Annotated in this window: 803 protein-coding genes, 15 tRNA genes, 3 rRNA genes, 8 pseudogenes and 2 riboswitches (1 of these 831 only partly in view); of the genes and pseudogenes, 489 read left to right on the top strand and 340 right to left on the bottom strand. The window is 45.0% G+C overall.

The annotated features are described in order from the left end of the window. On the top strand, positions 1 to 986 hold the end of the coding sequence (locus HBAL_RS16435; protein WP_015828472.1) for a hybrid sensor histidine kinase/response regulator. The gene continues 2,041 nt to the left of window position 1, outside the view; only the last 986 of its 3,027 coding nucleotides appear in the window; the start codon falls outside the window, past its left edge; the stop codon is at positions 984 to 986. A gap of 89 nt (positions 987 to 1,075) precedes the next feature. On the opposite strand, the gene HBAL_RS13335 is transcribed toward HBAL_RS16435, so the two are convergent. Next, on the bottom strand, positions 1,076 to 3,331 hold the full coding sequence (locus HBAL_RS13335) for a mannose-1-phosphate guanylyltransferase/mannose-6-phosphate isomerase (protein ID WP_015828471.1): 2,256 nt from the start codon (positions 3,329 to 3,331) through the stop codon (positions 1,076 to 1,078). 427 nt (positions 3,332 to 3,758) lie between these two features. Between HBAL_RS13335 and HBAL_RS13330 the strand changes: the two genes are divergently transcribed. The 14 genes from HBAL_RS13330 to HBAL_RS13265 all read left to right on the top strand — a co-directional run bounded on the left by HBAL_RS13330 (position 3,759) and on the right by HBAL_RS13265 (position 23,318). Next, positions 3,759 to 5,078 (top strand): sugar transferase, encoded by a 1,320-nt coding sequence (locus tag HBAL_RS13330; protein ID WP_015828470.1) that lies wholly within the window; start codon positions 3,759 to 3,761, stop codon positions 5,076 to 5,078. 151 nt (positions 5,079 to 5,229) lie between these two features. Next, positions 5,230 to 5,829 (top strand): hypothetical protein, encoded by a 600-nt coding sequence (locus tag HBAL_RS13325; RefSeq protein ID WP_149037425.1) that lies wholly within the window; start codon positions 5,230 to 5,232, stop codon positions 5,827 to 5,829. Positions 5,830 to 6,152: 323 nt separating this feature from the next. Continuing rightward, complete coding sequence (locus tag HBAL_RS13320; protein WP_015828468.1) at positions 6,153 to 8,330, top strand: glycoside hydrolase family 3 protein; 2,178 nt, start codon at positions 6,153 to 6,155, stop codon at positions 8,328 to 8,330. A gap of 4 nt (positions 8,331 to 8,334) precedes the next feature. Beyond that, complete coding sequence (locus tag HBAL_RS13315; protein WP_015828467.1) at positions 8,335 to 10,029, top strand: glycoside hydrolase family 3 protein; 1,695 nt, start codon at positions 8,335 to 8,337, stop codon at positions 10,027 to 10,029. A gap of 93 nt (positions 10,030 to 10,122) precedes the next feature. Continuing rightward, positions 10,123 to 10,893 (top strand): IclR family transcriptional regulator, encoded by a 771-nt coding sequence (locus HBAL_RS13310; RefSeq protein ID WP_015828466.1) that lies wholly within the window; start codon positions 10,123 to 10,125, stop codon positions 10,891 to 10,893. Positions 10,894 to 10,986: 93 nt separating this feature from the next. Continuing rightward, entirely contained in the window at positions 10,987 to 12,042 is a 1,056-nt protein-coding gene (gene gtdA / locus HBAL_RS13305) for a gentisate 1,2-dioxygenase (RefSeq protein ID WP_015828465.1), read from the top strand. Further along, the gene (locus tag HBAL_RS13300; protein ID WP_015828464.1) at positions 12,039 to 12,737 is read left to right on the top strand and encodes a fumarylacetoacetate hydrolase family protein; all 699 of its coding nucleotides are present in this window, start codon (positions 12,039 to 12,041) and stop codon (positions 12,735 to 12,737) included. The genes gtdA and HBAL_RS13300 overlap by 4 nt, the downstream gene beginning before the upstream one ends. After that, on the top strand, positions 12,730 to 13,368 hold the full coding sequence (gene maiA, locus HBAL_RS13295; RefSeq protein WP_015828463.1) for a maleylacetoacetate isomerase: 639 nt from the start codon (positions 12,730 to 12,732) through the stop codon (positions 13,366 to 13,368). Before HBAL_RS13300 ends, maiA begins: the two co-directional genes overlap by 8 nt. Before the next feature lie 319 nt (positions 13,369 to 13,687). Next, positions 13,688 to 15,052 (top strand): spinster family MFS transporter, encoded by a 1,365-nt coding sequence (locus tag HBAL_RS13290; protein WP_015828462.1) that lies wholly within the window; start codon positions 13,688 to 13,690, stop codon positions 15,050 to 15,052. A gap of 340 nt (positions 15,053 to 15,392) precedes the next feature. Beyond that, positions 15,393 to 17,690, top strand: a complete 2,298-nt coding sequence (locus HBAL_RS13285) for a TonB-dependent receptor (RefSeq protein ID WP_015828461.1) — start codon at positions 15,393 to 15,395, stop codon at positions 17,688 to 17,690. A 142-nt stretch (positions 17,691 to 17,832) separates the two neighbouring features. Beyond that, positions 17,833 to 19,323, top strand: coding sequence for a DUF1593 domain-containing protein (locus HBAL_RS13280; protein ID WP_015828460.1), 1,491 nt, complete (start codon positions 17,833 to 17,835; stop codon positions 19,321 to 19,323). 272 nt (positions 19,324 to 19,595) lie between these two features. Further along, complete coding sequence (locus tag HBAL_RS16430) at positions 19,596 to 19,997, top strand: response regulator (RefSeq protein ID WP_015828459.1); 402 nt, start codon at positions 19,596 to 19,598, stop codon at positions 19,995 to 19,997. Between the two features lie 18 nt (positions 19,998 to 20,015). Then, positions 20,016 to 21,599 carry a sensor histidine kinase gene (locus tag HBAL_RS13270; protein ID WP_015828458.1) on the top strand — a complete coding sequence of 528 codons (1,584 nt, stop codon included), beginning with the start codon at positions 20,016 to 20,018 and terminating at the stop codon, positions 21,597 to 21,599. A gap of 273 nt (positions 21,600 to 21,872) precedes the next feature. Further along, positions 21,873 to 23,318, top strand: coding sequence for an NAD-dependent succinate-semialdehyde dehydrogenase (locus HBAL_RS13265; protein WP_015828457.1), 1,446 nt, complete (start codon positions 21,873 to 21,875; stop codon positions 23,316 to 23,318). Between the two features lie 159 nt (positions 23,319 to 23,477). Here the strand turns inward: HBAL_RS13265 and HBAL_RS13260 are convergent, their stop codons facing one another. The 3 genes from HBAL_RS13260 to HBAL_RS13250 all read right to left on the bottom strand — a co-directional run bounded on the left by HBAL_RS13260 (position 23,478) and on the right by HBAL_RS13250 (position 25,673). Next, positions 23,478 to 23,939: a RidA family protein gene (locus tag HBAL_RS13260; protein ID WP_015828456.1), complete on the bottom strand. Its 462-nt coding sequence runs from the start codon at positions 23,937 to 23,939 to the stop codon at positions 23,478 to 23,480. Beyond that, on the bottom strand, positions 23,932 to 24,945 hold the full coding sequence (locus tag HBAL_RS13255) for a PLP-dependent cysteine synthase family protein (protein ID WP_041302373.1): 1,014 nt from the start codon (positions 24,943 to 24,945) through the stop codon (positions 23,932 to 23,934). The genes HBAL_RS13260 and HBAL_RS13255 overlap by 8 nt, the downstream gene beginning before the upstream one ends. Before the next feature lie 260 nt (positions 24,946 to 25,205). Further along, positions 25,206 to 25,673, bottom strand: coding sequence for an Lrp/AsnC family transcriptional regulator (locus tag HBAL_RS13250; RefSeq protein ID WP_015828454.1), 468 nt, complete (start codon positions 25,671 to 25,673; stop codon positions 25,206 to 25,208). 367 nt (positions 25,674 to 26,040) lie between these two features. Here HBAL_RS13250 and HBAL_RS13245 point away from each other — a divergent pair, with 367 nt between their 5' ends. The 6 genes from HBAL_RS13245 (at position 26,041) to HBAL_RS13220 (ending at position 35,787) form a co-directional block, all read left to right on the top strand. Continuing rightward, the gene (locus HBAL_RS13245) at positions 26,041 to 29,004 is read left to right on the top strand and encodes a TonB-dependent receptor domain-containing protein (protein WP_015828453.1); all 2,964 of its coding nucleotides are present in this window, start codon (positions 26,041 to 26,043) and stop codon (positions 29,002 to 29,004) included. 75 nt (positions 29,005 to 29,079) lie between these two features. Beyond that, entirely contained in the window at positions 29,080 to 30,381 is a 1,302-nt protein-coding gene (locus HBAL_RS13240; RefSeq protein WP_015828452.1) for an amidohydrolase family protein, read from the top strand. Beyond that, positions 30,381 to 31,580, top strand: coding sequence for an amidohydrolase family protein (locus HBAL_RS13235; protein WP_015828451.1), 1,200 nt, complete (start codon positions 30,381 to 30,383; stop codon positions 31,578 to 31,580). Before HBAL_RS13240 ends, HBAL_RS13235 begins: the two co-directional genes overlap by 1 nt. Before the next feature lie 4 nt (positions 31,581 to 31,584). Next, positions 31,585 to 33,366 (top strand): amidohydrolase family protein, encoded by a 1,782-nt coding sequence (locus tag HBAL_RS13230; protein WP_015828450.1) that lies wholly within the window; start codon positions 31,585 to 31,587, stop codon positions 33,364 to 33,366. A gap of 35 nt (positions 33,367 to 33,401) precedes the next feature. Then, positions 33,402 to 34,340 (top strand): tetratricopeptide repeat protein, encoded by a 939-nt coding sequence (locus HBAL_RS13225; protein WP_015828449.1) that lies wholly within the window; start codon positions 33,402 to 33,404, stop codon positions 34,338 to 34,340. 64 nt (positions 34,341 to 34,404) lie between these two features. Continuing rightward, on the top strand, positions 34,405 to 35,787 hold the full coding sequence (locus HBAL_RS13220) for an alanine/glycine:cation symporter family protein (protein ID WP_015828448.1): 1,383 nt from the start codon (positions 34,405 to 34,407) through the stop codon (positions 35,785 to 35,787). Between the two features lie 92 nt (positions 35,788 to 35,879). Here the strand turns inward: HBAL_RS13220 and HBAL_RS13215 are convergent, their stop codons facing one another. The 5 genes from HBAL_RS13215 to HBAL_RS13195 form a co-directional block, all read right to left on the bottom strand. Further along, complete coding sequence (locus HBAL_RS13215) at positions 35,880 to 37,022, bottom strand: pectinesterase family protein (protein WP_015828447.1); 1,143 nt, start codon at positions 37,020 to 37,022, stop codon at positions 35,880 to 35,882. Between the two features lie 4 nt (positions 37,023 to 37,026). Beyond that, on the bottom strand, positions 37,027 to 38,052 hold the full coding sequence (locus HBAL_RS13210) for an alpha/beta hydrolase (protein ID WP_015828446.1): 1,026 nt from the start codon (positions 38,050 to 38,052) through the stop codon (positions 37,027 to 37,029). A gap of 8 nt (positions 38,053 to 38,060) precedes the next feature. Further along, positions 38,061 to 41,096 carry a TonB-dependent receptor gene (locus HBAL_RS13205; RefSeq protein WP_015828445.1) on the bottom strand — a complete coding sequence of 1,012 codons (3,036 nt, stop codon included), beginning with the start codon at positions 41,094 to 41,096 and terminating at the stop codon, positions 38,061 to 38,063. Between the two features lie 99 nt (positions 41,097 to 41,195). Then, on the bottom strand, positions 41,196 to 42,245 hold the full coding sequence (locus HBAL_RS13200) for a FecR family protein (RefSeq protein ID WP_015828444.1): 1,050 nt from the start codon (positions 42,243 to 42,245) through the stop codon (positions 41,196 to 41,198). After that, positions 42,238 to 42,837 carry an RNA polymerase sigma factor gene (locus HBAL_RS13195; protein ID WP_015828443.1) on the bottom strand — a complete coding sequence of 200 codons (600 nt, stop codon included), beginning with the start codon at positions 42,835 to 42,837 and terminating at the stop codon, positions 42,238 to 42,240. Before HBAL_RS13195 ends, HBAL_RS13200 begins: the two co-directional genes overlap by 8 nt. Before the next feature lie 309 nt (positions 42,838 to 43,146). Between HBAL_RS13195 and HBAL_RS13190 the strand changes: the two genes are divergently transcribed. Then, positions 43,147 to 45,870: a TonB-dependent receptor gene (locus HBAL_RS13190; RefSeq protein ID WP_015828442.1), complete on the top strand. Its 2,724-nt coding sequence runs from the start codon at positions 43,147 to 43,149 to the stop codon at positions 45,868 to 45,870. 218 nt (positions 45,871 to 46,088) lie between these two features. Here the strand turns inward: HBAL_RS13190 and HBAL_RS13185 are convergent, their stop codons facing one another. Both HBAL_RS13185 and HBAL_RS13180 read right to left on the bottom strand, forming a co-directional pair. Next, a complete protein-coding gene (locus HBAL_RS13185; RefSeq protein ID WP_015828441.1) occupies positions 46,089 to 48,599 on the bottom strand; it encodes a glycoside hydrolase family 9 protein in 2,511 nt (836 codons plus the stop codon). 538 nt (positions 48,600 to 49,137) lie between these two features. Further along, positions 49,138 to 51,084, bottom strand: a complete 1,947-nt coding sequence (locus HBAL_RS13180; RefSeq protein ID WP_015828440.1) for a PD40 domain-containing protein — start codon at positions 51,082 to 51,084, stop codon at positions 49,138 to 49,140. 332 nt (positions 51,085 to 51,416) lie between these two features. On the opposite strand from HBAL_RS13180, the gene HBAL_RS13175 reads away from it, so the two are divergent. Further along, the gene (locus HBAL_RS13175) at positions 51,417 to 52,595 is read left to right on the top strand and encodes a lactonase family protein (RefSeq protein ID WP_015828439.1); all 1,179 of its coding nucleotides are present in this window, start codon (positions 51,417 to 51,419) and stop codon (positions 52,593 to 52,595) included. Between the two features lie 132 nt (positions 52,596 to 52,727). Here the strand turns inward: HBAL_RS13175 and HBAL_RS13170 are convergent, their stop codons facing one another. The 9 genes from HBAL_RS13170 to HBAL_RS13130 all read right to left on the bottom strand — a co-directional run bounded on the left by HBAL_RS13170 (position 52,728) and on the right by HBAL_RS13130 (position 63,885). Next, a complete protein-coding gene (locus HBAL_RS13170) occupies positions 52,728 to 54,383 on the bottom strand; it encodes an MFS transporter (protein WP_015828438.1) in 1,656 nt (551 codons plus the stop codon). Continuing rightward, a complete protein-coding gene (locus tag HBAL_RS13165) occupies positions 54,358 to 55,611 on the bottom strand; it encodes a LysR family transcriptional regulator (RefSeq protein ID WP_015828437.1) in 1,254 nt (417 codons plus the stop codon). The genes HBAL_RS13170 and HBAL_RS13165 overlap by 26 nt, the downstream gene beginning before the upstream one ends. A 496-nt stretch (positions 55,612 to 56,107) precedes the next feature. Further along, entirely contained in the window at positions 56,108 to 57,007 is a 900-nt protein-coding gene (locus HBAL_RS13160; RefSeq protein WP_015828436.1) for a phosphate ABC transporter substrate-binding protein, read from the bottom strand. A gap of 17 nt (positions 57,008 to 57,024) precedes the next feature. Then, positions 57,025 to 58,569: an acetolactate synthase large subunit gene (locus tag HBAL_RS13155; RefSeq protein WP_015828435.1), complete on the bottom strand. Its 1,545-nt coding sequence runs from the start codon at positions 58,567 to 58,569 to the stop codon at positions 57,025 to 57,027. A 13-nt stretch (positions 58,570 to 58,582) separates the two neighbouring features. Further along, complete coding sequence (locus HBAL_RS13150; RefSeq protein WP_015828434.1) at positions 58,583 to 59,440, bottom strand: HpcH/HpaI aldolase family protein; 858 nt, start codon at positions 59,438 to 59,440, stop codon at positions 58,583 to 58,585. A 92-nt stretch (positions 59,441 to 59,532) separates the two neighbouring features. After that, the gene (locus tag HBAL_RS13145; protein WP_015828433.1) at positions 59,533 to 60,519 is read right to left on the bottom strand and encodes a DODA-type extradiol aromatic ring-opening family dioxygenase; all 987 of its coding nucleotides are present in this window, start codon (positions 60,517 to 60,519) and stop codon (positions 59,533 to 59,535) included. 89 nt (positions 60,520 to 60,608) lie between these two features. After that, positions 60,609 to 61,928, bottom strand: a complete 1,320-nt coding sequence (locus HBAL_RS13140; protein WP_015828432.1) for an MFS transporter — start codon at positions 61,926 to 61,928, stop codon at positions 60,609 to 60,611. A gap of 50 nt (positions 61,929 to 61,978) precedes the next feature. Further along, positions 61,979 to 62,833: an amidohydrolase family protein gene (locus HBAL_RS13135; protein WP_015828431.1), complete on the bottom strand. Its 855-nt coding sequence runs from the start codon at positions 62,831 to 62,833 to the stop codon at positions 61,979 to 61,981. A gap of 26 nt (positions 62,834 to 62,859) precedes the next feature. Next, positions 62,860 to 63,885: an amidohydrolase family protein gene (locus tag HBAL_RS13130; protein WP_015828430.1), complete on the bottom strand. Its 1,026-nt coding sequence runs from the start codon at positions 63,883 to 63,885 to the stop codon at positions 62,860 to 62,862. Between the two features lie 271 nt (positions 63,886 to 64,156). Between HBAL_RS13130 and HBAL_RS16730 the strand changes: the two genes are divergently transcribed. Then, complete coding sequence (locus HBAL_RS16730; RefSeq protein WP_149037424.1) at positions 64,157 to 64,534, top strand: hypothetical protein; 378 nt, start codon at positions 64,157 to 64,159, stop codon at positions 64,532 to 64,534. Between the two features lie 80 nt (positions 64,535 to 64,614). Here the strand turns inward: HBAL_RS16730 and HBAL_RS13120 are convergent, their stop codons facing one another. Beyond that, positions 64,615 to 67,248, bottom strand: a complete 2,634-nt coding sequence (locus HBAL_RS13120) for a TonB-dependent receptor (protein WP_015828428.1) — start codon at positions 67,246 to 67,248, stop codon at positions 64,615 to 64,617. 490 nt (positions 67,249 to 67,738) lie between these two features. Between HBAL_RS13120 and HBAL_RS13110 the strand changes: the two genes are divergently transcribed. From HBAL_RS13110 to HBAL_RS13100, 3 genes are all read left to right on the top strand, one after another. Further along, positions 67,739 to 69,313: an aldehyde dehydrogenase (NADP(+)) gene (locus tag HBAL_RS13110; RefSeq protein WP_015828427.1), complete on the top strand. Its 1,575-nt coding sequence runs from the start codon at positions 67,739 to 67,741 to the stop codon at positions 69,311 to 69,313. A gap of 159 nt (positions 69,314 to 69,472) precedes the next feature. After that, complete coding sequence (locus tag HBAL_RS13105) at positions 69,473 to 70,450, top strand: ABC transporter substrate-binding protein (protein WP_015828426.1); 978 nt, start codon at positions 69,473 to 69,475, stop codon at positions 70,448 to 70,450. 61 nt (positions 70,451 to 70,511) lie between these two features. Beyond that, positions 70,512 to 72,254 carry a glycoside hydrolase family 43 protein gene (locus HBAL_RS13100; protein ID WP_015828425.1) on the top strand — a complete coding sequence of 581 codons (1,743 nt, stop codon included), beginning with the start codon at positions 70,512 to 70,514 and terminating at the stop codon, positions 72,252 to 72,254. A 91-nt stretch (positions 72,255 to 72,345) separates the two neighbouring features. Here HBAL_RS13100 and HBAL_RS13095 read toward each other — a convergent pair whose 3' ends face one another. Next, complete coding sequence (locus tag HBAL_RS13095) at positions 72,346 to 73,608, bottom strand: helix-turn-helix domain-containing protein (protein WP_015828424.1); 1,263 nt, start codon at positions 73,606 to 73,608, stop codon at positions 72,346 to 72,348. 214 nt (positions 73,609 to 73,822) lie between these two features. On the opposite strand from HBAL_RS13095, the gene HBAL_RS13090 reads away from it, so the two are divergent. The 7 genes from HBAL_RS13090 to HBAL_RS13060 all read left to right on the top strand — a co-directional run bounded on the left by HBAL_RS13090 (position 73,823) and on the right by HBAL_RS13060 (position 82,385). After that, positions 73,823 to 75,031, top strand: coding sequence for a LysR family transcriptional regulator (locus tag HBAL_RS13090; protein ID WP_015828423.1), 1,209 nt, complete (start codon positions 73,823 to 73,825; stop codon positions 75,029 to 75,031). A 238-nt stretch (positions 75,032 to 75,269) separates the two neighbouring features. Continuing rightward, complete coding sequence (locus HBAL_RS13085; protein ID WP_015828422.1) at positions 75,270 to 77,921, top strand: TonB-dependent receptor; 2,652 nt, start codon at positions 75,270 to 75,272, stop codon at positions 77,919 to 77,921. Between the two features lie 83 nt (positions 77,922 to 78,004). Continuing rightward, positions 78,005 to 79,165 (top strand): Bug family tripartite tricarboxylate transporter substrate binding protein, encoded by a 1,161-nt coding sequence (locus tag HBAL_RS13080; protein WP_015828421.1) that lies wholly within the window; start codon positions 78,005 to 78,007, stop codon positions 79,163 to 79,165. A 41-nt stretch (positions 79,166 to 79,206) separates the two neighbouring features. Beyond that, positions 79,207 to 80,703 carry a tripartite tricarboxylate transporter permease gene (locus HBAL_RS13075; RefSeq protein ID WP_015828420.1) on the top strand — a complete coding sequence of 499 codons (1,497 nt, stop codon included), beginning with the start codon at positions 79,207 to 79,209 and terminating at the stop codon, positions 80,701 to 80,703. Beyond that, entirely contained in the window at positions 80,700 to 81,185 is a 486-nt protein-coding gene (locus HBAL_RS13070; protein ID WP_015828419.1) for a hypothetical protein, read from the top strand. The genes HBAL_RS13075 and HBAL_RS13070 overlap by 4 nt, the downstream gene beginning before the upstream one ends. 57 nt (positions 81,186 to 81,242) lie before the next feature. Then, positions 81,243 to 81,518, top strand: coding sequence for an extradiol ring-cleavage dioxygenase subunit LigA (locus HBAL_RS13065; RefSeq protein WP_015828418.1), 276 nt, complete (start codon positions 81,243 to 81,245; stop codon positions 81,516 to 81,518). A gap of 33 nt (positions 81,519 to 81,551) precedes the next feature. Then, on the top strand, positions 81,552 to 82,385 hold the full coding sequence (locus tag HBAL_RS13060; protein WP_015828417.1) for a class III extradiol dioxygenase family protein: 834 nt from the start codon (positions 81,552 to 81,554) through the stop codon (positions 82,383 to 82,385). Positions 82,386 to 82,469: 84 nt separating this feature from the next. Here the strand turns inward: HBAL_RS13060 and HBAL_RS13055 are convergent, their stop codons facing one another. After that, the gene (locus tag HBAL_RS13055) at positions 82,470 to 83,804 is read right to left on the bottom strand and encodes a hypothetical protein (RefSeq protein ID WP_015828416.1); all 1,335 of its coding nucleotides are present in this window, start codon (positions 83,802 to 83,804) and stop codon (positions 82,470 to 82,472) included. A gap of 219 nt (positions 83,805 to 84,023) precedes the next feature. Continuing rightward, a complete protein-coding gene (locus HBAL_RS13050; protein WP_015828415.1) occupies positions 84,024 to 84,368 on the bottom strand; it encodes a hypothetical protein in 345 nt (114 codons plus the stop codon). A 261-nt stretch (positions 84,369 to 84,629) separates the two neighbouring features. On the opposite strand from HBAL_RS13050, the gene HBAL_RS13045 reads away from it, so the two are divergent. The 5 genes from HBAL_RS13045 to HBAL_RS13025 all read left to right on the top strand — a co-directional run bounded on the left by HBAL_RS13045 (position 84,630) and on the right by HBAL_RS13025 (position 90,170). Then, the gene (locus HBAL_RS13045) at positions 84,630 to 86,210 is read left to right on the top strand and encodes an AMP-binding protein (RefSeq protein ID WP_015828414.1); all 1,581 of its coding nucleotides are present in this window, start codon (positions 84,630 to 84,632) and stop codon (positions 86,208 to 86,210) included. 356 nt (positions 86,211 to 86,566) lie between these two features. Next, positions 86,567 to 87,493 (top strand): VOC family protein, encoded by a 927-nt coding sequence (locus HBAL_RS13040; protein ID WP_015828413.1) that lies wholly within the window; start codon positions 86,567 to 86,569, stop codon positions 87,491 to 87,493. A 4-nt stretch (positions 87,494 to 87,497) separates the two neighbouring features. Further along, on the top strand, positions 87,498 to 88,337 hold the full coding sequence (locus HBAL_RS13035; protein ID WP_015828412.1) for a fumarylacetoacetate hydrolase family protein: 840 nt from the start codon (positions 87,498 to 87,500) through the stop codon (positions 88,335 to 88,337). A gap of 2 nt (positions 88,338 to 88,339) precedes the next feature. Further along, a complete protein-coding gene (locus HBAL_RS13030; protein WP_015828411.1) occupies positions 88,340 to 89,818 on the top strand; it encodes a bifunctional 3-(3-hydroxy-phenyl)propionate/3-hydroxycinnamic acid hydroxylase in 1,479 nt (492 codons plus the stop codon). Between the two features lie 52 nt (positions 89,819 to 89,870). Continuing rightward, positions 89,871 to 90,170 carry a hypothetical protein gene (locus HBAL_RS13025; protein WP_015828410.1) on the top strand — a complete coding sequence of 100 codons (300 nt, stop codon included), beginning with the start codon at positions 89,871 to 89,873 and terminating at the stop codon, positions 90,168 to 90,170. A gap of 232 nt (positions 90,171 to 90,402) precedes the next feature. Here HBAL_RS13025 and HBAL_RS13020 read toward each other — a convergent pair whose 3' ends face one another. After that, positions 90,403 to 92,628: a TonB-dependent receptor gene (locus tag HBAL_RS13020; RefSeq protein ID WP_015828409.1), complete on the bottom strand. Its 2,226-nt coding sequence runs from the start codon at positions 92,626 to 92,628 to the stop codon at positions 90,403 to 90,405. Between the two features lie 370 nt (positions 92,629 to 92,998). Between HBAL_RS13020 and HBAL_RS16425 the strand changes: the two genes are divergently transcribed. Both HBAL_RS16425 and HBAL_RS13010 read left to right on the top strand, forming a co-directional pair. After that, positions 92,999 to 93,667, top strand: a complete 669-nt coding sequence (locus tag HBAL_RS16425) for a TetR/AcrR family transcriptional regulator (RefSeq protein ID WP_159098040.1) — start codon at positions 92,999 to 93,001, stop codon at positions 93,665 to 93,667. Then, a complete protein-coding gene (locus HBAL_RS13010) occupies positions 93,636 to 94,691 on the top strand; it encodes an amidohydrolase family protein (protein ID WP_149037421.1) in 1,056 nt (351 codons plus the stop codon). The genes HBAL_RS16425 and HBAL_RS13010 overlap by 32 nt, the downstream gene beginning before the upstream one ends. 4 nt (positions 94,692 to 94,695) lie before the next feature. Here HBAL_RS13010 and HBAL_RS13005 read toward each other — a convergent pair whose 3' ends face one another. From HBAL_RS13005 to HBAL_RS16420, 4 genes are all read right to left on the bottom strand, one after another. Then, positions 94,696 to 95,367 (bottom strand): TetR/AcrR family transcriptional regulator, encoded by a 672-nt coding sequence (locus tag HBAL_RS13005; protein ID WP_015828406.1) that lies wholly within the window; start codon positions 95,365 to 95,367, stop codon positions 94,696 to 94,698. 107 nt (positions 95,368 to 95,474) lie between these two features. Further along, a complete protein-coding gene (locus tag HBAL_RS13000) occupies positions 95,475 to 96,398 on the bottom strand; it encodes an alpha/beta hydrolase (protein WP_015828405.1) in 924 nt (307 codons plus the stop codon). A gap of 10 nt (positions 96,399 to 96,408) precedes the next feature. Further along, positions 96,409 to 97,848, bottom strand: coding sequence for a sulfatase family protein (locus tag HBAL_RS12995; RefSeq protein ID WP_041302356.1), 1,440 nt, complete (start codon positions 97,846 to 97,848; stop codon positions 96,409 to 96,411). 137 nt (positions 97,849 to 97,985) lie between these two features. Further along, positions 97,986 to 98,639 (bottom strand): glutathione S-transferase family protein, encoded by a 654-nt coding sequence (locus tag HBAL_RS16420; protein WP_015828403.1) that lies wholly within the window; start codon positions 98,637 to 98,639, stop codon positions 97,986 to 97,988. Positions 98,640 to 99,122: 483 nt separating this feature from the next. On the opposite strand from HBAL_RS16420, the gene HBAL_RS12980 reads away from it, so the two are divergent. Then, positions 99,123 to 100,292, top strand: coding sequence for an alpha/beta hydrolase (locus HBAL_RS12980; RefSeq protein ID WP_015828402.1), 1,170 nt, complete (start codon positions 99,123 to 99,125; stop codon positions 100,290 to 100,292). Positions 100,293 to 100,491: 199 nt separating this feature from the next. Here HBAL_RS12980 and pdxR read toward each other — a convergent pair whose 3' ends face one another. Next, on the bottom strand, positions 100,492 to 101,955 hold the full coding sequence (gene pdxR / locus HBAL_RS12975; RefSeq protein ID WP_015828401.1) for a MocR-like pyridoxine biosynthesis transcription factor PdxR: 1,464 nt from the start codon (positions 101,953 to 101,955) through the stop codon (positions 100,492 to 100,494). 65 nt (positions 101,956 to 102,020) lie between these two features. Between pdxR and HBAL_RS12970 the strand changes: the two genes are divergently transcribed. From HBAL_RS12970 to HBAL_RS12955, 4 genes are all read left to right on the top strand, one after another. After that, positions 102,021 to 102,638, top strand: coding sequence for an FMN-binding negative transcriptional regulator (locus HBAL_RS12970; protein ID WP_015828400.1), 618 nt, complete (start codon positions 102,021 to 102,023; stop codon positions 102,636 to 102,638). A 1-nt stretch (position 102,639) separates the two neighbouring features. Further along, positions 102,640 to 103,437: a pyrroline-5-carboxylate reductase gene (gene proC, locus HBAL_RS12965; RefSeq protein WP_015828399.1), complete on the top strand. Its 798-nt coding sequence runs from the start codon at positions 102,640 to 102,642 to the stop codon at positions 103,435 to 103,437. Positions 103,438 to 103,608: 171 nt separating this feature from the next. Continuing rightward, positions 103,609 to 106,326, top strand: a complete 2,718-nt coding sequence (locus HBAL_RS12960) for a LuxR C-terminal-related transcriptional regulator (protein WP_015828398.1) — start codon at positions 103,609 to 103,611, stop codon at positions 106,324 to 106,326. Between the two features lie 201 nt (positions 106,327 to 106,527). Then, complete coding sequence (locus HBAL_RS12955) at positions 106,528 to 108,642, top strand: TonB-dependent siderophore receptor (protein ID WP_015828397.1); 2,115 nt, start codon at positions 106,528 to 106,530, stop codon at positions 108,640 to 108,642. Positions 108,643 to 108,747: 105 nt separating this feature from the next. On the opposite strand, the gene HBAL_RS12950 is transcribed toward HBAL_RS12955, so the two are convergent. Beyond that, a complete protein-coding gene (locus tag HBAL_RS12950; RefSeq protein ID WP_015828396.1) occupies positions 108,748 to 109,578 on the bottom strand; it encodes an HpcH/HpaI aldolase/citrate lyase family protein in 831 nt (276 codons plus the stop codon). After that, on the bottom strand, positions 109,575 to 110,027 hold the full coding sequence (locus tag HBAL_RS12945; RefSeq protein WP_041301616.1) for a MaoC family dehydratase: 453 nt from the start codon (positions 110,025 to 110,027) through the stop codon (positions 109,575 to 109,577). The genes HBAL_RS12950 and HBAL_RS12945 overlap by 4 nt, the downstream gene beginning before the upstream one ends. A gap of 140 nt (positions 110,028 to 110,167) precedes the next feature. Here HBAL_RS12945 and HBAL_RS12940 point away from each other — a divergent pair, with 140 nt between their 5' ends. Together HBAL_RS12940 and HBAL_RS12935 are read left to right on the top strand one after the other, a co-directional pair. Beyond that, positions 110,168 to 111,481, top strand: a complete 1,314-nt coding sequence (locus tag HBAL_RS12940) for an MFS transporter (protein ID WP_015828395.1) — start codon at positions 110,168 to 110,170, stop codon at positions 111,479 to 111,481. 125 nt (positions 111,482 to 111,606) lie between these two features. Continuing rightward, entirely contained in the window at positions 111,607 to 113,298 is a 1,692-nt protein-coding gene (locus tag HBAL_RS12935; RefSeq protein ID WP_015828394.1) for an amidohydrolase, read from the top strand. A gap of 7 nt (positions 113,299 to 113,305) precedes the next feature. Here the strand turns inward: HBAL_RS12935 and HBAL_RS12930 are convergent, their stop codons facing one another. Together HBAL_RS12930 and HBAL_RS12925 are read right to left on the bottom strand one after the other, a co-directional pair. After that, positions 113,306 to 114,691 carry a M20 metallopeptidase family protein gene (locus HBAL_RS12930; protein WP_015828393.1) on the bottom strand — a complete coding sequence of 462 codons (1,386 nt, stop codon included), beginning with the start codon at positions 114,689 to 114,691 and terminating at the stop codon, positions 113,306 to 113,308. A 16-nt stretch (positions 114,692 to 114,707) separates the two neighbouring features. After that, positions 114,708 to 116,444, bottom strand: coding sequence for an amidohydrolase (locus tag HBAL_RS12925; RefSeq protein ID WP_015828392.1), 1,737 nt, complete (start codon positions 116,442 to 116,444; stop codon positions 114,708 to 114,710). Positions 116,445 to 116,812: 368 nt separating this feature from the next. Between HBAL_RS12925 and HBAL_RS12920 the strand changes: the two genes are divergently transcribed. Genes HBAL_RS12920 through HBAL_RS12905 form a run of 4 tightly spaced genes read left to right on the top strand, consistent with a single transcriptional unit; the run spans position 116,813 to position 122,249 of the window. Beyond that, a complete protein-coding gene (locus HBAL_RS12920) occupies positions 116,813 to 118,450 on the top strand; it encodes a hydantoinase/oxoprolinase N-terminal domain-containing protein (protein ID WP_015828391.1) in 1,638 nt (545 codons plus the stop codon). Beyond that, positions 118,437 to 119,534 carry a DUF917 domain-containing protein gene (locus HBAL_RS12915; protein ID WP_015828390.1) on the top strand — a complete coding sequence of 366 codons (1,098 nt, stop codon included), beginning with the start codon at positions 118,437 to 118,439 and terminating at the stop codon, positions 119,532 to 119,534. Before HBAL_RS12920 ends, HBAL_RS12915 begins: the two co-directional genes overlap by 14 nt. A 1-nt stretch (position 119,535) precedes the next feature. Next, on the top strand, positions 119,536 to 120,849 hold the full coding sequence (locus HBAL_RS12910; RefSeq protein ID WP_015828389.1) for a purine-cytosine permease family protein: 1,314 nt from the start codon (positions 119,536 to 119,538) through the stop codon (positions 120,847 to 120,849). Positions 120,850 to 120,863: 14 nt separating this feature from the next. Next, positions 120,864 to 122,249, top strand: coding sequence for a M20/M25/M40 family metallo-hydrolase (locus HBAL_RS12905; protein WP_015828388.1), 1,386 nt, complete (start codon positions 120,864 to 120,866; stop codon positions 122,247 to 122,249). A 2-nt stretch (positions 122,250 to 122,251) separates the two neighbouring features. Here the strand turns inward: HBAL_RS12905 and HBAL_RS12900 are convergent, their stop codons facing one another. Both HBAL_RS12900 and HBAL_RS12895 read right to left on the bottom strand, forming a co-directional pair. After that, positions 122,252 to 122,995 carry an IclR family transcriptional regulator gene (locus HBAL_RS12900; protein ID WP_015828387.1) on the bottom strand — a complete coding sequence of 248 codons (744 nt, stop codon included), beginning with the start codon at positions 122,993 to 122,995 and terminating at the stop codon, positions 122,252 to 122,254. A gap of 15 nt (positions 122,996 to 123,010) precedes the next feature. Beyond that, entirely contained in the window at positions 123,011 to 124,231 is a 1,221-nt protein-coding gene (locus HBAL_RS12895) for a CaiB/BaiF CoA transferase family protein (RefSeq protein ID WP_015828386.1), read from the bottom strand. Between the two features lie 120 nt (positions 124,232 to 124,351). Between HBAL_RS12895 and HBAL_RS12890 the strand changes: the two genes are divergently transcribed. The 3 genes from HBAL_RS12890 (at position 124,352) to HBAL_RS12880 (ending at position 128,427) form a co-directional block, all read left to right on the top strand. Then, positions 124,352 to 125,833 carry an aldehyde dehydrogenase gene (locus tag HBAL_RS12890; protein WP_015828385.1) on the top strand — a complete coding sequence of 494 codons (1,482 nt, stop codon included), beginning with the start codon at positions 124,352 to 124,354 and terminating at the stop codon, positions 125,831 to 125,833. Between the two features lie 4 nt (positions 125,834 to 125,837). Next, positions 125,838 to 126,605, top strand: a complete 768-nt coding sequence (locus HBAL_RS12885) for an SDR family NAD(P)-dependent oxidoreductase (RefSeq protein ID WP_015828384.1) — start codon at positions 125,838 to 125,840, stop codon at positions 126,603 to 126,605. A gap of 175 nt (positions 126,606 to 126,780) precedes the next feature. Then, positions 126,781 to 128,427, top strand: coding sequence for an alpha/beta hydrolase (locus HBAL_RS12880; RefSeq protein ID WP_015828383.1), 1,647 nt, complete (start codon positions 126,781 to 126,783; stop codon positions 128,425 to 128,427). 10 nt (positions 128,428 to 128,437) lie between these two features. On the opposite strand, the gene HBAL_RS12875 is transcribed toward HBAL_RS12880, so the two are convergent. Next, positions 128,438 to 129,418 carry a bile acid:sodium symporter family protein gene (locus HBAL_RS12875; protein WP_015828382.1) on the bottom strand — a complete coding sequence of 327 codons (981 nt, stop codon included), beginning with the start codon at positions 129,416 to 129,418 and terminating at the stop codon, positions 128,438 to 128,440. Between the two features lie 45 nt (positions 129,419 to 129,463). Further along, entirely contained in the window at positions 129,464 to 130,297 is an 834-nt protein-coding gene (locus HBAL_RS12870) for a DODA-type extradiol aromatic ring-opening family dioxygenase (protein WP_015828381.1), read from the bottom strand. A 206-nt stretch (positions 130,298 to 130,503) separates the two neighbouring features. Here HBAL_RS12870 and HBAL_RS12865 point away from each other — a divergent pair, with 206 nt between their 5' ends. The 10 genes from HBAL_RS12865 to HBAL_RS12820 all read left to right on the top strand — a co-directional run bounded on the left by HBAL_RS12865 (position 130,504) and on the right by HBAL_RS12820 (position 142,059). Further along, positions 130,504 to 131,598: an acetamidase/formamidase family protein gene (locus HBAL_RS12865; protein WP_015828380.1), complete on the top strand. Its 1,095-nt coding sequence runs from the start codon at positions 130,504 to 130,506 to the stop codon at positions 131,596 to 131,598. A gap of 133 nt (positions 131,599 to 131,731) precedes the next feature. Next, complete coding sequence (locus tag HBAL_RS12860) at positions 131,732 to 134,047, top strand: acetamidase/formamidase family protein (RefSeq protein WP_015828379.1); 2,316 nt, start codon at positions 131,732 to 131,734, stop codon at positions 134,045 to 134,047. A 147-nt stretch (positions 134,048 to 134,194) separates the two neighbouring features. Then, entirely contained in the window at positions 134,195 to 135,406 is a 1,212-nt protein-coding gene (locus tag HBAL_RS12855; protein ID WP_015828378.1) for an aromatic ring-hydroxylating oxygenase subunit alpha, read from the top strand. Position 135,407: 1 nt separating this feature from the next. Further along, positions 135,408 to 136,430, top strand: a complete 1,023-nt coding sequence (locus tag HBAL_RS12850) for a helix-turn-helix domain-containing protein (RefSeq protein WP_049763148.1) — start codon at positions 135,408 to 135,410, stop codon at positions 136,428 to 136,430. 48 nt (positions 136,431 to 136,478) lie between these two features. Further along, the gene (locus tag HBAL_RS12845) at positions 136,479 to 136,967 is read left to right on the top strand and encodes a VOC family protein (RefSeq protein WP_015828376.1); all 489 of its coding nucleotides are present in this window, start codon (positions 136,479 to 136,481) and stop codon (positions 136,965 to 136,967) included. Between the two features lie 5 nt (positions 136,968 to 136,972). Then, on the top strand, positions 136,973 to 138,256 hold the full coding sequence (locus tag HBAL_RS12840) for an MFS transporter (RefSeq protein WP_015828375.1): 1,284 nt from the start codon (positions 136,973 to 136,975) through the stop codon (positions 138,254 to 138,256). 1 nt (position 138,257) lies between these two features. Beyond that, positions 138,258 to 139,196: a ribokinase gene (locus HBAL_RS12835; protein ID WP_041301610.1), complete on the top strand. Its 939-nt coding sequence runs from the start codon at positions 138,258 to 138,260 to the stop codon at positions 139,194 to 139,196. Continuing rightward, positions 139,193 to 140,020: an SDR family NAD(P)-dependent oxidoreductase gene (locus HBAL_RS12830; protein WP_015828373.1), complete on the top strand. Its 828-nt coding sequence runs from the start codon at positions 139,193 to 139,195 to the stop codon at positions 140,018 to 140,020. The genes HBAL_RS12835 and HBAL_RS12830 overlap by 4 nt, the downstream gene beginning before the upstream one ends. Positions 140,021 to 140,201: 181 nt before the next feature. Continuing rightward, a complete protein-coding gene (locus HBAL_RS12825; RefSeq protein WP_015828372.1) occupies positions 140,202 to 141,281 on the top strand; it encodes a TauD/TfdA family dioxygenase in 1,080 nt (359 codons plus the stop codon). 184 nt (positions 141,282 to 141,465) lie between these two features. Further along, on the top strand, positions 141,466 to 142,059 hold the full coding sequence (locus HBAL_RS12820; RefSeq protein WP_015828371.1) for a malonic semialdehyde reductase: 594 nt from the start codon (positions 141,466 to 141,468) through the stop codon (positions 142,057 to 142,059). 26 nt (positions 142,060 to 142,085) lie between these two features. Here HBAL_RS12820 and HBAL_RS12815 read toward each other — a convergent pair whose 3' ends face one another. Then, positions 142,086 to 142,982 (bottom strand): DMT family transporter, encoded by an 897-nt coding sequence (locus tag HBAL_RS12815; protein ID WP_015828370.1) that lies wholly within the window; start codon positions 142,980 to 142,982, stop codon positions 142,086 to 142,088. A 388-nt stretch (positions 142,983 to 143,370) separates the two neighbouring features. Here HBAL_RS12815 and HBAL_RS12810 point away from each other — a divergent pair, with 388 nt between their 5' ends. The 4 genes from HBAL_RS12810 to HBAL_RS12795 all read left to right on the top strand — a co-directional run bounded on the left by HBAL_RS12810 (position 143,371) and on the right by HBAL_RS12795 (position 149,455). After that, entirely contained in the window at positions 143,371 to 144,513 is a 1,143-nt protein-coding gene (locus HBAL_RS12810) for an MFS transporter (protein ID WP_159098039.1), read from the top strand. A gap of 307 nt (positions 144,514 to 144,820) precedes the next feature. Beyond that, on the top strand, positions 144,821 to 147,130 hold the full coding sequence (locus tag HBAL_RS12805) for a TonB-dependent receptor (RefSeq protein WP_015828368.1): 2,310 nt from the start codon (positions 144,821 to 144,823) through the stop codon (positions 147,128 to 147,130). Between the two features lie 150 nt (positions 147,131 to 147,280). Continuing rightward, positions 147,281 to 148,075, top strand: a complete 795-nt coding sequence (locus tag HBAL_RS12800) for a TauD/TfdA dioxygenase family protein (protein WP_041302343.1) — start codon at positions 147,281 to 147,283, stop codon at positions 148,073 to 148,075. Between the two features lie 171 nt (positions 148,076 to 148,246). Continuing rightward, a complete protein-coding gene (locus tag HBAL_RS12795) occupies positions 148,247 to 149,455 on the top strand; it encodes an NAD(P)/FAD-dependent oxidoreductase (RefSeq protein ID WP_015828366.1) in 1,209 nt (402 codons plus the stop codon). 161 nt (positions 149,456 to 149,616) lie between these two features. On the opposite strand, the gene HBAL_RS12790 is transcribed toward HBAL_RS12795, so the two are convergent. The 4 genes from HBAL_RS12790 to HBAL_RS12775 all read right to left on the bottom strand — a co-directional run bounded on the left by HBAL_RS12790 (position 149,617) and on the right by HBAL_RS12775 (position 154,068). Continuing rightward, positions 149,617 to 150,105 (bottom strand): flavin reductase family protein, encoded by a 489-nt coding sequence (locus tag HBAL_RS12790; protein WP_015828365.1) that lies wholly within the window; start codon positions 150,103 to 150,105, stop codon positions 149,617 to 149,619. Beyond that, positions 150,106 to 151,488 carry a zinc-binding metallopeptidase family protein gene (locus HBAL_RS12785; RefSeq protein WP_015828364.1) on the bottom strand — a complete coding sequence of 461 codons (1,383 nt, stop codon included), beginning with the start codon at positions 151,486 to 151,488 and terminating at the stop codon, positions 150,106 to 150,108. It lies immediately after the preceding gene. A 162-nt stretch (positions 151,489 to 151,650) separates the two neighbouring features. Beyond that, entirely contained in the window at positions 151,651 to 152,718 is a 1,068-nt protein-coding gene (locus HBAL_RS12780) for an LLM class flavin-dependent oxidoreductase (RefSeq protein ID WP_015828363.1), read from the bottom strand. 27 nt (positions 152,719 to 152,745) lie between these two features. Continuing rightward, the gene (locus tag HBAL_RS12775; RefSeq protein ID WP_015828362.1) at positions 152,746 to 154,068 is read right to left on the bottom strand and encodes an MFS transporter; all 1,323 of its coding nucleotides are present in this window, start codon (positions 154,066 to 154,068) and stop codon (positions 152,746 to 152,748) included. Between the two features lie 480 nt (positions 154,069 to 154,548). Here HBAL_RS12775 and HBAL_RS12770 point away from each other — a divergent pair, with 480 nt between their 5' ends. Further along, a complete protein-coding gene (locus HBAL_RS12770) occupies positions 154,549 to 155,205 on the top strand; it encodes a cysteine hydrolase family protein (protein WP_015828361.1) in 657 nt (218 codons plus the stop codon). 133 nt (positions 155,206 to 155,338) lie between these two features. Here HBAL_RS12770 and HBAL_RS16415 read toward each other — a convergent pair whose 3' ends face one another. From HBAL_RS16415 to HBAL_RS12735, 7 genes are all read right to left on the bottom strand, one after another. Continuing rightward, entirely contained in the window at positions 155,339 to 156,097 is a 759-nt protein-coding gene (locus HBAL_RS16415) for an energy transducer TonB (RefSeq protein WP_015828360.1), read from the bottom strand. Next, positions 156,094 to 156,513: an ExbD/TolR family protein gene (locus tag HBAL_RS12760; RefSeq protein WP_015828359.1), complete on the bottom strand. Its 420-nt coding sequence runs from the start codon at positions 156,511 to 156,513 to the stop codon at positions 156,094 to 156,096. Before HBAL_RS12760 ends, HBAL_RS16415 begins: the two co-directional genes overlap by 4 nt. Next, the gene (locus HBAL_RS12755; RefSeq protein ID WP_015828358.1) at positions 156,510 to 156,911 is read right to left on the bottom strand and encodes an ExbD/TolR family protein; all 402 of its coding nucleotides are present in this window, start codon (positions 156,909 to 156,911) and stop codon (positions 156,510 to 156,512) included. The genes HBAL_RS12760 and HBAL_RS12755 overlap by 4 nt, the downstream gene beginning before the upstream one ends. Further along, positions 156,889 to 157,590, bottom strand: a complete 702-nt coding sequence (locus HBAL_RS12750) for a MotA/TolQ/ExbB proton channel family protein (protein WP_015828357.1) — start codon at positions 157,588 to 157,590, stop codon at positions 156,889 to 156,891. Before HBAL_RS12750 ends, HBAL_RS12755 begins: the two co-directional genes overlap by 23 nt. 36 nt (positions 157,591 to 157,626) lie before the next feature. Further along, the gene (locus HBAL_RS12745; protein ID WP_015828356.1) at positions 157,627 to 158,307 is read right to left on the bottom strand and encodes a Fe2+-dependent dioxygenase; all 681 of its coding nucleotides are present in this window, start codon (positions 158,305 to 158,307) and stop codon (positions 157,627 to 157,629) included. Positions 158,308 to 158,372: 65 nt separating this feature from the next. After that, the gene (locus HBAL_RS12740) at positions 158,373 to 160,583 is read right to left on the bottom strand and encodes a TonB-dependent receptor (protein WP_015828355.1); all 2,211 of its coding nucleotides are present in this window, start codon (positions 160,581 to 160,583) and stop codon (positions 158,373 to 158,375) included. 383 nt (positions 160,584 to 160,966) lie between these two features. Continuing rightward, complete coding sequence (locus tag HBAL_RS12735; protein ID WP_015828354.1) at positions 160,967 to 161,431, bottom strand: Cif family virulence factor; 465 nt, start codon at positions 161,429 to 161,431, stop codon at positions 160,967 to 160,969. 179 nt (positions 161,432 to 161,610) lie between these two features. On the opposite strand from HBAL_RS12735, the gene HBAL_RS12730 reads away from it, so the two are divergent. Continuing rightward, positions 161,611 to 162,654: a PepSY-associated TM helix domain-containing protein gene (locus HBAL_RS12730; RefSeq protein ID WP_015828353.1), complete on the top strand. Its 1,044-nt coding sequence runs from the start codon at positions 161,611 to 161,613 to the stop codon at positions 162,652 to 162,654. Positions 162,655 to 162,692: 38 nt separating this feature from the next. On the opposite strand, the gene HBAL_RS12725 is transcribed toward HBAL_RS12730, so the two are convergent. Beyond that, positions 162,693 to 163,973: a putative porin gene (locus HBAL_RS12725; protein ID WP_015828352.1), complete on the bottom strand. Its 1,281-nt coding sequence runs from the start codon at positions 163,971 to 163,973 to the stop codon at positions 162,693 to 162,695. Between the two features lie 501 nt (positions 163,974 to 164,474). On the opposite strand from HBAL_RS12725, the gene HBAL_RS12720 reads away from it, so the two are divergent. Genes HBAL_RS12720 through HBAL_RS12710 form a run of 3 tightly spaced genes read left to right on the top strand, consistent with a single transcriptional unit; the run spans position 164,475 to position 169,659 of the window. Next, a complete protein-coding gene (locus tag HBAL_RS12720; RefSeq protein ID WP_015828351.1) occupies positions 164,475 to 167,786 on the top strand; it encodes an amidohydrolase family protein in 3,312 nt (1,103 codons plus the stop codon). A gap of 2 nt (positions 167,787 to 167,788) precedes the next feature. Next, the gene (locus HBAL_RS12715) at positions 167,789 to 168,703 is read left to right on the top strand and encodes a formylglycine-generating enzyme family protein (protein ID WP_015828350.1); all 915 of its coding nucleotides are present in this window, start codon (positions 167,789 to 167,791) and stop codon (positions 168,701 to 168,703) included. 47 nt (positions 168,704 to 168,750) lie between these two features. Continuing rightward, positions 168,751 to 169,659: a right-handed parallel beta-helix repeat-containing protein gene (locus HBAL_RS12710; RefSeq protein ID WP_015828349.1), complete on the top strand. Its 909-nt coding sequence runs from the start codon at positions 168,751 to 168,753 to the stop codon at positions 169,657 to 169,659. A 33-nt stretch (positions 169,660 to 169,692) separates the two neighbouring features. On the opposite strand, the gene ald is transcribed toward HBAL_RS12710, so the two are convergent. Beyond that, the gene (gene ald / locus HBAL_RS12705; protein ID WP_015828348.1) at positions 169,693 to 170,778 is read right to left on the bottom strand and encodes an alanine dehydrogenase; all 1,086 of its coding nucleotides are present in this window, start codon (positions 170,776 to 170,778) and stop codon (positions 169,693 to 169,695) included. A 129-nt stretch (positions 170,779 to 170,907) separates the two neighbouring features. Here ald and HBAL_RS12700 point away from each other — a divergent pair, with 129 nt between their 5' ends. Next, positions 170,908 to 171,381, top strand: coding sequence for an Lrp/AsnC family transcriptional regulator (locus tag HBAL_RS12700; protein WP_015828347.1), 474 nt, complete (start codon positions 170,908 to 170,910; stop codon positions 171,379 to 171,381). Here HBAL_RS12700 and HBAL_RS12695 read toward each other — a convergent pair. The 4 genes from HBAL_RS12695 to HBAL_RS12680 form a co-directional block, all read right to left on the bottom strand. After that, complete coding sequence (locus HBAL_RS12695; RefSeq protein WP_015828346.1) at positions 171,378 to 172,670, bottom strand: serine hydrolase domain-containing protein; 1,293 nt, start codon at positions 172,668 to 172,670, stop codon at positions 171,378 to 171,380. The genes HBAL_RS12700 and HBAL_RS12695 overlap by 4 nt on opposite strands. A gap of 43 nt (positions 172,671 to 172,713) precedes the next feature. Then, a complete protein-coding gene (locus HBAL_RS12690) occupies positions 172,714 to 174,162 on the bottom strand; it encodes an NAD-dependent succinate-semialdehyde dehydrogenase (protein WP_015828345.1) in 1,449 nt (482 codons plus the stop codon). Positions 174,163 to 174,173: 11 nt separating this feature from the next. Further along, positions 174,174 to 175,547, bottom strand: a complete 1,374-nt coding sequence (locus HBAL_RS12685; RefSeq protein ID WP_015828344.1) for an aspartate aminotransferase family protein — start codon at positions 175,545 to 175,547, stop codon at positions 174,174 to 174,176. A gap of 94 nt (positions 175,548 to 175,641) precedes the next feature. Continuing rightward, positions 175,642 to 176,289 carry an FMN-binding negative transcriptional regulator gene (locus HBAL_RS12680; protein WP_015828343.1) on the bottom strand — a complete coding sequence of 216 codons (648 nt, stop codon included), beginning with the start codon at positions 176,287 to 176,289 and terminating at the stop codon, positions 175,642 to 175,644. Between the two features lie 214 nt (positions 176,290 to 176,503). Here HBAL_RS12680 and HBAL_RS12675 point away from each other — a divergent pair, with 214 nt between their 5' ends. After that, on the top strand, positions 176,504 to 177,676 hold the full coding sequence (locus HBAL_RS12675; RefSeq protein WP_015828342.1) for a serine hydrolase domain-containing protein: 1,173 nt from the start codon (positions 176,504 to 176,506) through the stop codon (positions 177,674 to 177,676). Between the two features lie 26 nt (positions 177,677 to 177,702). On the opposite strand, the gene HBAL_RS12670 is transcribed toward HBAL_RS12675, so the two are convergent. Further along, positions 177,703 to 178,677: a LysR substrate-binding domain-containing protein gene (locus HBAL_RS12670; RefSeq protein WP_015828341.1), complete on the bottom strand. Its 975-nt coding sequence runs from the start codon at positions 178,675 to 178,677 to the stop codon at positions 177,703 to 177,705. A gap of 358 nt (positions 178,678 to 179,035) precedes the next feature. Between HBAL_RS12670 and HBAL_RS12665 the strand changes: the two genes are divergently transcribed. Continuing rightward, positions 179,036 to 180,412, top strand: a complete 1,377-nt coding sequence (locus HBAL_RS12665) for a peptide MFS transporter (RefSeq protein WP_015828339.1) — start codon at positions 179,036 to 179,038, stop codon at positions 180,410 to 180,412. A gap of 60 nt (positions 180,413 to 180,472) precedes the next feature. Further along, on the top strand, positions 180,473 to 180,919 hold the full coding sequence (locus HBAL_RS12660; RefSeq protein ID WP_015828338.1) for a hypothetical protein: 447 nt from the start codon (positions 180,473 to 180,475) through the stop codon (positions 180,917 to 180,919). A 376-nt stretch (positions 180,920 to 181,295) separates the two neighbouring features. On the opposite strand, the gene HBAL_RS12655 is transcribed toward HBAL_RS12660, so the two are convergent. The 4 genes from HBAL_RS12655 to HBAL_RS12640 form a co-directional block, all read right to left on the bottom strand. Continuing rightward, positions 181,296 to 183,446: a TonB-dependent receptor gene (locus HBAL_RS12655; RefSeq protein WP_015828337.1), complete on the bottom strand. Its 2,151-nt coding sequence runs from the start codon at positions 183,444 to 183,446 to the stop codon at positions 181,296 to 181,298. Between the two features lie 91 nt (positions 183,447 to 183,537). Beyond that, positions 183,538 to 184,773 carry a CaiB/BaiF CoA transferase family protein gene (locus HBAL_RS12650; protein ID WP_015828336.1) on the bottom strand — a complete coding sequence of 412 codons (1,236 nt, stop codon included), beginning with the start codon at positions 184,771 to 184,773 and terminating at the stop codon, positions 183,538 to 183,540. A 1-nt stretch (position 184,774) separates the two neighbouring features. Then, on the bottom strand, positions 184,775 to 185,953 hold the full coding sequence (locus tag HBAL_RS12645; protein ID WP_015828335.1) for an acyl-CoA dehydrogenase: 1,179 nt from the start codon (positions 185,951 to 185,953) through the stop codon (positions 184,775 to 184,777). Positions 185,954 to 185,981: 28 nt separating this feature from the next. After that, positions 185,982 to 187,421, bottom strand: coding sequence for a P1 family peptidase (locus HBAL_RS12640; protein ID WP_015828334.1), 1,440 nt, complete (start codon positions 187,419 to 187,421; stop codon positions 185,982 to 185,984). 213 nt (positions 187,422 to 187,634) lie between these two features. Here HBAL_RS12640 and HBAL_RS12635 point away from each other — a divergent pair, with 213 nt between their 5' ends. The 4 genes from HBAL_RS12635 to HBAL_RS12620 all read left to right on the top strand — a co-directional run bounded on the left by HBAL_RS12635 (position 187,635) and on the right by HBAL_RS12620 (position 192,468). Next, complete coding sequence (locus tag HBAL_RS12635; RefSeq protein ID WP_015828333.1) at positions 187,635 to 188,336, top strand: copper resistance protein B; 702 nt, start codon at positions 187,635 to 187,637, stop codon at positions 188,334 to 188,336. Positions 188,337 to 188,449: 113 nt separating this feature from the next. Then, entirely contained in the window at positions 188,450 to 189,022 is a 573-nt protein-coding gene (locus tag HBAL_RS12630) for a GNAT family N-acetyltransferase (protein WP_015828332.1), read from the top strand. 241 nt (positions 189,023 to 189,263) lie between these two features. Beyond that, positions 189,264 to 190,610: an MFS transporter gene (locus tag HBAL_RS12625; RefSeq protein ID WP_015828331.1), complete on the top strand. Its 1,347-nt coding sequence runs from the start codon at positions 189,264 to 189,266 to the stop codon at positions 190,608 to 190,610. Positions 190,611 to 190,620: 10 nt separating this feature from the next. Further along, positions 190,621 to 192,468, top strand: coding sequence for a hypothetical protein (locus HBAL_RS12620; protein WP_015828330.1), 1,848 nt, complete (start codon positions 190,621 to 190,623; stop codon positions 192,466 to 192,468). 7 nt (positions 192,469 to 192,475) lie between these two features. On the opposite strand, the gene HBAL_RS12615 is transcribed toward HBAL_RS12620, so the two are convergent. Continuing rightward, entirely contained in the window at positions 192,476 to 193,357 is an 882-nt protein-coding gene (locus HBAL_RS12615; RefSeq protein WP_015828329.1) for a LysR substrate-binding domain-containing protein, read from the bottom strand. A 74-nt stretch (positions 193,358 to 193,431) separates the two neighbouring features. Then, entirely contained in the window at positions 193,432 to 194,346 is a 915-nt protein-coding gene (kdgD, locus tag HBAL_RS12610; protein WP_015828328.1) for a 5-dehydro-4-deoxyglucarate dehydratase, read from the bottom strand. A gap of 227 nt (positions 194,347 to 194,573) precedes the next feature. Between kdgD and HBAL_RS12605 the strand changes: the two genes are divergently transcribed. The 6 genes from HBAL_RS12605 (at position 194,574) to HBAL_RS12580 (ending at position 205,856) form a co-directional block, all read left to right on the top strand. After that, positions 194,574 to 197,339, top strand: a complete 2,766-nt coding sequence (locus tag HBAL_RS12605) for a TonB-dependent receptor (protein ID WP_015828327.1) — start codon at positions 194,574 to 194,576, stop codon at positions 197,337 to 197,339. Between the two features lie 74 nt (positions 197,340 to 197,413). Beyond that, on the top strand, positions 197,414 to 198,922 hold the full coding sequence (locus tag HBAL_RS12600) for an aldehyde dehydrogenase (NADP(+)) (protein WP_015828326.1): 1,509 nt from the start codon (positions 197,414 to 197,416) through the stop codon (positions 198,920 to 198,922). Positions 198,923 to 199,195: 273 nt separating this feature from the next. Continuing rightward, a complete protein-coding gene (locus HBAL_RS12595) occupies positions 199,196 to 199,936 on the top strand; it encodes an ImuA family protein (protein WP_015828324.1) in 741 nt (246 codons plus the stop codon). Next, positions 199,857 to 201,410: a Y-family DNA polymerase gene (locus HBAL_RS12590; protein WP_083773127.1), complete on the top strand. Its 1,554-nt coding sequence runs from the start codon at positions 199,857 to 199,859 to the stop codon at positions 201,408 to 201,410. Before HBAL_RS12595 ends, HBAL_RS12590 begins: the two co-directional genes overlap by 80 nt. Continuing rightward, positions 201,383 to 204,673, top strand: coding sequence for an error-prone DNA polymerase (locus tag HBAL_RS12585; RefSeq protein WP_015828322.1), 3,291 nt, complete (start codon positions 201,383 to 201,385; stop codon positions 204,671 to 204,673). The genes HBAL_RS12590 and HBAL_RS12585 overlap by 28 nt, the downstream gene beginning before the upstream one ends. Before the next feature lie 289 nt (positions 204,674 to 204,962). Next, positions 204,963 to 205,856, top strand: coding sequence for a MurR/RpiR family transcriptional regulator (locus tag HBAL_RS12580; RefSeq protein ID WP_015828321.1), 894 nt, complete (start codon positions 204,963 to 204,965; stop codon positions 205,854 to 205,856). On the opposite strand, the gene HBAL_RS12575 is transcribed toward HBAL_RS12580, so the two are convergent. Beyond that, positions 205,843 to 206,622: an HAD-IIA family hydrolase gene (locus HBAL_RS12575; RefSeq protein ID WP_015828320.1), complete on the bottom strand. Its 780-nt coding sequence runs from the start codon at positions 206,620 to 206,622 to the stop codon at positions 205,843 to 205,845. The two genes, HBAL_RS12580 and HBAL_RS12575, sit on opposite strands and share 14 nt — an antisense overlap. A 221-nt stretch (positions 206,623 to 206,843) precedes the next feature. Here HBAL_RS12575 and HBAL_RS12570 point away from each other — a divergent pair, with 221 nt between their 5' ends. The 3 genes from HBAL_RS12570 to HBAL_RS12560 all read left to right on the top strand — a co-directional run bounded on the left by HBAL_RS12570 (position 206,844) and on the right by HBAL_RS12560 (position 212,332). Beyond that, positions 206,844 to 209,516 carry a TonB-dependent receptor plug domain-containing protein gene (locus HBAL_RS12570; RefSeq protein ID WP_015828319.1) on the top strand — a complete coding sequence of 891 codons (2,673 nt, stop codon included), beginning with the start codon at positions 206,844 to 206,846 and terminating at the stop codon, positions 209,514 to 209,516. An 88-nt stretch (positions 209,517 to 209,604) separates the two neighbouring features. Next, positions 209,605 to 211,140: an alkaline phosphatase D family protein gene (locus HBAL_RS12565; RefSeq protein WP_015828318.1), complete on the top strand. Its 1,536-nt coding sequence runs from the start codon at positions 209,605 to 209,607 to the stop codon at positions 211,138 to 211,140. Positions 211,141 to 211,192: 52 nt separating this feature from the next. Further along, entirely contained in the window at positions 211,193 to 212,332 is a 1,140-nt protein-coding gene (locus HBAL_RS12560) for an Sb-PDE family phosphodiesterase (RefSeq protein WP_015828317.1), read from the top strand. A gap of 48 nt (positions 212,333 to 212,380) precedes the next feature. Here HBAL_RS12560 and HBAL_RS12555 read toward each other — a convergent pair whose 3' ends face one another. The 4 genes from HBAL_RS12555 to HBAL_RS12540 form a co-directional block, all read right to left on the bottom strand. Next, positions 212,381 to 213,010 carry a TIGR02466 family protein gene (locus HBAL_RS12555; protein ID WP_015828316.1) on the bottom strand — a complete coding sequence of 210 codons (630 nt, stop codon included), beginning with the start codon at positions 213,008 to 213,010 and terminating at the stop codon, positions 212,381 to 212,383. Positions 213,011 to 213,126: 116 nt separating this feature from the next. Next, positions 213,127 to 214,161, bottom strand: coding sequence for a phosphonate ABC transporter, permease protein PhnE (phnE, locus tag HBAL_RS12550; protein ID WP_015828315.1), 1,035 nt, complete (start codon positions 214,159 to 214,161; stop codon positions 213,127 to 213,129). Beyond that, complete coding sequence (gene phnC, locus HBAL_RS12545; protein WP_015828314.1) at positions 214,154 to 214,984, bottom strand: phosphonate ABC transporter ATP-binding protein; 831 nt, start codon at positions 214,982 to 214,984, stop codon at positions 214,154 to 214,156. The genes phnE and phnC overlap by 8 nt, the downstream gene beginning before the upstream one ends. After that, positions 214,984 to 215,934 carry a phosphate/phosphite/phosphonate ABC transporter substrate-binding protein gene (locus HBAL_RS12540; RefSeq protein ID WP_015828313.1) on the bottom strand — a complete coding sequence of 317 codons (951 nt, stop codon included), beginning with the start codon at positions 215,932 to 215,934 and terminating at the stop codon, positions 214,984 to 214,986. Before HBAL_RS12540 ends, phnC begins: the two co-directional genes overlap by 1 nt. A 583-nt stretch (positions 215,935 to 216,517) precedes the next feature. Between HBAL_RS12540 and HBAL_RS12535 the strand changes: the two genes are divergently transcribed. Beyond that, positions 216,518 to 217,810, top strand: coding sequence for a serine hydrolase domain-containing protein (locus HBAL_RS12535; protein WP_015828312.1), 1,293 nt, complete (start codon positions 216,518 to 216,520; stop codon positions 217,808 to 217,810). A gap of 300 nt (positions 217,811 to 218,110) precedes the next feature. Here HBAL_RS12535 and HBAL_RS12530 read toward each other — a convergent pair whose 3' ends face one another. After that, complete coding sequence (locus HBAL_RS12530) at positions 218,111 to 219,691, bottom strand: tetratricopeptide repeat-containing sulfotransferase family protein (RefSeq protein ID WP_015828311.1); 1,581 nt, start codon at positions 219,689 to 219,691, stop codon at positions 218,111 to 218,113. Positions 219,692 to 219,954: 263 nt separating this feature from the next. Between HBAL_RS12530 and HBAL_RS12525 the strand changes: the two genes are divergently transcribed. Beyond that, positions 219,955 to 222,414 carry a TonB-dependent receptor gene (locus HBAL_RS12525; protein ID WP_015828310.1) on the top strand — a complete coding sequence of 820 codons (2,460 nt, stop codon included), beginning with the start codon at positions 219,955 to 219,957 and terminating at the stop codon, positions 222,412 to 222,414. 171 nt (positions 222,415 to 222,585) lie between these two features. Here HBAL_RS12525 and HBAL_RS17060 read toward each other — a convergent pair. Beyond that, positions 222,586 to 223,362 (bottom strand): annotated as a pseudogene (locus tag HBAL_RS17060) (IS6 family transposase). A 176-nt stretch (positions 223,363 to 223,538) separates the two neighbouring features. Here HBAL_RS17060 and HBAL_RS16780 point away from each other — a divergent pair. Together HBAL_RS16780 and HBAL_RS12505 are read left to right on the top strand one after the other, a co-directional pair. After that, positions 223,539 to 223,913, top strand: coding sequence for a hypothetical protein (locus tag HBAL_RS16780; RefSeq protein WP_015828309.1), 375 nt, complete (start codon positions 223,539 to 223,541; stop codon positions 223,911 to 223,913). Next, positions 223,910 to 225,121, top strand: a complete 1,212-nt coding sequence (locus HBAL_RS12505; RefSeq protein WP_015828308.1) for an NAD(P)/FAD-dependent oxidoreductase — start codon at positions 223,910 to 223,912, stop codon at positions 225,119 to 225,121. Before HBAL_RS16780 ends, HBAL_RS12505 begins: the two co-directional genes overlap by 4 nt. A 23-nt stretch (positions 225,122 to 225,144) precedes the next feature. On the opposite strand, the gene HBAL_RS12500 is transcribed toward HBAL_RS12505, so the two are convergent. After that, on the bottom strand, positions 225,145 to 225,687 hold the full coding sequence (locus HBAL_RS12500) for a PadR family transcriptional regulator (RefSeq protein ID WP_015828307.1): 543 nt from the start codon (positions 225,685 to 225,687) through the stop codon (positions 225,145 to 225,147). Between the two features lie 4 nt (positions 225,688 to 225,691). Next, a complete protein-coding gene (locus HBAL_RS12495; RefSeq protein ID WP_015828306.1) occupies positions 225,692 to 226,522 on the bottom strand; it encodes an enoyl-CoA hydratase-related protein in 831 nt (276 codons plus the stop codon). Positions 226,523 to 226,623: 101 nt separating this feature from the next. Here HBAL_RS12495 and HBAL_RS12490 point away from each other — a divergent pair, with 101 nt between their 5' ends. The 4 genes from HBAL_RS12490 to HBAL_RS12475 all read left to right on the top strand — a co-directional run bounded on the left by HBAL_RS12490 (position 226,624) and on the right by HBAL_RS12475 (position 232,195). Next, complete coding sequence (locus tag HBAL_RS12490) at positions 226,624 to 227,499, top strand: SDR family oxidoreductase (RefSeq protein WP_015828305.1); 876 nt, start codon at positions 226,624 to 226,626, stop codon at positions 227,497 to 227,499. A gap of 185 nt (positions 227,500 to 227,684) precedes the next feature. Beyond that, complete coding sequence (locus tag HBAL_RS12485) at positions 227,685 to 230,123, top strand: TonB-dependent receptor (protein ID WP_015828304.1); 2,439 nt, start codon at positions 227,685 to 227,687, stop codon at positions 230,121 to 230,123. 12 nt (positions 230,124 to 230,135) lie between these two features. Next, positions 230,136 to 230,552 (top strand): nuclear transport factor 2 family protein, encoded by a 417-nt coding sequence (locus tag HBAL_RS12480; RefSeq protein WP_015828303.1) that lies wholly within the window; start codon positions 230,136 to 230,138, stop codon positions 230,550 to 230,552. A gap of 20 nt (positions 230,553 to 230,572) precedes the next feature. Beyond that, positions 230,573 to 232,195 (top strand): long-chain-fatty-acid--CoA ligase, encoded by a 1,623-nt coding sequence (locus tag HBAL_RS12475; RefSeq protein ID WP_015828302.1) that lies wholly within the window; start codon positions 230,573 to 230,575, stop codon positions 232,193 to 232,195. Here the strand turns inward: HBAL_RS12475 and HBAL_RS12470 are convergent. Continuing rightward, complete coding sequence (locus HBAL_RS12470; RefSeq protein WP_159098038.1) at positions 232,192 to 232,710, bottom strand: helix-turn-helix domain-containing protein; 519 nt, start codon at positions 232,708 to 232,710, stop codon at positions 232,192 to 232,194. The two genes, HBAL_RS12475 and HBAL_RS12470, sit on opposite strands and share 4 nt — an antisense overlap. 213 nt (positions 232,711 to 232,923) lie before the next feature. Here HBAL_RS12470 and HBAL_RS12465 point away from each other — a divergent pair, with 213 nt between their 5' ends. From HBAL_RS12465 to HBAL_RS12455, 3 genes are all read left to right on the top strand, one after another. Then, the gene (locus tag HBAL_RS12465) at positions 232,924 to 234,372 is read left to right on the top strand and encodes a coniferyl aldehyde dehydrogenase (RefSeq protein WP_015828300.1); all 1,449 of its coding nucleotides are present in this window, start codon (positions 232,924 to 232,926) and stop codon (positions 234,370 to 234,372) included. An 18-nt stretch (positions 234,373 to 234,390) separates the two neighbouring features. Continuing rightward, on the top strand, positions 234,391 to 235,635 hold the full coding sequence (locus tag HBAL_RS12460; protein ID WP_015828299.1) for a cytochrome P450: 1,245 nt from the start codon (positions 234,391 to 234,393) through the stop codon (positions 235,633 to 235,635). Between the two features lie 70 nt (positions 235,636 to 235,705). Then, the gene (locus HBAL_RS12455) at positions 235,706 to 236,023 is read left to right on the top strand and encodes a 2Fe-2S iron-sulfur cluster-binding protein (protein WP_015828298.1); all 318 of its coding nucleotides are present in this window, start codon (positions 235,706 to 235,708) and stop codon (positions 236,021 to 236,023) included. Positions 236,024 to 236,171: 148 nt separating this feature from the next. Here the strand turns inward: HBAL_RS12455 and HBAL_RS16725 are convergent. The 4 genes and pseudogenes from HBAL_RS16725 to HBAL_RS12435 form a co-directional block, all read right to left on the bottom strand. Continuing rightward, positions 236,172 to 236,342, bottom strand: a pseudogene (locus tag HBAL_RS16725) (IS6 family transposase); the annotation flags it as partial. Between the two features lie 244 nt (positions 236,343 to 236,586). Beyond that, positions 236,587 to 237,615 (bottom strand): substrate-binding domain-containing protein, encoded by a 1,029-nt coding sequence (locus tag HBAL_RS12445; protein ID WP_015828297.1) that lies wholly within the window; start codon positions 237,613 to 237,615, stop codon positions 236,587 to 236,589. A gap of 13 nt (positions 237,616 to 237,628) precedes the next feature. Further along, a complete protein-coding gene (locus tag HBAL_RS12440; RefSeq protein WP_015828296.1) occupies positions 237,629 to 239,293 on the bottom strand; it encodes an alpha-glucosidase in 1,665 nt (554 codons plus the stop codon). Further along, a complete protein-coding gene (locus tag HBAL_RS12435) occupies positions 239,294 to 241,201 on the bottom strand; it encodes an alpha-amylase family glycosyl hydrolase (RefSeq protein ID WP_015828295.1) in 1,908 nt (635 codons plus the stop codon). Between the two features lie 237 nt (positions 241,202 to 241,438). Here HBAL_RS12435 and HBAL_RS12430 point away from each other — a divergent pair, with 237 nt between their 5' ends. The 3 genes from HBAL_RS12430 to HBAL_RS12420 all read left to right on the top strand — a co-directional run bounded on the left by HBAL_RS12430 (position 241,439) and on the right by HBAL_RS12420 (position 247,404). Then, positions 241,439 to 244,372: a glycoside hydrolase family 97 catalytic domain-containing protein gene (locus HBAL_RS12430; protein WP_015828294.1), complete on the top strand. Its 2,934-nt coding sequence runs from the start codon at positions 241,439 to 241,441 to the stop codon at positions 244,370 to 244,372. Between the two features lie 69 nt (positions 244,373 to 244,441). After that, positions 244,442 to 245,992, top strand: a complete 1,551-nt coding sequence (locus tag HBAL_RS12425) for an MFS transporter (RefSeq protein ID WP_015828293.1) — start codon at positions 244,442 to 244,444, stop codon at positions 245,990 to 245,992. Then, a complete protein-coding gene (locus HBAL_RS12420) occupies positions 245,989 to 247,404 on the top strand; it encodes an alpha-amylase family glycosyl hydrolase (RefSeq protein ID WP_015828292.1) in 1,416 nt (471 codons plus the stop codon). The genes HBAL_RS12425 and HBAL_RS12420 overlap by 4 nt, the downstream gene beginning before the upstream one ends. Before the next feature lie 2 nt (positions 247,405 to 247,406). Here the strand turns inward: HBAL_RS12420 and HBAL_RS12415 are convergent, their stop codons facing one another. Then, the gene (locus HBAL_RS12415; RefSeq protein ID WP_015828291.1) at positions 247,407 to 248,087 is read right to left on the bottom strand and encodes a DUF6445 family protein; all 681 of its coding nucleotides are present in this window, start codon (positions 248,085 to 248,087) and stop codon (positions 247,407 to 247,409) included. 107 nt (positions 248,088 to 248,194) lie between these two features. On the opposite strand from HBAL_RS12415, the gene HBAL_RS12410 reads away from it, so the two are divergent. Then, positions 248,195 to 249,703, top strand: a complete 1,509-nt coding sequence (locus tag HBAL_RS12410) for a tryptophan halogenase family protein (RefSeq protein ID WP_015828290.1) — start codon at positions 248,195 to 248,197, stop codon at positions 249,701 to 249,703. Here the strand turns inward: HBAL_RS12410 and HBAL_RS12405 are convergent. Beyond that, positions 249,685 to 251,193, bottom strand: coding sequence for a tryptophan halogenase family protein (locus HBAL_RS12405; protein ID WP_015828289.1), 1,509 nt, complete (start codon positions 251,191 to 251,193; stop codon positions 249,685 to 249,687). The two genes, HBAL_RS12410 and HBAL_RS12405, sit on opposite strands and share 19 nt — an antisense overlap. Positions 251,194 to 251,283: 90 nt before the next feature. Then, on the bottom strand, positions 251,284 to 254,055 hold the full coding sequence (locus tag HBAL_RS12400) for a TonB-dependent receptor (RefSeq protein WP_015828288.1): 2,772 nt from the start codon (positions 254,053 to 254,055) through the stop codon (positions 251,284 to 251,286). Positions 254,056 to 254,509: 454 nt separating this feature from the next. On the opposite strand from HBAL_RS12400, the gene HBAL_RS17055 reads away from it, so the two are divergent. Together HBAL_RS17055 and HBAL_RS16625 are read left to right on the top strand one after the other, a co-directional pair. Then, entirely contained in the window at positions 254,510 to 254,752 is a 243-nt protein-coding gene (locus tag HBAL_RS17055; protein WP_149037520.1) for an IS3 family transposase, read from the top strand. Then, positions 254,734 to 254,844: pseudogene (locus HBAL_RS16625) on the top strand (IS3 family transposase); the annotation flags it as partial. The gene HBAL_RS17055 and the pseudogene HBAL_RS16625, both read left to right, overlap by 19 nt. A gap of 186 nt (positions 254,845 to 255,030) precedes the next feature. Here the strand turns inward: HBAL_RS16625 and HBAL_RS17050 are convergent. From HBAL_RS17050 to HBAL_RS12375, 4 genes and pseudogenes are all read right to left on the bottom strand, one after another. After that, positions 255,031 to 255,748, bottom strand: a pseudogene (locus HBAL_RS17050) (IS6 family transposase). Between the two features lie 192 nt (positions 255,749 to 255,940). Then, positions 255,941 to 258,319, bottom strand: a complete 2,379-nt coding sequence (locus tag HBAL_RS12385) for a glycoside hydrolase family 3 N-terminal domain-containing protein (protein WP_015828287.1) — start codon at positions 258,317 to 258,319, stop codon at positions 255,941 to 255,943. Positions 258,320 to 258,380: 61 nt separating this feature from the next. Further along, positions 258,381 to 260,873, bottom strand: a complete 2,493-nt coding sequence (locus HBAL_RS12380; protein ID WP_015828286.1) for a glycoside hydrolase family 3 protein — start codon at positions 260,871 to 260,873, stop codon at positions 258,381 to 258,383. A 30-nt stretch (positions 260,874 to 260,903) separates the two neighbouring features. Continuing rightward, positions 260,904 to 262,823 (bottom strand): glycoside hydrolase family 9 protein, encoded by a 1,920-nt coding sequence (locus tag HBAL_RS12375; protein ID WP_159098037.1) that lies wholly within the window; start codon positions 262,821 to 262,823, stop codon positions 260,904 to 260,906. Positions 262,824 to 263,204: 381 nt separating this feature from the next. On the opposite strand from HBAL_RS12375, the gene HBAL_RS12370 reads away from it, so the two are divergent. From HBAL_RS12370 to HBAL_RS12345, 6 genes are all read left to right on the top strand, one after another. Beyond that, positions 263,205 to 266,399 carry a TonB-dependent receptor gene (locus tag HBAL_RS12370; RefSeq protein WP_015828284.1) on the top strand — a complete coding sequence of 1,065 codons (3,195 nt, stop codon included), beginning with the start codon at positions 263,205 to 263,207 and terminating at the stop codon, positions 266,397 to 266,399. Positions 266,400 to 266,567: 168 nt separating this feature from the next. Continuing rightward, positions 266,568 to 268,070 (top strand): tryptophan halogenase family protein, encoded by a 1,503-nt coding sequence (locus HBAL_RS12365; protein WP_233356690.1) that lies wholly within the window; start codon positions 266,568 to 266,570, stop codon positions 268,068 to 268,070. 161 nt (positions 268,071 to 268,231) lie between these two features. Further along, positions 268,232 to 269,065, top strand: coding sequence for a Rossmann-fold NAD(P)-binding domain-containing protein (locus HBAL_RS12360; protein ID WP_324603383.1), 834 nt, complete (start codon positions 268,232 to 268,234; stop codon positions 269,063 to 269,065). 4 nt (positions 269,066 to 269,069) lie between these two features. Then, positions 269,070 to 270,602, top strand: coding sequence for a tryptophan halogenase family protein (locus HBAL_RS12355; protein ID WP_015828281.1), 1,533 nt, complete (start codon positions 269,070 to 269,072; stop codon positions 270,600 to 270,602). Continuing rightward, complete coding sequence (locus tag HBAL_RS12350; protein ID WP_015828280.1) at positions 270,599 to 272,101, top strand: tryptophan halogenase family protein; 1,503 nt, start codon at positions 270,599 to 270,601, stop codon at positions 272,099 to 272,101. Before HBAL_RS12355 ends, HBAL_RS12350 begins: the two co-directional genes overlap by 4 nt. A 125-nt stretch (positions 272,102 to 272,226) precedes the next feature. Beyond that, the gene (locus HBAL_RS12345) at positions 272,227 to 273,294 is read left to right on the top strand and encodes a LacI family DNA-binding transcriptional regulator (protein WP_015828279.1); all 1,068 of its coding nucleotides are present in this window, start codon (positions 272,227 to 272,229) and stop codon (positions 273,292 to 273,294) included. Between the two features lie 67 nt (positions 273,295 to 273,361). On the opposite strand, the pseudogene HBAL_RS17045 reads toward HBAL_RS12345, so the two are convergent. Next, positions 273,362 to 274,138, bottom strand: a pseudogene (locus HBAL_RS17045) (IS6 family transposase). 612 nt (positions 274,139 to 274,750) lie between these two features. After that, positions 274,751 to 274,840 (bottom strand) — tRNA-Ser (locus HBAL_RS12335). Between the two features lie 182 nt (positions 274,841 to 275,022). Here HBAL_RS12335 and msrA point away from each other — a divergent pair. Continuing rightward, entirely contained in the window at positions 275,023 to 275,655 is a 633-nt protein-coding gene (msrA, locus tag HBAL_RS12330; protein ID WP_015828278.1) for a peptide-methionine (S)-S-oxide reductase MsrA, read from the top strand. A 7-nt stretch (positions 275,656 to 275,662) separates the two neighbouring features. On the opposite strand, the gene HBAL_RS12325 is transcribed toward msrA, so the two are convergent. After that, a complete protein-coding gene (locus HBAL_RS12325) occupies positions 275,663 to 276,724 on the bottom strand; it encodes a hypothetical protein (RefSeq protein ID WP_015828277.1) in 1,062 nt (353 codons plus the stop codon). A gap of 252 nt (positions 276,725 to 276,976) precedes the next feature. On the opposite strand from HBAL_RS12325, the gene HBAL_RS16405 reads away from it, so the two are divergent. From HBAL_RS16405 to HBAL_RS12310, 3 genes are all read left to right on the top strand, one after another. Then, on the top strand, positions 276,977 to 277,864 hold the full coding sequence (locus HBAL_RS16405) for a hypothetical protein (protein ID WP_015828276.1): 888 nt from the start codon (positions 276,977 to 276,979) through the stop codon (positions 277,862 to 277,864). A 123-nt stretch (positions 277,865 to 277,987) separates the two neighbouring features. Further along, positions 277,988 to 278,875, top strand: a complete 888-nt coding sequence (locus HBAL_RS12315; RefSeq protein ID WP_015828275.1) for a dienelactone hydrolase family protein — start codon at positions 277,988 to 277,990, stop codon at positions 278,873 to 278,875. 256 nt (positions 278,876 to 279,131) lie between these two features. Then, positions 279,132 to 279,545 carry a hypothetical protein gene (locus HBAL_RS12310; protein WP_049763215.1) on the top strand — a complete coding sequence of 138 codons (414 nt, stop codon included), beginning with the start codon at positions 279,132 to 279,134 and terminating at the stop codon, positions 279,543 to 279,545. A 24-nt stretch (positions 279,546 to 279,569) separates the two neighbouring features. Here the strand turns inward: HBAL_RS12310 and HBAL_RS12305 are convergent, their stop codons facing one another. After that, positions 279,570 to 280,637, bottom strand: coding sequence for a lipid A deacylase LpxR family protein (locus tag HBAL_RS12305; RefSeq protein WP_015828273.1), 1,068 nt, complete (start codon positions 280,635 to 280,637; stop codon positions 279,570 to 279,572). Between the two features lie 115 nt (positions 280,638 to 280,752). Beyond that, positions 280,753 to 281,247: a hypothetical protein gene (locus tag HBAL_RS12300; RefSeq protein ID WP_233356687.1), complete on the bottom strand. Its 495-nt coding sequence runs from the start codon at positions 281,245 to 281,247 to the stop codon at positions 280,753 to 280,755. Between the two features lie 433 nt (positions 281,248 to 281,680). Between HBAL_RS12300 and HBAL_RS12290 the strand changes: the two genes are divergently transcribed. Further along, positions 281,681 to 282,154 (top strand): hypothetical protein, encoded by a 474-nt coding sequence (locus HBAL_RS12290; protein WP_015828270.1) that lies wholly within the window; start codon positions 281,681 to 281,683, stop codon positions 282,152 to 282,154. Next, the gene (locus HBAL_RS12285; protein WP_015828269.1) at positions 282,151 to 282,960 is read left to right on the top strand and encodes a DUF1828 domain-containing protein; all 810 of its coding nucleotides are present in this window, start codon (positions 282,151 to 282,153) and stop codon (positions 282,958 to 282,960) included. Before HBAL_RS12290 ends, HBAL_RS12285 begins: the two co-directional genes overlap by 4 nt. A 20-nt stretch (positions 282,961 to 282,980) precedes the next feature. Here HBAL_RS12285 and lepA read toward each other — a convergent pair whose 3' ends face one another. Further along, positions 282,981 to 284,792, bottom strand: coding sequence for a translation elongation factor 4 (lepA, locus tag HBAL_RS12280; RefSeq protein ID WP_015828268.1), 1,812 nt, complete (start codon positions 284,790 to 284,792; stop codon positions 282,981 to 282,983). A gap of 213 nt (positions 284,793 to 285,005) precedes the next feature. On the opposite strand from lepA, the gene HBAL_RS12275 reads away from it, so the two are divergent. Beyond that, entirely contained in the window at positions 285,006 to 285,929 is a 924-nt protein-coding gene (locus HBAL_RS12275; protein WP_015828267.1) for a Cif family virulence factor, read from the top strand. A gap of 112 nt (positions 285,930 to 286,041) precedes the next feature. Here the strand turns inward: HBAL_RS12275 and HBAL_RS12270 are convergent, their stop codons facing one another. From HBAL_RS12270 to HBAL_RS12250, 5 genes are all read right to left on the bottom strand, one after another. Then, a complete protein-coding gene (locus tag HBAL_RS12270) occupies positions 286,042 to 286,815 on the bottom strand; it encodes an ion transporter (protein ID WP_015828266.1) in 774 nt (257 codons plus the stop codon). 9 nt (positions 286,816 to 286,824) lie between these two features. Next, positions 286,825 to 287,364: a low molecular weight protein tyrosine phosphatase family protein gene (locus HBAL_RS12265; RefSeq protein ID WP_233356686.1), complete on the bottom strand. Its 540-nt coding sequence runs from the start codon at positions 287,362 to 287,364 to the stop codon at positions 286,825 to 286,827. Between the two features lie 110 nt (positions 287,365 to 287,474). After that, complete coding sequence (locus HBAL_RS12260) at positions 287,475 to 287,999, bottom strand: GNAT family N-acetyltransferase (RefSeq protein WP_015828264.1); 525 nt, start codon at positions 287,997 to 287,999, stop codon at positions 287,475 to 287,477. A gap of 42 nt (positions 288,000 to 288,041) precedes the next feature. Beyond that, the gene (locus HBAL_RS12255) at positions 288,042 to 292,880 is read right to left on the bottom strand and encodes an NAD-glutamate dehydrogenase (RefSeq protein WP_015828263.1); all 4,839 of its coding nucleotides are present in this window, start codon (positions 292,878 to 292,880) and stop codon (positions 288,042 to 288,044) included. A 540-nt stretch (positions 292,881 to 293,420) separates the two neighbouring features. Then, the gene (locus HBAL_RS12250) at positions 293,421 to 294,524 is read right to left on the bottom strand and encodes an AI-2E family transporter (protein ID WP_015828262.1); all 1,104 of its coding nucleotides are present in this window, start codon (positions 294,522 to 294,524) and stop codon (positions 293,421 to 293,423) included. A gap of 199 nt (positions 294,525 to 294,723) precedes the next feature. Here HBAL_RS12250 and HBAL_RS12245 point away from each other — a divergent pair, with 199 nt between their 5' ends. From HBAL_RS12245 to HBAL_RS12230, 4 genes are all read left to right on the top strand, one after another. Continuing rightward, positions 294,724 to 296,223, top strand: a complete 1,500-nt coding sequence (locus HBAL_RS12245; protein ID WP_015828261.1) for a helicase HerA-like domain-containing protein — start codon at positions 294,724 to 294,726, stop codon at positions 296,221 to 296,223. A 138-nt stretch (positions 296,224 to 296,361) separates the two neighbouring features. Continuing rightward, the gene (locus HBAL_RS12240) at positions 296,362 to 296,895 is read left to right on the top strand and encodes a CC0125/CC1285 family lipoprotein (protein ID WP_015828260.1); all 534 of its coding nucleotides are present in this window, start codon (positions 296,362 to 296,364) and stop codon (positions 296,893 to 296,895) included. Between the two features lie 45 nt (positions 296,896 to 296,940). Further along, complete coding sequence (locus tag HBAL_RS12235; RefSeq protein ID WP_015828259.1) at positions 296,941 to 297,903, top strand: cation diffusion facilitator family transporter; 963 nt, start codon at positions 296,941 to 296,943, stop codon at positions 297,901 to 297,903. A gap of 15 nt (positions 297,904 to 297,918) precedes the next feature. Next, positions 297,919 to 298,596, top strand: coding sequence for a glutathione S-transferase family protein (locus tag HBAL_RS12230; RefSeq protein ID WP_015828258.1), 678 nt, complete (start codon positions 297,919 to 297,921; stop codon positions 298,594 to 298,596). A gap of 8 nt (positions 298,597 to 298,604) precedes the next feature. Here HBAL_RS12230 and HBAL_RS12225 read toward each other — a convergent pair whose 3' ends face one another. Then, on the bottom strand, positions 298,605 to 299,237 hold the full coding sequence (locus HBAL_RS12225) for a glutathione S-transferase N-terminal domain-containing protein (RefSeq protein WP_015828257.1): 633 nt from the start codon (positions 299,235 to 299,237) through the stop codon (positions 298,605 to 298,607). A gap of 141 nt (positions 299,238 to 299,378) precedes the next feature. Here HBAL_RS12225 and argE point away from each other — a divergent pair, with 141 nt between their 5' ends. The 4 genes from argE (at position 299,379) to HBAL_RS12205 (ending at position 304,278) form a co-directional block, all read left to right on the top strand. After that, positions 299,379 to 300,533 carry an acetylornithine deacetylase gene (gene argE, locus HBAL_RS12220; RefSeq protein ID WP_015828256.1) on the top strand — a complete coding sequence of 385 codons (1,155 nt, stop codon included), beginning with the start codon at positions 299,379 to 299,381 and terminating at the stop codon, positions 300,531 to 300,533. A 131-nt stretch (positions 300,534 to 300,664) separates the two neighbouring features. After that, positions 300,665 to 301,735 carry a hypothetical protein gene (locus tag HBAL_RS12215; RefSeq protein WP_015828255.1) on the top strand — a complete coding sequence of 357 codons (1,071 nt, stop codon included), beginning with the start codon at positions 300,665 to 300,667 and terminating at the stop codon, positions 301,733 to 301,735. Beyond that, a complete protein-coding gene (locus HBAL_RS12210; RefSeq protein WP_015828254.1) occupies positions 301,732 to 303,180 on the top strand; it encodes an MBOAT family O-acyltransferase in 1,449 nt (482 codons plus the stop codon). Before HBAL_RS12215 ends, HBAL_RS12210 begins: the two co-directional genes overlap by 4 nt. Before the next feature lie 147 nt (positions 303,181 to 303,327). Beyond that, the gene (locus HBAL_RS12205; protein ID WP_083773125.1) at positions 303,328 to 304,278 is read left to right on the top strand and encodes a DUF4238 domain-containing protein; all 951 of its coding nucleotides are present in this window, start codon (positions 303,328 to 303,330) and stop codon (positions 304,276 to 304,278) included. Between the two features lie 164 nt (positions 304,279 to 304,442). Here the strand turns inward: HBAL_RS12205 and galU are convergent, their stop codons facing one another. The 4 genes from galU to HBAL_RS12185 form a co-directional block, all read right to left on the bottom strand. Beyond that, positions 304,443 to 305,339: a UTP--glucose-1-phosphate uridylyltransferase GalU gene (gene galU / locus HBAL_RS12200; protein WP_015828252.1), complete on the bottom strand. Its 897-nt coding sequence runs from the start codon at positions 305,337 to 305,339 to the stop codon at positions 304,443 to 304,445. Positions 305,340 to 305,470: 131 nt separating this feature from the next. Continuing rightward, entirely contained in the window at positions 305,471 to 307,297 is a 1,827-nt protein-coding gene (glmS, locus tag HBAL_RS12195; RefSeq protein ID WP_015828251.1) for a glutamine--fructose-6-phosphate transaminase (isomerizing), read from the bottom strand. Positions 307,298 to 307,763: 466 nt separating this feature from the next. After that, positions 307,764 to 309,287, bottom strand: coding sequence for a phosphomannomutase/phosphoglucomutase (locus tag HBAL_RS12190; protein WP_015828250.1), 1,524 nt, complete (start codon positions 309,285 to 309,287; stop codon positions 307,764 to 307,766). Between the two features lie 245 nt (positions 309,288 to 309,532). Beyond that, complete coding sequence (locus HBAL_RS12185) at positions 309,533 to 310,135, bottom strand: hypothetical protein (RefSeq protein WP_015828249.1); 603 nt, start codon at positions 310,133 to 310,135, stop codon at positions 309,533 to 309,535. Positions 310,136 to 310,331: 196 nt separating this feature from the next. Here HBAL_RS12185 and HBAL_RS12180 point away from each other — a divergent pair, with 196 nt between their 5' ends. Together HBAL_RS12180 and HBAL_RS12175 are read left to right on the top strand one after the other, a co-directional pair. Beyond that, the gene (locus HBAL_RS12180; protein ID WP_015828248.1) at positions 310,332 to 310,826 is read left to right on the top strand and encodes a hypothetical protein; all 495 of its coding nucleotides are present in this window, start codon (positions 310,332 to 310,334) and stop codon (positions 310,824 to 310,826) included. A gap of 11 nt (positions 310,827 to 310,837) precedes the next feature. After that, positions 310,838 to 311,296 (top strand): YcgN family cysteine cluster protein, encoded by a 459-nt coding sequence (locus HBAL_RS12175; protein ID WP_015828247.1) that lies wholly within the window; start codon positions 310,838 to 310,840, stop codon positions 311,294 to 311,296. 18 nt (positions 311,297 to 311,314) lie between these two features. On the opposite strand, the gene HBAL_RS12170 is transcribed toward HBAL_RS12175, so the two are convergent. Then, positions 311,315 to 312,049: a hypothetical protein gene (locus HBAL_RS12170; RefSeq protein ID WP_015828246.1), complete on the bottom strand. Its 735-nt coding sequence runs from the start codon at positions 312,047 to 312,049 to the stop codon at positions 311,315 to 311,317. A gap of 160 nt (positions 312,050 to 312,209) precedes the next feature. Between HBAL_RS12170 and ruvC the strand changes: the two genes are divergently transcribed. Both ruvC and ruvA read left to right on the top strand, forming a co-directional pair. Beyond that, positions 312,210 to 312,713 carry a crossover junction endodeoxyribonuclease RuvC gene (gene ruvC / locus HBAL_RS12165; protein WP_015828245.1) on the top strand — a complete coding sequence of 168 codons (504 nt, stop codon included), beginning with the start codon at positions 312,210 to 312,212 and terminating at the stop codon, positions 312,711 to 312,713. Continuing rightward, positions 312,710 to 313,339: a Holliday junction branch migration protein RuvA gene (gene ruvA, locus HBAL_RS12160; RefSeq protein WP_015828244.1), complete on the top strand. Its 630-nt coding sequence runs from the start codon at positions 312,710 to 312,712 to the stop codon at positions 313,337 to 313,339. The genes ruvC and ruvA overlap by 4 nt, the downstream gene beginning before the upstream one ends. A 3-nt stretch (positions 313,340 to 313,342) precedes the next feature. Here the strand turns inward: ruvA and HBAL_RS12155 are convergent, their stop codons facing one another. After that, positions 313,343 to 313,978, bottom strand: coding sequence for a trimeric intracellular cation channel family protein (locus tag HBAL_RS12155; protein ID WP_015828243.1), 636 nt, complete (start codon positions 313,976 to 313,978; stop codon positions 313,343 to 313,345). A 222-nt stretch (positions 313,979 to 314,200) separates the two neighbouring features. Between HBAL_RS12155 and HBAL_RS12150 the strand changes: the two genes are divergently transcribed. Next, the gene (locus tag HBAL_RS12150) at positions 314,201 to 315,100 is read left to right on the top strand and encodes a hypothetical protein (RefSeq protein WP_015828242.1); all 900 of its coding nucleotides are present in this window, start codon (positions 314,201 to 314,203) and stop codon (positions 315,098 to 315,100) included. 60 nt (positions 315,101 to 315,160) lie between these two features. Here the strand turns inward: HBAL_RS12150 and serA are convergent, their stop codons facing one another. Genes serA through HBAL_RS12135 form a run of 3 tightly spaced genes read right to left on the bottom strand, consistent with a single transcriptional unit; the run spans position 315,161 to position 318,248 of the window. After that, a complete protein-coding gene (gene serA / locus HBAL_RS12145) occupies positions 315,161 to 316,738 on the bottom strand; it encodes a phosphoglycerate dehydrogenase (RefSeq protein WP_015828241.1) in 1,578 nt (525 codons plus the stop codon). Positions 316,739 to 316,790: 52 nt separating this feature from the next. Continuing rightward, positions 316,791 to 317,084, bottom strand: a complete 294-nt coding sequence (locus HBAL_RS12140; RefSeq protein ID WP_015828240.1) for a dATP/dGTP pyrophosphohydrolase domain-containing protein — start codon at positions 317,082 to 317,084, stop codon at positions 316,791 to 316,793. A 3-nt stretch (positions 317,085 to 317,087) separates the two neighbouring features. After that, on the bottom strand, positions 317,088 to 318,248 hold the full coding sequence (locus HBAL_RS12135) for a phosphoserine transaminase (RefSeq protein ID WP_015828239.1): 1,161 nt from the start codon (positions 318,246 to 318,248) through the stop codon (positions 317,088 to 317,090). 246 nt (positions 318,249 to 318,494) lie between these two features. Here HBAL_RS12135 and HBAL_RS12130 point away from each other — a divergent pair, with 246 nt between their 5' ends. Continuing rightward, the gene (locus HBAL_RS12130; protein WP_015828238.1) at positions 318,495 to 319,838 is read left to right on the top strand and encodes a globin-coupled sensor protein; all 1,344 of its coding nucleotides are present in this window, start codon (positions 318,495 to 318,497) and stop codon (positions 319,836 to 319,838) included. Positions 319,839 to 319,870: 32 nt separating this feature from the next. On the opposite strand, the gene HBAL_RS12125 is transcribed toward HBAL_RS12130, so the two are convergent. Continuing rightward, entirely contained in the window at positions 319,871 to 320,737 is an 867-nt protein-coding gene (locus tag HBAL_RS12125) for a PhzF family phenazine biosynthesis protein (RefSeq protein ID WP_015828237.1), read from the bottom strand. A gap of 133 nt (positions 320,738 to 320,870) precedes the next feature. Here HBAL_RS12125 and HBAL_RS12120 point away from each other — a divergent pair, with 133 nt between their 5' ends. Then, positions 320,871 to 321,332, top strand: coding sequence for a DMT family transporter (locus HBAL_RS12120; RefSeq protein ID WP_015828236.1), 462 nt, complete (start codon positions 320,871 to 320,873; stop codon positions 321,330 to 321,332). Here HBAL_RS12120 and thiD read toward each other — a convergent pair. From thiD to ruvB, 15 genes are all read right to left on the bottom strand, one after another. Further along, entirely contained in the window at positions 321,322 to 322,176 is an 855-nt protein-coding gene (thiD, locus tag HBAL_RS12115; RefSeq protein ID WP_049763144.1) for a bifunctional hydroxymethylpyrimidine kinase/phosphomethylpyrimidine kinase, read from the bottom strand. The genes HBAL_RS12120 and thiD overlap by 11 nt on opposite strands. Further along, entirely contained in the window at positions 322,167 to 323,222 is a 1,056-nt protein-coding gene (locus tag HBAL_RS12110; RefSeq protein WP_015828234.1) for a toll/interleukin-1 receptor domain-containing protein, read from the bottom strand. The genes thiD and HBAL_RS12110 overlap by 10 nt, the downstream gene beginning before the upstream one ends. A 130-nt stretch (positions 323,223 to 323,352) precedes the next feature. Beyond that, positions 323,353 to 324,180 carry a dihydropteroate synthase gene (gene folP, locus HBAL_RS12105; RefSeq protein ID WP_015828233.1) on the bottom strand — a complete coding sequence of 276 codons (828 nt, stop codon included), beginning with the start codon at positions 324,178 to 324,180 and terminating at the stop codon, positions 323,353 to 323,355. Between the two features lie 145 nt (positions 324,181 to 324,325). Continuing rightward, the gene (locus HBAL_RS12100) at positions 324,326 to 325,297 is read right to left on the bottom strand and encodes a Gfo/Idh/MocA family protein (protein ID WP_015828232.1); all 972 of its coding nucleotides are present in this window, start codon (positions 325,295 to 325,297) and stop codon (positions 324,326 to 324,328) included. 86 nt (positions 325,298 to 325,383) lie between these two features. Then, on the bottom strand, positions 325,384 to 327,306 hold the full coding sequence (gene ftsH, locus HBAL_RS12095; RefSeq protein WP_015828231.1) for an ATP-dependent zinc metalloprotease FtsH: 1,923 nt from the start codon (positions 327,304 to 327,306) through the stop codon (positions 325,384 to 325,386). 269 nt (positions 327,307 to 327,575) lie between these two features. Next, on the bottom strand, positions 327,576 to 328,997 hold the full coding sequence (gene tilS / locus HBAL_RS16400) for a tRNA lysidine(34) synthetase TilS (RefSeq protein WP_015828230.1): 1,422 nt from the start codon (positions 328,995 to 328,997) through the stop codon (positions 327,576 to 327,578). Continuing rightward, positions 328,951 to 329,493 carry a type III secretion system chaperone family protein gene (locus tag HBAL_RS12085; RefSeq protein ID WP_015828229.1) on the bottom strand — a complete coding sequence of 181 codons (543 nt, stop codon included), beginning with the start codon at positions 329,491 to 329,493 and terminating at the stop codon, positions 328,951 to 328,953. The genes tilS and HBAL_RS12085 overlap by 47 nt, the downstream gene beginning before the upstream one ends. 35 nt (positions 329,494 to 329,528) lie before the next feature. Further along, positions 329,529 to 330,374, bottom strand: coding sequence for a tol-pal system protein YbgF (ybgF, locus tag HBAL_RS12080; RefSeq protein ID WP_233356684.1), 846 nt, complete (start codon positions 330,372 to 330,374; stop codon positions 329,529 to 329,531). A 77-nt stretch (positions 330,375 to 330,451) separates the two neighbouring features. Next, positions 330,452 to 330,997, bottom strand: a complete 546-nt coding sequence (gene pal / locus HBAL_RS12075; protein WP_015828227.1) for a peptidoglycan-associated lipoprotein Pal — start codon at positions 330,995 to 330,997, stop codon at positions 330,452 to 330,454. Positions 330,998 to 331,333: 336 nt separating this feature from the next. Beyond that, positions 331,334 to 332,698, bottom strand: coding sequence for a Tol-Pal system beta propeller repeat protein TolB (gene tolB / locus HBAL_RS12070; RefSeq protein ID WP_015828226.1), 1,365 nt, complete (start codon positions 332,696 to 332,698; stop codon positions 331,334 to 331,336). Positions 332,699 to 332,830: 132 nt separating this feature from the next. After that, positions 332,831 to 333,637, bottom strand: coding sequence for a cell envelope integrity protein TolA (locus HBAL_RS12065; protein WP_233356683.1), 807 nt, complete (start codon positions 333,635 to 333,637; stop codon positions 332,831 to 332,833). An 89-nt stretch (positions 333,638 to 333,726) separates the two neighbouring features. Continuing rightward, on the bottom strand, positions 333,727 to 334,185 hold the full coding sequence (locus HBAL_RS12060; RefSeq protein WP_015828224.1) for an ExbD/TolR family protein: 459 nt from the start codon (positions 334,183 to 334,185) through the stop codon (positions 333,727 to 333,729). Between the two features lie 3 nt (positions 334,186 to 334,188). Continuing rightward, a complete protein-coding gene (tolQ, locus tag HBAL_RS12055) occupies positions 334,189 to 334,989 on the bottom strand; it encodes a protein TolQ (protein ID WP_015828223.1) in 801 nt (266 codons plus the stop codon). Positions 334,990 to 335,249: 260 nt separating this feature from the next. Beyond that, positions 335,250 to 335,696 (bottom strand): tol-pal system-associated acyl-CoA thioesterase, encoded by a 447-nt coding sequence (ybgC, locus tag HBAL_RS12050; RefSeq protein ID WP_015828222.1) that lies wholly within the window; start codon positions 335,694 to 335,696, stop codon positions 335,250 to 335,252. 166 nt (positions 335,697 to 335,862) lie between these two features. Next, positions 335,863 to 336,894, bottom strand: coding sequence for a Holliday junction branch migration DNA helicase RuvB (ruvB, locus tag HBAL_RS12045; RefSeq protein WP_041302294.1), 1,032 nt, complete (start codon positions 336,892 to 336,894; stop codon positions 335,863 to 335,865). 194 nt (positions 336,895 to 337,088) lie between these two features. On the opposite strand from ruvB, the gene HBAL_RS12040 reads away from it, so the two are divergent. Together HBAL_RS12040 and HBAL_RS12035 are read left to right on the top strand one after the other, a co-directional pair. After that, entirely contained in the window at positions 337,089 to 337,661 is a 573-nt protein-coding gene (locus tag HBAL_RS12040; RefSeq protein WP_015828220.1) for an acyloxyacyl hydrolase, read from the top strand. A 168-nt stretch (positions 337,662 to 337,829) separates the two neighbouring features. Beyond that, the gene (locus tag HBAL_RS12035) at positions 337,830 to 339,122 is read left to right on the top strand and encodes an adenylosuccinate synthase (RefSeq protein WP_015828219.1); all 1,293 of its coding nucleotides are present in this window, start codon (positions 337,830 to 337,832) and stop codon (positions 339,120 to 339,122) included. Positions 339,123 to 339,150: 28 nt separating this feature from the next. On the opposite strand, the gene HBAL_RS12030 is transcribed toward HBAL_RS12035, so the two are convergent. From HBAL_RS12030 to rpoH, 3 genes are all read right to left on the bottom strand, one after another. After that, entirely contained in the window at positions 339,151 to 340,200 is a 1,050-nt protein-coding gene (locus HBAL_RS12030; RefSeq protein ID WP_015828218.1) for an NAD-dependent epimerase/dehydratase family protein, read from the bottom strand. Positions 340,201 to 340,282: 82 nt separating this feature from the next. Continuing rightward, on the bottom strand, positions 340,283 to 341,086 hold the full coding sequence (locus HBAL_RS12025) for an SDR family NAD(P)-dependent oxidoreductase (RefSeq protein ID WP_015828217.1): 804 nt from the start codon (positions 341,084 to 341,086) through the stop codon (positions 340,283 to 340,285). A gap of 23 nt (positions 341,087 to 341,109) precedes the next feature. Next, entirely contained in the window at positions 341,110 to 341,997 is an 888-nt protein-coding gene (gene rpoH, locus HBAL_RS12020) for an RNA polymerase sigma factor RpoH (RefSeq protein ID WP_015828216.1), read from the bottom strand. 531 nt (positions 341,998 to 342,528) lie between these two features. Here rpoH and HBAL_RS12015 point away from each other — a divergent pair. After that, complete coding sequence (locus HBAL_RS12015; protein ID WP_015828215.1) at positions 342,529 to 343,959, top strand: methyl-accepting chemotaxis protein; 1,431 nt, start codon at positions 342,529 to 342,531, stop codon at positions 343,957 to 343,959. A gap of 17 nt (positions 343,960 to 343,976) precedes the next feature. Here the strand turns inward: HBAL_RS12015 and HBAL_RS12010 are convergent, their stop codons facing one another. The 3 genes from HBAL_RS12010 to hisI all read right to left on the bottom strand — a co-directional run bounded on the left by HBAL_RS12010 (position 343,977) and on the right by hisI (position 346,959). Continuing rightward, a complete protein-coding gene (locus tag HBAL_RS12010; RefSeq protein ID WP_015828214.1) occupies positions 343,977 to 345,086 on the bottom strand; it encodes an RluA family pseudouridine synthase in 1,110 nt (369 codons plus the stop codon). Between the two features lie 94 nt (positions 345,087 to 345,180). Beyond that, a complete protein-coding gene (locus HBAL_RS12005) occupies positions 345,181 to 346,362 on the bottom strand; it encodes a glycoside hydrolase family 108 protein (RefSeq protein ID WP_015828213.1) in 1,182 nt (393 codons plus the stop codon). Positions 346,363 to 346,539: 177 nt separating this feature from the next. After that, positions 346,540 to 346,959 (bottom strand): phosphoribosyl-AMP cyclohydrolase, encoded by a 420-nt coding sequence (gene hisI, locus HBAL_RS12000; protein WP_015828212.1) that lies wholly within the window; start codon positions 346,957 to 346,959, stop codon positions 346,540 to 346,542. 196 nt (positions 346,960 to 347,155) lie between these two features. Between hisI and HBAL_RS11995 the strand changes: the two genes are divergently transcribed. Then, positions 347,156 to 347,575: a hypothetical protein gene (locus HBAL_RS11995; protein WP_015828211.1), complete on the top strand. Its 420-nt coding sequence runs from the start codon at positions 347,156 to 347,158 to the stop codon at positions 347,573 to 347,575. An 11-nt stretch (positions 347,576 to 347,586) separates the two neighbouring features. Beyond that, positions 347,587 to 347,799, top strand: coding sequence for a helix-turn-helix transcriptional regulator (locus HBAL_RS11990; RefSeq protein ID WP_015828210.1), 213 nt, complete (start codon positions 347,587 to 347,589; stop codon positions 347,797 to 347,799). Positions 347,800 to 347,853: 54 nt separating this feature from the next. Here the strand turns inward: HBAL_RS11990 and folE are convergent, their stop codons facing one another. Continuing rightward, positions 347,854 to 348,468: a GTP cyclohydrolase I FolE gene (folE, locus tag HBAL_RS11985; protein WP_015828209.1), complete on the bottom strand. Its 615-nt coding sequence runs from the start codon at positions 348,466 to 348,468 to the stop codon at positions 347,854 to 347,856. A gap of 435 nt (positions 348,469 to 348,903) precedes the next feature. On the opposite strand from folE, the gene cysS reads away from it, so the two are divergent. From cysS to HBAL_RS11955, 6 genes are all read left to right on the top strand, one after another. Beyond that, positions 348,904 to 350,289: a cysteine--tRNA ligase gene (gene cysS, locus HBAL_RS11980; RefSeq protein WP_015828208.1), complete on the top strand. Its 1,386-nt coding sequence runs from the start codon at positions 348,904 to 348,906 to the stop codon at positions 350,287 to 350,289. A 45-nt stretch (positions 350,290 to 350,334) separates the two neighbouring features. After that, the gene (locus HBAL_RS11975) at positions 350,335 to 351,303 is read left to right on the top strand and encodes an alpha/beta hydrolase family protein (RefSeq protein WP_015828207.1); all 969 of its coding nucleotides are present in this window, start codon (positions 350,335 to 350,337) and stop codon (positions 351,301 to 351,303) included. Between the two features lie 63 nt (positions 351,304 to 351,366). Next, entirely contained in the window at positions 351,367 to 352,326 is a 960-nt protein-coding gene (locus tag HBAL_RS11970; protein WP_015828206.1) for an alpha/beta fold hydrolase, read from the top strand. Positions 352,327 to 352,452: 126 nt separating this feature from the next. Further along, complete coding sequence (locus HBAL_RS11965; protein WP_041302289.1) at positions 352,453 to 353,070, top strand: exopolysaccharide biosynthesis protein; 618 nt, start codon at positions 352,453 to 352,455, stop codon at positions 353,068 to 353,070. 43 nt (positions 353,071 to 353,113) lie between these two features. After that, positions 353,114 to 353,560 carry an iron-sulfur cluster assembly scaffold protein gene (locus HBAL_RS11960; RefSeq protein WP_015828204.1) on the top strand — a complete coding sequence of 149 codons (447 nt, stop codon included), beginning with the start codon at positions 353,114 to 353,116 and terminating at the stop codon, positions 353,558 to 353,560. Between the two features lie 85 nt (positions 353,561 to 353,645). Beyond that, positions 353,646 to 354,458, top strand: coding sequence for a polysaccharide deacetylase family protein (locus tag HBAL_RS11955; protein ID WP_015828203.1), 813 nt, complete (start codon positions 353,646 to 353,648; stop codon positions 354,456 to 354,458). Between the two features lie 38 nt (positions 354,459 to 354,496). Here HBAL_RS11955 and HBAL_RS11950 read toward each other — a convergent pair whose 3' ends face one another. From HBAL_RS11950 to HBAL_RS11935, 3 genes are all read right to left on the bottom strand, one after another. Further along, on the bottom strand, positions 354,497 to 355,156 hold the full coding sequence (locus HBAL_RS11950; RefSeq protein ID WP_015828202.1) for a pseudouridine synthase: 660 nt from the start codon (positions 355,154 to 355,156) through the stop codon (positions 354,497 to 354,499). A 58-nt stretch (positions 355,157 to 355,214) separates the two neighbouring features. Beyond that, positions 355,215 to 357,794, bottom strand: coding sequence for a hybrid sensor histidine kinase/response regulator (locus HBAL_RS11945; protein WP_015828201.1), 2,580 nt, complete (start codon positions 357,792 to 357,794; stop codon positions 355,215 to 355,217). A gap of 309 nt (positions 357,795 to 358,103) precedes the next feature. Continuing rightward, a complete protein-coding gene (locus tag HBAL_RS11935; RefSeq protein WP_015828199.1) occupies positions 358,104 to 358,898 on the bottom strand; it encodes a hypothetical protein in 795 nt (264 codons plus the stop codon). A 93-nt stretch (positions 358,899 to 358,991) separates the two neighbouring features. Between HBAL_RS11935 and yidD the strand changes: the two genes are divergently transcribed. The 4 genes from yidD (at position 358,992) to HBAL_RS11920 (ending at position 363,791) form a co-directional block, all read left to right on the top strand. Next, positions 358,992 to 359,321: a membrane protein insertion efficiency factor YidD gene (gene yidD / locus HBAL_RS16620; protein WP_015828198.1), complete on the top strand. Its 330-nt coding sequence runs from the start codon at positions 358,992 to 358,994 to the stop codon at positions 359,319 to 359,321. A gap of 162 nt (positions 359,322 to 359,483) precedes the next feature. After that, entirely contained in the window at positions 359,484 to 361,448 is a 1,965-nt protein-coding gene (gene thrS, locus HBAL_RS11930; protein WP_015828197.1) for a threonine--tRNA ligase, read from the top strand. 110 nt (positions 361,449 to 361,558) lie between these two features. Further along, positions 361,559 to 362,779, top strand: a complete 1,221-nt coding sequence (locus HBAL_RS11925) for an O-antigen ligase family protein (protein WP_015828196.1) — start codon at positions 361,559 to 361,561, stop codon at positions 362,777 to 362,779. A gap of 10 nt (positions 362,780 to 362,789) precedes the next feature. After that, positions 362,790 to 363,791: a glycosyltransferase family 2 protein gene (locus tag HBAL_RS11920; protein WP_015828195.1), complete on the top strand. Its 1,002-nt coding sequence runs from the start codon at positions 362,790 to 362,792 to the stop codon at positions 363,789 to 363,791. A gap of 2 nt (positions 363,792 to 363,793) precedes the next feature. Here the strand turns inward: HBAL_RS11920 and HBAL_RS16395 are convergent, their stop codons facing one another. Then, positions 363,794 to 365,722: an ArnT family glycosyltransferase gene (locus tag HBAL_RS16395; protein ID WP_015828194.1), complete on the bottom strand. Its 1,929-nt coding sequence runs from the start codon at positions 365,720 to 365,722 to the stop codon at positions 363,794 to 363,796. A 222-nt stretch (positions 365,723 to 365,944) separates the two neighbouring features. Between HBAL_RS16395 and HBAL_RS11910 the strand changes: the two genes are divergently transcribed. The 3 genes from HBAL_RS11910 to HBAL_RS11900 all read left to right on the top strand — a co-directional run bounded on the left by HBAL_RS11910 (position 365,945) and on the right by HBAL_RS11900 (position 367,749). Beyond that, positions 365,945 to 366,706, top strand: a complete 762-nt coding sequence (locus HBAL_RS11910) for a glycosyltransferase family 2 protein (protein WP_015828193.1) — start codon at positions 365,945 to 365,947, stop codon at positions 366,704 to 366,706. 62 nt (positions 366,707 to 366,768) lie between these two features. Further along, positions 366,769 to 367,362, top strand: coding sequence for a hypothetical protein (locus tag HBAL_RS11905; RefSeq protein WP_049763142.1), 594 nt, complete (start codon positions 366,769 to 366,771; stop codon positions 367,360 to 367,362). A gap of 9 nt (positions 367,363 to 367,371) precedes the next feature. Continuing rightward, complete coding sequence (locus HBAL_RS11900; RefSeq protein ID WP_015828191.1) at positions 367,372 to 367,749, top strand: hypothetical protein; 378 nt, start codon at positions 367,372 to 367,374, stop codon at positions 367,747 to 367,749. A 1-nt stretch (position 367,750) separates the two neighbouring features. Here HBAL_RS11900 and HBAL_RS11895 read toward each other — a convergent pair whose 3' ends face one another. After that, entirely contained in the window at positions 367,751 to 368,083 is a 333-nt protein-coding gene (locus HBAL_RS11895; RefSeq protein ID WP_015828190.1) for a hypothetical protein, read from the bottom strand. Between the two features lie 94 nt (positions 368,084 to 368,177). After that, complete coding sequence (gene phaR / locus HBAL_RS11890) at positions 368,178 to 368,822, bottom strand: polyhydroxyalkanoate synthesis repressor PhaR (RefSeq protein WP_015828189.1); 645 nt, start codon at positions 368,820 to 368,822, stop codon at positions 368,178 to 368,180. Between the two features lie 303 nt (positions 368,823 to 369,125). Here phaR and phbB point away from each other — a divergent pair, with 303 nt between their 5' ends. Then, the gene (gene phbB / locus HBAL_RS11885; RefSeq protein WP_015828188.1) at positions 369,126 to 369,851 is read left to right on the top strand and encodes an acetoacetyl-CoA reductase; all 726 of its coding nucleotides are present in this window, start codon (positions 369,126 to 369,128) and stop codon (positions 369,849 to 369,851) included. Between the two features lie 162 nt (positions 369,852 to 370,013). Next, positions 370,014 to 370,766 (top strand): DUF4908 domain-containing protein, encoded by a 753-nt coding sequence (locus tag HBAL_RS11880; RefSeq protein ID WP_233356682.1) that lies wholly within the window; start codon positions 370,014 to 370,016, stop codon positions 370,764 to 370,766. A 4-nt stretch (positions 370,767 to 370,770) separates the two neighbouring features. Here the strand turns inward: HBAL_RS11880 and gloB are convergent, their stop codons facing one another. Continuing rightward, positions 370,771 to 371,559, bottom strand: a complete 789-nt coding sequence (gloB, locus tag HBAL_RS11875; RefSeq protein WP_015828186.1) for a hydroxyacylglutathione hydrolase — start codon at positions 371,557 to 371,559, stop codon at positions 370,771 to 370,773. A 77-nt stretch (positions 371,560 to 371,636) separates the two neighbouring features. Between gloB and HBAL_RS11870 the strand changes: the two genes are divergently transcribed. After that, positions 371,637 to 372,416, top strand: coding sequence for a methyltransferase domain-containing protein (locus tag HBAL_RS11870; protein ID WP_015828185.1), 780 nt, complete (start codon positions 371,637 to 371,639; stop codon positions 372,414 to 372,416). Positions 372,417 to 372,496: 80 nt separating this feature from the next. Next, positions 372,497 to 372,841 carry a P-II family nitrogen regulator gene (locus HBAL_RS11865; protein ID WP_015828184.1) on the top strand — a complete coding sequence of 115 codons (345 nt, stop codon included), beginning with the start codon at positions 372,497 to 372,499 and terminating at the stop codon, positions 372,839 to 372,841. Between the two features lie 507 nt (positions 372,842 to 373,348). On the opposite strand, the gene HBAL_RS11860 is transcribed toward HBAL_RS11865, so the two are convergent. Both HBAL_RS11860 and HBAL_RS11855 read right to left on the bottom strand, forming a co-directional pair. Beyond that, positions 373,349 to 373,424, bottom strand: a tRNA-Ala gene (locus tag HBAL_RS11860). Between the two features lie 181 nt (positions 373,425 to 373,605). Beyond that, positions 373,606 to 374,076 carry an FYDLN acid domain-containing protein gene (locus HBAL_RS11855; RefSeq protein WP_015828183.1) on the bottom strand — a complete coding sequence of 157 codons (471 nt, stop codon included), beginning with the start codon at positions 374,074 to 374,076 and terminating at the stop codon, positions 373,606 to 373,608. Positions 374,077 to 374,213: 137 nt separating this feature from the next. Here HBAL_RS11855 and aroA point away from each other — a divergent pair, with 137 nt between their 5' ends. From aroA to HBAL_RS11800, 11 genes are all read left to right on the top strand, one after another. Further along, the gene (gene aroA, locus HBAL_RS11850; RefSeq protein WP_015828182.1) at positions 374,214 to 375,530 is read left to right on the top strand and encodes a 3-phosphoshikimate 1-carboxyvinyltransferase; all 1,317 of its coding nucleotides are present in this window, start codon (positions 374,214 to 374,216) and stop codon (positions 375,528 to 375,530) included. Positions 375,531 to 375,536: 6 nt separating this feature from the next. Next, entirely contained in the window at positions 375,537 to 376,166 is a 630-nt protein-coding gene (gene cmk, locus HBAL_RS11845; RefSeq protein ID WP_041302281.1) for a (d)CMP kinase, read from the top strand. A 194-nt stretch (positions 376,167 to 376,360) separates the two neighbouring features. Next, entirely contained in the window at positions 376,361 to 378,055 is a 1,695-nt protein-coding gene (gene rpsA / locus HBAL_RS11840) for a 30S ribosomal protein S1 (RefSeq protein WP_015828180.1), read from the top strand. Between the two features lie 106 nt (positions 378,056 to 378,161). After that, positions 378,162 to 378,461, top strand: coding sequence for an integration host factor subunit beta (gene ihfB / locus HBAL_RS11835; protein ID WP_015828179.1), 300 nt, complete (start codon positions 378,162 to 378,164; stop codon positions 378,459 to 378,461). A 153-nt stretch (positions 378,462 to 378,614) separates the two neighbouring features. After that, positions 378,615 to 379,019 carry a large-conductance mechanosensitive channel protein MscL gene (mscL, locus tag HBAL_RS11830; RefSeq protein WP_015828178.1) on the top strand — a complete coding sequence of 135 codons (405 nt, stop codon included), beginning with the start codon at positions 378,615 to 378,617 and terminating at the stop codon, positions 379,017 to 379,019. A 148-nt stretch (positions 379,020 to 379,167) separates the two neighbouring features. After that, positions 379,168 to 379,809, top strand: coding sequence for a phosphoribosylanthranilate isomerase (locus tag HBAL_RS11825; RefSeq protein WP_015828177.1), 642 nt, complete (start codon positions 379,168 to 379,170; stop codon positions 379,807 to 379,809). 128 nt (positions 379,810 to 379,937) lie between these two features. Further along, on the top strand, positions 379,938 to 381,152 hold the full coding sequence (gene trpB / locus HBAL_RS11820) for a tryptophan synthase subunit beta (protein ID WP_015828176.1): 1,215 nt from the start codon (positions 379,938 to 379,940) through the stop codon (positions 381,150 to 381,152). Between the two features lies 1 nt (position 381,153). Then, complete coding sequence (gene cutA, locus HBAL_RS11815) at positions 381,154 to 381,474, top strand: divalent-cation tolerance protein CutA (RefSeq protein WP_041301576.1); 321 nt, start codon at positions 381,154 to 381,156, stop codon at positions 381,472 to 381,474. A gap of 5 nt (positions 381,475 to 381,479) precedes the next feature. Then, the gene (trpA, locus tag HBAL_RS11810) at positions 381,480 to 382,304 is read left to right on the top strand and encodes a tryptophan synthase subunit alpha (protein ID WP_015828174.1); all 825 of its coding nucleotides are present in this window, start codon (positions 381,480 to 381,482) and stop codon (positions 382,302 to 382,304) included. 30 nt (positions 382,305 to 382,334) lie between these two features. After that, a complete protein-coding gene (locus tag HBAL_RS11805) occupies positions 382,335 to 383,375 on the top strand; it encodes an acetyl-CoA carboxylase carboxyltransferase subunit beta (RefSeq protein ID WP_015828173.1) in 1,041 nt (346 codons plus the stop codon). A gap of 8 nt (positions 383,376 to 383,383) precedes the next feature. After that, entirely contained in the window at positions 383,384 to 384,703 is a 1,320-nt protein-coding gene (locus tag HBAL_RS11800) for a bifunctional folylpolyglutamate synthase/dihydrofolate synthase (protein WP_015828172.1), read from the top strand. Between the two features lie 59 nt (positions 384,704 to 384,762). On the opposite strand, the gene trxA is transcribed toward HBAL_RS11800, so the two are convergent. The 6 genes from trxA to tsaE all read right to left on the bottom strand — a co-directional run bounded on the left by trxA (position 384,763) and on the right by tsaE (position 394,136). Next, positions 384,763 to 385,083 (bottom strand): thioredoxin, encoded by a 321-nt coding sequence (gene trxA, locus HBAL_RS11795; RefSeq protein ID WP_015828171.1) that lies wholly within the window; start codon positions 385,081 to 385,083, stop codon positions 384,763 to 384,765. Positions 385,084 to 385,182: 99 nt separating this feature from the next. After that, positions 385,183 to 388,779 carry a double-strand break repair helicase AddA gene (addA, locus tag HBAL_RS11790; RefSeq protein WP_015828170.1) on the bottom strand — a complete coding sequence of 1,199 codons (3,597 nt, stop codon included), beginning with the start codon at positions 388,777 to 388,779 and terminating at the stop codon, positions 385,183 to 385,185. Beyond that, the gene (addB, locus tag HBAL_RS11785) at positions 388,776 to 391,856 is read right to left on the bottom strand and encodes a double-strand break repair protein AddB (protein ID WP_015828169.1); all 3,081 of its coding nucleotides are present in this window, start codon (positions 391,854 to 391,856) and stop codon (positions 388,776 to 388,778) included. The genes addA and addB overlap by 4 nt, the downstream gene beginning before the upstream one ends. A gap of 3 nt (positions 391,857 to 391,859) precedes the next feature. Then, entirely contained in the window at positions 391,860 to 392,576 is a 717-nt protein-coding gene (locus tag HBAL_RS11780) for a nucleotidyltransferase family protein (RefSeq protein WP_015828168.1), read from the bottom strand. Further along, positions 392,576 to 393,706, bottom strand: a complete 1,131-nt coding sequence (locus HBAL_RS11775) for an aminoglycoside phosphotransferase family protein (RefSeq protein ID WP_015828167.1) — start codon at positions 393,704 to 393,706, stop codon at positions 392,576 to 392,578. The genes HBAL_RS11780 and HBAL_RS11775 overlap by 1 nt, the downstream gene beginning before the upstream one ends. Next, positions 393,666 to 394,136 carry a tRNA (adenosine(37)-N6)-threonylcarbamoyltransferase complex ATPase subunit type 1 TsaE gene (tsaE, locus tag HBAL_RS11770; RefSeq protein WP_015828166.1) on the bottom strand — a complete coding sequence of 157 codons (471 nt, stop codon included), beginning with the start codon at positions 394,134 to 394,136 and terminating at the stop codon, positions 393,666 to 393,668. Before tsaE ends, HBAL_RS11775 begins: the two co-directional genes overlap by 41 nt. Positions 394,137 to 394,400: 264 nt before the next feature. On the opposite strand from tsaE, the gene HBAL_RS11765 reads away from it, so the two are divergent. Then, positions 394,401 to 394,721 (top strand): 2Fe-2S iron-sulfur cluster-binding protein, encoded by a 321-nt coding sequence (locus HBAL_RS11765; RefSeq protein WP_015828165.1) that lies wholly within the window; start codon positions 394,401 to 394,403, stop codon positions 394,719 to 394,721. A gap of 65 nt (positions 394,722 to 394,786) precedes the next feature. Here the strand turns inward: HBAL_RS11765 and HBAL_RS11760 are convergent, their stop codons facing one another. Further along, positions 394,787 to 396,559 (bottom strand): tetratricopeptide repeat protein, encoded by a 1,773-nt coding sequence (locus tag HBAL_RS11760; RefSeq protein WP_015828164.1) that lies wholly within the window; start codon positions 396,557 to 396,559, stop codon positions 394,787 to 394,789. A gap of 172 nt (positions 396,560 to 396,731) precedes the next feature. Between HBAL_RS11760 and flbT the strand changes: the two genes are divergently transcribed. Then, entirely contained in the window at positions 396,732 to 397,154 is a 423-nt protein-coding gene (flbT, locus tag HBAL_RS11755; protein WP_015828163.1) for a flagellar biosynthesis repressor FlbT, read from the top strand. Next, positions 397,120 to 397,524, top strand: a complete 405-nt coding sequence (gene flaF, locus HBAL_RS11750; RefSeq protein WP_015828162.1) for a flagellar biosynthesis regulator FlaF — start codon at positions 397,120 to 397,122, stop codon at positions 397,522 to 397,524. Before flbT ends, flaF begins: the two co-directional genes overlap by 35 nt. A gap of 43 nt (positions 397,525 to 397,567) precedes the next feature. Here the strand turns inward: flaF and HBAL_RS11745 are convergent, their stop codons facing one another. After that, positions 397,568 to 398,257, bottom strand: a complete 690-nt coding sequence (locus HBAL_RS11745; RefSeq protein WP_015828161.1) for an HAD family hydrolase — start codon at positions 398,255 to 398,257, stop codon at positions 397,568 to 397,570. A gap of 334 nt (positions 398,258 to 398,591) precedes the next feature. Between HBAL_RS11745 and HBAL_RS11740 the strand changes: the two genes are divergently transcribed. From HBAL_RS11740 to HBAL_RS11705, 8 genes are all read left to right on the top strand, one after another. Next, on the top strand, positions 398,592 to 399,425 hold the full coding sequence (locus HBAL_RS11740) for a flagellin (protein WP_015828160.1): 834 nt from the start codon (positions 398,592 to 398,594) through the stop codon (positions 399,423 to 399,425). Positions 399,426 to 399,847: 422 nt separating this feature from the next. Beyond that, a complete protein-coding gene (locus HBAL_RS11735) occupies positions 399,848 to 400,672 on the top strand; it encodes a flagellin (protein ID WP_015828159.1) in 825 nt (274 codons plus the stop codon). Positions 400,673 to 400,785: 113 nt separating this feature from the next. Further along, positions 400,786 to 401,610: a flagellin gene (locus HBAL_RS11730; RefSeq protein WP_015828158.1), complete on the top strand. Its 825-nt coding sequence runs from the start codon at positions 400,786 to 400,788 to the stop codon at positions 401,608 to 401,610. Positions 401,611 to 401,713: 103 nt separating this feature from the next. Continuing rightward, entirely contained in the window at positions 401,714 to 402,535 is an 822-nt protein-coding gene (locus HBAL_RS11725) for a flagellin (protein ID WP_015828157.1), read from the top strand. Between the two features lie 113 nt (positions 402,536 to 402,648). Further along, entirely contained in the window at positions 402,649 to 403,329 is a 681-nt protein-coding gene (locus HBAL_RS11720) for an LbetaH domain-containing protein (protein ID WP_015828156.1), read from the top strand. Next, positions 403,326 to 404,903: a class I adenylate-forming enzyme family protein gene (locus HBAL_RS11715; RefSeq protein ID WP_049763141.1), complete on the top strand. Its 1,578-nt coding sequence runs from the start codon at positions 403,326 to 403,328 to the stop codon at positions 404,901 to 404,903. Before HBAL_RS11720 ends, HBAL_RS11715 begins: the two co-directional genes overlap by 4 nt. Then, the gene (locus HBAL_RS11710) at positions 404,900 to 406,048 is read left to right on the top strand and encodes a Gfo/Idh/MocA family protein (protein WP_015828154.1); all 1,149 of its coding nucleotides are present in this window, start codon (positions 404,900 to 404,902) and stop codon (positions 406,046 to 406,048) included. Before HBAL_RS11715 ends, HBAL_RS11710 begins: the two co-directional genes overlap by 4 nt. Next, positions 406,048 to 406,302, top strand: a complete 255-nt coding sequence (locus HBAL_RS11705; RefSeq protein WP_015828153.1) for an acyl carrier protein — start codon at positions 406,048 to 406,050, stop codon at positions 406,300 to 406,302. The genes HBAL_RS11710 and HBAL_RS11705 overlap by 1 nt, the downstream gene beginning before the upstream one ends. Positions 406,303 to 406,312: 10 nt before the next feature. On the opposite strand, the gene HBAL_RS11700 is transcribed toward HBAL_RS11705, so the two are convergent. Next, entirely contained in the window at positions 406,313 to 408,559 is a 2,247-nt protein-coding gene (locus HBAL_RS11700; RefSeq protein WP_015828152.1) for a glycosyltransferase, read from the bottom strand. Between the two features lie 95 nt (positions 408,560 to 408,654). Here HBAL_RS11700 and HBAL_RS11695 point away from each other — a divergent pair, with 95 nt between their 5' ends. The 7 genes from HBAL_RS11695 to HBAL_RS11665 all read left to right on the top strand — a co-directional run bounded on the left by HBAL_RS11695 (position 408,655) and on the right by HBAL_RS11665 (position 414,947). Next, positions 408,655 to 410,103 (top strand): glycosyltransferase family protein, encoded by a 1,449-nt coding sequence (locus tag HBAL_RS11695; protein WP_015828151.1) that lies wholly within the window; start codon positions 408,655 to 408,657, stop codon positions 410,101 to 410,103. Between the two features lie 98 nt (positions 410,104 to 410,201). Next, positions 410,202 to 411,341, top strand: a complete 1,140-nt coding sequence (locus HBAL_RS11690) for a DegT/DnrJ/EryC1/StrS family aminotransferase (protein WP_015828150.1) — start codon at positions 410,202 to 410,204, stop codon at positions 411,339 to 411,341. 392 nt (positions 411,342 to 411,733) lie between these two features. Continuing rightward, positions 411,734 to 412,558 carry a flagellin gene (locus HBAL_RS11685; protein WP_015828149.1) on the top strand — a complete coding sequence of 275 codons (825 nt, stop codon included), beginning with the start codon at positions 411,734 to 411,736 and terminating at the stop codon, positions 412,556 to 412,558. A 99-nt stretch (positions 412,559 to 412,657) separates the two neighbouring features. Then, complete coding sequence (locus HBAL_RS11680; RefSeq protein WP_015828148.1) at positions 412,658 to 413,008, top strand: flagellar protein FlaG; 351 nt, start codon at positions 412,658 to 412,660, stop codon at positions 413,006 to 413,008. A gap of 128 nt (positions 413,009 to 413,136) precedes the next feature. Next, positions 413,137 to 413,970 (top strand): flagellin, encoded by an 834-nt coding sequence (locus tag HBAL_RS11675; RefSeq protein WP_015828147.1) that lies wholly within the window; start codon positions 413,137 to 413,139, stop codon positions 413,968 to 413,970. A gap of 191 nt (positions 413,971 to 414,161) precedes the next feature. After that, on the top strand, positions 414,162 to 414,542 hold the full coding sequence (locus HBAL_RS11670; protein ID WP_015828146.1) for a YkvA family protein: 381 nt from the start codon (positions 414,162 to 414,164) through the stop codon (positions 414,540 to 414,542). Between the two features lie 132 nt (positions 414,543 to 414,674). Continuing rightward, entirely contained in the window at positions 414,675 to 414,947 is a 273-nt protein-coding gene (locus HBAL_RS11665; protein ID WP_015828145.1) for an RNA-binding protein, read from the top strand. A gap of 65 nt (positions 414,948 to 415,012) precedes the next feature. Here the strand turns inward: HBAL_RS11665 and HBAL_RS11660 are convergent, their stop codons facing one another. Next, positions 415,013 to 415,645: a hypothetical protein gene (locus HBAL_RS11660; RefSeq protein WP_015828144.1), complete on the bottom strand. Its 633-nt coding sequence runs from the start codon at positions 415,643 to 415,645 to the stop codon at positions 415,013 to 415,015. A gap of 324 nt (positions 415,646 to 415,969) precedes the next feature. Between HBAL_RS11660 and HBAL_RS11655 the strand changes: the two genes are divergently transcribed. From HBAL_RS11655 to HBAL_RS11635, 5 genes are all read left to right on the top strand, one after another. Beyond that, a complete protein-coding gene (locus HBAL_RS11655) occupies positions 415,970 to 416,872 on the top strand; it encodes an isoaspartyl peptidase/L-asparaginase family protein (protein ID WP_015828143.1) in 903 nt (300 codons plus the stop codon). Further along, the gene (locus HBAL_RS11650) at positions 416,872 to 417,369 is read left to right on the top strand and encodes an RNA methyltransferase (protein ID WP_015828142.1); all 498 of its coding nucleotides are present in this window, start codon (positions 416,872 to 416,874) and stop codon (positions 417,367 to 417,369) included. Before HBAL_RS11655 ends, HBAL_RS11650 begins: the two co-directional genes overlap by 1 nt. A gap of 171 nt (positions 417,370 to 417,540) precedes the next feature. Then, entirely contained in the window at positions 417,541 to 422,466 is a 4,926-nt protein-coding gene (locus tag HBAL_RS11645) for an alpha-2-macroglobulin family protein (RefSeq protein ID WP_015828141.1), read from the top strand. Between the two features lie 30 nt (positions 422,467 to 422,496). Further along, positions 422,497 to 424,545, top strand: a complete 2,049-nt coding sequence (pbpC, locus tag HBAL_RS11640; RefSeq protein ID WP_041301570.1) for a penicillin-binding protein 1C — start codon at positions 422,497 to 422,499, stop codon at positions 424,543 to 424,545. Between the two features lie 174 nt (positions 424,546 to 424,719). Beyond that, entirely contained in the window at positions 424,720 to 425,730 is a 1,011-nt protein-coding gene (locus tag HBAL_RS11635) for a response regulator (protein ID WP_015828139.1), read from the top strand. Positions 425,731 to 425,745: 15 nt separating this feature from the next. Here the strand turns inward: HBAL_RS11635 and HBAL_RS11630 are convergent, their stop codons facing one another. After that, positions 425,746 to 426,078: an ArsR/SmtB family transcription factor gene (locus tag HBAL_RS11630; RefSeq protein WP_015828138.1), complete on the bottom strand. Its 333-nt coding sequence runs from the start codon at positions 426,076 to 426,078 to the stop codon at positions 425,746 to 425,748. Between the two features lie 413 nt (positions 426,079 to 426,491). On the opposite strand from HBAL_RS11630, the gene HBAL_RS11625 reads away from it, so the two are divergent. The 6 genes from HBAL_RS11625 to leuB all read left to right on the top strand — a co-directional run bounded on the left by HBAL_RS11625 (position 426,492) and on the right by leuB (position 431,345). Beyond that, positions 426,492 to 427,100, top strand: coding sequence for a 1-acyl-sn-glycerol-3-phosphate acyltransferase (locus tag HBAL_RS11625; protein WP_233356681.1), 609 nt, complete (start codon positions 426,492 to 426,494; stop codon positions 427,098 to 427,100). 890 nt (positions 427,101 to 427,990) lie between these two features. After that, positions 427,991 to 428,863, top strand: a complete 873-nt coding sequence (locus HBAL_RS11620; protein ID WP_015828136.1) for a VOC family protein — start codon at positions 427,991 to 427,993, stop codon at positions 428,861 to 428,863. A gap of 47 nt (positions 428,864 to 428,910) precedes the next feature. Further along, on the top strand, positions 428,911 to 429,537 hold the full coding sequence (leuD, locus tag HBAL_RS11615) for a 3-isopropylmalate dehydratase small subunit (RefSeq protein ID WP_015828135.1): 627 nt from the start codon (positions 428,911 to 428,913) through the stop codon (positions 429,535 to 429,537). A gap of 3 nt (positions 429,538 to 429,540) precedes the next feature. Further along, positions 429,541 to 429,840 carry a putative quinol monooxygenase gene (locus HBAL_RS11610; RefSeq protein WP_015828134.1) on the top strand — a complete coding sequence of 100 codons (300 nt, stop codon included), beginning with the start codon at positions 429,541 to 429,543 and terminating at the stop codon, positions 429,838 to 429,840. A 16-nt stretch (positions 429,841 to 429,856) separates the two neighbouring features. Further along, positions 429,857 to 430,165 (top strand): putative quinol monooxygenase, encoded by a 309-nt coding sequence (locus HBAL_RS11605; protein WP_015828133.1) that lies wholly within the window; start codon positions 429,857 to 429,859, stop codon positions 430,163 to 430,165. A gap of 106 nt (positions 430,166 to 430,271) precedes the next feature. Continuing rightward, positions 430,272 to 431,345 (top strand): 3-isopropylmalate dehydrogenase, encoded by a 1,074-nt coding sequence (gene leuB / locus HBAL_RS11600; protein WP_015828132.1) that lies wholly within the window; start codon positions 430,272 to 430,274, stop codon positions 431,343 to 431,345. Positions 431,346 to 431,411: 66 nt separating this feature from the next. Here the strand turns inward: leuB and HBAL_RS11595 are convergent, their stop codons facing one another. From HBAL_RS11595 to HBAL_RS11585, 3 genes are all read right to left on the bottom strand, one after another. Further along, positions 431,412 to 431,972 (bottom strand): manganese efflux pump MntP, encoded by a 561-nt coding sequence (locus tag HBAL_RS11595; RefSeq protein ID WP_015828131.1) that lies wholly within the window; start codon positions 431,970 to 431,972, stop codon positions 431,412 to 431,414. A 97-nt stretch (positions 431,973 to 432,069) separates the two neighbouring features. After that, on the bottom strand, positions 432,070 to 432,615 hold the full coding sequence (locus tag HBAL_RS11590; protein ID WP_015828130.1) for a lipocalin family protein: 546 nt from the start codon (positions 432,613 to 432,615) through the stop codon (positions 432,070 to 432,072). 61 nt (positions 432,616 to 432,676) lie between these two features. Then, positions 432,677 to 434,086, bottom strand: a complete 1,410-nt coding sequence (locus HBAL_RS11585; protein WP_015828129.1) for a spinster family MFS transporter — start codon at positions 434,084 to 434,086, stop codon at positions 432,677 to 432,679. Positions 434,087 to 434,308: 222 nt separating this feature from the next. On the opposite strand from HBAL_RS11585, the gene HBAL_RS11580 reads away from it, so the two are divergent. Continuing rightward, on the top strand, positions 434,309 to 435,151 hold the full coding sequence (locus tag HBAL_RS11580) for a class I SAM-dependent methyltransferase (protein WP_015828128.1): 843 nt from the start codon (positions 434,309 to 434,311) through the stop codon (positions 435,149 to 435,151). 54 nt (positions 435,152 to 435,205) lie between these two features. Here HBAL_RS11580 and HBAL_RS11575 read toward each other — a convergent pair whose 3' ends face one another. Beyond that, positions 435,206 to 436,117 carry an MBL fold metallo-hydrolase gene (locus HBAL_RS11575; RefSeq protein WP_015828127.1) on the bottom strand — a complete coding sequence of 304 codons (912 nt, stop codon included), beginning with the start codon at positions 436,115 to 436,117 and terminating at the stop codon, positions 435,206 to 435,208. 131 nt (positions 436,118 to 436,248) lie between these two features. On the opposite strand from HBAL_RS11575, the gene HBAL_RS11570 reads away from it, so the two are divergent. Further along, positions 436,249 to 436,962: a 2OG-Fe(II) oxygenase gene (locus HBAL_RS11570; protein ID WP_015828126.1), complete on the top strand. Its 714-nt coding sequence runs from the start codon at positions 436,249 to 436,251 to the stop codon at positions 436,960 to 436,962. On the opposite strand, the gene HBAL_RS11565 is transcribed toward HBAL_RS11570, so the two are convergent. The 3 genes from HBAL_RS11565 to HBAL_RS11555 all read right to left on the bottom strand — a co-directional run bounded on the left by HBAL_RS11565 (position 436,959) and on the right by HBAL_RS11555 (position 438,798). Next, the gene (locus tag HBAL_RS11565) at positions 436,959 to 437,381 is read right to left on the bottom strand and encodes a thioredoxin family protein (RefSeq protein WP_015828125.1); all 423 of its coding nucleotides are present in this window, start codon (positions 437,379 to 437,381) and stop codon (positions 436,959 to 436,961) included. The two genes, HBAL_RS11570 and HBAL_RS11565, sit on opposite strands and share 4 nt — an antisense overlap. Before the next feature lie 5 nt (positions 437,382 to 437,386). Then, a complete protein-coding gene (locus HBAL_RS11560) occupies positions 437,387 to 438,397 on the bottom strand; it encodes a hypothetical protein (protein ID WP_015828124.1) in 1,011 nt (336 codons plus the stop codon). A gap of 125 nt (positions 438,398 to 438,522) precedes the next feature. Further along, positions 438,523 to 438,798: a DUF2293 domain-containing protein gene (locus tag HBAL_RS11555; RefSeq protein WP_041301566.1), complete on the bottom strand. Its 276-nt coding sequence runs from the start codon at positions 438,796 to 438,798 to the stop codon at positions 438,523 to 438,525. Between the two features lie 346 nt (positions 438,799 to 439,144). Here HBAL_RS11555 and HBAL_RS16715 point away from each other — a divergent pair, with 346 nt between their 5' ends. After that, the gene (locus HBAL_RS16715; protein ID WP_149037411.1) at positions 439,145 to 439,684 is read left to right on the top strand and encodes a hypothetical protein; all 540 of its coding nucleotides are present in this window, start codon (positions 439,145 to 439,147) and stop codon (positions 439,682 to 439,684) included. 6 nt (positions 439,685 to 439,690) lie between these two features. Here HBAL_RS16715 and HBAL_RS11540 read toward each other — a convergent pair whose 3' ends face one another. Then, positions 439,691 to 439,876 (bottom strand): DUF3008 family protein, encoded by a 186-nt coding sequence (locus tag HBAL_RS11540; protein WP_015828120.1) that lies wholly within the window; start codon positions 439,874 to 439,876, stop codon positions 439,691 to 439,693. Positions 439,877 to 440,048: 172 nt separating this feature from the next. Here HBAL_RS11540 and HBAL_RS11535 point away from each other — a divergent pair, with 172 nt between their 5' ends. Both HBAL_RS11535 and HBAL_RS11530 read left to right on the top strand, forming a co-directional pair. Then, positions 440,049 to 441,044: an LLM class flavin-dependent oxidoreductase gene (locus tag HBAL_RS11535; protein WP_015828119.1), complete on the top strand. Its 996-nt coding sequence runs from the start codon at positions 440,049 to 440,051 to the stop codon at positions 441,042 to 441,044. Positions 441,045 to 441,053: 9 nt separating this feature from the next. Then, a complete protein-coding gene (locus tag HBAL_RS11530; protein ID WP_041302267.1) occupies positions 441,054 to 441,857 on the top strand; it encodes an SDR family NAD(P)-dependent oxidoreductase in 804 nt (267 codons plus the stop codon). Here the strand turns inward: HBAL_RS11530 and HBAL_RS11525 are convergent. Continuing rightward, positions 441,829 to 442,533: an AbiU2 domain-containing protein gene (locus HBAL_RS11525; protein WP_015828117.1), complete on the bottom strand. Its 705-nt coding sequence runs from the start codon at positions 442,531 to 442,533 to the stop codon at positions 441,829 to 441,831. The two genes, HBAL_RS11530 and HBAL_RS11525, sit on opposite strands and share 29 nt — an antisense overlap. A 65-nt stretch (positions 442,534 to 442,598) precedes the next feature. Continuing rightward, positions 442,599 to 443,177 carry a TetR/AcrR family transcriptional regulator gene (locus HBAL_RS11520; RefSeq protein WP_015828116.1) on the bottom strand — a complete coding sequence of 193 codons (579 nt, stop codon included), beginning with the start codon at positions 443,175 to 443,177 and terminating at the stop codon, positions 442,599 to 442,601. A gap of 66 nt (positions 443,178 to 443,243) precedes the next feature. Here HBAL_RS11520 and HBAL_RS11515 point away from each other — a divergent pair, with 66 nt between their 5' ends. Continuing rightward, complete coding sequence (locus HBAL_RS11515; protein WP_015828115.1) at positions 443,244 to 443,651, top strand: RidA family protein; 408 nt, start codon at positions 443,244 to 443,246, stop codon at positions 443,649 to 443,651. 211 nt (positions 443,652 to 443,862) lie between these two features. On the opposite strand, the gene HBAL_RS11510 is transcribed toward HBAL_RS11515, so the two are convergent. Further along, positions 443,863 to 444,198, bottom strand: coding sequence for a hypothetical protein (locus tag HBAL_RS11510; RefSeq protein ID WP_015828114.1), 336 nt, complete (start codon positions 444,196 to 444,198; stop codon positions 443,863 to 443,865). A 96-nt stretch (positions 444,199 to 444,294) separates the two neighbouring features. After that, a complete protein-coding gene (locus HBAL_RS11505; RefSeq protein ID WP_015828113.1) occupies positions 444,295 to 445,179 on the bottom strand; it encodes a LysR family transcriptional regulator ArgP in 885 nt (294 codons plus the stop codon). A gap of 86 nt (positions 445,180 to 445,265) precedes the next feature. On the opposite strand from HBAL_RS11505, the gene HBAL_RS11500 reads away from it, so the two are divergent. The 3 genes from HBAL_RS11500 to HBAL_RS11490 all read left to right on the top strand — a co-directional run bounded on the left by HBAL_RS11500 (position 445,266) and on the right by HBAL_RS11490 (position 447,390). After that, the gene (locus HBAL_RS11500; protein WP_015828112.1) at positions 445,266 to 445,862 is read left to right on the top strand and encodes a LysE/ArgO family amino acid transporter; all 597 of its coding nucleotides are present in this window, start codon (positions 445,266 to 445,268) and stop codon (positions 445,860 to 445,862) included. Between the two features lie 50 nt (positions 445,863 to 445,912). Further along, positions 445,913 to 446,623, top strand: a complete 711-nt coding sequence (gene arsH, locus HBAL_RS11495) for an arsenical resistance protein ArsH (protein ID WP_015828111.1) — start codon at positions 445,913 to 445,915, stop codon at positions 446,621 to 446,623. A gap of 146 nt (positions 446,624 to 446,769) precedes the next feature. Further along, the gene (locus HBAL_RS11490; RefSeq protein WP_015828110.1) at positions 446,770 to 447,390 is read left to right on the top strand and encodes a glutaredoxin domain-containing protein; all 621 of its coding nucleotides are present in this window, start codon (positions 446,770 to 446,772) and stop codon (positions 447,388 to 447,390) included. A 237-nt stretch (positions 447,391 to 447,627) separates the two neighbouring features. On the opposite strand, the gene HBAL_RS11485 is transcribed toward HBAL_RS11490, so the two are convergent. The 7 genes from HBAL_RS11485 to HBAL_RS11450 all read right to left on the bottom strand — a co-directional run bounded on the left by HBAL_RS11485 (position 447,628) and on the right by HBAL_RS11450 (position 453,315). Further along, positions 447,628 to 448,245, bottom strand: a complete 618-nt coding sequence (locus HBAL_RS11485) for a hypothetical protein (RefSeq protein WP_015828109.1) — start codon at positions 448,243 to 448,245, stop codon at positions 447,628 to 447,630. Between the two features lie 264 nt (positions 448,246 to 448,509). Beyond that, positions 448,510 to 450,060 carry a bifunctional GNAT family N-acetyltransferase/carbon-nitrogen hydrolase family protein gene (locus HBAL_RS11480; RefSeq protein WP_015828108.1) on the bottom strand — a complete coding sequence of 517 codons (1,551 nt, stop codon included), beginning with the start codon at positions 450,058 to 450,060 and terminating at the stop codon, positions 448,510 to 448,512. A gap of 215 nt (positions 450,061 to 450,275) precedes the next feature. Then, a complete protein-coding gene (locus HBAL_RS11470; protein ID WP_015828107.1) occupies positions 450,276 to 451,583 on the bottom strand; it encodes a JmjC domain-containing protein in 1,308 nt (435 codons plus the stop codon). Between the two features lie 127 nt (positions 451,584 to 451,710). Further along, positions 451,711 to 452,103: a hypothetical protein gene (locus HBAL_RS11465; protein ID WP_015828106.1), complete on the bottom strand. Its 393-nt coding sequence runs from the start codon at positions 452,101 to 452,103 to the stop codon at positions 451,711 to 451,713. 111 nt (positions 452,104 to 452,214) lie between these two features. Next, on the bottom strand, positions 452,215 to 452,424 hold the full coding sequence (locus HBAL_RS11460; RefSeq protein WP_015828105.1) for a SlyX family protein: 210 nt from the start codon (positions 452,422 to 452,424) through the stop codon (positions 452,215 to 452,217). A 225-nt stretch (positions 452,425 to 452,649) separates the two neighbouring features. Then, on the bottom strand, positions 452,650 to 452,922 hold the full coding sequence (locus tag HBAL_RS11455) for a hypothetical protein (RefSeq protein ID WP_015828104.1): 273 nt from the start codon (positions 452,920 to 452,922) through the stop codon (positions 452,650 to 452,652). A gap of 150 nt (positions 452,923 to 453,072) precedes the next feature. Further along, entirely contained in the window at positions 453,073 to 453,315 is a 243-nt protein-coding gene (locus tag HBAL_RS11450; RefSeq protein ID WP_015828103.1) for a hypothetical protein, read from the bottom strand. Between the two features lie 175 nt (positions 453,316 to 453,490). Here HBAL_RS11450 and HBAL_RS16910 point away from each other — a divergent pair, with 175 nt between their 5' ends. Together HBAL_RS16910 and HBAL_RS16775 are read left to right on the top strand one after the other, a co-directional pair. Continuing rightward, positions 453,491 to 453,868 (top strand): hypothetical protein, encoded by a 378-nt coding sequence (locus tag HBAL_RS16910; protein WP_015828102.1) that lies wholly within the window; start codon positions 453,491 to 453,493, stop codon positions 453,866 to 453,868. A 113-nt stretch (positions 453,869 to 453,981) separates the two neighbouring features. Then, on the top strand, positions 453,982 to 454,137 hold the full coding sequence (locus HBAL_RS16775) for a hypothetical protein (RefSeq protein ID WP_159098036.1): 156 nt from the start codon (positions 453,982 to 453,984) through the stop codon (positions 454,135 to 454,137). A 420-nt stretch (positions 454,138 to 454,557) separates the two neighbouring features. On the opposite strand, the gene thiC is transcribed toward HBAL_RS16775, so the two are convergent. Together thiC and HBAL_RS11425 are read right to left on the bottom strand one after the other, a co-directional pair. After that, entirely contained in the window at positions 454,558 to 456,450 is a 1,893-nt protein-coding gene (thiC, locus tag HBAL_RS11430; RefSeq protein ID WP_015828100.1) for a phosphomethylpyrimidine synthase ThiC, read from the bottom strand. Further along, positions 456,447 to 456,875, bottom strand: a complete 429-nt coding sequence (locus HBAL_RS11425; RefSeq protein WP_015828099.1) for a DUF1801 domain-containing protein — start codon at positions 456,873 to 456,875, stop codon at positions 456,447 to 456,449. Before HBAL_RS11425 ends, thiC begins: the two co-directional genes overlap by 4 nt. Further along, a riboswitch (TPP riboswitch) is annotated at positions 456,872 to 457,001 on the bottom strand. (Overlaps the previous gene by 4 nt.) A 99-nt stretch (positions 457,002 to 457,100) precedes the next feature. Between HBAL_RS11425 and HBAL_RS11420 the strand changes: the two genes are divergently transcribed. Both HBAL_RS11420 and HBAL_RS11415 read left to right on the top strand, forming a co-directional pair. Next, entirely contained in the window at positions 457,101 to 458,084 is a 984-nt protein-coding gene (locus HBAL_RS11420) for an acyl-CoA thioester hydrolase/BAAT C-terminal domain-containing protein (RefSeq protein ID WP_015828098.1), read from the top strand. Between the two features lie 200 nt (positions 458,085 to 458,284). After that, complete coding sequence (locus tag HBAL_RS11415; protein WP_015828097.1) at positions 458,285 to 458,518, top strand: hypothetical protein; 234 nt, start codon at positions 458,285 to 458,287, stop codon at positions 458,516 to 458,518. A gap of 69 nt (positions 458,519 to 458,587) precedes the next feature. On the opposite strand, the gene HBAL_RS11410 is transcribed toward HBAL_RS11415, so the two are convergent. Next, a complete protein-coding gene (locus HBAL_RS11410; RefSeq protein ID WP_015828096.1) occupies positions 458,588 to 459,340 on the bottom strand; it encodes an SDR family oxidoreductase in 753 nt (250 codons plus the stop codon). Positions 459,341 to 459,496: 156 nt separating this feature from the next. On the opposite strand from HBAL_RS11410, the gene HBAL_RS11405 reads away from it, so the two are divergent. Beyond that, a complete protein-coding gene (locus tag HBAL_RS11405) occupies positions 459,497 to 459,940 on the top strand; it encodes a winged helix-turn-helix transcriptional regulator (RefSeq protein WP_015828095.1) in 444 nt (147 codons plus the stop codon). Positions 459,941 to 459,972: 32 nt separating this feature from the next. Here HBAL_RS11405 and HBAL_RS11400 read toward each other — a convergent pair whose 3' ends face one another. Genes HBAL_RS11400 through HBAL_RS11390 form a run of 3 tightly spaced genes read right to left on the bottom strand, consistent with a single transcriptional unit; the run spans position 459,973 to position 461,237 of the window. Next, positions 459,973 to 460,290: a DUF6881 domain-containing protein gene (locus tag HBAL_RS11400; RefSeq protein ID WP_015828094.1), complete on the bottom strand. Its 318-nt coding sequence runs from the start codon at positions 460,288 to 460,290 to the stop codon at positions 459,973 to 459,975. Beyond that, positions 460,287 to 460,871, bottom strand: coding sequence for a hypothetical protein (locus HBAL_RS11395; RefSeq protein ID WP_015828093.1), 585 nt, complete (start codon positions 460,869 to 460,871; stop codon positions 460,287 to 460,289). The genes HBAL_RS11400 and HBAL_RS11395 overlap by 4 nt, the downstream gene beginning before the upstream one ends. A gap of 3 nt (positions 460,872 to 460,874) precedes the next feature. Beyond that, entirely contained in the window at positions 460,875 to 461,237 is a 363-nt protein-coding gene (locus HBAL_RS11390; RefSeq protein ID WP_015828092.1) for a ribonuclease E inhibitor RraB, read from the bottom strand. Positions 461,238 to 461,356: 119 nt separating this feature from the next. On the opposite strand from HBAL_RS11390, the gene HBAL_RS11385 reads away from it, so the two are divergent. Beyond that, positions 461,357 to 461,725, top strand: a complete 369-nt coding sequence (locus tag HBAL_RS11385; protein ID WP_015828091.1) for an ArsR/SmtB family transcription factor — start codon at positions 461,357 to 461,359, stop codon at positions 461,723 to 461,725. Beyond that, the gene (locus HBAL_RS11380; RefSeq protein ID WP_015828090.1) at positions 461,718 to 462,212 is read left to right on the top strand and encodes an SRPBCC family protein; all 495 of its coding nucleotides are present in this window, start codon (positions 461,718 to 461,720) and stop codon (positions 462,210 to 462,212) included. The genes HBAL_RS11385 and HBAL_RS11380 overlap by 8 nt, the downstream gene beginning before the upstream one ends. Positions 462,213 to 462,245: 33 nt before the next feature. On the opposite strand, the gene HBAL_RS11375 is transcribed toward HBAL_RS11380, so the two are convergent. Then, positions 462,246 to 462,629, bottom strand: a complete 384-nt coding sequence (locus HBAL_RS11375) for an MmcQ/YjbR family DNA-binding protein (protein ID WP_015828089.1) — start codon at positions 462,627 to 462,629, stop codon at positions 462,246 to 462,248. A 127-nt stretch (positions 462,630 to 462,756) separates the two neighbouring features. On the opposite strand from HBAL_RS11375, the gene creD reads away from it, so the two are divergent. The 3 genes from creD (at position 462,757) to zapE (ending at position 466,381) form a co-directional block, all read left to right on the top strand. After that, on the top strand, positions 462,757 to 464,181 hold the full coding sequence (gene creD / locus HBAL_RS11370) for a cell envelope integrity protein CreD (RefSeq protein WP_015828088.1): 1,425 nt from the start codon (positions 462,757 to 462,759) through the stop codon (positions 464,179 to 464,181). Between the two features lie 518 nt (positions 464,182 to 464,699). Then, the gene (locus HBAL_RS11365; RefSeq protein ID WP_015828087.1) at positions 464,700 to 465,131 is read left to right on the top strand and encodes a DNA-binding transcriptional response regulator; all 432 of its coding nucleotides are present in this window, start codon (positions 464,700 to 464,702) and stop codon (positions 465,129 to 465,131) included. 122 nt (positions 465,132 to 465,253) lie between these two features. Beyond that, the gene (gene zapE, locus HBAL_RS11360) at positions 465,254 to 466,381 is read left to right on the top strand and encodes a cell division protein ZapE (RefSeq protein WP_015828086.1); all 1,128 of its coding nucleotides are present in this window, start codon (positions 465,254 to 465,256) and stop codon (positions 466,379 to 466,381) included. A gap of 68 nt (positions 466,382 to 466,449) precedes the next feature. Here the strand turns inward: zapE and HBAL_RS11355 are convergent, their stop codons facing one another. Beyond that, complete coding sequence (locus HBAL_RS11355) at positions 466,450 to 468,171, bottom strand: hypothetical protein (protein WP_015828085.1); 1,722 nt, start codon at positions 468,169 to 468,171, stop codon at positions 466,450 to 466,452. A 396-nt stretch (positions 468,172 to 468,567) separates the two neighbouring features. Here HBAL_RS11355 and HBAL_RS11350 point away from each other — a divergent pair, with 396 nt between their 5' ends. Continuing rightward, a complete protein-coding gene (locus tag HBAL_RS11350; RefSeq protein WP_015828084.1) occupies positions 468,568 to 469,188 on the top strand; it encodes a porin family protein in 621 nt (206 codons plus the stop codon). Between the two features lie 299 nt (positions 469,189 to 469,487). After that, positions 469,488 to 470,450, top strand: coding sequence for a malate dehydrogenase (gene mdh / locus HBAL_RS11345; protein WP_015828083.1), 963 nt, complete (start codon positions 469,488 to 469,490; stop codon positions 470,448 to 470,450). A 99-nt stretch (positions 470,451 to 470,549) separates the two neighbouring features. Here the strand turns inward: mdh and HBAL_RS11340 are convergent, their stop codons facing one another. After that, a complete protein-coding gene (locus HBAL_RS11340) occupies positions 470,550 to 470,903 on the bottom strand; it encodes a DUF1428 domain-containing protein (protein ID WP_015828082.1) in 354 nt (117 codons plus the stop codon). Positions 470,904 to 471,014: 111 nt separating this feature from the next. On the opposite strand from HBAL_RS11340, the gene HBAL_RS11335 reads away from it, so the two are divergent. From HBAL_RS11335 to HBAL_RS11305, 7 genes are all read left to right on the top strand, one after another. Then, entirely contained in the window at positions 471,015 to 471,626 is a 612-nt protein-coding gene (locus HBAL_RS11335; RefSeq protein WP_015828081.1) for a peroxiredoxin family protein, read from the top strand. A 765-nt stretch (positions 471,627 to 472,391) separates the two neighbouring features. Continuing rightward, complete coding sequence (locus tag HBAL_RS11330; protein ID WP_015828078.1) at positions 472,392 to 473,684, top strand: TAXI family TRAP transporter solute-binding subunit; 1,293 nt, start codon at positions 472,392 to 472,394, stop codon at positions 473,682 to 473,684. A 439-nt stretch (positions 473,685 to 474,123) separates the two neighbouring features. Next, complete coding sequence (gene sucC / locus HBAL_RS11325; RefSeq protein WP_015828077.1) at positions 474,124 to 475,320, top strand: ADP-forming succinate--CoA ligase subunit beta; 1,197 nt, start codon at positions 474,124 to 474,126, stop codon at positions 475,318 to 475,320. A gap of 5 nt (positions 475,321 to 475,325) precedes the next feature. Next, positions 475,326 to 476,228, top strand: coding sequence for a succinate--CoA ligase subunit alpha (gene sucD / locus HBAL_RS11320; protein WP_015828076.1), 903 nt, complete (start codon positions 475,326 to 475,328; stop codon positions 476,226 to 476,228). A gap of 78 nt (positions 476,229 to 476,306) precedes the next feature. Then, positions 476,307 to 479,321: a 2-oxoglutarate dehydrogenase E1 component gene (locus tag HBAL_RS11315; RefSeq protein WP_015828075.1), complete on the top strand. Its 3,015-nt coding sequence runs from the start codon at positions 476,307 to 476,309 to the stop codon at positions 479,319 to 479,321. Between the two features lie 33 nt (positions 479,322 to 479,354). Then, positions 479,355 to 480,851, top strand: a complete 1,497-nt coding sequence (gene odhB / locus HBAL_RS11310; protein ID WP_015828074.1) for a 2-oxoglutarate dehydrogenase complex dihydrolipoyllysine-residue succinyltransferase — start codon at positions 479,355 to 479,357, stop codon at positions 480,849 to 480,851. A 77-nt stretch (positions 480,852 to 480,928) separates the two neighbouring features. After that, positions 480,929 to 481,396: a DMT family transporter gene (locus HBAL_RS11305; protein WP_015828073.1), complete on the top strand. Its 468-nt coding sequence runs from the start codon at positions 480,929 to 480,931 to the stop codon at positions 481,394 to 481,396. Between the two features lie 5 nt (positions 481,397 to 481,401). Here the strand turns inward: HBAL_RS11305 and HBAL_RS11300 are convergent, their stop codons facing one another. Continuing rightward, the gene (locus HBAL_RS11300) at positions 481,402 to 482,538 is read right to left on the bottom strand and encodes an acyltransferase family protein (RefSeq protein ID WP_015828072.1); all 1,137 of its coding nucleotides are present in this window, start codon (positions 482,536 to 482,538) and stop codon (positions 481,402 to 481,404) included. A 203-nt stretch (positions 482,539 to 482,741) separates the two neighbouring features. Here HBAL_RS11300 and HBAL_RS11295 point away from each other — a divergent pair, with 203 nt between their 5' ends. From HBAL_RS11295 to lpdA, 3 genes are all read left to right on the top strand, one after another. Further along, positions 482,742 to 483,590: a LytR/AlgR family response regulator transcription factor gene (locus HBAL_RS11295; RefSeq protein ID WP_015828071.1), complete on the top strand. Its 849-nt coding sequence runs from the start codon at positions 482,742 to 482,744 to the stop codon at positions 483,588 to 483,590. A gap of 86 nt (positions 483,591 to 483,676) precedes the next feature. Further along, on the top strand, positions 483,677 to 484,033 hold the full coding sequence (locus HBAL_RS11290) for a hypothetical protein (protein ID WP_015828070.1): 357 nt from the start codon (positions 483,677 to 483,679) through the stop codon (positions 484,031 to 484,033). 196 nt (positions 484,034 to 484,229) lie between these two features. Continuing rightward, the gene (lpdA, locus tag HBAL_RS11285) at positions 484,230 to 485,627 is read left to right on the top strand and encodes a dihydrolipoyl dehydrogenase (protein ID WP_015828069.1); all 1,398 of its coding nucleotides are present in this window, start codon (positions 484,230 to 484,232) and stop codon (positions 485,625 to 485,627) included. A 65-nt stretch (positions 485,628 to 485,692) separates the two neighbouring features. Here the strand turns inward: lpdA and HBAL_RS11280 are convergent, their stop codons facing one another. The 5 genes from HBAL_RS11280 to HBAL_RS11260 form a co-directional block, all read right to left on the bottom strand. Continuing rightward, positions 485,693 to 486,001, bottom strand: coding sequence for a winged helix-turn-helix domain-containing protein (locus HBAL_RS11280; protein ID WP_015828068.1), 309 nt, complete (start codon positions 485,999 to 486,001; stop codon positions 485,693 to 485,695). 8 nt (positions 486,002 to 486,009) lie between these two features. Continuing rightward, complete coding sequence (locus HBAL_RS11275; RefSeq protein WP_015828067.1) at positions 486,010 to 486,630, bottom strand: hypothetical protein; 621 nt, start codon at positions 486,628 to 486,630, stop codon at positions 486,010 to 486,012. A 113-nt stretch (positions 486,631 to 486,743) separates the two neighbouring features. Then, positions 486,744 to 487,256 (bottom strand): SixA phosphatase family protein, encoded by a 513-nt coding sequence (locus HBAL_RS11270; protein ID WP_015828066.1) that lies wholly within the window; start codon positions 487,254 to 487,256, stop codon positions 486,744 to 486,746. Between the two features lie 48 nt (positions 487,257 to 487,304). Continuing rightward, positions 487,305 to 487,655: a HopJ type III effector protein gene (locus HBAL_RS11265; protein WP_015828065.1), complete on the bottom strand. Its 351-nt coding sequence runs from the start codon at positions 487,653 to 487,655 to the stop codon at positions 487,305 to 487,307. Further along, positions 487,648 to 488,610: a DMT family transporter gene (locus HBAL_RS11260; RefSeq protein ID WP_015828064.1), complete on the bottom strand. Its 963-nt coding sequence runs from the start codon at positions 488,608 to 488,610 to the stop codon at positions 487,648 to 487,650. The genes HBAL_RS11265 and HBAL_RS11260 overlap by 8 nt, the downstream gene beginning before the upstream one ends. A 269-nt stretch (positions 488,611 to 488,879) precedes the next feature. Here HBAL_RS11260 and HBAL_RS11255 point away from each other — a divergent pair, with 269 nt between their 5' ends. The 3 genes from HBAL_RS11255 (at position 488,880) to HBAL_RS11245 (ending at position 493,299) form a co-directional block, all read left to right on the top strand. After that, positions 488,880 to 489,251: a VOC family protein gene (locus tag HBAL_RS11255; protein WP_015828063.1), complete on the top strand. Its 372-nt coding sequence runs from the start codon at positions 488,880 to 488,882 to the stop codon at positions 489,249 to 489,251. A gap of 83 nt (positions 489,252 to 489,334) precedes the next feature. Beyond that, positions 489,335 to 490,678, top strand: a complete 1,344-nt coding sequence (locus HBAL_RS11250; protein ID WP_015828062.1) for an alkaline phosphatase family protein — start codon at positions 489,335 to 489,337, stop codon at positions 490,676 to 490,678. 311 nt (positions 490,679 to 490,989) lie between these two features. Further along, entirely contained in the window at positions 490,990 to 493,299 is a 2,310-nt protein-coding gene (locus HBAL_RS11245) for a DEAD/DEAH box helicase (protein ID WP_015828061.1), read from the top strand. A gap of 41 nt (positions 493,300 to 493,340) precedes the next feature. Here the strand turns inward: HBAL_RS11245 and HBAL_RS11240 are convergent, their stop codons facing one another. After that, positions 493,341 to 494,297, bottom strand: coding sequence for a tyrosine recombinase XerC (locus HBAL_RS11240; protein ID WP_015828060.1), 957 nt, complete (start codon positions 494,295 to 494,297; stop codon positions 493,341 to 493,343). A 123-nt stretch (positions 494,298 to 494,420) separates the two neighbouring features. On the opposite strand from HBAL_RS11240, the gene HBAL_RS11235 reads away from it, so the two are divergent. The 4 genes from HBAL_RS11235 to HBAL_RS11220 all read left to right on the top strand — a co-directional run bounded on the left by HBAL_RS11235 (position 494,421) and on the right by HBAL_RS11220 (position 498,963). After that, positions 494,421 to 496,643 (top strand): primosomal protein N', encoded by a 2,223-nt coding sequence (locus HBAL_RS11235; RefSeq protein ID WP_015828059.1) that lies wholly within the window; start codon positions 494,421 to 494,423, stop codon positions 496,641 to 496,643. 134 nt (positions 496,644 to 496,777) lie between these two features. Further along, positions 496,778 to 497,302 carry a hypothetical protein gene (locus HBAL_RS16390; RefSeq protein WP_015828058.1) on the top strand — a complete coding sequence of 175 codons (525 nt, stop codon included), beginning with the start codon at positions 496,778 to 496,780 and terminating at the stop codon, positions 497,300 to 497,302. A 52-nt stretch (positions 497,303 to 497,354) separates the two neighbouring features. Beyond that, the gene (locus HBAL_RS11225) at positions 497,355 to 497,807 is read left to right on the top strand and encodes a hypothetical protein (protein ID WP_015828057.1); all 453 of its coding nucleotides are present in this window, start codon (positions 497,355 to 497,357) and stop codon (positions 497,805 to 497,807) included. A gap of 91 nt (positions 497,808 to 497,898) precedes the next feature. Continuing rightward, entirely contained in the window at positions 497,899 to 498,963 is a 1,065-nt protein-coding gene (locus HBAL_RS11220; protein WP_015828056.1) for a hypothetical protein, read from the top strand. A gap of 87 nt (positions 498,964 to 499,050) precedes the next feature. Here HBAL_RS11220 and HBAL_RS11215 read toward each other — a convergent pair whose 3' ends face one another. Together HBAL_RS11215 and HBAL_RS11210 are read right to left on the bottom strand one after the other, a co-directional pair. Further along, on the bottom strand, positions 499,051 to 500,832 hold the full coding sequence (locus HBAL_RS11215; RefSeq protein WP_015828055.1) for a tetratricopeptide repeat protein: 1,782 nt from the start codon (positions 500,830 to 500,832) through the stop codon (positions 499,051 to 499,053). Between the two features lie 172 nt (positions 500,833 to 501,004). Next, positions 501,005 to 501,892: a LysR family transcriptional regulator gene (locus HBAL_RS11210; RefSeq protein WP_015828054.1), complete on the bottom strand. Its 888-nt coding sequence runs from the start codon at positions 501,890 to 501,892 to the stop codon at positions 501,005 to 501,007. Positions 501,893 to 501,999: 107 nt separating this feature from the next. Here HBAL_RS11210 and HBAL_RS11205 point away from each other — a divergent pair, with 107 nt between their 5' ends. Continuing rightward, positions 502,000 to 502,344 carry a hypothetical protein gene (locus tag HBAL_RS11205; RefSeq protein WP_015828053.1) on the top strand — a complete coding sequence of 115 codons (345 nt, stop codon included), beginning with the start codon at positions 502,000 to 502,002 and terminating at the stop codon, positions 502,342 to 502,344. A gap of 122 nt (positions 502,345 to 502,466) precedes the next feature. Here HBAL_RS11205 and ctrA read toward each other — a convergent pair whose 3' ends face one another. Beyond that, positions 502,467 to 503,168, bottom strand: coding sequence for a response regulator transcription factor CtrA (ctrA, locus tag HBAL_RS11200; protein ID WP_015828052.1), 702 nt, complete (start codon positions 503,166 to 503,168; stop codon positions 502,467 to 502,469). A 288-nt stretch (positions 503,169 to 503,456) separates the two neighbouring features. Here ctrA and fliI point away from each other — a divergent pair, with 288 nt between their 5' ends. Further along, positions 503,457 to 504,899, top strand: a complete 1,443-nt coding sequence (gene fliI, locus HBAL_RS11195; RefSeq protein WP_041302245.1) for a flagellar protein export ATPase FliI — start codon at positions 503,457 to 503,459, stop codon at positions 504,897 to 504,899. Positions 504,900 to 504,948: 49 nt separating this feature from the next. Then, positions 504,949 to 505,359: a hypothetical protein gene (locus HBAL_RS11190; RefSeq protein ID WP_015828050.1), complete on the top strand. Its 411-nt coding sequence runs from the start codon at positions 504,949 to 504,951 to the stop codon at positions 505,357 to 505,359. Here the strand turns inward: HBAL_RS11190 and HBAL_RS11185 are convergent. The 13 genes from HBAL_RS11185 to HBAL_RS11125 all read right to left on the bottom strand — a co-directional run bounded on the left by HBAL_RS11185 (position 505,356) and on the right by HBAL_RS11125 (position 521,356). Next, positions 505,356 to 507,416: a putative bifunctional diguanylate cyclase/phosphodiesterase gene (locus HBAL_RS11185; RefSeq protein ID WP_015828049.1), complete on the bottom strand. Its 2,061-nt coding sequence runs from the start codon at positions 507,414 to 507,416 to the stop codon at positions 505,356 to 505,358. The two genes, HBAL_RS11190 and HBAL_RS11185, sit on opposite strands and share 4 nt — an antisense overlap. 178 nt (positions 507,417 to 507,594) lie before the next feature. Next, positions 507,595 to 508,431, bottom strand: coding sequence for a nucleotide-binding protein (locus HBAL_RS11180; RefSeq protein ID WP_015828048.1), 837 nt, complete (start codon positions 508,429 to 508,431; stop codon positions 507,595 to 507,597). Then, positions 508,431 to 509,423, bottom strand: coding sequence for a flagellar biosynthesis protein FlhF (locus HBAL_RS11175; protein WP_015828047.1), 993 nt, complete (start codon positions 509,421 to 509,423; stop codon positions 508,431 to 508,433). Before HBAL_RS11175 ends, HBAL_RS11180 begins: the two co-directional genes overlap by 1 nt. Positions 509,424 to 509,488: 65 nt before the next feature. Further along, a complete protein-coding gene (flhA, locus tag HBAL_RS11170) occupies positions 509,489 to 511,609 on the bottom strand; it encodes a flagellar biosynthesis protein FlhA (RefSeq protein WP_015828046.1) in 2,121 nt (706 codons plus the stop codon). Between the two features lie 5 nt (positions 511,610 to 511,614). Beyond that, positions 511,615 to 513,018, bottom strand: coding sequence for a sigma-54-dependent transcriptional regulator FlbD (gene flbD, locus HBAL_RS11165; RefSeq protein ID WP_015828045.1), 1,404 nt, complete (start codon positions 513,016 to 513,018; stop codon positions 511,615 to 511,617). A gap of 80 nt (positions 513,019 to 513,098) precedes the next feature. Further along, positions 513,099 to 513,446, bottom strand: a complete 348-nt coding sequence (fliN, locus tag HBAL_RS11160; RefSeq protein WP_015828044.1) for a flagellar motor switch protein FliN — start codon at positions 513,444 to 513,446, stop codon at positions 513,099 to 513,101. Positions 513,447 to 513,469: 23 nt separating this feature from the next. After that, positions 513,470 to 514,093: a FliH/SctL family protein gene (locus tag HBAL_RS11155; protein ID WP_015828043.1), complete on the bottom strand. Its 624-nt coding sequence runs from the start codon at positions 514,091 to 514,093 to the stop codon at positions 513,470 to 513,472. Positions 514,094 to 514,107: 14 nt separating this feature from the next. After that, positions 514,108 to 515,142 (bottom strand): flagellar motor switch protein FliG, encoded by a 1,035-nt coding sequence (gene fliG, locus HBAL_RS11150; RefSeq protein WP_041302244.1) that lies wholly within the window; start codon positions 515,140 to 515,142, stop codon positions 514,108 to 514,110. A gap of 38 nt (positions 515,143 to 515,180) precedes the next feature. Further along, positions 515,181 to 516,887: a flagellar basal-body MS-ring/collar protein FliF gene (fliF, locus tag HBAL_RS11145; RefSeq protein ID WP_015828041.1), complete on the bottom strand. Its 1,707-nt coding sequence runs from the start codon at positions 516,885 to 516,887 to the stop codon at positions 515,181 to 515,183. Positions 516,888 to 517,142: 255 nt separating this feature from the next. Then, positions 517,143 to 517,415 carry a CtrA inhibitor SciP gene (gene sciP / locus HBAL_RS11140; protein WP_015828040.1) on the bottom strand — a complete coding sequence of 91 codons (273 nt, stop codon included), beginning with the start codon at positions 517,413 to 517,415 and terminating at the stop codon, positions 517,143 to 517,145. A 199-nt stretch (positions 517,416 to 517,614) separates the two neighbouring features. Beyond that, positions 517,615 to 518,991 carry a flagellar hook protein FlgE gene (locus HBAL_RS11135; protein ID WP_015828039.1) on the bottom strand — a complete coding sequence of 459 codons (1,377 nt, stop codon included), beginning with the start codon at positions 518,989 to 518,991 and terminating at the stop codon, positions 517,615 to 517,617. A gap of 127 nt (positions 518,992 to 519,118) precedes the next feature. Next, entirely contained in the window at positions 519,119 to 519,787 is a 669-nt protein-coding gene (locus HBAL_RS11130; protein ID WP_015828038.1) for a flagellar hook assembly protein FlgD, read from the bottom strand. Between the two features lie 18 nt (positions 519,788 to 519,805). Further along, the gene (locus HBAL_RS11125; RefSeq protein ID WP_149037410.1) at positions 519,806 to 521,356 is read right to left on the bottom strand and encodes a flagellar hook-length control protein FliK; all 1,551 of its coding nucleotides are present in this window, start codon (positions 521,354 to 521,356) and stop codon (positions 519,806 to 519,808) included. Between the two features lie 652 nt (positions 521,357 to 522,008). Here HBAL_RS11125 and flgK point away from each other — a divergent pair. After that, positions 522,009 to 524,153 (top strand): flagellar hook-associated protein FlgK, encoded by a 2,145-nt coding sequence (flgK, locus tag HBAL_RS11115; RefSeq protein ID WP_015828035.1) that lies wholly within the window; start codon positions 522,009 to 522,011, stop codon positions 524,151 to 524,153. Positions 524,154 to 524,170: 17 nt separating this feature from the next. After that, on the top strand, positions 524,171 to 525,073 hold the full coding sequence (locus tag HBAL_RS11110; RefSeq protein WP_015828034.1) for a flagellin: 903 nt from the start codon (positions 524,171 to 524,173) through the stop codon (positions 525,071 to 525,073). A 10-nt stretch (positions 525,074 to 525,083) separates the two neighbouring features. On the opposite strand, the gene HBAL_RS11105 is transcribed toward HBAL_RS11110, so the two are convergent. Both HBAL_RS11105 and HBAL_RS11100 read right to left on the bottom strand, forming a co-directional pair. Next, positions 525,084 to 525,635 (bottom strand): hypothetical protein, encoded by a 552-nt coding sequence (locus HBAL_RS11105; RefSeq protein WP_015828033.1) that lies wholly within the window; start codon positions 525,633 to 525,635, stop codon positions 525,084 to 525,086. A gap of 113 nt (positions 525,636 to 525,748) precedes the next feature. Further along, positions 525,749 to 526,576 carry a DUF2189 domain-containing protein gene (locus HBAL_RS11100; RefSeq protein ID WP_015828032.1) on the bottom strand — a complete coding sequence of 276 codons (828 nt, stop codon included), beginning with the start codon at positions 526,574 to 526,576 and terminating at the stop codon, positions 525,749 to 525,751. Positions 526,577 to 526,777: 201 nt separating this feature from the next. Here HBAL_RS11100 and mnmA point away from each other — a divergent pair, with 201 nt between their 5' ends. After that, positions 526,778 to 528,007 carry a tRNA 2-thiouridine(34) synthase MnmA gene (mnmA, locus tag HBAL_RS11095; protein WP_015828031.1) on the top strand — a complete coding sequence of 410 codons (1,230 nt, stop codon included), beginning with the start codon at positions 526,778 to 526,780 and terminating at the stop codon, positions 528,005 to 528,007. Here mnmA and HBAL_RS11090 read toward each other — a convergent pair. Together HBAL_RS11090 and HBAL_RS11085 are read right to left on the bottom strand one after the other, a co-directional pair. Further along, on the bottom strand, positions 528,004 to 528,444 hold the full coding sequence (locus HBAL_RS11090; RefSeq protein ID WP_015828030.1) for a hypothetical protein: 441 nt from the start codon (positions 528,442 to 528,444) through the stop codon (positions 528,004 to 528,006). The genes mnmA and HBAL_RS11090 overlap by 4 nt on opposite strands. Positions 528,445 to 528,523: 79 nt before the next feature. After that, entirely contained in the window at positions 528,524 to 529,144 is a 621-nt protein-coding gene (locus tag HBAL_RS11085) for a YitT family protein (RefSeq protein WP_015828029.1), read from the bottom strand. Positions 529,145 to 529,354: 210 nt separating this feature from the next. On the opposite strand from HBAL_RS11085, the gene HBAL_RS11080 reads away from it, so the two are divergent. Continuing rightward, positions 529,355 to 530,530, top strand: a complete 1,176-nt coding sequence (locus tag HBAL_RS11080; RefSeq protein WP_015828028.1) for a thiolase family protein — start codon at positions 529,355 to 529,357, stop codon at positions 530,528 to 530,530. Between the two features lie 86 nt (positions 530,531 to 530,616). On the opposite strand, the gene HBAL_RS11075 is transcribed toward HBAL_RS11080, so the two are convergent. Continuing rightward, a complete protein-coding gene (locus tag HBAL_RS11075) occupies positions 530,617 to 531,123 on the bottom strand; it encodes an Lrp/AsnC family transcriptional regulator (RefSeq protein ID WP_015828027.1) in 507 nt (168 codons plus the stop codon). Between the two features lie 317 nt (positions 531,124 to 531,440). On the opposite strand from HBAL_RS11075, the gene HBAL_RS11070 reads away from it, so the two are divergent. Together HBAL_RS11070 and HBAL_RS11065 are read left to right on the top strand one after the other, a co-directional pair. Further along, the gene (locus tag HBAL_RS11070) at positions 531,441 to 532,112 is read left to right on the top strand and encodes a DUF2959 domain-containing protein (RefSeq protein WP_015828026.1); all 672 of its coding nucleotides are present in this window, start codon (positions 531,441 to 531,443) and stop codon (positions 532,110 to 532,112) included. Positions 532,113 to 532,298: 186 nt separating this feature from the next. After that, positions 532,299 to 532,375, top strand: a tRNA-Met gene (locus tag HBAL_RS11065). Positions 532,376 to 532,556: 181 nt separating this feature from the next. On the opposite strand, the gene HBAL_RS11060 is transcribed toward HBAL_RS11065, so the two are convergent. Together HBAL_RS11060 and HBAL_RS11055 are read right to left on the bottom strand one after the other, a co-directional pair. Continuing rightward, a complete protein-coding gene (locus HBAL_RS11060) occupies positions 532,557 to 532,826 on the bottom strand; it encodes a hypothetical protein (protein ID WP_015828025.1) in 270 nt (89 codons plus the stop codon). A gap of 564 nt (positions 532,827 to 533,390) precedes the next feature. Then, the gene (locus HBAL_RS11055; protein ID WP_015828023.1) at positions 533,391 to 534,047 is read right to left on the bottom strand and encodes a CDP-alcohol phosphatidyltransferase family protein; all 657 of its coding nucleotides are present in this window, start codon (positions 534,045 to 534,047) and stop codon (positions 533,391 to 533,393) included. Between the two features lie 524 nt (positions 534,048 to 534,571). Here HBAL_RS11055 and HBAL_RS11050 point away from each other — a divergent pair. Continuing rightward, complete coding sequence (locus HBAL_RS11050; protein WP_015828021.1) at positions 534,572 to 534,997, top strand: secondary thiamine-phosphate synthase enzyme YjbQ; 426 nt, start codon at positions 534,572 to 534,574, stop codon at positions 534,995 to 534,997. On the opposite strand, the gene HBAL_RS11045 is transcribed toward HBAL_RS11050, so the two are convergent. Beyond that, a complete protein-coding gene (locus HBAL_RS11045) occupies positions 534,998 to 535,675 on the bottom strand; it encodes a helix-turn-helix transcriptional regulator (protein WP_015828020.1) in 678 nt (225 codons plus the stop codon). Positions 535,676 to 535,763: 88 nt separating this feature from the next. On the opposite strand from HBAL_RS11045, the gene HBAL_RS11040 reads away from it, so the two are divergent. The 6 genes from HBAL_RS11040 (at position 535,764) to HBAL_RS11010 (ending at position 541,281) form a co-directional block, all read left to right on the top strand. Next, positions 535,764 to 536,225, top strand: coding sequence for a VOC family protein (locus HBAL_RS11040; protein WP_015828019.1), 462 nt, complete (start codon positions 535,764 to 535,766; stop codon positions 536,223 to 536,225). Then, entirely contained in the window at positions 536,216 to 536,620 is a 405-nt protein-coding gene (locus HBAL_RS11035) for a VOC family protein (RefSeq protein ID WP_015828018.1), read from the top strand. Before HBAL_RS11040 ends, HBAL_RS11035 begins: the two co-directional genes overlap by 10 nt. 168 nt (positions 536,621 to 536,788) lie before the next feature. Continuing rightward, positions 536,789 to 538,450 carry a M28 family metallopeptidase gene (locus HBAL_RS11025; protein ID WP_015828017.1) on the top strand — a complete coding sequence of 554 codons (1,662 nt, stop codon included), beginning with the start codon at positions 536,789 to 536,791 and terminating at the stop codon, positions 538,448 to 538,450. 267 nt (positions 538,451 to 538,717) lie between these two features. Then, on the top strand, positions 538,718 to 539,038 hold the full coding sequence (locus tag HBAL_RS11020) for an energy transducer TonB (protein WP_041301552.1): 321 nt from the start codon (positions 538,718 to 538,720) through the stop codon (positions 539,036 to 539,038). A gap of 421 nt (positions 539,039 to 539,459) precedes the next feature. Then, the gene (gene panD / locus HBAL_RS11015) at positions 539,460 to 539,819 is read left to right on the top strand and encodes an aspartate 1-decarboxylase (protein ID WP_015828016.1); all 360 of its coding nucleotides are present in this window, start codon (positions 539,460 to 539,462) and stop codon (positions 539,817 to 539,819) included. A 418-nt stretch (positions 539,820 to 540,237) separates the two neighbouring features. Next, complete coding sequence (locus HBAL_RS11010) at positions 540,238 to 541,281, top strand: hypothetical protein (RefSeq protein WP_015828015.1); 1,044 nt, start codon at positions 540,238 to 540,240, stop codon at positions 541,279 to 541,281. Between the two features lie 63 nt (positions 541,282 to 541,344). On the opposite strand, the gene HBAL_RS11005 is transcribed toward HBAL_RS11010, so the two are convergent. Beyond that, entirely contained in the window at positions 541,345 to 542,133 is a 789-nt protein-coding gene (locus tag HBAL_RS11005) for an SIMPL domain-containing protein (RefSeq protein ID WP_015828014.1), read from the bottom strand. A 193-nt stretch (positions 542,134 to 542,326) separates the two neighbouring features. Between HBAL_RS11005 and HBAL_RS11000 the strand changes: the two genes are divergently transcribed. The 27 genes from HBAL_RS11000 to cobU all read left to right on the top strand — a co-directional run bounded on the left by HBAL_RS11000 (position 542,327) and on the right by cobU (position 572,364). Further along, positions 542,327 to 542,403 (top strand) — tRNA-Ile (locus HBAL_RS11000). A 1,088-nt stretch (positions 542,404 to 543,491) separates the two neighbouring features. Then, a 16S ribosomal RNA gene (locus HBAL_RS10990) occupies positions 543,492 to 544,939 on the top strand. A 239-nt stretch (positions 544,940 to 545,178) separates the two neighbouring features. Continuing rightward, a tRNA-Ile gene (locus HBAL_RS10985) sits at positions 545,179 to 545,255 on the top strand. Positions 545,256 to 545,303: 48 nt separating this feature from the next. After that, positions 545,304 to 545,379: transfer RNA gene (locus HBAL_RS10980), tRNA-Ala, on the top strand. 218 nt (positions 545,380 to 545,597) lie between these two features. After that, positions 545,598 to 548,369: ribosomal RNA gene (locus tag HBAL_RS10975) — 23S ribosomal RNA — on the top strand. A gap of 266 nt (positions 548,370 to 548,635) precedes the next feature. After that, positions 548,636 to 548,750 (top strand): 5S ribosomal RNA (gene rrf, locus HBAL_RS10970). Together the 16S, 23S and 5S rRNA genes with 3 tRNA genes alongside form the textbook arrangement of a ribosomal RNA operon. Before the next feature lie 162 nt (positions 548,751 to 548,912). Beyond that, positions 548,913 to 548,989 (top strand) — tRNA-Met (locus HBAL_RS10965). 386 nt (positions 548,990 to 549,375) lie between these two features. After that, the gene (locus HBAL_RS10960; RefSeq protein WP_015828013.1) at positions 549,376 to 550,038 is read left to right on the top strand and encodes a PepSY-associated TM helix domain-containing protein; all 663 of its coding nucleotides are present in this window, start codon (positions 549,376 to 549,378) and stop codon (positions 550,036 to 550,038) included. A gap of 10 nt (positions 550,039 to 550,048) precedes the next feature. Beyond that, positions 550,049 to 550,564 carry a DUF2271 domain-containing protein gene (locus HBAL_RS10955; RefSeq protein WP_407635711.1) on the top strand — a complete coding sequence of 172 codons (516 nt, stop codon included), beginning with the start codon at positions 550,049 to 550,051 and terminating at the stop codon, positions 550,562 to 550,564. Positions 550,565 to 550,587: 23 nt separating this feature from the next. Further along, positions 550,588 to 551,403 (top strand): DUF4198 domain-containing protein, encoded by an 816-nt coding sequence (locus HBAL_RS10950; RefSeq protein ID WP_015828011.1) that lies wholly within the window; start codon positions 550,588 to 550,590, stop codon positions 551,401 to 551,403. Positions 551,404 to 551,495: 92 nt separating this feature from the next. Beyond that, positions 551,496 to 552,356: an FAD:protein FMN transferase gene (locus tag HBAL_RS10945; protein WP_015828010.1), complete on the top strand. Its 861-nt coding sequence runs from the start codon at positions 551,496 to 551,498 to the stop codon at positions 552,354 to 552,356. A 167-nt stretch (positions 552,357 to 552,523) separates the two neighbouring features. Then, entirely contained in the window at positions 552,524 to 554,860 is a 2,337-nt protein-coding gene (locus HBAL_RS10940; RefSeq protein WP_233356675.1) for a TonB-dependent receptor domain-containing protein, read from the top strand. Between the two features lie 234 nt (positions 554,861 to 555,094). Then, positions 555,095 to 555,532 carry a hypothetical protein gene (locus HBAL_RS10935; protein WP_015828007.1) on the top strand — a complete coding sequence of 146 codons (438 nt, stop codon included), beginning with the start codon at positions 555,095 to 555,097 and terminating at the stop codon, positions 555,530 to 555,532. A 180-nt stretch (positions 555,533 to 555,712) separates the two neighbouring features. Beyond that, positions 555,713 to 557,848 (top strand): TonB-dependent receptor, encoded by a 2,136-nt coding sequence (locus HBAL_RS10930; protein ID WP_233356674.1) that lies wholly within the window; start codon positions 555,713 to 555,715, stop codon positions 557,846 to 557,848. 64 nt (positions 557,849 to 557,912) lie between these two features. Then, positions 557,913 to 559,301 carry a PepSY-associated TM helix domain-containing protein gene (locus tag HBAL_RS10925; RefSeq protein WP_083773152.1) on the top strand — a complete coding sequence of 463 codons (1,389 nt, stop codon included), beginning with the start codon at positions 557,913 to 557,915 and terminating at the stop codon, positions 559,299 to 559,301. A 508-nt stretch (positions 559,302 to 559,809) separates the two neighbouring features. Next, complete coding sequence (locus tag HBAL_RS10920; RefSeq protein WP_149037408.1) at positions 559,810 to 560,196, top strand: STAS domain-containing protein; 387 nt, start codon at positions 559,810 to 559,812, stop codon at positions 560,194 to 560,196. After that, positions 560,189 to 560,554, top strand: a complete 366-nt coding sequence (locus HBAL_RS10915) for a response regulator (protein ID WP_041301545.1) — start codon at positions 560,189 to 560,191, stop codon at positions 560,552 to 560,554. Before HBAL_RS10920 ends, HBAL_RS10915 begins: the two co-directional genes overlap by 8 nt. Positions 560,555 to 560,565: 11 nt before the next feature. Further along, the gene (locus tag HBAL_RS10910; protein ID WP_015828002.1) at positions 560,566 to 562,647 is read left to right on the top strand and encodes a chemotaxis protein CheA; all 2,082 of its coding nucleotides are present in this window, start codon (positions 560,566 to 560,568) and stop codon (positions 562,645 to 562,647) included. Further along, a complete protein-coding gene (locus tag HBAL_RS10905) occupies positions 562,644 to 563,171 on the top strand; it encodes a chemotaxis protein CheW (protein WP_015828001.1) in 528 nt (175 codons plus the stop codon). The genes HBAL_RS10910 and HBAL_RS10905 overlap by 4 nt, the downstream gene beginning before the upstream one ends. 22 nt (positions 563,172 to 563,193) lie before the next feature. Then, positions 563,194 to 565,701 (top strand): methyl-accepting chemotaxis protein, encoded by a 2,508-nt coding sequence (locus tag HBAL_RS16995; RefSeq protein WP_015828000.1) that lies wholly within the window; start codon positions 563,194 to 563,196, stop codon positions 565,699 to 565,701. 15 nt (positions 565,702 to 565,716) lie between these two features. Beyond that, on the top strand, positions 565,717 to 566,595 hold the full coding sequence (locus tag HBAL_RS10895; protein WP_015827999.1) for a CheR family methyltransferase: 879 nt from the start codon (positions 565,717 to 565,719) through the stop codon (positions 566,593 to 566,595). Then, positions 566,592 to 567,200 (top strand): CheD, stimulates methylation of MCP protein, encoded by a 609-nt coding sequence (locus HBAL_RS10890; protein ID WP_015827998.1) that lies wholly within the window; start codon positions 566,592 to 566,594, stop codon positions 567,198 to 567,200. The genes HBAL_RS10895 and HBAL_RS10890 overlap by 4 nt, the downstream gene beginning before the upstream one ends. A 12-nt stretch (positions 567,201 to 567,212) precedes the next feature. Beyond that, a complete protein-coding gene (locus HBAL_RS10885) occupies positions 567,213 to 568,268 on the top strand; it encodes a protein-glutamate methylesterase/protein-glutamine glutaminase (protein WP_015827997.1) in 1,056 nt (351 codons plus the stop codon). Positions 568,269 to 568,325: 57 nt separating this feature from the next. Continuing rightward, positions 568,326 to 569,348, top strand: a complete 1,023-nt coding sequence (locus tag HBAL_RS10880) for a methyl-accepting chemotaxis protein (RefSeq protein ID WP_233356673.1) — start codon at positions 568,326 to 568,328, stop codon at positions 569,346 to 569,348. Positions 569,349 to 569,360: 12 nt separating this feature from the next. Further along, positions 569,361 to 569,666 carry an STAS domain-containing protein gene (locus tag HBAL_RS10875; RefSeq protein WP_015827995.1) on the top strand — a complete coding sequence of 102 codons (306 nt, stop codon included), beginning with the start codon at positions 569,361 to 569,363 and terminating at the stop codon, positions 569,664 to 569,666. A 9-nt stretch (positions 569,667 to 569,675) separates the two neighbouring features. Continuing rightward, entirely contained in the window at positions 569,676 to 571,733 is a 2,058-nt protein-coding gene (locus tag HBAL_RS10870; protein ID WP_015827994.1) for an ATP-binding SpoIIE family protein phosphatase, read from the top strand. A gap of 118 nt (positions 571,734 to 571,851) precedes the next feature. Beyond that, complete coding sequence (gene cobU, locus HBAL_RS10865; protein ID WP_015827993.1) at positions 571,852 to 572,364, top strand: bifunctional adenosylcobinamide kinase/adenosylcobinamide-phosphate guanylyltransferase; 513 nt, start codon at positions 571,852 to 571,854, stop codon at positions 572,362 to 572,364. On the opposite strand, the gene cobD is transcribed toward cobU, so the two are convergent. From cobD to cobT, 11 genes are all read right to left on the bottom strand, one after another. Further along, on the bottom strand, positions 572,348 to 573,346 hold the full coding sequence (gene cobD / locus HBAL_RS10860; protein ID WP_015827992.1) for a threonine-phosphate decarboxylase CobD: 999 nt from the start codon (positions 573,344 to 573,346) through the stop codon (positions 572,348 to 572,350). The genes cobU and cobD overlap by 17 nt on opposite strands. Further along, a complete protein-coding gene (cbiB, locus tag HBAL_RS10855) occupies positions 573,343 to 574,293 on the bottom strand; it encodes an adenosylcobinamide-phosphate synthase CbiB (protein WP_015827991.1) in 951 nt (316 codons plus the stop codon). The genes cobD and cbiB overlap by 4 nt, the downstream gene beginning before the upstream one ends. Beyond that, positions 574,290 to 575,777 carry a cobyric acid synthase gene (locus tag HBAL_RS10850; protein WP_015827990.1) on the bottom strand — a complete coding sequence of 496 codons (1,488 nt, stop codon included), beginning with the start codon at positions 575,775 to 575,777 and terminating at the stop codon, positions 574,290 to 574,292. Before HBAL_RS10850 ends, cbiB begins: the two co-directional genes overlap by 4 nt. After that, the gene (locus HBAL_RS10845; protein ID WP_015827989.1) at positions 575,774 to 576,535 is read right to left on the bottom strand and encodes an ABC transporter ATP-binding protein; all 762 of its coding nucleotides are present in this window, start codon (positions 576,533 to 576,535) and stop codon (positions 575,774 to 575,776) included. Before HBAL_RS10845 ends, HBAL_RS10850 begins: the two co-directional genes overlap by 4 nt. Then, on the bottom strand, positions 576,528 to 577,505 hold the full coding sequence (locus HBAL_RS10840) for a FecCD family ABC transporter permease (protein WP_233356672.1): 978 nt from the start codon (positions 577,503 to 577,505) through the stop codon (positions 576,528 to 576,530). Before HBAL_RS10840 ends, HBAL_RS10845 begins: the two co-directional genes overlap by 8 nt. 4 nt (positions 577,506 to 577,509) lie before the next feature. Further along, on the bottom strand, positions 577,510 to 578,289 hold the full coding sequence (locus HBAL_RS10835; protein WP_233356671.1) for an ABC transporter substrate-binding protein: 780 nt from the start codon (positions 578,287 to 578,289) through the stop codon (positions 577,510 to 577,512). 91 nt (positions 578,290 to 578,380) lie between these two features. Further along, positions 578,381 to 580,231 carry a TonB-dependent receptor plug domain-containing protein gene (locus HBAL_RS10830; protein WP_015827986.1) on the bottom strand — a complete coding sequence of 617 codons (1,851 nt, stop codon included), beginning with the start codon at positions 580,229 to 580,231 and terminating at the stop codon, positions 578,381 to 578,383. Positions 580,232 to 580,386: 155 nt separating this feature from the next. After that, positions 580,387 to 580,571: riboswitch (cobalamin riboswitch) on the bottom strand. 42 nt (positions 580,572 to 580,613) lie between these two features. Beyond that, on the bottom strand, positions 580,614 to 581,216 hold the full coding sequence (gene cobO / locus HBAL_RS10825; protein WP_015827985.1) for a cob(I)yrinic acid a,c-diamide adenosyltransferase: 603 nt from the start codon (positions 581,214 to 581,216) through the stop codon (positions 580,614 to 580,616). A gap of 23 nt (positions 581,217 to 581,239) precedes the next feature. Continuing rightward, positions 581,240 to 581,758, bottom strand: coding sequence for an alpha-ribazole phosphatase family protein (gene cobC / locus HBAL_RS10820; protein WP_015827984.1), 519 nt, complete (start codon positions 581,756 to 581,758; stop codon positions 581,240 to 581,242). After that, positions 581,749 to 582,519 carry an adenosylcobinamide-GDP ribazoletransferase gene (gene cobS / locus HBAL_RS10815; protein WP_015827983.1) on the bottom strand — a complete coding sequence of 257 codons (771 nt, stop codon included), beginning with the start codon at positions 582,517 to 582,519 and terminating at the stop codon, positions 581,749 to 581,751. Before cobS ends, cobC begins: the two co-directional genes overlap by 10 nt. Then, complete coding sequence (gene cobT, locus HBAL_RS10810) at positions 582,516 to 583,673, bottom strand: nicotinate-nucleotide--dimethylbenzimidazole phosphoribosyltransferase (protein ID WP_015827982.1); 1,158 nt, start codon at positions 583,671 to 583,673, stop codon at positions 582,516 to 582,518. The genes cobS and cobT overlap by 4 nt, the downstream gene beginning before the upstream one ends. A 257-nt stretch (positions 583,674 to 583,930) precedes the next feature. On the opposite strand from cobT, the gene HBAL_RS10805 reads away from it, so the two are divergent. Beyond that, positions 583,931 to 584,911, top strand: coding sequence for an aldo/keto reductase (locus HBAL_RS10805; protein ID WP_015827981.1), 981 nt, complete (start codon positions 583,931 to 583,933; stop codon positions 584,909 to 584,911). Between the two features lie 36 nt (positions 584,912 to 584,947). Here HBAL_RS10805 and HBAL_RS10800 read toward each other — a convergent pair whose 3' ends face one another. From HBAL_RS10800 to HBAL_RS10765, 8 genes are all read right to left on the bottom strand, one after another. Next, positions 584,948 to 586,435 carry an oligosaccharide flippase family protein gene (locus tag HBAL_RS10800; protein ID WP_015827980.1) on the bottom strand — a complete coding sequence of 496 codons (1,488 nt, stop codon included), beginning with the start codon at positions 586,433 to 586,435 and terminating at the stop codon, positions 584,948 to 584,950. Positions 586,436 to 586,446: 11 nt separating this feature from the next. Then, on the bottom strand, positions 586,447 to 587,583 hold the full coding sequence (locus tag HBAL_RS10795; RefSeq protein ID WP_015827979.1) for a glycosyltransferase family 2 protein: 1,137 nt from the start codon (positions 587,581 to 587,583) through the stop codon (positions 586,447 to 586,449). 96 nt (positions 587,584 to 587,679) lie between these two features. After that, positions 587,680 to 588,642 carry a glycosyltransferase gene (locus HBAL_RS10790; protein WP_015827978.1) on the bottom strand — a complete coding sequence of 321 codons (963 nt, stop codon included), beginning with the start codon at positions 588,640 to 588,642 and terminating at the stop codon, positions 587,680 to 587,682. Further along, entirely contained in the window at positions 588,639 to 589,769 is a 1,131-nt protein-coding gene (locus HBAL_RS10785; RefSeq protein ID WP_015827977.1) for a glycosyltransferase, read from the bottom strand. The genes HBAL_RS10790 and HBAL_RS10785 overlap by 4 nt, the downstream gene beginning before the upstream one ends. Before the next feature lie 185 nt (positions 589,770 to 589,954). Further along, entirely contained in the window at positions 589,955 to 590,824 is an 870-nt protein-coding gene (locus HBAL_RS10780; RefSeq protein WP_015827976.1) for a glycosyltransferase family A protein, read from the bottom strand. A gap of 45 nt (positions 590,825 to 590,869) precedes the next feature. Further along, positions 590,870 to 592,384 (bottom strand): lipopolysaccharide biosynthesis protein, encoded by a 1,515-nt coding sequence (locus tag HBAL_RS10775; RefSeq protein ID WP_015827975.1) that lies wholly within the window; start codon positions 592,382 to 592,384, stop codon positions 590,870 to 590,872. A 119-nt stretch (positions 592,385 to 592,503) separates the two neighbouring features. Further along, complete coding sequence (rfbF, locus tag HBAL_RS10770) at positions 592,504 to 593,274, bottom strand: glucose-1-phosphate cytidylyltransferase (RefSeq protein WP_015827974.1); 771 nt, start codon at positions 593,272 to 593,274, stop codon at positions 592,504 to 592,506. 88 nt (positions 593,275 to 593,362) lie between these two features. Next, on the bottom strand, positions 593,363 to 594,673 hold the full coding sequence (locus HBAL_RS10765) for an NAD(P)H-dependent oxidoreductase (RefSeq protein WP_015827973.1): 1,311 nt from the start codon (positions 594,671 to 594,673) through the stop codon (positions 593,363 to 593,365). A 309-nt stretch (positions 594,674 to 594,982) separates the two neighbouring features. On the opposite strand from HBAL_RS10765, the gene rfbC reads away from it, so the two are divergent. The 5 genes from rfbC to HBAL_RS10740 all read left to right on the top strand — a co-directional run bounded on the left by rfbC (position 594,983) and on the right by HBAL_RS10740 (position 599,175). Further along, the gene (gene rfbC / locus HBAL_RS10760) at positions 594,983 to 595,513 is read left to right on the top strand and encodes a dTDP-4-dehydrorhamnose 3,5-epimerase (protein ID WP_015827972.1); all 531 of its coding nucleotides are present in this window, start codon (positions 594,983 to 594,985) and stop codon (positions 595,511 to 595,513) included. 62 nt (positions 595,514 to 595,575) lie between these two features. Further along, positions 595,576 to 596,625: a CDP-glucose 4,6-dehydratase gene (gene rfbG / locus HBAL_RS10755; RefSeq protein ID WP_015827971.1), complete on the top strand. Its 1,050-nt coding sequence runs from the start codon at positions 595,576 to 595,578 to the stop codon at positions 596,623 to 596,625. A 189-nt stretch (positions 596,626 to 596,814) separates the two neighbouring features. Next, the gene (locus tag HBAL_RS10750; protein WP_015827970.1) at positions 596,815 to 597,066 is read left to right on the top strand and encodes a FeoA family protein; all 252 of its coding nucleotides are present in this window, start codon (positions 596,815 to 596,817) and stop codon (positions 597,064 to 597,066) included. Continuing rightward, positions 597,063 to 598,901 (top strand): ferrous iron transporter B, encoded by a 1,839-nt coding sequence (gene feoB / locus HBAL_RS10745; protein ID WP_015827969.1) that lies wholly within the window; start codon positions 597,063 to 597,065, stop codon positions 598,899 to 598,901. The genes HBAL_RS10750 and feoB overlap by 4 nt, the downstream gene beginning before the upstream one ends. Before the next feature lie 79 nt (positions 598,902 to 598,980). After that, on the top strand, positions 598,981 to 599,175 hold the full coding sequence (locus tag HBAL_RS10740) for a hypothetical protein (RefSeq protein ID WP_015827968.1): 195 nt from the start codon (positions 598,981 to 598,983) through the stop codon (positions 599,173 to 599,175). 75 nt (positions 599,176 to 599,250) lie between these two features. On the opposite strand, the gene HBAL_RS10735 is transcribed toward HBAL_RS10740, so the two are convergent. Together HBAL_RS10735 and HBAL_RS10730 are read right to left on the bottom strand one after the other, a co-directional pair. Beyond that, positions 599,251 to 599,460, bottom strand: coding sequence for a cold-shock protein (locus HBAL_RS10735; protein WP_015827967.1), 210 nt, complete (start codon positions 599,458 to 599,460; stop codon positions 599,251 to 599,253). Positions 599,461 to 599,783: 323 nt separating this feature from the next. After that, entirely contained in the window at positions 599,784 to 601,526 is a 1,743-nt protein-coding gene (locus HBAL_RS10730) for a M28 family metallopeptidase (protein WP_015827966.1), read from the bottom strand. Positions 601,527 to 601,728: 202 nt separating this feature from the next. On the opposite strand from HBAL_RS10730, the gene HBAL_RS10725 reads away from it, so the two are divergent. The 5 genes from HBAL_RS10725 to HBAL_RS10705 all read left to right on the top strand — a co-directional run bounded on the left by HBAL_RS10725 (position 601,729) and on the right by HBAL_RS10705 (position 607,047). After that, entirely contained in the window at positions 601,729 to 602,655 is a 927-nt protein-coding gene (locus HBAL_RS10725; RefSeq protein WP_015827965.1) for an alpha/beta fold hydrolase, read from the top strand. Between the two features lie 130 nt (positions 602,656 to 602,785). Continuing rightward, complete coding sequence (locus HBAL_RS10720) at positions 602,786 to 603,994, top strand: methyltransferase domain-containing protein (RefSeq protein WP_015827964.1); 1,209 nt, start codon at positions 602,786 to 602,788, stop codon at positions 603,992 to 603,994. Positions 603,995 to 604,174: 180 nt separating this feature from the next. Then, positions 604,175 to 605,218: a Leu/Phe/Val dehydrogenase gene (locus tag HBAL_RS10715; protein WP_015827963.1), complete on the top strand. Its 1,044-nt coding sequence runs from the start codon at positions 604,175 to 604,177 to the stop codon at positions 605,216 to 605,218. Between the two features lie 239 nt (positions 605,219 to 605,457). Further along, positions 605,458 to 605,721 carry a hypothetical protein gene (locus tag HBAL_RS10710; protein WP_015827962.1) on the top strand — a complete coding sequence of 88 codons (264 nt, stop codon included), beginning with the start codon at positions 605,458 to 605,460 and terminating at the stop codon, positions 605,719 to 605,721. Between the two features lie 144 nt (positions 605,722 to 605,865). Beyond that, positions 605,866 to 607,047, top strand: a complete 1,182-nt coding sequence (locus HBAL_RS10705; protein WP_015827961.1) for an NAD(P)/FAD-dependent oxidoreductase — start codon at positions 605,866 to 605,868, stop codon at positions 607,045 to 607,047. Positions 607,048 to 607,054: 7 nt separating this feature from the next. On the opposite strand, the gene HBAL_RS10700 is transcribed toward HBAL_RS10705, so the two are convergent. After that, a complete protein-coding gene (locus HBAL_RS10700; RefSeq protein ID WP_015827960.1) occupies positions 607,055 to 607,546 on the bottom strand; it encodes a response regulator in 492 nt (163 codons plus the stop codon). Between the two features lie 172 nt (positions 607,547 to 607,718). Here HBAL_RS10700 and HBAL_RS10695 point away from each other — a divergent pair, with 172 nt between their 5' ends. Together HBAL_RS10695 and HBAL_RS10690 are read left to right on the top strand one after the other, a co-directional pair. Beyond that, entirely contained in the window at positions 607,719 to 608,567 is an 849-nt protein-coding gene (locus HBAL_RS10695; RefSeq protein ID WP_015827959.1) for a lysozyme family protein, read from the top strand. Between the two features lie 85 nt (positions 608,568 to 608,652). Continuing rightward, positions 608,653 to 609,801: a DUF2336 domain-containing protein gene (locus HBAL_RS10690; protein WP_015827958.1), complete on the top strand. Its 1,149-nt coding sequence runs from the start codon at positions 608,653 to 608,655 to the stop codon at positions 609,799 to 609,801. Positions 609,802 to 609,810: 9 nt separating this feature from the next. On the opposite strand, the gene HBAL_RS10685 is transcribed toward HBAL_RS10690, so the two are convergent. The 3 genes from HBAL_RS10685 to HBAL_RS10675 all read right to left on the bottom strand — a co-directional run bounded on the left by HBAL_RS10685 (position 609,811) and on the right by HBAL_RS10675 (position 612,063). Further along, positions 609,811 to 610,509, bottom strand: coding sequence for a hypothetical protein (locus HBAL_RS10685; protein WP_015827957.1), 699 nt, complete (start codon positions 610,507 to 610,509; stop codon positions 609,811 to 609,813). A 145-nt stretch (positions 610,510 to 610,654) separates the two neighbouring features. After that, positions 610,655 to 611,170, bottom strand: coding sequence for an Hpt domain-containing protein (locus tag HBAL_RS10680; RefSeq protein ID WP_015827956.1), 516 nt, complete (start codon positions 611,168 to 611,170; stop codon positions 610,655 to 610,657). A 119-nt stretch (positions 611,171 to 611,289) separates the two neighbouring features. Continuing rightward, positions 611,290 to 612,063 (bottom strand): NAD kinase, encoded by a 774-nt coding sequence (locus HBAL_RS10675; RefSeq protein ID WP_015827955.1) that lies wholly within the window; start codon positions 612,061 to 612,063, stop codon positions 611,290 to 611,292. Positions 612,064 to 612,292: 229 nt separating this feature from the next. On the opposite strand from HBAL_RS10675, the gene HBAL_RS10670 reads away from it, so the two are divergent. Continuing rightward, positions 612,293 to 612,997, top strand: a complete 705-nt coding sequence (locus HBAL_RS10670) for a hypothetical protein (protein WP_015827954.1) — start codon at positions 612,293 to 612,295, stop codon at positions 612,995 to 612,997. Between the two features lie 24 nt (positions 612,998 to 613,021). On the opposite strand, the gene HBAL_RS10665 is transcribed toward HBAL_RS10670, so the two are convergent. Next, the gene (locus HBAL_RS10665) at positions 613,022 to 613,561 is read right to left on the bottom strand and encodes a c-type cytochrome (protein WP_015827953.1); all 540 of its coding nucleotides are present in this window, start codon (positions 613,559 to 613,561) and stop codon (positions 613,022 to 613,024) included. Positions 613,562 to 613,701: 140 nt separating this feature from the next. On the opposite strand from HBAL_RS10665, the gene pgi reads away from it, so the two are divergent. Both pgi and HBAL_RS10655 read left to right on the top strand, forming a co-directional pair. Further along, on the top strand, positions 613,702 to 615,276 hold the full coding sequence (gene pgi, locus HBAL_RS10660; RefSeq protein WP_015827952.1) for a glucose-6-phosphate isomerase: 1,575 nt from the start codon (positions 613,702 to 613,704) through the stop codon (positions 615,274 to 615,276). 131 nt (positions 615,277 to 615,407) lie between these two features. Then, positions 615,408 to 615,809, top strand: a complete 402-nt coding sequence (locus HBAL_RS10655; RefSeq protein ID WP_015827951.1) for a Fur family transcriptional regulator — start codon at positions 615,408 to 615,410, stop codon at positions 615,807 to 615,809. A 13-nt stretch (positions 615,810 to 615,822) separates the two neighbouring features. Here the strand turns inward: HBAL_RS10655 and HBAL_RS10650 are convergent, their stop codons facing one another. Together HBAL_RS10650 and HBAL_RS10645 are read right to left on the bottom strand one after the other, a co-directional pair. Beyond that, complete coding sequence (locus HBAL_RS10650; protein WP_041301538.1) at positions 615,823 to 616,191, bottom strand: hypothetical protein; 369 nt, start codon at positions 616,189 to 616,191, stop codon at positions 615,823 to 615,825. After that, positions 616,170 to 617,090 (bottom strand): ParA family protein, encoded by a 921-nt coding sequence (locus HBAL_RS10645; protein WP_015827950.1) that lies wholly within the window; start codon positions 617,088 to 617,090, stop codon positions 616,170 to 616,172. The genes HBAL_RS10650 and HBAL_RS10645 overlap by 22 nt, the downstream gene beginning before the upstream one ends. A 271-nt stretch (positions 617,091 to 617,361) precedes the next feature. On the opposite strand from HBAL_RS10645, the gene HBAL_RS10640 reads away from it, so the two are divergent. Next, positions 617,362 to 618,393, top strand: coding sequence for a glycosyltransferase family 2 protein (locus HBAL_RS10640; protein WP_015827949.1), 1,032 nt, complete (start codon positions 617,362 to 617,364; stop codon positions 618,391 to 618,393). A gap of 113 nt (positions 618,394 to 618,506) precedes the next feature. Here HBAL_RS10640 and HBAL_RS16385 read toward each other — a convergent pair whose 3' ends face one another. Continuing rightward, the gene (locus HBAL_RS16385) at positions 618,507 to 619,436 is read right to left on the bottom strand and encodes a glycoside hydrolase family 16 protein (RefSeq protein WP_015827948.1); all 930 of its coding nucleotides are present in this window, start codon (positions 619,434 to 619,436) and stop codon (positions 618,507 to 618,509) included. A gap of 302 nt (positions 619,437 to 619,738) precedes the next feature. Here HBAL_RS16385 and HBAL_RS10630 point away from each other — a divergent pair, with 302 nt between their 5' ends. From HBAL_RS10630 to HBAL_RS10615, 4 genes are all read left to right on the top strand, one after another. Next, entirely contained in the window at positions 619,739 to 621,043 is a 1,305-nt protein-coding gene (locus tag HBAL_RS10630) for an O-antigen ligase family protein (RefSeq protein WP_015827947.1), read from the top strand. Between the two features lie 30 nt (positions 621,044 to 621,073). Beyond that, the gene (locus HBAL_RS10625) at positions 621,074 to 622,033 is read left to right on the top strand and encodes a glycosyltransferase family 2 protein (RefSeq protein WP_015827946.1); all 960 of its coding nucleotides are present in this window, start codon (positions 621,074 to 621,076) and stop codon (positions 622,031 to 622,033) included. A gap of 415 nt (positions 622,034 to 622,448) precedes the next feature. Then, complete coding sequence (locus HBAL_RS10620; RefSeq protein ID WP_015827945.1) at positions 622,449 to 623,786, top strand: outer membrane beta-barrel protein; 1,338 nt, start codon at positions 622,449 to 622,451, stop codon at positions 623,784 to 623,786. Between the two features lie 105 nt (positions 623,787 to 623,891). Beyond that, positions 623,892 to 626,117, top strand: coding sequence for a GumC family protein (locus HBAL_RS10615; protein ID WP_199285688.1), 2,226 nt, complete (start codon positions 623,892 to 623,894; stop codon positions 626,115 to 626,117). Positions 626,118 to 626,364: 247 nt separating this feature from the next. On the opposite strand, the gene HBAL_RS10610 is transcribed toward HBAL_RS10615, so the two are convergent. Both HBAL_RS10610 and HBAL_RS10605 read right to left on the bottom strand, forming a co-directional pair. Beyond that, positions 626,365 to 626,440, bottom strand: a tRNA-Thr gene (locus tag HBAL_RS10610). A 106-nt stretch (positions 626,441 to 626,546) separates the two neighbouring features. Continuing rightward, the gene (locus HBAL_RS10605) at positions 626,547 to 627,026 is read right to left on the bottom strand and encodes a DUF1761 domain-containing protein (RefSeq protein WP_015827943.1); all 480 of its coding nucleotides are present in this window, start codon (positions 627,024 to 627,026) and stop codon (positions 626,547 to 626,549) included. A 144-nt stretch (positions 627,027 to 627,170) separates the two neighbouring features. On the opposite strand from HBAL_RS10605, the gene metG reads away from it, so the two are divergent. Then, positions 627,171 to 628,883 (top strand): methionine--tRNA ligase, encoded by a 1,713-nt coding sequence (metG, locus tag HBAL_RS10600; protein ID WP_015827942.1) that lies wholly within the window; start codon positions 627,171 to 627,173, stop codon positions 628,881 to 628,883. 22 nt (positions 628,884 to 628,905) lie between these two features. Here metG and HBAL_RS10595 read toward each other — a convergent pair whose 3' ends face one another. Further along, the gene (locus HBAL_RS10595) at positions 628,906 to 629,880 is read right to left on the bottom strand and encodes a glycosyltransferase (protein ID WP_015827941.1); all 975 of its coding nucleotides are present in this window, start codon (positions 629,878 to 629,880) and stop codon (positions 628,906 to 628,908) included. 126 nt (positions 629,881 to 630,006) lie between these two features. Beyond that, on the bottom strand, positions 630,007 to 630,825 hold the full coding sequence (locus HBAL_RS10590) for a TrmH family RNA methyltransferase (RefSeq protein WP_015827940.1): 819 nt from the start codon (positions 630,823 to 630,825) through the stop codon (positions 630,007 to 630,009). A gap of 105 nt (positions 630,826 to 630,930) precedes the next feature. Between HBAL_RS10590 and HBAL_RS10585 the strand changes: the two genes are divergently transcribed. The 3 genes from HBAL_RS10585 (at position 630,931) to HBAL_RS10575 (ending at position 633,171) form a co-directional block, all read left to right on the top strand. Continuing rightward, a tRNA-Tyr gene (locus tag HBAL_RS10585) sits at positions 630,931 to 631,015 on the top strand. Between the two features lie 206 nt (positions 631,016 to 631,221). Continuing rightward, complete coding sequence (locus HBAL_RS10580) at positions 631,222 to 632,013, top strand: SDR family NAD(P)-dependent oxidoreductase (RefSeq protein WP_015827939.1); 792 nt, start codon at positions 631,222 to 631,224, stop codon at positions 632,011 to 632,013. A 456-nt stretch (positions 632,014 to 632,469) separates the two neighbouring features. Further along, positions 632,470 to 633,171, top strand: a complete 702-nt coding sequence (locus HBAL_RS10575) for a sugar transferase (RefSeq protein WP_083773151.1) — start codon at positions 632,470 to 632,472, stop codon at positions 633,169 to 633,171. A 130-nt stretch (positions 633,172 to 633,301) separates the two neighbouring features. Here HBAL_RS10575 and HBAL_RS16710 read toward each other — a convergent pair whose 3' ends face one another. The 4 genes from HBAL_RS16710 to HBAL_RS10560 all read right to left on the bottom strand — a co-directional run bounded on the left by HBAL_RS16710 (position 633,302) and on the right by HBAL_RS10560 (position 635,924). Next, entirely contained in the window at positions 633,302 to 633,508 is a 207-nt protein-coding gene (locus tag HBAL_RS16710; protein ID WP_015827938.1) for a hypothetical protein, read from the bottom strand. Between the two features lie 165 nt (positions 633,509 to 633,673). Beyond that, positions 633,674 to 634,681, bottom strand: coding sequence for a glycosyltransferase family 2 protein (locus tag HBAL_RS10570; RefSeq protein ID WP_015827937.1), 1,008 nt, complete (start codon positions 634,679 to 634,681; stop codon positions 633,674 to 633,676). A 313-nt stretch (positions 634,682 to 634,994) separates the two neighbouring features. Next, a tRNA-Gly gene (locus HBAL_RS10565) sits at positions 634,995 to 635,068 on the bottom strand. Between the two features lie 175 nt (positions 635,069 to 635,243). Continuing rightward, positions 635,244 to 635,924: a polysaccharide biosynthesis/export family protein gene (locus HBAL_RS10560; protein ID WP_015827936.1), complete on the bottom strand. Its 681-nt coding sequence runs from the start codon at positions 635,922 to 635,924 to the stop codon at positions 635,244 to 635,246. A 327-nt stretch (positions 635,925 to 636,251) separates the two neighbouring features. Here HBAL_RS10560 and HBAL_RS10555 point away from each other — a divergent pair. Next, positions 636,252 to 636,327 (top strand) — tRNA-Trp (locus HBAL_RS10555). A 61-nt stretch (positions 636,328 to 636,388) separates the two neighbouring features. Here HBAL_RS10555 and HBAL_RS10550 read toward each other — a convergent pair. Continuing rightward, positions 636,389 to 637,324 carry an NAD(P)H-dependent flavin oxidoreductase gene (locus tag HBAL_RS10550; RefSeq protein WP_015827935.1) on the bottom strand — a complete coding sequence of 312 codons (936 nt, stop codon included), beginning with the start codon at positions 637,322 to 637,324 and terminating at the stop codon, positions 636,389 to 636,391. Between the two features lie 190 nt (positions 637,325 to 637,514). On the opposite strand from HBAL_RS10550, the gene HBAL_RS10545 reads away from it, so the two are divergent. Next, complete coding sequence (locus tag HBAL_RS10545; RefSeq protein ID WP_015827934.1) at positions 637,515 to 638,120, top strand: DUF6151 family protein; 606 nt, start codon at positions 637,515 to 637,517, stop codon at positions 638,118 to 638,120. A 10-nt stretch (positions 638,121 to 638,130) separates the two neighbouring features. Here HBAL_RS10545 and HBAL_RS10540 read toward each other — a convergent pair whose 3' ends face one another. From HBAL_RS10540 to HBAL_RS10525, 4 genes are read right to left on the bottom strand one after another with little or no spacing between them, the layout of a single operon-like run. Continuing rightward, positions 638,131 to 638,862, bottom strand: a complete 732-nt coding sequence (locus HBAL_RS10540) for a proteasome-type protease (protein ID WP_015827933.1) — start codon at positions 638,860 to 638,862, stop codon at positions 638,131 to 638,133. Positions 638,863 to 638,904: 42 nt separating this feature from the next. Then, positions 638,905 to 639,702 (bottom strand): transglutaminase family protein, encoded by a 798-nt coding sequence (locus HBAL_RS10535; RefSeq protein ID WP_015827932.1) that lies wholly within the window; start codon positions 639,700 to 639,702, stop codon positions 638,905 to 638,907. A gap of 14 nt (positions 639,703 to 639,716) precedes the next feature. Next, positions 639,717 to 640,670 carry an alpha-E domain-containing protein gene (locus HBAL_RS10530; protein WP_015827931.1) on the bottom strand — a complete coding sequence of 318 codons (954 nt, stop codon included), beginning with the start codon at positions 640,668 to 640,670 and terminating at the stop codon, positions 639,717 to 639,719. A gap of 3 nt (positions 640,671 to 640,673) precedes the next feature. Then, positions 640,674 to 642,110, bottom strand: coding sequence for a circularly permuted type 2 ATP-grasp protein (locus tag HBAL_RS10525; RefSeq protein ID WP_015827930.1), 1,437 nt, complete (start codon positions 642,108 to 642,110; stop codon positions 640,674 to 640,676). Positions 642,111 to 642,440: 330 nt separating this feature from the next. On the opposite strand from HBAL_RS10525, the gene secE reads away from it, so the two are divergent. The 41 genes and pseudogenes from secE to HBAL_RS10320 all read left to right on the top strand — a co-directional run bounded on the left by secE (position 642,441) and on the right by HBAL_RS10320 (position 676,792). Next, on the top strand, positions 642,441 to 642,644 hold the full coding sequence (gene secE, locus HBAL_RS10520; RefSeq protein ID WP_015827929.1) for a preprotein translocase subunit SecE: 204 nt from the start codon (positions 642,441 to 642,443) through the stop codon (positions 642,642 to 642,644). Between the two features lie 6 nt (positions 642,645 to 642,650). Next, a complete protein-coding gene (gene nusG / locus HBAL_RS10515) occupies positions 642,651 to 643,193 on the top strand; it encodes a transcription termination/antitermination protein NusG (RefSeq protein ID WP_015827928.1) in 543 nt (180 codons plus the stop codon). Between the two features lie 126 nt (positions 643,194 to 643,319). Continuing rightward, entirely contained in the window at positions 643,320 to 643,748 is a 429-nt protein-coding gene (rplK, locus tag HBAL_RS10510; protein WP_015827927.1) for a 50S ribosomal protein L11, read from the top strand. Between the two features lie 4 nt (positions 643,749 to 643,752). Continuing rightward, positions 643,753 to 644,457: a 50S ribosomal protein L1 gene (rplA, locus tag HBAL_RS10505; protein ID WP_015827926.1), complete on the top strand. Its 705-nt coding sequence runs from the start codon at positions 643,753 to 643,755 to the stop codon at positions 644,455 to 644,457. A 332-nt stretch (positions 644,458 to 644,789) separates the two neighbouring features. Continuing rightward, positions 644,790 to 645,305: a 50S ribosomal protein L10 gene (gene rplJ / locus HBAL_RS10500; protein WP_015827925.1), complete on the top strand. Its 516-nt coding sequence runs from the start codon at positions 644,790 to 644,792 to the stop codon at positions 645,303 to 645,305. 63 nt (positions 645,306 to 645,368) lie between these two features. Then, positions 645,369 to 645,746, top strand: coding sequence for a 50S ribosomal protein L7/L12 (gene rplL, locus HBAL_RS10495; protein ID WP_015827924.1), 378 nt, complete (start codon positions 645,369 to 645,371; stop codon positions 645,744 to 645,746). A gap of 169 nt (positions 645,747 to 645,915) precedes the next feature. After that, a complete protein-coding gene (gene rpoB, locus HBAL_RS10490; protein ID WP_015827923.1) occupies positions 645,916 to 650,016 on the top strand; it encodes a DNA-directed RNA polymerase subunit beta in 4,101 nt (1,366 codons plus the stop codon). Positions 650,017 to 650,115: 99 nt separating this feature from the next. After that, on the top strand, positions 650,116 to 654,303 hold the full coding sequence (gene rpoC, locus HBAL_RS10485) for a DNA-directed RNA polymerase subunit beta' (RefSeq protein ID WP_015827922.1): 4,188 nt from the start codon (positions 650,116 to 650,118) through the stop codon (positions 654,301 to 654,303). Between the two features lie 574 nt (positions 654,304 to 654,877). After that, positions 654,878 to 655,249 (top strand): 30S ribosomal protein S12, encoded by a 372-nt coding sequence (rpsL, locus tag HBAL_RS10480; protein ID WP_015827921.1) that lies wholly within the window; start codon positions 654,878 to 654,880, stop codon positions 655,247 to 655,249. Between the two features lie 9 nt (positions 655,250 to 655,258). After that, positions 655,259 to 655,729, top strand: a complete 471-nt coding sequence (gene rpsG, locus HBAL_RS10475; RefSeq protein WP_015827920.1) for a 30S ribosomal protein S7 — start codon at positions 655,259 to 655,261, stop codon at positions 655,727 to 655,729. Between the two features lie 41 nt (positions 655,730 to 655,770). Beyond that, complete coding sequence (fusA, locus tag HBAL_RS10470; RefSeq protein WP_015827919.1) at positions 655,771 to 657,867, top strand: elongation factor G; 2,097 nt, start codon at positions 655,771 to 655,773, stop codon at positions 657,865 to 657,867. 54 nt (positions 657,868 to 657,921) lie between these two features. Next, positions 657,922 to 659,115: an elongation factor Tu gene (gene tuf, locus HBAL_RS10465; RefSeq protein ID WP_015827918.1), complete on the top strand. Its 1,194-nt coding sequence runs from the start codon at positions 657,922 to 657,924 to the stop codon at positions 659,113 to 659,115. A gap of 375 nt (positions 659,116 to 659,490) precedes the next feature. Next, a complete protein-coding gene (rpsJ, locus tag HBAL_RS10460) occupies positions 659,491 to 659,811 on the top strand; it encodes a 30S ribosomal protein S10 (protein WP_015827917.1) in 321 nt (106 codons plus the stop codon). A 2-nt stretch (positions 659,812 to 659,813) separates the two neighbouring features. Beyond that, positions 659,814 to 660,545: a 50S ribosomal protein L3 gene (gene rplC / locus HBAL_RS10455; RefSeq protein WP_015827916.1), complete on the top strand. Its 732-nt coding sequence runs from the start codon at positions 659,814 to 659,816 to the stop codon at positions 660,543 to 660,545. After that, positions 660,545 to 661,180: pseudogene (rplD, locus tag HBAL_RS10450) on the top strand (50S ribosomal protein L4); the annotation flags it as partial. The gene rplC and the pseudogene rplD, both read left to right, overlap by 1 nt. Before the next feature lie 297 nt (positions 661,181 to 661,477). Further along, complete coding sequence (locus HBAL_RS10445) at positions 661,478 to 661,777, top strand: 50S ribosomal protein L23 (RefSeq protein ID WP_015827914.1); 300 nt, start codon at positions 661,478 to 661,480, stop codon at positions 661,775 to 661,777. 16 nt (positions 661,778 to 661,793) lie between these two features. Beyond that, positions 661,794 to 662,621, top strand: a complete 828-nt coding sequence (gene rplB / locus HBAL_RS10440; RefSeq protein ID WP_015827913.1) for a 50S ribosomal protein L2 — start codon at positions 661,794 to 661,796, stop codon at positions 662,619 to 662,621. Positions 662,622 to 662,636: 15 nt separating this feature from the next. Next, a complete protein-coding gene (gene rpsS / locus HBAL_RS10435) occupies positions 662,637 to 662,915 on the top strand; it encodes a 30S ribosomal protein S19 (protein ID WP_015827912.1) in 279 nt (92 codons plus the stop codon). A gap of 5 nt (positions 662,916 to 662,920) precedes the next feature. Further along, positions 662,921 to 663,319 (top strand): 50S ribosomal protein L22, encoded by a 399-nt coding sequence (rplV, locus tag HBAL_RS10430; protein WP_015827911.1) that lies wholly within the window; start codon positions 662,921 to 662,923, stop codon positions 663,317 to 663,319. Beyond that, positions 663,319 to 664,080, top strand: coding sequence for a 30S ribosomal protein S3 (gene rpsC / locus HBAL_RS10425; RefSeq protein ID WP_015827910.1), 762 nt, complete (start codon positions 663,319 to 663,321; stop codon positions 664,078 to 664,080). The genes rplV and rpsC overlap by 1 nt, the downstream gene beginning before the upstream one ends. A gap of 11 nt (positions 664,081 to 664,091) precedes the next feature. Next, positions 664,092 to 664,505: a 50S ribosomal protein L16 gene (gene rplP, locus HBAL_RS10420; RefSeq protein ID WP_015827909.1), complete on the top strand. Its 414-nt coding sequence runs from the start codon at positions 664,092 to 664,094 to the stop codon at positions 664,503 to 664,505. Positions 664,506 to 664,521: 16 nt separating this feature from the next. After that, on the top strand, positions 664,522 to 664,728 hold the full coding sequence (rpmC, locus tag HBAL_RS10415; protein ID WP_015827908.1) for a 50S ribosomal protein L29: 207 nt from the start codon (positions 664,522 to 664,524) through the stop codon (positions 664,726 to 664,728). A gap of 20 nt (positions 664,729 to 664,748) precedes the next feature. Continuing rightward, positions 664,749 to 664,997 (top strand): 30S ribosomal protein S17, encoded by a 249-nt coding sequence (rpsQ, locus tag HBAL_RS10410; protein ID WP_015827907.1) that lies wholly within the window; start codon positions 664,749 to 664,751, stop codon positions 664,995 to 664,997. Further along, the gene (gene rplN, locus HBAL_RS10405) at positions 664,994 to 665,362 is read left to right on the top strand and encodes a 50S ribosomal protein L14 (RefSeq protein WP_015827906.1); all 369 of its coding nucleotides are present in this window, start codon (positions 664,994 to 664,996) and stop codon (positions 665,360 to 665,362) included. Before rpsQ ends, rplN begins: the two co-directional genes overlap by 4 nt. A gap of 2 nt (positions 665,363 to 665,364) precedes the next feature. Further along, positions 665,365 to 665,682 (top strand): 50S ribosomal protein L24, encoded by a 318-nt coding sequence (gene rplX, locus HBAL_RS10400; RefSeq protein WP_015827905.1) that lies wholly within the window; start codon positions 665,365 to 665,367, stop codon positions 665,680 to 665,682. Continuing rightward, on the top strand, positions 665,675 to 666,235 hold the full coding sequence (gene rplE / locus HBAL_RS10395) for a 50S ribosomal protein L5 (protein ID WP_015827904.1): 561 nt from the start codon (positions 665,675 to 665,677) through the stop codon (positions 666,233 to 666,235). The genes rplX and rplE overlap by 8 nt, the downstream gene beginning before the upstream one ends. A gap of 19 nt (positions 666,236 to 666,254) precedes the next feature. Continuing rightward, entirely contained in the window at positions 666,255 to 666,560 is a 306-nt protein-coding gene (gene rpsN / locus HBAL_RS10390) for a 30S ribosomal protein S14 (RefSeq protein WP_015827903.1), read from the top strand. Between the two features lie 14 nt (positions 666,561 to 666,574). Beyond that, positions 666,575 to 666,970, top strand: coding sequence for a 30S ribosomal protein S8 (gene rpsH / locus HBAL_RS10385; RefSeq protein WP_015827902.1), 396 nt, complete (start codon positions 666,575 to 666,577; stop codon positions 666,968 to 666,970). Positions 666,971 to 666,991: 21 nt separating this feature from the next. After that, complete coding sequence (rplF, locus tag HBAL_RS10380; protein WP_015827901.1) at positions 666,992 to 667,528, top strand: 50S ribosomal protein L6; 537 nt, start codon at positions 666,992 to 666,994, stop codon at positions 667,526 to 667,528. Between the two features lie 3 nt (positions 667,529 to 667,531). Continuing rightward, entirely contained in the window at positions 667,532 to 667,894 is a 363-nt protein-coding gene (gene rplR / locus HBAL_RS10375; RefSeq protein WP_015827900.1) for a 50S ribosomal protein L18, read from the top strand. 12 nt (positions 667,895 to 667,906) lie between these two features. Next, positions 667,907 to 668,485, top strand: a complete 579-nt coding sequence (rpsE, locus tag HBAL_RS10370; RefSeq protein WP_015827899.1) for a 30S ribosomal protein S5 — start codon at positions 667,907 to 667,909, stop codon at positions 668,483 to 668,485. A 26-nt stretch (positions 668,486 to 668,511) separates the two neighbouring features. Next, a complete protein-coding gene (rpmD, locus tag HBAL_RS10365; RefSeq protein WP_015827898.1) occupies positions 668,512 to 668,700 on the top strand; it encodes a 50S ribosomal protein L30 in 189 nt (62 codons plus the stop codon). Positions 668,701 to 668,753: 53 nt separating this feature from the next. Further along, entirely contained in the window at positions 668,754 to 669,230 is a 477-nt protein-coding gene (gene rplO, locus HBAL_RS10360) for a 50S ribosomal protein L15 (protein WP_015827897.1), read from the top strand. Between the two features lie 110 nt (positions 669,231 to 669,340). Beyond that, positions 669,341 to 670,714 (top strand): preprotein translocase subunit SecY, encoded by a 1,374-nt coding sequence (gene secY / locus HBAL_RS10355; RefSeq protein ID WP_015827896.1) that lies wholly within the window; start codon positions 669,341 to 669,343, stop codon positions 670,712 to 670,714. Then, positions 670,711 to 671,274, top strand: a complete 564-nt coding sequence (locus tag HBAL_RS10350; protein ID WP_015827895.1) for an adenylate kinase — start codon at positions 670,711 to 670,713, stop codon at positions 671,272 to 671,274. Before secY ends, HBAL_RS10350 begins: the two co-directional genes overlap by 4 nt. A 178-nt stretch (positions 671,275 to 671,452) precedes the next feature. Continuing rightward, on the top strand, positions 671,453 to 671,821 hold the full coding sequence (gene rpsM / locus HBAL_RS10345) for a 30S ribosomal protein S13 (RefSeq protein WP_015827894.1): 369 nt from the start codon (positions 671,453 to 671,455) through the stop codon (positions 671,819 to 671,821). A 15-nt stretch (positions 671,822 to 671,836) separates the two neighbouring features. Continuing rightward, entirely contained in the window at positions 671,837 to 672,226 is a 390-nt protein-coding gene (rpsK, locus tag HBAL_RS10340; protein WP_015827893.1) for a 30S ribosomal protein S11, read from the top strand. A 73-nt stretch (positions 672,227 to 672,299) separates the two neighbouring features. Next, the gene (locus HBAL_RS10335; RefSeq protein WP_015827892.1) at positions 672,300 to 673,325 is read left to right on the top strand and encodes a DNA-directed RNA polymerase subunit alpha; all 1,026 of its coding nucleotides are present in this window, start codon (positions 672,300 to 672,302) and stop codon (positions 673,323 to 673,325) included. Between the two features lie 35 nt (positions 673,326 to 673,360). Beyond that, a complete protein-coding gene (rplQ, locus tag HBAL_RS10330; RefSeq protein WP_015827891.1) occupies positions 673,361 to 673,786 on the top strand; it encodes a 50S ribosomal protein L17 in 426 nt (141 codons plus the stop codon). Between the two features lie 170 nt (positions 673,787 to 673,956). Beyond that, the gene (locus tag HBAL_RS10325; protein ID WP_015827890.1) at positions 673,957 to 675,414 is read left to right on the top strand and encodes a DegQ family serine endoprotease; all 1,458 of its coding nucleotides are present in this window, start codon (positions 673,957 to 673,959) and stop codon (positions 675,412 to 675,414) included. A 55-nt stretch (positions 675,415 to 675,469) separates the two neighbouring features. Next, positions 675,470 to 676,792, top strand: coding sequence for a replication-associated recombination protein A (locus HBAL_RS10320; RefSeq protein WP_015827889.1), 1,323 nt, complete (start codon positions 675,470 to 675,472; stop codon positions 676,790 to 676,792). A gap of 1 nt (position 676,793) precedes the next feature. Here HBAL_RS10320 and HBAL_RS10315 read toward each other — a convergent pair whose 3' ends face one another. Further along, positions 676,794 to 677,447 (bottom strand): hypothetical protein, encoded by a 654-nt coding sequence (locus HBAL_RS10315; protein WP_015827888.1) that lies wholly within the window; start codon positions 677,445 to 677,447, stop codon positions 676,794 to 676,796. Between the two features lie 108 nt (positions 677,448 to 677,555). Here HBAL_RS10315 and HBAL_RS10310 point away from each other — a divergent pair, with 108 nt between their 5' ends. The 7 genes from HBAL_RS10310 to HBAL_RS10280 all read left to right on the top strand — a co-directional run bounded on the left by HBAL_RS10310 (position 677,556) and on the right by HBAL_RS10280 (position 683,756). After that, positions 677,556 to 678,374 carry an RluA family pseudouridine synthase gene (locus tag HBAL_RS10310; RefSeq protein WP_015827887.1) on the top strand — a complete coding sequence of 273 codons (819 nt, stop codon included), beginning with the start codon at positions 677,556 to 677,558 and terminating at the stop codon, positions 678,372 to 678,374. Positions 678,375 to 678,383: 9 nt separating this feature from the next. Then, complete coding sequence (gene crcB / locus HBAL_RS10305; RefSeq protein WP_015827886.1) at positions 678,384 to 678,767, top strand: fluoride efflux transporter CrcB; 384 nt, start codon at positions 678,384 to 678,386, stop codon at positions 678,765 to 678,767. Next, positions 678,764 to 679,795 carry an RluA family pseudouridine synthase gene (locus HBAL_RS10300; protein ID WP_015827885.1) on the top strand — a complete coding sequence of 344 codons (1,032 nt, stop codon included), beginning with the start codon at positions 678,764 to 678,766 and terminating at the stop codon, positions 679,793 to 679,795. Before crcB ends, HBAL_RS10300 begins: the two co-directional genes overlap by 4 nt. A 38-nt stretch (positions 679,796 to 679,833) precedes the next feature. Further along, positions 679,834 to 680,511 (top strand): HAD-IA family hydrolase, encoded by a 678-nt coding sequence (locus HBAL_RS10295; protein ID WP_015827884.1) that lies wholly within the window; start codon positions 679,834 to 679,836, stop codon positions 680,509 to 680,511. A 26-nt stretch (positions 680,512 to 680,537) separates the two neighbouring features. Continuing rightward, on the top strand, positions 680,538 to 681,236 hold the full coding sequence (locus HBAL_RS10290) for an ATP12 family chaperone protein (RefSeq protein WP_233356668.1): 699 nt from the start codon (positions 680,538 to 680,540) through the stop codon (positions 681,234 to 681,236). Positions 681,237 to 681,346: 110 nt separating this feature from the next. Continuing rightward, positions 681,347 to 682,042 carry a DUF3011 domain-containing protein gene (locus HBAL_RS10285; RefSeq protein ID WP_015827882.1) on the top strand — a complete coding sequence of 232 codons (696 nt, stop codon included), beginning with the start codon at positions 681,347 to 681,349 and terminating at the stop codon, positions 682,040 to 682,042. Between the two features lie 178 nt (positions 682,043 to 682,220). After that, positions 682,221 to 683,756 carry an acyl-CoA carboxylase subunit beta gene (locus tag HBAL_RS10280; RefSeq protein ID WP_015827881.1) on the top strand — a complete coding sequence of 512 codons (1,536 nt, stop codon included), beginning with the start codon at positions 682,221 to 682,223 and terminating at the stop codon, positions 683,754 to 683,756. Positions 683,757 to 683,845: 89 nt separating this feature from the next. Here the strand turns inward: HBAL_RS10280 and HBAL_RS10275 are convergent, their stop codons facing one another. Further along, positions 683,846 to 684,070, bottom strand: a complete 225-nt coding sequence (locus HBAL_RS10275) for a hypothetical protein (protein WP_015827880.1) — start codon at positions 684,068 to 684,070, stop codon at positions 683,846 to 683,848. A 135-nt stretch (positions 684,071 to 684,205) separates the two neighbouring features. After that, a complete protein-coding gene (locus tag HBAL_RS10270) occupies positions 684,206 to 684,640 on the bottom strand; it encodes a GIY-YIG nuclease family protein (RefSeq protein ID WP_015827879.1) in 435 nt (144 codons plus the stop codon). A gap of 156 nt (positions 684,641 to 684,796) precedes the next feature. Here HBAL_RS10270 and HBAL_RS10265 point away from each other — a divergent pair, with 156 nt between their 5' ends. Next, positions 684,797 to 685,270: a potassium channel family protein gene (locus tag HBAL_RS10265; protein ID WP_015827878.1), complete on the top strand. Its 474-nt coding sequence runs from the start codon at positions 684,797 to 684,799 to the stop codon at positions 685,268 to 685,270. Positions 685,271 to 685,396: 126 nt separating this feature from the next. Next, the gene (locus HBAL_RS10260) at positions 685,397 to 687,397 is read left to right on the top strand and encodes an acetyl-CoA carboxylase biotin carboxylase subunit (protein WP_015827877.1); all 2,001 of its coding nucleotides are present in this window, start codon (positions 685,397 to 685,399) and stop codon (positions 687,395 to 687,397) included. A gap of 41 nt (positions 687,398 to 687,438) precedes the next feature. Here the strand turns inward: HBAL_RS10260 and lipB are convergent, their stop codons facing one another. Beyond that, positions 687,439 to 688,143, bottom strand: coding sequence for a lipoyl(octanoyl) transferase LipB (lipB, locus tag HBAL_RS10255; RefSeq protein ID WP_015827876.1), 705 nt, complete (start codon positions 688,141 to 688,143; stop codon positions 687,439 to 687,441). A 91-nt stretch (positions 688,144 to 688,234) separates the two neighbouring features. Here lipB and HBAL_RS10250 point away from each other — a divergent pair, with 91 nt between their 5' ends. The 3 genes from HBAL_RS10250 (at position 688,235) to HBAL_RS10240 (ending at position 689,491) form a co-directional block, all read left to right on the top strand. Continuing rightward, positions 688,235 to 688,477, top strand: a complete 243-nt coding sequence (locus HBAL_RS10250; protein ID WP_015827875.1) for a FliM/FliN family flagellar motor switch protein — start codon at positions 688,235 to 688,237, stop codon at positions 688,475 to 688,477. A 126-nt stretch (positions 688,478 to 688,603) separates the two neighbouring features. Next, positions 688,604 to 688,690 (top strand) — tRNA-Leu (locus tag HBAL_RS10245). A gap of 174 nt (positions 688,691 to 688,864) precedes the next feature. Beyond that, positions 688,865 to 689,491: a PA2169 family four-helix-bundle protein gene (locus HBAL_RS10240; RefSeq protein WP_015827874.1), complete on the top strand. Its 627-nt coding sequence runs from the start codon at positions 688,865 to 688,867 to the stop codon at positions 689,489 to 689,491. Between the two features lie 376 nt (positions 689,492 to 689,867). On the opposite strand, the gene HBAL_RS10235 is transcribed toward HBAL_RS10240, so the two are convergent. Beyond that, complete coding sequence (locus tag HBAL_RS10235; RefSeq protein WP_015827873.1) at positions 689,868 to 690,041, bottom strand: DUF1328 domain-containing protein; 174 nt, start codon at positions 690,039 to 690,041, stop codon at positions 689,868 to 689,870. A 138-nt stretch (positions 690,042 to 690,179) separates the two neighbouring features. On the opposite strand from HBAL_RS10235, the gene HBAL_RS10230 reads away from it, so the two are divergent. The 4 genes from HBAL_RS10230 to HBAL_RS10215 are packed head-to-tail and all read left to right on the top strand — an operon-like array spanning position 690,180 to position 692,627. Further along, positions 690,180 to 691,022 (top strand): diacylglycerol/lipid kinase family protein, encoded by an 843-nt coding sequence (locus HBAL_RS10230; protein WP_015827872.1) that lies wholly within the window; start codon positions 690,180 to 690,182, stop codon positions 691,020 to 691,022. Then, positions 691,019 to 691,795 carry a metallophosphoesterase family protein gene (locus HBAL_RS10225; protein WP_015827871.1) on the top strand — a complete coding sequence of 259 codons (777 nt, stop codon included), beginning with the start codon at positions 691,019 to 691,021 and terminating at the stop codon, positions 691,793 to 691,795. Before HBAL_RS10230 ends, HBAL_RS10225 begins: the two co-directional genes overlap by 4 nt. Positions 691,796 to 691,842: 47 nt before the next feature. Next, positions 691,843 to 692,112: a YtxH domain-containing protein gene (locus HBAL_RS10220; RefSeq protein WP_015827870.1), complete on the top strand. Its 270-nt coding sequence runs from the start codon at positions 691,843 to 691,845 to the stop codon at positions 692,110 to 692,112. A gap of 8 nt (positions 692,113 to 692,120) precedes the next feature. Continuing rightward, positions 692,121 to 692,627: a Dps family protein gene (locus HBAL_RS10215; protein WP_015827869.1), complete on the top strand. Its 507-nt coding sequence runs from the start codon at positions 692,121 to 692,123 to the stop codon at positions 692,625 to 692,627. Between the two features lie 237 nt (positions 692,628 to 692,864). On the opposite strand, the gene HBAL_RS10210 is transcribed toward HBAL_RS10215, so the two are convergent. Genes HBAL_RS10210 through HBAL_RS10200 form a run of 3 tightly spaced genes read right to left on the bottom strand, consistent with a single transcriptional unit; the run spans position 692,865 to position 695,323 of the window. Continuing rightward, the gene (locus tag HBAL_RS10210; protein ID WP_015827868.1) at positions 692,865 to 694,565 is read right to left on the bottom strand and encodes a sensor histidine kinase; all 1,701 of its coding nucleotides are present in this window, start codon (positions 694,563 to 694,565) and stop codon (positions 692,865 to 692,867) included. Continuing rightward, on the bottom strand, positions 694,537 to 695,151 hold the full coding sequence (locus HBAL_RS10205) for a sigma-70 family RNA polymerase sigma factor (protein WP_015827867.1): 615 nt from the start codon (positions 695,149 to 695,151) through the stop codon (positions 694,537 to 694,539). The genes HBAL_RS10210 and HBAL_RS10205 overlap by 29 nt, the downstream gene beginning before the upstream one ends. Continuing rightward, entirely contained in the window at positions 695,144 to 695,323 is a 180-nt protein-coding gene (locus HBAL_RS10200) for a NepR family anti-sigma factor (protein ID WP_015827866.1), read from the bottom strand. Before HBAL_RS10200 ends, HBAL_RS10205 begins: the two co-directional genes overlap by 8 nt. A gap of 151 nt (positions 695,324 to 695,474) precedes the next feature. Here HBAL_RS10200 and HBAL_RS10195 point away from each other — a divergent pair, with 151 nt between their 5' ends. The 10 genes from HBAL_RS10195 (at position 695,475) to HBAL_RS16380 (ending at position 703,125) form a co-directional block, all read left to right on the top strand. Beyond that, the gene (locus tag HBAL_RS10195) at positions 695,475 to 696,260 is read left to right on the top strand and encodes a response regulator (protein ID WP_015827865.1); all 786 of its coding nucleotides are present in this window, start codon (positions 695,475 to 695,477) and stop codon (positions 696,258 to 696,260) included. Between the two features lie 45 nt (positions 696,261 to 696,305). Next, positions 696,306 to 696,884, top strand: coding sequence for an exopolysaccharide biosynthesis protein (locus HBAL_RS10190; protein WP_015827864.1), 579 nt, complete (start codon positions 696,306 to 696,308; stop codon positions 696,882 to 696,884). 71 nt (positions 696,885 to 696,955) lie between these two features. After that, entirely contained in the window at positions 696,956 to 697,276 is a 321-nt protein-coding gene (locus tag HBAL_RS10185; RefSeq protein WP_015827863.1) for a hypothetical protein, read from the top strand. A 2-nt stretch (positions 697,277 to 697,278) separates the two neighbouring features. After that, positions 697,279 to 697,680 (top strand): hypothetical protein, encoded by a 402-nt coding sequence (locus tag HBAL_RS10180; protein ID WP_015827862.1) that lies wholly within the window; start codon positions 697,279 to 697,281, stop codon positions 697,678 to 697,680. Positions 697,681 to 697,705: 25 nt separating this feature from the next. After that, a complete protein-coding gene (locus tag HBAL_RS10175; RefSeq protein WP_015827861.1) occupies positions 697,706 to 697,852 on the top strand; it encodes an entericidin A/B family lipoprotein in 147 nt (48 codons plus the stop codon). A 117-nt stretch (positions 697,853 to 697,969) separates the two neighbouring features. Further along, positions 697,970 to 698,710 (top strand): alpha/beta hydrolase family protein, encoded by a 741-nt coding sequence (locus HBAL_RS10170; protein ID WP_015827860.1) that lies wholly within the window; start codon positions 697,970 to 697,972, stop codon positions 698,708 to 698,710. A 61-nt stretch (positions 698,711 to 698,771) separates the two neighbouring features. Further along, positions 698,772 to 699,212: a PA2169 family four-helix-bundle protein gene (locus HBAL_RS10165; RefSeq protein WP_015827859.1), complete on the top strand. Its 441-nt coding sequence runs from the start codon at positions 698,772 to 698,774 to the stop codon at positions 699,210 to 699,212. 146 nt (positions 699,213 to 699,358) lie between these two features. Then, positions 699,359 to 699,703: a hypothetical protein gene (locus HBAL_RS10160; RefSeq protein WP_015827858.1), complete on the top strand. Its 345-nt coding sequence runs from the start codon at positions 699,359 to 699,361 to the stop codon at positions 699,701 to 699,703. Between the two features lie 131 nt (positions 699,704 to 699,834). Beyond that, positions 699,835 to 700,809, top strand: coding sequence for a zinc transporter ZntB (locus HBAL_RS10155; RefSeq protein ID WP_015827857.1), 975 nt, complete (start codon positions 699,835 to 699,837; stop codon positions 700,807 to 700,809). A gap of 6 nt (positions 700,810 to 700,815) precedes the next feature. Continuing rightward, positions 700,816 to 703,125 carry a DUF3772 domain-containing protein gene (locus tag HBAL_RS16380; protein WP_015827856.1) on the top strand — a complete coding sequence of 770 codons (2,310 nt, stop codon included), beginning with the start codon at positions 700,816 to 700,818 and terminating at the stop codon, positions 703,123 to 703,125. An 11-nt stretch (positions 703,126 to 703,136) separates the two neighbouring features. Here HBAL_RS16380 and speG read toward each other — a convergent pair whose 3' ends face one another. From speG to rimK, 3 genes are all read right to left on the bottom strand, one after another. Continuing rightward, entirely contained in the window at positions 703,137 to 703,670 is a 534-nt protein-coding gene (speG, locus tag HBAL_RS10145; RefSeq protein WP_015827855.1) for a spermidine N1-acetyltransferase, read from the bottom strand. Positions 703,671 to 703,700: 30 nt separating this feature from the next. Further along, positions 703,701 to 705,092: a magnesium transporter gene (gene mgtE / locus HBAL_RS10140; protein ID WP_015827854.1), complete on the bottom strand. Its 1,392-nt coding sequence runs from the start codon at positions 705,090 to 705,092 to the stop codon at positions 703,701 to 703,703. A 165-nt stretch (positions 705,093 to 705,257) separates the two neighbouring features. Then, positions 705,258 to 706,655 (bottom strand): 30S ribosomal protein S6--L-glutamate ligase, encoded by a 1,398-nt coding sequence (gene rimK / locus HBAL_RS10135; RefSeq protein ID WP_015827853.1) that lies wholly within the window; start codon positions 706,653 to 706,655, stop codon positions 705,258 to 705,260. Positions 706,656 to 706,918: 263 nt separating this feature from the next. On the opposite strand from rimK, the gene HBAL_RS10130 reads away from it, so the two are divergent. The 3 genes from HBAL_RS10130 (at position 706,919) to HBAL_RS10120 (ending at position 711,752) form a co-directional block, all read left to right on the top strand. After that, on the top strand, positions 706,919 to 708,400 hold the full coding sequence (locus HBAL_RS10130) for an SLC13 family permease (RefSeq protein WP_015827852.1): 1,482 nt from the start codon (positions 706,919 to 706,921) through the stop codon (positions 708,398 to 708,400). Positions 708,401 to 708,483: 83 nt separating this feature from the next. Continuing rightward, positions 708,484 to 709,878: a magnesium transporter gene (mgtE, locus tag HBAL_RS10125; protein ID WP_015827851.1), complete on the top strand. Its 1,395-nt coding sequence runs from the start codon at positions 708,484 to 708,486 to the stop codon at positions 709,876 to 709,878. Positions 709,879 to 709,958: 80 nt separating this feature from the next. Next, the gene (locus HBAL_RS10120) at positions 709,959 to 711,752 is read left to right on the top strand and encodes a lysozyme (RefSeq protein ID WP_015827850.1); all 1,794 of its coding nucleotides are present in this window, start codon (positions 709,959 to 709,961) and stop codon (positions 711,750 to 711,752) included. Between the two features lie 17 nt (positions 711,753 to 711,769). On the opposite strand, the gene HBAL_RS10115 is transcribed toward HBAL_RS10120, so the two are convergent. After that, positions 711,770 to 713,542: a patatin-like phospholipase family protein gene (locus tag HBAL_RS10115; protein WP_015827849.1), complete on the bottom strand. Its 1,773-nt coding sequence runs from the start codon at positions 713,540 to 713,542 to the stop codon at positions 711,770 to 711,772. Between the two features lie 220 nt (positions 713,543 to 713,762). Here HBAL_RS10115 and HBAL_RS10110 point away from each other — a divergent pair, with 220 nt between their 5' ends. The 3 genes from HBAL_RS10110 (at position 713,763) to HBAL_RS10100 (ending at position 715,917) form a co-directional block, all read left to right on the top strand. Continuing rightward, a complete protein-coding gene (locus HBAL_RS10110; RefSeq protein ID WP_015827848.1) occupies positions 713,763 to 714,569 on the top strand; it encodes an enoyl-CoA hydratase-related protein in 807 nt (268 codons plus the stop codon). Positions 714,570 to 714,724: 155 nt separating this feature from the next. After that, entirely contained in the window at positions 714,725 to 715,432 is a 708-nt protein-coding gene (locus HBAL_RS10105; protein WP_015827847.1) for a hypothetical protein, read from the top strand. A 59-nt stretch (positions 715,433 to 715,491) separates the two neighbouring features. After that, complete coding sequence (locus HBAL_RS10100) at positions 715,492 to 715,917, top strand: DUF1489 family protein (RefSeq protein ID WP_233356666.1); 426 nt, start codon at positions 715,492 to 715,494, stop codon at positions 715,915 to 715,917. Positions 715,918 to 715,920: 3 nt separating this feature from the next. Here the strand turns inward: HBAL_RS10100 and panC are convergent, their stop codons facing one another. Continuing rightward, positions 715,921 to 716,796, bottom strand: coding sequence for a pantoate--beta-alanine ligase (gene panC, locus HBAL_RS10095; protein WP_015827845.1), 876 nt, complete (start codon positions 716,794 to 716,796; stop codon positions 715,921 to 715,923). 112 nt (positions 716,797 to 716,908) lie between these two features. Here panC and HBAL_RS10090 point away from each other — a divergent pair, with 112 nt between their 5' ends. From HBAL_RS10090 to HBAL_RS10065, 6 genes are all read left to right on the top strand, one after another. Further along, positions 716,909 to 717,592 (top strand): hypothetical protein, encoded by a 684-nt coding sequence (locus HBAL_RS10090; protein WP_149037404.1) that lies wholly within the window; start codon positions 716,909 to 716,911, stop codon positions 717,590 to 717,592. A 27-nt stretch (positions 717,593 to 717,619) separates the two neighbouring features. Next, the gene (locus tag HBAL_RS10085) at positions 717,620 to 718,495 is read left to right on the top strand and encodes a division plane positioning ATPase MipZ (RefSeq protein ID WP_015827843.1); all 876 of its coding nucleotides are present in this window, start codon (positions 717,620 to 717,622) and stop codon (positions 718,493 to 718,495) included. Positions 718,496 to 718,587: 92 nt separating this feature from the next. Continuing rightward, on the top strand, positions 718,588 to 719,754 hold the full coding sequence (locus HBAL_RS10080; protein WP_015827842.1) for a sialidase family protein: 1,167 nt from the start codon (positions 718,588 to 718,590) through the stop codon (positions 719,752 to 719,754). A gap of 103 nt (positions 719,755 to 719,857) precedes the next feature. Further along, a complete protein-coding gene (locus HBAL_RS10075; RefSeq protein ID WP_233356665.1) occupies positions 719,858 to 720,703 on the top strand; it encodes a sterol desaturase family protein in 846 nt (281 codons plus the stop codon). Positions 720,704 to 720,775: 72 nt separating this feature from the next. After that, positions 720,776 to 721,168: a MerR family transcriptional regulator gene (locus HBAL_RS10070; protein ID WP_015827841.1), complete on the top strand. Its 393-nt coding sequence runs from the start codon at positions 720,776 to 720,778 to the stop codon at positions 721,166 to 721,168. Further along, complete coding sequence (locus HBAL_RS10065) at positions 721,146 to 721,547, top strand: carboxymuconolactone decarboxylase family protein (RefSeq protein ID WP_015827840.1); 402 nt, start codon at positions 721,146 to 721,148, stop codon at positions 721,545 to 721,547. Before HBAL_RS10070 ends, HBAL_RS10065 begins: the two co-directional genes overlap by 23 nt. 363 nt (positions 721,548 to 721,910) lie before the next feature. Here the strand turns inward: HBAL_RS10065 and HBAL_RS16375 are convergent, their stop codons facing one another. Beyond that, positions 721,911 to 722,957: an acyltransferase family protein gene (locus HBAL_RS16375; RefSeq protein WP_049763137.1), complete on the bottom strand. Its 1,047-nt coding sequence runs from the start codon at positions 722,955 to 722,957 to the stop codon at positions 721,911 to 721,913. Between the two features lie 123 nt (positions 722,958 to 723,080). Next, a complete protein-coding gene (locus HBAL_RS10055) occupies positions 723,081 to 724,049 on the bottom strand; it encodes a D-alanyl-D-alanine carboxypeptidase family protein (protein ID WP_015827838.1) in 969 nt (322 codons plus the stop codon). Between the two features lie 124 nt (positions 724,050 to 724,173). On the opposite strand from HBAL_RS10055, the gene HBAL_RS10050 reads away from it, so the two are divergent. The 7 genes from HBAL_RS10050 to HBAL_RS10020 all read left to right on the top strand — a co-directional run bounded on the left by HBAL_RS10050 (position 724,174) and on the right by HBAL_RS10020 (position 731,492). After that, entirely contained in the window at positions 724,174 to 724,560 is a 387-nt protein-coding gene (locus tag HBAL_RS10050; RefSeq protein WP_015827837.1) for a DUF1499 domain-containing protein, read from the top strand. 134 nt (positions 724,561 to 724,694) lie between these two features. After that, complete coding sequence (gene clpS / locus HBAL_RS10045; RefSeq protein ID WP_015827836.1) at positions 724,695 to 725,024, top strand: ATP-dependent Clp protease adapter ClpS; 330 nt, start codon at positions 724,695 to 724,697, stop codon at positions 725,022 to 725,024. A 10-nt stretch (positions 725,025 to 725,034) separates the two neighbouring features. Then, a complete protein-coding gene (gene clpA / locus HBAL_RS10040) occupies positions 725,035 to 727,344 on the top strand; it encodes an ATP-dependent Clp protease ATP-binding subunit ClpA (RefSeq protein ID WP_015827835.1) in 2,310 nt (769 codons plus the stop codon). 147 nt (positions 727,345 to 727,491) lie between these two features. Next, positions 727,492 to 728,487: an oxygen-dependent tRNA uridine(34) hydroxylase TrhO gene (trhO, locus tag HBAL_RS10035; protein WP_015827834.1), complete on the top strand. Its 996-nt coding sequence runs from the start codon at positions 727,492 to 727,494 to the stop codon at positions 728,485 to 728,487. A 40-nt stretch (positions 728,488 to 728,527) separates the two neighbouring features. After that, positions 728,528 to 729,505: an FRG domain-containing protein gene (locus HBAL_RS10030; RefSeq protein ID WP_015827833.1), complete on the top strand. Its 978-nt coding sequence runs from the start codon at positions 728,528 to 728,530 to the stop codon at positions 729,503 to 729,505. A 65-nt stretch (positions 729,506 to 729,570) separates the two neighbouring features. After that, positions 729,571 to 730,788 (top strand): PQQ-dependent sugar dehydrogenase, encoded by a 1,218-nt coding sequence (locus HBAL_RS10025; protein ID WP_015827832.1) that lies wholly within the window; start codon positions 729,571 to 729,573, stop codon positions 730,786 to 730,788. 41 nt (positions 730,789 to 730,829) lie between these two features. After that, positions 730,830 to 731,492: a glutathione S-transferase gene (locus HBAL_RS10020; protein ID WP_015827831.1), complete on the top strand. Its 663-nt coding sequence runs from the start codon at positions 730,830 to 730,832 to the stop codon at positions 731,490 to 731,492. Here the strand turns inward: HBAL_RS10020 and HBAL_RS10015 are convergent. The 3 genes from HBAL_RS10015 to HBAL_RS10005 form a co-directional block, all read right to left on the bottom strand. After that, the gene (locus HBAL_RS10015) at positions 731,489 to 731,923 is read right to left on the bottom strand and encodes an HIT family protein (protein ID WP_015827830.1); all 435 of its coding nucleotides are present in this window, start codon (positions 731,921 to 731,923) and stop codon (positions 731,489 to 731,491) included. The genes HBAL_RS10020 and HBAL_RS10015 overlap by 4 nt on opposite strands. 11 nt (positions 731,924 to 731,934) lie before the next feature. Next, positions 731,935 to 733,113, bottom strand: a complete 1,179-nt coding sequence (locus HBAL_RS10010) for a GNAT family N-acetyltransferase (RefSeq protein WP_015827829.1) — start codon at positions 733,111 to 733,113, stop codon at positions 731,935 to 731,937. A 69-nt stretch (positions 733,114 to 733,182) separates the two neighbouring features. Beyond that, positions 733,183 to 733,641, bottom strand: a complete 459-nt coding sequence (locus HBAL_RS10005; protein ID WP_015827828.1) for a RidA family protein — start codon at positions 733,639 to 733,641, stop codon at positions 733,183 to 733,185. Positions 733,642 to 734,010: 369 nt separating this feature from the next. On the opposite strand from HBAL_RS10005, the gene HBAL_RS10000 reads away from it, so the two are divergent. Together HBAL_RS10000 and HBAL_RS09995 are read left to right on the top strand one after the other, a co-directional pair. Continuing rightward, positions 734,011 to 734,406, top strand: coding sequence for a response regulator (locus HBAL_RS10000; RefSeq protein ID WP_015827827.1), 396 nt, complete (start codon positions 734,011 to 734,013; stop codon positions 734,404 to 734,406). Then, entirely contained in the window at positions 734,403 to 735,782 is a 1,380-nt protein-coding gene (locus HBAL_RS09995) for a PleD family two-component system response regulator (protein WP_015827826.1), read from the top strand. The genes HBAL_RS10000 and HBAL_RS09995 overlap by 4 nt, the downstream gene beginning before the upstream one ends. Before the next feature lie 99 nt (positions 735,783 to 735,881). Here the strand turns inward: HBAL_RS09995 and rpmG are convergent, their stop codons facing one another. From rpmG to HBAL_RS09950, 9 genes are all read right to left on the bottom strand, one after another. After that, positions 735,882 to 736,049 (bottom strand): 50S ribosomal protein L33, encoded by a 168-nt coding sequence (gene rpmG, locus HBAL_RS09990; protein WP_015827825.1) that lies wholly within the window; start codon positions 736,047 to 736,049, stop codon positions 735,882 to 735,884. 171 nt (positions 736,050 to 736,220) lie between these two features. Next, positions 736,221 to 736,913 (bottom strand): NUDIX hydrolase, encoded by a 693-nt coding sequence (locus tag HBAL_RS09985; protein ID WP_015827824.1) that lies wholly within the window; start codon positions 736,911 to 736,913, stop codon positions 736,221 to 736,223. A 99-nt stretch (positions 736,914 to 737,012) separates the two neighbouring features. Continuing rightward, positions 737,013 to 739,289: a ribonuclease R gene (gene rnr / locus HBAL_RS09980; protein ID WP_015827823.1), complete on the bottom strand. Its 2,277-nt coding sequence runs from the start codon at positions 739,287 to 739,289 to the stop codon at positions 737,013 to 737,015. 134 nt (positions 739,290 to 739,423) lie between these two features. Then, entirely contained in the window at positions 739,424 to 742,021 is a 2,598-nt protein-coding gene (gene topA / locus HBAL_RS09975; protein WP_015827822.1) for a type I DNA topoisomerase, read from the bottom strand. A 191-nt stretch (positions 742,022 to 742,212) separates the two neighbouring features. After that, on the bottom strand, positions 742,213 to 743,334 hold the full coding sequence (gene dprA, locus HBAL_RS09970; RefSeq protein ID WP_015827821.1) for a DNA-processing protein DprA: 1,122 nt from the start codon (positions 743,332 to 743,334) through the stop codon (positions 742,213 to 742,215). A 30-nt stretch (positions 743,335 to 743,364) separates the two neighbouring features. Beyond that, positions 743,365 to 743,985, bottom strand: a complete 621-nt coding sequence (plsY, locus tag HBAL_RS09965; protein WP_015827820.1) for a glycerol-3-phosphate 1-O-acyltransferase PlsY — start codon at positions 743,983 to 743,985, stop codon at positions 743,365 to 743,367. 112 nt (positions 743,986 to 744,097) lie between these two features. Beyond that, positions 744,098 to 744,871 carry an alpha/beta fold hydrolase gene (locus HBAL_RS09960; RefSeq protein ID WP_015827819.1) on the bottom strand — a complete coding sequence of 258 codons (774 nt, stop codon included), beginning with the start codon at positions 744,869 to 744,871 and terminating at the stop codon, positions 744,098 to 744,100. Positions 744,872 to 744,890: 19 nt separating this feature from the next. After that, on the bottom strand, positions 744,891 to 745,343 hold the full coding sequence (ruvX, locus tag HBAL_RS09955; protein ID WP_015827818.1) for a Holliday junction resolvase RuvX: 453 nt from the start codon (positions 745,341 to 745,343) through the stop codon (positions 744,891 to 744,893). Positions 745,344 to 745,391: 48 nt separating this feature from the next. Then, positions 745,392 to 745,856 (bottom strand): DUF6491 family protein, encoded by a 465-nt coding sequence (locus HBAL_RS09950; protein WP_015827817.1) that lies wholly within the window; start codon positions 745,854 to 745,856, stop codon positions 745,392 to 745,394. Between the two features lie 181 nt (positions 745,857 to 746,037). Here HBAL_RS09950 and gatC point away from each other — a divergent pair, with 181 nt between their 5' ends. From gatC to gatB, 6 genes are all read left to right on the top strand, one after another. Continuing rightward, on the top strand, positions 746,038 to 746,325 hold the full coding sequence (gene gatC / locus HBAL_RS09945) for an Asp-tRNA(Asn)/Glu-tRNA(Gln) amidotransferase subunit GatC (RefSeq protein WP_015827816.1): 288 nt from the start codon (positions 746,038 to 746,040) through the stop codon (positions 746,323 to 746,325). Between the two features lie 4 nt (positions 746,326 to 746,329). Then, positions 746,330 to 746,827 (top strand): GNAT family N-acetyltransferase, encoded by a 498-nt coding sequence (locus HBAL_RS09940; protein WP_015827815.1) that lies wholly within the window; start codon positions 746,330 to 746,332, stop codon positions 746,825 to 746,827. After that, positions 746,824 to 748,302 (top strand): Asp-tRNA(Asn)/Glu-tRNA(Gln) amidotransferase subunit GatA, encoded by a 1,479-nt coding sequence (gene gatA, locus HBAL_RS09935; protein WP_015827814.1) that lies wholly within the window; start codon positions 746,824 to 746,826, stop codon positions 748,300 to 748,302. The genes HBAL_RS09940 and gatA overlap by 4 nt, the downstream gene beginning before the upstream one ends. A gap of 414 nt (positions 748,303 to 748,716) precedes the next feature. Continuing rightward, positions 748,717 to 749,028 carry a hypothetical protein gene (locus HBAL_RS09930; protein ID WP_015827813.1) on the top strand — a complete coding sequence of 104 codons (312 nt, stop codon included), beginning with the start codon at positions 748,717 to 748,719 and terminating at the stop codon, positions 749,026 to 749,028. A 283-nt stretch (positions 749,029 to 749,311) separates the two neighbouring features. Then, positions 749,312 to 750,145, top strand: a complete 834-nt coding sequence (locus tag HBAL_RS09925) for an aldo/keto reductase (protein WP_015827812.1) — start codon at positions 749,312 to 749,314, stop codon at positions 750,143 to 750,145. A 150-nt stretch (positions 750,146 to 750,295) separates the two neighbouring features. Beyond that, complete coding sequence (gene gatB, locus HBAL_RS09920) at positions 750,296 to 751,816, top strand: Asp-tRNA(Asn)/Glu-tRNA(Gln) amidotransferase subunit GatB (protein ID WP_015827811.1); 1,521 nt, start codon at positions 750,296 to 750,298, stop codon at positions 751,814 to 751,816. Between the two features lie 74 nt (positions 751,817 to 751,890). On the opposite strand, the gene HBAL_RS16370 is transcribed toward gatB, so the two are convergent. Continuing rightward, positions 751,891 to 752,670: an RcnB family protein gene (locus HBAL_RS16370; RefSeq protein WP_015827810.1), complete on the bottom strand. Its 780-nt coding sequence runs from the start codon at positions 752,668 to 752,670 to the stop codon at positions 751,891 to 751,893. A 212-nt stretch (positions 752,671 to 752,882) separates the two neighbouring features. On the opposite strand from HBAL_RS16370, the gene arfB reads away from it, so the two are divergent. Continuing rightward, entirely contained in the window at positions 752,883 to 753,299 is a 417-nt protein-coding gene (arfB, locus tag HBAL_RS09910) for an alternative ribosome rescue aminoacyl-tRNA hydrolase ArfB (protein WP_015827809.1), read from the top strand. Positions 753,300 to 753,310: 11 nt separating this feature from the next. Here the strand turns inward: arfB and HBAL_RS09905 are convergent, their stop codons facing one another. After that, a complete protein-coding gene (locus HBAL_RS09905) occupies positions 753,311 to 754,264 on the bottom strand; it encodes an isopenicillin N synthase family dioxygenase (RefSeq protein ID WP_015827808.1) in 954 nt (317 codons plus the stop codon). 318 nt (positions 754,265 to 754,582) lie between these two features. Here HBAL_RS09905 and HBAL_RS09900 point away from each other — a divergent pair, with 318 nt between their 5' ends. Beyond that, positions 754,583 to 755,623 (top strand): glycoside hydrolase family 5 protein, encoded by a 1,041-nt coding sequence (locus HBAL_RS09900; protein ID WP_015827807.1) that lies wholly within the window; start codon positions 754,583 to 754,585, stop codon positions 755,621 to 755,623. Positions 755,624 to 755,659: 36 nt separating this feature from the next. Here HBAL_RS09900 and HBAL_RS09895 read toward each other — a convergent pair whose 3' ends face one another. Then, positions 755,660 to 756,859, bottom strand: coding sequence for an O-antigen ligase family protein (locus HBAL_RS09895; RefSeq protein WP_233356663.1), 1,200 nt, complete (start codon positions 756,857 to 756,859; stop codon positions 755,660 to 755,662). A 290-nt stretch (positions 756,860 to 757,149) separates the two neighbouring features. Beyond that, the gene (locus tag HBAL_RS09890; protein ID WP_015827805.1) at positions 757,150 to 758,289 is read right to left on the bottom strand and encodes a hypothetical protein; all 1,140 of its coding nucleotides are present in this window, start codon (positions 758,287 to 758,289) and stop codon (positions 757,150 to 757,152) included. A 427-nt stretch (positions 758,290 to 758,716) separates the two neighbouring features. On the opposite strand from HBAL_RS09890, the gene HBAL_RS09880 reads away from it, so the two are divergent. Next, positions 758,717 to 758,989, top strand: coding sequence for an SEL1-like repeat protein (locus HBAL_RS09880; protein WP_015827804.1), 273 nt, complete (start codon positions 758,717 to 758,719; stop codon positions 758,987 to 758,989). Positions 758,990 to 759,029: 40 nt separating this feature from the next. On the opposite strand, the gene HBAL_RS09875 is transcribed toward HBAL_RS09880, so the two are convergent. Further along, the gene (locus tag HBAL_RS09875) at positions 759,030 to 759,746 is read right to left on the bottom strand and encodes a polysaccharide biosynthesis/export family protein (RefSeq protein ID WP_015827803.1); all 717 of its coding nucleotides are present in this window, start codon (positions 759,744 to 759,746) and stop codon (positions 759,030 to 759,032) included. A gap of 94 nt (positions 759,747 to 759,840) precedes the next feature. Between HBAL_RS09875 and HBAL_RS09870 the strand changes: the two genes are divergently transcribed. Both HBAL_RS09870 and HBAL_RS09865 read left to right on the top strand, forming a co-directional pair. Continuing rightward, a complete protein-coding gene (locus HBAL_RS09870; RefSeq protein ID WP_015827802.1) occupies positions 759,841 to 761,328 on the top strand; it encodes a GumC family protein in 1,488 nt (495 codons plus the stop codon). Positions 761,329 to 761,438: 110 nt separating this feature from the next. Then, positions 761,439 to 762,149 (top strand): P-loop NTPase family protein, encoded by a 711-nt coding sequence (locus HBAL_RS09865; RefSeq protein WP_015827801.1) that lies wholly within the window; start codon positions 761,439 to 761,441, stop codon positions 762,147 to 762,149. Between the two features lie 45 nt (positions 762,150 to 762,194). On the opposite strand, the gene HBAL_RS09860 is transcribed toward HBAL_RS09865, so the two are convergent. From HBAL_RS09860 to HBAL_RS09825, 8 genes are all read right to left on the bottom strand, one after another. After that, positions 762,195 to 763,181, bottom strand: coding sequence for a glycosyltransferase (locus HBAL_RS09860; protein WP_015827800.1), 987 nt, complete (start codon positions 763,179 to 763,181; stop codon positions 762,195 to 762,197). Next, positions 763,178 to 763,945: a polysaccharide deacetylase family protein gene (locus tag HBAL_RS09855; protein ID WP_015827799.1), complete on the bottom strand. Its 768-nt coding sequence runs from the start codon at positions 763,943 to 763,945 to the stop codon at positions 763,178 to 763,180. Before HBAL_RS09855 ends, HBAL_RS09860 begins: the two co-directional genes overlap by 4 nt. Then, on the bottom strand, positions 763,938 to 764,930 hold the full coding sequence (locus HBAL_RS09850; RefSeq protein WP_015827798.1) for a glycosyltransferase family 2 protein: 993 nt from the start codon (positions 764,928 to 764,930) through the stop codon (positions 763,938 to 763,940). The genes HBAL_RS09855 and HBAL_RS09850 overlap by 8 nt, the downstream gene beginning before the upstream one ends. Before the next feature lie 9 nt (positions 764,931 to 764,939). Next, positions 764,940 to 766,463, bottom strand: a complete 1,524-nt coding sequence (locus HBAL_RS09845) for an exopolysaccharide biosynthesis polyprenyl glycosylphosphotransferase (protein ID WP_149037402.1) — start codon at positions 766,461 to 766,463, stop codon at positions 764,940 to 764,942. A 206-nt stretch (positions 766,464 to 766,669) separates the two neighbouring features. After that, positions 766,670 to 768,226 carry a hypothetical protein gene (locus HBAL_RS09840; RefSeq protein ID WP_015827796.1) on the bottom strand — a complete coding sequence of 519 codons (1,557 nt, stop codon included), beginning with the start codon at positions 768,224 to 768,226 and terminating at the stop codon, positions 766,670 to 766,672. 6 nt (positions 768,227 to 768,232) lie between these two features. Beyond that, complete coding sequence (locus HBAL_RS09835; RefSeq protein WP_015827795.1) at positions 768,233 to 769,225, bottom strand: DUF6384 family protein; 993 nt, start codon at positions 769,223 to 769,225, stop codon at positions 768,233 to 768,235. Further along, positions 769,226 to 770,428 (bottom strand): hypothetical protein, encoded by a 1,203-nt coding sequence (locus HBAL_RS09830; protein WP_015827794.1) that lies wholly within the window; start codon positions 770,426 to 770,428, stop codon positions 769,226 to 769,228. Positions 770,429 to 770,624: 196 nt separating this feature from the next. Next, entirely contained in the window at positions 770,625 to 771,302 is a 678-nt protein-coding gene (locus HBAL_RS09825) for an SOS response-associated peptidase (RefSeq protein WP_015827793.1), read from the bottom strand. Positions 771,303 to 771,432: 130 nt separating this feature from the next. Here HBAL_RS09825 and HBAL_RS09820 point away from each other — a divergent pair, with 130 nt between their 5' ends. The 6 genes from HBAL_RS09820 (at position 771,433) to der (ending at position 777,055) form a co-directional block, all read left to right on the top strand. Continuing rightward, positions 771,433 to 771,876 carry a MarR family winged helix-turn-helix transcriptional regulator gene (locus HBAL_RS09820; RefSeq protein ID WP_015827792.1) on the top strand — a complete coding sequence of 148 codons (444 nt, stop codon included), beginning with the start codon at positions 771,433 to 771,435 and terminating at the stop codon, positions 771,874 to 771,876. Positions 771,877 to 771,910: 34 nt separating this feature from the next. After that, the gene (locus HBAL_RS09815) at positions 771,911 to 772,492 is read left to right on the top strand and encodes an NnrU family protein (RefSeq protein ID WP_015827791.1); all 582 of its coding nucleotides are present in this window, start codon (positions 771,911 to 771,913) and stop codon (positions 772,490 to 772,492) included. A 96-nt stretch (positions 772,493 to 772,588) separates the two neighbouring features. Further along, on the top strand, positions 772,589 to 773,422 hold the full coding sequence (gene panB / locus HBAL_RS09810; RefSeq protein WP_015827790.1) for a 3-methyl-2-oxobutanoate hydroxymethyltransferase: 834 nt from the start codon (positions 772,589 to 772,591) through the stop codon (positions 773,420 to 773,422). Between the two features lie 100 nt (positions 773,423 to 773,522). Continuing rightward, a complete protein-coding gene (locus HBAL_RS09805) occupies positions 773,523 to 774,245 on the top strand; it encodes a tetratricopeptide repeat protein (protein ID WP_015827789.1) in 723 nt (240 codons plus the stop codon). Then, a complete protein-coding gene (locus HBAL_RS09800) occupies positions 774,242 to 775,564 on the top strand; it encodes an outer membrane protein assembly factor BamB family protein (RefSeq protein ID WP_015827788.1) in 1,323 nt (440 codons plus the stop codon). Before HBAL_RS09805 ends, HBAL_RS09800 begins: the two co-directional genes overlap by 4 nt. A 39-nt stretch (positions 775,565 to 775,603) precedes the next feature. Continuing rightward, the gene (gene der / locus HBAL_RS09795; protein WP_015827787.1) at positions 775,604 to 777,055 is read left to right on the top strand and encodes a ribosome biogenesis GTPase Der; all 1,452 of its coding nucleotides are present in this window, start codon (positions 775,604 to 775,606) and stop codon (positions 777,053 to 777,055) included. Positions 777,056 to 777,113: 58 nt separating this feature from the next. Here the strand turns inward: der and HBAL_RS09790 are convergent, their stop codons facing one another. The 12 genes from HBAL_RS09790 to rpsF all read right to left on the bottom strand — a co-directional run bounded on the left by HBAL_RS09790 (position 777,114) and on the right by rpsF (position 790,453). Beyond that, positions 777,114 to 779,966 carry a phosphoenolpyruvate carboxylase gene (locus HBAL_RS09790; RefSeq protein ID WP_015827786.1) on the bottom strand — a complete coding sequence of 951 codons (2,853 nt, stop codon included), beginning with the start codon at positions 779,964 to 779,966 and terminating at the stop codon, positions 777,114 to 777,116. Positions 779,967 to 780,200: 234 nt separating this feature from the next. Next, positions 780,201 to 780,908, bottom strand: coding sequence for an SDR family NAD(P)-dependent oxidoreductase (locus HBAL_RS09785; RefSeq protein WP_015827785.1), 708 nt, complete (start codon positions 780,906 to 780,908; stop codon positions 780,201 to 780,203). A gap of 20 nt (positions 780,909 to 780,928) precedes the next feature. Next, on the bottom strand, positions 780,929 to 782,611 hold the full coding sequence (gene purF / locus HBAL_RS09780; protein ID WP_083773121.1) for an amidophosphoribosyltransferase: 1,683 nt from the start codon (positions 782,609 to 782,611) through the stop codon (positions 780,929 to 780,931). Positions 782,612 to 782,668: 57 nt separating this feature from the next. Further along, positions 782,669 to 783,211 carry a CvpA family protein gene (locus HBAL_RS09775; protein WP_015827783.1) on the bottom strand — a complete coding sequence of 181 codons (543 nt, stop codon included), beginning with the start codon at positions 783,209 to 783,211 and terminating at the stop codon, positions 782,669 to 782,671. Between the two features lie 3 nt (positions 783,212 to 783,214). Next, positions 783,215 to 784,588, bottom strand: a complete 1,374-nt coding sequence (radA, locus tag HBAL_RS09770) for a DNA repair protein RadA (protein WP_015827782.1) — start codon at positions 784,586 to 784,588, stop codon at positions 783,215 to 783,217. Between the two features lie 43 nt (positions 784,589 to 784,631). Next, complete coding sequence (locus tag HBAL_RS09765; RefSeq protein ID WP_015827781.1) at positions 784,632 to 785,399, bottom strand: ABC transporter ATP-binding protein; 768 nt, start codon at positions 785,397 to 785,399, stop codon at positions 784,632 to 784,634. A 1-nt stretch (position 785,400) separates the two neighbouring features. Next, positions 785,401 to 786,195: an MlaE family ABC transporter permease gene (locus HBAL_RS09760; RefSeq protein ID WP_015827780.1), complete on the bottom strand. Its 795-nt coding sequence runs from the start codon at positions 786,193 to 786,195 to the stop codon at positions 785,401 to 785,403. Positions 786,196 to 786,216: 21 nt separating this feature from the next. Next, positions 786,217 to 787,329: an alanine racemase gene (gene alr / locus HBAL_RS09755; protein WP_015827779.1), complete on the bottom strand. Its 1,113-nt coding sequence runs from the start codon at positions 787,327 to 787,329 to the stop codon at positions 786,217 to 786,219. A 61-nt stretch (positions 787,330 to 787,390) separates the two neighbouring features. After that, on the bottom strand, positions 787,391 to 789,025 hold the full coding sequence (locus HBAL_RS09750) for a replicative DNA helicase (RefSeq protein ID WP_015827778.1): 1,635 nt from the start codon (positions 789,023 to 789,025) through the stop codon (positions 787,391 to 787,393). 154 nt (positions 789,026 to 789,179) lie between these two features. Then, positions 789,180 to 789,773 carry a 50S ribosomal protein L9 gene (rplI, locus tag HBAL_RS09745; RefSeq protein WP_015827777.1) on the bottom strand — a complete coding sequence of 198 codons (594 nt, stop codon included), beginning with the start codon at positions 789,771 to 789,773 and terminating at the stop codon, positions 789,180 to 789,182. A gap of 12 nt (positions 789,774 to 789,785) precedes the next feature. After that, positions 789,786 to 790,046, bottom strand: coding sequence for a 30S ribosomal protein S18 (gene rpsR, locus HBAL_RS09740; protein WP_015827776.1), 261 nt, complete (start codon positions 790,044 to 790,046; stop codon positions 789,786 to 789,788). Between the two features lie 2 nt (positions 790,047 to 790,048). After that, positions 790,049 to 790,453, bottom strand: coding sequence for a 30S ribosomal protein S6 (gene rpsF / locus HBAL_RS09735; RefSeq protein ID WP_015827775.1), 405 nt, complete (start codon positions 790,451 to 790,453; stop codon positions 790,049 to 790,051). Positions 790,454 to 790,702: 249 nt separating this feature from the next. Between rpsF and fabD the strand changes: the two genes are divergently transcribed. From fabD to gmk, 7 genes are all read left to right on the top strand, one after another. Further along, the gene (fabD, locus tag HBAL_RS09730; protein ID WP_015827774.1) at positions 790,703 to 791,662 is read left to right on the top strand and encodes an ACP S-malonyltransferase; all 960 of its coding nucleotides are present in this window, start codon (positions 790,703 to 790,705) and stop codon (positions 791,660 to 791,662) included. Positions 791,663 to 791,673: 11 nt separating this feature from the next. Next, entirely contained in the window at positions 791,674 to 792,414 is a 741-nt protein-coding gene (gene fabG, locus HBAL_RS09725; protein WP_015827773.1) for a 3-oxoacyl-[acyl-carrier-protein] reductase, read from the top strand. Positions 792,415 to 792,529: 115 nt separating this feature from the next. Next, entirely contained in the window at positions 792,530 to 792,763 is a 234-nt protein-coding gene (locus tag HBAL_RS09720; RefSeq protein WP_015827772.1) for an acyl carrier protein, read from the top strand. 14 nt (positions 792,764 to 792,777) lie between these two features. Continuing rightward, a complete protein-coding gene (fabF, locus tag HBAL_RS09715) occupies positions 792,778 to 794,061 on the top strand; it encodes a beta-ketoacyl-ACP synthase II (RefSeq protein ID WP_015827771.1) in 1,284 nt (427 codons plus the stop codon). 3 nt (positions 794,062 to 794,064) lie between these two features. Next, positions 794,065 to 795,141 (top strand): endolytic transglycosylase MltG, encoded by a 1,077-nt coding sequence (gene mltG / locus HBAL_RS09710; RefSeq protein ID WP_015827770.1) that lies wholly within the window; start codon positions 794,065 to 794,067, stop codon positions 795,139 to 795,141. 30 nt (positions 795,142 to 795,171) lie between these two features. Continuing rightward, on the top strand, positions 795,172 to 796,059 hold the full coding sequence (locus tag HBAL_RS09705) for a YicC/YloC family endoribonuclease (RefSeq protein ID WP_015827769.1): 888 nt from the start codon (positions 795,172 to 795,174) through the stop codon (positions 796,057 to 796,059). Then, a complete protein-coding gene (gene gmk / locus HBAL_RS09700; protein WP_015827768.1) occupies positions 796,049 to 796,720 on the top strand; it encodes a guanylate kinase in 672 nt (223 codons plus the stop codon). Before HBAL_RS09705 ends, gmk begins: the two co-directional genes overlap by 11 nt. Before the next feature lie 20 nt (positions 796,721 to 796,740). On the opposite strand, the gene rsmA is transcribed toward gmk, so the two are convergent. From rsmA to HBAL_RS09670, 6 genes are all read right to left on the bottom strand, one after another. After that, on the bottom strand, positions 796,741 to 797,565 hold the full coding sequence (gene rsmA / locus HBAL_RS09695) for a 16S rRNA (adenine(1518)-N(6)/adenine(1519)-N(6))-dimethyltransferase RsmA (RefSeq protein WP_015827767.1): 825 nt from the start codon (positions 797,563 to 797,565) through the stop codon (positions 796,741 to 796,743). A 9-nt stretch (positions 797,566 to 797,574) separates the two neighbouring features. Further along, on the bottom strand, positions 797,575 to 798,594 hold the full coding sequence (gene pdxA / locus HBAL_RS09690; protein ID WP_015827766.1) for a 4-hydroxythreonine-4-phosphate dehydrogenase PdxA: 1,020 nt from the start codon (positions 798,592 to 798,594) through the stop codon (positions 797,575 to 797,577). A 24-nt stretch (positions 798,595 to 798,618) separates the two neighbouring features. Continuing rightward, positions 798,619 to 799,899 (bottom strand): peptidylprolyl isomerase, encoded by a 1,281-nt coding sequence (locus HBAL_RS09685; protein WP_015827765.1) that lies wholly within the window; start codon positions 799,897 to 799,899, stop codon positions 798,619 to 798,621. Positions 799,900 to 800,071: 172 nt separating this feature from the next. Next, positions 800,072 to 802,216, bottom strand: a complete 2,145-nt coding sequence (locus tag HBAL_RS09680; RefSeq protein WP_233356661.1) for an LPS-assembly protein LptD — start codon at positions 802,214 to 802,216, stop codon at positions 800,072 to 800,074. 159 nt (positions 802,217 to 802,375) lie between these two features. Continuing rightward, complete coding sequence (lptG, locus tag HBAL_RS09675) at positions 802,376 to 803,482, bottom strand: LPS export ABC transporter permease LptG (RefSeq protein WP_015827763.1); 1,107 nt, start codon at positions 803,480 to 803,482, stop codon at positions 802,376 to 802,378. Continuing rightward, complete coding sequence (locus tag HBAL_RS09670) at positions 803,483 to 804,640, bottom strand: LptF/LptG family permease (RefSeq protein ID WP_015827762.1); 1,158 nt, start codon at positions 804,638 to 804,640, stop codon at positions 803,483 to 803,485. 235 nt (positions 804,641 to 804,875) lie between these two features. Here HBAL_RS09670 and HBAL_RS09665 point away from each other — a divergent pair, with 235 nt between their 5' ends. The 3 genes from HBAL_RS09665 to ndk all read left to right on the top strand — a co-directional run bounded on the left by HBAL_RS09665 (position 804,876) and on the right by ndk (position 807,415). Beyond that, the gene (locus HBAL_RS09665; protein ID WP_015827761.1) at positions 804,876 to 806,348 is read left to right on the top strand and encodes a leucyl aminopeptidase; all 1,473 of its coding nucleotides are present in this window, start codon (positions 804,876 to 804,878) and stop codon (positions 806,346 to 806,348) included. 6 nt (positions 806,349 to 806,354) lie between these two features. After that, positions 806,355 to 806,864, top strand: a complete 510-nt coding sequence (locus HBAL_RS09660) for a DNA polymerase III subunit chi (protein ID WP_015827760.1) — start codon at positions 806,355 to 806,357, stop codon at positions 806,862 to 806,864. A 128-nt stretch (positions 806,865 to 806,992) separates the two neighbouring features. Further along, the gene (ndk, locus tag HBAL_RS09655) at positions 806,993 to 807,415 is read left to right on the top strand and encodes a nucleoside-diphosphate kinase (RefSeq protein WP_015827759.1); all 423 of its coding nucleotides are present in this window, start codon (positions 806,993 to 806,995) and stop codon (positions 807,413 to 807,415) included. Between the two features lie 78 nt (positions 807,416 to 807,493). Here ndk and HBAL_RS09650 read toward each other — a convergent pair whose 3' ends face one another. Then, the gene (locus HBAL_RS09650) at positions 807,494 to 809,077 is read right to left on the bottom strand and encodes a PGAP1-like alpha/beta domain-containing protein (protein WP_015827758.1); all 1,584 of its coding nucleotides are present in this window, start codon (positions 809,075 to 809,077) and stop codon (positions 807,494 to 807,496) included. 80 nt (positions 809,078 to 809,157) lie between these two features. Between HBAL_RS09650 and HBAL_RS16610 the strand changes: the two are divergent. Then, positions 809,158 to 809,250, top strand: a pseudogene (locus HBAL_RS16610) (nucleoside-diphosphate kinase); the annotation flags it as partial. A 97-nt stretch (positions 809,251 to 809,347) separates the two neighbouring features. Here the strand turns inward: HBAL_RS16610 and HBAL_RS09645 are convergent. Beyond that, complete coding sequence (locus HBAL_RS09645; protein WP_015827757.1) at positions 809,348 to 810,142, bottom strand: sulfite exporter TauE/SafE family protein; 795 nt, start codon at positions 810,140 to 810,142, stop codon at positions 809,348 to 809,350. Between the two features lie 10 nt (positions 810,143 to 810,152). Next, positions 810,153 to 810,680, bottom strand: coding sequence for a rhodanese family protein (locus HBAL_RS09640; RefSeq protein ID WP_015827756.1), 528 nt, complete (start codon positions 810,678 to 810,680; stop codon positions 810,153 to 810,155). 179 nt (positions 810,681 to 810,859) lie between these two features. Between HBAL_RS09640 and HBAL_RS09635 the strand changes: the two genes are divergently transcribed. Next, positions 810,860 to 811,717: an MBL fold metallo-hydrolase gene (locus HBAL_RS09635; RefSeq protein ID WP_015827755.1), complete on the top strand. Its 858-nt coding sequence runs from the start codon at positions 810,860 to 810,862 to the stop codon at positions 811,715 to 811,717. A gap of 212 nt (positions 811,718 to 811,929) precedes the next feature. Here HBAL_RS09635 and HBAL_RS09630 read toward each other — a convergent pair whose 3' ends face one another. Next, the gene (locus tag HBAL_RS09630) at positions 811,930 to 813,246 is read right to left on the bottom strand and encodes a serine hydrolase domain-containing protein (RefSeq protein WP_149037401.1); all 1,317 of its coding nucleotides are present in this window, start codon (positions 813,244 to 813,246) and stop codon (positions 811,930 to 811,932) included. Positions 813,247 to 814,043: 797 nt separating this feature from the next. Here HBAL_RS09630 and HBAL_RS09625 point away from each other — a divergent pair. Then, positions 814,044 to 814,424: a hypothetical protein gene (locus HBAL_RS09625; RefSeq protein ID WP_015827753.1), complete on the top strand. Its 381-nt coding sequence runs from the start codon at positions 814,044 to 814,046 to the stop codon at positions 814,422 to 814,424. Here HBAL_RS09625 and purN read toward each other — a convergent pair. Next, positions 814,408 to 815,097 carry a phosphoribosylglycinamide formyltransferase gene (gene purN / locus HBAL_RS09620; RefSeq protein WP_015827752.1) on the bottom strand — a complete coding sequence of 230 codons (690 nt, stop codon included), beginning with the start codon at positions 815,095 to 815,097 and terminating at the stop codon, positions 814,408 to 814,410. The two genes, HBAL_RS09625 and purN, sit on opposite strands and share 17 nt — an antisense overlap. Then, positions 815,094 to 816,119, bottom strand: coding sequence for a phosphoribosylformylglycinamidine cyclo-ligase (gene purM, locus HBAL_RS09615; RefSeq protein WP_015827751.1), 1,026 nt, complete (start codon positions 816,117 to 816,119; stop codon positions 815,094 to 815,096). Before purM ends, purN begins: the two co-directional genes overlap by 4 nt. Positions 816,120 to 816,277: 158 nt before the next feature. Between purM and HBAL_RS09610 the strand changes: the two genes are divergently transcribed. Genes HBAL_RS09610 through HBAL_RS16360 form a run of 5 tightly spaced genes read left to right on the top strand, consistent with a single transcriptional unit; the run spans position 816,278 to position 822,251 of the window. Beyond that, positions 816,278 to 817,288 (top strand): DUF2066 domain-containing protein, encoded by a 1,011-nt coding sequence (locus HBAL_RS09610; protein ID WP_015827750.1) that lies wholly within the window; start codon positions 816,278 to 816,280, stop codon positions 817,286 to 817,288. After that, a complete protein-coding gene (locus tag HBAL_RS16365; RefSeq protein WP_015827749.1) occupies positions 817,288 to 818,010 on the top strand; it encodes a P-loop NTPase family protein in 723 nt (240 codons plus the stop codon). The genes HBAL_RS09610 and HBAL_RS16365 overlap by 1 nt, the downstream gene beginning before the upstream one ends. A gap of 27 nt (positions 818,011 to 818,037) precedes the next feature. Continuing rightward, complete coding sequence (locus HBAL_RS09600; RefSeq protein ID WP_015827748.1) at positions 818,038 to 820,287, top strand: RNA degradosome polyphosphate kinase; 2,250 nt, start codon at positions 818,038 to 818,040, stop codon at positions 820,285 to 820,287. Positions 820,288 to 820,299: 12 nt separating this feature from the next. Then, positions 820,300 to 821,862 (top strand): Ppx/GppA family phosphatase, encoded by a 1,563-nt coding sequence (locus HBAL_RS09595; RefSeq protein ID WP_015827747.1) that lies wholly within the window; start codon positions 820,300 to 820,302, stop codon positions 821,860 to 821,862. 23 nt (positions 821,863 to 821,885) lie between these two features. After that, the gene (locus HBAL_RS16360; RefSeq protein WP_015827746.1) at positions 821,886 to 822,251 is read left to right on the top strand and encodes a DUF7079 family protein; all 366 of its coding nucleotides are present in this window, start codon (positions 821,886 to 821,888) and stop codon (positions 822,249 to 822,251) included. A 109-nt stretch (positions 822,252 to 822,360) separates the two neighbouring features. Here the strand turns inward: HBAL_RS16360 and rnd are convergent, their stop codons facing one another. After that, on the bottom strand, positions 822,361 to 823,533 hold the full coding sequence (gene rnd, locus HBAL_RS09585) for a ribonuclease D (protein ID WP_015827745.1): 1,173 nt from the start codon (positions 823,531 to 823,533) through the stop codon (positions 822,361 to 822,363). A gap of 88 nt (positions 823,534 to 823,621) precedes the next feature. On the opposite strand from rnd, the gene aspS reads away from it, so the two are divergent. After that, positions 823,622 to 825,439, top strand: a complete 1,818-nt coding sequence (gene aspS, locus HBAL_RS09580; protein ID WP_015827744.1) for an aspartate--tRNA ligase — start codon at positions 823,622 to 823,624, stop codon at positions 825,437 to 825,439. 67 nt (positions 825,440 to 825,506) lie between these two features. Here the strand turns inward: aspS and HBAL_RS09575 are convergent, their stop codons facing one another. Both HBAL_RS09575 and HBAL_RS09570 read right to left on the bottom strand, forming a co-directional pair. Further along, entirely contained in the window at positions 825,507 to 826,001 is a 495-nt protein-coding gene (locus tag HBAL_RS09575) for a pentapeptide repeat-containing protein (protein WP_015827743.1), read from the bottom strand. 80 nt (positions 826,002 to 826,081) lie between these two features. Continuing rightward, positions 826,082 to 828,589 carry a TSCPD domain-containing protein gene (locus HBAL_RS09570; RefSeq protein ID WP_015827742.1) on the bottom strand — a complete coding sequence of 836 codons (2,508 nt, stop codon included), beginning with the start codon at positions 828,587 to 828,589 and terminating at the stop codon, positions 826,082 to 826,084. Positions 828,590 to 828,776: 187 nt separating this feature from the next. On the opposite strand from HBAL_RS09570, the gene HBAL_RS09565 reads away from it, so the two are divergent. From HBAL_RS09565 to HBAL_RS16895, 3 genes are all read left to right on the top strand, one after another. Next, positions 828,777 to 829,163, top strand: coding sequence for an NADH:ubiquinone oxidoreductase subunit NDUFA12 (locus tag HBAL_RS09565; protein ID WP_015827741.1), 387 nt, complete (start codon positions 828,777 to 828,779; stop codon positions 829,161 to 829,163). After that, positions 829,156 to 829,656, top strand: coding sequence for an MlaD family protein (locus HBAL_RS09560; RefSeq protein ID WP_015827740.1), 501 nt, complete (start codon positions 829,156 to 829,158; stop codon positions 829,654 to 829,656). The genes HBAL_RS09565 and HBAL_RS09560 overlap by 8 nt, the downstream gene beginning before the upstream one ends. A 107-nt stretch (positions 829,657 to 829,763) precedes the next feature. Further along, positions 829,764 to 830,417 (top strand): DUF2155 domain-containing protein, encoded by a 654-nt coding sequence (locus HBAL_RS16895; RefSeq protein ID WP_015827739.1) that lies wholly within the window; start codon positions 829,764 to 829,766, stop codon positions 830,415 to 830,417. Positions 830,418 to 830,461: 44 nt separating this feature from the next. Here HBAL_RS16895 and aat read toward each other — a convergent pair. From aat to aroQ, 4 genes and pseudogenes are all read right to left on the bottom strand, one after another. Then, positions 830,462 to 831,028: pseudogene (gene aat, locus HBAL_RS16890) on the bottom strand (leucyl/phenylalanyl-tRNA--protein transferase); the annotation flags it as partial. Between the two features lie 9 nt (positions 831,029 to 831,037). Further along, positions 831,038 to 832,381, bottom strand: a complete 1,344-nt coding sequence (gene accC / locus HBAL_RS09550; protein ID WP_041302191.1) for an acetyl-CoA carboxylase biotin carboxylase subunit — start codon at positions 832,379 to 832,381, stop codon at positions 831,038 to 831,040. A 9-nt stretch (positions 832,382 to 832,390) separates the two neighbouring features. Continuing rightward, positions 832,391 to 832,861: an acetyl-CoA carboxylase biotin carboxyl carrier protein gene (accB, locus tag HBAL_RS09545; RefSeq protein WP_015827737.1), complete on the bottom strand. Its 471-nt coding sequence runs from the start codon at positions 832,859 to 832,861 to the stop codon at positions 832,391 to 832,393. Beyond that, positions 832,861 to 833,313, bottom strand: coding sequence for a type II 3-dehydroquinate dehydratase (aroQ, locus tag HBAL_RS09540; protein ID WP_015827736.1), 453 nt, complete (start codon positions 833,311 to 833,313; stop codon positions 832,861 to 832,863). The genes accB and aroQ overlap by 1 nt, the downstream gene beginning before the upstream one ends. A gap of 106 nt (positions 833,314 to 833,419) precedes the next feature. Between aroQ and thiS the strand changes: the two genes are divergently transcribed. Together thiS and HBAL_RS09530 are read left to right on the top strand one after the other, a co-directional pair. Next, on the top strand, positions 833,420 to 833,620 hold the full coding sequence (gene thiS, locus HBAL_RS09535) for a sulfur carrier protein ThiS (protein ID WP_015827735.1): 201 nt from the start codon (positions 833,420 to 833,422) through the stop codon (positions 833,618 to 833,620). Then, positions 833,620 to 834,408 (top strand): thiazole synthase, encoded by a 789-nt coding sequence (locus HBAL_RS09530; protein WP_015827734.1) that lies wholly within the window; start codon positions 833,620 to 833,622, stop codon positions 834,406 to 834,408. The genes thiS and HBAL_RS09530 overlap by 1 nt, the downstream gene beginning before the upstream one ends. A 107-nt stretch (positions 834,409 to 834,515) precedes the next feature. On the opposite strand, the gene HBAL_RS09525 is transcribed toward HBAL_RS09530, so the two are convergent. The 3 genes from HBAL_RS09525 to HBAL_RS09515 form a co-directional block, all read right to left on the bottom strand. After that, entirely contained in the window at positions 834,516 to 835,259 is a 744-nt protein-coding gene (locus tag HBAL_RS09525; RefSeq protein ID WP_015827733.1) for a DsbA family protein, read from the bottom strand. Positions 835,260 to 835,347: 88 nt separating this feature from the next. Next, positions 835,348 to 836,736 (bottom strand): M48 family metalloprotease, encoded by a 1,389-nt coding sequence (locus HBAL_RS09520; protein ID WP_015827732.1) that lies wholly within the window; start codon positions 836,734 to 836,736, stop codon positions 835,348 to 835,350. Positions 836,737 to 836,890: 154 nt separating this feature from the next. Next, entirely contained in the window at positions 836,891 to 839,605 is a 2,715-nt protein-coding gene (locus HBAL_RS09515; RefSeq protein ID WP_015827731.1) for an Rne/Rng family ribonuclease, read from the bottom strand. Between the two features lie 423 nt (positions 839,606 to 840,028). Between HBAL_RS09515 and HBAL_RS09510 the strand changes: the two genes are divergently transcribed. The 3 genes from HBAL_RS09510 (at position 840,029) to prfB (ending at position 845,474) form a co-directional block, all read left to right on the top strand. Beyond that, a complete protein-coding gene (locus HBAL_RS09510; RefSeq protein ID WP_149037398.1) occupies positions 840,029 to 841,225 on the top strand; it encodes an N-acetylmuramoyl-L-alanine amidase in 1,197 nt (398 codons plus the stop codon). A gap of 129 nt (positions 841,226 to 841,354) precedes the next feature. Continuing rightward, positions 841,355 to 844,267, top strand: coding sequence for a penicillin-binding protein 1A (locus HBAL_RS09505; protein ID WP_015827729.1), 2,913 nt, complete (start codon positions 841,355 to 841,357; stop codon positions 844,265 to 844,267). 93 nt (positions 844,268 to 844,360) lie between these two features. Then, positions 844,361 to 845,474, top strand: a protein-coding gene (prfB, locus tag HBAL_RS09500) for a peptide chain release factor 2 (protein ID WP_015827728.1) whose coding sequence is annotated in 2 segments (ribosomal slippage) — positions 844,361 to 844,429 and positions 844,431 to 845,474 — 1,113 coding nt in all. Because the reading frame shifts where the segments join, the coding sequence is not laid out codon by codon here. 96 nt (positions 845,475 to 845,570) lie between these two features. On the opposite strand, the gene HBAL_RS09495 is transcribed toward prfB, so the two are convergent. Next, positions 845,571 to 847,457, bottom strand: a complete 1,887-nt coding sequence (locus HBAL_RS09495; protein ID WP_015827727.1) for a propionyl-CoA synthetase — start codon at positions 847,455 to 847,457, stop codon at positions 845,571 to 845,573. A gap of 219 nt (positions 847,458 to 847,676) precedes the next feature. Here HBAL_RS09495 and HBAL_RS09490 point away from each other — a divergent pair, with 219 nt between their 5' ends. Both HBAL_RS09490 and gltX read left to right on the top strand, forming a co-directional pair. Then, positions 847,677 to 848,402 carry a thermonuclease family protein gene (locus HBAL_RS09490; RefSeq protein WP_015827726.1) on the top strand — a complete coding sequence of 242 codons (726 nt, stop codon included), beginning with the start codon at positions 847,677 to 847,679 and terminating at the stop codon, positions 848,400 to 848,402. Between the two features lie 109 nt (positions 848,403 to 848,511). Beyond that, positions 848,512 to 849,852 (top strand): glutamate--tRNA ligase, encoded by a 1,341-nt coding sequence (gene gltX / locus HBAL_RS09485; protein WP_015827725.1) that lies wholly within the window; start codon positions 848,512 to 848,514, stop codon positions 849,850 to 849,852. Positions 849,853 to 849,954: 102 nt separating this feature from the next. Here gltX and HBAL_RS09480 read toward each other — a convergent pair whose 3' ends face one another. Next, a complete protein-coding gene (locus tag HBAL_RS09480; protein WP_015827724.1) occupies positions 849,955 to 851,415 on the bottom strand; it encodes a nucleoside hydrolase-like domain-containing protein in 1,461 nt (486 codons plus the stop codon). Positions 851,416 to 851,656: 241 nt separating this feature from the next. Between HBAL_RS09480 and HBAL_RS09475 the strand changes: the two genes are divergently transcribed. Continuing rightward, the gene (locus tag HBAL_RS09475; RefSeq protein ID WP_015827723.1) at positions 851,657 to 852,349 is read left to right on the top strand and encodes a GOLPH3/VPS74 family protein; all 693 of its coding nucleotides are present in this window, start codon (positions 851,657 to 851,659) and stop codon (positions 852,347 to 852,349) included. 40 nt (positions 852,350 to 852,389) lie between these two features. Here HBAL_RS09475 and HBAL_RS09470 read toward each other — a convergent pair whose 3' ends face one another. After that, positions 852,390 to 852,716 carry an excalibur calcium-binding domain-containing protein gene (locus HBAL_RS09470; RefSeq protein ID WP_015827722.1) on the bottom strand — a complete coding sequence of 109 codons (327 nt, stop codon included), beginning with the start codon at positions 852,714 to 852,716 and terminating at the stop codon, positions 852,390 to 852,392. A gap of 10 nt (positions 852,717 to 852,726) precedes the next feature. Beyond that, a complete protein-coding gene (locus HBAL_RS09465) occupies positions 852,727 to 853,287 on the bottom strand; it encodes an LOG family protein (RefSeq protein ID WP_015827721.1) in 561 nt (186 codons plus the stop codon). A 102-nt stretch (positions 853,288 to 853,389) separates the two neighbouring features. Between HBAL_RS09465 and HBAL_RS09460 the strand changes: the two genes are divergently transcribed. Continuing rightward, positions 853,390 to 855,246 carry an ABCB family ABC transporter ATP-binding protein/permease gene (locus HBAL_RS09460; protein WP_041302186.1) on the top strand — a complete coding sequence of 619 codons (1,857 nt, stop codon included), beginning with the start codon at positions 853,390 to 853,392 and terminating at the stop codon, positions 855,244 to 855,246. Between the two features lie 4 nt (positions 855,247 to 855,250). Here HBAL_RS09460 and HBAL_RS09455 read toward each other — a convergent pair whose 3' ends face one another. After that, positions 855,251 to 855,466: a DUF2842 domain-containing protein gene (locus tag HBAL_RS09455; RefSeq protein ID WP_015827719.1), complete on the bottom strand. Its 216-nt coding sequence runs from the start codon at positions 855,464 to 855,466 to the stop codon at positions 855,251 to 855,253. A 130-nt stretch (positions 855,467 to 855,596) separates the two neighbouring features. Between HBAL_RS09455 and HBAL_RS09450 the strand changes: the two genes are divergently transcribed. Beyond that, positions 855,597 to 856,661 carry a COX15/CtaA family protein gene (locus tag HBAL_RS09450; RefSeq protein WP_015827718.1) on the top strand — a complete coding sequence of 355 codons (1,065 nt, stop codon included), beginning with the start codon at positions 855,597 to 855,599 and terminating at the stop codon, positions 856,659 to 856,661. Here the strand turns inward: HBAL_RS09450 and HBAL_RS09445 are convergent. Next, positions 856,658 to 857,629, bottom strand: coding sequence for a hypothetical protein (locus tag HBAL_RS09445; RefSeq protein ID WP_149037397.1), 972 nt, complete (start codon positions 857,627 to 857,629; stop codon positions 856,658 to 856,660). The genes HBAL_RS09450 and HBAL_RS09445 overlap by 4 nt on opposite strands. Before the next feature lie 128 nt (positions 857,630 to 857,757). On the opposite strand from HBAL_RS09445, the gene rplM reads away from it, so the two are divergent. The 9 genes from rplM (at position 857,758) to HBAL_RS09400 (ending at position 871,861) form a co-directional block, all read left to right on the top strand. Next, positions 857,758 to 858,225, top strand: coding sequence for a 50S ribosomal protein L13 (rplM, locus tag HBAL_RS09440; RefSeq protein WP_015827716.1), 468 nt, complete (start codon positions 857,758 to 857,760; stop codon positions 858,223 to 858,225). Between the two features lie 2 nt (positions 858,226 to 858,227). Then, positions 858,228 to 858,719 carry a 30S ribosomal protein S9 gene (rpsI, locus tag HBAL_RS09435; protein ID WP_015827715.1) on the top strand — a complete coding sequence of 164 codons (492 nt, stop codon included), beginning with the start codon at positions 858,228 to 858,230 and terminating at the stop codon, positions 858,717 to 858,719. A gap of 101 nt (positions 858,720 to 858,820) precedes the next feature. Further along, a complete protein-coding gene (gene argC, locus HBAL_RS09430; RefSeq protein ID WP_015827714.1) occupies positions 858,821 to 859,762 on the top strand; it encodes an N-acetyl-gamma-glutamyl-phosphate reductase in 942 nt (313 codons plus the stop codon). 226 nt (positions 859,763 to 859,988) lie between these two features. Beyond that, positions 859,989 to 862,454 carry a glycogen/starch/alpha-glucan phosphorylase gene (locus HBAL_RS09425; protein WP_015827713.1) on the top strand — a complete coding sequence of 822 codons (2,466 nt, stop codon included), beginning with the start codon at positions 859,989 to 859,991 and terminating at the stop codon, positions 862,452 to 862,454. Beyond that, positions 862,454 to 864,631, top strand: coding sequence for a 1,4-alpha-glucan branching protein GlgB (gene glgB, locus HBAL_RS09420; protein ID WP_015827712.1), 2,178 nt, complete (start codon positions 862,454 to 862,456; stop codon positions 864,629 to 864,631). Before HBAL_RS09425 ends, glgB begins: the two co-directional genes overlap by 1 nt. Positions 864,632 to 864,717: 86 nt before the next feature. After that, entirely contained in the window at positions 864,718 to 866,220 is a 1,503-nt protein-coding gene (gene glgA / locus HBAL_RS09415) for a glycogen synthase GlgA (protein ID WP_015827711.1), read from the top strand. A 17-nt stretch (positions 866,221 to 866,237) separates the two neighbouring features. Further along, entirely contained in the window at positions 866,238 to 868,157 is a 1,920-nt protein-coding gene (glgX, locus tag HBAL_RS09410) for a glycogen debranching protein GlgX (protein WP_015827710.1), read from the top strand. 96 nt (positions 868,158 to 868,253) lie between these two features. Continuing rightward, on the top strand, positions 868,254 to 869,912 hold the full coding sequence (locus HBAL_RS09405) for an alpha-glucosidase family protein (protein ID WP_015827709.1): 1,659 nt from the start codon (positions 868,254 to 868,256) through the stop codon (positions 869,910 to 869,912). A 197-nt stretch (positions 869,913 to 870,109) separates the two neighbouring features. Then, positions 870,110 to 871,861: a sugar phosphorylase gene (locus tag HBAL_RS09400; protein WP_015827708.1), complete on the top strand. Its 1,752-nt coding sequence runs from the start codon at positions 870,110 to 870,112 to the stop codon at positions 871,859 to 871,861. Positions 871,862 to 871,908: 47 nt separating this feature from the next. Here HBAL_RS09400 and HBAL_RS09395 read toward each other — a convergent pair whose 3' ends face one another. The 5 genes from HBAL_RS09395 to HBAL_RS09375 all read right to left on the bottom strand — a co-directional run bounded on the left by HBAL_RS09395 (position 871,909) and on the right by HBAL_RS09375 (position 877,373). Continuing rightward, positions 871,909 to 873,132 carry a glycosyltransferase family protein gene (locus tag HBAL_RS09395; protein ID WP_015827707.1) on the bottom strand — a complete coding sequence of 408 codons (1,224 nt, stop codon included), beginning with the start codon at positions 873,130 to 873,132 and terminating at the stop codon, positions 871,909 to 871,911. Then, the gene (locus HBAL_RS09390; RefSeq protein WP_015827706.1) at positions 873,125 to 873,970 is read right to left on the bottom strand and encodes an HAD-IIB family hydrolase; all 846 of its coding nucleotides are present in this window, start codon (positions 873,968 to 873,970) and stop codon (positions 873,125 to 873,127) included. Before HBAL_RS09390 ends, HBAL_RS09395 begins: the two co-directional genes overlap by 8 nt. Before the next feature lies 1 nt (position 873,971). After that, complete coding sequence (locus tag HBAL_RS09385) at positions 873,972 to 874,772, bottom strand: hypothetical protein (RefSeq protein ID WP_015827705.1); 801 nt, start codon at positions 874,770 to 874,772, stop codon at positions 873,972 to 873,974. 125 nt (positions 874,773 to 874,897) lie between these two features. Continuing rightward, the gene (locus tag HBAL_RS09380; protein WP_015827704.1) at positions 874,898 to 875,473 is read right to left on the bottom strand and encodes a hypothetical protein; all 576 of its coding nucleotides are present in this window, start codon (positions 875,471 to 875,473) and stop codon (positions 874,898 to 874,900) included. A gap of 88 nt (positions 875,474 to 875,561) precedes the next feature. Then, entirely contained in the window at positions 875,562 to 877,373 is a 1,812-nt protein-coding gene (locus tag HBAL_RS09375; protein ID WP_015827703.1) for a PHA/PHB synthase family protein, read from the bottom strand. Positions 877,374 to 877,455: 82 nt separating this feature from the next. On the opposite strand from HBAL_RS09375, the gene HBAL_RS09370 reads away from it, so the two are divergent. The 16 genes from HBAL_RS09370 (at position 877,456) to HBAL_RS09295 (ending at position 891,857) form a co-directional block, all read left to right on the top strand. Next, complete coding sequence (locus tag HBAL_RS09370; RefSeq protein WP_015827702.1) at positions 877,456 to 877,815, top strand: hypothetical protein; 360 nt, start codon at positions 877,456 to 877,458, stop codon at positions 877,813 to 877,815. A gap of 116 nt (positions 877,816 to 877,931) precedes the next feature. Continuing rightward, a complete protein-coding gene (locus HBAL_RS09365; RefSeq protein ID WP_015827701.1) occupies positions 877,932 to 879,143 on the top strand; it encodes an LL-diaminopimelate aminotransferase in 1,212 nt (403 codons plus the stop codon). Between the two features lie 3 nt (positions 879,144 to 879,146). Further along, complete coding sequence (locus HBAL_RS09360; RefSeq protein WP_015827700.1) at positions 879,147 to 880,436, top strand: homoserine dehydrogenase; 1,290 nt, start codon at positions 879,147 to 879,149, stop codon at positions 880,434 to 880,436. A gap of 51 nt (positions 880,437 to 880,487) precedes the next feature. Further along, the gene (gene glpX / locus HBAL_RS09355; RefSeq protein ID WP_015827699.1) at positions 880,488 to 881,441 is read left to right on the top strand and encodes a class II fructose-bisphosphatase; all 954 of its coding nucleotides are present in this window, start codon (positions 880,488 to 880,490) and stop codon (positions 881,439 to 881,441) included. A 177-nt stretch (positions 881,442 to 881,618) separates the two neighbouring features. After that, complete coding sequence (gene recJ / locus HBAL_RS09350; protein ID WP_015827698.1) at positions 881,619 to 883,448, top strand: single-stranded-DNA-specific exonuclease RecJ; 1,830 nt, start codon at positions 881,619 to 881,621, stop codon at positions 883,446 to 883,448. A 60-nt stretch (positions 883,449 to 883,508) separates the two neighbouring features. Beyond that, positions 883,509 to 883,583, top strand: a tRNA-Glu gene (locus HBAL_RS09345). Between the two features lie 302 nt (positions 883,584 to 883,885). Continuing rightward, entirely contained in the window at positions 883,886 to 884,386 is a 501-nt protein-coding gene (locus HBAL_RS09340) for a cold-shock protein (protein WP_015827697.1), read from the top strand. Positions 884,387 to 884,521: 135 nt separating this feature from the next. After that, positions 884,522 to 885,004 (top strand): DUF192 domain-containing protein, encoded by a 483-nt coding sequence (locus HBAL_RS09335; protein ID WP_015827696.1) that lies wholly within the window; start codon positions 884,522 to 884,524, stop codon positions 885,002 to 885,004. 194 nt (positions 885,005 to 885,198) lie between these two features. Then, a tRNA-Pro gene (locus HBAL_RS09330) sits at positions 885,199 to 885,275 on the top strand. Positions 885,276 to 885,328: 53 nt separating this feature from the next. After that, entirely contained in the window at positions 885,329 to 886,024 is a 696-nt protein-coding gene (locus HBAL_RS16350) for a sirohydrochlorin chelatase (protein WP_015827695.1), read from the top strand. An 89-nt stretch (positions 886,025 to 886,113) separates the two neighbouring features. Continuing rightward, positions 886,114 to 886,419, top strand: a complete 306-nt coding sequence (locus HBAL_RS09320) for an ETC complex I subunit (RefSeq protein WP_015827694.1) — start codon at positions 886,114 to 886,116, stop codon at positions 886,417 to 886,419. A 103-nt stretch (positions 886,420 to 886,522) separates the two neighbouring features. Next, positions 886,523 to 886,599 (top strand) — tRNA-Arg (locus HBAL_RS09315). Between the two features lie 170 nt (positions 886,600 to 886,769). Continuing rightward, the gene (locus HBAL_RS09310; RefSeq protein WP_015827693.1) at positions 886,770 to 888,533 is read left to right on the top strand and encodes a DUF885 domain-containing protein; all 1,764 of its coding nucleotides are present in this window, start codon (positions 886,770 to 886,772) and stop codon (positions 888,531 to 888,533) included. Between the two features lie 429 nt (positions 888,534 to 888,962). Continuing rightward, positions 888,963 to 890,003: a LacI family DNA-binding transcriptional regulator gene (locus HBAL_RS09305; protein ID WP_015827692.1), complete on the top strand. Its 1,041-nt coding sequence runs from the start codon at positions 888,963 to 888,965 to the stop codon at positions 890,001 to 890,003. 216 nt (positions 890,004 to 890,219) lie between these two features. Then, a complete protein-coding gene (locus HBAL_RS16345; RefSeq protein ID WP_015827691.1) occupies positions 890,220 to 891,095 on the top strand; it encodes an aldose 1-epimerase in 876 nt (291 codons plus the stop codon). Positions 891,096 to 891,596: 501 nt separating this feature from the next. Further along, the gene (locus HBAL_RS09295) at positions 891,597 to 891,857 is read left to right on the top strand and encodes a hypothetical protein (protein ID WP_015827690.1); all 261 of its coding nucleotides are present in this window, start codon (positions 891,597 to 891,599) and stop codon (positions 891,855 to 891,857) included. Here HBAL_RS09295 and HBAL_RS09290 read toward each other — a convergent pair. Then, a complete protein-coding gene (locus HBAL_RS09290; protein ID WP_015827689.1) occupies positions 891,854 to 892,537 on the bottom strand; it encodes an HAD-IA family hydrolase in 684 nt (227 codons plus the stop codon). The genes HBAL_RS09295 and HBAL_RS09290 overlap by 4 nt on opposite strands. A gap of 134 nt (positions 892,538 to 892,671) precedes the next feature. Between HBAL_RS09290 and glmU the strand changes: the two genes are divergently transcribed. The 7 genes from glmU (at position 892,672) to HBAL_RS09255 (ending at position 900,537) form a co-directional block, all read left to right on the top strand. Then, complete coding sequence (gene glmU, locus HBAL_RS09285; RefSeq protein ID WP_015827688.1) at positions 892,672 to 894,018, top strand: bifunctional UDP-N-acetylglucosamine diphosphorylase/glucosamine-1-phosphate N-acetyltransferase GlmU; 1,347 nt, start codon at positions 892,672 to 892,674, stop codon at positions 894,016 to 894,018. An 82-nt stretch (positions 894,019 to 894,100) separates the two neighbouring features. Further along, positions 894,101 to 894,802, top strand: a complete 702-nt coding sequence (gene rpiA, locus HBAL_RS09280; RefSeq protein ID WP_015827687.1) for a ribose-5-phosphate isomerase RpiA — start codon at positions 894,101 to 894,103, stop codon at positions 894,800 to 894,802. 49 nt (positions 894,803 to 894,851) lie between these two features. Next, on the top strand, positions 894,852 to 896,225 hold the full coding sequence (gene gor, locus HBAL_RS09275; protein ID WP_015827686.1) for a glutathione-disulfide reductase: 1,374 nt from the start codon (positions 894,852 to 894,854) through the stop codon (positions 896,223 to 896,225). A gap of 199 nt (positions 896,226 to 896,424) precedes the next feature. Beyond that, positions 896,425 to 897,276 carry a ParA family protein gene (locus tag HBAL_RS09270; protein WP_015827685.1) on the top strand — a complete coding sequence of 284 codons (852 nt, stop codon included), beginning with the start codon at positions 896,425 to 896,427 and terminating at the stop codon, positions 897,274 to 897,276. Next, positions 897,273 to 897,641, top strand: coding sequence for a hypothetical protein (locus HBAL_RS09265; RefSeq protein ID WP_015827684.1), 369 nt, complete (start codon positions 897,273 to 897,275; stop codon positions 897,639 to 897,641). Before HBAL_RS09270 ends, HBAL_RS09265 begins: the two co-directional genes overlap by 4 nt. A 105-nt stretch (positions 897,642 to 897,746) precedes the next feature. Beyond that, complete coding sequence (locus HBAL_RS09260; RefSeq protein ID WP_015827683.1) at positions 897,747 to 899,123, top strand: class II 3-deoxy-7-phosphoheptulonate synthase; 1,377 nt, start codon at positions 897,747 to 897,749, stop codon at positions 899,121 to 899,123. Between the two features lie 49 nt (positions 899,124 to 899,172). Next, positions 899,173 to 900,537, top strand: a complete 1,365-nt coding sequence (locus HBAL_RS09255; RefSeq protein ID WP_015827682.1) for an MATE family efflux transporter — start codon at positions 899,173 to 899,175, stop codon at positions 900,535 to 900,537. Positions 900,538 to 900,598: 61 nt separating this feature from the next. On the opposite strand, the gene HBAL_RS09250 is transcribed toward HBAL_RS09255, so the two are convergent. Together HBAL_RS09250 and HBAL_RS09245 are read right to left on the bottom strand one after the other, a co-directional pair. Next, the gene (locus tag HBAL_RS09250) at positions 900,599 to 900,868 is read right to left on the bottom strand and encodes an HU family DNA-binding protein (protein ID WP_267879147.1); all 270 of its coding nucleotides are present in this window, start codon (positions 900,866 to 900,868) and stop codon (positions 900,599 to 900,601) included. A gap of 114 nt (positions 900,869 to 900,982) precedes the next feature. Then, positions 900,983 to 901,891 carry a molybdopterin-guanine dinucleotide biosynthesis protein A gene (locus HBAL_RS09245; protein ID WP_015827680.1) on the bottom strand — a complete coding sequence of 303 codons (909 nt, stop codon included), beginning with the start codon at positions 901,889 to 901,891 and terminating at the stop codon, positions 900,983 to 900,985. 307 nt (positions 901,892 to 902,198) lie between these two features. Between HBAL_RS09245 and HBAL_RS09240 the strand changes: the two genes are divergently transcribed. The 7 genes from HBAL_RS09240 (at position 902,199) to HBAL_RS09210 (ending at position 911,177) form a co-directional block, all read left to right on the top strand. Further along, the gene (locus tag HBAL_RS09240) at positions 902,199 to 903,119 is read left to right on the top strand and encodes a Gfo/Idh/MocA family protein (RefSeq protein WP_015827679.1); all 921 of its coding nucleotides are present in this window, start codon (positions 902,199 to 902,201) and stop codon (positions 903,117 to 903,119) included. A gap of 12 nt (positions 903,120 to 903,131) precedes the next feature. Beyond that, the gene (locus HBAL_RS09235; RefSeq protein WP_015827678.1) at positions 903,132 to 904,310 is read left to right on the top strand and encodes a DegT/DnrJ/EryC1/StrS family aminotransferase; all 1,179 of its coding nucleotides are present in this window, start codon (positions 903,132 to 903,134) and stop codon (positions 904,308 to 904,310) included. 192 nt (positions 904,311 to 904,502) lie between these two features. Continuing rightward, positions 904,503 to 906,164, top strand: a complete 1,662-nt coding sequence (locus tag HBAL_RS09230) for an NAD+ synthase (RefSeq protein ID WP_015827677.1) — start codon at positions 904,503 to 904,505, stop codon at positions 906,162 to 906,164. After that, the gene (locus tag HBAL_RS09225) at positions 906,157 to 907,206 is read left to right on the top strand and encodes a class I SAM-dependent methyltransferase (protein ID WP_015827676.1); all 1,050 of its coding nucleotides are present in this window, start codon (positions 906,157 to 906,159) and stop codon (positions 907,204 to 907,206) included. Before HBAL_RS09230 ends, HBAL_RS09225 begins: the two co-directional genes overlap by 8 nt. A gap of 129 nt (positions 907,207 to 907,335) precedes the next feature. Further along, entirely contained in the window at positions 907,336 to 909,816 is a 2,481-nt protein-coding gene (locus HBAL_RS09220) for a M1 family metallopeptidase (protein WP_015827675.1), read from the top strand. Next, complete coding sequence (locus HBAL_RS09215) at positions 909,813 to 910,337, top strand: DUF6702 family protein (protein ID WP_015827674.1); 525 nt, start codon at positions 909,813 to 909,815, stop codon at positions 910,335 to 910,337. The genes HBAL_RS09220 and HBAL_RS09215 overlap by 4 nt, the downstream gene beginning before the upstream one ends. A gap of 126 nt (positions 910,338 to 910,463) precedes the next feature. Beyond that, a complete protein-coding gene (locus HBAL_RS09210) occupies positions 910,464 to 911,177 on the top strand; it encodes a DUF599 domain-containing protein (protein WP_015827673.1) in 714 nt (237 codons plus the stop codon). A 274-nt stretch (positions 911,178 to 911,451) separates the two neighbouring features. Here the strand turns inward: HBAL_RS09210 and HBAL_RS09200 are convergent, their stop codons facing one another. Further along, a complete protein-coding gene (locus HBAL_RS09200) occupies positions 911,452 to 912,918 on the bottom strand; it encodes a glycosyltransferase (protein ID WP_015827671.1) in 1,467 nt (488 codons plus the stop codon). A gap of 259 nt (positions 912,919 to 913,177) precedes the next feature. Between HBAL_RS09200 and HBAL_RS09195 the strand changes: the two genes are divergently transcribed. The 6 genes from HBAL_RS09195 (at position 913,178) to HBAL_RS16340 (ending at position 921,687) form a co-directional block, all read left to right on the top strand. Continuing rightward, positions 913,178 to 915,535 (top strand): putative bifunctional diguanylate cyclase/phosphodiesterase, encoded by a 2,358-nt coding sequence (locus tag HBAL_RS09195; RefSeq protein ID WP_015827670.1) that lies wholly within the window; start codon positions 913,178 to 913,180, stop codon positions 915,533 to 915,535. 106 nt (positions 915,536 to 915,641) lie between these two features. Next, complete coding sequence (gene uvrB, locus HBAL_RS09190; RefSeq protein ID WP_015827669.1) at positions 915,642 to 917,870, top strand: excinuclease ABC subunit UvrB; 2,229 nt, start codon at positions 915,642 to 915,644, stop codon at positions 917,868 to 917,870. 120 nt (positions 917,871 to 917,990) lie between these two features. Next, positions 917,991 to 919,232 (top strand): SMODS domain-containing nucleotidyltransferase, encoded by a 1,242-nt coding sequence (locus HBAL_RS09185; protein ID WP_015827668.1) that lies wholly within the window; start codon positions 917,991 to 917,993, stop codon positions 919,230 to 919,232. Next, positions 919,216 to 919,818 (top strand): hypothetical protein, encoded by a 603-nt coding sequence (locus HBAL_RS09180; RefSeq protein ID WP_041301521.1) that lies wholly within the window; start codon positions 919,216 to 919,218, stop codon positions 919,816 to 919,818. The genes HBAL_RS09185 and HBAL_RS09180 overlap by 17 nt, the downstream gene beginning before the upstream one ends. Continuing rightward, positions 919,730 to 920,743, top strand: a complete 1,014-nt coding sequence (locus HBAL_RS09175) for a CBASS cGAMP-activated phospholipase (RefSeq protein WP_015827667.1) — start codon at positions 919,730 to 919,732, stop codon at positions 920,741 to 920,743. Before HBAL_RS09180 ends, HBAL_RS09175 begins: the two co-directional genes overlap by 89 nt. 62 nt (positions 920,744 to 920,805) lie before the next feature. Next, positions 920,806 to 921,687, top strand: a complete 882-nt coding sequence (locus tag HBAL_RS16340; RefSeq protein WP_015827666.1) for a hypothetical protein — start codon at positions 920,806 to 920,808, stop codon at positions 921,685 to 921,687. 12 nt (positions 921,688 to 921,699) lie between these two features. Here the strand turns inward: HBAL_RS16340 and HBAL_RS09160 are convergent, their stop codons facing one another. Then, positions 921,700 to 921,897 carry a hypothetical protein gene (locus HBAL_RS09160; protein ID WP_015827665.1) on the bottom strand — a complete coding sequence of 66 codons (198 nt, stop codon included), beginning with the start codon at positions 921,895 to 921,897 and terminating at the stop codon, positions 921,700 to 921,702. A gap of 233 nt (positions 921,898 to 922,130) precedes the next feature. Between HBAL_RS09160 and HBAL_RS09155 the strand changes: the two genes are divergently transcribed. Beyond that, complete coding sequence (locus tag HBAL_RS09155) at positions 922,131 to 922,604, top strand: hypothetical protein (protein ID WP_149037392.1); 474 nt, start codon at positions 922,131 to 922,133, stop codon at positions 922,602 to 922,604. Positions 922,605 to 922,746 lie beyond the last annotated feature (142 nt).

Genomic DNA, 922,746 nt, shown 5'->3' with positions numbered 1-922,746 from the left:
AAATTTGGTCAAAATTTAAATTTGGAGATGTCATCCCTCCTGAGTTAGCCGAATATCAAAATGAAACTGTGAAACCAGATGATATAGATATTGCTGGTATGCGTGTGCTCATCGCGGAAGACAACTTCATCAATCAGATCTTTATTCAAGAAATAATGAACGAGTTCGAGTGTGATTTTGTTTTGACATCTAATGGGCAGGAAGCCGTTGATATGGCGCTAAAGAAGCCATTCGATATTGTTTTGATGGATTGTTTAATGCCGGTCATGGATGGATTTGAAGCATCACGCAAGATTGTCGATTATCAGCTTTCTGGTGAAATTTCAAAGGATTTGCCCATCGTGGCTCTTACGGCTAATGCCCTGAAGGGAGATCGAGAAAGATGCCTAGATGCCGGGATGGCAGATTACATGACGAAACCAGTGCGAAAAGAGGAGTTGAAGCAGAAAATGTTTAATTTGTTTAAGAAGTCCAAATCAGATGAGAGTTCAGAAACACAGGAAACGACTCCACAGGAACATGCGCCTGTCCATACGCTCCAGACGGTAGAAAAACTAGTTCCAATTATGCCTGCTGGCATGTCGAGGTCTGATTTTATTGATGAAGTAGCGGTGGAAGAAGCAAGATCACTATTGAAAGACAAGTTCGATACGATGGTGCCGCTTTTCATTCAGAATTCAAAAGAAATGCTAGAGCAGATCAGGTTAGCATTAAAAAACAATCGAATTGAAGAAATCGTAAGACCTTCCCACTCTCTAAAATCCAGTGCAAAGCAAATGGGGGCGACAGCGCTATCGTCCATAGCTAAAAAATTGGAAGCACAAGCTAAAGAAGTTTCTGATCAAGATTCGCAGATTGGTTATAGTAATCAAGAATTCACAAAAATGCTGACTGAATTAGAGAGCTTCTTGGGTGTCAGTGGTATGTTATTGCTTGATGGAAAAGCGGAAATATCTGGAAATAGTGTTCAAAAACAAGCTATTTAAAGAAAAACAATAGCATAGATTTGATAACGCTATGTAGGTCTAAAACTAGCATAGCGTTATCAAATTCTATTGTATTGGAGTATTTTAGCTTAGTCAGAAGCTGTCTTTTCATTAATTAGCGGCATCAGGCACCCAAGCACATGATATAATGTACTGGCTGGTGAATTGCTGGAAATGACCTTTCCTGCACCGTCTACTTCATCATGCCAATATCCCATGTTTTCGCCACTCACATTGAGGTAATGCTTTTTCAAACGCTCCAGCATTTCCAAACCTTTACGCTGTTCTGGTAAAGAGTCATTGGAGAGCTTCAGTCGGATATATTCTGTTTGCGGCCATAAACGTGAATTTACATTCTCTGGGTGCGTTCCGTCTGGATAGCAGTAATTCATGACAAGTCCGGTTTCGGGTGCAATCCCATAAGTGTCGCTAAATGCTTCTAAAACAGCGGTGGTGTTTGTCTTGCGTCCCGTCATTTTTGCATATTTACGCAATAGGAAGACCCATTCGAGTAAATGTCCGGGTTCAATAAGGCGGTATCGTTCATTTGCGCGTTCAGGCAATGGTGTCAGGTCTTCGTGAAAATATTCACGCAATAATCCATCAACACAGAAGCGTTGTGTGTATAGCTCGAAAATTTCTTCAGCTAAATCAGCCATTTGTTCATCACCAAACAATTCCATCCAGTGAATTGCAGCTTCAAACAAATGCATATGCGGATTTGCTCTTCGGGGTGTAGTCGCAGGTATGCCTTCGACGAACCCGATAATTGGGTGACGGAGCCGATTAAACAGAAGTTCCTTTGTTTTGGTCGCCGCTTCAAGAACGCGTTTTTCGCCTGTGACTTTATAAGCCCATGCAAGTCCAAGCAGAGCAAAAGCTTGATCATAAGTATCTATGCGCCCGTCGAGCAGAGAACCATCGCGATTATAAATATGTCCCCAACCGCCGGTTTCTAACCAACAATGCTTGAGCATATAATTGAGAGGAGACTCAAGGGCGTGAGCGCCTTCCTTCCAGCCCATTTCATGGGCGTGGGCAAAAGCATAAACTTGACGCGCTTGGACACGGAAACGGCGCCCCATGTCGTGGAGGGGCTTGCCTTCCATATTAAGCGCTTCATAAACACCGCCAAATTCACGGTCGAGGCCGATATCAGCCCAAAGAGGTAGAGCTTGGTTGAACAACCAGTTGCGCGCCCAGCCACGTTGGCGAGAGGCAAAAGATTTGGACCTTGCACCATGTCCAAGTGCAGTGGAGTGACCATCTTTTTCTAAAGCTTGGTGCACTTTCTTCACACTTTGTGCGTGCTCAGTGTGGCAAACCAGTAGTGCGTCTGGTGTATCAATGACGGCAACGTCTTGCATTCCGATTAGAGCCACGACGCGGCCGCTAGCTTGCACGAGACAATTGCTAGAATCTACAATGCGGACATCGCCTGTTAGGTTGTTGCCATTCTTATCCATGTTGCCGAGTTCGCGTACACTTGCCCAGCTACCAACATCTGACCAACCAAATTTGGCAGGAACAACAGCGGCATTTTCTGTGCGTTCCATGATTGCGTAGTCGATCGACTTTTTTTCTATCGCACTAAATAAGAGAGGGTCATATTGAAGGTGTTTATAGCCGTTAGGTGATGTCTCTGTGCGAGCGCAATTACATGCTGCTAGAACTTTAGCATAGATGTCTGGTTCAAAATTGGATAGTTCATTTAAATAGGTTGAACCACGCACGGCAAAAATACCTGCATTCCAGACATAATCTCCACTATCAATATACATTTGAGCGGTTTCAGCGTCAGGTTTTTCAACGAATTTTTCAACGGGGTAACCTGGCGCTTCTTTGAGCTTTTCCGAAGCACGTTTTATGTAACCAAAGCCGGTTTCTGGACGATCAGGGGTGACGCCTATTGTGCATATATTGCCTTGTTGGGCCGTTTGAGCAGCTTCAATAATTGCAGTATGGAAATGTTCCATATCCTCAATATAGTGATCTGCTGGAACCAGAACGAGGATTGCATCCTCACCAAGGTTTTCATTGACCCAGTGAGCTGCAATACCAGCCGCAGCGGCAGTATCGCGTCCCATGGGTTCTTCAAGGATAGCGCTTGAAGGGATACCATTTTCAAATAGTTGATTTTCAACCTCGGCTGCATATGCCTGAGAACAGATAATCAACGGTGCTTCGCTATTTGGGGTTGCGTTCATCCGCAGAGCAGTATGGGTTAGGAGAGAATGCTCACCAAACAGAGTTTGAAGCTGTTTAGGTTCATGTGAGCGTGATAATGGCCAAAGCCGCGTTCCGCTACCACCACATAAAATAGCCGGTACTATCTTTAGTGTCATTTCTGATCCCACCCATGTTTGAACATGACCCTCTTGGTGCAAATAGGCACAAATTTCAACAGGTTTCTACAAAATGAAGAGTCCCGTTCGCGCTAAAAGATAAAACATCAAGGCAAAACGTATTTGCCAAATTGTTAAAATGCATATCCCTAAACTTGGATAAGCTAATTCTTTTGAAATGATTTTAACCTTGTATCTTCACGGTTTTTAGTAAATTAGAATGAGCATTAGCGACTTTGTTCATTTGCAATTTGGTCCGCATAGGTGCCAAAATTCAATGATTAATAAATCATTACTTGGTTTGGCGAGGTTCTTGCTGTATTCTAATTCAACGATACATAGAATTTTGGGTTAAATTCTTATATTTTAATATTTTGAGATAATTATGTTGGGGGAAGATAAAGCAGATTATTGCTTGTCTTTTTAGATGATGAACGAGATTGTTTCTGCAGAATTAGCTAATTATGGATTTTCCACAAAAGGCAAGGGGAGTATATGGAAGCGCGTTGTTCGTTACATAACCCGCTTACATTTTCAACTCATTTCAGGTCTTTTCCTCGCCGTTGTGGCTCCCGCTCTCATGAGGGGGCGTTGGGAGCAGTTTGCGGATCAGGTTGCGAGCTATGATAATTCTCTTCTTGGAACCACTCTGGCATTTTTGTTAGGTTTTTTGTTCTTTTATAAGATCACGTCTTTTCCAGGTATCCGTAAAGTTCAGTATGTTCTCCCAAGCTTTGTCGCTGGGTATGTTCTAATTGTTGTGATGTTTTTTCTCTTAAGGCTGGATTACAGTCGCTATCAGTTTGTCATTAGTTTCGGCATGACAACATCATGGTTTATGGTTTTGTTTTTGTTGAGAAAACGTGTCACGCGATTGCGTTTAGCTTATATAGATGGCGGTCGTACGCACTTGCTCAAACAATTAGGTTGGGTTGATTTAGTTCAAGTTAAATCCCTAGAAGAGCGTGGAAATTTGCCTCTGGTTGTCGATTTGAATGAAAGTTTGGATGAAGATTGGGAACGCTATATCGCAGATAATGCATTGCGTGGACGCCCCATATTTCATGTCAAACAGGTAATTGAATCGCTGACTGGCCGTATGCCTGTTGATCATTTGGCGGAGAACAAATTTGGCTCCCTAGCACCAACGACACTTTATGCGCCGGCAAAACTTTATGTTGATTGGTTTTTGGCTTTATCGGCTCTGATATTATTATCGCCTCTCTTGCTTGTTGTGGCGATTGCTATTCGTCTGGAATCCCCTGGGCCTGCAATATTTAAACAAACACGCATGGGGTTTGGTGGTAAGCCTTTTACGATTTATAAATTCCGGTCTATGCGTCAGCAAGACTCCACTAAGGTCAATCGCAATAGTGAGATGACTAAGAGTGATGATGACCGGATTACGAAAATTGGTCGTAAAATCCGTGGAAATCGGATTGATGAACTCCCGCAGATTTTGAATATTCTTAAAGGCGAAATGAGTTGGATAGGACCGCGTCCTGAAGCCATGCGCTTGTCCAGCTGGTATGAAGAGAAAATCCCTTTCTACCGTTACCGTCATTTGGTGCGCCCGGGTATTACAGGGTGGGCGCAAGTTCATCAAGGCCACGTCACAAGTGTTGAAGATGCAGATGTGAAACTGCAATATGATTTCTTTTACGTGCGCAACTTATCCATTTGGCTTGATGTGCTCGTAATTTTTAAAACATTCCAAGTCGTTTTGACTGGAAATGGTGCAAAGTAATACACTTCATTCGTCTATTGGAATTAGGCAAGGCGCATAAGGTTTGTCTAATAGTTGTTTATACTAAGATTTTATAGTTAAAATTACTCTTCAATGTTGAGGAAATCAGATATATTACCATTGAAGTGGTATGTATTGGATGGATGAGACGTTGAAAACTGTAATAAAGCTTGTGATATTTTTGCTGTTGCTAGACGTTATCGGAGTCGCAGTTTTTTACGTCTCTGCGCAATCTGTAGATGATAGTTTTCAGGGCTCTACAGATGTCGGAATTGTTTTTCATACCGAAAACAAGTCTTTGCTAAATAGGCGGATGGCAAAGTCCGTTGGCATGGTCTTGTCTGGCGATATAAATCACTTGAAAACAGTTGGAGGTATGCGTCCTTTGCAGGGCAGAATTGGGGCGGTGGATATGGCAATAAAAGCAACAATGCTGGGTGTGCCAAATTCGCTAGTTTCGGCAGACAGAACCTCCAATGACACGGTAACTAGTCTTAAAGGTGCTGCGAGTTCTATTGAGGACATGAAGGCGCAATCTGTCACCTATATTAGCGAATGCATGCATTTGGTTCGTGTGAAATCATTAAAAAACAGAGTGGATTGGAAAGGCATAGAGCATAGCTATTCATGCGTTGAAACGGGTGGGTACCACGCGATATGGCTACAAGCCCATTATGAAGCGATTGCTTGGATAGTTTCATTTTTACCCGAAACGTTGCATCGCCGTGTCGTTGCAAAGGTTCGACCATAGTCTGCTCTGGCAGGTTAGCTTCATTCAATCGGTAATTGGACGAGCATACCTTTAAATGATCTAGAAATATAATGTGCTGAATTTAAAAGCTGTGAGTGTATTTTTTAGTGAGCTTTCTTCGTACGCGGCTGTCATGACTATAAGGTAGATATAAAGAGCTTTTGTCTTGCAGCAGCTCGTGCTCCTAAATCTTGTCTTTATTCTAAATTGATTATAGCGATATATCCATATATGACATTAATTCCCCATTGTGAAATAAATGGGTTGAATTGGTAGCATAGCCGAAGCTGTGCATGATGACATATAATAGGAGAGATGCAGCGATGACAAAACCATTTGATCAGGCCGTAGACGAAGTCAAGCGGGGAGCATCGCTATCTGAGCAAGCTAAATTTTTGTATGATTTGCTCACCGAAGAAGAGCGACTTTGGGTTTTGGACGGTGATTTGCCTTTTCATGATGGCATTATGCAAATGATGACCACCCGCTATAATCTTCGTCCTTATATTATGGGCCAGATTGATAGAATTGGTATTCCGGGAATTCACTTTGTCGATGGTCCGCGTGGTTGTGTGTCTGGTGAAGGCACGGCTTTTCCTGTGGCTATGGCGAGAGGGGCCACATGGGATGTCCAGCTTGAAGAACAAATTGGTGATGTTATCGGTCAGGAAGTTCGGGCGCGCGGCGGAAATTTCTTTGGTGGAATCTGTATAAACCTTGCGCGCCATCCGGCGTGGGGACGTGTTCAAGAAACCTATGGGGATGAACCTTATCAATTAGGAAGTTTTGGCGCAGCCCTTTGTCGGGGCGTGAAAAAGCACACCATGACATGTGTGAAACACTATGCACTCAACAGCATGGAAAATAAACGTTTTGAAGTTGATGTTTCCGTCAGCCAAGAAGACTTGCACGACGTGTATCTACCTCATTTTAAACAAGTAATTGACGAAGGCGTGGATAGTGTCATGAGCGCCTATAACGCCATAAATGGTGAGTGGGCAGGTCATCATAATTACCTTCTGACAGATGTTTTAAGGGGGCTTTGGAAGTTTGACGGCTTTGTCATCAGTGATTTTGTCATGGGGTTGCGTGATAGCGCGGCGTCACTGAATGCTGGTTTGGACCTTGAGGCACCTTATATCCAACAAAGAGCACAATATCTGGCTACGCAAATTGAAAGCGGTGAGACAGATTGGTCAACAGTAGAGCAATCCTGTCTGCGCATTTTAAAAATACAGTTGAAGCATTATGCAGCACGTTTGGAAGATGGGTATCCAGAAGCTTTAATCGCCAATAAGGCAGCAGCACAATTGGCCCGAGAAGTTGCCAGTCGATCTATGGTCCTGCTTAAAAATGAGGATAAAGAAGGGCGAGCAGTTCTTCCAATTGAATCATCTAATGTGAAGCGCATAGCTTTGATTGGGCGTTTGGCGAATGCTCCGAATATGGGGGATCACGGATCATCGCGGGTCGTACCACCTTATTATGTGACACCTGAAGCGGGAATACGTGCTCGGTATCCAGATGCGCAGATAGAATTGGTCTCAGAAGATAATCCAGATGCGGCTGAGCTCGCTGCTAAAAATGCGGATGTGGCCATTATTGTGGCTGGATATGATTATAGAGATGAGGGGGAGTTTTTTGGTGGCAATCAAATGCGCTCAAACCCTGAATTTAAAAAGAATTTTCCGCCACCACCAGAAGGTTTTGAGGAAAAAATGGCTGAGTTGGCGGCGAGTAAGCTGTCGGATGATGCAGCTATGAAAATTGTTGGTGGTGATCGCTCCTCGCTTGAATTGCGGGAAGTTGATCGGGAAATCATTAAAAAAGTAAGCGCGGCAAACCCTAAAACAATTGTGGCCATCATTGCTGCTGGTGCTGTGCTCATGGATGAGTGGCGAGATGATGTCCCGGCTCTGATGATGATGTGGTATGCGGGTATGGAAGGAGGTCATGCACTGGCTGATATTATTTCCGGTGATGTGAATCCAGCTGGTCATTTGCCATATGCTATTGCCCAAAATGCTAAAGATCTGCCATTTTTCGACAAAGACGCCACAGCAATTGAATATGGTCGTTTATATGGTCAGCGCCTGATTGATGCAAACAATCACGAGCCTGCTTATGCGCATGGATTTGGGTTATCCTACACTGAGTTTGTCATTTCAAATGCAACAATCAAAGAATTGGACGCAGAAAAAGCGGCCCTTAAAATTGCAGTTGAAAATACCGGTTCGCGAGATGGTATTCATATCGTTCAAGTGTATGGAAAACGTTTAACGGGACAGCATGCAAATGAGTCGATTTTGGTGGGGTTTGCGCCTGTGAAAGTGAATGCAGGTACTTCTCAATCTGTAGACGTGACATGTTCTTTTGAAGCTTTGGCGCTTTGGAATGAAAGTGTGAAAAAGCGAGAATTACCAGCGCTTGAGAATGTGGAATTAAGGGTATCATCTTACGCAGGTGACCCTGATGCGCTCACTTTAGTAATGGGCGGATGAAGGTATGAAGAAATTGAACACGAAACCCACACTAAACCCACTGAGTCTCGATACTAAAGCCACAAAATGGGTAGACAAAACCCTCACGAGTTTGAGTGTGGAAGAACGCATAGCGCAATTATTTGTGCTATCAAGTCGATACGATACAGATGCTGAATGTGATGACTTACTCGCCATTGCGCCAGGTGGTATTCACCGTTTTCCTTGTCATAATCTTGAGCAGCATTTGCGTGCAACAAGGCGGTTATTAGATGAAAGCGAAGGTGTTCCTCCTATTATTACTGGTGACATTGAGGGCGGTTCGATTAGCTATCCATTCGCAACGCATATTCCCAACCAATTAGGGGTAGCTGCGTGCGATGACCTTGAATTAACAGAAGAATTAGCAAAGTTGGTTGCTCTTGAAAGTCGTGCATTGGGGTATGATTGGACGTTTACGCCGGTAGTTGATCTCAATGTTGCGTTTCGCAATGCGGTGGTAGGGACGCGTTCCTATGGGAGTGATGTTGAAAAAGTGCGAGAGCAGGCGCGTGTTTATGTGCGTGTCCTACAGGAGCACGGCATGGCTGCCACCGCTAAACATTGGCCTGGTGAAGGCTATGATGAGCGTGACCAACACCTTGTAACGACAGCAAATCCTCAAAATTTTGACGATTGGATGGATACATTTGGGAGTATATATTCATCGCTGATCAATGATGGTGTCATGACCATTATGTCCGCGCATATTGCGCTCCCATCTTTTATTCGATCTCTGATTCCAGATGCAGGACGAAGTGCATTTCAGCCGGCATCTGTGTCTGATCTGTTAAATCGTGTCCTGCTACGTGAAAGGCTGGGTTTTCAAGGGCTTATCGTATCTGACGCCACTGTGATGGGCGGTGTGACAAGTTGGTTGGGCCGACAAGAAGCAGTACCAGCTTTTATTGAAAATGGATGTGACGCCTTTTTGTTCAGCAGAGATCCCGCTGGAGATATGAAACTTATGCTTGATGGCGTTCGTACAGGAAAGCTATCAGAAGGGCGGTTGGAAGAGGCTGTTCGGCGAATGCTGACGCTGAAAGCCAAATTGCAGCTTCACACCAAAACGAGTCTAGAAAGACTTCCAGTGCTTGAAGAAACCAAGGGTATGTTGCGCTCTGATCAGCACATGAAAATTGCACAGAAGGCGTGTGGAAAAGGGATTACCCTTGTCAAAGACACAGCGAAATTATTGCCTTTAAAATCAATCAAGCAAAAGAGAGTTGTGGTTGTAGAAGATAAAGGTTGGAGCTTTTTTTCGGGAGCGCCAGAGAGAAATTACGATCCATTTAAAGCGGAATTAACTGCAAGAGGGTGTGAGGTAAGAGGATTTGATAAAGACAATTTCCCCACGGCTGAAGATGCGGATCTTTTAGTGTATTTGATCGGTCAGGAAGCCACGCCAAGTGTATCCAATATTCATTTGGATTTTGCAAAATTGCACGGTAGTCCACGTAATGGGATGGCGCAATTCAATCAGGAAATTCCTACAATAATTGTTTCTTTTGGGCAGCCATATTATTTGTTTGATGCGCCAAATTATCAAACTTACATAAATGCTTATTGTTCCATAGCAGAGGTGCAACGCCAGTTGGTGCCGCGTTTGTTTGGAGAGGTCGCATTTGAGGGTGTTTCGCCTGTAGACGCCTTTTGTGGTCTAGAGCATTTAAAATATTGATATTATTGTTGGTTAGTCAATTCTCTGAGGCGTAAATGATCATTAGATAATTCTTGATAGACGTTTGCAAAACAAAGGAATATGTTTCTACGAATGTCAAAAGAATCAAATAATAATCAAGATAAACGGCGTGGTATTCAATCCGTTGAAACCGGTGTCCGAGTCCTTGAAGCTTTAGCTAGCATAGGCGAGCCAGCAACGCTTAAGCGCGTTGCTGAACAATGCGGAATGGCCCCCTCACAGACCCATCGCTATCTCGTCAGTCTGATTGAGTCAGGAATGGCACATCAGAATGAAGCGACTGGCCGATATGATCTGGGGGCAGGTGCCATTAAAATCGGTTTGGCGGCTTTAGGGCAGGCCGACCCAATTCGTGAGGCAGACTCAGAAATAAGCCAATTTGTCGCTCGAACAGGAAGAACAGTTCAAATAGCAGCTCTTGGGCCACAAGGACCAACTGTTATTCGCTGGCATATGGGCCGGCCGGCTGTAATGACATCTTTTTCTGTCGGCAGTGTTTTGCCTTTGCTGTATTCGGCAACTGGGCATGTGTTTTTGACATTTGCGCCGGAGCAAGAGCTGATTGGTGTTTTATATCATGAATTGGCAGATGCTCAGATGGATCATTCCCAAGTTGAAGCAATACGTGAACGTGTTCGTAAAGATGGGTGCTCTTTAGTGCATGGAACAATGATACCGGGCTTAAGGGCGACGGCATTTCCAATATTTGACCTTCAGGGTCGCGCTGTTTTGACTGCAACGTCCCTCCAGCCAGATTCGTCCGTCTATAAGAAGGATGAAGAAGGCGAAGAATTGCGCGCAGCATGTAAAAGAGTGAGTGAGAGATTGGGATGGGTGAATTGATTTAGAGTTTGACATTGGGGAATTCATACCGCAATAGTGAATTTGAAGAGCTGATCATAATGATGGCTTCAAAGACTTATGTGTGGAATGTAAATGTCTCTTTCCAAACTGACGGCAGAAAATCAGTCCCGCATGCAGCAATTGTATCAAAGGATGGGACAAGAACATCTTTTGCCTTTATGGGAGCTGCTCGCAGGCCTCGTTACTCCTGAACCACAATCGCCTGCACGCGTGTATAAATGGTCCTTTGATTCAATGCGGCATTATCTGCTTGAAGCTGGGGGGCTCATAACGGCTGAGCAAGCAGAGCGGCGCGTCCTCATTCTTGAAAACCCAGATATGCCTGGAAGTTCTGCGATAGTGCCGAGCCTTTATGCTGGTTTGCAGCTTGTGCTTCCGGGGGAAATTGCACCTAGTCACCGGCATTCACAAAGTGCATTGCGATTTGTACTTGAAGGTGAGGGCGCATTTACTGCTTTAAACGGTGAAAAAGCAGTGATGAGTCAGTTTGATTTGGTGTTGACGCCTTCTTGGCAATGGCATGACCATGGAAATGAAACTGAACAACATATGATCTGGCTGGATGGTTTGGATATTCCCGCTGTTCGATCATTTGATGCCGCATTTGCTGAGCGGTTGGATGAAAAAGCACACAAGGAAACGCAACCTCCTGGAGATACGCTAAAACGTTACGGGAAAAATATGCGTCCATTCAGTGGAAGTGCCGCAGATACAAGGCCGGTACATCAACCTCTTTTCCATTATCCGTATCAAGACTGGATGCAATCCCTACGTGGTGTTGCTGAAGGAAGTGAGATTGATCCACATCTCGGGCATGCTCTGGAGTTCATAAATCCAGCAACCGGTGGATCTGTTATGCCGATTATATCTGCGCACGTACGGTTGTTGCCGGCTGGCTTTGAAACCAAAACTCGTCAATCTTCTGATGGTAGTGTCGCGACAGTTGTTAGTGGGCATGGTGAAGCTCGAATTGGCGATAAAATCCTCAAGATCGGGCCAAGAGATATTTTTACAATTCCGTCGTGGAAAGAGCTGCAGCTACGCGCTGATTCAGAGCTCGTCCTATTTATTTATTCTGACAAAGGGGCTCAAGAAAAGTTGGGCCTGTATAGGGAGAAGTGTTCATGAGCAATGTGTTTGAACCTAAAAAAACAACTCTAACGGAAACGACTAGTGGAGAAACCTATCCGGTAAGTCGTATTTTCTGTATTGGTAGAAATTATGCTGCTCATGCGCGGGAAATGGGCCGTGACCCAGACCGTGAACTTCCATTTTTCTTTACTAAATGGGCTGAAACAATTGTGCCATCTGGTGCAACAATTATGTACCCGCCTTGCACTGAAAATTTTCACTATGAAGCAGAACTAGTTATAGCTGTTGGAAAAGCGGGACGTAACATTCCTGTCGACTCTGCGCGTGATTATATTTATGGTTATGCGACAGGTTTGGATATGACGCGTCGTGATCTGCAATTAGAAGCCAGAGAAAAAGGTCGTCCTTGGGATACTGGTAAAAATGTAGAAGAGTCTTCTCCAATTGGTTTATTACACAAAGCTTCAGATGTGCACGACATGAGCAAAGGCTCAATCAAGCTGACTGTAAATGGTGAAGTGAAGCAAGATGGTGATTTGGCCGAGTTGATTTGGGATGTAGAAGAGGTCGTAGCCTACATTTCTAAATTCTACCGTCTTGAGCCAGGTGATTTGATCTATACTGGAACGCCTGCAGGTGTCGGACCGGTTGTCACTGGTGATGAAATCTCGGTGACAATTGACGGACTTACAGCCTGTACTGTCAAAGTTGGAGAAACTCCCGTTGACTAGTCAGTATACTCTTCACGGTTTTTTTCGTTCTGGAGCATCCTATCGGGTTCGTATTGCATTGAATCTGAAGGGTGTTTCCTATGAGCAATTCGGATATAAACTCCGTAAAAATGAACAAAATAGTGAGGCTTTTCTGAAGCTAAACCCACAAGGTTTTGTTCCGGCATTAGAGAGCAATGATACGGTTTTGACGCAAAGTCTCGCAATCTGCGAATATTTGGATGAGATTATTCCAACGCCCAAGCTTTTGCCTGATAATGCAATTGAGCGCGCTAGAGTTCGGGCGTTTTCGCAGGTTATTGCATGCGATATACATCCTATTCAAAATCTGAAAATTCTTCAAAGATTGTCAGCTCTTGGGCTGGATGAAGATCAAGTCAATGCCTGGGCTGCGACGACGATAAATGAGGGATTAGATGCGTGTGAAGCCTTAATCAAAAGGCAATCAGGACCATTTTGTTTTGGTGAGGATGTGACTTTGGCGGATGTTTGCCTTATTCCTCAGCTTGTAAACGCCCGTCGTTTCGGTGCCTCTATGAAGTGGGAGCGTCTTATGGAAATCGAAGCGAAATGTCTCACTTTGGATGCGTTTAAAAGGGCGATGCCAGAAAACCAGCCAGATGCTGTTTAACGCGTGTTGGGTTTAATATCAGTAAAACACTCTAGGATTGCAATTAAACTTTTTCTGGTGATTAGCGTTATGAGAAAAGATGTAACAGATAATGTTTGACCGGGTGACCCTTGTATTTCCATAGACTCGAGATCAGTAGGGGCTCCTTTGCGTGATAAGTCATCAAAAGAGTTTTGAAATTTTTGATGGTCTAAATTTGTTTCACTATGATGAAATAAATTCTTCAATGGTAAATTTTTTGTATGCAATATCTTAGCTGTGCTGACATAAGAATAATAACTGGGTTGGTTAGCAATTTACCCAGAAGGAGGAGACCAAAATGAGCCAGGTGTCTGAAAAGACTAGTGACGAAGTAAAGAGCCATGACTCAGATTGGCCAAAGCCAGCCGTGGCATGGACTGTTGCAATTCTATTAACGTTTGCTAACTCTCTGGCATTCGTTGATCGCCAAATATTAGCTATGCTTGTTGAGCCGATTAAAGAGGCTTTTCAGGTAAGTGATACTTTGATTAGCATCCTATACGGCCTAACGTTTTCTCTTTTTTATGTTGCTGTTGGTATTCCAATAGCGCGATTGGCAGATTCAACGAACCGTCGGAATATCGTTGTTGCAGCGATATCTCTATGGAGTGTTATGACTTGTTTTTGTGGGTTGGCACAAAATTATATCATGCTGCTTTTAGCGCGTATTGGTGTGGGGGCAGGTGAGGGTGGATTTACTCCGGCAGCCCAGTCTTTATTGGCAGACATGTTTCCAAAAGATCGGTTGCCGACTGCTTTAGGTTTGTTTTCAACTGGAATTTATCTAGGTGGTGGAGCTGCTTTGATTATTGGTGGGTCAATCATCACGCACCTAAATGAAGTTGGGCCTATTACTGTTCCGATTTTGGGAACGTTAGATCCGTGGCAGGTGCCCTTCCTTATTGTGGGAGCACCGGGAATGTTGCTAGCTGCGATTTTTATGTTTGTTAAAGAACCTAAGCGGCGTGGTTTAACGAAAAAAGCAGAAACTTCCATGAGTTTTCAAGAGATGAAAGCTTATGCTGGTCTTAATTGGAAGAGTTATGCTGGTATTATTCTGGGCTTGGCATTTCTTATACTTGTTGGTCAATCTGGGTCTGCTTGGATACCGGCTTTCTTTCAACGTAAATTCGATTGGGATGCGGGACAGATAGGTGCAGCTTATGGCCCAGTTGTGGTTTTCTGTGGTGCGAGTGGTGCTTTACTGGGTGGTTTCGTTGCAAGTTATCTAAAGAAAATGGGTCATGTCCGTGCAAACCTTATCGCCCCTCTGTTTGCTTTTGGTGCATTGATTCCGGTAACGATACTTTACCCACTTATGAGCACGCCGACCTTAGCGCTTATCCTAATTGGAGTGATGAACTTCTGTGCTGGGTTTCCATTTGGCGGTTGTTTTGCCGCGCTTCAAGAAATTACACCCAATCGCATGAGGGCCCAGGTGGTTGCTATCTTCATGCTGGGAGTAAACTTACTTGGAGCAGGGCTTGGGCCAACAATTGTGGCTTTGATAACTGATATTGGTTTTGGTGATTCAGCTGCGCTGCCATACTCATTGGCGATTACAAATTTGGTGTTTTCACCCTTAGCTTTTATTTTGCTTATCCTTGGATTTCAAAATCATGTGAAAGCTATCGAAACGGTTAAACAACACACTAGCTCTTGAATTTAAATTCAGATTTAAGAGCACCTCCCAGAAGCGCCCCTGCTAATTAGCGGGGGCGTTTTTTGTTGTTTTTTAAAGCGTGTTGGTTTTCAAAACCGTGGCAAATACTCCACACTACCCTTTCATTTTATATACCGCATTGGAAAACTAGTTGCACAATGAGGAATATTCAGATATTCAAATCATCGAGTTGCGTAGGAATGCGTTGGGTTAATTAAGATGGATGGTCAAGCTTCGCATTTAAGCTCAAAAAGACGCGTTACATTTAATCTCCTGCTTGAGGGATTGTCCTGAAAAAGAGTTACGCAAATTCAAATAATAGGTCCAAAGGGAGGATAGAATGAAACATTTGAGATCAATTCTGATGACGTCCACGATTGTGTTGGGTGTCAGTTATGCATTGCCTGCTGCGGCACAAGAGGCTGCTGCTACGCAAGAGACAGAAACTAAAACGCGAAACTTGGACACAATTATTGTGACTGCCACTCGCCGTGAAGAGACTCTTCAGCAAGTACCTGTGGCTGTAAATGTTGTTACTGGAGATGATCTAGAAAACAACATGATTGGAGCTGTGGACTCTATCGTAGAAGTTTCTCCCAGTTTGACATTTACAAAGGGAAGCAACGACCTAAGTAGCTCTTTGAATATTCGCGGTATGGGAACTTCTGTATTCTCATCTGCTGTGGAACCGTCAGTATCTGTTGTTGTTGATGACGTGGTGATGGCGCGCTCTGGTCAGGCTTTTCAAGACCTAATTGATATTGAACGCGTTGAGGTCCTGCGTGGGCCGCAGAGTACATTATTTGGTAAAAATGCGTCCGCGGGTGTTGTCTCTGTGACGACAAAAGCACCTTCTGATGTTTTTTCTGGCGATTTTGATGCGCTCGTCGCAGAAGACGGTCAATTGGAGGCTCGTGGAAGTTTATCTGGGCCAATTGGTGATACTGCTGGATGGAGACTTTCTGCATATAGCAAGCAGCTCGATGGAGTCACTGAAAACGTATACAATGGCGAAAAACTAAACGGATATGACGTTTGGGGTGCACGTGGTAAACTTGAGTTTAATCCAACGGATGCCTTGAAAGTGACTTTTATCGGTGATCACCGTAATAGTGAAGCGACACCGACATACACAATTCGTGGGTTCTTTTCAGAGGCATCTGGTGAAACGGCTGCTAACCTGATTGCACCAGTAGTCGTTGGTCCTGACAATGATCAGGTTAACATTAATGGTGGTGTTTACAGTAATTCAGAACAAAGTGGTTTGTCTGCAAAGGCTGTTTACAGCTTTGACAATGATTTCGAGTTAACATCTGTAACTGCGTGGCGTGATTTCACTATCGACAGCAATTTGGATATTGACCAGTTGCCGTTTGAAGAGCCTCAGGCAATGCCATTTTTTAACTTCAATTATAACAATGGTACGACTGAGCTAACGCAAAAAAGTCAAGAATTCAGACTTGCGTCTCCCACGTATGAAAAATTTGATTTTCTTGTTGGATTGTTTGCATTCCAGACAGAAATTGATCGCACTTTCAAGCGTCGCTGGGAGTGGAATTTAGGTGACAGCCTTCTAAACCGAAGCGGTCAGTTTAATGGTTCGGCAAAGAATACAAACTTGTCTGCTTTTGCTAGCGGTAACTGGTTTGTAACACCGGACTGGACAGTCTTCGGGGGTGTGCGTGCATTACGTGAAGAGCTTTCTTGGGTAGGGTATAGAAATCCTGAGAATGTGCTTGTAGAAGGTGATGTCGCATTGCCGGGTGATATTGGGACATTGCTTGATATCTCAGACAGCTTAGAAGATGATGCTGTCACAGGAAACATTGGTGTTCGTAGACTGCTTGGTGATGCGGGATCCGTATACGCAAGCTATTCGCGCGGGTATAAAGGCGGCGGCTTTGATCTTAGTCTTGGGACAATTCAAACAACTCAGCCTGTAGATCCTGAAATTTCGGATGCATTTGAAGTTGGTTTGAAACTCAACACATTTGATGGAAAGCTTTCAACATATCTTGCTGCATTCCACACGACTTACAATGACTTCCAGGCGCAGCGTCAAGACACTGATGATGTTGTATTCTTGTTAGACAATGCTGGGCAGGTCATCACGCAGGGGATTGAAGCTGAATTTGTATATCGTCCGACTGAATTGACACGTATTAATTTTGGTGCAGCTCTTATTGATGCCAAGTTTGAAGAATTCCCAGGAAGCCAGTGTTACCTTGGTCAAACAGAAGCATTGGGCTGTGTGAATGGTACGCAGGATTTGAGCGGAAAGTCAGTTCCATATTCTCCAGATACAAAGTTTACTGCTTTGATCCGGCAGGAAATTCCATTTGAAACTTTACCATTTGATGGTTTTGTTCAAGTGAACGGAACATGGCAGAGTGAAATCTTCACAAACCTCAACCAAGACCCAAATGCTGTTCAAGATTCTTACGGCTTGTTGAATGCTTCCTTTGGTGTTCAATCTGATGATGGGCGTTACACATTCAGCATCTTTGGTCAAAACTTGACGGATGAAGTGTACACTCCACAAATCTTTGTGGCTCCACTTGCTGGTGGTCGTTACGCTCAACAGATTGCACGTAACCGTCACCGCTATATTGGTGCTCAACTATCATACTCGTTCTAATCGCAGTTCGATAGGTAATTATAGTCAGATGAATAAAGCGAGCCTTTTGTAAAAGAAGAGGCTCGCTTTTCTGTTATGTGGACAGGATTCATGTGATGCTTGGTGCGTCTGACTTCCTAAATGATCCAAAGGAATAAATCCGATGAGATGCTTTTCAAAAGTCGTTATATTTTCAATGTTGCTTTTGGGGGCGTGTGCGGCTTCTCCAAAACCGGCTGATCTGATTGAAACTCAGAGACAAACAAAGTCAGCTCGTCCGCAATTAATTGTACTTACAGATATTGGAAATGAACCGGACGATGCCGAATCTCTTGTTCGGCTATTGCTGTATACGAATGAAATTGACCTAAAAGGCATAGCTGCTGTCACATCAAGGCATTTGCCTGCCACAGTGAACCCTCAATTGATTGAAGAGCGGGTCGATGCTTATGAAGAGGTCTTCGAAAATTTAAAAGTTCACGATGCGCGTTATCCAGACGCGATTTACATACGCCAGAACATTGTCACGGGGCATCCAACATATGGAATGACGGGGGTGGGTGAAGGCTTTGAATCATCTGCTTCGCAATTGATTATCGACACGGTTGATAAGTCTGATGATGCGCCTGTTTGGGTTTCTGTATGGGGTGGTGCATCAACCTTGGCGCAAGCATTGTGGACGGTGCGAGAAACACGAAGTTCGGATGAGTTAGTGGATTTTCTCTCTAAATTGAGAGTGTATTCGATTTCTGATCAAGATGATGCTGGTCCGTGGGCACGGTCACAATTTCCATCTTTGTTTTGGGTGTCGGATGTTCATGGTTTTACGCAATATCGTCTTGCGACATGGACTGGAATTTCCAGAGCTGTTCCCGGCGCGGACCAGAAAACCGTAAGCTTGGACTGGCTCTCAAAACATATTATTGATCAAGGTCCTCTGGGAAAGCTTTACCCGCCACCAGCTTATATTGTGGAAGGTGATACGCCGTCTTTTTTGAATTTGATTCCGAATGGGTTAAGCGATCCTGAGAGACCTGATTGGGGGGGATGGGGTGGCCGCTATGAAAAAATGGCTGCATTTCTTGGTTTGTGGACAACCACGTTTGATAGTCTGAGAGGTGATGGAGGGCAGTCATTTTCCTCGCCTCAAGCGACGATTTGGCGCTGGAGAGAGGCTTTTCAAAATGATTTTGCTTCACGCATTCAATGGAGCCAGATCTCAGATTTTGCGCAGGCTAATCATGCACCTGAAATTATACTAAATGGTGAGGATGGCTTCGCTCCTGTCTATATTGATGCCTGTCCGGGCGAAGAGATTGTGCTAAGTGCGACCGGCTCTTCAGATCCAGATGGTGATGCATTAGATATTCGTTGGTTTTGGTATCGTGAAGCGGGCGGCAGGTTTGCACCTGAGGTGACCCTAAGTGACACGGTGGGCGCAGATACGCACGTGAAAATTGCTGGCACAGCAAAAGTGGATCAGTTTACGCCACCAGCAGAATATAATTTGCATGTAATCGCGCAAATAACCGATGCTGGATCACCCGCATTAACAAGATATCGTCGTGCTATTATCAATCTTCCGGGGCTTGCAGATCCATCTGCGGTCATTGGCGATGAGTGCGCGGTTATTCCGATCCAGCCGTCGCATTAGGCGCTGACAGAGCAATAAAACGCCTTTCCGTAGGTGGGGAGGCGTTAATGGTGACTATGGATTTCGGCGATCAATTACTGTTGTTTGCAGGCGCAAACTTTTACTTTGTCTCTTTCAATCGGCTTTTGATTAATTGGGATGCCAGTTGCGTTTTTGCGTTGTCTGTGCACTCATTTCAATCACTCGAACCGATTGGGGGTAAGAGCGAGTAAACTTGAACACTCTAAATATATGTAGCAATTAAAAGAAACTTTCAGTTGTGAGCCGTTACTATGTCGAAGGTACAAAGCATTCTTATTGTTGACGATGACGAACATTGTATTGAGTTATTAAGATTGGCATTGAATGCAGCGGGCGCTGTCAGCATATTGGCTGAGACAGAATCTGAAATTGCAGCAAATCACATCATGAGCAATCCAATTGATCTTGTGGTTTTGGACATTAAAATGCCAAAAGTGAATGGGTTTGATGTTCTAAAACAGCTTCGCGGCGAAGGTGATAAAACACCGGTGATTATGCTATCTGGTTCATCATATCAACAAGATATAGATCGCGCCTATCAGCTGGGCTGTAACAGCTATTTTGAGAAACCTGGATCACTCGACGATTATCGGAAGTTTGCCACCTGTCTGGTGGAATATTGGTCTACAGGTTATGTGCCTATTGGGGCTTAATTAGCAATAGGAGACGGGATGTTACGATATTCGAAAGCCTTTGGCTCGAATCGCATACCAAGCTGGCTCTTATCGCTTGAATTACATGCGGGACTAATTGGGTTTATTGCGCTAGCGGTTTTATTAATTGGCTGGGGTGCTTTTATTCCAACACTGACAACAGTGTTTAGTGACATGCCTTCGATGAAGCCTGTTACCGCGATTAGCATTATAAGTCTGAGCGTGGCATGTATATTTAGCTTGCGGTCTAGTCGCTTTGGAGTGATTGTCTCAGCAACAATTGGTGCATTGCTTTCACTCAGTATGTTGTTTTTGTTGCTTTTTGATAATGACCGATCTGAGATGGGTATTTGGGCGCTTGAGCCATCACTCGCAACCAAGTTTGCTCTCATGTTGGCTGGTTTATCTTATGCGCTTTTTCCATTTGCTAAATTCTTTTCTACAGCGATAGCGATTATTGCTCTTGGTGTAAGTTGCACATCCTTATTGAGAGCTTTGGATTTATTGTTTTTCCATGGAGCTGTATTGGTCGCGGGACCGTTTGACTCCATGGCTATTCACACGTCGATTTTAATCACGTGGTTTATGGTTGTGTGTGTTCTTATGCATCCTCGCCTTGGTATCGGCATGACTGTTTTTCAGGTCAGCTTAAGAGGAAGAGTTCTACGCAGATCATTGTTGGTATTGGTCGCAGTTCCTCTCGCGTCTTATATTCTTGCTTTGCCATCGAGAAGTATAGAAAATGCTTCTGTAAGCGTGCTCTTTGTTATGTTTGCGGGGCTGAGTATTGTTGCTGGAGCTGTTCTGACATGGTGGATTTCTGCGTTGCTTGAGGAATACCAAAGTAATGCTACGGAGCTAAGTTCGAATTTATCGACTGCTAATCAACATCTAAAGCGTTTTGCGTTCGATATGGCTCATGATCTCAGGGCCCCCATTAGGAACCTTAAAGTATATTCCGAGTTGGCTGTTGAGGCGCTGGAAGCTGATAATGTCGAAGGGGCAAAAACTTATTTGAATCGCAACATCTCAGGTGGAGAGAAGTTGATCGAGACTATAGAAAAGACGCTTGATAATGCGAAAACAGCGTATCGTCAGCCGAAATTTTCAACGTATCGAGTCTCGGAGCTTATTGATGCCTCAGCTAGGCTTCTACAAAATGATTTAGATGAAGCAGAGTGTCGAATTGAAATAGACGGTGATGCAGAGATTATCTGTGATGCATCAATGTTGGAGACTCTATTTTTAAACTTAATGTCCAACAGCATAAAGTATCGCATTCCGGATCAACAATTGAATATTTATTTGAAGGTCAAAGAAGAGAAATCTGCTTGGCGTTTGTCTTTTCGGGATAATGGAACGGGCTTTAATCCAGAGTTCGTCTCTCGTGCATTTGACCCGCTAGCTGTTGATCTTTCTACTGGTTCAAAAGAGGGGACGGGGCTTGGTCTTGCTACATGTCAGACAATTGTGGAGGCCCATAAAGGGCAAATTTGGATTGAATCGAATATAAGTGAGGGGGCTTGTATTTCTTGGACGATTCCAAAGGCACCAGATGTTCAGACGCTGGCGTCGATACCGTTAGGCGCTCAGATTGCGTAAACGTCAATGCAAATGAAGGCCTGCTACCAATAACATTTTCTTAGATTTCTGACTGAAAAGATCGATATGCGATCTAAGTGCTTTCGCCGCATTTTCTTCGATTACGGTATGAATTAATTTCGAGAATTGTCGCGCTTTTCCATCTCTATTTGTGGGATGAAAGTCATTAGTATTTTTCAGGGTGGGGGTGAATGTCGCTTTGACTTTTGCATGGAAAAGACGAATACATCTCTATTAATAGAAGATTAAAATATAACAATTGGGACGAAGTGAATGAGTGCATCATTAAAGCGTGAAGCTTGCTTGATTAATGGGGAATGGCGAACAAATGACAGCTGGATTGATGTAGACAATCCAGCGACCGGCGAAGTGATAGGCAGGGTGCCAAAATTTGGTCGTGATGAAACGGCGCAAGCCGTTGCTGCAGCAAAAGCAGCGAAGCCTGCTTGGGCTGCTTTGACGGGCAAAGAGCGCTCAATCAAATTGCGCAAATATTTTGATTTAATCATACAAAATCAGAACGAATTGGCAGAGATTTTAACGGAAGAACAAGGTAAACCCTTGGCAGAGGCGAAAGGTGAAATCGTCTATGCTGCGAGTTTTATCGAATGGTTTGCCGAAGAAGCAAAGCGAGTTTACGGGGACGTTATTCCAGGGCATCAGCGAGACAAACGGATTGTGGTGTTAAAGCAGCCCATCGGTGTGGTTGCTGCGATTACGCCGTGGAATTTTCCTGCGGCTATGATTACGCGCAAAATCGGACCCGCTTTGGCAGTTGGGTGTACAGCGGTAATTAAACCAGCAACACAAACGCCGTTTACAGCTTTAGCGCTGGGGGCTTTGGCGATGGAAGCGGGCATTCCTGCTGGTGTTGTTAATGTGGTGACGGGAAGTTCAACATCTATCGGTGCGGAACTGACTGAAAACCCTGATGTATCTAAGATTAGTTTCACAGGTTCAACGCGTGTTGGTGCGCTATTGATGGAGCAGTCGGCGCCGACTATTAAAAAGCTGTCTTTGGAGTTGGGCGGCAATGCCCCATTCATCGTGTTTGACAGCGCTGATGTTAAAGCTGCTGTTGCAGGCGCTATGATGTCCAAGTTTAGAAATGCTGGGCAAACTTGTGTTTGTGCGAACCGGATATATGTACAATCTGGTGTTCATGACGAATTTGTCGAACAATTAAGCAAAGCTATTACGGCATTGAAAGTGGCTCCCGGCAATGAAAAAGGTGCTGAACTCGGACCGCTGATTGATGCAAATGCAATCGCCAAAGTGAATGAGCATATTGAAGATGCTGTTTCCAAAGGTGCCTCGCTGGTTACTGGTGGAAAAGCACATGCATTGGGAGGTCGTTTTATCCAGCCAACACTTCTAACAGGGGTGACATCCGATATGGCTGTTGCACGTGAAGAGACTTTTGGTCCTCTTGCGCCTGTTTTCAAATTTGAAACTGAAGCAGATGTTTTGAAGATGGCAAATGACACTGAATTTGGTTTGGCGGGGTATTTCTATTCGCGTGACCATTCACAAGTTTGGCGTGTTGCTGAAGGACTTGAGACAGGCATTGTGGGTGTGAATACTGGGCTGATTTCAACTGAAGTTGCGCCATTTGGAGGCGTGAAACAATCGGGTCTGGGCCGTGAAGGTTCTCACTATGGTATGGATGATTATCTTGAGTTGAAATATGTCTGTATGGGCATAGAAAAGGGCAATTAAACGCTTAGAATATGCCTATAACTCGCGTGCGTGTGTGTGATTTTGATGAGTTCTGAGGGATTTCAAATAATGGAAGCCAACATTTGTGTGGCTTCCAAATGAATTGAATGTAGCGAGTTGAACCTTCAATAGCGACCCTAGCTTTGCATTGTGCGGAGCTTATTTTAAAATCACGATAGCGTCTATTTCTACTGCTGAATTTAAGGGGAGGCTTGCAACACCAACAGCTGATCTGGCGTGAAGAGCGGTTCCGGGAAATAGCTTTGTCAATAAATCGGAACACCCATTCGCAACTTGGGGAATGTCAATAAAATCGTTTGTGGTTTGTACAAAAGCACCAAGCCTGAAAATGCTTTCGACTTTTGAAAAATCTCCGTCGCAGGCATTACCTATTTGTGCGACAATATTGAGTGCGCAAAGCTGCGCAGCTCGAATGCCATCTTCAAGGTTGAGGTCTGCACCCAAAGTTCCTTTAATGAATTGACCGTTTGCGTTTGCTAATTGGCCTGAAATCATCAGCGTTTTGCCTGAGCAATTAAATGGCGCATACGTTGCGACTGCAGTGGCTGGCTTAGGAAGCACTAATCCCATTTCGGAAAGGGTGGTTTGGAGCTTAGACATTGAATTTTTCCTGCGGTAATAGATTGTTTTTGATTAGCCATTGATCATTGTAATAAGTTTCGGAATATCGCTCACCATTATCGCAGGCTAAGCTCACAATGCTTGCTTTTTCGCCTTTTGCTTCAAGCTCTCTTGCTAGTTCTACTGCTCCAACCAGATTTACGCCAGTTGATGCGCCAAAGCGGCGGCCTGTGAGGTTTTCCAAATAGAGCATTGCGGCGATAGATGTTGCATCAGGAACTTTATACATTCTATCCACCAGTTCTGGAAAAAATGATGGTTCAACGCGAGGTCTGCCAATGCCTTCAATGCGAGAAGATTGTGAGACTTTCAAATTGATATCGCGTGAGGTGTAATAGTCATAAAGCACAGAGTTTTCAGGATCTACGACACATAGTTTTGTGTTGCAGTCTGGGCGGACATAAGACAGGTAGCGTCCAATTGTTGTTGAAGTGCCACCTGTGCCGGCACCGACAACAATCCAGCTAGGGACAGGGTGGCGTTCAGATTCCATTTGTCTAAAGATTGAGGCTGCAATGTTATCTTCTGCGCGCCAGTCAGTTGCTCGCTCTGCATATGTGAATTGGTCCATAAAGTGACCATTGGTTGAGCGTGCAACGTCAATGGCTGCTTCGTGAATCATTTGAGCTGGCACAAGTTTGCATTGCCCGCCATAGAATTCTATGAGGGACGTTTTTTTTGCGGCCGTATGGTCGGGTACAAAAGAAATGAATGGCAGGCCAAGAAGCTTAGAAAAATATGCTTCTGAGATAGCGGTGCTTCCAGAAGAGCATTCGATAATTGTGGTTTCTGGGCCGATTTTGCCGCTACTTAATCCCCATAAAAACAGAGATTTGGCTAAGCGGTGTTTTAAGCTTCCAGATGGGTGGGTGCTTTCGTCTTTTAAATAAACATCAACATTATCAAAAGGAAGATCCAGCCTAATTAAGCTGGTTTCACCGCCGCGTTTTGCCTCAGCGCATATTTTTGCTATAGCCTCGTTGATCCATTGGCGATGGCTATAGGGACGTTCTTTTCTAGTTTCTCTTAAATGGCATGAAGAAGAGAAATGTGGGGTTTTTAACGCAATAGACACCGAAAATTCCTGAATTTAAATTTTATAATATTGGTATGCTATTGCAGGCCAATCAAAATTAAATCCCAAAATTTTTCAATATTGTAATGAATATTGGTATGAATATACCAATATATGGATATGTGTGGTTCGAATAGGCTGATGTAATTCTGACGTTTGCTAGAGAAGAATCAAATTTCAGAGAGGTCAAATGCTGTTGAGTATTTTATCTTTTGCATTGAGAAAGTCGAAGATACATCATTTAATCCAGGTACTAGATCGACAAAGCGTTTATAAACGCGGTCATAATGTTCGATGCCGCCTACTTGAACTTTGAGAAGATAGTCCTCTTTTCCTCCAAGTCTATGACATTCAACAATTTCTGGAATAATTTGAACGGCTTTAGACAGTATATCCAGCCATGATGTGCTGTGGTTTTCTGTTCGTATAGTGACAAAAACAGTCATGCCAAGGCCGATTTTATTTGGATCTAAAATGGCGACTCGTTTTTTTATGACTCCCTCATCTTCTAGTTTCTTGATGCGTCGCCAGCATGGGTTAGTTGTAACGCCAACCTTATCTGAAATGTCCTGAACCGAGAGTGTCGCATCCTCTTGGATTGTCTTGAGTATACGTCTGTCTATATCATCAAATTTCATTATATCCCCCTGATATATCATATACATACCAATAAATAGTAAAATACAGGTATAATTTGGTATATTATTCCGATATTCGCTATTTACAAGCTCAATAATTAATTTCTATGCTGATGATATTGTAAAAACACTGTTCTGGTAGCCGGTTCAAAGCGGAAGCTTAGTGATTATATACCATTATCAGGCGAGTGAATTTGCAGTCGCCATATATGAATTGATGACAAAAAGATCATCAGGCGATTGATCAATAGGGAGACAATTCAGTTGTATTGGTATGAATGTACCATTGTAAGCTTTTGTTTCGAATACAAATACTTATGACTGGATGGTTTAATAAATTTAGTGATCATCTGCGTAGGGGTAGAAAATGCAGTCAAAAACAATTCGGGGGTTAGCGTCAAGCGTGTCCCTTATAGCCGCCGGTGCTTTTGGGGCTGGAGCGGCACTCGCACAAGAAACGGAAGCGGTTCCGCAGACTAAATATGATACGATTGTTATCACCGGAAGTCGCCTAGCGAATCCCAATCTTACGTCAAGTAGTTCGGTCGTTGTTCTTGGAGAGCAAGACATCGACACACGCGGAGTGCTTCGTGTTGAAGATCTACTCGCAACTCTTCCTCAAGCTATGTCTGGTCAAGGGGCATCATCAGGGGTTAATGGCGCAACAGCGACTGTGAACCTTCGTGGACTTGGTGCCGACCGTACGCTTGTTCTTGTTGATGGTAAGAGGCTACCATACGGATCCCCGATCAATGTCGCTGCGGATTTGAACCAAATCCCATCACAATTGGTTGAGCGCGTTGAGGTGCTGACAGGTGGTGCGACTGCTGTTTATGGTTCTGATGCTGTTGCTGGTGTTGTAAACTTCATTATGAAGCGTGATTTTGAAGGCGTTCAGATAGACCTTCAAGGAAGCGGATATTACGCCGAAAATAATGACTCTAATTCAGAACGTATATTGTCTGATTACAATCAGCCAGATGCGGACTCTATTTTCGATGGTGAGTCTGTCGATTTAAACATCATTGCTGGTAATAATTTCGACAATGGAAAAGGGAATGTAACGGCCTATTTTGGATATTCCAAAGATAATGCTGTGCGTTGGGAAGACCGTGATTTCGCGGCGTGTCCATATACGACACGTGATGGCGGAACGGATTTTGGATGTAGTGGTTCAGGGTCTATGCCGACCATCTCACGTTTCAGCAGATCAGGAGACGGTGCATTCGATTTAGTCGTTGATCCCGAAACTGGTGAATTGCGCAATTATGCAGGTTCAACTGATGCTTTTAATTTCTCCGCTGGGAATTATCTACAACGTCCAAGAGAACGTCACTCATACGGTGCATTTGCAAATTATGATTTGAACAATGATCACACTGTATTCATGGATTTTTCTGTCGTAGACAATTCGACTTCGGCTCAGGTCGGACCAGGAGGGCTCGCTCTCGGTCGCACAGATTCAATCAATTGTGATAATCCATATCTAACTGGCGATTTGATAGCAACATTTTGTGCTGCAGGCAGTACGACAATTGATGCTGATGGTATTGAACGGGCGGATTTAAGAATAGGTCGCCGTAATACAGATTACACACGTGTGAATGAATTCACTTTGAAAACTCAGCGTTTTGTTGGTGGAATTCGAGGAAAAGCATTTGAAGGGTTCGACTACGAAGTTTCATTTCAAACCTCATCTGTTGATTATAATGAATTGCTGCTAAATGATGTATCTACATCTAAAGTGACACTTGCATTGGATGCTGTGGTTGACCCAGAGACTGGGGATGTTGTGTGTCGTTCAGCTCTCAACGGAGTGGATGCTTCATGTGTACCATTTGATGTTTTCTCTCCAAATGGAATTACTGAAGCTGCTTCAAACTACATAACAGTTCCTACTTTACGTGTCGGTGACACAAAGCAACTTGTATACAGTGCCAGTTTGTCAGGTGATTTGGGTGTTTATGGTGTTACAAGTCCATTTGCGACTGAAGGCTTTCAAACGGTTTTGGGAGTTGAATACCGCAAAGATTCTCTAAGCCTCACTCCCGATGACAGTGACACGACTACAAGTCAGAGAAGCGCTGTTGCGGGTGAAGTGCCTGTTTATGAAGCTTACACAGAGGTCTTGGCACCTCTGGTACAAGATAAAACATTCATGCGTGAATTGACGCTGACTGGTGCATACCGATATTCAGACTATTATGACACAACGGGTGGCCAAAATACCTATTCTGTTGGAATGGCGTGGAGACCTATCGATGATCTTCGTATTCGTACGCAGTATCAACGTGCTACACGTTCTCCAAACCCGATTGAGCTGTTTAGTCCGCAAGATATTGGTCGTAGTACACTAGCGACACTTCCAAATGGTCAGAATGATCCATGTGCGGGTGATTTTGATGCATCAACTGAGTTGGCTGAACCATATTTGTCCGCAGCACAGTGTGCTTTGACTGGCGTAACAGCTGATCAATATGGCTCCATTCCTGATGTGACTAACAATATTGGTACACTTTCAGGCGGAAACCCTGAGCTGAACCCCGAAATTTCGGATACATGGACTGCTGGATTTGTCTATGAGCCATCATGGCTTTCAGGCTTTGTGGCCAGTATAGATTATTTCTCTATCGAAGTAGAAGATTTCATCTCTCAAATTGAGCCTAGCCAAGCAATCGACAACTGTATTTCAACAGGTGACGAGGCTTATTGTAGCTTAATTCAACGGGACTCTTTGGGATCATTTGTTCTTATTCCGGGTGAGTCATATATCCAAAGTACGCTTATCAATACAGGACGCCTTAAAACGTCTGGTGTAGATGTTAGCATGGGTTATGGTTTTGGTTTGGCAGATTACAACATACCAGTTCCGGGTGATGTGAAGCTAAACTATGCTGCTACTTTTACAGATGAATACAACATTCAGTCTCTACCAACAGATGATGGAATTGACTGTGTGGGCTTCCATGGCGGTGCATGTAACAACCCAATTCCAGAATATAGCCACCGTACTAGTTTGGAGTGGGCAAATGGAAACCTGTCTTCTGTTCTGACTTGGAGATATATTTCCAGTGTTGATCAATACACAACTTCACCGACATTAGTGAATGATCTAGAGGCGACATCATACTTTGATGTTTCAGGAAGTTATACTGTCTCCGAAAGCCTTGGTTTGAGAGCCGGTATAAACAATGTGTTAGATCAAGATCCTCCTTTGACGTCACTAGCAGGGTATGGTGGTAACGAAATCGACGGGCGTGCTAACACATATCCTCAAGTGTATGACGCGCAAGGTCGCTACATCTTCGTTGGTGCGACATACACTTTCTAAAGCCAAGTTTTCTGGTTTAACAGCCGCAACCTCTATCAAGGTTGCGGCTATTTTAGGGAAGTTTTGAGGACGAAAATGAAATCCACTTTAATTCGAATTTTGGCTTTCGCCGCGATGTCTTTTGCCTCTGCGAATGCTGCTTTGGCGCAAGATCAGCCGGTCGCAATTGTAAACGCTAAAGTGTTTTCACCCAATGGGCCGGTGATTGAAGAGGGCGGCATTGTCTTTGAGAATGGTCGGATTCTTCGTGTGGCGGCACAAGACAAACTGTCCATACCTGAAAATGCACACATCATTGATGCGCAAGGCCAATGGCTGACACCAGGAATTGTGGATCCTCATACACATATTGGAAATTTCCCAACGCCATCTGTTCCCGCTACGATGGATTTAAATGAAAAAACGGGCATAAATACCGCAGAGATTTCAGTTGCTGATGCGATCTGGCCGCAGGATCCTGGGTTTGACCTTGTGCGAGCGGGCGGTGTGACGACGCTTGCTGTATTGCCGGGCTCTACAAATTTGGTAGCCGGACGGGGCGTTGTATTGAAAAACCGCCCAGCGGCGACAGTTCAAGAAATGAAATTTGAAGGCGCACCAGAATTGCTAAAAATGGCATGTGGTGAGAATCCAATAAAAGTATATGGCGGGAAAGGCAAAACCCCTTTCACACGTATGGGGGTAATGGCCGCATTTAGAGATATTTGGCGTCAAGCAAAGCAGCACTATGACAAAAGTGACGACAAAAAATTTGATGATAGTCGCCTTGGCGTGATGGCGAGGGCAATTGCAGGTGAATATAAAATTATCGTACACTGCTATCGCGCGGATGAGATGGCGAACCTGATAGATATATCAAATGAGTATGGGTTTAAGATCAGCTCATTTCATCACGCGGTTGAGGCCTATAAAATCGCCGACCTATTGGCAGAGCAAGGTATTGGTGTGGCGACTTGGTCTCGCCGCTGGGGCTTCAAGCTTGAAGCCTATGACTCTATCGAAGCTTTGGTGGCATTTCTTCAAGATAAAGGCGTAGATGCTGTCTTGCACTCCGATGCGGCTATTTTGACTCAGCATATGAATATGGAGGCTGCTATTTCATATTCATTGGCGCAGGATGCTGGTTTTGAAGTCACCGAACAAAAAGCACTAGGGTGGATCACACAGGAACCAGCAAATCAGCTTGGTATCGGAGATAAAGTAGGATCAATCGAGCCGGGTAAAATGGCGGATATTGTCTTGTGGTCGTCTCATCCTTTTGATGTGTATTCACGTCCACAGAGAGTCTTTATTGAAGGCGAGCAGGTATATGCTCAACGGTCAGGTAAGCCGCCTCATTCTGACTTTATGATCGGCCAAAGCGGGGAAGTAGATTAATGAAACGGATTATACTGCTTTTATTATTGGGTTTAAGTGCTAGTTTTTCTAGTGTTTATGCTGAAACCATTATTATAAAAAATGCGAAATTGTTTCCCTCCTCGGACAATGCTCCTGCAACTGATATCATAATTGAAGATGGAGAAATCACGAAAATAGGTCCCAATCTGAAGGTTCCTAGAAATGCTCGTGTCGTCGACTCAACTGACCAAGTTGTTACCTCTGGATTTATTCAAGCGGGTACGAATTTGGGAACTATGGAGTTGTGGGATCGTGCAAATGCGGATGATTCATTTGCGACAACATCGGCTTTTAGTGCGGGTGTTGATATCAGCTATGCTTTAAATCGAAATTCAACACTTATTCCCGTCGCCCGCAAGGGGGGTGTTTCCCATGCTGTGGTAATGCCTGGGGTTGGCAAGACTGGAGCGAGTGAATTGAGCTTTGGTGGGTTGGCGGCGTTCATCAACACTGGTGAAGGTCAAGACTTACTAGAGCAGAGTAAAGTTGCGGTCATTCTTGATTTTACAAAGGCAAAGGTTCAGCGCGGCGCGGCATTTTTGCTGTTGGAAGACAAGCTTAAAGCTGCTCAGCAAAGTGATGCGGTATCACGTGATATGCAAGCACTTCATGATGTCGTTGCAGGTAAAATACCGTTGGTTGTTGTTGTCCATCGCGCATCAGATATTGAGGCTCTGCTAAAAATTGTTGAGCCTTTTGATATCAACTTAATTCTGTATGGAGCAGCGGAAGCTTGGATGGTTGCTGATCAGCTCGCTGAAGCAGGCACATCAGTTATTGTTGAGGCTATCGAAAACCGCCCGATGGATTTTAATCGTATTGGAGCAACATTGGAAAATGCTGCTATCCTAGATCGAGCCGGCGTTCAAATTGCGATTGTTGCTCCCTACAATGGACATGACGCACAATTGTTACGCTACCATGCGGGTATTGCTGTTGCTCATGGTTTGTCAGCAAAAAGTGCTCTAAAAGCCGTCACATCAAACCCTGCTAAAATGTTCAATATGTCGGGGATTGGTGAACTAGCGGTCGGATATAAAGCAGACATATTGATATGGAGCGGCGACCCTTTTCAGCCTCTGACCAAACTAAACAAAATGTATATCGCAGGACAGGAACAATCTCTTGTTACGCGACAAGATATGCTTAGAGACAAATACCTAAAAGAAGTGGAATAAGCTTATGAAGAAGCGCAAAGTGCCAAGTGGCGGCGTCAAGAAAGCGATGTGGCAGGCTGGTCTATTCTGTATTTTGTCTTCGCTTTCGGTTCCTCCAGCTGCTGCTGATACGCTTTTGATCAATGATGCTCTGGTCTTCGATGTGCGATCAGGCTCGGCATCCCAAAAAGATGTTTTGGTGAAAGACGGGCGGTTCGTATCTGTAAAAGATCAAATTGATAAAGATAAAGCTGATCAGGTCGTTGAAGCAGAAGGCAAAGCTTTATTGCCCGGTTTGATCGATATCCATACACATTGGACAAATATGGACGGTGCAGACCGTGCATCCATTGCGAGCGATCTATTATTGGCTGGTGTAACGACAGTTACGGACTTCCATACATCTCCAGAAGCGTTTCAGGTTAAGCGTGCCTTTCATGAGACTATTATGTCGCCTCATGTGTTTTTCACTGCGAGGATGGGGGTGCCATACGGTCATGGTTTGGAGTGGGGTGATTCCAACATGACCGCTTCCGTCTACGGGAAAGAAGACGCTGAAGAAGCGACCCGTAAGATAATGCGTTATAAACCTGATGCAATAAAGGTGTTCGCGGATGGTTGGCGATATGGGTATGGTGTCAATCAGTCGAGCATAAATGCAAATGCTCTTGAAGCAATTGTTGGTGTTGCCAATGAAAATGGATTGCCAACTTTCACGCACACAGTTTCTGTGAACGGGGCGAAGCTAGCGGCTAAGGCAGGAGTTTCAGCGATTGTTCATGCTGTTCAAGACGATGTTACAGATGAAGACTTGATTGAATTATTGCTTGATAAGGAAGTTTTTTACGCGCCTACCTTAGTTGTATATGAGCTTCGCGCTGACAAAATGGCGAAAATTACAAATCCCCGCACTGTTGAAATAATGCAAAAGCGTCAGGCTTTTTCTCGGGCTAATCTTTACCGTTTTAATCAAGAGGGTATTCCAGTTGCACTCGGAACTGATCAGGGGATTGACTCAACATATTTTGGTGAAGCTGACTTGAGAGAGTTAGAACTCTTTGTTGATTTCGGTATGTCTCCCTCAGAAGCGTTAATAGCGGCTACTCTCCATGGGGCGCAGGCGCTTGGTGTCGGAAATGATCGCGGTGCGATTGAAGAGGGCATGCGTGCAGACTTTATTCTTGTGAATGGTCGCCCTTGGGAGAGTGTTTCTGATATTCGAAAAACCGATCAAGTCTATGTCGATGGCGTGGCGTTGGTAAAATCGGGAAAATTGGTGAAGCCTCAAGGTTCAGGACAGCCACTTTCTGTGAAAGCTAAGAAGAAGATTGACGATTTTGAAGGCGAAGACTCTCTTACAGCTTATGATGCTGCTAGACTTTTGTTGCGCGACAAGAACTTCCCTCGCTCACAAGTATCTTTTGGCACAATTGAGCGTGAAACAGGTGGGAGCGCACTGCACTTCTCTGGTGAGTTTGCGCATAAGAAGCAACCCTTTGCATACGTATTACTACCATTCTCACCTGAAGCGTTTGCTCCCCTTGATGCGACTTCTATGAAAGGAGTTCGATTTGAGGTTCGTGGAGATGGGCGATTTGATGCTCGACTGTCTTCGGTATCAGGCGCGGCATTGGCTTCTTTTAAGGCCAACAAAAATTGGAAAACTGTCGAGTTTTTGTTTTCGGACTTCAAACCCGATGACAATGTTGAAATTGACACATCCAAGCTCTCTGCAATCGCATTCGGCCGTCAAGGTGAAGCCAATTCTGAATTCTGGCTAGAGCTCGACAGTGTCGAATTTTTTTAAAGCCTAAATGTCTCTAATAGAAAGCTTATTGTATTATGATAAAAGCTAATATGGTTGTAACTATACTCGCATTTTCTATAGTTGCCGCATGTGAAAAGCTACCTCCTTCGGAGGTTGAAGAGCCTGGTGGACAGATAACGGAAGCGACTTCATTTACTGGAGAGCCTCTTTTGAGAAGGGTTGTCTCTGAAACTCAAAAAGAAGAAAATGAAGGGAAAATTCTAAAGATTAAAGAACAGGATTCGCTATCTGAAGATGACTTTATGAAGCTTGGGAAGCTTTTGGCTGCCAATAAGCAATATCAAGATGCAATCGCTGCTTATTCTGAAGGACTGAAGATATATCCAGAATCCTTTAAGCTATTGCGGCATCGGGCGCACCGTTATTTGACCACTCGACAAGTCGAGGCAGCGCGTGCGGATTTAGTTTTGGCCAATTCTCTCAATAATGCATTAGACGCGGATGCAATCGAGTTTAAAAATGGCCATGAAAATGGGACGTATAGACATTGGATTGGCTATCACTTGGGAATTGCCGAGCTATTGCTTGAAAATTATGAAGCGTCTGCAAGCGCATTTAGAGATAGTTTAGCGACATCTTCGAATGACAATGAGGTGCTGGGCGTCGTTGATTGGCTCTACACGGTTTATAACTTGGCAGGAAACGTAGAAGCGGCAGAGAAAGTACTTGAGAATGTTCCTGCTGATACCGGAGCAGACGCTTCTTATCCATATTATGACCGAGTGATGTTGTATAAGGGACTACGGACTGCGGCAGAAGTTATAGACCTAGAAGCGGATGCATCCAATTGGTCAGCCAAAGACATAACGCTTGCCAATGGTGTCGCAAATTGGATGTTGTTTCAGGGGCGTCCCGAAGAAGCAGCAAAAGTGTATGACGCTATTCTCGCAACGCCATATTGGGATATATGGGCGTATTTGACAGCGGAACATCAGTTAACAATCATGAATTAAATTTAGGCCCTATGAATTTATCGGGTTATTGTTGGCTTGATCTCGAACAATCGGAGTGTACGTTTTGAATTTTCTCGATAAATTTTTAGGAGATCTAGCCGGTTGGTTATGGGGTTGGCCACTCGTCATTTTGGTGACGGGGGCGGGCTTGTATTTTTTCATTTATTCGCGTTTGCTTCCCTTTCGTCATTTTGGTCTCGCTTTATCTGTTCTGTCTGGGAAGCATGATAAAACATCTGATACTGGAGCGGTATCTCACTTTAAAGCTCTGTCGGTTGCGCTAGCTGCTTCGATAGGCATGGGAAACATAGCTGGCGTTGCCGTGGCCATTGAGCTGGGAGGTCCTGGTATTGTTTTCTGGATGTGGGTGTCTGCGATTATCGGGATGGCAACAAAGTATTTCACTTGTACATTAGCCGTTATGTTTCGCACCGTTGATAGTTCTGGGCAGGCTAGCGGTGGTCCAATGTATGTCATAATCAATGGACTCGGACAAAAATGGAAATTTTTGGCGTGGTGGTTCTGCTTCGCTGGTATGGCTGGTTGTCTGCCGTTATTTAGCGCTAATCAGCTTGTTCAAGCCGCGAATGACTTGGTTGCAATTCCCATGGGAATAGAAAACGATCTCTGGGTTAGCGCGGGATTGGGTATCACTTTGGCGATTGCCACGGGGATAGTGATTTTGGGCGGATTGAAGCGGGTGAGTGAAGTTACATCGCTTATTGTGCCGTTTATGGTTGCGCTTTATGTGGCTCTTGCGATCGGGGTTATTGTCATCAATTTTGATGTAGTTCCGACTTATTTTGCGCTCATCTTTACCGACGCATTTGCACCTCAATTTTATAAAGGTGATATGGTATTTGGAAGTGCATTAGGTGGCTTGCTTGTGCTTGGAGTTCGACGTGCAGCGTTTTCAAATGAGGCTGGATTAGGAACGGCACCAATGGCACATGGTGATGCCAAAACCAATGAACCAGTACATGAAGGTCTTGTGGCGATGCTTGGACCTGTCATTGATACATTGATTGTCTGTACGATGACCGCACTTGCCATTTTGATTAGCGGTGTTTGGCAAGAGGCTGGAAATGGCGGTGTCACGCTGACAGCAATGGCATTCGAGCAAGCCTACCCAGGGTTTGGGAAAGGATTGTTATTTCTGTGTGTCTTAGCTTTTGGTATTTCATCTCTATTTTCTTATTCTTACTTTGGAACGAAATGTGCAAAATTCGTGTTTGGTGAATCTGGGGGTAAAGCCTATTCAATATTCTATGTTGTGACAGTGTTTGTTGGTTCTATATCTTCTCTAGGTGCAATTTTGAACTTTATTGACATTAGTTTTGCTTTAATGGCTGTTCCTACAGTGGTGTCGGCAGTTCTGTTATCACCGCATGTTCTAAGAGAAACCAAAAAGTATTTTAGCCGGACCCAAAATCTTCAGCAGGACTAAATAATAGAAAATCGAAATTGAAGGATTTAGCTAAAATGCTTTTGAGCATGCTCGGAAACCAATTCTTTTCCGAGCATGCAGTAGCAATTGGCTTATTCGTCTAACCTATTTTTAAACTCGTTCCAGTCATCGAACATGATTGTATTGATTTCGGCCATGTCTGGAAAGTCGGTATAGCTTGTGCCTTTAAAAGACGTTTTTGCGCCAGGGCCATAAGAACCTACTTCGTGAAACCTTGAGTCTTCAGGGTGGAAGACGTCTGTCTTCTCACCATTTCTGGCGGTTCCATTCATAGTTGACCAATGGTCTGGATGAATATGAGAATCCATAAACGTGTTGATATAAATGGCTTGGCCAATCGCATTGGGGTCAGCATATCGCCCATCAGGGAAGCGGGTAGTAGGGTGCCAAGGACGCCCAAGGGTGATCGAGTGGTTTGGCAAGCCTTCTTCTGGTGTTAGACGGCAGGTATGAAATACAATTCCCATTCGATCTGAAATTTGAGTTGAGGGAGCAGCGATAAATGATTGCACTTCTCCAGCTTCAAAATCTTGGCCTCGTCGGCGCGATTGAATTTCACTGTCTTCAATCAACAATTGACCATTGCCGAAGATAAAATCAACATTTCCGGAAATAAAGCTATTTGATATGAAGGCTCGTTTTCCGTTGGCAAAGACTGTATCTTGATAGCCTTCCAGAGTGACTTTGTTCAAATAGACTTTGTCACTGTGGATATCGAGCAATAGGGCGGCGGCCTGAGAGTTTGATATGCGTTTTGGGTCATCATTGTCCAATTTGTCATTGGATATGTAATCAAATGTATTTTCAATTTTGAAACCTTCAATGTGCACGTCTTCTGCATCGACAGTTATAGTAGCAGATCCTGCGGTTCCCCAGTTTTGGCGATGGAATTTCCCAGCGGTCTCCGCAACTGCATCGTAATGAATGCGTGTAGTTTCGATACCTTCACCAATTAAACGGGTTTTAGCATCTCGAATGGTGAGTTTTTCGTAGTAATCACCCGCGGCGACAGACACTGTCTTCCAATCAGAGCTATTTAGTGCTGATGCGGCGTTCAGTGCGTCTTGAATATTTGTGAAACAGTTGGGTGTCGCTTCGCAAGTTTCCTGCACCGAAAACTCAAGTGATTGGGCCTCAGGTAAATTTGTAGATTGGCAGGCAGCGAGCAGGGCTCCAACAAGAGGGAAACTAGCTAAAAGACGAGATGTTGGCATGAGGTTATTCTCCGCGAATGTCGGATTGGAAGGCTGGTGATTTAGGGGAATTAATGGAGGTATTCTGGATTAGAAACTGGTCTATTTTTTTAGCGACATCAGATGCATAAGGCTCGAATAGCCAAAATGTATGTAGGATGTCGTCATAGCTTGAAAAGTCATTTGCAATATCTAGCTTATCCAACTTTTCTTGCACTTTCTGGTGACCGGTCGTGAAGCGCGTTTGTCCGCTACTAATGATCAAGGTTGGAGGGGAGTTTGCATCTATGTGTTCTAGGGGGCTGGCCTGTGTCCATTCTGTGAGTTTGTTCTCCATTGAGCCGCCAAACCAGAGGCCAAGGCCAGATTTTTCTTTCATACGGTTTTCGTATTTAATGGCTAATGGGTCGGTTAAGTCGAGCACACCATCCAGATCTATCAGACCTACCAAACTCGTATCCAAGTCAGGTTTTGATTTGTAGATGTCGCTGTTTGATGTGTACGCGATGAGAGAGGCCATGTGACCACCGGATGAGGCACCACCAATAGCCATTTTATCGGCATTAAAACCCAATTGAGCACAATTTTGTTTTGCCCAATGAATGGCATCATTGATATCAAGAAGTCCCGCCGGATATGGTGTTTCTATGGATAGACGATATTCTGGTAAAATAACTGTATAACCTCGAGCAGACAGCAGGTTTGCCAATGCGTAAAAGTGGGACTTGTTACCAGAGCGCCATCCGCCGCCATGGACAAGTAGCAGTGCGCCGCCATTATTTATTTCAGATGACGGGCGGAATATGTCGGCATGAAGCGTGCGTTGATCTGTCTGTTTGTAAGCAAGGTCGAATTGTATTGTCTGTCCGGGCTGGAAGGAGAGAATGGGCCACTCTATTTCTGGGTATTTTTCCTTGTTTTTCTCGTACCTTTGCGAAACGGTATAGCCATCATCAACTAGTAAAATGTTGTTTTCAGCTAATGCTGAAAAGGGCAGTATGGTCATGCTTGTTAGCATGCAAGCAATCTTAATAAATTGAATTTGTTTCATTTTTATCCCTACAAAATAATGCGCAGACCTAATAGGTATTGCGCGCCAGTATGGTTATATTCTCGAGGAAGGTTGAGCGTGCCGTCACCTGTCCCGTAAATACGCTCGTATTCGTCTGTCAGATTGACGATTTCAAATGTCAGTTTGAGTTTGTCATTTAGGTTGTAGAATGCCGACACGTCGACTTGAGTTTGCCCATTCTTACCTTCAGCTAGATTGCCGTTCTCTCCTGGCAGGCGGATGATATAATCATCTCGTGTATTGATTGAAATACGACCGCCAAACTGTGGCTCTTCATAATACAGCGTGAAATTATAAGAGTTTTCAGACAGGCCAGTGATTTTATTGTCAGCTTTGACATAGGTGTAATTTGCAGTCGCGCCAAAATTGTCAAAAGGAGATGGTAAAATCGAAAATGGTTGCTGATATATGACTTCTATTCCACGCAATGTTCCCCCCTCTTCATTGGACGGCGTAATATGCAAATAGGGAACAGTTCTAAAATCGACAGTTACATTCGGATCATATTCTGGGTCGGCTTCAATCGTTGAATAATAGATGGGGTCAATGAGTTGCCTAGATTCACTGATTTCTATCAGTGATTTGATTTCCTTATTGAATATATTGAATGAAACTAAAGATTCGCTGCCTGGATACCACTCAACAGAAAAATCAATGTCGGCTGAAATGCTAGGCAATAAATAGGGGTTTCCGGTAACTACAGTGCCTGTGTTATAGCCAAAAGCAGGGTTTCCAGGGTTTAAAAAATTGAAGCTGGGACGTGTCATGTTTCGCGCGTAAGATGCACGTAATGTCCAATTATCTGATGTATCTAGAGATAAACTCGCTGATGGTAGAAGGTTGGTGTAACTGTTGCGAGACATGACTTGTTGACTTTGTGTGAAGCCTTCAGACTTAACGCGTGTTTCGACAATTCTCGCGCCGGAATTTACACGCAATGGCATTCCATTCAAATCAAGGGCGGCTTGTAATTCGAGAAACGCGGCAAGCGTATTTTCGTGAGTTTGCCAGCTTTGGGCATAATTTTTGACAAAAGGTGAGGTCAGGAGAACTGCATTGATTTTATCAATATTAGCGACAGTGAACGGAAAGAGCGGACCGTCAAATTTAAAGCCGTAGCGGTTATAGGGAAATGCTTGCGTAAATCCGCTTGCAGAGTCCTGATCAGGGAAGTCAGAGATATAAGCGACTTGGTATTCAGTTGTACGTTTATTGTATGATAGTCCCGACTTTATACGAAGAATGTCCAGATCAAGTGTCGCATCAATACGCGCAGTTGTGTTGTTGCGAAGAACATCGCTTGAGCTTAGACGGCCATCTATAAGTGAAAAATTGGATGCATCATTGAAATCATAGCCATAACTTACGTCGGGAACATTCGCATTGTCTGAAAAGTCAAAGCTATAACTATGCGGAATAGACCGCATGTAATAGCGGTATTCTTCGCGGTGAGAATTTGATGTTGCTGATCCAATTAGCGCATCAATTGAAAGACTGTCGGTAAAACGATGCTGAATATTTGCAACCAGCTGGAAGAATTCAGTATCAGAATCTTGTTTTCGGCTTTCGACAAAGGATTCTACATTGTCAAAGCTGGCAGCTTCAACTTGCTTACCATTGTCGGCAATCTGAATTGAGGTAGGCTGAACTTCATTGAAAGACGACAGGAAAAATTCAAAAAAATTGTAATTATTGCGTCTGTTAATCAAGGACGACATCAAGGTGTCAATTGTTAGTTTTGTTTGGTCATTAGGATGATATTGGAAACTTCCTGTAAGGCCTGAGCGTGTTTGAGAATTGCCGAAAAAATCCGGGCGCGGAAGCCTCGGAAACCAAAGACAATTGATAGGAGAGACAATTGTTTCTGAGCTGTCTGCGCAGTCTGATACACTTGGTGTGCCGATCACCTCAACATCTTGTTCTGAGGGGAAGGGGCCACTACCATCAATAATAGGGGTGGTCCATCTGACCGTACCAAACCCCTCTTGGCGGACAGATCTATCTGAGTATGAGGCAGAAAGAAGAAACCCAAGCTTGTCGTCTTTATAAGTGCCATTCCATAACCCAAATAAGCTAGGATCAATTTGCCCTGTCAAATTATTGTAGCGTGCATTTGAGGCGATCACTAAATTGCTGGGGTGGTTGTCCATCGGTTTTGGAGAAAAAAGAGCAACTGTTCCTGCTATGCCGCCTTCTTCCATGCTGGCTGAAGTGGTTTTGTGTACATCAACACGGCTGAAAAGGTCAGAGGCAAAAACATTAAAGTCAAACGCGCGCCCAGTGTTTAGACCTCCGCTTGAGTCCAGTCCATCCGTGCTAGCAGGCACTTCCATCCCGTTCAAAGTTGTCCGAGTGAAAGAGGGGCCCAGTCCACGTAAGGTTATTTGACGACCTTCTCCGCCTTCTCTTGAGATTGCGACGCCAGGGACCCTTTGAATTGACTCTGCGAGATTTGAGTCAGGAAATTTTCCCATGTCTTCGGCAATAATTGATTCAAGCTGGCTTATGGCTTGGCGTTTATTGTAAAGTGCTTTTTCTAACGACTGGCGATATCGCGTAACTGTTACTGTTTCGAGTGTCGTGATGGTGGGTGGAACTTCTTCTTCACTATAGTTTGGAGTAGGAATAGTTTGTGGAGATAGTTGGGACGAAAGAGGGGCAGGCTGCACGTTTGATGCTTGGCTCTCTTTAGGGGCGTTCAGGACATAAATGACACCGCTCTGCGTGACGCCGCGTTTGTAATTTGTGCCTTCAAGCAATAATTTTAGCGCTTCATCAAGTGTATAGCTTCCAATGACTGCTTGACTATTCTGAACACTGGACAACTCATTTGGATAAAAAAGTTGAGCACCTGTTTTTTCCACAATTCCATCGAGCGCCGTCCCCAATGTTTGGGCGTCGATGTTAAATGAATATACGGTATGAGTATCTTGCGCTTGCGCTAAAGGCGTCGAAAGTAGAAATAAACCAACAGCGCAAGTTGCAAAACAGTTTGCAACTCTACGGGGTGATTTCCAAAACATTTTGAGATTTAGAAATTTGCATTTCTAATTTCTCTAAAATACCTATTGGTTGCATTCCAAAAAATAGTCATATGTGTTTCCTCCGAAGTTTTTTTATATTTATTTTTTTGTTAGACGGACTTTGTTTTGATCAATCCGTTCTATCGTCACGTCAGACATGAGGTCTAAAACCTCAAGCATTGCATCAACTTCTCCTACTTTAAAATATCCAGCGACGGGCATGTCTTTTAGACTTTCATCGGCAATTTCAATTTCGACGTTGGAATATCTTGAGACCTCTGAAATCATAAATGAAAGTGGTTCTCCAGAGAATGACAAAATGCCGTTTCTCCATGACAAACGTCTTTGTAAATTTTCTGCTTGCAACACTTCCAGTTCTTCAATGTCAGTGTCAAATACGGCGCGTTGTCCAGCAGATATTTGCGTCAATTCTTGAGCCGCATTGTTTTCGGGGTTTTTGTTTTGAACCAACATAGCCTTTTTATTGATGAGTGCCACGCGCCCTTCTTCAACAGTTACGGCTAGTTTTGCTTCTCTCAGGCGCACGTTAAAGGCTGTTCCAACTGCGCGTACTTGCCTGTCTCCTGCGACGACTGAGAAAGGGCGGTCTGGTGCGTGAGCGACTTCAAAGAAAGCTTCTCCACGAAGTAAATTGATGTCTCTTGAGTTTTTCGAGTAATGAATTACCAGGTGAGTATTTGTATTTGCCTTAATCAATGAGCCATCAGGTAACTGAATATTTTGCATTTCACCAACCGCAGTTGATATAAATGCCTCATATTTATACGTTTGTGTGTTTAGGTAAGGCAGAGCAACCCATGTTGAAAAACCTATGATTAGCATAGCCGCCATGGCACCTATCGACTGGACTATCTTCCGAGATTGTCGTCGATTTTGTTTTAAAAGCTCGGCGACATCATCAGATTCTGCAAGGTGTTGGAGTTCTTCTAAATCATCGAGAGCTGACCACGCTTTAGCAATTCTGTAATAGCATTCGCGGTTTTTCTCACTGCTCGACATCCATTGATCAAATCGAGCGCGGTCTATAGCGGAAACCGTGTCTGCATCCAGCTTTGTCACCCATTCTGCAGCTTGGGCCTCACGTCGTTGACGAGTGGGAAGGCTGAGTATTTTCTTTTCGTTAGTCATTGTCAGCATTCCATTCAGTCTTTGATGTTTCGGCGGCAGCCTGATCGGGTTTCGGTGAGTCTGCTTTGCCGCCAAATTCGTCAGGTGTGTATCCAGTTGCGATCATGTTTTGAGTGCATTTTGTGAGCGATGCCGCTAGCCGTTTTTGTACAGTGCTAACCGATATATTCATGCGCGTTGCTATTTGAGAATACTTCATGCCGTCAATTTTACGCATTAGAAGAATTTTGCGATCATCTTCACTCAGTTGAGCTATAATTATTGTGAAAGCAGCAAGTTTTCGGCGACTATTGAGATGTTGTTCTGGATCGTGCTGGTTCCTATCAACTATGTCCGTTGAGTAGGGGGCATCTTCAATATAGTCGGTTGTTGTGTTGCGTTTCTTTTTGATCTCACTCAAGGCTACATTTTTAGCTGCGAACAGTAATAAACGCTCTGGTTCGCGAATATCGGCTTTTCGTTCTGCAGCGAAGCATTTCAAAAATGTTTCATGGGTTAATTCGTCCACATCCGCCGGTTGTGGGCAATATTTTGCGATAGTGCGCCGGATGGCTGCTTCGCAATTCAAAAATGCTGCGTAAACTTTCGACATATCTATATAGACTTCTCAGTTTCGAAAAAGCATCACACATTATCTAAAAATATTTTTCCACTTTTTTTAACATTTTTATTACTCGTTTTGATTTTTGAAAAGTCTACCTAAATACGAGCAATAAATTAGTTAATTCGTTGCCTCGTAAAATAAATGGAAGACTACCCAAAATATAAATCAACAAAATTTTTTTTGGTTCAGTAATTATTCCATACATAATAAGTAAATAGGGGCATTAATATTTGAATTTATTTAATTTTCTGGATTTTTCTGAAATTGAATATTTAAATATTAAGCTAAGGAGGAAAAATGAACTTTTTTAATAAATCCCTAAAAAAGGGGCTGTTTTCGGGTGCGTCTTTAATGACACCGATATTGCTCGGGCTTTGTTTTGCTGCGCCATCTTATGCTCAGGAAGCAGAAGAGGAAGCAAATGAAACGAAGAAATTGGATACAATTGTAGTTCAGGGCTTTCGTTCATCTCTGCAAGAAGCGCGTGATTTTAAACGGGCAGCCGTGAATTCACGTGAAAGTATTTTAGCTGAAGACATCGGTAAAATGCCTGATCTAAACCTTGCCGAAGCGATTCAGCGTGTGCCGGGGGTTGCAATTTCTCGTGAAGGTGGGGAAGGACGTAACATCACGCTTCGTGGTTTTAGTCCGAGCTTTACACGTACAACATTGAATGGGATGGAGGTTCCAGCAGGGAGTGATGGTCTTGATTCTGGGGGAGTAACTTTAAATAGTGGTCGCGCCTTTGACTTTCATGTTTTTGCAGCAGAACTTTTCAATCGAATTGATGTTCAAAAGACGCAAACAGCATCTATTGAAGAAGGTGGTATTGCTGGAACTGTAGACCTATATTCTGCAAAACCATTTGATTTTGAAGGTTTTAATTTTTCAGTATCAGGTCAAGCAGGTTATAACGACCTGACAGAAGAGGTTGACCCTCGTCTTGCTCTCATGGTCAGCGACACTTTCGCAAATGACACTTTGGGGGCACTTGTCTCAGTTGCTTATTCTGGCCGTACAGTCCGTCAGGAAGGTTTTGGGAGTGTTCGTTGGACATCACCATTCATAAATGGAGATTCTTGGGCAGACACTAATCCAGTCGTTAATGGTACGCCTTCAGGCGCCTGTGGTGCAGAAGATCCGCTAGATTGTTTGTGGGCTCCTCGTTTGCCTCGTGCTGACTTTTTTGGGAATGAGCAAGAACGTCTCGGCCTTACAGGTTCTTTCCAATATCAACCCAATGACAAATTGTTGCTAACTTTGGATGTCCTTCATTCTGAACTTACAAATGATCGCCGCAATTACAACTCTATGGAATGGTTGCTAACACATGGAGATCCAGGCAATTTTACTGGTCAAACGCCTATCGAATTTACAGTCGATCCTACAGGACAATATTTGATCGCGGCGAGTTTTGATGACGTTACATCTTGGTATGAAAGCCGTAAGCAAGTTTCTGAATCAAAATTTGATCAGATTGTCTTATCAGGTGAATATCAGATCACAGATAATATTTCTGTAGATGCTATGTTTGGTTCTGCCAAGAATGATGCGACCCGAGAAGAGTTGCGATTTTACTATCGTTCAGTTCCTCATTTCTATGCGTATGATTATTCCAATAATGAAGTCGCCTCTGTGGACTATGGCGACTACGATATGAACGATCCAAATAATTTCATTGATGTCGTGAACGCTAATAATCGTAGCAACGATGTTGAAAAGGAAAACCTTACTTCTAAAGTCGATCTAACTTATGAAGGCGATAGGTTTTCAATTAATACTGGTGTGGCTTACAATGATAGGTCCGTTTCTTATGCTGAAGGAATCGGTGGTTCAGCAGCGTTTGATCCGGCGCAATACACAACAGCTTTCCCTTATTCTAATTTCGGAAGTGGATTGGATGGTAATTTAGTGCCATTTTTGGTTGCTGATTTTGATGCGATTGAAAATGACGGTGTTATCCCTGCTGGATATACAGAATCCCTTGCAGATAGTTGGAAAGTTGGAGAAGAAACTTTTGCAACTTATGTCGAGCTAAACAGTGATTTCGATATTGGTAGCATGCTACTGAGAGCGAATTTTGGAATCCGTTATGTAGAAACGACAGTGACTTCCGAAGCTGTTGTTGGTGACCTTCCAATTAGTGTCGAGCGCAGCTATGATAATTATCTACCGTCAATGAATTTGGCGCTTGATGTAACTGATGAATTGGTTGCGCGCCTGTCTTATGGTCGTAGCATGACGCGTCCGGGCTTATCTTCTCTAAACATTGCGCGTCCAAGTTTTGGATATACAACGCGTACAGTTGGGAATTTAGGGAACCCAGAACTTGATCCATATGAATCAAATGATTTCGATTTGGGGCTTGAATGGTATTTGGGTGGTGAGGGGCTATTGTCAGCAGCAGTGTTCCACAAAAATATTGCGACAAATCTGACATCTGAAGTTGTGAACAAACTGATCGACGAGGAATTCTGGCCAGCAATCTATGCTGACCCTGAATACGATGAGTCCTATCAGGCTGATCCGGCAACTGTGCCGTATGACCATTCGATACCGGTCAATAGCAATGAAGGTTTTTCAGTGAAAGGGTTTGAGATCACTTATCAACAACCATTCACTTTCTTGCCGGGACCACTATCCAATATGGGTATCGCGTCGAACTACACACATGTTGAAGCACAAGATTCAACTGGATTATCTCCGAATTCATACAATTTCACTTTATACTATGAAGACGCAGATTTTGGTGGTCGTTTCTCAGTGAATAAGCGTGATGACTATCTATTGAGTGAGCCGGGCGGAAACGGACATGCGCAAGAACGTAAATACGGACCAACCCATGTCGATTTCTCATCTTTCTATAATTACAATGATAATCTCACTTTCACATTTGAAATTATCAACATGACAGATGAAGAAGAGCGGATTTACGGGACTGGATATGGTGATCTCGATCTGACCCGTGAATTCAGTCACACAGGTCGCCAATTCATGCTCGGTGCTCGTTACAGCATGTAAACAATACAGCAGAGCGGATAATTTTCCTTCCACATAAAATTTATTCCGTTTTTCTGCTGGATACCACCCGTCTCTCTATGGAGATGGGTGGTTTTTTTGTTTAGTTTCAGCTGGTTATGGTCATTTGTGGTAGGTGCAATAGGGTTGCATAGCAGACCACAAAAATGGGTGCTGAAACTTACATTCAGCACCCTAATTTATAACCAAGTCTATGTTATTTAGTTTTCTAATTCAGCAACTGCATTTGCCAAGAAAATGAATTGTGCGCCATTGGGTATCACATATTCGTTTTGACCCCAGAAGAACGGCCAGTCTTCACGGTTTTCGGGATAATCTGGTTTTAAAACCAGTACACCCGGAACGACACCACCAGCTATGTAGCTGAAATCAGCTCTATTATTTCCATAAGCAACCTTTTTAGATTTTGCACCTACAGCTGAGACAAGGGATAAATTGTGTCCCGGGTGTTGGCCTAGCAGGAAGTCAAACCCTGCATAAACGCGATCTTTGGACACGAGATCAGGGTATGCCTTGTGAAGGAAATAATAGACGATTGCATTGTTGGCTACCGTTCCAGACCCAGCCCAGCCGCCGCGGGTGATTTGGACGCCGAAAGGGTTGTCGGAGCGGTTTTGCGTTTCTTTTGCGATGAAGTCTTTTGCTGCTTTGCGTAGTTTTTTGTCATAGTTTTTCGGCATTAAGTCTTTAATTTCAACGGCTAAGTCGGCAAATCCAGCAAAGAATGGCAATGCGTCATCCCATGCTTTTTCAACTGATTTTGCGTATTTTGGGTCTTTTGTTGTGAGCAATAATTCACCGGCAGCGCGGATTCTCTCTAATGCAAATGGGCCACCAGTGGTGTTCCCGTGTTGATATAGTGTGGGTTCATTGCTCTCTTCATGTGCAAAAACTGTGATTGCTTGTTGAAGCGCTTTTTCAGCGAGCGCATCATCATAGCCTTTCAAAGTTCTGGCCGCTGCTGCCATGCCTGCGGCAGAGCCATATTCCAATGCAGAAGAACGAGATGTGAAAGCCCATCTATCATCTAATTTGCCCGAATGTGTGGGTGTTTCCTCGTCGGCGGACATGTTTGCATCATAAATGCGATTGTCGGTTTTGCTGCCTGCATCGCCCAAGAAGGTGTACTGATCTAAATCAGGTGCGACGATGCCGTGTATTGCATGTCCAACGGCATCATATTGGGCGAGCAATTGTAACGTGCCGTGTTTGACTTGCTGCTGGATATCGGCTGCGCCATCCGGCACATGCATATCTGTGTAATTTGTATCCCAATTAATGCTGGTTTGATCTCTGGGAATGGAGAAATTATCCCAAGCGCGCGCCATCATTCTTATTGTCGAATATTGGCTTTGGGTACGAATGTCGAAATCTCCAGCGTCAAACCAACCTCCGACATTTAGGCCCGGAATGTGTTGTAGGGGTTCAAAGTCTGTGTCTGTGGTTGGACCTTGGCGATATAAATCATGATGCTCATGATCAACAGGGGCTTGTAGCGCATCATCCATATGCGCTTTCCCGTGCCAAGCGCGATAGGCTTCATTTACATACATGTGATCCATTTGAACAGGAAAGAAAACATCCGAAGTAGGGTGCCAAGCGTGATCATAAACTGTGTCTGATATGCTAAAACTTGCTTCTCTATTCCCATCAAATTCTAACGCATAGACGCCGGTCTCTGTGATATCGGAAAAGTCAAAACTGGCGTATTTATACCGTAGGTAATTACCCCATGGTTTAGGTGTCATGGATTTAACGCGTACCGCTTTACCCGTTTCATCAAATCGCAATAAGTGCATTTCTTTGTCTGCGACCGCTTTGGCATCCATTTCGATGATGGCAGTTTTATTGCGGGCAGGGTGGTAGCCAAGTTGGTTATAGCTGATAACTGGCGGTCTTTCCCAGTTTTCCTGAGCGGCGGCATCTAAGCGCCATTCCATCAGTTTTCCGGTTTTGCCTTCTGGAAGAACTGAACGCACAACAAACCAGCCATTTTGAGCTTGGTTGCGGCCGTCATAAAGGCTGATGTCTGTGGCATCCATGGATTTGAGGCTAACGCGATGTTGTTCATCGGCGGGTGCCAGAATGATGGATTTGCCTGATGCAATCGGAAGTGGCTCGGCAAGTGCGCCGTCTGTTCGCTCACCATCGGCGCGCAACTCCATATCCCCTTGGGCATAGGTTGGTAAAATTCCAGGATGTCCATCAACAAGCAAGGACTTTCCTCCGAAAACGGATGGAATGAATTCTAAATTGAAACCTGCTTTTCCGGCCAATCCGTTTGGAACAGGCGTTTCAGAATGAACGCTGATTAAATAGTTATCGTCATCTTTTTCAACGCGAATTGTGTATTGGAAATCATAATCAGCATATTCAAGATCAGCCTCGATGACGCCATTTGCAACATCAACACGGCGTGTTTTAAAAGTGCCAATAGGTTCCCATTGTCCGGGCGTGGCACTGAGGCGTATATCTCCATTTGTTGCGACGCGATTATCGTGCTGAATAAGCTCGACACCAGAAATTTTAGCGTCACTGAAAAGGCTGTCATACCAATTGGAAAAGACAAGCACGTCTAATCCATCTTCAGAAAAATACTCTTTTGTAGAAGCTGTCTCAGAAGCTTCTTGCGCGAATGCGGGTGTGAATTGTGAGAGTGCTGTCGTGGATAATAGAGCAGCCACTGCCATATGTGTAAGTTTGTTTTTCATTTTGATTTCCTCCCAAAGGTCAGTTTATTTGGATCCGCTTTTGGCTTTTATTTTCGGTATCCAACTGATGGTGACCTTTTAGATCATAAAAATGATTGCGTTAACACCAAAACGTAAATCACCGATCAATTAATTGTGAATTGACGTTTGCGCGGGGAAGAGCCTTGCATGCAGGTTGTTTGCTGAGGAGACAAAAGTGAGGAGGGGCAAGCTGTTTGCCTCAAATTTGTTCGAGCAAAACAGGATCGTTTCAGAGAGAAATGTCGATCCTGCATTCCGGCAAATATCTAATAAATTTTGAAGAGAGGCTGGAGAAAATATGTATCTTCAAAGAAAGCTTGATGATCTCGGATAATATTTTGAGATACTCAAAGCAGGACGATCTTTGGTGGAGGCGTGTATTTTCTGTTCTAACGGAAGCTGTTGAATCAGTTCAATTAAATGCTCAATAAAGCTGGTTTCATTCCGTTGCATTCCAACCTAGTGAAATGGCACTAGGTTGGAGATATGTATGTTCAACTAATAAAGCCGCTAGGCTTTACTTTTCTTGGTCTAAATATGGAACATATAGCGGCATGGAATCTTCCCATTTGCTATCAGTCACCATGTGCTTATTTGAGCCGTCTGCATTCATAACCCAAATCTGACCATATTGCTGGAACGTGTCATCATATAGGGCTGCCTCATCGCGGAAGCCATAAACTGAACCACTCCACATGATTTTGCTGCCATCATTTGACCAGACTGCATGGCCATCACCACTTGGGTGTGTTGTCAGGCGAACAAGATCGGTGCCATCAGGTTTGATCGTATATAGATCATAATCTGCATGGCCGTGTCTGCGGGTGAATAGAATACGTGTTCCATCTGGGGAGTAGGCAGGTAGGTTATCACCCGTTTCTGTTAGAACACGGTGTTCATCTTTCTCGATGTTATAAATCCTTAGGCCTATGTTTTCTTTGTCCCAGACGCGGTAGACGATTTCTTTGCCATCTGCAGAAAAGCTTGGGAAACCAGCATTCTCTTCACCATGTGTTACTTCCCTAAGGCCTGTACCGTCGCGACGAACCATCATAACGCGCGCAGGAGCATCATAGCGTTTATAAAAAAAGGTCCCCACACAGAATGTGACCCATTCCCCATCTCTCGACCATGACGGTTGATAAGCTCCAACCAAGCCGGTCCCCAACAGGTATGGTGTCTTGGTTGATTCCTTGGTGACCTCATAAATGGTGCGTGGATTTTTGCCATCTCGATCCAGCACAACGAGATTACCGATATTTTTCTTATCAGAGATAACGATTTCATCTTGGCTGGAGAGGAGGGGGAAAACATCTATATGTTTGTATTCCCATTCTGGATCCCAGCTATAGAGGTCGACACCGTCAGGGCGGCGCGTGTGATCGACTTGTTCATAAATGACCTGACTGCCATCTTGGGTCCATATAGGTTCCCGAACATTCTTTTTTAGAATTGGGGTGGAGCCATCGGTATAATAGATACCTTCATTCTCTGGCCCTTTGTTTACATACCCAATTTTATCATTGGAAATGTAAACTGGAGAAATTTTCACACCCTTTCCTGAAGTGTGCTCGATATAGTCCCGTCCAGTTTCTACATCAACTGAAGCAATTTGAGATGTCGTGTCTTGTACGAGATTATAGCGACGTGCGCCCCATGTGTCTTCCGTTGTTATTGCATAGAATGAGATACGTTTTCCATCTGGTGACCAAGAAGGCGAGCCGTAAGACATCTCTGGTTTAGAAACTAAACGACGGAAATTTTGTCCATCAGCTCCTATGACGTAAATAGATAATTCTTGCGTATGTTCCCAACCAATCGGGTAGTCATGACCGCGCCAGTTTGTGTTGCGATCTGAAGAGAAGGCGATCCACTTTCCATCTGGTGACCAAGACGGACGTAGAAAGCTGTTCGGCAGCATAGGATCGCCTTGAATGTGCTCTGCGCCTGTTAGGTTTGTCAGTTCGCCTGTTTCAAGGTCTTTGATCCAAACGTTAGAAAAATAACCTTCTCGTGTGGAAACAAATGCTATTTTTTTACCATCTGGAGAAATGGAGACAGCATCTTCTACGGATGAGCTGGATACTACTTCTTCAATATTGCTGCCATCAATATTGGCCTTGAATAGCTCTGAGTTTCCATCACCATTGCGTTCGGATGTAAAATAGACTGACGTGCCATCAGAGGCGAGTTCAGCACTGTATTCAAAAACAGTATTTTCACCTAAAAGCTTGCGTTCATTTGTGCCGTCAGCATTGGATATGTATAATTCTGAGCTTCCCGGACCTATCCGGTTCATGAACATCACCCCTTTTTTTTCTACGACGTCTTCAGTCGTGGATGACGCAATTGCTTGGGGGGCATCTGTTACGGGAAGTGTCTCGCCATCGGCAATGGTGGTACAGGCTTGTTGGGTGATTAGTGCTAAAGCTGTGCAAGCGAGCAATAGAGTTTTGCGTCTCATATTTTTCTTCCCCGAGGTGTCATTATTATTGCATTCGGTCATGATTTTTGTCCGTATGTATAGGATTATCTAGCTATCCTATCTGCTTGAGGTGGACGAGGGGGATAGGAAGAATGATTGCATTGATCAGTTTTGGGTTGGAAACAAACTTAAAGTTTCAATCTTAATCTAGGTGGTAGCGTGTGTCTTGTGTCTAGAGGGAGGGAATCTGGATATTACCTCTCCTTTTGAAGTTTGCGGGATTAAGTGAGTGATTATTTATCACGCTAGACGCGGTTTTATGTGTTGTTTTGTCTTTCTTGCGCGTAGCGTCGACGCGGGAGGACTAAAATATGATTGATTTTAAGTGCGTCAAAAAACAGGCGCTACACAGATATACTACAGTTTTGTTTGGACTGATTTGCACCGTTGCATTGTCTGCATGCGCTATGTTGCAAAACCAAGCGCATCAGAATTTCGAATATGTCTATTTCGGTACGCGTGTAAGTGACGAAAATACGGGTATATATGGCGCTAAACTGGATCACAAAACGGGTGTGTTGATGCCATTGGGTATCGTTGCAGATATAGAGCGTCCAACATGGTTAGAGTTTGTACCAGACTCATCTGTTTTCTACGCAACAGCGTCCGGAGGGGAGAATGGTACAGGTTTGATATATGGTCTAAAATCTGATCCGAATACCGGTGCTGTGAGTATCATCAATAAGATATCATCTGGGGGAGAAGATCCCACTTTTATTGCACCAGATGTGAAAAGAGAAAAATTATATATAGCGAACTTTCGGGACTCGGTTGTTTCTGAAATTACTATGAATGATGATTTGAGTTTGCAGACTGTGACTGGGCGTCAGATGCAAGTGGGAAGTGGCCCACATCGACGCCAAGATAGCGCGCATGCGCACGCTGCTGTGCTCGATCCGTCTGGTCAATTTGTGCTTTCGCCTGATTTGGGTGCGGATAAAGTTTTTATCTATAAACTCCCAGAGAATGATGGTGGATTGCAGGCGGCTAGCCGCGCTGAGGTGACAACGCCAGCAGGAACGGGTCCACGTCATCTTGTGTTTCATCCAAATGGCAAATTTTGTTATTTGGTTTTTGAGCTTACAGCTCAGGTGCAAGTCTATTCTTGGAATGCTCAGATTGGCGAATTAATCCCGATTGAAACTCAAAATACTCTATCTGAAGGTTTTGAAGGATTTAAAAGCGTTTCGGAGCTCGCAATTTCAAAAGATGGTCGCTTTTTGTATGTCACCAACCGAGGTGAAAATCAGTTGATTGTTTATAATGTGAGTGAACAAACGGGTGCAATTTCGGAGATACAAAGAGTATCTGTTGGCGGGAAATTACCTTGGCATTTTGCAATGAATAAAAGTGAGGAATGGCTGTTGATTGCAAATTTCAAATCCAACAGCGTGACTGCTTTTAGGCGTGATGATGAAACGGGGTTGGTGGAGCGTATGTCAGGGGAGATAGAAATTCCACAAGTCGCAAATGTCGCTTTTAGAAAATAAAGAGAAATTGAAGTTTTAGCTCCAGCACTTGTGGCCCTATTTTTGGCCACAGAAACAGCTCTTCCTTTTTTTGATGAAAGAAAAGGAAGAGCTTGTTCGAAAGCAATTGGTTTTTTGGGGAAACCAAACGGATCACTTTTTCTTAATTGGATTGCCTTTGAGATAGCGTTTTAAGCTTGGGCGCTCAGCTCCACGGTGCAGGTTTTCCAGATTTTTGATGTTGTGGAGATCATCTTGAGTGCGTCGGTTATTGTGCCGAATGTATTCTCCATATGTTGGCACACTGTAACTTTCTATCCAGCGAGAGCTATCCTCTAGGTTTTGCCAAAGGGACCAAGCTCTTGCTCCATCTCGTTTTCTTATGTGTTCGCGTTGCGCCATTTCAGTTAGAAATTCTTGCTGATCTTCTATGGCAATGACATATTCAAGTTCGACGAAAATAGGCCCGTTTTTTAATTGTACGTCTATGTCAATGACGGGTTCGCGCCAGTGTTTTATTGGGTCTAGATTTAGGTTCTCAGCTATCGGTAATTTCATGCCCAAAGCTAAAATGGCGCTGCTGGCTAATATTATACTAGCGACAAAATAAGCCGTCGATAGACTGCCATATTCAGCAATAAATCCATAAGTCCAACTGCCAACAACCATGGCTCCAAATGTGGCCATTTGGTACGTCGATAAAGCGCGAGCTGTTACCCAGCGTGGCGCACATAATTGCACAGTCGTATTGAGACTTGTATGTTTTACCACCCAACCGGAGCCAGCTAAAAGCATACCCATAACAGATACGAGATAAACTGGTGCGAAAGCTAACAGTAATAGACCAATAAATATACAGACAGTACCCAATCTGACCACATTTTCAGATGTCCATTTTTCACGTAGAATGCCGCCAGATATCGCGCCCATAACGGCACCGACACCATATCCACCTAAAAGAAATCCAAATGATAATGCGGTACCATCATAGCGTTGGCTGACTAGAACGGGAGCGAGGGCAAGTATAGCACTGTTTGTCATACCTCCCATTGCACCGCGTACCATGGCGGTGCGAATATATGGAGATCTGATTGCAAACCGCATTCCTGCGCCAACAGCTTGCAGGATTGGTTCAGACGGGATGTCAGATTGGTCTCTCGTAGGTCGCCAGATCAGTAAAGTAATGATCAATCCGATATAGCTTAACACATTGACGAGAAAGGCCGTAGCAGCACTACTAATTGCGACTATTAAACCACCAATGGCAGGCCCAAGTGTGCGCGCTAAATTCATGCTCATACTATTTAAAGCAACGGCCCGGCCTAGTATATTGCGTGGAATCAAATCGCGTACCGACGCATGCCAAGAGGGATTATTGATAGCGTTTCCTGAGGCAATAATGGCTGTAAATAGCAATAAAAACCAAGGTGTTATCCATTTGAAATAGGTCGCAGTCATAAGGGTGACAGCTGCACAAAACATAACTGTTTGTGATAACAGCATTAATTTGCGACGATCCCATCTATCAGCGAGTGCGCCACCAAATATTGAAAACATCATCACTGGTAGGCTCATCGCTGTTTGGACCAGCGCTATAAGCTGGGGTGAATCAGTCAAACTTGCCATTAGCCAAGAGGCAGCGACGACTTGGATTTGGCTTCCCATGTTGGAGAAAGCTGTCGCGGTCCATAGGTTTCTATAGGTTGGTATGCTGAGTGGCGATATTTTCGCTTCCGGCTCTATGGAAGGTGATGTCTTTTCATTGTTTGAAGAAGTGTCCACATCATGCCTTTCGCTGGTGTCTGCCATTAGAAATTGGCTCAGTTGAAAGTGTGGAGATCACGTAGGCGGAATTCTTTGTGTGAGCGCTAATTTCATCTACCAAGTGTTTTTGCAATCGTGTTGGAAGCCAGTCTTTGCGTGTGGTAATACCAATTGCAGGAACAGGTGTAATAGCTGGATAATGCAATGCTTGTAGGTAATCTCTTTGGTGCATGAGTTCGTAATCAGTCATCAGCGTGAGCCGGTCACCAGATTCAAGTAGACTGCGAATGATTGTGAATGCACTGGTGCGAATGGGGGCGTGCGGACCTGAAGTGCCTTCAAAGAGTTTCTCAAAGCATTCTCTACGACTTGCACCGCGAGTACCTACAACCCACTCATATTCGAGAAGGTCTTCAGTGGTTATGTTGTCTTTAAAGGATAATGGATGGTTGGTGCGTCCGACAATATGAAAACATGTATCAGCAAGCGGTATATATTCGAGATTCTCTCGACCATCTTGTTGTACAAGTCCAACGACAAAATCGACATCACCATCAGATAAGCTTTGCATTAATTCTGGTGCATTCTCGCTCACAATTTTTATTTCAGCATTTGGAAATTCCTGAACAAATGTATCTAAAACAGTCGCAAGAAGGAAACTGCCTCCAAAAGGCATTGCGCCAACAGTTATGCGTGAGCGTGTATTTCCACGGGATATTTCAATATCATTCTGGGCTGCTTCGATCTCCTGAAGAGCAAGCTTCATGCGCTTACCGAAATTCATGCCGGTAGGGGTTAATGAAAGACCAGCGGCTGTTCTATTTAATAGGGTGTTTTTTACATTTGCTTCCAGCGTGCGAAGGGCGCGTTGAACCGATGTGGGGACTAGGCCAAGCTCATTTGCAGCAGCTTCTAGATTCCCTGCTGCAAATATTGCGATGAGACAGTTTATTTGAGATCTGGATATTCGATTCGCAGCAATATCGAGATTGAGAGCTGTCTCTGAATTAGGAAGTTCTTGGAGTGCATCTCTTAAGCGATCAAAGAAACGTTCAGCGCGATGGTGAAAAATTCGTCCTAGCTCAGTGAGGTAGCTTCCACTTGTGCTCCGTATGAGAAGCTGAACGCCTAATTGGCTTTCAAGTTTTAGAATAGCTTGGGTGACGGCTGGCTGAGATAAATTGCATTCCTCTGAAGCGCGTCTAACGCTGTTTACACGTCCAACGGTTTCGAGAAGCTTTAATTGTCGAAAGCTTATGGATTCTGTTGTCATTCCATCGTCCTCCCAGTCTTATTTAGTTTGCTGTTTGAAATGAGGAGTACATCATAATTAATCACCATTATAGAGGGGCGAAGAAGTGAGTGAACATGAAAATTGATGGTTTTTAGGTGTATATAAGTGCATTTTGTTGTCGTGATAATTATATTAATTTGTTATGAAATATTGTTTAAAAACAAATACTTAATATAATTTTTGTGTTATTGTTTAGGGTATTAAATTTCGGATTTATTATGTCTTTTATTTCGAACGTTTGGATGCGAAACTTATATGGTCGGCATATTAAATTTATCACCAGTTTGACATAAAACTTATATCCATTTGTTGGAATTTGAGAAAGTTGGGTCGTTTTTAGACGTAGTATTTGAACATATGTAACGTACCCAATACGGAAGGGGTGGCTGTGGAGGCATCAAAAAACACACTTACTTTGGGCAAGTGTGTTTTTAAATGTGCTTATCGTTTTGGCGGAGGAGTATAAGCTCTTAAATTAGCCACCTAGACTTGCAGTCGTATCGTCAAATAATTCGTCGACTGATAACTTGCGTGGAATGATTTTCTGTTCAAAAGCCCATTCTATAGCAAGTTGGATACCTTTGCGGTTCGCTTCTAGGCCCAATGGAGGGTATGGGGAGGGGACGCCTCCTTTAGTGAGCTCTCGACTGTCACAGATCATGCGATAGATCTCGCGAACGACTTCGGGATGGTTACGTGAAATATCTTCATGTACAACGAACATATGGTTTATGGGTACAACACCTTCACGGGCAAACCATTCCTTTGCTGCATCAAATGGTTTGGGAACAAGGTATTCCACCCGATCATCTTTTGGCAGATCAACCCCCTGAAGCGTTGCGGCAAGTTCACCATCCAGCATCATTTTGCCGATATCGGACCCTTTGGGTAGCTCAATGCAATTGGCGGGATCGGAATATTCTTCGAGATGACCTTCATTCACAGTCATCCAGGTCACTTTATTCAGGTCGACACCGTATTCATGTTGTAAAATGCCCCGCATCCAGAGGCCGGTTGTTTGTGCATATGTTCTTACGCCAACCTTTTTGCCTTCAATGTCTTTTGGGTTTACGTGTCCAAAATCTCTGTTGAAACCAGAACAATGGTGTTGAAAGCGTCCTGAAATAGGCGCGGGTAGCATGACATAAGGCTTGTTATAGCATTTGGCCTGAAGATAGGTAACGATTGCAAGCTCACCTGCATCATAGCTATTGCGCCGGATCATATCTTTAAAGCCATTGTGTGCTTTTTCTGGACCGCAAAAATCCAGTTCTACTTTGTCAGATGTGACGCGCCCATCTTTCATCGCAAGGGTGACTGGATAATCGGCAAGATTGGTTTTGAGCTTTAGCTTACCATTTTCTAATTGTTCCATTGTGTCCTCACTTGGAGCTATAGCTGAACTTCGATGAGAGATGGGCCAGGTTCATTGAATGAATCCAGCATCGCTTTTGTGAAATCTTCAGCTGTATTTACGGAGCGGGCAGAAACACCCATACTGTTTGCCATTGAAACCCAGTTAATTGTTGGGCGATCTATATCAATCATTGCCATAGCTTGTTCGCCGGGAGTGCCAGCGCCCATATTGGCGTATTCTGCTTTCAAGATGGCATATTTATTGTTGGCGAAGATGATTGTCGTAATGTTCAATCCTTCACGCGCTTGCGTCCATAAAGATTGAATTGTGTACATCGCGCTACCATCCCCAACCATGCACACGACACGTCTATCTGGACAGGCTAAAGCAGCACCAATGGATAAGGGGGTTGCATATCCAATAGACCCGCCGAGATTATTGATAAGATCATGAGGACGTGCGCCGACTGTATGCCCCATGGTCTCACGACCTGTTGTTAGCGACTCATCTATCACGATTGCATTTTCAGGAATGGAATGAGCAAGGGCGTGGGCGATGCTTAATGGAATTAACTCACCTGTAGGAGCGGGTGTTTCTACCCGTTCTTGTAGGATTGGCGCTGCATCTTGACCGCCGATAGCTTCAAGCAGCATTTCAAACGCTAATTCACTATCTTCGTCTTTTTCGACGAGACAATGCACGTTTGTGGAAGGGTCTTTGAGTAAGCTTGGTTTATCAGGATAGCTGAAAAACGCTGTGGGTTCATTGGTTTCCACAGTGATTATGTGTTTAAAGCCTTTTAGGAATTCTATAGCTTGCGGCACGGCATAAGGAATGCGTTCCAAAGGAACGCGGCCAGCACCGCGTTCAATACGAGCGGTGAAAAATTGTGTGCCTAACCGACATTTGCACGAGGCAGATACTTTTCCAGCTAATTCTAACGCTCGGCCTTTGGTTGCTTTGTTGGCAAGAACAATAAGCGCTGGTTCGCCACTCTTGAGAATATTGGCGACATTTTCAATTCGGCCAGTGTCTGGAACGCGCTTTTCATGTTTTACTTGAGGTAAAGCATGTGTGGGCGCGGCTTCCTCCCAGCTTGTGTTACCGGGCAAGATGAGCGTAGAAATCTGGCCTGGGTGGGCGTTAGCTGCAGCCACCGCTGAAGCCGTATCCCAAGCTATAGAAGATGCAGAATCTGCGCGGCGTACCCAATGACTTAAAGGCCGCGCTAGACCTTCAATATCAGATGCCAGTGGGGGATCGTATTTCAGGTGCGACATGGAGTGCTCACCTACGATATTTACCATGCCTGATGAAGCGCGTTTCGCGTTGTGAATATTGGCGAGTCCGTTGGCGAGCCCTGGTCCAAGGTGTAGGAGAGTGGAGGCTGGGGTCTCTTTCATCCTATACCAACCATCAGCTGCGCCAGTCGCTACACCTTCAAAAAGGCAAAGCACGCTCTTCATCTTTGGGTTATCCAAAGCTGCAAGAAAGTGCATTTCAGATGTGCCGGGATTAGCGAAACATATGTCTACGTTTTGGTCGATCAGTGTTGATACGAGACTCTCTGCACCATTCATGACAATTTCCTTATTAGTATCCGGCCATTTCGCGGCCTTCGCCGACAACGCCATAGCTGCGCTTGGGAGGGGACATCAAAAAGCGATATCCTTCACTAATTAAGCGTTCCACATTGCCCGAGTTTGTGTGTGGATTGCCCACGACAACATTGTGCTTGTGACAAATTGCAACGATCTTAGCCATTGCTTCAACAACTTCAGGATGGTCGTATTGGCGAGGGAAACCAAGCTCTTGAGAAAGATCTCCTTCACCGATTAGGATGAAGCCTATTCCTGGAACATTCGAAAGAATATCATCAAGATTTTCAATTGCCTGTGTGCTTTCGCACATTAGTCCTACAAGAATTTCACCATGTGGTACGAGTGGCCAAACATCTGCTTTTGCATAATATTCAGCTTGGCTTAATCCCCAATATCGAGCTGCTGTAGCGGGACCATCGCCACGTACACCTTTGGGTTCGTACAAAGGCGCATTCTTTGGACGACCATAACGACATGAAGCCACGGCATTATAAGCTTGCTCTACTGTCGCAACGTGTGGCCAAACCACGCCATACACACCGCGATCAAGAACTTGTTTGGCAAATGCCTGATTCATCTCAACACCATTGGCGGGTATACGTGCAATCGGTGTTACATTGGGCGCAACTGAGCCAGATTGTGCGATTTGTTTGCGGTTCAGCATGTATTGAAGAGCATCGCCTAAGCCAGCGACATCATATGGATTGTGCTCCATTTCGAAGATGATGCCGTCATAAGGTGAATCAGTCATCTCAATTGCAGCTTGTTTATCCAACTTTGAAAAAGCTGTAAAAGCGGGTTTGTTTGACTCAAAGGCACGGATAATACCGTTTAATCGTGTGTCAGCCATTTGGGGTGTCCCTCAGGAATAGAAGTCGTGTAAGAGAAAATTGGTGCCATAGTCTTTTAAAGTGACGAGGCATTGTTCAAATTAATGACCGGTTATTTGTCTGTGCTCCAATACATGAAGCCCATGCCTTCTCCGGTTCCTGCTGGAGTTCGGTAGCTTGGGACATAGTCTACAAGCGTCATCTTTGCGCCAGCATCTTTGAGTGCCATCATAACAGATGTGTAGAGTTTGATTTCTGATGTGCCGGACTGATAGCTAGTTTCGGGTAGTGCGGAGAGACCTTCAAAATCATAATTGCCAAGCATTTCTATGATTTTACGGTCAAATTCTTCGTCACATACGAAGTGAGACAGGCCACCTGATGCGATAATGGCGACGCGCGCATCTGAATCCCAATCCTTAATGGCTTTTACAAGTGACTTTCCAAAATCAATACAGCGCCACATTGGGGGCTGCGTCGGTTCGTAGAAACAATTCATGAGAATTGGCACATGTGGAGGTGGATTATCACTCATAATTTGATGGTAGATGAAGCTGAAAGCATGCGGCACGATAGGGGCAGCGGGTTTCATCCAAACATTATCTGGCCATGAGAATAGGTCAGTGATGTCAAAGCCGTCTTTCTCAAAATTTTTGATGAGATAGTTGGCAAGCTCTGGGTGGCAATTGTGTGTAACTGGTTTGTCTGGCGCAAATACAGGGCGCTGTGGTGGACCGTTATGTACTTCCTCACCACTGTATATTGCGATTGAAGGAGACATGTGCGTGAAGATTTCTTGCTGGTCCTTGCCCAGAATAATCGCAACATCTACATTTGCGGCCTCATAAGCCTCTTTCATCTTTTGAATGGCAGCGTGATTACGTGCTTGACGTTGTGTGCGTTCCTCCAACGTAAGGAACGGTTCGAAATTTTCTGGTCCACGTTCAGCTTCTAGGTCTTCATAGTCCCAGCGTTTATTGCGATACCAGAGCATTTTTTTATTGTTGCGATCACGTTCGCCATTGGTGAGCCAGTCTTCAGGGGGCTGGCCCAGCATGCCGCTGTGTGGTTGTGCCATTCCAAATACTATTTCGGCCATTGGTAATTTCCTTTTTTATCACAATACATGTCATTTTTGCTGGGGAGGGATCAAAAAGACGTGGTGAGCGATTGATTTTAATTACAATTTTATGTCGACTTTGCTTCGTCGATATCGGTATTGGCTTCCGGTGTAACTTTGGGAGCCCATTCAGGTCTCAAGACCAGAAGAACGGTTGTTGCACCGATAATCAGGAAGACAAAAATCAGTGTCATAGGAGCTAGGTAGGAGCCTGATTTATGGAGCAGCCAACCTGTGATGATTGGTGCTAATATGCCCGCTGATGCTGATGCGACGTTCTGAAAACCTTTGACGACACCAGTTATTTCTTTTGGTATCAAGGTCAGTGTACACAACACTAAATTGTTGGCTGTCGTCAGACCTAAACCGGATAGCGATGCAATATTCCAGAAGAGAGCTTCTTCAACCGTTTCGGCACGCGCACCCAATAATACGGTACATGCACATGCGAAGCCGGCAACAACAAAGGCTTTCCTAATAAGAATGGCACGTCCAAATTTTGCTATAAGTCTGTCAGCTGTCCAACCCGCCGTTAAGGCGACAATAGCGATGCCTGCAAAGCTAAAGAAAGTATACAGGCCCATTTCTTTTAGGGTTAATCCGCGTTGCTCGACAAGATATGATGGCATCCATGTCATGCAGAAAAATGTGAAATAGTTATAGCAAAAATTGATAACGAGCGTGCCCCATATGAGAGGGCTTGAAAGTATTGATTTAACAGGGATGGGCGATTTTTTCTTATTGTTTCCAGTCCTGCTAAATTGTTCGGGCATATCGTTTTTAACAATAAAGATCCACGGAATTAGCCATAGTAAACCTGCTATACCCGTGACGATGAACATGAGTTGCCAGTTCATTGTAACAATCAACCATGCTGCTATTGGTGCCCCAAAAGCTGGACCAAATTTGGTTCCGAGCATGTAGATACCAACGGCCGTTCCGCTTTCATTTGGATCAAAATTTGATCTAATCCAACGATAACTGGCAGGAACGACGACAGCTTCGGCTGCACCAATAATCAGGCGCAAGACAATGAGGCCCCACAGTGCTGACATCAATCCGATTGAGGCAGAGGCGATACACCATATTGCAAAACAAATTGCATAGGGTCTTTTGACCCCATATCTATCAACTACATATCCCATCGGAACTTGAAAGAGGGCATATGACCAGAAGAAAGCTGAATTAATCCAGCCTCGATCTACATCTGACAAAGCAAAATGAGCTTTGAAAGCGTCAACAGCGAGTGCTGAGGAGATATTGGTTCTGTCAAAGAAACCAATCAATGCTCCAAGCGCCAATATGCCCAATGTTATCCATTTCAAATGGGGAGGCAGGGATGATGCTCGTGGTTGGTCGGGCTCTGTTTTTGTGCTTGGTTTATTCACGTTTCTCTCCCCAGTCTTTTATTATTTGGATGTTTGCTTGTTTATTGTCTTTATGCAGACAGTCCGGGATATAGTTTGAGGGCTGTTTGTGAAAATATCCAGTTGCGGTCTTTATCGGTTAAGCTCGCCAGCCCTGCTTGCGCTGTAGCAAGTATTTCTGTCAGGCTTCCTGGCGATGTTGGGAAATTGGAACCCCACGCCATGCGGTCAGATCCAAAAACGGATACAACTTTCGGGAAGAAAGTTTCAGCGCTTGCTTTACCTTTTTTAACATCCCCAAAAATACGCGGTGTCAGTTTGAGGTAGATGTTAGGGATGTCTGCAATGTCAAAAAGGCTTTGAGCGTTGTTGTAAGGAGGTCCATCTAGAACATCTGGGCGACCTAAATGGTCTAGAATGATATTCGCACGCGGGAATTTTTTCGCTAACATGCTCACTTGTGGCAGGCCGATAGGGCCTGTCTGAATACACATTGGCAGACCAAGTTCTTCTAGTAATTCCCATGCTGCAAAAGAGCGAGGATCGTCAAGTTCGCTTGGGTCAAAAGCTTTTGTGCTTCCGCCTGTAAATAGACGTAGTCCGGCAAGCCCCTTTTTATTCCAAGCTGTGATTTGATCGCATGCATCTGACGTAAGTACATCAACAGAGCCGACAGCAATGAGGCGATCTGCAAATTTATTACATCCGTCAACGACATAACTATTGTCAAAGCCATATGTTGTTGAGCTGTGCACAACAGCCGCTTTGCTAACGCCGGCTTCGTCCATTGCTTCTATTAGCGTTTCAGCTGTACAGGGACGTTCCTGAGACCAATCCGAGCGAATGCCGAAAAGAGGAGACGGCGGATAAGTTTCTAAGTCACCTGATATTATATGTGGGTGAATATCAATAATATGATTGGTCACGATGTGTGCTCCCTAATTATTTGTTATTATTTACCTTTTGCTTTTAGGTGGGCATCTAATCTTGGGTAAACTCTTCGTGCATTGTCTTCGAAAATTTTCTGACGATCCGCATCGGAGAGGGCATCACAAGCATCCAGATAGCGTTTTGTATCATCAAAATAATGACCGGTGTTGGGGTCTTTACCGCGCACTGCCCCAACCATTTCAGAGCCAAACAATACATTGCTTGTTGGGATGACTTTTGTCAGGAGTTCGATGCCAGGGTGATGGTAAACACATGTATCGAAAAATATGTTGTCGAGGAGGCCTTCAAGTGGTCTGTTGGCCATTTCAAGAGACATTCCGCGATAGCGACCCCAGTGATAAGGAACTGCTCCGCCACCGTGCGGAATCACAAAGCGTAAATTTGGGAAATCTTTAAATAAATCGCTTTGCAATATTTGCATAAATACGGAGGTGTCTGCGTTTAAATAGTGTGCACCAGTGCCGTGAAAGTTGGGGTTGCAGGAGGCTGCAACGTGGATCATGGCTGGAACATCTAAATCACACAAAGCTTCATAGACAGGATACCAAGAGCGATCCGTCATAGGCTTACCTGTCCAATACCCCCCAGTAGGGTCCGGGTTTAGGTTACAGCCAACAAATCCCATCTCTTCTACACAGCGACGTAATTCAGGAATACTATTTTCCGGAGGTGCATGAGGCGTTTGTGGCAGCTGACATACCGGCACGAAATTATCTGGGTAAAGGTCAGCCACACGGCGCACAAGATTGTTTGACACTTCTGCCCATTCAAGTGCAGTGCGTTCATTGCCTAAATGGTGGCTCATCAATCCCGCGATAGGAGAGAAGAGTGTAAGATTGCTCCCTCGGTCTTGCTGGAGTTTTAGCTGGCCATTGCCAACACCTTCACGGATTTCATCATCAGTTACATGTGCTCCGGATACTTTGGGAGCATTCACAGGATCATCAGCATACTGTACCTGCTTTTGTCTCCAATCTCTAAAAGACTGGGGGACTGTAGTGAAGTGACCATGGCAATCGATAATCATGTAAGCCTCTGAAGATTGTAATTATTCTTTCTTCCAGCTTAGCTGATCAATTTCAGGCTTGGGGTATAGAATTTGAGGCATGCTGCATAAGAACATACTGTGGCGAGCCTATATTTACCCAGTGAAAGTGTATTCGTTTAGAGTTCGAACAGAAATCGTGAAAATGTTTATATCCAATATTGTATCAGAGCATCCAACAAATGAGGGATATGGGGCATTTAGGTGGAAATTTGTACAATAGAAACAGTTATTAAGATCGGAGTATTGTATCTTGAAGTCGCAATTGTTTTTGAAAAGTGGCTGTCCACACTGCTTGAAATTGTACATATTTTTAAGTGAAACCGGATTATCCAAAGAGTATGATATTGAAGTTTTCGAGCACGGAACTTCTCGGCATACAGCGATAAGGATAGACATGGAAAAGAGCGGTATAAAGCCTTCTTTTCCTGCTGTTTTGACTCATTCTGGAATATGGCAGACTGACTCTGAAAATCTCATAAGCCAGCTGGCTCGCGATCGTGGAAATGATATTGAGAACCTGTCTTTATATCAATATTTTGTGCGTGGTTTATATCCCAAATACGGAGCTATGCGACGTGAAAACATTGAGATGAAGAAAACAATAGAGAGCTTGCAAAAAACTAAATAGACTAATTTTTTCTAGTGAAAAATATAAGCCGCCCGATCTAAATCGCGCGGCTTATTTTGGGTTTAGGTTCTAAATTGCTTCTAGAAACGTTTTTCTAATGTGAGAGACCATTCTGCTCCGCGAGATGGAACAAATGTGGATGTGTAGGTTGGAGATTGACCTGAAAGCTCAAGACCTGACAGGATGTATTCTTCATCTAGAATATTGGAGCCTGCGAGAGCGATACTCCAGTTTGCTTCATCGTCTGAATCGTATTCAATACGGAAGTTTGTTACCCCATAAGCATCAATTCTAACTGAGTTATCGCCATTGCTTGCTTCAGTTTCATCTGTCCAACCGTAGTTCAATGCTGCTTTAACAACACCGCCCAACATATCACGATTGAAGTTTGCTCCGGCCGAGAAACTCCATTCTGGCGCGAGTTTTGAATCGCGGATCGGACAATTGTCAACATTTACATCTTCAAATGCAATGTCAGGACATTGGTCAAAATAGTATAGTTCTGATTCAGGATCTAGTTTACTCCAGTCGTATTTTGTGTGGCCGACAGACCCTGAAACTGACCAATTTTCACTTAAAATGAACTCTCCGTCTGCTTCAAATCCGCTGATTACAACATCACCAGCATTTGTCATAACAAGACTAGGGCTACCAAAACGAGGCTGGTAGAATGTAGCGAACTGAACAATATGATCTTTGATGTCCATCGCGTAGATTGAGGCATTTGTCCGCAGGCGGCTATCAAGCCAATCTGCTTTGATACCTACTTCGTAGTTGATAACGTCTTCTTGATTGTAAGGGCGGACAGGGGTGTCATATGCAACACAGCCGGATGCCAAAGGTCCGGGGCCACAAGATGGCTCTGGCACGTGGGTCACGAGGTTGTCGGAGAAGCCGCCACCTTTAAAGCCTGTAGAAACTGTTCCATAAACCATTTTAACAGGGTCGACAAAGTAACGTGCAGAAACACGCCAGTCAAAAGAATCAAATTTCGCTGATCCTGTGAAAGCATCAAAGCCGTTGTTTGTGTAGGCTTGTCCGCTAAAGCCATCTACGCCTGCAACAACGACGCCATCACCATCCCAATCTATTGTTGCGCCCGGATAGTCTTCTGCAATCGGAACTTCATCGGCACCACCATTTACGACGTCATAGAAACCGATAACGGTAGATTTGTCATCTTCACTACAACGCGCACCGACGGTTACTGAGAATTTCTCTGAGAAGTCATAGACCATATTTGCAAAGATAGCTTGCGTTTCCACTTGAGCATCAACGAATTCTTCGGCCGCTTCTACATTTCCTTGCTGGAAAGGGGCGCCAAAGATCAAGTGGGCACGGTCTCCTGTGTGCTCAAAAGGTTGCTCTTTGAAGAAGTAAACACCACCGAGCGCTTTTAGTTTGTCGCCAGTATAGTTCAATGTGAATTCGTGTGATTCAGAATCAACTTCGGTAACATTTACACGATTGTACAGGTTACCAAATAAGACATTCTGCGTGTAATATTCACCCTTAATCATTCCACCTAGATAATTGATCGACCAAGTATCATTAAAGTCATAGCCGACTTTCAAGCTGTATGCGGTGTTTTTGATCGAGTCTTCAAGCTTACATAGTTGATCCGCAGGGATGTAGTCGCCTTCAACAGGGGTAGCCTGATCTAAATAGCAAGGAAAAGAACGGGTGTAATTATCACCACTGATAAATCTAGGATCTTGAGCGACCAGAGGGTCTAGTCCGTTGTTTTGTAAATAGGCCTGCAATCCTCTGAGTGCTGGAGACAATGAATCATCATTGATTGGGATTGGGTCACCTGGATTGATAGCATTTATACCACCTTCTCCCTGACGAACAGAAAAGTCTGAAATGATAGGCGTAGGAGATAATCCGTTACTCTCAGCGACAGTTCCAGATAAGTCTATTGTTAGTTTATCAGTTGGCTCTAAACGCAGAGCTGCCCGAAAGGCGGTTTCATCTGTATTCCCAGAGTCATGAATAACATTTCCATCACGGTCTGTGACATTAATATATCCGTCTCTGTTCCATGTACCTGCATTTACTCGCAGAGCGGCACGGTCGCCCATAGGAATGTTGATCATTCCGGTTAAATCAGCCCGGTTACTCGTACCAACAGCACCAGCAACGCGTGCACCGAACTCATATTCTGGAGCTTTTGTGTTATACTGAATTGTACCTGCGGTAGAGTTTCGTCCAAATAGTGTCCCTTGAGGCCCGCGAGAAATTTCTACGGATTCAACATCAACGAGTTTCAACAGTGAGCCCATAGTTCTTGGGTAGTATAATCCATCAATATAAACGGCCACCCCAGGTTCAGCAGACACGCGTCCACTAGCGGTGGAGACACCACGAATAGAATATAAAGGCACTGACTCACCAAATGGTGTTGCTCCACCAATTGAGAGGTTGGGCATGAAGTTAGATAAGTCTTTGAAATTACCTGCATCTAACTCAGTAAGGTCACCTGCATCAAAGGTGATGAGTGATGTTGGCACTTCTTGTTCTGTAAAGGATACGCGCTCGGACGTCACAACAATCGTGTCGATCATTATGCTGCTGCGTTCTTTTTCTTCGGTTTGCGCCTCTGCCTGTGTTTCTGTTTGTGTTGCTTCCTGTGCGCTAGCTGACAGCCCCATTGCCAGCGCAAGCACACTTGGTACTGCCGCGCTCAATTTTAGAAATTGTTTCCGCTTCATATTCTTCCTCCCAGAATTGATGGCACTAACTGCCACACTTTGTCTGAGCATGCTTTCATTGATCTTGAGGTTTTCGGGTATAGATTTCGTGGGCAAGCTGAAAATATCTACAGCCAAATGCCCATGAAATTTATATCCTTAGCAGTCATTAGTTATGGCATGCCGTTGATTTTCGATTTTGGTTTTTTGTTTTTGAATGTTGCTTCTCTACAAAGAGAAGACAAAATCAAAAATGTAAGAATTGGTGCTGTCCTGCTCTGGTAAAGTATAAATAGAGTAGAGTTTGTAGTTCTGCTTCCATTATACAAAGGCCTATAAAGGTGGTCTTTGGAATTGCATTTAAGCTATTGATGCGCCGAATGAATATGGCGGTCCCTGATTTCGATAACCTCCTACATAGCCGCAAGCTCTAAGTATTCTGAACGTACTGAATTTAATCCAGTTGAGTGATGTGTACACCAATTGATGCGTTTGAATATGGGAGATAGATATGGAATTGACGGGTAAACTCTTATTGGGAGATAGTTTCGTCAAAGGAAGTGGAGGTAGCTTTAAAGGCTTTAATCCAACAACTTCTATGGAAATGTTTCCCGAATTTTATGGTGCTTCTGTGGAAGAAGTGTCGACAGCGTGTCGGTTGGCTGACGAGTCTTTTCAGGCTTTCCGTGCGACGAGTCTCGAAGAAAGGGCAAACTTCCTTGAAACTGTTGCGGATGAATTGGAGAAACTCAAATCTTCAATCGTCGCAAGAGGCGTTCAGGAAACAGGTTTGCCCGAAGGACGTTTGCAGGGGGAATTAGGGCGAACAACTGGTCAGCTGCGTTTGTTTGCAAAAGTGGTCAGGGATGGCGGATATCTTGATGTCCGCATCGACGAGGCAATGCCCGATAGGACACCACCACGACCAGATTTAAGGTTGGTGAATATTCCTGTTGGTCCAGTTGTTGTTTTTGGTGCAAGTAATTTTCCGCTTGCTTTCTCAGTGGCGGGAGGAGATACGGCCTCCGCATGGGCGGCGGGTTGTCCAGTTATTGTTAAAGCCCATTCCGCACATCCAGGTACATCTGAGTTGGTTGCCAAGGCAATCGTGGCTGCGGTTAAGCACTGCAATATGCCAACAGGTGTTTTCTCGATGCTTTTTGCTGCGTCTCGCGATGTTGGAACGGCACTTGTTGCAGACCCCAGAGTTAAAGCCGTTGGATTCACTGGTTCTCGTCAAGGAGGATTAGCACTTCAGGCGATTGCACAATCGAGAGCTGAGCCAATACCAGTATATGCTGAAATGAGTTCTATAAACCCTGTCATACTTATGCCAGAGGCGATGCAGCAGAAAGCAGCAGGCATTGCGCAAGCTTTTGTAGGGGCGCTAACTTTAGGGGCAGGCCAATTCTGTACTAATCCCGGCTTGGTGCTGGCTGTTGAAGACCCGTCACTAGAGCTATTCAAAGAAGAGGTAGCAAAAGGGCTGGCAAATAGCGCTGCAGCGACGATGTTAACGGCAGGTATCTGTGAGGCATATCAAAGCGGTGTTCGCGCTCTAAAGGCCAATCAGAATGTTTCATGCGTTGGCGAGGGGATGAATGCTGAAGGTGTGGTTTGTCAGGCTCATGTCTTTGAGGTGGGCGGCGCTAATTTCCTTGCTGATGAGACTTTGCAGGATGAGGTTTTCGGCGCAGCATCCCTTATCGTGAAGTGTGAAAGCGTATCTCAACTGAGAGAAATTATCACGATCTTAGAAGGGCAGCTAACAATTTCAGTGCACGCCGACGCAGGCGATGAGCCAGAAGTGAGAGCACTTTTGCCGTTATTAATGGATAAGGCAGGACGTGTTCTTTTTGATGGGTTTGGTACCGGAGTTGAAGTCTGTGACGCCATGGTGCATGGCGGCCCTTATCCTTCGACAACAGCACCAGCGACGTCTTCTGTTGGTTCAATTGCAATCAAACGCTTTTTGAGACCTGTTTGTTTTCAAAATCTTCCGCCTAGTTTGATGATGCCAGAAATATCTTCTGAGAATTCTGCCGGCATTCCTCAACGTGTGAATGGCGGTCTTAAAATTGGTTAGCAAACGTCTAGAGGCATGCCTGCCCAATGATAGGAAATGCGCCTGAATGGGCAGGTATTGTGTTCAAGTGATTGAAAAAAATCTCAAGCTCAGGATCGTATTCGGATCAAATAAAATGAGAAAAATAAAAATACAAAACGATATTCTGGAGGACAAGTGATGTCTAAACAAAAAGTGCCGCTTAAAATTGCAGTTGCGGAATTACCGCACACATCTGCCGTCCGCAATGGATCTATTCCTATTGAGGGGGTTGATGCTGAATTCCTGACAATCCAGCCCCAGATCGCTGCCTTTAGACGTATGGTTCGTGATCTTGAGTTTGATGTGTGTGAATTGGCCCCAACCACATATATAATTGCTAGAGCGCATGGTATTCCAATTATTGCTTTGCCAATTTTTGTTTTGCGTCGCTTCCATCACTCAGGCTTACTTGTGCGTCCTGACGCGGGCATTAAAGTGCCTAAGGATTTGGAAGGTAAAAAAGCAGGAGTTCGCGCTTATTCCGTGACTACAGGTGTCTGGACGCGAGGAATTCTTGAAGAAGAGTTTGGTTTAGACAATTCCAAAGTTACATGGGTTGTGGATGATGAAGAGCATGTTTCTGCATTGAAATTGCCTTCTAATGTTATCAAAACGCCTGCTGGTCGTTCGCTTAATGATATGATGGCGAAAGGAGAGCTGGTTGCAGGCTTTCACGGGAATGCAGGTGTTGGTCGAACAGGTGATCCAACAAGTGGATGGAAATCAGTTGAAGTTGATTATCCGGACATGTTTGAGAACCCTGAAGAGCTTGAAGCGGAATGGTATCAGCGGACTAATATCTATCCAATGCACGGAACTATCGTAGTCAAAGAGGCGGTTCTTAAAGAAAATCCTTGGATTGCGAAATCGCTCTTTGATGCATTTGAGCAGGCGAAGTCAGAATGGTTAGAAACACTTGGGACTTCAGGTTCTGATCACCCTCAAGATGTGAAATATCGTAAATACCAGAAAATTGTTGGCCATGATCCGCTGCCATATGGAATTGATGAAAACATTGAATCTATTAAAGCGCTTGAGCGTATCGCATTCAGTCAGGGCATGTTGCCCAAACGTATGAGTGTTGATGAGCTTTTCGTCGATCCGCGTAAGGTTTAACCATCATAAAGTGAAAAGGGCCTTCTAGATTGGGAGAGCCCTTTTTTTTGAGGGAAGTAGCATGTCTTTTCTAATCAAATGTTGCGCAGGAGCGGCGCTCGCTTTTTGTAGCCTAGTGGTCGCTAATTGTTCGGATACTAAGTCCGAGATTGCAGCGAAAACATCTAGTGATGCTGAAGATTCTAATGTTGAAACAGCAGCTATATTTGAGCGGTTTGAATATGAGGGACGAGACCCTGAATATTTAATAGGTAAGAGTGAGAATGAGTATTGGAACCCGATCCTGCCGGGGAGTTATCCAGATCCGACGATTATGCGGGTTGAAGATGACTATTATCTAGCTCTTTCCAGTTTTGGATATTTTCCTGGGTTGCCAGTTTTCCATAGTAAGGATCTTGTGAATTGGTCGCTTGTCTCAAATGCAATTGATCGTCCCGGTATGCTGGATATAGATAGCGTGTCGTTTTCGCGTCGAGGCGTCTGGGGTCCAACAATAGAATATCACAATGGTCGATATTCTATTGCATCTGCATGTAGTGATTGTGGTGGTAATTTTATAGTTACAGCCGATCGTCCTGAGGGGCCGTGGTCTGATCCAATCTGGCTAACGGATGTTGGGGGCTTCGATCCAATGCTATATTTCGAGGGAGATAAAGGTTGGTTGCTATATCACGCCGATCCCCCGGGTGGACCTCAATATAAGGCACATGGTGCGATCTGGATTCAAGAAATTGATCCTGTCTCTTTTGACCGATTGAGTGAGCCTCATATGATCGTTGATCGAGGGTCTAATGTCGAAGAAGAGCCCATTTATGTGGAGGGGCCGCATATTTATAAAGTGGATGATTATTACTTCTTATCGATTGCCGAAGGTGGAACAGGTTTACAACATAGGCAGGTAGTTTTTCGTTCAAAAGACTTGCTTGGCCCTTATGAACCTTATGAAAACAATCCTATTTTGTCTCAGGCCGGCCTTCCATTTGATCAGCCAAATCGTATCACGACGACAGGGCATGCTGATCTTGTTGAGACGCAAAATGGTGATTGGTGGGCTGTATTTTTGGGAACGCGAAACTATACGGAAAAAGACTATTCAGCAGGTCGCGAAACCTATCTCATGCCAGTTTCGTGGGAGACTGGTTGGCCAGTTATTATGAGCAATGATCAGCGCATGCCGCATAAGATGCCCAAGCCAGATCTACCGGAATTTGTGGCGGACGGGGCGCTATTGCGAGGAAATTTTGAAATTAAGGATGAGTTTGACACTGAATTAGGTGATGATTGGGTGTTTATTCGCGCACCGGAAACAACATGGTGGGAAACGGGTGAGGGTGAGCTTATCATACACCCAAACGGAGAGCGCCTTGATAATGGTCGTCAACCTTCTATCGTTTCAAGACGTATTCAGCACAATTTTTTCACTGCAAAAACCGAAGTTTCTTTGAGTGCCTCAAATTCCGAAACAGAAGCGGGGCTGGTGATTTACAAGAGCAATCTCGCCTATTTCACTTTGGGACTAGTGAACAACGAATTGGGACAGGCTGTACTTCGTTTGCGTGAACGCGCTGGCAAGGATGATGTCGTCGGTGGTCGGGTTTTGGTTGAAAAAGTGTTGGGCAAGACGGGCGACGATAATGTTGAACTCAGCATTGAAATGGATGGGGCGATCATTTCATTCTTTTATACATATGGCGATGGTGTTCCTCAGCCATTGTTGGTCAATGGTGACGCTTCGATTGTAAGTCCAATTCGAAGCTGGGATTTCATTGGTGCGATGATTGGTTTGTACGCAGCAGCGGAATGAAATTCTGCTCCCAATGATCATGGGCATTGATAATTCCACGTCCCACCTATGATTGTGAAAGTTTGTAGGTGGGCAGGCCGGTGTCTCACTCTCACTGAGAGACGGTGGCAGAGTTTGAGTCCCACAATTTTGAAGGATCTAATTGTCCTGAAAATAGAAGCTTAGATGTTATATTGTCGCGATTATATCCTGCGACTTCAAGCAGAGACTCGAAATTGGCTGGCAAGCTTTCGGTTTCATTCAGTGGCGAATTCAAAATAGAGGTACTAAATTCATTTGATATCACGGTTTTAACCGTTTGAATGACAGCTGTATCTGTCATGCCTGTACAGATATATATTTTGTTTTTTGCTGGTGACGACATACGGGCAAATAGACCGTAATCTGTGTGGCGCTGGCTTCTGTTTCCCTGAAGCAGGAATTCATTTTTTGTTTGTGTATTTGTTAGCCGCGTAAAATCGTGACTTGCTGAAAAATTGGATATGTCAAAGTAAAAATCGGATAATAATCCGAGTGTCTTTATGTGACCGATAAAGATGATGTGATTTTCACGAATGTCGGCTGTGGTCAGCTCGGATGCCATCTTTACGGTTGTTCTTTCGCGCGGAAAATCAGGCATTGAGGAGACAAGAAAAGTTCCGATTGAGGCACCGTTGCTGGTGCGCGCATTGGAAGATGGAGTATATTTTCCAGTTTCTATCAGGCCACTTTCTTCTGCATCATAAAATTCTTCTAGGGAATTTATGGCCGTATCCCTAATGTATAGACTTCTATTGTTATCTTGCTCTTCTTCAAAAAAGAAGAAGTCTCCTTGCGCAATAATAATTGGACGGTCATTGTCATAAATTGGTGCCCAAATACTGTTGGCGGCAGTATTGACTGGCTGGGAGGTTGAGGAGAATTTTTCCTTGATGAAAACGCCAATAAAAAATATTGCAGCACTCGCAGCGAAAAACATTGCTAGCTGTTTAAAAGCTATTTGGCGCGGCAATGTTTGCCCTCTCAATGCGGGTGTTTCTTCGGTCCTATTTGATGGCGCGAATTCAAGCTTATAGCTTCCAACAGGGATAGATAATTCCAAATCTTGGGTATTTCCGGACTTGCGAGAATAATAGTCTTCAAGCTTTTTTCGTAAATTATGAACATATACGCGGACGTAGGATTCCGTGGAAGGATCAAAAGTTCCACGTTTATCGAAAACATCAATAGCGATATCAATTTCTTTCGTCGGTACATCTGTGATGGTCCGCTCTGCTAGATATCGCAATAGTCGAATGTATCTTTTGCTGCGACCTAAGGCTCCGCTATTAAGGACGTTGGAAATCTCTTCTTCGATTTCTTGCTTCTTGAGCATGCTAATCCTCCTATTTACTTGTTTTTATTATGTTAATTATGTTTGTAAACAAGTTTTCTAACCAATAATAACTTCACCCGGTTAAATTTGTCGAGCATTGTTGGACGTTCTTGGAGTTTGGCAAAAGAATCAAACCGAGAAACCCAAAAAATATAATCAGACCCATGCTTTCTATATGCGTGGAGTCTGAAGAAAAAGGGGAGTTTAAGGTTTGATGTTATCAGATCAGATACAATTTCAACATCTGCGGCTGGTTGAAACGGCGGCTCAGTTAAACAGTCTTCGGCGCACTGCGAATGAACGAAATGTGACGCAGCCAGCAGTCACGCGCGCAATTCGTAATTTTGAAAGTCTAGTAGGTGTGCGTCTTTTTGAGCGAACAATAAAGGGAAGCTTTGTTACTCCAGAAGGCAGAGTTGTGGCTGAACGGATACGGCGTTTTAGAAAGTTTTTACTACAAGGTTTAGAAGCTGGACTAAGGGCGGATGCATCTTGTCGTGCTGAAACACTCTCAAACCGCGTCACGCGCTCTCAAGTAAAAGCGCTGATATCTGTGAGAAAATTTGGGAATGTGGAAGCTGCGGCGCGTAGTCTCAATATTACGCCGCGAGCACTTCTCAAGTCTATACATTTATTAGGCCGGAATTCTGATACGGAATACCTTATTAAAGGCAGAAACGGTCCTATTTTAACGGAAGAGGGTGAGGAGTTTGCAAAATATCTTCAACTTGCAGTCGCAGAAATTGACTCAATTGAACAAGACCTCTCTACCAATAATGTATCTTCCAGCGGAACAATTCATATTGGTGTTATGCCCAGTTGTAGCTGTAGGATTTTAGCTCAAGCACTAAACCACTTCACGCAAAAATATCCAAAGATAACGGTCAAGATCAAGACAGCGAATAGTGCCGAATTATTGAATAGTCTAAGTAATGGTGACCTAGATTTAGTGTATGGCCAGACGTCAGATCAGGCGTGCGATCATTTGGAACACCTACCTCTTTGGAGGCCGACTTTGCATGTTGTTGTTCGACAACGCCATCCGTTGACTTTCGCTGGTAAATTAGAATTGAGCGACTTGATTGGCTATAGTTGGGTGATCAGTGATCCAGAAGGATTGCATCAAGGATTCTTGAAAAAAATAACAGGTGGTTTGAAGCTTCCTTCCATACCAGTTGAAACAAACGCACCTAATTTGATTGGTGAGATTCTTTCAGGCAGCGACATGCTGAGTTTCATGACTGATCAGGAATTAAATTCTCAGGCACGCCATCTGGTGCCGCTGGATTTGAAATTTGTTGAAAATGGCCCGCCCGTCGGCATTTTTAAGCGTCGGAGCTGGAAGCCGAATAAAGTTCAAAATAGTTTTGTGTTAATAATTTCAAGTATACTTGGAGGTAGAAGCATTAAAATTTTTGCATAAATAAGTATTGTAAAATACTTATAATAAATCTGTTCTATAAATTAATAGAGATAGATTTTTATAAGCTCATTTTGTGAGCTCAGTTTGTATATAGGTTGTATTTATTATTATAGTGCCAGCCTTTTTTTATATGTAATTATAGTTTTAGGGGAGACTCATTCTGATCTGAATATGGTCGGGTTCCAATAATCGGATTTTCAAAAATCCTGAGACAATAAGAAAATAGGGAGGATAAAAAATGAAAAATAGACATAGTTCTGAAGGCAATGGTCATCTTTTAAAGTATCGTTTGAAGTCAACGTGTGCGGCATTTTGTTTGTTGATGACGTCGGGTGGATTCGCAGTTGCTCAAGAAAGTGTTGAGGTCGAGGCTGACGAAGAAAAACGAGCAATATTGGATACTGTTGTCGTATCTGCGCGTCGTCGTGAAGAGAGCTTGAATGAGGTCCCATCGTCTGTTGTTGCTCTTGGGGAAGCGCAACTTGAAAATTTGGGCGTAATTGATGTAACTGATATCGGGACGTCTGTTCCTAGTTTGACCATTCAAAACAATGTTGGTGGATATCGCAGTACACTAGCTATCTTCATTCGTGGTATCGGGAATACCAATGGTGGCGGAGGCGGTGCGCTTCAGGCTGCCGGTTCTGCAATGTATATTGATGGATTTTATATTCCCAACCGTATTGGGAGTATGTTGAGCACTCTGGATGTCGACCGTATCGAGGTTTTACGTGGTCCTCAGGGGACCTTGTTTGGGAAAAACTCAACAGGTGGTCTTGTCAATATCGTGACGAAACAACCGGAAGATGATTTTTCAGCTGATATGACCGTGCGGGCAGGTTCGTACGGGGATCGCTCATTTAAAGGGTCGGTGAATTTGCCGATTACGGACTGGGCTGCGGCTCGCGTTGCTGTGGCGAAAGAAACATATGATGGGCATTATTATAATACTTATTTTGGTCAGGACTGGGGTGCTCGTGATTTAGAAGCTGTTTCAGCTCAATTGCGTTTAAAGCCAACTAAAAACGTCACTTTTGATGTTGGTTTCCGAGGTAATTATCAGGATGACCAACAAGATGGTGGTGGATGTCGTGTCTATCCAGATCAGGGCATGCTTGATACGGCCAACGCGATTGCTACTGATCTCGGACGTGAAAACCCGTATACAGGGCCAGCCTATAGTAATGGTGTTGTGCAATGGGGTGGCGGTTTAACAGGAAACGGGCATTTAGAAGACTTATACCCCGGTGCGACGCTTGATTTCTGGGATGCCTGTATCAGTGATAGTGAGCAGGGCGATTATCATTTCTCATCTGAGAAAGCGACATTCCTGAAGCTTGATAATGAGTTTAAAACGGCATCTTTAGCATGGGAGTCTGAAGGATCAGTTGGGATCTTAGATGAATTAAGTGCCAAGCTTAATTATGGGAATTTCTTTTCATCACAACACTATCTTGGAGAGAGAGACTACACGCCTGTCATGAGCCACGCGACTGGAACGACGCCTTATGGAGATGGGCGTGCCAGAGAAACAGAAAGTTTTGAGTTTCTTTTAAGCGGTTCGTTGATGGATCGAGTGGATTTTGTGTTGGGTGCAAACACATATGACGATGTTTTCTATGAAGGTGGCGGAGATTGTCTGAGAGCTGTTCAAAACGGTGATACAGCAGCAATCGTGGCTGGAGATGCATTTGTTGATTGTAAGACAGATGGTAATTTTCAAGGACTTAATCTTATTGGAAAACCATCCGGCGGTGGACCAGGTATTGCTGGTCGTTCGGGTTTGATCTCTTCTGAAGCTGTGTCTTTCTTCGCTGATGTCACTGTAAACCTAACAGATTTGTGGGCATTGGAATTAGGTATTCGTCAAACTGATGAAGATCGTTTCTTTGATCAGGTCGAATTTGAGTTTGATCGTCAGGCCTGTAGTTATGCAAGTCTTCCGTGGGGATCGCCGGCCGATGGCCCGGAAAGTCAAATGTGTGAACTAGATTATGGTGTCGGTGGAACTACAAACGGCGTGGAATTTTATAACAGTCGTGAGATTTCCTATTCCGCGACCACACCTCGCGTCTCTTTAAAACGTAAAATCGGTGAGGATTCTATTGTTTATGCTCTTTATTCTGAAGGGTTCTTGTCGGGTGGTTTCAACGACGAGCTGCAGGATCCTATATTGGATCCGCTAGTTACTTATGGTCCTGAGAAGGTCAAAAACTATGAAATCGGTGTAAAGGGCAACTTTTTTGATGGAAGGTTGAACTTAGCTGTCGATTATTTTCTTATGGATTATCAAGACAAACAAGAATCGATCGAGATTGATAACTCTTCAGGACAGTTTGGAAATGAAGAAACTATCGGATTGACGACTAATGCGGCAGCTGTGGAGATCAGCGGTGTTGAATTTGAAATGCGTGCCATGCCTTGGGATGGCGGTGTTGTTGCACTCGATTTTGGTTATTTGAAAAACGAGTACACAAATTATCAGACATTTGACCCGGCAACGGAAACATATGTCGACCTAACAAACACTGCGATTAATGACTACACACCGGACCTGACGATAAATGCCATGCTGCAGCAAGATTTCACACTGAAGTCTGGGGTTCTGACTGGTATGATTGGTGTTAATTGGCGAGATGAATATGACTATCAATCAACGACGATTGATGCGCCTGCTTCTAGGTGTATTCAAGATGCATATTCAACGGTAAGAGCGCGTGCAACTTATCGTCCGGATAATGCAAATTGGCAATTGGCAGCATATGCAAAAAACCTGACGGATGAGCGTTACCTAAATAATTGTGGTTTCCAGGAACGTCAGGGTGTCTATTCTTATCAATATGGTGCTCCAAGAACGCTTGGATTGGAATTGAAGTATTTCTGGGATTAGGACGTTTCCGCTTCTACCCTGAAATTAACTGGGTTCCCGCTTTGGCGGGAACCATCCTCTTTCCTTAAAATTCTGGAAATTCGATGCGTGTCGATAATCAACAAAATGGCTCAAGTGAAACTGCTTGTAATCCGCAAGGGAACGCGGTTGAGGCGGGGCATATAGTGGCTCATATTGAGAATTCATCTAGTCATAATCAGGCAATTTCTCCGCGTGGGGTGTCCCTCATATGTGCTGTTTTTATTCTGATATATCTATGTGTTTTAATGCTTTTAAAGATCAATACACCTGAGGTTATTGATTCAGATAAAGTATCGGCTAAGGAATTTTTTGCAGGTAAAACGATTACCGCGATTTCTCCAGCGGGCCCTTCCTCAACATTTACCGTGCTAGCGCGGCTCATGGAGCCTTATATTGAGAAATATACCGGAGCATTTGTAACGGTCCAAGCTGTGCAGGCTGGTGGTGGATATCAGGCCCGCAATCTAATGTTTAAATCAAAGCCCGACGGCTTAACAATTGTTCTAGTTGGGCATGGGCCGAAGATGATTACTGGGTCGATGTTTAAGCGTGCTGGTGTGCGATATGACTGGAGTAAATTTGTTCCATTAGGGAAGCTCACAGAAACAAGCTTTGTACTTTATGCTGATGCTAACTCCAAATGGGAAAGGCCAGATGATTTAGTTTCTGAACGTTTCTTCTTTGGTGAAAGTACACCCTTTTTTGGGCCGCAATTTGCGGCGGCTTTAGGGTGGGAGAATATGGTTGTCATTCCAGGTTATACAAGTTCCGCAGGCCGAGCTACAGCTGTTTCCCGTGATGAAATTCAGATGACTGCAGGCAGTGTTGAGCTGTATGCGTCACAGCCCGATGCAGTAAAGCCGATAGTGACGGCGTTGCCGCTAAGCCAGTATCCAGAGGTTCCGACATTGGCGGAGGCTAGTGTCGAGGGGAGGGCTAAGTGGGCTGATTACATTGATGACTGGATGAGCGTTATGTATCTGGTCTATGCGCCGCCAGGAATAGCTGAAGATCGTGCTGATTTTCTGGAAGACGCGCTACGAAGGACTTGGGCTGACCCTGATTTCCGACATGAATTAGAGCGTTTGCAATTAAAACCAACACAAGAATTTATATCCCGAAAAGTGATTCAGAAACGTTTCGATCGCCTGTCGTCGCTCACGCCGTCTGAAATAGAAGAACTTAGAGAAATTATTGCCCAAAAATATAAAGTTCGAGGGTAGATAAATGACAGATATTAAACATAAAAATGGGAAGAGTTAGCATGATTGAATCGTTGCTTTTAGGGCTTCAAATGCTGGTTCAGCCTATGACGTTGCTGGCATTGCTTGCAGGTGTTTTAATCGGTGGGGTGGTTGGATTTATTCCGGGCATGAGCGGTGTTGTTGGTGTGGCATTGTTGCTTCCTTTCACCTTTCATCTTGGGCCTGAGCTTGCTCTGCCTCTGATTATTGGATTGCTGGCTGTAACCACCACAGCGGATACGGTGCCTTGTGTCCTGATAAATACGCCCGGAACAGCAGGTAGCCAAGCGTCTATTGTTGATGGTTACCCAATGGCGCAAAAGGGGCAGGCGGGTAAGGCTTTAGGGGCTGCTTTCTTTTCTTCTGCTGTTGGCGGTGTGATTGGCGCTTTTCTATTGTCGGCATCAATTCCTTTTTTTCGCCCACTCGTTCTGAGTTTTGGGACTGCTGAGTTCTTAGCAATGACCATATTAGGGCTCACAATGGTGGCAGTGCTCACAGGGCGACATTTTTTGCAGGGTGTAACTTGCGCTGGGCTAGGTTTGCTAACGGGTATGGTGGGGCTGGACCCTGTCAATTCTCTTAACAGATGGACGTTCGGAACTGACTATCTTTTGGATGGAACTAGTCTTGTTGCTGTTGCGCTTGGGTTGTTCGCAATTCCTGAGTTGACGGAGCTACTCTCTAAGGGCGCGACGATTGCGAATAACCAAAATGCAAAAGTTGAAGGTAAGGCGGCAGGTGTAAAAGAAGCGCTAAAGAATAAGCGGCTTATAGGCCTGTCGTCTTTAGTCGGAGCTTGGGTCGGGTTTTTGCCAGGAATGGGAACTGTGGTTGCAAACTGGATGGCATATTCTCTCGCTGTTGCGCTTGCTAAAGATAAAAGCCAATTTGGTAAGGGGGATATTCGCGGCCTAATCGCGCCTGAGGCTGCCAATAATGCAGCATTAGGTGGGGCATTATTGCCAACATTAGCTTTTGGTATCCCCGGCTCTGCAGTGACCGCTTTGATTTTGGCAGGGCTTTGGATACAGGGTGTAACGCCAGGGCAAGCTATGCTGACCAGTAAGTTGCATTTGATATTTCTTATAATTTGGTGTCTCGCGCTTGCCAATATTGTGGGTGCCGTTCTCGCTTACACATTTACCAACCAAATCGCTAAATTAACTCGCGTGAAGATAGAGGTGTTTGCTCCCATTGTGATGGTCATCATTTTTGCGGGTGTCATCATCGAGAATAATCATATTGGGGATGTCTTGGTTGTTCTTCTCTTTGGTGTTGTGGGTTGTGTCATGAAGCGATTGCGATGGCCGAGGCCTGCTTTTATTCTTGGCTACATACTTTTGCCGGTATTCGAACAGAACTTTTTTCAAAGCACGATGATTTATGGTGCGAGCTGGCTGACTCGTCCAATCGTTATGGCAATTCTTGGTTTGGTCATTATCGGTCTGGTCTTTGGCTATCGTCTGAGCCGTCAAACTGGGCAAGCGATGTCTCAGAGTGAGGTTAAGGTATGACAAAGGTAAATCGAAGTTGGACGATTGGTTTTGAAAGTTTATTGCTCGTTTTGGTTGGAGTGGGGCTTTTGTATGCGCGCAATTGGCCAGCAGAAACAGCCTTACTTCCTCTTTCTATTGGGTCGTTCGTATTTGCTCTTTTGCTAGTCATGATTTTTCGTGATTTGAAGATTGCATATGCAGATAAATCGTCTCCGTTTTCCAAAGGATACGAATCTCTACGTGAAGCCATATCCGATAATGGACTTCTTCCAATAAAAGAAATGGCATATTTGGTCGGCTTTGTTTTGGGCATTGGGCTACTTGGATTTTATCCGTCTGTATTTTTGTATTTGTTGGTGAGCTTCAGGTTGAAGGCGCGCATGTCACTCATGTTGAGTTTCGGTGTTGCGATATTGATTGCTGCGATTTTGTTCTTGTTCTTCTGCGTTCTTGTTGATTCACCGCCTTATCTTGGGGCGTTGTATGAGTGGCTTGTGTAACGAGCGGGTGTTCTTAATTCATTGATAACTAGTATTTTTTTGAAAGGTGAGTGATTTATGGTGCAGGAAAAGAAAAGAACAAAGGGAATTTTTGATGGAGTTGCAGCGCGTGAAGGATATGCGCTGAATAAACTGATGTTTTCTCTAAATTCTGAACAAAACCGAAAAGAATTTTTGAAAAACCGAGAAGCTTATTGCGATCAGTACGCGCTGACAAATGAGCAAAGGGAGGCGGTATTGTCGGGAGACCGAGTGCGGCTCGTTGATGTCGGTGCCAATATGTATTTTGGGATCAAACTCGTTCGAACCTATCGTCGCGCGAATATGCTGTAGGGCCGGTTTTAAGTAAAAATAAGGATAAAATAAATGGCTAATATTATTGGTGCAATTGCCACTTCGCATGTGCCGTCTATTGGTGATGCGATTAAAGGTAATCTACAGGGTACCCCTAAATGGAAGGGCTTTTTTGATGCTTTTCCGCCGGTTCATGATTGGCTTGAGAAAAAGAAGCCAGACCTTATTGTTATGCTTTACAGCGATCATGGGCTCAATTTCTTTTTAGACAACAGGCCGACTTTCGCTGTTGGAGCAGCACCTAGTTATGGTCCTGGAGATGAAGGTTTTGGACCACCAGCGCCGAGAGAATTTCAAGGGGATGATGTATTTTCGTGGCATTTGATTGAATCTTTGGTGAAGGACGAGTTTGATATCGCAACTTGCCAAGAGATGAAGTTAGATCATGCCTGTTTGCTGGCGGGGGATTTGTTGTGGCCAGAGCAAGAATGGCCAGCTAAAGTGCAGCCAATTGACATCAATATCATGCAGCACCCAGTACCCAGTTTCAAAAGGTGTTTTAAGCTGGGTCAGGCGATTGGGCGGGCGATTGAATCTTACCCCGATGATTTAAATGTAGCGATTGTCGCAAGTGGTGGTTTGTCTCATCAGATTAATCTTGCTGGTTTTATCAATGAAGATTTTGACCGTATGTGCCTCGATAAGATAGTGAATGCACCCGAAGATCTTCTTGATTATTCTATAGAAAATTGGGTTGATCTAGCTGGAAGCCAAGGGCTGGAATTTACCTCATGGATCTCAATGCGGGGTGCTATGCCCAAAGAAGTTCGTGTTGTAACGCAGACTTATTTTCAGCCATTATCAAATACTGGTGGTGCTGTGTTGTTGTTAGAGCCAGATGCTTAGTTAGTAAGTCTGGTAAAGGCGTTCTGTTCAATCTTTAAAAGTAAAAAGAGCGGTATAGCAATATGACCGCTCTTTTTATTGATTTTATTCGGTTTTTTGTAGTAATGCGTTCAATGTCGAAATAAAACCAGACTGTGCACATCCTGATTGGGCGCGAGTGTCTGTGGCAGGATAGGTGTTGAGTGCATAGGCGGCATCGTTTACAACAAATCGGAATGGACCAAAATTAGTGCCGACCAATTGAGGGTGAGCGAGTGTTGAGCCGGCTTTGAATATGTTCCATAGGGCCGGTGTAACATTGCTGTCAGATGTCAGATAGGCTAAATCCCCCAACCTTAAAACGCCCAAACTTAGCTTGACGTCTGGAAAGGGCTCATCGACGTGTATGCATGCCGGTAAGTCTGTTTCGTCGTCCATGTCACAATGGGATTTCAGATTGCGTGGTGTTGTCTTCTTGCCTGAACAAGTGAAACTGTCGACAGCGGAAGAAATCTCAAAAGGTTTCTCTGACATCGTCATGTAATCTATCTGAGCGAGAGATTCTTCGCCGAGAATAACTCCCATCGCATTCATAATCGTTCTTGCAGTTTTCGCTGTTCGGGAAGGTTTGTCTTTTGACCAAACGCGGTAAGCGGGACTTGCTGGAGCGCCGACAGTAAAGAGGGCAACATAATCTTCACCAAGGGCTGCTTCAACATAGTTGGATGTCGCCCCGGGAACATCTCCACTTACAATGTTTTTGGCTGGCTCAAAGACAACTGGTTGTATTCCAAGGTTTAGCACGGCTGCAATAGGTTTGTCGGATAGGCTTTCAAAATGCAGAATACCAAAGGTTTGATCAACTTCTTCAAGTCCCGTTCTATCTGTGCCGTCTACATAGCGGCTTTCGTTCGGCAACCACTCGTTTCTGCTAACTATTAGCGATGATTGGGCTGTGCTAAAGCCATATTTTGCAGCTTGCTTTTGGGAGATGGCATCTTTAACAACTTCTAGTGTTCCGTCTTTCACGGCTTTTGTGAATGCTGCAGATGTTGGGATTGGGGAAGGTCCGGGGTTAGCGACGCGTAGCGAATTGTGGGTATGGGTAACAGATAGAATTATATTGGCTTCGGGAATGGCATAATTATTTGATATTGTTTCTAATAGCGCTGAGAAAATATCAGGTGCAATAGCTGGAACGTCAATTGCGATAATGAGGGCGGGAATATCTTGGCTTTCAATGTACAACGCACGTATGTATAAGGGGTCGTTAACTTCGTTTAATGGGGTTGGTAAGTTATCTATTTCAGGGGTAACATCAATCTTAGCGGCACCCGCAAAAAGTGCTGTTTCCATTGGCTCTGCTGCCGTAACCGGACTGGCATAAATAAGCGATACGCACGTAAAGCTAGCGATGGTGTATAACAGACCTTTTTTCATTTTATCCTCCCAAATTATATTCTAAATTACCGTAAATAAGCGGTATGTGAACTATAAACCTAGCTAGGGTTCTGTTGTGTTGCTCTATAGAATTTGGGGGTAGGTTGATACTGATGTAGCGCGTAAATTCGTGCTGCATGGTGGCGTAAAATAAAAACGATTTGTTCTTTGAGGGGGAGGCTGGGAGGAGGGACGCTCGGTTTTGCGAAATGGAACGGTTTACTTTGGAGATGCAGATTTCAGCGCTGATTCTACTAAATCCACTCTAGATTGAGGGTACATTGGTCCCATATCAACTTTTAATTCATTTAGGCTCTTGTTTTTTACGCGTGTCCAATAGGGGCCATTAATAAGCTTTGGTAAATGAGTCTGCAGAGCTTCAAGGCCGGCTGGAGTAGCGGCAATTATTTCCAATGGCGTGTCTAAGTTCAGGGGAGCGTTTGAAGAGGTCTCCAATGACGAGGTTTTGTCTGCGAATGCTGTTGAACCTACGGCAAGAGCGACAATGCATAGAAGCGCTTTTATGGCGTTTTGGCTTGAGCGCGCTCTTCTTTGAAAAGTCATTTGTTTCATCCTTTGGTGGGTAGGGTTGGTTTGCGATACTTGCATAAAAATGACTGTTTAGTCAATATGTCGTTGACAGCTGATTGGTTTTCTACCAATTTTGGGCTGAAAGATAAATAAAGGTTTCTGAAATTCGGCAAGTTTATGAGTGCTTTGGGATGACGGTATGTTGACCGGTTCTTGTTTGCATCAATAATTTGTTGGTGAAATGGAGGATTTATTCGCTCGTGGAAATCGAATTCAATATTGGGTGGAAATAAAATGAAATTTCAAGAACATAATGATATTTTAAATCCTTTTTTGGGTTGGGATGTGCGATCGCTTCTTGAGCGCCAAGCCAAAATACATGCAGACAAGACTTTTCTCGTTTGGGAACCTTTTGAAGGCGTTTCAGAGGAATGGTCGTACAGTCGATTTGTTGAGCGTATTGGTCGTTTTGCTGCTGGTCTTTACGATAAAGGGATCGTGAAGGGGGATAAAGTTATTATACATATGGATAATTGCCCTGAGCAGTTGATTGCGTGGTTGGGGTGCGCTTGGCTTGGTGCGGTAGCTGTAACGACCAATGCGAAGTCTAGTTGTGATGAACTTACTTATTTTTGCGAAAAATCCAGAGCACGGGCCGCGGTTACTCAGATTGAGTATGTGGATTTGTTGAGTCAGTCTTTTCCGGGAGCGGAGTGGATCGCTGTGGTGGGGGCAGAAAATGAAAAATTGAGCGATATCCAACGTGTCGATTCTGTCGCGTTTGAAGATATTTGTGGGGATATTGTTGGTTTGCCTGCGCATGTTCCGGATTGCTTTGCGCCTTTTGGGGTTCAGTTTACATCCGGTACTACGTCTCGGCCGAAGGGTGTTGTGTGGACTCATGCGAATGCGCTTTGGGGTGGTAAGATGAGTGCACTTCATGAGGGGCTAACTGAGGACGATACATTTCTTGTGTTTATGCCGTTGTTTCATACTAACGCTCAGGTGTATTCGGTTTTGTCTTCCTTATGGGTAGGGGCAACTGTGGTGCTTCAGCCTCGTTTTTCAGCTTCTCGTTTTTGGTCAGTTGCGCTTAAGCATAGGTGCACTTGGGCTTCGATGGTGCCTTTTATTGTTCAAGCGCTGTTGAAGCAAGAGGTCCCTGAGGAGCACTGGTTTCGGTTTTGGGGAAATGCAATTTGCGATATACCGACCGATGCTCATTTTGGGGTGAGGACAATCGGTTGGTGGGGAATGACGGAAACTGTTACCCATGGGATTGTCGGTTCTGTGCATTTTTTCGATCGTCCGATGTCAATGGGGCGGCCCTCGCCTGGGTATGGGGTTGGTGTGTTTGATGATTCTGGCATGCCTGTCTCGGCAGGCGGCACTGGTAATTTGGTGGTTCGTGGTGTTCGTGGTGTGTCATTATTTCTTGAATATTTGGATGATGAAGAGGCGACGGCAGCCTCTTTTGATGAGCATGGATGGTTTGTTACAGGGGACCGTGTAACTGTTTCAGGGGATGGTTGGTTAATTTTTGCGGATCGCGCCAAGGATATGTTGAAGGTGGGCGGCGAAAATGTAGCTGCTTCTGAGGTAGAGCATGTTATTGCTTCTCTTCCGGGTGTTCTTGAGGTTGCTGTTGTGGCGCGCCCTGATCCTATGTTGGATGAGGTGCCTGTTGCTTTTATTCGTATATTTGAGAATAGTAATGTTGAAGGTGCCGCGTTACGCGAGTTGGTGTTTTCCATTTGTCGAGAGAAATTGTCTGATTTTAAGGTGCCACAAGATATCATCTTTGTTGATGACTTTCCTCGCTCTACTTTAAATAAAATTGCAAAGGCTGAGCTTCGAAAAATGGCGGCAAATTAAAGATTATATTATTGATTAATATATATAAATTTTATACATTATATCATAATATACCGCAATAATATCGCTACTGTTTACGCTCGTTGTGTTGGTTGTATCGCATAGGTGTAGGTTGGCGGGTTGCTTCATGAATTTAGTTTTTCTTTAGTTTGATTGTTGTTGCTATCTGCGCTTGACATATTTGACTATTTGGTCATATTTTGATTTGACTGATTGGTCATAAAATTTGGTAATTTTCTTTCTTGTTGTGTTGGCTTTTATTTTGTCAGACCAGCGGGGTGTTTGAATGTCGATTTCTAATTGCTTGACCATGTTAAAAGTATTTTGGGGAAACGGTGCTGCATGAGGAAAAAAATATGAGCATAATAAAGGTTGAAGATATTGCTTATGTTAGGTTTAGCGCGCCTGATTTGTCGGAAATGGGAAGTTATCTTCAAGACTTTGGAATGAAGCTGGTTCCGCACGAGTCTGGTAATTTGTATGCACGTGGGGTGGGTGCGCAGCCATTTTTGCATGCCACGAGCGAGGGGCCGGCATCCTTTGAAGGGGTAGGATTTCGAGTATCCGATGTATCGGAGCTGGAAATACTATCAAAGGCGGAAGGGGTTGCGGTTACTGCTCTGGATGCGCCGGGTGGTGGTTTTGTTGTATCCCTAGTTGATCCTGATGGGCATGTGATTGAGGTCGTGGCGGGGCAAGAACTGTCCGCTGTTGCTGCTGTTTCTGAGCCTGTTTTGCGTAACGATGCGATTGTAAAGCGACGGTTACGGACTCCGGTACGATTAGAAGGTTCTCCTGCAAATGTAGTTCGGCTGGGGCATATTGTTCTTGAAGTGAAGGATTTTCGAGTATCGGAGGCTTGGTATAAGGAGCGTTTCGGTTTCGTTACTTCAGATGAGATAGAGTTTCAGCCTGGTTTTGCGATAGGTGCATTTTTGAGATGCGACAGGGGAGAGAATCCTACTGATCATCACACTATATTTCTACTTCAATCTCCAGCTGCACCTCGTTTTAATCATGCTGCATTTGAGGTTGTGGATATAGATGATTTGATGTTGGGCCATGCTTATTTGAAAAAAGCAAAGCGGGAATCTGCATGGGGGGTCGGACGGCATGTTCTGGGTAGTCAGGTATTTGATTACTGGAAAGATCCGTGGGGGCATGAGTTAGAGCATTGGACTGATGGTGATTTGTTTACTGTTGCGGATGGTTCCAACAAGGCAACGTTGGAAGACCTTCTAAACGTTCAATGGGGCCCTAAGCACCCTATGGTTGGAGAATAATTCAATGAAATTGGCTATGTTTGACGCTGGTGTGGGGCCGCAGGTTGGGGTTGTGAAAAATGAGCTTGTTTATCCTATCAAGTTTGAGGGAGGAATGGTTGATCTCATCTCAAATTGGGGGAAGATGAAGGAGGTGGTTGCAAAAGAAGTGCAGTCCTCTGGGGGCATTTCGTTGTCTACGGTAAAGCTTTTGCCGCCTGTCCATCGCCCCGGTAAAATATTCGCAATTGGATTGAATTACGCTGATCATATTGCGGAAAGCAAAATGGAAACTCCAGAATTTCAAGTCTGGTTTACCAAGGCAGTTACATCAGTGAATGGGCCTAATGATCCGGTATTAATAGCAAAGAATGCTCCTTACGTGGATTATGAGGTCGAGCTAGTAGCTGTTGTTGGTAAATCTGGAAAAAATATAGCAGCTGAAAATGCTGCTGATCATATTTTTGGGTATTGCGTCGGCAATGATGTGACGGAGAGGTTATGGCAGCATCGTACACCGCAGTGGAGTTTGGGGAAATCGTTTGATACGCATTGTCCGATAGGGCCGTGGATTACTACAGCAGAAGAGGTGCCGGACCCGCATAATCTGAGTTTGCGATGCCTCGTGAATGGCGAAACGCGTCAAAACTCGAATACGAAACATCTTGTTTTCAATATATGGCAGCAGATTGAGCATTTATCTGAAGCGATGACGCTTGAGTCAGGGGATTTGATATTTACGGGAACGCCTGGTGGGGTTGGAGCTGCTATGGATCCACGAGTTTTTCTTCAGCCGGGAGATAGGGTGAGGTGTGAGGTTGACACCTTAGGAGCAATTGAAGCTGAAATGGTTGGGGAAGTGTGAGCGTGTCTGGTTGTAACGAGTATGATGTTATCGTGATTGGTGCGGGGCCAACCGGTATGACTTTGGCGCTTTTTCTTGCTCAAAATGGTGTAAAAACACTTGTGTTGGATAAGGAAGAAGATGTTTATCCACTGCCCCGTGCGGCTCATATTGATCATGAAATTATGAGAATATTTCAAGACCTTGGGGTAGCAGATGTAGTGGAAAGTACATGTCGGTCATCTAAGACATATGATTTTGTAACCGGCGACGGCCGTATGCTAATGCAATTTGATGGTTTAGATGCTATCGGGCCTGGCGGTTGGCCTGTGGGCAATATGATACATCAGCCTTCAATCGAGCGAATTCTGAGAGATGCGGCATCTAAGAATTCAAATCTTGATTTGTGGACAAATTGTGAGTTTGAAGCATTTTTTGAAAATGACAGCGGTGTTGCGGTTGTTCTCAAGTCGGGAGAGAAGTCTGTTAGGTTGTCGGCGAGCTTTCTGGTGGGTGCTGATGGTGCTCGCAGTTCAGTGCGTCGTCAGGCTGGAATAGAGCAGGAAGATTTAAATTTCGATGAGCCGTGGCTGGTGGTTGATGCTATCGTTCACGACTTCGATCGTCTGCCTAAAGTGAATTTACAGATTTGTGATCCAGAGCGGCCAACCAGTTGTGTGTTGATGGGATCGGGACGTCATCGGTGGGAGTTTATGTTGAAACCGGATGAGGTGCCTGAGGAGATGGCTCGTGACTCTGTGGTCGCAGGGCTTTTGGAGCCGTGGGGTGTTGAGGGCGCTGTTGAGATAGAGCGTACAGCGGTATATCGTTTTAATGCGAAAGTAGCTAAGAGTTGGCGTAAGGCTAGGGTCTTTTTGGCGGGAGATGCTGCTCATTTGACGCCTCCATTTGCTGGGCAAGGAATGTGTGCAGGTATAAGGGATGCGGCCAATTTAGCTTGGAAGCTGGTGCAATTTCTCAAGTTTGGTGCCTCTGATGGATTATTGGAGACTTACCAGAATGAGCGCGATGCGCATGCGCGGGGGTATATTCAGCTAGCAATCGCTATGGGGCAGACCGTTTGTATGACTGATATTGCCAAAGCAGAAGCACGTGATGCCGATATGTTGGCTGCTAGGGCCGAAAGGCGATTGCTTGCGCCTCCGCCGCCTTTGCATTTGAAGGCAGGTTTTTTATCCGACTCTGTGGCTGCTGGTCATTATTTCCCGCAATTCAGGTTGGAGGGGAGTTGTGTTGTCAGGTTGGATGAGATTCTGGGAGGGGGGGCGCGTATGATTACGAGAGACGTTGTTGGGGTAATAGATGATACGTATATAACGATAAAGTCTATTCTGGATCCCGCATTGAAGCCGTTTCATCAATTATTGTTGGGTTGGCTTGATTTGCATGAGGTCAATGCTGTTCTGATTCGTCCTGATCACTATGTTTTTGGGACGGGTGAGCCGGCAAGCTTGGTCGAAGATTGGAAAACACGTCTGTGAGCATTTCGACGGAAATATTTTTTACGAAACTTGTCATAAAGGGAATTGAAACATGGCTATAGATGGACGTTGGGAGTTGACTGCTCAAACACCAATGGGGGCTCAAGTAAGTGTTGCTGAGTTTAGTGTTGAAGGGGATGTGCTGGGGGGGGGGCAATCAGGTGCTCAGGGTGGCGGCGATATAACATCTGGCAAAATAAGTGGAAATCAAGTTAGCTGGCAGACTAAAGTCTCTGTCCCTCTTCCTATAACTTTAGAATTTACGGGAGAGTTTGAGGGAGATAAAATTTCCGGTAATGTTAAAGCTGGTGCATTTGGTAGTTTTCCATTTTCGGGTGTGCGTTGTACATAGTTTAACGTATATTAAAAATAAAATATTGAGGGCTGCGGCTCTATTAAATTAGCCGAAGGTTTGCGTTAGAATGTAGACCTTCGGCTTTTTAGTTTGGATTTTTGGGGTGTGAAAAAAGAAGGGGTACCCAAGTATGTAAGATGGGTACCCCTTTAATGAGCATGCGCCCGAGGGAAGAGATGGGTGCACCTGCTCTGACACTTTTTGCTTGCCGAGTAGGTGGAGTGTTTATTTAGTAAGAAAATTTGGCCTGTAGTGCGATCGTTCGCGGCATTTCTGATGTTGCGCTAGATGAACCAACAAAGGGTGTTGGGTATGCGAATGATGCTGAATTTTCATTTGTTAGGTTGCGGCCAATTAGGCTTAACTCCCAATTTTTTTCTGGTGCTGCAATGCCTATTGATAGGTTGAGGGTGGTAAAATTTTCTCCACGCACTGCTGCATCGGGGTCTTGTTGATAGGTAACGTCAGAGCGCCAATCTAGTGAGCCGTTCGCATTCAAAGTCAATTTGCTATTAATATCACGGTTATAGTCAATTCCGATTGAGCCTGTGTTGTCTGGTGCATTAGGAATTCTATTTCCAGTTGCTCTATTTCGCGCTTCTGCAAATGTTGTATTGGCCATTACTCGAAGATTGTTGGTGGCTTGCCAGAAACCTTCAATTTCGAATCCGGTACTCTCTAAATCTGTGTTGCTGACAACAAATCGTGATCCGTCAAAAGTGACAACTTGAAAGCCATCTATTTCGGTTTTGAAGGCGGCGGTGTTCATTTGCCACCCTGCGCCATTCCATTTCATCCCAGCTTCTAATGTTTTTGCTGTTTCAGCATCAAATTCTGAATTTGCTAAATTTGATGCTGAATCTGTGAAGCCACCCGCTTTTGTGCCTTTGCCATAGGATAAATATGTCATTATGGTATCAGCTACATCGTATTGAAGTGCGCCAGAGTAATCGAAATTGTCTTCGCTTCTTTCTAGAATGATTTCTGGTGTAGGTGGGAAAACGACTAAACTATAGAGCCCTGGTCTTATGAGTGTGCGCGAGGTTGTGAAACTCTTGTTTTCATCGGTGTATCTCATGCCTGCTATCGTGCGGAATCTGTCTGATACTTGGTAGGTCCCTTGCCCAAAAATGGACCAAGCATCTGTTTTTTGATTGAAATTTGTCAAATATGCACCGGCAATGTTGACGCCTGGTGCTGGTCCAAAAGGGTATTCTACGTCAGTGAAGATATTTGCTTTTAGAAGGTTGTCGAAATACATGCCGCCTATGACATAGTCGAATTTTTCATGAGATGGCGATACTAGTCGTATTTCTTGAAGGAATTGGCCACTTTTTTCATTGTCTTCTTGGTAGAGGTAGTTTCCAGCAAGGCCGTCTGCGTCAACTGTGCCTTCTGTTTGGTATGCCGACCAGCCTGAGACAGAGGTGAGTGTGTGCTCGCCTATATTGAAATTGGCGGTGAGTTGCAATCGGTCATTTTTTAGGTTTTCAGTTGCAGGTTCACCGGGGTAGTTTAGGCCGTTTGCATTTTTTCTATTTAGTTCACCATCTGGTGTGTTGGGGTATCCGTTTGCTGCTTGTAAGGCGTTTGCTAGCGGTGATGTTACGACAATTTCAGCGGGCGTGCCCGATAGGTCTGTTTGAGATGTTTGGGCTAGTAGTGTGAAGTCAATGTTGTGTGTGGGTTCGTAGACGAGGACGCTGCGAATGGAGAAATCTTCCATCGCTGTAGCTTTCTCGCCGCTAATTATATTCTCTGTCCACCCGCCTTGGTCTGTGAGCTGTGTGGCGACACGGAGTTTTAGTGTGTCTGATAGTGGAATGTCGGTTGTGCCGACCAGGGATGTTGATTCAAGTTCGAACTCGTAGGAGCTTGTAAGTTCAGCGCTGAATTCGTCGCTTGGTTTGCGGGGGATGACATTTATTGCGCCGGCGCTAGTGTTTTTCCCAAGTAAGGCTGCTTGTGTGCCTTTGATGACTTCAATTCGCTCCACATCGAAGAGGGCTGAAGTAAATTCTCTGCTTCTTGGCGCATAGACGCCATCCACAAATAGGCTGACTGAGCTTTCGAACAAAGATGTACCGGGTGATGAGCCTAATCCACGTATTGTTACTCCGGTTCTTGATTTTCCTGTGGGTGAGCGAACTAATTGTACGCCAGGTGCTAGGTCTTCAATTTGTAAAAGCGAGCCAACTCCTTTGCTTGCAAGAAGGTTGCCGTCAACAACGTTTATTGCGATTGGAATGTCTTGCGCACTTTCATTTCTTTTGGTGGCGGTGACGTAGACAGTTTCTAAGCGGGTATCGCTGCTTTCTTCGATAGTTGGCGATGTCTCCGTTGTGTGTGGTGCTTCTGGTGTGGTTTCCGTTTGTGCCATTGCCGCAGACATTCCTGATTGCGCTATGATGACTGCGAAAACGGATACCGTCGATGAAAGTATTTTAAAGTCCATTGTTTCCTCCCGAGAAACTTCTCCACACTTTGTGGTTGGTGTGTGGTTGTTCTGTTTTGTTGGGTTTTGTTTCCCCTTTCTCTAACTGTCCAAATTATGACGAAAAAGTCAATATATATTGTTGGTTTGGCTCGGTTATTCGCGATTTTGAGTGGGTTTTGTGAATTTTATATAATTAAAACAATAGATTATGGTAATTTTGAATTTTTTATTGATAAGTGCTTGTGGATGAATATAATCTTTATTTATAAAATACTTGTTTGAGGTGGTTGAGGGGAGGTAGGTTTGGTGCTTGCTGCAAGATCTGGCATAATGTGGTGTGTTGGGTCTTTGGCCTTTGTTGGTTTCGTGTGAGCAAGAAAGTAAAGCATTGAAAAAAAGAACGTTTTCTAAACGAGGAGAAACGCGGTCCGCTCTGGTGGCTGCGGGACATAGAATTTTCTCTAAATTCCCAGTTGATGCAGTGTCTATTGATGACATTGTCTTGGAGGCGGGGGTTTCTAAGGGGAGTTTTTACAACCATTTTCAAGAAAAAAGTGATGTTTTACATGCTGTTAGAGATGAGATTCGTGAAAAAATTATGGCCCGTGTAAATGAAGTCAATGATTGCGTTGAGGATCCGGCTGTTAGAGTTGCGCGGGCATTGAGTGTGTATTTTAGGTTTGTAATTGATGAGCCTCAGTATGTTTCGATTGTTCTCCAGTTGGATGCTCATAATAGCAACTCGATAACGACTCATGTGAATCGTGGCACGTTTGCTGATGCTAGAGCTGGGGTTTCTCAGGGGCGTTTTACTATCCCTTCAGCTCAAAGTGCAGCTGCTTTTATTGTTGGGGCAGGTTATGCGGGGATGGTGAATATGATTAATGACCAAAACGTCAGCTCCGTAACGTCTCTTGGACGTCATCTCATAATGATGGTTTTGCGAGGGTTGGGAATTGAGACAGAAGAAGCTTCCTCAATCTCGGCTGTCGCGATTGAGCAAATTGTAAGAGGTAAAAGTAATCGTGAGCAAAATAACACGGCGGACAGTCGTTAATGGAGCGGGGGCTGCTGTGATGGCATCAGCGGCGGGGGCAAAAGCTGGGGGAGCCGTAGTGCGTGGTATGATAGATGTTCATGCGCATTTTTTGCCACCAATTTACAAGGAAGTACTTGCTAGGGCTGGTTTGACAGCGCTGGATGGTGGCATGCCTATTCCTGAATGGTCCGAAGAGGCTGCATTGGGAGTTATGGATAGTGCAGGGATATCGGGCGCATTGCTTTCTGTATCGTCACCGTTTTTAACCTTTTTATCTTCATCGGAAGAAAAAAAGGTCTGCCGGCAGGTTAATATAGCTGGCGCTGACATTCGAACGCGACACCCGGATAGGTTTGGGGTGCTTTCAATATTGCCTCTTCAAGACATTCAAATGGCGAGAGAAGAGCTTGTGTTTTGTCTTGATGAGCTTGGGGTCGATGGAGTTGCGTTGCCCACAAATGTTGACGGTCTGTATCTGGGGAATAAGAAATTTGAGCCGTTGTTTTCAGTGTTGAATGAACGTGGCGTGACTTGTTTTGTGCATCCAACTTCTCCATGCTGTTTTGAAGCTTTCAATCTGGGTTTGCCGGCACCAATGTTGGAATTTCCGTTCGAGACAACGCGTACAATGGTTGATTTGGTGCTTTCAAGACGGCTCTCTCAATATCCAAATATTGAATTCATCGTCTCGCATGCGGGAGGCGTGCTGCCCTTTCTTTCTCAAAGGATAGCGGGAATTGGGCAGTTGCCCGCATTGGGTCAAAAGCAGATGTCGGCATTTGAAACTATGTCGGCAATGTCTAAGTTTAATTATGATTTGGCGCTTTCAGCAACTGGAGTGCAATTTTCTGCGCTAAAGTCGGTTGCTCCAGTCACTAATATACTCTTTGGGTCAGATTACCCCTTTACGCCAGAACCAATTGTTAAAATGTCAGCTGCCGCTATTGGTGAGCTTCCAATGTCGGCAGATGAAATGAGCATGGTGCGATATAGCAATGCTGCCCGCCTGTTTCCTAGGTTTGCGAAACGGTGTTGTCATTAGTATTTTAGGGGATTGTTTTTGAACGAACAATTTCTTCGGTCGCTTTGGTGGCGACGAGTAGTGAGTCTTGGGTGTTTAGCCCGATTGCTTTCATCATCAAAGTTAAGACCTCCTGAGTGATACCTACCGCTTCATTCTCGCTCTTTGCCTCTAGAATTCTCCGGATCATTGCTCCAGCTCCGCCCAAAATAAATAGAAGGGCGCTTTCTACATCCGAAAATTTGAAGCGGCCAGATATTAACCCTGAAGATAGGTCTGTTTCTAGGCCTTGATTGCGGAGATCTGAGGCTGGTGAGTTAAACCAATACCGAACAAGGAAGCCTATTCTATCTGGTGTGCTAATAGCTAATTGTGCGTACACTGCGATGCCGCGCGCGATCCTTTCGGCCGGATCTGTAGTGTGTGCGTTAGCTGCAGTAACTTTATTTTCTATGAGTTGAATTGAATCATGCCACACTTCTTTTATAAGCGCCTCTAAATCAAGGAAGTGATTGCTGAATGTTTGTTTGGAGACGCCCGCCTTTTGAATGATTAGGTCGATAGTTATGTTTTCGACCCCCTTTTGGCTAATGAGTTCTATTCCAATCGCTAGGAGCGTAGTGTGGTTTTTGACCCAACGTCGATCAGTTTTTACAAGCGGACGTGCTTCTGGGGATTCTGTTTGATGGGTGTCCATTGTTCTGATCCTTTAGTCGGGCATGATTCAGAACAGTTATATTATCAGTTGTATTCTGAAGGAATAGAGGGTTCTCTTCGGAAATGCCGCTGATTTTTTATTTAAACCTATTGAAGGTTCAGTCGCTCTATCCAGCTTGTTAGGATATCCACAAATCTTTGGGGGTCTGCTTCATGCATCGAGTGAAATGCATCGGGTGCATCGATTAGTTCAAAACTATTACCGGTTTTGAGTGCTATTTCCTTAATTTTTGATGCTTGAAAATCTGAGGTAGCTCCAATTAATAGGCCGGTTTGGGGGTCCTCGAACCGCATGTGGTGTGTGTATAGCATTGGTGTTTTTATGTCAGATAAAAGGGTGTGGTGTGGGCTGTTTAAGTTGAACTTTCCCTCTATAAATGCTCGTCCCCATTCTGGATCGTATTCTTTTAGGTGTTGAGGGGGCTGCTCAACTTGAGAGATCATTTTGTTGGCAGGGTGAGTGTCTTTAGCTTGTGCTGCCTTCAATCCTTCCCAGTTGTTTATGCTCCACTGATCTCCTAGAAATTTGCTCATCAGTGAAAAGATTGGGCCTGCCGCTTGTTGGATGGCATGGCCGTAAAGTGGAGCTTTTTCTGCGGTAAAAAAAGGTGCATCTTCACAGTGTATAGCCCGAATTTGGTTAGGCATGGCGTAGGCTGATAGCCACGCGGCTAGGAGGCCGCCAGATGAGTTGCCGCTGACGATCACTGGACGTTTAATTACGAGAGAAATGAAGCGTACAAGATCGTTACCCATGAGGTTCAATGAATAACGTCCCGGAGTTTGTGTGCTTTTGCCTTGGCCGCGTAGGTCTATCGCAAAAACCTGAAAATTTGACTCGAGTTTTTCTATAGCAGCCTCAAATCCCCACCATGATTCAGTTTGTCCAGGAATAAGGAGGAGTGCAGGGGAAACGTCTGCCCCTGCCACGATGTAATTCATTTTTATTTCGCCGAGATCTACAAGTTTTTCTTTGTATTTGTAGGGGGCGGTTTTGTTGTTTTGTATCATGTGGGTTTCCCTAGTTGTCAGGGTTAAAGTGGTCGGCGAGCATTAATCCGTTGTAGCCATGGGTGTTTGCTTGTGGGTCCAGTGGCAGCATGGTGGAATTCCAGTCTTCATATTGCTGCACGAGCCGCTGGTAGATTTCCGGGTGACTGATCTTGAGGTTGGCGCGTTCTTTGGGGTCGTTTGCAACATTAAAAAGATATGTGTTGTCTGCAATCTTTAGGTATTTCCAGTCGCCATCCCGGGTGGCTTGTTGGTCTAGATTGCTGTATCTGAAGTAAATTTGTCTTGTCGAAGTGCGCTCTGAAACGAGGGCTTCTGTTAAATCTATTCCATCTAATGGGAAATCTGGATGGGGTGCTGCTTGTCCTGCTTTTAGAAGAGTAGGCATAAGGTCCATGCTCATGCTGACTTGATCTGAAGTTGTGTTTGCTTTGGTGATACCTGGCCAACGAATGATAAGTGGTACGCGAAGTCCGCCTTCCAATAGTTCAGTTTTTATGCCGCTGAAGGGCCATGTGTCTGAGAAGCGTTCTCCGCCATTGTCTGATGTGAATACAATTAGCGTCTCTTCGGTAATGCCCAATTCATCGAGTTTGTTGAGTAAGCGTCCGATTTGGTTATCCATTGATGTAACCATGGCGGCATAGGTTTCCAGGCTTCCGCCATCAAGATGAAGTAGGCTGAACGGGCCGCCTTGTTTCAGTCTGTCGGATTCTGTTTTATCTTCTGGTCCTTCCCAAGGCCAATGCGGTGCAGTATAGTGTAGGCTCATGAAGAATGGTTCTTCATTTTCATTCATTTTTTCAATTAGCTCTATAGATTTTCCGCCAATTAATTTGGTGAGATATTCTGTTTCGTGAATTTCTACTTCACCGTCCCATAAGTCGTTTTGTTTTGCCATTGAATCGTGCGTGAAATAGTCTACAGAGCCGCCCCTCACACCCCAGAAGTGATCGTAACCGCTTTTGAGTGGTCCATATTTGGGGAGTGCACCTAGGTGCCACTTTCCCACAAGCGCGGTTTGATATCCGCTCTTTTTTAGTTGTCCTGGAAGGGTTGGGTGTGTCGTTGGTAGGCCAACATCCCGAAAAGTAAGAGGTTCTTCAAGTCCTACCGGTAGTCTGTATTGGTATCGTCCTGTGATGACGGATGTTCTAGTGGCTGAGCAGACGGGGGAGTTTGAGTAGGCTTGTGTAAATTTTACACCGGTATGAGCGAGGGAGTCTATCGCTGGGGTTTTGTATTCGCGGCGTCCATAGCAAGAAACATCAGCATATCCGAGGTCGTCGGCCATAATAAAGATAATGTTCGGGCGTTTCTTTTGCGCAATATTTGAGTGTGAAGCTGGGGAGGTGCCTAAAGTTGCTTCAATGGAAGTTGGGCTTGTGCCTGAGACGCAGCTTGAAAGTGCTAACGCGGAGGCTCCAAACATTAAGTGTCTACGGGTCATTTTTTTTGCGGAAGATTTTATCACAATAGTGTCCTCTTTTGCATTCGTCAAAATTATTCTAATCGTACATATTGAAATAAAATATCAAATAGGAGTCATTGTTGTAAATTGACGAGGTGTTGGATCGATGAGAGTGTTTAAGGCTGTCCTTTGTGGATTTTGGCTAGATCCAATAATTCCTGCTCAATGACCTTTTTTACTGACGGTCTTTCTTGGACGGCTTCAGAATGTCTTAGTATTGATGGATATGGATTAAGGTCTAAGCCGCCACTCTGTGCTGTTGTGTAGTTCCAGAAGAGGTACATATCTATGATTGACCATTTATCTCCGTACCAATATTTTGAGCTAGAGAAACGATCAGATAGCTGTTTTAGTATAGGCTTGTAGTATTCTTTTCCCAATGAGATGATGCCGTCTGTATCGCCTGATCTGTTGAATCTCATTGGCATGCGTATCATTCTAGTTATTGGGTGTATTGTTGATGAGCACCATATAATATCTTGTATTATATCATTTTTTCCAAATTTTTCTGATGCTGTTGGCAGTAGATTAGCTTTTGGAAAGTACTCATTTAGATGAAGCAAAATTGCTGCATTTTCAGTCAAGATATTATCATCAATACGCAAAGCGGGTACTTTGCCATGTGGGTTGATAGCTAAGTAATTTTTCCAATTTTCTTCGTCTAACCAATTAACGAGTTCAATGTCATATGGGTGCCCGGTCTCTTCCAAGGCGGTGAATGTGACGCGCGCGCAAGTGAGAGGAGTGTAGTACAGAGTGATGTTTGTCATTTTGTCCTCGTTGTCTTTTCTTGGGGCAATTATGAGCGTCTGTCTTATGGTGATAATGAACAATATTTATTCGTTCAAAATGTTTCTATTTTTGAAATACAGTACATAATGACTAAATAGTCAACTACGGAAGTGGTGATTAAGCGCTGATGTTTCGGCTTTAAATGGAGGCGTTGTTAGCCGTGATAATTGAGCATGTGTCGAAGGATTGGGTGATAGGAACGCCTAAATTATTGAAGCACACTATTTTGCAGGGCTTTGTAAAATTGCCAGTGAGCTTTCGTTGGGGGCAGACACGAGCTAAATGGAAAGGTTGCTTTAAGGGCTTCATCGATACGCTGCTGCATTTAAGTACCCATATAACATAGCGCATACCCAAAATTTGCATGCATAGGCTTTAATTCCTTCGCTATGCTTCTTTTAATGTTTGAAGCCTTGAAAAGCTTTGGTCATTCATAAAATGCAAGTTTATCGGAGGTTGGAATGTCATCACACTTGGTCAAATTGTCAAAATTTATCGTTGCGTTGCTTTTTGCAATGTCAGTCGGTGCAACGCAGACTGGGCTCACCGAAGAAATGAAAGATGACAATGTGATACCTGATAAATCTGATCATTGGTTTCTTGAAGAAGTTGGCGGAAAACAAATTCGAGTGGATGATCAGGTTTTAGACCTTCGCATTCAATATTTTATGCAGCAAGCACTTAATGTTGAGCCTGACGAAGAGGCTGGAGATGAATTAGAAAGCGATCCAAATACATCCCAAGGCCGTATTGCATTGAGGCAGATGTTTGATGAGCAATGGGTTGCGCAAACACGCGTTCCACCTGAATTGGCTTGGGTTCGTGATGTTTCTATTCCGTCACGTGATGGAAAGATGATTTCTGCACGGGCATATCACCCCGAGGGGAATAGCGAAAATCTGCCAGTTCTTGTCTATTATCACGGTGGAGGTTGGGTTTTTGGTAGCGTGGATGCCGTCGATCGCGCTGTCAAATGGATTGCCGACGAAGCCAATGTAATTGTGCTTTCTGTTGATTATAGACTTGCACCAGAAGCACCATATCCGGCAGCTTGGAATGATGCTGAAGATGCGTTTGTTTGGGCTGTCGAAAATGCTGAGAAATTAGGGGGGGATGCCTCGAAAATTTGTGTAGGTGGCGATAGTGCAGGAGGCAATCTTTCAATTGCAGTATCGACGCGGCAAATTAAAAAGGAGCAGAAATCACCTAGCTGTCAGTTGCTGTATTACCCCGGAGTCGATAATCGTGACATACCAACCATGCGTACAAACTATTTGTCTTCGCGCTTGTTTGGTGTTGGGTTTTGGCTAGATTATACATTTACTGAACTCGTATTGGCTATGACTTTCCCCGAGCAAGATCTTGCTTCACCTGAAATATCACCACTTTTTTCTACCAAAGATGACATGGCACAATTGCCTCCTACTATTATCGTTGCAGCTGGTTTCGATCCTTTGCGGGATTCTAACAGGGCGTATGCTGCAAAGCTGGAAGAGGCTGGCGTTGCTGTTAGCTATCGTGAGGTTCCAGCGTTAATTCATGGAATTATTAATCTAACATCTGTAACGCCGGTGGCGCACAAAGCTGCTTTAGATGTCGCTCGTGAGCTTGGGAGTCTTGCTCACCAATAAGGACTTAAACTCACCGCTTAACTAGTCTCTTTTATTTGCTGGTATGTTTATTCGGTAATAAGAGAGATTGGTTGAGCTAATTTTCGATTACCTATCGAGAGGTGTGGGGCATTGAAGTTATCTCTTTGATTAAATGAGGTTGAACGACATATTTGAATGACCACTATGGGCACGATCGCTTCTTAATCATTAATAATTTTTACGGCTGCACCGAAGCAGCAAGTCTAGTGATGGCTGTTTGGGCTTCATCCTCAGTTAGGCTGGCAAAACCAATTCTAAGTCCTGTAGATGCATCATCGCGAGTAACGAATGAACGAGAAGATGCAAGGGTAAGATTTTGGGATTTTGCGCGCGCTTCTAAAGCATCAAGGTCCGTTTTGATACGCAGCCAAAAAGCCAAACCACCTTCAGGAATTCTGAACTCTACTACATTTCCAAATTGGTTCCTCAGGGTTTGTGCAAAATTCTCGCGTCTTGTTGAGTATATTTTTTTTACTTTACGGGAATGCCTTTGTAGTTCGCCAGAATTGATAAGTTGGGCGACTGAATTTTCTGTCAGCGTATTTCCCATACCATCAGATAATGAAACTAAGTGGGCTAGAGCATCGATAACATTCTTGGGGGCTGCCACGTATCCAACACGTAAGCTTGGAAGCAGCAATTTCGAGAAAGAGCCAACATATATAACTTGATCTAAAGCGTATGATGCAATGGGAAGAAGTGGCTGGGACTCAAAGTGGAATTCATGATCGTAATCATCTTCTATGATAGCAAAGCCGTGTTGGCGCGCGAGTTCAATAAGCCTTAGACGACGATCGGGACGTAACGAGACCGTTGTGGGGAATTGGTGGTGGGGTGTTACAAATATTGCTTTTACGCGGTGGTTTTTACAGATGCTTTCTACTTCTTCTATATCCAAGCCATCTTCATCAATTCTCACAGAATGAATGGTGGCACCAAGCGCTTTAAAAGCTGCAATCGCGGGTTCGTATGTTAACGATTCTACGATGACTGTATCGCCTGCACGTAGGAGTGCCATACTGGCTAGAAAAATACCGTTTTGACTGCCACGAGTGGTGCAAATATTGTCGGCAGTAACGTTTAAACCGCGTTGAATTCTTAGCATTTCGGCTATGGCTGAACGAAGTTCATAAGTGCCGCGAGGATCACGGTATTGTAGGTTGTTTTCTTGTGAAGCTTTGTGAGTGGCTGAACGAAAAGCTCTGACCAATAATTCGGGTGGGAAGAGGCGGCCGTCTGGTGATCCTTCGTCGAGTTTTAAGCCAACTGTTGCTGGGAGAGCTAGTGGGCGTTGCGGTGGTCTAATATGTTCAAAATTCGCATGTATGATGTCTTGATTGCTAGAATGTGTGTGCCAAGAGTCCGCTTCTGCTTCTGGAAGTGCTCTCTGAACGCAAGTGCCTCGAGTTGCTTCACTAGATAGCCAGCCTTGAGCAATAAGATCTTCATATGCAAGTACGACGGTTTTGCGGTTGACGCCAAGTATTTGTGCTAATTCTCGGCTGCTTGGCAGAAACTCGCCGGGGGCTAATCGGCCTTTTTCGATATCATGAATAATTGCTTGGATAATTTGTATGTACAAGGGTTGCGATTTAGAACTCGCAACACGTTCGCTCAAACTAACTTTCCAAGTACGAATCATTGGACCCCTATAAATTTCAATATTGGGTTTTGTTTGTATACCAATATGTCTCTATCATCAAATTTATGACACATGAAAATGAGACTGCTGGATACGCAGACAAAGATATTCGAGATTTAATTGCCGCCTATCCTTTGGCATGGGTTTGTTCCATGGGTGGAAGTGAGGCTCGTTTATTGCCTTTGGTTGGTGTGTACGATGAAAATGACAAATTGGTAGAGCTAATTGGTCATCTCGTTCGTGAAAGTCCTCTGGCTTTGAAGTTTGTTGAGGATCCGCGCGTGAATATTTTGTTCACTGGTCCCCATAGTTATATATCGCCATCGCAGGCGGGACGTCGCAATTGGGGGCCAACTTGGAATTATGCTCAAATACAAATTCAAGCTGAAATTTCAGTGGAACCTGAATTAACGCCTGAGTCATTGGAAGTGTTGGTTGAGCATGTTGAAAAAGACATGGCACTTCCTTGGAGAATTGAAGAATTAGGCCCTCGATATGAAATGATGCTGCCTAAAATTATTGGTTTTCGAGTGAAAATCCAGCACACAAAGGCGATATTTAAATTGGGTCAAGACGAAAACCTTGAGACTTTAAAGTCAATACTTTCAACGCTTCCAAAGGGTGATCTGTTTGATTGGATGTGTCGTTTTAATCAGAAACGGTTGGAAGTTGAGGGTAAATAAGATGAAGAATGATCTTTGGCCAGTATTGATGGTTGGCTGTGGTCGCATGGGAGGAAGCATAGCTGCAGCGCTGACGAGTCATCGTCAAGTTTTTGCCTATGACCCCAAAAGTGATTTACCTTCTGATACTGTACATGTGACATCATTAGATGATCGTCGGTTGCCGCAGAAATTGATCATTGTTCTCGCTATAAAACCTCAGATTTTTGCAAAAATTGGTCAGGACTTTTCTATCTTGGCTGGTCCGGATCGGGTGTTTGTGTCTGTTATGGCGGGAATTGCACTTAAAGACTTGGAAAATACTTTGAGTGTAGGTGTGCCAATCGTGCGCGCAATGCCTAATACACCAGCTTCAATTCGTTTCGGAATGACCGCCGCGATTGCCTCGTCTTCGATTTTACCTGTCCAGCAAGAGGAAGTTACCAAGGTTTTTGAGACTATAGGTGAGTTAATATGGTTGGATAAAGAAAGTGATTTGGATATTGCAACAGCACTTTCTGGCAGCGGCCCGGCATATTTTTTTCGATTTGCCGAAGCGATGATTGAAGCCGGTCTTGAGCAAGGGATAGATAAAGCTATTGCAACCAAGCTCGTGAGACAAACAATGATAGGTGCTGCAAGGTTAGTCGAAACCGCAAACATTCCTTTGGATGTGCATAGGCAACAAGTGACAAGTCCTGGAGGCACGACAGCTGCTGGCTTGGACGTTTTGAATGATAGAAGCAGTATTGATTTGCTGCTTGGTAAGGTCGTCGAGGCTGCCGCCCAACGTTCTCGACAATTATCTATGATGGATTAGGGGTAAGAGAGGGGGAACCTAGGATCTGGACTTGTTTATGAATTGTCCTATTCTTGTTGGGTATGATGCCTTTTCGCTGTCATTTAGGAAGAATGTTCCTTTTAGGGTTGTGTGTTTTGGGTATCTGTTAACATCCTGTTCGAATTAAGAATATGTGATTGACCTTAACTTATGACCAATAGTGCACTTCAACTAATAAAATCTAAGTTAGCACCACCTAGCTGGATCGGTGGTCAAGTCGTTCGAGAAAAGCTGATAAAGCAGCTTGACGCTGTTTTTACGCATAGGTTAAGTTTGATCGTCGCCCCCGCTGGGTATGGCAAAACAAGCTTGTTATCCCAATGGTGGAATGTAGAGAGGAATAGAAAATCATGCTTCATTGCTTGGGTCACGCTAGAAGCTGAAGATGCAGATGTTGCAATGCTTGCGAGATATATTCAATCGGCGCTTCAAATAGCGCTATTGGATGATGCAGGTGATGCGGCCCACAAAAGTGGGTATAATAATATACCTCCTAGCTCTTCATTGTCCGCAGCTTTAAATTTGCTTGATCGGTTTGATCGCCCCGTTGTTATTGTTTTTGACGACTTGCACAGTGCTGGTGTGCCTGAAGTTGAACTGTTTTTGCGGAAATTTATAAAGTTAGCTCCCTCACATTGTCATTTTGTTTTTGCATCTCGAGATCAGCCTCGATTGGATCAAGCGACATTGGCCGCAGAAAACCAATTTTTTGAGTTGGGAATGGGGGAATTGAAGTTTTCAGAAGATGAGGCTGAAAAGCTTCTAATCCAAAATACTGTGCAAGGTATAGGTGATACAGATTTTCAAAAAATCTATAACCGAACTGAAGGTTGGCCTATTGCATTACAGCTGACGTTTTTGTCTTTGAAGCAAGGTGTGGATCTTTCTCAACTCGTAGACCGATTCAGCCAACCGACCGGAAATCTCGCTGAATATCTGTCCGAGCAAGTTTTATTGTCGTTGAGCCCAGAAGATGAAGAGATTGTCAGTCATACCGTCTTGCTGGATCATTTGACTGGCGAGGCGGTCAATTTTCTGTGTGACAGGCAAGATGGGTGGGATGTATTGGTGAGATTGGAAGGCAAAGGGGTGTTTTTAATGCCAGACTCCCCCAATCGTAATTCTTATCGGTATCATCAAGTCTTTAGAGATTATCTTCGCAGTCGATTGGAACGCAACCAATCAGAATTATATACAAAATTACATAAGAAGGCCGCGCGTTGGTATGGAGACCAAGGCCGAATTGGCCGAGCTGTCTCACATGCCATAAATGCGAATGATGAAAAGTTGATTGCCGCACTTGTTGATGAAGCTGGTGGGTGGCGTTTAATTCCAATTGGTCGAATTGATGTGTTGTCTCAAGCAATTGATCATATTTCCGATGAAATATTAGAAGAAAATCCTGGCCTCAAACTGGGGCAAATCTATCTAATGATCAAAGGTGGAGATCTAACTGGCGCGCGAGAATGTTATCAGGAATATACAACCAGAATAGAGGCAGAAATTCTTCCTACCGGTAAATGGAATGAAGTTAAACTCGTCGGAGATATTATTTCTGAGTATGAAAATAGACCAGTGACTCTGGATGATCTGATCGCACGAGAGGCTCTTATACCGAGTGTGAATTCTGACGATCACATTATGTTGGGGCACCTCAATGAAGCGCTGGGGGCACAATATCTCGATGGTGGTTGGTTAGAGCGGGCATTGGGACCAATTTTGGAAGCTCGCAGACATCATCAAGCATTAGGCTCATTGTATAGCGATCTATTTACGCAATTTTTAGAAGCTCGTGTTCGACGAGGTCAGGGCCGTTTAAATGAAGCGCTTCAAATTCTAAATGAAGCTAAGTTGAAAATTGAGAATAGTTTTGGTGCTCGTTCAGATCTTGCTGCAAATTGTGCATCATATTTAGGGGAACTGGCATACGATCAAGACTGCCTTGATGATGTTGATGAGTTGTTGGAATGGGCGCTTCCGCATATGGAAGAATCTGATGGGTGGTTTGAGGTTTATACAGCCGCATACTTCACGTCTGCCCGCAGGTTTGCTGCCAAAGGTTCGTTGCGGGAAAGCAAAATTATTCTTGAAGAAGCCAAAAGTTTGGCGCGACGTCGCGGTTTATTACAACTCGAAATAACCTCAGAATTGTGTTGGTTCGATATTGAGTTGAATTATGATACCAGCACGACTGATTTTACGGAAAAAGCAAATGCTTTAAAAGTGATCACTTATGCGGCTGAAATGAAAGAGCGTTCACCCCATTATCGTCAGGTGGCAATCATTGCATCGATGTGTTTGGTGAAAATGCAACTGCTAAGCGGCGATGCAAAAGGGGCCCTAGAAACATTGGAGCCTTTGCGGACATTTGCACGTGAGCATGGGGTGGGAAGGCTGTTAATTGAAGTAGATATATTGACAAGTGCCGCCCTTGAAAAAATGGATGATTCAATGGCGGCGTTGAAGTGTTTAGATGAAGCCGTAAACATGTCTATATTTCAAAATATTATAAGACCGTTTGTCGATCTCTCAAGATTTTATGATTTGTCTGCCGAGCATAGATTTGAAATAGGTGAGCAATCGGATCGATTTAAGAAGCAATTTCTTCAAACAGTCAGTAAAGCATTATCTCAACGTCGCCGCCGGGATGATGCTGAAGGTGCGTTGACTTCTGGGGAATTGGAGATTCTTAACTATTTGAACAACGGATTATCGAATAAAGAGATTGCAAGATTGACGAGTATCTCTCCCAACACCGTGAAATTTCGTCTTAAATCGGTATTCAAAAAGCTGGATGTAAGCAAAAGGCGTGACGCGGTCATGATCGCGAGAGAAAAAGGTTTGGTTGAAGTTCAAGAAAGTTCATGATTATTAGGAAACTGTATCGAATAAGCTTGTTTTTTATGCGATAGTGATCGTATATTGTGCATGTGTTAGTGTTACTTTTGCTTCACCCATAATATCTTTGCGGCTACCCAAATCGGGTCGGAATTGCCCATTTTTGCCATAGCGCTCCCTTCATTAAATATGCCTAGATCGTAGTCTCAACGAGCGACATAAGGGGAAATCATGCGCAGTATAAAAACAGAAAAATTAGAGCTCAGAAAAAGAGTACCTAAAACAAGAGAAGTCTTAATGGCATCTATTTGTAGTATTGTCTTTTCTGCAGGACAGGTAGCGATTGCTCAAGATGATACTACAGAGGAGGTTGGGGGGGCAGGTGGTTCAGTCATGGACACGGTTATTGTTACCAGTGTCGGTACTAAAACTGATGCAGATATATTTGAAATTCCTCAATCCGTAAGTACTGTGGATTCTGAGACATTTTTAGATCAAGGTGCTGTTAATTTTCAAGATATTTTTCGTTACAGTGTCGGGGTGCAATCTGAAACAGAAGGCGTAGATACGCGTGGTGATTTCTTCAATGCGCGTGGGTTCGGCACGCAGCAATTTCTAGACGGTCTAAGTCGCATGCCTGATTTTGTCTATGGCGCGCGAATGGAAGTTTTCACCATAGACAAAGCTGAAATTCTACGTGGGCCTTCTGGTGTGTTGTATGGTAGTGGTGCGCCGGGTGGTATTTTTAACGCTGTTAGTAAAACACCAAATTTCGACTTCGGTGGAGAAGTTGGCGTTAGCGTCGGTAATTTTGAACGCAAAGAAATTCGAGCTGATGTCGGTGGTGGAATTACAGACACCATAGCTGCTCGAATAGTCGGGGTTGCGCGTGATGGTGAATTGCAGGTGCCGGGGCAGGATGATGATCGGGTTGTTGTTATGCCATCCATCACTTGGCAACCAACGGATTCAACCGATATTACGTTTCTAACTCTGTATCAGAAAGATGATTTAGGTACGCAAACCTATCTTCCATTGGCGCGAACGGATGCGGCTCCAGAGGGTAAAAAGTTACCAATTGACTTCTTCATTGGAGAAGAAGGCTTTAACCATATGGATATGGAACATAAGTCTGCAACGCTAATGATAAATCATGAGTTTTCAGATACAATCTCAATTAGTAACAGTACGCGTATATATACTCAGGAAACTGATTATGCCGAAGTGTACGGGTATGGTGCTTTGGGGGGCGTGAACCAATCTGAATTTACACGCTATTATTATACGTTGGATGAGACCTATCAAGTTTTCAACACAGATACCCATGCAAGTTTTGAGTTGAGCACAGGTCCATTTGTTCATAACATTCTGGTTGGGGTAGATTATCAATCCTTTGAGCAGGATCGCGCGGAAGGATATGGGGCAGGACCAGCTGCTCTTGATCTTGATAATCCAGTTTACGGGATTCCTTTTGATACAGCGATTGCAAACGCATATGACACTCTGAGTACCCAAACTGGTTTATACATTCAGGACCAAATTGATTATGGTGAGCGTGCGTCTCTTGTGTTTGCCGTTCGCCGTGATCACTCAACCTCAAAAATTAGCGGCGTAAGTGAAGACCCTAAAAATGCAACTACTATTAAGGTCGGTGGGATTGTCGATATTGGGTTTGGAATGTCGCCATATGTTAGTTATGCTGAAGGGTTCCAGCCGACTTTTGGTGGAGATTTTTATGGAAACCCATATGAGCCTCAGGAATCTAGTCAATATGAAGCTGGACTGAAATGGCAAGTAAACCACAACTCGCTTGTGACTCTTGCTTACTTTGATATTGAAGAAACAAACTTCCTTGTACAAGATCCAAATGAGATTCAAAACTTCCTACAATCGGGTAAAATTGGATCTAAAGGATTTGAGCTAGAAGGTTCCACAACCTTGTTTGATAGCTTTGATATTACAGCTGCATATGCATACACAGATGCTGAAGTGCTTGTTGCAACGGATGGTACTCAAGGTTTGGATGTTCCAAACATTCCAAAACACCTTGCGTCGATTTGGGGCGTGCAAACATTTAGTTTTGATGATTGGTCATTGCGAGTTGGCGGTGGTATTCGCCATACTGGTGAGAAGACAGACACATACAACATTTATGAGACTGAGGGTGTTACTCTTGTGGATGGGATTATCGAAGCGGCGTACGATGATTGGAGTCTGTCTGTAAACATAAACAACCTATTGGACAAAGAATATTATGCATATTGTGGCATATATGCAGATCCTTTGGGAACTTGTTACCCGGGTATGACGCGTCGTGTAACGGCGACAGTCAGTCGTAAATTTTAAATAGAGATTTAACAAAAGTGTTGCCGAATTCACAGTAACATAATTGTCAAATGTTAGCTTTATTAAACAGCACTACCTTGGTTCGGTAGTGCTGTTTTTGTTGTTTTAAAGTAATGATAGACAATGCTGTGCTTGTTTCAAATGAGGGGCATCTAGCATTTGCCCATCAAGTTGAATTGCTCCGCTACATTTGTTGTTTGAGAAAGCATCGATTACCTTGCGCGCATAGGCTATTTCAATTTCTGATGGTGTATAAGCTTTGTTGATGATGTCAGTTTGTGAAGGATGAATAGCCATCATTCCTTTGAAGCCATCTTGGTATCCACGAGTGGCGTATTTCATGAGACCGGTCTGGTTTTTGATATCTGGAAATACTGTGTCTATCGCTAAAACATTTGCAGCATGAGCAGCAAAGAGGCTTAAATTTCTAACGAACTCATATGGGGAGGTATAGCTTCCATCTGGATCTCTGGAGGCCGAAGCGCCTATTGCAGCAGGTAAGTCTTCTGCACCCCAAGTTATACCGCATAAATGCTCCGAGACATGTCGCAAGCTTCCTATCTCAAATATTGATACAGGTGTTTCAGTTGCTATTGGAAGTATTGGAACGGTTTGGGAGCTCATCATTTTTACTAGATCGAGAACGTTTGAAGCGCCTTCACATTTAGGAAGGATTATTCCATCAGGTTGATGATCTAAGATTGCCAAAAGATCATTGTCTATAAATTTGCTTTTTAGCGGGTTGATACGAATAAATATGGGCTTAGCGCGTGGTTCTGATAAGCAGTTTGAAACTGCATCCCGTGCACAACCTTTTTTATCGCTCGTAACGGAGTCTTCTAGATCTAAAATGACGGCATCTGTTGAGCTGTTGATAGCTTTCTTGAAGCGTTCTGGTCTGTCGCCAGGAACAAATAATAATGATCTAAGTTTCATTTTGGTTTTGCTTTGATAAGTGCAGTTCTCAAACAAGAGCATACGATTTGGTTTCGTTGATTGTGCATATGATGCTTGAACGAAACGATGCCGCAATTGGGGCGTGATTTGCTGGGCCTTGTGTCGACGACTTTGGTTGTGCAGCGTAGCGTATCACCTATGAATACAGGGCTGGGCATCACGACTTTATCATAACCTAAATTGGCGACTAACGTGCCTAAGGTCGTATCGGAAACTGAGATTCCGATCATCAACCCAAATGTAAAAATTCCATTCACAACGATTTGACCAAATTCGCTGTTCTCTGCGTATTCGGTATCCAAATGGAGAGGCTGAGGATTGTGAGTGAGAGTTGTAATCAAGACATTGTCAGTTTCCGTCACCGTGCGATGGAGTTCATGATTTATCTCTTGGCCTATTAGCCATTCGTCGAAGTATCGTCCTGCCAATTGAGTTCACTTTACTTGAGTTAAAATTCAACATATAAGACTAAAAAAACATATATAAGAATTTTAATCAATCTTCAGAGGCGTAGAAGGGCTGCATTTCCGCTCTATTTCTTTGTGTGTATTGAATGGGGAGGAATAAAATGCTGGAAAGAAAAGATCCAAGAATTGAGATAGCAAATAGGCCAATGAGCCGTTTGCAGATATTTGTTATCTTTTTATGTATTGCCTTGAATGCCATGGACGGTTTTGACGTGCTGGCAATAAGTTTTGCTGCGCCTGGAATTGCCGATGAGTGGGGAATAAACAAAACCGTTTTGGGGATTGTCCTGTCTATGGAGCTTATTGGCATGGCCATAGGTTCAATAGTTTTAGGTAATATCGCTGACAAATTGGGGCGTCGGCCTGTCATTTTAGTTTGCTTATTAATGATGGCGATTGGAATGTTCCTGTCAGCCGCAGCAAATAGTGTGTTGTTTCTTTCAATCGTGCGTTTGGTGACCGGTTTTGGAATTGGAGGAATGCTGTCATCGACAAGTGCAATGGTGGCGGAATATTCAAACGAAAAACGACGTAGTTTAGCAACGATATTGAATATTGCTGGATATGCGATGGGAGCAATCATTGGCGGTGTTATTGCTACAAAATTGTTGGCAATTAGCGGTGATTGGAGATCCGTTTTTATATTTGGTGGGGCTGTTACCGCTGTTTTATTGCCGGTGGTTGCTTTGTTTTTACCTGAGTCTATTCATTCACAGTTGGCGCGCCGACCACCAAATACACTTGCCAAGATTAACAAAACTTTGGTTCGGATGAAATGGAAACCTGTAGAGGATTTGGTTGAACCAGACCCTCGAATTGATCGCCCTTCAATACTTGCACTCTTTTCTAAGCGCTACATTGTTGTGACCTGTACTCTAACCGTCGCTTATTTTGCACAAATAATGGCATTTTATTTTATTCAGAAATGGACGCCTAAAATTGTTGTAGATTTAGGGTTTGATCCAGCATCAGCAGGTCAGGTTCTGGTGTTTGCGAATGTTGGTTCGTTGACTGGAGCAATTGTACTTGGATTAATTTCTTCCAAAGTGAACCTTAAATTTGCAGTTATTGTTTCGATGATCTCTGCATTTGTCTGCTTTGGTTTGTTTGGTATGGGACATTCCAGTTTGATGGGGCTGTCAATTTTTGCAGCAGCGACAGTATGTTTTACGAATGCTGGAGTTGTTGGAATGTACCCTATATTAGCTCAATCATTTCCAGCATCTTTAAGGGCAAGCGGTACTGGGTTTGTTATCGGGTTGGGCCGAGGTGGAGCAGCTCTGGGACCCATTATTGCTGGAAGTTTATTTCAAGCAGGCAACTCACTTCAAGTCGTTTCCTTGGTTATGGGAAGTGGGGCATTGCTGGCAGCACTTATGATATTCACTTTGTTTCGACGAAAGCCAGAAAATTAAAATGCTCCAGCATGAATTTTCTGATGCTGTCTAAATATTTTGGACCCAGTGCTTAATGTGAATTGGATGTTTCATTGAAATTGTTTTGTTCGATTATCCGTATCTAATTTTCTTGGAGAAATTAAATGAATTCCATTAGTCGAAAACAATTTTTGATGGGAGCTGCGGCGTTTACTAGTGGATGTGCAGCGTTGAATCAAACTGGATCAAGTAAAAGGCGGTTAAGTGAACGGCCTGTAGAAAAAGCTTTTGTAAACGCACGTATTTGGACTGGACAGTCGACCCAACCATATAGCGATGCCATTGGTGTCACAGGAGGTAAAATCACCGTGTTAGGTCGCGACGCGGTGGATGCTTTATCTAGCCCCAAAACGCAAATTGTGGATTTAGAAGGGGCATTTTTAACGCCCGGCCTTATCGATAGTCATGTTCACTTTTCGATGGCTTCTTTATTGTTGGGTCAACCATCTTTACGCAGCGCCGGGACAAAAGATGATTTCATTCAAATGATCTCAAATGCAGCAAATCAAATGCAGGGACAGCAATGGTTGCAAGGCGGGTATTGGGACAATGACGCTTGGGGAGGTGAAATGCCTCATCGTGATTGGATCGACGCGGTGACGTCAAATATTCCAGTCGCTGTCGTGCGTTACGATTTGCACATGGTGCTTTTGAATTCCTACGCTATGGCCATTTTGGGGATACATGAAGATATCGCACACATTGAGGGTGGTATTATTGAACGAGACACAAAGGGTAGATTAACTGGAATATTTAAAGATGAAGCCAAAGAATACGTTGTTGGATTGATCCCTCAGCCTACTGATCAAGTTGTAGATGCGGCAAACAAACGAGGTATGAATCTGGCAGTAAGCAAAGGTATCACTCAAGTTTACGAGACAGGTATAGATTGGCAGTCATTTCATTCCACCCGACGAATGCGCAATTCTGGAGATATGCTTCTCAGATTTTACTCTATGGTTCCATTAAAGGATTGGGAGGTGTTGGCAGCGATTATTAGAGATGAAGGTTATGGCGATGATTGGGTGAGATGGGGTGGTTGCAAAGCGCTCATGGATGGCTCATTGGGATCTCGAACCGCTCTATTTGAAAATCCCTATTTAGATGATCCTTCCACATCAGGAATTTTGACGAATGACCCTGACAATTTATTTGAGATGATGCAGGGCGCAGATGCAGCAGGTTTGCAATTGGCGATACATGCAATTGGAGACAGGGCAAATAATATTGTTTTGGATCTGATGAAGCAGTTGGTTTCTGTTAACGGGGCTCGTGATAGAAGAATGCGCATAGAGCATGCACAGCATCTGCAAACGGAGGCGATACTGCGTTTTGTTGATCAAGATATTATAGCATCTATGCAGCCATACCATGCAATTGATGATGGTCGATGGGCTGTGAACCGTATTGGACCTCAACGTTTAAATGGGACTTATGCTTTCCATTCACTTGTTGATGTTGGTACACATGTTGCCTTTGGGTCAGACTGGCCTGTCGCGCCTCTCGATCCCCTAGAAGGAATACATGCAGCGGTTCTTCGTCAAACTCTTGATGGGAAAAATCCTGATGGTTGGTATCCAGAGCAGAGAGTTAATGTAGAAACGGCCTTGAAAGGTTATACCTATGAGGCGGCTTATGCAGGTAATTGCGAACAGAAAATGGGAACATTAGCTCCGGATTTTTCGGCAGATTTTGTTGTTTGGGATCAGGATATCACTAGAATTAACCCAGAAAAAATTAGAGATACGAATGTTCTGAGAACCATCATTGCAGGTCGACAAGTCTTTTCTCTGTGAGTTTGATCTATTGTGTCTTGGAAGATGTTGGGGAGAGGGGAGTATTGAAAAGATTGATAGCAATATTACTCATCGCCTCGACACCTACATCAATAGCGTTTGGGTCTGTAATGAAATGTGGAGAGTGAAGGGAGGGGAGTGATTTCTCTTCTACTATTGATGATGAATATGCTTCCTCTGGAACAGCGCCAAGCCATAATAGTAAAGATGGTATGCCCTCTCCGAGTAATCTATATCTCGAAAAATCTTCCCCGCTCATAACAGGTTGGACTTCAGTGATAGATTCACTGCCAAAAGTGGTTTTTAATGTTTTAAGGGCTTGTTGCGTCAAGGCTGAATTGTTGACGACAGCTGGAGAAAATATCGGAGCAATGTTTATTTCAGGTGCTGGGGCACCAAAACTTTTCGCTTGTCCTTCTGCAATTCTAACAATGCCATCAAGCAGCTGTTTTCTGGTTTCTTCATCATAAGTGCGAACAGTCAATAATAGCTTTGCACTATCTGAAATTATATTGTGTTTCGTGCCAGAAGTAAGCGAACCAACGGTTACAACCCCTGACTTTCTTGGGTCTATGGTTCTCGATACGAGCGTCTGTAAAGCGGTTACAATGTGAGCAGCTATTACAATGGGGTCTTTTGTTTTGTGCGGATAGGCACCATGACCGCCAATTCCATTCACTGTGATATCTACAGAATTGATGCTTGCCATAGCGGGGCCGTCTACATAGCCAATTGTTCCAACAGGTAAGGAGTCAGAAACGTGGAAAGCTAGATTATAATTGGGTAGATTTTCTAGTTCGAAAGCGTCATCTTCTATCATTGATAGGGCACCGAGGCCGTATTCTTCTGCCGGTTGAGCAAGCATTATGAGAGTGCCGGACCATTCATCTTTGCGTGCCATCAGCTCTCTAGCTGTTCCTACCCAACTCGCCATGTGAATGTCATGGCCGCATGCATGCATAATGGGAGTGTTTTCATTGCTGTTGGTAGGGGTTGTTTGAACAGATGCATAAGCAAGTCCTGTTTGTTCTTTTACGGGAAGGGCATCCATATCAGTGCGTATCAGGATTACTGGACCTTCACCATTTTCGAATGTCCCAATGATTCCATACCCAGCCATTGATTTCGTAGAGCTTCTGAGGATGGTATCCAGTTCCTGTTTGACCCAATTATCTCCAATATTGTCTCGTATATCGAAGCCTAGTATCGACAGCTCTGATTTCAACAATGATGAAGTATTGAATTCTTGAAAAGATAGTTCGGGGTTTTGATGGAGCCATTTATATAGTTCGTGTAAATTTTGGCCCGGGTCAAAGCTGTCTTCTTCCGCTGTTGCTGGTAGAATTGAAAGTAACAATGCGAACACAAGAGATGATAAACAATACGGTCTCATTATGATTTCCTGTCCCCTATTGATCGACAGGAAAGGAGCCATACACGACCTTTCCCTTGAATACAGTCGTCAGTACTTTAGTGTCGGAAATGTCATTTTCAGGTATTTCAAATATGTTTTGGTCTGCAATAATTAGATCTGCACTTTTACCAATTGCAATCGAACCTGTTTCTGATTCTCTATGTGTAATGTAGGCAACATTTAATGTATATGCTTTTACTGCATCCTCTAACGTGATGGCTTCGCTAGTATTTAAAGCTTGCGCATCAGGTTCATCTATTGGTTTGCGGGTGACTGCTACCTCTAAACCATAGAATGGATTGGCTGGTGCGACAGACCAGTCTGAGCCGTAGTTTATTTTTCCGCCAGATTGAAGAATGCTGTTGACTGGGTAAACATACTTCATTCGTTCAGCGCCCATTTGTAGGGCCGTGAGTTTCATATATGGATCATTTGTCGCCCAAAGGGGTTGGAAATTAGCTGATACATTCAACTCTGCAAACCTCGGATGGTCTATTGGGGCGACGAAATTTAAGTGTGTTAAAAAATGGCGGTTATCGTTTGCGCCATTCTCTTTCTTTGCTTGTTCAAAAGCATTGAGTGCTTCGTGAACTGCACGGTCTCCAATTGAATGGACGTAAGTCTGATATCCGTCTCTATCTAGTTTGGTAATTAGAGGTTTGAGAGTTTCGATTGGAATATGCAACTCACCGTGATTGTGAGCTGTTCCTTCGTATGCTTCCAGCACAGCAGCTGTTTTTTGTACGATGACGCCATCTGTATAGAGCTTGATGGCATTGGCGTTGAAGCCGGAAGATATCGCACGTTCAGAAATATCATATAATTTGCCGAGCTGATCGATGGAGCGTTCGTTATTATATTTGGCGGCGATTGAAATATGACTTGTTAATTTTCCTGATGCTTGGAGGCTTTCATAAGCGTCTAGGGTGGGGCTATCTCCATTTTCCAGTACATCAATACCAGCGTCAAACCAGTTCGTGATCCCCAAGCTATTAAAGAGTTTTAAGGTGTAACTAATAGCATTTTCGATGTCATTACTGGTTGGTTCTGGAATATGGATATTGATCAATTCCATGGCAGATTCTTGAAAACCTCCGATGGGTTCACCAGTGTCTGGATCGCGGTCAATTCTTCCTTTGGGTGGATCTGGAGTATCTTTGGTTATGTTAGCTAATTCTAACATTGCAGAATTGACCCATAAACTATGGCCACCAGTTGATCTCATGACAATGGGGCGAGTAGAGGATATGCTGTCTAACAAGCTCTTTTCTGGAATACCGTTGGGAGGGAAGAGACCAGGAAGCCAACCTTGTCCATATACAACGCCGTCGTCAGGTGCTTCATCCACGCATTGTTGGATAATTTCAAGGTAAGTCGCAATGCTCTCGCTTTGGTGAAGCGAGCACCTAGAGTAACTCAAGCCCCCATATACAGGGTGAACATGTGCATCTCCAAAGGAGGGCATCATGAATTTACCTTTTAAGTCAACAACTTTGGTGTCGTCACCAATCCAGTTATTGCTTTGGGTGGTATTTCCTAAAGCAATGATTTTTCCATCCTTGACGCCAAGAGCTTCAACCCATGGGCTTGTTGCTTCAACGGTATAAATTTGGCCATTTTGAAAAACTAAATCAGCACTTGAGGTCGGAGGTGTCGGACTGCAACTTGAAAATGCGAAACCGGCTAGAAGCGCACAGAAACTAAATTGCAAACATTTGGCGTTGAGGCTCATGATATCGGGTTTCTCTTTTAAATGCTTTTGCATCACGCACGTGATCTGCGTGTTCTGAAAATAGAAGGTTTAGATAATCACTATTCCTTGTCCGAGGCCAAAATAAAATTGGGCAGATAATCAGCTTTTTGGGTAGTGTGAAATCTCGAACCGATAGCTCAACTCTCTTTTCTCTGTGTAGAGAATTAGTGTGCAATGTTTCAGTGTCCTGCTGATATTTTGCAATGGTTTTGTTGGGGTTTAGGTTAATTGCGGTGGATTTTTACATTTACCCGTTTGTTAGTTTTTGTACCCAATATATCGGTCGCTGAACTGCTTCATCTCAAATAACGTAAACCTCTTTAGTTGTGATCAGATGTTTAGATCGCATGAAATGGGGATATGGCTTCGTGATCAGATTAGGTGTTGATGTTGGAGGAACGAATACTGATGCCGTTCTTATGGATGGTAAACGAGTTATCGCAACTCAGAAGTGTTCTACCACGTCAGATGTGAGTTCAGGCATTGTGTCTGCAATTCGTGCTGTCCTCGAAATTGCAAAAATGAAAACTGATAATATCGCTTGTGTGATGATTGGTACGACGCAGTTTACCAATGCTTTGGTTGAACGCAGGCATTTGCAAAAGGTTGGTGTTATCAGGCTTTCTGCGCCTGCTGGCAAAGCTATTCCGGCAATGATGGATTGGCCGAAAGATCTACAAGAGTGCATCGGTGATGCTGTGTATTGCGTGCCCGGTGGGTATGAATTTGATGGGCGCGAGATTTCATCATTGGATGAAGAGGCAGTTAGCAAGGCGGCTATCGAGATCGCTAAACTTGGGATTCAAAATTTTGCTGTTACGGGGGTTTTTTCTCCACTTAACCAAGAGATGGAGATACAAGCGCAGCAATTGATCGAAGCACAAGTTCCTGGTGCGCGTGTGACTTTGTCTAGTGATGTTGGACGTGTCGGATTTTTAGAGCGCGAGAATGCAGCAATATTGAATGCTACTCTGTCGGGGTTAGCGATTAAAGTTGTGAATTCGTTTCAGGATGCGCTCGATAACCTTAAGATCAATGCACCATTATTCATAAGTCAAAATGATGGAACTCTTATTTCAGCTGATGAAGCAGTTCGCTATCCTGTAATGACAATTGGGTCTGGCCCTACAAACAGTATGAGAGGGGCAGCGTATCTTACCGGTGTGAGTGATGCCATTGTCATTGATGTTGGTGGAACCACTTCAGATATTGGCGTTTTGATAAATGGTTTTCCTCGTGAATCTTCTTTGCATGTAGATATCGGCGGTGTGAGAACGAATTTTCGTATGCCTGACGCGCTTGCTATCGGATTGGGCGGCGGGACTAAAATTACCATTGATAGCGTTAGTTCAAATGGATTGAGTCCCTCGTTTCCTTCGATTGGTGTAGGGCCGGAATCTGTAGGTTACAATCTTGAAGCTAAGGCATTGGTTTTTGGTGGGGATACACTGACTTCTAGTGATGTTGCAGTGGCTTCGGGAAGAATAAATATGGGAAATGCTGCCAATGTTTCTTCGTTGGGTGAGGCAGAAATAAAGGCGGTTCTAGATCGTTTTCGTGTAATCTATGAAGAAGGAATAGATCGCATGAAAACATCAATTGATGACGCGATTGTTATCGTTGTGGGCGGAGGCAGTTTTTTAGTCCCCGATACAATGAAAGGAATAAGCAAAGTTGTTAGACCAGAGCATTCTTCCGTTGCGAATGCCGTGGGAGCAGCGATCGCGCAAGTTGGTGTGTTGATTGATCGGGTGGTGTTGTATGAAAAGACATCGCGGAGTGAAGCGATAGAAGAGTCAAAGCGTCAAGCGATAGAGCAGATTGAAGTATTGGGCGGGGACTTAGAAACCTTGCAATTTGTTGATATTGAAGAAGTATCTTTGAGCTATCTTCCTGGGCGGTCCACAAAGCTGCGAGTGAAAGCTGTTGCATCTCTGAAAATGAAACAAGAAACATTTAGGAGTGTTCGCAATGTTGCTTACTGAAATTTCGATAGATGATTTGGCAGTTGGTGCTGCTTTTTTGGGGGCCGGAGGTGGCGGAGATCCCTATCATACAATGTTGTTAGCAAAAGCTGCTCTTACAAATAATGACATCAATATTATAAGTGTACATGATTTAGCAGATGATGCGCTGATCGCTCCATGTGGATGGATCGGAGCACCAACCGTTTCGGTAGAAAAATTACCAAATGGACAAGAGGCACAATCAGGTCTGATTAGATTTGAAAAAATTATGAACCGCACTGTTGATGCTGTTTTACCCATTGAAATAGGTGGAGCCAATGGACTAGCGGCTTTGGTTGCTGCTGCTCAACACGGTGTTCCAGTGGTTGATGCAGACGGAATGGGACGCGCATTTCCTGAATCTCAAATGGCTATTTTTAACATTCGTGGGTTAAACGCATGCCCAGCTATCATTTCAGATGCATCTGGAAATGTCGTCACATTAGAAAGTGATGATAACCTCGCTCATGAACGTTTGGCGCGAGCAGTTTCAGTATCTATGGGTGGTATCGCACATATGGTGGAATACCCTTTGACTGGTAAAGAAGCTAAAGCTCACGCAGTTCATGGTACCATTTCGGCGGCTATTGCCATTGGTAAATCAATTCGTCTAGCTCGAGAGGCGGGTCAAGATATGTTTGCGGCGATGTTTGAGGCTTTACGTTCCTCAAATGTATATTCTGATGCTGGCATTTTGTTCGATGGTAAAATTGTCGATTTAGAATGCGAGACAAAACAAGGCTTTTCCATCGGGCGAATAGTTATCGGGGCTTTTGATGGCAAGGATGAAATGGAGATTGTTTTCCAGAATGAGAATCTTTCAGCTCGCTGTAATGGGCAATTGCGTGCCTGCACACCAGATATAATTACCATTATGGATAGGGAAACAGCGGATGTTATCACAACTGAACGCCTAAAATATGGTCAAAGAATTCGAGTTGTTGGTGCTGCTGCTCCAAAAATATTGAGAGATACTAAGGCTTTGCCGATAATTGGCCCCTCTGCATTTGGGATGGATGATGCATATCAACCCATCGAAATACTAAACGGTTGGAGCATATAGTATGAGTGGTTCTCCTGTAGAAGCATATTCAAATTCACCTCTGCCTGAGAGCCTAACTATAAATGGTTGGCGAGTGGGATTAATTGTAGCGAGTTTCGCTATATCTCTGCCAAGTTTTTTAAATGGAGCACAAATATCTTTGGCTCTAGGCTTGAAAGAAGCCCTTCTTGTGGCGGCACTCTCCGGTGTGATTTTATGTGTGGGCGGATGCTTTACTTCTGTAGTGAGTGTCAGATCTAGACTGACGACGTATACATTGATTCAGCGGTCCTTTGGAACTGGTGGATCAGCTTTGGTCAACCTTGTTCTTGCTATCATTCATTTTGGCTGGTTTGGAGTGAATATTTCCTTTTTCGGAGATGCTCTCGTTGCGGCGACCCAAGAAATTTACGGTATTGAAGGCGATTTCAGGATATTTGTCATCATAGGTAGTGCTTTAATTTCGATATCGACAATTTTTGGATTTAAGACACTTGATCGTCTTGCTTTGATCGCTGTTCCTCTACTCGGTTGTGTGCTGGTTGGGGTATGTATTATGTCGATAAATCAAAATGGAATTGTATTGAAAGCCTCAGAAAATCCACCCGTTCCAATGAGTTTTGGGATTGCATTATCAGCTCTTGTAGGGGGTAATTTATTGGCTGTTGCGGCTATGCCTGATTTGTCCCGCTATGTTCGGACAGCAAAGCAGTCTGTTGGGGCTATGGTTTTGTCGTTCCCAGTAGCAAGTGTGCTGATGATGCTTGCGACTGCCATTCCTGCCATAGCGATGCGCGAAACTGATATTATGAAAATGATTGTAAGTTTTGGTTTTGGTTTGCCGGCTCTAGCTTTGCTTATTCTATCTACTTGGACGGTAAATTCACTGAATTTGTATTCAGCTAGTTTATCCTTGACGACGACTTTCCCTAAAATCCAGCCCTGGATATTCACCTTGGTTGGGGGAGCGATTGGGTGTGTTCTAGCGCTCGCTGGTTTGATAAACTCATTCGTTCCATTTCTGTTAGCATTGGGCTTTATTATCCCTCCAATTGCTGCAATTTATGTGATCGATGGAATGCGGTTGTTCAAAGATGCTGACTCAGTCGCTTCGCTTCGCAATCTTCCATTATTTCGCTGGCGTGCCGTTGGTACGTGGATAGGAGCTGTTTGCGTTGCCTTGTTGGCTGCTGGCGGCATCTTCACATTAACAACTGTGCCTGCTTTGGACGCGGCTCTTATCGCTGCGGTTATGTATCTTTTATTACTTCGTATCTTGCCTGAAGAGGCACCTGTTCCAAGTCGTTCTTCAATTGTTGATGGTGGGGTATTGTGAGAGATTCAATAATTATGAATGATGTTCTTGAGCATTATGATCAGGCAACGGATGCTGCTTTGGAACGATTGTTTCAACTGCTTCAAATTGAATCAATTTCCACGGATCCAGAATATAAAGGTGAGTGCTATAAAGCTGCTGGATTGGTAGCCTCTGAGTTGACCGGATTAGGGTTTGAAACTGAGATTGTTGATACTGACGGCAACCCGATGCTTTTGGCGAAGTATCGTACAAGTCAATCATCGACGCCTCATGCACTGTTTTATGGTCATTATGATGTCCAGCCTGCTGATCCACTTGAACTATGGACAAGTCAGCCCTTTTCGCCGGTGATAAAGGAGCGAGCTGACGGTTCAAAATTTATTCAGGCTCGTGGCGCTTCAGATGATAAAGGGCAGTTGCGTACATTTGTAGAAGCTTGCCGCGCTTGGAAGGAAGTTACTGGTGATATTCCTTGTGACTTAACAATTCTATTGGAAGGCGAGGAAGAAATGGGATCACCGAGTATGGTGCCATTTCTTCAAAAGTATAAAAAAGAACTTAAAGCAGATTTCGTTCTCGCATGCGATACTTCCATGTGGAATGCGGAAACTCCGGCTATTACAATTGGTTTGCGTGGTCTAGCTGAGGGGGATGTTTGTATAAAGGCAGCTGATCGAGATTTGCACTCTGGAATTTATGGTTCAGCTGCAAGAAATCCAATTACGGTGCTCACTCAAATATTGGGCCGTTTACACGATGAAAATGGCCGCATTCTGTTAGATGGGTTTTATGACAACATCCAAATGCCTAGTGTTGAGGTTCTGGAACAGTGGAAACAATTGGGTTTTGATGGAGACGGATTTCTCAATGAAGTTGGACTAAGTGTGCCTGCTGGAGAGGCTGAATTCACAATACTTGAACAAATATGGAGCCGGCCCACTGCAGAAATCAATGGTATCATCGGTGGATATACTGGTGAGGGGTTCAAGACAGTTATTCCATCTACTGCGAGTGCCAAAATCTCATTTAGGTTAATTGCAGGGCAGGATCATAAGAAGGTTTGGAAATCGTTCGAAGATTTTGTACGAGAAAGATTGCCAAAGGATTGTACGGTCGAATTCATAGATAGAGGGGGGGATGGAGCTGTGGCTCTATCTTCAACAGATTCGATAGTGAAGTTATGTGCTGAGGAGCTTTCGAATGAATGGGGTGAAGATAGCATTATGATGGGATCAGGCGGTTCGATTCCAATTGTCGGAGATTTCAAAAGGGAATTGGGCCTAGAAGCTATCCTTGTGGGATTTGCATTGGAAAATGATCAAATTCATTCACCAAATGAGAAGTATGAATTAAAGAGTTTTATGAAGGGCGGACGATCTTGGATCCGTATATTAGGTAGGTTGGGAAATTTAAAATAAGGCTAGCGCGCGAGATTGCCTTTTTTAAATTTAAGAATTTCTTTCTTCATAATTACAGCAATTTTGTCTCTTTCTTCTAAGCAGCGGGAGATTGGTCCAACGACAATTATAGATAGGTTTCGATCTGGTATATTGAGAGGGATTGCTACTCCGACAAGATCCCTCACATATTCTGCGTGACTTTGATGATATCCACGAGCAGCTGATAGTTCTAATTTCTCTTCAACCTGCTCGACTGTTGTGGGACTGTTTGGAGAAAATTGGATGAAATTGATTTTGCGATAAAGCGCCGTACGTTGTTCTCTAGACATTTGTGAAAGAAGAGACCTTCCAGCTGAGCTAGCATGGATTGGCACGTTATCTCCGACTTTTGCAGAATATCTAACTGAATACTGACTTTCAATGACCGCAAGAAATATCGCGTTGATCCCTGAAGGTGCTGCGATAATAACGGTTTCCTTTGTTGCTGTGGCTAAATTCTGAAGTAACTCCAAAACACCTTTGGGGAGGGGGGCAGCATCATTTATAATTTGAGATAGAGTTAGCCACCTTGGAGATGGATAATATGCACCGCGAATGTGAGGTTGGTACAAATAGCCTTTTTCAACGAGGGTTCCGACGATGTTGAATGTGCTCGATCTAGGCCACGATAAATCATCAGCAATTTCCGCTAGAGTTGCCGGCTTTAAGCGTTCAGAGAAATACTCTAAAATTTGAAGTGTGTTTACAGCCTGTTTTACAAGCATTATCGAATCCTTAAATTAACCATCAGAATTAATGTGCGCTTCTGGAAGAATCAATGCCTGACTTGCGATTAGATCATTGATTAACTCTTGAGGTATTGCAGCTTCTTTTAAGATTTCGATGCCGTGCTCACCTTTTAATGGTGCATGTTTGTCTTGTGGTGAAGAATGCTCGGGCCATTGGGTGCCAGAGTCGATTGTCCTGATTTTTCCTTCACTGGGATGATTGTAGTGTTTGAAAAATGCTATGTCTTCTAGGTGCTCGTCCATACATAGACTGTCTAATGACTGGACTTTGGCAACGGGCAAGTCAGCAGCTTGTAAGATGGACAGCCAGTCATCAGTTGTTTTGTTTTTAAAGGTCTGAGATAGCCAATTATAGACATAATCAATTGATGCATTGCGTGATGAGAAAGATGAAAAGCGACTATCTTTTTTTGCAAGGTCTTGCATGTTGATAGCCTCCAAGAAACGGCACCAATGTGCGTCCGTGTATATAATGGCGGATATAAATCCATCCTTTGTTTTATAGGGTTTGCGGTGTGGGGAAGTTAATCGCTGATAAGACCGTTCTTCCATTTGAGGTTCAAATGTACGTCCTGCCATATGGTCGCCCATGATTAAATTGGTCATTGTTTCTAACATCGAAACTTCAACAACATCTCCTTTGCCGGTTCTTTCTCTAGATATAAGGGCTGCATTTATGGCCCCAACGGCAGCTAAGCCGACCACTCTATCAGCAAGAGCTGTTGGTACATATCTAGGGTCACTATTATTTGCCATTCCCATAAGTGAAGCGAGACCGCTCCCTGCTTGAATAAGATCATCATAGGCAGGCTTTCCGCTGTTGGGGCCATTTGCTCCATATCCGAGTAAAGCAGCGTAGATTAGTTTAGGGTTGCGCTTGCGAAGCTCATCTTGCTTCAATCCTAACCGGGACATAGCAGATGGACGAATATTCGTGACCAAAACATCAGCAGTATCAATAATGCTGAGGAGAGTTTCACGTGCCGTTCCTTGTTTAAGATCAAGGCAAATACTTCGCTTAAAACGATTAGTATTAAGATATAATGCTCCCATGCCTGGGGTTCGTGATGGTCCAAGGTTTCGCGTGATGTCTCCGGCTGGAGCTTCTACTTTGATTACATCTGCACCCATCTCTCCCAATATTTGAGTTGCAAAAGGCCCCATCAATACTGTCGTCAGGTCGACAATCCGAATTCCAGACATTGGTCCCATAAGATTCTCCAAATTGGACGATATATAATATTCAGTATTGTGTATCTTAAAGTCAATATTGTGAATTTAATAGGGCGTTGGATGAAGTTTTTTGTCAGCGTTTCTGTAGGGAGAGAGTATATGCTGAGCTATGAAAAACTATTTATTGATGGCGCTTGGGTTGCCCCGCTGGATGGATCAATTGAAGAGACAATAAACCCTGCAACTGGCAAGCCTTGGGCAAAAGTTGCGTTTGGTGGGGCTCGAGACATTGATAAAGCAGTTGAGGCAGCAAAGCGGGCATTAAGTGGACCGTGGGGAAAAATGACAGCAATAGAACGCGGTACATTGCTACGGCGTTTGGCAGATCTCTACCAAGCAAATGCAAATGCACTAGCTGAATTGGAGACGAAAGATTCAGGCCGCGCGCTTCGAGAATCGAGGATGGATGTTGGCAGTCATCATCAATGGTATCGTTGGTTTGCATCTGTCGCTGAAACGAGACGTGGGAATACTATTCCGATAGATGACACTGTTCACGCATATACATCGGAGGTTCCGGTTGGAGTCGTTGGGGCGATAACGCCGTGGAATGTACCTCTTATGATAACGGCTTGGAAGTTGGCACCGGCTTTGGCCGCTGGCTGTACTATTGTGCTAAAACCGGCTGAACAAACGCCTGTTACAAGTTTAGAATTTGCACGGCTGGTAGAGGAGGCTGGTTTTCCTCCAGGTGTTGTGAATGTGGTTCCCGGAATTGGGAGCATAGCGGGCGCTGCTCTTTCTTCCCATCGCGATGTAGATAAGGTTTCATTTACCGGCGAAGGGCAGACCGCGAAAACTATTCTGCAAAACAGCACTGGCAATATGAAACGCTTTTCATTTGAGTTAGGAGGGAAAGCCCCTCACATCATTTTTGAAGATGCAGATCTCGAACAAGCTATAAATGCAGCCACAAATTCATCATGGGCGTTGTGCGGCCAAAGCTGTGCATTAGGAGCCAGAGTTTTAGTTCAACGGTCAGTTTACGAAAGAGTTGTTGAGGGGTTTGCGGAGCGAGCCAAACAGGTGAAAGTGGGGAATCCAAGTGATCCATCTATTCACATGGGGCCGCAAGCTCATGGTGAGCAACTCTCTAAAACACTTTCATATATTCAAAGTGGGGTGGACGAAGGGGCCCGACTTGTCTCCGGTGGGAAATGTCTGACAGAGGGTGATCTTGCAGGCGGATTTTTTATAGAACCAACTGTTTTTGCTGATGTTTCTAATAATATGAAGATTGCCAGAGAAGAGATTTTTGGTCCCGTAGCCTGCCTTATTCCTTTTGAAACAGAAGATGAAGCCATCGCAATCGCAAATGACAGCGAATTTGGTTTGGCTTCAGGATTGTGGACGCGGGATATGGGGCGTGCTCATCGCGTATCATCGCAAATTAAGGCCGGGATGGTTTGGGTAAATACCTACAGATATATACGCTGGTCCACACCTTATGGAGGAATGAAAGCGAGTGGCTGGGGGCGTGAAAACGGTCTGGAAGCGATGAGCCAGTATTTGGAAGTTAAAACCACCATTATGAGTACAACTAGTCGTTTCCCCAATGCTTATGCAGTAGAAAAGGAATAGTAAAATGCGATTAAAGAATAAGCTTGTTGTTGTGACTGCTGCGGCATCCGGAATTGGTAAAGAAGGTGTACTTCGTTTCATTCGAGAGGGTGCACGTGTTGCTGCAATTGATGTGAATGCAGATGCGCTTGGGGCGTTGGTGCTTGAGATTGGTGATGATACGAAAATAGTGACTATCACTGCTGATCTTTCGACCCCCAAGGGGGCTAAAGATAGTATTGATAGTGCCGCTGAATTGCTTGGGGGCATAGATATATTGTGGGCTCATGCAGGCACACCAGGGCCTGCTAAAATCGAAAACTTAGATATGAAAGCTTATGATTTTTCATTTGCTTTGAATGTAACATCAGCGGTCATTGCTTCTGACGTTGCAGCAGAATATATGCGTGCTCGAGGCGGTGGTTCATTGATTTTTACATCTTCAGTTTCGGGCTTAGTTGGTTCCATGTTCAGCCCTCTCTATTCAACCGCTAAATTTGCAATAGTGGGGTTGGCAAAATCATTGGCCTTAGGGTTGGCGAAAGATGGTATTCGCGTAAATGCTATTTGTCCGGGATTAACGGAAACGCCAATGATGAACGGCTTCATTAGTCGGAAGGGAGACCCTACAGAGTTAGAGGAGAATGGAGCTGTATTTAAGAAATCTATTCCTCTTGCTAGGTTTGGTCGTCCAGAAGAAATTGCAGACGTTGCGCTTTGGTTGGCCTCAGATGAGAGCAGCTATGTTACTGGAGTAGCGCTTCCTGTTGATGGCGGATATAGCGCAAGATAGGCGCATAGGCTTCGTTATGATGAAACACATCTGATAAAAGGTGTGTTTCATTTTACCCATATTAGAGGCGATTTACCCAAAGAAGTGATGTCGAGAAATTGACGTATCCATTAATGTTTCTTGAGGCTCGCTGGGGTGGGGGGGCGATAAGTATTATAAAGGCTTGTGACGAGATATGGCTGGTTCTGATATTGCAATTATATTGTCCATAATTGGATTTTTAGGTGCATGGCTAATGCGGCCGTTATCTTTTCGCAGCTGTGTTTTACTGCTGTTTGCTTGTGTCGGCGTTCTTTCATGTGTGTGGGGTATGATGGAAGATCGTTGGCAGGCTAAAGACGCTCTGTTTGTTACGGTCGGATTTGTTTGTGTTGCTCTGTTTGTTTTAATAAGAAACAAACCTCGAAAAACTGGTTTTCCCTTTGTTTCTGGAAGTGTTTTCTTGATATGCTCAAGCTTTGGGCTGTATCAACTGTATCTGTTTCCTATAAGTTCTATTCCTAAACCTACAGGTGATTACATTGTAGGGGTAAGGGATTTTGAACTTGACGATACTAGCCGACTTGGAGTCTTAGGTGTTGATAGCAATGAAGAGCGACGCTTGTTACTTCGCGTTTGGTATCCTGCACAAGATAAAGCGGGTATAAAGCGCGCGCGCTATTTCAGGACGAAGGAAGTTGATCATACAGCAAAAGGTATTGGAACGCTGTTTGGGAAGCCTGAATTGCTCACACATTTAGGACATGTGCGAACCAATTCATACGAAAATGCTCCTGTTTTAGAAGGAGCATCTGATCTCCCTACTATTTTGTATAGTCATGGCTATTTAATGTATGCTGGTCAGCATGAAGCTTTGATGGAAAACCTCGTTAGCCATGGCTATGTTGTTTATGCAATTCAACATAGTCGCGATTCATCTTCGACTGTTTTTCCGGATGGTGATGTCGTTGAAATGGATATGTCTATTTTTGAAGATGCTTCAGTGCAAACCAAGACTGAAGAAATGATCGCCTCTCTTTCTGGCAATACTTTTGATGAACGTATTCAAGGTGTGATTGGATCTTCTGCTCAAATGTTTCCATACGATGGACGTTTTTTGCAGAGCATACCTGTTTGGTTTAAAGATAGACTATTTGTTCATAACCAACTTGCTGAAGGTAAAGTGCCGGAAAGTGTGCGTGACATCGTACAGATCAGTAATTGGGAAAAAACTGGTCAGATGGGGATGTCTTTTGGCGGATCAGTAATTGGGGCGATATGCATGGTTGATAAACGCTGTGCAGCAGGCGTGAATATCGACGGCAGGGATTTCCACATACAAACGATAGCCAACGAGATGCCCGTCCCGTTTTTGATGATCCATTCTGATTTACAAAAATTTTATGCCTCTGAAGGAGTTACACCTCCAGGGAAGGGAAAGACTGAAAATGATTTTTCATACGAACGGTTAGATAAAATAGGTCTTAAAGACGATTTTTATCGGATGGAAATCCAAGGAGCCCATCACATGGGAATGTCGGATCTTCCATTATTCATCCGTGATCCGCTCAAAACAGAGTTTGTTGGAGAAACGCCTGTCGAGGTGATTATCCGAGGCCAAAATGATCTTATACGCAGTTTCTTCGATAAATATTTAAGGGACATGAGCAATGATTTTCCGGTTTCTCAGTTGGAGCCATATAAAGACTGGATTACAGAAATAGATCTGACAGAGCTTCGTGAGTGGTGGTTGGCGCTGGAGTCTGATGTACGTATTGATATAGAAAATCAGCTTAAAGATTTAAGAGCGCGAGAAGCACGTGAAATGGGAATAAATGACTAGCTGTGTTGCTTCAATCATTTGTCTCCATTGCTTTATCGGCATATTTCCGAGCTAGGGTTGCGCAGGCAATAAGCTGTAGTTGATGGTATAGCATTAAGGGCAACATTATGAGCGCTAATTGCGGTGAGCCTGCAAATAAGATTTGAGCAATCGGTGCTCCATTCGCTAGGCTTTTTGTTGAACCACAAAACACTGCGGCAATTTCATCTTCAAGGGACAAATTTAATTTTCGTGCTAAAAATGTGGTTGTTGTGATTGTTAGCGCCAGAATAGTCAGAACAATTATTGCAGTTAAACCAAATTGCATCGCTGAAAATTGCGACCACACATTTTCAATCGTGGACTTTGCAAACGAGACATAGATGATGAGGAGAATGACGCCACGGTCTAATCGGTTGAGTATCCATTTATGTTTGGAAACGACTTTCTGTATGATGGGACGAGCAAGTTGTCCTAGGATAAATGGGGCCAATAGTGTTTGAGCAATGTCTTGAACTGACGATAGGAGTGACATGTTCCCCAATGCTGAAGTACTAACTAAAGCGATGAGGGTTGGGGTTATAATCATCCCAAATAAGCTGGATAGAGTTGCGTTAAATACGGCGACAGGCACGCTGCCTCGCGCTAGCGCTGTCATAGCGATGGATGAGGATATAGTGGAAGGTAAGGCCGTGAGAAAGAAAATTCCTAACCTCAATTCCTTGGCTAAAACATCTCCAGTGCTGTAATATATTGCAAGACCTAATACTGGAAAGAGAATGAAGGTCGTGGCTTGAGTTAAGCCGTGTGCTTTCCAGTTTTTTAGGCTTGCTACAAGTTTAGATGGTTCAAGGTTTGCTCCATGTAGAAAGAATACGAGCGCAATCCCAATTTGAGTTACCAGCGTCAAATCAATGAAAAAATCTGGGCTAGCAGGATATGGAAATAGAAAAGCCAACAATACAATGCAGAGCATGGTGAGGACAAATTTGTCCGGTAAAAACTTCTTCATAATCGTCTCAATTTAGTTTTGCATTGTGGGCTTGAAATTGTTTGTTTAGCCAAATCGGAATCCGGATATGGTGGCTTCCATAACAGAGTCTGAAAAAACCTTTTGACCGATATCCTCGCCGCCTGCGCCCAAGGCAACCATAAGCGGAATGAAGTGTTCCTCTCTAGGGTGAGCATTCAGAGCTGCATCTCCAGATTGCCAGTTGGACAATGCATTTTCTCGATCCGATCTCTTAGTATGGGTCAAAGAATCTGTCAGCCACTTATCAAATTTTATTGATGGCGATGTCGCTGCTGGGGTGAAGAAAGCGCGCATGTTATGATAACTCATACCACTCGCGATGATTAGCACATCTTCATCTCGCAATGATTCTAGTGCCTTGCCTGCTTCGATATGTTGTTGGGGATCAAGGTTTGAGCAAACAGACATTGAAACTACCGGAATATCCGCATCTGGAAACGCAACAAGTAAGGGGATGAATACCCCATGATCGAATCCTCGTTCTTCATCTATTTTACTTGCTATTCCAGCTTTGGATAAAAGGTCTGTCACTTTGTGCGCTAATTCTGGGTGTCCCGGTGCAGGAAAGCTTAATTCATAAGTGTGGGGCGGGAACCCAGAGTAATCAAATATCATTTGGGGTTTTGGGGCGGCCGATACCGTAAATACTTTTTCTTCCCAATGAGCTGTGATGATTAAAATTGCTTTAGGCTTTCTTGGGAGGAACGATGGAATAGATTCTAGCCAGCTTTTAGTTTTATTCCATGTGTCCGCTTTCCCGCCCATCAAAGTCCAATCCATAAAAAAGCATGGTCCACCGCCATGTGGAATAAAAAGAGAAGGCATACGAGGGGAAGCAGTTGAATTAGTATTTTCCACTAGAAAACTCCGGTTTTAGTATAGCTTCAGGTGTACCCATTATCATTATACACAGAGGGATGGTCTTGATCTGAAGCGCCCGTAAATTTTACTAGGAAGGGTTTTAAAAAGATATTCAAGTATTTGTGCGTTTTTTAACAAGACGCTTCTGCTGCTTTCGACGTTTTCTATTCTCAACAAAATTGAGTTCTGAGAAGGAAAATAAAATGGCCCTCATCTGTGATCATGGTGAACAAAGAAAAGACACAAAACCTGGTGCCTTACACACTTTGAAAGCAACGCCGGAAACAGTGCATTGGGGGTATTTTCATCCTAATATAAAACCTGCTCTATATGTGAAAAGTGGTGATCTAATTCAGGCTGAAGCCATTACGCACCACGCTGGAGATGCGCCTGAATTGATGATGGATGAAGGTGTAAAAGCAATTTGGATGGGGGTAAAACCCGAAGATCGTGCTCCTGGTGTACACATTATGACTGGCCCTATCCATGTAGAAGGGGCGGAACCGGGTGATATGCTTGAGGTGCGCTACTTTAAGATGGTTCCGCGTTGTAATTATGGTTCCAATTTAGCTGCAAACTGGGGGCACTTGTATCAGGAGTTTGGCGAGAAAGAGAGGGTTACAATATATGAACTCGACCCCAATGCGAACACTGCTGCAGCATTGTATGCGTATGATTTTGAAGGAAAGTACTTAATTCCAGGTACAATCACGCATTGCCCAGATTGCGATAAAGAGACTGCATTACAAGGTGTACGTATTCCGGCACGACCGCATTTAGGTACGGCTGGTGTTGCGCCAGCAGTTGATGAACGCGTCAGTACTATTCCACCGGGGGCACATGGTGGGAATATTGATAATTGGCGCATCGGTGCTGGCTCAACAATGTATTACCCGGTGCAAGTTAAGGGAGGTTTATTCTCAATTGGAGACCCGCATGTCAGTCAAGGTGATGGTGAGATTAGTGGGACAGCGATAGAAGCATCTCTAGATGTGTTTTTCCAAATTATCGTGCGCAAAGACTTTAAATTTCCAACACCGCTATTGGAAACAGATGAGCATTGGATTGTACACGGATTTGATGAAGACCTGAACAAAGCTATGAAAAATACTGCGAAGGACATGCTTGAGCTTTTGACTGACCATCAGGACCTTAGTGCAAATGACGCCTATTCTTTGATGAGTGTAGCAGCTGACTTTGGTATCACTCAGGTTGTTGATGGAACGCAGGGAATTCATGCAAAAATAGACCGGGGTATTTTTCCAAACAAAGGCTCAGTCAAAGATCCGGATAGTTAATGCCTAAAAACTAACCATGCGCACAAATAGGAGCATCTTCAAAAGGTAATTTTGTTGACTTAGTTTGGTGGTTGGAGGCGAGATTAGGCTTGGATTTATAGGGGGGAGAGTTTAGTATAGGCAGGAACTGAAATTGCAATTTACCACCAATGCCTACCCGAAGCAGCAGCGCAAAGATGCTTGGAATTTTGTTCTTCAGAGGTTCTCATTATCTCTGTTGATGAGTGATGAAGAACCCTATGGGGAGTTGGCGAGTTTCAAGACAGGGCAGAATATCCAATTCATAAGAATTGCTTGCACCTCTCAAACAATTGCGATGAATTTGGATGAGGGCCAGCCTTGTTTTTGGATGATTTTAGCACTTGAAGGAGGGGTAACTGTAACTTCTTCCAAGAGTTCTAAGGATATAAAAGAAGGTGACATTATATATGGTGGATCAAACACTCCTATCAAACTGACTCTCTTAAAGGAAAGCCGCTTTCTAATTATATGTGTTCCAGACACATTACCGGTTTTGAAGTCACGTGTGCCACTTCAAAAAGATATATCGAACCTTGTCTCTGAGACGACAATGGGGCGGATGTTCTCGGGATTATTGAGATCTGTTGCAGATGTGATTGCAGATGTGACCGATGATCAGCTGCGCCCCATAGAAACAGCTCTACCAGAATTTATTGCTGCGACTCTTATAAACAATGCGCCAGCGAAAGAGTTGGGAGGTGCTGCGGGTGCGAAAGCTGCTCTGTTGGAGCGCATATTTCAATCAATAGAAATTCGCCTAAGTGATCCTGATTTGAACGTTTATCAGATCGCGAAAGAGCAAGGCGTTTCTACTCGGTATCTTCAGAAATTATTTGAAACAACAGGGGATAGTTTCAGTCATTTTGTGAAAGATCGGAGACTGGAAAGGTGTCGACTGGATTTAAGAAGTCCATTGCATGCGCAGCGCACTATTTCGGAAATTTTGTTTCAGTGGGGGTTCAATGACTCTGCATCCTTTAGTCGTGCTTTTAGAGAAAAGTATGGCATTAGTCCACGAGATTATAGGCGGGCACCACCAGAGGAAATTGAAGTCAACCCTGTCCTCCAGCGTGGTCGCCCTGAAGGTCTAAAGGATCAAAAAATAGATAAGGAATTTTCTTATTCAGATTTGGAAGAAAATAATGATCATGATGAAGAGAGTGTTGAGGTTCAAAACTCAGTACGTCATCATCATCTACCTGCAACCCCCGAGACTATCCATTGGGGGTACTTTTCGAGCGCTTTGAAACCTGCTGTGACCGTCCAATCGGGCGACTATGTAACAATAGAGGCTCTAACACATCACGCTTATGATGATTACGAGCGCATGATTAAGGGGGATCCTGGTGCGGAAGCCGTTTTTGAATGGACTGCCGACCACAAGGCAGTCGATAGGCGTGGGGCAGGTCCGATGGATGCGACTTCAGAGGGGCGAGGGGCTGGAGAAGGGTATGGAGTTCATATTTGCACGGGACCAGTAGAAATTGCTGGAGCTAAACCTGGTGATATAGTTGAGGTACGAATCCTTGATATTAATCCACGACCTAGTGCGAATCATCGTTATGCAGGTCGCAGTTTCGGGAGTAATCTAGCGGCATTTTGGGGTTTTCACTTTAGCGACATTTTGACCGAACCAACTCATCGTGAGGTTGTGACTATATATGAGGTTGAAAAAGAACACGGCCGTGCCTGTGCGCATGCTGTCTATAATTATCGGTGGACGCCTCAGACTGATCCATTCGGTGTTTTACATGAGCGATATGACTATCCAGGCGTTCCTGTTGATCATAGCAAAATTGAAAAAAACTATGACATACTTCGCAATGTTGAAATTCCAATCAGACCGCATTTTGGTGTAATTGGTTTAGCGCCCCCGGTGAACAAGCTGGTCGATTCCGTGCCTCCTTCAAATTTTGGAGGGAATTTGGACAATTGGCGTATTGGTCCGGGAACGAGCCTGTTTTTGCCAGTAGGTGTCGATGGGGCGATGTTGTCTATTGGTGATCCTCATGCTTCGCAAGGAGACTCGGAGCTTTGTGGAACTGCAATTGAGTGTTCAATGACTGCCTTGATACAGCCTATTTTGCATACATCAAACAATATGCGGGGCTATATCAAGGACCTAGATTACCCATTATTAGAAACAACCACAGAATGGGTGATATTCGGGTTTAGTCACCCTGATTACTTAAAAGAATTGGGTGTGAATGCTCAGTCCGACATCTATAAAAAATCTTCTATTGATCTGGCTATGAGGGATTGTTTTAGAAAGGCGCGCAGGTTTTTAATGTCTGCAAAAACTCTCAGTGAAGACGAAGCGATTTCTCTTTTGTCCGTTGGGATCGATTTCGGTATAAGCCAAGTTGCAAATGGAAATTGGGGTGTGCACGCGGTCATTCGCAAAGAGTTATTCAATGGCGGGGATTAGTATCTCCGAATTGGTGATATTGTTGAATTTTAAACCTAAGATAGCAATAAAAGTGCCGATGTAAAACTTCTTGTGCGCGTACGGTCAAGTAATAGTTCTAAGGGTTGGTAGTTTGTATCCATTGATTTTTATTGTGGATGCAGACAAATGCCTAAGTATGATGCTGAGTTTTTTAAAAGTTTAGATAGCTCCATTCTCGATGTTTTAGATGGAGAGACCCTTCCGCCGGAGTGTTATACTGATCCTGATTTCTATGAGTTCGAAAAAGAATCTTTATTTTCGAAGGAGTGGCTTTGTGTTGGGCGCGAGTCTTGGGTTGGTGAAGCGGGAGATTATTTTACAACTCAGATTGCGGATGAGCCAATTGTTGTTGCGAGAGCTAGGGATGGCAACCTCTACGCTATGAGTTCAGTTTGTCAGCATCGTGCTATGTTGGTCGCTGAAGGGCATGGAAATACACGTGGGTTCGTTTGTCCATACCACCATTGGACCTATTCATTGAAGGGGGATTTGGTTGGAGCTCCGGCTATGAATAAGACGTGTAATTTCGATAAGAAAGAGCACAGTCTTCCCAAGTTCAAGGTTGAAGTCTGGCTTGGTTTTATTTTCGTTCACTTTGACATTAATGCTGAACCTTTAGCGCCGCGACTTGAGCAAGTTACTAATGCTATAGCTGGATATGACCTCGAGAATGCTGAGGGGCCGAGACCGGGAGATGCACCGCATTTGCAATGGAATTGGAAGGTGATGTTCGAAAATAATAATGACGGATATCATGCTAGTCGGCTCCATCAGGGCCCGTTACACGATTTCGTGCCTTCAGAACAAGCCAGTTTTCCAAAAGCACCTAAGGGCGCTGCGGGTTATTTGCGTTTCAATGGTACAACCCATGCTGATGCGAGTTTTAATCCCACTCAGAAGGCTGTGTTGCCTGTGTTTGCTGGTCTTAATGAAGAACAACGCAATCGGATGACATTTGCAAACATCCCGCCAACACTTTCTCTTGTTCTAACCGCTGACATGGTCATATATATGATCTTGCGTCCTACAGGTGCAGGTAGCCTTGAGATGGATACAGGTGTTCTTGTGGCACCGGGTGCAATGGAGGATGCTGCCTTTGAGCCTAAAATGGAGATGATTATGAACTCCACGCACCACATCATCGCTCAAGATTGGCATGTTGATGAATTGGTACAAATCGGGCTTCGATCACGTTTTGCCAAGCGCGGAAGATATTCATGGCAGGAAAGTGCTCAACAACAATTCAATGAATGGTTAGTAGATCGTTATAAAAGTCATTTCTTTGAACAAGCACCAAGAATTTTTGAAAGTGAGGTCAATTCAGAGATGGTTGACTAAGGTGGACGCGAATGAAGCTGGAGCCAGAGAAATCTGGCGATTTTCCACTCGAGCTGTAAACTGCAAACAACGAAACGCTGTTTGGTCGGATGCAATGAGGCGATTAAAATTGCCGTTTGCTCCAGATTCTCCTTCAGTACCAGTGGATGGACGAATAAGCGTTGTTGCAACGCCTATGGGTGTGCAATTAGCGAGAATAGAGGCAAGTCCACTCATCATAGAAGGTAAGGAAGCCGACCAAGGGCCAGGGCTTTGGTTGTTGCTTATTTCTGAGGGCGAAGCTGAGTTTAAATCAAAAGACCTTTGTGCTGCGATTAGGCCAGGACGAGTATTGTTTGGTGTGACGCGACATGATTCCAAACTCGAACTCAAAACTTCTTGCCGGATGATATTTATACGGATTCCAACGCTGGTGATTGGTCGTAGAATGCTAGCACCTTTACGAAATAATACAGGCTTATTTAAGGGTGAAAATAGTCTCGAACGAATATTAATTTCTCTGCTGCAAGAGATTTATAATGAGTTGGAAAAATTCACGAAAGATGAGCTTGCGGCCATTGAAACTTCTTTAGTGGATATTATCGTAACGGCTCTTGCGACGTCTGGTGGGGGGAGAAGCAAAGGCGGGGCGATGGGCGCGAGGGCAGCTCATTTTGATAGAATCTGTCAAATGCTTGAATCTTTGCTTGGGGAACCAGAGCTTACACTTGATAGAGTCGCGCGAGAGACTGGGGTCTCGCCTCGATATTTGCAAAAGATATTTTCTCAAGAAAATTATAGCTTTAGCATGTATGTGCGGGAGCGACGGTTAGAGCGTTGTTATGCTGATTTGATTAGCCCTCTCTATTCCCAGCAATCAATTACACAAGTTGCTTTTCGATGGGGCTTTTCCAGTTCTGCTCATTTTAGTCGAACTTTTCGTGAGAGATTCGGTGTTTCTCCCCGTCAACATCGACAAAAATTGGGTGTGAAGTCGGCGTCTAGTATCAAAGAATTGGGCCTAAATTATCAAGATGGTGTTTAGTGATTGGGCTAGTGTTTACGGATAAGTATAGAATTCAGAGAGTCCAAAATGACATACCCAAATACCTTAATTTTCGTTGATCTAATGGCAGAAGACCCAGCCGCTGCTGGTGAGTTTTATGCAGCAGTGATGGGGTGGGAAAATGATCCACGACCTCATGGTGTATTTCATCGAATGGTTCCAGGACAAAACTTTAAGCTAGCCAATGGTGAACAAAGTGAAGTTGGAAACCTGCATTTGGGAATAACTAGCTCTCTAAATGCGCGGCCTCATCCTTCTCCAGATGGCGTGGAACCAAGAGAGGTTTCAGAAGGACGTAAATCACGCATCTATGTGATGGTAAGTGATGATGATTCACATGAGCGCATTCTGGGTGAAGCCGAAAAACGAGGTGCGACCATACTTTGGAAAGATCACTATTGGAAAGAGTTTAACGGCTTTAATCATGCGTTTCGTGACCCTTGGGGCAATGAAATCATCCTTTGGGTAAAAGGTGGCGATAATCCTGTTATCCCGCCAAGTTATACTCAGGAGTAGGATGTATGAGTATCCATAAGCAAGCTTCAAACGGGATATCCTCACTGACTATGAAGCGCGCGAGATCACAAGTTCTGTTTGCATCTACAATCGGAAATATTGTGAGTTTTACGCCGACAGTTAGTGCTGTTTTTAGTTTGTTTTTGGTGCCTATCTCTACCGAATTTGGGTGGCCGCGTGCAACCGTATCAGGTGTCTTGGCGCTTGTTTCGCTAATTGCTGTGTTTGTATATCCTTGTGTGGGGCGGCTATCAGATATTTATGGCTCGCGTAGAGTTATCTTGGTTGGTAATTTATTGTTTGCGCCAGCTGTGGCGATGGTTGCATTGGCCAATGGAAGTGTTTGGCAGTTCTATCTCCTGTTTGCATTTGTTGGGTTGGCTGGTGCAATTCCTAGTACTGCCGCTTTGTCAAAAGTGGTTTCAGAATGGTTTGACGACAAGAGGGGTTTTGCGCTCGGTTTGACTGCTGGTCTTGGTAATGGGCTGGGGTCTACCATTATGCCCATTATTGCTGGTATTTTGATGGTCAATATTGGCTGGCGCGGTGCTTTCGTCGGTATAGGAACAATTATTATCTGCTTAGGGTTTCCGGTTTTGTTTCTTTTCCTACGTGAAGCAAAGAAACATGCAGTGGAAAACATCACTCCCGAGGAAAAAATTGAGGAAGCTGCACCGCTGCCAGGCTATACGCTAAAGGAAGCTGCGAGAATGCGGGTATTCTGGCTAGTCCTTGTGGCTATTGCATTAGGCGCAGGGTGTGTGACTGCTATTTTTACCCACGTGGTGTCCATGGTGATGGATCGCGGGTTTGAGTTGTCTGTTGCAACTGGAGTTATCTCTGTTTTTGCCATGGTTGGCGCAGGCTGGCAGGTAGTAACAGGTTTGCTTTTAGACAAATTTTACACGCCTAAAATTGTGTCTCCAATGTTCATCGTTGCTATCGTCGGGCTGCTACTCATTGAATATGGGACGAGTATTCCTGCGGTGTATTTAGGCGGTGTTTTGATGGGCATCGGGCTGGGGGCAGAATTTGGGTGTCTTCCATTCTTTATATCTCGTTATTTTGGATTGAAAGCATATGGAAGCATCGTTGGAGTCGTGTATTCGGTGGTGATTTTTACCCAAGGTGTCACTCCGTTTTTGATGGACCTCATGTTCGATGTTTTTGGAAACTATAATGCGCCTGTTTCGATCATGTCTGTCTGCCTGCTTCTAGGGGGCGGATTTATATTGATGTTACCAAGTTTTGGTGCACGCGAACAATTTGAAGCGAAGTTTGAAGTGTAAAATGGGAAAATTATCAGTGATTGGCAGCGTCAATCTAGATGTTGTTGCAACAGTTGAAAATCTACCTAGACCCGGTGAAACCGTAATAGCTAGTTCGTTGGAATATTTTTTGGGTGGAAAGGGTGCCAACCAAGCTGTGGCTGCTCAAAAGGTAGGGGTTGAAACGGTTTTTTATGCATGTATCGGAGACGATTCTGAAGCATCATTTCTAGTCGACAATTTGACAAAAGTCGGGGTGGATGTTGCGCAGGTGAAAACCAAGTCGAAAACATTTTCTGGTCGCGCTTATATCAACGTTGATCATGCTGGTGAAAATGAAGTTGTTGTTTTGCCGGGTGCGAATGCGGAACTTGAATTTGATGAAAGCAAATTAGATGACGCCACGGCGGTCGCGTTGGCGCAGCTTGAAACTGCAATCGAGCCGACTGTTCAATTTTTTAAGAGTTGTCAAAAAAAACATGCGATGACTATTTTGAATGCCGCTCCGTTTGTGGCTGAAGCGCGACTAAAATTATTTGAATTGTCAGATATTATTATTGTCAACGAAGTTGAGTTGGCAGGGTATTGTGGCGTCGATGAAATTCCTGAAGACGTGGAAGATATTATACTTCTACTCCGTAGTTTGATCAGTCGAAATGATCAGGCTGTCATCGTTACGTGCGGCGCTGCTGGTGCTCTTTGTGTTCATGGTAAAGATGTCATCGTTGTAGCGGCTCGGTTTACACAAGTCGTCGACTCTACAGGCGCTGGTGATTGTTTTTCAGGTGTGCTGGCGGCAGGTATCGTTCAAGGGCTTTCACTTAAAGAAGCTCTACAGCGTGCAAGTATCGCTTCTTCATTATCAGTTGAGAGCAAAGGTGCGAGTGCGTCTAGTCCATTCTTGGCTGACATTGAGGCCGAAATTCAAAAAAATCAAATAACTGAGGGAGCTGAAACTTGAGTAAGAAATGGATGATTACCGGAGCCAATAAAGGGCTCGGATTGGCTTTGTCCAAAGAAGTTTTGGCATTAGGGGATGCAGTTTTTGGTATCATTCGCGGTGCGGATGATTGTGAGGCGTTTGAGACACTTAGTCCTGGACGGAGTCATGCTATTCAATTGAGTGTTTCTGATTTTGACAAAGTCGCTTTGCAACTTCATCAAACTCTCAGCGAAGTTGGGGCGATAGATATTCTCGTGAATAATTCAGGGTATGGTCTTACGGGAGCGCTTGAAGAAACTGAGATTGAGCAAATTCAAGACCTGTTTAACGTCAATGTATTTGGTGCAATTGCTGTGATCCAAGCAGTTCTACCTTTCATGCGCAAAGCAGGTCATGGGCATATTATTAACATTACCTCCGTGAGTGGTTTGGCACCGTGGGCAGGGACGTCTGTATATGGAGCTTCTAAGTTTGCGTTAGAATGCATTGGTCGTACATTGCGCGATGAAGTTAAACCTCTGGGGATTGACGTGACAAATATTGCGCCGGGGGGCATGAGAACGCACTTTGCAGGCGGATCCTTAAAAGAGGCATCTGGTAATATCGCAGATTATGCGGAAACCGCTCATTTGGCACGTCAAACTTTGAAAGCACATCAAGGCGAAGAGCCGAGCGATATTTTCAAAGTAGCGAAAGCCATTATTGCAACTGCCGAAAAGACAGACCCACCATTTTTACAGGTTTTAGGTGAAGACGCTTTGAACTATGCCACGCAGCATTTGAAGGAATTACATCAAGAAATTGAAAAAGGTCGAGAGTTGGCGATGTCGACTGCAGTTTAGTTGCGACCGATGCAATCAGCCTAAAAGGATATGAAATAGAATTTTTGTATGAGAAAGTTTTCATGCGATTTTAGACAAGAATTTTCTTTCATACCCGGTATATTTTTTTGAAAACATTGTCTCTGAAACAATAAATTTGGACAGAGTCATTTGATCTTATAATATTGGAGTAAATTACATTATGTCGACAGTATCAGAACTTACCCCGGTGCAAGGATCAGCCGCTTGGAGAGGGGATACTCTGGGCAAAGGGAATGAATGGATTTTTCAACTGTCTGATGCGCAGATAGATGAATTAGAGGCACTTGGTTCGAAATTTGTGAATGATGATCCAGACCTAAGGTTTGTGACAGCAGAGGAGTATCCACTCAAGCAGTGTGCCGATGCTATAAATGCATGGGGCCATGACGTGGATTATGGGCGTGGTTTTGTTCTTGTTCGCGGGCTACGCACGCATTTGTATTCTGATGCGTTGTCGGCTGCGATTTACTATATTCTTGGGTTGCACATGGGAGATCCAATTCGTCAGAACGAATTGGGAGACGTGATTGATAACATTTACGCGACTTCAGATAAAACCATGGATGATCCAACAGCTTTGTCATCCAAGGTCAAAGATGAACTTACTTATCATTCTGATAGCTCTGATATTGTTGCATTGATGTGCCTGCGGCCAGCAAAAGATGGAGGTAAATCTTGTCTCGTATCAGGCGCTGAAATTTACAATGAAATCTTGAAACGCAGGCCAGATCTAGCGCCTTTACTGCTTGAGCCATTCCATTGGGATTGGAGGCGACAAGATCCCAAAGCGCCTGCAAATTCCTATAGCTCACCTGTGATTAGCTTGGAAGAGGGCGTATTTAGTATGTATGCAGGATCTTTATACGTGCTCACAGCGCAAGAGTATCCTGAAGTGCCGCGTTTAACGCCAGAACAGATTGAAGTGCTAAACCTGTTTGACGAAATTACATATGAACCGGGTATGGCAATTGAGATGGATTTCCGTCCCGGCGATATACAGTGGTTATCAAATTATGCCGCTTTGCATTCGCGCACAAGATTTGAGGATTACCCGGAGCCTCAGCGTAAAAGGCATTTATTGCGCTTATGGTTGAGCCGTGATGCGGGGCGACCAGTCGTTGATGGCTTTGGAAAAAATGGTGTTGTTCAAGTTCGACAAAAGCCGCGTGAAGGTGTTGTGGAGGACAATCTGGGAAATTTCAAAATTACTGAAGCAGCCGTACCGCGAATTATTTTATAAAACTCAATTCCATTGATTTCTATTGAAACTGTATTTTGCAATAAGGGGCTGAAGTCATATCTTCATGCCCCTTTTAAATTTTTTAGGGCTGACACTATCAAGTCTGAGTGCGGTTGTTCACAAGACTATCTAAAATCATGTGAATTATTTGTCCGTGATAGCATATGAAAAGGAACTTTTAATCGTGGAATATTCATCACTAAAGCAAGCCAGTTTAGATAAGTTGTTTCTTGAGGCGCGCACCTATAATGGCTGGAAGGATAGAGTTCTTTCGAAGGCTGATTTTGAAAAGATATATAATCTAACCAAAATGGGGCCAACAGCAACGAATGCGTCTCCCGCACGGTTTGTTTTTGTTTCCACTGAGGATGGTTTTAAACGTCTCAAACCACACCTATCCAAAGGAAATCTCGATAAAACAATGGCAGCAGGGGCATGTGTTATCGTAGGTTATGATCTGGATTTTGGAGAAAAAATTCCTGAACTATTCCCACACTTTCCTGGCGCTGCTGCGTGGTTTACTGATCCAAAAGTGCAATATGAAACAGCCTTTAGGAATTCAAGTTTGCAGGGTGGATATTTGATAATGGCTGCGCGAAGCCTTGGTTATGATTGTGGACCTATGTCAGGTTTTGATCACGACGGAGTTGATGCTGAATTTTTTGCCGGAACCAACGTAAAGTCGAACTTCCTGATAAATATTGGTGCTGGAGACCCTGCTTCTATTAAAGGGCGATTGCCTCGGTTGTCTTTTGAGGATGCCTGCTCAATAGCGTAATCGTCGTGTGTCCCCATATTTCACCGTCATGATGTATTAGCGGTGCTTTGTTTGTTTCCTAAATTTTGTAAAGGCGTAAATTTCCATAATCCGGCACATAAAATTAATGTGAGGCCAGCAATTGTGGGGAGGTCAATTGGGTCATGGAAAAGGAAACTTCCATAGCCGACCGCCCAGATGATTTGTGAATATTGTGTGGGGGCTATTAAGTTTGCTGGTGCATTCCGGGATGCAAATATAACCATAAGGTTTCCCAACGCGATAAAGGTTGCGTAGGAAGCGATATATGGCCAAAGCGACATGGCTGGCATTTCAAAAGTTGGTATGACAAAAATACTATTGAAAGCAAGTGGCAATAACGTTGCTGCGCCAAAGTGAGATATTGTCCGTTCTTTATCCTTCAAGTGACGCAAAATCACAAATACACTGGCGGATGTAAATGTCAGGGTGAATGCCGCTAAATGTCCTATTGAAAGCTCGCGTAGACCTGGTCGTAAGACGATCATCGTCCCGGCAAGACCAATTGCTATTGTGATCCATGTCGAAAGGTTAACTTTCTCCTTGAGGAAGATCATAGAAAGTATCGAAATCATAATTGGCATTAGGAATATCAGTGAGAATGCTTCAACAATTGGAAGAAGCGTAAAGGCGACAATGCCTGATACAATACCTATGGTTTGTAATACGCCTCGCAATATCCAAAGTTTTGGATTTTTGGGGCGGATGAGATGGATCATCTTGTCGCTTTTGTCTTTCATGATTGGTGTCAACAATAACGAAAAGATACAGGCCAGAAATCCCAACATAAATGGAGAAACGCCTCCAGCCATTAGGCGGACAATTGCATCTTTGGTTGCAAAAAATGCAAAACCCGCCAAGGCGAATACAATGCCTCGAGTAATTGTTGATGGATCTTTATTCACATCGAATCCGATTCAAATTTATGAAAACCCCTAGGTCTAAGTGTCGGGGTAACGGGGCGTCTCTCGGTTAGAGTACTTGATTGTCTTGTGAGACTTATTTCGTCGATATTCTTTACCGCATGCGCATTATAAATTGATCGTCGCTGTTGATGATCAGCATTCCACTGGAGCGATCACACAAATTTTAGAACGTTCAGTATCAAGACTTGAGATGCAATTGCGTCAAAGTGAGCATGACTTAGTCAGTTACTCATCTGGCTTGTGGGGACGTACCGAGCCGTTCGAATGAATTGATTGGTTTGTTTTTAAATAAAATTTTAGAGATCGGTTTTATGACATGATACGAAAATGGGGTGTATTCACTATCCTCGTTGTTGGGTTCTTTTTTTTGAACGCAACAACTTTTTCATCGCTTGGTGTTGCGCTCCATAAAATGTCGGAAGAGCTTGGTTGGTCTTTTTCCGAAGCAGGATTAAGCTTTACGGTGTTGGGTTTGGCTGTGGGGCTGACCAGCTTTTTGCCGAGTATATTACTGAAATTTATCGGTCCAAGAGCGACCTTTTGCATTGGTTTTTTTATAATTTCTGTCGGCTTTTTTCTCGCTGCTTCGGCGATTCAGATTTGGCTGTTTTTCATTGCGCTTACTTTAATTGGAATGGGTTTTTCTTTAGCAGGTAATGTGACGGCCGTCTGGTTGATTGGGGGGTGGTTTCCAGACACAACGCCTAAAATGATCGGATTGTATCTCATGCTGGGAGGTATTGGTGATATTGCTGGGCCTAGTGTTGCTCATTATACGATGGACTTAGTCGGTTGGAGCCAGCACTGGTTGATTATGGGAGGAATAGCTTTTTTCCTTTGTGCCTTAGCATTTTTGGTAATTAGAGAGCTCAATATTACGAAGCCTTCCGAGAATAGGGGGAGGGCGAACGAAGGTGTTTCTGAGATTGCGGCATTGAAGAATGGATTTAAGGTTCCGGCTTTTTGGCTTATCGCCTCTGTAATCACATTAAATCTTGCGTCTGTGACCACAATACACTCTGTTGCGGTGGGGCATTTGGAGAGTTTGGGGATTGGGCCAAGTCTTGCTGCTGCATCTTTAGGGTTTATGGCGTTTGTGTCACTTGTAACTAAAGGTGTTGCAGGTAGCCTTTGTGAGCGCTTCACAACTCGGCATATGATGGCTGCAAGTATAGCGGTGCATGCTTTAGGTCTCTGCCTTTTTTCAATTGCTAGTTCGCCTATGGTTTTAATTATTGCTTCAATTTTGTTTGGGGCTGGTTGGGGTATTGTTGTTGTTGCGACGATGGTTTTGCTTGTTGAGATGTTCGGAAACCAATTAGGTGCTCAACTTTTGGGCGGATGCCATCAGATTTCATCGATAGCTGCATTCGCCCCTTTTGCTGCAGGGGTAACTGCGGACAAGCTTGGGACATTCGCGCCTATTTTGCTGCTTTGTGCATTTGGGTTATTTGTTTTAGCAATTGGAAGTGAATTTTTATTAAAAAACATGTATTCAATAAGTAAATAGCATAATTTTAAATTTGTCTCCTTTGTATGCTGAGGCATTTATTCTTAGTGTGAATTTTGTTAAGTATATATGTATTCGGTGTAAATATAAATCATTTCATATTGTTATGATTAAATATACATATGCATTGAATTGATATTTTTGTTTGCAGATGTCTTTGTAATAAATATACATTTTTTTATGTTCAGTATGTCACAAAAACGCAAAATATATGGCGCGTCCGATCAAGTAATCATCTCGTTGATAGACCTAAGATTAATTTAGTCAGGTGTTTTTTAATTGAGTTTAGGTGAAGAGGGATTGTGACATGACTTCGTTTAAAATGAGAATTCGAAATGGGGCTGCGGTTTTAGCTGTTTTGTTGGCTGCTCAAAATACATTGATAGCTACCGCTGAAGAAACAGAAGGTGCAGCTGTAGCTGCTGAACCTGATGATGTTAAGACAATGAATGCTATCACCATTTATGGTGAAAAAAATGAAACAACTTTGCAAGATGCTCCTATAGCATTGAGTGCCATAACGGATGAAATTTTAGCGCAAGCGGGTATCACAGATGCTAGTCAACTTAATGGCTATGTTCCGGGGTTGATGGTTTCGAAAAGTGGTGGGTCTGAGCGCATTGTGACTATTCGGGGAGTTGGTCAACAAACGCCAGAGAATTTTTCAACTGTTCCGGGTGTGTCTTTTCACGTTGATGGTGCATTCTTACCCAATTCCATCGCTCTAAATATGGGGTTTTTTGATGTCAACCGTATTGAGGTTCTTCGTGGCCCTCAAGGAACAGTGTTTGGTCAAAGTTCAACCGGGGGGTCAATAAATGTTATTACCAATCAACCTGAGCTGGGTGAGTTTGGTGGAGATTTTAAAGCAACTTTAGGTGATTATAACCACACTCAAGGGTTTGCCTCTCTCAACGTACCCATCGGAGAAACTTTCGCTGTACGTGCATCTGTTCAACAGATGTCCCATGATGGTTATGCTGAGGCAACCGGCATTCCCGGCGGTTATGAATTAGATGACGCAGATAATGAACATTATCGTCTTGCGGCTCTATGGTCACCTGTTGACGATCTTTCTGTAACGCTTTCACACACTTATTATAATGATAAACATAACGGTGGTGCTCTCAAAAATATTGATGATCCAGAACCGGATATCCGTGTTTTAACGCAGGATTTTCCTGCTAAATTTAAAATGCACTCAGGTTTAACGACTTTGAATGTCGATTATGATCTTGATTTCGGTACGCTGAAATCTGTTACAAGTTTTCAATCTTTGACACATGATCAATCTTTTGATGGTGACCGTTTAGATTTAGAGACTTTTGGTGGCTATGATCACGTCGCAACATGGTCAACTGAAGCTGATACTCTAATGCAAGAGTTGTCACTAAGTTCATTGCCTGATTCACCTGTCCATTGGATCGGGGGAGTGTTTTTCTCTCAATCTGAATCAAACCAATATGTTGTTGAATATAGAGACACAGACGCAACTTTTATCCCAGGTTTGCCTGTATTACCTAGAGATACTCTAGCAAGTGAGATTCCAGCGAATTTAGCTTATGAGAATATTGCATTTGTTGATCGTGAGGCTTTCTCTCCGTTCTTTCAAGTAAATGTTCCTCTTACGGAGCGTTTGAGCACAACATTCGGTGCGCGCTACAATGTTGATAAATATGAAGGGCGTTCAGCTAGCTATTACAGTGAGTTTTCGGAGAATGAATTTGATTCAAATACGTGGACAGGTAAAGTTGCATTGGACTTCAAAGCAACTGAAGATAATCTGATCTACACAAGCTGGTCACGTGGCTACAAACCGGGCGGACTGAATCCGGGTTCGAATTCTGCACTAAATGTAAAATCGACATATGAAACTGAAATAGTAGAAGCTATTGAAATTGGATCTAAAAATACGTTGCTGGGTGGCAATGCTTCTCTGAATGCGTCTCTGTTTTATAACAAATATGACGACATGCAGTTTATTGAAGAAGACCCAATTCCTTATTCTGGTGGTATTGGTAATATCCCCAGTGCTGAAACATGGGGATTGGAGATTGAGGGTAGTGTCCTTCTTATGGATGACCGTCTTCAGCTTGGAGGTAATTTGGCCTTGCTTGATGGAGAGATCTCTGAAGATTATTTAGCATTGGATCGTCGTTTGGCAGATGAAGCTGGTGATGCAGTAGTTGCCGCAGGTCTGACATATCCATGGTCGTATGATTGGTTTTTAGCACGTCAATCAGCAGCAGTGCAGGTAAATGGAAATACACCTCCAAACCTTGCTGATGTAACATACAATCTAAATGCGTCTTGGTTCCAACCAATTGGTGATCACGGAACATTCACCTCACGGCTAGAGCGTTTATATGTTGGTGAATATCAGGCAAGGGTCTTTAACACGACTGGCGCTGATGATGTCCCGTCATATGGTATGTGGAATGCCTACTTCAAATATGAACCTAATGATCAGCCATGGTACTCATCCGTTTCATTGACGAACATTACAGATGAAGAGGGTGTTGCTGGCCGATTTGTTGACCCTTATTCAAGTGGAACAATCAGTAACGAATACGTTGCGCCACGTATGTTATTGGTCACTTTTGGATACGAATTTTAAGCTTATAGCTTAGATCAGTCACGCACCGCTCTTGTTCCAAGGGCGGTGCGTAATCGTTGTAGTTTTATCATCTTGTCAAATAGGTCGTTTATAAGAAAGGCAAGCTTTGTGTCTAAATCTTCGGAAAAGAAAAAATATCAGAGTTTTTCAGTGAAACGTTTAACTCCCTATATGGGGGCTGAACTGTCTGACATTGATTTGGAGCAAGCTATCGGGGACGAAGCTGCGGAAGAATTGCGTTCAGCATTGACCCAATATCAAGTGCTAGGGTTTCGTAATCAAGAAATTAGTCATGAAGCTCACAAGACTATGGGCAAAATATATGGACCATTAGCAATCCATTTTGCTGTTCCTGGAATTGAGGAGCATCCTGAAATTGTTGCTATTCATGCAGATGCAGATTCGAAATATGTCGCAGGCGAGAATTGGCATGCGGATTTAAGTGCGAGTGATGAACCTCCGCTCGGTTCCATTCTTTATCTTCACACCGTTCCAGAAACTGGTGGAGATACATGTTTTTGCAGCATGACTAAAGCGTATGATGCATTATCGGATAAGATGAAGGATTATCTGGATGGCTTATATGCTATGCATGATAGTAATCCTGTGTATCATCGCTTGTTTAAAGATTATGATAAGCGGTATCCAGCGACTATTCACCCAGTCATCGCGCGCCATCCACGAAGCGGTAAAAAATTCATATTCGTCAACTCCTCGAATACCACTTACATCGAAGGACTACCAAAAGAGGAGAGCGATGCAATTTTGAATTTTCTCTTTGATCATATCAAAAATCCCAATTTTCAAATGCGTTTTACTTGGGAGCCTCATTCAATCGTGATGTGGGATAATTTGGCTGTGCAACACTTAGCCGTTTGGGATTATTTTCCAAATGTTCGGTCTGGATTTCGTGTGACTGTTGCTGGTGAAAAATTGTCTGCTTAGTCGAATAACTCATCATTGATGCAATTTGATCTTTTATGCTCGAAATGTTGTCTAAACACGTCTGTATCCATTTGATTTATTGCGCACAATCGCCTTTCTAGTAATGTTCTTTAACTTTATAAGCTGTTGCTTTTAAATAATTTTAAGAAATATTGTTAGGTCGAGAATGGTATGATTGTGATTATAGGAGCAGGTCAGGCAGGGATACAAACCGCAATATCTCTCAGGAAATATGGCTCAGAAACGGCAATTGTGTTGGTAGGTGAGGAAGCACATCCTCCCTATCAGCGCCCACCTTTATCAAAAGCTTACCTTAAAGGAGAAAGTGATTGCGAACGTTTGCACTTAAAGCCACTTTCTTGGTTTGAAACGAACAATATTTTATTGAAAATGAATAGCCATGTGCATGCCGTTGATTGCAAAATGAGCACGGTCATATTGTCGTCGGGTGAACAGATTGAGTATGATAAACTTGTGTTCGCAACCGGATCAGACCCGCATGTCCTTGCCGTCGAAGGGAAAGATTTGAATGGGGTCATGTCTCTTCGTAAGATTTCAGATGTTGATGCTCTGCGTCCCTATATCAAACCAGGTGTAAAAATTGCCATTGTTGGTGCCGGATATATTGGGCTTGAGGCGGCAGCTGTTTGTTCTGGATATGGCATGGAAGTGAGTGTTTTTGAAGCTGCAGACCGGATACTCACACGCGTATCTGGAGTGGAAGTCGCAGAGTTTTTGACTCAATATCACACTAAGAATGGTGTGACATTTCATTTTGGTGCCAAAGTTGTGGGGTTTGAAGGACGTGACGGGCATGTCTGTGGCATTCAGACCGAACATCATGGTGAGGTCTCTGTTGATATCGTGTTGATGGGGGTAGGAATACGACCTAATTCTGAAATCGCTGAGAGTGCCGGCATTGCTTGTAAAAATGGTATCCTAGTAGATGAAGATGCAAAGACTTCTGTCGATGGTGTCTGGGCGGCAGGAGATTGTGCAGCACGTCCAATTGTTCAATTGGGAGGCCACCATCGACTTGAGAGTGTTCATAATGCAATTGAGCAAGGGAATCTTACAGCAGCTTCTATTATGCAATTGCCTCGCCCTCGGGTCGATGTTCCTTGGTTCTGGTCTGATCAAAATGATTTGAAATTGCAAACTGCTGGCTTGCTTGGGGGCTTTGATCAATCGATTATACGTGGCAATCTTTGTGATGAAAAATTTTCTGTTTGGTACTTCTTAGGAGATAAACTTCTGGCGGTAGACGCAATAAATTCCCCACCCGATTTTATGGTTGGAAAAAAGCTAATTCAATCTCAGAAAGCCATAGATAAGTGGAAGATATCTGACACAGGATTGAGCTTGAAAGAGTTGCTATAAACAATGCTGCTAGGGCAAGGAATATCATTTCGGTAGTAGCTATTAGTAAAGAAATTCACCATCTTTAAGTCTACAATTTTCTATTCAAGGGTGGCTGAGATTTTCACTTCAAGGAATAGGCTGAATTAATAATTTTTAGCTTTTGATTTTATCTCACTTCATTACACAGTCGTTAGAAGTTCACCTCGAAAGTATCCTAGTGGAGAAAGTTCAGGGTTTGAATAGAGGCTCGTTATGTGACCGATGATTATGTCATGGTCCCCTGATTTAAATATATCTGCTATAGAGCATTCGAACCAAGCCAATGAGCCTTCGATAATTGGTGCACCAGATGCCATGATCTGGTGAGGGGTGGCTCCAAATGGGTTGTCGATTTTTGAAGCAAAATGACGCACAATATCCAGCTGATTTTTTGCTAAAATGTTGACACCAAATACCTTACTTTCTTTTATAAAACCCAGTGTTCGACTGTTGTGGTCCAAACTTACCATTAGAGTCGCAGGGGATGACGAAATGGAACTAAAGGCATTTACGGCAGCACCTGTTGGTGATCCGTCAGACTTTTGTGTTGTCACAACTGTTACCCCGCTCAAGAATGAGCCCATGGCAGTGCGAAATTCCATTGAAGTGTATGAAGCCATTTTATCCATTTAACGTTTGTCCAATGGGTTTGTTTCACCCCATAAAGCTGATTTTCTGGTAAGTTTATCTTCACTGGATATTTTCCCACACACAGCAATGGCTGTTAAGGCGTAAATGAGAGCACTCTTGGCCATATCTTCCGGAGTTGGTCTCCAGCGTGGCATGCCTGTCGTTATCGATGGAATGCGATGCATGTTGAATAAATTGTGATCTCTCCACATGCTCGAATATATCGGGTCAGCTCTCTTAACTTGCTCGCCAAGTGTCAGTTTAGTGGCTTCATTTACAGCTCCCACCAATGGTGCAACTTCATCATCTTTTGCTTCTTGTCCAAGCCTTACGACAACGGGTTCTATTTCGAAATCAAGGTCGGATGTTGCGCGCAAGTGTAATTCGAGGCTTTGTAAGATTTCGCTTTGCTTTTGGTTCGGGGGAAGCCCAACCTCTAAATAAAGTGAACATACTTCCGTACCAGCTCCAAATGCGTGAGGAACACCGGCGCGGATTGATGATATTTGTGTTTTGGGTAGGGCAGTTCCACCTTCACATTCGTACTTAGCGTTCTCTTCGTAATTCTTGCTCCAGTCCAAGAGTGGCTGAAGCACACCCGCCAGCTTGTAGATAGGGTTGGGGTGATCGCTGGCTTTTTCTGGGTGATTAATGGTCGGTGTGAATATGGCTTCACCAAAAAGTCGAATGCGATAAACGACATATCCGCATCCAACCCAAGTGAGTCCAAAGTCACAGCCTTCAGCTGCTATTGCATAATCAGGGGACACACCGCCATGGTGGAAGACATAGCTTGCGCCAATATCTTTCCCCATATACCCAACGCCTTCAGCTTCTTCTATGGGTTCGGGACCAATTTCTCCAGGTGTCGCAACAATTTGAAGTTTACCTGCTAGCTCAATTCCACATTTTTTGAGCGCTTTGGTCGCAATTAAGAAGCAAGCCATTGGTCCTCTGTCATTGGATATTGGGTATCCATGAAATTTTCCATCTTCCAACCAACAATTGTTCCACTCAGGGTTTTCAAGTGACTCGGGTCTAAATTTGTAAGAGTCAAGTTGGGCATCCCACATCGGGCTTTCCGTATCCAGATGTGCCGCCATAAGTAGATTTTTTCCTGTACCAAAGCCGCCATAAGTCGCAACCACATTTGGTCGCTCTGGGGTGGCACCTACTTTACGAGGCCGAAATCCTTCTTCTGTAAGCCAATCGTGAACAAAATTTGCAGCCTGAAGTTCTCCCATTGCTGGGCTAGGGATGTTTCCCAGTTCAAGAGCTAATTTAGTCAATTCTTCGCTATCGATAGCTTGTTCAAGACGAATTTTGTCTTCTTCGCTTATCGCAAAAGGGGCTTCGATAATATTACTAAATTCAGTGGGCATTTTGTGTGACTCTTGCCTAGGGGTGGTAAATTCGTTTTATGGGTCAGCTTTAGCTCAGCCATATCCGTAACTCAGGCGGAATTTCTTATTGTGCGGATTAAAATCCGACAAAGCGGGTATAGATGATAGCTCAATTTGTCAGATTTTATGGTTGCGCTAATCTTAACTTACTAATGCAGAATAGCGTTGGCGCAAGTGAGGCAGAATTTCGGCCCCTGTCATTTCTAGACCTTCTTCGTATTCTGGGTAAATCAACATGACACCATCAATTTCGCATTTTTCAACGAGTTCTTCAATTTTTTGTCGACAGGTCTCAGGAGAGCCTACAACGGTATGGTTTTGACTACATCCGGCTTTTTTCGCTGATTGCAAAAGATTGTCGCCTTGCAGCCCCCAGCTTTCCATCTGTTTCATGATGGCACCCATGTCTCGGCCTTCCTCATATTTTTGAAGACGTTTGAGAGCTTTTTCATCGGTGTCGTCATGGATGACGGTACACATCGAACACACTTTTATTGTGCGCTCGTTTTCATCAGCTATCTCACGTGCACGACGACTATAAGAGAGGCGTTGGTCCATGTCTCTTCCTGCAATGAAACAAGCATCAGCATGTTTTGTTGCGAAGTTTAAACCGCGGTCGGATTGGCCCGCAGAGATAATGTCGGGGCGTGGTCTAGAGATTGGTTTAGGCGCATGTTCACAATCTTCCATTTTAAAGTATTTACCATCAAAATCGATGTGATCTTCACTCCATAATTTTTTAATGACTGTGATCCATTCGTCTGCAAGATCATAGCGTTCGTCATGGTTTACATCTTCGCGCCAAGCCCCCATCTGCTTGAATTCATCGATGTAGGCACCAGAAACAATATTCAAACCGGCACGGCCATTCGAAATGTGATCGAGCGTTGTTACCATTTTTGCGACTACAGCGGGATTGTGAAGAAGAGAATGCATAGTTGTCCAAACCTTCACATTCTCGGTTGCCTCTGCCAAACCTGCCATCATAGTCATGGATTCCATAGATACGCCCCAGTGGTTTGTTTCACCACCAAAGCCTCGAAATTTTGACATAGACATTATGAAGTCTAGCCCAATTTTGTCCGCGAGTTGAGCAGCCTTTTTGTTTTGCTCATACAGGCCATTAAGTTCTGGCGTTGTGTTTGAAATGATCCAACCGCCATTGGCTATTGGAAGAAATACGCCAAACATTTTATCTGGAAGGGACATTGAACATTTCTCCGGATATCTAATTTATTAGTTGTTAGTCGCAGCAGTCTGAGCGTAAGGCTCGTTCTCTGGAAATTGTCTTTCTGAGGATGGTTTCAACACAGGTGGGCGCATGAAGAGCGTCATTATTCCTGTTGCTAAACTGAGTATAAATAGGATCAAGAATACTGGAACGAAACTGCCTGTTGTATCGCGAATAATACCGCCGACTAAAGGCCCGAACGCGGAAATCGCACCGCCAAGTAACATGGTTGAAAATAGTTCAAGATTGTATTTTCTGCCAAAGTAATTGAGCAACAAGATAGTGCAGCACAGTTGAACCGTTCCAAATCCAATGCCGGTACCTATCGCATACACAAAGAGGGAATGGTCCTCATGAAAGTTTGCAAGCAGTAATGTACCAATTGAGGTTGTTAATAGTGCTGCAGTAAGTAATTTTTTTGGCTCCATTCGGTCACCAAGGTATCCAGAAACGGCTCGCATTATGACTGCAACCGACGCTTCCAAACTTAGCATACCTGCTGCCATTCTGTTCGAGACGCCATTTTCCGTCAGATGTGCAACTGACAGGCTCGTAATTGTAATTAAGCACATTGTTATCAGAGCGTAACTTGCAAACAGAATGTAAAACTGAGGCGTCGCCATGGCCTGTTTTGGGGTCCAGTCTGTGTCTGTACGGTAGATCTTTCCAAAAAGATGCTGAGGGGGAGGCGGCAGTGGCGAAGGCTTATTTTTCTCTTCATCAAGTTCCGAGGCAGCGGGTTTTGAAAACTCACCTTGGAAGCCGATAATGATAGCAGTCGCGATACCAAGGATTAAGATAATTACACCTTGATACATCCAATATGAGCGCCAAGTTTCTCCTTCTACGCCCAAGGTAGTTAGCACCATCCAAGGACCTAAGACATTTCCTAGAGCTCCAAGAGTAGCATATATCCCGATAGCTGTAGATGTATGTTTGAATACGCGCGTTATGACGAAAGTTGCAGGTATCATCGTCATTGATTGGTAGGCCACACCACACATTGCAGCGCCGGCATAATAGTGAAGCAAATTTGTCGTTTTGGATAATAGCAGGAAACCAAAGAACATTAGAATTGCGCCAGCTCCAATAGTGGTTCTAACTCCAAATTTTCTAATCAAATATCTTGGCACCATCGATGAGCCGCCTGCGCAAGCGCCGAGAATGGTGAAGCCTAGACCTGCGGTTGACCAATTCCAGTGTAATTCCTGAACCATGCTAGGCAGGATGACGCCCAACGAACAAAAAGTTGCAGCGTTAATTAGAAGGTCGAGAGTGCCAAGCGCCCCAAGTTTACTGCCCGCACTCATGGAAATGCCGTTCGACATGTTGTCCATCCTGTAGGATCTTAGCGTGCCTAATCAGACCGCTTTCTGGTTTTTAACCTGACATGCTGACCAGAGAGGTTCTTGTTTCTCAGCGCACAAAATTTTATTTGTTTTGTGTCCAAGAGCACGCGGCTCGATAAAGTTGTGATCGCAATGAAGGGGGGCTGTTCTCTTTCAGGTAGATCTGGGGATGGTGTAGCTATACGGCCTATTGCTTGAAAAGATGAAGGGAGAGAGGCTTGGGGGCACTTGAAGTTGCTCGGTTCGTTTATAGCAGTGTAGCCTCAGTAATTTAGATGGCTGGATGTTGATAGCGATCTGATTTGTTGCCACTTTTTGCTATTGGAAAAAGTAATAAGTGCTTTGAAAACACCCAATATCAAGTTTTTGAACGCATTATATCAAGCAGTGATGGTCAATAGGCTTACATTTCATTGCATTGAAGTTTACCTATATCGTTCGCCAGCAAATGGAATTCCAATGATGAATGAGTTAGCCTCGGAGCTGCCACATATCGCATCGGACCAACTCAATGGTATGATTATACCGTCCAAGACTTGTCTTACAGTGGTAGATGTTCAAAAGGATTTTACCGCACCCGATGGGCTGGTTGCTCAATATGGGGCAGATATGACAACTGTCGAACCCACTATTCACCGTATCGAGAAATTGGTTGAAGCGGCAAGGAAAGTTGGTGTGACTGTTGTTCACATGAGAGTGGTGACGTCGCCGGAAACGGATTCAGAAGCGGTCAAAAAATTGTATGAGCGTCGTGGAATGCCGGGTGGTCAAGCAATTTGCCGCAAGGGTGAAGGGGACGTTTATTACCGCATTTTCCCAGAAGTTGGAGATATCGAGATACCCAAACTTATGTTCAATGGCTTTCATGACACTGAACTTGAAAGCAAGCTTAGGAAACAGGGCATCGATACAATGTTATTCACTGGGTTTACAACAGATTGCTGCGTATTTTCGACAGCTAATGACGCATTTCATAGGAATTTCAATACATTTATTGTTTCAGACGCTTGCTCTGCTTATGAGCCTGAACTTCATCTAAGTGCTCTTGAAATTATGCAGAAAAACTTCGCCTTATTAATCCATACTGAGGATGTTCTCGCAAGTTGGAAAATATGAATTCTATAAAAGAAACATCTAAAACGGCGATGTCTGACCAAAGTTAAATGGACTTTACTGGGCTGAAATTCAAGCAAATTTCTAATATCAAGGCGTGACGAAATTTCTGTAGGTCATACATTTAAATGTTTATCTATTTGATTGTAAAAGCAATTGGCACGACAAAGGTTAAGTCGGTAGCGAGGAGCTTTTGAGGTGGTGCAGGGACGGGGGAGGCCTTCTGCAATAGGCTTAGGGTCGCCTTATCTAAAATAGAGAAACCGCAACTTTTTTCAATTCGCTTTTCTAGGATATTGCCCTGTTGGTCTATTTTGAACCAAACCTTCACGACACCCTCTTGATGGCGTGCACGCGCTTGGTGCGGGTATCTTTTGTGTTTCAGGAACCAAGCTTGAAGCAGTCCAGCATAGCTCGCTTGCTCTTTTTTGACGCCATTGGGAACTCCGAATTTTGGTGGTTTTGAAGCTTTGTTTGCAGTTGTGTTTCCTCCAGTTTTAACTGGCTGTGCCGTTGTCTTAGTGGAAGCCGAAATTGCTTGTGTCACTGTCGGTTCAGGTGCAGCAGTCAGTGTACTTGCTACTATTGGCTCTGCGGGGGGTAAAATGGGAGCGGTAGTGGTTGGAACTTTCGTAGCCGGCTTGGGTGATGGTTGAGGTGGCGGTTGCACTGGTGGAGGTGGTGGTGCAGGTGGTTCTTCAATTTGCTCTGGTTCAGTGGTCTCTTCGATCGCGCCTTCTAGAGAACCTAAAGGCATTAGCAGTATTTCATGCTCAACAACGGGTAATGCCGGCGACGCAGCACTTGGCGAAGAAGAAAACCCCAACAATGCAGCACTATGCGCAATAACTGCGCCTGCAAAAGCAACGCTCCAGATAATATGTTTCTGGTTCATGGTGCTTCCTTAACACGCGTGGTGAGTTTTACCTGTGATGACCCAGCCTGACGAAGCGTTTCCAATATGTCGATTACCTTTGTGGAATCAATGTTCTTGTCGGCTACTATCCGTACAGATTTTTCAGGATGGTTGGTGATTATGGCAGTTAACTTCGTTTTGAAAATGGTATCATCAAGCAAATCATCATCTAAAGCGAGTTGGCCATTTTCAGCGATGAAAATCGTTAAGTCTGAGTTTTCACTTTCAATTTCCGCAATGGAAGCGGGAGGATCAACTTCTACTGGCTCTACATCCTTGATAACACCTGCCACAAGGAAGAAAATTAATAGCAAGAAAACAATGTTGATTAGAGGCATAATGCGATCATCAATGCTCGCTGATTGTGCAGTATTCTGACTGGTGGAAAGTTTCATTGTGTAACCTCCACAGTTTGCAGTGCAATAGCTCGTCCTCCGGATGCCTTTAAGGCGTCCATGACTTCCACAGTCGCGGCCAATGGCACGCCTTCACCTATGGACAGATTAACAGGATCTCCAGAAGTAAGACGTGCATTCAGTAAGTCATGAATATCATCTAGCGTTAATAACTGTCCCTCAAATGTCAGACCGTCTTTGTTCAGCTCAAGATGGATTACTTCGTCAGTCGTATCTCTCACTGATGAAATGGAGGGTGTTGCTAGATCCATATTACGCCGTACCACGAATGTAGAGGTTAGCATGAAAAACAACAAAAGGATGAAGACAACGTCGATCAGTGGCGTCATCGAAATACGTGAACTGGATGGCTTGTTATTTAGCTGCGCGAATTTCATTGGAGATGTTCTCATTGCGGTGCGTCAGATCAGGTGTAAAGATACGAGTCACAGCGTCTTCAGTACGGTGTGCCGTATGTTGAATTGCGCGTTCAAACCAACTGGAAACTGCCACAACGGGTATTGCCACGATCAATCCGGCAGCAGTGGTCAAAAGGGCTGCCCAGATACCGCCAGATAGGATGGCTGGATCGACGTTGCGGCCCGCGGCTTCCATGGCGCGAAATGCTTGGATCATTCCCATGACGGTTCCCAATAGGCCGAGAAGAGGAGAAAGTGAGCCGATCAGGTCTAGAATGCTAATTTGTGATTTTAGTCCGTAAATGCCTAAGCTTGCAACGCGTTCGACTTCTTCGCGGACGATTTCGTCGCTTGCATCTGGACGCATATTGCCACGAATAGCCGTTGCCACTGCTATGGAGGTAGGGTCTTTGGCTCCTTGAACAGCTGCCAGCGCTTCGGTTTTGTTTCCATCACGGTAAAGTTGAATTGCGCGTTCGATATGCTCTGTTTTTCCAATCCCCAGTAAAACAAATTGTATAAGCTTGTAGATGATTATTGTCAGCGCAATGATTGACAACACGATCAACAGCCAAACGACGGGACCACCTGTGATCATTAGGTCGAGCGCACCGCCTGATTTGCTAGTGTCGGCTATAATTGCTTGTGTCGGTTCCATTTCTAATGGCCTTTCTCGACGGTATTTAAATGCAGATCAGACAGTAGCCCATCTGCGCACGAGATTGTGGTAGACGCCCGTGAGCTGGACGATCGAAGGATGGTCAGGATTGCTTGCGGTTAATGCCTGGATAGACCTATCCATATCAAATAAAAGAGTTCGCTGGCCATCATCACGTACCATGCTTTGGAGCCAGAAGAATGAGGCAACCCTTACGCCACGGGTGACTGGTGTGACACGGTGCAGACTTGTGGAGGGGTACAAAATCATATCGCCTGCATCCAGCTTAATGGAATGGGATCCGTAAGTGTCATCTATTATCAACTCACCACCATCATAGCTATCAGGTTCAGCTAAGAACAGGGTGGCGGAAAGGTCTGTGCGAATACGAAAATCACTATTTGGAAGAGGGCGGATTGAGTTGTCGACATGATTGCCAAAATTCTGGCCGCCCGCATAACGATTAAACAAAGGCGGATAGACCTTATGTGGTAACGCTGCGGATATGAAGAGTGGGTTGGTCTGGAGTGCGTCCAGAATGATATTACCTGCTTGCTGGGCTTGCAAAGTGTCACCAGCCAATTGTTCATTCTGCTTTGCCAGTGCAGCTTGACTTCCTGAGGTTACATTCCCATCAACCCAGTTTGCGCCATCGATGAGATGGCGCATTTCGGAGACTTGCGTTTTGGATAAAACGTCCGGTATTCGAACCAGCATTTACATTGTACTCGTCAGTAAAAGATCAGGACCACAGTGTCTATACGGTGGTCCTGATCTAAGGATCAGTATTTAAATTTCAGACTTGCGATAACAGTTCGTCCGGCCGCGACTGTTGCCATGTGCGTGGAATAGACACGTTCGAAATAACGTTCGTCGAACAAGTTATTCATATTGAGCTGAAAGGCAATATTGTCTGTGAAATCGTAGGATGCCATTGCATCAAAACGCCAGTAATCATCCACACTTTTTGTGTTTGCTGTATTACCGAAACGTTCAGACATATAGCTTGCGCCGCCACCAATCTGAGCTTTTTCAAACAGGTCGTAAGTCGTCCAAATTGTGAAGCTGTGTTCAGGTGTGTTTGGCATCTTGTTACCAACTTGGTCGGTATTAACCGGGCCGGCATCAATGATTTCTGAATTCAGATAGCTGTATCCTGAAAATATACCCCAGTTGGATGTAATGTTACCTGAAGCGCTTAGTTCGATACCATCCACACGCTGTTCACCAATAGCTTGTTGGGGAGCACCGCGGCCTGCTGCAGTTGCCACGTGGCCGTCTAGTATCTCATTACGGAAGATGGCGGCGTTTAGTGCTATATCACCTGAGCCGGGTTCCCATTTTACACCGATTTCGTAATTGCGGTTTTGCTCAGGTTTTAGGTCCTGATTTGTCGTTGAGATATTGTCGCCACCATCACCAATTGTCACACCTGATGGCGTGGCAGCTGTGGCGAAGGATGCATATACGCTTGTGTTATTAGCAGGCTTGTAAACAACACCAGCTTGATAGCTTATGATGGTTTCGGAATTTGATAGATCAGTCGAAGTTTCTGTTTCGAAGTCATCCATTCTTACGCCAAGGTTCACGACCCATTTGTCTGAGACAGTGATGGAGTCAAAGATATAAGCTCCAATTGTGTCGGCAGTTGTGTTGGTCGGGGTGCCAAGTGTATATGTTCCAGTCCATGGGTCGTTTGGGTTAGGTGCGTACAGATCGGTACAATTATACCCGCTTGCTTCACCTGCACCAAACTGATCACAACCACCTCGAGGAATGCTTACGCCGCCGGGAGCTGTTGTATCAACTGAATAGGTCGCTCTGTCGGTTTCTTCACTGGTGAATTCAATACCAGTAGACAGGCTGTGAGAAAGAGAACCTGTGTCAAACCAAGCTTGTAGATCAGTTTGGTTGGTGAAGGTGTCTGTGGTTGAATTGGTTGATTTTGGGCTTCGGTAGACTAGTCCATTTACGACATTGCCTTGAGAATCGTCTGGGTTACTGGCTATGTATGCAAGGCTAGACGTCATAACCCGCGTAATATTGCGCAGGCGTAGATTGTCATTCAGGTCATGGCTGATTTCTAGCTGTCCTGAGTCAAGTTCCGTCTCGTGAAAGTCACGGTTTAATAGCCCATAGAAATTGTCTAGGTTGATGCCTTCTACGGGTTTGCCTGTCGTGGTATCGAGTGGAACACCGTAATCGATGATGCCGTCAGACTCGTAATGAGAGTAGCTTGCTGTTACTTTTGTAGGACCATTGAAGCCCCATGCAATGGACGGTGCTATTCCCCAACGGTCGTCATAAACGCCATCACGTCCAGCTATTTCTGAGTCATGTCCCAACAGGTTCAGCCGTACAGCTAGGTTGTCAGTCAATGCCTTATTCACGTCTACTGTGCCACGCAAATAATCGGCATTTCCGGCACCAATAGAACCTGCTATGAAGTCTTCAGCTTTAGGCGTTTTTGTAACCAGGTTTAAGCTACCCCCAGCTGCACCGCGACCAGCGAGCGGTCCGCTGGCACCGCGCACAACTTCAATCTGTTCGAGATTGAAAGTATCACGCGACTGTGAGCTTGAATCGCGTAGACCGTCGACGAGAATACCGGCTGTCGATTCAGCACCGCGAATAAATGGGCGGTCAGCCAATGGCGCTCCACCTTCACCCATTGCCATGGTAATGCCAGGAACTGTGCGTAGTGCGTCTGCTAGCGATGTTGCACCAGTTTCTTGTAAAATTTCTTCTGTCACCACAGTAACAGAGCGGGGCGTATCAATTAGCGGCGCTGTGTATTTGGGAGATTCAGGTTCAGCCCTGTATTCAGATGCGGTCGTGTCAATCGCGACTTCGCCAACTTCTACGGGTTCTGATTGAGCCGGTGGCTGAGTTTGAGCCTGAGCGGTCAATGGAATCATCACCAGCCCAAGAGTTGTTGTCGCCAATAGCGTATTGAAATTTCTAATGCCGTTATTGGCTGCCTTGCTTTGCATAGTCCCGTCCTTTAAAACACTGTGTGTAAATGCGAACTAATTGCAAGATAGGTTTTTATCAAGTGCTTTTGCGAATTATTCTTAATTTGTGTGGGTTTTGTGTTGAGAAGGACACAATTAGATTCGGTTAAGACAAAGCCAATTGGTCTATGTTTTAGGAATGGGGCTGTTGATTAGCTAACGAAAATTTGCTGCCATTCTTTCAGATTAGTGTCGTAATTTTGTTTGAAATTTGTGCGTGGAGTGTCGTGCCTCTCCAGCTTTTAAGTGATTTTAAGTATAACGGTTTCAGGCGTTCTTTAGTGGTGGAAGCAGGCTTTAAGGCTCCAACCTAGCTAATCTAGGTTGGAGGTTTTTTGTAATCTCTAAGTTAGAATTATTGCTTATTCAGCTACTGGATCATCAACGGCGACGTCAGTCACTATCTTCCATTCACCATTCACTTTGCGCCAGACCGTGACGTAATTTCCAGCTGTTGTTGAATCGTCGATGGAGAAGGTGCCCCAAGTTATGCCGAGGTCTCCGCTGGCAGCAGCCATGGCACCGATTGGGCCCCAGTGAACAGGGGAAGGTGCAGTATCCAGCTGGCGCTCTGCCATGATAGATGCTTCATCTGTTAGGAAGCCTTCACCAGCTTCGATCATGAAGGCTGTTTCAAAATCGATAAATGCTTCAGAAGCGGATTTGTATCCATTTTGTAGATTGTGCGCATCATAGGCTTTGTCTGCTGCGATAAGTGATTGCTCAATACTCGCGGGAGATTGGTTCGTCACACTCGCACATCCAGCGAGTCCAGCAAGGATGGCTGTACAGGCTAAATAACGACAAGATTTGGCAAATTTAATCATTTTGAGGCTCCACTGAAAACGACATGGTAGAATTGAAAAATGGCTTGCCGAAGATGTGTTCAGGAGCTTATCTGGTGCGGTTAATGCACCATTGCGCATCAATTTGATGTCTATATCGCGTCTGGTTTTGTGTGAGAGCAATATTGCAACTTGTATCCAAGACTGACGGAGAAATTGCGATGTTGAAATGGGTTATGAAGGCGCATAGATGGATGAGCCTAATATTCGCAGGGTTTTGGCTCCTTCAAGCGGTTACGGGTACGCTGATTAGTTTTCGAGGCAATATTGATGACTTTGCTTTGGGAGCAGAGGTAACTTCTATTATTCCTGAAAAATTAGGTGCAAGGGTTGATGCCTTGCAAAGTGATGGTGCCACTGTTTGGTCAATGTGGTCATCGGGTGGGGTACAAGGTCAATTTGATATTTATTACACCAAAGATGACACTGACTATACGCTGCGTGTGAATGGAGAAGGCGAGGATTTAAGGCATCGCCCAGACTCAAACCTTTATTCAGATGGTGCTTTGTTTGAGACGCTCACACAATTTCACAAAAACATGTTTCTTGGCGCGCTTGGGTATACGATTTTCTCGATTTCAGCTGTGCTGTTGATTACGAATATTGTGTTTGGATTCGTGTATGGTTGGAAACACCGCAAAAAGCTCAATCATCTGGCTAAGGTTGGGAAAGCTGGAAGCGTGGCTAAATTAAAGGGCCTGCACTGGGAAATTGGTTTATGGGGTGCACCATTGGCTATCGTATTGGTTACTTTTGGATTTCTCTTGTCAAATTCAGATGTGGTTGATTCTTGGGTGGCAGCTGATTTACCAGAGACTGTCGCTCAACCTTCGGAAGGTCGCACTATCAACTCAGGGGAAGCTCTTGAGGTTGTCAGCTCTCTCTATGACCTTGAGACGCTCTCAGCCTTTAAACCAATAAATGCGCATCGGGATTATTTCGAAGTTCGTGTAAAAGCGCCCAGTGAAATGCCGCGTTTATATGGTGCATCCACAGTGCGTATAGGCGGCGATGGTCAAGTGCTACTCAATAATGACGCATCGAAAGCGGGAGCCGGACAGCAGTTCGCCAATGCATTATATCCAGCGCACACAGGTCAGATTCTTGGGCTTCCTGGCCGTGTCCTAAATTTTATGGTTGGAATTTGGTTGCTGGTAATGATGTTTCTTGGGTTATCTTCTTGGTTTAAACGAAAAGCAAATTAAACCAAGAAGATAACGAATTTTACGGACAGGCGAATTTATTAGAAGTTGATGATGAAGTTAAACCTTACTCGGTCTTGCCAATCGGTATCTTCGCCTGTTTTTAAGTACAGTTCATTTAAGCGGCGATAATGGTAGACTGATGCGCTCAATTGCATCATTTTATCGAGCTGGTAAGCGAACGAAAGTTTGTGCGCTTCGTAATTTGTGCCGTATCTGAAATTATCATTTGAGAAGGCAGAAAATACAGCGTCGACTTCAGCTTGTCCGTATCCGTAGCCGAATTTCATGTCTTTGGGAGCTGATGTTTTTCCTACGCTTAAATCGACCCCATAGGCTGTATCATCATCGACAGCAGACCCGAAATTTTGAACAATATTTGCGTTGAAATTAATGGGCCAGTTCTCGTTGGGGCCGATCCATTTAAAGGATGCGAGAACGTCCAAAATATCAAAGTCGGATAGATATTGTCCGTCGACATCTAGAAGATTGTCACGGGTATCTCCCGAGTTTGCGCCTTCCATGCTTTCAATTTCGTAGTCGTAATATGCTGCATTTAAGCCAAATGCGTAATTGGATGCGAGCTTTGCTTCATAACTAAGCTGACCACCAATCATTGATGAGTCTTCGCCGGTGGCATTCTCGTCAATTAGAAACAAAAGGCTTGAAAATGATAGTTTTTGGGCTTCGCTTTCCAAAAGATCAGATTGCAGGGAGAGACCGGTTGGATACACATCTCCATCCCACACAAGGTCGGTCTTCTTAAAAGGCATTGGAATTTTACCAGCCCTGAAAGTCGCAAGATCAGTTGAGTATTCAATAAATGCTTGGCTTAAGCTTATTTGTAGGTCGTCCGCAAATTCGTCTACAGTCAGATACCCAGAGTTTGGATCATCAGGGTCACCAGTTTCGAGCATCGCACCAAGTTTGATCGCGTCTGAAACTTGATAATCACCCCTTAAACGTGCTCGCATTACGGCGCGCTCTCTATCGATTTTATTGGGCGAATTATAATTGCCTTCAAACCGTGTAAAGAAGTCTCCGCTGACTAAAAGTTTAGGCGTTTGATCCTGCTGCAATGTTTCTTGGGAAGTGTTCTTTTGGGCTGGTAGAGTGTCGAGTTGGGTATCTTGTCGAGTGGTGTTTTGTATCAAAGCTTCTAAGTTTGAAATGCGAGACTGCGTTTCTGTCTGAATGGATTTTAAGTGTTCAATCTCGGCAAGGACTGATTGCAGCTCAGATGGGGTAACGTTGTTTTGTGCTTGAGCAGACATTGGAAGAATACTGAGTAAGCCTAGCAGTGTTGCAAATTTATACGTCATTCTCTTACTCCAACTATACGTGTTTAACTCATGTCGAACGCAAGTTGATAGGAGACTATCCGGTGCAGGTTCAAGTCTGCTGAATACAACCTAAAAGCATACTTTTTTGCCGTGTGGTTCAAAATATTTGGTTGCTGAGTGTAGTTTAAATTATTGTTTTATATCAATAATATTTTGTTTGTGTGTCGCTGCTGGGAAATAAATTTTCGTTGCAGATGGTGCAAAGCTCACATGTGCCAAGGATAGATTTGTCACCATCAATTTTGAAGAAAATAGATAAGGCTTGGCGCTATAAATTATAATGGTGTGTATAACTCACCACAGCTTGCTCGATACGCAACTTATGTGTGAGTTGGTACGCTGATTAGCATATAAAATGTCTTGCTGCGTCATATATGGGCGCACCGTATAAAAGCGCACAATAAACGCAAAATCATGAATGATGATACGGGGGAGGGTGAGATACAAAACTAATTGTGCTGTATCGCTGTGGAGGATTTGGTGTTTTTACGGTTTATTGTGATATTTGTTGCGTGGGCTTCAGCTTGCACAGCATATGCGGAGCAAACACCCAAGAATGTTAGTTTTGAGCTAGAAGAAGGAAGCTGGATGAGTCTGGATATTAGTCCGGACGGAAAGTGGATTGCGTTCGACTTGCTCAATGACATTTACATCATGTCAGCGGAGGGCGGAGAAGCAAAAGCTATCCTATCTGGCCCAGCTACTCAGAAAAGCCCTCAATTTAGCAGTGACGGCAAAACGCTAGCTTACATTAGTGACGCTTCAGGTCATGATAATATTTGGACAGCTAGCGTTAAAGGCAAAAAACGCAAGCAGATTAGTTTTGAGGAGCGTGATATTATATCATCTCCTGCTTGGTCGCCATCTGATGAGGCGATAATTGCTGTTGTGCGGGAGCCGGAAGCTAGCAAGGTATATTCCTCGACTATTCGGGAATATTATGTTGATGGCAGCGAACCAAAACATATGGTTGATGCACCGGGCGGTCGCCGCGATGTGCAAGAGCCGCGTTACTCACCAGATGGCGAATACCTCTACTACACGCAGCGCGTGGGAGGGGATCATTACGTTTATGTGAACACAGGGCTGAAAAACTTCAACGTTATGCGAGCGCCATTGAAAATTGATATGGAAAAGCTCAAGTCCAAAGGGCATTATGATGCGGGTCGTGAAAACGATGGAAGAGGTAAGAAACGTAAGCTTCACCATAAGCGCAAGCCCGGGCATTTAGCGCGACCATACATATCTGGCTTTGGTAGCGCGACGACAGCAGAAGTGTCGCCGGATGGACAGAAAATAGCGTTTATTCGTCGTCACAAAGCTCAGACAGTCCTGTTCACATTCGACACTGAAACGCGTCGTCAGACACCGGTCTATTCTGAGTTAAGCCGCGACCTGCAAAGTGATTATCTACCGCAAGAGCATTACTATCCTTCCTATGCTTGGTTTCCTGATAACCGTCATATTGCCATTTGGTCTAAAGGGAAAATTTTGCGCATAGACATGGAGAATGGTGATGCTTCAACAATTCCCTTTAAGCTGACTTCCAAACATGAAATTCAACCACCAATCCGTGTTCAGCAAGATCTTGCGCCGGAAACTGTCGATGTGAAGACGATACGTAATCCAGTTTGGATTGCAGACGATAAAATTGTGGTTTTCAGAGCGCTTAGTAAGCTTTGGCAAAAAGACCTGACCAATAACACGCCAATCACTGCTTTTACAGGTGAGGACAAAAGCGAGTTTGAACCCGCGCTTTCATTTGACCGTGATGAGTTGGTATATGTTTCATGGGATGACGAAACGGGAAGCGAGCTACGTTATCGCGATCTGAAAACCGGACAAGAGACAGTGCTTGTGTCCACGCCAGGCACTATTCGCGACCCCGTATTTTCACATTCGGGAAAATTGCTTGCTTATCGCATAATGCCAGCTGACCCTTCCATGAGTGCTCCGGGACCAGAAGCAGGCATCTATACCTATACATTTGAAACTGAAGAGATTGATTTCGTCGAAGAAGCTGACAAGCTGCTGCAATTCTCAAAAGATGACAGTAAGCTATATTATATTGGCGCTGGGCGCGGCCGCGACAAGAAAGAAGGATTGTTCAGCGTTTCGCTCAATGGTGAAAACCAAGAGGAACACGCTTATACGACCAGCTATAATGTGCGCGATTTAGACATTAGCCCAGATGAAAAATGGCTGGCTTTTAAAGACAATAATGACCTTTTTATTGCGCCATTTAAAAAGTCAGATGAAGCTTGGGAAGTTTCAGAAATAGATACTGAAAATGCGAAAATGATTGCGCCACTTGGTGGATATGATTTGAGCTGGAGCAATGATGGCTTAACACTACGTTGGACTTTTGGGCCAACAATTTGTGAAATCAACTTGCCAGCCAAAGCAGAAGCCACATGTGATCTTGATCTTGGCTTTAGCGTTGAGGCACCTGAGGAAAAAGGATTGTTCGCTTTTGTTGGTGGTCGTGTCATCCCAATTGAAGGGGATGTCATAGAAAATGGTGTGGTTGTCGTTGAAGGCAATAAAATCAAGCTATTTGGCCGCCAAGAGGATGTTGCAATTCCAGACGAAGCACAGATTGTAGACATCACAGGCAAAACGATCATGCCGGGCTTTCTGGACGCGCATGGCCACATAGATTGTTGTTATGGCGTAGATGTTATGCCGCAAAAGCATGCTGGGCGCTATGCAGCTTTGGCTTATGGGGTAACAACGAATTTTGACCCATATTCCAATGATCAGCTTAGCTATGAAGCCGGTGAAATGACTGCTGCAGGGCAGCTCGTGGGGCCGCGTTGGTTCTCATCAGCTCAAGTTATCCACGGTGTCGAAGGACGCTGGGGCGGTGTCTATCACGAGTTTAATTCGTTGGATGAAGCACGAGACATCATGACTTTGCGCAAAGCCATGGGGCCATCTGTATTAAAGACATATAAATTTCCATCGCGCCAGAAACGTCAGTGGTTGGTTAAAGCAGCACGTGAAGCTGGGTATATGGTGGATGCTGAGGGAGCAGGGCAGTTTTATACGAATATAAGTATGCTGCTGGATGGTCATACAAATCTTGAACACAATTTGCCGGTGGATACTTATTATAAGGATTTGCAAGAGCTGTTTAAGGCTTCTGAAGTTTCAGCAACACCAACTTTGATCGTTGTTTTTGGGGCTTTGTTTGGAGAAAACTACATCTACCAGAATTTTGAGTTCGACGATGAAGTTAAAATCAAGAACTTCGTGCCGGATGTGAATAATTCGTACAATCCGATTACAGGCGCAGGTGGCGCGCCACTGCATGTAAGATGTATGCACAGCATTAAAGCGAGTGACACTGTTTATGATGTTGGGTTCCGATCAGTCGCGAGAACATATGCAGAGTTAGATCGTCAAGGTGTACCAGTGAATGTTGGTTCTCATGGTCAGGTTTCTGGGCTGGCTATCCACTGGGAAATGATCCTGATGGCGCAGGGCGGCATGACGCCAGAGAGAATTCTGCGTGCGGCGACAATAAATGGTGCTCGCTCCTTTGGGTTGGATCATCAGCTTGGTTCTATCAAAGAAGGCAAGCTCGCTGATTTAATTGTTCTTGATGAAAACCCTCTGGAAAATATTGAAAACACAAATTCTGTTTCGATGACGATGATTAATGGTCGACTATTTGATGCAGAAACGATGCAGGAGATCGGTCCTGACGCGAAGCCGCGTTCCAAGTTTTACTGGGAATTGCAAGACACCAATGGAATCGACTGGAACCCTGCATGGGGTGGAGAATAATCATGAGAAAACTACTTATTGCATCGACATCAATTGTCTTGATTTCAGCGTGTGAAGTTAAAACAGAGCAACCTACTGAAACGGTGGAAATGCAAGCAGTTGCGCCGATTGAAATGGCGCAAGGTGATTGCGAATTATGTCCAGATATGTCGGTTGTACAGCCGGCATCCTTCGAGATGGGGGATTGGAAAGATCGCGGCTATGGCATGGTTGAAGGTCCGAAACACACGGTGAGTTTTACCAATGCTTTTGAAATAGCAAAACATGAGGTGACAATCGCCCAGTTCCGCGCATTCATAGAAGATTCCGGTTATGTGTCTGAGAAAAAGTGTATGATTTACACAGACACTGAGAGTTGGCATGTTAGCGAGAGTCGCAGCTGGCAAAATCCGGGTTTTCCTCAAGAAGCAGATCATCCTGTTGTGTGCGTCAGCTTGGAAGATACGCAAGCATATATTGGGTGGCTTAATGAAAAAACAGGGCACACCTATCGTCTGACTTCCGAAGCTGAATGGGAATATTTAGCTGCGCATGGCGGGATCGAGGAAGAGAACGGTGAAGTTACCCATAATGTCGCTAATATAGGACAGTCGGAATGCTGTGGCGGTAAAGTAGAGGGTGCTGATCAGTGGCAATACACTGCTCCAGTGGGCTCGTTTTCAAATGATGTTTTCGGTATTTACGATATCCGAGGAAATGCATGGGAATGGCAAGCGGATTGTTTTGCTGAGAGCTATGATGGTGCGCCAGCTGATGGCAGTATCCGTAGCGGATGTGAGAATACTGTGGAACGTGTGGTGCGCGGCGGTGGTTATGCTGATGGCGGTGAATATATGGACCCGCACTTCCGGCTGCCGGGTAAGCTTGCCAACGGATATTTTACGGTCGGTTTCCGAGTCGCGCGTGATTTGAACTAAGTTATCTCACCTAATTCTAAAGAATGTACATTTAAAGGAATAAGCATATGAAGCGGTTTTTTACGGCTGCACTTGGTGTGTCTTGTCTTGCGCTAACTGCATGTAATGACGAGGTGAAAGCACCTGTTGAAGTTGCGCAGAAAGAAACGACTAGCATCAATGTTTGTGTGGAAGAAAGCGAAGAATTTACCTGTGATAAGATAGGTAGTTCGGGACTTCAATCTGCGCTCGTTGAGGCGGAAAGTGGTTCAATGATTTTGGTGCATCCAGGGGATTATATAGCATCTTCATTTTCAGATACGCCATTTCAAGACATTGAAGTGCGTGCGTTTTTGAAAGCTGAAGATAAAGCTTTGACGATTGTGTTTGAAGACGGGGCCGTCATTAAGCCTAATGATGAATTTGCGTCTAGCGCGATGTTAGCTGTAAATGCAGATCTGACTATTGATGGTTTGACAATAGAAGGTTTTCGCTATGGTGAAGCCGAAGATGACTATTATGATGGTCACGGGCTGTTTGTTATCGGCGGTGAAGTGAATTTACAGAATGCTTCTATGCGAGATATTGAAAAAATGTCGCTGACTGGCCGTAATGATGCAGTTTTGAATGTTCAAAATCTCTCCATCTCAGACTCTCACATGGGAGTTTGGCTTGAAGAAGAAGCACGTATGGTGATGTCGGACAGCAAGATTGTGGGTATTGAATCCGCAGGGATTGCTGCTTACGATACAAGTGTTGTGACGGTAACTGACAGCCTTTTTGAGCGCGCTGAGGATGATGCTCTTTACACGGAAAATGAAGCTAAGATCACGGCCAGCAATGTTGTTTTACGCAACAATTCCCCTTATGCAGCGCGTGCTGCTGATGCGAGTTCTATCATTCTTTCTGAAGTGATGTTTGAAGATAACGAAGCTGATACTGGTGAGGAAGGTGAGGGCACCGTTCAAGTGAATTGAACGGTGCGTAAACAGAGATTTATCTCATAAAATTTAGTCTGTTAGAGCTTCGATTACTGCGGGATGTGTCAGCTTGCCATTGCTTACATTCACACCATTGGCAAGGTGCGCATCAGCTTCGATTGCGGCTTGTGGACCATTCTCTACCAACTTCAAAATGTAAGGTAGGGTCGCATTTGTCAGTGCGAGTGTTGATGTCTTTGGAACACCGCCTGGCATGTTTGCAACACAATAGTGAATAACACCATCAACTTCATATGTTGGATTGTCATGCGTTGTTGGTTTAGATGTTTCAAAACAACCTCCTTGGTCGATTGAAATATCAACAAGCACAGATCCTGGTTTCATCAATTTTAGATCTTCACGACTGATGACGCGAGGCGCTGCAGCCCCAGGAAGTAGAACCGCACCAATAACGAGATCAGCATTGGCAATCGCTTCTTGAACAGCAAGTGGGGTTGAGTAACAAATTGTGACTTTATCACCGTAAACGCGGTCGAGTTCTGCGATTTTTTCAAGGGAACGTTCAAAAACAATAATATTTGCGCGTGCACCCATCGCCATTTGCAGGGCGTTTTCACCCGAAACACCGCCACCGATAATAACAATATTGGCTGGTGCGACACCCGGAACACCTCCCAGAAGTAGGCCGGAACCACCATTGGATTTTTGAAGAGCAGTCGCGCCAACTTGCACAGATAAACGGCCAGCAACTTCACTCATGGGTTGAAGAAGGGGTAGGTGACCTTTCGGGGAAGTGATCGTTTCATATGCAATAGCTAGACAACCAGATGCGCACAAAGCTTCGGCTTGAGGTTTATCTGCTGCAAGATGCAGATATGTGAAAATTGTCTGCTCTTTGCGGAGCATTGCGCACTCGTTTAATTGTGGTTCTTTGACTTTGATGATCAATTCAGATTTTGCAAATACTTCTTCGGCAGTTGGTAGGATTTCTGCACCTGAAAGTGAATAGTCTTCGTCTGTAAAACCAACACCATTACCGGCATTTGTTTCGACAAAAACAATGTGTCCGCGAGACACTAATTCTTTGACTCCTGCCGGTGTCATACCAACACGAAATTCTTTGGTTTTGATTTCTTTTGGGATCCCAACAAACATATGATTTTCTCCTATATGATAGGCTTATTTTATCCTGAAATAAGAGATAAGAGTTAGAAAAATAGTAGTAATTACAGGGTTTTGTGTGTATAATTTTTCCGTAAACCTAGCTTTTGGGAGATTATTTATATGGACAGCTTTGATGTTAAAATTCTTGCCTGTTTACAGGAGGATTCACGGGCATCTTTTCAAGAAATTGGTGCACGCGTAGGTCTTTCTATGTCTGCTTGTCATAAGAGGTCTCGAGCATTGGAAGAGCGGGGGGTAATCCAACGATATGTGGCTATATTGTCTGAAGAAAAAGTGGGGTTGCCGACAAGTGTTTTCGTCTCAGTAGAACTAAAAGATCAAGCCGAGGCGACACTGCATGATTTTGAAAAAGCAGTGATCAAATCTGACCAAGTGCTTGAGTGTAATTTGATGTCTGGCGATAGCGATTATTTGCTACGCGTTTTGTGCAATGGCGTGGAAGGATATGAGGCGTTTCACAGGTCGTTTTTAACTAAACTTCCAGGTGTAAAACGCCTCCAGTCGAGGTTTGGTTTGCGCACAGTGTGCCGCCGCAACCAAATACCTGTTAGTGCCGGTTTAGCACCGTATTAGTCAGTGCTTTCCAAAATAGATGAAGCATCTAATTCAGTTGATGCTGCCTCTATTGAGGGGGCTGCGTCTGTAGATAGGTGACGCGCTATTGCTTGGAATACTGCCAGAGCCTCAACATTCATCCATCCGCCATCTATTAGATAATTTTTATAAGCAGATGTTTTAGCAATTACGACATTTCTACTTGGATTGATGTAGATATACTGACCATAAATACCTATGGCTGAAAAATCATCGCCATCCCAATCATTGGGGATCCACCATTGATATTTGTATCCAAACCGAGGGTAGGAATCTGCCGTGGCACTCAATGGCATTAAGTGTTCTTTATCCGGTGTCGTCGCTTTCTTTACCCATTCGGATGAAACAACGCTTTCGCCTTTGTAATTTACGCCTTGGTTGAGCATCAAAACTCCAAAGCGGGCCATATCTCTTAGGCGTATATTCAAGCCACCATAAAACAGTCCTGTTCCTACGGTATCTTGTAGAAGGTATGCATCGCCTTCAGCGCCGAGTTTGTCCCAGATTTTTTCTTTGAAGTAAGTTTTGAAGTCCTGTTTGGTTGCGGCTTCTACGACCATTCCGAGAACTTGTGTATCTATGCTGGCATAGCGTGTGTCTGTGCCTGGCTCTATTTCACGAGGAACTTTCGCAGTAAATTCATTTAGAGAACCCGTGCGTACCGCAACAATGGACTGTACTAGATCAGAGTTTAGATCGCCATAATCTTCATTCCAGCGCACACCTGATGACATTTCCAAGACTTGTTCAATCGTAACACCATCATATGCACTGCCGACTAAGTCAGGCACATATTTGACAACTTGGTCATTGACGGAGTCGATAAAGCCTTCTTCCAGCGCGATACCAAGAAGGGTGGATACAAAGGACTTGGTGACAGACATCTGAATGGCATTGGATGTGGCATCATTGCCAAGTCCGTACTCTTCGTGAACAATTTGATCGCCTTGCAGGACGGTGAAACCTGTTGTTTCTGTGCGAGAGATAAATTCACCAACGGTACTTTTTACATCGTTGTAGACATAAGGAATTGATAGAATGTCGTCTCTAAGGTCTGTTTTTAGAACAAACGTATCTTCTGGAGCGTCTATTTTTTGAGAAGGGTAACGCTCATGCATGGAACGAAAATTGGATTGGATTTTATCCGCTTCAAATGAAGCAGCATATTCTTTTACCGCTATGATCTCTTTGATCTTTTTTTGAAAGATCAATCCTAAAACGGCAAGGATTATAATTACACCGAGAAATATTTTGCCAAATAGTTTCATTGCATTCTGCCCTTGCCGCTAAAGATATGTGTTTGAAGGAAGCCTAAGCTATTCCACCCATAGAAATGTATTTAATCTCAAGATAGTCATCGAGCCCATATTTAGAGCCTTCTCGCCCCATGCCAGACTCTTTAATGCCGCCAAATGGAGCTGCTTCACTGGAAATCAAACCTTGGTTTAGACCCACCATGCCTGTTTCTAGTTTTTCAGATACGCGCCAAGCACGTGCGAGATCTTTGGTCCAGAAATAAGAAGCCAATCCATATTGGGTTGAGTTGGCGATTGTGATCGCTTCTTCTTCTGTTTCAAATGAAAAGATAGGTGCGACAGGTCCAAATATCTCTTCACTGGAAATGTCCATTTCATTGGTGACGTTGGATATCATCGTTGGCGCAATGAAATTACCTTCCGGGAGGGAGGTGTGCAAACGTGTGACTTCTGCACCTTTGTCCTCGGCATCTTTGATCAAACGGCTCACTTTTTCAAAAGCTTTTTGATTTATGACTGGTCCAAGGCTTGTTTCAGTTGAAAGACCATTTCCAATTTGAAGTTTGGCGATTGCAGATTTGAATTTTTCCACGAATGTTTCGTAAACACCTGACTGAACAAGAATACGGTTGGCACATACGCATGTCTGACCAGAATTGCGGAATTTTGATATCATTGCTGCGCTTACCGCGCCATCAATGTCGGCATCGTTGAATACGATAAAAGGCGCGTTACCTCCAAGTTCTAGAGACAACTTTTTCAGTGTATCCGCGCTTTGACGCATGAGGAGTTTTCCAACTTGCGTAGAGCCTGTGAAGGAAATCTTACGGATGTCTTCATGCGAGGTTAGGACTTCACCAATTTCAGCACCGTGGCTGGATGTAACAATCTGGAAGATATCTTCAGGTATCCCAGCTTCGCTCGCAAGTATGCGCAGAGCAATTGCAGAAAGAGGGGTGTCTTCTGAGGGTTTTAAGATAATTGAACACCCAGCCGCCAATGCGGGAGCGACTTTGCGTGTGATCATCGCATTGGGGAAGTTCCAAGGCGTTATAGCTCCTACAACACCTATCGGTTGTTTTATCACCAATAAGCGTTTGTCCGGCATGTTTGGTGGAACAATGTCACCATACGCACGCTTACCTTCTTCAGCAAACCACTCAATAAAACTTGCGCCAAAACCTATCTCACCTTTGGCTTCCGCAATCGGTTTTCCTTGTTCTAAGGTCAATAATTCGCCGAGTGCATCTTGGTTTTGTAGGATAAGCGCATGCCATTTTTTCAAGATGTTTGCGCGTTGTTGGGCTGTGAGCGCTGCCCAATCAGGTTGGGCAGCTTTTGCTCGCTTTATGAAGGCTCTGGTGATATCTGCGGTGCACTCAGGCACCACAGTAATTTCTTCACCAGTGGCAGGATTGCGGACTGGAAAGTTCGCTTCAGTTTTGTTTGTTTCGCAATAAGAATTAATTTGCGTCAACAACTCACTTGTCTGTTGGCTAATCATTACGCCGTCCCTTATCGCAAACCGAAATAGGCTTCAGTTTCTGTCAAAGCGGCATCTGCTTTTTCTAGAAATTCAGTGATTTCAGATGGCGTGATGACAAGCGGAGGACAAACAACCATAGTGCGGTCTACAGCACGCATTATCAGTCCATGTTTAATGGCAATGTCACGGCAAATATTGGCTGCTTGCTCTTCAACTTCAAACTGAACTTTATCAGCCGCATTCTTCATGAGTTGGATTCCGGCTAGTAGTCCTTGTCCTCTCACTTCACCAATAATGGAGTGATTTTTTGAAAGGGATTTTAAGCCTTCACGGAAAGCTGGCACAGCTTCGCTCGCAACACGGTCTATAATTTTTTCATCCTGTAAAATTTGGATGTTTTTTAGGGCAACTGCACACGAAACTGGGTGGCCTGAATAGGTGTATCCATTCGCAAGAACACCTGAATAGTGCAATGCTTCATACACGTCGTCGCTAAACCCAATGGCAGAGATAGGCATGTATCCTGAGGACAAACCTTTCGCCATGGTCATGATGTCCGGCTTGATGCCATAGAAATTTTGACCAAACCATGTGCCGAGACGTCCAAAGCCACAGATAACCTCATCACAGACAAGAAGTATGTTGTATTTCGTGCAAATCTCTTGAATGCGTGGCCAATAGTTTGCTGGAGGGTCGATAACGCCTCCGGCACCCTGTACGGGTTCACCGAAAAACGCACCGACTTTGTCTGCGCCGATTTCTAGTATTTTTTCTTCCAATTGATTGGCTGCATACAGACCAAATTCTTCTTCAGTCATGCCATTACCATGCATATAGTAATGCGGTTCTAGAATGTGCTCAAACTCAGGTAGGTAATTACCACCTAGTTTTTTCATAGCGCCCATTCCACTTAAACTGGTCGCAGCAATCGTGCTCCCATGATAACCTAAATTGCGCCCGATAATTGTGCGCTTTTCAGGTTTTCCTTTTTGGTCCCAATATAATCGAATGAATTTGATGATAGAGTCATTCGCTTCTGAGCCTGAATTGGCGTAGAAAAAATGGTTGATATGCTCTGGCGTTACCTCAGATAATTTATTCGCCAATTCTATTTGAGGTGGAGATGAACACTGGAAAAATGTGTTGTAGTAGGGGAGCTCATCCATTTGGCGCGCGGCCACTTCTGTGAGATCTTTACGGCCATAACCAACATTGACGCACCACAAACCGGCCATTCCATCAAGGATTTTATTCCCATCAGAATCCCACAAGTGGCTCCCTTCACCTTTTACTATAACTTTTACCCCATTTTCTTTTAGTGATTTGTGATCACAAAATGGGTGTACGTGATGGGCCGCATCTAGGGCTTGCCACTCTTCTGTCGTTTTATTGGAACGGAGCATTGTAAGCATCCTTTTTATCAAGAATAATTTTCAACGACCGTGCGACTGAAACAGCAAGTGTTCAAGTTGATTTTAGCGGTTCGGGTGGTGTAAATTAATCACCACCTGATGGTGCGTTCATTTGCGCTTCAATCAAAGATGCGACGTCAAGGTCACCATATTGGTTGCGGGCTCGAAGACCTTCAATGACACTATGGCGATCTACAATTGTCTGCATTTGGCTGAGTCTAGATATTGCTTGAATGCGCTCGACGACTATTTCAAAGGATATGATACGGGGTAGCAAGCTTTCCACTTTTCCTTCTGGTGCTTTTTCCATTGTCCAAGGGGGCTCTTTATATCTTTCTACATGAGCAATTGTTTTGGTTAGAACATCTAAGTGTTGATCATGGTCGTCAAAAATGTTTATCGCACCATTTATATGGACGCTTTGATAATCCCAGGTAGGAACAGTTTTTCTTTCTTTATACCAATCGGGAGAAATATATGCGTTTGGGCTGCTGAAAATAGCTAAAATATTCTGTCCTGATTGCATGAATGTGGATTGGTGATTTGCCTTAGCCATGTGGCCTATAAGTATGAGGTCATCAGAATTCCCGCGAGTGTCATCGATAATTATCGGTGATGCGGTTGCCATTATACCATCATTATTTGAGCATATTAACTGTGCTAACGGAAAGTTCCGAATAACCTCTAGAGGTGCATCATTCTGAAAAATATCAGGTACGAATAGTTCCGGCATATTTGCTATAAACTTTCTGGCTAAGCTGAAGTTGCAACAATTTGATTGTGATCAGATTTCAAAAAATTAGCACATATTTACAGACGCGAATTTTGGAAGGGTCGGTGCAAATTAAGCACCGGCGAACAATCCTTTTGCACCTGAAATTTTGCTGATGTGAAATGTAGGCTGATAGAAATTTAGAATTGCAAGTCAGAAATGTTCCGAGATGAGAATGATAAAGCCAGAACGTGAAACTCAGCCAAAGCTCTCTAATGCGTTAGTTGCAGAACCACTCGGAGATATTGTCAATCTCTATGCGGGTAAGATGATGCCCAATTTGCAAGCGTCAACGTTTCGCAATTCCCACAAGATTTTCCCGACACGCAAGATTCCTATGGGTAAAAAGAAGATTTTAAAGGAATCTTTGCAGCCTGCCGAAGCGTTAGAGTTTCAGTTGAATAGCTCTCAAAACGATATTTTTGACTATATTTCGAAAAACAGAGTTGCTGGACTGTTAGTATACTCTCAAGGCAAAGTTGTGTGCGAGCACTATGAGAGTGGAAATACTGCGGATTCTCTGTGGGTATCCATGTCAATGGCTAAATCTGTTGCAACAACTCTTGTGGGTGTTGCTATTAAGGACGGCTTTATAAAGAACGTAGATGAGCAGCTCGTTGAATATCTTCCTGAACTAAAAGGTAGTGCATATGATGGCGTTAGTATCCGTCATTTGATGCAAATGACATCTGGCGTTGCTTGGAATGATCAGCACACAGACCCAAATTCGGATAGGCGGATTATGTTGGATTATCAGGTGGAGCAAAAGCCTGGTTTGATAATGGATTATATCTGCAAGACGAAGCGACAGCATGAACCCGGCACGCATTTCAATTATAGTTTTGCAGACACTTTTGTTGTTGGGGCATTGCTGAAAGCTGCAACAGGAGAGTGGTTGTCTGACTATTTGTCGCGTCGTATCTGGATTCCAATGGGTATGGAAAAAGAGGGTATGTGGTGGCTTGACTCTGTCGATGGTTTAGAGGTGGCTGGGTGTGGGATCTGTGCGACTTTACGAGATTTTTCTCGACTTGGAATTTATATGTTGCAGGATGGGAAAATAAATGGAGAGCCGACATTACCGGAAAATTGGATCGCTGAATCCACGTCTCCTCGGACGGTTGGTGGAGAGACACTAAACTACGGATATATGTGGTGGCCGGTGCCAGACGAAAGCGGAAGTTTCAAAGAAAAAGCATTCAGTGCAAGGGGTATTTTTGGCCAATATATTTATATAAACCCGACGCGCCAGCTGATCATTTCGGTTGCGAGCGCACGCTCGAAACCGATGCATTCGGAAGCTATTTTGGACAATGATTTTTTCAATGCACTTAAGAATAATTTTTAGTGCATTTTAAAGTTTGAGGTGTTGCTCTATTTGGGCGTGTAGAGCGGCAATTCCTTGCGGATCGTGCGGTGCATCCAGTTTCGAAAACGTCGCAAAACTGGTTCGTTCCAGCGATCTTTTCGTGCAATCATGACATAGCTGGCTGTTCGTGTTGGGAAATTGGGATTGTCTTTTCCAATTTCAATCAACTCACCGCGTTCGATAAAGCGCGACGCAACCAGCGGGTTTGTTAAAACTATACCTTGGCCGTGGCGTGCGGCATCCAACGTCAAATCTCCCTGCCAGAGTTTTATTCCCTTTAGAGTATTGTCGCACGGTACATTGTGAGATTTTAGCCATGTCTCCCAAGTCGATGTTGAGCGCTCATGTAGCAGGTGGTGTTCTAATAAATGGGCCGGCGTTTCTATCTCCGTGAGAGATTCCAAATATTTGCGATTGGCGACGGGTATAATTGGTAAAACCGCGAGTGGAACTGCTTGTAAGTGGTCGGCAAGCACTTCTTGTTCGCCATAATTGCGTTGCACGCGAATATCAGCATCAGCTTCATGTGATAGAAAATCAGGGGAATCGACTGATGGACGCAGTTGTAAGTCGACGTCACTATTTGTTGTTTCCATTGAAGACAGATGAAGAGAAAGCCAGTTTGTTGCAAATCCTGGAATGCACCAGATATTTAATTGATGGTGGGTTCCTGAATATAACAAATCTAAAGATGCGTGAGAAATGCTGTCGAGTGCTTTGGAAACAGCTAAATGGTATTTTTGACCTTCTTCTGTCAAAGAGGTTCCTGCTGTTGATCTTTCAATAAGTGGCACGCCCGCCCATTTTTCTATTGATCGCAGGTGGCGACTTAACACAGCATGGTCACGTTCGAGCCAATTGGCGGCTTTGCGAATTCCGCCCAATCTAGCGACAGCATCGAAAGCTCGTAAGGCTTCAAAGGGGGGGAGTGACTTTCTGGAAGGGGGGAGGTTAGAATTAAATTTTGAAGGGTTTTCCATTTTTTACCTTTGATGGCGGCCTCTCTTTTTAAATCCCAACCAAGCCACATAATGAAATCTACAAGTGCGAATGTTTCTCTAGAAATTTGAATCTTGCAAGAGTGTTGTCGGCAAATAGCTTATCCAGATTAAATTAGACGAAGAGCTTGGTTGTTATGCTAGCTGATTAGACAGCTGTGCATATATTCAAGCTGATAATTTAGTTCGAATTGAATTGTGTTACCAGAATGGCCATTCTGTCTAGGTACTAACATAATACTGAGTGGTGACATTTGCGCACCTCCGAGCGTTTAATTAGCGGCTATTTGATGTTGGCTTCGTATGATTGCCTTTGATAAACTATACTTAAGAGGGGCTCATGCAGCTTGAACCGGAAACGAACATAAAAAATGCCGTGCAAAACGCAGATGGTACGGCATTTATCGGTCACCCAAAGGGCTTGGGTTTTATTGTCTTTACAGAAGCGTGGGAACGTTTCTCATTTTACGGAATGCAGGCGTTGCTCGTGCTTTACATGGCGACGCACCTGTTCTTGCCCGAGCACTCTGGCAATGTTGCCGGTTTTGGTGCTTTTCAGTCTTTTCTTGAGTCTATATTTGGACCGATGTCTACTCAGGCTTTGGCCTCTCAGACCTTCGGTATATATGTTGGGTTAGTTTATTTTTCTCCTGTAATCGGTGGGTATCTAGGAGATAGATTTATCGGTCAGCATGCCGCAGTCATGATTGGTGCAATGCTGATGGCTATAGGGCATTTCCTTATGGCCTTTGAAGTCTCTTTCCTTGTTGCTTTATTGTTTCTCATTGCCGGATCGGGTTTCCTTAAAGGAAATCTCGCTGCGCAAGTTGGGCAATTGTACGAAGCCTCAGATCAGAGGCGTGATGCAGGATACACGATTTACAATTTTAGCATAAATGTGGGGGCGGCCATTGCGCCTCTCGTTTGTGGGACATTGGGCGAACTTTATGGCTGGCATTATGGTTTTGGTATAGCTGGAATTGGGATGCTGGTAGGGCTTGCAATTTATGTTGCCGGTAGCCGCCATTTGCCGAAAAGCAAAATTACTTCCGAAACTATAGCCGCACGTAAATTGAAAAAGGAAGATTTTGCACCAATCTTTGTTATTCTGATTATGTTGGCCATCACGTCATTATATTGGACGGCGCAGGCGCAAGTTTGGAATGTTTATCCGCTCTGGATCAAAGACGAAGTCAATCGGCTTATTTTCGGTTTTGAAGTTCCAGTAACTTGGTTCCAGTCTCTTGATTTTATGTTCGTCTTAGCAGCTGCACCTCTTGTTTTGTGGTTTTGGCGCCGACAGAATAAACTGGGCAATGAGCCTCAGGATTCGATTAAAATTGCAATTGGGTGTTTGATTTTTGGCTTAGCCTTTATGATGCTTGTGATTGGTGAGATGACAAGTTCGGATGCCGGCATTCACATGTTCTGGCCGTTTATATTTCACTGTATTTGTGGAACTGGATTTTTGTATATTGGACCAGTTGCTATGTCCTTTATCTCGCGTGTGGCACCAGCGTCCGTTAATTCGATGATGATCGGATCGTACTATCTTGCTATATTTATCGGTGGTTTCGGGTCCGGTTGGCTAGGTCAACTTTATGAAACAATGGCACCTCAGTGGTTTTGGCTGATACATGGTGGGATTGTTTCATCTGGAGCAGTGCTGATTGTATTATTAAAACCCTTTATGGATAAAATGGCTCGAGCTGAATAAATTTTTGGGTGCTCGTGCCTTTGCTAATTTTGCAAATGTTTCTTGAGGGCACGATCCGCAATGAACAGTAATTCAACGTTTCTAGTGGGGGTGCTTCTGGCTGTTGGTGGAAGTGCGCTCGCTGGGGGTGTGTTCATGCTAAAAGGTGAAAGATCCACGCCTGAAAATGCTGTGACGCATTTGAAGGAATACCGGTTAATTGACGTTATGCATGAGCTGCAAACTCATTCAACAAAACTATATTTTGCAGGGATTGCAGAAAATGGTGAGTTGGCGTCATGGTATAATTGGAAAATCCAACAGTCATTAAGTAACATTAAAGAAGGTCGAACTGAGCCATATGCTTATAATGGTTGGGACGCAATTGAGTTAGCAACTATGCTCGATATACCTATCAAAGAGATTGATGAGGTCATCGATAGTGGGCAGTGGAGTCGTTTTGAAGACGCTTACGATTTTCTGATGGACACTTGTAATGCTTGTCATGCTGCAACGGAGCATAGCTAAGTTGTCGTTCGGGCACCAAGAGGGCAGGCAGCGCCCTTAAATCAAAAATTTGATATCGAGAATTAGAGCGGTCGACTTTCAATCGCTTTATCAACCGATATGCGCCAACTGAATAATCTTACATTGCTAGGCCTTTGATTCATTCTTCGTCATTTGGAATGAAAAGCCAAGTTGTTGCTGAGAGTAGTGGAGTCAACAAGTTATGTGCTTTATCTTACGGGCTTTAATGCACTGACGATAAGAGCGACTACATGGAATAGCATGGTTTTTTGTAGGCTAGATCGTATCAAATCACATTTGTAATCTAAACATAAAAGAAGCCCGGCTAAGTTGAATAGCCGGACTTCCTTAGTATGCAACTGCTAATGAAGGGAGTTTAGAAGTTGTACTTAGCTTTCAAACCTATAACGCGAGGTTGAGTTCTGTTTGCGTTGGCCCAACCTTGATATGGATCAATTGATACATTTTCATCGGTTAGATTTGTTGCAAAAATTTCCAAATCAAACGCGTTCAGTGTGACCCCAACGCGAGCATTTAAAAGGCTCAAACTATCTGATGCTTGAGGTAGAACAGATTCGAAGAAACTAGAACGATCGATATAGGTAACTTCGTCTCTGTAGTTGTAGTCTATGCGGGCGAAACCTGGAATGTCAGGAGCCAGGTTAAAGTCGTAGTTTATACCGATAGTCGCACTTAGTTCTGGTGTGTAATCGGTGGCATCCCCAACATTATTGACTTGGTCTGTTGCGTCTGTTGCTACGATTTCACTGTTTAAATAAGCCGCATTTAAGCTAATAGTCAGTGGCTCTATTGGTTTAACCGCAATTCCACCTTCAACACCAAAAATCTCTACCTCACCAATGTTACTAGATTCTCCTAGAAGTTGACCATCCACAAGGACGAGGCGTCTTCTGATCATATCTTGGTATTGAGTGAAGAAAGTCGCTATGTCGAATTGAATTTTACCGTCAGCAGCTGCACCCTTAGTACCTATCTCATATGTATAGACTTCTTCAGGGTCGTAGGGATCAAACGGTGCGGCGTTAAATCCACCACTTCTGAAGCCTTTACCGATGCTGGCATATAGGGTTTTCTCATCCGCATATTTGTATGTCATGTACACACGAGGATCAAATGAATCAAATGTAGCAGATTCAGCTACTCCAGTGCCTGGTGCGTATTCAATTAAGCTCGTTTGATCTTCTTCAAAGTAACGAGCACCAACACCGACAGCAAATTTATCGGTAAGGTTCAATTCTACATCTGCAAATATTGAAACGGATTCAGCGGTTGCAGCAGAGCCATAATAAAGGTCGTCATAAAGAACGCCGCCACCTTCATTCAGGTCTCCATTCACAGCATACAGATACTCATAGTCAGCAATCAAAGAGCGCTCTAAGTCTGAATAGAATGCACCAACGGTCCACTCAACCATGCCTTCTGTATCTGACAATCGGATTTCCTGAGAAAAACGACTAGCCTCTACAAAGCGATCATCGTTTCCTTCAACAAACCCATATGAATAATTGCCTTCTCTTGGGATGTAGGAAAATGGATATTGGTGGTCGTGCTCAACTTGTGTTGTTGAAGATGTTAACTCAGCAAAACCAAAATCATATGACATTTCTAAATTGTAGATATCAAAGTCAAATTCTTTCGGGATCATGACTTTGCTACGGTCTGGACCTACATCAACTGTGCGGTCAGCTTCTTCATAACCCATTCCCAACTCAGTTGAGGCGCGATGTGTTTGAACAGTAACTTTAGCGCTAAAGTCGTCTGTTGGAACCCAAAGCAATTTTGCTCGAATATTCGTGAGTTCAGTGCCGTTCCCGTCCTCAATGCCAGCTTCTGGTTGGTCGATCCATCCACCACCATCTTCATATGCAGCAGCTAATCTAAAGGCCAATTTGTTTTCGATGAGGGGAACATTCAATACAAGCTCGCCTGTATAGCCCATTTCTCCATCTGATACGGAATATACTTCGCCTCCGATTGAGCCTTCAACTTTGTTGAGGTTGGGGTCGTTTGTGATGAATCTTACAACACCACCGGCTGCACCAACTCCGTATAGTGTACCTTGTGGCCCTTTAAGCACTTCAACGCGTTCAAAGTCCAAAGCAACTGGAGCTAATTGGTCATATCCACCTAGGGTAAGGGGCATTTCGTCCATATACATGCCGACCAAAGCACCCGAACCTGATTGGTTTGCCAATCCGCGTAGAAAGACAGTGTAGCTTCCTGGACCATCTTCACGCATAGTTAGACCGGGAACAGCAAATGAAAGTTCTTGAATGTCAGTGACACCAAGTTTTTCTAGTTCTTCACCGCCAATAGCTTTGATGGCCATTGGAACATCTATAAGGCGTTCTGCTTTTTTTTGTGCAGTCACAACAACAGTTGAGAGTGTTTTTGTGTTTTCTGCAGTTACTCCGGCTTCCACGTCTTGAGCGTAGGCCATCATTGCTGGACTGTATAAATTGGCTGCTATAACACCCGCAGCAGACCATAGAAGTGATCGTTTCATCTCATATCCCCGATTAACTAATTGATATGAAGATGCTAGTTTCTAAAACAATTTTTGGGGCAGATGTAAAAATTGTGACAAATGGTGCTGTTTAGTCACCATGCTCGCTAAATGACTGTATATCACCGCTCTTCAGCATCTCATTAATTTCTGCATCTGAATAAAGCAACTCTTTTTTGAGCACTTTTTCGGTTGAACTGCCTAAAATGGGAGCAGCATTTCTATACTCAACGGGGGTTCTTGATAGTTTTACAGGATTAGCTGTTGACGGAATAACGCCTAAATTATCATGCAATATGTCAACTTTCATTCCTCTATCGTGCAGTTGAGGGTTATTGAAAATTTCTTCAATTGAGTTCACAGGGCCAATTGGTACACCGCAATGTGCCAGTATTTGCAGCCATTCTTGTGTTGTATGGAGTGATAAAGCGTTGTTCAGCTCTGTTGTTAATGCATCTCTATGTTGAACGCGATCTATATTTTTTTGAAAGCGAATGTCAGAGGTAAGATCCGGTTTGTTAATTGCCATGCATAGATTTTGGAATTGGGTGTCGTTTCCAACTGCGATAACAATGTGACCGTCCTTGGTGTTGAATAGGCTGTAGGGAGCAATACTTGGGTGTGCATTTCCCATGCGTGAGGGAGACTTGCCTGTTGCATGATAGGCTTGTCCTTGGTTTGCTAATGATGCGACAAGGCAATCCAACAAAGCCACATCAATATATTGGCCCATTCCCGACCTTTGTCGTTCAATTATGGCCGCTTGTATCGCGTTAGCCGCATACATACCGGTTAGTATATCAACCAATGCGACGCCCACTTTTGTCGGTTCACCATCTGCTTGGCCCGTTATGCTCATTAATCCACCCATCGCTTGGATAAGTAAATCATAGCCAGGGCTAGTGGCCATGGGGCCAGTCTGCCCAAATCCTGTGATAGAACAGTAGATCAAGCGTGGATTGATTTTCTGTAGCGTCTCGTAATCAAGCCCAAATTTTTTTAAGCCGCCGACTTTGAAGTTTTCAATGAAAACATCACTTTTTTCAGCTAATTGACGTATCAATTTTTGGCCAGTTGAAGTCGACATATCAATGCATACCGAGTCCTTGTTTCGGTTTGCGCTGAGAAAATATGATGCTTCGCGATTTTTACCATCTGCCGAAGTCTGATAGGGCGGGGCCCAGTGGCGTGTATCATCGCCGGATTCTGGGCGCTCGATTTTGATAATCTCAGCACCCAGATCTCCAAGCAATTGTGTGGCCCATGGACCAGCTAGAACACGACTTAAATCAAGGACTTTTAAACCTGATAATGCACCTTTGGTCATTTTAACCAAAAGCCGCAATTCCGGTGATGGCGCGCCCTAAAATAAGAGCGTGCACATCGTGAGTTCCTTCATATGTGTTGACAGCTTCTAGGTTGCACATGTGGCGCATGACATGGAATTCGTCAGAGATTCCATTTCCTCCTAGCATGTCTCGACATTCTCTAGCGATTGCCAATGCTTTACCAGCGCTGTTCCGTTTGATGAGTGAAATAGCGGTAGGAGGGCATTTCTTTTCATCTAGAAGGCGACCAATTTGCAGACATGCGGCCTGACCAATTGAAATCTCAGTCTGCATATCTGCTAGCTTTTTCTGGATGAGTTGGTTTGCAGCAAGCGGGCGACCAAATTGTTGGCGGTCGATTGTGTATTCTCTTGCTGTGCTCCAACATGCTGTGGCTGCGCCGAGTGCGCCCCAAGCGATACCGTATCTAGCTTTATTTAGACATCCAAAGGGGCCTGACAATCCTTTTGCGTTTGGTAGGAGATTGTCTTCAGGCACGAAGACACTGTCCATTACGATTTCACCTGTAATAGATGCTCGTAAGGCTAGTTTGCCTTTGATCTCAGGCGCAGATAGTCCATCCATTCCTTTTTCAAGGACGAAGCCGCGTATTACACCATCCAGTTTTCCCCAGACTACAAATACATCCGCGATGGGGCTGTTGGTGATCCACATCTTTGTGCCATTTAGTTCGTATCCACCATCGACCTTTTTGGCACGTGTCTCCATGGAATTTGGGTCTGATCCATGATTTGGTTCAGTCAATCCAAAACAACCCACAAGGTCACCAGATATTAATCCTGGTAACCATTTCTGCCTTTGTGCTTCTGATCCATAGGTATAAATAGGGTGTATAACGAGAGAAGATTGAACGCTGAGAGCAGAACGATATCCAGAATCTACCGCTTCAACTTCGTGGGCAATTAATCCGTATGCAACATGGCTGGCTTCGGCACCGCCATATTCTGAAGGTATGGTGGCTCCCAATAAGCCCAATGCGCCCATTTCAGACATGATGTGCCGATCAAATTTACCTTCTCTATTTGCTTCAACAATACCGGGAAGCAATTTATCCTGCGCATATTTATGAGCAGTGTCACGGATCATTTTTTCATCTTCTGTGAATTGTCCGTTAAGTGAAAGCGGATCAGTCCAATCGAATTCTGGAACACTTGGCATACTATACTCCCTAAATTTTATGCTTTTTTTACTTTGAGATTCGTGAGCCGACTTGTTCCCAGCGTCCCGAGTTTAAAATTATTTGATCGTCATTAAATTCTATACTGAATGGATATCTTCCTGCTGGTATTGTGAACTGAGTTTTCGATACAGGCAGCAATTGTAGAGGGTGATCTTTTTTAACCGCGAATACATCGCGTTCACCTGTTGCGGAGGCAATTAAGGTGTCACCGTCTAGTTCTATTGTAAGGTCTGCAATATTGCTGAAGTTATATGTGCCAACGAATTTACTGAGTGCTTTTTTGCTAAGTTTAACGTTCTCATTCGGCGCAACATGTGTGGGTTGATCGTGCGGTGTTGTTGAGAGGATTGCGTCCCACATAAGTTCTGATGCAACGATGCCAAGTTCCATACTTGGTATGGATGCACCGATGCTTTCATCTATTTCGGCTGTAGAAACGGCGTAAAGCACATCACCGTCAAATTCTGTTGCAAATGGTTGGATTGCTCGGCCCATAGATGTGTGCACTTGAGCAGCAAGTCTCTTAAGCTCTGCATGAGAAAGGGATACGTTGGTGACGACCACGCTGACTGTTGTGTTCTTTTTTTCAACTGGTTCGGATTCTGTTGCTTTCCAGTCTGGGCGCAAACTATCAGGTGCGCCGCGCATTAGATCCGTTGCTTTAAGGTCTTTGGGCCAATCTTGTCCTTTGAAGCAATTGGCAACATTTCCGTCGCGGTCCGTCACAACACCCAGAGCATTTACAACTGTGAATACTGCGATTTTTACATCACCAATTTGTCTAAAGGCTGCACCTTGTCCTGATTTGGCGTTGCAGCCGAAAATACCACCATTTACAGCGGATCTGCCTGCTCCGTATGCGCCTCTTGGGAAAATGCCAGATTCGGCAGCGCGATAAGCTTCTTGAGCGAGGCGTTTGTCGGGGTAGATTTCATTAAGTCTGCGCCCACCAAGGTCATAAATGATTGACCCTGTTGCAAATCCTATATTTTCCCAATGTCCACTGGTTTCACCGTCGTCTAGTAGGGCAGTCATCACACCTGTGGCTGCTTCCAAACCATACCATGACCCACCGGCAAGAACGATGGCATCTAGTTCAGGGTGCAAGTAGCCAATATTTAAGAATTCAGAGTTGATTGTACCCGGGCCACCACCGCGTGCATCTACAGCAGCATGGACTTTTTTTCCAAATTTTAAAACCGTTAGACCCGTTGGTCCGTCTTCATATTGGCCGGTACCAATATTAAGCATGGGCCAATCAAACTCCAGCCGAGACGCATCTTCAAAGCCATCATTGATGAGCGTCGGAAGTTCGGCTTGTGAACGTGATTGGTTAGTCTGTTGTGTTGGTTCTGCCGACGCAATTTGTCCAACCCCACATGCCATGCACAATCCAAGACTTGAAAGGCAAGCGCTAAAGTAGCTCGCTTTTTTTAAATTTGACATGTCATCGTGACTCCATTGCAAAGGGGAAGACAAGCATTTGCCTGTCCTGTGTGAATTTACTTACAATGAAGCAACACAACAAAGATGCAAATTCGAATGAGGGTGGTGTTATTTGCGCAACGCACTCGTCGATCAAATCAGCTTTAAAATGTTCCGAACTCTCATCAGGCTCATGAGCAACCTTTCTAATTGATGGTGTCGGTGGAATCTGAAATGAGACTATTTAATACGGGTGTATTAATTGCTGTGGGCCGATGGGTGGAACCTGCATGGGCAAATGAAGATCATCTCTCGAATACTCCCATTGAAGCGTCAGTATTTAGTGAAATACGTTTAGCTGATGATGCTAATTTGATGTTTATCGAGGGGCTCGTCGAATATGAGTCAGGCAAAGCCGTTTGGAGCGCAAGTGCGGAAGGGGAAGTGGATGCCTTGGAACGTATCAATAACGTTGAAAGCAAGATGCAGTTGCGTTCAATTATCTCTCCCGAACTACAAATTTCTATGGGGGTGAGGCTCGATTATGTTGATGGCGAAATAATCGAATACGCATTTGGAGGAGGACACTTTTCACTGCCGTTCAATTTTAATTTGGACGCAATGTATTTTCTATCCAAGGAGAAGAAGTCGTTTAGTCGTTGGATAATTTCAAACGAAATAGAGCTATCCCCCCGTTGGCATTTACAAACTGCACTTGAATACAATATTGCGCTGCAAGACGATGAAGAAGAGGTGAGTGGTATGACTGACGGGGAGTTTGCGGCACGTATTAGATACCGCGTATCGTCTGATATGTCGGCGCATCTGGGATATTTAAGACAGTTTGAATTGGGAGAGCAATATCAGTTTTCAAGTGAGATGGGACTGAATACGCATTTTGACAACCTTGTTATCGGAGTATCTAGAAGCTTTTGATCCGGGCAATGGCCTGTGTTTAGTTGGAAGTCTAAAATTGCACTTATTTTGGTGTGGGCAAGCTTCTAAATTTGTCGATTTAAGTACGCAAAGCGGAAGAAATATAACGCAAAATGACTTCTTTTTCTGAATATCAAATAGAAATCGCTGAAATTGGAATGTTTTCCCTTGTTGAGTACAACAATGAAGAAGACGCAGAGATCATTCATCCATGGGTGAATATGGAATATGCCAAATTTTGGATGCTGAACAATTCCACATTGGAGAAAGTTAAATCTGAATACAAAACGATAATGGCACCGATTGGAACCAAAGTTTATTTAGGGTATCTAGATAACAGCCCTATGTTTCTGACAGAAATTTATGATCCAGCTTGCGAAGAAATAGCGGAACATTATCTAAGCAAACCGGGTGATTTTGGAATGCATATTTTGGTTGCACCTGCAAAGAAATATATTCCCAAATTCACGCAATGTGTTTTCAAAGTTCTCTTGAGTTTTCTCTTCCAATATCGGGGAGCTAAGAGAGTAATTGTTGAGCCGGATGTTGCGAATTTTAAAATTCATAAACTCAATGAGCAGGCTGGTTTCAAAGTTTTTAAGGACAGTGTAAAATTGTCAAATAAATTGGTGAGGATTGAAATTTGTGAAGTGGATGATTTCCATCAATCTAAACTAATGGAGTGAATTCCTTCTTCTGAGAGGATCGCTTCGCCTGAATTTGTAAAGCAAAAATATTCCACCAAAACCATGTTTCAGACGTTTCCGCCTTATGAATTTGATTGATACCGATATTGTATTGATCAATAGTATTCTGACCTTTGACGGCACATGATCTTTGCGCGTAATCTCACCGGAAAAGTATAATTTTCCCTAGTCTAGTCAATGCTAGTCTTTCAGAGGAAATCGCGGAGGAGATGGAGTTCAGGTGATAAAAGCCGATTTAAAACCTACAAGAGTTAGGTTTCTGATTATTGCGTTAATCTTTATAATTACCACAATAAATTACGCAGATAGAGCAAGTTTTGCCATAGCAGGAGATGCCGCATCAAGTGATTTGGGACTGAATTCGGTTCAACTTGGTTTTATATTGTCTGCTTTTGCTTGGGCTTATGTCGCTGCGCAGATTCCAGGTGGTGCGCTGCTGGATAAATTTGGGACGCGGTTAGTCTATACAATTGCGATCGCGATGTGGTCGCTATTCACTTTCTTTCAAGGGTTTGTAGGATTTTTTGTCGGCGGGACAGCATTTGCGATTTTGTTTGCGCTGAGAATGTTGGTTGGACTGTGTGAGGCACCGTCCTTCCCAGGGAATGCGCGTGTCGTATCAAATTGGTTCCCTAATTCTGAGCGTGGAACCGCATCGGCTATATTTAATTCGGCGCAGTATTTTTCTTTAGTCGTTTTTGCTCCTTTTATGGCGTGGCTGGTTCATTCTTTTGGGTGGAGTAGCGTTTTCTTTGTTATGGGTGGATTGGGATTGGTTGCGGCTTTTGTATTCTGGAAATTTATTCGAAGTCCTGTTGAGCATAACTGGGTGAATGAAGCTGAGGTGAACTATATCGAAGATGGCGGTGGTATTACTGGCTTAGATTCATCTGCTGGATCAAAAAGTGCGGATTTTAATTGGCATAATGTGCGTCAAGTGTTGGGTAGCCGAATGCTTGTTGGGATATTTATCGGTCAATATGGTATAAACGTCCTGACTTATTTTTTTGTGACTTGGTTTCCAATTTATCTAGTTCAAGAACGGGGGATGGACATTCTTAAAGCCGGTTTTGCTACTGCGATTCCTGCACTGTGTGGTTTTGCTGGTGGGGTATTAGGTGGTGTTATATCTGATGCTTTATTGAGAAAAACTGGCTCGGCAACTATTGCTCGCAAAACACCGCTTCTAATAGGTATGGCCATGGCGTGTTCTATAATGGCCTGCACTGTTGTAGATGCAGAATGGATGATCATTGCATTTATGGCGCTTGCTTTTTTCGGAAAAGGGATGGGCTCATTAGGATGGGCGATAATCTCTGACACATCACCAAAAGAGTTTGTGGGTGTTACAGGAGGCATTTTCAATACATGTGGAAATACTGCTGGCATCGTGACGCCGATAGTCATCGGGTTTCTGGTAGGCAATTCAGGGAATTTTGATAATGCACTGATCTTTGTAGGTGTTCATAGTGTTCTTGTGATGATTGCTTATTTGGTGATCGTCCAGAAAATTGAAAGACTAACACTTCTCCCCAAAACTCCTCCTCAAGTTCAAGAAGCAGGTTAAAGGTCTTAACATGTCTCAATTGTCGCGACGTCTATTCCTCTCTGGTGTTTCTTGTTTGCCGTTGCAAGGAATAATGAAGGCTACGGCTATGCCCGCAATGCCTGTTGATGGTGAACGCAAAGTTCCAGAATGGGCTTTGTTACAACGCCAATTACTAGATGAAATGTCTGATGCTTGCGTACTTTTCTACAATAAGTATTTTGACGAACGAGGGTATTTTCTCTGTTATGAGCGATGGGGTGCTAATGATGGTCCTGATGACGCTATTGAGAACCTGAATAACTGGCCCCAACTTCATGCACTTGGTGGAAAGGAGGTCGTGAAAGATCTCTATACCCATGGTTGGGAGGGGCATTTGCGGCAGTTTACCCAAGCAAAGACATCTCAAATTGAGATTGCGCGCGATGGTATGTTGTATAAGGAATTCAACGTTCAATTTGATTGGCAACATCTTGCTGAGGAGCTTACTGTTTTCAATGTTATGCCAGCATCTGATCCTTATAATCAGGCAAATACCAAGCGTATTCGGCGGTTTGCTGGCCTGTATATGGGCGAAGATGAAGCTGCTCAGAATTGGGACCCAAAACATAAAATCATCAAGAGTATGATGAATGGAAGTAGAGGCCCGATGTTGCGCGATGCGACGGCGTTGGACTGGGCGGGTGAATATTTTGAGGTTGGTGATCGTTTTTTCATGGAGCATGGGGAAACCACATATGAAGAAACATTAGACCATTATCGGGAGTACACAGAAGTTGTAGGCGATCATCCGCTGAACCTTTTATCAACAACATTGGCTCTGAACGCTTTTATGTTAACGCAAGAGCCGAAGTATAAAAAATGGCTCTTGGAATATGTAGATGCCTGGGCTGAGCGTGCTGAAAAAAATGATGGTATTTTGCCATCAAACATTGGACTCGATGGTGAAATCGGATCGGCTACCAATGGTAAATGGTATGGGGGAACATATGGTTGGGGATTCAGCCCGATTGACACAACAACAGGTGAACGCGTTAACCGAAATCGAGTTTTGCGGACGATAGTCGGATTTTTTAATGCCTACCTTTTGACGGGCGAAGATAAATATCTTCAGACATGGCGGCGATTGCTAGACGAAATCAATGCGCAAAAGCGTACTCAAAACGGTATATTGCAAACACCGACACAATATGGCGATGACGGGTGGTATGGGTGGAAAGATGGCTTGAATGAGTCCAACCGCTTAGATATCTGGTGGTTTTCCATGAAAAAAAGTGACCGTAAACTTGCACCGGATCATCCATGGATTGCCTTTCTTGAAGGACGAAATGAGGCGTGGCCGGTCCAAGCATTGCGACAAGACATTAGTCAAGTTGTCAGGTGCGTTGATAGCATTCATGAGGATACTTCAACACCCGATTCTCGTCTTGCCGATGGCGTCTTAAAATCAAATCCAGCTACTATAACTGCGCTGATGCACCAGACGATGGGGGCAATTCATATTGGTCGTCCAGCATGGTCTAAATCCTCGGCTTATATAGGTGGGTCTCCACTTTATGCTCGCGTTCGCCATTTCGACCCAGAGCGTAAACGTGCTGGACTGCCTGAAGATATGGCTGCACTAGTTACAGAAATGACTGATGATATGACGGCGCTTATCATTGTGAACACAGGAATGGTTTTTGATCGAGACATTGTCATTCAAGGTGGCGGTTATGGTGAGCACCAAATCAACTCGATCACGGTGAATGGAGAATCCAAGAAGGTTGATCAGTCGTATCTTAGACTTAAAGTACCAGCGCATTCTAGCATCACAATTCAGATGCAGATGTCGAGATATAAGAATAGTCCAACACTATTGTTTCCGTGGGATAGATAAACCAGACCTATTGCTCTTCTATGTGTTTGAGGAGTGAAGGAATGCAGGGGTTATCGTTATTTTTTTTCCAAACAATATGTAGCTCAACTGGATAATGGGAAGGCAGTTCTAGTGGCCGGTATTCCACGTTCGAAAATTTCAATACACTCGCTGCCTCTGGCACAATAGCCGCTCCTAGATTTGCATGTACGAGAGATAGCATTGTGTGTATCTGACTCATGTATTGGGTAAATATTGGTTCTACATTCGCGCGTTCAAAGTGTTTGTTCAACATGTCATGAAAATACCCAGCGCGTTGTGGAGTATACATGATGAAATTAGAAGCGTGAAAGTCCTGAAGCGTCAATGTCTCTTTGCTTGCTTTAGGGTCGCTAGCGGGAATGGCTGCAATAAGTTTTTCTCGAAGTATGCGGCGCTTTTCATACCCTTTTAAATTGAAGCGACCTCTTAATAATCCTATATCGACCTGTCCAGATTCAAGAGCTTGTATCTGGTCGCTTGTAATCATTTCTCTCAAGATAAGTTGGGTGCTTGGAAGTTTCGAGCAGCAAACATCTATAAGGTGAGGGAGATAGCTGTATCCTGAAGCTGCGGTGAAACTAATGGCCAAATTGCCAACTTCACCTGAAGCAACACGTTTGGCTATTGCGGCGGCATCCTGTGAAATTCTAAGAATGTGTTTGGCTTCAACCAAAAAGCGTTTCCCTGCAGGAGTCAGCTTTACAGAACGGCTAGTTCTATCAAAAAGAGGTGTTCCTAGAACTCGTTCTAACACTTGCACCTGTCTGCTGACAGGTGGTTGCGTCATGTTGAGGCGTTCTGCACCTCGTCCAAAATGCATTTCCTCGGCGACTGCAACAAAACATCTTAGTTGACTGAATTCAAACATAGAACTGTCCTTAGTGCCGGTTGTTTCTAACGAGAAAAACCGGCTTCAAACTGCATATTCAGACAGTTGTGAGATTAGGAAACTTTGTCAATGAGAAGTTTTAGGCGTTGTATTTGATCTTCATTTAGGTCGGTGAGGGGGCTGCGTACTGGGCCGGCGGGGCGACCTATAGCTTTCATTCCGGCCTTCACAATCGATACAGCGTAGCCTTTGCCTTCATTGCGCAGTGCTATATAAGGTAGAACGAAAGTTTTAAGTCCTTCCATAATGGTGTCATGATCTTTAGCGCGAACAGCTTTATAGAACTTCGTTGCGAAACTTGGCACAAAGTTGAAAATCGCTGACGAATAAGTCGTCACACCCATTTCTAGGTAAGCTGGGGCAAAAGTTTCGGCTGTTGGTAGGCCGCCAATATATGTCAATCTATCTCCCATGCGCGCATAGATACGCATCATAAGTTCTATGTCTCCAACGCCATCTTTAAAGCCGATAAGATTGGGGTTGCGATCGCAGAGTTTATCAAGCGTAACTTCGTCGATGACCCCGTTATCGCGATTGTAAACTATGACACCTAATTTTGTAGAGCGGCAGACAGCTTCTATGTGATCATAGAGACCTTGTTGACCTGCAAACATGAGATAGGGTGGTAAAAGCAAGATACCGTCAGCGCCTGCCTTTTCAGCATTTTGTGCCAAATCTGTCGCGATCGCTGTTCCGTAACCACAACCAGCGATAACAGGTGTTTTTCCGCGAACGACATCGACGGTTGCGCGAACGATCTTGTCGACCTCTTCCGGCCTTAAGGAGAAAAACTCTCCCGTTCCACCGGCAGCAAAAACTCCGGAGAGTTCATGTGATAGCATATATTCGCAGTGTTCTTTATAGGCAGTACTATTGAAATGCCCAGCCTCATCAAAGTGAGTAACGGGAAATGAGAGTAGGCCAGATCCTAATACGTGCGCCATTTCACGCGGAGAAGCATTGTGCATCGTCAATCCTTAAATGAAATTTCTAATCATAATAAGGACATTAGCTTTGAAAATTGTATGTCGTCTAACGCCAATATGTTATCAATTCATTCAATTATTGTATTAATCAGGCAGTTGTTTCGTTTGATAGTTCGATGCTGAAATTGAATGGATCCATAGTGTTTTAGCTGTTTTTCTTTTGCTGTCAGTGTTTATTTTGAATCAAATAACTATGGGAGGAAATAAAAATGTCTAGGGATATACAACAAAGAGGGTCGCTTAAACCATCATGGCTTTCCAGTGTGTCATGTGCAGGCTTAACGTTGGCATTAGTATCAGCTTCATTGCCTGTGGCGAATGCACAAAATGTCTATGTTGCCGCTGAAGAAGATGCTCCAAAGCAATTGGAGACAATTGTCGTAACAGGCTTTCGTAAAAGCCTAGAAGAATCGCTAGATCTAAAACGAAATACCGTCAATTCAACTGAGAGCATTGTCGCTGAGGATATGGGGAAAATGCCGGATCTCAATCTGGCTGAGTCAATCCAACGTGTGCCGGGCGTCGCTATTTCACGTGAAGGTGGTGAAGGGCGTCAGGTAACTTTACGTGGCTTGGGACCTCAGTTCACGCGCACGACGCTAAATGGCATGGAGGTTCCGGCTTCCTCTGATGGTTTGGATTCATCGGGTGGCTTGAATGGTAGTCGCGCGTTTGATTTTAACGTTTTTTCTTCTGAGCTTTTTAACAGGATAGATATTCAAAAATCTTCAAAAGCTTCCACAGAAGAAGGTGGAATTGCTGGGACGGTCGACCTTTACACGCCAAGGCCTTTCGACAAGCCGGGTTTCAACGTCTCCGGTGGTGTGAAAATGGGTTATAACGATCTAACCGAAGAAATGGATCCGCGTGGTTCAGTTATAATATCAAATACTTTTGGTGATACTTTCGGTATCATCGGTTCACTTGCTTACACGCAGCGAACAGTACGTCAGGAAGGGTTTGGTTCTGTTCGTTGGCAGAGTCCATCTAACAATGGGCGCACATGGGCAGATACATCTGCAACCGTTGTAAATGGTACTATTGCGGAGGGGCGCACGCTTGATGATGTAATGGCACCCCGCCTGCCGCGTCTGGATTATTTTGGAAATGACCAAGAGCGTATTGGTGGGGCAGTTGCACTACAATATCGTCCAACTGCAAATATGGATTTTGTGCTTGATGTGGTTCATTCAGAACTTGAGAACTATCGCGATGCATACAATCTTATGGGCCAATTCCGTAACTTGTTTGATTCTATAACGCCTGTTGAGGTAAGTATTTCGGAAGATGGTAAGTCTCTAACTTCCGGTACATTCGACAATGTTGTGCTTCGTGTAGAAAACCGATTGACGGAATCAACAACGAAGTTTGATCAGCTCGCTTTTAATGGTGATATCGACCTAGATGACAACAAGTCTATACATTTTATTCTTGGTGCGTCTGAATCTGATTTTCGTGTTGAACAATATCGCTTCAATCTAACTGCCATTGAAGGCACGACGATGGGTTTTAACTTTACTGGCGATGAGAATTTCCCATCTCTAACATATGGGTTTGATGTTACCGATCCGAGTAATTTTGGATTCACGGGTCCGACTATTCGTGCAAATGATGTGAAACGTAAAAATGTGACGGCGGGATTGGATTTTACCTGGGAGATTGGGGCATCTAATCTTAAAGCGGGCGTTATCTTCAACGATCGTGAAATTGATACGTTGACATCGAACGTGGTCGAGCGAACTGAACCGACTTCGCTTGATGGATTGACAACTCTGCTGCCCGTTTCAAACTTTGGAGAAGGCATTGCTTCAGGGGGGATCCCAGGTAATTTTGTCGTGGCTGACTATGATGCAACAATTGCCGCATATCAGTTGGGCCCTTGGGTGCCTGATGCTGTGGATGGTGGAACGTTCAATATCCAAGAAAAAACTCAAGGCGCTTATGTTGAGTTTAGCGCTGAGGCTGAACTTCTTGGTCGTCCGCTAAGGTCTAATGCTGGGGTGCGGGTTGTTGAGACTGAAATTACTTCCGCAGGTTCAGTTCCAACGGGTGAGGGGGACGTCGCTGTAAGCGTTACAAACAGCTTCACAACTGTTCTGCCGTCTACCAATTTCGCTTGGGAGTTGTCGGATGACGTTCAAATGCGCTTAAATATGGGGCGTACTATGAGCCGTCCCGGATTAGGCGCGCTATCACCTACATCCACATATTCAGGTGTGAATGGAACATTGAGTGGTGGTAACCCATTCTTGGATCCGATTCTGTCAAATCAGATTGATATTGGAGTGGAGTGGTATTTTGCTCCGGAATCTGTTTTGGCTGCTACATTATTCTACAAAGATATTGATGGTTTTGTAGCAACTTTCTCCGAATCCGGTCGTGTCGATGCTATTTTTGCGGATCTCATTTTGACAGATGTTGAGTATGATGCTGCCACATGGGTTAACCCAATAAATGATGATTACATTATTTCTCGGCCGCTCAATAATGATGGGTCCGAGTTGACCGGATTTGAATTGGCCTATCAGCAACCATTCACTTTCATGCCCGGCGCGCTGTCAAATTTAGGTGTTCAGGCGAACTATACGTATGTTAAATCTGAATCTGAATATGGTCAGGGGGCATCAGCACTTACTGCACCTTTGATTGGACTATCTGAGCACTCATGGAATGCGACTGTCTATTATGAGACAGAGGTTTATGGTGGACGTCTCTCAGCAAATGGTCGTTCAGAATATAACACGACTGTTCCTGGCCGAAACGGGAGTGCCGAAGAAGCTACAGATGGATCAGTTAACATCGATGCCTCTGCCTTCTGGAATATCAACGATTTCGTCACCTTAACTTTTGAAGCCATTAATTTGACCGACGAAGACGAGCGATTGTTTGTAACGGGTGACGGAAGCCAAGATCTGGTTCGTGAATATAACCACACAGGACGTCAGTTCTTTGTCGGTGCGCGTATGCAGTTCTAAAACTTCCACGTTAACTAAGGGTAGGCTTCCAATCGTTCAGCCTGCCCTTATTTTTTTGAATCAAGGAGTTTTGAATGATTTGCGGTACACACTATATTGATGGTCAATGGGTTGCGTCTTCCGATACCTTTGTGTCCCATACTTTGACAGGGAAGGCGAATTCGTTTTCCATTGGTTCAGCAATAGAGGTAGATCAAGCCGTTCAAGCTGCTGAAAAAGCATTTGAGAAATTTGCTCAATCGACGCGCGAAGATCGCGCACTTTTTTTGATTGAAATATCGACACAGATTAAAGCTCGAATAGCCGACATTGTCGCAATTGCGATGGATGAGACAGGATTACCTGAAGCACGATTGATTGGTGAGTGTGCTCGTACGACCGGACAATTAGAACTATTTGCAGAAACAATTCGCGACGGACATTATCTAGATAGGCGGCATGATCCTGCATTGCCTGAAAGAAGCCCTTTACCTCGCCCTGATTTGAAATTGATTCAAAGACCTGTGGGCCCTGTTGCCGTATTTGGTGCGTCGAATTTTCCGTTGGCGTTTTCAGTGGCAGGCGGAGATACTGCATCTGCTCTTGCTGCAGGTTGTCCGGTGGTTGTAAAAGGACATTCTGCTCACCCGGGCACAAGCGAAATGGTGGCGAAGGCCATAGCGACAGCGATTGAGATATGTGGGCTACCCACAGGGGTGTTTTCTCTCTTGCAAGGAGACAATCGGGAATTAGGCACTAGCTTGGTCAAACATCCGTTGGTCAGTGCTGTCGGGTTTACCGGTTCGCTTCGCGGGGGGCGTGCTTTGTATGATTTATGTGCTGCTCGGCCCAATCCTATCCCATTTTTCGGAGAGTTAGGGGCGGTAAACCCTGTCTTTGTCCTTCCAAATGCCAATGTGCTACAAGCAGGTGAACTTGGTTCCACTTGGGCTAATTCTGTTACAATGGGTGTTGGTCAATTTTGTACAAACCCGGGTGTTGTTTTTGCACTCGATACGCCGGACCTTGATGAATTCATCGACGCAGCTCTGATTGTCATGGAGGATTTTAGCTCTCAAAATATGCTAACGGAAGGCATGGCCAAGGCTTATGATGCGGCATGTCAGAAAGTGTCTTCTTTCGAGGGGGTCGAAGTTAAGCTTCAAACGGGCAATTCGTCTCGTAAGGTTGGAGCGCAGCTTTATACGACAACGGGGAGATACTGGCAGGCTGAACCGGAAATACATGATGAAGTGTTTGGCCCTTGTGGTATTATTGTACGCGTCCAAGATGAAGGCGAACTTATTGATATCGCTAGAAATTTAGTCGGGCAACTCACGTGTACGCTACATCTTGGTGAGGAGGATGCCTTGCTTGCAAAGGCACTGATGCCCATTCTCGAACGCAAGGCCGGCCGTATTTTAGTGAATGGATTTCCAACAGGTGTAGAAGTTTGCGACTCTATGGTGCATGGGGGGCCTTATCCGGCCTCCACTAACTTTGGGGCTACTTCTGTGGGAACAATGTCGATTCGTCGTTTCTTACGCCCAGTTTGTTTCCAAAATATGCCTTCAGAGCTTCTTCCAAGGGAAGTGTTTGACTAGAGCTTAAGCCATAATGTGTCTTGAGTGTTGATAGTGTCTCATGGTTTTGTGTGAAAACTTCAATGCAGCTCGTGTGTTTCTGTGTTTGTTGAGCTGTGTTGATAACGAAGTTGCCAAGGTTTTTGAAAATTTTGTCGATCTAGATGGTCGCTGTGCCGGCAAATGAGGATCTAAGGGAAGCTGAGCATTGATGAGGCATAGGGATAACTAATTTAAATCTTCTATTTATTGATAGCTTGACTCTTTATCGGGGTTGGAACAAAAGTAGAACATATGAATGTTTTAGCTTTTATACCTGACCGTTCTGAGTCATCCAAAGTGCTACCTCTAAAGGCAGAGGAAGAAGCTGTTTTCCCATTTGGTTTGGGGCAAAAAGGTCTGCATGAGTGCGCGGAAAAAAACTATGGAGACATGAGTGCGCTGACTGGGTTTGTGTTGGCAAATATAGAGCCTAAAAGTGCAATACTCTGGGTGAAACAATATAAGTTTGTTCAAGAGCATGGCCGAGCCTTACCAAGCGGTGTGGAGCTATTCAACAATAAGAAATCACATTGGATGCATGTTGTTGTTTCTAAACCTATAGATGCATTATGGGCGATTGAAGAGGGATTAAAATCTAGCGCTTTAGACCTTGTGATTGGTGAAGTTGAAGAAGCTGACTTTACTGCAACGCGTCGATTGAAACTGGCAAGTGAACGCTATGGTGTTCCTGTTGTTTTGCTTATGCCTCACACACGTGAGGGGATTAGCGCATGTGATGCACGTTGGCGCATTAATTCACAGCCCTCCGCCTTTAATTCTTATGATGCCAAAGCCCTAGGTTCACCGTGTTGGAGAGTTGTCTTGGAGAGATGTCGATCAGCACCGTCACGGGCGGGGGAAGCATTTAATTTGGAGTATGATGATGAAGCGCTATCTTTACGTGTGGCTCCCTATGTGGCCACTGGATCGGTTGCGCCGCAAGAAATCTCGTCAGTTAAAGGACAAACCGAAAAAATCAGGCAAAACGGTTAAACGTATTCCTTTTGTTTTGGTCGAAAAAGGCCGGCATGGCATTGAAGTTGTTGCAGCTAATGAAGCGGCGCAAAGCCGAAATATATATTCTGGCTTAGCGTTTACAGATGCACGTGCACGTACGCCTGATCTGGTGTTTGAGGAGATTGATAGAGTAGCTGATAGAAATGCACTGCAAAAACTGGCTGATTGGATGGTACGTTTTTCTCCACGTGTTAGTACTGATGGAAATGATGCGATCGTTATGGAAATAACCGGACTTGATCATTTGTTTGGTGGAGAAGCTAAACTTATGGAGCGGATTAGGGCGTGTTTACAGACAAATGGTTATATATCTCAAATTGCAATAGCGGGTACATTTGGGGCGGCGAATGCACTTGCGCGATATCGTATAAATATTGGTGATGTGTTTGTTTCTCAATTGGGTCATGAAAAACAAGATTTAGCAGACCTTTCGGTAAAAGCTTTGCGGTTGTCAGATAAGACAGTTCAGCTTTTGCGTAAATTCGGACTCACTCGCATAGATCAGCTTTATGGGTTAGACCGAAAAGCGCTGACGCGGCGGTTTGCATCACGTGAAGCAGCTGATGCTGTGGTATTAAGGCTCGATCAAGCGTTGGGGATACGTCATGAGCCGATCAAACCTGTAATAGCTGAACCTGAATGGGCTATGCGGATGTCATGCCCAGAACCTGTGGCCGCGCAAGACGGTGTGGAATACGCGCTAGACCACCTTTTATCTCAACTTTGTCATAAGCTCGATATGCATGGTGTGGGCGCTCGCGATTTTTGCCTTTATGCCTTTGGTGTTGATGGTAAATGTTCACATATCAGCGCATCATCGGCGAGTGCTGTGCGTGATGCAAATCATATTAGGCGATTGTTGAAAGAACATGTTGAAACGATCAATCCGGGCTTTGGAATTGATCTTTTTATGTTGTCAGCAGCACGTATTGAAGGTCTGGATCATGATGCGAAGCCTCTAGCGGCTGACATGGTCGGGGGATTTGATGAAGAGGCTTTTATACGTCTGGCAGATAGGCTTGCTGTCCGCTTAGGCGAAAAAGCTGTGCAAATGCCAATATTCCATGAAAGTCATGTGCCAGAGCGATCTGAAAGCTTCTCACAATTTGCAACGCATTTGATGGAAGCAAGGAGCTTATCTCGCGCAATGGGACCTAGACCCTTACGCATGTTTGAAATGCCCGAGCATGTTGAAGTTATGGCTGAAGTTCCAGATGGGCCACCTGCACGTCTTATATGGCGGCGAGTCATGCGTAAGATTGTGCGGGCGGATGGACCAGAGCGCATTGCGCCGGAATGGTGGAAGCTTTCAGAAAAAGGTGCACGGGCGCGCGACTATTACCGCATTGAAGATGAAGAGGGGTGTCGCTACTGGATTTATCGTCATGGTCTTTACGATGATAATCGCGGGGGACCACCGCAATGGTATATGCATGGAGTATTTGCGTGACTCCGCAATATGCCGAATTGGCTGTCACGACGAATTTTTCTTTCTTGCGGGGTGCCAGTCATGCTGAAGAATTTGTTGCACAGGCCAAAAATTTAGGATTATCGGCGATTGGTATCGCAGATCGCAATACGTTGGCGGGTGTGGTGCGGGCGCATGTTGCAGCCAAAGAACATGGTGTGCGTTTGCTCATCGGTGCGAGGTTGGACCTCACAGATGGTATAAGTCTTTTATGTTACCCAACAGACCGGGCTGCTTATGGGCGTTTGTCACATCTATTATCAGATGGGAAAATGCGCGCACCGAAAGGGGAGTGTCATATCTCCTTGGAGAATGTGATTGCGTATGCTGATGGACAAGTTTTTATTGTTATTCCTCCAATGCAGCCAGATGCTGTTTTTGAAGAAAAATTGCAAATATTGATGGAAAAATTTGCTTCCTCTTTAGAGGGGAGCAGTCCATCTCCCGATAAAAAAATCTATATGGCGCTTATCCATCAATATGGCGGTAAAAATCGTGAAAGATTGGCGCAAATAGCTGCCTTGGCATCCAAGTATAATTTGCCTCTTATTGCGACAAATAATGTGCTTTATCATGTTTCAAGCAGGCGACCGCTGCAGGATATTCTCACTTGTATTCGAGAGCATGTTTCGCTTGAGGACGCTGGGTATTTACTAGAGCCTAATGCTGAGCGTCATCTCAAATCTCCCTCAGAAATGGTGCGCCTTTTCCATGGTTTTAAAGAGGCGATTGAGCATACGCAGAAGATTGTCGAAGCGTGTCAATTCTCCCTTGATGAGTTGCGATATGAATATCCAGATGAGCCTGTCCCGCGAGGGAAAACGCCTCAAGAGCATTTGATTGATATAGCGTGGAAGGGAGCTGAATGGCGTTATCCAGAAGGTGTGCCTGAGAAGGTCCAAAAATCTTTAAATTACGAGCTTGGCCTTATCGGAGAGCTGCATGTTGCGCAGTATTTTTTGACTGTGCATGACATTGTGAAATGGGCACGTGAACAGGAAATATTGTGTCAGGGACGGGGATCTGCGGCTAATTCAGCTGTATGTTATTGCCTCGGAATTACGAGTGTGGATCCTAAGGTCAATGATTTGCTGTTTGATCGTTTCTTATCTCGTGAACGTAAAGAGCCGCCTGATATTGACGTAGATTTCGAACACGAGCGCCGTGAAGAAGTTATCCAATATGTTTATGAGCGTTATGGTCGCCATCGCGCTGCACTTACCGCGACAGTTATTAGTTATCGGCCTCGTTCTGCTGTGCGCGAGGTCTGCAAAGCTTTTGGCTTGAGCGAGGACGTGGCAACAGCACTTGCAAAAACAAACTGGGGTGCATACGGCAAAACAATCTCTGATAAACAGGCCGGTGAGAGTGGGCTTGATCCGCGTAATGAAACTATTCAGCGTGTTTTGCATTTCACACGGCAATTAATTGGTTTTCCTAGACATTTATCTCAGCATGTTGGGGGATTTGTACTGACGCAGGGGCCTTTGGTGGAGACTGTGCCCATTGGTAATGCGGCTATGGATGAGCGCACATTTATTGAATGGGATAAGGACGACATTGATGCGCTCGGCATTATGAAAGTCGATATTCTAGCACTGGGCATGCTAAGCTGTATCCGAAAATGCTTTGATATGCTGCGGCTTTATAAGGGGTTAGAGTATAATCTAGCGACAGTACCTCAAGATGACCCAGCTGTTTATGATATGTTGTGTAAGGCAGATAGTGTCGGTGTGTTTCAGGTCGAAAGCCGTGCGCAAATGAGTATGTTGCCGCGCCTAAGACCAAGAGTTTTCTATGATTTAGTGATTGAGGTTGCGATTGTCCGTCCTGGTCCTATTCAGGGGGATATGGTGCATCCTTATTTGCGACGCAGGAAGCGCATTGAGACTGTTCGTTATCCATCTCCTGCGCCTGAGCATGGTCCGCCGGATGAGTTGGAGAATATTTTGAAGCGGACATTGGGTGTGCCGCTGTTTCAAGAACAAGCCATGCAAGTGGCAATTGATGCAGCCAAATTCACACCTGATGAAGCAAATGGTTTGCGTAAAGCTATGGCGACGTTTCGGCGTAATGGCACGATGGGACTATATGAGGATAAATTTATAAACGGCCTCACCAATCGTGGATATAAACCAGATTTTGCGCAGGCTTGTTTTAATCAAGTTAAAGGCTTTGGAGATTATGGTTTCCCCGAAAGCCATGCAGCGAGTTTTGCTTTGCTTGTCTATGTTTCTTCATGGCTTAAATGCCATCATCCAGAGGTGTTTTGCGCTGCGATTTTAAATTCACAACCTATGGGGTTTTATGCACCAGCTCAACTTGTTCGAGACGCGCGCGAGCATGATGTAGAGGTGCGTCCGCCTGATGTGAATTATTCTGATTGGGATAGTCTTTTGGAGCCTAAGGAAGATGGGACATTCGCAGTGCGTCTTGGGCTAAGACAGATTGAAGGTTTAAGCGAAACACACATTCAAACTCTTATGGATAGGCGTCAAGATGGTTATTATACACCTGAAATATTACGCCAGCGGACAGGGTTGCCGCGTGGGGCATTAGAGCGATTAGCAGCTGCGGATGCGTTTCGTTCTATGGGGTTAGATAGGCGTGAAGCTCTATGGGCTATTCGGGGGCAAACACAAGAGGCTCCTTCTGAGCTGTTTGCGTGTTCTGCTACGAAAGAACAGGGTCGCGAGGCAGAAGTCAAACTTCCTGAAATGCCAATGTCTGAGCATGTGATCCAAGATTATCATGCAACGCGATTATCTTTAAAGGCCCATCCAGTTTCATTCCTGCGGGAGCGGTATTCAAGAATGGGGATTCGTACAACTAAGGAAATATACGAATTGCGCAGTGGGTCGCGTGTGATGGTGGGCGGTGTTGTGCTTGTCCGTCAACGCCCAGGAACAGCTTCTGGAGTTGTATTTGTGACGTTGGAAGATGAAACAGGTGTGGCTAATCTTATTGTGTGGCCTAAAGTGATGGAACGTTTTCGTCCTATTGTGATGGGGGCATATCTGATTGCGGTAAAAGGGCGTGTGCAAACTGCAGATAATGTGACGCATATTTTGGCCGAAGAAATCATAGACCGCACACTTGATCTGGAATTTCTGACTGAAGACTCTCAGTATGTTCAATCCAAAGGAGGTGAGGGTAAAGCTTGGCCTGTCTATGCTTTAAAATCTGAAGCTGCACGTCATCCCCGTAATGTTAGAGCGATCCCAACAAGTCGTGATTTTCATTAGTCAAAATTATCTTTTTAATAATGAAAAAACAGGCAGCGTTAGATAAGATTAATCTAGTCTTTGGACGGGAAAGGAATTTAACCAACGAGAAAATTACTGCCACTTATTCAGGCCGGCGTCCTAACGGCATAAAAGCATGCTGGCGTAGCAATTAGTAATTTCCTCAGACATTACTGCAAGTGAAGTTGGTTAGGGTTCATTTTTTTGAGTTGTAATTTGAGTAAATTTCATTCACTGGTCTTTTGGTTTTGTGATTCTAATAATCTTAGTTCTAAGTAGGAGATATTTTTTGTCTACGGAACATACTAAACGAGGTGCGCGTAAAGCAGGTGATGCTTTCATAGGTAATGTGATCAGTCGTATCCGTATTCGTAAAGATTCATTGGGGCCAAGTACCTCTACTATCGCAGATTATGTTTTAGGTCATGCCAATGCTGTTGTGGGAATGTCTGTGACAGAACTAGCTGAGGCGACTGGCACCAGTGAGGGGAGTGTCATCAATCTTTGTCGGCAATTAGGTTTATCTGGGTTTCAGCAGCTAAAACTTAGTTTGGCTCAAGAAGTTGTAAGACCAGTTCAATTTATTCATGAAGATCTGCAGCCAAGTGATGATACATCCACTGTTTGCCAGAAGATGTTTCACGCAGGTAGCGAGGCATTACGAGAAACACTTTCAATTTTAGACCCAGATGCCATTTCTATGGCTGTAGATGTCATCAGATCCGCTGACCGTGTAGAGATATATGGGATTGGATCTTCAGCTCCAATCGCAGAGGATGCGCAGTATAGAATGTTGCGTATAGGGCTTGATGCTAAGGTCGTGGTTGATAGTCACATTCAAGCAATCAGTGCGTCACGAACAGGGCCAAATGTTGCAGTTCTGACTATATCACATTCTGGCTCTACACATGAGACTTTGGCAGCAACGCGCCTAGCTAGAGATGCTGGTGCAAAAACAATTATTATAACTAATTTCGCAAGCTCGCCTTTGCAGGCTTATGCTGACGTCAAACTTTACACGATGGCTCGAGAAACCAAATTTCGTTCCGAGGCTATGACAAGTCGTATTGCTCAACTTTGTATCCTTGATGTTCTTATAGCAGCGCTTGCGTTGGATGATTATGAGCGCGCTACGACAGTTTTGCGGCAAACTTCAGAAGTCTTATCCATTAAAAGATTTTGAGCGTATCGAGTATATTTTGAAAGAAAATGGAAGGTGTAGGGGAGGCTAAGATTGAATGCATCCCAAATGCTTTGGCACCTGCAATATCTGTTACCGGATTGTCACCAAACATAACGACTTCACTAGACTCTAAGTCTATTGATTTGCACCCTTTGTCGAAGATAATTTGAGAAGGCTTACCAATAATTTCTAATTCCACCGAGGATAAATCAATGCATGCCCCGAGTGCAGCTAATAAAGCACCGGTTTCTGGTTTTACTCGACCATCTACCCCAGGATGCGTAAGGTCAGGGTTGCTGATTATTAACCGCGCTCCGTTTAAAATAGCATTTACAGCACGTTCGAGCCGTTGGTAATTAAAGCGCGTATCACGCATGAGTATCACGAGGTCGACATCCTCATTTTCTAAGGTTAATCCATGCGCGCGCGCAGCGGCGCGCATACTCAAACTCCCTAGGACGAGTGTACGTTTAGATTCTAATTCAACTGCTCGTTTGATGGATTCAATGCCTGCTAAAATAATCTGTTCGCTTCGCATAAATATGCCAGATTTTTGAAGTACGTATTGAAACTCTGCAATGGTATTTGAAGAATTATTAGAAACAATTGCTGTTCTTGCGTGATTAAACCGTAAGAATTTCTCTGCGCTCGGTACTATGCTGTTCTCAATAGCGCAGCAACCATCCCAATCTACTAGATAACCTTTGGCTTCAAGAATGGCTTGTTTATTGGCCCTTCCAAGGTGCTGTTCACCTCCATTTGTCATCTGATTCCCTCCTTTGATATTTCTGCCTATTTAAGTGAGTAAAACTCAACATACAAGCAATTTTTAATTGAGCTATATTCACATAAATTTTACAAAAAGAACATCGGAGCGTCATGTAAGCGCTGTAATTGCGGAGTTGCGGCCATGTGTTTTGAGTGAATTTGAGTGTCGAGAGATGCTGGGGCCGTTGGATTTAAAGGGGCAACAGAGGGACTATTGCTATGAAATCGAACACATACAAATTTAAAAGACGCTTTGCGTTTGGGGTGGGGGCATTATTGGCGACGACAGCTATGCCACTTAATGCATTGGCAGATGATGCTGACGATAGTGGGCGTCAAGAAACAATTCGTGTTGAAGGCCAGTTAATCGATACTGAAGTTAGTGATATCGCATTGGATATGGTGAAGTTTGGGACGCAAGTTCAGCTCATCAGTGATTTGGAAATTGAAACAGGTGGTTTCACTAACTTTGGAGAGCTGGCAGCTGGTCTTATCCGTGGTGCAAATATCGGATACTCACCGGATGAAGGTGAGTTCACTGTTCGGATCGATGGAGGCACAGACCGAGACACTCTGCTTTTGGTTGATGGTGTGCCGTATTTTGACCGAAGTTCTCCACTTGAAGATCTGTGGCCTGCAACAGCAATAGATCCGCGGATGATTTCTGGTGTTGAAGTTTACCGTGGTGGTAACAGTTTATACTTTGGGTCAAATGGTGGATTGGGTGTCGTAAGTGTAAAGACCAAAGAACCGGATGGCACAAAAAAAGGTGAATTGGGTTTCTATTTCGGATCTTTCGAAACACGTGAGCTTTACGGCAACTTTTCGTTCCCATTGGATAAAGCCGGCAAGCATAGTGTCCTTGTATCTGGGCGGTCGTATGAATCAGATGCGCATGAATTGTTTAGCACAGAAGCTTATTCAGATAACGTGATTGCACTTGGGGGAAAGCATGAGTTCCCTTATAGTTACAACAGCTTAGGTTTGAAATATCTCTGGCAAATTGCTGAGGATACAGAGTTTCGCGCTGGTGCAAGTTACGCCACGATTGATTTTCGAGATTCATTTCCAAACTCGACTGTTTTTCAGCCAAACTACACGGAATTCCCGATTTATAATGCGTCTTTTAAGCATCGTTTCAATGAAAAGCTTAAGTTAGAAGTCGAAGGACATTACCAAGACCCGCGTTTGCAAAATAGTGAAGTTGATGCCCAAATATGTCAGATTCCGCGTTTGACAGATTTGCCATCAGACATTGAAGCGCAGGCGCGTGCCGGAGGAATTACATCCTTTTCAACTGCCGCAGAATACGAAGCGTTTGCCGCGACTATTCCTGGGCTTGCTGCTGGGTGTGTGACTAACCCATATGGTGCAGCTGGGAGTGCCAGTGACGATAACTTGAATGGGGGAAGTAGCTTCTACATAAACAATGACCCTAATAGTCCATTCTTTAATCAAGCTTATGGGACGCAAGAAAATCCTTTCCCGATTGGTGCACCGATTGGATATGTGGTCCAATCATCGGCTAATTTCGGTGATGGTGGTCTGACGAAAGGTTTTGGTGAAACAGATCAGCGTACGAGTGGATATGAAGACATGGGAATTAACGCCCGTGCCACATATACAATTAATGATTATGTAGAAATTGTTGGTGGTGTGCAAAACACAACATACAGAGACAATTCTGATGCTCAGTTTGGAGTGAAGGATACAACACTCTCTAGCACGGGTGTTTATGGTGATTTGCGTTTATCTCTTCCTGTGCTCGCTGGATTAAGTACATCATTTGCAGCGCGTCAGGATTTCAACGATAGCTTTAGTGACCAATCGGTTTACAAATTTGGTCTGCGTCAGGACTTTGGTGCTGGTGTTTATGCGCGTGCAAGCGGTGGAACGTCATACAGTTTGCCGAAAATCGATGAGATTGGTGCTTTTGGTTCAAATGCAAATTTAAATCCAGGGCTTGATCCACAGGAGGTTGAAGCGCTGAACATAGGTGTAGGTATCGACCGCGACCTTTTCGGCGGGACTATGAATATCGAATTGGGATATTTTGATACGACAATCAACAATTTGTTCTCGAGTCGGTCTGTTGGTTCAGTCTGTCTTGAGTACGCAAATGATCTTGCGACCCCAATTCAGACAGGCTTGGTCAATAGTACGGATGCGATTGTACGAAATCGTGCCAATATCATTCCGCCAGACTCATTCTGTTCGACAGCTGTATCTTTAGGGTTGGAAGATTCTGCATCTGTGGCTGTGAACACCAAGAATGAGCAAGACATTTCAGGTATAACTGTCGATGTTGCGTTTGATTTCGACAAATGGAATGCAGACATCACTTTCACAAAAATGGAATCTCTGGAAAACAATCCAGTATATGGCGTCCTAGCTAGACTTGATGGAACGACTGAAAATTTAGACTTTGTTGTTCCTGGCGATGCAGGAAGTGCCATGACGCGTCAATCTGCGGAGCGTCCTGAATGGTCCTTGTCTGGATTGATTAGTTATACGCCAACGGAAAATTGGACTTTTTCATTAAACCCGCGTTTCCAAGGGCCTGAATGGGCTTACGCAGGTACTTCACTTGCACGGCTGGTCGATGAGAATGGCAATCGTGTTGTTGAAGACATGAATTTCGGTGACTACTTTGTTCTAAATGGTTCGATGCAATACCAATGGGGTGATGAAAACCAACACCGTATATTGGTGCGGGGCGTGAACTTGCTGGATGAAGATTATTTCGAACGAGCTTCTGGTGGTGCTGGATACTCAAGAGATAGAGCCGTTGTTCGAGGTGAAGTCGGACCAAACGATAGTGCGTATTACCGTCAATATGGATGGAATGGTAAGCCTCAATCCTTCTGGATCCAATACGAGTACGCATTCTAGCCAGTCTAAAAGCTGCAAACCCTCACATGGTTTGCAGCTTTTTTTCTACCAATCAAAATCTTACATAAGTATATGGATGGGTTAGCTCATGTTTTCTCGGCGTCTTTTTTTGGCTGCAGCAGGTTCAACACTTTGGGTGCCAGCAAGTGCAAACGCGCACAGTGGCCATTATCATTTCACTTTGGGAGTGGCCTCGGGTAGCCCCCGTGCCACAAGCGTCGTTCTATGGACGCGTTTAGCGCCTGACCCTCTAAATGGCGGCGGTATGCCAGTTGGCCCTGTCATGGTGCGATACCGAGTTTGCCTTGACGAAGGAATGCGTCGGACCGTGCAGGAGGGTGTCGTCATGACGTCTGAAGCAAAAGCGCATTCGGTGCATGTGACACTAAATGGATTAGAACCTGGGCGTGAGTATTGGTATCAATTCTATTTCGGTGAAGATGAAAGCCCAATTGGTAGAACAAAGACAACTGATCCAAAGGCCACATCAGCGACGTTTGCGATTGCCAATTGTCAGGCTTGGGAAACCGGACATTACGCAGCTTACCGAGACATTGCAGAGTGGGCACCTGATTGTGTCATTCATTTGGGAGACTACATTTATGAGGGCGGTACGAGTGAGCTTGGTGTGCGCCGTCGAACAAATGCTGGTACTCAAATCGAGTATGAAGTTGTTCGTAAACATAATAGCGATGAAATCACAACATTATATGACTATCGGAATAGATATGCTCTATATCGTAGTGATCCACATTTGCAGGCGGCGCATGCCGCTGCGCCTTGGATCGTCTCCATGGATGATCATGAAGTTGATAACAATTGGGCGGGAGGCACGCCTCAAGACCCTGACAAACAGACTGCACTAGAATTTGCGGTCCGTAAGTTGGCCGCGTTCCAAGCTTATTATGAACATATGCCATTGGAGCAACCGCCGACTCTGAATGGATTGGCCGGGCATCTTCAAATGTATGGTGCTTATCAGTTTGGCCCAGCGCGCTTAAACTTATTGGATACGCGTCAATATCGTTCTGATCAGGTGTGCGGGCAGGGCTTTCCAGCAGATTTCCCTTGCGAAGCATTAGAAAATCCTGCGTTGAGTATGACGGGAATTGCGCAAGAGAAATGGTTGCTTGAACAGCTCAAAAAATCGGATGCAAAATACAATGTGATTGCCCAGCAAACATGGTTTGCGCCTTACCGATATTCCGAAAACCCTGCGTCACGGACATGGAATATGGATCAGTGGGATGGTTATCCTTTGCAGCGACAGCGTCTCATTGATGCAATGGCCGATGATGTGTCTAATCCTATTGTTTTGAGTGGGGATTGGCATTGTGCAAGTGCAATGACCGTCCACAAAGATCCAGAAAATGCGAAATCAGATAGAGTTGCTCATAACTTCGCGGCGACATCCATCTCCTCTGTTTGTTCATGGTCTCCATCTGTCGCGCAGGCGCAAAGTGCAAACCCACATGTGAGTTATGTAAATGGTGAACAGCGCGGATATCTTCGATGTGTAGCTGACAGTCAAAATTGGACGTCAACTTATCGTACCGTTGCTAATCCGAGTGACAGTGCATCGAAGGTTGGAACTGATACTGAAATTCGAGTGCGCGATATCTAACGAAGACAACATTTATCAATCCGAAAATACGATCATCCAAAGGGGAAACATTATGTATATCAAGCAAGCTTCTACAGCTGCTGTAGTATTTGCTGGCCTTGCTATGCCAGCAATTTCCGAAGAGCGAGCAATTTCATTTCCAAATACCGCAGATGGCGGTGTGTTGCTCACTGCTGACCTTCATACGCACACTGTTTTCTCTGATGGTGCAGTGTGGCCTTCTATACGGGTGGAGGAGGCTCATCGTGATGGATTGGACGCATTGGCAATCACAGAACACCTTGAGCACCAGCCCAAGGCTGCCGATATTCCAAACCCTGATCGCAACAGATCATATGATGTTGCCGTAGAGTCGCTTGTTGGTGCGGGGTATAATGGATTGCTGATCATCCGGGGTGCTGAAGTGTCACGCAATATGCCTCCCGGGCATGTGAATGCTGTGTTCCTTGAGGATGCAAATGCATTGTTGGTCAAAGATTATATGGATGCATTTGAAGCAGCAAAAGAGCAGGGTGCATTTATATTTTGGAACCACCCAAACTGGATTCCGCAGGCACCTGACGGCGTTGCCCGCATTACTGAAATGCACAAAGATTTGATTTCAAAAGGTTTGCTCCATGGTATTGAGGTCGCAAATGGAACACTTGATGGACATTCAGAGCATGCACTTCAGATCGCATTGGATTACAATCTAACAGTTCTTGGGACTTCAGATATACATGGACTTGTGGATTGGACACATAATGCTGGACATGGCGGCCATCGGCCGATGACGATAGTGCTGGCAGAAGAAAGGTCTGAAGAAGCTCTAAAAAAAGCACTTTTCGAAGGAAAGACCGTCGCCTGGAATTATGATGATCTACTTGGCCGAGAAGACAATGTGAGCAAATTGGTGGAGGCATGCCTTTCTCTGGAGCCAAGTACATTTGGAGTGAAGACAAGTGTGCTGCGTGTTGACGTTAGGAATGATTGCCCGGTGAGTTTCATTTTGAAGAATACTTCAGAAGAGACGTTTCAGAACGCAAGTGATGTTGTCAGGGTTGAGCGCAATTCAACCATTCCTTTGCAAGTTCGTATGGGAGATGAGCGTGAGCAGGTGTCATTGGTTTTCGATGTGCTCAATACTCAAATCGGAGGACGAAAAAGCCTTTCTCTCTCGCTGACAGCACCAATAAGTGCTGAAAAGAAATAACTCAGCAGGAATAGGTTTTCATATTTCAAATGATAATGAGGACTGATGTTAATCGGGATTAAATCGAACTGAATAACCCCAAGAGTCTAATTTATCGGGTATTGCATTAAAGGCGAGTGAGATCCTTTGCTCGCCTTCATTGCCAGCGACACCATGCATCATATAGCTAGGAAAAAGAATTAGATCGCCAGCTTTGATATCTGGCACCTGCCATCGTGCGGCAGTGAAGGGATTTAGCTCGGAGCGCGCATTAAAGTTTGAGAATACAAAGCTGGTGTGTGACTCTGGTTTTTGAAATATGAGATTTGCAGATGGATGTGAATCTGTAAGATAAACAACACCAGAGATAAAACTATTGGCATGCAAGTGCATGGCCTGATGACCGCCAGTTTCAAGAATATTCACCCAAGCTTCTTTAATCGTCCAATTTAGCTCTTCGCCAAATAGTTCTCGGCCAAAAGCAACAAGTTTATCCTGTACAGGAATAAGAGCTTTTTGAAGCATTGGATTCAGTGGCCCCATATCCAAACTCGAATGTGCAAGCGCAGATGATTTTGCATTTGAAGCAAAATCCATTTCCGAAATGTCAGTTTTTATTTGCGCAATTTGCGCATTATCCAGAATTTCAGGTGCGATCATAACTGGTGTGGGAAACAAAGCATGCGTCGTCGAAGTCATGAAGAATCTCGTGCAAAGTTTGAGGATGCTGCAAGGCTTTATCAATAGAAGGGTGGTGAAGCCTTATTGAAAGATCAACGATCCAGTTTTTGTCTTTTAAGGCACTCAAATCTAACCTACCCAATAAGGCGTGCACGTAATCGAGCAGAGATCTGGTCCAGCGCTAAAACAGTGAGGAAAATTGCAAGAAGAATGGTACCAACATGCCCATACTCAAAAGTATCATAGCGTCCCTTTAATTCTTGACCGATACCACCAGCGCCAACGAGACCTATGACTGCAGCCATTCGTACATTTCTATCAAGGACATAAAGCGTATAGGCGACATATGATGGTGCGACCTGAGGCAGAACGCCGGCCCGTAAAACGCGTAACTTACTTGCGCCTAATGCTCTAAGTGCTTCTTGTGGTTTTGTGTCTGAAGCTTCAATATCTTCTGCATAAAATTTACCCAGAAATCCCATTCCATGCAAGCTTAGAGCTAGGTATCCAGCGATGGCACCAAACCCAAACCCAAGCACAAGAAACATCGCTACAATGAGTTCTGGCATTGACCTTAAAAAGCTGACTATCCCTCTGCTAGCAGTATAAGTGAGGCTGTTGGGTGTATAATTACGCGCGCCTAAAATAGCTAAAGGTATGGATACTATCACCGCAATGATTGTTGCCCAGATCGCTATTTCAAATGTTTCGACCATTTTGCCCAAAACGTTTAGAAGGTAGCCGAAAGGATGCACTAAATATTCAACTGTCTCTATCTGAGGCTCCGCTTTTAATGTGTCAGAGTTTATGCGGAAGGTTGTCACTTCTGCTGTCTCAATCCGTGTGAAAAGGGGGAGTGAGTTTCTATCGAAATCTGAAAGGCGAGATATTTCCTGTCGACTTTCTATGACGAAGGGAAATAATTCGCTGAGCATTCTTCCCAGCCCTTTTCCAACTTGACTTTCTTCTTCTAGTCCTATGGTTGAAAGTATTGCTTCGGATGAAAGTCCCAACATTTTAGGGATTTCCATGCGCTCTCCTGACCAGGCCAGAACAATGGCAATAACCAAAATTGCTAGGGCTGTGCGCCAGTCATAAGGTGCTTTTAGTTGCCAATCCTGCGCGCGGGGAGAGAAGCGATCATTATCGGCTGGTTGGTTATCAAACATGCTCGGGTTTCGCTGTCTCATTGGTCGACGTTGGAATGTGATTTTTGCCATAAAGAGCGGCTTCGGCCTTAGCATCAAAATTTGCCGCTGGACCATCAAATATGATACGCCCTTTACGTAGACCGATAATGCGGTCGGCGTATTCACGTGCAAGATCAATTTGATGGAGGCTGCATAGGACGGTCGCGTTCTGTTCACGAGCGGCAGTGCGAATAAGGTTTAGTATTTCTCTACTAATTGCTGGGTCTAGGCTGGCAACGGGTTCATCTGCCAATATTATTTCAGGGCTTAATATTAAAGCTCTTGCTATGCCCACGCGTTGTTGTTGGCCGCCAGAAAGCGTTGACGCACGACGTTTCAAATGGCTTTCATCAAGCCCAACGCGCTCAATAACTTGGCAAGCGCGATTGCGCAAATGTGTTGGATACCATCCCAACATAGCGCGCCACATGCTAACTTCAGCAACTGCGCCAATCAGTACATTTGTGGCGACGCTAGCGCGCTCTACCAGATTAAAGTGTTGATGGACCATGGCGACTCTTCGGCGAATGCCGCGAAGTGAAGATGGGGTGAGGGGGGCACTGTCGAGTATCAACTCCCCAGATGATAAGACAGTTAGCCCATTTATGGCCCGAAGCAGAGTGGATTTTCCTGAGCCAGATTGCCCCAGAATAACGCAGAATTCACCTTTGTTTATCGTTGCTGAGACACCCTCAAGCGCAGATGCGCCGTCGGGAAATTTCTTGCAAATATTATTAAAGACTAAGTGGGTAGATTCTGCATATGAAGTTGAATGAGATTGGATTTGCGCTGCTGTTGGCATTATTTATTTGCCTTAGCGAGAATTGCAGAACGCATATCACTTGTGACGTTTGAAATAACAACGAGCGCAGGTGCTAGAATATCATCGGTTATAACTGTATCGTATCGGTCGACTTGATTGCCGCCATAACCACGGATCATTTCTGGGCTGATATTCGCAGATTTGTGTACGTTTTTAAAAGCTAAACGCAGCTTAGCTTTCACCTCTTTAGGTAATTTCGTTGACATTGTGAGTGGTGGGTTAGGTATAGGTGCTGATTTACCAATAACGACAACTGCATTGGCATCAATAATTCCTTGATTAATCGCTTTTTCAAAGCTGTCAAAAGAAGCCGCCGCTACATCAACTTGGCCTTCAGATAAAGCTTTGAGACTATTGGCATGGCTTCCAGTAATGCGGATTTGTTTAAGATCGTTTATAGGGTCTAGGCCGGCATCAACAATCATAGCAACGGGGTAGACAAAGCTTGATGTTGAGTTGGGATCGCCAAAAGCAATTGAGTGACCTTGAATATCGGACACTGTTAAAATATTGCTTTCTTTGCGGGCATAAATACCGGAAAAATAGCTTGAGCTGTTGTCTTTAACATCTACCGCTAAAAGCTCTGCACAACCACGCTGTTTTGCGGGTAAATAGGAAGCTGCCCCGAACCAAGCTATCTCTACGACATCAGAACAAATCGCTTCAATAACCGTGGCGTAACTTTGGCCCACTTTTATATCAAAATGAATGTCAGTTGTTTGCGTGATGGCATCAAAGACAGGTTTGAAATCGGCTCGAGTGCCGTCTTCAGTTCCGCCATCAGCAGGAATTAACATCACGCGATAGGGGTGGGAGGCGGAGCCATCTGCCGCCTGAGTAGTCTGATTTGTGATCTTTAAAAGGTAGACGCTAAAGATCGCCACCAAACCTAAAGCTAGTAGTTTAGCAATTGTTTGGGGAGGGAGCATTATCTTTCCTTCTTCTTTGAGCCAGCTAACAGAGGTTTTAATATTTTGGTGATTGTTGAGCAAAGTATAATTTTTCAAACATTTTTGGTGAGTAAAATTCAATTTAGCAAAGTTATGTAACATGCGTGTGACTAAATTGGATGATAATAAGTGAAAGTGAACTGGTCTGTATCGGGTGGTTGGGCGTAATTTCAATCACTGAAAAGTAACGGCCATCGGACACATACGGCGTCACCGTCCAGCTAGAAGTCTGAAATGTCTTTCAAGCTCAAAGTGATATTGAACGGAGGATTGAATAGGGATGTATTTTTGTAGACCCTTAGTTGGCCGAAATATGTCCGTGGTTTTCTCTCTTTGTCGTAAAGCCTGATGAAAATTTTGGCATTGCTCGTTCAATCAATTGTTCCATGAATTGTTTACTTGCGTTTCCGATATCCCACTGCCTCTTTGTCCGGGCTAAGCTTTATGGGGGATAATGCTTTTCGCATGGAGAAATAGCCTCATTCTAGATGAAAGTCAGTCTAAGAGGTGTCGATGCTTTGTTCAGCTAAATCGACAATAAGCAGAAATTGAAAAGGAAGTGATGTTGAGAGATTTACCGAGGTATGCCGCACCAATTTTAATTGGATTTGTTTTATTGTGCAGCATTGCGTCGTGCTCTCCTAATCAAACAGGCCTCGAACAAGAAGCTGCGAATATTAAGAAGTCTGTTACGGAACTTGTCTCGTCTGGAAAAATACCTGGTGCCGTCGTTTATTTGATAGATGGTGGTGAAGTTAAAGGTAAACTCGTAGCGGGTTTCAAAGATATTGAGGCTCAAAAACCTTTAAAAGAAGATGACATATTTCGTCTCTATTCAATGTCGAAACCGCTGACGAGTACAGCAATCATGATGTTGGTAGATCAGCAGAAACTCTCACTCGATACGCCATTAGAAGAAATATTACCTGAATTCTCGAATATGCAAGTGTATGTGTCTGGCGATTTGGATGAGATGGTAACTGAGCCAATAAATCGATCAATAACGATGTTAGATTTGTTGAGACATCATTCAGGTGTCACATACCATTTTATGGGAAATTCGCCCGTTCATGCTTATTATCGCAAATATGGTGTTATGAGAGATACACCTGTTGGGCGCGAGCCAGGAGATGGTGCGCCAGCAGAGTCGCTTGATCAACTGATGGAACGCCTTGGAAAAGCACCTTTATTGCATCAGCCGGGCCAAGAATTTGCGTATAGCTATTCCACGACAGTTTTGGGGGCAGTTGTAGAAAAAATAACGGGAAAAGCGCTCAATATCGCACTAAAGGAAATGATATTTGATCCTTTGGAAATGTCCGATACGAAATTTCTATTAGATGAGGCAGATGCCTCTCGATTTGTCGTGAACTATATGATGACAGAGGATGGAATAAAGCGGATAGAGGATTGGGAAAACACCGATTACAAAGATCCATCCCGCTTGCTAGATGGGGGAGGCGCTATTGCTGGAACTGGTGCTGACTATCTCCATTTTGTGCAAATGCTTGGGCAGGGAGGGATCTATAAGGGGCACAGGGTATTGTCCCAGGAATCTCTAGAGGTCATGGTATCGAACCCAATAAACGCATCATTTGGTAATGTTCTATTTGATTTTGGATTGGGATTTGAAGTTGGAAGTGAACATTCCTCAAAAGATAAACGTTTGCCGTTAGAGAGTTTCGGGTGGTCAGGTTCTGGAAATACTTATTTCTGGATTAATCCCAAAACAGGTGATGGGGTTGTCTTCATGACACAAGTTATTTTGCCGCCTAAATTTCAAGCTCAAGGTGACTATCTTCGTAGGATAGTCTTTGATCAAATAAGTGATGACGAGACGTCAGATAAACATTAGTTTGTCTTTAGCCTGACAATATGGAGGGGGGGCAGACAAAAGCGAACCGGTCTCTGATTTGCGGGTGAGAGCATTTTTCAATCAAAGAAAATTTGCTACCTTTCGTTCAGCGCGACGTCACGATTTCGTTTGAAATTTGGTGTTGAATAGTGGTGTCGCTCCAAGTTGAAGTGTTTGTGAATTGATGATTTCAGAGGAGGTTTGGAAATAGTGGAATATTGATGTTCTCATCATTTCAACCTTGCGAAAATGAGCCAAGTTGAAAACGAAGCGTTTAATCTGACAATGCTTCATTCAATGTTAATCTAATTTAATGCCGGCTTCTTTTAAAATGCGCAGTGCGGGTTCTAATTCCGCTTGGTATTTTTTCCATCGTGCTAGAGCTGATTTATAAATTGGTTGTCGAACTTGCGCAGAACTTGCTGTTGCAACTGGGGCAGAGTTCTTATGAAATGATGCACAAGCATCTTGCCATTCCAAGTCACAAAAACCGACTAACTCTCGCGCCGCTTTAGCTGTATTGGCGACGATATCTTCATAATAAACTTCTGTGTATTTTTCTGAAGGTAGGTTTGCGGAGTATTGCGCCATCAGCTTGTCAAATTGGACACAGTATTTTGCGGTATCTTCCAAATTTAAGCTGTAATTATAGTAAGAAAAAGACGTCGCAAATAATTGTTTGTAATTGCTCAAGACACTGTCAGCTATGTGTCGTCGCACACAAATAATCTTGGCATTTGGAATGGCTTGTAAAATCAGCGGTGCGCAGAAAAAATTCAAAGGCATTTTATCAAGAATTCTTCGTGCATTTGGGACGATCTTGGAAGCGCTTTCTAAATATTTTCGGCCAACTTGGCCGAGGTCAAGTCTTTGAGAAGCTAATAAGGTTTCTTCATCAAGAATGTATGGAGAAGACGTGCCGGATGCCTTTTTTAGTTTTAGAGCAAAGTCAGTGAGTTCGCCTGCAGATTCAACATCTGTATGGCTACTTAATATGCGATCAACAAGTGTCGTGCCGGAACGAGGAAGGCCAATTACGAAAATTGGTGCCGCCTCGGGGGCGCTGTAATTCGAATAAGAAAAATGAAGCGTTTTTTGCGCTGCTTGGAAAAGCGGAATGTCGTTTTGGATGTCGTAAGCTTGCGTCTCAAATTTTAGCTTTTTTGCTTTTTCCAGCCAATGCATTTGATCTTGGATTTGGCCTAAATCTTCATAGGTTTTAGCTATTGCATGTCCGATATTCAGTCTTTCATCTGGCTTTTTTAAATGACGGAATTGCGTTTTTAGTTCGGAAAGAAAGTTTTTTTCCTGAGTTTGTTTGGTCAAGGAAACCAGTGATGACCAAGCTTTATATGATGTTGGATCGATTTCGATAGCGCGTGAATACGAGAGCTCAGCTTCCTTCATATCTCCGACAAATTGTTGAGCTGCTCCCAAATTATACCAATATGCTGCATTTTGCGGGCTTAAGTTTGTTGCTTGTATATAGTGTTGAATGGCTTCGGAATGGTATCCGGATCGGCTTAATACGACGCCAATAGTATCTAGAGTCTGTGCAGAGTTATCGGGACAGTTTGCTGCTGCCCGTGCAGCATCAACCGCAAGATCGCGTTGATGTTGGTTGGTGAGTAATCTGCCATGCCAAGCATGATATCTACCTGTCTTACCTTTGCTAAGCGCAATCGCTTTTTCTACTAATTCGAGTGCTTTGTCCAAATTTCCATGATCAAAGGTCAATATACTTAAAAGGTAAAACGGTGCGTGTGCGTTGGGAGATAGCTTCAGTGCTTCGATGCAATTTGCATGAGCTGCTTTATAATTTCGCACAGATAATAGTCGCTCTGCCTCAATTATTAGCATGTTGGTTTTTTGTTCAATCATAATGGCATATTTCCTGTTTACGAAACACTGTACATCGTCATTCAATACGTAAAGATTGAGCGATCAAAGCGATACAAAATGATGTATTGTTTCTAAATAACCCCCGTTTTGATGCATATAAATACATTAAATTAGACACTATAATGCCTCTATGTCACGCAATTGAGTTTGATCATTGAACCGAGATAAAAACTATGAAGGTCTGCTAGTGCTTTAAATCATAACAGAGTGCAATGGCAAAAATTACGAAAAAAGGTAGCATAATGTCCAAAAGAAAAATGATCCTAAAGTCGTCTAGCGCATTTGCATTGCTTGCTAGTGGGTTGGTTCTTAGTCAGCCAGCTGGTGCTCAAGAAGTCGCTGCTGAAGAAGACAAATTGGTTTCAGATACAATTATTGTAACAGCTACACGCCGTAACGAAACGGTTCAGGATGTTCCTTTGAATATTGCAGCTTTAGGGGAAGCTCAAATTGAGGAGCAGGGCCTAGCCGAGTTATCTGACGTGTTGGCATATGTACCGGGTATTAACATTGTTGACCGTGGTGGGCGTCAAGGTAACCCGATCATTGTACGTGGATTGAATGCAGACCCAATTGGTTCTGGAGATGGAAACAATGATGGTGGTGGTACGGTTGCGACCTATCTTGGTGAAATCCCTCTTTTTGTTGATTTGAAATTAAATGACATGCAACGTGTTGAGGTTCTGTTGGGGCCTCAAGGAACATTGTATGGTGCAGGAACACTTGGTGGAGCAATTCGCTATATTCCAAACCGTCCTGACTTTGATGATGAATTTTTATCAGTACGTGCGGACACGTATCAGTATTCTGAAGCAGATTCACTGAGTCACGATGTCGGCTTTACTTTTAATATGCCGATCGCAGATAATTTCGCTGTGCGGGGGTCTTTGGATGTTTCAAACGATTCTGGTTATATGGATGCGCCATTTATTGTGCAGACTATTGGGGCGTCAAACCCAGATCCTGATTTTACAGACCCTGCCGATGTTGCTGCTAACCTAAACCCACAAACTGATGTGAACAGTGAAGAGACTATTTCTGGTCGTCTTGCAGCGCGTTGGCAGCCTGTTGAATGGCTTGATGCCAATTTGACCTATTACTATCAAGAATCTGATATTGGCGGTCGTAGTACATCTGCTGCGCGTTCTACAGTGGTTCCAGCGGGCAAATATGATGTTGCCTCACGTGTTGAAGAACCAAACACAATTACGAACGAATTGTTTGCACTTGAAGTAATTGCGGATCTTGGGTTTGCAGAGCTTACTTCCGCGACAGGTAAATCAAAGTTCGCTGATGACGGTCAGCGCGATCAAACAAACCTTTTGATCTCACTTGAGTACAGTTACGAAACTTTCCCGACATTTACAGCGTTTACACATGAAGTTGGTGAAACAGATACATTCAACCAAGAAATCCGTCTGGTTTCTCAAACAGATGGTCCATTTAATTGGATTGTTGGTGGTTTCTACAATAAACAAGATGCTTATGCATTCTCTGCTGAATTTACGCCGGGATATGCTGACTTTGCTGGGTTTGATCGTTCTGACAACCTTGAGTACTTCTCTCAAAGTCGCACAGAGCTTGTTGAATCAGCTTTCTTCGGCGAGATTGGGTATGATCTTACGGAGCGTTTGAGTGTGACTGTTGGTGGTCGTTATTATGACTATGAACTGAAATCATTTAGCGCGGTTGATTTCCCTCTCTTTGATCCAGACTTTGTTGCGCCAACAATTGATGAAATTGGAAGTGCTACAACTGAATTAAGCCAAGCCGATGATGGTTTCTTGTATAAGTTCAACGTTTCGTATGACATCAGTGATGACATCATGATTTATGGTACAGTCTCTGAAGGTTACCGTATTGGTGATTCAAACGGTATTGGACAATGTGACGTTTACGATCCTGAAGCCAGCCAAGGTGCATGTGCATTGGCACCAGGGCAGCAATATGGCCCTAATCCCGATGACATTGCTTTGTTTGATGAGCGTGAATACGGACCAGATCAAACAACAAATTATGAGTTAGGGTTGAAGTCTGCATGGTTAGATGGAGACTTAACGCTCAATGGTGCTCTGTATTTTGTAGAATGGACTGACCCACAGCTATCTTCTGCGACAGTGAATGCGAGCATTCCAATTACCATTAATGCTCAAGGTGCTGAATCATTAGGGACTGAGCTTTCTGGTGACTGGCGTGTTTCGGATGCTTTCCGGGTGCGCGGTAGCTATAGCTACACGCAATCTGAATTAACTTCTGATGTGCCGTCTCTGATCCGCACAATTACACCTCCAGGGTTTGGCAGTGCTTTTGAGGATGGTAAAGCGGGCGACCGTTTGCCTGGTTCTCCAGAGCATCAATTTTCAGTATTTGGGTCTTACGGCGTAGAGCTTTCAGGCGGGCGCGACCTAGCGTTTAACTTAGGTTATGCTTGGCAGAGTGATGTATTGACGCGCACCGGTGCACGCGGCAGCAGTCTCACGCTCGATAGCTTTGGTGTTGCGAATGCGTCAGCGGTTTATGATGCAGGTCCATGGTCTGCAACATTGTATGTGAACAACTTACTTGATGAGTATGTTGAGACAGGTGCAGTATCGACTAGCTTGTCCAACCAAATAGTACTTGGTTCAAGTGTCAGAAGCTTTGGTACCCATATTGCTCCGCCTCGCGCGATCGGTTTGCGTTTCAAATGGGATATTGGATAAAACTCGCACAAATTAACCAGATTGAAGAGGGCTCCTATACGGAGCCCTCATTTTTTTTGGGGGAGAGTGGCAGACAAAAGCGAACTGGTCTCTGGTGCATGGAGTTTGGCTTTGTATGGGGGTGTCAGACAAAAGCTAACTGGTCTCTAATTGGCGGGTTAGGGTGTTTTTTTAGCCAGTGAAAAGCTGTCGCCATTCGTTCAGAACGACGTCACGGTTTCGTTTAAAATTGTATCTTGAGTAGAGATGTCTCTCCAAATTGAAATGGTTGTGAACTGACGATTGAATGGCAATGAATTTTTGCAAACTCTTGGTCTGCCGGAATTTATTCATGATCTTTTCTCGTCGTCGGAACGGCTGGTGAGAATTCTCGCATCTATTGTTCAGCCAACGTCCTGTCACTTGTCTATCAGCATTTCCAATGTCCTTCATTGCTGCACGATATGATTTCAATTTATCCGTGACTAACAGGTGAGGCGGGCCATATCGCTTCATGGCTTTACGTAAAAACTTCAATGCTGCTCGTTTGTTACGGCGTTTGGTAACGTAAGCTTCTAGGACTTCACCTTTATGATCCACCGCTCGCCAAAGATAGTGAAGCTCACCGTTGATCTTGACGACTTTGGAGCTGGTTAGCGTATGCCAAAGCTTTGATCTAGTAGATCAAAGCTAAGCGAAAAAGGCTCCGGCACGAGCTTCATCAAGGTGCCACTGCCATTGAGGGAACTTACGCATTTGAGCCGAACGTTTTGACCTGATCTTTGATGCGAAGTAGGGACCAAACCTGTTCCACCAAAACCGAACAGTTTCGTGCGTGATATCAATTCCCCGCTCGTGAAGTAGGTCTTTGACATTTCTCAGTGAGAGTGGAAAACGAATATACATCATCACGGCAAGTTTGATGATTTCTGGTGAGGTTTTGAAATAGCGGTAGATGGATGTTTTCATGGTTTCAACTTGGCGAAAGCTAGCAATGTTGAAAGTGAGTAGTTTAATCAGACAATGCCCTATGATTGTATGGTTAAGCATTAGCAATTGCCCCTGTATTCTCGAACCAAACAGATTATAGTTCTTGATCATATATTATTAATATATTATGTAATTATGCACATATGGAGGTGTGCATGAATAGTTGGATATTGGCTGCGTCAATTGCAGCATTTGGCGTTTTGATCTTACATGTCTTTGTGGGAGGAAAGCTTGTGGCAAAGCCTTTGTTAAAGGGTGATGCAGCGGAAGCTCAGGTGCGATACACGCAGTATTTTTGTTGGCATGTCGTTACTATTTGGTTGGCCGTTTTGGCCGTTGGGTTGGGGTATGCAGCTTGCCATATGAACTCAGATGATATTGCGATCTTGTTATCTGGCGGCGCAATTTTGAGCGCTTTATGGGGGCTCATTCTTCCACCGGCTGTGAAGCAAAAATACTCCCAAATGCCTCAAGGTGTTATGTACGTGCTTATTGGGGCTCCCGGACTGTATGGAGCACTGGCTCTATGAGTGTTGTCATTATTGGTGCTGGTCACGCGGGAGTAAATGTTGCTTTCTCTCTTCGTAAACGCAAGTATTCAAAGCCTATTTATGTTTTGGGAGATGAAAGAGAAATTCCATACTCTCGTCCGCCTTTATCAAAATCGACATTAATTGCAGAATTGCCAAAGCCAGAATTTTTATATGGTGAAGAAGCCTACAAGGATAAAGACATATTGCTTCATCTAGATGCTGCTGTCTCAAAAATTGATTTGGAGAATAATAAAGTCTTTGTGAAAGGTGAGGCGTTTTCCTTTGATCACCTTATATTGGCGACGGGGGCTGCACCGCGAACATTAAATATTTGTGGCTCTAAGTTAGACGGCGTTTTTAGTATTAAGACCTTTCAAGATGCGCAACGTTTTTCAGAGGGGATAACAGACGCTAAACGTTTATTGGTTATAGGCGCAGGGTATGTAGGTCTTGAGGTGGCAGCTGCACTCAATCGCGAGGGGGTGAATGTGTGTGTCACTGAGGCCGGTGAGCGTTGTATGGCGAGAACCGCTAGTCCTGAATTATCAAATTATGTTGAAAGCTTGCATACGAAAAACGGGATTGAATTTCGGTTTTCTGCTCAGGTTGATGAAATTATCGGTGAGAACGGACATGTGTCTGGTGCTAGACTAAAAAGTGGTGAGCTTATCCAAACTGATGCGATAATCGTAGCGATTGGAAGTGAGCCAAATACAGATTTGGCAGAAGACATCGGGCTGGAAGTTGATCGAGGCATTCTCACTAAAAACGATACTTGCACTTCTATATCTAACGTCTACGCAATAGGCGACTGTGCTAGAGCTGCGCTGGATGACAATGCTGCGATTCGGTTGGAGAGTATTCACAATGCAATTGAAACAGCGGATATTTGTGCCGCGAATATCACGCAACAAGAGCTTCCTATAAAGGAAACACCTTGGTTCTGGTCTGATCAATTGCCTTATAATTTGAAAATGGTGGGTATAACGTCAGATAAATCAGAACGTTTGATTCGATATGATATGGATAAGAAAAGTTATGCTGTATTTCATTTTGCCGATGGAAAACTCTTAGCTGCTGAAACGGTAGATATGCCCCGAGCTTATATGTTTGCTCGCAAAGTTATGCGGTCAGAACTATCGGTTAAGCGGGAATTGGTGTCGTCGTTAGATGTAGACTTTAAAGACCTTATTGTAGCGTCATGATTGTTCAAAAATTGTAGAGCTATTTAATCTGGGCTTTCCGTAAAAAGGCGGTTTATTGCCTCTTCGCACCATTCCACCCAAGTTTGCTCATATCTGATACCAAGCGCCAATGCCTCCATCTTGCCTTTCTGGTTTCGCGTTAAATTGGGCTCGGAGTATTGATGGGTCTTAATATATTTGTAGCGGATAAGGCGCTGCATGTGTTGGTCTCGTCGAATTTCAAGTTGTTCTTTTAGGGCATTATTGTCGATAGCGTCTATGGAATAGAGGCGCACGAGCAAATCATCTTTGATAGAGGGAGGGTCGACCGGCAGGCGGGACCACTTCTCAATAGCTGATAAGCCTGCATCCGTTATTCTGTAGACTGTCCGATTGGGGCGTCCACTTTGAATAAATTCCTCAGAGATGACGAAGTTTTTCTCCTTCAATTTCCGAAGTTCGCGATAAATTTGAGGATGAGTAGCGCGCCAGAAGAACCCGATGGATGTATCGAATTGGCGCGCTAGATCATAACCTGACATTTCTTTTTCGCTAAGACACACAAGTATTGCTTCAGCTAAAGCCATGAATTTAGGTTTCTCCTAAAAGTTTTTTCTTTCCAAGCTGAGAATACTTAGCAGGTGTTTTGTGCATTCGGCTAGCAATAGATGCCATAATGTCGTGTTTGCTCCATAGAGAAGACTGCGTTCTGGCTGACCATTCCAGTGAGTCGGAAATTGAATGGTCTCTTGCCCAATGGAGTGCTGATTTGGATCCCGCGATGGCGACGGGGGCTTTCTGGCCAATGATTTTGGCAGCTTTAAGCGCTTGCTTTAAGGCTTCTTCTGGGGTTGACGAAAGCGTATCTGATACGAGGCCAAAGTGTGAGGCCCGTTCCGCAGGCAAAGGGGTTCCAAGGAATGCCATTTCTTTAACGACAGGTTCGGGAAGAATCTTAGGTAAACGTTGAAGTGCACCGACATCAGCCATGATACCTGTATTTATTTCTTCAATCCGAAAAAAACAGTCGTGTGTTGCAAACCGGATATCACATGCTGCGGCTAGTTCTAGTCCGGCACCTACGCAGGCACCTTGAATAGAGGAGATAACCGGAAATCTGGTACGTTCGAGGCAAGTGAATGTTTCCTGCAGGGATAAGGCTAAATGATAGAATGCTTCTCTTTCTTCGGGTGTGTTTGTTTCTGGAATTCCTGTAGAGAATTCAGAGAGATCCATCCCGCTACAGAAGTTTTTACCTTCTGCAGAAATGACAAGGCTAGTTACTTCTCCGCTCTTGTCTAATTCCCAAATGTCACCAGGGAGGGAATTCCAAAAGTTCGCTCCCAGTGCATTGGATGCTTCTGGCCTGTTGAGTATCAAATGCGCAATGCCGTCATCAATTGAAAGTGTGTACCCACGCATGTCTGTAAGCCCTTTTTTTGAAAGTTTAACCTTTGACGAGTTGTGTTTTTAAATTTATATGTGCATTATTACATATGTGCAATAGACATCGGGAGTTAAGTGTGAGTTTAAAAGGTAAAACGATATTTATGACTGGGGGCAGTCGTGGGATTGGATTAGCAATTGCTTTGAAGGCGGCAGCGGATGGTGCTAATGTCACAATTGCAGCTAAAACAGTCGAGCCGCATCCCAACTTACCGGGAACGATTTATTCTTCTGCTGAAGCTATTGAGAAGGCCGGTGGATCGGCATTGCCTGTGGTTTGTGATATCCGCTCAGAAGAACAGGTGATTGCAGCTGTTGCTCAAACAGTCGAGAGATTTGGTGGCGTTGATATCTGTATAAATAACGCGAGTGCCATTAGTATGACAGGTACGCTTGAGACGGATATGAAGCGATATGATTTGATGAATGGAATCAATACAAGAGGGACCTATATGGTGTCTCGTGCATGTATTCCATACCTTAAGAAAGCTGCAAATCCGCATATTCTCACCCTCGCGCCACCGCTTGATATGAAAGCTAAATGGTTTGCGCCGCATCTTGGTTATACAATTGCGAAAATGGGGATGAGTTTGTGTACGCTCGGGCTGTCTGCTGAGTTTAAGGCGGATGGGATTGCGGCTAATTCATTATGGCCTTTGACCGCTATTGATACTGCTGCTGTTCGCAATGCGCTGGGCGGAGAAAAAATGGCTGATGCAAGTCGAACTCCTGAAATTCTGGCTGACGCTGCTTATGTCATTTTGAATAAATCGTCGAAAACGTGTTCAGGTAATTTCTTCATTGATGAGCAGCTTTTGCGCGATGAAGGAGTGACGGATTTCTCAAAATATTCTCCGGGAATTGAAGGGCCGCTAGTGCGTGATTTCTTCGTGCCGGATGAAGTGCTTGAGGCTTTACCTACCCAAACAGTTAGCGGGTATGACTTAATCTAATTGGTTTAAGACGGAGGAATGTCAGAACAGACTGATCCAATTAAAGGGTTTGTCTAAATAGTGTCCTAAGGACACATTAAAACTAGGCCATTATATCTTGACAAATATAATAGTGGCTAGTCAATATATGTATATAAACACATGGTCTCCATAAAAATAATAAGAGGGGCCGGGGAGGAAAAGATATGACTAAACGTGCATTGTGGGCGACCACATCTCTTTGCGTATTGGCCCTAACAATTCCAACGATCGGGACAGCGCAAGAAAGCCAAAATACTTCAACTGATCTGCCTGAGGTGGCGTCGGAAAAGTCGTATTTGGAGGTTATCACGGTAACTTCATCTAGGCGCGCTGAGAGTATTCAGGATACAGGTAGTTCTGTCTCGGCATTGAGTAGCCAAGGTATAGAAAATAAAGGCGTTCAATCTGTAGAAGATGTCGCTGATTTAGTGCCAGGCCTACAGGTTGCTTCTTATCAAGGTGACACATCTATATATATTCGTGGTATCGGAACGCCTGTTATTGTTGCAGGAGCTGATAGCTCAACCGCGACTTATTTGAATGGCGTTTATCTTTCAAGGGCTGCAGCTATTGGTCCAGGTTTCTTCGATGTTGAAAGACTGGAAGTCCTGCGCGGTCCTCAAGGAACGCTCTATGGAAGAAACGCGACGGGTGGGGCGGTCAATATTATAACAAAACGGCCAACCGAAGAGTTTAGTGGTGAAGCTCGCTTGGTGTATGGGGATTATAACCGAATTCAAGCATTTGGCGCTTTGAGCGGTTCTATTACCGATGGGGTTCGGGCGCGTATTGCGGCAGAATATGAAGATCGTGATGGATACACGACCGTCCACCGTGCAGATGGAAGTAGCTATGACGCTGAAGATCAAAATTATCTGACAATGCGACTGACGGTAGAGGCCGATATAACACCAGATGTTATGTTGACTTTGACTGGGGATTATTACTCTGCAGATGACAAGGCAAATGTATTTCATTTTGCAAGCCTAGGATATCAAGACGAAGTTGATGGTTGGCTAAATACGCGTGAGGGAAGTCAGACAATTCCTTACTTTGCGATCAAAAACAGTGGAAACATAACTGAGACTGAATCTAGAGATATATTCTCTTCCATTGATCACTTTAACGACACGAGTGTTTGGGGTGTTTCCGGAAAATTAGATTGGGCTATTGGTGATTATGACCTGAGTGTTATTGCAGGTTATAAAAAGACCGACCCTGAATTCCAAAACTCATTCGATCTTGGTGATACCTATAACACTTACATTCTACGTGCTGAGGATCACGAGCAGAGCAATATTGATTTTCAATTGACCTCGCCAGCATCTGACCGCTTTAGCTGGATCTTGGGTGGTGGATATTTCACTGAAGAAAACAACATACAAAACAATATATTTGGTGACTTCTGGGAGCCTATCTTAATTCAGGGTTTCTCTGACTTGCAGGCAGCGGGTGTATTACCTCCATTCCCGATTGATATTCCATCTACGGAATTGTGTTGTGAGCTTCACCTAAACGGTCAACAAACATCAGATGCATTCAATTTGTATTTCGATACATCTTTTGACATGACGGATACACTAACTCTGAAGGCTGGTGTGCGTTATTCAGAGGAAGAACGCGATGGATACCAAGCCTTTGATTTAGCATTCCTTCCTGCCACTGCTGGGGGTGATTTAGTTCGGTTCGCACCCAACACAATTTTCTTCCCAAACGCTATAAGTGAAGACAGAGATGTCGTTCAGCCTGATCCATTCGGATTCAATGTTGGGCCAGTTAATGGGCCGACTACTTTTGATGCGGTTACACCTAAAGTTGCTCTAGAGTGGACGCCTGCTGATGACATTCTGCTTTATGTTAGTGCACAGCGCGGGTTTAAAAGTGGGGGATATAACATCGGTTCTAGCCAGAGAGATGCGTTTGAGCCAGAGAAGATTTGGTCGTACGAGGCGGGTTGGAAAACAAGTCTTCTTGAGAACCGTTTGATGGTCAATGGTGCTGCATTCTTGTATGATTATTCTAATCTACAATCGCAGGACTCTATTGGTAATCAACCGATTATCCGAAACGTTGGTAAAGCAGAGGTCACTGGTATCGAGGTTGAGTATGCTGCGCTCTTAAGCGACAGCTTCAGACTTGATGGTTCGATGACTTACTTGAACGCAGAATTTACTGAAGGTGCTTTAACCGAAGCGCTAAGACCTGCGCCTTTGACCCAAGCTCCGGGTAGTTTACTAGTAGACTTGGCAGGTAAGAATTTGCCGCGTGCTCCTGAATTCAAAGTGAACTTTGGTGCGCAATCTGACTTGAGAGTTGGAAATGGTGATTTGATGCTTCGCGCTGATTACACCTGGCAAGACAAAGTCTATTTCACTGTCTTCAATATTGAGGCGGCGTCTCAAGATTCTTACGGCGTGTTGAGAGCGCGGGCGAGTTATTCTCCGGATGACAAGCCTTACAAATTCTCTGTATTCGGCCAGAACCTGACTGATGAGACTTATTTCACCAATCAGATTCTAACTGGAACAACATATGGTGCTGAATTTGTCGGGTCGCTTGGTGCGCCTCGTACATTCGGTATCGAATTCTCAACAGCATTCTAGGAGGTAAATCTAATGACAATGACTTCGCTAGAAGTAGCAAAAGAATGGTACGCAGCGGTTCACGCCGGTGACCCAGAGCGCCTGTTTTCATACATAGATCCAGACTGTTCTATCGAATATTATGGGCCGTCAGTTATTCCATTTGCAGGAATATACAAAGGCATTGAGAAGTGTCAGGTCTTTTTTGGTCATGTTGCAAATGATGTGGAAATTCAGGAGTTTCTACAGGAAGACTTTATCGCTGACGGAGAGAAGGTGGCTGTAACAGGCCATCTTCGGATGGTCCTGAAAGCGACGGGTCGTCTATATTCCTCCGACTATGCGCATATTCTAACAGTGCGTAACGGTAAGGTCGTTCGTTTCCGAGATTTTCAAGATACTGCACAAGCTCTTCATGTGAGTTTGAATCTCGAAACACCAATTCGATAAGTTAATATAGGAGTACGTCCGTGATTGGATTGATGCAAAATCAACCGCTCTTGATATCAACTATATTAGAGCATGCACATCGTTGGCACGGGACGCAGCGTGTAGTGGGTTACACCACTGAAGGTGATTTGAGCGAAGTAATATTCGCTCAAATTGCCAAGCGTGCAGCGTCCCTTGCAAATAGCGTATTGTCGCATGGTATGAAGCTGGGAAGTTCGGCTGGTATTATTGCAATGAACAATCACCGTCACTTAGAATTGTGGTATGGATTGTCCGGTGTGGGGGCTATTGCACACAGCATTAATCCTCGATTGACGCCGGAACAAGTTGCATATGTCATCAATGACGCTGGCGATGAAATGCTATTCATCGACACGCCATTTATACCACTTGTTGCAGCTATTTTGCAGCACACCCCAAAGGTCAAACGCGTCGTTATCCTCACAGATGACAGCAAAATGACGGAGAGTATTCCTTTCCCAGCAGTCTCTTATGAGAGCTATATCGCGGGGCACTCAGATACTATTGAATGGCCAATGTTTGATGAGCAATCAGCAAACGCCATTTGTCACACATCAGGGACAACAGGGCGTCCAAAAGGGGTGCGATATAGTCATCGTTCTAACGTATTGCATGCGTTAGCAGTCAGTGCGAAAGACGTATTGGGTGTTGGTGCGCTTGATTGCGTACTTCCAATGGTTCCAATGTTCCATGCTAATGGCTGGGGCATGCCGTATGGGTGTCTAGCGCATGGGGCGGCTTTGGTTTTTCCTGGGTTCAAAATGGATGGGCCATCTCTACTCGATCTTGTCTTGGAGCAAGGCGTGACCGTCGCACTTGGCGTCCCGACGATTTGTTCGGTGCTACTTGAAGAGGCGAGTAAGCGTGGGAGTGGATTGGGTAAACTTGAAAAAGTTGCAATCGCTGGTTCTGCTGCCCCGCCTAAAATGATTGAGGAATTTGCTGGGTATGGCGTTGAAGTGATTCACGCTTGGGGGATGACTGAAACGAGTCCCATTGGAACTGCAAATGCAGATACGCCTCAAACAGCTTTTTTGCCCAAAGAAGACAAAGCTAAGATACGGGCTCTACAGGGGCGTCCTGTTTTTGGTGTCGATTTGAAAATCGTCGATGAAAGTGGGCATGAGCTTCCAAGGGATGGTGTCAGTGTTGGCCGACTTTTTGTACGAGGTGCGTGGGTTATTCAAAGGTATCACGGACAGGATAGCGATTGCGTTGATGCTGAAGGTTGGTTTGATACAGGTGATATAGCCTCGATATCTGAAGAGGGCTTTCTATTCCTCACCGACAGAGCCAAAGACTTGATCAAGTCGGGTGGGGAATGGATTAGTTCTGTGGAATTGGAAAATATTGCTTCCAGTCATCCACAGATTGCCGCTGTTGCAGCTATCGGAATTGCTCATCCCCAATGGGATGAGCGCCCGTTACTTATAGTTGTGCCAAGTCAACCAGAAACGCCACTAAGAAAAGGTGACGTCATTAATTTTATCGCGAGCAAAGTCGCACGTATTAGCGTGCCTGATGACGTGATATTTGTTAAAGAGCTTCCACTGGGTGCCACTGGTAAGGTGCAAAAAACCAAATTAAGATCCCAATATAAAGGATATTTTGGAGTTCATTAATCGACTTCTATAATTGTTTTGGATGTTGAAGAAGGTGTGATGTCGTTTTGTAGCTGCCGATTTATGTCAGATACACGAGATAGGAAGTGTATTCCACTTTTTATCTCTTCTTCTGTTAAGTGATCGACAATAGCGTCGACCATAGCCACGCCATTGTGTATCATTCCTGTGACGCATCTTTTACCCTTGGGAGTTAGGGATACGAATTTTTCGCGTCCGTTCATCGGATCTTCCGTCATTTGAAGTAGATCAAATGGAGGGCGAGTCATGGCGCGTAGGGATTTGGATATTGCAGAGCTGGTTACATCATACCATTTGCAAAGTGCGGCTTCGATATCTTTGCGACGCATCCTTACACCATTTTCTCCCTCAGCTCTAATCGTCCATAAGATGCAAGCTTGTTGGCGGGTGAGTATTCCGCTGCGAAGTGCATCTTCAATCTGCATACCCATGAGATAATGTATGGGATAGAATAGGTCTAAAAATTCTTGGGAAGCGTCTTTGTTCTTTTTCATGGTTTTTATCGACTCGATTTCAATATTATTGCCAGCATCCGACAAGCAACCGGACACCATTTTAGTATACGTCAAAGGATATAAAGTACAAATTATTAGTTTTTTATATAAATATAATGTCGTAAGGACATAATAAACTATTGACATAAAGGGTCGGGTCTGTAGTTTTTAATCAACAAAGAAACTTTACAAATTTTAAATGGGCGGGAACAAATGGTAGAACAAATAGATCTGTCCAAACTTAAGGGTGTCGAGTGGTTGAATGGCGCTTTGGAATTGCAAAAATGCGCGTTTCGTAAAAATGGCCCCCCAGATGCAAGCCTTAGAATTGATAGACTCAAAAGGTTATTAGCTGCCTTGGAGCAGAACTCACATCGGATAGAAGAAGCGATGATGAGTGATTTTGGTTTTCGTTCTGCGCACCAGTCATATTTTGTGGAAGTTGTAACGACAGCAAAGCCAATCCGTGAGGCGATTAAGAATGTTCGCAAATGGATGCGGCCTGAGAAACGCAAGATTGAGATAGCATTTGCCATAGCGGGTGGGCGTGCAGAAATTCACTATCAACCATTGGGCGTGGTCGGATGCGTTAGTCCGTGGAATTTTCCGTTCAATCTAGCATTCTCACCTTTGGCTAGCATTTTTGCTGCCGGTAACAGTGCAATGCTAAAGCCGTCCTCTTCGACGCCTGCCTGCGCTGAATTAATGGCAGAAATAATATCAGAGAGTTTTGACGCAGAAGAAGTGGTTGTTGCACCAAACGCCGATGAATTTGCGGCGGCGTTCACGCGTTTGCCATTTGATCATTTGATCTATACGGGCGGTGGAGAGGTGGCGAAACAAATCGCGGCGTCCGCTGCTAATAATTTAATGCCTCTCACTCTAGAGCTTGGTGGTAAATCACCAGTTCTTATTGGCCGACGTGCCAATATAAAGTTGGCTGCTAATCGTATTATGTTTGGCAAGTTTTTAAATGCGGGACAGATTTGTCTAGCACCAGATTACTTGCTGGTTCCTGAGAGTGGTTTGGATGAAATCGTGGCTGCGTTAAAAGCAGCTATCGTAAAAATGGCTCCTAAGGAAAATGGCACAAAAGACTATGTGTCGATAATAAACAAAAACCATAAAGATCGTTTGCTTAGTTATTTGGCGGAAGCAAATGATCAAGGTGTTCAAACCGTATCAATAGATTGGCTAGGGGGAGATGTAGGTGAGGGAGAGAATTTTGTTGCTCCCACGCTAATTATAGACCCGCCGGATGATCTTCTCGTCATGCAAGAAGAGATTTTTGGGCCACTACTTCCGATCAAAACTTATAAGAGTTTTGAAGAAGCCATATCTTTTATAAATGATCGTCCAAATCCGCTCGCTCTTTACTATTTCGGCGATGACAGAAACGAGAGAGGTATCGTTATGTCACGTACACAATCAGGCGGTGTCACCATTAATGATGTGATTATGCATTACACAATGGATGATCTTCCTTTTGGGGGAGTGGGTGCAAGTGGGATGGGTTCATACCACGGTGTTCATGGGTTCAAGCAATTTAGCCATGCTCGCTCAGTCTACAAACAAAGCGGCCTTGATATTGGTGGAATGCTTCGTCCCCCATACGACGAGAAATTTAGAAAAATCGCCAAATTTTTATTGAAGCACGGATAACAGTGCGTGGGAGCAAATATGTCTAATATAGCTGAAGTAAACATTGATCCAGATTTTAAAGTGAAGGACTTGTACTCTCCAGAAGTGATTGCAAATCCTTACCCTTATTATGATCATTTGAGAGATAAGCCAGTTCAATTTGGCTTAGAAGACTTCCCTCCGGGAACTATACCAGGTCAGGACAAACCTTTCCCTGCTTGGGTCTTTTTAAAGCATGCTGACGTTGTTGAAGTGTGCCGTAGAGCAGACGTTTTCTCCTCACGTGATGTTATGCAGGAAGAGTCAGATGCGCCAACATTGATGCTGGTGAACCATGATGACCCGCGTCATGCTGAACTTCGCAAAATTGCTCAAATTGCCTTTGCGCCAAAGCGGGTCATGACTGATGTGGCACCGTGGATGGAAAAAACTGTTGCGGGGCAATTAGAAGAGTATGGTGAAGAAGAATTAGACTTCATGCAGGACTTAGCACCGAATCTTCCTGCTCTCGTTATGACTAAACTTATCGGTACGCCTGAAAGTGATTATAAATTGCTGCGTCGCTGGGCTAATGCTTTCATGGTGACTTCAGAGTTTACGCTCGAAGAGCGTAATCAATGTAATATCGATTTATGGCAGTATTACTCGCAAAAAGTAGAAGAAAGATATTCTGATATTGAGTCTGGAAAAGATGTACCTGATGATTTGATGTCAGCCTTTATCAAAGCAGAGTCTGATGGCAATAAGCTGACCAAAGAAGAGGTTGTTCGTTTCTGCCTCACATTGGTTGTCGCAGGGGCCGAGACAACAGGATATTTATTGGGAAACCTTATAGATGTTTTAGTCGACAATCCGAAACTCTTTAAATTACTTCAAGACGACCGAACTCAAGTGCGGGCTTTTATCGATGAAAGCTTGCGCAGAGACGGACCCGTTCAGCGGTTACATCGTGTTTGTGTAAAGGATGTAGAGGTGGGGGGGGCATCCATAAAGGCGGGAGATTGGGTTGCGATTTTTCATGCTTCGGCCAACCGTGATCCAGCCGTTTTTGAAAACCCCAATGAGTTCATTATGGGGCGACCTAATATTGGTAAGCATGCAACTTTTGGGCATGGAATACATCACTGCATGGGGTCTGGAATTGCTCGGAATGAAGCAGCCCAAATGATCAATGGAATTCTGGATCGTTATAGAGGCGTAGAGTCTAACGGCGAGCGCGTTCGCCAAAGTGGAGGTTTGCTGAACTACGGATTAGAAACTTGCCCAATCAAGTTTTTAAAATAGTTAGCAATTTGAGAGGGGAGTATCTTGAGTAGATTCCTTTTCTCAATTTTTCAAGTTGAAGGTTAATATCATGATTCGTATAGTGGCGACGACAAGAGACGGTACTAGGTCTGAACTGTCGGCGGATTCAGGTCTGTCTCTCATGGAAGTATTGCGAGACAGGGATTTGGATGTTGAAGGCGTATGCGGCGGCGCAGTGTCATGCGCTAGTTGTCACGTGTACGTTGCAGATGAGTGGGTTGATAAACTATCTGCTCCGGATGAAATGGAAGAGGCTCTTGTGGGAGACCTTGTGCATGCAAAGCCCAATAGCCGACTATGTTGCCAGATCGTATTATCAGACAAATTTGACGGCCTAGAGGTAACTGTTGCACCGAGTGAAATGTGATTGGTCTGCTTGTTTTTGGGTGGTGTCAGACAAAAGCTAACCGGTCTCTGAGTGGCAGGGGCGGTCGTTTTTTAGCTTGCAAAAAATTGCCACCATTCGCTCAGTGCGATGTCGCGATTTCGTTTGAAATTTGAGAAGCGAATTAAAGTCCAAACCTATTCCACCAGAATTGAGCTTTTTCATGAGTAATATCAATTCCTCTTTCATGAAGAAGGTCTTCCACATTTTTCAACGAGAGTGGAAAACGGATATACATCATCACTGCAAGTTTGATGACTTCTGGTGAGGTTTTGAAATATCGGAAGATGGAGGTTTTCATGTTTCCAACTTAGCGAAAGCTGGCTAAGTTGGAAATGAACGGATTAAACTGACAATGCCTCAGGGCGTTATTGCGACAATGATTGAAAGTCGTTTGCTCAACCTCATCCGGATGCTTTGGACACTGCTAAAAACAAACGCCTTATTGAGGCTATAGAGAATCTGGTGAGTTAAACCACTAATATAAAGATACTCAAAAAAGAAAAGTACCGGCTAAACAAAGTTGGTAGACAAGCTTACTTCGCTTAGCCGCCGCATGTTTCTCGAACTATCAAGTTTGTTGGCAGTCGTTCCGAGCGGCTGGCGTGGCCGCGACCATCAAGTAGTTTGGATACCAATAATCGTCCACCCTTGCGAGTGTCTTGAGAAACGGTTGTCAGGGCGGGATAGGATAATTTTGCAAATGGGATATCATCATAGCCTATAACGGATATATCGTCCGGAATTTTTAGTCCTGATTTTCCAATAGCCCTGATCGCCCCTAATGCAAGTACGTCGCTTGCTGCAATTACAGCGTCAAACTTCACACCAGATGTAATTAGACTTTCCATCGCAGCTTCCGCTGATTCTAATTCGAAATGAGCGGGGACAATCAACCTATCATCTATAGATAAGCCTGATTGAGCGTGTGCGTCCATATATCCACGATGGCGTTGGGCTGCCTCCGGTGCTTGTGTATCCCCTAGAAAAACTATGCGTTGTCTATTCAGTCTGATGAGGTGGGCGGTAGCGCGCCGTCCGCCTTCCGGATTGTCACTTCCTACACAGCAATATTCTTGGTCAGAAAATTCTGCTCCCCATACAACAAACCTCTTATCTTCTTGGCTAAGCGCATTGAAATCAGAGCGAAGTGCGCTTTGACCAATGAATATAATGCCGTCTGCGCGGCTTGTTTTCATGGCAAAAGCTAAGTCGTCATAGGTTCTCGGCGAGATATGGCTGACAAGAACATCACAATCTCTGTCGCGCGCGGCTGAATACACACCGTCCAATAACTGTATTAGGAAAGGATCGGAGCGGTGCGAATCTCTTGATTGAGGTTGTGGCACGACAACAGCGATTGTTGCATCAGCCCCAATCGGTCCGGATGGCATGGACTGTCGGAAAGGATAGTCCATTTGGCGTGCGAGCTGCCATATATGTTCTTTCGTGCGCCGATTGATTGCTGGGCTATCATTTAGCGCTCTGGAAACTGTTGAGACAGAGACACCTGACGAGCGCGCAAGATCTTCTAGACGTGTGGCTTTGCGGCGTGCAGAAGGTGTATCACCCATATAGTAGAATTCCTCATTCTGTTTGCGTGATCAGCCTCGCCCAAAAACCACTCCAAGGTGCCAGTTTGTTTGTAAACGGACTATTCGGAGATGTTGGACCAGCTTCAGTGGCTATTAACTCCAAATTTTCTTGGATATCAATAAAGACGTGCTCATCCGTCAAATTATATCCACATAGTATCCGTTCTTGTCCAGATTTACGTATAAAAACCAATATCCCGTCACTTTGTGGAATAAAAGTCTGATCCCCAATGCTTAGGGCTGGGATAGTTTTCCTTAATTTTACAAGCTTCTTAACGGCGTTGAGACAAGATGAGTTGTCTTGATTCTGTTGATTTATACTTAAAGGGAAGTGACTATCGTCTACTGGCAGCCAAGGTTCTTTGCTTGAAAAGCCGGCATGAGGCTTGTCATGATGCCAAGGAAGCGGTGTGCGCGCGCCATCTCGTCCTAGTGTGTGCGGCCAGTTTGCTATTGCTTCTGGGTCGACAAGTTTATCAAAAGGAACATGGGCTTGTGGGAGGCCCAACTCTTCACCTTGATAGATAATTGGATTGCCTCGCAATGACAGGAGTAGCATCATTAAAGTGTGGGATGCTTGGGGATGCTCTTCACGAGGGATCCAACGAGAGACAGCGCGTGGAGCATCATGATTTGAGAAAGCCCAGCTGGGCCAACCTTCCTCAGAGTTTCCATCCCACATATTTACGGATTTCATAATCCCTTCTGTTGTGAGCTTTTCAGCGTACAGAAAATCGAAATTATAAGCAGAGTTAAGGTGCTTTTCGCCATGCGTAAAAGCTTTCATTTCGTGAATGGGGTCATCACCTCCAACTTCTGCAACGGTGAATTTTGCACCATAAGAATCTAAAAGTGCGCGCACTTTTTGAAGAAATGCAGGTATTTCAGGTTGGGACTGATTGTACGTATGTAATTGCATATCAAAAGAACGCGTTATCGCTTCTATTGGTTTGTTCGAGGGTGGGTTATCCCGCAATTGAGTGTCATGCATTGAGAAATTGATGGCATCCAACCGAAAGCCATCAACATTGCGTTCCAGCCAAAAGCGAGTGGTTTCAAGCAGAGCAGCCTGTACTCCTGGATTGTTGACGTTTAGCTGAGGTTGTTCGGTCAGGAAATTATGAAGATAAAATTGCTTCCGGCGCGCATCCCATTCCCAGGCAGGGCCACCAAATACAGACTGCCAGTTTGATGGGGGGCTGCCATCTGGTTTAGCGTCAGCCCAAACATACCAGTCGGATTTCTCATTTGTTCGGTCCTGCCGGCTCGTCGCAAACCAAGCGTGTTGGTCTGAAGTGTGAGAGTATACTTGGTCAATAATGACTTTTAGGCCAAGCTCGTGAGCGCGTTCTACGATTGCATCAAAGTCGGCCAGCGTTCCAAAAATGGGGTCTACGTCGCAATAATTGGCAATATCATAGCCAAAATCCTTCATCGGAGATGTGAAAAATGGAGAAATCCATATGCCATCAACTCCAAGTGATGCGACATATTCCAATCCGCTAAGTATGCCCGCTAAATCTCCAACGCCGTCATCATTTGTATCGAGAAAACTGCGCGGGTATATCTGGTATATGACCGCGCCTTTCCACCATATCGACTGTGAATTCGTGTGAGGGGGTGCGCTTGGCTTAGCGAGTGTGGTTGAGGCATTCATCTACTGTACTCCATCGGCAACTTTACATACAGCATATCCCAAGCTTGGTATGGTGAGAGAAAGAACGCCTGTTGCAGGGCTTGATTGAGGGCAGGTTCCGATGAGAGCTTCCCATTGGTTGGAGCGCCCATCGACAGGAAAGGTGAGGGTACGCGGTGTGTTTTCTGCGTTAAAGGCAATTACGTATTCTCGGCCGTCGTTCGGAGAAAATCGAGATAAAACAAATATACTCTCTTCTGTATCGGCAAGGCGAACGATTTGAGTGCCTGTTCTTAGTGCGGAGTGTTGCGTACGAATGGCCGCCATTTGGGAAATTGCGGAATATAGAGGGTGAGAATTATCAAAATTGCTAGCAGAGGTGCGTGCATCTGAGCCGACAAGGATGTTATCATTGTAAGATTCTACTTTACTCGGGAACATATCTTCACGAGCGCCTTGATCTCCTTCATCGGAAACGAAACCTTGTTCATCCCCATAATATATAGTTGGCACGCCGCGATTGAGCATTAATAAGGCGTGCGCAAGTTTTAATCGGGCTAGTTTTTCCTCTTGTGAAATATCTGGCATTTCATCTTGCATCATGCCGGAAAAACGACCCATATCGTGGTTCCCTAGGAAGGTTGGAAGATGCTGTCCATTGCGTGCTTGCTCGCCATATAGGTGGTCAGCATTAAATAATCGCTTGAGCTCTTCGCCGGGAGCCCCTTTAAGAACGAAGTCGGTCACAACGCCTTGGAAAGCAAAATCTAGCACAGAAGGGATTTTGTCGCGTTTTGTGAATACAGCAAGTTGTCCAGCATCAAATTCGTAAACTTCACCAAATATATGAAAATTTTCAATGCCTTCTTCTACGGCCGTTTTTTCAAGCGCGGGGATGAGTTGCTGCCAAAACTCTGGATTTACATGTTTTGTCGTATCAATGCGAAATCCATCGACATGAAAATCTCGGATCCATTGAGCGTATATGTCGATAAATCCTTGCACAACAAAGGGATGCTCCGTCATTAGGTCATCAAGCCCGGCAAAATCACCGTACATAGCGTCTTCACCTTTAAACGTGGTATGTCCGCGATTATGGTAATATATGGGGTTGTTCAACCATGCGGGTGTTTTAGCATTTTTCTCTTCTTCTGGGGTGAAGATGTTATATGCGAAATTAGGATCAGTTAGTTTCTCAAAATTCTCTTCCGTTTGGTGAATGGGATCATCTCCCAAGAAACCGGTATTAGTGGCTTCACCAGTGAAGTGACCTTTGGTCGTGTAAGGATATTCAGCTAAAGGTAAATAGGGGCATTCACCTATTTCTTTCAGCTTTTGAGGGGCGTTAACCCCATGACACTCCTCATATTTTATTACATCGGCGGTGTGGTTGGTGATAATGTCCATATAGACTTTCATGTTGCGTGCGTGGGCTGCATCTACAAATTCCTTGAAGTCTTCTCGGGTTCCCAAATGAGGGTCAATATCGGTGAAATCGGTGATCCAATAACCGTGATACCCAGAAGATTCTAGGCCAGGCGGACCTTGTACGGCTTTGTTTTTGAAAATGGGGGTGAGCCATATCGCTGTGGCGCCCAAATCTTGAATATAATCAAGTTCTTGTGTGAGGCCCTTCAGGTCTCCGCCGTGATAAAATCCTTTGTGACTTGGATCAAACCCGTGGGTTAGTTTATCGCCAGAAATGTTGCCGGTATCGTTTTGGGGATCGGCATTTGCGAATCTATCAGGGAGGACGAAATAGATGATTTCGTCAGCGGGTGAGCGATCAGAATAGGCGACGCTATAATTATTCTGAATTGGTTCGGCTGTACTGCATTGTATTAAAAGAGGAAAAACAGAAGCCGCTAAGAGTGTGGAAAGGCGACGTAAGCTTTTGGGGAGCTTTTGTTCCGTTGGGGGGGGCTTCATTGTTTTCCTCCTAGTTTGTTTGTTGGCATATTTGTTTTGCAAATTTATGCAAATAATTTCTATTTTGTCTAGAATGAAAATGGCTCAATCATTAGCGAAACGCCGAATACAGCCGATTTTCCCACGTAATAACGTGTAATAAGCCATTTTTATGTATCTAAATGTTTTGCGTGTGTATTGCAAAAAATAGCAAAATGTGTAGGTTTGTTGCAAAAATATACACATCGGGGAGAGAAAATGAATATGACAAGCTGGTCAAAGGCTATAGTTCTGCTAGCTGCCTGCTTAGGCGCTGGTCCATTTGTGTTTGCGCAGAGCCAGTCGGCTGATGTCGCCACGGTCACTGAGCGCAAGCAGGGTGATGGCGTTGCGCTTGTCTCACCTGATGGAAGAATAGAATTTCAGCTTAAAATTCAAGATGGGAAACTAATCTATTCGGTTTCAAAATCCGGTGAGGTTGTTCTGGCCCCGTCTCGATTGGGGTTGAGGTTTGCGTCCGGTAAAGATTTGGACACTGATTTTATAATTGGCGACGTATCACGAAATATCTCGGATGAAACATGGGAACAACCATGGGGAGAAAAGCGGCTCGTCGTTGATAAGCACTCTGAAGTACTGGTGACACTACTTTCAGCAAAAGACCAAACGCCGCAATTTAATTTACGAGCACGCGTATTTGATGGCGGTGTAGGGTTTCGCTATGAAGTTCCAGATACTGGCGCGCGGGCAATTGTTGATGAGTTGACCGAATTTAGTCTTGATCCTGCGTCTCTTGCGTGGTGGACACCTGCTGGAGAATTTAATCGCTATGAGTATATTTATCGCACTACACCATTAAATGAAATGGAGCGTGCGCATACTCCATTTACGTTGAAACTTCCTAACTCAAATACACATGTCGCTATTCATGAAGCTGCGCTGGTTGATTATTCCGGCATGTGGTTAGATCAACGTAGGGCAGGTGTGCTGGAAGCAGACCTTGCGCCGCGTCATGATGGTGTAAAAGTACGTGTTGAGGGAGCTTTTGATACACCTTGGCGTGTTATTCAGATAGCGGATGATGCTGCTGGATTGATCAATGGATCAGATATTTATCTCAATTTGAATGAGCCGAATAAGTTAGGTGATGTTTCATATTTTAAGCCGGGCAAGTATATTGGTATTTGGTGGGGGATGCACATCAATAAATATACTTGGGGGTCCGGCCCACAGCACGGTGCTACGACTGAAAACACAAAGGCCTATATTGATTTTGCGGCAGAAAATGGTTTTAGCGGGGTTCTCGTTGAAGGATGGAATATTGGATGGGATGGGGACTGGTTTAATAATGGTGATTTATTTAGTTTCACCCAAGCCTATCCAGACTTTAATCTGCCAGAGCTAAGCGCCTATGCTAAAGAGCGAGGTGTACACATAATCGGGCACCATGAGACATCTGGTAATATCACCAATTATGAGAACCAGCTTGAGGCGGCATTCGATCTTTATGAGGCGAATGGCATACCTGCGGTAAAGACAGGTTATGTGGCTGATGGCAGCGATCTTAAATTCATAGATGCAGAAGGGCATCCAAGATACACTTGGCACGCCAGCCAAGAGCGCGTTGTGCATGATTTGCATGTTTTAAAACGGGCGCATGAGCATGGTATTGCTGTGAATGCACATGAGCCGGTAAAAGATACGGGATTGCGTCGCACATACCCAAATGCGATTTCACGCGAGGGTGCGCGGGGGATGGAATTTAATGCTTGGGGCACACCGCCTAATCCACCCGAACATCAAGCGATATTACCCTTTACGCGGATGCTATCTGGGCCTTTTGATTTTACACCCGGTATTTTTGACCTCATGCCAAATGGTGAAGATGATGAAAATCGTGTGCCCTCGACACTCGCCAAACAATTGGCGCTCTATGTAACGATTTATAGTCCTATTCAAATGGCCGCAGACTTGCCTGAAAACTATAAGAAATTTCCAAACGCGTTTCAGTTCATAAAAGATGTACCCACGGATTGGGAGCAGTCGATTGCATTAGCGGGTGAGGTTGGTGATTTCGTCGTGATGGCGCGCCATGAGCGCGGCGCAGAAAATTGGTATGTCGGTGCTGTGAGTGACGAAAATGCGCGTGAGGTAAAGCTTGATTTTGCGTTTTTGGATGCCAATCGCACATATCGCGCTGAAATTTATAGAGATGGCGATTCAGCAAATTGGGAAACTGCACCTTATGATATTGCGATTGAGAAACGTATTGTCACGTCTCAAACAAAACTTGGTTTAAAGCTTGCTGCGGGTGGCGGTTTTGCAATTCGTATTGTGCCTGTTGAGGCGGCTCAAATTGAGTCTTTGAAGCCGGTCCCTGCAATGAAAAAAGTGGTGCTAGAGAATCTTGGTGCACCACATATTCCAGAACGTGATGTGACAGTGCTTGTGCCTGCTGGCTATGATGCGTCTGATGATCGTTATCCTGTAATTTATATGCATGACGGGCAGAATTTAATTGAACCAGGGCGTGCGGTTACAGGGGATGAGTGGAAGGTTGATGAAACACTCGCGAGATTAATTGCAGAGGAGAAGGTGAGACCTGCAATTATTGTTGCTATTGAGCATGGGCAAGAACGCTGGCGTGAATATGCTCCGGAAGCATTTTTGGAAAATTTGAAGCTGGCAGGGAAAGATGAATCGCAAACGCCTTTTTCAGATGACTATCTTTCCTTTATCGTTGAAGACCTGAAACCTAAAATAGACGCTGAATTTAGAGTGTTGGACGGGGCAGAAAATACTTTTGTGATGGGGGCATCTATGGGTGGGTTAATCTCGCTTTATGCTGTGTCTCAATATCCAGATGTGTTTGGTGCAGCAGCGGGACTTTCTACGCATTGGCCACTTGTTGATCCAAAAAGTGTGAAGCCTAAAAAGGCAATCAAAGCGATCCAAAAAAGTTTGAATGCTGGTGGTATAGATGCATCCAGACATCGCTTTTGGTTTGATCACGGTACCTTGAATTTGGATGCGCATTATCCTGAATACCAAAAGCGAATGGATGGTTATTTTTCCAAGCGTGGTTTTGGCGCGGAAAACTATGCATCCCACATGTATGATGGCGCAGACCATAACGAAGCAAGTTGGGCAGCTAGGCTGGAAGATCCATTGGTCTTTCTTTTGGGAAAATAGTGCGCAGCATTAAATGTAAATAAGGGGCAAAACCGGATTGAATAATTCCGGAGCGCTGAGGGAGCGAGTATGCAGAAGCCTAGTTTAAGTTTTGGCCAAATCTGGAACATGTGTTTTGGATTCCTTGGGATTCAAATCGGATTTGACCTGCAAAGCGGTAATATGAGCCGTATTTTCCAAACCCTCGGTGCGGAAATGGACTCGCTGGCCATCTTGTGGATTGCGGCCCCGCTAACGGGGTTGTTGATACAACCAATTGTTGGGCATTTATCAGACAAGACATGGGGAAGGTTTGGTCGCCGTCGTCCTTACTTCATGATCGGTGCAATACTTGCGAGCCTCTCATTATTTGTGATGCCAAACAGCCCCAATCTGTGGATTGCGGCGGGTGTGCTTTGGATACTTGATGCATCTTTAAATATTACAATGGAGCCAACGCGCGCTTTTGTTGGTGATATGTTGCCTAGTCGTCAGCGTACAATGGGGTATGCGATGCAGAGCTTTTTCATTGGTATTGGGGCTGTGCTAGCGGGGGCGTTGCCTTGGTTGTTGACCCAATGGGGTGTTGAAAATACTGCGCCAGAAGGACAGATACCGCTTACGGTTCACATTGCTTTTTATGTGGGGGGGGCAGCGCTCTTTCTTGCGGTTTTAGTGACTGTTTTGACGACCAAAGAGTATTCACCCGAAGAGATGGAAGCGTTTGAAAAGGCAAAACGCAGTGAAGAAGGCGGGGGCGAGCCTGAGCCTGTTGAGAATAAGCAAGCTCAATATTTTTATAAGGGCGGTCTAATCTGGCTCGTGCTTGGTAGTTTGCTGGGGGTGTTTTTCTTTACTGGCCGTCAAGAAGCGCGCCCTGAATGGTTTGGGAATGTTGAGTTTGGAAAAGACCTCTATGTGCTTGCTGGAATGATTGCGGTTTTTGGAATCATTCAGCTTGTAGCAGGAGCAATGACGGCGCAACGCAAAGTGCACAATGGGTATGTGGAGGTGGTGAACGATTTATTCCGTATGCCGCTCGCTATGCGCCAACTTGCTGTGGTTCAGTTCTTTTCGTGGTTTGGGTTATTTGCGATGTGGATTTACGGCACGCCCGCAATCGCTGATTTTCATTATGGAGCCACAAATGCGCAGAGCGCGCTATATCAAGAGGCAGGTAACTGGTGGGCCTTGCTGGGGGCTGTTCGCAATGGAGTCGCTGCTGCGGGTGCGCTGGGTATAATATGGTTGGCGACGAAAATGGATAATCGCAAATTGCACGCCGTATGTATGGCATGTGGTGCGCTAGGTTTTGCTGGGCTTATTTTGTTTAAAGCGCCGGCTATGCTGGTTGTGCCAATGATTGGGATCGGGATCGCGTGGGCAGCGATTGTGTCGGTACCATACGCGATTTTGGCGAGTTCCGTGCCTAGCAATAAAATGGGTATCTATATGGGAGTATTCAATATTTTCATTGTGGTGCCTCAGCTTGTAGCGGCGACATTGTTGGGCTTTTTGATCCGGACATTTTTCAGCAATGAGCCCATATGGGCGTTTGCGATTGCTGCGACCTCATTTGCTTGTGCAGCTATCGCAGTGATGTTTGTTACCAAGACCTCGCAAGAAGAGGTGGCGTCATGATACGGGCTGCGTTGATATTGGCGTTTAGTGTCTGCGCAATGGCGTGTTCAGATCAAACAAGCGGTCAAGAAGAGCTTCAGGTGACGCAGGATGTTGCTGCGCCTGATTATACACCCAAACCTTATGTGCAGATTGAGCATCCAGAATGGACAAGGGACGCGGTGATTTATCAGATCAATACGCGTCAATTCACGCCGGAGGGAAGTTTCAAAGCAGCGCAGGCGCAATTGCCGCGATTGGCGCAAATGGGGATTGATATCGTTTGGCTGATGCCCATACACCCTATTGGTGAGGTTGAGCGGAAAGGGGAGCTTGGTTCTCCCTATGCAGTGAAAGACTATCGTGCTGTGAATCCTGAATTTGGCACGCTTGAAGATTTGAAAGCTTTCGTGGATGCAGCGCATGCGCTTGATATGCATGTGATTTTAGATTGGGTGGCGAATCATACAGCGTGGGACAATCACCTCGTCACCGAACACCCTGAGTGGTACGAACGTGATTTGCGCGGTGAGCTGGAGCCTACACCATGGGTGAATTGGTCCGATATTATCGATCTGGACTATTCTCAAGCAGGTCTGCGCAAATACATGACAGACTCTATGCGCTATTGGGTTGAGGATGTCGGTGTGGATGGTTTTCGCGCCGATGTGGCTGGGTTGGTGCCGCTAGATTTTTGGGAAACAGTGCGGACGGAATTGGATAAGATTAAGCCTGTATTTATGCTCGCCGAATACGAGCAGCGCGATGTGCATGCAAAGGCATTTGATGCGACTTATGCGTGGGGCTGGAAAGAAACCATGCAGAAAATAGCACATGGCGATGCGGATGCTTCTGCATTTGAATGGTATTATTTTGAGAACCAAGGGTTGTGGCCTGATGATGCTTACCGCATGTTATATACATCCAATCATGATCAAAATTCATGGGATGAAGCTGCGCCTATTATGTATGGTGATGCGTATGAAAATGCGATTGTTTTATCATTTCTGAGCGAAGGCATACCGCTTATTTATAACGGTCAGGAAGCTTTTAATGAGCGTATGCTTGCATTCTTTGAGCGTGATCCAATTGCGTGGCAGGCGCATGAAATAGCTAATCTTTTTAAACGTTTAATTGATCTGAAAACAGAACAAACAGCGTTGCACAACGGAAAATCCGGTGCGCGTATGGTTGGCTTGAGGCATAACAATAAATCTCAGATATTTGCATTTATAAGACGTAATGAAGCGTCACGTGTCATTGGCATTTTCAACATGTCAGCTGAGGCCGCAAAGGTTGAGATTGAGGACGCTATTATGCCTGGACTTTACAAGGATGCGTTTAGTGGTGAGTTCGTAGAAGTTGCCAATGGGCAGGAATGGTCTTTAGAGCCATGGCGAAATCGCGTGCTTATTGGTGTGGAGATGCAATAGTTTTAGTGCCGTGCTTGCATGAAAGTATTTAGGGTAATGCGTGCATTTTCAATGCGTTGCCCGATGTTTTCTGGGCGTTTAATGAGGCCGGAGTGAAGATTGATACCTTTGTATATCACCATACGATTGAATTTTGCGGGGATCGTGCCAATGCATTCGAAAATGGCATCTGATTGGTTAAAATAGGCGGGATTGGGTAGGCCGTGAATTGCAACATCTTGCTTGAGTTTTGCGTCATATATCCCCAATCTATCCGCGGATAGGTGTTCAAATCCTGTGGAATTGTGTCGGTAGAAACCAGTGCCGCCGTCTTGTTCGGGGCAAAGATAGTGAAGTAGGGCGATCGTGTTTGTATCTGTCCCATCAAAGTGTGGGATACGCTGAATTGGGGTAAGTTTTTCAGGCGGTGTATTTACGATTGAATAATTGCACTCGATGAAATGTGCTCCAGAATTGAATGCAAAAACGTCAGCTAGAATGTGCTTTAGGAGAGTGTCTTGATCTTGGAGGTAAGCGGGAGATGTTTGCGCACGTAAGCCAGGATAATGTCGTCCGCCAGGACCATACTGCGATGAATGCGCGGTCTTTAATAAAGTGTCTGGGGACGAAGAAAAATCGTCGATAACGACTATGGGGTTTTGTTCTTTTCCAAAGCGGTGGATTTCAAATCGCGTATCAGTCATGATGTATTTAATAGCACGTCCAATTCTGCTTGCGAACAAAATAATGATTTCATTCAAATAGATAAATAATACATATTGGAAAGCTTAAAACGAAAGATGGCTTTAAGATGAATGCAGCTCCGATAAAAACGATAGCGATTATTGGCGGCGGGTCAGCTGGTTGGATGGCGGCGGCTGCATTATCTAATGCGCTTCAAAAAAGTTGTCAGATAAAACTCGTGGAGTCCGAAGAGATTGGAACGGTGGGTGTGGGTGAAGCGACCATTCCACCGGTGAAATATTTCAATGCACAATTGGGTATAGATGAAGCTAGTTTCATGCGTGAAACCAATGCGACGTTTAAACTGGGAATAGAATTTATCGATTGGGCTAGGAAAAATCAGTCTTACTTCCATCCTTTTGGGCAGTATGGGGCTGAGTTTGATCAAACCCCATTTTATCAATACTGGATGCGCGAAGCGATAAGGGGGAATATTTCCCAATCTATCGACATATTTTCCATGGCTTGGAAAATGTCGGAGGCGGGTAAATTTCAGCATCCAGAAAAGGACAAGCGGAAAATACAATCTACCTTTGATTATGCTTATCATTTCGATGCGAATTTATATGCGCGTTTCTTACGGAAATATAGTGAGCTACGAGGAGTGGAGCGGCTTGAGGGGAAGGTTGTCAATGTTGAATTGCGCGCCGAAACGGGTGATATTGAAAAAGTATTATTGCAGAGCGGCGAGACAATAGAGGCTGACTTGTACATTGATTGTACTGGCTTTTATGGTGTTCTTATAGAAAAAGCGTTGCAGACAGGATACGAGGATTGGTCGCGCTGGTTACCGTGTGATCGTGCCGTGGCTGCAGCCTGCAATGCTGCTGAAGGGCCTTTGCTAGCCTATACCAAGTCGACTGCTAAGGCTGCGGGTTGGCAGTGGAGGATACCTTTGCAGCACAGGGTGGGTAATGGCTATGTCTACTCCAGCCAGCATCTTGACCCGCATTTAGCTGAAGACGAATTGATGAAATCAATAGAAGGGGATGCGTTGGTCGGTGCGCGCCATCTTCGATTTGTGACGGGACGACGAAAGAAGTTTTGGAACAAAAATTGTGTCGCGATTGGGCTATCTGCTGGTTTTATGGAGCCACTTGAATCAACGAGTTTGCACCTCATTCAATATGGGATAATGCGTTTGCTCGCGCTTTTTCCCAATGCGGATATGTCTCCTTTATTGGCGGACGAATATAATGCGCTGACCTCTGCGGAATACGAACGCATTCGTGATTTTCTGATTTTGCATTACAAGGCAACTGAGCGCGATGATACGTCATTTTGGCAATATTGCGCGAACATGCCGATTCCAGATCGACTAGCCTATAAAATGGATCAGTTTCGTGAAAACGGAATCTTGGTTTCAGATGAAAGGGAGTTGTTTCACAATCCAAGCTGGATAGCAGTCTATTTGGGGCAGGGAATTAAACCCAAGCGAGCGCCGGCACTCACATCATACCGGATGCAAGTTCCGGTGTCGGAGCGTTTTTCTCAAGTGCAGGCGGCAATGCAAAGCGCTTTGAAAGTGATGCCCGATCATCGCACTTATGTTGAAAATTATTGTAAGTCTAACTGACAATTGCGTGTTAGGAAGTCTTCATGGCTTGGAAGTTGAGCTTCAGCCTGCGCAATAATTGCGTCAATATCGGCTAAGAATTTCTCTAATTGGTCGGTTGATAGCCTATCTGCCATTGCGTGATAGGATTGGGGTATAAGGCCTTGGCCAATCATGACCTGAACCCAGCTTGCCTCTCTAAACAAATCTTCTGGTTCTTTATGGATGCGACCTGTTGCAGAGAATAACTCCAGTTTTTGTTTTAAACTGTCGGGAATATCCATATTTTTGCAATAGCGCCAAAAATCAGAGTCCTCGCGCTGGGTGCAATGGTAATGCAGGATTATAAAGTCACGTATTAATTCATATTCTTTGGAGACTTGGCGATTGTATTCATTGCTGTTGGCCGGCTCCATTTTTTTGGTAGGCAATAATTCAATTAAGCGGGAAATATTTGATTGGATGAGGTGGATTGATGTGGATTCCAAGGGTTCTAGAAAGCCACTCGACAGGCCAATTGAAATACAGTTTTTGTGCCAAAACTTCTCACGTCGTCCGGTGGTGAAGCGGATATGGTTGGGTTCTGCTATGGGGGTACTGTCCAAGTTCGACAATAGAACTTCAAGGGCGGTTTCATCCTGCATGAATTGATCACTATAGACATGCCCATTACCTGTGCGGTGCTGTAGAGGAATGCACCATTGCCAGCCTGCGGTGTGCGCAATGGATTTTGTGTAAGGGACGAGCGGACGGGTGCTTTGAGAAGGGACTGCGATAGCGCGATTGCAGGGGAGCCAATGGGTCCAGTCCTGATAGCTAACGCCTAAGGCTTTATCTATTAAAAGGCCGCGAAAACCGGAGCAATCAATAAAAAGATCACCTTCAATTTGGGTACCGTTTTCAAGTTTTACATGGTCTATAAAGCCGGTGTGGGGATTGAGTACTGTTTGTTTTACGAAGCCTTCAATGCGTGTGACACCTGACGTTTCTGCAAAATTGCGAAGGAAGCGGGCATATAATCCAGCATCAAAATGAAAGGCATAGGATAGCCCTGTCATTCCCGTTTTCCCAATGCGTTCTAATCGGTCAAACTTATTGGAGTAGGCCACTTTGTGGTGAAGTGAGTAATCCCAAAGAGAGCTTTGTTTGCCTTCTTCTTGGGCGCGCTTCCAATAGTGATGAAATTGGAGGTTGGAAAGGTTGAGGCCCACATCGCCAAATGTGTGAAGGTAGCTTTCTCCAATTTTGCCCCAGTTAGAAAATTCAATGCCGAGTTTTATTGTGCCTTTGGTGGCTTTTAAGAACGTATTTTCATTCAGCCCCAACATACCATTTAGACGACGTATTTGCGGTATGGTGGCTTCGCCAACTCCGACTGTGGCAATTGAGTCTGATTCGATTAAAGTCACAGAGATTGATGGAGGGAGGAGCTTAGCGAGTGCAGCAGCCGATATCCAACCAGCAGTACCGCCGCCTACGATGACAATCTTCTGAATCTGCGTATTAGACATGGCAATACTCTAGCAGAGGAATAGGGAACAAAATAGCCCGCACGTTTCCATGCGGGCTAAGTTTAAGATAAGGTAGGGAGGAAACCTAATCTAGAAAGATTTGGATACGGTGAAGTTATAAGTTGTACCGTATTGCTCGTGGCGACTGACATATGAAACGCCGTCTAAAGCTGTATCGTTAGAGGTAGCGAATGGCTCGTCTGTGAGGTTGAAGACTTCGAAGTTCAAAGCCAATCCTTCCAATTTGCCGCTATCCCATTCATATCCAACTTGTAGATCAACGATCGTTTCTTCAAGTGCTTGAGCACCTGCTAAAGAACCATCGAAGTTTTGTACTTCAGACAAGAAATCTGAACGGTAACGTGCGCTAACACGTGCACGCCAGCCATAGTTTTCATAGTAGAAATCACCCGACCAGACGGTGTCAGAATATCCTGGAATTGGAAGTTCATCGCCGTTTTCTGTTTCAAGGCCATTGTCTGCATATGTATAGCTCGCATTGAAGCCGAAGCCTTCAAGTGCAGGTGGCAAAATATTGTCCAAGTTCATGCGGAATGTTGCTTCGATACCTGTAATGGAACCTTCAGCAAAGTTTACAGGACCAGATAAACGTACTTGGGATACTTCAGGGTTTGCAGCCAAGAAGTCACCATGCCCACCAGCGATAAGTGATTGGGTGCCGTCGATCATCGTGTTGCGGTCTACTACCCAGTCAGACAATTCTTTGTGGAAGAGGGCAACAGATAGAGCTGTTGTGGAGTCAAAGTATTTCTCAAATGCAAGATCAAATGCAGTTGATTTGTATGGTTGCAAGAATGGGTTACCGCCGCTTTGTGTGAAACAAACTGTTTCGGGCGGATCAAACGTCACGAGAACGTCTGGAAGTTGATCACCATCAGTGCTTACACATGAGATTGGATTGCTATCCAAGTTTTGGTTTGCCGCCAATTGATCGAGGCGTGGACGCGTCACAGTTTGAGCGGCTGCGAAACGTATAAATGTGTCTTCTGTTACTTCGAAGTTTAAGTTCAAGCTCGGCAAGAAATTGCTGTATGAGTCTTCTACAGTTTGAGAAAATTGGTTTGCACCAAAGTTCAAAGTTCCGGTCGATTCCTGAGTTGTGTCGACATATTGGAAACCAAAGTTTCCGCGCATTGGCACTGAACCCAATTGGGTATCAATGTTGGCCATTGCAAAATATGTCATCAGATCTTCTTCAAGCGTCCAGCGTGTGCCGTTTGCGGGCTCCACAACATATGTGCCGTCTGCGATTAAGCTTGCTGGGTCATATGCTAAAATATCTAGGCCGATTGAGCCGCTGTCTGTGATGCCGCGAATAGCTGATCTTGGAAGCACAAGGCCATTTCCAAACGCGTCTGTTGCACGCAAGAATGCTTCGTTTGAATCGAAGTTCTTCTCGCGTTGAGTTGAGAAAGCACCAGCTTTTACTGAGGAAATAAATCCAGAGTTTAGGAAGTATTCAGCTTCAACACGAATTTGGTCTAGCTCATCTTCAATTTTTGGCTCTTTAATGAAGCCAACTTGGCCCCATCCACCTGGGTCAGTTAGGAGAACGTTCGCAGAATCTGTATAGTCAACATCGTGATCAATACTGTATTCGCCATCCGGGTCAAAATTGAACTTTAGGGTGTCGAGTGTGCCTGAGCGGGCAGCTCCGATACCTGCATAAGATTCATAGTCGATATCGTTACGCTCAAGCGTTGAGCGGGCAAGATCAAGCGTTAGAGTTAGGTTATCAGAAACATCATATTGTGTATTGATGCCCAAAGCCCAAATTTCAGCTGTGTTGCCTTCTGTGTCTGTACGAACGATTGGAGAAACGTCTGTATAAGTTGCAGAATCTGCAAACCCGTTGCTTCCAGTTGCGCTATCAAAGCTCGCTCCCGACCAAGATGCGATTGGGGTTTCTACGCCACGGAAGATACCGGCATCTTCTGTGTCTGTGTAGAAAGCATCGATAGAGGTGCGCCAGTTGTCTGTAGGTTCAAATTGTAAAGCACCAGCGATTGATGTGCGTTCAAATTCACGAGAAACAACACCTGTGCGTGGGTTGTCTGAAGGGTAAACTAGGCCCGTGACATCATCAATGCTTGTTTGGCCGCCATTCGTTTTGAGTTCGCGGGTTGTGTAGTGTGTCGGGTTGGATTGCTGTGTGGCAGCTAGAGACCACCCAATTGTTCCATCTTTATTTTGGTCAATATAAGATCCAAATAAGCGATAACCAGTGTCCTCATAATCTGGGTTGAGTTCTCCACTATCATTGAGAACATACTTACCCGATACGTTGATTTTACGTTCGTTGTAGTTCAGTGGGCGCACAGTACGAAGGTCAACCGCACCGGCGATACCTGTTGCTGCTAATTGTGCATCAGGTGATTTGTATACGATACCTTTCGCGACAAGTTCTGATGGGAATTGGTCAAACTCAACACCGCGATTGTTGCCGGCAGATACAACTTCACGACCATTTAAAAGTGCAAGAGAGAAGTCTGGCCCCAAACCGCGAATAGAAACTTGTTGGGAGCGCCCGCGTACACGCTGGGCCGTTACACCAGGAAGACGTGCTAGAGAGTCCGCGATTGATAAATCTGGAAGGCGTCCAATATCTTCAGCAGAAATTGCTTCAATGATTGAGTTGGATTCTCTCTTTGTCGCTAGAGAGTTTTCAATCGAACTTTTGATACCGGTGACCGTAATTACGTCCAAGACTTTTTGCTCGCCTTCAGTTTTTTCAACTGGTTCAGCGGCTTCTTGTGCGAAACTTGGTGCACCTAAAATGAGCATCGCCCCTGATGCTGCGCCGATAAGCATTCTCTGCTTTAGGTTGACCCCTTTAGGCATGTATTCCTCCCAATTTATATGTTCGATTTTGCGCCCAATGCAAAAACATGCAAAACTTTTGCATAATATGAAAATTATGTCCAGTGGCCGGCGAGTGAATCTAATTTGTGGTGTGAAAAAGCCACATAAAGTCCAATATTGGCACAAGTTACTCCGAAATTGCAAAGGACTTCTGGTTTATCTGCTTATTTTGCAGAGTATGCAAAAAAATGAAAATAATAGATTTGCGTGACGGGAGGTTGCAAGGAAAGTTATCACTTTGCGCGTTTCTTACCCGAAAAGGTCACGTAATTTTTGAGTTTGAATATTGTTTGAGTCGGGGAGGTAGCAATTTGACTTGTAGCGTCGTCTGCGGGGAGGCGATGGGGTCAAATATTGTGTGAATAAGCGCTATTCTCATGAGGGAGATGTCCTCATGGTGTGTTCGCTCAATCATGTGGGAAGAAAGAAATGAATCACCCTGAGTTTATCGGAGGCTAACTTTCTTGAGAGAATCAAAACACTTGATCCTGAGAATCGAAAGCTCAAGCGAGACGAGGAGCTAGAGCTTAAGATCAATGAAATCTGGGAGGATAGCTTTCGTAACTACGGCATTCATAAAATCTGGCATCAGCTCCTGAACAACAAGGAGGCGGTTGCGCGCTGCGCCGTTGAACGAAGGAAGGCCCTTGGAAAAATCTTGACCAAGTTGAATTAGCGACAGCAACATGGGTTGAGTGGTTTAATAGCCGTCGCTTGTATGGCGTGCTGAATTACGTATCGCCAGCTGAGTATGAAAAACTTTTTTAGCAACAAACCGAGTCGGCTCGTGTAGCATGACTCAAATAAAACAGCCTTCGATAAACTCGGGGCGATTCAACGGTTAAATCGGTAATATTTTGAGAGAGAACGGGATTATCAGAAACAGCCGGACTGAATGGCGGTGGTGTCAGACAAAAGCTAACCGGTCTCTGAGTGACTGGGACGGTCGTTTTTTTAGCCAGTGAAAAGCTGTCGCCATTCGTTCAGAACGATGTCGCGATTTCGTTTGAAATTTGACCTTGAGTATAAGTGCCTCTCCAGATTAAAATGATTGTGAACTGATGATTGGATAGCGACGAATTTTTGCAAGCTTTTTGACTGTCGGAACTTATTCATTATCTTTTCTCGTCGTCAAAACGGTTGATGTGAATTCTCGCATCTATTGTTTAGCCATCGCCCAGTGAGCTGTTTATCTGCATTCCCGATTTCATTCATTGCCGCTTTATAAGAGCGCAATTTATCTGTAATTATACAATGGGGCGGGCCATATCGCTTCATGGCTTTACGTAAAAATTTCAATGCTGCCTGTTTGTTGCGGCGTTTGGTGACGTAAGCTTCGAGAACTTCGCCTTCGTGATCTACAACACGCCACAGATTAATGAAGTTCTCCGTTGATTTTTATGACTTTGGAGCTGGTTAGCGTATGCCAAAGCTTTGATCTAGTAGATCAAAGCTAAGCGAAAAAGGCTCCGGCAGGAGCTTCATCGAGGTGCCACTGCCATTGTTCGAACTTCTTCATCTGGGCGGCACGCTTCTTTCTAATTTTTGAAGCGAAATAGGGACCAAATCTATTCCACCAGAATCGAACGGTTTCATGCGTAATGTCAATTCCGCGCTCATGAAGAAGGTCTTCCACATTTCTCAATGAGAGTGGAAATCGGATGTACATCATCGCAGCAAGTTTGATGATTTCTGATGAGGTTTTGAAGTATCGGTAGATAGAGGATTTTTATGTTTCCAGTTTAGCGACCACTGGCTAAGTTGGAAACGAGCGGTTTAATCTGACAATGCCCTTTGGGGGAGGGGCTGGCCCAAATGTTGAAGTTGGACCAGCAGTGAATTGCTAAAAAGTAGAATAAGGAATTTACTCAGTTACATAAAGAGTTGCGTCTTTATGTGATGTTGAGCTGTTTCCAATCATTATTGTAAAAGAACCCGGCTCAACAACTCTTTTCATTTCTCTGTTGAAAAATTGAAGGTGTTCAGGACGAATTTCAAATGTGACCACTTCAGAGGCACCAGGGTCTAACGAGATACGTTTAAAGCCCTTAAGCTCCAGCACGGGGCGGGTAACGGAACTGATGTCGTCGCGTATATATAGTTGGACAACTTCATCAGCTGTGTAGGCACCTGTATTTGTTACTGATACAGAAGCTTTTGTTATTCCGCTTGGGGAGATGGAGTCTTGTGATAGCGAGACATCACTAAACTCAAATGTTGAGTAACTTAAGCCGTGCCCGAAAGCGTATAGCGGAGATGCATCTCCAAATGCGTAACCTCTTCTTGCGGTGGGTTTGTGGTTATAAAAAGCTGGAATTTGTCCTACGCTTCTAGGTACTGTCACAGGCATTTTGCCGCTAGGAACAGCTTTGCCGCTTAATAGGTCAGCGATCGCGTAACCTGTTTCTTGGCCGAGTAGCCAGCCATATAGCAACGCATCAAAGTGTTCTTTTTCTAAAGAAAGGGGACGGCCAGAAATAATCACACCGACCATTGGTTTATTTAGGTTTGACAACGCTTCAACTAATTCTGTTTGCTCTCCTATGAGAGTGATGTCGTTGCGGTCTCCCATGTGGGTTTCTGACCAAGCTTCTCTAGAAGTACTTTCGTCGCCACCAATAGCAAGGATAATCAAATCTGCATCCCGTGCTGTTTGAACAGCCTCTTCAATAAGAGAGAGGTTTTTTTGTCGATCTGCAATAACAACTTCATCATCCCACCATGAACGATTGTTTGTTAATTCTACGCCCTTGCTGTGGATTATATCTGCCTTATCGCCCCAACGTTCTTTTATGCCATCGAGTATGCTAATCACTTGGCGTGGCTCATCTGAATATCCGCCTAAAACAACGATATCTGAGTTTGGACCAATAACAGCTATTTTTTTGTAATTTTCTGGGTTTAAGGGAAGCGTGTTGTTTTCATTTTTTAGCAGAACAGGTGCTTTGATAGCAGCTTGATAAGCTAGCTCTCTTGCTTCTGAGTTTCCTGTGATCTGGTCAGCGTAATTAGCATCGGCAAATGGTGTGCTGAACAACTGAGCTCGCTGCTTTAGTTGTAGAACTCTTAAAACAGCGCGATCAATAATAGTTTCGTCAAGTTCGCCTGCTATAAGTTTTTCTTTGAGGCTGTAAAATGCAACTCCATCCGGCAATTCCATATCCACACCGGATTGCAATGCCAATGCTCCAGCTTCGGGAAGTGAACCAACAATTTGGTGGCGGCCTTCTAATTCATTGATTGCAAAATAGTCTGCGACCACTGGGCCATCAAAACCCCATTCACCCCGTAAAATATCGTTTAATAACCATGGGTTGGCATGAGATGGTATGCCGTCAATTTCATTGTAACTTGCCATAACGCTAGCAGCACCTGCTTTTATCGCTGCTTCAAAAGGTGGAAAGAAAACTTCTCTTAACACGCGTTCTGAGAGTTGCGATGGGCCGATATTCATTCCAGCTTCTGGTTGGCCGTGGCCAGTCATATGTTTCAGCGTCGTCAGAACTTTGTCTTTGGGTAGTTGATGTGTTGTTCCTTGAAAGCCTTTTATTGCAGCGACTCCCATTTCAGAGACGAGGAATGGATCTTCACCGAATGTTTCTTCAATGCGGCCCCATCTCGGATCTAATGCAACATCAACCACTGGTGACAATACATGATGCACGCCTCTTGCTCTGATTTCTCGACCAACGATTGAGTAAACTTGCTCTATGAGTTCCGTATCAAAGGTTGAGGCGAGCCCAATTGACTGAGGGAAAGAGGTTGCATGCAAACCTTGAAGGCCGTGTAGTCCTTCTTCATGGAAAAGTGTTGGAATTCCCAAGCGTGTTTCTTCCATCATCCACTTTTGGATGATGTTCACGAGTTCAACAGTTTCTCCTGGGGATCTGCCAGAAAGTTTCCGAACAACTGTTGAATCATTGAGGCTCTTTCGTTCAGATGGTCCTTCCATACCAATAGTGTCCTGTGGGCGAGCTATACACCCAGCACCATGGGGGAAGTGAGCTTTCATTTTTTGGGGATTGAAGCTACCATCTCGTTCCAAAAATTTGGATTTGTCCATCCAAATACAACTAATTTGAGCCAGTTTCTCATCGATAGTCATCTGAGATACTAAAGCTTCAAGCTCTGTTGTCTGGGGTTGTGTTTGAGTTGTGATCTCAGATTCTGGAGCTGAGAAATTCGATGCGCATGACAGCAGAACAAACGCTGAGCACGTTCCTATCAGTATTTTTTTAAACATATTGTCTCCTATCCAACAGAAGCTGGGAAATAGATATATTGAAAGCTTGCGTCCGAAGGTGTTAGCTATCTCCACAGTCGGCTTTTGCATCTGTGTCTGATTCAATGCGCACATTGGAGAGATCTATGATGTTGCCATTGGTTCCGCGAATTGAAAGTGCTGTGTTGAGGGATTCCATGTTAACGCCCTTGTCGGCGAAACAACGCAAACTTACTCGGTAACTTTGCCATCCATCATTAGAAAGTGTGAGTGGTAGGCTTGCCTCACATGCTTCGGAATCCTGGCATCCAGATCCTACGAAAATTGTCGGTTCACCAGAGTTCAGTTTGGCCTCAAATGCCAATTCCATGGCTCCGTTGGATTCTCTTGAAAAGTCTATTGGATATCCAGATTGAATGCTGAAGATTGTTTCACTGTCAGTCCATTCAAGTTTTATAGAGTCCTCTTGAGATTTGTGGTCAGACGCTTTTATTTTTATACCATCTCGTTCAAATGGGAGGTTCTCAATTGGTGTTTTCGAAATCCGAAAAGACCATGGAGCATGTACAATTCCTTTACTAAAGAAAATCCCTTTGGGAGCTGTTTCTAAAGAGTCTATTCCGGAATCTTCTTCCAATTTAGGTAGGTTTTCTTTGTCACTGTAATTTAAACCATAGCCTATTGGGAATAGTGGATCATAGTCCGTATCGTGTCGGTTGAGTTTTGCTTGTGTCGCGAATTTAGGCCAAGAGAAAGATAGTTTTCCTTTAAAGTCAGCGCCATCTTCAGCAAAAAGTACGTCTGCTATTCCGCCACCTTCTGTGCCAGGTAGCCATGCCGCCACAAATGCATCAGACAGATTAATTTCTGGGTTTGTCCAAAGGGGGCGGCCTGATAGGAAGACTGATATGATTGGAGTGTTTGTCTTTTTATAGTTTCCCAATTTTTCAGGAGAAAAGTTGGTTGGCACGAAGTCAACGTTACTTCTGTCGCCTTGAAATTCGGCATATGGATCCTCTCCGTACACAGCAATCACAGCATCTGCTTCGATCAAAGATGTGCCGTCGGGATCATAAATAACTTCTCCGCCTTCACCTTCAACGAGTTCTTTAATTCCATCCAAAATAGTTTGGCTGTTGGGGAACTCCTCATTGGTGTGGGTTCCACCTTGCCATGAAAGCGTCCATCCTCCTGCGGCTTTAGCAATGCTATCGGCTCCTTCGCCGACAACAAGCACTTTTAAGTCCTTTTTTAGCGGTAGCACATTGTTGTTGTTTTTAAGAAGAACAAGAGATTCACGAACAGCTTGACGTGCAAGTGCGCGATGATGGTCGGAGCCTAGTAGTGAAGTGTCACCAGCATATGGTCTTTCACTTGGTAGCTGTTTATTGAAAATGTTGTAGGAAAGCTTCACGCGTAAAATCCGACGCACAGCATCGTCCAGACGTTCCATCGGAATCTTACCTGATTGAACGTGAGCTAGCGTCGACTCATACAGACCTTTCCAGCTTTCGGGGGCCATATACATATCCAGCCCGGCTAGAAGAGCTTCCGGACAATCTGTAGCCGTGCAGCCGGGAATTAAGGCATGTCCATTCCAGTCGCCAACAACAAATCCTTTGAAATTAAGTGTGTTCTTTAATACGTCTGTAAGTAGTTCTTTGTGCCCGTGCATTCTATCGCCGTTCCAAGCGGAATAGGAAGCCATTACTGTCATGACGCCCGCTTCAAGAGCACCGAAATAGGCTTCGCCATGGATGTCTCGAAGCTCTTGAGCTGAAGCTTTGGTGTCACCTTGATCTATTCCGTCTTCTGTTCCACCATCGGCTATGAAGTGTTTGGCGCTAGAGATTACTTTGCCTGTAGATAGGAAATCTGATGATTGAGGAAAGCCTTGAAGACCAAGTGCTATTCTGCGTCCATATTCTGAAACTATCCCCGGTTCTTCGGAAAAGCCTTCATAGGTTCTGCCCCAGCGGTCGTTTTGTGGGACAGCTAGAGTCGGAGCAAATGTCCAGTCGTGGCCAGATACCTTCAGTTCCAAAGCGGTAACACGCGCTATTTCTTGGATTAGTTCAGGGTTATTTGCGGCACCAAGACCGATATTATGAGGAAAAGCGATACTCCCTGCTAGGTTTGTGTGACCATGGACAGCGTCAATACCCCAAATGATTGGAATTGCTATTTCAACTCCCTCTGTATCGATTGAGGCTTGAAAATAGGCATCAGCTGCTTCTAGCCAGCTTTTTGCATCAGCGTAGGGAAGGGGACCAGGAGCTGAATTTCCACCACTCAACACTGAACCCAGCCTATATTTTTTGACGTCTTCTGGCGTCACAGAAGCACTGTCTCCTTGAATGATCTGGCCTACTTTTTGTTCTACAGTAAGCTGGCTTAAGATCTGATCTATCTGGTTTTCAATTTCCTTGTTTAGTTTCGGTGTATCTAAACTAGGCCAAATGCTAGCGGACTGTTGGGCTGGCGGGGGACCTTGAAGGTGTTCGGAGTTGCATGCTGTAAGTAATAAGCAAGATGATATAGCAATTATACTTGTCGTTATTGAATTTTTTATCATGATGTTTCGCCAAATTAAGGATGTGAATTATTAGTTTGTGGATGCGTATCCACGTGAAGTTTCCAAATAACTGGTCACCCATACCAATGGCGCGTTCCAATTTATTGCGACCTCATTGAGGGAGTATGCTTTGATATCATCTACCCAACATGTTATTGGAGCTTGCTTGCAGGACTTGAGAAGTTCTTGTGCAACCTCATCAATAGCAGAGTTTACATTTGGGCCGCCGGATACGGATCCTGGTGCAGTGTACGGGTATTGGTCGTCAGCTGCGGCAGCCCAAAATCTGTGGTGCATATTCTTGGCTGGATTGGAGCCAAATCCAGCGATATATGATTGAGATAATGGATTATTCCCCAATAGATAATTCATGATATCAATTACTGCGTTTCTATACTTGGAATTCTCAGTAATTTCGCCGGCATAGGCCAGTATCATTGCTTTATTGAGTAAAGCACCATTGGATCCCCAATCAAATTCTGAATGGGAAACAGGGATTAGGAAGCTGTTATTATTTGATTCGAAAAGATACGAATCGGCAATTTTCAATATTGCCTCAGAAGCTGTCTTTCGGTCATTTAATCCAAAGTGTTCAACTGAAATCAATATTGTGAGCAATGGAAGAATATCAGTGCTGGCCCAATACAGTCCATTTAATTTTTCATTCTTGTAACGAGAAAGCCAGTCGCGCCCTGGGGTGTCTTTGAGTTCTTGGATATACTCCGTGTTTCCTGTTGTTGAAAAAAGTTCAAATGCTGCCCACGCGAATTCATCGGAGAGGTCTGAATCGGCATATGGACCACCGCCATCAAAGAGATCGTACGCGTAAATGTCTGGATATGCTTTTGCGGCAGTGTATGCTTTTTTTGCTGCATTTAAGCATTTATTGGAAAAAGCAGCATCAATTTTTTTCCATATGCGAGCGCATTGGGAGGCCGTCGCAGCAAGGTTCAAAGTTGCAGCAGTTGATACAGGATACAAATAGCGTTGTTCGTTGGAATCGTTTGGAGATATAGGGAGGCCTAGCCATTGGTCCTCATGCACCTTGTGGTGCGCTAGACCGCCGCCATCTATTTGTGAGATCTCCAGTTTTTTACCCTTGGCGACGTTTTGGAGGCCGAGTGGGGCCTGCGTTTGATACCCTTCAGGGAGTTGCATCTTTAGAAGAAATTCCATTTCCCAGCGTGTTTCAGAGAGGAGGGGGCTCCAGCCTTTATGTTCTTCAGGGAGAGGGACACGAGATGCGCTCCATCCAAGATTGTTCGCACCGCCTAAAATACTCATTCGTTCGTATGCATTCTGGAGGGTCCAAAGCGAAATACCTCCATTTACAACATACTTTCCGTAATCTCCCGCATCATACCAGCCTCCAGTCACGTCAAGACTGTAGTCGCAACCATCCCAGTTCTTTTTTGTGCGGTCTAATCCATTAAAGCAAGTCAAATTGCTTGAGGGGTGGCCAGCTGGACGAGAATATTCAGGGGTTGATGTGTATGCTTCTAATATCGGGGTGCCAGACCGCATTTGGTAGAAAAAACGAAGTGCTTCTTCGGAGAGGGAGTTGAAAGGATTAGAAGCAATTTTAAATACTTCACTTGTTTCTCCACAAGTTTCCAAAGTGTAGTCTTTTCCTTCGGTTTTTAGGGAGCTAAAAGAAATTCTATGAGTATGAAGCCCTGATAATTTATCCAAACCCAAAACAATTGTTTCACCTGAAAGAGTGCTTTCTCCTGAGCCATCTTTTAGAGTCCATTTGAGGGGGGAAGTAGATTTTGAAGATACTACGGCGCTTTTGTTTGAGGGTGTTTCATATCCCACTTGATTCAAAAATATTTCTATCTTTTCGTTTGGGCAATTGTCGGTACTTTTGATTGGGGCCGCAACTGCATTTGGCAATGTTAAGGCTGCAATAAAAGCAACTGATCCTGCTACAAAAATATGAAATTTCAATTTTTTATCCTCCTTCAAATGCGCCATATCGTTTCACTCATAAGCCACTAAATTTAATGGATGAGTCGTGTTTTATGGCTGTATTTTTTTTGACAACGTAAGTCTTTTTCTGCATTTTTCTATACATTATCCTGCAATTTCGAAAATTGACGTTACGATATTTTGTAAGTTATTGTATTATATATTAAAAAAAATGTCCAACCTTGTCATATCGTCAAAATTAGAGCTTTTTGGTCGGTTCTGGGTAGTTTTTTTGTGTCTGCAATAGGCTTTTTATTTGTTTTGTAGACAACGTTGGACAATTCTGTTTATGTTTGGTATCGCTTGGGAAAAAGACCCGTTTAGATCGGGTGTAAAGCGAGAATTTAGGGAGGAATAAAAATGAAAAAGACAGGTTTAGGTGTTACTAAAAGGTCGGCTTTAAATGCCTCGAAAAGAACTGGCATGCTGTTGCGTGGTGTGTCTATTTTTACCTTGGCAAGTGGAGTTTGGGCTGGGGCAGCTTTTGCGCAGGATGCAGATGCTGTTGAAGGCGGTAAGTCTGAGGATAAAGTTCTTGAGACGATAACTGTAACAGGTATTAGGGCGTCGCTTAAAAGTGCGCAGGACCTTAAACAAGACGCAGATGTGTTTGTTGATGCGATTACGGCCGACGATATAGGTTCATTGCCAGATCGCTCTGTTTCAGAAGCACTTCAACGAGTTCCTGGAGTGAATGTACTACGTTTTGCTGCTGCAGATGATCCTGACCATTTTGCTGTTGAGGGTAGCGGGGTTGTTGTTCGTGGTTTACCTTTTGTTCGTTCCGAATTGAACGGCAGAGATGTTTTTGGTGCTGGTAATTCTGGTGGTCTTGGTTTTGAAGATGTGTCACCGGAGCTGTTAGGTAGTGTTCAAGTATTTAAAAACCAATCCGCTGACATGGTTGAAGGAGGGCTTGCTGGCACGATTGATCTTCGAACCCGGTTGCCTTTTGATTCAGCAGGACGCAAAGTTGGGTTCTCAGCGGACCTTACGCATTCGGATCTTGTTGGTAAGATTTCTCCGACTTATTCTGGACTGTGGTCAGACAGATTTGAGACTGGAGCTGGGGAATTCGGTTTCTTAATCGGGTACGCAAATTCTAGTTTGGAATCTAGATCAGACGCTACATCAATTGCTGATGTCGCTCCAAATCTGAGGGATGGCAACACTTTCACGCCGGTCCAGTTTGATAGTCTTTCTAATGGCCAGACTTTGTCAGATGGTGCAGGTAATTCTTACAATTTTGGTGAAGTGGAGGATGGTCTCTATTACATCCCTAGAGGTGTCGGGATTAAATCTCAACTCTATGATCGTGGGCGTGAAGCTTTGTCACTAGCGGGCCAATGGCAAAATAATTCCGGAACAATGGTTGGTAGTGTGCAATTCCTGCGTTCGGAAGCCGATTTGACCTGGAGTGAAAAGGTTTTAGAATCTAACATTGATGGTGGTCTGGCGCAGAATATCTTGCCCCAAGATGATGATTTTGTATTTGAGTCAGACAGGACTTTCTATTCTGGTCTTTTATCTGAAAATGTTGGTTGGCGCGGTAATGATAACAATCTTCCTTTAGACGGAAGTCAGCACTTAGCAACAGCACGCGAGCATACTGAAAAAGATGTTACCACCGATTTGGGTGTAAACTTAAAGTACACACCCAACGACCGGTGGGCTTTGAACTTTGATGCTCAGTATGTAGAGGCAGATAAAGATATCAAAGATGTATCAGTTCACGGAACTTTCTTTTCTGCATTTGAACTTGATATGTCGGGCGAGGTGCCGAATATAACCTACCGCGCTCCTGTAGGTTCGGGCCAGTCTGATGCAGAATATTTCGCGGATACTGATAATTATTTCATTCGCTCTACAATGCCGCACTTAGAGGATAGTCACGCAGAATCTATCGCTTTTAGAGGTGATGCGGAATATGACTTTGATGGTGAAGGCTGGTTGAAATCTGTTCGTTTTGGTGCACGCTATAGCGATCGAGATTCTTCTATACAACAATCTCGATATAACTGGGGGAATGTATCAGAAATTTGGACAGGTAGTCCGCTTCTTTTGGCTTCAGACCCAACAGTTTCAGCAAATATGTCTCCATATTCGTTTAATGAATTTCAGCGTGGGTCAAACCAACTAGGTGGAGTTCCGTTCTGGAGTGGGCCATTAGCTGCAGATTATCAGGGTTATCTTGATGTGATGAATGGAGTTCTTTCAACACACCCAGGAGCGAGTGCAACACTTCTAGAAGATAGAGGAAATGTTGTGTCTGGACGTGAACCATTTGTCCCTTCAGAAATTGTAGACGTGGAAAGAAAATCGACTGCTTTGTACTCTCGATTGGATTTTGGTTCCGAGGGACTGTTTGGTTCTAATGTATCTCTCGATGGTAATGTTGGAGTCCGGTATGTCAAAATGGATCGAACCGTTGAGGGCACGTTGGAAGTTGATGATCTTGCCACTGCTATTCCAACCCTTGCGCCTGATGGTAGTAGAGATGTGACCTGTAGCAACATGGGAGGGGGGGCTCTGCCTGGTGTTTGTAGTCTAACTGATGCAGAATTTGCGGCGGTTTCTGCCTTTTTTGGTCCTACAGCTGTAGCTACACCTCAAACAGTTGAAAACTCACGTGAATATTTCTTGCCAAGTTTAAACTTGAAGTTTGAATTTGGGAATGGCCATCTCATTCGCTTGGGAGCTTCCAAAAGTATTCGGGATGCCAACCTCTTAGATTTGAGTGTGGGTGGGCGTGTAACTGTCGGGCCTGACAATGGTGGAGAATTCGGTGGTGTTATCTCATCAATCGGTAACCCGAACCTTGCACCAATCGAGTCTACCCAGTTTGACGCTTCTTATGAGTGGTATTTTGATGAAACGGGTTCTCTAACAGTTTCACTTTTCTCTAAAGATCTTGAAAACAGATGGGTAGGAGAAATGAGAGACGGTGGGTCTGTAACTGGAGGCAACCGTGTGCCTGTTACACTAGTGAATAACGGTGTTTCAATAGAGTCAATTGCGACCACAGTTTCAAATGCGCAAGAAACAACGAACATTAAAGGTTTTGAAATAGCATATCAGCAGTTTTATGACATGCTTCCAGCTCCTTTTGATGGCTTCGGTATTCAAGCGAACTATACTTATATAGACGCTGAGGATTTAGATACCTTGGGTGAGGGTGCGCAGCAACGAGGTCGTTTCCTCATCGATGCGGTTGGGTTTGAACGTATTTCAGAGCATCAATATAATCTTGTTGGGCTTTATGAAAAAGGACCAGTTCAAGCTCGTTTGGCTTGGAATTGGCGTGATGACTTCTTGTTGACAAAAAGAGATGTGATTTATCCGTTTGCTTCAATCTACCAAGAAGCAACTGGCCAGCTCGATGCCTCATTTTTCTACGACATCAATGACAACTTAAAAGTCGGCCTTCAAGGGGTGAACTTGTTGGATGATGTTACAGAAACAAGTTCGACAATCAATCCAAATGGGTTGAGAGGGCCGCGTGCTTTTAACCGAAACGATCGAAGGTACTCGTTGGTTCTTAGAGCTAACTTCTAGGCGAGTACATTTGAAAATGAACCGGAGCCCTCCCACTTCGGTTCATTTTTTTCTAAAATACCTTGAAACTCCCTCAAATCGCTTGTTCGTCTCTAAAATATTAGGCGATAGCGAGTGTCGTGTTTTATTTGGAGAAAAGAGGAGCCTATTCCATTGGTAGATAATAGAGTGAAATCAGTTATCATTGTTGGTGGTGGTACTGCTGGATGGATGGCGGCTGCGGGCATTGCGAAGGCTATCGGAAGTACTAATCTCCAAGTTACTTTAATAGAATCGGAAGACATAGGAATTGTTGGTGTGGGTGAAGCGACATTGCCTCACTTACGTTATTTTATCCAGTCGCTCGGTATTGATGAGCGAGAGTTTATGGCTGCAACTGATGCGACTGTTAAGCTTGGAATTGAATTTGTAGATTGGGCGCGTGTTGGTGATAGCTATATTCATCCTTTTGGTGATTATGGGCTTCCCAATGATGGTATTCCCTTTCATCAATTTTATCACAAACATCAAAGTAATGGTCCTATATGTGATTATTCCCTTCCCATCGTAGCAGCTAGGAAAGCCAAGTTTGAGCTGCCTTCACAAAATGCGTCTTCTGTAAATTCCACATACCGTTTTGCATATCAATTTGATGCAACAAAATTTGGTCCCTTTCTGCGGGAGCACTCTGAGAGATTGGGAGTGAAGAGGGTCGAAGGAAGAATAGTCAATATTGAACACTCAAGTGACGGAAATATCTCCGCATTAGGTACTGAAGATGGACGTCGTTTCAGTGCGGATTTCTTTGTTGATTGTTCAGGGTTCCGCGGTTTGTTGATTGATGGTGCTCTGAAAACAAAATGGGAAAGTTGGACAAAATGGTTGCCTTGTGACAGGGCAATCGCCGCGCCTTGTGAGCATAAGGGTAAACTACTGCCTTACACGCGTGCAACTGCTAAAGATGCTGGCTGGCAATGGCGTATTCCACTGCAGTCACGGGCAGGGAATGGTTATGTATATTCGAGTCAATTTATAGCGAATGAAAATGCTGAGCGCGAATTTCTAAATTCGTTAGAAGGGGCAAAATTAGCAGACCCACGCGTCTTGAAATTTGAAACAGGAAAACGGAAAAAACTCTGGAGCAAAAATTGTTTGTCTATTGGTTTATCTGGTGGTTTTTTAGAACCCCTTGAATCAACGAGTATTTATTTGATTCAACAAGGGATTACATATTTCTTGGAATTATTTCCTGAGTTTAAGGATCATTCAATTCGCGCAACCGAATATAATCGAATGATGGATATCGAGTTTGAACGTATCCGTGATTTTCTAATTCTCCATTACCATGCGACAGAGCGTGAAGATACTGAGTTTTGGCGAGAGATGAAATACCTCGATGTCCCTCAGTCACTCAAAGAAAAAATGGAATTATTTAAAGAGTGTGGGCGCGTGAAAACCTATGCGAATGGACTTTTTTTGGAGCCTAGTTGGGTGGCAGTGTATTATGGTCAAAGGGTTATTCCAGATAACTATGATAGCCGTGTTGATATGTATCCGGAAGATGAAGTCAAAACCAATTTAATGCGACTTAAATCTCTCATAGCAAGATCAGCAGATAATATGATGCCGCATGAGCAATGGCTGAAACAATTTTGTAAAATCCCACACTCTCCAAAGGAGAGCTTGAATTGAAAAAGAAATTAATTCAATCTGTCTTGGTTAAGGGAGAGGGCTATGCTCCAATTCTAGTTGCTTGCACACTCGCACGTTTTGTCATCCCAGACCCACTCAAAATAGAGGTTTTGTCTACGCAGCTGAAATCTGATGTAGGTTCACTGTTTCTAAAATCCGATATGGATCAGCTGCATAGAAGTTTAGGAATAGCACAAAGCCATATGCAGCGGATTTCAAAAAACAAAACGCCTATCGCCGCGGTGCAATTAAGCGAGAATTTGAGATTGCCTTTCTGGGATTATGGAGCACCTTTGAAAGGGGTGCCATTCTATCATATCTGGCTCAGAGAGCATTTGAATGGTGGCGTAAAAGATTTGAGAAGTTTTAATCCCTCATTTGCCCCAGTTCATCGGGACGCAGGGTATTGGGAAATAGATCCGAGCAAATATGAGGAGTTGCTTCGGTCAATATCGGCACATGCTGGGATCGGAAAAATTTATTCTGATGTTGAGCAGGTTTCATGCGATGAGCAAGACTTAATAATTGAAACGCAAGGGGGCCCCATTAGGCAGCAATTAACAGATTGTCTACGTTTGGGAAATGGACGGTTTCCTACCGTAAGTATAACAAATTTTGATTTGATGGTCATGCAAAGGAACTTGCTAGCGCTTGTTCAAAATTTTCCACAAATTGGTTCTAAGAAAATTGAAAGACAGGAGCTCGAAGAAGAGTTAAATTCTGTTCTGGCTAGTGTCGAAGATATGCAGTTTTTAATGAGTGCAGACTTTGATACTGGAAAATTGTCTGAGCGTGTAAAATATAGAATTGAGCTTTGGTTGGATGTGGGGCGAGTCATTCCTTGTGAAGGTGATTTATTTCTGCCTCATGAGTGGCTCGCTGTGCTGCATAAAAGGGTCGGGCCGCCTATGGCCTACAGTCGTCTTGTAGATTCTATTTCAAGGCAAGAGGCATCTGCTCACCTTCAGAAATACCAAATTGACGAAGGTATATAATGCTATGACTGATAGAAATATTCGTAAAATTCTGATAGTTGGCGGCGGAACAGCAGGGTGGATGGCTGCAGCAGCCTTAAGTCGCTATCTGCCTATGGGTAGAACTGAAATCACTTTGATTGAGTCTGATGAAATTGGCACAGTCGGAGTGGGAGAAGCAACAATTCCTCAAATAGCGGTTTTCAACAAAATGTTGGGAATAAATGAGGATGAGTTTGTAAAAGCAACCTACGCAACCTTTAAACTCGGTATTGAGTTCCAAGATTGGGGACGTATTGGAGAAACATATTTTCACCCCTTCGGAGAATATGGCTACGATTTGGAGGGGATAGATTTTCACCAGTTTTGGGTTCGGAGCAAACAGAGCAATGACTTTCATGGGTTAGATGAGTACTCACTCAATACTAAGGCGGCTTATGCAGGTAAGTTCATTAGACTGGACGCTGTTAACGGTGGTTCTGTATTGTCAAAGATGGGGTATGCTTTTCATTTCGATGCTGGCAAATACGCGTCCTACTTGTCTGAATATGCTAAAAAAAGAGGAGTTCGTCGATTAGAAGGCAAGGTTTGTTCGGTAACAAAACGTTCGACAGATGGATTTCTTGAATCTGTTCAATTGGAAACAGGTGATGTTATTGATGCAGATTTATTTATTGACTGTACCGGGTTTAAGGCATTGCTTATAAATGGTGCATTAGGGGTGGGCTACGAAGATTGGAGCCATTTGTTGCCCATGGATCGCGCTGTGGCAATCCCTTGTGCCTCTGTTGAGTTTGCGAAGCCTTACACCATTTCGAAAGCTCAGAGTGCAGGGTGGACTTGGAAGATACCTTTGCAAAATCGTATCGGAAATGGGCACGTCTATTCAAGTAAATTTATGTCTAAGGAAATGGCAACGCAAATTCTTGAGAAGGAATTGGTGGGAGAAGCTTTAGCTGACCCTAATCATCTGCGTTTCCAAACTGGTATCAGAGAAAAATTTTGGGAGGCTAACTGCGTATCGTTAGGGTTATCTTCTGGGTTTCTTGAGCCGTTAGAGTCTACGTCAATACACCTCATTCAATCTGGTATCTCGAAGTTGATCGCTTTGTTTCCTGATCGTGATTTTAGTCCCACGGATCGAGACGAGTATAATAGGCTTTTGAATGTGAGCTATAAACATATAAGGGATTTTATCATTCTGCATTACATTGCTACTGACAGGCAGGATTCCCCCTTCTGGAAAGAAATGCAAAAAATTGATCCTCCCTCAACTCTCAAACAGAAGATGAAGTTGATGCAGGAAAAGGGACGTTTTTTTCGATATGAAGATGAATTGTTTTCCGTAGCAAGCTGGCTGGCAGTAATGGAGGGGCAGGGCATGGGGCCGCAACATTACAATCCAGTCGCTGATACGCTTAGTGATCTTAACGTCAAACAAAGTCTGGAAAACATGAGAAGTCTTTTTACAAAAACAGTTGCTGCAATGCCTACCCACCAGCAGTTCATCGACCGTTATTGTAAAAGTGCTGGTGCTGACTTGGGGGAGGGTCGGTGAACCAAGCTGCGATTTCCAAAATTGTGATTGTTGGGGGAGGGACGGCAGGTTGGATGGCTGCTGCTTCTCTGGCTAGGGTGTTGGATGCTAATCGGATATCTATCACATTGGTTGAGTCTGAGAGCATTGGAAGTGTTGGGGTCGGTGAGGCGACTATTCCTCCCATTTTGAAATTTAATGAGCTGTTGGGAATTAATGAACAGGAGTTTATGAAAGCCACTAAGGCTACTTTTAAATTAGGAATAGAATTTTCTGATTGGGGAGATGTCGGACAGAAGTACATTCATCCCTTTGGTGACTTTGGAACTGATATTGAAGGTATTCCATTGCATCATTTCTGGTTATCGCAAAGGCAAAGAGCTGGCTATCAGCACAGCCTTTTTGGTTTTTCCTTGATGGTGAAGGCTTGTGAGCTAGGAAGGTTTAAATATCCAGAATATCAAAACCCTAAATCTGTCTATTCAGGAATTCATTATGCTTATCATTTCGATGCTGGACTTTATGCAGCCTTCTTAAGAGATTATGCCGAGAAAATTGGGGTTGTTCGTTATGAAGGGATTGTAGGGGACGTTAAACTAGATTCAGAAAATGGTCATGTGAAATCAATCGTGTTGGATGACCATAGAGAAATTGATGGCGAGTTGTTTATTGATTGCTCTGGCTTTCGAGGGATGTTGATAGAAGGTGCTCTAAATACAGGATACTGCGACTGGAGTCATATGTTGCCCATGGATAGTGCGATGGCAGTGCCCAGCGAAAAAGTAGGCGACCCGATACCTTACACAAAAGCGATCGCACATGAGGCTGGCTGGCAATGGAGAATTCCGCTTCAGCACCGGACCGGGAATGGTTGTGTGTATTCTAGTCAATTTATGAGTGATAACACTGCAAGGCAAAACTTGGTCTCAGGTTTGGACGGACCTGCGTTGGTTGAACCTAAAAAGTTACAATTTAAAACTGGGCATAGGCGTAAATTTTGGAATAAGAATGTTATCGCATTAGGGTTGGCCGCCGGATTTATGGAGCCATTAGAGTCAACTTCTATCAGTTTAATCCAAACCGGATTGGCTAGACTTATGACTTTGATGCCTGATAAGCGTTTTTCAGAAGCGTCAAGGTCGGCCTATAATCAGCGTACGTTAGAAGAGTATGAGCATATAAGGGACTTCTTATTGCTTCATTATGTGGCGTCAAAAAGGAACGATTCCGAATTCTGGCAATATATGAGAAACCTGCCTGTCCCAGCTTCGTTGCAGGAGAAAATTTCTCTCTATCAAGATGCGGGACGTATACTGAAATTTGAGAATGGTTTATTTACGCCATCAAGCTGGTTAGCGGTTATGCATGGGCAGGGAATTGAAGTATACGGCCATGACCCCATTACATTACGTTTTACGCTTGAGGAAACTCAATCTAGGCTAGATGGTATGCGTAACCTTATAGATAAGGCAGCTTTAGCGATGCCGTTTCATTCAGAAGTTTTGAAACAATTATACTGATTGGCTTGTATTCGTAGAGCAAGTATTGTTCGATATTGCATAATATCAAATGAATCTAAGATGACGGTTATCAAGACAGCGTGCTATGTGTACACTGCCTCACTTTGAACGTGAGTCGAAGTGAAGTGGTTGATAAAATTGTTATGAATAGACGGGGAATAACAGAATCTATCGACGAGACTCGAAGACCTTCGACAATTGTCGATGTGGCTCGAGAGGCTGGAGTTTCAATAAAAACCGTTTCTAGAGTTTTAAACGATGAAACCGGAGTTAGTGATAAAACTCGGAATAAAGTTCACAAAGCGATTTCCGAACTTAGTTATCGACCTAATTTAGCAGCTAGAAAGCTTAGAAATAGCGAAAAAACTCTTATAGCGTTGGTGTGTGATAATCCCGGGCAGCATATGAGTGGATTTAATGCTGATTTGCAAATTGGGGCTATGCGCGAATGTAATAAACAAGGGTATTTTCTAATTGTTGATGATTATGGTTCGCCTGAATGTGCATTCGAAGAGATTCTTGAATATACAGATTTAGCAGGCGTCGTTCTTTCGCCGGGCTTGTGTGACAATCTAAAAATTCTGGATTCGTTGGAAGAAAAAAACATCCCTTATGTGAGGGTTTGTCCTCAAAGGGAATTGGAGCGATCATTCGGCGTAAAGATAGACGATTATCAAGCCTCTGTTGATTTAATACAGCATCTCATCGAGCTAGGGCATAAAAGTATAGGGTATATACATGGCCACCCTGATCATATGGTAAGTGAAATCAGATATGCCGGATTTAAAGATACATTGGACAATGTGGGCCTACGAGTGAATCCTCAACATATGCAGTGGGGGCTGTTTGATTATCAATCAGGATTGAAAGCTGCTCAAAATATTTTAAACGCAGATTTATTGCCGACAGCGATTATGGCTGGAAATGATGATATGGCAGCGGCGGTGATTGCTGTGGCTGGTAATATGGGCATAAAGGTACCATCAGAGTTGTCGGTAGTAGGATTTGATAATGCTCCTATTTCAGGGTTGATTTTTCCTAGAATTACCACGGTAGATCAGCCGACAATTGAAATGTCGAGGTTGGCAACAGAAATGTTGATCAAGCATATTTTATCTCCAAATATTTCACCAGAGGTAACAACGTTAAAGCATAATCTTATTATTCGAGAGTCGGCTGTGCCCCCAGCATAGTATACTGTCGAGCGGTGATGTCAGACAAAAGCTAACTGGTCTCTAATTGGCGGGTTAGGGTGTTTTTTTAGCCAGTGAAAAGCTGTCGCCATTCGTTCAGAACGACGTCACGGTTTCGTTTAAAATTGTATCTTGAGTAGAGATGTCTCTCCAAATTGAAATGGTTGTGAACTGACGATTGAATGGCAATGAATTTTTGCAAGCTCTTGGTCTGCCGGAATTTATTCATGATCTTTTCTCGTCGTCGGAACGGCTGGTGAGAATTCTCACATCGGTTGTTCAACCAACGTCCTGTCACTTGTCTATCAGCATTTCCAATGTCCTTCATTGCTGCACGATATGATTTCAATTTATCCGTGACTAACAGGTGAGGCGGGCCATATCGCTTCATTGCTTTACGTAAAAATTTCAATGCTGCTCGTTTGTTACGGCGTTTGGTAACGTAAGCTTCTAGGACTTCACCTTCATGATCCACCGCTCGCCAAAGGTAGTGAAGCTCACCGTTGATCTTGACGACTTTGGAGCTGGTTAGCGTATGCCAAAGCTTTGATCTAGTAGATCAAAGCTAAGCGAAAAAGGCTCCGGCAGGAGCTTCATCAAGGTGCCACTGCCATTGAGGGAACTTACGCATTTGAGCCGAACGTTTTGTCCTGATCTTTGATGCGAAGTAGGGACCAAACCTGTTCCACCAAAACCGAACAGTTTCGTGCGTGATATCAATTCCACGCTCGTGAAGTAGGTCTTCTACATTTCTCAGTGAGAGTGGAAAACGAATATACATCATCACGGCAAGTTTGATGATTTCGGGTGATGTTTTGAAGTATCGGAAGATGGAAGTTTTCATGCTTGCAGCTTAGCGAAAGCTGGCTAAGTTGGAAATAAGACGTTTAATCTGCCAATGCCGTCGTGAATTGGGCGTCACGGATTCGTCCATTCGCAAACGAATAGCGCTTGCTTTTTTATCCCCTAGAATTACCGAGTCTATATTATCTGGAAGCCAACCTGTTGAGCTAACATTGCGGGCATTGATTACTCAAAGGCTTCCATTGGATTGGAAGAAGCAGGAAATAGTACTGGGATTTATAACTCCCTGATAGCTTCAATTAATATCCCTACTCAAAACCATATTGTTCCCTGTTTTTTTGTATTTCATTGCCTGTTTTGATTTTATCAGGGAATTGGTAATCAAAGCATTGAAATTTAACATTTTTAAATTCAATAATTTACCAATATCACCTCAATACAGGCTGAAAAGACGATATTTCCCTGTTAATTGTAAAATAACAGGGAAAATGGGCAAACCGGCCACATGAAAATGGGCTCTAGAGATTTTAGGATATAGACAGGGCGGAATCTTTAAGGCGATTGGTCTCTGCGCAAAATGAAGGGGCTAAGCTACGGTAAAGTCAGTAGTAATTTGAGAGAGAACGGCACTATCAGAAACAGCCGGACTGAATGGCGGTGAGACAGGGATTCGAACCCTGGAGACGGTTACCCGCCTACACACTTTCCAGGCGTGCGCCTTCGACCACTCGGCCACCTCACCGCTGAGGAAGGCGCGACAATAGCGTGAGATTTCTTAAGTGCAAGTTATTAGTTATATTATTTTTAGGCCTCAAACACTTCGCAAAGAATATTCGTTCACGGATCTCTAGATTTTCCCTGTATGAGTTCCTAAATCTATGCTTCTGATAGAAAATACTATCTTCGGTATAAGGATATTCTGACGTGACAATTCTGGACAAATCTCAACTGGTTTCCAAAGAGAACGCACTTCCTGGGCGTGATCAAGAATTGGCAACGGCGCAAACCCATTTTTTGAGTGGAGCAGCCATAAAAGCAGACATTCCAACAGGTTTTGGTGAAATTTATCTCGGGCTTGGTTGTTTCTGGGGTGCAGAGCGCCGCTTCTGGGAGACTGAAGGTGTCTATGTTACATCTGTTGGATATCAGGGCGGATATACGCCAAACCCAACCTATGAAGAAGTGTGCTCAGGGCTGACCGGTCATACTGAAATTGTCCATGTTGTCTTTGATCCTTCCATCATCACGCTAGAAGGTATTTTAAAAGTCTTCTGGGAAGCTCATGACCCAACGCAAGGCATGCGTCAGGGAAATGACCTTGGTACACAATATCGCTCTGCGATTTATGCAGTGAATGAAGCGGATTTAGAGCGTGTAAATGCCTCCAAGGCAGCCTATCAAGCGGCATTAAACAAGGCAGGGCGCGGGGGGGCGATCACAACAGAGATTTCGTTGGCAGGGCCGTATTATTACGCTGAAACCTACCACCAACAATATCTTGCCAAAAACCCTAGTGGCTATTGCGGTTTAAAAGGAACTGGTGTCGCGTGCATTTAGCGTTAAGTTAGATGCCGCCGCGTGTAATTGAAAACCTGCGGCGCGTGCCAAGCATTTTCTGACATTCAGCAATTGTTTGTGCTGCAAGTTCAGCTGTTTTAAATTTGCTTTCAGCACGCAAGGCTTCAAGTGCATCGGACAGATGACCAACAGATTCTTGCAAGATAATCGGGTCAAACTTACTCTCACAGCGAAGTTTCAGCGCGCGTCCAAGATTGATTTTTGCTTTTACCCACCGGTCAGGTGTTTCTGAGCGATCAATACCGGAAAGTGTATCTTCTAACACTTGAACGCAGCGGTCACTCCAGTCTGCAATATTGGCAATGGCGAGTTGAACGGTTCCGGCCGAATAATCATCTTCAATATCGCCGCGCAAATGCACATCCATTTTGGGATTATCAGCTAGAATTTGATGAAGTGAAGCGACGACAGGCTCTAGTCGCTCAGCCCGAAAATCTTGTGGGCGCGATAGAGCAGGGCGTAATTCTCTTGCTGTGGCATAGGCCAAAGCAGCGGATAAAGGTTTGCTCCAATCATCGGTATTTTTGGGCAGCACAATCATGCGATGTTGGTATTGCGTGGTTTTCTTGGTGTCATCACGGCGCGCGATACGCGCGACGATCTTATTTTTTTTCATGCCTTCGCCCCACATGACCAAATCAGCACCGGCTTTTTTCAACAGTGTTTGGGCTTCTTCTTCACTACGAATTTTGGCCGGAAAATCGATGACATCAAACGGACCACCAAACATGAAACCTTTAAGGTGGCTGCGTGCAGCTGCACTTAAATATTCGCTCGCAGCTTTTCCCTTTTTGCCAAAACCCTGAGTGATAAGCACGCGGGCTCCAATGTCAGTGCCACGGCGAACTTGAGACGCCGTACCAGCAAGGTGAGCCGATCGTGCAGCAAGCCACAAAAGTTTCAGGATGAAATACAGCCCTGTTACGCAGGCAGCTAAAGCGACTATAACACCAAAGCTTGCAAGCTCTTGATGCGATAGAATCCATGTCTCCGCTATGTTCCAATAGCGCAGCGCGTTAGGTACCAAGCTCTCAAACGTGATGTTCATAGGCTGTCAAAAACCGATCTTTGCAAAGATTATTCGTATCTCTCATATGCTGTTTTCATATGTTCGCGCAATGCAAAAGGACATTTTGGATGCAGGATTTGACACTTTGAAAACAATTTTACGCATTTGATTAATATTCTATCAGCTTAAGTTAATAGCGCGTTAGCAAATGAGAGGATTTTGCAGAACTTATCCTCTGCCTAAATATATGCCGCATCCTTTGGCTTTTAAGGTCAGAAGGAAAACGACATTGTGACATCATATAAACTCTCAGATGATAAAAAATTAAAACCAGTTGGCGTGATGGTGGTTCACGGGATTGGACGTCAAAGCTTGCCGCCTACTTCCCAACCAGACAAGCTCATGTACTCGCTGTCTTTATATCGTAAACTTGAGCGTATTCTGACGGGTAGGAATGTCGATTTAAATGATGATGTTGCATGGCGGGAAGCAAATTATGCGCACATTTTTAATGGGGTTCAGGATGAGTATTATCGCCAGTTGGGCAATAGCATAAAACGCTCTCGCATTCGTCAGCTTGTCGTCGAAAACTTGGGAGACGCAGCGGCTTACAGGCCGCGTAATGCAGAGGGGGCGGGACAAAAATCCGCCTTCACAAAAGTGCAAATGGCTATTCAGTCTACGTTTGAAAAAGTAGAAAGTGAATGTGTACCAAATGCGCCAATTTTTGTGATTGCGCATTCACTTGGCGGGCAGGTGATGCTGGATTATTTCAAATCTTGCTTCAGCCAGAATGGAAAATTGGACATCCCAACCAAGCTAGAGAATGTGCAGCGTTTTATTACATTTGGGTGCAATATACCTTTGTTCATGATCGGTCAGCCCGAGGATGAGACTATAGCGTTTGAGCCGCCAGTTAGATTTGTTGAAGACAAGGCGCAACCTTGGTGGATAAATTTCTACGACCGCGATGATGTTCTAGGATATCCACTCGCACCAATGGGGGGACATTTCGCGATAATGGCAAATCAGGGTCACCTCAAAGATATTCAAGTTGATGCGGGCAATCTCCTGACAAAATGGAACACGCTGTCGCATATGGGGTATTGGACAAACAAAACCATCATTGCTCAGATTGCTTTGGACATCCAGAATGCGATGGAGCAAGCCGGTGAATGAAGTTGTTGGCGATAAGATCATCATTCAAATAGAGGCAGCGTCAATTTAAAGTGATCACGACCTGCTTGCTTTTCTAATTTCCAGATGCACTCTCTAGGCTAAGGTTAACAAAGGGGCATTCTAATGTGTGATGAATTTACGGAAAAAGATATCGAGAATCTCAATGGCAATGATGGGTTTAATCGGCGGACATTTACCAAACTAAGCTCTATCGCCACCTTTATGGCCTTATTGCCTGGGTGTGCAGCGTCTGATGTCTCGGAAAGCGCGATCACGGAAACGGAAGTTGATGTGCAAATGCCCGATGGCGTTTCTGATAGTTATTTTGTCCACCCAAGCAGTGGGCAACATCCTGCTATTTTGATGTGGCCAGACATTAAAGGTCTGCGCCCGGCATTTAAAGCGATGGGAAAACGTTTGGCGATGGCTGGATATTCCGTTTTGGTTGTGAACCCTTTTTATCGTGATGCCAAAGCGCCTGTTGTGGGGCCTGATGCGAGCTTTAGTGATCCAGATACGCGAACATTCCTGCGAGGCATGGCTAGTAAGCTAACTCAAGATGCTGCCATGTCTGATGCACGTGCTTATATCTCGTTTTTAGATGACCAATCTTCTGTCGATACCTCCCGCAAGATAGGCACAGCGGGATATTGTATGGGCGGCCCATTGATTATGCGCACAGCCGCAGCCGTGCCAGATCGTGTTGGTGCAGCCGCATCATTTCATGGCGGCGGCCTTGTGACAGACAAGGAAGACAGTCCGCATCTCCTCATTCCTAAATCTCCTGCGCATGTGCTGCATGCTGTGGCTGAAAATGATGATGCACGAGACCCAGAGGCTAAAATAGTGCTCGCCAAAGCCTATGAGGATGCAGGCATTCCTGCCGAGATTGAGGTTTATGCCGGTGCAAACCACGGTTGGTGTCCACCAGACTCCGCTGCCTATAATGAAGTTCAAGCTGAAAAAGCATGGAGCCGCATGTTGGCCCTCTATGAAAGCGCGTTGAGCTAAAACCAAGTGATTAGCAATGCAAGATGGCAATGTGGTGGGGAGGATGCTCTCCACCATTTTGAGGGTGCACGTAAGTTTGAATTTTCAACTGTAAACGCAAGAGTTGCATCGGTTAACGAAAATGCAGGGATTTTGCATTTTAATTCACCAATGGGGCGAATTTTGTCTAATCGGCACCAATGTGTCCGTTATCGTTTGAGGGCTTGTATTGTGTTGGCTCGTTGAGATTGAGCCTGCTTTTGATTGGGAATGTGACATGCATGAGTCGACCTTAAGAATTCTTGAGATTATCAAGCGTTCGCGTCATCACTTCAGTGATGTCGAACTGGCCGATTTCGTTTTAGATATCCGCAGAACAGAGAACGCAGCCTTATTGCCTTTGATGAAACCAAAGACACGCACAGTGTATTCATTTGAGGAATCTGACCCCAATTATCTGGAATTCCAACTCGTGCGCAAACAACTCATCAGTATCCACAATGAGGATTATATCTCAGATATTGTGCGTATATTGAATGTGCTGAAATTAGCCGATGATTTTGACCTGCGCCAATTTCACAAAAAATCCATTCCGGCTTTTTATGATGCCATCACGCAGATTATTTCGCCTGAAACGTTGATTGATGTTGCCCGTAAATATACCCAGCACAAATTGCGTCTTGCGGCCTAAATTGCGCGTCAAATATCTTAAATGCTAGAATTTCTTGCTGAGGCTAAATGCACCAAAGCGTTGTGGCTCTTCCTGCTCGTCAAACTCCTTGGACCGCTGCACAAGAGACAAAGCCATCTGTACATCATAAACCTGCACCACTAAGCCAGCTTGGTAATCATGCACAAAATTGCGCAGGCTTAGATCGACAAAATCCTCTCTAAATAGGCTGCCTTCAATAAAGATATTGTGGGCCACAGCGCGCGCTTCAAAGCCAGCAAACACATGCCAGCTAAAGCTATCATCAGGCACAAAATATCCCGCGCCGCCAAGGGAAGGGCGCACGCGCGGTGGTCCGTAATCATTGCTCAAATCTTGTCCTGCCCGCACCGTCAGGCCAGCGCGGGCTTGCGTGTAGACATTACCAACCGATATACCGTAATTAGGCGTGAGATCGGCTCCAAAGTCGGTGTCGCCAATCTTGCCAATCCGGCGTGCTTTACGCTCATAGGTCAGTACCACGCCGAGCTCATCCTTAAGTTGATTATCCCAGCCTTTAGCGCCTTCAATTCCAATGAGATAGTGAAATTCGTTTTGCGCAGTTTCGCCGCCAGCGCTTTTGCCAATCATTCCAACTTGGATCGACATTTGGTCAATTATATTGCGTTGGGCAATCACGGCGGAATATTCCCCATATAACCATCCCGCATAGGGGTGGTCATCTGGTAGAAAATCCGTCGCTTCAATGTCTGTGGGTGTAAATATGGATTGCCCCACGGCCACACCGCGTCGCAAAACAGCATCATCATCTGCACCCAACACATTGCGCGCAACATATTTGACAACATCACTTTTTGATTGTGCACCAGAAAGCCATGCCAAACGCATGCCATTGGTATAGCTTCGGTCTGTGTTGGCGAAACTGTCATTTTCCCAAACAAATGTCAGAGTCGATGCTTCTTGGGTTGTCGCTCTTTTTTCCTTAAAAGATTTCTTTTTTAGAGGTTGTTCAGGGCCGATTTTTTCATCTGCTTTAGAAGGCCCAGTTTCGGCGATAGCATAGGGGCACAAAGCAACCAAAAGGCTTGCATAAATTGAAAATTTCAAATGCATGTCTCGCTCCGCAAAAGCAGGCAATGTTTTGGTAAATTGTCCTGATTCTCAGTCTGTATATAGGCAAGCAGACCATCTGAAAACCACATACCCCAGCAATATTTCTAGGGTGGTTTTAGGCGGCTATATCAGGGCGTTCCTCCATGAAGCCCAGATCAACAAATAAAGATCCTTCCGCGCCCTTAGGTGCCGTCAATTGCAAGCTCAGTGTTGTTCCGGCGGGTAGTTCTTCTTGAATAGCTAGTGGGAAGTGCATGGAGTTTTTCATTCCCAGAGGGAATAAACGCATCACTTCGCCATCGCGCAGTAAAGTAATGTTGATTAAATCATCACTCGTTTGCCCAATCCGGCAATAGACAAGCTTGGCTGTCATGGCATTGGGAACGGTATAGCTGGCCTTATATAAATCCACCGCTTTATCCAGCCCTTCACCTTTGAAATTATAGTTTCCTTGTAAGAATGCTGGCTTCGAAATCATGACATCTCTCCTTGCGGTTGGGTAAAAATAGGAGACACCAATGATGATTTTCTGTCCAGCCTTGCGGGAAATATCCGGCGTGGATATCTCAAAACTCATCCTACACGAGCAGAATGCCGCAATACTAGGCATATTCAATCCTTGAGGGCGGCTCGCGACCGAACGTGTTGGGATTGGAATGATGGGCTCATCAAACCAGATCGCGCAATCGGTGCGGGGTCAAGGTGATGGGGCTGGGGAGATACCAGTTAGAAAGTGTTTCATTTTCTGATGCGGAGTATTGGGGGCATTGCCCGTCCTCCCTTAGTGGTTATGAAAAAGGCCAAAACCATCATGCGAGGCGCGCTTATTTGCGGCCTACTTACCGCTGGCACCCCGTGTTTTGATCGGGACCAGCTATTACTGCCAAGAATAAGCGTGCCTCGTGCCCTTACTATTCTTGCTTTTCATACTCTCGCATCGATCCCGATGGCGGAGATATTTGTGCTAAATAGTTATAGGTTGCAAATAATATCTATAGTTCACATAAGGTAGAACGAAGTTAGAAATGAAGGTGGGGGCTTTTATGGATTTAAAGATTCTAATTAGAAGTGATAACAAAAAGGTAGAATCTCTTGGAGAGTGGAAACAAGGACATATTCCTCGTAGTTCTTTTCCGATGTCAAAGGTAGCTAATAAACAATTTAAGTATGGAAAGTCTTATTCTTGGCGCGTTGTTAAGCTAAATATAGAAAAATATGAGTGCCGGATATTACTACTCCTAAATGAAGAGAAGCAGATATTTAGAGCTCGACTAGGTGTGGAAGTTGAAGGTGACATGCGGGTGATGTGTGAGCACGAATGGCATGCTAGTGAGCCGGGATGGCACTGTCATATTAACCGAAAAACCATAGATGAGACTTATCCAGGTCAAGTAAGAGGTGGAACCTATCGATGGCCCAAACAGATTGTTCATGATATGTTTCAAATCAATCGAGGAAATGCGGTAGATAAAGCCTTTACAGTTTATAACGTAAATGTGTCGGGAACCTTGCTATGAATGTCGAGCAGGTATGCAAAGAGTTTTGTTCAGGTTTGAAAGCGACTGAAGTTCCTATGGGATTGGCGATAGCTACGCCTTTCAAAGGAGAAGACGGTGATGCAGTATCGATATACATGAGAAAACAGGTTGGAATTGAGGCGCGTGTTCGTTTCGAAGAAGATGGTCAGCTTTTAGCTAAACTGGCTGAAGAGGGGTTTACCGCTGACACTCAAACACGATCATCAGCTTTCAGTTCTCTCTTGAAAAAACATGGAGCTTTTTTTGATGAAGAAGAATGGTTGATACATTCTGAATACGTTGCGGAAGAGCAAGCGCCAGCAGCATTTCTTCGCTTCTTAGAGTTGATGGTAAGAATTGATGATTTGAAGTTATTATCGAAAACTACCGTTGCCCGTGCTTTTAAAGATGACCTTAAAGAGTTTCTTGAGGCCAATTTTTCTGATAATTTTGAAATTCAGGAAGAAGAGAGTGCTATAGATGGCGCTGATAATTATGTTTCTGATTTTGTAATGAAAACTTTAACTGGCAGAACTCTGGCGATCTACGCAGTATCGTCTGAGGTGAAGGCTCTGGAAGCATTATTGCTATGGCAAGAAGCTATTCGACTAAATGTTAAGGACCTCACTATTTTAGCTGTCTTAGAAAATTCAAAACCTCAAGGGCTCAGGCAGAATACTATGTCCAGATTGATGAACAGTGACGTTAACTTGGCTGCTTTTGACAATGCTCAGTCTGATCTTGTTAAAAAGATGGAAAGACAATTGGAAATCTCTGAGGGGAGTAAATACCACCCAGAAAGTTGAACTTTCTGGGTGCATAAAACCTACTGATCCCCGTCCATTTTAAGGGCGGCCACAAAGGCTTCTTGTGGGATTTCCACTTTACCAAATTGGCGCATGCGTTTCTTACCGGCTTTTTGTTTGTCCAATAGTTTGCGCTTACGGGAGGCATCACCCCCATAACATTTGGCCGTCACATCCTTACGCATCGCCGCAATGGTTTCACGGGCAATCACCTTGCCCCCAATGGCTGCCTGAATAGGGATTTTAAACTGGTGACGCGGAATAAGATCTTTCAAACGTTCACACATCGCACGGCCACGCCCTTCGGCGCGCGAGCGGTGCACAAGCATAGACAACGCATCCACAGGTTCTTCATTGACGAGGATGCTCATCTTCACAAGATCCTCGGCGCGGTGTTCTTTGACCTGATAGTCAAACGAAGCGTACCCTTTAGAGATGGACTTCAAACGGTCATAGAAATCAAACACCACTTCATTCAGTGGTAATTCATATTTCACCATGGCGCGTGTGCCCACATATGAAAGATCAGTCTGGAGACCTCGGCGCTCCTGACAAAGCTTTAGAATGCCGCCCAGATACTCATCTGGTGTCATGATGGTTGAAGAAATCCAAGGCTCGCGGATTTCCATAATCTGCATCACATCGGGCATGTCGGCAGGATTGTGCAGCTCAATCATTGAGCCGTCGCGCATTTCCATTTCATAGACCACAGATGGCGCTGTTGCGATCAGGTCAAGGTCAAATTCACGGCTCAGGCGTTCCTGAATAATCTCCAGGTGGAGAAGCCCAAGGAAACCACAACGGAAACCAAAGCCTAGCGCAGCAGAGCTTTCCATTTCCCATGAAAAACTTGCATCATTGAGGCGCAATTTTCCCATAGCATTACGAAGGTCGTCAAAGTCTGCCGCATCCACAGGGAAAAGGCCGCAAAACACAACTGGTTGAACTTCTTTAAAGCCGGGCAGTGCGCCTTCACATGGCCTTTTAACGTCAGTGATCGTGTCACCCACAGCACAGTCGGCAACTTCTTTAATGCTGGCAGTTAAGAACCCAACTTCGCCCGGATAAAGGGCATCGGCATCTTGCAAACGGCCTGGACGGAAATAACCAACGCGGTCCAATTCATAGCTTGCGCCAGTTTTCAGCATTTTGACACGCTGCTTTTTCTTCATCACACCGTCCATGATGCGCACAATCACTACCACACCCATATACGGGTCGTAATAGGCATCCACGAGGGAGGCTTTTAGCGGCGCGTTTTCATCGCCATCTTTAGGCGGCGGCAAACGTTTAATAATCGCTTCAAGCACATCAGGCACACCAAGACCTGTCTTGGCAGACATCTCAACAGCATCTGAGGCATCAATCCCGATCACATCCTCAATCTGCTCTTTGACGCGCTCAGGTTCAGCAGCTGGAAGGTCGATCTTGTTAAGAATGGGCACAATCTCGTGATTTGCGTCAATGGCCTGATACACATTGGCCAATGTTTGCGCTTCCACACCTTGGGATGCATCTACAACAAGAAGGGAGCCTTCACACGCATTTAGACAACGCGACACTTCATAAGTGAAGTCGACATGTCCAGGGGTGTCCATAAGGTTGAGAATGTATGTTTCACCATCCTCAGCCGTATAATCCAAACGCACTGTTTGGGCTTTAATCGTGATCCCGCGTTCGCGCTCAATATCCATTGAGTCGAGGACTTGTGCAGTCATTTCGCGTTCGGTCAAACCGCCTGTAACCTGAATTAAACGGTCGGCGAGTGTGGACTTACCATGGTCGATGTGCGCGACGATGGAGAAGTTGCGGATTTTATCACGTGATATCATCGGCTGGATCTAGCATTGCTCGTTATAAAGGGAAAGAGGAAATACATCTGATTTATCCCTCCCGTGATGGAATAGGTTAAACTGGTTATAGAGCTTAGACAAAGATAAGAATAGTTTGGTTGATACGTGCAGAGGCGATTTGAACAGAATATTGCCACACTTTTTCTTCAAACTTTTAATCATTACATAAAATCACAGATTGGGAGGCTGTAAGTGAAGCATTTTTTTCTACGACAATTATTTTTGACAACGTTAGCAGCGTGGGGATGTACATCTGCGAGTGCCGACATGATTGATGAGGTTCGGGCGGCTCATAACAAGGCATTTACTGCAGGGATGCTGGAAGAGAAATTGGAAATCGTGGTCAGCAGTTTTGCCGAAAATGGACGTGTCATGCCAGAATATCAGGAAACTGGTTTAGGCAAGGAGCAGATCTCTCAATATTATGAGGCTTTTTTTGAACGATTTGATACCAAGAAATTTATCAAGACGACCGATGAAGTTTTAAACCTTGGTCATCTGATCGTTGAAATCGGTTCATTTCAAACCGATTTGATCGTCACTGAAACATCCGAAGAAAAATCTTTGACCGGCACATATTTTGATGTGTGGGAAACACAAGAGGATGGTTCGACAAAGCTGTTTTCTTCCGCATGGAATTATGATGCTGCATTTGATGGTATCAGATCATTAATGCACTTTTCAGACATAGAAAGCACACCTGCACAACGGATTCCCGGCATAACTGTGTCCGATGAATTAAGCTATGAAGTATCGGCGTTGAGCGAATTCAATGATGTTCTGATGAAGCGTCAGCAACCCGAAACATTGATGTGGATTTATGCTGAAGATGCGGCCTATGCGCCACATGATGCACCTATTGTGAAGGGTCGTGATGCTATTGCAGCTTTCTTGAAAAATTACACGTCATATTGGGTGCCATTTGATTTTGTCGATGTCTCAGTTGATCGGTTAGACAAAACGCAATGGGGTGCCATCTCTTATACAAGCTATAATTTGCGTTGGATTGGGGGCGATCAAACTGGCGTCGCAACTGGTAAAGGTATTCGTATCTGGAAGCGCTCAAAAGACGGGCAATTGCAGAGCTATAGGCAGATTGCGATGCATGATTTTTAGTTTGCGTCCAGTTGACGGAGAGTGCCTTTGTTACGGATTTTCTGTAAAGCGGAGGCATTCTCAACCTGAAATTCTGTAACATTCAAGTGCTTCAAATATTTCAGGGTATATATTAGCCCTTATTGCGTTTTTTCTGTTGCGCGCGTTCATCAACTTCATCCGACACCGCAGATGCAAAAATACCAGCTGGTAAAGCCACGACGCCAATGCCTGCCAGTGCGATAATGCCAGCAAATATTTTGCCAGCAACGGTGATAGGGTAGGAGTCCCCATAGCCGACAGTTGTTAGTGTTGCGACGGCCCACCATGTTGCGCGCGGGATTGATCCAAATGCTTCTGGCTGTATGTCGCCTTCGATAAAGTAAATGACGATAGCGGACACATAAATTAGCGCGAGTGCAACAATGAGAGCCACAGCAAGCTGTGCACCAGATCTTTTAAGAGCAGACCAAAGCATACCAAAAGCAGGGACGAAACGTGCTAGTTTGAGTAGCCTAAATAAACGCAGTGCTTTAAGGGCTGCGATAGCGCGCGCATCACCTGCTGTGATAATCAGTGCGATAAGTTCAGGCAGGAAGGCCAATAAATCCGTTAGCGCGAATGGGGTCAGCATATAGGACATACGTCCTTTGATGCCTTTAAAATTTTGGTTTTCACCGGCAACCCACACTCGCGCAATATATTCTAGCGCAAAGATAGCAAGCACAAGGATGTTGAAAACAGCCAATTGGTTTCGAAATTCAACTGAAAAGGTTTTTTCTGTCTCCAATGAAAAGGTCAGGAAACTAACGAGAACAAGTGCAATCAAAAATAGGTTGAGAGGCGATATTCCCTTATCGCGTACCGATGGTTCAAGATGTCTATAGAGGCTCGCACGCATGCTCATTTTCAACCTTTATAGTTTCAATTCATTCAGGATAGCTGCCGTTTTGGTTTCAAGCAATTGTATCAAGTCTGGGTTCATGAATTGGTATTCGTCAGGAATATTTAGTGTGTGAACTTGCTTATAGCGTGTTTCATCACGAAAGTCTGCTTTGATCCTGGAGAGGTGCTTTTGTTCCATGGCAAGGATCAGATCGGCCCAACGTATATCTTTGATATTGATTGGATGTTTAGCATTTCGGCTCGTGCCGGCAGAGCGTGTTGAAATCCCCTCAACATTGCGAAAAATTGCTTCTCCTGTTGGGCTGCGCCATTGGTTTTTCGAGCAAACGAAAAGGATTTTGACGGGCGCAGAATCTTTCATGAGGGAGGTCCATTCCTTATTAGGCCAGATTTTGCCGATTTGGCGTGCGCGATGAAGTTTGGTGGCACGTATATGTAAATGCTTCCACTTTTTAGGGGGCCAGTTAAATGTATTATTTGATTGTTTGTCCGATTTGAGGTGTCGACGCGCATTGGCTCGTCGCCAGTCTCTGGTGCGATTGTGTGGCATTGCAATGTCCTATGTTGATCAACGGATCAGCAGCCGCGGCAACATAGATTGCATTTATATTATCTATTTGGAGGGGATGAAGCAAGTTCCACTTCAGTGTGAAAGATGAGTTATAATTTTTTACGCATGATAACTTCATTATCCAGAGTATTGCCGACTGGAAATTTGTAATTACCTATTTTTTCAAAATTGCGTGTCTCATACACGGAAATGGCGCGTTGGTTGTTTTCCCAAACGCCAAGATAGATTGATTTGGCACCGCGTTGCCGTGCTTGTTCAATCGCCCATGTTAGCAATATCCGCCCAACACCGACGCCTTGTCCTTCTTGACGAACATAGAGGCGGTGAAGTTCCAATGATGTTTCTGGGTCGTGCTCTATAGGCAGCTTTACTGGGCCTAATTTTGCATAAGCTATTGTTTTTGTGCGCATCGCGGCAATGCGTATTTCAATCTCGGGATCTTGAATTTCTTTGAGCTGTTTCTCTACTGTGAAATTCTCATCTAAAAAGCTTTGAAGGTCCTCATGCTTATACAGCATACCAAAAGTTTCTGAAAAGGTCTCACGACCAATCGTGGTGAGACGCCCAGCATCATCGTTGAGGGCGTCTCTAAAACTTAGGGAAACTGCACGCAAATCTTCTGTCCTTTAAATCGAAATACTTGTTTCGATAAGGTCTTACACTCTATCAACAGAATTTTGAACAAATTCTCGCAAAGCATCACCAACTAAAACCAATTTGGCTAAAGTCCAGCTATCTGAGGCGTCAAATTGATCAATTGGTCCTGTGACGCGGTTTACTTCAACCTTAAGAGGAGCCAGCCACATCTCTACAGCTTCTTTTGCGGTATCGAAACTCAGTGTTTCAGGTTTGTGCCCGTCCTTTTGGGCGTGCATGATAACCAATTCAGAAAGTGCAGATTGTTGTGCGGGAAGTGCATCCCCCACACGTTGAAGAGCAAGCCGTTCCCAGTGACCATCTAACTGAATGTCCCTTACGGCAGCACGCATTTTGTCCAAGCCTATAACTTCGTCCAGTGCGTGTTGAATGCGGGCTGTTGGTATGATGTCCCAGCCTGTTTTCCTCGACACATCCACAGCTTCTCTGGCTGTTGCAAGAATGCGTATACTGGCTGCATCCATAGCAATGTCTTCTGGAGCGCCTGCAGCAATGAAACCATCCGCGCGATTGCGGATGCGTTCTTGCACAAATTGGCTAAGGCATGAGTATAGTGATGCTTGAAGCGTGACAACACCTTTTGTGTAGTTTGTCACCAGATCAGCTAATTCATCACCGCGAAGAATAGGTTGCACCAAGCCGGCAGTCAGCTGACGCAAAGTTCCTATAATTTCGCGACGCATAAGTGTTTGCGCTTCTGCTGGTGCCTTGTTGTCCAAGGCATCAATACGATCGCATAGATCATCAAGACCAAATATAGCCCGTGCAGCCTCTGAAGCACGTACAAGTGTGCCGATGTTGACCGAAGAAGCATCGCGCATTTCATAAGGATAAACAGGCCCAGTCATATTGACGAGACGATTGGCTAATCGTGTGGCAATGATTTCCCGTTTCAGCCGATGGTTTGCGCGGGGTATATCATATTTATTCAGCGCAGCAGGGAAATAGGTTTTGAGATATTCCTGAAACGCTGGATCATCGGGCGCATCACTGTCCACAATGGCAGCAAAAAGATCATTCTTCGCATAGGCTAATAGAACAGACATTTCAGGGCGCGTTAGCCCTAATCCTTGTTCCTTCAAAGCAGCAATTGCATCAGTATCTGGGAGGAATTCCACAGCGCGGTTTAATTTATCTTCTGCTTCCAGAGTCGACATAAATTGTGCATGTGCATCCAGATCCGCAACGGCGCTGCTTTCCATAATCGTTAAAGCACCTGTTTGATCATAGTTGTTGACCAATACATGTTCAGCCACATCATCTGTCATGGATGCAAGAAGTGCGTCACGGTTTTCAACTTTCAACTCACCCGCATTAATGGCTTCGGTGAGAAGAATTTTGATATTTACCTCATGGTCAGAACTGTCTACGCCGGCTGAGTTATCAATAGCATCCGTGTTGATGCGTCCGCCATTGCGGGAAAATTCGATCCGGCCCTTTTGGGTGACGCCGAGATTTGCGCCTTCACCAATGACTTTTACATTGAGTTCTTTTCCATTGAGCCGCAGATGGTCGTTTGCTTTGTCTCCAGCTTGGGAATGGACTTCATCTTCGGATTTGACATAAGTACCAATGCCACCAAACCAGAGTAATTCTGCATGCATCCGTAAGATTGCGCGGATCAATGTCCCGGGCGTAACTGATTTTTCAGTTAGACCGGTCATTTCCATAATTTCGGGTGTGAGTTCGACCGATTTATCAGCGCGTGCAAAGATCTTTCCGCCTTTGGAAAGAAGATCACTATTGTAATCTGTCCATGATGAACGTCCCATTTCAAACAGGCGTTTGCGTTCTGCATAACTCGTTGCAGTGTCTGGGGAGGGGTCTACGAAAATGTGTAGATGGTTGAAGGCTGCAAGCAATTTAGTTTGCTTTGACAGGAGCATTCCATTTCCAAACACGTCACCAGACATGTCACCAATACCAATGACTGTGAAAGGCTCGTTTTGGATGTCTTTGTCCATCTCACGGAAATGGCGTTTTACTGCCTCCCATGCACCGCGTGCGGTGATGCCCATTTTTTTGTGGTCATATCCGACAGATCCACCGGATGCGAAGGCATCATCAAGCCAGAATTCATGAGCTTGTGAAAGACCGTTTGCAATGTCGGAGAAAGTGGCTGTGCCTTTATCGGCTGCGACAACAAGATAGGGGTCATCTCCATCCCAAGCGAATACATTTTGCGGGCGTACAGCAACGCCATCTTTGATGTTGTCGGTTAGTTGGAGGAGGGCTGAGATGAAAATCTTATAGGCGTCTATTCCGCCATTGATAAAGTCTTCGCGAGTGCCTGTTGTCGGTAATTGTTTCGGGAAGAAGCCACCTTTAGATCCAACCGGCACAATAACAGCATTCTTCACTTGCTGAGCTTTAACCAGCCCTAATACCTCTGTGCGGAAATCATCTCGGCGGTCGGACCAGCGAAGTCCACCGCGTGCGACTGGACCAAAGCGCAAGTGGACACCTTCAACGACAGGAGACCAAACAAAAATTTCTCTAAATGGTTTAGGCGCAGGTAGATCTTCTAGCTCCTGACTGGCGATTTTAATGGAGATATGCGGGTAGTGCACACCGTCATTTGTGAGCTGATAGAAATTCGTGCGCTGAATGGCATTTATCAAATGCATGGTCCGGCGTAAAACACGATCATCATCTAATGAAGACACGTGTTCTAATGCTTTGACTATGGCTTCGCTGGTGAGATCACCGGCGATTTTTCTATCTTTGAGTTCAGCCGCATTTTCTGGACCAGTTGATGGATCAAAGCGTTGATCAAAAAGGTTGACGAGTTCTGACGAAATTTCAGGATGGTTCACAAGTGCATTGATTTGCACCTCTTGAGATGCGTCCATTCCTGTTTGTTGACGATATCTGCAAAGAGTACGGATAAGTGCGGCTTGGCGCCAAGAAATGCCAAGGTGAAGGACAAGTTGATTGAAGCGGTCATCTTCAGTGTGTCCATTCCAGACGGCAACAAATGCATCTTCGAATTTGTGATCAAGAATTGTGTCTGGATTTGAAAATTGAAGCTCTAGGTCATGTATCCAAACTGTAGTGCGGCTGTCTTGGTCAGCATTAGATACTATCGGAAATCCGGTTTCGGATAGGACTCGTAAACCCATGTTTTCTAATACCGGCACCATGTCTGATAGTTCTAAAACATCATTTTTTCTGTATATTTTACAGCGAGTTGTGCCTATTTTAGAGCTTGGGTAAGCTCTAACCAAAACTTCTTCATCATCTTTCATATTGTTTATGAGAGATAAGTCTTTGATGGCTTCTTCTGGCGCAAAAGCTTCTTTGTAAGCTGCGTTGAAATGGTGTCCAAGAAGGTGAGGCGTTGGCGTTTCTAGCAAACGGTCGGCGCGGGCCAATCCATCTTCCCACGATTCAGCCATCTGGCGTAGTTTTATGTCGAGGGCATCAATATCGGGTTCTGCGTGTCCAGGGCTTAAACCAATGATAAAGTGTACACGTGCAAGCGGCCCGTCATTAAAGCTAGGGTAGAAAGCAGACTCGCGACCTTCATAAGCTTCTGCTATTGCAGTGTGGGCTTGGCGCCGAAGTTCTGGTGAATAATTGTCACGCGGAGTGAAAAGTAGTGCCGATACAAATCGGTCAAATTGATCTTTACGAATGAATAGCCGTGTGCGGGGACGCTGATACAGACTCAGAATACTATATGAGAAACGCGCAAGATCATCTTCCGAGATTTGGAACAATTCATCTCGGGGGTAGGTTTCTAAAACATTGTTGAGTGCATTTGTAGAATAGCTAGAACTTCCCACATCCAGAATTTCTTTGACGCGTTGGATTTTGCGGCGGATGAGTGGGACATCCTTTGCCATTCGGGTGTAGGCCGCTGCTGTGAACAATCCTAGAAAGCGGATTTCTCCAATAACTTTCCCGCTTTTGTCTAATTGTTTTACGCCGACATAATCAGCATATACGCGGCGGTGCACGCGAGAACGCACATTCGATTTCGTAACAATAATTGGCGAAGGTTCATTTAAGAAAGATCGGATACGTGGTGTCAGGACGGCTGGTTCTGTTCCGTGGGAAAGAACATGGCGGTTCACATCCTGAAGTATGCCCATTCCTTTGCCGACAATTTTCGGTTCGAGTACAGTTGTTTCGCCTGTTTCTGAAGAGGCATTGTTGGAGTAGCTATAAGTGCGTGCTCCAAGGAAGAAAAAGTGATCCTGTTCTAACCAAGTTAGGAAATTGGCGTATTCTTCGAGTTCTTCCGAACTTCTGCCTTCAATGACGGGCATTTTTAAAATTGAAGCCGCGGCGTCACGCATGGCTTTCTTCATTGCATCATGATCTAGCGTGGCAAGAGACACATCATTGAAAGTGAGCTTTAAGAGTTTTTCTATCTCAGCGGCACGCAAGTTAGATAGGGGCGGAGTGTGTATCTGAATTAGAGATGATCCGTCGACAACGGGATGCACGATGGCTGTGATTTCAACACCGGCTTCAACCAGAGCGGCAACGGCACTATCAACGAGGAATGGAATATCGGGTCCGACAATTTCAAAGACATGGCGTTGCATGTCTTTTTCATCAGCCCCAAGGCAAGGTCGGGAACGAATTGTGCGTTGATCTGTATTTAGGCTGAGTGAAAAATTCCAAAGCTCTATCGCATTTATCGCAGCATCATCAGCCGAGAATGGTGCAAATTCATCCATCGACGCGCTATTACAGAACTGTTTTAGAAATTCATTTCTAGCTTCGAGTTTTTTTGCGCTTTGCTTCGTCTTTGTTTTTATTGCTGCTGAATTTAGAATTTCCTCTGCAGCAAATGCTAAACTGGAATTCGTCGCCTGAAATGCCATAGTTTCGTCCCATGATGTACGATTTTTACAATCGCTTTATTATCTTAAGTTGGTTAATCTAACTTAAGGTTCCAAGTCTTGTTCCCTAAAAAATGCTCTATTAGAAGTGCATTTTGTATCTTCAAGGACTTATCATTGTAGAAGCGTTAAAGATGCAAGAAAATCACTGAAATGATGAAGTGAATGAAAATAAATCGACAAATTAATGGGGGAGGGCAAATGGTTTGAGATGTTTCCTCAAAGGGATTAGACGCAAATCTACTTTCCGCTGGTTTGTCGCGGTTGAGCGGGGACGCACTCAACCGCTTTTAACCGATTAATTTGCGCACTGGGTGGGGGACGCTTGCAAATTAACCTCGATCCGATCACCGCAGAAGCGATGATGTGATGTGAATATTGTGGGGTAATTTGTTCGTTTTTTCAACTCTAAATAACATTAAATCAATCAAAAGCAGCGTTTGATTGTTTATTCCCACGTGCAAATTTTAACCTAGAATGTTATTTTATTTCAATAATTTCGAAAGTAGTGTAACTGCAAATTTATGCAGAAGACACGTTTTCGCTGTCATCTTTTGCTGCAATTGGTTTGTTTTTAACGGGATGACCATCAGCTGATAATAGAATTGCCAACCAATGTGCGCCCGGGATTTGAGCAAACAAAATCATCATTAAAACCGTCAGCGGCGCGGATAGGAACATGCCGGGGATGCCCCACAGAGCGCCCCATATGGCAAGCGAAACAAGTACGACCAAAGCTGAGAGGTTGAGAGATTCTCCCATCATGCGAGGCTGCACGAAATTTCCTATCGCAAACTGCCATATGCTCACACTGGCTAAAACAATAAGCGCGTTCAATGTGGCGTCGGTTGGCATATAGGCTGGCCATTCAGGCTGAGCGAGCGCAAATAATCCAGGAAGGAAGGCTGCAACGATGGATCCTATTGTTGGAATATAGTTTAGAAAAAAGACTATGAATGCCCAAAAGAGTGCATTGTCTAAACCCAATATGAGTAAGGTGATGTATGTGATAACAGTGATAATGCCTGAGATGACTGTCTGTACCCAAAGGTATTCTTCCATCGACTTGCGAACTTGATGGCCGACTTCTCTAGCTTGTGATCTTGTCTTGGTATCTGGAAAGATATTGTCTAATTTTGTTGGCCAGTTTTTCTCTGCAAGAAAGAGAAACGCAATATAGATCATGATGAGGACAAAAGACGAGGCAAGACCTTGAACCGAATCTAGAATGGGCTGCACGAATTTGGTGTTTTCTTCGTTGAATAACATACGAGATAAATCAGGTGGCGCGACGGTGAAGATGTTGAAACGGGCATAAATCTCGGTCAGGATTTCATTGATGCGCGCTTCATATGCGCCAGCATTTTTCGCAAAATCATTTAACCCATCTATGAATATTAAAGTCACGGTTAGGGCGATGCCTAGCACGATGAGCACAGCGCTTGTTTGAGCAAGCCATCTAGGAAGTTTAGGAATGCGCTCCTGCATCAGGCGAGCAAAACCTTCAATGACCAGCCAGAGGAAAACGGCTAAGGCAAATGGCGCAAAAATATCTGCGCCGACATATAACCCATATGTGATGACGCCCGAAGCGATGACCCATATCCCAGCCGGTAAATAGCCCATTGTAAAACCTTTCCTCAACAAAGTGCTTTGTATTTTTACAATCCCTAAACTCACCTTGGGGTCAATTGTTCCTAAACGATTATTCGTGTTGCAGTCTGCCTCTAGCTGTATTTATGTGGCCTGACGTGATTGTCGCTTAAGCTTTGGGGTCATATTGTCTGAACGAAACGAATCAAATTTACGAGCTAGGATTATGCTTATGAGCGAGAATACAATTTTCCTTGGTGGCGGTGGACCAGAAAACAAACTGTCTCAAGAATTGATACTTTCTCGTGCAAATCGGCACGGTCTGGTCGCCGGAGCGACAGGGACAGGTAAAACGGTCACGCTTCAGATCATGGCAGAAGGGTTTTCTGCAGCAGGTGTTCCTGTTTTCTGTGCTGATGTGAAGGGCGATCTTTCGGGGCTTTCTCAAGCAGGTGATCCAGCACATAAACTACATGATAAATTGGTTGCGCGCTCTGCTAAAATTGGATTTGACGATTTTGGATATGGCGTCACGCCAAGCATATTTTGGGACCTTTATGGAAAAAAAGGCCATCCAATCCGTACAACTGTGACTGAGATGGGGCCAGAACTGCTTGCTCGGCTCATGGACCTCAACGAAACACAAGAAGGTGTGCTGATCATCGCTTTTGAATATGCTGATGATAATGATCTTCTTATTTTGGACCTAAAAGACCTTCGCAAACTTTTGATCCATGTCACTGAAGTGCGAGATGAGATCCAGAAAGAATATGGAAATGTGTCTCCAAGTTCTGTGGGGGCGATACAGCGTCGATTGCTTGTTCTTGAACGCGATGGCGCTGAAGAATTTTTCGGTGAACCTGCGCTTGAGTTAGAAGATTTTATGCGCACGACGCGAGATGGGCGCGGATATGTATCTATTCTGGATGCAACGACACTGATCAATTCACCAAAATTGTATTCGACATTTCTACTTTGGCTATTGTCTGCATTGTTTGAAGAACTGCCAGAGGTGGGTGATCCTGATAAGCCTAAAATGGTGTTCTTCTTTGACGAAGCGCATTTGCTATTTGATGATGCGCCAAAGGCATTGATTGATAAAATCGAGCAAGTGGTGCGTTTGATCCGATCTAAAGGTGTAGGTGTTTATTTTGTAACTCAAAATCCACGCGACTTGCCTGACAGTGTGCTGGCGCAATTGGGCGCGCGGGTTCAACATGCTCTGCGCGCTTATACACCGTCTGAGCGCAAAGCGATAAAAGCGGCAGCGCAGAGTTTCCGTGAAAACCCCGATATTGATACTGAAACAGCTATCACTGAACTAGGAGTGGGTGAGGCGCTTGTGTCTACTCTGGATTTGAAAGCTGCACCTTCTATTGTTCAACGTACATTGATCCGTCCGCCTTCATCGCGCATGGGGCCGGTGACGGATGCTGAACGCAAAATAGTGATCGAGAATAGTCCCGTCTTTGGGAAATATGATGACGCTGTCGACCGCGAAAGTGCGTATGAATTGCTAAGTGAGCGCGAGGCAAAAGCAGCAAAAGAAGAGGCTGAATTGCTTGAAGCTGAAGCCAAAGCAAAGGAACAAGCGGCCAAGGCAAAGAAACGCAAACCAACATCGCGGCGTCAAACAGCGACTGAAGCAGCGACCAAATCTATGATGAGGACGGCTGCTAGAGAGCTAACCAAATATGTATTGCGCGGCGTGTTTGGCGGGCGTAGCCGCTAGAGAATGACGCACAGGTAATAAAACTGTGAACGCTCAATGTGTTAATAATGGTGACTTGTAGCTGTATGGTCTGCTATAGTCAGCTCAACTATGGAAGTGTGTGCACTTGCTGCGCTTCAATAAACGAAGGAATACATCATGCGCCAGTCTTTATTTGCTCTAGTTACAGTGTCAGCTCTGGCTATCAGCGCTTGTGCCACTCAGCCTGCTTACAAACAAGCAACTTCCTATAATGGAAGAGGTTATTCAGACCAAATTATTGAATCTAATCGTTTTTATGTGTCATTCAAAGGTAATTCCACAACGCCGCGCGATGAAGTGGAAACATTTCTATTGCTTCGCGCTGCTGAGCTAACATTAGAAAACGGATTTGATTATTTCGTTGTTGTTGAGCGCGAGACGGAAACAAAAAGTCGTATGCAGTCTAGTCCCTTTGGTGGACATTATTCTCGTTATGGATTTGGATATTCTTATTTTCACCCGCGTAGCGGCTGGTATGGAATGTATGATCCATTCTGGAGCCGTGGGTCATATGATTACAACCAAATCACGAAATATGAGGCATCTTCCGAGATTGTTATGCATTCAGGGAAAAAGCCAAAAGACGAGCTTCGTGCATTTGATGCCCGTGATGTTGTCAAAAACATAGGGCCGACAGTTCAACGCTCATAAACTGTGCGGTTAACTGATCCACTTTAGCAGGCAACCATAGATATAATGGCTCATGATCACATGCCTGCGGGCCGAATGAACCCGCCGGAAGCAGCGGAAATTACAAAGCAAACTGTTTTGATTTCAGTTACAGTGGCTTCAATCCTTATTGGGTTGAAACTGTGGGCTTGGTTCGTATCTGGTTCGGTGTCTGTGTTAGCATCATTGGCAGATTCTGGGTTGGATATGGCGGCGTCATTGGTAACTTTGGGGGCTGTAATATATGCGGCTGTTCCACCTGATGCTGATCATAGATATGGGCATGGAAAAGCTGAGGGGTTTGCTGCATTAATGCAAGCAGGCCTTGTCGGCGCTTCATCTGCACTGATTGCGCGAGAAGCTTTTGATCGCTTTTTTGATCCTCGACCGATGGAAGAGGGCGTTATTCCAATTGTTGTGATGCTGATTTCAATCGGTTTAACGCTGGGATTAATCTACTTTCAAACGCGCGCCTTAAAGAAGACTGGCTCTATTGCGACGGCGGGAGACCGTGCGCATTATATGGCGGATTTGGGTGCAAATGTTGCGGTGATTATTGGGGTTGCGGGCGCTTCTTTTCTGAAAATTCCGTTGATTGATCCGATTATCGGGCTTGGTGTTGCTATCTGGTTGGCTTTTGGGGCGCTAGATGTTGCCAAAGAAGCGTTTAATCAGCTCATGGATCGGGAATTAAGCGATGAAGCGCGCGCGCGGATTATTGAGTTGGCGCAAGGTGATAGTAAAGAATGGTTTGTGCATGATTTAAGAACCCGTTCTGCGGGACCAATTATTCATATACAATTCCATCTAGATTTACCCAATACCAGTTCGCTGGCTGAAGCGCATGATATTATGGTAGAGTGTGAAAAACGAATCTTATCTGAATTCCCCGGAGCCGATATTCTTATCCATCCAGATCCTAAAGATGCAGTTCCTCACGGTACCGACTTTTTCAAATCGATGAGACAAGAAATAGCTCCAGATACATAAAGCGGAACCGTATTGATGCGCACTTTATATCACTGGATATTGGATCCGTTTTCACGTTGTGTACGCATTGCTCTTGCAGAAAAAAAGATCGAATTTGCATTAGAAACATCATCTCCGTTTGAAGCGGATTCAGAAGCGCAGAAGCTAAACCCTATAGGCGGTGCTCCAGTATTGGTTGATATGTCAGCTGCTGGCCGGGTTATTATTTCAGAGCCGCGTGCGATTTTAGAATATATTGATGAAGTTTATGCGGGTTATCCTTTATTGCCTAAGAACCCCGTTGATCGTGCTGAAGTGCGTTGGGTTATGGGGTGGCTGGAGCGCGGCTTTGAAAATGATGTAAATGCCACATTGCTGCGTGAACGTATCATGATGCGTTATTTGCGCGCTGGGAGACCAAATACGAGCGCATTGCGCGAAGGCGCAAAAGCGCTGGATGGATACCTTAAACATATTGAAGCGATAACGGCTGTTCGTCCTTATTTGGCGGGGGATGATTATACGCTCGCTGATGTAAGCGTAGCTGCGCATTTGTCTTGTTTGGATTATTTTGGGGATGTTGTTTGGAACCGATTTGAAAATACGAGCAGCTGGTATCTTCGTATGAAAAGTCGAGCTAGTTTTAGAGAAATACTCAAAGATAGTTTGGAGGGTGTGCTGCCAGCTCCACATTATGCAGAGTTGGATTTTTAGACCTAGGATTATTGATCCAATAAGGGAACACTCATACCGCGACCAACAGCTGCGCGTTGCCCGATAATATCAAGCCAGCGCAATATGTTTGGGAGGGATGATGTATCATCTTCAGCAAGGTTGAAGCCTGCTTTTACCCATGGATAGAGTGCCATATCAGCGATAGAATATTCGCCCGTGACATAGTTTTTATTCTCTAATTGTTTATCTAAAACAAGATGAAGGCGATGCACTTCATTTTTAAAACGCCTAAAAGCATAGTCACTAAATTCTGGTTTTTCAGCTAAGTTTTTGAAGTGATAAAATTGACCCGTCATGGGGCCATATCCACCAATTTGCCACATTAGCCATTGAAGCGTGAGGGATCTTTCAATGGGGGAGGTGGGCAGAAATTTTCCAGTCTTTTCTGCCAGATAGATTAGAATCGCTCCGCTTTCAAATATGTTGATTGGGCCATTGGGGGTGTCAGTGTCGGTGATGGCAGGAATTTTATTGTTGGGGGAGATTTTTAGGAATTCAGGATCGAATTGTTCTTCCTTACCTATATTGATAGGGTGAGCTATGTAATCCAAACCGGTTTCTTCAAGCATAATCGAAATTTTCTGGCCGTTTGGAGTGTTCCACGTGTATAGATTTATCATCTATGGCATCCTGTAATTTTAAGCTGGTCGTATTTGCTTCAATGACTGTAAACTGAAAATAGATTTGAAAAGTAACTAGACCTTCATTTGGTTCGGTGCAGTGTATTTCGCAATATGGATATTTAGACGAGGTCGTCACAAATGAGTGATTTGCAAACAGCTAAAGATATTCTCACTAGACTTGTTGGATTTGATACGACTTCGCGTGATTCCAATTTGGAATTAATTGAATGGGTTAGAGCTTATCTTGAACCTTTCGCTTCGCAAATCAATATCCTGCACAATGAAGAAGGCAATAAAGCCAATTTGTGGGCGCGTATTGGGCCTAATGTTGCTGGTGGGATTGTATTATCGGGTCATTCGGATGTTGTGCCTGTGGATGGTCAACCTTGGTCGACACCGCCGTTTGAACTAACAGAAAAAGACGGCAAATTATTTGGCCGTGGGTCTTGCGATATGAAAGGCTTTCTGGCGCTTGCACTTGCGTTCGCACCAGAAATGGCGGCGGCGGATTTAAAGAAACCTTTCTACATTGCTATCTCTTATGATGAAGAGATTGGCTGTGCTGGTGTGCTCAGCATGATTGATGAGCTTGTTAGTCTGGAATCAAAACCATCAATCTGTTGGGTGGGAGAGCCAACGCTTTGGGGCGTGGTGACAGGTCATAAGGGCATATGCAATCACGAAGTTGTTGTGACGGGTATGGAGATGCATTCAAGCCTGCCGCATTTAGGCGCATCTGCCATTCATGAAGCGCTGGAAATTATGGGTGTGCTGCGTGATACTGCGAAATGGTTGAAGGAAACAGCACCAAGCGAAAGTTTATTTGAGCCACCTCATGCAACATTGACCATTGGTGTTGTTGAAGGCGGCACAGCTGCCAATATTATTGCGAGAGAATGTCGCTTTTTGTTTGATTTAAGATCGCCCCCTGGCGTGGATGCGGCGCAAACTTTAATTCCATTTTATGAAAAAGTTGAAGAAGTGGATGCGCGATTGAAGGCTTTCCATCCATCTTGTGGCGTTGAGGTTGTGAAATTATCGGACGCGCCACCGCTAGGGACTGAAGAAGATGGTCCGGCTGAATTGTTGGCACGATCTTTGACCGGAGATAACCAAACGCGATTGGTGGGCTATTGCGCAGAAGCAGGGCAATTTCAGAACGCTGGCTTGTCCACTATCGTATGTGGACCGGGCTCGATTGAACAAGCGCATCAGCCAGATGAATTTGTCGCTGTTTCGGAGTTGGAAACAGGAATTGGCATTATGAAGAAAATGCTCAACACAATGGTGTGATAATTCAGGCTATATATTGACTTTGGTTAGCTATTTGCATGTCTGCTATTTGTAATGAGTTGTTTTAATTTAGAGATTTTCTTTTTCGTTTAAATGTGAACGAAACCGGGGCAAGGGGAGCTTCTTCTAAAATGCCAGTTATTCTGTTTCTTATTGGTATTCTGGCATTGGGTGTTGCCGTGCTTATGAGAGCGCCGCGCAAGAGCAATGCTTTTTTGCCAATTGCTAGTTTTACCGGCGGGCTGATTGTGAGTGCAATATGTATTGCTGGGGCGGCACGTCTTTTTGACTTTCAACGTACAACCGATTTTGATCATTTTACAGCCAATAGTATTGAAGTGACTGCGGCGGATGACGCGCCAATCGCTTTGTTCTTGGGAGCGAGCCTTTCTCGAAATGCGATTGATGATGAGCGTTTGACCCAATTACTGCGCGAAAAAGGATATCCACATCGTGCGATCAATCTGTCTCTTGAAGGATCTTCGCTGCAAGAACGCAACAAAGCTTTGCTTGAATACTTAAAACGCGCACCGAGGGCACCTGATGTGGTGTTTTTGAGCGTGGTGCAGGAATTTGATGAATTGTCGGCCTATGTATTTAAGGTCGCGAAATTTTCAGATCGCGCCATTGATCAGTTTGACCGCGAGGCTGCTGAATGGGCGGGTTTAGGCATTGTCGGCGGTGCATGTTATGGCACAATTGGATGTATTAAGGACATTGTCTTTGGCGGTATTCATCTCACACTAAATTCACTAAATGTCGGTTTGCTTTCAAGTGGCGAACGTTTCTCTGATGTTGAAAAAAAGCCCGCATATGATCCACAGACTAAACCACGCCAAGAACAGACACTCGATGAAATTGTTGAAGCGCTAGATGAGGTTTTGCCGACGGAAGCAACAAATGGTCCGCATTGGGCGATGAGCTTTAGAGCAATGCAGCGAGGGCATTTAAAAGATGCTGGTGTGCGTAGAATAAGTTATTATGCGCCGCCAACAGTGGATGCTGGCATTCGCGCTTATACTCAGAATGTGTGTGCGGGTGAGTTGGTTAAGTTCAATTGTATTCCGGCCAATGACCCAATATTGCTTGATCAACTAAAGTCTCAAATATGGTTTGACCCTGAGCATTTATTGGCTGACGGCGCGCAGATCTATACAAGCTGGCTTGCAGACAAGATAGATGAGACTGGAGCGCTGAAATGATTTTTACAGACGCAATTTTTCCAATATTTCTGACACTTGTTTTTGCCGCGCATTGGTTGCTGCCAGCAAAGTTCAAAGAAGCACGCCTTATGGTGTTGCTGGGTGCGAGCGCGATTTTCTATGGATGGTGGGATGTCCGCTTTCTGGCGCTTATTGGTGTCGTCATTGCCATAGCGTGGGGCGCTGGTCTGTATGCGGGTGACAAATCGCTGGACGAGAAACAGCGCAATAGGGCGACAATGTTGGGTGTTACCGCCAATTTGCTGATCCTTGGCGTTTTCAAATATTTCAATTTCTTTGCTGATAGCTTTATTGATCTGCTCAATTTGGTTGGGGTGAATGCGAACCCTTCGACGTTGAAGATTATTCTGCCAGTAGGGGTGAGCTTTTATATTTTTCAGGCGATTAGTTTTATTGTCGATGTGCGGCGTGAAGAGTTAGCCGTTGAAACCCGGATACGACGCGTTGCACTATATATTGCTTTCTTCCCGCAGCTAGTGGCTGGTCCTATTGTACGTGCGGCTGGATTCTTTCCGCAGATGGAAAAAGATCGCAAATTATCTAGCGAGATTATGCTGTCAGGTCTGCGTTTCTTCGCGATTGGATGGGTATATAAGGCCGGCTTTGCTGATAATATCGCACCGTTTGTCGACCCTGTGTTTGGTAATCCGATGGTGGCGGGCGATTCAGATGTGTCCAACTGGACCAATTTATCGCTAGTAGGCGCGACTTTCGCATTTGGCGCGCAGATTTATTTTGATTTTGCTGGCTATTCGATGATGGCGATTGGGGTGGCGCGTTGGTTTGGATTTTTCATTCCGCGTAACTTTGACTTTCCATATTTATCAACATCGATTGCAGACTTCTGGCGACGTTGGCACATATCCCTATCTAGCTGGTTGCGTGATTATCTTTACATCTCGCTTGGCGGGAATAGGGCGGGTAAACTGCGCACATATGTCAATCTGTTTGCGACAATGTTGCTGGGCGGATTATGGCACGGCGCGGCTTGGACATTTGTGATTTGGGGCGCGTTGCATGGAGCGGCCCTTGCTGTGCACCGTTTGTTGCTTGGGAATAAGAAGTATTTGATTGGCGGCGTGCTAGGTGCTGCAATCGGATTGGTTTTGACGCAGGTGTTTGTCATTATGGTGTGGGCACCATTCCGCGCTGAGAATATGGGCGATGTTTTGCAGGTTTGGGCAGCGTTTACTGGGCTACGTGATAGCTCTGAGGCGGTGAAGTCACTTGAATGGATTGTCTGGCTTGCACCATTGGCTGTTATTCTGGATGGCATTTTGGGCAAGAGCGGTTTCACTAAACTGTCTCGCTCGACAATCATGCGGCATCCGGCATTGTTTTGGGGGGCGTGCGGCGTCTTTATGGGCTGTGCATTGGCATTCTTCCCGCTGCAAGCTGCACCCTTTGTGTATTTCCAGTTTTAGGGGAAGTAACGGGGCTGGAATTGTTGGCCGCAAAGCGACATTCTTGTTTGATCAATTTAACGGTGGTTTTGTCCTAATAAGAGTGGGATAGCATATTAATTCTAAAGGCGTCTTTGAACACTGCGCGATGTTCATTACATTGAGCAAATGACAATTTCAAGAAAACAGGCTCGAAACCATCACTGGATTTCACAATGTTATCTGAAGTGGTTCACCACTCCGGTCAGCAAGCATAGTATGTTATGGGTGTACGACTTTGCTCGTGATAAGAGTTTTAGATCGAAACCCAGAGGGGTCGGAGCGCAAAAAGATTTCAATCGAATTGATATACAAGACTATCCAGGAGACGCGGTTGAGACGGCGATGTCCTTATTCGAAAACGAGGTAGAAACCGGTATCAAGAAAGTAGTCAGAGGAAATGGCTTCTTTGAAACGAATGATGACTTTAACATCATCCTAAATTTCATAGCATTGTTGGCTGTACGAAATCCTGCTTTTCGCGAACAGAGACGGGAGTTTCGTCAGAGAGTGAGTGAGGGCATAATGGATGTGGTTCTTTCATCGCCCCACATATACGAGTCAGAAATGAAACGAGTGCTCAAAAAAGGATCAATTGAACAAATACTGCCTTATGAGAGAATGCAGGACTTCCATCGCCGAAAGGAATACACCTTTGAAGTGGCAAGAGAGGGACAAATCCGAGAAGAATTCGAACTTCAAGACTCTATTTTAAAAGTTCTAGGAAGTCGTCCTTGGACGATTATCAGAAGTAATCCTGATGCCGGAGAGTTTATAACGTGTGATCACCCAGTTATGCTACGACCAAGCGGCCCAGAAGCTGTCGGCAAGCCTTTGGGTTTCGGTTTAAAAGTAGCTTCGATAATTTTTCCACTTTCTAAATACGTCTGCGTGATCAGTGATTTTGATATAGAGCAGCGGGTTATTCAAGCTGATAAGGTTATGGTTGGAAGCCTCAATCGTGAAGTCGTTCTATCAGCTAAGCCTCAACTATATGCTTCAAATGACGCTTTCCTATTCTTCGATCCAATTTCGGAAGAGCCTAAGGTTGGTGCCCAATTGTCATCAGTTTGTCGATAATAAATCAGGTTCGTGGAAAATGTCTGCTCTTATGCCAATGTCTGCCGTAGAGATTTTGAATTTGAATGCCACCTTTTGACGATCAAATCCCAGCCTTCAAACACAAAAAAAGCCGCCGCTTCTGTGGAGAAGGGCGGCTCTTTTAAATTAATAGCTCAGTTAATTTAGCTGAATTTTTTCAATAGTGCTTCGAGGATTTCACGAGCTTGTGCGCTGTGTTCTTTGTCAGCGAGTGCGTAGCCAGCTTGAGCTTGAAGATAAAGCATCTTGTCACCACAATCATAATCGTCACCGTCAAAACGGGACGCATAGAATTCTTGCTTCGCCATCAAACGTTCCATGGAGTCAGTCAACTGAATTTCATTACCAGCACCGGCGCTTTGTGTTTCAAGAAGCGCGAAAATTTCTGGTTGTAGGATATAGCGACCAGTGATCTTAAGGTTGGAAGGTGCATCTTCTGTCGCTGGCTTTTCAACCATAGCATCCATTTTAATCAGCTTTTTGGAAACATCAGCTCCGGCAGCTGGTTTGATCACACCATATTTGTGAACACGTTCCATTGGGACTTCATCCACAGCAATGATATTGCCACCAACTTCATTATAGCTGTCCATCATCTGCTTTAAGCAGGAGACCTTGCTGTTGACCAAAACATCTGGAAGCAGAACAGCAAATGGTTCATCGCCGATAATGTCTTTGGCACATAAAACAGCATGGCCAAGACCTTTTGCTGTTTGTTGGCGCGTAAAGCTTGTTGATCCTGCAGGAAGCGTTGTCGCTTGTACTTCAGCTAAGATTGCCTCTTTGCCGGAACGTTTGGACAGGCTGTCTTCTAGCTCATATGCGCTGTCAAAATAATCTTCGATAGCACCTTTATTGCGACCCGTTACAAAGACGATGTGTTCAATACCGGCTTCAAGCGCTTCACGAACCACGTGGTCGATTGCTGGACGATCAAATACCGGCATCATTTCTTTTGGAATCGATTTTGTTGCTGGTAGTACGCGTGTTCCAAATCCTGCGACAGGTAGAACTGCCTTACGTACGGGTTTAATAGCCATTTGTGGTCCTCTAACTTTATCGTCTGATACAATTTGTCCCGAAAATGGACGTTGAACTATAATCACAACATTATATGCAAATCACGGGACACATATCTTAAATATGTAATTGTCTGCTTACAGTAGAAAAATTACTCAACTGTGACGGATTTTGCTAGATTTCTAGGTTGATCGACATCAGTTCCTTTTTCCACAGCTACATAATAAGCTAGCAGCTGAATAGGCACTGAATATAAAATGGGTGCAATAAATGGATCACAGCTAGGCGCTATGAGGGTCCAAGCAGGTGTATCTGCACCAACCTTTGCACCATTTTCATCGGTGATTAGCAAAACTTTACCATGGCGAGCTGCAACTTCTTGCATGTTGGAAATTGTTTTTTCTAGCAATGGATCTGTTGGTGCGATCATAACAACAGGTGTGTTTTCATCAATCAGAGCTATCGGGCCATGTTTTAGCTCACCTGCGGCATAACCTTCGGCGTGGATATAAGAAATTTCCTTAAGCTTGAGGGCACCTTCCATTGCGATAGGGAACATGGTGCCACGCCCCAGATAAAGAACGTCGCGCGCTTTGGATAGATCGACTGCGAGTTCTTTGGCAGCATTTTCAACCTTCAAGGCTTCTGTTATGCGACCTGGAATTTGCATGAGTTGTTCGGTGAGGTGTGTTTCGTCTTTTTCGGTAAGAACACCTCGTGCACGTCCTGCGATCACTGCTAAGCTGGCAAGGGAACATAATTGCGCGGTGAAAGCTTTTGTTGAGGCGACCCCAACTTCTGCACCGGCCAATGTTGGAAGAATTGCATCTGACTCACGGGCTATTGTAGAAGTAGGGACATTGACCACAGCTGCTGTCGTTAATCCATTTTCCTGACAATAGCGAAGTGCAGCAAGTGTATCGGCTGTTTCGCCTGATTGAGTCACAAAAATAGCAAGCGCATTTTTAGATAATGCGGGTTCACGGTATCTGAATTCAGAGGCGATATCTGTTTCTACTGGTAGTTTTGCGTATTTTTCAAACCAGTATTTAGCAACGCAACCGGCATAATAAGCTGTACCACATGCAATAATGTAGACACGATCAAAAGAGGTAAAATCCAATTCCTGCTCATTGGGTAATTGGGCTGTTTGATCGACTGCATTGACATAGGCACCAATTGTACGCGCTGTTGATTCAGGTTGCTCAAAAATTTCCTTGAGCATGTAGTGGCGATAGGGACCTTTATCGACAACATCGGCAACGCCAAGCACTGTATCAATCGTATAAGCAACTTGTTCGCCGTCATCGTTGAAAACATTGATGCTGTGACGGGTGAGAGCACACCATTCGCCCTCTTTCAGATAGATGACTTTATCGGTGAAGGGGGCGACGGCAAAAGCATCAGAGCCTAGATAGGTTTCTTCATTTCCAACACCAATAATAAGGGGAGATCCTTTTCTCGCCCCAAACATAAGATCTTCTTCGCCTTTGATGATGATCGCGACACCAAAAGCACCGCGAAGTTTTGCAATTGTCGTTTTGACGGCTTCAAAAGGCGGCTTTCCGGCATCCAATTCAATTTCGACGAGGTGGGCGATAGTTTCGGAGTCTGTTTGCGTTTTGAATTCACATCCCTTCGCTTCAGCTTCTTCACGAAGTTCACGAAAGTTTTCAATAATTCCGTTGTGAACAATTGCGACACGGCCAGCTGTGTGAGGGTGGGCGTTATTTTCGTTAGGAGCGCCATGGGTTGCCCAGCGTGTGTGTCCGATACCTGCATTTCCAGGTGTTTTCACAGACTCCATGGCAGCTTCTAGATTTTTTAGCTTTCCGGGTGCCCGCACGCGGAACATTTCGCCAGAATCCAATGTGGCAATACCTGCAGAATCGTATCCACGATACTCAAGTCTGCGCAACGCCTCCAATATCCGTGGAGCTGCCGGCTTAGTCCCCAATATTCCAATTATCCCACACATAATTTGAAGCCCTCTACTAAAATTTATCGTCTACCGTAATGCACGTTTCTCGCCACTGCTAGATGACCCAAAAAAACACATTAGAAAAGCTAATTATTTCGCAAATAATGATGCAATATATTTCAATGCTTTAGGTGAAGAGTTTTGTTCTCAAAGAGAAAAAGGCGCGGTGTTTGGGGGAAACACCACGCCTTTATAGACTCGGGGAGAATCTGGTGTCCGACGGCAAGGGGCTTGGGGGCTGTTGAGGTTTGCCGCCGGACTGATGTCGTCAGCGTGACTACCTTTGCTGCCGACAAACTCAGAATGGAGTCCAATTGCGGCAGGTAAAAGGCGGGACAATGGTCAAACAATGAGCAAGCAAGGTAAATTTATGATTCACCAAAAAAGAAAAAGGGCGCTCAAAAGAGTGCCCTTTATATTTCTCATTCAAATCACTTTGATATGCGATATGAGGAACTTATTTTTAGATTTCTTGGTTGTATGCACCAACTTCATCAAAAGCAGCCAAGCGAGGTTTGACTTCTTCACGGAAAAGAGCACGCATATCTTCGTCTGACACCATGCTTTCAACCACGACGACCAATTCTGGCTTGTTAGATGATGCGCGAACCAAAACCCATGAGCCATCTTCTAAAGTTACACGTGCACCATTTACTGTGTTCACTTCAACGATTTTACGTCCAAGAATTGATGCACCTTCTTTTCCAAGTGTTTCATAGGCTGCAACAACTTTATCGACGACACCGTATTTGATTTCATCGTCACAATGGGCTGCCATTGTCAAAGATGTGTATGCAATGCCGAGTTCGTCTTTTAGCTGTGCAATCGTTTTATCTGGGTTGCGGTCCAACATACGCAAGACTTCAGCAGCAGCCACAAGACCACAATCATATCCATATCCAAGTGGTGGACGGAAGAAGAAGTGCCCTGATTTTTCAAATCCAGCGAGAGCATCAAGGTCGGTTGTGCGACGCTTAATGTATGAGTGGCCAGTTTTGTAATAGTCTACTGTTGCACCATTTTCTTTCAAAACTGGATCAGTTTTGTAGAGACCGGTGGATTTTACATCGACCACGAATTTTGCATTTGGATAGTTTTTAGAAAGGTCACGCGAAAGCATTAGGCCGATTTTATCAGCGAAAATTTCTTCACCTGTATTGTCGACAACACCGCAACGGTCTCCATCACCATCAAAGCCGAGCGCAACATCAGCATCATGTTCTTTGAGCGCTTTAGCCATTGCTTCAAGCATGACTGAATCTTCAGGGTTGGCGTTATAGTTTGGGAAGGAGTGATCAAGTTCACAATCAAGTTCAATAACTTCAACACCCATATTGCGAAGGGCGTCTGGTGCGAATGCACCGGCTGTTCCATTACCACATGCTGCAATGACTTTGAGAGGGCGTTTGATTTCAATTTTGTCGGACACGGACTCGATGTATTTTTCGCGCATGCCTTCAACGCGGATAAGTTTACCACCATCACGCGGCTCGAACTTTCCATTGAGGACGACATCACGAAGTTGACCCATTTCATCAGGTCCAAAAGTGAGCGGTTTGTTGGCACCCATTTTGACACCAGTCCAACCATTTTCGTTGTGGGATGCGGTTACCATGGCGACACAAGGAATATCGAGTGCAAATTGAGAATAATAAGCTGTGGGGGATAGTGCGAGTCCGATGTCGTGGACTTCCATGCCGGCTTCAATGAGGCCAACAATAAGTGCTTGTTTGATTGCGATTGAGTAAGAGCGGTAGTCATGTCCAACGACGATTTTTGGTTCCACGCCCATTTGGTGCACGACAGTACCCAAACCAAGCCCTAGCGCCTGTACACCTAAATAGTTTAATTCAGGAGCTTTAGAATTACCGTCAATACCGAACCACCAACGCGCATCATATTCTCGAAAACCTGTAGGCTTCACGAGTGGTGTTGTTTCAAATTCAAGTGTATTTGCTGCGATATTTGCTTTTGGCATCATTGGCATAGGCTTTTTCCCCTTTAAAGGTCCCACTATAACTCGCTTATAGGCTAACCCATTCGCGTTTGGTTGGTCACAATTGCAATAGTCCTCTACCTCGCAACTGACAACGCAGCGTTAAGGTAAAAGCCAACTATTGATGTAATAACATGTAACACTCGCAATTACGGTGCCTAAATCAGGGTTGTACGCAAGAAATTACATTAATGTCACAAACAGCGGCTTTTGTAGGAATGTCGTCTGAATATTGTTCAATTTGATGCGAGCATTTCAAAACGAACTGATTTCACTTCTACATCAAAACCTTGATCGGCTGTAACGGGGCGAAGCGCAAAGAAGTCGTTTCCGATACCATCACCCGCGCCTGGAGGGCGGTATTCAAAGCTAAATTCAGAGAATTGCGGTTCAAGTGTGAACTTCTGCCACCCAGATGTTTCTGTCGCATTTGCAGCATAATTTGCTTCAAATGCCATTTTTTCATTTGGGCCGGATTCTTTGTAGTTGGCGGGCTGTCTTGCTATGATTGTGATTTTTAAAAATTGTTTAGCATAAGCTTTTTCAACATCAGCTTCGAGTCTGAGGTGGGGACCAAAGCTTGGCAGATCGTATAGTTCGCCTTGTTTGACGCCTATTTTAAGAAGGTAGGAATCACCCGTTTTGGATAATTCAAGTTTTCCCGCTTCACCCGTAATAAACCGGTTGAGATTACGGTTTTTGACGAGCAGATCTTTAGTGTCTAGGTTTGCAGCACTCATCGCACCTGTCGGTAATTTGTCGGACCAAGGTGATAAAGCAAGTAGAAGGAGAATTGTACCAACGAGCACACAAGATGAGAAAAAGAACTTGTCTGACATTTTTCCCTCTCTTAGATGCCTTGCTCAATATATGCTAGTTTTGCAGTTATCTATGTCATAACGGCTTAGTTAATGTGCACAAGTCACAATTAGCATATCTTTTTATAATTGGTTGGACTTGGAGGTTTGGTAAGCGAATGGTAACTCTCTCCTTTTACAATCTGTAATTTCTTTCAACGAACATTTGAAGTGGAAAATGAACGTCGTAAATTTGGATAGAGATGAGCTAGCTGCCGCAAACATCAATCCTGACACAGGGTTGGCGACGGATTATCTCAACCATTTTAATGAAGTCGCGATGTTGATTGATATGCTTGAATCCATGCCTGATATGAGTGAGGAAATATTGGATTGGGCTCCGCTTGCTTATCCTGAACACTTCACTCAGACAGGATTTCGCGCGAAAGATTTGGCGATTCGAGCGTATGAATTGTGTGATCCAGATATTCGCAAACGGTTTGATGATGCATGCCAAGCTGTTGAAATAAAAATTGGCGAAGTTCAAGTAATATTGCAAAGTGGGGTTGAAGCTTTGGGAGATCCGACTATTTGGTCTAAGCAATTATACAGTTTAATTGCCGCAATCGGTGGTGTGATTAATCCCAATGGGCTAGGCGATTACGCTGTTGGTCTTGAAGAAGAACAAAGTTCTGGTGATGATCAGTCAGCGATTGATGCCTTGTTCGATTAGAATTTATTGATTTGACCCTTAACTCTCTACCTTTTTGGAAATCTAAAACTTTGGAACAGCTTTCTCATGATGAATGGGAAAGTTTGTGCGATGGTTGTGGCAAATGCTGTCTTTTGAAACTGGAAGATGAAGACACTGGTGAAATTGCATATACCAAACTGCATTGTAAGCTTTTTGATGCGTCAACATGCCGGTGTAGCAATTATGAAAATAGAAAAGAAAAAGTGCCTGAGTGCGTAACCCTTACGCCAGCGAAAATACCAGACTTAAAATGGATGCCTGTTACGTGTGCGTATCGCCTTGTATCGGAAGGTAAAGACCTGCCAGAGTGGCATCATTTGGTATGCGGTGATCGCGGTGCTATTCACAAAGCAGGAAAATCTGTCCTTGGAAAAACAGTCTGTGAAGACACTGTATTTGAAGGCACCGAGTTTGACTGGATCGTGAACTGGGAAGATATGGAATTTTGATTGAGCTATTTTACCGACTTAAAAACGTTGGGAGATAGATTTTTGAGACTCAAAATTTTGCATTGATAATTCTTGGATTTTTCGTTGCATTGCATCTGCCAAGTTTAAAACAATCTCATCATCTCTTGTATCTTTTGAGGTCCACCTAGCCAATGTGTTGCGTTTGGGGCGTTCTGCCCAAGTAGACGCAAGCGGTGCACCACCGTTCAGATCGAGTAGATGAGCTTCACCCATTATGTCTAGATGGCTTGCTCGCGTTTCAACATAAGACTCTTGTGCATAATCCCAATCCCAAAATGGGAGTTTGCTTTTGATATGTCGAGATAGTCTTAAAGCCGGATTGGCTGTTTTCTTTGTACGGTATTTTACGCCTTCAGATTTAGAAACAACGCCATAAACCAATAGATAATCATATCCTTGATTTTGCGCTGCGAGCCTTGCCGATAGAATGGCAGAGCCTTGACCAGATCCAGTCTCCAGAGCACCGCCCGGCAAAAGGTTATTGTGAGGGATTGGTTCTATTCTTGAAATCAACGCGCCAAGATTCATTGAAAATTGGCTCCATATACGGCGATCTAATTCACCGGGTATGACTGCTCCGTTTTCATCCATTCTAAGAAAGACAACAGAGGCAGGTAACTTTAACAAAGGGTGGGTTCGCGCTGATGCTTTGGGCGTGAGCAAAAGACTTACACCGCCAGCTGCAATAACAGAGCGACGTGAATATGTAGCTAGTTCGGTTTTAGCTGTCATTAGAATGTCCAATTGCATCCAATATCACAAAAAGCAGTCATTTTTGTAAGAATCACCACAATCGCGTTAACGTAAGGTACACAAAATCAAGATGATGTAGGCTGGAACAAAACAAGACTCGCTATTTTGCAGTCCACGCACCAGTTATGGGAAGATATTCATGTCTAAGGCCGTTCGCATTCTAGGAGTTGACCCCGGGCTGAGAAATACTGGATGGGGCATCATCGATATGGTTGGACCTAAACTTTTGTGGGTCTCACATGGCGTGATAAAACCCAAGACGAGTTTGCCCATGTCTGAGCGCCTTGCATTTATAGTAAACGGCTTAAACGAAGTGATCGAAACACATAAACCAGATGAGGCCGGTATTGAGGAAACATTTGTCAATGTGAATCCCAAATCAACTTTATTGTTGGGGCAGGCGAGAGGGGCAGCAATGGCTGGTTTGTCATTGGCAGGATTGTCTGTGGCGGAATTTGCGGCAACGAAGGTCAAGCAATGCGTTGTGGGAACGGGAGCTGCTGATAAAGATCAGGTCACTTTCATGATAAAACGTTTACTGCCCAAAGCTGAAGCGATGACGGCTGATGCCGCTGATGCGCTTGCAATTGCGATTACGACTGCTAACCATCGCGACATTAAAAGTTATAGGAAAACAGCATGATCGCACGCCTAAAAGGAATTGTCGCGGCCACGGGTGATGGTCAGGCGCTTATCGATGTAAATGGCGTTGGGTATGTGCTTTTTTGCGGTGGTCGCACATTAGCTAGATTGACCATTGGGCGGGAGAACACAGTTTTTGTTGAAACCCAAATGTCAGAAAATGCCATAAAACTTTATGGATTTGAGACGGCAGAAGATAGAGCTTGGTTCTCACGGTTGCAGGATGCGCCAGGCGTCGGCGCAAAAGCAGCGCTGAACATTCTGGATGCCCTGACACCAGCGCAATTGATGGATGCAATTGTATTGGGAGATGCCGCATCTGTTCAGCGTGCACATGGCGTCGGGAAGAAATTGGCAGAGCGCGTTGTGTCTGAATTTAAAGACAAGCCGCCGCCAGCAGGTTTATTCTCTGTTAGCTTTGCACCATCTGAAGGGGTAGAAGGATTAGCATCGACGTCTACTGCTTCAACAGGAAGCCGTGCTGCAGCTGCATCCGCACTGACGAACCTTGGTTATCAAAACGTCGATGCACAGCGTGCAGTGGCCGTTGCAGCAAAAGAACTTGGTGAAGATGCAAGCGAAGGAGCTTTGATTAAAGCTGCTTTGAAAGCACTGGCTCCAAGCTAATTGTTATTCTGCAGGGGGAAGTTCGTCTGGGTATTTGGGGAAGGTTAAATGCCATCCTCTGACCATAGCAAACATACGTAGAGCCATTGCGAGCACGGTTGCTGTAACGGTTTTAACTTCATTACTCATCCAATCTGCGGGGACGAGTACATAAATGCCGCCGCCCAAAAGTGCCGCGCTAATATAGATTTCTTTATTGAATAGAATCGGTTTGTCACCGCAGATAACATCGCGGATGATACCGCCAAAACTTGCACTCATTGCGCCAAATAGGATGGCAACAAAAGGGTGAGCACCGGCCTCTTGGGCTTTGGCTGCTCCTAGAACTGCAAATAAAGCCAATCCAACAGCATCAGCGTATAATAACCATTTTAGGCGCTGACCAATGATCCAACTATTGAGGAAACACACGACCACTGCGCTGATGATACAAATAGCAATATTGGTGGGATCATTGACCCAGCTTACTGGTGTGGCACCTAACAAAACATCGCGTAATGTCCCGCCGCCGACACCTGTGACGGAAGCCAAGAAAGCAACTCCCACCACATCCATTTGCTTACGCAATCCAAGAAGGGCACCAGAAACAGCGAACACAATAATGCCCATGTAAGCTATTATTTGTAGGATGTTTTCCAACCTGAACCTCATAAGCAGGGATTTTAAAACACATTATTGGGATAGATGTTTGATGGCTTAATTGCTCAACGTCAACTCGCATATTGGGTGAGTAGCTCTTGTATCGATCAAAGGGGCTAAGTAGTGTGTGGTTCGGGCGATACGCAATAATAAAAATATAATAATGTTAATTTCGATCTGCAAAAGCCTGCGTAAATGGGTTTTGCATTGGGGAGAAGTATTGTGAATTTGAAAAATCGCCTTCTGGCGTTGGGCTTAACACTTAGCGCTGCGGGGTGTGCTATAAACCCTCAGATAGAAGCCGCTGGAATATATCCTCAGCCGCAGGCAAAAACGTGCCCATCTGACGTAGGATTTGCGTCACGATTTGCTGTCGGAAGTGATCTACTCATATCTAATTTTGACATAAAGCCAGATTTGGATGACGTCCATTCAATCGCTGCGGTGGGAAGTGTCTTACGTTCAAATCCATATCGTGACGTAGATTATGTCGCGGTTGTTGGCACTTATGGGAACCAAGATGGCGAATATGTTGATGTGCCAGACTTGTTTTCCACCGCTTTTGAGAACAATTGGGTGGATGCACATAATAAGCGTTCAGAAGCGTTGAATATTGTATCTAAAAAAATTGAGAAAACACTCGATGCAGGCGGACGTATTTGGATACAGGAAGCCGGACAATCACATTTCACATATGATCTAATTTCACCAATATTTGAGGCGAGTAAGAAAGATCTAAAATCCAAATTTGTGGTGGTTCAACATTCGATGTGGAATGAACATATGTCGGATCTGTCTCACTTATTGTGGTTGAACACCAATACATCATATGTGCGTGTGCAAGATGGGAATATGGCTGGAAATGGTTCGCCAGGATATGCATCACAGGATGGACGAGCATGGCCGCAGCTGCTTGAACATTCAGAGCTGGGCCCGCTTTGGACATTGGCAAAGCAGATTGCAGATAAGTATAATCCTAAAGCTATATATGTGAACCATTTCATCCGTGACGGAGGTTTTGATTTCTCTGATACCACCGAGCTGGCCTATATTTTAGGTTTCGACGGAATGTATGACCAAAACGACTTTTTCCAGTGTTTTGCTGGAATTTCTAAAAACTAGAACAAAAAAACGCCAGCTTCTATCAGGAGCTGGCGTTTTAAAATGTGCTATAATTAAAGCTTAAAAACGAAGAACTTTCGCGTAACGCACTTGAGTTAGCGCTTCGATTTTTGCCATTGCTTCAGCTGGTACATCTTGATCAATACCAACCATTGCAATTGCGTCACCGCCTTGTTCTTCACGACCAAGGTTAAATGTGGCAATATTGACACCAGCTTCACCAAGGATTGAACCAAGGCTACCGATAAATCCAGCTTCGTCATTATTGTTGATGAAGAGAATGAATGGACGGAATTTTGCTTCCAGAGCCATGTCTTTGACGGCAACAATACGAGATTGTCCGTTGACGATTGTTCCAGCGATTGTACGCCATTTACCACCAACGCGTACTTTAATGCGGATTAGGCTATCATAAGTGTCGCTGTCTTCTTGTGTGCTTTCTTTTAAATCAATGCCGCGCTCTTTAAGAACTGTAGGTGCAGACACCATGTTCACATCTTTCATCGATGCGCGCATGATTCCAGCCAGAGCCGCAGATGTAAGTGGCTTGCGGTTTAGTTCACAAACTTCACCTTCATAATCGATTTCAACTGCATCAAAGCCTTCAGTTGATATTTGACCAGCAAACTCACCAAGCTTCTCAGCAAGTTCAGCAAAAGGCTTTAAACGCGGTGCTTCTTCAGCTGTGATTGATGGCATGTTCAGGGCGTTAGACACGGCACCTGTTAGCAAATAGTCCGCCATTTGTTCTGCAACTTGGAAAGCAACATTGTCTTGAGCTTCTACGGTTGATGCACCAAGGTGAGGCGTTGCGATAAAGCCGCGTGTTCCAAACAAAGCGTGTTCTTTGGCTGGCTCTGTTTCAAATACATCAAGCGCTGCTGCTGTGATGTGACCATTGTCGAGAAGGTCTTTCAAAGCTTCTTCATCGACCAAACCACCCCGGGCACAGTTGACAATGATGACGCCTTTTTTTGTTTTACCCAAGTTTTCTCGAGATAGAATATTACGTGTTTGGTCAGTTAGAGGCGTGTGCAATGTGATTGCGTCAGCGCGTGCAAGCAACTCGTCTAATTCAACTTTTTCAACACCAAGTTCAACAGCGCGTTCTTCTGTTAGGTAAGGGTCAAAAGCGACGACTTTCATTTTGATACCAAGCGCGCGCTCAGCAACCAAAGATCCAATATTCCCGGCACCAATTAGACCAAGTGTTTTTGCGAACAATTCTGTTCCAACATAGTCTTTTTTCGGCCATTCGCCGTTTTGTGTGCGGGCAGAAGCTGCTGGTATCTGGCGGGCAGCAGCAAAGAGCATAGCAATAGCGTGCTCAGCTGTCGTAACTGCGTTTCCAAATGGTGTGTTCATCACAGCCACACCTTTGGCAGTGGCGGCTGGAATGTCGATATTATCAACACCGATACCCGCACGACCAACCACTTTTAGCTTGTCAGCTTTAGCAAAAACAGCGGCATTAGGTTTACATGCTGAACGTACAGCTAGACCGTCATAATCGCCGATAATGTCAGCTAGCTCGTCTTGTGAAAGACCCACTTTAACATCGACTTCGATGCCGCGAGCTTTGAAAATGTCGATAGCTCCAGGAGCTAGGCTGTCACCGATAAGAACTTTAATTGTCATCGTTTTATCCTTTTACGCATAAGCGCTGAAATTGTGCACATGAAAGGGGGAATTAGATATGTCCACCAGTGCCGTCACCAATGGAATTCCACGTGCGATTTCTGTTGATTTTCATTTTATTGTCGACTTCGTCAGCAAGCTCTTTGTTTAAGGTTCCCATGAGGCGATGAAGCAGGATTGTGACATCTGCTGCTTCTTTACCGGCTTCTTCGGTATCGCCATTTTCAAGGGCTTCGATTAGCTCGTCCATTTCTTCCGCCGCACGTTTTACAAGTGCGACGGGGTTTTGGACTTTACCAAACGTTTCATCACCCCAAACCAGAATAGATTTGCTGGTTTCGGTCATGATTTATAGCTCTGCAACTGTCGCGGCGAATGCCCAATCAAGCCAAGGTCCAAGCTTTTCAAGGTCGGATGTATCAACTGTTGCTCCACACCAGATACGCAGTCCTGGAGGTGCATCACGATATCCCGCAATGTCGTATGCCACATTCTCTTTATCGAGAAGGCCAGTCATTTTTTTCACAAAAGCTTGCTGTCCATCAGTGTCAAGGCCAGCCACACGTGCATCAGTGATTTTAAGCGTCACAGATGTATTTGAACGTGTCGCTTGGTCTTCACAAAGGAAAGCGGCCCAATCAGAAGTTTCCACGAATTTAGCAACAGCAGCGAGGTTTGCATCTGCGCGTGCCATTGTTGCTTTTGCGCCGCCAATGCTTTCAACCCAATTGAGGGCGTCAAGGCAATCTTCCACAGCTAGCATAGAAGGTGTGTTGATCGTTGCACCTTCAAAAATGCCTTCGTTCAACTTGCCTTTTTTGGTCATGCGGAACAATTTTGGAAGCGGGCGGTCTGGTGTAAATGTCTCTAGGCGCTCAACAGCTTTAGGTGACAGTATCAACATACCGTGTGCACCTTCACCGCCGAGGACTTTTTGCCAAGAATAAGTTACAACATCAAGTTTTTCCCATTGTAGGTCTTGGGCAAAAACAGCAGATGTCGCGTCACAGAAAACCAAGCCTTCTTGATCGGCAGGGATCCAGTCAGCATTTGCAACGCGTACGCCGGATGTTGTACCATTCCAAGTGAAGATGACGTCAGCTTCTTTGCGAATTTTGCTGAGGTCAGGTAATTGACCATAGTCCGCTGTGTGAACTTCTGCATCGACTTTGAGTTGTTTGGTCACATCAGTGACCCAGTCATTCCCAAAGCTTTCCCATGCAAAAACATCAACTGGGCGAGGGCCAAGCATTGACCACATTGCAGCCTCGATCGCGCCTGTGTCTGAACCAGCCATAATACCAATACGGTAACCAGCTGGCAGGCCAAGAAGCTCGGCTGACTTATCAATCAATAATTTAAGTTTGGATTTTCCAATTTTGGCGCGGTGTGATCGGCCATTGGGAGCATCTTCAAGAGCTGCTGGCGTCCAACCTGGACGTTTGGCACATGGGCCTGAAGAAAACTCGGCACGCGCAGGGCGCACGTCTGGTGTCGTGAGTGTCGTCATCTGAATTGTACTCCTATCCTTACAGATAGGCTGAGCGCCGTTGGGGACGCTTGGCCCGCAGTCTGTGTCTCGCAAATTTGAAGGGACGTCAAGCCATTAAAATATTGTACATTTGTTCTATAAATTTACCTCGAGTTAAACAAATAAGCTGAAGTATTAACCATATCAAAACAATATAGAAAACTCGAATGCGAGATGAATTATGCTCTTGCTATGACAGCTATATTAAGAAGCAGGACGATTATAATGACTAGCAATATTGAGCTAGAAAATAGGCTGACATTTATTGGAATGGACGCTAATTATCGAAATTATCTAAAACAAGCATCTCCTATTATATTAGAAGCTCTGCCATCGATATTGGATGATTTATACAAGCATTTCGATAAGCATTCGTCGGCTTCAGGCTTTTTTCCTAATAGTGCTGTTAAAAAGCATGCGCGAGACAAGCAGCTTGACCATTGGACGCTCATCCTAACCACTTCTTTCGGCGAAGCGTATATCAATTCAGTTCAAAAAATTGGTGCCGTTCATGCGCAATTAGATCTGCCGCTGGATCTTTATATTGGCAGTTATTCATTCATAATCGAGCGATTAAATAACAAATTGGCGGAGGTCTTTTTTGCTCAACGTAGAAAGGGCTTACAGTTGTTTCAGCAATGCTCAGCCGCTGTTTCCAAAACCGCACTATTGGACATGGAGTTGACTGTTTCAACAATTGAGAATTTGCGTCATCAAAGCCGTGATGGAGCGCGTTTTAAAATTGTCGAAGATTTTGAAAGTAAGATTCTCGTTTTTGTAGATAAAATTGCCAATTCCGTGGGGAATTTAGAATTAACTGCGCGGACTATGGGGGAGGTTGCTGATTCAACTTCTCAACAATCAATATCCATGTCAGCGGCGGCAGAACAAACATCCTCAAATGTGTCTGTGGTGGCCAAATCAGCTGAAGAAATGGGAGGGGCAGTTCAGGAAATTGCTCAGCAAGTGAACCATGCATCTCGCATCGCAGCTGAAGCAGTGACAACTGCTCAAGAAACAGGGAATACGATTAATTCACTGTCGGTTGCCGCGTCCAAAGTGGGAGATATTATTTCTCTTATCTCTGATATAGCGGAGCAAACCAACCTACTTGCATTAAATGCGACAATTGAAAGCGCGCGTGCAGGTGAGGCCGGAAAAGGTTTTGCTGTGGTTGCCTCAGAGGTCAAGCAGCTTGCAAGCCAAACTGCAAAAGCGACCAGTGATATTCGTTCTCAAATTGAAGAAATGTTGACTATAACCAGCCGGTCTGTGGAAGCTATTGATGTGATTCAGTCAAAAATTGATAATATCAATTCAACGAGTATTTCAATAAACGCTGCTGTCGAAGAGCAGGCTTCCTCTACGCAAGAAATCGCCAGGAACACGCGTGAAGCTGCTCGTGGTACACAGGAAGTTTCTGAACACATCATCAACGTTAAACAAGGGGCTGTTGATACAGGAACTGAGTCTTCCAAGGTTATTCAGTCCTCCGCTGAATTGGGTGATCAGGCGAGTGTGCTTCGCGAGGAAGTGCGCGCATTCCTTCAATTGTTGAAAGCTGCCTAGTTAAAAGTTGCAACCTCGCAATGGATAGCTGTTTATAAATTAAAATGGCCATCTATTACGAGGACAGCACTTCCAATGAGTTTTACGCGGTCTCCCTCCAAGCGTGTCGCAATATCAGCGCCGCGCCCAGGGAAAGCCTGAAAACAATTTAAGCTTTGCTTATCCAAGATTTTGGAGAAAAGTGGAGCAATCATGCAATGCGCCGACCCTGTTGCAGGGTCTTCAGGGATGCCTGAACCGGGACAGAAAACGCGAGAAACGACATCATGTGTCGCACCGTCAATTGCGGTGCATATTAGATTACCAGTATCACCCTCATGTCCTAGCGAAAGTTTGGATATAGCTTTTGTGTCGGGTTTGAGGTTGCGGACTGTTTCAGCATCACTGAAAATAGCAAGCATAAACGGTCCAGACCATAATTCTGACGGTGTGTCTCGTAATGCTGACGTAAAGTCTGCAAGCAGGAATGACCCTGACCAAACGCCATCTTCAGGGATGTCTTTGGGGTTAGGAAGATTAATTTTTTCACTCTTATACGCAGGGAAATCCATTTCCAGACGCCCATCTTCTAGACGTGAAACAAAGAGGTTTCCTGAATGGGTTGTTTGAAATGTGATTTGTTGGCTGTGGACCTGATCTGTTTCAAACAATACATAAGCGCTGGCTAATGTGGCATGTCCACATAACGGAACTTCAACGCTAGGCGTAAACCAGCGGATATCCCAAACATCATTGCCTTTTGATACGATGAAAGCTGTTTCGGCGACGTTATTTTCTGCTGCAATAGCTTGCATTTTCTCTGTGGGCAGAAATGAATCCAGTGGAATAATTGCAGCAGGGTTACCCTTCAAAGGTTCGTTTGTGAAAGCGTCAATTTGGAAAAAGCGATACTGAGCCATGATACTTGCAATCTTAGTTGGGATAATATGCTTAATTATATAATCACGATTGGAAAACTTGATTAATAGATAGATTACGCAGGCAAATTGTGGAAGTTGTATTTCTCAAAATTTCAAACGACGAGGCTGTCATATGTCATCTGCCGGATTAACAGGTTTTTTCCTTCTAGCTGCTGCGTTTGCAGGAGGGGTCCTTGTTTCAGCGCAGGGGATGGTGAATGGAAAGCTCAATCAGGTCTTGGGCAGTCCAATTCAGGCGGCGTTTATATCTTTCTCGGGTGGTTGGCTTATCCTTGGGGTAATGATGTTCTTATCAGGGCATGGTGCACCATCTATGACGCGGCTTTCAACAGCACCTTGGTGGGCATTATTAGGCGGGGTCGCAGGGTCGTATATGGTTGCATCCACAGCTTTTGGTGTTCCACGTGTTGGAGTAACTGTCTGGTTTGCAGTTCTACTTGCTGGTCAATTGATAGCTGCTTTGATTTTTGATCATTTCGGTGCATTTGGACAAGACGTGCGGCCAGTGACGTTAGAAAAAATAGCTGGTGTAGTCGCGCTATTTGGCGGAGCTTGGCTCATTCTTAAGCCTTGAATTTTCCTAAAATTTTGTCTGCAAGGTCGGGGTGCTTTACTGGCCAACTATGATCAAGTGGCCCGTGTCCACGGCCATATCCGGGAGCCAATTTTATTGCTTGGGAAACATAAGCTTGTGCGCGCCGGAAGGCTGGTTCTAGCGTTAGGCCTTGGGCAAGTCCTGTTGCGGTCGCAGATGCAAGTGTACATCCCGTACCATGTGTGGAATTGCCTTCAATGCGGGCATGTTCGCAAAATATTTCCCCTTCAGGCGTTGCGATTAAATCAATGATCACATCTCCCTCAATGTGGCCACCTTTCACAATTGCGGCCTTGGCACCGGCTTCCAATATGCGTTCGGCGGCACGGCGTTGACCGTTAAGGTCGAACACTTCTTTGCCTGTTAAAAGGCCGGCTTCTGGAGCATTGGGCGTAACAATGGCATTGGGCAGCATTAGAACTTTTACAGCATCAACCGCTTCGGAAGGAAGTAGTCTGTCACCTGATGTCGCCACCATGACAGGGTCTACGATACGGGGAATATCTTTGGCTTGATCTGCAAAAGCCTGAGCGAGTGCTTCAATTAGTTTTTTATCGCCCAACATACCTGTTTTTATGGTATCTGCACCAATATCTGAAAGGACAGCACGCATCTGCTCTGTAACAGCTTGCACAGGGGCAGGAACAATGCCGCTAACGCCCAATGTGTTTTGAATTGTGAGTGCTGTAATGGCTGTTGCAGCATAGCCTCCAAGCATGGTGATGGTTTTGATATCGGCTTGTATACCGGCACCACCACTAGAATCAGATCCGGCAATGACAAGGACGCGACCTAAGTTTTGGGACGTATCACTCACTTGCATACCTCAACATTTTCAAATGATTTTGTTTCCCATGAACATGCATAAGTGGAGTCTGTAAAACACATCCATTCACCGTTAAATTCTTGGCAATCACACTTGTCAGCATGTGTAACAGTTAGTTCTGGATTGCGAGAATTAGGTGAGGACGTGAAGTTTTTACAGAGTTTTTCTACCTGACGTTCGAAATTAGATTGCGCCATAGAACACGCAGCTTCTAGGTCCGTGAATATCTGTTTTTCTAAATCATAAACGGACGTATCTGATGTCGCGCGTATCATTTGACCAGCGGGCATTGGGATGGGTATCCATTTGTCGCGTTGTTCGTATGAGCAGAATGGCAATATTTCCTCACGAATTTTCTTTGCAAATGTACCTTGAGGATAGATTTTTAAGTAATCCAGATAGTCAGCTTTTAATGTACTTTGACCAGCCTTTTCAAATAAATCACTTTCAGCCTGACTTGGTGTTGCAGATTTACGTGAATATTCTGAGCTAGTGCCATTATCATAATCAACCGACACGCCTAATATTGAGTCTAACTTTGTTAGCACAAATATGCCCACACCGACGACCAGTGCAATGAGCGCCAATATTGGCAACATTTTTAACCAGACTGATTTGCGCTTTACAGGGCGTTCCAATCCTTCAACGGGTTCACCAGAAAGCGTCGCTTTGGCCGCTGCTAGGAAATGCTCCCAGTGTTGATCATTTGTATCTCCATCCCAATCAATGAGGTTTGCCATCTGAATGAGACCAAAACCCAATGGTGGATCAACTTCATCAATACGGACGGGGAGTAGTTTGCCGCGTGCTTTACCAACGCCGGCTTCTTCTTTGACCCAAGGTGCAGATATTGAAAGCTCAGACCAGACAGCAATGACCATTTTTGCTTCTGTCAGTTCTTTTTGAATGGTTTGGTCCCATTGGCTACCCGGCGCTATGCCATGGTCCCACCAGACTGAAAATCCAGCTTCGCGAAGTCCTTCAACAATGCGGACGACCCGTCCTGCATCTTCTTTTTTATATGAAATGAAAATATCTGCCATGAGAGACCCCGCATTATCTACATGCTATCAATTTCGACCATGCCAATAACCCATCTTGGAATAAAGGCACATAAGCTGTGTTTTTTGATATTCGTTTCTAAACCCACGCATTTTTGCTAATGAGTTTGGATTATAGGTCATCGTCCATTGCTGAATTTGCTAGATATGCATGGACCTTGAGGGCTTGTTTTGTAATTTGCACATCATGTACACGGATAATATCTGCCCCATGCTCGGCGGCATTGAGTGCCACAGCAATCGAACCACCAAGGCGTTGATCAGCATTTTGAGCTTGAGGGTCTATTTCAGCAATAAATCGTTTGCGGGATGCACCAAATAAAATTGGTAGGCCTGTCGCTTCGCTCAGTGAGTCCAAATTTCTCATTAATTCAGTATTATGTTTGAGTGTTTTGCCAAATCCAATTCCCGGATCAACCCATATATTGCTAGCTTTGACGCCTGCTTTTATGGCTTTGTTTTTACGCTCAACAAGGAAGGCTGCAACTTCGCTGACGACATCTTCATATCGAGGCGCTACCTGCATTGATCGTGGTTCACCCTGCATATGCATGAGGCATAATTTGCAATTGAGTTGGGCTGCTATTTCAAGACTGTCTTCAGCGAAGCGGCCCGCACTGACATCATTCCACATATCAGCACCTGCTTGTATGGCGGCAATAGCTACATCAGGCTTCATAGTATCTATAGAAATGAGGGCGTCAGTATTAGCACGCAGACCAGTTATAACAGGTAAAGTGCGAGCTATTTCATCAATGGCGGAAACGGGCATAGCACCCGGACGCGTACTTTCACCTCCTATATCAAGCCAGTCTGCACCTTGTGAAACAAGATTTAAGCCATGCTCGATGGCGATATCAGCTGCGGAATATTGGCCTCCATCCGAGAATGAATCGGGCGTGACATTGATTATTCCCATGACGGAGGGGGATTTAGGCATATCTATCCAAATGCTGTGTGAGGCGTTGTCTTTGGCAATCCAAGGCAGTTGACGAAATCTTACACAAACGATTTTGGGAATGCTAGAGAGAGGGGTTCAAGCAGTGTGTTTCCTCGCCAACTTTATTATTTCAACTTGGCCGAGTTTAACTGCGACCTAGATCAAGCAATGAATCAATGACTGTTTGATTGCCCTTTGAGAATTCAAGCGTGCATGGAAAAGACGTATTGTTTAAAATAGCATTGTTGAACGCGCTAACCTGAAGAACATACTGACGATCCGAAGGAAAGTGCTGGACGGTTTCAGTGCCGTCTGCATGTATGGTTTCGACATAGGTTGCACGCACTTGGGTCGCGTTAAATGGCGTGTTCACGCGGATAAAACCTTGAGTGCCGTGAAATACCATTTCTTGTCTAAGGTTCATTCTCATCGAGACATAAAAATCAAAGCTGACATTATTGGAAAATTCCAATTGCCCACGTGATATCGTATCAATACCATTTTCCCAGACTGATTGGCATGATTTGACAGCCGGATCTTCACCAAGAGCATAACGGGCTGTGACGACTGGATAGACACCAATATCATACAATGCTCCGCCGCCAACGTCTGACTTATTGCGTATGTTGGTCGCATCATCATTGAAAAAAGTGAATACACCTTGGACGTGTTTTAGTTGGCCGATCGCATTGGAAGATAAGAGGTTGCGTACATATTCCCATTGCGGGTGATGTGTAACCATGAAACCTTCAGCAATTAGCTTTCCGGTTTCTTTTTGCGTCTGAATTAACTGATCAATGTCTTTTGCATTCAGCGCGATTGGTTTTTCACATAATACATGTTTGCCAGCACGAGCAGCTTTTTGAGACCATTCCACATGCATATGATTGGGAAGGGGAATATAGATAGCATCAATATCTGGTGAAGCTAAAAGGGCATCATAACTATCAAATATTTCAATTTCTGGAGCGAGTGCAGCGAATGGCGCAGCTTTTTGAGGCGAGCTGGTCGCAATGGCTTTCAGGCATCCATTTTCAGCTTCATGAATCGCGGGAGCCATTGTCTTTTTAGCAAAATTTGATGCGCCTAAAATGCCCCAGCGGATATATTTTGACATATGAGTTTCTCCCAGATTTGAATATAAATGCCCAGACATTTGGGTCTGGGCATTTATGTAATATTTAGATTGTAAGATTGGCGAGTTTAAGCGCCTTCAGGCTCAGTGCCGCCAAGTTCGCCTTTGGGCTTTTTCTTTGGCTTCACTACTGGCACAGCCGAAGTTGGACCTGCATCAAAATCATCAGGACGTTCAGGCGGGTTACCTTTAATCAGCTCGTTGATTTCTTTTCCTGAAAGCGTTTCATATTCAAGAAGACCTTCAGACAAAGCGATCCAGTCATCATTTTTTTCCGTCAAAATACGACGTGCTGTTTCGTTTGCCTCGTCGATTAGACGACGCACTTCTTCTTCGATAATCTTTGCTGTGCCGCTAGATATAGAACTGGAATTACCGATTTGTTGGCCAAGGAATGTATTGCCACCATTGTCATCGGAATAATCAATCGTTCCAATTTTATCAGAGAAACCCCAGCGTGTTATCATAGCACGCGCCAAACGTGTGGCTTGTTGGATATCTGAAGATGCACCGGATGTGATTTTCTCTTTTCCAAATTTCAGCTCTTCTGCGACGCGTCCACCCATAGCAATAGCGAGGAAAGACGTCATTTGAGTGAAGTTCTCTGACAGTTTGTCTTCTTCTGGAAGGCGCATCACCATCCCCAGCGCACGTCCGCGAGGAATGATCGTCGCTTTATGAACAGGGTCCGCTTCGGGCACATTCATCGCCACAATAGCGTGGCCGGCTTCATGGAATGCAGTCAGAATTTTCTCTTTTTCAGACATAACCATGGATTTGCGTTCAGGGCCCATCATGACCTTGTCTTTAGCGTCTTCAAACTCACGCATAGCAACAACGCGTTTTCCGCGACGTGCAGCGAGCAGGGCTGCTTCATTCACAAGGTTGGCTAGATCTGCACCAGAGAAGCCAGGTGTTCCACGCGCTATTGTCTTGACTTCGACATCTTTGCCCATAGGCACATTGCGCATGTGAACTTTTAAGATTTTCTCACGCCCAACAATGTCTGGGTTTCCAACAACAACTTGACGGTCAAAACGACCCGGACGAAGCAGAGCAGGGTCTAGTACGTCTGGTCTGTTGGTTGCAGCAATCAGGATGATACCTTCATTGGCTTCAAATCCATCCATTTCCACAAGCAATTGGTTGAGTGTTTGTTCGCGCTCATCGTTTCCGCCGCCCATTCCGGCACCACGAGAACGACCCACCGCATCAATCTCATCGATAAAGATGATACAAGGCGCGTTTTTCTTGGCTTGTTCAAACATGTCACGAACACGAGACGCACCGACACCCACAAACATTTCAACGAAATCAGAACCTGATATCGTGAAGAAGGGCACATTGGCTTCACCAGCAACAGCGCGGGCAATCAAAGTCTTACCTGTTCCCGGAGGACCAACAAGCAAGGCACCTTTGGGGATCTTACCACCAAGGCGTTGGAATTTTCCTGGCTCTTGCAGAAATTCGACGATTTCTTGAAGTTCTTCTTTGGCTTCATCAACGCCGGCCACATCATCAAATGTAACACGACCCTGCCGTTCAGTTAGCAAGCGAGCTTTGGATTTACCAAATGACATCGCGCCGCGACCGCCACCACCGCCGCCTTGCATTTGACGCCATAGGAAAAACCAAATCCCAATAATAATCAGGATTGGAAGGAAGTTTCCAAGGTAGCTGAGTATTCCGCCGCCGCGATTCACAGGCTCGGATGATACATCTACACCATAATCCTGTGCGAGTTTCTCGCCGAGATTAAATTCGATTGGAGGCATGTGCGTGACATAGGGCGTTTCAGACGTTTCCTGACCGGAGATCTGATTGCTTTTGAAAATAGCCGTTTTGATTTCACCATTCTCTGCTTTCCGAAGGAATTCAGAATAGGAGATATTACCAGCATTCTGGTGAGTGGTATTGCCTTGCACCAAAGTGACGAAAGCGAAGAGTAAAAGCAGAACGACGCCTAGAAGCGCCAGATTGCGCATGTTCATGCGGCAAACCTTTCAACGGTCGGATTAAACAATAGTACTAGTCAACATAGGTAAGCTTGACGTGAAAAACGAGATGCAATCTTCAAACCGCTTTACAATTATTGCTAACTATAATGAATAATACAATCAAAACAAAGTATTACATATGATATTGCATTTTCGTATAAGTGCAATTTCTGTCATTTGTTTGTTTTTCGTACAATTCATTCGTGTTTTTACCTAAAAAATGCATAAAAAGCGACCCGATTTTCGTGGGATAACGCATTAAATTAAAGAAAAATCTCATCACTCAAATGGTTGTTTCTGACAGAATGCAGACTTTGGAGTGTGTAGGCCTCTGCAGGTAGGCATTCTTTGTCCGTATCTTGTGTGTTTAATGGGATGAGAACCGGCATTGAGCGTCGGGCGCGCTTGTTCTCGCTTAAAAGGTGAGCAGCATATCCTAGTGCTTTGGCTTCATCCCAAGATAGCACTAAGCTATCGGGCATTTGGGGGGATAAGCGGATATCAAATCTGCCCATATAACAAATTTTTTGACTGGATTTTATGACGGACCGCGTTGTTTGTGGAGAATTTTTTGTAGTCGCTCGTTTGGTCGGCATAGCATAGATTTGAAGAGTATCTTCTGTTTTAATCAGCCAACATTTGCCGAGGCAGTGTGTGATTTTACCTGATTTTGTATTCACGTTTAAAGCGTTTAGAAGAGAAATTACCCGTGATAAACCGACATTTTGTTTGGAACCCGACACGCAGATCAATATACGTTCTAAGGCTTTGTTTTGTATATCTAATGGATGTTTGAACAAATCTGACAAGCGTAATTCTACGCTTCCATCAGCGCGCCAAACAACATGGTTTTTTAAAAAATATGTTAGATCAGTGACGAGTTTCTGTCGCTTGAGTGTGAGTTTTTTCAGTTTCTCTATCGACTTTTGTTTAACTTGCTGTGGCATTGCTTCAAGTTTTTTTCGAATACGAACACGTTCGTATTTGTCGTCTTGATTAGAAGGGTCGCACACCCAGGATATATCTGTTTCGATGAGGATCGCGCTTAGGTCTTGGCGTGTTAAATTATTTGCTGGGCGTAGCAATTTTAAATCTCGGCCCTCTGGCCAGATTGGACTGCAAGATTGACTCGGCATAGCGGCGAGCCCGTATTCGCTGGAATTGGAACTCTCGCGAATCAGAAGTGTTTCCAAGCGGTCATCAAGTGTGTGTCCTAACATTAGAAATTGGATGTTTTGCCTTTTTGCCCATTCGCAAAAAAGTAAATGCCGTGCCATGCGGGCGTTTTCTTGAGTGGCGCGCTGGTCTTGCGGGCATCGCCAATTCATCGTCGTATGAGGAATATTCAATGTTTCACAGATACTTTGAACATAGACAGCTTCTTGCGCTGCTTCTGGGCGCATTCCGTGATCAATGGTGAGAGCTTGAAGATGCCAATTGTTTAGCTTCGCCCATTCAGCAGATAGACACAACAAGCCAAGCGAATCTGAACCACCGGATACAGCGATACCGATTCTTTTGTTTATTGTCTCAGAAGACGTCAGTTGATCTAACTGAGAAAAGACCTGATGACGGGAAAAGTCGACGCGCGATTGATGAGATGTTGTTGAATTTGAGTCGAGCGGTCCGTGACTATCTTCAGTCGGCGGGAGCTTGTGCTGCAAATTCGGTTTCGTAAGTTTCAAGAAGACGCCGCCATATATCCAGAGTATCCTCAATGTTACCAGCTGTGACGCCGCCATCCAAGTTTACATCCATTTGTAAACGAACGACATTGGAGGTGAGCGAGGCACGAACATAGCGCCAGCGAGCGTTAAATGCATTGACCTTTTCCATTGTCATAGCAGGCGGAATAGGGGTGTCTGCTAGAAATTGGATGGAATTACAAAACTCACCATTTTCACATTCATAAAAGTGGATTGTGTAGTCAGATGAGGAAATCCGCCCGCTTATGATCGGGTCACCCGCTGGGCCTGTGGCCATATCTGCTTGATATCCTAGGGATGTCATGAAGCGAGATAATCTATTGGCATCGGATGCATCAAGGATGCCGCCGCGAACGCGTTCGGCAGATGCTGGTGTGTTTTGTGCGAAACTCGTTTGCGAAGATGCAATTATCCCAGCGATGATTATCAAGCAAGCCGATATTGCGGCTGGAAAGTCAAAGCGGCTAAAAGACATATACACTCGTTTCTATTGTTCAGACAAAGCGGATATTAACTGTCACATCCAGCCCGGTCGCGTTCTGTTTTGGCCAAACTACGCGTCATCGGGTTTGTTTGCGGATATAGGTTAGACAATTCTGTCAAAGCACCACAAGCTTGTGTAGTATCACCCATCATGCGCAGCGAGCGAGCAAGCTTAACTAAACTGTCAGGCGCTTTAGGAGCGTCTGGGTAGTTTCGTATCAAAGCAACATAAGCTTCAGCTGCTTCCGGGAAAGCTTCTTGAATAAGAAGTGATTCGCCTAGCCAATATTGAGCTTCAGCTGCTTCGGGTACATCTGGGTGCGTTGAGACTAAGTGAGCAAAGGCGGTTTCAGCAGCAGGATAATCACCCTTCAATAGAAGGTTTTTCGCTTGTCTGAAAAGTTTGCTTGGATCTTCAGGTAGATCTTCAATATCAGCGGGCTTTGACGCGATGGCTTCATCCGTCCGCGCAGCTGCAAGAGATGCTTTTGTTGTCGAATCCGTCGCACCAACTAACGGAACAGTCGTTTCCGCTGGTCCGTCCGCTGCGTTCGCTGCGGCATCTAATGGTGCATTGATGATTGCTTCTAGCTTTTTAACCCGCTCATTTTGAGCTGCCAAAGCCTGTTTCAATATTGAAATTTCTTCAGCTTGAAATTCAATACGTTTTTGCAGTTGATTGGTTTGAAATCCGGACTCTTCGACACGGCCAGTCGCGCGTTGGATATTCTGTTCGATTGTATCCATGCGGCTTTGAAGGCGGGCAACCATCGGGTCGACACTCACCTGAGCCTGTGCGGAGAAGGCAAAGACAGATACAAGAACAACCACAGGCGAAAGCACTGCGGCAGTCGAAAGACGGAGATCACGCATAATATTCATAATATTCTAGTTAGCAGGCCTCCGCGCCGAAAATAAGGCAGCGCGGAGACAAACTGCTGTAGATTTAACTAGCCAGTAACGCCGCTAATCAATTGTGTGTGAGCGTTACGGTTTACAGACCAAGCTTCTGTTGTTGAACGCGGGTCAGTTGGACGCTCTTTACCGTATGAGACTGTCTCGATGCGAGCAGCAGAAACGCCGAGGCCCATCAAGTAATCTTTAGCGGCTGCCGCGCGGCGCTCACCAAGTGCAATGTTGTACTCACGAGTTCCACGCTCATCACAGTTACCTGCAATAAGAATTGAAACGCCTGGGTATGTGTTCAGCCAAGCAGCTTGACGTGCAAGAACCTGACGGTCAGCGTCGTCTAGGCTGTACTGGTCAACGTCGTAGAATATTTTAGAGCCGACGTTTACGTTGAAGTCTTCCAAAGAACCAGGAATTGGACCTTGTGGAACAACAACAGGAGTTGGAGTAGGTGTTGGAACCGGTGCTGGTGTCGCAACAGGTGTTGGTGTTGGAACCGGTGCTGGTTCTTCTACTGTAGAAGCACAACCGGATGCGAGTGCCGCAGCTGAAAAAGTTAGTGCAGCGAAGCTTACTTTGTAATTCATTGGTCTTACAGACTCCCCTTAGGACGCGCACGCCCAGCGTTGGACGTGAACGGAATGCATTTGCTTCCTAATGGCTTTATGTGACCATTATACGAAACTAGCGCACGATCGATGAACGCATGTTCACCATAATGCGTCATGTTAGAAAACTGCAACACTTTCTGTGTCTCCTAACGTGAATTTTATAAAATAGTCTAATCGGCATGCATAGGAACAGCTACGATGATTAACACGCAAGCATACCTTTATGCAATCAATTTTATAATCAGTGATGCACAATAAAAGTCAATAAAAACAAAGAAAAGGCCAGTCTTTATCGACTGGCCTTTCATGTTTTTATCGCAGGACAGGTGACCATGCTGGGTCGGAAGCATCACCACGTGTTGGAACGCGTTTTAAATTTCTTCCACTTAAATCTATGCTCCAAAGGCTAGGTCTTCCGCCGCGAGCCTCTTTAAAGAATATAATGACTCGCCCATTTGGGGACCATGTGGGGCCTTCTACAAGGTAATCAGATGTCAAAGAGCGCTCTCCTGTTCCATCTGTCTTGATGACTCCGATCTCAAAACGACCTTTTGATTGCTTTGTGAAGGCGATCAAATCACCACGAGGAGACCAAACAGGTGTTGAATAGCTACCTTGGCCAAATGTGATTCGACATACTTTGTTGCGCGGTCCATTTTCACAATTTCGGTCAGATCCATCAGCATTCATAATATATAATTGCGGTGAACCACCTCTGTCGGACGTGAAGACGATTTCTTTTCCATCTGGAGAATAAGATGGAGATGTATCGATTGCGAGATTGTTTGTGAGGCGTGTGCGTTGACGACGTGCCAAATCTAGAATGTAGATGTCGGAATTACCGTCTTCCGCCAAACTCATGGCCACACTGTTACCATCAGGTGCGAATCGAGCCGCAAATGATGTCAGACCGTAATCACCAATAACTTCTTGGCGACCCGTTTCAATATCAAACAGATAAACACGACGACGCTCTAATAGTGGGTTGCGTGCATCGGGGACTAGCGCCGTATAGATGATTGTTTGTGATGATGGGTCAAAACGAGGTGTTTGAACTTCAATACGACCATCTGTGAGGTTTTCAGGGTTGGCACCATCTTGGTCCATAATGGCAAGGCGGCGAACGCGTTTTGTCTTTGGACCGCTTTCATCAATATAAACGATACGGCTGTCAAAATATCCGCTGTCAGGTGTTAGCTGCTCATAGATATCATCAGCAATAATGTGAGCCATACGTCTCCAGCTATCACGAGAAGATACTGTGTATTCCTGAGAATAGAGTTGCTTACCTGTGAAAACATCAAACAGGCGGAACTGAGTCGCCATAGATCCTGTCGGGTCTATGATTGTTTTACCTACCAGAAGCGCATCAGCATTGATAACTTTCCAGTCGGCAAAAGTTGGCAATACAGCGATATCAAGATTTTTCTCAACAAAGGCGTCTGGGCTGATCATGCGGAAAAGGCCTGAGCCAGCGAGATCATTTCGGATAACTTGAGCAATGTCAGATCCGACAGTTGCAGCTTCAGTGGTATCACCAGAAAAATCCGGGATAGCCATTGGCATAGCCTCGAATGTGCCTTTGGTGATGTTTACGACATTTTCGTCCTGCGCATAAGCGGGCAGACAAAGCAGGCTGCATAATAAAGCAGCTAGGGCGCTGACGGCTGATTTCATGGCGAGGATCTCCTATCCTTCAAAGTCTCAATTCATGCGAATGCACTATGGTTACCGATAGTCACCATAGTGATCTGTCCGAAATATGTCATTCCCGAATGACGCGAAATTTTCGGGAATGGTCGTGGCTGTTTACCGAACTCCAAAGACGAATGTGAAGTCTTTCCATTCGTCATAGTATTCGGCTGGTAGAATGTCATTATAGGGTGCGCATTTTTCGATAGCGCGTGTGGCATTGATATCAAAAATGCGCATTTGTTGATCATTGCCTGGTATAATAGTGGGGCTTATGCGACGCGGTGAACGCATAAGGCTGCCATCTTTGTTGAAAGTGATTTTATAGGTCACCTGCAACCGTTCTGCATTGGCCATGTCAGATGGATCGCGGAAACACTTGGTTTCGATTTTTGACTTTAGCATTGTTGTCCAAGTCGCAGTATCCCGAGAGCGATCACCGGCTGAGCGCTTATTCTGATTAGCGTTTTCAACCTTTTTAAGATCCGGCGCGGCTTTGTATTCGCGTTCGCGCGTTTTCTTTTTATCTTCGGTCGTTTGCAAAACGCTGTTTAGGAAAGAATTGGTTTGTTCTTTCTTCTCTTCTTTGGGTGGTATCACTTTAGGTGTCGGCGTCGGAGTTGGTTTGGGCTCCGGCGTCACTTCTGGCTCAGGTTCAGGCTCCGCTGTTTCTTCTGGCTCAGGTTCGACTTCTTCCGGCTCAGATTCGGTTTGGCCGTCTTCTTCCGCAAATGGATCGGGTTCATCTGAAACTTCAGCATCTTCCTCAGGAATAGGTTCTTCTTCCGGCGGTGCTTCTTCTTCAGGTTCCGGCGTTGGCTCTGGTTCAGGTTCTTCAACCGGATCAGGTTGAGGAGCTGTTAGGTTTGTCGTGTCAGATACAGTGACAAGTTCAATTGGCACGATAATCAGTTCTTCGGACATGGTTGTCGTTGCCATGGGGAACACGACATATGCTGACCCGAAAATGGCCGCATGAAATATAAGAGAGAGGAATAAGCCTGGGCGCACGCCTAGTTTCCTTTGGCCTTACGGTTTCCAGTAGGATCTGTCACAAGACCTACATTGGTAAATCCTGCATCCCGCACTAATGAAAGGGCTGTCAGCACTTGCCCATAATCGGCTGCTTTATCGCCGCGCACGAGGACGCGATCTTCATATCCGTTCTGCGCAATAGCGATGAGTTGAGCACCAAGTTGAGCAGGCTCTACAGGTTCGGTGTTGCTACCAATAAATAAATCACCTGACGCGTTTACCGTCAGGGCGAGTGATTGGTTTTCACTTGGAGGTAATGGTTTAGAGCTGGTTTTTGCAAGATTAACCGGTTCACCGGTCACAACCATTGGTGCAGTCACCATAAAAATAACGAGCAGCACCAACATGACATCCACCATGGGCGTGACATTGATATCTGCATTTTGGGAACGACGACGACCGCGGCCGCCACCTGAAGAGGGGGACATCATGGCCATAATCTATTCATCCAGTCTTTCTGCAAGACGACGTGAAATGCGGACAGTGAATTCTTCTGCAAATGTATCCATATGCTCAACGAATTTGTTCACTTCACCAGAAAATTTGTTGTAAAACATCATTGCTGGGATCGCAGCTAATAGACCAAGCGCTGTCGCAAACAATGCTTCAGCCATACCCGGCGCTACAACTGCAAGGTTTGTTTCACCAGCCATACCGATATCGCGGAAGGCTGTCATAATTCCCCAGACAGTTCCAAATAGACCGATGAATGGTGCTGAAGATGAAATGATGGCCAATGTTGATAAGCCTTTTTCCAAACGCGCAGCTTCACGATTAACCGCGACATTCATTTGAGAACGTGCACGTTGCAAGAGGGATGTGGCGACTGTATCTGTCAGGGTACGCAGACGGCGCGCTTCCCGCCATTCTCTAGAACCAGCAGAATAAACACGGGCGAGGGCATCGGAAGGCTTGTCACCAACACGGTCATCCATTTCATCCAATGGCTGTCCTGACCAAAAAGCTTCTTCAAACTGGCGACCTTTTTTGCGAGCTGCGCCCATGCCTGTCCATTTGTCGAACGTTACCATCCAAGACCATATGGACATAATAACAAGAACAAGCATCACGACTTTAACGACCGGCCCCGCGGCCAATATCAAAGCGAGGAAGGAGAAATCACTGTGAGCAGCAATTTCAGCAGGCTCACTTCCAGTTACTTCAACAGCAGCAGCTTGCATCATGGGCAAGGCGGCTAAGTTGTCGATTCCGCTTGTTATCAAAAGTTCTAGCGACATCATTTGGACCTCGTACTTGAAAAGACCAGTCTTAAAATGCGCTAGACAATCTAGCGCCCACATTTGGTTCCTCTAGTCGCAGTCTGCATGGAACGCAAATTGGGCGAGATGAAGGAGACAAGTGTCAAATACACATGCAAAAGGCATTTGTGCAGTGATTCAACCCATGAAATTTTGGAAATATTGGAAATAAAGCAGTTGCAAAGCAAGAATTGCTGGAAATGCAATCATATTGCTCTGCTAGTTTTGAGTCGTGAAAATCTCTAATTAGGAGACTGGAATTGTCCCCACGCACTGAGAAGTTCCTTTGTGGGACGAATTAATTGCCCATCCATATTTATCTGAACGATCGTCACATCTGCACTACAAAGCAGCGTGTCGTTTCTGCATATTTTTTGATTAAACAATAAACGTGCACCTTTTGAGCCGACGAATCGGGTGTGTACTGTCAGCGCATCATCTATTTTTGCTGGGCGTTTAAAATCAATTTCCATGCGTGCAACAGCAAAGGCAAGAGGATTTTGTTCTTGGGCTAGTTTCTCATGGCTCATGCCGGCAAAGCGTAAGAAATCGGACCGGCCGCGTTCGAAAAATTTGAGATAGTTCGCGTGGTAAACAACGCCTGTGAAATCTGTGTCTTCATAATAAACACGTACCGGCAATATATGTTCATCAATCTCAATGCGGCCAGCTTCAGGTTGATCATTCATAATATTAAAATCCTGAAAATATCTTCTACATAGGTATTGATTTCACCGTCTATCTTCAAGGGAGCGTGCGATGAAAGTCGCAAAGAGATTGGCTCAAATCAATAATTTCAAGCGTGTATAGTGAAATATAAAATGCACGCAAGAGTTGTTTTATTGACTGTTCGGATCAATCGTCTGAAAACATATCTTTTTGAGTATTGTTATCAGGTGTGGGCATGCCTAGACGCTGATAAGCCCCCGGTGCGGCGACGCGGCCACGTGGCGTTCTAGCGACCAATCCTTGCTGCATTAAATATGGCTCGATCACTTCTTCAATCGCATCCCGAGCTTCGGATAGAGCAGCTGCTAAAGTATCTGCGCCGACAGGGCCGCCTGAATATGTCTTCACCAAAGCATTTAGATAACGTCGATCAAGTGCATCCAATCCGTCACTATCGACTTCAAGGCGGGCGAGACCTTTGCTTGCGGATGCTTTGTCAATTTGCACATTGTCCGCTTCAGCAAAATCTCTAACGCGGCGCAAAAGGCGAATGGCTATTCGGGGCGTCCCACGCGCACGGCGCGCAATTTCTATAGCTCCGCTTTCGGTAATCTCAGCCCCCATTTTGATGCCGGCTTTAAAAACAATTCCGCCTAATTCTTCAGGCGTGTAAAATTCCAGTCGCACAGGAATACCAAAGCGATCACGCAGCGGTGTGGATAATAACCCTGCGCGCGTTGTGGCTCCAACAAGCGTGAATGGGGGAAGGTCAATTTTTACAGAGCGTGCTGAAGGTCCATCGCCAATCATGATGTCTAATGTGTGATCCTCCATGGCTGGATAGAGGATCTCTTCGACGACCGGTGAAAGGCGGTGAATTTCATCGATAAAGAGGACGTCATTTTCTTCAAGGTTTGTGAGAAGTGCAGCTAAATCGCCAGCCTTGCCGATCACCGGACCGGATGTTGATCGAAATCCAACGCCCATTTCGCGCGATACGATTTGGGCAAGTGTTGTTTTGCCAAGCCCCGGTGGGCCAAACAATAAAACATGATCGAGTGCGTCCCCGCGATTGCGAGCAGCCTGAACGAAGACTTTTAGATTGGCTTTTGCAGATGCTTGTCCCGTAAAATCATCGAATGAGAGAGGACGAAGCGCGCGATCAATTGTTTCCCCCGGTTGGCGTGTGGGGTCTGTTATATCACCGTCTCTACCCATATTCATACGTCGTTTCGTTCTAAGTGTTCGTGAAAAGCAAAGTCTGCATATATCCTTGGAGGAAAATATCGCAAAATGCAAAACAAAGTGCGAACGAATATATGGAGTTTAATCACTGATGTGGTGATAAGCCTACTTTAAATTTCAAGATTCATGGTTAAATCATAAGGCTGTTGGTTTTAAGGGCTGTGACTATGAAACAAATGATATTGCTTTTTGCCGGTGTCGGTTTGAGCGCAAATATGCCTGCGCAAGCAGAAATTCTTGATAGCGTTCGTTTTGGAATTCTTGATCACAATGTGCAAGTGTTAACGCCCAAAAATTCGAATAAAGAACCTGGTGTAAATATATCTGCTGAAGTGCGGTTTTCTCAATTGGATATTCTGGGAAATACTTGGTCTCCTCATCCGTATGCAATGGTTTCAGCAAACACTAAAGGGTCAACATCTTATATAGCTGCTGGATTTGAATGGGATTTCGAATTTGCAAAAGGGTGGCATTTTCAGCCGGGTTTGGGATACGCAATTCATTCTGGGGAATTAGACAGTGAGGGCGATACCGCTGCACAACGCGCAGTCTTTGAATCGACACATCTGCTTTTAGGGTCACGGGATTTGTTTCGGACAAGTTTTGCTCTGTCTAAGGATATTAATGAGCAATGGGGTGTTCAATTGATCTATGATCACCTGTCTCATGGTCAAATGTTAGGAAATGGACGAAATCAAGGGCTGGATGATGTTGGTTTACGGGTCACACGTACTTTCTAGCTCTTTCAGCTTGAAGACCGAATGACGGCAGCATCAACGAGAAGCTACTTCAAACCGTTTCCTGAATCGCAAATTTTGTCTACTCACCGGTTTATAGCCTGCTATCTATTGCTTTTTGTTGCAGTTTAATGTCCTTTGCGCGCGGCATTCATTAAAATGGAGTAGCACATGTCCGGTGTGGTGGTTGTCGGCGCTCAATGGGGCGACGAAGGTAAAGGTAAGATTGTCGATTGGTTGTCCAGCAGAGCAGACGTCATTGTACGTTTCCAAGGCGGACACAATGCAGGGCATACGCTCGTTATTGATGGCAAAACCTTTAAATTAAACCTGTTGCCCTCTGGTGTTGTGCGCGGTGGAAAACTGTCCGTCATCGGAAATGGTGTGGTCGTTGATCCGTGGCAATTGCTTGCCGAAGTTGAGGGCATGGCCAAAGAAGGCGTTGAGTTGGGACCAGATGAGTTGGTTCTTGCTGATAATGCCTGTTTGATTTTGCCATGGCACAAAGATATTGATGCGGCCCGTGAAGGTGCGCTCGGAGATGCCAAAATCGGAACAACAAAGCGCGGCATTGGTCCTGCTTATGAAGATAAAGTCGGTCGTCGTGCTATTCGCGTGGCAGACCTTAAAGACCCCGCAGCATTGGATCTTAAGCTTGAGCGCCTGCTAGCGCATCACCGTCCACTACGTGTTGGGCTTGGACTAGATGAACCGGATGCCGCAAAACTAAAAGCTGACCTTCTTGAAATTGCAGACAAAATTTTGGCATTTGCACAACCTGTCTGGAAACGTCTTGATGATAGTGTGAAACTTGGCCGCCGTATTCTTTTTGAAGGCGCGCAAGGTGTTATGCTTGATGTTGATCAAGGGACTTATCCATTTGTGACATCATCTAATGTTGTTGCTGGACAGGCATCTGCTGGGTCTGGAGTTGGTCCTAATGCGATCAATTATGTGCTTGGTTTGGCCAAAGCCTACACAACGCGTGTTGGTTCTGGTCCATTCCCGACTGAACAAGACAATGAAATTGGTGAGCGTCTTGGGACCGTTGGTCACGAATTTGGTACGGTGACAGGCCGTGCGCGCCGTTGTGGTTGGTTTGATGCGGTAATGGTGCGTCAAGCGTGTGCGACGTCTGGTGTAACAGGTCTTGCTGTGACAAAACTAGATGTTCTTGATGGCCTTGATGAAATCAAAGTGTGTGTCGGTTATAAATTAAATGGCGAAGTCATTGATTATTTCCCTGCCGGCATGACTGATCAAGCTGCTGTAGAGCCAATCTATGAAACACTAAAAGGTTGGAAGGGGTCAACAAAGGGGGCGCGTTCATGGACTCAGCTTCCTGGTGAGGCCGTTAAATATGTGCGCCGTCTGGAAGAATTGGTAGGCAAGCCTGTTGCGCTTCTGTCTACATCTCCAGAACGTGAAGATGTGATTTTGGTGCGTGACCCGTTCGTGGCATAAGCCTATTTAAAAATACAAAAGCGGACGTTTATTCCGCAGCAAGGCCGCTAGCAGAAAAATTACTGTTGGCGGCCTTATTTGTTTGCACGGTAAATTTGGGAGCCAGTTTTTGCATATTCCAAATAACCGTTTCTCTTAAGCCCATTAGCAAGTTGTTTTTTGCATACCAGTTCAAATCTGTTTCTGCTTTTATCGGGCTTAGGGCGCATCGCAACGGCGCTGTTTGGCTTTGAGGAGCGTCGTGTAAAAGCACCTTATAGCTTTGATGATCATTGCGAGGATAAACCCCATCCAAAATCATCAAGACATTGGTTGTTATGTCTATGTGGCGACGTTCAGACCGTCCTGAAAACAGATATGTATGTCCGTTTTTACCCGATTTCGCTGCTGCTAAAAGACCATCGGCAAAATCATCAACATGCAGCCAATCTAGCGTGTCATAAGCGCGATCAGGCGAAATGGATGTTTGCTTTACTGCCGCTTTCAATACGCTCGGTATAAGTGCGTCGCTGTTTTGATTCGGACCATAAATAGCGGAGGCACCAGCATAGATAACCGGTATTTTCGTTTCAGCCGACCAACCATTGACGAGAACAAGATCCATGACTGCGCGTGCTGCAGTTATGGAAGTGGTTGAAAGCGGCGTATTTGTATCAAATTCAGCGACGCTGCCGTTCAAAGAACCATAAATCAATGTGTTAAATGGAATGACGAGCTTGAATTTTTTTTGTGCTGTCTCATCTAGGCTTTTATAATATGTTTTGACAGCTTCAAGCACACCAATTGTCGCCTCGGCCCCTTGTAGGGATGGGGTGCCATGTTTTTCGCTGAGGCCGCCAGCACAATGGATGAATGCATCGGGTTTGAATTCTTTTAAAAGCGCACTCAGCATTACACTGTCAGTCACATTGCCGATGAGCTGAGAGTAATTTTTCTTGCCTTTTACCTCTGCAAGTTGAGGTGCGATTTGGGCAGTATTTCGCATATCCATGTTGAAAACATGAGAGCCATTTATAACAGCTTGTTTTACAAGGGAGGAGCCAACAAAGCCGCAGCCACCCGAAACGAATAATCGCATAATACTAAACTTACGAATCAATTGATCAATATGGGAATATTAGACAATCTTAGTAAGGATTGGTTAATAAAATTGCTAATTTTCAGCTTTGTATGCGTTTTCCATCCCAAGCGAATAGGTTTCCGCTATCGTCAGCGTGCAGATTATCAGCAACATTGAGCAAATGAGCGGCACTGATTTCCGGTGTGAATAATTGTTTGTTTGGAACATTTGCTTGAAAAGGATGAGAGAGGGCTGTGTCCACAGTGCCCGGATGCAGGCCGACTATCACTGCTTTTGGCAATTTGCGTTTCGCTTCAATTGCAAAATTTTTGATGAGCATATTGAGCGCAGCCTTGGAGGCACGATAGGCATGCCAGCCACCTAACCGGTTATCATCAATCGATGAAACACGCGCTGAGAGAGCTGCAAAGATTGTTTTAGAGGATTTAGACATTCGCGGCAGAGCGTGTTTAGCAATCAAGGCTGGACCAATCGTATTGATTGCAAAAGCTTTTTCAAAGCTCAAAGCGGTCAACTGTTTCCAGCTTTTTTCTGGCGCAATAACGTCATCATGAAGAAAGCCTGTTGCGACAAAAACAAGGTCAAAAGTTAGATTATCAGGCGTGGTGGAAGCTATTTTATCAAAAGCGGTTGTGATGGAGTCTTCATCCTGAAGATCCAAAATTCCGGTGATGATTTTGCTATGATTAAATGTCGTTGGAGATCGAGATAGCGCGTAGACTTTGCTGCATCGAGGATCATCTGCAATGGCTTGCACACAGGCGTGACCAATGCCACCACTGGCACCAATAATGATTGCTGTGTAATTTTCTTTTAGAGTTTGAAACCCTGAAAATGCCAAAGGGTCTGGCCCATTGCTGGTACCAGACCCATCAGGGGGCATAGGGGGGCGCTTATTTGAAGCGATTATGCAACGCCTTGTTCTATTGCAGCTTCCTTCATTGCTTTTTGCAGTTTTTCAAAAGCACGCACTTCGATCTGACGAATACGCTCACGAGACACATTATATACCGCAGAAAGCTCTTCCAGCGTTGAAGGTTCATCTTTCAGGCGACGTTCTGCAATGATGTGTTTTTCTCTTTCGTTTAAGCCTTCCATCGCTGTTTCTAGCAATGACATGCGCGTCGAAAATTCATCATTCTGCTCATATTCTTCAGCCTGATTTTGTTGATTGTCATCTGATAGCCAGTCCATCCATTCGCCATCACCATCGGCTCCACCGATAGGGGCATTCAAGGATGCATCACCACCTGTCATACGGCGGTTCATGGAAATCACTTCAGTTTCGCTCACATTTAGACGTGTCGCGATTTCTGCAACGTTTTCAGGGCGAAGATCACCTTCTTCCAACGCTTGGATTTCACCTTTGAGGCGACGCAAGTTGAAGAATAGTTTTTTCTGTGCCGCTGTTGTACCAAGTTTTACAAGGCTCCATGAGCGCAAAATGTATTCTTGGATAGATGCACGAATCCACCACATTGCATATGTGGCAAGTCTGAAGCCTTTATCAGGGTCAAATTTTTTGACAGCCTGCATAAGGCCAACATTGCCTTCAGAGATAACTTCACCGATAGGGAGGCCGTATCCGCGATACCCCATCGCAATTTTTGCAACGAGACGTAGGTGAGATGTCACCATTTTTTCCGCAGCTTCAGGGTCTTCATGGTCGCGCCATCTATTAGCCAGCATGAATTCCTGATCTTTTTCCAGAAGAGGATATTTACGAATTTCAGTCAGATAGCGCGACAAGCCTTGCTCGGGTGAGAGCGCTATAGATGTTGATAACTGTGCCATTGGATGGCCTCCTCATTTTACCTATAGATGAGTTCAAATTCTCATCTTAGAACCTTGTGTGGGCTAAAGATGACGAAAAAAATCCGTTTCGTCTGCCCCTGTTTTCTCTATATGTTCCATAAGTGCCATGAATAATGGTCGAATGGAGTATATAAAATATTCATCGAACCAACACCGAAAATAACTTCCCGCATCGCAGTTTTGATCCGCATTTTAGTAATATAGGGAGGTCAGTGTTCGATTTAAGAGGTTGATTTCATATATTTTTAAATTCAAAATACGATGAATTTCGTTTCAGAAGCAAAATGCTTGTAAAATCAAAAAAGTAGAACGATTATTCTAAATTTTGAGTTAGAATAATTATTCTAAAAATATTGTTTTTTTCTTTAATCACGTATTTTTGATCAGTTGTTTTGGCCGGTTTTGCCAGACTAAAGACGTAGTTCAGCACTCTTGTAATCTTAACGAATACCTAATTTAAATGGTTTAAATTTTGTACAGTTTCCCTGTTAAGTTTATCTGGATCATAACATGACTGAAGTGAAGCAAGTTCAACAAGATAATTTTTCTTCGAATTTGGAACCAGATAAAGAGACAAACCTTCTTAGAGATTTTGCGAAAGAGGGGACAGGAGTTGCTCACGGCATAGTTGATGTTTCATGCAGTGTCAGGGAATTAAGCTTTTTGCTTGAAGGGCAGGAAGCTTTGCTTGTTAAAGTGCGTTCGGAGATGAGCGATCTGGAAACAGCCAATGCTGCTATCGTGACGAGCGCGGCAGCCTCTCAAAATGTTGCTGATGCGACAAATCAAGCTTTATCACAATCCTTAAATGATTTTCGCGAAGCGTTATCTTGTATTGATACATTGGCGGGGGCAGTGTCTGAAAGTCAGGTTCTCGTATCGTCGTTGAAACAAGAATTAGATAAAGTATCCAATGTCGCACAAACTATTGAGGCGATTGCCGGTCAGACAAATTTGCTGGCGCTGAATGCGACGATTGAAGCAGCGAGAGCAGGTGAAGCTGGCCGTGGGTTCGCTGTTGTTGCCGCTGAAGTTAAAGCTCTGGCTGCCCAGACAGAAAATGCCACAAAGCAGATATCATCAACAGTCGATGAGTTAGGAAGCAAATCCGATCAGCTTTTTGATGGTGGGCTTAAAAGCTCCAAACTAGCGGAGCAAGCTTCGCAAGCAACACGCGCGATCAATGCGACATTGGACAAAACCGAAAATTCGGTTGGTCAGATGGTTGGAGAAATCACTCAAATACTGGGGGCAGCAACTCATATAGAAGAGCTTAGCCAGCAATTAGGCGGGAATGTCAGTAATTTTGCAAAAGGGTTTGAAAAATCCAGCGAAAACCTGCGCGGCGCTGAAAAGCAGCTTCAGGGTTTAAGAGGTATGGGTGAAGGATTGATGGCTGTAACTGCCCGAACTGGCATTGAAACCGTAGATACCAAATTTCGAGAAAATACCATTTTCCTAGCAGATCAAGCGTCTAAGTTATTATCTGAGGCTGCAGCACGCGGTGAGTTTGATGTCGATGAGAGTATTTCGCCAGATTACAAATTAGTCCCAAACTCATCCCCAGAGCAATTCCTGACTCCTTATAACGAAATATTCGACCGGATTCTGCATCCACTTCTTGATGGTGCATTGGATTTTGATTCAAAAGTCGTATTCTGTTGCTGTCTTGATAAAAAAGCATACCTAGCGACACACAATTCAAAATTTTCCAAACCACAAGGCGATGACCCAGTTTGGAATAATGCCAATTGTCGAAACCGACGCTTTTTCGTGGATACAGTCGGGAAAAGAGCTGGAGCAAACACATTGCCGGTCTTAAGCCAATGTTATGAACGGGATATGGGCGGCGGAAAATTTACACCCATGGTGGATGTGTCAGCCCCAATATTTATTCAGGGTAAACACTGGGGAGGCTTGCGCTTCGCATATGCGCTCTAATCTTACCTTATAATTTGCTAGGTCGGCAGGTTTCTAAGCGCTGCTAACAGATTTAGCATGTCTTCAGGTGGTTCCACTTCAAAGCGAAGGTTTTCCCCTGTTACTGGGTGCTCAAACCCTAAAATCGCCGCGTGCAATGCTTGGCGTTTAAATTCTTTACAAGCATGTGTTGCTGTTTCAAATGCGGGGCCGGACCCGTGCGCTTTCAAACCGCGATAACGTCCATAGGTCTGATCACCCAAAAGAGGGGCACCAATATGCGCCATGTGAACGCGAATTTGGTGGGTGCGTCCTGTTTCCAATCGGCATTCTGTAAGGGTGGCAGCTGGCAAGCCGGATGTGGCGTCTATTCTCCCAAACTGTTCCAGCACTTTGTAATTGGTAATGGCGTGCTTACCCTTCTGTTCGTAATCCTCTTCAGATTCGCCATGCCATTCAGCAGACGCAGACAGGCGAGATTCGCGAACAACAGCCATCTTCTTTCGGTCAGTTGTTGAGCGAGCGATGCGGGTTTCAATTTTTCCCAAAAGAGGGCGGGGTGCACCGCGTGTCACCGCAAGATAGGCACGTTCCATAAAGTGAGCTTGGAAAAGTGAGGATAGGCCTGTGTGCGCAAATTCTGTTTTTGCTGCCACCATCACACCGGATGTGTCCTTATCCAATCGGTGGACAATTCCGGGGCGGGCAACGCCGCCAATACCAGGCAATTGACCTGCGCAATGGTGCAATAATGCATTGACGAGCGTGCCAGACGTCGAGCCGGGCGCAGGGTGAACGACAAGTCCCGCTGGCTTGTTGAGGATGATCAGATGCTCGTCTTCAAATAGCACATCCAATGGAATATCTTCTGGAAGCGGTTCTGCATCTAGGGGTGGCGGCATCAAAATGACATAACGACCATCAGCTATCACTTTGTGCTTTGGACTAGTGATCGCTGTATCATCTAGCAAAACATCACCTTTTTCGATGATAGCTTTAGCACGAGAGCGCGACAATTCTGGCGCGGCGATAGGCAGCCATTTATCCAGTCGTTCACCAGCAAATTCTGCGGGGGCGACGATCACAATGGATTGTGTCGTGTCTGAGTTAGGTGAATTGTCTGAAGAGAAGTCGTTTATATCTGTCATTTCAAGACAGGTGCCGTTCAAATAGTCTCTTGTCAAATATCGAATCGATAAATTTCATAAAACTAAGGTGTTTTTGCAAATTTTAATGCGAAGCTTAAACGCCGACTGGCGGGAAAGTTCTTAACTGGTTCCAGACATCATACATGGCCACAAAATCAAAATTTTGATCAGCACGGCCATCTGCATCAAGATCAGCAGGGGAGTTGCGTGTAATCAAAATACCTACAATTGCTTTGCTTGTGGCATCATACACAACGCCGCCCGACATCCCCACAACAACGGGTTCAGCTGGACTTGATATTGTGGCTATCCAATCTGTCGTTTGTGGGCGCTGCATATAGACTTCAGCTTCTCTAAATGAAGGCGTGCTAGAGCCAGCAGGATAGCCTGCAACCACAATTTTTTGACCTATCACCGGCGCACGAGGTTGTTGGTCAGGTATCGTGCACCCCATAAGTGCAGCATCCATTTGGCCCGGATATAGAATTTGTTGACCGCTCGCAAATGGAGGGGATGTATTTAGCATTTGCCGAATGACATGGCCGGCAGTGATCCAACCGCCCCAAAGTTGAAAGAAACTTCCATACACTTGAATGCCGCGTTCATCGAAAAAGTGACGTTTCAAACTAATATTTGCCGGAAGAAGCGGCGAGGGCTCGACTATGCTTGGCGCGTTATTCGCAGGTGTATCCGCAGGATTTTCAACGGGTTCAGCCGGTTCTGTGGCACCATTCCGCGAGTCCGTTAAAATCGAATGCGCAAGACGTGCACCAGACACTAAGCGTCGCGCCCATCCCAATCCAAATGATGTAAATGTTTTCAAACTGCCGTAGAATACACCGCGTCTAACCACGAATTCATTCAGCAGTTTCTCTTCGTCTATTTGTCTGACTGCGCGCAATGTATTGGGGCCGATCGCGCCATCCACTTTTATTTTCTCACCGAGTGCACCCACTGCACGTTGTAATGTCTTGATAGCTGCACCCGGACCTGAATTGACAGCTGCATCCATCATTAGCATAGCGATGGAAGGTGGTAGGTCGTCGCCAAGGATTTTGTTCCAGTAATTTGCGCGATAAATTTGCGCAGCTTCATTGTATGATAGGTCTTTGACTTCCTGTTTCGGGATGGAAGGTTTGCCGCGCCAGTTCGCAAGGGTTTGGCGCGTAATGCCATAATTGGTGGCACCACCCGGATCATTGGGGTGATCAACATATCCACCTTCCCATGTGAATATGTGTTTCATTGTTCTTTCATAGACATTCGAAGCCGACATGAAATTCACCCCCTCAGACTGATGCGTATGGTCCCGCTTTAAAAGCAAATACCCATCTTCATTGGTATATTTTTGGCTTTATATCAGTGTTTCGATATTTTGACATGCTTGCATTGCAGCGACAAGATACAAACAGTGCAGCATGACGTGTTTTGCTCTCAATGAACAAGATTCATATTATGCTGGTTTGTCTTCTGTTGGATTAAGTGTCGATAAGTCAGTGATTTGGCGATAAAAACAAGATACGCGTCCAGTGTGGCAGGCACCATCAGTCTGGCGCACTTTTAGCAAAATCGCATCCTGATCACAATCCGTGTGGATCGATTCGACATATTGATAAGCACCGGATGTGTCGCCCTTGCGCCATAATTGATTGCGAGAGCGGGACCAGTAGACAGCGCGTCCTGTTTCAATTGTCAGCTTCAGCGCGTCTTCATTCATCCATGCAAGCATCAACACTTCATTGGAAGATACATCCTGCGCGATAGCAGCAACAAGTCCATCACTATTGAACCGAGGACGAAAGCTTGTTGTTTCGTCTTGCTCAGATCCAGAAAGCGGCGGCGGAAATATAGGTGTTTTATTAGCTTGGGACATAGCGCAAACTTAAGCGTATTTTTCCTTGTTTGCCAGCGGTTTTTAGACATTGATCACTTAATTTTTGGCATGTGACTAAGGTGTCAAATGAACTGATTTGTCAAAAATATACGACATTTTTTGTAAATAATGTTTGACATGTAAAAAATATATGACATTTTATGTCCATAATATTTTACATTTGTGGAGATAAGGAATGTCATTTAGAGAAAAAAGCGCATGGGTCTGTTTTATTGGATTATTGGGCGTGTATGGGACCTATTTTGTCCAGAACGGGTTTCAGCTTCCAGACACGGCAACGCGCGCTGGATTAGCGTATAGCCAATTCTGGTTGATGATTTCGTTGGTTGTCATAATGGTCGCAGGGCACATTGTTGCAGCTGTGCTCTCGCCTAAAGATGCTGAAGCCGATTGTGATGAACGTGATAGCCAAATCATTGCAAAATCTGGTGCCTTGGGCGGCAATATCGCCATGGCGGGAGCATTACTTGCGGCGGCAAGCGCTTTTAAAGGGGCGACTGGGTTTCAAGTTGCAAATTGGGTCTTGCTTGCTGTGTTTGCCGGTGAATTGGTGCGCTATGGTATGCAAATCGCTAAATACAGATATTGGCTTTAGGGGATGTTTGCATGAGCAAAGAACTCCCATTTAGCAATCATATTCAAGAATTGCGCAAAGCCAAAAAGCTGACACAGCAAGAATTGGCGGATGCAATCGGCATGACGCGCCAGACAATTGTCGCGATTGAAAAGGGGAAATACTCTCCTTCACTTGAGGCAGCATTTAGAATTGCGCAGACATTGGAACAAAGTCTCACAGACGTTTTTGTGTGGAGCGAGTAATAAAAAAGCCCAAGCGTTTCCTGGGCTTTTTCAAATTGAATTTTTTAATGCGATTTAGCGTTCGCTCAAACGTAGAAAGCGGTCACGTAGGTCTTTGTCTGTTTTGAATACACCCGTAAACTGAGTTGTAATCGTAGAGACATTCGGGTGGTGAACACCGCGTGTTGTCATGCATTGGTGAACAGCATCAATCATCACGGCCACACCAGCAGGTTTCAGGCTTTCTTCAATGGCTTCACAAATTTGCGACGTCATTGTTTCCTGTGTTTGCAGGCGTTTTGCGTATATCTCAACAACACGAGCTAGTTTGGATATGCCCACGACTGAATCTGTTGGCATATAGGCGACATAAGCTTTACCCATAAAAGGGGCCATGTGGTGTTCGCAGTGGCTTTCGACATCAATGTCGCGAAGCATTACAATGTCGTCATAGCCTTGCACGTCTTCAAATGTCCTTGATAGATATTTTACAGGGTCGTCACGATAGCCTGAGAACCATTCTTCATAGGCTTTTACCACGCGTTTTGGCGTATCTAAAAGACCTTCACGTTCTGGATCATCACCAGCCCATGCAAGGAGCGTTTTTACAGCTTTTTCAGCTTCTTCGCGCGTAGGGCGCTTATCATTATTATCGCGCGTCACGGCACCATCTTTAACTATAGCGTCCATTTGAATGGACCTTTCATGTCTGAGGGACGAGGGTCGAGCCGGGGCTCAATTGGTCGCAATAAATATTGCATTCCAAAGCCCGGACTTAACGCCCGCCCGAATTTGATCCCCTCAGGGTGAGGCATAGAGATAGTGCGCGAGACAGGATTGTCAATTTTGTTCGCACGCGATTTGCCTGAAATCTGAGATGTAATGTCTTTAAATACGATCGAATGAGAGCCTCAGATCAGTATTTCGCAATTACTTTCCTGCATTGCTGGGAAGGCAATGACAAACGAGGTGATAAAATAGAATAGAGGAATAGGCTTTTTATGGGGTATTGAAGGCCAACATAGATCTTATTTAGGTTGTGGTCCGCTCTTAATGCGCTAGAAGGTGCAATTAAATGCACTCGATAAGAGGGCCGTTATCTTAATTCAATAGGAAATAGAACTCGTGGACATTAAACTTACAAACTCACTGACGCGCAAAAAAGAGGTGTTTATACCTCAAGATGAAGAGCGGGTGACAATGTATGTATGTGGTCCAACAGTTTATTCCTATGCGCATATTGGAAATTTCAGACCGCCCGTCGTGTTTGATATTCTCTATCGTTTATTGCGGTCTAAATATGGTGATGAAGCCGTATTGTATGCCAGCAATCTAACGGATGTTGATGATAAGATTATCAAAGCATCCAATGATAGCGGCGAACCCATTTCTGCAATCACCGAGAAATTCACAAAAGCATATTTAGAAGACTCAGCGGCTCTCAATATTCTTGAGCCGGATTTTCGCCCAACAGCAGTCGCGCACATCCCTCAAATGATTGAGATGATGAAAAAGCTCGAGCGCAAGAAATATGCGTATCGCACAGAATCTGGATTGTGGTTCCATGTGAAGTCTATGGAAGATTACGGCAAGCTGTCCGGTCGCAATCTTGATGACATGCTTGCGGGTGCGCGTGTGGATGTTGAATCTGAAAAACGCGACCCTGCTGATTTCGCACTCTGGAAAGTTGCAAAGCCGGGTGAACCAGAAGATGCGATCTGGGATAGCCCTTGGGGAAGAGGGCGTCCGGGCTGGCATATTGAATGTTCAGCCATGATAGAAGCTGTGCTTGGCAAAACAATTGATATTCATGGCGGCGGTATTGATCTTCAATTCCCACACCATGAAAATGAGATCGCTCAATCTGAATGTGCGCACGGTGAAATAATGGCGCATTATTGGTTGCACAATGGATTTCTTGATATTGAATCTGAGAAAATGTCCAAAAGCATTGGTAATGTGAAAATTCCACATGAAATGCTCAAGGAAACACATGGCGAAGTGCTGCGCATGGCTTTGTTGTCTGCGCAATATCGTCAACCGCTTGATTGGACACAGGCTTTGTTAGATCAATGTAAAGCAACGCTTGATCGTGCATATGGTGCTCTGCGCCGTGTCTGGGATTTTGCCGACATTGAATATGAAGATATTGCGGTCATTCATGCACTTTGCGATGATTTGAACACCCCCCAAGCATTGGCAGAGCTATCTCGAATTTCTGGTGAGGCAAACCGTGCTGCTGATGCAGGTGATCAGGAAGCAATGGCGCAAGCACGTGCTGATCTGATTTTTGCAGGTGATATGCTGGGGCTATTGCAGCTCACACCCGAAGAATGGGAAAAAGGCGATGATGGCGATGATGCCGCGCGCATAGATTTATTAGTTCAGGCGCGTCTGGATGCCAGAGCCAATAAGGACTGGGCTGAAGCTGATCGCATCCGCGATGAATTAGCAGCTGAGGGCATCGAGATTATGGATAATGCTGGTGGTTCTACTTGGCGCAGAGGGTGAGTCAGAGTAACCTGTCCGTGAATTAATTTTTCTCGGGGATACTGTATGACCTTCAAAAGCTTTAACGCCAAGCCATTGGTGACAATTGGCTTGGCAATGTCCTTGTTGCTTTTATCTGGCTGCTTCGACAAAGAAATTGACGAATCGGTTGTTTTTAAACCCAGAGAAATATCTGAAAAAAAGACCGACTTATCCCTGATGAAGTTGGAAGACGAATCCAGCCTTACTCAGCCATCATCCGAACAGCTTATTGATGCGCGTGGTTTTGCTGCGCATCTACCTGCGAGTTTGGAACATGGGTTTTGGGGAGAAGGTGAAGATCGTCTTGCTTGGACATTGGTCAGCTCAGTTGCAAGTGCAGATAGTGCTGTCAAACGTCCGCTCATTGTCAATTGTTTCGGTAACACGGGCGATAGGAAAAATAGCGGTGTTCGAACAACCAAGAAGAATTTTGCGTGGGGCGACGTATTATTATTTGACTACCCAGGGTATGGCGACTCACCCGGCACTGCGTCCACAGAAAGTATGCACAAGATGCACACTGTCGTCACAGAAAATATAGATAAACTCGGTAGTGATCGCCCAATTATTTTATGGGGACACTCCCTTGGAGGCTTTGTGTGTTCAGAAATAGCACGCGTCGCAAAAGAGCCTGATGCAATCGTTTTGGAAGCCACTGCGCTCAATGTTGAAGAAGTGGCAGAAGCTTGGAAGCCATGGTATTTGCCATTCGTTGGTCTCGATATCAAAGACAGTCTCAAAGATTACGACAATGCAAGAGCGCTTGCATATTTTAAAGGCCCGGTGATTGTTCTTGGTGCAAAAAAAGATGAAATGCTGCCTGTCGGGTTAGCTAGATCATTGAAAAAAGCGCTTAAACGCAGGGATGTAGACGTAACCTATCTTGAGTTTAAAAAAGCCGAGCATTCAACAATCACGGATCAATTTGATTTTTATAAACGCGTAAATCCATTGCTGTCAGACATCAAAGACCTAAAGCGTTCTGAGAATTGATGATCTAAAACCAAATCAATTGCGTAAACAATAAGTGACTTTAATCAGTGAGGTGTTTGCGCAATGAATTTCAAATTAAAACTCTTGGGTACAATACTCGCTGGGGCATTGGGCGGCGCAGGCTGCACTATATCAATGTCCGATGATAAGATCTTCAATCCTCCCAAGTGGAAAGAGAAGGCAAGTACTCAAGAAGAGCTGAAATTCGTTGATGAGGATTTATTGACCTCACAGTGGACAAAAGAATTAGAAGCGCCACTTGTTGAAGGACATTTACCTGCTGATATCGAGCACGGGTTTGTCGAGGTTGCAGACTATCGCATCGCTTACTCTGTTGTAAAATCATCAAAATCTGAAAGCGATAACAGTCGACCACTTATTTTGAGCTGTTATGGGTCTGCTGGTGATCGCCCGAATTTAGGTGTATATTATGCCAAAAAACTATTGCCTTGGGGCGACGTTTTCGAGTTCGATTACCCGGGATATGGTGACAGCACTGGCACGCCATCCGTAGATTCTGTAAAGGCAATTTCGTCGGATATTGTCTCACTTGCCAACCAATTAGCCGGAGACAGGCCGCTAATTTTCTGGGGGCATTCCCTTGGTGGTTTCATATGTCCTGAAATGGCGGCGCTTTCAGAAAAATTGGATGGATTCGTCTATGAAACTTCAGCTCTCAGCGCAGAAGAAGCAGCTAAGGAATGGAAGCCTTGGTTCTTGCGGATTTTCCCGTTTATAAAAATGGAACCATCAACCACACCACGAGACGGGGACAATGCTACCCCATTGAAAGATAAGGATATTCCTGTGTTGGTTCTAGCCGGTAGCAAAGATAAAGTGCTTCCAGCATGGCTATCTCGTTCACTCGCAGATGCACTAGAAAATCAAGGCAATGACACCACATATTTGGAATTTGAAAACGGGACACATATCAACATTCCATTGGAAGATGATTTTGCAGCCCGCGCAGGACCCTTCTTTGATAAAATCCAAACTCAGTTTGAAGCAAAGAAACAAAATTGAAACAGAGCAATAGGCTTGAAGCAAAATAAAATTGCAGCCATTCTATTTAAATTCAGATACTCTTAGATTCCCTAGAGTGCTGTTTTTTCTAAAAGTCTGATGCTTATGCTCTCAAATTCTGGAATCATGACGAACGGGGTCGAGCAACGCCAGACCTTCGCCGCATTGTTGGAAAGAATAAAAGCCGGCACTGAAGGCGATAATGTTTCAGTGCGCCAATTGCTTGATGTCGTCGGACGTCGAGCATATGGCCCGGTTATTTTATTGCTGGGGTTTATTGCACTATCCCCATTGACAATCATTCCGGGTGCCAACTGGTTGGTTGCGACAGTGACTTGGATTATTGCTATCCAGATTGTGTTTGGACGACATTATCCATGGGTGCCGAAGAAGGCGCTCAACACAACATTCCCGCGTAAATTTTTGATATCGGCTTTAGATGTGGGTATGCCGTGGGCAATTAAGGCAGATAAATTCACCAAGCCTCGATTTACGTTTTTAACCGAAGCACCTTTCATCAATATTGTTGCCATAGGGTGCGTGCTTGCTGCTTTGATCACATACCCGTTAGGCCTTATTCCGCTTGGTCCGATTTTGCCCAGCCTAGCCATTTTGATGATAGGCATTGGTTTGGCCGCGCGTGATGGCGTCTTTTTGTTTATTGCTGGCGGTGCTTTTCTTGGAAGTGTTCTGCTTATGCTGAAAGTCGCTGATAGATTGCTAAAATTCATTGGCTTAGGCTAAAGACCCTCTTGAAGAATTAATCACGGATAACGACCTAAAAGCTATGTTTGATGAAATTTATCATAATCGCGTATTGGAGCTGGCGGCGAATATCCCGAATGCGGAGCGTCTTGCAAATCCTGATGGAAGTGCGCGTAAGGTTTCCCGTGTGTGTGGTTCTGTCATTACGGCAGACGTGAATTTGGATAGTGAAGGCAAAATTACTGACATTGGTTTTGAGCCTGAGGCGTGTGTCCTCGGTCAGACTTCATGTTCGGTATTATCTGCGCATGCAAAAGGTAAGAATTTAGCGGATATTGTGGCAATTCGAGATGCGTTTAAAGCCATGCTGAAAGAGGGCGCACCGCCACCAGAAGGCGATTTTTGGGAATTGCGCCACCTTGAAGGCGTACGTGACTATCCACAGAGACACACTTCCACACTTTTAGCTTTTGAAGCACTGATTGCAGCCATGGAAGCAGCAAATGAAAAGCAATCGGCTAACAGCTAGTCTATGTGGATCTAATGTTACGTGGTCCATAATTTGCAGCAAATTATATAAACCACACAATATAGTGTGGAGTGGAGGACGAGTCATGAAACAAGTTAAATTTACGGCCTGTATTTCGTTTGCAATGTTGCTAATTGGATGTGCAAGTATTGATGTTCAAGAAGCATCCAACCCCAACACGACTAAAACTGTATGGCCCAATGGTACAAAAGCTGCCATCGCGCTGACATATGATGATGCAGTCGACAGCCATTTAGATGTGGCATTGCCAGCTTTGGATGCAGCTGGACTTAAAGGAACATTCTACGTCACCCTTGATCGATATCCTTGGAACCACAGAACGAAAGAGTGGGTTGCTGCAGCTGATAATGGTCATGAACTTGGAAATCATACTTTCAATCATCCGTGTAAAGCTTCATTGCCTGGACGTGAGTGGGTAGATCCTAAAAAAGACTTGGATAAATACACAATCGCTCAAATGATTGCAGAAATTGAAAGTGTCAATGAAACGCTAAGCAAACTGGATGGCAAACAAGTTAGAAGTTTTGGGTATCCATGCAGTGAATCTGTGACATCTGATGGCAGTTATTACAATGCAATTAAGCCGCTATTTGTTGCTGCGCGTGGTGTTTATGATGTTCCCTATGTCGAAGGTGATATCTACAATATTCCAGCATATGGACCGGAAGGTGCGACAGGCGAGCAGTTGATTGCTTATGTTAAATCCGTCGTTGCAAAAGGCGGTGCAGGGTCTTTGTTATTTCATGGCGTAGGCGCAGATCATTTGAAAGTATCTGCAGAAGCACATCAGGAATTGCTTGATTACCTTGTCGCGCATCAAGATGAAATCTGGGTGGATACTGTTGTAAACATTGGCCTTTATGTTTCAGGTCAGTGATGTGTCCTAGCTGCTATCCCTTTCTAGAATGAAAGTTCCTAGAAAGGGACTGGGCTTGTAAATGTAATTTTCTCGCCGCCAATCGGATGATGCATGGTTATGCTATGCGCATGCAATTGAAGGCGGTCTGCTGCTTCAAATGCTTCATCATGTGCATAGATGCGATCAGCTAAAATTGGGTGCCCAATGTGTTGCATGTGCAGGCGTAATTGGTGAGTTCTGCCGGTTATTGGTGTGAGTTCTACCCGTGTTATGCCGTCTTTGCGCTCAATGACTTTCCATTTTGTTTGAGATGGCTTTCCCTTTTCATAGCAAATCATCTGCTTCGGGCGGTTGGGCCAGTCGCAAATTATAGGTTCGTCAATGAAGCCTTCATCATCTTCAATGTCACCCCATACGCGTGCGATATAAGTTTTGGACGTGTGGCGGCGTTCAAATTGAAGCCCTAAATGCCGCATCATGGCGTGTTCTCGTGCCATGACCCATACACCCGATGTTGCCATATCGAGGCGATGAACAGTACGTGCTTCGGGGTACACAGCTTGCGCTCGTGTTTCAAGGCAATCGGAATGTTCTGGTGGTTTACCCGGAACGCTTAATAATCCCGATGGTTTATCCAGCACAAGAAATGCCTCATCTTCATAGATGACGACAATGGATGGATCTTTGGCTGGAGCATAAACGAAACTACGTGACATAGGCAGGGAAGTGCCACGATGAAGGAGTCGTGGCAAGAGATGGGGTTAAGCGGGGCAGTTATTCGATGTTTAGGATTTTTACGAGGTCTTTTGCTTCAATTGGTTTGGTTAGGATGTCGTCAAATCCAGTTGCCCGGTATTCCTCTATCTGGTGCACCATAGCATTCGCGGTAAACGCTATATAGCGCGGGCTGGTTCTGCCTTGGCCTTCGTCTATTTTCCGCATTGCGTGCATAGTTTGAATACCATCAATATCAGGCATTTGAATGTCTATAAGAATGGTATCAAATGTTTCTGTTTCATATGCGTTGATGGCTTGGCGTCCGCCTTCAAAAATGACGGGTTGAATGCCTAAAGAGGACAGTAGAATACTAATTACACGGCGATTCATCGGGTGATCTTCCACCACCATGACGCGTAAAGGATTTTCTTCGGAGCTGATTTCTTGACTAATAATTTCAGCCGGCTGACTTTTCTGAGATGTTGGAACGTCCACTGGGACATAAAAACTAAAATTTGTGCCGGAGCCGGGGATTGAGGTAACGGAAATTGCTCCGCCCATCGCATCTAGCAATTGTTTGCATATAGATAGGCCAAGACCTAAGCCGCCATATCGGCGTCTTTTTGTCATATCTACTTGTGCAAATGGATCAAAAATATTCTCCATCTGTTTTTCATCCATACCAATTCCGGTATCGCTGACTTCAAAATGTAGTTCGCACTGGGTGTCGACTTGATCTGACTGGGTGCACCAAGCGCGAAGGGTAATTTGGCCATTTGGTGTGAATTTTATTGCGTTTGATATAAGATTAAACAGTATTTGGCGAATGCGTTTTTCGTCACCAAGTGTGACCAACTCATTCTGAAATTTTGAGTCAAGAATAAGTTCTAGCCCAGCTTCATGCGTGTTTTTTTGGAAAAAAGCATATGTAGAAGACAGCAATTCATTGGGTGAAAAAGCGTCTATTCTAATCGTGATATTGTCCCTATCAATTTGTGCAAAGTCGAGAATATCATCGAGAATATTCACCATATAAGCACCAGACTGCGCGATCAAAACCACAAGTTCATTTTGTTCTTTAGTGAGCGGAGTTTGTTCTAAGGCGCTGGTCAATCCTAAAACGCCACTCATAGGCGTGCGCACTTCATGGCTCATATTAGCTAAGAACCGTGACTTCACTTCACTGAGCTTGCGTGCTTTGTCGCGTGACGCAATGGCAGCGCGGCGAGTGGCTAGCAGAAAAAAAGCAAATATAGCTGTCACAATAAGAAAGAAGCATATCAAACCCAAGAGCCAATAAAGTCTATGAATTGATTCTTTTTGTGATTTGTTTGCCCGCTCCAATAGGTCGGCTTCTAATGTGATGCGTTCTTTTTCGCTTTCAATAAGCCGCGTCTGGCGTTCAACATTTCGTGCAATTTGGTCCTGTTTTTCTGCGTATAAAGTGTTCAAGGCTTCCCGCATTTTGTCGAAGGCGTCATCATACTTACCTTCTGCCCGAAATAGCTTAGCCTCAATCGTGATAACTTCTGTCTTATTGTTGAAATTATCGCTAGAGATTCGAAGGTTCTTCATTTTCGGAAGATAGTCTCGCACGATATCTAGTCTATCTAGATCAAAAGCCGTTGCAATGAGGATATTCGTCCAATCGAATACCGCGACTTCACTTTGTACAGGAAGAAACGGTTCGGCTTTGAGTGAGCAGTTCAGAGCAGCTTCCAAACGTTTTTTTGCAAGTTCGTCATTGCCTGCTTTTCTTTCATTACGCCCAGAAAACAGATTGATGTATGAACACAATTGATAGCTATAGTATTCTTGGAAAATATATTGAGGCGGATCGAGGTTTTGTAGTAATATATCGACAGCTTCCAAAGCTTGTTCATAAGCTCCATGAGAAAGTAGAAGGCTCGTGACCATATTGAGCACTGAAAAGCGTTCAACTAGCAGATCGCTCTTACCCGCGAGTTCATATTGTTGAATGGCATCTTTCAGAATTGATTCAGGGTCGTGCGAGAAGTGGAATATGAGCGTTTTAGCTTTAAGGATATCAATTTTTACCACTGGATCGATGTCGGCGATTTCGCTTTGTGCAATGACTTCTGTGAGTGTACTTGCTGAATTGTCAGCGCTTAAATTGTAATCGTAGATATTCGCCTTGGCGATTTCAATTCTAAGCTTGTCTGAAATGTCTAGGTCTTCGGTTTTCAAAAGCGCGTTAATTTGAAGAATACCTTCGTCTATTTCGCTGTTGCCGATCGTCTCTTTCACAACATCCATTGCTTTTATAAAAACAGAGTGATCCGAATTGGGTTGCAAATTATTCAATTTTTGGATCATTGCTTTGGCGCGATCATATTCTTCGGTGACTGTTGGCGCGTAAGCTGCTGAGTTGAACGCTTGAGACTTCCAATATCTCATTTGGGTATTGATATCTTTTTTGACCAGCTCTGTTTCAAATTTTGCTTTTTGCGAGAAATAAGAAGCGTCATTTTCATCAATAACAGTTCGCATAAATGCGAGCGTTTTATCAGGCCAGTCAGTCTGTGTTTCTTCATCCGCATGAGACAGCATTAAGGCTGATATCAGTGCTGAAAACAAAACGAATGATACTGATAAAATACTGGTTTTAATAGACATTCTAATCCTACCGGAGAGAGTGTTCTGATGAAGCATTTGGCAACTTTCCGGAAGAGTATTTTTTTAGCGGCCCTTTAAAGATTAGTGCAGCGCGTTTTTGTATTTTAAATATGAATGACGAAATATTTGACGTTTCAGGAGATGTTTTTCTCGCCTTCAAAAAGATGTGTGATTTTAAAAGTAACGCATGGTCTTTGTCGTCTTTGAGCAGGAAAGATGGTGTCGCGCGTAAAGTATCTTTTTGTAAAGGTCGTATTTGATTTAATTCCAAATTTTGCATTGTTTGCGTTGCAACCTTACAAGAGGGGACTAATGGCCGCCAAATTCAGCATTTATGGCCATCATTTCGATTATGCTTTGAACATCGTCTTGTGTGATGTCTTGCGATTCGCCATAGCCGATAATGGGTGTTGGCCCCACGCCATCTTGACGGATGACTTCATCATAGAGGACCCAAGCACGTGTCGCTTTGGCGTCAGCACATGTAAGCTCCAACCACAAATCCTCACCATTTCGATCGGGATTGTCTGAATTATCAATGTCTGAGACACCATGTAATCCAGCCTCGTCGATCTCATATTCCTTGCCTTCAAACTCGACGATGGCAAAACCTTCTCCTAGGTAACGAAGATAAGAGAGTTGGTCTCCTGTTTTTAGTGAAAGCTTCTTTGGCCGATATGCCAATTCATTGTCAGGGTATTCGATCGTCGTGTCTTGAGTGATCGTTATGTTAAAAATTTTAGTTGCAACTTGGAAGTTGAGATTATCAGCTTGGCTACGGGGTATGTTCCATTGCTGATATGTTGCGTATTGAGGAACAGGGCATTTGACGTTTGCGGGTGTTAGCGGGTGCATGCGCGAATGCGCTTCAAGCACGATATTTTCTTCCAAAATGGAAAAACCAGCTGGATATTCTCCAGGCCATCCACCAGTTACTGCCCATCCTGTTGCATAGTAATCTGATAGTTTTGCATCTTGTTCTGATAATGTCTCAGAAGATACATCTTCAATAGTGGTTTCAGTTGCGGTGTCTTCTGATACAGTCTTTGTTGTTGCACAAGCAGCGGCAAGACAAGCTGTTAGAGCGATTGCAAAATAGCGCATGATTTGTGAAACCTTCCTTGGTTGTCTGAACTTTCGTTGCAGCCGGACGATGAGTCAATAATGAGAAGAGCTTGTGTTGAAAAAGTTTGATATATGAAACAAGCACCTGAAACGCGATCAGAATATGCGCCGATAATGAGAATTCTGCTTCGAACCTATAAGGCGTCGTTTTCAGTGGTGTTTCAAGCGTGTGGCATTCATTGCCGACATTACCCCACTTGCTCAGAATATTGTGCGCAGGCATGCAGTCGATATGGGATCTGGGCGGGTAGCTGGATGGGGTTAGCTCGGTTTTGTCGATGCAGTCCAGGCGGAACCAGAGGTGAAGACCAGATGCCATTGCAATTGAGGCGCGGTGCCTCATGGTTAAGGCCTTGGCTATATGGGCAATGGGGCGCTAAGCGGTTTGATGAAGGCGGGTAGGGCGTGAGCATCGCGCTACGCCAGAGTGGTGATTAACCTAAAAATTGAAAAACCACAGAAAATACCATTGCGGGGGTTCAATCTGCGCGAATTTGTTCTAGGAATGCATTCGCAGTGGATAGTGCCGCTGTTTATAATTGTTTGCCACCTGAAGAAATACCCATGATCAAGATTACTTTGCCTGACGGTTCTATGCGTGAAATTGCAGCCGGTTCATCCCCGCGTGATGTAGCTGAGAGCATTTCCAAGTCCCTCTCAAAGCGGTCTATCGTGGCAACGGTAAACGGTGAATTGTGGGATATGGAACGTCCTCTTGAGGGTGACAGCCAAGTTGCGTTGCACTCCAAGGATGATCCGCAAGGTCTTGAGATTATACGCCATGATGCAGCGCACATTTTAGCACAAGCTGTTCAAAAGCTATTCCCGGGCACACAGGTCACTATCGGTCCAGTCATTGATGATGGTTTCTATTATGATTTTGCGCGCAAAGAAGCTTTTTCAACAGATGACTTTGAAAAGATAGAAAAAGAGATGAACCGCGTTATTGATGCGGATTATCCAATTGTTCGTGAAGTTTGGAATCGTGACGAAGCGATCAAAATGTTCAAGGACATTGGTGAAGACTATAAAGCTGAGTTGATCTCTGATCTTCCTGTTGATGAAACAATTACTGTCTATCGTCAGGGCGATTGGTTTGACCTATGTAAAGGCCCACACCTACCATCAACTGGTAAATTGCCTAAAGCCTTCAAGCTTATGAAGCTTGCCGGTGCTTATTGGCGTGGTGACAGCAATAATGCGCAGCTTCAGCGTATGTATGGAACAGCATGGAGCAATGAAAAAGACCTCAAAGCTTATCTTGTGCGCCTTGAAGAAGCTGAGAAGCGTGACCACCGTAAGCTTGGTAATCAGTTGGATTTGTTTCATCTTCAATCTGAAGCTCAAGGTTCTGTATTCTGGCACCCAAATGGCTTTATGATCTGGCGTCAGTTGGAAGCATATATTCGTCGTCGTCAGGATGATGATGGTTATGTTGAAGTCAAAACACCTCAACTTCTCAATTCTGTTTTCTGGGAACAATCCGGCCACTGGTCTAAATTCCGTGAAAACATGTTTGTCGTGCCGGATGAAATACCTTCTGTCGAAGAGGAAGGCCCAGTGCTTTCGGGCGAGGGAGAGTTGATGGCGCTTAAGCCCATGAACTGTCCTGCACATGTTCAGATTTTTAAGCAGGGGACACGTTCATATCGTGATCTTCCTTTGCGAATGGCTGAGTTTGGTTGCTGTCACCGGAATGAACCTCACGGTGCATTGCATGGCATTATGCGTGTACGTCAGATGACACAGGATGATGCGCACATATTTTGCCGTGAAGACCAAGTCGCAAATGAAACACTGCGTTTTTTGAATCTGTTCAAGCGCGTTTATGGTGATTTCGGCTTAGATCAGATCAGTTATAAACTTGCAACGCGCCCTGAACAGCGCGCTGGAAATGATGAAACTTGGGATCAGGCCGAGGGCGCACTTGCGACTGCATTGAATGAAGCTGGCCTTGAGTTTGACTATGCTGAGGGTGAAGGGGCGTTTTACGGCCCTAAACTGGAGTTCCACTTAACAGACGCTATCGGGCGGACTTGGCAGTGCGGAACACTTCAGCTTGATTATGTGTTGCCAGAGCGTTTGGATGCAACCTATGTCGGTGAAGATGGCGAAAAGCACCGCCCCGTGATGCTGCACCGTGCTGTGTTTGGGACTTTTGAGCGCTTTATGGGGATACTAATTGAGAATTATGCAGGTGCATTTCCTATGTGGTTGGCACCCACTCAAGTTGCCATTGCCACAATTACACCAAAAGCGGATGCGTATGCTGAAAAAGTGGCAGCTCGACTTCGCGCAAAAGGTATTCGCGTAGAGTTGGATCTGCGACATGAAAAGATCAATTATAAAGTACGTGAACACTCACACATGAAGGTTCCAGTTATCGCTGTTATCGGGATGAATGAAGCAGAAGAAGAGAAATTGGCGTTGAGAAGATTTGGTGCTGGTAATGCGCGTCCCGAGATTTTATCTCTTGATGAAGCCTGCCAACTGCTTTCTGTTGAAGCATTAGCACCTGATTTGAGATAGCCTTGAATCCTAAGCTTGTCTTTATGATGAGTTTAGGTTTTTAGTTTGGCGTGTTCGGGGGTGTATCCGAGTTTTTTTGATTCGGCATACTGATTAGTAAAGTGAAATAGATGTCGGCCATTCCTTGGTTTTTCGCGACAATAATCTGGTTACCTATCGCTTTTGCTGGAGCCTTGGGCTTTGTGCCCCTTGTTGGTATACTTGGAATATCGGCATTATTTTTTCAAAAAAACATTCAGTTTCGTCCTTATATGGGAGTGTTTATCGTTGCATTGGTCTACGCCGCCTGCACGTCGATATGGTCGCCATATACAACGCCCTTAGTTGAAATTGACTTTAGTAAAGGTGATTTTCACGTAAAATCTGCAGTCCTTCGAGTCGCTTTGATTACGCTATTTGGTGGAATTGCGCTCGCAGGCGCGCAGAAAGTATCCAAAGCGAAATCTAAATTGGTTGTAGAGGTTTTCTCGGTCATTATCTTATTGCAAGCGATAAGTTTGGTTATTATCCACTACTTCTACTCCGACGTTTATAATTTCTTTGAGCCACTCATTACAGACCAAACTTCCGCCACTTTGAATTTGAGCCGGAATGTTTCAGCCTTTGGGATTGGTGCGACCTTATTGATCGCAATATTTCGACATGTAGATAATACCCCAAAATTGCGGGATTTACTTTTATCAACAGGGTTTGCGCTATTTTCGGCATATTATTGTCAGTCACTGAGTGCTAGTGCAGCAGCTTCTGCAATACTTCTTGCGTGGGCTTTTATGTTCTTGCCGGGAATTTTTGGAAAATATACCTTTCGCATACTAGGCTGCGCCACTGCGGGGTTCATTGTATTGTCACCAATTGTCTTTAGCAGTTTTATTGAGGTGCTTGGAGACCGAAAAGAAACGCTTGAAGCATCTTATTTGTGGCGCATTGAAATTTGGACTGAAGTGCTTCGGCACATGTCAGAAAAGCCATTTTGGGGACAAGGCCTAGACGCATTGCGGACGTATGATGCCGTTTTTGAAGACGGAATTTGGGAAGGACAAAGGATTATTCCGCTACATGCACACAATATGTTTTTGCATATTTGGATTGAAACAGGATATGTTGGTGTATGGTTAACAGCTTTAAGTGTTTTATTAATGGGGAATAGGTTACCTGCTCCTGCGGATTTAGGACCGAAGGCCGCTGCCGCGATTTGTGGTTTATGGGCTGCATGCCTGATCATTTGTAATTTTTCTTTCAGTCTCTGGAATGATTGGTGGTGGGCATTGATTGTAGTTGTTATTGGATTTGTATCATTAATTCACAATGCGTGGAGTGATGAAGTAGCGTAATGGGTGGGATATGAGAAATTCTTTGAAGACAGCTTCGATATGGAAATTGGTCAATCAATCTCTGGAAGATTTGCCAACTGTATCAGCTGTCGTTGTAACCTATAATACAGGCCCTGAATTACGCGATTGTTTAGAAGCGCTTCTTACTGATCCACAAATTGATGAGATAATAGTTGTAAACAACGGCAACAAACCACGTGATTTAGGTTTCTTGAATCGGCTAGCAGATAGACATAGAAACCGCCTACAGCTCATATCTGGGCATGGAAATATCGGTTTTGCGCGTGGCTCTAATCTCGGAGCAAAATACGCACATGGCGACCGTTTGTTGTTTTTAAATCCAGATGCAATTTTGAGACGTGGATCTGTCGCAGCCCTTGAAGAAGCAGCTATTGACCGGCCTGAGCCTTGGATTGTCGGTGGCCGTATTTTTGACATTAAAGGTAGAGAGCAACGCGGTGGTCGTCGCCGGATGCTGCGCCTTACATCTGCACTTGTAACCTATACCGGCTTAGGATTATTCGAGCGATTACATCCAATTTTCGCGGATGTGAATAGGTTTAAAGAAGCACCGCCTACGGGACCAGTCGAGATGCCTGTTGTATCTGGTGCATTAATGTATTTGTCCCGCTCTGGATTTGATCAGCTGGGCGGATTTGATGAAGACTATTTCCTACACGTGGAAGACATTGATATTTGTCGACGTGCGCAAGAGACTGAAAATGGCGGCGTTTACTACACACCGCTGGCGGGAGCGCTGCATCATGGCAGTACAAGCGATGCGCCAAGCTTTCGTGTTGATTGGGAAAAAGCATGGGGCCTTGGGCTTTATTTTAGAAAATTTGCAAAAGCTTACCCAGAGCGCATTCTCGCATGTTTGTTGATTCCCTTATTCGCAATATTGCTGATCGGGCGCAGTGTGGGTCGTTCAACATTTGGTCGTGCCAAACGGCAATTCACGTCTCGGCGTGCCAAAGTGGTGATTGAGGCACGCGCCAACGCAAACGCTTAGTGTTAAGGCGTTATGTCTAGACCCAGTTTTTCTTCAATTAAATCACCCAAAGGTGAGCCGTTACAGCTGTTTGGCTCAATCGCGATGGCGATTAGCTCGGATGCATCATTGTTAGAATAGTTTTTCACAAATTTTCGAGATAGTTTTGCACAACGTTCTGCTTCTGCGGCGTTCGCGATTAGCTGTTTTAGCGCAATTTTTCCATCTGGTTTCCCAATATTGATAATCCAAACTGGCCGCGCTTCTTCTTCAATGGTTGGCAAAATTGTATCTTCTTTGTGTAGAAGTTGAATTTTTCCGTTGAGTGAAAAGACAAAACTTGGTTCGGCATATGTTATGGCGCGAACAGTTTTGGGTGGCGAAATGTCTTGGCATTGCGTTGCTTTTTTGCGGGCTGCCGTATTTTCAGGAAAGCCACAAATATCTTCCAGCGTTGCCATAGCAGCATCTGTTGCAATCACCCATGTTTGATTGGGCAGAATGACTGCACGCAGACTGACGCCAGCCACGATAGAGCAGGCGATTATTGCGAGTAATGCAGCATCAAATTTCCGCATTATAAAGAAAACGCTTGCTGCGAGTACTGTTAGAATCGTGAGGACAAAAGGCCAGACAGGCGCACCAGCAGCTTGCCAATCACTATTCCAAATATTGAGGACGCGTAGAGCATCGGGTCCAAAGTCTTCAGCTGCTTCTATACGAAGAGCTTCAAGCCCCCAAGGCGAGAGTATCGCAATCACGAGAATTGAGCCTAGCCCAAACAGAGCCAGCGACAACCAGCGGCTCCATGCAGGGGGAGCTTCTTTTTGATTTGTAAGCATATAGTCAAGCGCGACACCTGCCATAATTGCCAATGCTGGATAAGTTGGCATGGGGTAGTGTGCTAATTTCGTCGGCATGGCCTCAAACACAATCCATGTCGGAACAGCCCATGCCAACACAAATTTCCAGCCGGAAAATGGCGTTGGTTTATTCTTCTTGGCTGGCTTTGTTTTAAAAGCTTGAGAGACTGCTAGCGCTAATCCAGGAATGAGAAATAGAATAGATGGCCACATCATAAAGGGTAATAGAGAAAGGTGCGTGCCGGGAGGTGCGCTGTGTCCTTCTGCGCCGCTTACCAGTTTGGGGCCGAGGTCTACCGAGACGCTTTCAAAAAGAAAAACACCATCTGTTGCAATTTGAACGGCGATAAACCAAGGCACAGACATCCATATGAATAAGATCGGTCCCGGCCAGAATAGAAGTGGCTTTAGCCAGTTATATCGATTTTCCCACAAGGCAAGGCCTGCAATCGCCAAACCGACAACCATTGGCGCAACGGGGCCCTTAATCAAAACGCCCCAAGCCAGCGCAAACCAGAATACGACAGAAAGAACTCTGTTGCCAGTTGTATATGTTTTTGTTGCACTTTTTAGAGCGTTGATTTTTGCATCTTCTCTTGCTCGCAATTGGGCTAGGCAGGCCATAGCGAGACATATGAAACCCACCATAGCTGCATCTGTTTTTGCGATATGCGCTTCAGAAGATAGCAGGAGGGTTGAGCCTAGCAAGACGCTTGATAACAAGGCTGAACGACGAGAAAATAGTGTCGATGCCGCCCAGAAGGTGGCGCAGGCAGCTAAAAGTGCGCCAAGGAATGATGGGACTCTGAACGCCCATATTTGGCGATCATCAACATCTGATAAACTTGCTACGCTAGCCGCTTGTAGCCAATGAATGCCAACTGGCTTTTTGTTTCTCAGTCCATCGTGGAAGCGAATAACAACATAGTCGCCAGTTTCCAACATTTGTGATGAAGCTTGCGTAAATCGCGCTTCATCTCTGTCCATAACTGGCATTGAGAACATGCCTGGCATTGAAAGTGTCGCCATCAATAAAGATATCAATATGTAGGGGCGGATCCCCTTGGTGAGCATATCGAGATTTAGCATCGGCATATCCTGATTGTTCAGTTTATTATCTCAGTTTTCAAAACATATGTTTTGTCTTTGGGTTGTCTTTGATCATGCTCTGGCGATTGGCGCTATAGAAAATTACAATCTTATCATTGCATGTTTTTTATTTTTGATGACTAGGCAAAGACGGCTAAACACGTTTTAAGGCTGTTTGGGGCTTATGTATTGTGATCACATCATTAGGAAAAGGCGATAGAGTTGTCTGAAATTATCCAAGATATAAGCAAGGAATTGAGTGCTCTGGAAATTTCCGTTGTTATTCCCGTTCATAATGAGTCCGGGAATGTAGGCTCACTTGTCGCTGATATTGCTACTGCATTGGACGGTAGAGCCTATGAAATGATATTGGTGGATGATGCATCTACTGATGACACACGGGCGCGCTTGGTAGCTTTAAAACCAAATTTTCCAGCTTTGCGGGTTCTTGGGCACAGAAATAATGCAGGGCAAAGCCGTGCCATACGTACGGGTGTTTTGGCAGCGAAAGCACCAATCATTGCAACACTTGACGGTGATGGTCAGAATCCGCCTCTAGATATTCCTGCACTTGTTTCTAAATTGATCCGCACGGATGCGCCAAGTAATCTTGCTCTTGTGCAAGGTGTGCGGGCGAAACGTCAGGATTCATCTTGGAAAAAAATAGGCTCCAGATTGGCGAATGCGGTTCGACAAAAACTTCTCAAAGACAATCACAGCGATTCAGGATGTGGGGCGAAAGCCTTCAAAAAGGAAGCATATTTAATGCTGCCTTACTTTGATCACATGCATCGCTATATGCCAGCTTTAATGAAAGCTGAAGGCTATGAAGTCGAGGCTGTTCCCGTTAGTCATAAACATCGTGAGTTTGGAACATCAAAATATACCAATTTAGGACGTTTGGCTGCCGCATGGACAGATTTGCGTGGTGTGCTTTGGTTGCGCAAGCGTCGGCGCCATCCGGGCGGTGCAGATGAATTATAAAAGTGCTTTTGCCATTTGACGTAACATACGAGATTGTATGAAATGGGGGTGAGGGCTTTTAAATGTTTGATTTTTTAGCTACGGCTGCAGCAGGACGTTTGGACGATAAAGCGACTAAGTCGAAGACATCATCTAGACGAAGAGACAAACCATCAGATCGGGGACAAGGCATGCGCGCACTATTTGGAATTTTTCCGCTGCTTTCAATTCCAATAATTATTTATAACTTGTTGGCATTTTCGCGAAGCCCAGATGATCCAGATGCCGTGATTGTTGAAGGTGCTGCTGTTGCCTTAAGCGATGTGCCGCATATGCATGCTTTCTTGAATGCGCCGATATGGAAAATCCCAATGGTATCGGATGGTGCTTTTTGGGCTGTATCGCGCGGTGATATATTGTTGATTCTTGGGCTCACTTTTTTGTTTGCGGAAGTCCTCAAATCAACAAGCACAGGCGCGGCAACAATTTTTAATCATGCTGTATCCATGTTGTTGTTTATTTTTGCACTGGTTGAGTTTTTGCTTTTTAAAAACTTTGCAACATCAGTCTTTTTTATCTTGTCGCTAATGTGTTTATTGGATGTGCTGGCCGGTGTGGTCGTAACTATTGTATCAGCCCGACGCGACTTCGCGGTCGGAGAGGGCTTTGGAAAGTAGAGTAAAAGAGTGGCGCTTTTTTTTGATTATGACTGGTTTGATGACCGTCTGAAATCTCTTGGTCTCAGCAGAGATTCACTGGCAAGAAACTCGGGAATGACCATTGATGAAGTCGATATGATCTTCGACGATCGACGCGCTATAAGTGTTTCTGAGATACATTCTTTTGCTGATACATTATCGATAAATCCGGAAATCGTCGCAAAATATTGCGGCGTAGGTGATCTCGCGCTTGAAACAAGAATCGAAGAAAATGTAAGCGGTAATAATACTTCTGGCGGGGATGGCGCTGTTACGCGAGAGATGATTATGGGCGTGCATGAACGCATTGATCGTTTAGAAACTTTGCTGGAAATGATTCTCACAAAGCTTGAGGCGCGTGGCTAATTTACGCTGTGCGCGTGTGTAGTGGACGTAGATAAGGGTTTACCACCTTATCATAAGCACGATTGGCATTTATAGCATTGCTTTTCGTTTGGGTATCATCAGTGTGCTGGCCAATAATGTGCGCTGCAAATACCGGGCTAATCCATTGGTTGTCTAAATTGGATGTGTGCGCTTGATGGTTGGAATGTCTAGCGCGCTCTTGAGACTGTCTTGTCGTGGACGCACCACGGCGATCACCTAGACGGCGGCCCGAATTAACACTGCGGCGTTCGATCTTGTTATCAGATGCGCGCCGGTTAAGTGTTTGGCATGGTGTGGTCGGTGTGATTCTCATACAGACACTCTAGCAAGAAGCCTGCCATCTGTTTAGATCTCGTTAATTGTATTGCACAACTGACCTGTTCAGTATCGGATTTTTTGCAATCTAATTAATTGCCTTTTGAGAGCTGTTCCAACTTTTGTTGCATATCCGCCATCTGTTGCTGCAGTGCACTCAATGCTTCATTCGTGGCGTTAGATGAATATTGTGATTCTGAACTTTCCGATTTGGATTGAGGTTTTTTCTCTTCCTCAGGAGGTTTTTCTTGCTTGGCAGGTTGCGCTGCAGCAGGCGCAGTAAACATCCGCATTGTGTCTTCAAACAAAGAAATATTGTGTCTGATCTGCGCTTCAAAAGCTGAACCACCATTGGAATAGGAGGCTGATTTCTCCAATTGCTCACGCCATTTTTCTTGTTGGCTGAGGAAAGTATTCATGGATAATTCGAGATAGGACGGTAGAACAGATTGTATGCTTTCGCCATAAAGTTGAATGACTTGGCGCAAAAAACTGATCGGCAGCACACCTTCTTCACGGTTCTCTTGCTCAAATATTATTTGCGTAAGCACTGAGCGGGTCAAATCTTCTCCGCTTTTAGCATCTTGCACAATAAAATCTTTTTTCTCACGAACAAGGCGCGCTAAATGATCGAGTGTGACATAGGCACTAGCATTAGTATCGTAGAGACGACGGTTTGCATATTTCTTGATAATGATTTTATCAACTGAGCCAGCTGTCCCATTGGACGTCGTCATAGTTTTCTCTTCCAACAATATTTAGGCATGCCCATCTTTATGATTCGCGATGAGGCATGGATGTTTATCGTATAGGCTTACTATTGCTTTGCACAAATTACAAACGGTGCAGCATAGAAGGGGCTATACTTACTTAATTTAACATACGACTAAAGATAAAACTTGTGTTGCAGTGCAGCATAGTTTTAAATACCCGCATTGACCAGTGAAAAATTGGGCTTGGAAATATCAGCTTCGCAAAAGATGAAGCCCAAGATCCCAAAACTGGAAGATAATAAAACGCCAATTACGGGAGAGGCGAAAATGGATAAGATTGCATTGGTAACGGGAGGTACGCGTGGAATTGGGCGCGCGATATCAGAGGCTTTAGTAAAAGACGGCTTTAAAGTCGCGGCCAATTACGCGGGGAATGATGAGGCTGCACGCCAGTGCGCCGAAGAATTGGGAATTTCAGTCTTCAAATTTGATGTAGGCGACTTTGATGCGTGTCAGGCCGGTGTCAAAGCGATTGAAGCTGAAATGGGAATTATTGATGTTCTCGTAAACAATGCCGGCATTACACGTGATGCTATGCTTCACAAAATGACCCGTGAACAATGGGATGATGTAATCCGCGTGGATTTGACCTCTGCTTTCAATTTATCTCAAGCTGTTATCAATGGGATGAGAGACAAAGGCTGGGGGCGTATCGTCAATATCTCTTCTATCAATGGCCAAAAGGGGCAGATGGGGCAAACAAACTATTCAGCTGCTAAAGCGGGTTTGATCGGCTTTTCTAAAGCTCTGGCACAGGAAACGGCAAGAAAGGGAATCACCGTAAACACGGTATGTCCCGGCTATACGGACACCGATATGGTGGCCGCTGTACCTGAAAAAGTGTTGGAAAGCATTGTTTCTTCGATTCCCGTTGGGCGCCTTGGGAAGTCCTCGGAAATTGCTGCATGTGTGTCATTTTTATCATCAGACGGCGCAGCTTTCATCACAGGTGCAACGTTGGCGGCCAATGGTGGCCAATATATTCCTACATAAAATCAGTCATTAAGCTCTGAAAAGCCCATAAATTTTGGGTTAACGAGTTCAAGGCACAATGGATTAGCGCAGAAGCGGTCTTGGCAAACAAGGCTGCTTCTTTAATAAATTGGTACTAATTCTGCCTAAAATCTGCCCTAGTCGAGGGGCTTTATGACAAACATGAAACATTCAAGACGTAATTATTCTCGCGTATTGTTGCTGGCCTCCGCTTTGGTTGTCGGATTTGTTGCGCCTGCAATGGCATATGATCCGCCGCGCCCTTCAAATGCTGATCTTGTTTCTATGCTGAATGCTCAGCTGGCCCCTAGCACGCGGCCTGCTTATTATCGCGACTCTTCATCTGGTCGGCGTTTCCTGTTTGATAGAACAGGCCCGCACGCGCTTTTGAAATATGAAGATGAAGATGAAGTGTTTGCTTTGCGCGCAAGTAATGGACCGCGTGGAGATCAATTCTATCGCACAGATACAGGTCGTGTCTTTTTGCGCGTGACAGAATTAGGCAATGTAATTGTTTTTCCATTTGGGGATCGTCATGGCGCGCCCACAACATTGGACGCCACTTCAAATGCCATTATTCCTCCGCCGCACCCAACAGATTTTAAAGAGGCATTGAGGCAGGTTTCAAGCAATTTGGCTGAGACTTTAGGAGAAGCGCCAAGGATATCAGTTGATAAGGCGCTGAGTGATTATGCTGATTGGACCATGGAGGCGGTTCAAACGGCTTCTATAGGTGTTGAGCTTGCAAAAAAATACGCAAATGTAGATTTGAGAAGTATTTCTTTGAAGCAGGGCGATGCTGCGCGATTATCCATTCAGGGGACAAGCCTAAGCATAGTTATTGCGCCGGCAGATGGGTTTGCAGGGCGACCATCTTCAGAGGCAATTGCTAAGGCTTATGTCTCCTTACAATAATTGACTAGAAATTATCTTTCATTTTTCGGATATGCGCAAAAACATCAATTGGTGATTTGCCTTGCATGTTCAATAAATTGATCATTTGGGTAGAATCAGCGCGCAAAAAAGGATTGGTTTGTTTTTCCTTACCAAGCAGCGCGGGAATAGTCGGCTGCTGATCTGCTCTCAATTCTCGCAGGGTTTTGGCGTAAGCTTTTAGGTCTTCATTTTCAGCGTCGATAGATTCTGTGAATTTTAGATTTGCAAGCGTATATTCATGCGCGCAATAAATCTTGGTTGTGTCGGGAAGGGCGCGAATCTTTTTTAGACTATTCCAGAACATCTCAGGATTGCCTTCAAACATACGCCCGCACCCTAATGCAAACATGGTGTCTCCAACAAAAGCAGCGTCTAGAATAGGAATGTAATAGCTGATATGTTCCAGCGTATGTCCGGGCGTAGATAAGACTTCGATAGAAAGATCGCCAAAATTCAAGGTTTCGCCTCCCGTCAGGACGTCATCGAGAGGGGCTTGAAGGCGAGAATTTACTTCTTGGGGGCCAAAGATGCGGCATCCAGTAGCTTCTTGTATTTTTGCATTGCCGCCTGCATGATCTGCATGCCAATGTGTGTTTAGGATATGTGTGATATTCCAGCCCTTGGAAGCGGCAATATTGAGTATTGTTTCGGCATCAGGGGAATCGATGCTGATGGTCGAATTTGATGCAGGGTGATGAATTAAGTACCCATAATTGTCGCTTAAACACGCAAACATGCACACAATTGGAGCAGATGGTGGTGGATTTGGCATTTTTGGGGCACCTGTATTCAAAATGAAGAGTCAGTTAAGGTTAGGTTACAACCAGAATATTGTGGAGGGCAAAGCATTTGCGCGTTGAGGTGGGTCGTTTGAAGGCATTTTACAATACGCCGCTAGGTAAAGCTGCGTATGAAATGATTTTGCGTCGCATTGAAGCGATATGGCCACATGCGGATGATTTGGATGTTTTGAGTTTTGGATATGGTCAGGAATTTCTAAACACATACGCTCAAGACACGCGGCGCGCCATTTGTGCTGCACCAGCTGCGCAAGGCGCGGTCTGTTGGCCGTCTTCGTCCAATTCGTCGACAACCTTAGTTGAAGAAGATAAATTACCATTTGCCGATGCCGTTTTTGATCGTATTTTGGTGATACATGGGCTGGAAGATGCAGATAATCCCGATCGATTAATGCGTGAATTATGGCGTGTTGCAGCCCCAGAGGCACGTATATTAATGGTTGCTGCCAATAGATCTGGATTGTGGTCTCAAGCTGAATCGACGCCTTTTGGGCATGGGCGACCATACACAAAGAAGCAGCTGAATGGCTTGTTGAAAACAGCAATGTTTCAGCCAACTGCGTGGACGCGGGCATTATATGCACCTCCTGTCAGTTTAAAGCTTGTCACGTCGGCTGCAGATGCTTGGGAAAAGACAGGTGAAATTGCATGGAAGGGGTTTGGAGGGGTGTTGATGGTAGAGGCGGTCAAGCAGCTATATATCGACCCGCAAATCCCAAATGCACAGCAGCAACGTGTTAACCGGCCTGCGCGTGCCAATGTCATTCGACCTGAAGCTTCTCGTCATTCCAGAAATGAAAATGACGAAAAACGAAAACACGTTGCCTGAGATGATTGGGCTAGACGTGAGTGGAGTAACTGCCGGGGCGATATTTTTTGACCCCCATTTTTTATAGAAGGAGAGACACTATGAAACTAATTACTGCTGTCTTTAAACCAAGTCGTCTTGATGCTGTTCTTGATGCTGTCACTGAGGTGGGGGCATCTGGTGTAACTGTATCTGAGGTACGTGGTTATGGACGTCAACATGGTAAAACAGAAGTTTACCGTGGTGCTGAATATGAAGTACGTCTTCTACCAAAAGTGAAGGTAGAAATCGCAACGTCATCAGACCTTGTTGAAAAAGTCGTTGAAGCTGTTTCAACAGCGGCAAACACAAACAAAATCGGAGATGGTAAAATCTTCGTTTCTGATCTTGAAAGCGTATTGCGCATCCGTACTGGTGAGCGTGACGCTGCAGCATTGGTCGGTTAATCGCCAGACTAATAACTCCGAAATGCTAAGAGTTGAAAATTGTAAGATTCGCGACTTTATGCATTTCGGGGGCTGTTGGGCACATTCCAGATTCGGAATTGCCTCTGATAAAATGAAGCTAAGCCTATTTAGTTTTTGTTGATTCCAAGTCGGGACTTGGAAGAAAGATAGTGTTCGCGTTTTTTAAAACAGAACTATCGCGCCAAATTTATCATTACCACCTCAGATTTATTGTTTTCAGCAATGTGTGAAGCCAACTCACACCATCCTCACACGCAATTGATATTCTTTCTGTATTCAATCGAGACGATCTCAACAGCCAGCGCACATAATCTCGCTATGAAATCATGACTCAATCCACAAAATTCAGGTAATTACGTTGTCAAATAAGCGTAAGGAAAGACGGCGTGCGACTATTGCTCCATCCTGTTTTTGCTAAATCAAATAGAAATAGATAGCTAATGCTGCTTGGGAGTTAGTGTATGTTATCATGATATTTTAAAGAAATGGTGGAGCCTAGCGGGATCGAACCGCTGACCTCTTCGCTGCCAGCGAAGCGCTCTCCCAGCTGAGCTAAGGCCCCATTTCGCGTCGTGATCATGAGACCATGGACAGGGAAGGCGTTTAGTATACTGCGTTTATGTCAGGATCAAGTGTTTTTTCGAGTATTCACGTCAGCCCGTTGTATTTAAAGGGGTAAGAATAAAAAAGCCCACAACCTTTCAAGGTCGTGGGCTTTAAAATATGCTTATCACATATGGTTTTTAGGTGATGTCGTCGTCATCTCCAAGATCGAGATCGTCGTCATCATCAAGATCTGGAAGGTCTTCGTCGTCTTCTACGATAGACATGCCAGCTTCATCTTCGTCGATTTCGTCTTCGACACCGGGTTCAGCAATGCGTTGTTTTGCACCTGGAGTGTCGTCTTCTTCATCATCACCGATTTCAACAGTGTCAGCTTCAGCGTCGATTTCAGGCACATCTACAATGTCTTCATCGTCATCATCGTCATCATCAGGAGATTTTTTCTTTACCTGATCTTCTGCATCATCGTCGTCATCATCTTCTTCGGGCTCTTCAGCCTCTTTCCCTTTGCCGCGCTTCGCTGTAATAGCGGCAATTGGGTCGTATGTGTGACCGCATTTTGGACAAATGGCCGGTCTTTTCTTTAGGTCATAAAATTTGGCTTCGCATTCCGGACAGGTTTGCTTTTCACCGAGATCTGCTTTTGACACGTTGGAAACCCTCTAAATTCTTTGTTTGCGGGCGGTTGCCATGTTAATGCGCCAGTGTAAAGCGCTAGATGACAATCTGAGCAGATTCTTTTGTGATATGACAGTGATTAATACAATACCAACAGGAGCATTCTTTTATGCGCGCAACATCTAAACCTATTTCCCGCCTTGATGGTGCTTTGCGTGCGCCAGGTGATAAATCATGCTCACACCGTGCACTGATGTTTGCTGGCTTGGCGGAAGGAACTAGCTTTATTGAAGGCCTTTTGGAAGGCGAGGACGTAAAAGATACAGCCAAAGCAATGGCTGCGTGTGGCGCTGATGTTGAGCGCATATCATTGCGTCGCTGGAAAGTGACAGGCGTGGGTGCGGCTGGTTTGAAAAATCCCAAAAATATTTTGGACATGGGAAATTCAGGTACGGGCGCACGACTCATGATGGGCCTAGTCGCGGGTCAGAAATTAAAAGCAACATTTGATGGTGATGTCAGTTTGAGATCGCGCCCAATGGGACGCGTATTGGACCCGTTGGCTGAAATGGGAGCTAAAAACGAATCAAATGGTGGCAAATTACCTTTGACGTTGGAAGGTGCTCCGTTAAGTGCAATCGAATACACACCGCCACACGCCTCAGCACAGGTGAAGTCTTGTGTTATGCTGGCCGGACTTGGTGCGATAGGCACGACAATTGTGAATGAACCACGCAAAACTCGCGATCATACTGAGCGCATGTTACGCGCTTTTGGCGTGACTGTTGATGTTGAAGAGAAAGATGGAGGATGCCGCATTTCTCTTGAAGGTGGGCAGCAGCTGACAGCGACAAATGTGGATATTCCAGGAGATCCATCGTCTGCGACATTTCTTTGGGCTGCTGGCTTGCTAGTGCAAGAAGGAAGTGTGTCTGTTCTTAATGTGATGGAAAACAACACACGTGATGGCTTGGTGCATGCAGCAAAAGCTATGGGTGCCAATTTGAATGTCGTTAAGACAGGGGAAGCAGGCGGAGAGGTGATCACGACGATAACGTCAATACCATCATCATTGAATGCTGCGACACCTGAATTGGCGATTGTACCTGCGATGATTGATGAGTTTCCACTATTTGGCGTGCTAGCGGCGTTTGCTGATGGTGATACGCTTGTTACAGGTGCTGAAGAATTACGTGTGAAAGAATCTGACCGTATCACCGCAACAGTGAATATGCTCAAAGCAAATGGTGTACATGCTGAAGAGCGACCAGATGGTTTCATCGTGAGAGGTTGCGGGCGCGGCGGAGTGCCGGGCGGCGGAATTGTAGAAGCTTGCCATGATCACCGCATTGCTATGTCGGCTCTCGTTATGGGGTGTGCAGCCAAAGCTCCGGTATCTGTTGATAATGTTTCAGCGATTGCAACTAGCTACCCTGATTTCTTCGCGCATATGCAGGCATTGGGCGCAGATATAGAGCAAGGCTAGAGAATGATGATTATTGCTATTGATGGCACGCTAGCATCGGGTAAAGGGACTCTTGCAAAAAGGCTTGCGGCACATTTTGGTGTACCACATATGGATACAGGCGCTTTGTATCGCGCAACTGGAGTGGCTGCGACGATTGCTGGTGTTGACCTGACTGATGAAGAGGCCTGCGCAGAAATTGCTGCCAAACTCGATTTAACTTTATATCCAGATGCTGATTTGCGAACAGCTGAAGCGGGGCAGTCTGCTTCTAAAGTTGCTGCATTGTCTAAAGTGCGTCAGGCATTGTTTGAATTACAACGCTCTTTTGCTGGTCAAAAGGGCGGGGCAGTTTTGGATGGCCGTGATATTGGAACAGTTGTCTGCCCCGAGGCGGATGTGAAATTTTGGGTCGACGCATCTGTAGAAGAGCGCGCTCGCAGGCGCTGCATGGAGCTCGAAAAAGCGGGCAAGCCGATTTCTTTGGAACAGATGATTGCCGAGTTGCGTGAGCGGGATATTCGAGACAAGACACGTGAAGTTGCTCCTATGAAACCGGCAGAGGATGCTCTACAATTGGATACGACCCAAATGGGGCCTGATGATGTTTTTGAAACAGCGCTAAATTTCGCTTTAAAAAAGGGATTTGTCGCTTAAAAAGCGCAAATTGGCTGATTCTTGCAAAATCAACCGCAGATTCCCTGTGTTTCTGGCTGTAAGCCTTGACTTATTGGCCTTGCGGCGGGATACCGCCCGCTCTCCTGTGGAGAAAATAAATATAAGCTACGTGGTGTAGCGAGACCGCTGGGACAACCAGCTGGCCTGTAACGACGATAAAATTTGGAGTGTTGATGTCTGACCTAGACTCGATGAATCCGAGCACCGACGACTTTGCCGCGATGTTCGAAGACAGTTTTTCCGGTAACTCAATGATTGAAGGCCGGGTTATCCCAGCCACAGTTACTGCAGTTGATAACGACTTTGTGGTTGTTGATGTCGGTTTGAAAACTGAAGGTCGTATTCCGACTAGAGAATTTTCCCAAGACAAGCGTCCTGAAGTTGGCGCATTGGTTGAAGTTTTCCTTGAGCGCATCGAAAACGCGCTCGGAGACGCAGTTCTTTCCCGCGACAAAGCGCGCCGTGAAGAAGCATGGAACCGTCTTGAAGGGCAGTACGCTGCTAAAGAAACTATCAAGGGTGCAATTGTTGGCCGTGTTAAAGGTGGATTCACTGTTGACCTTGGCGGCGTAAACGCATTCCTTCCTGGTTCACAAGTTGACATTCGTCCAATCCGTGACGTTGGTCCTCTTATGGGTCAAGAACAACCATTCGCCATTCTTAAAATGGACCGTCCACGTGGAAACATTGTTGTTTCACGTCGTGCCGTTCTTGAAGAGTCTCGCGCAGAACAACGCGCTGAGATCGTTGGCAACATGGGTGAAGGCGAACAGCGTCGCGGTGTTGTTAAGAACATCACTGATTATGGTGCATTCGTTGACCTTGGCGGAATTGATGGTCTTCTACACGTCACAGACATGTCTTGGAAACGCGTATCGCACCCAAGCCAAGTTGTAGAAGTTGGTCAAGAAGTTGAAGTTCAGATCATCAAGATCAATCCAGACACGCAACGTATCTCTCTAGGTATGAAGCAATTAATGTCAGACCCATGGGATGGCGTTGCAGCGAAATACCCACTCGGTGCGAAACTATCTGGTCGCGTCACAAACATCACTGATTATGGTGCGTTTGTTGAGCTAGAAGATGGTGTTGAAGGTCTTATCCACGTTTCTGAAATGAGCTGGACTAAGAAAAACCTACACCCAGGCAAAATCATCTCTTCTTCTCAAGAAGTGGAAGTTATGGTTCTTGATGTTGATAGCGACAAGCGTCGTATCTCACTTGGCCTTAAACAAACTCAGAACAACCCATGGGAAGCATTCATTGCTGAAAATCCAACAGGTTCTGATGTTGAAGGTGAAGTTCGCGGAATCACAGAATTCGGTATGTTTATCGGTCTTGGTCCTGAGCTTGATGGTATGGTTCACATTAACGACATCGACTGGAACCGTTCTGGCGAAGAAGCCATTCAAGACTTCAACAAAGGCGACACTGTTAAAGCGCGTGTTCTTGATGTTGATGTTGAGAAAGAACGTATTTCTCTTGGTATCAAACAGCTTACTGGTGACCCAATTGAAACTTCTGATGTTCGCAAGAACAAAACAGTTACTGTAACTGTGACTGAAGTTGCTTCTGGTGGTATCGAAGTTTCCTTCGGTGATGAAGGTCAGGAAATGACTGCATTCATCCGTAAATCTGATCTATCTCGTGACCGTGCAGAGCAACGTCCAGAGCGTTTCTCAGTAGGTGACAAGATCGATGCTCTTATTACACAGTTCGACAAAGCGTCTCGCCGCGTTGGATTGTCTGTGAAAGCGCTAGAGATTCGCGAAGAGAAAGAAGCAGTAGAGCAATATGGTTCAGCCGAATCAGGTGCTTCTCTTGGTGATATTCTAAGTGCGGCTCTTAAGACTGACGACGAAAACTAAGAAATCGCCCCTTAAAAGGCTGTCGGAGATGCATTTCCGATAAAAAAATAGCGATAAGGCCCGAGAAGTACTTGCTTTTCGGGCCTTTTTCATTTCAAGTTGTCATATGCTACGTTCAGAACTCATATTGCGTCTGTCAGAAGAACGCCCAGAAATTCGCCCACGAGAAGTTGAGCGGATCGTGGACGTCATTCTTGACGAGATCGCAGCGGCTCTAGAAGCAGGCGACCGCGTTGAACTTCGTGGTTTCGGTGCTTTTTCCGTTCGTCAGCGAGAAGCGCGAACAGGTCGTAATCCGCGGACAGGTGAATCAGTGCCTGTTGAACAGAAATTTGTCCCGTTCTTTAAGGCTGGGAAAGAGCTTCGTGCGCGTTTAAATAATGGCGAAGATCCCGAAGATAGGTAGTCCTTATCAATAATATAGGTTGAGCTTAGATTAGGTTGTTAAACCTAGTACTGCACTGTGTTATTGCGACGAAAGTCGAAATGTGTACGTTAGAATCTTTCAAATGATTCGCGTAATCGGACACGAATCGATCTTTAAAAAGGGGCTGAACTTATGGGAATGATTACTGAATTCAAAGAATTTGCGATGAAGGGCAACCTCGTCGATATGGCTGTTGGTTTCATCATGGGAGGCGCGTTCGCAACTGTGGTGAAGTCTTTTGTGGATGACATCATAATGCCGCCAATCGGTTTGCTTTTGGGCGGTGTAGATTTCGCCAATTTAGCATACGTTTTGAAGCCAGCTGATGCTGAAGCAGGAACAGAAGCAGTCGCAATTAGCTATGGATTGTTCATTAATAACGCGATTTCATTTCTCATTGTTGCGTTGGCTGTATTCTTCGTGATTAAGGGCATGAACAACCTGAAGAAAAAAGAGGAAGAAGCGCCTGCAGAGCCTGCAGCTCCTCCTGCTCAGGAAGTACTTCTTGCTGAAATCAGAGACTTGCTTAAGAAATAATTATCGTTTATACAGCAACGCATGTAGAGTTTAAAGTATATTACGGAAGGGCGGCCTTTATGGTCGCCTTTCTTGTTTTAGCTCTAAGTATTTCTTTGTATACTGACCAAAATGTACAATAAAGAATTTGCTTTAGGTGTTTAAGCTTATGAAAAATGTGAAGATTTGTGGCCTTCAAGATATGGCCATGATTGACGTCGCAATTAATGCTGGTGCCGAGCATCTTGGTTTTGTACATTTTCAGAAAAGCCCGCGTCACCTTGAATTGCAGGCAATTGAAAATCTCACAAATTATGTCGGTGATAAATGCATGACTTGGGTTGTGCTAGCAAAACCCAGTATTGAGGTTCTGCGCGATATCTCTCAGCATGTGCCGAGTGTAGGCGGTTTGCAGATTCACGGCGACATTACAGATGAGATGATGCATTTGGTTAAGGCGATACGTCCAGATATGAATTTCATGCGCGCTTATTCTGTCGCAGATCAATCTGATTTTCCAAGTGATCAGGAAATGCGCAAATATGATTTTGTTCTGTTTGATGCCAAGCCCAGTCCAGAAGACAAGCTACCAGGTGGAAACGGAACGCGGTTCAATTGGCAGATCATGCAAGATTTTGATGTGCCGGTGCCGTGGTTTCTTGCTGGTGGTCTGAATGCGGGTAATGTGAAAGACGCTATCTTTCAATCTGGTGCGCATATGGTTGATGTCTCTTCGGGCGTTGAAATTAGTCCTGGTCAGAAAGATGCAAATCTTATTCGGAGCTTTATTTCTGCGGTTATTACAACATAAGCCTAGTTTTTCTTGAACGATATGCGAAGAAAAACAATCTTTTGCAAAAATCACGCGTATAAAGCGTGGTACTTTTCAGGTGTTCACGCTATCTGAATGCTTCAGTTGATTTAGAAGGATGTTTCGTCATGGACACGCGCAATACTTGGAATAAATGGCCTGACGAAAGCGGACGTTTTGGAGAGTTTGGTGGACGCTATGTTGCCGAGACTTTAATGCCGCTTATCCTCGATCTTGAAAAAGAATACGAAGCTGCAAAAGCAGACCCGGAATTTGAAAAGCTATATCGAGGCTTGATGCAGGATTATGTGGGGCGTCCATCGGCAATGTATTTTGCTGAACGCTTAACAGAGCATTTTGATGGTGCGAAAATATATTTCAAGCGGGATGAACTAAACCATACAGGATCACACAAGGTGAATAACTGTCTGGGGCAAGTACTATTGGCTTTGCGCATGGGCAAGACCCGCATTATTGCTGAAACTGGAGCAGGGCAGCACGGCGTGGCAACAGCTACTATCTGTGCACGCTTTGGACTTCCATGTACTGTGTTTATGGGGGCGACTGATGTAGAGCGCCAAAAACCAAATGTGTTCCGCATGAAGCTATTGGGCGCTGAAATTGTACCCGTATCATCAGGAACAGGCACGCTGAAAGACGCGATGAATGAAGCATTGCGCGATTGGGTGACGAATGTGCATGATACATTTTATTGTATCGGGACAGCCGCTGGTCCACACCCATACCCAGCTATGGTGCGTGATTTCCAATCTGTCATTGGCCGTGAAGCTAAAGCACAGATTATGGAACGCGAAGGTCGGCTTCCAGATGTTGTTATGGCGTGTATTGGCGGCGGATCTAACGCGATAGGATTATTCCATCCATTCTTAGAAGATGAAAACGTAAGAATGATCGGTGTGGAAGCATCAGGCCATGGTATCGAGACAGGCGAGCACGCGGCAGCCCTCAACGGCGGAGAGCCGGGTATCCTGCATGGAAATCGCACATATCTGCTTCAAGATGGTGATGGGCAGATTATAGATGCGCATTCTATCTCTGCAGGGTTGGACTATCCGGGTATCGGACCTGAGCATTCCTTCCTGAAGGATACAGGCCGCGCTGAATATCTGACATGCACTGACAAAGAGGCTCTGGATGCTTTTCAGCTATGTACAAAACTAGAAGGTATCATTCCCGCGCTTGAACCCGCACACGCAATTGCGCGCGTTGGTGATGTTGCTAGGGAGTTGGGTAAAGATGGCCTCATCATAATGAACTTATGTGGGCGTGGTGATAAAGATGTATTCTCTGTCGCGGGTCATCTTGGAATTGATATTGATTAGTATGACGAGCATCATTCTCATTCGTATCAATTGCCCTGATGATAAATGTGCGGCAGCAATTGGTGAAACACTTGTCCTAAAAAAGTTGGCGGCTTGCATCAACATTGATGGGCCTGTTGAAGCTATATATATGTGGGAAGATGAGCTGGAACGCGAAGAGGAGTGGGTTCTCTGGGTTAAAGCTCCGCACGAAAACTATAGCAAAATTGAAGCTGAGGTGATTGATCTTCACCCGCACGAAATTCCCGCAATACTTGCATTGCCTTGCATTGAATCAAATGCACGTTATGCAGATTGGTTAAACACAAACGCAAAGTCATAGAATTTATGCCTATTTCCCGTATATCTGCTGCTTTTGAAAAAGCTAAAACACAAAACCGCGCAGCGTTTGTGACCTATATGATGTGTGGTGATCCAGATCTGGAAACATCTTTTGAGGCAGCTCAAGCGCTCGCTGAGAATGGTGCGGATATTATTGAACTGGGCGCACCTTTTACTGACCCAATGGCAGATGGTCCGGCTATTCAAAAAGCGGCTCAACGCTCCCTAAAAGCAGGAACGAAGTTGGCGGATGTTTTGTCTGTCGCAAAACGTTTCCGCGAAACAAATCAAGATACTCCGCTAATTATCATGGGATATGCAAACCCTATCCATAAAATGGGTTATAAGGCATTTGCAGAGGCAGCCGCAGATTCAGGTGTAGATGGTGTTATCACTGTTGATTTACCACCTGAAGAAGATGCGGAATTGCGCGGATACCTTGCAGACTTGGAACTCGCCGTTATTCGTCTAGCAACACCGACGACGACGCAAGCGCGTATGGAAACGGTTGCCAATGGATCATCGGGTTTTGTTTATTATGTGTCTGTTGCTGGGATTACTGGCGCAGGAACAGGTGCGCAAACAGATATTAAAGCGGGTGTAGACCGCGCAAAAAATGCATCTGGCTTACCAGTTGCTGTAGGTTTTGGAGTCAAAACAGCCGAGCAGGCAGCTGAATTTTCTCGGCTAGCTGATGGTGTTGTTGTTGGTTCTGCTATTGTTGAAGAAGTTCGTATGGCTGTTGAAGCAGGTATGCCGTCTGATGCACCAAGGCGTATGGGGACGCTGGTAAAGGTGCTTTCGGATGCAATTGCTGAAAGTCGATCATAAGATGAACATTAGAATACAGGGAATGACCAGATGAGCTGGCTAACAAATCTGCCACCGGGCCTGAAGAACGTGTTTGGAAAAAAAGACACGCCGGAAAACCTATGGATTAAATGTCCTAAATCTGGAGATCTTGTTTACAAGGACGATCTGGAAGCCTCTCTCTTCGTTACGCCTGCTGGCGCGCATTTACGTGTTGGGCCAGATTTGCGTTTTAAAAGCATGTTTGATGGTAGTGAGTATGAAGAGCTCGAACTGCCAGAAGTGGTCAAAGACCCTTTAAAATTTAAAGACGACCGTAAATATGTGGATCGATTGAAATCTTCCCGCGCTAAAACTGGTCGCGAAGACTGTATGGCTGCAGCGATTGGTAAAATCGGGAAACAGAATGCGGTTGTGTTGGTGCAAGATTTTGCTTTCATGGGCGGATCGCTTGGAATGGCGGCGGGTGAAGCTTTCATTACTGCTGCAGAAAAAGCGCTTGAAACAAAATCAGCATTGATTATTTGCACGGCTTCTGGTGGTGCACGTATGCAAGAGGGAGCGTTGTCTCTCATGCAAATGCCTAGAACGACAGTCGCGATCACAGAATTAAAAGACGCAAGCTTGCCATACATTGTCGTGCTCACGGACCCGACCACGGGCGGTGTGGCTGCTTCTTATGCCATGATCGGAGACATTCACATTGGTGAACCTGAGGCAATGGTTGCTTTTGCGGGTGCACGTGTGATCGAGCAAACGATACGTGAAAAATTACCCGAAGGTTTTCAGCGGGCTGAGTTCCTACGTGAGCGCGGTATGGTGGATATGGTTGTAGACCGCCGCGATCTACCTGCAAAACTTGGTCAGATATTGTCTATGCTCATGGGTGGTAAGCCACTTCCGGAGGTTGAACCTATAGCTGTTGCTGATGTGGAAGAACTAGAAGCTGCTGAAGCAGAAGCTGCTCCTGACGAAGTTGTTGAAGTAGAAGCGCCGGCAGTTGACGAAATCGTCGAAGAGAAGCCTGCTGCTACGAAAGCGAAACCTCGCAGTAAGGCAAAATCAAAAGCTGCACCTAAGACTGACGAGTAATCTTGAGTGTGACTGAGGATAATGCCTTAAATGCTGCATTAGCGGCATTTAAGGATCCAAGAGGCCGGGTCGATATTCGGTTTGGGCTAGACCGTATAAAACAGGCCTTAGCCTCTCTGGGGGACCCTCAGAATAAACTGCCGCCTACAATTCATATAGCAGGAACCAACGGTAAAGGGTCTGTCGCAGCGTTTTTGCGCTCTATGGCAGAGGCTTCTGATCTTGGCGTGCATGTCTTCACATCGCCGCATTTAATTCGTGTGAATGAACGTATCCGCGTGGCGGGTAGGCTGGTCACAGATGATGAATTAATTGCGGCATTGGAACGTGTTGAAGATACGGGATGCGATCTGACATATTTTGAAGCGCTGACCGCTGCTGCATTCCTATTGTTTAGCCAAATTCAAGCTGATCTTTGCATTATCGAAACAGGGGCAGGTGGTGAGCTTGATTCAACGAACGTTATGGCGCGTCCTTCGGCGTGTATTATAACAAGCATTGGTCGAGATCACGAGCGCATGTTCGGTGTATCAGATATACCCTCAATTGCGCGCACCAAAGCTGGCATTATGCGCTCAGACGTACCCGTTATCATATCTCAGCAAACCGAGAATGACGCCACACAGGCTTTGCTTGAAGCTGCAAAAGACAAAGGTGCCAATGTCATTTTAGCAGAACGTGACTGGAAAGACAGTCTTGAAGATCAAAGCTTTGTTTTTGAAGATGATTCCGGCACTGTCAGAGCACCTTGGCTTGGGTTGGCTGGTCCGCATCAACGGATGAATGCTGGGGCAGCATGCGCGGCACTTAATGTGCTTGGTTTGCCTCATGTTACAAAGGCTACAATGTCTGTTGGTTTGCGCGAAGCCAGCTGGCCTGCAAGGATGCAAACGTTAAAAAGCGGTCCTCTGCAAAAGGTGATTGGCGGGCGGGTTGTTGTAGATGGTGCGCACAATCCAGCAGCAGCTAAAGTTTTGGCGCAGGCTATAAAATCACAATTGGAATTTGATGAAGCAAAACCAATTATTTTGATGGCAATGCAAGGCAATAAAGATGCAGAAAAGATAATTGCTGAATTAGCGCCCTATGTGTCTCAATTTGTGATGACATCTTTACCAACAGATACTGGGCAAGAAGGTAGTTTGGGGGCTGATCCAAATAAACTTGTTAAGATTGCGCAGAGTTTTAAAGTCAGTGCTCAAGCCATTCCATCGCTAGAAAGCGCTATTGCGAAATTGGGTGATATTAAAGCTGATACCGTTTATATTTGCGGGTCGCTTTATTTGGCGGGCGTGGTTCTGGCTTTGAATGAAGAACCAATTGTTTGATATAAAAAAAGCCTCGCAAACAAAGGTTTGAGAGGCTTTTTGTAGATAATTTCGAATATTTATGCTGATTCAGCAACCCATTCTTCGATGCGGCTTTTCGACATTGCACCAAGGTGCGTTGCAGCCACTTTACCATCTTTAAAAATCATCAAAGTTGGCATGCCGCGAACACCAAAGCGACCTGAAGTCATTGGGTTTTCATCCACATTGACTTTCACAATCTTGATCTCGCCTTCTTTTTCTTTGGCAAGCGCTTCAAGGTGAGGGCTGACTTGCTTACAAGGTCCACACCATTCTGCCCAGAAATCCACAATAATTGTGCCTTCTGATTGGATTACGTCTTCGTCAAATTTGTCGTCTGTCGTGTCAATCACGGTCATCGTTTTGTCTCCGTTAGAAACCTATTATCTTCCAGATAGTGCATATTCTGAAAATTTACACCCAAGCTTTTCTTTAAACGGTGTTAAACTTCTCTCATGTCAGTGAAACAGGGCGTTTAAAGAAGTGTCCATCCTGTCTGCATCTAATTCCATCAATTTAGGACCATCTGTCCAGACAATTGCACATCTGATTTGTTTATTTGGGTAAGCTGATTCGAGCACAGCGCGATATGCTGCCATTTGCGCAGTGTAAGTTGGTCCCATATCTTCCTCCCGTGCTGGTGCAGGGCGGTCGGTTTTAAAGTCTACAATTAGCACAGATTCATCGGTGACAACCAAGCGGTCTACGCGACCATTAATGAGCATGCCTTTAGGAAGTTTTTTATCATTACCGCCAACGATGGGAACTTCGGCTTTGCTGTTTGTTCCAAAGATGGGATCAAACTTTGGATCATCCAAAACGTCGATCGCGCGTTCAAACATTTCTATGCGGTCTTCAGCTTTGATGGACGGATCTCGACCAAGGAAATGCATGGCTTGCTTTTCCCAATCTGCTTTGGGGATATCTGGTAAGGTTTGCAATAGGGTGTGTATGAGCCGTCCGCGCTTTAGACGTTCTTCTTGCGATTTTACAAAAGGTGGCAAAACAGCAGGCTCTTCTCCCAAAAGGGACGATGGAGCTGCATAGCGGCTGCCGCCACTTTCGTGTGGCACGGTTTTGCCAATCCAATCAGGGATGTAATCTAATTCATCATTTTCGATAATTGCGTGATTATCTGTATATTGAGATGCGCCAAACTGGTAGGCAATGGGATTATCTTCACCCTCTATTGGTTCGACATTGGGGTCATCAATGATTTGCGCTAGCCCTTTGTCAGCCAAACGTTGCATGGCTTTGTGGCAAATAGCAAACCAAGATGTTTCCGAATGGCCCGTCTTGCTTTTAACGCCACCAGACCATGGCCCGCAAATAAGCAAACGGTCTTTTGCGCGTGTTAAGGCCACATATAGGAGACGGCGATGTTCACGTGTGGCACGTGCATCAGCCAGAAGGCGTAGTTTAGCTGCTAGCGTTGTGTCTTGCTTGGCTGATCCTGACCAAATGGGCATGCCTTCTGGGGGGGAAGTATGATCGTCACGCTCTTTTTCGGGTGTTATCAATAGATTATTATCAACACCGGATTTCGTCGCTGCACATGTGTCGGGGACAATCACGATAGGTGCTTCTAGTCCCTTGGAGCCGTGAACCGTCATCACGCGCACTTCATCTTGTGGGCCTGATAATTCCCGTTTTACTTCGCCGCCAGATTTTTCAATCGTAGCGAGGAAAAGTTGAAGCGATGAGGGGCCTTTGGCATCAAAGCCTGCGGCGCGGTCCATGAGAGCTGTCATTGGTTCTTTTGCCGGAGGGCCAAGGCGAGATTGTATCTTTTGCCAGCCGTCCATTCCGTCATGGCCTTGTGTTTCTAAAACAGCCGTTAGAAATTCATATGGTTGAATGTGGCGACGTTCTAGACACCCTTGAAGGAATTCCCGAACGGGCAGAACGCTAGGCATTTCACTTTTCAACACACGCGACCAAAGGCTTTCGTCTCCGCGATTATGAGCGAGCGGATAGAGGTTGTCATTTTCGTTCAGGCCGCCAAATGGTCCGGTCAGAATTTCAGCCAGTGTTAGATCGTCTTCAGGGCAGAGTGCAAAGCGGATCAGGTTGAGCAAATCTTGAACCGGAAGCGAATCAAGCAATTCAATTCTGTCAGCGCCAGCAACGGGTATGTTGTTGGTTTTTAGCGCTTTTATGATCGAGTCAAATAAACCGCCTTTGCGTCCGCGAACCAGAATGAGCACATCGCCAGGGCGCGCGGGGCGCATTTTTCCTTCATCAAAAATTGCTTGCTTTGTATCGATGATATTTTTCACCCATTTGGCAATGCGATCGGCCAATTCTGCCTTTGGGTTTGTTTCTAAGTCTTGCCCTAGAGGTGCATCCCAGGGTGTTGATTCATCATTTACTTTGGGCCGTAAGAGGGGCCAAAGTTCGACGCTGCCGATATGTCCTCTCCGAAATGGGAGATGGCGCATGATATTGCCATCTTCAGGCGGTTTTAGCGAAAATGCGGCTTCACCGTCAAAAGCGCCTGTATCAAAAACCTCATCGACAAATGCTAGAACTTCCGGTGCGGAGCGGAAAGACATAAGAATGTCGGGTGTTTTATTCTCCTGTTTTGCTCTTGCACTATCTTCGATGAATTCTTGACGTTTTGACAAGAATTTTTCTGGGTCTGCCCCTTGGAAGGAGTAGATAGATTGTTTCTCATCTCCCACCACAAACATTGTGCGCGGGTTTTCGTGTTCAACGCCTTCACCAGAGAAAAACTCTGCTGTGAGCGCATTGAGCAATTTCCATTGCTCTGGGCTAGTATCTTGCGCTTCATCCAGCAGGATGTGTGATAACCCGCCTTCAAGCTTCCACAACACCCATTGCGCCATAGAACGGGTTGTGAGCAGACCGGCGGCGCTTTCAATCAGATCATCAAAATCCATTGCTGCGCGGCGGCGTTTTTGGCGCGCATAATCAGAGAACACGATGTTTGATATCCGTAGGAGGGCGGCGGAGCGCTCATAGGCTGCGCGGGCGTTTATTTGCTCTAATAAATTGCGGACACGATAGACTTCTTCGCCTTCTGGAATGGATTTTATCTGGAACAGTTCTTCTATTTCAGGTGAAGATTTTGCGATTTTTACGGTGTACGGGTTGGTTTTCCTGAATACTTCTGAAGATGTCAGGAACAAGTTTTTATAGTGAGAAAATGCCTCCTGCGGTGTATTGGCGAGCAAAGTCTGTTCAAGGATTTCAGCGCTTGCTTGATCTGTCTTTGCACCATCATACAACACTGAAATAAAGGGTCTGATTTTCTCTTTGGGAAAGGCTGGCCCCATTGCGTATTCAATAAGTTGATCAACGCTGTCATCGCCCGCGTTTAAAGCGTTTTTTAGGCTTGAAAGCGCGCTATTTAATCCGCCACTTTTATGAATGAACTTAGTGATAGCTGCTTGCTTGAAGGAAAGAGAACGCAGCGGGCCAGCAAGGCCATTGCCGCCAGCCGCGAGCGCAGCTGTTTTAAGCGCTGCTTTTAATTCATCGCTTTTGCTTGGGTCTTCAAAGGCGGCTTCTTCCGCCAGTTTTGCCATAGCGATTTCCCAAAGGCGGGAGGCGTCATTATCGTCGAGTTCTTTAAAGCCGGGGGCGACATTTGCTTCTAGGGGAAAGCGTCTGAGGAGGCGTCCACAAAAAGCGTGAATGGTTTCGATGCGCAATCCGCCGGGTGTTTCTAGCGCGAGCGCGAAGAGTTCACGCGCCTTGCCGAGTTCTTCTTGTGTGTATTCACGGATATCGCGTGCCTGAAGCTCGGCAAGCTCTTTGGCAAGCGCTTTGTCATCGGCAACACACCAGCCACCAAGACGTTTAAATAATCGCCCTTGCATTTCGGAAGCAGCGGCTTTTGTGTAGGTCACACACATAATCGCGTCAGGCTGAACACCATTGAGTAGCAGACGGGCCACACGGTCGATCAGGACTTTGGTTTTCCCAGATCCCGCATTGGCAGATACCCAAGCTGAATGCGTTGGGGTGGCGGCATCGAACTGGCCTTTAATTGTGTGTTCGTAATCTGGCCAAGAAGTTGTCTGGCTCATGCGCCATCTCCTGCGTCAGAGGACCATTCATCGCGTCGGGCGAGGCGGTCATAATCAGATACATCCCATGAAAACTCAGCACGCGGTTTGGAATAATAAGCTTGGCTGATCGTGGCGTAAGATTGCACGAGTTTGATAAAACCTTCACGCGCTTTTTGTGCTTCTGCCATTGGGCCTTCATCAAGTTTTACGGGTTTTCCATTGTCGGCCTTTGTTGAGGCTGCACCGGGCGCAAGGGAGACATAAATAAGCTGGGATGTGTCTGCGGTAGGCAGTTTTGGAAATCCACCACCGGCTGCGATCGCTGCTTCAAGTGGCAATTGCGGTTCTAGACCTGATTGCAATTGTTTTTTTGTTTTGGGCGTACCGGTCTTAAAATCTATGATCGCAAATGTGTTGTCTTTGAGCAGGTCAATCCGGTCGGCCTTGGCTGTGAGACGGTATTTGCGGCCAGATATTTCAAATGTGAGCTCGCCTTCGATTTCTAAATGCTTCTCGCGAATGTTTGTTTCTCTCTCATTGCGCCAAGCAATATAAGCATCGGCAGCACGCGACCATAGCGGACGGTTCAGCTCTATCGCTGTGTCTGTTTCTCCAGCTTTTTTGAGCTCTTTTGTGACGAGATCGATAACTTGACCACCTTCAAGCTCATATCTCTCAACGGCTGCGTGAATGGCTGTTCCGCGTTCGGCAGGGCCGGACTCAGCACCAACAGCTGGCATTGGATTAAGCTTTAAAACGTCTGATGCATAAACGGCGTATGGGTCACGTATGAGGCGGGCAACGCGGGAGACCGAAAATTTGGTTGGACGCGCATCAACTGGTGGCCTTGGGGTGGGCGCTTGGATTGGGGTGTAGTCGCGCGCTTTACGCATGGAGCGTGCCCAGATGAGTGGATTGTTTTTTGGCTCTGGTTCAAGTGCTTTTTGCACAGCTTCAGGAGAGCCAAGCCCCCCAGCGGCAAGTGTGTTGAGGCGCCATAACCAGCGCGATGCGACGGATGGTTTATCATCAACACGTTTGGAGCGCACGAGTTTCACATCGGGTGCGCAGGCTAATTGGGCAAAATCATGGGCTGACAGGCCGAGGCGTTCTTCTGGATCTGGCAAGCCTAAATCTTTGCGCAAGCGCTTTGGCAAAAAGCTATCTGCGGCTGCGGCGGCAGGCCAAGAGTTTTCATTTAGGCTGGCGAGAATTATCACATCGCGCATTTGTTGGCGCGCTTCTAGTGGTCCCCATATGGCGAGGCGTGGATGTTCGCCGCCTTTGGGCGGAATTGCCGATTCAGAGGCAATAGCTTCGGCAAATTCTGTCCATAAATCAGGTGGAACTGGACCTAATTCAGCAGCAATTTCTGCTAATGTTTCCAGATATCTAGCCGTTTGTGCGCCTTCAACACCGCGCCATAATCGCGTTGAACCTGCTTCATTCTCTGTGCTGACCAAACGTTCGGCAAGACGTGCGCAGGCGCGGGCAAAGACATTGCCATCAATGTCTTGCGCCATTGTGGAAGGTCTGATCTCGCACTGTCGTGCTGCTGTGGCTAAATCTCTAATTAATTGTGCAGATTGTGCGCGTTTTTGCATGCCCAAACGGTCTGCGAGTGCGTCTAGTGTGTCGTATCTGCGCGGTCCACGTACAGTTCCGTCTTCACGAAATTCGTTTTTGTGGGATTCAAGTTCGACCAGAGCAGAATGGTAGTTGTCTTCATCCCATCCCACGCGCACGAGTGGATGTTTAAGCAAAGAAAGCAATTGCACCGGATCACCTTCATCGCGCAGCCATTGGAACATGAGCGCAAACAAAGAGCCGTGATGGGTTTGCATGAATGGCGTACCGGAGGAGGGCGGAATATCCACGCCCCAGCGTGTCATTAAAGCTGAAACGCGTCGTACTAATGATCCATCAGGCGAAACGAGGGCAGCCGTCTTGCCCGGTGTTTCCAGGGCTTCGCGCAAGAGAAGGGCACAGGCGAGCGCTTCTTCGGCTTCATCTTCAGCTTCAATCAGGCTGAGACCTTTGAGGCCGGAATTGACCAGATGCTCAGGTGTGTTTTCACCCGCGAGAAATTCAAGGCGTTTGGTCCAACTTTTTGTGGTGGACGCTGGCGCAAGCGCTTCATTGATCAGTTTGCGGCGGGCTGTATTGTCTGGTGTTTCAATTGCGCCGGGCCATTTGAGCACGCTGGATTTATCCACGCCCAATTTACCCAAGGCGCGTCGCAAAGTGTATTGCGGGTGGCTAGGGCTGGATGCGATTGCTTTCCAAGCATCTTCGGAAATATCTGGATCAAGACCGGGGAGGATTATAGCGCCTTGGGGCAGGTTCATGGCCGCCTGCATTAGGAGGCGAGTGGCTGGCGTGGCTCCTGTTGATCCGGCAATGATGATGGGATGTTGGGGCGGTCTGGCTGCCCAGTTATTGGCGAGTGTGCGTGCGGCTGCGACGCGGCGGGCCATGGGGTCGGTTGCGCCTTGTTCTTCAAGGTGGGCGGGCCATGCTTGTGAGATGATTTCTAGGAAATCGGCAGATTGCTTCCAGTGGGCGGCAAGATCTGAATCTTCAACCAATCCTTGCAGTTTGCTCCAGTCTGTTCCTTCGCCCATGGCGGATTGATCTAGCAGGCTGCCAAGTTGATCGGCGGCAGCGATGGCTGAGCGGGGTGGAAGAGGAGCACCATAAGCTTTTGTGCTCCAAAATTGTACGAGTTTGGCTAAGGTGCCGCGCCGTTGTCCTGAAGAGAGCGCTGGTCCTAGCTCTAGCTCTGAAACACCGATAGGGGCGATGGTGTGGTCATCTTCTAAATCCCCCAATACGCGAATTTCTGGAGCGAGAAGCGCTTTGTGTCCAAACCCCATGGCGATTTTGTGAAAAGCCTCGGCGATCGCGCGAGAGGAGCGTTTATTGGGACAGAAAATGACTGTTTGGGTTAATGCGGCTGGATTGTCTTTTAGGCCCAAATTCTCACTGAGCGTGTTGGCTAAAGCATTCAGAAAGCTTGTCGCTGGCGGTATTGTGAAAATACGCGGATTGGGTTGGTTGAAAATATCTTTTGCGTCAATCGGAGCTGAAATCATGCGCTAGCTATTTCCTTGCTGGATGAGGACGTTTGCGTCTTTTACGGCTTCTGGATCTCCCACATGCATCCAGAAGGGTGCCATGACATGGCCAAATAGGCGATTGGCTTTTGCGCTTTCATTCCAATAGATATTGGCGGAGAATTTCTCGGCTTTGAGGTGGGTAATGGTTTTGGGGTTAAAGGCATACATGCCGGCAAACACATAAGGAGCTGATGGATTGTCGCCGCGCCGGATCAGCGTGTTGTCGTCATTGAGGTCAAAATCACCTTTGCCGTGATAGCCGAGTGAATATTCGCGACGGGCAAGCAATAAGAGGCTGTCCATTTTGGCGGGGTCGAAATTTGTGATCAATGAACCAATGGTTTTTGCATCATCATTAAGCCAGAATGCATCTGTATTACAGATTAACACAGGATCATCCCCAAGCAGGGGAAGAGCTTTGACAACACCGCCGCCAGTTTCGAGCAATTCATCGCGTTCATCTGAGAACGATATTTCTATGTCTGTGCGGGTGTTGAGATGGGTTTCAACCATATCGGCAAGATAGTGTATATTGATGATTGCGCGCTCAATGCCAGCGGCGACAAGATTATCAAGTGTGCGATCAATCAGCGTGCGGCCAGCAACTTCGATAAGAGGTTTGGGGCAATTATCGGTGAGTGGGCGCATACGTGTTCCCATGCCGGCTGCCATTAGCATCGCAGTTTTGATCGTCATCAAGCAAGCTCCAATATATGAGGGGCAATTGATTTGAATACATCTCTCATTTCAGCCAAGGCTGGGTGTTGCAGGTTTTGAGCGAGTAGCTTCAACTGGCGTGGCTGGAAATTACTGTATTTGGGTTTGCTATCGCGCTTCACCAGACGCGCAAATATACCAGCCACACGTAGAGCATTGAGGGCACCTAGCACGGCGAGGCGTTTGTCAAACTCTTCACGCTCTCCGCCTGTTTCCTCAAGATAGGATAGAATGGCAGCCTCTGCGGCAGTTTGCGTGACGTTTCTGCGAGCATCTTGAAGCAGCATTGCGAAATCCCATTCCCCCCAGCCAAGAACAGCATCTTGAAAGTCTAGCAGACCAACTTGTTTTGCGCCTGTTCTTTCTGGAAGCCAGATTAAGTTTTCTGCGTGATAATCTCTCATGATAAGGGCGCGCGGAAAGGAGAGGGCTTGGTCGATTAAGTTTTGTTTTGCAGTTTCCCAGTTGGAACGGTCTGTATCAGTGACGTGTGTTTGCGGATCATAGGCGGGCATCCAATCCACAAACAAATCTGCATTGACGGATAAAGCTAAACGATCAAATTCGAGGATGGGCCAGCTGATATCACCGGCAGGCAAGGTAGGCGGCACAGGGATTTGGTGCACAATTGCCAAAGCTTTGGCAGCGGCGGCATAGAGACGCGGTTCATTCTCGCCTTTTTCAATGACGCGCGCAAAGATGGCATCGCCAAAATCTTCCAGCAATGCAAAGCCATGTTCTAAATCATAAGCAAGGATTTTGGGAGCTGACAGGCCAATAGCATTTAGGTGTGTTGCTATAGCGACAAAAGCTTCAACCCGAGAGGCTGCGAGGCGAGATTGTGCATTCCAGCCCATTTGATTGCGGATGGTTTCATCTGCATCGACTGGACAAGGCGCGCCTTCTGCGAGGATTGGTGCATCCATAAACATAACATGCTCACTGCCCAAATTACGGCTGAGGCGTTCATAGCGGCGCGTCGATGCATCTGCGGCGAGAGGGGTGCGCTGAGCATCTCCCCAATTATTGGCATTTAGAAACGCGACGCGCAGGGCTTCTCGGGAGGTGTCAGGAGAGTTTTGCAAGGCGTGTGTTCCATTCTTCGCCATGGCCAATGAGCGAAATTGAGCGGCCAGTGTTTGTGAAGTCTATTTGTATATCAAGGCGGTAGCTAGGCAATTGATCACCCATTCTGATTGGCCATTCGATAATAGCTAGGCCATCTATTGTGTCTTCAAAACCCAGTTCGTCGAGTTCGCTTTCATCTTCAATGCGGTACATATCATAATGCCAAATAGGAAAATTTGGACTTTCATATGTTTGCACGAGGGTAAAGGTTGGGCTGGTGACATCCACGTTTGGGTTGTCCAATAATGTTTGTATCAGGGCGCGTGAGAAAGTTGTTTTTCCTGCACCTAAATCTCCGTTGAGGGCGATGACATCCCCCGCTTTTAATAGCGGGGCGATACGCTTTGCGAGTGCGAATGTCTCGGCTTCATCGGCGATTGAAAATACAATTTTTGGTGCGTGAATTGTCATGGTTTTAAATAGCTTTGCGAAGCAGAATGGCAATCATAGTTAACCTTGATGACAAAACTAGGCGAGGGATACAAGTCTTGCATTGTGCTTCTCATGCGGAGTTGATGTATTTTTGTTCAAGCGATCAGGCTTGCATAAAGTTTTCTTGCTCTATACATCTTGCGCTCAGGGTAAACTGACACCAAACACTAGGTTGAGAATACCAAAATATTGATGTTCATGAAACAAGCTGCATGAGCATTTAAGATGAAAGAATGTGCACTAATGGCTAAAATTACTTATATCGAGCATGATGGAACAGAGCATTCAGTTGATGCGAAAAACGGCTCATCTGTGATGGAAGCAGCTATTCGTGAAAATGTACCCGGAATTGATGCTGATTGTGGTGGTGCGTGTGCATGTGCCACTTGCCATGTGTATGTTGATGCTAGCTTTATGGATAAAGTTGGCGCGCCAAACGATATGGAGCAATCCATGCTTGATTTTGCCGAAGGTGTTGAGAGCAATTCACGGCTTTCATGTCAGATCACCGTTAAAGATGATCTGGATGGATTGATTGTTCGTATGCCAGAGTCTCAAACCTAAAACAGGTTTTGATTAAGTCTGCCATTTGCATAATGCCAGATGTTTAAGTTTTGAAAGAGCAGCCTTTAAGCTGCTTTTTCTTTGCCTAATTTTTCTGTTTCTGCTCTTAAATCACCGGCCAATGCTTGAATAGCAGGTGTCCAATTTTTTAATTCCTGCGGGGAATAAGTGCGGGTATTCGGATACCAAGGCATTTGCCCTGTTCCCAATTGCGTCCAAGCTGTTCTAGGCCATAATAGCCAGAAGGGTGTACCTGACGCTGCGGCTAGGTTTGTCGTTGCATTCATTGGGCCGACGATAAGATCGAGTGCTTGGCTTAATGCTGAGATGTCATCTAGATCTTTTTTCAGATCTATACCGGGCAGGGTGTGAATTTGGATTCCAAATTTCTCTTTTGCGCGCATCAGATCAGCTTCTGCATCACCATATTGTAAGTTGATCCATGTGATGCCGGGGGTTTCGAGCACAGGTTTCCAAGCATCAAAGCCAGCAAAGTTGCGGCCACGCTTAATATCCATAATGCCTGATTTCCAAAGGATACCAGCTTTGCGGCCTGCGGGAAGTTTTTCTAATTCAGCTTTCCAAAATGCAACGCGGTCTGCATCTGGCTTTAAAAAACCGTCAGAAGGTTGGGTGAAGTTTGATAAGTCATTTCTCAAATGCTTTAGCGGCGCTCCCAATGCGGCCCAAACATCATAATTTTCAATGTCTTTTTGCTCTATGACGGCGCGTTTCTTTATGCCGGCAATCACACCGGTTTTATGCGAAAAAACCTCGATGTGAGGAAATGATCTTTTGAAAAGTTCAACAAGGCGAGGCTCAACCGCAACACCGATTTTGCCGTCAGGACCAACCAGTTTTGTTACGTCATTGAGCATGGATGCAAATAGAATTTCATCTCCCAGACCTTGTTCACCGATGAGAAGGAGTTTCTTTCCGGTTATGTCTTCGTTTTGCCAAAGGGGAAGGGGAACTAGAAAATCAACATAATCTGGAGCGTGTTTGTTGAGTCGAATTTCATATTCTTTCCAGCCTTCCTCTATGCGACCACATGCAAGCAATGCGTTGGAGCGTGCATTGAGACTGGCAATTTGATCAAATGAGCCTTCAGTATGATATTGGAGTGCTTGATCGAAATGTTCAACGGCCTGAGCAGGGTCTCCATCGGTTAAATGGGTGAAACCCAGATTGTGATGACCGCGTGCTGATTCTGGATTTAGACGAATAGCTTCTTGGTGGAATTGGATGGCTTCTTGTGTTTGAAGCTGATAAATTGCTGTCGATCCAATTGCTGTCCACAGTTCGGATTGCTCAGGGTGTTGGTAGAGCGCTGCTCGCAGAAGTTCGATTGAATCATCCAATTGGCCTTTATCGCGCAAAACATTTCCTAAATTGTTTTTGGCTTGCCAGTCATCGGGTGCAATTTGTCCTTCTAGGCGGAAGAATTTTTCGGCTGCGTCAAGCTTTTCCATTCTCCAGACGAGCAGGCCGATATTGCGATAGATTTCTGCATTGCCTGTGTCTGCTTGTAGAGCACGATTATAGAATTTAAGCGCTAATTCGTAATGATCTTGTCGATCTAGTGCGATTGCCGCGATATGGCTGGCCAGAGAGTTGTTCTCGTCTATATCTAGCGCAGCGAGGGCTTCTGTTTGCGCCTCTGTGTATTTGTTTTCCTTTAGGAATTGGGCTGCCTTGCGGCAATGTCTTCTAAGTTTTTTTATCTTAGGGGAGGACGCATTGATACTAAGCTTGCTCGCATCACTGATAACTTGCGACGTTAAAATATTGCCAACTGCGCCTTCAGCCTGACCTATCCGGTGTGCGATTTCATTCATGCTAGCATGCCTTTTGTGTCTACTTGCTGCGTCTACTTATAAAGTGTTTGCATGATTTATTTTAACAAACTGGAAACTTGAGTTTTCGTAATTGCTCAATCAGTCGTTAATAAACGCGCATTACAGTGGGCCCCATAAGGCGAGAAACGCCAGAAATTCGAGGTCAGAGGCCATGCCACTAAAACTATCGTTGAAACCGCAAGAGAAGTTCGTCGTAAATGGCGCAGTGCTTCAAAACGGTGATCGTCGTTGTGTCATGCTCTTACAAAATAAGGCTTCGGTCCTGCGTGAAAAAGACATTATGCAGCCTGACGATGTTACGACACCAGCTAAGCACATCTATTTCCCTGTGATGATGATGTATTTAGATGGTGGAACACCAAGGGGGCAGCAATATGAAGAATTTGTCTTGCGCATCACCGAGTTTATGAACGCAATTTCAAATGCGGACATACTCAAGGAATGTGTTTCACTTTCACGCGATGTGATGGGTGGCGATTATTACAAGGCGCTAGGGCGCTGTCGTAAATTGATCGCGTACGAAGAGGAAATTTTGGGTAATGTCAATCCAAGCCTACCAGAAGACGGCCAATAGAACCGCAGACCCGCGTGATGTTGAATTTCGGCTTTTTGCTGAAGTGACACGTGATTTAATGGAAGCTACAAAAGCGGAGAAACATGAAATCTCCAAAGTTGTGAAGTCGCTTGATAAGAATCGTCAAGTGTGGAACGCGATGGCGATGGACTGCGCGCAACCTGGCAATGCGTTGCCGGATGATTTGCGTGCGGGGATTATCTCACTTTCGCTTTTTGTGAATAGACACACTTCCGAAGCGTCGCGCAATCGTAGCGAAATTGAAACTCTGATTGATATTAATCGCAATATCATGCAAGGGCTAGCGACCGCCAAAGGGCAGGGTACGCCTGACGATGGGTCTAGCGATGGGTCTACTGCGGCAGCTTAATACAAGTTTGTTTCATATATAATTTAGAAGAGCACGTATTGAATTATACCTTGGTCTTCTCTGGAGAAGCTTTTTTTAGCTTCTCAGCTAATTGCGCATGCGATGAAACAATATCATGCGCGCCTGCGGATTGTAATTGATCTGTCAATTCTGGCCAGACATGCCCTCCGCCAAGAAACCCCCAAACGGTCATGCCAGCAGCACATCCGGCTTTGACACCGTTTATACTATCTTCGATCACGAGACATTTTTGAGGATTGGCGGCCAGTTTTTCTGCAGCGAATAAGAAAACATCAGGATGAGGTTTTCCGCGTTCGACTTGATCGGCCGAATAGACATGGGGATAGACAAGATGGGCTAAACCCACTTGGGTAAGATTTGTCTTTAAATGCTCAATTTTAGATGATGATGCGACTGCTTTTTTACCGGTCCATGCTGTCAGGCTTTTTTCTGCATCAGCGATGCTTGTTAGGTGGGTTTTGAAATGAGCATCCCTTGCGGCCCACATGTCATCAAACAGGGTGGGAGGGATTGAGCGTGCGTGCTGGGCTTCATAATCGCGTGCCATTTGTGCCCGCATCGCTATTCCATCCATACCTATGAATGCACGGGCGAAATCCATTCGGTCATAATGAAAATTATTGGCGGCTAAAAAGTCGACTTCAAGATCCAGTGCCAGCATTTCCGTGTCTATAAGAACGCCATCACAATCAAATAGCACGGCATCAAACATGGTATGGAATTCCTTAAATAGCGAACGGTCTTAATAATATTTGATATCTCATTTTAGGTCCTCAGTGCCAGACTGGGGCGTGTTTTTCAATGCAGGAATAGGCATGATTTTCACCTTGCTAGGTCGATATTTCCTATTTGTTTTAGAAGGGCGGAATTCTTTACCGGGATAGGTTCTGAAATAGGATGTTTGTGTGCATAAAATCCAATAAATTCAAATTGTTATAAATTTGCATAAAATTTGATGTATTGGCCCGATACTTGCTTCGATTAGCACGAACAAAATGTTCGGTGGCTATATGCCGCCTCCTTACAGAATGAAAGGGATTTCTCCGATGGCTTCATTGTCGGTAAACACAAACAGCGGAGCGATGATCGCTCTACAACAACTTAACAAGACGAATATGTCACTTGCAGAGACTCAGTCACGGATTAACACCGGTTTGAAAGTTGCCGGCGCTAAGGACAATGGTGCAATTTTTGCCATTGCCCAAGGTATGCGCGCGGAAGTTTCTGGTCTTGGTGTTGCCCAACAGAGTTTGGATCGCGTTCAGTCAACGACTGACGTGGCACTTTCTGCCGGTGAAGCAATTTCGGATTTGTTGATTGATATGAAAGAGAAGGCGCTTTCTGCGACAGATGCAACTCTGACGACAGAACAGCGTGCAGCTTATAACGAGGACTTTGTCGCCCTTAGGGATCAGATTGGGAAAATTGTAGGGAATGCCGAATTTAATGGTGCAAACCTTATTAATGGATCTGTTACTGAAGTTGGGGCAATCGCCAATCAGGATGGTACATCTACATTGACGGTTTCCGGCGAAGACCTTTCATTAAGTGGGACAATTGTGACAGTTACTTCGTCTCAATCGTTCAACACAGTCACTTTGGCAACTGCCGCAGTGGGTGCTGTGTCTTCTTCTCTACAGAATTTGAACGCTGCTTTGGCACGTTTGGGGACTGCAGCAAAGTCTGTCGAAATACACAATATTTTCGTCGGCAAGCTGGAAGATCAATTGACGACCGGAATTGGTAATTTGGTTGATGCCGATTTGGCAAAAGAGAGTGCAGCTCTTCAATCGTTGCAAACAAAGCAACAATTGGGTGTGCAGGCATTGTCGATTGCGAACCAAGCACCAGCTATTATTAATTCGCTCTTCCAAGGTTAGAAGGCGTTCGGTTCTGGGCGAAGCTATAGTTTCGCCCGAACCGCCTCCCTTTTTGGATCTTGATCCAAAATAGAGGTATCGTTTCCGTTTGTTTCGTGTGCGCAAAACGCGCGTCTGATGACGAATCCGCCATGTTGAACCAATGAAATGGTTCGGGGCGGTTTTTTTTGTGCCCGCGACAGACCTAGCAGGTTTTGCCGACGGGAAAGTATTGCCTAGTAAATACTCGGCAAATTTTATGCTAAATTCTTGTAAACCATAAATTTCACTAGTCTCATTAACGAATATTGACGCGTTTGTTGGCAACGCGCTGTTTTTTATTAACTAATTGAACTGGCATCTTCTTTGCGTAGATCATGTTGGAAGCAAAAAGCTTCTGAAAGCAAAATGCTTTATACATATCCAAGTAAGGAGCCGTCAAAATGACGAGTGTAAACACAAACTATGGTGCAATGGTTGCCCTTCAGCAACTTAACAAAACAAACAGCGAACTTGAAACAACTCAATCTCGTATTAACACGGGTTTGAAAGTGTCTAGCGCCAAAGATAATGGTGCGATCTTCGCTATTGCTCAAGGCATGCGCGCAGATGTTGCTTCATATGGTGTTGTTCAACAATCTTTGGACCGCGTAGGTTCAACTGTTGATACAGCTGTTGCTGCGGGTGAAGCTGTTTCTGATCTCTTGGTTGAGATGAAAGAAAAAGCACTTGGTGCAAAAGACGACACACTTACAACTGAGCAACGTAATGCGTATGATGAAGACTTTAAAGCGCTTCGTGACCAAATCACAACAATCGTAGACAACGCAGAATTTAACGGTGCAAACTTGTTGAAATCTGGTGCGTCTGACATTGTTGCTTTGGCAAACACAGACGGTACAAGCACAATTACTGTTGCTGCGGAAGATCTCTCTCTAGCTGGTACAACAATTACACTAACAGCTGGTTCAGACATCAACACAGTGACAAAAGCGGGTGCTGCGATTACTGCGCTTGAAACATCAATTGACAATGTAAACGCGGCTCTTGCACGTTTGGGTACTGGTTCTAAAGCTTTGGAAACACACTCAACATTCGTCACAAAATTGTCTGATGCTATGGAAGCTGGTATTGGTAATCTGGTTGACGCTGACCTTGCGAAAGAATCTGCGAAACTACAATCCTTGCAAACAAAGCAACAGCTTGGTGTGCAGGCTCTATCTATTGCGAACCAATCTTCTGGATTGGCGCTATCTTTCTTCAGATAAATTTAAACGCATTCACGCCCTGATTATAAATATGATCAGGGCGCGTCTATTTAGGAAGCAAAACGCTTCTGAGAGCAAAATGCTCTTTTATTCCGTAAAGAGGAAACGTCAAAATGACGAGTGTAAACACAAACTATGGCGCAATGGTTGCGCTTCAGCAGCTAAACAAAACAAACAGCGAACTTGAAACAACTCAATCTCGTATTAACACGGGTTTGAAAGTGTCTAGCGCCAAAGACAATGGTGCGATCTTCGCTATTGCCCAAGGCATGCGCGCAGATGTTGCTTCTTATGACGTTGTTCAACAATCTTTGGACCGCGTAGGTTCAACTGTTGATACAGCTGTTGCAGCGGGTGAAGCTGTTTCTGATCTCTTGGTTGAGATGAAAGAAAAAGCACTTGGTGCAAAAGACGACACACTGACAACTGAGCAACGTGATGCCTATAATGAAGACTTTAAAGCGCTTCGTGATCAAATCACAACAATCGTAGACAACGCAGAATTTAACGGTGCAAACTTGTTGAAATCTGGTGCGACTGACATTGTTGCTTTGGCAAACACAGATGGTACAAGCACAATTACGATTAGTGCAGAAAACCTAGCTTTATCTGGTGGTGCAGTGACTCTTTCTGCAGCTGCAGAAATAGACACGGTGACAAAAGCTGGAACACAAATTGCTGCGCTTGAAACATCTATTGACAATGTGAACGCTGCTTTGGCGCGTTTGGGTACTGGTTCTAAAGCACTAGAAACACACTCAAATTTCGTGACTAAATTATCTGATGCTATGGAAGCTGGTATTGGTAATCTGGTTGACGCTGACCTTGCAAAAGAATCTGCGAAACTACAATCGCTACAAACTAAGCAACAGCTTGGTGTGCAGGCTCTATCTATTGCGAACCAATCTTCTGGATTGGCGCTATCTTTCTTTAGATAAGAATAAGCAGAAAATTGCGCTCTGGCTGATATTGGTTGGGGCGCAGTTTTGGCAATTAATTGATATTTATATGTATTTTCTGTCTTAGAAGTGAGACATCATTGTGGTGAGTGTTAACACAAATAGCGGTGCTATGATTGCACTTCAACAACTTAACAAAACCAATTCATCCTTGGCGGTGAGTCAGGAACGTATAAATACGGGCCTTAAAGTGGCAGGTGCCAAAGACGACGGAGCCATATTTGCGATTGCACAAGGTATGCGGGCCGAGGTTGCTTCTCTTGGAGTTGTGTTGGAATCTCTTGATCGTGCACGTTCAGTTGTAGATATAGCCATTTCAGCACATGAAGTGTCCAATGATCTTCTTATTGAGATGAAAGAAAAAGCACTGGGTGCGAGTGATAAGACACTCTCAACTGAACAACGTGATGCCTATAATGAAGATTATTTAGCACTTAGAAAACAGTTGTTTGCAATCGGAGAGGAGGCTTCATTCAATGATGTAAACCTTTTGACTTCCTCTGCGGGGTTTTCTGTTTTAGCCAATGCTGATGGCTCCAATACAATCAGTGTGAATGCCGAAGTTGTTGTTGCTACAGCTGATCAATGGGATCTTAGTCTCATTCCCGACATTGAAACGGTCACAAAAGCGGCTGATGCAATAGGTCAGTTGGGAAGAGCGATTAATGGTACGAACCGAATTGCTGCTAAGATCGGAACCGCAGCTAAGGCGTTGGATTTACATTCCGTTTTTGTAAATAAGTTGACTGATTCTTTAACAGATGGGATCGGAAATCTGGTTGACGCTGACCTTGCAAAAGAATCTGCGAAACTACAATCCTTGCAAACAAAGCAACAATTAGGTGTGCAGGCTCTATCAATAGCAAACCAGTCTTCTGGGTTGGCATTATCATTCTTTAATTAAAACAATGGGATAGGTTTCTTCTAGGGCATGAAACTGCCTTGATTTCATAAGAACAACCAACTTCTGAAGAATCACCTATACTTGCTAGATATTTGGTTGTTCAGGAGAGAGTAGTGACCACACCCATATTGATATATGGCATCGGCGCTATGGCGAGGGTGATTGCGTCATATGTTCGGCGAACGCACAACATTATTGGCTATACGGTTGATGATGTGGTCATTCAAAACGGACAAACGCAATTTAACAATCTACCGCTTTATCCATTTAGCCAAATTAGGGATTTTGTCGCGCCAAATGCCTGCAAAGTTATCATGACTGTAGGCTATCGGAATATGAATGATTTAAAGCTTGAGCGTATCAAACAATTGCAAGATCAAGGCTTTGAAATTACTGGATATTGTGACCCAAATTTGGTGCGTCATGATGATGTTTCTATTGATGAAACCGCCATTATTCTGGATCATGTATCCATTCATTCAGGCTCGCAAATTGGGCCGCACGCATTCATCACCAGCCAAGTCAATATCGGCCATGATTGCCAGATTGGAGAGGCTGTTTGGATTAATGGTGGAGTATCAATTGGCGGCGGGGCGAGCATTGGTCGTTTGAGTGTTTTGAGCATGAATTCCTGTATCGCGCATGGCGTGGAAATGGGGGAGCGAGTGTTTGTGGGAGCTAATACACTGGTGCAAAGATCCATTGCTGATGATGGTGTTGTGTTGTCTGCAAGCGGAGAATTGCACCGCCTGAAATCACGATCATTTCTTAAATTTGCAAAGCTTGAGGAATGAATATTGTGGCTGGTGGCATCGCGGCAAATATCTATTCAGCAGCAGAAAGCCAGCCTGAAAAACTCGCTGTGATATGCGGGGATGACACACTTACTTACAAAGAATTGTTAGTTTTGTGTCGAGGTTTTGCGCATTTTCTGCGTATTCGAGGTGTCGTGCGCGGCGAGAAAGTGTTGCTTGGATCCTCAAACTCTATCGAGTTTGTTGCGATATTGGTTGCAATCGCGGATTTGGGGGCAATTCTAGCGCCGATCAGCCCAAGCTTGTCTATTGAAGCGATGAGCAAGGCGATTCATTCCATTGAAGCACGACATGTAATTGCAAACACCCAGATAATTGATGCGCTTCGAAAGCATGACGGTGTTGATGAAAATATCGATAATTGGATCAGGCTGGATAAGCCGGAAATAGATGATGCTGGTTCACATTATCTAGGTCGCGAATTAGATTTTCAGGATAGTGACTCATCGCCTATCTCAGATGGGGAGGAGAGTCTGCCCTATATCCTGACCATGACATCTGGATCGACGGGGGATCCCAAGCCCATAATTTTGACGCAAGGTTCAAAAATTGCGCGGGCAAAGGCGCTAACTGACCTTTATGATGTGGATGGCAATGATATCATTTTAGCGGCAACGCCTATGTATCATTCGCTGGCTCAGAGGCTGGTTTTAACGCCTTTGTTGAATGGCGGCACATCCGTGATCATGCCAAAATACAGCGTGCAAAATTGGCTTGGAATGATTGATCAGCATGGTGTGAGTTTTACAATTATTGTGTCCTCTCAAATTGTGGCGATTACGCAGTTTTTGGAAAAATTAACGCCAGAAGACAGGTCAGATACATCCAGCCTTCGCATGATGGTGTCGTCTTCAGCTGCGCTGAAACTGGAAGATAAGCAGCGTGCTCTGAATGTGTTTTCCTGTGAATTTCATGAATGTTATGGCGCGTCGGAAATTGCGATTGCGACATCCTTAAAATTAAGCCTTGAGCAAGAGGATTTAGGATCGGTCGGGTTTGCTGCACCAGGTGTGGATATAGAAATTTTATCAGAAGACGGAGACATCTGCCAAATTGGAGAGGTGGGGGAAATAGCTTGTCGCACACCCATGCTATTTGGAGGATATTACAAATTACCGGAAAAGACCGCACAGTCTATGCAAGATGGTTTTTTCAAAACGGGTGATCTTGGCCGGATGGATGAGCGCGGGGCTTTGTATTTTTGCGGCCGTGCAAAAGATGTGATCATTGTTGGCGGGATGAATGTTTATCCCAGTGATATTGAAAACGTTATTTCCCAAATACCGGGCGTGTTTGCATGTGCAGCTTTTAGTATGGAAAATGACAGCTTGGGTGAAGTGCCCGCAATTGCGATTGTGAAGGATACACAATTGCCCGAAGTTGACGTGACGGCGAGAGCGGTGCGGCGCGTGAGTTCTCAACATTTGGCAGATTTTCAATGTCCACAACGGATTGTTTTTATTGATACTTTGCCAACAAATAATATGGGTAAATTGATGCGCCGAGAGCTTGAAGCAAAATTTGGTAGCAAGGATTGGACGCCGAAAACATGATTGAAAGCTCTAAAATGCCTCCGCTTAAAATTGGGTTTATTGGCGGCTCCATAAATTCAGCAGTTGGGTATGCACATTTCTCGGCTATTCGTTCAGATGGGCTTTATGATTTAGTTGCGGGCTGTTTTAGCCGAAATGCGGAAACAAATCAGAAGTCTGCTCAAATTTATGGTGTTGAAACGGACCGTACTTATCCTGATTGGCAAAGCCTGTTGGCGCAGGAGCAGACTAAACTGGATGCTATTCTTGTTCTGACACCAACACCAAACCATGATGAAATTGTGATATCTGCCTTGGAACAAGGCTATCGAGTGATTTGTGAAAAAGCGCTGACGGATAGTGTGCCGAAAGCGCAAAAAATTGCAGACATCGTGCGCCAGACAAGTGGCTTTTTGGCGGTGACTTATAATTATTCTGGCTATCCGATTGTGCGTGAAATGCGGGAAGTTATAAGAGAAGGAAAGCTGGGAAAAGTTCAACAAATTCAGATAGAAATGCCGCAAGAAGGTTTCCTGCGTACCAATAAATCTGGTCAGCCAATGGTGCCGCAAGAATGGCGTTTGAAAGATGGTGAGATACCAACACTTCATCTTGATCTTGGTGTGCATGTGCATCAGTTGATTCATTATCTGACGCGCTTAAAACCAGAGGAAGTGGTCGCAAATGTGAGCAATCTTGGTAGTTTTGAAAACATCATTGATGATCTCAATGCGATTGTGAAATATGAGGATGAGCTGACTGCAAATATCTGGTATTCCAAATCTGCTTTGGGCCATCGCAATGGTTTGAAAATCAGGGTGTATGGCGATCAAGCCAGTATGGAATGGCTGCAAGCTGATCCTGAACATTTGCAAATTTCATATGCAGATGGCCGCAGAGAAATCCATGATCGCGCCATTGAATCTCATGCGTGTAATTCTATTCGTTATTCGCGGTTTAAACCGGGACATCCTGCTGGATATGTTGAAGCATTTGCAAACCTATATGCGGATATTCATCACGACATTTTATCCTATCAAGAGACGGGGGCATCTTGTATGACGAATGAAGTTTTTGGTGTTGATTTGTCTCTTGAAGGCTTGCAATTGCTGGATGCTATGACGCAATCAGCCAAGCATGGCCGCTGGGTGAAGGTAGAAAAATAATGAATATCAATGTTGAAGAGACAGTGTTGGCAATCCTTAAAGAGCGAGGGCCATTGCCCAAGTCTTCACAAGAACGCGCTAATCTGGATTATATTGAAGCAGGATTGGTTGATTCATTAGGGCTGATGAACCTTGTAACTGAGCTTGAGAGTGCGCTTGATATCGAGCTTGAAGAAGAGGATTTCATGCAGGATAAATTTCGCACAATTGGCGGCTTGATCGAGACATTGCAACAGGCCGTTGCACGCGCATAAAGCAGATTTATTAAGCGAGTACGGCGCGTATTATGTGCTGGTCCAGCTTTGCTGATTTTATGTTTTCAACAATCTCAAACATGGACTGAACACCAGCAGGGAGAATAGGCAATTGTTTGCCATGCTGCTGGCATATGGCGTCCCAATCATCCGCATTTCGGGCGACGCCGGCGATAATGCCTTGTTGGCCTGCGGTCGAGTTTTCTAGCATCCATTCTGACTGTCGGCCCAAGCCCCAAAGCACGATCTTGCTATCGTGTTTGTGTGTGATGAGGTGGGATGTATTGGCATTTAAATGTGCAATATGTTGCAAGACAGTGTCGAGCTTTTGGGTATCCATTGTGCAGCGGTCGCGGATATGATCGTCAAAAAATACATATTTAGCGCCAGCCATAAATAAGCGCGTGGATAGTTCATACATTGCGTTAAGCAGACGCTCATCACCGGCAGTTAATCGAAAATCACAGCTAATCTGGAAAAGGCAATCGGTGAGTTCAGATTGTTTGAGTTGATCAACATAGGCTTGTAGTTCTTCTGTTCCCAAATTTTCGGGTGTGAGGATATATTTGATTGTCAGCCGATTTTTATTGGATAGGGCGGTTTTGTATTTTTGCAGATTTTCCAAAACGGACTGCATTTTTCCGCGCCCACGGATTTGCGCGAACATGTCTTGTGTGCCGGCATCTATGCTGGTGACGAGATGAAATTTATCATGTTCGAGATATTCGACCAGTGATTTTGAATACTTCAAACTGTTGGATAGGACGCGGATTTTCCCGACATTTTCATTGGCAGATAAAAGCGCGTTTACGGGTTTGAAATTTGGACTGAGGGTTGGTTCGCCGCCGCCCCAAACAACATGGCAATTGCTTGATAGATTATCTGATTGCTCTAGCAGGTTCGCCAAAATGTTTGGCGTGGAATAGCTGGCTTCCTGTCCGCCATAATAGGTAGGCGAGCAATATGTACAGCGCATATTGCAGTATGAAAAATTCTCTAGGGAAATATAGCTGATTGTGTCTGGCTTGGGCGTGCGGCGATCAATATAGGGGCATCCGCTACATTCGGGCGCTGTGGCGTTATTCATGCGGGTGACCAGATCAGCCTTGGCGTTTTGAATATCAGTATATGTGATGTCTGGTGCAGCTTTGAGGAGAACAACATCGCCTTTTTGTTTGCCATCGACAAAGAAACGTTTGCAGCACGCTCTGATTTCATCTGGGCCAAGAAATAATGATGATTGTAGATCCTGACATGTGATGTGGGTGGCGAAGACGGATTTGATGGCTGCTAGTGTATCATTTCCCAAATTCGCGATGTGGGCAAAGAAAATATGGGTCGCATATTCAAAATTGGTGTTTTTCTCTGAATACTTTGCAGCAATTTGGGAGGCTTGCTCTAACCTGTGTGTGGCTTGTAATTGCGCCTGTAAATATTGAAGATAGGCGATTGCTTTATCTGATGCGGTTTCTTTAGAGATGAGATACAGGACCAACCCGATATATTGGATGAGCAGATTATCTGGGTTGTTGATGAGGGGAGAGGCATCAATTTCTTCATAGGCTTGTAAATAGCCAGCGATGCGCCGATTACTGAGGCCAAGTGTGATAGAATCATCAGATGTGTTTTTGAGGACGATTTTCGCATCGACCCATTTTACAGATTGGGCGACGCTACAAGCTTCAGCGACATAGCGAATATCTTCATGAACACCGCTGGAGAATGTGATTTCATTTTGGGCAAGAAGGTCGCGCGCATAAATGAAGTTGAACACTTCCTGTTTCTCGCGGCACCAATAGATATTGCGCGCAAGGTGTTTGCCAAGGCGTGATGGTTTTAACCGCGAATAGTCTTTTTGCAGGGAATGCGCGATGAGGTCTGTTTTGTCGTCGCAATGAAGCATTGCCTCAAATAATGAAGCGAGCGCTATTTCATCTAAATCATCATCATCATCGAGAAACCAGACCCATTTTGAAGATGTGTGTTTTAAGCCGGTTTGACGCGCAAGGCCCGGACCTTGATTGGTTTTATGCTGAAGAATTTCAATATTAGCCTGATCACCAAATTGAGCGATGAGTTGGGCATATGTGTCATCCGTTGAGCCATCATCAACAATGCAGAGTGTGGCAGTCATGTCGTTGGATTGGGCTGCGTTTTGGATAGCTGTCCAGTTTTTAAAAATCTGCGCATGTGACCGACCGCCACGGTTAAAAGTCGCAGTTATTATGGCGAGCGATATATTGGCGCTGTTTTGCAAGTTGAATGTCTCTTAACGAATGACTTACGGGACTCAACTATGTCTAACAATAATTGGTAAACGGAATTGATCAAATCTGATAAAGGCTTTCGAAAATGGCGACGCAATCATCTACCGCCTTAATGGAACAGGCTCTGAAAAAATGGTCTGCAGATCAAGCGTTGGCCTTTTTATCCAAGAGTTTTCATGTGAATGGCAATATTGATTATCTAATTGCCTGCATTGAAATGCTTCATCTTTTTAGTGAAGATATTCCTGTTTTTCACGCTGCTTTGTGGTCGATCAGGCGGGATTTATTCACTCTGGGTGCCCAGATGCCGGAAAAACAGCTGGAGAAGGCTATTTATAAAAAGCTGGCACCTAAATATTTGAAATTTGTTGATCAGATAGTCAAAAAAACAGAATTGCCGTCTATTGACGTCATTGATGATACGCCCAACCGGCTGATGATTATGGGCGGGCAATTTTTAAAACCACCTCATTCTCCAACCATGTGTATGATGGAATTTGCGCGTCTGGCAAAACTGAGCGGTGTGGAGCATGTTGAGATCTTCAATGTGAATGAATTACCCAGCGCGGCATTATCATCTTATCATGAGGGCTTTATTGGAACGCCTGCTATTACTGTTGGCGCGCATAATGTGAGCTATATGGGCGCTGAGTTAGATATTTATGCAGCACCAGAACAGGGCATGAGCAGTCAGAAAATCAAGGACTGCCTTGAACATGTGGAGAGCTTCAAACCTGACCTTATCCTTAGTGTTGGGGATATGAATTGCATTGCGGATATGTGTGCGGGTTTCATTCCTTCTTTGTGTTGGCCAACCACACAGAGCATTGCGCTATCATTGGCAGGTGTACAATATTATCGATCAGAAGAAGTTCCTGACACTCAGATTGACTGGAAGCGCCTTAAGAAAAAGCCACCTGTTATGATCAAACAAGAATTTGATCTTATGACGATTGATGAGAATAGGCACACGATAAACAGAGATGTTTTGAGAGTTGAGAAAGATACGTTTTTGTTTGTGGTTGTTGGTTCGCGAATAGAGCAAGAACTGACTGTGGCGTTTCAAAAATTGCTTGTGAAGGTGTTGGATGCAAATCCCAAAGCATGTGTTTTGATCGTGGGGACAGATGATTTTAGCCGATTAACTGAACTTAAAGACCATGCAAGTCAGATCCGATTGTTGAAGTTTACCACTGATTTGCGGTCTGTTTTATCCGTCAGTGATGCTTTCTTAAATCCGCCTCGGCAGGGGGGCGGAAATGCAGCATATTGGTCTATGTTTGAAGGGCTGCCTATCCTGACGCTTGATAATTGCGACGTGCAAATGACGATCAAACAGGGTGCAGCCGTGCAGGATCTAGCTGCATTGGAGAAGCTTGCTATCGGGATTATGCAGGATGCTGACCTCCTAAAAACCTATCAGGATAAATCCAAAGCGAGGCTGGCGTCTCTGAAAGATGACAAACAATCGGGTGATAATCTCAAGGACAATTTGGAATTTACGATAGGCAATTTTAAGCAACACATCGGATGAGCTTTGGAAGAAGGTTGATGGTGTGTGAAGGCAATGAAGTGAATTTTTAACAATGTTGCGTCATTGTTAGATTTTTATGTATCTACACAGGCACGCGAATGTCTTCTTCAAGTCCTTCTGAAATATATGTCATGCGCCCTCAATTGCCTGATCATGCGGCGTTGAAAAAATACATATCTCAGATCGATGCTAATGGTATTTATACCAATATTGGACCACTTGTTCTCAAGTTGGAAGAACGTTTGGCCCAACATGTGTCTGTTGATGCTGATCGAATTGTTTCGATGTCCAATGGAACTGCGGCATTGCAGATATCCATGTTATCAGTCAAGAAAACGGGGCGTTATTGTATTTTGCCGTCCTGGACGTTCGTTGCGACTGCGCATGCTGCAAAATCGGCTGGGCTTGAGCCGTATTTTGTGGATGTTGAATTTTCAAACCAGCAATTATCCCTTCAGCATGTTGAAGAAGCGATTAAAACGCTTGGTGTCGATAATGTTGGGGCGATATGCTTGGTCACGCCTTTTGGGGCTCCGATAGATTTGAAGCCGTGGGAAGATTTGCAAGATCGCACGTCAATTCCTGTTGTGCTTGACGCTGCTGCTGCTTTTGCAACAGTGAAGCCTTCAAAAATTACGACATGTGTGAGTTTGCATACGACGAAGATTTTGCCTGCGGGCGAGGGCGGATTTGTGATCGCGCCCGATGCCAATATCGCCAAAGATATTCGTGCACGCACAAATTTTGGGTTTGATGGTACGCGTGAAGCCAAACAGATTGGCGGCAATGCGAAGATGAGTGAATATCATGCTGCTATCGGATTGGCATCGCTAGATGCGTGGCCTGTAAAAAGACGCAGATTCCATGAATTGTGTAGCCAGTGGAAAGATGCGGTGAGCGATTTAAGCGGCGTTGAGTTTGAAGCTGGCTTTGGCGATAAATGGTTTAATTCTGTCGCGGTCCTTCGCATGTCTTTGCCATTGGGAGCGCAATGCAAAGAGCATCTTCTTGCACAAGGTGTGTATACACGAAGATGGTGGTCGAGAGGGTGTTTGCAGATGCCGGCCTTTAGCTATTGCGAACATGGAGATTTAGCAAATACCGATCGGTTAGCAGCATCAACTTTAGGGTTGCCGTGTCATACTGATTTGACGCAATCAGATTTTGAGCAAATGCGAAATGCGCTTGAGGCCTTCTTGTGTGTGCATAAATTGCCGCCTCTCAATCTTGCTGCTTAACTGAGGCATGAATAGACGAATAATATCGGATTTTTGTAAAAAATAGCTATATTTTTCAATGCTGTTATCTTTGTATTAACCATATGCGATGGCGGTTTTCATTTTTATTTTAATAATTGTGCATGCGCACACGGCAAAATTTGCCGCTTGGGTTGCCGGGTAAATTTTGCCTATGGGCAATAAGTGTCAATTAACTCAATATTAGCAGTTTACACATTTTTAACAAACGGGCCTGAAACCCTTGAAAAGTTAACCTTTGGGCTGGTTATGTTTACCTAAAAACAGGCACCAATATTGCGACGTCATACTTAGGCAAGAAGCCTCCGGATTAAAATGATCTGGTTTTCATTAACATCTGTCTTAAAGGCAGAAGCGAAAAAAGGTACGTCAAAATGACGAGTGTAAACACAAACTATGGCGCAATGGTTGCCCTTCAGCAACTTAACAAAACAAACAGCGAACTTGAAACAACTCAATCTCGTATTAACACGGGTTTGAAAGTCGCTAGCGCCAAAGACAATGGTGCGATCTTCGCTATTGCCCAAGGCATGCGCGCAGATGTTGCTTCTTATGACGTTGTTCAACAATCTTTGGACCGTACTGGTTCAACTGTTGATACAGCTGTTGCAGCGGGTGAAGCTGTTTCTGATCTCTTGGTTGAGATGAAAGAAAAAGCGCTTGGTGCAAAAGACGACACACTTACAACTGAGCAACGTGCAGCATATAATGAAGACTTTAAAGCGCTTCGTGACCAAATCACAACAATCGTAGACAACGCAGAATTTAACGGTGCAAACTTGTTGAAATCTGGTGCGTCTGACATTGTTGCTTTGGCAAACGCAGATGGTACAAGCACGCTTACTGTTGGTGCGGAAGATCTCTCTCTAGCTGGTTCAACAATTACACTAACAGCTGGTTCAGACATCGACACAGTGACAAAAGCGGGTGCTGCGATTACTGCGCTTGAAACATCAATTGATAATGTGAACGCCTCTTTGGCACGTTTGGGTACTGGTTCTAAAGCAATAGAAACACACTCAACATTCGTCACAAAGCTATCTGACGCTATGGAAAATGGTATTGGTAACTTGGTTGATGCTGACCTAGCTAAAGAATCTGCAAAATTACAGTCGCTACAAACTAAGCAACAGCTTGGTGTGCAGGCTCTGTCTATTGCGAATTCTTCTTCTGGATTGGCGCTATCTTTCTTTAGATAGAGTTTTTCGAATTTTCTTCTCGGCTCGAAAGGGCCGAGAAGGCTTTTCGGATTTTTCAAAAGCCGACTGCAAAAAGCATTTTCGGCGGGAGTTAGGATTATGGGAACGGAGATTACACCTGTCCCGGCCACCTCATCTAAATTGGATGTTGTGCGTTCGGATCGCGTAGCACTAGATACGCAACAAGACGATAAAAAAGCGAATGCGCTAGCAATCGAGGCGCGTCGTAAGCAATTTGTGGAAGAGATTTCTCGTCAGCACGGCCTTGAGAAAGGTAAGCTTGTCATTGAGAAGGACAGTGAGTCCGGTAAATTTATTCACAGCCTTATTGATCCAGAAAGTGGTGAAGTTATACGCCAATGGCCGGATGCTGATTGGCTGGAATTTGCACGTGCCTCCAACAATTCGACGAATGCAACTAAAGGTCTTTGGCTCGATCAAACTGTATAATTTGTATAAAATTTAAAAAAAATTGCATTGTTTCTTCGAATGCGAAGGAAGTATTAACGAAAATGGTTCAATTCTACTCCTAACGAAAAATTCGGGACCACCCGGAAGACCACGTTTGGAGACGGATTATGGTAAACGGCGTAAACAATAACGCTCAGTCGCTTATAGCGTTGCAAAACCTGAATGCGACGAACAAACATTTAGAAGGAACAACTGACCGCATTAGTTCTGGCCTCAAAATAGCGAGTGCTAAAGACAATGCTGCTGTTTTTTCTGTTGCACAAAGCTTACGTGGAGAGAATTCCGCGTATGATATTATTCAAATTGGCCTAGATCGCTCAAAATCAGTTGGTGATGTGGCCATTACAGCTGGTGAAACAGCTTCCGACATTCTTATTCAATTAAGAGAAAAAGCGCTTTCTGCTACCAAAGAGATTGATGCTGAATCGCGTGCAGCGTTTCAAGAAGATTTCACTTCGCTAATGACGCAATTTGAAAAAATTGTTGGTGCTGCGGAATTTGATGGCGTGAACCTACTTAATAATTCTCAGCCTGCTGGCCTAGAGTTTGTGGCTGATGCGTCCGGCGCATCAACATTACGGATAGATGCAGAAGATTTCTCTTTTGGTGGTGTTAACGTTACTTTGGATCCTGCAACGCATGATCTTAGCGATCCAGCGAATGCGCAACTCGCGCTGGATGCGGTTAAAGCCAGCATCACAAATGTAAATGGTGCTTTGTCCCGTTTGGGAGCATCGTCTCAAAAAATTGATAATCACGCCAATTTCGTATCACGTCTTCAGGATGTGATCACTGAAGGCGTCGGTGGATTGGTCGACGCTGATCTGGGTAAGGAGAGCGCATTATTGCAATCTCTACAAGTGAAACAGCAATTGGGTGTTCAGGCTCTGTCTATAGCTAATGAATCTCCGCAAGCAGTTCTTTCACTGTTCCAAAACTAATTCGAGCCTAGAACGGTTCAACAACTTCCACGGTTAGAGGTCTGGTCTTCCCTAATCGTGCTACTTAAGCCCGGGTCTTTTTAAGGTCCGGGCTTTTTTCTTTTTAAAGGTGGATATTGGCTCTGATTTCAAAAGTCATCAGTATGCCATTTTTCAATGTTCTTATTGAGCTTGAAAAATTGTGAGGTGATATGGAAATTCTAGATCCAGAAACGGAAGAAGAGATCAATCAACGTTTGGCAGATGAACGAAAAGCCAAGCGGACATTAAATAAGCTCAGCAAATATCTAAAATATATCCCATTCTCGGAAGATTTGGCTTCGGCTTATTATTGCGCATTTGACCCGAAAACACCGGGGCGGGTGAAAGGGGTATTGTTTGCAGCATTGGCATATTTTGTGGTGCCGACAGATGTTGTTCCTGATTTTATTCTCGCTCTAGGTTTTTCTGACGATGCTGCTGTTATTGCCCTGGCGATGAGTGTTGTGAATGGACATATCCAGCCGTCACACCGCCAAGCAGCGCAAGAATTTTTAGGTATTGAGAAAAAACAATATAAAAATAGTGAATAAATTCAATATTGTTACGCTTGTGTTGTTGAACTGTAATACTTGCTAACAATTTGTTACGAAATTTGTCAGAGTGTGATATCCTAAATTCTTAAAGCGGCTTGAGGGCAAGTGGCTTAACAATTGGAATAAGATATGAAGCTGTTCTCTGAAACCGAAATTAATAACATTGAACAGATGTGGCGCGCTCTTGGCGGGGACCATCCGTGGACAGGATGGGCGACTTTGCCAGAGAATCCAGATGAAATCTGGATATTCCGCAGCCGTGCAAACTGGCGGCGTTTTATTCTAAGAAAAACAGATGCAGCCTATGTTTTGTTTGATGACACGCAGAACAGCGAAGAAGTTTTTGAGGAATTAGAAAGTCTTGCAAATAAGGTTGGACAAGTTCCAGCTTTGCCAAACTAGCGCTTCTTGAATGTATTTATGAAAAAAGGCCAAGAGAAATCTTGGCCTTTTTCGTATGTTCAATTTTACTTTGGGTTACAGTAATAATAAAGCTGTGTCTGAGCGTCTTCAAAGCCTTCAGATGTTGCTAAGAGATGAGTGTCACCGCGATGGGGGGCTTCATCTTTTACCAGAGCAAGCATGGATTGACCTTCTGGGTTTACGAGGTCCACGCGCTCGGCATTGCTAATTGCTCTCATTGCTTTCCAATCTGTGTTGAACACAAAATCAGTGGAATTGTTGAGCGAATTTTTTGCGTACATACCCAAAAGCGTCATAGCGGTGCCGTCAGATGTTCTCAGTGAAAATGAGGCGGCTGAGCCAGTTTTGTCTTTTGGCTGATTTTGAAGGCTTCCAGAAATTGCGCCAGTATCCGTGTTGCAATTAAAAGAGAGGCCGTAAATAGGCTGGTCGGGCTTTTCACTTGTGGAAAGCGCCATATAGGGAGATTCTGGCCATAACAACTCAACAGCTGTCCACTTTGAACTTGCGCTTATGTCTTCAAGTGCGGGGGATGATTTAGTGAGTTGTAAAGGTTCCTTTTTCTGCAGTTCTTTTGTTTGACTGACACTCGATGTGTCAGATACCGGCGCAGTGGTGGATGCGCATGCACTTGCTAGAAGACCTGTTGCGACAAGGAGGGGGAGGTGTAATTTCATGTCATAGACCTTTTATTGTTCTCGTTTCATGCGCGATTCTACAGATTCATGTGGCAAAATTAGGTATTACACATACTTAATGTAGGTTTTTCAGAGAGATTTGAGCCTAACTCCGTTTTGATATGCGTCTGCTTGATGTGAAGTTGCGTGCTCTAAATTGTATTTTTAGCCATAAAGCAGGTAGTGGTTAGATTTAAAAAGAGAATTTATTTTACAAAATGAATGAATTTGCAAAGTGTGTTCAATCTGCACTTGTCACATTTATGTAAGAAAACTATTCGGATAATGTAGGTTAGTGCCGAAAAAGGTGTCTAAAGGTGTCTTATGAGTAAGAGTGACAAGTTAAATACTAGCTCCAAAGAGATTTGGGCCTTGGCGCTTCATGGGGGCGCGGGCACGGGTGCATCCAAACATGACAAGCATACAGAAGCCTTTATGGCCGACCTTCTAAAGGAGGGGGGCAAAATGCTGAAAGACGGGGCATCTGCTGTTGCTACCGTTAAAACTATGGTTGGTGAATTAGAGTCATGCGGATTATATCTTGCTGGTAAAGGTGCTGCGCCTAACAAAAACGGTGAATTTGAACTCGACGCGGCCATTATGGATGGTGAAACGCGAATGGCAGGCTCTGTGGCAGGCTTAAAGGGGTTTAAACATCCTGTGAATGTGGCGGCTCTTGTGATGCGCAAAACCCCGCACGTTATGTTGGTTGGTGAGGGAGCTAGCCAATTTGCTGAAGAGCACAAATGTAAAAAAGTAAAACACCCCAAAGAATACTACACGCCCGTTAAATACGATCTTTTCGATATGGATGACCGTAAAATGACAGGGACGGTTGGAGCTGTTGCTTTAGATTCAGAAGGTCAATTAGCATCAGCGACATCAACAGGTGGTGCGCCTGATAAGCTGCCAGGTCGTGTAGGTGATTGTCCGATCATTGGTTCTGGGACTTGGGCAGACGAGCGCGTTGCAGTTTCTTGTACGGGGATGGGCGAATATTTCATGCGGGCAAATGCTGCTGCTGATGTGTCTGCGCGTATTCATTACAAGCGCACGAGTTTAGACGTTGCAGCCAGAGCTGTCATTGACAGTGTTGTCTTCCTTGGCGGGCATGGTGGTCTGATCAGCATTGATCGATTGGGGCGGATTGCGATGCCATTTTCTTCTGCTTCCATGGCACGCGGCTCTATTCATGCAAATGGCACAATGACTGTGGCGACGGTTTAATGAAGGGTTATTTCGGGATTGGCGCTGAGGGTATTTCCAAGCCTATGAATATGGGCGCGCTTATGCGAACCGCCCATGCATTTGGGGCCAGTTTTTTCTATTCAGTCGATGCAGATGTAAAAGTAACTGACATGTATGCATCTGATACGTCTAAAGCGTATGAGAATATGCCCTATTATAACTGGGACAGCATTGAAGATATGGCCTTGCCGCGCGGCTGTCAGCTTGTCGGTATTGAATTAACTGATGATGCTGTTGAATTGCCCGAATTTAAGCACCCAAGAGCTGCAGCTTATGTATTGGGACGTGAATTGGGTAATCTAAGCCCAGAAATGATGGCGAAATGTCATCACATTGTGAAAATTCCCACGAAGTTCTGTATTAATGTCTCACTTGCTGGGGCGTTAGTTATGTATGACCGAATGGTAAGTATGGGGGCATATGCAAATCGTCCGATCATGCCCGGTGGTCCTCAAAAAATGACGATATCTAAATAATACCTTCAAATCAGTCTGACTTCTCCTTGAAAACGGCGCCGTTTGAAGCGTTTACTTGGGTTGTGACTATCTCAATCAAGTAATTTGCGATTTGTAATGTTTTCTATTTGCACTTGTAGCTAAATTACTCGACACGCATTAAGGTCGCTTAGTGGGTGGATGGAGAGAATTATGCGTATTCAGACTTCGAACGGTTTGCGAATTGGTTTGGCATCGGCAATTATGTGTCTGGTGACAGCGTGTGGAGACCCCAATACGCAGCCCTTGCAGAATTTAAGTGATATTCGCGACACCGTCGAAGGACCAGAAATAGAGGTCCGTGCTGAAAAAGCGCGTCGTGCTGAGGAAGAGAAATCCAAGAATTTTGAATTTGTTAGATACGCCGCAAATACGCAGGGTGATGCTCCCATTGCATGTCTTGAGTTTTCGCATTCACTAAGTTCAAAGACTGATTATTCTGCATATATAGAACCGCCTGAAGATGTATCGCTTGCGCTGGATGTTCAAGGATCAAAACTGTGTATTGGTGGGCTTGGTTTTGCTGCAGCCACTGATCTTGTGCTCAAAGCTGGTTTGCCCGGATCAGGACGCGCACGTAAATTAGAGCGTGATCAGAAAATCACAATCGATTTTGGCGACCGCCCGAGCTATGTTGGGTTTAAAGGGGATGGAGTTATTCTTCCCCGCGTTGACGCGGATGGTTTGGCGATTGAAACGGTCAATGTAGACACATTGAAAGTGAGCGTTTCTAGGGTAACGGACCGTGCTCTTGTATTTAAAAGCATTACAAATGGTTTTACTGCCGGTCGCGGGGAATACACTTGGCAGGGGGGCGATGAAGACCCGACTGATGTATCAGAAAAACTGTGGACAGGTGAGATAGATGTCGAGAATTCAGGCAATATAGCTGCGACGACTGTCTTTTCATTGGCGAGCGCTGTGCAAAAGCTTCAGCCGGGTGCTTATTATGTGAGCGTTGAAGAGGTGCCTGCAGGATCGCTTGAAGTGGATCAGCCAGCGCGAGCTGCAAGATGGCTGATTGTGACTGATCTGGCGCTAACCGCCTATCAGGGAGATAATGGGCTTCAGGTCACAGCCCGTTCGATTGATACGGCTAAAATAGCGCGTGATGTTCGACTTGATTTGGTTGCGCGAAGCAATGAAATTCTAAAATCTGCTAAAACAGACCTGCTAGGGCGTGTTCAATTTTCGGCACCATTGCTGCGTGGCGACGGCCCGCAACGGCCGCGTATGGTGATGGCATATGATCAAAATGGTGATTTTGCTGTTCTTGATTTAGAGCGTCCAGCTGTTGATCTTTCTAAATATCCTGTGGGTGGCCGATCTGCTCCTGATATGACAGATGCCTATCTATATACTGAACGTGGGATTTATCGTCCGGGTGAGAAGGTATGGATTAGTGCCTTGGTGCGTGATTTGTCGGTACAGTCCGTTTCTTCAGCGGATGGTGTCATGCGTCTTTACGCGCCAAATGGCGTGGAAGCTGCCAATTGGCGTTTTGAAGGCGGGCTAGAAGCTGGAGGTATGTCGCGTTCATATGTGCTGCCAAAAGCTGCTGCGCGGGGTATGTGGCGTATTGATCTAGACCTTGATGGCCAAGGTGTGGTTGGAAGCACACGCATATCTGTTGAAGATTTCGTGCCTCAACGGATTGAGTTGAAAGTATCTTCTGAGAGCCAGACTGTTGTTGCAAAAGATGAAACGCGTTCGATTAATGCGGATGTGCGTTTTCTCTATGGTGCACCGGGTGCTGGTCTAACTGTTGAAGGCCGTACGCGGGTAGAAGTTGATCCAAAACCGTTTGCCGACTTTGCCAATTATGCGTTTGGAAACCATGACGAGCAATTTCGTCAGCGAGAATTTGACCTTAAAGACGCAACAGCGGATGGAGCGGGACAGGCAGTCTTGCGCTTAGATGTTGCAGAGCAAAGCATTAAAAGTTCGAAGCCATTACGTTTAAGAACTGTGGTCAGCGCGATGGAGCCGGGTGGTAGAGCGGTTCGCGATGATATCCGTATGCCATACCGACCCAATGATGTTTATGTTGGGGTATTGCCTGAATTTGATGGCAGTGCAGCTCAAGATGAAGCCGCGCGTTTAAAAGTGGTGGCACTTCAATCTGATGGAGCCCAAATCGCTGGAAATGTGAATTGGAGCCTTGTGCGCATTGATTGGGATTATGATTGGTATCGCACTGGTGGCGGCGCTTGGAAATGGCGTCGCACGCGTAATGTGGTTCCGATCCAAGAAGGCGACCTTGAATTATCTGCAACAGAAGCAGCAGTATTAGTGACACGGTCTTTGGACTGGGGTGATTATGAATTGGTGCTTACTGAAGAAGCGACTGGCGCGACTGCAAGTTATGGCTTTTGGGCAGGTTGGGGCGGCGGCCCGCAAGAAGGTGTTGAAGCGCCAGATCGCGTGCGTATTTCTGCGCCCAAAGACCCTGTCGAAATAGGTAAAAAGGCGAGTTATACAATCTTGCCACCTTATGCGGGTGAAGCAGAAATTGTAGTGGCTAATGATAATATTATTGAAACGCGCACGCTGACTGTGCCTGAAAAAGGCTTGAAAGTTGATTTCAATGTCACAGAAAAATGGGGGGCTGGTGCTTATGTGATGGTGAGTGTGTTTACACCGCGCGATCCAGTTGCGCGCCCCAGACCGCGTCGCGCTGTGGGTGTTTCTTATGCGCCAGTAGATGTGAAAAACCGCACTTTTGAATTAGATATGAAAGTTGCGGATGTGGTTGAGCCACGCCAAAAAGTGACAATTGAGCTTGAAGCAACCGGTGGTCCACGCGGCGAGAAAGTGTTTGCGACATTAGCTGCGGTTGATGAGGGTATTCTTCAACTCACAAAATTTGAGTCACCTAATCCGAGCGAACATTTCTTTGCAAAACGTCGTCTGGGTGTGATGCTGAAAGATGATTATGGTCGCTTGCTTGATCCAAACCAAGGCGCAGCCGCTGAGCCGCGCTCGGGTGGTGATCAGATTGGCGGTGCAGGGCTAACCGTTGTTCCAACAAAATCAGTGGCACTGTTTTCTGGTATTGTTGCAATGGGACGCGATGGCAAAGCCGAAATTGAACTGGACCTTCCAGACTTCAATGGTGAATTGCGATTGATGGCCGTGGTGTGGTCTGACACGGGTATGGGGGCTGTAGATGAGCCGCTAACTGTGCGTGATGATGTGCCTGCTGAGGTTATCTTGCCGCGTTTCCTCGCGCCGGGTGATACGGCGATTGCCACGGTGACGATGGATAATGTGGCTGCGACACCTGGAAATTACGATGCTGCGCTTGTTGCTGGAAAAGGTGTTGAAATTGGAGATGGCAATGTCACAGCTATGCTGAAACAAGGTCAGCGTGCGGATATTGCTGCATCTATTTCTGCTTCAAGTCAGGGTGTGTCTAATATCAATATGACATTGACTGGCCCGAATAATTTTCAAATCGAACGTGAATATGGCATAGAGGTTAGATCTCCATATTTGCCATTAAGCCGAATTGAAAAAATTGTGCTTCAGCCGGGTGAAAGCTGGACAGCGTCGGCTAATGCACTGAATGGTTTTGTGGCAGGCTCTTCAAGTTTAATGGTGTCGGCATCAGCTATTCCTATGGATGCATCTGCGCTTTATAAAAGCCTGAGTGAGTATCCATATGGATGCACAGAGCAAACAGTTAGTCGTGCATTGCCATTATTATATGCTGAAAATCTAGCGGGTATTGCTGGATTGGAAGCGGATGCGCAGATCAGCACTAAAGTGCAAGAAGCTGTGTCGACCCTTCTAAACCGTCAAAGCTCTGATGGTTCAATTGGACTTTGGCGCATGGGAGACAGAAATGCATCGCCTTGGGTGGGGGCATATGCTGTGGACTTTATCGCGCGTGCAAAAGCGGCTGGATATTTGGTGCCTGATGCGGCGTTGGAAAAAGCCTATACATCATTGGCGAAAGTGGCTGCTCAACAAAACCAATGGGGATCAGGGTATAACTATGATGTTTACACATCGCGTTGGCACACTGATACGCAAGAGCGTCTAAGTAATCGCGCAGCAGCTTATGCGGCATATGTCTTGGCGCGCGGCGGTAAAATCGAGGCATCTCGTCTGCGTTATTTGCATGATGAAATGCTTGGCAAAATTGATAGTCCTTTAGCCAAAGCTCAAATTGGAGCGGCGCTTCACTTTATGGGTGATAATGCAAGATCAGTCTCTGCGTTTGACGCAGCAACTGAGGCTTTGGGTTATGACAATACTGGCGATTATTATCAGACACCGCGCCGCGATAGAGCCGGCGTTCTCGCTTTGGCGGGAGAAATTGGGGATGCACCACTTGTTGCAGACCTGACCGAGCAGGTGGTGGATAAATTGCCTGATCCAGACCGTTTAACAACTCAAGAAAAAGCTTTCTTATTGATGGCGGCAAATAGTCTATCAAATGGAGCTAGCAGCGTTGAACTGACAGGTGCAGGCAAAGTCGTGCAGATAGCTGAAAAGCGCTCCTATTACGCAGATGAAGCTTCTTTTGATACCAGCGATAGTGAAATTGATGTGCAGCCTACCTTTACAAATGAAGGTGAGGGTCCGTTATGGCTGACAAGTGTAGCACGTGGTGCGCCTGTAAAAGCGCCTCCGGCTGTGCGTGGTGGATTGAGTGTTTCAAAATCTATCTTCCAAATGAATGGACGCAATGCCCAATTGGGGGACATGAAACGGGGTGATCAAGCTATCGTCGCATTAAGTGTTCGCCCGCTGGATAAGAACTCACATCCACTTATCATTGCTGACCTGTTGCCGGCAGGATGGGAAATTCAAGCTGTGCTTACCCCCAATACATCTGGACCATATAGCTTTGTGGGTGATTTGAGTTATGCCGATGTGGCTGAGGCGCGTGATGATCGTTTTCTTGCGTCTTTAACTGTGCGGGATGGAGAGCAGGCTATGCTTGCTTATGTCATCCGAGCTGTCACGCCGGGAGACTATGCATTGCCGGGTGCCGTGGCTGAAGACATGTACCGTGCTGATGTATTTGGACGAACATCAGCTGGGCGTGTGAAGATCTCAGCGGAGTAAGTCTTGAGCTGGTTTCAGCGGATAAAAAAAGTGAGATTGTGGCCAAAGGCATTTTATTTTGCATTGGCCGCTATCTCTCTTATCGGGTTTCTGGATTTAGCGTTTCCACCACCATTGGCAAAGGCTAACCAGATTTCTCAAGTTGTGCTCGACCATAGAGGACAGCCTCTGCGGGCGTTTCCACTTGAAGATGGTCGCTGGCGCTTAAAGGCTGATCTAGATATAGTCGACCCTGCTTTTATTGATGCATTGCTTGCCTATGAAGATGAGCGTTTCTATCAGCATATAGGTGTTGATTTTCGAGCGATTTTGCGCGCGAGTTTGAACCTTGTGAAAGCTGGTGAAATTGTATCGGGTGGATCGACGATCACCATGCAAACGGCGCGTTTGCTTGAACCAAAACAACGCACATTTGGCGCAAAGATTCAGCAAGCTATAAGGGCACTGCAATTGGAATCGCGTTTATCCAAACGTGAAATTCTGGAATTATACCTTACTCTGGCACCCTATGGCGGCAATATTGAAGGGCTGCGTTCTGCAAGCTGGGCATATCTGGGGCGCGAACCCAATAGCCTGACACCTGATGAAATCGCACTCTTGATTGCTTTGCCGCAATCGCCTGAAGCGCGTCGACCCGATTTAAAACCTGAGTCCGCTATTAAAGCGCGTGCACGTGTTTTGCGCCGATTGGTGGAAAAGGATGTTATTGCAGAAGATCGTGCACTAGAAGCTATGCAAACGGCAGCGCCTAAGCGTCGTGATTTTCCAGCCTTTGCATGGCAAGCCACAGAAGAAGCGCGTCGACGCGCCCCGCATATGCAGCCGGATATATACACATTTTTGGATTTTCAACTGCAAACTCGCCTTGAAACAATGGCAAGAGATGTCGTTGAAGAACTGGACGATCGCGCGCAAATGTCCGCTATTGTGGTTGATATTCGCACACGCAATGTTTTGGCATCTGTCGGGTCTGCTAGAAGAGATAGGGCGGGTGGATGGTTGGATCTTACAAATAGATATCGCTCGCCTGGATCGACTTTGAAGCCATTTATTTATGCAATGGCTTTTGATGAGGGGCTTGCCGCGCCATCAACGCATATTTCTGATTTACCCAAGCGATTTAAATCATATCAGCCAGAAAATTTCGATCGCACGTTTCGCGGAGATGTGACGATTGCGCAGGCTTTGCAGCATTCTCTAAATGTCCCAGCTGTGCATGCCCTAGAAGCGATAGGTCCATCTCGGTTTGCAGCAAGCCTTGCATTTGCAGGAGCAGCGCCGCGTTTGCCTAATAGAGCCGATAGTGATGCTGGTTTGGCTTTGGCGCTTGGAGGTGTTGGGCTGACAGTTCGGGATTTGGCAGTTTTGTATGCCGCTTTGGGCGGGGATGGGATTGCTCACTCTTTAAATTGGATTGAAGGAGAAAGCGCTTCTGCTGTAAGCGAAGGTCAAACGCGTTTTTTAACCTCACAAGCCTCTCGAAAAGTTTTAGAAATTTTAAAGTCCGCACCAATGCCGGATGGTCGTATGCCAACGGTTTTAACAAGAGATGCACCTCAAATAGCATTTAAGACAGGCACGTCTTATGGATTTCGAGATGCGTGGGCGGCGGGTGTTTCAAATGGACTAGCAATTGTGGTCTGGGTGGGGCGCGCTGACGGGGCTCCACGGTCTGGAGCGACAGGGAGGGAAGTCGCTTTACCTATACTTTTTGATGCATTTGATATTGCGACCCTGACTTTGCGACGCAGCAATGGGGGATTGAATGTCGGTGAAGAAATGACAGGCGTAGATCCATTTACATTGGCTAATTTTGAAAGAGACAAACAGCCTCCAGAAATTCTGTTTCCACCTGATAATAGTGAGATATGGCAGGACAAAAAAGATAGAGGTTTTACGCTATCTGCGCGCGGCGATGGTGAGCTGACTTGGTATGCTCAGGGCCAGAAAATTTTGGCGAATCGGTTCGGAGATTCAATTTGGACGCCCACAGAAGAGGGGTTTTACTTATTGGAAGTTGTCGACAAGTCTGGCTTAAGTAGTGCCTCAACCGTCAGAATTACGCAACACGCGCAATAAATCTTGTGCAAAATGTGGCAAATTTCAACTTTTCACTGGTTGTTCGAGGGAATCATACTTACTTCTAAGTTAAGTGTAGAATAGTTTTTCTTAAAGGTTGTATTTATTTCAACTGATGAAGAGCATGAGTAAAGTCACGAGTTTTGTATGATCGTATTGCCGGGGGGATTCTAGTTGATAATTCAACTGATTGAAGACGATACGATTTACATTCAAATCGTCAAGAAGATGTTTGCAGATGTGTCCGATGTGACTCTGCATGTTAGTGCGCGACTGGATGATTTTCTCTCATCGAATTTAATAAATACAGTTGATCTTCTTCTTGTTGATGTGCGGCGTCCAGATTCAATTTCGTTGGATGAAGATTTTCAAATGCTTCAGCAAATTACATCCGCGCCAATCGTGTTTATTTCACAAAGCAGCACAAAAGAGATTCGTGTAGAAGCTTTGGAAATTGGGGCGGAAGCCGTGATTGATAAAGTGGATCTTTCTGAAGGTCTAATTCGGCAATTAGTTCTCAATACTAAAGCGCGTGGACGTAATGGTTCACGTGAAAGGCTTTGGGAAAAAGCCGCAGTTGAAAGAAATTTTGCAGCGTTGCAAGCACCACTTGCTTATCTTGAATCAGGTTTGAGTACATTGGGCGAGGTGATGCGCGAGACTGGGAAATCAGGATCTAGCGAGTTTGTGGATCATTTAAGAGAAACTATTCAGGCAATAAAAAAATATACTGAAGATGATTTGTCTGCTCAATCGGGTGGATCTTTGCATTTGCTAATTCAACAATCCTTTGAACGTATTCAGCAATTGGCTGAGATGCGTAAGGTCAATTTGAAAGTTGATTGGGAAGAAGCTGGATTTCGGCATATTGGTTCAAATGCATTGGTCCAATTAGGCGTTCAACATTTACTCGAAGGCGTATTGCGGTGCTGTTCTGCAAAAGATGGCATTTGGATGCAGGGTGAAAAAGCAGAGCAGACTGGATTGAGTGTTATTCGAGTTCATATGAGCCGACGTGTTCTGCCTTCGGTAGATCTTATGTTTCCAGGTGGGACTCCAAGTGTAGGAGTTGGACTGGACGCACTTTCGTCTATGCAATTGGGAAGCCTATTGTTGATGCTTACACCTAAACAAGTGGAATTGAGCTGCGAACAACGTCAACAATTACTCAGTGTATATCTTTAGTTAGACGTCCAGATTTTAAGTTTTGTAGAATTTACATAATGCTTCAACAACAGAATGACCGATACCTTCTGTTGCACGATAATATATTGTTTGTGCTTCGCGGCGTGACGCCACAAGGTCAGCTGCGCGCATTTTGGATAAATGCTGAGATACTGAAGGTAGAAGTTGGTTTGTATATTCGGCAAGCTGATTGACAGATTTTTCACCATCTAAAAGTGCGCAGAGTATTTTTAGTCGCGTTTCATTGGATAGCGCTTTCATAACGTCAACAGCTTCTCCAATTCTAGAATTGGTTAGATTGGATGTATCCATCGGAAAGGGTGTTGGGGAGATTTTACTGTTGGGCATTATTTTATACTTCCGCGATATTATAATCTACTTAATCTTCTAAACATTTCTCTAGCAAGATATAGGGTCTATAGTGTCGATTTTTAGACCTTTATTATATTTGTTGTTAGTCCGATCTACGTGCCGCTTACATATATGATGGGTATGATTCAAATGATTTGAGTATTGGATGATGCGACATCATAAAATCTGAAATTTGAATGCCATTGAAGATATGATTTCAGGGCGTGTTTTGCATGTATAATTCCAAGGCTCTCTGCTTTTTTGAGGTGTTTTCTTAGATGTATAACTGTAGAAATGGGTACAATTAGAATTTAAAAACACAATACCAGCATGCTTTTAGAGCGTTTGTTCTAATGGCTCAATCTTGACGCAGCGGAATTTTGATAAGATTCGTATAAGTCACTCAAAAAATGGTACAAAAAATGGCTGCTTACAATAATCCAACGGTCAGTCCATCCACACCTCGCATGGGGAATGGCGTGACAAGATGGTTGGGGAGCATGGTACTAATGATTCTGGGGTGGAAAATAACCGGCCAGCTTCCTGATGAAAAAAAAGTGGTTGTCATTGGCGTGCCTCATACGTCAAATCTTGATTTTATCGTGGCGATGGCATCAATGCAGTCCATTGGGCTGAAAATGTCTTTCATGATGAAACAAGAAGCTTTTTTCTTTCCCTTTGTGAATTTATTCAAATGGATGGGGGGCGTTCCAATTGATCGTAAGAATGCTCGCAACATATCCGAACAAATGTCGGAGTGGTTCGATGCGAATGAAAATGTCTGGCTTGGGATTACACCTGAAGGAACACGTTCTAAGGTGGATGGGTTCAAGCCAGGATATTTAAAAATTGCATATGCTGCTAAAGTGCCGGTCTTCGTCATTGGTATAAATGGTGGCACCAAAGAAATTTTATTGACGAAGCTCTGGGATTTAACGGGTGATTTGGAAACAGATAATCAGGCAATTCGGGCATTTTGTGCAGAGAATTTTGTAGGCATCAAGCCAGCGCGACAATAACGCGGCGACTTTTTATTATTGCAGCTCCAAAATATCACCACACGTTAGGCTAGAGTAAATCTAGTCTATAGTTGAGGCGAATGTCAGCTTGATTTGGTGGAATATTGGGGGCTAGGTAGGTGCATTGTGAAGAGAGGGAGGTAGCCTTGCAAAGATCTCAATTTGTATCTGCAAATAGTTGGAGTTCGAAGTATTTCAAATCGCACAGAGAGAATTGCGTACTTGATACAAGAGATTGTGCATTGCCTGATATTACAATTGCCCCAAGAAATTAAAAGAGTGGTTCTATTGGGTCGTTTTAAAAAAATCAGAAATTATTTTTGCGAATAAAATTTACAATTATGGTCGATGATTTTTATGGTTAATGCTAGTCTATGTATGAATTTACAATGCTGAATTCTGCCGATTTTTTCACTTTGAAGGGTGTTTTGTAGAGTTGATTTAAATTGGGGTTTTCGGGGGGATGCAACTGCAATTTTTCATTTTGTAAAAAATAATCTGAGATTTTTAGTTGATTTCCTGAGAATAATCTATATTTACGGTTTCTCGGTTTTTTGCTGGTTCTAAATCGAGTGAATATTAGAGCCAGTATAGTTTTGAAATCTAATAAAATTTGTTATAATTTTACTAGATGTTGTAAAAAAATTTTTACAACTTATATCATAGTCTAACAAGACATATCTGATGAGCTTCGTTAGATGAATCAGGGTTAGTTCGGATTTGCTTGCGTCCCCCCAACCCAGCTGGCAGTTTCGGACTTCGCGGTGCGCCGTTCCTCGTTTACGAGGGGCGGCGTTACTGTTTTAAGGGGCTGATTTCTCTCTTTCCCGATTGCATTTTATATTCTTCAAAATTGCTACAATTAGCCGTTAGGATAGGCTGACCTGTATTTGTTTTATGCTATATCTGGTCGTATGCTTACTGGATTAGATCATATCGTTTTGATTTGTAACGATTTAGACGTTGCAACTTCAAATTACAAAATGTTGCTTGGGCGTGAGCCTGATTGGACCGCTGTGACGCCTGATGATGGTACTGCGAGTGTGTGGTTTCAGATTGGTGAAACTGGACTTGAATTACTGGGGCCGGAAGGTGACGGACCAGTTGGAGACAAACTTAAAAAAATGATCGCTGCTGGTGGTGGTGGATTGGTGAGTTTAGCCTTTTCCTGCGTGCAGATTGACGAGATGCACACATGTTTTTCCAAGCGTGGATTAGTCCCGTCGGACATTTCGCATGGCCAAAGTACAGACAGTGCGACCGGTAAGACACGATCTTGGAAACGATTGCGATTGGATACAAGTCAAACTGGTGGTGTACGTCAGTTTGTGATCCAGAATGAAAAAAGTACGCCTATAAAGTCAAAACATTATGGGGATGATAGCGTGCAGTCACTAGATCATGTGGTTATCAACTCGCTTCACCCTGAAAGAGCTGCAGCTTTGTATGGGGCGAGGTTGGGGTGTGATTTGAGATTGGATACGGAGCGTGTAGATTTAGCGTCTCGTTTTTTATTTTTTCGTGTTGGAACTTCCACGATTGAAATCGTTAGCCGCTTAGGAGTGAGTGCTTCAACTCAAATGAATGACTCATTGTGGGGCCTTAGCTGGTATGTAAAAAATCTAGATATGGCGCATAAACGTGTAAAAAAAGCGGGTTTTAATGTTACGGATATTCGTCCGGGACGAAAAAAAGGCACTCAAGTCTTCACTGTTCTTGATAGAACGTGCAATACACCCACTTTGTTTATCGAGAGATCATAGAAACAGATTGCTCGATTAGATTTGATTTTGACGGACTGAGGCAATTTATGACCCCATTTACGACCCTACGCGGTGTTGCTGCTCCTCTTAAAACGGGTGACGCGCTTCTGGCGAATGTTGATACAGATATGATCATTCCCAAACAGTTTTTGAAAACTGTGACTCGTGAAGGGCTGAAAGTTGGTTTGTTTCACGAAATGAAGACAAATGAAGATGGAACGCCTAATCCTGATTTTGTGTTGAACAAGCCAGCCTATCAGACTGCATCTGTTTTGATTGCCGGTGATAATTTCGGATGTGGATCTTCACGTGAACACGCACCTTGGGCGATTTTGGATCAGGGGATTCGGTGTGTCATCGCACCGTCTTTCGCCGACATTTTCTTCAACAACTGTTTTAAGAACGGTATTCTGCCTATCGCCTTGCCGCAGGACATTTGCGATAAGTTGGCTTCACAAGCAGGCGGCGGAAATCATATTTTTACGATTGATTTGCCCAACCAGAAGATTACTGCACCAGATGGAACTGAGATCGATTTTGATATTGATCAGGGCCGTAAAACAAACCTTGTAAAAGGGTTGGATGAGATTGGTGAAACCTTGACGCATGGCGGCGATATTGAAGCATTTGAACACAAGCGTAAGATTATGACGCCTTGGTTGGAAAAAGCTTAAACAATGCTTTTGCTTGAAGGAAGTTTACGCATAAAAGCTGGAATGTTTGAAGCATCCCGAGCTATTTTCGTAGATTTCGTAAAAGCATGCAATGAAGAGGCTGGTTGCCTTGAGTTTTCCTTCTCTCAGGATGTCTGCGATGGGGATGTGCTCAACCTTCGAGAACGGTTTGTAGATGAGGCAGCCTTTCAGCAGCACCAGCAAGCAGAACATACTATAGCTTTCAAAAAATACCTTTACGCTTTGGGCGTGGAAGCACGAGATGTGCGTTATTATGAAAATGTAACGCCCATAAAGAGATAAGGTGGGCAGAGATAGCATGAGTCAGAAGGTAATCATTGTTACTGGCACGTTTCGCTTGCCCATCGAAAATCGCGAAGCCGCCCGCAACGCTATGCAAACAATGGTGGAGAAGAGTCGAGCCGAAGCAGGTTGTATATTATACAGTTACGCATTCGATTTTTTGGATGAAAACCTCGTTCATTTTATAGAGAAATGGGACAGCCGAGAGGCATTGCAGGCTCATTTTGCAATAAAGCATATGGCAGAATGGCGCAGCACTTGGCCAGATTTAGGAGTGGCAGATAGAAACGCCAATCTTTATGAAGCAGTCGAAGAGAGTTTTTAATATCTCTCCACGATTTTGCCCGGAAATATTGCGTAAAGCTGCGCGGCCTAGTAAGCGACCATAATTGACATAATAGCCCTGAGTTAAACTACGAAAGCATGACCCCATGACACAGACATTTTTACTTCTCCCAGGTGACGGAATTGGACCCGAAGTTACAGAGCAGGCACGTCGTGTTCTTGATGTTGTGGCACCAGATTTAAAGTTCTCAGAAGGGTTATTTGGTGGTGCATCCTATGATGTGCACGGCGTGCCTCTTACAGATGAAGTATTAAACCAAGCGCGCCAATCTGATGCTATTTTGATGGGGGCTGTAGGTGGTCCCAAATGGGCAAAAGTTGCACGTAATCTTCGTCCTGAAATGGGGCTTTTGAAGCTACGTAAAGAACTTGATGTATATGCGAATTTGCGTCCGGCATTTTGTTTTCCAGCACTTGCAGATGCTTCTAGCTTGAAACGTGAATTTGTCGAAGGGCTCGACATTATGATTGTACGTGAGCTGACATCGGGCGTGTATTTTGGAGAACCTCGCGGTATTGATGATTTAGGCAATGGCGAGCGCAAAGGCTATGACAATGCTTGCTATACGAGTTCTGAAATTCGTCGTGTGGCGCGTGTCGCATTTGAAATTGCCAAGGGCCGTAAAGGCAAGGGCGGTGCCTATCCAGGTGTGACGTCCACGGACAAATCCAATGTGATGGAATCGGGTGTGTTGTGGCGCGAGGAAGTTACGAAGCTTCACCAAGAAGAATTTGCAAATGAGCCACTAGATCACATTCTTGCGGATGCGATGGCTATGCAGCTTGTAAAGAAGCCGAAAGATGTAAATGTGATTCTTGCGGATAATCTCTTTGGTGACATTCTGTCGGATGAAGCAAGCCAGTTGACTGGTTCTATTGGTATGTTGCCGTCTGCTGCATTGGGTGAGCCGGGCACTCCGGGCTTGTATGAACCTGTTCACGGATCTGCACCTGATATTGCAGGCAAAGGGCTCGCAAACCCTTGTGCAGCGATCCTGTCTGCTGAAATGGCGCTGCGTTGGTCACTTGATCGCGCTGATGCGGCTGATCGTATTTGGAATGCTGTGGGTAAAGCACTAGAAGATGGTGCGCGTACAGCTGACCTCGGCGGTTCAATGTCTACGGCTCAAATGGGTGATGCGATTATTGCCGCTTTGTAGATTTTAGCTAAATTGATCAGAATAAAAGCGCCGCTTGAGTGATCGAGCGGCGTTTTTTTATTGGCTTTAGGCTGTGTGTTGGTAAAAAATAGAAATACCAATCGCAATAAGAACAAGACCGCCCAAAATTTCAGTATGATGGCCTAAGCGTTCGCCCACCCGAGGCGCGATTAAAAAACCAAATGAGCTAATGATAAAGCTTGTTGCGCCTATAAGCAGACAAACCCAAATGCTGGTGCCAGCCATAGCGAGCGCAATACCGACTGCTGCTGCATCTATGCTTGTGCCGATGGCTGTAAGGATTGCACTTAAGAGAGAATGTTCACGGGGCGCTGCGTCTTCATCATTATCATGACTGAGGCCTTCTCGAATCATGCGCGCGCCGATGATGGACAATAGTATCAACGCAACCCAGTGGTCAAAGGCCTCAATAATACCTGAAAAATATGTTCCTAATCCAAACCCGACAAGACACATCAATCCTTCTGCAAGGCCGAAAGTCAGGCCGGATTTCAATGCTTGCATGATACCGCGACGCGGTGCTTTGGCACCAACAGCGATAGATGCCGCAAAAGCGTCGGTCGAAAGACTCAGGCTAAGGGAGAGTAGTGTGAAAAAAGCTGACATGCAGCTGTCTATATTTGTATATTAGAAACAGCGCCAGTGTCATTTTTAACTTTTAAATACACTTGATTGCGTAGATTTTTGTTCAACTAAAAGGATGTTAGTTTGGATGCTCAGTCATTTTTAACGGGGTTGTTGCATAACCTAATTCTTTGGCGCGCTTTGTGATGCTTTGGTAGATTTTGTCATCAAGTTTAGGTGTGCGAGACAATATCCAGAGATATTTTCCATCGGGACTACCCACAAGTGCGGCTGAGTAATCTTCTTCTAGGTGCAATATCCAGTAATCGCCCCAAGCGAAAGGCACCCATTTAGGAGCAAATTTTACCTTTAACTGGGCATTTCCCGTATCTTCTACAATGCGAGCTATGGCTGTCGCAGAGCGCACTTCACCTGCATGACATGTGTTTGTGACATTGATATTGCCATCTTCACGTAAGCTGTATTCAGCGGTGACAGCTTCGCAATTTTTTTGAAAACTATTGGGATAGCGAGCTATTTCATACCATCTGCCTGCATATCGGTTGAGGTCAACTTCACTGACTGTAGCCGGCGGAGTATCAATTTTACGATAATCGGCTTGAGATGAACAAGCTACAAGCGCCATTAGCAAAGGAAGACTCAATGTGAGGGAGGGGTTTTTCATCGAGAAATCCTTTGCGGCCGGGGAAGTATAATGCTTATACGCATCCTTTGTCTGGTTGGATCTATGTTGCTGGCTCCGATACATATCTGTCGCGCACAAATGTTCGCCCAGATATGAGGAAGAAGAGACCCGCCAATGCAAACAGAACCGTGGCAGCAACACAGGCCATTTGAATGCCATACCCTTTTGCAGCACGACATGCCGATTGGGCAGCTTCACTTAAGCTAGCATCCGCAAAATTACAGGATGATGAAAGTGTGCCTGCAAACTCACCCGAAGCGAGCTGATTGGACGCGAAAATATCTGCCATCAGGCCTATAATCGGGGGACCAAATCCATAGCCGATCAGGTTGACGACAAATAGCAATACAGCAACGGCCGTGGCACGAGATCGTACACTCACAACTGCTTGAGCTATATTATACTGCGCGCCAATGTAGAAATACTGTAAAACACTACCCAGCATCAGCATAGCAAGCATTAATCTATGGTCGGATGCGAAGAAGGAAAATGCGTAGAATGGTACGGCAATAAGAAACGCAATGCCGGAAACCCATGTTGGTGCGGTTTCTGATTTTTTGGATGCGGTTTGGGTGAGGTAACCACCCAGAAATGCACCAAGAGTGGCGGCTAATCCAACGGGGGCCATAAACATAATTGCAGTTTCACCGGCTGAATATCCGTGAACATATTGGATAAATAATGGTGTAAAACCGACAAGTCCATACCCTGCAAAAGCAGCTAAAGTTGCGCCAACAGCCATGATCCAGAAAGTGGGTTTGCTGAAGATTTCGACAATAGCATCTTTAAAATTTGTTTGACTTGCCGACTTGGTAGTCGGCGGATCTGAATAGCCACGCGGCGGTTCTTTTATTGTCAGTAAGACTAGTATTCCGATAATTATGCCGGGAGCACCGACATAGATGAATGCTTCGCGCCATGTGAAATTTTGAATAACCCAGCCGCCGCCGAGTTGAGCCAGAACACCACCGGCAGTGACGCCCATTGCATATATCCCCAAAGCTGTGGGGCGAGCGACAGGTTTGTAATAGTCACTGATGAGGGAGTTTGCAGGTGGTGTGCAGCCTGCTTCGCCGATACCAACAAGGAGACGAGCGAGGAGTAAGGTCACAAAGCCAGTTGCAAAGCCGCACAAAACTGTCGCTAGAGACCATAATATGACACAGATGCCGATAATACGAACGCGATTGTGGCGCTCTGAAAAGTTCGCAATCGGAATGCCGAGCATGGTGTAGAAAAGGGCAAAACCGATGCCGGATAAAATACCAAATTCAAAATTGCTCAGTCCAAATTCTGCGATGATCGGACCACCCATCACACTGATGAGAATACGGTCGATAAAATTAAATGTGTAAACAATAGTCAGTGTCCACAGGACAAATGAGCGATAGCCAAAGCTACCGAAATTATTTCCTGTATTTGTCACAATGCTTGTGTCTGTTGTGCTCATAAATTTCACTCCCCATTTGACATACGTCTCTTTGTACGTTTGTTCAAAAATAGAGCTTATCAAGTCTTTTGGTCGCGGCAAGTCGTTAAATTATTAAAATTGAAAACAGTCTGCTAAGCCAATCGTCAAATAATTAGATTTTTTATGCTCTTGACCTCAAGTTAACATGAGTTTGTAGGCTGGTTGAATGGTAAAACTAAAACAAGGCAAGGACGACACCTTATGAACAAGACTCATAATATTCAGTCAGATATGAAGACGCTTTGGAATGGCGCAGCCGGAAATGCGTGGGTTGAATCTCAAAGTTTACTTGATCAGATGTTTAAACCCATTGAGCAAGCTTTGGTCAAAGCTGCTATTGATAGCGGTGCGTCAAATGTTTTGGATATTGGGTGTGGAGCTGGAACAACAACTCTGACATGTTCAAGAGCACTCGGTGAGCAAGGGAAACTAACCGGACTTGATATTTCTGCTCCACTCATTGAAGCGGCGAAATTACAAGCTAAAAAGACGAAATCATTGGCTCAATTTGTATGTGCAGATGCTCAAGAATATACATTTGCGTCGAATGCTTTTGATCTAATTATTTCACGTTTTGGTGTGATGTTTTTCTCTGATCCGGTGGTTGCTTTTACCAATTTACACAAAGCGGCAAATGAAGAAGCAAGATTGCATATGTATGCGTGGAGACACCCGGGAGAGAATGGTTTTATGACAACTGCCATGCGTGCAGCAGCACCATTTTTACCGCCAATGCCAAAACCAGAGCCAAACACAGCAGGGCAGTTTGGGTTTGCTGACCCTGATTATGTCATGTCGGTTTTAGAAGAGGCTGGATGGAAAGATGCAAAGCTAGAAAAAGTCGATTTCCTTTGCTCATTTCCAGCTGAACAAATTGAACAATATAACACGCGGTTGGGCGTGTTGGGGACTTTGCTTCCAGAACTTGATGAGAATGTCCGCAACAAGATCATTTCGGTTGTGAATACGGCGTTTGATAAATTTATTTCAGCTGATCGGGCGCAATTTACTGCTGCCTGCTGGAAGATCACCGCGAGAGCTTAGAGCAATAAAGTGCAGCCTATAATGTATTGGCTGCACTTTGCTTTTAGATGATGATTATTCAATTTTTCCAGTTAGGTCTCGATAAAGTGTCCACACCATGCGCTCAGTGGTGATGAATCCCCAATTCCAATCATCGTGATAATCAGAGAGTGGGTTGGCAGCTTGTATGGTTGCTAGGTCTTTGTCTTGAGAGACATATCCAGCAATCAATTTTTTCGTGTCAGCCAACATGCGAATGCTTGCTTTGACTTCTTTGACAGTGGATGTGGGCCCATGTCCTGCAATGATAACTGTATCCTCATTTGCAACATCCAATATGGCTTGCATGCCTTCGATATAGCCATCAACGCTGCCGCCATTATCTAGGTCGATATACGGAAAGCGGTTGGCAAAGAGGAGGTCGCCAGCGTGAAGGATATTTGCTTCTTCAAAATAGACAAAAATATCGCCGCTCGTGTGTGCATTAGGTGCGTGATAAAATTTAGCTGTTTCACCATTCATTGTCACACTGTCACCAGCGTTCACATTTATAGTTGGCAGTGCGCTAGCGGGTAAAGCTTCTGGTGTGCCTCCAGTCATTTTAGATGTGACGGGGTTTGCAGCTCCCGGGCGCACATTGGGATGCGCCATAATGAGCGCTCCTTTGTCGGCGAAATAGGCATTGCCACCGATATGATCATAATGGACATGTGTGTTGAGGATGAGTTCAACATCTTTGCCTGACAATTTGCGCTGGGCTGCATCAATGAGGGGGGTAAGCTCGCCTAGTTGGGTGTCGATCATGAAGACACCATCTTCACCGATGGATACACCGACGTTTCCGGCTTTATCCGTGCGCAATTCATAAATACCATGTCCAAGATCAGATGTGTGGACGATGGTTTCAGGCGCTTTGGTTTCTTCTGCGAGTGCCGAAGGTGTCAAAAAAGTGAGTGTAGATGTTATTGTTATAAGCAAATTTCGCATCGTAAATCCTCCTTAAAAGCAAAGCTGAACATGGTGCCTTTAGTGCTGAATGACAATGTACAAACTTTTGAAAATCTTGTGACAGTTGCAAAGAGAATGTTCGCTATTGTTTGGTTTTGGTGCTAGGGGGAATGCCTCGTCAATTTGGACATAAAATTGTGCACCCATATTCTCCAAACAATGAAGTTCCCCAAGAATTTGTATTACCGACTTGGAATTGGCTAGCACAACTGGCCGATGAAAACTGGGCGATAGCCTATGATGTCGTGCCTCCAGAATTGACGCGTGCGCTTTATGTTCAAGCTTGTCGTTTGCACGCAGCCGATAAATTGAAACGTGCAGGAATTGGTCGCGCTGCAGACCTGACAATTGATACAGACATTCGCAGAGATAAAATACACTGGCTTAATTCGCAGGATGATGTGCAGGCTGACTATCTTTCAGTCATGGAAAATGTACGACAAACCTTGAATAGCTCTTTATTTTTGGGGCTTTTTTCGTATGAAGCGCATTATGCTGTTTATGAAGAGGGTGGATTTTATGCGCGCCACTATGATGCTTTTAAAGGCGCTAAAAATCGTGTCCTATCGACTGTGTTTTACCTAAATTCCGATTGGGTCGAGGCGCATGGCGGTGAGTTGGCTATCTATAGTGAAAATGAAGATACCGCTGCCTTGGCAGTCATCCCACCGGAAGCTGGAACATTAGTCTTGTTTCTTTCTGAAGATGTGCCGCATGAAGTGCTTCCAGCTTATGCTGATAGATATTCTATTGCTGGCTGGTTCAGGGTGAATGACCGCCTTGGTGCACCAGCCTTGCAGGTTGTGGAAACGCCGATACTTTAATCTACGAGTGAGCACATAGAAGACACAAATTGTTCGGTTGGAATATTGCGAGCATCGCGCCAAGCAAACACGTCTGCTTTGTTGAGTAATTCACCATTTGGAGAAAGAACCATTATCGCTGGTAGGCCTTCCAGTTCTTCAAATCCAAGTGCTGCATACAGGCTTTGATTACGTTCGTGTTTTCCAATGTCAATTTGGACGATTTCAAACTTGTTCCCTATCACGTTTAGCACGTCTTCATGCTCTAGCGTGGCTGACATTAGCCGAGCATCAGGACACCAATTTCCACCAAATAAAATTAACAGAGGAACATTGCGAACGAGACTTGATGTGCGCGCTGCCTCTAGTTTTTCTGATGCATTTTCTGTTTCGTTAAACGGTGTATCTTTGGAGGTTATAACGATGTTTGAAAGTGACATTCTTATCAACCTTTGTGGTGTTCTGCTCTCGTTTTTACGATGTGGAGAATGTTGGACTGGATGTCGCCAAGAATCAGCTCTCCCCACAGCGTTCCATAGGTGTTTACGGGCGTTGATACAAGATAATTTGTATCAAGAAAGAGCCGTGTTTGTTGCGTATTAATTGGTTCTAACCGATAGCCGCCATTTTGGATTTTGAGGTGAGCACCATCGGGCGATATGTGTCTGTCTGTGTATTTTTGAACAGAGTCATTTGCGAAGACGAATTCCCATCTCAGGTCTTCGTTTTCATGCCATTCGCGTATGTGTTCTTCAAATGTGATATCGGCACCCCAAGCGGCATATCTGATAGCATTGGTTTTTTCTCCAATTACGACGGCAGAACGTGGACGGTGAACTTGCAGGATATTTTGAGTGACATTCCATCGACCTTCACTTTGCTGGATATCGTCCATTTTAAGAAGGTGAGGCCAGATTTCATTTGGTGTGGCATTGATCAACACTGAGCGTTCGACATTGCTGGTGGTGATTGGTGAGACTGTGTTGGCATCAACGACCAGCATTAAAAAAGGTAGCGCCAGTAGAATGCTAGAGTGCAGTGTGGTGCGCTTCCGATATCGGTTGTGCAGTATTTTTACGGTCGTCGCTCCAAACCATGCAAATAGCCACCAGAGCGGTGCTAACATGGCGACACAGATCACTCCTTCACGCAGAATTATCGCGCCAATGATGAGGATGAGTAACACTAGAACAACAGGGATGATGGTAGCGCGTTTGGGCTTTTGACCATGTAAATCAGATAGCAGGTAGAAGACAGAGCCCAAGGCGTATGGCAAAACGACGAGTATACTTAGGCTGATGGCACCGCCGCCACCGTCCTTGCTAATCGCTTCAGATATAAGAAATAATATTAAACTCACTGTTAGAGCGAAAGCTAAAATAATAGCTAGGCGGATAGCGACCCACAAAGGTGAGCTGGGTTCTGGTAGAGGATCATCAGGGATTTTATTATTCATCTTTATGCTTCCACATTCCACTCATGCCTCTGGTCAGACAGTATTGGATTTTGGAAGCGTATGTTCTTTTGCATATTTGGGAAGCTGTAATTGTGTTTTAGAGACAATTTATCGCGAGAAATACTTTATTTTTTCCAGCTTTGAATGATGTCAGCAACTTCTTCTTTTACAATCAAGATTGCTTCATTGCGGGTCATTGCATCGACCTGCTTTAGATTGTCAAAATCTGTCTGCGTGTTGCGAACATGCACGCGAGCAGACATGGCAGTTGCTGTTTTTAGATCAATGTCCCGATACTGATCGGACTGAACAAGAGCAATTATTGCATCACGGTCAGAGCTTGGACAATTGGGAAAGAAGCGCGCCATATGTTTAGAAATGGCTTTATAGGAATGAGGCATTACGGGGATATGATTCTTTGTGGGAGGGTTAAAAAAATCGTATCCCCGCAATTCACCAGTGTCTAGATGAAAGCTGAGTGTCCAGCTAATTAGAGGCCTCTTCCGGACTATTTTGTCCAGAAGAGGCAATGCAGGCATTTAAGTGGGTGGGGACAAATGCCTGCAAATATGAGCCGGGTTTTCTCAGCTTCTGAGAGTTTAACGTTCTACATTTTGAAATCCGTCGCGGGTGAAGCGTTTTTTCTCAATTATTTTTATGTGGGATTTTGCCTAGAGAATGACGTGCAGTGTGGTAGCCTGCATTTTCTGAAAAATGATCATACACATGAGCAAGTTGGGGCGGAAAATGAAACATCAATTTGGAAAAATGAGTGCGTTTTTATTGTTGGTATTTGGCGCATGTTTTGCGTCGCCGGCATCGTCCGCGCAAACGCGGGATTTAAGCCAGATTATTGCAGACTTAGAGCAGAAGTCTTTGGCTTGCACAAATGCTGTTCAGGGGCGGGGCTATTCTGGCGTGTGTGCGCAAAATTGCAGAATAGGCGCTATGCAGCTGAAGAGCCAACCTGAAAAATGGAGCGAGCAAGAAATTCAAGGCTACCAAGATGCATGTGATGATCTTTATGACTTGGTCGATTTTAGGCCGTCTGCTTTAGAGGATATGGCTAAGATTAATGTCTTGAAGGAAGAGATGCAGGAAAAATCAAATGCCTGTAAAAATGCTTCGCCTTATTCTAAAGCAACGATATTGTGCCACAGACGTTGCCGAGGGATGTATACTCGCCTGTTGAATCTCAATGAATCTGCTACTGATGATGACGTTGATATCATCGTAACTGCTTGCCGAGATTTATATGCAGAAACAGGGCTGGGCCAAACGCAATAAGGGCGTTTAGTCGTCGACTTTTTCTGGCAAATTATCATGTGATGTGCTGGCGATTTCTTCCAGCTCGTCTTCGCTCATACTTTCATACATGTCTTTAGAAGCGCCTTCTAAGTCGTCAACTTTAGTGTCGCCGCGTTTGGCGGATAGTGCGGCTCCGGCGGCGCGTTGCTGTGCTTTGGATTGTGCTGGCATGGGTGTTTCCTCTCGGTTTATTTGGTCTCAAGAGTTGAACGCAAAAGCGAGGGCAGATGTTCCATCATGCACAGTCACAATTCATTAATTTGAAGGGTAAGGGTTGGATTTGAACAAAAACGCACGACATAGAGATGAAGCCGATAGCTAATTAATACCCTGGAGCTTCTTCATGATTCCGATTTCAATTCTGGACCTTGCACACATTGTCGAGGGTGGAGATGCAGCCCAGACTTTCAACGATTCTGTCGAACTGGCGCAAAAAGCTGAAGCATTGGGATATGAACGTATATGGTATGCAGAGCATCACAATATGCGAGGTATTGCTAGCTCTGCGACGGCTGTTTTGATTTCTCATATTGCAAGCAAAACCAAGAATATACGCCTTGGCGCTGGCGGTATTATGCTGCCCAATCATTCGCCTTTAGCTGTAGCTGAGCAATTTGGAACGCTGGCGACTCTGCACCCCAATCGCATTGATCTTGGCCTAGGAAGAGCGCCGGGTGGGGATCAAGACACGATGCGGGCCATGCGCCGCAATAAACATGCAGGTGATAACTTTCCTGGTGATGTGAGTGAGCTAATTGGATATTTAGGGCAGCGAGATGAAAGCGCTAAAATTGTTGCTGTTCCGGGTGAGGGAACGAATGTGCCTATATGGATTTTAGGCTCGAGCATGTTTGGTGCGCAGATGGCGGCAGAGATGGGTTTGCCATATGCATTTGCCTCGCATTTTGCGCCTCAACAATTAGTGCAGGCGGCCGATTTTTACAGGCAAGCTTTTACCCCGTCGAAATATTTGAACAAACCGCATTTCATGTTTGCTTGCAATGTGTTTGCTGCTGATACGCAGGAAGAGGCAAATTACCATTTCTCATCTTTGCAGCAAGCATTTGCGCGCATGGTGACAGGCCAACGTGGTCTGTTTCCAAAGCCGGTGGAAAACCTTGAATTACCAGCTCATGTTCAAAACCATATTGATACCATGCTGGCTGCAACAGCCGTTGGCACGAAAGAACAAATCATCGAGGAATTGCAGCCATTTATGGACAGGTTAAATCCAGATGAGATTATTATTACCTCCGCCTTTTATGATCCTGCGGCAAGGCTGCGTTCTATGGAGTTGGTCATGGAAGTACAAGATAAACTCGTTCCTTCAGCGAGATAGATAATGATTATGAGCAAAACAATTTTGATCACTGGTGCGACTGACGGGATTGGTCTGGAAACGGCAAAATTGCTCGTGGAGCAGGGCCATAATGTGGTGCTGCATGGGCGCAGCCCTGATAAGCTGGATGCCGTTGAAAAGACGCTGCGTGCCATGAATGGCGGCGGTGAGATTTCGCGCTATGTGGCGGATCTTTCTAGGCTGGCAGATGTACGCCGAATGGCCGATGAAATCGCAGCAGACTTTAGGCAATTGGATGTGCTGATCAATAATGCCGGTGTGTTGAAAACGGCTCACACGCGTACAGAGGATGGGTTTGATGTGCGTTTTATGGTCAATACGATTGCGCCATATTTGCTGACACAAAGATTATTGCCAATAATACCTTTAGATGGGCGCGTGGTGAATTTATCATCTGCGGCGCAAGCACCCGTGAGCATTGCGGCATTGCAGGGCAAAGAGCAGCTGGATGATATGGCAGCCTATGCGCAGAGCAAGCTGGCGATTACGATGTGGACACGTGAATTTGCATCTCGTTATGGCGCAAGCGGCGTTGTTTTTAGTGCGGTAAATCCGGGGTCTTTATTGGCAAGTAAAATGGTCAAAGAGGGCTTTGGCGTTGCCGGTAATGACCTCAGCATTGGGGCTGATATATTGGTGCGCGCAGCCTTAAGCGAAGAATTTAGCAATATGTCTGGCAGGTATTATGACAATGACAATCACCGCTTTGCACCTCCCCAAGCAGACGGCCTAAACGACACAAAAATGCGCGCGATTGTGGAGGCTATTGAGGGGATTTTGGATTCTCACTAGCGTACTTAAGTTTCATGCCATCTTCGAAACGGTCCCAAAAATCGTTGGCTTTTAGCTCTTCAATTTCAATATAGTCTTTAGGGTCCCAACTTTTTCCATTGATTAGTCGACTTGAAAGACTGACTATATTATGGGCGTCTTTGAAAACTAGTTCAATGTCATCGTAGGTTGGGCGAAGTGATTGTAGGTCTAGTCTATGAGCTAATGCTTCATCTCTGAGTTTACGCATATTGTTTAGTTGTGTGGACTTTAGAAATTTTGAAACTTGGGAATGCAGTATAGGGATGTGTTCGATTACTGCTTTTCGTTCTATTTTTCTGTATTCCAAATGTTCAGAGTGCCAAGAGGAAGCGTTTTCGGCATATATTTCAATATATTGAGCTGGATTAATTAATGATTTTAGTTTGCTTAAAGTTAGACGGTTTGGTTTGTCAAAGTCGGTCAAACGACAAAGTGATAACACCGTCATAGTAGCGGATGATCGTATTATGTGATCGAAGGTGTGACGTTCATCGCTTAAATTTATTAGCTCGCGAAGTGATTGTCGGTGTAGCCCATTTCCTGTCGTGAACACGCTCCAGCTAGCCCTTGCGTGCTTAAGTTCATTTTCAAGTTCGATGACCAAATTTTTTGCTTCGTTTAAAGTTTTTGACGATTTTTCTTCGTGTTTTGGCATAGCTAAAAATCATTCAAGTTTAGAAAATTTGGCAATTAAGGTCAGACAGAAAGTACCCCAACCCATCACGTCACAATCGTCTTTATCACGCTGACGATTTGGTCTGTGGTGGGTGTGGTGCCGGTGTGGCCGGTGGTGTAGGCGAGGGTGATGCCATCTAATAGGCCGACGCATGTGTTGATCGCTGTGGTATCGGTTGAATTGGTGATTAAACCAATGAAGAACTCTATGGGACGACGCCCTGCTTTTGAAAGGCGGGTTGCGATGTCTGTCAGCTCTTGATCGCGGGAGGCGATTAGGGTGAGTTCTATGCGGGCTAAAAATAGGTCCCGCGCTTCATCGACTGTGGTGATTAATTGTTTGGCGACATGATCTATGGCGGCGTCTATGCCATTGCGTGCAGCAAGATCGGCAAAGCTGATTTGCAGAGCGTCGCAGTCCTTCTCAAGCTCTTGTGCGAGGTGCTCTGCGGCGGCGCGTAAGAGGTCGTTTTTCTTTGGATAATAATAGGTCGTCGAGCCTTGCGGGATGCTCGCTTCCGCATCGATTGCACGATGGGTTAGGCCGATAATTCCTTTATCGGACAATAGTTTAACCGCTGTTTGCAATATGAGTAGGCGACGGTCTGGCTTTGATCTTGACATAAAACCTCTACAAATGTAGTGAATATTACTACGGATGATTTTTAACTCTATATGGTAATTTAAAAGATGGCACAAACACTTCAGCGTTTGAACCCTGCGTCTATGCCTGATGCTGGGCAGATGGGGTATTCTCAAATCACAACTGTGGAGCCGGGAAGATTGGCTTTTATTTCTGGGCAAGTGGCGTGGCGCGCGGATGGTGCCACCCCGCCAGATAGCCTTGAGGAGCAGACGCGGCTGGTGTGTGCAAATGCGAAAACAGCGCTGGAAGCTATTGGGGCAAGCACGCAAGATTTGGCGATGGTGCGCGTATATATGACGGATTTAACGCCGGAACGTTTGGAGGCGGCGTTTCCTATAGTGGTGGAATGGTTTGATGGGGCTGCGCCTAGCTTGACGGGTGTGGGTGTGTCGGCATTGGCGGGCGCGGGGCTTCAGATTGAAATAGAAATGACTGTCCGCTTGCCGGAATAGATTGTTTTTAAAGAAAAAATAAGCGGCATGCACTTGAACGGGGGTTATTAAGTGCATGCCGCTTTTTTAAATCCATACAGTTCACATGGGGCAATTGAAACTGCGTGGAAAGTTTGCAACCCAGATATTGGTTTATAGGGAGGAAGCAATATCTGGGTGCGGGGTCTCTAGCGGAACCATGGGGGACAAAACCGCTAGAAATTAGAATGCACTAATGCTGATGAACAGCTAAGTGCGTGTATTCCTTGGGGCTGTAAGTGACCGGTTTGTTATCGCGGATAACCTCTTTTTTGATGCTCGTTTTTTGCGGCACAACTTTGGTTACGATGATTGCTTGGGCTGGAATAATAACCATTTTTTTCACGTGGGTGTGTTGACCTTGGGAGACGACATGGCGGTGTGAATTTTTTATTTTCACAGGCGATGAAGTCATAGCTGTTGGCGTGTTTACAACAATATTAATCGCGGTGTCTGCTATAGCAGGCGCAGTGAATGCCATGCTGATCGCGCTTGCGACAATGAGTGATTTTATAGACTTCAAAGACATGAAAGCCTCCTTGGGGTGCCTGATATAAGTCAAACGAGGGAGGCGCTGAGAATCCGTCGCAGAAAATAAATTTTATTTAAAAGTAATTGATTTTGCTTAATTATTTGGTTTGAGAGTTTGTTTCGCGCTGGAACGAATGGCCTGGTTTAGCGGTGCTAAGGCTTTGCTTGCCGAGCGTAACCAACGCCATACAAGCTGTGTATCCAATTCTGCGTTCTCGCGCAGGAGGGCAAGACGTTTATCGGCAAGATAAGGGGCGACTGTTTCTTTGGGGAGCATGCCCCAGCCCAGTCCGGTTAGGCATCCATCAATGAAGACGCTAAAGCTTGGAAGTTTGTGAATGGGGAGGCGGATATTCTTTTCGATATATTGCGCAACCCATTTATCTTGCAAATGATCATGAGGAGAAAACCGCAAACTGGGCGCGGATAACAGGCTGGATTTGGATACGCCGTGAGGGAAATGCTTGGCAATGAATGCAGGGCTGGCGCAGGGCACATAAGGCATATTCCCAAGGTATAGCTCATCGCATCCGGCAATCGTGTGTTCCTTCATGCCAAGCGCGCCGACAACCTCGCCGCTTTTGAGGAGTTCACTGGTAACTTCTTGATCTTCGATGATAACATCAAAGAGAAATTCGTCGCTATTTTGAGCCAAAGCAGACATGAACCACGTGCCTAAACTATCAGCATTTACAGCGATGCGGACAGTGACGCGGTCGGTGGAATGAATGCCAAGATCGCGGGTGAGTTCGCGCTCTAAAAGGGCGATAGTCTGCAGATATACATGTACTTTTTCGCCTGCAGGTGTGGCTGTGCAGGGGGATGATCGGCGGATGAGAATGGTGCCAAGTTGGTCTTCCAGCAGCTTGACGCGATGGGAGACTGCGGATGGCGTGAGGCCCAATTGGGTGGCGGCAATTTCAAAGCTACCAGTCTGGATAACAGCAGCAACAGCGCGGGCGGCTTTGGTGGATATCATGCCTGAATTATTTTCATCTAAGATTAAATTTATGAGTTTTATTAATTTGAAAAACGCGCTTAGTCAAACCCTCGGAGGTGCCGATTATGAGTGCAATGCTGACTGGGTTTTCTTTAAGTTTGAGTTTGATTATTGGATTGGGCGCGCAAAATGCGTTCATTCTGCGTCAAGGTATGCGCCGCGAACATGTGCTTCCAGTGGTGCTTGTCTGTGCCATCTCTGATGCTATTTTGTTGATTGCCGGTGCTGTTGGTTTCGGGTTATTGGTGAAACAGTCTCCAAATATTGTGGAAATATTTCGATATGTCGGAGTTGGGTTCTTAATTGTGTATGGCAGCATGAAATTTCACTCAGCCTGGCAGGGCTCTGATGGAATGGATTTGTCAGAGAAGACACCGACTTTGCTTTTGCCAACTGTTTTGACGGCGATTGCTCTGACATGGCTGAACCCGCATGTGTATCTGGAAACTGTTATGTTGATGGGATCATTGGCATCGCAATCTGAAGATAAATTATCTTTCACGATTGGGGCGATTATGTCGTCGTTTTTCTTCTTTTTCTCTTTTGGATATGGCGCACGTTTATTGACGCCGCTTTTCGTCAAACCAATTTCTTGGCGCTATCTTGATTTTGGTGTCGGTGTTTTGATGTGGATAATCGCGGCTAAGGTCTGGTTTCATTAAACGCCAAGCATTATGTGTTACCAATACGGATAATGCTTTGATGGATTAAAATGAAAAACCTAGTTGAAAAAGTTGTGGATGTGCCGACTTTGGAAAAACTGAAAGTGGCACAGCCTTCCACACATACACTGCGCATACTTTTGCTATACGGGGCATTGCGGGAGCAATCCTACAGTCGCCGCGTGGTGGAAGAAAGTGCGCAATTGCTTGAGCGCTTTGGTGCGGAAACGAAGATTTTTAATCCTAAAGGTCTGCCGCTCGTGGATGATGAGGGTGCGGACGCTAATCATCCCAAGGTGAAAGAATTGCTCGACCTTGTCCAATGGTCTGAAGGGCAGGTTTGGTGTTCGCCAGAACGTCATGGTGCGATGTCTGGTGTGATGAAAACACAGATAGACTGGATACCGCTTTCTATGGGAGCTGTGCGGCCCACACACGGCAAAACACTAGCTGTGATGCAGGTTGAAGGCGGGTCTCAATCGTTTAACACGGTCAATCAATTGCGTGTGCTGGGACGGTGGATGCGGATGCTGGTTATCCCTAATCAATCCTCGGTGGCGCGCGCCTATACTGAATTTGACGAAGAGGGGCGTATCAAAGATTCCTCTTTCTATGAGCGCATTGTTGATGTGCTTGAAGAGTTGGTGAAATTCACGCTGCTAACCCGTGATAATAAAGATTATCTTGTCAGTCGGTATTCAGAACGCAAAGCAGCAGCCGAAAAAGAAGAATTGCATTCTGAGACCCTGAAAGGGATGTAGCAGACTTGGTTTATCCATTGCGGACTTGCCGCTAGGGCAAGCTCGCAAAGGTGTGATTGTGCTTGATTTGATGCTTGTGAGCGTGCCTATTATGTATGGCTTATTGAATTTTACGATAAGCAAAATATGCGAAATGGAGCACTGAAATGAGCAAGTTTGCTAAAATGCCAACCACATATAGCAAACAGCCCTCAAAGCTGCTCGTCTATCGCTGGGGCGGTGCGTTTGGACCGTTTAAGGTCAATATTCCATGTGGTGAATGCACATTGACCAAGGATATCATCGAGACAACGCTAGAAGATGAGCTGAGCGGAACGCATGTTGAGGTGGAATATAAAGATTGGCTGACACATCTGCCGGAAGCCATTTTAAAGGGGGCGCGTCATGCGCCGGCTGTGTTGCTCAATGGCAAGGTGATTTCCCAAGGTGTTGCGATTAATCGCGGCACATTAGCAGCGGCTGTGATGGTGGACCATGTGGACCGCTATCCGATTGAAGGTAATCATGTTTTTGGCAAGAAAAACTGCGGCTACTGCACGAAGGCAAAGGAATTTTTGGACGCCCAAGGCATTCAATACATTTATCATGATGTGGTGGAAAATCCCGCAGCGCTTTATGAAATGATCACGCGCGCCAAACAAAATGTTGGCGGGAAAACCCCGATTACGACACCGCAAATCTGGCTCGATGGTCGCTATGTTGGCGGGTATGATAAGCTGGTTGAGACATTTGAAAAGGTTGAAGAGGTCGCCGCAGGGGCAGCTTAACTGCTTATCGGGCGTGTCTTCTCGCTGTTAGGTGCGCCGCACAGCAAACTTATCCCACACTCACAATACAAGACATATGATGCTCTTCATCGCAACAGGCATGAAATAGACATGCTGGGGCGATGAAGATGTTTGACATTGTGAGTTTTGAACGCGTGGTGTGTGAATAGCTGTGGAGTGCATTCTTTGCACCTTATGGGCTGGGTAAATTGGAGAAACGGGTAAGTCTAGAAGGCGTTAAAAGAGAATGCCTAATGGTTTGGGATAATCGAACTCTAATCCAACGCATGGTTCATCGTTCAACCAATCTCCCCAAATGATGAATTTACTCTGATCTTCAGCGCTGGCATGGAAAAACCAGATACCGTTAAGTGGAAGCTTTCGGCTTAGTTTCAATGAGTTAGGATTCCAATTTCCAGCCCTGTTTATTTGGATCGCAATGGTGAGGTCTCGTGAATCGCCATATTTCCCGAGTTTTTCGAGAAGTTCTTCAATCGTCGAATTGGGATTTAAAGATTCAGGGACTAACTCTTTTAGTTGAACAGTACAGTAATGCTGAGTGTCTTGATTTGTCCACGTGGTAATAAAATCAAAGTCTTGGTCTTCAACTGGAGCATAAAAAATATCATGACCTTGAACAATAGACATTCCATATGTGAATAGCGCTGCTGCACGATTTTCACGATATTGCTTTAATTGGTTTGTTCTTAGCTGGGTGGCCTTTGTACTCATTTCTAGAGTGCCATCACATTGATGTCGCGTCATTTCGATTTCTATTTGCCGGAGCATGTGCAAATCAGAGGTCGGATTTCTAAATATGTATCTTTCAAACTCTCGTATACGAATTTTTTTCATAAATGAGTGCCCCAGCAAAATAGTACCCATCTTCGCGCTTTAAACTCAAAGTGCAACTTAAAATATTCGAACGCTCCGCCTAGTTCGCGGGGGAATGTCTGAGCCAATCAATATGTCATCCCAAACTTGATTTGGGATCTACTTTTCGGCGTTCACTCATGCTTATGGGTGGATCCTAGCTGGAGTTTATCCTCGCGAAATCGGGGCGGCTGGGATGACAGATAGAGCCGAGAATTTGATAGCTTTTGTGCACTCTTTAGCTGGTTATCTTTTCCATTTGATTTGGTAGAGGTCGAGGCGGCGGTCTTTTAGGTTTTGCACTGTGCCGGATTTGCGCGATGCGATGAGGGTTTCGATGTTGAGGTCTGACATCACGACCATTTCTGTATTTGGGGCCGATGTTGCGGCGATGCCATCACGGGCGAAGGGGAAATCACACGGCGTGAGTATGCAGGACTCGGCGTAGTTGATGTCCATATTTTTAACATTGGGCATATTGCCGACAGTGCCGGCCATGACGACATAAATTTGGTTTTCAATCGCGCGCGCTGCTGAACAATAGCGCACACGATTATAGCCTTGGCGGTCATCTGTACTGAAGGGCACGAATAAAATATTGATGCCTTGATCTGTGAGATTTCGGGCAAGTTCTGGAAATTCAGAGTCATAGCAAACGTTGACGCCGATTGTGCCGCAGTCTGTTTCTATCGCTGCGAGTGAGTTGCCGCCATGAATATTACACCAATATTGTTCGGACGGGGTGATATGGATTTTAGGCTGTGTGTGGATTGAGCCATCACGCAGGAAGACAAAAGCCATATTATATATTTCGCCCGATTCCACGCGTGTGGGATGGGTGCCGCCGATAATATTGATATTGTAGGAGATCGCCATTTCGCTCATGGCTTCGACAAATGCGTCGGTGAGTGTGGTGAGGTATTCTATGTTTTCGCTGCTGGATGTCTGGTCTTTGCTCAATGAAATCAGCGGCATGGTCAGAAATTCGGGAAAGCAGACGAAATCGGAGCGATAATCAGAGGCGACATCGACAAAATATTCCACTTGTCCCATGAATTCTTCAAAGGAATTGACTTTGCGCATCTGGAATTGAACGGAACACACACGCACATTTGAAATGTTCAAATTGGGCGATAGGGATGTGCGCGGTTGGGTTTCATCATAAAGCGGGTTTTCCCAGAGCATGAGACAGGCATTTCCACCTGATTCTAGATCTAGCGGGGAATAGTTTCGCAAGACTTTGATGAATTTGAAATTGTTTCTGATTTGGAAGCCAATGACATTGTCTTTAATCTGCTTATCAAGCACCATTTCGACGTATTTTTCTGGGGTTTTGGCTTGTTTGCGTCGCTTGGCATAATTGGGCATACGGCCACCAAAGCAGATACCTTTTAGGCCAAGTTGGGTGCATAATTGTTTGCGGGCATCATAGAGGCGCTGTCCAATTCGCATACCACGAAAATCAGGGTCGACCGTGACCTCCATTCCATAAAGAAATTCACCTTCTGGATTGTGACGCGAGCCAAATCCGCCGCCAGTTATCTCGTCATAAGTGTGATCTTTGAGCGCCAAGTCTTCGCTGACAATACATGTTGCGCAATGGCCGATAATCTTATCGCCATCGAGGACAACAAATTGTCCTTCAGGGAAGTTTTTGAGCTGAGCAGCTAAGTTTTCTTTGGAAAAACAATATTGTTCGTCATAAATTTTGGTGTTGAGCGCATAGACTTGTGCAATGTCGGCTCTTGTAAAATTGCGAAGCGAGATATTGGCTTTTTGGATGCTATTGCTGCTCATGAGAGGGTGCTTTGAGATGAGTGAATGGAGGGGTAAAATGGGGTGTTTCCATGCAAGGAAAGACTGGCATTAAAACGCCATATACTCTCAAATATGAGCTGCGTATATATAGTATTTTCGTGTTGTCTAAAATTCAGTCGAGCGAGCATAAGTGCGCCTTGATGAAAGAGGGGCTGCACCAAGCATTGTATCGAATTATGCGTTGCGATAGCAGCCTATATGATTTCTAACACCCTGTTTTTATAGAGTGTTTGCAAGTGTGCGCCAATCTCTGGAATCGTGGGAGCATTGGGCGCTGTATTCCATGATATCACATCTGGAACAGAAAAACTTCCCGAATGGGACGCCATTTTTTTTAGGATAGGCGTGGCGTTTTTTGGGAAATTCAAAATTCCATTATCGCAAGGCACGGCCAGTTGATCAGCTGTTTGGATAAAGCGGAGCGATTTGCCGACAACGCGAAATCTGTTTTCTGGGCTGAGTGGGCGCAATGGCATATCGGGATCTGGCTGCCATCCCGTATATGGGTTTTGGGTTAGAGACTCCAACCAAGCTGTGTTGATGGTGTCGGTTTGGTCGATAAAGCTTTGCGCTTTTTTATGGAATTCATCTAAACGGTCATGCAGATAGGATTTGATGTTTTCGGGTGTCTCGCCGGTGATATTATCGAGCGTGACAGGGGGACCGCCGCGCCAGTTTTCGTCGTGTGATAAATGCTCTAAAAATAGAGGTGCGAGCTGATCGGAAAAATTACGCGGCGCGAAATATAAATTCAGCGCCAAAGAAAACCCAATGCCTTTGGCGGCATGCCAAGCACCTGCTGGCAAACAAAGCAAATCACCTGGATTGAGTTCGACTTCTTCAAATTCTAAACCATCGGGCGGGGTGCCTGTATCTATATTGGCGGGTTCAACGCGGCCATCTTTGAAGACGGCGTTATTATCGGGCCATGCTTGGGCGGGTGTGGTGGAATATATCCAGCGCTTTTTACCTGCGATTTGCAAAGTGGTGGCGATGCGTTTGTCATAATGCATGGGCAAGCCGGCACCATCGGGAGAGATATAGCAATTGACGCCGACTGTGCCTGTGAAATTAAGCTGGCTGCGAATGGCCTGCGCCCACCGCGCCAAGGCAGGATCTGCCATATGGATATTGGTGATGCAGATTGTGGCACCTGCATTTAAAAGCTCACCCACTTGCTTGATATAAACCTGAAACATGGGCTTGCGGCTGCCGTCTTTTTCGCCGCCAGCAAAAGAGGCCATAAGATTAAAGCGCGGGTCTTGGATTTCCTCACCTCTGGCGAGGGCGTGACTGAGTTTTTCCCAGCTGAAAATATGTTCAAATTTATTGGAGGTTCCGCCCACATTAAAGGATTTTTTGGCAAAATAGGAATTGGCAAACTCTTGCCCCGTCATCGGGCTGAGTAATTGTGAGAGTTCATCGCCGCTTGGGGAATTGGGAGCGTTATCATCTTCGAAATGACCAGCATCCAGCAATGAATTAAAGTCTGTTATCTCCATTGAGGTTTTCCGATCCGCCGACAATTTTTTTAAGCTGGCTTCAGATTTAAACCCAATGAGAAAAATGTTCAACAGCGCAGCAAAAAGGGCGGGGATGAGCCCGCCCTAGACGCAATCTGATTTATAATTAGTGGCGAATGATTTCGCGAACGATTTCACGTGTGGCCGTTTTGACAACATGGTTGATGAGCGGATCATGTCTCACCACTGTTTTTGTGACGACAACACGCTGTGGCGCATGGCGGGAGTCATAGCGGGGCGCATTGTGCGCTTGTGAGACGTACACAGTCTTGCCGCGTGCGTTGTGCGCGTGAGTTGTCTTGCCGCGTGTATTTTTTGCGTGGGAGTTGTGTGTCACTTGCACATGCTTGACGACTTTTTGCTTTGCAGGTGTTTGGTGCACCACCACCACTTTTTCCGGTGTTTTTTGAACATGCGCCGGAGCAGCCAGAGCGGGAACTGCCATTGCCATGCTCAACGCGCCTGTGATGGCCATAGTTTTAATTAGCTTGGTAGACATGAGAACCTCCGTTTTGTTGTTCTATGGAGGTTATACGCACAAGGGGAGGTAAATCCGTCGGTGGGGACTGTGTTTGCCTTTTGAGTGCGGCCCTAAAGGGATGAATGCGCGCTAATAATGGGGCGGTGGCTTGTGGGCTGCTGGTGTGTCTGCATTGGAGGCCACGCTCTCTTCAACGCGCTCTATCTCGCGCTTGAGCTTTTCAATCAGCTTCCATTGCTGGGTCACTGTCGTGTTCAGCTCTTCAATCGTCTCGTCCTGATAGGCGATCCGCATTTCAAGCGCGTCAAGGCGGCTAAGGGCATCTGAGATATCTGTCATGGGGAGGGTTTAGCGCTGGTTGGTGTGTGGGGCAATGGAAAAGGGGGATTGGCGCAAATTTATCCAACACATGCCAAACGGGCGTAAGATGCTCTTCATCGTAACAGGCAGGAGAGATGACCTGCTGGGGCGGTAAAGGTGTTTGACATTGTGGATTTTTAGGGCGTGAGACGGGGTATATGCAGCAGTCTCGTGGGAGGCAAAATGGTGCGTTCGTTCGCGTTGTTATTCAGTTTCAATTCGGGCAACATAAAAAGGGTTTTCTCCGCACGACAATACAAATGGAAGTGAAGTTCGCTTCACATCCAACAGGGTGCTGCGTTTGTCTTTTCGATTCAAGCTAGCTCCGATTATTTCGTCTTTAGAAAGGTGCTGGCTAACCAGTCTTCGCAAAACTTCTTCAGCTTGTTTTTCGCCAAGAAGGTGGACAGGAACACGAATTTTAAAAATTGATTTGGTTCCATCAAATCCTTCAATTTGCCACCATCGTTTTTCCATTATTCACCATTCTCTTAATCAGTCGGTTCGCGTTTTTCACCAAATTCATTGAGGTAGAATTCGTCGCCTTGTTCGATGTTGGCATCTGAGCACGCTGTATCTTAGCTGGAGCTGTGTTCAGACCGGTGGAAATCCGTTGGATTTGTTTCCCTATGACTTGATTGTAATTGATGATGGTGAAATTAGGCTCGGTGCAGATCCGGACGCTGAACTCATTCTGATTTTGTAGCCATCTTTAATAAGCTTGGGCAGATCGCTTATATTATCCACCTCAATATAGTCTCTTTTAAATCTAGTTTCACTGGCAACATATTTTCCGTTCTTGTGTAGGTGTGGTGTTAGTTCTTCACCTTTGTTTTTACCACGAACGATTTTTGCTGATATTTTAATCATTATCTTCCCCAATAAATAATTCAAACCACTTTCGAGATTCCTCTTTAAAATGCAACCTAAAACTATCTGTGTTCCGAGGTTTGAACTGGGAACTAGATACCGGGATATGACACGCAGATCGTAACTTGGTTGTTGCATTGGTCGCCCGTCGTACTGGAAATCCGAGGAATTAATAGTGTTTACTAACGACACCATCTTGACAATATTGTCTATTGAAGCAAAATTTAATATCGAAACGATAATTAATAACGTAGAGGAGTCAAGAGTGATTTCAGGAATGTCAGGTATAAGTGGTTCGAATTGTATAATGTCAGGAATGGTGGAAGCACGTATAGAGAAAAACTTAATTGTTAGCGCCTCGATTGAAGGAACTAAAGGTGATTATAGGGTAAAGTTCCAAGGTATCGGGGCGGAGTGGAATGGTGAGAATTTGTACTTGAGTAGCGTGAGAAACCCCTATGAACCTCGTGTGTTTAAGAGCTTAGATGGTGCAGTTTCACAATTGCAGAAACTGGGATTGAGTCGTGTGGATATTCGTGTGCTAGCCGTTTAAATTATTGAGGCTTAGGAAATTCATTTTGCCATAAACTTCGTGTGACTGGTTTTAAGACAGTCTTGATTGATGCGTGGATCCCGGATCGCGCTTCGCTTGTCCGGGATGACATTTTGAGTGGGTGGCCTTTGGGGCGTCGTCGTATGGTGAGGCGTTGGGCTTGGAGCGAAACAGCGTCATGCCCGATGAGCTTGCTTGAAATGCAACCTAAAATTATCTGTCATCCCAAACTTGGTTTGGGATCCACTGTGCCGCTTGGCTGGCGTTGACGTGTATGCAAAGGTGGCACGCCAAAACGTTTTTGTATGAAGTCGCGAGGCCAGTCTTGATTGAGACGTGGATCCCGGATCGCGCTTCGCTTGTCCGGGATGACATTGGGATGTGGGTGGCCTTTGGGGCGTCGTCTTATGGTGAGGTGTTGGGCTTGAAATTAAACAGTGTCATACCCGATGAGCTTGCTTGAAACGCAACCTAAAATTATCTGTCATCCCAAACTTGATTTGGGATCCACTATGCTGCTCGGCTGGCGTTGAAGTGTATGCAAGGTGGTCAGGTCAAAACGTTTTTGTGTGAAGTCGCGGGGCTAGTCTTAATTGAGATGTGGATCCCGGATCGCGCTATGCTTGTCCGGGATGACACTGGATGTGTAGGGCTGGATCCCCGCTTAAGCGGGGATGAGCGGTTTTGCCTCAATCAATCGGTTCGCGTTTTTCGCCTGACTCGCTGAGGTAGATTTCGCCGCCTTTTTCGACGAATTTTTTGCTCATTTCGCTCATGCCTTGTTCGGCTTCGAGTTGGAGGGCTTTTTTCTCATTGTCGGAGAGTGTGTCGGCGTAATCGCGCACGTCTTGCGTGATTTTCATGGAGCAGAATTTCGGGCCACACATGGAGCAGAAGTGCGCCACTTTGTGCGCGTCTTTTGGCAATGTCTGGTCGTGGAAATCACGGGCTGTTTCAGGGTCTAGCGCGAGGTTGAATTGATCTTCCCAGCGGAAGTCAAAACGCGCACGGGAGACAGCATCATCGCGGATTTGCGCGGCAGGGTGGCCTTTGGCAAGGTCGGCTGCGTGGGCGGCGAGGCGGTATGTGATCACACCGACTTTAACGTCATCACGGTTTGGCAAGCCAAGATGTTCTTTTGGCGTCACGTAGCAAAGCATGGCTGTTCCGTACCACCCAATCATAGCCGCCCCGATACCGGAAGTGATGTGGTCATAACCCGGTGCGATATCTGTTGTGAGGGGGCCAAGCGTGTAGAAGGGCGCTTCGCCGCATTCTTTAAGTTGTTTGGTCATGTTGACCTTGATCTTGTGCATTGGCACGTGACCTGGGCCTTCAATCATCACCTGACAGCCTTTATCCCAAGCGATTTTTGTCAACTCGCCAAGTGTTTCAAGCTCGGCAAATTGGGCGCGGTCATTGGCGTCCGCCACAGCACCCGGACGCAAGCCATCACCCAAGGAGAATGTGACGTCATACTTGCGCATGATGTCACAGATTTCTTCAAAGTGGGTGTAGAGGAAGCTTTCCTTGTGGTGGGTCAGCATCCATTTGGCCATGATGGAACCACCACGGGACACGATACCACATACGCGGTTTACGGTGAGGTGGATGTATGCCAAGCGCACACCAGCGTGGATGGTGAAATAGTCGACGCCTTGCTCACATTGCTCGATCAATGTGTCGCGGTAAACTTCCCATGTGAGGTCTTCGGCGATGCCGTTTACTTTTTCCAAAGCTTGGTAGATTGGCACTGTTCCGATTGGCACAGGGGAGTTGCGCAAAATCCATTCGCGGGTGTTGTGAATGTTGCGACCTGTTGAAAGGTCCATCACATTGTCTGCACCCCAACGCGTGGCCCAGACCATTTTTTCAACTTCTTCTTCAACAGAAGAGGTCACGGCGGAGTTACCAATATTGGCGTTGATCTTCACGAGGAAGTTGCGGCCAATGATTTGCGGCTCTAGCTCTGGGTGGTTGATGTTTGAGGGGATAACCGCGCGGCCACGGGCCACTTCATCGCGGACAAATTCAGGTGTGATAAATTCTGGAATTTCTGCGCCAAAGCTCTCTCCTTGTGCCACTGTTTCAGCAGCATTGGCTACGGCTTCCTTGCGGCCCATGTTTTCGCGTTCGGCGATGTAGATCATCTCTTTGGTGATGATGCCGGCTTTTGCAAATTCATATTGGGTGATTGGGCCATCGCCTACACCGCGCAGGGGCTTGTGCTTGGTTGGAAATTCGCGGGCAAGGTGTTTACCTGTCGCGCCGCCATTATCTTCAATTTTGATTGGGCGGCCTTCATATTCTTCAACGTTTGAGCGCGCTTGTACCCAGCCATCACGGATGCGCGGCAGACCTTTTTCAACGTCAATAATGACGGATGGGTCTGAGTAAGGGCCGGATGTGTCATAGACGGGCACGGGCGGCTCATTCGCGCTTGGGTGGAGGTCAATCTCACGGCGGGGCACAGATAGGCTTGGGTCTGCGACAGGGTGAGTGTAAACCTTGCGAGAGCTTGGCAGCGGGCCAGTCGTCACTTTAGGTGTTTCAAACTCGTGTTGGGAAGTTGGTTTGTTCATTTTGATTTCCTAGAATGATATGTGAGCGCCATAGAAATACACTGTTCTAATGGTTTCACAGGAAGAGGTGCCTGAGCTGGCAGGCGAATTTCTCGGTTGTTTATAAAGGTGAGTTCGTCGCCAAAAAGCGTTTGCCATTCTGCAACGAGAGTTGTCTGGCAATGCACAAAAAGACTGACCGAATTAAAGGTTTTGGTGTCCCAGCCAAGACGAATTGTGGTTCCGCTTTTGGTTTCATTGGTGAGATAAGATAATTGGCCCCATTTAAGGGTTTCGGTGAGCTTGCTAACACAAGGCAATGAAACCGCGATTTCAAAAATCAAATTACGAAGCGTGTCTATTTGATTGCGAATGGTAGGCGGACAGCTTTCAAGCACAGCCAGTGTATCTGGCTTGGGTGGCGGTGGTGGAATGGATATGTTCACCCGTTTCGCTCCGTTCCTACGCTGGTTGAGGGCGTTATTGCCCGCTTTCCAGATCAGGTTCAAAGGGTGCTAGGGAGGTATTGTCCCCATCTCAGCGCTTAACCATACGCGCCCCTCGGAATGGCTGAAGATAGCTGATTTATCCTATGGGTCAATTGTCTTTTTCTTTTGTCCGAATATGGTGGCTAGATTCGCTAATTTTGTTGTGAAAGTGTTTTGAAAATCATGCGTAAATCTATTTGGTCGATGAGTATTGGTGCGGCTTGTTTGATGATTGTAGGATGTGCTTCTCCGTCTATGACTGAAGGTGATTTGGTCGAAACATCACAGCAAGATCTATCAAATATTGAGCTGCGCAATCCTGATTTATATGCTGATTATTTTCCCGCTGGCCTGAAGGCGAATGGTGCCACGATTTTGCTTATTGGTGGTTCTGAAGGCGGATTGAGCGAAGCTGGACGAAGAGATGCGCTGTTTTTCCAAGATGCTGGATTTAATGTGCTGCAAATGTCTTTTTATCTTGCTGAAGGGCAGCCTGAAAATCTTGAGATGATCCCTTTGGAATTGTTTCATAATGCGATTGATTGGCTGTCTGCACGCGAAGAAGTGAGCACTAAACAATTTGGCATAATGGGCACGTCAAAAGGCGCTGAAGCTGCTTTAATTGTTGCAAGTCGTCATTCTGAGATAGATGCCGTCGTGGCGGTGGTGCCGTCCAGTGTGTCTTGGCAAGGGATAAATTGGTCGCGAGATGGCCGTGTACCCGAAGCGTCATGGTCTTTGAATGGGGAAGCTGTAGCTTCTATGCCATATGGCGTATGGGACAATGAATTAGGGCTGTTTTCTCTGTATGAGAACGGACTGAAAGCGCGTGAGCAACATCCTGATGCGTTTATCGAGATAGAGCGTTCCAATGCGGCGACGCTGTTGGTGTGTGGAGGTGCTGACATGTTGTGGCCATCCTGTCCTATGGCCGAGCAATTGAAATCTCGCGCGATTAAGAATGACGGCCCTGAGGTGGATATTTTGAAATACGCTGAGGCAGGACATTTTGTTTCCGGTTTGCCAGATGAAAGTGTGGATTCAAGTGATCAAACGCCTGTTACATTTGGAGGGACAGTTGCGAGCAATCATGCTGCTCAGTTAGACAATTGGCCTAAAATCCTAGCGTTCTTGAATGAAAATCTCGTTGTACATGGCGATGAATAGATAAGCCTATTTCGGTTGTTGTTTAACACGCAACGATCTTTGCGGCCTCCCCAGCAGTAGCGCATAAAGGTTTGCATGGAACTTAATGCAATTTGCGGCGTTAACTATGCAGGGCCGATTATGAAACGCGAGCTTTCGTATGAGAGTGACCCGTTGTCGGGGTGTTTCATAATTTAAAGCTGTTGGAAGGAAATAGGGAAATGAGCCGCTTATTAAATAGTATCGTGTATGGCGTTTTGATCGCATTTACAGTCACAATGTTTTTCTTGCGATTAACAACAGGATCATTTGAAGATGCTGGCGCGCGCGTTGATCGCTGGACTGGTAATGCAGCTGACGATCTTAAAGTGGTTGCGGCAGAAGCTGCTGACCAAGCAAGTGTGGTCGCAAAAGACATTGCCGATGGGCCGGATAATTCAGATGCATATCAGTAAAATATAATGATCGTTTGAATAAAAGGGAGCAGGTTTAAACTTGCTCCCTTTTTTGTGTGTTGATCTAGTCTATCGGTGCAATGCATTCAGTGTATGCATTGTTTGCTCCAGACGGTTTTCTTTTTCGGCATTTCTTAAGAATAAAACTCGCTCAACGCAATTTTCTAGTGGCACTGGTGTTTCGTGGAAATTGTGCATTGTTTCTGTGATGAAATCATCCATCGTCATCATAGCTGGATCATCTGCATGACCTTCCATAATGTCTGATTGAACACCGGGCGGAATGATTTCGATGATGTCTATTTCTTTCTCAAATTGTCCGCGCAGGGATAGCGTCCATGAGTGCAGGGCGGCCTTGGTTGCGTTGTATGTTGGCGTTGCAAAAAGCGGCGTGAACGCAAGGCCGGATGTCACATTGAGGATTGCAGCATTTTGCGTGGTGCGAAGATGGGGAAGCAATGCATAACCCAGCTGAATGGGGGCGAGTAGGTTTGTAGCGATTGTGAGCTGAGCGTCGGCTGTATCAATATTTTCAGCCTTTAAGTTTTCAGGCCGCATAATGCCTGCATTATTCATCAAGATGTTGAGGCCTGGGTGAGTGGTTGTAATCTGCTTGGCAAACTCAGCGATGGCATCTGCATCCGTCATATCTAGTTGATAGGCCTGCATATTATCGCGTTCGCCGATGGTTTCTTGAAGCGCGTCCATGCGGCGTCCTGTGATGATGACAAAATTTCCGAGTGCGTGAAACTGGCGTGCGAATTGGCGTCCAATGCCAGAGCTGCCGCCTGTGATCAGTATCGTGTTTCCTGAGAGCTTCATTTTTGAATTTTCCTGTGCTGTCAAATTGTCCTTGTCTTGCTTTTCTAAGTCTTGCTTCTGCGGCCAAGGACTTGCCAAGCATGTGGGAAATCTCTAACTTTTGGAAAGTAGGCACCTAAAAGAATTATACTTACCTAAAAGAGAGTATTGGCTATTATGGGCATCTCAACCTTCAATGACACATTCACAGACGATGATTTTCAGGAAGCTGAGCGCTATTTAAGCGAAACACCGCCTAGCGATGTTGATCCGGCTTTGGAAGCGCTCGTGGTGGAAATTATTGGGCGTGTGGCTGATAAATGGACAATGCTTATCCTTGAGGAATTGCATGAGCATGAAGTGTTGCGGTTTTCCCAATTGGGGCGACAGGTTGAGGGGATTAGTCAGAAAATGCTGACCCAAACATTACGCTTTATGGAGCGAGATGGGCTGATCGAGCGAAAAGTGTATCCGCAAGTGCCGCCCAAAGTGGAATATAGGCTGACAGAGATGGGCGAAAGGTTGGGGCGGGCGTTTTGCGGTGTGTGGATCTGGGCAGAACGCAATCGAGAGGCAATTGAAAAAGCGCGAGCTGATTATGAAGCTAGAGCGCAGGCATAATTTTGATATTTTCTCAGCCTTAAAATTCCAAATTAGTTTTTGATGTTTGCCCGCATAAATAGTTTATCAAATTGACTTTTGCTGATCTCATTATAGCTGAAATCAGAGGTTTGGAACAGAATATCATATGCGTCTGAGCTAGGAAATATTCCATCGCACAAGCAGGATTTGTTGGCGGGTGGAGGATAGCGGCGCAATGCGATTTCGAGGCTATCGGCATAGGGGATGCCATCGTCGAAAATCTCTATCATGCGGGTAACGCATTTGGTGGGCTGTATTTCGTAATACAGCTCCATAGGTTCATCGGGCAATGTATCATGCCACATGACACGTAGATATTTCGCGCTCATTGATCGGTTGGAATGTATTGATCAACCAACTTTTTGACAGCTTCAAGATCTTCAAGGTGGACAAAGAGAAAAGGCGATTTGCGCTCTTGTGTTTCTGCGTTGGTTTGGTCGTTTTCGTCTGCATCGTCGGCGGAACGCGCGAGCATTAGGATTTGCGTTTCGCCTTGGCCATCAATGCTGGTGTGGGAGATGTCTGCCATATTGATTTCATCAAATATTTCGGCATTGTCTCGCATGGAGATAGCGCGTTGGTCTGTGATGAAATAATGCGCCGGCATGGAATGCGCACCAATGAGTTTGAAACGCTCAACAAATGCCCAAAGGGCGACGAGCGCCACGAGAATAGCAGGGCCGGTTATGATTGTGGCGATTAGGCGGGCGCTGCCTGCATTCTCATTTGCCCCCCAAAAACCATTGGCAAATAACAGCATTAGATACAATGCGAGCACAAGCATAGCGGCGGCCAGTCCACCATAAATGAGGCGACCTTTATTGTTGATCGCATTCATAATCTGGGAGTCGATTGGGGCATCCCAGATTATGTTTTCATTCGGGTGTAAATCTAGTTTCGGAATTGGCATAATTTAGTTGTTTTCTGGCGCATTACCATAAGTTCCCCAGCCATCAGCTGCACCGCCCAAAGGCTCAGCGATGGCATGTAATTCCTGCTGGATTTGTACAATTTCTTCATAGACGGGGATCATGTGGATTGAGCAGTACACACTCCAGCGGTCATCTTCTGGATCTTCCGGGTCTGGCTCGATGATTTCTACTTGATAACCCTTTGTTGCAAGCTGGGTTTTGCAAGCTGCGGCGACTTTTTCCGCGATATTTTCAGGATGTGCATCGATAGCAAAATCAATCACCATGGGCTGATCCATATCGGAGCCGTCATCACGGATATGACCGAGCATTTCGCCATCAAAATCATCTGGGTAGTTAAACATGGTCTCCGCTTTCGGTTTCTGGATCTAATTTGCGCCGAAACTAGAGGCTTTTGCTTTTGGGTCAATCTAAGTTTTCAATCGGTGTTGACTCTTATGGCTCAATATATAACTAATAAGTTATGGAACAAATTGGTTATATAAAAGATCAGCCTAATCTTGATGCTATATTTGCTGCACTGGCGGACCCGACACGGCGCGCGATTATATCAAAGCTAGCCAGCGGCGATGCAGCCGTGGGTGATTTGGCGCAGCCTTTTGCGATGAGTCAGCCTGCAATATCTAAGCATTTGAAAGTGTTAGAAAAAGCAGGTCTGATTGAGCGCCGAGTGGATAAACAAAAACGTTTGTCTCATCTTAAAGCGGAGCCCATGCAGGCGGCTGTGAATTGGCTGGAGCAATACAAGGAATTTTGGGAGAACAGTTTTGATCAGCTCGACACCCTTTTGAATGAATTAAAAATGGAAGAGGGGGAGAAGCCCAATGAGTGAATTACCAAAACTGATTATTGATCGCGAGTTTAAAGCGGCGAAAAGTTTGGTCTGGAAATGTTGGACGCAGCCTGAACTGCTGGCGCGCTGGTATGGCCCTAATGTTGAGACGGTGATTCACAAATTTGAGCTAGAAAAAGGCGGAGAATGGCTCAATGAAATGCGCATGGAAAAGGGGGCCATGTTTAGCAAGGCTGTTTTTGAAGAGGTGATGCCAGAAGATTTGTTGAGCATGCTTCTCTCAACCACGGATAAGGATTGGAATATCATTGCTTCCCCCATGATGCCTGATTGGCCGGCGACGCTGCTTACTATCGCGGAATTTGAAGAGGTGGGCGGTGTGACAAAGCTTAGATTTACATGGAAGCCGCACAATGCATCTGATGCTGAAATAGCTATGTTTGCCAGCATGAAAGATCGCATGGGCGGCGGTTGGGGTATGGGCTTTAATCTTATGGATGAGCTACTTGAAGAGCTGCAAACCTAATCAGCGTGAGACGCATAAAGTGCAGGAGAGGGGTTAGTCCTTTAACAGTCCCAGCTCTCTTTGTCGTTTTTTGGTTAGTCCTGTCGCGACGATGTCGTGGCTTTGTTTGATGTAGGTTTTCATCTCTTCATCGGAAATGGTTTCATTGCCTGTGCGTTGAACCCATTTCATACCGCGAGAGGCAAGATATGGCGCGGGGCGGCATCCGGGAACGTCTCTGATTATTTCCCATGCCATTTCAGAGACTTTGATTGAGATGCAAATATGATCGGGATCGTCATTTTGAATGTCTTTGGCCCATCCGCCGACGGCGAAAACTTTGCCGCCAATTTTCCAAACATGGGCATCACCCCATTGCACCACATGGGTTGTGTTTGGGATGGACTTACAGAATGCGCTATAATCCTGAAGTTTCATATCGTGTCCCTTTAAAACCTCATAGTGATCTTATTTCGCCTTTTATGGATCACATTCTAGCCTGAACAAAAAGTCATAAACTGATTTGGGGGTGTATTAAATACATCCATGTTTGGAGAGTGAAGAAATGGAAGATGGTGGAGTGGGATCATCCCAAGACGAGAACGGGCCAAATTTTAATCGGTTGAATGTGGGGGCGTATATGCCCAACAGATCATTTGGTTTGAAATTACTGCTTGTGTGCGCATTGGCGCTACTTATGGCTATTCCGACAATGTTTGTCTGGGGCGTTGTGAAAGAGCGCACCACAAACGCACAGCAAGCGGTGCAAGAGGTGAGTTTGGCGCGAGGTGGGGAGCAGATTGTGCTTGGGCCGGTTTTATCTATTCCGTATGAGCAGATCGTCACTGAAAGAGTGCCCAATAATAGCGGTGTTATGATCGACACGCAGCGCAAGAAAACAGGCGAGTTTGTTGTGTTTGGCACAAGCGGGTTTGCAAGGGCGGATTTGAAAACCGAAATGCTGAAGCGGAGCTTGCACCGTGTGCCAGTGTTTGATGTGAATATTGATTTTAAGGCGAGCTTTGATTTGGAGCAAGCCATGTTGAACAAGCCGCGCGGCGCAACATTGCATTGGGATGATGCGCGCATTCATATGGGCATGTCAGATTTGCGCGGCATCAAGGATGATGTGCTCGTTCAGATCGGCGAAGAAAAGATCAGTCTTGGGCCGGGTAATGGCGCATTATCGAGTTCTTTGTCAGATACGGTCGGTTCGGTTCGGGGGATCTCATTGGATGAGAACTCCGTTTTTGATCTGACGGCCAGTATGCGATTAACGGGCGCGCAGCGCATTGGGTTTGCGGCTTTTGCCCAGAATACGAGTATTGAATTAACTGGAGATTGGGCATCGCCAAGCTTTGTTGGTGGTTTTCTTCCTGTCGAGCGTTCGATCACGGATGAAGGTTTTACAGCAAACTGGAAAGTGCCGTATCTTGCTAGGGGTGTAGAAGCATCTGGCGAGAATTTGCAATTATATGACTTAGTACAATCTAATATGGGTTTGCGATTATTGGATGAGACGTCGCCATATCAATCAGTCATGCGTGCATTAAAATATGCACCCATGTTTATTGGGCTGGTATTTTTGGCATATTTTCTATTTGAAACCACAAGTTCCATGCGTACGCACCCGGCCCAATATGTGCTTGTTGGTTTGGCTCAAGTTGTGTTCTATCTGCTACTCTTGGGCGTATCGGAGCATACTGGATTTACAGCAGGCTTTATTGTGGCTGCTTCGGCGACAGTTGCGGCATTATCGCTATATGCTGGTGCAGTCTTTGGTGGGCGTGAGGCGCGAATGAATGCCTTTATTGTTTTCACCTCGCTTTACGCACTGATATATGTGCTTATGCGGATGCAGGATTATGCGCTGCTTGTGGGCTCAATCGCTAGCTTTGCCGCTATTGCTTTCACTATGTGGAAGACGAGAGAGTTGGATTGGTATGGGCTTTCTGGAAATAGCGAAGCATCAAGAGTGAAGTCAGGTTAATCTGAGCAAATATTCGATTTTATTTTAAAGCCTTCGCACTTTATTACGGTGTGGAGGCTTTATTATTAACTTTATCAAATTTGATCAGGTTTATCATTTAAAGAAAAGAAGAAACTAAAGCCTATCGCCTTCTTTAAACTTATTACGGAAAATGTTTAAAGGTGAGGGGTTTCACTATATAATAAAATTATAAAACATATATTTGAGTGTTAGAAATTTACATTTCAAAGTACAATATCAATGCAAATAGATTGATTATAGTCAAACATTGATACTCCCTCAGATGGCAATACAGAAGGCACAGCACTTTGTAGGTAAATATTATATAATGATAGTTCTTGCTATATCACTATATTGTATTTGAATTGTGTTTTTAGCGTCAATTTGTGGCAGATGTTGTTTTTCAATGTATATAAATAAGCATGTTGTATTTTTCTTTGTTTTTCGGCAGTGAAGCTATTTACTGTATTGTTACAAAAATGCATAAAAGCCACTTATGAGGGGCAAGGAGTCATTTAGTGAAAGTTCTGTGGGTCGAGGATCATCCAAAAGCGTCGGAAATGTTGTTGGCTGCAGGTGTTGCGGCGACGAGACAGCGTTTGCCAGTCGATCTGGTTTTGGCAGGATCACTATTGGAAGCGGAAAAAAAATTGAGACTCGAGCGTTTTGACCTAGTCATGCTCGATTTGCGATTACCGGATTCCATGGACGAAGATACGACTGTAACGCGTGTTGCCAGCATGGGTGATTTTCGCCTTGCTGTTGTGTCTGCGAGCGATAAACGTCAGTCGATGGTCGATTTTTTGTGCAAAGTGGGGTGCAATTGTGCTCCTAAAGCGATTGCTAAAGAAGATTTGGCAATGAATGAGTTTAGTCGCTATCCAGATAAATTCTACGACTTCCTACTTGAAGTTATGGGTGGAACTGGTGCCAAGGGCGCAGTCGCATAAGTGATCGCTAAATTCGCAATTTTCAAAAAAACAGGGTCAAGCGCAAAGTGTTTGGCCCTTTTGTTTGGGAATTGCTGGCTGAGCACTCGACCTTCACATGAGTTGATACTAAGGCCATTTGAATGGTTGAGCTTTATCAAAATTATAAAGAAAAAGTCGCGGCAGGTCAGCTGAAAGCTGATTCTGCACAAGCCGATATGGCGCAGCGTTTTGATATGTTGGCCACGCAATTATCTGAAATGAAGACAGGTTGGTTTTCTAAACCTGTATACCCCAAGGGGCTTTATATCTGGGGCGGTGTCGGGCGAGGGAAATCCATGTTGATGGATTTGTTTCATGCGCATACGCCTTTAAAGCCTGCGCTGCGCACGCATTTTCATGACTTTATGCTTGAAACCCATAGCTTTATCGCGCAGTGGCGGAAGCTGGATGAAAAGTCGCGCAGGAAACATGCTGCTTATGTTAAAGGTGTTGGCGAAGACCCAATCCCGCCCGCCGCCAAACATATAGCCGATAAGGCGCGGCTTTTGTGTTTTGATGAATTTCATGTGACTGACATTGCTGATGCAATGATTTTGGGGCGTTTATTTGAGCAATTGTGGAAGCACGACATAGTTGTCGTCGCGACATCAAATAGGCACCCGGATGATTTATATGCGGGCGGTGTCAATCGTGATCTGTTCAAGCCGTTTATTGGCATGATCAAAGACAAGTTGGACATTATCGAGCTGAAGTCTGACATGGATTATAGGCTTGAAAGGCTGATCGCTGCTCCGGTGTATTACTCACCCTTAAATCAGGCTTCCGATAATGCGTTGCAGGAAGCTTGGGTGCGACTCACTAAAGGGGTTTCTGACAGTCAAGTTGAATTGACCGTTCAAGGACGAACGCTTCGCGTGTCACGCCATGCTGCAGGTTGTGCTTTTTTTAGTTTTAGTGAGTTGTGTGACAAACCCTTAGGGGCAGCAGATTATCTTGTGATTGCGCGTCGGTTCCATACTGTATTTATCGAACATGTGCCGATGTTGACGCCTGCAAACCGCAATGCGGCGAAGCGGTTTGTGACATTGATTGATGCTTTGTATGAATCGCGTACCAAGCTTGTGCTGAGTGCTGAGGCAGAGCCGGATGATTTATATCCTGAAGGTGATGGGGCGTTTGAGTTTGAGCGCACAGCCAGCCGCTTGCATGAGATGCGCTCAAAAGACTATCTGGCAGCCGGCCGCAGTGAAGAAGCGGTCGCCCCATAGATTGGTATAAACGAAACAAGCCCACCAGATATGCTGATGGGCTTGTTATAATGTGAACTGATTGTGCGCTAGTTGATCTTTAATGGGTCCAAATCATCAATGTCTGGAAGGTCTTCCAAAAGATCATCTGCTAGCATGTCTTCGACTTCAGGCGTGTCTGGAAGGTCAGGAAGGTCTGTAATATCGGGCATTTCTTCCATGCCTGCTAGCTCTTCTATCTCTGCAAGAGATTCTTCCTCGGTCTTGGGTGCTTTTATCAAGTCTGCATCGGAAGGATAATCACCAAGCTCTGAGAGTGCATCCAGATCAGGTGTATCGTCTAGATTATCTAACGAAAGGCCCTCAGATAAATCCAAGCTTTCAGGAACATCTTCTACGAGTTCAGGAAGTGCTTCAGGTTTAAGGTCAGACGAAGCATCGTCAATATTGTCAATCTCCATTTCGGGAGGCGGAGTTAATTCTTCTAACTCGTCTAAGTCTTCAACAATTGGCGCGTCTAGTTCTAGATCAGGAGTTTCTGGAGAAACTGGTTCGGCCACCGCTTCGGCAGCAAGAGGTGTTTCATCGTCGAGGCCTGGATCTTCAAGATCGGGAAGATCTTCAATAATGGGTGCCTCAGATTCAAAGTCGTCTACAGATTCTGTTGCTGGTAGTTCTTCCATCTCAGGAAGTTCTTCAATGATTTGCGCTGCGTCTAGCTCTGGCGATTCCGGCAGCACTAATTCTTCATCATCTAAACTAGGGGCAATTTCTTCGGTGATGACTTCTGGCGCGATATTGGCTTCTTCAATGACTGGCGGAGTGTCTAGCTCTGCTGTGTCGGGAATTTCATCAAGTGCATCATCAAGCGCCGCTTCAATGTCAGAGAGTTTGATTTCTGTGTCCGCAAGGGCAATTTTTTCTGCAATAGGTTCTACGGTTAAGGGTGTTTCATGTTCGGCGGCTTCAGGCGTCTCATCTGCAAAAGTGACATTTGCTTCTGTTTCTAGGGTTTCTGCAGTCATCGCCTCTGCTTCGGGCATGTCTGCCAATAATTCTTCTTCCGAGACGAAACCATTGTCTGATGAAGATTCAGAGGTGTCTGCGTCAGCAGATTGCGTTGCTGTTGCAATAGCTGCTGCTGCAACAGATGTAGCAATTGCTGCCGGGGCAATTAGAGAGTCTGTATCTTCAGGAGCGGTTTCTTTTGCGTCGCTGGTATTATCTTTGCTTTTTTTGTTTTTCTTTGCGGCTTTGGCGTGCTCTTTTTCTTCGGCTGCTTGCTGCTTGGCAGCTATGGCGGCGGCTTTGGCGTCTGCCTTAGCTTGTTCCGCAGCTGCTTTTTCATCAATTTTGGCTTGTTCTGCGGCGAGCTTTGCATCAATTTTTGCTTGTTTTTCTGCTTCTTTAGCTGCGATGGCTGCTTCGCGCTGTTCTTGCTTCTCACGCGCTTTGGCTTCTTTTTCGCCGGCTTTCATGAGGTCTTTGGCGGAGCGGGTATCGTCTTTGCTTTTAAATAGACTGCCTATGCCTGATAGCAGGCCCAAGAAGAAATCCACGAGGAAGAAGCGGCTTAATATCGTCAGAGCAATCATGAATACAGTGAGCGGCGTTAATAGAGAGTTGCTCACATAGTCTTGTCTCTCACCCAATAGGGGTAAGATGTGTTGGATCGCATCATCACATAATTGAAGCGCGGATGATTGGATATCCGGAAAATAATGAGATAATAGCGCCCAGATACCAAGCACGAATGGTAGTGTTAGCAAGCCTTTGAAGGCGGCTTTGAAAATATTCCCAATGGTCTTCATGATTTGCCCCTCAGCATAAAATTAATCATGGGTGTACTATTATGGAACGACAGGCGTGTGACGGAAAGTCACAATATTAACGTTAACACAACTTTTATGGTCAAATTCACGGGAATTAAAAAGGGTGTGATTGCAATTTGTTGATTTTGCATACTTTTGCGTGAAATTTGGCCCTTGGAAAAAAATGAGAATATCGGGGCATCCGATGGCGTTGCTGGAGGGTTGTTTCAAGTGCGTAAGCCCTACAATTAATTAAAATTATGATTGTTCACAAAATAGGTGGAGGGCGGAACTAACATGCCGCCCGGCGCGTAGTTCACCAGCTTGTTGACGACGCGGTTCTGTAATTTTCAGCGTTTGTCTTGCAGGTGATTTTTAACTGCGAAGGAATATATCATGAAGACGATTTTTGCTGGTGCTGCTGTTTCTGCTCTCTCACTTATGGGGGCGGCTCATGCTCAAGCGGTTGAAGACACCGGGCCATATGTACAAGGTGGGTATTCTTACCTTGAGTTAGAGCCAGATGGTATTGCCGATGGTGTAGGTACGAGCGCTTTTACTGCGCGTACAGGTTGGCAGATCACGCCTATGTTTGGTGTTGAGGCTGACTTAACTTCTGGTGTCGATGATGGTGAATTCGACTATAATGTTGATGAAGATGACTTCGAGATTGACCGCAATAATGATGGTGACCTTGATGATATTATCGCTGAGTCCAGTGATATCGGGTTGAATTATCTGATTGGTGCATATGGTACGGCGCAAATACCTATTAATGATCGCCTAGGCGTTCATGCGCGAGCAGGGTATGCCTATATTGATCTTGACGCGACCGTGCCTGTTGTTGGAAATGTGGCGGCTGTAAATGTTGAAGATTCAGCATCGGGTCCAGCAGTTGGGGCAGGTCTGACATTTGATATGACGGAGAGCCTAGAACTTCGCGGTGATTATACATATTACTCACTGGAAGATACGGACACACACGCAGGTTCTGTTGTGCTCGGCTATAAATTCTAGTCAGTATTGATACATCATAAAGACATACACGGCAGTTCCATATGGAGCTGCCGTTTGTGTATGAGGGGTGTTGAGCGGGAAAAATTTTGTCTTTTTATTGCGTGTTAGCGCTATATTGGATGAATATTGCCAAAGTCAGACTATGGACTAATCCAATACGGATTGCACTTGACGCGAGTGTGGGTTAACTCTCCGACATATTCTATACGTTCGGGACATGGATCATGCTTGGTAAACTCGTTGGCGGAATCGCCAATAAAGCTATTCGTGATGCATATACACAACAGGAGAACTCCCCAATGGCACGTAAAAAAATCGCTATGATCGGCGCTGGAATGATCGGTGGAACACTTGCACACATCGCTGCGCGCGAAGAGTTGGGTGATGTTGTATTGTTCGATATTTTTGGCGGTGTTGCTAAAGGTAAAGCTTTGGACATGGCTGAAGCGACAACTGTGTTTGGTTCTGATGTTGCGCTTGCGGGTACAGATTCATATGCAGACATTGAAGGCGCTGATGTTTGTATCGTGACAGCTGGTTTCCCACGTATGCCTGGCATGAGCCGCGACGACCTTATCGGCAAAAACCTTGGTGTCATGAAGCAAGTTGCTGAAGGTATCAAAACATACGCACCAAATGCATTCGTGATCTGTATTACAAACCCTCTGGATGCAATGGTTTGGGCGCTTCAAAAATTCTCTGGTCTGCCAACAAACAAAGTTGTGGGTATGGCTGGTGTGCTTGACTCAGCTCGCTTTGCCTACTTCTTGTCTGAAAAACTTGGTGTATCTGTGAAAGATATCCGCGCTTGGACATTAGGTGGTCACGGTGATGACATGGTGCCAATGGTACGTTACTCAACAGTGGGTGGTTTGCCGCTTAACGTTCTTGTTGAAAACGGCATGTTGTCGCAAGAAGACCTAGACGCAATGGTTATGCGTACGCGTAAAGGTGGCGGTGAAATTGTTGCGCTTCTGGAAAAAGGTTCAGCTTACTATGCACCTGCGGAATCAGCGATTGCTATGGCTCAGTCTTACTTGAAAGACCAGAAACGCGTTCTTCCATCTGCTGCATACCTTTCAGGTGAGTATGGTCAGAACGACATGTATGTGGGTGTGCCTGTTGTGATTGGTGCTGAAGGTGCTGAAAAAGTCATCGAATTCCCAATGGATGCTTCTGAAAAAGAAATGATGGAAAAATCTATCGCTGCGGTGAACGTACTTATCGAAGCATGTAAGAACCTAGAGCCTTCATTGGCTTAAAAGAGATCTTCATCGTCGAATAGACTGATATAAAGAGGGCCGCTTCTGTAGGGAAGTGGCCCTTTTTGTGAGCTAGGCGTATGGTTGTGTTCTGCGCGCTTATTCAGATTTGAAAATTGGTTCGAAACCACCAAAGATCATGCGTTTGCCATCAAATGGCATTTCCATCATTGGCTCCCAACGTTTATCTGTTTCAAAAGATGCCCAGCACGCCTCTGCGGTTTCTTTGTCTGGCCAAATGAACCAGCTAAACACAATATCCTCGTCTGGTTCACGTTTTACGGCCATAGGAAAAGAGGTGACTTCGCCATCTGCAACGTCTTTTTCCCAGTTTTCTTGGACGCTGAGTGCGCCATATTCTTTAAATAGTGGCCAGCTCGCTTTTGCGAGTTCGGTATATCTGTCTTTGTTCTTTTTGGGGACTGGGAGCAAAAAACCGGTCACGTATGTCATATCAATTCTCCTTCACATTAAGAATAACATATTTGTGATGTGAGTTCATTCAAATTCGCGTCGAGAACCGTGTATGGGTGGAGGCAAGGTAAGAAATGAAAAGGTTGTCTTATGAAATCAGTTTTGGGTGCAGTTTTAACTGCAAGTCTTCTGTTGAGTGCGCCATTGGCATTGGCCGAGGATCACAAGAAAAAAGATCATGTACAGGAAATTGGTTTGGCGGTCGGGAAAGCAGTTCCGACTGTAGAAGATGAAGCAATCGGCGTCGTGAGTTCTGCGGGTGATGTCACGAGTTTGCCTGCTCTCATGGGAGAGAAGGGTGTAACCGTCGCATTTGTACGGTCGGCAGATTGGTGTCCATACTGTAAGAAGCAGATGATTGATCTTGATAAAATTGCGCCGCAATTGGAAAAATTAGGTTTCCCGCTTGTCGCATTATCCTATGATGCACCTGAAACGCTGGCGAAATTCAAAGAAAAGCATGAGCTGTCATATACTTTTGTCTCTGATACAGACTCTGCCAATATAAAAGCATTTGGCCTATTGAACGAGAAGTATGAGGTTGGCTCCCGCGCATACGGCATTCCGCACCCAGCTGTAATGGTGATTTCTTCAGATAATGTGATTGTCGAGAAATTGATGGAAGAGGGGTATAAGAAACGTCCCGCTTCTGAGGCTGTTCTTGAGGCTGTTCAATCAGTGCAACAAGAGACAGTGGAATAGGTTTTTATTATGTTTTCAGGCTGCATGGTTGAGCTATTTTGCAAGAGCTCTTCACCATGCGGTCTGATATTCTCAACGGCTAATGGCCGATGAGAGACGCAATCTTACATGATAACTGAAGTTGCGTTTGTAAGGTTTAGGTAGAATACTGTTGTAAGTATTGCAGCACCAACTAGAAGTCCGATTAGTTTTGTCATGGTTAAAGTCCCTATATATTGATATGCACAATTGCTGTGCCTTGAAATCTATATATAGCAATATGCATAACTTAAAACTGCATATAATCTTATAGGTGGTATGCTAAAATGCATTAATGAAGTTTTCAGATATGCATTTTTGTATTTTTGGGGTTTTCGGTAGAGTATTTTGTATTTGAAATTATATAAAAACAGTGTGCTTACACATCTGCTCTAGAGGTATAGAGAGGATGTCGCCGAGAGGTTTAAGTAGAAGCCGGCAGCGATAAGAAATGCTGCAAGCGTTATTCCAATAATTTTAATCATGATCGTCTCCTGTGTTGGTTGTTATGAATATCAAGCAACTTGGTGATGATGGTTTTTGTTTTCTAATTTATCTGGTGAATAAGACTTATCCCGTGTTCGAAAGTGGGTAGTTTTCATTCTTCTTATCGTTAAATTGGGATTATGTTGGAGCAATAGCAATAGGCTGCAATGTTAATCATGTTTCATCTGGATTTTGAACGTGAAACAGAGATAAGGTCACATCTGGCATAACTTAGGCTTCGTTGAGTGGGATTGAATAGATATGCAGGCTTTCCTTAAGCGCTTTTGGTGGACGATTTTTGTTATCATTATAGGCATTTGGGGGCTTTTTAGTCTTATTGAACCGCCACCACCTAAAACTATAACGATGGCATCTGGTGCTTTGGGCGGCGAATATAGCGCGACCGCTATGGCTTATAAAAAACAATTGAATGAAATCGGAGTTGAGCTGGAAATTGTCCAGTCATCGGGATCTGTCGATAATCTTGAGCGATTATTGTCCGGCGAGGTAGAAGCTGCGATTGTGCAAACAGGGATTGCGGCTGCTGGTCACGGGGACAGTCTGTATTCTCTTGGCGCTATTTATTATGAGCCTCTTTGGGTGTTCATTCGTTCAGATCAGCAATTAGTAGATTTGCGTGGCCTTGCGGGTAAACGTGTCGCTGTTGGTAGCGAAGGGTCGGGGACGCGTGCGCTTGCGAATGTCATATTGGCTGACAATGGTTTGACTACAGACAATTATTCAGCCGTAGATGTTGGAGGCGATGCTGCCGCTCTGCAATTGCTAGAAGGACGTATCGATGCTGCTATTCTCGTGGCTGGACCCGAAGCGATCTGGATCAAGAAACTAATGCGGACACCGGGCGTACAGCTCGTTTCTATAGAGCGTTCTCTCGCTTATGCGCGTCGCCATCCATACTTAAAGGACATTATACTTCCCGACGGTGCTTTAAGCTTAAAGGAAGATTTGCCTGCAAGGGATGTGAAGCTTGTATCGCCTGTCGCGCAGGTTGTTGTGAGGAAAGATCTTCATCCAGCAATTCAAGCGGTGCTGTTGGATGCGATGAATTCCATTCATAAAGGCGGCACATTGTTGAATGCACCGGCATCATTTCCAACACCCATTTTTGCTGACTTGCCACTGTCAAAAGAAGCATCGCGTTATTATGAGCGCGGTCCATCATTTCTAAGGCGATATTTTCCGTTTGGTGTTGCCAATTTTCTGGATAGAGCATGGGTTTTGTTGATCCCGATGATCACATTAATGGTGCCAATTGTGAGAGCAGGACCGCCAATTTACAGATGGAGAATACGTCGTAAAATTTATGTTTGGTATAGAGATTTGCGCACACTGGAAGCAGAAGGTCGCCTAGCTCAGACAGATAGTGAGCGACGGGCAATACGTCGTAAACTGGTCGAGTTGCAAGCTGATACGGCGAAGGTGGAAGTGCCAGACAGTTACACAGATGATTTGTATCGATTGCGTGCGCATATCCGCTTTGTTGCAGAGCTTTTGGATAATCACGGGATAGAGGATGCGGCGGCTTGGATTTAATCGTGTAAGGACTAATTTTTGCTACGTGATTTGTGCTTTGAAGGTTTCCTTTTGCCGCTAATTTCTGGTCGAGTTTTGGCTGATTTTGAAGCCAAACAGTCACAATAAAGTGGTGTCTAAAATGGTCGATTTAGTCGCGTAAAAAGCACCAGCGAAGCCTTGATTCTAGAGGTAAATAGGGGTGTGTTCTGATGCGATTGTTCGGTTTTTGCCGTTGATTTGGAAAAAAAGTCATACGCGGACTGAAAAAAAATAATTTTTTTTGAGTCATCCGTTTGCGACAGAATAGGCGTGTTAGCGCTAACGAATTACCTAACAGTTAATCAGGCCTTAATAATCCTCTTCAAGTACACCAATGTCCGGTTGTCAGCGGGGGGCTGAGTGATATAAACGGCCTCTAATTAGGGGCTATTTCCTCGCTTAGCTTAGGCGGTTTTCTATGAATATTCACGAGCATCAGGCTAAGGCCGTTCTCAAAGAGTTTGGCGCGCCCGTCGCTGACGGTGTTGCTATCTTTTCAGCAGATGAAGCGGCAGCTGCGGCTGACAAACTTCCAGGACCTTTATGGGTCGTAAAATCCCAAATTCACGCCGGTGGCCGTGGTAAGGGTAAATTTAAAGAAGCTGAAGCTGGCGAAAAGGGCGGTGTACGTCTGGCCTTCTCTAAAGAGGATGTCATTTCTAACGCAGCTCAAATGCTAGGCAACACTTTGGTCACGCACCAAACGGGGCCAGCTGGAAAGCAAGTGAACCGCCTTTACATCGAAGACGGCGCAGACATTAAAACAGAACTTTATCTGTCTCTTCTTGTCGACCGTGCATCTGGTCAGCCAGCATTTGTGGCTTCGACTGAAGGTGGAATGGATATTGAGGAAGTTGCGGAATCAACTCCTGAGAAAATCCTGACAATTACAATTGATCCGGTTGCTGGCGTAACTGACGCTGTTGCTGAGTCTCTTTGTGATGCTCTGGGCTTAGAAGGCACAGCGCGCGAGGACGGAATTGCTCTTTCAAGAATTCTTTACAAAGCATTCACTGAAAAAGACATGGACATGCTGGAAGTGAACCCGCTGATCGTTATGGAAAACGAGCGTCTGCGTGTTCTAGATGCTAAAATGTCTTTTGATGGAAACGCATTGTTCCGTCACCCAGACATTATGGAATTGCGCGATAAGACAGAAGAAGACGAAAAAGAAATCGAAGCTTCTGAATGGGACCTTGCGTACATCGCGCTTGAGGGAACAATTGGTTGTATGGTGAACGGTGCTGGTCTTGCTATGGCCACAATGGACATCATCAAGCTTTACGGCGAAGAACCAGCTAACTTCTGTGATGTTGGTGGTGGTGCGAACGCTGAAAAAGTGGCAGCTGCTTTCAAAATCATTATGAAAGACCCAGCTGTTAAAGGTATCTTGGTCAACATTTTCGGTGGCATCATGAAATGTGATGTTATCGCTGAAGGTGTTCTTCAAGCCGTTAAAGAAACAAATCTTGCTGTTCCATTGGTTGTCCGCCTTGAAGGGACGAACGTGGAAAAAGGTAAAGAGATCATCGCCAACTCAGGTTTGAACGTGATCCCAGCAAACGACCTTGATGACGCTGCACAAAAAATTGTTGCTGCAGTGAAGGGAGCTTAAGTCACATGTCTATTCTTATCGACAAAAATACAAAGATCCTGACACAAGGTATGACTGGTAAAACCGGTTCATTCCACACAAACCAAGCTCTTGATTACTTCGGTACTCAAATGGTTGGTGGTATTCACCCGAAAAAAGGTGGCACAAACTGGACATCTGACAAAGGTCAGGAACTTCCAATTTTTGCTTCTGTTGCTGAAGGTAAAGAAAAAACAGGTGCTGATGCTTCTGTGATTTATGTGCCGCCAGCTGGTTGTGGTGCTGCTATCATCGAAGCTATCGAAGCTGAAATCCCATTGATCGTTTGTATCACTGAAGGTGTTCCAGTACTCGACATGGTTGATGTGAAAGCCAAGCTCGACAAATCAAAGTCACGTTTGATCGGACCTAACTGTCCAGGTCTTATGACACCTGAGCAATGTAAAATCGGTATTATGCCAGGTTCTATATTCAAAAAAGGTAGCGTGGGAGTGGTTTCACGTTCAGGGACGCTGACATACGAAGCTGTTTATCAGACAAGTGTTGAAGGCCTTGGTCAAACTTCTGCGGTAGGTATCGGTGGTGACCCTGTTAAGGGAACCGAGTTTATTGACGTTTTAGAAATGTTCTTGGCTGACGATGAAACAGAATCCATCATCATGATCGGTGAAATCGGTGGTTCAGCCGAAGAAGAAGCCGCTCAGTTCTTGAAGGATGAAGCTAAAAAAGGTCGCAAAAAGCCTATGGTTGGCTTTATCGCGGGTCGTACTGCACCTCCAGGCCGGACTATGGGCCACGCTGGTGCAATTGTATCTGGTGGTAAAGGTGGCGCTGAAGACAAAATCGCAGCAATGGAAGAAGCAGGTATTACTGTTTCACCAAGTCCTGCACGTCTCGGTGTGACAATGACTGAAGTGCTTAAGGGCTAAAGTAACGAAACCACAAGGCGGCCAGGCGGGAGCTTTAATATATCCAGTCTGGCCGGACTTGTTCTAAGGACGATAACCATGACGAGCCAGTCGGCATCGGCAGATAAAGAGCGTTCTCCAGAGAACGCTGCAATGTTGGATACAGATTTCCTCTCTGGAGGAAATGCAGTTTATATAGAGCAGCTTTATGCTCAGTATGTGGATGATGCAGCATCCCTTACGCCAGACTGGCAGAAATTTTTTGATGAGGTCGGTGATCCCGCACTTGCAACAAAGCAAGCCGCTGCTGGTCCTGCTTGGTCAAACAAAAACTGGCCAAAAGCAAAATCAGATGAATTGATTTCTGCGCTGGATGGGGATTGGGCCAAGATTGAGCCTGTCCTGAAATCCAAGCTTGAGGCGAAAGGCAAAACTGCGCCTGCTCCTGCTGGGGCTCCAGTTTCAGGTGGTGTCTCCAAAGAACAAGTTAATCAACAAGTTCAGGATTCCATCAAAGCTTTGATGATGATCCGTGCCTACCGTATTCGTGGGCATCTTGCGGCGAATCTTGATCCTCTTGGTATCGAAAAGCCAACTGAGCACCCAGAATTAGATCCAAAATCATATGGATTTTCGGAAGCTGATATGGATCGTGAGATCTATATTGATCATGTGCTGGGGCTTGAATATGCCTCACCGCGTAAAATTCTGGAAATTCTGAGACGGACTTATTGTTCGACTTTCGGTGTGCAATTTATGCACATTTCTGACCCTGATGAAAAAGGTTGGCTTCAACAGCGTATTGAAGGCGAAGACAAAGAAATTGAGTTTACGCCGGAAGGCAGTATCGCGATTTTGACGAAGCTTCTCGAAGCTGAAACATTTGAGCGTTTCCTTCACAAACGTTATCCGGGTACAAAACGTTTTGGTCTTGATGGTGGTGAGGCAGCTGTGCCGGCCCTTGAGCAGATCATTAAGCGGGGTGGTGCGCTGGGTGTCGATGAGATCATTCTTGGAATGCCTCACCGTGGTCGCTTGAACGTTCTTGCGGCTGTTATGGGTAAGCCATACCACATTATTTTCAACGAATTCCAAGGCGGAAACACACAAGGTGCTGAAGAATTTGGCTCTGGGGATGTGAAATATCACCTCGGTGCGTCTTCAGACCGTGAGTTTGACGGAAACAAGGTTCACTTGTCTTTGACAGCGAACCCATCTCACCTTGAAGCTGTGAACCCGGTTGTGCTTGGTAAAGCCCGTGCAAAACAAAGCTTTGACTTGCAAGAAGATCGTGCTGCCGAACGGACGAAGGTTATGCCTTTGCTACTACACGGTGATGCGGCATTTGCTGGTCAGGGTGTTGTTTCTGAGTGTTTCGCTTTGTCTGGTCTTTCTGGATATCGCACAGGTGGAACAATCCACTTTATCGTGAATAACCAGATTGGATTTACAACGAGCCCGAAATATTCTCGTTCGTCTCCTTATCCGACAGATGTTGCATTGCAAGTTCAAGCACCGATTTTCCACGTGAATGGTGATGATCCTGAAGCTGTTGTGCACGCTGCTAAAGTAGCGACTGAATATCGTCAGAAATTTGGTAAAGACGTCGTCATCGACATGTTCTGTTACCGTCGTTTCGGTCACAATGAAGGCGATGAACCCATGTTCACGCAGCCTTTAATGTATAATAAGATTAAAGGCCAAAAAACGACACGTGAGATCTATTCAGATGATTTGATCAAGCGCGGTGTTATTACTCAAGAAGGCGTCGATCAGATTGTTGCTGATCTTGAAGCTTTCCTTGATGAAGAGTTTGAAGCAGGTAAAACATATAAGGCTGACACTGCAGATTGGCTCGATGGAGCTTGGTCTGGTCTTGGTCTACCTGCTCAGGATGATCGTCGTGGTAAAACATCACTTGAGATGGAGCGCCTGAAAAATATTGGTGGTCAGCTCACACGCATTCCAAACTCTGTGAACGCACACAAGACTGTGAAAAAAGTGTATGATCAGCGTGCGAAAATGATCGCGACAGGTCAGGGCGTTGATTGGGCGACAGCCGAAATGCTGGCTTACGGGTCTCTTTTATCAGAAGGTTTCCCTGTTCGCTTGTCCGGTCAGGATTCCGGTCGTGGAACATTCTCTCAGAGACACTCTCACATTGTCGACCAGAAAACTGAGTTGCGTTACACGCCGCTTCGTTCTTTGCGTCATGAACAAGCTGATTATGAAGTCATAGATTCGCTTCTATCTGAAGAAGCTGTGCTTGGTTATGAGTATGGTTATTCTCTGGCTGCTCCGAATACTTTGACACTATGGGAAGCGCAATTTGGTGATTTCGCCAATGGGGCGCAGGTCGTATTTGACCAATTCCTATCTTGTGGTGAACGTAAATGGCTGCGTATGTCAGGTCTCGTCTGTTTGCTACCTCATGGATATGAGGGGCAAGGGCCAGAGCACTCATCAGCGCGTCTTGAACGTTTCTTGCAGCTTTGTGCTCAAGATAACATGCAGGTCGCAAACTGTACGACGCCGGCAAACTATTTCCACATTCTACGTCGTCAGATTCACCGCGATTTCCGTAAACCGCTTATTCTAATGACGCCTAAATCTTTGCTGCGCCACAAATTGGCAACATCAGCATTGGTTGACATGGCTGAAGGATCTTCTTTCCACCGTGTCCTTTGGGATGATGCGGAAACAGAAGGCCGTAAAGCGAAGGTTGAATTGGTAAAAGACGATAAAATTCGTCGTGTTATCATGTGTTCCGGTAAAGTTTATTACGATCTTTTTGAAGAACGTGAAAAACGGGGCATCAATGATGTGTATCTATTGCGCCTCGAGCAGCTTTATCCATTTCCGGTTGGTCCACTAATGGATGAGTTGAAACGGTTCAAGAATGCAGACATGGTGTGGTGTCAGGAAGAGCCCAAAAATATGGGTGCTTGGACTTTCGTTGATCCAAATATAGAGCGTGTGCTTGAGCGACTTGAAGCTAAGTCAACGAGAGCGCGTTATGTAGGTCGAGCAGCTTCTGCTTCAACAGCGGCAGGTACTATGAGCCTACACAAAAAAGAACTAGCTGCATTTCTTGATGCGGCATTTGAAGAGTAACACGTCCGAATAGGACGTTTGAAGGAGGTCAAGATGGCCGATATTACGGTCCCAGTATTGGGCGAAAGTGTTACCGAAGCAACGGTTGGTTCTTGGTCAAAAGCGCCAGGTGATGCAGTCGCTAAGGATGAAGTGCTTGTTGAATTGGAAACTGATAAAGTTTCTGTTGAAGTATCAGCTGCTGAAGATGGTGTGTTGACAGAAATTTTGGCGAAAGAGGGTGATAACGTCGAGATTGGCGCACTTCTCGGACGTATCAGTGCTGGTGACGGCGCTAAAGCAGAGCCAGCTTCTGCGCCGGCTGCTACATCAGCAGCACCTGCTGCAACAAGCGGCTCTGGTGAGCAAGTTAAAGTTGCTGTGCCTGCCATGGGCGAAAGTGTAACTGAAGGAACATTGTCTCAGTGGTTGAAGCAACCTGGTGATGCTGTTGCTGTTGATGACCCGATTGCTGAAATTGAAACTGACAAGGTTGCGATAGAAGTGCCGGCTCCAGTTGCGGGTGTGTTGTCAGAGACGCTGATCGCAGAAGGTACAACTGTTGGAATCGGAACGGAGATCGCTATCATTGCAGCGGGTGCCTCTGCGAGCGCCGCTCCTGCTGCAGCTCCAGCATCTGCGCCAGCAGCTTCTTCTGCATCTGCAGATTCAAGCGCGGCTGTTGCGCCGTCTGTGCGTCGCATCTCAGCTGAGAATAATGTGAACCCATCTGATATTCCTGGAACTGGCCGCGATGGTCGTGCAACGAAAGGTGATGCATTGAATTTTGTTGCAAATGGCGAGTCTAAGCCTGCGCCAGCCGCTGCACCGTCTGCACCACGTGCAACAGGTCCACGTGAAGAACGTGTGAAAATGACACGTCTGCGTCAGACAATTGCACGTCGATTGAAAGAAGCTCAAAACACTGCAGCCATGCTGACAACATTTAACGATGTTGATTTGACTGAAGTCATGGCAATTCGTAAAAAGTACAAGGACTTGTTCTTGGAAAAACACGGTGTGAAACTTGGTTTCATGTCTTTCTTCACAAAAGCTGTGACGCACGCCCTTAAAGAACTTCCTGCAGTTAACGCTGAAATTGATGGGACAGATCTTATCTATAAAAACTACTACGACATTTCGATGGCTGTAGGGACAGATAAAGGTCTTGTGACACCAGTTGTTCGTGATGCGGATCAAATGAGCTTGGCGCAAATCGAAGCTGAAATTGGTCGTTTAGGGAAGCTTGCGCGTGACGGTAAATTGGCAATGTCTGACCTTCAGGGCGGTACATTCACAATTACAAATGGCGGTGTGTATGGCTCAATGATGTCAACACCAATTTTGAACCCACCACAATCTGGTGTGCTTGGTATGCACCGCATTGAGCAGCGTCCAGTTGCTATCAATGGTGAAGTTAAAATCCGTCCAATGATGTATCTGGCATTATCATATGACCACAGAATTGTGGATGGTAAGGAAGCGGTGACATTCTTGGTGCGCGTGAAAGAGAATTTGGAAGACCCAGAGCGTTTATTGCTTGACCTCTAAAGGTCAGATGGATTGAACGAATTGAAAAAGCTCCGCTGAATAAATTTTAGCGGAGCTTTTTGTATTTAGAGGCTGTTATGACGATTTCTAATTTTCTTATCGGTACGACATTGCTGATGTTAGCAGCGGGGTTTGGCATCCCAATGATGGCAAACCTGAACGCAGGCTTAGGTGTTCGTTTGTCGAATCCATTAGCTGCGGTCGTTGTACTGACGGGCGTAACATTTTTGACCAGTAGTCTGGTACTTCTTGCTTCGGGTGGTATTGGTGACCTTCTAGTTATTGGGCACTTTAAAACTATTCCAACAGTCTATTTTCTAGGTGGTGTTTTATTTGTATTTTATATTACTTCAATCACGTGGGCTGCACCACGAATTGGGGTTGGAAATGCGATTTTCATAATTTTGTTGGGGCAACTTCTCAGCGCAACGACCATCGATCATTTTGGGCTGTTTGGTGCTATAAAATCTACCATCACCCCCAAACGTGCACTTGGTTTATTGGTGATGGCAATAGGTCTCTATCTTGCGCAAAAAGAAGTTTGATATCTCTAATTCAAACCAAATAATGGACGAATTGGCTTAATATATCGAATAATGCGTTCTAGCAGGAGGCAGCCTGCTGTTGTTATCACTAATACACCGGCAAATTCAGCCCATATTCCAAGGTTTAGTTGGGTGAGAATGTAACCAGCAGAGATGATAAGCGTTTGGTGTAAGATGAAGTATGGAAAAATTGCCTGATTAAGGTAGGTCAGTATTGTACTGGGCTTGTTCAGATAATGTTGAGCTGCACCAAGCAGAGTAACAATTACACCCCATGCATAATACACTTCCAAGCTATCTTCTAAATTGTCAGACATAAAACTAGGTGTGGGTATCAAGCCTTCAATCATTGCGTTTGCCCAAATCACAAGCGCGAGAACGCCAACACCCCAAAATTTCCAGCTTCTAGAGATTGCACGCCAAAATAGACTAGACTTTGCAACAGAAAACCCAATTAGAAATATTGTAAACCGATGTGCATGATTGGCCCAATCGTCGGATAGGGCATGTGTTGTAGGAAATAGTGGGTCTAGAAATATCGAAAATAGAATGAAAGGTAGAGGTATTATTACTAGCAGAGATAGGCCTAATATTATCGGCTGTTGGTGAATTGAAGGTAGATTGATGCGGGTGCTGAAATGCTTTAGCAGGGCATATATAGGTGTTAGAATTAGGGAGTACACCAATAGATAAATTACATACCATAAATGGTTCCATGTTGGTGTTGTCAGTGGAAGCGGATCATTGAAATTTAGATATATATGTTGCCAATAATGCAGCATGCCTTGTTCAATCAGTCCAGCTTGCCGCATTTGAAAATAGGATTGCGGCATGACGATCACAGCCATTCCAAACACCATAGGCAAACCTAAGCGATAGATACGTCGCCCCAAAAGACTGGATAAACTCATTTTATCCGCTGCAAACCGTAAAGCGACTCCAGATATAAAAAACAATAGAGCCAATCGCCATGGGTTGAGAAGCTCCATCAGCCATTCAGCTGATGTTGAAGCGTATTGGCTTTTTACATGCCAGTCCCAGCTCACATAAAACATACCTACATGATAAAAAATCAACAGGGCAAATGCGATAACTCGCAACCAATCTAAATCATAACGGCGAGTATAGGATGTTGCTGTCATATGTTTTTTCCATTCTTTTGATAAATCTGAATTTAGGAAAAAACGAGTTTTCATATTGCGCGAGTATGAAGTGATAGATTTTCGGATTTTTGTGATGAGAGGCGTGTCGGAATAAGTGTTGAGGGACAAATGGTGGGAATTTGGGGACGAAATTTGATGTGCGATACTTGTGCAAATCTGTTGTTCTAGGCACAAATGTGAACATGTCTCAAATTGATATTCAAAACGCTCTCAGAACCGATCGTATTAGTGAACAAAATTCATCTATTGTATTTGCTGTTCTAATTTTGAGTTCATTCATAGTAAATGCGCTTTCGCGAAATGTAGACCATCAAATTTTAAGCGTTTCAACGAATGTGTTGCTTGCTTGGATTGATGAAGGAAGTAGCGCAATAGCAACTTGCTGCTTGTTACCACTATTGGGGTATTTTAACCGGATTCATCCAATAGCAGGTGTATCCAAAAGTGTCTGGATTCCAAAATATATTATAGCGAGCTTGGCTTTTTCTCTACTTCATATTTTAGGGATGAAATTAATTCGCCTAACTATTTATCCCATCGCCGTAGGGCAAGAATATTCGTTTCATGCCAATGTTTTTGAGACATTTTTCTATGAATATCGCAAAGATTTAATTACGTTTTCAATATTGATGTTGGGTTTCATGCTTTCTAGGGAGTTGGAACATAAGAAGCTGGAGACGAGCGTTAATAGAGAAGATGCCAAGGAAAAAAAGAGAATTACAATTAAATGTGGTGGGCGTACGATATGGATCAATGCGGAAGATGTTATTTGGGCAAAGGCAGCTGCAAATTACGTAGAAATCCGTACCGCAGATAAAACATTATTGGCGCGTTCAACTTTGGCCAATATCGAAGAGCAGCTTCAGGCCGCCGGAGTCGAGATATCCCGCGTGCATCGCTCTTATATTATTGATGCATCTAAAGTTAGGGAAATCTCACCAACAGGTGAGGGCGATGCTCGAATTCAAATGATAGATGATGAAATTATTCCCGGGAGCCGTCGATACAAAAATGCATGGCCATCTCATTGAATACTGGGACTATGCTCTGATGGTTTTCAATATGGATTCAGGTGTGTAAGGGATATGAGAAAAAGAACTCATTCAAGGGACTATTTATGCAATCTATTATCGCAACTTTTTTAGGGCTTATCGCGGCTGTAACTATTTTATTAATGGCCAAAGTTGCGGGTGTAGGAATGATTGTTGGTATTGGGTTGTGGATTCTGGCGCTATGGCTAGGCGTTTTTATTACAGTTTTTCTATGTCCTAAAAAGAATGCGACATGGCTGAAAAGTCACTTGCCTGCGTGGATTGTAGCAACGATTATCATTGTTCTTGGTGCATTAGTGTACGGCGCGATATTTGCGATATTTCCGCTTTGGATAAAAATCCCGATAGCATTTTTGATGTCGGCTGGGACAATGTGTATGATCTGGATTGCCCCAAAATTATCTAAGCGACCTTCTGTGTAGAGGCAGCAAAATTAGTGTTAGATTTACGAAACCTGTTGCAACATATCAGTTGAATGCAACTTTTTTTACAGGAACGGTATTTTATAGCGCTACCAAATCTCTTTGCGGCCTTAGGATATGTTGACCTTACCGCAAGCAAGTATAGGTTCGCGACAAATCGTTCAAATTCTGCCCAATTGCGGAAACAGGAAAAACAATGTCTGAGACTTTTGATGTCGTCATAATCGGAGCCGGCCCTGGTGGCTATAACTGTGCCATTCGTTGTGGTCAGTTGGGCTTGAAAACAGCAATAATTGAAAAATCTTCTACCCTTGGCGGAACATGTCTGAATGTTGGATGTATTCCTTCAAAAGCCATGCTTCACGCGTCTGAACTTTTTGATGAAGCAAAAAACAATTTTGCAAGCCTTGGCATTGAGACTGGCACGGTCAAATTGAACCTTCCTCAAATGCTTAAGCAAAAGGAAGAAGCGGTAAAAGGCCTGACTGAAGGTGTCGCTTTCTTGATGAAGAAGAACAAAGTCAAAGTCTTCAATGGTACAGGCCGCATTGCTGGTGCTGGTAAAGTGGTTGTTGAAGGCAAGGACGCGGCTGAACTTTCAGCAAAAAACATTGTGATTGCGACAGGGTCTGTTCCAACTAACTTGCCGAACATTGCTGTTGATGAAGAACGTATTGTGACGTCAACAGGGGCATTGAGCCTTTCTAGTGTACCGAAGAAAATGATCGTTATCGGTGCTGGTGTTATCGGGCTTGAGCTTGGTTCCGTTTGGTCTCGTCTTGGCGCTGAAGTTACTGTTGTCGAATATCTTGACCGCATCATTCCAGGGTCGGATATGGAAGTTGCTAAGACAGCTCAGAAAATTTTGACCAAGCAAGGCATGACGTTCAAACTCGGTCAGAAAGTGACTGGCGTTGAAAAACTAAAATCAAAACTCAAATTGACGATGGAGCCGGCACAAGGCGGTGATCCTGAAGTGATTGATGCTGATGTTGTTTTGGTCGCGATTGGCCGTAAGCCTTACACAGAGGGTCTTGGTCTTGAAACAGTTGGCATTACGCCAAACCAGCGCGGCGTCATTGAAAACAACCACTTTAAGACAGGCGCTGACGGCGTTTGGGTTATTGGTGACACAACAACTGGGCCAATGCTTGCGCACAAAGCTGAAGATGATGGCGCTGCTGTTGCTGAACTCATCGCGGGTAAAGCAGGGCACGTGAATTATGATCTCGTACCGGGTGTTGTTTACACAAGTCCTGAAATTGCTTGGGTTGGTAAGACAGAAGAAGATCTCAAAGCTGCTGGCGTGAAATACAAAGTGGGTAAATTCCCATTCATGGCAAACTCACGTGCACGCTGTAATCACACAACAGATGGTTTTGTGAAGATCATCGCAGATGCGACAACTGATGAAGTGCTGGGTGCGCACATGGTTGGTACAGGTGTTGGTGAGATGATTGCCGAAGTTTGTATTGCTATGGAGTTTAAAGCTTCATCAGAAGATATTGCACGTACATGCCACGCACACCCAACGCAATCAGAAGCAGTTCGTCAGGCTGCGATGGGCGTTGAAGGTTGGACAATGCAAATGTAATTCAGCTTTTAATACAGCTGATAATAAGAAGCCCGCGATTTTCTGATCGCGGGCTTCTTTGCTTATTATTCTGCTGCATCGAGCATGGACCTCATATGCGCAAGGTACGCTAGCCAAGCTTGACGGCCTTTATCTGTTAGGATGGCAGTGGTTTGTGGCTTCTTGCCGACAAACTTTTTTTCGATAGTGATATAGCCAGCCTCTTCTAATTTTTTGAGTTGCACAGATAGATTACCGTCGCTTGCATTTACCTTGGCTTTTAATTCTCCAAATATGGCGGCGTGGGCTGTAGATAGATAGGCCATGACGCCTAAGCGAAGGCGAGAGTGAATGAGATCATTTATCTCGCCATGGTCAAATGGGTTCTCGCTCATTCTAAAGCTTACACCACTTCTTTTGGTTCACGGCGCATCATTATTGCTCCGGGAATTACACCGATGAGTAGTGTGGCTATTGCAGCGCCTAGATAGGCTTCTGGTATGCCAATGAACAACGCCATTACAAATGCTGAAGCGAGGCCAGCCAGTCCCGCAAAGCGTTTCCAAGATACATTTTCTAAACTGGCTTCTACCATGTAGATAACGCCATACGCAAAGAAAGCGATAATAGGCAACATATTGAATATTATGATGGGTACATCTCGAAAGAGCGCTGCAATTGAAAGGGCACCCCAGATTGAAAAGATAGCTGGAGAAACTGTGAGCCAGAACAGCCGAGTAACGCGGTTACCTGCTGATTTGAAACCCGATTTTGTTCCTGCTGATTTACTTAAGAGGAAAAGTGCTAGCGGCGTCACAGCAATATAGCTAAGCCAAACAAATGCTGTTGCTGAGACATCTAAGCTTGTGAGGCCGCTCGCAATTGCCCAAGTTGCTGCCAGAGCTATCGCGCTTAAAAAACCAAAGGTGATGTAATAGCGCCCATTAATACTGGGGGCTGCTGCGCCTTCTTCAGCAAGAGCGCGCAAATAACTTAAATCTTCGAAAGCACTGGTTGTGGTCATTATTTTGTCTCCGCATAAAGAACTTTAAAATATAAAGTACATGTTTATCGATAAACGTCAAACACTATTTAGCCAGTGCCTGTAGGAGAGACGAAATGTCGTGAGATAGGGTGTTAGGAAGGGGGCGTGTAGGGCAGCATTTCTAAGTGAGTGTCACCGTCAGAATGCAGCGTTACTTTGTAGAGGCGGTCAAAATCACTTTCTTTAAGCGGTGGAACTTCGCGTTTTATGAGAATGCTGACTAATTGAGGCGTTGTATTGCTGTGCCCAACAATGAGATATGTGCCTTGCTTGGTGTTTATCATCTGCGCGACGTCTTCAAGATCATTGCCTGCATAGGATGTGAGGCTAACTAACCCTGATTGAGCGAAGACCGGCGCAGCTGTTTCAGTCGTGCGCCGATAGGGTGTTGAATATATTGCGTCAAATTTTACGTCATTTAGCAGCTGGGCAAGATAAGTTGCGCGGGCTTGTCCTTGCAGGTTGAGGCATGGATCCTTCGTGCCGTCATTTTCTTTTTCAGCATGGCGAACTAAATACACGGTCGTAATATTGTCGACAGGCGTATGCATTGCGCAGGCATTGAGAAACAAGGCTATCGTTATTCCAAACAGAATTTTCTTCAAAGGCTTGATCCTCAATGCTCGAATGGGTTGATCCAGTGTGATGTAAGGCTATTTGAGTTTCAAAGGAAAGCTCTCAAACTCAACATCAACCGAATTGTTATTTACGACGGTTCTTAAATTAAAATGGTTCTCTGCGTTGGGTGTTTTTAGCACATCTCTATAGTGCTGACCAAAAGAGAGCAGCGTTTGTTCTGTGGTAAGGTTAAGCAGCTTTTGGAGGGCGAAAATTTTACAGCTCCCTTGGTTTTCAGAAGCGTTATTCTCAACTTTGCCATTTGTGAAAGCCGTTGGCGTAAATTCATACCAAGTTTCAATGAATTCTAATGTCGTTTCGAACATAAAATCAGGGGCTTTAAGGGCCGTGATGAAGTTTTGCTGAGCAGAAGAAAAATTAGTCATATTCGGTGTCTCTTTTGATGTTCAATTTAGGTGAAGTTTGTTCTTGTTTGGGCATCATGACGAGTATCATTGCGCCCGAAATTGCGAATACAAGTGCGATAAAATGTGGCCAACCAAAGGGTTCATTTAATATCCATACCGCTAGAATGGCCGTTACTGCCGGACCTAGACCGCCCAAAGCGCTGGCTAGACCTGGGCCTATGCGTGAAATTGCTTCAGACATGGCAAAGGCTGGAATTGCTGTACAGAAAATCGCAAGAAAGATCCCATAACAGAAGATTTCAGTTGATATTTCTATCTGTTCAACACCCAAACTCGCTTCGCATATGAAGTGTATCATGATTGCGATTGCAGCTGCTGACATGGCAATTGATGTGAAAAGAGGTGATCCGATTGCCGTTATGGTTGCTTTGGATAGAGTGACATAGGCTGCAAACAAAATGGCGGCGAGGAGTACAAGACTAGCACCCCACAATGCTGAATTACCAAATTGCTGATGTTCTGGTCCAATAAGAATGGCGACACCAACATATGAAAATGCCAGCGCAGTTATGTGTCGGATTGTGAGTTTGTCTTTTAAGAATATCCAAGCAAAAAGAGCTGTAAAAGTTGGATATAAAAACAGTATCAATCGCTCTAATTGTGCAGAAATATAGTGCAGACTTTCAAAGTCCAACCATGTGCAAACATAGTAACTCAATATCCCTAATGCGCATGTTTGGAAGATGCGAATTGGAGTTAGGGCAATACCTTTATGTTTTTGCTTGCGCCACGCTAAAAAGCCGACAGTTATAAAAATAGGTAGTGAAAAACCCATTCTTAAAACCATCATCAGCTCGACACTAGCACCCTGGATAAATGCCAATTTGATAACGAGTGCTTTTGTAGAAAACAAAGTGGCACCAATAGCGGCGAGCGCGAAACCTACAAGTTGATTGGATGGTTTGAAAGTCATGGTTCAATTTCCGCTTTGAAAAATAAGACTGCGAAACATTTGGAACCAAAATTTGTCGGTCGTGGATGTTCCACAGCCGACAACAGACACGCTAGTCGACCGCTCCTATATCAGGAGCAGCTTCCAGATGACTGAAGGGGATGAATAATAGATCATTTGGTGTGCTTATAATTCGCGATAGGAATGGTCAACCTGCGTCTTCAAAGTTTGAGGTTGTTTCTATCTCCTAGAAATTGTGTATGGTTAATTATCACAGAAGGAGATTGGGCATGGAATTGGGTTTGTTCTCATTAAGTTTGACGGTAAAAGACCTTCAAATATCTAAAACTTTCTATGAGAAAATAGGGTTTGAGGTGTATGGAGGGCATGAGGATCAAGGCTGGTTGATTTTAAAAAATGGCCAGACGATTATTGGCATATTTGAAGGTATGTTTGATAAAAATATGCTGACCTTTAACCCAGGTTGGGATGCCGAAACCAACACACTTCAGACATTCACTGACGTTCGCGATATTCAGAAAGATCTGAAGAAGAATGGGGTGGAATTAACGACGCAAGCTGATGAAACGACGACTGGTCCAGCCAGCTTTATTGTAATCGATCCTGACGGTAATCCCATTTTAATCGATCAGCATGTTTAAATTGCATTCAGTGCGAGCCATGTCATCACCATGTCACGGGGTGGAATTACTGTTTCATGTAATTTTTAATTCTTAGGTGATTCATGCCACATCAATTTAGGTTCTCAAGTTTATTAGCTATTCTCTTTTTGGGGTTAGCGACTTGTACGACAACTCCTCAAAATACGACATCAATATCAGAGGTGGTTGATGGTTATGAAAATGCTCACTCAGAGCGTTCAACTGTCATTTTGATTGGTTTAGATGGCTTGAGGTGGGATGGTGTAGATAGAGCCGATACTCCCAATATTGATAGTTTGGTAAAGCGAGGCGTGCGGGCCAAGGGGATGCAACCCGTTTTTCCTTCCAAGACATTTCCTAATTTTTATGCTTTAGCGACTGGATTGCATCCTGAAAATCACGGCTTTCTAGTCAACCGTCCTTATGATCCAGTTTTTGACGAGACCTTTACCAATGATAGTTCATCCGTTGAAAAATGGTGGGATGACGGTGTTCCAATTTGGAATATACTTGAATCACAAGGCGTGCGTACCGCCACTGCTGGTTGGGTTGGGTCCGAAGCCAGTATCAATGAAATTGGTCCGACATATTCGATAGCCTATTCCAGCTTAATGACGAAATTTCCACATGAACGTGTTAATATGGTTTTGGAGCATTTGGACCGCGCAGGCGATGCTCGCCCTCATTTTATTACGCTTTATCATGACGATATTGACGTGAACGCACATCGTTTTGGCGTTGACTCGCCAGAAGAAAAAGCCGCTATTTCACGAATGGATGGTATGGTTGGCAAGCTTCTGGATGGCTTAAAAGAGCGTGAGATACTAGAAGAAACAAATATAATCATCGTATCAGATCACGGCATGTTGAATGTTGATTTGGAAAAGAAAATCTATCTTGATGATTATATTGACGTGTCATTGGTGCGGGAACGTAATCTTGATTTAGGGCCATTTGCAGCGATTTGGCCATTAAATGCCAACGATACACCAATGTTACTTGCTCAATTGCAAAACGCTCATCCGCACATGACGGCTTGGCTTGGCGAAGAGGTCTACACACACAGACCTGAAGGTTCAGCACCGCATGATAGAACTCCGCCGATCATGGTGACAATAGATCCCGACTGGTTTGTGACAACGCGAAATGCTGAAGTCAAAGCAAAGGAACGCGGTTGGACAGCAAGCCCTAAAGGTAATCATGGATATTTAAACACGTTAAGGGATATGCATGCGACCTTCATTGCAGCGGGTCCAGCGTTTAAATCTGGTGAAACAATTGATGTGTTTGAGAACGTCAACGTTCACGGCATGATTGCAGACATTCTAGCTGTAGAACCGGCCCAAACGGATGGAAGTCCTGAAGTGTGGCGCAAGCCATTTTCAGAAGAATTTCTCTCAGTATTGGAAACATCTTCGAAAAAATAACTACTTGTTAGATCAAATCGAAGTCAGGTGTTGTTTCGTCTTTGCACAATTGCATGGCAGCATCCCACTTGACTTATCTGATGAAGTCTAGCATACGGCCGACTGCGATGCGTTTCCACAAAACGCATGGGTAAGACTGGCAGCGTGAAGCACGCGCGGGAGAAATCCGCACTTGAGCTGGCCCCCTGAGACGCACATTCCACAAACGCCCCAATTCACGCGGGTCGTCTCTTTAACGAGCGCCCGTGCGCCTTTCTGATGAGAAAGGGGCCTGATTATATTTTGCGTTCACATGTATGCGAAAGTAAATCGTGACAAAATTTTCTGATTTTGATCTGGCTAGTCCAGTCCTTAAAGCCTTGGATAAAGAAGGCTACGAAACACCGACTCCAATTCAAGCACAAGCTATTCCATTGGTTATGGAAGGCGGCGATATTCTAGGTATCGCTCAAACAGGTACAGGTAAAACAGCAGCTTTTGCTTTGCCGCTTCTTCACCACCTTTGTAAACTTCCAGACATGCCCGGCCCTGGTGCTGTGCGTTGTCTTGTTATTGCGCCAACGCGTGAACTTGCGAGCCAGATTGCTGAAGCATTCAGCAAATATGGCCAATGTCTTTCATTGCGCGTACTGAAAGTTTTCGGTGGTGTTCCTATTCGTAAACAAATGCGTGACCTACACCGCGGTGCAGACGTTTTGGTTGCAACACCGGGTCGTTTGATTGACTTGATGGAGCAGGGCGCTGTTGATCTTTCTTACGTCGAGAAACTTGTTCTTGATGAAGCAGACCAAATGCTTGATCTTGGGTTTATTCACCCATTGCGCCGTATTGCTGCTGCTGTTCCAAAAGAACGTCAAACATTGTTCTTTTCTGCGACAATGCCATCAAACGTGTCAGGGCTGGCAAACCAATTTTTGACAAACCCGAAAAAAGTGTCGATTGCTCAAGAGTCTACAACTGCTGAGCGCGTGACACAGACTATGTCTCACGTGAACCAAGCGCAAAAAGGTCCATTGCTTCTTGTGAACTTACAAGATGAATCAATTGACCGTGCATTGGTGTTTACGCGTACCAAACATGGTGCAGACAAAGTTGTTTCTAAATTGATGAATGCTGGTATCCGTTGTGGTGCTATCCACGGAAACAAATCTCAAGCTCAGCGTGAACGCGCATTGAATGCATTTCGTAATGGTGATTCAAAAGTGCTTGTGGCAACTGATATTGCAGCGCGTGGTATTGATGTCCCGGGCGTATCGCACGTGTTCAACTATGAAATTCCAAACGTACCTGAACAATATGTTCACCGTATTGGGCGGACTGCGCGTGCAGGGCGTGAAGGTAAAGCGATTTCTTTTGTGTCTCGTGACGAAAAGAAATACTTGCTTGATATTCAACGTCAAATCCGTATGAAAATTCCTATCGTGGATCTTCCAGAAGGATTTATCGACCAAGCTGAAGAAATCACTGCAAATGCCACTCCTGTAATTGAAGAGCGTCCACGTGGACGCGGCGGCAGAGATGGTGCACGTGGTGGACGCGATGGTGGACGCGGCGGTCGTGACGGTGGCCGTGGTGGTCGCGATGGCGGACGTGGCGGTCGTGATGGTGGTCGTGGTCGCTCAGAAGGTCGTGGTGGTCGTGATGGCGGCGGTTATAAAGGGCGTGATGATCGTCCTCAGCGTGAAGATCGCCCTCAACGTGAAGAACGTCCATTCCGTGCTGAAGCAAGTTCAGAGCCTCGCTATGAAGGCCGTCAAGATCGCTTTAAACGGTCTGAAGGTGGGGAACGTCAAGAGCGTCCAAACCGTGATGACCGTTTCGCACGACGCGAACGTCCTGAAGGTGAGCGTTCTGAAGGTAGATCAGAAGGACGCCGTGATAACCGTAGCGAAGGCCGTGGTGGATACCAAGGTCGCCGTGAAGGTGGTCGTGAAGAAGGCCGTGGCGGTTATCAAGGTCGTTCTGAAGGTGGCCGTGGTGAAGGTCGTGGCGGATATCAAGGTCGCACTGAAGGTGGCCGTGGTGAAGGTCGTGGAGGTTATCAAGGCCATTCTGAAGGTGGTCGCAACGAAGGTCGCGGTGGCTATCAAGGACGCCGTGAAGGTGGACGTGATGAAAATCGTGGTGGATACCAAGGCCGTGATGGTGGTGATCGTAGACCTCCCAACCGTGACGAACGTATGGCAGGTGAGCGTCCTCCAAGTCGTGGCTATGAGGGATCAAACCCGCGTCCTCGTACAAACTATGATAAAACACGCGCTGCTGATGGTCGTTCATGGGGTAATGATCGCAAAGAAGGTGGCCGTTCTGAGGGCGGCCGTTCTGAGGGCGGAGAGCGCACTTGGAATAAGAAAAAGTCTGCCGATGGTGAGCGCAAGCAAACACCACGCGGGCGTTCTGAGCGTCCAACATACCCAGGCAAAGGCGGCGGTTCTAACCGTGCTGATGGTGAAGGTAATGGAAACCGTTTCAAGAAACGTGGTCCACGGTCTGAAGATGGACCCGATTTCCGCCGCAATGATGGTGGTTTTAGCTCGCCTAAGAAACCTAGTGGCAATGGAGCTAAACGCAGTGGACCATCTGATGGCAAACCGCGCCGTAAACCAAGCTTTGCTCGCTAAGTTTTAGCGACTAAAAATACAATAAATTCAGCCCATTCTTGCTAAGCGCGAGGATGGGCTGCTTTGTGTATGGCTTTCAATCTGTCAGCTTCCACGCCTGTATATATTTGGGTTGATGATAGGCTGGCATGTCCAAGTAAAGTCTGGATTGAGCGCAGGTCTGCCCCATTGGCAAGTAGGTGTGTGGCAAATGAGTGGCGCAGAGCATGGGGGGTGGCTGTATCTGGTAAACCCATGCTAATACGCAGTTTTTCAATGAGTTTTTGAATAATGCGAGGATTGAGTTTCTTGCCTTTTACCCCGCGAAATAGCGGGCCTTCTTCATCGCTTAAAAATGGGCGCTTTTCATAATATACATTGAGCGCATCGCGTACTGCAGGGATAAGCGGAACAAGACGTACCTTATTTCCTTTACCTTGAATGCGTAAAATATCTCTTGCTGGAACATCGGCATCGGTTAAGGAAAGCGCTTCTGAAATACGAAGTCCAGCACCATACATGAGCGCGACCATGGCGGCATCTCGTGCAGCAATCCATGGCTCAACATCTTGATTTTCAACCTCTTTTAAAAGGTTTTTTGCAATCTCTTGCGAGACTGGGCGAGGCAGGCGTTGCGGACGTTTGGGAGCTTTGACCATCTGGATGCGAGCATTAGGTTTGTCCAACTGGCGATCTAGATATTTAAAAAATGCGCGTACAGCTGATAAGGCGCGGCTGATAGATGTGGCCTGTAAATCATCATTGGCGCGGCGAAATGCAAGCCAAGCGCGCACATCACTGGGTGTTAGATTGACAAGGTCATTGACGTGCGCTTCGCCGCCTAAATGGTTGACTAAAAACCCGAGGAAATTTCCCACATCGCGGCGATAGCCGTCTATAGTGTGTTCAGACATTCTTCGTTCGTGGGTGAGGTGTTCCACGAAGGCATATAGCGCCTGCGAAGCTGTGTTCGGGGCATGTGAATGTGTGTGTGCGTGTGTAGAATTTGTGTTGTCCATACCGATATTGTGCCGTGTTGAAGTTAATTCAGTGTGGACGCGCTGTCGAATGGGTGCAGGTTTTCTGTTGGAAAAATGCGAATGGTGCTTGTCGCGGCTTCATCAACAGGCGAAAACACGGATATGAGTCTTTTTCCCGAAACAGAATTTCAGCTCGGTCCTGAATATCAGATCGCCAGCGTGTTGTTGCCAATGCCTCTGCCCGAAGCATTCGACTATCGTTTGCATGAAGATATGAAAGTTGAAGTTGGCGCTTTTGTCACTGTGCCTCTGGGAGCGCGGTCTGTGACAGGGGTTGTCTGGGGATTAAAACAAGGACCATCAAAACGGCCTTTAAAATATGTTGAAGAGGTGCTGGAAGCTGCGCCATTAATGCCGCAAGTGACGCGCGATTTTGTGGAGCGATCTTCAAAATACACCTGCACGCCAATGGGCAATATGTTGGCAATGTGTTTGCGATCGCGTGATGCATTATTGCCGTCTCCAACTGAAACCTATGTGTATCGCACGAAAAGTGAATTGCCTCGTATAACACCGGCGCGGCAGAAAGTTTTGGATATTGCGCCGCAAAGTGCGGATCAGGGCATGACTGCCGCAGAACTTGCGCGCCAAGCTGATGTCTCAACTGGTGTTGTCAAAGGTTTGGTGGATAGTGGTGCTTTAGCGCAACATGAAGCGCCCATTGATAAGCCGTTTGGCAAACCTAATTCTGAGCTTAAAGGCTTTGACCTGACGGATGAACAGCAAGCGGGTGCTGATGCATTATGTGAGGCGGTGCGCAGCAAAGAATTTAAGCCAATATTGCTGGATGGTGTGACGGGGTCGGGTAAAACAGAAGTCTATTTTGAAGCTATTGCCGAAGCGCTTCGAACAGAGCCTGATGCTCAAATATTGGTTTTGCTGCCTGAGATCGCATTGACCCAAGCTGTCAGAGAGCGTTTTGAAAATCGCTTTGGGGCAGCGCCCGCAGAATGGCATTCTAATGCAACACAAAAAGAGCGTCGCCGTGTTTGGCGTGAAGTGGGGGCTGGACGTGCGCAGATTGTGGTGGGTGCGCGATCGGCGTTGTTTTTGCCGTTTCAGAATTTACGTTTGATCATTGTCGATGAAGAACATGATGGTTCTTATAAACAAGATGAGGGGGCAGTCTATCAGGGGCGGGATCTATCTGTTATGCGCGCGCATCTCGGTTCGGCAACTGTTGTGCTTGCGTCTGCTACGCCATCGCTTGAGACATTGGCGAATGCTTATCAGGGGCGTTATCAGCATATCAAACTTTTAGCGCGGCCGGGAGCGGCGGTGCTGCCGGAAATTTTATTGGCGGATATGAAGGAAAATCCACCAGCGAAAGATTGTTGGCTTTCGCCTTTGCTTGTGGATGCGCTTGAGCAAAATCTGGATGCGGGAGAGCAATCGTTATTATATCTCAACCGTCGTGGTTATGCGCCTTTGGTGATCTGTAAAGGATGTGGTGAACGTCTTAAAGCGCCGGACACTGAAAGTTGGCTGACCGAACATCGCTATACGGGAATGCTGGTGTGTCACCTTACGGGTTTTTCCATGAAGAAGCCGGTGAATTGTCCCCATTGCGGCGCGGCGGATTCGCTGATGGGCGTTGGGCCGGGGGTGGAGCGTTTGGCTGAAGAAGTGCGCGGGTTGTTTCAAGGTGCGCGGGTTGAAGTGTTCTCATCGGATACGGCCCGAAACCCTGAAGAATTGAATGGCATAATTTCACGCATGGAGCAGGGTGAAGTTGATATTTTGATTGGAACGCAGATAGCGGCCAAAGGGCATAACTTCCCAAATCTGACATTGGTTGGCGCAGTGGATGCTGATTCCGGACTTAAAGGCGGGCAAGGCTCTGATTTGCGCGCGGGTGAACGCACTTTTCAATTGCTTTCACAGGTGTCTGGGCGCGCTGGACGGGCGGATAAACCCGGTCGCGCCATCATCCAGACCTATGCGCCAGATTCTCCAAGCATTCAGGCATTGCTAGCTAATGATCGTGATTGGTTCATGGAATTGGAAATGAAATCACGCGAAGAGTTGGGCTTTCCGCCATTTGGACGTTTGGCTGCTGTTGTGATTTCGGCAGAAAATTCACTTGCGGCTGATGATGCAGCGGCAACATTTGTGCGCGGTGCGCCCAATGCGGATGGTGTGGATATTTGGGGGCCAGCACCGGCACCGATTGCGGTTTTGCGTGGGCGTCATCGCCGTCGTATGCTGATACGCGCAAACCGAAATGTGGACCTTTCAGCTTATTTATCTGCGTGGCGTGAGCGTATAAAATTGTCTAGTTCAGTGCGCGTGTCGCTGGATATTGAGCCATATAGTTTTATGTAAGTTCAAACTTTTTTTGAACCTTTTTCTTCCTGTGCATGACTGTATAATCATCTTAATCGGTTCGCTCTGATGAAAGAGATTAAGCGCCTTCAGCTTGAAGTCGCGCGTTCTAAACTTGTTTGATAGGGACGGAAATGGACTTTCTTCCTGACTTGATAGATTGGGCGTGGGCACGACACCATAATGAGTGGAGTTGGTATATCCGTCCTTTGATCATCATAGCCTTTTGTGCTGCAGCTTGGTTTCGTCGCCCTGTTTTGTTGATTGCGCTGGGGCTTTTCTTTCCATTGAGCGCAATAGTGTTTCCCGCACCTGAGAACCCAAAGCCATATGTGGTGGAATTTTTAGAGAGCGAACGGCAAATGCTTGAGGCGCTGTCTCTATTTGGATTTATCGGTTTTGTGGTTCTTGTCGTGGTGTTTCTAGGATTGTTAGCTGCGGCGTTATGGCGACGAAGTTTCTGGACGGGTGTGTTGGTCGCTAATCTTGGCGGTGTTCTCAAGCTGATTGTGAGTATACTATTATGGCAAGATGTTGGGGATGCAGCTATATTGCCAACCATTATCACAGCTCTGATTTTTAACGCTGTTGCTTTGGGATTTTGGTGGCGATTTGTGAAGCAGAATAAACAGCCGATATCAAGCAAACCTCTTGATTGAAAAGCGCAAGTAGCGTTTTGTATTCTCCTACTCATGAGTAAGGAGGAAATTCTTGAAAATTGAAGTTATAGGCGGAGATTTTCTTCCTCACCCGAAAGCCAAATTTGTGCGTTCCGGTATGCAATTATATGTCGGTGAAGGGGGGAAGCTTAGAGCTGTAAACTACCGCCTAGAAGAGATTGTTGCCGTTCAAATTCGTGATAGCTGGTGGATACGCTGGTGGGATAAGTCTAGCGATTGGACGAAGGCTGTGTTGGCGTCTGGGCTTGCTGGCCTGCCGGGAGCGGGCGCAAATTTCATGTTGCCGGAATTTGTCTGGGGACAAAAAGCGATTGTGACTTGGGCTAATTCGGTGATTGGCGGTGTCGCGGCGGCGGCTGCGATCAAAAACTCTCGCCGTGTTCGTTTCTACGCGCAGTTTTCTGACGGTGCCAAGCTGAAGGCCAAAGCAGAGCAGCGCGAGCTAAATGAAAGGCTGATGCGGATGTTGGCGGCGCGAGTTTAGATTTTCGATGAATTTAAGCTCATAAAAAGCGAAGTGTTCATCTGCCTGTTTTCCGGCTATACACAATATAGCGAAAGTGGGGAGATAGCTGATGATTAATAAAAATGTGTGGCTTTGCGGAGCGTTAGTCGCTGGTTTAAGCGTTGGGGCTTGCGGCAATGATAGCGCATCGGATGGTGTCGCTTCTGCTCCAGCAGAGCAATCGTCTAAGCAGGCACCTTCATCACTCTCACCTGAAAATGAAGAGGCTGAGGCAAAGGTTGACTTTAGTTTGACGCAGGCACCATTGGAGCGCGAGGCATTGTTTGGCCTTGTTAGCGAGACAGTTGTAGAGACGGTGCCTTGTCCTTTCTTGTCAGACAGTACAGCCATAGCAACCGCAAAAACAAACCATGAGCTACTGCGTAGAGAAGTGTCTAATGAGTTGTGTTTATGGTCTAAGAATGCGGGCTTTTCGGTGCAAGTCTCTGTAGAACCAAAGACAAGTGCGACACCGCTTCAAGATCGCAAATATAATCTTGAAACGCCGCCAGTTATCAAAGAGCAGGCCGGGCCTGGGCAAAATGCTGCGATATTATACGACACAGCTTGGGACAAAGAACTAGCCTATGCGATGGGGTTTGAGCAGGATGATAAGCTGGTTATGATTTTTATAACCGGCATGGACACGAATGCTGAGTTGTTGACGGCGACGGCTGAAGAGATTGCTGCAAAATTGCCAACGGCTCCCAGCATAGACAAGCAAATGCGTGAGATTAAGCCTGCGATTGATTTTTGTTCAATTTGGTCGGATGAAAGTATTGCAAATTTGATCAGTGCAGATGCTGATAGTGGCTTATATAGCTCGGCATATGGCGCGGCTGGTTGTAAATGGAATGCAGGATATGGCACGACTGCTAAGAGCGTAACTTTTGCGCGCTATAAGCAGGGCGACACTGATTTAAACAGAATGCTTGAGCTGGGCGGAGAAGAAATCGCAGATTTAGGTGATCGCGCTGTTATTTTGACGCGTCCGGCAAATGATAGCTATGCAGGTGATACCGCGCTTTGGGCGGAAATTGATGATCAGCAATTTAACCTAATGCTTTCTGGCACGATTTCAGATCATGATGAATTGGCGCTCAAGCTTATGGAAAATCTTTTTTCGCGGTTTTAGACTGTAAAGCTTGATTAGCCTGAGTGTGCGGCGGAGGGGCTTCCTCCGCTAACGGCGCTCATATCGGCTTGCAAGTAAAACGGGCGATTAAAGGTCTGAGATATCAGGTGTTTTTCCGGATTCGCCGATCCATGCGTCATCAAAGAGATGGCGTGCATAAGTCTCAGATATTGTATCCTTTTGTGCTTTGAAGGCTTCAGCTAGCCCAAATAAGGCATAGGCATTGTTGGGTGATTTGATCAGCGTTCTGTAAAATTCTCTTTCGGCGCGGTCAAACTGACCATCTTGAATGAGCATTGCGCCAAGTGTCTGCCGCGTGGGGTAATGCCACCATGTCGGTTCCATATAGGAAAGTTGGTCGTGAATGTCGGCAGCTTCATCTAGCTTGTTAATTGCTTTTGTAAGATCACCATCGGATGCGGAAACGCGCCCTGCAAGCGTTAGGCGCGCAACTTCAATCACGCCGGACATTGGCAGTCCAAAGGCTTCATAATCAACGATTTGAGTTTTGTCTGTCAGGTTACTTAATGCTGCAAGTTCGGCCTTGGCGGCGGTTTTATCACCTTGGCGCAATAGAGATGTGCCGCGCGCATAATGCCAAGCTGTTAGTAGATAGAGCTGAGCGGCAGCAGGCTTTTCTGCCGTCATGACTGCGTCGGAATCATCAAATTGGAGCGCTGTAAAAATAGGTGCTGCAGCGATGTGCTCACCGAATGGAGATAAAGTATCTGGATCTAATTTGACGAGTTGTTTTAGCTTGTCTGCCATTTGCAGAGCTGTTGAGGCATCGCCGCCTAGCTGAGCATTTGCGACGAGGAAATGAACATTATGGGGGTAGTAGGATTGGGCATAAGCCATGCCGTTTTTACTGTTGGCAATATAGGCTTCATCCGCAGCTATCGCATCTATGTTGGCATCATTTGATTTTTTCCAATGACCTAATCGTAAATAGGTATGGGATGGCATATGCACGAGATGCCCGACGCCAAGGTTTTGCTGTGCTAAAGTGTCTGCATATTTTTCAGCACGAAACGGGTTAACCGAGGCTTCGGTTGTGTGAATGTAAAGGTGGATAGACGGCGCAAATTCAGGATCTATTGAAAGGGCTGTTTCAAGAAGCTCAAGCGTTTGTTCTGTGCGCCCTTTAGGAGTGCGTGCACCAGCTTCCCAATAATCCCAAGGCTGCGTGTCCATATTGGCTTCGGCGGCAAGTGTGAGAATTGTTTTGTCATCTGCATAATCTTGCGCAACGGTATGCATGGCTTTTGCGTAGGTTTCTGCGTTTTCTACTGTTTTGCCGTCTTCCAATTTTGAATAGCGCGTCGCTAAAGCTCCAATAAGAGCGGCTTCACGATTTGAGGCACTATTTGCCAGTGTTTGCGCTTTTTGAACTGCGATCAAGCCGGCGGCACCGCGCTTTGCATCGAAAGGTGCATTGATATTGCTGCCAAAGGATAGGCCTTCGCCCCAATAGCACATGGCGCAGTTTGCATCGATTTCTTGTGCTTTGCGAAAAGCGGCAATTGCTTCGTCGTGATTGAAGTTTGCCATATGCGCTAACCCAGTATCAAACCAGTGCTGTGCATCTTTATTGGATGTGGATATGGGATAGTGGAAAATTTTGGCAATATTGTTTGGAAGTGGGAAAGGCTTAGCAAAGTCGAAGCTTATTGATGTTTCCAGCAGTGTATCTTGTGATGATTGGGTCGTTTTTTGCGGGCCACCAGAGCATTGGCTTTGTGAGAGTATGAGAGGTTCTATAAAGGGTTTTTGTTCATGCGTGTTGTCATCTGTATTGAAGAATACGCAAGACGTTGCACCAAGCGCGCTTAACGCGATGCCTAACAGTTTTGTACGTGAATTTAGCATATGTCCATTTCCCCTTGTCCCAAGGTGAATAGTTAACGCTCAATTCATCGAAAAGTCTATGTTCAGCAGGTTCAAGATGGAATTATGTGAAATTGATTGGAATAAGCAGATAGAAAACCGGGGCGGTATGCTGCTCTGTTTATAAGTTAGTGTTTTGATTTTGTATTAATTATTATAACTTGTCCGTGATTTTCTTGGCGAGAAAATCAAAAACCCGTCGCACACGAAGGTTGGTCTTTAATTCTGAATGCGCGATGAGCCAGATGGGTAATCGCGCCATGGTGTTGGGTAAATCTATGCGGGAAACCAAGGGTTCAGCATCACCAATTTTGCGTTGAATGATACCTAGTCCATACCCAGCAACTACCATTTTCCAGCACACGACGTGATCATCGCTTCTGAAGGTAAAAAATTCCCGATCGACGTCGATCCCATGTTTTTTCATGGCAGTAATCAGGAGAGCAATGTCTTTTGTATCAAACCCCACCACATTATGGGAAAGTAAGTCTTCTCCTGTTTGTGGAGCTGGGTGTCGGTTTAGGTATTCTTTGGCACCATACAGACCAAATTCCATGTCTCCTAGTTTGCGCGCAAAGAGATTTTCTTGAGTAGGGGTTGCCATTCTAATGGCGATATCAGCTTCTCGGCGAACAAGGTTTTCAGTCCTGTTTGACGCGACAAGTTCAATATCTATCATAGGTTCTTCAATACGCAGTTCGCTAATGATCTCTGGAAGAATATAGGTTGCTGTCATAGTTGCAGCTGTTACCCGAACAGTGCCTGATATGGCCTGGTCTTCTCCTTCTGTCGCCATTGACAACTGACCCGCTGCATCGGCCATGTTTGAAGCGTGTCGGAGGACATCAATGCCTTTTGTCGTTAGTTCAACGCCGCTCACTAAACGGTCAAAGAGACGGGTTTCAAGTTGTTGTTCCAGCATAGTGATGTGGCGACTTAGCGTAGCTTGGCTGCCATTTGTTGCACGAGCCGCAGCTGAGAAAGAGCCATATTCGCAGACGTTTACGAATGATTGCAGGAGAGACCAGTCTATATTTTTCATCGTTATCTATCCAATAATGGATGGGATCATTCGTTTTTCTCACATTGTTATAGCAAAGGTGAATATCAATATCAAAAGTGTCAAGAAAATTCGCATGGAGAAAAACGATGAATAAATTTCAAAATATATTGGCTCTTACCGCTGCTTTTGCGTGTTTTACACTCAGCGCCAAAGCAGAAGTGACTGAAGAAATTGAGTTTTCCTATAATCCGAACATTTCCGCAGAAGCCAATTATGTTGACCTTAGAAGGACTGCAAAACGTGCTTGCCGTGATCGGACTTATTTTCATCCATATAAATTGGAGCTGGCTTGCCGTGGCGATCTTCTTGATCAAGCCATAGCAGCTATTAACGCCAAATCATTGTCTGCGCATCATCAGCAAATTAGTCATGGTGAGACTTTAACAATTGCAGCGCGTGAGCAATCGGTCATATCCAAAATGAAGCCCTAAATAGGCTATGTTTTTAGCGTTATAGAAACAAAAAACCCGCTCAGCTTGCGCTAGGCGGGTTTAGTTATTCGGTCTATGCCATTATCCCAAAATGGGAGAATTAAGTTTGATGCAGTTGCAGCTTAAGCTGCGTCTACAGCAATTTGAGGTGATGGGTCACGAAGAACGTAACCACGGCCCCAAACAGTTTCGATGAAGTGGTCACCGCCTGTTGCTTTTTGTAGCTTTTTACGAAGCTTACAAATGAACACATCGATAATTTTCAGTTCTGGCTCGTCCATGCCGCCGTAAAGGTGGTTTAGGAACATCTCTTTTGTCAGGGTTGTACCCTTGCGCAGAGATAAAAGCTCGAACATTTGATATTCTTTACCAGTCAAGTGAACGCGTTGGTTCTTAACTTCAACTGTTTTGGCATCGAGGTTCACAAGGATATCGCCGGTGCGGATAACACTTTCAGCGTGGCCTTTAGAGCGGCGTACGATTGCCGTGATACGAGCGATAAGCTCGTCTTTGTTGAATGGTTTTGTGAGGTAATCATCCGCCCCATAACCAAGAGTTTTGACTTTAGCTTCGATGTCAGGGTTACCTGACAAGATCAATACAGGTGTATTGATGCGCGACATGCGCAGCTGTTTCAAAACTTCATAACCAGAAATGTCTGGCAATGATAAATCTAGAATTATGAGGTCGTATTCATAAACCTTACCTAGGTCTACGCCTTCTTCCCCCAAATCCGTTATGTAGATGTTAAAGCCAGCGGCTTTCAACATTAGGTCAATGCTGCGTGCAACCGCATCATCGTCTTCTATCAACAAGACCCGCATAAGGCTCTCCCGAATCACTTCCGTTTATATCAACGTATTAACCATTAACAATCAAGCATATTAACTCTTTAAGAATAGTTAACGCGTCTTCACACCTCTTTGCGATACCTTAATTAAAGCACGTAAAGTTGTGAAAAAATTCCACTTATTTTTTGTAAAATTTCCTAAGAGAATCGCTTTCGTTAACTCATGCTTAGTGCAATGGGCACATTCTGCCGAGTCAGAAAAGTTAGAAAATTTCGCTTGTCATATCTTGACATAAAGCGACTCGGTGAGGGTTCAGAACACGTGCTTCAACAGGCTATCAAAGATATTAAAAATATTGAAAAACAAATGTTTGAGGGTCGAGTTGTGGCTGTTGAAGGCTTGCGAATCGAAGCGACTGGACCTGCTGAAGCATTGCGCTTAGGTGCTTATGCTCGCTTTGGAAACAAGGAAGGCCCGCGTGGTGAGCTAGTCGGATTTGAAGGTGAGCGCGCCGTTTTCCTCGCATGTGATGATGTAGATGGTTTGCGCCCAGGGGCTGCAGTGTGTTTTTCTGCAGATGATGCAATTGTTAGGGTGTCAAATTCTTGGTTGGGCCGCGTTGTTGATGCTTTTGGTGCGCCAGTTGATGGTGGTTTACCATTAGCGCAAGGCTCAATTTCGCGGCAAATTAAGGCTGTGCCACCTGCTGCGCACTCAAGAGCGCGGGTTTCTGAGCCGATGTCATTAGGAGTGCGAGCACTTGATGGCTTTGCACCATGTGCAGTGGGACAGCGTATGGGCCTCTTTGCTGGATCGGGTGTGGGTAAATCAACTTTGATGTCGATGCTGGCAAGGAATGCACAAGCTGATGTCGTGGTGATTGGCTTGATCGGTGAACGTGGCCGTGAGGTAAGAGAATTTGTTGAAGACACACTAGGAATTGAAGGTTTGGCGCGTTCTGTTGTTGTGTCTGCTACATCGGATGAAACTGCGCCGCGCCGTAGACGGGCGGCATGGATGACAATGGCGGTTGCTGAACATTTTAGAGACCAAGGTTATAAAGTGTTGTGTTTGCTGGATTCCGTAACCCGTTTTGCGATGGCGCAAAGAGAGATTGGGTTGGCCGCAGGTGAACCGCCAACGACCAAAGGGTATACGCCATCTGTTTTTTCTGAACTTCCTAAATTATTAGAGAGAGCGGGGCCGGGGAAAATCGTACCAGCTGGACAGCCTCAAGGCCAAATAACGGGTTTATTCACTGTGCTTGTGGATGGCGATGATCACAATGAGCCGGTCGCTGATGCCGTACGTGGTATTCTCGATGGGCATATTGTGATGGATCGTAAAATTGCAGAGAGAGGGCGCTATCCCGCGATAGATGTGCTTAAATCTTTGTCACGATTGGCAAGCCATCTTTATACGCCAGAAACAGCAGAAATTGCGAGGCAGGCTCGCCGGTTGATGTCGCTTTATTCTGATATGGAAGAATTGGTGCGGATTGGTGCATATGCGCGCGGGGCAGACCCAGAAGTGGACCGGGCTGTGCAGTTATCTCCTGATATAGAAAAAATATTGACGCAGCATGTGAATGAAAATTCTCCTCCTGAGGAAACATTTGCGATGCTGGCTCAGGTTTTGGGAATGAATGCTGAAGCGGCACCAAATCCACATATTCATGCCGCAGAAGCTGCGATGGCAGCGCAAGGGGGAGAGCGCCGGAGTGAAAATCGGGCATCTCTCGCACGTCAATTAGGCGGCAATTAAACGCAATACCTTTACCTATTTTTTGTAATTTTAGCTCAGAAATATTTGTATGAAATCTCTTCCGACACTCATAAAACTTGCCCAAAGAAATATTGATATGATTGCTGTGGAAATCGCAAAATCACAGGCGCATATTGAAGAATTGAGAATGAAGAAGGCCAGCGGTCAAGCGAAGATGGATGTTGAGCAAGCCATGGCAGAAGATGAGCTTGACTTGAATATGTTGGGTAGCATGCCCGCATATATTGCACGTCAAAAATGGGAGAATGAGCGGATTGAAGCAAAGATTGCTGAAATCGAGCAGAGTATTTCCCACGTTAGGGAAAGACTGATCCTTGCTTACCAAGAAAAATCCAAATTAGAGAATTTGGAAGCTAAGTATGACTTTAGGGCGAAGCAAGATTTAAATACCAAAGAGCAGGCTCAGCTAGATGAAGCTGCATTAACGCGGCGCGCTTAAGACTTTTGCTGTTTCTTCATGTGAAGGTTTTGCGGTGATAGGGTATTTTCGTTTATACCACTCCAGTTAAATGAGATATCTCTGGGGGGAGGCAACTGATCTGCTGTTTCTGTGTTTGAATTCATAAATTGAGCAAACGCTAAAGCAGCTGTCGGAGCGAGTGGTCGGCTAAAATAATAGCCTTGAATGTAATGCAGGTCCAGGTCTGTCACGAGCTGTAATTGTCTTTCTGTTTCGACACCTTCAACAACACAATCGAGATTGAGGTTGCGACATAAGTCAGCAATCGTACGGACGATGTTGCGATCAGCAGGCTTTTTGGCCATATCCTTGATAAATGCACGGTCGATTTTAAGACGGGTGATTGGCATTTTCTGCACATAGCTGAGACTTGAATACCCTGTCCCAAAATCATCAAGTGCGAGTGAGAAGCCTTGTTTGCGGATATAGTGCAGAGATTCAATGACTCGGTCATAATCCTGCATAATCATGGTTTCTGTTATTTCAAAGACAATACGAGATGGCGCAATCCCAGCTTCTTCAACAATAGAAATGAGGCGTTGCAAACAAGTGGGGGATGATAAAAGCACAGCTGAAAGGTTGAATGCCATATAGATATCTTCAGGCCAATCTTGCATGCTTTCCAGTGCGCGCTTCAACAAAATGTTGGTTAAAACTCGGATACTGCCAGCTTGCTCTGCCGTTGTGATAAAATCTACAGGTGAGACTTGGCCGAGAACTGGGTTATACCAACGTGCTAGGGCTTCAAAACCGGCGACACGGTTTTGGCTTGTATCTATAATCGGTTGAAATTCGACATATAATTCTTGTTCTAAATTGGCTTCTGTAAGGCCTTTTTCTAGTGCTAAGGCATCTCTTATTGAATCTTCATGCTGCTCTGAGAAAAATATTGGTACACCTTTAGAGTGTTGTTTTGCATAGCATAGAGCATAATCTGCGCGGTCGAATAATGTGGAGCGTGCATCACCTGCACGTGGGAAACGCGCTAATCCTATTGTTCCGCCGATATTTGCTGTGCCTTCCTCTAATTTGAAAGGTTCCCGAAGGGTGTTGCAGATGTCCGCAGCTCTTTTTAACATCGTTTGGTCATCGTCCGGCTTTAAGAAGAGCAAACCAAACTCATCTCCACCTAAGCGGCCAACGATAACATTTTCTCCTATACGTTTTGATAGGCGTCGAGCTGTGGACTTTAGCAGATGATCTCCTGCTGAATGGCCAAAAACATCGTTGACTGGTTTAAATCCATCCAGGTCAAGGAGGGCCAAAACAAATTCTTGGTTTGTTTCTTGGTAATCTTCTATTGTGTCATCAAGAGTTTGAAAAAAGCTACGACGGTTTGGTAATTTTGTGAGCGGGTCCGTATTTGCAAGTCTCATTGTTTTTGAATTCAAATGCGCTAGGCGTTTACTCTGGCCAAGCAGCGCAGCTTGATGACGAACAATATCTGTAAGACTTTTATCTTGGCTCAAAATTGCTAGATGTAGGACACCGGCAACCATAGCCAAATTTAGAGCTGATGCCATATATACTGGGTCTTGCTGTATCAACAGATAAATCACAGTTAATGGGATGTTGGATAGCAGCATAGCTTTAGCTGCTTGTGGAACGGCCAGTAGTGTCATTGCACCACCCACAACAGTTACGCCAGTGAAGAGTAGGACTAAGCCACGTAATCCACCATCGCCAGCCTCAAATAAATAGGTGCTCCAGCAAAAAACAAGTAATCCGATAACGGGAGATAGTTTTACAGACAGTTTTAGTCGAGAAACTATTTGCTTGTCCGTCAGAATAGATCCTTTATTTTTGAATGCTTCTGGTGCGCGAACGCAAGCAATTATCAAGAACAGAAAAGCGACGGGAAAAAGTGTATATGCAGGAAGTAGATGCATATGTGTGAAACTCATGCCGAAGCTAGCAAAAGTAAGCAGCAAGTATCCTACAGGTAGTTGTCTTTTGATAGCATCGTAGCGAGCGCGGTTTATTTCCGGCTCGTCTTCACGTATCTGAAATTGTGATACTATTTTTGTAATCAACACGGTTTACCCCTAAGTTTAGGAGTACAATCTATATTATTATGTTTAATTTCTATGTTAGATTGAGCTGTTGAATTGTATGAACAGTATTTACTCTTATTTTAATAATTGCATCACTGAACAATAAAGATAAAAAAACCGCTCTGTTAAGAGCGGTTTTTCTTTTGTCTATCTTTTAAAACTAACTTGCTTCGGCGATTGAATCAGCTCCACCGCGTAAAATTGCTTCCGCAATTTGTTCAGCATCAATAGCTGCCTGAGCATTGGGGTAAATTGATAGAAGTGTCTTCTGTGTACGGATAGCTTCGCGGACTTTAGAGTCACGAAGAACAATACCAGCCAATGGTGGACGGAAGCCAAGGAAAGTCTGACTTGCACGGGCCAAGGCTTCATATGTACGACGCCCAGCAACGCGAGTATCTGCCATGTTGACTGCAATCCAAGGTGTGACGCTTGGTGCGTATCCACGAAGCACTTTGATAAATGCATATGCATCTGTCATTGATGTGGGTTCGTCATTGGCGACGACGAGGGCACGGTCGGCAGCCCTTGCTAGGCGCATAACGTTAGCATCAATACCGGCTGCAAGATCAACAAGTACCATATCATATTGCATGGCTAATGTTGTGAGACCTGCTGCAAGTCTTGCTGCATCGTCTTTTGGAAGTTCGGCCAATACACCTGAACCTGAACGACCGGGTAGGACATCAAATCCACCTTGAGTGCCTGCGCCGCCATTAACTGGGGTTACAGCATCGTCAAGTTCTACCCATCCAGCCATAACAGCGGCTAAGTCGGTGTCAGGTGCGATACCCAATTGAACATCAACATTTGCACAACCAAAATCGCCATCAATGAGGAGAGTTCTTTTTCCTGCTTTTGCAAAGGAAGCAGCGAGAGTTGTAGACAGCCAAGTCTTACCCACGCCGCCTTTTCCTGAAGCAACAGCCAAGATCTGAGCTGGCGCAATGCGGGGCGCTGAGGACATGTGTCCTGATTTTTTGCCAGAGAACGACATTATGCAGCTCCTCTATATGACATGTTAGATCCTGATCCATTATCTGGGGCGGTTTCTAGGAGTAGCCTTGCGATTCGCAAAGGTGTCGCTGGAATTAGCCCATTTGATATAGAATGCGTCAAACTTAGTTGAGCGATGCTTAACCGCGATGAAGAAATTGCAGCAAAAGCACCACCTCTACGTCTTACTACATCTAATTTAGTTAAAATTGCCCTTCTAACACCAACACTTGCGAAAGCACGTGCATTATCTTCCAGATCTTCAGGATGTCCTTCTGCGGACATAACTAAAATTGGTTCGACATCTACATTGTAGAGAAGGTTGCGAAGGCGGGCGATTTCATTGCTATCAACTGGGTTAAATGCTGGACCATCTATCACGAGTTTGCGCTCTGATGGCGTTCTCGCTGCCAGATGTTTTTGGAGTGCTTCAGGAGATTTAAACAAACCAACATCTGGGCGGCCAACATAAGCTGACAATCTAGCGTGACCACCTGCTGCATCAAAATCAGCAGACGTCGCTTTTAATCCAAGGGGGGAATTGCGGGTAACAGCGGCAAGTTTTGCGGCTGTAGATGTTTTACCACAACCAGGAGCGCCCACGAGAAGAATTGATTTACGCGTATCTGAATGAATTGGAGAAAAAGACAAGACGCCTTCAAGTCCAGCTGCCATTGCTGGACCAGCATCTGCTGTATTGCCCATTAATTTAAGGCCAGCATTGGTGACTATGTCAGTAAACCCACTAGGTGCACCATGCCAATTCATGACATCGCGGATGCGGTCACGTGTTGTATGGTCGAAGGTTGGCCGTGTTTCGGAGAAAATTGGTGTCGCGAAACGTGCATTCGGTGCGCGCTCAACTGCGGCTCTCACTTCCACACAACCAGGTTCATTGCGGGTAGAGAGTATTACCGCATCCGAGCCTAATTCTGCCCGCATTTTTTCCATGGCTTCTTCCACGGTGGCTGCGGAGAATAGTTTCATTCTCATGGTAGTGGCCTCCTGATTGGCATTTTGAGTTTAATATACTGACTGGTCATATCGGGGTTACTTTTCTAGATTGACCCTGCACCGCGTAAACGGGCTTTGGGGTGAATTTCATTTTGGCTCATGACGACGGTTTGTGCGCGGAAACGTTCAACAAGTGAGCGCACATATGGACGGATCGGGGCAGATGTGAGGAGAACTGGTGTATCTCCAGTTTGTGCCGCTGCTTCAAACACGCGGCGCATTTCATTTACAAACTCGTGCAATCTTGATGGCTCTAACGCGAGCTGACGCGCGCCGGGTTCACCAATGAGTGCTTCAGCAAATGATTGTTCCCAAGCTGGTGAAAGGGTGACAACTGATAATTGGCCATCATGAGCTTGGTTGGCATTACAAAGTTGGCGCGCAAGGCGAGTGCGCACATGTTCTGTAATTTGCATGAGATCTGTTGAGGCACCTGATGCTTCAGCAATTGCTTCAAGTATTGTTGCAAAATCGCGTACAGATATTTTCTCACGTAGTAAGTTTTGAAGGACGCGCTGAATACCTGACATTGTAATTTGGTTGGGCACGATGTCTTCTAATAGCGCTTTTTGAGCCGCTGGAAGATCATCTGTTAGCTCTTTCAAGGCGGTGAAAGACATAAGGTCGGCCATGTTGTCCTTCACCAATTCAGTGAAGTGCGTGGTGAGTACTGTTGCAGCATCTACAACAGTATACCCATTCATTGCGGCTTCTTCTTTATATGACTTATCAATCCAAACGGCTGGAAGCCCAAAGACAGGTTCTTTTACGCGCTCACCAGCAATTGGGGCGGCAGCGCCAGAAGCATCCATTGCTAGATCCATCAAGGGGCGAAGTGCACCAGATCCAGATTCCACTTCCTTGATCATGATGCGGTAGTTTTCCGAACCAATTTCTAAATTGTCGACAATGCGAACTTGCGGCGCGATGAAACCAAACTCAGATGCGACTTGGCGACGAACAGCTTTTATCTGATCTGTGAGTTTGCGACCTTCTGATTCATTGATCAGTGAAAGCAGACCAAAGCCCAATTCGACTTTCAACTCATCAACAGCAATGCTGTCACTGATTGGTGCTTCTTCTGTTGGTTTGCGAGCATCTGAAATGATTTCGTTTTCTTTGATCTCTTTGGCTTTGGCCGTTGCTTCTCTTGCTGCGGCAGCTCTCCATGCACCATATCCAGCGCCTCCAGCTAGGAGGAAGAATGGGATAATTGGCATTCCGGGTAAAAGACCAGCAAAAGCGGCAATTCCTGCGACCATGGATAATCCTTGCGGAGAAGCCATGAGTTGTATTCCGAGTGCTTTGTCTGTTGACCCATCAACACCAGCTTTCGATACAAGCATACCAGCAGCGACTGAGATGATGAGTGCTGGGATTTGCGATACCAGACCATCACCAATTGTTAGCATTGTGTATGTTTGAGCGGCTTCTGTGAATGGTAGGCCTTTTTGTGCTACACCGATTAGAATACCACCGATAATGTTGATGATCGTGATGAGGAGACCAGCCATAGCGTCTCCCTTCACGAATTTGGACGCACCATCCATTGCTCCGAAAAAACTGCTTTCGCCTTCAAGTTCTTTACGACGCGTGCGTGCTTCATCTTCGTTGATCATACCAGCTGATAGGTCAGCGTCGATCGCCATTTGCTTACCGGGCATTGCATCTAGGGTGAAACGTGCTGCGACTTCGGCGATACGGCCTGAACCCTTGGTGATAACCATGAAATTTACGATCACGAGGATAATGAAAACAATCACGCCGATCACGTAATTGCCGCCCATTACGAAAGATCCGAATGTCTTGATGATACTACCCGCGGCTTCTGGTCCTTGATCACCTTTTGACAAGATGAGGCGCGTGGAGGCCATGTTCAGTGCGAGGCGGAGCATAGTTGCAAGTAACAATACCGCTGGGAATGAAGAAAATTCCAGAGGCTTTTGGATAAGCAAGGCTGTCATCAACACTAATACAGAGAATGTGATGGAAATAGCCAGCATGAAGTCGAGCAGAAATGCTGGAAGCGGAACGATCAGCATGACGATCAATGTCATCACACCAAGCCCTAGCGCGACTTCACCTTTGGCCGCACCTTTTGCGATGGCGTTGAAATCCAACCCACCAAAAGAAATGCCGCTTGTGTTATTACTTGCTTCAGCCATGAATTTTAGCCTGCTGCCCGTGTTTCACCAGGAGCTGCTACTTCAACTCCGGCGTCTGTGTATGTGCGAAGTTTGTTGCGGAGGGTACGAATTGAAATACCCAAAATGTTGGCGGCGTGTGTCCGATTTCCCAAACAATGATCTAAAGTAGATAGGATTAAGTCTTGTTCTACTTCAGCAACAGTGCGTCCAACCTGCACACTTGCTAGGCCAGCAGTGATGGCTGTGTGTGCTGTTTCTGTGGCACGTTGCACAGTTAGGTCAATTTGAGATTCGTAATTGCTGTGACCTGTTGAACTTGAAAGAGGAGCACCATCTGGTGTGCGAATGGCGTCAGCTTCGATGACGGGGCCGCGTGATAATATGACAGCGCGGTGCATTGCGTTTTCAAGTTCACGCACATTACCGGGCCAGCGTGAGCTGTTGATTTGTTCGCGCGCTTCATCAGATAGCTCTTTATTAGGTAAGCCATTTGCTGCGCTATATTTATCAATGAAGAAATCAGATAGTTTTACTAAATCTGAGCGGCGTTCACGCAAAGCTGGAATACGGAGGTTCATCACGTTCAAGCGATAAAGAAGGTCTTCCCGGAAATCACCAGAACGAACAGCTTCGGCAAGGTCACGATTTGATGTTGCTACAATACGGATGTCGACTTTTACTGGCTTGTTGCCGCCAACACGGTCAATTTCACGCTCTTGGATAGCACGCAAAAGTTTGGCCTGAAGGCGCGCGTCCATTTCGGAAATTTCATCAAGGAGGAGTGTACCCCCATTGGCTTCTTCAAATTTACCAATGCGGCGTGTCATTGCGCCTGTGAACGCGCCTTTTTCATGTCCGAATAACTCCGATTCCAGCAAGTTTTCTGGAATAGCTGCACAGTTTACTGAAATGAATGTTTTACCAGCACGGCGAGATTTTTGGTGGACAAAGCGCGCCATGACTTCTTTACCGACACCGCTTTCACCTGTGATTAATACAGAAGCATCGGAAGGAGCTATTTGTTCGGCAAGTTCGACAACTTGCATCATGGCAGGATCAGACGCGATCATTGTGCGTTCGTCTTCTGATACCGCAGACAGAACAGCTGCTATTAGCTCTGCATCGGGTGGAAGGGGAATAAATTCGCGTGCACCTGCGTGGATTGCTGATGCAGCAGCATCGGCATCGGCTTCTACACCACAAGCGACAATAGGTGCAGCGATGTGTTCAGTTTGAAGCGCCTCATAAAGCCAAGCAATGTCAGCTTTGACATCAATCATGACAAGATCAGCGCCATGTCCAGCACGAAGTGAATCAAGTGCGATTGCAGGGGAGGCGGCGTGAGAAACTTGAGCGCCGCGCTCGAATGCAATCTTCGTCGCGGCGGATAGCTGCCCACCCAAATCTCCAATAATCAAAACGCGCATATTGTATTCACTTTCAAATTGTTTTGCTTACGCAAAGTATTCTTATATTGGCTGCTGATGATTCAGCGTTTCGATGGCGATTAACCGCCTGCATTCTTAATAATCTCTGTCATTGTGACACCTAGGCGGTCATCGACGACAACGATTTCTCCACGAGCGACAAGTCGAGAATTAACATAAATATCAATAGCTTCACCGACTCTTCGGTCTAGTTCGAGAACTGACCCTTCACCAAGGTGCATCAGTTCAGATACTTCCATGGTTGTACGCCCAATAACGGCTTGCACGGAGACGGGCACGTCAAACATGGGGGCAAGGTCAGCTGCGAATTTTTCACGTCTTTCTGCTTCTTCTTCCGCAGAAATTGGTTTTGCTAGAACTTTGCCAGTCGCTTCAAGTTCTGGAAGGTTTAAATCGTCTGTTGCCATTTTATGCTCCTAAAACTCTACAATTATGCCGCGCCGAACAAATCGAGTTGGTCTTCGATTGGGTCGGATTTGCGGTTGTTTAAGCAGTCTTCGACAGTCTTGGTTATTGCGTCACGGTTAAACTCAGCAGCACCGCCTTGAAATTCGATGCGCCAGTCGCCCGGGCGGGCTGCTGGATCGGTGACAAAATGTAGACGTTCAGCAATGTCTGGCATGTTTTCCAAACGCATTTTGATTTGGAGCTCAGCATCTGGTGCGATTGTTACGATCAAGCGAGGTTCAGCGCGTAATTGTTTACAGGCTTGAGCAACAGCTTCTTCCGCCGCAGCATGACCATTTTCATCTAAGGCACGTCCAGCAATTATTTCTGATGCGGCCATGGCTAGATCAATTGCTTCATTTCTTAGAGAGAGTGCAATCTGCGAGACGACTTGCTCAGAAGGAGTAAGGTTGGCTGCAATGGTTTCAAGAGCTGTGGCGATGCGCGCTTCGATACTGCCCATAACCGCAGCTTGGGTGTTTTCGCGGGCTTGATTAACTTCCAGCTCGACATCTTCAACGCGTTTGAAGTCTGGTTTTTTACCAGTTAATACTTCACCAGAAGGCGTGAATTCAGTAAGAAATTCAAAGGGTTTAGCTTCTTTCATGTTCTCATACCCTCCTAGTAAACCAGCTCATCTTCAGCGCCGCCGTCGGCAAGCATGATTTCACCACGTTCAGCAAGTTCTTTTGCTTGATAGACCATGTCTTGTTGAGCGCTATCGACATCTTTAAGCTTTACCGGCCCCATGGAATTCATGTCTTCTTTCAAGATTTTTGCGGCCCGCTCAGACATGTTGGAAGTGAACAAGTCCTGCATTTCTTCATTGGCACCTTTGAGAGCAAGCGTTAGCTTGTCCTTTGGAACTGCTTTTAGAAGTGTTTGAATGCCACCTGGGTCCAGTTTTGATAGGTCATCAAAGACGAACATAAGAGAACGAATTCTTTCGGCTGCTTCTTTGCTTTTTTCTTCAAGCGCTGTCATGAAACGGCCTTCAGTCTGGCGATCAAAAGCATTGAAAATATCTGCCATTTGCTCATGACTGTCGCGTTTAGAAGTGCGCGCGAGATTGGTCATGAACTCTGTACGAAGGGTGACCTCAATTTTTTCAATAATGTCACGTGCAACGGGCTCCATGCGAAGCATGCGCTGCATACATTCAATTGCAAAATCTGGCGGCAGACAGGCAAGAACTGCTGCAGCGTGGTCAGATTTAATTTTTGAGAGAACAACAGCCACTGTCTGTGGGTATTCATTCTTGAGATAGTTCGCGAGAACAGTCTCAGATACATTTCCAAGCTTATCCCACATGGTACGACCAGCTGGTCCGCGGATCTCTTCCATAAGAGAGTCAACTTTTTCACCTGGAAGGAATTGTGCAAGTAGTCGCTGTGTTTGCTCGAAATTACCTGTGATAGAGCCAGAAGTAGAAAGTTTACCAACAAATTCAATGATCAAGTCTTCAACCAAAGAGGACTGAACAGCGCCTAGAGTCGACATTGCTGAAGACACATCACGCAGCTCTTCATCATCGAGCGCTTCCCAAATGGGGCCTGTTTCTTGACCGAGTGCGAGTAGCAGGATGGCAGCTTTTTCAGCTCCTGTTAGTTTTTTTCCATCGGCGGCGGCTTGCTGAATAGCTTCCCGCTTATTCATGGTTTTGAGAGCTTCTTCTGCTTCTGCTGCTAGATTGCTCATGCTGCGTCACTCCCTACATGGTCTTCAGATAGCCATGCTCGGATGATTTGAATTGATTCATCAGGGTGGCTTTCGACAACTTCGGAAATTTTCTTTACAGAAGATGCATTCACTTTCCCGCTAATGCGCGCGACATCTAGGCCAAATTGGTCATCCTCTGTAATTTGGCCGTTGCCGCCATCTCCAGATCCGGGGAGAACGAGGTTTTCTGATAAGGTTACCTTCTGAGCAGCATTTCCTGATCCACCCGGGAGTTTTGCTTCTCCGACATAGAAAGAATCTCCGCTTTCCGCGGACGGGCTCATCAAGCCTTTTACGAGAGGACGTAAGACAAAGATGATGAGCAGCACGGCACCTACAAATAGGGCTGCTAATTCAGAAATGCGCATGATGTCATTTTTAGTTAGGCCCAACATACCGGGATCTTCAATCGCAAGATTGACCGAAGATTCAGGGCGCATGAATGATACATTGACGACTTCAACAATGTCACCGCGCGCTTCGTCATACCCAACAGCAGATCTCACGAGTGTTTTTATGTTTGCAATTTCTTCTGGGGTGCGCGGTGCAAATGTTGCTTCAGTTTCATCAGCTCCGGGAACACGTACATCATCCAATGCAACAGCAACTGAAATCTTACGAATACGCCCACCTTCAGTGATTTCTGTTTTTGTGGTTTTTGAGATTTCGTAATTTGTAGTCTCTTGCAAATGGTTTGTTTCTGCTTGTGATGTTGGATCGGCAGGTCCGTCCGCAGCCGTGCCAGCAGGAATGTTGTTTTCAGCTGTCACAGCACCAGCAGGCTCAGTTGAAGACTCGCGTGAAGAATCCTCAGTTGTTGTGGATGAGCGGATAACTCGTCCTTCTGGGTCAAAAATTTCAGAGCTCTGTGTGATGCGATTGAAGTCTATATCAGCAGCCACTTGAACACGAGCCGCACCTGGGCCTGTGACGCTTTCGACAACTGATAACACTTTGTTGCGGATCTGATCTTCTATGCCTGTTTGGCGTTCGTCAGCAGACCCGCCAGAAAATCCATTCTCACTATTTTCAGCACCAGCAGCGAGGAGGCGGCCTTTGTCGTCAAGGAGCGTGATGCGGTTCACTTCAAGATTGGGCACTGATCCAGCGATTAGGTTTCTTATTGCGCGCACTTGAGACGGCAACATGCCTCGACCTGCTACAGATATAACCACGGATGCTGATGGTGTTTGTGTGCCGCGCTCGAATAGGCGTCTTTCTGGAAGAACAAGGTGAACGCGCGAGCCGCGAATATTGTCTAAAGAGGAGATTGTTCTAGCAAGTTCCCCTTCAAGGGCGCGGACACGGTTTATGTTTTGAACAAAGCTGGTTGTGCCCAGAGCTTCAGATTTGTCAAAGATTTCATAACCCATAGCTCCGCGCGTCGGCAAACCTTCTTCGGAAAGCATCATGCGAGCATCAAGAACTTGGTCTCGATTAACAAAGATGGAAGCACCATCACCGCGAATTGTGTAGCTGATATTTGCTTGGTCTAGGCGGCCTGAAATTTCCGCTGATTCAGTTAAATCTAGTCCAGAATAAAGAAGAGCTTCATCTGCCCCACCGCGGAGCATAATGAAACCAAGACCAGCACCCACCAACGCCACAACCATAAGCGCAGCAATAATGCGCATTTGTCCGCCATTTGTGATCTTTTTTATTATGGAAACTGTTTCAGCCATCTTCTACCCGGTAATTCTTGCACCCCGAACAGGGGTCGTTAGGCAATAATTTCCCAGCAGGATGTAAACGTCTTATTAACAAGGGTGAAAACAGCGGTATTTGTTTTAATTTTTTGAATTTAACACAGCCCCAAATAGCATTATGCCCTGACTTCTAAGAAATCAGGGCATAATAGATGGATGCATCTTTTCAGAAAATGTCGATTTCCATCACGCTTTGGTGGAAAGCAGCGTGATATCAGTCATCAATTCTTATTAGGCGCGATAGTTTTGTAAGCGAGTGGTGCGTAATCCTTTTACACCGAAGCGATCGTACAATGCTTCCCATCCTTCATATTCTTCAGATGAAATTTTGTAGCGAGCTAATGCTTCTTCGCGTGTTAATAGGTCGCCACGAACTGCCGCAACGACTTCTGCTTTACGACGGGTTACCCAACGCTTGATGTCTGGTGACGGGAGGTCCGCCAGCGTGAGTGTTTTTCCGTCGGGTCCGATAACTGCCGCGCTTTTCGCGTTCTGGGTCAGCATAGAATTCCCTTTCCTTGGTCTGGTCTATGCTGAGGACAATACTACAAGTGTTTTAAGTTCAGACTGAAGTTAATGTGTGGGTTTTGTTGAAAATTTGAAGAATAAAAAAAGACCCCAGAGACTCTTTAGTTGTCTTTGGGGCCTTTTTTGTTTCAATTTGGAGCAAAAAGCACTTTGAACGTGCAATTTCCTTAATTAGTTATCTTTTGATACTAATAAGCTCATTCAACATTTCGTCTGCGGTCGTAATAATTTTTGACGCCGCTGAATACGCGCGTTGCGTAACGATAAGGTTGGAGAATTCTTCAGCAAGGTCGACAGTTGAAGATTCAAGTGCACTAGAGATGACCTCACCAGCTTCTCCAGACTTGGGCGCTCTAAGGTTCATGTCGCCAGTTTCAGGGCCTGAACGGTAGCTGCCGCCGGCTTGTGCGATCAGACCACCTTCATTTCCGAAAGTCGCCACAGGAACTTGGAAAATTTTACGGCTAAAACCATTCGTATATTGCGCGATAACAACACCGTCTTCATCGACATCGACTGAGGCTAGTGATCCAAAAGGGACACCGTCGACAGTAGATGTATCAAGAATAGAATCTGATGAATATTGAGTAAGTCCAGTCGTGCTATTCCCGTTTCCTAAATCTAATTGAATATCTTGCGCTTCGATACCCAATCCATCCGCCCAGCGAGGTGTTGTTCCTACTGAAGCAGGATCAGATGCTCCAATACTGATTGACCCTTCTGGGTCAAAACCGTCGGCAAGCGCATTTGTTGCAACTGGATCAATTAAACCAGATGCAGTGAATATCATTTTACCATTAGCAAGAAGACCGTCGGTTACACCTTCAATATCTGTTGATGGGGTGACGTAGGCTTCTACTTCCCATTCGTTCGCATTGGCCGTTTTTAAGAAAGAGAAGTTAACCGTGTGACGTCCACCTTTGGAGTCATAGACTTCCAACGGTGTCGTGAAGTCGGGTGTGATGTTTCCTGCCGCCATATCGCCAGCTGTATATGTCGCGGGATTTACTTCTTGGTCTGCATTCAGGTTTGCTGTGATTGATAGATTTGCGGATGCTTCCGCGACACCACCATACCCAGAAACACGAACGGCAGAAAGGGCCGTAAGGTCGGTTGGGCTGGCATTGACGACTTGATCATTCACGATTGGCCAACCATATAGATATTGACCTGCAGTGTTTTTTAAATATCCACCTTCATCAGGAGCAAATTGTCCTGCACGCGTGTATGAGTATTCATCAAATGATGTTGCGTCGCCTCCGCGAGCTCTTGTGACGAAATAACCTTCACCGGAAATTGCCATGTGCGTTGAAACGGAGGAAGATTGCAACGTGCCTTGTTCGCGCATTAATGTCGTCGCAGTTGCCCTTACGGCACCAGCGCTGTATGAAGATTGATAATTTTGATTATTTAGCATAGCGGTAAAGTCATTGCGGATACGTTTGAATCCAACAGTGTTTACGTTTGCTATGTTTTCTGATGTGGCAGCCATAGCAGATGCGTTTGCACGTAGACCTGCTGTTCCTGCCAGTAATGCTGAACCTATACTCATGGCGGTATTCCTCTAAAAACTAACCCACTCTATTTCCCGATCCTTCTTTTGAGGCCGGGTCTTGAAAGGGCGCTTTTGCGCCATGTATCTACAGACTGCTTTTGCAATCCGGAACGTTTAAATGCGATTAACTCTGCATCACTCGCAGAATATCACTGTAACTAAAAATCCCAGCTTTGGTCGTAATCGCTGGACTGTCATATGAAAGGTCAACACCTGATACTGTTGTAAGTACGTTTGTTGATGTCGTGATTGAATTTGCTTCGCTGTCTTTTGCCGTGACACTGGCATAATAAACTTCGTCTTCATTCGCGATTGTGCCGTCACTTAAGGTGCCGTCCCAAACAAATTCATGGGACCCCGCGCTTTTCTCAGCAGGTTCTGAATAAAGCACTTTGCCGTTCTTATCTTGAATGTTGAACGTGGCTTCGGTGGCATCACTTGCAAGCGCGTAGCGCCAGCTCAAATCTTCACCAGAATATCCAGCACCTTGACTGTTGATTTCAACGCTTTGTCCTAGATAGCTGGACATAGCTGCACCTGTGGCGGAATTATTTGAAGCTATAAGTTGTTCAAGCGCATCATTTGTTTGGATTTGCTGTTCCACGCCAGAAAATTGCACAAGTTGGTTTGTGAATTCTGTTGAATCCGTTGGCTCCAGAGGATCCTGATTTTGCAACTGAGCTGTGAGCAAAGTAAGAAAAGTGTCGAAATCACTCGCGAGGGCAGATTGCGATTGAGCTGAGTTTGATGTCGAACCGCTACTTTGGTTTACGAAAGAGATTAGATCAGACAATGTTTTATATTCCTACTATCAAGCTGTAAGATCAACACGTGCGCGTGACCAAGCCGTTAATTTTGGCGTGATTTGACGAGGTAAATCAGCATTTTCTTCCGTTGCAGAGGAATTTGAAATGGATGCCTCGCCTTTATCGTCTGCCATTTGCTCAGCATCATCGTCTTTAAAGGTGAATGAACTATTTTCATCTGGAGACAATTCTAATTTTAGGCCATCTTCTGCGAGGTCTATGCCGACATCAGCCAATGCTGATTCAAGTGCTTTTGAACCACGTGATAATTCAGATAAGGCTTCAGCAGATTTAGCTGCGAGGACAACTGTCGCTCTTTTATCTTTCGTTATTTCTATCGAGACATTGATCTGTCCAAGCGCAGCGGGATCTAGGCGAATCTGGAATTGGTGACTTTTGCCATCCATGCGTTGGATCAGGCCGGCCCAGGCTTGCTGAGTGACGGAAGATGCATGACGTAATGTCGGCGGCAATTCCTGAGTTTTACCTGTAGCGGAGTTCGATGTTGTTGAAGAAAGATTGGTCTCTTCGCTTGATGGTTCTAGTCCTTCAAGTAATTCTGCATCTGGCAAACCGCTCAACAATTCTTGAACATTAGGAGGTTGAGCAGGCGTTGGGGCACTTGAAGTATTCGTCGCTGTTGTCGATGCTCGCGTAGCTGCCGGCGTTTGAGCTGAAGTATTAGAGCTTGCCTTATTGGGCTCAGAAGTCATTTCAGCTGCTGAAGCGTTTGATGTCGTCGTCGAACTTGAATTTGCATTTTCAATTTTAGCCGCAGTGCTAGATGCATTCGATGTTTTATTTGATTGAGCAGTCAAAGTCGTTGCGGCTGCGGTGACGGCTTGGCCATTGGATGCAGACAGAATTTGTGTTTGAGGCGTTGCTTGGTTTGCTACACCATTATCCATAGGAAGCTGTTTTGAAGGTTGAGCGGACTGAGACGTTTGAGCTTGTTGCGATAGCTGAGTTTGCGACTGAACTAATGTCTGAGACAGAGGTTGTGGCGATTGCTTTGAAGTGTGGGGCTGAGTCTGAGCTTCAGCGGGTGTTTTCGCTGTCGCTGGAGAAGAGGGTGTATCTTCTTGTTTTACAGCGGCATTCTTCAATATCTCTGTGGTTTGTTGTGCAGCGCTTTGGGCTGGAATCTGGACTGGTTTGGAAATTCCAGAATTTGATTCACCCATGTTAGCAGGAGTAATTGTTGACGAAGTTGATGCATTGGCATCAGAAACTGTCACGCCAGTGCTTGCATTTTGTGTCGGCACTGTGGTCTGGACGTCAACGGGTGTCGACTTATTGGTGATCACCTGTGCATTTTCTACGTTTGCCTGAGCGTTGCTATTTGCATTGATAACAGGTGAGGTGTTTGCCTGCATTTCAGCATTGCCTTGGGTGTTTTCAGTCGGCACCATATTTAATGTAATAAGTGCCGAGGCTGCTGCTGCGTCTGCCGTTTCGTTAGACGGTGATTGTTCTGCGCTTGTCTCACTTAGGTTTGTGTTGGCAGATTTAGTGACCAATAAGTGCTGGTTGAAAGCTTTATTTTCAGTCTGCATCGATTGCTTTTCGGTCTCTCCCTGCAGGAAAGATCGAAAATCGTTTTTTGACGCGTTAAATTTATTCGCAATTAGCGCACCGTCAGCTCTCTGCGTGGAGCTGTTGTTTGTTTTTTGCGCTGAAAAAAATACACCCTCAATCACGATAAAACTCACTTCAATTGATTATTATTTATGCTTTCGCATTTTCATTAACCATGTTGATGCAATTGGCGGGCCAGTAATAATTTTGCCTGAAACTTCCCTAAAAATCAGGATTCGGCGTTAACCTTTTTACTTCGAAATTGATAAAGCAGGCAGAAAATGCAGGGGCGTTTGTTGTGTGCGGCAGTTTCTGCCCAGAACGTGCATTGCCATGAATTTACCGACAAAAAATATGCTGTTTGGAGAAATTTATGGCTAATTTTCTGTAAATTTCAATTCTGGCCCGAAGCTTGCGATGAAGTCTTTACGCTGGAAATTATTCTAAGTGTAACCATCTTGCTAAATGCAGGTTGAAGTATAAAATTACTAGCAATATCAAATAGTTGTAGAGGTTATCGAATTTATTTCCAAAACGGTTTTTTGAGGTTCAAAGAATTCACTAGGCAAAAAACGCCCGGTAATCTTGGCCTACAGGGCACTAATATGCCCATCTGTTAGGAGGTGTGACATGAGTATAGGCAGCATAATGGCAACGAGCCTTTCAGCTCTGCGTGCAAATCAAAGTGCACTCAGCACTGTCTCCACCAATGTCGCAAACGTCAACACAGAAGGCTATACGCGCCTTGATACGCATTTTAATTCTTTAGGCGCGGTTTCTGGATCATTTGGGGTTGAGGTTAAAGTTCAGCGTGCCGCCGACAAGTTTCTAGCAGCTTCGGAAATGAGAACAGCTGCTACTGTAGGTGCGACTTCTGTTCTGGCTGGCTTTATGGACAGAGCACAAGGTTTACTCGGTAACCCATCTGATGGCGGTTCAGTCTTTGCTAGCCTCGATGCTGTGTTGGATTCTATGGGGTCTCTTGCTCTAGACCCTTCTTCTTCTCTAAGGCAGGGAAGTGCAATTTCTGATATTCAAAATATGCTCAATCAAGTTAATCAGACAGCTGATGAGCTTTCTGCGCTTCGAGAAGAAGCCAATGCTCAATTGCGGTCCGTCATTGGTGAAGCCAACACGTTGATGGAAACAATTGCAGAATTGAACACATCTATCCAGCAATCCAAGATCGCTGGTGTTGATGCGACACAGGCTGAGAATGAGCAAAGTATCCTGATTGATCGCTTGTCTGAGATTGTTGATGTTAGAGCGCAAGAACGTCCTTTGGGCGGCGTGGATTTGCGTACGACAAACGGATATCTTCTCGTATCTATGGAAGCGGCTAGCTTTTCGATGGGAGACGTTTCGGGCCTTCAGGGATATCCAAGCGTTGAAGTGAGCCACTCGAACGAGAGTTCAAAATTGCCTTTGGATAAATACATCCAGAGTGGTGAAATCATGGGATTGATTCAGGCGCGAGATGTTGACATTCCTGAGCTTAGTGTTGCGTTTGGTGAATACGCATCGGGACTAGTTGATAGCCTGAATGCCGAGCACAACAATGCTAGCGCTGTGCCTGCGCCGAATGTTCTAACAGGAAGTAATACTGGACTAATCGATTCAGATATTCACAGTTTTGAAGGCGTGGCGCATATGGCGATTACAAATTCAGATGGTGAAATAGTTAGAAATCTAACGATAGATTTTGATGCGGGTAATATTTCAGGAATTGATGAGTTTGGTGCAGCAGTTGGTCCCATTGCAATTGGCGCAACTGTTGGAGGTCTCGCGACGTCTTTGAACACAGCGTTGGGCGGAGACGGAACTGCAAGCTTCACAAATGGTGTATTAGAAATATCAGCGAATGATGCGAGTGAAGGTGTAGCAATACGTCAAGATGAAGATACTCCATCAGATTGGGCTGGACGTGGTTTTTCTCACATGTTTGGCCTTAACAACCTCATAGAAAAACCAACGCCGACAAATTACGCAACAGGGCTAGGTGGGGCTGGAGAAGCATCTCCTCACGGATTTACAACAGGTCAAACTATGACTTTCGATATTCGTTCCAATACGGGTGCGATATTGAATACTGTAACTGTTTCTCCGACGACGGGAGGTACAATTGCCGATCTCGTCACTCAGATGAATACGAGCCTTAATGGATATGGTAGCGTATCCATTGATGATGATTATGGCACTATAACTTTTCAGGGTGCGGCCAACACCAAATCAGACTCACTCGATATTGTGGTTGATACGACAAGTCGAACAGGCTCTGGTATTTCTGCCACTCAATTTTTTGGACTAAGTGTGGCGGGCTCAGCTGATCGTGCAAAAGATATAGAAATTCGGGATGCCATCTTGAAAGACTATAGTAAATTAGCGACTGCAAAACCTGATTTAGATGGTGCTGTTGAAGGCGATAGTGTGCTGGAAGTTGGCGATGGGCGAGGTGCAACTGCACTTTCTCTTTCTGGCGCTGTTATTCGGCAATTTGGAGCAGCTGGTGGTATTGCGGCTCAAAAGACATCTATAAATGATTATGCCGCCCGCCTTGCTGGCGCTGCTGGAGCAAGGGCGACTGCAAGTGAGCAGGCCTTAAATTCTGCTGAGACTGTTCGAACAGAAGTGGCCATGCGGCGAGAGAGTGTCGAGGGTGTAAGCATCGACGAAGAATTAGTGAAAATGACACAGTATCAACAGGCGTATAATTCTGCATCTCGAATGATGCAGGCCGCCAGTGATATGTTCGATACGCTTTTGCGGCTGGTTTAAGAGAAGGATAGGATGATATGAGTCGTATTACCACTGCTATGGTTTCTCAGAATGCTTTGATAGATCTTCAAAAGTCTCAAAAAGTGTTGTTTGAAGCGTCTAACCAGACTGCATCTCAGACTAAAGCGACTGACCTTAAAGGTTATGGGTCTCAAACGCATACGCTTGTGTCTAGTAATCGGATGATTGCAAACATCCAATCACGTATTGATAATGCTGCAGAGCTTGATGCGCGTCTATCAATGCAAGATGCTGTTTTAACGCACTCTCGAGAAGTGATGGAAGATTTAAGATCCGTTATTTTGCAAGACATAAGTTTAAGTGGACCATCTTCAATTGATGCTAAAATTGAAGAAGCTTTTCTTGTTTTGAAAGATTCATTCAATCTGGAAATTTCGGGAAAGTCCGTATTTGGAGGAACGCGAACAGATAAGCCTCCTGTTGTGGCTGCAAGTGTTGCAGACCTTGTTGCAAACCCGATCGAAAATGCTTTTGAGCAAGGAGCTCAAGAGCAGACGGTCAATGTTGATGGATATCAAGAAATTTCTTTGGCACCCGTTGCAGCTGAAGCGGCGGAAGCTGCTTTTGATATGTTGAAAACTTTGGCTGCTGGTGGACCTTATGGTGAGTTGACGGACGCGCAGGTTACGGCGTTAAAGGGAGAATTGGCGCAATTCGACACTGTCATAGATGGCCTTGTGCAACTCGAAGCTAGGAATGGTAACACTCAATCTCGAATTACGAACGCTATTGAGCGTCAGACAACTCAAGTAAATGCGATAGGTGCGACTGTAGGGGAAATTACATATGTTGATCTGGCAGAAGTCGCTGCTCGATTGAGTAACGCACAAACGACTTATCAGGCATCCGCATCAATTTTCAATACCGTACGCGGTCTCACATTGTTGGATGTTCTGTAAAGGTTGGGAGCTAATGCTCTAAATGGCTGTATCTGTTTTCTGTGAACAGATTTGCTTTCATTTTAGCTATGTCGAGAAAGCGTATTGCGCCGGTCATAAGCGGATGAAAAGAGAATGTTTCTCCGTCATTTAAGTGAATGCACCAGATGTGCAATAACGGATTCCATTCAATGTTGTCTATGCTTTTCCAAGTATAGAAATGTGTATTGTCATTCCAACGCTGAATTCTGAATCCATCATCAAACCACTCGATCTTGCGTTTCATAGCATCGAATAAGCAAACACCGCTTGATATTGCGATTGCAAAAAAGAGAAATGCAAATGTGTGCTGTGTGGTTTTGTTGATCATAGTATCAAATGCGTAGGGTAAAACCGATAACGCCGCAAAAAACACCATGCCGAATGCAAACACTGAATTGACGACAAAATTGGTTTTGACCATTTGATCGGCTGGATTATCTATTAATCTTACAAAGAGATGAGCTGCTGATATTCCAATCAGACCCAATCCACCGCCTAAGAGAGCGCCTTTAAACCCGCTCGAAATGAGATATTCCAGCATGTAACTGTACCACTTTGACAACCCATGATCGGGATAAGTGGTGTGTTGCAAAATTCCTGCTACAAATGAGCCACATGGCATACAGGTTTATTATTGTTTGTTTGGGGCGCGTTTTACTCTGGGAAATGCCCAGTTGGTACGAGTTCGCGGTAAGCGCGCCAACTCGCAAGCCCGATCAGTGGGAATACAATGATCAATCCGATAAAGCCTGTCAGTATGCCCAATATTGTCAGAGCTGTTATCAGCATTGCCCATATCAACATGGGAAATAGATTTTTAGTGACAGCACGAACGCTGGTGATCGTGGCAATGAAAACATCTGTTTTTCTATCCAGAAGCATTGGGGCAGAAATCACAACTAAAGCAAAGGCTATAAAAGCAATTGCGCCGCCAACAAGCGTTCCCGCTATAGCCATTTTTTGACCTTCTGGTGTTGTCAGCATGAAATCTAGGAATTGCATGACATTGTCGTGTTTTCGATAGGTAGATAATGCGTAAACTAGTTGTGCCATGCGCCCCCAAAAGAAGTATAAAAGCAATAAGGCCAAGCCTAAATATGCCAGATCTTGGCGGAATGCGCCTTTCACAAAAATCATCTGAGTGAAGCTTGGTTTGCGGCCAGCTTCTATTTGGCGTCCTGCCTCATATAGTCCCATCGCTAGCATGGGAGCGATAAGGAAAAAGCCACCTATCAAAACCATTATCCAATCTGAATACCCAGAAAATAGGAGTGATATAGATATTGATGCACTCACAAATGCCATGAGTATTCCATAGGTTAGGCAAGGAAGGGGAGCTTTTTGGAAATCTGCCCACGCACCAGCAATCCAGCCAAAGGGAGTCGTTGCTTTTATCGTGATGACATCTGGTAGTTTGAGTGGGGTGGGCGTGTTGGGATTAGACCTTTGACTTGCACGATCGCTATTGTTTATTTCAGTCATGATTACCTGCCCCAGTATACTTATTATTTTTATGGATATAGACACTCTATCGGTACGACCACTGATTTCAAGTCAAGTTGCATGTGAATTGCTTAGAGTTTGCTTAGAGGTAACTCTAGCTGGCTCTTTTTTGATAATTAGGTTATGAAACCGGCTGCTTAACATACTGCTCTGGCCCTTGAAGCCAGTGGAGAGGATAAAATGACAAACGACACTTTAGGTGCACCTAAAATGCTCGATAGCCATGTTTTAGACGATATGGCGGAGTTTTTAGCTGGTGCTGATCTTGATCTGGGCTTTGATAAACCCCGTAGTGAAACGCGCGTAGTTGCTGCCATGTCTGGCGGCGTGGATTCAACAGTTGTTGCCGCCTTACTGCACCATGCTGGCTATGATGTGGTTGGTGTGACGCTTCAGCTTTATGATCATGGTGCTGCGCTGAAGAAGCAGGGCGCGTGTTGTGCTGGACAAGATATTCATGATGCACGCCGTGCTTGTGATGCGCTGGGTATTCCTCACTATGTGCTTGATTATGAAAGCCGCTTTAAAGAGCAGGTGATGGAAGATTTTGCTGACACTTATCTGGCGGGGTCAACACCGATACCATGTGTGCGCTGTAATCAAACTGTGAAATTTAGAGACCTTCTGGAAACATCTAAAGACCTTGGCGCTGACTGCATGGCGACAGGCCATTATATTCGACGTGTGGTTGGAGAAAATGGTCCTGAGCTGGCGCGTGCGGCCGACCCAGATAAAGATCAATCTTACTTTTTGTTCGCGACTACGCATGAGCAATTGGATTATTTGCGTTTTCCCCTTGGTGGGATGAATAAAGAAAGCACTCGTAAAGTTGCTTCTGCACTGGGATTAGAAGTCGCCTCTAAGCCTGACAGTCAGGATATCTGCTTTGTGCCGGATGGAAAATACACGGCCATCGTCGAGAAATTGCGTCCGGGATCTGGCCGTAAGGGTGAGATTGTCCACATGGATGGGCGCGTTCTGGGTGAACATGAAGGCGTGATTAAATACACAGTTGGTCAGCGTCGCGGCCTTGGTGTCGCAACGGGTGAACCGATATATGTGGTAAAGATTGATGCAGGCAAACGTCAGGTTATTGTCGGACCGCGCGAGGCGCTTGAGACTCGTGGTTTGAGCATGGGTGAAAGCAATTGGTTGGGCGCCAATTCTCTTGAAGAAGCTTGTGCATCAAACACACCTGCCTTGGCTCGTGTGCGGTCAACACGCCCACCTAAAGCTGGCCATATGGCGATGATCAATGGTCAGCCTGGATTTATGTTTGAGGATGCTGAAGAAGGTGTCGCGCCGGGGCAAGCCTGCGTGCTCTATTCAACTGGAGATGCATCGCGTGTCCTCGGCGGTGGTTTTATCACAGGCACAGTGTCTGCTTATGAGGCTGACCGTTTAGCTTAGTCTTCGCTAGGTTTTGTTTTTTCCAAAAGGCGACGCGTTATTGTTTTCGTCGTCTTTTGCGTTGCAACAGGGGATGGTAAAATGAATTGCAAATGCCCAGACGGTGCTGCGTCTGCCGCATAAGCTTTGTCGGTTTCTACGATGATATCGTATTGGCCTTGAAGGATGATGCAGGCATTTTTTGCGAGAACAGAACTCGCACTTTTACCGTCTATGTGAATGGTCACGTGGTCAGCTTCACCGCGATCATAGCAAAGCTCTGTGACGAATGCGCGTGGTTTAAAATCTTTATTGGGTTTGTCTGGTGTACCAGCGGCATTAACGATGCTTGTTTCCAGCTTATTGGCAGCACTCCAATTGCTGCGGATGGTTGTATCTGCCAGTGCAGGAGTGCTGAGGATCAGACTTATTCCAAATAATCCCAGAGTTTTTTTCATCGCAAATTCTCCTGCGTCTAATTTATCTAAGTCCATAGGCAGGATATTTAGCTAAAATAAGGCACTATTATTCTATTTTCTAACTGAACCCAGCATATCTTCCAGGTTTATGGTTTGTGGCGATAATTATGTTTAAAACGATCGCGCCAAGAATGGAAATTAACACTTGTTTCCAAGGGAGTACGAAGAAACCTGAGCTTATTATAATTGTGTCAAACCCAAGCATAAAATAACCAGCTCTCATAATTTTCTTATCTTGTAGGAATTGAGCTAAGATACTTGAGCCACCAACGCCTGCGCGATGTCTGAAAAGAAAAATCATTCCGGCCCCCATCATCGTTCCACCTGCAATGGAAGCGAAGATTGGATTGATGAAATCGAAATCAATCCATTGGGTAAATAACCGAGAAAAGATTGAAATCAATGAGACTGCTGCAAAGGTTTTGACCGTAAATTGTAGGCCCATTCTCATAAATGAAAGTATGTAGAAGGGTATGTTCACGCAAAAGAAGATCAGGCCGAAAGACCATCCTGTTGCATACTCTATAAGCAAGGAAAGGCCAGCTAAGCCGCCAGTATAAACCTGTGCGTGAAGGTATAAAACGACTCCAAAAGCGACAAGCATTGTTCCTGCAAGCAACGCATGAATATCTTCAAGCCAAGAATGTTGCTGAGCATCTCTTATTGTTTTGGGTATCATGTTGCTTGTTTTATCCGAATACAAGTTAGTTTATCTACAAAATGTCCTTTATGTGATAAAATGAGTTGTTAATAGGGTTTGATGAGAAATATTCGATCAATAAATGTGATTTGCGTTGTTTTTGAGCAGTGTTGACTTTATATAGCATAAAGCGTTTGTTGCGTTGCAGCATTTAAAATAGGAAGCAGCGTTTGACTGTGGAGGGACTTTATGAGTGATTCAGTAGTTATAGTTGGTATGGCACGCACACCTATGGGTGGATTATTGGGTGACCTTTCCGCGATGTCAGCAAATGAACTTGGTGCAATAGCGATTAAAGGTGCGCTTGCTGATGCAGGTGTTGATGGCGGCGATGTTCAAGAAGTTATCATGGGAAATTGTCTTCCAGGTGGTCAAGGACAAGCGCCTGCGCGTCAATCCGTTATTAAAGCAGATATGCCTGAGGCTGTTGAAGCAACTACAATCAACAAAATGTGTGGTTCTGGAATGCAAGCTGCTGTTATGGGGCGTAATGCGCTTCTAGCAGGTGAGGCTCAGATCGTCGTCGTGGGCGGAATGGAAAGCATGACGAATGCGCCGCACATGATTTCTATGCGTTCTGGCTTGAAATATGGACACGGCAAGACGATTGATCACATGGCGAAAGATGGCCTTGAGGATGCATATGAAGGCAACCCAATGGGTGTGTTCGCAGATATGGTTGCGGGTGAGTATCAGTTCACACGTGAACAGCAGGATGCATACGCAATTGAGACGTTAGCGCGTGCACAATCGGCGACAAAAGAAGGACGCTTCAAACGCGAGATTACACCCGTGACGGTTAAAACTCGCAAAGGTGATATCACTGTTGATGAAGATCAGCTTCCACGCGAGGCGCGTCCTGATAAAATTCCTGCGCTTCGTCCGGCATTTACAAAAGATGGCACTGTGACTGCTGCCAATGCATCAGCGATTTCTGATGGAGCAGCGGCTTTAGTTTTAATGCTCGAATCAGAAGCAACCAAACGTGGTTTAAAACCTCTTGCGCGGATTGTAAGTACAGCGGCGCACGCGCATGAGCCAAAATATTTCACAACAGCTCCTGTGCCGGCGATCAAAAAGACTTTGGATAAAGCTGGTTGGAAAGTTGACGACGTTGAAGTTTGGGAAATCAATGAAGCATTTGCTGTGGTGCCGATGATCGCAATGAAAGAGCTTGGTATTTCTCATGACAAAGTGAATGTGAATGGCGGAGCTTGCGCAATGGGGCACCCAATCGGTGCTTCTGGTGCACGTGTTATCGTGACTTTGCTAAATGCTATGGAGCAGAAAAATGCTTCAAAGGGTGTGGCGTCGCTTTGTATTGGTGGCGGTGAAGGAATTGCATTGGCAGTTGAGCGAATTTAATTAGTTCGCTGAATAGAATTTAAAAAAGGCGATATCTTAATCAGATGTCGCCTTTTTTTGATTTTTCATCGTGTCCAAAGCCGGATTTATTCAGTCTCGGTTTTATCGCTGATGAATGGAGATATCAGTCCAAGAGGTGCAGCGGTTGTACGTTTGGATACGTTGACGACAATGCGAGATTGGATGTCTGAAACCAGGCCTAAGCCTAAAAGTTTGTCGCGTAAAAAATTGTCATAGGCGTGAATATCGGTCGTGATGATTCGAATAAAATAATCAACTGCGCCTGTAATTGTGATACATTCAACAACTTCTGGCCAATCAGAAACGGCGCGTTCAAAGGCTTCAAGGTTGTCACGTGATGGTAGGGATAGCTTGACGTTCGCGATCACTTCAAAACCAAGGCCTAATTTTGCATGGTTTAATAGCGTCACACGTCTTTCGATAAGGCCTTGTTCCTCCATGCGTTTGATTCTGCGCCAGCAGGGGGAAGAAGATAAACCTACCGCATCGGCGATATCAGCAACGGACATTCCGGCATCACGTTGAATAAGGTCGAGTATTTTAGCATCAATGGAATCTAGATCAAGCGACATGAGTATTCTAATAATCCCTATTCTTACGAATTTTCTTACCCCATCTTCTAGTCATTATAGGGGGTAGTGTCAAATAAAATTGCTCAAATTGGAAGTGTTTTCCGAAAGGTGCGTTGGATTGATGCAACATAGTGTCTTCGGCGCTGGGTAAGTTTAAGTTTGAAATCAAATGAGCTGTATACTGATTATTTTCTGTTTTCTGTGGTTGGGCTTTTTTGTTTGGCTAGGTGTAATTTTTAGAAAAATAAATTGGCCTTTCATGCCAACGTCTGTATTCATATTGGAAAATACATTAACCATATGCTTAGGGGATAGCTATGAAACGTAATTCAGCACTGCGTGCCGCGCTTTTATCCGCGTCCATACTTGCAACGACAATCATCACTGGGTGTGCCTCAGCTTACTATGACACAATTGAAACCCTCACCGGGATGGAAAAGCGTGACTTATTAGTTGAGCGTGTGGAAAAGGCTGCTTCTTCGCAAGAGGATGCAAAAGAAGAGTTTGTGTCAGCTTTAGATGCTTTCCGGGCCGTGGTTGATATTGATGGGGGTGAGCTTGAAGATACTTATGATCGTTTGAATGCGTCATATGAAAGTGCTGATCGTCAAGCTGAGCGTGTTAGAACGCGTGTTAAAGATGTTCAGATCGTTTCAAGAGACTTATTCAAAGAATGGCGCAAAGAGTTGGATCAGTATTCTTCCGCCTCAATGCGCGCTTCAAGTGAGCGTCAATTGGTTGAAACTGAGCAGCGCTATGAAGAGTTAGAACGCAGAATGCTTAAGGCATCTCAGTCGATGGACCCTGTTTTAGCGGTGTTTAAGGATCGTGTTTTGTATCTGAAACATAACCTTAATTCCCGTGCAATCGCCGCACTAGAAGGGGAAGCTGAGCAAATTGAAACAGATGTATCTGCATTGATTGCAGATATGGAGCGTTCTATTGCAGAAGCAGATGCATTTATCAAAGATATGCGTGGTGAATCATAAACGTTTTCAAAGAAATTATATAATTTTCAATTGCTAGATGGCTGTATGTCTAGCGAATTTGAATTTTCTATCGAGAAAGTGTGATTTTCCTCAAAATCATGACTTGTCTAGTCTGCTTTGCCAGACTATAAGCGCCGTTTCCCGCATTAATAGTAGATGTGGGAAACTGAATTGTAGTTCAAAATTGGTCAGGTAGCTCAGCTGGTTAGAGCGCAGGACTCATAATCCTGAGGTCGAGAGTTCAAGTCTCTCTCTGACCACCAATTTTTCTTAAATTCGAATGCGCTTCAAAAATTTACTTTGAGAAGCGAGCAGATGTTAGGCTTCACAATATAGAAGTGAAGCTAACACAATAATGGTACGATATTGTTGTGATAAGTGCACATGTATGTGCTGCTGGTGTGCAGTTTCTGTGCTCTTTCTATCGAGATTTTACGAATATTTTTAAAAGATTGCTTTTATCATAAACGCTATGCCCGACCACAGGGTCAAAGATGCTGCAATAGCAAATCCGATGGATTTATAAGCAGGCCATTTGTCGACATCAATATCAGCATTAATATGCGTTTGTTTGTGTTTTGATTTGAATTGTACAACGTTTGATCTGCTGCGTTGATACACACCCGTTTCCGAGTCAAAGAGCCCGACGGCATCGTTTTGGCGCACGCTAGAATTGCGACGATCAAAGTTTGGCGTTTCACTCCCAAATGACATAGGTTTTACCTTTTAATGTCTTATTTATAGCAATCCATCCACAGGAATGGAGTGCAAGCTTAACCAAGCAAATGCTTCTGAAAAGTGGGGTTACGTCAATAATCTGAAATATTATTGATTCTATTGGAAATTTTTTTTCATAAAATTGTTATTTTAGGGTGTGAGGGGCAAAAATGGTCTTTGCTTTACAGTTTGATTGGCAAAATTGAGTCTAATTGTCTCAATTGAACCAATGTTTTTTAGAGGAAACTTGAAATATTTATAGAAAGCTGAGTTTTGTTAACTTTTTCGCAATCTAAGGCTGCTTAAATGTGTTTAAGCAAAATGAAGACTTCGTGTTTTCGCTTCGCTTGAGTAGAATATAATGGAGTGCCCCCTCTCTACATTATATTCAAAAATTGCATGGTTAAGGATTGCATCTGCAGTCTTCTCACCCTCACCCCTCAGTGTGGGTGCAATCCGGATCCAGGCACAAACTGCTTATAAAAACACTCTAATAATACCTCCCCGAATTGCCCGTTCTGTTTTCCCCCCAACAGAATGGGCAATTTTCGTTTGGGAGTATTAGTCTTTAGGTTTGGACGTTGGTGAGGCTGTTAAATATCCCAACCCTGTTATTGCTGAGAGCAATGCGGCAACACACAAAATGATAACCCAAGACCAGTATAATGCTGAGCTTGCTGGGATCCAAGGAAGCTGCATAAATATCGGCATAGCAACCGCGACCAATTCTAAAGCTGTTTTGTATTTTGCTAAATTGGAAACAGGGGCACCTTCACCGTCGGGGGCGAAGAGGCGAAGAATAGTTATGAAGATGTCTCTTCCCACGATAATGAGCACTGGAATGAGAATCAGATAGTTGAACTCACCCTGAAAATAGCGGTGCATACCAACATAGGTAAGGAGGGGAAGGCCGACCAAAGCTTTGTCCGCAATAGGATCTAATATGCGACCAAATTTGGAGTGTGCATTCCACGCGCGCGCTGCCATGCCGTCAAATAGGTCCGTTAGTGCGGCAACCACAAACAGGATCGCTGCCCATAACTGGTATTTTGTGCCAAGCGCTTCAGCTGCAGCAATTGTTTCTGGTGAGTTGTTCATTGCATTGGGGCCGTATTCGGCAAAATGCGGAATAGAAAAGCCTTTCCACATCAGCCAGGCCACAATCGGGGCTAGTAAAAATCGAGCGAGCGTTAGCGCGTTTGGAATCATCGTTTTCATTGGCCCATCCCCGAGCATTTGTACATTTAATGGGCTTTGTAGTCTTGAATGGAGAAAATGTGTAGGGGCAATTGTAGCTCTTGCGCCAGAAGTTCCAGTAAAACAAACCTAAAAAGCTAAGAGGTATTCTGCAAAGAGCATCTGAACCTGAGGCAAACGCAGATGTTTTGAGTGATCCTGCTTCGTTTGTGGAAATTGAGACAATAGGAGAGGGCCGTGCATTTTGCCGCTCGGCCTTTTGTGCGAGACAAATAAAAATACTCTACTCAAAATTTCTGCGCATATACTAAGGAGCTAGTTGATAATATTAAAGCTCATGAGTGTAACCAAGCCTAGCACCACCCAAAAACCGAGCGCGAAAACAAATCCACCAATACGCGTTGCCATGAAAAGCCTCCATCAATTCAACCATTCTTGCGGGCTGTTTTAAGTTTTCCTTGCCTAATGATGGTTGTATTAACTATTTAGTACAACATAATTAACGTTAATTTTGCTCCATATATTAGGCATAGGATGGTGATTCATTGAGTGATCAACACGTATTTACGGTGCGGACGCGTGGGCAAGGATTGTATGAATTTACCGGACAAATTCGAGAATTTGTGACAGAAAATGAAGTAGAATCAGGCCTGTTAACTTTGTTTGTTCAGCACACTTCATGTTCGATTCTGGTGCAAGAAAATGCTGATCCGAGTGTGCAGGATGATCTTCGTGAATTTTTCTCCAGAATTGTACCCAGCGGCGATAGCAAAGCCATGAATTGGCTAACGCATACATTTGAAGGCCCTGATGATATGCCGGCTCACATAAAATCTGCTCTTACTCCGACATCAATTTCTATTCCAATTATGTCAGGGAATGTCGCATTGGGGCAATGGCAAGGTGTTTATATTTTTGAGCATCGTGATTTACCGATGACAAGGCGTATTGCGGCTCATATTTCGCATTAGTTATTTCGAGGTGACGCGATATGCGCAGCGTCGGGCACCTGTTAGAATATGCTCGATGCGATCAATCTCGACGCTGTCTCCCAGAACAGATTTGAAGACACTGAGTTCATTACTACACAAGCGTTGGCAGGCTTGAGCTGCTGAACAAATAGGACAGTGGTTTTCAAGAAATAGGAAGCCGTCGCCATCAGGACGCACTTCGGCAATGTAGCCTTCGTTGGTCCGCAATTCAGCCAGTTTATTCAATTTTTGGATGATGGATAATGACTTGGCTTCTTTTAGGGTTGCCTTGTAACGTTGGCATTGGTTTTCAGCATGTTTATCAACTACTTGTTTTAATCCTTCTTCGCCAAATAGAGATGTCATCGAGCTGATCATTTCAAGGGCAAGCCCCTGATGTGCATCTGGAAAAATGCGAGAAGAAGCATCTGTTAAACACCAGATCTTGGTTGGACGCCCCCTTTGGGCACGTTCGGATGTAAAATCAACAAGTCCTTCTTCATGTAAATCATACAAGTGAAGCCGCACCGCCATTGGGGTGAGTTTTCTTTGTTCTGCCAGGTTATTTGCACTCTGCGGTCCATCTCTCTTTAAAGAATCAATAATTGCGTTGCGGGTAGCGCGTGCTTTTGAAGCGGCACTATCTGAAGCGGGATGGGAGGAGGTGTTTGTCATCATCAATATTTATAAAAGAAATTCCTTTCAAAAGTAAAGAGTGTTTATTAAGTAAAGAAAATTCTTTTATAAATGAGATGGAGAAATTGAGATGATTAGGCTTGAACATGTGAATTTGGTCGTCGATGAGATTGAGCCGACCTTGGATTTTTTAAAAATTGCGTTTCCCGACTGGAAAGTACGGGGGGGGGGAGAGGGTATCTGGTCAGGCAAAACAAGAAACTGGATTCATTTTGGTTCTGAGGATCATTACATTACATTGAACGATAATGCCGAAGGAGATGTACGTGATCTTGCAGGCCACACGCCAGGACTTGCTCATGTGGGGTTTGAGGTAAGTGAAGTGGATGGCTTATTACAACGCGTTTCAGATGCGGGATTTGAGCCGCATTCTATTACTACCGATAGTGAATACCGCAAAAGCGTCTACTATCGTTTGCCATGCGGTATAGAGTTTGAGTTCATTGCTTATGCAAGTGATGTGTATAAGGAACGCAATGAATATGAGCATGCATCAGCAGAAGTTAGTCACGGAGTTGCTGAATGCAAATGAATCAGGCGACTTTGCCTTTGGTCAATTATGATGAGAGCGTTGCGTTTTATAAGGCCTTGGGATTACGCCTTATTGTCGATGCACCACCTCGATATGCGCGGTTTGAGTGCTTGCCAGAAGCAGGACAAGGAGAGCCAGCGACATTTTCCATAGCGGCAAATGGAGGCGAGGCCGTTGATGCATCCTATCCGGCCATTTATTTTGAGACGCCAGAAGTTGATAAGGTGGTGTCTAAAATGAAAGCCTTGGATTATGAAATTGTGTCTCAACCCGAAGATAAATCATATGGATGGCGTGAGGCAGTCATTCTTGATCCAGCAGGAAATAGAGTCCGTATTTATTGGGGTGGGAAGAATAGACGCTTTCCTAATTGGCGCATTGAAGAAGATGTATGATCAAAATTTAGACTTTGAAATTGTCATCAATGCAAGGTCTGAGAAAATCACTCTCGATTATAGAAATGCTATTTTCGGAATATCGATGAAAAATGCTCGACTTTGCCGAAACAGTATTTATTCCTACTCATTATACCAAACAAAGCTAAAAATTCTTGAGGGAATTCTATGAGATTGAAGTTGATTTTTGCGCTAGCAGCGGCATCTGTTCTTGGTGCCTGCGCGAGCGTTGAGGTAAGTGAAGAGGCAACGATAAAGAATGTTGAAGAAATTCTTACGCCACGCGCTGCACGAATTAAAGCAGATATAACTTACCTAGCGAGTGATGAGCTTGAAGGCAGAGAGACAGGATCTGCCGGCCATGCATTAGCAGTCCAATATGTAATCAACCAATTTAAAGAAATTGGTGTTGCGCCTGCTGGAGAAGATGGTGGCTATACACAGACTGTTCCCTTTATCTCAGTCGTTAGAGATGAATATGGAAACGCGATGCAGGTCATAAATGCGTCCGGCGATGTCGTCGAATTCATAGATGGCACCGACTATGTTGTTTATTCTTCTTCTAAATCTCCTGAAAATGTCATTGAAGCTCCTGTTGTTTTTGCTGGCTATGGTGTGGTTGCGCCTGAGCATGGACTGACACCATATGCAGATATTGATGTTGCGGGTAAGATTGTGGCTGTTCTTTCAGGGACGCCAGGCGGCATTCAAACAGAAGAGCGCGCTTATTATGGTGCGCAAGTCTCTCGTGAAATGTCAGAACGCGGTGCAATTGGAGTTATAACGCTGCCAACGCCCAAAAGTGTAAAGCGTTTTCCATTTGCGCGCGCTGTTTCTAGCTCGACCACACGAAAATCTATGAAGTGGATTGGTAAAGACGGAGCACCATATACAACAGCACCTAATTTGGCGGCTTCAGCTTATTTGTCTGATGATGGGGCGGCGAAATTGTTTGACGGCTCACAGATGTCTTGGGCTGATATCCAAACATTGATTGAAGATGATGCAGCGAAAGTCCCGTCTTTTGAGCTTCCGATGTATGTGCGTATTGAGCAGAAGTCGACGCATAGCAAAATTGAGTCTCAAAATGTTTTGGGGATGATTGAAGGATCTGATCCTGAATTGAAAGATCAAGTGATCGTTTTGTCTGCGCATGTTGATCATATCGGGATTACGCAAAAGTCTATGGAAGAAGATGTCATCAATAATGGTGCATTGGATAATGCGGCGGGTGTATCCACGCTTTTGGAAGCGGCGCGCATTATTAAATCTGGCGACGCGCCGCGGCGTAGCGTGATGTTTGCTGTTGTGACGGGGGAAGAAAAAGGATTGTTGGGCGCTCAATACTTTACAATGAATCCAACAATTGAACGCGCAAACATTGTGGGCAATGTAAATCTGGATATGCCAGTGCTTACATATGATTTCACTGATGTCGTTGCCTTTGGTGGTGAGCGATCCACAATGAAGTCAGCGATTGAAGATGCTATCTCTGAATTTGGCGTTACTTTGGGCGAAGACCCTTTTCCGGCGCAAGGATTGTTTACGCGGTCTGATCATTATCGTTTCGTAGAAATTGGTGTGCCGTCGGTTTTCTTGGCGACTGGTTTTGAAAATGGTGGAGAAGAAGCTTGGAGCAATCATTTTGCCAATAACTACCACAAGCCTTCTGATGAAGTGGATAATGGGCTTTTATTTAACGTTGCAGACAAGTTTGCATCTATAAATGCAAAAATCGCGATGACATTGGCGAATCAAGATGAGCGTCCAATGTGGGTCAAAGATGATTTCTTTGGTGTCAAATTTGAAGGTGTCATGGTTTCAGACTAACGAAAAGTCCGATTCTATCTATTTGCAGCAGTTCTTGTGTATGAGAACTGCTGCTTTTTTATGCTCAAATGCATAATTAGTAGTCGTTTCTATGCTTTTATGACGTTTCCGTGAAAAATGAAGCTTTGCAATTGCAGGATGCTCGGTGGGTATGCTATACATTAATGCATGTTAGCGGGCAGCTGGTATGCTAAAAGGGGTATCTCGAAATACTCAAGCAAACCTGAATAGACCCGCAGCACTTTTGAAACTCTGAAGGGTCTTATTATGAAAAAAACTAACTTGTTCTCCGCATTCCTCGCCGTAGTAGCTTCATTAGCTGTTGTAATGCCTGCCGCTGCAGATGTTACAGTTGTGAAAAAAGTTGTTCCAAAATATCCAACATTTGCTGAAAAACAAGAAATCGAAGGTACAGTTGAGCTTGCTTTCGTCATTCTTAAAGACGGTAGTGTTGACGCGATTGAAGTTGTTAACTCAACAAGCCCTGAGCTATTTGATGCTTCAGCTGTTGAAGCAATTTCTCAGTGGCAGTTTGAAAAAAGCGACACAGACGAAAACGTTGGTGTGACTGTAAACTTCGAATTCTAAAAATCTAAAACGGTTCCACCTAACGTGCTTGGTTAGGTTGGGCCGAGAGATTTTATAAAGAGCGGTAGTCAATTTTATTGGCTGCCGCTCTTTTTGTTTGTGGGTAATAGTCAGAAACGATAGCAATAAATGCCCTAAGGTTACCCTGGGGCTGGGCGTCCATTTCGGGTAAAATTGATCCGTATTTGTGTGTGATTTGCACTGAAATTTGCTGTGGTCACTATGCATTCAGCTTTGTTATGCTATAGAAAACCGAAAATTGCTGCATCTGCGAGATGAATAGCATTAGAAATATCAATTGGGCTTTGAATATTTTGATATGGGCACCATATCTTCATTCAAAGTAAGCATTTTAATTGAACCATAATGTTGGTTGAGGTGCTTAAAAGTCTGAGCGAGCGTTGAAGAGAAAGGGTTTTATATGTTTCTGACCATGTTGAGAGCGAAATTACACCGCGCAACAGTGACTCAGTGCGACCTTCATTATGAAGGCTCTATCTCTATAGATAAGGATTTGTTGGAAGCTTCTGGTATTCTTGTGAACGAACGCGTTGATATTTGGAATATTACCAATGGTGCGCGCCTATCGACATACGCCATTGAAGCGCCAAGTGGCTCAAAAACATTTGGTGTGAATGGAGCAGCAGCGCGTCACTTTCAATTGGGTGACCGTATAATTATAGCAACTTTTGCTCAGATTGAGGAAGAGAAAGCTCGTCAGCACGCACCGACTGTCGTGATGTTGGATGACAATAATAATATAGTTCCTCACGTCGCTTAAATATTTGCCGTTAGCTCTGCTGCGGGCGGCAATGCTTTGGGCAATGGTGTTGCGTTGTGAAAAATCTCAAGAAACCTTCTAGAACTCCATTTTACAGGCGGGGAAGGCCGTTTGTGCAAATATCTGCCGCCATTATTGTGTTGGCGGTGTTTTTAGTATGGTCGAGTTATTTTAAGTAATAAGTGCTGACAAAGACCTGAGCACATTTAACTAGGTAAAATATACCTAATCGAGTGTGAATTTCCAAACATCGATTGTTAATTCAAATGGAAACAAACTCTTGTTTCAATAGTTTTGTTAATTCTCAAGTATAGATCATTAATCATAAAATCATATTTAAAATCATGACTTTATGATATTTGTCCTTTCAACATAAAGACTATTTATTTGGTGATGTATTGTTGAAAAGGGGCATTGGGTGAATCCATATTGTCGTTTCTTAGTGGTGTCGAATGCGGTTTCAGCTGCAATTGTATTGGCGCTTGTTTGTTTTGTTTTTGGGCCGGCTACTGCAGCATATAGTGTCGCTGGATTTGAGGCCGATTACGCGCCATTTTTGGCGGCAGGTGCTGCGTTACTAGTGACTATCGTGGTGTGGCTGGCGCTGACTGATGCGGTTTTGCCATTTTTCTTTCGTTATACGCCTATTCGGAAGTTGGTGCTGGGAAAACACTATATGGAAGGCACGTGGATTCAGGCTGAAAAACACAATGGTATGCCGCGAATGGCTGTGATTGAAATACAGCCTGCCGGTAAGTCATTCCGATTCTCTGGATATGCGGTCGATGAAAATCTGGAAGTACAATCAAATGTGATTATGGAGTTTTCCAGTTTTAGTTGGCCATTCATGACTTATAAGTTCAGGAATTCTTTGGCAGATACCTCTGAAGAGGGACGAGAAGGTGTTGGAGAGCTTCATTTTGAAGCAAACCGACACGCGCCAAGATCATATAATGGCTTTGTGCAAACGGTGAACAGTCTAGGCCGCGTTAAAATTGAGGGTGTTCGCTTGATGAAGGGGCGAGAGATCCGCGATTTACGTTCTTTAGAATATCGCGCCGATATAATTGATAAATATTGGGGGCTCTTCTTTGAGCGTGGTAATCGCGTGACAAGGATGAAGCGCAAAGGTGTCGGTCATTTCGGGGCTCATACTTCGCCTGTGTCGGAAAATGTTGTTGATCCTCCTAAGTTCAACTCCAAACTAGAGAGTTCTGATTATATTAAGGAGAATGAACCGGTAGCGCCAAATGTTCGGGCTGACGTAGAAAGACATGTCGCTAATTTGGCGTCCGAGAATGTGGAAAATAGTCCGATTGTTCCTCGTCGACGTGCGTCCGATTGGTCAAAATCGGATGAAGCACTTGAATTCACAGATTTAGATGATTTTCTAGATGACCCTGACTTAGTAAAAGGTGCTGGGAGTATGGAATTGTCTGGATCGACTATTTTGCGTAAATAGATGGGCAAAAAAAAGCCACTACATCAGATGTAGTGGCTTTTTTGTTTCTAAGTAAAATATAGCCTATTTGCGAACGAGCTCAAATTGAACATTCATCGTCGATGAATAGGAAACTTCTCCAGCAGCTATTGGTGTGCTGGCTGATTCAGAGGCTTTCATGCGCGCCATCATAACGGGTTGCGGGGATGGCGAGAAATTACCAGCCTCATTCATCGTTATGATTCTGGACACAGAGTATCCTGCTGCTTCCGCATAAAGTTCAGCTTTTGCTAAAGCATCTGCAATGGCGGCTTTGCGGGCTGCATCTAGGGCGGCGCTCGAATCGTCCAATCCAAATGATATTGAGTTGATTGTGTTGCCGCCTGCTGAAACGACAGAATCTAGAACAGAACCGAGTGTGTCGAGTTTGCGGACAGTAATACCTAATGTGTTAGTTGCTTGATAGCCGGTCAGCTTAGGTGGGCCGTTTTTACTAGAGCTGTAATCATAGCGCGGACTTAAGGATATATTCCCAGTCTGCATATCTTTGTCTGCAATTTTTGCTTTTTCTAAGGCTTCAAAAACTTTATTCATCAATGCAGATTGTTGTTTCATGGCTTGGGAAGCTGTGTCGGCTTCAACGTTTACGCCTAATGAAATTGTTGCAATATCTGGGCTGACTTCAATCTTACCTTCCCCTGTCAGGTTTAAGGTTGTTTCTTGTTGAATGACTGACATGGATTGGGGTGTGTTTTGCATGATTTGTGCTTCTGCGCTTAGCGGTAGGGTGATGCATGCTGTTGATAGGGCAAGAGTTGCTAAAACACTTGTTTGTTTGGTTGATTCGTTTTTGTGACGAAAGGGGATAAACATTATGACTCCTAACTTAAGCAAAATATCTAATGACAGTACGACTCGCTATTGAGGCAGTCTTATGGCGTGTTGTGGGGTTTAGGGGCATTGACCATCAATAGTTGGATTTAATTTTGAAAGAAATGGATATTTCGCACAATTGGGGTCTTCACGAATGATGCAAAATGAGTAATGTGCGCTTTCTCCATTTTGGGGGCCTGTAGCTCAGTTGGTTAGAGCAAACCGCTCATAACGGTTTGGTCGGGGGTTCGATTCCCTCCGGGCCTACCAAATGTATCAAAGCTTTGCGTGTTTATCCGTAGAGCTGATTTCGAACGGAAATCAAAATTGGTAGATAGCTTTCCTGCGATTTTTTGAGTGCCTAATGCGGCCATTGTGTTGTGTGGCTGTGCTTGCGCGTGACGCTTGGGGTATTGTTATGATGTGGCGGTGTGGAGGAGGGGGGGGGCTTGGGCTTTGTGAGGTGTCGATTTTTAATTTACAGATTCGGCATTTTTTATGTTGACGCACACTGTCTACATACATATACGTCACCGCTCTTCGCTGACCATAGACTTGGATGATCTGTTTTTCGGAACGTTTTTCTAGGTTTGTTTAGGTGATTTTGAGTGATCTTCTGGATCGTTTAAAATAACTTAAAATAATTGGTTGACGGGGTGAGGTGTGGTTATTATAAGCCGCGTCTCTTCGCCGATCACAGGGTTAATTCTTTACTCTTTTAGGGTAATAAAATTGGCTCAGTTTTTAGTGGTTTTCTTAGTTCTTTAGAGCTTCTGAAAATTACTTAAAATAAGTGGTTGACGAGCTGAGGGTCGGTCGTTATACACCGCCTCTCTCCGCTGAGAACAAACGGTTCTGCGGGCAACTTAATAAGTCGCCCACTAAGTCGTTGTTTTTAGTTAATTTCTGGCACTGAGGTGCATTTGATTGGTCTTCGGACTGTCCTGAAATTAATTGAAAATAGTTCTTGACGGACACGGTGCTGGACATTATATCCTGCACCTTCGCCGAAACGCTGAGACGGATGTCCGGCCGGAGGTTACAATTAAGGGTTCGAGCCCGCAGCGCTCCTGTCTCATTAAGTTGGGATGTTTGAGCGAAGTTTTGTAGATGTTTGACATTGTAAGATTGGAAGAGAAACGCAGGCGGCGTCGTGCTTGCTGAATTTTGAAGCTTCGGCTTCATATTCAACATTCGACAACGACGGTTTGCGTTTTTATAAAGGAAGACCAGTTCAATAGAACGATAGACTAAGTTTACTTAGTTTATATGACAATGAACGGGTCTCCCGTCAAAAAGTGCAAACGCTTTAAACAGCGATCAGATAGAAGATTACTATTTGATTCGTCAGGTCAACTCAACTTGAGAGTTTGATTCTGGCTCAGAACGAACGCTGGCGGCAGGCTTAACACATGCAAGTCGAACGCACTCTTCGGAGTGAGTGGCAGACGGGTGAGTAACGCGTGGAAACGTGCCTTTCTCTACGGAATAGCCCTTGGAAACGAGGTGTAATACCGTATACGCCCTTAGGGGGAAAGATTTATCGGAGAAAGATCGGTCCGCGTTAGATTAGTTTGTTGGTGGGGTAATGGCCTACCAAGACTACGATCTATAGCTGATTTGAGAGGATGATCAGCCACACTGGAACTGAGACACGGTCCAGACTCCTACGGGAGGCAGCAGTGGGGAATCTTGGACAATGGGGGAAACCCTGATCCAGCCATGCCGCGTGAATGATGAAGGCCTTAGGGTTGTAAAATTCTTTCACCGGGGAAGATAATGACGGTACCCGGAGAAGAAGCTCCGGCTAACTTCGTGCCAGCAGCCGCGGTAATACGAAGGGAGCTAGCGTTGTTCGGAATTACTGGGCGTAAAGCGCACGTAGGCGGATTAGTAAGTAAGAGGTGAAATCCCAGGGCTCAACCCTGGAACTGCCTTTAAACTGCTAGTCTAGAGGATAGGAGAGGTCAGTGGAATACCGAGTGTAGAGGTGAAATTCGTAGATATTCGGTGGAACACCAGTGGCGAAGGCGACTGACTGGACTATTCTGACGCTGAGGTGCGAAAGTGTGGGGAGCAAACAGGATTAGATACCCTGGTAGTCCACACCGTAAACGATGAGAGCTAGTTGTCAGCAAGCATGCTTGTTGGTGACGCAGCTAACGCATTAAGCTCTCCGCCTGGGGAGTACGGTCGCAAGATTAAAACTCAAAGAAATTGACGGGGGCCCGCACAAGCGGTGGAGCATGTGGTTTAATTCGAAGCAACGCGCAGAACCTTACCCACCTTTGACATCCTATGCTCACTCCAGAGATGGAGTTTTCTTCGGACATAGTGACAGGTGCTGCATGGCTGTCGTCAGCTCGTGTCGTGAGATGTTGGGTTAAGTCCCGCAACGAGCGCAACCCTTATCTCTAGTTGCCAGCATTTAGTTGGGCACTCTAGAGAGACTGCCCGAGTCAATCGGGAGGAAGGCGGGGATGACGTCAAGTCCTCATGGCCCTTACAGGTGGGGCTACACACGTGCTACAATGGCAGTGACAATGGGATAATCCCAAAAGCTGTCTCAGTTCGGATTGTTCTCTGCAACTCGAGAACATGAAGTTGGAATCGCTAGTAATCGTGGATCAGCATGCCACGGTGAATACGTTCCCGGGCCTTGTACACACCGCCCGTCACACCATGGGAGTTGGTTCTACCCGAAGGCGCTGCGCTAATTTGGCAGGCGACCACGGTAGGGTCAGCGACTGGGGTGAAGTCGTAACAAGGTAGCCGTAGGGGAACCTGCGGCTGGATCACCTCCTTTCTAAGGATGTTGAGGAATTTCAATTTATTGATTTCGTCAACTTCTCTAGCATTAAGTTGCACCATATACTCTTTATCCAGTATGTGAGTGACAGCAAAAACATAGCGGCATGTCGCCGTCTTCGTTTCTCTTCCATCTCAGTCATCGACAACAATATGGTTTTTGTTGACTGAGAACAGCGAGCCCCGATAGGGCAGGGCAATGCGCAACACTGAGCATACCCTTGCATAGAAGCAAATGGGTCTGTAGCTCAGGTGGTTAGAGCGCACCCCTGATAAGGGTGAGGTCGGAAGTTCAAGTCTTCCCAGACCCACCATTGCTTATCCTGATTGTGGTTCAATGAATTCGGTAGCAATATCGATAAGGGGCCGTAGCTCAGTTGGGAGAGCGGTAGCTTTGCAAGCTTCAGGTCGTCGGTTCGATCCCGTCCGGCTCCACCATTTAACTTAATCTATCTCATAGGTTCGCTGTAACACAAGTTTCGTCTAGGACTTCTGGTTCTAGATGGATTGACATTGTAAGGAGGTTGTTCATCCGCGCCATTACACCGGCGTTTTCCTCGAGGATGAACACGTAAAACTAAGTATCGTCTGACAACGATCCATAGCAAGGTTTAGAACACCGACATGTTCTTCTCTGCGCATGGGTATTGTTGAGTGATCAAGCGTCAAAAGGGCATTCCGGGAATGCCTTGGCAGTATGAGGCGATGAAAGACGTGGCACGCTGCGATAAGCTGTGGGGAGGTGCGAGCAACCTTTGATCCATAGATTTCTGAATGGGGAAACCCATCTCAGATTTAGTGGTTTTAAGCATGACCTTAGGGTGGTGTTTGGATCTACTAATTCATAAACGAGATACTTTAACCTGAATACATAGGGTTAAAGAGCGAACGCGGGGAACTGAAACATCTCAGTACCCGTAGGAAAGGACATCAACCGAGACTCCGTTAGTAGTGGCGAGCGAACGCGGACCAGGCCGAGCTTTGAAATAAACTGAATTGGATGGAAAGCCAAACCATAGTGGGTGATAGTCCCGTAAGTGTAAAATGATAAGCCGTTAGAGTAGGGCGGAACACGTGAAATTCTGTCTGAACATGGGGGGACCACCCTCCAAGCCTAAGTACTCCATACTGACCGATAGTGAACAAGTACCGTGAGGGAAAGGTGAAAAGCACCCCGACGAGGGGAGTGAAACAGATCCTGAAACGGAATGCCTACAAGCAGTGGGAGCTCTTCGGAGTGACCACGTACCTTTTGTATAATGGGTCAGCGACTTAGTCTCACAAGCAAGCTTAAGCCGATAGGTGTAGGCACAGGGAAACCGAGTCTGAATAGGGCGTCGAGTTTGTGGGATTAGACCCGAAGCCAGGTGATCTAGTCATGTGCAGGTTGAAGGTGCAGTAACATGTACTGGAGGACCGAACCCTTGAGCGTTGAAAAGCTCTGGGATGACGTGTGACTAGGGGTGAAAGGCCAATCAAACCTGGTGATAGCTGGTTCTCCGCGAAATCTATTTAGGTAGAGCGTCGTACGAATACCGTAGGGGGTAGAGCACTGGATGGGCTATGGGGACTCACCGTCTTACTGATCCTAACCAAACTCCGAATACCTACGAGTAATATACGGCAGACACACTGCGGGTGCTAACGTCCGTAGTGAAGAGGGAAACAACCCTGACCACCAATTAAGGCCCCCAAGTAACGGCTAAGTGGAAAAGCATGTGGAAATGCTGAAACAACCAGGAGGTTGGCTTAGAAGCAGCCATCCTTTAAAGAAAGCGTAACAGCTCACTGGTCAAGCGTTTCTGCGGCGAAAATGTAACGGGGCTAAAGCCGTTCGCCGAAATTGTGGACATGTAAATGTGGTAGCGGAGCGTTCTGTAAGTCTGTGAAGGTCAATCGTGAGGTTGGCTGGAGATATCAGAAGTGAGAATGCTGACATGAGTAGCGACAAAGCGGGTGAGAGACCCGCTCGCCGAAAGTCTAAGGTTTCCTGCGCAATGTTAATCAGCGCAGGGTTAGTCGGCCCCTAAGTCGAGGCAGAAATGCGTAGACGATGGGAATCAGGTTAATATTCCTGAACCAGGTGGTAGTGACGGATTGTGGAAGTTGTGTGCCCTTATTGGATTGGGTATGCCGCCAAGCAGTTCCAGGAAATAGCTCCACCATTAGACCGTACCCGAAACCGACACAGGTAGACAGGCAGAGCATGCCAAGGCGCTTGAGAGAACGATGTTGAAGGAACTCGGCAAATTACACGCGTAACTTCGGGATAAGCGTGCCTCTTTGGGTAATTCCAGAGAGGGTCACAAACTAGGGGGTGGCGACTGTTTATCAAAAACACAGGGCTCTGCGAAGTCGCAAGACGACGTATAGGGTCTGACTCCTGCCCGGTGCCTGAAGGTTAAAAGGAGGGGTGCAAGCCTCGAATTGAAGCCCAGGTGAACGGCGGCCGTAACTATAACGGTCCTAAGGTAGCGAAATTCCTTGTCGGGTAAGTTCCGACCTGCACGAATGGAGTAACGACTTCCCCACTGTCTCCAACATCGACTCAGCGAAATTGAATTCCCCGTGAAGATGCGGGGTACCCGCGGTCAGACGGAAAGACCCCGTGAACCTTTACTCTAGCTTTACAATGGCATTATCGATGGCATGTGTAGGATAGGTGGGAGACTATGAAACCAGAGCGCCAGTTCTGGTGGAGTCGTCCTTGAAATACCACCCTTGTCCTCGATGATGTCTAACCGCGGTCCCTTATCGGGATCCGGGACCTTGTATGGTGGGGAGTTTGACTGGGGCGGTCGCCTCCTAAATCGTAACGGAGGCGCGCGATGGTAGGCTCAGAACGGTCGGAAATCGTTCGACGAGTGCAATGGCATAAGCCTGCCTGACTGCGAGACTGACAAGTCGAGCAGACACGAAAGTGGGTCATAGTGATCCGGTGGTCCTGTGTGGAAGGGCCATCGCTCAACGGATAAAAGGTACTCCGGGGATAACAGGCTGATGATGCCCAAGAGTCCATATCGACGGCATCGTTTGGCACCTCGATGTCGGCTCATCACATCCTGGGGCTGGAGCAGGTCCCAAGGGTTTGGCTGTTCGCCAATTAAAGTGGTACGTGAGCTGGGTTCAGAACGTCGTGAGACAGTTTGGTCCCTATCTGCCGTGGGTGTAGGAAGTTTGAGAGGATCTGTCCCTAGTACGAGAGGACCGGGATGGACATACCTCTGGTGGACCTATTGTGGCGCCAGCCGCAGTGTAGGGTAGCTATGTATGGACGGGATAACCGCTGAAAGCATCTAAGCGGGAAACCTCCCTCAAAACTAGACTTCCCTGAGAGCCGTCGTAGACTACGACGTCGATAGGCCAGGTGTGGAAGCGTAGCGATACGTGAAGCTAACTGGTACTAATTGCTCGATCGGCTTGATCCGATACATACCCATGCGTGGCGAAGAATATGCCAGTGCATCGCTCGAAAAAGTGATCTTTACTTTTTCTGCGAAGATGTACGAAACATAAAAACTAGCTAAATACTGACTAACCATCAGTGCTCGGAGCGTAACGCACTCCGCAAAACAAATCCGGTATCTTAATGATACCAATCATCAAAAACATAATATGTGATTATGGTCTGATACTTAGTTTTACTCCTAACTACCAACAATAGTTAGGAGATCTCATTGTTCGATTTTATTGAACTGGTGATTATTGCGAGAATTCCCCACCCGATCCCATCTCGAACTCGGTCGTTAAGGTTCTCTGCGCCGATGGTACTGCGTCTTAAGGCGTGGGAGAGTAGGTCGTTGCCAGTTCTATAAAGTCGAACAATGTTATTACGTTCGTAAGAAACCTCCTTCATGGTCCTGAAATTCAGGGCAAAACGGCTTTGTCCTTTCTAGTCTAGGCTAGCTAGGTGAAGCCGTTTTTTAATGTCTACTTTTATGATCGCGAGGCATCATAAATATTATAATTGATGCGGGGTGGAGCAGCCCGGTAGCTCGTCAGGCTCATAACCTGAAGGTCGTTGGTTCAAATCCAACCCCCGCACCCAATTTATTCCAAACATAAAAATTACAAACACTCAACCACCCTAACGGGTGGTGTTTGCGTTTGTGGTTAACCATAGAATGGACAGAGGTGGGAGTGATGCGCATTGAAAGGCATACTTTCCAGTGTCCAACATAAATGAGTTTTATCACCAGTCTATAAGCTGAAAATGGAATCGATAAACTATAGTCAAAACGCCCTTAGTGAGGACAAAGATAGGACGTCAATTAAAAACAAAATAAGACGAATTAGGGTGATTTATGCAATATTCAATTTAAGGACAAAGCTATCTTTTTTTACAGCCTGCACATGAGAACAAGTTGCAGAATTAGTCAGAAGTGATAAACAGATTTAAACGTCCTCTTTATTATGAATTGCTGACTTGTATACATGAATGTTCCTATCTTAACTCAAGATCTGAAAGCCAAGAAATCGGCACGGAAAAAGGCCTCCAATTTCTGGAAAAAGCAGGCGCGTATTTGGCACTGGATTTCAGGCGCGATTTGCCTGATCGGAATGCTGTTATTTGCGGTAACAGGTATCACGCTAAATCACGCAGCTGATATTAAAACGACTCCAAAAATTTCGAATGCTGCCGTTACTTCAGACGAAGCTATGATGGGAAGTGTGCGCGCATTACCTCTTGAAGGTGAGAGCGTGCTTCCAAAAGACTTAGTTCGATATCTGCGACGGGAATTAAACGTCAATACAGCGGGACGCAGCGCAGAATTAACCGATATTGATATCTATGTTGGTTTGCCGCGTGCGGGCGGCGATGCATGGCTGGCTATCGATCGAGAAACGGGATTGGTCGAATATGAGTCGACATCTCGTGGTGCGATCTCCTATCTCAATGATTTGCACAAAGGCCGCAATACAGGAACAGTTTGGGCAGTGTTTCTGGATGTGTTCTCAATTGCGACAATTTTCTTTTGTTTGACGGGCCTGTGGCTGCTTCAGATCCACTCTAAAAAACGTGCCATCACATGGCCGCTTACAATAGGCGGGTTGGCTGTGCCAGTCGTCATTCTTTTCTTTTTTGCACATGGATAATAACATGAAAATGAAACTTACACTTTCAGGAATAGGCCTAGCACTTAGTGCAGGTTCTGCACACGCTGAAGGGCTAGAGGTGAATGTAGAACTGCCTCGCTTTAATGTGGCAGAATATCATAAGCCTTACGTTGCTATCTGGATTGCGAACGCAGATCACTCAGTCGCGGCGAATCTCTCTGTCTGGTATCAGCAAGAAGACGGACCTGAGGGTGAAGGTGAAACGTGGCTAAAAGATATGCGTCAGTGGTGGCGACGTTCTGGGCGTTCTTTGGATTTGCCAATTGATGGTGTGTCTAGCCCCACACGCGCACCTGGCCAGCACACGCTACACTTTACAAATGAATCCGCTCAGCTGGCTGACTTGGAAGCAGGTGATTATGTGCTTTGCGTCGAAGCTGCGCGAGAAGTGGGTGGTCGCGAAGTTGTAAAACTACCTTTTACTTGGAAATCAGACGCTAGCCAAAGTGTGTCAGTTTCAGGTGAAACTGAGCTTGGAAATATTTCTCTCAATATCGAACCGTAAATAAGGTCAAAGGAAACAAAGACATGAAACTTAGATTGAAACCTCTACTCATGGCCGCAGCAATCGGTCTAGCTGTTTCTCCAGCAGCTCAGGCGCACAGAATGTGGATATTGCCATCGACGTTTACACTTTCAGGTGACGAGCAAATTGTAACACTTGATGGTGCTATCTCAAACGATCTGTTCTTCCCAAACCACGTGGCTATGAATTTGGACAATGTTGTGATTACAGCTCCAGACGGTTCGCAAAGTAAGCCAGAAAATGGGTGGAAGGGTGAAATCCGGTCTACATTTGACCTGAAGCTGGACCAACAGGGCACTTACAAAGTGGCAGAGCTGGGCGATTTTTTCTTTGCTTCTTGGAGTGAGGGTGACGAAAAAAAACGTAAACGTGGCAGTTGGGAAATGTTCGAAAAAGAAGGTATTCTGGCTAAAGAAGGTGTGGAGTTGTCTAGTTCTGCGCGCCGTTCGGAAACTTTCGTGACATTGGGCGCACCTACTGAAACCGCATTTAAAGTGACGGGTGTAGGAATAGAAATGATTCCCATCACACACCCCAATGATGTGTATCAAGGCGAAGAAGCTTCCTTTACATTTCTCGTCGATGGTAAAGCTGTCGCTGACTTGGAAGTGACGATTGTGAAGGGAAATGACCGTTACCGCGATGTGATCAACGAAGTGAAGGTCAAGACGGATAAAGATGGAGTAATCAAATTTACCCCAGAAGTTGCTGGCCGTTACTGGATGTCAGCTAGCTCTCGTAAGCCTGGTGAAAAGATGGGGCAGGAAATGATGTTGAGAAGCGGCTATTCCGCAACTTTTGAGGCGTTAATTCCCTGATTGATATTCAGCCTCTGATTTTTAATCAGTTAAAAAAAGAACATGTAATTCTTCCTGAAGGACAGTCGCGACTGGACCTTCAGGGAGAGACTATGGGAACAAACTGGTCAGCAAAGATATACCTGCCGGCAAATATCAGTGAGACAGAAATCGTCCAATGTCTCAATCTGGTGTTTACTGATTATATAAATGTGTTCAGCCTCTGGGAGCCTCGCGCATTTATCAGTCGTTTTAATGCTGCTTCAGTGGGTGTTGTGTTGGACGTGCCTGATTTGTTTCAGTCTATATGGCAGGCAGCTATAGAGATAAAGCAACAAACAGGCGGCGCTTTTAATCCCTTTTGCTTCGATGAAATTTCCAATCGAGGGTTCAATCCTTCGGTTGAGATGCAACTTGATACCGCGGCGAGCTATGTTGGTAATCCATTTCCGCTTGGTCAAGGTGTGATTGCCAAGACTGATTGTCCCCAGATTGATCTCAATGCGATTGCAAAAGGCGCTGCTGTGGATGCCATGAGCAATGAATTGCGTCGGTTGGGGTGTGTATCTTTTCTCGTTGAAATTGGCGGTGAGTTTTCTGCTCAGGGCCTAAAAGAGGATGGTCAACCTTGGTGGGTTGATATTGAAACTCCTATACCTGCAGGAATATTGCATCGTGTTGCTTTGTCGGGGTTTTCGGTCGCGACGAGTGGTAATACGCATAAACAAAATTTGAGAAGGAATGATATCAATTTGGGTCATATCCTTTTAACGGAACACAGCGTTGATGCTTTTAAATCCGTATCGGTTTTGCATCCCCACTGTATGTATGCAGACGCATGGGCAACTGCATTATATGCATCTCCAGAGACCGCTGTAGAAAGGGCTAATTCTCATGAATTAGCTGTTATTTTCCAGTTCCCATCTGGTGAAATATCTTATTCTGAGATGCTAAAAAGACACTTTGTAAACTAATTAAAATCCTAACATTTATTTTATGAGAATAATTCTTATTAGCTGTTGTGTTTGATAACCAGTACTTCTAGTAATTTTGAGAATCAATTGCAATAAATGTAGGGTAAAATGAAAAAAAAAGTTTTTGGGGATATACGGCACTTAGTAGCGCTGTAATGGCGAGCTTTATGGTGGGGCAAACTGCTTTTGCTCAGGATGGATCTCAAGGCGAGGTAAGTGATACATCGGCTGAACGCGAAATGCGGATGAGCGAAGTCGTTGTGACTGCTGCGGGGTTTGAACAAAAGATAGTAGATGCACCAGCTAGTATTAGTGTTGTAAGTGAACAAGAACTGAAAGTGCGCCCTTACTTAACACTTATAGACGCTGTTCGTAATCTTGAGGGGGTAGATGTCGGAGAAACGGCAGATAAAACAGGGCAGCGCACGATCAGCATACGGGGTATGGGGTCAGATTACACATTGGTGTTGATAGACGGAAAACGCCAGAATAATCACGGCGATATTTATCCCAACAATTTTGGTGGTAATCAGTTTAATCATATTCCACCTCTGGATACGATTAAACGTATTGAGGTGATCCGGGGGCCGGCATCTACATTGTATGGGGCGGATGCATTGGGTGGTGTGATCAACATCATCACAAAAAAAGTATCAGACAAGTGGAGTGGTTCAGCGACTTTCGGGCGTAGCTTGCAAGAAAACGATAGCTTTGGGGATGACATAACATTTGACTTCGGACTGAACGGACCTTTGGTTGCCGACAAGCTAGGCCTTAGCTTACGCGGCTCGATATATGAGCGCTTGGCGTCTCAGCCTGACTTTGTTCCCGCTGTAGATCCGTCTGGAGAAACCCACGTCAGAAGTTTTGGTTTTGGTGGTGGCGGAAGCACCGTTGATAGCACAAATAAGACAGCAGGATTTTCATTAAGTTGGACACCGACAGACAATCAAAGTTTGGTGCTTGATTATGATATATCCCGCCAAGTTTATGATAATACACCGATTTATAATCCTGAAACAGGTGATATAGCCTATCCTTTGGGGACGTTGGACGGCATTGACACTATTTGGCGAACTTCGGGCGGAATCGTTGCGCCTCGAGTAGGCTACGCCCAAGAACAATCATTTGACAGAGACAATTGGTCTCTTACCCATCAAGGGGAATGGGGCTTTGGTACGAGTTTTGTCTCTCTTGCATATGTAGATACCAATAATAATGGCCGTACGCTTCCGTTTGCAGTGGGCGAGCGCCTATTATTGCAAGAAATCTATGATGGAACAGGTGATTACGCTGGACTATCAGAAGATGAGCGTCGCCAGATAGCAGCTGATACTTTTCTTCCTCGTGACAAGCGGACACTTGAAAGCAGTCAATATACACTTGATGTTAAGTTCGACATTCCAGTTGCGAACGTGGTAGGCGATCATCACTTTGTGGTGGGCGGTCAGGTTATTGACGGTGAACTAGAAGATGGTGTTTTCGGATTGGAAGATACTGTTGATGGTTTGCAAGCGGTACAAGAGCAAAAACAATGGTCTTTATTTGCTGAAGACAACTGGTCACCGATTGAGAAATTGACCATTACGGGTGGTATTCGTTTTGATAACCATGATGTGTTTGGTGAGCACACAAGCCCGAGGCTTTATGGTGTTTATAACATATCTAATGAATGGACACTAAAAGGTGGTGTGAGCACAGGCTATAAAACACCCAAAACAACAGACCTTTACGATGGTATTACTGGCTTTGGTGGTCAGGGGACAAGTCCATGGACAGGAAACCCAGAGTTAGAGCCTGAAACAAGTGTGAATAGCGAGATCGCTGTATATTGGAATTCTCAGTCCAAAGGGCACAACTTCAATATCACATATTTCCAAAATGATTTTGAAGATAAGATTTCCTCTACAACTGTGACGCAAACTTGTGAGGAAACAGGTGGTGTGCGTCCATGTGCTAATCTTGGAACTTATGCAACAATTCTTGGTGTTGGTAGCTTGCGTCAGCCAATCAATATTGACAAAGCCAAGGTTAAAGGAGCTGAAGTTGCGGGTAAATATGAGATCTTAGATAGTCTCAGTGTACGCGCGAACTACACTTACACAGATAGTGAGCAATTGAGTGGTTCAAATGAAGGTTTGCCGCTTACCAACACAGCTAAGCATATGGGGAATGCGACTCTGGATTGGAGTATAACTGATGAGATTAGCGCGCAGCTATCTTATGAGACGCGGTCTAAGCGTTATCGCGGTGTAAATACTGTAACAGGCAAGCACCTCTACTATAAAGACTATAGTGTTGTGAATCTTGGTGGTCAGTATCGATTGAATGAATTTGTGACATTCAGTGCGCGTATCAACAACTTGCTCGATGAAGATTTTACTAGTTACCAAACGGACTTCACAGACAATGGCGATGGCACATGGGAAGCCAGCTATGAAGATGACTACAACAATAAAGATAAGGCTCGTAGTTTCTGGATCAGCGTCGGCGCTCGCTTCTAGTTTGATCCTTTAAATGTATTATTAGCCCCCTAAAATAGGGGGCTAATGACCACAATGACTTTACAATCTTGGTTGATATAAAGCTTGGCCATGACGTCTGGTTACGGTCAGATTACTCTTTGTTATCTATAGAGTAATTGTAGAATCCTTTAAAAGAGAATTTTGATATATTGCGTCTGAATACTCATTTGTCGCACTTGCGGAAATAAGATCATTCATGCATGCAATCTCGTCATGATGGGAATAAGTACAACACGGAAATCTATAAGATTGGTCTTTAGCGCATTGGCGTTAATGGCGGTGTTTGTACGTGCGGTGATACCTACTGGCTATATGCTTTCGATGGAGAAGGCTTCTCTTGGCAATCTTTTCCCTATCACTGTTTGTCATGGTGATGGGACGACCTCAGATACTGTTTTTCTGGATTTTCAGACTGGGAATCTTCTAAGTAGTGACACTCCGATCCCGTCTCCTGAAAAGGATGATAGTGGGACGTCAGCCTGTACTTTGTTGGCTATGTCAGGTCACGGGACAGAGCCTGATTTGGTATCTGTGCTCATCGCACCTAGAACAAAGGAAATGCTTGTTTCTCCCAAACCAGCATTTGTCGTGCCGGGCCAAGGTCTTGCCGCTCCACCGCCTCCAGCACGTGGTCCACCGATATTGATTTAAAAAGCTGTCCATCACACAAACTTCAATGCTTTGTGTGCTGTTTGCATTCGTTTTTATGACGGTTGCCTGATGGCAAATGGAAAGAGATTAAGGTCTGCCTTTCCAAAAATCACTTTAAATCAATATTCTAATACCTGCTGATTTCACGCAAGGCAGGTTCCCATGGGAATTTTTAATATAATGAAACGCTTTATTCTTCTAAGCATGGCCGCCACTTGTCTGGTGCCAGTTTTAGCACAGGCGCAAGATGTTCAAGATACAATCATTGTAACCGGCCAAAGTAATCTAGATCTAGAAACAAGCATTGCTGGGCGTTTAGGCCTTAGTAATCGCGAGACTCCAGCTATTGTTGATGTTGTGACCCAAACAGACTTGCAACAGCAGGGAGCAAGAACAGCAATAGAAGCATTGAATGCAGCGCCAGGCATTACATCGGGTCATCTTCCTGGTTCTACAGCTTCTGTTTCTATGCGCGGTTTTCACCGTGCTGTGAATTATCTTTTTGATGGTGTGCGTCAGGCCAATTCAGACGCTGGAATGCGAGACTATGACAGTTGGATGTTTGAACGCATTGAAGTCATAAAAGGGCCAGCGTCGGTAACATCTGGAGAGGGCGCGCTGGCGGGGGCCATCAATTTTGTGCCGCGTCAGCCCAAATTGGGTGAAATAGGCGGTGAAGTTTTTGCAAGTTATGGTGATCACGATACGGCGCGTTTTGCTGGTGATTTGAATACACCTATAGGTGACAACATGGCTTTGCGTTCAGATCTTTCATTTGCCAAATCTGGCGGCTGGATTGATGGCACAGATTCCCAAAAAATTGCAGGGCGATTAGCATTTCTGGCGCAGCCAACTGATAAGCTTTCTATCACATTGTCAGCAGATTATTTTGAAGATGAATTCGACACAGCCTATTATGGCACACCAATTGTCTCGTCTGAAATTGCGCGCAACCCCTCCAATGTGGTGTCTGGAAGTGCCGGTCTTGTCCTTGATGAAGAGATGCGTGATGTAAATTTCAACGTTCTTGATGGAGATATGGCGTCAGAAAATACGTGGCTACGCGCGAAGGCTGAATATCAAATTTTTGAAGATTGGACGCTTGTCAGTGATACAAGTTGGTACACGTCTGATCGCCATTGGATCGATGCCGACGAATACACTTTCAATGGTGCAACGGGCCTTGTTGATCGTTATGCGACACATATTACGCATGACCATCAATATTGGAACCAGCGCCTCCATATGGCCTATGATGGAAATTTAGTTGGGCACCGAAATCGTTTCACAGCGGGGTTAGAGGTCAGCGATACTGATTTTTTCACATTGCGTCGTTTTGGTTCAGCGACGAGTGTTGATCCGTTTAATCCAGAACGCGGCGTTTTCCCTCCTGAAGATCCTTCAAATTTTACTTATCAGCAGGATGTAACAGCAGATGTAAAAGCGCTCGCATATTTTATGGAGGATGCGTTTAATATCACAAATGATTGGCTGATTGTTGGGGGTGTTCGGTTGGATAAATTCGAACTGGACCGTCAGGTCATAGATGTGATTTCTGATGACGTCATCAATTATGGGCAAGAGTATGATCCTGTCACTTGGCGTCTAGGAACAGTTTATAATTTAAAACCTCAAACACAGTTGTTTGCCCAATACACACGTGCGGCTACGCCGGTGACAGGATTGTTTTTTATGAGTTCAAGTCGTGCAGATTTTGATGTGTCGACAGGTGATTCCTATGAGGTTGGAATTAAATCTTCGCTCTTTAGAGAAAGCCTGAATGTCACAGCGTCAGTTTTCCACATCACTCAAGATGATATTCTCACGCGTGACCCCAATAATCCAAATATCACGGTTCAAGGTGGTAGTCAGATCTCTGAAGGGGGAGAGCTATCGCTAAATTGGACGCCGACTGATGAATGGTCTGCCAGTTTGAGTGCAAGCCTGTTGAATGCGGAGTTTGATGAACTAATCGAGGGCGGCGGGGGTGATCGTTCTGGAAATCGTCCATCCAATACACCAGAGCAGTTAGCTGATTTTGTGGTTACGTATACGCCAGATGCGCTGCCAATCTCGATTACAGGAGCGGTACGCCACAATGGTGATGCTTTCACCTCTAATGCAAATGATGTGAAATTGGAAAGCTATACGCTTTTAGATGCAGCAGTGTCGTGGAACGCTGAATTTGGAAAATTCACTTTGCGGGGGCGTAATCTTACCGACGAATTTTATGCAAATTGGTCTGGCTATTCTTCAGGACTAGTCTTTGTCGGTGAGCCAAGAAGTTTTGAACTCTCTTACTCACGTTCATTTTGATAATAAAATTGAGAAGAACGGCTCTTCATTGGGGAGCCGTTCGATTTTCTGGAAAGAAATGACAATGAGTGATTCAAAGCTTATTCAGACTAAGGCAGCAAACAGAGCTGTATTGCATCGTGTGATATTCCGGCTGCATTTTTATGCTGGTATTTTAGTGGCACCTTTTGTCCTTATACTGGCGATTACAGGTGCAATTTATCTTTATGTAACTGAAATTGAGGATATAGCTCATCCTGATTGGCGTTTTATAAAAGAAGCAGGGCCGCATCTTCCACCTCATAAGATAATTGAAGGCGCGCTAGCTGCGTTTCCCGATACGGTAGCGACGAGAGTTGATCTTCCTACAGCTCCCAAACGAACGGCGGTCGTTTTTCTAACGCCTGAAATAGGAGAGCCTTTTCGGGTATATGTTGATCCTGTGTCGGGTATTGCGAATGGTTCATTCATATATGGGCAAACGCTAGTTGGTTTCGCAGATCGTATGCATGGTTCACTCCTTATGGGAGAGACGGGCGACCTTATTGTTGAATTGGCATCCTGTTGGACAATTGTGCTTATTCTTACAGGGTTATATTTATGGTGGCCGCGTACGCCAAATAAAGTTTGGGGTGTATTTTTGCCGCGATTGGGCAAGGGTCGCCCATTTTGGCGGGATTTACATGCCTTAACAGGAATTTGGACATCTGGACTTCTGTTATTCCTAATTCTAAGCGGATTGCCTTGGGCTTCCAATTGGGGAGGGTATCTTCAAGGCATAATGACAAGCATGGGTGTTGGTTATCCAGCATCCTATCGTACGCATATGAACCATGATGCGATAGAAACTGACCCTGTACAAACGCTTGCCGAGACGACGCCGGGCATTTCTTGGGCAATGGAACCGGCACCGGCACCGCATTCTGAGCACACTCACAAGATGCCTATTTCAGTAAAAGAAGTTAGCGCTATTTTGGAAGGGGTAGGACTGACAACAGCATATCGCCTATCCCTGCCTAAAGATGCCCATGATGTCTTTACGGCATACACATATCCTGACCAACCAGAAGGTCAACGCACAATACATTTAGACCAATACTCTGGTGAGGTGATCAATAATGTCGGTTTTGCAGACTATGGTATTGGGGCCAAAACAGTAGAGTTGGGCGTGGCGATACATATGGGGAATTACTTTGGAATTCCCAATCAGCTTCTTATGCTTTTTGCTGCTTTGGGGGCGGCGATGTTGTCGCTATCTGGACCGATTATGTGGATGAAGCGGCGCAAAACAGGTTTGGGTGCACCCAAGCCATTGGGATCAAATCAGATGATATGGAGTGTTGCGTTTTTACTTTTGGCGCTTGGAGTAATATTTCCAACACTTGGCATTACAGCACTCATTTTGTTTGTGGTAGAGCGGCTTTTATTGTCTAGAATTGCACCTGTTCGTTCTTGGCTGGGGTTAGCGCAATAGAGAAGAAATTGCTTTGCTGTTTTGCTGGCGCAAGCAAAGTAGAAGAGTTGCTGGGGTGAGTGCTAACTGCTGGGGCGCATGTAATTGATGTCTACAATAATAGTCTCTTAATAACGGCAGTGAGTGAATATTGCATCATAACTTATCGAAAAGATTTGGTGTAAATAGTTCACCAATACAAAATCAATATGTCATTGGTGAATATTGTGTTGGGCGATTTCGAGTACTGGGTTGAATGTAATTCAACGCTAGATCTTTATAGTTTATACACTCGATATACCAAATTTGCTATTTTAAATTCTATAACAAATGGCTTTCGGCAGATTTAGGTTGCCTACAAGTTGCAATATATTGATGTAATTTCTAAAAAATTTAAGAAGAGAATTTCATCGTTAAGTAGTTATTATGACTTTCGCGTTACCTGATAGTTTATGAAAGTTGCTATTTTAGTTACTTTTTGTGCAATTGTTTCTTAAAATGTCAATTTCTCTTTTGAAGAAATGTGGCAGTGCTTGAGAGCGCAAAACTTAAGATTGTGTCGTTTTGTGTTAGCGTCAATTTTAAAGGTTTATGGATCGCTATGGTTGAGGAATTGGCAACGCCGCAATTGGAAAAAATCATTCAATTGGAAAGCCGTCTCACGGGAAGAGCCGTTGACAGTTTGCATTTGTTCTTATTGGAAAAAAGCGGAACAGATGATCCTATCCTCATAGACGCTTCTGAGGTGACGTTGATTGATACCACAGCAATTCAAGTTCTGCTGAGTGCAGAGAAAGAATGCATCAGTCGAGAAAAGCAATTTCAAAATAACAATATGAGCTCCGATTTTATAGGAGCAATGACGACGCTGGGATTAGCCAATGTTGTTGATCGATGGAGAGATGGAAATGTCTAAACGTGTTATGGTTGTCGATGATTCCAAAACAATGAGAGACATGGTTTCCTTTACGCTAAAACGCGAAGGTTATGAAGTCGTAGAAGCTGAGGATGGTATAAGAGCGACTGAAGTTAGCGGTGTCGGCATTTTTGATCTGGTTATAACAGATGTGAATATGCCGCGCAAAGATGGCATAACGCTGACCAAAGAATTGCGAATGAAACCGCAATTTCGCTCAACGCCGATTTTAATCCTAACCACGGAAGCTGATGCAACAAAAAAAGCAGCTGGTAAGGCTGCCGGTGCTACAGGGTGGATTGTAAAACCCTTTGACCCAGATCAGTTGCTTAGCGTTGTAAAGCGCGTCTGTCGCTAGGGGGTTGGGGGATGAATGATTTTGAACAGTTTCGGCAAACGTTTTTTGAAGAGTGCGATGAACTTCTTCAACGGTTTGAGGATGTCGCTACGACACTTCAGCCGGAGGGAAATGATAGCGAAACTTTAAACGAGCTTTTCCGTGCTGTTCATTCTATTAAAGCTGGTGCTGGAGCGTTCAAACTCGATAGATTGGTCGTCTATGCGCATGAGCTTGAAGACTTTCTAGATCAAGTTCGTGGCGATTTGATTGGTTTACAAGCTGATGGGCCTGCACTCATTATCCAGTCTGGTGATGTCCTTCGAGAATTAGTTGAGAATGCTCAATCAGGGCAGGAAGCGCCTGATGGTTTGGAGTCTGTGACACTTGAAAAACTCCGTCAATTGAATCCTAAAAAAGCTATTGAGGTGACGCCTGTTGCGGTCGTTGAAAATGCTGAAGCGACTAGAACTAGTTATGAAATTTATTTTCGACCATTCCGGTCTATGTATGAAACAGCAAATGAACCGCAATTACTTTTTGAAGCTTTATCTGATTTAGGTGACATAAACATACACATAGACACTTCAAAAGTTGTTGAATTGTCCAAACTTGATCCAATGGAGAGCTATTTCTCTTGGAACATTGAATTGTGTAGTGATTGTAGTGTTGAAGATATTACAGCGGTATTCGAGTTCGTAGAAGATGATTGCGAACTCACGATTAAAGCAAAAACCATATCTGAAGCGGATGCAGAAGAGATTGTAAAATCTAGTTCTGTTGACGATAAATCACCTGATGGCGCGCAGGTTATTGTCGGAAAGTCCGCAAAACCAGAAACAGAACGTGCAAAGCCTCAATTGGGGTCCATTCGGGTTGATCTGGAAAAGGTGGATCAGCTTGTAAATATGGTTGGGGAATTGGTGATTGCTCAAGCCATGGCGCTTGAGAGCATTTCCTCTGAAATCGGTATTGCGCAAGTTAATCAATTGCAAGCGTTAGAAGATCTGACAATGCGGACACGGCAGTTGCAGGAAGGCGTTATGGCAATTCGTATGCAGCCGATTAAAGCACTGTTTTCTCGGTTTCCTCGATTGGTACGTGATCTTTCTACAAAACTCGAAAAGGATGTCACACTTATATTGGAAGGTGAGGCAACTGAAGTAGATAAAACGATTATTGAAGAACTCTCTGATCCGCTTACCCACATGATCCGCAATTGTATGGACCATGGTATCGAAATGCCTGAGGATCGCGTGCAAGCGGGTAAAAAAGCGCAAGGAACTGTTCGTTTAAGTGCTGAACAACGAAATGGCCGAATTCTGATACGGGTGAGTGATGATGGCCGCGGCTTAGACCCTGATAAGGTTGTTGCCAGAGCTATTCAGCAAGGCTTGATTGCCGAAGGCGATGAGCTGACAAAAGAAGATATCGAAATGATGATCTTCCGCCCAGGTTTTTCAACGGCTAGTGCCGTTAGCGATGTTTCCGGGCGCGGTGTTGGTATGGATGTTGTGCGCCGAAATATTCAAAAATTAGGTGGTCGAATTACGCTTGATTCAAAGAAGGGACATGGTTCCTGCTTCACTTTAGCACTGCCACTAACATTGGCTGTTTTGGATGGAATGTTAGTCGCCACTGCAGGAGAGCGTTATGTCATACCATTATCTTCTATTGTAGAAACAGTTTGCCCTGCACCGAGTCAAATTAAGCAAATGCCTGATGGTGGGCAAGTCCTTTCTTTGAGAGGAAACACCATTCGATTGGTCGATCTTTGTGGATGTATGGGGCTTTCCCGAAAGGGATTGACTGAACCATTGCGAAAACTCGCAGTGATTGTTGAAACAGAGTTTGGTCGTCAGGTCGGGATTGTTGTGGATGAGCTGCTGGGGCAGCAACAAGTCGTCATAAAAAGCCTTGAGACAAACTACTACAATATTCCAGGTGTGGCTGGGTCGGCAATTCTCGGAGACGGTAGAGTGCGGCTGATACTTGATGTCGATGGCCTTGTTACCATGACGCCTAAGCCATCTCTTTCCAATTTTGACAAGGGTCAAGCCATAGAAGCTGAAAATCAATTCCAAGCAAATGCAACAAGAGGACAGAGCAGATGAACCAATCTCAAATGGAGTCTGATTTCTCTCAAGATGCTGATAGGGCGACAGAAGCGCCTTCTCCGCCGAGGCAATATGTTAGTTTTACCGTTGGTGATGCCTGTTATGCCGTCGATATTATGTCGGTGCGTGAAATTAAAGGTTGGGCCGATATTACAAGCCTACCCAATCAACCCGATTATGTGCGTGGTGTATTAAACCTGCGTGGTGCTGTTTTGCCGATTATTGATTTGAAATGTCGGCTTGGTGAAACAATGACAGATCCAACACAACGACATGTCATTGTTATTGTTTCAATTAATGAACGACAAATTGGTTTATTGGTTGATGCAGTGTCAGATATTCTGATTGTTGAAGATGATCAGATAAAGCCTGTTCCTGAAACGAACGTAAAAAAAGATGCGGACGTTTTTACGGGGTTCTTGACTGAAAAAGATCAAATGGTCGCGATGCTAGACCTTGAAAATTTACTCGTTTCCCAGATCCGCGAATTTGATGGATCCGATATCCCCACAAATCAATAGTTTGCTCTGAAGGAATGCCCAGATGAACTCGAATTCTCCAATTACGATGAAGACTGCTCCCAAAGATACTAAATCCCAATTGATGTCATCCGCTGCTATGTTTGTAGGCGGAGCGGCGGGGTTGGCTGGTATATCCTTGGTTTCACAACAATTTGGATTGATGCCCGCACTCATACTTTGTGTTCCTGTTGCTGCTGTTGCAGCGGGAGTTGGCTTTATGAGAAAAGGCAGTCAGTTGAACACACATTCTCAATTGAGAGAATTGTCAGCTAAGCAAAATGCAATTGATAAAGTGCAAGCGGTAATCGAGTTTGAGCTAGATGGCACAATCTTGGATGCAAACCAGAATTTTTGCGACACGGTTGGATATCGAAAAGAAGAAATTATCGGACAACACCACTCCATATTTGTGGAACGCGAAGTAGCTGACGGGTCTGAATATAAAAATTTCTGGCAAAAGTTGAAGCAAGGTGAATTCATTGCAGATGAATTTCGGCGGGTTGGTAAAAACGGAAAAGAGATATGGATTGTTGCATCATACAACCCAATTTTTGACGAGAATGGCCGCGCATACAAAGTCATCAAATATGCGACAGATATAACAGCAGAGAAATTGAAATCTGCTGATATGACAGCGCAAATTAATGCAATCAACCAATCTCAAGCTGTTATCGAATTTGATACTACCGGTAAGATATTGAATGCTAATGAAAATTTCTGCAATACAATGGGGTATTCACTGTCTGAAATAAAGGGCAAGCACCATTCTATGTTTGCTGATCCAGAATTTGCTCGGTCTCATGAATACAAACAATTTTGGGAAAAATTGTGCCGTGGAGAGTTTGATAGTGGTGAGTATGAACGCGTCGCCGCTGGTGGGCGTAAGGTTTTGCTTCAAGCATCTTACAATCCTGTTTTCGATTTAAATGGTAAATTGGCTAAGGTTGTAAAATATGCTTCTGATCTGACCCAGAGTGAACGCATGAAAGAAAATGCACGTATCCGCTCGGCATTGGATGTTGCAACAACGAATGTTATGATCGCAGATACAGATTTCAACATCGTGTACCTTAACGACGCACAGCACGAAATGATGCGTGTAGCTGAAGATGACCTAAAAGCAGAACTAAGCCAGTTTGATAGCCAGAAGCTTCTTGGCGCAAATATCGATATTTTCCATAAAAACCCAACGCATCAACGTACAATGTTGGCGCGTCTGACATCTACATATGAAACAGATATTCGAGTCGGGCCAAGGTATTTCCATCTTATTGCGACACCTGTCTTCGGTGAAGATAAAGAGCGTGTAGGAACTGTTGTTGAATGGCGTGACGATACTATAGAAAAAGCAATCGAGCGCGAAGTTCAGGACGTTGTTGAGGCAGTTTCCCGTGGAGATTTCTCCAAGTCGATCAGTATAGAAGGCAAGGATGGGTTTATGCTTCTCCTCGCTGAGAGTATTAATGTTCTGTCCGGGCGCGTTTCAATTGTTTTGGATTCCCTTGGAATGATGCTTGATGCGATGTCTCAAGGTGATTTGACCAAGCGAATTGAGGATGACTTTGAGGGCGTTTATGGAAAACTTAAAGAAGATGCCAATGCCACATCTGCTCGTTTGCAAGAAACTGTTTTAGCTATCTCTAACTCTGCAACGGAAGTGTCTTCTGGTGCTGAAGAAATTTCTATGGGTGCAACGGATCTGTCTCAGCGAACAGAGCAGCAGGCGGCAAACCTTGAAGAAACAGCCTCATCGATGCAGCAAATGGCTGCAACGATTAAACAGAACGCAGATAACTCACAACATGCTAGCCAACTGGCTGTAACAGCGAGAGAGTCAGCTGTGTCCGGTGGCGAAATCGTGCACAATGCAGTTGAATCCATGAGTAAGATTGAGCAGTCATCTCGCAGCATTTCAGATATTATTGGAGTGATAGACGAGATAGCTTTCCAAACCAATCTTCTGGCTTTGAATGCCGCCGTTGAAGCTGCGCGTGCAGGGGATGCCGGACGTGGGTTCGCAGTTGTTGCGTCTGAAGTGCGTTCATTGGCACAACGGTCTGCTCAGGCTGCTAAGGATATTAAGGATCTAATAGTTGAATCGAGTTCGCAGGTAAAAGGCGGCGTTGATTTAGTGAACCAGACCGGGGAAGCTCTTAATGGAATTGTGGATGCTATCAAGAAAGTTGCTGACATAGTCGCGGAAATAAGTGCTGCTTCTGGCGAGCAAGCGACTGGAGCTGAAGAAATCAATAAAGCCATTACTCAGATGGATGAGATGACACAGCAGAACTCTGCTCTTGTAGAAGAAAATGCAGCGGCGGCTAAAACGATGACAGATCAAGCCCTCGATATGCGTGAGCGGATGGGGTTCTTTAATGTAGGCGAAAATACAATCAAGCCCAAAATTGTAGGCGGAAGTTTTACAGGCAAACCAACTCCAGTTCAGTCTTCAAACAGAGGAGGAGCGCGTGTTCTTCAGTCTGCTTTGGCGGAGAGCATTCAAGAAGACGATGATTGGAGCGAGTTTTAATAGCTGAGTAATACTATGAACGCTTTAGCCAAAAATACTGTAGCAGACCCAGAACGCGAGTTCAAAATGGGCAATGGCGAGTTTCAAGCGATTGCTAAGGCAATCTATAAACACGCTGGTATTGTGATTGATAGTTCAAAGCGTGAATTAGTTTATTCTCGAATGAGTAGGCGTTTGCGGGCGTTATCTTTGTCTGATTTTTCTTCTTATTTAAGCATATTAGAAGGTGCGCAGGGTAAAAGTGAAATCAAGCACTTGATCAATACATTGACGACCAATCATACGCGTTTTTTTCGAGAGCCTCACCATTTCCAGTATATGCAAGAAACGATTATTCCTTATTGGAAAAAGCGGGCAGAAAAGACTGGAAATAAACGCCTGCGAATTTGGTGTGCGGCGAGCTCTACTGGCGAAGAGCCATATACTTTGGCAATGGTGATCGCCAATGGACTTAAAGGTTCTGTGCAATGGGATTGGAAGATACTCGCGACTGACATTGATACGAGTGTTTTAGCTGCAGCTAAAAAAGGAATATATGAAAACAAGGCTTTAGAAGAAATACCAAAAGACTACCGTCGCTCATATATCAATAAACTCGGTGATGGTCAGTTTGAAATAAAGCCTGAGTTGAAAAGACATCTCACTTTTAACCGATTGAATTTACATGGTGCTTGGCCGATAAAAACTAGTTTTGACATGATTTTTTGTCGCAATGTTTTTATCTATTTTGATCTACCATCAAAACAATTGCTTGTTGATCGTTTTTCGGAGGTGCTCTCCGAGGAAGGCTGGTTCTTCTTAGGGCATTCAGAATCGATTCTCGTTGAAAATTCGCCTTTCAAACTTGTAGGTCGCACGATTTATGAGCCGTCAAATGTGGTGCGTAGATTATGAGCACGTTTTCATCGAAAAAATGTTCAGATGATGGAGTATCTCGTTATTTTGACAGCGAAAAAAAACGCTGGGTAGTTACGGTATTACCAGGAACGCAATACGTCTCCAGAGATGAAGATGAGGTCATTGCAACCGTATTAGGGTCTTGTGTTGCTGCCTGTATTTGGGATCCGCTGTCCAAAGTCGGAGGTGTCAATCATTTCATGCTTCCTCATGATGATGCCGGTTTATGGAGTGGCGCTAGCCTTGCGCTTCGTTACGGCAATCACGCAATGGATGCGTTGATAAATGAACTTCTGCAGCAGGGGGCAGAGAAAAAGCGTCTAAATTGTAAATTTTTTGGTGGAGGCAATGTTGTCAAAGGCCTCGGGCGTGTTGGTTCCAAAAATGCCTTGTTTGCAAAAGAATACTCAGCTGTTGAACAGCTGAATGTAACAAAAATGGATCTCGGTGGGGAAAGTGGACGACGTATTTTGTTTGAGCCAGTGACGGGACGCGCTTGGAGGAAGTTTTTGGATGCCAGTGCTGGGCTTTCAGTCGTGCATCAAGAAGCATTGCTACAGCCCAAGATTGAGGTTGCACCGACTTCTATAGAGTTATTTTAAGGAACATACAAAATGAGTAAAATCAAAGTTGTAGTGGTCGATGATAGTGCCTTGATGCGTCGCATAATCCCTTCCTTACTTGAAAAGACAGGGGAGATAGAAGTTGTTGCAACTGCACCGGATCCGATTATCGCTCGTCAAAAAATAAAATTAACCAATCCTGATGTTATAACTCTCGATGTAGAGATGCCTAAAATGGATGGTATCTCTTTTCTTGAAAAAATCATGTCCCTAAGACCAATGCCTGTTGTGATGATTTCTTCACTGACGACAAAAAGTGCTGATGTCACTCTGCGTGCTTTAGAACTAGGAGCAGTTGATTTTGTGACGAAGCCTGCTCTCGATCTTGCTGCTAATATGGAAACCATGTCGCAAGAGCTTATAGAAAAGGTAAAAACGGCTGCAACCTCCAATATTCAACGTCGTCGAACTGCGCCTGTTCAGGTCACGAATAAGACGTTCACGTCATTCGAAACCACTGAAAATTTAGTCGCAATAGGCGCATCGACTGGTGGTGTTGAGACGTTGGGAAGATTACTTCCTAAATTGCCGCGTAATTCTCCTGCAATACTGATTACCCAACACATGCCACCCAATTTTACGCGACAATTTGCCGAAAGATTAAATAAAACGTGTGCGGTTACAGTACGTGAGGCCGAAAATAATCAAAGGGTTCGTCCCGGTGAAGTTTGGATTTCTCCTGGAAGCCAGCATCTGACACTTAAACGTTCGGGAGCTGATTATATCTGTAAGTTGAGTGATGCGCCTGCGGTCAATGGTCATAGACCATCTGTTGATGTGCTTTTTGACTCTGTCGCAGAACACTGTGGTTCAAAGGCAATAGGCGTTATTTTGACGGGAATGGGTAAGGATGGTGCCAAAGGGCTGCTGAACATGAAACAGGCCGGTGCTAAAACCTTTGGACAAGATGAAGCGACGAGCATCGTTTATGGCATGCCCCGAGCTGCTTTTGAAATAGGCGCTGTGGATCAGCAGCTTCGTGAAGATGCAATAATTGAGGAAGTGTTGGATGCAGCGGCTGCTAAGTCGAATGCAATACGAATCTAAGTCCTGAAATATAAAATATTTTAAAGAATTGAGATGCTTATGTTGTTAGAGATGGAAATGGGAAATAGTTTAGAAGGCAGAGAAGGTGTAAGCACCTCTGCTTTTTCTCGTATATTGCTCGGGACAGTTGAAAGCTCTAACAAGATTCTGAGAGAGACATCCGTTGATGTAGAACATCAGGCGGGTCAATTAAGTGATTTGTTCAATAAATTGACCTTGGCGACTGAAGGTCAGGCTGAGCGACTTTCTAGCCTCGTATCTCAAGTCTCTAAAGTGGACCATGAGGGGCAAGAAGTCGACCTTGCAACCATTCCTGTTTTTCTAAAACAATCCCTCGAAGAAGTATCCAACCGCGTGCTTGTGCTTTCCAAACAAGGCGTTGGTTTGATTTATTCGCTCGATCAAATCCTCAAAGAAATGAGTGAGCTAAATGGATGTATCCGTGATATTGAAGGAATTAATAGGCAAACGCGCCTCTTATCCCTGAATGCGCAAATAGAAGCCGCAAGAGCGGGTGATGTAGCAAGTGGTTTTCAAGTTGTATCTATGGAGATGTTGAAGGTCTCTGAGGGGATTGATAGATTAGCCACACGTATGCTGACAAGCACTCAATCGGTGACTTCAAGTATTCAAGAAGTGATATCTTCCATCAAAGATGAATATCAGGAACTTAGCCGTATTGGTGCGCTGGATTTTTCTGTCCAGATTGACGCCAAGAAGAGCTTGGAAATATTGATGGATGCTTTGGTTAATCGCAATTCCGATATTCAAAGTGTGCTTGGAGACTCAACAGAAGAGGCGCAAGCTATAGCAAATGATATTCGACAGGTTGTGATGACCATGCAGTTCCAAGATCGCATGAAACAGCGCACAGACGCTATTGTGGATGTGATGGAACATTTATCCCGCTTTGTTGAAAACAATCCTGATGGAATGAACAGTGAAGCTGAATGTAATGATCTCGCCCAAACAATTATTGACGGCATTACGCTCACAGAGGTGCGCACACAATTTCAGCGCACTTTTTTTGGAGAGTCCGAAGAAGTGGAAGAAATTGATGATGGCATTGAGTTATTTTAATAGGAGTGATCGATGAAATACCGTTTCGACGAAAGAGGTGACACTCTTTATGTGAATGTATCAGATGTCTTAACGTTTGAAGATCATGAGGTTTTCAATCCAGTCATTCAAGAAATTGAAGATGGTCCCGCTGCAAATGTAGTTGTTGATTTGCAGGAATTGAAAACAGTTGATTCCGCCGGCATAGGGTTATTGCTGCTTGCAAATGATAGGGCAAAGAAGAAAGGCAAGAGCTTCAAAATTTCAAATCTGCAAGGTCATGTGGCGGTAGTTGCTGAACTGTTCAAATTTGATCAATTGGTTGATGTTATAAATTAGGAAAACGCCATGCCTGAGAGCGTATTTCGGAATTTGTCTTCTGTATTAGATGTTTCAAATATTTTGATAGTATCTGAAGATATTTACGCACAGGCTAGAGTTGGAAAAACTCTAAGCGCTGGTGGATTAGAATGCCTTAAATTTGTTGATTCTTTTGAGACAGCTTCCACGGCAATTGATGAAGAAATGCCCGACTTGGTCATTCTAAATAATGATTTTACCGTTGATGTAATTATAGAGCTTTGTCAGCAATTAAAATCTATCTTAGATGATAACATACCGGTCGTATGTTATCTTCCTAGGCATGATCAGGATGCACGTTTGGAAGCTTTTAAGTCAGGCGTAACAGAAATTATTATCCAACCATCTTCAGATGGAGAATTTATTCTTCGCATAAGAAGAGCGTTGGAAAGACGAAACCTTCTGAAACAATTGAGAAGGGATAAGGTGCGGTTTCAAAAAGACCTTGTTGCAGCACAGAATATGCAATGTGATTTGCTTCAGTCTAAAGAGACCATTGACGCAATATCTGAAACCAGAAATGTAGAAATAGACACATTTTATGAAGCATCAAATATGCTGGGCGGCGACTGGTGGCATGTCATGCCTATCGATAATGATCGGGTCGGATTGCTAACCTTTGATATTTCTGGTCATGGTGTTACAGCGGCAATAAACGCCTTTAGGTTGCAATTGATCATTCTTTCTTTGAAGGAGGAAAGACGAAGGCCTGCAATATGGATGTCATTGTTAAATAAAGAATTATATAAAATTCTACCACCAGAGCAATTTGCCTCAGGGTTTTATGGTGTCTACCACAGGCGAAAGCATGAACTAGAATATGTAAATGCTGGAAGTCCAACACCGTTTGTCTTTAGAGATAGAAAAAGCGGGTTTGATAAGTTGCAAACGACTGGACCTATTTTGGGATGCGCATCAGAAATAAACTACGAATCTAAAATAGAGGTGCTTGCTCCAAATGACAGGTTATTCCTCTATAGTGATGCGCTCTATGAAGATTTTGAACATCCCGAAAACACACTGGGAACCGATGAGTTGGGAGAATTGCTCCTAAAGATATCGGAGAACCAACACACGGGGCCAGCCTTTATCGAGGCTGTATTTGAAAAGATGGTTCAACGAACGAACAATAAAAAATTCGATGATGATTTAACCATTCTATCAATGAAAGTTCTGCCTCCTAAAGACATGAGGAGCTATTACAGAACTAGCGCAGTGAAGAATTGCGTTTGGATAGCTTCCCCAAGCAGCCATGTTGTTACTGAAGAGCTGATTGAATACTTATATGGAGAGTATGGAAGTTCGCTGCATGTTGGTGATAAACTTCCAGCGGGAAGTGAAGTAGACTTTGTTATTGTGGCAGAAACCCATATTGATAGGCTAAAACTTGCACGTGATCACTCAACCGAATTTTTCAGCTCTATCTTAATCAGTTCGGATAGATGCCATGATGAAATAGCGGACTTTGTGTTGCCGATGGATACGGATTTTGAAACCCTAAAATCAGTAAGTAAGGCTTGCCGCGAGTTAAGGTTACAATCCCATTCATTGCGAGAAGAGGTTTCACTTCGTAAGTCGGCTATCGGGACGATTAATAATGGTGAATTCTCGTTTTCGACTTTGACTGAGGCTAGAAATTTATCAACAATGTTAGCAATTGCATGCCCAAATGCGGACATGGTTGCAATTGGTTTGCGGGAATTGATGGTGAACGCAGTAGAGCATGGAAACCTTGAAATTTCATCTCAACAAAAACAAGATTTGATCATGTCAGGTAACTGGCGAAATGAGATAGAAACTCGACTGCAAGATCCAAGATATAGTGAACGCGAAGTTGTGATTAGGTATTCTAGGACAGCTGAACAAATCACCTTTCTTATTGAAGATGAGGGGAGTGGTTTTGATTTTGCGGCATTAGATAAGGAACAACCTACTGGAACAACTTATCGTGGACGTGGAATTGCGTTAGCGCGTCAGCTCGCTTTTCCAGAGATTGAATATCTTGGTTGTGGGAATATTGTACGGGCTGTTATTAATCTGAATTGAGCATTTTTATGTCAGGTCTGTTTAAGTAAAATTCTTTTATTTTTAATGGGTTGATATATTTTTATAAGCTGAGAAGCTAAGCTATTATTAGGTCATCTCAGTTCTGGCGGAATGCAAAATGAGTGTTGTTTTCATACTTGGTGGTGCGCGATCAGGTAAAAGCCGTCGGGCGCAACAAATTGTTGAAGGGGTGTCGGATAAACGTTGTTATATCGCGACGGCACAAGCGTTTGATGAGGAGATGACACAACGCATTTCACATCATAAATTAGACCGTGATACATCTTGGGAGACATTTGAGGAACCAATTGAGCTTGCTCAGATTATACTTAGATGTGAGCAGGGTGGACATCTTGCTATTTTAGTGGACTGTCTGACCTTATGGCTAAGCAATATCATGTTGGATAAACGTGATATTGAAATGGAAACTCAAAAACTTCTGAAAGCTTTATCGCAAGTGCATGGAACGATTGTTTTAGTTTCCAACGAGGTTGGTATGGGACTAGTTCCTGAAACCCCTTTAGGGCGAGAGTTTCGCGATGCGCAGGGGCGGTTAAACCAAACTATTGCCGCTTGTGCTGATAAGGTTGAGTTTGTGGCGGCGGGGTTGCCGCTTACCTTAAAAGGCTAAGAGCCTGCGCCAAGCGATTGGATGCATCCGCATTTGTGGGCAATCCTATGCGAAGATGATTGTTGGTCCAATCAAATCGCCTTGTGTAAATTCCTTTTGAAATCAATACGTCCCAAGCTTTATGCGCATTTTCAATGTTTATAAAGCGATATAAATTTGTGCCGGTGATTTGGGTGATGGAGTTTGAGTTGAGAATTTGATCTAGTTTTTGTATCTCGGATTTTAGACGAGAACGTGTTTCTTCATGCCATTTGAAATCTCGATATGCTGCTGCGCCTATGTGTAGTGCTTGTGTGGAGACGCTCCACACACCTAGCCTGTCTTGCATGGCTTTGAGTATTTCCGGCTCTGCCAATATTGCCCCTAAACGCAGCCCTGCTAGGCCGAAAAACTTGCCAATAGAGCGTAGGATAATGAGACCTTTGCGGCCTGCACAATCTGCAAGGCTTAGGTCTGGATATAAATCTGCATAAGCTTCATCAATGATGAGATAGCCGTTGTGAGCTGATAATTTGTTTAGCGCTTCGTCTAATTCTTCGCGGCTGTAAGCGTGTCCATCGGGATTATTTGGGTTGCAAATGACGATGCAATCAGCGCTATCAGCGTATGTGAGTGGTGATTTAGTCTCGATAATTTCACACTTGGCTGTTGTCCAAGTGTTGATGTGGTCGCCATATATTGGTGAATGAATGACGACTTTTTGTGGATTGAGTATCGTTGGTAGCAATCGGATCAATAATTCACTGCCGGGTGCTAATAGAATGTGCTCAGATGGAGCGTTGAGGTAAGATGACAATGCCTGCACGCAATTTTGATATTCCGACTTTGTTGGCAAATGCGCGAGTGAGACTGGTTGGCATTTTTCAACAGGCCATGACCAAGGATTGATGCCGGTTGATAAATCAATCCACGGCATGGGCGCATCAGGATAGCGCTGTGCGATGATATCCAATGCGCCGCCATGAAGGAAATCTTCATTCATTGCCACAAGCTCCAAAACTGAATTGCTGCAAGAAGCGTCGCGATCACTAGCATGGATTTTATATAAAGTATCAAACCCCGCTGGATGTCATCTGGAGATGGGGAGTGACCCTCAACATTTAATACGGGTTCATCGACTTGCTTATTGTTGTAAATGCGGGGGCCGGACAAATTGATATTGAGTGCGCCGGCCATGGCTGCTTCTGGCCAGCCTGCATTGGGTGAACGATGTTTGGACGCATCTTGAAGCATTATTTTCAATGCTTGGAGCTTCAAGCTTGTAAGTGCGAAAACAAGGCCGGTAATTCTTGCGGGCAATAGATTGACGATATCATCCAGTCGAGCAGCGAAACCACCAAATGCGTGATATTTTTCACTCTTATGCCCGATCATGGAGTCGAGCGTGTTTATCGCTTTATATGCAGCGATACCGGGTAGGCCAAACAATACTGCCCAGAAAAGTGGCGCAACCACTCCATCTGATGTGTTTTCGGCAAGGCTTTCCAAGCTTGCTCGAGAAATTTCTGATGCAGTTAGTTGAGAGGTCTCTCGTCCGACAATTTGGCTCACTGCAATTCGTGCCGCTGGAATGTCGTCATTTTTTAGCGGAAGCAGCACTTTGTGGATATGCATATAGAGGCTGCGGGACGCGATTAAGCTAGAGATGAATATTGCTTCAATGATCCACCCCAATGGGCTGTATGATAATAGAAAAGATATCATACATGCTAGTCCGGTTGTTGAAGTGATGGCTATAATAGATGTGGTTGCTCCCGCCATATAGCGTGCTTGATGAGAGACATTTGGGTGGTTCCACATCCGGTCAAATTTGGAAATAAATGCACCAATCCACACAACGGGGTGTTTGATTTCTTGATATAGCCAATCTGGCCAACCAAAGAGGGCTTCAATTGCCCAAGCTAGCAGAACAATGTTTATTGCGGTCATTGCTGGTTTGGTGACCAACCTACAGGTTGTGCACTCGCAAACAGGGCATCAACATCTAAAACAGAGTCCAAATCTGACGCTAATTGATCGAGCGTGTCTTCAACCGTTTGATTGTAATTATAGGCATTGTCTATTGGCTGCCCCCAGCGCTTAATCCATGTTTGACGATATTCATCTGATGCAAATAGCCCATGCACATAACACCCAGATGTGAGGTTGTTGGAGCTTGTAGCGCCTTCATTGCTTCCATCTATTTTTAGCAGAGGACGGTTGCAGTCTGCACCGAAGGAGCGACCGGCATGGATTCTGTAGCCTGAGGTTTGGATATCCGTTGAGGCACAATAGGCGGACACAGGAGAAACCGTTTTGGTGTTGTACATGTGTGTGTCGATATTGAGTAAACCGAGACCATTTATTTTTTTCTTTGGTCCTTCATATCCATTCAAATCCGAAATGGATTGTCCCAAAATTTGATAGCCACCACAAATGCCGAATATATGTCCGCCAGCGCGAGCATGTGCGAGAATATCAATATCCCAGCCTTGCTCGAGAACGAATTCCATATCGGAAATAGTGGATTTGGTTCCAAATAGCATGATGACATCGACATTGCGCGGTATATTTTTGCCCGGAGCGACCCATTGAAAATCTATATTGGGATCAAGGCGCAAAGGATCAGCATCATCAAAATTGGCCATTCGCGATAACATGGGGGCTGCTATGCGGAGTTTGTTTGATGTTGATACAGAAGGCTGAATGAGGGAAACCGCATCCTCTGCTGGGAGGTGAGATAAAGTTGGTAGCCAAGGAATGACGCCGAAGCAGGGCCATCCTGTCATTTTTTCTATAGCTGATATTCCATCATCAAATAATGCAGGATCACCGCGAAATTTATTGATGATAAAGCTGGTGATCATTTCCGCATCTGTTGGAGAGATGACATTCTTTGTGCCAACTAAGCTGGCGATCACGCCGCCTTTGTCGATGTCTCCAATGAGGCTGACAGGGATACCAGCTTTGCGAGCAAAACCCATATTGGCAATATCGCGCGCGCGTAGATTAATCTCTGCCGGGCTGCCGGCACCTTCGACAATAATAAGATCATGTTTAGCAGCAAGGCGGTCAAAACTTTCCATGACTGCGCCCATCAAATTATCACGAGAATTCATGTAATCTGCTGCTTCGAATGTATTTATGGGATGACCGTGGACAATCACTTGTGCTGTGCGATCTGATTGGGGCTTTAGCAAGACTGGATTGAAATCTGTGTGTAGGTCTAATCCAGCGGCTTGAGCCTGTAGGGCTTGGGCGCGTCCAATTTCTCCACCAGATGGACAAGCGGCAGCATTGTTGGACATGTTTTGAGGCTTAAAAGGCGCTACAGAAATTCCGCGATGTTTTGCTAGTCTACAAAGACCAGCGACAATGCTGGATTTGCCAACATCAGAACCAGTGCCTTGGAGCATAATTGCACGACACGTCATGTTGCACCAAGAATTTGAATGTCGGACCCGTTGATTTTGGAACGGACGCCATAAACATCCATCAGGCGTTGCTCAGTCAATGTTTGGGAAGCGGGACCATCGGCAATAATTTTTGTGTCCTTCATCCAGATCAAGCGCGTGGCATATTTGGCGGCAAGTGCAATGTCATGCAACACGATAAGGGCGCCATTATCTTGATCAACATAGTTTTTAATCAGGTCCATGACTCGAAATTGATGGCGTGGATCGAGAGCGGCGACTGGTTCATCCGCGATGAGCAATGGTGTTTCAGACGCAAATACACGGGCACAATGCACGCGCGCTAACTCACCGCCAGATAATGTGTCCATTCTGCGTTGTGTGAGATGCTCTATATCGCTTTTTATTATGGCTGAAGAGACTGCATCTGCATCTTTTCCTGTAAGTTTGCTTAGGTTTGCGCCATGAGAAAAACGGCCTAAGGCGATCACGTCTTTGACTGTGTTTGGCCATGCAAGGGGTGTCATTTGGGGAAGGTAGGCAATGTGTTTTGCACGTTCAATCGGCGGTAACCGCGTGAGATCTTGTCCATCTATCGTGGAGCTGCCGGAAGATGCTTTTCTTAGCCCTAAACATGCGCGCAGAAGGCTGCTTTTACCTGCTCCATTTGGACCCAATAGGGCAATTAACTCTCCACGTTTGAGGGAAAATGAAGCGTCTTGCACAAGGCAAGTCGAGCCTGCTTGAACGCACAGATTTGAAACTTGTAGCTTAGCCATTTTCAGCCTGCCTTTGCATCGCGATCCAAATGAAGGCAGGTGCACCAATAAGGGCCGCAACGACACCAAGCTTCAATTCATTATGGGTGGGGAGTATGCGGATAAGGATATCGGCAATTGTTAAGAATAATCCAGCCAAAAGAGCAGAAGGAATGAGGGATCGCGCCGGATCATAATTGACAAAGGGGCGAATAATGTGCGGCGCGACAATACCGACAAAGCCGATAGCGCCAGCAATGGATACTGCGGCACCCGTTGCCAACCCTGCGCCAAGAACGGTGTATATGCGTTGATGTTTCAAATTTAGCCCTAGTCCACTGGCGGCTTCATCTCCAAGCGTGAGGGCAGATAGTCCACGTCGTTTGAGGAGTAGAATGAGCATCCCAACAAGCATGAAGGGTAGAGATAAGGCGAGGTCATCAAAGCTGCGATTGGCAACAGAGCCAAGCATCCAGTTTATCATGTCGGCAATTGAAAAAGGATTGGGGGCCATGTTCAGCATGAAGCTCATGGCGGCACCTGAAAAACTCGAAATTCCGACACCAATCAGGATGAGTGTGACAACCGATTGCGAGCGCGTTGCGGCGAGCGCCAAAATGCTTGTGGCTGCTAATGCGCCTAATATTGCTGAAATGGGCAATAAGAGCGGGCTTAAAACCGATAACCCGTAATATATGGTGAAAGTTGCAGCCAGAGAAGCGGTGGCGGATACACCTAAAACGCCGGGTTCAGCGAGTGGGTTTCTCAATAGCCCCTGTAGTGCGGCTCCGCTCATGCCCAAAGCCATGCCGACGGTGTATGCAGCAAGCGCGCGCGGCAAGCGTATTTGCCAGATTACGAGCGTGTCGCCTGTGCTTCCTTGTCCTATGAGAGCAGCTAAGACACGGTCTATTCCTATTGCCGTTGACCCTAATAAACAGGCGGCAATAACACTGAGAATAGAGAGTACGATAAGTACTGGAATTAGCATTGTCTTACTTAGCATTGTCATACTGGACACTGGTATCGCGGCCTTCTTGTTGAATGCGCAAACTGGCAATTGCTTCTATAGCGTCGACTAGAAACCATGCACCGCATGAAGTCCAAGACCCTTCGATTGAAACGGTTGGCGTATTTTTCATCTGTTTGCGGGCAATAGGATTTCGCATCGCGCTCCATGCATCTTTATGATTTGTTTTGCTCTCAAAAAAGGCGGCGGCGATGATGTCTGGCTGTTCATATGCGAGGCGTTCAAGTGGAAGAGTTCTCCAACCGGCTTTAGTCTGAAAATTAGTGAGGCCAGCAGCAAGCAGCATTTCATGGACAAGTGACCCTGATCCGGTCGTGACGCCTGATGGTGTCATATAAAGAGCTGTAAGGAGTTTGGTTGGGGCAGGAATCGCTGCTAAACGGGCGGTCATTTCATCAATGACTTGCTGACCTTTTTCAGCTTCGCCTAAGCCTTGTGCCATTTGAGCAATGACGCTTTTTACGCCTTCGATATCACTTGCCCATCCGACATTTAAAACGGGGATACCTGCCTGTTTAAAAAAAGCTGCAGCGTTAGGGCCACCGCCATAGGACCTGACGACGAGGTCGGGTTTTTGAATGATCACATCTTCAGCAAGTGAACGTATGGTTGGAACGTCTATAGCGGCGTCTCTCATATAGGAAAACTGTTTTGCAGCGTCTGGTGAGACACCGAGAATACGCGACCGATCAACAAACTTTAGAACATATTGATCGGCGCAATAATCAAGGCTGACAATGCGCATTGGCTTTCTTGGCGGCGGTGTTTGTGTCTCCTGTGGAGTACACGCACACAGCACCAATATACCAAATATGATTGCCAGCCTTATCATGGATTTAGTAGTTTAACCTTAGCCCAAATGAACCCGATAGTCCGGGTGTCCCATATCCAAGAATTTGTTGATATTCTTCATCAAATAGGTTCTCGATGCGTGTATATAATTGCACGTTTTCAGAGACATCATAACTGGCGTTCAAGTCAACGCGTGTCCATTCATCAACTGTGCCATTGGCATCTTCTTCAGAGCCATTATAGCGAAGAAGAATTGAGCTTGCGAATGGGCCGTCTGGGCGAAATGCCAAGCTGACATCTCCTGAATGTTCGGGAATACGAACAAGTTGTCCAGCGTCATCCTCTGCATCAATATACGCATAATTCACGTCTACAGATAACCAGTTCAGCAAATCATAGCTTCCAGCAAATTCAACGCCTTGAGAGTTTACTTTTGCAATATTGTCATAGCGATAATTAGCATAGGAATAGTCGATTTGGTTTGTTACTTCTTGATCAAAGAATGTCAGGCTGAACAGGCCTTTTTGATCTGGTGTGCGCAGGTCTACACCAATGTCATAGCCTTCTGACTCTTCAGGTACTAAATCAGGGTCACCATATGCGCTAAACAATTGGTATAGTGTTGGAGCTTTGAAACCTTGTCCCCAACTTGCGCGAAGGGTGAGAAGGTCTGTTGGATTGAAAGCGGCAGCGAGGCGGCCCGTTGTTTGGGTGCCATATTCGCTGTGGTCATCAACACGAACACCTGCTGTGAATGTTAGGGTATCAACAGGTTGCAATTCGTACATTGCAAATAGGCTGTCACTCGTTTGGTTTCCGTCATCGGAGCCAAATGTAGAACCGCTGTCGAAATTACCTTCTTCGTGTTCCAGTCCGAATGCAACTTTGTTAAGGTCGTTTATCGTTAAGACACCTTGATAGCGCCCTATAAGACGATCACCATTGGCTTTAAAGGATTCAATGCCATTTGTCAGGTTTTGGCGGTCAGTCTCTGAATATCCAATAAGAAAATCATTTTCCAAGCGATCAGAAAACAAGGGTAGTGAGAGAGCGACATTTCCTGACAAGACTTCTGAGAGACCAAGTTGTCCGCCATCTGCGACATTACCTTGAGCACCAAATGCATACCCATCATATTCGGACTCAGAATCCGTGTAATTCACAGTGGCGGAAAGACGTGCGTTGGAACCAAAGTTTAGACCGCCTTTGGCTGTGATATTGTTACTGTTAAAGCCGTCTCTTTCATCATTGCCATTGGCTTGATCTGCTTTGGAAATACCATCCGTATCAATTGTCGAGGCTGACAAGCGGAAATCGCCTTTGTCACTGCCATATTCAATTGCAGCGCCGCCGCGTTTTGTACTGAAAGAACCAATTTCGGCAAATGCATCGCCGCCAAAGCCGTCATCTGGTGTTTTTGTTGTAATGGCGATGACGCCGCCGATAGCATCTGACCCCCAGAGTGTTGATTGCGCACCTTTTAGGATTTCGATTCGGTCAATATTAGAATTATCTATGTTGGCAAAGTTGAAACTTCCATCCGTTGTGCTGACGTCTCCAACAGGGACACCGTCTATCAAAACAAGAGTTTGACCCGAGCTTGCGCCGCGAATACGCACGCTAGCATTTCCGCCAAAGCTACCATTTTGATTAACTGTGACAGAAGGAGAGTTGGCTATTGCATCGAGTGCAAATCTAAACCCTAATTCTTCGATATCAGCGGATGTAATGATATCAACGCTTGTTCCAATTTCAGTCAAGGTTTGACCAATGCGGGAGCTGTTTACGACAATTGTATCGAGCTTTTTATCCGTCTCAGCTGCGTTTTCTTCTGCAAAAGCTGTCGTCGAGCAAGACAGAGCAACGGCACTAAGGAGGGCGGTTTTATAATTCATAACTAAATCCAAAAGCACACCGCCGCCTGTTGCTGCGCTTTATATAACGATATGTATCTGGCCCCACCTTGTAGGGTGCAGGCGGCCAAGCAATTCATTATCGTTACAGAGAAGAGGCGTGCTCTTCCGCCCTATAAACCTTTTCCCGGGTTTCGGACGAACGACGCGACGGCAGGTTTCCTGACTTACTAATCAACGCTTCTGACCGTCTTCCCAAGGTTTGGACCTCAGTGACATATTGGCCATTAGCTCCTAGCTAACAGTTACGGGTATAGTGCTGGATTTACACCAGCTTCCCTCTTAGCTTCTTTTGAGAAGCACCATCTAACGCCTGGTATGCTGCAAGTGCGAATAGGTGTCAATTCCGTTTTTTGAGAGTGGTTTAAAAATCAATTCCTCGCTGAGCTTTAATTCCCGCCTTGAATGGATGCTTAATCTCTCGCATTTCGCTGACAAGATCTGCGTATTCACACAAGTCTGGTTTGGCATCCCGTCCAGTTAGAATGACGCTGGTTTTATTCGAGCGCGACTTAAGCCCATCAATGACATTTTCAATGTTCAAATATTCATAGCGAAGCGCAATATTGATTTCATCCAGCACAATAAGCTCATATTTATCGCTTTGCATCATTTCGATTGCTCGTGCAAAAGCAGCTTGTGCTGCTTCTATGTCACGCTCCTTGTCTTGGGTATTCCAAGTGAAGCCATCACCCATAGTATGCCAATCTAATTGATCTGGGAATTTTGCAAAAAACTGGCGTTCACCCGTCACCCACTTACCTTTTATGAATTGAACAACGCCGACTTTATGTCCCCATCCTAGTGCACGTGCGATTACACCAAATGCCGAACTGGATTTGCCCTTGCCATCACCTGTGTGAACTAGAATTAGTCCGCGACCGGGATCCTGAGCTTCTGATATTTTCTTGTTTTGCTCTGTCTGGAGCGCTTTCATTTGTTTCTTGTGATTGTCATTGTCAGTCATTTTTTTTGTTTCCTGATTTTTGATTAAGGCTCAAAAGCAATGATCTCTCCGAACCCAATATTTGATTGGAAGTGTTCGGCAGTGTCACCCGTGGAAAGGGCTGCTTTTATAACGCCGGCATGAGTGATGATGACTATCGGTTCTGGGGATGAGGTGTAGTCAGCAAGTGCAGTTCTGATACGGTTGCGTAGTTGATAAACGCTTTCGCCGCCATGTGGGCGTGCATGAAGAAAATCATTTGCCCAAGCATCAATTTCCATGCGCGGGATTTTAGACCAAGGTGTGTTTTCCCAATTGCCAAAATCCATTTCCTGAAAACGGTCATCAATTGTGACGTCAGTATTGAAGATATTGCCAATATGATGGGCGAGCTTTTGGCAGCGTATTAGATTGCTTGAAATCAATTTGAATTGGGGCTGCAATTTATCTGCGACTGCGTCAGCCATCTCTTTGAAATTGGGGGCGACATCAATGTCGCTGCGCCCATAGCAAATGCCTTTTTTGATATCTGATTGGGTATGACGGATGAGCGTTATAAGCATGAGAGGAGTGCCAGATATATGCCGACTTCACTGCTCTGTTGAACAGCACCTAAAGTGTCCCCTGTGTAACCACTGAGTTTCTTTTCGAAAAATGCTCGCATTAGAATGTGCCCAGCCAAGCAACCGACAAGGGCTGATAAAGCAGATGCTAGCGGGAGAAAGAGAACGAGAAGTGAGAGACCAAAAGTTCCGGTGAGGAGGGCCAAGATTAGCCCCGCTATATGGATGCCGTCAGATGTGTGTTTGCCAGTTCCATGATCACGAACGTATGAACTTGTGGCGATTACCATCACGCTGGAGAGGCGGGATAATCCATGTGCTGCAATAATGGCTATGATGATTGTTAGATGTGGCAGTGCTGATAAGGCCATGATTTTCAAGGCGAGCATTAAGCCGAGCGCTAGGCTGCCATATGTGCCAATGCGGCTATCCTTCATTATATCTAGCGCGCGCTCTTTGGTATGTCCGCCGCCAATACCATCAAAAGTGTCAGCTAAACCGTCTTCATGAAATCCGCCGGTCAATAAACAAGTGATAATCGTTGAAATGACAATCGCGATGACTGGTGGGAATAGGTGAGATGATAGGAAATATGCAATAGCTCCAATCGAGCCGATTGCTAAGCCCACGAGTGGGAAATATCTTGGCGATGAAGCGAGACGTTTTTGGGTGAATCCAATATTTCTAGGTAAGGGAATGCGCGTCAGGAATTGAACAGCAATGAGAAAAATCGATATTTCATTGCGGAGGAATAAGATCATGTTCCATCGCTCACATTTGCACTCTCGAAACTGGCCATCTCATTGAGCATAGCCGCGGCAGCTTTTATTATTGGCCAAGCCAAGAGGGCACCTGTTCCTTCGCCAAGACGCAGTTTTAGATCGAGGATAGGGGAAACCTGCATGGCCTTGAGCATGGCTGCATGCCCCAATTCATCAGATAGATGAGCAAACACCATGTTTTTCTGAACTGAAGCATCTAACTTTATCGCCATGAGTGCAGCAGCGCTCGCAATAAAGCCATCAACGATGATGAGTTTGTTTGTTGAAGCGGCACCGAGCATAGCCCCTGTCATCATGGCAATTTCAAAACCACCATATTCCATAAGCGCTTGTTTTGGTGACAAGGCTTGAGGTGTCCTGTTGGAAGCTTGCTCTAGCAGATTACGTTTTTTTGCAAGACCATCATCATCCAAACCTGTCCCGCGCCCAGTTAGGATATCAAGTGATAGACCAAGCGTCTTATGGGCCAATAACGTTGCTGATGATGTGTTTCCAATTCCCATTTCGCCATAACAAACAGCATCCCAATCGCCAGCTTCACCAATTTCTTTGCCATGTTCAATTGCGTTGGATAATTGCACTTCAGTCATTGCCGAAACAATTATTGCATTTTGGGTTCCCGGCGCTATCCGGCGAGAGATTAGGTTGGGATGTTCAATAGCTTCTCCGGCAACTCCAGCATCGACAACCTGCAAATCCACTTGTGCAGAGCGGGCAAAAACATTTGCTGCTGCTCCGCCATTTAAGAAGTTCAATACCATTTGTTGCGTGACGATTTGAGGGAAGGCCGACACGCCTGCGGCCGCCATTCCGTGATCAGCAGCAAAGATAGTTAATCGGCATGTATCCATAACTGGACTCAGATTTTCCTGAATATCAGCAATCTGCTTTGCGAGGGATTCAATACGTCCAAGTGAGTTTACTGGTTTGGTTTTATTGTCTATTTTCAAATTAATCAGAGCGTTAAAACTGGGGTCATCTGATTGAGATTTGGGCATGTTGTTACCATCGTCTAGGCAAGAGGAGTGGTCAGTTGTGATCAATTCAAGTTGGTGTTGCCTTATAGAAATGAAAACTGTCAACACTTTCGTTTTGAATACTTTCGGCGCATACTCCTCTATATTGGATGTCATTGAGTACTTCATTCAGCAAGTGAATTCTGATTTGGAATGCACGGGTGAAAGTTATGAAATGGCTTATTTTATAACACATATAGCTACTTTTTAGCTTTTGGTTTTCGGCCCTTAAATGGATAAAATGCAATTCCATATTCTGATTTATATGGCTGGAACAAAGATCAAAATAGTTTTGAATTGAGAAAATGATAGCGCTAAACATTTTGATGGGTTATCTCAAACCGATGGATTTGAGTTAAAGAGAAGAGAAACTTATGCGTTCAAGAATACTAGGAAAAACCGGAAAACGTGTCTCAGAAATCGGATTAGGTTGCTGGCAATTAGGGGGTGAATTTGGTCCTATTGAGGACGCACAAAGTTTACAAGTGCTAGAGGCTGCAACAAAAGAAAACATCACTTTTTTAGATACAGCAGATGTTTATGGAGCTGGGCGGAGTGAAGGACTGATTGGCAAACATTTGCAATCGCAATCAACAAAACCGTTTATTACCACAAAAGTGGGACGAGATGGCGGGTTGTATCCTGACAAGTATAATTTGGATGCTTTGAGGAAAAACATTGAAGGTTCTATCGCACGTGTTGGTGGAGAAGCTTTTGATTTAGTCCAACTTCATTGTGTTCCCAAGCCAGTTCTTGAAGATGGTCAGATATTTGAAGACATGAATATTCTCCAATCTGAGGGATTGTTTGATAATTGGGGGGCGAGTGTTGAAACAATCGAGGAAGCAGAAATATGTTTGGAACAGGAAGCTCTTGCCAGCCTCCAGATCATATTCAATCTGTTTCGTCAGGACGCAATAGAATCGCTTCTGCCTAAAGCAAAAGCTTCGAATGTAGGTATTATTGTCCGTCTTCCGCTTGCTAGTGGTGTGTTGTCGGGAAAATATTCAGCCGACCATGAATTTGCCGAAACTGATCACCGTAATTTCAATAAAGATGGGCAGTTTTTCTCGGTTGGAGAGACATTCTCAGGGATTGAATTTAGTAAGGCTGTCGCGCTTGCAAATGAATTGAAGCAGTTTGTACCCGAAGGTATGAGCTTGGCAGATATGAGCTTGAGATGGATTTTAGACCAAGATGCGGTGACAACTATTATCGCTGGATGTTCTCGACCAGAGCAAGTTGAACGTAATGCACGTGTGTCTGAACTGCCAGCTCTCGGGGAAGAGTTAAATGAACGCTTAAAGACGTTTTACATTGAAAACGTACGTGAGCACATTCGTTCTTCGATCTAAAAATTTTTAGGAATGTCGAGATTTGACTCTACAAATTTAGATCTCGACATTTCCTCTACCACGCAGAAGATTTATGCGTTCCTTCATCCAGTTTGGGAAAAATGCAGCGATCCAGCCGCCATAAATTGCAATTCCTACGATTGCGCTGATGACCAACCGCGCAATAGGTGGCCAATCATGGATAAACTCTCTAACGACCCAAACACATAAGCCCATGATAAAGGCTGCAAAAACAGCAGGGAAAAGGCCTAAATAGTGTTTGATGAGCGATAATTGTAGCCTCTTCATAACAACAATATTCCCACCTACACCAATTAAAACACCCGGCGCTGCCATTATTAATAAAGCATGGTTGGGGGCTACGTTGGAGAAAGCCAATAACGCAAGCGTCGCGGCTATAACGTTGACTATAGTGTAAACCAGCGCTTCCTTATTCATTTCTAAAGCGTTCATCGACAGCGAATTGAACCAAGATATGGGAATGAGAAGGGCAACCAATGCAACAGCTTGCATTAAGGGGCCGACTTTTGAATAAGTTTCAGGAAGTATAACTGACACAACATCATCAGCGACCAATGCAATGCCAACAAATGCGGGCAAAGACACGAATGCAGCTGTACGCAGAATAGTGAGATAGACTTCTTGTTCCTTTTCAAGATGACCTCGCACTTTTGCCATTAACGGAAACCAGAGACCTTGAAGTGGAGATATTAAAGGGCCGCGCAGAGACTCATCAATGCGAAGCGCTGCTCTTAATAGGCCGACTTCACCAGCACCATAGCGTATTCCAAATACCATAGTGGCAATTCTTGGCATGGCGATGTTTAGAGTAGCTACGGCCCATAAGGGGGCAAATCGTTTCAGAAAATCTCGCCCTTCCAACAAGCTGAGCCGGAAATTGGGTGCCCATTTTGTGTGAAGGTATTCAAACACAATAGCGACAATGAGAGATACGACTCTTTGAACAACAAGCGCCCAAATCATCCAAGGAGAAAAAGCAGTGGCAATACCTGCTGCTCCGCCAATAACTGTGCCTAAAATATTGCGCTGCGTTAGCTCCTTAAAACCTAGATTTCGCATGATTATCGCATCCATCACCGCAAGCCAGGGGATAGGAAGAAGCATGACACCAAATACAGGTATGAATTGCATAAGCATTGGAGCGTCATAAATATGCGCTAACACAGGGGCGCTGATGATAAGGATAAGCATGCTTGTGATTGCAATGCCCATAAATCCAAGGAATGACGAATTTAAATATTCAGAATCATAACGCTTGGCCTGAACGATGGCATCCATACCTGCATTTCGAGCATCAATTGCGACCATGTCTGCCATAATCGTAGCCAATGCAATTAAACCAAAAACCTCAGGCTCTAGTTTTACGGCAAGGATTAGAAATATTACAAATCCAGCACCCTGAGATGCGAATGTATTGAGTAAATTCCATGCTAGGCCTGAGCGCATGGCTTTTGCGACATGAGGCGTTTCGTTTTGTTCTTCGGAGTATTTGGTTTGCGTCATTCAAAAATATTCTATCCAGCCAAATAAAGAGACACCATTATGGCGGCATGTTTGCGAAGTGCCGCAAACTGGTAGGTTTTAGCTGAATTTCGTATGAACCAAATTTGACTACGTGCAATAGATTTAGTGATCAAACTGCCAATTGAGCTGATTTTGGCGATTTTTTTTAGGTCTTCGACGATATAATTGTCTTCGATCAGTTCAGTTGAACCGTATTTGGAAAACAGAATGAATCTTAGAATCGCAGCCTCGCCGGAGGATAAGCTGGGATTGGATTCGGCTTCGATTGATGAAGCTTGCTCTAAGTCGCTTAGAGCAAAATGCCAAAGTTTTTTTCGCGCCATTATCACCGCGCGTTGGATGAGAGCTTGACGTTTTTCCAATGGAGATAAATCATATTTTTTGAAAACATTTAGATATGTATTGAGATCTAATTCATTGTAAAGTTTAGTGAAAAACTGTTTTTCTTCATCTATCCAACGTTGTGTTCGTTCTGCAGCTACAAGGCCACCAACGCGATCACCTTCGTGTTGTCTTTGTAGAAATATGCTTGAATTTGTGTTCGCGGTGCGCGTGACTTGGGCGAGGCGGACCAGCATTTCATAATCTTCAAGGCGTGGATAATCTAGTGAAAATGGTCCTGCTGCATCATAGGCTGATTTGCGAACAAGCATCCCTGGGTGATGGACGAAAAAGTCCTGTAATGTTGTTGTGAAGAAAATGTTGGCTTCACAGTCTGTCCAGTGACCTACGTCTTGAAAAACTCTCTCGCCATTTTGCTCATTTATAGAAAAACGATTGTATTTACCGTAGGCTATGCCGATTTCTGGTTGGCCATCTAGCAGTTTAGTCAAATTTTCCAACGCGTCAGGGTGGGCGATGTCATCATCATCCATAATCCAGATTAAAGGATTTTGAGTTAGCTTTAAGGCTTGATTTAGCGTGTCTGCTTTGCCCGAATTATCTTTTTGTATATAGCGGATACGATCGCCATAGGCCTGCATGCGGGCGGCGGTGTCGTCCGGTGACCCATCATCCATGACGAGAATTTCTGCTGGCGGCAAGGTTTGATTGAGCACGCTTTCGAGGGCTTCAACGAGAAAGTCAGCACGATTATAAGTCGGTATAATGACGCTTGTACGTTCCACTTAAAATCTCACTTTATACTCTATGAAGGCCGATGCTTTGGGGGATGAAACCTATTAATACAAAGGTTTACCTATCTGCACTGTAGCAAATTGGTCTTAATCTTGTGTTTCTAAAGACTGTCGGGATAGTTTCTTTCCCTGTTGATAACCTCGAAAAAAATGCAAATTCCAGATTGCTTCGGATTTGGAGAGAGGATCTGAAACCCAAGTTTTGGACTGCATTTTTAAGTCTTTAAAGTATCTTAGGACAGGCTCTCCAACTGCTTTGAGGCCTTTTATCAAAGGGTTTTTGGATACTGGTCCAATCTCTCCTTCGATAGCGTGTTTGCGTGCTGTTCCTAGTCCAAGTCTGAAAGCGCGTTTATTTCTGAACTCTTGAGTTATCTGATTTGGACGAACTATGTGCGAAACAGTGGGCATTTTTGCAAAACCCAAGGTCATGTTTTTGTCAGCTGCGTGTCGACAAAATGCTGTTTCACTACCCATTGCGTAGTTACTTATTGTGCCATTGGGGCCGACTCCCTCGTCAAAGATGACGCCTTTGGTAAAAACACTTCTACGCACGGCCATATTTGGGCCAAAAATGTAGTCTGCTCCGATTGGCCCATCGGGAATGTTTTCTCGTAGTGCATATAGCTCTATAAAACGTGGTTTATGTTTTAGCATCCAGTCCGGCATTTCAATGTCAAACAGAGGCGTTATTGAACCGCCGAAAACATCTGTTTCTGGTTGGGCTTTAAATGCGTCCACCCAATGATTTAGAAAACCAGAATGCGGGATAGAATCATTGTCTGATAAAATAACGTAATCAGACGTTAGAGCAGGGATACCTTTGTTGAGCGCACGATTTTTACCCGCTTGGGGTTCATACAAGGCGAGCAAAGGAAGTTTGTCTTTAAAGGTGTCCAGCACGGCTTGGGTGTCATCTGTACTGGCATTGTCGACGACGATAATTTGCCAGTCAAATCCAGGATCTCCCAAGGCGACATAACCCTCTAGTGTTCGCCGTAAAAGGTCGCCGCCGTTAAAGCTTGCTAAAAGAACGGATATTTCAGTCATTGCTTGTCTCCAGTCACTGGAGATTGATTAGCTATTTGTAGGCAAAGGTCACTGAGCTTTTGGTTCCATAAAGCATTGTTGAATTCTGTTTCAACGTGTTTTCTTGCAGAGCTCGCTAGAGTTTCTCTATTGGTGTGATCCGTCAGAGTTTGGTGCATTGCTTGTGCAAGGCCTTGGGGATCACGTTCGTCTGCTAGAAGTCCTGTATTGTCATGAATGACAAGTTCGGGAATACCCGAATGTCGCGTTGAGATAACAGGTAGGCCTGATGCCATGGCTTCCATTAGTGCTACAGGAATACCTTCCATATCACCATTTTGAGCTGTGACACTTGGCAGGAGGAAAGCATCGGCTTTTTGAAGATGTTTGGCGACCTGTTCGTGAGGCAGGGCACCTTTAAATGATATTTCAGCATCCATCCCTAAATCATGGCACAGGATTTTAAGCTCAGTTTTTAACGGGCCGTCGCCGATTATCGTGACTTGAAAATTGGGTTTATCAAGCATTTGTTTCAGCGCTGCTGCGGCGCGGATTGTATATTCCACTCCTTTTTTTTCTGTCAAACGTCCAACGGTAATGAAGTTGAATGGATTGTCAGAACTCTTCTCGCGAGAGGAAAAGCTAAATTCGTCTGTGAACACACCCATACGGTGAATGCTTGTTTTTTCTTCAGGCGCACCGAGCTCCAAAAGTTTGGATTTCCAGAACTGGCTGATGGGAAGAAAACTATCGCCAATTGCGAATAGGTCGGCATAGGGAGAATCATCACGTCCCTTTAAAAAACTGGACATATCTGCGCCGTGAAAGATTGTGACAAGCTTGGCACGTTGCGGCATGTCTTTCATTTGGTTTGCGGCTTCAATCCCCATCCAGCCAAAATTACAAACCACGACGTCATTATTTTTGTAGGCTTTGCGTTCTGCTAGTTGGCGCCTTTTTTGTCGAACGCGGTAGGGGAGCTTTTGGAGGAAAGCGCTGAACCAAGCACTTTTAGGCTGAAGAAAAACAGCCCGTTGTGCAACTTGAAGAATTTCTGGTGAGGTTATGAGTTCAATGTCAGAACTTAAATTTTCAGCCAGCACGGAAACCTCGTGCCCCTGAGCAATGAGGCCCTCGATCTGGCTCATGACAAATGTCTCCGACAGCATTGGAAACGGTCCGAGCCGGAAGAGAATTTTCAAAGGTTTAGAAGTTTTTGTTACTTGCATGATTAGTTCGGCCAACCAGTCCAAGGTTGACGTAAGCCAACACGTGTCAAAACACCGTTGAGCATTGAGTCCAATTTATCCATTTGGGTGATGGGCGATCGGTTTTATGCAATTCTGTCCATGTGAAATTGAACAATATCAGTACCACCTGCACGCAGCCATCCACGACATTGGCCTAAATAGTAACGTTCATAACGTTTTGCGACTTTTGCAAATTCTTCTGCTGTGAAAACTTCTTTTCCATGTCTGTACAATGCTGTGTGCCAGTCTGCAAAATGGGTGTTCTTCTTAAGCATAACGGTTGATGTTTGAGAGCCTTCATGGATGCGAACCCAGCCAAGTTCTTCATGCACCATGCCCATTTTCTTACCTTTTATAATGGCCAGAAGTGCCTCAAAATCCATGCCGATAAGTGTGGCATCAAAGAGGGGGGTGTGATTTTCCAAAATATTGGTGCGCATGAGAGAGTGGACTGCAAAAAAACCAATATCGGCTTTAAAAAAACGACGAATAATCTCATCACCATCAATGACGCTCTGATCAGGCCAATTGAAATCAACGGGAACATCATTTTTTGTGACTTTGGTACACACTGTTGTGATTTCGTCGTCTGTTTCGGCAATTGCGACGGTTTTTTCTATGAAATCGGGTGTCATCAAATCATCGGCACAAAGAAGTCGAAAATATTTAGCGTCTTTGGGCGTAAGATTTACGCATGTGTTCCAGTTTTCCGTAATCGGAAGTGTTTCTTTGTTCGTGTGTTTGATGACTGGAACTTTGGCGTCTTGGTATTGTGCAATGACTTCGGCAGTATTGTCGCTGGAATTATTATCAAGAACAATGTGTACTAAATTTGGGTAAGTTTGTGCCTGAACGCAATCCATTGTTTCAGCAAGAAATTTACCGCCATTGTAAATCGGTGTTACGATAGCAACGCGTGGTAGATCTGACGGTGTTTCTGAATTGACTGTCATGACTGTATTCCAAATTTAAACCAGCGCCTACGCTGAGGTGAAAGACTATTTTTTTCGAATTTCATCGACAAGTCCGAAGACTTCTTTGACGATTGGGCGATCTAGAATGGCGGCACTTGCTATATAGATAATGCCACCAATTGGGACGAGAATAAGCAATTTTACAAAGTTACTGACGTTTCCAACAGGTGTTTGAAGATGAATGGCAACAAGAATTGCAGTCATTATCAGTGTTGAAATCAGTGGTGTTTTTATCGCGTTGAACGCCGTTGAAATCGGCATCTCTAGCAATTTAAACAAAGGCAAGAAGGTTAGGGGCGTCATCACGACGACTAATATCAAATAAGCCCAAGAGATTCCGACAAGTCCCCATTGTGCACCAATAAGCGTGGAAATTGTCATCGCGATTAGGCCTAGCAGAGACAATTTTGATAAAATGTCGGCTCTTCCAAGCGCCATATACATTGCACCTTGCGTACTTGTGATACTCTGGATCGCACCGACAGGCGCAATGATTTGCAAAACAATCGCAGCATTGGCCATGCGCTCCCCGAGGAAAAACACAATGATCGGTTCGGCGAGAATTGATATTCCAGCCATAAGCGGAAAAGTGAAAACGGAAATAAGACGATATGTTCGTAAAGTCGCGGCGCGCATTCTACCTTTATCATCTTGAAACTTGGACATGGCCGGCATGAGAACTTGGCTAAGTCCCCAAGCGAAAACTTCCACAGGCAACAGCAAAATGCGGTAGGCGATAGAGTAATATCCTAGTGCAGCAGCACCAAGGACGCGCCCAATGACGATGTTATCAATATTGCGGGAGAAGAAATTTAGAACTCGGGAAGCCATCATGTGCGAAGAAAAACCCAGAAGGCTTTTTAGTTCGCCGCGATCAATCACAAAGGAAACAGGTGGGAAGGATAGGGCAAGCATAAAGACTGCTTTGAGCGCAAACATTGTGACTTGCTGGCCAACTAATGCCCATGCGCCATATCCATTGATTGCGCCATAAAAAGCAACGCAGATCCCAGCTCCGATCGAAATCACTTCTGTCATGGATAGGATATCAAAGCGCATTTTTCGTTGAAGCATGGCGGCGGGCGTAATTGTGACGCAGCTCAACACCAGAATAAGTGAAAGTGCTTCAAGAATTGGTTTGGCTTCGGGAACTTTATACCAATTGGCTATAGGACCGGACATTGCGTACATTGTGATAGTCATCAATATCCCGATAGAGATATTCACCCAGAAGACACTCGACCATGCGTTATTTGTCACGCTTTTTGCTCTAACGAGAGCAGGTCCAAAACCAAAGTCATTAAATAACATGAGGAAGAGAACAACCGGCATTCCGATTTGTACAATTCCAAATTCTTCAGGCAGTAGATATCTTGCTAGTACGGGGAGTACCAATAATGCGGATGAGATCCGTGCAATAGTTGCTAATGTTCCCCACGCTGCGCCTTTGACAACAGTGGAGCCCATGGATTTGCTAATATCATTTTCAGGAGAGGAAGGTTTTTCTTCAGACTCTGAAAGAATATGAGATTTAGACATCAGAGGTACCTTTAGATTCCTGCACAAACAGATATTGACTGTTTCGAGAAACAGTTTGGCGACAGCTGCTCATTTGAGGTCTAGCATATGAGCAGCTGTAAATTGAGTTGTTTAAAGGCTTAGGCTTTCCAAGGTGCGTTGCCGCTGGCCCATAGTTTTTCCAGAACATTTTTATCACGAAGCGTGTCCATGTTCTGCCAATAACCTTTGTGGTGGAATGAACCTAATTTACCAAGTTCTACCATTTGTTCGATTGGTGCGTCTTCCCAAACGGTGTCGTCACCTTCGATAAGGTCATAAACGCCTGGTTCACACACAAAATACCCACCGTTGATAAGACCGCCATCAGTGGCACCTTTCTCACGGAATGCACGTACATGCGTATTGTTGTTCTCAAGGCCCAATGCACCAAAACGACCCGGTTGCGTTACAGCAGTCAGAGTTGCCATGTTTCCGGCTTTATCGTGGTGTTCGATGAGAGCGTTGATATCGAGGTCTGTGACTCCATCTCCGTATGTGAGAAGGAAACGTTCATTACCAATCACTTCGCGCGCACGTTTAATGCGTCCACCTGTCATTGTTTCAACGCCAGTATCAAGGACTGTGACGTTCCAGTCCTCAAGGTCGTTATTGCTCCAGAGCACTTCACCTGTCTTTGTGTTGATTGTGAAGTCTGAATTAATGCGAGCGTAATTCATAAAGTAGTTTTTGATAAACTCAGCTTTGTATCCAGCAAGGATAACAAAATCTGTGTGACCGTGCATCGCATACGTGCGCATGATGTGCCATAGAATTGGACGACCGCCAATTTCAACCATTGGCTTTGGACGTACAGATGTTTCTTCGGATATACGCGTTCCGTATCCACCTGCAAGAATTACTACTTTCATCACTTTGACCCCTTTTAGGACGAATAGCTAAGATATTTCCCCAATTGCAAGAATGTTGCCGACTTTCAATTGAGATGGAATTTTTATTCTAGTTTGAAAAATATGCGATTTGTTCTTGATAGAGCGCGTCGATAATGCGCCCTTCAGGCAGTTCCACATCGTCAAATGTTATGGCTTGATCTTTGGCGACTGCGCGCTTGAGTTTGCAATCCATAGCAATCCCGATCGGTAGCAAGTTTTCCTCGTTTATGGTCGTTTGGTTTTCAGTCTCACCATAGACTTCATACCCACCCATATCGATAATTGTGTCACCTTCAGAAAGATCTTTTTTGGCAATTGCAACTACACCGACTTTGGGTGCGCCGTCAGGAGAAATAACAGCGTCATTAAACAAGACGACACGTCCGATCGAAATTGGCACTTGCATGTGGCACAAGTGATAAGGATCGTAGAAAACATAAAGTGGACCCTTACCTAGCTTGTAATAATTGTAATAATGCTGCTGGATTGGGTCTTCCTGCCAACCCAATACAAACACACCAGCGGGAGGAGCCGCACCTACGACATATTCAACGAGTGCAGGCTTGTCTGGTCCAAGATATGGTTTGTAGACATCAAGGCATTCTTCAAGCGGTACTTTAGGAGCGTAGGGGTCCCCACCAGAAAAGTCGGGGCCGATCATTCCACGCTTGGCAACGCGCATATCAAAAGCATTTGCAACGAGGGCTTGTTCAAATGCGACTTTCGTACCGTCAGCAAATGACGCAACCATTGCGGGTTTTTGTTTATACTGTTTGGCAAATCCAGCTTGTGTGGTCGGGTTCCGGTATGGATCGTGAAGCCCTTTAATATTTCCAGCTAAGACAGGTTTAACACCCATAGCTTTCACAACGCGCAAAAGATTGGCTTCAACACCGGGCTGATCACCATCAGAGAATGAGTAAATCACGCCGGCTTTATCGGCTTTGACTTTTAATATAGGGCCAACTGTTCCATCTACTTCTGCATTCATATGTAGAGCGTGTTTACCGGCTTCTATTGTTGCAAGTATAACGCGAGCTGCATAATCGGTTGAGCCGGTAACTTCCAAGACACATTCAATATCGTCGGCTTGTGCGAGCGCGATCGCATTGGGGGTCACCACAAATTTGCCATCCCGAATTGCGTCGTTAATGTCATTTTCGGATTCGGCGGTTGTGGCTTCTAGGCCTGCTTGTGAGTATGCGAATAATCCTTGGTCGACGTTTCGAGCTGCGATACCAACAATCTGGACGCCTGGAACTGATTGTGCGACCTGAAGCAAGATGCCTCTCGCCTGAAACCCAGCTCCAATCATTGCAACTTTAATCGGACGCTTTTCTTCAGCACGTTTAGCAAGTGCGGTGTCGACGATAATCATTTAGATAAATCCTGATGCATTGAACCATATTGCCGGACAAATATGGGCAAACTAATCTCGAATGAAGTCAACAACGCGACATTCCAGTCTTAATTCTAACCTTCCGGTACGTATTGCGTGCACTCTACACTTTTCTTCTTAATATTCACGGAATCAAATATATGCTGTTCGTATGAAATCTTAGATATTTAGTTGGTACATTAATCGCAAATTTCTGCGACATAGGTTTAAAAGTGTATCGGTTTCGGACATTCATTGAATATAACACCGACATTTTGCGTAATTATGTGAATACTGGATTGGATCAATATGATTTTTCACAAAACGACACTTCAAGACGCTTATTTGCTTGAAGTTGAAAAGCGCGGTGATGATCGTGGTTTTTTTACGAGAACATTTTGTGCGGCAGAGTTTCGTGAACAGGGTATAGAGATTTCTTTTGTGCAGCAGAACTCGTCTTTTTCAGCTGAAAAGGGAACATTACGGGGAATGCACAAACAGAATGCACCCCATGCTGAGGATAAACTTGTACGATGCATTAAAGGGTCGATCGTCGATATCATTGTCGATTTAAGACCAGAAAGTTCAACTTTTAAAAAATGGGAAGCCTTTGAGCTTTCAGAAACAAACAGAAAAGAACTGCTCGTTCCACGCGGGTTTGGACACGGATTTCAGACTTTAGAAGACAATGTTGAAGTCACTTACCTTGTTTCGAACTATTATACACCCGAAGCGGAAAGCGGTGTGCGTCATGACGATCCTGCTTTTGGTATTGAATGGCCTTTACCTATAACTGTTATGTCCGATAAAGATCGGAATTGGCCGTTGTTTGAAGGTTAATTCAACTGGCATATACCTGCTATAGACTGCTTTATTTGATTTTGTTGGGAAGAAGAATTTAGATGTTTGATTATGTTCGTGGCAACAAAGTATTGGTGACTGGTCACACCGGTTTTTGTGGTTCTTGGTTGTCTCTTTGGTTGAACAAATTGGGAGCGGATGTGCATGGGTTGTCACTTGCACCATATACAACACCCAATATGCATTCTCTTGTTGATTTCTGGACTGATAAAAATTCGCACATAGGTGATATTTCATCACCTGGTGTCGTTAAGGCCGCACTTGATGCGAGCGGAGCGGAGATCATTTATCATCTTGCTGCTCAACCTCTAGTGCGTCAGTCTTATCATGATCCATTAGAAACATACCGCTCAAATGTTATTGGAACAGCTGAATTGCTGGAAGCAGTGCGCCATAGCGACACTGTCAAAGCTGTCGTGCTGGTCACGACAGATAAAGTTTACCACAATAATGAGTGGATTCACCCATATCGCGAATCTGATCGTCTGGGCGGGAAAGATCCGTACAGTGCATCTAAAGCAGCCTGTGAATTGGTCATACATTCCTACCTTGATACTATTCTTGATAAGGAAAAAGTTCTTTGTGCAAGCGCACGCGGCGGCAACATTATTGGGGGAGGCGATTGGTCAACGGATCGACTTATTCCAGACATTGTCCGCGCGCTTGAAACAGATAAACCGCTGGAAATCCGAAACCCAGCAGCAACGCGGCCTTGGCAACATGTACTGGCTTTATGTCATGGTTACCTCTCGCTAGGAGAGAAATTGTACAATGGTGATAAAACAATGTCAGGCAGTTGGAATTTTGGTCCAATTGGAGACATGGCCATTACAACCTTGCAGATTGTTGATGCTTTTGGTGAGCACTGGAAGAAACCTCCAGTCGATATTCAAGGATCTCCACTACATGAAGCGCAATTATTGGCACTTGATTCGACCAAAGCACGCCACTTTTTGAAATGGGGCCCAGCTTGGTCAACAGATGAAGGCATAGCTAAAACAGTTGAATGGTATAAAGCGCATTCTGAAGGCAAAGATATGAAGGCATTTTCAATGCAGCAAATCGAAGCTTATCAAGCTGGAATTTGTTAGAAATACTTAAAGCAAGATGAAATTTAAGGGGCATGTAAAGAAGATTTATCTGCTTTACATGCTCCTCAACGTATTGTTCTGAATTGTTTTGCTTATTATCTGAAATTAGGTGATCACTATTCTGTGTTCAGGGCTTGCGTCTGCAAACCATTCTCAATATACCTGAACTCCTATTCTGGAGTGGTGTATATGACGCTGAACGAGTTGAAAAAAGGTGCTGTTGCAAGAGTTGCTGGCTTTTCTGAAAATGAATCAGGTCAGTCTACAGTCTCGAAATTGCGTGAAATTGGGTTTGCAGAGGGCGATGAAGTCGAACTTCTGTATACAGGATTGTTTGGTGGCACGCCTTTATCCTTTCGGCTGAATCGTACAATGATTGCTTTGCGTAAAGGTGAAGCTTCACTTATTAAAATTATCCCAGAAAATAAGGCAGCTGCGTGACTTCATTAAAACTTGCATTGGTTGGTGCTCCCAATTCAGGGAAAACAACCCTGTTTAACGGTTTAACCGGTGGTCTGGCCAAAACAGCGAATTATTCCGGCGTTACTGTTGAGACGCGTTCTGGGCATTTTAAAACACCTATTGGTGTTGATGTCGAAGTCATGGATTTGCCCGGGATTTATGGTCTTGAGGCGCATTCAGTGGATGAACGCGTGGCTGTTGATGCAATTGCCGGCAATATTGAAGGTAAAACACCACCAGATGCACTTGTTGTTGTGGTGGATGCCGCACATCTTCGCACACACCTTCACACTGTTTTGCAGATGAAAACGCTAGGAAAGCCAATTATTCTAGCGCTCAACATGATTGATCTTGCTGAACGTGACGGCGTAAAGCTGGATATTGATGCACTTGAGAAAGAAGTGGGTGTTCCTGTTGTGACCACAAGAGCAACGCGTTCAGCTGGTCGTCAGTCTCTGCTTAAAGTCATCGATGACCAGATTCAGAATTTAAAAAGTCAACAAAGTCAAATACCACAGCAGAAGGTTGATATAAAACAACTTCAGTCAGAAGCACGTGCTATTGCAAATAAAGTCGTTTTGTTTGAACCAGTTATGAACAAAGTGACACGGAATATAGACAAGGTCGTGCTGCATCCTGTCGGCGGTATTGTTACGCTCTTTGTTATCTTGTTCTTTATGTTTCAGGCCGTGTTTAGCTGGGCCACCCCGTTTATGGACTTAATAGAAGTCAGCGCTGAAGCGCTGGGGAATGGTGTTGCTGCGGTTATCCCCGATGGGTTATTTCAAGATCTTATCGTTGAGGGTGTGATAGCGGGTGTGGGATCGGTCGTCGTGTTCCTTCCGCAAATTATCATTTTGTTCTGTTTCATCCTGCTTCTTGATGCTTCAGGATATATGGCGCGTGCAGCCTTTGTCATGGATGAGGCTATGATGCGTGTTGGTCTGAATGGGCGCGCGTTTATTCCGCTTTTATCATCATTTGCATGTGCGATTCCTGGCGTGATGGCGGCAAGGACAATTGAGAATGAGAAGGATCGCCTTACAACGATAATGGTTGCGCCATTGATGACATGTTCGGCGCGTATTCCTGTGTATGTATTGATTATCGGGGCTTTTTTCTCGAATGATCAAGTTTGGGGACCAATTCGATTGCAGGGCCTTGTTATGTTTGGCCTCTATTTGGCTGGCATTGTGAGCGCTATTCTTGTTGCGTTTGTTCTTAAGAAGACTGCTACAAAAGGGCCATCTCAACCACTTATTATGGAATTGCCGACTTATAAAGTCCCGCAACCGAGAGACTTTTTCTTAGGGTTGTGGTCGCGTGTTTGGGCCTTCTTGAAGCGTGCTGGAACGATTATTTTTGCGACATCAGTTATTCTATGGGCATTAGTAACATTTCCATTGAGAGATGAGCCGGAATTGCGAACATCTATTGCTGGTAAGATTGGGTCGGTTATAGAGCCTATTTTTGCGCCAATAGGATTTAACTTGGAAATGGTGATTTCCCTGATCCCAGGAATGGCAGCACGGGAAGTGGCTGTATCGGTTCTGGGAACAGTCTATGCCATTGAAGGGGGAGAAGAGAATACAGAAGGGCTGTCAGCAGCCTTGCAGAATGCTTGGTCTCTTCCAACTGCTTTGGCGTTTCTTGCTTGGTTTGTGTATGCACCGCAATGTTTTGCAACACTTGCGACTGTGCGCCGTGAAACCAATTCATGGAAATGGACGTTAATGATGACAGCTTACTTGTTTGGGTTGGCCTATGCCGTTTCCGGTATCACATATTGGGTTGCAAAAGGAGCGGGCCTATAGGCCTGTAAATTGTGCTGACTTAATTTGCATTGGAACGAATTTCTCCTAGCCACGTTAATTTAAGGTAAGGAGAAAGCAAATGAGTAATCAAGCATATAAGCCGGAAGAAAAGCCCGTTGTAGATTCTGATGCAGAAAAATTTGATGAACTGACAGCTGAAGAAGCACGCCAAGGTGAAGAAACTAAAGGGATGCCTATTGTTTTAGTGTTGTCTATTCTTGGGGTTGTCGCTGTGTTTGCATTAGCGATTATGGCGGGTGTTTTTACAGCATAAATTCATTCATAAAAAAGCCGGCTCACTTACTGGAACCGGCTTTAATATTAAGAGCGACTTTGAGCCATATTCTCTCTAGAGAGATTTCAAATCGCCAGCAGATGTTTTGCCGCGCTTTGGATCTGTCACGAGTTCAAATTCTACTTTTTGGCCTTCGTCCAGTCCTGCAAGACCAGCTTGCTGAACTGCAGTGACGTGTACAAACACGTCAGCACCGCCATCATCAGGCGCTATAAAGCCATAGCCTTTAGTTGCGTTAAACCATTTCACTGTACCAGTTGTCATATTCAGTCTCCTAGGGAAGGCGTTTCAAGTCTTCCAAATTGTAGGTGAAGAGAGTGCGGTCGCCTGCTGGGACAGAAGATGGACGGCGGGTGCTGTCCTTGTAAGCCAAGTCTTTAGTCCTTCCACTCGGGGCAAGGTTGGATACTTGCGAAGAGCTCTTTCAAGTCCGGATCGGCGTTTTATGAACACGGTTGTGGACGTGAACATATGCTTCCCCGGGCAGTTCGATCCGAACACTTTATTCTTGAGTTAAGAATAAAGCGATGAACGTTAATTCACGTTCATCGCCTGTATACCATAAATTAACGTGAACGCCACGCTATTTATTTTGATAGAGATTCATCCCTAATGGCGCGGAATTCATTTCCTTCATACCAGTTTGGCCAATCGGTAGAATTTGCTATGCCAAGCCCTAGCGCATGGAATGCTTGAGCATCTTGAGCAACGCCTGCAAAATCCCAATCTGGGTTATATTCATCAGAAGGTTTGTGGTAGTCATTTGCCGTATACTCGGCAGCAAATTTCAATCCAGCTTCAACGCCGCCTTCAACCAGATCAGCGCCTCCATCAGCATAAATAACCGGCACGCCTTTTTTTGCGAGGCTTATGTGGTCTGAGCGATAGAAATAACCATTTTGCGGTGTTGAATCGGGGCTAACATATCTGTCTTGAGTTTTCAGTATATCTTCAAGTCTATCTTCTAGTTCTGAAGACCCAGACCCGATGATCTCCATATTCTTACTTAGCCCGCGCGGGAAAATCGCATCCGTATTTACACCGGCCACAATTTTATTTAGCGGAATAAATGGGTTTTCGGCAAAATAAGCTGATCCAAGCAATCCGCTTTCTTCCAGCGTAACAGCCAGAAATATAATTGAACGATCTGGTTGTTCGCCCGCAGCAAATGCTTCAGCTATTTCTAGCATTAGACTAACGCCGCTGGCGTTATCAATTGCGCCATTATGGATTGAATCTTCGGTCGCGAAGTTCTTCTTTTCCCCTAAATGATCCCAGTGAGCCATATAAAGCATGTATTCGTCTGGAGCTGTTTTTCCTTTGACGACACCTGCAATGTTTTGACTTTCTTTGCGTGTGACAGTTTGTGTGATTGAGCCAGAAGCTTTGATGCCTTCCATTGGTATGGCTTTAAAGCCTTTGGTATAAGCTGCCTTTTTCATATCAGCATAAGTGGTCCCCATGTGGGCAAATAGTTTTTCACCATATGCATTTGATATCCAAGCTTCCATTGGAATGCGATCCATCCCGTCACCAGCGCGCACGAGATCTGCTTGCTCACCAGACCATGAGCCTGAAACGACATTCCAGCCATAAGCGGCCGGAGCTGTTTCATGGATGATAATGGCGGCATCTGCACCTTGGCGAGCTGCTTCCTCGTATTTGTAAGTCCATCGACCATAATAAGTCATAGATTTACCATTAAACAATTCAGGGTCTGCGGTTTCAAAACCCGGGTCATTGATCAAAATAACGGCTGTTTTACCAGTCATGTCGATGCCGTCATAATCATTCCAGCCGTATTCTGGAGCATTTACGCCATAGCCTACGAATACTAGGTCTGAATCTGCAAAATCAATTGGACCTTCGGTTTGGCGTTTGGTCCAGAATACCGCATCACTTCCGGGTTCCAGCACGTCGCTTTCACCAGCTATGGATAATGTTAAATTTGAATTTTCTAGGTCAATTGTCTGTGCATTCATTTTTACTGTTTGAGAGTATGATCCATCAACAGCTGGCTCTAGACCTATACGGGCCATTTCATCTGCAACCCATTGCGCAGATGCTTCACCTTCCAATGTGCCCGGTGCTCTGCCTTTAAATGTATCGGAGGCAATAATTTCCAGCCGTTGTGAAAGATCACTTTCCGAAATTTCTGGTATCGTGCCACTTGCCAGTGCTGGCATAATAAATTCGGCTGTCTCTACAGCTGCGGTAGATGGTTTTGCTTCACTTGAAGGTGTGCTTTCGTTTTCTGAAGGCGGTGCACACGCAAATGTAGCTGATAGCAGCACGGTGGAGATAACTGTGGTAAGGGCGTTTCGGATCATATTATTTTGCTCCATTGGAATTTTCAGCAAGCTTAGAACGCAAATGAACGTAAGCAAGGGGCAATTTTGCGTTTTGTATGTTTCGCTTGTTTTTGTTGCATAGGATGAGGTGCTTCAAGTGAAGATGTTAAAATACGTATCAGTGATGCTCTACTTGATGTTGGTTTCCAATTGTATGCCGGTTCAACAAGGAAGAATCACGATGCCTAATCAAGAAAGTCATGAAAATCAGATTGGTCGGTTTTTTCCTGAAAGAGATTTGTTCGTGGCATCAGATGGAGCTGGGCTTGGGCTGAGTGTTTGGGAAAGTAAGTTGGGTGAGCCCGAAATTGTGTTTTTGGGTGTGCATGGCATGAATGATTATGCCGGTGCTTTTCGTTGGTCTGCTCCTTATTGGGCCGAGCAAGGAATCACAACTTATGCCTATGATCAACGCGGCTTTGGGCGCTCTCCCAACTCTGGTATTTGGCCGGAAGAAGAAGTGATGAGGGGCGACTTATTCACCGCAACCAAAGAGGTGAGGCGCAGACATCCAGATGCGAAAATAGCGGTTTTAGGTGTCAGTATGGGTGGTGCGTTGAGTATGACTGCATTTGCGTCGGATCATAAACCTGATGCTGATATGTTGATTTTATCCGGTCCTGGTTTGCGTGGCTGGGGCACTAATCCTTTTATATACCGGATCAGCTTATGGATTAGCTCACATATAAGACCATCATGGATTGTTAAACCGCCAAAGATCGTAACCAAATCCATCACACCAACAGACAATAATGAAGTTTTGCGTGTTCACTGGGAAGATCCTTATTTTCAAAAGACCAATAGAATAGACAGTGTATATGGTGTGGTTTCTCTGATGGAGGCAGCACATAAAGTTGCTAATGAACTACCATCCGAGATTCCAACGCTTTTGCTCTATGGCGCAAAGGACCAGATTATTCCTGATAATGGTGTGAAACGTACCACACCCAAATTACCCAAACATGTAAGAACGGCTTATTATGAACATGGCTATCACATGCTTTTAAGAGATATTGATCGTAAAATTGTGCTGGATGACATCCTTGCTTTTGCAAACGATCCTAAAACGCAATTACCTTCGCAATCACCAGAATTACCATGGAGGTAGGTAATCTTTTGGTTTTTTGCACGGTTTCTTGGCTGAAAGGATGAATTCAAGCAAACTGACTATCCGAATATTAACCACACGCATTTAAGTTCATCGGTGAATAATTGTAATTTTGAACGGTTGAACTGTCTTGGAACTCGTCGAGCAACTTAATTCTATTGCTGAACCAGAAGGTCGTGCTGAGCTAAAAGCTCGCATCGGCGCATGGTGGAATGGAAAAGATTTTGATCGCGAAGCATATCTACAAAAGGTAGAAAAGCAGCAAGATAGCAAAGAAGTTACATCTCTTAAGATCAAACCTTTAGAAGATGGAAAGAAAGTTTCAAAACCTACACCACGGGTTGCTGCATTGGAAACGATGTGGGGGCGAGGGCGGTATGTTCCGGGCGATGGTGAGCTGGACGCGATACTGATAGAGGCTATGGGGCGCGTCAAAGGGCGAATCGGGAAGATCGGTTTGCTGGGTGTTGATGCTATTTCTACCGATGTGATAGCTGAATCCGTCGGCGAAGCTCTTGAGCTTGTTGAATGGAGAGAGCCTTGTGTTAAGCGCTCTTCTGAACTGACTGAAAACGCACGTGTATCCAGTACTGATTTGGATCGAATGAACCGATTTGAAGACGGGTCATTGAAATCCATGCTATCGGTAGATGCGTTGACTTATGTCGACCATAAAGCAGGGCTTTGTTCTCGTGTGTATCGTGCTCTCAGAGATGGTGGCCGTTGGGCCGTGCTAGATTATTCTGCAAACCCAGATTTTAATCCTCAGACAGCATTTGCTTCAGCTTGGGCCGAGCCTCAATTGATGCATGGTGAGGTATTGCAGCAAACGCTTGAGACAACAGGGTTTAAATTTGTTCGACGTGTGGATGTGACCCGCATGGTGATCGATTCTGTAAAGGCTGCTTTTGCTCGGTTGGGGCCTGCGCTTGAAGATGTCGTCGCTGAAGGCATAGGCGGTCGTGATGCGGCGCTTATGCTACAGGAGGTTTCCTGGGAAGCTGTTGCTTGGCGGAAACGCCTCAAAGCACTGGAAGCGGGGAAATTGCGTGTCGATATCTGGATAGTTGAAAAACCAGGGGCGTTATCGGATGAGCAATTGGATGAAGCACCTAGTGTAGCAAATAGCTCTCTTGAGGCTGAATTGTTTTCAAAATCAGAAGCTGAAATTGCACCTGCTGAAGAAGTCGAATCTGAAACGATTGATGGTTTGATGAATGAACCCCAGATTTCTGCCGATGAAGGCGAAGATGAAAGTTGGGAAGTAGAAGTCAATGAAGATGCTGGGGAACCAGAAGAAGAACTCGATCAAAGTGCTGTCGATGACTTGTTTGGTTAATTGATTTATTGAATCAACTATTTCCGCATAAAATTGGCTGGATCTAAGAGGTTTTCAGCATATTTTCCTTTTTGCTGTTGTAAGGTTTGTTAAATCAGGCATTGCACTAGCTGGTTGATTGGGCTTATCAACTCTCCATTAGTTGGCCATTGATAGGCTGTTTAACGACCGGAGTCCTTTATGTTTGATACTGCAGCTTTTGCTAATCATGAGAGTGTTCATCAATTTTATGATAAAGACACGGGACTGAAAGCGATTATTGCAATTCATTCGACAGCACTGGGGCCAGCTGCTGGAGGGTGCCGAATGTGGAACTATGTCAATAGTGAAGCGGCCATGCGGGATGCTCTGCGTTTGTCCGAAGGTATGAGTTATAAGAATGCAATAGCAGACTTGCCCTTGGGTGGCGGGAAAGCAGTTATCTGGGGCGATAGCAAAACTCAAAAATCACCAGAATTATTTCGAGCTTTTGGGCAAGCCATTGATAGTCTAAATGGTCGCTATTGGAGCGCCGAAGATGTCGGCGTCTCTCCGGATGATATGAAATACGTTTCTGAGCAAACGCGTTTTGTAGCTGGTCTCGATGATGGAGATTCAGCTTCAGGGGATCCATCACCAATCACTGCATTGGGTGTATTTAAAGGGATTGAAGCTACTGCGAAGCGTGCTTTGAAAGTTGATAATCTGGAAGGCGTTCGTATCGCTGTGCAGGGTGTCGGGCATGTCGGTGGATATGTGTGTGATTTTCTGGCAAAGGCTGGTGCAAAGCTAATAATTACAGACATCAACAAAGAGAGTTTGAAACAAGTATCGCAAAAAACCGGGGCAGTGATTGTTGCGCCGGATGATATATATGATGCAGATGCTGATGTGTTTTCACCCAATGCACTAGGGGCCATTATTAATGACAATACTTTGGCGCGGTTGAAGGTAAAAGCTATTGCCGGCGGTGCAAACAATCAGCTTGCTACTGATGAGATGGGTGAGAAACTTAGACAGGCTGGAATTTTATATGCACCTGATTTTGTTATAAATGGCGGCGGCATTATTAATGTCGCGTCAGAAATTTCAGGTTTGTACAGTCTGCCTTGGGTGAAGTCCAAAGTTGAAACACTTACACAGACGCTGGGACAAATTTTAGATACGGCTTCATCAGAAGCGCGTCCTTCAAGTGAAATCGCACTTGAGTTGGCTAAAGCGCGTATTGCGGCTGCGCACAGCTAGCCTTTATCAACGTTTGAATCCAAGAGTTGCCGCCCAATACTATAGTGTTGGGCGGTTTTGGTTTGGGCATTTAAAACTATCGTGCTTAAAATTTACGCTATTTGGGGAATTTGGCTTAGATGTTGCATTTGTCAGGCTTATTGTCTGGATACGGAATGATTTGAGCCGTATTGTCCTAGCTACTTACTTTGAAAGTTTGTTGGGGTGGCAAATTATATAAGTAGAGTGTGGGGATATAAATGACCAAAGTGGTGGTTAAATTAGAGGGTGAAGCGGCTAGAGACGGTGTGCGTCTGGCAATGGCCTTGGATGCATTTGCTAAATGGTGTGAAGAAACAATTGATTGCGCGGATAGCTCTCAGGCGTTGGACTTCATGATGACGACTGAGCACACTGGCGCAGCAGTGCGCAGAAAAATAACATTTCACAATAGATCTCACGCTGCGAAATTCCTGACATTCTGGAGAACGCAGCGCGCTATACCTGATAAAGTTGCATCTTAAAGTTAGGTTGGGCACTCTGTGTCTTCACCCAGTTCTATAGAAAAGATACTTTAACGTCTGTGCGTATTGTTTCTTTGTTATGTCCAATACATTTGTTAGGGGAATTGGGGTGAAAATCAAACGGGAAGTCGCTATATCTGATAAATGACTTTTTATGATTCTCATCAGCTTAAGAAAAAACGCGTTTTGGTCGTCGGGGCTGGACTGGTCGGAATGTGTGTGGCGCTCAGATTGGCACAATCTGGTGTTAAGGTCGTGTTGGTCGATAAATCAAAACCGGCAACTGGTGCGAGTTGGGCTGCTGCGGGGATGTTGGCACCTGCATATGAAGCGGCACATGAGCCAAATGCACATCAAGATTTGTTTGAATTGTGTATGGCTGCTGCGGATATTTGGCGAGATTTTGCGCCTTGGCTACAGGCTTATTCTGATACTTCTATCGACTTTTTGGGAATGGGGACACTGGCTTGTGCAGCAAATGATGTTCAAGAAGAGCGCTTAAATGTTTTAGAGAAGGCTTGTCTGACTCGAAACGTACCTGTGCGAAGATTGTCAGCAAAAAAAGCTAGAAAGCTTGATCCGTCACTATCAGAAAATTTAATAAGCGCTTTATTGCTGCCAACTGATCAGCAAGTCGACAATTGGTCTGTAATAGGGGCTTTGATGTCGGCTCTGGCGGATGCGGGGGTTCAAGTTATACCCAATATTCCCATTACTCACCTTACTCGTTCGAATGGCTTTTGGTGTGTGCCTCATTTGGGAGAATTTGATAATTTGGTCTGGACTGCCGGCGTAAGTTCGGGAGATTCTGTTGTGATCGATGGTGAGGCTACGCGCTTACTGCCTAATGATGTTATTGTGCCCGTGAAAGGTCAAATGCTGTCTGTTGATCCTATGCATGGAGCACCTTCTAAAGTTTTGCGTTTTGGGGCTGGTTATATAGCGCCTAAGTCCACACGAATTGTGATTGGAGCAACATCAGAGTGGGGCGTTGCCGATAAGAACGTGAATCCAAATGATATAGAATCTTTGCGCCAATCAGCGGCTGAAATTTGTCCCGTTCTGGGGTCCGCTGAAATCAAGATGAGTTGGGCTGGTGTGCGGCCGGGGACTTCAGACCATGCGCCTGCTATAGGGTGGAGCAATGTTGAAGGCATTGCCATAGCGTCAGGGCATTATCGAAATGGTATATTACTGTCGCCATTAACTGGTGATATTGTAAAGCGCCTGATTTTAGAAGAAGGTGTGTCTTCTCTGGAGCAGCGTTTCGCACCATCTAGATTTGAGAGCCAAGCTCAAACAGAAAACTATCTTTCTACGAACTGAATTTGTTTTATAGAAATGCAGATTCTCGGCGATCTCTGCCTTTATAGGATGGATCATCGACGCGTCGTCTGTCTGGGCCAAAATAAGTGTCTGTTTTTAAAAATTGGCGACGGTGATTGACTACTGATACTAATCTTTGCCAGATCGCGTCAGGTCTGACAGGTTTTGTGAGTATTTCGTCCGCACCAGCATTTATAAGCTGGTAAATCGCAGACCGCCGCGTATCAGCCGTACATATGATGATCGGCAGTAGTTTGTTTTTGCTATCGTCAGCGCGTCTAATGAGGGTGACTAATTCTGTTCCCAGAATATCGGGCATAATCACATCAATGACTGCAATGTCGATAGGTTGATCTCTTAATATTTCGAGTGCAGTGGCAGCATCACTAGCTTGTACAATTTTTCTTATTCCAAAGCCTTTTAAAACAGTGAGCCAGATCTGGCGCATGTTCTGATGGTCATCAACAACTAAAACGGTTACGGCTTTAAGATCACCCATTAGAGATTACCTCTATAAAATTCTTAGTTGGTGTATAGATATTAGTTTCTTCCTTTTGAAAAGGGGGCAGACGGGAGATGAGCTGAAAGAGATGGGTAAATTGCCCGTTTTGTTAACCAAAGATTGATATTGAGGATATAATTTTATCTATAAGTAAAAGGTAAGATTTATTATGGATGCGACTTCCAAAGCTTCAATAGCAAATTCCCAGCTCGCGTCCCCTATGGATGCACAGACAGCTATTCGCAAAGCCGCACGTGAGACGGGAGCCGATTTTGGTTATCTTCTAAAGACAGCCAAAAGAGAGTCAGGATTGGACGCAAGTGCAAAGGCAACGACCTCGTCTGCAACCGGATTATTTCAGTTTACGGATGATACATGGCTAAGAATGGTCGACCGCTATGGTGAAAAGCATGGTTTAACCCATGCCGCTGATGCTGTCGCTGTTTCAGGCGGCAAAGCGCGTGTGGCAGACGCTTCTGAGAAGGCGGACATTCTTGCTATGCGCGAAGATCCTATGATGGCCTCGATAATGGCAGGTGAGTTGGCCAATGAGAATGCGACCATTTTAAAACGTGGTATTGGGCGCGAACCAACAAGCCAAGAATTATACGTTGCACACTTTATGGGGCCTAAAGGGGCAGTTGATTTAATCAAAGCAACTGAGAATGGATCTTCTCAAAAAGCTGCTGATTTGTTTCCGGCTGCTGCGCGTGCAAATCCAGCAATTTTTAATGAAAGAAATGGTCAAGCTCGCAGTGTCGCAGCTGTTTATTCCAATTTGACCGGTCAGCACGTTCCAGAACCAAATACTACATCTGAAGTGTTTTCTGAAATACGAAATGTGCAGCAAAGCATTGTTCGTTCTGCACCTTTGCCTCCTGTTAGCACTTTAAAAATAGGTGCTGAACTGAGTACGGGGATGGTGATGACTTTGCTTGATCTGCAGCAAAAACACTTCGAAATCGCCGAAAAAGATAAGAATGACGAAGAAAGAGTTACGAAAACAATAGTAACGTAAAAGCTTCGTTAATAATAAAAGGTCAAAGTATTAAAGCGCTTGTTGGAATTTTGGAAGCGCGATTTTACTATGGGTAACAGTAATCATGTCCGTCGCCACTATGCGTTCAAATCTTACACAAGATGATATTCGTCGCCTTGTAAAAGGGGCAACTCCTGAAGCGCGCGCGAATGCCGCTCATAAAATATGTCGACGGATAGATACGGCAAAGCTCTCTCCTAAAGATAGAGAGAATGCTGACCAGATTATGCGTATTCTTGCGGAGGATGCTGCAGCTCTTGTGCGTCGCACACTTGCCGTAACATTGCGCTCATCACCCAACCTTCCACGTGATCTAGCTGTGAGATTAGCAAGAGATATTGAAAGCGTTGCTGCGCCAATACTTAAGCACTCGCCTAAATTATCAGAAGATGACTTAATTGAATTATTGCTAGCATCGTCTCCAGAAAAGCAAGTTGCGATTGCTGAGCGGGATCAGGTTTCTGAAGCTGTTGTTGAAGTTATTGCTGAGCATGGAAATAAAGACGCCGTTGAGGCGGCGGCATTGAATGAAGGCGCTTCATTTTCGGATCGTGCGTATGAAACAACCATTAATCGCTTTGAAAATGACGATGACATCAAAAGCGCCATAATTTCGCGATCGAGTATTCCTATTCACATTGCAGAAAAAATGGTTTCACTTGTGAGTGGTGAATTGTTTGATCGTTTGGTCAATGATCATGAATTGCCGCCACAGCTTGCAATAGAGATTGCATCTGGAGCGCGAGAGCGTGCGACGCTTGATCTTGTTGAGCAAGCAGGAAAGACATCTGATCCAGGGACGTTTGTGCAGCATTTGAACTTGAGTGGTCGAATGACGCCATCATTGATCATGCGTGCTATGTGTCTTGGCCACATGAATTTTGTCGAATGGGCTTTTGCCGAGCTCGCAGGCGTGCCGCACTCTAAAGCCTGGTTGATGATTCATGATGCGGGGAATCTGGGGCTTAAAACAATCTTCGAACGTGCCGGATTGCCAAATGGAATGTTTCCAGCTTTCAAATTGGCAATCGAAGTGTTTCATGAAAACACTATGGATGGTGGCGAAGGGGATTTAGCTCGGTTCCGCAAGCGTATGACGGAGCGTGTGCTTACACAGTTTCAAGCTATTCCACGCGCCGATCTGGAATATTTGTTAGAGAAGCTGGATTCCCTAGATGAAATGAATAGCGATAAGACTAAGCGTTTAGCTTAGTTGGATTCACTATCCATTCAATTTGGGATTTACAGCGTATCGTACACCCATATTTGATAGGCGTTCTGCATCGGTCCAATTTGCATTTTCAGCAAATAGCATTGCACCTGATCCGTAAGCGTTTTCGATTCTGTCGGCTGTAAATGGTGCATCATCATCTAATGCAACCGCGTTCAGGCGAACTGCTTCTATGACTGAACTTAGGTATGCGCCAAACGGACTGCGCCAAGACTGGCGTGCGTCTATTCCAACTCTAAATCCGCGAGAAAAAAAGCTCTCAATATATGCTGGGGCGATGTCTTCAGCTTCGTAAATTGAAGCATCTGGGAATTCTATGCGTATTTCCTGCACGCAAATATTGGCTCTGCGAGCGCCGGCTTCTGCGGCCATAGGCGCATCTGGGTGCGATAGGGCAGCCAATGGTGCGATAATGGAAATCGGTCTTTCGGGAATGTTTTGCTCGGTTGCGAGTCTTCCTGCGCGCTCAATTTGTTCTCCCAGCCAACGAGCCGAGCAATGTTGGTGTGGGTTTCCTGATGCGAAACCAAATAAAGCGGTTTCTTCAAATGAGGATTCTATCTGGGCATCTATGCCAATGGTCTCGCCTGTCTTGAGATCTTGAATTTTCGCGAAACGAATTTTTGACTCGCGAGTGGTCGCAATATCATTATCATTCGCAATAACTTTGAAAGGTGTGGCAAGTGTCATGCGGCTCGGTCCATTTTATAATATATTTATGGGCACAAGCTATCAGATTAACTTTTATACTCCGCGAAGCCGCGAAGATGAATTTCCAAGAACATCAAACAAATATTGTTAGGATTTGTAAGTAATTTAAATCTTGAAGAATTTTCTATGATGGGTCTGTATCAGTGATTATAGAATTTTTTTCTTCAAAATCAGTTACTTGGGTTTCCATTTCAGTTACTAGAATGGATCCAACAGGGTGTTCTTCTGTTTTGATTCGCCCTTTAATAGCAGCACGAACACCATCAATGTGCGCGCGAATTAGATTTTCAGGGGACTTAGAGCGGTCTACCTCATCATTTGTTAATCGGCACAGTGAAGCTGCCATGCGACCAACGAGAGGGTATTCATATGTCTTCGCTAACCCCTTAAGGTCGTGGGCGACGGCGTGTACATTTGTGACTGCAACAATTTTGTCTGATTGAGATGTGAATAATGCCCATGCCTCTTCTAGCCGATTGAGCTCATCTTCTATCCAGCTTTGGAATTCTGTCGAAAGGTTAGAAAGTGCGGCATCTGCTTTTGCAACGGCACCGCGATCCATAGGAGAAAGACTACCGCCGACTTTAGCCTTTAGCGCGTTTGGAGGCGTAAAAATCTCAATCGGTTTAGCTTTGCCCATGGTGAAATCCATTTCTTACTATTTGTAGTATTGGCTGCGAAAAGTAGCCGTTAATTTACTTCATATCCAATTAATCATAGGCGAAGAGAGGTTAACAAGACGTTTGGAGTGATATCCTTTTAATATGCGAATTGCTCTTGAAGGATACGATCTTCCAGAGCTTGCCCTTCATCAAAAAGGAGGGTGAGCGAAGTTTGTCTGTCTTCCCGCACTTCTACAACTTTCACATTGCGAACTTCTTGGGTGTCAGCTGTGGCTGCTACTGAGCGATGCTCGCCATCAATTGTTTCAAACCGCACGATTGCATCATGCCGTAACAATGCTCCGCGCCAACGACGAGGTCGAAATGGTGATATTGGCGTAAGTGCGAGCAGGTTTGATCTGATTGGAAGAATTGGACCGTGGGCTGAGAGGTTATAGGCTGTTGAACCTGCTGGAGTCGCGACCAGTACACCATCACAAGCCAAAACATCTAATTGTTCTTTGTTATCTACAAATATTCGCAATTTGGCGGCTTGGGCTGTTTGCCTGATAAGTGATACTTCGTTGATCGCACGGTAGACAACTTCTTCACCACTCATAAGCGTGGCTTTCATAATCAAAGGGTGGATAATCGCTCGAACCGCTGAATCTAACCTTTCTATTAAATTGTCATCAGAATAGTCGTTCATAAGAAAGCCGACAGAGCCTCGATGCATTCCATAGACGGGTAGGTCATCATGAAAACGAGTGTGTAGAGCTTCAAGCATGGTTCCATCACCACCTAAAGCGACCACGACATCTGCTTTGTCTATATCATTTTGGCCGTATCTGCGCGTGAGTGTTGCGAATGCTGTTTTGGCTTCTGGTCTTGCACTCGCAATAAAATGTATCCGCGGTGATGTTGCATTCATATTTTTATTCTCATTTTAAACGCTTTCTTTGATTGGTTTAAGTCAACGCAATCATTCCCAAAAGGTTTTGAATTGATTGGTGAATATATGGCTGCTTTCGTCAAGCTCATTAGCGACAATATTTTGCAAGTATTAGGCGAAGTCACTGTTAAAAAAGGGGAATGTATTTGTTTTTCCAAATATTTGCACTCAACATTTCCAATAATTGGGGTGTTATGGGGGAATTGGGGTGCAAAGTTCAAGTAGGGTATGCGCATTCTCTGTTGTGGCGGGGTGTTTTAAGTCGTTTCTTTTCGTGCCAGTGGCGCATGCAAGTGCGTGGACATTAGAAAAGGATACTGGATATCAGTCGCTAAATGTTAGCTATGAAAATGGTGATTTTGGCAAAAATTGGCGACAAGATTCTTATTTAGAGTATGGCTTGACGTCTGATTGGACTGTGGTCAGCAAGGTTGAAACAGTTTGGCGTGTCCTAGACAATTACAATGATAGAACATCAGGTGAAATTGGGGTTCGTCGTGAAGTCTGGGTGAAAGACGCTTTGCATATTTCAGCAGTCTCCAGTGTTTTTGTGGGAGAAAGACTGGACGATCAATCATGCGGTGGATTCGGTGCGGAAGTTGGAGCTGCGTTAGGGTATTCTAGTAAACTGGCCAATAAACCTGCCTATGCATTTGTTGAAACAGCCGTCGGTGCGCGCCAAGGGTGTGAGCATGTGACGACGGATGTTGTTATAGGAGTTCAGCCAGCAGAGAAATGGGATGTGCAGGTGAAGGCTTTTGGTGAAAAATTTCCCGGACGAGAATTTACGAAACTGGAAGTCGGCGTGAGCCGTCAAGTGGGTAAGAGCTTTGTGGGGGCTGGTGTTCGAAAGGAAATCAGCGGTGCTTTTGAAGAAAATAGTGCCTTCATGTCTATCTGGCGAAAATTTTAGCTTTGAAACAGTTGGGGCTTAAATTTATTTGGCTGTTTCAACCATAAGATAAGCAATTAAGTTTTCACGTTGGGTTGCATTAGAAATACCAGCAAAAGTCATACGGTTTCCAGGTAGGAATTTACGTGGATTAGCAAGCCATTGATCTAGGCGTTCAGGAGTCCATTGAAAATCTGCGGCTTCTATTGCTTTTGAATATTTGAAACCTTCGGCTTGTCCAATGTTTCGGTCGAAAACACCGTGCAAATTGGGTCCAACACGATGTCCTGCACCTTCGATAAGGTTGTGGCAGGATTTGCAGGTTGAATATTGCCGACGCCCTTTATCGTAGTCAGCAGTGTTATATGGGGCGGGGAGTTGCGCCAGTTTAACATTTTGAGCAGGCGGCGTGACTAAGGAGTTGTCGACAACGTCATTGGAGGTGGATGTTTCATCCTCATTTGATTCGGATGAAAGAGCATTTTGTGAAGGTAGTGGAGCTGCTGTATTCGTGTTTTCTTCCCCACATCCCATCAAAAATGTTGGCGCTAACATTGCTAATGCGAAAAAGTGGATTTTAAACATACAAACTTGCTCCTTGAGTACGTGACCAGCTTAATAAAGAAGTGTATCAAACCTATTAAAGCTACCCAACGGATAAACATGCTTTTTTTGATGAAATAATACATTCATTTGAAAAGAGCTTGGCAAGCAAGGAAAATGTCATGACAGATACAATAGGCGCTAGCCATTCGCAGCCGCTAAAGGATATCGCTCGCGAAGAAGGGCGACTAAATGAATTTGTTTGGGTGGGACCTCACATTGAAGCTGATGTAACTCGCCAACCATTTTCTGGCGCAGCGCTAGCAGAAATTATGGAGTTTGCTGACAGCCAGGAACTAACACAATCGATTCAAATGTTGTTTGCTGGAGAGGTTATAAACGGATCAGAAAACCGTCCCGCTTTGCATTGGGCGCTTCGTGGAAATAATGATCATCTAGCAAAGGCATCCGAATTTGCTGAACAAGCTAAAGCATGCCGTGAATTTGCTGATAAAGTCAGTTCAGGTGCGCTTGGGTTTGAAGTAAAGACAATTTTGCATATCGGCATAGGTGGGTCAGACTTAGGGCCTCGCTTGATCTGGGATGCTTTACGTCCATTAGGGCATAAAGGTCCAAATATTCGATTTTGTGCAAATGTAGACCCTGCTGATTTTGCTGAAGCAACAGAGGGCTTGGATGCTAAATCGACGCTGGTTATAGTGGTTTCAAAATCATTCAAAACACCTGAAACGCAAGCAAACGCGCAACTGGCTCGCCAATGGTTGATCTCTGAGCTTGGTGAAGACAATTTAAATGATCACATGGCGGCGGTATCTTCCGCGCCAGACCTTGCACAAGCATGGGGAGCGCCAGCTGATCGTATTTTTCCAATGGATTCAGCCGTTGGTGGACGTTACTCAGTATGGTCGTCGGTGGGTTTGTCATTGATGATCGCTTTAGGGTCAGAAATATGGTCTGAATTTCTTGGTGGGGCTGCTGAGATGGATGCCCACTTCAGAGATGCTCCGCTAAAAGATAATCTGCCTGCCAAGTTAGCTATGATGGATTATCATGTGCATTCTCAAAGAGGGATTGCATCTCGCGTCGTGTTGGCATACGCGCATCGCTTGAGAAAACTTCCAGACTTTTTGCAGCAATTAGAGATGGAATCGAACGGAAAATCTGCTGCTTCAGGGCGGGGAGTTAAAACCGATATTACTGCACCGATTACTTGGGGATCTGTTGGCACATTGGGGCAGCACTCCTTCCATCAGTTGTTGCATCAGGGAATAGATAGGTCAGCTGCTGAATTTGTCGTGTCTTTAAATGCGGGTGTAAAAGAGGGCGATAAGAAGAATGGACAATCCTTGCTAGCGAACGCCTATGCGCAAGCAGAAGCATTTCTTGTAGGGCGTTCTGAAGCTGAGGCTGAAGCCCAATTAAGGGAAAAAGGCGTTGACGAAGAAACCATCAAAATGCGTGCACCGCACATGCATATGGATGGCGGTCGTGCTTCTTCTATGTTTTTACTTGAAGACATCACACCGCGCTCTGTTGGCGCGCTAATCGCAATGTATGAGCATCGCACTTTTGCATACGGCATGTTGCTTGGTATCAACCCGTTTGATCAATGGGGTGTAGAGCTGGGTAAAGTTATGGCGGAAGAAATCGATAATGCAATTTCCGGTGAAACGTCAAAAGAGCGTGACCCAACGACTATGCGCTTAATCCAGAAAACACAGGATGCAAGACGTTAGATTTTGGATTAATTCCAGCTCTTAAATATGCGTGTATCTGCCGGATATTTGTTTCGGCAGATATTTGCCCTTTAAAAGGTATATTTCACAAGCATCTTGCAGTTCTATGTCTGTTTGACTAAGTATTGAATATGACTCAGGAAAAGCTCTCTCGATTATTTGAAGAAAACGGCATGCGGCTGACACGGCCAAGGCTTGCCGTTGCAGAGTTGTTGCTGATGGATGGGGTCCAGCGGCATGTGTCTGCTGAATGGGTTGCCAAGGAATTGGTAAGTTCAAATAATTCTGTTTCATTAGCGAGTGTTTACAACACGCTAAATAGTTTTGTTGAAATCGGGTTGCTTCGTCAGATAGATGCTGGTGGAGCAAGTGTTGTGTTCGATACGAATACATCTGAGCATCACCATTTCCTGAAAGTATCAACTGGTGAATTGATTGATATTGAATCAAATGATTTAGAAATCTCCAATCTTCCCACGCCTCCTGAGGGGAGTGAGATTAAAGGTTGGAGCCTAATTGTTCATATAGATTGAACTTTAGTTACCTCTAAAAATAACTTGATTTGCGTTCCGTAACTTTCAGTGAAGCGCGGTCATATAGCATGTCTACCAATTGGCTTGCAGATTTTCCACGTACATCAACTGAAGTCGCCAGATTGTTGTCTTTTAATATCTTCTTGAGTTGCGACTGCTTGAGTGATGAAAATACTGAATAAAATTCAGATTTGCTGCTGTCGGCCACAAGAATGTATGGATTGGCGATGTCTGTTTTTGTCGCATCTTCAAACACGACTTTGCCACCCATAGCTTTGACAAGTCGGTCAGCGAATTTGGGGTTGGTCCGCACCTCATCTCTCAGTTCGTCAAAAAACCGATCAAGATATGCAACTGCGTCTAGTCTCTCATCTTCTGCCATTTGTGTCCTGTTCGTTGGCTTAGAAAGTCGGTGAAACGTTCTGAAAGTCTCTTAACGTCACCTTTTACGCCACCATATTTACCACGAAATGTGTCATAACTATCTGGAGCTGCACGTTCCATTGCATTTAGGACGTGCACAGATTCAGGGATTTTTGGCCCAAACCATCTATCCTTAAGGTAAATATCTTGTAATTCGCTTGCAACTTGTTTTGCATAAGCTGTGTTTCTAAAGCGTGTGATCAGCACAAAGTTTCGTTTTGGTAGATCTGGGGCTATATTGGCTCCAACCCAGTCTGAAAATTGTTTTGTCCCCCATGTGGAGACAGCGTCTGCAATTGTTGGCATGACGAAAACATCAGCTAGAGATAAACCGGCACGTGATAGTGGAGACAAATGAGGGGGGCAATCCAGCAGAATAACATCATAATATTCGCGCAGGGCATCAAAGCCGCTTTTGAAATGTTCAGCGAGCTTTGCCGCGAGCGAAGTTGGTGTCCCAGCTTGGGAATACCAAGTTTCTTCTAGTCCCATTTCTTGAAGGCGAAGGTGGGGATGAGACGGAAGTGCCGAAATCCAGCCTAGTCGTTCGTCATTTTCTTCTGCAATTCGCAATTCTTCCAAGGTAACAGCGTTGGGAGCGATAAACTCTGCGACATTGGCAGGTTCGCCTTTTATGAAGCTGCTTAATAGGTGTGTGGCACCTTTGCCTTGCTCATAGGCCATCTGAACACCGCGTTCGGTGAGTAGCATTTGGCTTGAGTTTGCCTGTGCATCAAGATCAACGACACAAACATTGAGTCCATAGAAATAGGATAGACCATCAGCTAACATCACTGTGGTTGTAGATTTACCAACGCCGCCTTTAAGATTTGCAATAGCTGCGATGGTCGCTGTCATGTCGTAAAAACTTCCTCAGTTTATCACTTTTAGGTGGGCTATCAGAATTGGAAAACTTATTGGCCGGACAAGGTGATTATGACTAATATACTGCTTTGTTTCCAGCCCAAAGCTCAAATTTCATGTGTTTTTATTTACTTCAAATAGATAAGAGACACGTAGACATTTGCTAGTTTGATTTTTCTATAAGCAATTGGCGTTTAAATTGCTTTCCATGACAGAGTACGGCCTGACACTGTATATGCAGTCGTTCAACGGAGATTGATATATTTTGACCTATTCACAAGATCTAGCTCAACAAATTGTTGCAGTTATTCCGACTTTGAATGAAGAAAATTATATTGAAGAGTGTCTAAAGTCTCTAATGATTGGTGATACTTTGTTGCGCGAAGTGCAATTCATTGTGGTAGATGGGGGGAGTACTGACAACACGGTTCAGATTGTAGAAACGCTTATGCAAGAGTTTCCAAATCTCTCATATCTGCACAATGAGAAAAAACTGCAATCAGCTGCATTGAACCTAGCAGCAGAAAATGCGGCGGTTTCATGCACCATTATGGTGCGTTGTGATGCGCATTCTATTTATCCAGAAAATTTCGTGTTGAAAACAGCTGCTAAATTAAAGGAAATTGGTGCGGCATCTGTCGTTGTACCTATGGATGCTGTTGGAACAACAGGATTTCAAGAAGCGAATGCGTGGGTGGTTGATAAGCCTTTTGGTAGTGGAGGTTCGGCGCATCGTGGCGGCACCGGTTCGGGTTATGTTGATCATGGTCATCATGCAGCATTTGATTTGGCCATATTCAAAGAAATTGGGGGGTATGATGAAAACTTCTCTCACAATGAGGATGCTGAATATGATTATCGTGTCACGCAAGCGGGATACAAAATTTATATGGATGCGGAATCTCGTATAAAATATATGCCTCGACCCACTTTTAGAGGTGTATGGAAGCAGTATTTCAAATATGGTCGTGGGCGCGCGATGAATATGAAAAAGCATGGATCAGCACCTAAACTTCGCCAGGCTATTCCGATTATTAATTTAGCTTTGATGTTTGGTAGCGCAGCCTTGTTCGTTCTGCTTGCGCTTACAGGCTTATTAAAAGCCATGCCGTTTCTGGCAGTATTTACACTAGCTCCGCTTGCGTATCTTGGTGCGCTTTTTATCGTTGGGTGTATGGGGATCAAGAGTTTGAAGAAAGTTTCGGGCTTTAATGCCGCTTTTGCACTGGGAGCAATGCACAATAGCTGGGCGTTAGGTTTTATTAAGGGCTATTTTTTCGTGCCAACCTCCAAATAGAAAGGCATGGCAGACTTCTTTGGAAACATATTGGTTTTGCCTACCTCTAGACGCACAAAAGCCAGTAAATGGGAATTTACTGGCTTTTGTTTTTTAATTTGAAAGAATTGTTGTCAGTTTGATATAGAAGCCTGCTTTATGTTTTCTTTTCTGGCGGCAAGATCACTGGCTGACATGTCTAGCAATTCAGGAGAATCTGAGCATTTAGACGATTCATTATCGTCTAAGGTGGTGTATGAAATACAGCGAACGACAGCGCTTACACCATCATCAAATTTGGGTTTTCCGTGCCATTCATAGATATTGCCTGTCCAAATCTGGGCGATCAAGCGTTGAGGTGCATCAGGGATATCAAAATCTTTATCTGTTGCTTCAAACACTTTTTCATTGTCGATGAACCATGTGATGCGAGAAGGTGTCCATTCAAAAGCATAGAGATGAAATTCTTCGCTAGCATCATATCCTAGTTTTATTGTTTCGCCGCCCATAGGCTTTCCATCGCGGTAAATATTGAATTGAACTTCATCAGAGTTTTTTCCCAAAAATTCAAAATCAATCTCATCATGAGGGTCTTTGAAATAAGAACCAGTATGCGTGAAAAATCCGGTTATTACCCCCGACCCTTTGGCTGACATCATCACAGCTTCATAACGACCGTATTGTGACCAACCGGTTTTCTGATATTCAGCACCAGTGTATTTTTTCTTGCCTCTCGATTGGTGAGTCAAACTTAATGCGACATCACCTGAGTCCATAAATAATACATTATCTGCGGACCAAGCATTTTGAAAAAATTCATCCTGAACGATAAAATCCGAAATATACCAATGTCTATAATTGTGACCATTCTCAAATGTGGACACAAATGAGTCTAACAGTTTCCGATTATTTGGATTGGAATAATGCTCTTGCTCCGAATATGAATCCGCATTGGCTTTTATGATGTGGGAGCCCATAGCAATGGAGACCCCTGCAGCTGCCAAAATGGCTGTTCGGATTAAAGAAGGATATCCTGATAGTGCGAGTCGAGAAAAATATCCCATTCTTAGTCCCCTGAGAAATATGTGAGCAGAGTTAAACGTAGACACAATTAGATGCAATTCTCAGACCTAATGTACAGTTGAATTCAAAGTTTTCCAAGTTTCCGACTGAGATTAGTGGTCAAATTCCGTTGGTCTGGTTTTTGCTTTGAGAAATCATGATAAAAGTAGAGTGTTTAAATGAATGTTGTCATTTGAGAGTATTCGTTTCTTAAGGTCTGTTGTGGTATGGGCTTTAGACGTTATATCTACCAGTTTGCCGCGTTCTGGATGGAAATCCAAAAAGTCGATAGAGGATTTAAGTCGTGATATTGAGCCCATTGGCAAACGAAAAAAATTCCGAACAAGGACCTCTAGACTACAAAATGATGCCTGTACGCGTGCCTTTTGAGGGCGCTGGATGGGAGATCGCGCTTGCTGCTGTCTGGTTTTTTGCAACATCTATTGATTTGCCGGGTATGGGAGCGCTTCGATATCTCTGTCTTCTTGGCATGATAGTGAGCATTGGACTTAATCGAGAGTTTCTAACTCCCTATCTCAGGCATTTGTGGTTCTTCTTTTTGTTTCCTGCTTGGGTGCTGTTTTCCGTTTTGTGGTCACCTAATAGCGGAACGGCAATGAAGTTTGGCATTATGCATGTGTTGGATGTGACACTCCTTATATACATTGCTATGCGTCTATCGCCGCTACAAATAATTAGAGCAATTTACTACGCGTATATACCCGTCGCTTTGATTGTGATCGCATTTCTCCCAAATTTAGGGTCGCATAGTATGCCGGTTGGTTTTGCTGAAAAAAACTTCCTTGCGACGCGTATGTTGTTCATGTTTCTTGCGTCTTTATTTATGATATATGAAGCAAGAACATACGTGTGGGAAAAAGTGTCAGCCGCTATGTTTCTCCCATTATGTTTGGTAAGTATTTTCCTTGTTGAATCTGTGACATCTATCGTATTGGCAGTTTTAGCGTTCATGGTTATGACGTTTGTGGGAACGATATGGAAGACGTTGACGCGCGTGCAGGCGGGCACAACCCTGTTGATGTTGGCTGTCGTTTTGTTGTTCACAACAGCTTTGATTATTGCCTTATCCGTTTTTATTGATGGTCCTATCAATGCATTCTTAGACATGATGGGTAAAGACACGACTTTGACCGGTCGAACCGAATTGTGGGAGTTCGCGTCTAAAGACCTTATCCCTAAAAATCCCGTTATGGGATTGGGTGCTGAAGGTTTCTGGCAAATTGGTCGTGGAGATGCCGAGAATTGGTTGGAGTATTTTTATAAAGAAGAGGGAACGCGTTTCTCTTTCCACAATTCATACATCGAGATTATAGTTCACCTTGGATATGTTGGGCTGGTCTTATTTTTAATGCCACTGATTTTCTGTGTTTGGCGGGCTTTTAGTAATTTTTTCCGCTATCAGGATATTTCCTCGGCTTTCTTTGCAATTGTTGTTGTTCTCGCTATCGCGCGCTCTTTGACAGAATCTGAGCTGTATAATGTTTTCGATATAAGTAAGGCGACTATTTTTATAGCGGGCTTGAGTATGATGGCCTCAAAAACTGTTTTAGTGCCAATTTCTACGGCTAGCCCGTACGCAAAAAATTGAATTCATTTTTACTCGGTGAGACTTTAAGGCATGACCCATCCAATTGATGTGAGCGTAATAATAGCTGCCTGGAATGCACAAGATTATATTCAGGATGCAATTGAATCAGCGTTGTCTCAACAGAATGTTTCGTTAGAGGTTATTGTTGTAGATGATGCGTCTCCTGATGAAACATATGAGACAGTTCAAAAACTAGCCCTAAAAGATGCGCGCATTCGTGTGTTTAAATTAGATGTGAATGGTGGTCCGTCTAAAGCGCGAAATAAAGCAATTGAAATGGCCAAAGGGCGTTTCATTGCTGTTCTCGATTCTGATGATGCTTTCTTGCCAGATAGATTGGATAAACTTGTACAGGTTGGCGACCAAGAAAATGCAGACATAATTGTTGATAACATGATGCGTGTTAATGCGGCAGGGCAGAAGATCGACACTGGGAATTTTTTGGAGAATGCGGAATATCAAGAACGTCACATCATAGGGCTTGAGCAATATGTTAGTTCGAACATCATGATGTCAGGTGCGGCGGCTCTTGGATATTTGAAACCTTTGTTTCGAGCAACAAGCTTAGAAAAACTAGATGTATCTTATGATGAAACGCTTCGTAATTCTGAAGACTATTACCTCGTTACCGATCTTTTGGTAGGGGGAGCAAAAATGGTTTACGATCCGTTTGTTGGCTATGCCTATCAAGTTGAGGAAGGTTCGATTTCTCATCGCTTAACAAGTGAATTAACAGCGAAGTTAGTGGATGCTGCACAGCGGTTTGATGTCAGGCAGGCTGGAAAACTCTCCAAAGCAGAAGAAAAAGCAGTAAAACGCTATCGTTTGAGGTTGGAGCACACCCACGTTTTTCAACAGATAGTTGAATGTTTGAAAATGAAACACTTTATTGGGGTGCTGCGGGTTCTTCTTCCCAATATGGATGCTTTTCCATTTGTTTTGGGACAGTTTTGGGGAATCTTAAAAGAAAAAATTTCAATCGCGAAATAATTTTATTTATGCAAATGTAGAATGGTTAATAAATATCATTCAATTTGGATCCTGAGGAAGCCTGTCTAGCATAGACTGAATTCAAACTTAAAAATGCATTAGGAAAGTTTCATCTTTGCTTGAATTTACCAAATACGTTAAAGGTTTATTTTGAAACATCAATCGGACCTGAATCCAATTAGAGCAATTGCACATTGCAATTGAACTGAATTTAACATGTCTGTGGTGTATCATGGTTTCAGAGGGTGTTTTTGGCGGGTAGGTGACGTCAATCTCATCATTGCGGTAGGGATTTATAGCATAAACTGTCGCTAAATTCGAATAATTGTCACCTGTGGTGAATATTGGCCTCGATATTGCTCAATTTAGGGTGAAATCTAGGTTGTGCGTGTGTTTGCGCGGAAATTTAAAGGGGATGCTCGTGTCCAAGATGATCAAAGTAATTGGCGTTGGTGCGCTAACGACACTAATCGGTACTCAAGTAGCGGTTGCTCAGGACGACATGTTTCGTCGTGACCGGATCCAAGGAGCGGGTGAGCGTTATCTACCTGAATTTGAGCCGCGTGAAGTTCGTTTAGGAAGCTTTAAGCTTACTCCAGAACTTGGGCTTGGGCTTCAGTCTAATTCCAACGTTTATGCTGTTGGAAGCAATGACACTACATTGGTAAATGGAGTAGAAGAGCAAATTTCTGAAACTTCAGATATTATAGTATCTATTACGCCAGCCCTTAATTTAACTTCAGACTGGGGACGTCACGAAATTGGTTTAACAACCAGCGCTGCGCACAAAGAATATACGGACAATGGTGATGAAAGCCACACTAACCTAAACGGTTTTTTGCGTGGTCGAATTGACGTTTCTAGAGAGTTCAACTTCACTGCAAATGTGGGCGCACAAGAGCTTACAGAGCGACGTGGTATTTTTGCGATAAGCCAAGAGCTTCAGAGTGACCCAGCTGAGTACAGCGTCGTTACTGGTGGAATAGCAGGAAACTGGCAACGTGATTCGCTTCGTTTCAGCTTAGGTGCTAATGTACGTGATCTCTCATATGATGATATTCGTTTTTCAGACGATGCATTAAATGACGGTATACAGAATGATCGCTCATATCGTGATTATACGCTGACAGCTTACAATGCTCGTGCAGAATATGCACTAAGTCCCGACATTTCGTTCTTTTTAAGCACAGCTGTTTCAGACCGTGAGTATGATACAGTTCCAACTGTCGGTGTTAAGCGTGATGCATCAGGCTTTAATGCTCAAATTGGTACAAGCTTCCAATCTAGTTTGTTGCGTGGTGAAGTTGCGGTTGGGTTCCTTCGTGAAGAGCGAGATGCTGCAGAATTTAATGATATTGAAGGATTGGCGATCGACACAGATGTTCAATGGCTTCCAACACCTTTAACAACAGTTTCTTTGGGCGTGAACAGATATACAGCTGACACGGGTCAGATTGATCTTCCGTCCGCCTTGGTTTCTCAGGGTGAACTGGGTGTTGTTCACGAGTTGAAAAGAAATCTTTTGCTGAATGCAAACGCTCGTTATGGTGTAGAAGAGCTAGATGGTTCAGCCACCACGCTTGGATATGATCAAGATTTCTACAATATTGGTGCTGGTGCGGTTTATAAAATGAACCCGAACGTACACCTAGATTTCAACCTTCAATTTGATAGCCGTGAATCAAGTGTAGAGAATCGTGGACGTACATACGACCAAACAATAGTGGGCGTTGGTTTGAAGCTCTTCCCATAAGGGAAGGGCTCCGGCCGACACTTTTTAGTATATTATAAGCTTATATAGCGCTGAAGGACCGTAGTTTTGACCAAGGCATATCCTTATCCAATTGAATCGAATGTAATGAGTTCGTTTCCGGGCAACCAGAATGGCCCTAGTCAGGTGATTAGTCTTTCCCAAATCGTTCGCACGATAAGACGTAATTTTACACTTCTGATGTTTGTGGTTGTTACGATCTTTAGCATTGTTGCTTTGCTAACGCTCCAGATGACGCCCATTTATCAATCTTCTGCAAAGGTGATTGTAGATCAGCGGGAAAACGCTGTTCTTGATGTGGGTGTCTTATCTGGCTTGCCGGCAGACCCAGGCGTATTTGAAACAGAACTAGAAATTATAACCAGTCCAGTTTTGCTACAACGTGTTGTTCGTAAACTAGAGCTTCAGAAATTCGCTGAATTTAATCCAAGCCTATATGTGCCGACACAGATGGAAGTCTTTCAAGCTCAGGTGAAGAATGTCATTTCTTCATTGATCCCAAGTGGAGAAGAAGAAACGCCTGTGGAAGAGCGCATTCTGACAGAAGAAGAAAAAGCTGAACGCGTTATTGTTACGGCTGCTAAAATTCTTGCAGGAAAAGTTAAGGCAGAGCGGGATGGCCGTAAGTTCGTATTCTACGTCACTGCCAGTAGTATTGATGCGGGTCGTTCGGCTGCAATTGCGAATGCGGTAGCTGATCAATACTTGGTTGACCAACTTGATACTCGCTTTGAAGAGACGCGTCGTACCAATGATTGGTTGGATCAACAATTGACTGACCTTAGAGCGGAATTGAGCTCAGCCGAAAGCGCTGTGGAAGCCTATCGGTCTCAAATGGGATTGTTGAGTGCGAGTGGTAAAACACTAACAGAGCAGCAAATTTCAGATATTCAGGCTCAAATGATCGCTCAGGAAGCGGAATATTCAGAGCGTCGTGCGCGTTTGGCTGCTGTTCGTAATTCATTAAACACTGGTGCGGGTGCTGAAGCTATGGCGGAAGCATTGCAATCTGATGTGATCCGTAATTTGCGGACGCAGCAGGCTCAGATCACACGGGAACGTGCTGATTTGGAAACAAAATATGGACCACGTCACCCTGATGTTATTTCGATTGTGGGAGAAGAACGCGATTTAAGAGCGCAAATCGATGCAGAGGTGCGCCGTATTGTGTCAAGTCTTGAGAGTGAAGTTTCAATTTCAAGGCGCCGCCTCGATAGTCTCCGTGACAGTTTGGGAAACCTTCGCGGTGAATTGTCTCAGAACAACCGTGCAACGATTAAACTTCGAGAGCTAGAACGTAATGCTGAAGCGTCTCGTACATTGTATGAAGAAATTCTGACTCAGTTCAAAACAACAAATCAACAAGAATCTATTCAAGATGTTGATGCGCGTGTGCTTGCATATGCCGATGTACCTCAAGCTGCGGCTTTGCCACGTAAGTCAGTGAATTTTGCTTTGGGTCTATTCCTTGGGCTAGCTGCTGCTGGTGGTATCGTCCTTGTGATGGAGTTATTGGACAATCGCGTGTCTTCAGGTGAAGAAATTGAAGAACGCAATGGTGTCCCATTCCTTGGGAATGTTCCATTGCTTCCGTCTGGTATTGGTTCAAAGGTTCAACCTGCAAAGTATCTGATTGAGCATCCAATGTCCGCTTTTGCGGAATCTATGCGAAACCTCAGGGCTTCCGTTAAATTTGCAAACATTGATAACCCAGCCAAGCTTGTGACTGTTACATCGTCATTCCCAGCTGAAGGTAAAACAAGTTTGACGCTATCTCTATCGCGTATGTCAGCGATGACTGGGTCTCGTACGCTTGTGATTGATGGAGACTTTAGACGTCACCAATTGACTGAAACATCAGGTTTGAAACCGAAATTTGGGTTAGTTGAATATCTTCTGGGTGAAGTTGAATTAAAAGATGTTATTCAGAAAGACACTGAAACAGATCTAGATATTCTACCATTGACTTCGACCCGTAAGACATCTCGTGATGTGTTTGGATCTAAGACATTTGATACAATGATTGAGCGTTTGAAAGTGGATTACGATTTGATCATCGTTGATACTGCGCCGATCTTGTTGATGGCTGAAACACGTGTGATTGCAGCTAAATCCGACCAAGTGTTGGTGGCCGCTAGGTGGCGTCGTACAAGTCGTGCGGCTCTTGCCCAGACATTGGGTGTACTTCGTGAGTTTAAAGCGAATGTGGCCGGTGTTGCACTTACATTTGTGGACTTGAAACGTCTATCAAAACACTCAGGTGCTGCATTGAGCAATTATAAAGCTTACTCTAAGTACTACATTAACAACTAGAATTGTTATTTAGATAGAAACGCCCCTCTATGTGATAAGCATGGAGGGGCGTTTTTTTGTATTATCAGTGCGCGCAGGATTTTGTCGAATTGAGCGCTCGTCTAGTCATTTTCGATTTAGTTTTAAAATGAGCGCGCGCGAAGTCATGCTTCGAAAGAGCTGATATTCTTTATAAAAACTATTGTGGAAACAATGGTGGCGAACAAGTTCGCTGCTTTGTGTACCATTGTGGTTTCAATCTTCAGAATGGTGCCGGCTGCAAGAGTCGAACTCGCGACCTGATGATTACAAATCAACTGCTCTACCAACTGAGCTAAGCCGGCACACCCTGAAGAGGTGATGTAACTAATCTTTTGCGAAGCAGTATGCAAGCCTTTTTTTGAAGTTTTTTCAAAAAAAATCACCGCGCAAAAACTCTAAGTATTTCAGCTATTCAAACAAGGACAGAATGACAGCGCTTACAATGAAACCAATGCATATATGTGCTGTGTCAATCCAGAACAGTATGAGAGATTTTCCAGCATATATATGATCATAGGAAATGGATGTGATAGAGAACCCGATAGCGAGCAGTAACGCAAAGCCCGCATAAGAGGCGATGGTCGCAGCACCAGCTGTAAGAAACCTCAACACGACTGCTAGAACGATAGTGGTGATGAGAGTATTTAGAAAACCTAGACCCATTAATAAAGTTGGGTTGGCATCAGGAAAAGCTTTATACCATGCGGCTTCAAGACGTTCGGGTGTCATTTGACGAATCGAATCGAGTTCTGCGACGCCAGTTGAAGCAAGTGTGTGTGCTGTCCAAACATCTTTAAAGAAAAGTCCGTAAAACAAAAATCCAATCATATAGAAAGCTATGGTCGCCAATACGACACCAATTACGTTTATTCCACCAATTCTCAGCATCTTTTGCCCCTCCTTTGAAACCTGCTCTTTTCATTTGCCTAAAGAGCGCGTTAAACATCCCTCCAACGTCGCTCAAATCGGTTTGCTTTTCCGTATAAAAGCATATCGATTTGTTACTCTACTCTATTATGACAGAAAAGTAATATGTCACGTATCCTGATCACATCCGCGCTTCCGTACATTAATGGTGTTAAACATCTGGGAAATCTCGCTGGCTCCATGTTGCCTGCGGATGTCTATGCGCGTTTCAAGAGATTGAAGGGCGATGATGTTTTGTATGTATGTGCGACGGATGAGCATGGAACGCCCGCTGAATTAGCAGCATCGGCGGCTGGCATCAGTGTTCAAGAATATTGTGATGAACAGCATGAGATACAGCGTGCAGCAGGCGAGGGGTTTGGGCTTTCCTTTGATTGGTTTGGTCGGTCATCTCGTGAGCAGAACGCAAAGCTCACTCAACACTTCGCTGAGAAACTCGAAGCGAATGGACTTATTGAGGAACGCACTTCTAAACAGGTTTATTCAGTTGATGATGGTCGTTTTCTACCGGACCGCTATGTTGAAGGGACATGTCCTCATTGTGAGTTTGAAAAAGCACGAGGCGATCAATGTGACAATTGTGGGCGCCTATTAGATCCTGTGGACCTTATTGAGCCATATTCTGCTGTGTCTGGTTCTAAGAACATTGAGATCCGCGACACCGTCCATTTGTTTTTGTTGCAGGAAAAAATGCAGGACACGATCCGGGCATGGGTTGATGAAGCTGAAACTTGGCCTCAGCTTGCGCGGTCCATCGCTTATAAATGGCTAGATGAAGGCTTGCAGGATCGTGCGATCACGCGTGACCTAAAGTGGGGGGTGCCTGTATTGAAAGATGGCAAGCCACGTCCTGGGTTTGAAGATAAAGTCTTTTATGTTTGGTTTGATGCGCCTGTTGAATACATAGCAGCAACGCAAGAATGGGCGGAAGCTGGAGACAATCGCGATTGGGAAAGTTGGTGGCGTACAGATAAAGGCGCAGACGATGTCTCCTATGTGCAATTTATGGGAAAAGATAATGTGGCATTTCACACTGTCTCGTTTCCAGTCACTATCTTTGGGTCTCAAGAGCCTTGGAAAACCGTTGATAAATTGAAAGCATTCAATTGGGTGACTTGGTATGGTGGTAAATTCTCTACCAGTCAGAAACGCGGTGTTTTCATGGATCAAGCATTGGGAATTCTACCGTCTGATTATTGGAGATGGTATTTGATCGCGAATGCGCCAGAAGGGTCTGATGCACCATTCACATGGGAAGGGTTTCAATCAGCGATCAACTCTGACCTTGCTAATGTTCTAGGAAATTTTGTTAATCGGATTACAAAATATACCGTGTCTAAATTTGACGGTGTTTTACCAGATGGCGGCGTAGCTGGCGAAGATGAAGCGTGGCTTGAAGGCGAGCTCAAAACACGTTTGCCAATATTGATGTCTCATTATGAGAATATGGAGTTTAGAAAAGCTGCTGCAGAAACCCGCGCTATTTGGGCGGTGGGGAATGAATATCTGACGAAGGCTGAGCCTTGGGTGAAGTTTAAAACCGATAAAGATGCTGCTGCTGTTGGTGTTCGCTATGGTCTTAATTTGGTTGCTCTTTTTGGGATTTTGGCACTTCCAATTATTCCCGAAACGGGAAAGAAAATTCTTGATGCTATTGGGATCCCTGAAGAACATCGCAGTTTTAAATTTGACGATGTCGCCGCAGTCTTAACAGCATTGCCAATTGGAATGCCAGTGAAAGCGCCTGAAGTGTTGTTCTCAAAAATTGAGGATGTGCATGTCGAGGAGTGGACAGAGAAGTTTGGCGGCGGAAAGTAATTCAGCTACTAAGTTATTAAAATTAATCGGATTTTTTTGAGCCGTATTCTTCGTAGGTGCGGCCAAAAGCAAAAGACAACATGCCTGCACCGCGATATGCGGTGTAGAGTTTTTCCATTGTTTTTTTGTTCAGTTTGCCGAAGTTTGCGATCCAAAAAAGTAGCGCTGCTGTGCTGCCAATGGTCAGTCTAACAAGGCCGCCTAATACAGCTTTTAGCTTCACTACGGGGCCAATTGAATGGCGGTTTATAATGATTAAATCCGTCATGCCGGTGCGATACCAACGCTTTAATATCCAGTTTGGTTGAGCGCGATTGCTAGGAATGTCTTCGTCCACAATAGCGGCGGCTGCGCTTGCAAATGTGTAGCCTGCATCCTGCATTTCATAGAAAAAAAGCGTGTCTTCTCCACCTGTTAGAGACATTTTAGGATCGAATCTAATATTGCTATTTTGCACGGCTTGAAGGTCAATCAAGACATTGCAAGTACCGCCTGGCTTGTCTGGTATGCCGTCTGTTTCGATGATATGGGCGTGTGGACGCCATGCGGCGATCCAGTCTGGTGCATCTGTATTGTATTGAGAATTTACTTGTCCGAAAACGGCACCGGCTTTTGTTTCGTTCTGCCGAATGAGCAATGCTTCAAGCCAATTGGTATGGGCTGTTTCGTCATCATCAATAAAGGCAAGAAAATCAAATTCATGAGATAAAGCAAACTCGAGCGCCGTGTTTCTGACATGACTAACACCGCGTCTGCTTTCGGTAAGGTAAGTGATAGGATAGTGACTATTTTTCGTAAACATTTCAACAAGTTCGCGTGCACTTTCGTCTGCATCATTGTCGACTATAGCAATCTCAACGCGTGGCATTTCAACCTTGTTCCAGCTTAATTTTTCTAAGCTTTCTAAAAGTTCTTGAAGCTGTTTGGGGCGTTTGAACGTGGCAACTCCGATAAGGGTTGCGTTGTTTTGTGCTTCAACTTGCGAGTTTATCGTCATAGAATCCCATAGTGCTGCTAAGCTAATGTCGAGTTATTGCTGATTTTCTGCTTTTCTGCTGCAAATATTATGCAATTCTATTTAACGAAAAGTTCGGGCTGGTGTGGCTGATGTTTTGTTGACTTTTCAGTTCGAATTATTCTTGTTTTGTCGATTGGCTTCATAAAGGGCAATGGAGGCCGCGCTGGACACATTTAAGCTTTCCATTTGTGGAGAGATCGAAATTTTAGCAAGTTGACTACAACCCTTGGCAATAAGGGGACGAATTCCCGAACCTTCAGCTCCCATTACAATGGCTAGCGGTGCGGGGGTGTCAAAGGCCTGCGCAATATCAATTTCAGTATTGCCATCCATTCCAACAACCCACCATCCAGCATCACTTAGCGCAGTGACGGCACGGGAGATATTTACGACGGCGACTTCTGGAATGATGTCAATTGCGCCAACGGCCGCTTTGGCAAGTGCGCCGCCTAGATTTGGAGAGTTTCGCGTCTGCATAATCACGGCTTTTGCGCCAAAAGCAGCGCAGGATCTAAATACGGCACCGACATTCTGAGGATCGGTGACCTGATCTAGAATGACAATTGGGCCTTCGCCATTTGCAAGCACATCTTCAAAGTCCACACCGTCCAATTCACGCGCATGAAGAACGACGCCTTGGTGAACCGAATCAGGTGGAACTAATTTATCTATGTCTTTTGGGTCCGCTAGTTGAGCGTAGTGGGGAAGGTGCTCCGCATCGAGTCCTAGTTTCTGTGCGCCATTGCGGGTAAAAAACGCCCGAATTTTCTTTCTGGAGTTGTTTTTAAGAGCTGAAGCGACCGCGTGAACGCCCCAAATCCACACTTCACCCTCTGGAAGTTGTTGATAAGTTGGTTTTTTTTGATTTTTGTAATTTTTTTTGGTGTTGTCCGCAAACGACTGCTTGCGCGGTTTGTTCTTCATGTCTATAAAGCGCCCTTCGTGAGGTTATTGATTGCAGGCTTAGAAGTGTTTTTGAGCTGTCGTCAAGCATAGATCTTACTAACACTTATAGAGTGTTACACCCTTGGAGGGGTGGGAGAGTGGTTAAATCCAGCGGATTGTAAATCCGCCCGCATAGCGTACACTGGTTCGAATCCAGTCCCCTCCACCATTTACTGCTTTTAACCAAAGCAATTTTTTAGGATCGTGTTTGATGATTTAGGTTTTTGTTGAGTGCTCCTTATTTGCACATAATTATTAAGCCTATTTCTAATGTATCCATACGATCTGATTCAATACTGTCATTACTGTGTGTTAAATTGAGTCGTATGCGTTCAAGTGCTCTTGGCTTGGCCAAGAGGTTGTTTGAGATGATCTATGACAAAATTAAGCGGAAAAAAATGTTTGGTAACTGGGGCAGCAATGGGAATTGGCGAAGGAATTTGCCGTTTATTCTCGGAGCAGGGCGCACATGTTATTGTGACCGACATCAATGAAGATAAAGGCAAGCAGCTCGCGAATGAAATTGGCGGCGAGTTCTTTTATCTGGATGTTTCATCAGAAAAAGCTTGGGATGCTGTCGAGGAAAAGTTTCCTCAGATAGATGTGGTGGTTAATAATGCTGGAATTACCGGTTTTGAGGAGCGAGTCTCGCCTCATGATCCGGAAAATGTTTCATTTGAAGAATGGCGTTGGGTCCATCAGGTAAATCTTGATGGCACATTCTTGGGATGTCGTTACGCAATACGCGCGATGAAAGAGCGTGGCGAAGGCTCTATCATCAATATGTCTTCCCGATCTGGGATTGTGGGCATCCCCGGAGCCGCAGCTTATGCTTCATCTAAGGCAGCGATTCGCAACCATACTAAGAGTGTTGCGCTATATTGCGCCCAAAAAGGCTGGAACATTCGGTGTAATTCAGTGCACCCCGCAGCGATAATGACACCAATATGGGACGCTATGCTGGGCGATGGTGCAGATAGAGATGCAAATGAAGCCGCTATGGTGGCGTCAACACCTTTAAAAAGGTTTGGAACTGTTGAAGAAGTTGCAGCGTTAACACTTTTACTTGCAAGTGATGATGTTAAGTATATGACAGGCTCAGAACTTAACGTTGATGGTGGATTGTTAGCGGGATCTGCAGCGGCACCTGGTAGTGAGAATGAATAGTATTCGCTGTTCGTGCTCATGTATTCATCACGTATGTGTGTTTCTATTATTTGGTTGATGAAAATATTTATTAGAGCGGGTGCTTGAGAGTATTGTATCTGTATTTAATAAGCAGTATTTAAATGGTTGCTTTATCACGCAACACATGTCCAAATTAAGTCAATAATGCCTAATAAGAATGCACTGCTAAATAAATTCTCTTCTTTGGAGAAAAACTACATTAACGCATTGCAATTCTTTTCTGTTGCTCTATTTGTAAAAATAAGTCTGACAAATGGGATGGGAGACTTAAAAGAGTTAAATTTTCCTCCCAAATTTAGACGATTGAATTAACTTTTAGAGTAGAGTCGGTGGGTGTTTTTTCAGTTTTTGACAATTCAAATTTGAGTCTGTTGTGGAACTGGCGCGGTTCTTGCGAGGACCCCTGTGTAGAGCACGCGAATGGGATGAATGGCTGTGAAACACAATACAATTATTGAAGGTGGCTTCGTTAGTGGATTAAGCGGAGTTGATCAAAATCAAAGTAACTGGTCGAAGGCGCGCCTTAGTGGCGCAAAGCGCTTCTTAGATGTTGCACTCGCATTGGGAGTAGTTGTTTTTCTATTCCCACTTTATGTACTGATTGCAGTGCTAATAAAGATGAATGATGGCGGTCCTGCACTGTTTAAACAGCGCCGTATTGGTGTCGATGGCAAAGAATTCTACTGTTATAAATTTAGAACAATGGTTTTAAATGCAGAAGAACAATTGAAATCAGTCTTGGAAAACGACCCTAAAGCAGCTGCTGAATGGCGTCAGTTTAAGAAGCTGAAAAAAGACCCACGTATTACCAATATTGGACACTTCTTGCGTAAATCCAGCTTGGATGAATTGCCGCAACTTCTGAACATCATCAAAGGTGAGATGTCGGTTATTGGGCCTCGTACGATTACACGTGCAGAAACGCCTGATTATGGTGGCATGTCAGACTTTGCTGTCTATTGTAGTGTGCGTCCAGGTGTTCTTGGCTTGTGGCAGTTGAGTGGACGTAGCGATACTGGTTTTGAAAAACGCGTCGAGCTTGATGTTAAATATGTCCGTGAATGGTCGCTTTGGAACGATATCAAAATTCTCTTTATATCAATCCCAGCAGTATTGTTAGGTAAGGGTGCTTACTAGAAAGCATCTTCATATATCTTCATCCGATATATCCCGATAAATAAAAAAGCCTCCTGAATTAAGTTTCAGGAGGCTTTTTTGATTTTGGATTATTGGGTAAATATTTGAGCTGTAAAATTTGAATTTCTACTTATCCAAATATTGCTTTTAGAGACCATCCAACGGAAAGCCAAAAGCTTCCACATGTGACCAAGATAAATAATAGAGTCTGCCAAGCAGCCCATTTTGTTTCGTTGGGTTCTGCGTCAGAGTAAGACGAAAAGTTTGAGCCGTGTCTATATGCATCTAGCTCTATGACACGTGCGTCCTGACTTGTCGCTGAAATGTAGCTATCCATAAGAGATCACCTGACAAAAATACTTTGTTGATGAAACTCTAATTCCATCATCGACAAGATAATCTTAATAGCTAGCCAGAAAATTTATGTATTATGGGTGGTTTGGTCGGTTTTTTTCAAGAAAAACGCGTATTTTGCTAATCTGCCTTTGATGAGGGCGTCGTTTTACTTTGCGACTTTGTTCGTTTGGGCAGTATAGACCGTTGGTGATTTAGAGCTATCAGGTTTCATGGTTCTATCTAGAATTGACGTTACTAGATTGGACAGCAAGAGCGCGATGTTTTTAGGAGACGTCAAGAAACAAGATAAGAAACCTAGAAGGTTTTTTGCTTTTTTGTCATGTATCATTTTGGCCCAGCGATATCTTAGTGAGACGCTTGAGCGGGCTTGGCGCATGAGGTGTTTTGCTTCTGAAGATAGATTGGGCAGTTTCTGATGTGCGCGTGTACTTTCATAGAGAAATTGTAAATCAGTGTGCCCATGTTTTCCGCTCAATGAATCCGTGCGACGTATGGCAACATATCCCAAAGCTGGTGTGAGGCCAGCTTTGGCACCGTTTGCGAGTAGGCGTACATATAGATCATAGTCCTCGCCCAAACGCATTCTCTCATCATAGTATGTTTTGATATCTCTGAGGGCTTGCATTCGAATGATAGGCTTTAAGAAGCCAAGTTCGCGTCTGGTTTTGTCCTTTTGGGGAATGTTGCCAGAGATGAAACTTTCAAGTGTAAGCGGAGAGATGCCGCTTTGCGCATCAATACCCAACATGGACGTCTTGGTATCAATGGATTCACCCTCTCGCACGAGCCATAAGTCGTCTGCGAGAATATCATATTCGTTATTGTTCAGTGTAAGCAGTTTTTCGAGGCGTGCCTCCAGCATATAATCGTCTGCGTCAAGAACGGTAAACCAATTTGCAGTGACGCGTTCTAAAGCGACATTACGTGCAGCAGCGGGGCCTTGATTGATAGCTTGCGTTACAACGATTAAGCGATCTGTTCCGTCATCAGCTAGCTGCGCATTGGAAGATGTTGCGTCATTGGAGGCATCGTCGACGACAATGACTTGAGAAACAATTGTTTGCTTTAAGGCAGAGGAAACAGCTTGAGCAATTGTATTTTCAGCGTTGTATGCCGCGATGATAACAGCAATTGTATCTTGGTGAAGCGACATGAATTACACCTGCGCAACAGGGAATTTAAGAATTGTTTTTGCATCGTCTAAAGTATGAAAAACAGTATCATTCATTCCCCGAACCCTTTTTTACTGTTGTCGTTTCAATTGTTTGCTCAAATAACTTTATACTATAGCTAGTTGACGTTAGGCAATGCGAGACTATTTCAGTTAGAAAATGACATTTCCCAATAAAGAACTCTCGCCTTTATCTAATGTACATATAAGCAAAAATTGCACCAATTGCGCAAACTAGAAGTCGTTTTATGCACTTGATTGCGGTGTTGTATTTGGGGAGGGTATTGAAAGAGAATGGAGCGGGTACACGGAATCGAACCGAGGTACATAGCTTGGAAGGCTAGTGCATTACCATTATGCTATACCCGCTCATCAGAGAAACGAACTGTTAGCGCATTTAACTAGCGTTCGTCTAGTCGTTTTTTTATAAAATTTGGAAGTTTATGCATTAGAATATCTAGGCAGCGAGTGAAACATAAAAAACGGCACATGATCAATGATACATGTGCCGTTGATTTGGTTTTAACTTTACCAAATGGGATAGTTAGAACAGACGCTCACCAATGCGGAGTGTGTCACCTGGGTGCACAGGCGTTGTGGATGTCAGTTTGACTTCACGTTCTTCTTTTTCACCTGCACCGCGTACAAATATGACTTTTTTGTTGGCTCGGTATGTATATCCCTCGGCAGTTGCAATTGCGTTTAGGATGGTTAGGCCGTCAGAGTAGGGGTATTCGCCAGGGCGGCTAACTTCACCAAGGATATAGTATGGGCGGAAATTGATGACCTCAGCAGAGATGCGTGGATTGTTTAGGTATCCATTGCGAAATTGCTCTTCAAGTGAACGTTGTACCTGACGCACAGATTGGCCAGTGGCTTCTATTTCACCAATCAATGGCATTGAAATCATGCCAGTTCCGTCAACTTGGAATTCACCAGAAAGGTCTGGTTCACCAAAGACAGTGATGCGGACTGTATCACCATTGCCAAGTTTGTATCCCAACGAATCTGTTGGTTTCGCTCTGCTAAATGAAGGCATTTGTGATTCGTTGACGGGAGTGGCTGTCGGTGTCTGCACTGGTGTCGGAGTTGACATAGTAACAGGTGGCTGGATGCTAGCGCTGCCTGCATCTGCATCCCTTGTTGCTGCTGCTGTCGAGCATGCAGTGACAGCCAATAGGGCTCCTGCTGCAAGCGCGAGTTTAAGGCTAGTTATAACATTCATTTTTTTGCTTCCCGACTTTTAAAACTTTTAAAGTTCCCAATCTATTCGCCATATAAGCGAATAATCTTTAAAAAACACTCTTAAAAATACCATCAACCGTCACCAAACGGTACAAGCTAAGCAGTATGAAGGCCTTTTAAAGCGTGTTTTAGCGTTTCTGAATAACAATGTATCAAGAAACGGGCCATTCTGTGCCTTTGAGTGCTTTTTATTCGACATGATGAAAAGATAGAAGCAATCGCAGAAAAAAATGAAAAATCACATTGAGGCACTCTAGCTTTTGCTTGTGTTTTTATTTCTGATAGCGTATCAGCACCTTTCCAATATAGGGGTATAGCTCAGTTGGTAGAGCATCGGTCTCCAAAACCGAGGGTCGAGGGTTCGAGTCCTTCTGCCCCTGCCATTGGAAACAAAAAGCCCGCTTCCTTTGTTTAGGGAGCGGGCTTTTGCTTTGGGAGATAACGTTATTGGTTTAATCTAGCCAATGCTGTTTTGTATTCTGATTTAAGTCTCTCAATAAGTTGGGAGGCGGGTTGAACATCTTTAATTGTCCCAATGCCTTGGCCACAGCCCCAGATATCTTTCCATGCTTTTGCATCACTACCCATGGCGGCGAAATCCATTTTTTCAGCTTCTTGCCCAGCCAATTTGTCGGGGTCTAGGCCAGCATTGACGATGGAAGGTTTAAGATAATTGCCATGTACACCGGTAAAAATGTTGGAATAGAGTATATCTTCTGCTGAACAGGTCGCGATCATTTGTTTGTATCCTGCGACTGCATTGGCTTCATCAGTGGCAATGAATATCGATCCCATATAAGCAAAATCTGCTCCCATTGCGATTGCGCCAGCAATGGAGGCTCCGTGACCAATCGAGCCTGACAGAGCGATAGGACCATCAAACCATTCGCGTGTTTCACGCACTAATGCGAATGGAGATTGTGTCCCAGCATGACCACCAGCACCAGCGGCGACAAGGATTAAACCATCTGCGCCTTTTTCGATCGCTTTGTGGGCAAACTTTTGATTGATTACATCGTGAAGAACAATACCCCCATAGCTGTGAATAGCATCATTTACATCTGTTCTGGCACCTAAGGATGTGATGATCATCGGCACTTTATATTTTACGCAGAGTGCAAGATCTTCTTCCAATCTAACATTTGAGCGATGAAGAATGAGATTTACGGCATAGGGCGCATCTTCAGGCCCAATTTCTTCATTTAAACGTTGGAGCCATTCTTCAAATTGTCCCGGCTGGCGCGCATTGAGTGAAGGAAATGAACCTACAATGCCGGCCTTGCACTGTGCGATAACAAGATCAGGGTTTGAGATGATGAACATTGGAGACGCTATAGCAGGAAGCTGCAAGCGATCTTTTAATGAGGAAGTCAGTGACATTAAAGCGTCCTGTTTTGCAAAATTTGAATTTTGAGCAAGCTTACGCTTCAATTTTCAACTGACAACCGTGTCGCCACGTCAGGGGGAGTGCTTATTTTTAGGTAGCTTGTTTCCTGTAGATAATTCTTCAAGCGTTGACGGACATAGATTTGGAAGCGCCAATACCAAATAGAGAAACGGGGAGAATCAAATGAAAATTGGTTGTGAATGTGGAGAAATTGTCGGGCATGTAGCGAACGCATCACCCAAAACAGTAAATCGCGCCAAATGTTATTGCAGGGATTGTCAGGCAGCAGCTTTTCTTGGTGATGCCAATAAAGTTCTTGATGAGCATGGAGGAACACAGGTGTGCCAAACAATACCTGCTTTGGTGAGCTTTGAGCAGGGTGTTGAAAAGCTTCAATGTATACGTTTGTCAAAAAATGGACTTATGCGGTGGCGTTCTAGCTGTTGTAATACGCCAATAGCCAACACATTGCGTGATCAAAAATTCGCATTTGTGGGATTGATCCACACTGGAATTACGTACCCAACAATGGGAGAGGAGCGAGATAAGCTGCTTGGGCCATGTGTCTTTAATGTAAATACTCAAACAGCTATAAACGGCCCTATTAAGCAAGTGGGCGTAAAAAGAACTATTTTTAAAGTCCTGTCCGGTGTGGTGAAAGCAAAGCTGACTGGATCTTACAAGCAAAATCCGTTTTTTGATTCTTCCACTGGCGATCCAATTGTAGAGCCGCGCATTCTATCAAAAGAAGAAAGGGCGGCTCTTTATGAGCAATTGGATTCGATCTAAGTTGTTGGTGCTAAAATTTGAAATCTTCTAATTCTTCAAATGCCGCTTTTAAAGCGTCGCCCCAGCCTGATGATATGCTGAGATAATAGTCATCATCTTTATAGATTCTCTTTTCGTGTGTGACGTTGAAGCTGTTAGCTTCATAACATTGTAGATCGATAGGGAGGTCTACAGAGAGATTGGCTTTGATCGTTGAATCAAATGAAACCATGAGCAATTTGGTCGCCTGCTCGAAAGACATATCAGGATCATAAGCACGCAAAATAATGGGCTTGCCGTATTTTGTTTCTCCGATCGGGAAAAACGGTGTTTCTTTGCTGGCTTCGATGAAATTACCTTCAGGGTAGACCAGAAATAACCTTGGTTCAGAACCTTTTATCTGGCCGCCGATAATAATGGTCGCGTTGAAAGTGGATGACGCTTGTTGGCCTTCATCTTTTTGGTCTCTTATGATTTCCCGGAGGGTGTCACCGATAATATTGGCGACTTGAAACATAGAAGGCGCTTGAAGTATCGAAGGTTTTCTGTCTTTGGGGGCTTTGGTGCGCTCATCCAAAACGGAAACAAGTGCTTGAGTCGTTGCAAGGTTTCCTGCAGTCATTATCGTGATGACTCGTTCACCAGGATTTGACCATGTGAACATTTTTTTGAAAGTCGAGATGTTGTCGACACCCGCATTTGTGCGTGTGTCTGACATGAAAATAAGCCCTTTGTTTAAGAGCATTCCAACACAATAAGTCATAACTCCCGCTCCTTATAAATGCGCAGAATCAGTTCAGCGTCCTTATTGTTGCACTTGGAGGCTTACGACAAGCTTTTCTTCTACATCGCCCTGCACAAGACCGGAAATTGGTGAAGCTTCACGCGAATCTCGGCCTGTTGCAACTCTGACATATCTTTCGTCGGGGCATTGTTCGTTTGGGGGATCAAATCCAATCCATCCGATATTGTCGACATAGGCTTCAGCCCATGCGTGTCCAGCATTTTGAAGTTTGATATCATCCGTCATAAGGAAGCCGGAAACATATCGGGCTGGATAGCCTGCTTCACGAGCCGCCGATATAAAAATATGAGCGTGATCTTGGCACACACCTTTGCCTTTAGTGAGGGCCTCTTCTGCTGTTGTTGCAGAGTTTGTCTCGTCTTTAGTGTAGTTTACTGCCGCTAGAATAGCATCATTGAGTGTGTGCAATTGTGCAATTGAGTTTTCAGAAGCATCTAGCAATTTCGCTAGCTTTTTTATTTCAGGGCCTGGTTTTGTCAGACGGGTATGACGTCTAAACAACCAAAGCGGTGCATATCCACCATGAGGACCTATCACGCCTGCGCGATCTGCTGTTTCTATCTCACCTTTGCATCGCACAATAATTTCCGTCACATCTGGTGCAAAGCGGATGAGATCAACTTTATTATTGTGATGGTCGGTAAATGAGCATTGTAGGTTTCCACCAACAATTTCTATCTTCCAGTCAAGGACGGTTTGTCCCGCGCTTGATTTAGGCGTTAAGCGCAGCTGTTGAAGAGCGTATGATACAGGAGCATCATATTGATAGCGTGTCTCATGAGAAATGCTTAGGCGCATAGAAATATCTTTAGTTAATCATAAAAGCGGAAATCTTTTTCGATTTGGGTGCCCAAGGCTCCGGCTTTTTGGATGAAAGTTTTCAGGAATTCATGCAGTCCAAGGTCGAATATTGACGAGACTGTTTGGTCCTGGGTGAAGGTGTGAAGTGCTTTGGCCAGCTCTAGGCTTTCAGACGTAGTATCATACGCATTTGATAAATAACGTAGATTACGTTTGACCTTTTCGGTGCTGTGATTGAGAGATCTTGGCATACGTCCATCTAGAACTAAGAATTTCACGATGGATGTGGGCATAGAGGTCTCGATCTCTTCATTTTCATGAATCCAACGAAATGCGCGTTCTCCGGAGACTGATCTTAATATCGCTTCCCATTGAACATTGTCCAAAGAAGAGCCGACATAAGAAATAGAGGGGAGGAGGACATAATATTTTACATCCAGAATACGGGCTGTGTTGTCCGCTCTTTCTATAAAAGTGCCTAAACGCGTGAAATTATAAATGTCATTGCGAAGCATGGTGCCGTGCAATGCACCGCGAACATGAGACGTTTGTTGACGAATTAGTGCTAAAACGTCTGATAGGTCAGATTCTTTTACCGGTTTTGAAAGAACAGTTTTGAGCGTGAGCCAAGTTTCATTCACGGCTTCCCAAACTTCTCGGGTGAGGGCTGTTCTAACAAGGCGTGCATTCTGGCGCGCCGCAATGATTGAGCTGATCACACTTGAGCCGTGAGTTTTATCGCAGAGTAAAAAATTGACGACTTTTGAATATTCATACTCGTCATAGCGTTGTAGGTATTCTTCTGAACTCCCCACGGCTGTGATTATGTGAGACCATTCATCCGAACTTGACGCTGAACGGGTCACAGATATGCGATACCCAGTGTCGAATAAGCGGGCTATATTTTCGGCTCTTTCGAGATAGCGGAACATCCAAAATAGGCCGCCAGCTGTTTTCCCTAGCATGCTCTATTCCTTCAATACCCAAGTATCTTTTGTGCCACCGCCCTGACTGGAGTTTACGACAAGTGAACCTGATTTCATTGCAACACGAGTCAATCCACCTGGCGTGATTTTGATATTGTCAGGTGACATTAGCGCAAATGGACGCAAATCAACATGACGCGGGGCTAAGCCTGATTTGGTGAAAATCGGTGTTGTAGAAAGCGACAATGTTGGTTGGGCGATATACACTTCAGGGTTTGCACGCAATTTAGCTTCAAATGCGGCGATTTCTTTTTTCGACGATGTCGGGCCGATAAGCATGCCGTAGCCACCTGATCCGTGAACCTCTTTGACGACCAAGTCTGCAAGATTATCTAATACATAGGCAAGAGAATCCGCGTCTGAACATCTCCATGTCGGGACGTTTTTCAGTATAGCTTCTTCGCCTGTGTAAAATTTAACAATTTCAGGGATGTATGAGTAAATTGCTTTATCATCGGCAATTCCTGTTCCCGGCGCATTTGCGATAGTAATGCCCCCAGAGCGGTAAACATCGAGAATTCCGGGGACGCCCAACAATGAATCGGGATTGAAATTCATTGGGTCAAGGAAATCATCATCTATGCGGCGGTAGATGACATCAATAGGCTTGTAGCCACGGGTTGTGCGCATTGCGACGCGGCCATTCTCAACGCGTAAATCATTGCCTTCGACAAGCTCTGCGCCCATTTGATCTGCAAGAAATGCGTGCTCAAAATAGGCTGAATTGTGAATGCCGGGCGTTAACACGGCGATGACAGGGCGTTGATCACATTTTGTTGGGCGACAGCGTGATAATGAATGACGCAGGTCTCGCGGGTAATCTGAAACGGGTTGAACTTTAATTTTGGAAAACAGCTCAGGAAACATCTGCAACATGGTTTCGCGATTTTCGAGCATGTATGAGACACCAGAAGGTGTGCGTGCATTATCTTCTAGAACGTAGAATTCGTTTTCGCCGGTTCGAACAATGTCAGTTCCAGTAATGTGTGTGTAAACGCCGCCAGGAGGTGTTACACCAATCATTTCAGGAAGAAAGGCAACATTGTTAGAAATCATTTCTTCAGGGATTTTGCCTGCCCGAACAATTTCTTGACGATGATATATATCATGCAGGAAGGCGTTTATCGCACGGACGCGTTGTTCAATGCCTTCTGAGAGCTTTGACCATTCTTGTGCGGAGATGATTCGCGGCACGAGATCAAAGGGGATGAGGCGCTCATCGGCTTCTGCCTGACTATAAACATTGAAAGTAATCCCCGTGCGTCGAAAGAAATTTTCGGCATCACGTGATTTCTTTTTTAACTCAGAGGGGTCTTTGCCTCTCAGCCATTCATAGTATTTTTCATACGGCGCACGGGTTTGGTCGGCATAGCCGAACATCTCGTCGAAATATTTAGAATCGGTGTTTGTAAATTCCATTACTTTATTCAATACGAAAATTGAAGATATGCCAGTCTAACATTTGTATTTTATAGAAAAAAACTGCAAATTTAAGAAAATACGACCAAGATGCAGCATCTGACCTAATTGAGTGGATAATTGTTGAGCAATTTCTGCAGAAGGATATGAATATTGGCGAGGGTAGCTTGTGGAAGTTTCTGACTATTTGGGCTTGAAACTTACGATGACCTAAGTCAATTAGAAACCCAAGATTATAGTTTTTTTAGATAGGTATGGACGTGAGGCCTGTGTTCGACTACAAGGCCTCCCTTAACCCATCCCTTAAAATCGGGAAGACACGGATAGCTCATGGCTGAGACCAAGAAGCGCACGAACCCTTTTACCTTTTTCGGTCAGGTGCGTGCTGAAGGACGAAAAGTAACTTGGACATCGCGACAGGAAACTGTAGCGGCAACAATCATGGTTTTGATCATGGTTGTATTTGCATCAATTTTCTTTTTGCTAACGGATTGGGTCGTCTCGGCCGTTGTTAAGCTAATTACAGGGATCTAAAACCCCATGGCCAAAGCCAGATGGTATATCGTTCACGCATACTCAAATTTTGAGAAAAAAGTTGCTGCTTCCATTCGCGAGCAGGCGGCAATGCAAGAGCTTGAGCACCTTTTTGAAGAAATTGAAGTGCCGACAGAAGAAGTTGTGTCTGTGGTGCGTGGTAAAAAGAAGACGACAGAGCGTCGCTATTTTCCTGGATATGTTCTGGTGAAAATGCAGCTAACGGATGCTGCTTATCACTTGGTAAAAGAAACACCAAAAGTGACAGGGTTCTTGGGTGCTGATGGCGGTAAAAAGCCTTTGCCGGTTCCTCAGTCTGAGGTTGACCGGATTATGGGACAAGCTTCTGAGGCTGCTGAGCGTCCAGAAATACCAAATGTCATTTATGAAGTTGGTGAAAAAGTTAAAGTTACAGATGGCCCGTTTGCTTCCTTTGAGGGTGCTGTTGAAGATGTTGATCTTGAAGCAGCTCGTTTGAAGGTGACTGTTTCCATCTTTGGCCGTGAAACACCGGTCGATCTAGAATTTGGTCAGGTTGAAAAGCTATAGGCTTTTGGGCTGGCTAATTAACGATGTGGGAGGCGGGCTGTAAGTCCATAGTGTCGCCGCACCACGTCATTCCCGGTGCGTATGGATTTATTCTGTGCGCACGCTTCGCGTTTTGAAAGGGAAATCATGGCGAAGAAATTACTTGGGCAGCTTAAGCTGCAAATTCCGGCTGGCTCTGCCAACCCGTCTCCACCTGTTGGTCCTGCATTGGGTCAGCGCGGTATCAACATCATGGAATTCTGTAAGGCGTTTAATGCTAAGACGCAGGAAATGGAAAAGGGTATGCCTATTCCTGTGGTGATTGATTACTATCAAGATAAGTCTTTCACGTTTGCGACAAAGACACCGCCGGCAAGTTATTACCTTAAAAAGGCTGCTGGTCTTTCTAAAGGTGGAACTGAGCCTGGGCGTGCTGTTGCTGGTTCTGTGACAATGGCTCAATGCCGTGAAATCGCTGAAGCTAAATTGCAAGATTTGAACACAGCTGATGCTGATCAAGGTGCTAAGATTATCGCTGGGTCTGCCCGTGCGATGGGCTTGACGGTGACGGAGTAGTATCATGGCTAAAGTTGGAAAACGTATTGCTGCAGCGCGTTCTGCAGTAGAAGTTGGTAAAGCGTACACGCTTGCTGCTGCTGCGGAATTGGTAAAATCAAACGCAACTGCTAAATTTGATGAAACAGTAGAAATTGCTGTAAATCTTGGTGTTGACCCTAAATATGCGGATCAGATGGTTCGTGGTGTGGTGTCACTTCCGCATGGTACTGGTCGTACAGTGCGTGTTGCTGTTTTTGCACGTGATGCAAAAGCTGATGAAGCACGTGAAGCAGGTGCAGACATCGTGGGTGCTGAAGACCTTATGGAAGAAATTCAAGAAGGTAAGATGGACTTTGATCGCGTGATTGCGACACCTGATATGATGGCTATTGTTGGTCGTCTAGGTAAAGTTCTTGGTCCGCGTGGTCTTATGCCAAACCCTAAGGTCGGAACTGTAACACCAAACGTTGCTAAAGCTGTTGCTGATGCAAAAGGTGGTGCTGTTGAGTTCCGTGCTGAGAAGACTGGTATTGTTCATGTTGGTGTTGGGAAAGCTTCTTTTTCTCAAGACGCAATTGAAGAAAATGCACGTACTTTGATCCTTGCTTTGCAGAAGGCTCGTCCTTCTGGTGCGAAAGGAACATACGTTAAAAAGATTACACTAAGCTCCACAATGGGGCCTGGTGTTGAAATTGATACTCAGGAAGCACTTGCATCTGACGCGTAAGTGTGCATAAGAGATCAATTCGGCGACAGCTCGGTGGTTAACATCGTACTGTCGCCTTTCTCGTCCGAGATTGCGGGTGGGGGCAGTTCTTCTGAATTGTCCACATAATCATTTGGCCCGTATGAGACGGGGTGTAAGGATAAGGTTCGCGATTGGGTTGTAAAATCTGATTGTGATCTGGGTTTCTATATCGCCCTGGGACGGGGGTACACTAACATAAGTTAGTCGTGCCTCATTCAGCTCCTTGTGGGTTGTGCGAGTGCGATATGGCAGATGTTCGTGTGCTATCCTGGGGTGACCGGATGGTTCGGTTACCTAAATTGGAGGCCGCTATGGATAGAGCTGGAAAAATTAAAGCGCTAGAGATGCTGAAAGGTATTTTTGGTGAGGCGGGTGCGGTAATCGTAACCCATTATTCCGGACTGACTGTGGCGGAGATGTCTGACCTGCGCACGAAGCTCGCTGCTGAAGGTGCAAGTCTAAAAGTTATTAAGAACCGTCTTGCTAAGATTGCTCTTGATGGTCGTGGTGGTGATGAACTGGCTGGTATGTTTACTGGTCCAGTTGCTATTGCTTATGCACCAGACCCTGTATCAGCCGCTAAGGTTTGTGCAGCCTATTCCAAAGATAACGAAAAGCTCGTTCTCGTTGGTGGGATTATGGAAAATGACGTGCTTGATAAAGCTAAGGTTGAGGCTCTTGCCAAAATGCCTTCTCTGGATCAGCTGCGTGGCAAGATCATTGGTGTTATTCAGGCTCCTGCAACGAAAGTTGCTGGCGTACTTCAGGCACCAGCTGGTCAATTGGCTCGCGTCATTTCGGCGTACAGCACAAAAGACGCTGCTTAAGAACAACATCTCTAAACACTCAGTTCAAGTTTAAAGACTATAGAAGTATTAGGAAGAAACCCAATGTCCAAATTAGAACAAATCGTAGAAGACTTGTCAGCATTGTCTGTTATGGAAGCTGCTGAACTAGCTACTCTTCTTGAAGAAAAGTGGGGCGTATCTGCTGCTGCTCCTGTTGCTGTTGCTGCTGCTGGTGGTGGTGAAGCCGCTGCTGCTGCTGAAGAGAAAACAGAATTCGACGTCGTGTTGAAAGCTGCTGGCGCTAAGAAAATCAACGTTATTAAAGCTGTTCGTGAAATCGTTTCAGGTCTTGGCCTGAAAGAAGCGAAAGAGCTTGTTGAAGCTGCTCCTAAGGCAGTTAAAGAAGGCGTTGACAAAGCAGAAGCTGAAGAAATCAAGAAAAAACTTGAAGAAGCTGGTGCTGAAGTCGAGCTTAAGTAAGCTTTACGAATGCAGGCGATTCGGTCACCCCGCGTAAAGGTGGTCGAATAGCCTTAAAACTTTAAGGCGGCGTCCCAATTGGGTCGTCGCTTTTGCGCACCGGATGTGGCGAGGTTCCTACGTTCCCTTGATTGGCGCGATGTAGCTACCCTTAAGAAGAGGCCCAAACATGGCTCTGTCGTTTACGGCGAAAAAGCGTATTCGGAAATCCTTCGGGAATATCCCAGAATCAATCCAAATGCCGAACCTGATCGAGATTCAGCGTTCATCTTATGAGCATTTCTTGCAAATGCACGTATCATCATCTGAGCGTGAAGGCGAAGGCCTAGACGCTGTGTTCAGGTCCGTGTTCCCGATCAAAGATTTTTCTGATCGTGCGACCCTTGAATATGTGTCTTATGAGTTTGAGCCGCCTAAGTTTGATACACAGGAGTGTATGCAGCGTGACTTGAATTATGCTGCTCCTCTGAAGGTCAAATTGCGTCTGATCGTTTTTGAAACAGACGAGGAAACCGGCGCTCGCTCTATTAAAGATATTAAAGAGCAAGACGTTTATCTTGGTGATATTCCGTTGATGACGGAAAAGGGTACATTCATCGTGAATGGTACTGAGCGCGTTATCGTGTCTCAGATGCACCGTTCTCCTGGTGTGTTCTTTGATCACGATAAAGGTAAAACGCACGCTTCTGGTAAGTTGTTGTTTGCTGCACGTATTATTCCATACCGTGGTTCATGGCTGGATTTTGAATTCGATGCAAAAGATATCATGCATGTGCGTATCGACCGTAAGCGTAAGCTGCCTGCAACGGCGTTGCTTCAGGCGCTTGGTTACGACCATGAGCGTATTTTGGATACATTCTATTCCAAAGTAGGCTATCGCATTGATAAAGCTGGTTGGATCACATCATTCTCTCCTGATCGCTGGAAAAGCGTTCGTGTGGAATTTGATATTCTTAATGCTGCTGATGGTAAGGTTGTCTTTAACGGTGGGAAGAAAATTTCTCCGATTAAAGCCAAGCGCGCCGGCGAAGCTGGTGTTGAAGAAGTGCTTGTTCCATCTACTTTCCTTGAAGGTAAATTTGTTGGTGAAGATATCGTCAACATGGAAACAGGTGAGATCTTCGTTGAGGCTGGTGATGAGCTAACAGAAGAAAGCATTGCAGAGCTTCGCGATGCCGGCGTGGACATGATTACTGTCCTCGATACTGATAGTGAAGCGGCACGTGGCCCATGGCTTCGCAACACATTGAAAGTCGACAAAGCGTCAAACCGTACAGAGGCATTGTCTGATATCTATCGTGTGATGCGTCCAGGTGAGCCACCAACACTTGAAGCATCTGAAGCGTTGTTTAACCAATTGTTCTTCGACAGTGAGCGCTATGATTTGTCGGCTGTTGGTCGTGTGAAAATGAACATGCGCCTTGGCTTTACATTGGAAGAAGCGCCAGACACTGAACGTACATTGCGTGAGGATGATATCCTTGGTGTGATGTCGACAGTGTTGGATCTGAAGGATGGTAAAGGGGAAGTCGATGATATCGATAACCTTGGAAACCGTCGTGTTCGTTCATGTGGTGAACTTCTAGAAAACGCATACCGTGTTGGTCTTGTTCGCATGGAACGTGCGATCAAAGAGCGTATGTCATCTGTTGATATCGATACAGTTATGCCGCACGACTTAGTGAATGCTAAGCCTGTGCATGCTTCTGTTCGTGATTTCTTTGGTTCTTCACAACTTTCACAGTTTATGGACCAAACAAACCCACTATCAGAGATTACGCACAAACGTCGTCTTTCTGCGCTTGGGCCGGGTGGTCTAACGCGTGAACGTGCTGGGTTTGAGGTGCGCGATGTGCACCCAACGCACTATGGTCGTATTTGTCCGATTGAGACACCAGAGGGACCAAACATTGGTTTGATCAACTCTTTGGCGACTCATGCCCGTATTAACAAATATGGTTTCATTGAAAGTCCGTACCGTCAGGTTAAGGACGGTATTCCTCAAGATCAGGTCGATTATCTATCTGCTATGGAAGAATACCGCTTTAAGATTGCTCAGGCGAACGCGGCAATTGGTGAAGATGGTAAATTGACGAATGAGTTTGTGAACGCGCGTGTGGCTGGTGAAGCGACACTCGTATCACGTGACGAAGTTGATTACATGGATGTGTCACCTAAACAGGTTGTTTCTGTGGCGGCGGCAATGATCCCATTCCTTGAGAATGACGATGCGAACCGCGCGCTCATGGGATCAAACATGCAACGTCAGGCTGTTCCGCTTGTGAAAACGGATGCACCTCTTGTCGGTACTGGGATGGAGCGTATTGTTGCGCGTGACTCTCGTGCGGCGATTGTGGCAAAACGTTCAGGTGTTGTTGAGCAAGTTGATGCAACGCGTATTGTTGTGCGTGCACTTGATGGTCTGGATGCGACACGCTCTGGTGTGGACATTTATCGTCTATCAAAATTCCAACGTTCAAACCAAAACTCATGTATCAACCAGCGTCCTATCGTTAAAGTTGGTGATGAGATTGTGGCGGGTGACATCATTGCTGATGGTCCATCTACAGATCTTGGTGATTTGGCGCTTGGTCGTAACGTGCTTGTGGCGTTTATGCCTTGGTCTGGTTACAACTTTGAGGACTCCATCCTTATTTCTGAGCGTATTGTGCGCGATGATGTGTTCACTTCAATTCACATTGAAGAGTTTGAAATTGCATCTCGTGATACAAAGCTTGGTCCTGAAGAAATCACACGTGATATTCCAAACGTCGGTGAGGAAGCGCTTCGCAACCTCGATGAAGCTGGTATTATTGCGGTTGGTGCTGAAGTTACAGCCGGTGATATTCTCGTCGGTAAGGTGACGCCAAAGGGTGAAAGCCCAATGACGCCAGAAGAAAAACTTCTTCGTGCGATCTTTGGTGAAAAAGCATCTGATGTGCGTGATACGTCGCTTCGTGTGCCTCCGGGTGACACAGGTACGATTGTGGAAGTTCGTGTCTTTAACCGCCATGGTGTGGATAAGGACCAGCGTGCACTTCAAATCGAGCGTGAACAAATTGAAGCATTGCAAAAAGATAAAGATGACGAGCTCGCAATTATCGAGCGTGACTCTTATGACCGTTTGCGCAGCCTTCTACTTGGGCAAAAAGCAATTGCCGGCCCTAAAGGGTTCAGCAAAGGTGAAATTAGCACAGACAGCTTGAGTGAAGTTTACGAAACAGACATGTGGAAAATTGCGGTTGAGGATGAAGGTATTCAAACTCAAATCGACAACATCAAGTCTGCACTAGATAGCTCTCGTTCTCTAATCGAAGCGCGTTTTGAAGATAAAGTCGACAAAGTGCAACGCGGTGATGATCTGCCTCCGGGTGTGATGAAGATTGTGAAAGTCTTTATCGCTGTGAAGCGTAAGCTTCAGCCGGGTGATAAAATGGCTGGTCGTCACGGTAACAAAGGGGTGATTTCTCGCATTAACCCGCTGGAAGACATGCCGCACCTTGAAGATGGAACACCTGTTGATATCGTGTTGAACCCGCTAGGGGTTCCATCGCGTATGAATGTGGGACAAATCCTTGAAACTCACTTGGGTTGGGCGTGTTCTGGTCTTGGTCGTATGATTGATGACTCACTAAAAGAGTATCACCGTGACCATGATATTGTTAAATTGAAGGATCAGCTTGCTCACTGTTATGGTGACAACCAAGAGCTTCCTGAGAAAGAAGAAGAGCTTGTTGAACTTGCTGGAAATCTGAAAAAAGGTATCCCGATCGCTACTCCAGTGTTCGATGGTGCGAGTTCTGAGCAAATCGACGAGATGCTTACGCGTGCAGGTTTTGATACGTCTGGCCAATCAACTGTTTATGATGGTCGTACGGGTGAGCGTTTCGCACGTAAGGTTACGGTTGGGTATAAGTATCTCTTGAAACTTCACCACTTGGTGGATGACAAGATACACGCACGTTCTACTGGTCCTTACTCACTTGTGACGCAGCAACCATTGGGTGGTAAAGCTCAATTTGGTGGACAGCGTTTCGGTGAGATGGAGGTCTGGGCACTTGAAGCTTATGGTGCTGCTTATACCCTGCAAGAGATGTTGACTGTGAAATCAGATGACACAGCTGGACGGGCTAAAGTTTATGAATCTATCGTCCGTGGTGATGATAGTTTTGAAGCGGGTATCCCTGAAAGTTTCAATGTTTTGATCAAAGAGATGCGTTCTCTAGGTCTAAATGTAGAGTTGCTAGAGGCCGAGGATCCTGAGGCGTAGTTCGACGCCTCATGGAGACTATTTTCGTTATTTTATTTATGCTTGTGAGGCCGTTAGAACCGGTCCGCAGGCCCACCCTTTAAGGGAGATCGCGTCAGGATGAGCCAGGAAATCAGCAATCTGTACAATCCAAACGCCCCGGCACCGAATTTCGAGGCCATTCAAATTGCAATCGCTAGTCCGGAGCAAATCCGTGACTGGTCTTCAGGTGAGATTAAAAAGCCTGAAACAATCAACTACAGAACGTTCAAGCCTGAGCGTGATGGGTTGTTTTGTGCGCGCATATTTGGACCAGTAAAAGACTATGAATGTCTTTGTGGGAAATATAAACGTATTAAATATCGCGGTGTAACGTGTGAAAAATGTGGTGTTGAAGTCACATTGGCGCGTGTGCGTCGTGAGCGCATGGGGCACATTGATTTGGCCGCACCAGTTGCACACATCTGGTTCCTAAAATCATTGCCATCCAGAATTTCACTCATGCTAGACATGACGTTGAAAGACGTGGAGCGCGTTCTTTATTTTGAAGCCTATATCGTAACTGAGCCAGGTCTGACACCGATGGAGCCTAAACAGCTTCTGACGGAAGAAGAGTATATGGATGCTCAGGACGAATACGGTGAAGATAGCTTCACAGGTATGATTGGTGCTGAAGCTGTTCGTGAATTGCTCATGAACATGGATCTTGAAGCCGTTGCCGATCAATTACGTGAAGACTTGGCTGAAGCGACAGGTGAGCTTAAGCCGAAGAAAATCGCCAAACGTCTAAAAATCATCGAGAACTTTTTGCACTCGCAGTGTCGTCCTGAATGGATGATTATGACGATTGTTCCTGTGATCCCGCCAGAATTGCGTCCACTTGTGCCGCTTGATGGTGGTCGTTTTGCGACATCAGATTTGAACGACCTTTACCGTCGTGTGATCAACCGTAACAACCGCTTGAAGCGCCTGATGGAGCTTCGTGCACCTGACATTATCATCAGAAACGAGAAGCGTATGCTTCAAGAATCTGTTGATGCATTGTTTGATAATGGTCGTCGCGGTCGTGTGATTACAGGGACAAACAAACGTCCATTGAAATCATTGTCTGACATGTTGAAAGGTAAGCAGGGGCGTTTCCGTCAGAACTTGCTTGGTAAACGTGTGGACTATTCCGGTCGTTCTGTGATCGTGGTTGGTCCAGAGTTGAAGCTTCACCAATGTGGTCTTCCTAAGAAGATGGCGTTGGAGCTGTTCAAGCCGTTCATCTATTCTCGCCTAGAAGCTAAAGGTCTCACAGGGACTGTTAAGGCTGCTAAGAAAATGGTGGAGAAAGAGAAGCCGGAAGTTTGGGATATCTTGGAAGAAGTTATCCGCGAACACCCAGTCATGCTGAACCGTGCGCCAACACTTCACCGTCTTGGTATTCAGGCGTTTGAGCCTAAGCTGATTGAAGGTAAAGCTATCCAGCTTCACCCATTGGCTTGTGCGGCGTTCAACGCTGACTTTGATGGTGACCAAATGGCGGTTCACGTTCCATTGAGCCTCGAGGCTCAGCTGGAAGCACGTGTGCTTATGATGGCGACGAACAACATCTTGTCACCAGCGAATGGTAAGCCGATTGTGGTTCCATCTCAGGATATCATTTTGGGTCTATATTATCTTTCTATTCAGAAAGAAAATGAACCAGGTGAGGGCATGGTTTTTGCCGATATGGCAGAGATTGAGCACGCACTTGCGCAACGTTCTTTGACCATACACACGAAAATCAAAGCACGCTTCCAGTCATTCGATCAGGATGGTAACAAGGCATATCAAATTATTGATACGACACCTGGTCGTATGATGATTATTGAGTGTCTACCAAAAGTTCCGGGTATTAGCCCTGACCTTGTGAACGAGCTGATGACGAAAAAAGCTGTCGGTCGTATTATCGATACTGTTTACAGAACATGTGGCCAGAAAGCGACTGTACTTTTCTGTGACTCAATCATGGCTGTTGGTTTCCGTGAAGCTGCGCGTGGTGGTATTTCGTTTGGTAAGGATGACATGGTTATCCCTGAAGCGAAGATCAAACTCGTTCAGGAAACACGTGATCAGGTTTCAGAATATGAGCGTCAATACTCAGATGGTCTGATTACCCGTGGTGAGAAATACAACAAAGTTGTTGATGCTTGGTCTCAGTGTACAGACAAAGTTGCTGATGCGATGATGGATGCGTCTGCTGAGCCATTGGTTGATCCGATAACTGGTCGCCAAGATGAGGCAAACTCTGTGTTCATGATGGCGCACTCTGGTGCGCGTGGTTCGAAAAACCAAATGAAACAGCTGGCTGGTATGCGTGGTCTTATGGCTAAGCCGTCAGGTGAGATTATTGAGACACCGATTGTGTCTAACTTCAAGGAAGGTTTGACCGTTCTTGAATACTTTAACTCCACCCACGGTGCGCGTAAGGGACTGGCTGATACGGCTCTTAAAACGGCTAACTCTGGTTATCTAACACGTCGTCTTGTGGATGTTGCTCAAGATTCAATCATCACAGAACAAGATTGTGGAACTGCTCGCGGTATCACATTGTTTGCTGTGATGGATGGTGCTGAAGTTGTTGTGTCACTAGGAGACCGTGTACTAGGGCGTACAACGGCTGAAGACGTGAAACATCCTTCTTCTGGAACGATTATCGCGCCAGCAAATACTTATGTTGAAGAAGATCTCGCATCTGAATTTGACGAAGCTGGTGTGGACTCAATCAAGGTTCGCTCGGTACTTACATGTGAAACACGTAACGGTGTTTGTGCATCTTGTTACGGTCGTGACCTTGCGCGTGGTACACGTGTCAATGAAGGTGAGGCTGTCGGTGTTATCGCTGCTCAGTCAATCGGTGAGCCGGGTACTCAGCTTACAATGCGTACTTTCCACATTGGTGGTGCTGCGCAGGTTTCAAACGATAGTTCTGTTGATGCGGCCTTCGATGGTACCATTAAACTGGAAAACGAAGCTCTCGTAGAGCGTGAAGACAAAACATACGTTATTGTTGGACGTTCAATGGAAGTGAAGATTGTCGATGAGGACGGACGTGTTCGTCAGACATTCAAACCAGCATACGGTACACGCTTGAGATTTGGTGAAGGTGCCAAGGTTAAAGGTGGTGATCGTGTTGCTGATTGGGATCCATTTGCGACACCAATCATTTCTGAAGCAACAGGTATTGTCCGTTTTGAGGATATGCTTGATGGCTTGACGACACGTGATGAGACAGATGAAGCAACTGGTATCGCTTCTAAAGTTCTTATTGACTGGCGTTCAGGTGCTAAGGCTGCTGCTGATCTGAAACCGGCTGTTGTTCTTGTGGATGACAATGGTGAAGTCGTGAAGCTGGAGAATGGATCAGAGGCGCGTTATCACTTGCCTGTTGATGCTATCCTTTCTGTTGCCGAAGGTGACACAATGGTTCCTGGTGACATGGTTGCGCGTCTGCAAACAGGTGGTGCGAAAACAAAAGACATCACCGGTGGTCTTCCACGTGTTGCTGAATTGTTTGAGGCACGTCGTCCTAAGGATCACGCTGTTATTGCTGAAATCGACGGTACAGTTGAATTTGGACGCGACTACAAGAATAAGCGTCGTATTCGTCTGGTTCCGGATGAAGAAGGTCGTGAACCAGCTGAATACCTTATCCCGAAAGGTAAGCATCTCCTTATTCAAGAGGGTGATGCCATTAAGAAGGGTGAGTACATTCTAGATGGGAACCCTGCACCTCAAGACATCCTAGCGATTATGGGTGTTGAAGCATTGGCCAATTATCTGGTTGATGAAGTGCAGAAGGTTTACCGTCTACAGGGTGTGCCTATCGACGATAAACACATTGAGGTTATCGTGCGTCAAATGCTTCAGAAAGTTGAAGTGACTGACGCTGGTGAGACAATGTTGCTTAAAGGCGAGCAGGTTGACGCTGTTGAGTTTGAAGATGCTAATGCTGCTGCGCGCAAAGCGAAGAAGCGCGAAGCGATTGGGACACCAATTCTTCTTGGTATCACGAAGGCGTCGCTGCAGACGCGTTCATTCATCTCTGCGGCTTCCTTCCAGGAAACAACACGCGTGCTTACTGAGGCGTCTGTACAAGGTAAAATTGATACGCTTGAAGGCCTTAAAGAGAACGTTATCGTTGGTCGCTTGATACCAGCTGGTACTGGTAGTGCGCTACGTCACTACCGTAAGATGGCTTATGACCGTGATATTAAATTGCGTGAACAACGTAAGGTGAATGCTGAGCTTGAAGCTTTGCCTGCACCGACTGCTGAAGAATAGAATTTTCAGTTTCAAAAAAACTAAATGCCGCTTCAGAAATGAGGTGGCATTTTTTTGTGTCGGTAGGAATGAATCGACTGAGAATTGAAAAGAATCAAGGCTGTTTCTGTTGGGTGCCTAGATTAAGAAGCTTGATGTCTGAGTATGGAAACAATGTCGCAATTGTGAATGACTATGATTGAGTTTTGTTCGCTCCAAGTTTTTGATTCTCGGGTGTAGGGAAAAGGTGAATATTCGGGATAGGTGCGGGGTTTGGGGCGTTTGTTGATGTGTTTAATGTGTTAATCATGCGTCTATACCGCAAAATTATAAATTTAGTGGCTCATTGTTTCTTTAAACACTTGACCCATTCGCGCAGGATGAGTATGACCCCCGCTCACGTTGCACACTGGCGAAGAAGATAGTTTCGAGACTCGCCTGAGCACATGATAATTCTGAAGTGCGAAAGCCTTCATATTAAACGTAAGAGTAGCCGGGGCGGGCAGGGGTCTGCTGCGGCTATATGATTTGGATGAAAGTATCGCGTATCGGCTGAAATTGCCTACGTTATACTGAATGGAAAGAGCGAGGGCTGATGCCTACGATTCAACAGCTGATCCGCAAGCCGCGTCAAGACAAGGCTAGACGGAACAAGGTGCCGGCTCTGAAGGCCTGCCCACAACGTCGCGGTGTTTGTACGCGCGTTTACACAACAACTCCTAAGAAGCCGAACTCGGCTCTTCGTAAAGTTGCTAAAGTTCGTTTGACTTCTGGTTATGAGTCGATCTGTTATATCCCGGGTGAAGGCCACAACCTTCAAGAGCACTCTGTTGTTCTAATCCGTGGTGGGCGTGTTCGCGACCTTCCAGGTGTACGTTACACCATTCTTCGCGGTGTCTTGGATACTCAAGGCGTCAAAGATCGTAAGAAACGCCGTTCACACTACGGTGTGAAGCGCCCGAAATAAGAGTAAGATATGTCACGTCGCCACCGCGCAGAAAAACGCCAAATCCTACCGGACGCTAAGTTCGGTGATTTGATCCTATCAAAATTCATGAACCTCATCATGATCGACGGCAAGAAGTCCGCTGCTGAACGTATTGTATACGGAGCTTTGGAAATTGTTGGTGATCGTGCCAAGCGTGATGCTGTTGAGCTGTTCCACGAAGCGTTGGACAATGTGTCCCCATCTGTGGAAGTACGTTCCCGTCGTGTTGGTGGTGCTACATACCAGGTGCCAGTCGAAGTTCGTCCTGATCGTCGTCAAGCTTTGGCTATCCGTTGGATGGTTTCTGCGTCACGTGCTCGCTCTGAAAGCACAATGCGCGAGCGTCTTGCTGGTGAGCTTTTGGATGCTGCGAATGGTCGTGGTGCTGCTGTTAAGAAGCGCGAAGATACACACCGTATGGCGGAAGCCAACCGTGCGTTCTCACACTATCGTTGGTAATTTAGACTTAGTATTTTAACACTCCAAATTTAGGGTGAAACATGCCTCGTACGCATAAGCTCGAAGACTATCGCAACTTCGGAATCATGGCGCACATCGACGCGGGTAAAACCACGACGACTGAGCGTATTCTATACTACACCGGTAAGTCTCACAAGATTGGTGAAGTTCACGATGGTGCTGCCACCATGGACTGGATGGACCAAGAGCAAGAGCGTGGTATTACTATCACGTCTGCTGCGACGACTTGTTTCTGGACGTCAGCAAATGACAGTGTTGAAAAACGTCTAAACATTATTGACACACCGGGACACGTTGACTTCACGATTGAAGTTGAGCGTTCATTGCGTGTGCTTGATGGTGCTGTTTGTTGTTTGGATGCAAACGCTGGTGTTGAGCCTCAAACAGAGACTGTTTGGCGTCAGGCTGATAAATACCAAGTTCCTCGCATGATTTTTGTCAACAAGATGGATAAGTTGGGTGCTGACTTCTTCCGTTGTGTGGAAATGGTTGTGGATCGTTTGGGTGCAACACCGCTTTGTTTGCAGATTCCGATTGGTTCAGAGAATGCCTATAAAGGTATGATCGACATCGTGAAGATGCGCTCAGTTGTTTGGCTTGAAGAAAGCTTGGGTGCTAAATACGAATTTGGTGATATTCCTGAAGACCTAATGGATCAGGCTCAAGAATACCGCGAGAAATTGATCGAAACTGCTGTTGAAGCAGATGAAGCTGCAATGGAAGCTTACCTTGAGGGTGAGGAGCCAGATGAAGCAACTCTAAGATCACTTATTCGTAAGGGTTGTATTGCGAACCTTTTTGTTCCTATTCTTTGTGGTACAGCTTTTAAAAACAAAGGTGTTCAGCCTTTGCTTGACGCTGTTGTTGATTACTTGCCTTCGCCGCTTGATATTGCAGCGATCAAAGGTATTGATGCGAACACTGAAGAGCCATTGGTGCGTAAGGCATCTGATGATGAGCCTCTTGGTATGCTCGCGTTCAAGATTATGAACGACCCGTTCGTAGGAACTTTGACTTTCTGTCGTATCTACTCCGGTAAGCTGGTAAAAGGTACGACTTTGTTAAACACAGTTAAGGGTAAAAAAGAGCGTATCGGGCGTATGCTCGAGATGCACTCCAATGATCGTAAAGATATCGAAGAAGCATTTGCTGGTGATATCGTTGCTGTTGCTGGTCTTAAAGATACGACGACAGGTGACACAATCTCAGACCCTGCGAAGCCAGCCATTTTGGAGCGTATGGAATTCCCTGAGCCAGTTATCGAAATTGCTGTTGAGCCAAAAACGAAAGCTGACCAGGAAAAAATGGGTCTTGCTCTTCAAAAATTGGCAGCGGAAGACCCGTCTTTCCGTGTGAAAACTGATGAGGAATCTGGTCAGACAATTATGGCTGGTATGGGTGAGCTTCACCTTGATATTCTTGTCGATCGTATGAAGCGTGAATTTGGTGTTGAAGCCAATATTGGTCAGCCTCAAGTTGCTTACCGTGAAACACTAAGCCGTGCGGCTGAAGTAGTTTACACGCACAAGAAACAATCTGGTGGTTCTGGTCAGTTCGCGGAAGTGAAAATGATTTTCGAACCTCTAGAGCCGGGCGAAGGCTTTGTGTTTGAAAGTCAGGTTGTCGGTGGTTCTGTGCCTCGTGAATATATTCCGGGTGTAGAAAAAGGTGTGAAGAGTATCAAAGATGCTGGTCCACTTGCTGGTTTCCCTGTGATCGACTTTAAAGCAACATTGCTTGAAGGTAAGTATCACGATGTTGACTCCTCTGTGCTTGCGTTTGAAATCGCAGCGCGTGGTGCGTTCCGTGATGCTGCTGGTAAGGCTCAAATTAAATTGCTTGAGCCGATCATGAAAGTAGAAGTAATTTCACCGGAAGAATATGTCGGTGGAGTGATTGGTGACTTGAACTCACGTCGTGGGCAGGTTTCTGGTCAGGAGGTTCGTGGTGTAGCCGTTGTTGTTGCTGCTATGGTACCTCTTTCAAGTATGTTCGGTTACGTGAATAACTTGCGTTCTATGACGCAGGGCCGGGCACAATATAGCATGCAGTTCGACCATTATGACACAGTACCAAATGCGGTGTCTAAAGAAGTCATTGAAAAGCTGAATGGTTAATCGATAAGTGCGGTGAAAGCCGTAATGAATTAAGTCGTCCCAAGGAGTATTAAGATGGCTAAGGAAAAGTTTCAACGTAATAAACCGCACGTGAACATCGGTACGATCGGACACGTGGACCACGGTAAAACAACACTTACAGCTGCGATCACAATGACGCTTGCTGATGTGACAGGTGCTGAGAAGAAGTCCTATGAGGACATCGACAACGCTCCAGAAGAAAAAGCACGTGGTATCACCATTAACACATCACACGTTGAGTATGAGACAGAAAACCGTCACTACGCTCACGTTGACTGTCCTGGACACGCTGACTATGTGAAAAACATGATCACTGGTGCAGCTCAAATGGATGGTGGTATTCTTGTTGTGAATGCTGCAGATGGTCCAATGCCACAAACACGTGAGCACATCTTGCTTGCGCGTCAGGTTGGTGTTCCTGCGCTTGTTGTTTTCTTGAACAAAGTTGACCAAGTTGACGATGAAGAGCTTCTAGAGCTTGTAGAAATGGAAATTCGTGAGCTTCTTTCTGAGTACGATTTCCCAGGTGATGATATTCCAATCATCGCTGGTTCAGCTCTAGCAGCTGTTGAAGGCCGCGACGACGAAATTGGTAAAAACAAAGTTCTCGAACTTATGGCTGCTGTGGATGAGTACATTCCTGAGCCAGATCGTCCAGTTGACTTGCCATTCCTAATGCCTATCGAGGATGTGTTCTCGATTTCTGGTCGTGGTACAGTGGTAACAGGTCGTATCGAGCGTGGTGTTATTAACGTTGGTGACGAAATTCACATCGTTGGTATCAAAGAAGAAGTTGCAATAACAACATGTACTGGTGTTGAAATGTTCCGCAAACTGCTTGATCGCGGTGAAGCTGGTGACAATGTTGGTATTCTACTTCGTGGTATCGACCGTGATGGTGTTCAACGTGGTCAGGTTCTTTGTAAGCCTAAATCAATCACGCCACACAAAAAGTTTGTTGCTGAAGCATATATTCTTACAAAAGAAGAGGGTGGACGTCACACTCCATTCTTCACAAACTACCGTCCACAGTTTTACTTCCGTACAACTGACGTGACGGGTGTTGTGACTCTTCCAGATGGTACTGAAATGGTTATGCCTGGCGATAACGTTAAAATGAACGTTGAGCTAATCCAACCTATCGCGATGGAAGAGAAGCTTCGCTTCGCTATCCGTGAAGGTGGACGTACTGTTGGAGCTGGTGTTGTTGCTGCAATCAGCGACTAATACTTGATCCAAATGTGATTTTGAAAAGGGCGTTTAACTTTCGAGTTAGACGCCCTTTTTATGTAAGGGTATCTGATGTTTGAAAAGTTGTGGAGGAGAGGCCTAACCCGCCTATTCAAAGCTGAATAATCGCTTTCCGAATATTTCTTTGATTCCTTTATAACAAATGGTTGACGACTCGCGAGTCGGAGACTATGAAGACCCTTCTCTTGCGACGGTGGTCGTGCGAAGCGCCAATATAGGTTCTATATAGAGCGCGGATGTAAACACACCGGCAAGCGATTAGACGAAACAATTATTTTTACACGCGACGTCCTGCCTCGGGGATTGGTTCCCTTAGGTCTATGGCGCGTTTTAGTTTATCGGGCGGATCTCATGGACCGACAAAACATTCGTATTAGGCTAAAGGCCTTCGACCATCGTGCGCTGGATCAGTCCGCGCGCGAAATCGTGTCGACCGCAAAGCGCACTGGCGCTGATGTGCGTGGTCCTGTGCCTTTGCCTACACGTATCGAGAAGTTTACAGTTAACCGCTCTCCGCACGTGAATAAGAAATCACGTGAGCAGTTTGAAATCAGAACTCACAAGCGCGTATTGGACATTGTGGACCCGACTCCACAAACTGTTGATGCGTTGATGAAGCTTGACCTTTCTGCTGGTGTTGCTGTTGAAATCAAACTTGAGGGAGCCCGCTAATCATGCGTACGGGTTTGCTTGCTAAAAAATTGGGTATGACACGTGTCTTCGGTGAAGATGGTGCTCACATTCCCGTGACTGTTCTTCAGCTTGATGGTTGTCAGGTTGTTGGTCAGCGTACTAAAGAGCGCGACGGTTATGTGGCGCTTCAGCTTGGTGCTGGTTCTCGTAAAGCTAAGAATGTGACTAAGCCTATGCGTGGTCAGTTTGCTGCTGCTAAGGTTGAGCCTAAAGCTGTTTTGCGTGAGTTTCGTGTAGACGAAGACATGCTTGTTGATGTTGGAGCTGAATTTTCTGCTGAACATTTTGTTCCTGGTCAGAAGGTTGATATAGCTGGAACTGCCAAGGGTAAAGGTTTTGCTGGTGCGATGAAGCGCTGGAACTTTGGTGGTCTACGTGCGTCACACGGTGTTTCTATCTCTCACCGTGCGCTAGGTTCTACTGGTCAATGTCAGGACCCTGGTAAAGTCTTCAAAGGTAAGAAGATGGCCGGTCAATACGGTAATGTCCGTATTACAACTCAAAATATCGAAGTTGTTCGTGTGGATGCTGATCGTGGTCTTGTTCTTGTTAAGGGTGCTGTCCCAAGCGCTAAGAATGGCTGGGTTGAAGTTCGTGATGCTGTGAAAAAGGCTGCTCCAGAGGGTCTTCCGACACCTGCTGCGATTAAAGCGGCTGCTCAAGAAGCTGCACCTGCTGAAGCAGAAGCGCCAGCTGATGGAGGCGAGGCATAATGAAACTCGACGTAATTAATCTTGATGCTAAGAAAGCTGGAAGTGTTGAGCTGAACGATGCCGTGTTTGGTATTGAAGACGTTCGTCCAGATATTCTGCAGCGTATGGTTCGTTACCAATTGGCTAAACGTCAAGCTGGTACGCACAAGACACAGACTCGTTCTGAAGTGAACAAAACAAAGACACGTTTTGGTCGCCAAAAAGGTGGTGGTGGTGCGCGTCACGGTTCTCGTAACGCTCCTATCTTTGTTGGTGGTGGTGTGGCTCACGGACCTAAAGTTCGTTCGCACGCTCATGATCTGACAAAAAAATTCCGTGCTTTGGCTCTGAAACATGCTCTTTCTGCGAAGGTTAAAGATTCTTCTTTGATCGTCCTTGAAGAGGCTGCTGTTTCTGAAGTTAAGACAAAAGCACTTCGTGCGCAGTTTGAAGCTCTTGGGTTGAAAAACGCATTGGTTATCGGTGGTGAATCACTGGACGATAACTTCGCAAAAGCTGCTCGCAACATACCAAACATTGATGTTCTGCCGTTTGCCGGATTGAATGTTTATGACGTTATGCGTCGCCACACTTTGGTTCTTACCAAAGAGGCTGTTGATGCAGTGCATGCACGTTTTGATGGTTCATCAGCTTCAGCTCTTGATTTTACTGGCGACAATTTTGTTGATGAAATCGTGGTCGTAGACGGTATCGGTGCTCAATCAGCAAAGACACTTGCTAAAGCTGGTTATGCGACATTGTCTTCTGTGGCTGCTTTGTCTGCTGCGGATGCTGCGAAAGTGTTTGAGGCTGCTGGTTATGGTCCTCGCGCTGCGCGTGAAGATTGGCATGGTCAAGCTAAAGAGATGGTTTCTGGTAAGCCGCCTCGTGCAAAAGTTGATCAACGTTACGTGGCTCAAGTCATCGCAAAACGTGCGAAGGAGGCTTAAGACATGGCTGATGTGAAAACAATCCATTACGACAAAGTTGTTGCTCCGATTATTACGGAAAAATCAACAATCTTGTCTGAGCAAAACAAAGTTGTTTTCCGTGTTCCTCTCGAGGCTTCTAAGCCTGAGATTAAAGATGCGGTTGAAGCGTTGTTTAAAGTGAACGTTATCTCTGTGAACACTGTTGTTCAAAAAGGGAAAACAAAGCGTTTTAAAGGTGTTCTCGGACGCCGCAACGACATTAAAAAAGCGGTCGTGACATTGAAGGACGGACAGTCCATTGATGTAGCGACTGGCTTGTAAGGCGAGGGCGGAGAGAATGGCTCTTAAGACATACAACCCAAGATCGCCAGGTCTGCGTCAACTTGTTTTGGTTGACCGTTCTGCGCTTCACAAAGGTCGCCCAGTCAAGAAATTGACTGAAGGTTTGACTGGAAGTGGTGGTCGTAACAATTTAGGTCGCATTACTGCGCGCCGCATCGGTGGTGGAGCTAAAAAGCTTTACCGTATAATCGATTTTAAGCGTCGTAAATTTGATGTGCCAGCAACTGTTGAGCGTTTGGAATATGACCCAAACCGTTCAGCTTTTATCGCTCTTCTAAACTATGAAGACGGTGAGCAGGCATACATTATTGCGCCACAACGTTTGGCTCCGGGTGATACTGTTATTGCTGGTGAAAATGTTGACATTAAGCCAGGTAATGCATTGCCGCTTAAAAGTATCCCTGTTGGTACAATCATCCACAATGTTGAGATGAAGCCACTTAAGGGTGCTCAGATTGCGCGTGCTGCTGGTACTTATGTTCAGCTTGTTGGTCGTCAGGATGGTTACGCTCAGGTGAAACTATCTTCTGGTGAGCTTCGTTTGATCCCAGAACTATGTATCGCAACAATTGGTGCTGTTTCTAACCCTGACAACATGAACCAAAACTTGGGTAAAGCTGGTCGTAAACGCCACCTTGGTAAACGCCCTTCAGTTCGTGGTGTTGTGATGAACCCAGTCGATCACCCACACGGTGGTGGTGAGGGTAAATCTTCCGGTGGTCGTCACCCAGTGACACCATGGGGTAAGAAAACTCGCGGTCCAAAGACTCGTAATAACAAAACGACTGATCGTTTGATCGTTCGTCGTCGCAACAAGAAATAGCGGAGGAATATAGATATGCCACGCTCCGTTTGGAAAGGTCCTTTTGTCGACGGCTACTTGCTTAAAAAAGCAGAAGTCGCAGCAGAGGCTACACGTCCGACGCCGATCAAAACTTGGTCACGTCGTTCGACTGTATTACCAAACTTTGTGGGTCTGACGTTTCAGGTTCACAACGGTAACAAGTTTATACCTGTTAACGTGTCGGAAGACATGGTTGGTCACAAATTTGGTGAGTTCGCACCTACGCGGACATATTACGGCCATGGTGCCGATAAAAAAGCGAAGCGGAAGTAGGGACGATGGGTAAGGCCAAAAATCCTCCAAAGCAGGCAGCTAACGAAAGTCGCGCAGTATTGCGTATGCTTCGCGTAAGCCCGCAAAAGCTGAACTTGATCGCGCAATCCATTCGTGGAATGTCAGTCGAAAAAGCTCAAGCTGAATTAACATTTTCACGCAAGCGTCACTCTAATGAAGTGTTGAAGCTGCTGAACTCTGCGATTGCAAACGCGGAAAACAATCACGGTTTGGACATTGACAGTCTTGTCGTTGCTCAGGCTCACGTGGGTAAAAACCTCGTCATGAAGCGTATCCGGGCACGTGCTCGTGGTCGCGCAGCACGCATCCTTAAGCCTTTCGCACAGATGACTATCGTCTTGCGTGATGCTTCTATGGACGCTGAAAGCCAGGAGGCGGCATAATGGGTCAGAAGGTAAATCCCATCGGGTTACGCCTAGGCGTCAACCGTACAGCTGACAGTCGTTGGTATGCGGACAGTGTCGACTTCGGTCGTTTGCTGCACGAAGACCTGCGTTTGCGTAAATACATTCAAGAGTGGCGTCCAAAGGACGACAATTCAGGAAAACGTACTGGTGAAGTTTTGGCTCGCCGTGCAGGTATTTCGAAAATTATTATTGAGCGTCCTCACAAGAAGTGCCGCATTACTGTTCACACATCTCGTCCAGGGATGGTTATCGGTAAAAAAGGTGCTGACATCGAGAAGCTTCGTAAAGATCTTTCCAAGTTTGTAACTGACGAGGTTTTCGTAAACCTTGTTGAGGTTCGCAAGCCTGAGATTGATGCGAAACTTGTTGCTGAAGACGTAGCACGCCAGCTAGAGCGTCGTGTATCTTTCCGTCGCGCAATGAAGCGGACTATTCAGTCTGCTATGCGTTTGGGCGCTGAAGGTATTCGTTTGAACGTAGCTGGTCGTTTGGGTGGAGCAGAAATCGCGCGTACTGAATGGTATCGCGAAGGACGTGTTCCACTTCACACTCTACGTGCTGACATCGACTATGGTGTTGCCGAAGCTATGACAACTTACGGTATCATTGGTATCAAGGTCTGGATCTTCAAAGGTGAGATCATGGAGCACGACCCAATGGCACGTGATCGCAAAGCTGAAGCCTCTGGTGATGCTCGTGCACGTCAATCTCGTCCTGACAATAATAGTCGGGGTTAAGGAGATAGGTCATGTTGCAACCAAAACGGACTAAGTTCCGCAAACAGTTTAAGGGCCGCATCAAAGGAAACGCCAAAGGTGGCGCGACTTTGACATTCGGTTCATATGGTCTTAAAGCGCTCGAGCCAGAGCGTGTGACGTCTCGTCAGATTGAGGCCACTCGTCGTGCTATTACCCGTCACATGAAACGTGTGGGTAAAGTATGGATCAGAATCTTTCCAGATGTGCCTGTGTCAGCAAAACCGACAGAAGTACGTATGGGTAAAGGTAAGGGGTCGCCAGAATTTTGGGCGGCTAAAGTAAAACCAGGTCGTATCATGTTTGAGATCGATGGTGTAACTGAAGAGATTGCGCGTGAAGCTCTTTCTCTAGGTGCCGCTAAATTGCCGATCAAAACCAAGATCGTCAAACGGTTGGGCGAATAGGGAGCGTTGGAAAAAAATGAAAATTGAAGACGTTCGCGCAAAGACGCCCGATGAACTTGTTTCTGAATTGACGAAACTCAAGAAAGAACAGTTCAATCTTCGCTTCCAGCAGGCAACAGGTCAGTTGGAGAACACCGCCCGCGTGCGGCAGGTGCGTAAGGACATCGCAAAGATCAAGACGATCCTAGCGGAAAAATCCAAAGCGCAAACCGGCGCTGCGTGAGTTTGAGGGAATAGAGAACAATGCCCAGGCGGATTATGGAAGGCGTGGTTGTATCCACAGCAACGGATAAAACTGCAGTAGTACGTGTTGATCGTACTTACCTTCACCCCCTTTTGAAAAAGACCGTTCGTCGGTCAAAGAAATACCACGCTCACGATGAGAGTAATGTGGCGACTGTTGGACAGAAAGTATCTATCCAAGAATGTCCGCCTCGCTCTAAGTTGAAGCGTTGGGAATTAATTACGGCTGCGGAAGGATCTAATTCATGATCCAGATGCAATCAAACTTGGATGTAGCGGATAACTCCGGTGCAAAACGCGTTCAGTGCATCAAGGTTCTTGGTGGTGCTAAACGTCGTTACGCTTCAGTTGGCGACCAGATTGTTGTTTCTATTAAAGAAGCGACACCTAAAGGTCGTGTAAAGAAGGGTGATGTGCGCCGTGCGATTGTGGTACGCGTCAAAAAAGACATCCAACGTCGTGATGGTTCAGTCATTCGTTTTGATTCTAACGCTGCAGTTATTATCAACACAAATGGTGAGCCGCTAGGTACTCGTATTTTTGGACCAGTTCCTCGTGAATTGCGCGCTAAAAACCACATGAAAATCATCTCACTTGCTCCGGAGGTGCTATAATTATGGCAGCTAAGATCAAGAAGGGTGACAAGGTCGTTGTGCTTTCTGGTAAAGACAAAGGTAAGCAGGGCGTTGTCTCTCGTGTACTCGTCGATGACCAGAAGGTTGTTGTGTCAGGTGTGAACATGGTTTCACGTCACACAAAACCTACTCAAGCCGACCAAGGTGGCATCAAGAATTTTGAAGCCCCTATGCATGTTTCTAACGTGGCTCACATAGACCCACGTGACGGTAAACCAACACGCGTCGGTTTCAAAACTGATGACAATGGCCGTAAGGTTCGTGTTGCAAAACGCTCAGGGGAGGCCATCGATGTCTGATGTCGCCACATACGAGCCGCGGCTTCAAACCCTTTACAGGGAAGAAATTCGCGCAAAAATGAAAAATGAGTTTAAGTACAGCAATGAAATGCAAGTACCTAAACTTGATAAAGTTGTAATCAACATGGGTTTGGGTGCTGCGGTATCTGACTCTAAAAAGGTTAAGTCTGCGGTAGCTGCTCTTCAAGCTATTTCAGGTCAGAAGCCTGTTGAAACAAAAGCTCGCAAGTCTATCGCTGGTTTTAAACTGCGTGAAGACATGACAATCGGTGCGAAGGTTACTTTGCGTCGGGCGCACATGTATGAATTTTTAGACCGTTTGACAACTATTGCGCTTCCTCGCGTGAAAGACTTCCGTGGACTTAACGGTAGATCTTTTGATGGCCGTGGAAACTACGCAATGGGTCTTAAAGAGCACCTCGTTTTCCCAGAGATCAACTATGATGAAGTTGATCAACCTTGGGGTATGGATATTATTGTGTGCACGACAGCGCCCACTAACGAAGAAGCGAAAGCACTCTTAAAAGAGTTCGGCTTTCCGTTTCGTAACTAGAGCGCTGGAGAGAGTTTAAATGGCTAAGAAAAGTGCAGTAGAGAAAAACAAAAAGCGTATGCGTCTAGTGGAAAAATATGCCGCTAAACGTGCTGCTTTGAAAGCGCAAGCTTTGGATGACAATGCGCCACTAGAGGATCGCTTCAATGCGCGCCTTAAACTGGCTAAATTGCCTCGCAACTCCGCACCAAACCGTGTGCGTAATCGTTGTGAAGTAACAGGTCGTCCGCGCGGTTTTTACCGCAAGCTTAAGATGTCTCGTATCGCATTACGCGAACTTGGCAGCGCGGGGATGATCCCCGGGCTCGTGAAATCGAGCTGGTAAGAGAGGGATAGGCTATGAACCTGAATGATCCTCTAGGCGATATGCTAACTCGGATCCGTAACGCGCAAATGCGTGGCCGGTCTACAGTTGTAACGCCTGCTTCCAAACTTCGCGTCCGTGTATTGGATGTCCTTCAATCTGAAGGTTACATCCGTGGATACACTGAAGTCGAGAAGGACGGAAAAGCAGAGATTGAAATTGAGCTGAAATACTTTGACGGCGCACCTGTGATCCAAAAGATTGCCCGTGTTTCCAAACCTGGACGTCGTGTATATTCTGCTTCTAAGGATATTCCTTTGGAGCGTAATGGACTGGGTATTTCTATTTTATCAACGCCTAAGGGCGTGATGTCAGACAATGTTGCTCGTACCGAGAATGTCGGTGGCGAAATTCTTTGTCGGGTATCCTAGGGCGTAGAGGAAGTATTTGATATGTCCCGGATTGGTAAAAAACCTGTAACGGCACCGAGTGGAGTAACAGTGAACATCACTGATACAAACATCTCGGTAAAAGGACCAAAGGGTGAGCTAGCTCTTGCTTTGACTGATGATGTTTCAGTTAAGCTTGAAGGTGCTGACATTATTGTGTCGCCGAAAGATGAAAACGATAACAAAAGCCGCGCGCTTTGGGGCACTATTCGTGCTCGTATTTTCAACATGGTTGAAGGCGTGTCTAAAGGTTTTGAGAAAAACCTAGAGTTGGTCGGTGTTGGTTATCGTGCTGCTGTTAAAGGCAACGACTTGGAATTGAACCTTGGGTTTTCACACCCAGTTGTTCACAAAGCTCCAGAAGGCATCACATTCAAATGTGCAAAGCCAACTGAGGTTAAGATCGAAGGGATTGATAAACAATCTGTCGGTCAAGTTGCTTCCGAGATCCGTAGCTATCGTCCACCTGAGCCTTACAAAGGTAAAGGTATCCGCTATGAAGGCGAACATGTTCGCCGTAAAGAAGGTAAGAAGAAGTAAGCCATGTTGTCATCGCGCGAAAAACAAATACGCCGGGCCCAACGCGTGCGTACTCGCCTTCGGAAGATTGCGAACGGAAAGCCACGTTTGTCGGTTAGCCGTTCGTCAAAGAACATTTCCGTACAGCTTATTGATGATGCTGAAGGCAAAACAATTGTCTCAGCATCTACTCTAGAAGCTGAATTTAAAAAGGCTGGTAACACTGGCGCATCTAAAGATGCAGCAGTTGTCATCGGTAAACTCATTGCTGAACGTGCGACTAAAGCTGGCGTTTCGGAGTGTGTTTTCGATCGTGGAGGTTTTATCTTCCACGGCCGTGTCAAAGCCCTAGCTGATGCTGCCCGTGAGGGCGGCTTGAAATTCTAGAAGGAGACCGTCATGGCACGTGATAATCGTGAAAGAGGCGGTCGCAAAGGCCGCGACCGTGATGAAGAACAGTCGGAAATCGTTGATAAGTTAGTCGCGATTAACCGTGTTGCCAAAGTGGTGAAGGGTGGTAAAAACTTCGGTTTTGCTGCGCTCGTCGTTGTTGGTGACCAAAAAGGTCGTGTTGGTTTTGGTCACGGTAAGGCCCGTGAGGTTCCCGAAGCCATTCGCAAAGCGACTGAAGAAGCAAAAAAGACAATGGTTCGTGTGCCATTGCGTGAAGGGCGTACACTTCACCATGACGGTTCAGGCCGTTGGGGTGCTGGTAAAGTTCACCTTCGTGCAGCGCCTGCGGGTACTGGTGTTATCGCCGGTGGTCCAATGCGTGCGGTACTTGAAGTTCTTGGTGTTCAAGACGTTGTTGCAAAATCCATTGGGTCTTCAAACCCATACAACATGGTTCGCGCAACTGTTCAGGCCCTTAAAGGTCAAGCAAGTCCTCGCCAAGTTGCTTCAAAACGTGGTCTTAAAGTTCAAGACATCGTGGGCCGTCGTACAGATGGTGCCGGTGTAGCTGAGGTGGCCCAGTAGGGCCGGGATAGGTTGGAGTAACCACAATGGCAGATAAGAAAACACTGCGTGTGCGTCAGACCGGCAGCCCGATCCGCCGCAACGAAACACAACGCAAGACACTCGTTGGCTTGGGTTTGAATAAGCTAGGTCGCGAACGTGAGTTGGAGGACACTCCTTCTATCCGCGGCATGATTTCCAAAGTCGGCCACTTGGTCGAAGTGATTGAAGGTTAGACCCAAGCGCTGCGCGAATTAATGCGTTTGGCGACTGGTTCGAGGATAAGACTATGAAACTCAACGAACTTTCAGATAATCTAGGCGCGACGTCTGCGCGTATGCGTGTTGGCCGTGGTGTCGGGTCCGGTAAAGGTAAAACTGCTGGACGCGGTGTTAAAGGTCAAAAGGCGCGCTCAGGTGTAGCTATCAAAGGTTTTGAAGGTGGGCAAATGCCTATCCACATGCGTATGCCTAAGCGTGGGTTTAACAGACCAAACGCGAAGACATTTGCTTGGATAAATGTTGGTCGTATTGAAAAAGCGATCACAGAAGGCAAGCTTGATGCAAAAAAACCTGTGGATGAAGCAGCTTTAATCGCTTCTGGTGTTGTTCGCCGCGCAAAGGATGGCATTCGCCTCCTTGCAAAAGGTGAAATTAGCTCCAAAATAGAGATTACTGTTGCCGGCGCATCAAAAGCAGCTGTTGAAGCTGTCGAGAAAGCTGGTGGCACAGTCACTGTTACAGCGCCGGTTAAAAGTGCTGAATAGAACTGTCTCATTTCCTACGATTCGCGTAGGATATTGAAAAGTATAATTGCACTGTGTCAGCTTCGTTCGTCGTAGCTGGCATTTTGCTGCTTTAAGGAGAGCGAGCACTTATGGCTTCAGCCGCTGAACAACTCGCAAAGAATATCAATTTTTCGACCTTTGGTAAGGCGAAGGAATTACAGCAGCGTATATTGTTTACGCTTGGTGCATTGATTGTTTACCGACTTGGTACTCAGATCCCAATTCCAGGAATTGATCCCGTAAATCTTGCTACTGCCTTTGGTGGTCAGTCTGGTGGAATATTGGGGATGATGAATGTCTTCTCCGGTGGTGCTATCGAGAGAATGGCTATTTTTGCGTTGAATGTTATGCCGTATATTTCGGCGTCTATCATCATGCAGCTAGCGACTTCTGCCGTACCTTCTCTTGAGAGATTGAAGAAAGAGGGCGAAGCGGGCCGTAAACAGATCAACCAATACACACGTTATGGTACAGTATTGCTTGCTATTGCTCAGGCATATGGGATCGCGGCGTCTTTGAGTGCTATCAACCCAGATACGGGTGGATCAGTTGCGCTTGATCCGGGCTGGTATTTCATGACATCGACAATCGTGACGCTTGTGGGTGGGACAGTCTTTCTAATGTGGTTGGGTGAACAGGTAACAGCACGCGGAGTAGGGAATGGTATTTCTCTGATCATTTTTGCTGGTATTGTAGCGATTATGCCTAAAACAATTTGGAACGCGCTTGTTTCTACACGCGAAGGCACAATGAATGTGACTGTGCTTGCTGCGATTGCGATAATTAGTGTGGCGATGATCGTCTTTATTGTTTTCGTAGAGCGTTCGCAGCGTCGCTTGCTTATTCAGTATCCAAAGCGTCAGCAAGGTAACAGAATGATGGGGGGAGAAAATTCATTCCTTCCATTAAAGCTGAATACCGCTGGAGTTATTCCGCCTATTTTCGCAACCTCTTTGTTGATTCTCCCGACAACTGCGGCTGGCATGATGGCGAGTGGACAAGGGGCTGCTGGTGGTGGCGCTGTGTCTGAGGGGCTTCGTTCCGTTGTCGCACTCATCGGGCCTGGGCAACCATTATTCGTTGTTTTGTATGGATTGCTCGTTGTCTTCTTCTGTTTCTTCTACACGTCTATCGTGTTTAACCCAGAAGAGACTGCAGATAACTTGCGTAAACACGGTGGTTTTATTCCTGGATATAGACCGGGCAAAAGAACTGCTGACTACTTAGACTATGTGCTAAGTCGCCTTACCGTGATTGGTGCGATATATCTTTCTATAGTTTGTCTGTTGCCAGAAATTTTAAAGATGAATTTTAAGTCCATTCCATTTTATATTGGTGGGACATCTATTCTTATTGTAGTTTCTGTAACCATGGATACTGTAGCGCAGATTCAATCTCACCTAATTGCCCACCAATATGAGGGCATGATAAAAAGATCACGGCTCGGGGGCCGCAAGAAATGAACTTAATACTTTTTGGACCACCAGCGGCCGGTAAGGGCACACAAGCGAAGAAACTCGTGGCAGAACGTGGTTTTGTTCAACTTTCAACTGGGGACATGCTGCGTGCAGCACGTTCTTCCGGGTCGGAATTAGGGCTAAAAGTATCAAGTATAATGGATTCAGGCGGTCTTGTTTCTGACGAGATTGTTATAGAACTAATCAAAGAACAGCTGGAACTGAACTCAGGTGCAGCTGGATTTATTTTTGATGGGTTTCCAAGAACGGTTCCTCAAGCGGAAGCTTTGGACAAATTGTTGGAAACTCTTAATTCAAAAGTGGATCATGTGATTCGATTGAAAGTGGATGACGAAGCGTTGATGCAACGAATCGTTAAACGCTTTGAAGAAGAAGGGCGTACAGACGACAATCCGGAGAGTTTCCGGAAGCGTTTGGATGCTTATAATGCGCAGACTGCACCTTTGCTTCCGATTTATGCGGAGCAAGGCAAGTTAACTGAAGTGGATGGAATGCAGCAAATAGACGTTGTAGCCCGTGAAATCGACAAAGTTTTGGGTGCATAAGCAGGAAACAGGAAAAGAAGCCGAGTTTTGTGTCAATATTTAGTTGACGCAGGAATATCAAAGCATATAAGTGTCGGCTTCCGCGGCGAAGAGACGGTCTGAATGCAGTGTCGATACACTGGGTGAGGACCAATTGTCGTCTTTGGTCGTGAAACAGTTTAATGAATGGAGGGGCAGTGTGGCCCGTATTGCAGGTGTCAACATACCCACGAATAAGCGCGTTACGATCGCGCTGCGCTACATTCACGGCATAGGTCCGGTGAAGGCGCAGGAGATTTGTGACAAAGTGGGAATCGCGGCTGAACGTCGTGTACAGGATTTGTCTGACGCTGAAGTCATTCAAGTTCGTGAAGCTATCGATGCAGACTATGTGGTTGAAGGTGATCTTCGCCGTGAAGTCTCAATGAACATCAAGCGTTTGATGGACTTGGGTTGCTACCGTGGTTTGCGCCACCGTCGCGGTCTTCCAGTTCGTGGCCAACGCACTCACACCAATGCGCGTACGCGCAAAGGTCCAGCGAAAGCAATCGCTGGTAAGAAGAAATAGACCGGATACATTAGTATGGCTCGCGAACAAACACGTGTTAAACGTAGTGCACGTAAGAACATCTCTTCAGGTGTTGCTCACGTCAACTCAAGCTTTAACAACACAATGATCACTATTACTGACGCACAAGGAAATGCTATTTCCTGGTCTTCAGCTGGTCACATGGGTTTTAAAGGCTCTCGTAAATCTACTCCTTATGCTGCACAGGTTGCTGCTGAGGATGCAGGTCGTAAAGCTCAAGAGCACGGCTTGAAGTCATTAGAAGTGCAAGTTCGTGGACCAGGTTCTGGTCGTGAATCAGCTCTTCGTGCGCTTCAGTCTATTGGTCTAACGATCACGACTATCCACGACATTACTGCCATTCCTCACAATGGTTGTCGTCCGCCAAAACGTCGTCGCGTATAATCTTAAACGGTTAAACGCTTCGTCCTGTTCATTTTGAACAAAACTTAAACGCAATTTCTAAGGTGATCGCCTCATGAATATGGCTCAGGTCAACGACAAAAACTGGAAAGAGCTCATCCGTCCATCCCGTCCGGTGGTGGAGCACGACTTTGATGCTGGCCGTAAGGCTAGCTTGATCGTGGAGCCGCTGGAACGCGGTTTTGGAACGACTCTAGGTTCTTCGTTGCGCCGCATTCTACTGTCTTCACTGCAAGGCGCTGCGATTACAGGCGTGCAGATTGACGGTGTTGTTCACGAATTCTCATCTATTCCAGGTGTACGTGAAGACGTAACTGACATCGTGCTTAACCTAAAGCGCGTTGCGATTAGCATGGTTTCAGAGACATCAAAGCGTATGACTTTGTCTGCCTCTGGTCCTGGTGTTGTGACTGCTGGTCAAATTGAACTTCCTGGCGACATGGAAATTCTAAACCCAGACCACGTTATTTGTACGTTGGATGATGGCGCGAATATCCGTATGGAATTCACTGTTGCTTCTGGTAAAGGTTATGTGCCTGCTGACCGCAACCGTCCTGACGATGCACCACTTGGTTTTATCCCTGTGGACGCAATCTTCTCTCCTGTGGAGCGTGTTGGCTTCAAGGTGGATGACACACGTGAAGGTCAAGTTCTTGACTACGATAAATTGACATTGACTGTCGAAACTGACGGTTCAGTGACACCTGAAGATGCAGTTGCTTATGCAGCACGTATTCTTCAAGACCAACTTCAATTGCTTATCAACTTTGATGAGCCAGTTGTTGAGCAAGAAGCTGAGCAAGAGCCAGACCTTGGCTTTAACCCAGTACTTCTCAAGAAAGTTGATGAGTTGGAATTGTCTGTTCGTTCTGCAAACTGTTTGCGTAACGACAACATTGTATACATTGGTGACCTTATCCAGAAGTCAGAGGCGGAAATGCTTCGTACTCCAAACTTTGGACGTAAGTCATTGAACGAAATTAAAGAGGTCCTCGCGACTATGGGGCTGCACCTTGGTATGGATGTACCATCGTGGCCACCAGAGAATATCGAAGACTTAGCTAAGAAATACGAAGATTAGATAGAGGAGCGGTCCTTAGGGCCGTAATAGAAGCCATGCGTCACGGAATTGCGCACCGCAAGCTAAACCGCACGTCGGAGCACCGTAAGGCCATGTTCGCAAACATGGCTGCGTCTCTTGTGCAACACGAGCAGATCTCAACTACGCTTCCAAAAGCAAAAGAATTACGTTCTTTTGTAGATAAGCTAGTTACTTTGGGTAAAAAGGGTGACCTTGCAGCCCGTCGTCAGGCTATTTCAAAAATGCGTGACAAAGAGATGGTTCAAAAACTATTTGACGTTCTTGCAGACCGTTACAAAGATCGCGAAGGTGGTTACACACGCGTTCTTAAAGCAGGTTACCGTTATGGTGATAATGCTCCAATGGCGGTTATCGAGCTTGTTGATCGCGATGTTGAAGCCAAAGGTAAGGCTGATCGTGAGCGTGTAGAAGCTGAAGCTGCAATGGCCATGGAAGACTAGGTCTTTTACGAATATTTAAAAAATCAAACACCGTTCTGAGAAATCAGGGCGGTGTTTTTTTATTTTCAAACATTTCAAATGGTTCTAGCTTAGAATTAATCTGCTAGATTAAGGATAAGAAGTTCAAATTTTGCCGCAATTGCGCCTCGTTTATCATGGATTTCATTTGAATGATCAAAACTCTTCTGACAAAAATGCTACGTAATGGAATGGCGTTTCTGAGCGTTTCATTACTCGCCGTGACTGCTTGTTCCGCACAAGAAGCTCCCGTTCAAACGGTAGAAAGAGTGGTGCCGACTTCCCAGCAGGAAGTGACCATGTCTTTTTCTCCTTTGGTGAAGCAAGCTGCGCCAGCAGTCGTCAACGTTTTTACCTCAAAAGTCGTTAAACAAACAGCTTCTCCTTTTTCACAAGACCCGTTTTTTCAGCGCTTTTTCGGGAATCAAATGGGGGGTGTGCCACGCGAACGCGTAGAATCATCACTTGGATCGGGAGTCATTGTCGGATCAGACGGGGTTATCGTAACAAATAACCACGTTATTGAAGGGGCTGACGAGTTTAAAGTTGTACTCGCCGATAGAAGAGAATTTGCAGCTGAACTTATCATTGCAGATCAGCGCACGGATCTAGCAGTTTTGAAAATTGATACTGAGGGTGAAGCGCTTCCAACCCTAGAAATAACTGACACACGCCAAGTTGAAGTCGGCGATTTAGTGTTAGCTATCGGAAATCCTTTCGGAGTCGGGCAAACAGTCACAACAGGTATAATTTCAGCGCAAGCACGAACAGACGTTGGTGTCTCCGATTACGCATTTTTCCTTCAAACCGATGCAGCCATTAATCCGGGTAATTCTGGGGGCGCATTGGTTGATTCCCATGGACGTTTAGTGGGCGTGAACACAGCTATTTTCTCCCGATCTGGTGGATCAAATGGGATAGGCTTTGCAATTCCTGCAGAAATGGTGAAGCGCGTTGTTGATGCAGCTGTAAATGATGGTCAAATTATACGTCCATGGCTGGGTTTAAAAGGGCAAGCCGTCACAGCCGATATCGCGAAATCTATGGGTTTAGCGCGTCCAATGGGTGTGTTGGTCACTGAAATTTATCCTGATGGTCCAGCGGAAAAAGCAGGATTGAAACGCGGAGATCTTGTGAAATCTATTGATGGCCGTGAAGTGTTTGATGAGCGTGGATTGAAATTTTTAGCCGCAACGCTCGCTCCGGGTGATAAAGCGACGCTCGTTTATCTTCGAAGTGGTCAAGATAAGTCGGTAAAGGTGAAGCTGGCACCGCCTCCGGGCGCAACAAAATCAGAAATGAATTTGATTGAGGGGAATGCAAGTCCATTTTCGGGTGCTGAAGTTGCAGACCTGTCGCCAGCTTTGGCCGATGAATTAGGGCGCGATCCTTTTGCATCGGGTGTTCTTGTGAACCGTGTATTGCGCCGTTCACTCGCATCACGTTTTGGCTTGCGTCCGGGTGATATGATACGCGAAGTAAATGGAAGTGTTATTAAAACATCCGATGACTTACTTAAAATCTTGAAAAATCAAGGCGGGCGTGGCTCGACATGGGCTGTGACAATTGAAAGAAATGGCCGCAGAATTACATCAAATATACGGATGTAGGCCGTAAATTATAAAACGGCTTTCGCTTTGCGCGCTGGGGCGGTAAACAAAACACATGACTGATTTGTTTTCCGCTGCCGGCCTTGATGATAATGCCCCACAACCGTTAGCGGATCGCTTGCGACCAAAGACCTTATCTGATGTAATCGGACAAGACCATTTGATCGGGGCGGATGGGCCAATTGGTCGGATGCTGGCAAATAAACGCCTTGCAAGCATGATTTTGTGGGGCCCGCCCGGTGTTGGTAAAACAACGATAGCGCAATTGTTGGCAGCCGGAGCGGGGTTGGAATTTGATCCTATATCGGCAATATTTTCTGGTGTAAAAGATCTGCGTGCTGCCTTTGATCGTGCTGAAAAACGTCGACAAATTGGCAAGGGCACATTGCTATTTGTTGACGAGATACATCGTTTCAATAAAGCCCAGCAAGATGGTTTTTTGCCATTCGTAGAGCGCGGGATTGTTACGCTTGTTGGGGCAACAACTGAAAACCCAAGCTTTGAGCTAAATGGTGCATTGCTGTCTAGATGCCAAGTCATGGTGCTGAAACGGCTTGAAGACACAGCGTTAGAGAAACTGCTTTTGCGCGTTGAAGCTGAAACGGGCGAGAAACTCGCATTATCAAATGAAGCGCGCGCCAGCTTGAAAGACATGGCAGATGGAGACGGTCGCTATCTGCTCAATCTCGCCGAAGAAGTTTTATCTTTAGGGGGCGTCAGTCCTCTTAATCCAGATGAACTAGCCAAACTTTTGCAAAAACGTGCACCTGCTTATGACAAGGATCGTGATGAGCATTACAATATGGCGTCGGCTCTGCATAAATCCGTGCGTGGATCAGATCCAGATGCAGCGCTTTATTGGTTTTGCCGTATGCTCGAAGGAGGCGAAGATCCGCTCTATCTTGCGCGCCGCATTGTGCGTATGGCCTCTGAAGAGGTTGGACTAGCTGATCCGACGGCCCTGATGATTGCAGGAGAAGCCGCGCGCACATATGAACGGCTTGGGTCTCCAGAAGGTGAATTGGCGCTGGCTCATGCTTTGGTTCACATCACGACATCGCCAAAATCAAACGCAGTTTATGCAGCATATAAATTAGCCCGCAAATCTGCAGCCCAAACAGGCTCGCTTATGCCGCCAAAGCATATCCTAAATGCACCAACATCCATGATGAAAGATTTGGGATATAATGAGGGATATAAATATGATCATGATCAGGAAGGATCATTTTCAGGCCAGAACTATTTTCCAGACGGTATGCAACGGCAATCTTATTACCAGCCTGATGGTGCGGGGCGGGAAGCAAGTATTCGAGATAGAATGCAGCATTGGTCCAAACGACGCGCCGAGTTAGCGCGCCAATCTGAACCAAAACGTTGATTTAGGTTGTGACGATAATACGCCATGTATCGATCAGGCGTTGGCCGACCACTTTGTTGAGATCATTGGGTTTGCTTGTGTCATAGGTCCAGCCTGGGCCATTATACCCAATACGCTGACACATCGCTAGAAAAGCGACGGGATTGTCTAGCAAGTTCAAATCACACACAATTTCAAAGCCGAGCTGATCGCGTAATGGCGTAAGTGCCTGTCTCATTTTCCGCATGATGCCGGGGGAAAACGGCTCATATGGGATGGCTTGATTGGAATTCATTTTTTCTACTCTACGGGAAATCTCTGGAGAAATACGCTTCCAGAGCTGTATCAGCTTGTGACCCAAGCAATTTTGCTGGGCTAGCATCCTCATTGCATTTTCATTGATATTGCCATATTTGCGTTGCCTCTGGATGGCGCAACTCAGCGGGAAACCGTGAGCAGCAGCGAGACGGGCGAATGCGGCAGGATCTTTAAGCACATTTGGTGCTTTGAGAATCGCTTCATCGAATGAAAACAAAATAGAGCGCAAGCAAGCTTCATCGCGCTTGCGCGTTTCGGTATGACTAAGTTTTGGTAGAAGTCGTTTGGTTTGGTGCACGCTTTCGCGATACGTTGGCTCAACCAATGAAAACACTCTACTCTTAATCTGTTCGTCCATTTGCTTGTGACCTTTACTCAAGCATTTGATAGAACAGCCCCACGGATAGAATGACGAATGATTCGCATGATTACAATGTTTTTTTTCATTAATACTTGAGGTAATTTCATGGAAAACGAGAATAGTGAAGACAAACCATGGGAAAAGGGCGACTTTTCTAAAAAGTTAACAAAACCTTACCAAGTAACGCATGCGGATAGAGACTATATGGATGAACTTCTGTTAGGTGAAGACGATTCTATACTCGCATTCAACAAGCCCAGTGGTTTAGCTTGCCAAACAAGAAGCCCAGCAGATCGCACTTTTGACGCATTGCTCCAAGTCTATGTGAAGCGCAATGGCAAACGACCGCGCATGCTGCATAGATTGGATATGCTCACGTCTGGCGTGATTATCGCTGCACGCACAAAGCCTGCAACATCATTCTTCCAGCAAACCTTTGAACGGCGTGAAGCTTATAAATCTTATCTGGCAATCGTGCGCGGACCCGCTTTTGAAAAAAGCGAAGGTGTCATTGATGCCCATTTGCAGCGTTATCAAAAAGAACCAAACCTAGCATTGATGCGACCGTGTGACGTTGATGGTGAGGGCGCACAAGATGCGCGTACTCGCTATCTCGTCCTATCAAGCCAGAATGATTATCATTTCTTGCTACTAACACCAGAGACAGGGCGCACGCATCAATTGCGAGTGCATTTGGAGCATTTTGGACGGCCCATACTCGCTGATCCCTATTATGGAACAGACGCTTTGGAGGGAAGCTATCAGCCTGCGCGCCTTATGCTGCATGCCTATCGTTTGCTGACACCACACCCTGATGGCGGAGAGATAGATATAATCGCGGATGTTCCAGATGATATGAAAGAATGTCTCACGGCTTTATCCTTAGAAAATGGCCTACTGGCGTTACAGGATAAAACAGGCTAAGAGGCGCGTATGCAGAACATTGTTTTAGTTGCTCTAGGCGGCGCTATAGGCGCGACGGCCCGCTATTCGCTTTCTGGTTTTATGTTGAGAGTGTTTGGTCCGGGCATGCCTTGGGGCACATTCAGCGCAAATATATTGGGATCGCTTCTACTTGGAGTGCTGACGGGATGGTTGGCGTTTAAAATTGATGGCGGCAATAATTGGCGACTGTTTTTAGCAACGGGTGTGATGGGTGGTTTTACCACTTTTTCGACATTCAGCTTGGAAACAATGTTGATGATAGAGAGAAAAGCATATCTCCAAGCAGCGAGTTATGCATTAGGGACTTTGGCGCTCGGGGTAATCGCCATGTTTATTGGATTGATGATCGCCCGAAAGGTTTTTGCGATATGAGTTGGAATAAAGGGCAAGTTCTTCAGATCCCTGTGGGCGATACTGAAGGCGATGTACGTCTTGATCGCTGGTTGAAGCGTCGCTTCCCGGGATTAACACAAGGGCAGGTCGAAAAGCTGCTTCGCAAGGGCGAAGTGCGTGTGGATGGTAGCCGCGCGAAGTCTAGCACACGCTTAGAGCCGGGGCAGGTTGTGCGCGTGCCGCCAATGCCATCAACAGATCAGGGCAAGAAACATCCACAAAAAGAAGAAGAGGTTTATGTTTCTCCAAGAGATGCCGAACTTATTCAATCTCTGATCCTGTATGAAGATGAAGATGTGTACGTGCTAAACAAACCTTCTGGTCTTGCTGTACAAGGTGGTACAAAGACATTGCGTCACGTTGATGGAATGGCCAATGCACTGACACGCCCCGGTCAAGATAAACCGCGTCTGGTGCACCGTTTGGATAAAGACACATCTGGTTTGCTAGTCTTGGCCAAAACAGCGCAATCTGCTGCTGAGATGAGCAAGCATTTCCGCTCTCGTGAGCTGGATAAAATTTATTGGGCTGTAGTGAAGGGCGTGCCAAACCCTAATGAAGGCGAATTGCGTGGTTGGATGATGAAAGCGCATGGGCCGGGGCAGGATAAAGAGCTAATGACTGCTGGTGTGCATGGCCAAAAAGGTGCGGTGTTCGCGATTACAGATTTTAAAGTTGTATCAACGGCAGGCCAACGCGCCTCTTGGGTGGCTCTAAAGCCTTCTACAGGACGTAAGCATCAATTGCGCTATCACATGTCTGAAATTGGAAATTCTATTTTAGGTGATGCAAAATATACATGTGATCGTGAAACACCCGCTGGTCTTCCTCCAGGACTACACCTTCATGCACGTGCATTGCGTATGCCGCGTCGTCGTGGATCCGATGTTGAAGTGATTGCGCCTTTACCTGAGCACATGAAAAAGACATTTGATTTTTTCGGTTTCTCGGAAGATGAAGCTGGAAATCCGTTTGATACTATTCAGCCTATGGGCCGCCGTCGCTAAAGACGTGCCGATTTCTGCATTATATAGAGAGCTACTCCATGTCACTTAAACTCGCTGTATGGGACCTTGATGGAACTGTGATTGATAGTCGTGAGATGATTCAGGCTGCTATGGTTTTTGCGTTTGAAAAATCGGGTTTTAGAACGCCTGATTTTGATGAAACCCGTAAAATCGTTGGCTTGTCGTTGAAGACAGCTATTGAATACATGCTGCCCGAAGCTGACCCAAATGCGATTCAACGTGTGTATGAAGATTACAAAACTGGATTTGTTGCGTTGCGCAGCAATCCAGATCTCAAAGAACCATTATATGATGGGGCTATTGAACTCCTTCAAGATATGGTGGCCGATGGTTGGTTGATGGGCGTTGCCACAGGTAAATCTCGCCAAGGGTTGAGCCATATTTTGCAGATGCACGATTTAGAAAAGTATTTTGATACGCATTGGTGCGCTGATGACGGTCCGGGAAAACCACACCCTCACATGGTTCAAAAGAACATGGATGAGTTGGGTTGTTTTGCCGAGCAGACAGTCATGATAGGCGATGCCACTTTTGATATGCAGATGGCACGCGCCGCAAATGTGCATGCATTGGGGGTATCATGGGGATTTGGAAAAGCTGAAGAATTGATCGAAGCGGGTGCACATGATGTTCATCATGATTTTGCCGGTCTTCGCAAAGGTCTATATGCGTTTGGGGACAAAGTAACATCATGAGTGACTTTGGAAACGCAGGTCAAAGAATGAAAAAGTTCTATAAGCAAGCAGCCATTGAAAAGCTTGGTGATGGCAATTGGACGATTTCGTTGGATGGTCGGCAACTTAAAACACCAGCTAAGAAGCCTCTTAGTTTACCAACAGAAGAACTTGCAGAAGCCGTAGCAGGAGAGTGGGCTGATCAAGTCGAGTTTATTGATGTCGCCACAATGCACATTACACGACTTGTAAATGTTGCGATCGACCGTACGCCCTTGGCGCGCCCAGAAATGGCTGATGAGGTCGCGCGCTATGCTGAAACCGATCTTGTATCTCATCTTGCAGAAGGTCCGACCGTTTTAAGAGAGCGTCAGCAAGAAGGCTGGGCACCGATACGCGATTGGGCTGCTCAAGAACTGAATGTGTTCTTGCTTCCAGTTGAAGGCGTTATGGCAAGTCCTCAGCCAACAACATCATTGGAAGCGGCGCGCCAACATGCAGCCAATTTAGATGATATGCGATTAACAGGATTAAATTTCGGTCTTGGCTTGTTTGGGTCTGCTGTGTTGTCGCTTGCTGTAGAACAAGGACGTTTGCTGGCTGAAGAAGCCTTTGATTTGTCTCGCATAGATGAAATATACCAAGCAGAACAATGGGGTGAAGACGAAGAGGCAATGCATAGAGTTGCGTATAATCGCCATCAAGCATTGGGGTTAGGGGTCTTTTTTGCGGCGTTAAAACGCTGAAACTAAGGCGATTATCACATACGCGTGAGTTTGATCTATTAGATCAGTAAATTTCTTATTCTGAAAATTATGTTCATCGTGTGTTGCCTTGGTGAGCGCACACTCAATGCATGAGCAATACTTCATCAATCACTAAATGGGCGTCAGTCGCTGCGATAGCAGCGTCCACGCTCTTCGCGGCTCCCGCAGCTTTTGCAGATCAAGGGCTTAAAGTTCAGATTGTCCAAAAGACATTGAAATCAAATCATAGAAATGATCGGAATGTGCGTCCCATCACAGTCTTAAGAGAGTGTGGATCATCGGGATACCGCTCAAATGTTTGCCATTTTGATGTGAATTTCAACATTGCAGATGCCCGCGTTTATGATCGTAAATCAAAGGGAAGCTGTGATGAGGGTGATGAATGGGGACTTCGCGGGAATACAATGTGGGTTCGCGATGGATGTCGCGCAATATTTGAATTGTCCAGCGTGAGGTTTCCAAATTCACGGGGCCAAGAATATGGCCACAATGACGGTAGAGGGAATATCCCATCATATCCTCGTAATGGCGGCATTCGAAACATTAGTCATTCTGATCAAAATCACGCTATTGGGCTGTGTGCACGAGAAGCCAATCAGCAAGCATATCGTTTGAATGCATATTCCGCACAATATCGCAGCCAACCTTATGTTGATATTGGTCGCCAAGGTCGTTTGCGTGTCACTGGCTCCATGAGGGTGCATGGGCCAAACGGGTTTAGAAATCGCGATACAGTCTGTGCGATTGGTCAGAATGGCCGCGTTCAACGGTTCAATTTCGACTAATACAAAAATGATAGCTTAGATTGAATACAAAAGCGCTACTCTCAAGAAGGTAGCGCTTTTTTTGATCTTACCTACCGCCATGCGACCTTTTGGGAATCATTCAAAGCTTGCCATAGGTTGTTTCTGTCTCTTATCTAAAGAGAATAACAATATAAATACGATATGTACGGGGCATTTCATGAGCAGCGATATTTTAGAACGACTCGCCGAAAAACGTGAGCAAGCTAGACTGGGCGGCGGTCAGGCTAGAATCGATAAGCAACACGAAAAAGGCAAGCTCACAGCCCGTGAACGCATTGAAATACTATTAGACGAAGGCTCATTTGAAGAATGGGACATGTTCGTAGAGCATCGCTGTCATGATTTCGGAATGGAAGAAAAACGCATTCCTGGAGATGGTGTTGTCACAGGCTGGGGAACAATTGATGGGCGCATGGTCTATGTGTTTTCCAAGGATTTCACAGTGTTTGGTGGTTCTCTATCCAAAGCCCATGCCGAAAAAATTGTTAAAGTCCAGCAAGCTGCCACACGCAATGGCGCGCCCGTTATCGGTATTTTCGATGCCGGTGGTGCTCGCATTCAAGAAGGTGTCGATTCTCTGGCTGGTTATGCCGATATTTTCCTCGAAAACGTCATGGCATCTGGCTGCGTCCCGCAGATTTCCGTGATTATGGGGCCTTGTGCGGGCGGGGATGTTTATTCGCCGGCTATGACTGATTTCATCTTCATGGTGAAAGATACATCCTACATGTATGTGACCGGTCCTGATGTTGTTAAAACAGTAACAAACGAAAATGTTTCCCACGAAGAATTAGGGGGCGCTTCTGTTCATGCCGTTAAATCGGGTGTGGTCGATGGTGCCTTTGACAATGATGTAGAAGCGCTCATCCAGATCCGCCGGCTTATGAATTTTCTTCCCGGTTCCCAAGCCGAGAAACCACCCACGCGCCCTAGCTTTGATACGATTGACCGTGTCGAGAAGAGTTTGGACACGCTTATTCCGGCAAATCCAAACATGCCATATGATATGCGTGAACTCATTGAGAAGGTTGCTGATGAAGGCGACTTTTTTGAAATTAGCCCTGATTTTGGCGCGAATATTCTATGCGGGTTCGGGCGTATTGAAGGCGCACCTGTTGGCTTTGTTGCCAACCAGCCTATGACGCTGGCCGGCGTGCTAGATATTGATGCTTCCCGCAAAGCGGCGCGTTTCGTGCGTTTTTGTGACTGCTTTAACATCCCTTTGATCACCTTTGTCGATGTACCGGGTTTCATGCCGGGCACAAAGCAAGAGTATGGCGGCCTCATTAAACATGGTGCGAAATTGCTCTTTGCCTACGCCGAAGCGACCGTGCCAAAAGTAACGGTGATCACACGCAAAGCCTATGGCGGTGCATATGATGTGATGAGTTCCAAACACATTCGCGGTGATGTCAATTATGCATGGCCAAATGCTGAAATCGCGGTGATGGGTGCAAAGGGTGCTGCCGAGATTATATATCGCGCTGAACGCGACAATCCTGAAAAAATGGCTGAGCGCTCAAAAGAGTATGAAGACAGATTTGCAAACCCATTCGTCGCAGCCGGCAAGGGCTATATTGATGATGTGATTCAGCCCCACAACACACGCCATAGAATCGCACGTTCATTGCGTCAGCTGAAAAACAAATCAATCAAAAATCCGCCTAAAAAGCATGACAATATCCCGCTTTAGACACTAGCAAGTAGACAAAATAAAAGCCCGTATCATATCGATATGGGCTTTTTTATTGTTGTATAATTTCAAGATACAAAAGGCTTAATTTAGCTGTCAGCTTCATCTTTAGGAGGCGAGGCTACAATCTCGACTTCGTCTTCCTCTGTATGTTCTAATATGAATTCCTTCATGAAACGGCGTATCTCTCTGGACGCGCTCGTATCCATTTCTTCACACAGTTCAACAAAAGCATCGCGTTCATCCTTATTCACACGCAAGACAAGCTGGCTGTCTTTTTTTACTTTTTTGTGCTTTTTCTTGTGGTGCGGCATAGCACGCTACTTTCATCTATCCATAAAATGTATCACAAAGTATATACAAATCAAAAAATGACTCAAGTGTAATGGCCCGATTATATCTTAATATTGTCAGGAAATATCTGATTTATTGAAAGAAAAGCGCAAATCTTACCGCTGGGAAGCGCCGGGTGAGAACCAGCTCCAAAGATATCGTCTAAATTTCCATTTGCGTAGCAAAGTCGCATCATTTGGCGCATCGTCCTGACCACGAGGGATAAGGATATCATTCATTGGGGGTTTTAAACCGCGTATGAGATCTTCTTCAACGCGTCTGCGCTCAATTTCGGTGCTAAAACGGGCGACATGTCGCTCTGTCGCGCCTAAATCCCACCAAGCACGCCCCCATTTTTCATGTCCTTTGAGACGGCCACTCAGGCTAGCAGCTTTGCCAACATACAAAGGCTTTAGCCAGAAAACAAAGTAGCGACGGACAAATATATAAATACCGGGATCACTTGGTAATCCATTGTCTGTCAGCGTAATGTTAAACCAGTATTTTTTGCCGGTTTCGCCACGCCAACGGTGCAGACCGAAAATAAGCATTTACTCACCCTCATAAACGCGCTTCAACATTAAGTGCTAACAATCGCACAATATTTGATATTTTGAGTTAATATCTCGTTAAACAATTGTGGCGCGAGCTAGGCTGATAGAAGGTCAAAATTGCGATTTGAACCTGAAATATGAAGAGTGTTGTCCATGCTTTTGCAAAACCTCATCGTAGCCATAATTATGGTAAGTCTGATAACCTGCGTTCATTTCTTGGGACTGACAGGTCTAATTGCGCTTTTGCGTCGAGATAATATCACGCGGCGGACCGCAGCATCTTTATGGCTGCAAAGTGGAGCTATCCTTGCGGTCATAATGCTTTTGTTTCTCTTGCATACAATCGAAATATGGATGTTTGCGGCCCTTTACTTATTTCTCGGTGAGTTTTCGAGCTTCGAAGCCGCTTTGTATTTCTCCACATCCACTTTTACGACTGTTGGATATGGAGACATATATTTAGATGAGAAATGGCGAATGCTTGCTGCAATTGAATCAGCTGCAGGTTTTCTTCTTTTGGGGTGGTCTACCGCTTTTCTCGTGTCGGTAACATCGAAATTGAGATTGCTGGAATCTCTTATTGATTCACCGCGTGACGAGAAAGACGAAATTGACGATTCTCATTGACCGCTACGGCATGTGTTGGAAAGTCGCAGTTATGGCTTTGGTCTTGATTGTCTTCAAAATGTGTAAAAACTAGTACTAAAATAAAAATACGGATTAATCCGATAAAATACGGGGCAAATACGACTTATGTTTTCGAAAATTCTGATAGCAAATCGCGGTGAAATCGCCTGCCGTGTCATCAAAACATGTAAGCGGTTAGGGGTTAAAACCGTTGTCGTTTATTCTGAAGCAGATGCAGGCTCTCTTGCTGTCGAATTAGCAGATGAAACAGTGTTTATCGGTGGTTCAGCATCTTCGGAAAGCTATTTGGTGCAAGATAAAATCATCGCGGCTGTAAAAGAAACAGGCGCTGAAGCTGTTCACCCAGGTTTTGGTTTTCTGTCTGAGAATGCAGAGTTTGCGCGCCGTCTTGAAAAAGAAAAAATCACCTTTATCGGTCCCAACCCTATCGCGATTGAAGCTATGGGTGACAAGATTACATCGAAGAAATTCGCTGCAGAAGCTGGCGTGAGCACAGTTCCCGGCCACATGGGATTGATTGAAGACGCAGAGGAAGCGGTCAAAATATCTCAAAAAGTTGGTTATCCAGTGATGATTAAAGCATCTGCTGGGGGCGGCGGTAAGGGGATGCGCATTGCTTGGAATGATGACGAAGCCCGCGAAGGCTTCCGTGATTCAAAAGCCGAAGCAAAAGGCTCTTTTGGTGATGACCGTATATTTATTGAGAAATTTATCACCGAGCCACGCCATATCGAAATACAGGTATTGGGTGACAAGCATGGCCATTGCATCCACTTGAATGAGCGAGAATGTTCTATTCAGCGTCGTAATCAAAAGGTTGTTGAAGAAGCACCTTCTCCCTTCATTGACGCGAAAACCCGTGCTGCAATGGGTAAACAATCCATCGCTTTGGCAAAAGCTGTAAATTATGATTCAGCCGGAACGGTGGAGTTCATTGTCGATAAAGACAAAAATTTCTATTTTCTAGAAATGAACACTCGCTTGCAGGTGGAACACCCTGTTACGGAGATGACGACAGGAATTGATCTGGTCGAACAAATGTTGCTCGTGGCGTATGGAGAGACCTTAAATCATCAGCAAAATGATATCGGCATTAAAGGGTGGGCCGTTGAGACACGCATTTACGCTGAAGATCCATATCGTAGTTTTCTACCATCTATTGGTCGCTTGAAACGCTGTCAGTTCCCACCTGAAGGAAAGTTGGGCAAAGGTGAGGTGCGCATTGATACGGGTGTGCGTGAAGGAGATGAAATCTCCATGTTTTATGATCCGATGATCGCCAAATTGATCACGCATGGAAAAACCCGTGATGACGCGATTGATGTCCATGAAATGGCTTTAGATCGTCTCCGCATTGAAGGGATTCAGGATAACTCACCATTCTTGCAAGCTGTCATTGCTCAGGAGCGGTTTAAAAGTGGAAAATTAACGACCAATTATATTCCCGACGAGTTTCCTGATGGATTTAACGGTGTTGAACCATCCAAACAGCAAGAAGTTTTGTTAGCTTCGGTTGCGGCCTATATTCATGATGTCTTTGTCAGTAGGGCTGATAAAATATCCAACCAAATGGATCCGGGCAGGGCAATTCGAAAAGAATGGGTTGTTTCAATCGATCGCAAACCCATTTCGGTTTCAATCGCGTCCTCTAATAGTGAGGCTGAAATCAAATTTAAGGGTAAAAAAGCTGCTATTGGCTTGTCTACAAACTGGAAGCCCGGCATGGGCGTTGTAGAAGGCTTAATAGATAACACGCCATTTGCTGTGCGGTTTGAGGACACAAGTGAAGGCTATGTCTTGCGACACAGAGGTGTCACAGCCAAAATCTTGGTATTGTCTCCAACCACTGCGGAGCTTTATGCCAAGCTGCCAGAAAAAGAAGCACCTGATCTTTCAAAACTAATCCTCAGCCCTATGCCGGGCCTTATTGTGTCTATGGCTGTTGAATTGGGACAAGACGTCAAAGCGGGGGAAGCGGTTTGTGTCGTTGAAGCTATGAAGATGCAAAACATTATCCGCGCTGAAGCTGATGGTAAAGTTCAATCCATTAATGCAGCAGCCGGAGATTCCGTTGCAGCTGATGCTGTGCTTGTTGAGTTTGAATAGAGACATCTTCAGAAGTCTTCTTTGTATTGATCAAATTCATTCTATTCAAATGGTGGAGGCACAATAATTGTGTCTCCAAAAATACTTGTAAATTCCTGCCTGAGAAGGGCATCCACTTCAGGCATTGTGATCGGATTGCCCAAATCAAAAAGGCTTGTAACACCAAGTCCATCCTCTGAAATGCCGCAAGGTATAATCCCGCTAAAATGTTCCAGATTTGGTTCGACATTCAGGCTTATGCCGTGAAATGACACCCATTTTCTAAGACGAACACCTATAGCTGCGATTTTATCCTCCTTTAAAGGGCCACCGGAAGCTGTTCGGTCCACCCAGACACCGACTCGACCTTCGCGGCGTTCGGCCGTTACGTTTAGCGTTTTGAGTGAATTGATAATCCATTGTTCAAGCCCATACACAAAGGCGCGAACATCCTTTCCGCGTTTACCCACATTCAGCATGACATAGGCAACTCTCTGCCCCGGTCCATGATATGTGTATTGTCCACCACGCCCCGCCTGAATAACGGGAAAACGGTTGGGAGCGGCAAGGTCTGATGGCTTGGCGCTTGTTCCAGCGGTATATATGGCAGGATGCTCTAGCAGCCAGATTAATTCATTAGCCTCGCCCTTTGAAATAGCCGCCACTCTTTCTTCCATGAAGCGAACTGCATCATTATAATCTACCAGATTATCGGAGACCGCCCATTCAATTTGGGAAAGTTTATTTTCGAGAATTTCACCACTCATGGAAGATGTTAACTCCTTACTCACTTAGATAGTCCAAATTCTAGGCTGGCTTTTATAACCTAAGAATGGGGTTTTGTTCTTGACTTCGCAAATGGACGCCGTCGAAATTGAGATCACAGTGCTTTTAGGGCGCTCTAAAATTCCTATGCAGCAATTATTGCGTATGGGACGTGGTGCTGTGATTCCATTGGATGCTAGCGAATACGATGAAGTTTGGATTCTTGCAAACAATCATCCAATTGCTCGTGGTGAATTGGTTATAGATGGTGAGCGTGTGTCGGTATCCGTCACAGGTGCAGCTCAAGTTGAAGACTATTACGCGACAGAGCAATAAAATAAGCCTGATTGATTTTGGAGCCTCTATTTTTCAACAGGTAAACTTAAAAAATTTTAGATCCAAGTCATTTTCGGGGTTCACAGAAGCGCAGGTGTCTGTATATCTCGCTGTTCGTTTCGGTTTGCGGCCGTGGCGGAATTGGTAGACGCGCAGCGTTGAGGTCGCTGTGGGGTAAAACCCGTGGAAGTTCGAGTCTTCTCGGCCGCACCAAACTTTTTTCAAAACATGTCAAGATAGTTGCCGGCTCGAAATTTTTGTTCGAGATTGAAGCGGGTAATTGAATATAGTTTTTTTAAATTCGTATTTAATTTTGGAACTTTTGGATCAGCCTTCCGTTGTCTCTTTATAGCTCAAACGAGCTTATAACAAAAAGGAGACAAAGTTATGCTTAAGACTCTTATTACATCATCCGCCATGACCGCGATTGTATTATCCGTGCCTGCTTTAGCGCAGCCCGTATCTCCGACTGAAAACTTGAACAATAAACAAGTTGAAGAAATTCAAGCTCAGCATGGAATGTTGACTAATGATGAGGCTGTAGAAGAAGCTAAGCATGAATACAAAGAAGCCGTTGAAGATGAAGTTGATGAATTAAACGAGATCGCTTCAATTTTAATTGACGCTGAAGAATTATACAGCGACGCGGCTAACCTGCCAGATGGCGATGACGAAGTTCGCGATCACCTTATTGCGCTTTCGGCTGAAAGAGCTGAACAACGTGAAGAAATTCAGCAGCTTGTCATCGATAAAGGTGCAGAGCCAGACACTTATGGTGAAGCGCTAGGCACGGCGCACAGAGCTTTTGCGCAGTTAAGAACTGCAGTTTCTGAGGACTCTGTTGTTGCGCTGGAAGAAGTATTGCGCGGCGAGAAGTACATCGTAGATGAAATCAATGCTCGCCTTGAGGATGAAGACATTATGTCGCCCGAAGCATTGCACTTACTTCAGATGATTAAGATGGATGTGAATTCCTCTGTTGAAAAACTAGAAGCAAAACTTGGTGAAGCGTAATTTCGCTTTACATATTTGACTGATTAGAATTGAGCGGCCCTTTTTAAAGGGCCGCTTTTTTCGTGGCTGTCTCATTTAGGGTTGTCTTGAATAAAGTGGGGGGATTGCTTGGGGCTGTTTGTGAAAGCATCCAAATGGGGAGCCGGGGTTAGTGAGATTGATTTTGGGTTTTAATGACTGGCGCAGAATTTAAAATTATGTATCAAAACAATTCACTATCTCAGGTCGACGGTGAATTGATGTGCGTCTTATTTGGCAATTTTATTAGGTTTGCATTGTTTCGCTATAACTTTTGGGGACGGGCTTTTGCTTCCTTTGGGCACAAAAAAACCGACCTGTGAAAGGTCGGTTTCTTTTTAATATATATTGGAATTGGCTATGAAACGCCTTTTCCTCGAACTGCTTTTGCAACAAAACTTAGTACCAACAGAGCAAGGAAGATGAAGAATAATATTTGTGCTATTCCAGCTGCTGCGCCAGCAATTCCACCAAATCCGAATAAGCCTGCGATCAAAGCAAATACGAAGAATACGAGTGCCCAATTTAACATGTCTATCTCCATTATTGTCGGCTCTAAAGTGGCCGTGTAAATAATAAACGCGCTATATTGAATTACGTTCCATCTTTATTTATCGAATGTTTGGTAAGATATATTGGAACTGAATTTAGTATTGAGCGTATATTATACATGAAAATATATGCTCTTATAAATACTCAGTCTGGTAGTGTTCCACATAACGCTGAAGATGCTTTGTCTGCCCAATTAAAGAATTTGGGAAAAGACGCTGAAATCTTGGCCGTTACTGGTGCGGAACTAGAAAATGCGCTTGAGAAAATAATGCAAGCATCTCCTGATTTGCTGATTGTTTGGGGCGGAGATGGCACGCACGCAATGAGTTTAAAAACAACATCGAGCCTAAAAATTCCTGTTATGCCGCTTCCTGGCGGGACGATGAATCTCCTTCCCAAAAGGGTGTATGGAGATGATTGCCAATGGAAAGATTGTCTTGCTACGCTTGCTCATCCGCACGAGATTGTATCGTTAAGTGCCGGTAGAATTGAAGAACATTTCTTTTATATTGCTGCGAATGTGGGCCCTTTGAGTGAACTTTCTGCTGCTCGAGAGTGCATTCGGGAGGGAGAAATTGTTGAAGCTGTGAAGAGTTTGATAGAAAGTGATGTCGGAAATTTTGAAGAAGGTTTCACTCTTCGTAACAAAAATTTGGATTTTGTGACTAAAGCAAATGCTTTTGGTGTGTTTGTACCAAAAAGTGCTGGTGACCTGTTTCAGGTGATCAGTGTAGATCCTGATAATTTTATCGACGCTGCGGCGACTGGAATAACCGCTTGGGTTAATGGCGTTCGTGATGCTGTTGGAACGCATGTTCATTCTCTAAAAAAGGGTAGCTTCAAATCAGAGGATGGAAACCCAATATCTGCAAATATTGATGGTGAACTCGTAGAATTACCGTCAGGTTTTGAATTTGATCTTCAGAGGGATGCCGGATTTGTTATGCGGAGATCAAAATGACAGTTTTAGTCCATATGGCAGATTTGCATCTAGGTACTGAAGATGTGCGTGCGATGGAAATTGCCAGTCGAGAGATTAAGCAGTTAAATCCAGATGCGATAATTGTTGCGGGAGATTTAACTCAGTCTGGAAAAAAGAGCGAATTCATACTTGCATCTGAATGGTTGTCGCAATTTTTGATACCAAAAACAATTGTACCGGGAAATCACGACACACCTTTGATAAATATGTTTTCACGCGTTGTACGTCCATTTGGACGTTTTGATAGATTGTTCGCGCGGCATTCCAATCTACAAATTGATGATACTCATATTGCTGGATTGAACACAGCGAGAGGTTGGCAAGTTCGGTCCAACTGGGCGGAAGGTTCTGTGAACTCAGAAGATTTGAATGAAATTCTAGATTTGCAGAAAGTTGCAGATCAAAAATTGAATATCATTGCATGTCATCATCCGTTTCTACCTATTCCTCATGTGCCGATGCGAACGCGGACAATTCGGGGTAGAAAATCCAGTGAAAAGATAGCTGCTCGAAACGGCAGGAGTTTGATGCTTTACGGGCATGTTCACACACCAGCTGCGCACCGATTTGAACATGGCGATGGACATTATTATGGCGTCACTTGCGGGACGCTTTCTACGCGCACGCGCAATGCGCCTCCAAGTTTTAACATTATCAATATCTCTGATGCTGAGGTCGAGGTGCAAGCCATTTCAATTGATGAACTTAAAGTGAGTTCACATCAATTAATTCGGTTTTCTTTGGAACCTTAAATCGCGTCAGCCGTTAATTATACAGGATACTAAAGAGGAGAAATATTATGAATATCAAGACTCTTTCAATTTCAGTTGCCGCTGTTGGTTTGCTAGCAGCGTGTGGTGACAATGATGGGACTATGGAGAATTACGGTGAAAAACTAGATTCTCAAATCGAAGATACCAAGTCTGAAATCGACGAAAAAATGGACGAACTAAATGATGCTGGTGATGATCTGCAGGACAATGCAGAAGAAGCCGCTGATGAGGTTGCGTCAGAATTTGATGAAGTTGGTGATGAGCTCGAAGAGCAGATCGACGACAATAACAAATAGAGGGTATTATGACAAACACAGTATTGAAAGTTGCTAATTCTGAGTTCGATAGAAATACCGGAATTAGTGATGAAAATAGAGAAAAACTAGCTGAAGCGTTGGGTGTTGTACTATCCGATACCTTCATGTTGTTTATAAAAACACAGGGCGTGCACTGGAATGTGACGGGGCCAGCTTTTGTAAGCATCCATGAGCTAACCGAAGCTCAGTATGGAAACTTATACGAAGCAATTGATGAAATTGCAGAACGTATTCGTGCATTGGGTTTCAAGGCACCAGCGAGTTACGCAAAATATGGTGAGCTTTCTGCCATCGAAAGCGAAGATGAGAACAAAAGTGCTGATGAGATGCTAGAAATGCTAGCAAGAGATCATGAGACCACGATCACTAATATGCGCGCTGCCATTGAGTGGTGTGAAGGTAAAAAGGATTATGTCACAGCAGACATGATTATTGCCCGCATGGCATGGCATGAGCAGGCTGTTTGGATGTTAAAGTCCATACGTCAGAGCTAGTATTATCTGCATAAACATTAAACCAGTCGGTCTGGTTTTATGATCCAATATAAAAACCCCAACATAGCGCAAAGCCATGTTGGGGTTTTTGTGTCTGGTCTTTTCTGATGAACACGTAAGACCTAAGATCATACGCTGATGGGCGCATCCAAGATATTCAAGCCTTATGTTTATGTGTATAAAACAAGACTTAGTTGTTGCTAAGATTATAAAGCAGGCTCTGTGTCTGGGACTGAATTAGATCTTAGATGAATCTTGATCTTGCACAGTTACGCGTACTAGAAATCCGTCTTTAGTCGCTTCCTCCTCAAAACTGCCGCCCATCTGTCTTGCGAATGCGAGCATTAGTTTTTGTCCTAGACCTGTGCCAGAAGGTGTTGTGTTTTTATCTATTTCGCTACCAATACCATTATCTTCGATTTGAAGGGTAAGACCTGTTTTTCCAATGTGTTTGAGCGCAATATGGATTTTGCCTCCTTTACTATCAAAAGCATATTTCATGCTGTTTGTGATGGCTTCTACAATAAGGAGAGCCAAAGGGATGGCGTCATCTGAATTTCTGGTGAAACTGTCAATGTCACTGGTTATAGTTACATTTGCGGTGTTCGCGCCCAAAGCTTCTTGAAGGTGGGAGATCAATCCGGTTAAAAACGGATGTAAGTCTACATCTGACAAGCGTTCATTCTGATAGAGGGTTTGGTGCACTATGGAGAGAGCATCAATACGGTGGCGTGCAGCCTTAAGTGCCTCTTTAGCGCTATTTTCTTTGACCTGCCGGCTCTGTAGATTCAAGTAGCTTGTCACAATCTGTAGATTGTTTTTCACACGATGATGAATTTCTTTAACAGCGGCATCTCTTGTTTCAATAGCCTGTTTCAGAGATTCATCTCGGACTGATATTTTACGGGCCATCGCTTCCATTGAAATGGCAAGATCTTCCAATTCACTTGGTGCCTGTTCGAAGCGGGTCGCTTCCATATCGTAAGCTCCGCGACCATAGGCGAGGGCTAGAGCGCGCAACCGTGTGAGCCAACGCAATAAAATTCGGTCTAACGCCAACCATGTGACAAGAAGAGTCAGTGAGAATGCCATTAAGGGGATACCGATTATAGCGGCCGGCCTTAATGTAAACTGACTTAATAATCCAGGAGAGGGGGCAGAAATGATCGCATATAGATTTTGACCTCCTAGCTTGGTTACGACAATGTCCAAGCCTTCGATGAAGGTGTCATCTTTGAAGAGCAAACTTTGAGCTTCGGTTTCGTCAATGGCTTCTTGCCACTCTTCGCGTATTTCCTTGAAGCGTGTGGAGCCGAAAATTTGGCCATTATTATCAAAAACACCGATATCCGTGTCTTTTGGTAGGGATGTGTTTTCAATGAGATTTACAATGGCAGTCGTGTTGAGACCAAAAGTTGAAGCCCCGATAAAATTGTTTTCTTCATCTCGACTCGCGAGTAATATAGAAAATAACCAGTCCTTACTTTCACTTCCCCAGAAAGCTTCCGTTCTTAAAACGCCTGAATTGTGCTGAACTTCGTCAATCCAGTTTGTGTCATATACTTCAAATCCAGGTTTGCCTCTAGCGTTACATAAGGCTTTCCCGTCAGCGTCAAACTGAACGACATTTGAAACAAGTGATGTGCCAATTATCACCTTTTCAAATGTCTTCTCACATTGGTTTTTTTCTATCTCTGGCTGGAATACAAGAAGTAATGATTCAGCCTGTTTGATAGCTTGCTCGACACTATCAGTAGCGCGATCAGAGATGGTAACCAATTCTGATATTCTAGCTTTTTTTGCATTATTTGTATCAAACAATGTCTGCACAAGAGCGATGAGCAAAATTGGAGATAAAGCCAATGAAAGAATGAATAATATTTTTACGCGTATTGAGCGCTTTAATTCATCAGTTTGTGCTAGTTGGCTGTGCGGCATTTATAAGCTCATCTGCTTGATTTACGATTTCTTCAAATGCTTTAGAGCCATTTAGTTTATCATCATCGGTATAGCTGGCACTATTAGATTCAATAATTTCGATTAATGCGATGCGCCCTCGGCTAACACGGCTTTTGATAGTTCCTGTCGCACAATTACAGATTTCAGCAGCTTCTTCATATGATAATCCACCAGCGCCGACGAGAATAATGGCTTCGCGTTGATCATCTGGGAGGCATTGCATCGCATTGCGCAGAGTTAGCAATTCCATGTTATCTTCAGGATTGTCGGCGGAAGGAATAGTTTGTTCGGCAACTTCGCTATCTAGCGGCTGCGAGCGCCAATCACGGCGTTTGTCAGAATAGAATTGATTGCGTAAAATCGTGAACACCCATGCTTTTAGATTTGAGCCCGCTTCAAAGCGATCTCTTGCTTTCCAAGCTTTCAGCATGGCTTCTTGCGCCAGATCATCACTTGCAGCGGCATTACGTGTTAGGTTGCGTGCGAATGCGCGCAAATGGGGGATGAGTGATGCAAGTTCTTTCTTGAACTCTGCATCAGATAAGTTCGCTATGGAACTAGTCATTATTATGCTCATCCTTTGCGTTATCTATGGATTCTAAAAGGGATAGAAAATCATCGGGGATATCTTCCTCAACGACTTCATCATACATACGCTTAAGTCTTGCGCCGATTTTTTTTTGCCTGACTTCTTCTTCGTTAGTGAGGCCCGGTTTTTCGTTTTCGGATTTTTTCATATTACCTACCGTTTCAGGTGACTTTGTATTCACTGTTATGAGTTGAACGTGTGATTTTGAAAATAGTTCCAAAAAAATATCAAAAATATGGAACTATTTTTTTTCTGGTGCGTATAATTACCAAAGCATAAGCAAAAAGAGAGTTTTGAATATGAGCTTTACCAATGATTTCGGACCGCATTTGCCGTTTCTTAGACGGTATGCACGCGCACTGACCGGATCTCAAACAAGCGGCGACGCTTACATTAAAGCATCTCTTATGGCGCTCGCGGGTGATCCCAGCCAGGTAGGGGAATATACAAACGCAAAATTGGCACTGTATAAGTATTTCCATGTCATATGGTCAGAAACAGGTGCCAAGCTTCAGGGGGATGATGAACTTGCATCAGATACGCCTGATTTGAAACTTCAGGCTCTTGCGCCCGTTGAACGTCAAGCCTTTTTGTTGACGGCCGTAGAAGGTTTCTCGGTTGATGAAGCAGCAATCATATTAGGTGCAACTGGGGATGAAATCTCATCTCTCATACATGCGGCTCAAGCCTCTATTGAGGCTGGCCTTAAAACGTCGGTTATGATTGTGGAAGATGAACCGATCATCGCAGCTGATATTGAAAGCCTCGTAGAAAGCATGGGGCATGAAGTAACCGGAATTGCAACAACGCGTAGTGAAGCTATTGAGCTTGCTAAAAAGCAAACACCCGGCCTTATTTTGTGTGATATCCAGCTAGCTGATGACTCTTCTGGAATTGATGCTGTTCATGATATTTTGGGTGAAATTGATGTGCCAGTTATTTTTGTAACGGCATTCCCAGAACGATTGCTCACTGGTGAGAAACCAGAACCAACTTATCTTGTGTCGAAACCATTTCAGGAAAATACGCTTATCGCGACGATTGGACAGGCGTTGTTTTTTCACCCTGCAAATAAGCAAAACTAAACACAATAGAGTGGAACAAAATTGCGGCTCAATCGTTGATAGAGCATGCAAAATGATAAACCATTCCGTTCTGTCTTAGATGACATAGAAAACAAGTCAGATAAATCTGACACAAACCTGAAAAGCCTCATTGAGGCTTTTGGGGCAAAGAGTTTCGGGCCGGTTTTAACCTTGATTGGTTTGCTGGCCCTTTCTCCGTTTGGAGCTATTCCTGGTGTTCCTGTTGGGCTGGCGATTGTTACCATTTTAATTGCTGGTCAAATAATTTTAGGACGGGACCATTTGTGGCTACCTGATTTTATCAATTCTATGAAATTGAAAGCAGGTACAATAAATAAAGCCGATAAGAAAATTGGAAGAATACCTGACTTCCTTGATAGTTTATTGCAACCGCGTTTGAAGTGGGCCGTCGGTAATACGGCTGTGAAACTAGCTGCGGCTTTTTGTATTTTACTATCACTACTCATGATCCCCCTTGAAATTGTTCCGTTCGCAGTCGCGATTCCGGCTGCTGGTCTCGTTCTAATTGGACTGGCTTTGGTCGCGTCAGATGGAGTTTTCATGTTGGGAGGCTTTTTCGTCGGGATAATGAGCCTGTTAAGTGTGTCTCTTCTTATTTTTTAAATAAATATTGGAACCGTTTACTGATTAGATCGTTTAGTTAGTAGTTAACAATCAAGCAAAAGGAAATAGATATGTCAGTCACTAAAATGAAAGATAAAGTCATGTCAGAAGTAAAAGATGAAAAATCTCTTGACCCATACTTATCTGAGTTGAGTTCGGATGTTTCTTCTTTGCGGGATGACTTCGCTAAACTTGTTTCTCACATTGGTGATCTAGCTTCAGCATCATCTGAGAATGTTGGTGAAAAGGGTGAGCAATTGTTTAACCATGCACGTGAAGGTGTTGAAACAGCCTCAGAAGATGTGAAAGGTCGCGTCAGACAGCGCCCACTAACAGCCATTGCTCTAGCCGCTGGTGCCGGTGCTCTTATAGCTGCGCTTAGCAGGAAATAATAATGATGGATCAAGCAAAGAAACGCTTGCTCGCTGCAGCCTTCGGAGCCTTGTTTGGCTTCGTCGGTTTATGCGGATTGTTAGCCGCCAGCATCATAGCCTTGCAGGTTTATGTCGGACTGTTGCCTGCTAGTTTGATCGTAAGCGCAATTTGTTTGTCCATAAGTTTTGGCGGCCTTTATCTGTTCCTCCAACCGAGCAAGTCTTCTGAAGAAGAAATGAGCGATATTGAGGAAGAGGCTGCGGACCTTCTGGCCGACTTACCTGTTGATGCTGCAAAGAGCATGATCCGTAAACACCCAATCGCAATGACTTCGATCGCGGTGCTTGCCGGTTATTCTTTGGTCACCAACCCTTCGGGTACAACACGCCACCTTCAACGCATTTTGATGGGGCTTATTTAAAAATAGCATGAATAAGGATGATATCATGAACACGACAATCAAAACATGTTTGCTAGCTGCATTTACATTGGCTTTGACAACAGCCTGCAACACCGTCGAAGGTGTTGGTAAAGATGTTGAAGCAGTTGGAGAGAAAGTCTCTGAAACGGCTGATGCAAACAAGCCGGAATAAATGATAATATTTATTGTTTAAAAGGTCTCTTCCATGCGGAAGAGACCTTTTTTTGTGGAACTAAAAGCGACTTAATTCGTTCTAATTGTTATAGATTTTTAATTAGGACGCTGTCACATGTTAAGTGCATTTCCCGTATATTGTCGTACACCAAAACCTGAAACTCTTTTGAAAGAGTTTAGAGCACCTTTGGATTTTCTGGGAGTCTTTGGGGCAATTGATGAATTAAAAAATCTTCGGTCTGGGGATGGGCGTAAAATTATGCTTCTGCCTGGCTATACTGTCGGGCCAGCTTATTTAGCGCCTCTTGAAAAATATCTAAATTGGAAAGGGTATGACGCATTTGAGTGGGGCTTAGGGCGCAATGATGGTGATTTTGATAGCTATGCATGTGTCATCGGCGAAAACTTAAAGCGCGAATTCTACGAAGATGGTCAAAAAATCACTTTGGTCGGTCACAGTTTAGGTGGTGCGATAGCGCGGGAAGTCGCGCGTCAGCACGGAGAATATGTTCAAGAGGTTATTACCCTTGGAACCCCAATTGTTGGAGGGGCTAAATATACTATTTTGGCTGAGCAATATGCTGCGACACATGGCATTAATATCGAAGAACTTGAAGAAGAAGTACACCGTAGAAATAGTGAGGGCATTAGATGTCCAATTACAGCAATCTATAGTCGTGAAGATGGCTTTATTGATTGGAGAGCGGCACGCGATATTTACAATGCACAGGCTCGCAATATTGAAGTGACATCATCACACATGGGAATGCCATTAAGTGCCCCGGTTTGGAAAGAGATATCTAACGCTCTGACGCGCAATACGCCCAATAAAAGAAGTCAGAATTTGTTGAATTAGATTGCAACTAAAACTGCTCTGACACGTTTAATTTATATAGCAACCATGGAGGATATTGAAGATGATTAACAACACAATTGACACACTGAATGATGTAACAAAAATGTTGATCGACAGCCAAAAAGGTTACGAAAAGTCAGCCGACATTGTTTCAGATAAAGTGTTTTATAAAACCGAGTTTGAGCGCCGCGCAAAACAGCGAGGTAACTTAGTGTTGGAATTTCAGGCAGAAGTTCAGCGTCTTGGCGGTGATTTTGAGACAAAAGGTGGAGTAGTAGGTGCAATGCATCGTGCTGGTACAGATATTTCTAGCCTGTTTCAGGATAATGAAAAAGCTGCATTAGAGGCGATTGATGATGGTGAAGAAAAGCTCTTTGATACGATTAAGTCAAAAATCAAAGATGATGAGCTGACACCATCTGCGATACAGCTTTTAAACAAAGCTATGTTGTCTGCACGTGAAGGTGAGGCTTTTGCTGACCGATGGTCAGAGAATGCATAGCATCTATTAAATATAGACATTGAATAGACGGATATTAGCCGCCCTCAGGGGCGGCTTTTATTTTGTTGCGAAAAAAAGCAACTTTCTTGGGAACCCGACTGATTGTCAGACGTTAATCAAACGTAAACAAACAGTCAGGAAATCCAATGTTTTCGTGGTCCAAACAAAAATTTACAATTCTCGCCGTGGTTTCTAGTTTAGCTGGAGCGCAATTTGCGTCAGCTGAAATTCAAATGGCCGATCAATGTGTAGATCCAGAAAACATCATTCCTGTCGTGTTTGATGATGGGAGCTTGTCAGGGCGATACGCGATACCTGATAGTCGCGGACAGGGAGATTTTTCTTCTGCTTGGATCGTATCGGAAAAAGAACTAGATGCCATTCCTGTTTGCGGTGAAGTTGAGTCGGAGGATGTTAAATACACTCCAGCAACATATGAAGATATTCCTGAACCAGCGGATACGACTGACCAAAGCCAGCTATTGTTTTGATAGTTTTTTTGCCTACCGTATATATTTACAAATTATTGTAAATTTTTCTGTGTGAAGGTTTCAAATAAAGCTTGTCGCTTACCGGTGAAGCCTTAACAGTCAGAAAAACGGCTAATAGCAAGAAGACCACTATGCCTCATACACCTTCAATTGAGCCACTTTATGCCTTTGATGTCTATAAGGACGGGCGGGTTCATAAATTATCAAACGATGAGCTTTCATCCCCGAGAGATAAAAGTCTTTCTTATCGTTGGGTACATTTAAATTTAGAAGATACCGGCATTCGAAAATGGATAAGTGACAATGTCGACGAAATAGCATCTCTTTCGCTTACCTTAGAAGATACGCGTCCACGTGCAGTTCAGCATCAAAATGGTGTATTGTTGAATCTCAGGGGGGTGAACCTGAATCCCGCTTCCGATCCTGAGGATATGGTCTCCATTCGAATGTGGATTGAAGACGGGTTTATTGTTTCTGTTCGGGCGCGGCGGCTCATGGCGGTAGTGGGAATTCGAGAATCCATTGAGGCAGGCAATCCACCACGAAATGTCGGTGAGTTTTTGACAGAGCTTTCAGCTCAACTGATTTCTAGAATGGATCCTATTATCAGCGGTCTTAGCGATAAAGTTGATGAATTAGAGGAGATCAGCCTTGAAAGAACTGATGGGCTGCGATCCGAATTAGCACATTTGCGCCGTACAACGATTATGTTGAGGCGCTATATCGGACCACAAAGAGAAGCTATCAGCCACCTTGGTGTTACGAATACGGCGTTTTTTACGGATGAAGGAAATCACATTCTGCGAGAAGTGGTTGATCGTATAACGCGGATGGTTGAAGAGATGGATGCAGTGCGTGAGCGTAGTGCGATTCTATATGATCAATTGTCTGATCAGCGAGCTGAAGAAATGAACCGGAATATGCTGGTGCTCTCAGTGGTAGCAGCTATTTTCTTGCCCCTTGGGTTTTTGACGGGGTTGTTGGGGGTAAATATCGCAGGCATTCCTGGGGCGGATTACCCGCTAGCTTTTGGTCTGTTTTGCGTTGCTCTCTTAATGATTTCATTGGGCCTCTTGTGGTGGTTTCGTAAAAAGAAGTGGATATAAGACTGTATGCGTTTTTTGTTGATATTGCTTGCAGCGACATTTTTTAGTTGCGCCTCTTTTGCTCAAATCGACCAAGCGTCGCTTGATAGTATTGATGCGCGTGCTAAACGGCTAAATACAATTTCTGTGGATTTGCAAACCGAGAATCCAGATCTGCTTTCTCTTCGCGACCTTATTCGAGACTTAAAACGCGAAGCAGAAAATCAGACGGCACCTTTTAGAACCAAACTCGCTGAAGTTACGTCCGATCTAGAAAGATTGGGGCCAGCACCAGCTGATGATATGCCTACTGAGGCGTCTGATATTTCAGAAGAACGCATTAGATTGAATACTGAGCTATCCCAGCTGAATGGTATTTTGCGTAAATCAGATTTGAACATGGCTGAAGCCGATAGATTGCTTCAGGAAATTTCTAAAACTCGAAGAGATCAATTTTCATCTAATATTTTCGAGCAGGATGAAACCATTCTGAACCCGACATTATGGAAAGAAACATTTGGCGCGGTACAAGAAGATGCGGCTGCATTAAATAACGGGTTTAGAAGCTGGAGCACGGCCCAACTTGAAAAAGGTCAGGGACTAACGACTTTGCTCGTGCTTGGCTTTTCAGTACTGGTTATGTTGGTGTGCTTTTTGCCGCTACGAAAACAATTGCGCAATTTTATATCTAAGCGACTGGAAGGGGTAGAACCACATGGTTCCCGCAAAGTGCTTGTGTTGGCGGCTTATACTTTAGCACGAATGCTTCCTGCTCTTATTGGTGGCTGGATATTTTATCAAACATTGCATTCACTAAATGCAATTCCATCTGCTGCAAATACTCTATCTCAGACAATATGGTTGGGGTTTGTTGGTCTTGTGATGGTGGATGGTGCTGCAACAGGAATTATCGCACCTTACGCGCCTAATTGGCGGATTTCATCACTGAAAGATGTCTCTGCTTTCAAGTTACGGGCATTAGTGTTCATTGCGGCCTTCACCATTATTTTTGAACGCATCCTAATTGAAGGCATGCATTTATCGGGTGGGTTAGGAAGTGTGCACACGCTTCTGACGAGTATCACAACTATTATATTGGCTGTGATTTTGTATTTGCTTTGCCAATCTTCTCTTTGGACGAATAAAGCAAGAGCTCTCGATGAACCAATTGAGAAACCATGGCCGCGTACTCGTTTTGTTGGGAAGATGTTGGCGATTGCATCTGTCTTGATGGTGTTGAGTGGGTATGTGAATTTTGGACATTACCTCACAACAAGCACATTCTACCTTGCAGCGCTGGCTGCTGTTACATGGGTTGTGCGCTCTCTGTTTAGGGAAATCGTGCGATTGTTTGATGTGCGATTTACCAATCCTGACAATGCAGAAAGTGAACACGATAGTGTGCTGTTTTATTGGATCGGGTTTGGAATTGATGCTGTTTCGGTTTTGCTGTTTATTCCTCCGGCATTGTTGTTACTTGGTGCCGAATGGGCAGATGTGCGCGATGGCATAAGCGATGCGTTTGTTGGTATTCAAGTTGGAAGTTTCAATTTTTCGATTTTAAAAATTCTAACTGCCATTGCGCTCTTCTTGGTCGTTTTGTCTTTGACGCGTATGTTGCAACGTACTGCTGAAACACGCGTTTTCCCTCAGTCTCGTATCGATTCTGGTGTTCAAAATTCTTTAAAAACACTGATTGGATATGTTGGTTTAACGATAGCATTGCTTTTGGCGATTAGCGCTGTTGGGTTTAATCTGGCAAATCTAGCTATTATTGCTGGTGCGCTGTCTATTGGTATCGGTTTTGGACTTCAAAGTATTGTCAGCAATTTCGTATCTGGCCTTATTCTTCTATTTGAGCGTCCAATTAAAGTTGGTGACTGGATTGTTACCACTTCAGGGGAAGGGTTTGTCCAGAAGATCAGCGTGAGGTCCACTGAGATTGAGACCTTCGATAAAGCAACAGTTATTATCCCCAATTCAGAACTGATATCGGGGGCTGTTACCAATTGGACCCATAAGGATAAAATTGGCCGGGTCATCATTAATGTCGGTGTGTCTTATGATGCGGACCCTGAAGAAGTCATCGCGCTATTGGGCACTATTGCAGATGAACATCCGCAAATTCTAAGTTATCCTGTTCCTATGATATATTTTGCCGATTTTGCAGATAGCTCACTTAATTTTGAATTTCGAGGATTTATCAGCGATATCAAAACGGGATTGAAAATCAGGTCTGAGCTTCGGGTTGCGATATTCAAAAAGCTGAAAGAAGCTGGTATTGAAATCCCATTCCCGCAACGGGATTTACATATCAAAACAGATAAGGGTGCTTAAGATAGACCTTCCTAATCATCTTTATTGCGTTGGTTTAAAAAGTCACCCTGAAGTTGGTACATTCGAAGGGCATCCTGATAGGCGCCGTCAACAAAGAATTCTTTGATGAGATGACCTTCTTCTATGAAGCCTGTGCTTTTGTAGATGTGAAGTGCACCTTCATTTTCTGTAGAGACTATGAGGTAGACTTTGTTCAAGTTGAGGATGCAGAAAGCGTAATCCAGAGCCAGTCGAGTGATTTGTCTTCCAAAACCTTCACCTTGATGACTAGGGGCAACAATGATTTGAAACTCTGCGCGGCGGTGTATGTAGTTTATTTCCACAAGCTCAACCAGACCTAGCATGTCTCCTGCTTCATCTTCTGCGATGAAACGGCGTTCTGAGAGGTCGTGTATGTGTTTTAGATAAAGTTCTTCAAGTTCGACAAATGATTCATAAGGTTCTTCAAACCAATAATTCATAACGCGCCGATTATTGTTTAGCTTGTGGACGAATTGCAGGTCACTTTTCTCTAATGCCCGTAGAGTCACAATTGTTTCAGTCATGGCTTTGGGTCTCCAAAGGAAAATATTGAGCTAAGCACCAAGTAATTGGGGCATGAAAAAAGCTGCTAGACTTAGCACCAAAAAGAAGCCCGCCATGTCGGTCACTGTTGTGAGAAGGGGGCCACTTGCAACTGCTGGATCTTGTCCGAAACGTTTCAGGAGGATAGGTACGATACCCCCAATGGATACAGCAATTACTGTATTGATTGCGAGTGCCAGTCCGATCACAAGGCCTAAATAAGCATTGCCTTTCCATATCCAGGCGACCATGCCTATGAGGAGGCCAAGAACGATACCGTTCACGATGCCTATGGAGGCTTCCTTTAACCAAACGCGAAAAACGTCCCTAGAGGTAACGAGGCCTAGAGTTAGCTCGCGCATGCTTACACCAACCGCCTGATTTCCTGAACAACCACTCATATCCGATACCATGGGTAGAAAGATAGCTATCGCGATGACAGCGGCTAGGGTCTCTTCATAAGCTGAAATAACACTTGCAGCGATAATGTTCAAAACGATGTTTGCAGATAGCCAAGAAAGGCGTCTTCTGGAGCGAAGAAGAAGCGGCATTGAGCGCAATTCATCCCCGACAATACCTTGGCGTTTTAGGCTTTGCATTTCTGAACGTTCATGCAGCGCTTCTTCAACGGCACTGCGGGAGACGACACCTGCAAGTGAGCCATCTGCCTCGACAACGGGTAGACCTAGAAATGAATGCTTATCAAAAAGGTCGACGAGATCATCTAGAGGCGTTGATACGAGGACAGTTACAGCTGGCACCATTATCGAGGACAGAGATGCCGATCGTCGAGATGTAATCAGGCTCCTCAGCGAGACCACACCTATAGGTTTGTTGTCTTCATCAATGACATATGGATGCTGGCCGCGTAATCGTTCGTCTTCTTCTTCCTCTGACGCGAGCTGCAGCAGAACTTGAGAAATTGAATCGCTCTGTCTAAAGGTGAAAACCTCAGCAATCATAAGACCGCCGGCAGTGTCATCATCATAGGCCGCCAATCGCCGAACATCTTGCGCATGTTCTGAGGTCATTTCGGCAAGGATTGCTTCAGCTTCTTCCTGATCCATTTCACCGATCACATCGGCTTGAAGGTCAGACCCAAGAGTATCCATAATCTCGGCGGCTTTGTCGGCCTCTAGGCGTTCGACAAGATCCACCGCAACTTCATTGGGTGCTTCTTCAACTAATTCTGCCGCAATTTCTGACGGCAGTATGGTGATTAGATGATCGCGTTCTTTTGCTGAAAGTTGAGTGACTGCTCTAAGGCTTTCACTTGCAGATAAGAGATCAAAAAACGCGATCAGACCGTCTAGGTCTTCATCCGTTAGAAGTGATCGCAATGACCGCTCAGGAATATTTGGTAGTGTGGAGTTTGGTTCTTCTTCCTGAAGGGGTAGGGTCATTTTGTGTTCCCAATTGAGTTTTGAGGATCGGTTGAGCTTGGAAGATAGGGTATCCTATGGCGCATGACGTTAAGAAGCCAAGCCATGACAGCAAGGTTTGGCGTCTAGATAGCGGGATAAAACCAAGAATTTTGGTTTTTGAGGTATTTTGTTTGAATTTGCGTGCTAGAAATTTTGAGATTTGGTTCGGATCGCAGTATTAATGATCGGCGCATGAATTTCGATATGTTCGATCATTTTTGCCGCGACATCTTTCTTGGAAGTTTTTTCAATTCCTTCTAGACCTGGAGATGAATTGACCTCAAGAATTTTGGGTCCGGTATCTGATCTAAGAAGATCTACACCAGCAACAGAAAGGCCCATAACTTTCGTTGCTTTGATGGCAACTTTTCGCTCTTCAGGCGTAAGTTTAACCACATGAGCTGATCCGCCTCTGTGAAGGTTGGAACGAAATTCTCCGTCAGCACCTTGTCTTTTTATCGCTCCAACAACTTTATTGCCTACAACAAAACATCTAATGTCAGCACCACCAGCTTCTTTGACAAATTCTTGAACCAAGAAGTTTGCTTCAAGACCACGAAATGCATCCACCAAGCTTTCAGCGGCCTTGTTCGTTTCAGCAAGAACAACGCCTTTGCCTTGTGTCGATTCAAGTAATTTCACGACTACTGCGCTATTTCCCGCCAATGAGATTAAATCTTTGGTGTCTTTTGGGCTGGAGGCAAAAGCTGTTGCTGGCATTCCCAAACGATGCCGCGCGAGGAGTTGGTGGGCGTATAATTTGTCTCGCGAAGCACCGATGGCTTGAGCCGAGTTTAGGCAATACGCACCCATCATTTCAAATTGGCGTAAAACAGCCATTCCATAAAATGTCATGCTTGCCCCAATGCGCGGGATGACTGCATCATATTGAGGTAGAGCTTTGCCGTCATAGTGCACTTCAGGCTGTGTTGCATTTATGGCCATATAACAGCGACGCGTGTCGACCATTTCTAACACATGCCCGCGCTCTTCTGCGACTTGTTTTAAACGTTGGCTCGAATAATTGTTTGGTTCACGTGTCAGCAATACAATACGGAGCGGACGTTTTGTGGCCTTGCGACGCGGAAAGCCTTTGTACAAATCATAGGATAAGACTGGCTGTAAGCAGCTTTCAGTTGGAAGAACCATCATTTCTTCGGTCACTGAGGTACGTCCAAATAGCATACGGTATGCCATTGTCTCTCTATTGGTGAGAGTAACCTGAATAGGCCATTTTTCTGAACCAAATTGGACTGTTGTGAAGATAACATACCGAAGTTCGGTTTCTCCATTTGAAGACGTGACTTCACGTCTGTCCACCACAGGAGCAGCACAAACAACTTCAAGGTCTGGATCATCTGGATTTGGTCGCAGCGTAAATCTGATTTGAGGTTTATCTATTGGGCCAAATGGTTCGAGCGCGGTGGCGTGTAAGGCTGAGGTTTTGGCCCCTGTGTCGACCTTCGCGCGGATTGCCGGAAGGCCCAGATCTGGCAGGCTTAGCCATTCTTCCCAACCAAGCTTCAAAGGAGTGTTGCTCATGTTGAGACCTCGTATTCAAATCAATCGAATTTTTAACCAAAAACTATCTGGTATTTAGGGAGTGTGTAGTGGAAGTGAATGTAGAATGCTACGCCTTTTTTAAAAGGCTTGAATGAACGATAGTTCTTGTGTTGTGCACAGGTATAGGAAAGCTTACATACTTCATTGTTTCTGTTGAAAAAGTTGAATTTATTTCTCGCTTCCTGTGATTTTTCCTGTGACGTATTGTATGGTGCTGAAAAAATATGAGGGGAGGTAAACTGATGGGGCGGCAAAAAAATACTCATGCTTTGCATGCGAGCCTGAAGAATGGTGGCGGTTTGTGGGGCGGATTGTTTCTTGCAATCGCCATACAGTTTATAGAACGCCCGGAAAACTTATCGCATAACGCTTGGGTTGTCGTTTCACTTGCTGCATTGATGGCGGTTTGGTGGGTCACTGAAGCCGTACCTATTGGCATAACATCACTATTGCCTCTGGTGATAATGCCAAGTTTTGGTGTGTTGTCTATTAAAGAGGTCGCGGTTCCTTATTCTAGTCCTGTTGTAATATTGTTGTTGGGTGGTTTTATTGCCGCAAAATCCATTGAGAAGTGGAATTTGCATACCCGTTTAGCGCTCAATATTGTTGTTCGAGTTGGGGCACATCCCAAAGCAATGGTAGCTGGTTTTATGCTGTCTTCGGCTTTGCTCTCAATGTGGATATCCAATACCGCAACCACGATAATGTTAGCTCCCATCGGTGTATCTGTTGCTTATGCGATAACTGGAAAAAAGCAGATAAATAACCCTCTCACTGTCGCAATATTATTGGCAATTGCCTATGGCGCTTCGATTGGTGGTTTGGGAACACCCATAGGAACCCCTACCAATCTGATCGTTCTTGGGTATTTGCATGAATATGCGGGCACTACGATTGATTTTGCACAATGGATGTCCATAGGGATTCCTGTGGTTTGTGTGATGTTACCAGCGGCATGGTTTGTGTTGACACATTGGGGCACGCATATTGAATCTGAAACAGGTGATGAAGGGCGATCATTTGTTCGAGAAAAACTAAAAAATCTGGGTCAAATATCACAGCCTGAATTGCGCACATTGATTGCTTTTTCTGTTATTGCGTGTGCTTGGATATTCCGGCGATCCTTAAATTCTTTTGAAATATTCGGCGTTACACCTTTTAGCCATGTCACCGATCATATTATTGCAGTCTTTGGTGCAATTTTGATGTTCGTTATTCCGGCAGGTAAAACACAACCGGAAAATACACGGCTTTTAGATTGGCAGACGGCAAAAGATATTCCATGGGATGTTGTATTGCTGTTTGGAGGAGGCCTGAGTTTAGCGCTTGGTATTACGCAATCTGGTTTGGCGGATTGGCTCGCTCACCAAATTGGCGGGCTGACATCTGCACCTAGTTTGTTCTTAATGATTGTGCTGATCACCGTTGTTATTTTTTCAACGGAAATTGTAAGCAATGTCGCGACAGCCACAGCCGTATTACCTATTTTGGGTGCTATGACTGAAGGTTCAGGTCTTGATCTTTATGTGCTGGCAATACCTGTCGCCATGGCGTCCAGTTGTGCGTTCATGCTGCCTATGGCAACAGGCCCTAATGCGATTGTATTTGGGACTGGACAAGTATCTATGCAGCGAATGGCTATGATTGGCTTCAAGCTTAATTTGTTGGGCATTTGTCTCATTACTTTGGTGTTATTCACGCTTATGCCAATTGTTTTCTCTTAGGTTGATTCAATGCATTAATCTGGCTCGCTTTGTTGACGCATTTGGTCTAAGAAAAGTTTGGAATCAGTCTGCGAGGCAATGGCATGACTCAGCAATCAACAAACAATCCTAATAGCAATGACGAACTGACTGGTGAAACTGCCGGAGTGGATGCAGAAACCGTCGATTTGTTTGTCGAACTTGTCGATGCTAATGCGCGTGATGGCTTGATTGTCGCTATGGGTGATTTGCACCCAGCTGATATGGCTGATGTGTTTGAGCAAATGCCGCGCCCAACTTTTCGTCAGGCTGTATCCTTGCTGCGCGATAAATTACCGGCAGATATGATCGCTGAGCTTTCAGAAGATCTACGTTCTGACGCTGTGGATCTGATGTCAGACCGGCATCTCGCAGATGTTTTGGAAAATCTGGACTCTGATGACGCTGCTTTGCTGGCGGCTGATTTGGGGGAAGATCGTCAAGAGCGGGTTTTTGAACAAATCAACGCGAGTGACCGAGCAGCAATTGAAACATCCTTGAATTTTGACGAAGAGACGGCTGGTCGTCTCATGCAGAGAGATTTTGTTGCTGCGCCTGAATTCTGGACCGTCGGACAAGCTATTGATCATATGCGGTCTGCTGATGATTTGCCCGAGCCATTTTTTGAGGTTTATCTCGTTGATCCAGGGTTTCGGTTTGTTGGTGCCGTGCCATTATCCAACCTTATTCGAGCCACGCGTGATACGCCTTTGGCAGAATTAGGTGTTGATATTTCTGCTGCTGTTAAACCCGAAATGGATCAGGAAGACGTTGCTTTCATATTCCAGCAATACAATCTAGCTTCTGCGCCTGTTGTTGATGAAGGTGGACGGCTGACAGGTATGATCACCATTGATGATATGGTTGATGTTATTCAGGATGAAAACAAGGAAGACCTTTTGGCGCTTTCTGGTGTGAATGATGGTGGTTCTTATCAGTCTGTCTGGGATGCGGTGAGATCTCGTGCGCCGTGGCTGGGTGTAAATTTGTTCACGGCCTTTCTTGCCTCTGGTGCAATTTCAGTTTTTGAAGAAACGCTTTCGCAAATTATCGCATTGGCTGTTTTAATGCCGGTTGTGGCAGCTCTTGGAGGGAATGCAGGATCTCAGGCCTTGGCTGTTACGGTTCGCGCAATTGCAGAACGGGATTTGCTCGGGCCGCGTGCAGGACGGGCCGTGCGCAGAGAGTTTCTAACTGCGCTTGTAAATGGCCTTGTTTTTTCCTTTGGTGTTGGCCTTATGGCATTGATCTGGTTTAAGGACCCCCAGCTAAGCGGCGTCATCAGTGTTGCTATGTTTTTCACATTCTTATGGGCAGGACTGGCAGGTGTGTTAGTGCCGCTAGGATTGCAAAAATTAGGTGCTGATCCAGCAGTTGCTTCGTCTGTGTTTGTGTTAACAAGTGTTGATATTGTCGGTTTTTGCGCGTTTCTAGGTTTGGCATCTGCTGTTCTGCTTTAAACTCGCCGCAAAAGAGGCACCCTTATTGCATATCTGTAGCTAGATTGCAGGTATAGTAATAAACTTCAGGCCAAACCAATATGACTTTCTCACTTCGTATTTCTCGTTCGGGGCTAGCACTTATCAAGAGCTTTGAAGGCTTTCGTGAACGTGCAACACGTCTTCCTGACGGACGTTGGGTCGTTGGGTATGGCCATGTAAAATCAGCTAGAGAAGGCGTTCGTGTGTCTCCTGAAGACGCTGAAGCATTGTTGATTTATGACTTGAAGCCGATTGAAGAAGCGTTGGAGGATCTTTTATTCTCACCGCTAAATCAAAACCAGCATGACGCTATTGTTTCATTTGCGTCCAATATTTCGCTTGGCCTATTTCGGGACAGTGAAGTGCTTCGTTTCTTGAATTCTGGTGAACATATTCGTGCCGCTCACGCTATGGAAGTTTGGCGCAAAGCGCGTTTGAATGGTCATGTTTGTGTGGTGGATGCTCTCGTGCGCCGCCGGGCAATTGAAAAAGCTCTATTTCTTGAACATCCAGACGGACGCGCAACAGCAGCGACGCCACTGGTTGCTCCTCAAAAAGATGTGAGTGTTTATGATGTTCAAAAAGAACCCGAAATTGAAACTCAAAGTGACGATATTGAGAATATGACGTCTGCTTTAGAGCAGCTTCTCGCAACAGGTTCACCCATTCCTGAGGCTTCCAATCCTTCAGTCGATTTAAAAGAAAACCTTGAGCCAGATTTCAAATTTAATGGCGAATCGGATTTTTCTGAGGGCGTAATACCTGCAAATAAAGTCACGAATACGGATCAGTTTGATACATCCAATTTAGATGATCAGGAAGTTGTGTTTATTGGAGAAACCGATGAAGAGGTTTTTCATGCAATTGGCGTAGAAGTCGATGACGCTTTACAACAAGCTGAACGTAAATTTGCTGAAGAGGCAAGCGTCGAACAAGATGCTGGCAATGAAGATGGCAATATAAATTCGCTCGAAGAAGAGAAGACTGAGCTGACTTCAATCGCGATGGCTGTAAACAAAGTTGAGCGTTTGATTGCGAATGATGATTTGGCGTTAGATGACACTTTTGAAGATGGCTCTAGCACTCAGGACATTGGCCGTAAGTCGGATTCCTTTGTTGCAAACAAAATGGAAGCTGCAAATGACATCGAGTTGTTGGAAACTGAAGAAAAAGTAGAAACACCAGAACAGGTGATTTCAAGTTTATTGGGTGAGCAGGGTGCAAGAGAGGAAGCGCATGCTGCTAAACTTTCTAGCAAGGCGACAACCCCGAAAGAGGCTGCTGATGCTGTAGCTGCTCGTCTTGCAAATATCTTTCAGCCTGAAATTCAAGCTTTGTCAGAAGAAATCAATGATAAGCCGGTTGAACTGGACAGAGATGCTGCAACTAACCAAGAACCAGAACAGAATGCTTGGAATTTATCAGAAACGCTGACGAGAGATAGCTCAGAACAAGAATTGCCACTTACGCGCTCGGTTGATGATGAAGTCAAGAAAACGACAGATAATGGGTATGGTTATGCGGATACTGCATTGCAGCCAGAAGTCGACATTAGAGATGAAATCGGGAACGAGACTTCACTGACGGACGAGCTATCATATGATGTTGGCAGTGTCGGCGAATACAGTGAAAATAAAGCCGGTAAACGTCTTTGGTTAAGCGCGCTTATCGCGTCTGTTGCCGTTATTATATTTGGCATATTCGATTTTTATAAAAAAGCGCAACCTGGCCAAATTGTAAAACAAAGTGATATTGCTTACGGTCCTTTGATGATCGCTATTGGCGGTGTCATATTCCTTATGGCTGCTTATTTTCTTGTGTCGCGTCGGGGCGCAGAGAAAGATGCCGAGTAATTAATGGCATTGTTCGCTTAAGTCGACGTAATCAATGTGCGTGCGATCGGGCCGTTTAATTGGGTAAGTGCCTTTTTGGTCGCGATATAGCCGCGTTCGACAATGTCATCATAAGCTTTCCAGTCGCGTAATTCCGTATCTTCGATATCAGGCGTGATAAGCACATCCGTATATTGTGAACCATCTTTTGGGTCCACACTGACTGTCGCTGCCCGCATTAAAAGAGCTGCGATTGGCGGAGCCGCTGAGAAGCCATGCTTCATTGTCCATCTAAAAAATCCGGGTGGATTGACAAAATCCTGAGGATTTAAACCTCGGTCTGCTTGGGCAACATCCACGCCAATAATTTTACCTCTGTGTAGTTCTCTCATAACATCTGAAGGGAAGTTATTTAGAACACCCCCATCAACTAAAACTTGTTCACCATCGACAATTGGAGGCAAAATTCCCGGTAGTGCAATTGATGCACGCAATGCCTGACGAAGCAAACCTTCGGTATGAATACGAACAGCGCCATGGGTTAAATTGGTGGAAACCGCATAGAAAGGGATTTCTAATGATTCAATATTGATATCCCCAAAGTGTTCTGCCAGCCTTCCATCAACACGGTGACCTTTTACGAGCCCAACGACTGGAAGTGTGTAGTCTGCTAAGGGGTTTGATTCGACAAAGGCTTTGCGGATACGCCTGTCAATTTCATCATCCGACCAGCCAGACGCGACACAAGCAGCTACCACAGCCCCCATCGAGGTGCCGCCTACAAGATCAATAGGACATTTTGCTTCTCTTAAAGCTCTCACTGCGCCAATGCTGGCATATGCACGTGCACCGCCACCAGACATAACAAGCCCCACAGATCGCCCAGCCATGACACGTGCCAGACGTTTACAATCGTCGTCATTGAGACCATCCCAATGGAATATGCGAGACGCTTTTGCAGCATCTCTCCATTTGGCAGGTTCAGCACCAATTCGTGAATTGCCATGATGAAGCAGAATAATATCAACCAATTTGAACTGACGTGTCGGGCTTTCATCATCAGGCATTAATGGGGACGATGGATGGGCGTCTGCTCTGGCAAGAATCCAAATTCTGTCTGCATAGCGAAGGCTCATACGGAACCAATTGCTGTCGCCGATGGCTGTTTTGAAAATAACGATGTCGTGGCGCGCTTCTAGATCATCAAAATATCTTGAGTCTTTGTCAGCATCGCTTTCATCGACGATTTTGACTTTGAAAGATAGGTTTTCCAGTTCTTTAGCGAGCGCCTTAGCTCTTAAATCAACGTCAATCGTGGGTGATGTCGCCATGAGAGCAAAGACGCGTGGTTCAGCGCGTCTTGGTTGTTTGCGGCGCGATTTTCTGAGGCGCAGTAATAATACGCGCGTGAGGCGTTCCAGCAGTCCCGGATTAGACTTGATGAGCTTCATAAATCCTTGGCGCGTGAGACGAACAAGCTCTGTGTCTCGAAGGGTGTACACATCGTTTTGATGGTTTTCACCGGCAACAAGCGCTATTTCACCAACAGGCTCGCCTGTACGAATATGACCAAGAAATTCGGACCGTCCATCACTCTTGGGGGTAAATGCTCCTAAAGAGCCTGAAATAACAAAATAGATAGCATCGGCGGGCGCACCGGCGGCGAATAATTGCTGACCGCCTGGAACGGAAAAATGAGCCATGTCATTTTCAAGGAGTTTCAGCGTTGATTTGGGCACATCCTGAAGAAAGGGGAGCCCGTCCAATATCGTTTGGCTGAGTTTGTTTTCTCGACTAGGTAACAGGCCCATATTTCACGCTCGTATCAATTTAAGACGGCTCTAACTTTTGAGAGTCTTGTTGTCGAATGAAGTTTACACGACAAACCCAAACAAATTGACACCAAGAATTTCAAATTATTCATCGGCTTTTTTATTAAAGCGAATTAACTGCGCCCAAATGGCACTGGTGGTAATGCTGTTGGCGGGTATAGGGTGCATAAAGATGCATATTCACGAAAGGGAGTCTTCCATGTCCACTTATGAGCATATTGAGCTTGATGTTTCGCGATTGGGCGTTGCGGTTATCCTGATCAACCGTCCTGAGCAGCACAATGCTTTTAATTCGTTGGTTGTCGAAGAGTTGAGTGATGCAATTGATCTTGTATCCAAGACAGTAGAAGTCCGCTTTGTTATTTTCAGGGGAGCGGGAGATGTTTTCTCTGTTGGCGGCGATAAAGAATGGACCAAAGCTGCAATCGACTACACCGAAAAAGAAAACGAAGAAGATGCGCTGGCCATGGCAAATATGCTTCGTAAATTATACGAAATGCCTCAATTGACCTTGGCTATGGTGCATGGTGATGCACGGGGCGGCGGTGTGGGCATTGTCGCTGCTTGTGATATTGCTATTGCCAGTAAAAATGTCGGTTTTAGTTTTCCTGACGTTGCGCGAGGTATTCTACCGGCAACAATTGCGCCTTTTGTCGTTGAAGCTATTGGGCCGCGCTGGGCCAAAGCGTTATTTCTAACTGGTGAAACTTTCGATGGTGATTTCGCGGAACAGATCGGCCTTGTTCAATATGCTGTTGAAGATGAGGCAGAGATGGAAAATCTCGCTGAATATATGGCATCACTCGCATTTAAAGCTGGTCCTTCAGCCCTTGCGAATACAAAAGCTCTCATCTCGCACGTATTAGAAGAACCTATAGATTCTTCATTGATGCATTCAGTTGCACGCTTGAGTGCAAAACAGCGAGCCTCTGCGGAAGGAATAGAAGGTCTGACTGCAGCTGTAGAAGATCGCTCTCCTAGCTGGGCTAAAAGTGAAGACGAATAATTTGCCCATGTGTTGTTATGAAAATCACCTTTTTTGGACGTAATTTCGTGCAAAGGCTGGTGTGGAGAAGAGCTTCTTCGGAAACCTTTCCTTAGGAGCTTTTTTCTATTCTGGGATCAAAATTTCCTGAACCGGTTTGCTGAGAAAGTCGTAAAATGGGGTTGGTGAGTGCATTTTTCTATTTAGCTGGAGCGCAAATCACTCCTATTGAAGCGTTAAATATCGCTTTGCTTGATGCAGAACCTGTTCCTTCTATGCGGGCTGCTTTTCGTGCATCCATATCTAGTTCTGGCGCAGTGCGAGAAATAGAATACGACCCGTTAAAACCATTGAGCCGTCGCTTTCGTATTAGCCGGCGTGTTGGGGTTGATGAAGAATTGGACGCAATTGTAGATGATTGGGCGCGGGAAGTTCAGCCTGATGTGCGTTTGTTTGCTGATGATTTGCGTTCTAGTTTAGGGCAGGGAAATATCGTTCAAACGGCGGATGGCTGGAATGTGCAATTTCAGCACAAGCTTTCAAATAATGACGGTCCGGTAGATGCGTTAGTCTCACAACAAATGGTCGGCGGTTTAAATCTGGATGCGAATACAGGGCTTTTGTCGCGCCTTGAATATTCGATCAATAAGCCATTCAAAACACCAGAAGGTGCGTGGGTGGATAGCTATAGGCAAGTCTATAGCTTTGGTCGATCTGAGCAATGGGGCGTCACTTTTGTCACTGGATATGATCTTTACGCGCGTGGTGGGCGTTTTGGTGTTAAGGGTGAGCGGACATTTTCTGTGAAGGTGACGGATGTTGCGTTTTCTCTCGCTAGCGATGCCAATCAGCAATTAGAGTCAAAACGTATCCCCACAAATTAATCATATGAGGGGCTGGCCTTTAAAAAGAGTCGCTCTATTTATATGTGATGGCGCTTCACATGATCAAACTCGCTGCCGGTGCTGAATCTATTGAGAGTTTCACCGAGTGGCAACAACACGTTATGCAACAACGCAGAGCGGCAGGCTTATCTGCCAATCCCGTGCATGAAACGCGGATGATGCCCAAGCGAGGTGCTGAGATTATCAATGGTGGCTCGATGTATTGGGTCATCAAGCATAAAATTTGTCTGCGCCAGCGTATTATCGAGATTGAACGCGTTGAAATCGAGGGGGCACCAAAATTCTGCCTCATCCATTTTGATCCAGAGCTTGTGCCTGTTCATGTGAAGGTGAAACGCCCGTTTCAGGGGTGGCGCTATTTGAAAGACTCTGATGTGCCACCAGATATTAGCCCATCCTCGCCGGCACCTGCAGATACGCCAATTCACCTTGAATTAGCGCTAAAAGAAGCGGGTGTTTGGTAGCGATTAATTGCGAGACAGAGGTAGATTGTCGATCAAACGCGTCTTGCCCATCCAGGCAGCTGTGAGGATGCGTGCATCAACACCTTTTTTCAGCGTATCTGTTCCGAGGTCTTCCAATGAGCTTGCATCTCTGACGGCGACATAGTCGATTGGGCCAAGGCCTGCTGCTGATATATCTTGAATAGCTTGATCTATTGTGGTTGAAATTAGGCTACCATTTTCAATGGCTTGTGCCGCTTTTCGCAGAGCTTGAGCAAATTTTCCAGCTTTTTCGCGGTCTTCAGGCGAGAGATATCTATTGCGAGAAGACATCGCCAAACCATCTGGTTCACGCATTGTTTTAGCACCAATGACTTTAATCTGCATACCCAGATCTAATGTCATGCGTTTGATGATTTGAAGCTGTTGATAGTCTTTTTCACCAAAGACTGCGATGTCTGGTGCAACATGGGTAAATAATCTGGAGACAATGTTTGTGACACCGCCAAAGAAATGCGGGCGGTGCTCGCCTTCAAGGATTTTAGACAGGTTTTCAACATATACCTGTGTGCAATTTCCTTCAGGGTAAAGATCTTTAGCAACAGGGCAGTAGACTGCATGACAGCCTGCTGAAGTGAGCTTTTCTAGATCTTCATCCATAGTGCGTGGATAGCTGTCAAAATCTTCGTGCGGCGCAAATTGAGTCGGGTTTACAAAAATAGAGACGATGACGCTGCTGCTATGGCGTTTGGCTTCTTCCACCAATGATATGTGTCCAGCGTGTAGAGCGCCCATGGTTGGAACAAATCCAATGGTGTTGCCAAGGCGTATTTGTTCAATTCGCCAGTCGCGTAATTCTGAAGGTGTCTTTAGGACAGTTATCGTGTTATTTTTGCTCATGAGGCGAAGCGTTAATTTCTTTTGCCAAAATTATCAAGAAGTGATCGTAAAATGCTGGTTTTCTGCTACCTTTCTCAATGATGTGTTAACCACGTTGAGCGAAATTGGTCTTATGAAAATAAATTTGCTCCATATTCTTCGTGTTTCGGTTTTCTCTGTAGGCGCTATCGCTTTATCAGCGTGCACCCGCATTTCCGGATCTGGTGAAACTTCATATGTAGATGATGGTCTTCGACAAGACCCTCCTGAAGGTGTTTTGATCCCCAAAGATCTACGCAGCTACCAACCGACTGATGAGTTGGCTATGGTCGATGAAATCGAATCCAAGGTTCAGGCTTTGAATGTTGAACTTAAGACGCTTCGCAGTGCGCTTGAGATCATGCAGCCTGTGGATGAAGCTGCGCTAAGCTATAGCGATGCAAATTACTCAGCTGCGCCGGAGCCTATTTCTGAAGCTGCTCAACATACACCTTCTGCTTCGACACCTATGATTGATGTGTCCGAAGCGGAAACTCAGTATGATGAAGCACCTGAAATGGAAAACGGGCAATCATTGTTTAGATATGCAGATCTTGGACTTTACCCAACACAGGGTGCGGCATCTGCTGATTGGAACCGCCTTGAAGGTGAGCTAGACCTAGAGGAACTTACGCCATTCTATGATGAAGTTGGCGGCGGTGTACGTTTATCCACAGGACCTTTTGCAAATGCAGAAGATCTTACCGAAGTATGTGTTGATCTAAGCCGTGTAGCTGGGGCATGTGAACCGTCCGACGACGGAAGAACGCTTCAATAGTATAATGCGGATTGTGGAGTAACAGGTATGGCAACAGAGTTGGCTGAACAAGCGGGCGCTGGCAAATCAGCCGGCAATCGTTTAGCACACGTCATTGTCATCGGTAATGAAAAGGGTGGCGCAGGTAAATCAACTGTGGCCATGCATCTTTCTGTGGCCCTTATGCGTATGGGGAAAAAGGTCGGATTTCTTGATCTTGATGTCCGTCAACGTTCCATCTCGCGCTATCTTGAAAACCGTATTCGCTGGAATCAAACATCGGGTGGAAATCTACCCGTGCCCGAGACTGTTCGTATTGATGCAAGTCAGGCACGTGACCTTGATGCAGCTGAGTTAGAAGAGGCTGAGCGATTTGAAGGCAGTATTAAGCGTTTGTCTCAGACATGTGACTTTATACTCGTAGATAGTCCGGGGGGGGATACATTTTTGTCCCGCATGGCGCATTCATCTGCTGATACCTTGATTACACCGCTAAATGATAGTTTTGTTGACTTTGATCTTTTGGGGGATATCGATCCTCAAACTCTAGAAGTCGTGCGCCCAAGTTTTTATGCCGAGCAAGTTTGGGATTGTCGCAAACGCAAAGCAAAAACAAGCCGTAAGCCGATTGATTGGGTGGTGATGCGTAATCGCATGTCACCTCTTGATGCGCGTAATAAGCAGCGCGTGGGTGAGGCTTTGGACAATTTGGCTCGCCGTATTGGATTTCGGATTGCACCGGGATTATCTGAGCGTGTGATCTATCGTGAGCTATTTCCAATGGGGTTAACTTTGCTTGATCTGACTGAGGCTGGATCAAATGTTGCCTTCACGATGAGCCATGTGGCGGCGCGTCAGGAAATTCGTGATCTACTTATCGTGCTGAAATTGCCCGGTATGGAAGGCGAAGAAATTTCTTTCTGACCCAGCAAAATATGTTTGATTGCATAAGCTGAGCATTTGCCTTTTGAGCAAATCGCCCTCTAGTATGTGCCTCTAAAATTAAAGGGGTGGATATGAAAACTAGAATTTTGTTGAGTTTGATCTGTGTTGGTTTATTGGCATATTGTGCCAAAGTGGGTGTGACAACGCCGCCTTTAATCCATGTGCAAGCTGAGCTTTTTGATCAAGAAAATACAGAAACTCTAGGTTTGGTTCAGGCTCAAAACACTGAAACATTTACTATTTTTGAGCCCAAAGAAACAGATTATCGCTATAATAATGGCGTTGTGCTTTTGCCGTTTAAGGGCAAGCTTTATGCGCAATGGCAGTCTTCTAGCAAAGATGAAGATGGGCCTGAAACTGAAGTTAAATTCAGTGTTTCAGATGAAGGAAAAAATTGGTCTCTCCCAGAAATTTTAGCTCCAGCGCGTGAAAATGCGATTGTGACCAGTGGTGGGTGGTGGACAGATGGTGAAACGCTGATCGCTTATATCAATGTTTGGCCAAGTTTTACCTATGAAGATAGAAGCGGATACACTGAATACATTTCCAGCAAAGATGGTGTGGTCTGGAGTGCTCCGCAGCGTGTGCTTGATATAGACGGTGTGCCGGTAAACGGGGTTATTGAACAAGACGCTCATACGACAAGGACTGGCCGGATTGTAACGGCTTTTCACACATCACCAGGCCTGCATGTGAAGCCTTTTTACACGGATGACCCATTGGGAATAACGGGTTGGACGCAAGGTGAATTTGAGAATTTGCCAACGACAAAAGCTGTTAGCCGCGAAATTGAACCGAGCTGGTTTTCGCGCCCGAATGGGGATCTTGTTATGGTGTTTCGGGATCAAGACAGTAGCTATCAAACGATTGTTTCTGTTAGTGAAAATGATGGCGTGAGCTGGACAGATCCTGAGCTTGCCGCGTTTCCTGATTCTCGCTCGAAACAGAGTGCTGGCAATTTGCCAAATGGTGATGTGTTCCGCGTCAATAATCCACGCAATACCAAGATAAGGTCGCCTTTGGTTGTATCTTTGAGCAAAGATGGTGTCGTTTTTGACAAAGCGTGGCTGCTGCGCGGCGGCGGCGATGATTTGCAGGCTTTGCGCTATGAGGGAAAATACAAAAGTATTGGCTATAGCTATCCCAAAAGCGTGATCTGGGGCGATTATCTTTATGTGGGATATGCGACTAATAAAGAGGATGTTCAAATATCCAGAGTGCCTTGGAAGAATTTGTAGGATCGATTTATCAAGCGGAGGATAAACCATACCAGAATTTTTCACACCGACGGTTTATGCAATTCCCTTTTTCCTTGTGACATTGGTGCTGGAATGGTGGGCAGTGCGAAGCAAACGCGTGCGTGGGCGGTATGAAACCAAGGATGCGATAACGTCAGTTTCTCTAGGAATTGGCAATCTTATTGTTGATACAGTGACGGGTTTCTTGGCAATTGCTGCGCTTTTAGTGGTGTGGGAGTATCGAGTTTTTGAGCTTCCAGTGACGTGGTGGAGCTTTATTATTGTGTTTGTGGTGACGGATTTTGTCTATTACTGGAAACACCGTTTTGGACATCGCATGCGCTGGTTTTGGATGTCGCATGTCACGCATCATTCTTCGCAGCATTACAATCTGACGACGGCATTACGCCAACCATGGTTGGGACCATTTACCGGATTATTTGTGATTGGTGCGCCATTGATTTTTCTGGGTGTGCATCCTGCTTTTATGGCGTTCGCGATGAGCTTTAATTTGGTTTATCAATATTGGATCCATACAGAAGCGATTGATAAAATGCCCAAATGGTTTGAAGCCATTATGAACACACCGAGTCATCACCGTGTGCATCATGCGACCAATCCCCGATATTTGGATATGAATTATGCGGGTGTGTTTATCATTTGGGACAAGATGTTTGGTACATTTACACCGGAATTGAAAAGCGATCCTTGCGTGTATGGTCTGGTGAAGAATGTGGAATCCTATAATCCGCTTTATCTGGCTTATCATGGGGTGATGGAGTTTGTTTCAGACTGTATAACTGATGGATTGCGCCCTGATAGATGGGTGAGGCGAATGTTTAATCCGCCCGGCTGGCAGCCTGATGGTTCTGGCAGCACAAGTGAAACGCTTAAGCAAGAATGGCTGAATGCGCAGACAGAAGATGCCGATTTGTCAAAGTTGGTATGATGAAAAAATCGTATTGACCTAGAGTGCACTCTAGCCCGTAGAAGCCATTTATTCGAGACAATGAGAGTTTAAATGAAAATCGGTAAACTGGCGCAAATATCCAAAATATCTGTGCATGCGATTAGATATTATGAAAAAATAGGTCTGCTACCGAAAGCGCGCCGTGATCAATCTGGTCAGCGTGAATATGAAGAGTCTATTCTGGTATGGATTGGTTTTTTATCGCGTTTAAAAGCAACGGGCATGTCTATCAAGGATATGCTGATCTATGCCAGATTACGCGAGCAGGGCGATGCCACCCAAAAAGCAAGGCAGGATATTCTCATCCAGCACCGTGAAAAAGTGGCAGCTGAGCTTGCCGAGCTTCATGTTTCTCTTGGTGTCCTCGATGAAAAGATCGCCCTTTATGGCGCGATGATATCTAAAGAGGAAAACAAAAATCATGGGCATTTCCAAGACGGATAATGACAATAACCGTTTAGCGCGCGGTATGGAGGCTATTGGAATCGTTGATGGCGAAGCGGGCAATCAGGTGGTTGAGGCGATGGCAGATATCATGCCGGATTTTGCGACCCAGTTGATCGAAAATTTTGGTGATATCTACACACGGCCCCAGCTAAATCTGCGTGAGCGTGAGATCGCAACGATTGCAGCTTTGACTGCAATTGGTCATGCAATCCCGCAATTGAAAGTGCATATCCAAGCTGGCCTGAATGTGGGGCTGAGCGAGCACGAGATTACAGAAATCATGATGCAGATGCATTTGTATGCGGGATTTCCGGCGGCTATCAATGCAATGTTTGCAGCCAAAGAGGTTTTTGCTGCACAAAAATCCTCGTCATGACAGAGCATACGAAGGTATCAGATTTTGAATTTTAAATAACCAGAGTAAGGGCACGAGGCACGCTTATTTTTGGCAGTATTAGTCTATAAATTGCTGGTCCCGATCCAAACACGGGATGCCAGCGATAGTTTGGGCCGCAAATAAGCATGCCTCGTCTCGTGATTTTTCTTTTGGGGCGTTTAGCAAAAAGGCGTTTAAGCCTTGGAGTTTTTGACTCTCTTTTTGGAAATGTCACCCGATTTGAAAAAATCACTTTGCCAATCCCAACACGTCCGGTCGCGAGCCGCCCTCAAGGATTGAGCGCTTAATATGGCGCAAGTTTTCAGGGACGGGGATAAGTTTTGCGTTATCCGATACTTCTAATTATATGCGAGGTGAAAATCCAGCTTGGAAAATGGGACCGCTGGCAATCTTGCGACCCATTGTTATGCAAGGTTTTTCGATTGTGATGTGCAGTATGTATGCAAAAGCAATTGAGAGCGGATAGGCGAGAGTAAACTCTAGCATCATTGAGTTTTCTAAGCCGAGTTTATCAATACCAATTTCCACAGCATTTAAGACGAGCACATGTGTGAGATAGATTGCAAATGTGAGTTTTCCTGCCCATGCAAGCGGAGAAAAGGATAATATTCGGGAAGTTGGGCTATCTTCATTAAACCACAAACTAGCAACAAGTCCGGCACCACAAAACGACATGGCTAAATTCCAGATATTGACCATCGGAAATATGAGTGACGCTATGTATGTGAGGACCATCAGGCCGACACAAATAGAAGCAATTTCGCTTTTTTTGAATATGTCTATCAGGTGTGGTTTGTTTTTTACGATGATGGCCAGCAAAGCACCAAAAGCCAACCCAAAATAGCCGCGAACAAAAAAGCTTTCACCATTGGACGCAAAGAGTAAGCCGCCAATGATAAGTGCGGATATAGTGAATGCCCAGAGGGGTTTTTTGAGCAAGAAAAATAGAATGCATGGCCAAATAATATAGAATTTTTCTTCTATGCCGAGTGTCCATGCGTGTAGAAAGGAGTTGCCTGCCTCTACTGGTCTAAACTCACTATTGAAAGAGGCGATGTAAGGAAGAGCATTGAAAAACTCGTGTTGTTTTTCGGGTTGCCCTATGCGCGCCAAGAGTTCGGAAGCACAAAAATAGATGAAAATGGTGAAGGCGTATAAAGGGACAATTCTAAAGAAACGTCTGATATAAAAAGATTTTAGATTGATTTTTTGGTCTTGCGATGAGTCGCGCAATAGAAGCCAAGTGATTAGCCATCCACTGAGAGCGAAAAAAATATCTACGCCAAATGAGCCATCTATGTAACTTGGTACGAATGAAATGTGATTGAAAATTGTGAAAATAATACAGATAGCCCGCAAGCCATCTAGCGCGTTTCTATACTTTACCATTTGCCCCAACCCATAATATGCGTGCAGTCTTAATTTGTACGCATAGTTCATCGCATATTAGGCAGGTTCAAACAACACATAAACTCAGAGTTGTTCGTTTTGGCGAGTGTTGGGAATTAAATGCTATTCAGCGGAGCCTTGCTCTAGGTCGATTTCATCGGTGCTGAAGCTGTCCATTTCATCAAGTGCATAATGGTTGAGGTCATCTGTTGTTAGGCCGCGCAATTCGTTAAAAGCAATGCGGGTTGTGATGCTTGGTTTCTCATCTTCACCTGTTGCGATAACATCAAATGCAGCTTCTAAAAGGTCTGTGACGTGAGCGTTGCGTGATTTGGATGTTGCGCCGCCCAGCATGACAGCGATAACGCGGTGTCCATCGCGCTCAGCAGATGCGAGTAGGTTAAAGCCTGATGCGCGGGTATAGCCTGTTTTGATGCCATCTACACCGCGAACAGATTCAAGAAGTTTGTTGTGGTTTTTGTAATTAGCTCTGCCGTATTTAAACTCTGTCGTGGAGAAATAGTCATAATAATCAGCGTGATCACGCAACATGGCTTCTCCCAATATCGCAAGATCATGTGCTGTTGAGAGTTGGGCGGCGTTTGGCAGGCCAGAAGCATTTTTAAAGCGTGTGTTTTTAAGACCAAGTTGGCGCGCTTTGGCTGTCATCAATGCCGCAAAACGTGTTTCTGATCCACCAAGGCGTTCGGCGATTACAACGGCGACATCATTGGCTGATTTTGTGACGAGTGCGTTGATGGCTGTTTCGACGCTGATTGTTTCGCCCGGCTTTAGATAAAGCTTGGAAGGGGGTTGTTTAGACGCTTCACGTGAAATTTTTAGTTCGTCGGTTAGCATTAGTTCGCCTGCTTTTAGCGCATCAAACACCATGTAAAGTGTCATCACTTTGGTGATGGAGGCTGGAAAGCGTGGATCATCCGCATTGCGAGAGTGAAGCACTTTAGCGGTGTCGATATCGATCACATAGGATGCGTATTTTTCTGCGCTCGCGGGTGCGATAACACATAGAGACAGGGCCAAAGCTGTGATGAGCTTTTTGATTAGACCAGAGAATGCGGACGAAAATGCCATGTCTGTTATGATCCTGTTTATCGAAAACGACGTATTTCAAGATTGATGTTAGGCTGCATTCATTGAAGTGTGGTTAACTGAATATAATTTGTAGGCCAAAATTGATCAAAGAAATGTTATCTGAATGTTAAATCTAAAAACGATGACACTGCCGAAAACGCCAAACACTTATTTATTGGCACCCGAGGGCTATTGTCAGAATGCGCAACCTAACGGGGCGGCTCCTGTTTATGCTGGAAAAACACCTGCCCAGCTCAAGGTCGAATTTGTGCGCGCAATTGAAAATGAGTCAAGGCTGTCCGTATTAGAGGATGAGGAATTTTGCATGGAGCTGCGCCAGAGAACACCTTTAGTCGGCTGGCCAGACTATATAAGCGTTTGTTTTTTAGAAGCAGATGAGGGTGGCTCAACCTTGGCAATCTATTCGCGATCTAAATATGGGCGAAAAGATTTTGGTGTAAATCGCAAACGAATTGAACGATGGCTGGATTTACTTGGTAATAAGTCTTAGATTGGGATTGCACAATATTGTGGCTTCCCTCTTACATTGGGAGAGTATCTTCATATCTATTGTGTATGATTAAAGCGTTCTGAACTTTTTATTTGTTTGGAGCAATGTGATGTTGGTTAGATTTCGATAGGTTTATGTCAGACGATAATACCCCAACAGGCCCCGACGATGAGACGGGCGTCGCAACACGGACAGAGACAAAGACAAAACGTCCGTCTTTGTACCGTGTTTTAATATTGAACGACGACTTCACCCCCATGGAGTTTGTTGTTCTCATTCTTGAGCACTTCTTCAACAAGACTCGTGAAGAAGCGACAAAAGTCATGCTCCATGTCCATAATACAGGCGTGGGTGTGTGTGGAGTGTTCACATATGAGGTTGCTGAAACAAAAGTGGCGCAAGTGATGGACCTTGCCCGCAGAAGTGAGCATCCTCTGCAATGTACGATGGAACGCGAAGAGTAGAGGTTACCAAATGCCTTCAATGACCCCCAGCCTAGAACGTGCGCTTGAAAAAGCGTTACATCTTGCGTCTGACCGCAAGCATGAATATGCCACGCTTGAGCATTTGTTGTTTGCGCTGACAGAAGATGAAGATGCTTCGGAGGTCATGCGCGCGTGTAAGCTGGATATAGACAAGCTACGCGGCGACCTAAATGATTATATGGATGAAGAGCTTAATTCTATCGTCGTTGACGATGATGAGCATGTGCATCCGACAGCGGCTTTCCAGCGCGTTGTTCAGCGTGCGGTTTTGCATGTTGAAAGCTCTGGCCGAGATGAAGTGACAGGTGCCAATGTGCTTGTGTCTATCTTTGCCGAACGTGAAAGCCACGCTGCTTACTTCCTGCAAGCTCAGGATATGACACGCTATGATGCGGTCAATTACATTTCACACGGTGTCGCGAAAAAGCCGGGCATGTCTCGTTCGAGACCTGTGGATGGTGCTGGTGAAGATAAAGACGAAACAGTTAAATCTGGCGGTGAAGCGCTACAAGCTTACTGTGTTGATTTAAATGAAAAAGCACGTTCTGGCAAAACTGACCCTTTGATTGGGCGTCAGCTAGAAGTAGACCGCTGTATTCAGGTATTATGTCGTCGCCGTAAAAATAACCCATTGCTGGTTGGTGATCCCGGTGTTGGTAAGACTGCAATTGCAGAAGGTCTTGCTAAGCGTATTGTGGATGGTGAAGCCCCTGAAATCCTTGGGGAGAGCATTATTTACTCTTTGGATATGGGTGCTTTGCTTGCGGGTACACGCTATCGCGGTGACTTTGAAGAGCGTCTGAAACAGGTTGTTAAAGAGCTAGAAGAACAGCCGCGTTCTGTGTTGTTTATTGATGAGATTCACACGGTTATCGGTGCGGGTGCGACATCTGGCGGCGCGATGGATGCTTCCAATTTGTTGAAGCCAGCGCTTCAATCTGGTGAGCTGCGTTGTATGGGGTCTACGACGTATAAAGAATATCGTCAGCACATTGAGAAAGATCGTGCTTTGGCGCGTCGATTCCAAAAGATTGATGTTGTTGAGCCAACCGTGGCGGACTCCATCAAGATTTTGCAAGGTTTGAAATCTCGTTTTGAAGATTTCCACGGCCTTAGATACACCAATGATGCGATCAAGACAGCGGTGGAGTTGGCGGCACGTCACATCACTGACCGGAAATTGCCGGATAAAGCGATCGACGTGATTGATGAAGCGGGTGCAAGCCAATGGCTGCAACCTGAATCAAAACGTCGTAAGCAAATTGGCACAAAAGAGATCGAGCAAGTGATTGCGAAGATGGCTCGTATTCCATCTAAGCAGGTCAATAAAACGGACGAGCAGGCGCTTAAGTCTATCTCGGCTGATTTGAAGCGTGTTGTTTACGGACAGGACGATGCCATTGCTGCGGTGTCTGATGCCATTAAGCTGGCGCGTGCTGGTCTGCGTGAAGCCAATAAGCCGATTGGGTCTTACTTATTCTCGGGTCCAACCGGTGTGGGTAAAACTGAAGTTGCGCGTCAATTGGCGTCCATTCTAGGTGTCGAGCTTTTACGTTTTGATATGTCTGAATATATGGAGCGTCACACTGTTTCGCGTTTGATCGGTGCACCTCCGGGATATGTTGGATATGATCAAGGTGGATTGCTGACAGATGGTGTGGATCAACATCCTCACTGTGTGTTGCTGCTAGATGAGATTGAGAAAGCGCATCCTGAATTGTTCAACATTCTCTTGCAGGTGATGGATAATGGATCGCTGACAGATTCAAACGGTAAGAAGATTGATTTCCGTAATGTGATTTTGATCATGACAACCAATGCGGGTGCATCGGATGCTGCCAAAGAAGCCATTGGTTTTGGGCGCGGCAAACGTGAAGGCGAAGATGAAGAAGCAATCAAAAAGCTCTTCACACCGGAATTCCGCAACCGTTTGGATGCGATCGTGCCATTCTCGCCATTGGGTGAGGAAGTGATTTCTCGCGTTGTTGATAAATTCATCCTTCAACTTGAAGGTCAATTGTCTGACCGTAATGTTGATATCGTTCTAACTGACAAAGCGCGTGCTTGGTTGGCAGAGCGCGGTTATGACAAAGACTATGGAGCCCGTCCGCTATCACGCGTTATCCAAGAGCATGTGAAGAAGCCTATGGCTGAAGAACTGCTATTTGGTAAGCTGAAAAAAGGCGGTGTGGTGACCATTGATGTGGATATCAAAGACACGAAAAAACTGGCTTTCATTTATGAAGAGGACACACCGAAATCTTCTAAGAAGTCAGAAGAGCCAGAATTGACTGACTAATCCTTGTCACTATTTCCATGTGACAAATAAGGGTATTCCGGTTTTCTAGCTTTTAAGTTAGATAGAGGCTAATAGGTTTTGGGCGAGGGCAGTGATGCTCTCGCCCGAATGTTTTGAACTGATCAATTTTAGACTGAAACAAACACAATGACCCAGATTATCGTCGCCGCACTTTATCACTTTGCTAAGCTTCCAAATTATGAAGAGCTGCAGGTGCCCTTGCTGGCCGCGTGCGAGGCTGCGGGCACGAAGGGGACATTGCTTCTGGCCACTGAAGGCATTAACGGAACTATCGCTGGTAGCCGTGAGGGTATTGATGCTGTGCTTGCGCATATTCGCTCTATTCCTGGGCTTGAAGCCACTGAGCACAAAGAAAGCTTTGCGAAAGAGATGCCTTTCTTGCGGATGAAAGTGCGCCTGAAAAACGAGATTGTGACGATGGGTGTGCCGGGCACGGACCCAAGCAATATTGTGGGAACATATGTTGATCCAGAAGACTGGAATGATTTGATCGCGCAAGACGATGTGATTTTGATCGACACGCGCAATGATTATGAGGTGCAGATTGGCACGTTTAAAGGCGCGGTGAACCCGAAAACGACGACTTTCCGCGAATTTCCTGAATGGTTTGAGAAATTCCAACGCACGCACAATAAGCCAAAAGTGGCGATGTTCTGCACGGGTGGTATTCGCTGTGAAAAATCGACGGCTTTGGCCAAGGATATGGGCTTTGAAGAAGTGTTTCACCTGAAAGGCGGCATTCTAAAATATCTTGAAAATGTGCCAGAAGAAAAATCAACCTGGGAAGGTGAGTGTTTTGTCTTTGACCAACGTGTGTCGGTGAAACACGGCCTTGAATTGGGCAGTTATGATCAGTGTTTTGCCTGCCGTCGGCCAATCACGCGCGCCGATATAGACAAGCCTGAATTTACCAAAGGCGTGTCTTGTCACCAATGCTATGACGAATATTCACCAGAGAAAAAAGCAGCATTTGAAGAACGTCAAAAGCAGATTGAGTTGGCAAAAAAACGCGGCAAATCACATGTTGGGCAAGATCTGACCGCCGAACGCGTAGCAGCACGTCTTGCGGCTGAAGAGGCGAGATTAAAGTCTATCGCTGGGAAAGAATCTGCTGGGGAGTAGAAGCTAGCCATTGTCTTTAAAAATGTAAGAGAGCATAAAAATGCGAACACATCGGGATAGATCTTCTGAGTCAGCAAATGCCTTTTTAAGCTCTTTAATGGCATTCCAAACGAACTGGCAGCTTCCTAGAAAACAAATATTTGTCTGGAGGGGCGTAGGTGATGCGATGAAGCACTCGCTTGTGCCTACAGCCCTTCGCCCTGAAAATGCTGAACGTTTATTAAAATTGGCTGATTTACATGAAAATTCAATTTATTGTGGTCTCAATGAGAATTTGAAACAGGTGTATTTAGAGTTTCGAATAGTCGAGCGATTTTTAGCCATCGCTGATAGGGCTGGGTTGGCCGTTCCAGAGCTACCTGTGTTCTTTAGAGAAGCATTTAACGAGTTTGGCAATGCTGAGAGGAATGATCAGTTTCAGGAAGTAGTTCAAAATTGGCCTCCCCAAGAATTAGTCCCCATCATTGCTTTAGCCCAACATTACGGATTACCGACCAGATTATTAGATTGGTCATACGATGTTCTCACAGCTGCTTATTTTGCTGCTGAAAGTGCGTTAGCATTAATGCGAGATGACCCCTCCAAAGATCCTAGCAAGCATACACTCGGAGTGTGGATGATGAATCCATATGATGTAAAAGAAGCAGTGCTTTTAGAAGAAGATACAAACAAAGATTTATTGAGGGTTGAGGTTTCGTCACCACCTAAATATCAAAATCCTAATCTAATGGCACAAGCGGGCTTGTTTACATGGGTGTCAGGGAAGTGGGCTCAACAAAAACTTGTAGTCAGTCGTCCTTTGGATGAATTGGCAAATCCGATAATCAAAGACAGATCGCCTACAAACCGTAAAGTAGGCACATTTATATTATATGAGTTACCTTGGACCGAAGCTGATGAATTGTTATCAAAATTGTTTAATTTGGGAGTCTCGAAAGCCAAATTAGAGCCTGGTTTCGGTGGTGTAGCTCGTACAATGGAGCAACTAGCTTACCTTGAATGGAAGCCGACTTCGTAATAGCATAACAATAACTCAACAGTTCTGCGCTAACCAATATATATTCACTAGCGAAAGATTGCGCCATGACTCGATTTACTTTGATCTCACTTGTTTCAGCAGTTTCAGTTTTTGCGATTGCGGGATGCGCTAAACCTGCCGCAGAGAAGACAGTGCCGCCTGAGGCTGATGTTTCTGAAACAGCCTCGGTTGAAGGTGACGTGACGCGAGAATTGCCGGCGAATGCTTTTGAAATAAAAGGTAGTGATGGAGTTGTGTTGATCGCCGAGCCGCTTGGTCAATTTGAAGAGCCGTGGGCGATGACATTCTTGCCAGATGGCAATCTGCTAGTGAATGAAAAAGAAGGGCGTATCAAGCTCGTCACGGCGGATGGAGATGTGTTGGGGCAGATTGCCGGTGTGCCTGAAAGTGAAGTTGCGGGCCAAGGTGGTTTTGCCGATTTGGCGCTACATCCTGATTTTGAAAACAACAAAAAAGTCTATATTTCCTATATCGAAGCTGAGGGTGATTTATATGGCTCTGTTGTTGAAAGCGGGACGCTGAATTTAACATCTTCGGGCGGTGAGTTGACCGATATTGAGCGTATTTGGACGCAATCGCCGAAAATTGATACGGGGCGTCATTTCAGTCAGCGTTTGCTGTTTGATAAGGATGGATATCTTTTCATTACATCGGGTGATCGCGGTGGACAGACGCCTGCGCAGGATATGAATGGTAATCTTGGAAAGCTTATTCGCCTCAATGATGATGGCAGCCTGCCGGATGATAATCCTTTTGCGGGGCAAGGTGGCATTAAAGAGCAATTTTGGTCCATAGGGCACAGAAATCCGCTTGGTATCGCGATGGATGCTGATGGCCAGATTTGGGAAAACGAGATGGGCCCGCGCGGCGGCGATGAATTAAACCGCATTGTGAAGGGCGAAAATTATGGCTGGCCAGTGGTTTCTGATGGTCGCAATTATTCTATGTTGGATATTCCTGACCATGACACGCGCGATGATTTTAAAACGCCGGCTATTTCATGGGTGCCGTCAATTTCGCCTGGCAGTTTGATCATTTATACAGGTGATGTGTTTGCCGATTGGAAAGGCAATGCATTGATGGGCGGTTTGAGCGGACAGGCGATTGTGCGTGTGTCACTGGATGGCGAGAAAGGCACGGAAGAAGCGCGCTATTCTTGGGATGAACGCGTGCGAGAAATCGAGCAGGGACCAGATGGCGCAATCTATGTGCTAGAAGATGGTTTTGAAGGCCGTCTCCTGCGGATCACGCCAAAGGGATAAGTAGAGCTTGATAAAAAATTAGCGTGTATTATCCATGCGGGATGACACATTCTAATCTTCCTATTCTCTATACTTTTCGACGTTGTCCCTATGCTATGCGGGGGCGTATGGCTTTGCATGTTTGCGGGCAGGCGTTTGAATGGCGCGAAATTTTGTTGCGCGATAAGCCTGCCGCTATGCTGGAAGCCAGCGATAAAGGCACAGTGCCAACCTTAGTGTTGGGCGAAGATAAAGTCATAGATGAAAGCCTAGATGTTATGCTGTGGGCGTTGAGTATAAACGACCCTGAAGGTTGGCTGCCGATTAATGCCATGGACCGCGCTGTCACCTATGATTTGATTGAGCGCAATGATGGTCCATTCAAAGCGCATCTGGACCGTTATAAATACGCCTATCGCTATGATGATGTTGACGGGATTGAGCATCGCACAGCGGGATTTGAAACAATACTGGATCTGGAAAGCAGATTAAAGAATCAAGCCTATCTAGCTGGTGATATTATGGGGCTGGCTGATTATGCGATTTTTCCGTTTATCCGTCAGTTTCGTATTGCGGATATGGAATGGTTTGATGCGCAGGATATACCGCATGTGCATAAATGGCTGCAAGCGGCGATGGCGTCTGAAATTTTCGAGGCAATTATGGTCAAGCGTGCGCCCTGGAAAGAGGGCGACACGCCGATTATTTATCCAGTTGAGCGCTAAAGCTCAGCACGTATTTCTGTCGCGATTGTTTCTAATTCACCCATGTCAGCCATTGTTCCGGCGGCATGTGTACCGATGGATTTGCCTTCTCTACGCGGAATGATGTGAAAGTGGAGATGATAAACGGTTTGGCCGGCAGCTTCACCGTTGAACTGCGTTAGTATAATGCCATCAGGGGCGAGTGCACGCTCCACCGCTTGCGCCACTTTCTGGACGCGCTCCATATAAGGGCCAAGCTTTTCTTGAGGCATTTCAAGGAAGTTGCGGGCAGTGACGCCTTTAGGAATGACAAGCGTGTGGCCGTCTGCTTGTGGGAAGGCATCCATAAAAGCAAGCGCGACATCATCTTCATATACTTTTACCGACGGGATTTCTCCGCGCAGTATTTTGGCAAAGATATTGTCATTATCGTAAGTTCCGTGAAGGCTCATGGTATTTTCCTTTAATCTTCGCTTTTTCGAAATGGTGTTCTTTGGCCTAGATATTCAATATCAGATTCAACTTGTTCGCGTTCATGGGTTAGATATTGAGCGATAGCATCTGAAAAGCTTTCATTGGCGATCCAGTGCGCTGAATATGTGGGGCTTGGTGAATAACCGCGTGCGAGCTTGTGGCCACCTTGTGCGCCGGCTTCAACCCGTTTCAAGCCGTGGGCGATGGCAAAGTCGATGGCTTGATAATAGCAGGTTTCAAAATGCAAACAGGGACGTTGTTCGGAACATCCCCAATAGCGACCATAGAGTGTGTCGGAGCCGATCATATTGAGCGCACCAGCAATGGGGCGATTGTCTTCAGTGTCGCGTGCGAAAACAAGCAATATCTTGTCGCTCATGCGCTGACCTAGAAGGGTGAAAAAATCACGGTTGAGATAGGGGCTGCCCCATTTGCGCGCGCCGGTATCGGTATAATAATCATAGAAGATATCCCAATGCTCGGCGGTGATTTGATCTCCGGTTAGGTGCTCGTAAATAATCCCATCTTGGGCTTGAGCGCGTTCCTTTTTTAGATTTTTGCGTTTGCGCGATGCGAGTACATTTAGGAAGTCGTCAAAATTATTATAGTTGTCATTTTCCCAGTGAAATTGTTGGTCGGTGCGTTGAAGCAAGCTTTGCGCACCTAATTCTTCGTATTCTAGGGCATCAATAAAGTTTATATGCAGTGATGAGAGATTGTTGTCGGACGTCATTTTGACCGCTGTTTGCAGCAATGCATCTTTGACGAGGGTGGCATTGGGGCTGGGAATGCAAAGGCGTCTTCGTCCAGTTACGGGGGTAAAGGGAACGCCTATCAATAATTTTGGATAATAGCGCCCACCAGCACGCTCTAAGGCATCCGCCCATGAATGATCAAAGACAAACTCACCTTGAGAATGTGATTTGAGATACATCGGGCATGCGCCTATCAGCTGGTCATCCTGATCTTTGGCGAGGATGTGGTAAGGGGCCCAGCCTGTTTGTGGTGAAACGCAGCCGGTTTCTTCTAAGGCTTGTAGAAAATCCCAATCGAGAAAAGGATCATAACTTTCACCCTCAGGGTTTGCGATCTTATTCCAGTCGTCTCTATCAACTTCGGAAAGCGCATTTATAATCGAGATTGAAAGCGTGAATTCATCTTTATCCATGAAGCTTTATGTGGAGATGAAACCACGTCCTTTCAATAAAAAATTTGGGTCAATTGCAAACTTTAGTGTTTATTCAAATTCAATTATCGCATCGACTTCAACAGCGACACCCAGAGGCAAAACCGGACAGGCCACAGCTGAACGCGCGTGACGCCCTTTTTCGCCAAATGCTTCGACCATAATGTCTGAACATCCATTGATGACTTGAGGAATGTCTACGAAATCTGGTGAAGCGTTGACAAAGCCACCAAGCTTTACGATGCGCTCAACGCGACTTAGGGATTGAAGCGCTGCTTTCATTTGTGTGATTAGATTTATACCGCACAAACGCGCAGCTGCCTGTCCGGCTTCTAAATCCATGTTTTCACCTAAGCGACCTTTGACGAGACCGTTTGCATCCATAGAAATTTGGCCTGAGATAAATAGCTGGTTTCCAGAAATGACATAGGGAACATAGTTAGCTACGGCAGCGTTTGGTTCGCCGAGTGTAATCCCTAAGCGTTCAAGGCGTGCTTCTGGTGTTGGCATATTTGTCTCCAAGGCAACATATAATTGTCGAAACTGTTGTATTTAACGGATGACAGATACAAGATTTTTTTCAAGATCGACGATAGAAAATGTCTAAGTTAATGTCTCGTTAGCTTAGATTTTTATAAAGTTGTGTTTAATCAGGTGAGATTCGGGTGAATCAGGAATTGAAGACGAAATAGAGGTAAATATAAGCCTGAAGCTGAATGTTTGTTAATTGACTGAATGTTCATGGGTTTTGTGCATAGATAACTTGCATAAAAGTCTTTTTTATCTTGAGCCGTAAAAGGGTGTTTAACCCTATTGGACGAAAATACGGGTTGAGAGTGGGGAATCGCATACGCGGTTTCGCGAGGAGTAGCGACAGATATGGCTGAAACTGCATCGAAAAAAGTCCTCGTCGTCGAGGACAATGAGCTGAACATGAAATTGTTCTGCGATTTGTTGGGTGCGTTCGGTTTTGAGGCTGTTAAGTCTATTGACGGCTTGCGGGCTGTCGAAATGGCAAAAGAAATTCATCCAGATCTCATTATTATGGATATTCAACTTCCCGAAGTGTCCGGTTTGGACCTTGCGCGTTGGATAAAAGATGACGATGTAGTAGGCAATATTCCAATTTTGGCCGTTACAGCGTTTGCTATGCGTCAGGATGAAGAAGACGTGAAAGCTGCCGGTTGTGAAGCCTATATGACAAAACCAATTCAGATGACACCATTTATCAAAATGGTAGAAGAGCTGACCTCTACACGGGGTTCGACCCATTGAGCGCACGTGTACTTGTTGTTGATGATATAGAAGCCAACCGGAAATTATTGTGCGCTAAACTTGCGCATGAATATTTTCAGGTCACGACTGCTGTTGATGGTCTGGATGCAATTGATAAAGCGATTGCAACAGAACCTGATATTATTCTGCTTGATGTGATGATGCCGCGCATGGATGGGTTTGAGGCCTGTCGAGAGCTTAAATTTGACCCTCGCACTGAGCATATCCCTATTGTGATGGTGACGGCTCTCAATGAGCGTGAAGACCGATTAAAAGGTTTGCGCGCTGGTGCAGATGACTTTTTGACGAAGCCAATCAATGATTTGCAATTGCTTTCACGAGTGCGGGCATTGTCAAAGTATAAATTGGTTGCTGATGAACTGCGCAAGCGTGAAGCATCGGGCCGGCGTATAGGTGTGATTGATGTGACGCCAACAGGGCGCGGTGGAAATCCTGCACGTGTACTTGTTGTTGATGATAATGAGCGCCAAGCAGCGAGAATTTGTCGATATCTTGAGACTGACCACAAACCCATGACGCTCGCCAATGCTGGCGCTAAACCGGGCGGTGTGGGTGCGGGCGCAGCGACTGTTGATATTATGGTGTTGTCTCTTGGTGGTGAAAAATATGATGGGCTAAAATTATGTGCCTATCTAAGAAATCTGGAAGCCACGCGTGATTTGCCCATCTTGGCGATAGTTGGTGCCGAAGATGAGGCGTTAGCTGTTCGAGCGCTGGATCTTGGAGCATCTGATATTTTGGTGCGGCCTATTGATCCTGAAGAACTGCTCGCGCGGGTCAAGACGCAGGTGAGTAAGAAGCGATATATTGATTCTCTACGTGCGCGTCTGGATCAGTCTATGGAGTTGGCGGTCACTGATCAGCTAACCGGATTGCATAACCGTCGATATATGGAAAACCAGCTAGAACAGTTTATGAAACGCGCCAATATGGGCGGCGGTCCGGTGTCTATTTTGCTGTGTGACTTGGATCACTTCAAAAAAGTGAATGATGGTCATGGTCACGATGTCGGCGATGAAGTGTTGCGACAATTTTCTGATAGATTGATGCACAATATCCGACCAAGCGATATCGCATGTCGTTATGGCGGTGAAGAATTCATGGTCATCATGCCAGATACGACGATCCAAATGGCACAGCTTACCGCTGAACGTATCCGTGAAAAAGTGGATGGGGCGCCGTTTAGTATCAATAACGGATTGGGCCGTTTGGATGTGACAATGTCGGGTGGTGCATCCGTGACCTTCCCGCCTGATGATAGCGTTGCTCAGCTGATAAAGCGTGCGGATGAAGCTTTGTATAATGCCAAAGAAAATGGACGTAACCGAATCGTCTGTAATTTTGACGGCTTTTAAAACCCGCTGAAACCGCGCTTTGGATTAGTTGGAATTGAAGCATAAAAAAAGGGCTCGGTATTTACCGAGCCCTTTTTTGTTTTGTTCGAAAATAAAATCTTACTTGATTTTACCTTCTTTGAATTCAACGTGTTTACGGATGACTGGGTCGTACTTTTTCAAGACGAGTTTTTCAGTCAAGTTACGCGGGTTTTTCTTTGTTACGTAGAAAAAACCAGTGTCCGCAGTCGAATTCAAGCGAATTTTCACAGTGGTAGGTTTAGCCATTGATCTCTTGCTCTGGTCGAGGCGCGGTTACTCGCGCGTGAAACGGAAAGCGTGCTTAAATCAGTTAGCCCTCGCTTCGTCAAGACCTCTTTCTCAATTGTCTTCATTAGATTGAAAATAAATAGGTAATAACATGCTGGCTTGGCAAATAGTGGAGGTTTTAGGTTCAATTCAGTGAGAATCACATGGGTTTTGAGAGGAGCTGAGTCGTTCAAGATGATTTTTATTCTCCTCCCAGTATGTGAAGAAGGGCGCGTGAGGTATTTCGGGTGTTGTGATCCGCTTGTGAGCTTCTTGGATGGTGAAACGCGTAATGCTGGGAAGATCAAGGTCAGCGATTTGTTCAAAAGTGAACCATTGTAAATCTAGCAATTCATGGCTATCTGCTGGACGTTTTAAGTGGGCCAGAACGACTTCTGATCTAGCTAGAAAGAAACGTGCATCAAAACGTTTAGCGCGATAGGGCGGTGTGATTGCGCGGCCGATAAATTGGATGTTTTTCAGGCTGGGGCGGACAGAATGTCCAAGATAAGCTTTCCAGCTTTCATCTTCTATTGATGATGTGTCGACGGGATGGGCGACATTCTCACCAATAACCAAACCAGTCTCTTCAAAAGTCTCTCGAATGGCTGAAAGAACAAGGCCTGTTGGGGAGGTTTTACTTTTCTGATTTAACAGGGACTGGCAAGTTGGATTGAGCTGATCAAGAGGGGGAATCAATAGATCACACGGGTCCATTCTGCCGCCGGGGAAGACGTATTTATTGGGCATGAAATCATGTCCGCTGGCGCGTTGCCCCATAAGGATACGCGGCTGTGGCCCATCGCTACGAACAAGTATCATTGTTGCGGCGTCGCGCGGCATGACCGGATTGTCCGCGCGGCTTAAATCAGGAGGTGCGTCGTCAAACTGCCCTGGTTTGAAAGTTTTTTCTGTTATGACGACGCTCCTGTCAGCTTGATCTTATTTCTTCTTGCCAGAACGTGACCCATTGGACCGCGCAGATCTATTTGAAGGGCGTTTTTTGCTGCCCTTATTGCCGCGTGGTGGATGGTTTCGACCACGACGCTCACGCTTGGGCTTTACCAGATCTTCGCGTGCCTCACGTGGCTCAGACAGCATTTCAAATAGCAATCCACCTGTAAGCGGCGTTGCTTCCTCAAGCTTTACGAGTACAGGCATGCCCATTTCATAGCGTTTTTCAGAGCCTTCAGCCACAAGAGCAGCATTGTGCTCATCATACAGCCAGTATTCATCAGAGAGACGGGCTGCCGGTATGAAGCCATCAGCACCGCTATCATCGAGCTTCACAAACATACCAGCCTTGGTGACGCCTGCGATACGGCCTTGAAATTCAGCGCCAACTTTTTCAGACATGAAGGCCACTAAATAGCGGTCTGTTGCATCACGCTCGGCTGCCATAGAGCGGCGCTCTGTGGTGGTCAGGTGTTCTGCGATTTCTTCAAGGCGTTTGGACTCAACATCTGATAATCCATCTGGACCAAGGCTGAGCGCCCGAATGAGCGCGCGGTGCACGATGAGATCGGAATACCGACGAATAGGAGATGTGAAGTGCGCATATTTCGCGAGATTGAGTCCGAAATGGCCAAAATTCTCAGGTGCGTATCTCGCTTGAGATTGTGATCTCAACACCATTTCCGAAACAAGGTGCTCGTGTTCTGTGCGTCTTGCTTGTGCAAGTAGGTCGTTAAAGCGTTCTGCTGTTTTTTTCGCGCCGCGTGCCCATTTCATGCCAATGGTTGGCAAGAAGAAACCAAGGGCGAGAATTTTCTCGTCTGAGGGTTCATCATGCACACGATAGATCAGCGGTGAATTTGCTTTTTCTAAGCTTTCCGCCGCACACACATTGGCTTGGATCATAAACTCTTCGATGAGTTTATGAGCGTCAAAGCGGTCTTTGGTGAATACGCCAAGCACTGTGCCGTCTTTATCAAGTGTGACGCGGCGCTCGGGTAGGTCTAGCTCCAATGGTTGGCGACGTGTGCGGGCTTTGCCGACACATTCATAAGCTGCCCATAAAGGCTTAAGGACGGTTTCAAGAAGAGGGCCGGCCTTATCGTCAGGTTTGCCATCAATAGCGGCTTGAGCTTGTTCATAGGAAAGTTTGGCTGCTGAACGCATTGTACCGCGAATAAAGCGGTGGCCAATTTTGTTACCATTTGCAGAAAAACGCATTTCAACCGCGAAAGTTTCGCGCAATTCGTTTTCCTTCAGAGAACATTGTTCTGCTGAAAGAGCTTCTGGAAGCATTGGCGCAACACGGTCTGGGAAATAGGTCGAGTTTCCGCGTTTATAGGCTTCATCATCCAATGCTGTACCGTGTTGTACATAGGCAGCAACATCTGCAATAGCGACATAAACGATCCAGCCGCCATTATTGCCTTCATCTTCATCTGGACGTGCAAAAACAGCATCATCATGATCGCGTGCATCTGCTGGGTCGATTGTGATGAGCGGAATATCTGTAAGATCTTCACGCGCCGTTTTTTGAGCTGTCGCGTTTTCCGCTTCTGCAATGATTTCAACGGGGAATTCATCGGGCACATCATGTGTGTGCAGAGCGATGAGGGATGCTGATTTTGGGTTTTCCATACGCCCAACAATCTCAACCACTTCAGCCATTTGCGGGCCGTAAGGCTTAGATTTTTTTAGGCTGATACGAACGATGTCGCCAGTTTCTGCATCTTTGGAGAGGATCTTTTCAACCAGATACTCATTTTTGTCTTTGCGACTGGTCGGTTTGACGCGTCCGCCATGTTTATTGGCTTCAAACAAACCGATGACTGTTGAAGTCGTCGTGTTTTCGATTTTCTTGATAACTTTGGCATACCAGAGACTGTCATTAGCTTTGCCAACTTTACAGAGAGCTTTATCGCCAATTCCAAGGGATTCGCCTTTTTTGCGTCCGCCAGTGGCAACACATGTGATCTCTGGGCCGTACAAGCCATCACGGCCGACGCAGCGGCCAACTAGATCGCCATGTTCGTCTAGTTTTTCAAATTTAATGATAGATGTGGGAGGCGGGGCATCAACGCTAGAAAACTGACGTTTTCCTGTGCGAGCGATTGTGCCTTCTGTTTCAAGTTTTTTTAGAATCTGACGCAGCGCGACACGGTCGGAGCCTTGAACACCAAGACCTCGTGCAATTTCGCGTTTGTTGGATTTATCGGGATTGCGCTCTAGAAATTCAAGAACGGCTTTTTCAGTTATATTACTCATGAGGAGGCATATAACCCAAAAATGGATTTAATGCCCGTTTTTTGTTTGTTGAAATTTAAATTACAGTTTTAGGGCAAGTATTCGGGGCATCAGATTTGAATAATCTTCGCCCCGAATGTGGTGTTTTGTGGTGCTTAAGAATCGCTAGCAGGAGCCTTTTTAGCGGGAGCTTTCTTAGCCGCAGTTTTTTTCGCGGGCGCTTTTTTCTTGGCGGGTGCTTTTTTCTTTGACGCACCAGCCTTTGCATTGATCAATTCAATCGCTTTTTCCAACGTAATTGTCTCAGGTGTTAAATCCTTTGGCAAAGTTGCATTGGTTTTTTGGTGTTTAACATAGGGACCATAGCGCCCATCAAACACATTGATTGGTTCATCTGTGTCTGGGTGTTTGCCAAGTTCTTTCAGTGCTTTTGCAGCACCGCCGCGTCCACCTTTTGCATTTTTCTCTGCAATTAGTGCAACGGCGCGGTTCAGGCCAACTTCGAAAACATCCATCGGGTCTGGCAAATTGGCATAGGTTTTTTGGTGCTGAACATAAGGCCCGTACCGACCAAAATTAGCATACATCATTTCACCATCTTCCGGGTGAGGACCGATCTCACGGGGGAGGTTGATGAGCTGGATAGCTTGAGCAAGTGTCAATTCATCGGCTTTCCATCCTTTGGGGATAGAACCGCGTTTTGGCTTTTCTTTGCCGATGCCTTCGCCTAGCTGAACATATGGCCCAAAGCGACCCGTACGCAGGCTGATGTCTTTACCTGTTTCAGGGTCTTGGCCCAATAGCTTGCCATCTGGTGACACAGCGTCTTCAGCATCTGAACCATCTGTCGTGAATGGGCGTGTGTGCTTACATTCGGGATAGTTTGAACACCCGATAAAAGCGCCATTGCGGCCAAGCTTCATTGAGAGCTGACCTTCTTTACATAATGGACATAAGCGTGGGTCTTCACCTGTTGGCTCGCCAGTTTTTTCATCCAGTTTAGGCGGGAAGATTTTAGGGCCAAGTACGTCATTTAGAAGATCGAGCACGTTTGTGACGCGCAATTCCATGACTTCTGCGATTTTAAGGCTGAACTGTTTCCAAAATTCTGCGAGAAAGACTTTCCATTCCAGTTTGCCATCTGAAACAAGGTCGAGTTTTTCTTCTAGCTCGGCCGTGAAATCATATTGAACATATTGGTTGAAATAGTTCTCAAGGAAGATTGTAACCAATCGACCTTTGTCCGCAGGGACAAAGCGATTTTTGTCCATCTCCACATAATCGCGGTCACGCAAAGTGGCCAATGTTGATGCGTAGGTTGATGGGCGTCCAATGCCCAATTCTTCCATTTTCTTCACCAAAGATGCCTCGGTGAAGCGCGGAGGTGGCTGTGTGAAGCTTTGGTTGGCGTCGGCTTTTTTGAGATCAATGACATCGCCAACGCTCATGGCTGGCAGGCGTTTGGCATCCTCATCACCATTGGCATCATCCTTACCTTCTTGATAAAGGGTGAGGAAACCATCAAATTTCACAACCTGACCGGTCGCGCGTAAGATGGCTTGTCCATCTTTAGATTTTAGATCGGCTGTTGTGCGCTCAAGCTGTGCTGTTGCCATTTGAGATGCGACTGCACGTTTCCAGACAAGATCGTAGAGGCGCTGAAGGTCTGCTTCTAAACGCACTTCCGACGGGTGTTTTAAGAAATCTGTCGGACGGACGGCTTCGTGTGCTTCCTGCGCGTTTTTGGCTTTGGATGTGTAAATGCGCGGACTGGAAGGCACGTAAGGTGCACCATAACGCTCTTTAATGGCATCGCGAGCCGCGTGAATGGCTTCTTGAGCCATCTCAACACCATCAGTACGCATATATGTGATGAGACCAGCTTCGTACAATTTTTGAGCTGCGCCCATTGTGCGCGACGCGTTGAAACCGAGTTTACGCGAGGCTTCTTGTTGAAGCGTTGATGTTGTAAATGGCGGTGGCGGGTTTGATTTTACAGGTTTGGCTTCGACAGATTGAACTGTGTAGCCACCAACGCGCACGACTTCGAGAGCTTTATCGGCTGCTTCTTTATTCGGGAATGAGAATTTTTGAGTTTTCTTGCCTTCAAGTTCGTATAAGCGTGCTTCAAATTCTGTTTTTGATACAGAATCCATCAAGCCTTTAATGGTCCAGTATTCTTCTGGTTTAAAGGCTTCAATCTCGACTTCACGTTCACAAATCAAGCGCAAAGCAACCGATTGTACGCGGCCAGCAGAACGGGAGCCGGGGAGTTTGCGCCAGAGAACTGGAGACAGGTTGAACCCAACAAGGTAATCCAAGGCACGACGGGCAAGGTATGCATCTACCAATTCCTGATCGAGGCTTCTTGGGTTCTGCATGGCTTCAAGGATAGACTTTTTGGTGATCGCATTAAAAACAACGCGCTCGATTTTTTTGTCTTTCATTAGGCCGCGTTTTTTGGAAAGGACATCCAATACGTGCCATGAAATAGCTTCACCCTCTCTATCAGGGTCGGTGGCGAGTATCAGGCCATCGGCTCCCTTTAAGGCGTCGGCGATATCCTTGATACGTTTGTTGGATTTGGAATCACCTTCCCATTTCATCGCAAAATCAGCGTCTGGATCAACTGAACCATCTTTGGAAGGAAGGTCTCTGATATGCCCGTATGAGGCGAGCACGATATAGTCTTTGCCGAGATAGTTGTTGATGGTTTTTGCTTTGGCGGGAGACTCTACGACGACGACTTGCATTATATATTCTCCCGGCGAATTCGCGATATTGGGGTTGATTAAGCCAATCCACCCCGAAGCATTGAGCGGCGGAAACTGGTGGAGCTGGACATAAAAGTCAATTAAGCATTTGGTGACAATTTGCAGCATTACCCAAAAAAAATCGCTTGAATGGCGAATTTTAGGCATGTTTTTAGATGAGAAATCAGTTTTTATTCAATAACAGTACTCACATATCCACCTGCATGAGTTTGAGCAATACCATCGAGTTCCAGCTCGGTAAGAGCTGCGTTTACCTCCCTAAGTGGTGCTCTCACGACGCGCACTAATTCGTCTATATGGGTCGGCGTTGGAGAAAGCGCCATTGTTAAAGATTGGATTGTGGATAGAGAAACATCAATCATGCTGAGTGTTTCAAATGTGGGCGCTTCAGGCTCTGCCAGCATTGGAGGTATTGAATTTTCTAGCGCTGCAATCACGTCTTCTGCATTTTCGACCAGCCACGCTCCTTGTCTGAGAAGTCCATTTGAGCCACGGGTGCGCTCATCCAAGGGGGATCCGGGAATAGCTAATACTTCACGGCCTTGTTCGAGGGCAACGCGCGCTGAAATTAGGGAACCAGAACGCAAGGCTGCTTCTGCAACCAATACAGCCATTGAAAGCCCTGTAATGATCCGGTTGCGCTTGGGAAAGTCTTTAGCGGTCGCAATATAGCCTAATGGTGATTCGCTGACGATTGCGCCGCGTTCAAGAATAGCATCATAAAGTTTGGCATGTTCGGGCGGGTAGATTGCATCTACACCTCCGGCAAGGACTGCGATTGTATGACCTGTTTGTAGGGCGGCTGCGTGCGCTTCGCCGTCTATCCCACGCGCCAAGCCTGACACGATTGTGTAGCCGGATTTTGCTAATTCATGTGAAATATCACGTGTTAGTTTTCTACCTGCTGCGGACGCATTTCTAGCTCCAACAATGGCGATACCGGGTTTCAGAAAAGCTTCCATTTTACCACGCACACAAATCATTGGCGGGGGCGGGGTAAGTGCGTTTAAGGGAAGCGGGTAGTCAGCTTCATCATAGGCGATGAAGCGGGCACCTATTTTGTGCGCTTTATCTATTTCCCTCTCTATGATGGAGAGGGAAGGGAGTTTGAAATCACGATGCTTGCCGGCGCGTGTTGTGAGGTTTGGAAGCGCATCTAAAACAGCATCTATATCACCAGAGAAGCGAGACATAAGTTGCGCATATGTCATTGGTCCCACATTCGGGGTGCGCAGCAATTGTAGACGTTTGGCGCGCTCGCCATCGGACAATGTTTTGTTATTTTGATGCATCAGTCCCCCAACTGAGTTTTGAATGAAAGATTATTCTTTGGCTTTTTTCTTTTGCCCAATCTTTTCTTCACTGCCGGCTATCAAGCGTTTGATGTTCTCACGGTGTCTATAGAAAAGCAAAATTGACAATGCTGCCGTCACACCAACAGCGAACCAATCACCAATAAGAAACCATGTTATAATAGGTAAAAGTGCTGCTGTGACCAAGGCTGCGAGTGAAGAGTATCTAAAGGCAACCGCAATTGAAAGCCAGCATACAGCAAAGGCCAAGGCGACCTGCCACATAATGCCGAACAACATGCCGATAAAGGTGGCTACGCCTTTACCGCCTTTGAATTTTAACCAGACAGGGTAGCAATGGCCGATGAATGCTGCGGCACCAGCAAGCAAGCCGGCGTGAAAATCAAAAATGAAATTGAAAATTGCAGCAGCAATACCTGCTTTTCCAGCATCCAGAAGTAAGGTAGCAAGCGCTAAATCTTTACGGCCAGTCCGCAATACATTGGTGGCACCAATATTACCTGAACCAATATCTCGGATATCGCCCAGCCCAGCCATTTTTGTGATGACGAGTCCAAATGGAATTGAACCAAATAAATAGCCACCGATAATGGATAGGACAAAAGCAAGAGCAATTGGGAATTCAAGCATTAGTGTTTCCAGTGGCTGACGCCAGAGTGAGCACTCTGGCTAGATCTTAAGCTCAGGCTTATCCAGTCGATTACTATCGTGCAAGAGGTGTGAGATAAGTTGGGAGAATGCATTATTTGGAATTTGTGTCTTTCAGCGCCTCTATGAGCATTTTGGTAAATGCATCAGGTTCGTCCCGATAAACGGTGTGATCGCCCGGAAAAGTGCGTATCGTCCAACCTCTATCTTGTGCACGTATCCAAGACGGATCTTCTGCACGCGTTTGTTGCGTCATGCCTTTTGGAATAAAAGCGACATAGGATACATTCAGCATTTTTGCTTTTGGGTTATCGTATGAAACGGGCTGAGTAAGTGTATTATATGGATGTGGCACATCCTTTGGGAAACCATCTTCTGGTTTGAGCCAAGAGAAATTTACCAGCCCGTCAATGATGGCATCTTCTGTTGGCCAATTTACCCAAGCATCTTTGGCTGTCATTCCATCATCAAGAACGAATGCATCAAGAAAGATAACGTGTTTAATGCGTTCTGGTATTTCATTTATCACGCCCGTAATGACGGCACCACCATAGCTGTGACCGGTCAGGACAACATCTTGAAGGTCTTCGAAAATGATAGTGTTTACAATGTCATCTATGTGAGTTTTTAAAGTAACACTTTCACTTGCGAGGTGCATTCTTTCTCCTAGGCCGGTGAGAGTTGGCCGATAAGCCTTGTATCCTTTGGCTTCTAGTTTTTGGGCAATTGTTTTCCAATCCCATCCGCCACCTGTAGACCCATGGACGAGTACAAAAGTCTCGTTTTTTGCTTCTATTTTGGGTGAGTTATTATCGGAGGAGCATGCACAAATCAGTATAGAAAAGAGTGATAAAATCAGTTGTCGCATTTGAAGCACTCACACAGCATTAATTTGATAGTCGATCTATCGCGCCCTGCAGAATATATGCGGCGGCCATTTTGTCTATCACTTCTGCTCGTTTTGCGCGGCTGGTGTCTGCTTCGAGTAAAGTTCGTTCAACGGCTGCTGTTGATAAGCGTTCATCCCAAAAGGCAATCGGCACATCTCGTTTTTCAAGAATATTGCGAGCCAATGCGCGCACAGCTTGCACGCGTGGACCATGACTTCCATCCATATTGACGGGTAGCCCGATAACAAGGCCGACACAGACACGGTCATCATAAAGCTCAAACAGGCGGGTTAAAGCTGGAGCCAGCTTTTTTCCCTTTTTTATTGTTTCGACTGGGCTGGCAATCATGCGCAGGCCATCAGCAGCAGCGATGCCAATTGTTTTTGTGCCGGGATCAAGCCCTAGTAAAGGGCCACGCGGTGGGAGTTGATCAAGTTCTAAAATTGCCATGGGAATGCTGTAGTCAGAATGCGTCCCAAAGGATAGAGGGCAGGCGTTTTAATTGCCATTATCTGTTTCGGGTTCGGTAGCTTCAGAATCCAAATTCTTGATGGCATCTTTGTCATATTCATAAATGTTTGTTATGCGACATTTTATGGGGTGGCGCTCATTTTGGTTGGGACCAAATATACTTTCATAGGCAATAAGTGAATCACCACGCGTTAAACAACTGGAGAACTGGTCCATTGCAATAGATTGGGCATTTTTCAGGTTAAAGCACCCGCTAGCGACTTTTAAGATGTGCTGTTGGTTTACGGATGTGGATACAACAACAGTATTTCGAGTGGTTTCACCAAACCCATCAACACCTGTTCCACGGCAAACTCTTTTGACTTCCTTACCAATGCGAGGGTCGGCCGGATCAAATTCTGTGAACTGAGGTGTCGTTTTGTCAGTGCTTGTGCAAGCTGATAGCCCGAGTGTGCAAAGGATGACTGGAATCAAAGAATGGGTAATTTTCATGATAAAACTGCCTTTTTATTTGAATTTGTCCGAGTATGCGCCGCTTTTAGGGGCTAGGCCACATTATAAATACATCAAATTTTGAATCATTTCATTGTTGAGGAGCAAACACACTTGATCGAAGGCGCGACTGGTCGTACCCCTCGCTGGTGGATTTATAAATTGAAGAGGCAAGGTTGGCATGAGCGTCACCCCGGATGATGTGCGTAAAGCAGCACGTCTTTCTCGCATCAAGATCAAAGATGAGCGTGTTGAGCCTATGGCTCAGGAGTTAAACGGCATTCTAGGTTGGATCGAGCAATTAAACGAAGTTGATGTTGAAGGTATCGAGCCGATGACATCCGTTGTTGAAGTCAGCCTTCCAATGCGCGCTGATGAAGTGAATGATGGAAATAGGCAAGCTGAAGTTTTGGCAAATGCACCAAATTCAGCCGATGGTTTTTTTGTTGTGCCTAAGGTGGTGGAATAGACAATTGCTAGCGGACGGTTTTCAACTTGGTGAAGCAGATCCAACCACTGATATTGGTCGGGCGTTGATTGCCGAACTGGATGCCTATTTGCTTTCTATCTATCCTATTAGTGTATGCCATCGTACGACCCCAGAGGAAATTCTCAGCAATGGTGTGTTTTACATCGCTAAGTTGGACGAACAGGTCGTAGGCTGTGGAGCTCTGAAAGAAAACAAGCTTGGGCAATTGGAATTAAAACGTATGTTTGTACGTCCAATGGCCCGAGGAAAAGGTATTGCAAAAAAACTGCTGGCGGAATTGGAAACTCTCGCTCAAAGCAAAGGTTTTGATGCTATTTATTTAGAGACTGGACCACCGCAGAAAGAAGCTATCGCGTTGTATGAAAACGCCGGCTATTTTCGCAGAGGTCCTTTTGGAGGATATGATGATCATCCTCTGAGTATTTTTATGGAAAAACGGCTCGATAGCGTGCCGTCACAATCAAACGGGAGCGCTGCGTGAGCGATCTTACTAAACTGACACTGACTGATGCGGTAAAAGGGCTTAAAGCCAAGGATTTCTCTGCACGAGAAATTACGCAAGCTCATTTGGATGTGATAGATAAAGCCAATTCTGCAATCAATGCATATACGTTAGTGACAACGGATAAAGCGTTGGAAATGGCAGATGCATCAGATGCGAAACTTGCTAAAGGCGAGGGCGGTATTCTTGAAGGTGCACCTATCGGTGTCAAAGAATTGTTCTGTACAAAGGGTGTTCGAACAACCGCGTGTTCAGACATATTGTCTAATTTTGTGCCGACATATGAATCTACAGTGACGCAAAACCTTTGGGATGAAGGTGCGGTTATGTTGGGTAAGCTCAACATGGACCAGTTTGCCATGGGATCTTCCAATGAAACATCGTGTTTTGGGAATGTTGTGAACCCATGGCGGCGCAATGGAGAAGAGACACAATTAACGCCTGGAGGTTCATCGGGTGGTTCTGCTGCTGCGGTGGCGGCTGATATGTGTCTAGCCGCAACAGCATCTGATACGGGTGGATCTATTCGTCAACCAGCGGCCTTTACGGGGACAGTGGGTATTAAGCCGACTTATGGACGCGCAAGCCGCTATGGTATGGTGGCGTTTGCGAGTTCGCTTGATCAAGCAGGACCAATTGCGAAAAATGTTGAAGATACAGCATTGATGCTAGAAGCTATGTGTTCGGCGGATGATAAGGATTCAACGTCTCTCCACATCGAAACGCCTAAATGGACTGATAGCCTTTCTAAAGGTGTGAAGGGCATGAAAATTGGTATTCCTAAAGAATATCGTGTTGAAGGCATGTCTGATGAGATTGAAGCGCTTTGGCAGCAGGGTATTGAGTGGTTAAAAGCGGCGGGTGCCGAGATTGTTGATGTATCTCTTCCTCACACAAAATATGCTTTGCCGGCCTATTATATCGTTGCGCCAGCTGAAGCATCATCCAACCTTGCTCGCTATGATGGGATGCGTTTTGGTATTCGCAAAGAGGGTGAAAACCTTGATGATGTGTATTCAACCACGCGTGCTGAAGGATTTGGTGATGAGGTTCGCCGCCGTCTGATGATTGGTGCGTATGTGCTGTCAGCTGGGTATTACGACGCGTATTATCTGAAAGCTCAAAAAGTGCGAAAACGTATTTTGATGGATTTTCAGGAAGCCTATAAAGAATGTGATGCACTTTTAACACCGACATGTCCTTCTGCCGCATTCGGACTTGGTGAAAAATCAGCTGATCCGGTTGAGATGTATCTCAATGATATTTTCACGGTCACAGCAAATCTGGCAGGATTACCAGCCATGAGTTTGCCAGTTAGCTTGAACAGCCAAGGCTTGCCTTTGTCATTGCAAGTAATTGGTAAAGCGCTTGATGAGGAAAGCTGTTTCCGAGTGGCAAAAGTGATTGAAGATTCTGCTGAGTTTGATTCCAAAGCCAAGGCTTGGTGGAATTAATTATTATATCTGTGCCAATTCAAAAAAACGACGTGTACTGCCAAATGCATGTCGTTTTTTTTGCAGTTTGACAGATGGTGAAACGCAAAGGCGAGGCGACTCTAGTTTCTCTTGAGAGGCCGTTGAGTATTTGTCGGCAAATGTCTGGGAACCAACTATCTCTGCTATCAAATAGTGATGGTTAACAGTGAGTTGGTTCTACTTTATTGTAAATTTTTTTGTTAAAAATTAGTAATTAAGTGTTGAGGTTTTTGATGGAACCTGCTCATCTGTTTTTGCGAAGATCTTTTGGGGGGTGATTTTCCAAACTGAAAGTGGACTGCATTTTAGTATGTCATTTTCTGTACTTAAGGTTAATCTGTGTATCTGCACGGATTTGTCTGTGGCGTAAGTAGTAGAGTTTGGGAGAATAAGGTGTTGTTAGCCTCTATATCAGCTTTGTCGCTCACTTTGGGCGTATTGGTTAATGACTTGGAAGAGGGCGGAAACCAGCGTGCCAAAGCACTTCAGCTTGTGAATTCTGAGGTTTCTGTGATGTTGGACCCTTCTCAGAGCAGTGCGCCTCCAGTCTGGTATGATTGTGTTGCTCAGGTGTTTGAGAGTGGCATTTTAGAGAGAAAACTAAAACGGCTCGCACGTGATGACGCATTAGTGGATATTGAAGTTGGTGGTATTGTTCGCCGAACCGTTAATGATCTGTGTGCGGATGAACTTTACGAAAATTGAAACGCGTTTTATTATATTTGTGGAACTAATTTGAGCTCCAAGCATTGATACACAGAGCCTATCAATAAAAATATATCTGTATATTCAAGGTATATACAGATATTGCTTTAACTGAAAAAGTGTGTATACTGACCATATATTGCACTGGGTTAAGGGGTTCCATGTCCCTTAATAACAGGCTTTAAAAGGGCAATGTAAATCAACAACATTGGGATTGGTTCGCTGTAGTGAAGCATCAAAGCTTTATTGCAAGGAAGCAAAATCAAATTAAGGAGTGGATATAATGTCACTCACAACGACACATTTTGGAGTAGACTTACCTCGCATCGGTTTAGGAACACGTGGATTATCTGGGATTACCTGTAATTCAGAAGTTCGAGAGGCCTTGAAGTTAGGCTACCGTTATATTGAGACCGCACAGATTTATAACAATGAACGCCAGATTGGTGCGGCAATTAAAGATTCTGGTGTAAAACGTGACGAACTTTTCGTTTCGACAAAGGTCTGGATCAATGATTACAGACCATATGATTTATTGTGGTCTGTTCGGGAAAGCTTAGATCGCTTGCGTTTAGATCATGTGGACATGCTTATTTTGCACTGGCCAAACGAGAAATACTCACTTCACCGCACAATTGATGCGATGAATGAGGCGAAGGAGTTAGGGCTTACAAATCATCTTGGTGTAGCCAACTTCACAGCATCTCAGTTCCAAGCCGTGTCAGAATATTCTGAAAGTCCAATTTTGTGCAATGAGATCGAGTACCATCCTTTGATCAATCAAAGCCGGGTGATCGATGCGACACACAAAACTGGAGCAGCCGTTGTAGCTTATGGTCCAACAGCTGATGGCGAAGCTTTGAACCATTATGAGATTACGCGCATTGCGCTTGATCACGGTAAGTCTAAATCGCAGATCATTATGCGTTGGATGATGCAGCAGGAAGGTATTATCGCTTTACCGCGTGCGACCCGTCGCTCATCACTTGCTGAATGCATTGATGTCTTTGATTTTGAGTTGTCGGCAGAAGAAATGTCTATGATAGACAAGCTGCGCGCAAACAATCGCAGACTGTTTGATCCTACCTTTGCACCGCAATGGGATGATGTTGCATAGGTGAAAATGAAACTTTTCGTCAATCGATGTGTATCTTACTAAAGAAAACATCGGTTGACGGATTGAAAAAAAGTTCCGCATCGGGTCAAACAGGGTATTAGATGTTTTATACATCATCCTGATTCAAATCCTACTAAACTGGCGAAGCGTATGTCGGACCGTAAACCACTCATCATTTCTGGAATTACTGGCGATTGGGAGGTGGTCATGGGCCTTGAGGTTCATGCTCAAATCACTTCTAAATCAAAGCTGTTTTCTGGAGCGTCCACCCATTTTGGGGCTGATCCAAACTGCAATGTTGCACTTGTGGATACTGCGCTACCGGGCATGTTGCCCGTGATTAACGAGTTTTGTGTTGAGCAAGCTGTGAGAACAGGACTTGGGCTGAACGCTCAGATCAATTTGTTCTCTCGTTTTGATCGCAAAAACTATTTTTACCCAGACTTGCCTCAAGGCTATCAAATTTCTCAATTCCAATACCCTATCGTTGGTGAGGGGGAAATTGAAGTTGAACTGGAAGACGGATCTAGCATTACAGTTGGAATTGAACGCCTCCACATGGAGCAAGATGCTGGTAAATCCATCCACGATCTTGACCCTAACGCGACTTATGTTGACCTGAACCGGTCAGGCGTGGCGCTGATGGAGATCGTTTCCAAACCAGATATCCGCTCGCCTAAAGAAGCATCTGCTTATGTCAAGAAACTACGGTCTATCGTGGTTGCGTTAGGCACATGTAATGGTGTCATGGCTGAAGGTAATTTGCGGGCTGATGTAAACGTGTCGGTTTGTAAAGTGGGTGGCTACGACAAATTTCAAGAAACAGGTGATTTCTCTCATCTTGGAACACGTTGTGAGATTAAAAACGTCAATTCGTTCCGCTTTATTGAGCAGGCTGCTGAATATGAAGCGCGCCGTCAGGTGGAAATTATCGAAGATGGCGGCGTCATTGATCAGGAGACACGTCTATTTGATGCTGAAACAGGTGTAACGCGGTCTATGCGATCAAAAGAAGATGCGCATGATTATCGTTATTTCCCTGACCCTGACTTATTGCCACTCGTTCTGACGCAAGAATATGTTGATAAGATCAAGGCAAACCTGCCAGAGTTGCCAGACCAGAAAAAGCAGCGCTTTATAGATGAATATGGCCTCAAAGCTTATGATGCAGGTGTTTTATCAGCAGAGTCTGATAAGGCGGCTTTCTTTGAAGAGGTGGCTAAAGGGCGCGACGCTAAAATGGCTGCGAACTGGGTCACTCAGGAACTGTTTGGTTACCTGAACAAATTTGATCTTGAATTAGAAGACAGCCCTGTTTCTGCAAAGCAATTGGGCGGGCTGATTGATTTGATCGCGAACAAAACCATTTCTGGTAAAATCGCGAAAGACGTCTTTCAGAAACTGATTGAAGAAGATGATGCTAATCCTGCAGCAATTGTTGAACGTGATGGCTTGAAACAAGTCACAGACACGGGTGCAATTGAAAAAGTGGTTGACGAAATCATGGCTGCAAACCCAGACCAAGTTGAGCAAGTAAAAGCGCAATTTGCTGAAGGTCATAAAAAGCCTAAAGCACTTGGCTGGTTTGTGGGGCAGGCGATGAAATTGTCTGGCGGTAAAGCAAATCCGCAAGCCGTGAATGAAATTCTAAAGAGCAAACTTGGTATTTAGTTTCCAATTGCTGAAATAGAAAAGGGCGTTGAGTTTATCACTCAACGCCTTTTTTTTGGATTAGATTTTGGGGATTAGTACCGGCGATAATAACGATCATTGTGGTCGTCATGTTCAGAGGCGATGATACCGACCACCAGCCCTATAATTGCGCCTGTTGCTACGGAGGCTAAGATCGCGTCACCATTATCTCTGTCGCGAACCCAATGATGACCGCGCGGCGGTTCATGTAAGCCATAGCGACCATAATTGCTAATCACGATACTTGTATTTGCACGGTTATATCTTCCACCTATATGGTAGCGCGTTCCAGAGTGATTTGGACAATATAAATGGTCATATCCTGCATGATAATGACCATGCTGCCGTGTGCCGTAAAAGCGCCTGTCACGGAAGCTTCTTGGGTTGTAAAAACCGTTTATATGAGTTGCGCTACGATAAACGGGTGTTGTGCGGTGTTTTTGATAAACAGCCGGCGGACGCGTGTTTCTATTGTTTTTATAGCGATTGTCATGGCTGTTATGGTTGTTGTAGTTTTTGTCTGCATGTTGCCACTGACGATCATAATCTGAGTTCCGGTAAGCGCGATCATTGTTATTGCGGTTTGAGCGGTTGTCGCCACGATAATCATTACGATCTGCGCGGTTACCTGCGTTCCGGTGATCATTATGCTTTCGGTTTTGGGATACGCGTTGAGCTGAGCCTTTACGCTCTGCATGGTGGGCACCAGCAAGCTCTTGTTGACGGGATGATCTCTCGTAGTTTTGAGCAAATGCACTCGGGGAAATAGCAAGGCTTGTGGCGACGAGGCCAGCGATGCTAAACGCTGAATACATTGATTTTATTGAAGCCATGAACAGGTTCTCCTGTTATTTTTCAAATAGCGCTGATAAGTCTATAAGAATGTAAACGTACATTCATGCGCTAACTTAGCTAAATTCTGCGGCCCTTAGTATGAACTGAAGCTGAACACATCTGTTCATAAACATCACGTTTTCCTGAGTGAAATGCAGGATTTGTGCTCGTATTGAAGCAATATTATAGAGGCCCTGCACGGCTTAACACTATGACAAATATAACTTTTACAGACATTGAACCGTTTTTGGAGGAGAGCTTTATTCGCGCAGGTGGGCCTGGAGGTCAGAATGTGAACAAGGTCTCTACTGCTGTTCAGTTAAGGTTCGACTTTCTCAATTGTGATACTATTTTTGAAACCACTAAGCGCAGAATGAGAGCGAAGCTATCTTCTAAAATCACCAAAGATGGCGGGATTATTATCAAGGCGCAGCAACACAGAACCCAACAATTGAACCGAGAAGATGCCCGTGAGCGTCTGTTGAGCATGCTTAATGAAGCTGCTCATCGGCCAAAATTTAGAGTCGCCTCAAGACCTAGCCTGTCAGCTAAACGTAAACGCACTGACACGAAAACAAAACGTGGGCAGGTTAAAAAATTACGAGGACGCGTAAATCCAACTGAATGATTGGCTAAATGCTAGATTAGGCCGATTTCTTTTAATCTTTGCAGTAGGAAATCGTTCGCAGAGATTGATTGTTCATACCGATTAGGATTTTCGTCAGATATGCAGGTTTCTAGGGTTTTGATTTCAAAATCTGGTCTAAAATGTGCGAAGAATGGTGTGGAATATCTGGCAAATTTTGAGCGCTCTGGTTTTGGGTTCACAACACGATGAAGTGTTGATGGCAATATGTGATTTGTAAGACGCTCCAGCATATCACCTACATTGACAACGAGACATCCAGCTGGCGGTGTAATAGGGAGCCAAAGACCGTCGCGGTCTTTGACCTCTAGCCCACCTTCCTCAGCACCCAAGAGAAGAGTGATGACGTTAATATCACCATGTTCTGCGGCACGCACAGACCCCTCTGGAGGTGGCGTCTCCTGAGCTGGATAATGGAGCATGCGAAGTATGGAGTTTCCATCCCGCATTGCATCATCAAACCAGTTTTCTTCAAGACCCAGATAAATTGCTATTGAAGACAACACTTTTAAACCAAGTTGGTCCAATGCTTCAAACATAGCGTATGTCTGCTGATGCCAATCAGGTATTTCATCTATGGAGATGTTGGGCGGCATGATGTCTGAATAGGGATGACCTTCGGGTAGATCCCGCGCAATGTGCCAGAATTCTTTTAGATCTACATGTTTTGCATCTTTTGCAATTTCTTGTCCGAATGGGAAATAACCGCGCTGACCTTCAGGTGTATGTTTATACTTAGCCTTTTCAACGTCTGACATTGCAAAAAATGTTTTTGTGCGTTCTAGAGCTGTATCAAGCACATTTTGGTCCAAACCGTGATCTGCAAGAACCGCAAATCCATAACGCTTAAAGCTTTCACCGAGTTCTTTTGCAAATGCTTCTGGTGCATTTTCACGCTGAGACATGGATACAGGGGCAATAGCGGACACAACAGCGTCAAGGGACATCAAACTTCTCCAGATTCAAGTAGGGGCCTTGTTTAGAGTGAATTAGGCCCTTTGAATACCATATCTTTTTACGGGTTATATTTTTCTTTTAAAGATCGCGTTATTGGTGTTTGGAATAATGGTTTGTTTTGGCAATTATAACAGTTTTGCCCAAAGAGGGCACCTTCAGCACGAAACATCAAGCTGCATGCGCTGTGTTTTGGAATTGAAAACATATGTGACGATATAATAGGGATGCAGACATATAAAGGCATTGGCTCTGAATATTCACAGTAGAGCCCGTCTGAAATTGGTTTTGATATATTAGGTAATAGAGCGATGAAACAAATTTGGTGGGGATTGTTGGGGGCCGTTTTTTCTGTCTGCACTATTGGCGGTGGATATGCCTATGTACATCAGAGTGAAGATTCACAATCTTCCTATTCCGCACACCAGCTGGCGCTTCCTGAAAGTCCGATTTCGCGCTGTATCAATATGGGGAATGCTCTTGATGCGCCCAATGAAGGCGATTGGACATACATTATTAAAGATGAGCATCTGCAAGAAATTGGCAAAGCAGGTTTTGAAACTATTAGATTACCGATTAGGTGGTCAGCTCATACTCAAAAAGAAGCACCCTATATAATAGACCCAGCCTTTTTTGCGCGTGTAGAACATGTCGTCAATGTCGCGCTTCTAAACGGTCTGAAGGTTATTATTGATGTGCATCATTATGAAGAAATCATGCAGACGCCATCCGCACATATTGACCGTTTGGATGCAATGTGGCGACAAATATCCAGAAGATTTCGCGGGCATGGCGAAAATATTATTTTTGAAGTGCTCAATGAGCCAATGGCTGAGCTAACGAGCAAAGAATTGATCCCATTGAATGCGCGAATGGTTGCAACCATCAGAAATAATGCTGGAAGCGATCCTTGGATTATGCTCGGCGGAGATCATTGGGGAAATTTCTCTGGCCTTAAAAAAATGCGCTTTCCTTATGATCCGCGTATAATCGTGACTTTTCATGATTACGGTCCGTTTGAATTTACGCATCAAGGTGCAAGCTTTACTGCGAAAGATTATCCAACAGGCAGAGTGTGGGGGACAGAGCAAGAGCGAAAAGATGTGATTTCCTTATTCAGTGAAGCTCGTCAGTTGGGGGCAGAGTTGAGAAAACCAATTTTCTTAGGAGAATTTGGCGTTTACAAACGGGTTCCTGAAAGCGAACGCGCTAAATGGATTAAGTATTACCGTCAATCTGCAGAGGATGCCGGCATTGGTTGGTGTTTGTGGGATTTTGGTGCTGCTTTTGCCATCTATGACGAAGAAACCAAATCTTGGTCTCCGCCTATTTTAGAAGCTCTTTTTGATTAACAGCTGAAGCATTCCTCTGGTTGATGCCCAATTTTATTAGCTGCGTTTCTTCGTAGTACGCGGTGGTAGCGCCCAATGCGGGGCGCTTAAGAGAGGTGTTTGTGAGTCTGTTGCGACTTTGCGAGCAATAAATGCGTAAGCAGTGAAGAAATAGAATAGGGATGATGCATGCGAATTTTGTTGCATCAATATGCTTTCTGACAAGGAAAATAGAATTATTTGAAAAAGCATGAGAAAGACAAATGGGCCATGTTTGCCTGTTGCCAGATATGCAGCTTTGCCTAAAGCAAATAGTGAGATGCAGATAATCAGGATTAATCCAGGGTATCCTATAGCCAATCCCACTTCCAGCCATCCATTATGGGCTGTTGGCACGTTCCATTCCAGTGTGTTCACGATAAATGCAACTGGACCATCAGGCGTGACCCAGAATGCACCATATCCATAACCCGTCCATTTTTGCTGATTGATTAAATCAATAACGATAGCCCAAATGCCTGTCCGACCGGTAAACGTCAGGTCTTTCCCAATCAGCGCAACAACAGTTTCAGGCGAAATGGATATTATGGCGTAACCGATACCAGCTAAACTCAGGCCACCCCAAAACGCTAAAAGTCCTAATATCGGTGTGCGGATCGCGATGCTGTAGAATAAAAAACCTAAATATGGGATTAGCGTTGCAATGAGCGCCGTTTTAGATGTGGAACCTAAGATGAGCATCCACGTTAAAGCTAGACCTAACCACCATGCTTTTTTGTTCTGACCTGCTGGTGTTTTTCTATCGAAATATACAAGCGCAAGGAATATTAGGTTTGCGCGTGCCATTTCACCGCCAAGATGGTTTTTCTCGGTCATGAAACCGCGCCACGCTCCAACGTGTAATTCCGAGTGGACACCTAGGTGAGGGGCTCCAAAAATAAGAAGAAAATTGAGGATACAAATCGTTAGCCACGCCCAGCCAATGATCCTTAGTGTGTCGACTAGGGGGGCACGTATCGCAAGATAACAACCGAACATAAAGCTGAAGCTAAGTGCAATGGCACGCCGCTGTGTTAGGCTTGGATCTAAAGACCAGTTTGCCGAAGCGACTGCTAAACCTAATAACAAAATTATGGGCCAGAATTTTAAGCTCGCACTTCCTAGCTTTTTTATATTTAGCCCCAATAACCCAATCAATGCCAGATATGCAGGAAACCAAGAAGCCCGCGCTATTGGTCCTGGGTCAGGTGCTATCATGCTTTGTGTTTCTGCGGCTCTACCTAAGAGTATCGCAATCCATAGTCCTGAGTATGTTAAAACAATGAAGAAAACTAACGCACGTTCGATCCAGTACAGAGGTCCATTTAATGAATGTGGGCTGTTGTGCCATTTTGAAAGGCACGTGTCGTTGTTGAACAACTTTTCTGCTCCGTTATATGGAAAGATGCGTTGAGGTTAATACAGCATGATCATTCAATTGTTTTGCACCTTCTTACAAGGGTGCAATCTCAGCCCTTAATCCAAAATGAAAGTGATTGAGCGCAGATCTAACGTATCGGCATTGGTCTTAAACAAAACGAAAAATCACCATCCAATGGTGTTGGGCTCCAGTTTTTTTCAAATTCTTCAACGCGGTAAGGTGGATAGAAGCATCCGTGCGCATGGGCGTAATCGGTTGTTTTTATGTTGGATGGTGTGATGCAATTCTCCAAAGCTTTTACAGTTTCTTGGGAGGCATACGGAAGATGCACTTTCATGAGTTTCATTTTAGACGCAATTTTCCGCGCAGCCGAAATGAGTTCGGGCAGAATTGTGTTTTGTGATTCTGGTAGTGCAATGAGATCTATAATGCTGAGTATTGGCGGTGCTATTTCAGACTCTTTAGATATAAGCCCTATCAGCCAGCCCTCGATACCGTCACCTCGATCATATGTAATAAAGATAGGAGGGGTTTGTGCGTCGGGGTTACTTAAAATCCAATCGAGGGTTGCTTTGTCTCTATAAGTGAAAATGCCCTCATTGCTGCTTAAACGTGACCAGAACAAGCTAAGCGCGGTTTCATGCTGGTGATGGTCAGCTATCAAAGATGTATATTTCGGCAACTTGATTTTATCAGTTGGAGGTGCCGTGTAAGTTGAAAACCGTTCTACACCATTGCGGGCTGTTTTGAAATTTGTTTGGATGTGATAGCGGCGTTTCAGGCCAGCTTGAATTTGCAGCGCTGGATTCGTGATCCATTGTAGGCTCATTCGAGCTGCCTGCCCAAAAATTGGTACGTTATTGTATCCCGCTTTTTGAGAAATGCGAGGGTATATGCGAGCTGCTATCTCATTATTGTTGAGTGTGTAAGTCCCAAAGCCGACTTTCTGATGGAGCAAATTCACCATTAAACGAAAGCCGGCGCTTAGATGATTAGGGTGTGCCACCAATGAGTGACCAGTCATTGCCGTGAGTGTTTCCCCATTTTGAGAAAAGCGCTTTATACAGCAGCCAACAAAACCATTAAGGTCACCATCTTTGCCAATACTAACTATTCCTGGTGGAATTTCACCTTGAGCGGGATTGTCTTCAAATAGCCATTTCCATCCAGCTTCAGAATGCTGTGTGAACCAAGCCAGTCCAAGTAAATGGTTGATCTCGCCAGTGTCCTTTAATGTGGCAAATCTGATATTGGGTTTGGGGTGCATATGGGTTCTGTGCAGAGCTTGGATGGCTGGGAACGCCGTGAGGGGCGTCGGTGGGCTTGTCGTTTGTTTGTTTATCTTAGTCCATTGATCCTGCAAGACTTAAGCCATAGATATCGTTCTCTCGAAGATATCCTATGTTTGGTAAACTATATTTTAATTTTGCCTAACATGGTAAATATAATGTCTTTGAATTTTTGGATTTGAAGTAATGATTTGATAATTACTATTTCTATTTAAATAACAGTAAAAGAAAATTCATGTACAACTAGCCGTTTTGAAGTATTTACTGATGTAATTAACTATAGATCAACAGTAATTTAGTTCACTGCATACATCGCCGGAGAAGGTGATGGTTTATGGTGGATAGGCTCTTTGATCATGGGGAATAACCCGACACAGAGCCTCATTGTCGAAGGAATGACAAAAAATGGCTTATGCTGATGCATTGATCGAAGCTCCTGAAGCGAGCTTAACAAACAAATCTGCTGGTGAAGAAATTTACCGTGTGGGACTTATGTATTCTACAGGACTAGGAGTTGCCGTTGATTACGTTGCAGCACACAAATGGTTTAACCTTGCCGCTCTTAAAGGTGTTCGTGATGCACGTGAGCAACGTCGCGAAATGGTTGACTACATGTCATCTTTAGAACTTCGTCAGGCACAACGTGCTGCCCGCGAATGGATGCAAAAAGCACATTAATTTCGGTTGTGATGCCTAGTGTTTAGTTCAGCAATCTGAGTTAGAAGGCGTTGTCTTTTAGGTTGTAGAAGAATGAAAAATCAATTGGCAATGCTGATAGTACGTATTGCTGTATAAATTTGTTTTCATTTGCTATGCGGCTGCGGGATACAAACACGACGTCAAACCGTTTTAATGGTCCAATGTCTAGATTGCTTGGGTCACGAAGAGCATTTTTTACGTCAACAACGCGGGTCATGATTTGACCATTTCGATCGCGACGTAAAATAATGACTTGTTCAGGTTTGGAATTATCGTTCCAGCCACCAGCTAAGACAATGGCTTGCAGCGGATCAATTTGGCCCGGCAATGGAAATACGCCCGGATTATTGACTTCACCACCGACGAATATTTGTTGGGACGCAAATTCAACTGGCGTGACTGTGAGAGAGGGATCCACCAATTCTCTAGCATAGATGCGTTCAAGAATTTTTTGTAGTTCGAAAGCAGAAAGATCCGCGACAACGACAGGGTCCATGAGTGGAAGGCTTATCCGACCATCCGGTGCAATAACGACTTCTCGGTCCAATTCAGGTGCTTGTCTGAAAGTTATGTTTAACTTATCGCCTGGGTAGAATCTGTAGGCTGCATCATTTTGCGACCATTTTGAGAAAGTCGTTGATTGAAAAGTCGGCGCGCTTGGTCCCGGTTGAGGGCTAGAGCATGCCGATATTGACAGAACAGCGAGTGCGAGGATGGATGCGTTGTTTTTCATCATGGTGCTTTCTTAATGCATCCGTTTTGGATAATGAAATATTAAGGCAAATCAAGCGACAAATGAACAAGTTGTTTAGATAAAGCAGAATCAGAATATGATGCAAGACAATCAAGCCACCCAAATGCCTGTCCGGCGCGAACAACGCGGTGTGAATTTACGCGTTCGTCCACGTTTTGGCGTGGGCGATATATTCTTGCAATTGTGGCGATCACTTTGGATTATGATATTGGTGTTTCTGCCTATCGTGATACTGGGTGTTCTGTTTGCTATGACCATGCCCAAAACATATACGGCATTCGGCACAATGCAGGTCACGTTGGATAAGCAATATATTTATGACCCGCTTGTCGGAGATGCTGGACGTGGTGTTTCTATTGAAACTGAGGCAATTGTTAGTGCGGAAGCTGAGAAAGCCAATTCCCCTATATTAGCGCGTCGCGTTATGGATCAGATGGGGATTGGACACATCTATCCTAAAATTGCCCAAGAGATAGCAGAAACGAATGACCCTGACAAAATTCGAAAATTGGAAGCCTCTGCATATGATGCTTTGAACCAAAATTTTGGTGCATCTCACGGGGTGAAATCACCCTTGCTTACTTTTGTCTTTAAGCATGAAGATCCAATTGTTGCCGCCGAGGTTGTCAATAAATTTCTGGAACAATTTGTCGACTATAGAGAAATTCAAAGTGATCAAGATGATATTGCGGCTGTGGCTGGTCAAAGATATCTTGTGGGTGAGGCCTTAAGTGAAGCCGAATCATTGCTACGCGACTTCCTTGTTGAAAATGAAATTGGTGAATTTGATACTGATCGATTGTCTGTTGGCACGACATTGGTGAATTTACGCAATGAACTTTTGACCGTTGAGGCATTGGTAAAAGAAGGTGAAGGTCGTTTGAGTGGCTTGCGTGCTATGCTGCCAACTACGCCAGAAACGATTGCGCTAGAAGTTGAGACAAATGCATCACAACGTGTGCTGGACCTCCAGTTAGAGCGTGAGCAATTATTGCTAAGATATTTGCCTGATAGCCGCGCTGTTTTAGAAATAGATGCGCGTATAGCGAGTATGAAATCACTGTTGGAGAGTGATGATGGCGGTGTTCGTCGAACTGGTCCAAACCCAGCGTATCAAGAATTAATCTCTACAATCACGAATGTTCAATCTGATTTGAATGCGGCAACGTCTCGCGCGGCGGAGTTAAAACGTCAGGTCAATGAAGTGTCTCAGCGACAGAAAGAACTCGTTTTGTTGCAACCAGAATATAAGAAACTTCGCCGAGAGCGTGACGTGTTGGAAAGAGCGATGGTTGAATTGGCAACGAGAGAGCAATCGAAAAAAGCAGAAGTTCAGATTTCGGAAGGTTCAAGCGGGAGTGTTGTAATCGTCGATAGGGCATTACCACCATCTAAAGGTTCGAGTATGAAGATACCGATTGTTTTGGCATCAGGGATGTTTGCTGGATTTACTGCATTAATCGCGGGCTTACTTGTTGCATTTAGTCGTAAAAGTCTCTCAACGCGGCGTTCAACTGAAAAGACAATAGGGTTGCCTGTCATTGGTGTGACATCGAAGCAATAAGACTAAGTATTTGTTATTTAATTAAAAAATATACTTTTCAAAAAGTTAACTTAGTTTTTCTATGTTGAAACCAATTATAGCGGCAAAATAAGATGTAGTGAATTTGAGTGATGAAAGACTTACGAAAAGATTTAACTGAAACTTGGCGTGTCGCAACACGAGCACCAGTGGATAATGGTGGTCGTACGATTATGTTCATGTCTGCTATGGCAGGCGAAGGCACATCGAGTGTGGCTGCTTCTTTTGCTATGTTAGCGGCTCAACGTGCGCGCAAGGGTGTATGGCTGATTGATCTAAATCTTATGGATGGTCGGTTATTTAATGCTTTTGATCGCGGCGGCGATTTTGTTGATTCATTTGGTCAGGTTGGTCCAGCTCATAACGCTGAAATGTCTGGCGCTTCCTTTTTTTCTATCTCACCACCACCACCGCCGCCACCACCTGGTAAGAAGAACGATGCGGGGCTTTTTGTAATGCATCGTGTGGCGGATACTAAATTACTTGTGTCTAGGTTTCGAAAAGAACGTTTAGAATCAAGCGCTCGCGTGCGTGTGAAAACGGGAGCGGACTACTGGAAAGCCGTTAGAGAGATAGCTGACTGGGTCATTATCGATGCACCTGCGTTAGAAACATCTTCAGCGGGTTTGGCTATCTGTTCGCAAATGGATGCAACTGCTTTAGTTGTGCGAGCTGATAAAACACCTGCGACTCAGGTGTCCAAGCTTGGACAAGAAATTGAAGGCCATGGTGGCACATGTATGGGAATTGTTCTCAATGCAACCAAAGCAGATGCCCGATTAGCGGATGAAATTTCAGGCTAATTTAGGTTGAGCGTAGCTTAACTTATTCTCAGTTTGTGAGTTTGGTTAAGTTGCGCTTTTGATAACTTTTTTGCGCTTTTTCTTATCGGGAATATCCCCATAAAATTGCAGAATAAATGGTGGAAACCAGAGGGGTTTTCCTAGTCCTCTTACAGCTTTATCCAACATATATGCGCGTTTGGGATGCTTGATTGCAAACATCGCTAAGGCAGAGATTCCATAGATAATAAACTGACCTGTCCCGATAATCATCCACATCAATAGGCGTGGAATATCAATGCCGTCATTATTGCGCCAGCAATTGGTGGAGGGCCCCTGTCCATAGGCGAATGCACGCCTCAGTGTATAACCTAAATGTGCACGTTTTTCGGGGACGTGTTCATCAACAATTGCATTATGTGCCCAGCCAAATGTTTCACCATGCTGTTTCACACGAGCAAAAAGATAGTCATCTTCGCCGCCAGTTTCATTGGCTATCTTATTGAAAAACGGCTCATTTTCAGGGAGGCAAGGTTGAATGCGATCCAAATCAAGGAAAGCATTTCCACAGCCAAAAGCTTCATCAATTAGTTTGGTTTCGCTTGGGCCTTTGCGAGAGAAAAAATCTTCCAGATATTGTTTGTGCGCGGGAGGCGTGTCGGTTGGAAGCACAGTTTCGACAGGGCCAAAAATGACAGCGGCACCGAGCTTTTGATGAGCTGCGACTAAATTATCTAGCCATCCATTTTGGGCAGTTTCATCATCGTCAATGAAGGCAATTAGACGAGAATTTGCTACAGCTAGACCAGCATTTCGTGCATTTGATACGCCCGGAGTGGGTTCACTGACATAGTTTATTGGTACGCTAGTGTTGAGTTTGAGTTGTTCTACTGTGGATTTGGCGCCGGCTTCGGGTGAGTTGTCTGCGACAACGATTTCAGCCGTTTCCAAAGCAGCATCCGTCATATTCAGAATGCTGGTAATGGCATTTTCCAAACCGTCATTGCGGCGAAATGTTGGAATAACAATACTGACTTTTACGGATTGGTTCATGAGATTAGGCCGTAGCTTCTTGCTGCCTCAGTTGGCGTTGAAAGCGTTGCGCCTGCTGCTTTAGACAGTTGGCACAATTCTTCGACGATCCCAGTTGTGGTTCCATACGCAGTTGGCTGAGGTGATACATCATGTGTAAATATAATCACCCAGCCGCCAGTTTTGCCTGCTTCTTCGATAGCATTTATTGCTCGAATGCGTGTGGCTGGATTTTCGTTTAGTTCAAAACACCGCAATTGAGCGAGATCAACTTTTCCAACATTAATTCCGGGAAGAATACCGCGACACAGATCAAACTTTTTGAATACTTCTTTTTTGGTATCAAAAAGGGTTTCTCCATAAGGGTATGCAAAACTTGTGGGCCGTTTTTTTAAGCCGGCTTCCATGAGCGCAGAAATATTTGCGTCAATATCATTTAAGACAGTTTCACGTTTGCTTTGCGCGCAATCAAGGTGACTGTGGGTATGCGCGCCAATTTCATGTCCACGGTTTTCAAGGTCCAACATGGTTTTGATATCGTACATGTCCCCATATGCGCCGTGTGTGCCTATCATTTTTGTGCAGGCATAAAATGCTGCGTGCCCATCATGAGATTCGAGGATGTCGGCACCATTGACCGCCGACATTGGAAAATCATCAAATGTGTATGATACATGAAATTGTGTGTTGCTCACATCAACTGGCGCAGCATGTCTCCATTGTGTCATGCGGCGTTTTAATTTGGCGGGAAGGGTACGAGAGGGTGTGTAATGCCAATCAATCATGAAGAGCCTCCGCATATATGGTTGCACGCCATAATTTTAGGGCGAGACCTCTAACCTTTATTGGAAAAAAGTGCGCTGTCGCAATGCTACCAGTTATGGATTTGATCACGGGCTTGAATGGTATCGGCGCTAGCTTGTTAGCAACTTTATATAGACTTGTTGATTTTAAAGCGTCGGGATGTTTTTCAATCGCTTTTTTAAAATTAGCACCCGATTTGCCATATTTTTTCATGAGATCTCGATCAGTATCAAGGCCTAAATGAGTGGCTGTATTATCTATGTGGAGAACTAGATAAGTCTTGGCGATACGCAATCCCCAATCGACATCTTCCCAGCCCCATCCACTGAATGTTTCATCAAAAGGGACTTCTTCAAACAGGTCTGCATGGGCAAGAACATTACTTGTGAAAACATAACGCCCAGGTTCTGTGTTGCGCAGCTTAGAAGACATGCATTCTGATTTTTCAGCTTGCCACCGATGCAAAGCATATTCTGGGGCCGTTGAGGCTTGCTTAAGTGAAAACCCGCCGACGATAAGTTTAGGGTCGGGATGAACTGATATTTCTTGGATGTAATTAGTCAGGAAATCTTCGTTATCGGGAAGCATGTCGGCATCAAGGAGCAATACCCATTTGCATCGCGCATAGTTCAATAAACGATTTCGCGCGCCTGCACGTCCAATATTGTGTTGTGCAGAGATGATCCGAACTGGAAAGCTGGCCTCAGCTGCGTGCGCCGAAATTTTCTCAATAAGTGTGCGGTCTCCGCCGCCATCATCATAAAGAATAAATTCGATGTCTTCGACATTTTTGCATTTGGATAATGAGGCCAATAAAGCTTCTGGATCGTCTTTATAGCTAGGTACAAGAATAGACAGCTTTTGGTTTGCCTTGTCTTTCCAGTGCGGGTTATCGACCACGATTTCGCGTGGGGTTGTCGTGTCGCGAACGGGTGGGTTGGCGCTAAGTTGGGGCGTTGTGTTCATATTGGATGCCTAGCGCTGTGTTTTTGAGTCGCCCAAAAGGCAGGGAGCAGTCATCAGGATGACGTATAGATCAAACCAGAATGATGCTTTTTCCATATATTCCATGTCCAAACGCACGCGATCTTTAACAAGCTCTGCTGTGTGGACTGGGCCGCGAGATCCATTGATTTGTGCCCAACCGGTTAAGCCTGGTTTCATTCTGTGACGATGAGCGTATTCAGCGACGATATTGTGGACTTCAACTTCCTCGGTTGTCATGCCAACGGCATGGGGGCGAGGGCCGACAAGTGACATGTCTCCAACTAGAATATTTATGAGTTGGGGAAGTTCATCCAAACTTGTGCGACGTAAGAAGGCACCAATGCGCGTGACACGTTTATCATTGCTCACGGTTTGGATGACTTTTGTGCCATCTTCAGCCGCTTTATCCGGGTGCATAGTCCGAAATTTCCAGACACGAATAATCTGATTGTTAAAACCATGACGTCGCTGTCTAAAGAAAATTGAGCCTTGGCTATCTAGTTTGATCAAAGTTGCAATGATCATCATAAATGGCAAGAAAAGTATGAGCATGGCGCTTGCAACCACAATATCTAAACCGCGTTTGATCGCGGCACGTCTGACATCTTTGGGCGCACCTGAAACATAAGCTGCGGGTGTATCGACCATATTGGCGATTGAGGTTTTCTCTGGACTAAACCCGTCTAGGTCCAGCATGAGAATCACTTCTTGAGGCAAAAGGCGTAGACGATCTATAAGGGTACGAACACGTTCTTGTGCGGTTGATGTCACTGTTAGGATAATTCTGTCGACATCAGGAAGTTTATCCCATTCGAGTAGATCATCGACTTTCCCAATGACCGGAACATCCGCGATTGCTGCGGGTGCGCGATCTAGCCTGTCTTCAAAGACACCTAGAATATTCATCTCACGTTTTTTGCGATTTTTTTCGATTAAATCAAAAGCAGCAGGGGTCGCACCGACGATAACGACATTATCTGCAAGCGCGCCAGAACGCGTGAGGGAACGAAGAAGAGCGGCGTAATGCGCGTGCAATCCCAAATAGCCACACAAAACAATTGCAGAAATTTGGTAAAGCTGATCATCACCAAGATTGAAAACCAAACTAATGATGTGAACAAGTGCCACCCCAAGGCTTGAGCCAAGCAAAACACGTCCAATGTGTGTAAGTGGATGTTCATCAAATGCAAAACGATAGGCACCCGTTATACGCATGCCCAAGAAGGCAAATAATGGCGCTGCTATGTAGGGCAGAGAAGTTCTAAGGTTTTCGCTTAGCAGATCAATTTTTAAAAGATGACAAGCAATAAGAATAATTGCAAAGCCGGCGGTAAAATCAAATATGCGCAGTATAAAACGTAGACCAGAGCGATCTATTGGAAAACGTTTGGCGGGTTGATCAGGTTGTGTATTGTGTAATTTGTGTTTTTCGCTTTTGTGCTGGCGCAATTTTGCAATACGATATGTATCGTTACTTGCATTATTGTCCGGATCCATAGCGTCGAGGCTCATGCCAGCGATTTCCATTACAAATTTAAACATTCACGAAGAACACAGAGTGTCTCCATTTACCTTGTGCAATACAACCTAGCATGAACACTTCAAAAGAAGGCTAGTATGAGTAATGCTTCATTGCTTATAGGGTAACTTGCTTAATTTTCATTTGTTTAAATGTACAATAATCGTAGTAATGGTGATGGTGTCTTTTAAAGGTTTGTTTAGAAACCACCACCGGTTTTAAATCCACCACCTTTGCCGCCGAAGCCTCCAGAAGATGGGAATTTGATTCCCGAAGAAGAGCGTTTTGAAGGGAAGCGACGTGTTGTTGGTCTACCGCCAAAGGGTGAGTTTCTACCACTGCCTCCGATTGTGCTCTGGCGCGCAGCTTCCTTGGCGATTTCTATGGCGATATCTCCAAATATTGATGGCAAGCCTAATGTTGATGAGCGGCTTTTGCCGCCAAATTCAGGGTCTACGCGCGGCGTGCGTCTGACAATTGCCTTATTGAGCAAACGGCGAGCACCGCTTATATTTGTATGGCCTCTGAGAAGGGCTGTGATTACAGTTTCGATACTAGAGGTTTTGAAAGTCGCATACGGGCTGTCGAATTTTGCGGCTTTAAATTCGCGTCTTAAGCGCTCGAGTAATGAAAGATCTTTTCGGCGCTCTTTAGGGCCATTTTCCAGATCTTCAGAAATCACTTCAAATTCTAATTCTTCAGTTCTGAGTTTGACCAATCTGTCAACGAGACGATCATCTTCTGGGGTGATCGTTTCAGCGACCAGTATGCGAAGGTCGGGAAAGCTTGCGCGTTTTAGTGCGTTTTCCAACACGCGGCGGGCTTCCATTGCTGGGCCAGATTCTGCATTGATTGCCGAGTCATGGGATTGAGCTAAGGCTTGATGTCTCGCTTCTGCCGCATCCATTTGAGCATCTAAGGCCTCAATAGCAGATCGCAATTCATCGACATTCTTTTTGAGAGTATCAGCGCCGCCATCTGTCAAAGCCTGTGTTTCAGCTGCTTCAAGCGCCTGACTTGCTTGTTTTAAACTTTGTTGGGTTTTTTGAGCGTGTTCACTTAGTCGCACAGGGAGTTCGGTTAAGCGCCCATAATTGAGATATGATTGATCATACTTACATAATTTAGCGACCCAATTATCTAAAAAACGAATGAATGCCGGTGCTTTGTAATCGGGTGTTCTGAATTTGCGGCTCCACAAATAGGAAAAGAGCGGGTCGTTTTCATATGGTTGCCCTTTTTGCTCACGGTCTTCCTGTGCGAGCGCGAGTTTGGAGTGTGCGCGTTCTGTAATGGCTGCTGCATCTTCCATTGCTTCTGCAAGCAATTGATAATCTTCATCTTCAACAAGGCTTGCTTGTATTTTTGAGACGCGTTTTTCATAAAGTTCTACGGCAGCATCGAGGCGCGAAGATATTTCTTCGCGATCATTTTCCAGCCGTAAAATTTCTTGAGAGGCTGCTTTTAATTTTTCCTGCTCATCAGCAATGAAAGCTTCGTGTGATTGCAAGAGAATTTGAGCGCGTTTCTCTGAGTTTAGCAGGGTGACTTCGTGTGCATCTGTGTCGTCAGTGAGTGTTTCCAAACGCATTTCAGCAAGGGATTGATAGGTGCTGACTTGTTCTTTGCGGATTTGGGCAATGCGTGCGCGTGCGTCATCGGATGCTTCTAAGGCATGCGCAAGCTGCTTGCGTGCACGGAGAATGCTCTCATCAAGTTGTTCGAGCGCTTCGCGTCCATTGATTGACCTAGGCATTATTCATCACCAGTTAAATATCGCTCCATCGAGCGTGTCGATGGAGTATTGTGGGGTTAGGTCTCCCTTGGTTTTCGCGCCAATTTCAGAAAATTGTAGAATGGCGTCGTCTTTTTTATCTGCTGCGACTTTATCGAAAATGTCTTTAGGCACGCGCACGCCCCAGATGGACACGCGCTTTGCCGCTTGTGTTTCTACGCTGGAAATGGGCACTTCGATGACGCGACCAGCACCATCAATTGCTTCAACTATGAGATAATAATTGGGGCGCTGCGGGGCGTCATCCGGTATTCTGAACAGGCCGGAATATTCTCCGGGGCGTGAAACAATTCGCACGGTGTATTCAGCTTCTAGATCATCTTTTAGCAATTCTAGAGAAGCGACCGCAGCAAGCGCTTGCGCGTGTTCACCATCTGTAGATGCTGTGACGCCGTCTTGATAATAGGTTTCGGCGCGGACTTTGATTTTGTCATCTGTTGCCATTGTTTGAATATCATCACGCAAAGCTGTCAGATCAGCAGGAATGGTTTCGTTTAATTGCGTTTGAACTAGCTCTGATTTGGCTTGTTGCGGCATGGATACGCCAAAATGCCAAAGTCCAGATGCGAGAATGAGGGCGGCAAAACCAGCAGTCACGGGCTTTAACCATTTATCACGCTTGATATATATTTTGGCGAGTTTGGTTTTCCAGCTATCTTTGGGCGGTGTGTAGACAAAGCGGTTTTCTTCAAGTGCCTTAACACCATCGCGTAATTTATCGTCTGAAACTTCTATGCCTTGAGCAGCATAGATTTCTTTTAAACGTTCAATCAGCTCTAGTTCACGTGCATCGGCATCTAGTTCACGTAAAACTAATTGTTCGCGATGACGCAACGTATCGACGATGTCCATCGCAATGAGGACATCGTCTAGCGTTTGTTTACTAGCTGGAGCATCGGAAACAGGATTTGATTGCTCTATGTCTGTTTCTGGCTCTGTTTGAGAATCGTCTTGTGTCATCTATGTCTTTGGTAAAAGCGCGTTCGATGCACCGTCTTGGACGAGACGCGTTAGGCGGCGTTTGCCATCTTCTACGCTTTCACGGATTTCTTCGGAATTTTCAGTTGCAAGCACACGCATTTCTTTGATGATTTCTTGGCTACGAATTTGATAATTCACGACTGAATCAACAAGCATTTTGACGGATGCGGCTGACACAGTTGGGCCATATCCTGCTTTAAGGGCAGCTTCTTGAACTTTGCCACCAATATCAGCCAGTGTTTCAAGCGATTCGTTGACACCTTTTTTCATGGCCTCAAGTGTTTGTGTGCTTTCATGCAGACCATGCAGACCTGTGAAAGATGCGGTGAGGGCTGTCAGCACAACTTCATTGGTTGAGAAGAAGGATACTGATTGCGCATAGATGCGCTCTTTTGCTGATGTGGTTTGCACGAGACGCGCCATGATGACTTCAGATGTGTTGTATCCAATTGTAATGTTATCGGAGAGGTCTTTAGCGATCTGATAGCGTTTTTCTTCTGATTGTAGTTTGCGCAGTTTTTCATCGCGGACCAATTCGAGATTAGCGCGGCGCGCTGCATCATGACCAACATAATCAGTGACATCTTTGAGTGCTTCAGCAACAACGTCTTTTGCCGCTTCTAATTTTGCTTCTGCATTTTGAAGAACTTCTAGCGCGAGCACTTCTGATTGTTTTAAAGCACCACGGAAATCTAAATAAGCTTCTAGGATTTGCTTTTCTTTGTCGATTTGGTTTGCGGATTCAGCTTGCACTTCAAGATAAAGGTCTTTGATTTTACCAAATCGGGATGCAACATCTCCGCGTGTCATTTTCATCCAAACATTGGAAACGCGTTCCATTGTTGAGATTTTCCCATCTGAATACTGATCAACAAGTGATTTTGAATCATCACGGATAGAGTTAAAGGCTGTTGTGATGCCTTCATAACGTTCACCAACTGTGACGCCAGAGATGTGCTCGCGGACAATGTCATTAAATGTGGACATTTGGTCGAGCGTACGGGCGATTGCGGCGGTTTTATCGGGTGCAAGATCTGCAATTTGTTCAAGAAGGGCGACAATCGGAGCTGTCTCGTTTTTACCTTCAGGCATAATACCAAGATTGCGTAATCCACCGACAGCTTTGTCTAGATATTGAAGCGCGGTTGGGCTTTGAGTGCTCAAAGAAGTTGGCGTGTTCATGGTAATGTCCCTTTTGATTGTCACGGCGTTAACCGTTAAAACCCCACTGAAACGATAAAATAGTCATTGATAAGGTTTTTCTTACAACAAGTTATAGCATGCAAATAGTCTATTCACCTGACGCGCGACATTCTTTTTTGCATGTATCTTTGTTACAGTTTTTTAAGGATAAACGAGAGACCTTGAAAGCGTATTTCTATCTTTCTTCAATCAGTTGTGGCCCATTATTTCTTACATTTCCCACAGCCGCATTAACGGGCCAAGCATGCATATCAAATGCTGGAAATGGCCTCATAAGATCATAAACATCATTATAATGAGCCGTCATCCAACGAACATAATCTTCAGGGTGGATAATGACCGGCATTCGCGTGTGTAGGCCTGCCATAACATCATTGGGAGTGGTGGTTAAAATCGTGAATGTATCTATTTCTGAGCCATCAATCATTGCGCGGTTCCATAATCCTGCGCAGCAAAACCATCTTCTGTTTCTAAGCGATATCGCAAAGGGTGTTTTTGCCCCCTTACTGCCGGTCCATTCATAAAAACCGCTCATGGGTATGAGGCATCGATGATGCCGGAAAGAGCCTTGGAATGTTTTACTTTCGTTGACGCTTTCACTACGGGCATTGAATGTTGAGAATTTTTTCTCCGAGAGAGGTTTTTTCCACCAAGATGGCACGAGAGACCATTGTGCAGGGGCTAATTCATAGCCGGGCATGTGGTGTTCTAATGGCCGAATAATCGGCGCAATCGACATGGGAGCTATATTGTAGTTTGCCTCCGGCGGATCAACACCTTCTGGTGTGATCATGTTGAGGGCTGCGTGGTAGTCTGCCCACGATACGCCATGTCTGAAGAATCTACCGCACATATGATTCTTTTAGGCTTTTTTGAATGTCTATGCCAGTGCAAAGAAGCGGTCAAAATTAAATGAAAAAATCAATAGTTGATAAATTCAACTAATAAAGTTATAGTCAGGGCTTGCTTTGGAGAAAACGGGTATGGATGCAAAATTTGACCAGAATGTTCTGCCGTGGATAGGGCGAATTGAAAGGCAATTTTCAATTTTGATGAAGGAGGCTTTGGCGCCATTAGACCTTACTTATCCAGAATTTAGGCTGGTTGGAGTTTTATGGGGAGAAGAAGAAGGTCATCCCCAGAAATATTTGGCAGCTAGATTGGGATTAGATGCGTCAGCTGTGTCGGTTACGTTAAAGTCACTGGAGAAAAACAAAATCGTAGAGCGGGTGAGAGATCAAAATGACGCGAGAATTGTGCGCGTAAAATGCGCGCCTAAGGCATATGAGATGACACAAGTATTGTCTGCTCACAGTGAGCAGGAAATGTCTGCGACATCAGGCTTTAGTGACACAGAAAAGCAGCAATTATTACAATTGCTCACACGTGTGTCGCAAAACTTAAGTCAGAAAACTGGACTGCTTTAATAGGCTTAATCATAAAATCAGATGGATATGGGTTATGTATGTTTTACTTGCAGGATTAGCGTTGTTTATTGGTACGCATATTTTTGCGTCCGTTCGTTCCAGAAAACCGGGTAATATTTCTCAAAAATATGGCATAAAATATAAAGCAGTGTTCTCGCTTATTTCGGCCATTGGGCTTGGTTTGTTGATTTATGGATATGGCTTGGCGCGTGTTGATCCGATGTGGAATCAACCGGTGTGGATTGCACCGGAATGGACCCGTCATATTATTATTGCGGTGATGCCTTTTTCTTTTATTCTGCTTGTCGCGGCTGACGCCCCAGCAGGATATATCAAAAAATACACCAAACACCCTATGATTAATGGCGTTAAATTATGGGCGGCAGTTCATATGATTTACAATGGCGACTGGCCCTCAATCGCACTATTTGGTGGGTTTTTGTTTTGGGGAAGTCTGTCACGGACAATGGCTAAGATCCGCAAAGATGAAGGACTTCGTCGCGCCGAAGTGTCAATTAAAGGCGATATCATAAGTGTTGTTGTTGGTGTGGCTCTGTATTTAGCAACAGTATTTATACTGCATGACATGTTGATCGGTAGGCCGGTATTGCTTTAAGCCAGAATTAGAAACGCAATAAAGTTCGAAAAGAGCTGTGCAAAATGATGAGTGTCCTGTTATCAGTACGCTCATATTTGTGATGGAGTGCAAAAAATGTCGGCTCAGAACCAGATACGTCGTAAAACCGTTCGTGATATTGCCAAAGCAAAAGGTGAGACACCAATTGTTTGTTTAACGGCGTATGACGCACCCATGGCGAAAATGATGGATCCATTTTGTGATCTCATTTTGGTTGGCGATAGCGTCGGCATGGTTGTGCATGGTCTAGATTCGACTGTCGGCGTGTCGCTGGAAATGATGATCATGCATGGGCAAGCCGTCATGCGAGGTGCTTCTCAGGCAATGGTCGTAGTGGACATGCCTTTTGGTTCCTATGAAACAAATCCTGATGTGGCTTTTTTAAATGCAGCGCGCATTATGAAGGAAACGGGATGTCAGGCTATCAAGATTGAAAGCGGTGAATATGCTGCTGATGCTGTCTCGCATATGGTAGAGCGCGGCATTCCTGTGATGGCGCATGTGGGTTTGCGGCCGCAAGCCGTGAATGTGGATGGTGGGTTTCGTGCAAAGGGACGCTCTAACGCTGAACGCAAACGTGTGATGGCTGAAGCGAAAGCTGCTGATGAGGCAGGCTGTTTTGCCATGGTCGTTGAAGGTGTTGCTGAAGACTTGGCAGATGAGATTACAAAAACAGTATCTTGCCCCACAATTGGTATTGGCGCATCGGCAAATTGTGATGGTCAGGTATTGGTGACACATGACATGATTGGCATGTTTGACTGGGTGCCAAAATTCGTTCGTCGCTATGGAGATGTACGCGGAGAGATAGGGCGCGCTGTTGAAGCTTATGCTGCAGATGTACGCGCGCGGCGCTTTCCGAGCAAAGAAGAGACATATTCTTTGTCTACTAATGGAAAAACCAAGTAAACATTTATTGCGGTGATATTGTGGTAGGGCTAGTGTCCGCCTCGAAATTATGATTTGCCAGTCTATCTGGTATGTGGATTGAATTTAGGAAGGTCGACTCGTGAGCGACATTTTTGACGAAGTAGAAGAGAACGTAAAAGCTGATAAACTAAACAGGTTTTGGAATAAAGCTTGGCCTTTTGCTTTGGGTGGTTCAATCGCGATTGTTGCAATGGTGGCTGCAAATTCTTATTTTGATGAACAAGCAACCAAAGAAATTGAAGCCAATGGACGCACTTTTGAGTTAGGGCTTAAATCACTCGAAATTCAAGACGTTGAAAATACACGTAGCCGTTTTGGGGCATTATTGGATAAAGATAGTGGATTTGCTGATCTAGCCGCACAATATTTAGCGCAAGCTGAGCTGGAAATGGCAGGCGATACATTAGCTGCTGCAAAAGCATTGGAAATATCGGCGCAAGGTGAAGGTCCGTTGGCGGATCTGGCAAAATTGAAAGCTGCGTATTTGCTGGCAGACACACAGTCATTGGCTGAAGTTGAAGCAGCTTTGGGTGATCTTGTTGGTAATGAAGATAGTTTTGGAGCGCTTGCACACGAATTAATCGGTGCAAAAGCGTTTGAAGAAGGCGATATGGAGCGTGCGCGCTCTGAATATCAAGCTCTGACTTTAAGACTGAATGCGCCTGAAGGCGTTCTTAATCGTGCAAATGATGCGCTTGCCGTAATTCCAGCACTTACTGAAACTAATACGGTGGAAGAAGCCGCGCCGGTTGAAGCAACACCAGTAGAAGACGCGTCTAGTAATTCAGAGGACCCTGCATGAGACACTTTAAAAAGATAGCTTTGGGCATTGTCCTTTGTGTAGCTCTTGCTGGTTGTCAGTCTGCTAAAAAAAGAGAAGCAGATGCTGCAGAGCGTGCACAACGTGTGCCTTTGATTGCGGCTGATGCTGATCTGTCACCTGATGTTGCTTATGCGACAATGTCAGTTTATCTGCCAGCTGCTGCTCAAGGCTTGCCATGGACCCAGTCGGGCGGAAATGCACAAAAAAATCCAGGTAACCGTGTCGGCGGCGATGAGTTTAAAATCGCATGGAAGAAAAAAGTCGGAAGCGGCTCTTCTCGTACGCGAAGATTAATTGCACCTCCTGTTGCTAACCAAGATGGTCTTTTCATTATTGATAGTGAGCAAACTGTTCGAGCAGTCAGTAAATCAGGATCAGCTGTATGGAGCGTTAAGCTGGAGCCACCACGCAAACGAGACAAGCTAGCTGTAGGTGGTGGATTAGCTGTTGCTGGCGACAGAATTATCGTAACATCTGGTTATGGATATGTTGTCGCGCTCGATATAAATTCCGGTGCGGAGCTTTGGAAACGTGAGACACAAGCACCAATCACTGGATCTCCAACGATAGAAGGCGATTACGCCTATATCACATCCTCAAACAATGAGATTTACGTTCTTAGTTTGAGTGATGGTAGTATTGAATGGTCGGATCAAGCGATTGCAGAAAGTGCACGTGTTCTGTCTTCTCCAAGTCCTGCTATATCGGGTGATCTTTTGGCTGCGCCATTCTCTTCAGGAGAAGTTATCGCGTATGTTCCAAGCAATGGGCGTCGTCTTTGGTCTGATAGTTTGACGCGCGGTGGGCGATTTACCCCGATTTCAGCGATCAATGATATTGCTGGAAACCCTGTTATTGATTCAGGTGCAGTCTTTGCTGCAAGCCAGTCTGGTGTTCTTGTTTCAATTGATGCCGTGAGCGGAACACGACTATGGGAAAAGCCTTTTGGTTCCATACACTCACCAGCCCTTTCAGGGCAGTTTGTGTTTGCAATCAGTGTTGATGGGCAATTAGCGTGTTTTGATAAAAACACTGGCGGTGTTGTCTGGGTAAAGCAATTACAGCAGTTCAAAAAAGAGAAAAAGCGTAAGAATCGTATTGTTTGGGCTGGCCCAGTCATTGCTTCAGACCGTATCATTGTCGCATCATCTCAAGGGAAAGTTTTAGCAATTGATCCGCAAACGGGTGAAGTTGTAAACGAACTGAAAGTTGGAGATGCTGTTTACATTGAACCAATTGTGGCTCATGAGCATGTCTACCTTCTCTCGGATAAGGGCGATTTGATCGCTATTCGTTAAATTGAAGGTCTACATCTTTTAATTACGAAGGACTGAACCATGGCGTTGAAGGTGGCCATCGTCGGACGCCCTAACGTTGGGAAATCGACTTTATTCAACCGACTTGTCGGAAAGAAAATTGCGCTGGTGGATGACCAACCCGGTGTAACACGCGATCGAAAAGAGGCGCGTGGCCGTTTGGGTGACCTTGAGTTGGATCTTATTGATACGGCTGGTTTTGATGATGTGAATGATGCATCTCTTGAAGCGCGCATGCGTCGCCAGACTGAAATGGCGATAGCGGAAGCAGATGTTTCTTTGTATGTCATAGATGCGCGCGTAGGTGTTACACCGATTGACCGTGTGTTTTCTAAATTACTAAGACAAGCTGATAAACCAACAATACTCGTCGCGAATAAATGTGAAGGACGACAGGGCGATGTCGGCCTGACGGAAGCCTTTAGCCTTGGTTTCAATGAGCCTGTCGCTCTATCTGCTGAACATGGCGAAGGTATGAGTGATCTCTACCAAGCTCTACTTGAAGCTGCTCCAGAATTGACGAGTCCAGAAGCTGAGCAAGAAGAAGAGCGTGCTTGGGATGATGATTTTGTAGAATTTGATCCAGAAGCAGAAGAAATTGAAGCGCCGCCCGAACGCCCGATGAAATTTACTGTGGTTGGGCGTCCAAATGCTGGTAAATCAACATTGCTCAATTCATTGCTTCAATCTGATCGTCTTCTAACGGGCCCAGAGGCAGGTATCACACGTGATAGTGTGACAGTTGCTTGGGAATATGAAGGTCGTGAGATGCGTCTCGTGGACACGGCTGGTCTTCGTAAAAAGGCAAAAGTTCAAGAACGTTTGGAAAAAATGTCGACGGGTGAAACCATTCACTCGATCAAATATGCAGACGTTGTCGCGATTGTTATGGATTCGCGCGATGCATTCGAAAAGCAAGATTTGCAGATAGCTGACCTTGTTTTGCGCGAAGGTCGCGGTGTTGTTTTCGTCTGTACGAAATGGGATCTTGTTGAAAATGGCGGTGAGCTTCGTAAAGAATTAGAAGACAAGGCTCGCCGTTTATTGCCTCAAGCCAAAGGTGCTCCTCTATTGACGGTTTCTGGTGAAACTGGCCGAAACCTTGATAAGATGATGGTTGCCGCCGCGAAAGTGTTTGAAGATTGGTCAGCACGTATCAAAACACGTGATTTGAATAATTGGATGCAACATACAATTCAGAAACATCCGCCACCTGCACCGGGTGGTCAGCGCATTAAGCCGCGTTACATGGCTCAGATGAAAACGCGTCCGCCAACTTTCATTATGATGGCATCACGTGGTGATCAAATGCCAGAAAGCTATAAACGTTATCTTGTGAATGGGTTGCGTGAAGCATTTGATTTACCGGGTGTTCCGATCAGGTTGATCATTCGCCAAGGTGCAAATCCATATGCTGATAAAGCGGATGGCCGACGCAAAACCAAAGCAGAGCGTACGTCGTACAAGAAATAAAAAAAGGCCAGCAGAAATGCTGGCCTTTTCTTTGGGTGAAACCATTTAGGTTGGCTGTTTATCCATAAGCTGAATATAAACTACACACAGCAACTGTTGCTTCTTTCATCGCACGGTCAATTTCTTCCAGAGGTTCTAATAGACCTGTGTGAATTTCTGAATATCCTTGATCGTCAGTGGCTTCGATATCTGATGTTTCCAAAAGCTCATCAAATTTTGGATTGCGTCTGTCTTCAGCAGGGAAGACGCCGCGAACCATTGCGACTGTATCAGGTATTTGCAACTGCGTGATTTGTTTGAGTAATCCTTCGGCGCTAATGGATGAACCATGGCGGCGTGAAAACTCTGGAAGGCGTGCAGAAAGTGAAAATGCGCGCATCATCAATGCTTGGCGTAAAGCGTGGAGAACGTGCATATCCAAGCGTGATTTATAGCGGTCCGCTGTGACGCTTTCACCTTCTACTTCTTCTAAGATACGGTCAAAACGTGCAAGATCTACAGTGATAGAGTTGGCAAGTTTTGTGATTGAGGAATGGGTTTCAAGGTCAGAGAACAGATAACCCAAACGGCGGTAAACTTGTGCATTGGCACGGTCGCTGCGCTTAGCAATCGCAAACCATAGGCTCGGGTCGTATAGGCATCCATAAGAGCGGAAAGCAGGTAAACTTGTCAGATTACGTGCCTCAATCGCCATGTGGATCAAGCCTTTCATGCGTTTTGAGTTGCGCATTAATTCAGCAAGCCGGTCTGGTTCATTGCCTGCTGCTGATCCAAATCCACAAGCAACATTTAGTGGGATTGCCAATTGCTGTAAGATAGCGTTTTGCGGAATAGCCCGTAGAGAGCGAAGCCCTAATTCACCCGCAGATGCCCCTGTTTGACGGCGTGATTTACGTGATCCACTTTTAAACAAGAGACCGGGACCAAATTCGAGCAGCGCAGCAGGGTAGTCTTTGTTTTCAAACAAAGTTTCATGCCATTCACGAAGTGATCTATAAAAATCCCAGCTGATGTCACGGCGTTTGTAGAATGGATCTTCAAGGTCTACATCAGGTTCTGATAGTGTGTGGATAGCCACTTCTAACAATGTTGATTTAGCTGTTTCCAATGCATCAAAGTGCATGAAACCATCGCCGCCTTGGAATGAGAATTCATGGATGAATGGTAGATTTTTCTGCGCGAACTGCGCACGCGTCCATGGTGTAAGAAGGTGATCAAAGCGATCTTTGAATTTACCAGGGAATGCACCACGACCCATTGATTCACCGTGTGTGTTGAACACAAGTAATTCAACATTTTCAAGATCATCATGTTTAGACATGGCTGCACCCACTAGGTTGTGAATACGCTCAATTGCCATATCTGCTGCTGGTTGAGATGAGAAACGTCCTGAGTCTGAGAAACCAAATTGAAGACAAAGCCGTCCACGTTCTTGAACATAAGAGATAAATGACGGGTCTTCGATCAAACGTTCAACGAAACGGTCGCCGCGTTCTAGTGCATCTGGTGTTTCAAATAGAGGAGAAAGATCAACACGATCTGCGACGCCAAATTGGCGCGCAATAAACAAGGCACCCATGATGGTCGCTGGGTTTTCACTTTCAGCGATCAAGAAACGGATTGGTGTGTCTGCATCTATGTGTTTCAGGATTTGAGCACACAACATGATTTGGCGACGTGCTGTCATTTGCTCTTGGAAAAGATCAGCAAAATTAACATGTTGCACAGGCACATTGTGCGCGCGTTTAGCCAGCTCCGCGAGAACTGCGCGGCCATATTCTACATCATCTGTTGCAATGCGTAGTTCATTTTGAAGCACTGAATGGATCTGCGCTGAGTTGATACGCAAGTGAATGCGGGCAGTTCCCAATCCTAGCGTTTCCATTTGCGAGCTTGCGATCAGGAGTGCTTTTGCTGTGTTGTCATCGCTTTCTAACGCTAATTCTCTTAGGCGAGCAATGATGGGCTTTAGCGAGACAATCTTAGCTTCTGCATCAGGTGTTAGAGTGTTTGCAGCGTTCACGAGCACTTCAGGATCATCTAGATCACCACCAAATGCGATAGCAGCATTTCTTGCGTGTTCTGATGCTGCATCTAGCTTTTGAGCTATTTCTTTGAGCTCATTGGTTGGAGACTCAATAGCGTTCAAGCTGGCAGCAAATCGTTCTAATTGAACGGCTTTTTCAGATAAACGCAAATGGAGTGTTGCGCCCCAGTGAATGTCTGTGCGTCCATCAAGGTCATACCCAACCCAAGAAGCTAGATTGATCAATGATGGGTGAATGCTCTTCCATGTATCTGCGAAGTTTTCTTTCGCGACATCTAGGATAAGGCTCCAGATTTCATTGAGTGCTGTTTGACCATTGCGTAGCGCTAATTGGACGTCTTCATGTTCCATCATTAGCGAAATATTGTCGTCCTTGTAGAGACCTTCTGCTGCAATATTGCTTAAATCGTCTCGACATGATGTGCCGTCTTTTGAAATCGCAGCTTCGACGAATGCCCGACGTAAATTCCGGTTGAGTGCAAAAGTTGGGTGAGCTGTGAACACGACGCCAGATGCGACGCGTTCCATTGCTGCACGGTAAGCGGGCTCACCTTTTTGGGCGATACCTTCCAAAAGCACTCTAAGTTCGGATTCTGGATTTTCTTGGGATAAAAGTCTGTGACGCTGACGGAAAGTATCACATCTGTCTTGGAGGACTTTACCGCCCAGTGAATTGATCACTTTGTGTATGTCAGAAACTTGCAGATCGCCGTTTTCGATTTCACGAAACAAATCAATTGCTAGGCGACGAACTGAGTTTGTTTGGGGATCTTTGGCAACTTCAGCCGAATATTGCGATAAAATTTCACGCGCGGATTCAATGTATTTAGCGGGAGATTGTCCTGAAGTAAGTTGAACGGTCATGTGGGCGTCTCCTTGAAATTTGTTCACGAGGCAAATACTGGCTGAGGCTTTCGTCTCTTATCCTTACGGTAGGCTTTTAACCCAGTCATAGGAAATTCCAAACGAAACTATGAGTTTAGAATTCATATTCCGTATGAAATGACTTGATAAAGTGCCAATTAGGCCGTGGGTACACTAAATAGTGCAATGATTCGAAAAATTGACTGCGTTGTCAGAAAAAAGCTGACCTACAATCTATAAATCTCGATAGGAAATTCTCTGATTGTGAAGGTCACACTCTTTAGAGACGTAGTAAGCTAATTTAGAAGCTACATCCTCGGGTGTTGGTAGAAGGGATTGATCTTCACCGGGAACAGCAGAAAAACGCATATCAGTTTTTGTTGCGCCAGGATTAAACAGGTTTACGTTCAAGCTAGATTGTTCTGTTTCAAAAGCCCAAGCTTTTATAAGCGCTTCTAATCCTGCTTTTGAAGCTTGGTATGGCCCCCAAAACGCGCGCGGATTTTCTGCAACGCCTGATGTAAGGAATACTGCGCGACCTGCATCACTTTTCCTTAAAAGAGGATCAAGTGCGCGAATGAGGCGCCAATTGGCCGTCAGATTGATGTTGATTGTATCTTCAAAGCTACGTGGACTTACTGTTTCCAGTGGACCAAGCGTACCTAAAATACCAGCATTGGCGACAAGACCATCAATACGGCCAAAACGCTCCATAAGGGGAGCGGCAATTCGGTCGATTGAAGAGCCGTCTTTAAGGTCTAGCGTGATTAAAGTGGCGTTTTCACCCGTTTCAGCACGGACTTCATCATCAAGTTTTTCTAAAGCTTCGGTAGAGCGGGCCAAAGCGATAATATGCGCACCTTCAGCGGCGAGTACTTTAGCTGTTGCTCTACCAATGCCTTTTGAAGCTCCGGTGACGAGAATAATGCGTTTATCGGTCATAAATTGGTGTACTCTGAATTTTAGTTGTCACGGTTTCGACTGAATATGCTTTGCTGGTCTACCTTATTGGCTGCATTGCGCTTATCGGTCAAAACAGTTGGATAGTTATTTGTAAAACAATGATCCGCAAATTTTGGATTTTCAGGATCGTAATGTTCTTCACCAAGAGCGCGGTAGAAGCCCTCAATGGATAAAAAGCCTAGAGAATCTACACCCAGCCATTGGGTCATTTCTTCTATACTCATATTTGCTGCCAGCAATTCTGCTTCTGTCGGCATATCTACGCCGTAAAAGTCAGGGTGTTTGATTGGCGGCGAAGCGACACGGAAGTGGACTTCTTTTGCGCCGGCATTGCGCATCATAGCGACGATGGCTTTTGACGTTGTACCGCGTACAATGGAATCATCTACCAATATGACACGTTTGCCTTTGACTAAATGTAAGTTTGCGGCGTGTTTTCGCGTAACACTTCCTGCACGGGCATCTTGTGTGGGTTGGATGAAAGTACGACCAATATAATGGTTACGGATGATCCCGAATTTGAAAGGGATACCGCTTGCTTCCGCATAACCAAGTCCTGCTGGATTTCCGCCATCTGGCACTGGAGCAACAAGGTCGGCTTCGATAGGGTGTTCTTTCGCCAATTGACGGCCCAATTCCTCGCGCACTTCATATATGCTTTTGCCATGCATGATGCTGTCTGGGCGAGCAAAATATAAATATTCAAACGCACACGGGCGCGGTTCTTTTTTAGGGAATGGAAAGTGGCTTTTGGGACCATTTTTGGTGATGACGACAACTTCACCATTTTCGATTTCTCTAACCGTCTCTGCACCAACGGCTTCAAGGGCGCAGCTTTCAGATGCTAAAACCCAAGCGGGTTGAATATCAGGATTGGAGTTTGGAATTTTACCTAAAATCAATGGGCGTATGCCCCACGGGTCACGCGCACCAATAAGTTTTTTGTTGGTCAGGCAGACCAATGCATAACCACCTTCAATCTGTTTAACGGCATCCAGAAAACGATCAATTGTATTGCTTTCCTTAGAATGTGCTGCCAGCTGCAGAATGACCTCGGTATCCATCTTTGATTGAAAGATCGCGCCTTTCTGCATCAATGAGTCCCAAAGCGTTTCAGCATTTGTAAGGTTACCATTGTGGGCGACGGCGAAACCGCCAAGTTTAAGGTCTGCAAAGATGGGCTGGATGTTACGTTGTGCGACACCGCCTGATGTTGAATAGCGATTGTGTCCGATCGCGGCGGAGCCCTTTAGGCCTTTGATGGCATCGCCATCCTTACCGAAATTATCACCCACCAAACCTAAACGGCGTTCTATGTGGAATGTTTCGATAGGTTTTTCTTCGCTGGGTCGGTCTGTCGCGTCGTATTCGACTTCTAAGCGGCCTTTTTCGGCGGTGGTTGTTTGGCGAATTTGTTTATAGGCTTTATCGCGCGATTTTTCGTTTTGCGTGTCCGTTGGATATGTGCGTTCAAAACTGACGATACCTGCAGCTTCTTGCCCGCGATGTTGTAATGCGTGAAGACCAAGGGCGGTAAGGATGGATGCATCCTTGTGCCCAAATACACCGAAGACACCACATTTATGTCGAAGGCTAGCTGTCTCTAAGCCTGAATTGGTTTCGACGTCTGTTTCTGCAATAGGTGTATCAGTTGCAGTCATCGTTTCGTTGCGCACAAGCATTCCTTTACATAGGTCAGCATTAACGAAAATCGGCCCAGATGTCTGAGCCGATATAATCTAAAAGTCTTCTGCGGCATCCTTGGCTTGTTGGACGAAGCCGGGGAAGTTTTCGCTAAACCAAGTCGCTGCATTATCCGCGTAAGGATAAAGTTTGGAATTGGCAATGAGGGCAGGCGTATTATCTTTGGGAATCATCATGTGCATGAGCAAAACAAAGAGAACTATTGCAAGCATGCCACGCGCAGCCCCAAATATTGCGCCCGCAATCCTGTCAAGCGATCCAATTTGTGGCGAGGTATGAATAAGTTTGGCCAGTTGAGATCCAAACCATCCAGCGGCGATATAAACACCGACAAAACCGATTACTCCCAGAATGATATCTGCTGTAACTTTTGGCCAATCACCGGGAACGAGGGCTCTTGCTGGTTCTCCAAAAAATTTGACCAGAAATAGGGCAGCAATTCCACCTGCTATAAATGACAATATAGACGATGCTTCGCGAACTAATCCTCGGCTAAGAGACATAATTGCGGAAACAACGATGATAGCGACGACGATAACGTCAAACGCTGTAATCTGGGACCCTGCAAATTCTTCCATATGCTATTCAGCCTCATTCTGGAGTGCTTTTAGTAAGTCTTCTAGCTTTGATACCTCATGGATGACCATTCCGTCGATATTGGAAGGTGAGCCGGGAGGCACAAATGCACGTTCAAATCCTAATCTTGCCGCTTCTTTTAGCCTAGAATCCATTCTGCCTACAGACCTAATCGCACCTGAAAGTGAAACTTCTCCAAAAAATACAGAGGCTTCAGGCACTGGCTTGTCAAAAGCAGATGATGCAAGGGCTGCTGCGGCGGCAAGGTCGCCCGCAGGTTCTGAGATTCGATATCCGCCTGCAACGCTTAGATAAACATCTCTCGCACCAAAGGCGAGGCCGCATTGTGTTTCAAACACAGCTAACAGCATGGCAAGGCGCGGCGAATCCCATCCTACCACAGAGCGGCGAGGAGATCCGAGCGCTTGTGGACCAGCAAGCCCTTGAACTTCAGCAAGCACGGGACGAGACCCTTCCATTGCAGCAAAGACAGCTCGGCCCGGAACAGATTCATCTTCACCACCTAAAAATAGCTGAGAAGGGTCTAATGCGCCGTGCAGTCCATTTTCAGACATCTCGAAGACGCCGATTTCATCTGTTGGTCCAAAACGGTTTTTAACGGCACGTAAGATACGATATTGATGGCCGCGTTCGCCCTCAAAATAGAAAACGGCATCGACCATGTGTTCCATCACGCGGGGGCCTGCGATTTGACCATCTTTGGTGACGTGCCCGACAAGAATCATGACGCAGTCATTTTTCTTGGCATAGCGGGTAAGCTCTTGGGCACAGGCGCGAACCTGACCGACAGAGCCAGGGGCAGCATCAAGGCTATCTGACCACATGGTTTGTACAGAATCGATGACCGCCACTTTGGGGCGCTCGGTTTTTAAAGCTTCTAAAATTGTGCGTAGATCTGTTTCGGATGCAAGTTTGACCGGTGAATTACCCACGCCAAGTCTTTGGGCGCGGCCTTGCACTTGCGCCACCGCTTCTTCACCAGAGACGTAGACAACATCAATGCCTTGATCAGCCAAAGAGGCTGCGGCTTGAAGGAGGAGTGTTGATTTTCCAATACCCGGATCACCCCCAATCAATACAGCTGAAGACGGTGCCGGGCCGCCACCAAAAACACGGTCTAGTTCAGGAATGTTGGTTGATAGACGCGGTTGTTGGGGAATGTCTGCGCCAAGATGATCAAATGTCATCGCCCCAGCTTTTCGTTTCTTACCAGCAGGCGGCATGGCTAAACCGCCCGGTGCACCCTGCGTTTCCTCGACGAGTGTATTCCATTCATTACATGCTTCGCATTTCCCATTCCATTTAGGATAGGACGCGCCGCATGACTGACAGACAAAAACAGTTGTTACTTTGGCCATAATCTACCTAACCATATCTCGCCTGAATATCAGATGAAACGAATTACATTGAAGGCTGTATCGGGCCTTGTGCGCGACCATGTACAAACTGATCGATGTATTCGTTTCCTGAATCGTCGAGTTGATCAACAGGGCCAGACCAGATGATTTGTCCTTCATAGATCATGGCGACGGTATCTGCGATTTTTCTTACCGATGCCATATCATGTGTGATGGTGACAGCAGCAGCACCGAGCGCTTTTACTTGCTCAACGATGAGATCATTCACGGCGTCAGCGGTGATAGGGTCTAGGCCCGTTGTTGGTTCGTCGAAGAAGATGACATCGGGTTTGTCGATAATGGCCCTAGCAAGGGCAACACGCTTTTGCATTCCGCCTGAAAGTTCTGAAGGAAATTGATCAGCAACGGATGCACCAAGGCGTACTTTTGCAAGTGTTTCTATCGCAGCTTGTTTTGCTTTTTTACGGCTCATGCTTCCGCGATTTAACAAGGTGAATGAGATGTTTTCCCATATTTTCAAGCTATCAAACAGAGCACCGCCCTGAAACAACATGCCTGTTCGTTCGCGAACCATCTCGATCGATTTTTGTGACTTTACATCTTTGCCATCAAAAATGATCTTGCCAGCGTCTTGTTTTAGCAGACCAAGCGCGCATTTCAGTGTCACAGATTTACCTGTTCCTGAACCGCCAATTATAACCAAGGATTCGCCCGGTCTTACAGAAAGATCTATGCCGCGCAGAATGTGTTTAGACCCAAAGGATTTTGTGACACCTTGGAGTTCAAGAATAGGGCTTTGGGAAGTTGTCATATTATAATCCCACCTGCACAAATATTGATGTCAGAATATAATTTGATGCGAGAATCAAAACCGCACCAGATACAACAGCAAGTGTTGCAGCACGGCCCACGCCGCCTGCGCCACCTTTAGAGTTTGTACCTTGGTAGCAGCCCATTATTGCAATGATGGCACCAAAAACGCCGGCTTTTATGAGGCCGCTTAAAACATCATTTATTGTCATAAAATCAAGCGTGTTTCGAAGATAGATTGTGCTGTTGAAGTCAAGTGCACCGACACTTACAAGCCAGCCACCCATAACGCCTATAATATCTGCAATCAGCACGAGTGCGGGAAGCGTGATTGTGGCAGCGATAACGCGTGGCGCAAATAAATAGCGTTCTGGCTTAGCGGAAAGCGTGTGGAGGGCGTCTATTTGCTCAGTCACCCGCATTGCCCCGATCTCAGCAGCGATTCCAGCACCAACGCGCCCTGCTAGCATAAGTCCAGCAAATGCAGGCCCTAATTCTCGTGTGATACCAAGAACAACGATATTGGGCACGAATTGTTCAGCATTGAAACGTGATCCACCCATGTAGATATTTAATGCGAGCGCAGCCCCGATAAAAACAGCTGTCAGCCCGACAACAGGCAAAGAGAAAAAACCAATCTGTATACATTGGCGAACGACTTCGCGCAGATAGATGGTTGGCGTAATACAGGCCCAGACTGTGCGTGCTGTAAAAATAGCCAAACGCCCAATCTCTGCTGCTGTTCCAAGAACAGCTCTGCCTATTGCGGCGAATGGATTAAATAATGCGAAGCTCATAGCAGCTTACCTTTGTTATTCCTACGCTGTCTGTATCGGGTGTTCGTATACACGAGGTATTCGCTCGCCCATAGAGGTTAAAAGCTCATAACTTGCCGTACTGGCTGCTCGCGCTTGTATCTCTACACTGGCGTGTTGCCCCAGAAACTCTACTCTGTCTAGAACAGTCGTTCTAGTTGGTGCATTTGTGATGTCGATTGTGATCAAATCCATTGATACTCTGCCAACAATTGAGCAAGGTACTCCGTTTACAAAGACAAATCCGCTGTTTGACAAAGATCGCAAAGCACCGTCTGCATATCCAAGTGCGATTGTGGCAAGGCGTTGGCCATTGGTGACTTTTGAAGTCGCGCCATAGCCAATCGTGTTCTCATTGGAGGCGTCTGGTTCAATAATGCTCAAAATAGGAGCTGATAGGGTTACGCAATGGGATGGTGTAAAAACACCTTTGCGAGAATAACCACCATAAAGGCCGATGCCTGGTCGTGTGAGATCGAATGTGTATTTGGAGCCGAGACAAATACCAGCCGTATTTGAAAGCGATTTCTCTGCATGAGGCCATATAGCGGCGACTTTCTCAAACAATGCAAGTTGACGTGCATTCATGGGATGTTCTGGAATGTCGGCACAAGCTAGATGACTCATCACCCAGCCAATGCGGTTTGCTGGCAGGCGCTTTTTGACGTTAGCAAGCTCTTTGAGTTGAAGACCCAAGCGGTTCATTCCGGTATCCACATGCAGCGCCGCAGGAAATGGGGCACCGGATCTGATCCATAATTCAACTTGATCTGTTGAATTTAGGACCGGCACAATGTCATGCGCGATGACATCGTCGACATTGTCTGCTTGGATTCCATGAAAAATAAAGACCAACGCTAGATTGCCAAGTGTTTTGCGAATCTGAATGGCTTCATCGATGTGCGCCACAAAAAAAGTGCGACAGCCAGCTTCATAGAGCGTTGATGCCACTTGCTCAGCGCCAAGCCCATATGCATTGGCTTTAACGACGGCACCTGTATCAGCTGCGCCGCTCAGGCGGGCCAGCTCTTTCCAATTGTTCACAACATTTTGCAGGTGAACAATAGCAGCAGGGCTGGAAGAAGGAATATTCGCGCTTGTCATCGTTAAAGTCATGACTGTCCAATTAGTCTGATTTTATGGCAAGCGCGAGAATTATATTGATTTTATGATGAATTTATTCGTCGTCATAATTATCATTGGATCTGAAAGCGGGGGCCAGATTACCAAAGCGCACACGATTTGAATCAAAGGCAAGTTCAACTTTCCCAATCGGACCGTGACGTTGTTTGGCAACAATGACTTCCGCTTTACCAGCTTTGCTCTCCATGCGCTCTTTCCATGCGAGGAAGTTTTCATTGTTTTCGTCTGGTTCCTGACGTTCCAGATAATAGCTTTCACGATACACGAACATCACCATATCCGCATCTTGCTCAATCGAACCTGATTCACGAAGGTCAGAAAGTTGAGGGCGCTTATCATCACGCTCTTCCACCTTACGAGAAAGCTGAGAGAGAGCGATTACCGGAATAGCGAGTTCTTTGGCGAGTGATTTCATCGCCATTGTTATCTGAGAAACTTCTTGCACACGGCTATCGGATTTTGATCCGGCGGCGGCGGTGACAAGCTGAAGATAGTCGATAACCAATAGATCTAGCCCCGAGCTACGTTGCAAACGTCGTGCGCGTGCCGCAAGCTGAGAGATGGATATACCACCCGTATCATCAATATGCAGAGGGATACGTTCAATCTCTTTGGCGGCTTCACGTAATTTGGCGTAGTCGTTCTCGTCCATGTCACCACGGCGGATTTTATCTGAGGGCACACAAGATACGTCGGCGAGAATACGGCCCGCCAACTGATCTGCTGACATCTCTAGGGAGTAGAAACCGACAACCCCGCCTTCTACGCTTTTATAGCTGTCATCGGGTTGTTTTTCCCGCACACATGCTTTGGCGACGTTAAATGCGATATTGGTTGCGAGCGCTGTCTTACCCATGGAAGGACGACCGGCGAGAATCAACAAGTCAGATGAGTGTAATCCACCAATTTTCTGGTCCAGATCATCAAGACCCGTTGATATACCAGACAAGCCACCATCTGATTGATAGGCAATGGTTGCATCTTCGATAGATTTGGCGACAGCATCGTGGAAGGTGACGAAACCACCTTGGGCTGTGCCGCGCTCAGCAAGTGCGAAGAGTTGCTTTTCTGCGGCTTCAATCTGGCCGGCTCCATCCATGTCGCCTTCGCTTTTGGCAGCGTATTGGACAATGGAGGAACCAATTTGCATGAGTTCGCGGCGAATCGCCAAATCTCGAATCAGGCGGGCATAGTCGACAATCTCAGGTCCAAAAGCACTCGAATCGAGAAGGGTCGTAAGATATTGCGCACCGCCAATGTCGGAGAATATGCCGTCATTCTCAAACTGCTCCATCAAGGTCACACCGTCTGCGACGCGACCTTTCATGATCATGGATTGGGCGGTTTCGTAGATTCGCGTGTTTGCAGGAGCGTAGAAATCACTGCCTAGCAGGATATCTCCCACACGCTGATATGCGTTGTTATCGTAGAGAATAGCCCCGAGAACCGCCATTTCTGCAGCGAGGTTATGTGGCTCATCAGCGGTTGAGCCTGTACCTGCCGAACCATTACTTTTGCCCGGCGCTGATGCATTGCCAGAAGCTGGGCTTGCTGGCAGTAAATCGTCGAATGGACTTAATTGTTCATAATTTCCATCAGGAGGTGGACCTTCCGGCATAGAGTCGGGAAAGTCTGCGGGTGGAAATTCGGGAATATCATCTTGTGTCATGTTAACGATATTAACCTTTTTTTTGGCAGAGATCTCTAGCAGATTTGTCAAACTTCACAGATTTTGTCGCCCTGTGGAAAAATAGAGAATAAAAGAGAACAAAAAAAGGGACCTTGTTGCCAAGGTCCCTTTAAATTTTTGTCGCTTAAAAAGCTTAAAGCTCTTCGTCCACATCACCACGTTGAGCAGCAGCTTCACGAGAGGCGCGAGCCATCTCTTGAGCTTGTGCATCTGCTTCAGCGCGTTCTGCTTCAAGTGTAGCTTCAATAACGTTTTCACCAGCAACTTGACGCTCAGCTTCTTCTTCAGAACGCGCAATGTTGACTGTAATTGTGATAACGACTTCAGCATGAAGACGTACTTTAACTTCGTAAAGACCAATTTTCTTGAACGGTTGGTTCAAGTCTACTTGGTTACGCTCGATTGGGTGACCCAATGATTTTGCGTAATCCGAAATATCACGAGCAGACACAGAACCGTAAAGGAAACCTGTGTCACTTGATTGACGGATAATTACATAAGCAGCGCCATCAAGGTTCTCACCTGATTTGCGAGCTTCTTCAGCTGCAGCAGCGTTACGCGCTTCAATGTGCTCACGCTCAGCTTCAAAACGTGCTTTGTTAGCAGCATTTGCCAAAAGCGCTTTGTTTTGAGGAAGCAAGAAGTTACGTGCGAAACCGTTCTTTACAGTAACCACGTCACCAATAGCACCAAGCTTTTCAATACGTTCTAGGAGAATAACATCCATGATTTAATCTCCTTATTTCACAGCATATGGCAGAAGAGCCAAGTGACGTGCACGTTTGATAGCTTGAGACAAGCGGCGCTGTTTCTTCTGGCTGACTGCGGTAATACGTGCAGGCACGATTTTACCTTTTTCAGAGATGTAACGCTGAAGAAGTTTTACATCTTTATAGTCAAGTGCAGGAGCTGCATCGCCTGAAAATGGGCAAACCTTACGACGACGACCAAATGGACGGCGTGAAGGGATGTTTGAAATATTCAGTTTTTGCTGAGCCATGATTAGAATTCCTCACGGTCACGACGTGGACGACGTTCGCCACGATCACCACCGCGATCTCCGCGGTCACCTTTGTCGCCGCGATCTTTGCGGGATAGAACCGGTGAAGGCTCCTCAGACAATTCTTCGACCTTGATAGTCAAGAAACGAATAACGTCTTCATTGATGCGCAAGCGACGCTCAATTTCGTGAATTGCTGCAGGAGGTGCATCAATGTTCAAAAGTGAGTAGTGGCCCTTGCGGGATTTGTTGATTGGGTATGCAAGGTTACGAAGACCCCAGTACTCAGTCTTTGCGACAGTACCTTCTTTTTCAGTAACAATTGCTGTAAGCTCTTCAACAAGTGTTTCAACTTGTTGTGGAGATACGTCTGGTCTTGAAATGACCACGTGTTCATAGAACGCCATAGATAATTCCCTTCTAACGACTGGCGGCGCTTAAAGGACGAAGGGCGACCTAAAAACGTCGGATCCCGGATGCCTACAAACAACGTAAGCGGGACCGCCAATCTGGCGAAGCGCGCAATATGCATTTTTTCGAGGACGAATCAAGTAATTCTTCAATATAAGCCCTTCTCACAAAAATCATGCATTTAACCTGTTGTGGATTTTGGTTTCCCCATTTACCAAAGACGAAACAAATTTGGAGTGACAACATTGGGCGGATACGCTTTTATATTTCCCGGACAAGGCGCGCAAAGCGTTGGAATGGGCCAAGAACTAGCTAATACATTTCCAGCTGCCAAAGCAGTTTTTGATGAAGTGGATTCTGCCCTTGGTGAGAATTTTTCAGATCTCATCTGGAATGGTTCTGAAGAGCAGCTCACTATGACGGCTAATACACAACCTGCTTTAATGGCAGTGTCTATTGCTGTGATGCGGACATTGGAAAATGAATTCAATGTAAAACCAGCTGATGCAAAATTTGTCGCTGGACACTCTTTAGGTGAATATTCGGCGCTTGCTGCTGTCGGTGCGATCAAACTTGCAGATGCAGCTAAGCTTTTGCGCTTGCGCGGTGAAGCGATGCAAGAAGCAGTTGCGCCGGGCGAAGGTGCTATGGCAGCCCTTCTTGGAGCAGACCAAGCACAAGCTGAAGCCATGATTGAAATTGGCCGTAAACATGGTGCTTGCGATATCGCAAATGATAATGCGCCGGGCCAAATTGTTATTTCTGGTTCGAAAGCTGCAATTGATGCTGCGTGTGCTGCTGCGGGTGATCTTGGTATTAAAAAGGCCGTCCCACTTGCTGTAAGTGCGCCTTTTCACTGTTCATTGATGCAGCCAGCTCAGGATAAGATGCAAGCTGCTTTATCTGAGACAAAAATTATAGCGCCAATGGCTCCGCTGGTGGCGAATGTAACCGCGCGTCCAACAGAAGATCCTGAAGCGATTCGTAAACAGCTTGTGGAACAAGTCACAGGGCGTGTACGTTGGCGTGAAAGTGTTGAATGGATGGCCTCTGAAGATGGCGGAGCGCTTGACCTCACGGTAGAAGCTGGTGCAGGCAAGGTTCTAACAACAATGAATAAACGTATAGCGCGTTCGCTTAAAGGTGTGGCGCTGAATGCGCCAGCTGATCTTGAAGCTTTCGCAAAATCGTTAGACGAAGCCTAAAGGACATATCCATGTTTGATTTAACTGGAAAAACTGCGCTGGTAACTGGGGCGACTGGTGGAATTGGCGGACAGATCGCTAAAACGCTCCACGCTCAAGGTGCGACAGTGGCGTTATCTGGAACGCGTAAAGAAAAACTCGACGTTTTGGTTGAAGAGCTGGGTGAACGCGCTTTTGCCGTGCCATGTAACTTATCTGATGCTGAAGAAACAACAGCACTCGTTGGTAAGGCTGAAGAGGCATTGGGTGCTGGACTCGATATTCTCGTTGCGAATGCGGGTATCACGCGCGATGGTCTATTAATGCGGATGAAAGAAGAAGACTTTGAAACAGTTTTGAATGTAAATCTTCAATCCTATTTCCGTCTGGCTAAATCTTGCATGCGCGGCATGATGAAACGTCGTTCTGGGCGAATCATTGGGATCACAAGTATTGTTGGTGTGACTGGAAATCCTGGACAAACCAACTATGCTGCATCAAAGGCTGGGATGATCGGTTTTTCTAAATCTTTGGCCCAAGAAGTTGCGAGTCGTAATATTACTGTAAATTGTGTTGCACCCGGATTTATTGCCTCTCCAATGACGGATGAGCTTAATGAAGCGCAGAAAACACACATTTTATCGTCGATTCCTGCAGGTAAATTGGGTGAAGGGGCTGACATTGCCGCCGCAGTCGCTTATTTGGCCAGTAGTGAAGCTGGTTACATGACAGGACAAACTCTGCATGTGAACGGCGGAATGGCTATGCTCTAAGCGGTTAATTTCGTTTTAGAGTATGGTAAAAAAAAATATGGTGTGTTAACGCGCCATTCCATCAAGGCAAGACGGGGTCTCTCCGAATAGCCGCTAACAAAGAAGAGGTTTAGCCATGGCTGACGTAATCGAACGCGTTAAGAAAATCGTGGTCGAGCGCCTGGAAGTAGACGCCGACAAAGTAGTAGAAGCAGCAACATTCCAAGAAGATCTTGGCGCTGACAGTCTTGACCTAGTCGAGCTTGTAATGGCGTTTGAAGAAGAGTTCGCAATTGAAATTCCAGATGAAGTTCAAGAGCAAATCAACTCTGTTGGTGACGCTGTTAAATTCATCAAAGAGCGCGTTTAAGCTTTAGATATTTGATGCGCCGCGTAGTCATTACAGGTATCGGGCTAACGACGCCTCTAGCTCATGGGCGAGAGGCGACTTGGTCACGACTTATCGAGGGGAAATCTGGCGTTGGCCGGATTGACACTTTCGAGACTGACGATCTGGCTTGCCAGATTGCTGGTCAAGTTCCTTGGAAATCTGGTCGCGGTGGTGGATCTGAAAATGATCCAGCTTCTTTCGATCCTGATTTGGTTATGTCAGCCAAGGAAAGACGGCGCATCGACGAATTTATTCTATATGGGATGGCAGCTGCTGATGAAGCAGTTGCCGACTCAGGATGGGTTCCTCAAACCGATGATGAAAAATACCGTACAGGTGTTTTAATCGGTTCCGGTATTGGTGGTCTTTCTTCCATCGCTGACACATCCATTGTGTTGCATGAAAAAGGCCCACGTAAGATCAGCCCATTCTTTATTCCGGGTGCATTGATCAATCTGGTATCGGGTCAAGTTTCTATTAAATACAGCTTTAAAGGTCCAAACCACGCTGTTGTGACCGCATGTGCGACTGGTGCGCATGCGATTGGTGACAGTGCACGCCTCATTCAATCTGGTGATGCAGATGTAATGATCGCGGGTGGAACTGAAGCGGCTGTTTGTCGAATTGGTATTGCTGGCTTTGTTGCCTGTCGTGCAATGTCTACAAGCTATAATGATGCGCCAGAAACGGCGTCCCGTCCGTATGATGAAGGCAGAGATGGCTTCGTTATGGGAGAGGGAGCAGGTATCGTTGTTCTTGAAGAATACGAACACGCCAAAGCACGTGGTGCTAAAATATATGCAGAAGTTGCAGGATATGGCCTGTCAGGCGATGCTTATCACATCACATCACCAGATACATCTGGTAATGGCGGTGAGCGTGCGATGCGTTCAGCGTTAGAAAAATCAGGTCTAACAGCCGCTGATATTGACTATGTGAATGCACATGGAACATCAACACCAGCGGGTGACGAGACTGAAGTGCGCGCTGTTGAGCGGGTACTTGGTGATCATGCCAAGAACGTAAATCTGTCTTCAACTAAATCTGCTATTGGTCACCTTTTAGGGGCTGCGGGTGCTGTTGAAACTGCATTTTGTGCTCTTGCTATTCGTGACAATGTCGTGCCTCCTACACTTAATCTTGAGAATCCGTCCTTTGAGGCTGAAGTCAATCTGACTCCTAAAGTGGCCGTAAAACGGGAAGTTAAGAGTGCTATTTCCAACTCATTTGGATTTGGTGGTACGAACGCAGCATTGGTCCTTAAGCAAGTAGATTAGCATATGAACGAAACGAGTTTTGACACGCCGCCAAAGAAAAAGGGCGGAGCCTTGAAAATTCTCGTTTCGCTATTGCTAGCTTTGATAATACTCGCCGCAGCTATGGCTGGAGGCGGGTATTTTTATGCCAAGCAACAATTAATCGCAGAGGGGCCTGTCACTCAAACGGGTGATGATCGAATAGTTGCAATTCCCAGCGGGGCAAGTGTCGCACGAATGAGTGATGTGTTGCTTGAGGCAGGTGCCATTAAAGACAAACGGTATTTTCGCCTAGCTGCCAAATTTCTAAAAGCTGAAACAAGCATGAAAGCTGGAGAATTTGCTATTCCCTCCGGCGCGAGCTTAAAAGAAATTGTTGAAATACTGGAAGAAGGTAAATCTCTTTTATATCCGGTTACGATTCCAGAGGGCCTGACAAGTGCTATGATTTTGCAGCGTTTGGCCAATGAAGAAATACTGACGGGAGAAGTACCTGCCGATATTGCCGAAGGGGTCATGCTTCCAGATACATATATGGTTGTACGCGGCGAAAGCCGAGCCAATGTCATTAAGCGCATGATTGCAGCACAAAATATTTTAATTGAACAATTGTGGGCTGAGCGCCAAGGCGGGATTCCAATTGAAACGAAACGTGATGCAATCATTTTAGCTTCCATCGTTGAGAAGGAAACCGGGCTTGCCGAAGAGCGCCCTGAAGTCGCTGCTGTTTTCACCAATCGCTTAAAACGTTCCATGCGATTGGAAACAGATCCAACGATTATATATGGTGTCTGCATGCTACATCCAGACCGCTGTAATAATGGTCGTTTGATTGATAAAAATGGTAATCAGCGCGGTATCCGCCGTAGCGAATTGAATATGGAAACGGGTTATAACACTTATCGCATTCCTGCTTTGCCGCCTGGTCCGATATGCAATCCGGGTAAAGAAGCAATCGCTGCTGTGTTAAACCCTCCGCAATCTAAATACATATTCTTTGTGGCGGATGGTTCTGGTGGGCATGCCTTTGCTGTGACGCACGCTCAGCATTTGCAAAATGTTGCAAATTGGCGGCGTATCGAACGAGAAAAAAAGCAATAGCTTGATAATATATTGGTGGAGATAAACGGTATGACTCTAATGGGTATGACCGGTTTTGGACGTGCTGACGGCAGTGCGGATTGGGGCCATTGGGTTTGGGAAATCCGTAGTGTAAATGGTAAAGGTCTAGATATCCGCCTGAATACGCCATCGGGTCTGGATGCACTAGATTTTGAAACCAAAAAGCGCGTTAAAGCGCGTTTCACTCGCGGTAATTTGCAGATTCAGTTGCAGGTAGAGCATGAGCGAGTTGAAAGTGGTCCGCGTGTGGATACGGCCCTGTTAGCGCGCCTATCGCGCCAAAGCCGAATTCAAGCCCAGTTAAATGAGACACTTCCTGACAATTTATCACAGCTCTTAAATATTAAAGGTGTCATCGCCCTTGGGTCTAGTCGTTCATCCAATACATTCGATGATGATATGCAGGCGCAATTGCTAGACAGTCTTGATGAGGCGCTTAGCTCTTTTGAAGAGGCGCGCGCTTCTGAAGGTGCTGCATTATTAGAAATTTTGACTGGTATTCTTGATGAGTTGGAACTCAATTCAAAAAAAGCTGCACAAATTGCACAAGAACAACCCGCACTTGTGAGAGAGCGTTTCATTGCTCGATTGCAAGCACTGCAGGGTGAGGAAAATGAAATTACTGAAGAGCGCATTGCGCAGGAAGCTGCTGTTTTTGCTGCCAAAGCTGATGTGAAAGAAGAACTCGACCGCCTTGATGCACACATTGTAGCTGGACGTGAATTGCTTTCCGGCAATGGCGCGCGTGGTCGTAAACTAGACTTTTTGTGCCAAGAGCTTAACCGCGAAGTAAACACTTTATGTTCTAAATCCGCGTCACTAGACCTGACAAATGTAGGTTTAGCCCTTAAGACTGGAATCGATCAATTTAAAGAGCAGATCCAAAATGTCGAATAAGCCAATTCAACCTCAACGTCCTGAACGTCGCGGTGTCATGTTCGTCGTTTCTAGTCCATCTGGGGCTGGTAAAACGACACTGACTCGCCGCATGTTAAGCGAAATGGCAGGCGTTGAATTGTCTGTATCAGCGACAACACGCAAACGCCGCCCAGATGAAACAGAAGGCAAACACTATTACTTCAAAACACGCGAAGAATTTGAAGAGCTAATCAAAAATGATGAGCTGCTAGAATGGGCAGAAGTGTTTGGAAACTATTACGGAACACCGCGCGGTGAGGTTGAACGCCTTCAGCGTAAGGGAACCGACGTTCTGTTTGACGTGGATTGGCAAGGTGCGCGCGTTCTTAAACAGGTCATGCCGGGGGATGTTGTTTCTGTGTTCATCCTGCCGCCTAGTATTGCGGAATTGAAATCTCGCCTCGAAGGACGCCCTGGTGCAACTCCTGCAAATGTGAAGGAGCGTTTATCAGGTGCCGGACCAGATATTAAACGCTGGGGAGAGTATGATTTCGTCCTCATCAATGATGATGTTGAAACAGCCTATGACGAATTATGCGCTATCCTCATCACTGAACGTCTAGATCGCCGCAAACCAAGCCAAGGTGCCCGCGTCGATAAGCTATTATTTGATGCCGAACATTTGGAATTATTGTTTTAAAATATTTCCGAACACAGAATTTACTTAACGCGAAAAGCTTCAGTTAGGGCTCTAAATTCAAATTGTTCCAATGTTTCAGCACGACGCGTTGGGTCTATGTCGCAGCTTTCTAGCCATTCGCTAGCATCCATATTCTTGGTTTTGGCAAGAGATTTAAGGCTAGCGCGCAGCATTTTACGGCGTTGGCCAAAGGCAGCACCAGTCACTTGCTCTAGCGTGCTTAAATGCGTGTATTTCTTATCTTCGGGCAGGGGCATTAGCACCGCGACAGAAGAATCCACTTTCGGCGGCGGCTTAAATGCGCCCGGCGGCAGGGTGAATGCGATATGTGTGTTGGCAACAGCTTGGGATAAAACAGCGAGGCGTCCATAATGTTTCTCACCCGGTTGCGCACAAACACGTGCCGCCACTTCATGCTGAAACATCAACCCCATTTCGCCGCGCCATGAACCAGATTTGATCCAATTGATAAGCATTGGCGTACCAACATTATAAGGAAGGTTCGCAATAATCTTTACAGGCTTATCCTCCCCCTCTACGAGCTTGGGATAATCCAGCGATAGACCGTCCCCTTCTATGACGCTGAGGCGGCCTTCCTTATACTCTTTCCAGCTGCGCAGGTTTTCTGCAAAACGCGCATCCATCTCCACAGCAATGACCTTTTTCGCGCCATTGCGCAGCAGTGCAGCTGTCAGGCCACCCGGTCCGGGGCCAACCTCAATCACAGTGCGTCCTTCCACTGGGCCAGCTGAAAGGGCAGTCCGGTTTAGAATATCCGGATCGAATAAAAAGTGTTGGCCAAGAGATTTATTGGCACGCGCATTTAGGATGTGTGGATCTGACATATCTTGTCTTTAGGCGTTTGCCCGCGCCTTTGCCATATCTGATGCAAGATTTATTGCGGCTATCAGGCTATCAGGTCGTGCAGATCCATCAGCTGCGACGCCATATCCTGTTCCGTGATCAGGCGATGTACGGATAAAGGGCAGGCCGAGTGTCACATTCACGCCGCCCCACATATCCAAAGATTTAAGCGGCGCTAATCCTTGATCATGATACATGGCAATCACAGCATCAAATTGTCCTTCAAGCATGGCGTGAAAAACAGTGTCCCCCGGCTGCGCATCCGATATTTGTAATCCGCGTTGCCTCAATGCGGCAGCAGCCGGATTGATTTGCTCAATTTCTTCCATACCAAGACTACCTTCTTCGCCGGCATGTGGGTTGAGACCCGCAAGGGCGATAGTAGGAGACGAGAAGCCAAAATTACGAACAAGCCCCGCATGAACGATATTAGAGACTTCCTCAATCAGGGATTGGGTGAGTAAATCTGGAACTTTGCGCAGTGGCTCATGTATTGTTGCAAGCGCGACGCGAAGGCCGCCGCCGACCAACATCATAATAGGAAGAGGCGCTTTAGACATGTGCGTATGTTGACGAGCAAGTTCAGCCAGAAACTCTGTGTGACCGGGAAATTTAAAGCCCTTCTTGTATAAAAGAGCTTTGTTTATAGGGTTGGTCACAACGCCAGCAGCTTTGTTCTCAAAGGTGAATTCGACGGCTTTTTCTATAGAAGCTATAATAGCGGCCGCAGATTCAGGATTGGGCTGGCCTGTCTTGGTGTCAGGACATTCAATTTCAAGAACAGGCAAAGATGTGTGAAAAGCTTTTTCTGCATCAGCCGGTGTCTGTATGATTTGAATATTGCCGTCTACTCCAGATAATTCTTGAGAATTTTTTAGAATGTCAGATGAAGCAATAACAAAAAAAGGCCGTTGCGTGGTCGATCTTTGGTGCCACGCGCGCCATGTAAGAATGGGCCCCACACCTGCCGGGTCGCCCATAGTCACAGCAAGAGGCAGGTTGTCGCTCACTTTTTATCCTTGGTCGTGATAATGTTATCGGCGAATAATGGTCGCGTCGCGTCTTAGATCTCTCAGGTAACGACTAGCCATCATATCTACCATTTCGCCGTGAAGTTTATCTTCAATGTCGGCACGTGTCGGCATGTTGCCGCGTGACATCTCATGAGAGCAAACATAAACAATCGCTGCTTTGTTATCTGCAACCATTATTGGCGCACTATGGGAATTGTCGGATTGGGCATTGAAAAGGTCTTGATATTGCTGACTTAACTCTGTGAGTTGGGTCACGCCAAAATCAACAAACGCTACGCCTTCTTGGGAAGCGCTTTCATTGTCTAAAGCTGCGCAGTTTTCAATTTGTGCGGCTGCGTTATCCACTTTTGAAACTGCATCGGCTCCTGTCGCGTATATTTGTTTGAGTTTGAAGCCAACTAGAGCTTCTTCAACAGGGGCTTGCTTATTCATCAAAGATACTAGGTAAACGCCATTATCTGTCACGATAGGGTCCGTTAGACCCGGTTTCGATAAGGCGCGAACTTGATCAGCATATTCTTTTTTTAGCTGGCTTTCACCTAACCAACCAATTTCACCACCAGCGCTTGCTGTTGGGGCAGCTGAAAATTGACGCGCGACTGCTTCGAAAGGAGCGGCTTGGTTCTCTATTTGGCGTTTTAATTCTTCAGCGCCTTGATACACAACAGAAATTTCTTCTTGTGTAATGCCCGGAAGGAAAATTTCAGCAATACGGTATTGAGGTTCTTCCATGCTTTTGTTCAAGCGTTCCAAATTGTCATCTATTTGAAGACTGGAAATACGAACGCGAGATCCAAATCTTCCCCCAACGAGGCGGCGCCATGCAATGTCCGCTCTGATCTGATCTCTTAGAGTGCGCGGGCTTAAACCAACTTGAGCAAGACCTTGCAAAAAGTCCTCTGGAGTCGCGTTTGAACGTGCAGCTATATTCGCAATTGAATCGTCTATTTCTGCTTCTTCAACAACTAATTCGTATGTTTCAGCTTCTTGAAGCTGAAGCTTTTCGTCAATTAGCCCTTCAATAGCACGTGTTTGAGCTTGTCGGATTGTCTCGGCATTGGGTTGAACACCAAGGCTGACCAGAATAAATTGAGCGCGTTGCCGAACATCAGAATAGGAAATTGGTTGATCATTGACGATCGCAACAGTGCCTTCAACAGCTTCAATTTGAGGGACGTTACTGGCGTCTGCAGACTGTGCGTGCACAGGAATTGGAGCATAAGCGAGAAAACTTGCAATAACGGGTGCAATGTATTTCAGCTTGGATTTAGTAAGTCTCATATATTTATCCACTTAGTGCTCATCTTGTATTTTCACAGATCGCCGAACATAGCGTTTCTGAACAAAGTCGCAATTAGAAAGCGCTGTTCTTATGCATTCTAACTAAAAAAAAGGAAACTCTATGGCAATATTCTGTGATTTCTCACTCCGGGTACAATAAGAGTTTTTGAGTTTAGTCAAATTGGTTTGATCCCGCATTGCCAAGGGATTGTAGTGCAAAGCTGAAATTGATGGATTCAGATGGCCCAATTGTTCGATCAAGTGTCTGTGTTCTTTCATAAGTTAGCTGAAACAAAGAGCAATCATCTTTAAAATATACACCGTAAGACTGACGTATGTTCAATTCGTCCGCTATGTTTCTGTCTATACCTGCGATCAATCCCCAATTATCGTTTATTTTTAGTGTTCCAAGCGATGCAAAACCTTCTTCACCACCGACTGCTAGGGTTTCATCTAGGCGGAAATACTGGAAGGTGTTTTTGATACGCCAATAATCAACAGTGGCGCGTGCATCGATACGTTTAAGGTCGAAGTTTTCTTTATCAATTCTAAGGCGGGTACTCAAATTAAACGCAGTTCCCAAATTCAGAGCAGCCGATGCCACATAATCGGATTCTTTTTCGGACAGATTGGTCAACTCGTTAAAACTTGAGTCTTCCTCATCGCTCCAGCGTTGGCCAAACACACCGTTAATTGAGTTGTTTTTACCCCAACGCGCGGCTGCGTTGAAACCAAGGGAATATCTGCCGCCGCCTTCCCATAGGTCGTAATTGGAAGCGCCATTGGGTTTAAACAGAGTGGATTCATCAGCTTCGAAACTTAAACTGTCCTCATTGGGAATTTCATCCCCATTAGCACCGCTCGTTCCCCATGCTGCCATAGCAGTAGGTTCAATAATAATATCGAACAAGCCAGCTCTGCGAGTTAGAGGAAAACTAATTTGTGCCCCAGCTAATCCTAGTCCACGGCTATAGGTGCTTTCTTCATACACATCATAAGTATCTGATATATCGTAGAAATCACCACGAATTTCAGCAAATGGTTCAAGAACTAACCCGGGTCCAAACACACTCCTTGTGCGCCAGTTTGTATCCGCTGTGACGCGTGTTGAAGATACACCAAGGTCACGTTTGACAACTGCCGTTGATGCGGCAACTGAAATATTACCTAGATCAATGTTTTTCCATTCACCTAAACCAAAATTTTTCTCGGCGAAAATAGTTGGCATAACAATTGGAGTTGTTGCTGGATCAACACCTGTAAGCTTTTGGAAGCGAAGAATCCCCGCTTCAGTATACATTGTTTCAGTTTGGCCTTGTGTGTAGAGCTGAGTCAGAAGGCTTCTAGATTGACTGGCATAAATACCACGGGTTTGATATTGGCCGTCAATGTCATACCTAAGATCGTATAAGTCATCTGACTGGGCTTCTGTACCAAATCCCCATTTCCAGTCTTTGTTTATCTCAAACAAGCCCTGAGCAAAAAGGTGACTGTGCCATGTGTCTTCACCATATTTTTCGCCGTCACTGTCAAAATACTTATCATTTGTAAAAGCACCTTCTGCCGACACATAACCTGACCAGAACCGCTTTTTGTATTTTAATCCCAATAGAGGATTTACGTTTTGGTAGAATGTCGGCGAAACAGTAAGTTCTGAGGATGGTGAAATTGCCCAGTAATACGGTTGTTCATAAGCTAGTCCTGTTTTCTGGCTTAAGCCAAAATCAGGTGCCAAAAGACCAGAACGTTTTTCTGTACTCGGATCAGGGTGAGCAAAATACGGGATATACATAACCGGCACACCTTTGATATTCAAAAAGGCGTGCTGATAACTAATCATCTGAGTTTGTTTATTTTGAACGGCACGTTTGGCTTTGATCGACCATGTTGGCTCACTGCCAGGCTCTGCGCATACAGGGCAGGCAGTATAAGCCATTTGCTCAAGAGTGTTGCCTGTTTCTTGATTGTGGATCGCTGCTGCAGCCGTAGCCACTGCGCCGCCTTCCAGACGTGAAGAGAAGTTCAACGCATAACCGTCTTTTAGGTTTTCATTGACCTGAATTTCATCGGCAAATCGGGATTGTCCATCATCATCAATGATTTCAACATTGCCTTGCGCCCGAACGAGCCTCTCTTTGCGGTCGTATATTACGCGATCAGCCCTCAGTGACCGGCCTTCAAAACGTGCGAGTACGTTACCTTCATAGATAACTTGTTCATTGTCGCGATCCTCAATGAGGCGTTCCGCGTTGATGTAAACACGTTGCTCTTGAGAAATTGTTGGAGTTCCGGTTTGGGCAAGAGCAGCATTTGACATAGAAAAAGCTGCGCCAAATGCGGCCGCGTATCGGAAAAAATTTGAAACCACTATATTTCCTCGCCCGCAACATTTGCAGATACTAAACTCTTCAATACCTTCTGATTAGGCAAAGGGCATAACAACGTCCAGCTAAAAATGAAGCATTTTTCTGTAAGTTTACCCATCTTCTGCGAATGCTATAATACTCAGGACGCTAAACAGTGCAATCAGCGCCGGTGCCCAAGCTGCTGCCTGCGGCGGTGTTGCACCCGAACTGGCAAGCCCTTTCGAGACTTGGTTGACAAAGAAAAGTAGAAAACCAGCGCCGATTCCAGCTGCGAGCAATTGGGTCACGCCGCCGGATCGTCTGAGCCTTAAACACACCACAGCACCAATTAGTGCCATGGCACCCAAGAGGACTGGCATGGCTAAAAGCGTGTGTAGTTTCAAGATATATTTATCTGCATCCAGTCCCGCTCGGCGCGCATCTTGAATCAATTGCGGTAATTTCCAGAAGGAGATAGATTTTTCATCGGTACCACGATCTAATATCGTGCTTGGATCTAATGTGGTTGTAAGTGCCAAATAGTCCTGTTTTATCGGTTCATTGTCGCTGGAATATTCGGTAACACCTTCAAGCTGCCAAAATCCGGGTCTCAAAGTTGCTTTCTTAGCGTCTATGCGGCGTTGAAATTCAAACTCGTCGCCATCTTTTTCAAGAATGAATATCTCGACATTTTGAAGACTACTATTGTCGTTGGGCAGAACCTCACCATGAATAACTGACTGCGTGGTATCTGTGCCTTGCCTCAGCCAGACTTTCTTTTGCCTTTTGGCGGAGTCTTTGACAGCGCCGGTGTCATCAAGCAAGAGCGTTTTCTCAGTTTCATATTTGGCATTTGAGAAGGTCGCTAGCGGATCAATAATGGTCATTGCTATGCAACCAAGGAACGCTGCTAGAAAGAAGGTGGGAGCCAGAAAACGCCATGCAGACACGCCGGACGCACGAATAGCCGATAGCTCTGATGACCGGTTGAGTTTGGAATATGCGAGCATACTCCCCACCAAAATTGCAAATGGCATCGTTTCCAGAATCAGTTGAGGGGCTTTCAAGGCTGTTAGCTGGAATGCGCCTAATAGAGAAAGCTCAGTTCTCGCGCCGACAGTTCTAAGTTGCTCAACCATATCCACGAGCAAAATTGCGCCTAGAATGATGCCCAGTGTCATCAACAGCCCTGCAACACATTCCCAGAATATATAAGTTTGTATGCGACTAACTATCATTTATGCGGCCGCTCCCGAATTGTCGCAATCTGTCTGTTTTATAACTTCTTTTTTCATGGCATGTGCGGCGAGTTTAAGGCTACGGCCCCAGAAAAACATGAAGGCGAGAATGGTGAAACTCAATATTGGAATTAGGTATTGGATAAAGTTCAGCTTGGGATTGTCTTCGCCAACAGAAACAGACGCCAATGCAAGCAATTGGGCAAACAAACCAATTCCCGTGGCGACAGAAATACGCGTTTGATAGCCGCGACGGCTGAAATCACCGCCAAGCACAGCAACCACAGCCAGCATAGCCATAAACATATTCATGAGCGGCAAGGCTAAGCGAGAATGCCCTTCAGCGTAAAATTTCTCGGCATTATCTCTGTCATAGAAATTGTTGAAATCAGGGTAGAGCAATTCATGCAAAAATCTATCGGATGCTTTTAGAACATAGCTTGTGTCTGAATCCACAAAAGCGGCTAGCTCATATATATATTGATCAAATGTTCCATCCCATAATTGCCCGTTTCCATCGATTTTCTGGACTCGGGCATTGCGCATCAATATGGCCGGCACACCTTCCACTTCGGTGACGGCCCCCGTTCTGGCAATATAAGTGGTATTGGCATCTGGATCACGCGCATCACTAATCAAGAGCGTACGCAGCTCGCCGCCGCCAAGGCTTTTCCCAATATAAACAGTTAGATTGTGCGCAGGTGAGTTAAATTCCCCTGGTTTAACAAGTGTTGCCGCCAAATCAGTTCGAGCAGATGTCAGCGTTTCCCGCATTTCTCTATAGGATGCGGGTTGAACCCAGAGATTGATACAAAGATGAAGAAGGGCCGCGATAGCAGCAATACGAAGAACAGGGGATGCGATTTGCAAACGCGACATACCCGCAGCTTGCGCAACAACAATTTCACTATCTCTATGTGCGCGGTTTAGTGTTGCAATCGCTGCAACAAAAAGCGCAATTGGCAAAAGTAGACCGATGACTTGCGGCGCTGCCAACATGGAAACATAGAGGAAGGTAAAGGCGGATTGCCTGTTCTCCACAATCAGATCTATCTGGGTTAAACCTTGCGTAAGGAGCGCAATAAGCACGAGTCCCCCGACAATAGAGACCATTGTGCGCAGGACGTTTCCGAAAAGATATTGCTGAAAGCGATCCATTCACTTCCTCTGATACGTGTGTTGACTCTTAGCCTCACTGGAATATCTCACCAACTCGGCCAATCTTTTTATTCACTCTAATTGATTCCTAGACGTTTCTCATGTCTATGATTTCATCAATCAGATTAACTCTATAAGTTGTGCCTAACGCCTTGCATACAAGCTGTCGACGCTTATTTCAGATGAAATGTCGAAACAGGCAGGCTTGATAAATCGAATTAAGGAATGAGCAATAATGAAAATTACTTTTAAAAGCGAAGCGAATGCTGAAGCAATCGCGTATTTGGGTTTTGAAGGCTCAGCTATTCCTGCTTCAGCTAAAGCAGCAGATGAAGCAAGCCAAAACGCGCTTTCAAAAGCAGCAGAAGCCGCACGGTTTGAAGGTAAAGCAGGGCAAATTGTCGAAGTCCTTGCACCTGCTGGTTCTAATGCTTCACGCATTCTTATTGTCGGCCTTGGCAAAGAAGATAAAGCAGATGACCGCACATATGAAAATGCCGGTGCAAGCCTTGTTAAAAAACTTCTCGTCTCAGGTGCAAAATCTCTTGATATTGTTGGCGTTGAAGCTGGCCAAGCATCTGCACGTCTCGCATTGGGTGCTCGTTTAGCCTCTTACCGATTCGATAATTACCGCACAACTTTGAAAGATGATGCCAAACCAACACTCAGCGAAGTGGGCGTTGTTGGCGCATCTACAAAAGATGCTGAAGCTGCTTGGGTACGTCTATCCGCGACCGCTGAAGGCACTGAGCTAGCGCGTGATCTCGTGAATGAGCCACCTAACACGCTTCACCCTGAAAGTTATGCTGAGCGTATCAAAGAGCTTGAAGCTTTAGGTCTTGAAGTCGAAGTGCTTGATGAACCAGCCATGGCAAAATTAGGCATGGGTTCATTGCTCGGTGTCGGGCAGGGATCAGTCAAAGGATCTCGCCTTGTCGTCATGAAATGGAATGGCGGCAAAGATAAAGACGCAGCTCCGCTCGCGCTTGTTGGTAAAGGTGTGACATTCGACACAGGTGGTATCTCGCTTAAACCCGGCCTTAATATGCAAGACATGAAAGGCGATATGGGTGGCTCTGCAGCTGTTGTTGGTGCGATGAAATCAATCGCCACACGTAAAGCCAAAGCCAATGTCGTTGGTTTGGTTGGCCTAGTTGAAAATATGCCAGATGGAAATGCGATCCGCCCCGGCGATATTCTCACATCCGCTGCTGGTAAAACTATTGAAATCCAAAACACTGATGCCGAAGGCCGCTTGGTGTTAGTAGATGTGCTTTGGTATGCTCAAGAAAAACACAAACCACGCGCGATCATTGATTTGGCCACGCTAACCGGCGCGATCCTTGTAGCCCTTGGTGACGAGCACGCCGGTGTCTTCTCTAACAATGATGAGTTTGCTGCTCAGATTGATGCAGCTGGTAAAGCCGAAGGCGAAACAGTTTGGCGTATGCCGCTTTCATCAACTTATGACAAACAGATCGATTCTGATTTTGCTGACATGAGAAACATGGGCGGTCCATTGGCAGGCTCTGCAACAGCTGCGCAATTCCTTGGTCGCTTCATCGAAAATGATACACCTTGGGCACACCTTGATATTGCAGGTGTGGCTTGGCGCTCTGGCAAAAACCGTCCAATGGAAGCGGGTTGGGCGTCTGGCTTTGGCCCGCGTTTGCTTGACCGTATCGTCGCTGACAATTTCGAGGATTAATTCCGATTGTCAGAGGCTTCTAGCAAATCAACGGGTGCCCCTAAATCTAAAGGGGAATGGTGGTTTTATCATTTAGAGCGCACCTCCTTAGAGGAGGCGCTCGGCCCTTTGCTGGAAAAATGTTTACAAAAAGATTGGCGCGTCCTCATCGTTGGCGATGGGGACCGCTTGCCAAAACTAGATCTGGGTTTGTGGACGTGGAAAGCTGATAGCTTCCTGCCACATGCCCGTCTTGGTGGCCGCGACGAGATTGACCCTATGGCGCAGCCTATTTTGTTATCCAATACACCAGAGCCTGCCAATAAAGCTGACATCATTGTGCTGCTAGATGGTAAGCGATTGCCCAATGAACCCGATGATGCAACCCAATATATAAGATGCATGGTCGTTTTTGACGGTGATGATTTTAACGCCCGCGACACAGCACGCAGCCAATTTAAAGGCGCAAAAGATGCTGGCCAGACCGTCAGTTATTTTCAACAAAATGATCGCGGCGGTTGGGATAAGAAGGCTTGATATAAAGCGCTTACGTCAGTTTATGACAGCTATGACTTGTCCTCGCCGTCATGTGACGCTATAGGGCGCATCAACATCCCGTTATATTATCTTCCGCTGGTCTTCCAGCTGGATCAAAGGACTTGAAAATGGCTATTCAGCGCACATTCTCTATCATCAAACCAGATGCAACAAACCGCAACCTAACTGGTAAAATCAATGCCGTTTTTGAAGATGCTGGTCTTCGTGTTGTCGCTCAAAAACGCGTTCGCATGACAGCTGCTCAAGCTGAAGGTTTCTACGCTGAGCACTCTGAGCGTCCATTCTTTGGTGAGCTTGTTGAGTTCATGACATCTGCTCCTGTTGTTCTTCAAGTTCTTCAAGGTGAAGACGCAGTGCTTAAGCACCGTGAAGTTATGGGCGCAACAAACCCAGCAGAAGCTGCTGAAGGGACTGTTCGCAAACTCTTCGCACAATCAATCGGTGAAAACTCAGTACACGGTTCAGACTCTGCTGAATCAGCTGCACGTGAAATTTCCTACTTCTTCCGTCCAGAAGAAATCGTAGGTTAAAACGCGTAATTGAGTTTTAGAACTAAAAATCTGAAAAGCCCGTCTAGTTAGCGCTAGGCGGGCTTTTTTTATCGGAATTTAGTTTGGGCGTGAAGCGATGTATTTTAACCAAGCTGTTTCACTGGGAGTTCTTGCTTTTATCTTGCCGTCGGTCACATCAACAAATTGCTTGAGTATCGGGATATTCAGATGATGAATGTCTTTGTTGGCTAAGGCATTCATATAAGGGCCATAAGTATTCAGACTGTAGCGTTCCAGAGGCGTGTATTCTTCGTCTGAGCCAACATCATAGCCATCCATCATCAAGTATTTCCAGTGCGATTCTGGCAGATAACCTTTGACCTGATTTATGGCGTTGATGATGTGTTCAATGGCTTGTGGATCTTCAAGCACCCCCGTGTGGGTGTTGTTGATTGCTAATTGAGTGTCAGCTTGGGCCATAGCCCGAGGCTCCAATTGATTAACAAGTGGAACAACGCCATCGTTTCCTTTGCCGTTTTCAAAATCAGTCTTGTCCTTATATGTGTAGATCAGATTGTAATCGATTCCTTTTGGCAAAGGCTTGGCGTGGAGTTTTTCGATAAATCGGCTATCGGGGTTTAAGTTCCGCCAAGATGGTAAGGTGATTAGACCATGTTTTTCACCCTTTGCCGCGGCAGGGTGGCCGCCCAAGGGACTTGATATGGTGATGAACAATTCTACTTTATTTTCACTATCTCTGCCTTTGATCCGGTTAAGCGCTGAACGCGATACCAGCCCGCCCATACTGTGAGCCACTATTATGGTAGGGCGTAGACTAGAATTGACTGTTTTACCGGATAAAAAGATATCGTAAAAAAGCTTAGACAATTGGTTCAGGTCAGCACCGGAAGGATAATAGAAAAACCAAGGCTTATACCTATCTCGATCTAGCTGTTCGACGATTGTTACAAAATCACGCGGGCTGCCGCCTATGCCATGCACAAAGATCACCGGTATCTTATAGGTTTCCTCTTCCAGCGCATGAAACATTGTAGGCGATGTTTCTAGCAGTGCGCCGGGCTCATACATTCCTAAAGTCGCATTAGAGCGATCAAATAGGGGATCATCGAGTGATCGAATTGTACCTTTGGGAAAGAATAACGACTCTTCATTACTGGTGGCAGCGGGTACGTCGATCGAGATTTCCCAATCAACGGAATATTCCCCCGTTAGCTTTATATCTGCCTCGCTAACAACATTTTCTGACTGTTGATTTGGTGAGAGTGTCAAGTTTAGCTGGCCTATAATTTCAGATTGGTCCACTTGGCCATTCTGATCGCTGTCAGTGAAAGCAAAAATGTCGAAATTGCCATCTGGTAGATTTAGCCCATAATGGGTGGATATATTGGTGCTGAAGGTCTTGTCGACCAGCTCGTTTTCTTCAAATTTACTTGAGAATGCTGCAATCGCAATTGTCTTTCCTGCATGTTGGTTTTCCTCATCAAGAATGCGACCATAGACAAAATGGGTTTGATTACTCAGCAAGAATTTTAGATTGCGCTGAGAAGGGGCCTCTTTTTGAATGCGCTCATATGTAGCCTGTTTGGAAACATTGCTTAAATAGGTGCAGCCCGTTGCTGTTGCTATGAAAAAACTGCCAAACAAAAGCTTGAATACAAGCTGGCCCAATCTAGAATTCATACCATTCTCCAAGCCTTATATGCAGAAATTCAACTAGCATATTTGAAATTACTGGGAAAGCGGCAGTCCAATGGGTTTAAATCGGTGAAAACTCAGTACACGGTTCAGACTCTGCTGAATCAGCTGCACGTGAAATTTCTTACTTCTTCCGTCCAGAAGAAATCGTAGGCTAAAACGCGTAAACAAGTTTTAGAACCAAATAAAAAAGGGCCGGATCGTCATTGCGACGTGTCCGGCCTTTTTATATGCTAGTGATCGAGTGCCTTAAGATTATCCTGCCATGACAGCATTGACCGACTGCACGCCGACAATCACTGCGACAATCAAGATCATGCTGGCAAAACATGTGCGGGCTAATTGGGTGTGATTAGCAATTAACTTCGCCAGATAAATCCCAATAATCCCGCCAACGACGCCCCCAACAAGCAATAATGCTGTCAGGCGAAAGTCCACCATGTTTGAAATTGCATAATTTGCTGAAGTGGCCGCACCAAATATCGCAACGGATACAAGAGAGGATGCCGTGGCGTTAGCCATTGTCATGCCAGCAGCCAGCATCAATCCGGGCACGATGAGAAACCCGCCACCAATACCGAAAAACCCTGCTGCAACACCCACAATCATCCCAATGGGAGCCAACCTCATTGTCAGCGCTGGCGTAAGGTGAACTTCAGGGTCACCTATCGATTTAGGCTTTTTGAACATGGATAGGGCAATCAATGCCATCGCGCCTGAAAAACCTATCATCAGCACATCGCCTTGGGTGATTTTCGCAAGGCTTGAGCCAATAATAGACCCTAACAATCCAGACACAGCAAAAGTGATAGCACATGGCCATTTAACGCGTCCTCCACGCCAATGTCCAATCAGGCTAAACAGCGCAATCGCAGCCACACCAGCAGCAGATGTCCCAATCGCAATGTGAGGATCTTCAATCCCCACTAGATATATCAAAAGCGGGGCCGCCAATACTGAGCCACCCCCTCCAAATGTTCCAAGGAAGATGCCAACAATAATGCCGCTCAGAAGCGTCAATACGATTATGGAGGGGATAAGCTCTATCATGTGACGTTTTTTATTGAGCTGTTTTATTCCAAGGCATGATCGCAAGCAGTTTGCCCATGCCGCACCAGCCACTAATGCCAGCAAACATCAAACCTGCGCCAATAATGCCGGACAAGATATGCCATTCGGGTTGAAGGAAATGTCCCAATAAAAAACCAGCAAGAATAAGACTACCGGCCGTGATTTGAACCTGACGGTTTATTTCAAGTGGTGCTTTGCTGTTTTTAATTGTGGGCAGACCATTTGAACGCCAAGCATCCAATCCGCCTTCCAGCATCATGGCCTCACCATCGATTAGGGTTGAGAGCCGCTCACAATGCGAATCCGTGCGCATTCCTGATTTACAATGAAAGATAGCATGTTGGCCTGCATTCAAAGTGATTTGCGCAGAATCAAAAGTTGATGCGGGCAAAGATCGCGCCCCTTCAATATGTTCACGCGCATATTCATCTGCTTCGCGGATATCAATCAAAACCGCTTCACCAGCATTGATTTTTGCCGCAGTATCTTTGGGCGGTATTTTTGTAAGCGTGCTCATTTATCTATTTCCGGACAATAAATGCTGACAAGGGCTTTAATCACCTTGAAAACAGCAGGTGGGACAGCTGGCTTAGGCTGTGAGTTTATGCGTGCGTCAATCTTGTTCATGAAGTCTCATATATTAGTTATTGCTAAATTTAGCAAGTATTAATATATAAATTGGCAAGGAGATTTATTATGATTGATATTAAAGCTTATTTTGACACCGCCACGAACACGGTCACATATCTTGTCACAGACAAAGCCACAAATCATGCCGTGCTTATTGACCCTGTGATGGATTTTGATCTGCCCAGTGCATCTTTAAAATCCAATTCAATCGACCAAATTCTTGCAGACATTAAAGAACAGGCTATTGCCTTAGAATGGGTGCTAGACACGCATGCACATGCCGACCATATGTCTGCCGCAGATTATGTGCGCACGCATACAGGCGCTAAAATTGGAATTGGTGCCAATATAGTCAAAGTTCAGTCTGTTTTTAAAACGATTTTCAACGCAAAAGATGTAGAAGAAAATGGCAATGTATTTGATGCTCTGTTTGAAGATGGCGCTTCAATCTCATTTGGAAACAGCCATATAAAAGTGCTGCACACACCCGGTCATACGCCGGCATGTGTATCCTATATTATCGAGGATTCCGTTTTCGTTGGCGATACATTGTTTATGCCAGATTATGGCACAGCACGCGCAGATTTTCCGGGCGGGGATGCGCGCACCCTCTATCAATCCATACAGAAAATTCTATCCTTGCCTGATGATACACGTATCTTTGTTGGACATGATTATCTGCCAGAAGGGCGTGATACACCCCAATGGGAAACAAGTGTCGCACAGCAAAAGTCTAGCAATATCCACCTTCAAGGCGGAAATGAAAATGCTTTTGTGACCATGCGAGAAGCAAGAGATAAAACGCTACAAGTACCCAAACTCATTCTGCCGTCTTTGCAAGTCAATATTCGCGCTGGCTCGGTGCCGCCAGCAGAAGATGATGGTCAGTCCTATCTAAAAATGCCCATAAATCGGATCGCATAAAGCCATCACTTTGCATTGTACCGTGAGCCTTTGAATAAAGCCCGCTGACACAGCCTAAACCGCTCATCCCTGCGTATGCAGGGATCTCCGTCACCACTGGAAACCTCACCCTAGATTCCCGCCTTCGCGGGAAAGAGCGGGGCGAGTTATGTAAACTTTACCCCACCCAAAAACTGAGAACAAAACCATCAGGCAATAGGATAATTAGCCCTCTATTCCGGTTTAGTAAGCGATGCAGGCAATATTGTTTCCATAAAGGCATTGCTGGCGTTCCAATACTCGCCGACTGGATCCCAACCTTGGAACACGACAACGACATCATACTTTGGGAATACCATGATCCGCTGTCCCCCAAGTCCAAATCCCCCAAACCCGAGCGCGCGGCCCTTTCCGTCCTCAGGCACCCACCATTGATAGCCATAGCCAAAGGGGGAGGAATTATCTCCGGTTGAGCTAGACGCAACGTTAGAGGCCACGGAACGGCGCACCCAATCTTCCGAAATGACGCGCTTGCCATTCCATAGCCCGTCACGCAGGAACAGGTAGCCAATCCGCGCCATATCTTGGGCGGAAAGATAAAGCCCGCCTTCCGTATCGGCCTCGCCATCCGGCGATATTTTCCAGTGAAACGCTTCGATACCAATTGGACCGAAGAGTTTTTCTTTCGCCCACGCGTCGACGCGCTGACCAGTCGCGACGCGGAGGATTTTGCCCAAGAGTACGCTCGCGCCGTCATTGTATTGGAAAACTGTGCCCGGCTGCTCATACATCGCCTGATCGAGAATGAACTGTATCCACGTCTGGGAGTTTTCGAGTGCGTAAGTGCTATCGGTTTCAGACCCAAAACCACCTTCATCGTCCCATGCAATGCCGGTTCGCATAGTCAGGAGATCATCAATCGTTAAGCGCTCTTTGCGGGGATCAGATTTGTCGAATGTGTATTCGTCAAAGAAGGGCAATACCGGTGCATCGGTACCTTCGATAAACCCTTCGTCAATCGCAATACCAAAAGCCGCAGAAGTGATACTCTTGGTAACGGACTGAACGGAATGCAAATTCGTTCCCTGATAATAAGGATGCAAATTAGCATCGTCGTAATTGTAGATAGGGTTGCTAAAGTTTGGCATTAATCGGTCATCTTGATCAAGCGTCGCGGCCAGTGCGGCATAGTCCCGCTCGATCTTCTTTTCGGCGACGATGCGACCATGCCGAATGAGCAAAAAATGATCAACGCGGCCATATTTTTCCGCGACTAGATCTTCAATGAAAAGATTGACGGGATCTGGATCGAAGCCTTCTGCCTCAAGTGTCGAATATTCCCATTCTGCTTGCGGCCAAGAAATATCTGGTGCGTGTTGAGAAGCGCTGACAGGGGCGACGTCCTCGGTTTGCAAAGAGTCACAACCCGCAGTTAAAACTCCGACAACCAACAAAGACATTATTTTAGAGGCGCTTTTCGAAAGGTAGGTTGTCATCTGCATTCCCCTTTTTACCACAGTGACGAAAGCGTCGCGCGGGACTGCATTCATCTATAGGCCCATTGTCACGAAACTCAAAGTTGAGCTTTGAGCCGCTCGCCTCTGATCAATATTCGCGCGGGTTCCCCGTGCCACCAGCAGAAGATGACGGTCAGTCCTATCTGAAAATGCCCATAAATCGGATCGCATAAAGCCATCACTTTGCGCTGGCCACGAGCCTATGAATAAGAAAGCTCGCTGACACACCCAAACCGCTCATTCCTGCGTATGCAGGGATCTCCGTCACCACTGGAAGCCTCACCCTAGATTCCCGCCTTCGCGGGAAAGAGCGGGGCGAGTTATCCCAATCTTATCCCACCCCAGACAAACCTTTTCATAATAAGCGCATCCAATATCTCGGGCGGCTCGCGACCGATGGGGGATATTGGAATGATGGACTTGTTCAAACCGGTTTGCGATGACGGTCACGCAGATTAGGTGGCAGGGCTGAAGGGAGATAGGTCAATGCATGTGCCGTATTGATCAAGTCTTGGGGGCATTGCCCACCTCTTCAGTGGCCTTGCGATAGGCTAAAACCATCATGTGAGGCGCGTCTTCGGGCGGCTTAAACGCTGATCTTTGAGATCAGCACTATAATTGCTGTCTGAAAGTGCGCCTTACCGCCTTTTATCAGTGAAATATATCTCAAACTGCAGTGGCCGAAGGCTTGATGCAGATTTTTGTGCATGTCTTTTAAGCAATCACAGGTTTTTGGGAACCAAATGGAAAGACTATCAGTTGTACAATAGGTGAGAACATCCCCAATCTAAGGAAAATGCGACATCACCTGATGACATAGGAGCCCATAAATGACATTGCCCACGCTAAGCATTGCAAGCCTGTTTAAATATTCAGCTCTCATCAGCTTGGGCATATTGCTGCCATTTATGATTTTGATTTCTGTGTGCGTTGTGGCCTTCCTGCGCAAAAAAATGGCGGCGGACACACCTTTATTAATCCCTGTGCTGGTTTCGTTTTTGGCCTATGGTGCCATCATTATTTTAAGCACAGTCAATCCAACAGAAGAATTATGCTTGCTGGTGATATCTCATGTTTTTGCATGGGGATATTTAGCCAAACGCCGCGCGGCTCAACCGCAACAAAAATCGAGAAAATCAAGCTATCGCAAAATGCCGATCTATCCGTCTAAAACAGAGCCCGCTTTAAGCCCTTTTACGGCGCAGAGATAATAAAGGGCGCGTCTGGATCATCATTCATCTGCACATAAGATGTTTGATCTTCACCCAACAAAACAGCCTCAAGACAAGCAGGGTATAATTTGTGTTCAGTGATAAGAATGCGGCTTGCTAAGGTTTCGGCTGTATCATCTGGAAAAATTGGCACAGCGGCCTGACCTATAATCGGGCCTTCATCCACGCCCGCCGTCACAAAATGCACGCTACACCCGGCAAGGCGGCATTTGGCATCAATGGCGCGTTGGTGTGTGTGTAGTCCGGGAAAGCTAGGCAAAAGAGAAGGGTGAATATTGATCATTTTCCCTTCCCATTTTTCAATAAACCAAGGGGTCAACACACGCATGAAACCGGCCAGCGCGATAAATTCCACATTATGTTTTTCAAGCTCGGCCTGAATGGCGCGCTCGAAAGCTTCGCGGTCTTTACCAAAAGTTTTATGGTCAACAATCGATGTTGCAATGCCGCGCGCTTTTGCTTTTTCTATGCCACCAGCGGAGGCTTTATTAGCAAGCACTAAAACCGGCAATGCAGGATAGCCATCTTCCTCACATGCATCGAGCAAAGCTTCCATATTTGAGCCGGTGCCCGAAATGAAAATTGCAATGCGTTTGGGATCAACAGCTTCTTCTATAGCGATTTCATCCACTAAATCGGAGACATCATTCATGCGTCAGCAAGCTCACCAATAATATACGCTGTTTCACCAGCATTGTTTAAGCGATCTAGCACTGTTTGCACATTTTCTTGGGACACAGCCGCAATCATTCCCACACCCATGTTGAATGTGCGGCGCATTTCTTCGGTATCAATGGCACCAACTTCTTGCATCCATTCAAAAACGGGAAGAACTTGAATCTTGTCAAAATCAATGGCTGGCACCAGTGTTTTAGGCAGCATACGCGGTGTGTTTTCTGTGATCCCGCCGCCTGTTATGTGCGCTAGTCCTTTGATTAGTTTGTCTTTTAAAATTGGCTTTAGCGCAGACACATATAATTTCGTCGGCGTCAAAAGCGCTTCACCCAGACTTCCATCACTAAACGGCGAAGAATCAGTCAAAGACAGGCCAGAACGCTCCACCACACTGCGCACAAGCGAGTATCCATTAGAGTGGGGACCTGAAGAAGCAATCGCAATTAGCGCGTCCCCAGCTTGCATTGAATCTGTATCAGGCAATAAAGATCCACGTTCTGCAGCACCCACAACGAAGCCTGCAAGGTCGTAATGTCCATCCTGATACATGCCCGGCATTTCAGCTGTTTCACCGCCAATCAGTGCACAACCAGACTCCTTGCAACCATTGGCTATGCCAGTCACAACTTGTTCAGCAACGCCTGTTTCTAAATGTCCAGTCGCAAAATAATCTAGGAAAAACAGTGGTTCAGCACCTTGGGCAAGGACATCATTGACGCACATAGCAACAAGGTCGATCCCGATCGTGTCATGCTTATTTGTCTCAAAAGCCAGTTTCAGCTTCGTTCCGACACCATCTGTACCAGAAACCAATACAGGATCTTCAAAACCCGCAGCTTTGGGATCAAAAACACCGCCAAATCCGCCAAGGTCAGCATTTGCGCCAGCCCGACGAGTCATCGCAGCAAGAGGTTTGATTTTATCTATGAGCGCATCACCAGCATCAATATCGACGCCAGCGGCTTTATAGGTGAGCGGGGTTTTGTCATGTGTTGTCATGGGTCGCGCAATTAACATGAGCTGAAAGGCTTCGCCAGTGGTGGAAACGAAGTTTTCGCGAGCTTTTGCTATTCATCGGCGAAAATCAATGCGTTTTTCGCCCTTAGAAATGGTGAAACGTCTTTGAACTGGCACATTTGGCTGTTATCAGGTTTATCATGAATCGTTTTGTTCGCTATGTTGTTGCTGCTGTGTCGATGCTTTGGCTCGCTACAGGTGCTAGTTTTGCAGATGTGTATCTCGTCAAGGGTATTGCCGTTGATGTAACGGCTGAAAATTCTATACAAGCGCGTGCAACAGCGTTTGATCAGGCACGTGTAATTGGAGCTAATCGATTGCTTCAACGCATTACCACAGCAGAAGATCGCGCGAATGCAAAGGCGCTCTACATTAACAGCAGTATTGCTGCGCGTTTGGTTGCTGCTGTTGATGTTCAAGATGAAAAGCAATCAGCGACACGCTATCTAGGTTTACTTGCCGTAAAATTTGATGAGCGAGCGGTAAAAGCATTCCTCCGCGTCTATGACATGCCCTTCGTTGATAGTCAGGCATCGCTCGCTTTGATGGTTCCTGAGGTTGATAGCGGCGTAAATCCAGATGAGTGGGCAAGCGTTTGGGAGAATGGCTCAGATGCAAACGTCCTAGCGCCTTTTGTAGTTTCAGAGGCAATTTACCTCAATGATGTAAATTGGGAAGATATCGCGTCCGATGCTTATAATGTATCTGCGCAGCGCGGTGTAGTCGCACGCGTTAAACAGGTCGGACTGAATTATTTTGTGAGTCTCTATGACCTACGACAAGAATATTCGAGCCGTATGCCATTAGGAACAGCTGGTCCATTTCTAACTTTAGAAGAAGCGAAGGCGGGTAGCATTGGCTATCTTGAAGATGTCTGGAAAACTCAAAACATAGTTCGAGTAACTGGTGAAACATCAGTATCTGCTGTTGCAAGGTATTCGTCTCAACAAGGGTGGGTGAGTATTCAGAAGGCTCTAAAAAATTCTCGCTTGATTAAAAATGTACTGGTTGAAAAGGTTTCCGTGCGTGGTGCCGATGTGTCCTTTTCTTATGCTGGCCGTCCAGATCAGTTAGCCGCCGAATTGAGAACAGGCGGAGTTATCTTGTCTTCAGAACAAAATGGATGGTCACTGGAGCCCGTTGCGTACTGATGCCGACAAACAAGCCAAACTATGATCAATTTGTCGGAGTTCAAAAATCAAAACAATTGGTTTTGGATTTTCCGAAGCTAGACGCTGATTTAGAGCCGCTAATTGCGACGCCTGCTTCTGAAGATGCGAGACTTGCTTTGTCTCGATGGGAATATTGGCCCGAACGTCAGATGTGCCTAATTGGAAGTGCTGGTTCGGGAAAAACACGGATGTTGCGCAATTGGGCGCAAGACACGGGCGCAGCCTATGTCACAGGTGTTGATTTATCTGCGGCAGAAATTGATGAGATTTCCGGTTTGTCGGTGAAAGCGCTCGTCGTGGATAATGCTGATTCATGTTCGAATGGCGGCTCGCTTCTAGCTGCCATGAATTTGTGTAAAAGTCGTGGTGCATTTCTGCTCCTTTCGGGATCCACAGACCCTTCTAGCTGGAATATGAAGCCATTGGACTTGCAGTCCCGCCTTTCTGCTCTTCCTGTTGTGAAATTTGGTGCAATAGATGAAGAGACGTTGAAGATTCGGCTTGTTTCTGCGTGCAAATCGAAGTTTATGAAGTTGCCAGATGAAACCGCTGATTATTTGGTTCAGCGTTTGGCTAGAACATATCTTGTGATTGATGAAATTGTTGAAAAACTGGAGTTGGTTGCTGCTGGCAAAGCTCTAAATAGAACAACCGCTCGAAAGGCTATCGCAGCCCTAGAGCAAAGTACGAATTTTGAATAGAAATTATTATTGATAGGCGAAAAGCAAATGACGGTTCCAACGGAAATTCGCAAACCTGTTAGACGTAAGAAAGCTTCACAGTCAGTCTCAAAAAATGAAGTGTCTGAAATTTCCAATGATGTTTGTGAGGATCTAAAAGAGTCTCCTCAGCGCTTTTTTAATCGCGAATTATCTTGGTTGAATTTTAATACACGCGTGTTGGAAGAAGCCGAGAATATACGTCACCCGCTTTTAGAAAGACTTCGCTTCCTTTCAATTTCTGCCAATAATTTAGATGAATTTTTTATGGTGCGTGTCGCTGGTTTGCGTGAATACATGCGGGCTGGTGTAACGAAAACGAGCCTTGATGGTTTGACACCAAGTGAACAAATGATGCGAATAAATGAACGCACAAGTGCGTTGATGAATGAGCAACAGCGTCTTTATCGGTCTATCAGCAAAGAAATGCGTGAGACAGGTATAGAGATAATCGATCATGATGAACTGCAAGCCGATGAACGTGGCGCATTAAAACAAATATTTACAGATAAAGTTTTTCCACTTCTTACACCCTTAGCTATTGATCCAGCTCACCCATTTCCATTTATTCCAAATCTTGGTTTTGCTGTTGGTTTTACATTGCTCAAAAAAGGGGAAACGACACCTTTTCAGGCTTTGGTTCCTATTCCTACGCAAGTTGATCGCTTTATTGAATTGCCAGAGCAAATACGCGCTGACGGCACACCATTGCGGCGTTTTATTTCGCTAGAAAATACAATACCTCATTTCTTGGACATGTTGTTTCGGGATTGCGAAGAAAAAGCACGGTGTGTTTTCAGAATTGTACGTGATAGCGATATCGAGGTTGAGGAAGAGGCTGAAGACCTTATTCGCGAATTTGAAATACTGTTAAAACGTCGTCGTCGTGGCCGTATTGTTCGCATGAAAATCAATGCCAAGGCTCCTGAGGCGTTGAAAAAATTCTTGATCAAAGAAATTGAAGCTGAAGAGCAAGATGTCGTCGAGGTGGACGGTATTATGGGAATCGCACAACTGGGCGATATCATTGACAATCGTCGCCCTGAATTACTTTTCAAGCCATATGAGCCGCGTTTTCCTGAGCGAATTCGTGAGCACAATGGTGATTTTTTTGCGGCAATTCGCGAGAAAGATATTCTCGTTCATCATCCATATGAAAGTTTTGATGTTGTTGCTGGATTTATTCGTCAAGCGGCGGCCGATCCTGATGTAGTGGCTATTAAGCAGACACTTTATCGTACATCAAAAGACAGCCCCATCATCGCTGCACTTATTGAAGCCGCAGAAGATGGAAAAAATGTCACCGCATTGGTGGAAATCAAAGCGCGTTTTGATGAAGAAGCGAATATGCGTTGGGCGCGTGATCTTGAGCGTGCCGGTGTGCAGGTTGTTTATGGATTTGTGGAATATAAAACTCACGCCAAAGTTAGTTTAGTCGTGCGCCGTGAGAATGGTGAACTTCGTTCATATACACATTTTGGAACCGGAAATTATCACCCGATTACGGCACGTATTTATACCGATTTATCATTGTTTACAGCGTCTCCAGCGTACGGGCGTGATGCAGGACGCTTGTTTAACTATGTGACGGGAAATGCTGAACCTGATCATCTTGAAAAAATCTTCATGTCTCCTCTAAATATGAAGACTGAGATGCTCAATCACATTGAAGCGGAAATTCAGCATGCCAAAGCAGGACGTTTGGCAGCAATTTGGGCTAAAATGAACTCACTCGTTGATCCACAAATTATCGATAAATTGTATGAAGCAAGTCAGGCCGGTGTCACAATAGAGCTGGTTATCCGTGGGATTTGTTGTTTGAGACCGGGTGTTCCTGGGTTGTCCGATTCAATTGAGGTAAAATCGATTGTTGGTCGCTTTTTAGAGCACTCACGCATTGTGTGTTTTGGAAATGGACATGGTCTACCGTCGCCTGAAGCTAAAATTTATATCACATCTGCCGACTGGATGCCGCGTAATCTAGATCGCCGTGTCGAAGCAATGACACTGATTGAAAATCCCACTGTTCACCGTCAGATTCTTGATCAAATAATGGTCGCTAACTTGAATGATCGTATGCAGAGTTGGGCACTTCAATCAGATGGACATTTTATACGTGTAATTGATACGCTTGATGATGCTGAATTAAGCGAAGATCATTTCAATGTGCATGAATACTTTATGGAAAACCAAAGTCTCTCCGGGCGTGGTAGTGCTTTAGAATATGCGCCGCCACCAAAATTGAAACCTTTAGGATAAAGCGACAATCGTATGGGAATCGCCGACGTATTGCAGAAAAATTCGCAATTGAAATTCACTGCGAAAGCACGTCGGGTTGGGGTTATTGATATTGGATCGAATTCTGTTCGGCTTGTCATTTATGACGTCGTCGGCAGAGCGATCCAAGCACGTTTCAATGAAAAAGTGTTGGCTGGCCTTGGGCGTGGACTTACAGAATCTGGGTATCTGAATCCGCAAGGCGTTGAAGCTGCATTGTCAGTATTGGCAAGATTTAAAACCTTAATGCAAGTTCAAGGCGTTGATGAAGAGTTACCTTTTGCAACCGCTGCTGTACGTGAAGCGGTAGATGGTCCAGCATTTTGTGCACAAGTTCGCAATGAAATTGGGCTGAATATTCGGGTCATGTCAGGTATTGATGAGGCAAGGCTGGCTGCGACTGGTGTGATTGCGCAGCAGCCAATTGCGGATGGTGTTAGCGGTGATTTAGGCGGATCTAGTCTTGAACTGTCTGTTATAAATGATGGCTATTATACTGGAGGAACAACATATCCGTTAGGGCCATTAGCTTTGCTCCCACCTGAATGGCTGCGTGAAATGGAACACGAAACACCTGATCCGGTGAATTTTGTGACACTGTCGAAGAAGCTTAGAAAACGGATAGATACTGAATTGGAAGGGGCTGTTGAATTATCCTCATCCAGAGATACCTTATATATGGTTGGCGGTGCATGGCGTGCAATTGCGCGCATGCATATGGAATTGAATGATTATCCGCTGATTATTTTGCAATCCTATGAAATTGATGCGGATCAATTACTTGATTTGACCGAAAAGTTGCAGGCACCGGATAAAAAACTACTCGCTATGATGCATAATGTGTCGTCGAAAAGAGCCAAGACTTTGCCAGCTGCTGCGGCTGTTTTAAATGGTGTATTGAGAGCAGGTAAATTCTCCAAAGTGGTCACAAGTTCATACGGGGTTCGAGAAGGACTTGTATTTGAGCAGATGGATAAGGGATTGCAGAGACAAGATCCGCTTCTATCAGGTATGCAGGCCATGATTGCTGAGACGCCGTCAAATTGGGATTTTGGTGCAGCATTGGGTCTTTGGTTGAAACAAGCAGCAAGGCATATGCTGCCTGAACGTTTGTCTGAAGCTGCTTGTTTGGCTGCAGATGTAGGGTCTAGAATGCATCCAGATTACAGAGCTGATATGGCATTTGAACAGATGATAACCGCGCCGCTTTCAGGGTGGACCCATGAAGAAAGAGCAGCTGTGGCTTTGGCAATTGCATGCAGATATCAGCGTAATTTTCAACACACTCTGTCGGCTACGCTTTTAGATGGAGACATGTCAGGTAAAGCGCGTGGCTTAGGGGCACTTATGCGGCTTGGTGCGCATTTCTCTGGTCGCTCTGCTGATCTTCTTAAGTATTCACGATTGGAAATCAGAGATGGCAGTATTAATTTGGATGTTGATGAAAAAATGAAAAATTTGATGTCTGAAATGGTCCGCAAACGACTAGGGCAGGCAGCGGTCATTATGGGAATGGAACCGCGGTTGAGTTTTTCAGGTGTTGCCGCTGAGCTATAGTCAGGAGCAAGCAAGGGGCTATCATGTTGCCACCAGAAGCAGATCTTGAGAAACGGCAAATAGCATGGGTAGCCATGCATGTATTGTTTCTTGATGCTGATGTGGAAGCCGACTATTTATTATCCGCTGCCCAAACATGTGCTAAGACTGATTATTCACTCAAAGAGCTGGAACAGATTTTTTGGAATGAAGTTTATCCGGCAATGAGGCTAAATATTTGGTCTGTTGCTGGGGAGTGGTGTCCTTTAAAAAGTGAAGATTTGACTCAAATTATCTTGCGCAAACACAGATTTGATCGACAAATCTGGCTTAAAGGTATGCGACGCTACCCTTTAGAATATTGGGAAAAATTAAAGAATGAGGTCTGCCAAATAAGACAAAATCTGTAATCTAGTTTTCATATTGTGATGAAGTGGTTAGATTGAGCATATATTAACGCCCTCCTCAAAACGAAGTTCGAGGAGGATTTTGGGAATATTAAATCCTGAGATCTTTGGTTTAAACGTCGAACACTTTCACGCCTGTATCAGATATGGCGATGGCTATTTTGCCTTGTTTCAACTTGATAGCAAGATTTCCAAATACTTCGCGTCGCCAACCCCGCATAGCCTGAACATCTGGTTCAACATCACAAGCAATGCGCTCAATATCCGCAGCATTTGCTATCAGACGAGGGGCTACATCTGCTTCTTCGGAAACATGTTTAAGCAAGACTTTGAGAAGGTCTCCCACTGCGCCAGGTGGTTGGGTATTTGTCGGACGTTTAGGAATTTCAGGTGCGTAGGCATCAGGATCAGCAATAGCTGCATTGATCGCTTCAAGAAGCGTTTGGCCATGTTTTGATTTTGCAAACCCTTTGGGCACTGCGCGTAGTCGTTCCATGGCATTTACATCAATTGGCTTTTGTTGCGCTATTTCCTGCACAGCATCGTCCTTCAGGATACGCGAACGTGGTTTGTCTAGCTCTTGAGCTAATTTCTCGCGCCACTCGGAAACTGAAGCGATTAATGCCAAATAATCTTTGCGTGGTTTACGGATTTTCATTCGTTTCCACGCGTTTTTAGGATTGGTGTCATAGGTGTCAGGGTTGACGAGAATTTCTGTTTCTTCTTCAATCCAGCCCATGCGGCCCAGTTTTTCCAATTTTGCTTTCAGCTTAACGTAACAGTGGCGAAGATGGGTTACATCACCGCGCGCATAGTCTAGCTGCTTTTCAGTCAACGGACGGCGTTGCCAATCTGTAAACTGAGAAGATTTATCAACACGGGCTTTTAAAAGCTGAGAGACAAGATTTTCATAGGATACAGAATCGCCAAGACCGCACGCCATAGCCGCTACTTGCGAATCAAAAATAGGTGCGGGTGGTGTCCCGATCAATTTTGTAAAAATTTCCATGTCTTGACGGGCAGCATGAAAAACTTTCACACGTGACGTATCTGCCATTAAATCTAGAAATGGAGCTAAATCTATATTTGGTGAGAGCGGATCGATAAGACAATCAAACTCTAGAGTTGCTGCCTGAATGAGACAAAGTTTCGGCCAAAAGGTCGATTCTCTGTGAAATTCAGTATCTACGGCGATAAATTCGCCCTTTTTCAGCTCCTCACAGGCTTTGATTAGCTCGTCAGTGTCTGCTACTAGTTTCAATTCATCGCGGGTGTTAGATGGCACACCAGCTCCTTCCTAAACGCTATCGCTTGACAAGCAGGCCGTAACGGTGTGCTTGTCCGCCAAACTTTCTCAACGGAGACTCCAAAAAATGCACGCTTACCGTACGCACACATGCGGCCAACTAAGATCCGAACATGTAGGTGAAACCGTACGCATTAGCGGTTGGGTTCATCGTAAGCGCGACCATGGAGGTCTGTTATTTATAGACTTACGCGATCATTATGGTCTGACGCAATGCGTAGTTCAGCCAGATAATGCGCATTTTGCCACTTTAGAACGAATTCGTGTCGAAAGTGTCGTGTCTATTACAGGTAATGTGGTCGCACGTTCTGAAGAAACTGCCAATGAGTCACTTGATACAGGTGCTATTGAGGTCGTCATTAGCGATCTTGAAGTGCAATCTGCAGCAGATGAACTGCCGCTTCCTGTGTTTGGGGAGCCAGATTACCCAGAAGAGATTCGTTTAAAGCATCGTTATTTAGATTTGCGTCGCGAGACTTTGCACAAAAATATCATGCTGCGTTCAAATGTGATCACATCTTTACGTGAGCGTATGAAGGCGCAGAACTTTACAGAATACCAAACACCGATTTTGACGGCTTCCAGCCCTGAAGGTGCGCGTGACTTCTTGGTGCCTTCTCGTATGCACCCAAACAAGTTTTATGCGCTTCCGCAGGCTCCGCAACAGTTTAAACAGCTCATGATGGTGTCTGGGTTTGATCGTTATTTCCAAATCGCGCCTTGTTTCCGAGATGAAGATTTGCGTGCTGATCGTTCTTTGGAATTTTATCAGCTCGACATTGAGATGAGCTTTGTAACACAGGAAGATGTATTTGCGTCTATTGAGCCTGTTATGCACGGCGTATTTGAAGAATTTTCTGGCGACAAGACTGTAACGCCAGCTCCATTCCCACGTATTCCTTATCTTGAGGCGATGGCGAAATACGGATCTGACAAACCAGATCTTCGTAACCCAATCGAACTTGGCGACGTAACAGAATTCTTCGTCGATGACAGCAAAACTGGTTTTGGTATTTTTGCTAAAATCATTGCTGGCGGTGGTAAAGTTATTGCCATTCCAGCGCCGAAAGCAGCTGCTGAGAAATCTCGTAAATTCTTCGACGAGATGGACAAATGGGCCAAAAAAGAAATGCAAGCACCTGGACTTGGTTATGCACGTCTTAAAGAGGCAGATGGCGGCGGTATTGATAGCCAAGACCCTGTGCTGAAGAATTTTGAGCCTGCTCACCTTGCTGCAATGCTTGAGCAATTGGGACTTGAAGCAGGAGATGGAATTTTCTTCTCCGCTGGTAAGAAAACAGATGCATACAAACTGGCGGGTGCTGCGCGTCTTAAAGTTGGTGAAGAGCTAGATATTGTAGAAAAAGATATCTTTAAATTCTGCTGGATTGTCGATTTCCCAATGTATGAATGGGACGAAGACAACAAGAAAGTGGACTTCTCGCACAACCCATTCTCTATGCCACAAGGTGGTTTAGAAGTGTTGGAGGCTGCGGATACTGACGAGAAGAAACTCGAAATTCTAGCTTACCAATACGATATTGTTTGTAACGGAACAGAGCTTTCTTCTGGTGCTATTCGTAACCACCGTCCAGACATTATGATCAAAGCCTTTGAACTTGCCGGTTATGGGCCAGAGGTCGTTGAAGAAGAGTTTGGCGGCATGCTGAATGCATTCAGATATGGTGCGCCTCCACACGGCGGAATTGCACCGGGAATTGACCGTATGGTGATGCTATTGGCTGAAGCTGATAATATTCGTGATGTGATTATGTTCCCAATGAATCAACAAGGACAAGACCTATTGCTAGGTGCTCCGTCTGTTGCGGAAAACTCTCAGCTGAGAGAACTTTCGTTGCGCTTGGTGCCAGTAGAAAATAAATAATCAGATTTAAAGTATCAGATTAAGAGGGAAGGGCAGTTGTTTGAAACAACTGCCCTTTTCTATGAATTTATCGTTTGCACATATTGGGGCTTAAGCCTTTGGGAAGCTCAGTAGAAGCGTCGCAATGCGCTGTTGCTAACTGTGCTTGTGTCAGGCCTCTGGCTGTTTTTAGGTAAGCACCTGAAAGTATTGCGCCATCAAGATTTGCGCCTGTAAAATCAGCACCGCCGAACCAGCCACCAACAAGCGTTGCATCTTTTAGGTTTGCATTCTTTAGATTAGTGCCCTGCATACGCACACCAAATAAATTCGCAACACTTAGGTCAGCTTTAGACAGATTAGCTTTGTCTAAAGTGGCGACTTCAAGGTTGGATTGACGCAGCCGCGAACCGCTTAGGTTTTTGCCAGAAAGATCATCCATAGAAAAATCTGCTTGGAATAAATTGCATCCAACGCAGCTAGCAGCACCTTGTTTTACGGTAGCGATCTGGCTCGCGTCCTGTGCGAAAGCAGGAAGACCAATAAAAGTTGTCAGTGCAACAGCAATAAGAGCGCGTTTCATAGTGAGACCTATTTAATCATCAACGACGAGATGGTTATAACACAGCAATAATGAAGCCAGTTTGAATAAATAGGCTTCATTTATGCTGTTTGTACTGTTGCTCCACAAGCATCGCAAATTGCAACACCATCATCCTCTACGAGTGTAAAATGACCGCAATTAGGGCATGCATCACCAAGGTAATCGGGCTGGTCCGCTTGTTGAGATTCTAAATTCACAACAGGTGATTCAGGTTCATGAACTGGGGGCTCTTCTGATAATTCTTGTTCTACCGTTTCATCATCTTTGGTGCGGGAGGATGCAGCATCAAGGAATACAATATTGTCAGGAATTGCACCGCGACTAAACCCTTTGGATATGAGTTGCACAGCTTCTTGAGGAGTAGGTGCATTTCGTGTGGAATCACCTTCACCTTTTCCTAGGCCGTCTGAAGAAAGACCGTCCATTTCAGCAAGGTCTTCTCGATCAAGATAAGACACTGCAAGCTCTCGGAAAATATAGTCTAGAATTGAGGTTGCTGATTTAATTGAATCATTTCCGGTGACTTCACCGGCTGGTTCAAAACGTGTGAAGACGAATGCATCGACAAACTCTTCTAAAGGCACACCATATTGTAGACCGATTGAAATCGCGATGGCAAAATTGTTCATTAAGGAACGAAAAGCCGCGCCTTCTTTATGCATATCAATGAAAATTTCACCAAGGCTTCCATTGTCAAATTCTCCAGTGTGCAAATAGACTTTATGTCCACCCACAGTGGATTTTTGAATATAGCCTTTGCGTCTGTCAGGTAGGCGACGACGCGCTGCATAAGTATTTGGGTCTGTTTTTGTATCAGGTGCTTGAATGTGGATTGGTACTTCTGGCTTGGTAGGAGGGGCAGCGATAGTTTGGCTCTGGACAAAAGCAGGAGGTGTGGATGCTCGTTTTTCTGCTTCTGCCAAGCGTTCCAAAACCGTTGCATTAATGACTGGCTTCGACGGTTCTATCCGTAGACTGAGATCATTTTCGATGGCTGCACTAAAGCAAAGTTGTAAATCTTGCCGGCTGGCCGCAGCAGCTTCTTTGGATGGAACTGTTAGCAAAATAGGCACGTCGAACACTTCTTTGATACTCAAAGCAAATCGAATGCATGCTCCTGCTTTTGCTTGCCGCGCCAAGTAAAATATATGTGCTAGTTCTGAATTTGGATCAGAGACTGCGCGTCGTCGCCCCTCTACAGCAGCGCGACCTTCTTCTATTTCTCTGGCCGATATACCCAATGCTCTGAGTAATGCTTCACCGTCTGTTTCGAATGCTTCGGGAGCTAGTCCCAAGCGTTTCTTGATTGTGTCGTCACCAACCACCCAACGTGAAAAGGCACTGCGCAGCGGTAAGCCGTCTCGTATTGCTTGTTCAACGCGATCTAGTGCTTCATTGGTAAGGCCGCGTTCTGACAAGCGGTTGCGTTCTAGACCATCAATTTGGTCAAGGGATCTCGCTCCTAAAACGCGCAATGCAACATCTTGGCGCTGTCCTTCGGTGGCTGCGCAATTGAGCGCAAGTCCGGCGCATTTAGAAAAACGGTTTTCGTCTTCTTCTGTGGTTGAAATCAGAGACTGTACGGGGTCAACACCAATGCTCTCTAAGTTCAGCCATGCCACTGCATCTGGAGATGGCCGTAAGAAAGCAAATTGAATACCGGATTTATCTTTTGCATCGGCGGCTTGATATTCTTTCAATATGACTGCGATTTCAGTAGCGCGGTTTCGACCTTGAAGTGAATCGAACGCTAGGCCTTCTGACATAATCGTAGCTGCTAAGCCGGCTACTATAATGATTAGGCCAGGAAAGGTTGATTTTAGATCGACAAGATCTGATCTGAGAGTTTCTTCTGCAAATGTTTTATCGTCAAAATAAGCACCCAGATTTAGAATCAAGGTAGGAGATTTTGCGTTGGGAGCCGTTCTGGACAAATGATTGACTTGAAGCCCAATCCTTAAACCAGCTAACCGGTTTGATGCATCGGCTAATTTTTCGGCTGACGCATCTGACCAATTCGTTAGTCCTAGATGTACTGTGCCTGTATCTCTGGCGGCTGCTGCCTGTTTTCTTAGGGCTGTTGCAGCAGCTCGCGGTCCGCCAGGGGTAGATAACGCGATTTCAAGAAGATCTGCATCTGCGCCGCAACGAAGCGCATCAGTGAGTGCATCCGCTGTTGGCAGGCCGTCATCGTCTGTATCAATACTTAAACCTTCTAAGGCGTCGGCTAAAGAAGCAAATCCCTGTGCTGTTGCTGCGCGTGCAGCGGCTACTGTCGCTGCTTCTGCAATGGCCATTTCAGCACCACCGGATGAAATTGGGGCAGGGCTGACGCTACCGATTGCCGCACCGAGTGGTAGAAGTGGAGAGATTCGGCCTTTAGACAATGCGTTTGTGATGGTCGACTTTGCATTAGATTCGCAGTCTAGAGTGGCTAGGCCATTAAGGTAATCTGTTGCTTCAGCTGAGTTCATAGAGGCTGATCTATCTGTTTTTAACCAGATTTCTCCAGCAGCCATGAGGGGGGCTAGTAACTGAGTCGGCTGTTTTGTCCTGCGTTGCGCCATAAATCATCTCCCTGAATATAGTGAATGTGCGCAAATCGCTTCAATAGTGCAATATATGTTGTGTTAATGTGTGGATTTTCCCACAAGATTTTGTATGACACAGGTTTGATGAAATCTCATGGCTGTTGGCGCTGGACGTAATGCCTTGAGGGGATTACATTCGCCGCAAATCTCTTAAGGAGCGCGCATGTCTGTTATTGGCTGGTGGAAAAACACCACTATTGGAACTCGTTTTGATATCGGTCGTCGTGCCGTGTTTATCGGTGATGATGAATGGGGCAATAAGTTCTATGAAGAAAAGAAGCCGAGTCAGGAAGGTCGCAAGCGGCGCTACGTTATTTATAACGGTGCAGCAGAGCCATCGCGTATTTCTCCAGACTGGCACGGCTGGATGCACCATACTTTTGACAAACCTCCAACGGAAGAACCATTGGTGAAAAAGTCTTTTGAGCTTCAACACCAGCCAAATTTGACTGGGACTTTGTTAGCTTACAAACCTAAAGGTAGTTTGTGGCGTTCAGACGAGCGCACTAAAACTGCCGGTGATTACGAGGCATGGGATCCAGATGCGTGATTCATTATTTGAAACAATCGTAGGTATTGCTGTTGTTGCAGCTGCGGGTGTTTTTCTGTGGTTTTCATTACAACAATCAGAAAAAACAGCTGGAAATGGAAGTTATGAACTGACTGCTCAGTTCACTGGTCCAATCAATGGAGTTCTTCAAGGAACAGATGTACGTTTGATGGGCGTAAAAGTCGGCGTGGTTACGGATGTTGAGTTAGACAAGGCACGTCTCGTTCCTAAGATTACCATGAATGTTGCTGAAGGTATTGAATTGGACGAAGATACAACTGCCAAAATAGCGTCAGATGGGTTTTTGTCTGGGCCTCATATTGCATTGCTTCCTGGTAGCGGATTAGCAATGCTCGAACCTGGTGATGAAATACTCTACACAAGTGGTTCCGTTGAACTTGGACCTTTGTTGACTGAGTTTGCGACATCTCTTGATGGGCGATTGAAGAATATTGCCGAGGCAATATCTGCTAATAATTCAGCAGCCCAGTAATATTTTATGTAGAATTTATTTGATGACATATGCCTAACACATTTAGGCATATGATCAGGGAATGATGATTGAATTGATTCTGATAGAAATTTGTGGAGTTCACGAAAATGCGTAAATTAGGTTTGTGCTCTGCATTTGTTGCTGTTGGTGTTTTGATTTCGGCTACTCAAACAGCATTTGCACTCGATCCACGACCGGGTGTGAAGGTGCGAGCGCTTGAGAAAATTACAGGTAAGGCAACAGATATTGAAATCGAATTGGACGAGACTGTCCAATTTGGTGGTCTTGGGCTAACTGTCCGTGCTTGCCATCAATCACCACCGGAAGATCAGCCACCAGAAGCAGCTGCGTATCTTGAAGTGATATCTATGGGAGTGAATGCAGAGACCGGCACAGCAAAGGATGATGATCCACGGCTTTTCTCTGGATGGATGTTTGCGAGTTCTCCGGGGTTAAATGCGTTGGAGCATTCGCTTTATGATGTTTGGGTAATCAGTTGCAGTGCTGCTTTGCCGGGAACCGAAGCAAAGCCATTGGATTTGTATGAAGAATCCAATCTGGGGTTTGATGCTATTCCAGAAGAAGCACTTCCATCATCAGATATCAATGAATCTGCATCGATGGGATTGCCTTCAATTGATGATTTTAATCCAGAACCAATATTCGTCGAAGAAGCTGATTTAGAAGCGGTTCCTGTCGAGCGCTCTGGGTCATTTATAGATTCAATTTCTATCCCGAAGTCGTCCATTGATGAGGATTGAATAGCACCAAAATCAGAATAGAAATCACCATTCGCTTTTAGTGCTATTGCTAATTTATTTTGAAATTCATGGCGTGGAATTTCTATCGCACCTAAGCTTAACAAGTGTTCGGTAATGAATTGGGTGTCTAATAAGATGTAGCCGCCAGTCAATAAACGCGCCACGAGATGAACAAGAGCGACTTTTGATGCATTGGAGCGTGTAGAGAACATGCTCTCGCCAAAGAAGGCTCCGCCTAAACTTACACCATAAAGTCCACCGACTAATTCTGAATCTTTCCAGCATTCAACGCTATGCGCGTATCCTTGTCGGTGTAGAGCAGAATAAAGGTTGATGATAGGCGTGTTAATCCAGGTGGATTCTCTGTTTTCATATGGTGCTGCGCATGCTTCCATCACACTTGTAAAGGCGGTATCAAAAGTCACTCGGAACTCATCTTTTGAGACCGTTTTTCTCAAACTTTTAGATATATGCAATGCATCGAGAGGAATTATTCCTCTCTGATCTGGGTCAACAATGAATAGCTGAGTGTCGTCGGCATCTTCCCCCATGGGGAAGATGCCGCGACGGTATAGATTCAGCAAATCATCTGGGCCGAAGCCACCACTCATAATTTTGCCTTAGGATTCTCTAGCCAGAAAATGCTCTAGCCAATGAATATCATACTCACCTTTTGCGACATCTTCATTTTCCACGAGACGAAGATGAAGTGGAAGAGTCGTTTCCACACCAGATATTACCATCTCATCCAAAGCACGCTTTAGGCGCAGAAGGCATTCTTCACGTGTCATACCATGCACGATCAGTTTACCTATCAAGCTGTCATAATGAGGTGGGATTTTGTAACCCGTATACATGGCGGAATCGAGACGAACGCCTAAGCCACCGGGGGCGTGGAAGTCTTTGATTGTACCTGGAGATGGTACAAATGTGACTGGGTGTTCTGCATTGATCCGGCATTCGATAGCATGACCGATGAATTGCACATCCTTTTGTTTAAAGGATAGTTTTTCGCCCGAGGCAATTCGGATTTGCTCTTGAACAAGGTCTTTGCGAGTGATCATTTCAGTTACAGGGTGTTCAACCTGTAAACGCGTGTTCATTTCAATAAAGTAGAACTCATTGTTTTCCCAGAGGAATTCAATTGTTCCAACACCGCGATAGCCGAGCTTTTTAATTGACGCACAAACTCGCTTACCAATTTCTGCGCGTTCAGATTCAGTAAGTGCAGGAGAGGGTGCTTCTTCAAATACTTTCTGGTGACGACGTTGCAGAGAACAATCACGCTCACCAAGATGAACAACATTACCGTGAGTATCCGCAATCACTTGAATTTCAATGTGACGTGGCTTTTGAAGGTATTTTTCTATGTATACAGCATCATCGCCAAAAGCTGCTTTAGATTCAGTCCGTGCAGTACGGAAGGCTGTTTCTAATTCATCTGGAGTTAGTGCGACTTTCATGCCGCGACCACCACCACCAGCAGAAGCTTTGATAATAACAGGATAACCTATCTGTTTGGCTACTTTTTGAGCCTCAGCCACATCTGCTACACCGCCGTCAGACCCAGGTACACAGGGGACACCTGTGCGGATCATGGCATCTTTAGCTGCGATTTTGTCACCCATTAGACGGATGTGCTCGGCTGTGGGTCCAATGAAAGCAATGTCGTGCGCTTCAACGATTTCAGCAAATTTGGCATTCTCTGAAAGGAAGCCATATCCAGGGTGAATACCATCTGCCCCAGTGATTTCAGCCGCAGCCATGATCGCTGGAATATTGAGATATGAGTCCACAGAAGCTGCAGGTCCGATACATACACTTTCATCGGCCAGACGCACATGCATTGCATCGCGGTCGGCTTCTGAGTGGATAGCAACGGTCGAAATGTTCATTTCTTTACAAGCACGGTGAATTCGCAGTGCGATTTCACCTCTGTTTGCTATGAGAACTTTATTTATCATCATTGTGGCCTATTCGATCACCACAAGAGCTTCACCATATTCAACTGGCTGACCATCAGAAACCAAGATTTCTTTTACAACACCAGATTTAGGAGCGCTTACTGGATTGAATGTTTTCATCGCTTCAACGAGTAAGATAGTTTGTCCCTGCTTAACATTTGTACCGACTTCGATGAAGGGGGCTGCACCTGGTTCAGGTGCGAAATATGCAGTACCGACCATAGGAGATTTAACCGCATTTGCATTGTCTGCTGGTGCAGCAGCTGGTGCCGCAACCGCTACTGGTGCAGCGACCGGAGCGGCAGCTGGTGCCATCATTGGCGCTGAAGCTGCGTAAGAAACTGCAGCCGGTTCTGGCATGGAAACGCGAATACGCAATTCGCCATGTTCAACTTCAATCTCGCCAAGATTGCCATCTGTTAGGATGTTAGCGAGTTCACGGATAAGTGCCGTATCTAGCTTTTCGACTTTATCAGCCATTATTTAATGCTCCGTTTGTTCACGAGCGAGACAGCCGCTTCAACGCTTAGGCTATATCCGGCAGATCCAAAGCCTGCAATAACTCCATTTGCACATGGAGCGACATAACTGTTTGCGCGAAATGACTCGCGAGAGTGTGGGTTGGACAAATGCAGTTCAATAATTGGTATTTCCAGTGTCTTGAGTGCATCGTGGATTGCAATTGAGGTGTGAGTATAGGCAGCTGCATTTAAAATCAACGCAGAAGCTTTATTTCTTGCCTCTTGAATCCAATCCACTAGTTCGCCTTCATGATTTGATTGACGAAAGGTAAGTTTCGCGTTCAATTCACTGGCTTTGTCACTAGCGATTTTTTCTATGTCCTGTAATGTCTCCTTCCCATAAATCTCAGGTTCTCTCGTTCCAAGTAGATTTAGGTTTGGACCATTTAGACAATAAAGAATAAGACTCATAAGCACCTCGTAATTCTGCAAACTCGCAAGATGAGACTAAAGACGCAAGCACGTTCTTATGTAAAAACAAAGAAATACGATGAAAACTATAGAAGAGAGGCAAAATATGCAGCTAATTCTCAATGGAAATTCAAAAGAGTTGGATGAAGGCCTGACTTTAGGTCAGTTCTTGAAGGACTTGGGATTGCCAGAAAAAGGTCTGGCTGTAGAACGAAACCTCGAAATCGTTCCAAAATCCGCTTACGATTCTACGCAATTGGAAGCTGGCGATCGCTTGGAAGTCATTCAATTTGTAGGAGGCGGCTGATGCACGCTGAGACCAACCCCAAAGATGTTCTAACAATTGCTGGGCGCGAGTTTAATTCCCGTTTGATTATCGGGACGGGTAAGTATGCTAGCTATGAACAAAATGCAAAAGCAGCAGAGGCTGCAGGGGCTGAAATCGTAACGGTTGCTATTCGGCGCGTAAATGTGATGGACCCTACACAGGAGCGTTTGAGTGATCATTTAAGCCCTGAAAAATTTACATATCTTCCCAACACTGCGGGCTGTTTTACAGCTGAAGATGCACTGCGTACTTTACGCTTAGCGCGTGAAGCGGGTGGCTGGAAGCTAGTGAAATTAGAAGTGCTTGCTGACCAGAAAACACTTTATCCTGATATGGTGGAAACACTGCGGGCTGCGGAAGTTCTTATAAAAGAAGGCTTTGAGGTCATGGTGTATTGCACGGATGATCCTGTATATGCACGCCGCCTTGAGGATGTGGGATGTTGCGCGATAATGCCTTTAGGCGCGCCGATTGGATCTGGTTTGGGAATCCAAAACCCGATAAATATTCGCTTGATCGTCGAGCAATCTAAAGTGCCTGTGCTGGTTGATGCCGGCGTTGGAACAGCGTCAGAGGCTGCGATTGCAATGGAGCTTGGTTGCGATGGCGTGTTGATGAATACGGCAATTGCTGAAGCGAAAGACCCGATTCGGATGGCGCGAGCTATGAAACACGCTGTTATCGCTGGACGCGAAGCTTATTTGGCGGGGCGTATGAAGAAGAAAATGTATGCGGATCCTTCTTCGCCTTTGGCTGGTTTGATTTAGCCAAACGTTGATAGGATTAGCTTTTATCTAATTTAAAACGGCGGCACTATTTAGATAGTGCCGCCGTTTTATTTTGATATTCTCTTTAAAAATCAATGCTTACATAATTAGCCACGGGCTTCGGAAATGTATTTGTCCAACATAGGGAAGTTGGCACCTGATACAAATTTCCCATTCACGTAAAAGCTCGGCGTTGCTAGTATATCTGCTTGTTCGGCTAGTTTCATCGTATCTTCTAAAAGGCGGTATACAGTAGCGCTTTCCATGTCTTTAGAGAGCTGCTGAACGTCTAGCCCTTCTTTTTCAGCAATTGAAAGTATCCTGCCTTTTGTTAGGCCGTTTGCTTTCATCATAGCAATGTGTAGTTCTTTATACTTGTCTTGCATGCTGGCAGCTACAGATGCTCTTGCGGCGAGTGCTGAGGTTTTAGTTCTAGAATCTAGAACGGGCAATTCCATGAATATTACTTTTACATCTTTGGAAGCGACTTGCGTCATCACCCAATCCGTTGATTTTTTACAGAATCCGCAATTGTAATCAAAAAATTCCACAATGGTGATTGGCGCGTCTTTATCACCAAGGATCGGCGCGTTTTCCAGTGCAAGGAAAGCGGGCAGGAATTGCTTTTTTTGTTCTGCTTCTGCTAGCTCTTGTTTCGCTTCTAAGGCTTGAAAGGCTTCAACGAGGACTTCAGGATTGGCGACCAAATATTCATGAACGATTTTTTCAATTGCCGCTTTATCGGTTGTTGAAACTTTGCCCGCGGGTTCCGATACCGCTTGTGAGCAAGATGCCGCAAATATGAGCGCGGCACTCGCGAGTGTCGTTTTTATTGTGGAACCCATGTTCATTCGTTATCAGTCCTTTAGGCAAAATTTGTGCTGTTGGTTCATACATAGTGTGTAAACACTTGCGAATATATTAGCAGATAATCACAACTTAGTGAGCAGTTACTGTGAGCTGCTGACTGAAACGGTTGCCCTGTCTACCTGATCGCATTTGAACCTGAGTGATGGCCGAGATGTCATCAGCTCGACGCCATTTTGGTGTGCTTTCAGCTAAGTCTTCTTTGGCACGACTAGCAAATACATTCGCACGGACATAGTCACCTATCGCATAGGCTGATTCAGCCGTCGCGAGTTCTGCTTCGGCATTGCGACCCAATGCACCAAGTGCGAATGACATTTGTTGCCAAGCATAACCATTATCTGGTTCTAGTATGAGAGCTTGGTGAAGCAGGGTTTCTGCTTCTTCGTTTGCTTCTTTCGTCTTTAAAGAAATTAAAGACTGGGCAAGGTTTACATATAATAGAGAGTGTTTTGTTGAAAGTTCTAAAGCTTTTCTGTGGTGAGGAATTGAATCTTCAAACTTGCCGTTCTCAAACAAAATCTGTCCAAATAGTTCTTCAAAATATGGGTTGTCTGGCTCGATTTCTACAAGTGCAGCTATTTCTTTTAAAGCAGCTGTTTCATCATGATTACGGTGGGCGGCAATGGCTCTGGCATAACGCGCCGGTGTAGATAAATCAGTCAATGGATATTTGATGTAAGTTGAACGTGGCTGCAAGAAACCAATCAACTTAGCTTGCATCATATCCAGTTCACGCTGGTAATCGGGTGAAAGTGGAGCGGATTTGGCTGTGATTGTTTCTGCGCGATGACGTAATGCACCAATACGCGGCCCAGTTTCTGGGTGTGTGCGATAATAGGGGTCTTGGCGCATTGTCGACATAACTTCAGACACGCGAATTTTCTCCATGAAGGAGACCAGACCATCAGCTGGGATGCCTGTTTGCTCTAATAACCTTAACCCAGTTTGGTCGGCAGAGCTTTCTTCAATTCGAGTGTATTTAAAGAAAGTCAGGGCTGCTGCCTGTTGGGAAGATGCCATCAAAGCGATACCTGCATCTGGTGCGCCTGCTGCAACAGCTAGAACACCAAGACCTAGTGCGATCCATGAAGAGCCCTGTGCTGATCCCATGGCTTGTGTACGGGTAATATTGTGACCGCCAATAATGTGGCCAGCTTCGTGCGCCATGACGCCGAGAATTTCTTGGGGTGTCTCTGCTTTAATAAGAAGCCCTGTATGAAAGAACATATTTTGTCCGCCACTTACAAAAGCATTCAAGCTATTGTCATTGACGATGTATATATTCACTTCATCAGGATTAAGACCGCCAGCTTCAAATAGCGGCTTTCCATATTTTTTTAGTGTCGTTTCGATTTCAGCATCACGCACCAAACTTTGTGCATTTGCAGAAAGAAGTGGGACGAAAAGCAATGCCGCGGCCAGAGCCACGACATGTGGCAAACGTTTAAACACGCCCATTTAGACGGTCTCCTTCATAACCCCACGGTATACAACTATATCCCTGTGTTTTTTGTATCTTAAATTACGAATACAAAAAGAAACACCCCTGAGACTGATCAATAATTATCAACTAATCTCAAGGGTGTATGTCTAACTTAAGGCAATCGAGCGCCTATTTTCTGTTCCACCAACCAATTTTGCGTTTTTTAGGCGCTTTCTCTTCCGCGATTGTAGAGGTGTTCGCGTGCAAGGAGTGGAGAGAAGCCGTTTCTTCCGCTGGTGCAGGTTCTGTTTCTGCCGTCTCTGCTTTTGCAGGTGCGTCTATTTTTACTTCAGCAACTGGCTCAACGGGAGCTTCTTCTAAATTTTTAGGTTCAGAAGAGGACTCATCTGATTTTGAAGTCTCAGAATCTGATTCGCTCTTTGCCGGCTCTTCTTTGGTTAGAGGAGTCGAAGCGTCATTTGCTTCATGAGACACGTCTGTTGTTGGCTCTGACATAGTAGGAGCTGGCACTTCAGTTTCCGCTGGTTTAGCTTCTTCTTTAGTTGAAGCCTCTACGGTTTCTTCTTTAGAAACGTCCGAAGCAATTGCTTGGCTTTCTTCTGAAGTGTTGCTTTCATTTGTGTCAGTGTTGCCGTTTTTGCGACGTCGTCTACGACGTTTTCCATTTCTGGAACGCCCGTTTTCACTGTTGTTGTCTTCAGAGTTGGACTGTGATTCTGCTGTGACTTCTTGTTCCGCCTCATCCTCTTCTTCTTCTGGGGAGACGATTGCGAGAAAGGGCGCAGATGCAACAGCATCCAACATTTCTCCTCCATCCATTGCAACATCTGGTGTGCGACGACGGGGGCGACGACGGCGAGGGCGACGTGATTTTGAAGCGTTGGAAGAATTATTTGTGTCTTCGCTTTCTTCTTCACTATCTCCATCTATGACTTCCATACCGTCAGCAGAAACTTCTGAACCAGTCTCGTTTCCACGGCGACGACGGCCGCCACGGCGACCACGTCTGCGACGGCGTGAGTTTTCATCTAATTCATCATCGTCTTCCTCGTCTGAGGTGTCGTTTTGTTCAGAATTATCAACTGCTTCTTCGTCTTCTTCTGGGCGACGACGACGACGTTTCTTTGGCGTTGCATCAATTGGAACAATTGGCTTGTAGGCAATGATATTGCCATCACCTGTTGCTTCAATTGCAAAATCACCAGGCATCATTTCATCATCAGCACTGATGAGAATGTCTGCGCCTGTACTTGCTTCCATTGATGTTATGGAATCGCGTTTATGGTTTAGGATGTAGAGAGCAACTTCAGAAGGTGCTTTTGCTGCAACGCTATCCACGCGTCCATCAGCGCCGCGTTCTTCGATAGCACGAAGTAATTGCAATGCAGCTGATTCAATGGAGCGGTTACGTCCTGTTCCTTGACATGCTTTACAAGGCTCAGATGATAATTCGAGGACTCCTGCACGACGACGTTGGCGCGAGATTTCGAATAATCCAAATTGACTGATACGTCCTGTTTGAACGCGTGCGCGGTCAATAGAAAGACAATCCTTCATTTTCTTTTCAACAGCGCGATTGTTTTTGGACTCTTCCATATCGATAAAGTCGATAACAACGAGGCCTGCTAAATCACGAAGGCGCATTTGGCGACATACTTCAGCTGCGGCTTCAAGGTTTGTCTTGACTGCGGTTGCTTCGATATTGCGTTCGCGTGTTGCTTTACCCGAGTTTACATCAACTGCGACAAGCGCTTCTGTCTGATTAATCACCAGATATCCACCAGAAGGTAGCTGGACGACTGGTGAGAAAATATTATCAAGCTGAGCTTCAACCGCTTGAGATATAAATAGCGGCGCTTTGTGATTGTGTTCTATCACCTTTTCGGCGTGATCCGGCATTAGCATGCTGATGACGTTTTTCGCCTGAACGTATGCTTCTTTGCCTTCGACGATTATGTTGTCGATGTCGCGATCATAAAGGTCACGAATAGCTCTTAGAACAAGATCGCCTTCCTCATGGATAAGGCAGGGGGCCATCGAGTCTAGCGTTTGATCTCGAATGGTTGACCATAATCTTATAAGGTAATCATAGTCTCTGCTGATTTCAGATTTCGTGCGCTTGGCACCGGCAGTTCTGATAATCAGACCCATGCCTTCTGGCACAGAGAATTCGCCCATGATTTTTTTGAGGCGTTTGCGATCTGCGGCGTTTGCGATTTTACGGCTGATACCACCGCCACGCGCCGTGTTCGGCATGAGAACACCATAACGTCCCGCAAGGGATAGATATGTTGTGACAGCCGCACCTTTATTGCCGCGCTCTTCTTTAACCACTTGAATGAGCAAGACCTGGCGGCGCTTGATAACCTCTTGGATTTTATAGCGACGAGATGGCTTTTGATGACGCGGCTTAGGCGCGCGTTGTTTTGCATTGTCATCATCAGAACTTGAGTCAGTGTCTTCATCTATAAGCGTATCATCGCCTTCAGATGACAGATTTTCTGTCTCAGAATTTTCTTCCGAAGAGTCCTCTGAATCGTGATTGTGTTCAACGGTATCTTCTTCATCAACATCATCGTCATCATCATGACGAGATGACGCCATTGTTTCAGCAAGAAGGGCTTCACGATCCTCTTTAGGGATCTGATAATAATCTGGGTGGATCTCAGAAAAAGCAAGAAACCCGTGACGGTTACCACCATACTCAACAAAAGCTGCTTGGAGCGATGGCTCCACGCGGGTTACTTTTGCAAGATATATGTTCCCTCTTAGTTGTCGTTTATCACGTGCCTCAAAGTCGAAGTCTTCGATTTGTCCGTCGGCGACGACCGTCACCCGAGTTTCCTCTGGGTGAGCAGCGTCGATCAACATGAGCTTGCTCATGTAGGTTAGCCTCATTGTTATTAGGCGGGGCGGCGCAATTGTTGGCGACCAGCATCCCGCTATGTCTGAATAGGGTATGCGTCATTTGACGCTTTCCAGAGCGCGCAAAGCAGATTTCAGATTGTGATAGGGTCTTGCCCATCTTTTTCCTTATCCGGCGGCTGGCTTCCTTGCTATTTGGATCTGCCAGCTTCGCACGTTTGAAACTCGAATATCTAAAATGGAGCAGTCTAGCGTTTTTTCGCTAATATGGACTTGCTTCATTAGTGCTGCATAAACGCAACAGGTTACTAACTTGCACAATCTTTTAGAAAAAAGAAAGATAAACTTTGCCGCTAATTGGTGTTTAATCTGCCTTAATTCATTGTTCGTATAGATAAAGCTACTATTTTAGGCTGATCTTGGCGGAGGAATGCAGTTTTGTTGCGACACGTAATTTTTGTTGTTGGATGCTTGGTTTATGGCATTCTAGGCAGCGTTGCATCTGCAGATTCAAATAAAATAGCAAGAATCACCGAAGTGCGATTCGGCGAAAACGGGGCTGCGACGCGTGTCGTTATTGATGCAAATGAGCCTCTAAATTATGAATATTTCACCCTCTCAAATGGCTCAAAGCGCATTGTTTTGGATATGCCGCGTCTGCGATGGAGTATAAATGGCCTAACAAGTGAGGCTGGCAAAGGAGATGGTGGAGGTCTGGTTATGCAATACCGATATGGCCACAATTCACCGTCTACATCTCGGCTTGTATTAGATTTAGATCAGCCTGCTGACATCGTAAATGCTTTTCGAATTAAACCTAAAGGTGATGAAAAAAGTCACCGGATTGTCCTTGATCTGAAGAAAATTTCAGATGTGGAATTTGAAGCCAAAGCTAATGATGATGGTTCGAAAAGTCATAAAAGTCTGGCTAAAAACTACAAAACAAGAAAACCACTTGTATTCATAGATGCGGGTCATGGAGGCAAAGACCCCGGTGCTATTGGTGTACACAATACTAGGGAAAAGGATGTCGCGTTAGCTGCGGCGCTAGACCTTAGACAAATGTTACTAGCGACCAAACGTTTTGATGTTGCTATGACACGAGACACAGACGTTTTTATTGAGCTGGAAGATCGCGTTAAAATAGCTCGCTCTTATAATGTCGATTTGTTTGTTTCTCTGCACGCAGATGCTGGGAAAAAACCAGAAACGCGTGGTGCTTCAGTTTACACTTTGTCTGCTTCCGGTGAGAAACGTTCTGACAGATTAAAAAATTCTAACAATTGGATGTTAGAGATTGAAAAAGATGAAGAGCGCTCAGAAGAGGTGACGGCGATACTGGTTGATCTGGTCAAACGGGAAACAAAAAGCCGGTCAGCAGAGTTTGCAGAGTTATTAATCCCTTCAATCACCAAAAATAGATGGCCTACTTTACGCAACACGCACCGAAAGGCCGGTTTTTTTGTGCTGTTAGCACCAGACGTTCCAGCAGTCCTATTTGAGATGGGCTTTATGACGAATGCAGCAGATGAAGCGATTTTAACTTCTCCACGCGAACGAAAAAAACTTATAAAGGGTATTGCAGAAGCTATAGATATCTTTTTCGCAGATCAGGAATTTTACGTCGCGCAACGTTAAGCTTTTAAAGTTTTTCAAGACACGCCATAAAGTTACCTAATTGCGAGGTGATTCTCGACAGGTTTGCAGCTCAGCGTCATAATTGGTCTCAGGTTTGAGTCCGTCTAAGTGAATAGGTTTGAATACTTTATGTTTAGAAAACTGCTTTTTCTCGCAGCTTTTTGTGCCGGCCTTGTAGGGGCAGGTATTCTTGGATGGGTTTATTCAGTCACACGCGACTTGCCTGCGCCCCGTGAACTCAAAACATATGAGCCGCCTATTACTAGCCGTGTTCATGCCGGTGATGGAACGCTCGTTGCAGAATTTGCGCGTCAGCACCGCGTATTTATTCCCAAAGAAGAATTACCAAATCGGGTTATTCAAGCTTTCTTGTCAGCTGAAGATAAGGATTTCTACGAACACAATGGAATTGACCCTAAAGGTATAATACGTGGTGTCATATTAAATGGTATACGCGGAAGACGTATTACGGGTGGTTCTACAATTACCCAACAAACCGTCAAAAACATGCTGGTTGGATCTGAACGTTCGATTGTACGTAAAGTGCGCGAGGCGTTTGTTGCCCGCCGTCTGGAAAGCATTTTTACTAAAGATCAAATTTTGGAACTTTATCTGAATGAAATTTATTTGGGTGGGCGCTCATATGGTGTGGGTGCGGCTGCAATAAATTATTTTGGAAAACCTCTGCGTGATCTCACAATTGCTGAGGCAGCATTGCTTGGTGCGATGCCTAAAGCACCCGGTAAAGTAAACCCCTACCGAAGAGCAGACGCTGCTGTGGCGCGACGTAATTGGGTTATCTCACGGATGGCGGTGAATGGTTACATCACTGAAGAAGAGGCTGAAGAGGCTCAAAAAGAACCACTCACCACTGTTGATGGGCTCAGAAGCGACGAAGTGCTCGCATCGGCTTATTTCGTTGAAGAAGTGCGCAGAGATATTCTGCGCCGTGCAAAAGAGGGTGAGCTTAAAGGCGTCGATTTTGATCCTTATGCAGAAGAAGCTGAGCAACAAGTTGCAGCTGAAAAGCTATTATATGAGGAGGGGCTATCAGTTCGTTCAACACTCGATTCGCGTTTTCAGTTGGCGGCCCAAACTGCTTTGCAAATGGGATTAGAAACCTATGATCGCCGAACGAAATTCTATCGCGGTCCGTTTGCGAAAATTGAAAAGCCTACCGATGACTGGGATAATGCCCTTTTTGAAATTAGTACGCCAAGTGGTTCAGGACATTGGAAAAAAGCGGTTGTCCTCGCTGTAGATGATAAAGCAGTTAAACTAGGGTTAGAAGAAAACAAGACAGGTTGGTTGGCCGAAGAAAGTCGAAAATGGGTAAAAACCTACAAATCAGCCGATGGAAAATCATCAGGTTTAAAGGTTGGGGATGTTATTCTTGTAACGCAGCAGCTTCCTCCTAACGTCCTTGAGCGGACTATTATGGATGAAGTTACGCCTAAAGAAGATGCGCCTTATCACGTAAGACAATTGCCCGGTGTTGAAGGGGCGTTGATTGCGATGGACCCGCACACAGGTCGGGTTTTGTCTATGGCGGGCGGATATTCATTCTGGCGATCACAATATAACCGTGCTGTTCAAGCTTATCGTCAGCCTGGATCATCTTTTAAGCCTGTCGTTTATGCGGCGGCTCTAGATAGTATTGACCCGAAAACCGGTAAAAATTTCACACCTGCAAGCACGGTTCTTGATGCTCCTTTTGTTGTTGATACGCCGCAAGGTTTGTGGAAGCCGGGCAATTATGCTGCTGGAAGTTTTTATGGTGAGTCGACTTTACGGTTGGGAATTGAGAAATCGAGAAACCTAATGACTGCGCGATTGGCGCAGGATGTGGGGATGGAAAAAATTGCAGAATATGGCCGTAAACTTGGAATTTATCCATATCCTCCGGCAGATGCGACAGAAGAAGAAGCACGCCGAATTCTTGGACCTCAGACATATTTATCTCGCACTCTTGGGGCAGGAGATACAACGCCAATAAAAATGGCGACGGCTTATGCTATGTTCGTCAATGGCGGTAAGCGGATTGAACCAGTTTTCCTTGACCGTATTCAAGACAGATATGGAAAGACAATTCAGCGTCGTAAAACACAAGAATGTGTAGATTGTAATGCGCCATGGTCTGGCCAATTGCCGCCTGTTTTTGAAGATATGCGCGAACAAGTTCTCGATCCGATTACAGCTTATCAGACCGTCTCATTGATGGAGGGAGTTGTTCAGCGTGGAACGGCATCAAGATTACGGGTAATCGGTAAGCCAGTTGCCGGAAAAACCGGTACAACGAATGATTATATGGATGCGTGGTTCGTTGGCTTTTCACCTGATCTCGTCGTCGCAGTATGGGTTGGGTATGACACGCCTCAGACGCTCGGGAACGGAGAATCTGGTGGTCGGGTTGCAGCGCCAATCTTCAGAGACTTTATGATGAAGGCGTTGCAAGAGGCCCCATCAATGCCTTTCCGTTTGCCGTCAGGTGTACGCTTGGTGGAAGTAGATGCGAAGACAGGAAAACTGCCCGATCACAATACGCGAGTAACTATTCTTGAAGCATTTAAACCCGGCACGGAACCTGGTGGAAATTCAGAAGATCTAGATTCATGGATTGCATCACTCGAAGCACAGCGTAACCAATCGCAATCTGGTAGCGAGGGTACATATTCTGGACCTGACGCTTCTACATATGGTGACAATGCAGTGAATGAACCAACATATGAATATGATGATCAGGATGGTGTGACCTCGAATGGAAACGGTGATTTTTCACCTTATGATTCTTCATCGACGGCGAATGATAATTCAGCGCCGCTGAATGGTCGTGTCCAATTAGGGGAGGAAGCTGACGGTTTAGGTGATCTTTCTGTGGGTGATGTGGCCAGTCCAACACCAGCGGCAACACCATTTCGAGATTTAGGGTTTGGCGCTGATACGCAACAATCACAATCTCCAAATTCAGGGCAGGCTACCCCCTATCAACCACCCGTTCGAGAAGAAGAGCCGGATCAAGAGCTTGAATACGGCACGTATTAAGGGCTATTGCTGGCGTTCTTCGTTTTCTGAACCGATTCAACCTTGGTATAACAAGGTGAAATCGGACTTTAATTTAATGCGATTGAGATATTTATGACCCCTGAACTTCAGGCAATGGCCGATAAAATCCAGCAGTCTATTGAACTGCTGAGGAGGCGTCTTTGACTGGGATGTATCCAGCAAAAGACTAGAAGAATTGAATGCTCTTTCTGAAGATCCTGATTTTTGGAATGATGCTGAAAACGCTCAGAAATTAATGCGAGAACGCACCAAGATCGTGACTGCGATGGACGACATCACAGCATTGGAAACAGAGATTTCTGACGCGGAAGAAATGGCAGAGATGGCCGAGATGGAAGGTGATGATAGCCTTCTGGAGGATATCGTTGAGTCCATGAAAGCGGCTCTTATCCGTGCGGAACGCGCTGAATTAAGTGCGCTGCTGTCTGGCGAAGTTGATGGCAATGATTGTTTCGTTGAGATCAATGCGGGAGCAGGAGGAACGGAAAGTCAGGACTGGGCTAATATGCTTCGGCGTATGTATGTGCGTTGGGCGAATGCACATGGTATGAAGGTTGAAGAATTAGACAGTCATGATGGTGAGGAAGCGGGTATTAAATCTGCGACCCTGAAAGTGTCTGGAGAGAATGCCTATGGCTGGCTGAAAAGCGAATCTGGTGTGCATCGCCTTGTTCGAATATCGCCGTTTGATTCAAATGCGAAACGTCATACGAGTTTTTCTTCTGTTGCGGTTTCTCCGGTATTGGATGATACAATTGAAGTTGAAATTGAAGATAAAGATGTACGAACAGATACTTATCGTGCTTCTGGTTCAGGTGGTCAGCACATCAACAAAACCGACTCAGCTATTCGTTTAACGCATGCGCCAACAGGTATTGTAGTGGCGTGTCAGTCAGATCGTTCGCAGCATAAAAACAGAGCTTCGGCTTGGAACATGCTTCGCGCACGTATTTATGAACTGAAAATGCGAGAACGTGCTGAAGCAGCACAAGCGAATGCGGATGCAAAAACCGATATCGGATGGGGGCATCAAATCCGATCGTACGTGCTTCAGCCTTATCAGATGATTAAAGATCTTCGTACGGGTGTCGAAACATCAGATACTAAAGGTGTTCTTGATGGGGATTTGGATAAATTCCTAGCAGCGTCACTATCTGCGGCTGTCGGCGGCGATAACGAAACTTAGTTTTGGTAAAAAAATGCCTGCTTCCAAGTTTTCTGGGGGAGGTTGGAAGCAGGCTAGATGTTTCCATGGCTGGAAACATTCGTGTGTCGTATCAATTTATGAAGCGCAAGCTGCGGCAATGGAATCTAGTCCGGCAGGGTCATCAAGGGTTGCGGGTGTGACCCAATCTTCACCATCAATAATCTGACGAATGGTTTTTCGTAAGATTTTTCCACTGCGTGTTTTAGGAAGTTTGGAGACGATGTGGACTCGCTTGAACGCAGCGACAGGACCTATCGTGTCTCGAACTTTGGCAACTAGTTCTTTGATGAGAATATCATCTTGGATGGTGTTTGCCTTTTTTAGCACAACAAAGCCAACTGGTGTTTGCCCCTTTAAGGAATCTGCAGCGCCAACAACGGCGCATTCAGCAACGCTTGGATGGCTAGCGAGAACTTGTTCCATGCCGCCCGTGGATAAGCGGTGACCAGCAACATTAATGAGGTCGTCGGTTCTGCTCATCACATGCACAAAGCCTTCATCATCAATGTATCCGGCGTCACCTGTGGAGTAAAATCCCTCATGTTCAATAAGGTAGCTTTCCAGCATTTTATCATTGCCTTGCCAAAGTGTTGGCAAACACCCTGGTGGAAGAGGAAGTTTGATTACTATATCTCCGGTTTCTCCAGTGGGTACGGGATCGTTGTTTTCATCAATTATCTGAATATCAAAGCCAGGAACAGCGCGCCCTGCTGCGCCGTGTTTTGTATGCGTATCACCAAGCCCTAAACAAGCTGCCAGAGCAGGCCAGCCAAGCTCAGTTTGCCACCAATGGTCGATAACCGGTTTTTTCAACATGGTTTCGGCCCATTGCAATGTGTCTGGGTCGGCGCGTTCACCTGCAAGGAATAAAGCTTTTAGAGATGAGAGGTCTTTGTTTTTGAGATATTTACCTTCTGAATCTTCGCATTTGATTGCACGGATTGCAGTTGGGGCAGTGAAGAAGATATCTACGTGGTATTCTTCTATGATACGCCAGAATGCACCAGGATCAGGAGTGCCTACAGGTTTGCCTTCATAGATTATTGTCGTGCAGCCAGCCAATAAGGGGGCGTAGGTGATATAGGAATGACCTACGACCCAGCCTATGTCTGAAGCGGCCCAATATACATCGCCCGGGTTTGTGCCATAAATATGTTTCATGGACCAACAAAGTGCAGCAGCATGTCCGCCATTGTCACGGACGACGCCTTTAGGCACACCCGTCGTACCGGATGTATACAAGATGTATAGCGGGTCAGTCGCCATAACAGGTACGCAATCAACTTGCCGATTGAATTGCATCTCGGTTAGCCAATCGACATCCGTCTCTTCATTCAAGGTAACAGGGCTTTGTGGGCGTTCGAGAATAATACATTTGTCAACTTGGTGTTCGCATAAAGCGAGTGCTTCTTTTAAAAGCGGAGAATAATGCACAATGCGGTTTGGTTCGATGCCGCAAGATGCCGACATGACAATTTTAGGTTTGGCATCCTCTATACGTTTGGCAAGTTCTTTTGGTGCAAATCCGCCAAAGACAACAGAATGAACAGCGCCAATGCGCGCACAGGCAAGCATAGCGAACATGGCTTCAGGCACCATTGGCATATAGATGATGACACGGTCACCTTTTGAAACACCGTATTTGACCAACATTCCGGCGGTTCTAGCAACGGCTATTTGAAGGTCTTTATAAGTGTATTGGCGTTTTTTTCCGGTAACGGGACTATCATAGATAATAGCAATTTGTTCACCTCTGCCAGCATCCACATGGCGATCAACTGCATTGTAGCAAGTGTTCATGACGCCGCCACGATACCAACGATAGAAAGGCGGGTTTGAGTCATCTAAAATGGTTTCTGGTGGTATCATCCAGTCGACGAGTTTAGAAGCTTCAGCCCAGTATTCTTGCGGTGAGTTTATTGCGTTCTCGCGAAGTGTTTCCACCGATAAAGTTGCATTCATTTTGTTGTCCTGCCCCAAAAGCTTTAAAGCTTGTAATTCTCGCTTATCATTCTGCGAAGTTTTCGATGACAATCTATCAGTTTATGTGTTGGGCTTTGAATTGGCCTTAGGTCGTATGGGACAATAGGGCGCAAATTGCTGTGCTTCATGGCGTAGCATTGCTTTGAAAATAGGTTTGGTATCAGCCTTTCGTTAAGGCTTGCACGTTAGTTTGAGGGTATGAAAATACTCTCTTTTGTCTTCTCTGTTGCGTTGGGTGCGTTAGCGTCTTTGAGTGTGTTTGCTACTGATAAAGCCAACACTACGAACGGGGCGTTACAAGTCATATCAGGGCGCGCTGATGTCACGGATGGTGATAGTTTGCGAATTGGTGCTGAGCGTATCCGTTTATTTGGAATTGATGCACTGGAAGGCAAGCAAACTTGTAATTATCGCGGTGAAGAATGGGCGTGTGGTCGTTCATCCCGTAAAGCATTAGAGCGCGCTATTGGAAACAAGCTTGTGGCGTGTACGGTCTATGACACTGATCGTTATAAACGTGCTGTTTCTATTTGTCGTGTGGGTGAGATCGATCTGAATGAAGCTCAGGTTCGCAATGGTTGGGCGGTTGCCTATACGCAATATTCGACGCGATATGTAGAGGCTGAAAAAGATGCACATGCTAATAATCGTGGGATCTGGCGTTCAGAGTTTGTAAGACCGCATGAATACCGAAAGCACATTCGTGAAGTAAATGAAGCGCGGGCTAAAGCTAATCAGGCAAAACCAGTGAAAATAGGATGCGATATTAAAGGCAATATTTCTTCTGGATCTGGTAATCGTATTTTTCATGTGCGTGGACAGCGGGACTATGAGCGCACGAGCATCAATGTGAAAAACGGTGAGCAATGGTTTTGTACCGAAGAAGAATCTTGGGCAGCTGGTTGGCGAAAAGCTTCGCGCTAATTCAAATCAGTCAAAATTAACGCTAGCTCTTGCGTATTTCCTCATGTTGCGGGAATACATGCGCTAGTTTTGGCGAAAATCGCCGTGTCTAATATCTGAGAAATCATACATGTCTTGCAAAGTTCGTTTCGCACCGTCCCCAACTGGTCGTCTTCACGTAGGTAATGTGCGTACAGCACTGATCAACTGGTTGTTCGCAAAAGGACAGGGTGGTGAGTTTGTATTGCGTATTGATGATACGGATCTTGAGCGTTCCACAAAGGAATATGAAGACGGTATCAAAGAAGACTTATCTTGGTTGGGTTTGAAATGGGATGACACGTTCAAACAATCCGAGCGTTTTGCTGAATATGATAAAGCGACCCAAAAGCTAAAAGCCGAAGGTTTGCTATATGCGTGTTATGAAACATCTGAAGAATTAGACCGCAAACGTAAGATTGCTTTGTCTCGTGGTCGTCCGCCTGTTTATGATAGAGCAGGCCTGAAGCTGACGGACGTTGAGAAAGCCAAGCTTGAAGCAGAAGGGCGTAAACCGCACTGGCGCTTTAAATTATCGGGTCAACCATGTGAATGGACTGACCTTGTGCGCGGCCCGCAATCTATTGATACAGCGTCGATTTCTGATCCTGTGCTGATCCGTGCAGATGGATCGTATCTTTATACATTACCGTCAGTTGTGGATGATATTGACGCTAAGATTACGCATGTTGTGCGCGGTGAAGATCACGTGACAAATTCTGGCGCGCAGATTGAGATTTTCCGTGCGCTTGGTGGCACAACACCTCAAATGGCGCACACGCCTTTATTGATTGGGGCTGATGGTCAGGGGCTGTCTAAGCGTCTGGGATCGTTATCTATTCAGCAATTAGGACAAGATGGAATTGAGCCTATAGCCATTGCTTCTTTACTGGCGAAAATCGGGACATCTGACGCGGTTGAGCTGAAAGATAGTCTAGAAACTTTGGCGTCTGAATTCTCTTTTGATAAGATTGGGCGTGCGCCTGCGCGTTTTGATGAAAAAGAGCTGATGGGCCTTAATGCTGAAATCACGCATGGGCTGACATTTGAGGATGCAAAAGAGCGTCTAAATGCTTTGCCGATGGGGGATAAAGCGACACCGGAATTTTGGACATTAGTCGCTGAGAATTTGCAAAAAGTTGATGATGCGGCGGTCTGGCTTCCTGTTTTCTTTGGAGAAATTGAGAAAGTTGACCTTGAAGCTGAAGATGCGGCTTTCATTGCTGGTGCTGCTGAACATTTGCCGGAAGGTGCGATCAATGAGGATACTTGGAAAGAGTGGACGAATGCTCTGAAAAGTGAAACTGGTCGCAAAGGAAAAGGCTTGTTTATGCCGCTTCGCTTGGCGCTGACAGGACAGGCCCATGGCCCGCAAATGAATAAGGTGATCGCGCTGCTCGGACGTGAAAAAGTGTTGGCACGTCTAGGGTAATATCTGACAATTAAAGATAAAAAAGGCCGCAGATGTATAAATAATCTGCGGTTTTTTGTGTCTCTGGTGTTGATATAATGTGGAATGGCTGTCGCGTTTATATCAAGGTTCTATAGTCACAATGACGCGTTTATAACGCGTGAGTGCTGGACTTCCTTTGTCTGTGACTTTTAAGATGAAATGGGCTGTTTCAGTTTTTTCAACTTCCGGAAGTTGGATGTGTTTCGTGTACAGATTTTCTGTGCCGACCGGAATAACGCCTTCAAAAGTGCCAGCTTCAGGATAGTGAAACCAGACGAAAGATAGACTGTCGCCATCCGGGTCGGTTGAGCTACTTGCATCCAAAGTGATTGTGTCACCAGATTTAGCCGTTATCTGAGTAGGGTGAGATAAAACTGGAACGGGAGGGTGATTGGCTTCGTCATAAGATTTAGTCGTCCAATCCATGCGAGCAGCAAAGTCATTTTGAAATTCTTCGCGCCAGCGTGCTAGAGTTATACGGTTTCCAGAAACAAATTCCTCGGTCATGACATCAGCACGGCCATGCGTTGGTTTTTCCCACAATGCCATTTTATCAATTGCATTGGTCCAAATCGGGCGAGGTTCCTCTTCAACGGGAACACCCCCAGTAAATCCGTTAGGATCTAAATCCGCTAATTTAGGGCGATAGAGTTCGTAACGGCCTCCCCAGCCGCCCCAATTTGGTTTTTCTGATTCGTTTAAGCCATTGGGTATGAGAGATAGAAAAGCGGGTGTGTCACCCTCTACGCCATAGGCGACATCCGGATATATAGCGCCCAATGGCCCGTGACCTTGTTGGATGTTGTCAGCAAACCATTGATTACTGATTGTATCATTTTCTATCCGTTCGAATGTCTGGTTGATAGCGCCCCAAGTGCTTGCTGAATATCCGCCTGGGCTTACGATGTAAAATAGGTCTGGGAAGTTACGTCTTATCCAGATGGCGCTATCGTCTTGGTCTGAGATTGTATAAACGCGTAGTTTTTCAACTAATCGTTTTGTCTCTTGTGCTGAATGGGTTGATTTTATTGTTAGGAGCGCCTGCGCCAAAGTGTTGGGACCACCCCAGACGCTAATCCATAATGGGCGGTCATCATCTTTTTTCAAAGCCTGAATGATCCAGTCTGAACCTTCAGTATCTTTACCTTCACCAATAGCCTCCATACCATAACTGGGTTGACCATTTTTAATAAGTTCCATCAATGCTGAAGCTGTCGGGTATCCTGTTTCATGCTTTTCTAGATTTTCGTGAACTTGATCATAAGCATGGATGACTTTTTGGATTGTTTCGGGGGCTATTCTATTTTTTTGATGTACAGACGTCGTTGCAATCAGGCCTTCAATGTCGATCTGGTTGGCATAGAGCAATAATCTTACGAGGCTTTGTGTATCATCAGGATCAGCTTCAATGTCGGTCAGGATAATGACGCGATCAGCGTGATTGTTTGAAATTTTACTGTGATTTGAAATAGTAGGTGTCTGAGCACAGGCAGCCATGTTGAGCACGACTGACAATGCAATAAGCGAAAGTCCTCGAAGCATAATTCCCTCCCAAAATGTAGATTATAAAACATATAAGTCTATCGTTGTCGTATTTGTTATCTGAGGTAAATCACAGCGTCAAACTGTATGATCTGTCAGATGCATAGTGATAGATGTTTTAAAGAGGGCGAGGGTGAATGGATGTGTGACTGGTGGGGTAAATTGTATGCTGAGCTGCCTTCTTTTCAGCAAATTTGAGGTGTTTCTTATATGAATAAAAATTCATCTAGGAGTGCAGTACATGAAATCTTCTCTGACATTATCTCAAGCACTCATGTTGCTGGCATTGCAGGATGAAAAAGGGACTTTGTATTCTGGATATTTTCCGCAGGCTTTGGCGGGGGTAGGTCTGACTGAATTATTATTGTCGGGTGTATTAGTAAGTGACAGTGGCAAGACACCAAAATACACATGTAAACCTGATGCAATTGTTCAGGGTCAGTTCCTGTCGACGATTGCTAATTACATGCAAACAGATGGCAAAGCGCGTCCTATAAAATCGTGGGCGGAGCGAATATCTCAAAAATCTAAATTCATAAAAATATTAGCGCAGGAATTGTGTGAAATTGGCGCAGTGAGTGAAGAGAAATCAAAACTGTTTGGATTGATCCCACAAACCAAATGGCCAACTGTGAATGGCAGAATAGAGGCGGGACTGATTGAAGAAATTAAAGCGGCTTTAAATCCTAATCTCCCTATCTCTCAAATTGATGATAAAATCGGATTGCTCATCATTCTTTCTGAAGCGGCAGGTATTTTGAGGCACAATTTAGACAAGGACTTATACAAGTCTTCAAAGACGCGGTTAAAAGAGATGAAGAAAGCCGAGTTTATGAATTCGGAAGCTTTTGTGAAGGTCATCAAGGAGACAGAAGCAGCGATTATATCGGTTATTGTGGCTGCTGCAGTTATTCCGGCAGTAACGGCTGGGTAGAGGTGAGAGTTGTCAGTAAATAGAAAGCGTCAGTTTATGGCTATTCGCAAGCGATACCATCATTATCTCGATCTAAGGCAGGACGATAACCCGGGTCAGAACGTTTCATACGGTAATACCCAGACGCGCGAGCTTCTTTGCAGCTTCTGAAGAATGGGGCGGCAGAATTGGAATTTAGGTTTGGAGCAGATGAACGATTTGGAGATAGCGGAGGGTTTCCTTTTCCTCCATTATGGCAATGGTAATTTCCAGTTTTCCGGTCTGTGTGACAGCCATTTTTATCTTTGCCCCCAGAATGCGCATAGGCGGGATTGTTATAAAGCACTCGTATAATTAGAAAAATTAATACGAATGCTGACTTACTCATAATTCAATTTCTAACCCACATTCACATACCGCTTTTTCAGTTCATCGAGTGTGTGGTCTGCGTCATCTGATGTGAATGCGAGATCGAGCATGGATGGCGGTGCGAATTTTGCGTCGACCATTTTTTCCATACACTCAAAAAACGGTGTCCAATATTCATTTTTGGAAAGGAAACCCATTGGTTTGGCGTGTAGGGAAAGTTTGGCCCAAGAAAGCGTCTCAACAGCTTCTTCAAGCGTGCCAATACCGCCGGGTAGTACGACAAATGCTTCAGATTCATCCAATAGAAGTTTTTTGCGCTCGTGCATGGTTTCAACAACAATGTGCGGCACGTCTTCATAATTGCCTTCAATGCGTTGCAGGAATTGCGGGATAACGCCTAGAACTTCGCCGCCTGCTTTATGCGCGGCTTCAGCTGCGGCGAACATTAACCCGACAGTTCCACCGCCATAAACAAGTCTCCAGCCGCGCTTGGCAATTGCTCTACCTAATTCTTGTGCAAGCTTGGTGTAGGATGGATCAGCATCGTTAGATGACCCACAATAAACGCATACAGACTTGATTCCGGACATATACCATCTCCATTTATACTCTGAATCATATATATGGGTTTGAAACCAAAAGGGAGAGTGCAGGTTGTAGAAAATCAACTATTTGCACTCGGAAAGAAAGTTATGAGCCCACGCGGACACGGAAAAATGGCAGCAAGTGCCGACAATGATGGTATTGAAAGTTCCGATGCAGGGCTGATCTCGTCTATCGGTCGCATATTGATTGTGTTGGCGCGGCCTGAATTGTCGAAATGGCGCCCTTTGATGATTGTTGCGTTTGCCCTGACGGTGATTGCAAAGCTGTTTGCGGTGTCAGCACCATTGTTTTTTGGAGATGCAATTAACGCACTTTCTGATGGTGATTCGGTATTTTATTCGGTGCTAATGGGCATGGCGTTGTGGGTTGGTGCGCGTTTTCTGTCGACGGGCTTCCCATATCTTCGCGATGTTTTATTTGCGCCGATCAGTCAGGATGCGATGCGCGTTGTGGCTGTTGAAGCATTTGGACATGCGCAGAAATTATCTCTGCGTTTTCATTTGACGCGGCGCACAGGCGCACTCAATCGGATGATCGAGCGGGGGGCAGGTGCGATTGATTTTTTGATTCGGTTTTTGGCATTCAATATCGGCCCGACTATTATTGAATTGGTGTTGGCGTCGGTTGTGTTGGGCGTGAAGTTTGGTATCGGCATGTCGCTCATAGCTGTGGTGACTGTAGTGGTGTATGTGATTTTTACGCTCTCAATCACCGAATGGCGGGTAAGGCAGCGCCGTGTTCTGAATGAAGAAGATACAGAACTTCGCGGGCGTGCTGTTGATAGCCTCACCAATTTTGAGACCGTTAAAGCTTTTGCCGCTGAAGAGCGCGAAACTGAACGGCATAATCAATCCTTTTTGAGCTATAATAAATCATTCGTCGCGACGGCGCGTTCCTTGGCTTTGCTCAATGCTGGCCAAGAATTTATTATGAATTTAGGGCTGTTTGGTGTGGCGGGACTGGGCGTATGGGCGGCTATTAATGGTGGTTTGAAACCCGGCGATGTTGCGGCGGTGACGTTAATTTTGATGAATTTATATAGACCACTGAACATTCTTGGTTGGGCATGGCGGGAGATCAAACAAGGCAGTGTTGATTTAGAAAAATTGTTTGGCTTGATGGATATGGTGCCCGAAGTTGCGGATGCGCCAGATGCCAAAGAGCTAAAAGTGGGGGGTGGCCGTGTTGAATTTAAAAATGCGGCTTTCTCACATGATGGTCGTTCTGCAGGGCTAGAGGATGTGAGTTTTGTGGCTGAGGCCGGCAAGAAGCTTGCGATTGTGGGGCCGTCTGGTTCGGGGAAATCGACATTGCTTAAGCTGGCATTTCGATTTTTTGATGTTGAAAAAGGACAAGTGCTGTTTGATGGACAGGATTTGCGGTCCGTGACACAAAAGTCTCTTCGAGAAGCGTTAGGGCTGGTGCCTCAAGAGGTGGTTCTTTTTAATACCACGATCAAAGAGAACCTCATTTATGGTGCGCCTGATGCTAGCCAAGAAGAAATTGAAGCGGCAGCGGATCAGGCTCAATTGCTCGATTTCATAAATGGTTTGCCGGATAAATGGGAAACACGCGTTGGGGAACGCGGCCTTAAATTATCCGGTGGAGAAAAACAACGCTTAGGTATTGCGCGGGCAATTTTGAAAAACCCGCCCGTGCTTGTTTTGGATGAAGCGACTTCAGCGCTTGATTCGACGACTGAGGCAGAAGTGCAGCATGCACTGGAATTAGCATCAAAAGGGCGCACAACTTTGGTGGTTGCGCACCGACTTTCAACAATTGCAGATGCAGATGAGATTATTGTGTTGAAAGACGGACATGTTGCTGAGCATGGCAAGCATGATGATTTGCTCGCTTTTCATGGCATTTATGCTCAAATGTGGGAGCGGCAATCGAAAGGCAGTGAAGCAGAAGGCAGTGTTACGGCGTTTAAAAGAGTTTAGTCCGTTATTCGCCAATCTCGTTCTTTGGTAGCACTTCGTCCTTGGCATGCATCCATTGCAAGAGAGGCTTGAGGGGAAGTGCCCAGCCAATACCTGCGATACAGTAAAATAGGATAGACAGGATTTTTTTGCCTTGAAGCATTTCACCAAGGTGTACTGCGACGACGATATAGACGGCTAAAAATGCTAAAAGGGCGACTGATCCAAATACCTTGCGCAATGCGTATCTCCAAATATAGCTGCGGCAAATCATAGCTGCATGAAGCTATTTGTTTGCAGTGAGCACAAAAATTGCTTGTATGCAAAATAGTTCACTACTTAAATATTGTCACAGGCATATCTAAACACACATGCGTACTCAAGTTTCTTCTGAAGATGTCGGTTTAAAAGGTATTCGCCCTCAAAAGGGAGCCAATGCTGTTCGCATTTGGCTTCTTATAATTGCTGCTATGGTTTATGCGATGATTTTGGTGGGAGGGGCAACGCGCCTGACGGATAGCGGGCTTTCAATTACGGAATGGAAACCAGTGACGGGCGCTTTGCCGCCAATGAATAGTGAGCATTGGGCGGCTGAATTTGAGAAGTACAAAACCCAGACAGATGAATACAAACTCCAGAATGTTGGCATGGAGTTATCTGAGTTTAAATATATATACTGGTGGGAGTGGAGCCATAGATTGCTTGGGCGGCTTGTCGGTGTGGTTTTCTTGTTGCCGTTTCTGGCTTTTTGGGCATTGGGCTACACGACACCAAAACTGCGCCGCCGGTTGTGGGCATTGTTTGCTTTAGGTGGTTTGCAAGGTTTTATCGGCTGGTGGATGGTCTCTTCAGGTGTGGGTGAAACCTCGCGTGTGGATGTCGCGCCCTATCGTTTGATGACGCACTTTTCACTTGCTCTACTTATTATAGGCGGTTGTGTGTGGACGTGGTTTTCCATGCGAGAGCGTCCGCGCTTCATTGATGATAACAGATCTCAAAAATGGGCTATTATTCTGCTTGTTGCAGCTAGTTTGCAGATGATGCTGGGCGCACTTGTAGCAGGACTGGATGCGGGACGCACATATACAGACTGGCCGATGATGGATGGATCCGTTGTGCCAGCAGGATATTGGGTCAGTGAATTAGGGCTACGCAATTTCTTTGAAAATGTGGCAACAGTGCAGTTTAACCACAGAGTCATGGCGTATATTCTGTTGGGATTAAGTGTTTATGCTGCCTTTAAATTTCCACGTGCTGCGGGTGGTTGGTTTAAACGTACGGCGCATGCTGTAGCGGGGCAGTCGGTTCTAGGTGTCGTGACACTTCTATTTGGAGCACCCATTGGGCTTGGCTTGTTTCACCAGGCCCTTGGTACGATAGTGTTGCTCTCGACAGTTATACTTGTCTGGCAGTGCTCGGGGCAAAGAGAACGTTAGTTTTCTTCGCTCACCGCTTTTAGTGCATCTTGAAGCGCTTTAATTTCTGGTGAAATTGTATTTGTGGCATCTTCTTCTTGGGGTGTGTCTGCATCGTCTGAAAAATCATCCAATAATGTCTCCATGCTAATGTATGACAGCTTGGAGCTGCCGTCATTGTGCTCACCTGCTACGACCAAAAGCCCTTGCGGGTAGTCTATGGAGATAAAGTCTGGATAGGTTGCGACGCTTGATAGCGCTTGGGGTGCGTTAACGGACATTCCTTCTTTGAGAGAGTAGGTTTGTCTAGAGCCATTTTGAATGTCTGTTACTAATAAAGTGGACTGAGATTGTTTTGATATAGCAAGAGCTTTGCGCTCCAAAGATTGCGCAGAGGTGGATAGCGTCTGAGTTGGACCGCAAATTATATCAGTTTCTGAGATGTTAGGTGTTTGAGCAGCCGCCAATACAGGCGTGTCTGTCGATAAATCTATCGCCGCTTTAAAAATTGCATCATCACTTTCATAGTTGATCTGCATTTTGTCCATTGGCTGGTCGGACTTTGCTTCGCATAAAGTATCGATCGTGGGCGATGTATTTAAAGCAGAAAATCCAACTATCTTGTTTTCTGGAGAAACGAGTGCCAAGGATAAAAGATCATCTTGAGATTTTGCGATGTGTGCGATTAAGTCCGTGCCGGAAACAGAGATTGGTTTGCTAGAGGAAATTTCGGCAAATAGATCGGGTTTTGATCTTGCGACTGGGATTCCATCCATATCAAAAGTCTGGGCAGAGCCGTCTTCTAGAATTGCCGTAGTATAAAAGGCACCTGATTCTGATTTTCCAATAGCAATGTCTATAATTGGCGCGGCCGCAGGCTTAGATTCCCAGATTATTGGAAGGGTGTTTTGAGGCGTTTCAGTTTCAATATTGGGTTGAACAGGCGCGATTTCTTCGCTATTTTCGGCTGGTGAACAGCTAAATGTCAAAAATGTTGCAAGGAATCCTAATGAGATTGCTAGCTTTGTGTTGACAAAGGTTACACTGGACTGTAGCCACACTCGCTCGTTCATTTGAACAATCAACTTTCTATTATATGAGGCCCCGTGAGGGAGCGATGAAAACTTATTCTGCAAAACCTTCCGAGGTCGAACACAAATGGGTCGTGATTGACGCTGAAGGCGTTGTTGTAGGACGTCTAGCGTCTTACGTTGCAAAGCGCCTGCGTGGCAAGCACCGTGCTGACTTTACACCGCACATCGACACTGGCGACCATATTGTAATTATCAACGCTGATAAAGCTGTCTTCACTGGTAACAAACGCCGTGACAAGACTTACTATTGGCACACTGGCCACCCTGGTGGGATCAAATCTCGCCGCGCTGAAGAAATTCTTGATGGACGTTTCCCAGAACGCGTTCTTAAGAAGGCCGTCGAGCGTATGATGCCAAGAGAAAGCTCTTTGGCTCGTACACAATTTTCTAAGTTGCGTGTTTACGCTGGCACAGAGCACCCACATGATGCTCAACAGCCAGAAGTTGTCGACTTCGCAGCTATGAACAGCAAAAACGTGAAAGCTGCTTAAATATGTCCGACGCTGTAGAAAGCCTAGAAGACCTAAAAAACTTGAACTCTGAAGCTGGCGCTGTTGCTGCTGCTCCGTTGATTCCTGTTGAGCCAACTATCGATGCACAAGGTCGTGCATACGGTACTGGACGTCGTAAATCTGCTGTTGCTCGTGTTTGGATTAAACCGGGTACTGGTAAGATTACAGTGAATGGTAAAGACCAGACAGAGTATTTTGCTCGCCCGGTTTTGCGTTTGATCCTTGAGCAACCTTTGATCGCCGCTGAGCGTCGTACAGAGTTTGACGTTGTTTGTACTGTTAAAGGTTCTGGCCTTTCTGGACAAGCTGGTGCGGTTCGTCACGGTATCTCTCGCGCATTGGTGGCTTATGAGCCAACTCTTCGTGCTGCGTTGAAACCACACGGCTTCATGACACGTGACTCACGTGAGGTTGAGCGTAAGAAATACGGTCGTGCTAAAGCGCGTCGTTCTTTCCAGTTCTCCAAACGTTAAGTTTCGAAACAATATATTCTGGAAAGGGCGCTTGGCTTATGTCACAGCGCCCTTTTCTTTGTCTCAATTTCTTTGCAAGCTGAATTTAAGAGGTATTTGTCATGGCCCCGACAGTTTTTATTGATGGTGAAGCTGGAACGACAGGTCTTCAGATCGCAGATAGACTACGTGACCGGTCTGATCTGGAGCTTATTTCAATTGCGCAAGAAAAACGCAAAGACGCATCTGAGCGTGCGCGTCTTATTAATAGCGCGAATGTCGTTATATTGTGTTTGCCGGATGACGCCGCGATTGAAGCTGTGTCTTTGGTAGACAATCCCGATACGGTTATTATTGATGCTTCAACAGCGCACCGTGTCGCTGATGGATGGGTTTATGGTTTTGCTGAAATGGCTAAAGACCAGCGAGAGGCAATTGCTAAATCCAAACGTATTTCAAACCCGGGATGCTATCCAACAGGTTTTATCGGATTGGTGCGTCCGCTAGTTGAGGCGGGAATTATTCCTGCAAGTCATCCCATTACTGTGAACGCTGTTTCTGGTTATACAGGCGGTGGTAAAGGGATGATTTCTATGTTCGAAGATGAAGCATCTGAACACTATACCACAGAAGCATTTCGCGCGTATGCGCTCGGGCAAGTGCATAAACACCCGCCTGAAATGCAAGTACATGCTGGTTTGGAATATCTACCAATGTTTGCACCTGCTGTAGGGCGTTACGCTCAAGGTATGTTGGTTGAATTGCCGCTGATCACGCGCGCATTGCCCAACAAGCCGACACGTGCGGCTATTCAATCAGTGCTAGAAAAATCTTATATTGGTGAGCAATTTGTTGAGGTGAAATCACTGGATGATTGTGATGCGCTAGGTAGTGTTGAACCTGAAGCTTTGAATGGCACAAATAAGATGGAATTGTTCACTTTTGGAAGTGATGAACAAGTTCGCTTGGTTGCGCGCTTGGATAACCTTGGCAAAGGTGCTTCAGGGGCGGCAGTCCAGAATATGAATATTGCGCTTGGATTTCCAGAAAATTCAGGACTTTAATCGTCAGCCAGTCTCTCTCATACACCAAATGGTGTGTAGTGATTGTTCAAGCAATTGAGATAGAAATGCTCAATGTTTGTCTGTTGAGCGGGCAGTTTACAAAAAAAATGCTATCTAATGGCGAAAAAGTGAATATCACACGGTCTTGTTAACTAATCCGGTAGAGTTCATGGCGCAAAAGGCGCATACTATTTGAACGATGACCAATTAGACCCTGGGGAATTTCATGAAACTGAAGTCAGAGGGACTGCCACGTCCCGAGCCTCGCAAATTTGACTCTTCGATACTTGCTACAGAAATTGTTGAACGTCTGACTTACCGTGTTGGTAAGGATGCTGCCAATGCACACAAGCATGACTGGTTGCATGCGGTCATTCTCGTTATTCGTGACCGTATTATTGATGCATGGATTCGAACGAAACAAGAGTTTCATGAAGATAAAGGTAAGCGGGTTTATTATCTCAGCCTTGAATTTCTTATTGGTCGCTTGATGCGTGATGCCGTTTCCAACATGGAAATGCTTGAGCAGATGCAAGAAGCACTAGGAAGCCTTGGGGTAGATCTAAATGTTGTCGCTGAATTAGAGCCTGATGCGGCGTTAGGTAATGGTGGGCTTGGTCGCTTGGCTGCGTGTTTCATGGAAAGCATGGCAACCATTGGTGTACCAGCCTATGGGTATGGAATTCGCTATATCAACGGTATGTTCCGTCAGGAAATTTCGGATGGCTGGCAAGTTGAGCTTCCTGAAACATGGCTCGCACACGGAAACCCATGGGAATTTGAACGTCGAGAGTGTTCTTACGAAGTTGGCTTCGCCGGAGTGGTTGAAGCAGCTGAGGAAACGCTAGGTACACCGGGTAAAATGACATGGAACCCGCAAGAGCGTGTTATTGCGACGCCATATGATACGCCAATTGTTGGTTGGCGCGGCAATCAGGTGAATACACTTCGCTTGTGGAGTGCACAGCCTATTGATCCGATTTTGCTCGATCAATTTAATGCCGGAGAGCATCAGGGAGCCCTGCGCGACAGCAATAGGGCGAGTTCTTTGACGCGTGTTTTATACCCTGCAGATTCATCCGTTGCTGGGCAGTCTTTGCGTTTGCGTCAGGAATACTTCTTCACCTCAGCATCTTTGCAAGACATTGTGCGCCGTCATATTCAGGATTTTGGAGACATTCGTACTCTGCATGAGCGTGCGTCAATTCAGCTAAATGATACTCATCCAGCTGTTGGAGTCGCGGAGTTGGTGCGTCTTCTCGTTGATGTGCATGATATTGAGTTTGAAGAAGCTTGGGATATCGCGCGAGAAACATTCTCTTACACAAACCACACATTGCTGCCTGAAGCTTTGGAAAGCTGGTCTGTGCCATTGTTTGAACGTTTATTGCCGCGTCACATGCAGCTTGTATATGCTATCAATGCCCACATTCTTAAAGTTGCGCGTAAAACCAAAGGGTTTGACGATGCGGCTGTATCTGCCATTTCACTTATTGATGAAGCTGGCGAACGCCGCGTTAGAATGGGAAATCTGGCTTTTGTTGGCTCTCATAAGGTCAATGGGGTCTCGGCGCTACATACGGAATTGATGAAACAAACCGTATTTAAAGATCTTCATAAACTCTATCCGGACCGCATCAACAACAAAACAAATGGTGTGACTTTCCGGCGCTGGTTGATGCAGTGTAACCCTGAACTTACTAATTTGATTGAAGAGGCGATCGGACCTGCATTTAAAGATGATGCGGAACGTCTTATCGACTTGAATAAGTTTGCGGATGATACAGCGTTTCAAGAAAAGTTTATGGCTGTGAAGTTGGAGAAAAAAATTCAACTTTCTAATCACCTTGCTTCATATTGTGGTGCGAAAATTGATCCTGCGTCGATGTTTGATATTCAGATCAAACGGATCCATGAATATAAACGTCAATTGCTCAACATTATTCACGCCGTTGCATTATACGATCAAATTCGTACCCACCCTGAAAAGGACTGGGCACCGCGGGTGAAAATCTTTGGTGGTAAGGCGGCGTCTAGCTACCACAACGCCAAGCTGATCATCAAACTTGCCAATGACGTTGCGCGGGTTATCAATCAAGATCCAGCAGTTCAGGGACTGTTGAAAGTTGTATTCGTGCCAAACTATAATGTTTCGCAAGCAGAGAGATTATTTCCTGCTGCAGACCTTTCTGAGCAAATTTCGACAGCGGGTATGGAAGCTTCAGGTACTGGAAACATGAAATTCCAAGTCAATGGCGCTATCACTATCGGTACGCTAGATGGTGCGAATGTTGAGATTAAAGAAAATGTCGGTGACGACAATATAGTTATATTCGGAATGACTGCAGATGAAGTTGCGGCCAAACGTGAAGGTAATTATGACCCCAAAGAAATCATCGCTAATTCACCAGAGCTGAAGCAGGCGCTTACGGCAATCCAGACTGGTACATTCTCACCAGATGATACTTTCAGATATTCTGGACTTATTGATGGAATTGTCGAGCACGATTGGTTTATGGTCGCAGCGGACTTTGATAGTTATTCGTTGGCGCAGCGACGTGTTGACGAAATCTGGAAAGATAAGAAACTCTGGGCTAAAATGGCGATTAAAAATACCGCTAATGCTGGTTGGTTTTCGTCGGATAGAACAATAAGGCAATATGCTGAAGAAATCTGGAAAGTAGGCCTCTAATGACACTAGGATCAGACCGCATTCATGCACTGATCTCTGCGCAGGAAAATGATCCCTTTTCTGTTTTGGGGGTTCATCCTGAAAATAATGGCAATAAAACGAAGCGGTTTATTGCGCGTGCGCTATTTCCCGATGCTATTCATGTGGAAGCATACACTTTGGCAGGAAAAAGCGTTGGTGAGTTGACTAGAATTGATGATGCAGGCCTCTTTGAAGGCTCAGTTGCATTGAAGAAACGTCAACCCATTCGGTATGTGGCGAAATATGAAAATGGCGGCACATATGAAATAGCTGATGCCTACAGTTTTGGTCCAGTTCTTGGCCCGATGGATGATTATTATCTTTCAGAGGGCTCGCATTTGCGATTGTTTGATAAACTCGGCGCACATGTGATTGAACACGAAGGAGCTAAAGGTGTTCATTTTGCTGTGTGGGCCCCAAATGCTCAACGCGTATCTGTCGTTGGGGATTTTAATAAATGGGACAATCGCCGCAATCAAATGCGCAAACGAGTGGACACGGGTATATGGGAAATCTTCTTACCCGACATTGGTGATGGTGCAGCGTATAAATATGAGATCGTAGGGCCAGACGGAAATACGCTTCCGTTGAAAGCCGACCCTTTTGCCTATAAATCAGAATTAAGGCCCAATACTGCTTCTATTGTTAAAGGTCCGTCAGAACGCACATGGAATGATGATGAGCATCGTAAATATTGGGCAGATGCGGATGCGCGTAGATTGCCGATATCCATCTATGAAGTGCATCCAGGTTCATGGCGCAAAAATGGCTATGGCGGCTTTTTAAGCTGGGATGAAATGGCGGAGCAACTAATTCCATATGTTTTAGATATGGGATTTACGCACATCGAATTTTTGCCAATCAGTGAATTTCCATACGATCCAAGTTGGGGATATCAAACGACTGGCTTATATGCACCCACAGCACGCTTTGGAGACCCTGACGGGTTTGCGCGTTTTGTGGAAGGCGCACACAAAGCTGGTTTAAGTGTCTTGATTGATTGGGTGCCAGCGCATTTTCCAACGGATGCTCATGGTCTCTCTCGGTTTGATGGGACTGCCCTTTATGAGCATGAAGATCCACGCAAAGGATTTCACCCTGACTGGAATACCGCGATATTTAATTTTGGTCGCAAAGAGGTTGTGTCCTATCTGGTCAACAATGCTTTGTTTTGGGCTGAACATTTTCATGTTGATGGTCTTCGCGTTGATGCAGTGGCGTCGATGTTATATTTGGATTATTCGCGGGAACAGGGTGAGTGGATACCAAATGAATTTGGTGGTCGTGAAAACCTAGAGGCTGTCGATTTTCTAAAATTGATGAATAAGGAAGTTTACGGCCGTCATCCAGGTATTTTGACAATGGCTGAAGAATCTACCTCTTGGCCTAAAGTTTCTCATCCAGTGCATGAAGGCGGGCTTGGTTTTGGGTTCAAATGGAATATGGGGTTCATGAATGACACGTTGCGTTATCTCGCACGTGATCCAGTTCATCGCCAACATCACCACAATGAAATTACATTTGGATTGATGTATGCCTTTACTGAAAATTTTGTATTGCCTTTAAGCCATGACGAAGTTGTGCACGGCAAAGGATCCTTGCTGAATAAAATGGCGGGGGATGATTGGCAAAAATTTGCAACTCTTCGCGCTTATTTTGCCTTTATGTGGGGGTATCCAGGTAAGAAACTTTTATTCATGGGGCAAGAGTTTGCTCAACGAGATGAGTGGAGTGAAAAACGCTCTCTTGATTGGCATTTACTCGAATATGGGCCGCACCAAGGTGTACAAAGCTTGGTACGTGATCTGAACAATATCTATAAGTCTGAGCCTGCGCTGCATGCACGTGATTGTGAAGGAGAAGGCTTTGATTGGGTGCTTGTGGATGCTGCGGCAGATTCAGTTTTTGCGTGGCAAAGAAAAGCACCGGATGCGCCAACAATCCTAATAATTAGTCATTTTACACCCATAGTGCGCAATAGTTACAAAATTAAATTGCCTCATGCAGGTATTTGGAAAGAAATTTTGAATACAGATGCGCATACTTATGGAGGATCGGGGGTGGGGAATTTGGGTAAAATACAAACTGATCAAAATGGAATTGCCGATTTGAATATTCCGCCGCTAGGAACGCTGATCTTAAAACTGGAGTCGTAATGATTGTGGCCGCACCAGCTTTGAAGACAAAAGAAAGTTTCGATTTTTTAGAGTCGCAGATTAATACGCAGAAATCTGATAGTGGGATGAGTGGTCCCATTCGTGTGTTATCTGTGACTTCGGAACTGTATCCTTTGATCAAAACCGGCGGTTTGGCTGATGTCACTGGTGCGCTGCCGTTAGCACTAAAAGATCAGGGCGTGGAAGTGCGTTCATTCATTCCCGGATATCGTTCGGTGATGAGTAAATTGGAAAATCCACGTGTAGTGAAAACCTACAACAACTTATTTGGAAGCAAAGCTGCTATTTTGGCAGATGAAGTAGCTGGCCATAAAATTTATGTATTGGATTGTCCTGATTTCTTTGATCGATCAGGTGGGCCCTATCTTGATGAAAATGGTGCGGACTGGGAAGATAATTGGCAACGGTTTGGGGCATTGTCTAAAGCTGCTGCGGACGTTGCACTTGGAAAGTTGAAAGAGTGGGAGCCGCAAGTCATTCATGCGCATGACTGGCAGTCTGCGTTGTCGCTTGCATATGTGCGATACGCCAACTTTGGTAATATTCCTCGGATCATGACGATTCATAACCTTGCTTTTCAAGGCAGGTATGATGCTAAAATATTCAAAAAGCTTGGTCTCCCTAAAAAAGCTTGGGCTATGAATGGCGTCGAATATTATGGCGGCATTGGCTATATGAAAGCAGGGCTAAGTTCGGCTGATGTAATTACGACTGTTAGTCCGACTTATGCGCGTGAAATTCGGCGCCCTGAAAATGGCATGGGTCTGGATGGACTAATTAATCATCGTGAGAATGATCTATATGGTATTTTGAATGGGATCGATGATGATGTCTGGAACCCGCCTGAAGACCCTTATATTACGAAACAATATTCGGCACGTAATTATCAGATGAGGCGTCAGAACAGGTTTGATCTGGAAACAGAGTTTGGCCTGTTTCATGATGAAGACCCTCTGTTTGTTATTTGCTCCCGCATGACATGGCAAAAGGGCGTAGATATGCTCCTCGAGCTGTTGGATGAGCTGGTTCCGATGGGTGCAAAATTTGCGGTGCTCGGTCAGGGAGATAATGCAATTGAACGTGGTTTTCTTGCTGCATCGCAACGTCACCCAGGCAGGATTGGAGTCAAAGTTGGCTATGAAGAGCCAATTGCCCATCGCATGCAGGCTGGTGGTGATGCAATCTTAATTCCATCGCGTTTTGAGCCGTGTGGGCTGACGCAATTGTATGGGCTTCGTTATGGGTGTGTTCCAGTGGTTACGCGTGTTGGCGGGCTTGCAGACACGATTATTGACGCCAATGAAGCATCGGTATCTCTTGGGTGTGCGACTGGTGTGCAATTTTACCCGCCTGACCCATTTCATTTGAAACAAGCTGTCGTTCGGACGATAAAATTGTACAATGACAAAACTGCTTGGAAATCTATGCAGCGCGCCGGTATGAGGTCAGACTTTTCTTGGGGACGAAGTGCAGCGCGCTATGTAGATCTATATCGTCAAGTTATTGCAAATTACGATGCCAAGAAAACGTTTCGGCCACTTTCTCGAGCAATTCGAGCTGCTCTATAGAGATTTAGAGAAAATCAATGATCAACCCTGATCTAAAATTACACCTTGGATCGCGTTTACTTCCCAATGGGGTGCGTTTCTGCGTATGGTCTCCTGAAGCATCAAGTATGCATGTTTGCTTATTTGATGGTGATCATGAAACTGATCGCATTCTGATGACAAAGGATGAAGAGGGGTATTGGTCAGCATTCATCGAAAATGCTGACGAAGGAAGTTTATACGGCTATCGAGCTGATGGTGTCTGGGACCCAGAAAATGGTTTGTGGTTTGATCCAAACAAATTGCTTTTGGATCCTTATGCAACCCAAATCAATCAAGCTTTCGTATATCATGCGGATCTGGCGGCGCATCGTGATGCAAAAATTGATACAGCTGCATTGATGCCCAAAGCGGTTGTTTGCGTGCCTCCGCTTGAAGTTGAAAACGCTCATAAAAAGTTTCCTGATGGCGGTTTGATTTATGAGCTTCAGGTCAATAGTTTTTCAAAACTAAACCCCAAAATACCAAAGACTAAAAAAGGCACTCTTGCTGCCCTTACGCATCCATCTGTGATTAAGCATTTAAAACGGGTTGGTGTCGATGCTGTGGAGCTTATGCCAATCAATGCATGGATAGATGAACGTCATCTTGCACCTTTGAACCTGCACAATGGATGGGGGTATAATCCTGTTAGCTATTTTGCACTTGATCCCAAATTAGCGCCGGGTGGCTTAGAGGAATTAAAAGCTGCGGTGAAAGCGTTGCACGACGCGGATATTAGTGTGTTTCTAGATGTTGTTTTTAATCATAATGGAGAAAGCGACGTCTACGGACCAACACTGAGTTTTAGAGGCTTAGATGCCAAATCATATTTTAGAACACATGATGGTCAGCCTGGACATTTGATAAATGATACTGGATGCGGCAATTCCATTGATTGTAGCCATCCTGTTGTACGCCGTTTGATACTTGATTCCATGCGGTACTTCGTGAAATTCGCAGGTATAGACGGGTATCGGTTTGATTTAGGGCCAGCACTGGGCCGTGAAGATGCGAATGGGGGCCATTTCAACGCCAAAGCCAGTCTCATTCAGGAGATGTTGGCAGATGATGTGCTCAATGATTGCGTTCTAATTGCAGAGCCTTGGGATATCGGACCTGGTGGTTATCAGCTTGGTAATTTTCCGTCACGTTTCCTCGAATGGAATGATGCTTATCGTGACGATGTAAGACGTTTTTGGCGAGGTGACGCCGATGCACTTGGGAAATTTGCAACGCGGCTTTGTGGATCGTCTGATGTTTATCAAAATCTGGATGAGGATAAACCTTCAAAGACGCGTTCTGTGAATTTTGTCGCCGCTCATGATGGATTTACACTCGCTGACTTGGTGGCATTTGAAGACAAGCATAATTATGCAAATGGAGAGAATAATCGCGACGGCCACAATGATAATATTTCATGGAATAATGGCGTAGAAGGCGATACTGCCGATCAGTCTGTTTTGAATAAAAGGCGTGTTGATTTAAAAGCGATATTATCGACACTTTTCCTTTCCAAAGGTTGTATTATGCTGACAGCCGGTGACGAATTCGGACGCAGTCAATCAGGTAATAATAATGCTTACGCTCAGGATAATGAGATTACTTGGTTAGACTGGTCAAAGCGGGACAAGAAGCTTGAGCGTCATGTTTCAGAATTGTCTGAAGTTCGAAAAAAACTAGGTCTACATGATGATGTTCACTTTTGGGCGGAGCAAGATGTTGTCTGGCGGCGCTTTGATGGTGAAGAAATGACTGTTCTTGATTGGGAAAAGCCTGATATGGGGGCGTTTGTTATGGAATTGACCTCTAAAAATGCATTAATACTTTTCAACAGGACTGATCGTCATCAGACATTTATTCGTTGTGGAAGTACCCAAACCATAAGTCCGCGGACTGTGAACGTCGTTTTTTATTAAACGGCCCTTATTTTAACAGGCTGCACAGATGATATTATCAATACTAAATTCAATTTGAAACCAATTAGACTTCAATTACCGATAGAAATGTAAGTTATGAATATTGTGACCCCTTCAGAAATTGAACTTGGACATAAGAGCTCAGACAAAGCTCCTTGGTGGAAAGGGGCTGTTATTTATCACATTTATCCGCGCAGCTTCTACGACTCCAACGGTGATGGTATTGGAGATTTGAGAGGGTGTATTGAAAAATTGGACCATATTGCATCATTGGGTGTCGATGCCATCTGGTTATCACCGTTTTTTAAGTCTCCACAGGCTGACTATGGGTACGATATTTCTGACTATAAAGAGATTGATCCCACATTTGGAACCTTAGATGATTTTGATGACTTGGTTGAACAGGCTCATAGTCGTGGGCTGAAGATTATTATTGACCAAGTTTATGCTCATACTTCGGATCAACACGCTTGGTTTGAAGAGAGCCGCCAAAGCAGAAAGAATGTAAAATCTGACTGGTATGTATGGGCTGATCCAAAAATTGATGGAATGCCGCCCAATAATTGGCAATCTGTTTTTGGTGGACCAGCATGGGAATGGGATGCACGCCGCCAACAGTATTTCATGCACAATTTTCTAAAAGAACAACCGCAATTGAATGTGCATAATTTGGATGTGCAGAATGCCATTTTGGAAATTATGCGTTTCTGGATAGATCGCGGTGTTGATGGTTTTCGTATGGATGCCATAAACTTTGCTATGCATAACCGTGCGATGACAGATAACCCTCCTTCAAATTTGGAAAGGTCTCGTGTTACGCGTCCTTTTGATATGCAAAAGCGTATCCACAATCAGTCACAACCAGAAATCCCGCTTTTTATGGAACGTATTCGTAAAGAGCTTGATAAGCACGGCGAGATTTTTACTGTTGCCGAAATTGGAGGAGATGAAGCTTTATCGGAAATGCGCGATTACACGTATGGTGATAAACGTTTGAACTCTGCATATAGTTTTGATTTTCTTGATGGGCCTCCCGTTTCTGCGGACAAGGTTCGAGGAACTCTTGGAAATTGGATAGGTGAAGACGGCGAAGGTTGGCCGTCTTGGGCTTTTGAAAACCATGATGCACCACGTGCGGTTAGTCGGTGGGCAAAGCCAGAAAACCGTTGGTTCGCAGCGCGTAATTATATGATGTTGCTGCTTTCACTGCGTGGGAACGCGTTTATCTATCAAGGTGAGGAATTGGGATTACCTCAGGGTGAGGTTGCTTTTGAACATCTGAAAGATCCAGAAGCTATTGCGAATTGGCCAAGGACGTTGGGGAGAGATGGTGCGCGGGTGCCGATGCCGTGGAATAAAAATGCAGATCATGCGGGCTTCACAACAGGGACACCTTGGATACCAGTCGATCCAAAACAAGCTGAATTAGCTGTTGATACTCAAACTGATGATATTCCCTGCATGCTGCGCTTCACCAAATATGCGATGGGTGTAAGAAAGAGAACTTTGGCGCTTCGACTCGGCTCGATGACATTTATGGATACGCATAATTCCTCTGTATTGGCGTTTATGCGACGACATGACGAAGAGCACATTATGTGTGTCTACAATTTCAGCGATAAACATTCAAAATGGAATCACCATCTTGGAAAGGGTTGGAAGGTCATGTTTAGTCATGACGGTATGAGTGATGGCTGGGAAGTGCCTCATGATTTACCAGCTTACTCTGCGTATTGGGCAAAACTTACTAAATAACCCGATAAATAAGAAAGGCAGGTGATATTGATTGTCTGCCTTCTTTATGTACGTAATTTCAATATAAACTCAAACCATCGTTCAATCTTCTGGCAGTCGTCTATTAAATTATTGACTGTTATTGCCATCTATTGATGTCAGTAGGACGAGGGCGCAATTTTTCAATTAAGACGCGCGTGCATAAGGCGGAGCATTCTATGCTGGATATTTCTGTAGCATTTAAGACTAAGCTGACTGAATTAGTGAGCTTCATTTATCCTGAGCATGACTGCGATTCCCTTATCGAGCAGATTATCGAAGCGTATTGGGAAGACAGTGATTTAATACGCACTGATCAACGTCAGCCAAGCAATATCGGACTGTGGTCCGAAGATGATGCTGTGATTATCACCTATGGAAATTCGATAAAAGACGGGAAGCATAAGCCGTTAGATTTATTACAGGATTTTTTAAGGCGCTATTTAGGGGACACTATAACTAGCGTACACATTTTACCTTTTTTCCCATTTACATCAGACGATGGTTTTGCGGTAACTGACTATCGTTCAGTCAATAGTGAGCTTGGAGAGTGGGAAGATATAAAACGTATTGGAAAGCGTTTTAAACTGATGTCAGACTTAGTGTTGAACCACGTATCTAGCCAAAGCAAGTGGTTTAACGACTATCGGCAAGGTCATGAGCCTTATGACAAATTTTTCTTTGAGGCGCGTCCTGATGATGATTTGAGTGAGGTTGTCCGTCCGCGTACCAATGAATTGTTGCGGGAAGTGCAAACTCCTTCAGGTAGTAAGCACGTTTGGTGCACATTTAGCCACGATCAAGTTGATGTTGATTTTACCAATCCTGAAGTTCTGCTGGAATTTTTGCGGATAATGCGCCTGCATGTCGATAATGGTGTTAGAATAATCAGGCTGGATGCTGTTGCATTTATCTGGAAAGAAATTGGCACGAATTGCATTCATCTTCCTCAAACTCATGCAATCGTTCAGCTCATGCGTTTGTTGTTGGATTTTGCCAAAGAAGACGTGATCCTTCTGACAGAAACGAATGTGCCAAACACAGAAAACCTATCCTATTTTGGAAATAGGAATGAAGCGCATGCAGTTTACAATTTTTCTCTACCGCCATTGATTTTGCAGGCTTTGCTGAGTGGGTCTTCACGTCATTTAAACCAATGGCAAATGGCGATGCCACCTGCGCAAATGGGGTGTGCTTATCTAAATTTCTCAGCATCTCATGATGGTATAGGAATGAGACCGGCTGAAGGCTTGCTAAATGAAGAAGAAATCAATGATGTTATTGAAACAGTAAAATCATTTGGTGGCTTGGTTTCCATGCGCTCGACGCCAGATGGTGGTCAGAAACCTTATGAGTTGAACGTCACGTTTTTCGATGCATTGAAGGGGACGCTCAAAGGTGAGGATGATCTTCAGCTTCAACGTTTCTTGTGCAGTCAGTCTATTGTTATGGCACTGGAAGGAATTCCAGCTTTCTACATCCATTCATTGATTGGAACGCACAATCACATGGCTGGTGTTGAAAAGACGGGTATAAATCGCGCAATTAATAGACGGCGCTGGAATTATCCTGATTTGCGAGCTTATCTTGACGATGAAAATAGCTCTCATGCACGTGTATTATCAGAAATGACAGCCCGTATTCAGATCCGCCGTAAACAAGAGGCATTTCATCCAAACGCTACTCAATTTACCATGCAGCTTGGGGATGATATTTTTGGTTTCTGGCGTCAAAGCTATGACCGTTCGCAATCAATATTCGCATTGCATAATGTAACAGATAGAGAGCTGACCATTCCAGCTGTATCGATCAATCTGATTGGTGGACATGACTGGTTTGATTTACTATCTGGAGAAAAAGTGAACGAGCACACATCTGAAATCACTTTTGCGCCATATCAGTGTCGGTGGATAACCAATCGTTCAAAATAGGAAAAAGCCCCGCATATTATAGCGGGGCGGACTCTGCGTGGCTTAGCTTAGGGTTGGTAGTCTTCATTATCTTGCATAATTGATTCTGACATCACACGCATGAGGTCTTGGTCTGCTGCGTGCACCCTGCTCCAATTGGGAATGAAAGGTGTTTCCATTGGGTTTTCAAGGAATATTTCACCAGCTTCCATGATGTTAGAAGCAAATAACTCAACTGATTTTTCAGCAGCGTGACGGTCTACGTGAAGACCATTCATAATCGCATCATTGTAATAATTCTCGATCAGGTCCAGAGCGAGACGGTAGTAGGTTGCTTTCAGGCTGCGGAATGTTTCCATAGTGAAAACTGTGCCATCGGCCGCTAGCTTGCGATACAGAGCTTTGCATATATCAATCGACATTCGAGAAAGGCCGGTTGACGCATCTTCTTCAGACAGCGGTTGATGCTTGTGATCATAAGCATCAGATATTTCCACCTGACAAGTGGTTTTGGGAGCTAGATTTCGCCAAGCCTCAGATAAAACACCAATCTCCAGTCCCCAATCGGACGGGATACGCATGTCGGAAAGAATTGACGTGCGCATGGCAAACTCACCAGCGAGAGGATATCTAAACGCAGATAAGTAGTCCAGATAATCACGTTCCCCAATAACTTTTGAGAGAGCGATAAGTATGGGAGTTACGAGAAGACGGCTGACGCGCCCGTTGAACTTACCATCGGCAATTCTTGGGTAGAAACCTTTTGAAAGCAGGTAAGGGAAGCTAGGGTTTGCAACTGGGTATAGCAGCTTAACCAGCATCTCCTTAGTGTATGTGACGATATCACAATCATGAAGGGCAACAATGTCGCTATCTCCACGTGAAAGAGTGTGTCCAATACAAAACCAGACATTACGTCCTTTTCCTGGTTCAATTGGTGAAAGTCCCATTTCAGCTAATCGTAAATCAACGTCCTTTAAACGAGGACCGTCATTCCATAAAACGACATGCTCTTGAGGTAATCGCGAGAAGAATTCTTTTGCATGGCGATATTCGGCTTCATTTGCCCGATCAAGACCAATTACGATCCTGTTGATAAATTTTGCAGAACTCAACTCATCAATGATTTTGCCGAGTGCTTCACCTTGTAATTCTGAATATAAAGATGGCAGAATAAGTGTGATTTTACGCGTTTCAGCAAACTGTTCTAATTCGCGTTCCATTGTCTCAGGATTCACGCGGCGTAGATCATGGAGCGTTGCGACGTGTCCGTTTTGATGAAAATCAGCCAATGTCTTTCTCGCTTTCGGTCTTTGGGGTGTTTTTTATTTGGGGGTTAGAGCCTGAATGTTTGGAGATGAAGTCAAGCACGGCATCATTCCAACCAGCTGGCCCAGTTTTAGTCGTACGTATAATTTTGCCATTAGATTCTTCAGGTAGCTCGGGAATGCCAACTGAATGCTCATTAGAGATAATAACACCATAGTCTGTAGCTAGCAGCATTTCGACGTCGTTTGGAGCATCTCCTAAAGACAGAGAAATAATCTGTTTGTCAGGTTTTGTGTATCGAAGGCAGATTTCTTCTATGCGCTGGCCTTTTGTTGCACCAAAGGACAAAGTCATGAAGCGGCCACCATGGCGGTAACTTACACCGTTTTGAGATAAATATTCGGAGAATGCTTCTTTCATTTCGTCTGTCCCAGTCCATAGGCCAGGTTCAGAAAATTGGCGTTTAGCAGCGTTGAAGGCACTCTCACGGGGCAGGCCTGTAATTTCCACTAGTTCTTCAATGGACCAGTCATTAAAGCCTTTATAGAATTGGCGAAGTTTTTCCGGGGCATTGGCTATGATTTGTGTAAGCCGTGTATAATCGGATGCATCTTGCGTTTCAAAACTGGTTTGCCCTGGGGCAAGTAGACCGGCACCATTTTCAACAATGGCAGGACAATCACTGAAACCAATTTCTTCACGTAGTGAATTGATCTCAACGGATGTTTTTGAACTGGCAAGAATTAGAGGTATTTGAAGCTCTTTAAGTGCAATCAAAGCAGGCTTAGCTGAAACATAGCTATAGTTTGAATGATCGAGTAAAGTACCGTCCAAATCAGTAAAAACGATAAGGTTGGGCATTCTACCTTTCCTCGAATTTGATGACGGTTCTGTTTTTGTCTACAAACAATTGAGCACCTGACATTTTTTTTCCGTCTAGCATACGGCGAGTGATCCTTTCATAATAAAGGATAAAGCTTCTAACCCAGTCGCGTATTTCCTCCGGAAGCTCTCCTTTATGAAGTCCTCGTGTGGTTTCTTCTTGTTCTATTCGCCAATTTAAAACAGTTTCGAAACTTGGGGCGTTCAAATGAAAAAAATGTGGTGAACGATTCCATAATTTTGCGTACGGGCCACTTAATTGGTCTTCTTGGTATTTGCGCCAATTTAATGCTGATTCGGTGTTTTCAATTTCATTCATAGGAGATTCAGTGACGCTGTCTGGTTCAGCATTTGCACCAACTAGCCAGCCTTCAACAATTATGGCTTTGGCTTTTCCATTGAAAATATGGTCATTCTTCTCTGATTTGCGATCATCTGTAATTTTGTCAAATGATGGAATTTTCGTTATAGATGCAGAATCTGTTGACTGTAATTCGTCAATTTTTTTGTTCAATAATACAAGATCATGCGTACCCGGAGGGCCGCGAGTCTCAAAAAGGGGGGATGTGTCCTTTGCTAAGGCTTGGCGTTCAGCTTTTGTGAGATAGAAGTCGTCAATTCCCAGAATGGCTATTTGGTTATCAAAAGCATTTGCGATTGCATTCATCGCTGTTGATTTACCAATTCCCTGTGCGCCGGATACAAATATGAGCGGAGCGTCATCCGAGGATAAAATTACTTTGCTAGCCCAGTCTTTGAAGTATTGATCAATGCTGGACATTATTGGCTCCTATTCCCTTGAATGTTTTTTGATTACATTAGGGTGTTTTACAAAAAAAAATACAAGTAGATTTGGTGAACATCACTTTTAATGCCTAATTATAGAGCTAGAACTTCCCTTGATTTTTAATCCTTGTTTGGTTTTTGAGCTTGAAAAATAAATCCACCACAAATTCCAAAAATAAGTGCCAAAGATAAAAATACTGGCCAGATTTTCTGAAAAACAAACGGCGTAGAAGGGGTTTGGCGTCCGATAAGTAATTTGTATGGTTTTGTTGTCTCATCAATATTAATGGAAGAAACTCGCGCATACGATGGACCAATTGTAATACCTGTCTCAGATCCATTAAATTGATGCCAACCATTGTAAGGTTGGGCGTGTTCAGGCCAAGCCTTTAAATTACCAGTGATTCGGTTGCGTTCGGAATCGGCTAAAAAATACAATTTTTCAGCAGGGTAGCGTTGCATTTGCACTTGCGAATCTATCCATTCGATAAGGTCTTGTAAGTCAGCGTCAGTTTTTTCTAATGCAGCATTCAAAAGCACTGCATCCGTTTCAATCTCCTGTTTAGCAGAGATTTGACTACTTTGCAGGGCAACAAAATGGGCAGATGCATAACTGAGCAGGAATGCAAAACAGATAAGAAAACTTGTCGTTAAATGAGGCTTTAGGTGCTCAAGTGTGAACCTAATCTTAGACATAGCTTTCCCATCCTCTATGTGGCGAAGTGCTTGTACGCCTGCAATGAGGATTCTCAAAGCGTTCAATGCATGAGGCGGGATTTCAGCATTAACTTTTTCGCCATTGGTGAATATCCGCTAATTTGGTTCTGACATATTCGCCGGGTGCTGGAGGTGCACCTGGAATAGTTTGGGGAGGAGCTGTTTTCTCGCCTGAGTGTTGGGATAACCATTCGGCCAAAGCGGGCCACCAGCTGCGTTTTTGGTACTTTGCTGATGCCTTCCATTCCGCACCCGTTTTTAAAGTAGGCGTTCCGCCGCTCCAGTGGCCATATTTATTATTGATAGGAGGGTTCACGACGCCTGCAATATGCCCTGATTCTGCGAGGATGAATTTTGTCGGTCCTCCAAATAGGTGCCTGCCTTTGTAGACTGATTCATAAGGCGCAATGTGATCGCCTGCGGCAGCGTGAATAAAGACTGGGCAGGTAACATCTGAAAGTGAAACTTTCTCGTCAAAAATCGTAAATTCACCTTTAGGGAGTTGATTCTCTAGATAAAAATTTTGCAAGTAAGTAAGGTGAAGAGGACCGGGAATATTGGTTTGGTCACCATTCCAAAATAATAAATCGAATGGCTTTACGTCATTTCCCAGAAGATAGTTGTTTTCAACGCACTGCCAGATAAGCCTTTGAGGCCGTAATGTGTTGAACCCATCCGACATAAGTTCACCGGGCATTAGGCCTTTATTTTTGACTATTGCGGCGGCAGTGTCGGAAAATGTTTTTTCGCTAACCACGACATTCATCATGCCAGCTTGAGAAAAGTCAGTTTGAGCTGACATAAATGTTAAGCTGTTGATACGCTGGTCTTTTTTCTTAAATAGATATGCAGATAGCGTTGAAAGCATTGTGCCACCAATGCAATATCCGGCGATATTAATGGCAGTTTTGTGCGCTTCATAAACATATTCGATTGCAGCTAATCCGCCTAGTCCTGCATAATCGTCCCAATTGAGGTCGCGGGTGACGTTATCGCCATTGCGCCAAGAAATGACATACACCGTAAATCCTTGGTCGCGTAACCATGCAATAAGTGAATTTTTTGCTTGTAAATCAAGAACATAATATTTGTTGATCCAAGGTGGAAAAATCAAAAGGGGCCGTTCATAAACCTCACCTTGAGATGCATCGAAACGAATGAGTTCGATCAGCTCGTTTTTAAAGACTATCTGGCCTTTGGTGGTGGCGACATGCTTGCCAATTTCAAATGCATTCATATCACTTTGGCTGATGTTTAAGTGTTTGTAATCACTGTCATAATCTTGAATTAAATTCTCAAGCCCTTTTTCGAGTGAACGGCCTTTTGTTTCAACAAATTTTTGAATGGCGACCGGGTTTGTGAAAAAATTATTTGCCGGTGAAAGAGAGGTCATCAATTGATGCAAATAGTATTGAATTTCTTGTCTTTCGGAATCAGATAGATTTTCAGCCTGAGTAATTAGATCTCTCAACCATTCTGTACAGACAAGATAGGACTGACTGAGAAAGTCAAACAAGGGATATTTTTGCCAAAGATCATCTGAAAACATAGAGTTTTCAATACGTTGTACTTCAGAATGATTGTTTTCCTGAAGGGCATTTGTGTCTTGGTCTAGAGTGATTTTTGCTGCATTTGCAAGGCGTTGTGCTAAATCTTGTTGGGCTTGAATGAGTTTTTTAGAATTTGTGCCAAAACTGCGCTGTAATGTGTCCAGAGCCATAAACATGTGCACAGTTTGTGTGGATGTAGTGTCGTCATAATGTATAATTTCAGCTAAGAGTCTGTGAAACTCTGTCGAAAGACTGACTAAGCGTTCTTTTAAATCTTCATTTTCATCAGATTGATGAAATTCTGGATTTTGAGGTTTATCATATTCCATCGTCACGCTAATCAGACTTTCGGTAAGTGTTTCTTTTCACTCATTCAGCTTCGCAGGAATGACTCGAGGGTTTGTTAAACATATGTTGAAATTTTGTCGAATTGCGATCGCATTGGCAATCCCTGTTTTTGTCGCGGGGTGTGCTTCAGGTGTTAAAGAGCGTCTGGAAGCAGCTGAGGAAAATGCACCAACTTGGTATGAGCAACAAAAACAAGAAACCATAGACCGAGGTTATCCTGAGTTTTCCAGTATTCCAACTGAATCTCAGCGCGGGCCTATTCCACAGCATATACTTGATGGTGAAGCGCAACTTGACGCTGAGTTAGAAGCCCTAGAATCTGACCCAAAAGCGAAGACTGCTTTGGAAGATGGATTAGAAGATCCTAGCGTTTGGGCACAACGAATGCGGGACGAAGTTGAAAAAGGTATCTTAGAAAACTAATTTCGCGCAAAAAAAAGATATTTTACGTGCAAAGCGCAGGATGACCGTTTAAGACCTTTTATCCTAAGCCTCTGTAATTGTGCGAGGCTCTTTGAAAGTATAATACTGGTGTCCTAATGAAGTTGGAATTTCACAAGATCAGACGTCTTCCTCCCTACGTGTTCGAGCAGGTAAACCGCAAAGCGGCCGAGCTACGAGCGGCGGGCGCGGACATTATTGATCTTGGTATGGGAAATCCAGATTTACCGACACCCAAGCACATTATCGATAAATTATGTGAAACTGCATACAAGCCAAAAGCGAATCGGTATTCCGCCTCTAGAGGGATTCCCGGATTACGGCGCGCTGCTGCAGCCTATTATGATCGCCGTTTCGGCGTGGAATTGGACCCGAATAAGCATATTGTTGCGACATTAGGATCTAAAGAGGGCTTTGCGAATCTAGCGCAGGCTATTTCTGCGCCGGGTGATGTGATTATTGCGCCAAACCCATCATACCCTCTGCATACATTTGGGTTTTTGATAGCTGGTGCTTCCATGCGTCATATCAAAGCTAATTCACCGGAAGAATATTTAGCTGGAATGGATAAGGCGATTCGCCATTCCGTGCCTAAACCGACCGCTATGGTATTGTGTTACCCTGCAAACCCGACAGCGCAGGTTGCGGATTTGGATTTCTATAAAGAAGCGGTGCGGATTGCGAAGCAGCATGAAATCTGGATTTTGTCGGATCTGGCATACACAGAGATATATTTTGACGATCCACCACCATCAGTCCTTCAAGTAGAAGGTGCTATGGACATAGCAATTGAGACAACATCATTGTCTAAAACCTATGCAATGGCTGGTTGGAGAATGGGGTTTGCTGCAGGTAATGAGCGTCTTGTTGCAGCTCTCGCGCGCGTAAAATCTTATCTTGATTATGGTGCTTTTACGCCCGTTCAAGTTGCCGCTGCTGCTGCTTTGAATGGGCCGCAAGAATGTGTTGTGGAAATGCGTGAGATATATCGTTCCCGCCGTGATGTGCTGATCGAGAGTTTCACAAGAGCTGGTTGGGAGGTTCCATCACCACGCGCATCTATGTTCGCTTGGGCTCCTATTCCAGAAGAATTTCGTCATCTAGGTTCATTGGAGTTTTCACTTCGCTTAATTGAGCAAGCGCATGTTGCTGTCGCACCGGGCGCAGGGTTTGGCGAGTATGGTGATGGTCATGTTCGTATTGCACTTGTTGAAAACGAACAACGGATAAGACAGGCTGCTAGAAATATACGTCGCTTCATTGAAGCTGGCCCAAATAATTCAGAACCAGTCATAAGTGCTGGAGAGTAGAAAATGACAGAACAAAATAAACTTCGCATAGGAATAGCTGGGCTGGGTAATGTCGGTGTTGGGCTTGTAAAACTCGTCAATGATCAGGAATCACTTCGTCTGCCGGGTGAAATGGTAATTTCTGCTGTATCAGCGAGAAGTAAGACACGCGATCGCGGTATCGACCTTTCAGGTATCCGCTGGGAAGATGATCCAGTGAAACTGGCAATATCAGATGATATAGATGTTTATGTTGAATTGATTGGTGGATCTGATGGGCCGGCGCGGCTTTCTATTGAGGCTGCTCTAAAGGCAGGAAAGCATGTTGTTACGGCGAACAAAGCAGTCGTTGCAGAGCATGGTGAAGAGTTGGCTAGGTTAGCTGAAGAAAACAATGTGCATCTTCTTTTTGATGCAGCTGTTGCTGGCGGTGTTCCTATTGTTCGCGTTATTCGCGATAGCTTATCCAGCGTAAATATCTCGCGCGTGTCGGGTATTTTGAATGGAACATGTAATTACATTTTATCTGAAATGTTGACGACCGGGCAGGAATACTCACCTGTTCTAGCAGAAGCCCAGAAGCTTGGTTATGCCGAATCAGATCCATATCTGGATGTCTCTGGTATGGATGCAGCTCATAAAGCACTTATCCTGTCGGTATTGGCATTTGGTGCGAAACCAGATTTCTCAAAAGTGTTGGTTTCTGGTGTGGACCAGATTGACGGGGTTGATATCCTTTTATCGCAAAAAATGGGATATCGTATCAGGCTGGTCGCTGAGGCTGTCAAAAACGATTCAGGTGTGCGCTGTAATGTTGCTCCAGTTCTGTACAAAGCTGAGCACCCTCTTGCGCAAATCACAGGCCCAACGAATGCCGTTATGGTAGAAGGTGAGCCTTTGGGAAGCGTGACTATGGCTGGTCCGGGTGCGGGTGAAGGTCCAACTGCTTCAGCTGTGATGGGAGACATTGCGCGTGTGCTGCAAGGCCCCGCAACGCCCCCATTTGGTACACCTGTTGCCAAATTGAATGAGAGAATGGTGCGTGCTGTCGGTGATGGTCCCGAGACCACATGGTTTATTCGTACCCGTTTATCTGATAAATCTGGTGCATTGGCGTCTTTGTCTAAAGCTTTAGCAGTTTGTGATGTTTCGATTGATCAGATGCATCAAGATTCAAGTGCAGGGCAATTGGGTGCACCGATAGCTATAATGACTCATCCATGTACAAGAAAAGCGGCAGAATCTGCAGCTGCCATGGTTGAAGAATTGGATACATGTGTTGATAAACCGCGTGTGTTACGCGTTGAGGCATGAGTTTCGCATAGAGAGCCGTAATTAAGATACTAAATAAAGAATGGGACAATAATGACTTCTAATGCTTTGAATCCAACATATGCAGATGCGATGGTGCGCGTAACAGAACGTGCAGCTGTTGCGTCAGAGACAATGGTCGGTCGCGGCGATGAAAAAGCAGCTGATCAAGCTGCGGTGGATGCGATGCGTACAGCTTTGAACGAAGTTGTTATGCAGGGCCGCATTGTTATTGGTGAAGGTGAGCGCGACGAAGCTCCAATGCTTTACATTGGTGAAGAAGTTGGAACGGGTAAAGGCGCTGAAATTGATATTGCGCTTGACCCATTGGAAGGCACAACACTAACAGCGAAAGCAATGCCGAATGCATTGGCAGTTCTTGCTATCGCGCCACGCGGCGGTTTGCTGCACGCGCCAGACGTCTACATGGATAAAATTGCGGTTGGTCCCGGTTATCCTGAAGGTGTTATCGATTTAGATAAATCAACAATTGAAAACGCTAAATCTGTTGCCGCTGCTAAAGGTGTTTCAGTTGATCAGTTAAACGTATGTGTTCTGGACCGGACGCGTCACGCAAAAATAATTGAAGACCTGCGTTCATTGGGTATCCGCATCTCTTTGATTTCTGATGGGGATGTGGCTGGTATTATCAACACAACCAACCCTGACACTGGCATTGACATGTATATCGGTTCTGGTGGGGCGCCTGAAGGTGTTCTTGCAGCGGCTGCGCTAAAATGTGTGGGTGGGCAGATGCAAGGTCGTCTTACATTCCGCAATGATGATGAGCGCGGACGTGCGTCACGTATCGGTATTACAGATTTTGACAAAAAATACGATCTTCACGAGCTTTGTTCAAAAGATGCAGTCTTTGCCGCAACTGGTGTAACAGATGGTGGCCTGCTTTCTGGTGTGAAACGTCGCAATGGGAAAGTTTATACCGACTCAGTCGTGATGTCTTCTTTTGATGGTGTTGTGCGTACTGTGAAGTCTACATACCCAGGCTAAACGTGGCCGGTTGAAAATTATTCGTTTGAATAGAATTAAAAAGAGGCGGTTTCTCATAGGGAAATCGCCTCTTTTGCATCTGATGAGATGACAAGTGTGTGTGAAGGGGTAGAACAGGTCTTGATCAAGCATTTTGCTTTTAAAAGCTTAGATGCGTTTTACAGATTGGTTGTTTAGATGTCTCGTTCCCCATTCCTTGATCCGTCGCAAGACCTTGATGTCGAAGATACTGGGCCAGCTTTTTTGGGTGTTGAGCATTCTTTGACAGGGCGACGATGGAGAGTTCGGCCTGTTGATGATGAAAAAGCCACTGAAATTTCGCGCAGACTCTCTAAGCCAGACCTGATTGGGAAGCTACTGGCTGGTCGAGGGGTGACTTTGGATGAGGCTGATACTTATTTTTCTCCAACTCTGAAGGCCCTTTTTCCTGATCCTTCTAGCTTTGCTGACATGGACGCTGCTTGCGAAGTGATATTAGAGGCATTGGTGAGTGGCCGAAAATGTGCGGTGCTTGCAGATTATGATGTTGATGGTGGTACGTCGGCGGCAATTTTGACGAAGTATTTCAAAGCTTGGGACCGAGAGCTGATTTTATATGTTCCAGACCGCCTAACGGAGGGCTATGGCCCTTCTGTGGAAGCGTTTGAATCGCTAAAGGAACAAGGCGCAGAGCTTGTTATGACTGTGGATTGTGGAGCTGCTGCTGTAGAAGCACTAGAGGCAGCGCATAGTCTGGGTTTGGATGTTGTGGTGCTTGATCACCATTTGATGCAAAGTGAGCCTCCCCCTGCGGCAGCTGTTGTTAATCCCAACCGACCTGATTGTAAGTCAGGTTGCGGGCATATGGCGGCGGCGGGAGTTGTGTTCGTCCTTACAGCGGGATTGAATAGGTTGGCGAGGCAAAAGTCAGTGGCTCCAGCTGGTGGTTTGCCTGATCCAATGAAGTGGCTGGACCTTTGCGCATTAGGTACATTGTGTGACATGGCACCGCTTAAGGGCGTTAACAGAGCATTTGTAAATGCGGGCTTGAAGGTTTTGCAACGCATGGACAATGTTGGATTGGCAGCTTTGTCTCAAGTATCGGGCGTTGAGGCCCCTAAATCCGTTTATCACGCGACTTTTCTACTTGGTCCTAGGCTAAATGCAGGCGGGCGAATCGGTGATCCTTGGATTGCGGCCAAATTGCTTGCGACTGAAGACAGAAAAGAAGCGCTTGCATTAGCTGAACGACTTCAGGCTCTAAACGAAGCTAGAAAAGAAATTGAAGCTGAGATTTTAGATGAAGCAACACGAATCGCCGAATCACGTCTAGTCGAAAAACCTGATGCAGGTGCCATAGTTGTGGGCGGCGAGGGATGGCACCCAGGCGTTATCGGAATTGTGGCGGGACGTTTAAAAGAAAAATTTCATAGGCCAACAATCGTTATTGGGTGGGGAGAAGAGCTTGGCCCTGTTGCAAAAGGGTCTGGTCGTTCTGTGGCTGGTGTAAATTTAGGGAATTTGATTGCTAAGGCGTCTAAAGAGGGAATCATTCTTTCAGGAGGTGGTCATGCTATGGCGGCGGGATTGTCACTTGAACCTTCCCAACTGGAAGCTTTTCGAGATTATATGGAAGAGAGCACAGCTGAAGCTAAAAAGGAATTAGAGCAGGCGCGTGTTCTGGAGCTTGATGGATTATTGTCTCCTGCGTCAGCGGATGGAGAATTATTGCTCTCAGTGGATGGGGCTGGACCATATGGTGCAGGTTCTCCAGAGCCGATATTTGCTATGGCGAATGTGCGGTCACACAATGTGCGACGTGTTGGAGTGGACCACTTAAGCTTTGAAATATTAGGAGAAGACGGTGGAAAACTTAGAGCAATAGCGTTTCGAGCTGCAGATGCTGATCTTGGCCAAGCGATTCTTTCGGGGCAAATGATGCATTTGGCCGGTAAGTTGAAGCCTGATGAGTGGAGAGGAGCCGGAAAAGTTCAGTTTGAGGTGTCAGATGGTTTTTTTTCTAAATAATTGAAAAAAGAACTTGCATCTAAAAAGGCACATTTGTATACAGCGCTCTCACACCGATGCGGTCCCTTCGTCTATCGGTTAGGACGCTAGGTTTTCAACCTAGAAAGAGGGGTTCGATTCCCCTAGGGACTGCCAGGTGTTTGAAAACTTAATTCCCGATCTGGGATTTTTCTCATTCATAAAGCTGATTTTTTGTGCGTCGTGCGACTTTGTGTGCATGACTATTGTTGAAAAAATATGTTTTCTCGGCTTTTTCAGACTGGTGAATTGCTTGGTAGGGTTAAACACGGAAATGTTTAGCCTTTGACATATTAAAAAAACAACTTATTTGATTAAGATCAGACTGATGGGCTGTCGGTCTTGTAGGGGCCTATCCTTGCGTTAGTATAGGGATAGGAATTGGTTTAAAGGCGGCAGGGACTTAAGTAAGAGAAAATATGGAGCAGGGGTCAAACGAAGCTACCAATAATGAAGTACCGAAAGTCTCAATTTCAGGGCGCGTAAAGTGGTTTGATTCTGTCAAAGGCTTTGGGTTCATTATTCCTGATGATGGATTAGATGGTCAGGAAGCTTTGCTACACATTTCGATTTTGCGTGAATTTGGTGTCGAACAAGTTGTTGAAGGCATGCTGATTTCCTGCGATGTTGTGAAACGTGAACGCGGATATCAAGTAACAGAAGTTAAATCATTAGAGGGCGGCGAAGTTGTCGTCGCACCGGTCAATGCAGAACGTGAAGCTGTTCTTATCAAATGGTTCAACCGTACAAAAGGGTATGGTTTTGTTCATCGCGTCGGCGAAGTAGAAGATATATTTCTTCACATGGTGACTCTGCGCAAAGCAGGGCTTGAAGAAGCAGAACCTGGTCAAAAAGTTTGGGTGACGATTGGTAAAGGCCCTAAAGGTAGTTACGTCGTTGATGCTAGTCTCGAGCCGTAGTTTTCGATTTGTTTTTAAATCACTATTTGCTGTTTAAGCAGGCTTGGGCTTGTCGTCTAAGGTTTTTTCGGTAATTGGTAGCAAAGGAAGCCAAACTGTTCTGGTTGTCTAGTAAATTGCTTTGTGAGGCCTAAATTGAAGAATCTGTTTTCTGCAATCGCTGTTTTCTCTGTTGTGTGTATGGCGATTCCACATGTGAGTGCTCAAGATAGTGGTGTTAAATTTGAAACTGGAACATTGGTTGTTGATACAGGTGAAGCTGAACACCTAATCAATATTGAAATTGCAGACAGTCCGGAAGAAACATCTCAAGGCCTCATGTTTCGTGAAAATTTAGCCGAAGACGCAGGCATGTTGTTTGATTTTGGCGAGCCGCGTGAACCAAATATGTGGATGAAAAACACCCTCATCCCATTAGATATGCTTTTTCTGGATGATAATGGTGTCGTGGTTGCTATCGCACGTAATGCACGTCCTCACTCTGAGCGCCGTATTTCTCCAGGAATGGCTGTAAAAGGTGTGTTGGAGTTGGCTGGTGGTGCAACAGGCACTTTGGATATTTCACCGGGCGATGTGGTGCATCACGCTATATTCAACAATGTGGAAGCGGCCGAATAGGGCGTTTATCGACAGAAATATCGTTTAATGATGAGCTTAGACAAAGTTTTTTCGCTTTTAAGCAAAAAAACTTGAATTAGGGTCTTTTGTTCTGCGAAAATTTAGATACAAAGCGTCCTCTGAGCAACGCAGTTGATTTTCGAATTAGCTAAAATGTTCAGATTAAACTGCTTAGGCAGATTATTTAAAATAGTCGGGACGTAGCGCAGTCTGGTAGCGCATCTGGTTTGGGACCAGAGGGTCGGGAGTTCGAATCTCTCCGTCCCGACCATTTTAAATTAAAATCATCCTCACAAAATATCCAATGGCTGATATACAGAGAAGATGAGAGATTTTTCAAAAACCGATATTCTTTTTTGTGCACATGGCGATAGGCGTGGTGCGCAACGCAACTCAAATTTGAAAGAGTTGGCGGCTAAAGTCACACAGCAACTCAATCCTCATTCTTGTGATATAGCATTGTTATCTGAAGAAGGTGATTTGGAGCGCAAACTAGATGCAGCTTCGGGGAGCCGCTTCATTATTATTCCGATGATTTTTTCTGACGGTTACTTTTTCACTAAAATCACAAATGCGGTTAATGAGCCTGTCGCGAATCATTCCTATAAGTCGATTAATGTGATGCCCCCTCTTTGCGATTGGCCGGAGTTGGCCCAAGCAATCAATATTAGTTTTCCTTTAGGGCCGATTCTTTTAGTCGCGCACGGATCAAAAAAATCTTCTGCTTCACGTCTTGCCAATGAGCGCTTGGCTGACCGGTTGAAACAAAAATATGGCCGATCGGTTGAATGCGCTTATCTTGAAGAGGAACCATTTGCTGAAGAATCGATTCAAACTTTTTCTGAAGCAATAAATGTGGTGGGCTTATTTATGGGCGAGGGGTTGCATGGAGATGAAGATTGGCAAGCTGTATTGCATAAGGCCAAAGAAACGCCCATTCGCGCCTCTACTATCGGTTCAATGGCAGAGTTATGTCCGTTAGTCGTAAGTAAAATTCAGTGTGCTATCGATGATGAGTAGGTAATTCTCGATAAGGATATTGAATTTTAACCCGTTTACGGGCATTCACTAGGAATAGTTTCAATTCAGTGAGGAGCGTGCGTAAGTCCATGCTGGCCAAAATATACAAGCCATCTAAAAATGCCATGCAGTCTGGTAAAGCAAAATCTGATACTTGGGTATTGGAAATGGATGTAGCAGCATCACGTAGCATTGATCCGCTAATGGGATGGACGAGCACAGACAGCACTGAAACTCAGTTGCGGATGAAGTTTGATAGTTCTGAAGAAGCGATCTCTTATGCGAAACGTGAAGGCCTTGAGTTCACTGTCGTGACACCCAGAGCGCCAAAACGAATCATTAAAACTTACGCAGAAAACTTTTCGGCAGACCGTAAAAACCCTTGGACACACTAGTGGGCTGGTTGAGACGAAAAGTTTGTTTGAATTAATCTGGTTTTAATTGCCATTTGACAGGTGCATTTTATAATCTGTTTTGGTATGAGACGTCTTGAATAATGGTTCCTTAGCTCAGCTGGATAGAGCGCCCGCCTTCTAAGCGGATGGTCGCAGGTTCGAATCCTGCAGGGACCACCATTCTTTCTCTTTGAAATATAAAGACAATTTTGGAGTTTGAATCCAAAATTTTAGTTCCTTCTGACATTCAATCAGAAGAGCATTCTAGCAATTTCAGTTTTATACCAGTCTTGATTGTAATCTTGTTCTCGCGCACGTTTGGACTTGTCCCAATCTAGAGTGCGATAAAGATGCGCAATTATGGAACTTCAAAAATATTGAGCGCTGTGAGCGGCGTGTGTCTCGTCATTTTGTCGGGTTGTGTAGCCGTTCCTACCGATAATTCTGCGATCGCTCAGTTTGAAGGTATATATCAGGAAGAGTGGGACTTAAGAGGCAAGAGTTATCTTGAGTCAGCTGATATAGATAGTTCGCAAAGATTTGATGACGTTTCTTCAGTGCGAATGGACGCGACGAGAAAATATCTTGAAGGTGTGCAGGTAAAACTGCAAAAAATTGATCGGTCATTATTGTCGATAGAAGATCAGATAAATTTCCAAATCTATGCTAGGCAAATTGCTGTTAAGCTCGACGAGCTGAAATTCCGTGACTTTGAAAAACCGCTAAATTCTGATTCGTCTTTTTGGTCTGGAATTGCTTACGGCTTTCCTAAAAAACTGGAAACCGAACAAGATGCAATAAAATTTATTGCTAAGCTTGAGGACTTGCCCAGATTTTTTGATCAACAGATGGATAATATGAGGGCAGGCTTGGAGCGTGGCTTCACACCTCCCAGAGTGACATTAAAGGGGCGAGAACAATCCATACTCAATATTGTAGATACGAATGAAGAAGACACTAGCTTTTATGCGCCATTTGAAAATTTAGGTGCGGGCGTTCCACCGGAGAAAGCTGACATTCTCAAGGCAGATGCGCGCAGAGTTATTCGAGATGAAATAAAACCAGCTTATGAAAAGTTGGCGCAGTTTTATATCGAGGAGTATCTTCCGCAAACGGTTGTTTCTATAGCCGCGACAGACTTACCTGATGGAGCCAATTACTATCAGGCTCAAATTCGCAAATACACGACTTTGGACCTCACTCCAGATGAAATACACAGTATTGGATTGTCTGAAGTTGCAAAAATACGGTCTCGAATGGATGAGGTTATTGCTGAAACGGGATTTAAGGGCAGCTTTGAAGATTTCTTACATTTTTTGCGAACAGATCCTCAGTTTTACGCGAAGACTGAACGAGAATTGCTTATGCGTGGTGCATGGACGGCAAAAAAGTTTGATGCAAAAGCTGAAGAATATTTTGGTCGGATACCGCGTAAGCCATTTGCAATAAGGCCAGTTGCGGCAGACATCGCGCCGTTTTACACCTCTGGCAGAGGTGGGCCTGGTACATATTGGATAAACACATATAACCTTCCTTCAAGGCCTCTTTATTCATTGCCTGCGCTGACCTTACATGAAGCAGCTCCAGGGCATGCGTTTCAAATACCTTTAAGTCATGAACAAGATGACCAGCCAGAATTTCGACGTAAGGACTATATTTCTGCATATGGTGAAGGTTGGGCATTATATGCTGAGACGCTTGGTGAAGAAATGGGGATATATGAGACGCCCTATGAAATTTTTGGGATGCTGAGCTATCAAATGTGGCGTGCTTCCAGATTGGTGGTAGATACTGGTGTTCATGCCCAGGGGTGGAGCCGTGATGAGGCGCAGGCTTTTCTGCGTACAAATACAGCATTAGCAGAACATGAAATTGTCACTGAAGTTGATCGTTATATCTCATGGCCTGGCCAAGCATTGTCTTATTATCTTGGTGAAATGACTATATTGAAACTGCGTGCTCAAGCTGAAGATGCGTTGGGTGCGCAGTTTGATCTTCGTTATTTTCATGATGCCGTGTTGCAGATAGGCTCAGTGCCATTGCCTGTGCTGGAAGAACATATTCAGCGCTTTATTGAGGGAGCTGGCAAAGACCCTTATCTAGAAGAAAAGTAGAGCTGATTCGATATCAAGGTATCAAGTGCAGTGATGTAATCGTTTAGGTAGTGCTCAATTTAAAGCTGTTTGAAACTGAGTCTGATCAAAATGATTGCGCTAGCTTGAGTTGAGTTGGCGAGATGTGTGCTTGCTTGCAAAAGTGCTTTGACCCGTAATGCTGATAGCGTTAGCATAAATTTCAAATAAGTCGGGTGCTTTGCTGATTCTAAAATTAGCAATTGGATAGAATATATATCTAATTGTTCTCAGGATTTGGTCTAAGCTAATTTTGTTAGATAGTTATAGAATTCAAGAGAAAGTCGTTTCCATGTCTGGTAGCGCTGGATTTTAAGTCTATGGATATGAAGAAAAATTCACGTACAAATTGACAATATGCATTTGTCTTTGGAGGGTGTTGCAGGATTTTTCGAGATTAGGATCAAATTTGTGACCACAAAAAAAGAGCGTGGAAAAGCATCCATTACTTTAATCGATGTTGCAAAACACGCAGGCGTATCACCAATGACTGTGTCACGTGTGCTTAATAATCTTTCCATTGTAAAATCTGCAACGCGAGAAAAAGTATTGTCGTCTGTGGAGGAATTAAAATACTCTCCAAATCAGGCGGCACGCAGTTTAGCCAGTGGTCGTACAACACGCATTTGTCTTCTGTACGGTAACCCATCATCAGCATATTTAGGAGAATTGCTTCTTGGGGCTTTGGAAGCGGTTGGTAAGCTCGGATTTCAGCTTATCGTGAACCGCGTGCCCGAGGATATTTCTCCCGACACTCTAAAAAAAGACCTTCATAGTACATGGGATGGCCTCATAATTCCTGCTCCAATCAGTGATGTAGCGGGTATTCGACGCCTTATGGATGCAGAAGGTTTTCCCGCTGTATTTTTGGAAAGTGGCGGCGTAGAAGGGCGTGCTCACGAGATTGGAATCGATGATTTTCAAGCTTCTAAAGATATGACAGACTTCTTGATCGGTCTTGGGCATAAACGGATCGGGTATATTCAGGGTCACCCAAATCACAGAACAAGTGTTCTTCGTCAGGCGGGTTTTGAGGATAGTGTCAGCAAAGCTGGCCTACCGTTTGGTGGTGAATTAATGACTCCGGGTTTCTTTACTTACCGGTCAGGAATAGAAGCGGGACTTCAATTGCTAAAGTCAGATAACCCTCCAACCGCAATTTTCGCAAGTAATGATGATATGGCCGCAGGTGTCCTTGCAGCTGCGTCTGAATTAGGGCTGAAAGTTCCACGAGATGTGTCTGTTGTTGGTTTTGATGATTCGCCAATCGCGACGACAGTTTGGCCAAACCTGACGACAATTAGGCAACCTCTGTCTGAAATGACTGAGCAGGCTGTTAGATTGCTGAGTGAGATTATCAACGAAGGCAATAATAACGTTATCCCTAAAACAACCAGCTTGTTAGATTATTCTTTGATCAAAAGAGAGTCAGCTTCGGCACCTATTTCGTAAAATTATAATTTCTCTAAAATTTTTTGAAAATGAAAATGCGTAAAAATGCTTGTCAAATGATATGATAATATGGTAACGCTATCATAACGTGGAGTGGTTGCATTCCCAATTCGCGTTCTGGAGGAGTATCGTCCCGTATAACCTCTCGTATCTTTTAGTGGGAAGAGAAGTCCTGTAAGTGTGGACGATCTCTTCCCCTTTTTTTTAGAGCGAAATATGATCTCGACTGTTATTCTCAAGAATGAATTCTTGGAATTTGGGCTTTCACCACAATTTGGCGGAATGGTTACTTTCTTTAAAGCACACGGGCGTGATGTTTTTCGTCCGCTGGCTCCTGATGTCGATCAATCACCGCTCAATTCCGGGTCGTTTCCGCTTATTCCTTTTTCCAATCGCATTCATCACGGTGCTTTTGAATATGAAGGGAAGCAAATCCAACTTGATATAAATTGGGATGCTGATGAGCATGCTATTCATGGTAATGGATGGCAGAGTGTTTGGCAGATTAAGAGTCAGACCAGTTCATCTTGTGAACTTGTATTTGATAGCGGCACTGAATGGTGGCCGTGGCCGTATCACGCTAAAATGTCGTTTTCTCTTGAGGGACGTGTGTTGACGATGAGTCTCGACGTGGAGAATGCGGGGGGTCAAACAATGCCGTTAGGATGTGGGTTTCATCCTTATTTTTTGGGAACTGAAAATACGAAGCTACATTTTTTTGCTAAAGAAGTTTATTTTCCATTTATGCAATCTGAAGCAATTGCTTTGCCTACAGCTGCACAAGAACGGTTAGATTTTTCGCAATCAAAGCCCATTAAACAGCTCGAATTGATTGATCACAATTATGACAATTGGGATGGTGTAGCTCATATTGAAAAATGCAATGATACGATCGACCTTTTGATTAGGGCTGATCAGAATATGCGACGGGCTATGGTTTATTCGCCTCCCAATGAAGGTTATTTTTGCTTTGAACCGACGACGCATTCAGCAGGTGCGTTTAATTCCGAAAATTTCGATAAATTGGGCGGCGTTAATCTGCCGGCTGGAGAGCATTTTTCAACAAGCTTTTCGATAGAGATATTGAATTAATCTCCTTTTCAAAATCGTTGATCTGCGCTGTACTGTAGTGTGGGCTTGTTCATTTTTTAATGTTGTACCCATTTCGATGGATCACGCATTTTCTTGCGTGTACGCATTTTGCTTGATTCGCAATCGAGCCTTTCAATACCATTTCTATCTCAATGAATTGATGCAGAAAATGAATGTCTGTTCCGTTCGAATTTGTATCCGTTATTCGTTCAGAATAAAATTCAAATTTTTGTTAAATCATAATGATAATCAATAAAAAATGTATCTCTACATGAATAGAATATGAACAAATAAAAGATTGTTCAGCTTAGGTTCAGTTTTGTTGAAAGTTTTATGCAGTTTAATTTAAACTATTGAATTTACCATTTGATGAGATATATTTAACTCATTCAAGTAGTGAAGAAAACAACAAATATCAGTGCTTGTTTATTTAGAGGGACTTGTCTCTACCATTGACGCAAGAAGTAAATTCAATGGATAGGTTTGGAGAAGTAAAGTAAAATGGCCAGCGATTTTTGTACTGAAGACGGCGCTATGCGCATTAAAAACAAGATCGAAGAATATTGGAAAAACCGCGGTTATGACGTGAATATCAATCTGGTTGATGCTGGATTTATTCCTGCAATGCGATCAGCTAGAACTGATATTCGTTCCAATATGGTGAACGGTATGCCAACTCCCGGTGTGGGAGGCTCACTTAGGGGAAGCTCAGAGAAAAACTTCGACTACGCCCAAAGAGTAGACCGTCAGATGATGAACTAATTTACTTGCTTCAAAAGAGACAAAAGTGAACTAGGTAATTCATTGAAGTCATCGATTATCGCATCTGGATTTAGATCTATTGGTGCGATGTCGGTGTAACCAAATGAGACTAAGACAATTGGCGCACCGGCATTGCGGGCTGCGCCAACGTCAGAGTGTGAATCGCCGATCATAATCGATCGTTTTGGGTCGCCTCCTGCTTCTTCCACTGCTTGCAAATAATGTTGTTGGTGTGGTTTGGCATGAATAGCAGAATCTGCACCCACAATACTTTTAAACCTATGAGCGATGTTAAGAGTTTCTAGTAAACGAACCGCTAGATGTGTTTTTTTGTTGGTGCATACACAAAATTGAGCGCCTGCAGCTTCCAAGGCATCTAGTGTAGTTTCAACATTATCAAAAAGATGACTGCGACCAGCAATGTCGGCTTGGTATATTTCAACAAATTTGGAAGTTAATTCATCCAGCTTATCGGATTTGAATACTTTGCCAGAAATCGCGGCACCTCGTTCTATGAGTGCTCGTGCCCCCTGACCGACAAAAGCTCTGACATTTTTGAGGCTAACTTCCTTTAGACCTTCGGTTCGCATGATTTCATTCGTGGCCCTGTGTAGGTCTGGGGCAGTTTCAACCAATGTTCCATCAAGGTCGAAAACTATTGTGTAACCTTCTAAAAACATGATGCGTGAGACCTCTTTATAGTGGAGTTGGTTGGGGCGCTAAAAAATGCAACAGAAAAGCTTGCTACAGAGAGCCAATTGAAGGAATGTCCGGCAATCTTAAGGGATTTAGTTACTGACAGCGAGGGGTGGATATGTCTAGAGCAGCAATTATTTTGGCCGCCGGTAAAGGCACACGCATGAAATCGGCGACGCCGAAAGTCCTACACAAGGTTGGTGGACGTGCGATGATGGCTTGGACAGCCGATCTTGCGACAAAATTAGGGTGCGAAAAAACGATTATTGTCGTTGGGCCTCAGTTTGAAGATGTTCATCAAGCTGCTGTCACATTGGTTGGTGCAGAAAATGTTTGTGTTCAGGAAACACAATCTGGAACAGCGACTGCTGTACAGGCTGCATCTTCTGCTCTGAAGGGTTTTGAAGGCGAAGCTATCGTCCTTTATGCTGACACACCACTAATTCCTGAAGAGGTAGTATTGGGTGCTTTTACTTCGATTGAGGAAGGCGCTTCGATAAGTGTTCTGGGCTTTGAGGCGGATGATCCGGGCGGGTATGGTCGTTTAATTCTCGGGGAAGATGGTGGTTTAGATCGCATCGTTGAAGCAAAAGATGCGTCTCCTGAAGAATATGCTGTTCGTTTATGTAATTCTGGCGTGATGGCTGCGCCGTGGCCACTTATGGAAGAGCTGCTTGGTGAGGTTAAAAACGACAACGCTAAAGGTGAATATTACCTCACTGATCTAGTTGGATTAGCACGTAAGCGTTCACTGAAAGCTGCAGCTGTTTCGTGTCGGGAAGATGATGTTCTCGGCGTGAATTCTCGTGTGCAATTAGCCGAAGCAGAAGCCGTTTTCCAACAAAGAGCACGCATTCGTTTCATGGAAGAAGGTGTCGGCATGATAGACCCGAACACAGTGTATTTTTCATGGGATACACAAATCGGCAATGATGTGTTTGTCGAGCCAAATGTGGTGTTTGGCCCAGGCGTATCAATTGCGAGTAATGTTACTATAAAAGCGTTTTGCCATTTTGAAGGCGCTAGTGTTTCTGAGGGCGCTGTGCTTGGTCCATATGCGCGTTTGCGTCCAGGCGCATCTATTGGAGAGGACGTGCGTGTTGGAAACTTTGTCGAAGTTAAAAACACGACAATGGAAAAGGGTTCTAAAGCCAACCATTTAGCGTATTTAGGTGATGGTGTTGTCGGTGAAAATGCCAACATTGGAGCGGGGACGATTTTTTGTAATTATGATGGGTATTTCAAACATAGAACTGAAGTCGGAAAGGACGCATTTGTAGGTTCCAATTCATCATTGGTGGCTCCAGTCAAAATAGGAGACGGAGCGATGGTTGGTTCTGGATCTGTTGTAACAAAAAATGTGAATGCAGGTGATTTGGCATTAGCGCGAGGGCAGCAGATTACAAAAACGGGATGGAGTGCCAAATTTCGTGAAGTGATGAGCGCACGCAAAAAGAAGCAATAAATTTGGTGAATGAGAAAGCCTTTGTTTTGCTTTTAAATATGCTCCTTGAGTTTGAAGAAATAATGGAATGGAAATCTAGAACATGTCAGATATTGCTAAACGTAATGCCGCAATCGAAGCTCTCAAACTCGTCGAAGATGGAATGACGCTTGGCCTTGGAACTGGCTCTACAGCAGCATTTTTCGTTGAAGAGCTTGGTAAGAAGGTGCAATTGGGACTGGATGTTATCTGTGTATCTACTTCTGAAGTTACAGAAGCTCAGGCGCGTTCGTTGAATATCCCGATGGCTGATTTAGATACAGCACCAACAATACATCTTACTATAGATGGGGCAGATGAGTTTGATCCTGAACTTCGCCTTATAAAAGGTGGCGGTGCTGCTTTGTTACGTGAAAAAATTATTGCCGACTCTTCTGACATGATGGTTGTGATCACTGATGCTTCCAAACAAGTGGCTCAGTTGGGTGCCTTTCCACTTCCTGTAGAAGTTAATCCATTTGGTATGGCGCTCACAAAAGCGCGTATTGAAGAGACATTAGAAATTCTAGGAATGTACGGTATTCACGTCAATGTACGTTTAAATGAGGGGGGGGGACCTTTACTTACCGATGGCGGTCACCACATTCTGGATCTACATTGTAAGGCTATTCCAGACCCAGATATGCTAGGTGCCGTGTTGGATCAAATTCCAGGCGTTGTTGAGCACGGATTATTTCTGGATATTGCTGACGCGGTGATCATTGGAACAGAAACTGGCGCAGAAACGATAGCTAGAGAAGAATAAACTTCGACGCTTTGAGTTTGCCAAGAATAGAATGCGGGAGCTATCGCACATGAGCTATGATTATGACTTGTTCACCATTGGAGCTGGATCTGGTGGTGTGCGTGCATCCCGTATTGCTGCGTTAACGGGTGCTAAAGTTGCCATAGCTGAAGAATTTCGTACCGGTGGTACGTGTGTGATTCGAGGATGCGTTCCCAAAAAATTCATGGTTTATGCGTCCGAATACCGGAAGGCATTTAAGGATGCCAAAGGGTTTGGGTACACTATTCCCGAGATATCATATGATCACAAAGCGTTTATCACATCTCTTGGTTCTGAAGTAGATCGCCTTTCAGGGATTTACGCGCGCAACTTAAATAATGCGGGCGTTGAGCTAATTCATGAGCGCGCTGAAATAGTAGACGCGCACACGATAAAACTTGTGAAGTCAGGTAAAACGGTAACAGCGGAACGTATTCTTGTTGCTGTTGGTGGGACGCCATTTGTTCCAGGTGAATTTGAAGGTGCCGAACACTGTATTTCATCAGATCAAATTTTTGATGTTGAAGAATTGCCTAAATCCATTGTGATAGGTGGCGGCGGATATATTGCGGTAGAATTTGCACATATTTTTGCGGGACTTGGTGTTGAAACGCACCTTGTTTATCGCGGTGATACCGTACTTCGCGGGTTTGACGATGATATCCGTACTGCTGTGCATCAGGGCATGGTTCAGGCTGGTGTTCATGTTGTGACGAGTGCTGTTTTTGAAAAGGTTTCTAAAACATCTGATAGTGACCACCAATACAAAGTGGAACTGTCTAATGGACATGCGATAGATGCTGATATTGTCATGGGGGCCTTTGGGCGATCACCCTATACAAAAGGACTTGGACTGGAAAACGCCGGTGTTGAGTTGGCAGCGAATGGATCGATTAAAGTTGACGAGTGGTCAAAAACAAACGTGCCGACCATTTGGGCTGTTGGTGATGTGACTGACCGCGTCAATCTAACACCAGTTGCCATCCGCGAGGGGCATGCTTTTGCAGACACAGAATTTGGTGGAAAGCCGCACCATTTTGATCATGATAAGATAGCGACAGCAGTATTTACTCAACCTCCTGTCGGAACGGTTGGCCTTAGTGAAGAACAAGCTAGAGCTGAACATGGTGAAATTGATATCTATAAGTCAGATTTCAAACCCATGAAGAATGCGCTTTCTGGAGATCAATCTCGTGTGTTGATGAAGATAGTTGTTCGCGCCAGTGATCAGGTTGTATTGGGATGTCATATCGTAGGACCTGATTCACCTGAAATCATTCAAGCAGTCGGTATTGCAGTAAAAATGAATGCGACGAAGCAGGATTTTGACAATACATGTGCATTGCACCCTTCTCTTGCAGAAGAGTTGGTGACTATGCGGACTAAATTTGTACCGACATAGAAAAAATACGGTTCTTAAAAAAAATTCATAAACAGACTTTTTTGCAAAAAAAGTACAGGTCAGCCTAGAATATACACAAGCTGTAATCTTAAGGTGGTTGACCTGTGCTTCATTCCGTTGAACCAAGAATATGGTAAATACACCGGTTTCGTTGTTGGCTGTATTGCGAATTGTTTAGTTTGAGGAGTCATCACTAATTATGCGTATTGTGTCTGTGATGAACATGAAGGGTGGCGTTGGGAAATCCACGAGCGTCTGCATGTTGGCTGAAGCGTTAGCATCTCAAGCTTCAATGCGCGTATTGGTCGTTGATTTAGATCCACAATCTAATGCATCCATGATTTTGTGTGGTTTGGATAAATGGTCTGAGCTGCGGGAGTCTGAGCGCACACTCGATGCATATTTTGCGCAGTTTGTGCATGGCACTGAGCCACGCAGATTTCATGAATTTATCGCGCCGCGAATTAGTGACTTACAAGGGGAGCCTGTCGTCGACCTAGTCGTTGCGACACCCGAATTTCGGTATGTTGAGCGTGACGCTTTGGATAAATTTATTCGTCAAGGTTTCACAATTACTGCCGTTCAGGAGCGCTTGACGCGTTTAATGGCTTCAGCTGTAGAAAGTGTTGCATCAAATTACGATGTTGTGCTGTTTGATTGTCCACCAGGAATATCGTTATTTGCTGAAGCGGCTATCACAATGTCTGAGTATGTGGTGATCCCGACAATCCCTGACTATGTTTCTCGATTAGGTATTTTTGCTTTTCGTCGCCGCGCAGTGCGATCTATGGAAAAACGACGTTTCACAGAAGACAATATTCTGACTCTGATTACTAAATATGATCCCAATATCGTTCTTCATGAGAGTGAAGTGCTGTCATTACGGTCGGACTTTAAGACTTTTGATATAGTCGTTCCTCAAAACGAAAATATTGCACGTGCTGGTGAGTGGTCAGAAACGCCTCGAAGTTTTGATCAAAAATATGGAGATGCTGCAGGCATTGTTAGAGACCTTGCAGCTGAGTTTCAGGAAAAGGTTGGACTTTTATGATCGAAAAGTCGCTTAAATCATTATTTGGTATCGTGGCAGATGAAGCAGCAAGAAATCGTGCATTTGCCCGTAAGCTGGAAGATGAAATCTTAAAGCAAGCAAAAGATGTTACCAAAGCGCGTGAATTAGAAGAGCAGGTTACAGGCTTTAATCCTAATGTTGTGTTTAAAGAAGCGGGTGCTGAGGGTCTAAAATTTGCTTTAAAAAACAGATCAATTGCTGCATTGAAAAAGATAGTTGAACGGCACAATATAGATCCGTCCAATCAACTTGGAAGTCGGCCAACGCGCGGGAAAATTGTAGAAATTATTCTAATTGCGGCTGATAAAAGAGCAAAAAGAGACGCGAAACTCTTTGAATACTAAGAAAAATGCAAATTTCTTGTTTAAGTGATCAAAGCAGACCTTGCTCTATTGCATTGCTGTTGGCTATGACAGTAGCTCAGTTTTTATAAAAAGAAGTCAGTCATCATGACAAAATGGGCACCAGATTCATGGCGGGCAAAACCTGCTAAACACATTCCAGAAGATTACCCAAATTCAGCTGCCCTAGCTGACGTTGAGGCAACACTATCTCAATACCCACCATTGGTGTTTGCAGGAGAAGTGCGTCGATTGAAAGCGCGTTTGGGTGATGTTGCTGCCGGAAGAGCATTTTTGCTTCAGGGCGGTGATTGTGCTGAAAGTTTTAAAGAATTTAACTCGAACAACATCCGCGATACGTTCCGTGTGATTTTGCAGATGGCTGTAACGCTAACATTTGCTGCATCAAAACCTGTTGTGAAAGTGGGCCGTATTGCAGGACAGTTTGCTAAGCCACGTTCGAGCCCTGTTGAGGTAAAAGACGGTGTAACTCTTCCTTCCTATCGTGGTGACATTATCAATGGAATGGAATTTACGCCTGAAAGTCGTACACCTGATCCTCAGCGTTTGATCCGCGCGTATAACCAGTCGGCTGCCACGATGAATCTCGTGCGGGCTTTTTCTCGCGGCGGTTATGCTGACCTACACAATTTGAATAAGTGGATGCTTAGCTTTGTTGATCGGTCACCCCAAGGCGAGCGATTTCAAAAAATAGCGACACAGATCAATGAAGCTGTTGATTTTATGGAAGCTATTGGGCTGACACCTGACAACACACCGATTATGAGTGAAACTGAGTTTTATACATCTCATGAGGCGTTGCTGCTGGGGTATGAGCAGGCGATGACACGTGAAGATTCAACAATTCCGAATCAGACCGTGGATACATCAGCTCACATGCTTTGGATTGGTGATCGTACTCGTCAGCTTGATGGAGCGCATGTCGAATTTTGTCGTGGTGTTATTAATCCGATTGGCATGAAGTGTGGTCCAACTTTGGATCCAGACGAGCTGATTCGCTTAATAGACACGCTCAACCCAGAAGATGAGCCAGGGAAAATGGTTCTGATTGCGCGATTTGGTGCCGATAAAGTTGAAGATGGACTTTCCAAATTAGTCCGACGTGTCGAGCAAGAAGGGCGTTCTGTTATCTGGTCTTGTGATCCGATGCATGGAAACACACTCACATCTGAATCTGGGTATAAGACACGACCTGTAGACCGTATCTTGTCGGAAGTTGCTCAGTTTATTGACGTTGTGTCGACTGAGGGTGCGTACCCGGGTGGTGTTCACTTTGAGATGACTGGTCAAAATGTAACTGAATGTCTAGGTGGAGCTCAAGATATAACGGATGCAGATCTATCATCACGATATCACACGCATTGTGATCCGCGATTGAACGGTGAGCAGGCTCTGGAATTAGCTTTCTTAGTTGCAGAGAAACTTCGGTCAAAAAAATCAAGTGTGGCGCTAGCGGCGCAGTAGGTATAGACCCTTCTTCGCTGGCCGCTCGGCTAGCGAAGGAGCTTAGCTGATGTCGACTTTAACTAAAAGTAAATTACCCGAATGGGCGCAACCAGATCAAGTTGTTGATCTGATGAAATTGGCGTTTCCAGTCGCTTTGTCGCGTCTTTCTCTTCCCATAATGTCTGTGACTGATGCGGTTGTTCTTGGTCGAATGGCGCAGCTAGAAGTGCCATATATTACCATCGCTTGGTTATTGTTGAGTATTGGTATGGCCGCCGGTATGGGCGTTTTGCAAGGTGTGCAGGTATTCACGGCTGAACTAAATGCATCTGGCCATTATCGTGATACAGGGCGGGTGTTTCGGCGTGGGATGTGGGTAGGCTGCTCTATAGGCCTTGTCAGCATGCTGGCTATTATTATGTGGTCTCGTCCAATGTATGATCTGTTGGGCTTACAAGCCGAAGTGGTTCAAGGGGCCTCCTCAGCAGCGACAATATTGGCATACGGCATGATTGCTCACATGCTGGTGTTCGGCGCGACAATGTATTTGGAAGCATTGAGGAAACCTGTTTGGGTAACGATAATCACCTATTTGGGGGTGGGTGCTAACGTATTGTTTGATTTAGCTTTAGTTGCTGGTTGGTGGGGTTTTGACCCAATGGGAGCAGACGGCGTTGCTTGGGCAACGACTGGCTCTCGTGCATTTACGGCGGTCTTCTTATTGATCTTGGTTTTTGTTTATACGCCGGGGTTTAAAAAGTCGAAACCTGCTCCAAAAGGAGAATTTCTGAGACAAAATACTGTCGGCATTGGAGGCGCAATCGCGAATATGGCCGAGTTTGCAACGTTTAATCTAACATTCGTTATTGCGACTTTGGCGAGCACAATGACAGGCATGATTTATTCACTCGCTATTCAGCCGATATTTTTCAGTTTCATGCTCTTTGTAGGGATTGCCACGGCTACGTCTGTGCGTGTTGCTGAAAGTTTTGGGCGCGGCGATGCAATTGGTGTAAAGAATGCCTCACGCCTAGGTGTATTCGCCGCTGTGTTGGCGGGTGTTGTTGTGACGACAATTATATATGTTTTGCAGATGCCTTTAGCGATAGGTATGGCTAGCAGTGAGGAAGCTGTGACTCTAGGTACAATAGAGTTGCTAGCGCCTGTTATCGGAGTGGCGGCTTTTGTGGTGATGTTTGATGGGTTACAGGTGGTTGCGTCTTCAGCACTTAGAGCGCAGGAAAAAGTTTGGATACCTGCGGCAATCCACATAGGTGCCTATCTAACGGTCATGTTGCCATTGGTGTATTGGTTCACTTTGATCAAAGGATATGGCGCTGTGGGTGCTATGTCAGGTGTTGCAATAGGTTCGCTCGTTGTCGGTATTTGTCAGGTTATTTTCTTAGAATGGAAAACGGCGCGCAACTCGTGAGCCGCGCGCCGTTTTTTGTATCTTAAAAAGATAAATTCCACCGTCTCGGTGAAATATAGCTCTAAAGGTCTTTTAGAACTGAGGCAGGTTTAAATGACGCCGAAGTTTTCTTCGGGATTGTCATTGGCTTGCCTGTGGCAGGGTTGCGGCCTTGACGCTCTTCACGTGTTTTGGCCAAGAAAGTACCAAAACCAGCAAGTGCAACTTGCTCACCCTTTTTAAGTTCGCTGGAAATAGTGTCCAAGACAGCATCAACAGCGCGGCCTGCTTCAGATTGAGTCATGCTAGCAGCTTCTGCAACTTGCTTCGTAAGTTCGGACTTGTTCATTATGTCCCTCCTAAAAAACGATCCGCCGCCCGTTTGTTGCGGCGACTGGCGCGATCTCGCAGTTGTTTGGCCGTTTAGTAAAGCCTTTAACTGTCGAAAATGCCGATAAACAGGGGCTTATACGCCAAAAATCCATCCTTCCTCGGATGAAATAGCTGTTTGAGCCGCTTTTGATCCCTTTTTCGGGCCTTCGAAGAGGGCGGCGATTCGGTCTTTTTCGTCTAGATTCGCAATATATTCGGCCATGATTCGTACTTGAGCTTCGTCTCGAATCTCAGTTTCGGCATTCTTTTGCTCAAGCATTGACGGGAAAACTTCTGCGACAACGATTGATATTCCCTCTAGGTTTTCTTCTATCAAAGGCTCTAAAGGTAGTTCAAACGGCCATATACGGAGGCTATCAAAATCAGCACGAAGTTTATGGATGACAGGAAGGCCCGTCATAACCTGGCCGCCTACGGCTCCAGCATATGCGATTTTCCAAATCGGTTGTGGACGCGCTAGTTTTTGTTTTGTGAGTTCTGCTTCAGTGCGGCGATATTCTTTCATATCGCCACTTTCGTGCTCACGAGGTTTTTTTACAGAGAGAGTTGTTAGTTCATCTCTCTTTGGGCAACCCCAAAAAGGAAAGGGGCCGTCTGAGATGAGGCGGTTCATACGCGCTGCTAACGCGAATCTATTATTTGTGTTGTCCGGCTTATCTTTCATTTCTTTTTTTAAGAAATCACGCATGCTTTCCCAAGGCTTGTCACCTTTGAGGCCTAGTTTTTTAGATGTGCCTTCCGGAAATCCGAGTGGGAAGCCAAACCCAAGGAATACTCGATCACCTCTGTTTGTAAGGCGCGTCAGTAATTCTTGAAGTTGCTGATATGCTATTTCGCGCGTGGCGGGATTTGAAGCACGAAAAGTTAAGCGTAGGCGTGCGTCTGGTACAAGTGCACCAATCCAGATGGAGTCTTTGCCTGTGGTTGGTTTAGAAGTTGCGCTCCAATTAACCATGATGAAGCTATCAAACAGGCGTGACATGACCTATCTCCGGTATTCTATATTGAAAAGATTCTGAGGTACGTGACAGGACGCATTCTCTGTTTACGTGCTCAGCAGGATGCTAATCATGTCCAATGAATGTGTTCAACCCATTGGGGAGTTTTTCGCAAATCAATTCGTATTAAATTTGTAGTCCTTCCTATTTAAAGTATCGTTTTAAGCATGCAATGTAAAATATCGTAATGCTGTTTGATGGACGAGATACTTGCGTATTGGACGTATATCAGGTCTTGGTTTCTTTAAGGTTGGGTAGAGTCGAAATTTACGATCTGGAAGGATCGCTTACGTGTCTGAGTTAAGAGTAGGTTTAATTGGAGCTGGTGTCTTTGCTGGCTATCACGCCCAGAAAATTGTTCAGTTTGAGAACGCAGTTTTTATGGGAGTCTTTGATTTAAATCCCGAAGCTGCTCAGGCAGTCGTGGATAAAGTCGGCGCTGGTGAAGTTGTCGATGATATTGATACGCTGATTTTAGTGTGTGATGCTATTATGATAGCAACGCCTGCGACGACACATGCACAGCTTGCTAGTCGAGTGTTGCGTGCAGGGCGTCACGTTTTTGTTGAAAAGCCATTAGCTCTTACAGGTATAGAAGCAGACACTCTCGTTGCTTTAGCTGATGAAAAAGGCGCGACTATTCAAGTTGGGCATCAAGAGCGGTTTGTTTTTGAAGCGATGGGAATTCTAGGTGCACCTGAAAAACCACTGAGTATTGAGGCCGTACGCGCAGCACCAAGATCACCGACTGGGCGTTGTGAAGATGTGAGTGTTGTTTTTGACTTGATGGTCCATGACATCGACCTCGCCAATGCCGTTTTTGATGCGAAGGGTGCTGTTGATAAAGCTTCGGGTAAAATCGAGCATTCAAAATGCACTGATGAAGCACATGCTGAGATTCAATATGAAGGAGGCGGTGTTGCAAAATTTACAGCGAGCCGCTGTGCACCTGAACGTAAGCGGACAATGAAAATTGTTTACCCATCGGGTGTGGTTGAAATCGACTTCTTGGCGCGCTCAGTGAAAAATGAAACTGGCTTTGACATCAAACTTGATGTTTCCGATGTTTTACCGGATCCGTTGCAGAAATCTGATTTTGCTTTCTTCCAAGCTGCAATAGATGAAGTTCCTTCCCCGATTTCTGGCGAAGCTGGTGCACGCGCTGCTGCACTAGCCGAAGCCGTTGAAAATGCTATCTCCAAACAAGCGTAAGAGTATTATTACATGTCAATCGACCTATCCAAATCACCAAGTGTTGTCATTCCTCAAGCAGATGAGAGCGCTCCGATTCAGTTTTTTGATCTCCAAGCGCAACAAAAGCTTGTTCGAGAAAAAGTAGAAAAACGTTTCACGACGATTTTAGACCATGGACGTCATATCGGTGGTCCTGAGGTTGATGAATTGGAACAAAAACTTGCTCAGGCGACGGGTGCTGCAGATGCAGTGGCAGTCGGCTCTGGTACGCAAGCGTTGGTTATGCCCTTGATTGCACTTGGCTATGGCCATGGAGATGCTGTTTTTATTCCTGGATTTACATATAACGCGACAGCAAATGCTGTTTTGCTTGCAGGTGCGACACCGGTATTTGTGGATATTGATCCAAAGACATTTAATATGTGCCCTCGCGACCTTGAGCGTCAGATTAAGGTTGTAAATGCGCGTCGCGATTTAACAGCAAGAGCTATTATGCCAGTAGATCTTTACGGTCTGCCAGCAGACTACAACACCATTCAGGCTATTGCAGATGCTTATAAATTACGAATTATAGCAGATGGCGCGCAAGCTTTTGGTGGAAAACAAGATGGCAAATGGGTAGGAGCTATCGCTGAAATCACTGGAACATCTTTTTATCCAACGAAAACGCTTGGTGGGTATGGAGATGGCGGCGCTATTCTAACAACTGACACAGACTTTGCTGATGTGCTTCGTTCAATTCGTTGGCACGGTACTGATAATCAACGTAAACTTTCGGTTCGCGTTGGTATAAATGGGCGTTGCGATAGTATTCAATGTGCTGTGGTTAGCGATAAACTAGATATATTCGGTGCAGAACGTGAGCGACGCGTCGCTATTGCCAATATCTATGATGAGCGCTTAACAGGCATCCTGCCACTGCAAGAAGCTCAACCGGGCGCAGAAAATGGGTATGGCTTATACACAGTGCGTGTTGAAAATCGTGATGATGTAAGGGCTGCTATGCAGGCTGAAGGTGTGCCAACTGCCGTTTACTACGACACTGCTTTGCATCAGATGCAAGCTTTCACAGCATACGCCCCAGCAGGTGGGTTAGTGGAATGTGAAAAAGCTGCACGCGAGTCTATGTCTATCCCGATGCATCCGTATTTATCTGATGGCCAAGCGCATCGTGTGTGTGATGTTTTGCTAGCCAGTTTGGCAAAATAATATCCAACACTGACGTAAAGAAGCGAAATTGTTGCAACTTTACCTTGTTGAGTTGATAGTGAAAACCTTAATGGGAAAGCGTTTATGCGCTTTCCTAAATGGGCCAGCTAAATAGATTGATTGCATGATAAAATTGAACTTCCTACAGAAGAGAGATTGCCCCATTGGGCGACGCACTCTAGGTCTATATTCATGAGTGATAGACTAACCATTTTATCTGCACAGCTTAACGCAATCGTTGGCGATGTAGACGCGAATCTTGAGAAAGCGGTAGGGGCTCTCAAAGAAGCACACGCATGTGGTGCAGACCTTGTCGTGTTGCCCGAGCTTTTTTTATGTGGATATCCCCCTGAAGACCTTGTACTCAAACCGGCTCTATCTAAGGCTTGCCTGCGAGCGGCGCATGAACTTGCATCTCAAACAAGGCAAGATGGGCCCGGTATTGTTGTTGGAATGCCAGTATGGGAAGAAGGACAGGCTTTACCTTACAATTCGGTTGCTTTGATAGCTGATGGTGAAATCAAAGCGCTTCGTCATAAATATGAGCTTCCCAATTATGATGTGTTTGATGAAAAGCGTACTTTTCAGCAGGGCCCTAAGCCTTTGCCGGTTGGGTTTCGTGGTTTCACATTAGGTCTTCCCATCTGTGAAGATATTTGGCTTGAAGCCGTTCCGGATGCATTGAAGGAAAAAGGCGCTGAAATACTACTTAGTCCCAATGGATCACCTTGGCGTCGCAATGTGAGAGATGCGCGCTTAAAAGCGTTTTCGCAATGGGCAGATCTCCGGCTTCCATTGGTTTATGTTAATCAGGTCGGTGGACAGGACGAATTGGCATTTGATGGAGAGTCTTTTGCAATAGATTCTCGTGGACGCATTGTGCAGCAATTACCCGACTTTGAAGAAGCTTACAGTGTATCTGTATGGGAACGCACGCCTATGGGCTTGATGTGTGTTGAAGGTAAAAAAGATGAGTTAAGTAGTGACCTAGAAGAGACCTATCTGGCAACGATGATGGGGCTTGGTGATTATGTTCGAAAAACAGGATTTCCCGGTGTATTGATCGGGCTCTCAGGTGGAATTGATAGTGCAATGGTAGCAGCGATTGCTGTTGATGCACTTGGACCTGAGAATGTCTGGTGTGTGATGATGCCATCACGATATACGTCTCGCGAAAGTCTGTTAGACGCCCAGCAATGTGCTGAAGCGCTTGGGGTTAAATACGACAATATTCAGATTTCATCCGCAGTGAATGCTTATGATGAAATGTTGTCTGAAGCCTTTACTGGAACAACACCTGATACGACCGAAGAAAATATTCAATCTCGTGTTCGTGGCGTGACGCTGATGGCTTTGTCAAACAAGTTTGGTCACATGGTAACGACGACAGGTAATAAGTCTGAGATGGCTGTTGGGTATGCCACGCTGTATGGTGATATGTGTGGTGGATATAATCCACTAAAAGATATCTACAAAACAGAAGTGTTTGAATTGGCGCGTTGGAGGAATGCTAACGTTCCAAAGAATGCGCATGGCCCTTATGGCATTGTTATTCCTGAAAATATTATTTCCAAACCACCATCTGCAGAATTGCGTGAAGACCAAAAGGACGAAGATTCTCTGCCGCCTTATCACATATTAGATGACATTCTTTATGGTTTGATTGAGCGAGAAGAAAGTATCGAAGAAATTGTTTCGCGTGGGCATTTTGAGGATGTCGTCAGGCGAATAGATAGTCTTGTTCGAATTAATGAATATAAACGCCGGCAAGCGCCTCCCGGCGTAAAAATAGGCGATAAGAATTTTGGCAGAGGGCGTCGATATCCATTGGTGAATAGATATCGCGATGTCTAAACCTATTCGAAAATATTCTAAATCTTCAAATTTCTACGCTTCTTCTAAGCAAGAGTTTTTTAGCAGCAATGATGACTTGCTAGCGAAGGCTAAACGTCAGAACGAATTATATGCTAAAGGTCCAGCACGCTTAAACTGTAAAATATGCGGCGACGTATTGCTAGAAGAAACCGACATCAAATCACATGGTGTTGAATATGTATTTTGTCGAAATTGTAATCATCTAAACGGCCGCCACGATGACACACAGGATTTTGTAAATTCACTATATGTTGCCGATGGTGGAACAGATTATGCCAATAATTATATTGATAATGAATATGCATCTCGTGCCGAGAAAATTTATATTCCAAAAGCTGAATTTCTGAAAGATAGCCTTCCTCGTACTCCAACAGGTATTTTGGATGTTGGTTGCGGTGGGGGATACTTTGTCTATGCGGCTCAAAAGCTTGGATTTGCGTCCTTAGGCATTGATGTTAGCGAAACAATGACAGCATATGGAAATAGTCAGATCGAAAACCATCTCGGTTGTGAACCACTCCATTGTGTTGATGAAACAGAATTGTATGAAGCTGTTCGATGTACGGCTTTTGATGTTGTGTCAGCTATCGGTGTAATCGAGCATCTACGCGAACCAGAACGATTTTTTGATGCGGTGAAGAAAAGTAAGGCTTCTTTTCTCTATTATTCAGTGCCGATGTTTTCACCATCTGTTTTTCTAGAAAATGCCATGCAAGACATTTTTCCAAGACAATTGTCCGGTGGTCACACTCATTTGTTCACCGAAGAATCTCTTCTAAAGATGCATGAATTGGTGGGCGGAACCAGTATAGCTGAATGGAGATTTGGAACGGATATGATGGATTTATACCGTTCACTTGTTGTTTCTTTGCAAAAAAGCGGCGGTTCTTCATATGCGCAAGAGCAAGTCTCCAGAGGAATGGGCGGATTGATTGATGGGCTACAAAGTGTGTTGGATGAAAATCACTTTTGTTCTGAGATTCATGTGCTTGTTTCTTGCGCGAATTCCCGTAATGGGTGATTAATTAGAGCGTATTTTGCTTTGATGTAAGTTTTTTCAGTCTTGAATAGTCAGATTGACGCATACGGCTCGCTTTTTCTGAATTTTTTGTTAGAAACATTCCAAATGGAATTTCTGACGAGGAAGATAATGAGACGATTGGCAGTGGCTATAAGCTGTGCATGTGTTGCTTTTTTGAGTTCAGCTCACGCTCAAGGTATTCAGCAGACCAAAGGGGATTTTCAAGATAAATTCCGTCAATTGGATGAAGTTTTACCTTCTCCAAATGTATATAGGAATGCAGCAGGTGAGCCGGGGCATCAATATTGGCAGCAGGAAGCAGACTATAGTATCCGTGCCGAATTGGACGAAGAAAACCGTAAATTGATCGGTAAAGAGACAATTTCGTATACGAATAATTCTCCCGATACTTTGCGATATCTATGGTTGCAGCTTGAGCAAAATATATTCAAGCGCGATTCTATGAAAGAATTGGCCACTGATTTTGGTGGTGTAGGTCGCCGTGGGCCAGCAGTTAGTGCTGGCGGGAATGGTGAGCCTGCGAAACTTAGCTTGGGTGAAATTGCGCGCCAGCAAGACATGGCTGATAATGACTATGGTTATGACATCACGCGCGTAGCGGATACTCGCGGAAATGCATTGCCTTACACTATCGTTGGAACGCTAATGCGTATTGATCTTCCAACGCCTCTAGCATCAGGTAAATCTACAACCTTTTCAATTGATTGGGAGCATTTGATTGTAGAGGAAAATATCGTATCCGCGCGATCTGGTTTTGAACATTTCCCGGATGATGAGCGAGAAGGCGGGAATGATATTTTCCTGCTTGCGCAATGGTTTCCTCGCATGATCGCCTATTCTGATTATGAAGGTTGGCACAATAAAGAATTTCTTGGTCGCGGTGAATTTACGCTAGAATTTGGTGATTACGATGTTCAGTTAACCGTTCCAAATGACCACATTGTATCGGCAACGGGTGAACTTCAAAATGCAAGTGCTGTATTGTCAGCCACGCAACGTTCGCGTTTGAATCAAGCTAGAAATAAAACTGATGCTCCGATGTATATCGTGACACCGGAAGAGGCGTTGGAAAATGAAAAATCCAACCCAACAGGCAAAAAGACATGGCGTTTTGTTGCTGACAATGTGCGCGATTTTGCTTGGGCATCTTCGCGTAAATTTATGTGGGACGCTCAGGCTCACAAACAGCCGGGCGCAGAAAATGACACGGTCTTGGCAATGTCATTCTGGCCCAAAGAGGGTGGAGAACTCTGGGAAAAATATTCAACTGCGGCGATCGTGCATACACTTAAAGTCTATTCACGTTTCTCATTTGATTATCCATATCCAACAGCTCAATCCGTTAATGGACCTGTAGGTGGTATGGAATACCCCATGATTACGTTTAACGGGCCGCGTACGACACTTCAGGATGATGGTAGTCGTACATACACCATGTCAGAGAAGGTGTTTTTGGTTGGTGTTGTGATCCATGAAATCGGGCATATTTATTTTCCTATGACTGTGAACTCAGATGAACGTCAGTGGACTTGGATGGATGAGGGTATCAATTCATTCTTAGATCTGATCGCTTGTTATGAGTGGGATCCTGATATGCCTTGGACTGGTGCGGGTTTGCCGCGTGATGTGACTGCATATATGGCTTCATCAAATCAAGTGCCGATTATGACACAGTCAGATTCGGTGCTAAATTTAGGCTCCAACGCATACCGCAAACCATCTGCTGCTTTGCATATCTTGCGTGATACTATTTTGGGGCGTGAGAATTTCGATTTTGCATTCAAAGAATACGCACGTCGCTGGAAGTTTAAACGCCCTACACCGTCAGACTTTTTCAGAACCATAGAGGAAGCTTCTGGGACTGATCTTGATTGGTTTTGGCGCGGTTGGTTCTATACGACAGATCATGTCGATATCTCTATTGATGGTGTTTACAAGCTGCAATTGGATACGAAAGACCCAGACATAGACTATCCACGTCAACGTCAGGAAAATGCTGACAAACCAAATAAAGTTGGTGTTGAACTTGATAAAGCTGAGGGTATTGAGTCTTGGGTAGATTCTAACCCGAAAATTCGTGATTTCTATGACGAGAATGACATTTATACCGTCACTAACAAGGAAAGAAACGAATACAAATCATTCTTGGATAGTTTGAAGCCTTGGGAACGAGAAGCATTTGACCGGGCTGTTGAAGAAGATCAGAATTATTATGTTCTTGAGTTCTCAAATATAGGTGGTTTGGTTATGCCAATTATCCTTGATCTTGAGTTCACAGACGGTTCGACAGAACGTGAATATATTCCCGCAGAGATTTGGAGACGTAGTCCAGCAAAGGTGCGTAAATTGCTTACATATCCAAAAGGAAAGCAGTTAACGCAAGTTATTGTCGATCCAAATTGGGAGACTGCCGATGTGGACGTTGATAACAACTACTTCCCACGTCAAATTATACCGTCACGTATCGAAGCCTATAAAAGTAAGCGTAGTTCAAGCCTGAACGGGCGTGATATCATGCATGATATGACCACAAAGCTTAAAGTTGACGATGTAGAAAAAGAAGAAGCCGCAGTTGAGGCTGCTGAATGATCTCTAAAATTGCTTCTTATGCAATATTGGCGTGCCTTGTCCTTTTAGGGCAAGGCGCTTCTTTTGCTCATCCTCAGAAAGCAGCTATTGCGACAATTGAGCCCAATTATCGTACAGGTGTTATTGAGATTGTGCATCGTTTTTCCCAGCATGATGCAGAACATGCAGCTCATCTTGTTGGAGCTACGCCTCAATCGATAATTTCCTCTGATGAAGTGCAAGAAAAATTTGCGCAATATGTAACGCAGTCTTTTCGCCTTTCTAATCTTAAAAATGAAGAAATTGACGTAAACGATATCGGGTTTGAATTTGAGGGCGGGTATATATGGGTCTATCAAGAGACATCACTGTTGCAGGGTGTTGAAGGATTGATTGTGCAATATTCAGCACTACAAGAAATTTGGCCGGATCAAACAAATACAGTGAATATTAAACTAGATGGGGATGTCAAAACCCTGACTTTCACAGGCAATACACGCATTCAAGAAGTTTATTTTGCTAAACCTTTGACCAGTAGGTAACAAAACCTTCAACTACATTGTTTATCTCTATCGCATAAACGTTGATCTGCGTTGAAGTTTATTATAATCCGCACTTCAGAGGCCGGTTAGAGATTCAGGCTGAGTCTAAGATTAGGAGCAGTCGATATGTTTCATTTAAGTTTGATGATGCCGCTGCAAGACACTCTTGCATTGCTCTGGTTTTTTCTAGTTTGGCGGGTTTTTGCGTGGGTCACAGATGACAGCAAGTGGCGTCATTTAACGCTTTCATATGCCATGCATGAAGAACGTCGTCGTTGGATGCATTTAATGGCAGATCGTGATGTACGCATTTTGGATGGCAATATTATAGCGGGACTTCAGCAATCAACTTCCTTTTTTGCATCCACTTCATTGCTGGCGATAGGTGGTGGATTTGGTTTGTTGACTGCCGCTGATGATTTTCAGGCTGCACTAGAACGTTCCCTGCTTCACATCAGTCCGTCTCAAGAATTGTTTTATTTAAAAATTGTCGTGCTGATGAGTATGTATGCATACGCCTTCTTCAAATTTGGTTGGTCATACCGTCTGTTCAACTATTGTGCGGTGATGATTGCAGCGACACCAGAGCATGGGCAGAGCAATTCTCATGAGAATGCGGCTGCTGCGGCTGAGATGAATGTCGAAGCTAGCAAACAGTTCAATTACGGTCTGCGAAGTTTCTTTATGGCAATACCAATCCTGGCTTGGTTTGTTTCACCAATTGCTTTTGCTGTTGTGGCGACATTAGTGGTGACTGCGTTGACGCGGAGACAGTTTTTCTCTCGGTCGCGCCTGATCGCTCGCCAAGCATTTCATCTAAATACTGAGAAAAAAGACTAAAGTTTCATTTTCTTGTTAATGAAATCGACCAAAAGGCGACTTGTCAGGACCTGTTTCAAAGCCAAGGCTGTTAAATATTTTGGCGACGAGCAAAAGTCCTATGACTGCAGATAGGAGAGCTAAGAAACGCCAAGGAATTAGGCGTGGTTCAGGGTTGTCATGCGGCTTGTGTGCGCGTTCAAAGCAAAAATAGGCGCTCGCCCCACACAATATTATGCCACACAATGTGATCCCAAAACTGTATATCATTGCAGCCATTTTCCATTGCTTATTATTACGTCACTGGTTCTTTATGTAGTAACGGAATTTTTGATTTTGAGATACCATGTTGGGTTTTTGACCAGATATAAGGGCGTGTATGTAATTCCCATATTGCTCTTATGAAGGCAAAGCTCATAAGGGGCCAATAAAAAGGAGCGGTGAGGAGGGGTTTAAAGCAGTGTGTTACAGCGCTGGAAGCTAAAGCGGCAAGGATGACGCTGGAAAAAGCTAAAATAATAGGAATTAAGTGCAATGGGTTCAGGGTATTTGGAGCGGTGATGATGCTGTATGCCAAATATAGCAATAAAGGCCCATGAAGCCCTGCCGTTAAAATTGCTGAAACGAATGTGATTAAACAGCCCAATGATCGCCAGAGACCTAATGATTTAATCGTTTCGAATGGTTTTCGAGAGAGAACAGCGAGAGATTGTATATGGCCTTTAATCCAGCGCGTCCTTTGAGGTAACCATTGTGCAAGGTTGATTGGTGCCTCCTCTCTAGTAGGCAGCTCGATCATTCCGGCGCTATATCCATTTAAGGCAAGTCGATATCCTAAATCTGCATCTTCTGTGACGTTAAAAGGATCCCAAGCGCCAACTTTTTCTAGGACATTTTTCTTAAAATGGTTGGACGTACCACCAAGAGGTATTGGCCATCCCATTTTTGTCATTGCTGGAAGCCACACATCGAAATGAATAGCGTATTCAAGATCAAATTGGCTGGCAATCCAACTTTCTTCCCCATTATAGGCGTGTAAGGGCGCTTGAATGACAGCAAGGTTCGTGCCTCCATTTTGAAACGCTTGTGCGGCGGCCAACAATTGTTGCGGATGAGGGATATCTTCGGCGTCATAAACGGTAACAATATCACCGGTGGAAAACTGAAGCCCGTAATTTAAGGCTTTGGGTTTAGTCCTTGGGGCATGTTTTGGTACAGAAATAATTTTAAAATTTTGATGTTTGATAGCTTTTTTTAAGGCGCTCTCAGTCGCTTTATCGTCTTCCTCTGTTAGATAGAAAACTTCCAATTTATCTGCAGGGTAATTTAAAGCTTCCATAGCTGATACTGAACGTGAGGCGACTGCTTGTTCATGATATAAAGGGATTAAAAGTGTGAATTTGGGAAGGGCAAATGAAACGCTTTTTTTTGAAGGAGACGTGCTCTTAGTTTTGGGACTGTTGAAAATGCTTATTATAGCGGCGTAAAACCGAAAAATAACTTGTAAAAGTAGGAAGATTGAAAACACGACCATTATGTCATTTATGGAAAATTGTCCGAGGATGAAAAGGGCGCAAGTGATTGTCAAAAACACAAGGAAGGAGACCTTTTGACTGATAGGTATTCCGGATTTTATGCTTTTGTCAGGTTGAGTTTTCAAAAGATGAAAGCAAGCTTTTTGTAGGCGACTTTCTCGATAACCAGGCGGCGGAAACAGAATTTTAGACTGTTCTTCATGCGCAGGATTCTGATAGAGATTCATTGTAAAAACACCCCCATAAACGTCAACGTGCACAATGAGGTTTCATGGGGCATGTTGTTGTTTTAATAGGATTAAACACTCACCAAGCCACAGCAAGTTGATTCAACCCTCAGAGTTGTTTTAAGGGTGGGTTTCTAGTGTTGGGATATATGTGTTGGTTAATGTAATCTGGAAAAATAACCTTCTCGTTTAATTATATGTCCAGCTGTGACTGGTAATGTTGGCTGGTGAGAAGTTATAGATTGCTGGGTGTGCATGAATGCAACAGTTTAGTTTTACGTCTTTTTTTCTGGGAAAAGTTGAAATTCCAGAAGAGAAAAAAGCATGGATTCAGGCTGAACAATATCGTGCATTCCTTGGAATGGCACCTGTTGCTGCTTTTGGGCTAACTGCGACTGGGGCATTTTTATCAATTTTGCATCACAATAGTAGTCTGGGTCCAATAATGTTTTCTTGGGCCTATTCTGCAGGGGTCCTAGCGTATGTGATGATCCGATCTTGGCAGCTGTCTATACAGCAGCCTGACAAAAATTTTCATACCTCACAAAAGTTTAAAAAGATTGGATTTTGGGCTGCCGGTATTGGTTCTGTATGGGGACTGCTAATTGCGGTTTTGATCATGCATGATCAAACCAATTTAGCCCTTGTTGGGGCTGTTGCGGTTGGCATGCTCAGTATGGGGTCATTTGTGCTTGCTGTTTTACCGGTTGCATCTTTGGTATTCATGCTTGGTATTTTGGCTGGTTTCGGCGCTGGAGCAGCTTTGAGCGGGGATGTCGCTTTTCTCGTAATTGTGCCGTTATTTTTGATATTTATGGTTGTTATGCAACGTTATGCTGCGTGGACCTTTCGAAATTTTGTGTTGCAAAGACTGGATAGAAATGCCGTTTCGGAATCCAAGGAAGTTATTTCGTTGCTTCTGCATGATTTTGAAAGTCAGTCATCTGATTGGTTGTGGGATACCGATGAAAACATGTTACTAGGGCGTGTTTCTCAACGGTTTGCTGAAGCCGTTAAACGCCCTGCTGAAGTCCTAAATTCTGAGTGTTTCCTTCATTTTTTTGAAGAAGATTCCAAAGAGCAATTACAAGAGCTGTTTTTAAATCAAAGGTCATTTAGAGATTTCGTCGTACCCATTCGTATAGAAGGTGAGCTGCGGTGGTGGTCGATAAGTGCATCCCCAAAAAGAAATTGCGAAGGTGAATTTACTGGCTACCGAGGCGTGTGTTCTGATGTGACTCAGGAGAGAACTGCTGAAAAGAAAATAGCATATATGGCGCACTTTGATGCGCTTACAGGTGTGCATAATAGAGCAAATTTTTCTACTGAATTGGAAAAAGCGGTTGAGCGTATGCATACGCAAGGAAAACCCTTTGCACTTCATTGTATTGATCTGGATAATTTTAAAACTGTAAATGATACAATGGGGCACCCTGCTGGGGACTCTCTTCTAAAAATTGTAGCTCATAGATTGTCCATGAGTATTTCTGATGGTGATATAGTGGGGCGCCTTGGCGGAGATGAATTTATGGTGCTTCAGATGGGGTGTAATGATGCTGAAGAGGCAATGCTTACCTCGGATATGATTACTGACGCGCTTCTTGAGCCTGTTTCGTTGATGGGAAGCGTTCTGCCTGTTTCCGGTAGTGTTGGGACGTCGTTCGCACCACGAGATGGAGAGACAAGCAAAGAAATAATGCAGCATGCCGATTTAGCACTATATGCAGCCAAACAAGATGGGCGTGGTTGTAACCGTATGTTTGAGCCCAAAATGGATTTGGATGCAAAACGTCGTACTCAGTTAGAGATTGGCCTACGCCGTGCTCTGCAAGAAAACGAGCTGGAAATGCATTATCAGCCCTTAATGGATGTAAGAAGCGGAACAATCAAAGGATACGAGAGTTTGTTGCGTTGGCGTCGAGGGGAAAATGATGTTTTGCTACCAACAGAATTTATCGAGATTGCGGAAGATACAGGACTGATAGTACCTCTGGGGGAATGGATCATTAGAACGGCAATCGCCGAAGCTGCGACCTGGCCCGAGAATATTTCAGTCGCAATTAATCTTTCTCCGACGCAGATGAAAAATCCATCACTGATTTCCACGGTTATCAGTGCTCTAGCAAATAACGCTATGGATCCTGCACGTGTGGAATTCGAGATCACAGAATCTGTTTTGTTGGAAGAATCTGAGGTGAATATCAAGACACTTCATGTGCTGCGTGATCTGGGTGTTAAAATTGCGCTTGATGATTTTGGAACAGGATTCTCTTCTCTAAATTATCTCCGAGCTTTCCCATTTGATAAAATTAAGATTGATAAGTGTTTTGTAACGGAAATGGAAACTCGCGATGATTGTCGAGCCATAATTAGAGCTGTTATGGGATTGGCTCGTGATCTTGGGATGAAAACGACTGCAGAAGGTATTGAAAACCAAACACATGTAGATCTGCTTAAAGCAGAAGGTTGTGATTACATGCAGGGCTTTTTATTTTCTCGTCCGATTCCCGGGCGGTATTTACCGCGTAAAGATGAGACAGCTGAAAACCGCTCAACAATTCCTGATGAACTTCATGAAAAGGGTCGCATTCACTTGCTCAAGCAAGAAGCGGCCTAATTTTAGTTCTTGGGATTGTATACTGCTGACAAGATTTGGCCAAATCATATAAAACAATTGATTTTTGGGGCTTCACTCAGCTTGCTGTCCGCATCATATTGTTGAAATGAATAAGACATCGAAAACTCCCAAATCGTCCAAATCTGTTTCAGAGGCGCCTGCGTCTGCATTTCTATATGAAGGTGCAGAAGAGTTGTTACATCCGTCTGTATGGAAACCGCACCGTCCCGAACGCCAATGGGAAAAGTCTGAAGGTGGGAAGCTTTTTGAGCTTAAATCCGAGTATGAACCTGCAGGAGATCAGCCCGAAGCGATAAAAGAACTTGTGACAGGTGTTGAGACAGATGAAAAAGACCAAGTCCTTCTTGGTGTGACTGGCTCCGGTAAAACATACACGATGGCGCAAGTGATTGAACGCACACAGCGGCCTGCTCTCATACTTGCGCATAACAAGACGCTGGCTGCTCAATTGTATGCGGAATTCAAGAATTTCTTTCCAAATAATTCGGTTGAGTATTTTGTATCCTATTATGACTATTACATGCCTGAAGCGTATGTTCCGCGGACCGATACTTATATTGAAAAAGAAAGTTCGATAAACGAAGCCATCGACCGGATGCGACATGCGGCGACGCGGGCGGTGCTTGAGCGCGATGATGTGATCATTGTGGCGTCAGTGTCGTGTATTTACGGTATTGGGTCGGTTGAAACCTATTCCGCGATGACATTTGTGCTGGAAGAGGCGCAAACCAGAGACCCTAGAGATATTGCGCAGGATTTGGTGGCGCTGCAATACACACGCAATGATGTGGCGTTTGGGCGGGGGACATTCCGCATCAAAGGGGATGTGCTCGATATCTGGCCTGCCCACCAGGAGGATAGGGCTTGGAAAATCAGCTTTTTCGGCGATGAGATTGAAACCATAGTGGAATTTGATCCGCTGACGGGAAAAAAATCCAAGCCGCTGGGCAAAATCAAAGTCTATGCGAACTCTCACCATGTGACACCTCGGCCAACTTTGAATCAGGCTGTTAAGCACATAAAGGAGGAAATGAAGCAGACCGTAGCGCGGTTTGAAGCCGAGGGTAAATTGCTCGAAGCTCAGCGGATTCAGCAGCGCACAGAGTTTGATATGGAAATGATGGTGGCGACGGGTTCGTGTGCCGGCATTGAAAATTATTCGCGCTATCTTTCGGGCCGTAAACCGGGGGAACCGCCCCCGACATTTTTCGAGTATCTACCAGATAATGCACTGGTTTTTGTCGATGAAAGCCACCAAACCATCCCTCAAATTGGGGCGATGTATAAGGGCGACCGCAGCCGCAAAAACACGCTTGCGGAATTTGGTTTCCGCTTGCCCAGTTGTAAGGATAACCGCCCCCTCAAATTTGAGGAATGGGAGGCCATGCGCCCGCAAACTGTGCATGTGTCGGCCACTCCCGGCAAATGGGAGCTGGAGCAAACACAGGGCGTGTTTACCGAGCAAATTATCCGCCCGACGGGCTTGATTGATCCGCCTGTGGAGGTGCGTCCCGTGTCCAAGGACGGTGCCAATCAGGTGGACGATGTGATCGCCGAGGTCAAAAACACAACCCAGCGTGGATTTAGAAGTTTGGTGACGACGCTGACAAAGAAGATGTCTGAAGACCTCACAGATTATATGCACGAGCAGGGCGTGAAAGTGCGCTATATGCACTCTGACATCGACACGGTGGAGCGCATAGAGATCATCCGCGATCTGCGCCTTGGCGTGTTTGACTGCCTGATAGGTATAAACCTGTTGCGGGAGGGGTTGGATATCCCCGAATGTGCGTTTGTGGGGATACTCGATGCCGATAAGGAGGGCTTTTTGCGCTCTGAAACCTCGCTCGTGCAGACGATTGGGCGCGCCGCGCGTAATTCAGAGGCGCGCGTTATTCTATATGCCGACAAGGTGACTGGCTCTATGGAACGCGCCATGAGCGAGACCACACGCCGCCGCGATATCCAGCGTGCGCATAATGAAAAACATGGCATCACGCCCAAAACAGTGGTGCGCGCGGTCGAAGATATTATGGAAGATATTGGCGGCAAGAAAAACGCGGCGTCTGATCTTGTGCCCAATGGCCGCGACCCGAATAAACGCTCAGCTAAAGGCGTGCAGGAAAGTAAAGCAGGCGTCGCCAGTATGGCACCCGGCGGAAAAGGCCACAATCTGGCCGGCGTCATCGCATCCTTGGAAAAAGAAATGCGCGAAGCCGCCGCCAATTTGGAATTTGAAACCGCCGCCCGCCTGCGCGATGAGGTGAAGCAACTGCGTGATGAGGAATTGGGGCTTAATGGGGGCTCTATTTAGTCGGTAGTTTAAAACGAAGTTCTTGGAATAGAGAATTCACTGGAATATTTTTTTAAAGTGCGGGCTTGAAAACAAAAGCAGCACTTCTTAGTTGTAAATTAACTATAATTGGAGGTTGGGTTGAGTTCTAATACAAATAGTGAAGCGCTTAGTGAGCAAGACCAATTGTTAATAGATGTGGCGCAACAGCTGCAGTTAACGAACACCGAATACAAAAACAATGTATTTCGGTATGAAGCGCTGGCAAATTTTATTGATGCCGACGGTTCCGTATTGAAAGATCAAGTGCTCGGCATTTACCCTTCGGGCTCTATGGCAATTGGGGCTGCCATACGCGGGCAGATTAAACGGGATGTTCCTGACGTTGATGTGGTATTGGTGTTAGATATTGCCGCTGATTCCTCTCCTATCGATGTGCTTACTCTTGTTAAGGAGGCTATTACCAGGGGAGGAGATGATGACACTTACAGGAATTGCAAAGTAGAAGTTAATTCACGTTGCGTTACGGTGGAATACGCAGATGGTAGTACTGTAGATTTGATGCCAGTGGTGGTGATTAAAGATGACCCCACAATTCCTATCTGGCAGTTATTCCATTATAAAAATGATGTTACTCCTATTGAGAGTTACTATAAAAAAATCAGTCCCATTGGTTTTAAGAATGCAGTTAAAAAAGCTATTGAAGAAGAAGGGGGGTCTATTCTTTTTGAGCGAGTGTCTCGTGCAATGCAGGATAGATACACTGTTTTGGCTGAAAAGGCAGAGGTAGAAGAATTTCCGAAAAACGATGATTTTGAAGAAAAATCTCCTAGAATTATCGTTTTGCAACTTCTCAAGCGCTTTAGGGATTTAAGATTTCGAAGAGCAGATAGGAACGGAAAGCGGAAACCACCTTCTATTGTTTTAGCAGCTCTCGCAATCGAAGCCCCATTTGGAAGGTGTCACTCTTTTACAGATGAATTACGAAGCGTAACTGAGAGCATTGTAACTGAATTAAGCTCACAAATAAATCAGCCCATAGAAGTAAGAAATCCGAGCTATTGGGAAGATGTGTTTACAGATAGATGGCCGGAAACAGACTCATATGATCAGGAGTTGTGGTGCAATGATCTAAAAAAACTTTTGGCAGAACTCAATAAACTAAAAAGTGAGAGAAGGCCTTTGGAGCAAATAAAGATCTTAGAAAGTTTGTTTGGGGAAGAAATAGCAAAAACAGCGGTTGCGGCATTTGCTCAAAGAACGGAACAGGCAAGGAAATCTGGTAAGTTAGCGGTAGCGGCATCTGGGCAGGCGGTAATTTCTTCAACTGTAAGTCGATTTTCATCGGCATCTTCAGGGCGTTTTGGTGGCGATACTCACTAAACCTATCGATAAACAAATCGAAGAAATTCAAGAATATTTCGATAATTTGTATGTTGAATCAAGTGAACAAAGTACCGAAGTGTTTTGGTATCCAAAACCTGCGGGTAAAGTATTCAGTGTGAACATTCTGATAGATCACAAAAAGTTAGGTAGGTTTTATGACAAGAATGCTCCCTCACCGGTGAAATGCATAGTTTTTTTTCCTGAACTTTCGCTTTTAACGGATAACGAATTTTATGATTTACCCCACATTTGGCTTCCATCGTTGTACAGTGAAGTAGGCAGTTATTATCACTGGTTACAAAAAGGTGAGCGTCCGCCTCTTTTTGATAGAAGTGAATTGGTGATCTGCGCATACGAAAAATACTATCTTGATCGATGTGGGGTCGATTTATTTGAAATTATGAAACTTGTCGCAACCTATTTGAATATGTTGGAGTATTGGCGTGCTGGTTTAGGTTGGTTTGGTGGCGGATACGGACATACGAGGAATAAAGATGTCGAAACTATCCTTAGAAAAAAGGTCAAGCGGGACAATCTATCGTCAACGTGCCCAGCAGCACTGGAAACCAGAAAAGCCTTTTAAAATTCTCTGTATAGATGGTGGTGGCATTAAAGGTATATTACCCGCCTCCTTGTTCTCATTGGTAGAGAAAAATATTTTGGGCGGGGAACCAATCGCAGATTATGTTGATATGATTTGTGGAACGTCTACTGGAGGTATAATTGGTCTTGGTCTTAGTCTAAATAAATCTGCTGATACAATTAAGGATCTGTACCTAAATCGAGGCGACGAAATTTTTCCGAGAACACTTCGATTAGGTGTGGTCAAAAAAAAATACGATAGAGCTCCTTTAGATAATATATTGAATGAAATTTTTGACGTAGCACTTTTGGGAGATTGTCGCACAAGAATGGTGATTCCAAGCTTTGATCATCACTTGGAGCCGACTATTTTTAAAACGGATCATCATTCTGACTACAGGAGAGACTGGAAGAAAAAGGCAGCGGAAATTGCGGCAGCGACGTCAGCAGCCCCAGTGTATTTGGGAGCATACTTTTCAGAAGATAGAATTCAATGGGATGGTGGTCTCTTTGCAAACCACCCTTTGATGAATGGAATTGTGGATGCTCTTAGTTGTTACGATGTTTCAAGGGAAAACATAAAAGTATTGTCCGTAGGTTGTGGTAATGTTGCCGGAAAAGTTTCGTCAAAACCGAATGTGATGGCTGAAGCGGGAATCAAAGACTGGGCATTAAATTTGATACCGACTGCATCCTCTCTTCAATTGCAAGATTCATTGGGACAAGCTGGCCTGCTTATAGGCAGACAAAACATATTGAGAATCGACCCTGATTTGGAGACAGAAATTGCGTTGGATGATGTTGCTAAAGCAACGAATATTTTACCTAATTTGGCCAAATTGGAATTTGATAAAAATAGGGAAAAGCTGGAAGAGTTTTTCGAAACTAAAACTAGTGCCCGTGAAATGCATCACTCTAAAGGTTAGAGATTATCATTTCTTAAGTCAAACTAATCCCACCCAAGCGCGTTGCCATCATACTCCCGTGAATGAGCTATTATTCAAGATTGTCGATTGAAAAGAAGGCGCAGCTGCTTGGCTATGCCAAGGCGCGCTATGTGGCGGGGGAGACTCTGGATGAATTGGTGGAGAGTTTGCCAGTTTCCAAGGCGACTTTGCATCGCGCGCAAGTTGAGCAAGGGTGGCGGCGCAAGGATTTAGACGCGCAGGCGGCTGGTCTGGAGAATGCGGGCACGCCGGAATGGTTGGTTAAATATAGGGCGGAGCTGGCGCGTGTGCCTTCGGGTGTGGATCGCGCATTGGTCAATCAGCCGGACCGTTTGGCGGAGCTGAAAGCGCAAGCTGAGGCTTTGCCGGAAAGCCTTGATATTACCGATATGAAACAGGCGGCGCAAAAGGCGGGGGAATTGGCGGCGCGCTATCAATTAATGGGTGAGGTGAAACTGGCCGATGCGCAGGCGCGTCTGGCGGAGCGTTTTGTGCGTCTGGCGCTTGGGATGGCGCGCGTGGATGGGAAAGCGACCATTGAGGCAGAAGAAGAGGTTGATACCAGGCCGAGTCTGGAAGAAATGCGCGAAGTGATAATACAGCGTATGCGCCGGATGCCTGCTGCTGGGCCGGGCAATGAAGGGCGCACATTGGGCGATTTGGATGATGAGGAGGAGGAGCGGGCGAGGGCTGAGGCGGCGCGCGCCAATGAGGGCTTGGACGGGCAAGATTTAGATGCGGGGGAATATGGGGCTGAGGCCGTTGATGTGTCTGATGAGGTTTATGGGGCTGGCGAGGTTGAAGATATAGCGGGGGATGATGGTGTGGAGGCGGGCGATATATCGCCCTATTCCAGCGCTGAAGAATGGGAGGCAGCGCTGGAAAGGGGGAGGCAAGCGTGTGTTCGTGTGCGTCAGCTATAGATATTGGATGAATTAGCTGGCGTGTTTTAGGTCTTGCACGATTTTGACGAGTTGGATCATCAGGCCTTTGGCAGCTACGGCAGGCGGTGTTGTGCCTATGCTGCGCGACATGGTGCGCGAGAGATAGCGGACTGTGACATTGGGGCCGTCAACTTCGTAAGAGCCTGTGTAGGTTTGGCCGTCTAACTGGATTTGCGTTGGTATGGACATTGGTCATGTTTCCTTCAGTGGTTGATGATGGCGTGACGCACGCACTGGGCGGCGCTGTCTTGCTCTGTCGGCAACGTTCGGGAGGTCTGATTTATGAAATATATACTAGCAGATATACGCTAAAAAGGGAAGTTTCAGAATGATACGCCAATAGCGCGAATATGGCCCGATTTATGCAGTGGTTTGGTTAGACACGCCAAATCATGGCGGTAAAACAAGAATTAGGGGCTAAAATGAAACGTACTATAATTTTTATCGCCTTGTTGGCGGTTATGCTGATTATCCCATTTGTTATGAGTGAACGCTTTAGTTCGGCAGATGCGAATGTGCAAGTTATCGATATTGAGAACGCACCTGTTATCAAAACACCGCAAAGTGCGAAAAAAGGTCAGGTTTGGACGTTGGCGGGTAGCAATGTCACGAACGGTTTTTTCATTGTGTCTAAGGTTGAGCGCGTCAATGGCGTGATTGTTGTGCATGGATATTTGGATGGCTTGATCCGCAATGTGAACACACGCAAATCTGTCGTTGCGGATGAAACTTATATCAGCTTATCGCTTGGTGCATTTAACCGCAGTGTCGTGCAGCTTGTGGGTGATACATTGCCGCGTGAAGCATCAGATGATGCTTATGCAGCATGGAGTGCGGCTGGTGCAGATGTGTCTAATCAAACAATCGCTGAGATTGCGAACTACCGTTTTTCCTAGGGTATCCTATATTTTGGGGGCAAGGTTTGAGAAAAGCTTGCCTCTAAACGCAAAACAGGTGACATAGCAAATTCAACGCTGGGCAATATCATTGCTGGGCGATAATTAAGAGGTTCATCGCCTCACCTATATGCCGCGCGCT

Origin of the sequence: Hirschia baltica ATCC 49814 (assembly GCF_000023785.1) — a bacterium.
Lineage (GTDB): Bacteria > Pseudomonadota > Alphaproteobacteria > Caulobacterales > Hyphomonadaceae > Hirschia > Hirschia baltica.
Note: the sequence above shows the minus strand (reverse complement) of the source record. Positions and strands in the feature narration are given on the sequence as shown.

Bases quoted from the DNA above. Each gene is read 5' to 3' on its own strand.
- HBAL_RS09840 (WP_015827796.1), bottom strand. From the start codon at position 768,226: ATGCCTAGGTCAATCAATGGACGCGAAGCGCTCGAACAACTTGATGAG.
- HBAL_RS10870 (WP_015827994.1), top strand. From the start codon at position 569,676: ATGCCTGAGAGCGTATTTCGGAATTTGTCTTCTGTATTAGATGTTTCA.
- dprA (WP_015827821.1), bottom strand. From the start codon at position 743,334: ATGCATCAAAATAACAAAACATTGTCCGATGGCGAGCGCGCCAAACGT.
- rplR (WP_015827900.1), top strand. From the start codon at position 667,532: ATGTTGTCATCGCGCGAAAAACAAATACGCCGGGCCCAACGCGTGCGT.
- HBAL_RS11480 (WP_015828108.1), bottom strand. From the start codon at position 450,060: ATGAGCAGCAATAGCATCCAAAAAGCCAATATCTCGCTTCGCAATTTT.
- HBAL_RS13280 (WP_015828460.1), top strand. From the start codon at position 17,833: ATGAGATGCTTTTCAAAAGTCGTTATATTTTCAATGTTGCTTTTGGGG.
- HBAL_RS11265 (WP_015828065.1), bottom strand. From the start codon at position 487,655: ATGACTAATTTTTCTTCTGCTCAGCAAAACTTCATCACGGCCCTTAAA.
- HBAL_RS09830 (WP_015827794.1), bottom strand. From the start codon at position 770,428: ATGAACACGCCAACTTCTTTGAGCACTCAAAGCCCAACCGCGCTTCAA.
- rplF (WP_015827901.1), top strand. From the start codon at position 666,992: ATGTCCCGGATTGGTAAAAAACCTGTAACGGCACCGAGTGGAGTAACA.
- HBAL_RS10235 (WP_015827873.1), bottom strand. From the start codon at position 690,041: ATGTTAAATTGGGCACTCGTATTCTTCGTATTTGCTTTGATCGCAGGC.
- HBAL_RS09815 (WP_015827791.1), top strand. From the start codon at position 771,911: ATGTATGTTTTACTTGCAGGATTAGCGTTGTTTATTGGTACGCATATT.
- HBAL_RS12355 (WP_015828281.1), top strand. From the start codon at position 269,070: ATGACTGATAGAAATATTCGTAAAATTCTGATAGTTGGCGGCGGAACA.
- HBAL_RS10225 (WP_015827871.1), top strand. From the start codon at position 691,019: ATGACAGTTTTAGTCCATATGGCAGATTTGCATCTAGGTACTGAAGAT.
- HBAL_RS11680 (WP_015828148.1), top strand. From the start codon at position 412,658: ATGGGAACGGAGATTACACCTGTCCCGGCCACCTCATCTAAATTGGAT.
- HBAL_RS09200 (WP_015827671.1), bottom strand. From the start codon at position 912,918: ATGAATCTCTATCAGAATCCTGCGCATGAAGAACAGTCTAAAATTCTG.
- HBAL_RS09495 (WP_015827727.1), bottom strand. From the start codon at position 847,457: ATGAATGCAACTTTATCGGTGGAAACACTTCGCGAGAACGCAATAAAC.
- plsY (WP_015827820.1), bottom strand. From the start codon at position 743,985: ATGCTTGAATTCCCAATTGCTCTTGCTTTTGTCCTATCCATTATCGGT.
- HBAL_RS11925 (WP_015828196.1), top strand. From the start codon at position 361,559: ATGTCGGCCATTCCTTGGTTTTTCGCGACAATAATCTGGTTACCTATC.
- HBAL_RS11805 (WP_015828173.1), top strand. From the start codon at position 382,335: ATGAGCTGGCTAACAAATCTGCCACCGGGCCTGAAGAACGTGTTTGGA.
- HBAL_RS09235 (WP_015827678.1), top strand. From the start codon at position 903,132: ATGTCAATCGACCTATCCAAATCACCAAGTGTTGTCATTCCTCAAGCA.
- HBAL_RS10715 (WP_015827963.1), top strand. From the start codon at position 604,175: ATGTTTGATACTGCAGCTTTTGCTAATCATGAGAGTGTTCATCAATTT.
- rpsI (WP_015827715.1), top strand. From the start codon at position 858,228: ATGTCCGACGCTGTAGAAAGCCTAGAAGACCTAAAAAACTTGAACTCT.
- HBAL_RS10620 (WP_015827945.1), top strand. From the start codon at position 622,449: ATGCTCGTGTCCAAGATGATCAAAGTAATTGGCGTTGGTGCGCTAACG.
- HBAL_RS12460 (WP_015828299.1), top strand. From the start codon at position 234,391: ATGTCTAATATAGCTGAAGTAAACATTGATCCAGATTTTAAAGTGAAG.
- HBAL_RS12915 (WP_015828390.1), top strand. From the start codon at position 118,437: ATGTTGCTTACTGAAATTTCGATAGATGATTTGGCAGTTGGTGCTGCT.
- HBAL_RS10220 (WP_015827870.1), top strand. From the start codon at position 691,843: ATGAATATCAAGACTCTTTCAATTTCAGTTGCCGCTGTTGGTTTGCTA.
- HBAL_RS16710 (WP_015827938.1), bottom strand. From the start codon at position 633,508: ATGGATAGCTACATTTCAGCGACAAGTCAGGACGCACGTGTCATAGAG.
- HBAL_RS12385 (WP_015828287.1), bottom strand. From the start codon at position 258,319: ATGTTTAAAAAAATACTGATAGGAACGTGCTCAGCGTTTGTTCTGCTG.
- mltG (WP_015827770.1), top strand. From the start codon at position 794,065: ATGAACGAAACGAGTTTTGACACGCCGCCAAAGAAAAAGGGCGGAGCC.
- rplM (WP_015827716.1), top strand. From the start codon at position 857,758: ATGAAAACTTATTCTGCAAAACCTTCCGAGGTCGAACACAAATGGGTC.
- HBAL_RS11590 (WP_015828130.1), bottom strand. From the start codon at position 432,615: ATGAAAAACCCCTCCCTCACATTGAGTCTTCCTTTGCTAATGGCGCTT.
- HBAL_RS13260 (WP_015828456.1), bottom strand. From the start codon at position 23,939: ATGTCTAAGCTCCAAACCACCCTTTCCGAAATGGGATTAGTGCTTCCT.
- HBAL_RS11045 (WP_015828020.1), bottom strand. From the start codon at position 535,675: ATGATGACAAACACCTCCTCCCATCCCGCTTCAGATAGTGCCGCTTCA.
- HBAL_RS09195 (WP_015827670.1), top strand. From the start codon at position 913,178: ATGCAACAGTTTAGTTTTACGTCTTTTTTTCTGGGAAAAGTTGAAATT.
- HBAL_RS11705 (WP_015828153.1), top strand. From the start codon at position 406,048: ATGAATATCAATGTTGAAGAGACAGTGTTGGCAATCCTTAAAGAGCGA.
- HBAL_RS09760 (WP_015827780.1), bottom strand. From the start codon at position 786,195: ATGAGCTTCGCATTATTTAATCCATTCGCCGCAATAGGCAGAGCTGTT.
- HBAL_RS13050 (WP_015828415.1), bottom strand. From the start codon at position 84,368: ATGACTTTTCAAAGAAGAGCGCGCTCAAGCCAAAACGCCATAAAAGCG.
- panC (WP_015827845.1), bottom strand. From the start codon at position 716,796: ATGAGCAAAAATAACACGATAACTGTCCTAAAGACACCTTCAGAATTA.
- HBAL_RS12435 (WP_015828295.1), bottom strand. From the start codon at position 241,201: ATGAAGCCCCCCCCAACGGAACAAAAGCTCCCCAAAAGCTTACGTCGC.
- HBAL_RS12425 (WP_015828293.1), top strand. From the start codon at position 244,442: ATGCAGAAGCCTAGTTTAAGTTTTGGCCAAATCTGGAACATGTGTTTT.
- HBAL_RS11520 (WP_015828116.1), bottom strand. From the start codon at position 443,177: ATGTCAAGATCAAAGCCAGACCGTCGCCTACTCATATTGCAAACAGCG.
- HBAL_RS13035 (WP_015828412.1), top strand. From the start codon at position 87,498: ATGAAATTGGCTATGTTTGACGCTGGTGTGGGGCCGCAGGTTGGGGTT.
- rplA (WP_015827926.1), top strand. From the start codon at position 643,753: ATGGCTAAAGTTGGAAAACGTATTGCTGCAGCGCGTTCTGCAGTAGAA.
- HBAL_RS09680 (WP_233356661.1), bottom strand. From the start codon at position 802,216: ATGTCAAATGCTGCTCTTGCCCAAACCGGAACTCCAACAATTTCTCAA.
- HBAL_RS11920 (WP_015828195.1), top strand. From the start codon at position 362,790: ATGAGAAATTCTTTGAAGACAGCTTCGATATGGAAATTGGTCAATCAA.
- HBAL_RS13230 (WP_015828450.1), top strand. From the start codon at position 31,585: ATGAAGAAGCGCAAAGTGCCAAGTGGCGGCGTCAAGAAAGCGATGTGG.
- HBAL_RS12650 (WP_015828336.1), bottom strand. From the start codon at position 184,773: ATGACCAAAGGTGCATTATCAGGTTTAAAAGTCCTTGATTTAAGTCGT.
- HBAL_RS12655 (WP_015828337.1), bottom strand. From the start codon at position 183,446: ATGAAACGATCACTTCTATGGTCTGCTGCGGGTGTTATAGCAGCCAAT.
- HBAL_RS12980 (WP_015828402.1), top strand. From the start codon at position 99,123: ATGTCATCACACTTGGTCAAATTGTCAAAATTTATCGTTGCGTTGCTT.
- HBAL_RS11210 (WP_015828054.1), bottom strand. From the start codon at position 501,892: ATGAAAAATATAGACTGGTCTCTCCTGCAATCATTCGTAAACGTCTGC.
- HBAL_RS12455 (WP_015828298.1), top strand. From the start codon at position 235,706: ATGATTCGTATAGTGGCGACGACAAGAGACGGTACTAGGTCTGAACTG.
- HBAL_RS10310 (WP_015827887.1), top strand. From the start codon at position 677,556: ATGGAAAACGAGAATAGTGAAGACAAACCATGGGAAAAGGGCGACTTT.
- HBAL_RS11960 (WP_015828204.1), top strand. From the start codon at position 353,114: ATGTTTGATGAAATTTATCATAATCGCGTATTGGAGCTGGCGGCGAAT.
- HBAL_RS12695 (WP_015828346.1), bottom strand. From the start codon at position 172,670: ATGAAACTATTTGGCAAAATATTTCTCGGTGTAATTATAATCCTTGCC.
- HBAL_RS10840 (WP_233356672.1), bottom strand. From the start codon at position 577,505: ATGCTAATTCCAGTACTTATCGTACTCTCTATTCTCAGTGTTATTGCC.
- HBAL_RS12400 (WP_015828288.1), bottom strand. From the start codon at position 254,055: ATGCCTAAAGGGGTCAACCTAAAGCAGAGAATGCTTATCGGCGCAGCA.
- HBAL_RS12005 (WP_015828213.1), bottom strand. From the start codon at position 346,362: ATGTCGGCTTCGAATGTCTATGAAAGAACAATGAAACACATATTCACA.
- HBAL_RS12255 (WP_015828263.1), bottom strand. From the start codon at position 292,880: ATGGCATTTCAGGCGACGAATTCCAGTTTAGCATTTGCTGCAGAGGAA.
- mdh (WP_015828083.1), top strand. From the start codon at position 469,488: ATGGCACGTAAAAAAATCGCTATGATCGGCGCTGGAATGATCGGTGGA.
- HBAL_RS11465 (WP_015828106.1), bottom strand. From the start codon at position 452,103: ATGTCTACCAAGCTAATTAAAACTATGGCCATCACAGGCGCGTTGAGC.
- HBAL_RS09525 (WP_015827733.1), bottom strand. From the start codon at position 835,259: ATGAACATGGGTTCCACAATAAAAACGACACTCGCGAGTGCCGCGCTC.
- HBAL_RS09370 (WP_015827702.1), top strand. From the start codon at position 877,456: ATGTTGAAATTTTGTCGAATTGCGATCGCATTGGCAATCCCTGTTTTT.
- HBAL_RS09270 (WP_015827685.1), top strand. From the start codon at position 896,425: ATGCGTATTGTGTCTGTGATGAACATGAAGGGTGGCGTTGGGAAATCC.
- rfbF (WP_015827974.1), bottom strand. From the start codon at position 593,274: ATGAAAGTAGTAATTCTTGCAGGTGGATACGGAACGCGTATATCCGAA.
- HBAL_RS10645 (WP_015827950.1), bottom strand. From the start codon at position 617,090: ATGACAGCGACCATCGCAGCTATTGCAAATCTTAAAGGCGGCGTTGGT.
- HBAL_RS10030 (WP_015827833.1), top strand. From the start codon at position 728,528: ATGCGAACACATCGGGATAGATCTTCTGAGTCAGCAAATGCCTTTTTA.
- HBAL_RS12410 (WP_015828290.1), top strand. From the start codon at position 248,195: ATGAATGCAGCTCCGATAAAAACGATAGCGATTATTGGCGGCGGGTCA.
- HBAL_RS12845 (WP_015828376.1), top strand. From the start codon at position 136,479: ATGACATACCCAAATACCTTAATTTTCGTTGATCTAATGGCAGAAGAC.
- HBAL_RS12290 (WP_015828270.1), top strand. From the start codon at position 281,681: ATGGATTTAAAGATTCTAATTAGAAGTGATAACAAAAAGGTAGAATCT.
- HBAL_RS10325 (WP_015827890.1), top strand. From the start codon at position 673,957: ATGATCAAAACTCTTCTGACAAAAATGCTACGTAATGGAATGGCGTTT.
- HBAL_RS10830 (WP_015827986.1), bottom strand. From the start codon at position 580,231: ATGAATTATAAAACCGCCCTCCTTAGTGCCGTTGCTCTGTCTTGCTCG.
- HBAL_RS09365 (WP_015827701.1), top strand. From the start codon at position 877,932: ATGAAGTTGGAATTTCACAAGATCAGACGTCTTCCTCCCTACGTGTTC.
- gatB (WP_015827811.1), top strand. From the start codon at position 750,296: ATGTCGGACCGTAAACCACTCATCATTTCTGGAATTACTGGCGATTGG.
- HBAL_RS12605 (WP_015828327.1), top strand. From the start codon at position 194,574: ATGTCTAGGGATATACAACAAAGAGGGTCGCTTAAACCATCATGGCTT.
- mgtE (WP_015827854.1), bottom strand. From the start codon at position 705,092: ATGACCCTACCCCTTCAGGAAGAAGAACCAAACTCCACACTACCAAAT.
- HBAL_RS10535 (WP_015827932.1), bottom strand. From the start codon at position 639,702: ATGCGCCTAAGCATTTCTCATGAGACACGCTATCAATATGATGCTCCT.
- HBAL_RS11335 (WP_015828081.1), top strand. From the start codon at position 471,015: ATGAAATCAGTTTTGGGTGCAGTTTTAACTGCAAGTCTTCTGTTGAGT.
- HBAL_RS10090 (WP_149037404.1), top strand. From the start codon at position 716,909: ATGAAAATAAATTTGCTCCATATTCTTCGTGTTTCGGTTTTCTCTGTA.
- ald (WP_015828348.1), bottom strand. From the start codon at position 170,778: ATGTTTGTTGGGATCCCAAAAGAAATCAAAACCAAAGAATTTCGTGTT.
- HBAL_RS12570 (WP_015828319.1), top strand. From the start codon at position 206,844: ATGAAATCGAACACATACAAATTTAAAAGACGCTTTGCGTTTGGGGTG.
- HBAL_RS09625 (WP_015827753.1), top strand. From the start codon at position 814,044: ATGACATTGCCCACGCTAAGCATTGCAAGCCTGTTTAAATATTCAGCT.
- cobD (WP_015827992.1), bottom strand. From the start codon at position 573,346: ATGAATGAAGATTTCCTTCATGGCGGCGCATTGGATATCATCGCACAG.
- ihfB (WP_015828179.1), top strand. From the start codon at position 378,162: ATGCTACGTTCAGAACTCATATTGCGTCTGTCAGAAGAACGCCCAGAA.
- trxA (WP_015828171.1), bottom strand. From the start codon at position 385,083: ATGACCGTGATTGACACGACAGACGACAAATTTGACGAAGACGTAATC.
- HBAL_RS12360 (WP_324603383.1), top strand. From the start codon at position 268,232: ATGGATCAGCTGCATAGAAGTTTAGGAATAGCACAAAGCCATATGCAG.
- HBAL_RS09905 (WP_015827808.1), bottom strand. From the start codon at position 754,264: ATGTCCCTTGACGCTGTTGTGTCCGCTATTGCCCCTGTATCCATGTCT.
- HBAL_RS13335 (WP_015828471.1), bottom strand. From the start codon at position 3,331: ATGACACTAAAGATAGTACCGGCTATTTTATGTGGTGGTAGCGGAACG.
- HBAL_RS11540 (WP_015828120.1), bottom strand. From the start codon at position 439,876: ATGCCAGCACAATCCAAAGCACAGCAACGCGCCGCCGGAGCCGCACTA.
- HBAL_RS10205 (WP_015827867.1), bottom strand. From the start codon at position 695,151: ATGACTAGTTCCATAGCGAACTTATCTGATGCAGAGTTCAAGAAAGAA.
- rplV (WP_015827911.1), top strand. From the start codon at position 662,921: ATGGGTAAGGCCAAAAATCCTCCAAAGCAGGCAGCTAACGAAAGTCGC.
- HBAL_RS09160 (WP_015827665.1), bottom strand. From the start codon at position 921,897: ATGTCCATACCAACGCAAATCCAGTTAGACGGCCAAACCTACACAGGC.
- HBAL_RS09480 (WP_015827724.1), bottom strand. From the start codon at position 851,415: ATGCTTCGAGGACTTTCGCTTATTGCATTGTCAGTCGTGCTCAACATG.
- HBAL_RS12780 (WP_015828363.1), bottom strand. From the start codon at position 152,718: ATGTCCCTTCCAGATAAAATGTTTGGCGTATTTCTTCCAATAGCCAAT.
- der (WP_015827787.1), top strand. From the start codon at position 775,604: ATGGCGTTGAAGGTGGCCATCGTCGGACGCCCTAACGTTGGGAAATCG.
- aroQ (WP_015827736.1), bottom strand. From the start codon at position 833,313: ATGAGTCTTATTCTTTATTGTCTAAATGGTCCAAACCTAAATCTACTT.
- HBAL_RS10080 (WP_015827842.1), top strand. From the start codon at position 718,588: ATGAAAACTAGAATTTTGTTGAGTTTGATCTGTGTTGGTTTATTGGCA.
- fliG (WP_041302244.1), bottom strand. From the start codon at position 515,142: ATGAATAAGCGGGAAGCTATTCAGCAAGCCGCCGCCGATGGAAAAAAA.
- HBAL_RS10615 (WP_199285688.1), top strand. From the start codon at position 623,892: ATGAGTTCGTTTCCGGGCAACCAGAATGGCCCTAGTCAGGTGATTAGT.
- HBAL_RS13065 (WP_015828418.1), top strand. From the start codon at position 81,243: ATGGTGCAGGAAAAGAAAAGAACAAAGGGAATTTTTGATGGAGTTGCA.
- HBAL_RS09215 (WP_015827674.1), top strand. From the start codon at position 909,813: ATGATCTCTAAAATTGCTTCTTATGCAATATTGGCGTGCCTTGTCCTT.
- arsH (WP_015828111.1), top strand. From the start codon at position 445,913: ATGAAAAACCTAGTTGAAAAAGTTGTGGATGTGCCGACTTTGGAAAAA.
- ruvB (WP_041302294.1), bottom strand. From the start codon at position 336,894: ATGGGTAGAGACGGTGATATAACAGACCCCACACGCCAACCGGGGGAA.
- HBAL_RS09465 (WP_015827721.1), bottom strand. From the start codon at position 853,287: ATGTCCGGAATCAAGTCTGTATGCGTTTATTGTGGGTCATCTAACGAT.
- HBAL_RS16370 (WP_015827810.1), bottom strand. From the start codon at position 752,670: ATGGCTTCAATAAAATCAATGTATTCAGCGTTTAGCATCGCTGGCCTC.
- HBAL_RS11630 (WP_015828138.1), bottom strand. From the start codon at position 426,078: ATGCCCAACAGTAAAATCTCCCCAACACCCTTTCCGATGGATACATCC.
- HBAL_RS11530 (WP_041302267.1), top strand. From the start codon at position 441,054: ATGAGCAAAACAATTTTGATCACTGGTGCGACTGACGGGATTGGTCTG.
- HBAL_RS12955 (WP_015828397.1), top strand. From the start codon at position 106,528: ATGCGCAGTATAAAAACAGAAAAATTAGAGCTCAGAAAAAGAGTACCT.
- HBAL_RS09850 (WP_015827798.1), bottom strand. From the start codon at position 764,930: ATGAACACAACGCCCCAACTTAGCGCCAACCCACCCGTTCGCGACACG.
- HBAL_RS12730 (WP_015828353.1), top strand. From the start codon at position 161,611: ATGTTGAAATGGGTTATGAAGGCGCATAGATGGATGAGCCTAATATTC.
- HBAL_RS13055 (WP_015828416.1), bottom strand. From the start codon at position 83,804: ATGAAAAAAGGTCTGTTATACACCATCGCTAGCTTTACGTGCGTATCG.
- rpsS (WP_015827912.1), top strand. From the start codon at position 662,637: ATGCCACGCTCCGTTTGGAAAGGTCCTTTTGTCGACGGCTACTTGCTT.
- HBAL_RS09400 (WP_015827708.1), top strand. From the start codon at position 870,110: ATGCTGGATATTTCTGTAGCATTTAAGACTAAGCTGACTGAATTAGTG.
- HBAL_RS09505 (WP_015827729.1), top strand. From the start codon at position 841,355: ATGTTTAGAAAACTGCTTTTTCTCGCAGCTTTTTGTGCCGGCCTTGTA.
- HBAL_RS10955 (WP_407635711.1), top strand. From the start codon at position 550,049: ATGAAACTTACACTTTCAGGAATAGGCCTAGCACTTAGTGCAGGTTCT.
- HBAL_RS12725 (WP_015828352.1), bottom strand. From the start codon at position 163,973: ATGACGTATAAATTTGCAACACTGCTAGGCTTACTCAGTATTCTTCCA.
- lipB (WP_015827876.1), bottom strand. From the start codon at position 688,143: ATGAGTGGTGAAATTCTCGAAAATAAACTTTCCCAAATTGAATGGGCG.
- HBAL_RS10210 (WP_015827868.1), bottom strand. From the start codon at position 694,565: ATGCCGCACAGCCAACTAGCACAAACTGATGAATTAAAGCGCTCAATA.
- HBAL_RS12305 (WP_015828273.1), bottom strand. From the start codon at position 280,637: ATGCATTTGAAATTTTCAATTTATGCAAGCCTTTTGGTTGCTTTGTGC.
- HBAL_RS11380 (WP_015828090.1), top strand. From the start codon at position 461,718: ATGAGTGAATTACCAAAACTGATTATTGATCGCGAGTTTAAAGCGGCG.
- HBAL_RS12745 (WP_015828356.1), bottom strand. From the start codon at position 158,307: ATGCTGGTTCGAATACCGGACGTTTTATCCAAAACGCAAGTCTCCGAA.
- HBAL_RS11775 (WP_015828167.1), bottom strand. From the start codon at position 393,706: ATGGCGAAGAATGGAACACACGCCTTGCAAAACTCTCCTGACACCTCC.
- HBAL_RS10905 (WP_015828001.1), top strand. From the start codon at position 562,644: ATGAACCAATCTCAAATGGAGTCTGATTTCTCTCAAGATGCTGATAGG.
- mgtE (WP_015827851.1), top strand. From the start codon at position 708,484: ATGACTCAGCAATCAACAAACAATCCTAATAGCAATGACGAACTGACT.
- HBAL_RS09575 (WP_015827743.1), bottom strand. From the start codon at position 826,001: ATGAAACGCGCTCTTATTGCTGTTGCACTGACAACTTTTATTGGTCTT.
- HBAL_RS10155 (WP_015827857.1), top strand. From the start codon at position 699,835: ATGCCTCATACACCTTCAATTGAGCCACTTTATGCCTTTGATGTCTAT.
- HBAL_RS10650 (WP_041301538.1), bottom strand. From the start codon at position 616,191: ATGGCAGAAGATGAGAGACTAGACGCAGTTGCATATCTTGATCGGTTT.
- flgK (WP_015828035.1), top strand. From the start codon at position 522,009: ATGAGTATAGGCAGCATAATGGCAACGAGCCTTTCAGCTCTGCGTGCA.
- HBAL_RS12595 (WP_015828324.1), top strand. From the start codon at position 199,196: ATGAATGTTTTAGCTTTTATACCTGACCGTTCTGAGTCATCCAAAGTG.
- HBAL_RS10960 (WP_015828013.1), top strand. From the start codon at position 549,376: ATGAATGTTCCTATCTTAACTCAAGATCTGAAAGCCAAGAAATCGGCA.
- rpsL (WP_015827921.1), top strand. From the start codon at position 654,878: ATGCCTACGATTCAACAGCTGATCCGCAAGCCGCGTCAAGACAAGGCT.
- HBAL_RS09220 (WP_015827675.1), top strand. From the start codon at position 907,336: ATGAGACGATTGGCAGTGGCTATAAGCTGTGCATGTGTTGCTTTTTTG.
- HBAL_RS11670 (WP_015828146.1), top strand. From the start codon at position 414,162: ATGGAAATTCTAGATCCAGAAACGGAAGAAGAGATCAATCAACGTTTG.
- HBAL_RS11965 (WP_041302289.1), top strand. From the start codon at position 352,453: ATGACGAACGGGGTCGAGCAACGCCAGACCTTCGCCGCATTGTTGGAA.
- HBAL_RS12875 (WP_015828382.1), bottom strand. From the start codon at position 129,418: ATGAAGAAGTTTTTACCGGACAAATTTGTCCTCACCATGCTCTGCATT.
- HBAL_RS12245 (WP_015828261.1), top strand. From the start codon at position 294,724: ATGAGCGAGAATACAATTTTCCTTGGTGGCGGTGGACCAGAAAACAAA.
- HBAL_RS09650 (WP_015827758.1), bottom strand. From the start codon at position 809,077: ATGAATTCTAGATTGGGCCAGCTTGTATTCAAGCTTTTGTTTGGCAGT.
- HBAL_RS13075 (WP_015828420.1), top strand. From the start codon at position 79,207: ATGATTGAATCGTTGCTTTTAGGGCTTCAAATGCTGGTTCAGCCTATG.
- HBAL_RS10925 (WP_083773152.1), top strand. From the start codon at position 557,913: ATGAGTGATTCAAAGCTTATTCAGACTAAGGCAGCAAACAGAGCTGTA.
- proC (WP_015828399.1), top strand. From the start codon at position 102,640: ATGAAGAATGATCTTTGGCCAGTATTGATGGTTGGCTGTGGTCGCATG.
- fliN (WP_015828044.1), bottom strand. From the start codon at position 513,446: ATGGCAACAGACGATTTAAACCTTCCAGAACTTGAAGCGACTGGCAAA.
- ndk (WP_015827759.1), top strand. From the start codon at position 806,993: ATGGCTATTCAGCGCACATTCTCTATCATCAAACCAGATGCAACAAAC.
- HBAL_RS12755 (WP_015828358.1), bottom strand. From the start codon at position 156,911: ATGAAATTCGCGCAGCTAAATAACAAGCCATCCAGTTCACGTATTTCG.
- ybgC (WP_015828222.1), bottom strand. From the start codon at position 335,696: ATGAATGATCAACCTGAAGCTGGCCGCATTGAGATTGATGAACATATA.
- HBAL_RS09900 (WP_015827807.1), top strand. From the start codon at position 754,583: ATGAAACAAATTTGGTGGGGATTGTTGGGGGCCGTTTTTTCTGTCTGC.
- rfbC (WP_015827972.1), top strand. From the start codon at position 594,983: ATGATTTTTCACAAAACGACACTTCAAGACGCTTATTTGCTTGAAGTT.
- HBAL_RS11865 (WP_015828184.1), top strand. From the start codon at position 372,497: ATGAAACTAATTACTGCTGTCTTTAAACCAAGTCGTCTTGATGCTGTT.
- HBAL_RS12525 (WP_015828310.1), top strand. From the start codon at position 219,955: ATGTCCAAAAGAAAAATGATCCTAAAGTCGTCTAGCGCATTTGCATTG.
- HBAL_RS12485 (WP_015828304.1), top strand. From the start codon at position 227,685: ATGACTAAACGTGCATTGTGGGCGACCACATCTCTTTGCGTATTGGCC.
- HBAL_RS10940 (WP_233356675.1), top strand. From the start codon at position 552,524: ATGGTGGGGCAAACTGCTTTTGCTCAGGATGGATCTCAAGGCGAGGTA.
- HBAL_RS09750 (WP_015827778.1), bottom strand. From the start codon at position 789,025: ATGACACAAGATGATATTCCCGAATTTCCACCCGCAGACTTTCCCGAC.
- lpdA (WP_015828069.1), top strand. From the start codon at position 484,230: ATGTCTGAGACTTTTGATGTCGTCATAATCGGAGCCGGCCCTGGTGGC.
- HBAL_RS11105 (WP_015828033.1), bottom strand. From the start codon at position 525,635: ATGCTGGAATATCTCATTTCGAGCGGGTTTAAAGGCGCTCTCTTAGGC.
- HBAL_RS09670 (WP_015827762.1), bottom strand. From the start codon at position 804,640: ATGGATCGCTTTCAGCAATATCTTTTCGGAAACGTCCTGCGCACAATG.
- HBAL_RS10315 (WP_015827888.1), bottom strand. From the start codon at position 677,447: ATGGACGAACAGATTAAGAGTAGAGTGTTTTCATTGGTTGAGCCAACG.
- argC (WP_015827714.1), top strand. From the start codon at position 858,821: ATGGCCCCGACAGTTTTTATTGATGGTGAAGCTGGAACGACAGGTCTT.
- HBAL_RS16340 (WP_015827666.1), top strand. From the start codon at position 920,806: ATGAGCTATTATTCAAGATTGTCGATTGAAAAGAAGGCGCAGCTGCTT.
- HBAL_RS10930 (WP_233356674.1), top strand. From the start codon at position 555,713: ATGAAACGCTTTATTCTTCTAAGCATGGCCGCCACTTGTCTGGTGCCA.
- HBAL_RS11470 (WP_015828107.1), bottom strand. From the start codon at position 451,583: ATGGAGATAACAGACTTTAATTCATTGCTGGATGCTGGTCATTTCGAA.
- HBAL_RS11395 (WP_015828093.1), bottom strand. From the start codon at position 460,871: ATGCCAATTCCGAAACTAGATTTACACCCGAATGAAAACATAATCTGG.
- HBAL_RS11220 (WP_015828056.1), top strand. From the start codon at position 497,899: ATGATTAATAAAAATGTGTGGCTTTGCGGAGCGTTAGTCGCTGGTTTA.
- gmk (WP_015827768.1), top strand. From the start codon at position 796,049: ATGTCGAATAAGCCAATTCAACCTCAACGTCCTGAACGTCGCGGTGTC.
- rplO (WP_015827897.1), top strand. From the start codon at position 668,754: ATGAAACTCAACGAACTTTCAGATAATCTAGGCGCGACGTCTGCGCGT.
- pdxR (WP_015828401.1), bottom strand. From the start codon at position 101,955: ATGATTCGTACTTGGAAAGTTAGTTTGAGCGAACGTGTTGCGAGTTCT.
- rpiA (WP_015827687.1), top strand. From the start codon at position 894,101: ATGTCAGATATTGCTAAACGTAATGCCGCAATCGAAGCTCTCAAACTC.
- HBAL_RS12935 (WP_015828394.1), top strand. From the start codon at position 111,607: ATGAATTCCATTAGTCGAAAACAATTTTTGATGGGAGCTGCGGCGTTT.
- HBAL_RS12300 (WP_233356687.1), bottom strand. From the start codon at position 281,247: ATGCCTAGTATTGCGGCATTCTGCTCGTGTAGGATGAGTTTTGAGATA.
- HBAL_RS11275 (WP_015828067.1), bottom strand. From the start codon at position 486,630: ATGACCACAACCAGTGCTTTCGAAGATTTAAGTTATTTGCGCGCTCTT.
- HBAL_RS11080 (WP_015828028.1), top strand. From the start codon at position 529,355: ATGAGTGATTCAGTAGTTATAGTTGGTATGGCACGCACACCTATGGGT.
- glgB (WP_015827712.1), top strand. From the start codon at position 862,454: ATGACACTAGGATCAGACCGCATTCATGCACTGATCTCTGCGCAGGAA.
- HBAL_RS12665 (WP_015828339.1), top strand. From the start codon at position 179,036: ATGCAGCTTGAACCGGAAACGAACATAAAAAATGCCGTGCAAAACGCA.
- HBAL_RS11260 (WP_015828064.1), bottom strand. From the start codon at position 488,610: ATGACTTTCAAACCATCCAATCAACTTGTAGGTTTCGCGCTCGCCGCT.
- HBAL_RS10850 (WP_015827990.1), bottom strand. From the start codon at position 575,777: ATGACGTGTCGTGCAATTATGCTCCAAGGCACTGGTTCTGATGTTGGC.
- HBAL_RS10935 (WP_015828007.1), top strand. From the start codon at position 555,095: ATGATGGGAATAAGTACAACACGGAAATCTATAAGATTGGTCTTTAGC.
- HBAL_RS10240 (WP_015827874.1), top strand. From the start codon at position 688,865: ATGCTTAAGACTCTTATTACATCATCCGCCATGACCGCGATTGTATTA.
- HBAL_RS11780 (WP_015828168.1), bottom strand. From the start codon at position 392,576: ATGACGATCAAAACTGCGATGCTAATGGCAGCCGGCATGGGAACACGT.
- sucC (WP_015828077.1), top strand. From the start codon at position 474,124: ATGAATATTCACGAGCATCAGGCTAAGGCCGTTCTCAAAGAGTTTGGC.
- gatC (WP_015827816.1), top strand. From the start codon at position 746,038: ATGAGCGTCACCCCGGATGATGTGCGTAAAGCAGCACGTCTTTCTCGC.
- HBAL_RS09705 (WP_015827769.1), top strand. From the start codon at position 795,172: ATGACTCTAATGGGTATGACCGGTTTTGGACGTGCTGACGGCAGTGCG.
- galU (WP_015828252.1), bottom strand. From the start codon at position 305,339: ATGGCTATTAAACCCGTACGTAAGGCAGTTCTACCTGTCGCAGGATTT.
- HBAL_RS11090 (WP_015828030.1), bottom strand. From the start codon at position 528,444: ATGAAAAAAACTCTGGGATTATTTGGAATAAGTCTGATCCTCAGCACT.
- HBAL_RS11880 (WP_233356682.1), top strand. From the start codon at position 370,014: ATGAAACATTCAAGACGTAATTATTCTCGCGTATTGTTGCTGGCCTCC.
- HBAL_RS12240 (WP_015828260.1), top strand. From the start codon at position 296,362: ATGCGCCAGTCTTTATTTGCTCTAGTTACAGTGTCAGCTCTGGCTATC.
- HBAL_RS12265 (WP_233356686.1), bottom strand. From the start codon at position 287,364: ATGCCACACAATCGCACCAGAGACTGGCGACGAGCCAATGCGCGTCGA.
- HBAL_RS12790 (WP_015828365.1), bottom strand. From the start codon at position 150,105: ATGGATAAAATGGCTTCATACACTTCAATGGAATTTCGCACTGCCATG.
- rpsR (WP_015827776.1), bottom strand. From the start codon at position 790,046: ATGGCTCAGCAAAAACTGAATATTTCAAACATCCCTTCACGCCGTCCA.
- HBAL_RS12445 (WP_015828297.1), bottom strand. From the start codon at position 237,615: ATGGGTGATACACCTTCTGCACGCCGCAAAGCCACACGTCTAGAAGAT.
- HBAL_RS12920 (WP_015828391.1), top strand. From the start codon at position 116,813: ATGAAATGGGGATATGGCTTCGTGATCAGATTAGGTGTTGATGTTGGA.
- HBAL_RS11710 (WP_015828154.1), top strand. From the start codon at position 404,900: ATGATTGAAAGCTCTAAAATGCCTCCGCTTAAAATTGGGTTTATTGGC.
- purN (WP_015827752.1), bottom strand. From the start codon at position 815,097: ATGAATGATGTCTCCGATTTAGTGGATGAAATCGCTATAGAAGAAGCT.
- HBAL_RS12085 (WP_015828229.1), bottom strand. From the start codon at position 329,493: ATGTCTTTTAGCCGCTTTGACTTTCCAGCCGCAATATCGGCTTGCTTG.
- HBAL_RS12555 (WP_015828316.1), bottom strand. From the start codon at position 213,010: ATGACTTCGACGACGCATGCTTTGTTTCCCACACCAGTTATGATCGCA.
- cbiB (WP_015827991.1), bottom strand. From the start codon at position 574,293: ATGACCGCAATAAACATTGTTCTGCTAGCTTGGGCAATTGAAGCCCTC.
- HBAL_RS10010 (WP_015827829.1), bottom strand. From the start codon at position 733,113: ATGGATAAAGATGAATTCACGCTTTCAATCTCGATTATAAATGCGCTT.
- HBAL_RS11760 (WP_015828164.1), bottom strand. From the start codon at position 396,559: ATGAATGAAATCGCACACCGGATAGGTCAGGCTGAAGGCGCAGTTGGC.
- HBAL_RS10285 (WP_015827882.1), top strand. From the start codon at position 681,347: ATGAGCAATACTTCATCAATCACTAAATGGGCGTCAGTCGCTGCGATA.
- panB (WP_015827790.1), top strand. From the start codon at position 772,589: ATGTCGGCTCAGAACCAGATACGTCGTAAAACCGTTCGTGATATTGCC.
- rpsQ (WP_015827907.1), top strand. From the start codon at position 664,749: ATGCCCAGGCGGATTATGGAAGGCGTGGTTGTATCCACAGCAACGGAT.
- HBAL_RS12505 (WP_015828308.1), top strand. From the start codon at position 223,910: ATGAGTGTTGTCATTATTGGTGCTGGTCACGCGGGAGTAAATGTTGCT.
- HBAL_RS10665 (WP_015827953.1), bottom strand. From the start codon at position 613,561: ATGTTTAAAATCCACTTTTTCGCATTAGCAATGTTAGCGCCAACATTT.
- cobO (WP_015827985.1), bottom strand. From the start codon at position 581,216: ATGACTGACAATGACAATCACAAGAAACAAATGAAAGCGCTCCAGACA.
- HBAL_RS13095 (WP_015828424.1), bottom strand. From the start codon at position 73,608: ATGCTCAAGAAGCAAGAAATCGAAGAAGAGATTTCCAACGTCCTTAAT.
- HBAL_RS11055 (WP_015828023.1), bottom strand. From the start codon at position 534,047: ATGAAAACGATGATTCCAAACGCGCTAACGCTCGCTCGATTTTTACTA.
- HBAL_RS11330 (WP_015828078.1), top strand. From the start codon at position 472,392: ATGCAGGCTTTCCTTAAGCGCTTTTGGTGGACGATTTTTGTTATCATT.
- tolB (WP_015828226.1), bottom strand. From the start codon at position 332,698: ATGAAATCAGCCGTCAGCGCCCTAGCTGCTTTATTATGCAGCCTGCTT.
- HBAL_RS10845 (WP_015827989.1), bottom strand. From the start codon at position 576,535: ATGGCTAAGCTACAAGTTTCAAATCTGTGCGTTCAAGCAGGCTCGACT.
- HBAL_RS09260 (WP_015827683.1), top strand. From the start codon at position 897,747: ATGACAAAATGGGCACCAGATTCATGGCGGGCAAAACCTGCTAAACAC.
- HBAL_RS11385 (WP_015828091.1), top strand. From the start codon at position 461,357: ATGGAACAAATTGGTTATATAAAAGATCAGCCTAATCTTGATGCTATA.
- cmk (WP_041302281.1), top strand. From the start codon at position 375,537: ATGATTATTGCTATTGATGGCACGCTAGCATCGGGTAAAGGGACTCTT.
- HBAL_RS12700 (WP_015828347.1), top strand. From the start codon at position 170,908: ATGGACAGCTTTGATGTTAAAATTCTTGCCTGTTTACAGGAGGATTCA.
- HBAL_RS11650 (WP_015828142.1), top strand. From the start codon at position 416,872: ATGAAGGGTTATTTCGGGATTGGCGCTGAGGGTATTTCCAAGCCTATG.
- HBAL_RS11100 (WP_015828032.1), bottom strand. From the start codon at position 526,576: ATGACTGAAATAAACAATAGCGATCGTGCAAGTCAAAGGTCTAATCCC.
- sucD (WP_015828076.1), top strand. From the start codon at position 475,326: ATGTCTATTCTTATCGACAAAAATACAAAGATCCTGACACAAGGTATG.
- HBAL_RS10350 (WP_015827895.1), top strand. From the start codon at position 670,711: ATGAACTTAATACTTTTTGGACCACCAGCGGCCGGTAAGGGCACACAA.
- leuB (WP_015828132.1), top strand. From the start codon at position 430,272: ATGACACAGACATTTTTACTTCTCCCAGGTGACGGAATTGGACCCGAA.
- HBAL_RS10750 (WP_015827970.1), top strand. From the start codon at position 596,815: ATGACGCTGAACGAGTTGAAAAAAGGTGCTGTTGCAAGAGTTGCTGGC.
- HBAL_RS12430 (WP_015828294.1), top strand. From the start codon at position 241,439: ATGAATATGACAAGCTGGTCAAAGGCTATAGTTCTGCTAGCTGCCTGC.
- HBAL_RS11085 (WP_015828029.1), bottom strand. From the start codon at position 529,144: ATGATACCCAAAACAATAAGAGATGCTCAGCAACATTCTTGGCTTGAA.
- HBAL_RS12120 (WP_015828236.1), top strand. From the start codon at position 320,871: ATGTCATCTGCCGGATTAACAGGTTTTTTCCTTCTAGCTGCTGCGTTT.
- HBAL_RS10085 (WP_015827843.1), top strand. From the start codon at position 717,620: ATGGCAACAGAGTTGGCTGAACAAGCGGGCGCTGGCAAATCAGCCGGC.
- HBAL_RS10005 (WP_015827828.1), bottom strand. From the start codon at position 733,641: ATGCCAACACCAGAAGCACGCCTTGAACGCTTAGGGATTACACTCGGC.
- hisI (WP_015828212.1), bottom strand. From the start codon at position 346,959: ATGTCCCAAGCTAATAAAACACCTATATTTCCGCCGCCGCTTTCTGGA.
- rplX (WP_015827905.1), top strand. From the start codon at position 665,365: ATGGCAGCTAAGATCAAGAAGGGTGACAAGGTCGTTGTGCTTTCTGGT.
- HBAL_RS11675 (WP_015828147.1), top strand. From the start codon at position 413,137: ATGGTAAACGGCGTAAACAATAACGCTCAGTCGCTTATAGCGTTGCAA.
- folE (WP_015828209.1), bottom strand. From the start codon at position 348,468: ATGGACGCTATAGTTAAAGATGGTGCCGTGACGCGCGATAATAATGAT.
- HBAL_RS10105 (WP_015827847.1), top strand. From the start codon at position 714,725: ATGGGGTTGGTGAGTGCATTTTTCTATTTAGCTGGAGCGCAAATCACT.
- trhO (WP_015827834.1), top strand. From the start codon at position 727,492: ATGACCCAGATTATCGTCGCCGCACTTTATCACTTTGCTAAGCTTCCA.
- HBAL_RS11935 (WP_015828199.1), bottom strand. From the start codon at position 358,898: ATGCGCTATTTTGCAATCGCTCTAACAGCTTGTCTTGCCGCTGCTTGT.
- fusA (WP_015827919.1), top strand. From the start codon at position 655,771: ATGCCTCGTACGCATAAGCTCGAAGACTATCGCAACTTCGGAATCATG.
- HBAL_RS11375 (WP_015828089.1), bottom strand. From the start codon at position 462,629: ATGAAACTTCAGGATTATAGCGCATTCTGTAAGTCCATCCCAAACACA.
- HBAL_RS10050 (WP_015827837.1), top strand. From the start codon at position 724,174: ATGTTAAATCTAAAAACGATGACACTGCCGAAAACGCCAAACACTTAT.
- HBAL_RS13020 (WP_015828409.1), bottom strand. From the start codon at position 92,628: ATGGACTTTAAAATACTTTCATCGACGGTATCCGTTTTCGCAGTCATC.
- HBAL_RS13310 (WP_015828466.1), top strand. From the start codon at position 10,123: ATGTCAAAAGAATCAAATAATAATCAAGATAAACGGCGTGGTATTCAA.
- HBAL_RS12970 (WP_015828400.1), top strand. From the start codon at position 102,021: ATGACACATGAAAATGAGACTGCTGGATACGCAGACAAAGATATTCGA.
- HBAL_RS10880 (WP_233356673.1), top strand. From the start codon at position 568,326: ATGGGAAATAGTTTAGAAGGCAGAGAAGGTGTAAGCACCTCTGCTTTT.
- HBAL_RS11125 (WP_149037410.1), bottom strand. From the start codon at position 521,356: ATGCAGACTGAAAATAAAGCTTTCAACCAGCACTTATTGGTCACTAAA.
- crcB (WP_015827886.1), top strand. From the start codon at position 678,384: ATGCAGAACATTGTTTTAGTTGCTCTAGGCGGCGCTATAGGCGCGACG.
- HBAL_RS09825 (WP_015827793.1), bottom strand. From the start codon at position 771,302: ATGTGCGGTAGATTCTTCAGACATGGCGTATCGTGGGCAGACTACCAC.
- HBAL_RS13185 (WP_015828441.1), bottom strand. From the start codon at position 48,599: ATGAAAAACAAACTTACACATATGGCAGTGGCTGCTCTATTATCCACG.
- pgi (WP_015827952.1), top strand. From the start codon at position 613,702: ATGACAGATACAATAGGCGCTAGCCATTCGCAGCCGCTAAAGGATATC.
- metG (WP_015827942.1), top strand. From the start codon at position 627,171: ATGTCACGTATCCTGATCACATCCGCGCTTCCGTACATTAATGGTGTT.
- HBAL_RS11575 (WP_015828127.1), bottom strand. From the start codon at position 436,117: ATGCGAAATTTGCTTATAACAATAACATCTACACTCACTTTTTTGACA.
- HBAL_RS12315 (WP_015828275.1), top strand. From the start codon at position 277,988: ATGTGTGATGAATTTACGGAAAAAGATATCGAGAATCTCAATGGCAAT.
- HBAL_RS10110 (WP_015827848.1), top strand. From the start codon at position 713,763: ATGTCCACTTATGAGCATATTGAGCTTGATGTTTCGCGATTGGGCGTT.
- HBAL_RS12030 (WP_015828218.1), bottom strand. From the start codon at position 340,200: ATGCGATTATTCGTTTCGGGTGGCTGCGGCTTTGTTGGCTCCTCCCTT.
- lepA (WP_015828268.1), bottom strand. From the start codon at position 284,792: ATGATATCACGTGATAAAATCCGCAACTTCTCCATCGTCGCGCACATC.
- rpsG (WP_015827920.1), top strand. From the start codon at position 655,259: ATGTCACGTCGCCACCGCGCAGAAAAACGCCAAATCCTACCGGACGCT.
- ctrA (WP_015828052.1), bottom strand. From the start codon at position 503,168: ATGCGGGTCTTGTTGATAGAAGACGATGATGCGGTTGCACGCAGCATT.
- HBAL_RS12660 (WP_015828338.1), top strand. From the start codon at position 180,473: ATGAACAGTAATTCAACGTTTCTAGTGGGGGTGCTTCTGGCTGTTGGT.
- HBAL_RS09360 (WP_015827700.1), top strand. From the start codon at position 879,147: ATGACAGAACAAAATAAACTTCGCATAGGAATAGCTGGGCTGGGTAAT.
- HBAL_RS12370 (WP_015828284.1), top strand. From the start codon at position 263,205: ATGAAAAAGACAGGTTTAGGTGTTACTAAAAGGTCGGCTTTAAATGCC.
- accB (WP_015827737.1), bottom strand. From the start codon at position 832,861: ATGGCTGATAAAGTCGAAAAGCTAGATACGGCACTTATCCGTGAACTC.
- HBAL_RS09320 (WP_015827694.1), top strand. From the start codon at position 886,114: ATGCTGGCCAAAATATACAAGCCATCTAAAAATGCCATGCAGTCTGGT.
- HBAL_RS11595 (WP_015828131.1), bottom strand. From the start codon at position 431,972: ATGTCAGCTTTTTTCACACTACTCTCCCTTAGCCTGAGTCTTTCGACC.
- HBAL_RS10015 (WP_015827830.1), bottom strand. From the start codon at position 731,923: ATGAGCCTTCACGGAACTTACGATAATGACAATATCTTTGCCAAAATA.
- HBAL_RS11660 (WP_015828144.1), bottom strand. From the start codon at position 415,645: ATGAAATTACACCTCCCCCTCCTTGTCGCAACAGGTCTTCTAGCAAGT.
- HBAL_RS13265 (WP_015828457.1), top strand. From the start codon at position 21,873: ATGAGTGCATCATTAAAGCGTGAAGCTTGCTTGATTAATGGGGAATGG.
- HBAL_RS12235 (WP_015828259.1), top strand. From the start codon at position 296,941: ATGGCTCATGATCACATGCCTGCGGGCCGAATGAACCCGCCGGAAGCA.
- HBAL_RS12225 (WP_015828257.1), bottom strand. From the start codon at position 299,237: ATGATAAATCTATACACGTGGAACACTCCAAACGGCCAGAAAATTTCG.
- HBAL_RS12740 (WP_015828355.1), bottom strand. From the start codon at position 160,583: ATGCAAAGCAAGGCAGCCAATAACGGCATTAGAAATTTCAATACGCTA.
- HBAL_RS09470 (WP_015827722.1), bottom strand. From the start codon at position 852,716: ATGAGTAAGTCAGCATTCGTATTAATTTTTCTAATTATACGAGTGCTT.
- HBAL_RS10290 (WP_233356668.1), top strand. From the start codon at position 680,538: ATGAAAAAGTTCTATAAGCAAGCAGCCATTGAAAAGCTTGGTGATGGC.
- HBAL_RS10165 (WP_015827859.1), top strand. From the start codon at position 698,772: ATGATTAACAACACAATTGACACACTGAATGATGTAACAAAAATGTTG.
- HBAL_RS13150 (WP_015828434.1), bottom strand. From the start codon at position 59,440: ATGGCTGACACACGATTAAACGGTATTATCCGTGCCTTTGAGTCAAAC.
- thiC (WP_015828100.1), bottom strand. From the start codon at position 456,450: ATGAACAAACCAACTTCCCAACACGAGTTTGAAACACCTAAAGTGACG.
- HBAL_RS11255 (WP_015828063.1), top strand. From the start codon at position 488,880: ATGGAATTGGGTTTGTTCTCATTAAGTTTGACGGTAAAAGACCTTCAA.
- HBAL_RS11515 (WP_015828115.1), top strand. From the start codon at position 443,244: ATGGCACAAACACTTCAGCGTTTGAACCCTGCGTCTATGCCTGATGCT.
- nusG (WP_015827928.1), top strand. From the start codon at position 642,651: ATGGCCAAAGCCAGATGGTATATCGTTCACGCATACTCAAATTTTGAG.
- rpsC (WP_015827910.1), top strand. From the start codon at position 663,319: ATGGGTCAGAAGGTAAATCCCATCGGGTTACGCCTAGGCGTCAACCGT.
- rplK (WP_015827927.1), top strand. From the start codon at position 643,320: ATGGCGAAGAAATTACTTGGGCAGCTTAAGCTGCAAATTCCGGCTGGC.
- HBAL_RS12640 (WP_015828334.1), bottom strand. From the start codon at position 187,421: ATGTCAAATTTAAAAAAAGCGAGCTACTTTAGCGCTTGCCTTTCAAGT.
- HBAL_RS10625 (WP_015827946.1), top strand. From the start codon at position 621,074: ATGACCCATCCAATTGATGTGAGCGTAATAATAGCTGCCTGGAATGCA.
- rpoH (WP_015828216.1), bottom strand. From the start codon at position 341,997: ATGGCACAGTTATCAACATCTATAGCGCTCTCACCCGAGCAAGGCTTG.
- HBAL_RS12465 (WP_015828300.1), top strand. From the start codon at position 232,924: ATGGTAGAACAAATAGATCTGTCCAAACTTAAGGGTGTCGAGTGGTTG.
- HBAL_RS11455 (WP_015828104.1), bottom strand. From the start codon at position 452,922: ATGGAAAAACGATGGTGGCAAATTGAAGGATTTGATGGAACCAAATCA.
- leuD (WP_015828135.1), top strand. From the start codon at position 428,911: ATGACCCCATTTACGACCCTACGCGGTGTTGCTGCTCCTCTTAAAACG.
- kdgD (WP_015828328.1), bottom strand. From the start codon at position 194,346: ATGCACAATGCTTCTCCGCGTGAAATGGCGCACGTATTAGGATCTGGC.
- glgA (WP_015827711.1), top strand. From the start codon at position 864,718: ATGAGTGGTCCCATTCGTGTGTTATCTGTGACTTCGGAACTGTATCCT.
- HBAL_RS13085 (WP_015828422.1), top strand. From the start codon at position 75,270: ATGAAAAATAGACATAGTTCTGAAGGCAATGGTCATCTTTTAAAGTAT.
- HBAL_RS12180 (WP_015828248.1), top strand. From the start codon at position 310,332: ATGAACGTCGTAAATTTGGATAGAGATGAGCTAGCTGCCGCAAACATC.
- HBAL_RS16345 (WP_015827691.1), top strand. From the start codon at position 890,220: ATGATCTCGACTGTTATTCTCAAGAATGAATTCTTGGAATTTGGGCTT.
- HBAL_RS10695 (WP_015827959.1), top strand. From the start codon at position 607,719: ATGGATGCGACTTCCAAAGCTTCAATAGCAAATTCCCAGCTCGCGTCC.
- HBAL_RS12540 (WP_015828313.1), bottom strand. From the start codon at position 215,934: ATGCTCCCTCCCCAAACAATTGCTAAACTACTAGCTTTAGGTTTGGTG.
- HBAL_RS11025 (WP_015828017.1), top strand. From the start codon at position 536,789: ATGAGATTGAAGTTGATTTTTGCGCTAGCAGCGGCATCTGTTCTTGGT.
- HBAL_RS12690 (WP_015828345.1), bottom strand. From the start codon at position 174,162: ATGATTAGCCAACAGACAAGTGAGTTGTTGACGCAAATTAATTCTTAT.
- HBAL_RS11570 (WP_015828126.1), top strand. From the start codon at position 436,249: ATGCCTCGTCAATTTGGACATAAAATTGTGCACCCATATTCTCCAAAC.
- HBAL_RS12530 (WP_015828311.1), bottom strand. From the start codon at position 219,691: ATGATTGAACAAAAAACCAACATGCTAATAATTGAGGCAGAGCGACTA.
- HBAL_RS12900 (WP_015828387.1), bottom strand. From the start codon at position 122,995: ATGCTTGTAAAACAGGCTGTAAACACACTTCAAATTTTAGAGTATTTC.
- ftsH (WP_015828231.1), bottom strand. From the start codon at position 327,306: ATGAACATGCGCAATCTGGCGCTTCTAGGCGTCGTTCTGCTTTTACTC.
- HBAL_RS12310 (WP_049763215.1), top strand. From the start codon at position 279,132: ATGCATGAGTCGACCTTAAGAATTCTTGAGATTATCAAGCGTTCGCGT.
- HBAL_RS16350 (WP_015827695.1), top strand. From the start codon at position 885,329: ATGAGAGATTTTTCAAAAACCGATATTCTTTTTTGTGCACATGGCGAT.
- trpB (WP_015828176.1), top strand. From the start codon at position 379,938: ATGGACACGCGCAATACTTGGAATAAATGGCCTGACGAAAGCGGACGT.
- glmU (WP_015827688.1), top strand. From the start codon at position 892,672: ATGTCTAGAGCAGCAATTATTTTGGCCGCCGGTAAAGGCACACGCATG.
- thiD (WP_049763144.1), bottom strand. From the start codon at position 322,176: ATGCAAGTGAGTGATACGTCCCAAAACTTAGGTCGCGTCCTTGTCATT.
- HBAL_RS11300 (WP_015828072.1), bottom strand. From the start codon at position 482,538: ATGACAGCAACATCCTATACTCGCCGTTATGATTTAGATTGGTTGCGA.
- HBAL_RS09775 (WP_015827783.1), bottom strand. From the start codon at position 783,211: ATGGAAGAATTTGCAGGGTCCCAGATTACAGCGTTTGACGTTATCGTC.
- HBAL_RS11740 (WP_015828160.1), top strand. From the start codon at position 398,592: ATGGCTTCATTGTCGGTAAACACAAACAGCGGAGCGATGATCGCTCTA.
- HBAL_RS11490 (WP_015828110.1), top strand. From the start codon at position 446,770: ATGAGCAAGTTTGCTAAAATGCCAACCACATATAGCAAACAGCCCTCA.
- HBAL_RS09210 (WP_015827673.1), top strand. From the start codon at position 910,464: ATGTTTCATTTAAGTTTGATGATGCCGCTGCAAGACACTCTTGCATTG.
- argE (WP_015828256.1), top strand. From the start codon at position 299,379: ATGAGTGATTTGCAAACAGCTAAAGATATTCTCACTAGACTTGTTGGA.
- HBAL_RS13215 (WP_015828447.1), bottom strand. From the start codon at position 37,022: ATGCCAACATCTCGTCTTTTAGCTAGTTTCCCTCTTGTTGGAGCCCTG.
- HBAL_RS12590 (WP_083773127.1), top strand. From the start codon at position 199,857: ATGTGGCCACTGGATCGGTTGCGCCGCAAGAAATCTCGTCAGTTAAAG.
- addA (WP_015828170.1), bottom strand. From the start codon at position 388,779: ATGAGCCAGACAACTTCTTGGCCAGATTACGAACACACAATTAAAGGC.
- HBAL_RS12190 (WP_015828250.1), bottom strand. From the start codon at position 309,287: ATGCCAATGATGCCAAAAGCAAATATCGCAGCAAATACACTTGAATTT.
- HBAL_RS11305 (WP_015828073.1), top strand. From the start codon at position 480,929: ATGACGATTTCTAATTTTCTTATCGGTACGACATTGCTGATGTTAGCA.
- HBAL_RS11390 (WP_015828092.1), bottom strand. From the start codon at position 461,237: ATGTTTAACTACCCAGATGATTTTGATGGCGAAATGCTCGGTCATATC.
- HBAL_RS09860 (WP_015827800.1), bottom strand. From the start codon at position 763,181: ATGAACCAATCCGTAAAAGTCAGTATTGTTATTCCAACATTTCGCCGC.
- HBAL_RS12620 (WP_015828330.1), top strand. From the start codon at position 190,621: ATGTCTCAATTGTCGCGACGTCTATTCCTCTCTGGTGTTTCTTGTTTG.
- HBAL_RS12010 (WP_015828214.1), bottom strand. From the start codon at position 345,086: ATGACAGATATAAACGACTTCTCTTCAGACAATTCACCTAACTCAGAC.
- HBAL_RS12715 (WP_015828350.1), top strand. From the start codon at position 167,789: ATGAGAAAACTACTTATTGCATCGACATCAATTGTCTTGATTTCAGCG.
- HBAL_RS11205 (WP_015828053.1), top strand. From the start codon at position 502,000: ATGAATAAATTTCAAAATATATTGGCTCTTACCGCTGCTTTTGCGTGT.
- rpsN (WP_015827903.1), top strand. From the start codon at position 666,255: ATGGCTAAGAAAAGTGCAGTAGAGAAAAACAAAAAGCGTATGCGTCTA.
- HBAL_RS12285 (WP_015828269.1), top strand. From the start codon at position 282,151: ATGAATGTCGAGCAGGTATGCAAAGAGTTTTGTTCAGGTTTGAAAGCG.
- HBAL_RS11535 (WP_015828119.1), top strand. From the start codon at position 440,049: ATGATTCCGATTTCAATTCTGGACCTTGCACACATTGTCGAGGGTGGA.
- HBAL_RS10785 (WP_015827977.1), bottom strand. From the start codon at position 589,769: ATGAGCCAGATCGAGGGCCTCATTGCTCAGGGGCACGAGGTTTCCGTG.
- HBAL_RS11450 (WP_015828103.1), bottom strand. From the start codon at position 453,315: ATGATTAAAATATCAGCAAAAATCGTTCGTGGTAAAAACAAAGGTGAA.
- HBAL_RS12835 (WP_041301610.1), top strand. From the start codon at position 138,258: ATGGGAAAATTATCAGTGATTGGCAGCGTCAATCTAGATGTTGTTGCA.
- HBAL_RS10300 (WP_015827885.1), top strand. From the start codon at position 678,764: ATGAGTTGGAATAAAGGGCAAGTTCTTCAGATCCCTGTGGGCGATACT.
- HBAL_RS12565 (WP_015828318.1), top strand. From the start codon at position 209,605: ATGTTTTCTCGGCGTCTTTTTTTGGCTGCAGCAGGTTCAACACTTTGG.
- HBAL_RS10775 (WP_015827975.1), bottom strand. From the start codon at position 592,384: ATGTCTAAATCTCATATTCTTTCAGAGTCTGAAGAAAAACCTTCCTCT.
- rpsK (WP_015827893.1), top strand. From the start codon at position 671,837: ATGGCTCGCGAACAAACACGTGTTAAACGTAGTGCACGTAAGAACATC.
- HBAL_RS12125 (WP_015828237.1), bottom strand. From the start codon at position 320,737: ATGGCTCAGTATCGCTTTTTCCAAATTGACGCTTTCACAAACGAACCT.
- HBAL_RS16715 (WP_149037411.1), top strand. From the start codon at position 439,145: ATGAAACATCAATTTGGAAAAATGAGTGCGTTTTTATTGTTGGTATTT.
- HBAL_RS12270 (WP_015828266.1), bottom strand. From the start codon at position 286,815: ATGAGCATGCGTGCGAGCCTCTATAGACATCTTGAACCATCGGTACGC.
- HBAL_RS12600 (WP_015828326.1), top strand. From the start codon at position 197,414: ATGATTTGCGGTACACACTATATTGATGGTCAATGGGTTGCGTCTTCC.
- HBAL_RS12940 (WP_015828395.1), top strand. From the start codon at position 110,168: ATGCTGGAAAGAAAAGATCCAAGAATTGAGATAGCAAATAGGCCAATG.
- HBAL_RS09895 (WP_233356663.1), bottom strand. From the start codon at position 756,859: ATGATAGCACCTGACCCAGGACCAATAGCGCGGGCTTCTTGGTTTCCT.
- HBAL_RS13040 (WP_015828413.1), top strand. From the start codon at position 86,567: ATGAGCATAATAAAGGTTGAAGATATTGCTTATGTTAGGTTTAGCGCG.
- HBAL_RS09475 (WP_015827723.1), top strand. From the start codon at position 851,657: ATGAAATCTTCTCTGACATTATCTCAAGCACTCATGTTGCTGGCATTG.
- HBAL_RS10740 (WP_015827968.1), top strand. From the start codon at position 598,981: ATGAGTAATCAAGCATATAAGCCGGAAGAAAAGCCCGTTGTAGATTCT.
- HBAL_RS10260 (WP_015827877.1), top strand. From the start codon at position 685,397: ATGTTTTCGAAAATTCTGATAGCAAATCGCGGTGAAATCGCCTGCCGT.
- HBAL_RS11135 (WP_015828039.1), bottom strand. From the start codon at position 518,991: ATGAGTATAGGTTCAGCATTACTGGCAGGAACAGCAGGTCTACGTGCA.
- rplI (WP_015827777.1), bottom strand. From the start codon at position 789,773: ATGGATGTTATTCTCCTAGAACGTATTGAAAAGCTTGGTGCTATTGGT.
- HBAL_RS16380 (WP_015827856.1), top strand. From the start codon at position 700,816: ATGCGTTTTTTGTTGATATTGCTTGCAGCGACATTTTTTAGTTGCGCC.
- HBAL_RS11190 (WP_015828050.1), top strand. From the start codon at position 504,949: ATGAAATCTCTTCCGACACTCATAAAACTTGCCCAAAGAAATATTGAT.
- HBAL_RS12960 (WP_015828398.1), top strand. From the start codon at position 103,609: ATGACCAATAGTGCACTTCAACTAATAAAATCTAAGTTAGCACCACCT.
- cutA (WP_041301576.1), top strand. From the start codon at position 381,154: ATGACGAGCATCATTCTCATTCGTATCAATTGCCCTGATGATAAATGT.
- HBAL_RS12420 (WP_015828292.1), top strand. From the start codon at position 245,989: ATGATACGGGCTGCGTTGATATTGGCGTTTAGTGTCTGCGCAATGGCG.
- ruvX (WP_015827818.1), bottom strand. From the start codon at position 745,343: ATGGCAATTTTAGAACTTGATCAACTCCCACCGCGTGGCCCTTTACTA.
- HBAL_RS09820 (WP_015827792.1), top strand. From the start codon at position 771,433: ATGGATGCAAAATTTGACCAGAATGTTCTGCCGTGGATAGGGCGAATT.
- HBAL_RS11410 (WP_015828096.1), bottom strand. From the start codon at position 459,340: ATGAAGCTCTCAGGAAACACGATACTGATCACAGGCGGCAGCTCTGGC.
- HBAL_RS10055 (WP_015827838.1), bottom strand. From the start codon at position 724,049: ATGGCATTTTCGTCCGCATTCTCTGGTCTAATCAAAAAGCTCATCACA.
- HBAL_RS16395 (WP_015828194.1), bottom strand. From the start codon at position 365,722: ATGCTAAATCTCGATATGCTCACCAAGGGGATCCGCCCCTACATATTG.
- HBAL_RS10320 (WP_015827889.1), top strand. From the start codon at position 675,470: ATGACTGATTTGTTTTCCGCTGCCGGCCTTGATGATAATGCCCCACAA.
- HBAL_RS11825 (WP_015828177.1), top strand. From the start codon at position 379,168: ATGAAAAATGTGAAGATTTGTGGCCTTCAAGATATGGCCATGATTGAC.
- HBAL_RS10530 (WP_015827931.1), bottom strand. From the start codon at position 640,670: ATGCTAGGGAAAACAGCTGGCGGCCTATTTTGGATGTTCCGCTATCTC.
- HBAL_RS10250 (WP_015827875.1), top strand. From the start codon at position 688,235: ATGGACGCCGTCGAAATTGAGATCACAGTGCTTTTAGGGCGCTCTAAA.
- HBAL_RS09515 (WP_015827731.1), bottom strand. From the start codon at position 839,605: ATGAGCAAGCTCATGTTGATCGACGCTGCTCACCCAGAGGAAACTCGG.
- phbB (WP_015828188.1), top strand. From the start codon at position 369,126: ATGGATAAGATTGCATTGGTAACGGGAGGTACGCGTGGAATTGGGCGC.
- glgX (WP_015827710.1), top strand. From the start codon at position 866,238: ATGATCAACCCTGATCTAAAATTACACCTTGGATCGCGTTTACTTCCC.
- mnmA (WP_015828031.1), top strand. From the start codon at position 526,778: ATGACAAACGACACTTTAGGTGCACCTAAAATGCTCGATAGCCATGTT.
- HBAL_RS11510 (WP_015828114.1), bottom strand. From the start codon at position 444,198: ATGTCTTTGAAGTCTATAAAATCACTCATTGTCGCAAGCGCGATCAGC.
- HBAL_RS10275 (WP_015827880.1), bottom strand. From the start codon at position 684,070: ATGCCGCACCACAAGAAAAAGCACAAAAAAGTAAAAAAAGACAGCCAG.
- glpX (WP_015827699.1), top strand. From the start codon at position 880,488: ATGACTTCTAATGCTTTGAATCCAACATATGCAGATGCGATGGTGCGC.
- HBAL_RS11215 (WP_015828055.1), bottom strand. From the start codon at position 500,832: ATGCTAAATTCACGTACAAAACTGTTAGGCATCGCGTTAAGCGCGCTT.
- ruvA (WP_015828244.1), top strand. From the start codon at position 312,710: ATGATCGCACGCCTAAAAGGAATTGTCGCGGCCACGGGTGATGGTCAG.
- HBAL_RS13145 (WP_015828433.1), bottom strand. From the start codon at position 60,519: ATGGCCGAAATAGTATTTGGAATGGCACAACCACACAGCGGCATGCTG.
- rpoC (WP_015827922.1), top strand. From the start codon at position 650,116: ATGAGCCAGGAAATCAGCAATCTGTACAATCCAAACGCCCCGGCACCG.
- ruvC (WP_015828245.1), top strand. From the start codon at position 312,210: ATGTCTAAGGCCGTTCGCATTCTAGGAGTTGACCCCGGGCTGAGAAAT.
- HBAL_RS11715 (WP_049763141.1), top strand. From the start codon at position 403,326: ATGAATATTGTGGCTGGTGGCATCGCGGCAAATATCTATTCAGCAGCA.
- cobU (WP_015827993.1), top strand. From the start codon at position 571,852: ATGAGTGTTGTTTTCATACTTGGTGGTGCGCGATCAGGTAAAAGCCGT.
- HBAL_RS16895 (WP_015827739.1), top strand. From the start codon at position 829,764: ATGCGTAAATTAGGTTTGTGCTCTGCATTTGTTGCTGTTGGTGTTTTG.
- HBAL_RS12405 (WP_015828289.1), bottom strand. From the start codon at position 251,193: ATGTCTAATACGCAGATTCAGAAGATTGTCATCGTAGGCGGCGGTACT.
- HBAL_RS10655 (WP_015827951.1), top strand. From the start codon at position 615,408: ATGACTCAGGAAAAGCTCTCTCGATTATTTGAAGAAAACGGCATGCGG.
- HBAL_RS12025 (WP_015828217.1), bottom strand. From the start codon at position 341,086: ATGCCCCCTGATGGGTCTGGTACCAGCAATGGGCCAGACCCTTTGGCA.
- HBAL_RS11990 (WP_015828210.1), top strand. From the start codon at position 347,587: ATGAGCAAAGAACTCCCATTTAGCAATCATATTCAAGAATTGCGCAAA.
- HBAL_RS13250 (WP_015828454.1), bottom strand. From the start codon at position 25,673: ATGAAATTTGATGATATAGACAGACGTATACTCAAGACAATCCAAGAG.
- cobT (WP_015827982.1), bottom strand. From the start codon at position 583,673: ATGACATCCAATATAGAGGAGTATGCGCCGAAAGTATTCAAAACGAAA.
- HBAL_RS13000 (WP_015828405.1), bottom strand. From the start codon at position 96,398: ATGATACAAAACAACAAAACCGCCCCCTACAAATACAAAGAAAAACTT.
- yidD (WP_015828198.1), top strand. From the start codon at position 358,992: ATGAAACAAGCACCTGAAACGCGATCAGAATATGCGCCGATAATGAGA.
- trpA (WP_015828174.1), top strand. From the start codon at position 381,480: ATGCCTATTTCCCGTATATCTGCTGCTTTTGAAAAAGCTAAAACACAA.
- HBAL_RS12805 (WP_015828368.1), top strand. From the start codon at position 144,821: ATGACTTCGTTTAAAATGAGAATTCGAAATGGGGCTGCGGTTTTAGCT.
- HBAL_RS13245 (WP_015828453.1), top strand. From the start codon at position 26,041: ATGCAGTCAAAAACAATTCGGGGGTTAGCGTCAAGCGTGTCCCTTATA.
- HBAL_RS10765 (WP_015827973.1), bottom strand. From the start codon at position 594,673: ATGATTATCGTCGACACCGCACTTGCTAAACGTGCTGAAGAAAAGCGT.
- HBAL_RS13080 (WP_015828421.1), top strand. From the start codon at position 78,005: ATGCGTGTCGATAATCAACAAAATGGCTCAAGTGAAACTGCTTGTAAT.
- HBAL_RS09765 (WP_015827781.1), bottom strand. From the start codon at position 785,399: ATGACAACTTCCCAAAGCCCTATTCTTGAACTCCAAGGTGTCACAAAA.
- HBAL_RS09720 (WP_015827772.1), top strand. From the start codon at position 792,530: ATGGCTGACGTAATCGAACGCGTTAAGAAAATCGTGGTCGAGCGCCTG.
- rpmD (WP_015827898.1), top strand. From the start codon at position 668,512: ATGGCAGATAAGAAAACACTGCGTGTGCGTCAGACCGGCAGCCCGATC.
- HBAL_RS10605 (WP_015827943.1), bottom strand. From the start codon at position 627,026: ATGCTGAGAATTGGTGGAATAAACGTAATTGGTGTCGTATTGGCGACC.
- HBAL_RS12065 (WP_233356683.1), bottom strand. From the start codon at position 333,637: ATGTCCGAAGAACTGATTATCGTGCCAATTGAACTTGTCACTGTATCT.
- HBAL_RS09595 (WP_015827747.1), top strand. From the start codon at position 820,300: ATGGGAATCGCCGACGTATTGCAGAAAAATTCGCAATTGAAATTCACT.
- HBAL_RS11525 (WP_015828117.1), bottom strand. From the start codon at position 442,533: ATGCCAAAACACGAAGAAAAATCGTCAAAAACTTTAAACGAAGCAAAA.
- HBAL_RS11350 (WP_015828084.1), top strand. From the start codon at position 468,568: ATGAAGACGATTTTTGCTGGTGCTGCTGTTTCTGCTCTCTCACTTATG.
- HBAL_RS09175 (WP_015827667.1), top strand. From the start codon at position 919,730: ATGTCGAAACTATCCTTAGAAAAAAGGTCAAGCGGGACAATCTATCGT.
- HBAL_RS11610 (WP_015828134.1), top strand. From the start codon at position 429,541: ATGCTTTTGCTTGAAGGAAGTTTACGCATAAAAGCTGGAATGTTTGAA.
- HBAL_RS13315 (WP_015828467.1), top strand. From the start codon at position 8,335: ATGAAGAAATTGAACACGAAACCCACACTAAACCCACTGAGTCTCGAT.
- HBAL_RS13060 (WP_015828417.1), top strand. From the start codon at position 81,552: ATGGCTAATATTATTGGTGCAATTGCCACTTCGCATGTGCCGTCTATT.
- HBAL_RS09835 (WP_015827795.1), bottom strand. From the start codon at position 769,225: ATGACACAAGACGATTCTCAAACAGAGCCAGAAACAGACATAGAGCAA.
- HBAL_RS09890 (WP_015827805.1), bottom strand. From the start codon at position 758,289: ATGCACCCCAAACCCAATATCAGATTTGCCACATTAAAGGACACTGGC.
- HBAL_RS09950 (WP_015827817.1), bottom strand. From the start codon at position 745,856: ATGAAAATTACCCATTCTTTGATTCCAGTCATCCTTTGCACACTCGGG.
- flbT (WP_015828163.1), top strand. From the start codon at position 396,732: ATGCCACTAAAACTATCGTTGAAACCGCAAGAGAAGTTCGTCGTAAAT.
- HBAL_RS09600 (WP_015827748.1), top strand. From the start codon at position 818,038: ATGACGGTTCCAACGGAAATTCGCAAACCTGTTAGACGTAAGAAAGCT.
- HBAL_RS13070 (WP_015828419.1), top strand. From the start codon at position 80,700: ATGACAAAGGTAAATCGAAGTTGGACGATTGGTTTTGAAAGTTTATTG.
- serA (WP_015828241.1), bottom strand. From the start codon at position 316,738: ATGACAATTAAAGTTCTTATCGGTGACAGCCTAGCTCCTGGAGCTATC.
- sciP (WP_015828040.1), bottom strand. From the start codon at position 517,415: ATGCTGACCCAGAACGCGAAAAGCGCGGCAGTTATCGGACCCGACGGA.
- rplL (WP_015827924.1), top strand. From the start codon at position 645,369: ATGTCCAAATTAGAACAAATCGTAGAAGACTTGTCAGCATTGTCTGTT.
- HBAL_RS10230 (WP_015827872.1), top strand. From the start codon at position 690,180: ATGAAAATATATGCTCTTATAAATACTCAGTCTGGTAGTGTTCCACAT.
- HBAL_RS09665 (WP_015827761.1), top strand. From the start codon at position 804,876: ATGAAAATTACTTTTAAAAGCGAAGCGAATGCTGAAGCAATCGCGTAT.
- HBAL_RS11605 (WP_015828133.1), top strand. From the start codon at position 429,857: ATGAGTCAGAAGGTAATCATTGTTACTGGCACGTTTCGCTTGCCCATC.
- cobS (WP_015827983.1), bottom strand. From the start codon at position 582,519: ATGATCTTATTCCTCCGCAATGAAATATCGATTTTTCTCATTGCTGTT.
- rplJ (WP_015827925.1), top strand. From the start codon at position 644,790: ATGGATAGAGCTGGAAAAATTAAAGCGCTAGAGATGCTGAAAGGTATT.
- HBAL_RS16415 (WP_015828360.1), bottom strand. From the start codon at position 156,097: ATGAACCAGAAACATATTATCTGGAGCGTTGCTTTTGCAGGCGCAGTT.
- tolQ (WP_015828223.1), bottom strand. From the start codon at position 334,989: ATGATGTCGCTAGAACTTTTGATAACAAGCGGAATCGACAACTTAGCC.
- HBAL_RS10705 (WP_015827961.1), top strand. From the start codon at position 605,866: ATGACTTTTTATGATTCTCATCAGCTTAAGAAAAAACGCGTTTTGGTC.
- HBAL_RS12750 (WP_015828357.1), bottom strand. From the start codon at position 157,590: ATGGAACCGACACAAGCAATTATAGCCGACACTAGCAAATCAGGCGGT.
- HBAL_RS09640 (WP_015827756.1), bottom strand. From the start codon at position 810,680: ATGAGCACGCTTACAAAAATACCGCCCAAAGATACTGCGGCAAAAATC.
- HBAL_RS11180 (WP_015828048.1), bottom strand. From the start codon at position 508,431: ATGTCGTTCTCTGGCAAAAAATCAGGACACATGTCCTCAGCGCCCCGC.
- HBAL_RS11745 (WP_015828161.1), bottom strand. From the start codon at position 398,257: ATGTTTGATGCCGTGCTATTTGATTGTGATGGCGTTCTTATAGACACG.
- rsmA (WP_015827767.1), bottom strand. From the start codon at position 797,565: ATGTCAGATCCACACATCCTAAATGCGCGTGCCAATAAATCTCTTGGC.
- HBAL_RS13200 (WP_015828444.1), bottom strand. From the start codon at position 42,245: ATGACTAACGAAAAGAAAATACTCAGCCTTCCCACTCGTCAACGACGT.
- rpsA (WP_015828180.1), top strand. From the start codon at position 376,361: ATGTCTGACCTAGACTCGATGAATCCGAGCACCGACGACTTTGCCGCG.
- HBAL_RS11690 (WP_015828150.1), top strand. From the start codon at position 410,202: ATGTCTTCTTCAAGTCCTTCTGAAATATATGTCATGCGCCCTCAATTG.
- rplP (WP_015827909.1), top strand. From the start codon at position 664,092: ATGTTGCAACCAAAACGGACTAAGTTCCGCAAACAGTTTAAGGGCCGC.
- HBAL_RS12560 (WP_015828317.1), top strand. From the start codon at position 211,193: ATGTATATCAAGCAAGCTTCTACAGCTGCTGTAGTATTTGCTGGCCTT.
- HBAL_RS11735 (WP_015828159.1), top strand. From the start codon at position 399,848: ATGACGAGTGTAAACACAAACTATGGTGCAATGGTTGCCCTTCAGCAA.
- clpS (WP_015827836.1), top strand. From the start codon at position 724,695: ATGTCAGACGATAATACCCCAACAGGCCCCGACGATGAGACGGGCGTC.
- HBAL_RS11565 (WP_015828125.1), bottom strand. From the start codon at position 437,381: ATGTCACTTTCAAACATCGTTATAACCTCCAAAGATACACCGTTTAAC.
- HBAL_RS11290 (WP_015828070.1), top strand. From the start codon at position 483,677: ATGCAATCTATTATCGCAACTTTTTTAGGGCTTATCGCGGCTGTAACT.
- folP (WP_015828233.1), bottom strand. From the start codon at position 324,180: ATGCCTAAATCCCCCTCCGTCATGGGAATAATCAATGTCACGCCCGAT.
- HBAL_RS12250 (WP_015828262.1), bottom strand. From the start codon at position 294,524: ATGGGCTATTTACCGGCTGGGATATGGGTCATCGCTTCGGGCGTCATC.
- HBAL_RS09310 (WP_015827693.1), top strand. From the start codon at position 886,770: ATGCGCAATTATGGAACTTCAAAAATATTGAGCGCTGTGAGCGGCGTG.
- HBAL_RS11895 (WP_015828190.1), bottom strand. From the start codon at position 368,083: ATGAGAATCACACCGACCACACCATGCCAAACACTTAACCGGCGCGCA.
- HBAL_RS12865 (WP_015828380.1), top strand. From the start codon at position 130,504: ATGGCCCTCATCTGTGATCATGGTGAACAAAGAAAAGACACAAAACCT.
- HBAL_RS10590 (WP_015827940.1), bottom strand. From the start codon at position 630,825: ATGAAGAACAAACCGCGCAAGCAGTCGTTTGCGGACAACACCAAAAAA.
- HBAL_RS11685 (WP_015828149.1), top strand. From the start codon at position 411,734: ATGACGAGTGTAAACACAAACTATGGCGCAATGGTTGCCCTTCAGCAA.
- cobC (WP_015827984.1), bottom strand. From the start codon at position 581,758: ATGCTTATAACGCTCATCCGTCATACCCAATCAGATATCAAAAAAGGC.
- HBAL_RS11560 (WP_015828124.1), bottom strand. From the start codon at position 438,397: ATGAATAATAAAATCCCTGATGATCCTCTACCAGAACCCAGCTCACCT.
- HBAL_RS13045 (WP_015828414.1), top strand. From the start codon at position 84,630: ATGAAATTTCAAGAACATAATGATATTTTAAATCCTTTTTTGGGTTGG.
- HBAL_RS12135 (WP_015828239.1), bottom strand. From the start codon at position 318,248: ATGACGACACTCACGACACCAGACGTGCGCCCTGCGCGTGCCGAGTTT.
- HBAL_RS12585 (WP_015828322.1), top strand. From the start codon at position 201,383: ATGGTATATGCATGGAGTATTTGCGTGACTCCGCAATATGCCGAATTG.
- rpmG (WP_015827825.1), bottom strand. From the start codon at position 736,049: ATGGCTAAACCTACCACTGTGAAAATTCGCTTGAATTCGACTGCGGAC.
- HBAL_RS13160 (WP_015828436.1), bottom strand. From the start codon at position 57,007: ATGGAACAATTAGAAAATGGTAAGCTAAAGCTCAAAACCAATCTTGCC.
- HBAL_RS13175 (WP_015828439.1), top strand. From the start codon at position 51,417: ATGATTGATTTTAAGTGCGTCAAAAAACAGGCGCTACACAGATATACT.
- HBAL_RS13300 (WP_015828464.1), top strand. From the start codon at position 12,039: ATGAGCAATGTGTTTGAACCTAAAAAAACAACTCTAACGGAAACGACT.
- radA (WP_015827782.1), bottom strand. From the start codon at position 784,588: ATGGCCAAAGTAACAACTGTTTTTGTCTGTCAGTCATGCGGCGCGTCC.
- HBAL_RS12995 (WP_041302356.1), bottom strand. From the start codon at position 97,848: ATGACCCGTAGACACTTAATGTTTGGAGCCTCCGCGTTAGCACTTTCA.
- HBAL_RS11955 (WP_015828203.1), top strand. From the start codon at position 353,646: ATGAAACAAGTTAAATTTACGGCCTGTATTTCGTTTGCAATGTTGCTA.
- HBAL_RS12645 (WP_015828335.1), bottom strand. From the start codon at position 185,953: ATGCCAAGTGTTCCAGAATTCGATTGGACTGATCCGCTTTCACTTAAC.
- lptG (WP_015827763.1), bottom strand. From the start codon at position 803,482: ATGATAGTTAGTCGCATACAAACTTATATATTCTGGGAATGTGTTGCA.
- creD (WP_015828088.1), top strand. From the start codon at position 462,757: ATGGAAGATGGTGGAGTGGGATCATCCCAAGACGAGAACGGGCCAAAT.
- phnC (WP_015828314.1), bottom strand. From the start codon at position 214,984: ATGCCAACAGCAGCGCAAATCCAATCTCATTCAACTTCATATGCAGAA.
- HBAL_RS12470 (WP_159098038.1), bottom strand. From the start codon at position 232,710: ATGAAAAAGAACAAAGACGCTTCCCAAGAATTTTTAGACCTATTCTAT.
- HBAL_RS11240 (WP_015828060.1), bottom strand. From the start codon at position 494,297: ATGGACAACACAAATTCTACACACGCACACACACATTCACATGCCCCG.
- HBAL_RS10945 (WP_015828010.1), top strand. From the start codon at position 551,496: ATGGGAACAAACTGGTCAGCAAAGATATACCTGCCGGCAAATATCAGT.
- HBAL_RS10710 (WP_015827962.1), top strand. From the start codon at position 605,458: ATGACCAAAGTGGTGGTTAAATTAGAGGGTGAAGCGGCTAGAGACGGT.
- HBAL_RS10100 (WP_233356666.1), top strand. From the start codon at position 715,492: ATGATCAAACTCGCTGCCGGTGCTGAATCTATTGAGAGTTTCACCGAG.
- HBAL_RS11765 (WP_015828165.1), top strand. From the start codon at position 394,401: ATGGCTAAAATTACTTATATCGAGCATGATGGAACAGAGCATTCAGTT.
- phnE (WP_015828315.1), bottom strand. From the start codon at position 214,161: ATGTTTGATAACCAACCAGCCGATAATGATCGCTTCTCTCCCCGCGCG.
- HBAL_RS11280 (WP_015828068.1), bottom strand. From the start codon at position 486,001: ATGAGCGAGAACCCATTTGACCATGGCGAGATAAATGATCTCATTCAC.
- recJ (WP_015827698.1), top strand. From the start codon at position 881,619: ATGTCTCGTTCCCCATTCCTTGATCCGTCGCAAGACCTTGATGTCGAA.
- HBAL_RS09635 (WP_015827755.1), top strand. From the start codon at position 810,860: ATGATTGATATTAAAGCTTATTTTGACACCGCCACGAACACGGTCACA.
- HBAL_RS12575 (WP_015828320.1), bottom strand. From the start codon at position 206,622: ATGACAAATGGAGGTGAACAGCACCTTGGAAGGGCCAATAAACAAGCC.
- HBAL_RS09340 (WP_015827697.1), top strand. From the start codon at position 883,886: ATGGAGCAGGGGTCAAACGAAGCTACCAATAATGAAGTACCGAAAGTC.
- HBAL_RS12440 (WP_015828296.1), bottom strand. From the start codon at position 239,293: ATGAATGCCTCAACCACACTCGCTAAGCCAAGCGCACCCCCTCACACG.
- HBAL_RS10835 (WP_233356671.1), bottom strand. From the start codon at position 578,289: ATGCGCATTGTCAGCCTTGATTATTGCGCCGATCAATATGTTCTAAAG.
- HBAL_RS11040 (WP_015828019.1), top strand. From the start codon at position 535,764: ATGATTAGGCTTGAACATGTGAATTTGGTCGTCGATGAGATTGAGCCG.
- HBAL_RS11415 (WP_015828097.1), top strand. From the start codon at position 458,285: ATGAGCCGCTTATTAAATAGTATCGTGTATGGCGTTTTGATCGCATTT.
- HBAL_RS12500 (WP_015828307.1), bottom strand. From the start codon at position 225,687: ATGGCTTTAGCTGAAGCAATACTTGTGTGTCTTAGCGAAAAAGAAATG.
- HBAL_RS13025 (WP_015828410.1), top strand. From the start codon at position 89,871: ATGGCTATAGATGGACGTTGGGAGTTGACTGCTCAAACACCAATGGGG.
- HBAL_RS12710 (WP_015828349.1), top strand. From the start codon at position 168,751: ATGAAGCGGTTTTTTACGGCTGCACTTGGTGTGTCTTGTCTTGCGCTA.
- HBAL_RS12890 (WP_015828385.1), top strand. From the start codon at position 124,352: ATGCTGAGCTATGAAAAACTATTTATTGATGGCGCTTGGGTTGCCCCG.
- HBAL_RS13210 (WP_015828446.1), bottom strand. From the start codon at position 38,052: ATGAAACAAATTCAATTTATTAAGATTGCTTGCATGCTAACAAGCATG.
- HBAL_RS09385 (WP_015827705.1), bottom strand. From the start codon at position 874,772: ATGTCCAGCATTGATCAATACTTCAAAGACTGGGCTAGCAAAGTAATT.
- HBAL_RS10895 (WP_015827999.1), top strand. From the start codon at position 565,717: ATGAACGCTTTAGCCAAAAATACTGTAGCAGACCCAGAACGCGAGTTC.
- HBAL_RS16430 (WP_015828459.1), top strand. From the start codon at position 19,596: ATGTCGAAGGTACAAAGCATTCTTATTGTTGACGATGACGAACATTGT.
- aspS (WP_015827744.1), top strand. From the start codon at position 823,622: ATGCACGCTTACCGTACGCACACATGCGGCCAACTAAGATCCGAACAT.
- HBAL_RS12785 (WP_015828364.1), bottom strand. From the start codon at position 151,488: ATGCCCACTGAATTTAGTAATATTATCGAAGCCCCTTTTGCGATAAGC.
- HBAL_RS10875 (WP_015827995.1), top strand. From the start codon at position 569,361: ATGAAATACCGTTTCGACGAAAGAGGTGACACTCTTTATGTGAATGTA.
- HBAL_RS10680 (WP_015827956.1), bottom strand. From the start codon at position 611,170: ATGGGCAAAGCTAAACCGATTGAGATTTTTACGCCTCCAAACGCGCTA.
- HBAL_RS11485 (WP_015828109.1), bottom strand. From the start codon at position 448,245: ATGAAAAAAATTCGTATACGAGAGTTTGAAAGATACATATTTAGAAAT.
- rfbG (WP_015827971.1), top strand. From the start codon at position 595,576: ATGTTTGATTATGTTCGTGGCAACAAAGTATTGGTGACTGGTCACACC.
- HBAL_RS12185 (WP_015828249.1), bottom strand. From the start codon at position 310,135: ATGTCAGACAAGTTCTTTTTCTCATCTTGTGTGCTCGTTGGTACAATT.
- HBAL_RS10595 (WP_015827941.1), bottom strand. From the start codon at position 629,880: ATGACGATAAACTCGCAAGTTGAAGCACAAAACAACGCAACCCTTATC.
- HBAL_RS09520 (WP_015827732.1), bottom strand. From the start codon at position 836,736: ATGGGCGTGTTTAAACGTTTGCCACATGTCGTGGCTCTGGCCGCGGCA.
- HBAL_RS13285 (WP_015828461.1), top strand. From the start codon at position 15,393: ATGAAACATTTGAGATCAATTCTGATGACGTCCACGATTGTGTTGGGT.
- HBAL_RS10560 (WP_015827936.1), bottom strand. From the start codon at position 635,924: ATGAATGTTATAACTAGCCTTAAACTCGCGCTTGCAGCAGGAGCCCTA.
- HBAL_RS12770 (WP_015828361.1), top strand. From the start codon at position 154,549: ATGATGAATGAGTTAGCCTCGGAGCTGCCACATATCGCATCGGACCAA.
- HBAL_RS11175 (WP_015828047.1), bottom strand. From the start codon at position 509,423: ATGAGAATGAAACTATTCTCCGCAGCCACCGTGGAAGAAGCCATGGAA.
- rplB (WP_015827913.1), top strand. From the start codon at position 661,794: ATGGCTCTTAAGACATACAACCCAAGATCGCCAGGTCTGCGTCAACTT.
- HBAL_RS11655 (WP_015828143.1), top strand. From the start codon at position 415,970: ATGAGTAAGAGTGACAAGTTAAATACTAGCTCCAAAGAGATTTGGGCC.
- HBAL_RS10185 (WP_015827863.1), top strand. From the start codon at position 696,956: ATGTCAGTCACTAAAATGAAAGATAAAGTCATGTCAGAAGTAAAAGAT.
- HBAL_RS12910 (WP_015828389.1), top strand. From the start codon at position 119,536: ATGAGTGGTTCTCCTGTAGAAGCATATTCAAATTCACCTCTGCCTGAG.
- HBAL_RS12925 (WP_015828392.1), bottom strand. From the start codon at position 116,444: ATGAGCCTCAACGCCAAATGTTTGCAATTTAGTTTCTGTGCGCTTCTA.
- HBAL_RS12795 (WP_015828366.1), top strand. From the start codon at position 148,247: ATGATTGTGATTATAGGAGCAGGTCAGGCAGGGATACAAACCGCAATA.
- HBAL_RS12170 (WP_015828246.1), bottom strand. From the start codon at position 312,049: ATGACAGCTAAAACCGAACTAGCTACATATTCACGTCGCTCTGTTATT.
- HBAL_RS11500 (WP_015828112.1), top strand. From the start codon at position 445,266: ATGAGTGCAATGCTGACTGGGTTTTCTTTAAGTTTGAGTTTGATTATT.
- HBAL_RS12615 (WP_015828329.1), bottom strand. From the start codon at position 193,357: ATGTTTGAATTCAGTCAACTAAGATGTTTTGTTGCAGTCGCCGAGGAA.
- HBAL_RS12205 (WP_083773125.1), top strand. From the start codon at position 303,328: ATGACAATTTCAAGAAAACAGGCTCGAAACCATCACTGGATTTCACAA.
- HBAL_RS09560 (WP_015827740.1), top strand. From the start codon at position 829,156: ATGCGTGATTCATTATTTGAAACAATCGTAGGTATTGCTGTTGTTGCA.
- tuf (WP_015827918.1), top strand. From the start codon at position 657,922: ATGGCTAAGGAAAAGTTTCAACGTAATAAACCGCACGTGAACATCGGT.
- HBAL_RS12630 (WP_015828332.1), top strand. From the start codon at position 188,450: ATGACTTCTTTTTCTGAATATCAAATAGAAATCGCTGAAATTGGAATG.
- HBAL_RS12130 (WP_015828238.1), top strand. From the start codon at position 318,495: ATGACTAGCAATATTGAGCTAGAAAATAGGCTGACATTTATTGGAATG.
- pal (WP_015828227.1), bottom strand. From the start codon at position 330,997: ATGAATTACAAAGTAAGCTTCGCTGCACTAACTTTTTCAGCTGCGGCA.
- HBAL_RS11625 (WP_233356681.1), top strand. From the start codon at position 426,492: ATGGTACAAAAAATGGCTGCTTACAATAATCCAACGGTCAGTCCATCC.
- secY (WP_015827896.1), top strand. From the start codon at position 669,341: ATGGCTTCAGCCGCTGAACAACTCGCAAAGAATATCAATTTTTCGACC.
- flaF (WP_015828162.1), top strand. From the start codon at position 397,120: ATGTCAATCCAAGCCTACCAGAAGACGGCCAATAGAACCGCAGACCCG.
- panD (WP_015828016.1), top strand. From the start codon at position 539,460: ATGTTTCTGACCATGTTGAGAGCGAAATTACACCGCGCAACAGTGACT.
- HBAL_RS13190 (WP_015828442.1), top strand. From the start codon at position 43,147: ATGAACTTTTTTAATAAATCCCTAAAAAAGGGGCTGTTTTCGGGTGCG.
- HBAL_RS10335 (WP_015827892.1), top strand. From the start codon at position 672,300: ATGAATATGGCTCAGGTCAACGACAAAAACTGGAAAGAGCTCATCCGT.
- addB (WP_015828169.1), bottom strand. From the start codon at position 391,856: ATGATTTCAGCTCCGATTGACGCAAAAGATATTTTCAACCAACCCAAT.
- HBAL_RS09230 (WP_015827677.1), top strand. From the start codon at position 904,503: ATGAGTGATAGACTAACCATTTTATCTGCACAGCTTAACGCAATCGTT.
- zapE (WP_015828086.1), top strand. From the start codon at position 465,254: ATGGTTGAGCTTTATCAAAATTATAAAGAAAAAGTCGCGGCAGGTCAG.
- HBAL_RS11155 (WP_015828043.1), bottom strand. From the start codon at position 514,093: ATGAAAGAAGCTAAACCCTTTGAATTTCTTACTGAATTCACGCCTTCT.
- HBAL_RS11340 (WP_015828082.1), bottom strand. From the start codon at position 470,903: ATGACATACGTGACCGGTTTTTTGCTCCCAGTCCCCAAAAAGAACAAA.
- HBAL_RS11075 (WP_015828027.1), bottom strand. From the start codon at position 531,123: ATGTCGCTTGATCTAGATTCCATTGATGCTAAAATACTCGACCTTATT.
- fliF (WP_015828041.1), bottom strand. From the start codon at position 516,887: ATGGCTGAAACAGTTTCCATAATAAAAAAGATCACAAATGGCGGACAA.
- rnr (WP_015827823.1), bottom strand. From the start codon at position 739,289: ATGAGTAATATAACTGAAAAAGCCGTTCTTGAATTTCTAGAGCGCAAT.
- clpA (WP_015827835.1), top strand. From the start codon at position 725,035: ATGCCTTCAATGACCCCCAGCCTAGAACGTGCGCTTGAAAAAGCGTTA.
- HBAL_RS09845 (WP_149037402.1), bottom strand. From the start codon at position 766,463: ATGAGCCTCGACGCTATGGATCCGGACAATAATGCAAGTAACGATACA.
- HBAL_RS16995 (WP_015828000.1), top strand. From the start codon at position 563,194: ATGAACTCGAATTCTCCAATTACGATGAAGACTGCTCCCAAAGATACT.
- HBAL_RS13205 (WP_015828445.1), bottom strand. From the start codon at position 41,096: ATGTTTTGGAAATCACCCCGTAGAGTTGCAAACTGTTTTGCAACTTGC.
- gloB (WP_015828186.1), bottom strand. From the start codon at position 371,559: ATGCCAAATCCACCACCATCTGCTCCAATTGTGTGCATGTTTGCGTGT.
- accC (WP_041302191.1), bottom strand. From the start codon at position 832,381: ATGATAAATAAAGTTCTCATAGCAAACAGAGGTGAAATCGCACTGCGA.
- HBAL_RS11460 (WP_015828105.1), bottom strand. From the start codon at position 452,424: ATGACAGATATCTCAGATGCCCTTAGCCGCCTTGACGCGCTTGAAATG.
- arfB (WP_015827809.1), top strand. From the start codon at position 752,883: ATGACAAATATAACTTTTACAGACATTGAACCGTTTTTGGAGGAGAGC.
- HBAL_RS09405 (WP_015827709.1), top strand. From the start codon at position 868,254: ATGAATATTGTGACCCCTTCAGAAATTGAACTTGGACATAAGAGCTCA.
- HBAL_RS09785 (WP_015827785.1), bottom strand. From the start codon at position 780,908: ATGACCGATAAACGCATTATTCTCGTCACCGGAGCTTCAAAAGGCATT.
- HBAL_RS13240 (WP_015828452.1), top strand. From the start codon at position 29,080: ATGAAATCCACTTTAATTCGAATTTTGGCTTTCGCCGCGATGTCTTTT.
- HBAL_RS10910 (WP_015828002.1), top strand. From the start codon at position 560,566: ATGAATGATTTTGAACAGTTTCGGCAAACGTTTTTTGAAGAGTGCGAT.
- gtdA (WP_015828465.1), top strand. From the start codon at position 10,987: ATGTCTCTTTCCAAACTGACGGCAGAAAATCAGTCCCGCATGCAGCAA.
- HBAL_RS11060 (WP_015828025.1), bottom strand. From the start codon at position 532,826: ATGTCATTTGGGAGTGAAACGCCAAACTTTGATCGTCGCAATTCTAGC.
- HBAL_RS09645 (WP_015827757.1), bottom strand. From the start codon at position 810,142: ATGATAGAGCTTATCCCCTCCATAATCGTATTGACGCTTCTGAGCGGC.
- HBAL_RS10675 (WP_015827955.1), bottom strand. From the start codon at position 612,063: ATGAATGCAACATCACCGCGGATACATTTTATTGCGAGTGCAAGACCA.
- HBAL_RS12230 (WP_015828258.1), top strand. From the start codon at position 297,919: ATGCGCACTTTATATCACTGGATATTGGATCCGTTTTCACGTTGTGTA.
- HBAL_RS10025 (WP_015827832.1), top strand. From the start codon at position 729,571: ATGACTCGATTTACTTTGATCTCACTTGTTTCAGCAGTTTCAGTTTTT.
- HBAL_RS09450 (WP_015827718.1), top strand. From the start codon at position 855,597: ATGCGTACTCAAGTTTCTTCTGAAGATGTCGGTTTAAAAGGTATTCGC.
- HBAL_RS13090 (WP_015828423.1), top strand. From the start codon at position 73,823: ATGTTATCAGATCAGATACAATTTCAACATCTGCGGCTGGTTGAAACG.
- HBAL_RS16420 (WP_015828403.1), bottom strand. From the start codon at position 98,639: ATGACAAACATCACTCTGTACTACACTCCTCTCACTTGCGCGCGCGTC.
- HBAL_RS10280 (WP_015827881.1), top strand. From the start codon at position 682,221: ATGAGCAGCGATATTTTAGAACGACTCGCCGAAAAACGTGAGCAAGCT.
- HBAL_RS10800 (WP_015827980.1), bottom strand. From the start codon at position 586,435: ATGACGCAAACCAAATACTCCGAAGAACAAAACGAAACGCCTCATGTC.
- HBAL_RS16390 (WP_015828058.1), top strand. From the start codon at position 496,778: ATGGACTTTCTTCCTGACTTGATAGATTGGGCGTGGGCACGACACCAT.
- HBAL_RS12380 (WP_015828286.1), bottom strand. From the start codon at position 260,873: ATGATAAAAAATTCAATAACGACAAGTATAATTGCTATATCATCTTGC.
- HBAL_RS10950 (WP_015828011.1), top strand. From the start codon at position 550,588: ATGAAACTTAGATTGAAACCTCTACTCATGGCCGCAGCAATCGGTCTA.
- HBAL_RS09390 (WP_015827706.1), bottom strand. From the start codon at position 873,970: ATGCCCAACCTTATCGTTTTTACTGATTTGGACGGTACTTTACTCGAT.
- HBAL_RS09630 (WP_149037401.1), bottom strand. From the start codon at position 813,246: ATGAATGCAGTCCCGCGCGACGCTTTCGTCACTGTGGTAAAAAGGGGA.
- HBAL_RS13195 (WP_015828443.1), bottom strand. From the start codon at position 42,837: ATGTCGAAAGTTTACGCAGCATTTTTGAATTGCGAAGCAGCCATCCGG.
- HBAL_RS11995 (WP_015828211.1), top strand. From the start codon at position 347,156: ATGTCATTTAGAGAAAAAAGCGCATGGGTCTGTTTTATTGGATTATTG.
- HBAL_RS11945 (WP_015828201.1), bottom strand. From the start codon at position 357,794: ATGTCTATTAAAACCAGTATTTTATCAGTATCATTCGTTTTGTTTTCA.
- HBAL_RS10725 (WP_015827965.1), top strand. From the start codon at position 601,729: ATGCCTAATCAAGAAAGTCATGAAAATCAGATTGGTCGGTTTTTTCCT.
- HBAL_RS09425 (WP_015827713.1), top strand. From the start codon at position 859,989: ATGAAACTGAAGTCAGAGGGACTGCCACGTCCCGAGCCTCGCAAATTT.
- HBAL_RS11645 (WP_015828141.1), top strand. From the start codon at position 417,541: ATGCGTATTCAGACTTCGAACGGTTTGCGAATTGGTTTGGCATCGGCA.
- thiS (WP_015827735.1), top strand. From the start codon at position 833,420: ATGCAGCTAATTCTCAATGGAAATTCAAAAGAGTTGGATGAAGGCCTG.
- HBAL_RS16780 (WP_015828309.1), top strand. From the start codon at position 223,539: ATGAATAGTTGGATATTGGCTGCGTCAATTGCAGCATTTGGCGTTTTG.
- HBAL_RS09870 (WP_015827802.1), top strand. From the start codon at position 759,841: ATGATGCAAGACAATCAAGCCACCCAAATGCCTGTCCGGCGCGAACAA.
- phaR (WP_015828189.1), bottom strand. From the start codon at position 368,822: ATGACGACGTCCAATGGGACAGCTGGCTCAGTTGATAAAATCATTATC.
- HBAL_RS09960 (WP_015827819.1), bottom strand. From the start codon at position 744,871: ATGCGACAACTGATTTTATCACTCTTTTCTATACTGATTTGTGCATGC.
- rpoB (WP_015827923.1), top strand. From the start codon at position 645,916: ATGGCTCTGTCGTTTACGGCGAAAAAGCGTATTCGGAAATCCTTCGGG.
- HBAL_RS09865 (WP_015827801.1), top strand. From the start codon at position 761,439: ATGAAAGACTTACGAAAAGATTTAACTGAAACTTGGCGTGTCGCAACA.
- HBAL_RS12735 (WP_015828354.1), bottom strand. From the start codon at position 161,431: ATGATTAAATTTGCCAAATCTTGTCGTTATTTAGCCTGTACAGCCATC.
- HBAL_RS11400 (WP_015828094.1), bottom strand. From the start codon at position 460,290: ATGAGCGCGAAATATCTACGTGTCATGTGGCATGATACATTGCCCGAT.
- HBAL_RS11580 (WP_015828128.1), top strand. From the start codon at position 434,309: ATGAACAAGACTCATAATATTCAGTCAGATATGAAGACGCTTTGGAAT.
- HBAL_RS11730 (WP_015828158.1), top strand. From the start codon at position 400,786: ATGACGAGTGTAAACACAAACTATGGCGCAATGGTTGCGCTTCAGCAG.
- HBAL_RS11665 (WP_015828145.1), top strand. From the start codon at position 414,675: ATGAAGCTGTTCTCTGAAACCGAAATTAATAACATTGAACAGATGTGG.
- HBAL_RS09985 (WP_015827824.1), bottom strand. From the start codon at position 736,913: ATGCCGCGCGACGCCGCAACAATGATACTTGTTCGTAGCGATGGGCCA.
- HBAL_RS12325 (WP_015828277.1), bottom strand. From the start codon at position 276,724: ATGAACATCACGTTTGAGAGCTTGGTACCTAACGCGCTGCGCTATTGG.
- HBAL_RS10065 (WP_015827840.1), top strand. From the start codon at position 721,146: ATGGGCATTTCCAAGACGGATAATGACAATAACCGTTTAGCGCGCGGT.
- HBAL_RS10215 (WP_015827869.1), top strand. From the start codon at position 692,121: ATGACAAACACAGTATTGAAAGTTGCTAATTCTGAGTTCGATAGAAAT.
- HBAL_RS12930 (WP_015828393.1), bottom strand. From the start codon at position 114,691: ATGAGACCGTATTGTTTATCATCTCTTGTGTTCGCATTGTTACTTTCA.
- HBAL_RS09490 (WP_015827726.1), top strand. From the start codon at position 847,677: ATGAAAATACTCTCTTTTGTCTTCTCTGTTGCGTTGGGTGCGTTAGCG.
- thrS (WP_015828197.1), top strand. From the start codon at position 359,484: ATGATCAAGATTACTTTGCCTGACGGTTCTATGCGTGAAATTGCAGCC.
- HBAL_RS11555 (WP_041301566.1), bottom strand. From the start codon at position 438,798: ATGCCTCATTCCTATAAAGCCATTTCTAAACATATGGCGCGCTTCTTT.
- HBAL_RS13165 (WP_015828437.1), bottom strand. From the start codon at position 55,611: ATGACAACAGAATCCATAAGCTTTCGACAATTAAAGCTTCTCGAAACC.
- rpmC (WP_015827908.1), top strand. From the start codon at position 664,522: ATGAAAATTGAAGACGTTCGCGCAAAGACGCCCGATGAACTTGTTTCT.
- HBAL_RS09375 (WP_015827703.1), bottom strand. From the start codon at position 877,373: ATGGAATATGATAAACCTCAAAATCCAGAATTTCATCAATCTGATGAA.
- HBAL_RS09855 (WP_015827799.1), bottom strand. From the start codon at position 763,945: ATGATTGATTGGCATTACACACCCTCTCGTACCCTTCCCGCCAAATTA.
- HBAL_RS12015 (WP_015828215.1), top strand. From the start codon at position 342,529: ATGACTGAAGTGAAGCAAGTTCAACAAGATAATTTTTCTTCGAATTTG.
- HBAL_RS10545 (WP_015827934.1), top strand. From the start codon at position 637,515: ATGAAAATTGGTTGTGAATGTGGAGAAATTGTCGGGCATGTAGCGAAC.
- HBAL_RS11505 (WP_015828113.1), bottom strand. From the start codon at position 445,179: ATGATATCCACCAAAGCCGCCCGCGCTGTTGCTGCTGTTATCCAGACT.
- HBAL_RS09295 (WP_015827690.1), top strand. From the start codon at position 891,597: ATGGCCAGCGATTTTTGTACTGAAGACGGCGCTATGCGCATTAAAAAC.
- HBAL_RS12675 (WP_015828342.1), top strand. From the start codon at position 176,504: ATGATAAAGCCAGAACGTGAAACTCAGCCAAAGCTCTCTAATGCGTTA.
- HBAL_RS11070 (WP_015828026.1), top strand. From the start codon at position 531,441: ATGAAACGTAATTCAGCACTGCGTGCCGCGCTTTTATCCGCGTCCATA.
- rplN (WP_015827906.1), top strand. From the start codon at position 664,994: ATGATCCAGATGCAATCAAACTTGGATGTAGCGGATAACTCCGGTGCA.
- gltX (WP_015827725.1), top strand. From the start codon at position 848,512: ATGTCTTGCAAAGTTCGTTTCGCACCGTCCCCAACTGGTCGTCTTCAC.
- purF (WP_083773121.1), bottom strand. From the start codon at position 782,611: ATGCTTGTGCGCAACGAAACGATGACTGCAACTGATACACCTATTGCA.
- HBAL_RS12495 (WP_015828306.1), bottom strand. From the start codon at position 226,522: ATGCGTGGGTACACACTTTCAATTGATGACGGCATTGCGCATTTGATA.
- tsaE (WP_015828166.1), bottom strand. From the start codon at position 394,136: ATGACAATTCACGCACCAAAAATTGTATTTTCAATCGCCGATGAAGCC.
- HBAL_RS11405 (WP_015828095.1), top strand. From the start codon at position 459,497: ATGGGCATCTCAACCTTCAATGACACATTCACAGACGATGATTTTCAG.
- HBAL_RS13290 (WP_015828462.1), top strand. From the start codon at position 13,688: ATGAGCCAGGTGTCTGAAAAGACTAGTGACGAAGTAAAGAGCCATGAC.
- HBAL_RS12670 (WP_015828341.1), bottom strand. From the start codon at position 178,677: ATGGAAAACCCTTCAAAATTTAATTCTAACCTCCCCCCTTCCAGAAAG.
- HBAL_RS13130 (WP_015828430.1), bottom strand. From the start codon at position 63,885: ATGATTATCGATTGCCATGGTCACTTCACTACAGTCCCCCAGTCTTTT.
- HBAL_RS10265 (WP_015827878.1), top strand. From the start codon at position 684,797: ATGCTTTTGCAAAACCTCATCGTAGCCATAATTATGGTAAGTCTGATA.
- HBAL_RS09530 (WP_015827734.1), top strand. From the start codon at position 833,620: ATGCACGCTGAGACCAACCCCAAAGATGTTCTAACAATTGCTGGGCGC.
- purM (WP_015827751.1), bottom strand. From the start codon at position 816,119: ATGACAACACATGACAAAACCCCGCTCACCTATAAAGCCGCTGGCGTC.
- HBAL_RS09255 (WP_015827682.1), top strand. From the start codon at position 899,173: ATGTCGACTTTAACTAAAAGTAAATTACCCGAATGGGCGCAACCAGAT.
- HBAL_RS10525 (WP_015827930.1), bottom strand. From the start codon at position 642,110: ATGGAATTTACAAACACCGATTCTAAATATTTCGACGAGATGTTCGGC.
- HBAL_RS13155 (WP_015828435.1), bottom strand. From the start codon at position 58,569: ATGAATGGTGCAGAGAGTCTCGTATCAACACTGATCGACCAAAACGTA.
- flhA (WP_015828046.1), bottom strand. From the start codon at position 511,609: ATGGCTGAAGCAAGTAATAACACAAGCGGCATTTCTTTTGGTGGGTTG.
- HBAL_RS09290 (WP_015827689.1), bottom strand. From the start codon at position 892,537: ATGTTTTTAGAAGGTTACACAATAGTTTTCGACCTTGATGGAACATTG.
- HBAL_RS11110 (WP_015828034.1), top strand. From the start codon at position 524,171: ATGAGTCGTATTACCACTGCTATGGTTTCTCAGAATGCTTTGATAGAT.
- ybgF (WP_233356684.1), bottom strand. From the start codon at position 330,374: ATGCGTGATCTCCGTCTTTCGACTGCCGCAGTGCTTTCGCCTGTGGTT.
- HBAL_RS09925 (WP_015827812.1), top strand. From the start codon at position 749,312: ATGTCACTCACAACGACACATTTTGGAGTAGACTTACCTCGCATCGGT.
- HBAL_RS12885 (WP_015828384.1), top strand. From the start codon at position 125,838: ATGCGATTAAAGAATAAGCTTGTTGTTGTGACTGCTGCGGCATCCGGA.
- HBAL_RS10805 (WP_015827981.1), top strand. From the start codon at position 583,931: ATGCGTTCAAGAATACTAGGAAAAACCGGAAAACGTGTCTCAGAAATC.
- fabG (WP_015827773.1), top strand. From the start codon at position 791,674: ATGTTTGATTTAACTGGAAAAACTGCGCTGGTAACTGGGGCGACTGGT.
- HBAL_RS10780 (WP_015827976.1), bottom strand. From the start codon at position 590,824: ATGACAGTCAATTCAGAAACACCGTCAGATCTACCACGCGTTGCTATC.
- HBAL_RS11585 (WP_015828129.1), bottom strand. From the start codon at position 434,086: ATGAGCACAACAGACACAAGCATTGTGACAAATACAGGAAATAATTTC.
- HBAL_RS13005 (WP_015828406.1), bottom strand. From the start codon at position 95,367: ATGGACACCCATCAAACAGAATCCCCAGAAGCACGTCCGCTTGTAAAA.
- rpsH (WP_015827902.1), top strand. From the start codon at position 666,575: ATGAACCTGAATGATCCTCTAGGCGATATGCTAACTCGGATCCGTAAC.
- HBAL_RS10170 (WP_015827860.1), top strand. From the start codon at position 697,970: ATGTTAAGTGCATTTCCCGTATATTGTCGTACACCAAAACCTGAAACT.
- HBAL_RS11295 (WP_015828071.1), top strand. From the start codon at position 482,742: ATGTCTCAAATTGATATTCAAAACGCTCTCAGAACCGATCGTATTAGT.
- HBAL_RS11355 (WP_015828085.1), bottom strand. From the start codon at position 468,171: ATGAAGACCATTGGGAATATTTTCAAAGCCGCCTTCAAAGGCTTGCTA.
- HBAL_RS12215 (WP_015828255.1), top strand. From the start codon at position 300,665: ATGCCAGTTATTCTGTTTCTTATTGGTATTCTGGCATTGGGTGTTGCC.
- HBAL_RS10195 (WP_015827865.1), top strand. From the start codon at position 695,475: ATGAGCTTTACCAATGATTTCGGACCGCATTTGCCGTTTCTTAGACGG.
- HBAL_RS10445 (WP_015827914.1), top strand. From the start codon at position 661,478: ATGGCTGATGTGAAAACAATCCATTACGACAAAGTTGTTGCTCCGATT.
- HBAL_RS09875 (WP_015827803.1), bottom strand. From the start codon at position 759,746: ATGATGAAAAACAACGCATCCATCCTCGCACTCGCTGTTCTGTCAATA.
- HBAL_RS12040 (WP_015828220.1), top strand. From the start codon at position 337,089: ATGAAACAAATGATATTGCTTTTTGCCGGTGTCGGTTTGAGCGCAAAT.
- HBAL_RS10570 (WP_015827937.1), bottom strand. From the start codon at position 634,681: ATGTCGCTTCACCAAGATACAATTGCTGTTATCATCGCGGCATACAAC.
- rimK (WP_015827853.1), bottom strand. From the start codon at position 706,655: ATGAGCAACACTCCTTTGAAGCTTGGTTGGGAAGAATGGCTAAGCCTG.
- HBAL_RS12535 (WP_015828312.1), top strand. From the start codon at position 216,518: ATGTTGAGAGATTTACCGAGGTATGCCGCACCAATTTTAATTGGATTT.
- HBAL_RS10020 (WP_015827831.1), top strand. From the start codon at position 730,830: ATGACACATTCTAATCTTCCTATTCTCTATACTTTTCGACGTTGTCCC.
- HBAL_RS11695 (WP_015828151.1), top strand. From the start codon at position 408,655: ATGGCGACGCAATCATCTACCGCCTTAATGGAACAGGCTCTGAAAAAA.
- HBAL_RS09880 (WP_015827804.1), top strand. From the start codon at position 758,717: ATGGCTTATGCTGATGCATTGATCGAAGCTCCTGAAGCGAGCTTAACA.
- rplE (WP_015827904.1), top strand. From the start codon at position 665,675: ATGTCTGATGTCGCCACATACGAGCCGCGGCTTCAAACCCTTTACAGG.
- HBAL_RS09790 (WP_015827786.1), bottom strand. From the start codon at position 779,966: ATGACCGTTCAACTTACTTCAGGACAATCTCCCGCTAAATACATTGAA.
- HBAL_RS09380 (WP_015827704.1), bottom strand. From the start codon at position 875,473: ATGTCTAAGATTAGGTTCACACTTGAGCACCTAAAGCCTCATTTAACG.
- HBAL_RS12685 (WP_015828344.1), bottom strand. From the start codon at position 175,547: ATGCTCCGTTCCAATAAAACGACAGAAGAGTGGCAAGCCCTAGATGCG.
- HBAL_RS12880 (WP_015828383.1), top strand. From the start codon at position 126,781: ATGGCTGGTTCTGATATTGCAATTATATTGTCCATAATTGGATTTTTA.
- HBAL_RS12950 (WP_015828396.1), bottom strand. From the start codon at position 109,578: ATGAAACTTAGATCATTATTATTTGTTCCTGGCGACAGACCAGAACGC.
- speG (WP_015827855.1), bottom strand. From the start codon at position 703,670: ATGACTGAAACAATTGTGACTCTACGGGCATTAGAGAAAAGTGACCTG.
- HBAL_RS10700 (WP_015827960.1), bottom strand. From the start codon at position 607,546: ATGGGTGATCTTAAAGCCGTAACCGTTTTAGTTGTTGATGACCATCAG.
- HBAL_RS09245 (WP_015827680.1), bottom strand. From the start codon at position 901,891: ATGTCACGCCTGTTTGATAGCTTCATCATGGTTAATTGGAGCGCAACT.
- HBAL_RS12210 (WP_015828254.1), top strand. From the start codon at position 301,732: ATGATTTTTACAGACGCAATTTTTCCAATATTTCTGACACTTGTTTTT.
- HBAL_RS09565 (WP_015827741.1), top strand. From the start codon at position 828,777: ATGTCTGTTATTGGCTGGTGGAAAAACACCACTATTGGAACTCGTTTT.
- HBAL_RS10160 (WP_015827858.1), top strand. From the start codon at position 699,359: ATGTTTTCGTGGTCCAAACAAAAATTTACAATTCTCGCCGTGGTTTCT.
- HBAL_RS09800 (WP_015827788.1), top strand. From the start codon at position 774,242: ATGAGACACTTTAAAAAGATAGCTTTGGGCATTGTCCTTTGTGTAGCT.
- HBAL_RS13110 (WP_015828427.1), top strand. From the start codon at position 67,739: ATGGAATTGACGGGTAAACTCTTATTGGGAGATAGTTTCGTCAAAGGA.
- HBAL_RS12895 (WP_015828386.1), bottom strand. From the start codon at position 124,231: ATGGGACCAATGTCTGGAATTCGGATTGTCGACCTGACGACAGTATTG.
- HBAL_RS10550 (WP_015827935.1), bottom strand. From the start codon at position 637,324: ATGTCACTGACTTCCTCATTAAAAGATCGCTTGCAGCTTCCTGCTATA.
- HBAL_RS13180 (WP_015828440.1), bottom strand. From the start codon at position 51,084: ATGAGACGCAAAACTCTATTGCTCGCTTGCACAGCTTTAGCACTAATC.
- topA (WP_015827822.1), bottom strand. From the start codon at position 742,021: ATGCAAGTCGTCGTCGTAGAGTCTCCCGCCAAAGCAAAAACCATCAAC.
- HBAL_RS10735 (WP_015827967.1), bottom strand. From the start codon at position 599,460: ATGACAACTGGTACAGTGAAATGGTTTAACGCAACTAAAGGCTATGGC.
- HBAL_RS10890 (WP_015827998.1), top strand. From the start codon at position 566,592: ATGAGCACGTTTTCATCGAAAAAATGTTCAGATGATGGAGTATCTCGT.
- HBAL_RS12840 (WP_015828375.1), top strand. From the start codon at position 136,973: ATGAGTATCCATAAGCAAGCTTCAAACGGGATATCCTCACTGACTATG.
- HBAL_RS12035 (WP_015828219.1), top strand. From the start codon at position 337,830: ATGTCCGGTGTGGTGGTTGTCGGCGCTCAATGGGGCGACGAAGGTAAA.
- uvrB (WP_015827669.1), top strand. From the start codon at position 915,642: ATGAATAAGACATCGAAAACTCCCAAATCGTCCAAATCTGTTTCAGAG.
- HBAL_RS09225 (WP_015827676.1), top strand. From the start codon at position 906,157: ATGTCTAAACCTATTCGAAAATATTCTAAATCTTCAAATTTCTACGCT.
- HBAL_RS10070 (WP_015827841.1), top strand. From the start codon at position 720,776: ATGAAAATCGGTAAACTGGCGCAAATATCCAAAATATCTGTGCATGCG.
- HBAL_RS13235 (WP_015828451.1), top strand. From the start codon at position 30,381: ATGAAACGGATTATACTGCTTTTATTATTGGGTTTAAGTGCTAGTTTT.
- HBAL_RS12140 (WP_015828240.1), bottom strand. From the start codon at position 317,084: ATGACCGAAACCAGCAAATCTATTCTGGTTTGGGGTGATGAAACGTTT.
- HBAL_RS12100 (WP_015828232.1), bottom strand. From the start codon at position 325,297: ATGTCAAAATATATCCGCTGGGGCATTTTAGGCGCATCAAATTTTGCT.
- rpsF (WP_015827775.1), bottom strand. From the start codon at position 790,453: ATGGCGTTCTATGAACACGTGGTCATTTCAAGACCAGACGTATCTCCA.
- gor (WP_015827686.1), top strand. From the start codon at position 894,852: ATGAGCTATGATTATGACTTGTTCACCATTGGAGCTGGATCTGGTGGT.
- HBAL_RS10000 (WP_015827827.1), top strand. From the start codon at position 734,011: ATGGCTGAAACTGCATCGAAAAAAGTCCTCGTCGTCGAGGACAATGAG.
- HBAL_RS10175 (WP_015827861.1), top strand. From the start codon at position 697,706: ATGAACACGACAATCAAAACATGTTTGCTAGCTGCATTTACATTGGCT.
- HBAL_RS12775 (WP_015828362.1), bottom strand. From the start codon at position 154,068: ATGTCGAACGGCATTTCCATGAGTGCGGGCAGTAAACTTGGGGCGCTT.
- HBAL_RS11235 (WP_015828059.1), top strand. From the start codon at position 494,421: ATGAGTCTTTTTCCCGAAACAGAATTTCAGCTCGGTCCTGAATATCAG.
- HBAL_RS10690 (WP_015827958.1), top strand. From the start codon at position 608,653: ATGTCCGTCGCCACTATGCGTTCAAATCTTACACAAGATGATATTCGT.
- HBAL_RS10190 (WP_015827864.1), top strand. From the start codon at position 696,306: ATGCAAAATGATAAACCATTCCGTTCTGTCTTAGATGACATAGAAAAC.
- HBAL_RS12415 (WP_015828291.1), bottom strand. From the start codon at position 248,087: ATGACTGATACGCGATTTGAAATCCACCGCTTTGGAAAAGAACAAAAC.
- HBAL_RS09685 (WP_015827765.1), bottom strand. From the start codon at position 799,899: ATGAGACTTACTAAATCCAAGCTGAAATACATTGCACCCGTTATTGCA.
- HBAL_RS11950 (WP_015828202.1), bottom strand. From the start codon at position 355,156: ATGTCACGTAGTTTCGTTTATGCTCCAGCCAAAGATCCATCCATTGTC.
- HBAL_RS10540 (WP_015827933.1), bottom strand. From the start codon at position 638,862: ATGACTTATTGTGTTGGAATGCTCTTAAACAAAGGGCTTATTTTCATG.
- HBAL_RS16365 (WP_015827749.1), top strand. From the start codon at position 817,288: ATGCCGACAAACAAGCCAAACTATGATCAATTTGTCGGAGTTCAAAAA.
- HBAL_RS10915 (WP_041301545.1), top strand. From the start codon at position 560,189: ATGTCTAAACGTGTTATGGTTGTCGATGATTCCAAAACAATGAGAGAC.
- HBAL_RS12680 (WP_015828343.1), bottom strand. From the start codon at position 176,289: ATGCCGGAACTATTCGTACCTGATATTTTTCAGAATGATGCACCTCTA.
- HBAL_RS13100 (WP_015828425.1), top strand. From the start codon at position 70,512: ATGTCTTTTCTAATCAAATGTTGCGCAGGAGCGGCGCTCGCTTTTTGT.
- HBAL_RS12905 (WP_015828388.1), top strand. From the start codon at position 120,864: ATGAATGATGTTCTTGAGCATTATGATCAGGCAACGGATGCTGCTTTG.
- HBAL_RS16360 (WP_015827746.1), top strand. From the start codon at position 821,886: ATGTTGCCACCAGAAGCAGATCTTGAGAAACGGCAAATAGCATGGGTA.
- HBAL_RS11970 (WP_015828206.1), top strand. From the start codon at position 351,367: ATGAATTTCAAATTAAAACTCTTGGGTACAATACTCGCTGGGGCATTG.
- HBAL_RS12060 (WP_015828224.1), bottom strand. From the start codon at position 334,185: ATGGCCATGATGTCCCCCTCTTCAGGTGGCGGCCGCGGTCGTCGTCGT.
- HBAL_RS10685 (WP_015827957.1), bottom strand. From the start codon at position 610,509: ATGACACTTGCCACACCTTTCAAAGTTATTGCGAATGATAATGATATT.
- HBAL_RS16385 (WP_015827948.1), bottom strand. From the start codon at position 619,436: ATGGGATATTTTTCTCGACTCGCACTATCAGGATATCCTTCTTTAATC.
- glmS (WP_015828251.1), bottom strand. From the start codon at position 307,297: ATGTGTGGGATAATTGGAATATTGGGGACTAAGCCGGCAGCTCCACGG.
- HBAL_RS11420 (WP_015828098.1), top strand. From the start codon at position 457,101: ATGCGTAAATCTATTTGGTCGATGAGTATTGGTGCGGCTTGTTTGATG.
- HBAL_RS11005 (WP_015828014.1), bottom strand. From the start codon at position 542,133: ATGTTTATCCCCTTTCGTCACAAAAACGAATCAACCAAACAAACAAGT.
- flbD (WP_015828045.1), bottom strand. From the start codon at position 513,018: ATGCGCGTTTTGATTATTGGAGATTTGGGTGGGCAGCTATCCGCCGCG.
- HBAL_RS10120 (WP_015827850.1), top strand. From the start codon at position 709,959: ATGACTTTCTCACTTCGTATTTCTCGTTCGGGGCTAGCACTTATCAAG.
- HBAL_RS12480 (WP_015828303.1), top strand. From the start codon at position 230,136: ATGACAATGACTTCGCTAGAAGTAGCAAAAGAATGGTACGCAGCGGTT.
- HBAL_RS10295 (WP_015827884.1), top strand. From the start codon at position 679,834: ATGTCACTTAAACTCGCTGTATGGGACCTTGATGGAACTGTGATTGAT.
- HBAL_RS11315 (WP_015828075.1), top strand. From the start codon at position 476,307: ATGACGAGCCAGTCGGCATCGGCAGATAAAGAGCGTTCTCCAGAGAAC.
- rpsE (WP_015827899.1), top strand. From the start codon at position 667,907: ATGGCACGTGATAATCGTGAAAGAGGCGGTCGCAAAGGCCGCGACCGT.
- HBAL_RS09610 (WP_015827750.1), top strand. From the start codon at position 816,278: ATGAATCGTTTTGTTCGCTATGTTGTTGCTGCTGTGTCGATGCTTTGG.
- HBAL_RS13170 (WP_015828438.1), bottom strand. From the start codon at position 54,383: ATGGCAGACACCAGCGAAAGGCATGATGTGGACACTTCTTCAAACAAT.
- HBAL_RS10200 (WP_015827866.1), bottom strand. From the start codon at position 695,323: ATGAAAAAATCCGAAAACGAAAAACCGGGCCTCACTAACGAAGAAGAA.
- HBAL_RS13120 (WP_015828428.1), bottom strand. From the start codon at position 67,248: ATGAAGCGGAAACAATTTCTAAAATTGAGCGCGGCAGTACCAAGTGTG.
- HBAL_RS12110 (WP_015828234.1), bottom strand. From the start codon at position 323,222: ATGGCAGATATTTTCATTTCATATAAAAAAGAAGATGCAGGACGGGTC.
- HBAL_RS09155 (WP_149037392.1), top strand. From the start codon at position 922,131: ATGAAACGTACTATAATTTTTATCGCCTTGTTGGCGGTTATGCTGATT.
- HBAL_RS10580 (WP_015827939.1), top strand. From the start codon at position 631,222: ATGACAAAATTAAGCGGAAAAAAATGTTTGGTAACTGGGGCAGCAATG.
- HBAL_RS12760 (WP_015828359.1), bottom strand. From the start codon at position 156,513: ATGAAACTTTCCACCAGTCAGAATACTGCACAATCAGCGAGCATTGAT.
- HBAL_RS09265 (WP_015827684.1), top strand. From the start codon at position 897,273: ATGATCGAAAAGTCGCTTAAATCATTATTTGGTATCGTGGCAGATGAA.
- HBAL_RS12855 (WP_015828378.1), top strand. From the start codon at position 134,195: ATGCCTAAGTATGATGCTGAGTTTTTTAAAAGTTTAGATAGCTCCATT.
- HBAL_RS10730 (WP_015827966.1), bottom strand. From the start codon at position 601,526: ATGATCCGAAACGCCCTTACCACAGTTATCTCCACCGTGCTGCTATCA.
- HBAL_RS13225 (WP_015828449.1), top strand. From the start codon at position 33,402: ATGATAAAAGCTAATATGGTTGTAACTATACTCGCATTTTCTATAGTT.
- alr (WP_015827779.1), bottom strand. From the start codon at position 787,329: ATGACTTTAACGATGACAAGCGCGAATATTCCTTCTTCCAGCCCTGCT.
- HBAL_RS11975 (WP_015828207.1), top strand. From the start codon at position 350,335: ATGACCTTCAAAAGCTTTAACGCCAAGCCATTGGTGACAATTGGCTTG.
- HBAL_RS13270 (WP_015828458.1), top strand. From the start codon at position 20,016: ATGTTACGATATTCGAAAGCCTTTGGCTCGAATCGCATACCAAGCTGG.
- HBAL_RS12635 (WP_015828333.1), top strand. From the start codon at position 187,635: ATGAGACTATTTAATACGGGTGTATTAATTGCTGTGGGCCGATGGGTG.
- HBAL_RS13330 (WP_015828470.1), top strand. From the start codon at position 3,759: ATGATGAACGAGATTGTTTCTGCAGAATTAGCTAATTATGGATTTTCC.
- fabF (WP_015827771.1), top strand. From the start codon at position 792,778: ATGCGCCGCGTAGTCATTACAGGTATCGGGCTAACGACGCCTCTAGCT.
- odhB (WP_015828074.1), top strand. From the start codon at position 479,355: ATGGCCGATATTACGGTCCCAGTATTGGGCGAAAGTGTTACCGAAGCA.
- mscL (WP_015828178.1), top strand. From the start codon at position 378,615: ATGGGAATGATTACTGAATTCAAAGAATTTGCGATGAAGGGCAACCTC.
- HBAL_RS09460 (WP_041302186.1), top strand. From the start codon at position 853,390: ATGAGCCCACGCGGACACGGAAAAATGGCAGCAAGTGCCGACAATGAT.
- HBAL_RS09570 (WP_015827742.1), bottom strand. From the start codon at position 828,589: ATGGCGCAACGCAGGACAAAACAGCCGACTCAGTTACTAGCCCCCCTC.
- HBAL_RS10115 (WP_015827849.1), bottom strand. From the start codon at position 713,542: ATGGGCCTGTTACCTAGTCGAGAAAACAAACTCAGCCAAACGATATTG.
- HBAL_RS10180 (WP_015827862.1), top strand. From the start codon at position 697,279: ATGATGGATCAAGCAAAGAAACGCTTGCTCGCTGCAGCCTTCGGAGCC.
- HBAL_RS11020 (WP_041301552.1), top strand. From the start codon at position 538,718: ATGAAAAAAACTAACTTGTTCTCCGCATTCCTCGCCGTAGTAGCTTCA.
- HBAL_RS10885 (WP_015827997.1), top strand. From the start codon at position 567,213: ATGAGTAAAATCAAAGTTGTAGTGGTCGATGATAGTGCCTTGATGCGT.
- rplQ (WP_015827891.1), top strand. From the start codon at position 673,361: ATGCGTCACGGAATTGCGCACCGCAAGCTAAACCGCACGTCGGAGCAC.
- HBAL_RS10790 (WP_015827978.1), bottom strand. From the start codon at position 588,642: ATGACTGAAATATCCGTTCTTTTAGCAAGCTTTAACGGCGGCGACCTT.
- HBAL_RS11250 (WP_015828062.1), top strand. From the start codon at position 489,335: ATGCCACATCAATTTAGGTTCTCAAGTTTATTAGCTATTCTCTTTTTG.
- rpsJ (WP_015827917.1), top strand. From the start codon at position 659,491: ATGGACCGACAAAACATTCGTATTAGGCTAAAGGCCTTCGACCATCGT.
- HBAL_RS11035 (WP_015828018.1), top strand. From the start codon at position 536,216: ATGCAAATGAATCAGGCGACTTTGCCTTTGGTCAATTATGATGAGAGC.
- HBAL_RS16375 (WP_049763137.1), bottom strand. From the start codon at position 722,957: ATGGTAAAGTATAGAAACGCGCTAGATGGCTTGCGGGCTATCTGTATT.
- aroA (WP_015828182.1), top strand. From the start codon at position 374,214: ATGCGCGCAACATCTAAACCTATTTCCCGCCTTGATGGTGCTTTGCGT.
- HBAL_RS11905 (WP_049763142.1), top strand. From the start codon at position 366,769: ATGTTTGATTTTTTAGCTACGGCTGCAGCAGGACGTTTGGACGATAAA.
- secE (WP_015827929.1), top strand. From the start codon at position 642,441: ATGGCTGAGACCAAGAAGCGCACGAACCCTTTTACCTTTTTCGGTCAG.
- HBAL_RS13320 (WP_015828468.1), top strand. From the start codon at position 6,153: ATGACAAAACCATTTGATCAGGCCGTAGACGAAGTCAAGCGGGGAGCA.
- HBAL_RS12825 (WP_015828372.1), top strand. From the start codon at position 140,202: ATGTCGACAGTATCAGAACTTACCCCGGTGCAAGGATCAGCCGCTTGG.
- HBAL_RS13105 (WP_015828426.1), top strand. From the start codon at position 69,473: ATGTCTAAACAAAAAGTGCCGCTTAAAATTGCAGTTGCGGAATTACCG.
- HBAL_RS10270 (WP_015827879.1), bottom strand. From the start codon at position 684,640: ATGCTTATTTTCGGTCTGCACCGTTGGCGTGGCGAAACCGGCAAAAAA.
- HBAL_RS10130 (WP_015827852.1), top strand. From the start codon at position 706,919: ATGGGGCGGCAAAAAAATACTCATGCTTTGCATGCGAGCCTGAAGAAT.
- rplC (WP_015827916.1), top strand. From the start codon at position 659,814: ATGCGTACGGGTTTGCTTGCTAAAAAATTGGGTATGACACGTGTCTTC.